The sequence below is a fragment of the Rhizobium sp. 0TCS1.26 genome, assembly GCF_050455525.1.
Lineage (GTDB): Bacteria > Pseudomonadota > Alphaproteobacteria > Rhizobiales > Rhizobiaceae > Neorhizobium.
This window is the reverse complement of sequence record NZ_JBCIYV010000001.1, coordinates 277,827-1,173,033: the sequence shown is the minus strand read 5'-3', so window position 1 is coordinate 1,173,033 and position 895,207 is coordinate 277,827. Positions and strand designations below refer to the sequence as shown.

Genomic DNA, 895,207 nt, shown 5'->3' with positions numbered 1-895,207 from the left:
CGCCAGGTGCGCGGCAACGACATCTCGATGATCTTCCAGGAGCCGATGACGAGCCTCAATCCGATCTTCCCGATCGGCAAGCAGATCGCCGAGGCGCTGACCGTCCACCAGAACATCTCCGGCGCGGCTGCCAAGGCCGAGGTGATCCGGCTGCTCGAGAAGGTCCGCATCCCGAATGCCAAGGGCCGGTACGATGAATATCCGCATCAGTTTTCCGGTGGCATGCGGCAGCGCGTGATGATCGCCATGGCGCTCGCCTCGAAGCCGAGGCTGCTGATCGCCGACGAGCCGACAACGGCGCTGGACGTTACCATCCAGGGGCAGATCCTCGACCTGATCAAGGATCTGCAGCAGGAGGAGGGGATGTCCGTCCTGTTCATCACGCATGACATGGGCGTTGTGGCGGAAATCGCCGACCGCACCATCGTCATGTTTCGCGGCGAGCAGGTGGAGACAGGCCTCACCGACGACATCTTCCACCGTGGCCAGCATCCCTATACGCGAGCGCTGCTGGCAGCCGTACCGCGTCTCGGCTCGATGAAGGATCGCCGCCTGCCGCTCCGCTTTCCGATCATCGACGTGGCATCCGGCGATGCGCAGCCGATGCAGGACGTGACGGATACGGTGGTCAAGAGCAAGACGCCGATCCTCGACGTCAAGGACCTGACCACGCGATTTGCCATCCGTTCCGGCCTGTTCGGCCGCCAGACGGGCGCCGTGCATGCGGTGGAGAAGGTGTCGTTCCAGCTGTTCGAAGGCGAGACCCTGTCGCTGGTCGGCGAAAGCGGCTGCGGCAAGTCGACGACCGGTCGTTCCGTGACACGGCTCGTCGAACCGGACAGCGGCGAGGTGACGCTCGACGGCTACAACGTGATGAACCTCGACCGTACGACGCTGCGCATCATGCGCCGCTCCGTGCAGATGGTATTCCAGGACCCGTTCGCTTCGCTCAACCCGCGCATGTCGGTCGGCTCGGCGGTCATGGAGCCGTTCATCGAGCACAACCTCGGCACGAAGAAGCAGGCGAAGGAGAAGGCCGCCGACCTGCTGGCCAAGGTCGGTCTGTCGCCTGACATGATGCGCCGCTACCCGCACGAGTTTTCTGGCGGCCAGCGTCAGCGTGTGGCCATCGCCCGGGCGCTGATGCTCGATCCGAAGGTGATCATCGCAGACGAGGCCGTCTCGGCTCTTGACGTGTCGATCAAGGCGCAGGTGTGCAATTTGCTGCTCGACCTGCAGCAGAGCCTGAAGCTTGCCTACCTGTTCATCAGCCACGACATGGCGGTGGTCGAGCGCGTCAGCCACCGCGTCGCGGTGATGTATCTCGGCGAAATCGTCGAAATCGGGCCCCGTGCCGCCGTCTTTGAGAACCCGCAGCACCCCTACACGAAGAAGTTGATGGCGGCGGTGCCGGTGCCGGATCCCTCGCGCCGCACCATCAAGCGCAACCTGGCGGCAGACGAGATCAAGAGCCCGGTCCGCGCCGCCGGTTATGTGCCGCCGGTTCGGCAGTATCGCGAGATATCCGAGGGGCATCTGGTGCAGGTGGAGTAGCGTTCTCGGTCGCCGCGCGACGTCGTCGAATTGCCTGGTGCCCAGATTCCTGGTAGATTTTAGTCACTCGAAATCGGGTACCGGCAGTTGGCGGAGGGCAGGTCTTCCATGAGCGACAGGGACACGATCCGGCAGCGCACGCTTGAGGCCGCGCATCTGCAGGCGATAGAGAACAACCCGCTTAGCCCCGAGCAGGTTGAGATGTTCGCGATGTTTGACCGTCAGGGATGGTCGGCAGAAAAGCAGCGAGCGTACATTCTTGAGCGAGCCAAGGTCGCAGGCGCATCTCAAGCGGCGGAATGACCGACGATCCCTACGTTTACCCGGGAACGGCAGTCCTTCGGAACAAGCTGGGCATTACCGACCCCGCGACGCTTGACTACCATGAGCGAGAGATCGTCGTCATGCGAGCGCGCGAAGGCATCCCTACCGGCAATTTCGACCTCAAGCACTTGCGGTCGATCCACCGCCATCTGTTCCAGGACGTTTATGACTGGGCCGGCGAAGTGCGCACCGTCGAGATCTCCAAAGGGGACAGCCAGTTCCAGCTCCGCCAGTACATAGAGACCGGCATGGCCGACGTGCACCGTCGCTTGTCGCGCTCGAACTTTTTGCAAGAGCTTGAGCGCACGACATTTGCCGCGAGGGCCGCGGCAATCATCGGCGATGTCAATTACGTGCACCCATTCCGGGACGGCAATGGCCGCACCCAGCTTCAGTATCTGAAGCAGTTGTCGATCCGTGCCGGCCATCCGATCGACCTTACGAAGATCGATGCAACAGGCTGGATCGAGGCGTCGAAGCAGGCGCAGCTTGCGCGCTATGATCGGATGGAGACAGTGATTGGCCTGGCACTTGGCACCTGACGGCAGTTACGCACGTTCCCCCCACGGCGTTTTCCAAGCTTATACCTGGCGGGGCGCTGGGAGCGCTATGGTGACACCCGTATTTGACAGCGACGCGGAAAGCATGCCAGCAAAAGCCGAGGAGAACTGAAGGGCGGGGCATGGCGAAGAGGTCGGATACCCAGGGTCGATTGGATGATGCCGCGCGTGCCGGCTGGCTCTACTACGTTGCCGGGCGGACGCAGGACGAGATCGCCGCAGCGATGAGCATCTCCCGGCAATCGGCCCAGCGCCTCGTGTCGCTGGCGGTGGCCGAGCGCCTGATCAAGGTGCGCCTTGATCACCCGATCGCCGCCTGCCTGGAACTCGGAGAGGCGCTGAAGGACAGGTTCGGCCTCGTCCATGTGGAGGTCGTGCCGTCCGATCCGGCCGGGAGTTCGTCGACCGTCGGCATCGCCGAGGCGGCGGCGGCGGAAATCGAACGCTGGCTCAGGCGCCCCGATCCGATCGTGCTGGCGATCGGCACCGGCCGTACGCTGAAAGCGGCTGTCGACCAGTTGCCGCCGATGGATTGCCCGCAGCACCGCATCGTCTCGCTGACCGGCAATATCGGGCCGGACGGCTCGGCCGCCTATTACAACGTCATTTTCTCGATGGCAGACGCGATCAAGGCGCGGCATTTCCCGATGCCCCTGCCGGTGCTCTGTTCGTCGGCGGAAGAGCGTGATGCGCTGCACATGCAGTCGATCGTGCAATCGACGCTCAAGCTCGGCGCTACCGCGGATGTCACCTTCGTCGGTGTCGGCGAACTGGGTGTCGAAGCGCCGCTTTGCGTCGACGGGTTCCTGGCACCCGACGAGATGACCAGCCTGATGAAATGCGGTGCCGTCGGCGAGATCTGCGGCTGGATGTTCGACCGCGACGGGCAGCTGCTGGCCGAGCCGATTAACGACCGCGTGGCGAGTGTTCCCATTCCTCCACGCAGCAGTGGATCGGTGATCGGGGTGGCCCTCGGCAAGCGCAAGCAGGCAGCGATTCACGGAGCGTTGACGGGCGGCCTGCTTAACGGAATCATCACCGACGAGGCGACGGCTGAGCATCTGCTCAAGCTGTGAGTAAAATTTTTCTATTTCAAAACAGTGAGTTATGCATCGAGCGCTGCTGTGCAGCGACGAATGTCGCTTGACAATGATCCAGATAAAATGAGTAATTGCCCATGGGCAAAGCGAATGCCCGTAATATTTCTTCTGGGAGGAAGATATGACATTGAAGACAATTCTGCTCGGCGCATGCTCTGCGCTGGCCTTCGTCGGCATCGCGTCCGCCGAAACCCTGACCATTGCCACCGTCAACAATGGCGACATGGTGCGCATGCAGGGACTGACGTCCGAATTCACCAAGGCAAACCCGGACATCCAGGTCGAGTGGGTCACCCTCGAAGAAAACGTCCTGCGCGAGCGCGTGACGACCGACATCGCTGCCGGTGGCGGCCAGTACGACATCGTCACCATCGGCAACTATGAAGTGCCGATCTGGGCCAAGCAGAAGTGGCTGCTGCCGCTCGACGGCCTTGGTGACAAGTACGACATGGACGACCTGCTGCCGGCGATCCGTGGTGGCCTGTCGATGGACGGCAAGCTCTATGCCGCTCCGTTCTACGGCGAATCCGCCATGATCATGTATCGCAAGGACCTGTTCGAAAAGGCCGGCCTGAAGATGCCGGACATGCCGACCTGGGAATTCATCGCCGACGCAGCCCGCAAGATCACCGACCGCAAGGCCGATGTCAGCGGCATGTGCCTGCGTGGCAAGGCCGGCTGGGGCGAGAACATGGCGTTCGTTTCGGCGCTCAACAACTCGTTTGGCGGCCGCTGGTTCGACGAACAGTGGAAGCCGCAGTTCGATCAGCCGGAATGGAAGTCGTCGCTGCAGTTCTACGCCGACCTGATGAAGGATACCGGTCCTGCCGGTGCCTCGTCGAACGGCTTCAACGAAAACCTGACGCTGTTCCAGCAGGGCAAGTGCGGCATGTGGATCGACGCGACGGTTGCCGCATCGTTCGTGTCGAACCCGAAGGACTCGAAGGTCGCCGACAAGGTCGGCTACGCGATGTTCCCGAACAAGGAAGGCGTAGACAATCACGGCAAGTGGCTGTGGTCGTGGAACCTTGCCGTTCCGGCTTCCTCGAAGAAGGCTGAATCGGCTCAGAAGTTCATTGCCTGGGCAACCAGCAAGGAATACACGACGCTCGTTGCTTCCAAGGAAGGCTGGGCCAACGTTCCTCCGGGCACGCGCACCTCGCTCTACAAGAACCCGGAATACACGAAGGCTGCCGCCTTCGCTGCTCCGACACTTGCCGCCATGGATGCCGCCGATATCACCAAGCCGACCGTCAAGCCGGTTCCCTATACGGGCGGCCAGTTCGTCGCGATCCCGGAATTCCAGGCTCTCGGCACCACGGTTGGTCAGCTGTTCTCGGCTGTCATCGCCGGCCAGTCTACGGTCGACGAAGCGCTTGCCGCCGCTCAGGCAACGGCAACCCGCGACATGACCCGCGCCGGCTACATCAAGTAAGGTCCTCCCAAGGACAGTGTCTGCCCGGCCTCAGCGCCGGGCAGACACCACCGCGCCCCCGGTTGCGGGCAAATCCATAACAAGAAGATGCGACCATGCGAGCGCCTCCGCCGGGGCGGAACGCGTGGCCACTCAAGGGAGGGTCGCTCGAATGGCAACGCAAAATACCAAGACGTTGGCGCGGCTGATGATGGCCCCCTCCGTTATTGCGCTTCTCGTCTGGATGGTCGTGCCGCTGTCGATGACGCTGTACTACTCGTTCCAGAACTACAATCTGCTGACGCCGCAGAGCGTCAGCTTCGGTGGGTTCTTCAACTACGTGTATTTCTACACGGACCCGGCCTTCTTCCAGGCGATCTGGAATACGCTGGTGCTGGTTCTCGGCGTGCTGGCGATCACCGTCATCGGCGGCATCGCCATCGCGCTTCTGCTCGACCAGCCGATCTTCGGCCAAGGCATCGTGCGCATCCTGGTGATCTCGCCGTTCTTCGTCATGCCGCCGGTTGCCGCACTGATCTGGAAGAACATGATCATGCATCCGAGTTACGGGGTGCTGGCGGACCTGGCGCGGTTCTTCGGGTTGCAGCCGATCGACTGGTTTGCCCAGTACCCGCTGTTTTCGGTGATCATTATCGTTGCCTGGCAGTGGCTGCCCTTCGCGACACTGATCCTTTTGACTGCGCTGCAGTCGCTTGACGGCGAGCAGAAGGAAGCCGCCGAAATGGACGGCGCCAACTTCGTCAACCGTTTCATCTATCTGACGCTTCCGCATCTTTCCCGCGCCATCACGGTCGTCATCCTCATCCAGACGATCTTCCTGCTCGGCATCTATGCGGAGATCCTGGTCACCACCAATGGCGGCCCGGGCTACGCATCGACCAACCTGACCTTCCTGATCTACCGCACCGCGCGTCTCGGCTATGACGTCGGGGGCGGTGCCGCAGGCGGCATCATCGCAGTCGTGCTCGCCAACTTCGTCGCCTTCTTCCTGATGCGCGCCGTCGGCAAGAACCTCGATCGATAGGAGACGAAGATGGCTCGCACAGTCACCACGCAAAGCAAGATCGCCTGGACCATCCTTGCCTGGATCGTCGCCCTGCTGATCTTCTTTCCGATCCTCTACGCCTTCATCACCAGCCTGAAGACCGAGACCGAGGCCATCGATGGCTTCAGCCTCATTCCGTCGGGCACGTTCGAGAACTACATCACGGTTCAGACGCAGCGCGACTATCTGAAGCCGTTCATGAACTCGGTCATCCTGTCTCTCGGCTCGACCGTGCTTGCCCTGATCTTCGCCATCCCGGCGGCCTGGGCCATGGCGTTCGCTCCGACCCGGCGGACCAAGGACGTGCTGATGTGGATGCTGTCGACCAAGATGATGCCGGCTGTTGCGGTGCTGCTGCCGATCTTCATCCTGTTCCGCAACTTCGGCCTGCTCGACACCCGCATCGGCCTGACGATCATGCTGACGCTGATCAACCTGCCGATCGTGGTGTGGATGCTCTACACATACTTCCGCGAAATTCCGGGCGAGATCCTGGAAGCGGCGCGCATGGACGGTGCCAACCTGTGGAAGGAAATCGTCTACGTGCTGACGCCGATGGCGGTTCCCGGCATCGCCTCAACGCTGCTCCTCAACATCATCCTTGCCTGGAACGAAGCGTTCTGGACGATCCAGCTGTCGACCACCAATGCGGCGCCGCTGACGGCCTTCATCGCCTCGTTCTCGTCACCGCAGGGCCTGTTCTGGGCAAAGCTTTCGGCGGCCTCCACCATGGCAATCGCGCCGATCCTCATCCTCGGCTGGTTCAGCCAGAAGCAACTCGTTCGCGGCCTCACGTTTGGCGCGGTTAAATAAGGACACGGGTATCATGGGCAGCATTACCCTTCGCAACGTCTCCAAGCTGTTTGGGGAAGCGCAAGTCATCCCTTCGATCGATCTTGAGATCAACGACGGCGAATTCGTGGTCTTCGTCGGACCGTCCGGTTGCGGCAAGTCGACCCTGCTGCGGCTGATCGCCGGGCTGGAAGACGTCTCTGGCGGCCAGATCCTGATCGATGGCAAGGATGTCACCCAGAATGCCCCGGCACAGCGGGGGCTGGCCATGGTGTTCCAGTCCTACGCTCTCTATCCGCACATGAGCGTGCGCAAGAACATCGCCTTCCCGCTGAAGATGGCGAAGATGGACCAGTCGGCGATCGACAAGAAGGTCGACGATGCGGCGAAGGTTCTGAACCTCACCGACTATCTGGAGCGTCGTCCCGGCCAGCTGTCGGGCGGCCAGCGCCAGCGCGTCGCGATCGGCCGTGCCATCGTCCGCGAGCCGAAGGCCTTCTTGTTCGACGAACCGCTGTCCAACCTCGACGCGGCGCTGCGCGGCACGATGCGCCTGGAAATCAGCGAGCTTCATCAGCATCTGAAGACGACGATGGTCTACGTGACCCACGACCAGGTCGAAGCGATGACCATGGCCGACAAGATCGTCGTGCTGAACCGAGGCAATATCGAGCAGGTCGGCTCGCCGCTCGATCTCTACAACAGCCCTGCCAACATCTTCGTCGCCGGCTTCATCGGCTCGCCGCGCATGAACCTCATCGACGGTGCCTATGCGCAGTCGAAGGGTGCCAAGACGGCGGGCATTCGCCCGGAGCACATCGGCATCTCGCGCGACAGCGGCCTCTGGACGGGAAAGATCACGGTCGCCGAACATCTCGGCTCCGACACTTTCCTGCACATCAACAGCGAAGTGGGCACGCTCAACGTCCGCACCAATGGCGAGCTTGGTTACCACCACGGCGACGAGGTGTTCCTGACGCCGGACGAGAGCAAGCTGCACCGCTTCGACGACAAGGGCCTGCGCATCCAGGCCTGAGAACATGGGCCTGGCAATCGGGGTCCGAGAATGAGGAATGAGACTGTGACTGGCAGACTTGAAGGTAAATCGGCAATCATCACCGGCTCGGCCCGCGGCATCGGTCGCGCGTTCGCCGAGGCCTATGTGCGCGAAGGCGCAACCGTTGCCATCGCTGACATCAACCTGGAGCGCGCGACGCAGACCGCGACCGAGATCGGCGAGATGGCCTATGCGGTTGAGCTCGACGTGACCCGCCAGGAATCGATCGACGCGGCTGTGCGTGCGGTCGAGGAGAAGACCGGCGGCGTCGACATCCTGATCAACAATGCAGCGCTGTTCGACCTGGCGCCGATCGTCGAGATCACCCGGCAGAGCTACGAGACGCTGTTCTCCATCAATGTCGCCGGGTCGCTGTTCATGCTGCAGGCGGTGGCGAAATCGATGATTGCCCGCGGTAAGGGCGGCAAGATCATCAACATGGCCAGCCAGGCCGGTCGTCGCGGCGAAGCGGTGGTGGGCGTCTACTGCGCCACGAAGGCTGCCATCATCTCGCTCACCCAGTCGGCCGGTCTCGATCTCATCAAGCACGGCATCAACGTCAACGCGATCGCGCCGGGCGTGGTCGATGGCGAGCACTGGGATGGCGTCGACGCAAAATTCGCCAAATACGAGAACCGGCCGCTCGGCGAGAAGAAGCGCCTGGTCGGCGAGGCCGTACCGTTCGGCCGCATGGGCCGCGCAGAGGACCTGACCGGCATGGCCGTCTTCCTCGCCTCGAGCGATGCCGAGTACATCGTCGCGCAGACCTACAATGTCGACGGCGGCAACTGGATGAGCTGATCGCCCGGCATCGGGCGATCGCACCCTCCTTTTCAATTCGGGGACCCTCGAGGACCGCATCATGACTGTCACACTTTCTTCCGCAACTCTCCCAGAGGTCGCCAAGACGGCCGCCGTTCCCTCCTACGATCCCGCGGGGCTGACGGCCGGCATCCTGCATTTCGGCGTCGGCAATTTTCACCGCGCCCACCAGGCGGTCTATCTGGACGACCTGTTCAACGAAGGCCTGGACCTTGACTTCGCGATCCTCGGCGCCGGCGTGCTGCCGTCCGACCAGGCGATGCGCGACAAGCTGGCAGCGCAGAACTTTCTGACGACGGTGGTCGAGCAGGACAACAACAAGACGGCGGCCCGCGTGACCGCGCCGATGGTCGACATCCTGCCGGTCGGCGACAGCCAGGCGATCGTTGCGGCGCTTGCGGATCCGAAGATCCGCATCGTCTCCATGACGATCACCGAAGGCGGCTATTTCGTCGATGCCTCCGGTCACTTCAACCCGAGCCATCCGGCGATCGTCGCCGACAGCCAGAACCCGACGGACCCGAAGACGGTGTTCGGGCTGATCATCGCCGGCCTCCAGGCACGGCGCGAGAAGGGCCTGCAGCCCTTTACAGTGATGTCCTGCGACAACATCCCCGGCAATGGCCATGTGACGGAAAACACCGTCTGCGGCCTCGCACAGCTGTCCGATCCCGCGTTCGCCGAATGGATCCGGGAGAATGTCGCGTTCCCGAACTCGATGGTCGACCGGATCACGCCCGCGACCGGGCAGCGCGAGATCGACATCCTGAAGAATGATTTCGACATCGCCGACAACTGGCCGGTGTTCTGCGAAGAGTTCAAGCAGTGGGTGATGGAAGACAATTTTCCGGCCGGCCGTCCGGCGCTGGAAAAGGTCGGCGTCCAGTTCGTCCAGGACGTGGCGCCCTACGAGCTGATGAAGATCCGTATCCTCAACGGCGGTCATGCGACGATCGCCTATCCGGCAGCGCTCCTCGACATCCACTTCGTGCACGAGGCGATGGAGCATCCGCTCATCCGCGCCTTTCTCGCCAAGCTGGAGCGTGAGGAAATCATTCCGATCGTGCCGCCGGTCCCCGACACGAGCCTTCAAGACTATTACCAGTTGATCGAGCGTCGCTTCCTCAATCCGAAGATCGGCGATACCATTCCGCGCCTGGCGCAGGACGGTTCCAACCGGCAGCCGAAGTTCATCCTGCCGTCGACCGCCGACCGTCTGGCGCGCGGCGAGGACGTCGTCGGCCTGGCGCTCGTCTCGGCGCTCTGGTGCCGTTATTTCGCCGGCACCACCGACAGCGGTCAGCCGATCGTCTTCAACGATGCGAGCACCGACAAGCTGCATGCAGCGGCTCTTGCCGCCAAGGACGATCCGATGGCCTTCCTCGCCTTCGACGAGATCTTCGGACTCGTATCGGGCTCGCAGCATTTCCGTCAACGGTTTGCCCATGCCCTGGCCACGCTGTGGAAGGAGGGCACGGCAAAGACGCTGCAGTTGTATCTCGACGACCGCCTTATCGGCTGAGGCTTGCGCCATGGACCGGAGCCAATCCCCTCTGGTGATCTTCGATTGCGACGGCGTGCTGGTGGATAGCGAACCGCTGTCCATCCGCGTCCTGATCGATGCGGTGAGGGCGCATGGCGGCGAGCTGGACGAGGCGGAGGCGTATCACCGCTTTCTCGGCCGCAGCCTGGCGACGATGGTGAGCGTGCTGGATGAGGATTTTGGCATCAAGGCGGACGGTGCCTTTCTGGGCAAGATGCGCCACGATCTCTACGACCGCTTCAGGCACGGCCTGCAGCCGATCGAGGGCATGGCCGATGCGCTCGATCTCCTCGACTGGCCGCATTGCGTCGCATCGTCCAGCCAGCCGGAGCGCATCCGCCTGTCGCTGGGCCTGACCGGACTCATCGACTATTTCGAACCGCACATCTTCAGCGCGACGATGGTGGAGAACGGCAAGCCCGCGCCGGACCTCTTCCTGCATGCGGCGCGGGAAATGGGGATGCAGCCGCAGGATTGCATCGTCATAGAGGACAGCCCGGCCGGCATCCTGGCTGCCAAGCGCGCCGGCATGACGGTGTTTGCGTTCACCGGCGGCTCGCATGCCGACCGTGACGAATATCGTGCGGAGATCGCAGCACTTTCTCCGGATGTCGTATTTGACGCGATGAGCGATTTGATCCACCTTGCCGAACAGCATAGACAGAGCAAGGGCGGTTTACCCGCGCGGCCGGCGCCGTGAGCCGGCCCCGGTTTGGCCGACAATAAAAGCTTGGCAAGGGACGGGAATCGGACAGACATGCGGGACCACCTCGTCGCGGTCGACGTCGGGACGACCAGCGCGCGCGCCGGCATATTCGACCGGCAGGGACAGCTCCTGGGCAAGGCGCGGCACCCGATCCGCATGCGGCGCGGCGCCGATCAGCACGCCGAACACAGTTCCGAGGACATCTGGCGGGCGACCTGCCTTTCTGTTCGCGAAGCCCTCCATCAATCAGGCCTTCAGGCTGACAGGATCGCCGCCATCGGCTTCGACGCAACCTGCTCGCTGGTGGTTCGCGACACGGCGGGCAAGCCGCTCTCGGTGTCGGTGGAAGACGAAGGTTCCGACGCAGACGGCTGGGACACGATCGTCTGGCTCGACCACCGCGCCATCCCCCAGGCGGACCGGCTGAATGCCGGGGGCCACCCGGTGCTGGCCTCGTCGGGCGGCTCGCTGTCGCCGGAAATGCAGATCCCCAAGATCATGTGGCTGAAGGAGAACCTTCCGCAGCGATGGGCGAAGACCGGCTTCCTGTTCGATCTTGCCGATTTCCTCACCTGGCGGGCGAGCGGTTCGCCATCCCGGTCGCGCTGTACGCTGACCGCTAAGTGGACCTACTCCGCCAGGACCGAAGAGGGTTGGAACCACGATTTCCTGGCGACCGCCGGTCTTGACGATGCGCTGGAGCGCGGAAGCCTGCCGACCTCGACGCTTGCCGTCGGATCTTCCGTCGGCGCACTGTCCCCGGAGGCTGCCGCCGAACTCGGTCTCGATACGGGATGTGTGGTTGCCGCCGGTCTGATCGACGCCTATGCGGGGGCGCTGGGCGTGCTGGGGGCATCCGCCGGCAGTCCCGAACTCGAGCGAAACCTGGCGCTGATCGGCGGGACGTCTAGCTGCGTGGTCGCCTTCACCCGCCAGGCGCTGCCCGGCCACAGCCTGTGGGGACCTTATTACGAGGCCGTCTTCGGCAACCACTTCCTCGTCGAAGGCAGCCAGTCGGCAACCGGCGCGCTGCTGGACCACATGGTGCGGATGCACACAGCCGGTGGCGAGCCGGACACCGAGCTTCATCGCCGCATCGTGTCGCGGATCGCCGAGCTGCGCGAACGCGAGGGCGTACGGTTGGGAGAGGGGCTGCACATCCTGCCCGACTTCCACGGCAACCGCTCGCCGCTTGCCGATCCCCGCGCCACCGGCGTCATCAGCGGCCTGACGCTGGACACCTCGTTTGACGGATTGTGTCGGCTCTACTGGCGAACCTGCGTGTCGCTGGTGCTCGGCGTCCGGCATATCCTCGAGACGATGGAGACCTACGGCTACCGGATCGAGACGCTGCACCTGGCCGGCGGGCATGTGCACAATCCGCTGCTGGTGGAGCTTTGCGCCGACGTCACGGGTCGCGTCGTGCGGGTGCCGGATGCCGGCGATGCGGTGCTGCTGGGCACGGCGATGGCGGCCGCCGTGGCAGGTGGGCTGCACGCCGATCTCGATGTGGCCGGCAATGCCATGGACCGCGGCGGTTCGCTGCATCGTCCGCGCCCCGACCTGCGCAATGCTTACGACCGCGACTATCGACGCTTCCTCGCCATGCACCGCCACCGGGCGGAACTGGAAGCGATGGCTTGAGACCGGCCTGAGCTCGCGCGGCCGCGCGCCGACTTGTGGCACACCTCTGCATCCCCTACATCCAGCAAGCCATCATCGCATTCCGGAGCGCCCATGATCATCGACGCTGCACGTCTCTCCCTCATCAACCTGTTTGCCGCGGAGACGAGGTCGGTCTTCTGGAAGATGCTTGGGCTCACCTTGCTGGTGCTGGTCGGTCTGTGGTTCACGCTGAGGGGCGTCTTCATCGGCTACCTGTGGCCCTACGCCGCCGATCTCCTGCCGGCGGTTCCCGACTGGGCCGGATGGCTGACCTTCATCTTCGCGATCCTGGCCGGCATCGGCCTGGCGCTTGCGCTGGCACTGCTGATCGCGCCGGTGACGGCGCTCATCGCCGGCCTGTTTCTCGACGATGTGGCCGAGGTGGTGGAGAAGCGCGATTATCCTTCCGATCCTGCCGGTGTGGCCATGCCGATCGGGCGTGCGGTTATCGAGTCGCTACAATTTCTCGGGGTGGTGATCGTCGGCAACATCATCGCGCTGCTGCTGCTGCTGGTGCCCGGCGTCAATCTCATCGCCTTCTTCGTCGTCAACGGCTACCTGCTCGGGCGGGAATTCTTCGAGTTCGCGGCGATGCGGTTCCGTCCGCCTCAGGAGGCAAAGCTGTTTCGTCAGAAGCACAAGGGGGCGGTGTTCCTCGCGGGGCTGCTGATCGCCGGTTTCCTCGCCATCCCGTTCGTCAACCTGCTGACGCCGCTGTTTGCCGCCGGCCTGATGGTGCACCTGCACAAGGCGATCAGCCGGCGCGATCCGTCATTCGCCATCGCTCAGGGCGTCCGCCCCAACCATCTGCGCGGGTAGTTCATCCAGAGGCACCGGCACGTCATTGGTCTTTGCCGGATAGCGGCAGAGGTCAGCGATGATGCAGTGCTCGCATTCCGGACGCCGCGCCTTGCAGGTGTAGCGGCCGTGCAGGATCAGCCAGTGATGGGCGTGGAACAGGTAGTCTTTCGGAATGACGCGCAGCAGATTGTCTTCGACCTGATCCGGCGTCGTGCCCGGTGCCAGCTTCAGCCGGTTCGCCAGCCGGAAGACATGCGTGTCGACTGCCAGGGTCGGGATGCCGAAGGCCATCGACATCACCACATTGGCGGTCTTGCGGCCGACACCCGGCAGCCGCATCAGCTCCTCGCGCGTGCTTGGCACCTCGCTTGCGAATTCATCGATCAGCATCCGACAGAGCGCGATGACGTTCTTTGCCTTGTTGCGATAGAGGCCGATCGTCTTGATATGGTCGATGACGCCCTGTTCGCCGAGCGCCAGCATCTTTTCCGGCGTGTCGGCGATGGCAAACAGCGCCCGCGTCGCGCGGTTGACGCCGACATCCGTCGCCTGGGCCGACAGCGCCACCGCAACGACCAGCGTAAATGGATTGACGTGCTCCAGCTCGCCCTTCGGCTCCGGCCGCTGGACCGAAAAACGCCGGAAGATCTCCTCGATTTCGACCTTGTTGTAGGCCGTGCGCGCATGCCTGCGGCCTCTCGCCGCGCCGTTTGACTTTTGCGCCGTTTGCATGTGGGATTGGATCTTCGGAGTTGCCATATTGTTTCTATGACAAGCCACAGGATGGAAGGCAACGTGGGGATGATCGACGAACCACCGGTTTTTGCCGCCGAACTGACGCCGCACCGGTCGCTGGGCCGGCGAGGCTTCCGTGTCATGCTGGCGCTAAGCGGCGCCATCTGCCTGATCTACGGCATCTTCTTCCTGGCGACCGGCGCTTGGCCGATCAGCTTCTTCTTCGGTCTCGATTTCGTCCTTCTCTGGGGTGCGTTCTGGCTCAACTACCGGTCGGGCCGCGCCCGCGAGGAGGTCATGGTGTCGCGTACCAATGTCTCGATACGCAAAGTGTCGCCGGCCGGGAGGGTTGTAGAGCACCGTTTCAACCCGTTCTGGGCCCGCTTCCGGGTGCGCCGTCACCACGAATTCGGCATCACCTCCATGCATGTGACGGGCGAGGGGCGGCTGACGGATGTCGGCGCCTTTCTCAACCCGGACGATCGCGAGAGTTTTGCCAAGGCGTTTCGCGGTGCGCTGGCGACGGTCAAGCAGCGTATCTGAGAGGGCTGGCACCGGGCGGCAAGGGCGTCAGGTTTTGCATGCAAGAATCGGGTGGCATCTGCGGCCTGCTCATGGTGAACTTGTGCTCATCAAGAGGATCCATGCCATGAACGCCTTTTCGCCCGCACCCGCCACGGCCATCGACATCACGCCCGAGGGGGCCGATTACGCCGTGGTCAAGCAGGTGATCGAGCTGATCACGCTGGACTACCGCGAGCAGCCGTCGCTCGAGCGGATCGCCGGCGAAATCGGCCAGTCGCCGACGCAGTTGCAGAAGGTGTTCACCCGCTGGGCCGGGCTGTCGCCAAAGGCCTTCCTGCAGGCGGTGACGCTGGACCATGCGAAGCGGTTGCTGGGCAGCGACCAGCTGCCGCTGCTGGAAACCTCCTACGAGGTCGGTCTCTCGGGCCCCAGCCGGCTGCACGACCTGTTCGTCACCCACGAGGCGATGAGCCCCGGCGAGTGGAAGGCGAAGGGCGGCGGGCTGACGATGCGCTACGGATTTCATCCCTCGCCCTTCGGCCTGGCGCTGGTGATGGTGACGGATCGCGGTCTTGCCGGGCTTGCGTTCGCCGATGACGAAGGCGGGCGGGATTGCTGCTTCGAGGATATGGCGAAGCGCTGGCCGAACGCGACTTATCTGGCGGACCAGCAGGCGACAGCACCATATATCGGGCGTGTGTTCGATGCCGGACGCTGGGCGGCGGAAGAGCCGCTGCGGGTGGTGCTGATCGGCTCGGACTTCCAGGTGCGCGTCTGGCAGAGCCTCCTCAAGATCCCGTTCGGCAAGGCTGTAACCTATTCGGACGTCGCTCGCGATATTGGCCAGCCGACCGCCAGACGTGCGGTGGGCGCCGCCATCGGCCGCAACCCGATCTCGTTCGTCGTGCCCTGCCATCGGGCGCTCGGCAAGAGCGGCGCGCTTACCGGCTACCACTGGGGCCTCACCCGCAAGCGGGCGATCCTCGGCTGGGAGGCGGGGAAGGGGTAATTTGCCTGGTTTCGGTTTGCGCGACGGGAGATCTCATGAGAGACTGCTCGCATGAAACATCAGGTCGAGCTTTCCGAGGGTCTCAGCCGTCGCGTGGACCGCTTGGCGGAGCGAACGACGCTGACCCGCAGCCAGATCATCGAGGACGCGCTGTCGCACGGCAGGTCTCTCGCCTGGCAGGAAAAATGGGTGGCGGGAGTTCAGGCCGGCCTGGATGACGCGGAGGCGGGCAACTTCGCGTCGGAAGAAGAGATCGCCGCAGTGCTGACCAAATACAGCCAAGGATGAGCGCTGATGCGGATCGTCTGGACGAGACGATATCTCGCTGAGCTTGGTGAAATAGGCGACTATATCGGTCGGCATAATCCACGCGCTGCAGTCCGCATCGTCCAAGACATCCATAAGAAGACGGCTCTGCTGCTTTCGGCCAATGCTTATCTGGGGCGTCCTGGGCAGATTTCCGGCACGCGCGAGCTTGTACTGCCGGAACACTCCTACATTGTTGCCTACAGGGTCGATGACGGCCAGGTCGAAGTGCTGTTTGTCCAGCATGCTGCCCGGCTCTGGCCGGAGGATTGAACCTCGCCCTAACCGGCCATCTCCACCAGTCGTCTTGCCGCCGCCTCGTCGGTGATCAGCGTGTTGCAGCCGATGCGGCGGATCGTGGCGCGGATGGCATCGGCGCGGTGGGCGCCGCCGGAAGACAGGACGATGTGCTTTGCCTTCTTCAGCGTGTCGAGGTCGACCGACATCACCCGCTCGTTGATCGGATGATCGATGGTACGGCCCTCAGCGTCGAGGAAGTTGAACATCGTGTCGCAGACGCAGCCGGCATCGACCAGTTCGCGCAGCGTCGCATGGCTGATGAAGCCCTCCGACAGGGATGTGGAGTGCGGGCCGATATCGCCGCAGGAGACGATCGCCAGGTCGAGGTTTTCGGCGAGGTCGTAAATGGCCTTCAGGCCGCACTGTTCGATCAGTGCCCGCTTGGTGGCGACCGAGTTGACCAGCAGCGGCGCGAGGAACATGTAGCATTCGGCGCCTAACTGGCTTGCCAGCCGCCAGGTGTAGTCGATCGGGTTGGTCTGGTGGACCGCGACGATGCCGCCGAGCAGCGAGACGACCTTGCAGTTTTCGCGACGCGGCGGGCGGAAGCCGGCAAGCGACGCGGTCATCGTGCGGCCCCAGCCGACGCCGATCGTGGTGTTGTCGCTGACCACCTCGGTCAGAAACTGCCCGAGTGCCAGGCCGACGGCCTTGGCGATCGATGCGGCATCCTGCTTTTCCGGTGCCGGCACGACCAGCGCCTCATCCAGGCCGTAGAGCTTCTCGAGCTTGACGGCGAGCTCGACGCAGTCGTCGATGCCCTCGCTGATCCAGATCTGCACCTCAGCTCGTTTGACGGCTTCGTCGAGCATGCGGATGACGGTCGAGCGGCTGATGCCCAGACGTTCCGCCACGTCCTTCTGGGTCATTCCCTGGTTGTAGTAGAGCCATGCCGCCCGCAACCGCAGAGATGCGGCTTCGGAATAGGCAACATGGGTTTCACGCTTGAGCTTGGCCACGGGGGAAACGGTCGTCCTTCCTTCGCTTTCAAGAGTGGACTATCCGGCATCTGGAACAAATGTCAAATCGATTGCACAAATGTGCCTTGACTTTCTGGCTGTGCGGAGCAGATATGAAGGCAACGGAGGATCGGCCAGATTCTCGCGTCGCGAATTCAAAAGCGAAGGAAATCCGGATGGCGTCCAAACTTGAACAACTGCGTTCCATGACCACGGTCGTCGCCGATACCGGCGATATCGAGGCCGTCACGCGTCTGAAGCCGGTGGATTGCACCACCAATCCGACGATCGTTCTGAAGGCGCTCGGCACGCCGGCCTTTGCAGATCAGATCAAGGAAGCGATCGCCTGGGGCAAGAAGCAGGGCGGCAGCAGCGAAGCGGTGATCACGGCAGTGGCCGACCGCCTGGCGATTGACGTTGGTGCTGGTCTGGCGAAGATCGTGCCCGGCCGCGTGTCGACGGAAGTCGATGCCGACCTTTCCTTCGACACGCAGGCATCGATCGCCAAGGCGCACGGCATCATCGCCGCCTACAAGGAGCGCGGCATCGAGCGCGAGCGCGTCCTGATCAAGCTTGCCTCCACCTGGGAAGGCATCAAGGCCGCCGAAGTGCTGCAGACGGAAGGCATCGACTGCAACCTGACGCTGCTGTTCTCCAAGGCCCAGGCTATCGCCTGCGCCGATGCCAAGGTGTTCCTGATTTCGCCCTTCGTCGGCCGTATCCTCGACTGGTACAAGAAGTTCACCGGCGAAGAGTACACATCCGAAACCGATCCGGGCGTCGTGTCGGTGCGGCAGATCTACAATTACTACAAGGCGAACGGCATCGAGACGATCGTCATGGGCGCCTCGTTCCGCAATGCGGGCGAGATCGAAGCACTGGCCGGCTGCGACCGGTTGACCATCAGCCCGGCGCTGCTCGACGAGCTGGACAAGGCCGAGGGCACGCTGGAGCGCAAGCTTTCGCCGGACAACATCACCGAGGATGCCTTCCAGCCGATCGACGAGAAGTCCTTCCGCTGGATGCTGAACGAAGACCAGATGGCGACGGAAAAGCTGTCGGATGGCATCCGGATGTTTGCCAAGGATCTCGTCAGCCTGCGCGAGATGGTGAAGAAGGAACTGGCGGCCGCCTGAGTAAGATCCGGTCCGAATACTGTGATGGCTCGCCTGGAGTCAGGCGAGCCAATTTATCCTAAAGTGATGCTACGACAGCTTTGATTAGTTCGCGTGCCTGTTCATTTGTCGGCGTCGTCGGACCCAAATTGATGGCTGCGATTTTAGCTTTCAGAGCTGAACGGTGTTCTTCAGAAGCTTCTGCGAGACATTCAATGACTGCCTGCAGTAGAAGAAATGAAGCAACTGCATGCGCATCATTCATATTTTGCGTGTCTCACCTAATTGGTTCTGCGAATTAAGCTATAGAAGTAGTGTGTTTGTGTCTAGCTACGATGACTGTCTGCATGAACGCCACGATAAACACTCCCGTCATCAGCAGCACGATGGTCGGTGCCGGCGCGCTGTCGATGAAGAAGCTGAGATAGATCCCCAGGAACGAACAGCCCAGCGCCACGCCGATCGCCGTCAGCAGCATCGTGTGGAAACGGCGCGTCAGCAGGAAAGCGATGGCGCCGGGTGCCACGAGGATGGCGACCGAAAGGATGATGCCGACGGCCGTCAGCGCCCCGACGACGGTCAGCGACAGGACCGCCAGCAGCCCGTAATGCAGGAGGCGCACCGGCAGACCAATGGCGCGGGCATGCTGCGCGTCGAAGGCGTGCACCAGCAGATCCTTGCGCAGGATACCGAGGAAGAGCACGGAGGCGAGCGCGATCAGCCCGGTTTCGAGGATATCCGACGGAGCGATGCCGAGCATGTCGCCGAACAGGATGTGGTCGAGATGCACGTCGCTCTGCACGGCGACGAACATCACCAGCCCGAGCCCGAACATGCCGGAAAAGACGATGCCGAGCACCGTGTCTTCCTTGATGCGGCTGTTTTCCTTGAGGTAGCCGGCGGCCAGCGAGCAGGTCAGTCCGGCGGCGAAAGCGCCGAGCGACAGCGGCAGGGATACCATGTAGGCGAGAACCACGCCGGGAAGGATGGCGTGCGAGACCGCGTCGCCCATCAGCGACCAGCCTTTCAGCACCAGGAAGCACGACAGCATCGCCATCGGCACGGCGATCATCATGGTGACGAGGAAGGCGTACTGCATGAAGGGCAGCTGGAACGGCAGGATGGCCAGCTGAAGGGTCTCGCTCATGCGGCCTGCTCCACTGCCAGAGCCCGGCGGCGCCGGGCGGCGATCAGTCCGTGCTTCGGGGCGAACACGAAGGCTATGAGGAAGATCAGCGTCTGCAGGACGACGATGATGCCGCCGGTCGCGCCATTGAGGAAATAGCTCGCATAGGCGCCGAAAAAGCTGGTTCCAGCACCGATGGCGGCGGCCATCACCACCAACCGCTGGAAGCGGTCGGTGAGCAGGTAGGCCGTGGCGCCGGGCGTCACCACCATGGCGACCACCAGGAAGGCGCCGACCGTCTGTAAAGCGGCGACCGTGGAGGCGGCCAGCAGCGTGAAGAACAGCACGCGCAGGAGGTCCGGGCGGAGGCCGATGGTGCGGGCATGGTTCTCGTCGAAGAAGGCGACCATCAGGTCCTTCCACTTCAGCGCAAGGACAGCGAGACTGATGCCGCCGATCAGCACCAGTTGCAGCGTGTCCTCCGGCGTGATTGCCAGGATATTGCCCAGCACGATGGTCTGGATGTTCACCGAGGTCGGCGACAGCGACACCATGAACAGGCCAAGCCCGAAGAAGGACGTGAAGATGAGGCCGATGATGGCGTCTTCCTTCAGTTTGGTGCGCTGGTTGAGGAACAGCATGGCGCCTGCCGCAAGGCCGCCGGACAGGAAAGCGCCGAGCGCGAAGGGAAGCCCCAGCATGTAGGCTCCGGCAACGCCTGGAACGATGGCATGCGACAGGGCGTCGCCGATCAGCGACCAGCCCTTGAGCATCAGATAGGCTGACAGGAAGCCGCAGACGCCGCCGACCAGAGCGCTGACCCATATGGCATTCAGCATGTAGCCGTAGGTGAAAGGCTCAAGAAGCGTCTGGAACATCGACTACCTCTTTCGCCTTCGGAGCGTCTCCGGCCTTGCCCGCTGCCGTGAGCGTCGTGCGGGTGCCATTCCCATAGGTGACGTAGGGGCGTTCGTCGTCGCTGATCACCCGCACATGCCGCACGTCTTCATCGTCGTGCAGATCGCGTCCACCAAGGACGAAATGACGGAGCACGCCGCCGAACGCCTTTTCCAGATTGGCTTCGTTGAAGGTGTCTTCGGTTCTGCCATAGGCGATGACGGTTTCCTTGACGAAGACCGTATGGTCGCAGAAGTCCGGAACGCTGCCGAGATTGTGGGTGGAAACGAGCATCACCCGCCCTTCGTCGCGCAGCGATCCGAGCAGCGCAACGATCTGCTCTTCGGTGGTTACGTCGACGCCGGTAAACGGCTCGTCGAGAAGGATCACCTGTCCTTCCTGGGCCAGCGCCCGGGCGAGGAACACGCGCTTTCGCTGGCCGCCGGACAGTTCGCCGATCTGCCGCTTGCGGAAGGCTTCCATGTTCACCCGGTGCAGCGCTTCGGTGACCTTCTCCTGGTCGTGGCGCGAGGGAATGCGCAGGAAGTTCATGTGGCCGTAGCGGCCCATCATCACCACGTCCTCGACAAGCACCGGAAAATTCCAGTCGACCTCTTCCGCCTGCGGCACATAGGCGACGAGATTCTGCTTCAGTGCCTGGCGCGACGGCATGCCGAGGATCTCGACGCTGCCGCCCGACAAGGGCACGAAGCCCATGATCGCCTTGAAGAGCGTCGACTTGCCGGCGCCGTTGACGCCGACCAGCGCGGTGATCGTGCCGCGCGGAATGGTGAAGCTCGCATGCCGCAGGGCCGTATGGCCGTTGCGATAGGAGACGGTGACATCCTCGACCGCCAATCCGGCTGACTTCGATCGGCTCTTGCCCATCATCATTGCGACAGTCCCTTCACGATGGTGCCGGTCGTAACGCTCAAGAGGTCAAGATAGGTCGGCACCGGGCCGTCCGGATCGCTCAGGCTGTCGACATAGAGAACGCCGCCATATTGGGCGCCGGTCTCCCGGGCGACCTGCTTGGCCGGATCGGCCGACACCGTGCTCTCCGAAAAGATCACGCCGATGCGGTTGGCGCGGATGGCATCGATCACGCCTTTCACCTGTTGCGGCGCGCCCTGGCTGTCGGCATTGACGGGCCAGAGGTAAAGCTCCTTCAGGCCGAAGTCGCGGGCGAGGTAGGAGAAGGCGCCCTCGCTGGTCACCAGCCAGCGCCGATCCTCAGGCAGGGCCGCCAGCGCGTCACGCATCGGCGAGACGGCGGCGCGGATCTTGTCGGAATAGGCCTTGGCATTGGCGGCATAGGCATCTGCGTGCTGCGGATCGACCATCGCCAGCCCCTTGCGGATGTTCTCGACGTAGATCAGCGCGTTTTCCGGAGACATCCAGGCATGCGGGTTGGGCCGTCCCTGATAGGCGCCGCCGGCGATCGCCATCGGCTCGACTCCGTCGGAAATCGTGATGCTCGGCACGTCGCCGAGATTGGCGAGAAACTTGTCGAACCACTGCTCGAGATTGAGCCCGTTGCGCAACACGAGGTTGGCGTTGCGACCGCGCAGGATGTCCCTTGGCGTCGGCTGGTAATTGTGAATTTCGGCACCCGCCTTGGTGATGCTTTCAACCTCTGCCGTATCGCCCGCGACGTTCTTCGCCATGTCGGCAAGGATCGTGAAGGTGGTGACCACCTTGGGCTTTTCGGCGGCCAGCGCTCCGAGCGGAGCAAGGCCGAACGCGGCTGCGACTGTTATTGCCAGGAGATGCACGAACACGGGATCTACCTTCTATTGCAACTCATTTGCATTTAACCTAGTCGCTCTCCGGCACTTGTCAACGCTATTGCAAATCATTCGCAATAATTCTGCGTTCTCGTGCACGCGGAAGACGCGTCGAAAATAACCTGCCTATTACGGGTAGAATTTTTCCATGGATTAAAGCTTCCTCAAAGATTGCCCGGCAACAGTGTGCGACGCGAGATGTTGAGTTGCGTTGAGGGGGTTGCGCATGCCGGAGGTCCGGGCGTGAAGCGCGTTAAGTTACGGCTGTCACGAACCCTCTTTGCGATAATTGGCGGCCTCGTCCTGATCGGCGGGAGCGGTGCAGCAGCTCTGTTCGTCGTCGGAGATAATCTTCTCGGACCCTCGTACCAATCGGTGAACGGGCTGGAATGCACGACGCTGCAGCTCGTCAAGATCAAGCGCGACCAGCACTACTGGGTGCGGAAATATGTCTTTACCGATGGTGGAGACGGGATTTCGCGCCTGAAGACAGCCTTGCGCGTCGCCCGATCAGTGGAAGCCTCGGAGAAGGCGGATCTCGTTCAGGTGACGGTGCTCGACAAGGCCGGACCAACGCAGCGCGCCAGCATGCGCGGACGCGCAATCGGCGCACAGGTCGTCTACATTCCCGATGCAACCCGGGCGCCGGATCTCTCGGACGCGCAATATTCAGCATTCTACGTCGAGGGAGAGCCGACAAAGAGCGGTGACTTCTATGGCCAGCGCATCGACCCGACGCTGGAGAGCGTCGAAAAGATTGCCGCGTCGCTGACGGACGGCGCCGACTGTCTCTCGCCGATCATTCCGGGCGAGGCCCACGGCACTTCGACTGCCGGGGCGCATGGCGGGAAGCCGGATGCCAAAAGTGGCGGCCACGCCGAGCCAACGCACGCTGAGGCTGCCGGTCATGGTGCCGCGACGGTCGAGCACGGCGATCAGCCGGCGGACAATGCCGGTCACGCCAACGAGCCTGCCGAGTATAAGAACGGCGATGCGGCAGATAGCGGCCTCATCAGCTACCTGAAGGGAATGATCTTCGGCCCGGCACCGACAGGCGGTGAGGGTGGGCACGACGGAAACGAGGGGCAACTCGGCGCGGTCGTCATGGCCGATCCAGCCGCTCCGCCGCCGGAGCCCGACCGTGCGGAAGGCGATGCGCCGCATCACGACGGGATCGATCCGATCAAGGTCGCGGTGCCGAAGGAGCCTCCGTCCGAGCACAAGCCGGAGCACGGTGCGCCGTAGCTCGCGCTTCGCTGTCATTTTTTCTCGTGCGCACGAACGAAAAACGGCCCGCCGCGAGGCAGGCCGTTGATCGGTGATCGGGGGTCGAATGCGTTAGTCGACCTTGTTGCGGCGTGCCGGAAACAGGATGATGTCGCGGATCGACGGGGAGTTGGTCAGCAGCATGATCAGTCGGTCGACGCCGATACCGAGACCGCCGGCGGGCGGCATGCCCTGGTCGATCGCGTCTAGGAACTCGTCGTCCAGCTGCTTGTCCTTTTCGCCGCGCGCATGCGCCTGCTCCAGCTGTTCCACCATGCGGCGGCGCTGTTCTTCCGGATCATTGAGCTCGGAAAAGGCATTGCCGACTTCCCAGGCATTGCAATAGGTCTCGAAGCGTTCGACCAGGCGCGGTTCGCCCGGCACTTCCTTGGCAAACGGCGAGATGTCCTTCGGAAAATGCGTCACGTGGCTCGGCTGGATCAGCGTGCCCTCGACCTTCTCCTCGAAGATGAACGCCAGGCACTCGCCCCAGGTCCAGTCCTTCTCGACCGCGAAGCCGGCAGCCTTGGCGGCGGTGCGGGCTTCCTCGTCGGTCTTCATGGCGAGGAAATCGATGCCGGTCACCTCCTTGACGGCGTCGGGCATGGGAACCCGCGTGAACGGTCCCTTGAAGGAGATCTGCTTGTCGGCAAACGTCACCTCGGGGGAGCCGTGGATGGATACCGCCAGCTGCTCGAACAGGCGCTCGACCAGCGCCATGATGTCCTCGTAGTCAGCATAGGCCCAGTAGCACTCCATCATGGTGAACTCTGGATTATGCCGCGTCGACACGCCTTCGTTGCGGAAGTTCCGGTTGATCTCGAACACCTTGTCGGAAAGGCCAGAGACCAGCGTTCGCTTGAGGAAAAGCTCCGGCGCGATGCGCAGGTACATGTCCATCTTCAGCGTGTTGTGGAAGGTCTTGAACGGATCGGCGGTCGCGCCACCGTAGACGGTCTGCAGCATGGGCGTCTCGACTTCGAGGAAGCCCTCGGCCTCCATGAAGCGGCGGATGCCGGAGACGATCCGCGAACGCTGCTGGAAGCGCAGCTTGCTCTCTTCGTTGGTCATGATGTCCAGGTGGCGCTTGCGATAGCGGATCTCGACATCCGTGACGCCGTGCCACTTTTCCGGCATCGGCAGCAGCGCCTTGGTCAGCATGGTGATTTCTTGCGCGTTGATCGTCAGCTCGCCGCGCTTGGTACGGCGCACCACGCCGGTCACGCCGATGATGTCGCCGAGGTCGATCATCGGCAGCATGTCGCGTGCGGCTTCCGGCGTCGTGTCCTTGTGGCTGAAGATCTGGATCTTGCCCGAGGCGTCGCGGATATCCATGAACATGCCGGAATTGCGCGAGGAATAGACGCGGCCGGCAACGGTGACGACATCTGTCGTCTCGACGTCCGGCTCCAGGCCTTCATACTTCTCGGCAAGCTCGGCATTCGTCATGCTGCGGTGGAAATGCGCCGGATAGACATCACCGATCTTCTCGCGCAGCAGGGCAAGCTTCTGGCGGCGCACTTCGGTGGCGTCGGAGGAGAGGGCGGTTTCGGTCTTCTGTTCGGTCATTTTTTTATCTCGCCTACTTCGGGCATGGAATACACGGCGGTGCCGCGGGCTCTACCCCCACAAGGGGAGGGGACCCGTCGCATATGCCGCTACTTTTCGGCGCCCACCATCGAGGCCACCACCGTCGCGGCGGTCTTCAGGCGCTGGCGCACGACCGAGCGGCCGAGCAGCGCCATGCTGTCGAACAGCGGCAGCGAACGCTGGCTGCCCGACATTGCGACGAACAGCGGCGGCGTGACGACGCGCAGCTTCTTGCCAAGCTTGTCGGCAACCGCCCGCAGTTCCTGGTCGATGCTTTCGACCGTCCATTCCGGCATCTTCTCGAAATCGGCCTGGACGGTGTTGAGGATCTCCAGCGTTTCAGCCGGTGTGGTCTTCATTCCGGAGAACGAAGCAGGCGTCAGGCCGACGTCGCCGGCGAGCAGGAAGCCGGTGAGGTTCGGCAGGTCGCCGAGCTTCGAGACGCGGCTCTGAGCAAGCTTCAGGCCTTCGGTCAGGCGGCTGTTCTCCATGGCCCAGGCGAGCGTGCGGGCGGTGAATTCCTCAGGCGACAGCTTTTCGCGCAGCCAGCGGCCGTTCAGCCAGTCGAGCTTCTGGATGTCGAAGATGGCGCCGGCCTTGGACAGGGCTTCCGGGTCGAACTTCGCCGTCAGTTCATCCATCGTCAGCAGCTCTTCGCCCTCGGCGATCTGCACGAAGAACAGGCCGAGGAAGTTCATCAGCGCTTCCGGCAGGTAGCCAAGCGCCGAGTAGTAGGAGATCGATGTCGGGTTCTTGCGCTTCGACAGCTTCGACTTGTCGGCGTTGCGCATCAGCGAGAGATGCATGAACTTCGGCTCGTCCCACTCGAAGTAGCGATAGAGCAGGATGTGCTTGGGCACCGATGCCAGCCACTCCTCGCCGCGGGCGACGTGGGTGATCTTCATCAGATGGTCGTCGATGACATTGGCCATGTGATAGGTCGGCATGCCGTCGCCCTTGATCAGGACCTGCATGTCGACTGAATCCCACGGAATGGACACGTCGCCGTAGACACCGTCGTTGAAGTCGCAGGATCCCTCGGTCGGGATCTTCATGCGGATGACCGAGCTTTCGCCGGCTGCCATCTTCGAGGTGACTTCCTCGGCTGTCAGATTGAGGCAGTGACCATCGTATTTCGGCGGCTTGCCGGCGGCACGCTGGGCCTCGCGCATCTGCTCAAGCCGCTCGGGGCTGCAGAAGCAGCGGAAGGCGTGACGCTTGTCCAGCAGCTGCTGCGCGTAGGGCTGGTACATGTCCTTGCGATCGGACTGGCGGTACGGGCCATAGGGGCCGCCGACGTCCGGGCCTTCGGCCCAGGTCAGGCCTGTCCAGCGCAGCGCCTCGAGCACCTTGTCCTCGAATTCGCGCGTCGAGCGCGTCGCGTCCGTATCCTCGATGCGCAGGATGAATTCTCCGCCATGCTTCTTGGCGAAGAGATAGTTGAAAAGCGCGATATAGGCGGTGCCGACATGCGGTTCGCCGGTCGGGGAGGGTGCGATGCGGACGCGGACGCCGGAAGTGTTCATGGGTGCCTGCTCGAACTGGAAAAGCGCCATCAGGGGCGCTGGCTTCAATCTCGGGATTGGCTGGCCTTAGGACATATTCAGCCGAAAGCGTCAAGGTTTTTGCAGGATCGCGGCAGCCGGCGCGGCCGCGATCTGCGGTGCGAGGCTAGCGGACCGGCCAGAACCACATCAGCGTCGGGACGCTGACGATGACGATCAGGAAGGACAGTGGCAGGCCGAGGCGCGGGTAGTCCGAGAACTTGTAGCCGCCCGGGCCCATGACGAGCGTGTTGCACTGGTGGCCGACAGGGGTCAGGAAGTCGGAGCCGGCGCCGATCGCCACCGCCATCAGGAATGCCTCCGGCCGAAAGCCGAGCGTTGTTGCAAAGCTGACGGCGATCGGTCCCATCACCAGTACGGTCGCCGCATTGTTGAGGAACGGCGTGACGGCCATGGCGGTCACCATGATCAGGCCAAGGGCGCCGTAGGCGGGAAGGCTGTGAGCGACCTGTCCCAGCCACTGGGCGATCAGTTCGCTGCCGCCGCTGGTGCGCAGAGAGTCCGACACCGGGATCAGCGCGCCGAGCATCACCAGGATGGGGCCATCAACCGCCTTGTAGATGTCGTTGAGCGGAACGGCGCCGGCAATCGCCATTCCCAGTGCTGCGGCGAAGAAGGCCACGGCGACGGGCGTATAGCCGAATGCCGTGAGGATCATCGCCAGCGCCAGGATGCTGATCGGGATCAGCGCCTTGCGCTTGGTGCCGAGCAGGACCTCTTGCTGGGCAAGCGGCAGCAGCGCCAGATCCTGGAGCACGACCGGCAGCGTTTGACGGCCCCCCTGCAGAACGATCACGTCGCCTTCCTGAAGAACCACGTCGTGCAGCCGCTGACGCAGGCGCTCGCCGCGCCGGCTGACTGCCAGCAGGTTGACGCCGCGGGTATAGGGCAGTGCGAGGTCTTTCGCGGAACGACCGGCCAGGCCCGAATGTCGCGAGATCACCGCTTCGATCGACACCAGATCCTGCTGCGGCAGTCCGTTTTCGCGCAGCGGCTTGCCGGACAGCTGCAGTTTTGCCGAGGAGATCACCGTGTCGAGGACGGCCGAACGGCCTTCCAGCACGACGGAATCCTCTTCCCGCAGCGTCAGGTCCGGGAACGGCGACATGCGCGTCGCCCCACGCAGCACGGCGGTCGCGACGACCTCGCCTTCACCAAACTTCAGAAGCTCGCTGAGCGGCCGCCCGACCACCACCGACTGCGCCGTAACGGTGGCTTCGGAGGCGTAGTTGGAGATTTCCGTCGCCTCCTCGATCGAGCCGACCTGCTTGCGGCGCTCGGGCACCAGCCAGTAGAAGAAGACGAGGAAAATGATGCCGACGATGGTGAGGACGCCACCCACCGGCGTGAAGTCGAACATCGTGAACGGCGTGCCGGTCATCTCGCCGCGCAGGCGTGAGACGACGATGTTGGGCGAGGTGCCGATCTGCGTCATCAGGCCGCCGAGCAGGGCGGAGAACGACATCGGCATCAGGTAGCGCGACGGCGACACACCGGCGCGGCGCGAAAACTGGAAGGCGACCGGCATCATGATCGCCAGCGCGCCGATGTTCTTGATGAAGGCCGACAGGAGGGCAACGACGATCATCAGCATGATGATCTGCGGCCGGACGGTCTTCAGGTTGGGGAAGAACTTCTTGATCGCGACGTCGACGATGCCGGAACGGGCAACCCCGGCCGACACGACCAGAGCGCTGCCGACGATGATGACGATGTCATCGGAGAAGCCTGAAAACGCATGGTCGACTGGAACGACGCCGAGCGCCACGGCCACCACCAGGGCACTGCAGGCAACGACGTCGTAGCGGAAGCGGTCCCATATGAAGACGGCCATCATGCCGCCGATCACGGCGAACGCGAGTATCTGTTGGGTGGTCATGCCGCTCCGGGGGGAGGGGCGGCGATAGACGCCGCCGGGGAGGAATTCGTGGCACCTAAATACAATGGCGCCCCGAAAGTTCCAAGCCGCCCGGCGACCGTCCGTTACCGGTCAGTGCACAGTGTCGCGTTTGCGCTTGCGGGCGTTGCGCGCGTACATGTTGAGCACTTCCACCATCGCCGAAAAGGCCATGGCTGCGTAGATGTAGCCCTTCGGCACGTGGAAGCCCATGCCCTCGGCAATCAGCGTCGTGCCGATCATCAGCAGGAAGGCGAGTGCCAGCATGACGATCGTCGGGTTCCGCTCGATGAAGTTGGCCAGCGGCGTCGCGGCAACCAGCATCACGGTCACGGCGGCGATGACGGCGACGACCATGATCGGCAGATGCGGGGTCATGCCGACGGCGGTGATGATGCTGTCGATCGAGAAGACCAGGTCGAGCAGCAGGATCTGGCCGATGGCGGAGGCGAAGGTCGTCGTCACGGTCTTGCCGACCATGCTGTCCTTGTGATCTTCAAGGTCGACGCTGTGATGGATTTCCTTCGTCGCCTTCCAGACCAGGAAGAGGCCGCCGGCGATGAGGATCATGTCCTTCCAGGAGAAGGGATGGCCGAACACTTCGAACACCGGCGTCGTCAGCTGGACGATCCAGGCGACGGTGCCGAGCAGCGCAAGGCGCATGACGAGCGCCAGGCCGATACCGATCTTGCGGGCTCTCTCACGGTTTTCGGGCGGCAGCTTGTTCGTCAGGATCGAGATGAAGATCAGGTTGTCGATGCCGAGGACGACTTCCATCACCACCAGCGTCACCAGCGCCACCCAGGCGGCCGGATCTTGCACAAGCATCATTATGTCTTGCATTGATAATTCCCCTTGCCCTCCGGCGTGCCGGATGAGAGCGATATCGGCTTCCGGCCTGCCAAAGCAAGCCGCGGGGAAGTATACGCTTTGACCGCCGGTTTATTCCAACCGGTCATCATCTTTTTTTGCGTAGGCGCACAGGAACATCCGCACGGCGGACTTGACCACCCGTTCGATCTCTTCGGCCGTCGGTGGTGCGGCGAGATCGCCAAACAGGCGCAGCTTGAAGAAGGTGCCGCCGCAGAGCTCGATGAATTGGCGGGCAGCGATCGAAATGTCGTCGACCACCAGTGCGCCACGCTCGACATGCTGCTCGATGAAACGCTCCAGTACGGTGCGGACATTCAGGGATTCGTTCTGGAAGAACTTGCGCGACAGCTTCGGCATGCGTGGAACGACGGCGATCATCGTGCGCATCGCCGATATCGAGCTGTCCGACGTGATGTGCTGGCAAAAGCCGATGCCGTAGCGATAGAGGCCGTCCGTCACCTCGCCGCTGCCTTCCAGGATGTCTCGCATGGAGATCGCCAGGTTCTGGCGCTCGCGCTCCATGATCGCCTGGAACAGGTCGTCCTTGCCGTTGAAGTAGACGTAGATTGTGCCCTTCGAGACGCCGGCCTCGCGCTTGATGTCGTTCATGCTGGCGGCATCGAAGCCAAGGCTCATGAAAACGCGCTTCGCGCCGTCGAGGATCTGCTCCCGCTTTGCCGGATCTTCTCCGGCAGGAAACCGACCGGGCTGACCGGCCGTATCACAGGGCGTAGACTTCGTTTCAGGCATTCCGTTTCCTGATTGTCAACCTTTTCGAACCGGTCGGTTCGATTGGCCTTGATATGTGAGATGGAAGGGACTATGTCAACCGCCATTGAACCGATCGGTTCGATCGTTTCGGCTTTCTGTTTCATCGGTGACCTTTTATGACTACTTCCGCGAACAATGGACCGCTGCGCGTCGTTTCGGCCGATCAGGCCGCCACTGACAAGGTGGAGGCACGCTCCGATGCCCCGGTCGGTGAAAAGCCGTCCGCCGCTGCACCGGCTGCGACAGACGCCAAGCCAAACGATACGACTTCTAAGAAGAAGAAGCGTAACCCGATCATTCCGCTGCTGGTGATCGCCATCCTCGGCGGTGCCGGCTGGTACGGATACAACTGGTGGACCGATGGCCGGTTCCTGGTGTCGACCGACGACGCCTACGTCGAAGGCGATATCGCCGTCATCGCGCCGAAGGTCAGTGGCTACGTCGAGAAGGTCAATGTCGTCGAGAACCAGATCGTCAAGGCCGGCGACCCGCTGGTGACACTCGACCAGGGCGATTATCGGATCGCCTATGAGCAGGCACAGGCGAATGTTGAAAGCGCCAACCTGGCGGTTGCCCGGATGGACGCCCAGATCGCCGGCGGCGAAGCGAGCCTGCGCCAGTCCGAGGCGCAGCTCGGCGCGCTTCGCGCCATAGTTCGCGGCGCCCAGATCACCCAGAAGCGGACCGCCGAACTGGCAGCGAAATCCGTCGGTACCACCGCCGACCTCGACAATGCACAGGTAGCGCTGGAACAAGCGGACGCCAATCTGCAGGCCGGCCAGGCCGCGGTCTCCACGGCACGCGCAAACATCGATCTGCTGCGGGCGCAGCGCACAGAGGCCTTAAACACCGTGCGTCTGCAGGAACTTGCCGTCCAGCAGGCCGAACGCGATCTCAGTTTCACTGTCCTGAAGGCGCCCTATGACGGCACCATCGGCAACCTTGCCGTCCAGGTCGGCGATTTCCTCAGCTCCGGCAAGCGTCTGGCGTCCCTCGTGCCGCTCGATGCGCTCTACGTTGAGGCGAACTTCAAGGAAACCCAGCTCGGCCATATCGTGCCCGGATCCAAGGTGCGGGTGCATGTCGATGCCTTCGAAGACCGGTCGGTCGAGGGGACGGTCCAGTCCATCGCGCCGGCATCCGGCGCGGTGTTCTCGCTGCTGCCGCCGGAAAACGCCACGGGCAACTTCACCAAGGTCGTCCAGCGCGTGCCGGTGCGCATCTCGATCCCGCGCGAGGAATTGGAGCGTGGTCACCTGCGTGCCGGCCTCAGCGTCGTCGCCGAGATCGATACCCGCACCGCGCCGGACGCATCCCGTTAAGGGAATTTCCGGCGAAGGAGTTAGCCATGGCCGCCACCACCGCCACTGCGGGCGCCATACCTGCTGATCCGCCGATGGACAGGAGAAAGCTGATCGCTTTCTTCGCCATGGTGGTCGGCATGTTCATGTCGATCCTCGACATCCAGATCGTCTCGGCGTCGCTCGCGGAGATCCAGGCCGGCCTGTCGGCCGGTTCCGACGAAATCGCCTGGGTCCAGACGGCATATCTTATCGCCGAAGTCATCATGATCCCGCTGTCGGGCACGCTCGCCCGCATTCTGTCGACGCGGGTGCTGTTCACCATCTGCGCCGCCGGCTTCACGATGGCGTCGGCGCTCTGTGCCACGGCGACCAACATCGAGCAGATGATCATCTATCGCGCCATCCAGGGCTTTATCGGCGGCGGCATGATCCCATCGGTGTTCGCGGCCGCCTTCACCATCTTCCCGGCGTCGAAGCGCTCGATCGTGTCGCCGATCATCGGCCTTATCGCGACGCTGGCGCCGACCATCGGCCCCACGGTCGGCGGCTATCTCAGCAATGCCTTTTCGTGGCACTGGCTGTTCCTCGTCAACATCGTGCCGGGCATCTTCGTCACGGCGCTCGCCTGGAGCTTCATCGACTTCGACAAGCCGCAGCATTCGCTGATGAAGCGCTTCGACTGGCTTGGCCTGTTCTCCATGGCCGTGTTCCTCGGCTCACTGGAATACGTGCTCGAGGAGGGCAACAACAAGGACTGGTTCCAGGACGAGCATATCGTTCTAGGGACGCTCGCCATGGTGATCGGCGCGGTGATCTTCTTCTGGCGGGCGTTCCGGGTCGATTTCCCCGTCGTCGACCTCAAGGCTTTCGCCAACCGCAATTTCGCCTTCGGCTCGCTGTTCTCGTTCACCATGGGCGTCGGGCTCTACGGCCTCACCTACCTTTACCCGCTGTATCTCGGGCGCATCCGCGGCTACGACGCGCTGATGATCGGCGAGACGATGTTCGTCTCCGGCCTGGCGATGTTCCTCACGGCGCCGGTCGCCGGCATCCTGTCCGGCCGCCTCGACCCGCGGGTGATGATGGGCATCGGCTTCTTTGGTTTCGCCTGCGGCACCTACCTGATGACCAGCATGACCGCCGACTGGGACTTCTACGAGCTGTTGCTGCCGCAGATCCTGCGCGGCTGCTCGCTGATGCTGTGCATGGTGCCGATCAACAACGTGGCACTGGGGACCCTGCCGCCGAACCGGATTCAGAACGCCTCCGGCCTCTACAACCTGACGCGTAATCTCGGCGGTGCCGTGGGCCTTGCGATCATCAATACGATGCTGACGCAGCGTGCCGACGAGCATTATGCGCGGCTGTCCGAGCACGTGAACTACGGAAATCCGGCAGCCATGGACTGGCTGAACAGCGTCGGCGCCAATTTCAATACCTACGGCATGGATGGCGCCACGGCGGCGCTCAGCCGGCTGTCCGGCATGGTCACCCAGCAGGCGACGATCATGTCGTTCATCGACGTGTTCACCGGTCTGACCTTCCTCTTCGCCTCGCTCATCCTGCTGGTCGTGATGATTGCGAAGCCGAAAGCCGCACCACCCTCGGGCAGCGGGCACTAGACCAGCCCGCACATAGAATCCACCGCCTGAAAGGGGTCGTCGCGCAAGCGGCGGCCCCTTTCGCATGGACGCCTGCGGCTGCGCATAATTTCTGATTTACGTACCTCAAAATGCAGGCTATGTCTTCCCGCGGAGGAGACATGAAGCCGACGGTTCACGACATTGCCGCACATGCGGGCGTCAGCCTTGCGACCGTCGACCGTGTTCTCAACGGCCGCGCCGGCGTGCGGCTGGTGACGCGGGAGCGTGTCGAAGCAGCTGTTACCGCACTTGGATTCGTGCGCGACCAGGCGGCGGCAAACCTTGCCAAGAGCCGCGTCTACGCCTTCACCTTCATCCTTCCCGCCAACGACAACTCCTTCATGATCGGCCTGCGCGCCGAGGTGGCTGCCGCCGCGGCACGTGCCGCCTCCGAGCGGATCCGGCTGACGATCGTCGACGTGGCAGCCTTCGACGTTGCGGCGCTGGTCTCGGCGCTGGATGCGGCGGGGCTCGACCGGCCGGATGGCGTTGCGTTTGTCGCGGTCGACGCGGCGGAGGTTCGCGCCGCGGCGGATCGCCTGGCCGAGGCGCAGGTTCCGGTCGTGACGCTGGTGTCCGACCTTGGCGGCTCCAGCCGCACCCATTATGCGGGTATCGACAACGCTGCCGCCGGCCGGACCGCTGCGACCCTGATCGGCCGCTTCCTCGGTGGCCGGCGCGGCCCGGTGCTGCCGCTGGCCGGTTCGTTGATGGTGCGCGACCACGCCGAGCGGCTCGATGGCTTTTCGAGCGTCATGCGCGACAGGTTCCCGCAGCAGCAGATCCTGCCGGTGGTCGAGGGTCGGGATGATCCGAAGGAAACCGAGCGGCTGGTGACGCGGGCGCTGCACGATGAGCCGCAGCTTGCCGGCATCTACAGTTGCGGGGCCGGCAATCGCGGCCTGATCCGCGCCGTTTCCCGACTACCGGCGGAGCGCCGCCCCGTCGTCGTGCTGCACGAATTGACCGAGGCGACGCGGACAGCGCTCCTCGACGAGGTCGTCGATGCCGTGCTCAACCAGGATGCAGGCCACGAGGTGCGCAGTGCCATCCGGGTCCTGAAGGCGAAGGCCGACGGGTCGCCGGTGGTGACGGCGCAGGAACGCATCCGCATCGATATTTTTTTGAAAGACAACCTGCCCTGAGGGGCAGCGAAGGAGAAGACCCATGTATCTCGGATTGGATCTCGGCACGTCCGGCGTCAAGGCGATGCTGATCGACGGCGACCAGATCGTCATCGGCTCGGCGACCGCCGCAATCGACGTCTCGCGCCCGCATCCCGGCTGGTCGGAACAGGATCCGGCAGACTGGATCCGCGCGACGCAGGAGGCCGTCGGGTCGCTGAAGGCGACGCATGGCGAAGCGCTTACCGCCGTGAAGGGCATCGGCCTTTCCGGTCACATGCACGGCGCAACGCTGATTGGCGCCGACGACAGCGTCCTGCGCCCCTGCATCCTGTGGAACGATACCCGCTCGTTTGCCGAGGCCGCCGCGCTCGACGCCGATCCGCGGTTCCGGGCGATCACCGGCAACATCGTGTTTCCAGGTTTCACGGCGCCGAAGCTCGCCTGGGTGAAGAACAACGAGCCGGAGATCTTCGCCAAAGTCGCCAAGGTGCTGCTGCCGAAGGATTACCTGCGGCTCTGGCTGAGCGGCGAGCACATTTCCGAGATGTCGGATTCGGCCGGTACATCCTGGCTGGACACCGGCGCCCGCAAGTGGTCGTCAGAGCTGCTGGCGGCGACCGACCTCTCCGAGGATCAGATGCCGGCGCTGGTCGAAGGCACGCAGCAGGGCGGTACGCTGCGCGCCGAACTCGCCTCCGCCTGGGGCATGCAGCCGGGCGTGGTGATCGCCGGCGGGGCAGGCGACAATGCCGCTTCGGCCTGCGGCATGGGCACGGTCGCCGAGGGCCACGCCTTCGTCTCGCTCGGCACCTCCGGCGTGCTGTTTGCCGCCAACGGCTCCTATCTGCCGAAGCCTGAAAGCGCCGTTCACGCCTTCTGCCACGCGCTGCCCAATACCTGGCACCAGATGGGCGTCATCCTGTCGGCAACCGACGCCTTGAACTGGCATGCGCGGATCACCGGCATGACCGCCGGAGAGCTTTCGGCCGAGGTTGGCGACACGCTCCATGCGCCGTCCGGCGTCACTTTCCTGCCGTATCTGTCGGGTGAGCGCACGCCGCACAACGATGCAAAGATCCGCGGCGCCTTCATCGGCCTCGCGCACGAGACGAGCCGCGCGGCGCTGACGCAGGCGGTGATGGAAGGCGTCACGTTTGCTATTCGCGACAGCCTGGAAGCGCTGAAATCGGCTGGCACGAAGGTCGAGCGGGTGACGGCGATCGGCGGCGGATCGCGGTCGCGCTACTGGCTGGCCTCGATCGCCACGGCGCTCGACATGCCGGTCGACATTCCGGCGGACGGCGATTTCGGCGCAGCCTTTGGCGCCGCGCGGCTGGGGCTGATCGCGGCCACCGGTGCGGATCCGCTTGCCGTCTGCAGCCAGCCCGAAACGGCCGAGACGATCGAGCCGGTGCCGGCGCTGACCGCGTCCTATCACGCGGCCTATGACCGTTACCGGGCGCTCTATCCGGCGATCAGGTCCACGATGAACTGAAGTTTTCAAGTGTCACTCCCCGTTTGTCCTGCCGGACGGAGTGGGGTGAAAACCCTTGAACAAACACTGAGACACACACCAAGGAGGAGAATACCCATGTCGACAGGCTTTTTTGGAGACATCCAGAAGATCAAATACGAAGGCACGGACAGCACCAATCCGCTCGCCTTCCGCCACTACAACCCGGACGAAGTCGTCATGGGAAAGCGGATGGAAGAGCATCTGCGTTTCGCCGTTGCCTACTGGCACACGTTCGTCTGGCCAGGCACCGATCCGTTCGGCGGCAACACCTTCGAGCGTCCCTGGTTCAAGGACACGATGGATGCGGCGAAGATGAAGGCGGATGTCGCCTTCGAATTCTTCCAGCTGCTTGGCACGCCCTACTACTGCTTCCATGATGCCGACGTGCGCCCGGAAGGCGAGAGCTTTGCCGAGAACACCAAGAACCTCAACGAGATCGTCGACTATTTTGGCCAGAAGCAGGCTGACACCGGCGTGAAGCTGCTGTGGGGCACGGCGAACATGTTCTCGCACCGCCGCTACATGTCGGGCGCTGCGACAAACCCGGATCCGGACGTCTTTGCCTTTGCAGCCGCGACTGTGAAGACCTGCATGGATGCGACGCTGAAGCTCGGCGGCGAGAACTACGTGCTGTGGGGCGGCCGCGAGGGCTACGAGACGCTCTTGAACACCGACCTCAAGAAGGAACTGGACCAGATGGGCCGCTTCCTCAACCTGGTGGTCGAGTACAAGCACAAGATCGGCTTCAAGGGCGCGATCCTCATCGAGCCGAAGCCGCAGGAGCCTTCCAAGCACCAGTACGACTACGACGTCGCGACCGTCTACGGCTTCCTCAAGAACTACGGGCTGGAAAACGAGGTGAAGGTCAACATCGAGCAGGGCCACGCGATCCTTGCCGGACACACGTTCGAACACGAACTGGCGCTTGCCAACGCGCTTGGCATCTTCGGCTCGATCGACATGAACCGCAATGACTACCAGTCCGGCTGGGACACCGATCAGTTCCCCAACAACGTGCCGGAAATGGCGCTGGCCTATTACCACGTGCTGGCCGGTGGCGGCTTCACGACGGGCGGCACCAACTTCGATGCCAAGCTGCGTCGCCAGTCGATCGATCCGGCCGACCTGCTGATCGGCCATATCGGCGGCATGGATTGCTGCGCGCGTGGCCTGAAGGCAGCGGCGAAGATGATCGAGGACAAGGCCCTGTCGGGTCCGCTCGACACACGCTATGCCGGCTGGAACGATGCGTCGAACCAGAAGATGCTGCGCGGCGAGGAAAGCCTCGACCAGATCGCGGCGCGGGTCGAGTCCACCAACATCAACCCGCGGCCGAAATCCGGCCAGCAGGAGCTGCTGGAAAACGTGGTCAACCGCTACGTCTGAGCGACGGATACCGAAGAAAACGAGGGCCGGTGCCAACGCGCCGGCCCTTTTTGGTTGGCGCGCCGGCGGTTCACCCGATCTCGGTGATCTCCAGCTCCTGGTCACCGACGGTGACCAGATCGCCGACGGCCTTGCCGAGCAGGCGACTGGCAACCGGAGAGACGAAGGAGATCGAGCCGGCCTTCGGATCGGCCTCGTCCTCACCGACGATGCGGTAGGTCTGGACGCGGCCATCGTCGCGGGCAAAGGTCACCGTGCTGCCGAAGGCCACGGTATCGGCTGACGCGGGATGAGCCACCACATGCGCCGTGCGCAGCCGCTCGGCCAGATACCGAAGATCGCGCAACGGCCCGGCTGCCTGCCGGCGCCGTTCATTGACATCGTCGATGGTCATGGCGACTTCGTGCGCCTTCTGCGCCACGACCACCTGGGCTTCGAGAAGCTTCAGACCCTGTTCCGTCACGAGGTTCGGATGGGGCGAGATCGGCCGGTCCGGCAGCAGGGTTTCCGCTGCGGTTTCCGAACTTTCTTCCTTGGTAAAGGCGACGCTCACGCGGGAACTCCATGAAGACGATGACGGCGCGGAACATCGTCCCGCAGCCCTCCTGTCTATCACTGAAGCCGACCCATCGGCAATTCGGCTACCTCCGGCCAGCTGCCGGTCAGGCGCCGGCAGACGGGATGCGGGCGATCACCTTGATCTCGAAATCGAAGCCGGCAAGCCAGGTGACGCCAACCGCCGTCCATGTCGGGTAAGGCGGCTCGCCGAGAAACTGCTGCTTGACCGCCATGATCGTCTCGAACTGGTTCTGCGGATCGGTGTGGAAGGTCGTTACGTCGATGATGTCGTCGAACGTGCAGCCGGCGGCGGCGAGCGTCGCCTTCAGGTTCTCGAAGGCCTGGATCACCTGGCGCTCGAAGTCCGGCTCCGGCGTCCCGTCGGTCCGGCTGCCGACCTGGCCGGAGACGAACAGCAGTTCGCCCGCAGGCACGGCTGCCGAATAGCCGTGCTGTTCGTAGAGCGCATGGCGGCCTTCCGGAAAGATGGGCTGGCGCTTGGTCATCGTGTCGTTCCTTTGTCGCTGGATGAGGCGGCGTGCATCGGGCTGCTCGAAACCGATGCTTCAAAGCCGTCAATACATCTGATATACGAAGCGTATGTTTAATTCGAATACGTCGCGTATGTCAAACGAAATACGGTACGTATGTGAAACCTTGAGGGCGTGATGGCCAGGCGACGTGTCGAGACCATGGAGGAAAACCGGGCAAAGCTGATTGCCGCGGCGCGCAAGGCATTTGCAGAGAGAGGCTATGCTGCCGCCTCGATGGACGATCTGACAGCCGAGGCCGGGCTGACGCGCGGCGCGCTTTATCACAACTTCGGCGACAAGCGGGGGCTGCTGGCGGCGGTCGTTCACCAGATCGATTCCGACATGGCAGCCAGGGCCCAGGCGATCGGTGCGCGCCAGACGAGCGAATGGGACGCGCTGCTTGCCGAAGGCGTGGCCTATATCGAGATGGCGCTCGATCCAGAGGTGCAGCGGATCGTCCTGCTCGACGGGCCGGCGGTTCTGGGTGATCCGTCGCAGTGGCCGAGCCAGAGCGACTGTCTGAAGGAGACGCAGCGCGCCGTCGAGCGGTTGATTGCCGAGGGGATCTGCAAGCCGGTCGATGCGGAAGCCGCCGCGCGGCTGCTGAGCGGCGCGGCGCTCAATGCAGCGCTGTGGGTCGCGGCCAGCCGCGAGCCGCAGGCTGTCCTGCCGAGGGCGATCGAGGCGTTCACGGTCCTGGCGCAAGGCCTGCGTGTCCGGCCGACCTGAACCGACGCTCGCTACGCCTCAGCGTCTTCCAGGCTCGGTCACCGAGCCGCGGACGACAAGGTCCGGCATGATCAGGATCTCGCGCTTTTCGGCCGGCGGGTTGCTGAGGTTTTCGAGCAGCAGCGCCATGGCGTGGCGGCCGATCGCCGTGCGCGGCTGGCGGATGGTGGTGAGCGCCGGCTTCACATACGTCGCCTGCGGCACGTCGTCGAAGCCGATGACGGAGAACTCGCGCGGCAGGTCGTAGCCGCGTGCGGCGAGGCCTGCCAGCACGCCGAGCGCGGTCGCATCGTTCACCCCCATGAAGGCGGTGGGCAGCGTGTCGCGCATGAAAAGCTGCTCGACGCCCAGGCGGCCGCTCTCCATCGTGCCGTCGCCATCCAGCACCATTCGCTGGTTCGGCGGGATCCGGGCGGCGTCCATCGCTGCGTCATAGCCCTGGCGGCGGCGCTGATAGCCGAGCCGCGTCTTGCTGTCGCCGATGAAGGCAATCCGCCGGTGGCCGGAGGCAAGCAGGTATTCCGCAGCCTTTCGTCCGCCCGCCACATCGTCGACGCCCACGTAAGGGGTCTGGCTGCCGAAGACCGGCTCGAAGACCGCGACCGACGGCGGCAGGCGGCCGGACACGACCTGATGGCCGAACGGCGCATGGCCGGTGAAGAGCACCATGCCGGCGGCCTGGTTGGAGCTCAGGAATTTCAGATATTCGAGACCGCGTTCCGGGTCGTTCTGCGTATGACCGATCAGCACGCCGTAGCCGTGGGCGCGTGCCTCGTTCTCCAGGCCAATGAGGATCGACGAGAAGTTCGGGTCGCCGATGTCCGGGGCGAGCACCAGGATCATGTTGGAGCGGCCCATGCGCAGCGACCGCGCCATGGCATTGGTCGTATAGCCGGTGATGGCAATCGCCTGGTTGACCCGCTGCCGCGTTGATTTTGCCACCTTTTCAGGCGTGTGGATGGCGCGGCTGACAGTGGCGATCGATACCTCTGCCAGGCGGGCGACATCTTCGATGGTCGCGGCACTCGTCACTGTTGCGGCCCATCCCTTTGTGTGCTGGAATTGCTCGCGACGTTACAGTCGTGACGGCCGGGGCGGAAGCCGAGGAAGCTTCGATATCCCCAGGATGCGAAAAATGTAAACCTTTACATTTGGCATGTAAAGGTTTACACAGAGGCTGACAGCGGTTGAGGAGCCGTTTGGGAGGGTTGTCATGACAATGGGTGGAGACGAGGCGCGGGCACCCGTGCTCGTGGCGGAGCGTATCTCCAAATCCTTCGGCGAGGTGCAGGTGCTGTTTAGCGTCGATTTCGACGTGCGGCCCGGCGAGATCCACGCGCTGATGGGCGAGAACGGCGCCGGCAAGTCCACTCTCGTCAAGATCCTCTCCGGCTTTGAGCAGCCCACCGCCGGCCGCATCCTTCTGGATGGCGAGCCGGTCAGCCTGCCGCCGAATGGTGCGGCCGAAGCGCTGGGCATCGTCATCATCCACCAGGAATTCAACCTTGCTGATCACCTGACCGTCGCCGAGAGCCTCTTCCTTGGCCGCGAAGTCACGCGCTTCGGCGTGCTCGACCGTCGCTTCATGCGCCGCGAGACCCGGCGCGTCCTCAATGAACTCGGCTCGTCGATCGACGAGAATGCGCTGATCAGCTCGCTGTCGGTGGCCGACAAGCAGATGGTCGAGATCGCCAAGGCGATCAGCCGCGATGCCCGGATCATCTTCATGGACGAGCCGACGGCCGTGCTGTCGCGCGAAGAGACCGGCCTCCTGTTCAAGGAGGTGCGCAAGCTGCGAGCCAAGGGCACCAGCTTCGTCTTCGTCAGCCATAAGCTGGACGAGGTGATGGAACTGACCGACCGGGTGACGGTGCTGCGCGACGGCCAGTGGGTGAAGACGGCCCCGACATCGATGCTCGACGGCGAGGCGATCGCCCAGCTGATGGTCGGCCGCGAGCTGTCGAGCCTCTATCCGGCCAAGCACGAGCCGGACGTCGACGAAGAGGTGGTCCTGTCGGTCTGTGATCTGACCACCGGCTATGTGCGGGATGCAAGCTTCGAGCTTCGCAAGGGTGAGGTGCTCGGCTTTTCAGGCCTGATCGGCTCGGGTCGTACGGAGCTGATGGAGGCGGTGGCCGGCCTCAGGTCGCGCCAGTCCGGTTCCGTCGAGATCCGCGGCAAGAGCATTCCGCCGGGCGATTTTCGCGCCGCCAACGCCCATGGTCTTGCCTACATGACCAAGGATCGCAAGGGGCACGGGCTGCTGCTTGGCGAGAAGATGACGGTCAACCTGACGCTGCAGGCGCTGGAGCAGCATCTGAGGCACGGCTATCTCGATCCGGGTAGCGAGGCCAAGGCGATGGCGCGGGCGAAGCGCCGCTTCGACATCCGCGTCCGCGACGATCTCGTGCGGGTCGGGCGCATGTCGGGCGGCAACCAGCAGAAGCTGCTGCTCGCCAAGATCATGGAAATCGAGCCGAACATCGTCATCATCGACGAGCCGACGCGCGGCATCGATGTCGGCACCAAGCAGCAGATCTACCATTTCATCGCAGCGCTGGCGCGCGAAGGCCGCTCGATCATCGTCGTCTCCTCGGAAATGCCGGAGGTGATCGGCCTCTGCACGCGGGTGGCGGTGATGCGCGAGGGACGGATCGTCGGCATGCTGGAGGGCGAGGAGATCTCCGAGCAGGTGATCATGCGCTATGCCGCCGGCCTGCGGAGACAGGCGGCCGGCTGACGCCCGCAGAGACAACACGCAATACAAGCGGCCCAGCAGGTTGCCGGGATCCGCCAGGAGGACAGGGTGGACATGACGAGCGAGACGGAAACCGAGATTGGACGGCCGCGCAGCCGGCGCTGGCGCGACATCGATCTGAGGGCGGTTGCGCCGTTCGCCGCGCTGGCGCTGCTGCTGATCATCGGGGCGCTGGTCAACCCGAACTTCATCGGTCTCACCAACCTCTCCAACGTTGCCACCCGCTCGGCCTTCATCGCCATTATTGCCGTCGGCGCGACCTTCGTCATCTCGTCGGGCGACCTCGACCTGTCGGTCGGCTCGATGGTCGCCTTCGTCGCCAGCCTGATGATCCTGTTCATGAACTCCGGCGCGATCGCCGATCCGGGACTGATGCTGGCGGCCGCGATGGCGCTGACGCTCGTCATCGGCTCGCTGTGCGGGCTCGCCAACGGCCTGATCACCACCGTTGGCCGCATCGAGCCGTTCATCGCCACGCTCGGCACCATGGGCATCTATCGCGGGCTGACGACCTGGCTCAGCCAGGGCGGCGCCATCACGCTCCGCTCGGCCGAGCAGCAGGCGCTCTACCGGCCGGCCTATTTCGGCTCGGTGCTCGGCATTCCGGTGCCGATCCTGATCATCCTCGTCGTCACCGCGATTGCCGCCTTCATCCTCTACCGGACACGCTACGGACGGCACGTTACGGCCGTCGGCTCGAACCGCGACGTGGCCCGCTATTCGGGCGTCTCCGTCGATCGCGTCCGGATCATTGCCTTCGTCATCCAGGGACTGTGCGTTGCGATCGCCGTGCTGCTCTACGTGCCGCGTCTCGGCTCGACGTCCGCCACCACCGGCATCCTGTGGGAGCTGCAGGCGATCACCGCCGTGGTCGTCGGCGGAACGGCGCTCAAGGGCGGCGCCGGCCGCGTCTGGGGCACGATCTGCGGCGCCTTCATCCTCGAACTCGTCGGCAACATCATGCTGCTGTCGAACTTCATTTCCGAATATCTGATCGGCGCCATCCAGGGCACGATCATCATCATCGCCATGCTTGTCCAGCGCTCGCTGGCACGCAGGTCCTGACGCGGTCCCGGCAGCGACGCGAAGCGCCTGCCGGACGACTGATCGGGACCGGGAAACACCGGGGCGGGCCTTTGGGTCCCCCGTTCCGGCATGCCACGACCCTTGTGACACTTTGGGAGGAGAAACATGAAGAAGATCATTGGACTGGCCGTCGCCATGACGGCAGTGTTCGGCGCCGCGCAGGCGCAGGATACGAAAACCCTCGGCGTTTCGATTCCGGCGGCCGACCACGGCTGGACCGCCGGCGTCGTCTACCACGCCAACCGCGTCGCCGAGCTGCTGATGAAGGAGCATCCGGGCCTCAAGGTGGTCGTCAAGACCTCGCCGGATCCGGCAACCCAGGCGAACGCGCTGCAGGACCTGGAAGTGCAGGGCATCGACGCGCTGGTCATCCTGCCGACCGATCCCGACCCGCTGGTCAACGCCATCAAGGAGATCAAGGGCAAGGGCACCTTCGTGTCGATCGTCGACCGGGCGCCGTCGACCAACGACAACTCCGTCCGCGATCTCTACGTCGCCGGCAACAATCCGGCGCTCGGCGAAGTGGCCGGCCAGTACATCAAGGACAACACGCCGGACGCCCAGGTCGTCGTCATCCGCGGCCTGCCCATCCCGATCGACCAGCAGCGTCAGGACGGCTTCGACAAGGCGATCGCCGGCTCAGGCGTCAAGGTTCTCGACCGTCAGTTCGGCAACTGGAACCGCGATGACGCCTTCAAGGTCATGCAGGACTTCCTCACCAAGCATCCGAAGATCGACGTCGTCTGGTGCCAGGATGATGACATGGCGGTTGGCGTGCTGCAGGCCATCGACCAGGCCAAGCGCACCGACATCAAGTACGTCATCGGCGGTGCCGGCTCCAAGGACATGATCAAGAAGGTCATGGACGGCGACAAGATGATCCCGGTCGACGTGCTCTACCCGCCGTCGATGGTCGGTACGGCGATGGAACTGACGGCGGCCGCGATCTACGACCAGGTCCCGGTTCACGGCACCTACACGCTCGACGCGACGCTGATCACCAAGGACAATGCCGAGAACTACTACTTCCCGGACTCGCCCTTCTGATTTTCAGCCTTAGCTATCCAAGCAGCGGTTTCGCCCGGCTCGTCCGGGCGGAGCCGAGATCGACGGTTGTGCGGCTCGCCGAAATTGGGTAGCCCTGACTGTAACGTTGCAGGCATTCTCAGGGAGGAGAATTTCATGAAGACGATCAAGGGTCCCGCCATCTTCCTCGGCCAGTTCGCCGGTGATCAGGCTCCCTTCGACAGCTGGGACGGCATCACCAAGTGGGCTGCCGACAAGGGCTATATCGGCGTCCAGGTACCGACCTGGGCCGGGCAGCTGATCGACCTGAAGAAGGCTTCGGAATCGACGGATTACTGCGACGAGCTCGCCGGCGTGGCCCGCAACAACGGCATCGAGATCACCGAGCTTTCCACCCATCTGCAGGGCCAGCTGGTCGCCGTGCATCCGGCCTATGACGAAGCCTTCGACGGTTTTGCGGCACCCGAAGTGCGCGGCAATCCGAAGGCCCGGCAGGAATGGGCCGTCGAGCAGGTGAAGATGGCGCTGAAGGCGTCACGCCATCTGGGCATCAAGGCGCATGCGACGTTTTCCGGCGCGCTTGCCTGGCCGTTCATCTATCCCTGGCCGCAGCGGCCGGCCGGCCTGGTGGAAACGGCGTTCGACGAACTGGCGCGCCGCTGGAGCCCGATCCTCGATGTTGCCGACGAGAACGGCGTCGACGTCTGCTACGAGATCCATCCGGGCGAGGACCTGCACGACGGCGTGACCTTCGAGATGTTCCTCGAACGGGTGAACAACCATCCGCGCGCCAACATGCTTTACGATCCCTCGCACTACGTGCTGCAGTGCCTGGATTATCTCGACAACATCGACATCTACAAAGACCGCATCAAGATGTTTCACGTCAAAGATGCCGAGTTCAACCCGACCGGCCGGCAGGGCGTCTATGGCGGCTATCAGGGCTGGGTGCAGCGCGCCGGACGGTTCCGGTCGCTGGGCGACGGACAGGTGGATTTCGGCGCCGTGTTTTCCAAGCTGACGGCCAATGATTTCGACGGCTGGGCCGTCGTCGAATGGGAATGCGCGCTGAAGAACTCCGAGGACGGCGCGCGCGAGGGTGCCGAGTTCGTCAAGGCGCACATCATCAACGTCACCGAAAGAGCGTTCGACGATTTTGCCGCCGGTGGCACCGACGAGGCAGCCAACCGGCGGATGCTGGGGCTTTCATAAGACCCCTCCCCACCCTCCCCACAAGGGGGAGGGCTTGACCTGACCGCTGCCGGTGCGATCGGCGGAGACGGTCCCGCCCGGTGTCTCCCCCCTTGTGGGGGAGATGGCGGCAGCTGAGGGGGACCTAAAGTGCATTTATCGAGGAGAAATTTCATGACCATTAAAGCGAGCAAGACCGAGCAGCGGGCGGCAAAGATCCGGCTCGGCATGGTGGGCGGCGGGCAGGGGGCGTTCATCGGTGCCGTGCACCGCATGGCAGCCCGGCTCGACGACCATTACGATCTGGTTGCCGGCGCACTCTCGTCGACGCCGGACAAGTCACTTGCCTCAGGTCGCGAACTGGGTCTCGATCCGGCCCGCTGCTACGGCTCGTTCGAAGCCATGGCGGAGAAGGAAGCCGCCCGCGCAGACGGTATCGAAGCGGTCTCCATTGTGACGCCCAACCATGTGCACTTTGCCGCCGCCAAGGCCTTCCTGGAGCGCGGCATCCATGTGATCTGCGACAAGCCGCTGACCTCCAACCTTCACGACGCGAAGAAGCTGAAGGAGGTGGCCGACAAGGCCGATGCGCTGTTCATCCTCACCCACAACTACACCGGCTATCCAATGGTGCGCCAGGCGCGCGACATGGTGGCAAGCGGTGAGTTGGGCGAGATCCGTCTGGTGCAGATGGAGTATCCGCAGGACTGGCTGGCCGAACCGGTCGAGCAGACCGGCGCCAAGCAGGCCGTCTGGCGCACCGATCCGGCGCAATCGGGTGTCGGCGGTTCGACCGGCGACATCGGCACGCATGCCTACAATCTCGGCTGCTTCATCTCGGGCCTGGAACTGCAGGAGCTGGCTGCCGACGTGCACACCTTCGTCGAAGGGCGCCGTCTGGACGACAATGCCCATGTGATGCTGCGCTTTGCGGGCGGCGCCAAGGGCCTGCTGTGGTGCAGCCAGGTGGCGACCGGCAACGAAAACGGCCTGAAGGTGCGGGTCTACGGCACCAAGGCGGGCCTCGAATGGACGCAAGCGGATCCGAACTATCTCTGGTTCACCCGGCTTGGCGAGCCGAAACAGCTGATCACCCGCGGCGGGGCCGGTGCCGGTCCGTCGGCTGCCCGCGTCAGCCGCATTCCAAGCGGTCATCCGGAAGGCTACTTGGAAGCCTTTGCGACGATCTATTCGGAAGCCGCAGCGGCGATCAACGCGCGCAAATCGGGCGTCGCGGTCGATCCCGCGGTGGTCTATCCGACGGTCGATGATGGGGTGAAGGGGGTGGCGTTCGTCACCGCCTGCATCGAGAGCTCGAAGAAGAACGGCAGCTGGGTGAAGGTGTAAGTCCTTCCCCAAGTTCCCACAGGGCCGTCGCGCAAGGCGGTGGCCCTGTGGGAGAACCAATCCGTGCCAGTTCCATGGCCTTTATATAAGTAAACTGCCGCGTTGCAGTTTTTGCACTTGCCCTTCTTCACCCGGAAATCGCTTTGATCTACACCGCTGACAGATCTCGTTGGCGCAGCAAGCCTCGCCGGCGTGATCTGGCAGTGATGACCGAAGGACCCTTCCGATGATCGATCCAAAGACCCTTGCAGCCCGCTTCCCCGGCGACTTCCTGTTCGGCGTTGCGACCGCCGCCTATCAGATCGAGGGCTCTGCCAGGGCGGATGGCCGAAAGCAGTCGATCTGGGATGCTTTCTCCAAGATGCCGGGGCGGGTGCATAACGGCGACAGCGGCGACGTCGCCTGCGATCATTACAATCGACTGGACGAGGATCTCGACCTGATCAAGGAGATGGGCGTCGAGGCCTATCGGTTCTCGATCGCCTGGCCGCGGATCATCCCGGAGGGGGTCGGGCGGATCAACGAAAAGGGTCTGGATTTTTACGACCGGCTCGTCGACGGCTGCAAGGCGCGCGGCATCAAGACCTTTGCGACGCTCTACCACTGGGACCTGCCGCTCGCGCTGATGGGTGACGGCGGCTGGGCGGCGCGGTCGACGGCCTATGCCTTTCAGCGCTATGCCAAGGTGGTGATGGCGCGGATCGGCGACCGGCTGGATGCGGTCGCGACGTTCAACGAACCCTGGTGCTCCGTGTGGCTCAGCCATCTCTACGGCATCCACGCACCGGGCGAGCGCAACATGCGGGCGGCGCTTGCCGCCATGCACCACACCAATCTTGCACACGGGTTGGCGGTCGAGGCGATCCGCCACGTGACGCCGAATGTGCCGGTGGGCCTGGTGCTGAACGCGCATTCCGTCATTGCCGGATCGGACAGCGCCGGGGACAAGGCCGCCGCCGAGCGGGCCTTCGATTTCCACAACGGCGCCTTCTTCGGCCCGGTCTTCAAGGGCGAATATCCAAAGAGCCTGGTATCGGCGCTCGGAGACAAGATGCCCGCGGTCGAGGACGGCGATCTTGCCGTCATCAACCAGAAGCTCGACTGGTGGGGGCTCAACTATTATACGCCGATGCGGGTTCTGGACGATGCCAGGCAAGGCGCGGAGTTTCCGGCTACCCAGCCGGCGCCATTCGTCAATCCGGAAAAGACCGACATCGGCTGGGAGATCTTTCCGTCGGCGATGACCGATCTCGTCGTCGATCTCTACGATCGCTACGAGCTGCCGGAGATGTACATCACCGAGAACGGTGCCTGCTACAACACGGAGGTCGAGAACGGCGAGGTGAACGACCAGCCGCGCCTCGATTACATCAGCGATCACCTGGCTGCGGCGGCCGACCTGATCAGCAAGGGGCTGCCGGTGAAGGGCTATTTCGCCTGGAGCCTGATGGACAACTTCGAGTGGGCGGAAGGCTACAGCATGCGCTTCGGGCTCGTGCATGTCGATTACGAGACGCAGGTCAGGACCGTGAAGAAGAGCGGCAAATGGTATACGCAGCTGGCGGCGCAGTTCCCAAAAGGTAACCATAGAGCCGGTTAAAGCCACTCTCTCGCCTCGCCAAGGCTAAACTTTTACCGGACGCGGCCTATCTCAACCCTACGGACAAGAGGGAGAATTGAAGATGGCTGTCGGCTGCGCAGGGTGCAAGGACGGAAAGGCGTTCGAGGTTCCATTCTCGATGGCGTTCCAGCCGATCGTCGATCTCGATCGTCGCCGCGTGTTTGCCCAGGAGGCGCTGGTGCGCGGAAGCGGCGGCGAGGGGGCGGGAAGCGTCCTGTCGCGCGTCAATGACGAGAACCGCTATGCCTTCGACCAGCAGTGCCGGGTGAAGGCGATCGAGCTTGCGGCAAAGCTGTCGCCGGGCGCGACGGACGAATTGCTGTCGATCAACTTCATGCCGAATGCCGTCTACGAACCGCGCGCGTGCATCCGCCTGACGCTGGCGACCGCCGAACGGCTGGGCTTCCCGCTCGACAGGATCGTCTTCGAGTTCACCGAAAACGAGCGCGTCGATACCAGTCATCTGCTGCGCATCCTGGAAACCTACCGGACGATCGGCTTCAAGACGGCGATCGACGACTTCGGCGCCGGCCATTCGGGCCTCAACCTGCTGGCCCGCTTCCAGCCGGACATCGTCAAGCTCGACATGGAGCTCATCCGCGACATCGATACCCAGCCGGCGAAGAGGATCGTCGTCAAGCACACGCTGGCGATGCTCGCCGACTTCGGCATCACGCCGATCTGCGAGGGGATCGAGACGGAAGGCGAGTTGCAGGTGCTGCGCGATCTGGGCGTCACCCTTGTGCAGGGCTATCTGCTGGCGAGACCGTCGTTCGAGCAGTTCACCCAGCCGGTGCTCCTGGCCGCCTAAGGTGGGCCGCGCCTCATCACCGGTGGTCGACCAGGTTCTCCACGGTTATCTGGCCGTGCCCACTTGTATGCGACGAGCAGATTTTTACCTAAACAGCGTCAGCCTGTAGGACGGCCTCACCCGTCCTGCTGCACCAATGCCGAAGGTAAAATAAGCCTATGCTTCTCGAAAAACTCAACTGGCGCTACGCGACGAAGAAGATGGATCCCGCCAGGTCCGTCTCCGACGACAAGGTCGACCGCATCATCGAGGCGGCGCGTCTGGCGCCCACCTCCAGCGGACTTCAGCCGTTCGAAGTCATCCTCGTCACCAATCCCGACATCCGCCAGCAGATCCGCGCGGTCGCCTGGAACCAGGCGCAGATCACCGAGGGTTCGCATCTCCTGGTCTTCGCTGCCTGGGACAATTACACGACCGACCGGATCAATGAGATGTTCGATCGCGTCAACGACGAGCGCAAGGTGACCAACGAGGGTTGGGAAAACTACCGCAAGATGCTGCTCGACACCTACCCGGTTCGTGACCCGCAGGTGAACTTCGAGCACGCCGCCCGCCAGGCCTATATCGGCTTCGGCATGTCGGTCGCGCAGGCAGCCTTCGAGGGGGTCGACACGACGCCGATGGAAGGCTTCGAGCCGGAGAAGGTCGACGAGATCCTTGGGCTGCGGGCGCGCGGTCTGCGCTCCGTGACGCTGCTGCCGCTCGGCTACCGGGAGCCGGAAGGCGACTGGCTGGCCGGCCTGAAGAAGGTGCGGCGCCCGACGGATAGCTTCGTCACCACGGTCGCCTGAGGCTAAGGGACAACGGGAGGTGCCGTGATACCGGCGCTTCCCGCATGTATTTTTCCGGTGAGACGGTTTCTTCGGATTCGTTTTCCTCGGAAATGCGGCTGACCGATGCGATAAGCAGAGCCCTCAGATCCGGTTTGCCGGACCATTGTATTGATCGAGGATATGTCGGGATGACGAAACGGCGTAACATGCGTCGAATGTGTTGCTTGCGCTGATCCGAGCACGCTCCTGACCTTGCCGCCGCTGCGGCCACCCTGAAGAGACTACCCATGCTATCCATCAACGACACCCTGGCGCCGTCGCGCAATGGCGCGCAATCGGCTGACCGAGGCGATCCGGTCCAACCCATGGTGACCTTCGAAAAGGTCGGCAAGCGTTTCCCCGACCGCCGCGGGCAAGGCGAATTCGAAGCCCTGTCCGGCGTCGACTACGTCGTGCCGAAGGGTGCGATTGCCGGCATCATCGGCCGCTCGGGTGCCGGAAAGTCGACGCTCATCCGCCTGGTCAACGGTCTGGAAAGGCCGACGTCCGGCCGCGTGACGGTCGATGGCGTCGATGTCGCGGCCCTCGACGAGCCGGGACTTCGTCGCCTGCGCCGCGAGGTCGGCATGATCTTCCAGCACTTCAATCTCCTGGCGTCGCGCACCGTCTACGGCAACATCGGCCTGCCGCTGGAGATTGCCGGGCTCGACCGCCAGGCGATCAAGGCGCGGGTCGCACCGCTCATCGATCTGGTCGGTCTGTCGGACAAGGCCGGCCGCTATCCGGCGGAACTGTCGGGCGGCCAGAAGCAGCGCGTCGGCATCGCCCGGGCACTCGCCACCCAGCCGAAACTGCTGCTGTCGGACGAGGCGACCTCGGCGCTCGATCCGGAAACCACCCAGTCGATCCTTGAACTGCTGCGCCGGATCAACCGCGAGCTGGACCTCACGGTGCTGCTGATCACCCACGAGATGGAGGTCGTCAAATCGGTCGCCTCGCATGTGGCGGTGATCGACAAAGGTTCGATCGTCGAGAGCGGCCGCACGTTCGACGTCTTCACCCGGCCGCAGCACGAGACGACGGTAGCGCTGCTGTCCTCGTCGCTCGGGGTCAAGCTGCCGGAATGGGTGAAGTCGACGATCAAGCCGCAGCCGGCGGAAGGCGACCGCGTCTTCGTCCGTCTGGTGTTCTTCGGCGATACCGCCTTCAAGCCGCTGACCGCGCAGCTGGTGGAGCGGATCGGCTCGAACGTCAACATCATGGCCGGCACCATCGACGAGATCGCCGGCGAACCCTTCGGCTCACTGGTCGTGTCCTATCCTGCCGATCCCGCCGTCGTCGCGCGGGCGCAAGACTTCTACGCCGAAACCGGCCTGACCACGGAGGTGCTCGGCTATGGCGCCTGATATGCTCATCTCGCTCCTCTGGAAGGCGCTGGTGCAGACGCTGCAGATGGTGGCGATCGCCGGTGCCATCGGTACGCTGGTCGGCCTGCCGATCGGCGTCTTCCTCGCCAACAGCGCAAAAGGCGAGCTGTTCGCCGCGCCAATGACCAACCGCATCGTCGGGCTCATCGTCAACGCGGCCCGATCGACGCCGTTCATCATCCTCGTGGTGGCGATCATTCCCTTCACCCGGCTGGTCGCCGGCACTTCCATCGGCACCAACGCGGCGATCGTGCCGCTCACCATTGCCACCATCCCCTTCGTCGCGCGGCTCATCGAGGCGGCGATCCGCGAGGTCGACCGCGGTCTCATCGAGGCGGCCCGGGCGATGGGCGCGACGCGCTGGCAGATCGTCACCAAGGTGCTCATCGCCGAAGCCAAGCCCGGCATCACGCTCGCCCTGACGCTGACGCTGGTCAGCCTGATCGGCTACTCGGCGATGGTCGGCGCAGTCGGCGGCGGCGGGCTTGGAGACCTCGGCATCCGCTACGGCTACCAGCGCTTCATGCCGGAAGTGATGGCGGCCGTCGTCATCGTGCTGATCGTGCTCGTGCAGGTCGTCCAGAGTGCCGGCGACGTGCTGGCCCGCCGGTTCGACAAGCGCAACCGCAATTCCTGACCCGAATTCGAACCCCAAATAGCAATCCGGAGAGACATCCATGAAGACACTTCTTCTCGCAGCTTCCTTCGCCGCGCTTCTGTCGGCTGGCGCAGCCCTGGCCGAGACCATCAAGATCGGCGTGACGCCCGGCCCGCATGCGCAGATCATGGAGCAGGTGAAGAAGGTCGCGGCCGAGAAGGGCCTCGACCTCGAGGTCCTCGAATTCTCCGATTACGTCGTGCCGAACCAGGCGCTGACGGACGGCGACCTGCAGGCCAACTCGTTCCAGCACCAGCCCTACCTGGACAACCAGGTGAAGGATCGCGGCTTCGATATCGTCAGCGTCGGCCAGACGGTCAACTTCCCGATGGGCATCTATTCGAAGAAGGTGAAGAGCCTCGACGAGCTGAAGGACGGCGCTTCGGTCGCCATCCCGAATGACCCGACGAATGGCGGCCGCGCGCTGCTGATCCTCGCGGACAAGGGCCTGATCAAGATCCGCGAAGGCGCAGGCCTTAAGGTGTCTCCGGCAGATGTCGTCGAAAACCCGAAGAACATCACGTTTGCCGAGCTCGACGCTGCCCAGTTGCCGCGCGCCCTCGATGACGTCGATGCCTCGGTGATCAACACCAACTACGCGCTGGAAGCCGGTCTCGACCCGGCCAAGGACCCGATCGGCCGTGAAGGCGAGAAGGCACCCTACATCAACGTTCTGGCGGTCCGCGCCGCCGACAAGGACAAGCCATGGGTGAAGACCCTGGTCGAATCCTACCACAGTGCCGCGGTCAAGGATTACGTTGCCACGCAGTTCAAGGGCGCCGTGATCCCCGCCTGGTAAGGCCCAGAGCGGCTCATTGACAACCCAACGGAAGGCTCTCTCGCTGCGGCGAGGGAGCCTTTTTCGTATGGCTGGAACCGGCGCGCGCCGTTAAGTCTAATTGAACTGTTCCAAGGCATAATCCACGGATTGGCCAGGGCTTTGGAATGCGGTTTGTCCCCTCTCATCTGAAACAATCCGCAGCGAAACTGGACCGCCGTTCGGTGGTCCGTTCGATGCTGCTGATTTTCGCGGCCGTGATGATCTCCGTGTCGGCGATGGTTTTCACCGCGCTCGACCGGGTGGGTCACTACGCCAACCAGCTCGACGAGGAGCGTTCGCGCGAAGCCGTCACCGGCGCCCTGCAGACCTTCCGCCACCAGATCCGCGCGACGCTCCACGACTATGCCGCCTGGGATGACGCCGCCGGACATATCTACCAGCAGCGCGACATCGACTGGATCGAGCGCAATTTCGGCGAGATGAGCCTCAACAGCGATCTCTTCGACGTGGTGATCGTCCTCGATCCCGCCGGCAACAGCCTGTCTGCGCATTCCGATGGCGTGCCGATCAAAGAGCTCGATCAGTACGTGACGCCTGGCGTTCTGGCGCTGTTCGAGCCGCTCAAGCAACTGCCGGAGGATGCGCTGCCGGAAGTCACCGGCTTCGTCGAGACGGTCAAGGGCATCGCCGCCGTCGGCATCGGGGTGATCCGCAAGACCTCCGGCGAACGGATGGGCAAGCCGAGCGGCAACCACTATGTCGTCCTCATGCGGCACCTGGCCGGTGAGACGATCGAGCGGCTGTCGAGGGCCTATGTGCTTCCAGGCCTGCATCTGGTGCCGCCGTCGAGCGACCTGTCGCACCGGGTGGCAATCCTCGGCCCGAACGACCAGCCGATCGGCGGACTTGCCTGGGTGCCGCGCTCCCCCGGAGACGCCAGCCTTGCGCAGGTGCGGCCGCTGGTCTGGTGCGCCGTGGCGATGATCGCCATCTACATGCTTCTGCTCTTCGTCAGCGGCAACGAAGCCCTGTCGCGGATGAGCGCGGACGAAGCGGCGGCCGTCAAGCTGTCGCTCACCGACCGGCTGAGCGGTCTGCCGAACCGGACCGGGCTGTTCGCCGGCATGGCGGAGCTGATCAACATGGCGCAGCGTGACGGCAAGGACGTGGCGCTTCTCTATCTCGACCTCGATGGCTTCAAGGAAGTCAACGACGCCTACGGGCATGCGACCGGCGACCTTCTGATCCGCAGCGTTTCGGCCGGGTTGCGGGTGCTGGTCGGCGACGAACCTGTGCTAGCACGCCTCGGTGGCGACGAGTTCGCGGTCGCCTTCATCGGCTATGACGTGCAGAAGAACGCCGTCGAACTGGCCGAACGGGTGCTGGATTTTCTCGGCGAGCCGATCACCATCGGCGAGCGCATTGCCGTCATCGGCTGCAGCATCGGGCTTGCCTTCTCCCGGCGTGGCCTGGTGCAGGGCGAAGAACTGATCCGCCGCGCCGACATGGCGATGTATCGATCCAAGGAAGAGGGACGCGGTCGCTGGACGCTCTACGACCCGGTCATGGATGACGAGCGCGAGGAGCGCAATCTTCTGGAACTCGACTTGCGGGCGGCGCTCGAACGGCAGGAGGTCACGGTGGCCTATCAGCCGGTTGTCGATGCCTGCAGCCTGCGTGTCACAGCCGTCGAGGCGCTGGCGCGCTGGACAAGAGCTGGCCATGGGCCCGTGTCGCCGGAAGTCTTCATCCCGGTCGCCGAGAGCACCGGGCTCATCGACATGCTCGGCCTTCACGTGCTGCGCACGGCCTGCAGGACGCTGGTTGCCTGGCCGGATCTGGCGCTCTCGGTCAACGTCTCGCCCGGCCAGTTCCGTGATCCCGCTTTTGTCGGGCACGTGGCTGACGTTCTGACGCAGACCGGCATCCATGCGTCTCGCCTGACGCTGGAACTCACCGAAACCTATTTCATCCAGAACCCGTCACGGGCACGCAAGACGCTCGACCTGCTGCGCCAGACCGGAGTGAAGATCGCGCTTGACGACTTCGGATCTGGCTTTTCGAGCGTCGGCTATCTGCGCCAGTTCCGTTTCGACCGGATGAAGCTCGACAAGTCGCTGGTGGATTCCATCTGCGATGACAGCAGGGCAATCGAAATGCTGCGGGCAACGGTTGCGCTGGCGCAATCGCTCGAGATGCCGGTGACGGCAGAAGGCGTGGAGACAGAGGGACAGGCGGTGGCACTGCAGAAGGCCGGCTGCGATCTCCTGCAGGGGTTCCTGTTCGGCAAGGCGGTTCCGGCAGAGGAGATCGACCAGTTGCGCGAACGGGGACCGCTGATACGGCTCCCGATCAGCGCTTAGAAAACGCCACTTTGTTCAGGAGCCGAGGTGGCGTTCGCCGCGCTTGCGGGCAAGCTCGATCTGCAGCTGGCGCTGGCGGTAGCGGTCGCGATCAGCCTCCGAGCGCGTATCGTAGCAGTGCGGGCAGGAGACGCCCTCCTCGAACTTCGGCGACTGGCGGACCTCCGGCGTGATCGGTTCGCGGCAGGCATGGCAGAGGCGGTGATCGCCCTCCTTGAGGCCATGCGTGACCGACACCCGCTCGTCGAAGACGAAGCAGGCACCTTCCCAGAGGCTTTCCTGCTCGGGCACTTCCTCAAGGTATTTGAGGATGCCGCCCTTTAGGTGGTAGACCTCGTCAAAGCCCTGTTCCTTCATGAAGGCGGTCGCCTTCTCGCAGCGGATTCCGCCGGTGCAATACATGGCGATCTTCGGCTTGTTGTGCAGGCCGGTATTGTTCTTCACCCAGTCGGGAAATTCGCGGAACGTCTTGGTCTTCGGATCGACGGCACCCTGGAAGATGCCGATCGCCGTTTCATAGTCATTGCGGGTGTCGATGACGATGGTGTCGGGATCGGAGATCAGCGCGTTCCAGTCCTTCGGCTCGACATAGGTGCCGACGATGCGCTTGGGGTCGATGTCCTCGACGCCCATGGTGACGATCTCCTTCTTGAGACGCACCTTCATGCGCAGGAACGGCATCTTCGACGCCCGGCTCTCCTTGTGCTCCAGCCCGGCGAATTCCGGCTGCGCGCGCAGGTAGGACAGCACGGCGGCGATCCCTGCATCAGGCCCGGCAATCGTCCCGTTGATGCCCTCGCGCGCGAGCAGCAGCGTGCCTTTGACGCCGTTCTCTTCGCACAATGCCTGCAACGGCTCGCGCACGCTGTCGAAACGCTCGAAGCGGGCGAAGTGGTAGAGCGCGGCAACGCAGAAGCTGCCGGAAGGGCTGTCGGACGTGTGGTTCATGGCCCGCGAAATACTGCCTCTTCGCCTGCGACGCAACGAATTTCGGCGCAAAGGATGCCCTTTGACATTCGTCAAGCAGGCGGGCGTGCCGGTCACTGTCGGTTGAAATTCACCGGTTTCGGTTTGCCGTCTCGATCCACAGCATGGCGATGATGTCGGCCTCGCGCTCCGGATCGTCGGCGAAGACAAGCTCGGCCAGTTCCAACGCCTCGCTGCGGATCGCCTGCTGACGCAGGATGATGGCAGCGATCAGCCGCGCCAGCGTGTCGCTGTCGCCGAACAGTTCAGGGTTCTCGTTGACGGTCTGGGTAAGGACGGTGAGGTCGTGCTCGTAGCCCAGCATGTCGACCAGCCGCTTCACCTCGCGTTGCTTGGCAGCCATCGCCGTCGGCCACAGGTCGCGCAGCAGCGACAGGTGCATCCAGGTCGTCTGCCCCGATTTGCGCAACTCGTGGAAGTCACCGCCGGCATGGGTGGTGCGGCAACGGGCAAGCGCATGGCGCGCCTTTGCCTGCCGTTTGCCCCAGGCCTTCGCCAGCCGCTTGGCCGTGCGGCTGCGACCATCGGCCAGATCCAGTTCGTCGAGCGCCTCAAGCGCCGCACGGCAGGTCGCGATCGCTGCGTCGATCTTGCCGGGCAGGTCGACCTCGGCAGCCGCTATCCGGTCACGGCGCTCACTGAGCGCATTCAACGCGAACGACAGGGCAGCGCGCTCCTCGTCCGATGTGGCACAGCCCATCAGGTCGTCGACGGTCTCCACCAGGGCCGTCGCATCCCGCACCGCCGAGAGCGTGCGGCCCATGTCTCGGATGCGGACGTTCTCGCGGTGGTAGACGTCCCTGGCGTCCGGCTGGATGAGCCGGTACAGCGACCGCAGCCGCTTGAAGCGCTTGCGGGCTGCGTGGATCGCGGCATGCGGCCCGTCCGGCTGGTCGCTCAGTTCGGCAATCGCCTTGTCGAGCTGCCCGGCAGCGACCCGGCGGAACTCGTCGGTGAAGGTCTTAAAGGGCCTGATGCGATAGGCCATGGCCAAGCTCCGCCGCTAGATTTTCGGTTGCCAGTACCATGTTGGAATAGCGACGGTCGCCGGTCACTTCGACACCGATCCAGTCGGGAAGCTGCGGCTCGTCGCTTTCGGCCTGCAGTTCGACCTCGGCGACGACGAGCCCCGCATAGACGCCTTCGAAGACATCCACTTCCCAGGTGAAGCCGGCGAAGGGAACGACATGGCGGGTTTTCTCGATGATCGTGCCGACCGTCGCGCCGAGCAGTTCGCGTGCGTCGTCGGCGGGAATTTCGTATTCGTATTCGTCGCGGGTGAGGGTTCCGTCGCCGACCTTGAAGGTGAGTTTCGCCTGCACGTCATTCACCAGCCGGACGCGCAGGTTGCGATCGTCGGCGGCAACGATGTAGGCTTGCCGGAAGCTCGATGCGGAAACGGCGCTGTCGCGCCAGTCGTCGGAACGGACGAGAAACTTGCGTTCGATTTCCTTGGCCATCGCTGATCCCGGTTTTGCAACGGCTCTAACCTATTGCAGTCTATCGCATCCGACCAGTACCCGGCGGACCGGGGAGGATCGTTTTTCCTCGACAGGCCGAAGGCACCGCGCTATCTCACCCTTCGGATTTCAATCGTTTCAATGAATGCGGGAGTTTTGATGATGGCCGCCAAGACCGACAGCTTGCTTGCCACCCTGAAGCTGCAGCCGGTGGTGCCGGTGCTGATCGTCGAGGACGTGGCCTCGGCCGTGCCGCTGGCGCGGGCACTGGTTGCCGGCGGCCTGATGGCAATCGAGATCACCATGCGCACGCCGGCAGCACTGGACGCGGTTCGTGCGGTCGCCGCCGAAGTCGAAGGCGCCCGGGTCGGCGCCGGCACCATCCTCAACGCCCGTGATTTCGAAGCAGCCGTCAAGGCGGGCTCGACCTTCATCGTCAGCCCGGGCGTGGCGCCGGGCGTGCTTGCCGCCGCCAGGGATTCCGACGTGCCGCTGCTGCCGGGTGCGGCAACGGCGAGCGAAGTGATGACGCTGCGCGAAGCGGGCCACGACGTCATGAAGTTCTTCCCCGCCGAACAGGCCGGTGGCGCTGCCTATCTGAAGGCGCTGTCGTCGCCGCTCGCTGGCACGCTGTTCTGCCCGACCGGCGGCATCTCGCTCAAGAACGCCCGGGACTACCTGTCGCTGCCCAACGTCGTCTGCGTCGGCGGTTCCTGGGTGGCGCCGAAGGAAATGGTCGCGGCCGGCGACTGGGCGGGCATCACCAGGCTTGCGGCGGAAGCTGCGGCGCTGAAGGGCTGATCGCTCCAGGCCTCCTTCTGACAATCGCGTTATCGGCGTCGCGGAAATTTGTATTCCGCGTCACCGTGCCTATCTCCAAGTCAGCCCCAATCGACAGGAGATATGGATGTTCGACGCAAAGAAGCTTCTTGACCAGTTCCTCGGCTCGCAGATGCCCGGTCTTCCGGACAGCGTCAAAGGCCGCGCAGGTCAGTTCGGCGACATCGCGAAGAACAATCCGCTGAAGACCGCCGGCATTGCCGCCGCCCTTCTCGGCACCAAGACCGGCCGCAAGATCGCCGGCAACGTCGTCACCGTTGGTGGCATCGCTGCCGTCGCCGGTCTCGGTTATCTCGCCTACAAGAACTACAAGTCCGGCCAGTCGCCGCAGGCGGCACTGCAGCCGGCACCGGCTGCTGCCGAACCGATTGCGCTGCCGCCGCCGGATTCGGCCTTTTCCCTGCAGTCGCCGCAGCTTTCCAACGATTTTGCGCTGACGCTGGTGCGCGCGATGATTTCAGCCGCCAAGGCCGACGGCCATATCGACGCGGCCGAGCGCGCCAACATCATGGAAAAGGTGCATGATGTCGATCTCGGCGATGAGGCGGAGGCGTTCATCCGGCAGGAGCTTGCCAATCCGGTCGACATCGACGATCTCGTCGCGGCTGCCCGCACCGAGGAGCAGAAGGTAGAACTCTACACCGCGACCCGCCTGACCATCGATCCCGACACCCGGGCAGAGCGCGGCTACCTCGACCTCCTCGCCGGCCGCCTTGGCCTGCCGGATGCGCTCATCGACCATATCGATGCGACTGTCTCCTCCGCCAAGGTATCGGTCTGATCAAATCCGGCGCGCCGGCGAAAGCCTGATTGCCTTCGGCGCGCCGCTCGCCTAATCCTCTCGTCAACGACGAGGGGAGAGTGCATGCGCGATCTGAAGGACTTCAAGGGCTGCCCGCCGCCGGCACCGGTCCGGCTCGAAGGGCAGTATGTGATCGCCGAGCCCTACGAGCGTGCCGTCCACCTGCGCAGCCTCTGGGATGCGCTGGGCGGCGAAGGCACGAACGAGCTGATCCGCTACTTTCCCAATCCGCCCTATGAAGCGCCAGAGCAGTTCGCCGACTGGCTGGACGGCATGAACCGTGCGGGCAACCTCGTCACTCTGGTGTTTCGCGACAAGCCGAACGGCGACGTCGTCGGCATGGCGAGCTACATGCGGCCGGATCCTGCCAACGGCGTGGTCGAGGTCGGCTCGGTGGCGCACGGGCAGGCGATGAAGCGTTCGCCGCTGGCCACCGAAGCTCATTACCTGATGGCGCGTCACGTGTTCGACGATCTCGGCTACCGCCGCTACGAGTGGAAGTGCCACAACGAGAACGAGCCGAGCAAAGTCACCGCCATCCGCTACGGCTTCACCTTCGAGGGCGTCTTCCGCCAGCATATGGTGTCGAAGGGCGCCAACCGCGACACCGCTTGGTTCTCGATGATCGACAGCGAATGGCCGCTGATCCGACAGGCGTTCGAGGATTGGCTGGCGCCCCAGAATTTCGACGCTGACGGCCGGCAGAAACGGCGGCTGGAGGATATCCGTGCCGCTCTTCAGGAGGCTCGCCCATGAGCGGCGGCAGCGGCAAATCGTCGGCGATCGCTGCCGGCCTGATTTTCTTCGGCTTCATGCTGCTGTTCTTCGTGATGCCCGGCATCATGACCTGGCTCGCCGAATTTTCGCCGTGGCTGGCCGCCGCCTTCGGGACGCTCGCCGTCCTGTCGTTCTTCCTGATCTTCTGGCTGAGGGCGCGTCACCAGCGTCGTCGCTGATCGCTCGCCTCTCGGCAGGCTTCATCCCGCCTGCATCATGACGCCCTGCAGCGACGCGCCAAGCAGGGCAAGGCCGATCAGCAGGATGAACAGCGCGCCGCAGAGTTCGATGCCGACCGTGATGCGCCGTGCTGACTGCGAGCGCGGACCCGCAAGCCGAACGGCGATATCCTTGGCGGTGACGGCGAGCAGCGCCAGGATCGACACGGTGATGGCGGTGCCGAGCGACATGGCGAGCACAGACAACGCGCCGCCGACGTAGAGACCGTTGAGGATCGAAAAGCTCATGACCAGGATTGCGCCGGAGCAGGGGCGCAGGCCGACCGCGATGATCGCCGACCAGGCTTCGTGCAGGCTGAAGTCGCGGCTTTGGAGCGCTGCCGGATCGGGAATGTGCAGTTCACCGCAATCGGCACAGTAGCTGCCGGGTGCGAGGTCCGCATGGGTGTGGTCGACCTCGATTGCCTGGAAGCGCAGACCTGTCGGCCCTGTTCCTGGGGATGCGCCCGAAAAGATCGGCAGCGAGGATGTTCGCGGGCGGATCTCGTAAAGCTTGCGCAGCAGCAGCCAGGCGCCGAACATCGCGACCATGGCAAAGCTTGCAACTTCCATCGCCCAGGTGGCCTTGGTCATGGTGATGCCGGTGCCGCGCAGCAGCAGATAGGCGGCCGCGACCAGAACAATTGCCATGGCGCCCTGCAGCAGGGCGGAGATCAGCGAAATGGTGATGCCGCGCTTCAGCGCCGTCTCGTTGGCGATCATGTAGGACGAGATCACCGCCTTGCCGTGGCCCGGACCCGCGGCATGGAAGACGCCGTAGGCGAACGACAGGCCGACCAGTCCCTGGAGCGCCCACGGATCCTCGCGCATGGCCCTCAGTGCACCCCCCAGGGCCCTGTAGAAGGACTGCTGGTGCATGTTGATCCAGGCAAAGAACGGGCCGAGGAACCCGCCGGTATTGAAGGAGGGTTCGGCGGCTCCGACGCCGAGCGGCGACTGCGCGTGGGCGGCGAAGGCTGCAACTGCAAGGATCAGCAGACCGAGCGGTAGAGTGCGCCGATTCAGCATGTCACTTCCAGGCGGGTGGCGAACAGCTTTGTCATGTTGGTGCCGGTCGGGTCGTTGAAGAAGGCGTCGGTGAGGGTGTTCTTGTTTTCGGCGATGACCTCGTCCGGATCCGGACGCACCACCTTGTGGGCGCAGGCGGCGAATGCCTTGCCTTCCGGCTTCAGATCGCCGTCGGAGGGGAAATCCACGGCCGTATAAAGCGACGGGTCGTAGACGCCAAAGGTCAGCTTGCCCTTCAGCGGCACCGGTGCCGCCGGCTTGACGGCAAAGAACACCAGTACCTGCTGGTCCTGATAGGTGACGTGGATGGCGTCCGGCTTGCCGATCTCGACAGCTTTGCCGTCGACGGTGATCGTTGTGAAATAGTGGAATTCGGAGAGCGAGTTGCGCATCACCTCGCCGAGCTCGGCCAGTTCCGCCTCATCGAGCTTCAGGTCGGTGTTCTTGTCGAAGTCCAGGAGAACGCTGGAGGAGAACATCTCGTCGAAGCGCCAGACATTGCGCAGTTCGGAGACGTGGCCACTATCGTCGGCCAGCACCTCGAGCCGCGCATCGACGAAGATGTGCGGATGGGCGAGCGCCGGTAGCGGTGCCAGTGTCAGCGCGGCCGCAACGAGCCACTTCCTGTCGATCATGAGCTAATCCTGAAGACGTTCGTCTCGGTGTGCCGGGCAAATGGGACGGAATTTCGTCGCCCGTCAATGCTGCTCGGACTGCGCCTGGCGAAACCAGGCCGTCAGGAAATCGACAAAGCTGCGGACTTTCGCCGGCAAGTACCGTCGGTGCGGGTAGACGGCGTAGATGCCACGGTCCTTGGGGATGTAGTCGTCGAACAGCGTCACCAGTTCGCCGGACTTCAGATAGGGCAGTGCAATAAAATCCGGCACCATGGCGACGCCGAGCCCGGCGCGGGCCGCACGCAGCGTGCCCTGCGGGCTGTTGACCTCGAACGATCCGGATACCGGCACCGAAATCGTCCCGCCTTTCGGATCCTGGAAACGAATGCTGTTATGCGCGCGTACATTGGTGTCGATGATCACCGGCTTGTTGGCCAGATCCTGGGGATGCACCAGCGGACTGTAGCGTGCGACGTAATCCGCTGTCGCGCAGGCGTAGACGCGGAAATCGGAGATCTTGCGGGCGATCATGCCCGAATCCTCCAGCTTGGTGATTCGGATCGCAAGGTCGAAGCTTTCCTCGATGAGGTCGACGAATCGGTCTTCAGCGACGATCTCCAGCGAAACCTCCGGATTGCTGCAGGCGAAATCGATCAGCGACTGGCCGACCTCGGCATCCATGAAGGTGCGCGGCACCGAGATGCGCAGCCGACCCTTGAGGTCGGCATTGTTCTCGCGCACCAGATCGGCAAGGCTGTCGATCTCCTTCAGGATGTCGGCGGCTGTACGAAAATAGGTATGGCCCGCCTCAGTCAGCGAAAACTGTCGTGTCGTGCGGTTGAGCAGCAGGGCGCCGAGGTCGTCCTCGAGTTCACGCACGTATTTCGACAGAAGCGCCTTCGATCGGCCGGTGCGGCGGGCGGCGGCGGAAAAGCCCTCCGCTTCGACGACGTCTATGAAGGCCCGCATGCGGGTAAGTGTGTCCATGGCGACGTGGATGCTCCGAGGTCAGGAGCCTTCTGTCTCCGCCAGACCGAGCAGAAACACAAGCATGCCACTCAAGCGTTGCATGTCTTGCTCGGTAAGATGCCCAATTTTCCTGCCGATTTTCGTGCGCGGCACAGCGATGAGCTTGTCGGTCATGATCTGCGAGGGCAGTTGCAGTTCGTTGCTTGGTGTCGGTTCAACGGAAATGCGAAAGTCGAGATCGACGAGCGTGGATGTGATTGGGCAGGCGATGATTGATGGATAAGCATCACTGATGGTGTTCGTCTGCACCAGGACTGCCGGGCGTGGCTTTCCATAATCGCCTGACGTCGAGACTATAACGACGTCGCCTCGCTTCATTCCTGAGACATCCAGCCGGATTCGTCTTCGCCCCAGTCGGCGACTTTCTCCATCCATTCCAGAATTGCGTGTTCTTCCTCCGGATCAAGCGCTGCGATGGATGCCTTGACACGTGCCAGCACTTCCGGGTCCTTCATGTCAGGCAGCGACGCGTAGATTTCAGATCTCAAGACGTGCTTGGAAAGGTTCGCATCGATGCTTTGCGTCTTTGCCGTCGGCATTTGATCTCTCCATCCCCGCTCCCCTCGAAGGAATATAGTTCCGCGCATGCCCTTGCACAAATCCACCACAAAAGCCCTGGCAAGATTTATTCACCATGCCGAAAAAATCTCTTGATTGTGAAGGCGAATGTTCTTATCTCCCGCTCAGCCCAAAGTCGCACGTGCCCATGGGTGTCCGCTGGTCCTCTAATTGGTGAGGATACGGTAAGGTACCTGGAATTAACCCCTCCAGTCGCTATCTCGGCCTTTCGAGAAATGCGAGGACATCTGAAGCAACGACGGTGCGGGCCTTTTTGTTCTCTTCCGGCTTTCCATCAGCCGGGGTTACTGAAGAGGCACACCATCATTGCCGGAAGTGCGGTTGGGTTCATCCCCGTCCAATCCATGGCAGACAAAGCCGGATCAAAGCTCTTGGCAGGGCGTTGGTCCACATCATGCGCGTTTGAGCGCGATCGCAGCTCCGGGATTTCCACCGGCCGGGCAGCGATTCGTCGTCGTACGCGCCTTTGTCCTCCGGTTCTCCGGAGAAGCTTATAGGGATTAGGCTGATGACGACCGCTCGCATTCTTGACTTCCTGCGTACCGAACGCCCGGAAGGTCCTTGCCTCGTCGTGGACCTCGACGTCGTGCGCGACAATTACAGCGCCTTCCGTCACGCTCTGCCGGACAGCTCCATCTATTACGCCGTGAAGGCCAATCCCGAGCCCGCAGTCCTGAAGCTGCTCGCATCGCTCGGCTCGAACTTCGACTGCGCATCGGTTGCAGAAGTGCAGATGGCGCTTGCCGCCGGCGCTTCGGCTGACCGCATCTCGTTCGGCAACACGATCAAGAAGGAGCGCGATGTTCTGCGTGCCTTCGAACTCGGCGTCGGCCTGTTTGCCGTCGACAGCCACGAGGAAGTCGAAAAGGTCGCCCGTGCCGCTCCCGGCGCCAAGGTGTTCTGCCGCGTCCTGACCGATGGCGAAGGCGCCGAATGGCCGCTGTCGCGCAAGTTCGGCTGCGTACCGCAGATGGCCGTCGATGTTCTGGTCTACGCACACCAGCTGGGCCTGGAATCCTACGGCGTATCGTTCCACGTCGGTTCGCAGATGACCAAGGTCGATGCCTGGGATTCGGCCCTGTCGGATGCCAAGCGCGTCTTCGCTTCGCTCGCCAAGCAGGGCATCTACCTGCAGATGGTGAACATGGGCGGCGGCTTCCCGACCAAGTACCTGCGCGACATCCCGTCGGCCGAAGAATACGGCCAGGCGATCTTCTCTGCGCTGCGCAAGCACTTCGGCAACAACCTGCCGAAGACCATCATCGAGCCGGGTCGCGGCATGGTGGGCAATGCCGGTGTCATCAAGGCGGAAGTTGTGCTGGTGTCGAAGAAGTCGGACAATGACGAAAACCGCTGGGTCTTTCTCGACATCGGCAAGTTCGGCGGTCTCGCCGAAACCATGGACGAGGCCATCCGCTATCCGATCCGCACGACGCGCGACGACGATGCGATGGAGCCCTGCGTGATCGCCGGCCCGACCTGCGATTCGGCGGACGTGCTGTACGAGAAGAACATGTATCCGCTGCCGATCTCTCTGACGATCGGCGACGAGGTTCTGATCGAAGGCACCGGCGCCTACACGACGACCTATTCAGCCGTCGCCTTCAACGGTTTCGACCCGCTGAAGTCCTACGTCATCTGACGCGTCGCAGGCTCCGGTTCATTCCCGGAGCCTGCTCTCACCCCCTTCCTTTCGAGCCGCTTGAACGGTTTTGAGCTTCGGAGGCCACAATGGCCGCTGTTCTTGACGCTGTGCGCGCATTTCTTGCGCCGACCACCTTCGTCATTGCCGAGGAGACGTCTGCCGACGTCGTTGCCCGCGAACGCCTGCTCGATCGCGCCATGGGCGGCGACCGACGCAAGAAGTCGTCGGAAAAGCTGCGCCGTGGCCGGCTGCCGGCCGACGGCCTGGCGCTTGTTGCGCATGACCGGGACGGCAAGCTGATCGGCACCGTCCGCCTGTGGAATGTCGAGGCCGGCGTCGGCGCCGATGGCGTTGCCGTCGATGCGCTGCTGCTCGGGCCGCTGGCTGTCGATTCGGCTGAGGAAGGCAAAGGCGTCGGCTCGGCGCTGATGCGTGCCGCGATCGCCGAAGCCAAGCGGCGCGGGCACGGCGCCATCCTGCTGGTCGGCGACGCGCCCTATTACGCGCGCTTCGGCTTTGCCACCGAGCCGACGCAGCACCTGGTGATGCCGGGACCGTTCGCCCGCGAGCGCTTTCTGGCGCTTGAGCTGCGGGCAGGTTGGCTTGCCGGCGCGGCAGGCATGCTGACGGCCAGCGGCCGCAAGCTGTCGCGCCCGGCCTATCGTCGCGCTGCCTGACGGTTCCGACGCTCGATCTGCACGAGAAAGCTCCTGTCGCTGGAAACATCGACGGGAGCTTTTTTGGCGCCTATCCGCGCGGTCCCGGTGCCTCTGCGACAGAATGACCAAGGGGTAGAGGCCCTGTGCCTGATCATCGTCAAGTGCGTTTGATCGAGGTCAACCCTCTGAAGAACCTCAGTGATACTCCCTCCGATCATCGACACTCGATGACTTGAAGGAGATTGACATGATCAACAGTCGGAAAACCGGAGCGGCCGTGTGCGCAGCGGTAGCGGTCCTTTTGCCGGCACTGGCAAGTGCGGCAGACCTTGCTTCGCCGACGCCTGAACCGGCAGCCGCGGCAGCGCTCGCCGAAGCTCACAGCCCCTGGCAGATCCGCGTGCGCGCACTCGGCGTGATCCCCAACGACAAGGGTTCGGTGGACGGCGTCGCCGGCTCCGACCTTGAGTATTCCAACTCGATCACGCCGGAACTGGATATCTCCTACTTCTTCACCGACAACATCGCCGCCGAACTGATCCTCGGCACGACAAGTTCGCGGATTTCAGGTGCCGGATCGCTTGCCGGCATCGACGTCGGCAAGACCTGGATCCTGCCGCCGACGCTGACCCTCCAGTATCACTTCACCGATTTCGGCGCCTTCAAGCCGTATGTCGGCGCGGGCGTCAACTACACGTTCTTCTACAACGCATCCGAGGAGGCCGGGTTCAGCAACCTCAAGGTCGATCACCATGTGGGCGCTGCCCTGCAGGTGGGCTTCGACTACATGCTCGATGAGCACTGGGGCCTCAACGTCGACGTGAAGAAGCTTTTCCTCGAGACGGAGTGGAGCGCCACGCATTCGACGCTTGGGCCGCTTGCGGGCAAGGCGAAGCTCGATCCCTGGCTGCTTGGCGCCGGTGTGACCTACCGGTTCTGAACCTTCTACCTGACGTTCGCCGGGTGGCATCACCTCACGCCGGGCTCACTTTGGAGTGAGTCCGGCGTAGAAGGCTCTGGCATCCGCGTGCCGGTAACCTACCTTGTCGTTGATGCTCACACGCCGCCATCTTCTTTATTCCGTCCCCGTCATGCTCACGGCTTTCCGCGCCACGGCGCAGCAGCCGGCTGCCGCCCCGCCGCGGCTCGCCGACATCCTCGTCCGGGCAGAGCGGTTGAAAACCCTGCAGGCGGTGATCGTGTCGCGTCAGGGCGAGACACTGGCCGAGCGCGGCTACCACGGGTTTGCGCCGCAGGATCCGACCAACATCAAATCGGCCTCGAAGTCGATCATCTCGGCGATGGTCGGGATCGCTATCTCGAAGGGGCTGCTGGAAGGGACGGACCAGCCGATCGCGGCGATCCTCAGATCGGATCTTCCGGATGCTCCCGATCCCCGGCTTGCACGGGTGACGGTCGGCAATCTCCTGTCGATGCAGTCCGGCATGGATCCGCTCTCCGGCCCCAATTACGGTCGGTTCGTCGCCAGCCGCAACTGGGTGCGCTTTGCGCTGGACCAGGACTTCGTCGAGGATCCCGGCGGTTCAATGCTCTACTCGACGGCATCCAGCCACCTGCTCTCGGCAATCCTGACGAAGGTCGGGCGAAAGCCGACGCTGCAGCTGGCCCGCGAGTGGTTCGAGCCGGTAGAGGGTTTCCGCATCTCTTCCTGGTCGCGCGACCGGCAGGGCATTTACCTCGGCGGCAACCAGATGGCGATGACCAGCCGCTCGCTGCATGCCTTCGGCGAGCTCTACCGCCGCGGTGGCCGCACGGCCGAGGGCGTGCAGGTGGTGCCGGAAGACTGGGTGCGGACCTCGTGGCAGCAGCGCACCAACTCCCGCTATTCCGGCGACGGCTATGGCTACGGCTGGTTCCTGAAGCAGATCGGCGGCGAGGACGTCCGCTTTGCCTGGGGCTATGGCGGGCAGATGCTCTACATCGTGCCGCGGCTTGCCATGACGGTGACCATGACGTCGGACCCGGAAGCGCCCTCGGCCCGGACGGGCTACCGCGACCAGCTGCATGCGCTGCTGGCCGAGATTACCGCCTCGGCATCAGCCTGAGACGGGGACTGATCTGCGGCGATTTGTAAACCAGATCGCCTTAAGGGAGGGCTCCGTTCCTCGGAGATGCGGCGACGTGCGCGTCGACCGGCCGACCATCCTCACCTTCCAGAGTGTCCCATGAAAATCATCCGTCTCGCCCTCATCGTCGTCATCGCCGCCGTCTTCGTCATTGGTGGCCGCTGGTATATGTACATTTCCAACACAGACAGCCCCTACAACGAGGTGGGCATCGAGCTGAACAGCCGCATGCCAGCGCCCCTGCGCAAGTGGGGCTGTGACAAATTGCATGCGACCTTCGGCAATGTGCTGCCGCCCTATGGCTGCCAGGCGGGCGCCGAAAACCGCGACTGGCTCTGAGGCTCCAGTTTCAAATCTGGACGCCGGCGCGTCACGACCTATCTGTCGCTGCATGAAACACGCAATCATCACGGGTGGTGCCGGCCTTATCGGCACAGGGATCTGCCGAACGCTGATCGGGCAGGGTTGGGCAGTCGCCTCGTTCGACATGAAGGATACGGCCGCGGATCTGCAGGAGGCCGGTGTCCGGCATGTGTTCTGCGACGTGACTGACGAAGCCTCGGTTGCCGGCGCGTTCGCCGAACTCGGCTGGTCGAGACTGGACCTGCTCGTCAACAATGCCGGCATCGCAACGCCGGCGAACGGGCCGATCGCCGAGATGTCGCTCGACCAGTGGCGTGAGGTGACCGACAGCCATCTGACGGCTGCCTTCCTGATGACCCGTTCGGCGGTGCCGCTGATGGGAGAAGGCTCGGCAATCGTCAACATGGCGTCGACGCGCGCCTTCATGTCCGAGCCGCAGACGGAAGCCTATGCGGCATCCAAGGGCGGGCTGGTGGCGCTAACCCATGCGCTTGCAGTCAGTCTCGGGCCGGACATCCGCGTCAACGCCATTGCTCCCGGCTGGATCTCAGGCGACGAGGATCTCCGGCCGGAGGATCACCAACAGCATCCCGTCGGCCGCGTCGGCAGGCCCGACGATATTGCCGATGCGGTGGTTTACCTGGCGACTGCCGGCTTCATGACCGGACAGGTTCTGACGGTCGACGGCGGAATGACGCGCAAGATGATTTACGCCGAGTAGATTTCGGCTCGCCAATCCGATGCTCGGGGGAGGGTGTCAGGCCGCGATGTCGATGACGCCGCAGTCGCCGGCTTCTGAGCCGAAGGCCAGCAGCTTGCCGTTGCCGCTCCAGCTCATGGCCGTGATCGCGCCCTTGCCTGGACGGCGAAGCAGCGCCTCCTTTGCGTCGCCGACCCTGACCCCAAGGATCATGCCGTCGATGAAGCCGATCGCCAGCACTTCCTCGGCCGGGTGGAAGGCAACGCAGGTCGCCATGATGTTGGCGCGGGTGCCGAGCTCCAGCGGTGCTCGACCCATCGGGCCGTCCTTGCCGGAAAATGGCCAGACGATCGCGGCGGGTGCGCCGGACGAGGCGAGCCACTTGCCCTTTGATGACCAGGAGAGCGACTTCACCTTGGCGGGGTAGCCGGTCATGCGCATGTGACGGGCTTCGCCCGGCTTGCCGTCCAGCTTCCATCCATGCAAGGCATTTTCCTGCATCATGGTCACGAGGAACCGTCCGTCAGCCGAGAAGGTGACGCCGGTATGGGCGCCCTTCCATTCGAGATCGGCCGGCGGTGCGGTGGTGTTGACCCAGTGCAGCGACACACCGTTGTAGCGTGCGGCGGCGATCCGCAGTCCCTTGGGAGCGAAGGCCAGCGCTTCGACGGTACGCTGCTCGACGAATTCCTTCACCGTGCCGTCGGTGAGCACGACGAAGCTCGACTTGCCCTGCGCATAGGCGACGGCACCCTGAGGTCCGCCGGCAACCACGGAGATCCACTTTCGCGGCATCTCGGCGATCTGCTTCAGGCTGCCGTCAGCGGCGATCCGCAAGACCTTGCCATCCTCGCCGCCGGTGATGAGCGAATTGCTGAACGGGTCGCGGATGCAGGTCAGCAGACCGTTATGCGCCTCGGTGACCTTTTCGCCGCCATCCAGGCGGCGGATCTCGCCGCTGGCGGTTGCGAAGAACGGGGTGTCGCCGAGAAAATGCGTGGCGATCACATGGCCTTCAAGATCAAGCGGGGCAACAGTCGGCATTCAGGCAGTCTCTCTCGTCGGCGTTCCGAAGCGGGGCGTGCTGACGGCATAACGCGATCCTGGGACCGCGTCACGCCGTTCATCGTCAGGCAGTCGCCTGGCAGGCGAGGAAGCTCTGCTCGATCTTGGCGCGATCGAGGTCACGACCAATGAAGACGAGGCGGCTTTCGCGCTTCTCGCCGTCTTTCCAGGCGCGTTGGTGATCGCCTTCGACGATCATGTGAACGCCCTGCACCACATAGCGCTCGGCATCGTCCTTGAATGCGATGATACCCTTCAGCCGCAGGATGTTCGGGCCGTCCGTCTGGGTGATCTTCTGGATCCACGGGAAGAACCGTTCGGGGTTCATCTCGCCGCCGCGCAGGGAGGTCGACTTCACCGTGACGTCGTGGATCGCCGATGGCGCGGCGTGGCCATGATCATGATGATCGTGGCCGTGGTGGTCGTGATGATGGTGGTCATGATCATGGTGGTGATGGTCATGGTCGCAATCCGGGCCGCAGACGTGATCCTCGTGACCGTGCTCGAGGAAATGCGGATCGTTCTCCAGCGCCCGTTCCAGGTTGAAGGCGCCCTGGTCGAGCACGCGGGCAAGATCGACGCCGGAGCGGGTGGTCTTGTAGACGCGGGCCGTCGGATTGATGGCGCGAACGATCTCGTCGATGATCGCCAGTTCGTCCGGCGTCACGAGGTCGGTCTTGTTGATCACCACCACATCGGCGAAGGCGATCTGATCTTCGGCCTCGCGGCTGTCCTTGAGGCGCAGCGGCAGGTGCTTGGCATCGACGAGTGCGACGACAGCATCGAGCTCGGTCTTGGCACGCACGTCGTCGTCCATGAAGAAGGTCTGCGCGACGGGTACCGGATCGGCAAGACCCGTGGTCTCGACGATGATGCCGTCAAAACGGCCGGGGCGGCGCATCAGGCCCTCGACGACGCGGATCAGGTCGCCGCGCACCGTGCAGCAGACGCAGCCGTTGTTCATTTCGTAGATCTCTTCGTCCGATTCGACGATCAGGTCGTTGTCGATGCCGATCTCGCCGAACTCGTTGACGATGACGGCGTATTTCTTGCCGTGGCTTTCCGACAGGATGCGGTTCAAGAGCGTCGTCTTGCCGGCGCCGAGGTAGCCGGTGAGGACGGTCACGGGAACGGGCTTCTGGATTGCTGTATCGGCCATGGGGAACCTCCGGGGGATGGGCGCTCGCGAGATGGAGCGGCAGCGGTTGGCGACCATATAAGGCCTCGTGTTCCGCAGTTCAAAGCCTTTTGTATGTTATAAGATCACATCATGCCGACGGCAGCGCCGATCGAACATCGGTCTGGGCGAAATCGTTGCCGACGAACAGCAGCGGGCACCCGAATTCCTTGGCGGTGGCGTAGGAAAAGCAGTCGCCGAAGTTGAGGGCGGCGCGGTGAAAATTCCGGCCGTAGGCTCGATAGGCTTCGGCGGCCAGTTCGGCGCGCGCGGCGGTCAGGTCGATGATTTCGAACGGAAGCAGGTTCAGCAACTTGTCGAGTCCTGCGCGGCAGTTCTTTCCAGACGCAACGATCTGAACTTCGAGAAAGGTGCCTGCCGAGATCACAAAACGGGTGTCCGGTGCTTCCAGGACACGGCTGCATTGAGGGGCGGATGGCTCGTTGAGGAGGATGGAAATCAATGCGGACGTGTCTACTGCGATCATGCTGGAAGACCGTCCTCGTCATAGAGGTAGTCATGGGATCTGTCCGCCGTTGGTTCACCAGGCGCGCGTGGTGGCGCCTTTGCCATGACCTCGTCCAAGACCTTACGACGTTCTTCCTGTGTCATTGTGTGTTTGTCAGGGGTTGCTCCGGCTGCGACGATCCGCGCGACAATCTTGCCATCCTTCGTCAACAGCACATCCTCGCCGCCTTCGACGCGAACGAGGAGTTCCTCCAGATTGTCTTGGGCTTCCTTGACGGAAATCTGCATGGCATGAACCTCCGGTCTTCAGGAAAGGTATGCCTTCTCCGGCGGGCACGCAAGATCAGCGCAGAACCGACACATCGAACCGGTGCACGTCCTCCAGCAGTTCGATAATCCCGTTCACCGCGTGGCTCACAAGAGCCTCGCCGCGTTCGGCGGTCGCAGCACCGGCATCGCCGGCGACGCCCTGGACGTTCAGGTCCGACATCTTCCAGCCGAACGCATGCGGGCCATAGGCGCGCAGATGCGTGAAGTCGCGGGCGAAGTCCGCTTGACCCGACGGGAAGGCGGCAGCCTGCTGCATGTCCACCCTGTCCGGGTAGAGCGCCAGCATCACCGAGGTCTCGATGTCGCCGCCGTGAATGTCGAGCGCCTTGGCGTCCGGCGCAATCCAGCCATCGGGCTGACCGAAGCGCGTCCAGCTCGTTGCCACCGCCAGCATGTTCAGCCGCACGCGCGCCTCCGTTGCGACGATGGTCATCAGCGGGGCGTTGCCGCCATGGGCGTTGAGCAGCACCAGTTTGCGGATGCCGAGAGCAGAGAGGTCTTCGGCGATCCTCAGCCAGCGGTCGATGGCCTCGCCGAAGGCCAGTGTCTTCGTGCCTGCCACGTCCATGTGCTCGATCGAATAGCCGATCTCCTCCACCGGAAGGAAGGTGACGGGCAGGCAGGAAGGCATCCGGTCGATTACTCGCGCGACGAGGCCAGCGGCAATCAGGCTGTCGGTCTCGAAGGGGAGGTGCGGACCGTGCTGCTCATGAGCGCCGAGCGGCAGGACGGCAATCCAGTCTGACCGGTCGGCAGGCTGCAGCGCCCGATCATTGTCGGCAAAGCGGGGCTTTGGCAGCGGCATCTGGCGGTAACTTCCGGGTTTGGCTATGGATAGTCGTTGTAAAATCATAGACCGTTTGAACCGCTGCGGTAAACCAGGCGAGGGGCATGAGTAAGAAGAAGGGCGAAAAGCGCGAGGAGAAGCGCGGCAAGGCCGGCAAGAAGAAGAGCGCCATGCCGATCGCCGATCTTGCACCGGCGCTGACGCAGGCTGCCCGCTCGATGCGGACCCACCTGTCGCGCAACCTCGCCGAGGCCGGTCTCTATGCCGGTCAGGACAGCGTGATCCTGCAGCTTGCCGCCGATCCCGGATTGACACCGGGGCAGCTCGCGCAGCGGCTGGGCGTCAAGGCACCAACGATGACGCGCACCGTCGGGCGCATGGAGGCGCAGGGTTTTCTGGAGCGCAAGGCCGACAGCACGGACGCGCGGCTGATCAAGATCCACCTGTCGGAAACCGGGCGACAGAGCCTCGATCGCATCCACAAGGCAATCGCAGACAGCGGCGCTCAGGCGGTCCAAGGGCTTACGCTGAAGGAAACGCGGGCCCTGTTGAAATTGCTGAAAGCGGTCGATCGCAACCTCAACGGCATCGAACCGATGGTGGACGAGGAGCTCGAGTGACGGCTTTATGACGGGCATTGCCGGGTCGGCTTAAACTGTTTAAATCATTTTAAGCCGATCGCAGAAGATCTCCGGGGAGGGGCCGTGGCTCAGAAAATCAAGCTTTCCACCATCGCCGAAAGCCTCGGTCTTTCGACGGCGACCATCTCGCTTGCCTTGCGCGACAGCCCGCTGGTGGCCGTCGATACACGCGAGAAGATCAAGGAGCAGGCACGGGCTCTCGGCTATATCTACAACCGCCGGGCCGCCAGCCTCAGAACCTCGCGATCCGGCATCATCGGCGTCGTCGTGCACGACATCATGAACCCCTTCTACGGCGAAATCCTCAAGGCCATCGAGAGCGAGCTCGATCGCAGCCGGCACACCTTCATTCTCTCCAATCACTACGATTCGGTTGAAAAGCAGCGCACCTTCATCGAGACGTTGCTGCAGCTCGGCGGTGACGGTGTCATCATGTCGCCGGCCATCGGCACGCCCATCGAAGACATCAAGCTGGCGGAAGCCAACGGCATGCCGGCCATTCTCGTGGCACGCTCGATGGATGGTGTCGATCTGCCGACCTATCGCGGCGACGACAGCTATGGCATCTCGCTTGCCACCAACCACCTGATCGGCCTTGGTCACCGCACGATCGCAATGATCGGCGGCACCGACCAGACCTCGACCGGCCGCGATCGTTACCAGGGCTATGTCAACGCTCTGCGCAAGGCCGGCATCGAGGTCGATCCCGACCTGCGCATTCCCGGGCCGCGCTCCAAGCAGGGCGGTTTCGAAGCGGCCGTGCACTTCCTCTCCCTGCCGCAAAAGCCGACGGCTGCGGTCTGCTGGAACGATCTGGTTGCCATCGGCGTGATGAACGGCATCGCGCGCGCCGGCCTGTTGGCCGGGTCGGACATTTCGGTGACCGGCTATGACGATCTCGAGGAGGCATCAATTGCCACGCCGTCGCTGACGACGGTGTGGAACGGCCAGACAGAGGTCGGAAGACTTGCCGCGCGGGCGCTTCTCGATAGACTGGCGGGCAGCCATGAACCCGATGGCATCCACCTCATCAAGCCGGAGATGCGCATTCGCCAGTCCACCGGCCCGTTTCGCCCTCGTGCCTGACCGAACAGGAATCCTTGCCGATGACCGATAACAAGTCCACCGTGCTCATCCCGGGCCGCATGCATCCGCGTGCCCTGGAGCGTCTGACCGCCGCTTTCGATGTCGTGCAGACCCAGCCGGGTTCCGAGCTCGATCTGTCGCCGGAGACCAAGGCGAAGGTGAAAGGCGTGGCGACCATCAACCGCATGCCGGCCGAATGGATGGACCAGTTGCCGAACCTGCAGGTCGTTTCGAACTTCGGCGTCGGCTACGACGGCGTCGATGCCAGACATGCCGGGGAAAAGGGCGTCCTCGTCACCAACACGCCCGACGTCCTCAACGACGAGGTGGCGGACACGACGCTCGGCCTGCTGATCAACACCGTGCGCCGCCTGCCGCTGGCGGAAACCTATCTGCGGGAGAAGCGCTGGGAAAACGAAGGTCCGTTTCCGCTCACGCCGCTATCGCTGAAGAATCGCCATGTCGGTCTGTTGGGACTTGGCCGCATTGGCATGGAGATCGCCAAGCGGCTGGAACCCTTCAAGGTCAGGATCAGCTATCACACCCGCACGAAACGCACCGATGTCGCTTACGATTACGCGCCCTCCCTGCTCGATCTTGCAACGTCCGTCGACACGCTGATCTCGATTATTCCGGGCACGCCGGAGACGCACAAGATCATCAACGCGGATGTGCTGAAGGCGCTTGGGCCGAACGGCGTTTTCATCAATGTCGGGCGGGGCGCAAGCGTCGACGAGCCGGCGCTGATCGAGGCGCTGAAGACGGGGACGATCGCCGCTGCCGGGCTGGACGTCTTCTACGACGAGCCGCGGGTGCCGGACGCGATGTTCGATCTGCCGACCCTGTGCATGCTGCCGCATGTCGCTTCGGCCTCGGTTCCGACCCGCAACGACATGGCTGATCTGGTGGTCGACAATCTGATCGGCTGGTTCCGGGACGGCAGCGTGCTGACGCCGGTGCCGGAAACGCCGGTCAGGAAGTAGTCTCAGCGGGCGGCCGCATAGGCACGCACGGCATCGCCGAAGGCTTCGAAAAGGGCACGCGAGGGCGTGTCCGTTTCCGCCCAGTATTCCGGGTGCCACTGCACGCCGACAGCAAATCCCCTCGCATCGATCACCGAGACGGCTTCAATGGTGCCGTCCTCTGCGGTCGCTTCCACCTGCAGGCGTGACGCCGTCTCGCCGATCGCCTGACGATGCAGCGAATTGACCTGCACCTCGCCGGCAAGACCCAGGTACTGCGCGATGCACGAGCCTTCGCGCACGAAGACCGGCTGACGGATGGAGTACATTCCATCGCGTTCCTCCACCGGCGGCTTGCGGTGATCCCACCGGCCCGGCTGATCCTGGATCTCGCTCACCAGCGTTCCGCCCAACGCGACGTTGAGTTCCTGGATCCCGCGGCAGATGGCAAGCAGCGGAATGCCGCGATCAAGGGCGCCACGGATCAACGGCAGGCTTGTTGCATCGCGCGCGGTGTCGAAGGGTCCGTCGGCCTCCGTCGCTTCCAGTCCGTAGAGGGAGGGATGGACGTTGCTGGCGGAGCCGGAGATCAGGACGCCGTCCACCCGGTCGAGAACTGCACCGATGTCCGCTCCCCCGCTCAGTGCCGGAACGAGCAGTGGCATGACCCTGGAAACCTTCAGGGCGGCATCGACGTACTGCGTCTGCACGGCGTGCCAGTCGGCGCGGTCCAGATGGCGAATGTCTGCCGGAATGGCGATAAGCGGCAAGGGCATGCGGGGTTCTCCGGGCAAGGTAGGCGCCGGGTTCATGACCCTCCGACTGGTTCAAGTCAAGATCGACCACCATCGGCGACAGTCGGCGGTGGCGTTGGGTCTGGCAATCCACCTGGTTTCAAGTCGCCGGCAAGCGAAGGGCGCACTCCGGACGTTAGACGAAAGTATCTATCGGTTTTCCGCGTTTGCCGGCCCCCAGTATTATTGGCTTCTTGCACGCCAAAACCGGGCATGGTTACTTTGTTATGGCGCAGGCAAGGGGAACAGGATTGCCGGCTGCCATAACCCGGGGAGGTTTTTCATGGATCGTCGTGCATTCTTCAAGAAGGCGGCAGTGACCGGTATCGGCGCTGCGGCTGCAACCACGCTTGCGGCGCCGGCTCTGGCGCAGGCCATGCCGAAAATAAATTGGCGCCTGACGTCATCGTTTCCGAAGTCGCTCGACACGATCTACGGCGGTGCCGAGGATCTTGCCAAGCACGTCGCTGCCGCTACCGACGGTAATTTCGCGATCCAGACGTTCGCAGCCGGCGAAATCGTACCCGGCCTGCAGGCGGCCGACGCCGTGTCGTCGGGCACGGTCGAGATGTGCCACACCTGCTCGTATTATTATGTCGGCAAGGACCCGACATTCGCGATCGGGACGGCGATCCCCTTCGGGCTCAATGCGCGGCTGACCAATTCCTGGTTCTACGAAGGAAATGGCAACCGGCTGATGAACGAGTTCTATGCCACGCACGGCCTCTACGGCTTCATCGCCGGCAATACCGGCGCCCAGATGGGTGGCTGGTTCCGCAAGGAGATCAATACGGTCGAGGACTTCAAGGGCGTCAAGATGCGCATCGCCGGCCTTGCAGGCCGAGTCGTCGAGAAGCTCGGCGTCGTGCCGCAGCAGATCGCCGGCGGCGACATCTATCCGGCACTGGAGAAGGGCACTATCGATGCGGCCGAATGGGTCGGTCCGTATGACGATCAGAAGCTCGGCTTCTACAAGGTCGCCAAGTATTACTACTACCCGGCCTTCTGGGAGGGCGGTCCGGTTATCCATGCGTTTGCCAACAAGGAAAAGTTCGACGCCCTGCCGAAGGCTTACCAGGCAGCGCTGCAGGATGCCTGCGCCTTTGCCAATACCAGCATGATGGCCAAGTACGACAAGAAGAACCCGATCGCCATTCGCGAACTGGCGGCGCAGGGCACGGTCCTGCGGCCGTTCAGCCAGGACATCCTCTCGGCCTGCTTCGACGCTGCCAAGGAGGTGTATGCCGACATCTCCTCCAAGAACCCGACGTTCAAGAAGATCTATGACGACCAGGTGGCGTTCAAGAAGGAAGCCTATCTGTGGATGCAGCTGTCGGAATACACCTATGACACGTTCATGATGATCCAGCAGCGCAACGGCAAGCTCTGATCGCTCCGACGGACATTCTTCGACAGACGGAAAAGCCCGGTGCCTGCGCACCGGGCTTTGTCATTTCTGCCGCCATTCTGGAACATCCAGGGGCGGCCGGCTTGGTCGGCACCGGGCCGGCGCGGGCTGCCTCTACAATTTCGGCGGCTGGCTGAGATCCGGCTGCGGAGCCGGAGAGGCTGGCGAAGGTCCGGTCGCCGGCTCGCCTGGCAGTCCCTGCAAGGGCGGCAGGCCGAACGCCGGAGCCGTCGGCTGAGCCGGCTGCGTGCCTGCCGGCGGCGGGTCGCCGCCGAGGTTGAGCGGCGGCAGGCCCATCTGCGGAGCCGATCCGGAACTGCCTCCGCCGATCGGGGGAAGGCCCAGCGGGTTGGCACCGCCGTCGAGGGCACCGGGGCCGGAGCCGGGCAGCTGGATCTCCTGGGTCGACGGGTCGGGGAGCGGATTGTCCGTCTTGTAATGCATCACCAGGCCGGGGAAGGCGATGACCACCAGGATCATCACGAACTGGATGATGATGTAGGGGAAGACGCCCTTGTAGATCTCCGTCGTCCTGACGCCCGGCATGGTCTTTCCGGTGACCTTGTCGACCCAACTGCCGACCGGCGCGATGGAGCGCAGGAAGAACAGCGAGAAGCCGAACGGCGGGGTGAGGAACGACGTCTGCAGGTTGATGCCGAGGATGATGCCGAACCAGACGAGGTCGATGCCCAGCTTGTCCGCCACCGGTGCCAGCAGCGGCACCATGATGAAGGCGATCTCGAAGAAGTCCAGGAAGCAGCCGAGAATGAAGACGATGATGGTGACGACGACCAGGAAGCCGTATTCGCCGCCGGGCAGGGCGAGCAACAGCTCTTCCATCCAGACGTTGCCGTTGATGCCGTAGAAGGTGAGGCCGAAGACGCGTGCACCGATGAGGATCATCATGACGAAGGCGGAAAGGCGGGTCGTCGCATCCAGCGCATTCTTGACGATCGACAGCGACAGGCGTTGCTTGGCAAGCGCCAGGATGAGCGCGCCGGTGGCGCCCATGGCGCCGCCTTCCGTCGGCGTGGCGATGCCGAGGAAGATGGTTCCGAGCACCAGGAAGATCAGTGCCAGCGGCGGAACGAGAACGATGATCACCTGCTCGGCAAGGCGCGAGATGATCTTCTTGTCGCTGCGGCTGTTGAACAGGGCAACGCCGTAGACGGCGATTACCGCGAACGCCAGTGCCGCTACGAACCGCCACTCCTCGCTGGCGACGCCGAGGAACAGCAGGTTGATGCCGATGAAGTAGAGGCCGACGGCCAGCACCATCATCACCAGCAGCGACGTGACGCCATTGCCGAGGGTCCGGGCTTCCGGCGGAAGGGCGGGCGCCCATTCCGGCTTCAGCATCGAGACGGCGAAGATGTAGGCGCAGTAGCTGGCGATGATCAGCAGCGCCGGGTAGAGGGCGGCCACATACATGTCGCCGACCGAACGGCCGAGCTGGTCGGCCATGACGATCAGCACCAGCGACGGCGGCACGATCTGCGCCAGCGTTCCCGATGCGGCGATCGTGCCGGACACCAGCGGACGATTGTAGCCGTAGCGCATCATGATCGGCAGCGAGATGAGGCCCATGGCCATCACCGAGGCGGCAACGACGCCGGTGGTGGCGCCGAGCAGCGCGCCGACCAGGATGACCGCGTAGGCAAGTCCGCCGCGAATAGGCCCGAACAGCTGGCCGATCGTGTCCAGCAGGTCTTCCGCCATGCGCGATCGCTCAAGGATGATGCCCATGAAGGTGAAGAACGGAATCGACAGCAGCGTGTCGTTGTACATGATCCCGTAGATGCGCTCGGGATGCGATTGCAGCAGCGGCCAGAATAGCCGGATGTCGGGCGAGATCGCCGACAGCTCGACGCCGACGACGAAATAGAGAAGACCGCCGGCCGCCAGGGTGAAGGCGACAGGATAGCCGAGCAGCAGCATGCCCATCACCGTCGTGAACATGACGAGCGGCAGGTTGTGGGCGACGAGGTGAATGATGTCAGCGAGCATCTCAGACCTCCCGTGCAGCCGCTCGGGCGTCTTCGGACAGATCCTCGCGCGGATCAGCCATTCGTCCCGTGACGATGGCGAAGCGCTTGATGATCTCCGAGAAAGCCTGGGCGAGCAGCAGCCCGAAACCGACGAGCACGACGAGCTTTGCCGGCCAGATGATCAGGCCGCCGGCATTGCCGGAAATTTCGACGGAGGTGAAGGAGAGCCAGAACCACGGCCAGGCCAGATAGGTCATCAGCCCGGCGAAGGGCACGAGGAAGATCGCGTGCAGCACCAGGTCGATGATATCGCGGGTGCGCTTGCTCCAGGTCGAGGACAGGATGTCGATCCGCACATGCTCGTTCTTCAGCAGCGCATAGGCGGCCGCCAGCATGAACACCGTTCCGTAGAGGTACCACTGCACCTCCAGCCAGGCGTTGGAAGAAATGTCGAAGGACTTGCGCAAGATGGCGTTGCCGGAGCTGATCAGCACCGCCGCCAGAAGCAGCCATGAGACCCAACGGCCTATGAACCCCGTCACCGCATCAACGATGCGGCTGACAGCAATGAGAATAGCCATGCGTTCCCCCCGAACTAATGCCTTGTTGCTAATCCCATAAGTCCGAATGCCTTCCGCGCGCAACACGTCAAAAGTCGCGAAGCCCCGGCTTTCCCGCATTTTGTGTCGCCAGATGCATGAATGACGCAAGAATTTGAAAGCAGAGCTGGGGAACAGCAAGAGAGCTACAGCATGCGGTGATTTCGCTGTCGCAATTGCCACTCCGACTGATCTTGTGTAGCTTCGGGCGAAACACGGATTTGGACGAGCGCTGCCTTGCTATAGGGGCCGGCGCAGTATCGGGAGGGGACATCATGGACGATCATCACAGCGGGCCGATCGAGACGGGCGCGACGATGGATTATCGCGAGCACGAGAAGACCTACACCTCGTTTCTTGCTGGCGCGAAGTGGGGCACGATGATGGTGGTGGTGCTGATGCTGGCCATGGTCGGCGGATTTTTCGCCGGCGGCGGCCTCATCGGCGGCCTCTTGCTGTTCGTCATCCTGAACGCCGCCGGGTTCTACCTGCTGCGCTGATCGCGCACCCACTCACATTCAAGTGGTGAACGAAGAAGGCCCCAATCAGATGATCCGGGCCTTTCTTGTAACGTCATCTATCCGGCAGCAGAAGCGTCAGCCGCTGGCACCGCGGGTACGGGCAACGCCATCCTGCGCCGGCTTGTAGTTCGGGTCCAGTCGGACGGCGTGGCTGTAGGACTTGAAGGCCCGGCCGCGGTCGCTCTTGCGCTCATAGACCAGCGCCTGGTTGACCCAGGATTCGGCGAGCTTGTCGTTCAGCTCGATCGCGTGGTTGAAGTCGGCGAAGGCATTGTCGTCGTCGTTGAGCGCCAGATAGGAGACGCCGCGGCCGTTATACGGTTCCGGCGAGGACGGCGACAGCGAGAGGGCCTTGGAGAAGTCCTCGATCGCCTGGGCGTGCTGGTTCCGGACCTGATAGATCAGGCCGCGATTGTGCCAGGCCCGGCCGTCGGTGGTTTCCAGCTGGATGGCGCGGTTGAAGTCGGTGAACGCTTCATTGGTCCGGCCTGCCTGGCGGAAGATGTTGCCGCGGCCGATGAGCGCGACGTCGTAATCCGGGTTCAGCTGCAGCGCCGTGTTGTAGTCATTCACCGCTTCCGATGGCTTGCCCATGTTGCGGTAGACGAGCGCGCGGTTGGCGTAGGCCTGGTAGAACCGCGGGTTCATCTGGATCGCACGGTTGAAGTCGTCAAGCGCACGACGGAAATCGCCGGCCCGTCCATAGGCGGTGCCACGGACGTTGTAGCCTTCCGGATCCTGCGGATTGGAGCTGATCACCGACGACAGCGAAGCGATGTTCTGCTCGGAGCCCTGGGCGCTGTCCAGGCGGATCAGGTCCGTGCTCGTCGTCGACTGGCAGCCGGCGAGCGTCAGGCCGGCCAGCAACAGAGCGCTACGCGACAATCCGTTCTTTGAAAGGCGGCGAGAGTGGTCTCGGGCAACGGAAGCGGCATGCGAAATTGCGGCGGTCATGGCGGCCATCAGGCGCAGGTCCTCGTGTGACGACGAACTATAACGGTCCAGGGGAAAATCAAAAAAGCGGTGGCGAACCAGTCGCCCCCGCCTTCAATCACGAAAAAACGTCGAAAACGCGGCCGATCAGCGACCGGCGGTACGGGCAGCCGGCAGCAGGCCTTCGCGCTGCATGCGCTTGCGCGCAAGCTTGCGGACGCGGCGAACGGCTTCAGCCTTTTCGCGGGCGCGCTTCTGAGACGGCTTCTCGTAGAAATCGCGCATCTTCATTTCACGGAAAATGCCTTCGCGCTGCATCTTCTTCTTGAGAGCGCGGAGAGCCTGATCGACGTTATTGTCGCGGACAAGTACCTGCACGTGAATCCCGTTCCTTTGGTTCTTCGAGTTGACCGCCCCGAAACTGTCCAGTCCGGAACGAAGCAATAGGTTGCGCGCGGCGTTCAAGCCGGGCGATTGGTGAGGCAGATAACAGATGGCCATGGGGAAGTCTAGCCGACTTGCAACCCCCAAGGTGGAAATTCGCCTGAACCGCCTAGGCTGCAGGGCTTGTGTTGCAGGGTTGCTGCATGTCCAGGGCCTCCTTGCGAGAGGTTTGACGTGTCTGATCAGTCGCCGATGCGGCGCAGTGCCTGCGCCGATCCCGTGGAATCAGTACGGCAAGCGCCGCATGCCCCGCACAGATGTTGCGTGTGTCGAAAGCAGTGGTTGAATGCGTCGCAAAGCAGCCATTGCGGCGCATGTTGATTTGCGATCAGTATGGCTCTACCCAAGGGCCGGTTCCCATGGGTGCTAAGGAGCGACAAGCGGCATGCGCAAATATTCCGTCTTCGCGGTGGTCAGAGAAGCCATGCGCAGCCACAAGGGATGGGATCCGCACTGGGTCTCGCCGGAGCCGCGATCCGCTTATGACGTGATCATCATTGGCGGCGGCGGACATGGGCTGGGTGCTGCCTATTATCTGGCCAAGGAACATGGCATCACCAATGTCGCAGTGATCGAGAAGGGCTGGCTGGGTGGCGGCAATACCGGGCGCAACACCACTATCATCCGCTCCAATTATCTCTACGAAGAGAGCATGGACATCTATGAGCATTCCCTGAAACTGTGGGAAGGCTTGAGCCAGGAGCTCAATTACAACGTCATGTATTCGCCGCGCGGCGTGATGATGCTGTCGCACAACACCCATGACCAGCAGAGCTTCAAGCGCCACATCAACGCCAACCGGCTGTACGGCATCGACAACGAATGGCTGACGCCGGAGCAGGCGAAGAAGGTCTGTCCGCCGCTCGATATCTCCGGCACCGCTCGCTATCCGATCAACGGCGCGGCGCTGCAGAAGCGCGGTGGCACGGCCCGCCATGATGCGGTCGCCTGGGGCTATGCCCGCGCCGCATCGGATCGCGGCGTGCACATCATCCAGAACTGCGAAGTGACCGGCATCCGCCGCGGTCCGGCCGGCGAGGTGATCGGCATCGAGACCAGCCGCGGCTTCATCGGCGCCAAGAAGATCGGCGTGTCCGCCTCCGGCCACTCGTCGATGCTGATGCAGATGGCCGATGTGCGGGTGCCGCTCACCAGCAACCCGCTGCAGGCGCTCGTGTCAGAACCGTTGAAGCCGATCTTCCCCTGCGTCGTCATGTCAAACACCGTGCACGCCTACATCTCACAGTCCGACAAGGGCGAGCTGGTGATCGGTGCCGGCACCGACCAGTATCATTCCTACAGCCAGACCGGCGGGCTGCAGATTATCACCCACACGCTCGACGCCATCTGCGAGCTGTTCCCGATCTTCCGTCGGGTGAAGATGATGCGCCAGTGGGGCGGCATCACCGACAACACGCCGGACCGTTCGGCGATCCAGAGCGTCACGCCGGTGCCGAACCTGTTCGTCAACTGCGGCTGGGGGACCGGCGGCTTTAAGGCGACGCCCGGCTCGGCCAACCTGTTCGCCTGGCTGATCGCCAAGGGGGAGCCGCACCGGCTGGCCTCCGGCCTCAACCTCGACCGTTTCCGTACCGGGCGGCTGATCGACGAGGCGGCTGCGGCTGCGGTGGCGCATTGACGCGAGGAAGACCATGTTTCTGATCCACTGCCCCTATTGCGACGACGACCGCGCGGAGCTGGAATTTCGCTGGGCCGGCGAGGCGCACATCGCCCGGCCCGAGAACATCGCGGCGATCTCGGACGAGGAGTTCGCCGAGTTCTTCTTCCTGCGCGACAATACCAAGGGCGTCGCCTATGAGCGCTGGCGGCACATTCACGGCTGCGGCCGGTTCTTCAACGCCATCCGCGATACGGTGAGCGACCGGTTCCTGATGACGTACAAGGCCGGACTGCCAAAGCCGCCTTTGCCCGGAACCGCCGCGACGGAAAAGACCGTCGAGACCTATGAACAGACGGAGGGAGACGCCCGATGAGCTCTTCCCGGACCATCGGCGGTTTCCGCATCAAGGGTGCCGGTCGGCTGACGCCCGCCCGCACCGCCCGCTTCACCTTTGATGGCAAGAGCTACACCGCCCTTGAGGGCGACACGGTCGCCTCGGCGCTGCTCGCCAACGGCGTGCATCTGATGGGCCGCTCGTTCAAGTATCACCGCCCGCGCGGCGTGCTTTCGGCAGGCGCCGAAGAGCCGAACGCGCTCATGGACGTGGCGCGCGATTCCGCCCGCCGTCAGCCGAACGTGCGCGCCAGCGTCCAGGAGGTTTTCGACGGCGCGATCATCAGCTCGCAGAACCGCTGGCCGACGCTCGCCTTCGACACGGGCGCCATCAACAACCTGCTGTCGCCGCTTTTCGCCGCCGGCTTCTACTACAAGACCTTCATGTGGCCGAAGGAAGCCTGGGCAAAGCTCTACGAGCCGATCATCCGCAGGGCGGCCGGCCTTGGCGTTGCGCCGAAGGAAGCGGATCCTGACCATTACGCCAACCGGTTTGCCCACTGCGACGTGCTTGTTGCCGGCGCCGGGATCGCCGGTCTGACGGCTGCACTGTCAGCGGCAGAGACGGGCGCCGAGGTCATTCTTGTCGACGAGCGGGCGGAAGTCGGCGGTGCACTGCTGTTCGACGGTACGACCAACATCAACGGTCAGCCGGGTTTTGAGTGGGCACAGGAAGCTGCGGCCCGCCTTGAAGCGATGCCCAACGTGACGGTTCTGACCCGCACGACTGTATTCGGCTACTACAACCACAATTTCATCGGCCTCGTCGAGCGGGTGACCGATCACCTGCCGCGCCCGGGCCGCCACTTGCCGCGCGAGCGCCTCTGGCAGGTACGGGCGAAGAAGGTCGTGCTGGCGACCGGCTCCATCGAACGGCACATGGTGTTTGCCAACAACGATCGACCCGGCATCATGCTGGCGTCTGCGGCGCGCACCTACCTCAACCACTATGGCGTTTCCGTCGGCGCGAAGGTCGGCGTCTACACGGCGCACGATTCCGCCTATGAGGCAGCCATCGACCTGAAGCGGGCAGGCGTCGATATCGCCGCCATCGTCGATTGCCGCAGCGAACCGGGGGAGGCCGTCGTATCAGCAGCGCGCAGCCTCGGCATCGAGGTGCTGACCGGTCACTCGGTCGTCGATACGTCCGGGCGCCTGCGCATCTCGTCGATGACGGTTGCCCGCAACGGCTCGAAGAATACCCGCAAGATTGCCGTCGACGCGCTGCTGATGTCCGGCGGATGGACGCCATCGGTGCATCTGTTCTCGCAATCGCGCGGCAAGCTCAAGTTCGACAAGGCGAACGACCGGTTCCTGCCGGATCTGCACGTGCAGGACTGCGTATCCATCGGCGCCTGCAACGGCACGGACGACCTTTCCGCACTGCTCGCCGAGGCCTCGGCGGCCGGCGGCGGACCGATCTCGATATCCGGCACATCTGCCTATGCCTGGACCGGCGGCATGATCGGTGCGGCGGAAGGTGCGGGCAAGGACAAGACCGTCAAGGCCTTCGTCGATTTCCAGCACGACGTGACGGCGAAGGATATCCGCCTTGCCGTGCGCGAAGGCATGCACTCGATCGAGCACATCAAGCGCTTCACCACGAACGGCATGGCCTCCGACCAGGGCAAGCTCTCCAACATGCACGGACTGGCGATCGCTGCCGAGATGCTCGGCCGCGAAATCCCGCAGGTCGGTCTCACCACCTTCCGGGCGCCCTACACGCCTGTCACGTACGGAACGCTGGTCGCCCATTCACGGGGCGACCTGTTCGACCCGGCTCGCAAGACACCGCTGCATGGCGAACTGGCAAAGGCCGGCGCGGCCTTCGAGGATGTCGGCAACTGGAAGCGCGCCTGGTATTTCCCGCGGCGCGGCGAGGACATGGCAGCGGCGGTCAACCGCGAATGCCGGACGGTGCGCGCGACGGCCGGCGTGTTCGACGCCTCGACTCTCGGCAAGATCGAGGTTGTCGGTCCGGATGCGGCAAAATTCCTCAACCTTCTCTATACGAACGCCTGGGATACGCTGAAGCCCGGCAAGTGCCGCTATGGCATCATGACCCGCGAGGACGGCTTCATCTATGACGATGGCGTCGTCGGGCGGCTGGCCGAGGATCGCTTTCATGTGACCACCACGACAGGTGGTGCGCCGCGCGTGATGGCGCACATGGAGGATTACCTGCAGACCGAGTTCCCGGATCTCAAGGTCTGGCTGACCTCGACGACGGAGCAATGGGCGGTGATTGCCGTACAGGGACCGAAGGCCCGCGACATCATCGCGCCATTGGTCGACGGGCTGGACCTGTCGAACGAAGCCTTCCCGCACATGAGCGTTGCCGAGTGCACCGTGATGGGCGTGCCGGCGCGGCTTTTCCGCATGTCGTTTACGGGCGAGCTCGGCTTCGAAGTCAACGTGCCGGCTGATTACGGTGCGGCAGTCTGGAAGGCGATCTGGGAACGGGCGGAAGGCATGGGCGCCTGCCTCTACGGCACCGAAACCATGCACGTGCTGCGCGCCGAGAAGGGCTACATCATCGTCGGTCAGGATACAGACGGCACCGTTACGCCGGACGACGCGGGGCTCTCCTGGGCAGTGTCCAAGAAGAAGACGGATTTCGTCGGCATCCGGGGACTGAAGCGTCCGGACCTGATGCGCGACAACCGCAAGCAGCTGGTCGGTCTCTTGACCCGCGACCCGATCGAGGTGCTGGAGGAGGGTGGGCAGATCGTCGCCGATCCCGACCAGCCGAAGCCGATGACCATGCTCGGTCATGTCACCTCGGCCTACTGGTCCGAGAACCTCGGCCGGTCGATCGCCATCGGTCTGGTTGCCGGCGGTCGCGCGCGCATGGGAGAGACACTCTACGTGCCGATGAAGGACAAGGTGGTGGAAGTGGAAGTTGCCGACATGGTGTTCTTCGACAAGGACGGAGGCCGTATCCATGGTTGAAACTGCACTGCGCAGCCTGCCGCTGTCCGGCGCCCATGGCGGTTCTGCCGTCGTCAGCCTGTCGCCCGCTGCCCCCGCCGAGCGAGTTTCGCTACGCGTCCGCGCCGAAGACGTGGCCGCGCTGTCATCGGTGATTGGCCTTGATCTCCCCACAACGCCGAAAACGTCGACGTCCGGGAACGGCCTGACGGCACTCTGGCTCGGTCCGGACGAGTGGCTGCTGATCGGCGAGGGCGAGAGTGACCTGATGAGGACGCTCGGTGGCTCAAGCGTGCTGCATTCGGCGACCGACGTCTCCCACCGCAACACGGCGATCCTGATCTCCGGCCCTGGCGCTGCCCGAACTTTGAACGGCGGATGCCCGCTCGATCTGTCGCTGAGGGCATTTCCGGTCGGTGCCTGCGCCCGCACGCTGTTCGGCAAGATCGAGGTCGTGGTTTTCAGATCGGCAGAAGACGCGTTCCGCATGGAATGCTGGCGCTCGTTTTCCGACTACGCGTTCGGCCTGCTCCACGAGGCGGCCGAGGATGCGGCGGTCTGAAGAGGCGTCGCGGGTAAGCTGTGGCCGGCACTGCCTCGCGGTCATTCGCCAGGGTGGCGATGCTTGTGTCTGCGAGCGAAATCCCATTCATACAGCCGGACGGCTGTGTAGGCGACAACTGCAATGATCGCCGGGATGCCGAACGAGATGAAAAGCCATTCTTCCATCATGCCAGTTTCCTCAAAACGCGCCGTGCCATGGAATGCAGAAAGACGGAAATCGTAAGCCAACCCACAAGATACAATAGCACTGCAACGCTAAATCGGAAACCGATGCTTCCGATGCCGTAGATCATCGCGGCGATCGGCGTGGCGATGCCGACGGTGAAGCATGAAGTCGATGCGCGGTCCAGAGCATTCGCCAGAAGCTTTGTCAGCTCTACGTCCGCTACATTCATGCTTGCCCCCCGGTCAGGATGGCACTGGCTTCCCGCTCCCGCTCGATATACTCGCGCTGCCTGTCCGTCACGTAGTCGCGGACGATGGGTGCCGCATCGCGCGAGCGCGACAGCTGCATGTGGAAGACCAGCTGGCTTCCGGTGCGGAACATCATCTCGGCGCTGATCAGGTAGAATTCCCACATGCGCGCGAAACGTTCGTCGTAGAGCGCAATCACCTGGTCGCGGTTCTTGTCGAAGCGTTCCGTCCAGTGCCGCAGCGTCTCGGCGTAGTGGATGCGCAGGAACTCAAGATCGGTCACCCACAGGCTGTTCTGTTCGACGACCTCGAAGACTTCGGATAGGGCGGGCGAGTAGGCGCCTGGAAAAATGTATTTGCGCAGCCAGGGGCTCGCCATGCCGGGCGGGCTCATATGGCCGATCGAGTGGATGACGGCGAGCCCGTCGTCCGGCATCAGGGCGTTCAGCTTCTTGAAGAACTCGTCGTAGTGATGGACGCCGACATGCTCGAACATGCCGACCGAGACGATGCGGTCGAAGGTGTCGGTGACATCGCGGTAGTCCTTCAGCTCGAACTTGACGCGATCCGACAGCCCGGCCTTGGCCGCACGCTCGGAGGCCAGCGCCTGCTGTTCCTTCGACAGCGTGACGCCCGTCACCTGTACGTCCTCCAGTGATGCCAGGTAGAGCGCCAGATCGCCCCAGCCGCAGCCGATATCGAGGATCTTCATGGCTGGTTTCAGGCAGAGCTTTGCGGCCAGCAACCGAAGCTTGTTGCGCTGAGCCTGCTCGAGCGTCTCGTCCGGTTCGCGGAAATAGGCGCAGGAGTAGAGCATGTTGTCATCGAGGAAGAGCTTGTAGAAGTCGTTGCCCAGATCGTAGTGATGCGCGACGTTCTGCTGCGCCTCTCCCTTGCGGTTCGACTGCTGACGCTTGCGAAGCCTCATCTTGATGGCACGCAGCACCTTTTGCAGCGGGTAGGAACCGAGCGACAGGCGGTTGACCGAGAACAGCGTCAGGAAGTCGCGCAGGCTCGATCCCTCCTCGAAGCGCATGGTGCCGTCCATGTAGGCTTCGCCCGCTGCAAGCTCCGGGTTGAAGACCAGGCTGCGGTAGAGCTTCGAATCCGTGAGCCGCATGGTTACGGAGAGGCCCGGCGTCCCCTCGAAGACATGGCGGGCACCGGTTGCATCGATCACCGTGAGGCGACCCTTGCGGATGAAGGATTTCATCATGTGGGAGAGCGGGAACATCAACACCTCTGCATGGGCTGGAAGAACAGGGGCATGCGCAGTTTCCCGGAGGCGCCAGGGCGCGTTCCGTCAGTATCGAGCTCAGGCGTCGTTCGGCCGGTCCTCGGGATCGAATTGAACGATGGTCGTCCAGGTGGCGGTCAAGGCAGGCTTGCGCTCGTTCTCGATATCGACCGTCACGTCATAGGTGGTCATCAACATGCCGGCGCCGCGAAAGCGCGCTTCGGTGAGGGTGAAGCGGCCGCGGATCCGCTTGCCGGTGCGCACCGGCGAGCCGAAGCGGATCTTGTCGAAGCCGTAGTTGAGGCCCATCGTCTGCTCGCGGATATGCGGCAGCGAATCGTAGTTCATCGCCGAAAGCAGGGAAAGCGTCAGGAAGCCGTGCGCGATCGTGCCGCCGAATGCGCTTTCGGCGGCGGCACGTTCCGGATCGACGTGGATGAACTGGTGATCGTGGGTGGCCGTCGCAAAGGTGTCGATCATTGTCTGATCGACCGTGATCCAGTCCGAGACGCCGATCTCCTGGCCAACCAGATCCTTTACGTCCCGTAGCGAAATCTCACGCGGCATCGATACCTCTGATTCTGTCGCTCGACCTCTTCAAGTCTTACAGTTTTTCAGTCACTTCACTAGGGGCTCTCTGCCGTTGGCAGCGGAATGGCGAAGGTCACCGAACGTGGATCCACGACGAACTGCCGCACAGCTCTCCCGGTCATCAGATCGCGCCAGTCCTGGTCCGGGAGGGTGACCGTCGAAGCAGACCGGCCACGATTGAAGATGACGGCGAGACGGGTGTCCGATCCCGCGTCCCGATCGGCGGTGCGCAGCACCATTGTCAGATGCGTCGCATCGGCTGCCTGCCATTGCTCTGCGGTCATCGGCCGCCCATCGGCGTCCAGCCACTCCACATCGCCATCCTGCCCGGTGAAAAAGCCGGTCTCGGAGAAGACCTGGAACCGGCTGCGGATCTGCGCCAGTCTGCCCGCATGCTCGACGAGTGTATCGTCGAGGCCCTGCCAGTCGAGCCAGGTGATCGGGTTGTCCTGCGCGTAGGCGTTGTTGTTGCCCTGCTGCGAGCGTCCACCTTCGTCGCCGGCGGTCAACATGATCGTGCCGCGGGTGGCAAACAGTGTCGACAGCAGTGCCTCCACATCCGTGCGCCGTGCCATGTCGACCGCTTCGTCTGCCGTCGCGCCCTCGACCCCGTTGTTCCAGGAGTGGTTGTCGTCATGGCCATCGCGATTGTTCTCGCCGTTTGCCTCGTTGTGCTTGTGGGCGTGCGAGACGAGATCCATCAGGGTGAAGCCGTCATGGGCTGCAAGGAAGTTGACGCTGCGGGTGTGCGTCTGGCCATGTCCCGAGAAGATGTCGGAGGAGCCGGCAAGCGCGCTTGCAAGGGCTCCCGTCATACAGGCATCGCCGCGCCAGTAGCGTCGCAGGTCGTCGCGCGCTCGGTCGTTCCATTCCAGGAAGGCCGGGGGGAAGTTGCCGAGCTGGTAGCCGCCCGGACCGATGTCCCACGGTTCGGCGATCAGCACGCGGTCTTTCAGCAGGTCGTCGCCGATGATCGCTGCCAGTGTCTCGCTGTCGCGCGAAAATCCATCAAGGCTGCGGCCGAGCACCGTCGCCAGGTCGAAGCGGAAGCCGTCGATGCCTGCGTGCGAGACGAAATGGCGGAGCGTGTCAACGATCAGGCGGCGCACCTGCGGATGATCGCAGGCAACCGTGTTGCCGGTACCGGTATCGTTGATGAGGGTTCCCGGATCGCCGGGCATGTGATGGTAGTAGCTGAGGTTGTCCAGCCCGCGCATCGACAGCGTCGCGCCAAAACGGTCGCTTTCGCCCGTGTGGTTGAACACCAGGTCGAGGATGGTGCCGATTCCCTCGCGGTGGAGCGCCGCCACTGTCTCGGCAAGTTCGCTCATGCCGCCCGGCGCCAGCCGCGGATCAAGTGCCATGAAGGCCACCGGATTGTAGCCCCAGCCATTGGTCAGCCCGAGCGCCGGCAGGTGCCGCTCGTCGATCCAGGCGGTGATCGGCAGCAGTTCCACTGCCGAGACGCCGATGCGCTTCAGGTGAGCTATGACAGACGGATGCGCGAGCGCGGCGATCGTCCCACGCATCGTTTCGGGGATGTCCGGGTGCAGCATGGTGAACGGCCGGACGGCGACCTCGTAGATCAATCCGCCCCGGGTGAAGCGTGGCGGGGCCGCGGGTACGGCGACGTCCCGAGTGACGACGCATTTGGGAACCAGATCGGCGGTGTCGACGCCGAACTGCGAGAGCAGTGGATCATGGCGGAAGGCTCTGTCCAGCTCTTTGGCGTAAGGGTCGACCAGCAGCTTCTGCGGGTCGAACCACAGGCCGCGATCCGGATCATAGGGTCCGGAGGCGCGATAGCCGTAGCGGGAGCCGGGCTGCAGATCCTCGGCCTCGAGCGAGAAGACGTCACCATCTCCCCGCTGCATCGGCAGGCGGCGGATTTGGGTCCTTCCCGCCGCGTCGAAGAGGCAAAGCTCGATCCCGGTCGCATGGGCGGAGAAACAAGAGAAGCGGACACCCGTTGCGGTCGGAACGGCCCCTAGCGGCGATGCTGTCATGATGCTCCCGGATCTGCCTGTAGCGCGGTCCGCTCATTGTTAGCTGACTTGCTTGCAGCGTACAGCCAAAACTTCTTGCCATACCGCCTGGTATGTTCTTGTCTCCATACCGCCTGGTATGTTCTTGTCTCCATACCGGTTGGTATGGAGGTCTCACGCATGCAGCAGCAGAGTGTTTCGCAGTCGCGGCTTCTCGAAGCCGCCCTGTCGTTGATCCGCAGCAAGGGCTATGCGGCGACGACTGTGGATGCGATCTGCGCGACTGCAGGCGTGACCAAAGGCAGTTTCTTCCACCATTTCAGCAGCAAGGAAGATCTTGTACTGCAGGCGGTCGGCTTCTGGAACCGCCTCACCGAGGAGGTGTTTGCGCAGGCCGCCTTCGCCAAGGTGGCCGATCCGCGGGACCGCCTGCTTGGCTATGTCGACTTCCGCATCGAGATCCTCGGCATGGAGGTCGCCGAGTTCACCTGCCTGCTCGGCACGCTGGTGCAGGAGACCTACCAGACGCATCCGCAGGTGAGGACGGCCTGCGATGAGGGCATGTCGCGCCATATCGCGGTGCTGACCCGCGACATTGCGGCTGCGAAGGAAATCTATGCGCCGAACGCCGAATGGACGCCGGAGAGCCTCGGCTATTTCATCCAGGCGGTGCTGCAGGGGTCCTTCATCTTCGCCAAGGCGAAGCTCGAAGCCCAGGTTGCCCGCGACAACCTCGGTCACCTGCGGGCCTATCTGGAAACCGTTCTGCCAATCGATCGTCAACAGGAGGAGTGAAAACGATGACGCATACCATACGTCTGCACAGGGTGCTGAAGGCCGCGCCGGACAAGGTCTACCGGGCTTTCGTCGATCCGGACGCCCAATGCAAATGGGTGCCGCCCTATGGCTTCACCGCCAAGATGCACCACGCCGAGCCCGTCGTCGGCGGGACGTTCAGGATGTCGTTCACGAACTTCACGACAGAAGAGACGCACAGCTTCGGCGGCTCCTATCTGGAGCTGGAGCCCGGCAAGCGCATCCGCTATACCGACGTGTTTGACGATCCCAATCTGCCGGGTGAGTTGTTGGTAACGGTCGACTTCAAGCCGGTCTTCTGCGGAACGGAACTCAGCATCACCCAGGAGGGTGTGCCCGAGGCCATTCCGGAGGCGGCCTGCTATCTGGGCTGGCAGGAATCGCTGGTCCAACTGGCGAACCTGGTCGAGCCCGACATCCGGCAGGACTAGCCCGGATGCAAATGCGGCCCGTTCCGCAGGGACAGGGCCGCATTGAGATCATGGATGTCTGGCCTGTCGACCGCCCAAATCAGGTGATGACAGTCGGGGCGTCGCGGCCGGTGCGGGTCTTGATGCCGGCGATCTCATCGGCAACCGCAATCAGATCGGCGAGCGCTTCCTGCGTCTCGATGCCGTGGCGTCCGGCGTCCGGCTCATAACGCTCGACATAGAGGCGAAGGGTGGCGCCGGAGGTGCCTGTGCCGGAGAGCCGGAAGACGACTCGGCTGCCGCCTTCAAAGAGCACGCGAATGCCCTGGTTCTTCGACACCGACCCATCCACCGGATCGTTGTAGGCGAAGTCGTCGGCGGCAATAACCTTCAGGTTTCCGAACGACTTGCCGGGCAGGTCGGCAAGCTTGTCGCGCAGGGCAGTCATCAGACCATTGGCGGCCTCCGTCTCGACCTCCTCATAGTCGTGGCGCGAATAGTAATTGCGGCCGTATTCCGCCCAGTGGGCTGTGACAATATCCTTCACGCTCTGCTTGCGGGCCGCGACGATGTTCAGCCAGAACAGTACCGCCCACAGGCCGTCCTTCTCGCGCACGTGGCTGGAGCCGGTGCCGAAGCTTTCCTCGCCGCAGACCGTCACCTTGCCGGCGTCGAGCAGGTTGCCGAAGTATTTCCAGCCGGTCGGCGTTTCGTACATGCCGATGCCGAGCTTTTCGGCCACGCGGTCGGCGGCGGCACTGGTCGGCATCGAGCGGGCGATGCCGGCGATGCCGTCCTTGTAGCCGGGCGCGCAGGTGGCGTTGGCAGCGATCACCGCAAGACTGTCCGACGGCGTGACGAACATGCCCTTGCCGACCACCATGTTGCGGTCGCCATCGCCATCCGACGCGGCACCGAAGTCCGGGCCGTCGACGCTCATCACGTCGTCATACAGTTCCTTGGCGTGGACAAGGTTGGGATCGGGATGATGATGGCCGAAGTCCGGAAGCGGGATCTCGTTGCGGACCGATCCGGGTGCAGCGCCCAGGCGCTTTTCCAGGATCTCTACGGCATAGGGGCCGGTCACCGCGCTCATCGAATCGATCACCACGCGGAAACCCGAGCCGATCAGGCTGCGGATGGCGGGAAAATCGAACAGGCTTTCCATCAGCTCGGCATAGTCGGCAACCGGGTCGATGACCTCAACCGTCATGCCGGCAAGGTCGAAGCTGCCGACCGTATCGAGATCGACATCGGCTGCCTCAACGATCTTGTAGATCTCGATCACCTTGGTGCGGGCGTAGATGGCATCGGTGATCTTTTCCGGTGCCGGTCCGCCGTTGCCGATATTGTACTTGATGCCGAAATCCTCGGTCGGGCCGCCGGGATTGTGGCTTGCCGACAGGACGATGCCGCCGAAGGCGCCGTACTTGCGGATGATATGCGAGGCGGCCGGCGTCGACAGGATGCCGCCCTTGCCGACCATCACCTTGCCGAAGCCGCTTGCCGCTGCCATCTTCAGCGCCTTCTGGATGACCTCGCGGTTGTAGTAGCGGCCGTCGCCGCCGATCACGAGGATCTTGCCCTCGTAGCCTTCCAAACTGTCGAAGATCGCCTGGATGAAGTTCTCCGCGTAGTTTTCCTGCTGGAAGACCGGCACCTTCTTGCGGAGCCCGGAGGTTCCCGGTTTCTGGTCCTGGTACGGGGCGGTGGATACGGTCTTGATCATCAATGCGAACCTTTCGGTAGAAGGCTGGAATAGAGTTTGTGGTACAGCGCGGCGCTGTTTTCCCACGATACGTCGGAGGTCATGCCCTGCTTCTGGATGCGCGACCATGTCGGCCGGTCTCCATAGAGGCGAACGGTGCGGCGGAGCGCCCGTTTGAGGCTTTCGAGCGTCACCGGGCCGAACGAAATGCCCGTTGCGGCATCGGCCGCGAGCGCTGCCGGACTGGCATCGATGACCGTGTCGTTGAGGCCGCCGGTGCGCGATACGACCGGCACGCAACCATAGCGCAGCCCGTAGAGCTGGGTCAGGCCACAGGGCTCGAAGCGCGAGGGGATGAGGATCGCGTCGGAGCCGGCCTGCATCAGGTGCGACAGCGGCTCGTCGTAGGCGACGGAGAGGCCGACACGGCCCGGATGGCGATAGGCTGCCGACCGCAGTGCGTTGACGATGGCCTCATCGCCTGAACCCAGAACCGCAAGGCGGCCTCCCAGGGCAACGATCTCGTCGACGGCATCGGCAACCAGATCCAGCCCCTTCTGCCAGGTCAGCCGCGAGATGACGCAGAACAGCGGCCCGTCGTCCTCGATCAGGCCAAACCGAGCCTCAACGGCGCGCTTGTTCAGCGGTCGCGCCTCGAGGTCGTCGATGCCGAAGGGGTGGCTGACGGAGGGATCGGTCTGCGGGTTCCAGACGTCCGTGTCGATGCCGTTGACGATGCCATGCAGGTCGCCGATGCGACGGTTGAGCAGACCTTCCATGCCCATGCCGAACTCCGGCGTCAGGATTTCCTCGGCATAGGACGGGCTGACTGTGCTGACCGCCCAGGCGGTCTGGATGCCGGCCTTCAGGTAGCTGACCTGGCCGAAATATTCGATGCCTTCGACATCCATGGCCTGCGCCGGCAGGCCCAGTGCGCCAAAAATCTCGCCGCCGAAATTGCCCTGGAAGGCGATGTTGTGGATGGTCATCACGCTGGGCAAGGCAGGTTTGCCGGAATAGCGCATGTAAGCGGGTACGAGACCGGTCTGCCAATCGTGGACATGCACGAGATCCGGCTGCCAGCCGGGCAGCTCTCCGGCCGCGATCCGCGCACCGGCAAGCGAGAGCGCGGCGAAGCGCCGCCAGTTGTCGGGATGATCCTTGCCATGCACGTCGACATAGGGCCCGCCGGCACGATCGAAAAGGGCAGGGGCATCAAGAACAAGAAGATCGAGCCCGGCCACCTGCGCTTCCAGGACGTCGGCCCGCACGCCCAGAAGGTCGTCGAAGCTCATCCGGATTGCCACCTCGCGCAGTGCTGCCATCACCGCCGGGTAACCCGGCACCAGCGTCTTCGTCGCCACGCCGCGCTTGGCAAGCGCCAGCGGCAGAGCACCCGCGACATCCGCGAGCCCTCCGGTCTTGATCAGCGGATAGAGTTCGGAAGCGACCGAAAGAACCTTCATCCCACGCCTTTGCCCGACCCTCACAGGTCCAGTTTGTCGATCATCGCCTGGGTAATCAGGCAGATCCCGTTTTCGCTGCGGCGAAAACGCTTCATGTCGACCTCCGGATCCTCACCGACCACCAGGCCTTCGGGAATGGTGACGCCGGCATCGATGACGACATTGCGAAGCTGCGCCCGCCGCCCGATGCGCACGTTCGGCAGCACGACCGCGCCATCCAGCCTTGAGTAGGAGTTCGCCCGAACGCCGGTAAACAGCAAGCTGCGGTGCAGCGCCGAGCCGGAGATGATGCAGTCGCCCGATACGACGGAAGACACGGCCGATCCACGGCGGTCCTCGTCGTCATGGACGAATTTCGCCGGCGGATTGATCTCGGCATAGCTCCAGATCGGCCAGGACTTGTCGTAGATGTCGAGTTCCGGCGTGATGCCCGTCAGGTCGATGTTGGCCTGCCAGTAGGCGTCGATGGTACCGACGTCGCGCCAGTAGGCCTCCGTCTCGAACTCAGAGCGGACGCAGGAGCCGGTAAACCGGTGAGCGACCGCCTTGCCGTTGGTAACGATCCACGGGATGATGTCCTTGCCGAAATCGCGGCTGGAGCCGATTTGCGCGGCATCGCGTTTCAGCGCTTCCATCAGGTATTTCGTGTGAAAGACATAGATGCCCATCGAGGCGAGCGCGTGATCGGGCTTGTCGGGCATGCCTGGCGGATCGGCCGGCTTCTCGACGAAGGCGATGATCTCGTCCTTGTTGTTGACGTGCATGACGCCGAAGCCGGTCGCCTCCATGCGCGGCACTTCCAGGCAGCCGACGGTGACGTCGGCGCCTGAATCGACATGCTGCTGCAGCATGTATTCGTAGTCCATCTTGTAGACGTGGTCGCCGGCGAGGATGACCATGTATTCAGGCGCATAGGCCTCGATGATGTCGATGTTCTGGAAGACGGCGTCTGCAGTTCCCTCGTACCACTGGGTTTCCGACACGCGCTGCGAGGCGGGCAGGATGTCGAAGCTCTCGTTGCGTTCCGGCCGGAAGAAGTTCCAGCCGCGCTGCATGTGGCGGATCAGCGAATGCGCCTTGTACTGGGTTGCCACGCCGATGCGCCGGATCCCCGAGTTCAGCGCATTCGACAGGGCGAAGTCGATGATGCGGGCCTTGCCGCCGAAATACACGGCGGGCTTGGCCCGCCGGTCAGTGAGCTCCTTCAGTCGGCTTCCGCGTCCTCCCGCGAGCACGTAGGCCATGGCATCGCGCGCGAGCGGCTGGATGCGCTTTGTCGTCACGGTTAGTCCTCCCATTATGCGGTATGCATCAGTTTTCCGGTTCGAGCATGATCGTCGCGAGCGGCGGCAGTGTGACTTCGGCACTGATGGTGCCGCCGGCCGATACCGCCTGCACCTTCCCCCCATTGCCCTTGCCGCTGCCGCCGTAGATTTCTGCGTCGGTGTTGAGGATCTCGCGCCAGCGGCCGGCTACCGGCAACGGCACGCGGTAGTTTTCCCGCAGCACCGGCGTGAAGTTGGTGATGACGGCCACCGGCTTTTCGCCCGGCGCCTTGCGCAGCCAGGCATAGACCGAGTTCTCCGAGTCGTCGGCCACCAGCCATTCGAAGCCGTCCGGCTCGCAGTCACGGGCGTGCAGCGCCGGCTTCGAGCGATAGGAGAAGTTCAGGTCGCGTACCAGGCGGCGCACACCTTCGTGCGGATGATAATGAAGGAGGTTCCAGTCGAGGCTTCTCGCTTCGCTCCATTCGCTCCACTGGGCAAATTCCTGGCCCATGAACAGCAGCTTCTTGCCGGGATAGCCCCACATGAAGGCGTAGTAGGCCCGCAGGTTAGCAAATTTCTGCCAGTCGTCGCCGGCCATCTTGGCGATCAGCGAGCCCTTGCCGTGCACCACCTCGTCATGGCTGAGCGGCAGCACGAAGTTCTCCGAATAGGCGTAGACGAGGCCGAAGGTGAGCTCGTGGTGGTGATGCTTGCGGTGGACCGGCTCGCGCTTCAGGTAGCTCAGCGTGTCGTGCATGAAGCCCATGTTCCACTTGAAGCCGAAGCCGAGGCCGCCTTCGTGGACCGGATGCGAGACCTTCGGCCAGGAGGTACTTTCCTCGGCAATGGTCATGACGCCCGGATGCGCGGAATAGCTCAGCGTGTTGAGCTTCTGCAGGAAGCGGACAGACTCGAGGTTTTCGCGGCCGCCGTACTCGTTCGGCACCCACTCGCCATGCTTGCGCGAATAGTCGAGGTACAGCATCGACGCCACCGCATCGACGCGCAGACCGTCGAGGTGGAACTTCTCGGCCCAGTAGAGCGCGTTGTTGATCAGGTAGGAGAGAACCTCGACGCGGCCGAAATTGTAGATCGCGGTGTTCCAGTCCGGATGGAAACCCTGGCGCGGATCGGCATGCTCGTAGAGAGCCGTGCCGTCGAAATGCCGCAGGCCGTGCGCGTCGGTCGGGAAATGGGCCGGCACCCAGTCGAGGATGACACCGACGCCGACCTTGTGACAGCCGTTGACGAAGCGGGCAAAGCCTTCCGGCTCGCCGAAGCGGGCGGTCGGCGCATAGAGGCCGGTCGTCTGGTAGCCCCAGGACGGATCGTAGGGATGCTCGGTGACCGGCAGGAACTCGATATGGGTGAAGCCCATGTCGACGACGTAGGGGATCAGCTCAACCGCCAGCTCGTCCCAGCTGAGAAAGGTGCCGTCGCTGCGCTTGCGCCACGAGCCCGCATGCACCTCGTAGATAGAGATGGCCTGACGACGATGATCGGCCTTTTCCCAGAACGCGCGGTGTTCGGCATCTTCCCACTTCTGCACCAGTTCCGGTGCGGCGACCGACGCCGTCTGCGGACGCAGTTCGGCACGCCGTGCATAGGGATCGGCTTTCAGCGGCAGCGGTTCGCCGGTCTTGCCGATGATCTCGAACTTGTAGGTGGCGCCTGGCCGCACATCGGGGGCAAAGATTTCCCAGATGCCGGTATCGGTGCGCAGCCGCATGACATGCCGGCGGCCGTCCCAGTTGTTGAAGTCGCCGACCACCGAAACCCGCGAGGCATTCGGAGCCCAGACGGCGAAGTGGAAACCCTCGACGCCCTCATGCTTCAGCGGATGCGCGCCCATCTTGTCGAACAGCCGCAGATGCGACCCTTCGCGCACGAGGTAGTCGTCCATCGGGCCGAGAACCGGGCCGAAGCTGTAGGGATCAGTCAGCGCCCATTCGACATCGCCGCGACGCGCGCGGTAGCGCACCGCCCGCGGACCGCTGAGCGAGACGATACCCTCGAAGAAGCCGGCCTCATGGCGCCGTGTCAGTTCGCCGATCTCGCTGCCGTCGAGCGCCAGCGCCGTGACGGCGTCGGCACCCGGGATGAAACAGCGAGCGATGACGCCGCCGCCGATCTTGTGCGTGCCGAGAACGGCGAAGGGATTGCCATGTGCACCACGGATGATCGCCTCGATCTCGGGAAGTGGCAGCTGGCCGCTGGTCTGGCCGTCCTTGCCGAGCTCCTTGGGCGCGTGGTTCATCAGGCTCTCCAGATCTCCGACGCGTACTGGCGGATCGTCCGGTCCGACGAGAACCAGCCCATGCGCGCCGTGTTGCGGATCGTCTTGCCGTACCAGGCGGACGGATCCGACCAGATCTGGTCGACGTCGCGCTGCGCCTTGGCATAGGCATCGAAATCGCCGGCAACGAGGAACCAGTCGTTGTTGTAGATGCCGTCGATCAGGCCGGCAAAGCGCTGCCGGTCATCGGGGGAGAAGACGCCGGAGGCGATCGCCGACAGTGCCTGGGACAGCTCCGGGGAGGCTTCGATGACGGCGCGCGGATCGTAGGCGTCGGCGCGGGTCTGGGCGACTTCCTCGGCCGTCATGCCGAAGATCACGATGTTCTCTTCGCCGACGTGGTCGCGCATCTCGACATTGGCGCCGTCGAGGGTGCCGATGGTCAGCGCGCCATTCAGCGCGAACTTCATGTTGCCGGTGCCGGATGCTTCCATGCCGGCTGTCGAGATCTGCTCCGACAGGTCGGCGGCAGGCACCATGACTTCCGCCAGCGTGACGTTGTAGTTGGGAACGAAGACGATCTTCAGCAGGCCGCGCACCGCCGGATCGTTGTTGATGACGCGCGCCACGTCGTTCGCCAGTTTGATGATCAGCTTGGCGTTGTGGTAGCTCGGCGCCGCCTTGCCGGCGAAGAATTTTACCCTCGGCACCCAATCCAGCTCCGGATGCGAACGGATCTGGTCGTAGAGGGCGACCGCCTCGACGATGTTGAGGAGCTGGCGCTTGTATTCGTGGATGCGCTTGATCTGGATGTCGAACATCGCCGACGGATCGAGACGGATGCCCATGCGGCTGCCGACGAGGTTGGCAAGCTGCACCTTATTGGCGCGCTTCACGGCGGCGAACTTCTCCTGGAAGGAAGCGTCGTCGGCGAATGCGTCGAGCGCCTTCAGGGCTTCCGTGTCGTCTTCGAAGCTCGGTCCTATCGCCTCGCGGATGAGATCGGTAAGTCCCGGGTTGCACTGCATCAGCCAGCGGCGCGGCGTAATGCCGTTGGTCTTGTTGTTGATGCGGGTCGGGTAGAGCGCGTGGAAATCGGCAAACACCGTTTCCTTCATCAGTTCGGTGTGCAGCGCCGAGACGCCGTTGATCGAATGGGATCCGACAAAGGCCAGGTTGCCCATGCGCACGCGCCGCTCGCCACCTTCGTCAATCAGCGAGATCGACCGGATCTGCGTCTCGTCGAACGTCTTTTCCTTGCGCGCCTCGAGCAGGATCTTGGTGTTGATCGCATAGACGATCTGCATGTGGCGCGGCAGCAGGCGCTCGAACAGCGGCACCGGCCAGCTTTCCAGCGCTTCCGGCAGCAGCGTGTGGTTGGTGTAGGAGAAGGTCTTGCGGGTGATCTCCCAGGACTCGTCGAAATCCATGCCATGGACATCGACCAGCAGGCGCATCAGCTCGGCGATCGAGACGGCAGGATGCGTGTCGTTCAGCTGGATGGCGACCTTGTCGTGCAGGTTGGTGAAGTCCGGATACTGCTGCAGGTGGCGGCGCAGGATGTCCTGCAGCGAGGCGGAGGAGAAGAAGTACTCCTGGCGCAGGCGCAGCTCCTGGCCCGCCGGGTTGGCATCGGCCGGATAGAGAACGCGGGTCAGCGATTCCGCCTTGTTGCTTTCACGCAGCGCGCCGATGTGATCGCCGGCGTTGAAGGCGTCGAGCAGGATCGGGTCGATGGGCTGGGCAGACCAGAGCCGCAGCGTGTTGACGCGCTTGCCGCGCCAGCCGACGATCGGCGTATCGTAAGCCATGGCGATGACGCGTTCGGCCGGCTTCCAGACGAAGCGCGGCGGCTCGTCATAGGCGCCGACGCTTTCCACCGAGCCGCCGTAGCCGATTTCGTAAGAGCTTTCGCGGCGCTCGAATTCCCAGGGATTGCCGTGGGCAAGCCAGGTTTCCGGCAGTTCCACCTGCCAGCCGTCGGCCATCTGCTGGCGGAACAGGCCGTGCACGTATCGGATGCCGTAGCCGTAGGCCGGAATGTCGACGGTCGCCATGCTCTCCATGAAGCAGGCGGCGAGACGGCCGAGGCCCCCGTTGCCGAGCGCCGCATCCGGCTCGAGACCGGCGATCACGTCGATATCGACGCCGAGCGATGTCAGCGCGTCGCGGATTTCCGACAGCAGGCCGAGATTGCTGACGGCGTCGCGCATCAGGCGGCCGATCAGGAATTCCAGCGATAGGTAATAGACGCGCTTGTCACCGGTCTTGTAGACGCGGCGGGTGCTGTCCATCCATCGGTCGATAATGCGGTCACGCACCACCAGGATGGATGCCGTCAGCCAGTCGTGCGGCTTGGCGACCTTCGCGTCCTTGCCGATGCGATAGGTCAGGCGCTCGATGATCTCTTCCGCCATGATCTGCGGGTTTGAACTGCGGGGAGCGGGCTGGGGAATATCCACCGAAGACAGGCTGTTGTTCATCAGGTCGCCACTTTGCTTTTTGTCGTCAATCACCGCGGGGGCCGGTTCGGATAATCCGGCGCATGTCTGGCGACAGTTTATGCACCGTTGCGAGACACATGCAATCGCCCATCGCGATGTTCTTGACGCTTGGCTTCCAGCAGATGCTCTCGTTCGTCAAGTGGCTGTAGGAAAACGACAAAAGCGCCCGCCGATATCGGCAGGCGCTCGTCAGTCCGGGAATGCGACCGGCATCAGTTTGTCAGGCGGGTGGCGGTCTTTGCGGCTTTGCGGCCGATGTCGCCGAAAGCGGTGACCAGCGCTGCCATGTCGTTGGACTCGTAGTAGTTGTCGATGTTGGTGGCGCAGGCCTTGAGCAGGTCCTTGCCCTTGTCCGGCGCCATAAAGGCGACCGTGAAGATGGTGATGTTGTCCTTCTTCGCATTGGCGCAGGCGGTCCGGACCTTGTCGTCGATCCCACGGTTCCAGCTGCTGGAATTCCCCGTCATCTCGCCGTCGGTCATCAGCACCATGAAGCGAGCAAAGCTTGGATTGCCCTTGGCCTTGTGCTGGGTGGCTTCGGTGGTGTTGGTCGAAATCAGATCGGCAAAGCCTACGGCCAGTGCGCCGCTCGCATCCGTGCCGCCGGTCGGGACGCTTGGAAGATCGCTGACGTACTTCGCGGCTGCCGTCGTGCCCCAGGCGGGCTTCTGTTCGTCCTGCGTCTCGTGCGTGTAAGATACAGCGCCGATGCGGATCAGCTTCTTTGCCGCCTCTTCGCGCAGCGCGGTGCCCGTGGTGTCCGGGGCGGAGGCCTTCTGCAGCTCGCCGAACATCATCGTGGCTGCCGCCTTCAGAGCTTCGATCTTGATGACGTAATTCGGCACATCGCGCGTTTTCGTCACCGTCGTCGTGCAGCTGTAGGCTCGGCCCCGCCAGTCATAGCAGGTGGAGTTGACCTGTTCCTGATAGCTCTCTGTCTTCGTCGGCTTGACCGGGTTGACCGTCGTCGTGTCCCAGGCCATCGAGCCGGAGCGGTCGAGGACCAGATACATCGATAGCGCGTTGCCTTCGCGGGCACTGGCCGCGACGCTCGAAATCGTCACCGGAATGCTGTCCGGGCCGATCAGGCGGGTCAGCGGATTGAGCGGCACGCTGTGGGTCGTCGTCATCTTGACGTCGAAGGCCTTGCTCGAGCCGCCGGTGGCGGTCACCGTCGCCTCGACGGAGGTGTTTTTCAGGAGCTCCGCCTTGGCGAGGGCAATTTCCTGTTCCGTCACACCGCTTTGGCGCATCTGCGCAAGGTACTGGCCGAGCAGGTAATTCTCGACGACGGATTTGGCCTCGTTGGCGCTGATGTCGTCCTGGGACATCTTCGAAGCGGCAGCCAGCGTCGCAGCATCGGCGACCGATTGCAGGTTAGACTTCTCCTGCATCACGTTGGTCAGATCCACCGCCATGCCTCCGACGCCGATCGTGATCGGAAGAAGCAAAGCGGTCGTCATGGCGAAATTGCCACCCCGATCCTTCAGCATTCGAGACAGTGAAACCCAGCTCATCGTCGGCCATCCAAGTTCGCTTGATTGAACACGGTCAGGCATAGAGGAAGAGGTTGGGGAAACCGCTAACGGGAAAGCTTAAATTTGAACGAAGCGCCCGAAAGCGGAGCGTTATTGCCGGATCGGAACGACATCCACCGCCTGGACGGTCTTGTGGCTTCCGTAGCTCTTCAGGATACCGATCATCGGCGCCACCTCGGAATAGTCGCGGCCGTAGCCGACGACGATATGGTCCGACCCTGCCGCAATGTTGTTCGTCGGATCGAGCTCGACATAGCCGGTGGCGGTGCCGCACCAGACGCGCACCCAGGCATGCATGGCATCTGCGCCTTCCAGCCGCTCCTTGCCGGGTGGCGGAATGGTGCGCAGGAAGCCGCTCACATAGCCGGCGGGGATGCCGAGGCTGCGGAGCGCAACGATCATGATGTGGGCGAAATCCTGGCAGACGCCGCGCTTCAGGCGGAAGGCTTCGCACGGCGTCGTATCGACCGTCGTCGCCTTCGCATCATAGGCAAATTCGCCGTGGATGCGGGCGCAGAGCGCGGTGGCGATCTCGCGCACGGTCTGGCCCGGCTTCACCGTGTCGCGGGCAAAGGCTGCGATCGCCGGCTCTTCCGGCAGCCGCGGGCTCGATCCCACCAGGTGATGGGGAGAGCCTGCATCGACCGAGCGGGTGTCGGAGAGCTCGTGTTCGAGCTTGGCCAGTTCCGGCGAAAGGTCGGCCGTCAGGGGAAGAGCATCCACCTGAACGCGTGCCTGCATGCGGATGTCCAGCCGCTCGTGCGGCGAACGGAAAAGCGCGGAGGTTGCCTGCAGGCCGAAGAAATCGACGAAGGTCGTCCGCTCGTCCGGCGTCGGCGAGACGCTGATCGAGCCGGCGACCAGACGCTGGCGGTGGGAGATCGACAGCGGCATGATGCGCAGGATATGGCGGGCGCCGGAGGCCGGTACCTCGTAGACATAGCCCATGTGCAGCGAAAGGTCGTAGAGCATCGGCTATCCAAAATAGGTCCGGGCAATGAGATCGGAGAGCCGCTCCATCTCGTCTTCCAGCTTGTCGTAGACGTCAGCCGTCATCGCCTCGGTGGTCATGACCGCCAGCCCGGAATGCAGGCGCATCGCCTCGCGGTCAAGCTCCGACATCTGGCCGGTCCCGTAGGGGTGCGGCAACTGCTCGACTTCGGTGCGGATCTCGTTCAGCTGGAAGAGGATCGAGCGCGGGTTGAGTGGGTCGAGCGCCAGGAGATCGGTCACCGTCAGGCGGGCGGTGTTGACGTTGTAGCGACGGCGGTGGGTCATGACGCTGTCGCCGATTTCCAGCAGCATGTCGAGAGAACCGTCGGGAGCCGCCGGTCCGGACATGTGCCCGAGAAGGCGGGTCATGTGCAGGCCGCGCTCCAGGTAGCGGCCGATCGACAGGAAGCGCCAGCCGGTGAAGCGATACATGTTTTCGTGCACCAGGCCGGCGAAGCCCGCGAGCTTGCGCAGGAGCACGGTCATCGCATGGGCGGCATCGTCTCCCGCCTGGACCGCATCGTGGAAACGTTTTGCGGTCTTGGCCAGGTCGTTCAGCGCCAGCCAGCCGTCCAGCGAGAAGCGGTCGCGGATGTTGCTGGCCGAGTAGATGGCGCTGTCGATGTTGCGGATCAGCGGTTCCGGCAGGGCCTCCGACATGTCCATGTCGATGCCCTTCAGGTAGCGCGTCACGTCGGCGAGCAGCGGCGCGTCCGGGTCGGCCGATTCCGCATAGCGCATGTGCCAGGCACGCAGGATGCGCAGCGCCCCTTCGGCGCGCTCGATATAGCGTCCGAGCCAGAACAGGTTATCCGCTGCACGGCTAGGCAGGCTGCCGGGCATGTTGCGAGTAAAGGTCTCCTCCGGCGTCAGCAGGCTTTGGCGCTCGACCGGCTTGTCGGAGACGATCCAGACGTCGGCGGCGGTGCCGCCCGACTGCATGGCGATTGCGGCGACGTCGTCGCCGTTGCCGATCCGGGCAAAGCCGCCCGGCATGATCTGCCAGCCGTTCTCGGTGCGGGCGGCAAAGACTCGCAGCGACATCGGCCGCGGGATGAGCCTGCCGCCGGCATAGGCCGGGGTTGTCGACAGCGTTACGAGCTCCTGTCCGACAAGCCTTCCGCCCTCGGCCGCCAGCCAGTCCGAGACGGAGGGCTTGTCCGCTCCGCGCGGCGACGAGCCAAGCACCGAGCGGCCATTATCCTCGAAGAACGGCAGCCTTGAATAGGCAGGGCCGATGACCATGCGCTCGATATTGTCGGCGACGTGCCGGCGTTCGTCCTTCTGCCCGCACCACCAGGTGGCAATCGATGGCAGCAGCAGTTCCTCGCCGAGCATCCGCCGGGAGATCGTCGGCATGAAGGCGAGCAGGGCGCGCGTTTCCAGAATGCCCGAGCCGAGGGCATTGACGATGGTGACCGATCCGGCCCGCAGCGCCTGGACCATGCCGGGCGTGCCGATATGCGAAGTCTGGTTGAGCTCCAGCGGATCCGAATAGGAAGCGTCGAGGCGTCGCCAGAGCACGCCGATCGGCTTCAGGCCGGCAACCGTGCGCACCATCACCCGGTCGTTGACGACCGCAAGGTCCTCGCCCTCCAGCAGCATGAAGCCGAGGTAGCGGGCAATGTAGGCGTGCTCGAAATAGGTCTCGTTCGCCGGGCCGGGCGTGAGGACGGCGATGCGGTCGTCCGGATAGCGCTTGTGCGCCTGCAGAGCATCGCGGAAGGCGCCGAAGAAGGAGGCCAGGCGGTGGACATGCGTCTCGCCGTAAATGTCGGAGAAGGCGCGCGTCGTTGCCACGCGATTTTCCAGCGCGAAACCGGCGCCGGAGGGCGCCTGGGTGCGGTCGGCAAGAACCCACCAGTTGCCGTCCGGGCCGCGGCCGATCTCGAATGAGACGAAGTGAAGGTAGTGGCCGTGCGCCGGCTTGACGCCCACCAGCGGCCGCAGGAATTCCGGATTGGAGCCGACCAGCGCCGGCGGAAGGATGCCTTCGCGCACCAGCATGCTGTCACCGTAGATGTCGGCGACGATTTTCTCCAGCAGGTCGGCGCGCTGGACGAGACCGGCCGACACCTTCTCCCACTCGCGACCATCGATGAGGACGGGTACGTGCGAAATCGGCCAGCTGCGTTCGCCGCTCTCCTGCGACCCGTAGGCGCGGTAGAACACGCCGGCATCGCGCAGGTAGCGGTCGGCACGGGCAAAGCGTTCGTGAAGCTCGGCTTCCGACATTCGCCCGAGCGCGCCGATCAGGTTCTGCCACACCGGCCGGATCTGGCCGTGGACGTCCAGCATCTCGTCGGGGACGCCGGGAAGCGGGCGATAGCCGAGGATCGGGTCTTCGGTAATTGCCCCGGTGCTTTTCTTGATTTCGCTCACCGGGGCACGTGCCACGTCAGACTCCTATCGGCCGACGCAGGTCGAGAGTCAGCGGAAACTCCGGCGATTCTTTTTCCGACATCAATTCATACCGGCCGGTCGTATGCCCCCAAGGCTCGAAGCGCGCAAGCCTGCGGGCCTCCGCCTCGTTGCCATTTACCGGGAAAGCCTCGTAGTTGCGGCCGCCGGGGTGCGCCACGTGGTAGATGCAGCCGCCGATCGAGCGTTGCGACCAGGTGTCGTAGATGTCGAAGGTCAGCGGCGAATTGACCGGCAGCACCGGATGCAGGCCGGCTGACGGCTGCCATGCCTTGAAGCGGACGCCGGCGACCGAAACGCCGGAGGCGCCAGTGGGTTTCAGCGGTACGGCGCGGCCGTTGCAGGCCACCGTGTAGCGGGAGGGATTGCTGGTTTCGAGGCGAACCTGCAGCCGCTCGACAGAGGAATCGACGTAACGCACAGTGCCGCCGATCGCCCCCTGTTCGCCCATGACGTGCCAAGGCTCCAGTGCCTGGCGCAGTTCCAGCTTCGTCCCCTCGTATTCGACTTCGCCGAAGAACGGGAAGCGGAATTCCAGCTGCGCTTCGAACCATTCCGGGCGCAGTTCGAAACCATGGTCTTTGAGATCGGCCAGCACGTCGAGGAAATCCGCCCAGACATAGTGCGGCAGCATGAAGCGGTCGGCCAGCGCTGTTCCCCAGCGGACGAAGGAGCCTTGCGCCGGGTTCTTCCAGAAGCGGGCGATGAGGGCCCGCACGAGCAGTTGCTGGGCAAGCGACATGCGCGCATTGGGCGGCATCTCGAAGCCGCGGAATTCGACGAGCCCAAGGCGCCCGGTCGGACCATCCGGCGAAAACAGCTTGTCGATGCAGATTTCCGAGCGATGGGTATTGCCGGTGACGTCGGTCAGCAGGTTGCGGAACAGGCGGTCCACGAGCCAGGGCAGGGGCGCAGCGCCACCCGGCGGCGGAACCTGGGCCAGCGCGATCTCCAGCTCGTACAGGCTGTCGTGGCGAGCCTCGTCGATGCGCGGCGCCTGGCTGGTCGGGCCGATGAACAGGCCGGAAAATAGATAGGAGAGCGACGGATGACGCTGCCAATGCAGCACCAGGCTTTTCAGGAGGTCGGGGCGCCGCAGGAACGGACTGTCATTGGGATTGGCGCCGCCGACCACCACATGGTTGCCGCCGCCGGTTCCGGTATGACGCCCGTCGATCATGAACTTGTCGGCACCGAGCCGTGCCTGGCGGGCTTCTTCGTAGACGGCGGTGGTGATGTCGACGCAGTCCTTCCAGTTCGAGGCGGGGTGGATGTTGACCTCGATGACACCGGGATCGGGAGCGACACGGATGACGTTGATGCGCTCGTCGTGCGGCGGAGCATAGCCCTCGATATGCACGGCGAGCTTCAGCTTTGCCGCGGCATTTTCGGCGGCGGCGACCAGTTCGAGGTAATCCTCGATCTTTTCGACCGGCGGCATGAAGACGCACAGCCGGCCATCGCGCGGCTCGACGGAGACTGCAGTGCGCACCGCGCCGCCGATCTCGCCCAAGACCTGCTCGACACGTCCGAGATTTTCCGTGTCCCCGGCCTTGAAGGAGGATTCGGGCATCGACCGGCCGGCCGGCACGATGACATCCGGCAGCGGCGCGCGGGGAATCGAAGGGTCCGCCTCGTGAATGTACGGGAACTGCGAGGGCGGCACGTAGGGAAGCTTGCCCAGCGGCAGCCGGTAGCCGACGGGGCTGTCGCCCGGCACCAGGAAGACGCGGCCGCGTCTCGTCCGCCAGCGTTCGCTGACCCAGCGCGGGCCTTCGGCGCGGGCGTTCCACGCCTGGACCGGCAGCACATAGCCGCTCGGCCGCGTCAGGCCCCGCTCGAACACGCGGGCGATACGGCTGCGCTCCTCGGCGTCCGTAAGTTTTGAATTGGACGGGTCGACATTGTCCGGCAGGTTGGCTTCGCGCAGGATCCATTCGCCGGGATCCTCGAAGGCCGGCACCACCATGTCGGGAGCCACGCCGAGCTCGCCTGCCATCTCCTGCAGCAGACGGGCGGAATCCTCGTCGCGGACGCCGTAGTCGCGGCCTTCCTCGGCAACCAGATCCGGATTGCTCCAGATCGGCTTGCCGTCACGGCGCCAGAACAGCGAGAAGGTCCAACGCGGGAGGCTTTCGCCGGGGTACCATTTACCCTGGCCGTAATGGAGGAAGCCGCCGGGCGCGAAGCGCTCCCGCAGGCGACGGATCAGGACGTCGGCACGATCCCGCTTGGTCGGGCCGACCGCGTCGGTATTCCATTCCTCGGATTCAAAATCGTCGATCGACACGAAGGTCGGCTCGCCGCCCATCGTCAGCCGGACGTCTTCGGCCTTCAGCACCTCGTCGACGCGCTCGCCCAAATCATTGAGAGCGTGCCAGCTGTCGTCGGAAAACGGCTTGGTAATGCGCGGATGCTCGGCAACGCGCGACACGGTCATGGCGAAGTCGAAGCTGGTTTCGGCCTGCCCGTAATATCCGCCGGAGATCGGCGCGGCATTGCGGTAGTGGGGCGTGGCGGCCAGCGGAATATGGCTCTCGCCCGTCAGCAGGCCGGACGTCGGATCAAAGCCGATCCAGCCCGCGCCCGGCAGATAGACCTCGGCCCAGGCATGCAGGTCGGTAAAGTCGTGCTCGGTGCCGGAGGGGCCATCGAGCGCCTTCAGGTCCGGCGTCAGCTGGATCAGGTAGCCGGAGACGAAGCGGGCGGCCAGGCCAAGGTGGCGCAGGATCTGGACGAGCAGCCAGCTTGTGTCGCGACAGGATCCCCGGCCGGTCTCGAGCGTCTGCTCCGGCGTCTGAACGCCCGGCTCCATGCGGATCACATAGCCGATCTCGCTCTGCAGGCGGGCGTTGATGGCGACGATCATATCGACGGTATGCTGGCCGGGACTGCGGTCGAGCGTCGCCAGGAACGCGTCGAGCAGTGGCCCCGTCGGCTCCGGTCTGCGGTAGATCGAGAGATCCTCGACCAGCGCCTCCGGGTAATCGAAGGGCCAGCTCGTCGCCTCTTCTTCGACAAAGAAGTCGAAGGGATTGTAGACCGACATATCTGCGATCAGGTCGACCTCGATCTTCAGCTCCGTCGCCGGCTCCGGAAAGACGAAGCGGGCGAGGTAGTTGCCGTAGGGGTCCTGCTGCAGATTGACGAAGTGATTGGCCGGCGAGACTTTCAGCGAGTGGCTGAGGACGCGGGTTCTGGAATGGGCGGCCGGCTTGAGGCGGATGATCTGGGGCCCGAGACGGACCGGTCTGTCATACTTGTAATGCGTGAGATGGTAGATGCTGGCTTTGATCGACATGGAGCTCCTTGCCGGACCATATGCGTGTGCCCGAACGCCGCGAAGAAGCCAAGTGTGTGCAATGCAAGAGAACAATGCAAGCCGGATTACCCGCCAGGAGCGCGGCGCGGCACTCGCCTGCGGAAAGCAGAAGCCAAGATCAACGGCGAGTATGATCGCCGGATGCACCGGCCATCATCTGCGGCATTACAGATCGCGCCGGCGAACGGAGCAGCTTGAGCTGACGGATGTGCCTTCGAATGAATCGGATTGCCACATTCCCGTGCGTTGGCGGCGCCTGTCAACCAAATCGATACCGGGCAAGCGCCTGCTCCTGCACACGAGACAGGCGACAGCACAACAATTGACCGCAGTCGCCTTTTATTTGGGCAAATGACGCATCAGTTCGCCTTGGGCGGCGTCGGCTCCACCAGGGCCTCCTGATGATACCAGCTTCCACCGAAAGCGAGATCGGCAAAGCGCGCCTTCTCTGCCTGAGCGTCTTGATCAAGGCGATCCGCACCGAGCGCCGCGGAGCGCATGGCGCGGGTCGGGAAGGGAATGATCTGCGCTGTCGTTCTTTCGGAAGCGGTATTCATCTGGGCTATCCTTGGTTCATTCTTCCAGTCCGCTGAGGCGTTTTTGCCTATTATATAATCAAGATGCTTTCTTTTGCATCTTCTCAGTGGTTCATTTATAACCAATATGCATATTTTGACATCATCTTGCAAGCGATTAGGCAGAGGATCGCGTGATCGATGAACGGGCGGCTGCACCCTGGCTAATCCGGTCAACGAGGCTTGTCCGGAAGGGTTCCAAAGCGCTGCCGTGCGAGCGCAATCCATCCGTGATGGGAGTCGTCGCGGCCCGAGCTGCTTCTGCCGAGAGCAACAGTAATACGGGCCGGGCGTCGTCTGGCACGCTATATGCATCTGTGGAAATAGTCCCCACGCTGGCGCCCATGAGGCGGCGTCTTCCGATTGGGATGTGCTACATCAGGCAGCATAGAAACGAGAGAGACCTATGACGAAATACAAGCTCGAGTACATCTGGCTCGACGGCTACAAGCCGGTGGCGAACCTTCGCGGCAAGACGCAGATCAAGGAATTCGACGAATTCCCGACGCTCGAACAGCTGCCGCTCTGGGGCTTCGACGGCTCCTCCACGATGCAGGCTGAAGGTCATAGCTCGGACTGCGTGCTGAAGCCTGTCGCCATCTACCCTGACCCGGCCCGTACCAACGGCGCTCTGGTCATGTGCGAAGTCATGATGCCGGACGGCGTCACGCCGCATGCCTCCAACAGCCGCGCGACGATCCTCGACGACGAAGGCGCCTGGTTCGGCTTCGAACAGGAATACTTCTTCTACGAGAACGGCCGTCCGCTCGGCTTCCCCGAGCAGGGCTATCCGGCTCCGCAGGGTCCGTACTACACGGGCGTCGGCTTCAAGAACGTCGGCTCGGTTGCCCGCGAAATCGTTGAAGAGCACCTCGACCTCTGCCTCGCCGCCGGCATCAACCACGAAGGCATCAACGCCGAAGTGGCCAAGGGCCAGTGGGAATTCCAGGTCTTCGGCAAGGGCTCCAAGAGCGCCGCCGACCAGATCTGGATCGCCCGCTACCTGCTGCTGCGCCTTTGCGAACAGTACGGCATCGACGTCGAATTCCACTGCAAGCCGCTCGGCGACACGGACTGGAACGGCTCTGGCATGCACTGCAACTTCTCGACCAAGTTCATGCGCGAGATCGGTGGCAAGGAATACTTCGAAGCGCTCATGGCTGCCTTCTCCAAGAACTGGCAGGAGCACATCGACGTTTACGGCCCGGACAACCATCTGCGCCTGACCGGCAAGCACGAGACGGCACCGTGGAACAAGTTCTCCTACGGCGTTGCCGACCGCGGCGCCTCGATCCGCGTTCCGCACTCCTTCGTCAACAACGGCTACAAGGGCTATCTCGAAGATCGCCGCCCGAACAGCCAGGGTTGCCCGTACCAGATCGCTTCCGTCGTCCTGAAGACGATCGCCGAAGTGCCGACGGCCGACTACGCGAAGAACGCTGCCTGATCCTGTCCGGCATCATCTGATTGACAGAACTACAAACGGCACCGGAGCGATCCGGTGCCGTTTTAGTTTGTGCATCGAGATTGCCATCGCCAGCCACCGGCGATCCGGGTTCGTGCGGTGCAGTCAGGCCTGCAGTTCGCCGACGGCCTCGCGCCGCTGCCGGTCGAGCTCTTCGCTGTAGCGCCGTAGCGTATGGGCTTCGCTGAGCTGGCCGACGACCCGCCGATCGATGAGATTGTTGATCACCGCCAGCGCTTCGGCGTGCGACTGGTCGAAGATCCCCGCCGCCTGCTTGGCGTTCATATTCGGCAGCAGGAAATCGTTTTGGTGGCCGATGAAATCCGCCAGCTGGGTGCGCGGCTTGGTGGCCTCGACCTCGTCCGCGTAGACGTCCGGCAGCGAGATGATCCCGGCATAGCGCTCGTCGTCGTCGAGCAGGATGACCCGCTTTGCCGACCCGAGCGGAAACGCTTCGCGAAACTCGTCGAGGGATCCGCCGAGCCGGGCGCATTTGACGTCGGCGCGCATCAGCTTGTCGACGGTGAGGGTGCGGATCCAGCCGACGTCGTGGGCGCTGCGGATGCTCTCGCCGCGCAGATGGAAGCGCCAGGTGGCAAACGAGTAGCCGAAGGTGGTGCGCACGACCACCGAGGAGGTGATGACGGCCGCCAGCACCAGGGCGGTGATCGGGAAGTCGGCGGTGATTTCCAGCGCCAGGAAGGTCATGGTCAGCGGCCCGCCGATGATGGCGACCGCAAGCGCGCTCATGCCGACCACCGCAAGCACGGTGGGCGTCAGCGAGCCGCTGGTGATGTAGTCGGCGGGGGCGGCGAAGATCATGCCGATCAGCGAGCCCATGAACAGCGAGGCGAAGAACAGCCCGCCGCGGAAGCCGGAACCGATCGAGACCGCCGAGGCAAGCGATTTCATCAGCAGGATGCCGAGGAGAAGATGCACCGGTGTTCCGCCATCGAGGTTCAGGTGCAGCGCGCCGTGGCCGGCCGAGAGGACCTGCGGGGTGACCATGGCCAGAAGCCCGACGACGATGCCGCCGATCGCCGGCCGCACAAAGGCCGGGGTTGAACTCTTGCGCGCCAGCTCCTCGACCAGCGCGACGCCTTGCATGATCAGGATGCCGGCGCCGGCGCAGATGGCGCCGAGCAGGATCGCCGGCAGGTAGTCGGCCGGCGTGATGATACCGATCTCGCCGACCTCGATCAGGAAGCTGTCACCCGACAGGGCGCGGGCGACGAAGGTGGCAATGATCGCCGAGATGACGACCGGCGCCAATGCCACCATGCTGTAGGTGCCGATGATCAGCTCAAACGCGTAGAAGGCGCCGGTCAGCGGCGCATTGAAGGCAGCGGCAATGGCGCCCGCGGCCCCGCAGCCGACCAGAATGCGCATGTCTTCGCGGCGCAGCCGCAGCTTCGTGCCGAGCTTGGAGCCGATGCCCGCCGACAGCTGCGTATAGCCGGCTTCCAGACCCACAGACGCGCCGAAGCCGTTGGAGATCAGGTTCTGGACTGCAACGATGACGCTGTCGGTCAACGAGATGCGGCCGCCGAACAGGGCATTGGCTTCGATCGGGTCGACGATCTGGCGCTTGCGCTTGCGCGACAGGATATAAAGGAAAAGCCCGAGCAGGATGCCGCCGCAGATCGGAGCCAGCAGCACCAGCAGCTTGTTGTCGATGGTCGATGAGCTCAGCCACTCCGACATGCCGATGCCGAAGATCATGCTGTGCATGCTGCGCGACACCCAGCTCATGCCGCTCACGGCGGCTCCGGCGGCAAGCCCGATGGCGATGCTCGAGAAGATCAGTCCGATCTCGCTGCCGCGGGCAAAGGCCTTTCTCTTGACGAGCTTCAGGCGGGCAACGAGGGCCTTGACGGGCGGAGCAGCGGAGACTGTCTCAATCAGACGCATTATCTTTCCGAACTTCTTTCACAGCCGGGCGCCGGCTCGAGTGCCTGGCCGACAAAGCCGCTTCCTCCGAGGCCAGTGCCGCTCGACGCGTCCGGCCTGACGGTGTCTCTGGAACCAGACTTCGGTGCGAAGCGCAAGGCAGACATGGGCCTCACCCCAAGGCTGTCAAGTCTGCCGCGCCGGTGCGGCAGATCCTGTCTTGCCTGCTCTTAGCGGATGGCGTCCGACACCATGATGAACGCCTGATTCAGCCAGCGTTCATTTGTCCGGGTGCAGCTTTCTCCTCGCCATCATCACGAGGGTTCCATCATGAAGGCCTTGATACTTGCAGCTGCTGTTGTTCTTGCCGGTGCCGCATCCGGCGTCGCACAGCCGATGCCGACCACACGTCCGGCGCCACAGTCGTCGTCAAACCATCTGGTTCAGCAGGTCGACTACGCCTGCGGCCCGGGCTGGCGTCTCAATCGCTGGGGAGATTGCGTTCCGCGCCGCGGACCGCCGCCGCGGCCCCGCTACTGGCGCGACGATGGTCCGCCACGGCATTGGGGCCCGCCGCCGCGCCACTGGCGCGATCGTGGCCCGGACCGCCACTGGGGACCACCGCCCCGCTGGTAGGCTCGCGGACAGCATTTCAAGCACGGCCGGATCCTTGTGGTCCGGCCGTCGCCGTTTCAAGAAGCCGGAGGCTAGCGGCTGATGCCGGTTGCCAGCGCCCGCTGGATGGAGCGCACATCGCTGCCCTTGCCGAGCGTCCGCTCGATCGGCGCCGGACTGCCGGACACCCAGATCCGCAGCTCCGAATCAAGATCGAAGGTGCCGGCCGTCTCGACGGAGAAGCGGGTGATCGCGCGGTAGGGGATGGTGGTGTAGTCGACCTTGCTGCCGGTCATTCCCTGGATGTCGACGAGGATCAGCCGGAACTGGGTGAAGACGAAAAAGTCGCGCACGACGCGAAAGGCAAGCTGCGCCTCCTCACCATCGATCAGCACGCCGTCGAGGCGCTTGTGCAAATCGGCCGGATCGACGCGCGATCCATGCCCGAGAAGACTGTCGAACAACCCCATGGGTCCTCCTGCACGTGATGGAAGGGACGCGGCGTCGGATCTGCTGCCGCTCTGCAGGAGATAGGGCAGGGCGCGCGCAAGTCATCCTTTCCGTAACGATGGTCCGACCGGTGCTCGTCAGACGACGTTGCTCGAACGTTGTCTGGAGGATTGGCCCTATCTGGGCATTCAGGGCGGGCTTGGTTGCGCCTGAAGCGCGCCCTTCGATCATTAGAGTTCCGCCAGCCAGGCCACCGCAGCGGCTTGCTCAAACCCCAGAAACGGAAAAATCCGCCGAAGCGGATTTTTCAACGTTTTGAAGAGGATGGTGGGCGTAACAGGGATTGAACCTGTGACCCCTACGATGTCAACGTAGTGCTCTCCCGCTGAGCTATACGCCCATCCGTGGCCGCGGTAAACCATACAAAAGGTCTGGCCGTCAACCGCTAATTTTCCGCGCCGACTGCTTTTTTTCAAGCCGCCGCGAGAAGCCCGGAAAACCGGGCTCAGGCGACCAGAAGCTTGTTCACCTCGTCGACCAGATCGCGCAGGTGGAAGGGCTTGGAGAGCACCTTGGCATCCTTGGGTGCCTTCGAATCGGAATTCAGAGCGACGGCTGCGAAGCCGGTGATGAACATCACCTTGAGGTCGGGATCGAGTTCCGTCGCACGGCGCGCCAGTTCGATGCCGTCCATTTCGGGCATGACGATATCGGTGAGCAGGAGGGAGAAGGGTTCCTCGCGCAGGCGGTCGTAGGCGCTTGCTCCGTTGTCGAAGGAGGTCACCTTGTAACCCGCCTTTTCCAGCGCCTTCACAAGGAAGCGGCGCATGTCGTTGTCATCTTCGGCGAGGAGGATTTTTTGCATCGTCAGGACCGTTTTTGGTTTTTCGTTGTTCCGGAGGCTCCGACACTAGCCTATCGGCAGTAAAAAACCAGTGAATGGCGGGTCGCGAGCATCCTTCTATGGGATGGAGATAGTATGGACTTCGCCGCATGCAACTGGCAACATATCGCTTTGATGAGTTCTGGACATGGTAAAGGCCGAATGGATTGGATGACGGGCGATTGCGATCCCTTCGAGGTGCGGGAGCCCGAAACGCAGACCATTCCCTTCGTCTTCAACTCTCCGCATAGCGGCCGTGACTATCCGGCAGGCTTCCTGGATGCCGCGCGTCTCGACGAGACGGCCATCCGCCGCTCAGAGGATCATTTCGTCGACGAGCTGTTTGCCGACGCTCCGCTGTTCGGGGCGCCGATGCTGGTGGCGAACTTTCCGCGCGCCTACCTCGACGTCAACCGCGAGCCCTACGAGCTCGACCCGCGGATGTTCGACGGGCCACTGCCGTCGTTCGCCAATATCGGCTCGATGCGGGTGGCCGGCGGTCTCGGCACCATTCCACGCATCGTCGCCGAGAACATGGAGATCTATCGCCACCGGCTTCCGGTCGGCGAGGCGCTGGCGCGCATCGACGCGCTCTACAAACCCTATCATGCCTGCCTGCGTCGGCTGATCGCCCGGACGCATGCCCGCTTTGGGCTGTCGATCCTCATCGATTGCCATTCTATGCCGGGCAACATTCGCCTTGCCGGCTCGGACATCCGGCCGGATTTCATTATTGGCGATCGCTACGGCACCAGCGCATCGGCAGAACTGTCACGCGTCGCGCTGCATATTCTCGAAGACATGGGCTTTCACGCGGTGCGCAACAAGCCTTATGCCGGCGGCTTCATCACCGAGCATTACGGTCGGCCGGTGCGCGGCCTGCATGCGCTGCAGATCGAGGTCAACCGGGCGCTCTATGTCGACGAGGCGACGCTTGAGAAAAAGCCGGAATTCGATCTGGTGGCTGCGGCGCTGTCGACCTTCATGCGCCAGATGGTGGATTTCGCCGCCGGCTTCAGCATCGACGGCGCGCTTGCGGCCGAATAGAAGGCCGATTTTCTCCCCCCACAGTTCGAAGGCATCCGGCGCGGCAGACGCCGGGCAAAAAAAACCGCGCCTTGAGGCGCGGCTTGAGTCTAGGGAGGAAACACCCAAGGAGGGTATTTACAGTCAAAGACTGTGATCTGACGCTAGGTGGCATTTGCTCAATTGTCAAGCAATTATTGGCGGTGATTATTCTGCAGGCAATGCCTCACGCGCTGCGGTCTCTTGTCGATCCGCCATGATCGTCTAGAAAGAGGCGTCCCTCATCAGCTCCGGAACCCGCCATGCTTCCCGACCGCGCTTTCTTCGACAGCCTTGCCGACGCCGCCCGGCGTGAGACACTGCCGCGTTTCCGATCCGGCACGTCCGTCAGCAACAAGCTCGCCTCGGGGTTCGACCCGGTCACCGAGGCGGATCAGGCAGCCGAAGCGGCCATCCGCGAGCTGGTCACCGCCTGGTATCCGGAACACGGCATGCTCGGCGAAGAGCACGAATCCTTCGGCCTCGACCGCGAGCATGTCTGGGTCATCGATCCGATCGACGGAACGCGGGCCTTCATCTCCGGCGTGCCGGTCTGGGGAACGCTCATCGGTTTCTATTCAGGCGGCCGCGCGCGGCTCGGCATGATGGACCAGCCATTCACCGGCGAACGCTATTTTGCAGACGGCGAACGCTCCTGGTATCGCGGGCCCGACGGCGAGCGGCAGATCCGGACGCGCGACTGCGGGTCGCTGTCGCAGGCGACGCTGTTCACCACGTCCCCGCACATCTTCAACGCCGCAGAGATTGAGCGCTATCGGTCGGTCGAGGCCAAGGTGCAGCTGTTCCGCTACGGCGTCGATTGCTACGCCTACGCGCTGCTGGCGGCCGGCCATGTCGACCTTGTGATCGAGAACAACCTCAAGCCCTATGACGTGGGGGCATTGATCCCGCTCATCGAGCAGGCTGGCGGCATCATCACCACCTGGGATGGCGGGCGGCCGGAAAACGGTGGAAACATCATCGCTGCCGGCTGCCGCAGCGTCTACGATGAGGCGCGCGCGCTGCTGGCGTGACCTGGAGAATAACCGGTCTTCAGGCTTCGGAGTCGGAAAAATCGGCCACCTGCTCGCTGCCCGGCATGAAGGCCTCGATCGCCGCCATGGCCTGTCGCCTGTAGATGTCGCGTTCGTGGAACACTTCATGGCGGGCGCCGGTGATGGTCACCAGCTGGGCGGCGCGAAAATTCCGCGACAGGGTTTCCTGCGCCCCATACGGCACCACGCCGTCGCGCATAGGGGCGATCAGCAGGGTGGGCGTGGTGATGCGGGTCAGGTGCGCCTGTTGCGTCGCGCGACTTGCGGCAACAAGCGTCTCATGCAGCCATCGCGCCGTCGGCGCACCAATCGTTAGCTCGGGATGCGCGGCGATGATTGCCGCATTGCGATCGAAGCGAGCGAGATCCGATGTCAGCGGATTGCCGGGAAAGGGACGGTTGCTCTGGTCCTTGCCCATCGACCGGCTGCCGAGCCCCAGTCGTGACAACGTCGCCGATAGCAGCCGCACCCAGCGCTCCGGCATCGCCTGGTTGGTCAGCGCAATGAACGGCGCGGCAAGCGCCATGCGGTCGATCCGATTCGCCAGCCGCGGCGCCGCCGACAGCGCGATCAAGGCGCCGGTGGAATGGGCGATCAGGAAGAACGGCAGACGCGCGTCCGGCAGGACGATCTTTTCGAGAAACAGGTCGAGGTCGCGTTCATAATCGGAAAACCGCCGGACATGGCCCTTGCGGAGCGCCTTCAGCAGTCGCGCCGAGCCCCCCTGGCCGCGCAGGTCGAAGGTCGCGACCCACAGGCCCATGGCGTTGAGCTCTCGGATGGTCTCGTAATATTTCTCGATGAATTCATTGCGGCCCTGCAGCAGCACGACCGTGCCGCGTGCCGGCGACATCTCCGAGCGGAAGATCGCGTAGCGCAGCCGGGCCCCGCGAACACCCTCGAAATAGCCCGCCGTATGGTTGGGCGGGGTCGGATTGTCCGGCGTGGAGAAGAGGATGTCGTCCATGGCTGCACCGTTCTGCATCGATGTCTGGAGGGATAGGGGGTGCCCCGGTTGACGTCAAAGAAAAAAGCCGGCGCGGGAAAGGACACCCGACGCCGGCTGAAAAAATGACTGAAGCGAAGGGACGTGCCTTCAGTCGCCGGAGGCAGATACTTCCGGTTGCCGCAGTTCTAGTGCGGCGCCGATGAACGGCTGCGGAACCCTCCGTTCATGGGCCATTCAGCGGCATCCGCCGGCGCGCGGAAGCGGCTCCGATTTTTTCGCGGCAAAAGGTCTTGAAGCCGAATTTTGCGCTTCCCATCTGTTTGTCACGGACGCCGAAAGGGTCCGTGACAGCGGTCGGGGCAGCCATTCGGGGCGCCGGCCGGACCATTGAAAACCGCAAACGTCGCTTCCAGGAGGACACCATGCGTCACGTCGATTTTTCGCCGCTCTATCGCTCCACCGTCGGCTTCGACCGTCTCTTTTCCATGCTCGACGGCGTCAGCCAGCCCGAGCAGGCACAGACCTACCCGCCCTACAACATCGAACGGACCGGCGAGACCACCTACCGCATCACCATGGCGGTGGCCGGATTCGATGAAAAGGAACTCAGCATCGAGGCCCATGCCCATGTGCTGAGCGTCAAGGGCGAGAAGTCTGAAGAAGATGGCGCCGAGAAGAGCGAATACCTCTATCGCGGCATCGCCAAGCGCGCCTTCGAGCGTCGCTTCCAGCTCGCCGACCATGTCGAGGTTCAGAGCGCATCGCTGAAGAACGGTCTGCTGCACATCGACCTGCTTCGCAATATTCCCGAAACACTGAAGCCGCGTCGCATCGCGATCGCAGCCGACGTCGTGGAAACCGCAAAGACGATCGATGCCCAGCCTGCACCGCAGCAGGTGAACTAAGGCTCCATACCCCTTTAGGGTTTTTGAAGGGCCTCTCCCGGCGACGGGAGGGGCCTTTTTCGTACGCTCGGAGCTGGCGTCAGACGACTTCCGACTGGACTGCCATCGGTGCCGCGGTCGCGGCCTTCCGCGTCGCATATTTCTGGGCGATCACGGCGCAGACCATCAGCTGGATCTGGTGGAAGAGCATCAATGGCAGGACGATGGCACCGATGCTCTGGCCGGCGAAGATGGCGCCCGCCATCGGTACGCCCGAGGCAAGGCTCTTCTTCGATCCGCAGAAGGTGATGGTAATCTCGTCTTGCTTGTTGAAGCCGAGGAGCCGGCTGCCGAACATCGTGATGCAGAGGACGACGGCGAGCAGGGAGATGTCGAGGCCGATCACGACGCCGATGTCGGTGATCGAGAAGGTCTGCCAGAGGCCTTCGTTGACGGATTCGCTGAAGGCGAGATAGACGACCATCAGGATCGAGCCGCGGTCGACGGGCGACAGCAGTTTCTTTTTTGAGCGGATCCACTTGCCGATCCACGGTTCAAGAACCTGTCCGAGGACGAACGGCGCCAGAAGCTGCAGCAGGATGGTTTCCAGCGCATCAAGCGAGAAGCCGGCGGTGCCGCTGGTGGTCATCATCAGGCCGACCAGAAGCGGCGTCAGGAACATACCGAAGAGGTTGGACGCCGACGCGGAGCAGATCGCGGCTGGTACATTGCCGCCGGCAATCGAGGTGAAGGCGATCGACGACTGGACGGTGGACGGCAGCACGCAGAGAAACAGAATGCCGACATACAGTTCCGGCTTCAGGATGTCCGACGGCACGAAACTCAGGCCGAGGCCGAGCAGCGGGAAGATCGCATAGGTGACTGCAAGAATCGTCAGGTGCAGGCGCCAGTGCAGGACACCGGCGATCACCACGTCACGCGACAGGCGGGCACCGTGCAGAAAGAACAGAAGGGCGATCGCGCATTTGGTGGCGATGCCGAAATACTCGGCGAAATCGCCCTGGGCGGGCAGCAGCGAGGCGATGACGACCGTCAACACCAGCATCACGGTGAAACGGTCCGGCAGGAAACGGCTCATGATGGATCTGTCCTCAGAGAATGGACCTCAGCCCTTGCTCATCATGAAGCAGGATGCAACCACTAACAGTTATCATGGATCGTGATCGATGCTGAACCTGACCCATCTTGCGAGCTTCGTTACGCTGAACGAGACCGGCAGCTTCACGCTGGCCGCCGAGCGGCTGGGACTGGGGCAGCCGACGGTCACACAGCATATCCAGCGGCTGGAAACCGCGCTCGGGCGGCAGCTCATCGACCGCACCACGCATCAGGTACGGCTGACGACGGAGGGCGAGGCGCTGCTCGGTTACGCGCGCAGCATGCTCGACATGAACGGCAAGGTGATGTCGCTGTTCGGCGAGAGCCGGCTACGCGGTCGGCTGCGGCTCGGCGTCTCCGAGGACGTGGTCGCCAACCGGCTCACCGGCATCCTGGAAGACTTCATCCGCCTCTATCCGCTCGTTGACCTTGAGCTGACGGTGGCACTCAGTGCCAATCTCTATCAGATGCAGGAGCTCGGCGAACTCGATCTGGTGCTCGCCAAGCGGCATATCGGCGAAGCGCACGGGCGGCTGATCTATCGCGAGCCGCTGGTCTGGCTGGCGCGCGACGCCGACCTTCAGCGTCTGCGCGACGCCGAGATCCTGCCGCTGATCGCCTTTCCGGCGCCGAGCATCACCCGCAAGGCGGCACAGTTGGCGCTCGACCGGGAAAAACGTGCGTGGCGGATCGTCTGCACATGCGGCAGTCTTGCCGGGCTGACGGCGGCGGCGCGGGCTGGAATGGGTGTTCTGGTCCAGCCGCGCAGCATGGCCCCGTCCGGCCTCCGGGAGATTTCCGGAGACAGGCTGCCGGTGCTCGGTGACGTGGAATTCGTGCTTGTGCCGCGGCGTGGCGCCGATGCGGCATTGGTCGAGGCGCTCTCGAACCTCATCGTCAAACGCATCACGCCGCAGGGTGCGACGTGATGCGGGTCTCGTGGCGGTTCAGCCGGCGGCGATGACGTCGAGGAAGGCGTCCACGTCTTCCTTCTCGGTCGCAAAGCTGGTCACCAGGCGGATCAGCTGCTCATGGCCCTGGACCGGTTCGGCCATGTCGTGCGGCTCCAGCCAGTCGTAGAACTTGGCGCCCTTGTCCTGGGCGGCCTTGGCCGTGTCCTTGGGAATGACGGCGAAAACCTCGTTCGAGCTGGTCGGCCAGGCGACGCGGGCGCTGTTGGAGGCGGCAAGCCCGCCGCGCAGCCGGTCGGCCATCGAATTGGCATGGGAGGCGAGGTTCAGCCACAGATCGTCCTGCAGGTAGGCCTCGAACTGCGCGGCAATGAAGCGCGACTTCGAGAACAGTTGCGCCGAGCGCTTGCGGATGAAAGGCAGTTCCTTTGCCATTGCCGGATCGAAGAAGACGATCGCTTCGGCGCACCAGCAGCCGTTCTTGGTGCCGCCGAAGGACAGCACGTCGACGCCGCGCTTCCACGTCATCTCGGCCGGCGTCGCATCAAGCTGCACCAGGGCGTTGGCAAAGCGTGCGCCGTCCATGTGCAGCGGCAGGCCATGGTCGTGGGAGATGCGGGCGATCTGCTCGATCTCGTCGAGCGTGTAGATCGTTCCAACTTCGGTCGCCTGGGTCATCGACACCGCCGTCGCGCGGCCGTGGTGGACGGCATCCTGCGGATAGCGCGCGATGCGGCTCGTCAACTGCTTCGGGTCCATCTTGCCAAGCGCGCCATCAACCGGCGACATGCGCATGCCGCTGAAGAAATCCGGTGCGCCGCATTCATCCTCGATGACGTGGGCCTCGGCATGACAGAAGGCCACGCCGCCCGGCTTTGCCAGGCTCGCCAGAGCCAGGGAATTGGCTGCGGTGCCGGTGGCAACGAAGAAGACGGCGACGTCGCGTTCAAAGATTTCGTTGAAGCGTTTTTCGATCGCCTGATCGAGGGCGCTGGTGCCGTAGGCGGCGGCAAAGCGGGTCGATTCCCGCATCAGCCGCTCATTGATCGCGGGATGGGCGCCGGCCCAGTTATCCGAAGCAAAGAACATGGAAGATGACTTTCAGTGCAGGTGAGGGAGGAAGCCGGACATTAAGCCGATCCACTGTCGGATCAATAGGGTTTCGCCTCCGAGCGGTCAGAGGACCATTGCCACGGCAAGGATGAACAAGGCCCGGCGGAGAATGGAGCAATATTCTGTCCCAGCGGTTCGGTTTGCGGTAACTTGAGAAAAAGATCCCCTTCGGATTTTGCGCGGGCGGCCTTGCGTGGGAACGCGATCTCTGCCATAAAAATCTAGAAGTAGGGCAGTCATGCTGTCCTATTTTAAGCATTTGACCCGCAGAAATGGTTAACCCTCGCCTTCCGGTTGGCTGTATCCTGCGGTGCACACGTCGACGACAGCACAGATTGCTGGTCCCATGGACGGGCAACTCTCGCCTCAGGCGAACGACAGGAGGAATGACGATGACCAAGACAGACGCACTCGACGGACCTGCCGCAGGCAAAGCCGTAGACGCTGCCGCTTCGGTTCGCGCTTCGTTTCCAGGCCTGCCGCAGCGCCAGGGTCTCTACGACCCGCGCAACGAGCACGATGCCTGCGGCGTCGGCTTCATCGCCCACATGAAGGGCCAGAAGTCGCACCAGATCGTCAAGGACGGGCTGTTCATCCTCGAGAACCTCACCCATCGCGGTGCCGTCGGCGCCGATCCTTTGATGGGCGACGGGGCGGGCATCCTGGTGCAGATCCCCGACCGCTTCTTCCGCGAGGAGATGGCCAAGCAGGGCATTACCCTGCCGAAGGCCGGCGAATATGCGGTCGGCCATCTGTTCATGCCCCGCAAGCCTGAAGAGATCGAGCATTACAAGCAGGTCGTGAAGGACGTCATTGCCGAAGAGGGGCAGCAGTTCCTCGGCTTCCGCGACGTGCCGGTCGACAACTCGTCGCTGTCCAAGGCGCCGGAGATCGCCGCCACCGAGCCGCATCACTGTCAGGTCTTCATCGGCGCCGGTCGCGATGCCGCGACCAATCCCGACTTCGAGCGCAAGCTCTTCCTCATCCGCAAGGTCATCTCCAACCGCATCTATGATGCGTTCGGCGGCGTCGACATGGGCTTCTACCCGGTCTCGCTGTCGTCCTCGACGATCGTCTACAAGGGCATGTTCCTCGCCTACCAGGTCGGCGCCTATTACAAGGACCTGTCGGATCCGCGTTTTGAAACGGCCGTTGCGCTCGTTCACCAGCGCTTTTCCACTAACACCTTCCCGTCGTGGAAGCTCGCGCACCCGTACCGCATGGTTGCCCACAATGGCGAGATCAACACGCTGCGCGGCAACGTCAACTGGATGGCCGCCCGCCAGGCCTCGGTCTCCTCGCCGTTCTTCGGCGAAGACATCTCGAAGCTCTGGCCGATCTCCTATGAAGGCCAGTCGGATACGGCCTGCTTCGATAATGCGCTGGAGTTCCTGGTGCGCGGCGGCTACTCGCTTGCGCATGCGGTGATGATGCTGATCCCCGAAGCCTGGTCCGGCAACCAGTCGATGTCGCCGGAGCGCAAGGCGTTCTACGAATACCATGCAGCGCTGATGGAGCCTTGGGACGGCCCGGCAGCCGTCGCATTTACCGACGGCAAGCAGATCGGCGCGACGCTCGACCGCAACGGCCTGCGCCCGGCCCGCTACGTCGTCACCTCCGACGACCGCATCATCATGGCGTCCGAGGCGGGTGTCCTGCCGGTACCGGAAGAAACCATCGTCAAGAAGTGGCGCCTGCAGCCGGGCAAGATGCTGCTCATCGACATGGAGAAGGGCCGCATCATTTCCGACGAGGAAGTGAAGAGCGAGCTTGCCACCAAGCATCCCTACAAGAACTGGCTGGCGCGGACGCAGATCATCCTCGAGGAACTGAAGCCGGTGGAGCCGCGGGCGCTGCGCCGCGACGTCTCGCTGCTCGATCGCCAGCAGGCATTCGGCTACACCTCCGAAGACACCCGGATCCTGATGTCGCCGATGGCGACGACCGGTCAGGAGGCCATCGGCTCGATGGGGACCGACACGCCGATCTCGGCGATGTCGGCGAAGTCGAAGCTGCTCTACACCTACTTCAAGCAGAATTTCGCGCAGGTCACCAACCCGCCGATCGATCCAATCCGCGAAGAGCTGGTGATGAGCCTCGTCTCGTTCATCGGGCCGCGTCCGAACATTCTCGACCATGACGGCATGGCGAAGGCAAAGCGCATGGAAGTGCGCCAGCCGATCCTCACCAATGGCGACCTGGAGAAGATCCGCTCCATCGGCCACATGGAGGACCATTTCGACACCAAGACGCTCGATTTCACCTATGACATCGAACGTGGCGCCGAAGGCATGCCCGGCATGCTGGATCGCCTGTGCGAGCGCGCCGAAGCGGCGGTCAAGGGTGGCTACAACATCATCGTGCTGTCCGACCGCCAGATTGGTCCGGACCGCATCGCCATCCCGGCGCTGCTGGCGACGGCTGCCGTCCACCATCACCTGATCCGCAAGGGTCTGCGCACCTCGGTCGGCCTCGTGGTGGAATCCGGCGAACCGCGCGAGATCCATCATTTCTGCTGCCTTGCCGGCTTCGGTGCCGAGGCGATCAACCCTTACCTGGCCTTCGATACACTGATCGACATGCACAAGAGGGGCGAATTCCCGAAGGAGGTCTCGGAGGAGGAGGTCGTCTACCGCTACATCAAGGCGGTCGGCAAGGGCATCCTCAAGGTCATGTCCAAGATGGGCATCTCGACCTACCAGTCCTATTGCGGCGCGCAGATCTTCGACGCGATCGGCCTGTCTTCGGAGCTCGTCAACAAGTACTTCTTCGGCACCGCGACCACCATCGAAGGCATCGGCCTTACGGAAATCTCGGAAGAAACCGTCGCCCGCCACATGTCGGCGTTCGGCAAGGATCCGATCCTCGCGACAACGCTCGATATCGGCGGCGAGTACGCTTACCGGATGCGCGGCGAAAACCACGCATGGAGCCCGGACGCCGTTGCCTCGCTGCAGCACGCCGTGCGCGGCAACAGCCAGGAGCGTTACCGCGAGTTCGCCGGGATGGTGAATGATACGGCGCTCAGGATGAACACCATCCGCGGGCTGTTCAAGATCAAGGGCGCAGCCGACATCGGCCGCAGCCCGGTCTCGGTCGACGAGGTCGAGCCTGCCGTCGATATCGTCAAGCGCTTCTCGACCGGGGCGATGTCCTTCGGCTCGATCAGCCGCGAGGCGCACACGACGCTGGCGATTGCCATGAACCGGATCGGTGGCAAGTCGAACACTGGCGAGGGCGGCGAAGAGAGCGACCGCTACCTGCCGCTGGCCAACGGCAACCAGAACCCGGAGCGCTCGGCGATCAAGCAGATCGCCTCCGGCCGCTTCGGCGTGACGACGGAATATCTCGTCAACGCCGACATGCTGCAGATCAAGGTGGCACAGGGCGCCAAGCCCGGCGAGGGCGGCCAGTTGCCCGGCCACAAGGTCGATGCGACGGTCGCCAAGACCCGCCACTCGACCCCGGGCGTCGGCCTGATCTCGCCGCCGCCGCACCACGACATCTACTCGATCGAGGATCTGGCACAGCTGATCTTCGACCTGAAGAACGTCAACCCGGAAGCCGACGTCTCGGTGAAGCTGGTCTCCGAAGTCGGCGTCGGCACGGTTGCCGCCGGCGTCGCCAAGGCGCGCGCCGACCACATCACGGTTGCCGGCTTCGACGGCGGCACCGGCGCTTCGCCGCTGACCTCGCTGAAGCATGCCGGCAGCCCCTGGGAGATCGGCCTTGCCGAAACCCAGCAGACGCTGGTGCTGAACGGCCTGCGTTCGCGCATCGCGCTGCAGGTGGACGGCGGCCTGAAGACCGGCCGCGACGTCATCGTCGGGGCGCTGCTGGGCGCCGACGAGTTCGGCTTTGCCACGGCGCCGCTGATCGCTGCCGGCTGCATCATGATGCGCAAGTGCCACCTCAACACCTGTCCGGTCGGCGTTGCGACGCAGGACCCGGTCCTGCGCAAGCGCTTCAAGGGTACGCCGGAACACGTCATCAACTACTTCTTCTTCGTTGCCGAAGAGGTGCGCGAGATCCTCGCCTCGCTGGGCTTTACCCGGCTCGACGACATCATCGGTGCCTCCGAGCTTCTGGAGAAGGATGAGATGCTCGCCCACTGGAAGTCCAAGGGACTGGATTTTTCGAAGATCTTCCACAAGGTTGCCGTGCCGAAGAGCGCCACCTACTGGACCGAGCGGCAGAAGCACCCGATCGACGAGGTGCTCGACCGCAGGATGATCGAAAAGGCGATGCCGGCGCTGGAAAGCAAGGAGTCGGTGGTCTTCGAGGTGCCGATCAAGAACGTCGACCGGTCTGCCGGTGCGATGCTGTCCGGTGCGCTTGCCAAGCGCTGGGGCCACAAGGGGCTGAAGGACGACACCATCCACGTGACGCTGCGCGGCACGGCCGGTCAGTCGTTCGGCGCCTTCCTTGCCCGCGGCATCACCTTCGATCTGGTGGGCGACGGCAACGACTATGTCGGCAAGGGCCTGTCGGGCGGCCGGATCATCGTCCGTCCGCCGGAGAATTCAAGACTGGCGGCTGAAAACGCCATCATCGTCGGCAACACGGTGCTCTACGGTGCCATCACCGGCGAGTGCTACTTCCGCGGCGTGGCCGGCGAACGCTTCGCCGTGCGCAACTCGGGTGCGGTTGCCGTCGTCGAAGGGGTCGGCGACCACGGTTGCGAATACATGACCGGCGGCATCGTCGTCGTGCTTGGTGAAACCGGACGCAACTTTGCCGCCGGCATGTCGGGCGGCGTCGCCTACGTACTCGACGAGCAGGGCGATTTCGCCAAGCGCTGCAACATGGCGATGGTCGAACTCGAACCGGTGCCGGAAGAGGACGACATGCTGGAGAAGCTGCACCACCACGGCGGCGACATCATGCACAAGGGACGCGTCGACGTAACCGAGGACATGACCCGGCACGACGAGGAGCGGCTCTACCAGATGGTCTCCAACCATCTGCACTACACGGGCTCGCTGCGCGCCAAGGAGATCCTCGACCGCTGGACCGAGTATCGCCCCAAGTTCCGTAAGGTCATGCCGGTCGAGTATCGCCGTGCACTGGAGGAAATGGAGCGCATGCGGATGGGGGTGGCTGCGGAGTAGTTTTGCTCTCGAGCATCTTGTGATATGACATTGTCATATCACAAGATGGAGGTTACGAGATGGATGCGCGCGAAGAGCGAGAAGTGAGCATTTTTCGCAACGGACGTAGCCGGGCGGTTCGGATCCCGGCCGAGTTCGATATCCCGGCCGATAGTATGTTGATCTCCCAGGATAGGGACGGTGTGATTCACATGCGGCCAAAGCTGGAAAAGAAGTCATTGGCCGAGGTTTTCGACTGGCTTGCTGAGCAGGAGCCCCTCGATATCCCGGATGTCGAAGACTATCCGCCCGAACCGGTCGACTTGGAAAAGTGAGATGGCGTATCTTCTGGATACAAACGTCATTTCGAATGTCATGCGGCAACCGCTCGGAACCGCTGCCAATCGCATGAGAGGATGCCGATCGGGCGAGTTGCTCACCAGTGTTCTAGTGCAGGCGGAGGTTCGCTTCGGCTACACGAAGAGCGGGGTCTTGCGCCACAAGATCGCCGCGGAGGCAATTCTACAGCACCTCCGGGTCGAGGATTGGTGTGCGCCTGCGGATGTTGCCTATGCGGCACTGCGCAGCGAGCTCGAAAAGACAGGCCCCTCCATGGGGCAGATCGATATGCTGATAGCGGCGCATGCGCTGGTGCTTGATGCGATCGTCGTAACGGACGACAGGGCGTTTTCCCGCGTGCCGGGACTGAAGGTTGAAAACTGGCTGCGGTAGCAGCGGATATGAGGGTTGCAGATATGGGCAAGGTTACGGGCTTCATGGAAATTGACCGGCAGGTGGCAAAATACCAGCCGGCCTCGGACCGTATCCGCCATTTCCGCGAATTCGCCATCCCGATGTCGGATGCGGAGGTCACCAAGCAGGCGGCGCGCTGCATGGACTGCGGCATCCCTTATTGCCACGGACCGACCGGCTGTCCGGTGCACAACCAGATCCCGGACTGGAACGACCTCGTCTACAACAACAAGTGGGAGGAGGCGATCCGCAACCTCCACTCCACCAACAACTTTCCGGAATTCACCGGCCGCGTCTGCCCGGCGCCGTGCGAAGAAGCCTGCACGCTGAACCTCGAAGATGCGCCGGTCGCCATCAAGACGGTCGAGCAGGCGATTGCCGACAAGGCCTATGAGCTCGGCTTCATCGCGCCGCAGCCTGCCACCATCCATACCGGCAAGAAGGTCGCCGTCATCGGGTCCGGCCCTGCCGGCCTGGCGGCCGCCCAGCAGCTCGGCCGTGCCGGCCACGAGGTGCATGTCTTCGAGCGCGAAAGCAAGCCCGGCGGGCTGCTGCGCTACGGCATTCCCGACTTCAAGATGGAGAAGAACTTCATCGATCGCCGCGTCGAACAGATCAAGGGCGAGGGCGTCACCTTCCATTGCGGCGTCAATGTCGGCGTCGACATGACGATGCAGCAGTTGCTCGCCGATCACGATGCGGTCGTCTACTGCGGCGGCTCGGAAACCCCGCGGCCGGCAGGCATCCCGGGCGTCGACCTGCACGGCGTCTATGATGCGATGCCCTATCTGGTGCAGCAGAACCGCCGCGTCGGACGCGAGAACATCGACAGCGTCGGCTGGCCGTCGGAGCCGATCCTGGCCGGCGCCAAGCATGTCGTCGTCGTCGGCGGCGGCGATACGGCGTCCGACTGCGTCGGCACCGCGTTTCGCCAGGGCGCCGTCAAGGTGACCCAGCTCGACATCCGCCCGATGCCGCCGGAAAAGGAAGACAAGCTCGCCGTCTGGCCGTTCTGGGCGACCAAGATGCGCACTTCGTCCAGCCAGGCAGAGGGTGCCAACCGAGAATTCCAGGTCGCGACGCTGGAATTCGTCGGCGAGGAAGGCCAATTGACCGGCGTACGTTGCTGCCAGGTGGACGAGCGCCGCAAGCCGATCGCCGGCACCGACTTCATCATCAAGGCCGATCTCGCCTTCATCGCCATCGGCTTCTCCGGCCCCGCCAAGGATGGGGTGCTGACCGAGATGGACGGCGTGCTGGAGCTGAACACCGACCGCCGCGGCTCGACCAATGTCGTTGCCAACGAGCGCGACTACCGCACCTCGGTGGACAAGCTCTGGGCCGCCGGCGACGTTCGCCGCGGCCAGTCGCTGGTTGTCTGGGCGATCCGCGAAGGCCGCCAGGCGGCACGGGCCGTCGACCAGGCGCTGATGGGCAGCACCGTCCTGCCGGCCTGATCAACCTCGTCTCCCCTCAGCCCGGCCACCCGCCGGGCTGATTTCGTTTTGCCAGACCGCTGCCGGGGCCGGACATGACCGTGAAACTGTACCTTGCCGGCCCTGAAGTCTTCTTGCCGAATGCCCGCGAGATCCTCGATGCGAAGGCGGCGATGACGCGCGAATACGGTTTCGAGCCGATCTGCCCGGGAGACATCTTCATCGAGCCGGCGCCGACACGCCACGAATTCGGCCTGAAGATCAGCGCCGTCGACGAGGCGATGATGGATCGCGCCGACGGCGTGATCGCCAATCTTACTCCGTTTCGGGGCATCGCCGCCGATGTCGGAACGGCGTTCGAACTCGGCTACATGTGCGCGCAGGGCAAGCTGGTCGCCGCCTACACGAACATGACCGCCAACCATTTTGGGCGGACCCGCGACTACTATGCCGGCGATGTGCGGGAAGGATCGGACGGCCGCAAGCGCGGGCCGGACGGGCTGTCGATCGAGGATGTCGAGATGATCGACAACCTGATGCTGGATGGCGGCATCAGGCGCCGGGGTGGACATATCGCGGTTCACGACGCGGAACCGGACGCACTCTATAGCGACCTGACGGGCTTCAAGGAGTGTCTCTCGATGCTCGCCGACGCGCGCCTGCCGGAAGCCGGGCGCCGTTAGTGTACCGTCAGGGCGTGGTGCCGGTCACGGTGGCGCTGTAATAGTCGACCCGCCCGACAGGCGCTTCCGGCAGCTGGCCCCTGGTGAGCAGCAGGTTGCGGGGCGTCTCGGTGATTGACGGCTGCGGCGAGGTTCCGCCGAGGAGGTCGCTTCCGCCGTCGAGTTCCGGATCGGAGAGGCTGATCGGCTGGCTCGGCACCGCCGCTTCGGCTTCCGGCGGCAGGCTCGACAGGATCGGCAGATTGCCGGCATCGAGGCGAATGAGATCGCCGATACCAAGCTCGCCCAGATGACGGCGCGCGACCTTTTCCACATAGAAGGCGAGCTTGCGCTTGCCGGCTTCGGTAAAGCCGATGCCGTCGGCGCTGCGCAGCCTGACCTGCTGGCCGTTGATATCCGAGCCGGTGACGATGAACTGGCCGCTTTCGCTGACAAAGCCGTCCCAGATGTCGATGAACTCTCCGCCGGCCTTTTCGACCGCCTGCCGATAGATGCCGTTGAGGGTGACGGCGTCGGCGGTCAGCGACGGTGACTGAAATGCCGGCAGGCCGACCCACAGCAGCGGCAGCTTCTGCTGCTGAACGAGGGCGGCGACGCGCCCAACGCGCGCATCATATTCGGCAAGCCAGGCATCGGTGCGAAATTTCTCACGCGTTTCGCCGATGGTCATCGCCTGCCGGTCGTTGGCGCCGATCATCACCACAACCATCGCCGGCTTGAATTCGTTCATCAGTGCCGGCAATTCCTGCGGCCAGTCGTGGAAATCCTGGCGAACGAGACCGGAGGAACCGGATCCCTTCTCGACCACGAGGACCGAAGGATCCTCGGCAAAGGCGGCTTCCAGCCCCTTGGCGACGCCCAGCGCGGTAAAGTCGCCGACCACCAGGATCTTGCGGGCATTCTCCATCTTCTCGACCGGCGCCGGTGCCGTCTCGGCCTTCACCGCCGGCGCACGCGCGGCAGGAGCAGCAGGCCGGGAGGGAGAGACGATGGCCGGCTGGCGGCTGCGCTGGCGACGCGGCTCCCGTTCGATGATCGATGGCTGGCGACGTTGCTGCGGCGGGTCGTTGAAGATCATGTCGAACAGCGTCCGCCGCTGCTGGGCGGATGCGGGCGTCAGATCGGCAGCGGCAACGAGGAGAACCGCGCCCATGGCAATGCCGCGGCGAAGGAACAGCCTTCCGCTCAACATCTGCCTCGTCTCCTCTGTTCGCCGCGCCGGCCGTTGATGGCCGACGCCCGCCTATGTGGCGCGCGCCCGGCGGCTCGTCAATTGCGCAAAGCCTTCAGCAGGCCCTTCGACGGTTCGCCATCGCTCTGCATTCCGAGACGCGACTGGATGGCGCTGATGGCGGCCTTCGAGCCGGAACCGAAATTACCGTCGATCTCGCCGTCGTAATAGCCCATTTCCTTCAGCCGGCTCTGCAGCTCGAACTTCTCGCGAATGTCCAGCGTGCCGTTCGGACGCGGCCAGGACTGCATCATGCCGCCATGCCCGGCAATCTCGTCGGCGAGCAGGCCGACCGCGAGCGCGTAGCTATCGGCGGCGTTGTAGCGTTTGACGACGAAGAAGTTCTTCAGCATCAGGAAGGCAGGACCGTTCGATCCGCCGAGCAGCTTCAGTTCGGCGCGATCGCTGGCGCGCGGAAAGCCCTTGCCGTTCGGCCGGATAAAGCCGAGGGCTGCCCACTGCGTCAGGGTCTTCGTCTGCCCGGCATAGCGAGCGGCACCCGCCGGCATGACGGCTTCGTAGCCCCAGGTATGGCCAGACTGCCAGCCGTTCTTCGCCAACAGGTTGGCGGAGGTGGCGAGCGCATCGGGGACCGAGTTCCAGATGTCGCGGTGTCCGTCGCCATCGGCGTCGACGGCGTAGAGCAGGTAGCTCGTCGGGATGAACTGCGTGTGGCCCATGGCGCCGGCCCAGGAACCGGTCAGATGGTTTGGCGTCACGTCGCCCGACTGGAGGATCTTCAGGGCGGCGATCAGCTGGGTGCGGGCAAACTTGGCGCGCTTGGGGTCGGCCCAGGCAAGCGTCGCCAGGGCCTGCGGCACGTGATGCAGCCGGTCGCGGTTTTCGAGGACGGCACCGTAGTTCGATTCCATCGACCAGATGGCGAGCAGGATGTGCTTGTCGACGCCGAAGTGCTTTTCCAGCGCTGCAAGCGTGCGCCCGTGACGCGACAGCATCTCGCGGCCGATCTTGACCGTGTACGGATTGACGCGCGAATCCAGGTAATCCCAGATCTGCGACTTGAACTCCGGCTGGTAGCCGGCCTTGTCAAGCACGTCCTTGTCGGGCCCGCTGATGCCGGCAAACGCCTTGTTATAGGTGGAGCGGCTGATGCCGCTGGCAGCCGCGGTGCCGTAGAATTCGCTGACCCATGCCTTGAAACCTGCGTCGGCTTTGGCATCTATGCCAGTGGTCGCTAACATCAGGGCAGCGAGGGCGGAGAGCGCGAGGCGATGGGTGCTGAGAAGTTTCATCGGCAATCATGTTCCTTCATCTATCCGGTCTCAAACTGTGCCAGGATCGGGAACGACGCCCTGGCTTCGCGACAGGGTAGGATGATAGGTGTCAACAAATTCTTTACCATGTGGACACGCTTTTGTCATTCGTCGTGAAAAGGTACAGATTGACAGCTACCAGCCATGGCGTTCGACGCCGAAGGACAGCCAGCCGTGGCGCTTGACGCCATAAGATTTGCCAGTGGTGGCGCATGACGCCACATGAATTCTAAGTGCTTTAGGAGGCATGAGTGGGACAACAGAAGATCCGTAAAGCCGTATTCCCCGTCGCAGGTCTGGGAACGCGTTTTTTGCCGGCGACCAAAGCCGTCCCGAAGGAAATGCTGACGGTCGTGGACAAGCCCGTCATCCAGTACGTCGTCGATGAAGCTGCGGAAGCCGGAATCGAGCATTTCGTCTTCGTCACCGGCCGCGGCAAAGGGGTCATCGAAGACTACTTCGACATCCAGTTCGAGCTTGAGCAGATGCTGCGCGAGCGCAACAAGAACGCCGAGCTTACGCTTCTCGCCGATCTCCTGCCGACCGCCGGCACGGCGAGCTTCACCCGCCAGCAGGTTCCGCTCGGCCTCGGCCATGCCGTCTGGTGCGCCCGCGACATCGTCGGCGACGAGCCGTTCGCCGTTCTGCTTCCCGACATGATCATGTCGTCGGAGAAGAGCTGCCTCAAGGGCATGGTCGAGGTCTACGACAAGACCGGCGGCAACGTGCTCGCCGTCGAGGAATGCGATCCCGACCAGGCCCACAAGTACGGCATCGTCGGCGTCGGCGACAAGGTCGGCGACGAAGGCTTCAAGATCACCAAGATGGTCGAGAAGCCGGCCAAGGGCACGGCGCCGTCGAACTTCTTCATCAACGGCCGCTACATCCTTCAGCCGGAGATCTTCAAGATCCTCGAGACGCAGGAACGCGGTGCCGGCAACGAGATCCAGCTCACCGACGGCATGCTGGCGCTTGCCAATTCCCAGGACTTCTCGGCCTACCACTTCAAGGGCGAGACGTACGACTGTGGCGCCAAGGATGGCTTCATTCTCGCCAACCTCGCTTTCGCCCTGAAGCGCGACGACATCCGTCCGCTGATCGAGGGTCCGCTGAAGACGATCACCGGCAGGCTCTGAGCCGCTTCAGCAGCAGATAACGACGTGAAGCCCTGCGGCATGCCGCAGGGCTTTTTTCATGGGCAAATTCGATGAGGAAAGAGCGCCGTCAGCGGCGCAGGCTGATGCCGAGGCCGGCGCGCACCAGATTGCTGTCGGCGCCCGCCGCGCTGTCGGTGTGCTCGTAGCCGACATTGGCGGTGATGTCGAAATAGCGGTTGATGTTCCAGATCAGGCCGGCACCAAGCTGCCAGTTCAGCTCGTCGCGGGTGTTGCGGAAGTCCCGCAGCGTCGTCGAGGCGGTCAGGCGCCCGGTCAGGTCGTCGCGCAGCAGATGCGAAAGGCCGGAGCTCAGCTGGTAGTCGATCCAGCCGCTTTCGCCGGGCGTGGTGGAATCCTGAACGGTTGTGCGCAGGCCAAGATCGACATCGGTGCCACGGTGCGGCGACCAGATGACCGAACCATCGGCGGTCAGGGCCTCAAGCGATCTCAGCCGCGTGTCCTCGTAATCAACAACCGCGTAGCCGACGCCGAGTTCGCCGCGCAGTTTCTCGCCGAAATCGAACTGCACGCCACCGCGGCCGCCATAGCTGTCGGACGAGCGGGCGTAGCCCGACGCGTCGAGCTCGTTGTCGTAGCGCGCCTTGCCGAGCGTCGCCTCGATGAACGGGATGAGTGCCGGAGAGATCTCGTAGCCCAGCCGCAATCGGCCTTCGACGGCGGTGCGGTCGCGTTCGGCAAGCGAGAAGGTCGTGCCGTCGGTCAGCCTTGCGTTACCATAGACGGTGCGCGTGGCGGCAATTGCCGCAGTGCCGCGCAGAATGCCGAGGTCTCGCTCCAGAGAGGCGCCGCCGGTATAGCGGTTGACGCCGGCCTGCGTGGCAGCGCCCGATACCGCGTTCGGATCATTGGTGTCCTCACGCTCGAAGGCATAGCCGCCGGTTACGTGGCCGATGGTGTCGTCGGCGAAATCGAGCCGCAGGTCGCCATCGATCCGACCTTCGGGCTTCGTCGCGCCACTGCCGCTGATGTTGCGCTCATAGGTGCCCTCGCCGGTGACGGTGAGCGCGTGCCGCGCCCAGTCGGAGGTGAGGGAGAGGTTGCCGGTCGTCGCCAGATAACTGCGCCGGATGTCGGTGCCGGCGGTTTTCGTCCGCTCCGTGTTGATGCTCTCGTTGACGGTCGGGCGCAGCGTGAACGAGCCGAGCCGGACGCCCATGCCATCGTCGCGCGACAGCGGCGTATCGCCGGCTTCGATCGCCGTTTCGGCCGGATTTTGCGGTGCCTCGATCAGCTGGTTGATGTCGTCGGCGTCAAGGCTGTCGGCACCGTCGAGCGGAGCACCCTGCAGCATGCCGCCTCCGCGCAGGGCCGTGCTGCCGATCGACGATGATGTAGTGGTGTTGGTGGACGACGAGCCAGTCGCGGACCGACTGTCTGCGTCGTCTGTCGCGCCCAAGGTGTCTGTGCCGATGCCGGATGCCGAATAGGGCGGCTGGGCAGCGGCGGTCGTGCTGCGCGATGCGCCGGCGGGTCTGGATGTGTCGAAGGGGCTTGCGGCATTCGGGGCAGGGGGGGTCTGCGCCCACGGGCTCGTCGCCGGCAGAAGCACGCTGCAGGCAAGCAGGATGACCACCGGCGCTTTCGGCCGGGCGGTGAAGCCGCCGGGGACTGTCGTGGTCGTCATTGTGCCTGCCTGGCCGTGGAAATGCTTACCCAAACGTAAACCGGTCTGGTTAACGTTTGGTTGAAGAGCAGTCTTGCTCCGTCTGCGCCTCGCATGGACTTTTTCATCGGCCCGCGATAATGCTCCGCCATGACCAGCCAAGCCCTGACAAGCCCCCAAATGGATCCCGTACGATCGGCCCTGCAGACCATCGCCATCGAGAAGCGCGGTCTGGAAGCGCTGGAAGCGGCGCTGAACGGCGAGCTCGCCGAGCCCATGCGGCAGGCGGTCGAGATGATCTCGAAGATCGGCGGAAGGGTGATCGTCACGGGCGTCGGCAAGAGCGGCCATATCGGCGCAAAGCTTGCAGCGACCTTTGCCTCGACGGGCACGCCGGCGTCGTTCGTGCATGCGGCGGAAGCCAATCACGGCGATCTCGGCATGATTGCCGGCAACGACCTGGTGATCGCCCTGTCCAAAGGCGGCGAAAGTGCCGAACTGCGCAGCATCCTTGCCTATACGCGGCGCTTCTCCATCCCGCTCATTTCGCTGACGTGTTCGGCGCAATCCTCGCTGGCGCGCGCCTCGGATCTTGTGCTGTTGCTGCCCAACGAGCAGGAGGCCTGCCCGCACGGCCTGGCGCCCACCACGTCAACACTGATGCAGCTTGCCATCGGCGACGCGCTGGCGATCGCGCTGTTGGAGGCGAGAGGCTTTACCGCCACCGATTTCCACACCTTCCATCCCGGCGGCAAGCTGGGTGCGAGCCTTGCCCATGTGCGCGACATCATGCACACCGGCGAGCGTCTGCCGATCGTTTCGCGCGGCACACCGATGACGCAGGCTGTCGTCACCCTGTCGCACAAGCACTTCGGCTGCGTCATCGTGCTGGAGGAAGACGGAACGCTGGCCGGGATCGTCACGGAAGGCGATATCGCCCGTCACCTGACGCGCAATCTGGGGGCTCTCTGCGTCGACGACATCATGACCGCTGCGCCGAAGACGGTCGGGCCGGAGACGCTGGCGACTGCGGCGCTGGCGCTGATCAACAAGCACAGCATCGGCGCGCTGGTCGTCATCGACGAGACGCGCCGGCCGCTCGGGCTCGTGCATTTCCACGACCTGCTGCGGATCGGCGTCGCCTGAAGGCTGTCGCTGCGCCTCAGGCGATCGGCTCGACCAGCAGTTCGCTGCCCGTCCAATCCGCCACCCGCACCCGCATGCCGGCCGGCAGGTCCGGCCCAGAGACCGACCACCAAGTATCGTCGAGCCGGATGCGGCCGCGTCCCTCGCGGATCGGCTCGGTAAGCGTTGCGGTGCGCCCGACGAGCGAGGCACCGCGGCGATTGAGCAGCGGCTGGTCGCTGGAAGTTTCCGAGCTTGCAAAATACCGGCGGCCGGCAAGCGTAATCGCAGCCGACAGTAGCGCGAACAGGATCAGCTGCAGCTGCCAGCTCCACAGGGCGCTTTCCCAGGCGATGAGCGACACAGCGCCGACCACCAAAGCGGCAAGCCCGATCCAGACGAGAAAGACGCCAGGCGCCACGAGTTCGGCCGCCAGCAGGCAGAGGCCGACGATCCACCAGACCCACGGGCCGAGCCGAATGGCCAGATCGGCGATCATGACCGCGATGCCGGAGGCGTGCGGTCGAGCGGGTTGACGGCCGGCGTCGAGCGGGGCGGCGCCACCCGGCGCGTGGTATTGGCGGCCGCATCGCCGCCGTCGCCGAAGACCTCTCGAGCAATCGCGCCGATGCCGCCCAGCGAGCCGATGAGAGCGGACGCCTCCATCGGCATCAGCACGATCTTCGAGTTGTTGGCGGTGCCGATTGCTGCCATCGCCTCGGTATATTTCTGGGCGACGAAGTAGTTGATGGCGTTGACGTCACCGGCGGCGATCGCCTCGGAGACGACGCGGGTGGCCTTGGCTTCGGCTTCCGCCAGTCGCTCGCGCGCCTCGGCCTGCCGGTAGGCGGCTTCCCGCTCGCCCTCGGCCTGCAGCACGGCTGCCTGCTTGGAGCCTTCGGCGCGCAGGATCTGCGCGTTGCGCGAGCCTTCCGCCTCCAGCACCTGAGCGCGCTTCTCGCGCTCCGCCTTCATCTGCCGACCCATGGATTCGACCAGATCGCGCGGCGGCTGAATATCTTTGATCTCGACGCGCGTGACCTTGATGCCCCAGGGGCCGACGGCCTCGTCGACGACGCGCAGCAGCCTTTCGTTGATCACCTCGCGGTTCGACAACAGTTCGTCGAGATCCATCGAGCCCATCACCGAGCGGATGTTGGTCATCGTCAGGTTCTGGATGGCATTTTCCAGGTTGGAGATCTGGTAGGCGGCCTGCGCCGCGTTGAGGACCTGGTAGAAGGACACCGCGTCGGCGGACACGCTGGCATTGTCCTTGGTGATGACTTCCTGCGTCGGGATGTTGAGCACCTGCTCCATGACGTTCATCCGCGCGCCCGTCCGCTCGATGAAGGGAACGATCAGGTTGAGGCCCGGCTCCAGCGTGCGCGTGTAGCGGCCGAACCGCTCGACCGTATACTGATAGCCTTGCGGCACGGTCTTGATGCCGGCGAACAGGACCAGGATGACGAACACCACGAGGGCGACGACGACGATGTCGAGACCGGAAAACATCTAGGCAACACTCCCTTTGCCACCCGTCAGATGCGCGGGCGGCTTGCCCCTAACATCGGCAACCGGGGCGGGATTGGCAAGGTCTGGAGCCCGGCGGCGGCCTCTGCTGGCAGAGCTTGCATGGGCGTGGCGATCGTCTATGAGGATGGTCTGCCATACCGGTCGCAGCCTACCCGGTCAAAACAAGGACACCCATCATGAAGACACTCGTCGTCTGCTCCGGCGGACTGGATTCCGTTTCGCTTGCCTACAAGATTGCCGCGGAACAGGACCTGGTCGGCCTGATTTCCTTTGATTACGGCCAACGGCACAGCAAGGAACTGGCCTATGCGGCGCGGGCTGCCGAGTGCCTCGATGTGCCGCATCAGATCATCGACATCACCGCGATCGGAGCGCACCTCAGCGGCTCGGCACTGACCGACGACATCGACGTACCGGACGGTCACTACGCCGAGGAGACGATGAAGGTGACCGTCGTTCCCAACCGCAATGCGATGATGCTCAGCATCGCCTTCGGGGTCGCGGCCGCAAGTCAGGCGGAGGCAGTGGCCGTTGCGGTGCACGGCGGCGATCACTTCATCTATCCCGATTGCCGGCCGGGTTTCATCGACAGCTTTCAGGCGATGCAGGATCAGGCGCTGGACGGCTATGCGCAGGTTAAGCTGCAGGCGCCGTTCGTCGCCGGTTCGAAGGCCGACATCGTGACCGAAGGTGCACGGCATGGCACGCCGTTTGCCGAAACGTGGTCCTGCTACAAGGGCGGCGCGCTTCACTGCGGCCGCTGCGGCACCTGCGTAGAGCGCCGCGAAGCTTTCCATATTGCTGGCGTCGAGGATCCGACGCAGTACGAGGACGCGGATTTCTGGAAAACTGCCACCGCGGATGGCGGCAAGGGTTTTCGCGCCGAGGAGGTCTAGTCCGTTTGGCTGCGAAGGGTGCGTCTCTTTGCGGCACAGCCTACTACCGACACCGGCCCCATCTGCAGAGGTTTCGCCGGCCGGCCGGTGCATCAATGCACTTGTTAAGGCGCGCCATAAGTGGCTGATACGCCTCACGGTTGATAAGTGACTGCTAACGAAAGCGATTTGTGGAAAAGGCCCTTGGCGAACGCGGTTTTGATCGAAACCGAACGATCCGGTTAACCTTCCGTTTGCGGTCTGCGCCTAGCGTCCGTCGGCCTGAGATTTCTCAGAAGGAGATATTCGGAATGAATCCGAAACTGTTGCTGGGCACTATTCGCAATTCGCTGATGGCCCGGATTTTCGGCATGTGCTTCATTGCCATTCACCTGCCGCTGGTTGTCGCAATCCTCTATCTGGCCAGCGGATTTGCGTCGCATCCGGTATCGATCGTCACTGTCCTGCTTGTCGCGACACTGGTCGGCACAGTTGCCTGTCTCTCCGGCCTTTGGTGGTTCATCCGGCCGCTGAAGGTGCTGGTCGGCGCCATCGAGCGCTACCATGTCGACGGCACGCCGGTGCGTCTCGCGCTTCGTCGCAACGATGAGGTGGGCGTTCTTGCCCGCTCCGTCAGCAGCACCATGTCCGAACTCGACGGTTTGACGAAGAAGCTCCGGCACCAGGCGACGACAGACACACTGACGGGTCTCGGCAATCGCCGATCTCTCACCGAACGTGTCGCCAGCGAGCAGGCGCGCGCAGCCCGCGAAGGCGTGCCTGTGACCGTGGTGCTGTTCGACCTCGATCGCTTCAAGGAGATCAACGACAATTACGGACACGATGTCGGTGACAGCGTGCTGATGGCCATCGGCGAGGTGGTGCGCGACAATCTGCGCCGCTACGATGCCGGCGCCCGGATCGGCGGCGAGGAATTCTGTCTGATGCTGCCGCGGACCCGCGAAAGCGACGGCCTGGCGATTGCCGACCGTTACCGGAAGCAGTTCGAGCGGACCATCGTTCCGCCGCTGATGAAAGGGCGCATCACCGCGAGCTTCGGCGTCTACGAGGCGGCACCGGGCGAAAGCCTGCAGCAGATGCTCAGATGCGCCGACGAGGCGCTCTACCGCTCGAAGCAGGCCGGTCGCAATCGCGTCTCCCGCTACACTTCGGCCAACAGGCAGGGCGAGCCGCCGCACCTCAACCCGCGCTGATGGCGCGGCCGGTATCCGCCGGCCTGTCGCCGGGCCGGCATCTTCTCCAGCCGGAACGCAGAGCAGCGTGAGGCGCGAAGCCTCACAGCCAGCCTTGCAGTTCTCGCCGCACGACGTTTTCAAGCACGCGCATTCCGTCGGCGCTGTCGTTCAGACACGGGATGTGGGCAAACTTTTCCCCGCCATTGTGGAGGAATGTCTCGCCGGCTTCCTCGGCGATTTCCTCGAGCGTTTCGAGACAGTCGGAGACAAAGCCGGGATTGAGGATGGCGATCCGCTTTACGCCGTCCTGCGCCAGCTTCTCCACCGTCTTGTCGGTATAGGGCTGCAGCCATTCCTCCGGCCCGAAGCGCGACTGGAAGGTCACCATCAGCTTTTCCTTCGACCAGCCGAGGCGGTCGCGCAGCAGTCGTGTCGTCTTGTAGCACTGGCAGTGGTAGGGATCGCCCTTCTTGAAGTAGGACACCGGGATGCCGTGATAGGAGGTCAGGACAACCTCCGGCTCCCAGTCGAGCCCGGCCAGGTGCTGTTCGATCGAGTTGGCCAGCGCGTCGATATAGACCGGATCATCGGCATATTGCGGAACCGTCCGCAGCGCCGGCTGCCAGCGCATCTTCAGCAGTGCCTTGAACGCCTCGTCGTTCACAGTGGCCGTGGTGGCGGCCGCATATTGCGGATAGAGCGGGAAGAGCAGGATTTTTTCGCAGCCGGCCTTCTGCATCTCGTTCATCTTCGCCTGGATGGCCGGCTGACCGTAACGCATCGCCCAGTCGACATGCACATGCGGGCTGTCCCTGAAGCTCTCCGCCAGCTTTTCCGCCTGGTTGCGGGTGTAGGTGCGCAGATAGCTTTCGTCGAGATCGCGGTTCCAGATCGACTCGTAGGCCTTGCCGACCTTCTGCGGCCGCTTGTTGAGCACGATGCCGTAGAGGATCGGGTACCAGTAGAGCCGCGACCACTCGATGACGCGCTTGTCGGACAGGAACTCGGCGAGGTAGCGTCGCATCGACCAGTAGTCGGTGCCATCCGGCGTCCCGAGATTGACGAGCAGCACGCCGACCTTGCCGAAGCGGACGTCAGGATGGTCGGACGGCAGGTGGACTGCGGAAGCATTCATCATCAAGTCATTCCTGGAAAACGAAGAGGGGCAAAGCGTTCTACGGGAGAGCCTCGCCGACGGTTCTATGTAGAAACAAAAAACGGCCCGGGGAAGCCCCGAGCCGTTCTGCAGGTTGTGACATGTCGTCCATGAAGGGACGACGATTGCCAATCAGTTCGCCGGAAGCTGCAGCTCGGCGCCGATGGCGATGATGTTCGGGTTGCGCAGCGTGTTGGCGCCGGCGATCTTCGTCCACTCCTCGCCATTGCCGTAGGTCGTTTCGGCGATCTTCCACAGCGAATCGCCCTTGACCACGGTGTAGGTCTTCGGGCCGGCCGGAGCTGCGGGAGCAGCAGCGGTGGTCGCAGCCGGAGCTGGTGCTGCCGGAGCGGCAGGTGCAGGTGCCGCCGGCGCAGGGGTTGCCGGGGCAGGTGCTGCTGGAGCCGGAGCCGCCGGAGCAGGTGCGGCAGGCGCTTGAGCGGTGGTGCCGGCCGGCGGGGCGGCAGGAGCAGGCTTCGGTGCCGGCTTGTAATCGGCCGGCGTCAGGTCAGTGATGCGGCCGTCGGTGTAGGGCTTGTACGGATTGTGGGCGGCGAGGTAGTCGGCGGTCGCCTGTTCGAGGTTCGGACCGAAGTCGTAGGCGTTCTGCGAAGCAGTCGCGAAGATCTTGTAGCCGTCGCCGCCGCCGCGGACGTAGTTGTTGGTGACGACGCCGTAGGTCTTGGCCGGGTCCATGGCAACGAAGGCATCGCCTTCCTTGACCTGCACGTCGCTGATGCGGCTGCCGACCGGCTTTGACTTATCGAACGAGAACTTCATGCCGGCGACCTGCGGGAAGCGTCCGCCTCCGTCGTCGATCTGGCTGACGCCGTTCTCGAGCGCGGTGACGAGGTCGGCACCCTTGATCTGGAAGGTGGCGACGGTGTTCTGGAACGGCAGGACCGTCAGCACTTCACCCATGGTGATCTCGCCAGCATCGATCGAGGCGCGCAGGCCGCCGCCGTTCTGGATCGAGATGGTGATGCCCTGGTCCTTGACGCGGTCGAGCTGCGCATCGGCGAGCAGATTGCCCATCGTGCATTCCTTGGCGCGGCAGCTGCGGCGGTCGCCGTCGATGGCGGATTCGGCGCTGCCGACGACCTTCTTCTTCAGCTCCTCGATCGGCGCCTTCAGTTCGTTGATGCGGGTGACGGTGGCGGCATCCGGGGTGAACTTGGAATCGACCGGGATCGGCTCGCCATCGGCGGACTTCACGACGCCGGCATCATCGAACACGACCTTCAGGTCGCCCAGATAGCGCGAGTACTGGAAGGCCTGGACCACCGGAACCTTGTAGCCGCCGGGATTGTCCACCCAGGTCGGGTAGGGGCCTTCGGCGCCCTTCACCGTGTTTGACAGCAGCGTGTGGGTGTGGCCGCCGACAACGACGTCGACATCCGGGACCTTGGCGATGAAGGAGAGGTCGCGCGGATAGCCGACATGGGTGAGCGCGATGATCTTGGTTACGCCCTCGGCTTTCACCGCCTTCACGGCATCGGTAATCTTGGCGATGTCGTCTGCGATGGTGACGTTGGGACCGGGATTGGCGATGTCCGGCGTATCGTTGGTGACCGCGCCGACGATGCCGATCTTCTGGCCGCCGACGTTCAGGACGATATAGGGCTTGATGCGATCGCCGATCTTCGAGGCTGCACTGGGCACCACGTTGGCGGTGACGACCGGGAACTGGATCTTGTCGAGGAAGGTGGCCAGCACGTCGTCCGAATCGTCGAATTCATGATTGCCGACGGTCATCGCGTCGAACTTCATGGCGTTCAGCATCTCGGCTTCGGTGGCGCCCTTGTAGGTCGTGTAGAACAGCGAGCCCTGGAAATTGTCACCGGCGTTGAGCAGCAGGACGTTCTTGTTGTCGGCCTTCAGGGCGTCGCGCGTCTGGTTGATCGCCGTCAGCAGGCGAGCCGCTCCGCCGAAGCATTCGTTCTTGCCTTCTTCTTCGGCCGAGCAGGTGCTGTCGGACTTGTTGACCGACTCGATGCGCGAGTGGAAATCGTTAATGTGAAGGATGTTCAGCTCGAAATCGGCGAGCGCTCCGGTTGCGGATAATGCGATCGCCGAAGCGGTCAGCATACCCAGTCCAAGCGTCTTCTTCCTCATCGTTACTCTCCTTTTGCAGGCCGCTGTCAAAGGCCCGTTCCGCCTCAATTTAATTATTCAATGTGACAGTCTTGCTGCATGCCATGCTTTCATCAACACAAGTCGTGTTCAAGCTGAAATGTGACAGCATTTTCGTCCGTTGCAGGCGGCGAAACGAGAAAGGCCCCGCGTGAGCAGGGCCTTGCAACGATGCGCGGGAGTGCAGCGATCAGCTGCGTCGCGAAAGCGAGAATTGCGAGCCGCTGTCAGCTGTGCAGTTGAGCTGCGACTGCGAGACGAGCGCGCAGTTGACGCGCGACTGCGTCTGGCGGACGAGCGAGGTCATGTTGATCTCGACAATGCTCGGCTGCGGCTGCGTGTAGGTGCCGCTCGCCAGCAGCGCGTTGTTGTCGGTCGCGCGGGTGCTGAACGTGCCGCCCTGGAACGTCGAGACGATGCCGTTCGGATCGACCCAGGTGCCTTCGACGCCCTGCCGCTGCGGCGCGGTCTGGGCGACGGGCCTCGGCTGCGGGGATGACACACAGGCCGACAGCATTGCCGCAGCCACAAGGGCGAGGCCCACTTTGATCTTCATACTTCGTCTCCAGCGATTCGGCTGTCCGGTCTTGGTGAGCGAACCATGCCGCCCGACACCCATGTAATGCAAGATGCAGGCTTGGGAAGACCCGGCAAAAGGCGGCAGTATCCCCAAAAGAGAAAACCGCCCGCGTTTCCGGCGGACGGTTCCGGGTTATGTGTCGGTCAATGTGTCTGAAGAAGGCCCTCTCTGGCCTGCCGGCCATCTCCCCCACAAGGGGGGAGAGCACCCGGGGGTGATGCCCTGCCCAAATCGAGCCCTGCCGGGGCGGTGACCGCCTGGATGCTCCGCGGTGTCGGCCGGGTTAAGCCCTCCCCCTTGTGGGGAGGGTGGGGAGTGGCCTTTTCAGCTAAAGCAGCTCAGCGAACCAGGATGTTCTTGAACTGCCACGGATCCTTCTCGTCGAGATCTTCCGGGAACAGGCCCGGGCGGCCGTCGAGCGGCGTCCAGTCGGTGTAGTGACCCTCGACCGGGCCGAGATACGGCGACTGCACTTCGAGGCAGCGCTTGTAATCGACTTCGTCGGCTTCGACGATGCCGGCCTTCGGGTTTTCCAGCGCCCATACCATGCCGGCGAGAACTGCCGAGGTTACCTGCAGGCCGGTTGCGTTCTGGTAGGGCGCGATGCGGCGGGTTTCTTCCAGCGACAGGCGCGAACCGTACCAGTAGGCGTTCTTCTCGTGGCCGTAGAGCAGCACGCCGAGTTCATCGACGCCTTCCTCGAGTTCGTCCTCATCGAGAACGTGCAGGACCGGCTGCTGATGACCGCCATTGCCGAACATCTCATGCAGCGACAGGACCGCATCGTTGGCCGGATGGTAGGCGTAATGGCATGTCGGCCGGTAGACGACTTCGCCGTCCTTCTCGACGGTGAAATAGTCGGCGATCGAGATCGACTCGTTGTGGGTGACGAGGAAACCGTATTGCGGGCCGGGCGTCGGGCACCAGGTGCGCACGCGGGTGTTGGCGCCCGGCTGCTCCAGGTAGATCGCCGCCTTGCAGCCCTTCTTGTGCTTCTTGGCGTTCTTCGGCATCCAGTTTTCATGGGTGCCCCAGCCGAGTTCGGCCGGCTGCAGGCCTTCCGAGATGAAGCCTTCGACGGACCAGGTGTTCCAGAAGACGTTGAGCGGCTTCGGGTGCTTGGTGAGCTGCGTGTCGCGCTCGGCGATGTGGACACCCTTGACGCCGAGCTTCTTCATCAGCTTGGCCCAGCCTTCACGGTCATGCTGGTCCGGTTCGTCGAACTTCAGGCCGGTGTCGTTGGCGAGGTTGACGAGCGCCTGCTTGACGAACCAGGAGACCATGCCCGGATTGGCGCCGCAGGTGGAGACGGCCGTCGTGCCGCCGGGGTTCTTCTTCTTCTCGTGGCGCACGGTTTCGCGCAGCGCGTAGTTGGTGCGCTCGGAATTCTTCATGCTCTTGTCGAAGTAGAAGCCGAGCCAGGGCTCGACGACCGTGTCGATGTAGAGAACGTCGAGCTTGCGGCACATCTTCATCAGGTCGAGCGAGCCGGTATCGACCGACAGGTTGACGCAGAAGCCCTGGCCTTCGCCTTCCGTCAGCAGCGGCTTCAGCAGCTCCTTGTAGTTCTCCTTCGTCACATATTCCTTGATGTGACGCACGCCGTGCTTCTTGAGGATCTCCATGTCGGAGGGCTCCTCGCGCGGATCGATGACGACCATCCGGCTCTTGTCGAACTTGAAGTGGCGCTCGATCAGCGGCAGCGTGCCGCGGCCGATGGAGCCGAAGCCGATCATCACGATGGGGCCGGTGATTTCGGCATGAACCGGGTAGGTCTGGTCAGTCATGTTTCTGTCGCTCCTTCGGTCCCCCGGCCATCGAGGTAGGGCCCTGTTGTCGGCACGGTTTGCTGGCCGCCGCGCCCTTGGCGGCGGTCTAGATCACAAAAAACGGTCATAATAAAGAGGCGGAATACTACAGGATCATTGCAGATCCTGCACAATATTTCGCCGCTCCGCCTCCTGCCTCAGCATCGCGATCATCGGCCCGCGCTTGGCCAGCAGGCCCTTGTAGGCCGCCTGTTCCGGCGTCAGCGCCTCCAGCTGATCGGCCAGCGACAGCATCAGCCGGGCCGCGTCCGGCTGGCGGGCGAGGATGGTAACCGGGTCGACGTAGATGCGAATGGTGAAGAGGATGTCGCCCGACAGCGGCAGCTTGCGCAGGCTCTGGCGCTCGATGCGCAGGAAACTATCCGCGGGCGGCAGGTCGGGCACCTTCCGCTCGCTCTTCGGCTTCGGCGTGAACAGCGCGTCGTTCCAGTTGACCGACCAGTTCATCCGCCGGACCAGCCGGTCGGCCGGCAGGCGATCGAACATGCGGCTGATCAGCTCTGCGTTGCGGCTGCCGGCCTGGAAGTCCGGCACGTCGGCATGCACCTCGTCCATCGACCGTCCGAACTTCTCGTCGAGAGACCAGGACGAGGGGAAGGCGACGAAGGCGGCGGCGATCCGCCAGCCGCGATCGCTGCGACGCATGATCACCAGATCGTCCTGCACGAGGAGGCCGGCCCTCACCAGCGGTGGCAGCGACGTGTCGTCGAGGTCGACCGGATGGGCACCGGCGATCAGCATCCGGCTTCCGTCGCGGCTGTACCGGCTGCGGTGATGATCCACCAGATAGGACGACAGGAGATCCAGCACCTCCCTCTGGGCTGCCTCGGTCCCGGGCTCGGCCCGGAAGATCTCGTCCCGGTGGGCGTCCAGAAGCTCGCATTTCTGTGCGAGGTAGGCGGCGAGGTCGTCGTCCGGTTCGATCCAGTTCTCCGGTGAGAGCTGTTCGAGACCGATCGTGAACGGCGTCGAGGAGCCGTCATAGGGTGTGTAGGCAGGTTGGTGGTTCATTCGTCTTGCCGGCAGTTCTTGTGTGTCGGTTCAAGCATAGCAGCTTTCGCCCCGGCTGCGGAACCATCCACCCGAGATGCGGTTCTGCCTGCTGGCGGCGGGACCGGATTTCCACGAAGGAGAGGTTTGATGAGGCGTTTCGAAGACAAGGTGGTGATTGTCACCGGAGCCGGGTCGGGCATGGGCAAGGCGACCGCGGAACGCTTCGCTTCCGAAGGCGCCAAGGTGGTGCTGGTCGGCCGCCACGCCGACAAGCTCGAGAGCGTTGCCGCCGGCCTGCCCAGCGAACGCGTCCTCGTTCAGCAGTGCGACGTGTCGCACGAGGCGCAGGTGGATGCGATGGTGCAAAAGACAGTCGAAACGTTCGGCCGGCTGGACGTGCTGGTCAATAACGCAGGCGTGCATGCCGAAGGCGATGTCGAAAACACCTCCGCGGAAGACTGGCGCAAGGTGATGGCGACCGACGTCGACGGCGTGTTCTTCGCCAGCCGCGCAGCACTGCCGCACCTGAAGACGGCGAAAGGTTCGATCGTCAACGTGGCCTCCGTTTCCGGTACCGGCGGCGACTGGGGCATGGCAGCCTACAATGCCGCCAAGGGTGCCGTCGTCAACCTGACGCGGGCCATGGCGCTCGACCACGGCAAGGACGGCGTCCGGGTCAACTCCGTCTGCCCGAGCCTGACGCGCACCGACATGACCGAGGAGATGATGAGCGACCAGGCGCTGCTGGCCAAGTTCAACGAGCGGTTCGCGCTTCAGGGTCCGGCAGAGGCCGAAGATATCGCGCCGGTCATCGCCTTCCTCGCCAGCGACGACGCCCGCTTCGTCACCGGCGTCAACCTGCCGGTCGATGGCGGCATCTCCGCGTCGAACGGCCAGCCGGCGCAGTAAGGCGGATCACCATCATCCGGGCCGCCGCAGGTGATCGATCAGCGCCCGCAGCTTTGGCGCCATGTTCCGGCGGCTCGGATAGTAGAGGTAGAAGCCCGGGAAATAGGGGCAGTATTTCTCCAGCACCGTGACCAGTTCGCCGCGATCGATCGCTGCGCGGAAGCTGTCTTCCATGCCGAAGCTGATGCCGGCACCGGCAACCGCGAGCCGTATCATCAGGCTCATGTCGGTCGTCGTGATGGTATCCGCGACGACGACCGAAAACTCCTTGCCGTCCTCGGCGAACTCCCACCGGTAGGGCGGCACGTGCGGCGAGATCCGCCAGCCGATGCAGCGGTGGCCGGACAGCTCGCGCGGATGAGCGGGCGTGCCGAACCGCTCGAGATAGGCCGGCGCGGCGACCACGAGCTGTCGCTGCTTGGCCGAGACAGGCACGGCAATCATGTCCTGGGCGATGACTTCGCCGAGCCGAACGCCGGCATCATAGCCTTCCGCGACGATATCCAGTTCCTCGTCGGTGACGGTGATGTGCAGCTTTACCTCGGGGTTGGATTCGGCGAACGCTGCCAGCAGCGCGCCCGACAGAAAGCTCTCGGCGATCGATGACACCGCAAGGCGCAGCACGCCGCGCGGGCGGCCCTGCAGGTTGCCCGTGGACTCGATCGCGGCCTGCATGCCTGACAGAGCTGGCGCCACGTCCGCATAGAGCCGTTCGCCCGCCTCCGTCAGTGCAAGGCTGCGCGTGGTGCGACTCACAAGCGCGATGCCGAGCGTCGCCTCCAGCTTGCGGATCGTCTGGCTGACGGCCGAGCGAGTAACGCCCATCCGATCCGCGGCGCGCCGAAAGCTCTTTTCCTCGGCCACCATGGCGAACACCGAAAGGGCGTTGAAGTCGGTCTGCATTGGTTAGTTTTCCTTTCCCGTCCGGAAAACAATGGATGGCTTATCGCGACAATGGCCGAGGTCTATCTTCCGATCAACCGCAAAGACGCGGGACAGTGGAAGGAATACGTCATGGAAAAGATCGTTCTCATCACCGGCGCATCGAGCGGCATCGGCGCCGGGATCGCACGCGAACTGGCTGGGGCCGGCATGACCGTCGTGCTTGGCGCGCGCCGCACCGATCGGCTTGAAGCGCTGGCGGAAGAGATCCGCGCCGCAGGCGGCACGGTGCAGACCCGCAGCCTCGACGTCACGGATCACGCCGACGTCTGCGCCTTCGTCGAAGCCGCACGTCAGGAATTCGGACGCGTCGACGTGATCGTCAACAATGCCGGCGTCATGCCGCTGTCGCCGATGGCGTCGCTGAAGGTCGACGAATGGGACCGCATGGTCGACGTCAACATCAAGGGCGTGCTCTACGGCATTGCCGCCGTCCTGCCGGAGATGACCGCGCGCGGGTCCGGCCACATCATCAACATCGCATCCGTCGGCGCGCTCAGCGTCTCGCCGACCGCCGCCGTCTACTGCGCGACCAAGTACGCCGTGCGGGCGATCTCGGACGGCTTGCGGCAGGAGCGCCAGGACATCCGCGTCACCTGCATCCATCCGGGCGTCGTGGAAAGCGAACTCGCCGACACGATCACCGATCCGGCGGCTGCCGAAGGCATGAAGAGCTACCGGGCGATTGCCCTGAAGCCTGACGCCATCGGCCGCGCCGTCCGCTTTGCCATCGAGCAGCCGGACGATGTCGACGTCAGCGAGATCGTCGTTCGACCGGTGCGGTCGCAGTACTGAGGATTGAACCACACAGGAGGCTAGCATGCTCCAGCAGATCCGATCCAACCTGACAGCGGCGAGCGCCGCTGCGTTTCTCAGCCTGACGCCGGATGCGGCAGCGGCCCAGACCGTCGAAGAGCGGCGGGAACGGGGTGCTGCGGTGATCCGCAACCTCAACAACGGCATGGCGCAGCCGACCCTTGAAGGCATGCGCCGCGAGTTCCCGTTCCTGGCCGAGGCGACCGAAGCCTATGCGCTCGGCGACGTCTGGTCGCGGCCGGGCATCGACGACCGGACCCGACAGCTGGCGGCGGTCGCTGCCTTCGCGGCTATCGGCGAGACAGCCCTCATGACGGTGCATGCCGGCTACGCGCTGAACATCGGGGTGCCGCAGGAAGAGCTCAAGGAGGTCATCTACATGGTGACCGTCCCGGCCGGCTTCCCGAAGGCGATCGCCGCCTCGCAGGCGCTGTCGAAGCTGTTTGCCGAGCGGCGCGACGCCGCCGCAAATCCAGCCGAGGGGAGCGCGCCATGAGCCAGCCCCTGCTGATCATCGTCGCCGCCATCATTACCGGATCTGCGTCGCTGGGCGCAGTCTTTACCCAGCTTTCCCATGCAGAGGCACCCATGACCGCTCAAGTCCACACCGAAACCCAGGCGCCCAGCCATCCCTATGTCGGGCTGTGGGTGACCGAAGACGGGCATGTCCGTCACGACCTTCTGGCGACCGGACGCTACGACGAGGCGCGTGGCAACCGGCAGAGCGCCTACCAGGGGCGCTACGCCGTGACCGGCAACCACATCGACTACTGGGACGACACCGGCTTCACCGCCGACGGCGAGTTCATCGACGGCGTGCTGCACCACGGCGGCATGATCCTCTATCGCGAACAGTAGGGCGCCATGCGTGGTCGGTCAGTCCGGTTCGGCGAGGGCCGCCAGAATAAGACCGCGCAGCGAATTGCCGACGAAGACCTGCCGGCCGATGAGGTCGGCGGGTTTCAGCACTTCCGATCGTGCCCGGCGCTCGCGGATGAGGTCCGCCCGCAGCACGCCCGGCAGCAATCCGCAACTGAGCGGCGGCGTCAGAAGCTGTCCATCCTCGGCTTGCACGAACAGGTTGGTGATCGTGCCTTCGCAGAGTTCGCCGCGCTCGTTGAGCAGCAGGACCTCGTCGGCCTCGTCCTTGCCGAACTCGCCGCGGGCAGCGTCGTAGGGCTCGCGGCGCGTCGTCTTGTGGCGAAACAGGCTGTCGTCGGAGGCCAGCCGCTGCCGGGCGATGCGCAGCCGCCACACGCGGCCGGGCTCTTCCGCCACGAAGGGCGTTGCCGTCACCTCGACCTTCCCGCGGAAGGTCATCGTCAGGCGGACGCGCAAAGGCGTGTCGCCGCTCGCCACGATCGCTAGCTGTTCCGCCGCATCCACTGGCTGGCGGAAACCCAGCGCATCGGCCGAGCGGGCGAGCCGGCGCATATGCTGCTCCAGTCGCAGGAAACCGTCTTGCGGCTCCCAGCGCATGGTCTCGATCAGCAGGAAATCTGCCAACTGCTTGCCTGGCCTACTGCGAACCGCGCCTTGAGGAGACATTCTTCATATTCCGCCTGTGCCTTCGAATCGAAGACGATACCGCCGCCGACATTGAAAACCGCGCGACCATCGTTGAAAAGGGTCAGCGTGCGGATGGCCACCGAAAAACGCATCGGGCCGGCCGGATCGCACCAGCCTATGGCGCCGCAGTAGACGCCCCGGGGCCCGGTCTCCAACTCGCCGAGGATGCGCATCGCCCACATTTTCGGCGCGCCGGTGATCGAGCCGCAGGGGAAGAGGGCGGCAAGGATGTCCGGCAGCCCGATCTGCGGCATGAGTCTTGCCCGCACGTGGCTGACCATCTGGTGGACGGTCGGGTAAGTCTCGATCTCGAACAGTTTAGGGACGGACAGGCTGCCCACCTCGCTGATGACGGAGACGTCATTCCGCAACAGGTCGACGATCATCCGGTTCTCGGCGAGCGTCTTCTCGTCGGTCAGCATAGACGCGATGATCCCGGCGTCCTCGTCGGGACCACTGCCGCGGGCCGCCGTGCCTTTCATCGGATGGGTCTCGATGAAGCCGTCGACATCGACTGCGAAGAACAGCTCGGGCGACCGCGACAGGATAACTGGGCCGCCGAGATCGACCAGCGCGCCGTAGCGGACCGGCTGGCGGGCGACCAGGGAATGAAACAGTGCCTGAGGATCGCCCGACCAGCTTGCGGTGATCGGCATCGTCAGGTTCGCCTGGTAGCAGTCGCCGCGCCGCAGATGGTCGTGCAGCCGGTCGAACCGCTGCCGGTAGGCCTCGAAGTCCCAGGCAGGAGCGGCGTCGGTGAGACAGGCCGGATGCGCGGCATCCGCTGGAGACGGAGCGGCGAGGGGATGATCCTCGGCGGGCGGCCTCTCGAAGATCCCCATGCAGACGAGCGGCGTGTCGCGGTTGTCGACGATCAGATGCCGCAGCTTGTCTTCGTAGATATGGCCCGCCTCATAGGACAGATAGCCGGCCAGCCAGCAGCCGGAGCGGCGCGCTGCCTCCAGCCGTTCGATCGCCGGCAGCACCTCGTTAGCGGTCCGCGCAAGGACAATTTCCCGCGGTTTGTCGAAGACGAGGCTCCGGCCGCTTCGGTCGTCGCGAAAGAGCGCGTAGGGCTGGTGGTCTTGCATGGTGTTCTCGGGTTGCGGCTGCCCCTCATCCGGCTGCCGCCAGCTTCTCCCCGCCGGCGGGGAGAAGCGATCTGCCGCGGCCTTCAAGCCTCATGGCTACCGGCTATCAAGCCTTGTCGAGTGCCTCCAGCTCGTCGATCAGGCCCTCGATCATCGACAGGCCCTTGTCCCAGAAGGACGGGTCGGTGGCGTCGAGGCCGAAAGGTTTCAGAAGCTCCGAGTGATGCTTGGTGCCGCCGGCCTTCAGAAGCTCGAAATACTTCTGCTGGAAGCCGCTGTCGGCGTTCTGGTAGACGGCATAGAGCGAGTTCACCAGGCAATCGCCAAAGGCATAGGCATAGACATAGAAGGGGGAGTGGATGAAGTGGGGGATGTAGGTCCACCAGCTCTCGTAGCCTTCCGAGATGCGGATCGACGGCCCGAGGCTCTCATCCTGCACCGACAGCCACAGCTCGCCGATCTGCTCCGATGTCAGTTCGCCGTCCTTGCGGGCAGTGTGCAGCTTTCGCTCGAAATCGTAGAAAGCGATCTGGCGGACCACGGTGTTGATCATGTCCTCGACCTTCTGGGCGAGCATCGCCTTTCGCTCGCGCCGGTCGGTGGTCCTTTCCAGCAGCGCCCGGAAGGTCAGCATCTCGCCGAACACCGAGGCCGTCTCCGCCAGCGTCAGCGGAGTCTGGCACATCAACGCCCCCTGACCCCCGGCCAGCACCTGGTGCACGCCGTGGCCAAGTTCGTGGGCAAGCGTCATCACGTCGCGCGGCTTGCCGAGATAGTTCACCAGCACATAAGGGTGTGCCGAAGGCACCGTCGGATGGGCGAAGGCACCCGGTGCCTTGCCCTGACGCGCCGGCGCATCGATCCACTGCTCGTCGAAGAAGCGCCGGGCGATATCGGCCATCTCGGGTGCGAAGCCTGCATAGGCGGACAGCACGGTGTCTCTCGCCTGGTCCCAGGGAATCAGCGCCTTCGGCGTCTCCGGCAGCGGCGCGTTGCGGTCCCAGAAATTCATCTGCTCCATTCCGAGCCACTTTGCCTTCATCGCATAGTAGCGATGCGACAGCCGCGGATAGGCCTGCTTGACGGCAGCTGCCAGCGCATCCACCACCTGCCGCTCGACGCGGTTGGCGAGATGGCGTGAATCGGCGATGTCTTCGAACCCGCGCCAGCGGTCCGCGATTTCCTTGTCCTTGGCGAGCGTGTTGGTGATCAGGGTGAACACCCGGAGGTTTTCGCCGAACGTCTTGGAGAGCGCCTGCGCCGCCACCCGGCGCGTCTCTTCCTCCGGTTCCTGCAGCAGGCTCAGCGTCCGCTCCAGCGGCAGCGTTTCGCCGTTCACCTCAAAGCGCACCCCGGCCATCGTCTCGTCGAACAGCCGGTTGAAAGCCGCAGCACTGGTCATCGACTTTTCGAGGAACAGCTGCTCCAGCCTGTCGTCCAGTTGATACGGCTTGTCCTTGCGCAGGTCGAGGATCCACGGCCCGTAATGCGCGGTGCGAGGATCGGCCGAGAGGCTGGCATCGATTACGTCATCCTCGATGCGGTTGAGTTCCAGCGCGAAGAACAGCAGATGCGCCGACAGATCGGTCAGCTTCGACTGCACGTCGCCGTAGAACTTGCCGTTTGCCGGACTGGACGTGTCGGAGAAATAGGTGAGGCCGGCGAACGAGCCGATCCGGCCGACGAGGTCGTCGATCGCCTCGTAGTCGGCGATCGCTGCGCCCAGACCCTCGTCTGCGGTCTTCGATGCCGCCTCGGCAAGCCTGCCCTTCCAGCGCGTCTCGAATGCTTTCGCCAAGTCGAAGGCTTTCGATAGGTCGCTGCGGAACGTGTCGCTGTCCTTCGATGGGTAGAGATCCTCGAGCCGCCAGACGGGTAGTTGGCCAAGCGCCGCATCGGCGGTGGAGGCACTTGCCGCATCGGCGGCCGACAGTAGACGCTGACGATCGGCGCGATGGTGGAGGAGTGTGGTTGAAGCGGTCAAGATCGGTCTCCCATCGAGGTTCTGTCGTCGTCGTTGACGCAATTCGAAGCGAACAGGTTGTTTTCACGGCTAACGGTTAAAATGCAAGTGTTTCTCAGAACGGGATGTTTAACCCCATCTGAGACAACCGGTGCCATGGGTCCCGCAGTGGGACACGGTACTGAAGTACGGAGCAGACATGACGGCCCATATTCTTGTTGTCGATGACGATCCCGTCCAGCGTCGCCTGTTGAAGAATGCCGTGGAACGTCACGGCCATGTTGCGCATGTGGCCGAGAACGGCCGCATCGCGCTCGAGTTCCTCAAGCGTAACCGCCGGCAGTTCAACGTAATCGTGCTCGACCTGATGATGCCGGAACTCGACGGCCTCGGATTCCTCCAGGCGGCAGCCGAACTGGGCATCGATACGCCCGTCATCGTGCAGACCGGGCAAGGCGGTATCGAGACCGTCGTCCAAGCGATGCGCGCCGGCGCCTTCGATTTCGTCGTCAAGCCCGTGTCGCCCGAGCGTATCGCCGCCTCCATCGCCAATGCTCTGAAGCTCGACAACCGCGAGAACAAGGTGCGCTCGGTGCGCAAGACGAAAGGCGCCAGCGTCAGCTTCGGCGACATCGTCTCGGCCAGCCCCGACATGCTGCGCGTCATCGATCTTGCTCATCGCGCGGCGCAGTCCAACATTCCGGTCGTGCTCGAAGGCGAATCGGGCGTCGGCAAGGAAATGGTCGCGCGCGCCGTCCAGGCCGGCGGCGACCGCGCCAACAAGCCGTTCATCACCGTCAACTGCGGTGCCATCCCGGCAAACCTCGTCGAAAGCATCCTGTTCGGCCACGAGAAGGGCGCGTTCACCGGCGCCACCGATCGCCATACGGGCAAGTTCATGGAGGCCGACGGCGGCACGCTGTTCCTCGACGAGATCGGCGATCTGCCCCTCGACGTCCAGGTGAAGCTGCTGCGTGCCGTGCAGCAGGGCGAGATCGAGACGGTAGGCGCCGGTAAGGTGCAGAAGGTCGACGTGCGGCTGATCTCGGCCACCAACAAGGATCTGATCGAGGAAGTTCGCGCCGGTCGGTTCCGCGAAGACCTCTATTATCGGCTCAACGTGTTTCCCATCACCATCCCGGCGCTGCGTCGCCGCAAGGAAGACATCCCGCATCTGGCACGGGTGTTCACGGAACGCTTTTCCGCCGAGCAGAAGCTCGAGCGTCCGCTGCAGGTCGGTGCAGGCGCCATGGCACTGCTCACCGCCTACGACTGGCCCGGCAATATCCGCCAGTTGGAGAATGCGGTGTTCCGCGCCGTCGTGCTTGCCGAAGGTCCCGAACTGACGGAACGGGATTTCCCGCAGATCGCCGCGCAGGTTCCGGATTACCAGTCGCTCGAACTGCTGGCGACTGCGCCCGTGCCCGCCGCTTCCGAACCGCAGTCTTCCGACGAGGCGGAACAACGGGAAATGTCGGACCTGCTGCGCGCAGCACGTTCCGAATCGGCCCGCTCGCAGATGATGTTCAACGGCCCGGAAAACGTCATCGTCAGCACCAATGATGCCGGCGAGGTCCGCAAGCTTGCCGATGTCGAGGAAGAACTGATCCGATTCGCGCTGAAATTCTACCGCGGCCAGATGAGCCAGGTGGCGCGCAAGCTCGGTATCGGCCGCTCGACGCTCTATCGCAAACTCAAGGATTACGGGATTGACCCCGACGACCCTTTGAAAGAGGCGGCGTGAAGCCGACGTCGCCTCCGAACCCCTGACCTCATGTCTGTCTGTGCAATTCCCGGCGACTATGCTAGGTTACTTTCCGTCAACCTTTCAGTAGGCATTTGTTGACTATGAAAGAAGTGCTTGTGCATGTGTGGCACATTTGCCATCGTGTCACCGCAATTCACGGTCATGTGAGGCAGCACCGGATGTTGCCTGTCGGACGGGGAAAGTCTTGCTATATCAGTATGCAGATTCAACGCCTTCGGGTGACAACGGACGGCGCACGGCGAGCGGCTTCATAGCCTCGCTCGTGAAACGCGCCACGGCCGCTTTGGTTTCCCTGGCGCTATGCGCGACGATGATCGGCGTTCCTGCCGGATCGGCTTCTGCTGCCGGCGAAACGCGCAGTCTCAAGCTCTATTTCGTGCATACTGGCGAGCGCGCCCAGATCACCTTCAAGCGGAACGGCCGCTACGACCAGAAGGGTCTGCAGGAAATCAACCGCTTCCTGCGCGACTGGCGTCGCAACGAGCCGACCCGGATGGATCCGCGGCTGTTCGACCTCGTCTGGGAAGTGTATCGGCGCGTCGGCGCCAGCGACTACATCCACGTCGTCTCCGCCTATCGTTCTCCGACCACCAACGGCGCGCTTCGTTCGCGCACCAAGGGTGTCGCCAAGAATTCCCAGCACATGCTCGGCAAGGCGATGGACTTCTTCATCCCAGGCGTGAAGCTTGCAACGCTGCGCGAGACCGCCATGCGGCTGCAGGTCGGCGGCGTCGGCTTCTATCCGACCTCCGGCTCGCCCTTCGTGCATCTCGATGTCGGCAGCGTCCGCGCCTGGCCGCGGATGTCGCGCCAGGAACTGGTGCGGATCTTCCCGAACGGCAACACCATGCACCTGCCGGCCGATGGCAAGCCGCTGCCGGGCTACGAACAGGCTGTTGCCGATTACAAGCGCCGCGTCGGCGCCGATTCGATCCAGATCGCCAGCACGGCCGGAGGCGCTCCGTCGTCGAGCTCGCAGAAGAAGCCGAGCAACCTGTTTGCCATGCTCTTCGGCAACAATGGCGACGAGGACGAAGACGCCGATGCCATCGCCGCCCCGTCCAACGTGCCGCAGCGCCCGGCTACCCGCGCGCCTGTCGCCGAGGACTCGGAAGAGGCCGCAGCCCCGGTCATGGTGGCCGCCGCCGCGCCGCCCAGAGCCGAACTGACGGCCGCGCCTGAAATCGCTGCTCCGGTCCCGCAAACGCGACCTGCCTTCCGCGACGACGCTGCAACCGGCGGGCTCGCCAACGCTCTCTATTCGCCGCAGCGCAATGCCGCGCAGGAAGCCATGCAGGCTGTGATGCCGACCACACCGGTGACGCCGCTTGCCCGGCCTGTTCCCGAGGGCGAAAGCTTCGTCGATCTGGCGAGCATGAAAATTCCGGTGCCGACGCTGCTTGGTCCACGCGGGCTGAAGGGCGATGCGGAGCCATCCTCGGCGATGATCGCGTCGCTGGGTACCGAGACCACTGGAGAAGTGCTTCTCGCCAGCGTTCCGGTTCCGGCACAGCGTCCGCAGGCGGCGCTCGCGGCACCGGTCCAGGTTGCTGCCGCGGCACCCTTGGCTGAAAGACCCGCGGTCGCGCCGCATGTGGCAGTCGCCACTGCAACTCCGGCTCCCGTCACTGCCCAGCAGGATCTGACGCCCGAACTGATTGCCGAGTTGGCGCGCAGTGCCGAGCCGCAGACGGCGACCGCCTATGCGGCGACGCCTATCGCCCGGCCTCAACAGGTGGCGCTGGCATCGCCGGCAACCGTCGACAACAATGCGCGCGTCTTCAACGACGGGTTCGACATGCCCAAGCGCACCGCGCCTGCCAGCCAGCCGACGAAGGTGGTGAAGGGTGGCGCCGTCTCCAAGCTCGGCGGACGCCCGGCCAACCCGGATACCAAGGTCCTGACCGGCGACGTGCTCAGCCAGTGGGCTGTCGCGACCAACCGCACGGATACTGCGGCCTCGATGAAGGCACCGCGGCTGGTTGCGCGCGCCTTCAACAGTGAAGTGACGACTGGCTATGGCGGCGGGTTCAAGCCGGTCTCGGCCGCCGTGGCAATCGATCCGAACCGCTTCAGCGGCGCCAATCAGGTCAAGCCCTGAGGCATCCGCCACCCGGACCATGGACATGAAGAAATAAGAAACCCGCCGGAGCGATCCGGCGGGTTTTTCATTGTCGTCTTTGTCGGTCCGGTTGATCAGGCCGCTTCGTCGGCCGGTGCGGCAATCATGCCGAGCGCCTGCAGATAGGTGTCGAGGATCAGGTCCTCTTCCATCCGCTCCTGCTCGTCCTTCTTGCGCAGGGCGATGACCTTCTTGAGGATCTTGGTGTCGAAGCCCATCGATTTGGCTTCGCCGTAGACGTCCTTGATGTCGTCGGCGATGGTCTTCTTTTCTTCTTCCAGTCGTTCGATGCGCTCGACAAAAGCGCGGAGTTGATCGCGGGCGACGCCATGAGCATCAGACATCGGGGGCTCCTGTCTCTTTGGGCAAATTCAGTGGTGGTGTCACCTGCCGTGAAGCGTCGGCGAGGTCAAGGCGTTTCGCGAAAGGGAGGCCTCATTTGTGCGGGTTGTTGTCGGCGAATGCGGCTTTTTGAGCGTCGTTTGCGTCCGGCTGGTGATGGGTCTTCCACTCCTCGTAGGGCATGCCGTAGACGATTTCGCGGGATGCGTCCTTGCTCAGCGGGACGCCGGATTGCTCCGCCGCCTCGCGATACCAGTTGGACAGGCAGTTGCGGCAAAATCCGGCAAGGTTCATCAGGTCGATGTTCTGGACGTCGGTGCGCGCCTGCAGATGCTCGACGAGACGGCGGAAGGCGGCCGCTTCGAACGCCTGGCGCTGCTGCTCGGTCAGTTCGCTCATGGTCTTCTCCTTGTGTCAGTCTGCGGGAGACGGGTAGGCGCCGGTCCGCGAGGGAAAGCGGCGAACCTCGTGCAGCGCCGGATCGGCATTCAACTGCTCGAAGATGGGCGCCAGCCGGTCGGCCCAGGCCGCCACACCGTCGGCATCGCCGATCAGGTCCTGCCGCACCTCCAGAAGAGCGTGCGGAAGGCCGGTCATCATGCAATGACGGTACATGGTATCGTTCTTCAGCGCCCCGTCATAGGGTTCGTTGTCGCCGATCAGCAGATCCCCCGGTTGCCGAAGCAGGTCGAGAAGTGGCTCCACGGCGCGGGCATCGGCATCCCACAGCACCGCTGCATGCCAGGGCCGGGCAATGCCCTTCCAGGCAGGCGTATAGGAATGCAGCGACAGGACCAGTGGCGCCTTGCCGGATGCCTCGCTGACGTCGGCGATCTGATCGGCCACCGCGTGATGATAGGGGCGGTGGTAGGTGTCCAGCCGGTGCTGCCACTCCTCCTCGGTGATCGGATGATTACCGGGAATGATGGCGCCGTCGGATATCCTCATGATCAGCGTCGGGTCGTCTTCGCCGCGATTGGGGTCGATCAGCAGCCGCGAGAAGCAGGACAGGACGGCTGGAACCTTGAGACGCGCGGCGAGCTGCCGGGTGAGATCTTCGACGCCGATGTCGTAGGCGATGTGGCGACGGAAGGCGCTGTCGTCCAGCCCGAGGGATCCATAGCCCGGCGGCAGCCGGTTCATCGCGTGGTCGGCCAGCAGGACCATGCCTTTGTCATAAAGACCGGGTATCACCTCGTGTGAACTGAAAACCTGCATGCCATCCACGTGTCGGACCCCTCTGCTTGCTCGCCTGTGTTCGCATACCGAAAGGCTGGGGCGCAAGCGTGGTTCAACTGAAGTCAACCGGTCAGCAACCGATTATAATCGATTAGATTTCATTGACTTTCAGATGGCGCGGGGTCAAGACAGTGCTCATGATCTCTCATGGAGTCCCAACGGAAGCCGTGTCGAAAAGACTATTGTCCCTTCTCTCGCCGAGAGTGCTGCCATCGATCGCGTTTGCGATGGTGAGCTTTCCCGTCCTCTCCTTCGCCACCATGGCGCATGCCGATTTTCGTGTCTGCAACGGCACGCAAAACCTCGTCGGCGTGGCCATCGGCTATCGCGCCAGCGAAGGCTGGGTGTCGGAGGGCTGGTGGCAGGTGCCTGCATCCAGCTGCGCGACCCTGATCGAGGGCGAGCTGCAGTCGCGGTACTACTATCTCTATGCGGAAGACGCCGCGCGCGGCGGCCGCTGGACCGGCGACGTCAACATGTGCGTGGCCGAAAACGAGTTCAAGATCACCGGCGTCGACGACTGCTTTGCCCGCGGCCATCAGCGCATGGGTTTCAAGGAATATGACACGGGTCGTCAGGGAAGCTGGATGGTCCAGCTGTCGGACACACCCGGGACGCAAGAAGGCCAGAACTGATGAAGCGCAATCGCAAAGTGAAGATCCTCGCAACGCTCGGGCCCGCCTCGTCCGAGGAGGCGATGATCGAGAAGCTGCACCAGGCTGGCGCCGATCTCTTCCGCATCAACATGAGCCATGCAAGCCATGACGTCATGCGCATGCTGATCCAGCGCATCCGTGCGGTCGAAGCCCGCTGCGGCCGGCCGATCGGCATCCTCGCCGACCTGCAGGGCCCAAAGCTGCGGGTGGGCAAGTTTGCCGAGACCAAGGTGACGCTGCAGCCCGGCCAGACCTTCACACTCGACAACAACCAGGAGCCGGGTGACGCAAACCGCGTCTACCTGCCGCATCCGGAAATTCTCGAAGCGGTAAAGCCGGGCGACCGGCTGCTGATCGACGACGGCAAGCTGGCGCTGCGCGCCGTGCAGTGCGACGGCACGAGCATCGTCTGCACCGTCGTGTCCGGTACCTCGATCTCCGATCGCAAGGGCGTCAGCCTGCCCGACACGCTGCTCGCCGTCGGCGTGCTGACCGACAAGGACCGGCTTGATCTCGACGCCGTTCTGGCCACGGAAGAAGTCGACTGGGTGGCGCTGTCGTTCGTCCAGCGGCCGGAGGATCTGGCCGAAGTTCGCAAGATTTCCAAGGGCCGGGTCGGCCTGATGTCGAAGATCGAGAAGCCCCAGGCGATCGAGCGGATCGAGGAAATCATCGAGCTTTCCGACGCGCTGATGGTGGCGCGCGGCGATCTGGGCGTCGAGATGCCGCTCGAAGCGGTTCCCGGCCTGCAGAAGCAGCTGACGCGCGCCTGCCGCCGCGCCGGCAAGCCGGTCGTCGTTGCGACCCAGATGCTGGAATCGATGATCACCGCCGCCGTTCCGACGCGCGCCGAAGTGTCCGACGTCGCCACGGCCGTCTTTGAAGGTGCTGACGCGATCATGCTCTCGGCCGAATCGGCGTCCGGCCAGTATCCCGTGGAAGCGGTATCGACCATGGCGTCGATCGCCAGCACGGTCGAGAAGGATCCCTACTACTCCAACATCATCTACGCACAGCGTCCGCAGCCGGAAGCTACCGGCGCCGACGCCATCTCGCTTGCCGCGCGCCAGATTGCCGAAACGCTGAAGCTGTCGGCCATCGTCACCTACACTTCGTCGGGCACCACCGGCCTGCGCGCCGCCCGCGAGCGTCCGCAGGTGCCGATCATCGCGCTGTCGCCCATCGTCCAGACGGCCCGCCGTCTGTCGGTCTGTTGGGGCATGCACTGCGTCGTGGCGCAGGAGCCGACGGATATGGACGACATGGTCAACAAGGCCTGCCGCATCGTCGCCTCTGAAGGTTTCGGAAAGCCCGGCGACCGGATCATCATCTCTGCCGGTGTTCCGCTCGGCACGCCGGGCGCCACCAACATGCTGCGCATCGCCTATATCGGCCCGGACGGCCAATCGGGCGTCTGAGCCGGCGCGCAATTTTCTGCGAGATATTCAGCCGCGCCGTGGACACACGGTGCGGCTTTTCCATTCGAGCTGATGTGGTTGCTATGGCTGGACGCTGTCCGGCCCGGCCGCCGATGCGTTCTCCGCGGCCACGCGTTCGTCGACCTTGAGCGCCATCGCCTGCAGGTCGCGCTCCTTGCCGGACAGCTTCTCGATGGCTGCGATCGCAAGATCGGTCGCCACGTAGTCGGTCTTGTGACCGACGCCTTTCAGCCAGACCAATTCCGAATTTGCGATATCGCGCTTCAGGCCGACGGAATGGATCTGCGGGAGCACGATCGTGTCGCGGTCGCCGGTGATGATCACGGCGGGCGTCTCGATCTCCGTGTAGCGGGGCGAGATGCGCGTCACGTAGGCGAGCAGATTGTTCACGTCGATGGCGTTGTTACGAAACTCGTCCGGTCGCAGCACCAGGGCAGGGGCGCCGTCTTCCAGATAGGTCTTGCGGGGCAGGTTGGGCGCGAAGACGGCCTTCGTCGCCGTGTCGATCAGCGTCAGGCCGGCCGGCATCACCAGCGTGTGGCTGAACAGCCATCCGATCACCGGGGCTGCCGTCACGCTGTAATGCCAGGCGATGCCGCCCGGCCACGGATGCGTGGCGGGCGACAGGAACAGCGTGCCGATCGTCCTGTCCGGGTGGAGAAGGGCAAAGCTCGCGGCGACTGCGCCGCCGAACGAGTGGGCGACGATGATCGCCTTCGACATGCCGAGCTTGCCCATCAGCGCCGCGATCGCAGCCGCCTGTCCGTCCGGGTAGCCGTTCTCAGGCCCGCCGCGCTCCGAATAGCCGTGCCCCGGGCGATCGACGAACAGCATTTCGGCGCGACCCTTCAGCGGGTCCAGGAAGGCTGCCTGCTGGTCCCGCAGGTTGCCGCTGGCGCCATGAATGAAGACGATCGGCGGCAGGTCGGCGTCCGGGCCGGCGGGCACGTGCAGCGCGTTCAGCCGGTAGCCCCCGATATCGATCTGCGTGCCGATATTGGGGAAGCGTTCCTCGATCACATGCGCCTGCCAGGCGGTGAAGCCGAAGGCGCCGGCGAGGAGGCTTGCGAGAAGGATGAGGATGACGAGAACGTATGACAGGAAGAATGCCTCAGGTGCGGTTGCCGGCCAGTTTCTCGGAAAGCTTGGTCATGTTTTCCTGGGCGTCGCGCTCCGCCGGATAGATCGCCAGGAATCGCTCCCAGGCTTTCAGTGCCAGTTCGTCCTCGCCGCTTTCAGTAAGGATGGTGGCCATGCCGGCGATGGCGGCGAAATGGTTGGGCTCGCGCTGCAGAACCTGCTGGATGTCGGACATCGACTTGCGCGGATCGCCCATCGCATAGTGGAGGGTCGCCCGCTTGTTCCAGCCCTCGACATAATCGGGATCGAGCAGGGTGACGCGGTCGAGGAAATCGAGCGCCGCGGCGTTCTTCTTCTCGGCCACCGATTTGGCGGCCCACTGCATCAGGAGGTTGACCGTCGCGCTGCCTGAGTCGTTCCAGCCGGACAGCAACAGGCTGGCAAGGGAGCGCGCCTTGTCCGGATCACGCTCGCGTTTCAGCGAATCGAGCAGCTTTGCGGTGGTGGCCTGCGGCGATGTCGACCCTGGCGCCATGGCCTCCGAGGGCGGAGCGCTTGGCCCGGTCGTCAGATCTTGCTCCTGCGCCAGGGCGGGCAGGGCGAGCAGAGATGGGAGAATCAGACCGGCGAAACGAAAAAGGCGCATGCGGAATAGGTAATCCGCCTGCGCCGAAGATCAATCCGAAAATCACACGTTTCGAAAACGTGATCCGGTGCCGGAAGACCGGCGACCGCAATCAGCCCTGACGAGCCTTGAAGCGCGGGTTGGCCTTGTTGATGATGTAGACGCGGCCCTTGCGGCGAACCAGACGGTTATCGCGGTGACGGGCCTTGAGCGCTTTGAGCGAGTTCTTGATCTTCATTGTACTGGTCCGCGTATTTCAGGCCGTTTGCGGCCGTCGTGTCTCTGACAATCAAAAGCACGCCACGGGGCGCGCTCTTAAGGATGGGAGGCTGATACAGGTTCACCCTATGCCTGTCAACCGCGGGAGGCCCGGCTACGCAGGCATTTCACCGCAAAAGCTGCGTCACATGGCCCATCTTGCGGCCGGGGCGCGCGTCGCGCTTGCCATAGAGATGGACAAGCGTCCGCGGCTGCGCCAGCCAGTGCGGCAGGCTGTCGATATCGTCGCCGATGAGGTTGGTCATCACGCAATCGGAGTGCCTGGCAGGGTCGCCGAGCGGCAGTCCGGCGACGGCGCGGATGTGCTGCTCGAACTGCGAGATGACGCATGCGGCCTCCGTCCAGTGGCCGGAATTGTGGACACGCGGAGCGATCTCGTTGGCAATCAGCCCGCCGTCGGCCATGACGAAGAACTCCATGCCGATGACGCCGACATAGTCGAGTGCAGCAAGCAGTTTCGATGCCGCCTCGCGTGCCGTCCGGGCAGTTTCGTCGGAAATGCGGGCCGGCAGGGTGGAGGTGTGCAGGATGCCGTTGCGGTGGACGTTTTCGGCGACGTCGAAACAGACGACCGTTCCATCAATGGCGCGCGCCGCGATCACCGAGACTTCGCGCTCGAAGGCGACGAAGCTTTCGAGAATCAGCGGCACGCCGCCCATCGCGTCGAAGGCGCCGCTCGCATCCTCGTCGGCCGAGCGGAAGACCCGCTGGCCCTTGCCGTCGTAGCCCATGCGGCGGGTCTTCAGGACGCCCTTGCCGCCGAAGTCGGCGAGTGCCGCCGCAAGATCGGCCTGGCTGTCGACGGCACGGAAACCGGCGGTCTCGATGCCGCAGCCGTTGAGGAAGCGCTTTTCGGTCAACCGGTCCTGGGCCACGTTGAGCGCCTTCGGTGGCGGATAGACGGGGCGGGAGGCAGCCAGCCGCTCTGCGGCGCTCACCGGCACGTTCTCGAATTCATACGTCACGACGTCGCAGGCGGCAGCCAGTTCGTCGAGTGCGGCGGGATCGTCATAGGCCGCGACGATCTGCCGGTTGGCGACCTGGGCAGCGGGACAATCCGCCTGCGGCTCGAGGATGATGGTCCGGAAGTTGAGGCGGGCGGCTGCCATCGCCAGCATGCGGCCGAGCTGGCCGCCGCCGATGATGCCGATTGTGGGGAGCGTCATGGCGCCTCGTCGATGGGATAATCTGCAACGGATGCGGTCTGGCGGGTGCGGTACTCGTCGAGCCGGTCGGCGAGGTCGTCGTCCGACAGCGCCAGCACGGCGGCCGCGAGCAGGGCGGCATTGACGGCGCCTGCACGGCCAATCGCCAGTGTTCCGACGGGAATGCCGGCCGGCATCTGGACGATTGAATAGAGACTGTCGGTACCCGACATGGTCTTCGACTGGACCGGCACGCCGAACACCGGAAGCGGGGTCAGAGCTGCCACCATGCCCGGCAGATGGGCGGCGCCGCCGGCCCCGGCGATGATGATCTGGAAGCCTTCGTCGCGGGCGCCTTTGGCAAAGGCGAACATCCGCTCGGGCGTGCGATGGGCGGAAACGATCCGCGCCTCATAGCCGACATCCAGGGCGTCCAGCGTGTCGGCGGCGTTCTTCATGGTCTCCCAGTCGGACTGGCTTCCCATGATGATGGCTACCGGCGGTCTCTCCTGCGGCACGCTTGCGTCCTCCGTCGTCACGCGATGATGTCGGGAATGATCTGGTCTTCGATCTGGCTCATCCGGTCCTTGATGGCGAGCTTCTTCTTCTTCATGCGCTGAATGCGCAGTGCCTCGCACCCGGTGGCGATCATGGCATTGATGGCAGCGTCATAATCCTCGTGCTCCTGACGCAACCGCGCCAGCGCCAACCTGACATCCGCCTGTTCCTGATCGGCCATGTATTCTGTCCCCACTCTTCGTTCCGGTCTTTGTCGCGCCGGGGAATGCCGGTCAAGCTCCTAGCATCAAAGCTTCAAAACGACTAGACCGCCGATCGCCAAATATCCGGCGCGCCCGATCACCACAGGATTAATGCCGGCGGCGCAAGTCGCCAATGCCGTCAAGCCGGCTTCAGCCGTTCGGCGAGACGCGGGGCGGAGACGGGCAGCAGGGGGCGCTGCCCCTATATTAGCACAATCATGAATTTGCCCCCGAGAAAACACGATTTCGCCTTCGACAACGATGCGAGGCCGTGTCACACTTCCTTCGCAAACCTGATGCCATCGGCTCACGGCGAGCTGGTGGCAGGAGAACAAGGAAGGACGTGCCACATGACCATCCAGGCTCATATCGCATCGCTTGAAAAGAAGCATGGCGCTCTCGACGAGGAGCTTCAAGACATCATTGCCTCTCCCTCTTCCGACGACCACCAGATTGCCGAGGTGAAACGCCGCAAGCTCCGCCTCAAGGATGAGTTGACGCGTCTTCGCAACACGACCAGCCACTGATTTCTTTCACGAGCGCTATGAGTTTGTCATAGCACCTGGCCGTCGCCCCTGGGCAAGCGTACCGCGCCCGGCGGCGGCCACACCAGCAGATCCTGGCGTTCAGCCGACTGCTGCATAATCGATTTCCGCAAATCTCTGATGGGCCTGTTGTTCAAGACAGGCCCGGTTGTGCCGGCCGACCACGTCGCAGCCGTGCATCGGGTCCCACGACTGGCAGTGCATCCGATGTTGCGCGGTCAGCCGATGAGGCAAAACCTTCTGTTTACCAGCAGATTTTCTGACGGTTTTACAGCGGTCGGTCGCTCCGGCGCGGTGGATGACCGGCGTCCCGGATCGCCGCCGTGTGTCCCAGCGGAGCTCAAACTTACCAAGCCAGACCACCGTCATGCATCGCAAACCGTGGATATCACGAAGTCAATCGAGCGTTCGATGCGGGCCGGCGTTCGATCCCGGTCACGCGCGTCTTCCACGCTGCATTCTCGCTTACCGTCGCCAACGCAGTGCAAAGCACATCACTGCCAGAACTGGTCGATCCACAGGTTAAGCTTCCGGAAGCCTTTAGCGTTGATCGCATAGATGCGCCGGGTGCCTTCGGAGGTAACGGTCACGAGATTACTGTCCAGCAGCGCCTTGAGATGCTGCGAGACCGCCGGTCGGCTGATCGGCAGTCCTTCCGCCAACTGATTGACGGTCCGCGGCGAACGCCTCAGTTCTTCCAGCAGATGACGCCGGTTGGGATCAGAGATGGCGGCAAATGGATCAGGCGTCGACATGAGGGTTAACCTACGCGAACGTCAGAATTCCGGCAAGTTGAATTGTTGGCTTATGCTTCGGCTTCGTCAGGAATACTGTTTAGAACGGCAGCGCGTCCCACAGAAGCTTGATCGATGCCAGCAAGCCCAGCCCATAGGCAAGCGGATAGAAGGCGTCGGGCTTCATGCGCTTGACGATGAAGGCGCCGGCCATGGTGGTGACGAGGGCGACCGGAAGAAGCGTGATGGAGGTCGCGAGATTGCGGGTATCGAGAGCCCCGAGCGCCACGTAGGGGATGATCTTGATGGCGTTGACCAGTGCGAAGAAGCGGACGCTGGCGCCCGTATAGTTCTTCGGATCGAGCTTCATGGGCAGAGCGTAGATCTGGAACGGCGGCCCGCCGGCATGGGCGACGAAACTGCCGTAGCCGCACAGCGTTCCCCAGAACATCGCCGGCCCCCAGCGGTGGCCCGCTGGAACAATCGGTTCCCGGGCGCGCGGGCCATAGGTCTGGTAGAAGTAGCGGCCGGCGAAAATGATCATCGACAGGGCGATGACGAAGCGCAGCGCATCCGGCGGAACGAGCGCGGAGGTCGCCCAGCCGAGCGCCACGCCGATCATGCCGCCGGGCAGGAACATCAGCAGCAGCTTGCGGTCGTTGAACTTGCGCCAGGCATATAAAGCGACAACGTCCATGACGATGAGGATCGGCAGGAAGATCGCCGCGGCATCGATCGGGCTGACGACGAGCGCCAGAAGCGGCACGCCGATCAGTGCGAATGCGCCACCCAGTCCGCCCTTCGACAGGCCGACAAGTGCGACTGCGGGGATGGCGGCGGCAAAGAAGATCGGATCGGGGAGGGCAAAGCCAAGCATGAAACAGCAAATGTTGATCAAAATGCTTCATGGGTCTATCGAACTTCCGAGGCGAAGACGAGCCCGGATGCGGATCAACTTGCATTTCACATGCGGCGAGGATCTGATCTGCGGAGAAGCCTCTGCTATATCGTCGATCCGGAGAGAACCGGGCGACCCGACTACGGCCCCGCGGGGCACGACTGCCAGATGGGATTGAGAATGACTTATGCCGACAACCGCTGCCGACTGGTGCTGATCGTTCCCGATATCGAGGACGACGACAAGGCTGCCGAAGCCGTTGAACATGCGCTGCGCGGCGGCGATGTCGCCTCTGTGATCCTGCCGCAATACGGCATGAACGATTCGGCGTTCCAGACGCGCGCCGAACGCCTGGTGCCGCTGATCCAAGCCGCCGAAGCTGCAGCGCTGGTTGCCGGCGATACCCGCGTCGCCGGGCGAGCGAAGGCCGACGGGCTGCACATCGTCGGAACGGCCGAGGAGCTCGGCGAGGCAATCGGCAAGTTCTCGCCGAAGCTGATCGTCGGTGTCGGCGCGGTGGCCGAGCGGCACACGGCGCTGGAAATCGGCGAACTGCGGCCGGACTACGTGTTCTTCGGCAAGCTCGACGGTGACATCAAGCCTGAGGCGCATCCCAAGAACGTCGCACTTGGCGAATGGTGGGCGTCGATGGTCGAGATCCCGTGCATCGTCATGGGTGGTACCGACATCGCTTCGGTGCTCGCCGTTGCCGAGACCGGCGCCGAATTCGTTGCACTTCGGCTGGCCGTCTTCGACAGCCCTGCAGGCTGTGCCGCAGCCGTCGCAGAGGTCAACGCCATCTTGGACGAAAAAGCGCCACGGTTTGACGCTTGAAGGTCGCTATGCGTCGCTCGTCAAACCTTGTCCTTGTTTCCTCGCTCGCTCTTGCGGCGCTGGCCCTGCCGTTTTCCGGTGTGAAGCCGGCATCGGCGCAAGGCTCGCAGCGGGCGCTGACGCGACCTGTCGATCCGAATGCCGGGACCATCCGCAAGGACAACAAGCCGTCGCCAGGGACCGCAGACGACAAGGGCAGCCGGCCCGGCGAGAACGATCCTTACCCTTCGAGCGGGGTGACGCTTTACCAGCGCATGGGCTCGACGCTGCCGCCGCTGCCACCCGAAAAGCCGTATAGCGGGCCGATCGACGACGCCTACGGCGCCTATCAGCGCGGGCTCTATGTGACGGCGCTGGAAAAGGCGTTGCCGCGCGCACAGGCGGGCGACGCCGCGGCCCAGACGCTTGTCGCGGAAATGATGTCGCGCGGCCTCGGTATCGCGCACAGTTCCAAGGATGCCGCCTTCTGGTACGGCCAGGCGGCTGAACGCGGTGATCCGGCGGCGATGTTCCAGTATGCCCTGCTGCTGATGCAGGGGCGCGACGTTACGCGCGACAAGAGCAAGGCCGACGATTACATGCGGCGCGCGGCGGAAGCCGGCAACGCGTCGGCGCAATTCAACCTTGCGCAGATCCTGATTGCCGACAATCCCGGCGAGAAGGGCTTGAGGCTGTCTCTCCCCTTCTACGAAAAATCCGCCGAGCAAGGCATCTCCGACGCCCAGTATGCGGTTGCCCAGCTTTACGTCTCCATCGGCGACCTGCCGGCGGAGAAGAAGGCGAAGGCGCGCGAGTGGCTGTTGCGGGCGGCCAAGGCGGGCTTCGATACCGCCCAGCTCGACATGGGCATTTGGTACGTCAACGGCGTCGGCGGCGAACGCGACTACGAAAAGGGCTTTGAATGGCTGCGGATCGCCGCCCTGCGCGGGAATGTCGTGGCGCAGAACAAGCTCGCGCATCTCTATATCAATGCGCTCGGGACGCGACCGAACCCGGTCGAGGCCGCCAAGTGGTACGTGCTGTCACGCCGCGCCGGGCTGGCGGATCCGGCGCTCGAGGACTTCTACCTCGGCATCGAGGAAGAGCAGCAGAAGCAGGCCATCGATCTCGCCAACAAGTTTCGACGCGGCTGATCGTCCGGCAACCCGAGCGTTCTGACGGTGCCGAATGCCGCCAGACTTGAATTATCAGCGGTTTTGTGGTTGTGAACGCCGCTAATCACGAAAAACCGGAAGTACCGCGTCCCTGCTGATCGGGGACACCCGCCCTATACCCCCAAGGATCCTTCGATGGCTCGCTCCGCTCTTCTCAACGTCATGGTTCAGGCTGCGCTCAAGGCCGGCAAGTCGCTGTCGCGCGATTTCGGCGAAGTGCAGAACCTGCAGGTTTCGGTTAAGGGCCCGAGCGACTTCGTCTCGCAAGCCGATCTCAAGGCGGAAAAGATCGTCCGTGACGAGCTGCTGAAGGCGCGGCCGACCTACGGCTTCATCGGCGAGGAGGGCGGCGAGGAGAAGGGGACCGATGGCGCGCACCGCTGGATCGTCGATCCTCTCGACGGCACCACCAACTTCCTGCACGGCATTCCGCAATTTGCGGTGTCGATCGCGCTGGAGCGCAACGGCGAAGTGGTTGCAGGGGTGATCTTCAATCCGGCGACCGACGAGCTGTTCACCGCCGAAAAGGGCGGCGGGGCATTCATGAACGATCGCCGCATCCGCGTTGCTGCCCGTCGCGTGCTGTCCGATTGCGTCATCGGCTGCGGCGCGCCGCATCTCGGCCGCGGCAATCACGGCAAGTTCCTGGTGGAGCTGCGCCATGTGATGGGCGAAGTCGCCGGCATCCGTCGCTTCGGCGCCGCAGCGCTCGATCTCGCCTATGTCGCCGCCGGTCGCATCGACGGCTTCTGGGAAGTGGAGCTGTCGCCCTGGGACATGGCGGCAGGCCTCATCCTCATCCGTGAAGCCGGCGGCTTTGCCAGCGACATGAAGGGCGGCACCGACATCTTCGAGCAGGGAAGCGTCGTCGCCGGCAACGAACTCATTCACAAGCAGCTGCTCGAGGTCGCCAACCGGCCCGTGCCTTCGCGCTGAGCGGGTCTGGTCGCGGCATTTCGCGCGCCCGCTGAAAACTCTTTGTTTTCCGGGCCGCCGTCACTTCAATTCGTCTCATTTTTGAACTAGCCTCCGGCCACTTATGGTACGGAGGTTGCGTGCAACATGGCGAATGATACCCTCGGGGACGTGAACGGTTCGGAATATGCTCCCCGCAGTCTTGGGTACAAGCTTTCGAACCCCGTGCCCTTCTTGTGGACGATGGTGATCTTCCTGATCATCATCGCCTTCATCGCCGCAATCCTCTACCGGCAGGCGCATACCGCCTTCATGACCAATCCGGGCCTTAACGGCCTGATCCTCGGGGTTCTGGCGATCGGTATCATGCTGATCTTCACCCAGGTCATCAGCCTCATTCCGGAAGTCCGCTGGTTCAATTCCTTCCGGGCAGCGGGAAGCGCCGACCGGGTCGGGCGCGAACCGAAGCTGCTTGCGCCGATGCGCGCGCTGCTGGGACGCCGTCAGAAGGTGGCGCTGTCGGCCTCCGTCCTGCGGTCGATCCTCGATTCGATCGGCACGCGGCTCGACGAATCGCGCGACATCTCCCGTTACCTGATCGGCCTCCTGGTATTCCTCGGTCTGCTCGGCACCTTCTGGGGCCTCATCGGCACCATCGGCTCGATCAGCGAGGTGATCCAGGGTCTGGATCCCAATTCCGGCAATGGCAGCGACGTGCTGAACACGCTGAAAAGCGGCCTGACTGCGCCGCTCGCCGGCATGGGAACGGCTTTCTCGTCGTCGCTTCTCGGTCTCTCCGGATCTTTGATCCTCGGCTTTCTCGATCTGCAGGCGGGCCGCGCCCAGAACCGGTTCTATACCGAACTCGAGAACTGGCTGTCTTCGGTCACCGAAGTCGACGAGCAGCGGGCTGAATCGGTCGTCGAAGGCGGCAGTTCGAGCGACGAGCTGCGGCGTGTGACGGAACAGCTGCGCAAGCTGGTTGCTCTGCAGGGCAAGGCGGATGCCGGCCAGACCGAACGTTCTCTTGCAGCCATGAGCAATCTTGCGGAAGGCATCCAGGGCCTCGTCAAGAACATGCGCAACGAGCAGCAGATGCTGCGGGACTGGATCGAGGCGCAGCAGGAAGAGTCAAAGGCCATGCGCCGGACGCTCGACCGGCTTTCCGACAAGATCGGGGGCAAGTAGACCATGGCGCTCAGCCGCAATCGCCGCCGGGAGCGCAGCATCGACTACTGGCCAGGCTTCGTCGACGCGCTGTCGACGCTGCTTCTCGCCATCATGTTCCTGCTGACCGTGTTCGTGCTGGCGCAGTTCATCCTGGGCCGCGAGATCACCGGTCGGGACGAGGTGCTGAACCGGCTGAACAGCCAGATCGCCGAACTGACCGAACTGCTGGCGCTGGAGAAGGGCGGCCGGCAGGACGTCGAGGATACGCTGGCCAACCTCCAGGCATCGCTGTCGCAGTCGGAGAGCGAGCGGTCGCGGCTGCAGTCGCTCCTCGACCGTGGCGCAGGCTCGAACGATGCCGCCACCAGCCGGATAGGCAACCTCACAGAGCAGTTGAGCCAGGAACAGCAGGCAAGCGCCAGAGCGATGAGCCAGGTCGAACTGCTCAACCAGCAGATCGCCGCTCTGCGCGCCCAGATCGCGGCCGTCGAGGCGGCGCTCCAGGCTTCAGAGGCCAAGGACCAGTCGTCGCAGGCAAAGATTTCCGACCTCGGACGGCGGCTGAACGTGGCGCTTGCGCAGCGCGTGCAGGAGCTCAACCGCTACCGCTCGGACTTCTTCGGACGACTGCGCGAAATTCTGTCGGACCGCGAAAACATCCGCATCGTCGGCGACCGATTCGTCTTCCAGTCGGAAGTGCTGTTTCCGGTCGGCGGCGCCGATCTTGACCAGGCCGGCTACGCCGAGATGGACAAGCTGGCGGCGGCGATCATCGAGCTGGCGCAGGAGATCCCGCCGGAGATCAACTGGGTGCTGCGCGTCGACGGGCACACGGACAACGCGCCGCTGGCCGGTACCGGACGCTACCGCGACAACTGGGAGCTGTCCTCGGCGCGTGCGACCTCGGTGGTCAAGTACCTGATTTCCAAGGGCGTGCAGGCGAACCGTCTGGTGGCTGCGGGCTTCGGCGAATTCCAGCCATTGACGGCCGGTGACACGCCGGCGGTCCGTTCGCAGAACCGACGCATCGAGCTGAAGCTGACGGAGCGGTAGGCGCTACCGCCTTGTGCCCTGAGGCGAGCCAACAGTCTTGCAATCGTTTCGCGCCCGGCAAGATTGGTCCGTGCGCCTTATCACGAGATCGGACCTTCCCTCAGACAGGCATCAAACCGCGTCCCGGCCTCCTACTGGGCTGCAAGAAACCCCTGCGCGCCGACCTCGAACTGTAGCCGTGCCAGGCCGGCATAGAGGCCGCCCTTGGCCACCAGCTGCTGGTGCGTGCCTTCCTCGACGATGCGGCCATCCTGCATCACCAGGATGCGGTTTGCCTTGAGCACGGTCGCCAGCCGGTGGGCGATGACGATCGTCGTGCGGTCCTTCATCAGCCCATCCAGCGCCGTCTGCACCAGCGTCTCGCTTTCCGCATCCAGCGCCGACGTCGCTTCGTCGAGCAGCAGGACCGGGGCGTTCTTGAGGATCGCCCGGGCAATCGCGATGCGCTGCCGCTGGCCGCCGGAGAGGGTGATGCCGCGCTCGCCGGCCATCGTCTCGTACCCATTCTCGAGGCGGGCGATGAACTCGTCGGCCTGGGCTGCAATCGCCGCCTGGCGTACAGTTTCGCGGCTGGCATCCGGCCGGCCGAATGCGATGTTGTCATGGATCGAGGCGGCAAAGATCGTCACGTCCTGGGGCACGATCGCCAGGCGCGAACGCAGTTCGGCAAGCCTTGCCTGGCGAAGGTCAACGCCGTCGAGACGGACCGCTCCGCTCGAGGGATCATAGAAGCGCATCAAGAGCGACAGCAGTGTGCTCTTGCCGGCCCCGGACGGGCCGACGACGGCCACCATCTCGCCGGGGCTGACACGGAAGGACAGGTTGTCGACCGTGACGGTGCTGACGCGGCTCGGATAGGCGAAGGAGACCTGATCGAACTCCACTTCGCCGCGGACCGGCGAGGGGAGGGCGACCGGATGTTCCGGATCGCGGATCGCCGGGACTTCGCGCAGCAGTTCGGTCAGTCGTTCGGCGGCGCCGCCGGCCTGCGAAAGTTCACCCCAGACCTCCGAAAGCTGGCCGAGCGAGCTCGCGGCGATCACCGAATAGAGAACGAACTGGCTGAGCGTTCCAGCGCTGATCGTGCCGTTCAGCACGCTCTGGGCTCCATACCACAGCACGCAGACGATGCTGCCGAACACCATCAGGATGGCAAAGCCGGTCAGCAGTGCGCGGGAACGGATGGCCGAGCGGGCTGCGCCGTAGGTCGCTTCGACAGTCGCGCCATAGCGGTTGCCGGCGGCCGTCTCGGCGCCGAAGGCCTGTACGGTGCGCGTCGCGGCGATGGTCTCCGAGGCGAAGGCTGAGGTTGCGGCAAGCGTATCCTGTGCGGCCCGGGCGCGGCGGCGCACGGAGCGGCCGAAGCCGACGAGCGGGAAGACGATGAGCGGGATTGCCGCCAGCACCAGCGCCGACAGTTTCGGGCTGGTGAGGATCATCATGCCCATGGCGCCGAAACAGAGAATGACGTTGCGCAGCGCCTGCGAGGCGGCCGAGCCGAAGGCCGACTTGATCTGCGTCGTATCGGCCGTCAGCCGCGAAACGATCTCGCCGGACTGGTTGACGTCGAAGAAGGCCGGCGACAGCGAGGTGACGCGGTTGAAGACCTCCCGCCGCAGGTCGGCGACAACCCGTTCGCCGATGGTGATGACGTAGAAGTAGCGCATGGCACTGGAGACCGCGAGCAGCACGGCCAGAACCATCAGCATGCCGAAATAGCTGTTGATGAAGGCGCCGTCGGCTGCCACGAAGCCGTGGTCGATCATCCGCCTGACGGCGAGCGGCAACACCAGCGTCGTGCCGGCCGCCATCGCCAGGAAGAAGACGGCCGCAGCCACCATCGACTTGTAGCGCAGCACATAGGGCATCAGGCGCATCAGGGGCTGGGGAGAGCGGCGGGTGGTGGCAGGCTCGGTCTGGCTATCGGTCACGATGACCCCGTGTTCTGTCCCGCCAAGTCACGGGTGCGGGTACTTGTGCTTTGAGAGACCTTCCTGTATAGGCTCCGCATCGAATTGGGAAGCCGTGGCCGGAAGCGGTCTGCGGCTTCATGTACGGAATAGGGGCGCTCGCTGCAATTGCGGCAAATGGACCCCGCACAGCAGGAATAGAGTGTCATGAAGGCCAGCATTCATCCCGACTACCACATGATCAAAGTCGTCATGACCGACGGCACCGAGTACGAAACCTTTTCGACCTGGGGTTCGGAAGGCGCGGTCATGAACCTCGAAATCGACTCGAAGTCGCATCCGGCATGGACCGGCGGCAACCAGCAGCTGATGGACCGCGGCGGCCGCGTCTCGAAGTTCAACAAGCGGTTCGGCGGCCTCGGCCTCTAATCCGGATCTGGGACCCCATGTCCTGCGGGTCCGTCCTGTTCTACTGCAACCGTCCGAAGCAAGCGCTCCGGACGGTTTTCGTTTTGCGCCTGGCGCATCCTGCTTTTCCATCGCAGCGCGAGTTCTCCATGTCTTCGATCCTTCGCCACCTGTCCTCCCTGATGCTCACCGCCGGTCTTGTCGCCGCGACTGCGCTGCCGGCCTTGAGCGGGCAGGCGAAGCTGCTCGTCGATGCGCGCACCGGCGCGGTTCTGGAATCGGAGAACCCGCATGAGCTCAACTATCCCGCATCGCTCACCAAGATGATGACGCTCTACATGACGTTCGAGGCGTTGCACGACGGTCGCTTCACCTGGGATACGCGGCTCACCATGTCGGAGAACGCCAATGGCAAGGAGCCGTTCAAGTTCGCCATTGGCGCCGGACGGACGATTACCGTGCGCGAGGCGGTAATGGGAATGATTGTGCTGTCGACCAATGATGCAGCCGTGGCGGTGGCCGAGACGCTGGGCGGTTCGGAAGCCGGGTTCGGCGACATGATGACCGCCAAGGCGCATCAGCTGGGCATGACGCGCACGGTGTTTCGCAATCCGGCAGGCCTGCCGGATCCGAACCAGGTGACGACCGCAGAAGATCTCGCACGGCTCGGCGTGGCGCTGATGCGTGACTATCCGGAAGAATTCAAGCTGTTCTCGACGCGCACCATCGTGTTCAGGAGCATGAAGCTGCGCGGCCACAACGGCGTGCTGAATACCTATCCCGGCGCTACCGGCATGAAGACCGGCTTCACCGAGGCTTCCGGCTACAACCTGGTGACCTCCGTCGAGCGCGACGGTCACACGCTGGTCGGCGTGGTGCTCGGCGGCAGGTCGGCGCAGCTGCGCGACGAGGAGATGAAGGCGATGATGGACCGGCACCTGCCGCCGCTCGTCGAGCATTCGGTGGTTCACGCAGCACCGGGCAAGGTCACGGGGACGACGGTACAGCAATAACCGCGGCGTCGGTGACATCCGGCAGCGTAGGTCGAACCAAGACACGAAAAAGCGGGCGCTGGGCCCGCTTTTTTCATTTTAGAAATCGTCTGGATCAGTTGGTAAAGGCGGTGCGCAGCAGATCGAGCTGGGCGCGGACGCCGTTCTCGTTGTCCGGTACAATGGCTTCGTGCGGGCGGTAGATCTCGCGATCCAGAAGTGCCACGCGGTTCTGCAGGCGCAGCGAGCGCTCCACTAGGTCGCGGAAGGATTCCGGCAGGTCGCCCCAGCCGGGTGCCATGCGGTCGACGTTGAAGCCGTCCAGCCGCACCTTGTTCTTCTCGGCAAGCACCTGATCGTAGCTCATCTCGCCGTTGTTGACGGCGCGCTGCAGCAGGAGCCACGACGCCATCTGCATCAGCCGGGTCGTCAGACGCATGGACTCGGCAGCGTACAGTACCGTTGCCAGGCGCGGCAGTACCTTGGAAGCGGCACGTCCGGGACCATCCAGATAGGCGGCGGTCTCTTCGACCAGCGACATGCCTTCAGCGTACAGAGCCTTGAACTGCGGCGAGTTAGCGGCGCGGCCTGCGAAACTGACGGTATTCAATACCTGTTCTGACATCGATATTATCCTGCTAACGCATCCACTTGATCAGGCAATGACGGAGCCCAGCAAAAGGTTCCGTTAGCTCAAGTTCATACTGCGAAGATGATACGTGTATCCGAAATCCGCAAGCCAATTCTTAAAGAAGGGTTAATTCCCACAGTTTACACGCGCAGGCAAAAAAAAGAGCCGCAAAAGCGGCTCTGAAGGTAAAACAGGGAGAAATCAGACCAAAATCGCCGAGTGGAGAAACCGTCTGAGTCCGGCAGAACCGGACAGCTCCGATAATTACCGAAAATGCTTAACATGCCGTTAATCAGGCGCTCCGAAGTATAACAGGCCGCGGCCTGAAGTTGTTCTTCGGCCTCAGCTCTTGAACAGGTTCTCGGCAGCGCGCCGGCCGGCGCCCTTCTCTTCGCGGTCCGCTTCAAGGCGGGCGATCTCCTGCCTCAGGAGCGCGATGCGTCGGTCTATGTCGTCGACCGACAGCGACGAAAGGTCGCTGCCGATCTCGTGCTGCACCGGCTTCTTGGGGCGGTCGTCGTCGAACATGCTCATCCGTCGGACACTCCGTCAGTTCCAGAACGAGGGGATGGTCTCGGCCAGTCGTGGCCCGATGCGCAGCGGCGCGATCTTTTCCGCCAGTCCGCTCGTATCGGAGATCTCGACACCGACGCCGCAGATCGTCGCCGGGCCGCTTGCCGCCTCGAAGCGGCCCTTCGGCATCTTCGAGATGAACCGGTTCAGCGGTTCTTCCTTTTCCATGCCGAGCGACGAATCATAGTCTCCGCACATGCCCGCATCCGACATGTAGGCGGTGCCGCCGTTGAGGATCTGGTGGTCGGCGGTCGGCACATGCGTGTGTGTGCCGACGACGAAGCTGGCGCGTCCATCGACGAAGTGGCCGAAGCACTGCTTCTCGCTGGTTGCTTCCGCATGGAAGTCGAAGATGATGGCGTCGGCCTGTTCCTTCAGCGGGCAGGCGGCCAGAACGGCCTCGGCGCTTTTGAAGGGATCGTCGAGTTCGGGATGCATGAACACCCGGCCCATGATGTTGGCAACCATCACCCGTGCGCCATTGCGGGCATAAAAGACGCCTGAACCCTTGCCGGGCGTGCCGGCGGGATAGTTGGCGGGGCGCAGGAACTGGTCGTGACGACCGGCGAACGATACGGCTTCCTTCTGGTCCCAGACGTGGTTGCCGGTGGTCACCACGTCAGCGCCGGCATTGATCGTCTCGAGGAAGATGTCCTCGGTGATGCCGAAGCCGCCGGCAGCATTCTCGCCATTGACGATGACGAAGTCGAGTTTAAGGTCCGATACGAGGCCGGGCAGGCGGTCCCAGACGGCCGTGCGGCCCGTCTTGCCTACCATGTCGCCGAGAAACAGAAGTCGCATGCCACTCCGATCAGGGTTCGAAACGTCTCCAGCCGCTCTCCGTCAATACGGCGTGCAGGCGGACGTCGTGGGGTTCTGCGGGAACTGATGCCACCTCCTGGCAGTCAAAGGCAATGCCGACCAGCCGCGGAAACAACCCTTTTTTGTGCAATTGAGCGATCGCCCTGTCGTAGTAGCCGCCGCCATAGCCGATGCGCTGTCCGTCGGCGTCGAAGGCCGCCAGCGGCACCAGCATGACGTCGGGATCGAGCACTTCGGCGTCCGGACCGGGCCCGACGGTGCCGAAACCCATCGAGATCAGCGGCGCGCCAGGCACCAGCTCGCGGAAGACGATGGTCTGGCGGTCGAGGATCACCGGAAGGCAGAGACGCGCGCCGCGTCGCTTGAGGCATGTCATCAAAGGGCGGATGTCCGCCTCGGAGCGGATGGGCGAAAAACCCGAGACGATGGTTCCGTGCTCGATGGCGAGACCGGCGTCGCCATGCTCGGCCATTACCAGGCTCGCCTCGATCCGTGTTTCGGTCGGCAGGGCATCGCGGGCATCGAGGCGCTCGGAGCGCAGGCGGGCTTTTTCGTCCGCCGCGCTCGTCATGCCTCTTCGGACACCCGCCGCACGAGCAGCTTGTCGATCCGCCGGCCGTCGAGGTCGATGACCTCGAACACCCAGCCGTTCCATACGAAGCTTTCGCCGAGCTCGGGCAGGTGCTTCAGTGCGTCGAGGACGAAACCGGCGACCGTCTCGTAATCCAGGTCGTCCTTCATCGAGAAGCCCATCTGGTGGGCGAACTCGTCGATCGGCAGCCAGCCTGCCACCAGGAAGGAGCCGTCGTCGCGCTGAACAATGGCCGGCTCCTCGATCTCGTTCTCCTCGAAGACGCCGGTGATGGCCTCGAGGATGTCGCCGGAGGTGATGATGCCTTCGAAGTGACCGTATTCGTCGTATACCAGAACCATCTGGGCGGGCGCCCTGCGCAGCGCCTGGATGACATCCAGCGCGCCGCTGAGATCGGAGACGACGGGCGCCTCGCGCATCAGGCCGCGGATGTCGATGTCCTTGTTCTGGCCGATCGCGTCATAGGCATCCTTCATGAACAGGACGCCGATGATTTCGTCCGAGGAGCCGTTGCGGATTGGCAGGCGCGAGCGGTGGGTGGCGCGCAACTGCTGGCGGATCTTGGCCGGATCGTCTTCGATGTCGATCACTTCGACGTCGCGGCGTGGGGTCATCAGGCCGCGGGCGGCCCGGTCAGCGAGCCGCATGACGCCGGAGATCATCGCCGATTCCTGCGATTCGATGACGCCGGCGCTGTGTGCCTCGGCGAGAACGGTGCGGATCTCTTCGTCGGTCACCTTGTCGCCTGACTCGCCCTTCTGGCCAAGCAGAGCAAGGATTGCGCTGCCGGACGTGTTGAGCAGCCAGACCAGCGGAAGGGCCACCTTCGACAGAAGCAGCATGGCCGGCGCGACCCGCGAAGCAACCGATTCTGGCGCCCTGAGTGCGATCTGCTTGGGAACCAGTTCGCCGACGATCAGCGACAGGTAGGTGATGGCGACAACGACCGAGCCGACGCCGAAGCCATCGGCAAGTGCCGGCGACAGGCCCTGTTCGCTCAGCCAGCCGGACAGGCGGGCGCCGAGCGTCGCGCCGGAGAAGGCGCCTGACAGGACGCCGACCAGGGTGATGCCGATCTGCACGGTGGAGAGGAAGCGGCCGGGATCTTCGGCGAGCCGGATGGCGACGCTCGAGCCCTTGTTGCCCTGCTCGGACATGACCCTCAACCGGACTGGGCGGGCGGAGACGACCGCCAGTTCCGACATGGCGAGAACGCCGTTGAGGAGAGTCAGGAGGACGACGATGAGTATTTCGGTTATCAAAAGACGCTCACTTGTTGACGTCAAGGATGGGACTGAGCCTCAGTGCCGAACAATCCCGGATCAGGCGATGGGCCGGCCGATCCTGCCGCGCCAACACCGAAAGCGAATTTAAGTTCCCTCGGCGCCGGCGACTGACGTTTCGATAATCTTAGCGGGCAGGCAGGCGCATTGCAATCGATGTTCCCGAACCGCCCCGACGATCAGAGGTCGAGTTCAAGCTCGGCGCGCGTGCCGCGTGCGACCGGCACGTAGTGGATTGTCGATCCGAGCGTCGAGGCCATGGAACGGACGATGCGGCTGCCGAGCCCGGTGCCCTTCGGATTGGATCCCTCGACAAGGCCGATGCCGTCGTCCTCGACGGCGAGCAGTGCCTGACCGTCGCCGCTGCGCCTCAGGATGACGCGGACTTCTCCTTCGGTGCCGGCCGGATAGGCATATTTGATGGCGTTGGTTAGCAGCTCCGTGACGATCATGCCGACAGACACCGCCCGGTCGGACGTCAGCGACACAGGTTCCGCCTCGAGCCGGATCGAGGGCCCCTGGCTTTCGACATTGACCGACCGTTGCACCTCCTGCACCAGCGTTTCGAGGTACTTGGCCATCTCCACATGGCGGACATCGTCCGAGGTGTAGAGACTGCGGTGCATGCCGGCTACCGCGGTGATCCGCGCCTGGGTTTCGGCCAGTGCCTCGCGCACCGATTCGTCCTTGCTGTTGGTCACCTGCAGCCGGATGAGGGCTGCGACGAGCGCCAGACTGTTGGCAACGCGATGATTGACCTCGGCCAGCAGCACTTCGGCGCGTTCCTTGCCGAGGCGGATCTCCTGGTCGGCCCGCTCCTTTTCGCGCCGCAGCTCGGCGGTGGCGATCGCCTGGTGCAGGGCGCTCTGCATCAGCGACCAGAATTCCTCGCCGACCGTCTTGATCACATAGTCGGAGGCACCGTTCTTCAGAGCATCGACGGCAATCGTCGCCTCGCTCGAGCCGGTGACGTAGATGCTCGGAAGGTTGATGCCGCGGGCGTTCAGCTGCCGCAGGATATCGAGGCCGGTCTCGCCGCGCAGGTAGTGGTCGAGCACCACTGCATCGAACCGGCCGTGCTCGAGAGCCGCCAGGCACGCTTCTCCATCGAGGACATGATGCACGTCATAGCCGAGCCGTCCGAGCGAACGCTGGGCGAGGCGACCGAGTGCGACATCGTCATCGACATAGAGAATGGTCTGCGACATCGGCTCCAGCGGCGTTCAAGGGATCTGCATGACGGAGAAGAACAGGCCCAACTGCCGGATGGCATTGGCAAAGCTGTCGTAGTCCACCGGCTTGGTGATGTAAACGTTGGCGCCGAGATCGTAACAGCGCTGGATTTCCCGCTCGTCATCGGTGGTGGTGAGGATGACCACCGGCAGGCGCTTGGCATGCGGGTTCGACTTCACCTTCTCCAGGATGTCGATGCCCGACATGTCGGGGAGGTTGAGGTCGAGCAGGATCAGCATGTAGCGACCCTGGATATTCTCGCCGGAGCGGTCGGTGCCAAGGATGTAGTCGAGCGCTGCATTGCCGCTGGTGAACGGCACGATCTCGTTGTTGACGCCGGCGCGGCGGACGTTCTTCTCGATGAGGCGGGCATGGCCTTCATCGTCCTCGACCATCACGATGGTGACTTCGCGACCTGCTGCTTTCATGACCCGGTACTCCTGACATGCTGGGAAAGATCCATCGGCAGCCGGATGATGAAGGTCGAACCGCCGCCGAGCGTCGAGGTCACGGTAATCTCGCCGCCTAAATTTCTGACTAACGAGCGGACATGTGCAAGGCCGATGCCTTCCCCCGGGCTGTCCTGCAGGCCGGAGCGGCGGAACAGCTCGAAGACGCGCTCGTGGTCTTCGGGCGCGATGCCGCGGCCATTGTCTGCGATCTCGATGCGCAGCGCGTTTCGGCCGGTGATGAAAGCCCTGACGGAGATGCTGAGCGGCCGCTCCGGGTGCTTGTACTTGACGGCGTTGTCGAACAGGTTGCCGAATATCTGTTCGAGCGAGAAGCGGTCGGTGACGAGCGCGCGGGCGGCCGCGACGGAAATGCTGATCTCGCCGCCGGCTTCTGTGACCTGGTGGTTGATGCTGTCGGAGGTGGCTTCCAGAAGCTCCTGCAGGTCGACGCGCTCCGGCTTCAATTCCCGCCTGCCGTCGCGGGAAATCTTCAGGATGGCGTTGATCAGGCCGTCCATCTTGCGGGTCGAGGAGCGGATGAAGGAGATGGCTTCGGGAAGATCTTCCTCAACGGCCAGCCGGGCGGCGCGGATTTGGTCTTCAGTCGGCTTCTGCTCGTCGGCCAGAATGACCGTGCTCACCGACTTCAGCGTTTGGTCGAGTTCGCTGGTGAAGCCCATGATGTTGACCAGCGGCGCGCGCAGGTCGTGGCTGACGATATAGGCGTAGCGCTGGATTTCGCGGTTGGCCTGGATGAGATCGTCGGTGCGTTCGTTGACCCGTTCCTCAAGGCTGGTGTTGAGTGCCTCGACCTCCCGGTGAGCCCGCGACAGTTCGCGAACGTGCTGGACGACGATGAGGATCGCGCCGCCGATGACGATCATGATGACGAGCCCGCCGCCGACGGTGAACCAGGTCAGCACTGAAGAGGTGTCGCGCAGGTCCTGCACGTCGGAATTGAGACGCTTGTCGAGATCGCGGATCAGCGTCACCAGCAGGCTGCTGATGTCGTCCATGATCTCGCGGCCGGTGGCCTTGCGGACGATGTCGATCGCCTGGTCGAACTTGCCGGCGTCGGCAAGCGCAACGGTCGATTTCAACTCGTCGAGCTTGCGTTCCAGCAGCACGTTGAACTGCTCGATGTGAAAGCTGATCACCGTCTGGTTTTCGTAGGTCTGCGTCAGGCGGCTCCGCTGCCTCTCCATCCCCTGGGTGGCTGCGATATAGGGCCTCAAAAACTGCTTGTCGCCGCTCAGCAGATAGCCGCGCTGGCCGGATTCGGCGGCCCGCAGGTAGAGGATCATGTCGGAGGAGGCGGCGCGCAGTTCCCGCAGCTTGATGACTTCATCGAAGTAGCTCTGGGTCATACGCGACAGCACGACGGAGGCAATGACGATGCCCGCCAGAACCGCAGCGCCGACCATCAGCATGAGCAGCGACGAGCGCGCAAACTTGGTATTGAAGATTGCCATCGGGTTTCCGTGACCTGTCCGTTGGACAAGGGCATCGGGCGGCTGGCCCCGGAAGTCAAGGGAGCGACAGCAGAATGAAAGTGCGATCCACGGCAACCGATGGAGGTTTACGATCCTGGGTGCCTACAAACGTAGGTGGGCGCCGTATGTCCAAGCCCACGGGCCTGGCCAGGGACAGCTCCCTTTGGATCGAGTATGGCCCCAGGGATTGTGGTTCCTGTCGAGAAGCGCAGAACGCAACGTCAATATAGGCGCGATTTCAGCCGCTCGCCAGTGGGATCTTCAAGGAAAACGCACGCGCCCGCCGAACGAGCGAAGGATCAGCTGGATTGGCTGCCGGGGCGGGCGTTCAGCTTGGCGGTGATGCCGTTCAGACGGCCCGCCAGATCGCCGATCGCGGCGACCAGCGTCGCCTCGTGCTTCTGTAGTTCCTGGCTGGCGCCGTCCTGAGTCGAGCGCAGGCCCTCGACCTCTTTCTCCAGCGCCGCGATGCGGCGGTTGGTCTCCGACAGTTCGTCCATGACCATGATGCCGGCCATGACGGTGACCCGCAGGTCACCGATCTCGCCGAACTGGCTCTTCAGGTGCCCGACATAGCGGTCGAACTGCGATGCCAGATCCTCCAGGTGACCCTGCTGACCCTCTTCGCAGGCCATGCGGTAAGCCTTGCCGTCGATCGTTACCGTTACCTGCGCCATGCGCTCCTGATCCCCTGATGGACTACCGGTCGAGAACGGCGCGGATGGTTTCCATGGCCGTCACAAGTCGCCGGGAGACCTCGCGATTGACCTCTTCGAGCCGGTTGGCGCGGAATTCCGACTGATCCAGTTCCTGGGCCAGCCGTGCGCGATCGGCATGCACGCGACGGACCTCGCCTTCGACATCGGCAGCTTCTCGCTGCCGTTCGAGGCGGGCATCCAAGGCGTTCTCGAGGCTGTTCACGGCAGCCGAGAGCTCGGATATGGCTGCGTTCAGGGTCTTGTCCAACGGCATCCTGCTGGGTCTTGAAGCCGACACGGCGAAGTTTCGAATCGTGCCGGGCGGCTTGACTGTCTGGCAAGCACCCTAAGTGGCAGACCGTGGACGGTCAATAAAGTGACAGCCGGCCGAGGAACGTCAGCTGTGGATCGCCGTTCGGGAGGCGCTGCCCGAAGGCGGAACCGGGGCATGGCGGCGGGCTTCCCGCGCGCCTTGCACAGCCTCCCGGGCGGCCCCATTTGTTGACTTGGGCGTGGCACCTGATAAGGATCGACCGCGCCTCATTTGGTCCCGCGCGGGACCGTGATTGACACTGCAAACCAGCGGGCTAGCCATGACCTCTCCTGACAAACACAACCGGATGGCAAATGCGATCCGTTTCCTCGCGATGGATGCCGTCGAGAAGGCCAATTCAGGCCATCCGGGTCTGCCGATGGGTGCCGCGGATGTCGCCACGGTCCTTTTCAGCCGCTACCTGAAGTTCGATCCGAAGAACCCGCTCTGGCCGGACCGTGACCGTTTCGTGCTGTCGGCCGGCCATGGGTCGATGCTCCTCTATTCGCTCCTCTACCTGACGGGTTACGAGGACATGACGATCGAGGACATCAAGCAGTTCCGCCAGCTGGGCTCCAAGACCGCCGGCCACCCCGAATACGGCCACGTTTCAGGCATCGAGACGACCACCGGCCCGCTCGGCCAGGGTCTTGCCAATGCCGTCGGCATGGCACTTGCCGAGAAGAAGCTCTCCAACGAGTTCGGCGGCGACCTGCAGAACCATTTCACCTACGTGCTCGTCGGCGACGGCTGCCTGATGGAAGGCATCAGCCAGGAAGCCATCGCCATGGCTGGCCACCTGAAGCTGAACAAGCTCGTGGTCTTCTGGGACAACAATTCGATCACCATCGACGGCGCCGTGTCGCTGTCGGATTCGACGGACCAGATCGCCCGCTTCAAGTCGGTGCACTGGAACACGATCGAAGTCGACGGTCATGACCAGGAGGCCATCGCCGCGGCCATCGAGGCTGCCCAGAAATCCGACCGTCCGACCTTCATCGCGGCCAAGACCATCATCGGTTTCGGCGCCCCGAACAAGCAGGGCACGCACAAGGTGCACGGCTCGCCGCTCGGCGCCGAGGAAATTGCCGCAGCCCGCAAGGCGCTGAACTGGGAATCGGAAGCCTTCGTCGTGCCGGCCGACGTGCTGGATGCCTGGCGTCTCGCCGGCCTGCGCTCCACCAAGGCCCGCAAGGAATGGGAAGAGCGGCTTGCCGCTACCCCGAGCGAGACCCGCGCTGAATTCGTCCGGCGCTTTGCCGGCGACCTGCCGGGTGGCTTCGACAGCGCGATCGACGCCTTCAAGCGCAAGATTGCCGCAAACCCGCCGACGGTCGCCACCCGCAAGGCTTCCGAGGATACGCTCGAGGTCATCAACGGCCTGCTGCCGGAAATGCTCGGTGGCTCCGCCGACCTGACGCCATCGAACAACACCAAGACCAGCCAGATGACGTCGATCACGCCGACCGACTTCTCCGGCCGCTACATGCATTACGGCATCCGCGAGCATGCGACGGCCGCAGCGCTGAACGGCATCTCGCTGCATGGCGGCCTGATCCCCTATTCGGGCGGCTTCCTGATCTTCTCCGACTACTGCCGTCCGTCGGTGCGCCTGGCTGCGCTCATGGGCATCCGCGTCGTGCATGTCTGGACGCATGATTCGATCGGCGTCGGCGAAGACGGCCCGACCCACCAGCCGGTCGAGCATCTCGCGTCGCTGCGGGCGATCCCGAACCTGCTGCTGTTCCGCCCGGCAGACGAGACCGAGACCGCTGAATGCTGGCAGTTGGCGCTGAAGGAAAAGCATCGCCCGTCCGGCCTGGCGCTGACCCGCCAGAACCTGATGCCGGTGCGCACCGAATACGAGGAAAAGAACCTCTGCGCCCAGGGCGCCTACGAGCTTGTCTCCTCGAGCGATGCCAAGGTGACGATCTTCGCCTCCGGTTCGGAAGTCGAAATCGCTGTGAAGTCGGCGCAGGCTCTGGAAGCCAAGGGTGTTGCCACGCGCGTCGTCTCGGTGCCCTGCGTCGAGCTGTTCATGGGCCAGTCGGACGATTACCGCCGCGCCATCATCGGCCGCTCGCCGGTCAAGATCGCCGTGGAAGCTGCGGTGCGCGAGGGCTGGGATACGTTCATCGGCAATGACGGCACCTTCATCGGCATGAAGTCGTTCGGTGCATCGGGTCCGGCCAAGGATCTCTACAAGCATTTCGGCATCACCGTGGAAGCCGTGGTCGCCGCAGCCGAAGCCAAGCTTTGAGCTTTGAGGGGCGCTGCAGTAACCGGCGCCCCCGCCCATTTCCAAAAAGCCCACTTCAAGGGAGTGAATGCATATGACTGTCAAGGTTGCCATCAATGGCTTCGGCCGCATCGGCCGCAACGTTCTGCGCGCCATCGTCGAATCGGGTCGCACCGATATCGAAGTCGTCGCGATCAATGATCTCGGCCCGGTCGAGACGAATGCCCACCTGCTGCGCTATGACAGCATCCACGGCAAGTTCCCGGCAGAGGTCAAGGTCGAAGGCGACACGATCATCGTTGGCGGCGGCAAGCCGATCAAGGTGACGGCTGTCAAGGATCCTGCCCAACTGCCGCATGGCGAGCTCGGCGTCGATATCGCCATGGAATGCACCGGCATCTTCACCGCCCGCGACAAGGCGGCGCTGCACCTGCAGGCCGGCGCCAAGCGCGTCATCGTGTCGGCGCCGGCCGACGGCGCCGACCTGACGGTCGTCTTCGGCGTCAACCACGACAAGCTGACCAAGGACCATCTGGTCATCTCCAACGCCTCGTGCACGACCAACTGCCTGGTGCCGGTCGTCAAGGTCCTGAACGATGCGATCGGCATCGATCACGGCTTCATGACGACGATCCATTCCTACACGGGCGACCAGCCGACGCTCGACACCATGCACAAGGACCTGTACCGCGCCCGCGCCGCAGCCCTGTCGATGATCCCGACCTCGACCGGTGCCGCAAAGGCCGTTGGCCTGGTTCTGCCGGAACTGAAGGGCAAGCTCGACGGCACCTCGATCCGCGTGCCGACGCCGAACGTCTCGGTCGTCGACTTCAAGTTCGTCGCCAAGAGGAACACCAGCGTCGAGGAAATCAACGAAGCCATCAAGTCGGCCTCGAACGGCGCTCTGAAGGGCATCCTCGGCTACACCGAAGAGCCGCTCGTTTCGCGCGACTTCAACCACGACAGCCATTCGTCGATCTTCGCGATCGATCAGACCAAGGTGCTCGAAGGCAACTTCGTCCGCATCCTCACCTGGTACGACAACGAGTGGGGCTTCTCGAACCGCATGTCCGACACGGCCGTGGCGCTCGCCAAGCTCATCTGATCCGTCGGGGTCACAAAGCATCACTTCTGGAGGCGGCCGGTTACCGGTCGCCTCTTTTCGTTCGGGGCTTTCGCAGGCGTGCGTGACACGGCTGCATCCCGACCGGCAAACCGTACGGCCGGTGCCGTTTCTGCCCTTCTCTTGCCGGATTCGATCCTGCCTAATGGTGGGGTCGTCTGATTCCCCGCCGGCGCCATCCGGATCCGTCTACAGTTCCCCATAGTCCGCCGCTCATCCAGCGGCGGTGCGGCAAGGTCATACTGGCCGGCCGGCGGGACCTTCGGACCACCCGGAGGTCCGGGAGGCGGACGCAGCTTCGCGCCGGTTGCACGAAGCCAACCGGGCTAGGCAGGAAGGGCAGGGGTCTTGGAGGCATTCTACATCATAGTGCTGGTGAGCACGATCCTGGTCCTGGTTGCCGCCTTCTCCAGTCTCCTCGCGTTCCGCTTCGGCGCGCCGCTGCTGCTCGTCTTCCTGCTGATCGGGCTTGTCGCCGGTGTCGACGGGCTCGGCATCGATTTCAGCAACTACTCGATGGCCTATGTATTGGGATCGCTGGCGCTGGCGGTCATCCTGTTCGATTCCGGCTTCGGCACATCGCTGCATGCCTTCAAGATTGCCGCCGCTCCAGCGATCACCATGGCGTCGCTGGGGGTCATCCTCACCGCGTCGATCTTTGCCTGCGCCGCATCGCTTCTTCTCGATCTCACTTGGCTGGAAGGCCTTCTGCTCGGGTCGATCGTCGCCTCCACGGACGCGGCTGCGGTATTTTTCCTGCTGCGCATCGGCGGCATCCACATCCGTGACAAGGTCCGCTCGTCGCTGGAGGTCGAATCCGGCACCAACGATCCGATGGCGGTGTTCCTGACGGTGGCTCTGGTCGAACTGATCAGCGCCGGCCACGGCTCGTCGGGCTTCAACCTCGAGCTGCTGGCGATGTTCGTCAAGCAGATGGGGCTCGGCGGCGTAGTCGGGCTGCTCGGCGGCATGATGATCGTCAACGTCCTCAACCGGCTGCCGGTCGATCGCGGCCTGGCGCCGATCTTCGTCCTGGCGCTGGCGCTGCTGGTGTTCTCGTTTACCGGCGCGATCGGCGGCAGCGGTTTCCTCGCCGTCTACGTCGCCGGCATCTATGCCGGGAACCGCAAGATCTTCGCCAAGGAAGCGATCACGCGCTTCCAGGACGGACTGACCTGGCTGGCGCAGATCATAATGTTCCTGGTGCTCGGCCTGCTCGCCACGCCGTCGGATTTTCCGCAGATCCTGCTGCCGGCAATCGGCCTTGCGCTGTTCCTGATCTTCGTCGCCAGGCCTATCGCCGTGTGGCTCAGCCTTCTGCCTTTCGATTTCACCCAGCAGGAGATCGGCTTCGTCGCCTGGGTGGGCTTGCGCGGTGCCGTATCGATCCTACTCGGCATCATGCCGATCCTCGGCGGGATCGACGCCAGCCATGTCTACTTCAACACCGCCTTCATCATCGTGCTCGTGTCGCTGCTGCTGCAGGGCTGGACGATCAAGCCCGTCGCCGAACGGCTCGGCCTGATCATTCCGCCACGGATGGGCGAGGTCGACAAGGTGGAACTCGACCTGCCGGGGCGCGCCAATCACGAACTGATCTCCTACCGGGTGATCAAGGATTCGCCTGTGCTGCGCGGCGAGCGGATCCCTCGATGGGCGATGCCGTCGCTGGTCATCCGCGACGGGCGCAGCATGCGCTATCAGTATGCCGGGCGGCTGCGGGAGAACGACCAGATCTACCTGTTCATCGCCCCCGGCTATTCGCGGCTGCTCGACCGGCTGTTTGCGAGCCGCGCGCCGGTGGACGAGGACGATGCGGACTTCTTCGGTGCCTTCGCGATCTCGCCGTCGCGGCCCGCCAAGGAGCTCGACGCGGCCTACGGTCCGGGGCTCCTGTCGGTTGCCGAGCAGGGGATGACGGTCGGCGACCTGATGACGTACCGGCTGGGCGGCAGGGCGGACTATGCGGACCGGGTGCGTCTGGGTTCGATCATCCTCATCGTCCGCGATCTCGACGAACACGAGCATATCCTTTCCGTCGGCATTTCGCTCGAACCCGTGGAGCCGGCGACGCGTCTGCCGATCTTCATCAACATGCGCGAGATCGCCCACCGGGTGCGCGATGCCATCCGCCGCAGCCGCGGAAGGCCGGTGCCGGGCTCTTCGCCGGTGGCTGCCGGGCCGGCTGCCGCAGCGCCGGCGCCACCCTCGGCAACGCCATCCGACAACCTGCCGGAAACCCTGTCGGACACACGTCCGGACGAGGGGGGAAATAGGCCGTAACCGCCTTGCGTCGCCGCTCAGGTGGGCTATGGTCCCGATCGCATTCCCATAACCTACAGTGGATTTCAGACATGCCGGCCTTCAAGACCCTTGACGATCTCACCGACATCGCGGGCAAGCGCGTTCTCGTGCGCGTCGATCTCAACGTTCCTGTATCGGGCGGCAAGGTCACCGATACGACCCGCATTGAACGTGTCGCACCGACCATCCTGGAGCTGTCGGGCAAGGGCGCCAAGGTTATCCTCCTGGCGCATTTCGGCCGCCCCAAGGGCGCCCCTGTCGCCGACATGTCGCTGAAGCTGATCGCGCCGTCGGTCGAGTCGGTCCTCGATCACTCGGTCCTGTTCGCCGACGACTGCATCGGCGAGCCAGCTGCGACAGCCGTGGCCGAGATGCAGAACGGCGACATCCTGCTGCTCGAAAACACCCGGTTCCACGCCGGCGAAGAGAAGAACGATCCGGACTTCACGACGGCGCTTGCCGCCAATGGCGACATCTACGTCAACGATGCATTCTCGGCGGCTCACCGGGCGCATGCTTCGACGGAAGGGCTTGCCCACCATCTGCCGGCCTACGCCGGCCGCACCATGCAGGCTGAACTGGAAGCGCTGGAAAAGGGGCTCGGCGAGCCGGTGAAGCCGGTCGTCGCGATCGTCGGCGGCGCCAAGGTGTCGACCAAGATCGACCTGCTGATGAACCTGGTAAAGAAGGTCGACGCGCTGGTGATCGGTGGCGGCATGGCCAACACCTTCATTGCCGCGCGTGGCACTTCGGTCGGCAAGTCGCTCTGCGAGCACGACCTGGCGGAGACCGCCAAGCAGATCATGATCGAGGCGGCGAACGCCAGATGCGCCATCGTCCTGCCGGTCGACGGTGTGGTCGCCCGGGAGTTCAAGGCGGGCGCTGCGAACGAAGTGGTCGATATCGAGGCCATTCCGGCCGACGCCATGATGCTCGACGTCGGGCCGAAGTCGGTCGAGGTGATCACCGGCTGGATCGAGCGCGCCGAAACGCTGGTGTGGAACGGGCCGCTGGGCGCGTTCGAGATCGAGCCCTTCGATGCGGCGACTGTTGCTGCGGCAAAGGTTGCCGCCGCGCAGACCACCGCCGGCAAACTGGTTTCGGTCGCCGGCGGTGGCGATACGGTGTCGGCGCTCAACCATGCCGGCGTTGCCGACGACTTCACCTATGTCTCGACGGCCGGCGGGGCCTTCCTCGAATGGATGGAAGGCAAGGAACTGCCCGGCGTCGCAGTGCTGACCCGCGGCTGAGCGATCGCGTGCAGTTAGCGCATGCGGGGCACCTGCCAAGGGCTCCGCACGCGGATGTTAACCGGTTTTAAAATAATCGGATATTTTAAACGATTGAAAGAAATTCAATCGTTTCAAGCTTTAAGCATAGGATTTCCTTGCGAAAAAACTTCTGTTATCCGCGTGTGATAGCGAACTTGATACAAGCGTAGACGCCGACTTTAAGGCACAGGAGTGTAAGCATGGGATACGCCAAGATGTTGGACAGGATGGGTTCAGCGCCCGGCTTTATCGCCGCACTGGATCAGAGTGGTGGTTCAACACCGGGAGCCCTGCGTCTCTACGGCGTGTCTGAAAACGATTATCAGGGCGACGAGGACATGTTCCGCCTGATGCACGCCATGCGCGTCCGCATCATGAGCGCCCCCGCCTTCAACGGCGACAAGGTCATCGGCGCCATTCTGTTCGAGCGGACGATGGACGGCGATGTCGATGGGCAGCCTGTGCCGTCCTACCTCTGGGAGAAGCGCGGCGTCGTGCCGTTCCTGAAAGTCGACAAGGGTCTGAACGCGGAAGAAAACGGCGTCCAGACGATGAAGTCGATGCCCGATCTCGATACGCTCCTGATCCGCGGTCGCGAAAAGGGGATGTTCGGAACCAAGATGCGGTCGGTGATCGCCCATGCAGACAAGGCCGGCATCGCCGCCGTTGTCGAGCAGCAGTTCCAGGTGGCCCGTCAGATCATCGGCCAGGGCCTCATGCCGATCATCGAGCCGGAAGTTTCCATCAACAGCCCGACGAAGCAAGAAGCCGAAGCAATCCTGCGCGACGAGATCGCTCAGCAGCTCGACAAGCTTCCGGCTGGCGAGACCGTCATGCTCAAGCTGACGATCCCGACGGTCCCCGACTTCTACGCACCGCTCGTCGCCCATCCGTCGGTGGTGCGCCTGGTCGCGCTGTCGGGCGGCTACAGCACCGCCGATGCCTGCGAAAAGCTCAGCCATAACCATGGCATGATCGCCAGCTTCTCGCGCGGCCTGACGGAAGGCCTGCACGTGACGATGAGCGATGCGGAATTCGATGCCAGGATGGCGGCGACGATCGACCAGATCTACGCCGCGAGCGTCAACAAGTCCTGACACGCGCCTGAAACGTCGCCGCGCGCTTTCTGTGGAGGAGAGAGGAGGGTCGCCCCCGGAAACGGAGCGGCCCTTCAGCGTTTCTGATGGATGGCTTCAAAAACTCTGGCTGGTCGCGCTCATCAGGCGGCGGCTAGGGTAGCGCAATCAGCAGAGGGAGCCGGTCATGGCCGAAGCCGCATTCGTTACCGTCGATGTGTTCACCGAAGAGCGGTTTGCCGGCAATCCACTCGCCGTATTCACCGACGCGCGCGGTATCGACGACGACGCGATGCAGAAGATCGCCGCCGAGTTCGGCTATTCGGAGATCACCTTCGTTCTGCCGCCCGACAATCCCGCTCACGATGCGCGGGTGCGGATCTTCACGCCGACGACCGAAGTTGGGTTCGCCGGCCATCCGAATGTCGGCACCGCCTTCGTTCTCAGCCAGCAGGCCTTGCTGTTCGGCAAGCCCGTTGGCGACATCCTGCGGTTCGAGGAGGCGGCCGGGATCGTCGAGGTACAGATCATCCGCCACGGTGGCCGGGTGACGGGTGCCGCGATCCGCGCGCCGCAGCCTTTATCGGTCGGTCGGGAGATTCCGTTGCCGCTCGTTGCCGCCTGCGCGTCGCTGCCAGAAGCAGCGATCCGCATGGGCCGCCACCCACCGCTGTTGCTGTCGGTCGGACTTTCCTTCGCGTTCGCCGAAGTTGCGGATTTGGCAGCGCTTGCGGCGGCACGGCCCGATACTGCGGCCTTCCGGGATGCGGCGGCGAGGATGACGCCGGACGGTGATTTCCCATTGTTCCTCTACGTTGTCGATCCGCAGGATCCAGCCAAGCTTCGCGCCCGGATGTTCGCGCCGCTCGACAATGTGCCGGAGGATCCGGCCACCGGAAGCGCCTCCGGGGCGCTCGCCGCCTACCTCGCCAGCCGCGACCCGTTGGTCGACGGCAGGCTCGACTACATCATCGAGCAGGGGATCGAGATGGGGCGGCCGAGCCGCATCGAGGTGTCCGTCGGGAAACGTGGCGGTGCGGTCGACGGCGTCACCATCGCCGGGCGATGTGTGGCGGTGATGCGCGGAACGATCTCGCTCTAGAGCGTCGGCTCCAGATCCACCTCAGGCCGCAGCGCCGATGCTGACGGCCTGGGCGATCTCCGATGCGACGGCCTGGGCCTGCACGCGAATGTCCGGCACAGCGGTGATCTCCCAGAAGCGTCCGGCGGTCAGCGCGCCGACGGCGAAGATGTGCGGATGCACGCGTCCATCCGCAGCGACCAGATGCGCCCGGTCGTCGACCACGACACCGAGACCCAGAGGATCGCCCTGCAGGAGGCCGCGCTGGGCCATCGTCTGAAGCAGCGGCGAGTGTCTGATCCCGGCGCGCTCCATGCCCGTGCAGTTGACGATCCAGTCGGCGCCGATCCTGTTCATCTCCGCGCTGCCGCGGCTGCGGTAGGTGACCAGGGCGCCGGCGCCGCTTGCCTCGATGCGCTGCAGGTAGCCGGCGTGCACCTTGACCGTGCCGTCGTCGATGAGCGTCTGGAATTCCCGGCCGACATCCGGCGCCAGACGATGGCGGTGTACGGTCCACCAGGCCAGCGCGTGGCGGAGAAACCGCCCTTTTTGCGCGACCGAAAGCTGCTGCCAGAGCCTCTGCGTCTGCGGTCGGAGGCCGTCAAGGACGCTGCGCCACGGTGTACCCTGCCGCACCTCACGGCGGATCGCCTGCAGGAGTGCGCTGAGTTGCGTGGTGTCCGGCAGTTGCGGGGCAACCGGCGGCGTCGGCTGGTCGAGATGCGGATGCGGCACCAGGCCGCGGCGGGAGAGGACGTCGACCGTCCCGCGATGGCCGCGCGCGCGCAGCGCCAGCACCTGGTCGACCATGGTCAGGCCGGAGCCCAGCATGCAGATCCGGTCGTCGCGCCGGACGTGGGTCAGCCAGCCCAGCCGCCACGGATTGTCGACGATTTTCGTGCGGATGGACGCAGCAATGGCATCGGCCGGAACCGGCAGCGGGGCCGTGCCGACCCCGAGGCACAGGATGGTGTGGCAGGCGGCGACTTCCTCGTTGTCGACCAGCCGGATCAGCGTTGTCGACGGCGATATGTCGACACAGCCGATCGCCCGCGACTTGATGAAATCCACCCGCGGCCGGTTGGCCCGGTCGCGCAGGAGGGCGGCAAGCCGGTCGCGCAGGTAAAGGCCGAAATCGCTGCGGCTGGCGAAGTCACCGCCGCCAACCTCGCGGCCAGCTTCCGCCAGCCAGTCGAGGAAATCCTCCGGCTGATCGGGATAGATCGACATGCGGGCGGCCGGCACGTTCAGCCGGTGCTGGTAGAATTCGCTGCGATAGGCTGTGCCGCGGCCGAAACCGGGATCGTCGCCGACGACGGCGATACGTGAAGAGGCGGGCAGCAGGCGCAGCAGGTTGATCGTGGCAGCGATGGCCGAAAACCCTGCGCCGACGACGGCGACGTCATACTTCATGGACGCTCCTCGTTTTCCGCGGGCTGCAATCTGCGCAGCGGCGGCTCCGGTTGACCGTCGGTGTAATCTCTATCAGATCCGTCGAGATTTCAATGGCTGGCCTGACGACAGGTTCCGGAACGGCTGCGAGAGGTCAGGTGAAGTCGCGCAGCAGCAGGGTCAGCGCCCACAGCGCAAATGCCACCACCGCGAGTTTCCAGAAATCGGCGCGACGCCTGAGACCAGGCACGCCGAGCGGCTTGATGATCTGCGCTATCATCGCCAGGATGAGGAGGAGGCCGATCAGTTTCGTCATGTTTTTCCTGCAGCGGGCGGCCATCAGCCACAGGCTGGACATTTTTCGCCTGCACCACAGATAGGCCGTGGGGGCGAGATTCGGAACCATTGTTTTGTTCGGGCGTGCCGGGCCTGGCTTCCCCGCGCCGTCGATCCCGTGCAACCACACGTTTACCGCAGTTGCCGGATCGACAGAGCAGCTTAACACTTGCCGTGCTAGTCGTGCGGCAGAACCTGAACCGGACTTACCAACGGTCGATGTAAATGCCTCGCAACATACTGCCCGTCCTCAGCCTACTCCTCGGCACTCTGTTTCTCTTCCTCGGCAATGGCCTGCAGGGTCTTCTCCTGCCGGTGCGCGGCACGATGGAGGGCTATTCCAACGAGGTGCTCGGCCTTCTCGGCACGACCTGGGCAGGCGGGTTCGTGCTCGGATGTTTCGTCGCGCCGCAGCTCGTCCGGCGGATAGGCCATGTACGGGCGTTTTCCGGCTTCGGGGCGATCATCTGCCTCAATGTGCTGGTGACCGGCATCGTCGTCGACGACGTCGCCTGGCTGACCCTTCGCGCCGTTACCGGCTTTTGCACCGCCGGCACCTCGATGATCATCGAAAGCTGGCTGAACGAGCGGGCGACCAACGAAAGCCGCGGGGCGATCTTCTCGTTCTACATCGCCATCACCCTGATGGGCGTGGTCGGCGGTCAGCTGCTGGTCGGGCTTGCGGACGTTTCGACGCCGCTGCTGTTCATGATCTGCGGCATTCTCTACTGCATCGCCATCCTGCCGACGACACTGTCGACCGCCGCTTCGCCGCAACCGCTGAAACGGGTGAGCCTCGACCTGCCGGCGCTCTACCGCAATTCCCCCGTGTCGTTCATCGGTATCCTGATGATCGGCACCGCCAATGGCGCCTACGGCACGCTGGTGGCAGTCTTTGCAGCACAAGCGGGTTTGCACCAGGGAACGATCGCGGTGATGGTGTCGATCACCATCTTTGCCGGCGCCATCATGCAGTTCCCGGCCGGCCGGCTGTCGGACCGGATGGACCGACGCTACGTGCTGGCGACGCTCTCCGGTGTCTCGGCGGTGGCCGGCCTGCTGCTGCTGACGCTCCAGCCGCTCAACGTCTACCTGATCATCGCGCTGGTGGCTGTGTACGGCGCAACCGCCAACGCGCTCTATCCGATCGCGGTGGCGCATGCCAACGACTTCGCCAGCCCAGAGGATTTCGTCAAGGTGTCCGGCGGCCTGCTGCTGCTGTTCGGCATCGGTACGATCATCGGGCCGACGCTTGGCGGACCGGTGATGACGCATTTCGGCCCGCATGCGCTGTTCGGCGTGACGGCGCTGGCGCATCTGGTGGTGTTTGGTCACTCGATCTTCCGCACGCGTCGCCGCGCCGGGCTGTCGAGTGCCGAGAAGGACAACTACACCACGGCCGCGACGGCCTCTCTCGCCACTCCGGAAAGCCTGATGCTCGATCCCCGGGCACCGGCCGACGGCGAGTCTCGCTGAACCGCCCGACGAATTGCCGCCGCTCTTCCCGCGGATGACGCATTTGTGAGCCCGGCCCACGCTTAAGTGGTGGACGCTTTCGCGCGCCTGTCGCATCCTTCGTCACCGGACCGGACGAGGGGGTGGCATGATGCTGCGGACTGTCGCATTCGCTCTGATACTGCTGTTCATGACGTTTGACGGTGCCGCCGCACAAGGCGCGCAGATGCCCGTCAGCCAGTGCCAGGCGATCGCCTCGGCCATTCCCAAAGTCACCTTCGCCAGCTTCAAGCCATTCGAGACTGCGCAGCTATCGAGCGCCCGCGAGGAGGTGAAGATCACCTTCGTCGGCCATTCAACCTACCAGATCGAGAGCCCGGAAGGCGTCGTTATCGCCACCGACTACAACGGCGCCTATCGTCCGCCGGTGATGCCTGACGTCGTCACCATGAACAAGGCGCATTCCACCCACTTCACGCTGGCGCCGGATCTTGGGATCGAGCATGTGCTGCATGGCTGGAGCGAGGTTCCCGGCGACAAGATCGAGCATCGGGTGATGGTGGGGGACAGCTACGTCCGCAACGTGACGACCGACATCCGCAGCTATGGCGGCTTCGAAGAAAACGGCAACTCGATCTTCATCTTCGAGATCGCCGGGCTGTGCATCGGCCATCTCGGCCACCTGCATCACGAGTTGACGGAGAGCCACTATACGGAGATCGGCCGGCTGGACATTCTGATGGTCCCGACCGATGGCGGCCTGACGATGGGTGCCGACAGCATGAGCCGCGTCGTCCAGCGCCTGCGGTCGTCGCTGATCCTGCCGATGCACCGGGGCGGATCGTCGCTGGACCGGTTTCTGTCGATGTTCGACGGCCGCTACGACATCGCGACAGCAAGGGACCGGGTGCTGACGGTGTCGATGCGCAGCCTGCCACGCAAGCCAACGATCCTCGTCCCGCAGGGCCTGTAGCCGCCGCGGGACGCTTCTGTTGCCATCAGGCGAAGGACAGGTGCTGCTTGACGCCGACCTCGGGCATCTTCTCGTCGTTCATGTTGGCCTTGGCGATTTCCCAGCCGAACTTCAGGCTGCTGTCGGTGGACGCCCAGATTTCGGCGTCGTCGACATGCAAAGCAAGAAGCGTCAACTGCGGGTCGTCCTTGCCATGCTCGTACCAGGCGGCGGTCACGGCGCTCCAGTACTCGTCGATCTTGGCGGCTTCCTTGCGAACCTCGATGACGCCGGCAAGGCAGGCGTGGTAGTCGTGGTTCTTGCCGACGACGCAGAAGTGCGCGCGGGTGCCGGGGCGGATGGCGTGGACCAGGTCGGTGTCGGTCTTTGTGAAGAACCAGATGGTGTTCGTCTTGGGATCGGCATGCGGCGCCATCGGCTGGAAATGCATCTGCGAGCCTTCAATGCCCAGCATGCCGGCATGCAGTCCATTGATCTCGTCCCACAGCTGGCGGGCCGGCGCGTCGCGTGCTTCCGAAAGACTTACCATTGAAGATCCTTTCACGATCAGGGGTCGGTTCAGAAAACGTCTTCCGTGTTGCTTTGTTCCCCGCCGGACACGCGGCTGGAAACCGCCTCCACAGGCGCTCGGAAAGGCCTGCCGGACAGGGTCGCGGCCCGCTTTTCTGTTGATCCAGACGGCGTTACTGCCTATAAGCCGGCCTTCCAGACATATTACGCGATGAAGGGGTGCCATGGCTGGCCATTCACAGTTCAAGAACATCATGCACCGCAAGGGCAAGCAGGACGGCATCCGTTCGAAGATGTTCTCCAAGCTCGCACGCGAAATCACCGTCGCCGCCAAGACTGGTCTGCCGGACCCATCGATGAACGCCGCGCTGCGTCTGGCGATCCAGAATGCCAAGGCACAGTCGATGCCGAAGGACAACATCGACCGCGCCATCAAGAAGGCCTCGGGCGCCGACAGCGAGAACTACGATGCCGTTCGCTACGAGGGCTACGGTCCGGGTGGCGTCGCCGTCATCGTCGAGGCGCTGACCGACAACCGCAACCGCACCGCGTCAAACGTCCGCTCGACCTTCACCAAGGCTGGCGGCGCTCTGGGTGAAACCGGCTCCGTGTCGTTCTCGTTCGATCATGTCGGCGAGATTGTCTACAAGGCGTCGGCCGGCGACGCGGACACGATCATGGAAGCCGCCATCGAGGCCGGCGCCGACGATGTGGTCTCCGACGAGGAAAGCCACACGATCATCTGCGCCTTCGAAAGCCTCGGCGAGGTTTCCAAGGCGCTGGAAGCGAAGCTCGGCGAAGCCGATACGGTAAAGACGATCTGGAAGCCGCAGAACACGGTGCCGGTCGACGAGGAAAAGGCCCAGTCGCTGATGAAGCTGATCGACAGCCTCGAAGACGACGACGACGTCCAGAGCGTCTATTCGAACTTCGAGGTTTCCGACGAAGTGATGGCGAAGCTTTCCGCCTGATGGGTTCTTGGGGGAGGCGTGTTGCCTCCCGGCCGACAGATCGCGCCGTCCGCAAGGGCGGCGTCTTTGTTTCTGCTTGCAGCCTGCCGCTGCGGAAAATTGCCGAGGCCGGTCTTTTCCTTCACCCGGGCGGGCCTAGCTCCTACTCTGGTTCAACGGAGACGCTGATGTGCTCGCGGAATTTTTCGACGCAGATTTCCTGATTTTCGTCCTCATCGGCTTTCTCGCCCAGCTCGTCGACGGCGCGCTCGGCATGGCGTTCGGCGTCCTCTGCACGACGGCGCTCCTTTCTGTCGGCGTGCCGCCGGCCGTCGCGAGTGCGATGACGCATGTCACCGAATGCTTTACCACCGCAGCTTCGGGCGTCTCCCACGCCTATCAGCGCAATGTCGACTGGCGGCTTGTGGCCCGCCTTGCGCCGGCCGGCATGATCGGCGGCGCGATCGGTGCCTACCTGCTCTCCAGCATTGACGGCGAGGCGATTGCGCCCTTCATTTCCGCCTATCTCATCGCCGTCGGGTTGTTCATCCTCTACAAGGCCTTCCGCCCGCGCTGGCCGCGCGACGTGCATGACTGGCTGGTTCCTTACGTCGGCGGCGCCGGCGGCCTGCTTGATGCAATGGGCGGTGGCGGCTGGGGGCCAATCGTCACGAGTTCGCTTCTCGGTCGCGGCCACGAGCCGAAGAAGGTCATCGGCTCTACCAACCTCACCGAATTCGGCGTGACGCTGGTGATCTCGCTGACGTTCATTCTGACCCTCGGCTGGTCGGAACTGAGCTCCGCCGCGGGTCTGGTGGTCGGCGGCGTACTGGCGGCTCCCATCGGAGCGCTGGTGGTCAAGCGGCTGCCGGTAAAGCCGCTGATGCTGGCGGTTGCCGTCATCATCATCGCCACGGCGGCCGTGCGGTTCTTCTGAGCCGTCAGCGGCGGCGGACGCAAGCCCCGCATAGGCCAGGGGTGAAATCGTGCCCGGCAGACGGGATCGCGGCCCCGCGATTCTTCCTGCCGCAACGCTCTTCTTCAGGAGAACAGCATGGTTTCCTCTCTCGACAGCGTGCGTCTCTGGTCGACGCAGACCGCCATCCGCATCTTCAAGGAGAACGATGCACAGGCAGCCTCGAACGACGGCGGCAGCCGCAGCATGGCGTCAAGCCTGCTCGCCGACTATGGCATCGACAGCTCAGACGACGACCTTCCCGGCTCCACCTATTCGCTCGCCGACCTGCTGGCGGGCAGCGGCGCTTCGCAGACGCCGTCGCAACCCGAGACGCCGTCGGTTTCCGACGATGTGGAAAGCGTGTCGTTCATGGCGGGGCTCAAGGCCAAGCTGCAGGAATTGGCCGCGTCGCCCTCCACCAAGGCGCAGGCGGATGCGATGCTGGAGGCGCTGGCCGCCGGTACGCTGATGGTGACCGACGCGGTCAAGGGCGAGAAGATCCTCGCCTGGGACACCGGCGACGCGGATGCCGCGCCGACCAAGGCGGCTTCGACCGGCATTGCCGAATGGAGCAGTTTCCTGCGCGACAGCCTGGTGCGGGAAGGTGGGGCAAAATATCAGCTGAAGAGCGATGGCAGCTATACCGACAAGGCGACCGGTAACAGCGCCTATTTCGGCATGATCGGCGATGCCTACTACTATCTCACCTGGTCGGCGGCTCCGGCACCGGCGAAGTAATCGCCGGCACCGGATGCCGTTATCGCAAACGAACTCAGGCGGCCTTCTGCATCAGCGGCAGGCCGGCGAACAGTTCGGCGGAACGCAGCCGTGCGCCGATGTCGTGCACCGGCATCGAGATGATCAGTTCATCGGCACCGGTTTCGGCGAGGAAGCCGGCGAGCTTGGCGTTGACCGTTTCCGGCGAGCCGACCGCCGCATAGCGCAGCGTATGTTCGACGTTGATCCGCTCCATCTCCGACCACAGCGGGTCCATCGTGTCGACGGGACGCGGGAACTGCGAACGGATGTTGCGGCGCAGGTTGACGAACTGCTGCTGCGCCGAGGTGAACAGGTGCTGCGCCTGCGCGTCGCTATCGGCAACCACGCCCATCACGCCGACCATCGCATAGGGCTCGTCGAGCGTCGCGGACGGCTGGAACCGTTCGCGGTAGATCGCCAGCGCGTCCATCAGCATGTCCGGGGCGAAATGCGAGGCGAAGGCATAGGGCAGGCCGAGGGCCGCCGCCAGATGGGCACTGTAGAGGCTGGATCCGAGCAACCAGATCGGGATGGGTGACTGTATGCCGGGCACGGCCAGGATCGGCTGGTCGTCGGTCGGGTTGCCGAGGTAATGCTGCAGCTCGACGATGTCGTGCGGGAAGTTTTCAGCGCCGGCATCGAGGTTACGGCGCAGAGCCCGGGCTGTGCGCATGTCGGTGCCCGGTGCCCGCCCAAGGCCGAGATCGACGCGACCCGGGAACAGCGCTTCCAGCGTTCCGAACTGCTCGGCGATCACCAGCGGCGAATGGTTCGGCAGCATGACGCCGCCAGAGCCGATGCGGATCCGCTTCGTCGCAGCGCCGATATGACCAATCACCACCGAGGTTGCGGCGCTGGCAATGCCCGGCATCCCGTGATGTTCGGCAAGCCAGACACGGTTATAGCCGAGTTCCTCGGCCGCCTGCGCCAGTTGTCTGGATTCGTCGAGGGCCTGCCCGACGGAATTGCCTTCGGCGACGGGAGAAAGGTCAAGAATGGAAAAGGGGATCATGGGACGCGCTTTTCATAAAGAGATCTGTTGAGGTCTCTATGTAGTTGCTCCAGATCCGATTCTAAGACCCTCCATCATTTTCTCGCCGTGCCCGCCGGCCGCCCGGGTGCGCTCAGGTAACGGAGCGCAGATGGGATTTTTCGCCCGGCAGGCGGTCGTGCTCCGGCCGCCCCGGCGCCACGAAACTGAAAAGCGACAAGCGGGTATCGATGGCGCTCGCTTCGCTCATGATGCGCACCATCGCGTTCTCGCTCGCCTGGACGATCTCATGGGTTCGGGAGAGCACGATTTCCGTTTCCCTGGCCGACATGTGTGCAAGCGAAAGCCGCTGGACTTCCAGCTCAACATTCCGCGCCAGTCGCTCGACGGGCGCCGCCACCGTCTCGATTGTTCCGGCGAGCATCACGGCGTCGCGCGTCAGGCTACGCACGTGCCGGAGGCTGTCGCTCAGTTGCTGTTCCATTTCGTGGGTGTGGATCAACAGATCCTGGGTTGTTGCCATGCCCGCATCCGCAAGCTGCCGGGCAAGCACTGCCGCTTGAGGATTTGGCGGCAAGCCGTCTAGCCCATCCTTGTCTGCGAGGACAGCTGCCAGTTCCTCCGCCTTGATCGTCAGGCTTCCGACCGAATGGACCAATTGGGTGACGCTATCGAGAGACCGGCCGGCCGCCTCGCTGGCGCTGAGCGCTTCGGTCGATGCGTTTGCGATCCCGGTGCCGTGCTCCGCGATCCCCGCGAGGCGACGTGAGATGGTGTCGGCATCCCGATGACGCGTATGCGCTGCGCGGTTCAGGACGTCGAGCGCGCCGTTTGCTTTTTGAGCGGCCGGCAAAGCACCGGCAATCCGTTCGCCGATCACCGCAAGGTCGCCCTGGCTGGCACGTCCATGCTCACGAAGCGCCGTGGTGCTGCGATGGGCGGCAGAGAGATTGACGTTCATCATCGAGGCAAGCCGGTTGAAGCGCACGCGCAGACCATCGAGCTTTTCCGGGAAGCTGACATAGAGCAGGCAGGAGAGGTCACCATTCGACAGCCGCCGGAGCGCATCCTCCAGCCGCGCAAGCGCCTCTTCCTGATCCGCCTGGAGGGTAGCCGGTTCGCGGCGCAGGCGGCTGATCTCGCGAGCCAGGGCACCGATCTCATCCGCACGCGCCGTATCTGCCACCATCTGCTGGCGGGAGAGTTGGCTGTCATCGTCGTCCTTGGCGAGCCGCCGCAGCGGCGCATCGACCTGGATCGCGATCATCGCGATCGCTGCGCAGCCGGCCAATGCCGCCGCGACGCTGAAGCCCAGGATCTCCGGTGAAAGCCGCGCCGCCTTGATGGCAACGAGGATGACAGCCACGAGGTTGAACGTGACGAAAAACATGATCGTCTCGATCGGCCGGTTCTTCAACCGGGTGAACATCATCATGATGGACCTCCTGTTTTTCCTGGGTTCAGCTTTAAGCTGATTCGAGGTGTCCGGTTGCCATCCGACTGGCATCGAAGGCCGCTTCGACCGGGTAGCTTTAATCCTTGGTTAACGGTTTCAACCCGATGTTTCGTTTTTGTTCACATTGCCGCTGGCACGCAGCCGCGGCTCGGGAGTAGACTTGCGGACATGAGCAACACGATTCGCATCATCGGCATCGATCCCGGCCTCAGGCGCACAGGCTGGGGCGTCATCGAGACACTCGGCAACAGCCTGAAGTTCGTCGGATCGGGCACCGTCACTTCCGACGGCGACATGGATCTCGCCTCCAGGCTCTGCCAGCTGCATGACGGGCTGGCGGAAGTCGTGCACGCCTACCAGCCGGACGAGGCGGCGGTCGAGCAGACCTTCGTCAACAAGGACGCCGTGGCGACCCTGAAGCTTGGCCAGGCGCGCGGCGTGGTGATGCTGGTGCCGGCCCGGGCAGGACTGCCGGTTTCCGAATATGCGCCGAATGCGGTGAAGAAGGCCGTGATCGGCGTCGGCCATGGCGAGAAGCAGCAGATCCACATGATGCTGAAGATCCTCATGCCGAAGGCCGAGTTCAAGGGCAATGACGCAGCGGATGCCTTGGCAATTGCCATCTGCCATGCCCACAATCGCGGCGGCCATCGGATGCGCCAGGCGCTTGCCGGGTAGCAGCCTGCAGCTAGTTTGTTCTTGAGTTGTTCCGCCAGATCTTCTAGGTAATACCACAGAGGTATTACCATGCGCGTCACCGAAAAAGGTCAGGTCACGATCCCCAAGCACATTCGCGACCGACTGAAGATCGGGCCGGGATCGGAGGTCGATTTTGTCGCGACGGGCGATGGTGTGCGGCTCGTCAAAGGCAATGCTGATAGCGGAGAGATCAAGGACTTCGACGCCTGGGCAGCAAGCGTCGAGGGTAGGGTAGATCTCGGCGGCATGTCGACGGACAAATTCATGGAGTGGATCCGGGGCGTGCGCGATGACCTCCACGATCGTTGATACGAATGTCCTGATCGATATGCTCGGTCAGTCATCTGTCGTGCGGGATTGGTCGCGGCACGCTTTGAAGGCTTGTGCTGCACAGGGGGAACTCATCTTGAATCCGGTGATCTGGTCTGAGCTTGGCGCATCGCCGCTGACGGAAGCGGAAGCCACCGCAGCATTCTCCTGGTTGGGGATGAAGCGGGAGACCATCACCTTCGAAGCCGCGTTCCTCGCCGGGAAAGCTCACGTCCGCTATCGCAGATCCGGAGGTTTGCGCGAACGTACCTTACCGGATTTCCTGATCGGCGCTCACGCGGCAGTGCGTCGACATCGCCTGCTGACCAGAGACCCGCAGCGATATCGCGCCTACTTTCCGACAATCGAGCTGATCAGCCCCGACACCCACTCCATTGCAGGACCCGCTTCATGATCGGCAAGCTCAAAGGCACCATCGACGAGATCGGCGACGATTACGTCCTCGTCGACGTGCATGGCGTTTGTTACGTCGCCCACTGTTCGGCCCGGACGCTGGGGCGGATCGGATCGGCGGGCGAGGCGATCGTGCTGTTCATCGAGACTTATGTCCGCGAGGATCAGCTGAAGCTGTTCGGCTTCCTCAGCGCGCTGGAGCGGGAATGGTTCAACCTGCTGCAGAGCGTGCAGGGCGTCGGCGCCAAGGTGGCGCTCGCGGTTCTCGCGACCCTTACACCGTCGGAACTTGCCAATGCCATCGCGCTGCAGGACAAGGCTGCGGTGTCGCGGGCTCCGGGCGTCGGGCCGAAGGTCGCGGTGCGCATCGTCACGGAACTGAAGAATCGCGCGCCGGCATTTGCCGGAGACGGGGGAGCCAATATCGGCCTCAAGCAGGAGTTGGGGGAGGGCGTCGCTGCCGCTCCTGTCGCCGATGCCGTCTCGGCGCTCACCAATCTCGGCTATTCGCGTGACCAAGCAGCAAATGCCGTGGCCGCTGCCTTGAAGAACGGCGGCGAGGGCGGCGACAGCGCCAAGCTTATCCGTCTCGGGTTGAAGGAACTGTCACGGTGATAGCTTGTCCCCGGCATTATTCCTTACTATCCTGAGAAAGTAAGGAGATTGGACTGCGATGAACGCCAATATGACACTTACCGCCAAGGGACAGATGACTGTGCCCAAGCACCTGCGTGACCAGCTTCAGATGAAGCCAGGCGACAAATGTTATGCCTGGATCAGAGATGGTGAATTGATCATCGTACCCCGTAACAAGCCACTTGCCGATCTTCCCGGCATCCTTGGCAGGCCGCCCAGGGAAACTGATGGCGCCTTTCCCGATGTGAAGACCGTCGTCATGGATGCGGCCGTCGAGCGGTTCGAGCACGCTGATACTGATCCCGACGGCGACAGCCGATGAGCCCGCGCCTGGGCATAGACACCAATGTCTTGTTACGCATCGCCGTTAGCGATGATGCGCAACAGTCCGAGCGCATTCGTTCGTTCATCGCGCATCTCAAGGAGGACGACGTGCTTTTCATCAACGTCTCGGTCATTGTCGAGGCGTTCTGGGTGTTGAATCGCTTCTACCAATATCCGCGCACGGCCATTCTCGATTTCCTGCAGGCGATCCTCGAACGCCGTGAATTCGAGGTGGCCGAATTCGAGGCCGTCGGCAATGCCATTCATGCCTGCCGGCATGGTAGCGTGGACTTCCCCGACGCCCTGCTGAGCGAAATGAACCGGTCCGCCGGCTGTAGCACGACATTTACCTTCGACCGAAAAGCCGCGGCACGCGTGCCCGGCATGGAACTGCTTGCATGACGCTTCCCAATCCCATCCTCTCGCCGGTCAAGAAGGGCGAGGATCTCGACGCGGCGCTGCGCCCGCAGACGCTCGACGAGTTCACCGGCCAGGCGGAAGCGCGCGCCAATCTGAAGGTCTTCATCGAAGCCGCCAAGAACCGCGGCGAGGCGCTTGACCACGTGCTGTTCGTCGGGCCGCCGGGTCTCGGCAAGACGACGCTGGCGCAGATCATGGCGAAGGAACTGGGGGTGAATTTCCGCTCGACATCCGGCCCGGTTATCGCCAAGGCCGGCGACCTTGCGGCACTCCTGACCAATCTTGAAGAGCGGGACGTGCTGTTCATCGACGAGATCCACCGTCTCAACCCGGCGGTCGAGGAAATTCTCTATCCGGCTATGGAGGATTTTCAGCTCGACCTGATCATCGGCGAGGGTCCGGCGGCGCGTTCGGTGAAGATCGATCTGTCGAAGTTCACGCTGGTCGCCGCAACCACCCGTCTCGGGCTGCTGACGACGCCCTTGCGCGACCGGTTCGGCATCCCGGTGCGCCTCAATTTCTATACGGTCGAGGAGCTGGAACTCATCGTCCGACGCGGGGCGCGGCTGATGAACCTCGGCATTACCGAGGACGGCGCACGGGAGATCGCAAGGCGGGCGCGGGGAACACCGCGCATCGCCGGTCGGCTGCTGCGGCGGGTTCGCGACTTCGCCGAGGTCGCCCGGGCAGAAGCTGTGACGCGGGAGATCGCGGACGAGGCGCTGACCCGCCTCAACGTCGACAACATGGGCCTCGACCAGTTGGACAAGCGCTACCTCAACATGATCGCCGTCAATTTCGGCGGCGGGCCGGTCGGGATCGAAACCATCGCCGCGGGGCTTTCTGAGCCGCGGGATGCGATCGAGGATATCATCGAGCCCTACATGATCCAGCAGGGCTTCATCCAGCGCACGCCGCGCGGCCGGGTGCTGACGGGAATCGCCTGGAAGCATCTCGGCCTCCAGCCGCCGAAGGATCTGGAAGCCGCGCAGTTTCGCCTGACCCTCGACGATGAATGAGTTCCAGCTACCGATGCGCATCAGACTGCATCCGGGAATTGTGTCGATCGAACTGAGCTGAGGACCAGGCATATCATGGGACATCGCATCCGGATCAAGACCAGGCCGAAGCTGACATTCCAGATGCGGGTAGCGGGCCTCGGTTTTCGCGATGGCCACGTGCTTGTCCACCGGGCGGTGCACGAGCCGTTCTGGACATTCCCCGGTGGCGGTGCGGAGATCGGCGAGACATCCGAGCAGACCCTGGCGCGCGAGATGGTGGAGGAACTGGGCGTGCAGGTGCGCGTGCGGCGGCTGTTGTGGATGGTCGAGAACTTCTTCCGCTACGAAGGGCGCGACTGGCACGAGCTTGGGCTGTACTACCTGATGGAGATCCCGCCGAGCTTCCCTTTCGCGTCGGGACCGATCATCCATCGGGGGGTCGATGGCGACAGTGAACTCGAGTTCAAGTGGGTGCCGGCAACCGTCCAGTCCCTGAAATCGCTGGATATTCCGCCGTACTTCATCGCCGACGAGATCGAGACCCTTCCCGAGGTGCCCCGCCATCTGGTGTGGGACGATCGGGACCTGGATGCCCTGCACCGCCTTTGATCCGGGAACCGCTGTCCGCGACGATCGTTCGGAGCGGACAGGAGGTGCAGCATGAAACAACCCCACAAGGGCGACGACGTCTCGTGGAAATGGGGCAAGGGGACGGCAAACGGCGAAGTCACCCAGACATTTACCGACGACGTGACCCGCACGATCAAGGGCAAGAAGATCACCCGCAAGGCGGATGACGAGGAGCCGGCCGTGCTGATCCGCCAGAAGAACGGCAACAGGGTGCTGAAGAGCGCCTCGGAAGTTCACAAAAAGAGCTAGCGCCGGGGCTGCGGTCGCGCCTTCCATTCTCCGCAAAGGGCTTGCCCGATGCCACGTCATTGCCAGCGCCCTAAAATGCCTGCCAATGGTTTGCGTCGGCCGGCGAAGCCGGTAAGGGAGAGGCTTGATCATCTAACCTGGTTTGGCCTCTACCCATGTCGGATACCCTCTCCTTTCCCTTATCCGGTGAACTCGTTGACGGCGGTCACCGCCTCGTCCAACGGGTGTATTACGAAGACACGGATTTCTCCGGCCTGGTCTACCACGCTCGTTACCTGCATTTCCTGGAGCGCGGGCGGACCGACTATCTTCGGTGCCTCGGATGCGAGCAGAGCGCGCTCGTCTCGATCGACGAGGAGGGGCTGGTGTTCGTCGTTCACCGCATGGAGATCGATTTCAAGGCGCCGGCGCGGATGGATGACATCCTGACCGTTACGACCCGAACCGAAAAGGCCGGCGGCGCCAAGATGGTGCTCGTCCAGGAGATCCGCCGCGGCGAAACGCTGTTGATCGCAGCCAGGGTCATCATCGCCGTGATCAACCGCAGCGGCCGGCCCCGTCGGTTGCCCGACAGCATCGCCAGCAGCTTCAACGGCAGCTGAGGGTGCGGGGTGCCGCCCCGCGGTAACACATTCTTAACGATAATATTGTCTTACTTGCATCCATGGAATTTGTGCGATGCACGCCTTCCTTTGACCAAATTTGAAGGCGAGAAGGCCAGCTGAAACCTCAGGTAAACGGGCATTTCAGCGCATTTGCGTCTTCATGGGAAACGCTTGCGAACCGGCCCGTATTGGTTACGTGCCGGGCGATTGGATTCGGGGTAGTGGGTAGATGGAACAAGCGGGTTTGGCTGCAGCGGCTAGCGAAGTAAGCCTCTGGTCGCTCTTCATGCAGGCTGGCATCGTCGTCAAGATCGTCATGATCGGTCTGATCGGCGCCTCGGTCTGGACCTGGGCGATCGTCATCGACAAATACGTGAACTTCACGCGCGCCAAGCGCCATTTCGACCAGTTCGAACAGGTCTTCTGGTCGGGGCAGTCGCTGGAAGAACTGTACCGGACACTCGCCGAGCGCCAGAACACCGGGCTTGCCGCGATCTTCGTCTCGGCGATGCGCGAGTGGAAGAAGAGTTTCGAACGCGGCGCGCGTTCGCCGATCGGTCTGCAGATGCGTATCGACCGGGCGATGGACGTGACGATCGCGCGCGAGAGCGAGGTTTACGAATCCCGCCTCGGATCGCTGGCCACCATCGGCTCGGCCGGTCCGTTCATCGGCCTGTTCGGCACCGTCGTCGGCATCATGACCTCTTTCCAGGCAATCGCCGGCTCGAAGTCGACCAACCTTGCGGTCGTCGCACCGGGTATCGCCGAAGCGCTGCTGGCAACGGCCATCGGCCTCGTTGCCGCTATCCCGGCGGTCATGGCCTACAACAAGTTCATGTCGGATGCCGGCAAGCTGTCGGGCCGCATGGAAGGATTTGCCGACGAGTTCTCGGCCATCCTGTCGCGCCAGATCGACGAAAAGCTTCAGCCGCGCCAGGCGGCCCAGTAAGGCTAAGGGCGCCGAGGAGGATACGTCATGGGTATGTCGGCAGGTGGTTCCAAGGCTTCGGGCGGACGGCGTGGTGGTCGACGTGGCCGCGGTCGTGGCGGCGCGATCAGCGAAATCAACGTTACGCCGCTCGTCGACGTCATGCTGGTGCTGCTCATCATCTTCATGGTGGCCGCCCCGATGATGACCGTCGGCGTGCCGATCGACCTGCCAGAAACGCAGGCGAAGGCGATGAATTCCGACACGCAGCCGATCACCATCTCGGTCAACCCGACGGGCGAGATCTACCTGCAGGAAACGCCGATCGCGATTGACGAAGTGGTGCCGAAGCTCGAGGCGATTGCCACCACCGGCTACAACGAACGTATCTATGTGCGCGGCGACACGGCTGCAGCCTATGGCGTTGTCATGAAGGTCATGGCGCGCATTTCTTCTGCAGGTTTCAAGAACATCGGTCTTGTGACGCTGCAGGAACAGGAGAAGTGATCCTCGCGCATGAAGGGTAGTCTCGGCACATCGCTGGTTCTGCATTCCATGCTGGCGGCATGGGCGCTGTTTTCCTATAGCGCTCCGGCGGCCTTCGAGGTCTCGGCTGTCGATGCCATCCCGGTGGACATGGTCCCGGTCGAATCGATCACCCAGACGCAGAAGGGTGACGAGAAGGCACCGAAGAACGAAAAGCCGGCACCGACCCCGACGACGAAGCCCAACATCGTCGAGAACGCCGAAAATGTCGGCGATCGGGATGTCGACCTGAAGACGCCCCCGACGCCGGTAAAGCGCCCGGTGCCGACCGAGACCGCGGCTGCGCCGCCGAAGGTCGAAAAGCCGCTGCCGAACCCGACCAACGAAAACAATCAGGTCAAGGAAATCGCTCCGGAAGAGACGGCGCCGAAGCCGGTAGAGACGGCGGCCTTGCCGACGCCGAAGCCCGAGGTGACGCCGCCGACGCCGAAGCCCGACCCGCAGCCGGAGCCCAAGCCCGCCGAACAGCAGGCCGAGGAAGTGCCCCTGCCGACCAGCGTGCCGGTGCCCGCCTCGCGTCCGGAGCCGCCCAAGCCGCAGGAAGCAAAGCCGGCCGAGAAGCCCACTGAGCAGACGGCGGAAAAGCCGGCCGAGAAGACGCCGGACAAGAAGATTGCCGACAAGAAGCAGGAGACCGCAAAGGCTGCCGCCTCGCAGCAGAGCGACTTCAATGCCGACCAGATCGCGGCGATGCTGAACAAGCAGGAATCCGCCGGCGGTGGCGCCAAGCGCTCGACGGAAGTCGCCTCGCGCGGCGATAAAAAGACCATCGGCACCGGCCTGAGCTCCAGCGAGGTCGACAACGTCAAGGGCCAGATCCAGGGCAACTGGTCGCTGGTTGCCGGCCTGACCTCGGTGGATCAGGTGCGTGTCACCATTCGGGTGCAGCTGGATCCGTCGGGCAACATCGTCGGTCGCCCGGAGATTTCCGCTACCGGTGGGCCTGAGGGCACGCGCCGCGCCGTGGAAAGCAGCACCTATCGCGCGCTGATGCGTTCGGCGCCTCTGAAGAACATGCCGGCCGAGAAATACGACGGCGAAAAAGGATGGAATACCCTGGTGCTGAATTTCGATCCTTCCGAATTCGCACTCTGAACGGCCGGAACTGGAACCCATGTCGGATCAAAACGCCAACTCTGTGCCAAACCCTTCGTGTAAAGCTGAAAGGCTTGTCTCTATGACCAAGTTCTCTCTTTTCCGTGCCCTGATGGTGGCTGCGGGCATGTTGACCGCCGCGGTGGCGGCCACGCCTGCCTATGCCGTCGTCGAGATCAACATCAACAAGGGCAATGTCCAGCCGCTGCCGATCGCCGTGACCGACTTCCAGTCGGGCAACGAGCTCGGTGCGCAGATTTCCGCGGTGATCGCTGCCGACCTGCAGCGCTCCGGCCTGTTTGCGCCGGTCAACAAGGCTGCCTTCATCGAGAAGATCAGCGACCCCAACCAGATGCCGCGTTTCGAGGACTGGAAGGCGATCAATGCCCAGGCGCTGGTCACCGGCCGCGTCACCCGCGAGGGCGACGGCCGCCTGCGCGCCGAATTCCGCCTGTGGGATACGTTCGGCGGCCAGCAGATGACCGGCCAGCAGTTCTTCACCCAGCCGGAAAACTGGCGCCGCGTCGCCCATATCATCGCCGACGCCATCTACAAGCAGGTGACCGGCGAAAACGGCTATTTCGACAGCCGCGTCGTGTTTGTCTCCGAAAGCGGCCCGAAGAACGCCCGCCAGCGCCAGCTTGCGATCATGGACCAGGACGGCTTCAACGTCCGCACGCTGACGGCCGGCGGAAAGGACAACATCGTCCTCACGCCGCGCTTCTCGCCGAACCGCCAGGAAGTGACGTACATGTCCTTCGAGGGCCAGCAGCCGCGGGTCTATCTCCTGCAGCTCGAGACGGGCCAGCGCGAAGTGGTCGGTAACTTCCCGGGCATGACGTTTGCGCCGCGCTTCTCGCCGGATGGCCAGAAGGTCATCATGAGCCTGCAGCAGGACGCCAACTCCAATATCTACACCATGGACCTGCGGTCGCGCACCACGACGCGGCTGACCAACACGGCTGCCATCGACACTTCGCCGTCCTATTCGCCGGATGGCGGACGGATCGTCTTCGAAAGCGACCGCGGCGGTCGCCAGCAGCTCTACGTGATGAACGCCGACGGTTCCGGCCAGACGCGCATCTCCTTCGGCGACGGCTCCTACTCGACGCCGGTCTGGTCTCCGCGTGGCGACCTGATCGCCTTCACCAAGCAGTCAGCCGGTAAGTTCTCGATCGGCGTGATGAAGCCGGACGGCTCGGGCGAGCGCATCCTGACGACCGGCTTCCACAACGAAGGCCCGACCTGGGCACCGAATGGCCGGGTGCTGATGTTCTTCCGTCAGCCGGCTGGTTCGGGCGGACCGCAGCTCTACTCGATCGACCTGACCGGCTACAACGAGCAGGCCATCAAGACGCCGGCTTACGGTTCCGACCCGGCATGGTCGCCGCTTCTCGAATAGTGGCGCCTGACGCCACCCCGTCACTACTCTGCCGCAATGACCTGAAATTGCGGCAGAAGCAGTCAGGTTACCAATCATTAACCATGACTGTTGGCTTCGGATTAACCAGGATCGGTTAGAGTCTGGCAACGTTGAATTTTCTGATCAAGGAGAGACCGGCCATGAGCCGCACCAATATCCCGGCGATGAGCCGCATGCAGACCCTGGCACGCAACCCTGCCGTCATCGCACTGACGCTGGCGCTGGCGCTGGCCGGCTGCGCGAACAAGAAGAACATGCCCAACAGCGCCGGCGATCTGGGCCTGGGTTCGGGTGCAGGCGCCGCGACGCCGGGCTCCAGCCAGGACTTCACGGTCAATGTCGGCGACCGCATCTTCTTCGACACCGACTCGACCTCGATCCGCGCCGATGCCCAGCAGACGCTCGACCGTCAGGCTCAGTGGCTGCAGCGTTACCCGAACTACGCGATCACGGTCGAAGGCCATGCCGACGAACGCGGCACCCGCGAATACAACCTGGCACTCGGCGCTCGCCGCGCAGCCTCGACGCGCGAATACCTCGCATCGCGTGGCGTACCGGCAAACCGCATGAAGACGATCTCCTACGGCAAGGAACGTCCGGTCGCAGTCTGCGACGACATTTCCTGCTGGTCGCAGAACCGTCGCGCAGTCACTGTTCTGGGTGGCGCCGGCCGTTGATCCTTCGGGGATGAGGGACGGGAAGGCGACCGCGTGGTCGCCTTTTTCCGTTCTCCTTAGTTCTGCCGAACTTGCCCCGTCATTTCGCTTTCAATGCGGTTGTTATCGACTGTAACAGGAACCACCCGCGCCCGGCCGACGGGCCGGCGTCACGAAAAGCAGGACGAACGATATGAGCAAATTTGTCTTGGCAGCGATGCTGGGGCTTGCCGCTAGCACCGCTCCGGCATCCGCGTTCACGCTGTCGAATGTCTTCCCCTCGGCCCAGCGGTCGGCGCCGACGGCGCAGCCGTCGCAGGCACCTGTCATCCAGGTGCAGAGCGCCAACGAATCCGTCCGGATCCAGCAGCTGCAGGATGAACTGCGGCAGCTGAACGGGCGTGTCGAGGAAATGAGCTTCCAGCTGCTGCAGATGCAGGAGACGATCCGCAAGGCGCAGGAAGACAACGAATTCCGCTTCCAGGAGCTCGAAAAGAGCCAGTCGGGTGGCGGGTCCGCGCCTTCGGTTGCTGCCGCTCCGGCAGCTGGCTCAAAAAAAAACGCTAACGATGAGGTAGCCCGGATCATCGGCAGCCCGGCGCCTTCCGCGCCGGCTGCCGCCGGGACTCCACCGGTTGCTCCCAACGCGGCACCCGGCCCGGCAACCCTCGGCTCCATCGAGATGGACAGCAAGGGAAGCCCCGTCGGCGGCTCGGTGAACCAGGCCGCCCGCAATTCGGCAACGCTTCCCGGCGTCGACAGCGGCGCCGCACCGACCCGTGATCCGCAGCAGACCGCGTCGCTTGGCAATGAAGGCGATGCGTATCGGGCCGCCTACAACCACGTGCTGTCCGGTGATTACAAGCTGGCCGAGACCGAGTTCTCCTCCTACCTGCAGTCGTTTCCGAAAAGCGCGCGGGCGGCCGACGCCAATTTCTGGCTGGGAGAGGCGCAGTATTCGCAAGGCAAGTACAGCGATTCTGCCAAAACCTTCCTCAACGCCCACCAGGCTTTTGGCACGTCGCCCAAGGCGCCGGAAATGCTGCTGAAGCTCGGCATGTCGCTTGCCGCTCTCGACAACCGCGAGACCGCCTGCGCGACGCTGCGCGAGGTGCCGAAGCGTTACCCCAATGCGGCGCGTCCGGTGCTTTCCAAGGTGACGAGCGAGCAGAAGCGCCTGAGCTGCTGACCGTGCCGGGCGCGGGGCAGCGTGACGCGCCACTGTCTCCCGTAGAGGCTATCGACCACCTGCTGGCTTACCTGCCGCGGCCGTCACGTCTGCTTGTCGCGGTGTCGGGCGGCAGCGACTCGATTGGTCTGCTTGTCGCTCTGAAACAGGCCATCGACCATTCACCTCCAGATACCTTTGAGATCGTTGCCGCCACCGTCGATCACGGTCTGCGGCCCGAATCCGCCGCCGAAGCCAGCAGCGTCGGCGACTTTTGTCAGCGCCTCGACATTCCGCACGTGATCCGACGCTGGGCCGGTATAAAGCCCGCAACGGGTGTCGCCGCTGCCGCCCGGACGGCCCGTTACGACCTGCTTTGCCAGGTCGCCGCCGAGCGGCAAGCTTGCGTCATCGTGACCGGCCACACCTTCGACGATCAGATCGAGACGATCGCCATGCGAGGTGCGAGAAGCGGAGGCGGCGTGGGCTCTACCGGCATGGCCTCGTCGACCATCCTCGATCGGCGATTTCCCTTGCTTCGGCCGTTCCTTGCCACCCGCCGCGATGCGATCCGTGACCTGCTGCGCAATGAAGCAATTCCGTGGGTGGAGGATCCAAGCAATATCGATCGCCGCTCCGAGCGGGCGCGTTTGCGCCAGGACCTGCCGACCGTACCCGTCGGAGACGAAGCAGAGGTTCTGCGACAGTGGCGCGAGGCGGCAGAGGGTCGCCGCCAGCTGAGCGCTGCTGCTGCAGATCTGGCGGGCGACTACCTCAGCCTCCATCACCGGGTAGCGGCAAGGCTGGACCTTGATGTGCTGACCGGCGACCAGGGGGCGCTCAGACTGTTGATCGGCGCCTTGACGGCCGTCATCGGTGGCCGCGTTCATGTGCCTTCACGCGCGGTACAGGCGCGCATCGGCCAGTTCCTCGACAATGCTTCGCCGGGTCGCATGACAGCGGGACGGGTGCTTTTCGAACGTCGCAGGGAAGCGCTCTACATGGTGCGCGAAGACAGGGACCTGCCGATCCTGCGGGTGGAGATCGGCGAGACGGTTGTCTGGGACGGACGGTTCAGGATCTCCAACCACAGCGACCAGGCACTGGATGTCCGTCCGACACTGATGACGTCTGGCCAGGGCGGCCAGAGCGGGGAGGGCGGTCCGGATGCTGCCCACCAGCAGCCGATCACCGGCGGCCTGCCGCCGCGAATTGCAAGGCTTGCCCGCCGTTCTTTGCCGATGGTGACAGAATGCCACGGCGAGACCGCCGGCCTGACGATCGAGCGGGTTCTCCTGCCGTTTGACCGCTTCCTACCGGAATTTGATTGGCAGCTTGCGAATTCGCTTGCCGCTGTCGCCGAATTGCCGTCATTTCCGCCGTCGCCATTTGACGTTTTCAGCCGGAAAACAGGATCGGCGCCCGCCGTTGCCTTGGCAAGGGGACGGCGCAATCCTATGTTAAGCGACAAGTAAGGCGGATGCCATGAGCGGGCCGTCATTGTCCGGGGAGTTCGATGAACCCAAACTTTCGTAATTTCGCCCTTTGGGCGATAATCGCCCTGCTGCTGATCGCTTTGTTCAGCATGTTCCAGACGGCGCCGACGCAGACGAGTTCGCGGGAGATCCCGTACTCGCAGTTCCTGCGCGACGTCGATTCCGGACGTGTCCGCGATGTTGTGGTGACGGGCAATCGTGTTCTCGGTACCTTCACGGAGAACGGCACCGGCTTCCAGACCTATTCGCCGGTCATCGACGACAGCCTGATCGAACGGCTGCAGTCAAAGAACGTGACGATCGTCGCGCGTCCGGAAACCGATGGTTCGTCGGGCTTCCTGAGCTATATCGGAACGCTGTTGCCGATGCTGCTGATCCTTGGCGTCTGGCTGTTCTTCATGCGCCAGATGCAGGGTGGCTCGCGCGGTGCGATGGGCTTCGGCAAGTCAAAGGCGAAGCTTCTGACGGAAGCGCATGGCCGCGTCACGTTCGATGATGTTGCCGGTGTCGACGAAGCCAAGGCCGACCTCGAGGAAATCGTCGAATTCCTGCGTGATCCGCAGAAGTTCCAGCGTCTCGGCGGTCGCATTCCGCGCGGCGTCCTGCTGGTCGGCCCTCCGGGTACGGGTAAGACGCTGCTTGCGCGTTCGGTTGCCGGTGAAGCAAACGTCCCCTTCTTCACCATTTCCGGTTCGGACTTCGTCGAAATGTTCGTCGGCGTTGGCGCAAGCCGTGTCCGCGACATGTTCGAGCAGGCCAAGAAGAACGCGCCCTGCATCATCTTCATCGACGAAATCGATGCCGTCGGCCGCCATCGTGGTGCCGGTCTTGGCGGCGGTAACGATGAACGCGAGCAGACGCTGAACCAGCTGCTGGTCGAGATGGACGGCTTCGAGGCGAACGAAGGCATCATCCTGATCGCTGCCACCAACCGTCCGGACGTTCTGGACCCGGCGCTCTTGCGTCCCGGCCGTTTCGACCGTCAGGTCGTCGTGCCGAACCCGGACATCGTCGGCCGCGAGCGGATCCTCAAGGTGCATGCCCGCAACGTGCCGCTGGCACCGAATGTCGACCTCAAGGTTCTGGCCCGCGGTACGCCCGGCTTCTCGGGTGCGGATCTGATGAACCTCGTCAACGAGGCAGCCCTCATGGCCGCACGCCGCAACAAGCGGCTGGTGACGATGGCGGAATTCGAAGACGCCAAGGACAAGATCATGATGGGTGCGGAGCGCCGCTCCTCCGCCATGACCGAAGCCGAGAAGAAGCTGACCGCCTACCACGAGGCCGGCCACGCTATCACGGCGCTCTACGTTCCTGTTGCCGATCCGCTTCACAAGGCGACCATCATTCCGCGCGGCCGTGCACTCGGCATGGTCATGCAGCTTCCCGAGGGCGATCGCTACTCGATGAGCTACAAGTGGATGGTGTCGCGTCTCGTCATCATGATGGGCGGCCGGGTTGCCGAGGAACTGACGTTCGGCAAGGAAAACATCACCTCGGGTGCTTCCTCCGATATCGAGCAGGCCACCAAGCTTGCCCGCGCCATGGTCACGCAGTGGGGCTTCTCCGACATCCTCGGTCAGGTCGCCTACGGTGAGAACCAGCAGGAAGTGTTCCTCGGTCACTCCGTGTCGCAGTCGAAGAACGTGTCGGAATCGACGGCCCAGAAGATCGACATGGAGGTCCGCCGGCTGATCGACGAGGCCTATGTCGAAGCGCGCCGCATCCTCACCGACCAGCATGACGAGTTCGTTACGCTGGCGGAAGGGCTGCTTGAATACGAAACCCTGTCGGGTGCCGAAATCAAGGCGCTGATCAAGGGCCAGAAGCCGTCGCGCGACCTGGGTGACGATACGCCGGCCCGTGGGTCTGCCGTTCCGAAGGCCGGTCCGAAGAAGGACGAGCCGAAGGGCGACGGCGAACCGGAAAGCGGGCTTGAGCCGCAGCCGCACTAACTTCGGCACATCAACTTGGGCAAAGGCCGTCGGAGCAATCCGGCGGCCTTTTGTCGTCTCGTTAAGACCCTCTTCAGGTTTCGGTAACGGGATATGATGGATTTTGACGCTAATTTATGTGCCCGGACCACCATTCTATGGCATGAGCAAGCAACACAGCCATGCGCGGCATTGTTCTGCCGGCTGAAGCTTACAACAAGACGCGCCGTTCCCAGGCGCGCAGGCACCAAGGAGCATTCATGACACGCCGTTATTTTGGCACCGATGGCATTCGCGGTCAGTCGAACGTTTTCCCGATGACGCCGGACCTGGCAATGCGGGTCGGCATTGCGGTCGGCACGCTGTTTCGCCGCGGCAGCCATCGTCACCGCGTGGTGATCGGCAAGGACACGCGCCTGTCGGGCTACATGCTGGAAAACGCGCTGGTGGCGGGCTTCACCGCAGCCGGGCTCGACGTCTTCCTGCTCGGCCCCATTCCGACGCCGGCCGTCGCCATGCTGACCCGCTCGCTGCGCGCCGACATCGGCGTGATGATCTCGGCCTCGCACAATCCGTTCGCGGACAACGGCATCAAGCTGTTCGGGCCTGACGGCTACAAGCTATCCGACGAGCTGGAGCAGGAGATCGAGGATCTGCTCGACAAGGACCTCTACTCGCAGCTCGCCAAGCCCGCCGAGATCGGCCGGGCCAAGCGCGTCGACGGCGACATCTATCGCTACATCGAATTCGTCAAGCGCACCCTGCCGCGCGACGTGACCCTGCACGGCCTGAGGATCGCCATCGATTGCGCGAATGGCGCCGCCTACAAGGTCGCGCCGGCCGCGCTCTGGGAGCTAGGCGCCGACGTGGTGACGATCGGCAACGAGCCGAACGGTACGAACATCAACCTGGACTGCGGCTCCACCAGCCCTGATGCGCTGCGCAAGAAGGTTCACGAAGTGCGTGCCGATATCGGCATCGCGCTCGATGGCGACGCCGACCGGGTGATCATCGTCGACGAGAACGGCGAGATCATCGATGGCGACCAGTTGATGGCGGTGATCGGCGAGAGCTGGGCGGAGGACGAGAAGCTGCGTGGCGGTGGCATCGTTGCGACGATCATGTCCAATCTCGGCCTCGAACGCTTCCTCAACGACAAGGGGCTGTCGCTCGCCCGCACCAAGGTCGGCGACCGCTATGTCGTCGAGCATATGCGCCACAACGATTTCAACGTCGGCGGCGAGCAGTCCGGCCATATCGTGCTGTCGGACTTCGGCACCACCGGCGACGGCCTCGTTGCCGCGCTGCAGATCCTGGCACGGGTGAAACGCCTCGGCATGCCGGTCAGCGAAGTGTGCCGGCGCTTCGAGCCTGTGCCGCAGCTGTTGCGCAACGTCCGGTTCAGCGGCGGAAAGCCATTGGAGGATATCATCGTCCGCCAGGCGATCGAGAGTGCCGAAGCGGAACTCGGCGGCCGCGGTCGTCTGGTGATCCGGCCGTCCGGCACGGAACCCTTGATCCGCGTCATGGCGGAAGGCGACGACCGGGCGCAGATCGAGCGCATCGTAAGCGACCTGGTGGGCGTGATCGGAAATGTCCGCACGGCGGCCTGATCCGTCTAGACCCATCGCTCGTCATTCGAACCCGCATCCTCTGAGATGCGGGTTTTTCTTTGTCGCAAGGCGGGTTTGCTTGCGACATCTTCCCGGCGTTCCGAAATGGTTGCAGCTCAACCTTTACGGGCCGTTATGCTTAATTGCTCCTTAACCTTTATCGTTAATGATCCTCTTCAGATTTGGACGATCTGGTCGCGTTGCGCGCCAAGACAATCGAACCTGGAGTGGGATCCATGAAGACTACCCTGACTGGCGCGCTTCTGGTCGCCTTGCTGGCGGCGACCTCGGCACTTTCCGCTGATCTTTACCAGCCGCAGCCGGAGCCGCAGTATACCGACGTTCCGGAAGTCACGGTGCAGTCGTCGACCGGCTGGTACCTGCGCGGCGATGTCGGCTACGGCTTCAACGACCTCAAGGGCGCCAACTTCAACCAGGGCGGCTTCAGTGGCGAGAGGGTCGACTTCGACCGGTCTGAACTGCGCGATGCCTTCACGCTGGGCGGCGGCGTCGGCTACCAGGTCAACAACTACCTGCGCACCGACCTGACCTTCGACTACCTGTTCAAGAGCAAGTTTGAGGGATCGACCTCCGGTGGCGGAGCCGCGTTCGGCGCCTGCGTCGGACCCTGCACCTCCACGGACCGCTCCAGCCTGCGCGCCTACAGCCTGCTTGCCAACGCCTATGTCGATCTGGGCACCTACGGCTACATCACGCCTTACGTCGGCGCCGGTATCGGCGGAACCTACGTGAAGTGGGACCGGCTGCGCAACACGTCCTGCGCCGATGACGGCAGCGGTTGCGATGGAACCTTCGAGCACGGCGGCAAGGGCAGCTGGCGCTTCACCTACGCCCTCATGGCAGGTGCGACGATCGACGTGACCTGTAACGTCAAGGCAGACATCGGCTACCGCTACCGCCACGTCAACGGCGGCGACATGTTCGGCTATGCCGAGAACGGTGGCCCGGGCTTCGACAAGGGCTTCGACGTCCACGAAGCACGCATCGGTGCCCGGTACAACTTTGGTGGTTGCGCCGAGGCCTATGTGCCCGAAGAAGCTCCCCCGCAGCCCATCGTCTACAAGTAATCATTGCCGTCAACCGGCACCATCCGATCGAAGGGCCGCTCCGCAAGGGGCGGCCCTTTGCGTTTCAGGCGGATGGACGGTCGGCGGGCAGGCATGCAAAAACGCCATTTGCGCGCGCGCAAGCGACTTGACCCGACCCGAGGCTTCGCGTACCAACGCCAGTGGGACACCCTTCCCCAACGAAGGGCTTTCTATCTGGAAGGATAGCCACATGGCGAACATCGCACAGCCGGACGTACGTCCGAACAATACCCATTTCTCTTCTGGCCCCTGCTCGAAGCGCCCCGGTTGGTCGCTCGACGCGCTCTCCGATGCCCCGCTCGGTCGTTCGCACCGTGCCAAGGTCGGCAAGGCGAAGCTGAAGCAGGCCATCGATCTCACCCGCGAAATTCTGGAAGTCCCGGCGGATTACCGCATCGGCATCGTGCCGGCTTCCGACACCGGCGCCGTCGAAATGGCGCTCTGGTCGCTGCTCGGCGAGCGCGGCGTCGACATGCTGTCCTGGGAAAGCTTTGGTGCCGGCTGGGTTACCGATGTCGTCAAGCAGCTGAAGCTCAAGGACGTGCGCAAGCTCGAGGCCGACTACGGCCTGCTGCCAGATCTCGGCCAGGTCGATTTCGACCGCGACGTCGTCTTCACCTGGAATGGCACCACCTCCGGCGTGCGCGTGCCGAACGCCGATTTCATTCCGGCCGACCGCAAGGGTCTGACGATCTGCGATGCCACTTCGGCAGCCTTCGCGCAGGGCATGGACTTCTCCAAGCTCGACGTCGTCACCTTCTCCTGGCAGAAGGTTCTGGGCGGCGAGGGCGGTCACGGCGTGATCATCCTGTCGCCGCGTGCTGTCGAGCGCCTGACCACCTATGTGCCGGCCTGGCCGCTGCCGAAAATCTTCCGCATGACCTCCGGCGGCAAGCTGATCGAGGGTATCTTCACCGGCGAGACGATCAACACGCCGTCGATGCTGTGCGTCGAGGACTATCTCGATGCGCTCAACTGGGCAAAATCGCTGGGCGGCTTGAAGGGCCTGCGTGCCCGCGCCGATGCCAACGCCCAGGTGATCTTCGACTTCGTCGAGAAGAACGACTGGATCGCCAACCTGGCGGTCGATCCGGCGACCCGTTCCAACACCTCGGTCTGCCTGAAGATCGTCGATCCCGAAGTCGTGGCGCTCGACGCCGACCAGCAGGCGGCATTCGCCAAGGGTGTCGTGGCTCTCCTCGAAAAGGAGAATGTCGCGCTCGATATCGGCGCCTACCGCGATGCCCCGTCGGGCCTGCGCATCTGGGCCGGTGCAACGATCGATACCGCCGACATGCAGGCCGTGATGCCTTGGCTGTCCTGGGCCTATGAGACCCAAAAGGCGGCATTGGCCAAGGCCTGAGAGGCCGCAGCTTCCGGTCTCGCCGCAATGGCGGGGCCGCGCATTCCCGAACAGACTGAACCCTTTTTGCTTGAACTCTTTTGAAGGAGGCCTCTCGTGGCACCTCGCGTTCTCGTATCCGACGAACTGTCGGAAACCGCCGTCCAGATCTTCCGCGACCGTGGCGTCGAAGTCGATTTCCAGCCGAAGCTCGGCAAGGACAAGGACAAGCTCGCCGAAATCATCGGCAATTATGATGGCCTCGCGATCCGTTCGGCCACCAAGGCGACCGAAAAGCTGATTGCTGCTGCGACCAACCTCAAGGTCATCGGCCGCGCCGGCATCGGCGTCGACAATGTCGATATTCCGGCGGCGTCCAAGCGCGGCATCATCGTCATGAACACGCCCTTCGGCAACTCGATCACAACGGCCGAGCACGCGATCGCATTGATGTTCGCGGTTGCCCGCCAGTTGCCGCAGGCCGATGCCTCGACCCAGGCCGGCAAGTGGGAAAAGTCGAAGTTCATGGGCGTCGAGATCACCGGCAAGACGCTGGGTGTCATCGGCGCCGGCAATATCGGCGGCATCGTCTGCAAGAAGGCGATCGGCCTTGGCATGCATGTCATCGCCTATGACCCCTTCCTGTCCGTCGAGCGGGCGCGGGAAATGGGCGTCGAAAAGGTCGAGCTGGACGAGCTCCTGTCCCGCGCCGATTTCATCACCCTGCACGTGCCGATGACCGACAAGACGCGCGGCATTCTAGGCCGCGAAAACCTCGCCAAGACCAAGAAGGGCGTGCGCATCATCAACTGCGCCCGCGGCGGTCTGGTGGATGAGGCAGCGCTTGCCGAGGCCATCAAGTCCGGCCATGTCGCCGGCGCTGGTTTCGACGTCTTCGAAGTGGAGCCGGCAACCGAAAGCCCGCTGTTCGGCCTCGACAATGTCGTCTGCACGCCGCATCTGGGTGCCTCGACCACCGAAGCCCAGGAGAATGTCGCTCTGCAGGTGGCTGAGCAGATGTCGGATTACCTGGTGAAGGGTGCCGTCTCGAACGCCATCAACATGCCGTCGATCACCGCCGAGGAAGCGCCGATCCTGAAGCCGTTCATCCGGCTGGCCGACGTTCTCGGTGCGTTTGTCGGTCAGGTGACCGAGGACCCGATCAAGCAGATCGAGATCCTGTTCGATGGCGCCACCGCCAACATGAACACCCGGGCGCTGACATCGGCCCTGCTCGCTGGCCTGATCCGCAACCAGGTGTCCGACGTCAACATGGTTTCGGCGCCGATCATGATCAAGGAAAAGGGCATCGTGCTCTCCGAGGTCAAGCGCGACAAGACGGGCGTCTATGACGGCTACATCAAGCTGACGGTCACCACCGACAAGCAGTCGCGCTCGGTCGCCGGCACCGTCTTCTCCGACGGCAAGCCGCGCTTCATCCAGATCAAGGGCATCAACATGGACGCCGATGTCGGCGCCAACATGGTCTACATCTCCAATACCGACGTTCCCGGCATGATCGGCTTCATGGGCACGACGCTCGGCAATGCCGGCGTCAACATCGCCAACTTCCAGCTCGGTCGCGAGAAGGAAAACGGCGATGCGATCGCGCTGCTCTACGTCGATGGTCCGGTGGATCAGGCCGTGCTCGACCAGCTGATTGCTAACCCGGCCATCAAGCAGGCCAAGCCGCTGTCCTTCAACGTCGACTGAGACGGGCCGACGAAACCCTCAAACAGAATGGCCCGGCCGGATTTCTTCCAGCCGGGCTTCTTCACGATTCCTGCATCGTGGGGTGGAAAACCGATCAACAATTCTCACGATCTCAAAAAATTGGCGTCGCCGGCTAACAGGCTGGCGGACGGCTCTCTATATAGAGTGCACGCTCGCAACAGCGGATCTATGAGGAGAGAGACATGTTTTCAACGCTTCGACGCTTCAGGCACGTTTTGTCGGTGCTGGCGCTCGGAATGGTGGTATCGCTGGCGGCGGTTGATTTCGCCGAGGCTCGTCGCGCCGGTGGTGGCGGTTTCGGCAGCCGCGGCACGCGCACGTATTCGGCACCCCCGTCGACCAATACCGCGCCTACGACGGCCGCGCCTATCCAACGCTCGATGACGCCGAACCAGGCGACCAACCAGGCAGCGCCTGGCGCTGCCGGTGCGCAGGCTGCAGCTCAGCCGCGTCGCGGTATGTTCGGCGGCTTCGGCGGCGGTATCCTCGGTGGTCTGTTCCTCGGCGGCCTGTTCGGCATGATGATGGGCAATGGCTTCGGCGGTCTCGGCGGCATGTTCGGCATGCTCTTCCAGATGCTGCTGATCGGCGGCCTGATCTTCTTGGCCATGCGCATGTTCGCCCGCCGCTCGCAGCCTTCGCCGAGTGCTGCTGGCCCGAACGCCTCCAACCGCTCCAGCTATGAGCCGCCGCAGGGCAATCAGGGTGGCTTCAAGATCCCGCAGATGGGTTCGCTCGGCGGCGGTGCTGCTGGTGCGGCTCAGGCTGCCAAGCCGCGCGCCGCGTCGGCCGCAACGGACGAGATCGGCATCACCAGCCGCGACCTCAGCCAGTTCGAGAAGTTGCTGACGGACGTGCAGACCGCCTATGGCGCGGAAGACTACGCCAAGATCCGGGCGCTCTCGACGCCGGAGGCGATGTCCTATCTTGCCGAGGAACTGGGCGAGAATGCCACCAACGGCCAGCGCAACGATGTCAAGGACGTGCAGCTGATCCAGGGCGACCTGTCGGAAGCCTGGCGCGAAAACGGCCAGGAATTTGCAACGGTCGCAATGCGCTACCAGAGCATCGACGTGATGCGTGACCGCGACACCGGCAATGTCGTGTCCGGCGATCCGAACACGCCGACCGAGGCAACCGAAATCTGGACCTTCGTGCGCAAGCCCGGCCAGGAGTGGAAGCTCTCGGCGATCCAGGGCGTCAACTGAGGTCAGAGCCGGGCGAGCGTTTCGCCGTCCGGCCTGCCATCGCAGAACCGGTCAAGGGCTCGCTCGAAAGGCGAGCCCTTTTCGCTGACCGCCGCAAACAGCGTCATCGACGAGCGGAATTTCAGGTCGTCCGGCGAACCGAGGATCTCCTGCGCGGAGCGGCCCGCATGCGTAAGCATCGCCTGCGTGCATTCCAGCAGCCGCGGACCGAGCAGCGGATGTGCCGCGTAGGCCTGCGCTTCAGCGCGACCTGAAATCGCATAGTGCCGCGCGGTAGCGGACCGACCCAGCCCCTCGATCTGCGGAAAGATGAACCACATCCAGTGCGAATGCTTGCGACCGGCAATCAACTCGCGCAGCGCCTGCGAGTAGATGCTCTCCTGGGCAATGATGAAGCGCGCCAGATCGTGAGTGTCGTCCGCCCGTGCCGTTCGCTCTGTCATGTGCCGTGTCCTCCTGGCGCCATTACACGCTGCCTGATCGATGTCTTCCAACATCGGCAGCCCGCATTCCGTTTCGACAGGCCCAGAAAAATCGCCCGCTCACACCTTTGTTAGCCGGCCGGGGTTTTCTCTGCTGCATTGCACTCTAACTGCGGTGCCATGGAACAGCGCCTTGAACAGTATCTCTATCCCGTGGTCCGCTGGTTGCCCGACTGGTTCATCAGCATGGTCGTTCTGGTGGTCGCCGTCTTCGTCGGCTGGCTCATCCACCGGATCGTCTTCCGCCTGCTGACCCGCATCGTCTCCAAGCGCGACCTGTTCTGGAGGTCGCTGATCTCGCGCAACCGGCGGCCCCTGCGCATCGCCATCGTCGTCTGGATCCTGAACCCGGCCGTCGCCATCGCGCCGCTCACCGACCGGCAGGCGGACCTGATCCGCCACCTGCTGCTGCTGGCCTTCATCTCGCTCGTCGGCTGGATGGCCCGCACCGCCCTGCATATCTGGCTGACGGTGTATCTGCGGCGCTTCAAGCTGGATGCCGAAGACAATCTGCTGGCCCGCAAGCACGTGACGCAATCGCGCATCCTGGAGCGGGTGGCCGCAACGCTGATCGTCGCCTTCACGCTATCTGCAGCGTTGATGAGCTTTCCGGCAGTGCGTCAGTACGGCGTATCGCTGATGGCCTCGGCGGGCGTTGCCGGTATCGTGCTCGGCCTTGCGCTGCAGCCGGTGCTGAAGAACCTGTTTGCCGGCATCCAGCTGGCGATCACCCAGCCGATCCGCATCGATGACGCGCTGATCGTCGAGGGCGAATGGGGTAAGGTCGAGGAAATCACATCGACCTATGTGGTGGTCAAGCTGTGGGACTGGCGGCGGCTGATCCTGCCGCTCGGCTACTTCATCGAAAAGCCATTCCAGAACTGGACCCGCGAGGGCGCGGCACTGATCGGCACGGTGATGATCTACCTCGACTACACGATCCCGGTCGAAGAAGTGCGCCGCAAGGTCGAGGAGATCGCTGCGAATTCAGACCTGTGGGATCGGCAGGTGGTCAATGTCGCGGTCACCGATTTCCGCGAGAACGTCATGGAAATCCGCATCCTCGTCTCGGCATCGGACGGCGGCAGGACATTCGATCTGCGCTGCGAGGTGCGCGAGAAGCTGATCGACTATATCCGGCGCGAGTATCCGCAATCGCTGCCGAAGGTGCGCGCGCAGGCGCCGGACGGGCAGGACGTCCAGGCGGGCGCCATCTCCGAAGGCGCTGCGCGGATGATGCAGTCGTAACAGGGACGTTCTCTCACATCCAAGCCGGAGACGCGCACGACGCGCGAAAAGCGCAAACCTTGCGTTTTTGCCGCATTCTTTCTATATCCGCAGCAGACTGGACACGGCCCCAGATGTCGCCGTGGATGAGCCGCGATGCCTGCGACCGATTGCGCAGACGGGCGAGACGACCGAGAGAGTTCCTGTGAACACACTGGATTTTGACAAGAGGCCGGAGGATACGCGCGTCGTCGTGGCGATGTCCGGCGGCGTGGATTCCTCTGTCGTGGCCGGGCTCCTGAAACGCCAGGGCTACGACGTGCTCGGCATCACCCTGCAGCTTTACGATCATGGCGCCGCCGTCCACCGCGCCGGGTCCTGCTGCGCCGGTCAGGATATCGACGATGCACGCCGCGTTTCCGAAACGCTCGGCATCCCGCATTACGTGCTGGATTATGAAAAGCGGTTTCGCGAGACGGTGATCAATCCGTTTGCCGAAGCCTACGCCATGGGCGAAACGCCGGTGCCCTGCGTGGCCTGCAACCAGACGGTCAAGTTCGCCGATCTGCTGGCAACCGCAAAGGAACTCGGTGCCGACGCCCTGGCGACCGGCCACTACATCCGCTCGAGCGCCAATCCGACGCCCGGCAATCCCAATCGGCGGGCACTGTTCCGGCCGGTTGATGCCGACCGCGACCAGAGCTGGTTCCTGTTCGCCACGACGCAGGAGCAGATCGATTACCTGCGCTTTCCGCTTGGCGGCATGTCGAAGGCGGATGTGCGGGCGCTTGCCGAAGACATGGGGCTGGTCGTCGCCAAGAAGGCCGACAGCCAGGACATCTGCTTCGTTCCCGCCGGCAAGTATGCCGACATCATTGCCAAGGTTAAGCCGAATGCGGCGCTGGCCGGCGATATCGTGCACATCGACGGGCGGCGCCTCGGCCGCCACGAAGGTATCGTCCATTACACGATCGGCCAGCGCAAGGGCCTCGGTGTCGCAACCGGCGAGCCGCTCTACGTGGTCTATCTCGATGCACGCAGCCGACGGGTGATCGTCGGGCCGAAGGAGGCGCTGGAGACGCGCCGCGTCTACCTGCGCGACATGAACTGGATCGGCGATCGTCCGCTCGACGTGGACGCGCGTGAGGGCTTCGCGTGCTTCGCCAAGGTGCGCTCGACGCGTCCGCCGACGCCGGCGACGCTCTTTGCGGACGAGCGCGGCATCTACGTCGACCTGGCGATCGGCGAGGCGGGCGTCGCACCCGGTCAGGCCTGCGTTCTCTATTCGGCAGAAGGTGCCGATGCGCGCGTCTGGGGCGGCGGTTTCATCGATCGCTCGGAGCGCGCCGCGGATGCCGAAGCCTCGCTCAAGGCGCTTCTTGCGGCACCTGCCGCGGCCTGACGCTGCGCTGCCGCAAACGCTGGAAAAACCGGCCGGGATTTGAAACAAGCGCGCTTGACTTTGGTCGGAGCAACACACTATAAGCCCCCCATCGCGCCGGACGGCACGGGCTTTCAATGCTCACGGCGGCGCGGTTTTGGCGGGGTAGCTCAGGTGGTTAGAGCGTGGGATTCATAACCCCAAGGTCGGCGGTTCAAGTCCGCCCCCCGCTACCAACTTCATCACATATCTGAGTTGTCCGGAGCCGCTGCTGTAGCCTGCGACCCGCTTCGGCGTGTGGTCCGTCTCCAACGCTGCGCCATGCGCAGACAGCAGGGGCCTACCGAAGTCATCGGTATTCCAGCAGCCTTTTCAGGAGCGGATAGCAGGTCACCGCCAGGATGACCCCGCCGACGGACCAGCCGAGCGCGCCTCCGCCGATCAGCTCTTCGAATGCGATGCAGCCTGCGAGCGCAAGCGCCACTCTCCAAATGATGTCTTTGGTCATGAGGCTCTGCATGGTGTTCTCCTGAGCCAGAGAGCGCAGGATGCCCGTGATCGGTGCCGTTAACAATGGCTGCCGCTATGACAGGACGGCCCGGCGCTGACGTCAGTCCAGCCCAGTCGATCTTTGGATGGTGGAGTTCCTGCGAGCCACCCTGCAAACAGCGCCCGCCGACGAAGCAAGGCTCGCCATATTGCGGTTCCGGGACAGTAAAGATACGCCATTTGACCGAAGCTGTGCGCGTCTAACCTGATTGTTTGCAATCCATTCACCGTTGAATATTACACGCGATCGGAATATGCATGTCGTGCCACAGGAGTACTGCAATGCAGAAAGACGAAGTCATGCACGCGTTGTATGAATTGGCCGGAGTAAAGCGCGGTGCGCTGCGCCTGATGCGCGGCGCAGCCTATTTCATAGTATCCGCGCTCCTGCTGACCGTGAATACTTATGAGATAGAGCCGATCTGGACGATCGCTCTTGCGATCGGCATCCTCGGCATTTTCGATACCAGCGCCACTATTGGCCGCGTCAGTATCGCCATTCTGGCAGTCATGGCAGTCATTCCGCTGAAGGCGATCGTTGCGGTCGCAGGCGTCTTTGCGTCCTGATTGAGAGGCGTCAAGCCTCTGCCGCCACCTCAGGTTGACGGGATTAGGTTCTGGTGTCGAGGGGCATTGAGCAGTCGCGCGAATTTGAACAGCTGGCGCTCGTATAGAGACATTGGCGCGTGGCGCCGATAGCCGTCGGCCGCAACCGACATGTCGCCGACGTTCTGGAGGCGACGGCAGAGCGGGCAGAGCCCGCTCCCGTGTGTCACTCAGGTCAGATCGGCAGGGCGGGAAGGCGCAGCGCCGATGCCACCCGCTGGATGCGCAATGGATCCAGATCGCGACCGTCCTCGATGGTTTCCAGTTCCGCTATCGTCAGTCCGCAGGCGATTGCCAGGTCCTCGAAGCTGTAGCCGCTCGCTTTGCGGGCTTCGGTGATCTTCGAAGCGATGGAGACCGAATTCGCGGGATCGAATTTTGTTTGCATGATCGTCATAAAGAACTCCGTTGAGAGTGCCGACCGGAGCCGGGAATAGGGAGGTGCCGACAATGAAGAATGTCGCCAGTCTCGGAGTTTGCCGCAGCGCAGCATAGATAGACCTTAAGACGCCGAAGTCCAAGCCCCTGCGCCGCGGTTTGTCGGAGGCGACTTCAAGCGGAGCAGTAACGATGCCGAGCCAAACTGGTTGCCGGTGACCAAAGCTTTTCACAAGAACAGGATGCAGCGCCAGTGGGCAGACGCCGAGGCAGGCGGGAAGGAGCAAGGTTTTTTAACATTGACGGCTGGATTAGCGAAGTATTCTTCGACACTCCTCGTGACCTGCGGCACGGTTTGCTCATAGATTGTGGAGCATCAGGCTCATTTCATCTGGAGGGTCGACATGATTGGTGGCTTTAGCCTGTTCGGTTTCGATCTGTTCGGACTGACGCAACGGAGGCCGGCGTCCGATGAACGGGCCGACAAGGGTGGTGTGGCCGAGTACGAGGCGGACGAGCGGCCCGATCGGGACAGGGACTTGCGGCGGGAGCCGGCCGACATCTTCTTCTGGGGGATGTATCCCGTCTACTGAGGCAACTGCCACGGCACTGCGTCCCGCTTTTGATCAGGATCAAGTCTGCCGTCGCCAGCCACGCTAATCTCCACTGCATCGGAGGCGCTTTAGCCTCCAGCGTTCAGGGAGAGCGGCATGTTGTTCAAGACCTTACTTGCAGTCGTCGGAAGCGATGGTGCCGAGGCCGATATTGCGCGAGCCATCGATCTCGCCAGCAGGCTCGATGCACACCTTTCGGTGCTTGTCGTGGATCTCGCGGTGCCGCCCGGTATCGGCGACTATCCGGTCGGCGTGGTGTGGCTCGATGAACGGGTCGCCGACATGCAGGCCCTGAACACGGCCGCCGACAGGGTGCAGATCCTGTGCGAAGCTTCCGGCCTGCCGTTCGACCTCAGCCGCTATTATACCGAGCGCGCCTTCCTGGCGGACAACGTCTTCCAGCGGGCGCTCTACAGCGACCTCGTGATCGTTGGCGACAAGACCGGTGCGGACGCGCGGTTGCTGACTGAAATCGTCGATGGTGCGGTGTTCGAAGCGCAACGGCCGCTGCTGTTGCTGCCGAAGAACCATACGCCGGCCCTGCCTGTGAAGACCGTACTCGTTGCCTGGAATTCCAGGGCCGAAGCCGGGCGTGCGGTGCGCGAGGCGATCGACATCCTGACGAATGCCGAGAGCGTGCATGTGGTGCTCGTCGATCCGGATGCCTCCTACCACCACAACGGCGGCGAGCCCGGTGCCGAGGTGGCGGCGTTTCTGGATCGCCACGGCGTGAAGGTGACGATCGATCAGTTGCCGAGCGGCGGCCGACCCGTCGAGGATGTGCTTCGCGCGCATGCGGTGGAGATCGGCGCCGACCTCATCGTCATGGGCGCCTACGGGCATTCCCGCCTGCGCGAGCGGATTTTCGGCGGTGTCACGCACGCGCTGCTGGAGACGACGCCGGTGCCGGTGCTGCTCGCCCGCTGAGGGCTTCGGGATCAGCCGAGTTCGAGCGTCGTCACACCATAGACGAGGTGTCGATCGTGGCGCGGAGGGGTGCCCTTGTACATGCGGGCGGTGACGAAGCCCTCGGTAAAGGCAATCCGTTGCAGACGGGCAGAAAACACCGTCTGGTCCTCGGGCACGTCGATGTGCACCTCGTCCGCGCCCGCTCGCATGGCCAGCGCCGTAAACAGCGTTTCGGCATGCTCTTCGTCATCGGCGAACAGCGGGCCGATCTTGAACCCGTCATGGCAGCGTCGCAGTGCGCCATACCCTTTGACGGCACCATCCATGCAAATGGCCAGTGCCGTGTGCGGCGGCGAAAGCCAGGCGTCGAGGAAACCGCGACGCTGCGACGGAAAGGCTCGCGCATCGAGTGCGGCGATCTGCGGCAGGAGGTCGGGCGTCACGCTCACAAGGTCCGATGACAGCGATGTCAGCGCCGGAACGCGACCGCTCCAGCGGATCGTGCGGTAGGCGGGCACGAACCCCATGCGGGCATAATTTTCCTGCTGGGCCGGCACGCCGTCGAGGCCAATCGTGCGCGACCCGAGGGATGCCAGCGCGTGATCCCAGAGCGCCCGACCATGTCCCTGTCCGCGACAATCCGGATGGCAGATGTAGAGGCCGATGAAGGCAAAACGGTCATTGTACCGGACGGCGGAAATGCCGGCTGCCATCCGCCCATCGACGAAGCAACCGAGAAAGCCTTTCGGGTCCGCCGCGATGAACGGCGCGGCATCGTCGAGGCCCGGGTTCCAGCCTTCCGCTTTCGCCCAGCCGATCAGGTCGCCGACCTGCGAGAGGTTCAGGGTGTGGATGTCGCGGCGCGTCACGCCGACAGCGCCGTCGGTTCGAATGGCGCAAGCAGGCCCGCATAGCTCTTGGAGATAGGCGTCGCATAGGCGCCGCGCTTGGCGGTGGTCAGCCCCAGCGAAACCAGCGCCTCGGCCTGCTTGACGGCGGCGGCGACGCCATCGACGACCGGCACCCCGAACTCACGCTGCAGTTCCGCGGTCAGATCCGCCATGCCGGCACAGCCGAGAACGATAGCCTCGGCTCTGTCGTCGCGCAGTGCCAGCGCGATCTCGCCGCGCAGCCGTTCGCCGGCATCGGAGGCGGGGTCTTCGAGCGACAGCACCGGAATGTCGGCAGCCCGCACCTTCACGCGTCCGGCCATGCCGTAGCGCTGGACGAGATGCTCGATCGGCAGGCGCGAGCGCTCCATGGTGGTGACGATGGTGATGCGCTGGGCGATGAACGAGACGCTGGCAAGGGCCGCCTCGCAGATGCCGACCACCGGAATGCCGGACAACGCGCGGGCGGCATCCAGGCCGGTATCGTCGAAGCAGGCGATGATCGCTGCATCGGCGCCCTGTTTTTCGCCCCTGGCGATCTCCATGAGCAGGCCCGGCACGGCCAATGCTTCGTCGTAATAGCCTTCGATCGAGGCCGGCCCCATGGTCGAGGTGGTGGCGACGATTTCGGTGCCGACGGCGGCGACCCGCCAGGCGGCATCGGCGGCGGTCGCCGTCATGCTGGCCGTGGTGTTCGGATTGACGAGCAGGATCTTCATCAGAGCCTTGCCTGTCGGCGGTTGATCATGACGATCAGTGCCAGTGTTCCGGCAATCACCAGGAAGGAGAACAGCGTGGTCACCGTGCCCAGCGCATAGAGCACCGGCGTCGTAACATTGGTGGTCATGCCGTAGATCTCCAGCGGCAGGGTGTTGTAGGTGCCCGATGTCATCAGCGTGCGGGCGAATTCGTCGTAGGAGAGGGTGAAGCCGAACAGACCGACGCCGATCAGCGACGGAGCGATCATCGGCAGCACGACGTGGCGGAAGGTCTGCCAGGAGGTGGCGCCAAGGTCGCGGGCGGCTTCCTCGTAGGCCGGCGAGAACCGGTTGAAGACGGCGAACATGATCAGCACGCCGAACGGCAGCGTCCAGGTGAGGTGGGCGCCGAAGGCGGAGGAGTACCAGGCCGGCTGCAGGCCGAGCTGGGAGAACAGCACGCCGATGCCGAGCGAGATGATGATCGACGGCACCACGAGGCTGGCGACGGACAGGTAGAAGAGCGCGGTGGCGCCGGCAAACCGGCGGCGGAAGGCAAGGCCGGCCAGCAGCGACACCGCGACCGTCACCACCATCACCATCACGCCCAGCGCTGCCGAGCGGCGGAAGGCGCCGCCGAAATCGCCCACTGCCTGGGTCTCGAACAGGTTGGCGAACCAGCGCAGCGACACGCCGTTGAGCGGGAAGGTGAGGCCGCCGTTCGGTCCCTGGAACGAGAGGATGAGGATCGCCGAAAGCGGCCCGTAGAGGAACAGCACGAAGAGGCCGAAGACGATGGCGAGAATGTAGAATTCGCGGGAGCGCTTGTCGGAATACATGGTGTCAGAGCTCCTTGCGGATATCGACGATGCGCAGGATGCCTGCGACCATCAGAAGAACGAGGACCAGCAGCACGACGGCGTTGGCGGCGGCCGCCGGATATTGCAGCAGCGACATCTGGTTCTTCATCATCAGCGCGACGGACGCGCTCTGGCCGCCGGACATCACCTGCACAGTGGAGAAATCGGCCATCACCAGGGTGACGACGAAGATCGTGCCGATCGCCATGCCGGGCTTTGCCAGCGGAATGATGACGTTGGTCAGCACCTGCCAGCCGGACGCGCCGGCATCGCGGGCCGCCTCGACGAGGCTCTTGTCGATGCGCATCAGGGTGTTGAAGATCGGCGTCACCATGAACAGCGTGTAGAGATGCACCATGGCCAGCACCACGGCGAAATCCGAATAGAGCAGCCATTCCACCGGCTCGGCGATGAGGCCCGCATCGACAAGCGCCGAATTGATCAGCCCGTTGCGGCCGAGCACCGGGATCCACGAGATCATGCGGATGATGTTGGATGTCAGGAACGGCACGGTGCAGACGAGGAACAGCACCATCTGCATGGTAGCGGTGCGGATGTGAAAGGCGAGGAAGTAGGCGACCCAGAAGCCGAGGAAGAGGGTGATCGCCCAGACCATCGCCGCGAACTTCAAGGTGTTCAGATAGGTCTTCCAGGTAACCCAGGACCCCAGCGTCTCGACGTAGTTCATCGTCAGGAGGTCGGGATACATCTGGGCAAAATCATAGTCCCAGAAGCTGACGACGAAGATCATCACCAGCGGCAGCAGCAGGAAACAGCCGAGGATGACAGCGAGCGGCGTCGCCTGCAGGTAGGAGACCAGCCAGAGCGGCAGCCTGCGACTGGACTTTACCTTCGGCTCGCCGACGCCGAGAAATCGTACGGTGGTCATTCCTGGTCGTCTCCTTCGGGAAATTCCCGCTCTGGCCTGCCGGCCATCTCCCCCACAAGGGGGGAGACGACAAGCGGCCAAGTCCTACCCTCCGTTGGGAGGCCCACTCCGCAGCGTCCTGCGAAATGTCGTCGTTCGAGTCCCGATCCCGCTGCGGAACCGCGTAGAGGCACAGCGGCTCGGCAGGTATCCCCCCGCCAAGGGGGGAGGGTGGCCGGCAGGCCGGGTGGGGACTTCTTCACGTCATCAAGCGGCGATGAACTCGTTCCAGCGGCGAACCATGTAGCGGTCCTCGTCCATCACGGAGTTCCAGCAAGCGACCTTGCCCATGCGGTCCTCGAACGAGCCGCCATCGCGCACGGCGCCGGCCTTCTCCATGACCTTGCCTTCCGGCGAGAGCACGTCGTTTGCAGCCGCCTTGCCCTCGATCCAGTAACCCCATTCGTCGGGCGTCATGAAGCCCTTGGCGGTCTCCATGCAGGCCGAGTAGTAGCCCTGGCGGTTGAGATAGCCGCCGACCCAGCCGGACGTGTACCAGTTGATGTATTCGTAGGCGGCATCCAGCTGCGCGCCCTTGAGGTGCGAGGCGAGGCCGAGACCGCCGCCCCACGAGCGGTAGCCTTCCTTGAGCGGCTGGTACTTGCAGGCAATGCCCTTGGAACGGACGGCGGCAACGGCCGGCGACCACATGGACTGGATGACCACTTCGCCCGAAGCCATCAGGTTGACGCTCTCGTCGAAGCTCTTCCAGAAGGCGCGGAACTGGCCGTCCTGCTTGGCCTTGATCAGGAAGTCGATCGTCTTGTCGATCTCCGCCTTGGTCATGTTGCCCTTGTCGGCATACTTGATGTTGCCCATGGCTTCCATGATCATCGCGGCATCCATGATACCGATCGACGGAATGTTGAGGATGGATGCCTTGCCCTTGAACTTCGGATCCATGATGTCGGCCCAGCTGGTGATCTCGCGGCCGACGAGATCCGGGCGAATGCCCAGCGTGTCGGCATTGTAGATCGTCGGCATCATGGTGAAGTATTCGGTCTCGCCCTTGGCGAATTTCTTGTCGCCGACCTTTTCGACGTAGCCGACGGTATGCGGTGCGGTGCCCTGGGCAATGACGCTGTCCGGCTTCAGCTTGCCGTTCTTGAACAGCGGCACGACCTTGTCGTAGTACTTCAGCTTCTTGACTTCCATCGGCTGAATGACGCCGGTCGGGTAGACCTTCTTCAGGATCCAGTACTCGATATCGGCGATGTCGTAGGAGTTGGGCTGGGTGACGGCGCGCTGGGCGGCGGCGTCACTGTCGGTCGCCGTCATCTCCAGCGTGATGCCGAGGTCGGCCTTGCACTTTTCGGCAATCGCATTGATGTTCGAGACGCCGGTGCCGAACTGGCGCAGGGTGATCTTCGACTGCGCCCATATGGTCGGGAAGCCGGTGATGGCGCCGGAGCCGGCGGCGAGGCCGGCTGCTGCGGAGGCGGTCTTCAGCAGGTTACGGCGGGTCAGGCCGACTGCTGTCTTCTTGGAATTCGTCATGCCCTGATCTCCTCTGGAGGTTGTTGTTATTGCTTTTCGGTTATTGGGAGCGGCCGAGGACGATGACGTCTTCGGGGCTCCAGGACAGCTGGATGGCTTCGCCGACCCGGACCGGTTCGTCGAAGAACATCTTGTCGCTGAGGATGGCGGTGAACTCGTCGATGCCCGCGCCGGTGGCGGAGAGCTTCACGGAGGCACCGCGGTATTCGATGTTGGACACGCTACCGATGAACCCGAGGCCGGGCTGTGGTGGGGTGCCGATCTTCACCCGGTCGGTGCGGATGGCGATATCCACCGGTTCGCCGATCTCGCGGCCGTCCGAAGGTGCTGTGAACTCGCCGCCTGCCGGAACCGCAAGCGTCAGCATCTCGCCGTGGATAGCGCCGACGCGCCCGGAGATAACGTTGTGATCGCCCATGAAGCGCGCCACGAAGGCGGTCGCCGGGCGTTCGAAGACGGTGCGCGGCGGCGCCGCCTGCTCGATGCGCCCGTCGTTCATCACCACCACCAGATCGGCAAGCGCCATCGCTTCTTCCTGGCTGTGGGTGACGTGCACAAAGGTGATGCCGAGGGAGGTCTGCAGCTTCTTCAGTTCCGCGCGCATGCGGATCTTCAGGAACGGATCGAGCGCCGACAGCGGCTCGTCGAGAAGCAGCGCTTCCGGATCTGTGATCAGCGCCCGGGCAAGCGCCACGCGCTGCTGCTGGCCGCCCGACAGCTGTGCCGGCCGGCGCGTCGCATACGGCTCCAGCTGCATCAGCGTCAGCATCTCCATCGCCTTGGCGCGACGGACCTCCTTGTCGACGCCCTTCATCTTCAGTGAGAAGGCGACGTTGTCGACGAGGTCGAGATGCGGAAACAGCGCGTAGGACTGGAACATCATCGCCGTGCCGCGGCTTGCCGGCGCAAGATCGGTGACGTTCTTGTTGCCGAGCAGGACATCGCCGCTGGTGATACCCTCGTGACCGGCGATCATCCGCAGCGTCGTCGTCTTGCCACAGCCGGATGGGCCAAGGAGGCAGCAGTAGCTGCCGGCCGGTATCTGCAGGCTGATCGGGTGCACGGCGGTGGTGCTGCCGTAGACCTTCGATACCGATGCGAGCTCGATCTTTGCCGCTTTGGTCATGCATGTCTCCTGATGAGGCAAGCTTACCCATGCATCCGCCGTGCCAGTTCGAGAACGGATGCCTGACGGGCCTCGTCGGCGGACCAATGCGCGCGGGGCGCACTGCATGCACAAGGCAGGTGCAGCGGTTGCGCAAAATTGAAGCGATTGGATACGATCAACGGTGCGTTGCGTATGCAATCCTTATCGAGGGTTTGCAGAGGAGCGAGTTCGCGCTAAGCTTGGTCGTCACATGGAAGTGCCAATGACCATCAGCGACATGCTCTCCCCCTTCGACATCCCTCCCGACGATCGAGCTCTGGCCATCCGCGAAACGCTGCGGAACGCGATCGTCGATCGCCGTCTGGCGCCGGGCACGAAGCTGTCGGAAAGCGAGGTCGGCTCGCTGTTCGAGGCCAGTCGCACGGTGGTGCGCGCCGCTTTGCAGATGCTTGCCTTTGAGGGGCTGGTAAAGTCGGAGCGCAATCGCGGGGCGTTCGTCGCCAATCCGACGCCGGAGGAAGCCCGGCAGGTGTTCGCCTCGCGGCGTCTCATCGAGCCGGGCATCGTTGCCGGCGCCGTCGAACGGGTGACGGATGCGGATATTGAGGCCTTCCGCCATCAGTTGCAGGAAGAGGTCCGGTTCATGAACGAGCGGGGGCCGGCGGCGCGTCGGGCGGAGATCAAGGCGTCGGGCGATTTTCACCTGATGCTGGCGCAGCTCTCCGGCAACATCATCCTGCAGCGGTTCATGGACGAGCTCATTGCCCGCTCGTCCCTGGTCATCGCCCTCTATGGCAGCACCGGCGTCTCGCGCTGCGGCCACAACGAACATGGCGACATCCTCGAGGCGCTCGAGAAGCGCGACGTGAACCGGGCAAGCGCCCTGATGCTCCACCATATCGATCATATCGAAGCCGATCTCGATATCCGGGTGCGCGAGGGACTTGCACTGCGCGATGCGCTCGATATCTGAGCGTTGACGCGGCCGCCAGCAAGACTTCTCAGCCGCCCGTTGCCGATGCGGGTTGCGCATGTAAAGCTGGGATCCAGCCAAGACCTCCGGCTGCGAACACTTGCGGAACTTCTAACCGAAGTCAGGAAAAGAATCACTTTCGGCACAAGATATGACCGGAACAAGATGCTATGCTTTGCGTTTAGGCGAGGCAAAGTATTAGCGTGCCGGATGATCAACGGCCAAGGAGGAAATATGAAAAGATTTATCGGAGCGGTCGGTGTAGCTTTCGCGCTCACCGCGGCCGGCCTCGCCTCGACTGTGCCGGCACATGCACAAGGCGTCGAACTGCAGATCGGTCCCGATGGCGTGCGTCCGGTTGTTCGCGATCGTGACCGCGACCGGCGCCCGATGGGCTGCAGCGAGCGCGAAGCGCGCGCCGCCGCCCGCGAGTCCGGCCTGCGCGACCCGGAAGTTGTCCGCGTGACGCCCAGCCGCGTCGTCGTCGAAGGCAGGACGCGCCGCGGTCCCGACCGCATCACCTTCGCCAACGAACGCGGTTGCCCGGAACTGTAAGATCCGGTTCTTCCGAAACATAGAAGCTCGCCTCCCGGCGGGCTTTTTTTTGTTTCGGAAGGTTCTCCTGTTCTGGCCGGTACGGTGTCCAAAAGTGATGACGACAGCGTTTTCATCCGCCCGATAAGCGGCTAGGGGATCTTCCACTTCATCCCAACAAGGCGCCGAGCCCATGCCCATTTCGTTTTCGCCCGCGGCCATCTGGCCGATCATCATGCTGTTTGCTTCCAACATCTTCATGACATTTGCCTGGTACGGCCACCTGAAGCACAAGGGCACGGCGATCTGGATCGCCATCGTCGTCAGCTGGGCGATCGCCTTCTTCGAATATTGCCTTGCGGTGCCGGCCAACCGGATTGGTTCGGAGGTCTATTCGACGGCGCAGCTGAAGACCATGCAGGAAGTCATCACGCTGCTGGTGTTCTCCGGCTTCTCCGTCTTCTGGCTGGGCGAGAACCTGACCTGGAATCACGCAATCGGCTTTGCCCTGATCGCTGTCGGCGCGTCCTTCATCTTCCGCGGCTGAAAACCCTCCGGGTTCGAGATCCGGCCCCGCAGGTCCTCGTCCTGCGGGCGATTTTGCGCGCCGGCAACCGGCGCCCCTCGGTGGCAGGGGCGGGGGAACATCCGCACCGGCTATTGGTTTAACAGGCTCCCCAACAGCCAACGAGGTAGACCATGTCCGAGCAATATCCGACGCCGCCCTTCGACCAGAAGCAGATCCCGATGCCGGGCATGACGCGCGACATGACCCCGACGCCGGACCATGGCGAGACCTCCTATCGCGGCTCCGGACGGCTCGAAGGCAAGAAGGCCGTTATCACCGGCGGCGACAGCGGCATCGGACGGGCAGTCGCGATCGCCTATGCGCGCGAGGGCGCCGACGTCCTGATTTCCTATCTGGACGAATTCGAGGATGCCACGGAAACCAAGCGTCTCGTCGAGGAGGCAGGCCGCAAGGCGGTGCTCGTCGCCGGCGACCTGCAGAATTCCGAGCATTGCCGCAAGGTGATCGACACCGCCGTCAACGAACTTGGCGGCATCGATATCCTCGTCAACAATGCAGCGCACCAGGCGACCTTCTCGTCGATCGAGGAGATCCCGGACGAGGAGTGGGAACTGACCTTCAAGGTCAACATCCATGCGATGTTCTATCTGACCAAGGCGGCGGTCAAACACATGAAACCCGGCAGCGCGATCATCAACACGGCGTCGATCAATTCCGACAGCCCGAGCCCGCAGCTGCTTGCCTATGCGACCACCAAGGGCGCCATCCAGAACTTTACGGCAGGTCTGGCCCAGCTTCTGGCGGAGCAGGGTATCCGTGCCAACGCGGTCGCGCCGGGGCCGATCTGGACGCCGCTGATCCCGTCGACCATGCCGGAGGAGAAGGTCAAGAATTTCGGCATGCAGGTGCCGATGAAGCGCCCGGGCCAGCCGGCGGAACTCGCCACCGCCTATGTGATGCTCGCCGATCCCCTGTCGAGCTACGTTTCCGGCGCGACGATCGCCGTGACCGGCGGCAAGCCGATCATCTGAGCGGTCATCTTCGGCGATTGACGAGGCGGTCGGCTAGGTCGGCCGCCTTTTGCATGTCGGCTGCCCGTACGGCCTGCCGGGAAGCTTCCCGCCCCAAGTTTTAGGACTGCCACCTTCGCAGTATCTGCCGCTCCAGTTCGCGGACCGCTCTAGCTGGTTCGACCGACATGCCGGGCCAGATCCTCGAAGCTCGGTTGGCCGCCCCGTTCGGCTGCCTCGTTGGCAGTCATCAGCAGGCGGATGGGGAATGCGACTGCCTTGCGGTGCGAATCCGACTGGCCGTCAAGCGCCGAGTTCTTCATCACCGCCGCTTCCGTCTCGGCGAGCGTCTCGTGGATTTCCTCATGGGTCAGAAGCTGCTTCTCCACCATCAGTCGGTTCATGGCGGCAAGCGCCAGGTAAAGACCTTCGAGCTGCGGATTGGCAGTATTCATGTTTCACTCCTTTGCGTGGTCGACGGGACGAAGGCCGACGCGTTTTCGTCGATCAACCGGGCGCCCCGCTGGCGGGTCAGGTAGCGCCAGATCCACTGGACGGTGACGAGCAGCCGCTTCTCGAAGTTGACGAGCAGGTAGACGTGGATGAGCGCCCAGAGCAGCCAGGCGATGCGTCCCTTCATCTGCCAGGTGCCGAAATCGAAGATCGCCGCGTGGCGGCCGATGACGGCGGTGTTGCCGCGATTGTGGAAATGGAAGGGCTGCGGCTTGGTACCGACCAGCAATTCTGCCCGCACCGCGCGACCGAGATACTGGCCCTGCTGCTTGGCGACCTGTGCCAGCGCCGGCAGCGGCTTGCCGTCGTCGCCGATGCCGAGCGCTGTGTCGCCGATCGCGAAGATGGCAGGTGAGCCCTCAACCCTGAGGTCCGGCCCGACCGGCACCCGGCCACCCGCCTTGCCCTCGACACCGAGCCAGCTGGCCGCCGGCGACGCCTTGACGCCGGCGCCCCAGATGACGTTGCCGGTGCGGATCGTCTCGCCGCCGGCAATCACAGCCTCCCGGGAGACCTCTTCGACCATGCGTCCGGTCATCACCTCGACGCCCATCTTCTCAAGCTCACGGGTGGCGTAGGCGGTGAGCTTTTCCGGGAAGGCGGCAAGGATGCGCGGGCCGGCCTCCAGCAGGATGACCCGGAAATGCTCTGGCGCCAGCATGCGGAAATCGCGGGTGATCATGAAACGGCCGAGTTCGGCAATGGCGCCGGCCATCTCGACGCCGGTCGGCCCGCCGCCGATGATGACGCTGGTGAGCAGCGCCTTCTTTTCTTCCGGATCGGTCGACAGTTCGGCGCGCTCGAAGGCGAGCAGCAGCCGGTGCCGGATGAGCCGCGCCTCGTGGATTGTCTTCAGGCCGGGCGCTGCGGCGCGCCAGTCGTCATGGCCGAAATAGTTGTACTCGGATCCGGATGCGATAATCAGCCGATCGAAACTGACCGGTGCCCCGTGATCGAGCAGCACCCGGTTTTCGAGCTTGTCGATGCCGACCACCTCCGCCAGCATGACCTTGATGTTGGCGTAGCGGCCGAGCGTCCGGCGAATCGGCTCGGATATGTCGGCCGGCGAAAGGGCTGCCGTCGCGACCTGATAGAGCAGCGGCTGGAAGAGGTTGTGGTTGCGCCGGTCGATGACCGTCACCTCCAGATCGGTGCCGCCGAGTTCGCGCGCGACCGCAAGACCGCCAAACCCCGCACCGATGATGACCACGCGCTGTTTCCTGGTGATCTCCGGCTTCAGCGTCGCCCGAGCCGGCTTCGGCGTCTGCTGCAGCGAGGCGGTGTCGGGGTGAAACGACATTCGAAGTCCTTTGATCTCGCGTTAAGGCCATGCGTGGACAACTAAGACGAACCCCTTGATGCATCAAAGGTTCCAGCTACGTAGCCGGGAACCTTTTGCAGACGACCACGTTGATGGGTCGGAACAACACGGAGCTAGGGAACTATGAACAGCATCGTTTGGCTCGTTGGAGCGGTCGTCATCATCATCGCGATCCTCAATCTGGTCGGGTTCGCCTGATCCGCGCTGCAGACCTATTGATCGTAAAAGGAGAGTAACATGAACAGCATCGTCTGGCTCGTCGGAGCCGTTGTCATCGTCATTGCAGTTCTTTCGTTCGTCGGCATCGCCTGACACTCGACAGAACGCCAATATCCAAAGCGCTGGTCACACTGTGACCGGCGCTTTTTTTCATTTCGGGCGCTGAGTAGACGTTGGTCGGCGCCCTCGGATCGGAGGGCGCCGGTGCATGATCACTGGAGTTCTACTGCGAGAGCAGGACGGCGAACGGGTACTGCGCGAAAAGCTTCGATAGCTGCAGGTCGGCGCTCTCCACCGTCTGCCCGGTCAACACGTCCTTGTAGGTGCTGCCGGAAAACTGGGCAGGAAGGTCGATGCCGGTGGCCTGCCAGACATTCGGCGAGGGCATCCGGCTTCCGTCACGCAGGGCATCGAGCATCAGCCGCGGCGCCACGACCATCAGCTTGCGCCCATCGTGGTGGCGACCGAAAGCGACGATGTGCTCCGCCTTTTCGCCGGTCGCCTGCATCGGGATGTAGTCCCCGTGCAGGAAGAGATCGGCATGCTGCTGGCGCAGCGGCAGGATGCTGGCAATCAGTTGCTGCTTCAGTCGGCCGTCGGCGATCCCTTGGACAGACGCCCGATCGGCGCTCACCTCGACGCCGGAGGTTAGCTTGTCGAACGCCGGCATGCGGCGGTTGTCGGGGTCGACAAGCGACAGGTCGAGCCCCTCGCTGCCCTGGTAGATGTCCGGAATGCCGGGCGCCGTCAGCTTGATCAGCGTCTGGGTGAGGCTGTTCAGCGCCCCGGCATCGAAGACCGGCTGCATGCGCTTGACAAAATCACGTCGGAACGCTGCGCCGCCAGGCCCGAGCAGGTGGCTCGCATAGCCCATGACGGCCTTCTCGTAGCCGGCGTTCTGATCGCTCCAGTTGGTGCGCAACTTGGCTTCCCGCAGAGCCTTTTCGAGATAGCCGAGGAACCGCTCCTCAAGCGCCTTCAGAGCCTCGGCATCTTCGACGTCGATCTCCTGTGGCCAGACGCCGACCAGCGACTGGTAGATCAGCCACTCGACGGCGGGTTCCGGGGCCGGACCATCGTTAAGAGAAACGACGGCGTCGCGGTTCATCTGCCGCCAAGCGTCGAAGGAGGCGCGCCAGAGGTCCGGCGCTTCGCCGAGTGCGTAGAGCCGGGCGCGCGCATCTTCGCCGCGCTTGGTATCGTGGGTCGAGCTACCCGAGAGACCGGCCGGCTGTTCGCTCAGGCGCGCCTGCATGTCGGCATGAAAGACGTCGAGGCCGAACAGGCGCGGATGCGGCTCACTGCCGACTTCGTTCAGCGCGATCAGCAGGTTTACGCGGAAGAACAGCGTGTCCTCGACGGATTTCGCCATCAGCGGACCGGTCAGCTGCTGGAAGCGCATACGGAATTCGCTCGCCAGCCCGTCGGCGGACTGCTCGACATCGGCTGCGAGGATGCGACCGATGGACATCAGCGCCGTCTCTTCGGGCGGGTTTGGACCCTTGCGGACGGCGTCCATCACGTCGGTCAGCCGCTGGCGATCGGCAGGCTCGAGGCCCATCCGGTTGCCATAGGTGCGATAGACCGGGAAGGCAATCAAAAGCGCCCGGATCGCCGAGCGGAGCGCCTCATCGTTCGGTGCCGAGCGATCGTTCTGCTGCTCGCCGATCACTTTGGCGATGCCGACCAGCCGTGCCACTTCCCCGGCAAAATTGACGTCGGCCATCATCGCCTTGGCGTCGCGCGCCTCGGCATCGACGTCGAGCGGCGCATCCAGAAGGTCTGAATACTGGGCGGAGAAGCGCTCGAGCGCCTGCGGGTGCATCAGGACGTCCGACAGCGAGGCGATGAACTCATAGCCGGTCGTTCCGGAGATCGGCCAGTCGCCGGGCAGCTTCTCGCCATGCGCCAGGATCTTCTCGACGATCAGGTAGCAGTCGGGTCCGACTGCCTCGCGAAGGCGGGTAAGATAGGCGCGCGGATCCGCCAGGCCATCAACGTGGTCGATGCGCAGCCCGTCCACCTTGCCCGACAGCACGAGTTCCAGGATCAGCGCGTGGCTCGCCTCGAACACCTCCTCGTCCTCGACCCGCAGACCGCCGAGGCCGGTGATCTCGAAGAAGCGCCGGTAGCTGAGATCCTTCGGCGCGTCGCGCCAGGACATCAGCCGCCAGGACTGCGCATCATGAAGGGCTGCAAGCCGTTGCCGGTTGCCGGAGATTTCCTTCAGCGCCGCGTCCAGACGATCAGCGCTCTCATCGCTCGCAAGGCTGCGCATGCTGGCATGGAAATCGTCTTCGGCCTCCGGCGATGCCCGCGAGGCCAGCTGGCGGATCTGGTCGGCGAGCGGCAGGTCGATGCCGTCCAGGGCAGCCCTGTAGGTGCCCGGGTTCAGCGGGTAGTGGCTCTCGAAATAGGCAAACGCCAGGGTGCCGGCCTCACGGTCGAAGATGAGCGACAGATCGCCGGAGGAGAGCACCGCGTCGAAATCGTCGCCGAGGAAGGGCAAGGTCAGCCGGCGGGTCCAGTCAACGTCGAAGAAATGTCCGAAGCGGCTGTCGCTGCCCCATTCGACGATGCTCCGCCACCAGCGGTTTTCCAGGCTGGCGGCCATGTGGTTCGGCACGATGTCGAGAATCAGGCCGAGGCCGGCCTGCTTCAGCGCCGTCGACAGACGCTCGAAACCTTCGCGGCCGCCAAGTTCAGGCTCGAAGGCGTTGGCGTCGGCCACGTCGTACCCGTGCGTCGATCCCGGGGCGGCGGTGAACACCGGCGAGGCATAGAGATGGCTGATGCCCATCCGCTTGATGTAGGGCACGAGTTCAACGGCCCGGTCGAAGGTCATGCCGTTGCGAAACTGAATCCGGTAGGTGGATGTGGGTATGGTCAACGTTGTGCGCCTCCGACGCAGACAGGGAAGATCGTGGCTCGAAACTCGGCTGTGCCTTGGCGGTTCCGCAGCCTGTTGGGCTGCGGCGAAAAATGTCAGAGTTCAAGCAGTGCGTAGGGCCGCCCGGTGGGCTTCTCGATATGCGCCGCGACATTGTAGACCGGCGCACCACCAGGGGTTCGGCCCTGATACTGGCCGCGATGGGCATGGCCATGGACGACGGCGCTGACCGGGAAGCGATCGATGGTTTCCGCCAGCCGCGAGGAGCCGAGGAAGGGGTAGATTTCTTTAGGCTCGCCATCGACGGTCTCGGCGATCGGCGCGTAGTGGAGCACGACCATCGCCCGCTCTGAGCGCACCTGGCGCAGCGCATTTTCAAGCCGCATGGTTTCCTCGACGCTCTCCGCCACCATCGCCTTGATCGCCGGTTCGCCGAAGCTGCCCAGCATGTGGCGCCCGAAGCCGCCGGCAAAGCCCTTGACGCCGGCAAAGCCGATGCCGTTGATCTCCACCGCTTGGCCCTCCAGAAGATTGACGCCGGCATCCTTCAGCACCGAGCGCACTTCGTCGACATCGCCGCACTCGTAATCGTGGTTGCCGAGCACCGCGACGACCGGGATTGAACAGGCGCGCAGGTCAGCGGCCAGCAGTTCGGCCTCCTTGCGCTTTCCGAGATCGGTCAGGTCGCCGGCCATGACCAGGATATCGGCAACTGAGGAGATCTCGGCGAACAGCTCCTTGTATGAGGCCGATCCGGTCTCCTTGACGTGCAGGTCGGCAACCGCTGCGATGCGAACCGGCTTCACGGTCGGTTCGCGCGCCGTCGACTGGTTAGCGGTCTCAGGTGTCACTGGATCGTTCACAGCAGCGCTCCTTCCTGGTCCTGTCGCATTTCGCCTTCGCCGCCGACATCGGCAAAGCCCCACTCCTTCACGTCGATGTCGAAATCGATGCGCGAGAACATCCGGCCACGGCAGATCTTCATCTGCGGCAAAGGCAATTGCCGCTGCGCCGCCAGCCGGTCGAGGAGCTCGTCCATCAGCCAGTCGGGAATCTTGTCGCGCTCGGTCGGGTAGATCCATCGGAAGTTCAGGAGGTGGATCAGCAGCACTTCCCAGTGCACTTCCATGTGTCCGAGCAATCGCTTCCAGTCGATCTGGTCGTGCGCCTTGAGGATCACGTGGACCACGTCGGCGCCATCATAGCGGTGACGGAGCTGCACAAAGCATTTTGACCAGATCAGCTCGGTCGGCGCGGTGATGCGCACCTTGTGACCATTCATCTCGACCTGCCGCGCATTTTCGAACCACTGGTCGCCAATCGGCATCGTACCGTTGGAGCCGGCAAAGATGACGTCGAAGAACAGGTTGCCCTTGATGACCTTGCCGAGCCAGCGGTCGTCTTCCACCTCGATCTGGTAGCCCTTCGACTTGAAGTGCGCGAGGATGCGGTTGAAGTCGCCGGCCTTGCAGAAGATGTCGAGATCCTTGGTCGGACGCGAAATCCCGGTATAGGCGCTGACTGCAAATGTGCCGGCCAGCAGATACGGGATGCGCGAGGCGACAAGTTCTTCCAGTGCTTCCAGCACGAAGGCTTCGGCTTCGGCGCTGGCAAGCGTCGGCGCGGCCTTCGCCTCGATATCCGGGATGGCCGGGGCGAGCTGAGGCGTCAGAAGCTCCGGTGTGTCGCCGGTCTTGGGCGTCGCATCGGCTGGGTCGTGGATCGTCATGCAGTCGTCTCCGGTTGAGGCGCAGAGGAACTGCGGAGCGGCGGAAACGGTTCCGCCGGTCGGCAGCCTGACCGGTCAGCGTTCCGGATTGTCGGCGTTCGCCATCGGGCTCGGTCGGCCATCGGGCATGTCGCCGTCGAGCCGTTCGTCGAGGTCCTCAAGATCGCTCTTCACCAGATAGGTGTCGCCGCCGCCCAGACGCGAGGCTTCCTGCACGGCCTTGATGTTGGTCTCGTCCATCTGCGCGTGCAGTGCGTCTTCCGAACGTTCGCGGCCATCCTCGGCAAAGCGGCGCGAACCTTCGTCGTCGGTCATCTTGTCACGGCTGTCCATGTTGTCTTTGGTGGCCATTGCTGGATCCTTTCGTTTGGCGGGGCCTCTTAGGCTCCTGGTCTGGAAACCCGAAGCATGGCCCAGGTGTTCCCTTGCAAATGCAGGATCCTTGCGGGAACGAACCCAAAGGCAGGTCCGTTTTACGGTTTCCGGCACTGAATGATGCCGGATCGAACGGAGGACCGAGACATGCCTGCGAAATCCAAAGCACAACAGAAGGCCGCCGGCGCGGCGCTGTCGGCCAAGCGCGGCGACACCAAGAAGAGCGATCTGAAGGGCGCCTCGAAGGGCATGGAGAAGTCCATGTCGGAGAAGGAGCTTCACGACATGGCGTCGACCAGCCGCAAGGGTAAGCCGCAGCACGCTTCCAAGGATTGAACACAGGCCCTGCCACCGACTGACGATCAACGGACCGTCGTGAACCGCCCTGTCTTGAACGGCGCCGTCGCGATCCCCACATCCGTGTCGACCCGGTGGTCCGGGCCCCTCTGGTGAAAGATCGACGCTTTCACGATGTCGGACCTCTCTTTACGACATCGCCGTCGACCTGAAGGCCAGATCATGCTCTCCGACATCGCCGCTTGGTTCATCACCATCTTCGTCCTCAATCCCGTTCAGGCGGAAGTTCAGACTCATCTCGAACGCGTCAACGCGACGAGTGAAACCGTTCAGCAGGCTCGGGAGTGCATCTCCACCCACGCTCCGAAGCTGATCCAGAGGGCGGGTGCAGAGCCGGTCTGGGCCGTCGTGACCGCTGTCGGAATGACCATCGGCTGGACATCTCCGGCAAGCCTGCTTGACCGCAACGATCCCAACTGCGCTCCCATCGCCGGTCTTCTGGAAGACGGCGAGCGTCAGGAACAGGGGTCCTGACGGGATCGGGACGTTCCGGCCGGACGCGATGATCTGCGGATCATTCAGCCCGGCGACGGCTTGCCGTCATGTCCCTCTTGGATAATCACCTCGAATCCTTCGAATTGCGGCCCCGACAGATACTCGACCTTGCCGCGGCTTTCACCGGCGCGCGCATGCGCCGCCCGGAACTGCTCGGACTTGGTCCAGGCGGTAAAGGCTTCCTGGTTTTGCCAGATCGTGTGCGACGCGTAGAGTGAATGATCGTCGTGCTTCGGCCCCTTCAGCATGCGGAATTCGAGATAGCCCGGCACTGTCGAGAGATGGCGCTCTCGGTTGCGCCACATCTCCTCGAAGGCTTCTTCGAAACCCGGAACCACCCGGAAGCGGTTCATGGCGATATACATCGGCAAATCTCCTTGCACTGGAACAGCAGCTCTTTTCAGCTCGCCTCCGGACGCGTGACGATAAAGAGAGACGAGCCGCCCATTACCGCCAGCACCAGCACGGCCCGCCAGAGCGGTGGCGATGTGCCGGCGAGAAAGATCAGGTAGCTGAGGCTCATCAGCGAGACGGCAGCAATCTTTGCCCGGCGTGAGATCGCGCCATGGCGCCGCCAGTTCCGCAGCGGCGGGCCAAAGCGCGGATGCTCCATCAGCCACGCTTCAAGACGCGGGGAGGAGCGGGTGAAGCAGGCGAGCGCCAGCAGCAGGAACGGCGTCGTCGGCAGCAGCGGCAGGAAGGCACCGATCACGCCAAGCGCCACGAACAGCCAGCCAAGCGCCAGAAACAGCAACCGCATCGAAACCTCTCATCGTCGTTCGCCCTATCCTAGCGGATGTTCATGCAAGGGGAAATCGCTCTGCCGGCATGCGTTTCCGGAACGTCGATGGCGTGCCGGCTGCACCCAACGCCTGCGGGGTGGCGTTCTCGGTTTCGCCGACTATAGTGCCGCCGACGTTCAACGGAGTTGCTGCTGTCCATGTCCCAGAAGAAGGTTCTCGTCGTCGGCGGTGCCGGCTATATCGGCTCGCACAACTGCCTGCTTCTCGCCGAACGCGGCTACCAGCCGATCGTCTTCGACAACCTCACCAATGGTCATGCGGAATTCGTCAAATGGGGGCCGCTGGAACAGGGCGATATCCGCGATCGCGCCCGCCTGGACGAAGTGTTCGCCAAGCACAAGCCGGATGCCGTCCTGCATTTCGCGGCGCTGATCGAAGTCGGCGAATCGGTGAAGAACCCGGTCGCCTTCTACGACAACAACGTCATCGGTGCCCTGACGCTGCTGTCGGCCGCCATCGATGCAGGCGTTGGTGCCTTCGTCTTCTCGTCGACCTGCGCCACCTATGGCCTGCCGCAGCAGGTGCCGATGGACGAGACCCATCCTCAGGCGCCGATCAACCCCTACGGTCGCACCAAATTCATCATTGAGCAGGCGCTGAAGGATTACGGTACCTACAAGGGACTGCGCTCGGTCATGCTGCGCTACTTCAACGCCGCCGGCGCCGATTTCGAGGGTCGCATCGGCGAATGGCATACGCCGGAAACGCACGCAATTCCGCTCGCCATCGAGGCGGCGCTGGGTCGCCGCCAGGGGTTCAAGGTGTTCGGCGACGACTACGACACCCGCGACGGCACCTGCGTGCGCGATTACATCCATGTGCTGGATCTGGCCGACGCCCATGTGCGGGCCGTGGACTACCTGCTGGCAGGCGGTGAAACGGTGGAACTCAACCTCGGCACCGGCACCGGCACCACGGTGAAGGAACTGCTGGGGGCTATCTCCGACGTGTCCGGCCGGCCGTTCCCGGTCGAATATGTCGGGCGACGGGATGGCGATTCGACAACCTTGGTCGCCAATAACGACAAGGCCAAGGCCATCCTCGGCTGGGAGCCGCAATACTCGCTGCACGACATCATCCGCTCTGCCTGGGACTGGCATTCGAAGGCAAACTTCCACCTGCAGTGAGATCAGGACGCGATAGGAGAGCGGCATGCCGGACGGCGCAATCAAGATCGAGGAAAGCTGGAAGCAGGCGCTCGGCGCCGAATTCGGCAGCCCCTACATGGGGACGCTGCGCAGTTTCCTGGTAGCCGAGAGGGAGGCCGGAAAACGGATCTTTCCGCGCGGACCGGAGTATTTCCGCGCGCTCGATCTGACGCCGCTGCCGAACGTCAAGGTGGTCATCCTCGGCCAGGATCCCTACCACGGCGAGGGCCAGGCGCATGGCCTGTGCTTCAGCGTCCGGCCAGGCGTCCGCACGCCACCGTCGCTGGTCAACATCTACAAGGAGATGCAGACGGATCTGGGCATTCCGCCGGCAAAGCACGGTTTTCTCGAACACTGGGCGAGACAGGGCGTGCTGCTTCTCAACAGCGTGCTGACGGTGGAGCAGGCGCAGGCTGCCTCACACCAGGGCAAGGGCTGGGAAAAGTTCACCGATGCCGTCATCCGCGCGGTGAACGAGCAGTGCAGCCATGTGGTGTTCATGCTCTGGGGCTCCTACGCGCAGAAGAAGGCGGCATTCGTCGACCAGCGCCGGCATCTGGTGCTGAAGGCGCCGCATCCGTCGCCGCTGTCGGCGCATAACGGCTTCTTCGGCAGCCGGCATTTCTCGCAGGCGAATGCCTATTTGATCTCCAACGGCCGTGATCCGGTGGACTGGCAGTTGCCTCCGGCCGGCGCGCTTGAGCCGTAAGGACTTCGTTGTCAGTTCAGTGAACGATCCGTTCGGATTGTTCACTCTATGCACGAGGCATGCTTGCCGCCATCTTAGCCCCAGACAAGCAAACGGCTGATCCGATTGCTTCAGAGACAAGGGGTTTCATCATGCTCGACCAGATCAAGGGCTTGCACCATGTCACATCGATGGCTGGCAATGCCCGTACCAACAACAGCTTCTTCACCGATACGCTCGGCCTTCGCCGCGTCAAGAAGACCGTCAACTTCGACGCTCCCGACGTCTATCATCTCTACTACGGTGACGAGATCGGCACGCCCGGCTCGGTGATGACCTATTTTCCGTTCCCGCATATGGCCAAGGGCCGTCCCGGCACCGGCGAAGTCGGCACCACGGTGTTTTCCGTTCCGGAAGGATCGCTCGGCTTCTGGGGCGAACGCCTGGCCGCCAAGGGCAGCCTGGAGCTGAAAACCGATGAGGCCTTCGGTGAAAAGCGGCTGCAGTTCTTCGGCCCCGATGGCGACGGTTTCGCGCTGTCGGAAGTGCGAGACGATGCGCGTCCGTCGTGGACCGGCAACGGCGTCTCCGAAGATCATGCGATCCGCGGTTTCCATTCGGCGTCGCTGCGCCTGCGGGACGAAGGGGCGACGGCTGAGCTCCTGAAGTTCATGGGCTACCAGGAAGTCGATCGCCGCGATGGCGTCGTGCGGCTTGCCGTTCCCGGCGGCAACGGCGCTGATGTCATCGATATCGAGACGATGCCGAACATCGCCAGCGCCCATCTCGGGGCCGGCTCCGTCCACCACATCGCCTTTGCCGTGGAGAACCGCGAAAAGCAGCTCGAAGTCCGCAAGGCGCTGATGGGTACCGGCTATCAGGTGACCCCGGTCATCGACCGCGACTACTTCTGGGCCATCTATTTCCGCACGCCGGGCGGCGTCCTCTTCGAAGTTGCCACCAACGAGCCCGGCTTCGACCGCGACGAGGACACGGCACACCTGGGCGAAGCCCTGAAGCTGCCCGACCAGCACGCTCATCTGCGCTCCTATCTGGAAGAGCACCTGGAAAAGCTGGAAGGCTGAAGGACAGGATCATGAGCAAGGACAGCTATGTTCACAAGGTGCGGCCCGGAAAGCCGGGCGCACCCCTCCTGGTCGTCCTGCACGGGACGGGCGGCGACGAGAACCAGTTCTTCGATTTCGGCAGCCGCCTGCTGCCCGACGCGACGGTGATCTCACCGCGCGGCGACGTTTCCGAGCACGGCGCCGCCCGCTTCTTCCGCCGCAAGGCCGAAGGCCTGTACGATCTCGACGACCTGGCCCGGGCAACCGAGCGGATGGCGGATTTCGTAGAGGCCAACCGGGCGCACTATCAGGCGGGGCCGTTGATTGGCCTCGGCTTCTCCAACGGTGCCAACATTCTCGCCAACGTGCTGGTGGAAAAGCCGGGCCTGTTCGATGCCTCGGTGCTGATGCATCCGCTGATCCCGTTCCAGCCTCGGCCGAGGCAGGGCGCGTCGCGGGTGCTGATCACGGCCGGTGAACACGACCCGATCTGCCCGGTGCCGCTCACCCAGTCGCTCGCCGACTATTTTGCCGTCAACGGCGACGAGGTGACGACCGAATGGCATTCCGGCGGTCACGAGATTCGCCCGAACGAAATCGACGCGATCAAGACGTTTTTGGCGCCCCACGGCGCGTGAGGGGAGCACTCCATTACTGTCGGTTCAGACAGTAGAGGGGTGCAGCCTTGCCCCAGACTATGATATTCTGTGGCGACATGCCTGAGCAGGTGTGCCAGCACCATCGGAGACGTGGGGATGGCAAAATGAGCGAATAGCGATTTGACGTGGAGCACGTACAGCATGACCACGGAAAATATCAGCCTCGAATTCTTGGCAAAGCAGTCAAAGCTTCAGATTGATGAAGTGCGCCTAGCTCGACAAGATTTGGCCGACATGATGAGGCTTTTGACCGCTACCTATGACCTGACCAGACGGATCGAGCGGCGCGAAACAGAGCTGCGTGATGACATCGAACTGATGGTCAAGATGGAGCTTGGCGGCTCGCTTGCCAACATGCAGAGGATCATTGAGAACTCGCTTTCTCGCGTTGAACACAGCGTCGGAGATGTGGCGCAACGCGTGGAAGCGCTCGAGAGGCAAGGCCTGACGCCTTAACTCAAGCATCGAGAAGCGTGACCTCGAAAACGATCCGCTAGATTCCGGCTGCGCATTTTCCTCATAATCCAGCCAGCTCGGCTATACTTCTCTCGATAGTCACAGAATCACGCAGGGACAGCATGGCACCAACGGCAAAGCAGGTCTTCAACCCGCCATCCGTGAGAAAGCCGTTCGGCGGCTATAATCACGGCCTGCTGGTGCCGCCCGGCGCATCACTGCTGGTAACCTCCGGGCAGCTTGGGATCGCTCCGGACGAGATGATCCCGGATGACGTGACCGGCCAGGCGCAACTCTGCTTCGAAGCGATTGGCGCCATTCTCAGAGAGGCCGGCATGAGCTTTGCCGATGTCATCCGCATCTCCGGCTTCGTTACCCGGCGTGAGGATTTCGGCCCCTACATGGCGGTCCGCGACCGCTACACGCTCGATCCGAAACCGGTCTCGACGCTGCTGATCGTCAGCGGCTTCACCCGACCGGAATTTCTGGTCGAGGTGGAGGTGACAGCCGCCAAGCTTTCCGACTGAAAATCTAGTACCCGCAGGCCCGCAATTGACGCTCGTACTGGCTGGCCATGTGTGCCGATCTCTGGGCGGCGCCTCGTATGCCGGACGTGAACTGGCCGCGCTCATAGCCCGCGTGGCCGGCATAATAGGCGAGGTAGAGCCGGTAGCCGTCGCCGAGCGAGATGCCGTTCCGCCGGTTGCTCTTGTTGTGATACCAGGCGACGAAGTGGATAGCGTCGCCGAAATCGCTGCGGCTGGCGTTCCACCGACCGGTTTCCCGCTTGTAGCTCGCCCATGTTCCGTCGAGCGCCTGAGCGTAGCCGTAGGCGGAAGAGGCACGTTTCCAGGGAATGAAGCCAAGAATGTAGGTGCGCTTGGGTCGTGCATGGGCGCGGAAGCTGGATTCGGTGTAGATCGTTGCCATCAGCACCGGTACCGGCACGCCGTACTCGCGCGATGCATGTCTAGCGTCGCGTGCCCAGTTGTTGAAGAGCCCATCACGCTGCGCAAAGATGGCGCAGGCATTGTCGATCCTGCTCGGCGCGGTTCCGCAGCCGGCAAGAACCAGAAGGGCGATGAAGAACGCAATACGCATCGCTTAACCTCTTGTTCGAAGAGATTAATAGCCGGTAAGATTTAACTAAAGGTTTAGGCGGTTTGAGCGGCCACTCCGATCAGTTCGAGAGCTGACCGCAGGCCGGCGTTCGCCTCGTCGATCTCAGGCGGCACATCGAAATGCCCACCCCGCTCAGAACCGCTCCATCTCGACGCGAACCCTGGCGAGGAAGGCGGCGCGCGTCTCCTCGGTGCAGTTGTTCATGTCGTAATGGGCGAGGAAGCGTACCGGTGCACCGATCTTGATCTGCGCACGGATGACCCGCTTGATGATCTTCTTCGGCGGGTTGCCGACCAGAAAGGCACGCATTGGCGTGCCGCCATAGGTGAGGACTGCCGCGAGCTTGCGGATATGGCGGAGCGTCGGCGTCAGCCTGCCGTCCTCCAGAGCGAAGGAGACGCCCGGCAGCCAGACACGGTCGAAATAACCCTTCAGCATGGCCGGAAAGCCGAAGTTCCAGACCGGCGTGCAGATGACCAGCCCGTCCGCTCTCTTCAGTCGCTCGACATGGGCTTCGACGCCGCCGAGGTTGTCGGGATAGTCATGATAGATGCGGCGGCCATGCGCGGAGAGCACCGGATCAAAACCTTCAGCGTAGAGATCGCAGGCGTCGACCTCGTGACCGGCTTCAGCAAGGCTTGCGCAGGTCTGCCGGAACAGCGCCTTGCCGTAGCTCTCTTCGACCGGGTGGGAATGCAGAACAAGCACGCGCATGCGTTAGGCTCCAGGTCTTTGCCGGCCTGCTGGCGAGGTCGGGGTCGAGGTCAAGATGTTCGCGTTCGGTCGTCTAAGTCCTGTCATCGCCTTTCAGGCCCGTTTCTCTCCGTCATCCTCGGGCTCGTCCCGAGGATCTGCTGCCGTCGCATCCGCGGCAAGGTGGGCAGATGGTCGGGACTGGCCCGACCATGACGAACGCTCGAAGCTACTCCCCCGCCTCGGCCAAGGCTTGCAGGCCGGGGAAGAGGTAGTTCTGGCCCGCCTTGAAATCGAAGTCCGGATCATCCCAGGCGATCATCTTGCCGGGGTTCAGCAACCCTTGCGGATCCGTCTCGCGCTTGAACGCCAGTTGTACTTCGTCCGTCTGCTTCATGCCCCCTTCCTCAAGCGTATAGCGGTGCGGGTTGAACACCGGGCAGCCATTGTCCTCGTGGATGCGGATGATCTCCTCCAACCGTTCGCGCGTGGTGTAGCGCACCAGCGGCAGGCCGGAGCACTGCATGCGACCGTCGAACTTGATGAATTCCAGATGGCCCGGCACCTCGTCGCCGAAAATCTCGACCATCCTAGCGACCTTCGCCACGTGGTCCGGGCTCGGATACTGCACCTGCAGGTATGTGAAGCCCGGATCGACCTTCAGGGCGCGCAGCGTCGTGTGGTTCCACCCGAGTTCATAGGCATGCGGGATGCCCTTCATGCTTTCGACCGTGTCGGAGCGGAAGAGAATCTCGCCCTTCATCCGCTGGGTCAGCGCGAGGAACGGTTCCAGCGAATGCGGCGCCACCATCACCACGACGATCGACTGGTCGCGGTGGCGGATGAACGGCTTGTGGCGCGGGAAGAAATCGTATGGAATGGGAGCCGCGATCGGTGCGACTTCCTTCAGGAGGATGCCGTTCTTGTGGGCGAGCGCATCGCCAAGGCGCACGGCATCCATGAAGTCGTCATAGCCGACCAGCACGTCCACCCAGTCGTAGGCGGGCGCCAGCGGCATTTCCACCTCGATGATGATGCCGTTGGTGCCATAGGCGTGTGTGACCTTCTGCAGGTCCCAGGCGGTGAGATCGAGCACGCGCGGCTCCGCCTCCATGGTGACGACGCGCAGGCGCAGGATGTTGCCGAGATCGCGCAAGCCGCCCCAGTGCACCGAGCCGACGCCGCCCGAGCCGCCGGCGATGAAGCCGCCGATGGTGGCGGTCTGGGCGGTCGACGGGTGAAAGCGCAGTTCCTGGCCGGAATGTGCCTTCGTCTGGCGATCGAGTTCGGCGATCACGATGCCCGGCTCGCAGATCACCCGGCCGGGATGGATGGATTTCACCTGGTTCATGTTGATGAGGTTCAAGACGATGCCGCCGGACAGCGGCATGGCCTGGCCGTAATTGCCGGTGCCGGCGCCGCGGGGAGTGACCGGAACGCCGTGGGCAAAGGCCACCTTCAGCGTGCGGATGACCTCTTCCTCGGTTTTCGGCGAGACCACCAGATCCGCCGTTACGTGGTCGAGTTCGGCTTTCAGGATCGGCGAATACCAGTAGAAGTCACGGCTCTTCTGGCGCACCAGCGCTGGATTGTCTTCGACCGCGATGCCGTCGAGGTCTCTCTTGATCTGTGCGTAATCGGCCATCTTATCTGTCCAGAACCGGGTCAAGGTCACGATAGTCCGGCAGGCGACGGTCGATGCCCATGCCATTCCGCACCACGATGCGGTCAGCCTGCGGACGGGAAAGGAATTCGCTCCAGCGACGTGCCGAAAACAGCACGAGGTCGGCGGGAAGGCCGGGCTTGATGCGGCCGATGTCGCGACGCCCGAGAATGTCGGCGGGGGTAGTCGTCACCACGCGGGCGGCCTCGTCCAGCGGATGGTCGAGGTGCAGGATGCGCACCGCCTCGCGAAACACTTCCACCGGATCGAGATCGCCATAGGCGTAGAAGGGGTCGCGGGTGTTGTCGGAGGACACGGCGGTCGGAACGCCGGCGGCGGCCAATTCGTGGAACAGCGTCACGCCGCGCCAGCGCGGGGTACGCCCCGCGTGGCGGTCCTGCAGGTACATGTTGCACATCGGCAGCGAGACGACCGAGATCCCGGCTTCCGCCACCAGATCGATGGTGCGCCTGGCCAGATCCTCGTCCTGGCGCGCGAGCGAACAGCAATGGCCGACGGTGACGGCGCCCTGAAAGCCGAGCCGCAGCTTTGTCTCGGCGATGGTCTTCAGCGTCAGGACCTCTCTGTCCTCCGTTTCGTCGACATGCAGGTCGATATCGAGGCCATTGTCGGCAGCCGCCTTGAACAGGGTTTCCAGGATCTTTTCGAAGTCCGGCAGGATCCGCGTCGCGCCGCCCAGCAGTCCGCCATGCGTCCTGGTGACGGCAACGATATCGCCAAACACGTTCGCATCGAGAACCTGCTCCAGCGGCAGGAGAGCCACCGCCTGCAGGGCAATCCTGTCCTTCCACGCTTCACGGAGTTCGGCGAACACCTCAAACGAGATGCGGTGCTGCGGCGGAATGCTGTCGAGATGGGTGCGGATCAGCTTCGTCCCGTGGGCGTAGGCGGTCTTCAACGAGAACTCCATGCGGGCGCGTACGTCGTCCGTCGACCAGTTGGCGGCGCGGTCGGCGCTAACATTTTCCAGCGCTCCCATGAACGAGCCGTCCGGATTGCGGCGGCGCTCCCAGATGTGCCCCTTGTCGAGATGTGTGTGCATGTCGACGAAGCAGGGCCAGACCATGCCTTCGCGCAGGTCGGCGCGGGGCAGGGCGGCGGGTGCGGTGCCCGGCGGCAGAACACTCTCGATCTTGCCGTCGGCGATGACGAGGTCGGTGCACAGCAGCCCTTCGCTGGCCGCTGCCGAATAGCCTTCGACGGTGATTGCCGGCAGCGTTGCATTGGCCAGCACGTAATGCGGTGCGTTCGGAAGCTCGACGAAGCTCATCAGTTCTCTCTCCGGATGCTGCTTTCGTGCCAGCGGTGCAGACCGAGCCAGGCAATGAAGGAGGTGATCGCGAAGATCACCACGCCGAGCAGCGACAGCAGGATCAGCGCCGCAAACAGGCGGGGAATGTTGAGCCGGTACTGGGCCTCGAGAAGGCGGAAGGCGAGGCCGGAACCGGCACCGGCCGATCCGGCGGCGAATTCGGCGACGACCGCTGCAATCAGCGACAGGCCGCCGCCGATCCTCAGGCCGGTCATGAAATAGGGGAGCGAAGCGGGAAGCTTCAGGTAGATCAGCGTCTGCCAGCGCGAGGCGCCGTAGAGATCAAAGAGGTTGAGCAGGTTGTGATCGACGCTCTTCAGCCCCTGCACCATGTTCGACAGGATCGGAAAGAAAGCGACAAGGAAGGCACAGATCAGCAGCGCCACCTGCGTCGTCGGCGCGTAGATGAGGATCAGCGGCGCGATGGCGACGATCGGCGTCACCTGCAGGATAACGGCGATCGGGTAGAACGCAGTCTCGATCCACTTCGATTGGACGAGAAAGACGGCGATGCCGACGCCGCCGACGAGCGCCAGCCCGAGTGCGGCGAGGGTGATCTTGGTGGTCACCCACAACGCCGGTGCCAGCGTTCCCCAGTCCTTGACCAGCGCCACGGCGACGGCCGGCGGACCCGGCAGAATGTACTGCGGCACGCCGGTCAGCGTCACCAACGCCTGCCAGAGCAGAACGAGCGCCAGCACCACCAGCAACGGGATGGCGATGCGCAGCGCCGTTTCGCGGTGGCGGGCAAGGAAAGCCTTGGTGGGCGGAATTTCGGCAAGGCTCATCAGTGCATCTCCATGCCGTCGGCGAGGGGAGAACCAATCGCCTCCATCAGGCTCTGCGAGACTTTTTCGCAGGTGGCGCGGTATTCCTCCGAGGTCCGATAGTGGGGGCCACGCTTAAGGCTGGTCTCGATCGGGAAATCGGCATGCACCCGGCCTGGCCGGGCCTTCATCACCACGATGCGGTTGGAGAGATAGGCGCTCTCGAACACCGAGTGTGTGACGAAAATGACCGTGATGCCGGTGTCGCGCCACAGCCGCAGCACGTCGTCGTTCAGCTTCTGGCGGGTGATCTCGTCGAGGGCGGCGAAGGGTTCATCCATCAGCAGCAGTTTCGGCTTCGTCACCAGCGCGCGAGCAATAGAGACACGCATCTTCATGCCGCCCGACAGCTCACGGGGATAGGCATCGGCAAAGTCCTTGAGGCCGACCATGTCGAGACAGGCAAGGATTTCATCCTTCGCCGCGGCCTTGGACATCCCGCGCAGTCGAAGCGGCAGGTAGACATTGCCGAACACCGTCTGCCACGGCATCAGCGTCGGTTCCTGGAAGACGAAGGAGATGTCGCCCTCCGGAAGGCCCTTCGAATTGATCCGCGAGCTTGGCCAGTCGATCGTGCCCGTCGTCGTGTCGCCGAGCCCGGCGATGATGCGCAGCGCCGTCGACTTGCCGCAGCCGGAAGGGCCGAGCAGGCTGACGAACTCGCCGCTCTCGACCGTCAGCGACATTTCCGACAGTGCCAGCGTGCCGCTCAAGAACTGCTTGGTGACCGACTGCATGACCACCAGCGGGCGCTTGCGGGAGGTGCTGGGCGGTGTGGTGGTGATGGTGTCGGTGACGATCATTGCGGGCCTTGTCAGTCTGGCATGTCGTGGTTCAGTCGGCTGAAGGACGGCGGGGAGGGAGAAGTCCCGCTCTGGCCTGCCGGCCATCTCCCCCACAAGGGGGGAGAAAACCTGCGGCTGACGTCACATAAAGTCACGCTGCGATCGTCCGGGTCTAGCCCTCCCCCTTGTGGGGAGGGTGGGGAGGCGTTCTCTCGCCCCAGGTTCAGGAGCCGTGGGGCGACGGTCTCCGTCCTGGCTACTTCTTCAGGTTCATCCCGACGCCCTTGCAGACGAACTTGGTCGAATACGCCTTCTTATAGTCGAGGTCGGCCGGCTCGACGCCGATCTTCACCATCTCGTCGAAGAAGGTCTTGTAGCGGGCGTCGGTGATGCAGCCGATGCCCTTGTCCATCGCATCGCCGGATTCGATGATGCCGTATTCCTTCATCTTGGCGATCGAGAAGGCGATCTGACCATCCGTCATTTCCGGATTGTCCTTCTTGATCAGATCGTTGGCTGCCTTGTTGTCGCCGTAGAGATAGCTGTACCAACCCTCGATCGTCGCATCGACGAAGCGCTGAACCACGTCCGGCTTGCTGTCGAGCATGGTCTGCGTCGTGGTGATCATCGTCGAGTAGGGATTATAGCCGGCATCGGCCAGCAGGAAGACCTTGGGCGCCCAGCCGGCCTGCTTCTCGATTTCATAGGGTTCAGAGGTCAGGTAGCCCTGCTGCGCCGACTTCTTGTCGGCGATGAACGGTGCCGGGTTGAAGGTGTAGGGCTTGTACTGCTCTTCCTTGAAATCCGGGGAATTCTTCTTCATCCACTCGAAGTAGGTGACGTAGCCTTCCTTGCCCATGAAGATGGTGTCGAGCTTGGCGAGGTCCGCGAATTTGTCGACGCCGGCATCCGGATGGGCGAGCAGCACCTGCGGGTCCTTCTGGAAGATCGACGCGACCGAAACCAGCGGGATGCCCTGCTTCACCGCATCCATGTCGCCGAGCGGCCCGCCCATGTAGAAGTCGACCTTGCCGGCGATCAGCAGCGACCGGTTGGCGGCATTCGGGCCACCCTGGATGATCGTCACCTTCAGGCCGTGCTTTTCATAGGTGCCGTCGGCAACGGCCTGGTAGAAGCCGCCATGTTCGGCCTGCGCCAGCCAGTTGGTGCCGTAGGACACCTCGTCGAGCGCCCAAGCCGTGCCCGTGCCGACGCTCAGCCCGAGCGCCATGACCGCTCCGCAGGCGATAGAATTCCTCAGTGCATTCATCCGTCCGTTCCCTTCGTCGCTGTCCCCGGACACCTCTCTCGGATGTCTTTCGATCATTTCAGCCATTGCAATCAGGCTTTGAAAAGCATCAAAATTCGCACGTAACGATGCCTTTACGGCATCACCTGACGTCAGGATGCACAAAGTGTGCGTCATGATCAAAACTTAAGCAATGGGTGGCCGATGCTGCATTCCCGCAAACTGCGATACATCGACGAGATCGCCCGCTCGGGGTCGATCCGCAAGGCGGCCGCCAAGCTCAACGTCGCCTCGTCGGCGATCAACCGGCAGATCCTGGCGCTGGAGGAAGAGCTCGGCGTGCCGATCTTCGAACGCTTACCGCGCGGGCTGCGGCTGACGGCCGCCGGCGAGCTGTGCATCGAGCATGTGCGTGACGTCCTGAAGTCCTATGACAGGCTGGAGACGCGGGTGCGCAGCCTCAAGACGCCGCAGGCGGGGCGGGTGTCGATGGTCTCGACCGTCGGGCTCGCGGCAGGGCCGCTACCGGAAATCGTCGCCCGCTTCGTCGAGCGGCATCCGCGCATCTGTATCCAGCTGGGGATCGACGGCGCGACGACGACCATCAATCCGGTGATGTCCGGCGAGGCGGATCTCGGCGTCGGCTTCAACATTCCGGCGACGCCGGGGCTTCGGACGCTCGCCACCTTCGACATCCCGATCGGCGTCGTGCTGCCGCCGGATCATCCGCTGGCAGCCCAGCTCGGGCCAATCGACCTCAAGAAGGTGGTGCAGGAGCCGCTCGTGCTGGCGCAATCCGGGATGAGCCTCAGGACGATGATCGACCTCATCCTTGCGCCGCTTGCCGTGTCCGTCGAACCGGTGGTCGAGACCGGCGCGCCGGAAACGCTGCGGCATCTGGTAAAGCGCGGCACCGGGCTGACATTCCTCAATCCTCTCGACGTGGTTGCCGACTGCCGCCGTGGTGAGCTGGTGTTCCGGCCACTGGTCGATCCCTACCGCCGTCATCAGCCGATGAAGCTGTTTGCCCGGGCGCGGGCGACCCTCGATACGGCGACCAGCCTGTTCCTCGAGTTCCTCCTGACGGAACTCGAGGAACTGGTCGCCGAGCTGGAGGAGAAGGGTCATGTGCCGCCGCAGCGGATGACCAGCGATGTCAGATCATGAGGTGGGCGTCGACGCTGACCCTGATGGTCGTCGCCGGTGCAGCGCCTGCTCTGTCGGCAGATGTTCCCCGCGACATCGCGGCTTTCGTCGCTGACCGGCAGCAGTGCGATCATTTTCGGAGCGAGGAGCCGTATGACGCGGCGCGGCGCCAGGAGATCGCCGCTGCTCTGGACCGCTTCTGCAGGGGTACCGATGCCCGCCTTTCGGACCTCAGAAAGACGTATCGCAAGGCTCCGGAAAAGATCCGCAGGATGCTGAGCGGCTTCGAATACCCGATCGAATGAACCGGTCTAACCGGCGTAGAGCTCGGACAGCGGGAACGCTGCAAGGTCGCGCAGCATCTGGATGAAATTGCCCACCTGATGGGTGCAGATGGCCGCACCCTTTTCCGCGGTGCCGGCCGAGGCATCGCCGACCACGCCGTTCGGATTGAGGTCGTGAGCAAGCCAGGCCAGCACATGCGGCGGTGTCGGCTGCAGATAGCGGGAACGGCTTTCGGCCTCTGAGACGAAGTTCTGCGCATTCTCCATGCGCACAAGGTCCGGCCGGAAATGCAGCATCAGCGAGGTTTCGACTTCGCCGCCGTGGATGCCGAAGGCCTGCTCGCGAGCGCTGATCATGCCGTCCGGATGGCCGAACCGCCCCCACTGTGTGGCGACCACCGCCATCTGGAAACGGACGCGCATCTCGCGGGCGACGATGTTCATGATGTCGAGATTGCCGCCATGCGAGTTGACGATGACCAGCTTGCGCAGGCCGGCTTCCGCGACCTTGCCGCCGATCGCCGTCCAGGCGGGAATGAGAATTTCCGGTCCCAAAGACAGAGTGCCCGGGCCATAGACATGCTCGTTCGCCTTGCCGATCTCCTGCGTCGGCAGCACGAGGATGTCGAGATCGTCCGGCCGCTGGCGCTTCAGCTCCGTGAGCATCCCGTTGGCGATGGCGACGTCGGTTGCGATCGGCAGGTGCGGACCGTGCTGCTCGGTGGAAGCGATCGGCAGGATGGCGATCGTCGTATCGGGCGACAGGCCGGCGAAATCGAGCGTGTTGAGTTCGTTCCAGTAAAACGGCTTGGCCATTGTTCGTCCCTCTGCAGTCCTCCTTTGGTTAGGAGATCGGCGAGGGACCGAAAAGCGCCAAATTCCGCGCGGCTCGCTGCTTTTTTGGCAACAGTCTATGCAGCCGGCTTCCACCGTTCGGCAATCGCGATGCCGCCGAGCGCCAGGACCAGTGCAATGATGTTGAAGGCGTATAGCTGCTCGCCGATGATCAGCACCGACAGCAGTGTCCCGAACACCGGGATAAGGTTGATGAACAGGCCGGCGCGATTGGCGCCGATGTGGACGATGCCCTGGATGTAGAGCACCTGGGCGATCAGCGAGGCGAAGATCGCAGTGTAGAGCGCCGCTCCCCAGCCGGCCGCATCCGGCCAGACGGCGGCGCCGCTCTGCATTTCCCAGACCACCAGCGGCAGCGTGCAGAGAAGCGCCACCAGCGACGGGATTGCCATCAGCGTGCGCCAGTCAATCGGCGGGCGCCAGCGCAGCGCGATCGTATAGGCGGCATAGGCGAGGACGGCGATCAGCATCAGCCCGTCGCCGAAATTGACCGACAGCGAGAGCAGCGTCCGCAGGTCGCCATGCGATGCGGTAAGAGCGACGCCGACCAGCGTCAGCGAGAAGCCGAGCACCTGGGCTGCCGAGATGCGGATGCGGAAGAGCAGCAGGTTGGCGAGGAAGATCAGGAACGGGATGCCGGCCTGCTCGATCGTCACGTTGATCGCCGTCGTATAGTGGACGGCCGAATACAGCAGCACGTTGAACAGCGTATAGCCGACGGCGCCGAGGAAGATCAGCACCGGCAGGTGCTTCTTCGCCACCGGCCAGTCGCGCCTTACCTGCGGCAGCGAGACCGCGAAGATGATGGCGCAGGCGAAGATCCAGCGCCACATGGTCAGCATCATCGGGCTGACATGGCCGACGGCGAGCTTGCCGACGACGGCATTGCCGCCCCAGCACAATGTCGCGATGATCAGGAAGAAATAGGCTCGAAGATGCAAGAGGTTCCTCCCGGCGGCGATCGGCGGGGCGGGCCTGCCGGTGTCGTTGCGCGGCAATAGCCGCTTGCACTGCATCCTGTCACGCAAAAACCGGCAAAAAGCTCACAGACGGGTCGCTTTCCCGTAAATGACACAGTATAGATGCGCCGGTTTGAGCGGGTGTTGAGGCCCCGCAGTACAGCAGGAAAGCTTCGAAATGACCAATGTCGTGGTAATCGGTTCGCAATGGGGTGACGAGGGCAAGGGCAAGATTGTCGACTGGCTCTCGGAACGCGCCGACATCGTCGTGCGCTTCCAGGGCGGTCATAATGCCGGCCATACCCTGGTCATCGACGGCGTGAGCTACAAGCTCTCGCTGCTGCCGTCGGGCGTCGTGCGACAGGGCAAGATGGGCGTCATCGGCAACGGCGTGGTCGTCGACCCGCATGCGCTGATCGCCGAGATCGGCCGGCTCGCGGACCAGGGCGTCACCGTCACGCCGGAGAACCTGCGGATTGCCGAGAACGCCACGCTGATCCTGTCGCTGCACCGCGAACTGGACGGCATGCGCGAAGACGCTGCCTCCAACAGCGGCACCAAGATCGGCACCACCCGCCGCGGCATCGGCCCGGCCTACGAGGACAAGGTCGGCCGTCGGGCGATCCGCGTCATGGATCTGGCCGATCTCGATGCCCTGGAGGGCAAGGTCGAGCGGATCCTCACGCATCATAACGCCCTGCGCCGCGGTTTCGGCGCGGTCGAAGTCGAGCACAAGACGATCATGGAGGAACTCACCTCCGTCGCCGATCGCGTGCTGCCGTTCATGGAATCGGTCTGGCGGATGCTCGACAAGGAGCGCCGCAAGGGTTCGCGCATCCTGTTCGAAGGTGCGCAGGGTTCGCTGCTCGACATCGACCACGGCACCTATCCGTTCGTCACCTCTTCGAACACGGTGGCCGGTCAGGCCGCTGCCGGCTCCGGCATGGGCCCGGGATCGCTCGGCTACATCCTCGGAATCACCAAGGCCTACACGACGCGCGTCGGCGAAGGCCCGTTCCCGACCGAGTTGACGGACGAGATCGGCCAGTTCCTCGGCGAGCGCGGCCATGAATTCGGCACAGTTACCGGGCGTAAGCGCCGTTGCGGCTGGTTCGACGCGGCACTGGTGCGCCAGTCGGTCGCCACCAACGGCATCACCGGCATCGCGCTCACCAAGCTCGACGTGCTGGACGGTCTGGAGGAACTGAAGATCTGCGTCGGCTACAAACTGGACGGCCAGGAAATCGATTATCTGCCGGCCGCCCAGGCGGCGCAGGCTCGCGTCGAGCCGATCTACGTGACTTTGGAAGGCTGGAAGGAATCGACGGTCGGCGCCCGCAAGTGGGCGGATCTGCCGGCTCAGGCCATCAAATACGTCCGTCAGGTCGAAGAACTGATCGGTGCGCCGGTGGCGTTGCTTTCGACCAGTCCCGAGCGCGACGACACGATACTTGTGACGGACCCGTTTGAAGACTAAAGTCTAACGCTATCTACCTTTTCACTCGGCGAGATGGCCGGTGATCAAGAGAAAGTATCAATGGCTGATTTTGTAGCGGTTATTCGCCGGGCTGTGGACGGGCTGGCGAGCAATACTCCCGAGATGCGTGTCCGGGTTTACGAGAAGGCTCGCGGCGCCGTGCAACGGCAGCTGGAGAACATGAAGCCGCGTCCATCCGACGACATGCTGCGCCGCCAGCTCGAAAAGCTGGACGCTGCAATCGCCGAAGTCGAAGCAGAACATGCCGAAGCCCTGCCGCCGCTCGATGAAGCGGCTGCAGTTCCCGTGGCGGATGTCTATGCCGCCCCGCAAGAACCGCCAGCCGCGGCGTCGCCGGAATATCGCGCCGCGGAAGAGCCGGTCGAAGAACAGCCGCTGGAAGAGCCTGTCCAGCCGGCCGCAGCTGAGCCCCTTGTGGAAAGCTACGATGCTGCCGCGGAGGCAGGCGAGGTTGAACCGCAGGCCGAACCCCAGTCCGATTTCTACGAAACCGCCCCGGCGCCAGCCGAGGACTATCCTGCCTACGAGGCTGCACCGGAACCCGTCGCTGCCGAAGAGCCCGTCTATCATGAGCCGGCCGAGGAGCCGGAGACGGCGCGCGGCGAAGAGCCTCTGCCGATCGGCGAGGATCCGTGGCAACCAAAGGCGCCCGAGCCGGCCTTCGCCGACGCACCGCACACCGATGGGTCGCCGGCGGAAGACGTCTCCGTGTTTGCAGAGCCGGGCGGTTACGAACCTGCCAGCGACGCATCGCAGTCGGATCTGACGGCCGATATCGACACACGTCGTTCGACATCCACCTACGGTGCACCCGCCTGGCCGGATGCGCCGTCGACCACGCCGGTGATGGCCGGCGATCCCTTCGCCGAAGATGACGGACGTCTCGATGACGAACCGGTCGCCGCGAATGGGCAGGGCGCCGACGACTGGTACATGCCGTCGGCCGATGTCGATCACCGCGGTCTTGATCAGCCGCACAACGATTCCGTTCCGGCCGCGGACGCTACCGCCGACGACTGGACGCTGACGAATGACCAGTACGGCGCGCCGGAAACCCGCTCGTCGAGCGACGAAGCATTTTTCGACGACCGCCTCGGCGGCCAGAACCGGGCGTCCCTCGACAGTGGTTCGAGCGCAGAACTGGTGTCCGCACATTTCGACGAAGAGCAGCATGCGGCTGCCAACGCCAAGATGCCGCCGGTATCCGATCTCCCCGATTTCGGCGTCGAGCCGTCGGTGGCGCCGGTTGCGGCGGCCGTCGGTGCGGGCGCCTACGCGCGTTCAGCGTCGCCCGAAGACGACCTGCTCGCCGATTACCTGCAGGCACCGCAGCCGACCGCAAAGATCGCGCCAACTCCTGCCGCGGCCGACGATCCGTGGAACGACCTTGAAGAACTGATCGGCTACGACCGCAATGCGGCGGCTGCCGGCGTTGTCGGTGCAAACGGCGGACACGGGGCGCCGGCTTCGGCCGTCGACGCACAGGCCGACAAGGAAGAGCTCGATGCGCTGATGGCGGCGCCGACCGCTGCCCGCGCCTACCGCGTGACGCCGAAACCGAAGCGCAACTATGCCGCTATCCTGCTGGCGATCGTCGGCCTGCTGCTGCTGGCCGGCGGCGGCTACGCGATCTGGATGAACCGCGACGCGCTGGACCAGGTGGTCGGCGAAGTCACCGGACCGTCCGGCACCGAAACCGCGACGGCACCGGCATCGAATACCGCAGCGCCGGCAACCACGACGACCGCCCCGAACACGACCCAGCCGGCAGCACAGCCGCCGGCGACCACGCCGGCTCAGACGGCCCCGGCTGCAGGCGCTGCCCCGGCCGCTGCGGCTGCGACGACGAAGTTCACCCAGCGGCTGCTGTCGAACGGCACGGAAGTCGATGACGGCGCAGGTGGTCCTTCCGCCGGTGCGCCCGGTCAGTCGGTTGCCCAGCTGAACGCACCTCCGGCCGATGGTGCTGCTGCACCTGCCGCTGGTCCGGTCACGGCTCCGGCCGCGGCTGCGACGGATGCGGCTCCGCAGCAGGTTCCGTCCGCCAATCCCGCCGATGCGGCGGCTGTCACCGGCGAAAAGATCTTCCTCTACGAAGAGCGCATCGGCCAGTCTTCGCCGACTGCTGTCGAGGGTAGCGTCTCTTGGTCGCTGCAGAAGGAGAATGGCGAGAACGGCCGTCCCGAATCGTCCGTACAGGGCCGGATCAGCATTCCCGGTCGCGGTATGACGGCGCTGGTTACCTTCAAGCGCAACACCGACGGTTCGCTGCCGGCGAGCCATCTGGTGGAGTTCGTCTTCTCGCTGCCGAAGGATTTCGAAGGCGGCGCGATCGACAGTGTCCAGCGGATCTCGATGAAGCAGACCGAGCAGGATCGCGGCGACGCACTGATCGCGGTGCCCGCCAAGATCACGCCGGACTTCCACATGATCGCGCTCAACGACTTCCCGGATGCGCGGGCGCGCAACCTGGAACTGCTGAGGACGCGCAACTGGATCGACGTGCCGCTGATCTACAACACCGGCCGCCGCGCGCTGCTGACGCTGCAGAAGGGGCCGGAAGGCACGACCGCCTTCGAAGAGGCGACCCGCGAATGGCAGGCGCTGTCGCCGCCGCAGGGCCAATAAGCCAGGCCCGCTTGCAGATCGACCAACACCAAAAATCCGCCGGAGTGTCTCCGGCGGATTTTTTTCGTTTAGGCTCTGAGCAGCGACACCACGGCAGTCAGCTGGGGGACAGGTGGCGGGCCACGAAAAAGCCCGGCTGCGGGCCGGGCTCGATCTTCCTGTCGGTGAGCGTTAAAGCTCGGTCGCAGTTGCGTGTCAGGCGTCGACGTCGACGACGCGCAGTGCTTTCGCCTGCGCCAGGGCTTCCTTCTGGACGGCCTCCTGGACCTTCTCGAAGGCGCGCACCTCGATCTGGCGGACGCGCTCGCGGCTGATGTCGAATTCCGACGACAGCTCTTCCAATGTCACCGGGTCTTCCGACAGGCGACGGGCCTGGAAGATGCGGCGTTCGCGCTCGTTCAGCACGCCCAGCGCCTTGTCCAGCATCCGGCGACGGGTATCCATCTCGTCCTGCTGGATCAGCACGGCTTCCTGGCTTTCGTGCTCGTCGACGAGCCAATCCTGCCACTGGCCGGCTTCGCCTTCGGCAGCCCGGATCGGCGCGTTCAGCGATGCGTCGCCGGAAAGGCGACGGTTCATCGATACGACCTCCTCCTCGGACACCTTCAGGGTCGTCGCGATCTCGGTCACCTGGTCGGGCTTCAGGTCGCCTTCCTCGATTGCCTGGATGCGGCCCTTCAGCCGGCGCAGGTTGAAGAACAGGCGCTTCTGGTTGGCGGTGGTGCCCATCTTGACGAGCGACCACGAGCGCAGGATGTACTCCTGGATGGAGGCCTTGATCCACCACATTGCGTAGGTCGCCAGGCGGAAGCCGCGTTCCGGATCGAACTTCTTGACTGCCTGCATCAGGCCGACATTGCCTTCGGACACGACTTCGCCGATCGGCAGGCCGTAGCCGCGATAGCCCATGGCAATCTTCGCCACGAGGCGCAAATGGCTGGTGACCAGTTGATGCGCGGCGGCGCGATCCCCATGTTCGGAATAACGCTTGGCCAGCATGTATTCCTGCTGCGGCTCCAGCATCGGAAACTTGCGGATCTCGTCGAGATAACGGTTGAGGCCGGCCTCGCCGGCGGTGATGGATGGAAGCGTATTGCGGGCCATGAAGCACCCCCTTCTGATCGTGTTCCGGCTCCCGAAGGTTACCCCTTGAGGCGAGCCGGGCGGCGCGGTTCTTCCCTCGACCCCGCACCAAGCCAAATGACAGATAAGATCGGCACGCGGGCGATTCAAGCGACGGAGCCGCTCACGTCCTCGTTATGTCATTACGTTGTCGCAACGTCTTGGATCATCCGACTGATCCCGGTTTGCGACGTTCATGATGGTCAAACTCGCAAACTTGGCAGTGGTTTCCGACAAAACACCAGGCGAAGGCGCGACGGACTTCGGATCTTTGGTTCCGGTCAGTCAGTGGCCGGGCTGGCACGCATGGCGTCGAGGAGCTTCTGGAAATCGTCGGGCACGGGTGCCTCGAAGGACATCACTTCGCCGGTGCGCGGATGTTCGAAGGCCAGCAGGTAGGCGTGCAGCGCCTGCCGGCGAAAGCGGTCGACGACCTTCTTTGCCGCGTCCGGCAGGCGGTTGGCCTTGGTCTTGAAGGCAGCGCCGTACTCCGGGTCGCCGATCAGCGGGTGGCCGATATGCGCCATGTGGACGCGGATCTGGTGCGTCCGGCCCGTTTCCAGCCGGCATTCAACCAAGCAGGCGAGGGCGGTCGAGTCAGGCTGTTCCTGGAAGCGCTCGACGACCTCGTAATGGGTGACCGCCTCGCGTGCATCGTCGCTCTCCTCGCGCTTCACCGCGCGCTTCGTGCGGTCCGAGCCGGAGCGGCCGAGCGGCGCATCGATCGTGCCGCGCAACTGGCGCGGCCGGCCCCAGACCATCGCCACATACGCGCGTTCCAGTTCGCCGGTGCGGCCATGGTCGGCAAACTGGGCAGCGAGATGCCGGTGGGCGATATCATTCTTGGCGACGACCATGACGCCGCTGGTTTCCTTGTCGAGGCGATGGACGATGCCGGGCCGCTTGACCCCGCCGATGCCCGACAGGCTGTCGCCGCAATGGTGGATGAGGGCGTTGACCAGTGTCCCGGTCCAGTTGCCGGCAGCCGGATGGACGACCAGTCCGGCAGGCTTGCTGACGACGATCAGGTCGTCATCCTCGTAGAGCACGACGAGCGGGATATCCTCGCCCTTGGGTTCGGGATCCTCCGGCTCGGGCAGGTTGAGCTCGACCATGTCGCCGACGGTGATCTTCTTCTTTGGTTCGGTGCAAATCGTGCCGTTCAGGGTAACGGCACCCTGTTCGATCAGCGCCTTCATCCGGCTGCGGGAGAACTCGCCGCCCATCTGCGCGGTGATCCAGGCATCCAGCCGGCCTTCTGCGTCGTCGCCGGCGGTCAGGACTTTCCTTGACAGCACTCCTTCGTTAAAGGGGTCGTTCATCCGTTTTCCAGTCACAATGAGAGCAAGGACGCCTGCCCGATGGCCAACCTCGAACCCGAGCTTAAGGACGACGAGCCGCTCGATCCGGTGATGGAGAACGTCCGTCGCAAGATGGTGCGCCTGCAACTCGTGTCCGGCGGCATCATGTTCGTCAGCCTTATGGCGGTGTTGATCGCCGTTGTCTACAAGGCAAAGAACTCCGGCGAGGCCGCCAACGCAGGCGTTGTCGCGCCGGTAACGGCGGGTTTTGCGGTTCCCGCCGACCAGCCTTTGCGGACGACGGCGCAGCTGCCGGCAGGCTTCGAAATCCTCTCGGTGTCGCAGTCCGGCGGCCAGCTTCTCTTCTACGGAACGCTGAACGGCGAGCGCAAGGCGCTGATCTTCGACCTCGGCGTCGGCCGCGTCATCGCCGACGTCAGCATCGCCGGCCGCTGAACTTGGCGCCTGCCGCCCGCCAGACGATCCGCATCGACGATGCCGAGGATCCGCGCATCGCGGAATTCCGCAGCATCCGCGAGCGGGATCTCGTCGGCCGGCAGGCGAGCTTCATCGCCGAGGGCACGGTGGTGCTGCGGATGCTGGCCGCCGCGCATGCCGCGGGCCAGGCATTCCGGGCGGACAAGATCCTGCTCTTGGAAAACCGGGTGGCGGGGCTCAGCGACCTGCTCGACACCTTCCCGGTCGATGTGCCGGTCTATGTCGCGGATGCCGCCGTCATCGATGCGATTGCCGGCTTTCACCTGCATCGCGGCGTGCTGGCGCTCGGCCGGCGTCTGGCCGACCCGATCGTGCCCGACCTGCTTGCCTCCATGCCGAAGCCGGCCGTCGTTGCGGTCGCCTGTGGCATTTCCAACCACGACAATATCGGCGCGATCTTCCGCAATGCAGCGGCATTCGGCGTAGCGGCCGTGCTTCTCGACGAGACCTGCTGCGATCCGCTTTACCGCAAGGCGTTGCGCGTCTCCGTTGGCTCGGTGCTCTCGGTCCCCTATGCGCGGGGCGGTACGGCGCTGCAACTGCTGACGGCCGTGGATGCGGCCGGCTTCTCGATCTGGGGCCTGTCGCCCCGCGGTGCGGTGGATATACGCGAGGTTCCGCCGGCGCCGGGCGTTGCGCTGGTCACCGGCACGGAGGGCGAGGGGCTTCCGCAGGCGGTGCTGTCGCGCTTCGGCTCGGCGCGCATTCCACAGCGGCCGGGGCTCGACAGCCTCAATGCGGCGACTGCGACAGGCATAGCGCTCTATGAGATCGCCCGGCTGCAACGCCTGATCTGAGGGTCAGTTTTCCCGATCGGCGGCAGACAGCGCGAGCAGTGAACGGCGCGAGCGGGCTGCAAGGCTTTCCCGCGCATTGTCGGCGCGCTCGGCTTCATCGGCAGCGATCAGGGCGCGGATAGGCGATGCCTCGCCTTCGCGCGCAGCGGTCAGCGCCACCATGTCGGCGGCGATGGCGGCAAGCTCGCGTCGCATGGCATCCTGGGCCTTCTTCGATTTCGACTTCGGCAGCTGCGCCACGAGGGCAGCGCTGCGGTTGCGAATGTCATCGGCAAAACGGTCGAGATCGACCACCGTCGCATCCGCATCTGCTGAACCGGCCAGCGCGACGGGGCTGAGATCGGCGGGCGGAAGCGATGCAGCTGCGTCAGCGGCGGTCTTTCCCGCCTTGCCCTGGCGCAAGCGCTCGATCTCCTGCACGCGACGCTCGACGGTCGTCTGCAGGTCGGCCTTCTCTGCAATCTCCCGCGAAATCTTGTCTTCGAGCCGCAGCGTGCGGCGTTCCTCTTCCTGCAGCCGGGTCTCGGCATCCTTGGCACGCGCCGTCAGAAGCTTCACGTCGGTGCGCAGGGTGTCGCGCTCCTCGCGAAGGTTGGCGGCGCGGAAGCGCAGGTTTTCCAGTTCGGTGTCGCGGGTCGACAGGTCGATCTGCGCATTGTCGAGGTCGCCCGCCGAGCGCGCGATCCGCCGCTTCAGAGCCTCGATCTCCTCGTCCTTGGCAAGCAGGGTGTTCTCGACCAGCTGCAGCGATTCCTTCAGTTGCTGGATGAAGCCTTCCTCGCGGCGCAGGCGGGCGCGCAGATCTGCGGCCTCGATGCTCATGTCGCTTACCTGCATCTGCAGTTCGTGCTGGCTTGCGTGCAGCGCCGCCGTTTCCTCCGACAGCTTGTCGTGGCGCAGCTGCAGGTCGATTGCCCGGTCGCGCTCCTGGAGCAGCTCCTGCTTGGTGCGGGCGTTTTCGGCCGCATAGACGGCGCGAGCCATGTCGCGCTGGGCCCGAACTTCGGCGGGGCTGATCGGCATCGTCGCCTTCAGCCGGTTCTCCGTATAGCGGACCACGCGGCGATGGATCGCCGGCGCGAGGATCATTGCCAGGAGCGTTGCGCTGAGGAAGCCCAGGCCGAACAGAAGCGCGAATTGGATCACGGGAAAGCCATCGATGAGTGTCTGTTGCTGTTGGAGCTAGCTGTCGAAGGCTCTAGAGCATCGCGTGCCGGGCGGCAACAAGAACACCGCCCGCGCCGTGTCAGAAGGGGTTCCAGGTCGGCTGCTGGGTGAACTTCAGATAGCCGACGTTGACGCCGAGGCGGGCACCGAGACCGGTGCGGATCGGCGCGATAACGACCTGCTGGTTGGTGAGCGCGGTCATGCCGACGCCGGCGACCACGAAGGCCGATCCGCTGACGCCGCCGTAGCGGGCATAGAGGCTCGGAACTGCCGGCAGGTTATAGACGAGCATCATGGTGCGCGCGCCCTGGCCGCCGTAATCGAGGCCCAGCGACGGACCCTGCCAGAAAACCGGATGCTGCCCGGCGTTCTTGGTGTAGAGCTCGCCCTCGCCATAGGTCAGGCCGGCAATGAAGGCTCCAGATCCTTCCTGGCCGAGAATGTAGCCGTTCGGCAGGCCGTACTGCTGGAAAGCCTTCTCGACGACCTTGGCAAGACCGCCAGTGGTCGAACCGAAGAATCCATGGCCGGCATCGATGATTTCCTGGAACGTGTACTGTTCGCTGGACGCCTGCTGCGCCATCGCCGGAGCTGCAAGGGGAGCAGCCAACGCGGCGAAGAAGGATAGGGCGACAAGCCGGGCCGCGGCGGAAAGTCTATCGAAGCGCATTGGCCTCTCCGTTTTTTCTAAATAGCATGTCATTAGTCACGGGCTGTGCCATCTTGCGTTTATCCTGTTAACAACCGGTTTACCAACAATGGTATCATTATGGCGGCATCCGTCGAGTTGATCGACTGCCGTCAAGTCCACGCCCGCCTGGCCATCCGATGGTCTGAGTGCCGGGCGCCACATTCAGGAAGAACCCATGTCGAAGAACCCGAACCTTACCCTCAGCGGTCCCGATCTTGCGGCACTTCTCTGCAGCCGAGTCTGCCATGACGTCATCTCTCCGGTCGGCGCGATCAACAACGGCCTCGAACTGCTCGACGAGGGCGGCACGGATGCCGACGCACTGGACCTGATCCGCACGTCTGCGCAGAATGCCTCGGTGCGCCTCAAGTTCGCCCGGCTGGCCTTCGGCGCCTCGGGCTCTGTCGGCGCGTCCATCGATACCGGCGAGGCGGAGAAGGCTGCCAAGGACTTCGCCATTGCCGAGAAGAAGACCGAGGTCAACTGGAGCGGACCGCGGGCGATCATCCCGAAGAACCGCGTCAAGCTGCTGCTCAACCTGTTCACCGTCGCCTACAGCTCGATCCCGCGCGGCGGCTCCGTCGACGTGCTGCTGGAAAATCCGGAGACCGAGGCGAAATTCACCCTGACGACGCGTGGTCGCATGCTGCGCGTGCCGCCGAAGTTCGCCGAGATCTGCGCCGGAACGCTGGAAGAGGCGATCGATGCCCATTCGATCCAGCCTTACTACACGGTGCTGCTGGCCGACGAGTGCGGCATGGAGCTTAAGCACGTCGTGTCCGACGATCGCATCGCCTTCATCGCCGAAGTGCCGGCCGCCTGACCAAAATCGCGGCGGTAACGCTTCCTTAGCGGGCCTTCTCTACCCTGCAGCGTGCTCCACCAGACGGAGCACGCCACCAGAGGCATTGGAGATCGCATGCGCCGCTTGATGATAGCCGACAGCTCCGACATCGTCCGGACGGTGGCAAAGCGCATTCTGACCGAACTGGGCTTCATGGTCGCGGAAGCTGCCGGGGCGGACGAGGCGCATGCCGGCTGCCAGGCGCAGATGCCCGACATCCTGATCGTCGACGCCAATCTCGACGGGGCGCTGGATCTCATCTCAGCCGTGCGACAGATGCAGGAGGGCAGGGGCGTTCGGATCTACTACTGCGTCATCGAGTCCGATCTCAAGAAGATGATGCTCGGCAAGCGGGCCGGCGCGGATGATTTCCTGCTGAAGCCGTTCGACCGGAAAATCCTCTCCGCCGCCTTTGCGGGTATGACCGCGGCTGCCTGAACCGCCTCCACGAGACCATAGCGTTTCACCATTATCCTGGCTGCAGTCACGGCCTCGGGACATTCGTGTGCTGATGGCCGAGGTCAAAGGCGGGACGCAGCGTCTGGTCGGTATCCATCAACGACAAAAGCCCGGACGACAGCGCCCGGGCTTTGAAGGATGTTTGCGACGGAAGGGGAGGATCAGGCGGTTTCGGCGTATTCCTGATTGTCAGGTTCACGCAGCACGTAGCCGCGGCCCCACACCGTCTCGATGTAGTTTGCGCCGCCGGCGGCATTGGCCAGCTTCTTGCGCAGCTTGCAGATGAAGACGTCGATGATCTTCAGTTCCGGTTCGTCCATCCCGCCGTAAAGGTGGTTGAGGAACATTTCCTTGGTGAGCGTCGTGCCCTTGCGCAGCGAGAGCAGCTCGAGCATCTGGTATTCCTTGCCCGTCAGATGGACGCGCTGGCCGCCGACTTCGACGGTCTTGGCGTCGAGATTGACGATCAGTTCGCCTGTCGAGATGATCGACTGGGCATGGCCCTTCGAACGACGGACGATGGCATGGATACGTGCGACCAGTTCGTCCTTGTGGAACGGCTTGGTCATGTAGTCGTCGGCTCCGAAGCCGAGACCGCGAACCTTGTCCTCGATGCCGGCCATGCCGGAGAGGATGAGGATTGGCGTCTTGACCTTCGACAGCCGCAGCGTGCGCAGAACCTCGTACCCGGACATGTCCGGCAGATTGAGATCCAGAAGGATGATGTCGTAGTCGTACAGCTTCCCGAGGTCGACGCCCTCTTCCCCGAGATCCGTGGTGTAGACGTTGAAGCTCTCGGACTTGAGCATCAGCTCGATGCTCTGGGCAGTCGCGCTGTCATCTTCGATGAGTAGAACCCGCATAATTTTCCCCTTTACCGCCGCGAAGGTATGGATTGCCCCCTACGCGAAACGGATCCAGACGTTGCCTGATTTGGAAGCTGACACCAATTGGTTAACAAACTCTGACTTGATTTGGCAAGCCGCAGGATTTCGTTAAACAAGCTTGGTAGTCACCTGATATTTCTTGGGAATCTGCCAGAGCCAATCTGAATCTTTTTGCGAAGGCTTTTCGCTAAGTGATTCATACGACAAGTCATTGTCGTCGGCCGAAATCGACCATGGCATTTACGGACCCTTAAATGATCGTCCCTATCCTTAACGATGCCCGTAAATGAAAGGTTACCGCAGCGCCCAAATAATTAACGATGCGGCAATTTTTATGTCCGACCTGTTGCAGCTCGGACTCAGGGTAGAGTGTCTAAGGAGCCGGGGTCTCGCTATCCACGGGAGTATTGCGTATGAAGACGCGTGACAGCCTTGTGCGCCTGAAAGAATTTCAGGTGAACGAAAAACGCCGCCAGCTGCAGCAGTTGCAGCTCATGATGGCGGAGTTTGAACGTATGGCGAAAGAGCTGGAACACCAGATCTCGCTGGAAGAAAAGAAGTCGGGCATCTCCGATCCGAATCACTTCGCCTACCCGACCTTTGCCAAGGCTGCGCGCCAGCGCGCAGACAATCTGCAGGTGTCCATCCGCGAATTGCGGGTACAACAGGACAGCGCCGAACTGGCACTGGAAGAAGCCCAGGCAGAACATGCCAAGGCCACGGCCCTCGAGGAACGTAACGGAGATCTGCGCGCCCGCGCGTAACATCGTCCACCGTCCGACAGATCATCATACGCGGCCGCAACTTGACTTGCGTCCGCGTCTTTTTTTGCGCGGGGCTTCGAACGAATATCATGCGGTGTGATCGCCAATTCGCGATGCCCGACTGCATGTGCCTGCGCAGGTTCTCGTCCTTCAGCGACGATGAACGTCCGGTCGCCACAACGCGGGCGGGAAATTTGCCTCAGTTAGACCGCTTTGATCAATCGTCTCACCGGTGTCTGGCAGGCATCGTAATTTTTTCGCGCCTCGCGGATCGCGAACCGATTCCGCACAGACCACAGCGCCAGATCTCTCACGACAACGAGGAGGTTGCGACCCAAAGGCGTCAGGTCGTAGCTGACCCGTGACGGAACCGCCGAAATCTCGTGCCTTGTGATGAAGCCGTCGCGCACGAGGGCCTTCAATGTTGAAGACAGAACCTTGGCAGAGACCGCCTCGACAAGACGTCTCAACTCGTTGAACTGCATTGGCCGGTCCGCGAGAGCGACAATCACGAGAACCGACCACTTGTCGCCGACCCGCGAGAGGATGCCCCCGACTTCGGCGCAGTCGCCTTCGACCATCAACTCGACGTAACTCGGTTTCAAAAAGGTAACTCCTTGCCAATCCGCGATGCTTGGTACTGACTGGTAACTCAAGGTAACCATGGAACGAGTAGAAGTCATGCCCATCGCCAGCAGCCTGATGTTTTCATTTGTCGCGATCATCACCGCAATCGGCGCACATCTGGCCGATTACAGCTCGACCCATCTGTTCAACCCTGCATGGCCAGGTCACGCCAAATATCATGCAGGCCATACGACGGCACTTTCGGCGCTTCTCGGAGTGCTGACGCTTTTCTTTGCATGGCGTCCGGGTGGTGATGTCCTCAGCAATCTCATTGCTGCCGCAGGCTTTGCCTCGATCTACTGGATCAGCCAAAGCCTGGCGATAGTGTATCCGAATACTCTTTTCTTCGACCCGGAATTCGATCTGCCGAAAAACTACATTCTCGGGCTGCCAGCCCAGGCGATGTTCCAGATCGTTTTCCTGTCCATAACTCTGGTCGCCTTCCTGTGGGGCTTGCGATCCGTTTTGTGAAACAGGCTGACTGGAGGTAGTGGCTCAGCTCTTGATCACGTCCTGCCATTCCGGATGGCGCTCCACCTGCGCCTTGAAGAACGGGCAGAGCGGAATGATCTTCCAGCCGCCGGTTCTTGCGGCACCGACCGCATGTTCGGCGAGAGCCTGGCCGACGCCCTTGCCGCGCAGCGCGTCGTCGACCTGCGTGTGATCGATGATGATCAGCTGCGGCGATGCCCGCGAGTAGGTCATCTCGCCGAAGTGACCGGCGAGTTCCGCCCGATACTTGCCGCCGCTCGTGCCGTCCTGCTCGTCAATCTGCATGGGATGATCCAATCTTCTGTGAGGTCATGCGATGATGTAGGACGATGGAATGTCGAAACCAGCCGGACGTAAGACGAAGTGATGGCGATACGGCGATGGCTGCTGATCGTTGCGGCGGCAATATCGCTGACGCTCGGGCTGGCGCTGCCGATCATGCGGCTCGACCGTCTGTACTTCTTCAGCGAGACGCCGTCGATCTTAGGATTGCTTGGCGGACTGTGGTCGGCGGGGGAGTGGCCGCTTGCCGTGCTGATCGGGCTGTTCTCGGTGATCTTCCCGATCGCCAAGCTCGGGCTGATCGCCTGGCGCGAGACCGGGCGCCAAATGCCCGGCGGTCGGCTTGGCCGCGCCCTTCCGCATCTGTCGAAGTGGTCAATGATTGACGTGATGCTGGTTGCGATCGCGATCTTCGCGGCCAAGAGCAGTGGCCTGGCCTCCGCAATGGTACAGCCGGGCCTCTGGTTCTATGCAGCCTCCGCACTCATCGTCGGATGGCTTCTGCCGGCACCAGGTGCGGCCGGCACGGATCCGGGCAGCGGCGCGTAGGCCGAAAATCCCATAGCCATCAATGACGAAGGGATGCTCCGCATACGGTTGCCGACCGGCAGACGTTCCTCAGTGGCGATACTGCTGGATACGCGTCGTCCGCAGGCCAGCCAGGCCGTGATCGTTGATCGACGACTGCCAGGAGAGGAATTCTTCGACGGTAAGGGTATAACGCTCACAGGCTTCCTCGAGGCTCAGCAGGCCGCCGCGCACCGCTGCAACCACTTCCGCCTTGCGGCGGATGACCCAACGGCGCGTATTGGCCGGCGGAAGATCCGCAATGGTCAAGGGGCTGCCATCGGGGCCGATGACATATTTTACTCGAGGACGTATCATTTCGGTCATTGGACTCTCTACACTACTCACGACCACGAGCTGACCGTAGCGCCGCAGCTTTAACAATTGACTAAATGGGAACACCGTTTTTTCCGAATCATCTCCGTGGTCAAACTTGCCGGCTTGCCATGTATTGAGAGACAGGCGCGCTTTGCTGCGGCTCATCAGTGATTGCTTGGCAAGCATAGGCTACCGGTTTTGCTTGCCGGCGCGACCGTAGTGACCGCCGATGCTTCAGAGACGGGCGATCGCAAGCTCGGTTCGGCCGGCACCTTCGTCGATCGTGGCGGTGCCGGTGTGCAGCAGGCTGAGGCTGTCGCCGCCGTTCAGCTGGTAGAGCCCGCATCCCGAAATTGTCAGCGGTGCCGCGGCAGGGGCCGAGAGGGTCATCAGTGTCGTGCTGCCGTTGCGGCGCAGATCCGTCGCGTGACCGGAAGAGGCTGTGGCGCTCACCATCAGCGAGACGAAGTAGAACCCATCCACGGGGATAGAGAGCGCCTGGCCGGTGCCGGCAAGCGTCGCGCCGAGCGATACGCCGCCCTGTTCGAAGGCGAGCGTCGCAAAGCCGGTCTCGCTGCCCGACGCCGGCGTCCAGCTGCCGCTTGCGCGGTGGGCGCGGGCGGCCGGCCGGTTCGGGAAGCTCGGCCGGCCGGCGCCATCCAGCGAAAGCCCCGTTGACCAGCTGCCGCCATCGCCGCTCACCTTGACGGAGAACAGGTCGTTGCCGGCGAGCCCCATTTCGGCACGCCCGGACCAGCCGGACTGGAAGAGCACCGAGGCCGTATCGCCGGATGCCGCCTTGTTGATCTTCAACTGGTGGCCGGCGCCGGCATTGTTGAGAAGCGTGGCGGGCGAGGAGAGGGCGAGACGGTTCGTGTCGTCGGGTGTCGCGCCGATGCCGAGGCGCTGCGGCGTCAGGATGTCGGGAAGCGCCGGCCGCTGCCATGTTCCGCCTGCGAAGACCTTGATTGCGGCGGCATCCTTGAACCAGGCGAGATAGCCGGTATGCGGCACGGCAAACAGCCAGGACGCGTCCTGCCAGATGGCGATCGATCCGGCGCGGCCGGCCCAGGCGCCCGACGGGCTGCCGGCAACCGAAAAACGCTGGCCTTCCTGCGGCAGCGACGGCGGTGCCGCACCTTCATATTCGACGACGAGCTGCACCAGCCGGTCGAGCAGCAGCAGCGCCTCATTGTGCGTGACGTGCTTCTGCGCTTGCGAGGGAAGGATGTAGGGCAGGGCAAGGTTCGGCGTGGTGTCGGCCATCTGTCGCGGTCTCCAGTCGGTTTCCGTCATGGTAGCGACGACGTCGGCTGCGGGGATGCCAGGCCGGCGAAGTGGTTGATTGTGCTTTGCCGCCGATGCCGATCGTCCCCGTAAGTAGCCAAATGGGGCTCGCGGCCTTCCAGAACCTGGGGCTTTTCTTCAGGCAAGGAGATCGCATGCCGCGGCCGCTGCCGCGCTTTCCAGCTGCAACGCCTGGAAATCAGGCGGTGGAGGCGCCCGTCACAGCGCCCAACAGCGACAGTTTTCGGCAGCCACTGCTGCTTTTTTCGCTTTTCTGGTACGCTTTTATACAAAGCCGGCCGAAGTTGGGGGTTGTCCCGGACGCTTCGTCTTTTTGACTTCACATTTCGATTGAAAGCGGTATGAATTTGCCAAAACCAAAGAACCCGTAAGGGCTACACATACAAGAGGCGCGGCGGTTCTCGACAGACCGCGTCCGGGGGAAAGTTTATGGAGTACTTCGTCCAGCAGCTCCTTAACGGGCTGACTCTTGGGTCGATCTATGGCCTCGTGGCGATCGGTTATACGATGGTCTACGGCATCATCGGCATGATCAACTTCGCCCACGGCGATATCTTCATGCTCGGCGGCTTTGCCGCTCTCATCGTCTTCCTCATCCTCACCACCTTCTTTGCCGGTCTGCCAATCGCAGTCCTGCTGATCGTCATGCTGCTCGTTGGCATGCTGATGACGGGACTGTGGAACTGGACGATCGAGCGCATCGCCTACCGGCCATTGCGCGGTTCGTTCCGGCTGGCGCCGCTGATCACCGCGATCGGCATGTCGATCGTCCTGTCGAACTTCATCCAGGTCACGCAGGGACCGCGCAACAAGCCGATCCCGCCGCTGGTGACCGACGTCTATCACTTCGGTGCCGTGACGGTATCGCTGAAGCAGATCATCATCGTGCTCGTCACGGCCGTGCTGCTCACCGCCTTCTGGTACATCGTCAACAAGACGCCGCTCGGCCGCGCCCAGCGTGCGACCGAGCAGGACCGCAAGATGGCGGCATTGCTTGGCGTCGACGTCGACCGGACGATCTCGATCACCTTCATCATGGGGGCGGCGCTGGCAGCCGTCGCCGGCACGATGTACCTTGTCTACTACGGCGTCGCTTCGTTCAACGACGGCTTCATCCCCGGCGTCAAGGCGTTCACCGCAGCTGTTCTCGGCGGCATCGGCTCGCTGCCCGGCGCCGTGCTCGGCGGCCTGCTGATCGGTCTCATCGAGTCGCTGTGGTCGGCTTACTTCTCCATCGCCTACAAGGATGTCGCGACCTTCGCGATCCTCGCCTTCGTGCTGATCTTCAAGCCGACGGGCATTCTGGGACGTCCGGAAGTGGAGAAGGTGTGAGATCATGGCAATTCAAATCTCTGAACCGACCGAAGCCGCTCCTGGCCTGATGGCCACGGCGCTGAAGGAAGCGCTGTTTGCCGGCGCTGTCGCCTTCGGCATGTTCCTTCTCTATGTCGGCATCGAAACCTACCAGGACATCAACAATGCCCTGGTGTGGCGGACGCGCTGGACGCTGCTGCTGATCTTCGTGGCGATCACCGCCGTCAGCCGCTTCGTCACGGTGGCCTTCATCAAGCCGCAGATCGACCGGCGCAAGCTTGCCAAGTCGAAGGCCGGGGTTCTCGACATCTCCGAGAAGAAGGGCTTCTTCCACGCGCATTTCCTGAAGATCGCGCTGATCTTCATGCTGCTCTACCCGTTCCTGTCGATGATGATCGTCGGCAAGCAGGGCTCGCTGAAATACGTCGACAACTTCGGCATCCAGATCCTCATCTACGTGATGCTCGCCTGGGGCCTCAACATCGTCGTCGGTCTGGCCGGCCTCCTCGATCTCGGCTATGTCGCCTTCTACGCGGTCGGCGCCTATTCCTACGCGCTGCTGTCCAACTATTTCGGCCTGTCCTTCTGGGTGCTGCTGCCGCTGTCGGGCATCTTTGCCGCACTCTGGGGCATCATGCTGGGCTTTCCGGTGCTGAGGCTGCGCGGCGACTATCTTGCGATCGTCACGCTGGCGTTCGGCGAGATCATCCGGCTCGTGCTGATCAACTGGACGGACGTGACGAAGGGGACGTTCGGTATCTCGGGCATTCCGAAGGCATCGTTCTTCGGCATCTGGTCCTTCGATACCGGCGCTGCCAACAATTTCGTCAAGGCCTGGGGCCTGTCGGCCTCGTCGGTCTACTACAAGATCTTCCTGTTCTACATCATCCTGGCGCTGTGCATGCTGACCGCCTACGTGACGATCCAGCTGCGGCGCATGCCGATCGGCCGCGCCTGGGAGGCGTTGCGCGAGGACGAGATCGCCTGCCGTTCGCTCGGCATCGATACGGTGAAGACCAAGCTGACGGCATTTGCCACCGGCGCGATGTTCGGCGGTTTCGCCGGCTCGTTCTTCGCCACCCGCCAGGGCTTCGTCTCGCCGGAAAGCTTCGTGTTCCTTGAGTCGGCCGTCATCCTGGCCATCGTCGTCCTGGGTGGCATGGGCTCGCTGACCGGCATTGCCATCGCTGCGGTGGTGATGGTCGGCGGCACCGAGATCCTGCGCGAGATGTCGTTCCTGAAGGTCGTCTTCGGCCCCGATTTCACCCCTGAACTCTATCGCATGCTGCTCTTCGGTCTGGCGATGATCATCGTCATGCTGTTCAAGCCGCGCGGCTTCGTCGGCAGCCGGTCCCCGACCGCGTTCCTGAAGGAAAGACGAGCGGTTTCCGGCAGCTTCACCAAGGAGGGGCACGGCTGATGTCTCCCGTGACCCCCATGCAAACCTCGGATGTCATCCTCAAGGTCGAACATCTGTCGATGAAGTTCGGCGGCCTGATGGCCATCAACGACTTCTCCTTCGATGTCCGGCGCGGCGAGATCACCGCGCTGATCGGCCCGAACGGCGCCGGCAAGACGACCGTGTTCAACTGCATCACCGGCTTCTACAAGCCGACGATGGGCATGCTGACGCTCAACCGCAGCGACGGCAAGCACTACCTGCTCGAGCGGCTGCGCGACTTCGAGATCAACAAGGTGGGCGGCGTTGCGCGGACGTTCCAGAACATCCGGCTGTTTTCCGGCCTGACGGTTCTCGAAAACCTGCTGGTCGCCCAGCACAATGCGCTGATGAAGGCGTCCGGCTATACGATCCTCGGTCTGCTCGGCCTGCCGGCCTATCGCAAGGCGGTCGATCTGTCGATCGAGCGGGCAAAGCACTGGCTGGACATGGCCGATCTCACCGATCGCGCCGACGATCCGGCAGGCGACCTTCCCTACGGCGCTCAGCGTCGGCTGGAAATTGCCCGGGCGATGTGCACCGGCCCCGAGCTGCTGTGCCTCGACGAGCCGGCCGCCGGCCTTAATCCGCGCGAGTCTGCGGCACTCAACACGCTGCTGCATGCGATCCGCGACGAGGGCGTTTCGATCCTGCTGATCGAGCACGACATGTCGGTGGTGATGGAAATCTCCGACCATGTCGTGGTGCTCGAATACGGGCAGAAGATCTCCGATGGCACGCCGGACCACGTCAAGAACGATCCGAAGGTCATTGCGGCCTATCTCGGCGTCGAGGACGACGAGGTCGAAGAAGTCATCCATGAAGAACTCGATGGGGGCGCGCTTTGATGGCCGATCCGAACCCGACCGTTGAACCTCTGCTGAAGGTCAGCGGCGTGGAAACGTTCTACGGCAACATCCGCGCTCTGGCCGGTGTCGATATCCATGTCAACCGCGGCGAGATCGTCAGCCTGATCGGTGCCAACGGCGCCGGCAAGTCGACGCTGATGATGACCATCTGCGGCAGCCCGCAGGCCCGCACCGGCGAGATCGTGTTCGACGGCGAGGATATCACCCGCCTGCCGACGCACCTGATCGCCCGCCGCCGGATAGCCCAGTCGCCGGAGGGCCGGCGGATCTTCCCGCGCATGACGGTCTACGAGAACCTGCAGATGGGCGCCGGTCTCGACAACCTCAAATACTTCAACGAGGACGTCGAAAAGATCTTTACGCTCTTCCCGCGCCTCAAGGAGCGCCAGAGCCAGCGCGGCGGGACCCTGTCGGGCGGCGAGCAGCAGATGCTGTCGATCGGCCGGGCGCTGATGGCGCGGCCGAAACTGCTGCTGCTCGACGAGCCGTCGCTCGGTCTTGCGCCGCTGATCGTCAAGGGGATCTTCGAGGCAATCAAGACGCTCAACAAGGAAGAGGGGCTTACCGTCTTCCTCGTCGAGCAGAACGCATTCGCTGCGCTGAAGCTGTCGGACCGCGCCTATGTGATGGTCAACGGCAAGGTCACGATGAGCGGCGCCGGCCGGGAACTGTTGAAGAACCCGGAAGTGCGGGCGGCGTATCTGGAAGGTGGACGGCATTGAGCGGCGCCCAGTCGAGCGCGCGGGCCGGAGGGATTTGACATGCAGGGACTGTTTATCGAGGACGATACGGGCGTGCGCTACATGCTGCGCTTCCTGGTTCTGCTGGTCGGCTTCTGGACCGCGTGGCGGTCCGGGCGGGCGGCGGCCGAGGGCTGGAACGGCATGGTGACGGTTGTCATCTACGCGCTGCTGCTCGGCGTGGTGATGCGTTTCCTCCACTACGCCCTGTTCCAGGGGCCGTTCATCAGCGCCGCTTACTACGTCCTCGACGTAGCGCTGCTGCTGGTGTTTGCGGTCGCCGGTTTCCGGCTTCGGCGGACCCGGCAGATGGTCCAGAACTACTATTGGCTCTACGAGCCGACCTCCGCATTCTCGTGGAAGAAGAAAGATTGACAGCTGCGGTTTTCTGACCTCAGATTGACAGAAGGGCCACTATAAAGGTCCCCCGAGTGGAACAGCTTTCCGACGCAATAAAGGTGGGTATTGCGCTTGGTTTCCTTGACGAATCCTCACCTCTTAACTGGGAGTAAATCTATGAAGAAGCTTCTTCTTTCCGCTGTTGCACTGACGGCCATCTTGGCCGGCGGCAGCAGCGCGTGGGCAGATATCGTCATCGGCGTCGGCGGCCCGCTGACCGGTCCGAACGCTGCCTTCGGTGCGCAGCTGCAGAAGGGTGCCGAACAGGCTGCTGCCGACATCAATGCTGCCGGCGGCATCAACGGCGAGATGATCAAGATCACTCTCGGCGACGACGTGTCGGACCCGAAGCAGGGCATCTCGGTTGCCAACAAGTTCGCTTCCGACGGCGTGAAGTACGTGGTCGGCCACTTCAACTCGGGCGTTTCCATCCCGGCTTCGCAGGAAGTCTATGCCGAGAACGGCATGCTGGAAATCACCCCGGCTGCAACCAACCCGGTATTCACCGAGCGTGGCCTGTGGAACACCTTCCGCACCTGCGGTCGTGACGACCAGCAGGGTGGCGTTGCCGGCAAGTATCTTGCCGAAAAGTTCGCTGACGCCAAGATCGCCATCATCGACGACAAGACGCCTTACGGCCAGGGTCTCGCCGAAGAAACGATGAAGGCCTACAACGCGGCCGGCAAGAAGCAGGTCATCCGCGAAGGCGTCAACGTCGGCGACAAGGACTTCTCGGCCCTCATCTCCAAGATGAAGGAAGCCGGCGTCACGATCATCTACTGGGGCGGCCTGCACACCGAAGCCGGCCTGATCATCCGCCAGGCGAAGGACCAGGGCCTCAAGGCAACGCTCGTATCGGGTGACGGCATCGTCTCCAACGAACTGGCCTCGATCGCCGGCGACGCCGTCGAAGGCACGCTCAACACCTTCGGTCCCGACCCGACGCTGCGTCCGGAAAACAAGGACCTGGTTGCCAAGTTCAAGGCCGCCGGCTTCAACCCGGAAGCCTACACGCTCTATTCCTACGCTGCCGTTCAGGTCATCGCCGAAGGCATCAAGGCTACCGGCAAGTCGGACGACGCAGAAGCCGTAGCCGCAACGCTGAAGGCAAAGGGCCCGTTCAAGACCGTTCTCGGCGACATCGCCTTCGACGAAAAGGGCGATCCGAAGCTGCCGGGCTACGTCATGTACGAATGGAAGAAGGGCCCGGACGGCAAGTTCAGCTACTTCCAGCAGGGCATGTAATCCGCTCAGTCTCTAATCAATCTGGAAAGGCCCGGCATCGTCCGGGCCTTTTTCGTGTTCAGGTTTCTGTGCGGGAAGGTGCGATTGAAGCGGGATCAGACTTCGTGCAGCACGCGGGCGGCTTTGACCGCCGCCGAGGCACGGTTCTCGACGCCCAGCTTCACGTAGATCTGCTCCAGGTGCTTGTTCACGGTACGCGACGAAAGCCCGAGGATATCGCCGATGTCCTTGTTGGACTTACCCTTGGCGATCCACATCAGCACTTCGGATTCGCGCATCGTCAGCGGAAAGTTCTCGCGCAGCACGAGATTGTCGGCCCTGCCTCCGACGACGGTGACGCGGAACAGATACTCGTCCGGCCCGATGGCGCCGAGATAGGCGCATTGCAGGCTACCAAGCAGACCGGGCTTTCGCCCGTCGGTCAGGCCGTCACCCTCATGCCGGAATGAGAAAGCCGCATCGCGGGAAAAGCCGGGCCGGTCGCGGCCGTTCATCCAGCCTTCGATCTGCCGCACCAGAAGGTCGAGGCCGTCGTCCCGTCCGGTTGCCGAATTGATCAGCCGCGTCGCCTGCGGTGTCGACCAGTGCAGGCTGCCATTGCCCTTCACCGCCAGAAGATGCCGACCCGCGGCATCGAGCGCTACGCGGGCGCTCTGGGCGGACCGGGCATTGGTGAGATGCACGCGGATTCGGGCCCGCAACTCGTCGATGTTGATCGGCTTCGTCAGGTAATCGACGCCACCGGAGCCGAGCGCATGCACGACATGCTCCGTCTCGGTAAGACCGGTCATGAAGATCACCGGAACCTGCGCCATCCCCGGGTTCGCCTTCAGCCGCTGGCAGGTGTCAAAGCCGTCCATGCCTGGCATCACGGCGTCCATCAGGATCATGTCCGGGGTAATCCGGTCGACGATGCTGAGAGCCGACTGGCCGGACGTGGCGATCAGCACCGAAAAGCCGGAACTCTCCAGCGCCTCGGTGAGGAAGCCCAGCGCTTCCGGGCTGTCATCGACCAGAAGCACAATATCGCGGGGCATGGCCGTGTCAGACATCGTCAGCGACCCTTTCTTCGATGAACCGATCGAGGAAGGTCATGTAGCCCGCCAGATCGAAAGCTTGAACATAGGCACCTGCCTTTTGGACGAAGGGCTGATTGCCCGGCAGCCGACTGAGGTCCGCAAGCTTTGCCTCGATGCCGCGGATATAGCCGATTTCGCCGAACTGACGGAGATCTTCCAGATGCGCGCGTCCGGGACTGACGATTGGCGCCTCGGCGACCGGCGGCGGTTCGTCGCCCTCGTGGATCCAGCTCAGGCCGAGATGGACGGCGAGCTTGTCCGCCAGCTGGCGGATGTCGACCGGTTTCGCCAGCGCGTCGTTGTGTCCGTCGCCGGGGAGGAGCGCCGAGGTGCCGTCGCCGATATTGGCCGACAGCATCAGGATCGGTGCGGTCTGCCCGTCCTCGCGAAGCCGCTCGACAAGCTGGCTGCCGCTCATCCCCGGCATCAGGATGTCGACGAGGAAAAGGTCCGGCGTGACGCCTTCGATCAGCGTCAGGCATTCCGGCCCGCCGCTTGCCGTCAGCACGACGAAATCGAGCGGCGTCAGTACCTCCCGCATCAGGTCGCGGTGGTCCTCGTTGTCGTCAACGACGACGATGGTGCGGCGGGCGCCGGTGTAGGAGACGATCTTCTTTTCCGCCGGCGGCATGGTGATGGGACGATCGACGGCCGAAAGCATCAGACGCACGCGGAACTGCGAGCCTTCACCCTTGGTGCTGGTAACCGAGATTTCGCCGCCCAGCGTGTTGGTCAGCAGCCTTGTGATGGTGAGGCCGAGCCCGAGCCCCGGCATCGGACGGACATTCTCGGCCTCGCCGCGCTGGAACGGCTCGTAGATGCGGCCGAGATCGCTTTCGGCGATGCCGCGGCCGGTATCGGCAACGGTGAAGGTTGCTACCTGGCTGCGGTAGGCGACCTCGAAGCGCACGGCGCCTTCGTCGGTGAACTTGATGGCGTTTGACAAGAGGTTGACGAGGATCTGCCGCAGCCGCTTTTCGTCGCTGCGCACGTAATGGGGCAGGCTGCGGGCCCGTTCATGGACGAACTCCAGCCCCTTGGCCTGCGCCTGCGGCCGGAACATCTCGACCACCTGGTCGAGAAAGTCCTGGATGTTGATCTCGTTCGAATAGACCTGCAGGCGGCCGGCCTCGATCTTCGATATGTCGAGCAGCCCGTCGATCAGTCCGGACAGGTGGTCGGCGGACCGCTTGATCACCCGGATCGCCGGCTGGCGCGGCACCGGGATCGTCTCGTCGCGTTCCAGCAGCTGGGCATAGCCCATCACCGCATTGAGCGGCGTGCGCAGCTCATGGCTCAGTCCGACGACATAGCGGCTCTTGGCGCGATTGGCTGCCTCGGCCGTCTCCTTCGCCTTCTGCAGCGCCGCGTCGGTCTTCTTGTGGGCGGCGATCTCCTTCAGCAGCAGGGTGTTCTGCCGCGAGGATTCCTCCTCGGCCACCACCCGGCTGTCATGCGCCAGCACATAGAACCAGGATACGATGCCGGCGGTGATGGCAAAAACGAAGAAGACGATCAGTACCGTGCCGTAGATCACTTCGGCATTGGCAGGCGTCGCCTGGCCGACCTGGTAGGAGATCATCGCCAGGATGGCGCCGATCAGCGAGACCGAGATGACCGAGGTCAGCGCGTACCGGCCGAGCCGCGTCGTCAGGCGATCGACCACGGCGGCGGAGAGGAAGGACCGGGCGACGCTGCCGATCTGCGCCTTCATCTGCGCGTTCGGCTTGCACATGTCGTGGCAGCGACTGTCGAGCGAGCAGCAGAGCGAACAGATCGGCGCCGCATAGGCGGGGCACCAGGCCATGTCCTCTGGTTCGAACGGGTGCTCGCAGATGGAGCAGGTGATCGCCGTCAGATTTTTCCAGGCGTGACGCGGCTTGCGGGCGAGGTAGAAGCGTCCCCTGGTGCCCCAGGCGATCAGCGGCGAGAGGATGAAGGCGGACAGCGTCAGATAAGTCGCCAGCGAGGCGGCGAGCGGCCCGAAGGCGCCGAAATGAGCGGTCAGCGCAATGGCTGCGGCGCCGAACATCGATCCGAGCCCGACGGGATTGAGATCGTAGAGATGGGCGCGCTTGAACTCGATGCCCGGCGGCGACAGGCCAAGCGGCTTGTTGACGAAGAGATCGGCGGAGATCGTGCACAGCCAGGCCATGGCAATGATCGAAAAGACGCCGAGCGTCGCCTCCAGGAGGCGATAGATGCCGAGCTGCATCAGCAGCAGCGCGATCGCCACGTTGAACACCAGCCAGACGACGCGGCCCGGATGGCTGTGGGTGAGGCGGGAAAAGAAGTTCGACCAGGCGAGCGAGCCCGCATAGGCGTTCATGACGTTGATCTTCAGCTGCGACACGACGACGAAGGCCGCCATCAGCAGCAGTGCCGCCGTCTCGTTGGGGATCATGTAGCCGAAGGCCGCGAGGTACATGTGCGCCGGATCGCCGGCTTCGCGGGCGGGAACGGCGGTCGACAGCGTCAGTACCGCCAGAAACGAGCCGGCCAGCAGTTTCGGCACGCCGACAACCACCCAGCCGGGGCCGGCGAGGAAGACCGCCAGCCGGTGGCGCCACTTCTGCTGGCCCTCGGCCGGCAGGAAGCGCAGGAAGTCGACCTGCTCGCCGATCTGCGGCATCAGCGCCAGAATGACGGCCGAGGCGGCGCCGAATTCGAGGAGATCGAAGGGTGCAGCGCTGCCGACCTCGGGATTCGAGTGGCCGATGCCGGCGAAGGAGCGCCAGAGGTCGAACTTCTCCCAGTCCATGAAGGCGATGAAGATGAACGGCAGGATGTTGAGGATGATCCAGAAAGGCTGGGTGATCAGCTGGAAGCGCGAGATCAGCTGTACCCCGTAGATGACCAGCGGGATGACCACGGCGGCACTGATGACATAGCCGATCCACGGCGGAATGCCGAAGGCAAGGTCGAGTGCGCCGGTCATGATCGAGGCTTCGATCGCAAACAGCATGAAGGTGAAGCTCGCATAGATGAGCGAGGTGATCGTCGAGCCGATGTAGCCGAAGCTTGCGCCGCGGGTGAGGAGATCGATGTCGACGCCGTGGCGGATCGCATAGCGGCTGATCGGCAGGCCGACGACGAGCATCACCGAGGCGGCGACAAGGATGGCGAAGAAGGCGTTGGTGGTGCCATAGGAGAGGGTGATCGCCCCGCCGATCGCTTCCAGCGCCAGGAAGGAGATGGCGCCGATCGCCGTTTGCGAGATACGGCTGGAGGAGAACCGCCGGGCGCTCTTGGCCGTGAACCGCAGCGCATAATCTTCCAGCGTCTGGTTTGCCACCCAGCGATTGTATTCGCGGCGGACGGGGATAATGCGTTGCCGCGCTGCCATAAGCTGCTGGCGTCCTTTTGTGCATGATGATTGATTGTGCACTGTCAGGCGTTCAACAGTGATTTGCAAGCCGCATTTGCCTATGTCACAAATGCGCCGCATATCGCGCCTGTCCTTCAGCGCCCGTCATCAAAGGTGCACCGCATTCTGCCGCTAGGAAAGCCTGTCGTGCTTCCCTCCGGTTCCCCTCAACAATTCCTGTAGTGTGGTTATCTCCCGTGGACTCTCAAACATCGCCAGGCGTTCCCGTCGCCGAACAGACCTTCGGAACCGAGGGCATCGCGCCCATGCACCGGCCAAGCCGCGTCACCCGCTTCTTCATGGGGATCGTCGCGTGGGCGGAACGACTGAACTTCAGACATGCCAAGCTCGGCAACCCGCCGGTCTACGACAACGCCGTGTTTCCCTGGGCCGCCGAGATCGAGAAGGCGGCGCCGGCGATCCGCGCCGAACTCGACCGCATCCTGGTGCGCAAGGACGAGCTTCCGACTTTTCAGGATATCTCGACGGACGTGAAGACGATCTCCAGCGACAACGGCTGGAAGACATTCTTCCTGCTCGGCTTCGGCATGAAGTCGGAGCAGAACATCGCCGCCTGCCCGGATACGTGGACGGCGATGCAGAAGATCCCGGGCCTGACGACCGTGATGTTCTCGATCTTCGAGCCCGGCAAGCACCTGCCTGCGCATCGAGGCCCCTATAACGGCGTGCTGCGGCTGCATCTCGGCCTCATCGTGCCGGAAGCCGCCGGCGACAAGCTGGCCATCCGCGTCAAGGACCAGATCTGCCATTGGCAGGAAGGCAAGGTGCTGATCTTCGACGACGCCTTTGAACACGAGGCCTGGAACCACACCGACCAGACCCGCGTCGTGCTGTTCGTCGATTTCGTCAAGCCGCTGAACTTCCCCGCCCGCCTGGTCAACTGGATGCTGATGCACCTGGCGATCTTCACGCCGTTCATCCGCGAGGGACTGGACAACCACAAGGAGTGGGAGAAGAAGTTCTACGCCGAGGCGGAAAAGCTCCGCAACCGGCCGAACTGAACGTGTAGGTCAACCTCTGCCGAACATTCATCCGGCAGAGGCCTTTGAGCGCAGCAAGCGCCCGACTGACCCGAGAGTGGGCGCCGCTCAGACCTCCGTGCGGCGCAGCAGATAGTCCAGCCCGCCGACGCGGAACCATCGATAGCCGTAGGGGCCGAGAAGGATCCGGTGGCGGCCGTCTTCCTCCGCCTGGCTGCTGTCGCCGTCGAGGATGTCGATGAGGCTGTGGCCGAGTTCGCCGACGCCGACATCGAGCAGGATCTCCTGCGGCTGGTCGCAGAGGTTGTGCAGCGTCATCACGGCGTTGTTGCGCCAGTCGAAGCGCATCGCCATGACACCCTTGTTGCCGGTGTCGAGCATGGTGAAATCGCCCCAGCCGACCTCCGGCGCTTCCTTGCGCATGCGGATCATCCGCTCCGTCCAGTTGAGGAACGAGTTCGGATCGCGCCGCTGGCTGGCGACATTCACGTGTTCGAAGCGATACGGTCCCTCGCTGATCACCGGCAGCACCGTCTTTTCAGCACTGCTGAAGCCGGCCTGCGGCTCGTCGGACCACTGCATCGGGGTGCGGGCGCAGTTGCGCTCGGGCAGCGACAGGTCATCGCCCATGCCGATCTCGTCGCCGTAGCGCAGCACCGGCGTTGCCGGCATCGAGAACATCAGGCTGTAGGCCAGCTCCAGCCGCCGGCGGTCGCCGCCCAGCATCGGTGCCAGCCGCCGGCGGATGCCGCGGTCATAGAGCTGCATGCCCTTCTCCGGGCCAAACTCCTGGAACACCCGCGCCCGCTGCTTTTCCGTCAGCCGTCCGAGGTCAAGCTCATCGTGATTGCGCAGGAAACTGCCCCACTGGCCGGTCTCCGGGCGCATGCGGGTGTCGTTCAGCGCCTTGACCAGCGGAGCGCCGTCGCCGCTCGCCATCGCGTAGAAGAGCGACTGGTTGACGTGGAAGTTGAACATCATGTGCATGCGGTCGCCGTCCTCGCCGAAATATTCGAGGTTCTGCTTCGGCGGCACGTTGGCTTCGGCAAGAATGATGGCGTCGCCCTTGCGCCACTGGAGGAAGGCACGGAACCAGCGCAGGAGATCGAACTGCTGGCCGGGCTTCTTGATGTCCGCGCCCTTCTCGGCAATCACGAAGGGCACCGCATCCATGCGGAAACCCGAGACGCCAAGCTGGATCCAGAAGCCCATGATCTTCAGGATCTCGGCCTGCACCATCGGGTTTTCCGTGTTGAGGTCGGGCTGGAACTCGTAGAAGCGGTGGAAGAAGTACTGCTTGGCCACCTCGTCATAGGTCCAGGTGGTCTTCTGCACGCCGGGAAAGACGATGCCCTTCTCGGCATCGGCGGGCTTGGTCTGCGACCACACGTACCAGTCGCGGTATGGGGAGTTCGTGTCGTTGCGCGCCTCCTGAAACCACGGATGCTGGTCGGAGGTGTGGTTGACCACGAGGTCGATGATCACCCGGATGCCGCGCTGCTTGGCGGCATGGGTGAATTCGACGAAGTCGCCGAGCGTGCCGTAACGCGGATCGATGTCGTAGTAGTTCGACACGTCGTAGCCGTCGTCAAGTCCGGGCGACGCCTGGAACGGCATCAGCCAGATGGCATCGACGCCCATGCCCTTCAGGTAGTCGAGCCGGCGCATCAGACCGGGAAAGTCGCCGACGCCGTCGCCGTTGGAATCCATGAAGCTCTCGACCGAGAGGCAGTAGACGACGGAATTCTTGTACCAGAGATCGTTGATCATGCGGGGGCTCCTCGGGCGGATGGCGCGTCCGGGAAGGGCAAGTGCGCGTCGGGTGGAAAGGTTCCCGCACCGCAACCGGAGGGTCCGCCCGGGCCACCCACCGGAGGGTGGTTCCTTGCCCAACAAACAGGCTCTTCGCGTTTCGCCCCGGCGCCTACGTCAATCGACGTATGTGGTTTTGCGGTGCAGCGTCCGATAGTCCTCCTGCAACGTTTGAAGCCCGCTTGAGAGGCCCGTTGCAGGCGAACAAGAAGAGGGGACGGATCGATGAATTTCAAGGCCAAGCTTGGCGGCGCCATGCTCGCTGCCATCATGTCGACGACGGCATTCCATGGCGCGATTGCCGCCGACGACACCATCAAGATCGGCGTTCTGCATTCGCTTTCGGGAACGATGGCGATTTCCGAGACGACGCTGAAGGACGTCATGCTGATGCTCGTCGAGGAGCAGAACAAGAAGGGCGGCGTGCTCGGCAAGAAGCTCGAAGCCGTCGTCGTCGATCCGGCCTCCGACTGGCCACTGTTTGCCGAAAAGGCGCGCCAGCTGATTTCCCAGGACAAGGTCGCCGCCGTCTTCGGTTGCTGGACCTCGTCGTCGCGCAAGTCGGTCCTGCCGGTCTTCGAAGAGCTCAACTCGATCCTCTTCTACCCGGTCCAGTACGAGGGTGAGGAATCCTCGCGCAACATCTTCTACACGGGTGCCGCTCCGAACCAGCAGGCAATCCCGGCGGTCGATTACCTCGCCGACAACGAAGGCGTGGAGCGCTGGGTTCTGGCCGGCACCGACTACGTCTACCCGCAGACGACCAACAAGATCCTCAAGGCCTACCTGATGTCGAAGGGCGTCAAGGAAGAGGACATCATGGTCAACTACACGCCGTTCGGTCATTCCGACTGGCAGACCATCGTCACCGACATCAAGAAGTTCGGCTCGGCCGGCAAGAAGACCGCCGTCGTCTCGACCATCAACGGCGATGCCAACGTGCCGTTCTACAAGGAACTCGGCAACCAGGGCATCAAGGCCGAAGACATCCCGGTCGTCGCCTTCTCGGTCGGTGAAGAAGAACTCGCCGGCCTCGACACGAAGCCGCTGGTCGGCCATCTCGCCGCCTGGAACTACTTCCAGTCCGTCGATGCCCCGGTCAACGCCTCGTTCATCAAGGAATGGAAGACGTTCACCAAGAACGACAAGCGCGTCACCAATGACCCGATGGAAGCCGCCTATATCGGCTTCAACGCCTGGGTGAAGGCCGTCGAAGCGGCCGGTACCGTCGAGACCGACAAGGTGCTCGATTCGATCATCGGGGTCTCGGTGCCGAACCTGTCGGGCGGCACGTCCACCGTCATGCCGAACCACCACATCACCAAGCCGGTGTTGATCGGTGAGATCCAGGCCGACGGCCAGTTCGAGATCGTCCAGCAGACGCCGGCCGTCGTCGGTGACGAATGGTCCGACTACCTGCCGGACTCCAAGGACCTCATCTCCGATTGGCGCAAGCCGATGTCGTGCGGCAACTTCAACGTCGCCACCGGCAAGTGCGGCGGCAAGGGCAGCTGATTTTCAGTCGGGGCGAATACCCCTCCCAACCCTCCCCACAAGGGGGAGGGCCTAACCCAGCCGACGTGCCAGGGCGGACTTGAGCTAAGGCGGGTGCCGCGACTTCTCTCCCCCCTTGTGGGGGAGATGGCCGGCAGGCCAGAGGGGGTAGTGCCTTTCCTGCCTCATCGTAACGCTGGTTGCGTCAGGAAAAGGCGCCGGCAGGCGGGTGGTACTCCTCAGGCACTGCCGCCCGCCATCCGGGGGACAAGAGAATGCTTATCCGTTTCATCACACTCGTTTTTCTCCTTCTATCCATTGCCGCGCCATCGTCTGCGCAGTCCGATCCCAAGGCGTTGATCGATGCGCTAGGGAAGGCCGACTTCAAGCAGGCCGAAGATCTCATCGGGCAACTGGCCGCGTCCGGCGACGCCCGCGTCGTGCCGGCGCTGGAAGCGTTCGGCGAAGGCGATCTCTATACCCGCAAGTCCGACGGGGCCGTGTTCATCACCCGGCCCGCCGGCGCCAATCTCGCACTTGTCGATCCGTTGAGCGGCGAGACGGTGGGCGAGGCGCCGAAGGGCGCGGTTACCAAGATCCGCGTCAACAATTCGCTGCGCCGCGTCGTGCGCTCGGCGCTGGGTGGCCTGACGCTGCTCAGCCCCGACCGGGCCGTGCGGCTGCAGGCGGCCGATGCGGTGCTGCGCTCGCCGAGCGCCGAAAACCTTGAGCTTGTCGAGGCAGCACTCGCCAAGGAAACCGACCGCGAGGTCAAGGCGCGCATGGAAGAGGCGCGGGCTGCCTCGGTGCTGTCTTCCGATCGCTCCGTCGAAGACAAGCAGGCGGCAATCAAGACCATCGGCACGATCGGCGGTCGCGACGCAATCAGCATCCTGATGACCGTCTCTTCGACGCTCGATCCGACGCTGAAGCCCGATGTCGATGCCGCCATCGCCAAGATTGAGGGCACGCTCGCTTTCTGGGACATGGCGCAGAACGTCTGGTACGGCGTGTCGCTCGGGTCGGTGCTGCTGCTTGCCGCCATCGGTCTTGCCATCACCTTCGGCGTCATGGGCATCATCAACATGGCGCATGGCGAGATGGTGATGATCGGCGCCTACTCGACCTTCATGGTGCAGGAGGTCATCCGCACTTCTGCGCCGCAGCTGTTCGACTGGTCGCTGGCGATCGCCCTGCCGGTGGCCTTTCTGGTCACCGGTGCCGTCGGTCTCGTCATCGAGCGCGGCATCATCCGCTTCCTCTACGGCCGGCCGCTGGAAACGCTGCTCGCCACCTGGGGCATCTCGCTGATCCTGCAGCAGACCATCCGCTCGATCTTCGGACCGACCAATCGTGAGGTCGGCAATCCGTCGTGGATGTCCGGCTCGTTTCCGCTCGGCGGCATGCAGGTCACCTGGAACCGGCTGTGGATCGTCGTCTTCTCGCTGTCGATCTTCTTCGGCCTGCTGGTGCTGATGAAGCGCTCGGCCTTCGGCCTGCAGATGCGTGCCGTCACGCAGAACCGCCGGATGGCCTCGTCGATGGGCATCCGCACCCCCTGGGTCGATGCCTTCACCTTCGCGCTCGGCTCGGGGATCGCCGGGATCGCCGGTGTGGCGCTGTCGCAGATCGACAACGTCTCTCCCAATCTTGGCCAGAGCTACATCATCGACAGCTTCATGGTCGTGGTGTTCGGCGGCGTCGGCAATCTCTGGGGCACGCTGGTCGGGGCGCTTTCGCTTGGTGTCCTCAACAAGTTCCTCGAGCCCTCGGTCGGCGCCGTTCTCGGTAAGATCCTGGTGCTCGTCCTCATCATCCTCTTCATCCAGAAGCGACCGCGCGGCCTGTTCGCGCTCAAGGGAAGGGCCGTCGAGGCATGATCACGAGCTTCCTCCTGCGCGCACTCGAGGGCCGCGTCATCGCAGCCGTTGCGATCCTGCTCGCCGTCGCCGTCATCGTTCCGGCCTGCAACCTGCTGCTGCCGCAAGACAGTGCTCTGCACATTCCGACCTATGCTATGGCGCTGATGGGGAAGTATCTCTGCTACGCGCTGCTGGCGCTGGCTCTCGATCTCGTCTGGGGCTATTGCGGAATCCTGTCGCTTGGCCACGGCGCCTTCTTCGCCCTCGGCGGCTATGCGATGGGCATGTACCTGATGCGCCAGATCGGCTCGCGCGGCACCTATGGCAATCCACTGCTGCCGGATTTCATGGTCTTCCTCAACTGGAAGGAACTGCCGTGGTTCTGGCACGGCATGGACATGTTCTGGTTTGCCATGCTGATGGTGCTGGTGGTGCCGGGCCTGCTTGCCTTCGTCTTCGGCTGGTTTGCCTTCCGGTCGAGAGTGAACGGCGTCTACCTGTCGATCATCACCCAGGCGATGACCTATGCGCTGATGCTCGCCTTCTTCCGCAACGACATGGGCTTCGGCGGCAATAACGGCCTCACGGACTACAAGGACATTCTCGGCTTCTCGGTGCAGGCCGACGGCACCCGCGCCGTGCTTTTTGCGCTGTCGGCGGTCATGCTGTCGCTCTGCCTGGTGGTCGCATCGGCGATCGTCCGCTCGAAGTTCGGCAAGGTGCTGGTCGGCGTGCGCGATGCGGAAAGCCGGGTGCGCTTCCTCGGCTTCCGGGTCGAAAACATCAAGCTCTTCACCTTCGTCGTCTCGGCAATGTTTGCCGGCATCGCCGGGGCACTGTTCGTGCCGCAGGTGGGCATCATCAATCCGGGCGAGTTCGCGCCGGCGAATTCCATCGAGGTCGTCGTGTGGACCGCGGTCGGCGGTCGCGGCACGCTGGTCGGGCCGATCATCGGCGCGGTGCTGGTCAACGGCGGCAAGAGCTTCTTCACCGGCGCCTTCCCGGAATTCTGGCTCTATGCGCTCGGCGCGCTGTTCATCGGCGTCACGCTGTTCCTGCCGAAGGGCATCGTCGGCACGATCGCGCACGGCTGGAACGCGCGCAAAGGCCTGCGCGCCGCCGCCGAGGCGGAGAAGGGCCGGGATGCCGGTCCGCCGCCTTCGGCACAGCAGGTTCAGGCAGCGGAGTAGAGCGATGAAAACGGTAGCGGAAACACGGTCGAAAAGCCTGCTCTACCTGCAGGACGTGTCGGTCTCCTTCGACGGCTTCAAGGCGCTCAACGCGCTTTCCTTCGTGGTCGAGCCCGGGGAGCTGCGGGCGATCATCGGACCGAACGGCGCGGGCAAGACGACGATGATGGACATCATCACCGGCAAGACGCGGCCGGACAGCGGCATGGTGCTTTTCGAGGATGCCATCGACCTCACCCGCAAGGACGAAGCCGACATCGCCCAGCTCGGCATCGGCCGCAAGTTCCAGAAGCCGACGGTGTTCGAAAGCCATACGGTCTGGGACAATCTGGAGCTGGCGCTGAACCGCAAGCGCGGCGTCTTTGCCACGCTGTTCTACCGGCTGAGCGAGGACGACCGGCTGCGCATCGAGGAGATCCTCGCAACCGTTCGTCTCGGCCACCGCCGGCACGAGCTTGCCGCCAATCTCAGCCACGGCCAGAAGCAGTGGCTGGAAATCGGCATGCTGCTCGCCCAGGAGCCGAAGCTGCTGCTGGTCGACGAGCCGGTGGCCGGGATGACCGACGCTGAGACGGCCGAGACCGCCATCCTTTTGCGCGAGATCGCCAAGACCCGCTCGGTGGTCGTCGTCGAGCACGACATGGGCTTCATTCGCGACCTTGGCGTCAAGGTCACCTGCCTGGCGGAGGGCTCGGTGCTTGCCGAGGGATCGATCGACTTTGTGTCGAACGATCCGAAGGTCATCGAGAACTATCTGGGGCGGTGATGATTGATGTTTTGCCCGTGACACCCCCCTCTGCCCTGCCGGGCATCTCCCCCTCAAGGGGGGAGATCGAAGGAGGCGCTGGCATCCCCACCCAATCTCCCCACCTGAGGGGGAGATGTCACGAAGTGACAGAGGGGGGCGATCTGGCGCCGAGCTATCATTTCGGAGACCAACCATGCTGACAGTCGACAACGTCAATCTTCACTACGGAGCTGCGCAGGCGCTGCGCGGCGTCTCGATTGCCGCGCCAATGGGCAAGATCACATGCGTGCTCGGCCGCAACGGCGTTGGCAAGAGTTCGCTGCTGCGCGCCATCACCGGCCAGCATGCGGTGAGCGGCGGCACGGTCTCGTTCAACGGCGAGAGCCTGAACGGGCTCGCGCCCTATCGGCGGGCAAAGCACGGGATCGGCTATGTGCCGCAGGGCCGCGAGATCTTTCCGCTGCTGACGGTCCGGGAAAATCTCGAGAGCGGCTTTGCGCCGCTCGCCCGCAAGGACCGGTTCATCCCCGACGACATCTTCTCCCTGTTTCCGGTGTTGAACTCCATGCTGTCGCGTCGCGGCGGGGACCTGTCGGGCGGTCAGCAACAGCAACTCGCCATCGGCCGGGCAATGGTGACCCGACCCAGGATCCTCGTGCTCGACGAGCCCACCGAGGGCATCCAGCCATCGATCATCAAGGATATCGGCCGCGCCATACAGTATCTGCGTGATTCGACGGGCATGGCTATTCTTCTGGTCGAACAATATCTGGACTTCTGCCGCGAGCTTGCCGACCACGTCTACATCATGGATCGTGGCGAGATTGTGCACGAGGGGCCGGCGGAAACACTGGATACGGCAGAAGCAAGGCGGCATCTGACGGTGTGATGCAGTTTTATCGCATGGCTGCCATTGTTCAGAAGGGCGGTTACACAGCATCTGGCAATATGCTAATCAGATCTCGGTTTTTTCCATCGCATGGACATGATGTTCCTTTCCCGAGAGGCGATTGATGCGGCTTGGCATTTCCTTCTTCCACGCGCTTGTCCGTCTGACGGCGACTGGCGCGGTATTTCTTGGTGCGGCTGCGGTCGCCCAGGCGGCCGGTTGCGGCACGGCGCTCGATAGCGGTTATCACGATGTCAGTCTGACTGTCGGCGACCAGGTTCGCCACGGTGTTTCCTATATCCCGCCTTCCTACGACGGTGCGAAGAAGATGGCGGTCGTCTTCGACCTGCACGGCTCCAACAGCTTTCCGCGCGGCCAGATGCGCCGCAGTTCCTGGGACAAGGTGGCGGAGCGCGAAGGCTTTATCGTCTTTGCCCCGCAGGGCAGCCTCGACGGCAGCATGCCCGGCACCTTCGCCTGGAACGTTCCGGGCGTGACGTCGCGCGAAGGCGGACAGGATGAGGTCGCATTCCTTCGCGCCGCGGTCGAGAAGGTGAAGCAGGACTATTGCGTCGATCCGGCTCGCATCTTCGCTTCCGGCTATTCGGGCGGCGGACGCATGCTGTCGGCCTATCTCTGCTCCGGGGCGTCAGATTTCGCCGCGGCCGGCTTCGTCAACTCGCTGCGCGTCGGCGTTCCGGTCGAGAGCCGCGACGGCAAGTGGGCTCCGGATCCGTCGACCTGCACGCCCGCCAAGCCGGTCTCGATCATGGCATTTGCCGGCATCAAGGACGAGGCCAACCCCTATGCCGGCGGCGGCAAGCCCTACTGGCAGTATGGCTTCAAGACGGCGTTGCAGCGCTGGACACAGCTCGACGGCTGCAAGGGCAACGGCACGGCCGAGACGGCCGACGGCGTGACCTTCGGCCTCTACGACACCTGCCACAGCGGCGTTCGCATCGCCACTTACGAATTTGCCAATGGCAGCCACGACTGGCCGAGGCCGAACTCGAAGGCAGCGGTCATCGCCGCGGCATCGGACGGCAAGGCTGCCGGCGTGATGAAGGTTTCGACGGCGAAGAAGCCGGGCTTCAACCCGAATGTTGATCCGGCGCCGCGGATGTGGGACTTCTTCCGCAAAGCCGATGCGACCGATCTCGTCGCCACGGCCGCTCCGCCGGCCACCAAGGTCAATGCCTCGGTCTGCGGCGAAGGCGCTTCGGTGACCGACACAGTCGAGGGGACCACGTGCAGCAGCACCATCAGCCAGCCGACCGACCAGCGCCGCAGCGGGCTCGGGGCAAAGGGCGCCTTGTAACCAAGCAGTCGGCGGGCCGTTCGCGGCTCGCCGAGCTGTTTCAGGACGGCTGCGCCAAGATCCGCCTACCTGAAACCTTCGACGCCTCGCTCGAAGCGATCCTCATCAACAGTTCCGGCGGGCTCACCGGCGGCGACCGCATCGATTGGGAGCTGCAGGCAGGCGCCGGCACCGATGTCACCGTCACCACCCAGGCCAACGAGAAGATCTACAAGGCCGCCGCCGATACGGCGCGGCTCACCGGTCGCATTTCGGCGGGCGAGGGATCGCGCGTCTGCTGGCTGCCGCAGGAAAGCATTCTCTTCGACCGCGCATCGCTGACCCGCGAACTTTCCGTCGATCTGGCACACGATGCCGAGTTCCTGGCCGTCGAGGCGGTCATCCTCGGGCGAACCGCGATGGGCGAGGCAGCCAGGCAGGGCCTGTTCCGTGACCGCTGGCGGATCCGTCGGGCCGGGAAACTCATCCATGCGGAAGAGGTCCGGATGGAAGGGCCGATCTCCGAGATCGCAAGCCGGCCGGCGGTGCTTTCCGGGCGCGTCGCCTTCGCCACCGTCTTCTATTCCGGTCCCCAGGCGGAGGCTGTTTTGCCGCGGCTGCGTGGATTGCTCGATGACGGCTACTGCGGCGCCAGCCACTGGCAGGACAAGCTCGTTGTGCGGATCGCCGCGACCGACGGCTTCGCGCTCAGGAAAATTCTTGTTCCGGTCATTTCGCTCTTGCGAAATGGCGCGCCAGTGCCGAAAGTCTGGAACATCTGAGCATCAGAATTCGGGGAACACATGAACCTCAGCCCACGCGAAAAAGACAAGCTCCTGATCTCGATGGCGGCGATGGTTGCCCGTCGCAGGCTGGAGCGCGGCGTCAAGCTGAACCATCCGGAAGCCATCGCGCTGATCACCGATTTCGTTGTCGAGGGCGCGCGCGACGGACGCGCGGTGGCGGACCTGATGGAAGCCGGCGCGCACGTCATCAGCCGCGACCAGGTGATGGAGGGTATCGCCGAGATGATCCACGACATCCAGGTCGAGGCAACGTTCCCGGACGGCACCAAGCTCGTCACCGTCCACGAACCGATAAGGTGAGGAACGAGCCATACTGGACTTACGCCCCAACTGCGAGTGCTGCGACAAGGACCTTCCGCCGGAAAGCCGGGAGGCGATGATCTGCACCTTCGAGTGCACGTTCTGCGCCGATTGTGTGACCGACGTCCTCTCCGGTGTCTGCCCGAACTGCGGCGGAGAATTCGTGCGCCGCCCCGTCCGCCCGGCGGCCAAGCTGATCGCCAATCCAGCTTCCACGCGGCGGGTTCTGAGAGAAGGCTGTGCGCCGATCAAGGCCGCCTAGCAGCAACAGGGAGTTCGCCATGATACCCGGAGAAATCATTGCCGCCGACGGCGAGATCGAACTCAACAGCGGGGCGCCGACGGTGACGGTGAAAGTCTCCAACACCGGCGACCGGCCGGTGCAGGTGGGCAGCCACTATCATTTCTTCGAGACGAACGCGGGCCTGTCCTTCGAGCGCGACATGACGCGGGGGATGCGGCTGGATATCCCGGCCGGCACTGCCGTGCGCTTCGAGCCGGGCCAGACGCGCGAGGTGACGCTGATCCCGTTGTCGGGCAAGCGCGAGGTCTACGGCTTCCGCCAGAAGGTGATGGGCAGACTGTGAAGGGGATGTCGGGATGGGGACGCGGATGATGAAGACCGGACTTGGAATGCTGATCCTGTGCGGCTGCGTGCTGCTCATCGACGGTCCGTCCTCCGCCGAGGATCGCCCCTCGGTCGACTGCGAGGATGCGGTGACGCAGGCCGACATCAACCAGTGCGCCGACCTCGAATACCAGGAGGCAGACAAGGCGCTGAACGAGCAGTGGGCGAGGACGAAGGAGGTTCTTGCTGGCTGGGATGCCGACATCGATGCGCCGAACAGGGGCGCAGTCGATGACCTGACCAAGGCGCAGCGGGCCTGGATCACCTATCGCGACGCGCAATGCGATGCGACGGGCTACAGCGTCTGGGGTGGCAGTCTCTACCAGGCGGTCATCCTCGGCTGTCTGGCGCGCGTCACCCGCAACCGGACGACCGAGTTGAAGGAACTTGCCGAAGGCGTCGAATAGCCGACGTCTGCCATTGCCTGATGCGGCCGCGGTGTTTCTTTCCACGGCCGTAACCCGTCCTACGCTCCGCGCCCTCGGGCGACGGCCGCCGCACATTGCATTCTCCGTCTCCCAAGGAGCCTGATCGCCATGCCCTACAAGATGTCCCGCGCCGCCTATGCCTCGATGTTCGGACCAACGGTCGGCGACAAGGTGCGGCTTGCCGATACCGAACTGTTCATCGAGGTGGAGAAGGATTTCACCACCTATGGCGAAGAGGTGAAGTTTGGCGGCGGCAAGGTCATTCGCGACGGCATGGGCCAGAGCCAGGTAACGCGCGCCGACGGTGCCGTTGATACCGTCATCACCAATGCGGTGATCGTCGACCATACCGGCATCATCAAGGCCGATATCGGCCTGAAAGACGGGCGGATCGTCGCGATCGGCAAGGCCGGCAATCCGGACACCCAGCCGGGCGTCAGCATCATCGTCGGCCCGGGCACCGAGGCGATCGCCGCCGAAGGCAAGATCATCACCGCCGGCGGCATGGATGCGCACATCCATTTCATCTGCCCGCAGCAGATCGAGGAGGCGCTGATGTCGGGCCTCACCTGCATGCTGGGCGGCGGCACCGGACCTGCCCACGGCACGCTCGCCACCACCTGCACGCCGGGGCCCTGGCACCTGGCGCGGATGATCGAGGCCGCCGATGCCTTCCCGATGAACCTTGCCTTCGCCGGCAAGGGCAACGCCTCGCTTCCGGGCGCGCTCGAGGAGATGGTGCTCGGCGGTGCCACCTCGCTGAAGCTGCACGAGGATTGGGGCACGACGCCCGGCGCCATCGACTGCTGCCTGACGGTGGCCGACGAATACGATGTGCAGGTGATGATCCACACCGATACGCTGAACGAAAGCGGTTTCGTCGAAGACACGATCGGCGCCATCAGGGGACGCACGATCCATGCCTTCCACACGGAAGGGGCTGGCGGCGGCCACGCGCCGGATATCATCAAGATCTGCGGCCAGATGAACGTCATTCCGTCGTCGACAAATCCGACGAGGCCCTACACGATCAATACGCTGGCCGAACATCTCGACATGCTGATGGTCTGCCACCACCTGTCGCCGTCGATCCCGGAAGACATCGCCTTTGCCGAAAGCCGCATCCGCAAGGAAACCATCGCGGCCGAGGACATTCTGCACGATATCGGCGCCTTCTCTATCATCTCCTCCGACAGCCAGGCCATGGGCCGCGTCGGCGAGGTGGCGATCCGCACTTGGCAGACGGCCGACAAGATGAAGCGCCAGCGTGGGCGCCTGGCACAGGAAACCGGCGAGAACGACAATTTCCGCGTCCGCCGCTATATCGCCAAATACACGATCAACCCGGCCATCGCGCATGGCCTTTCCCACGAGATCGGCTCGGTGGAAGTGGGCAAGCGCGCCGACCTCGTCATGTGGAACCCGGCCTTCTTCGGCGTCAAGCCGGACATGGTGCTGCTCGGCGGCACGATCGCCGCGGCACCGATGGGCGATCCGAACGCTTCGATCCCGACGCCGCAGCCGGTGCATTACCGGCCGATGTTCGGCGCCTTCGGCAAGGCCCGCACCAATTCGTCCGTGACGTTCGTCAGCCAGGCGTCGCTCGATGCAGGGCTTGCCGGGCGCCTCGGCGTCGCCAAGCAGCTGGTGGCGGTGAAGAACACGCGCGGCGGCATCTCCAAGAAGTCGATGATCCTCAACGACCTGACGCCGCATATCGAGGTCGATCCGGAAACCTACGAGGTGCGCGCCGACGGCGAGCTTCTGACCTGCGAACCGGCGACGGTGCTACCGATGGCGCAGCGGTATTTCCTGTTCTGAGCGCCCCTTTGGCAGGCTGATGGTCTGTGATAGGATGTCGCCATGAGCATCAAAGAGACTGTCAGCATCGATGGTGATTTGAAAAAGCGTCTCGCTGCCATAGCGGAACGCGAAGGCTCGACCGTGTCTGAACTGGCTGAAGGCGTTTTGCGGCTTCATGCGGAGGATGTGGAGCGCCAGGAGGCCGAGTTTGCCGAGGATGATCGCCGATGGGCGAGATATCTGGAGACCGGCAAATGCATTTCTGGTGAGGATATGCAGGCCAAATTGCGAGCGCTTGCCGATGAAGCGGGGCGCAAGGCAAGATCAGCGTGAAGATACGCTTTCTGCCCGAAGCTGATCAGGATATCGACCGGCTTTACAGCTTTCTGGCGAGGCAGAATTCCTCAGCAGCGCGGAAGGCAATGTTGGCCATCGACAATGCTATCGACCGCCTTCAGCAAAATCCCCACATTGGCGCACTGATGCGAGAACGCACCGGAGACCGGCAGCTCTTCATCCCCTTCGGCAATAGCGCATAAGTTCTTCGCTACAGACTGGAAGAGCCGCGGGATACTCTGATCGTGGTGCGGGTATGGCATGGGCGAGAAAGCAGAGACTGAGGCGTGCAGGTCTCTTATTCCTTCTGTTGCCTGATTGTCGGCGCCGGCATTTGTTGTAGACTTGGGCTCTGACGCTCAGGGTAACGCCATGGCTGAAGACATCAACACTCTTGTCCTTGAACATGTGCTGGCTGTTCGTGCGGACCTGCGTGGCGTGCGCGACACCCTGTCGGAGCATGGTCATCGTCTGACGCGGATCGAGATCGGATTGGCGAGCCTGCGCCGGGATCATGGGGCGGACGCTGCAGGCGTGGCGGAGATGGGCCTGCGTCTGGACCGTCTCGGAGACAAGGTTCAGCAGATCGAGCGCCGGCTTGAGATCCGTGACTGAAGCGTCCCGGAGGTTTGGTTGCATTTAGGCATTGCGAGGTCTACGTCGGCCCCATGACGAAGATCTTCTGCCGACTGCTGGTGCTCGTTGCGATCCCGTTGCTCGCTGCCATCCTCGGCACGCTCGTGCCACGTCCTCTCTTTTCAACCTCCGCCAATGAGGGTCCGGCCACCCGCGAGGTGCTGGTTCTCTCCAACCCCATCCACACGGATCTGGCACTGCGGCTCGACGACGATCTGCGCCGGGAGCTTGCCGACCTCGGACCGCTCGGATTTGAGATCGACCATCCGGGTGCTGCCTATCTGATCATCGGCTGGGGCGGGCGTGCCTTCTACATCGAGACGCCGACCTGGGGCGAGCTCAAGCCCGTGCCGCTGTTCAAGGCGATGACGATCGACAGCTCGGTCATGCATGTGGATCTCGCCGGCGAGATCTCGCCCGAAGATCCGACCGTGCGCCGGCTGGAAGTGACGGAGGAGGGGTACCGCCGGCTGCTGGCTGCCATCGGCAACAGCTTTGCCCGGAAGGACGGGCGACTGCAGCGCGTGGCGGATGCGGCCTACGGAGAATACGATGCATTCTTCGAGGCCAATGGCGGCTTCAACGCTCTGCTCGGCTGCAACACGTGGACCGGTGCGATGCTGCGCACGGCCGGCATCCGTACGGGCTGGTGGACGCCGCTGCCGCCGTTGCTCGCCTGGTCGCTTGATTTGCACCAATAGAGGCTGGGCCGCCTTTCGCTGCCTCTGTTTTTGCACAGCTTCTTCATTCGCCGCTTGTCATGACCGGCGTGCTTGGCAATGATGCGGGCATCATCACAGGAATGGTTCCCATGCAGCATGTCCACAGCTATCGCCCGGCCGGCGAGATTTCCGATCCGCCCATCGACACCGTGACGCTTCCCCACGACCTTCGCCATCTGCGCCGCAAGCTCCTGCATCTGTCGAACGGCGACATGGTGATGCTCGACCTCAAGGAGGCGGTGCTGTTCCACGACGGCGACCGGCTGGTGCTCGACAATGGCGAGACGGTGGAGGTGAAGGCGGCGGCGGAAAAGCTGTTCGAGGTGCGGGCCCGCGACACGCTGCACTTGATCGAACTCGCCTGGCACCTGGGCAACCGGCATCTTCCGGCACAGATCGAGGACGACCGGATCGTCATCCTGCGCGACCACGTAATCCGCTCCATGCTGCAGGGGCTCGGCGCTACGGTGCTCGACGTCGAGGAACCATTCCAGCCGGCCCGCGGCGCCTATCATTCGCATAGCAGCCACGACCATGGCCACGCGGCACACGATCACGCGGGCCATGACCATTCCGGACATGACCATTCGGGGCATGACCACGCCCATCACAAACATGATTGAGCAGCGGTGAGCTCACCGGGCGAAACGCAGTCACTGCTGCGGCTGATGACATGGCTGTCGCCGGCCTTTCCGGTCGGCGGGTTCGCCTATTCCAGCGGCCTGGAGCGTGCGGTGCATGACCGGCTGGTGACGGATGCCGAGGGATTGCGCGGCTGGCTTTCGGCGACGCTGGAGGCGGGAACACTGTGGAACGATGCGGTGCTGCTGGCCACTGCCGCGCGCGCCGCAGATGACGGGCGCCAGCTTGCGGAACTGTCGGAACTTGGTCTGGCGCTGGCCGGATCGGCAGAACGGCATCTGGAAACGCTGTCGCTTGGCCGCGCCTTTTTGTCGGCCGCCGCCGCCTGGCCGCATGCAGTCTTCGAGCGCCTGCCGCGCGATTGTCCCTATCCGGTGGCCGTCGGTGCGGTCGCCTCCGCTCATGGCGTGTCGACCGAGCAGGCGCTCGCCGCGTTCCTGCATGCGGCGCTCTCTCAAGGGATCTCGGCTGGCATCCGTCTCGGTGTCTGCGGCCAGCAGAAGGGCGTGAAGATCCTTGCAGATCTGGAGGCGCGCGTTTCGGCTGTTGCCGAACTGGCCGCTGCCTCTACGCTCGACGATCTGGGGACATCGACCATTCAGGCGGATATCGCTTCGATGCGGCATGAGACGCAGCATTCGCGGCTGTTTCGTTCCTGAACTGCGGATTGCCGGCGATGCCGGCTTGTGCGGCGCAGCGAGACGGGTAGTCTGGCGCGACCAGAACGAAAGGCATGCAGCATGAAATCGGCAAACGGACCTCTGCGCGTCGGCATCGGCGGACCGGTCGGCTCGGGCAAGACGGCGCTGACGGAAAAGCTGTGCAAGGCGATGCGCCAAGACTATTCGGTGGCCGTCGTCACTAACGACATCTATACCAAGGAGGATGCCGAGGCGTTGGTGCGGATGCAGGCTCTCTCCTCGGACCGCATCGTCGGCGTGGAAACCGGCGGTTGCCCGCACACCGCGATCCGCGAGGATGCGACGATCAACCTGCAGGCGATTGCCGGGCTGAACGAGCGTTTTCCCGATCTCGACCTGATCTTCATCGAGTCGGGCGGTGACAATCTTGCCGCGACCTTCTCGCCGGATCTTGCCGATATCACCATCTACGTCATCTCGACCTGCCAGGGCGAGGAGATCCCGCGCAAGGGCGGTCCCGGCATCACCCGCTCTGACATGCTGGTCATCAACAAGAAGGACCTGGCACCCTATGTGGGTGCCGATCTCGACGTGATGGACCGCGATGCGGCGCGCATGCGCGACAACAAGCCGTTCATCTTCACCGATCTGAAGCGCGGCGAAGGCGTCGACCATATCGTCCGTTTTCTCGAGACCCAGGGCGGGCTGTCCGCCGCGTAAGGATCCGGCGCCTCAGATCTTGCGGAGAGCCTCGACGTCGCCGATCTGCACGATCCGGCCGCGAACGGTAACGCCGTTCGCCTTCAGGCTGGCGAAGGCCCGCGACAGGGCTTCCGGCGCCAGGCCCAACAGGCCGGCAATCAGGCTCTTCTGGTAGGGCAGGCGGATGGAGGCGGCGCCGTCGTCGCTTGGGCAGCAGGCCAGCAGGTAGTCGGCGACCCGTTGCGGCGCCGTGTAGAGACGATCATTGGCCATGCAGTCCATGATCGTCAGCAGGTGCGACGACAGAAGCGCACTGATCGCGCTCGACACCGTCGCGTCCCGGTCGGCAAGCCGGCGGACGTCGGCGATCCCGAAGCTGGCGATGGTTGCGGTTTCGGCGACTTCCGCAGAGGTGCGGTATCGCTCGCCGCCGTGGATCAGACATTCGGCGAACACGTCGCCGGGGCCGCAGATGCGCAGGTCCGCCTGACGACCGTCGCGGCCGGTGCGAAACAGTCTGACATAGCCGTAGAGCACGCAATAGAAGTCGCGGGCTCTTTCGCCTTCGTCATAGAGGGTCGAACGGGCGGGCAGGGTGGTAAACAGAGCCGTGTCGATGAGATGGGCGGCTGCCTGCGGCGATACTGACTGCAGCAGCGGACTGGCGGCGAGCAGATTACGCTCGCGACTGTGTATCTTCGCCCGACCTTCGGCCATCGTCTCCGCGTCCCTCATGCTCCACGGCGCCCAAACCGTCTTTGGCACATGGCGTAGCATGCGGGACACCAGACCGGCTTGACCAAGATCAAGCCGGTCTGGTTCTGGTCGAGCCCTGGCCTATTCCGCCGCCAGCGGCGGCAGGCGCAGAACGTTGTTGCCGCCAGACCGCGTGCCGCGATCGTCGTGATCGTTCGCCGCCTGTCCCTCGACCTGCTTCAGCCGTTCCTGCAGCGCGGCGATCTGCCGTTCGCTGTCGCGGGCGTTGCGGCTCAGCTCCTCGCTGGACAGCACGGGCTCCTCGATCTCCTTCTTGCCGACGAAGCGGCTGAAGATACGACTGAGCAGGCGAGACAGGTCGTCCATGATCAGGAAGAAGGCCGGCACGACCACCAGGCTCAGCACCGTCGAGACGATGATGCCGCCGATAACGGCGATCGCCATCGGCGCGCGGAACGAGCCGCCTTCGCCGACGCCGAGAGCCGAAGGCAGCATGCCGGCTGACATGGCGATCGATGTCATGATGATCGGCCGGGCACGCTTGCGGCCGGCTTCGACCATGGCATGCACCCGTTCCAGTCCATGGCGGCGCATCTCGATGGCGAAATCGACCAGCAGAATGGCGTTCTTGGTGACGATGCCCATCAGCATCAGAATGCCGATCAGCACGGGCATCGACAGGGCGTTGTTGGTGACGATCAGACCGACGGCGACGCCGCCGATGGCAAGCGGCAGCGAGAACAGGATGGTGAAGGGCTGGATGACGTCCTTGAACAGCAGGATCAGCACCACCAGCACCAGCAGCAGGCCGAGCAGCATGGCGTTGGCAAAACCCTGGACCATCTCGCCCTGGATCTTCGCATCGCCACTTTCGGCGAGGCGCACGGACGGCGGCAGGTTGGTTTCGGTAACGATGCGGCGGAACTCGTCGGTCGCCGTATCCAGCGCCGTCCCTTGGGGAACGTCGGAGCCGATGGACACGACGCGGTTGCGCGAGTTGCGCTTGATCGAGCTTGGGCCTTCCGAATAGTCGACATCCGCGACGCTCGACAGCGGCACGGTGGCGCCGCTTGCCGTCTTGACCCTCAGCGCACGGATGGCCTGCAGGTCGCGGCGCAGATCGAGAGAGGCCTGGACGCGGATGGGGATCAGGCGGCTGTCGAGGGCAATCTTCGGCAGCGCGGCATGGACATCGCCGATGGTCGCGACGCGCACCGTCTCGGAAATCTGCTGCGGCGTGATGCCGAGACGGGCAGCCTCGTCCTTGCGCGGACGGATCTGCAGCTCGGGACGCGGCAGCGAACCTTCCGAAGAGACGTTCGCCAGGATCGGCGAGGCGCGCAGGCGGCTTTCCAGTCTGGCGACGGCGTCGTTCAGCTCGTCATTGTTGCTGGCGAGGAAGTTGAACGACAGTTCGCGCTCGCCCCGGTCGTTGAGCTTGGTGATGCGCACATCGGGTATCGAACGAACCTTGGCGAACAGCTCCTTCTCGATCTCCCACTGGGGCCGCACGCGGCCTTCGGTCGGAAGCTTCGGAAGATGCTCGCCGATGAGGGGCAGGGAGCCGAGCCCCTTGTTGACCAGGGTCCGGACCAGCGAATGGTCGAGCGTGCCGAGAATGACGCGCACGGTTGCGAGGCGCAGTTCCAGATCGCCCTTCGGCGAGGCACCGCCCAGGACGAAGACGCTTTCAACGCCGTCGAGCCCCTTGATCGTGTCGTAGATCTTCGTCGAGGTGGCGGCGGTCTCGTCCAGCGTGGCGTTCGGCGGCAGTTCCACCGCCAGCACGATGCGCGAGGAATCTTCCGGCGGCAGGAAGCTGCCGGGCACCTGCATGAGCAGCATGATGGAGCCGATCAGGAAGACGATGGCGCCGGCAAGCGTCGCATAGCGCATGTACCAGCGTCTGGTGGTGCCGGTGACCAGGCGCGTATAGGCCTTCATCAGCCAGCCGTCATTGTCGTGGTGATCGTCCATCGCGTCTTCGGCGCGCATCAGGTAGGCCGCCATCAGCGGCGTGATGAGACGTGCCACAAGCAGCGAGAAGAATACCGAGAAGGCGACGGTCAGGCCGAACTGGATGAAGTACTGGCCGGGGATGCCGGGCATGAACGAGACCGGCACGAAGACCGCGATGATGGTAAAGCTGGTGGCGATGACCGCCAGCCCGATCTCATCGGCGGCATCCAGCGCCGCCTTGTACGGTGATTTGCCCATTTTGATGTGGCGGGCAATATTCTCCACCTCGACGATCGCGTCGTCGACGAGAATGCCGGTCGCCAGCGTCAGGGCGAGGAAGCTCACGAGGTTGAGCGAGAACCCCATGATGTCCATGACCCAGAAGGTCGGGATTGCCGACAGCGGCAGGGCGACGGCGGAAATCAGCGTGGCGCGCCAGTTGCGCAGGAACAGCATGACGACGATGACGGCGAGGATGGCGCCCTCGATCAGCGTGTGGATCGCCGCCTCGTAGTTGCCGTAGGTGAAGTAGACGGAATCGTCGACCATCTGGATGTTGACGTTCGGATGGCCTTCGCGGATCGTCGCGAGCTCGGTTTCGACCGTCTCGGCGACCGAGACTTCGCTCGAGCCCTTGGAGCGGAAGACCGCAAACGTCACCGTCGGCTCGCCGTTGAACCGCGAGAAGGATTTTGGCTCCTCATAGGTGTCGGTGATGGTGCCGAGCTCCGACAGCTTGACGAAGCGGCCGCTCGACAGCGCGATGGTGGTGTCGGCGAGATCGGAGACCCGGCGGGAATCGCCGAGCGTGCGGATCGTCTGCTCGTTGCCGGCCACCTGTCCGCGGCCGGAGCCGAGGTCGACGTTGGTCGAGCGCAGCTGAGCATTCACGTCCGGCGCGCTGATGCCGTAGGAATTCAGCTTGTCCGGATCGAGCGAGACGCGGATCTCGCGGTCGGCACCGCCGTAGCGGTCGATCCGGCCGATGCCGGGCTGGCCCTGCAGGGCGCGCTTGATGGTGTCATCGACGAACCACGACAGTTCTTCGAGCGTCATGTCGGCAGACGATACGGCAAATGTCTGGATCGCCTGGCCTTCGACATCGACCTTCGATACGATCGGCTCCTCGACGGCCGCCGGCAGGTCGCCGCGAATCCGGTCGATGGCGTCCTTGGTGTCCTGAACGGCTTCGTCGGTCGGCTTTTCGATGCGGAACAGGACGACGGTCTGCGACTGGCCGTCGCTGACGGTGGAGGTGATCTCGTCGACGCCGCTGATCGAGGCGACCGCGTCTTCGATCTCCTTCGTCACCTGCATCTCGAGCTCAGAGGGCGAGGCACCGCTCTGCGCGACGATGATCGACACCACCGGCACGTCGATGTTCGGGAAGCGGGTGATCGGCAGCTTGTTGAAGGACTGGATGCCCATGAACAGCAGCAGCGCGAAGGCCAGTAGCGGCGCGATCGGATTGCGTATCGACCAGGCGGAGAAGTTCATCGATCTGAGCCCTTCAATTGGCGGCTACGGGTTCGGCAGGCACGGGAGAGATGCGGTCGCCATCACGCACGAAGGCGCCGGCCTTGGCAACGACCAGATCCCCGGCTTCTAGCCCCTTGAGAATCTGCACGTAGCCCTGGTCCTGGATGCCGGTCTCGATTGACACCTGCTTGACGACGTTATCATCGACCCTCCGGGCAATCGCGCCGGTGCGTTCCGTGGTCACCGCCGACTGGGGCAGCGTCAGCGATGTGGTTTCCTCGATGATGATCCTGGCATTGCCGTACATGCCGGAGCGTGCGCCGCTGTTGGCGTCGACGACGATGTGCACCGAGCCGAGACGGGTCGCCGGATCGATGACCGGAGAGACAAGACGGACGGTGCCGGGCAGCGTGTCGCGGGCACCGGCGAATGTGATGCGGGCGGGCATGCCCTGGCGGATGCGCCGGATATTGCTTTCCGAGACGTCGGCGACCAGTTCCACCGCGCCATCGCGGATCATCGTGAACAGCGGCGTGCCGCTGCCGGCGGCAATCGCGCCGACCTTGGCATCACGCACCGATACGACGCCGTCGACGGGTGCCTTGACCTCGGTCCGCTCAAGCTTCAGGTCGAGATCCTTGATCTGCGCGTCGACGACCTTGATGTCGGCCTCGCCGACGGCGACCGCCTGCTTGGACGCGTTCAGCCGGGCAAGCGCGGCTTCGGCCGAGGCCGTCTGCTGCTCGACCTGCGAGGTCGAAACGGTGCCGTTCCTGCTGAGATTGACCGACCGGTCACGCTGGCGAACCGCATCATCGGCATTCGCCTGCGCCTCGATCACCTGTGCCTTGTACTGGGCAAGACCTGCTTCCGCCTTGGCGCGGTTTGCCTCCAGCTGGCTCTTCTCCAGCAGCAGCGCATCGTTGTTGAGCTCCGCCATCACGTCGCCAGCCTTGACGCGGTCGCCCACATCGACGTTCAGCGACTTGATCGACAGGCCCTCGACGAGCGGCTGCACGAAGATTTCCTGGACCGGGCGGACGGTGCCGCTCGCAACGACGCTGTCGGTCATCGGCCGGGTGACGACCTCCGTCACGACGATCGAAGGAAGCCGGCTTTCCGTGCGCTGGCCTTCCTGACCTGCTGCCGGCTGCTGGTCCTGCGCCAGGCCCGGCAACGGCGAGACCGTCGTCGCTGCAAGCGCAATCAGGGCGGTGGCGAGAGAAGGCAGTCGGGAAACCATGGGCACGTCCGATCCGGATAAAGCAAAACGCAGGCAATCGTCATCTGCGGGATGCGCTCGGATAAGGCCCGGCAGGTTCATTCGAACCGTTGCCGATGTAACGAAGCAAAAGCGGCTGCCGCTGCACTTCGTCGTCCTCCGCCCACTCCCGGCAATTTCATCTGTAACTGGTTACGCGCATTCGTGCCCGCAAGGTCGTTACACAACAAAACGTGATGACGTGTAGCGGTGCAATCAATGCCGATCAATCCCGGCACTGTTATGGCGGTGGATTGCTGCCAAGAAGGTAAAGAAGGACGCGCTTCGGATAGCGCGTCCTTCTTGTTCGTTACTTCAGCGCGGCGTTAGTGATGTCCATGGTGTAGGCGCCGGTCGGCTCCTTGGAGATCACCGGATCCGAGCCGCCGCCAAGCAGCGTCTTGACCGTGCGCTTGTAGTCGGCCTCATCCAGCGCGCCGTTGGAGCCGGCGGTGAGCTTCGCCACTTCGCCCATCATGCGCTTCTGGTGAACTTCGGTCTGGGCGCCGGAGGCATCGTTTTCGAGAACGATCCCGGCTGCCTCGTCGGCATTGCTCTCGGCATATTTCCAGCCCTTCATCGAAGCGCGGACGAACTTGACCATCTTCTCCTTGAAGGCCGGATCCTTCAACTTGTCTTCCAGCACGTAGAGACCGTCTTCCAGGGTCGCCACGCCTTCGTCCTCGTACTTGAAGGTCACCAACTGGTCGGGCTTGATGCCGGCGTCGATGACCTGCCAGTACTCGTTATAGGTCATCGTCGAGATGCAGGCGGCCTGCTTCTGCAGCAGCGGATCGACGTTGAAGCCCTGTTTCAGCACCTTCACGCCATCGGCCGAACCGTCGGTCTTGATGCCGAGCGTCGCCATCCACGAGAGGAACGGATACTCGTTGCCGAAGAACCAGACGCCGAGCGTCTTGCCCTTGAAGTCGGCCGGCTTGGTGATGCCGGTCTCCTTGAGGCAGGTCAGCATCATGCCGGACGACTTGAACGGCTGGGCGATGTTGACGAGCGGAACGCCCTTTTCGCGTGTCGCGAGCGCAGAGGGCATCCAGTCGACGATGACGTCGGCGCCGCCGCCGGCCAGAACCTGCGGCGGTGCGATGTCGGGGCCGCCCGGCTTGATCTCGACGTCGAGGCCTTCGGCCTCGTAGAAACCCTTTTCCTTGGCGACGTAGTAGCCGGCGAACTGCGCCTGCGTCACCCATTTCAGCTGCAGCGTCACCTTGTCGGCGGCGGCAGCCTGCATTGCGGTCAGCGACACGGCGGCCGCCAGTATCAGCGATGCGATCTGGATTGTCATGATTTCGTTCCCTTTTTTATCGTTACCTCCGTCCACCGCGGACGGAAGGATGCCAGAAGGTGACCGCGCGTTCTGCGAGTGCCACCAATCCGTAGAAGATCGAGCCGGCGAGTGCGGCAACCGCGATCTCGGCCCAGACCATGTCGACATTGCTGCGTCCCACTTCCGTGGAAATCCGGAACCCCATGCCGACGATCGGGGTGCCGAAGAATTCTGCAACGATGGCGCCGATCAAAGCCAGCGTCGAGTTGATCTTGAGCGCGTTGAAGATGAAAGGCGAGGCCGCCGGCAGCCGCAGCTTGATGAGCGTCGGCCACCAGCCGGCCGCATAGGTGCGCATCAGGTCGCGCTCCATGTGGCTGGCCGCCGAAAGCCCCTGAACGGTGTTCACCAGCATCGGGAAGAAGGTCATGATGACGACGACGGCGACCTTGGAGGGCCAGTCGAAGCCGAACCACATGACCATGATCGGTGCGACGCCGACGACGGGAAGGGCGGCGACGAAATTGCCGATCGGCAGCAGGCCCTTCTGCAGGAAGGGCGAGCGGTCGATGAGGATGGCGACGAGGAAGCCCAGCCCGCAGCCGGCGATGTAGCCGGTGATCACCGATTTGAGGAAGGTCTGCTGGAAATCCGCCCAGAGGATCGGCAGCGAGTTGGTCAGCCGGACCCAGATCGCCGACGGTGCCGGCAGCAGGATGGGCGGGATGTTCAGCCCGCGCACGAGACATTCCCAGATGACCAGCAGCGTGGCGCCGAAGATCAGCGGCACGGCAATGCCGATCAGCCGTGAGATTGAAGCGCTCGCCGGCTTCAGCCGCACCAGGTATTCGTTGAGTCCCCAGGCGCAGATCCAGAACAGCACGGCAAATACGAGGTAGGCGCTCATGGCTTTGCCCCCATGCGCTTCAGCACCCGGGCATGTGCAAGTCCGACGATCGCGACCAGCAGGGCGGCAAGGCCGGCCGCCATGAACAGCGCTGCCCAGATCTGGATCGTCTGGCCGTAATAGGAGCCCGACAGCAGCCGCGCGCCGAGGCCGGCAACCGCACCGGTCGGCAGTTCGCCGACGATGGCGCCGACCAGCGAGATGGCGATCGCAACTTTCAGCGAGGTGAACAGGTAGGGCATCGAGGCCGGCCAGCGCAGTTTCCAGAAGGTCTGGCTCGGACTGGCGCCGTAGGTGTGCATCAGGTCGATCAGCAGCGTGTCGGGGCTGCGCAGGCCCTTCACCATGCCGACGACGATGGGGAAGAACGAGAGATAGGTGGAGATCAGCGCCTTCGGCATCAGGCCGGAAATGCCGACCGAGTTCAGCACGACGATGATCATCGGCGCGATGGCAAGGATGGGGATGGTCTGGCTGGCGATCACCCAGGGCATCAGCGAGCGGTCCATCGCCCGGTTGTGGACGATGCCGACGGCGAGCACGATGCCGAGCACGGTGCCCATGGCAAAGCCGGCCAGCGTCGCCGACAGGGTGATCCAGGCATGGTAGACGAGGCTACGCTTGGAGGTGACGGCCTTGTTGACGGTCGTATCCCACAGCTCGACGACGATCTGGTGCGGGGCGGGCAGGACCGGGCGATCCTGGGCAAAGGTGCGCTCGACGATCTGACCGAGCGTGACGGTCTCGCCTGCGCGCGCCGCCTGGTCTCTCACAAAGGGTGCGTTCAGGTAGACGACGAAGACGTGCCAGACGACGAGGATGACGGCGATCACGGTGAGCACCGGCAGGACCCGGTCGCGGAAGAGAGACGGGGTTCGGATCATGGGGCCGGCTCCGCAGTCGAGAGCCTGACCGTCGTCGCCGAACGCTGCGGCCGCTGCGCTTTCCGTGTCGGAACACTACTCCTCATAGCTGTGCCCCGCCTTCAGACCCTGGCGCACACGGTGGGCGATCTGTAAAAATTCCGGTGTCTCGCGGATGTCGAGCGGGCGGTCGCGCGGCAGCGTCGACTCGATGACGTCGATGACACGGCCGGGGCGCGGGCTCATGACGACGATTTTTGTCGACAGGTAGACCGCCTCCGGGATCGAGTGGGTGACGAAGCAGATGGTCTTGTTCGTCGCTGCCCAGAGCTTCAGCAGTTGTTCGTTCAGATGATCGCGGACGATCTCGTCGAGTGCGCCGAACGGCTCGTCCATCAACAGCAGGTCGGCGTCGAAGCCGAGCGCGCGGGCAATGGATGCCCGCTGCTGCATTCCGCCCGACAGCTGCCAGGGAAACTTCTTTCCGAACCCTCCGAGGTTGACGAGCTCCAGCGTCCGCTCGACGCGCTGTTTCTGTTCGGCGGCGCTGTAGCCCATGATCTCCAGCGGCAGCGCGATGTTCTTGTCGATTGTCCGCCACGGATAAAGCGCCGGCGCCTGGAAGACGTAGCCATAGGCGCGCGCAAGTCGTGCCTGTTCCGGTGTCATGCCGTTGATCTCTATCGATCCGGCGGTGTGTTTCTCGAGATCGGCGATGACCCGCAGGAACGTGGTCTTGCCGCAGCCGGACGGACCGATGAACGACACGAAATCGCCCTTGCGGATATCGAGGTCGACGTCTGACAGCGCATGCACCGAACCGTCGCCGGTCTCGAAGGTCAGCCCGAGGCCACGGGCGGAGACGACGGAGGCGGCGGTCATGGCCGGGCTCCGGGCTGGCAAAGGTTGGGCATTTGAGGGGCCATGTTTTCTGCTATCATCGGGTTGAGGGGCTGGCCGCCCTTGCCATCACGGCGGGTGCGGGTCGGGTCGAGGGAGGATGGTTTCCATGGACACATCAGCAAAGCCCACCTGCCGGCTGGTGAAGCCGGGCGCCACCTATGACGGAAAGCAGGGGCTGAGCTATTTTGCCGGCATCGCGGCCGAAACGGTGGGCGCCAAGGGCATCTGCATGCACATCCTGACGATCCCGCCGGGCGCGCGGGCGAAGGCCCATCTGCACGAGAACCACGAGACGGCGATCTACATGCTGTCGGGCAAGGCCGACACCTGGTACGGCGAGCGGCTGGAAAACCACGTCGTGGTCAGCGCCGGCGAGCTGTTCTACATTCCGGCCGGCGTGCCGCACCTGCCGGCCAATTCGTCCGACGAGCCGGCGACCGCGATCATCGCTCGCACCGATCCGAACGAGCAGGAAAGCGTCGTGCTGCTGCCGGAGCTGGACGGGTTGGTGAAGATCTGATGGGAGGCTCCAGCCAATCTCCCCCCTTGAGGGGGAGATGCCCGGCAGGGCAGAGGGGGGTGAGCCACGGTCACTTCGCATCGAAGTATTCCACGCCGATCGTGCGGATGATGCCTGAGCAAACTTCGTCGATATTGTTCAGGACTACGTCATTCCAGACCCGCAAGACCTTCCAGCCGACGGACTCCAGCTGCTCCGTTCGAGAGCGGTCATATTCCTGATCGGCGTCATTGCCATGTTGCGAGCCATCGACCTCGACAACCAGTCTGTGCGACGGGCATGCAAAATCGACGATATAGCCGGCGACTGGCATCTGCCGGCGGAAGCTCAGACCCATCAGTCGATGGGCTCGAAGCTCGTTCCCGAGCTTCAGCTCTGCGTCTGTCAGCGCTCGCCTCATGCGCTTGGCATTCTTTCGATTGGCCGTAGCAACTTCAAAATGCGTCATGGCCCGTCTCCAAGGCAAGATGCCCCCCTCTGTTACTTCGTGACATCTCCCCCTCAAGGGGCGAGATTGGACGCTCCGCGGCAACCCGATCTCCTCCAATGTGGGGGAGATGCCCGGCAAGGCAGAGGGGGCGGGTCCAAGCACTCCCATCATCGAATTGATCACACTCCACTCGCCGGGATGCCGGATCGCTCCACCTTGCGGGGAGCCGTCAATTCCTTCCAGGTCGACAGCGCCCGCGACACAGCCGGGTAGGGCTCGCGGGCGACGAATGCCCCATGGCCCTCGCGCGTCTTCACCATGCCGTCCTCGATCGCCACGACGCCTCTCGTCAATGTGTAGCGCGGCAGGCCGGTTACCTGCTTGCCCTCGAAGACGTTGTAGTCGATCGCCGACTGCTGGGTCCCGGCGGTGATGGTCTTCGACTTGTTCGGATCGAGGACGACGATATCGGCATCGGCGCCGACAAGGATTGCGCCCTTCCGCGGATAGAGGTTGAGGATCTTGGCAATATTGGTCGAGGTGACCCCGACAAACTCGTTCATGGTGAGGCGGCCGGTCACAACGCCGTGGGTCCACAGCATCGGCAGGCGATCCTCCAGACCGCCGGTGCCGTTCGGGATCTTGCGGAAATCACCAAGCCCGGTGCGCTTCTGCGCGGTGGTAAAGGCGCAATGGTCAGTCGCCACCACCTGCAGCGAGCCGGAGGCAAGCCCCGCCCAGAGACTGTCCTGGTGCTGCTTGTTGCGGAACGGCGGCGACATCACCCGTCGGGCGGCATGGTCCCAGTCGGGGTTGGCATATTCGCTCTCGTCGAGCGTCAGGTGCTGGATCAGCGGCTCGCCACAGACGCGCATGCCATTCTGCCGCGCCCGGCGGATCGCCTCATGCGCCTGTTCGCAGGAGGTGTGGACCACGTAGAGCGGGCTGCCGGCCATGTCGGCGATGATGATGGCGCGATTGGTCGCCTCGCCCTCGACCGAAGCCGGCCGCGAATAGGCATGCGCCTCGGGTCCGTCATTGCCTTCGTCCATGAGCTTGGCCTGCATCGCAGCGACCACGTCGCCGTTCTCCGCATGCACAAGCGGCAGCGCCCCCAGTTCGGCGCAGCGCGAGAACGAGGCGAACATCTCGTCGTCGTTCACCATCAGCGCGCCCTTGTAGGCCATGAAGTGCTTGAAGGTGTTGATGCCCTTCTCCTGAACGACGGTCTTCATGTCGTTGAAGACCTGCTCGCCCCACCAGGTGACGGCGATGTGGAAGGAATAGTCGCAGGTGGCGCGGGTCGCCTTGTTGTCCCAGCGCTTCAGCGCATCGAGCAGCGACTGGCCGGGATCGGGCAGACAGAAATCGACGACCATGGTGGTGCCGCCGGAAAGCGCCGCGCGCGTGCCGCTTTCGAAATCGTCGGCGGAATAGGTGCCCATGAACGGCATTTCGAGATGCACGTGCGGATCGATGCCGCCCGGCATGACGTAACAGTCCGTTGCGTCCAGCACCGTGTTGCCCGACAGGTTCGGGCCGATCTCGATGATCTTGCCGCCGTCGATCCTGACGTCCGCCTTGTAGGTGAGGTCGGCGGTGACGATGGTGCCGTTCTTGATGACTGTGGTCATGCTGGTCTCCCTTGGTGTCGTCATATCCGTCAGCCGTGGCCAAGTCTGGACGCTGGCCACGCGATTTGCATGCGGTCAGGCAATCCTCTCGATATCGATCGCCTCTGCCGAGCGCCTGGACGGACCATGGTAGACCGCTTCGACATTGTTGCCGTCGGGATCGAGCAGGAAAGCGCCGTAATACCGGCTATGATAGGGGCGAAGGCCGGGCGCACCATTGTCGCGCCCGCCTGCAGCAAGTCCGGCTTCCCAGAAGGCCCGGACCATCGCCTCGTCGGCGGCTTGGAAGGCAATATGGAGGCAGGATACGGGGGCTTTACGCTTCGGCGAGACGTAGAATTCGTCGCACCAGAAATCCTCGCCATCATCCTCGATCTCCATCCCCAAGGTGGCAAACACCGCCTTGTAGAACTGTTTGCTCGCGGCGATGTCCTCGACGAATATTCCGACATGGTCGATCAGGCGGCCAACTTTACTCATGAACAGGATGTCCCTTTTCGAGGTTGAACAGCGCGAATGCGGACCGCGTGCCGCGGCGTTCGCTTGCGCGCCCGATTCGTGGGTTGTGAGGGGTGGCGGGGTGCATTGCTCGACGACCTCCGCCGTCTCCAGCACGACGTGGACGAAACATCATCGGAGGGGCGAGCTTTGTTGACCGACAGGCATCGCGGCCGGCGTTGTAGACGACGTCCATGTGGCTAAGGCCGGGCCGTCTTACCGCCGGAAACTCAAACTTCGACGAGTTCGAGGCGTTTTTCAATGCGCGTGAGACGGTCGTCCAATCTGTCGAGGCGGTTGGAGAAGCCGGCGTTTTGAGAGGTGAGGCCACCAATCTGGTATTCAAGGACACCAAGACGCGCCTTGACTTCCGACATGTCGTCGGAGAGGCGGTCCATCTTGCCTCTGATAGCGCGCAGATGTTCAAGTACGAGGTTGTCGGTTGACGAGGACATGTCTGATGCTCCATCGGCCCGGATGCAGCCCAACATACAGCCGAAGTGCTCACCCCACAATCTCCGCCGTTTCCAGCACTGCGTGGAACAGCACGTCGCAGCCGTTAGCGGCCCATTCGCTGGAGATCTCCTCGGCCTCGTTGTGGCTGACGCCGTTGACGCAGGGGCAGAAGATCATCGTCGAAGGCGCAAGCCGGGCGGCCCAGCAGGCATCGTGGCCGGCGCCGGAGATGATGTCCATGTGGCTGTAGCCGAGCTTGTCGGCGGCCGAGCGGACGCGCTCCACCAGCGTCGGATCGAATGTCACCGGGTCGAAATGGCCGACCGCTTCCACCGAGCAGCCGACGCCGAGCGCTTCGCAGATGGTCCGGGCTTCCGCCTCGATCTTGGCGCGCATGCGATCGAGCTTGTCCTGGCTCGGCGTGCGCATGTCGACGGTGAACACGACCTTGCCCGGCAGCACGTTGCGCGAGTTCGGCGAGAAGAAGGCCTGGCCGACGCCGGCCACTGCACCCGGCTGCTCTTCCATCGCCACCGCCTGGACCATTTCCAGAATGCGGCCAAAGGCAAGCCCGGCATTGACCCGCATCGTCATCGGCGTCGAGCCGGTATGCGCCTCGCGGCCGGTCAGCGTGAATTCCAGCCACCAGAGGCCCTGGCAGTGCGTCACCACGCCGATCTGCCTGTTCTGCGCCTCGAGGATCGGTCCCTGCTCGATGTGGTATTCGAAATAGGCGTGCATCTTTCGGGCGCCTACCTCTTCGTCGCCCAGCCAGCCGATGCGCTTCAACTCGTCGCCATAGGTCTTGCCGTCCGGGTCCTTGCGGCCATAGGCGTAGTCGAGCGTATGGATGCCGGCGAACACGCCAGAGGCCAGCATTGCCGGTGCAAAGCGGGCGCCTTCCTCGTTCGACCAGTTGGTGACGGTGATCGGATGCTTTGTCTGGATGCCGAGATCGTTCAGCGTCCGGATCACCTCGAGGCCCGCCAGCACGCCGAGCACGCCATCATACTTGCCGCCGGTCGGCTGAGTGTCCAGGTGACTACCGACATAGATGGGCAGGGCGTCGGGATCGGTGCCGGGGCGGGTGGCAAACATCGTGCCCATTTGGTCGACGCCGGTCGTCAGACCCGCCTCGTCGCACCAGCGCTTGAACAGGTGGCGACCTTCACTATCGGCATCCGTCAGGGTCTGGCGATTGTTGCCGCCAGCAATGCCGGGGCCGATCTTCGCCATCTCCATGAGGCTGTCCCACAGCCGATCGCCATTGACGCGCAAGTTCTCGCCTGGTGCTGCCACCATTCGCTCATTCCTTCGATTGCTCAGCCTGTTGGGGTGCGATGCCCGGCTGCTGTTCCCTGCGGCCCGGCGCGCATCTTCTTGAGGGTCGGGCTGCCTTGGACTTGCCTTCGCCGAATGCGTCGCCGATAAATTGACCGGTTGGACAAAGCTTACAACGTCCCGGCTCGCACTCAAGTCGAAAAGCGTCCGGCGGCAGGAAAAATGAACAGAATTCCGGCAGCTCAAATCCGGGATCAAAAACTGTGCATCTGCGTCCATTTGGGCGCGCAGTGCACCGAGGAAGCGTCGGCATGGTGGCGAGAGCGGCAAAGACCCAGCGGCGGACGCGCATCCAGGAGGAGAAGGAGGAGAAGATCCTCGAAGCCGCGCTCGGGGTGTTCTCCGCCTATGGTTTTCGTGGCTCCACCATCGACCAGATCGCCGAGGCGGCCGGCATGTCGAAGCCCAACCTTCTCTACTACTTCCGCACAAAGGAAGCGATCCACCGGACGCTTCTCGACCGCATGCTGTTCACCTGGCTGGAGCCGCTGAGGGCCTTCGACGCAGACGGAGATCCGGAGGCCGAGATCCGCTCCTACATCCGCCGCAAGCTGGAAATGTCGCGCGACTTTCCGCGGGAGAGCCGGCTGTTCGCCAACGAGATCCTGCAGGGCGCTCCGCATATCGAAGACGAGCTGAAGGGGCCGCTGCGCGAACTGGTGGATGAGAAGGCGCGCATCATCCGCGGCTGGGCGGAGGCCGGCAAGATCGCCGCCTGCGATCCGCATCACCTGATCTTCTCGATCTGGTCGACCACCCAGCATTACGCCGATTTCGACGTGCAGGTGCGGGCGGTACTCGGTGCCGATGCCGGCAAGGAGCGCTTCGAGCAGGCCGCCCATTATCTGGAGGGGCTGTTTCTGCGTGGCTTGAGAGCGGCGGCCAAGGACACCTGACGGCCGGGGATCAAAGCCCCGTCAGCCTCACCATCAGATAGCCGAACACCGAGATGAACAGCCAGCCGAAGGCGCCGAGCGCCAGCGGCCGCAGACCCTTGGCCTTCAGTGCGCGGATGTCGGTCTGCAGGCCCATCGCGGCAAGGCCGGTCGCCAGCAGGAACGTGCTGGCGAGGGCGGCCAGTCCCTCCAAAGCCTTCGGAATGTCGACGACGCTGTTGAGCGCGGCCATGGCGATGAAGCCGAGCACGAACCACGGGAAGGGCGCTGCTCCGGCTGAATGCTCGCCGCGCGCGGTGCGGAACGCCGTCAGGCCGAGGATCATCACCAGCGGCGCCAGCAGCACGACGCGCGCCAATTTCGAGATGGTGCCGAATTCGCCGGCCGCGTGGCCCGCCTGGAATGTCGCCGCGACCACCTGCGCCACCTCGTGCACGGTCGCACCGGTCCACACACCATAGGCCATGGCGTCGAGGCCGAGCGGGGCGGCGAGGAGCGGGTAGACGAGCATCGAGATCGAGCCGAAGATCGTCACGCAGGCCACCGCATAGGCAACATCTTCCTCGCGACCGCGGATGGCGGCATTGGCGGCGATCACTGCCGAGGCGCCGCAGACGGAGGTGCCGGCCGCGATCAGGCCGGTGGTCTGGCGGTCGACCCCCAGCCACCGTCCGACCATGGTGATCGCCAGGAAGGTTGCGGCGAGCGTCGCCACGACGGTGACGAGCCCGGGGGCGCCAAGCGCAACAACCTGGCTGGCGGTGATCTGCAACCCGAGCAGCACGATACCGAGCCGCAGCAGCCGTCGCAGCGAAAAGCCGATGCCGGCTGTGGCCGCTTTGGGTACGCCGGAGAGATTGCGGACCAGCATGCCGCAGATGATGGCGAGGATCAGCGGGCTGACAGCCTGCCAGCCGGTGAGGGTCCGGAAGACAAGACAGCCGCCGGCGATCAGGCCGCAAATCAGAAGACCGGGTGCGATGCCGTCCGCCAGTCCGGAGAAGGGCTGGAATACACGTTTCGTCTGAGCAATATGCGAGAGCATGGTGTGCTGATCCTGCCGGTAACGGAGCGCTCTTATTCTCCTGCAGGCATTTCCAGCGGTCCAACAGATTGGTATGATCGGATCCATCGCTTTAGACGAACGAAATTCGATGACCCTTGAACAGCTGCGGATTTTCCTGGAAGTGGCGGAGCGCCAGCATGTGACGCGGGCGGCCGAGGTGCTGAACCTGACGCAGTCCTCGGTCAGTGCGGCGATCGCAGCGTTTGAGGCGCGCCATGCGGTGCGACTGTTCAACCGGGTGGGGCGCGGAATCGAGCTGACCGAGGCCGGTCGGCTTTTCCTGCCGGAGGCGCGCAAGCTTCTCGATCAGGCGGCCGTTGCCGCCCGCCTGCTTGCCGATCTCTCCGGCACGGCCAGCGGAAGCCTGCGCATCCACGCCAGCCAGACGGTGGCGAGCTACTGGCTGCCGCAGCGATTGATGCGCTACCACGCAGAGTATGCGCAGGTGGATCTCGGGCTGACGGTCGGCAATACCCATAGCGCTGCGGAAGCCGTGCTGGCGGGCCGGGCGGAACTGGCGGTTGTCGAGGGTGACGTCGATCTGGACGCGCTGACGGTCACCAGGGTCGGTGAGGACCAACTGGTCCTGGTCGTCGGTGGGCGTCATGCCTGGGCGGACGGGCGTTCATTGTCTGCGGCTGATTGCCTGGAAACCAGCTGGATCCAGCGAGAGCCCGGATCCGGCACGCGGGCCGCCTTCGAGACGGAGATCCGGCGTCTCGGGCTGCAGCCGGACGAGTTGCAGGTTGTGCTGGAATTGCCGTCCAACGAGGCAGTCATCGCCGCGGTCGAAGCGGGCGAAAGTGCTGCCGTCCTGTCTTCGCGCGCGGTCGAGGCGCATGTGGCGCAGGGGCGGCTGCGGGCCGCCGCCCTGCCGATGCCGAACCGGCCGTTCTTCCTTCTGCGCCACTCCGAACGGCACGTGACGCGCGCCATGCGGGCGATGATCGACGTGCTGGGCGAGGGGTAGGGCCGGCTGCGCTCGCATCCATTAGACTTCGCGCTCGCACCATTGCCCCCGTGCATCGGGAGAGCCGACGCTGTGCACGGCGAAGTGTCGTCAGTCGCAAGCGGTTGCCGGCATCGTCGCTTTCATTTCGCGCGAAGATCGCTATCTACCGGGGATGAAAATTCTCTTGAGACGGAGGGGCGCCTGATGGCTTGGACTTCGGCCATCGCTTTCCTCGTCATTGGCCTGGCGTTTCTGATCGATCGCCGGATCGGCGCCGGACTGGCAGCTCTCGCGGCCCTTGTGGCGGCCATCGTCTTCGTTCCGACGTTCTTCGGGCACGCCGAGCGGGGAGGTCGGACCGACGCCGTGATCGCCGGTGCAAGGCTGGATGCCGAGGCATGCCGCGATCCGGGCATGCCCATCCTGATCGAGTTGAAGAACGGTAACGACCGGGCCGCCGTGAAGCGCCTGTCGTTCACGCTCCTCGGCAGGCTCAAGGGGCAGACCTCCGTCGCGTATCGGGCGTTCCTGCGCGAGGACCGGGTGCTGGCGGCAGGCGAGACGTCAAAGATCTGTCACGCGCTTCTTCCGCATGCCTTCGCGCCGCCGCGGCCCGAGGAGATCATTCCCGGGAACTACGACTGGTCCGTGGATCTCTCGTTGGTGGATTTCGCCGGCGCGTGAGGATGACGATGCGCCGGGAGGGCCGCCGGCGCTGTTCCGCTCTCAGCTCCTGCGGGCTTCCAGTCGCCGCCGGTCACGTTCCAGATGCTGAACGCCGAGCGTCGTCAGGCGGATCTGTCGTTTCTGAAACTCGCCTCGGATTTCGATGAAACCCTTTTCCTCGGCTTCGCCCAGCGTCTTCAGGCTGGTGCCCTTCGGAGGAGGCTGCCAATCCGCACCGACCGTGCTGTGCAGCAAGACCATGATCTTGATAATGTGCGTATCTCCAAGCGCGGATAAAGAGAGTGGCGGCTGCACCGCGAGCCGATGAGGCTCGTGGGCCAAGCCGGTCCTGCTCTTAACGCACCGCGCGTGGTTTGTAATGACCAAAGGATAGCCGATCCGCATTCATGCCACCGAGCGCTGATTGAAGTCCGTCAGGTCGACACCACATCGACAAGTTCTTCAGCCGAAGTCCACGGCGTCGTGCCCCGATCGTCCGGCCTGTTGGCCGCACCATCGGGGGCTGGACGCACCTTCAATCCCTTGGCGATCGTTCGTTGCTGGCGTCGTACAACTTGACCTCGTTTCGCATTCGCCCAGACCAACGGGTGAAGATCGCGACGACCTCCGGCCGGGCTAGGTAAGCATCAAGCGAGGCCCTGTCGTTCCACCGTTCCAGAACCGTCACGCTTCCCTCGGCCGGATCGTCTAATGTAAACGAGAAGAACAGGTTACCTTTTGCGGCCCTGCCGATCGACAAGGTACTACGAGCGTCCGCGACAAAGGCATCGACCTCGGACGGAGCCACGAACACGTGGCCTGCAACAATCAGCATGTGCTTACTCCGGTATATGATTCAGATGGCGACGGTTCGTACGTCAGGCAACGTCACGACAATCTTCGTTGCCGTGACGCCGGCCTTCTGAGCTTCCAAAGCCGCCTGGAGCGCTTCGAGCCCGCTACCAGATATCTTTGCGGGAGGTGCTGCGACGAAGGTTCCATCAGCGAGCCCTTTTGGAAGAAACTCGCGGTAGATCATCGGTCCAACATCGTCGTCCTTCAGCATCGTTCCGAAAATGTGAGTTGCATCGACGCTCGCAGGTCGGTCTTCGGGCGGCGGAAGGGTCGCTGCGATCTTCCTCACGCCTTCGCAACGGCTGACGACGGTCATGCAGGCGGCGATGTCGCCGGTCGCATGCAGCGTGCCAGCAAGGTGCTGCCCGCTCAGCCGATGGACGAGGTCCTCAATGAGTGTATCGCTCTTGTAGTCGAATACCTCCATCGCGCCGAGCTTCTGGAGCATCTCCGCGTTCCTTTCCGACGCAACGGTTATGCACCGGTACCCTGACGCGACCGCAAGTTGGATTGCGTTACATCCGACGCTGGACGATCCTCCCCACACAAGCACCACCTCAGCGCTCGATACTGCTGCCGCCGTGGGCGGCCTTAACGCCAGTTGAGTACTTCCATACAGCCCGCTCGCGGCTGTGCCGAGGCCGAGCGGAAGCACGGCCGCTTCGACGAATGTCATTTGATCCGGGATTGGCGACGCCATGTGCTCGAGCACGATCGTATGTTCCTGGAAGGCGCCATGATCAGCCTTGTTCACCGTCGTGCCGACCGCCTGGCCGAGGACGCGATCCCCCACCTTCAGTCGCGTGACACCATCGCCGATCGCCACGATCTCGCCGGCTACGTCACTGCCCAGGATCGTCGGGTAGTCGAGCCAGGGCAGGATGGCGTTGTCCTGTAACAGCCAGTCGATAGGGTTGATCGCGATCGCTGCGTTGCGGATCAGAATTTCGTTTGTATCCGGCTGTGGCAGGGGCGCGGCCCCGACTTGCAGCGGCTCGCCTGGTGCATTCTGCCAAGCGGCTCGATTGGTGGTCGTTGCAGACATGAGGCTAACTCCGGTTGTTTCAGTTCCGAAATATGACCTCGCCTCTGTCTCATAAAGAGCATAATGTGGGATGGGTTGTTGATCTGGGAGAACTAATGTGGATGGGAGGCATTTTGCCGAGCTGACGGCTTTCATGGCTATCCATGAGACACGGAGCTTTCGAGACGCCGCCGCGAGGCTCGGCGTGACGGCCTCGGCGCTCAGTCGCACGTTGCGGCGTTTGGAAGACAGGCTCGGCCTTCGGTTGATCAACCGGACGACGCGCAGCGTGAGTTCTACCGAGGCGGGCTTGCTTCTGTACGCGAAGCTCGCTCCGGCAGTCTCGAGTGTTGAAGCCGCGGTTGAAGACGCGATCGCGCTTCGCACAGACCTCATGGGCACGGTCAAACTCAATCTTCCCCGGCTGGCAGCCGAGTTGATCATGATGCCACGACTGTCGAAGTTCAGAGCGCTCTACCCGGGCGTGCGTATCGACATGGTGATTGACGACGCGCTGACGGACATTGTCGCAAAAGGGTTTGACGCTGGCATACGGATCGGCGAGCGCCTCGCCCAAGACATGATCGCCGTTCGTCTCACGAAACCCTATCGTATTGCAGTCGTCGGCTCTCCAGCCTACTTCCTGGACCGCCCGCAACCAGAGACGCCGTACGATCTGACGGCGCATGACTGCATCAATTACAGGTGGTCCACCAACGGCCAGATTTATCGCTGGCCTTTTACGGATTCGGATTCCGCATTGGAGGTCGCCGTAGATGGCTCACTTGTGCTGAACGACACCGGTTTCATTCGTGAAGCGGCACTCGCAGGACTTGGGCTGGCCTGCCTACCGGAGGCGATCGTTGAACCTCACTTCGAAAACGGCGAGCTTGTCCGCGTACTGGATGACTGGTGCGCACCGTTCCCCGGTTTCTACCTTTATCATCCCAGTCGCCATCAAACTCCGGCGGGTTTGAAGGCACTCATATCTTTCCTTCAAACGGAAGAGCGTTAGCCCGGCTCGTTTCCGGTCATGCGCTTGCTTCGGTGAGTGCCCGCCGCAGTTTAGAGGAGGAAGCTCGGTCCCAGCCGGTCCTCGGCTTTGGACCCAAGCCTCCCGCACCGTGGCGCGGGAGGGACTTCATCGAGTTCACCCTGGTCCAGATTATCCCCGGCCAGTCGACTTGAGCTGTCGAGCGACGCCCGCCACTCGCGCCCCATAGAGACGTGCGGTTTCAAGATCGCCGACGGACATCTCCTCCGGTGCCGCGTCGGCATCCGACTGCGCCATCGGGCCGATATAGGAACCCATTCGATTTGCATCATCGCGCAGCGACGACTTCAGGTTCGCAGGCTTGATGCCCAGGCTTACCCAGAGGCCACCATGCTGGCCGGCAAGAAGAGCGAAATACTGCAGGGTGTTCAGCTTGTCGCCGTTGAGGCTGGCGCTGTTGGTGAAGCCGCCGAAGACCTTGTCCCGCCATTTTGCGGAAAACCATGGCTTGGAGGAGGCGTCGGCGAACTTCTTGAACTGCCAGCTCGGTCCGCCCATGTAGGTGGGCGCGCCGAAGATGATGGCGTCAGCGGCATCGAGTGCTGCCCATCCTTCGTCGGAAAGATTGCCCTCCGCATCGATCGCATGGAGCGTCGCTGCGGCTCCTTCGGCGACCGCCGCCGCCATGCGCTGCGTATGGCCATAGCCGGAATGATAGATGACGACGGTGTCCGGGGAGGGATTGGATGTGGTCATGACAGGCTCCTTTTGTGTCGTGGTCCTGCGCCTCGCCTGTCGAACAGGCGCGGTTCAAAGCTCAGTTGTTTTGGTGGATGAGACTGACGGTGTGCCGCCGAAGCTACGAGAACTGGACGAATGCAGCGATCAGCAACAACAGCAGGAATGCCGCTGGCGGCAGTAGGTGGCGGACGTCGCCGGCGCGGAGGATCGCAACGATCGCAGCCACCATGATGCAGCTCCCGAGCGCCACGCCAGCCGTGAATGTCGGGCGAAGGACAAGCAGAGCAGCCGTCATGAGTTCAAGCAATGCGGTGACCCAGCACCACCACCACGGAAATCCGTAGCGGACGAATTCTTCGCGGATCGGCTTGCGGGCGGAGGCGTTGGCGAAGCTGCCGGCGAGAAACGCGGCGGCCGCTGCGAGCGTCGCAGCATTGGCCAGCGAGAAGGAGATCAGGTTCGACATTCGGAGACCCCAACGGTGCAATCGCCTCGGTGACGATAGCGTCGAACATAAATCTAGCAATGCTAGTTTGTCAATCGTTGAAACGGATAATCTTAGTCGCTAGTGTCTCTGAAGAACCAAGCAGGGGCGAACCATGGGTATCAACGAGCGCAAAGAGCGGGAGCGGGCCGAGCGGGAGCAGCGCATCATCGCCGCAGCACGAAAGCTTGCCGAACGGGATGGCTGGGCCTCGGTCACCGTCCGGCGCCTTGCGCAGGAAATCGAATACAGTCAGCCGGTCCTCTACGCCCATTTCGAAAACCGCGATGCGATCGTCGGGGCGGTTGCGCTTGAGGGGTTCGGAGAACTTGCGCCGACGTTGCGCGCGTCGATCCGCCGAGATGCCCGTCCGGCAGAGGCTATGGAAGACGTCGCTACGGCCTATCTCCAGTTCGCCTTCGAAAGGCCGGCCCTTTACGAAGCCATGTTCGTTCTGCCGAGCGGCCTCCGGTTCGCAAGGTCCGACACGCCTCAGGTGCTGCGTGACACGTTCGGAGCGATGATGGCGGTCGTCGAGCCGTTTTCCGCCGAGCCTGAAATCTCGACCGAAACGTTCTGGGCGGCTTTACATGGTCTGGCGGAGCTTGAGCGCCATGGCCGCATCAGAGCAGCGTTCCGAGAGGAGCGTGTGAGGCGTATCGTCGAGATGTTTGCGACCGAGAACGGGGGCGTCCGCACGACGCCGAGGCGCAGTGCATGACGAGCACTGCCGAACGGGCCATTCGGTAAATCAGCTGGCGAAGTAGCGGGTCGGCGTCGTGCCCAGGGCCTTCTTGAACATGACGATGAAGGCGGTGGCGGATTCGTATCCCAGGTCGCTCGATACCCGCTGCACCGTCGCGCCACCGGCCAGTTCGCGCAACGCGATCACCAGGTGCAGTTGCCGCCGCCAGCGGCCGAAGGTCAGTCCGGTTTCCTCAACCATCAGCCGCTTCAGGGATCGCTCGCTCATGGCAACATGTGCGGCCCATTCCACGAGCGTGCGACGGTCGCTCGGCTCCGCCATCAGGGCAGCGGTGATCGCTGCGATCTTGGGATGGCTGGAGGCGGGCAGATCCAGCCCCTGTATCGGCATTTGCGCCAGTTCATCCAGCAAGACCCGCACCATGCGGCCGACATGCTCCTGCGGAGCGGAACTGGCCGGGACATCCGCCAGCCGCAGGATCATCTCGCGGATCATCGGCGACACCGACAGAGTGCAGCACTCCTGCGGCAGCGTCGCGGCGCCCGGTTGAACGAACAGATAGGAGAGGCGCGCGTTGGCCGTGACCTGATTGCTGTGGAGCACGCCACCCGGTATCCACACGCCGCAGTCCGGGGGGACGATCCAGAGACCGTTTTCCGTCCTGCAGGTAACCGCCCCGTGCAGCGCCAGGATGAGCTGCCCTTGCTTGTGCTGGTGCTGCGCCACTTCAGCTTCATAGTCTTTGAAATCGAGGCGGACAGCGACGGCCGGATGATCCGACCGGTCGATATCGAGGTCGTCGAAGCAGGATCGCAGCAGCTTTGCCGATTGGCCCGATTTGGAGATCATTTGGCATTATCTCCAAATTCGCGCGGCCTGCAACAGTCTACCATCGGGCGATCAACAATCGAATGGAGACTGTCATGCGGATTTCTGTCGTTGGCGCCACGGGACGCGTGGGTGCCAAGCTGACCCGGACCCTGCTGAGCGAAGGGCATCAGGTCAGAGCCTTGTCGAGAGGTGGCCCGGTGCTGGATGCATTGGTCGCGCTCGGCGCCGAGCCGTTTCTCGGAAGCTTCGACACGGGAACGGGAGACCTTGACGGGTTCTTCCAGGGTGCCGATGCGGCGTTCCTGATGGTGAAGACCGATTGGAACAACATCGAGGGACACTACCCCGCTGTTGCCCAGCGGTTTGTCGATGCGCTCGAAAAATCCTCGGTCAAGCTGGCCGTCAGCCTGACGGCCATGGGTTCGGACGTGAAGGGGAAGACCGGTCACTTCGAGTGCTTCCACGACCTGGACCAGAAGCTCAACGAACTCGGCAATATCGATCTGGTCCACCTGCGCGCCGCCTGGTTCATGGAAGATGTGGCGGCGTGGACAGCACCGGTTGCCAAATACGGACGCATTGCCGGGTTCTGCAAACCCGACTTGAAGATGCCCTGGGTGGCGACCGATGACATTGCCTGGCTGGCAGCCAGGGAACTGACCAATCCGAGGGGCAGGCACCGCATCACTCTGGAGGTGGGCTCGGAAGATGTCTCGATGAACGAATTGGCCGAGATCATCGGCAAGGAGATCGGCAGGCCGGTGGAGTACCGATACATCGAGACGACCCGCAAGGACGTGGAGGCGGAATTCCTGGCGCGCTTCGGAACGCCGGAGAAATGGCAGGACGACACCCGGAGTGCCGACGTCTTGAACAATGGCATCGTAAGGTTCCATGGGGACCACGAGGATCGCCCGAAATTGCCCACGACCATGACGATGTTCATCGGTGATGTCTGGAAGCCGCGTTACCTGGAGGCGGTGAAAGCGGGTGACCAGCGGGAGACATTTCCCCTGTGGAGCGCCCGGGACTAGCCTGATGTCATGCTGGTTCTTTGAGGCGTTCCGGCATTAAAGTCCCAACCGGATGCTGCCGCGATGATGGAATTGCGGCAGCTCATTTGGGTGTGCAGGCTTTCAGGCGGCCGCTCTTATCCTATCGCGTGATTTGGTATGTAGGCCAAGCAAAGCCTAAACTTACAGTCATGCCACCGAGACGCTGTTTTTGCGTAAGGCATCGAGCCACCGAGGGCGCATCGTTTCGTGAGTTTCGGTGGATCACGCGATCGATGACCGCAACACAGTTGCAATGACGACTGGTTCGTCTGCTTCCGGCCCGAAGCCGACATGTCGTCACATGCAGATAGCCCGAGCCAGGCGGACACCAAAGTCTGCGTCCGGATTGGTCGTTGCGTCGCCGACCCTTTCCTGGATGACGGCGACAACGAGATCACGCCGCTTTGGCAGTCGAGCTTTCTCGGCCTTCGCCAGCGCATCAGGCATCTCTTCACGGGTAAGGTCCGTGCAGTATCCGGGAGCGCCGGGCTGCTGGCGCCAGGATTCTGCGATGGTACCGGAATAGACAGCATCGAGACCTGAGTCCTCGACAAGTGCCAGCCCTACCTCGCGATCGCGGTCACGGTCAGCCGCGACAGGGATAGCAATTCTCCCGGCGCTACCTGCTGGTTTGCCCTTCCGAGCGAAGGAGTCCGAACCGATTGCGTTCCATGCCTTGACGATGGGGCGGCCAAGCTGCTCGGATACCCAGACGCTTTCAACCTTCCCCTCTTCGATCTCAGCGATCTTTTCATCGCGCATTGGATAGTAGTTCGACGTATCGATCACCACCGTGTCTTCCGGCACGGTCGCCAGCAATGGTGCGATGCGCGGTATGCGGTTCAGCGGGATAGAAAGGATGATCGCATCTGCGTCTTTTACAGCTTCCTCAGCAGTGACTGCCCGACCGCCAGAGGCAAGCACCTCGGAAGGGATTGTCTCCGGCCCGCGCGAATTCGCGACCTTCACGTCATGCCCTGCCTCGCTGAGGGTCCGAACCAGGGTCTTTCCTATGTGGCCGACGCCAAGAATTCCTATTTTCATGATCAGATATCCATTCTGTTGTTTCACGGGCTATGGCCGAGCGCACCGCCATAGCCCGTGGCAGGTCAGACAGTCACAACGATCTTGCCGATCTGCTCGTTGCTTTCCAGGAAGCGGGTTGCCTCTTGAATGGCGTCGAAGGCAAAGGTGCGTGAGATCAATGGATCAAGCGTCCCAGAGCGCAGCCCGTCATTGATGAAGGTTTTTGCGCGGGAGAGGATTGCGTCGTCGGAGACGATCTCCGTGTAGAGATAGCCCTTCAATGTCAGGCTCTTGCCTAGCACGGCGAACTGCGGGAACGGGCCTTCGTCCGGGCTGAGAGCGCCATATTCGAGCAGGATGCCGCCAACCGCCATGCAGTCTGCAAGCTGCGCAATGGCCGGGCCGCCAATGGGGTCGAACACAACGCGCGCGCCCTTGCCCCCAGTGATCTCGGTCACGCGGGCTGCCAGATCGTCTTCTTCCGTTGCGATTACGTGATGCGCACCTGCCTTGATCAAGGCTTCCACCTTCGACCTTGTCCGCGTCGTGGCAATCACAGTCGCGCCGACGCTGCGGCCGATCTGGATTGCGGCAACGCCTACGCTGCTTGATGCCGCAGAAACGATCACGAACTCATTCGTCATGAGTTTCGCCTGTTCGACCAGCGCGCCCCAGGCCGTGACATACTGCATCCACGATGCCGCCGCCTGTTCGAACGACAGGTTCTCCGGGTGCTTTACGACGTGACGTGCAGGCACGTTGATGAGCTCGCCGTAGGTGCCCCATCGCGCCATGTCTAGCGTCGGAATAACGCTGACCGCATCGCCTTCGGCGAAACCAATAACCGCGCCCCCGGTCGAAGTGATCGTACCTGACGCCTCATAACCAAGCATCGAGGGGAACTCGGCCTCTTGCAGGTATGCGTGGCGCCGAAACATCACCTCGGCGCGGTTGAGACCGATGGCCTTGACTGCGATCTGCACCTCGTCACTTGCCGGGGCGGAAACCTCGATATCGTCGATCTGGAGAACGTCGGGTTCTCCGTATTCATGAAAGGGGACAACTCTCGTCATGTTGCATGTTCCTTGTATCTCTCCTTCACGCAGTGAATGCAGCGCGAATGGTTGGATCCATTTCGCAACTGGAAGCGAAATTGAAAATACGGTAATCAAATGCACATAGTGTCCAAAAGTATACCGTCGACGAGGTCGGAATGAACAAGGATCGGAACTACGACGAGGTACCCGGCTGCACGATGTATGCGGCGCTCAATCTCATCAGCGGCAAATGGAAGGGCATGATCCTGTATCATCTCCTCAAGGGAACTCTCAGGTTTAACGCCCTGAAGCGAGAGCTGGGAGACTGCTCCCAGCGTCTCCTGATCAAGCAGCTTCGTGAGCTTGAGGACGACGGGCTGGTGGCACGGCAGGTGTTCGCGGTCATCCCGCCCAAGGTGGAGTATTCCATCACGGAGGAAGGCAGAACGCTGGCGCCTATTCTGCTCGGGCTGCGGGACTGGGGTCACGGGTGGCTTGATCGGCGCAATTTAGTAGCCCGCGATGATCATCTTGATGCGCGTAGCGAAAGAGGCGCAGTCACAGCTTGAAGAACGGCGAAGGAAAACGACCAGGCGTACGGGAAGCAATGTCCGCTTCTGCCCGCCTTCCTGCCGCCGGTCTCCGCACCACCCAGCAATCGCCAGCACCCACCTTCCCGATCACTCCGCCGCCACCCGTGACATCGGGTTGTTGGGGTGCGTCGTCCAGTTGGCGTAGGCGGGTTCCACGAGGCGGCCGGTGCGCCGGTCGAGTTCGCCGGGATTGAGCGGCACGAGCGTGATGCAGTTCTCCACCGGACAGACGTTGACGCAGAGATTGCAGCCGACGCATTCCGCCTCGATCACCTCGAAGTGGCGAACCCCGTCGATCATCCGGGTGATCGCCTGATGCGAGGTGTCCTCGCAGGCGATGTGGCAGCGGCCGCACTGGATGCAGGCGTCCTGGTCGATATGGGCCTTGGCGACATAGTTGAGGTCGAGATATTGCCAGTCGGTGACGCTGCCAACGGCGCGGCCGCAGATCTCGTCGAGGCTGCGATGGCCCTTCTCGTCCATCCAGTCGGAGAGGCCGGTGATCATTTCCTCGACGATCCGGAAGCCATAGGTCATGGCCGCCGTGCAGACCTGAACATTGCCGGCGCCAAGCGCCAGGAATTCTGCCGCATCCCGCCAGGTGGTGATGCCGCCGATGCCGGAGATCGGCAGTCCGCGGGTTTCCGGATCGCGGGCGATCTCTGCCACCATGTTGAGCGCGATCGGTTTGACCGCCGGGCCGCAATAGCCGCCATGGCTGCCCTTGCCGGCAATCGACGGGTTGGGCGAGAAGGTGTCGAGGTCGACTGAGACGATCGACGAGATGGTGTTGATCAGCGACACGGCATCGGTGCCGCCGCGTTTTGCCGCGCGGGCAGGGTGGCGGATGTCGGAGATGTTCGGCGTCAGCTTGGTGATGACCGGCATGCGGGTGTACTGCTTGCACCAGCGCACGACCATCTCGATATATTCCGGCACCTGGCCGACGGCCGAGCCCATGCCGCGCTCCGACATGCCATGCGGACAGCCGAAGTTGAGCTCGATGCCGTCGGCGGCGGTTTCCTCGACAAGCGGCAGGATCGATCGCCAGGCATTTTTCTCGCAGGGCACCATGATCGAGGCCACCAGCGCCCGCTCCGGCCAGTTCATCTTGACCTGCTTCATTTCGCGCAGGTTGGTCTGCAGGTCACGGTCGGTGATCAGCTCGATGTTGTTCAAGCCGAGAAGCCTGCGGTCGGCGCCCCAGATCGCGCCGTAGCGCGGTCCGTTGACGTTGACGATGGGCGGACCTTCTTCGCCGAGTGTCTTCCACACCACGCCGCCCCAGCCGGCCCGGAAGGCGCGCTCGACATTGTAGGCCTTGTCGGTGGGCGGCGCCGACGCCAGCCAGAAGGGGTTGGGCGACCGGATGCCGACGAAGGTGTTGCGGATGTCAGCCATGTCTCATCCTCCCCGGATCTCAGGCGACAGCCGCCGCCGGCTGACCGGCAGAGGCAAGAGCAAGATGGATGGCGTCAGCCGCATCGCGGCCATGGGCGACGGCCTGAACGGTGAGGTCCTCGCCGCGGTGGACGCAGTCGCCGCCAGCATAGACTCGGTCCATGGAGGTGCGACAGTGCTCGTCGACAACGATGCGGCCGCGCTCCATCTCCAGCGCGCCGAGGCCGCCTGGCCGAAAACGCTGACCGATCGCCGTCATCACCTGGTCGCAGGCGATCACGCCGATCTCGCCGGTGGAAACAAGCTGGCCGTCGCGTAGCGCCGTGTAGTCGAGCTCGATGCCGGCGACAGCGCCGTCGCTATCGAGGATGCGCCGCGGCAAAAGCAAGTGACGAATGACGACGCCTCTGGCGGCCGCCAGGTCCTGCTCGTAGAGGGAGGCGTTCATCTGGTCCTTGCCGCGCCGGTAGCAGATCGTCACCTCCTCGGCGCCCAGCAGTTTCGCCTGGATTGCTGCATCGATGGCGGTCATGCCGCCGCCGATCACCACCACCCGCCGGCCGATCGGCACCAGCGACCGGTCACGCGCCTGTCGCAGAGCGGCAATGAAATCCACGGCATCGTCGACACCGGCCAGATCGTCTCCCTCGATGCCGAGCTTGTTGGTGTCGGCAAGTCCCAGCCCGAGGAACACCGCGTCATAATCCGCCGTCAGATCTGAAAGAGAGAAGTCCCGGCCGAGCGCCTGGCCGTTGCGGATCTCGATGCCGCCGATCGCCAGCAGATAGTCGATCTCCTTCTGGGCGAAGTCGTCGACGGCCTTGTAGGTGGCGATGCCATATTCGTTGAGGCCGCCGGCCTTCTGGCGGGCATCGTAGATGATCGCCGAATGGCCGTTCATCGCCAGCCGGTGGGCGCAGGCAAGGCCGGCCGGGCCGGCGCCGACCACCGCGATCGTTCTTCCTGTATCAGCGGCGCGGGCAAAGAACTGCCGGCCGCTCTCCAGGGCGATATCTGTCGCATAGCGCTGCAGCCGGCCGATTTCGACGGGACGGTCCTCGGCGGTGTGACGGACGCAGGCCTCCTCGCACAGCGTTTCGGTGGGACAGACGCGGGCACACATGCCGCCAAGAATGTTCTGGCTGAAGATGGTGCGCGCCGAGCCTAGCGGATTGCCCGTGGTGATCTGCCGGATGAACATCGGGATGTCTATCGCCGTCGGACATGCCGTCATGCACGGTGCGTCATGGCAGAAATAGCAGCGATCTGCAGCAACGAGAGCCTCGTGGCTGTCGAAGCGCGGATGAAGGTCGGAGAAATTCTCTGCATAGTCTGCGGGCGTCAGCCGCGCGCCTGCGATACCGCTTTCCAGCCGGTGCATGTTGCTTCCCCCTGTTGGACGGAATTCTTGATGCAACTGACAGAGCGTAACACGCGCCGAATATTTATCAATCGGTAAAAAACGCCTGCGGCACACGCCGGCATGCGCCTTTCTCCTGCGCCACCCGTCAGCCGACTACGTACAATTTGAAGTATTGCCGCCCTCCAGGGGTCGCGTTATATGCTTAACAATTGGTAAATTCCTTATATTTCGAGTAGCTTAGATGACGTCGACGCAGAAGCCTCGCAACTATCTGTCGCAGTATTATGCCGGTATCGATCGGCAGGAAGCGCCGTTCCGCAAGGTCAATCTCGTCGCACGCGCGGTCTACTCGGTGGCGGGGGTCAAAACCTTCTCGGTCATGCAGGTCCGTATCGTCGGGCTGTCGGACACCGGCGCCATCATCCAGTCGAGCATGCTCGACTACCTGTCCGATCATTTTTACCTCTGCCTCGGCGACCGCGAAATCTTCATCACCTGCGCCAAGCGCAACGAGGTGAAGGGCGACATGGTCGTGGCGTTCGCGCAGCGGGAGAAGCCGGATTTCATCGCCGCCCTGGCGCGCATCACGTTTCCGCTCACCACGCTGAAGCGCCTGCGTGGCGCCTGCGGGCCGGTGATCGAGGGTCGAATCACGCGTCGGCACGACAACTGACGCGATCGAAGGGTGCCCCGGCCTGCGCGGCGAGGGACGGGTTGGTCGTCCTTGTGCCGGAATTTGCCAGCGGCGGCGCTGGTGAGGCCCGCGATTGTGGATCTTAACGCAGCGTTAATACTAACCGACAGCGAACATCCCCCGGCTGCCCAAACGGTCCTATTACCTCAGTATTGTCAACTGCACGACGAGGTGGACCCATGAACGGGCATGACGACAGTTTCCCGATGATCGACGGCGATGGCGACACGGCGGTGCTGCTGCCGCAGGCGCAGCCCGGAGAGCCGTTTGCGGCGCCGCTTCTGGAGCCGGCCGACGTCATCGAGCCGGCGCCTGTTCTGGACGCCGCGCCGATCCGCGAACTTCGCCAGGGCGAGGATGCGCTTGCCAGCTGGCTGGTCACGGAGCCGCCGCGCCAGCATGCAAGGCCCGGCACGCTTCAGGATATCCCGGTCGATGTTCAGGCGGTGCTCGGCCGCACGAAGATCTCCATCTCGGAACTGATGGCGGCACAGCAGGGGCACTGCTTCCTGCTCGACCGCAAGTTCGGAGAAGCGGTGGAGCTGCAGATCAACGGCCAGGTGATCGGCTATGGCGAGATCGTCTCCGACGACTATCACAACCTCATCGGCATCAAGCTTATTTCGGTCGGTCCGACAGAATAGGCGCTGGGGGTAGATTAACGTCACGGAACGAGGTCTCAGCGCTTGAGATCCAGCCCATTAAGCTACCGAATTTAATATGAGTACCGCAATCAAGTTTTAACTTTACTCCTTTTGTCATGTTATCTATGTTCGTCCCGACCGCTCCCGAGGGGGCATGACTCGGACAAAGGGATGACGAGCCGTGGCAAAGAAGGACAAGCGCAAGGCCGACAGCCGGCAGCGTACGGCTGCACAGCCTGTAACGAAGGTGGTCGAGGCCGTCAGCGTCAAGAGCTTCCTCTATGTCGGCGGGCGCGATTGCCAGGTGGCCCATCTGCGGCAGATCGCCAGCAACTTCGGCGCCGAACTCATCCATCACGACGGCGGCCTGCGCGAGGCGGTATCGCGCATCGATACGGTTTTGCCTTCCGTCGACTGCGTCTTCTGCCCCATCGACTGTATCAGCCATGATGCGTGTCTGCGCGTGAAGACCGGCTGCAAGAAGTTCGGCAAGACGTTCGTTCCGCTGCGCAACGGGTCGAAATCGAGCCTCGAGCGGGCACTGCAGACGATGAGCGACCGGAGGGCCGGTATCAATGGATGACGATAGACGCGATCCTTCCCTGCTGATCGGACTGCACAAGCTGGCGCAGCACAACGGCGACGGCCTGGTTCCGGAACTCTACGAGCTGTTGAACCGCCGGCCGGACGAACTGCCCGAAGGCGAGGGCATCGTCCGCTTCCCGATCGGCCGCACCCGTCCGCCAACCGTCGAGCCGCTTCGGCAGGCGGAGGGCAACGGCGCGACGATCCTGCCGCTGCGTCGCTCAGGCGGCTGATCGCTGATCCAACTGCCCACCCGTCCGCTGCGCGTTCGGGCCGACCCTAGGTGTGCGGCGCATAGCTGGCCTGTGGACAGCCGATCCCGTTCACCCAATCTGAACCTCTCTCTGCCTACAACCGGGGTCGTAGTCAGCGGAGACATGACCATGCGGCGAATACTCGCGCTTCTGTTTCTGGCGGGTATCGCCACGCCATCCATCGCCCAGCAGACCCCGGAGGCAGCCCTGGCCGATTTCGCCGCCTATTCGCTGCTGCTCGTTGCCAACGACAACTGTCCGGATCTGCATCTGGATCCGGCCAAGCTGAAGCTCGGCCTGGACAGCGCCGCCGACACCATGGGCTGGCTGGAATACCAGCGGCGGGAAGAAGCTGCGTCGCGCGTGGCCACCCATACGCAGCAGTTGCGCAGCGATCCGACCGCCTTCTGCGCGTCGGCGAACACTCTGATGAAGGCATATGAAGAGACCGGCATCCGCTATCGCTGACGCGATCGGGTAATCCACCGCGCGCCATCCGCCGTAGGAAACGAGCACACCTCGTTTCGCACCAATCGGCAGCGCCATGACTCCCATCCGTCACCTCATCCTGATCCTCGGCGACCAGCTGTCCACCGGCATCAGCAGCCTTGCCGATGCCGATCCGGCGCAGGATGTCGTGCTGATGTGCGAGGTGATGGCGGAAGCCACCTATGTGCGCCACCACAAGCAGAAGATCGCCTTCATCTTCTCGGCCATGCGTCACTTCGCCGAGGAACTCCGGGAGAAGGGCTTTCGCCTCCGCTACACGCGGCTCGACGACGGAGACAACGCCGGTTCGTTCGGCGCTGAGGTGCTGCGTGCGGTCGCGGATGTGGCACCGCAAACGATCGTCGTGACAGAGCCCGGCGAATGGCGGGTCCTCGACGACATGAAGCACTGGCAGGCTGAATTACGCTGTCCGGTCGAGATCCGCCCCGACAACCGTTTCCTCTGTTCGCACGCGACGTTCCGGCAGTGGGCGGCCGGCCGGCGCGATTTCACCATGGAATTCTTCTACCGCGAGATGCGCAGGCGCACCGGCCTGCTGATGGAAGGCGACGCGCCGATCGGTGGACGCTGGAATTTCGACAGCGAGAACCGCAATCCGGCACGGCCGGACCTTTTCCGCCCGCAGCGAAAGCGGTTCCCGCCCGACGCCATCAGCCGCGAGGTCATCGCGCTCGTCGCGGAACGGTTCGACGGGCATATCGGCCGGCTCAACCGCTTCGGCTTTGCCGTCACGAGGGCGCAGGCGGAGGAAGTGCAGGATGCCTTCATCGCAGACTACCTGCCGCATTTCGGCGAGACGCAGGATGCCATGCTGGCCGCCGATCCGTTCCTCAACCACGCGCTCCTGTCGTTCTACATCAATATCGGCTTTCTCGATCCGCTGGCCGTCTGCCGGGCGGCGGAGCGCGAATATCTCGAGGGAAGGGCGCCGATCGCCGCCGTCGAAGGCTTTATCCGGCAGATCATCGGCTGGCGCGAATATGTGCGCGGCGTCTACTGGCTGAAGATGCCGGGTTATGTGGAGAGCAATTTCTTCGGCAATACGCGTGGCTTGCCGGGATTCTACTGGACCGGCGAGACGGACATGCGCTGTCTAGCGACCGTGATCGGCGAGACGATCGAGCATGCCTATGCGCATCACATCCAGCGACTGATGGTGACCGGCAACTTCGCGCTGCTCGCCGGCGTCGATCCGTATGCGGTGCATGAATGGTATCTGGAGGTCTATGCCGATGCCTACGAGTGGGTCGAGGCACCGAACGTCATCGGCATGAGCCAGTTCGCCGATGGCGGGCTGCTCGGATCCAAGCCCTATGCCGCAAGCGGCAACTACATCTCGAAAATGTCCGACTATTGCGAGACGTGCCGCTACGACGTGCGCAAGAAGATCGGCGAGGATGCCTGCTCGTTCAACGCACTCTACTGGGATTTCCTCGATCGCAACGGCGAGGCTCTGTCGGGTAACCGGCGCCTGGCGCAGCCCTATGCCACGTGGCGGCGGATGAGTGACCAGAAGCGCCAGGAGTACCGCGCATCGGCGCAGGGTTTCCTCAAGCGGCTCGATGCCGGCGAGCGCGTCTGACCAGACCGGAAGCCTAGAGCACAAAGCACAGGAAGGAGCCTGACATGACCGATCCCATCCTTGCTTCGCTGCCTGCCGGATACCGGGCGCTGGTGATCGGCGCGAGCGGCGGCATAGGCCAAGCACTGGCTTCGGTGCTGGAGGAGGACGAGAATTGTGCAGAGGTCGTTGGCTTGTCGCGCCGCAAGGACGGGCTGGACATCACCTCGGACAACAGCGTCGCCGCCGCTGCATCTCGGTTGTCGGGCGAGTTTCATCTGATCGTCTGCGCCACCGGCGGGTTGACGATCGACGGCGCGGGACCTGAAAAATCGCTGAAGCAGGTGAGTGGCGAGGCGATGATGAAGCAATTCGCGCTCAACGCGGTCGGACCGGCGCTGGTGATCAAGCACTTCGCGCCGATGCTGGCGCGGCGGGAGCGGGCGCTGATGGCGTTTCTCTCGGCGCGCGTCGGTTCGATCGGCGACAACCGGCTGGGCGGATGGATCTCCTACCGGGCCTCGAAGGCAGCCCTCAACCAGATCGTCCGGACCGCTTCGATCGAGCTTGTCCGGACGCATCCGCTTGCCGTCCTGGTGCCGCTGCATCCCGGCACCGTCGCAACCTCCCTGTCGGAGGCCTATGCCGGCAGTCACCCGCGTACCAGTCCGCCGGAGAGTGCCCGGCAGATGCTCGGCGTACTCGACGGCCTCAGCCCCTCGGACAGTGGCTGCTTCTTCGCCTATGACGGCACACCCATCGTCTGGTGAAGGTCAGCCTATGACGATCCGCGTCAGGAAGAACACGCAGACGATCGCCGTGACGCGCATGCGCATCCGCCAGTACCACGGCTTTTCCGCGTGTAGCGGAGCCCGACTGCCTTCCATCGCCAGAAGCGCCAGGAACAGCACGAGCTCGACGATGAGCGTCACTCGGCCGACCGGAAAGGCGAGGCAGGTCCAGCAAGCGAGTGCCACGAAATTGCTCATCACCAGCAGCTTCGCGTCGGGCTGCGTGTCGCGCTGGACCATGCCCCACAGCGTGCCGGCCATGAAGGTGGCGATGATCGCCCCGTAGGCGGCAAACAGCGGCATCGTCGCGTCGCCGATTACCGGCAGGTCCGGCAGCAGAAACAGGGCAAACGGGATTGTGCCGGCGTAGGTAAGGGTCTGGGTCAGGGTACGCGTACTGGTGGTCATCGTCTCTCGCTTGAGATGTCTGTGCGCAGACGCTCGCCCAGTTCCAAGCCGCTCAGGAACGCCGCCTCGACCCGGTTGCCGATACACCAGTCGCCACAGGCAGCGATGCGGCGGTCGGTGTCGATCAGGAGCGGACGGCCGAGCGGCTCTGCAACATTGGCAAAGCGCCAGCGGTGAAGCTCGAGGGAAACCGCCGTGTCGGGATTAAGTTGCGGAAAAAGCTGCCGAAAGCTGGAGAAAATCAGCTGTTTGACGATCTCCGGTGGATCTTGCAGATGATCTTCAGACCAGCGGTTGTCGGCGTGCACGATGAGGCAAGTTTCCGGGTCGCGGCCGGGCTTCGTGTTGTTTGCGGCGACCCACAAGATCACCGGATGATCCACCCGGCTCGCTGCCGGTACTGGGACGGCCTCCGTGCCGAGCCGGATCATCAGCGTGAAGCAGCCGTTCATCCGCACGCCGGCGACTGCCTCGCGGTCGGTGTCCGCGAGCGGCAACAGGTCGAGCGTCTGTGGCGCGGGCGCCGCCGACACCACCCAGTCGAACGGCCCTAGCTGGCCGCCATCGGTCTCCAGATGCCAGCGGCCCGGCTCACCGGTCAGCGACAGCACACGCACGCCGAGGCGCAGGTCGAGGCTCTGCGTCATCGTCTTGGCAATCGCCGTCATCGTCGGAACGCCGACGAAACGCGGCGCGCGGTCGGCCAACCGTGCCACCGTACCGGTTTCGTCGATGCTCGACAGCGGCACGTTCCACGCCTCGATGACCCCGGCATCGAGCAGGGGATGCATGGCGGCATGGAAACGCGCGTCGCGGATGGTGAAATACTGGGCGCCGTGATCGAAGGCAGCGCCGTCGCTGCGCCGGGTGGCCATGCGTCCGCCGACGCCGCGGCTTTTCTCGATCACCGTGACAGCGGCAACGCCGCGCAGTTGTTCGGCCGCCGACAGGCCGGCAATGCCGGCGCCGATGATGGCGATGCGCGGTTCGGTCATCGGAGCTCCTTCGAATGCTCGCCCTTAACGCGACAACGGTCCGAGCAGAATTTCACCGCCTGCCAGTCGCGCTTCCATTTGCGGCGCCAGGCAAACGGCCGTCCGCAGCAGTGACAGGTTTTCGTCGGCAACTGGCTCTTCGGTATGTGCTTCGGCATTCGGTTCACGATTGTCTGTCGCACTCGCTACGCTCCGGTCTGCGAGCCGGATCAGACAAATTGACCGCGCGTCTATCTTATTTTCCTAAAATTCCATATCCGCGTTAGGACTGTGTTAACCAAGTCTGATCCAAATAGTCGCGTTGTTTTCGCTTATGAAAAGCGCTTCACCCCCGACATCTTGGACATGGCCATGACCAGTCTTCTCACGAACGCTGGCGCAATTTCTGCGCTCAGCACGCTGCGCAGCATCACGCGTTCCGCCGACCAGACACAGGCGCAGGTCGCCAGCGGCTACCGCATCGGCAACGCTGCGGACAATGCTGCCTACTGGTCCATCGCGACGACGATGCGCTCCGATCACAAGGCCATCTCGGCCGTCGGCGACGCGCTCAACCTTGCCGATGCGACGGTCGCCATCGCCTACGAGGGCATGAGCGCGACCATCGACATTCTTGCGGACTTCAAGTCGAAGCTCGTGGCATCGGCCGAGCCGGGCGTCGACCGATCGAAGATCCAGAAGGAACTGGACCAGTTGAAGGACCAGGTTTCGGCCATCGCAAGTTCGGCTAGCTTTGCCGGGCAGAACTGGCTGAGCACTGAATTTCCCGACATCTACGACGATACCCAGGCGAAGACCTCGCTGGTGGCGTCGTTCACCCGGCAGCAGTCCGGTGTCTCGCTGGACAGGATGGACGTGCAGTTGTCGAAGCTTGCACTTTTCAATTCCACCGGCGGCGGCATGCTGCAGGCGGATCCGCGCGATCCGAAGACGCTCGGCGGCATCCGCACGGAATACAACAACGGCAACAACCACCTGGTCCGCAGCACCTCGAACCTGCGGGCAGCGACCTATGCCTCGTTCGACTTCAACTTCAGCGGCCCCTTGTCGTTCAACGCCGGCGAGACGATCGCCTTCGACATCACGGTGGATGCCGACAATCCCGCCGACGGCCTGCCGGGCGCGCAAAATCCTGGCAAGACGACGGGTATCGTGATCGACCGCGCGCTGGTGGATACGGTGCTCGGCGTCGGTGCAAACGGTGTCATCAGCACCTATACCGATTACGCTCAGGTGCTGAACAGCGTGCTCGGTTCGAGCGGATCGGGCGCCCGCGCGACCACCTACCGCGACTACCGGAACGATCCGATCATCGACCGGATCGGCATCTGGACGCAGCAGAACTCCGGTCTCGACGGATCCTTTGTCGGGGTCACCAACATCGCCAGCACCGTCAGCTCGGGCGGCCTCGGCAATGCCTCGGATTTCTCGCAGCGCGGCCAGGAGATCGCGCTCAATTTCACGCCCTTCCGGATCTTCGACGGCGTCGAGGTCAGCTTCAATTTCGGCGTCAACAATAGCCCGACCCAGGCCTACACGTTCAACAGCGACTTCGTGAACACGACGCTTGGCAAGACGGATGGCGGCATCGACACGTCCGGCGAGATGGAGACGCTGCTGCGCGCGCTGCTGTCCACCGACTGGCCCGACGTCAACATCGACGCCACCTCCGGCAGCACGATCATGATGGAGACCGACGTCAATGCCGACCGCAAATCCGGATCCGGCACCTATATCGGTTTCACCGGCATCTCGGTGAACATCGAGCCGATCCCCACCCTCAACTTCCTCGACATCGACATTGTCGCCAATCCGCAGCTGATCGAGACCTACATCAGCTATGTCGACGTGGTGTCGGAACGCGCCATCGACGGTGCGGCTCTGCTTGGTTCTTTGCAGAGCCGGATCGGTATGCAGAGCGACTTCGCCGAGCGGCTGACGGACAGCCTGGAGCGCGGCATCGGCAAGCTGGTGGATGCCGACATGAACGAAGCCTCGACGCGGCTGAAGGCGCTGCAGACGCAGCAGCAGCTGGGCGTTCAGGCCTTGTCGATCGCCAATGCCGCCAACCAGAATATCCTGCAGCTGTTGCAGTAACGCTGCCGACGGCAGCCGGGCGAGAGCAGGGCGGGGACAAACAGGCGGTGCGATGGCGGCGCGGCCCGAGGACGGCTGCGACGCTCGCCGTCGCCGAACACTCGGTTCGGCTTGACGCCCAAGAGGCTGCCCCTAGGTTAGCGCCTGAGGGCAGTTCCTTGCCCTTCCAGACATCGAGCCGGGCGAGGGGAGAACATGGAGAGCATCACCATTGCTCTGGTCCTGCTGCTTGCGGTGGTCGTCAGCGGAACGCTGACGCGGCTTTCGCCCATCGCGATCCCGGTGCCGCTCGTGCAGATCGTGCTCGGCGCCGCAATTGCCGGCATCACGGGGTCGGGCGTCGAGCTCGATCCGGACATCTTCTTCCTGCTGTTTCTGCCGCCGCTGCTGTTTCTCGATGGCTGGCGCATTCCGAAGGAAGGCCTGTTCCGCGACAAGGCGACGATCCTCGAGCTGTCGCTGGGTCTGGTGGTGTTCACCGTCATCGGCATGGGTTTCTTCATCAACTGGATGATCCCGGCGATGCCGCTGACCGTCGCCTTCGCGCTGGCGGCGATCATTTCGCCGACCGATCCAATCGCCGTCTCGGCGATCGCCGCCCGGGTGCCGATCCCCCGTCGGCTGATGCATATCCTGGAAGGTGAATCGCTTCTCAACGATGCGTCGGGCCTCGTCTGCATGCGCTTTGCCGTCGCCGCTGCGCTCACCGGATCCTTCTCGCTCACCTCGGCGCTCGGAACCTTCCTGTGGGTGGCGTTCGGCGGCATCGCCATTGGCGCCGGCGTCACCTGGTGCACCGTCATCGCCAAGGAATACGTGTCGCGCAAGCTCGGCGAGGAGACGGGATCGCAGATCCTGATCAGCCTGCTGATCCCGTTCGGCGCCTATCTGGTGGCCGAGCATCTGGACTGTTCGGGCATTCTTGCAGCGGTAGCGGCCGGCATCACCATGAGCTACGCCGAACAGCGCGGACACGCGCTCGGTGCGACCCGCGTGCGTCGCAGTGCGGTGTGGGACACGCTGCAGTTCGCGCTGAACGGCATCATCTTCGTGCTGCTCGGCGAGCAGTTGCCGCGCATCATCACCGGTGCCGCACGGGTGGTCCAGGAGACGGGCCACCACCAGCCGATCTGGCTCATCGTCTACATCGTCGCCATCACCGTGGCGCTCGGCGTGCTGCGTTCCATCTGGGTCTGGGTGTCGCTGCGCTTCACCCTGCTGCGCGCCGTCTGGCGTGGCACGCCACGCACCCGGCCGCACTGGCGGCTGATCGCAGCAACCTCGGCCGCCGGCGTGCGCGGTGCAATCACGCTTGCCGGCGTGCTGACGCTGCCGCTGCTGCTGGACGACGGCTCGCCGTTCCCGGCGCGCGACCTCGCGATCCTGCTGGCCGCCGGCGTCATCGTCCTGTCGCTGATCGCCGCGAGCCTCGCCCTGCCGCCACTGCTGAAGGACCTCGAACTGCCGGCCGAGCCGCATCACGAGCGCGAGGAGGACAATGCCCGGATCGCCGCCGCACAGGCCGCCATCCAGGCAATCGAGAAGCTGCAGCACGAACTGGGCGAGGGACGCAGCGACGTGGACATCTATGCCGATGCGGCTGCGCGGCTGATGGAACTCTATCGCCGCCGCATCGAGGGACGGTCCGGCAGCACGGAAAATGCCGAGCAGGTGCGCGCCGTCGAAGCGGTGGAGCGCCGTATGCGGCTGGCAGCGGTGAAGGCGGAGCGCGACACGGTCTTTGCGCTCGGCCGCGCGCGGCGGATTTCCGACGAGGTGTCGCGCAAGCTGGTTCGGGAGGTGGATCTTGCCGAAGCCCGGCTGAACGCGCTTCCCTGAGGCATGACGCGCTACGTCGGTAATCTTGGCCTTGCCACCTCACATTCCGCGCGTCGCGCGTTATCTCCTCCCCAGGCCACGCGTGCCGGTCGTCTGAAGGGCGGCCGCCGTCCTGTTTCTGCCGATGAAAGGAATTCTCATGGACATCACCCGCAACGGGTCGCAGCCCTCGGCCAAGGGCCCCTCCGACTGGTTCACCGGCACCGTGCGTGTCGATCCGCTGTTTGCCGCCAATGATGCACGTCGTGCGGCGGCCTCCACCGTCACCTTCGAGCCCGGCGCCCGCACCGCCTGGCACACGCATCCGCTCGGCCAGACGCTGATCGTCACGGCGGGCAAAGGGCTGGTGCAGCGCCACGGCGGTCCCATCGAGGAAATCAATCCCGGTGACGTGGTGTGGTTCGAGCCTGGCGAGAAGCACTGGCACGGCGCCTCGCCGACCACGGCCATGACCCACATCGCCACTCACGAGCATGTGAACGGCAAGGTCGTCGACTGGATGGAGCAGGTTAGCGACGCAGAATATGCCGGCTGAGGCAGCCGCCATATTGCGTTTTTGAGCCGCGAAAGCTCTACAGAACAGGGCTTTCCGCGCATGACCCGTCTAGCCTTTACATCATCGCCGGATGCCGTGCTTGACAGGTTCCCGCCGGCTCTGCGATGCCTGATTGTATGCTTGCCGGTCTGCCCTTCGGGCATTGCTGTTCTACTTCATGGATTGGAGCGCGCGAACCACTTTGCGCCGCGGATCCTTCCAGAAAGAAGTGGACCAGACATGCAAAGCCCGTTCGAGCTTGAAATCTCCCGGCGAGGGTTACTTATCTCTTCGGCCGCGACCGTCGCGGTCACCGGAGCCGCGCCAAGCCTCGCGGCAGCTCAGTCCGCAGGAACAGACATGGCCTTGACCAGCAAGTTATCCTTTACCGTCAACGGCGAAAGCCGAAGCATCGACATAGACAACCGCACCACGCTTCTCGATGCGCTGCGCGAGCATCTGCACCTGACCGGCACCAAGAAGGGCTGCGATCATGGCCAGTGCGGCGCCTGCACGGTGATGGTCGACGGACGGCGGATCAATTCCTGTCTGTCGCTGGCGCTGATGCACGAGGGCGACGAGATCACCACGATCGAGGGACTTGGCGAACCGGGCAACCTGCACCCGATGCAGGCCGCCTTCGTCAAGCATGACGGCTTCCAGTGCGGCTACTGCACGCCGGGTCAGATCTGTTCCTCCATCGCCGTGATCGAGGAGATCAAGGCGAACATCCCGAGCCACGTCACCGGCGATCTCAATGCCACGGCGCAGATGACGCCGACCGAGATCCGCGAACGGATGAGCGGCAATATCTGTCGATGCGGGGCGTACTCCAACATCGTCGATGCGATCGTCGAAGTTGCGGGAGGCAAAGCATGAGAGCCTTTACCTTCGAACGCGCCGCCTCCGTCGAAGCGGCTGCGAAATCCGCTGCTGCCAATCCGCAGGCCAAGTTCATCGCCGGCGGCACCAATCTGCTCGACCTGATGAAGCTGGAGATCGAGACGCCGACGCATCTCATCGACGTCAACGGCCTGGGGCTGGACACGATCGAGCCGACGCCGGACGGCGGGCTGCGGATCGGGGCGCTGGTGCGCAACACCGAGCTTGCCGCCGACCAGCGGGTGCGCCGCGACTACGGACTACTGTCGCGGGCGCTGCTGGCTGGCGCTTCCGGCCAGCTTCGCAACAAGGCCACGACCGCCGGCAACCTGCTGCAGCGGACGCGCTGTCCCTACTTCTACGACACCAATCAGCCGTGCAACAAGCGGACGCCCGGAAGCGGCTGTTCCGCCATTGGCGGTTATAGCCGCCAGCACGCCGTCATCGGTGTCAGCGATGCCTGCATCGCCACCCATCCGAGCGACATGGCAATCGCCATGCGGGCGCTCGATGCCGTGGTCGAGACGACGAAGGCCGACGGCACCACGCGCTCGATCCCGATCGCCGATTTCCATCGCCTGCCGGGCGAGACGCCGCATATCGAGACGGCGCTCGAACAGGGTGAGTTCATCACTGCGGTCGTCCTGCCGCCGCCGATCGGTGGCAAGCAGATCTATCGCAAGGTTCGCGACCGGGCATCCTACGCGTTCGCGCTGATCTCGGTGGCGGCGGTCATTCAGCCGGACGGCACGGGCCGCGTCGCGGTCGGCGGCGTCGCCCACAAGCCGTGGCGTGTCGAAGACGCCGACGCGCAGCTGAAGAGCGGTGCGCGGCCAACCGCTCAGGCGCTTCTGTCGGGCGCCCGCCCGACCGAGCAGAACTCCTTCAAGGTCACGCTGGTCGAGCGCACGCTCGGCGCCGTGCTTGCCGAAGCAAAGGGTTGATCCATGCAGTTCGATACACCAGCGACCACCAACCCGATCGATCGCCTGAAGGTGGTCGGCCAGCCGATCCCGCGCATCGACGGGCAGTTGAAGACCAGCGGCCGGGCTATGTACGCCTATGAATGGCACGATCCGAACATGCGCTACGCCTATGGCTATCCGCTGGGAGCGGCGATTGCCAAGGGCCGCATCACCGCCATGGACACGTCGGCGGCGAAGGCTGCCGATGGCGTGTTGGCCGTCGTCACGACGCTCGATGCCGGAAAGCGCGAAAAGGGCAAGTTCAACACCGCCAACCTGTTTGGCGGCGATGTCGTCCAGCATTACCACCAGGCGATCGCCGTGGTGGTGGCGGAAAGCTTCGAGCAGGCGCGTGCCGCCACCGCACTGATCAAGGTGACCTATGCCGAAGAGAAGGGCGTCTTCGATCTCGAAGCGGCCAAGGGCGATGCCGTCAAGCCGTCGGAAGACAGCGAGCCGGATTCCAGCCATGGCGATTTCGCCGGGGCGTTCGCCTCGGCCGAAGTCACCCTCGACGAAGCCTACACGACGCCCGACCAGAGCCATGCGATGATGGAGCCGCATGCGTCGATCGCCGCCTGGAACGGCGACGAGCTGACGCTCTGGACGTCGAGCCAGATGATCGACTGGTGGCGGGGCGACCTTGCCACGACGCTCGGCATCGACAAGGAGAAGATCCACCTGATGTCGCCGTTCATCGGCGGCGGTTTTGGCGGGAAGCTGTTCCTGCGCGCCGATGCGGTGCTTGCCGCGCTCGGTGCCAAGGAAGTCGGTCGTCCGGTCAAGGTGGCGCTGCCGCGGCCGCTGATCATGAACAACACCACCCACCGTCCGGCAACCATCCAGCGTATCCGCATCGGTGCGGGACGCGACGGCAAGATCACCGCCATTGCCCACGAAAGCTGGTCCGGCGACCTGCCGGGCGGCGGACCGGAAACCGCCGTCATGCAGACGCGGCTGCTCTACGGCGGAGAGAACCGGATGACCGCCATGCGGCTCGCGACGCTCGACCTGCCGGAAGGCAATGCGATGCGGGCGCCCGGCGAAGCGCCGGGCCTGATGGCGCTGGAAATCGCCATCGACGAGATGGCCGAAAAGCTCGGCCTCGATCCGATCGAGTTCCGCATCCTCAACGACACGCAGGTGGATCCGGAAAACCCGGAGCGTCCGTTCTCGCACCGGGATCTGATCGGCTGCCTGAAGCTTGGTGCCGAGCGCTTCGGCTGGAGCGGTCGCACCAGCCCCGGCGCCCGTCGCGAGGGCAACTGGCTGATCGGCACCGGCGTGGCGGCCGCCTTCCGCAACAACCTGCTGCTGCCCTCCGGTGCCCGTGTCCGGCTTGGCCAGGACGGCGTGGTAACGGTCGAGACCGACATGACCGATATCGGCACCGGCAGCTACACGATCATCGCCCAGACGGCGGCCGAGATGATGGGCCTGACCGTCGACAAGGTCGGCGTGCATCTTGGCGATTCGCGCTTTCCGGTGTCTGCCGGTTCAGGCGGCCAGTTCGGCGCCAACTGCTCGACGAGCGGCGTCTATGCGGCCTGCGTCAAGCTGCGCGAAGCGGTGGCACAGAAGCTCGGCTTCAATTCGGAGGATGTCACCTTCGAGAACGGCATGGTGCGCTCCGGCAACCGTTCGGTGCCGCTTTCCGAAGCTGCCGGTCCCGAAGGACTGACTGGCGAGGACAAGGTGGAGTGGGGCGATCTCTCGAAGACCCACCAGCAGTCGACCTTCGGCGCCCATTTCGTCGAGGTCGGCGTCGATGTTGCGACTGGCGAAAGCCGGATCCGGCGCATGCTGGCAGTCTGCGCGGCCGGTCGTATCCTCAACCCCATCACCGCCCGAAGCCAGGTGATCGGCGCGATGACCATGGGCGCCGGTGGCGCGCTGTCGGAGGAACTGGCGGTCGATACCCGTCGCGGGTTCTTCGTCAACCATGATCTGGCGGGCTACGAGGTGCCGGTGCACGCCGACATCCCGCACCAGGAGGTGATCTTCCTCGACGAGACCGATCCCTATTCGTCGCCGATGAAGGCCAAGGGGATCGGCGAGCTCGGCCTTTGCGGCGTCTCGGCGGCGATCGCCAACGCCATCTACAATGCGACGGGCATCCGCGTGCGGCACTATCCGATCACGCTCGACAAGATGATCGGCGAACTGCCCGACGTCGCCTGAGCGATGTCCACACACAACAACGGCGGCGGGACATCCATCCCGCCGCCGTTTGTCGGTCTTCCTGCCGCAAGAACCGTTACCCCTTGCGCAGGGTGATGACCGTCAGTTCCGACGGCCGGCCCAGCCGCAGCGCAAAGCCTGGCCACAGCGCCGTGCCGTTGTTGACGTAGAGCGTCATGCCGCCGACCTCGTAGCGGCCGGAGACGAAGCCGTTGTTGGCGCGGGCGACCAGACGGTCGAGACCGACGACCATGCCGCCATGCGTATGGCCCGACAGCTGCAGCGCCACGCCAGCCTCGGCCGACCGAGGTGCAAGCCGCGGCTGGTGTTCGAGCAGGATGACCGGCGCATCCTGAGGGGCACCTTCGAGGGCAGCTGCAAGATCCGGTGCCGGCGAGGGGCCGCCCAGTGCCGCAAGATCGGTGACGCCGGCGACCACCAGTTTATCGTCGCCGCGCTGGATCACGGCGTGGTCGTTCAGCAGCATCCGCATGCCAAGGCTCGCGTCATGCTGCATCCAGGTCTGATAATCGAAATAGTATTCGTGGTTGCCGGGGATCGCCAGGATCCCATCCGGAGCCCGCAACCCGGCCAGCGGCGCCACGTCGGCGCGCCGGTCCTGCAGGCTGCCGTCGATGAAATCACCGGTCACGACCATCAGGTCGACCCCCAGCGCATTCGACCGCTCGACGACCTCACGCGTCCAGGAGGCTGGAAACAGCCGGCTGATATGCAGGTCCGTCAGTTGCAGCAGGCGGTAGCCTTCGAAGGCTGGCGGCAGGTTGCGGATCGCGACCTCGATGTTCTTCACCGGCGGAACGCGCACCGCCTGGGCAACACCGTACGCGGAAAGACCGAGGGCGATGGCGCCCATGGCATAGCGCAGTTCCGGCGGCACGGCCGGGAAATGTCCGAGGAACGGCGTGACAACGACGGACACGACATCGAGCGCGATCTGGAACACCGCCAGCAGGATGAGCGTGGCCATCAACAGGTTGAAGCCGATGACCAGCGGTCTTGGAAACTCCGGTGAGAACACCGAGCCGGAGGAGAGCTTGTTGAACAGGTGATACTGGGATGCGACGAGGAGGAGGCCGGCGACCAGCAGCTTGACGGACCACAGCCAGGGCAGCGGCTGGATGAAACGCAGAAGGACAACCAGCCAGGGAAGCCCGAAGATCAGATGGAACATGAAATATGCCTGCTTGCTGCACTGAGACTTGGAAGCGGTGCGCGGCGCCGCGCCGGGACCGTTTTGTGGCCGGTGCCAGAAGTGGCCCTGCACCGAGACTATTGCAAGTGGCCTCGAACCGAGCGGTCCGCCGTCGGTCCGTCGATCGACCTTCTGTACGGTTTGCGTTGAAAGCAAATGGTCCGATCTGCCCGCTGCCACTGGAAACACCGGGGCCTCGCTCCTAACTTCTGGCGGAGACCACATACGGTGTGCGCCATGGCAGACATTTCCCTCGTCGAGAAGACAGAAGCCGAGATCGAGATCATTCCCCCGACGCCGTCACGCGGCAGCGAGACGCGCATCTGCGCCTGTTGCGGAAAGCGCAAGGATACCAACCAGTTCGACGAAGACTGTTGCGGGATCTGCGAGGAATGTCTCTACGCCTGAGGTGGGCAACAGCTGAGGTCGCGCGACCTGCCAGCCGTCGATCTGCCAGCCCTTAGCGGCTCACTGCCGCGCCGTCAGTTGAAGTCGCCGGTTGTGCCCGTCCTGAAGACGATCTCGGGATCGCCTTCCTCGCCGACCACCGGGTCGCCCTGCCGCTTCCAGACCAGAACCCCGGCGTGGTCCTGCGCGAGCGCCTTCGCCTCGTCGATGGCTGCCGCTTCCGTCTCGACCTGCCGTGGATCGAAGGCACGAATGGCCTGTTGGCGTTCGTCGAGGTCGAAGGCGACGAGGAAGACACTGGTAAACGATCCTGGCATTGTTGATCCGGAAGCTCCTTGTTGCATTCTTTCAGTGCGGCATGCGGTCGATCTTGAACTGCGGTCGCGCGCACTTGCACGGCGCAGATGCGGCTGCGAGGGCCAGCGACGCGGGAGGCCCAGGCGACGACGTCAATCCTTCAGCGGATCATGGCCCCAGTTCATCAGGGAGTGCCGCCAGGTCGATCCTTCTCGATCTTCCTTCGGGCCGCCCTGTGCGAGATGGCGATGGACGTAGCCGACCACCTTTCGCATATGGGCATAATCGTCATCGGTGAGATCGGCTTTCGCCTTGTGCTTGATCTCGACGATGCGGCGGCCGGAATGATGGCCGATCGTCTCATCGGCTCCATCCTGCGTCCAACCGGCCGCTTTGCTCTCGTCGGTTGCCAGCCACCTGTCGAGGGCGGCCGGCGTCATGTTGACGGCATCGCCGAAATCCTTCCAGATCTTGTCCCGGTCGATGCCGTTGTCGCTCATACGGCGCCTCCGTCGGAGGCACTCGTGCCGCCAAGCGCGATCCGGCCGTTGTCCTCGCCGTCCCAATACTCGATGTTGCGCGCCGAGACCTTGATCAGAACGATGCCGGGCGTGTCGATGCCCTGCGGAAACCAGCGATCCAGGTCGCTCACCCAGTGTGCTTCAAACTGCGCCTTGTCGCGGATCAGGCTGGCGTTTCCGTCGACGGCAATGAAGATCCCCGGCTTGCCGAGCAGGCTCGGCGGCGCGGTAAAGGTCAGCGAAACGACGCTTTCGCTTTCGATCTCGCGCACCTTGCGGGTGTCCTCGTAGGAGAAGAACCAGGAATCGCCGTCATACTCGACGTCGCCGTTGTTGCTCATCGGGCGGCTGTTGATTGTTGCCGATCCGCCGGTGGTGTTGAACATGCAGAAATCGATCTTGCCGAGCTGCTTCGACAGCTCCTTCAAAGTCATGGTCGTCATCAATATCTCCTAAATCTCACAGGGTCAGAAACCGCCGAGGTTCGGAGTTGGTTCCGATGAAACCTCCGGAGGCCGCCGCACGCGAAGCGTCAGGATGCTGGAGCAGGTGACGGGAGCCTGTCCGGTCGTCGGACCGAATTCGGTTGCCCTCCCGGCCGGTTGCGTTCAAGGAGTGGCTCCCCGCAACGCGCATCTCAGCATTCCATCCGATGAAAACGAATATTGACGACGGCCGGCCACTTCTCGGGATTGCCCTGGCATCGGCCGGCTATGCCTGCTTTGCGCTTCAGGACGCGATCGTGAAATGGCTGGTGGCGGATTACGAGGTGCCGCAGGTGCTCTTCATGCGCAGTCTGGTGATCGTCCTGATCACCGGCGCGCTCGCCAGGCATCTTCGTCATCCGTCGATCATGAAGAGCCGCTACCGGGGCACGGTGGTGCTGCGCGCCGGGCTGATGCTCGTTGCCTGGCTTCTGTTCTACAATGCCGCCAAGCATCTGGGTCTTGCCGAGCTGACGACGCTCTACTTCTCCGCGCCGCTGATGGTGGTGTTCCTGTCGATCCTGGTTCTCAAGGAGACCGTCGGCGCCGGACGGTGGATTGCCTGCATCGGCGGCTTTCTGGGCGTGCTGATTGCTGCCAATCCCGCTCATTCGCCGAATCTTTTGCCTGCAGCGATGTGCGTCATCGCCGGCTTCTGCTGGGCCTGGAGCACGATCCTCATCCGCCTGGTCAGCCGCAGCGAAACGACCCTGACGCAGATGTGGGCAACGAGCCTGCTGTTTGCGCTCGCCTGCGCTGTGTCGTTCCCCTGGCTGTGGAAGACGCCGGACATGATGGGCTGGCTGCTGATGATCTGCCTCGGCCTCGTCGCGACGATCGGCCAGTATCTGCTCTACGAGGGCTTTCGCTACGCGCCGGCATCGGCTCTGGCGCCCGTCGAATATACGGGGCTGATCTGGGCCTTCGTCTACGGCTATCTGATCTGGGCCGAAATTCCGGCAGCCAACGTCTTCGTCGGTGCAGCGCTGATCGTCGGCGCAAGCCTGGTGCTGGTCATATGGGAAAAGCAAAAGCGGCCGGGTGGCGAGCGCGCCTCATCGACGCAATGAGGTGAGGGCCGGCGCGCATGCGCCAGCATCGCGCCGCCGCCGTTACCGAAGGAGGCCGTCGACGTCGAACTCGTCCCACCCTTTGAGCCTGGTGGGAGCCTCGGTCGAGGTGTCCTTGCTCGTTGTCTTTGCCTTGCGGGTCTTCTTCAGCGACCGGGTCAGCTTCGCCTGGTAGGCGGCTTTCAGCCTCTTCTCCGCTTTGGCCTCGGCGTCCTCGACCCGCCATTCGTCGACCGCACCCCGGTCGAGAAGGTCTTCAACCGCTCTGGGATCGTAGACATGGAAGGTGATCTGCCGGGCGCGGCCGTTCAGTCGCACGGTTCGCGTCCCGGCGCTTTGAAGGCGGCCGTCGGCAAGCCATCGATGCCGTTCGCTTGTCTTGATGGTCAGGATGTCCTCGATCTCGCGCGGAATCACCGGCAGGCTCGGCGCCTCCTCCACCGCCTTTGCGACGATGGCCTCGGCTGCCTTGAACGCCGATTTGTCGCTCGCCGGCATCGCAAGCGTCAGGTCGCTGCCTTCCAGGATGATCGACTTCTTCAAAGCCGACGGAAGCCGTGCCTGTATCTCCTGAAGAATACCCTTTGCGCGGACGAAGGACCCGAGCGTCGCCGCCGGCGAGAGCGTCCATGTCCGCAGCAGTTCTACTTCGTTCTTCTGGTGTTTCGGCATCACGCACAGTTGGGATCAGCGGCCGCCTTAGTCAACGAAGGAGCGCTATGATGGGAGAGGATATGTCGCCGCTCGATCAGCAGCATCAGAGGACCGGCAATGTGGCGCACCCGACAGGATTCGAACCTGTGACCTTTGGAATCGGAATCCAACACTCTATCCAGCTGAGCTACGGGTGCGTCTCGTTGGAACAGGCGGCGAAGCGCCGTTCCGGCCGGTGCGAGTTCATAACAAAGGTCGGCGGCGGCTTCAATCGCTAAAAGGTGGAAAAGCGCCGGCGGCCGGGAAAACCTTCGACGGTGGCTGAGGCGGCTCTGCTTCGTCGGGCAATGGGCGTGGTGGTCCATCGGAGTGCCACGGTGCGCCTTGCAATCTCTCTGCGTCGAACGGGGAGGCGCCAGGCCTAGCTGGATTTGCGGCCCGGCCTGTCGAAGAAGGCGCTCGCATGCGCGCCTCTCATTGCGCGGTCGACGGCGGCGTTGGCGAGCGTCATGCGGATCGTCGCGCGGTCGCGCAACTGCGGATGGACGCGGTCCGGATGGTTGTCGCGGGCAAAGCGCCGGCGTTTTTCGGCAAGAACCTCTGCGTCGTCCGTCGGCGAGAGACCGAGATCCTCGATCACCTGCGCCTCGGTCAGCCGCTCGAAACGGGCAGGCATTCCGGCATCCTCGGCTTCAGGACGCCCGGTCGGTTCCAGTGGGTTGAAGGGCGGACCGGCCGGCACGCGTCCTTCGTCGTCATCAAAATCCGGCACGGCGTCGGCCTGAAAGGCGCGGTAGGCGTCGCCGGCACGATGTTCACTCTCTGCCACTTCGACCGTCGCGACGAAGCCCGCCGGCAGGCCGTTCACCCGGAATGCAGGTTCGGGCGCAGTCGTCGGCTCTTCCGGCTGCTCGTGATCGAGCCGCGTCAAGATGGAGTCGAAGAGTGATCGGCCGAACAGCATGCAGGCTCCTTTTCGGGATGCCATTCAACCAGCCGGGGATGGCGCAGGGCTTGCGCGGCGGAGTTCAGGACGGATGGCAAGCTCTTCGCTCTGGGCGTGCTGGCCGGGGCTACTGCCCGGCCGCCGGGTCCTTCACACCGTCGGCGGCCTTTGCGAGCTGGCCCTGGCTCTGCGTCTGGCCATCCTGCGTCTGGGTCTGGCTCATGCCGGGCGCCTCGACGGTCAGCGATACGGTCAGTTCCTCGCCGCGCGTGCCGATGCGCATGCCCGACACCGGCGCCGCGTCACGGTAGCTGAGGCCGGTGGCGACGCGCACGTAACGCTCGTCCGGGCAGATATTGTTGGCGGCATCGAAACCGACCCAGCCGAGGCCCGGCACATGCACTTCCGCCCAGGCATGCGTCGCCACCTGTTCGGTCTGGCCTTCCATCAGCAGGTACCCGGAGACGTAGCGGGCCGGCAGGCTCATCAGCCGCGCCGTCGAGATGAAGATATGCGCGTGGTCCTGGCAGACACCGTTTTTCGCCTCGAACGCCTGTTCAGCGGTGGTCTCGGCATCCGTGGTGCCGGGCTCGTAGGCGACCGTGTCGTTGATCGCCTCCATCAGCGCGTGCATTCGGGCAAGCTCGCTGTCACCCTCGATGCCGCGGGCAAGCTCGCGCAGCAACCGCCCGGGCTTCGTCAACGGCGTGTCGCGCAGGTAGAGCCAGAGCGGCACGAAGCCGGTGTGCGGACCCACCACGCCGGTCCGGTCGATGGTATCGACCTCGCCGGAGGCGAGGATGCGGATCGTGTGCTCGCCGCCCTCAACGGACACGAGGTCGACGCGGTTGCCGAACTGGTCGGCATAGCCGGCTTCCACCTTGGCGCCCTCGACGGACAGCGCCCAGGACGACACCGTCTGCGTCGCGGCGCTCAGCGGTGTCAGCCGCAGCCGCTGCAGCGCATAGGCCACCGGCTCGTCGTAGCGATATTCTGTCGTATGCGAGATTTTCAGACGCATGCGGCTGTTCCGTTTCCCATCAATGCTCGCGCCGGTTACCGGTAGAAGCGGTAGCCTTCCGAAATATCGACGCTCAGCTGGTTGTTGCGGCTGATGAAATCCTCGAGAAATTCATGCAGGCCCTGGTCCATCACGTCGCTGATCGAGCCGCGTTTCAGCATCGACCTGATCGCACCCGCCGTCTCGTGCGCCTTGTTCCGCTCGCCGTAATCCTCCGCCAGATAGCCGAGATTGCTGACGATCTTTTCGTAGCAGTAGGCAAGAGAACGCGGCATGCGGCCGTTGAGGATGAGGAAGTCGGCGATGTTCGACGGTCGGTACTCCCCATCGTAGACCCAGCCGTATGAGCGGTGGGCCGAGACCGAGCGCAGGATCGATTCCCACTGAAAGTTGTCGAGCGACGAGCCGACCTGGCTGACTGCCGGGAGCAGCACGTAATACTTGACGTCGAGGATACGGCTGGTGTTGTCGGCGCGCTCGATGAAGGTGCCGATGCGCGAGAAGTTGTAGAGGTCGTTGCGCAGCATCGAGCCGTGGAAGGCGCCGCGGATGAGGCCGGCGCGGCGCTTGATGACGTCGATCGCCTCCGGCAGTTCGGCGGCGCGCACCTTGCGGCCGAGCAACTGCTTGAGTTCGATCCAGCACTCATTGGTGGCTTCCCATGTCTCGCGGGTGAGCGCGGTGCGCACCATGCGGGCGTTGTTGCGGCCCGAGTCGATGCACGACATGACGCTCGACGGGTTTGCCGTGTCGCGCAGCAGGTAGTCGATGGCGTTGGCCGCCGTCATCTTGTCGTGCACTTCGGCGAATTCGTCGCGCACGCCGGCGCTCTGCAGCACGCCGTCCCAGTCCTCGTCGGACGATCCGGCGCGGGTCAGCGAAACACGCATGCCGGCATCGATGAGGCGGGCGATGTTTTCGGCGCGCTCGATGTAGCGGAACATCCAGTAGAGGCCGTTGGCAGTTCTTCCCAGCATCAGGTCACGCCCTCAATCTTCCAGAACCCAGGTGTCCTTGGTGCCGCCGCCCTGGCTGGAATTGACGACCAGCGAACCCTGCTTCAGCGCCACGCGGGTCAGACCGCCCGGAATGATCTTCACCTTGTCGGAGACCAGCACGTAAGGGCGCAGGTCGACGTGCCGCGGCGCGATACCCTTGTTGACGAGGATCGGCACGGTGGACAGCGACAGCGTCGGCTGGGCGATGTAGTTGGACGGGTTCGACTTCAGCTTGTCGGCAAAATCGGCGCATTCCTTCTTCGACGCCGTCGGGCCGACCAGCATGCCGTAACCGCCGGAGCCGTGCACCTCCTTGACCACCAGTTCCTCCAGGTGCTCCAGAACATAGGCCAGGCTGTCGGCCTCGGAACAGCGCCAGGTCGGCACGTTTTCGAGCAGCGCCTTGCGACCGGTGTAGAACTCGACGATTTCCGGCATGTAGGAGTAGATCGCCTTGTCGTCGCAGATGCCGGTGCCGGGCGCATTGGCGATGGTGATGTTTCCGGACCGATACACATCCATGATGCCCGGGACGCCCAGCGCCGAATCGGCGCGAAAGGTCATCGGATCGAGAAAGTCGTCGTCGACGCGGCGGTAGAGCACGTCGATCGCCTCGTAGCCGCGCGTCGTGCGCATCTTCACCTTGCCGTCGATGACCCTGAGGTCGGAGCCCTCAACAAGCTCGACGCCCATGGTGTCGGCGAGGAAGGAATGCTCGTAATAGGCGGAATTGTAGCTGCCGGGCGTCAGCACCGCCACCCGCGGCCGACCGGTACAGCCGGGCGGCGCCAGCGAGGCGAGCGACTGGCGAAGCAGATAGGGATAATCCTCCACCCGCTGCACCTTGTTGCGGGTGAACAGTTCCGGGAACATCTGCATCATCGTCTCGCGGTTCTCCAGCATGTAGGAGACGCCGGAGGGCGTGCGGGCATTGTCTTCCAGCACGTAGAACTGGTCTTCACCGGTGCGCACGATATCGGTGCCGACGATGTGGGTATAGACGCCGCCGGGCGGCTTGAAGCCGATCATCTCCGGAAGGAAGGTGACGTTGTTCTCGATCAGCGCCCGGGGGATGCGGCCGGCGCGGATGATTTCCTGCTTGTGGTAGATGTCGTCGAGAAAGGCGTTGAGCGCCAGCACGCGCTGCTCAATGCCCTGCGCCAGCTTGCGCCACTCGCGCGCCGAGATGATGCGGGGGATGATGTCGAAGGGAATGAGCTTTTCGGAAGAATCCTCGTGGCCATAGACTGCGAAGGTGATGCCGGTCCGGCGGAAGATGTTTTCCGCGTCGCGCGATTTCTGCACCAGATGGGCCGGATCCTGGCCTTGATACCAGTCCTGGTAAGTCTTGTACGGCTCCCGCGGAAGATTTTCCGCCGTCAACATTTCATCGAATGCCAATGGTACGTTCCCTGGTTTTTGACCATAAGAATACAACGCTGATGGCAATGCAAGAAGCATGCTCGATGCTGGCCGATTAAATCGAGACGGCTCGACAGGTCGCGATTCGAGCCGGCGAATTCTTCGCCGACCCGGCTTTTTGCCGCCTTCGACGGGGGGTGGCGGGGAGCAGGATGCACGGGATTTTCTCGGGCCTGTTGTCAGCATTGCTTGAGGCAACGTTCAGAATTTCTCCTTTGACCGGAAAAACGGCGGCGGGTACCGGTTGCCTGCCCATTGTCGCGGCAGCCGCGGAGATCCCTTAGCCTCATGCTCGATCGCCTGGCCGCGGCCATCTTCGTCTTTCTCTGGTCGACCGGCTGGATCGTCGCCAAGGTGGCGGCGGCACATGCCGATCCGTTGACGTTTCTCGCCATTCGCCACGCACTGGCGGCCTCGGCTTTCGCGCTAGTGGCGCTTGCCTGCGGCGCGGCCTGGCCGCGGACCGGTCGCGAACTCCTGCATGCCTTCATTTCCGGCATTCTCCTGCACGGGCTTTATCTCGCCGGGCTGTGGTGGGCGATCGGCCAGGGCGTGCCGGCAGGGCTTTCCGGCATCATCGCCGGGCTGCAGCCGCTGCTGACGGGCCTATTCGCGCTGCTGCTCCTGAAGGAAAGGCTCGGCCGTGCCCAGATGATCGGTCTGGCGATCGGTTTTGCCGGCATCCTGATTGCGGTCTCGCCGCAGTTTGCCGATCTTGCCCGAACCGGGACGGCCGGCATTGCCTTCCCGGTGCTGGTAAACCTCGTCGCCATGCTGTCGGTGACGCTCGGCACGCTCTACCAGAAGCGCTTTCTCGCAGAGGGTGACCTGCGCAGCATTGCGGTCTTCCAGTATCTCGGCGCGCTCGCGGTGACGCTGCCGATGGCAATGCACCTGGAAGAGATGCGCTTCGACGCTACCCTTCCGGCAATTGCGGCGATGGCCTGGTCGGTGATCGGACTGTCGATGGGGGCGGTCGGATTGTTGTATTATCTCATTCGCCGCGGACAGGTGTCGCGTGCCGCTTCGCTCATCTACATGATGCCGCCGCTGGTGGCGGTCGAGGCGACACTGATCTTCGGCGAGGCGCTCAGCGCACCGATGGTGATCGGCACGGTGATCGTCGTTGCCGGCGTCTACATGGTCAACCGCAAGCGGTGAGGCCGCCGCGCGGCCGTCCTCGTTGAAATCCGTTCCGGTTGGCCTGGCATTCGTCGAGATCACCCACCCGCTGTCGTCCCGGGTCCTGCCGGGCATCCGCCGCAGTCATTCTCAGCTTCGACCCAACGGGCACGAAAAAACCCGCCTCCGTTTCCAGAGGCGGGTTGAACTTTTCAGTCCGAAGACGTGGCAGGCTTACGCGCGGTCACGGGTGCGACCACCCTGGCCGCCGGTGCCGCCTTCAGCGCCGAACTTCACCGGGCCGTCGTTGCCGGCAGGCTTGCCGGCGGGACGACCGCCATTGCGGGCCGGGCCGCTACGGGCCTGGCGCTGGGCGCCGGCTTCGTGTGCGCCGTGAGCCGCATGGCCACCCTTGCGTTCGCCGGTGCGCGGTGCGCCGCGGCCTTCGCCCGGGCGTCCACCGAACTGCTTCTTGGCAGGGCGGAAATCCGAGGTCGAGGTCAGGTCGTTGTCGGCCTCGAAGCGCGGGGCTTCCTCGCCACGACGCTGACCGCGGAAGTCCTCGTTGCGGTCGTTGCGCGGAGCGCGGTTCGGCCGATCGCCGGAGCGGGCGGCAAGTGCTTCGCCTTCCGGTGTGCGCGGACGGCGCGCCGGACGGTTTTCGGCACGACCACGGCTCGGGCCTTCACGGCCGCCTTCAGAGCGACCAGCGCCGTCACGGCCACGACCGCCGCCGTTGCGAGCAGGCTTGCCGCTGGAGCGGACCGGGCTGTTGAGCGTCGACGGACGTTCGCCGGAGGCGACGGTGATGTCGATGTTCATCAGCTTTTCGATGTCGCGCAGCAGACGCGTCTCGTCGGGTGCGCAGAATGCGATGGCGATGCCGTCGCGGCCGGCGCGGGCGGTCCGGCCGATGCGGTGGACGTAGGCGTCAGGCACTTCCGGAAGGTCGTAGTTGAAGACGTGCGTCACGCCGGGGATGTCGATGCCGCGGGCAGCGACGTCGGTCGCCACCAGTACGCGGATCTCGCCGTCGCGGAAAGCCTTCAGAGCGCGCTCGCGCTGGCCCTGGCTCTTGTTGCCATGGATCGATGCAACCTTGAAGCCAACCTGTTCGAGATGCTTGGACAGCTTCTCGGCGGTATGCTTGGTGCGCAGGAAGACCATGGCGCGGCCGTCCGGGTTTTCCTCGAGCGACTTCTTCAGGAGGTCGGTCTTGTCGTTCTTGCCGGCGACGAAGTGGACGAACTGCTCGACCTTGTCGGCAGCCTTGCCCGGAGGCGTGACCGAGACCTGGATCGGATCCTTGAGGAAGTCGGAAGCCAGATCGGCGATCGCCTTCGGCATGGTGGCCGAGAACAGCAGCGTCTGACGGTTCTTCGGAACCATCTTCGAAATCTTGCGCAGGTCGTGGATGAAGCCGAGGTCGAGCATCTGGTCGGCTTCGTCGAGCACCAGGTAGCGTACCGTGGTGAGGCCGATCGCACGACGCGAGATCAGGTCGAGCAGGCGGCCCGGCGTGGCAACGAGGATGTCGGTGCCCTTTTCGAGCTGCAGCTGCTGCTTGTTGATCGAGGCACCGCCGACGACGGCGTTGATCTTCAGCGGCGTGTTGCGGACGTAGGCCTTGAGGTTGACGGCAATCTGGTTGACCAGTTCGCGGGTCGGCGCCAGGATCAGCGTCCGGGTCGTGCGGTTGTCAGGACGCTTGGGGTCCTTCAGCAGCATTTCGATGAGCGGGAGGCCGAAGGCGGCGGTCTTGCCGGTGCCGGTCTGGGCGAGGCCGATCATATCGCGGCCTTCGAGGAGCTGGGGGATCGCCTTTTCCTGGATCGGGGTCGGCGTCTCGTAACCAAGCGCAAAGAGAGTGGCTACGAGCTGCTTGGCCAGGCCAAGCTCTTGGAAATTCGTCAAGTCGAATACCTTTTCGGGGCGCCGTGAGCGTACCGCCGAACGAGCACCATGCCGTCCGGTCTGCCTTTGGCGTCAAGAACCCCGCGTGAAGTGGGAACTTGCAAGTTGGAAAAACTTTCCAGCGCTTAAACCCTGAATGCCAGGGCGATCTATCTTTGCGCCTTATTCCTTCTTCGCGGTCATTTACTGAGGCGGGGCCAACTCACGCGGCGGCCGGAAGGTGAAAGCTGGACTGCATTTGCTGCTTCGCACACCAAAAGTCAAGGGCCGGTGCCGAAATGAAGGCGCCCCGCCTGTCTTCAGCAGACAGACGGGGCGGTGAAGGCGGGGTGTCGAGAAGATCAGTATTGCGGGCAGACGCGGACGCGAAAGGCTTCGCCCCAGCCGTTGTCGCGCCATTCGTAATGGCAGCGCGGCGCCGGAGCAGGGCGGTAATAGCTTCTCTCGTACATGGCATGGCGCGGCGGGGGCGGGACGTCATAGGCCGGACCATCATCATAGACCGGCCCGTCGTCGTAGACCGGTCCGCGCGACTGGGAGGCGATAGCCCCGCCGATCAGGCCGCCGGCAAGACCTGCCGCTACGCCCGCCAGGATTTCATCATGACGATGATGATCGCGTGCTTCGGCTGCCGGGGCAGTGGCAACGAGAGCGCCGGTCAGGGACAGCGCAACGAGCCCTGAGGTGATGGATGTTCTGAGGAAGGTCATGGCCTTGTTTCCTTTCCCGCGGATTTGTTCGGGGACAGCAAGAAGATCATCCTCGATGAGGGCAAAATGATGGAAAAACAACGTGATAATGCTGAACGGCTGTTCATCTTCAAGCCCGTTTCGACACGTATTTTTGGGCGAAACACGGCCGCTGAGGCCGATCTGGGCCGAAACCGAGCGGAAATGCGGCGGATGTATGCCTGGGGCTCGATTGTCGAGACTGGGCCATCCCGGAACAGGTGGCGGCGCTGCACTGGTGCAATGCAACCAGCCGTTAACCATATCCGTGCGATGGCATTGATCCTGTAGCATCACGCGAATTGCCTCCCATGGCGAACCGCGGTCCGGAGGTAGCGGTGGAATACGACGGCGAACTTCTGCAGCGAGCCTGCGAGCGGATCAACGACCTGGACTTGCCCGCATTCATCAAGGACGGCGCGCTGCGGTACGTCGCGGTCAACGATGCCTATGCCCGCCTTCGCGATGCCCGCCGCGAACAGTTCCCCGGCCACTCGTGCCATGCCTTCCATGGCTTCGCAGAGGATGAGGATCTCCAGGAAAAGCAGCGTCGCGCGCTGGTCTTCGGCACGGACGAGACGGCCCGCTGCATGGATGCGGCCGGCCGGCTGGAGGCCGAGGTGCGAATCGAGCGCTTTCTGTCGGATGATGACCAAGCCTATCTGTTCGCCGTCTTCGAACCGGTCGAGGCAGAGGCACCGGCATCGCCTGCGGTGACAGAACTGATCAGGGGCGGCGTCAGCCTGGATATGCTCGGCAGCACGCTCAACCTGCTGGAAGCCGGCATCGGCATCTTCAGCGAAAACGACGAGCTGCTCTACTTCAACGACGAGTTTGCCGATTACTACCGCTCCCAGGGTGTCGAACTGCAGCTGCAGCTCGATCTCCGCACCGTCCTTTGCGCTGTTTATGACCATCGTGTTCGGCCGGATCGGATCGAAGCACAGGTCGCGTCTGCCCGCAGCGACTGGATCGCCGAGCGGATGGAGCATCTGCGGGCCGACCAATGGCAGGCAACCGAGCCGCTGCCGGATGGCCGCTGGCTGCGCAGCGTCAACAAGCGCCTCGCGAATGGCTGGCTGATCCTGCTGCGCCTCGACGTCACCGAATTCAAGGTGCAGGAGATGCGGCTGGCGAAGAAGGTCGAGGAGACGGAAATCTTCCGCGCGGCTTTCGAGGATCTGCCTGTTGGCGTCTTCCTGCGCGACAGCCAGCACCGGCTCGTCTATGCGAATGCCGCCTTCGAAACGCTGACCGGCAGGCCGCGCGAGGAGATCCTCGGCTTGACCGAGGAGGAAATGTTCCCGAACAGCGCGCAACGGTTCCGGGCGCAGAACTCGAGCCTGCTCGAAGATGGTGGCACGTTGGAAAAGGCGGAGGAAATCATCCTGCCGGACCAGAGCGTGATCGCCGCCATCGCCAGGATCGGGCGGATTTCGACGCCGGCCGGCGAGCCCTACATCGTCGGCTCGATCACGGACGTGACGCGCATGCGCGAGGCCCAGAAGACCGCCGAACAGCTGCATGACGAATTGCAGGCTATCCTCAACTCGCTACCGGTCGGCGTTGCGATCATCGATAGCGACATGCGCATCGAATACGTCAACGCGACACTGGACGAGCTGTGGTCGCTGAATGCGGGCAGCCGTCGCGACTGGGTCGGCGTCGCTTACCGCGACTTCGTCCGGGACAATTTCGAGCGCAATGTCTATGGCGACCGGAACCGCGATTTCGACCGGTTCTACGACGAACGGCTGGCGCTGCTGCGCTCTGCCGGCGAAATCCCGCCGTTCGAGATCAGTCATCCGGCCAACCGCCAGATCATGATGTCGCGCGATCACCTCGCCGACGGCAAGATGCTGCTCAGCTATGTCGACATGACGACGATGCGCAGACGCGAGCAGGAGGTGCGCGAGGTGCGGGCAGCGCTCGATGAGCGCGGCGTGATGATGCAGGATGCGACCAGCGTCATGTCGCAGGGCCTGCTGATCCTGCGCGACACCAACCTTGCCTTTCTCAATGCCGCGATGCCGAGCGTGCTGCAGGTGCCGGCCGAGCTCCTGCAGGTCGGCCGCACGTGGCATGCAGCCTTCGACTATATGATGGCGCGCGGTGACTTCGGGACATCGGAGGAGGCTGCCGAGATGCTCGCCGGCTGGCGCCGGCAGGCCGAGACGGGGGCCATCGCTGCGTCCTTCCACATCGGCGGCGAGCGCTGGATCGATCTTGAGATCAACCTCAGCGGCAACGGCAACTGGCTGGTGGTGGCAAGCGACGTTACCGAGACCAAGCAGCGCGAACAGGAATTGCAGCGCCTGCTGCAGCGGGCCCACTCGGCCGACCGTGCGAAGTCGGAATTCCTCGCCAATATGAGCCACGAGATCCGCACGCCGATGAACGGCGTCCTGGGAATGGCCGAGCTGCTGTCAAAGTCCAACCTCGACACCCGGCAGAAGACGTTCACCGATATCATCGTCAAGTCCGGCACCGCGCTACTGACGATCATCAACGACATCCTCGATTCCTCGAAAATCGAGGCCGGGCAGATGAGCCTGCGCAACGCCCCCTTCGATCCGGTGGACGCGATCGAGGACGTGGCGACGCTGCTGTCGTCGTCTGCCGCGGAAAAGGATATCGAGCTTATCGTGCGGGGAGCTGCCCTCCATCATACCGTGCTGGGTGATGCCGGACGGTTCCGGCAGGTGATCACCAATCTCATCGGCAATGCCATCAAGTTCACCGAGCAGGGGCACATCCTCATCGATATCCAGTCGGAGCTTCAGTCCGACGAGACGATGCAGCTGTCGGTGCGGATCGAGGATACCGGCATCGGCATTCCGGCCGACCAGCTGGACACGATTTTCGACAAGTTCTCGCAGGTCGACGGCTCGTCTACCCGACGCCACGAAGGTACCGGGCTGGGGCTCGCCATCACCCATGGATTGATCGAGCTGTTCGGCGGCTCGATCGCTGTCGACAGCGAGCCGGGCGCCGGCTCGGTGTTCACCGTGCGCATGCCCTTCACCATCGCCAGCGAGCGCCGGCTGAACGAGGCAGTCCCGCAGAGCGTCCGGAACGCCCGGGTGCTGGTGATCGACGACAACGAGATCAACCGCAAGATCCTCATCGAACAGCTGACGATCTGGGGCTTCGACTGCGTTGCCGTCGAGAGCGGCCGCGAGGGCATCGAGGTTCTGCGCGGGGCGGCCGGCATGGGTATCGCCATCGATGCGCTGATCCTCGACTACCAGATGCCGGACATGAACGGGTTTGCCGTGGCACAGCTGATCCGCAGCGATCCGCTGATGTGCGAGGTGCCTATCCTGTTCCTCACCTCCATGGATACGGCAAGCACCAATGCCTCCTTCCAGCTTCTCAACATCGACGCGCATCTGATGAAGCCGGCGCGGGCGCACCTGCTGCGCTCGACGCTCTCCGACGTCATCCGCACAGGCCGGGCGCAACGGCGCAACCGGCAAGCCGGCGTGGAGGGACCGCCTGCGCTGCCCGCTGCGTCGCCGCACCCGATCCTGACGCTCGTCCATACCAGCGCCGAACCCGGGCTCGACGTGCTGGTGGCGGAGGACAATGAGGTCAACCAGATCGTCTTCACGCAGATTCTCCAGGCGACGGGGCTGAAGTTCCGGATTGTCGCCAACGGTGCGCTCGCCGTCGAGGCGTGGCGTGAGCAGAAACCCGGGATGATCCTCATGGATGTCTCGATGCCGGTGATGAACGGTCATCAGGCCGCCCGCCGGATCCGCGAGATCGAGATGCAGGAAGGCGGCCACGTGCCGATCGTCGGGGTCACGGCGCATGCGCTGGAGGCCGATCGCGATCTCTGCCTGGCAGCCGGAATGGACGACTACCTGTCGAAGCCGATCAGCCCCGAGCTGCTGGAGGCAAAGATTGGCCAGTGGCGCCGGCAGCGGCGTCCGGCAGAGGCTTCACGCGGCTGATAGGGGCCTTGAGACCGCGCAGCATTTCGCGCTTTCCGGCAAAGCCCGGAGCCCGCTCGACCGCAAATCCCGCCGCCTGAAGATTGCGGCGGACGAAGCCTGCCGCCGCGTAAGTGGCAAAGCTGCCGCCATCGACCGTCTTGTCGAAGATGGACTGCATCAGGACCTGCGACCACATGTCGGGATTGCGCGACGGTGCAAAGCCGTCGAGGAACCAGGCGTCGAACGGCACCGCCTGCGGCACCGTCGTCTCGGCCTTGCCGCAGACGACGGTCAGACGGACATCCTCCGTCAGATCCAGATCAATGGTTCCGGCGGGTCGCTGCGGCCATGCGGCAACCAGCGCCTGGCGCTCGCGGTCGATCTCGGGCCAGTGTGACAGGGCGCGATCGATGTCTTGCGCCTGCATCGGGTAAGCCTCGAACGACGTGAAGTGCAGCCTGGCGTCCTTGGGCGAGGCCGTTTTCCACTGGCGCCAGGTTTCGCAGAAGTTGAGGCCGGTGCCGAAACCGAGCTCGCCGATGCGGAACGGACCCGGTCGCATGAACCGCCCCGGCAGGTCATTGCCGGCCAGGAACACGTGCCCACACTCCAGGCGCCCATCGGTCTGGCAATAAAAGTGATCGCCAAAGGCCGGGGAATAAGGCATATCGCGGTCGCGCCACTCAAGCGCTTCGCCGCTGGCCTTCACGTTCGCATCGGGTTTCGTCATGGCTCACTTCTCCTTGGGGCAAGCCGATAGTCCCGTCTCCGCGCCCGGTCAATCAGACGATCTTCCGGCCACCGTCGAGCTGTTGGTCGTCGGCGGTGGCGTCATGGGGCTTTGGGCGGCGCTGAAGGCCGGACGCATGGGCATAGAGACGCTTCTGGTCGAGGCGGAACGACCCGGCTTTGGCGCAAGCGGCGGCATCCTCGGGGCGCTGATGGCGCATATGCCCGACCGCTGGAACGACAAGAAGCAGTTCCAGTTGGACGCGCTTGTTGCGCTGGAAGGCGAAATCGCACGGCTGGAAGGCGAGACCGGCATCTCCTGCGGCTATCGCCGCTGCGGGCGGCTGATCCCCCTGCCGAAACCGCATCTGCTGCCGATCGCCGAGGGCCACGCGGCCGATGCGGCGCAGAACTGGACGGTCGGCGAGCGACGTTTCGGCTGGCAGGTCCATGACCAGTCGCCTCTGCCGGGCTGGCTGTCTCCGGGTGCGGCTGCCGCAGGCGTTGTCGAAGACGGTCTTGCCGCCCGGGTCGCGCCGCGAAGCCTCATCGCCGCGCTGACCGCCGCAATCGACCGAACGGCTAATATCCGGCGCGTCAGCGGGACCGGTGTCTCCCGTCTCGATCCCACCTCTGCTCGACTGTCCGACGGCCGGTTAGTCGCGTTCGGCCACTGTATCGTCGCAGCCGGACCGCACTCCTTCGAGCTCCTGTCAGGCTTTGGCGGCAAGCTATCGCGGCCACTCGGCCGTGCGGTGAAGGGGCAGGCGGCGCTGCTGCGTGCCGATGGTCTCGATCCCTCGCTGCCGGTGATTTTTCTGAACGGCCTCTACATCGTGGCCCACGAGGACGGGCATGTGGCGATCGGCAGCACCAGCGAGGAGGAGTTCGACGACCCTATGGCTACCGATGGCAAGCTGGACCGGCTGATCGAACGGGCGCGCGACCTCTCGCCATCGCTCACCGATGCGCCGGTCGTCGAACGCTGGGCGGGGCTGCGGCCAAAGGCGATCGACCGTGATCCGATGGTCGGTGCGCATCCTGATGCGCCGCAGATCCTGGCGTTGACCGGCGGCTTCAAGGTCAGTTTCGGCATCGCCCACCGGCTTGCCGATGCGGCGCTCGCCCAATTGTCGGGAAAGCCTACGGATCTGCCGTCGTCGTTCTCGCTGCAGCACCACCTGGAGGTTGCGTCGGCCAGTCCAAAACCCTGATTCCGTGTCGTCAATCTGTCATGCAAATCACCTAGATCCTCGGCAAACGAGGCGTGTCGCAGCATGGCGCGAGATGCCGGCCCAGGGAGGTGCAGGATGCGTTACGCCATCAATTTCACGCCGCCGGCCAGCGATCCGCTGACGGTCGCCGCCTCGCAGTGGCTCGGCCGAAACGCCTTTTCCGGCGATGCAATGGACCTGCCGGCGATCCGCGGGCTCGACCTGCACGAGATCGCCTTCAACACGGCTCTCCCGAGACGCTACGGTTTTCACGGCACGCTGAAGCCGCCGTTCCGGTTGGCCGACGGGATGAGCGAGCCGATGATGCTGCGCCAGCTGATGCATTTCGCCGGCCAGCAGCAGCCGCTGCGGTTGCCAAAGCTGGAGATCGCCCGGATGGGGAACCGCTTCGCGCTGGTGCCGGCCGGCCCGTGCGAGGAGCTCCACCTGCTGGCCGGTGCCGTAGTTCAGCAGTTCGACGTGTTCCGCGCGCCGCTCACGGAGGCGGAGCTCGAGCGCGCCGACCCGGACCATCTGTCGGCCTCGCAGTTCTCCAACCTCTGCCGCTGGGGTCACCCGCATGTGATGGACGAGTTCCGCTTCCACATGACGATGACCGGCACCGTTGGGCCGCAGCAGATGGAGCGCTTCGAGCAGGTGATGCGGCGCTTCTTCGAGCCCTTGCTCGATCGGACGCTGGAGGTGACGAATGTCGCACTGTTCGTCGAAGCGGAGCCAGGTGCCCCCTTTGTCGTTCATTCGCTGCATCCGCTCGGCCGCGTCTCCGCACGTCGGATCGCCTGAGGTCTCGCCGACGAAGCTGTTGCGGCGCACCAATCCGTCTCGACATTTGGTTCGGCGATGCTACCGTCAGGCCTCTGTTCCGGAAGGTGATTTTCGATGGTGGCTGAACCCTATCCCCGCAACCTCGTCGGCTATGGACGCAACATTCCCGACCCGCAGTGGCCCGGGGGAGCGCGCGTCGCCGTGCAGTTCGTCATCAACTACGAGGAGGGTGGTGAGAGCTCCATTCTCGATGGTGACCCGGCGTCGGAAAACCTGCTTTCGGAAATCGTCGGTGCCGCCGCCTGGCCGGGCCAGCGCAACCTCAACATGGAAAGCATCTACGAATACGGCTCGCGCGCCGGTTTCTGGCGCCTGCACCGGCTGTTCACCAGTCTCGGCGTGCCGGCGACCGTCTACGGCGTGACGCTGGCGATGATCCGCAACCCGGATGCGGTGGCGGCGATGAACGAGGCCGGGTGGGAGATCGCCAGCCACGGCTATCGCTGGCACGAATACAAGGACTACTCCGAGGACCTGGAACGCCAGCACATCCTGGATGCGGTACGTCTGCATACGGAAATCGCCGGCGAGCGCCCCTACGGCATGTACCAGGGAAAGCCGTCGACCAACACGCTGCGGCTGGTGCAGGAGGAGGGCGGCTTCCTCTATTCGTCCGACAGCTACGCCGACGACCTGCCCTACTGGGTGGACGGTATTGGCGGCAGACTGTTCCTTATCATTCCCTATACGCTGGACGCCAACGACATGCGTTTTGCCACGCCGCAGGGTTTCAATGCAGGCGACCAGTTCTATACTTACCTGAAGGACACCTTCGACACGCTTTACCAGGAAGGCCTGGAGGGCGCGCCGAAGATGATGTCCGTCGGCCTGCATTGCCGTCTCGTCGGTCGTCCCGGTCGCATCGCCGCGCTGAAGCGCTTCATGGAATACGTGCTCGGTCACGACAAGGTGTGGATCCCGAAACGCATCGAGATCGCCCGCCACTGGCATGAGCACCACAAACCGGATGCTGATCGATCATGACCCGCAACGACTTTGTCGACCGCTTCGGCGGCGTCTTCGAACACTCGCCTTTCATTGCCGAGCGCGCCTATGACGACGATCTGGTGCGCGGCGAGCATCTCAATGTCGACCGGGTGCACGCCGGCCTCGTCGCCGCTTTCCGGGTTGCGAGCGACGAGGAGAAGCTCGGCGTCCTGCGGGCGCATCCCGATCTGGCGGGCAGGCTGGCGATCGCCGGCGAACTCACCCAAGACAGCGCCCGCGAGCAGGCCGGCGCCGGGCTCGACCGGCTGTCACCGGAAGAGCATCAGCGCTTCACCGACCTCAACAGCGCCTATGTGGAGAGGTTCGGGTTCCCGTTCATTATCGCCGTCCGCGGGCTTGGCAAGGACGATATCCTGACTGCCTTCGAAACACGCATCGGCAACAGCCGGGACGACGAGTTCGCGACCGCCTGCGAACAGGTGGAAAAGATCGCCCTGCTCAGGCTCGAGGACCTGCTGCCGTCGACGTGAAGATCGGCTTGCCCGGTTTACCACATCGCCTATGGTGGGCACGAAGGAGTTGTGCCATGCGGCCATCGGAAGTGCTGGAGAAAAACCGGGAGGCCATTCGCAGGCTTGTGGCCAGCCGTAAGGCGGCGAACCCGCGGGTGTTCGGGTCCGTCGCGCGCGGCGAGGATCGCGACGACAGCGATCTCGATATCCTGGTGGATACCCTGGAAGAGACGACATTGTTCGATCTTGGCGGGCTTCAGCACGACCTGGAAACGCTGCTGAAGCTGCGCGTCGATCTGGTGACCAGCGGTGGGCTTCGGGCCGGACTGCGGGAGCGGGTGCTGGCTGAGGCGGCCCATATATGAGTAGCGACGGCGGCCGACTTCTCGATCACGTCGAACAGATGGAGATTGCCGCCGAGAAGGCGCTGTCCTTCGTTGCCGGGATGTCGAAATCAAGTTTCCTCACTGACGAAAAGACGCAGATGGCAGTCGCGATGGCGCTGGTGATCCTCGGTGAGAACGTCACGCGCATCCTTGCGCTCAATCCACATATCGACACCGAACATCCGCAGGTGCCGTGGGTCAAGATCAAGGGCATGCGCGACCTCGTCGCTCATGATTATTATGAGCTACAGTTAGACGTCGTCTGGAAGACCTTGCAAGATGACCTGCCACCGCTCCTCTCGCAACTGCGCATGCTGCGCCAGATCCGCGCTCAAGGTGAATGATCCCGACATGCCCCAGACCCTGACAATCCGGCCGCTCACACGGGACGCTTTCCTTGCGTTCGGCGAGGTTCTCGAGGCGGATCCGTCGACCATGAAGCTGATCAATGGCGGGAATACGCAGCGATTTCACGCGCTGGCGCAGGCGGAGGCGGAAGGCGACGGAGCCCGCGTCATCCTCAACATCTTTCGCGGGCAGCCGCGCCGCTTTCCCTACGAGCTGACGATGATGGAGCGCCATCCCTTCGGCAGCCAGAGCTTCTCGCCGCTCTCCGGGCGACCTTATCTGGTGATCGTGTCGGAAGACGAAGGCGGTCGGCCCGGAAAACCGCAGGCGTTTCTGGCGCGCGGCGACCAGGGCGTCAACTACCGCCGCAACGTCTGGCATCATCCGCTGATGACGCTCGACGAGGCGAGCGATTTTCTGGTTGTCGATCGTGACGGGCCGGACAACAATCTGGAAGAGTTCTTCTTCGACCAGCCATTCCTGATCCACCAGCCTTCCCTTTGAGCGAGCACCCCATGACCGGATTGACTACCCATGTTCTCGACACGGCGCGCGGCTGCCCGGCGCAAGGCATCGTCATCGATCTGTTCCGGCTCGACGGAGACAGTCGGACGCAGATCACGTCGGTGGTCACCAATGGCGATGGTCGCGTGGACGGCGGGCCGCTGCTGACCGGGGACAGCTTCAGGACCGGCACCTATGAGCTGGTTTTCCACGCCGGCGACTATCTTCGCCGCAGCGGTACCGCCCTGCCGGAGCCGGCTTTCCTCGACGTCATCCCGATCCGCTTCGGCATTGCCGACACCACGGCGCACTACCACGTGCCGCTGCTGATTTCGCCCTACGGCTACTCCACCTATCGTGGGAGTTGAGGCGATGCGGTTTGCGGCGATCGCCGACATCCACGGCAACTGCGAAGCGCTGGATGCGGTGCTTCTCGACATCGGCGCCCAGGGCATTCCCACCAATGCCATCGTCAATCTCGGAGACTGTTTTTCCGGGCCGCTGGACGCGGCGCGGACTGCCGAGCTGCTGATGTCTCTCGACCTCGTCACGGTGCGCGGCAACCACGATCGCTACCTCGTTGAGCAGGATCGTGCGGGAATGCATGTGACGGATGCCGCGGCCTACGATCAACTGTCCCCCGAACATCTGGCGTGGCTCGAAACCCTGCCGGTGTCGACCGTATGGCACGAGGACGTCTATCTCTGCCACGCGACGCCCGGCAGCGATACAGTCTACTGGCTGGAGGCCGTGACGCCGGAGGGTGTGGTCCATCAGAGGCCACTTGCCGAGATAGAAGGTCTTGCGCAGGGCGTGACGCAGTCGCTCATCCTCTGCGGTCACACGCATCTGCCGCGTGCGGTGCGCCTCTCCGACGGCCGGCTGATCGTCAATCCCGGTAGTGTCAGCTGCCCGGCCTATGAGGACGACCAGCCTGTCCCTCACCGGGTCGAGGCAGGCACGCCGCTGGCCACCTATGCCATCCTCGAAACGAGTGGCACGGACTGGACGGTGACCTTCCGGCTGGTGCCTTACGACCACATGAGCCAGTCGCGTCTTGCCGCAGAAGGGGGAAGGCCGGAATGGGCGGCAGGTCTTGCCACCGGATGGCTCGGCTAAAACCATCCCGGTACCGATCGGCGGGGTCATCGAGGCCAACAGCGCCCGAGACAATCAACTTACGCTTGTGCCTTTAATCTTTTGCGCGTATCTCTGTATCTAGACAACCAGAGGTTATTCCGGTGGTAGAGCGCCGGATACGCAGAGGATCGGATCATGCTCGACAGATCGGCCGCCGACGCCCTGATGGAATTCATGCAGCTCTATGGCAATATCCGGTTGCAGTCGACCTCGGCAACGGTCGTCACCTATGCCGGCACCCTCTACAACGTTGACGGCAGTACCTACGATCCGAAGATCGGCGGCGTGACCTGGAAGCAGTTGCTGGTGAACAGCGGCATCAACGGCAACTGCTACGTGACGGCCCCTCTGCCGACCGTCGCCTCGTCGCATCCGGGCTTCGATGTCGGTGGCCACATGACGACGAACAGCCACGGCAAGGTGGTGACCGGTCAGAGCTGCTACCTGATGCCGCTGTGCTCCTGGCACAACAGCACCTCGCGCAACCACCAGGCCTTTAGCCATACCCAGACACGGATGCTGGAGCTTTCCGGCTACATGCAGGCGGAACCGGCAGCCACCTTCCTGGCGCGCATGCCGACCGATGCCGCCTATGCGCTGGTTGGTGCCGATGGCCCGCAACTGTTCACCGCCGACCTTGCCGAGCCGCATGTGGACGCGCTCTGGGGTGACAGCCGGGACGCGGTCGAAGGCGGGACATTCCCGGAATACTATCTGCTTTTCCGGCAGATCCGCGAAAACGGCGTCATCAGCTACGTCATCGACAGTTCCCGGCTACCGGAGGCGACGACTGGCTGATGCAGCCGCTGCCGCTCAATAGGGGTTGTGGGCGATGATGTTGCGGTCGACGGTCTGGATGTCGCGCTTGCCGCAGAGCGCCATGGTGATGTCCATCTCCTTGGCGATGATCGACAGCGCCAATTCGACGCCGGGCTTGCCCATCGCACCCAACCCGTAAAGGAAGGGCCGGCCGATATAGGTACCGCGGGCACCGAGCGCCACCGCCTTCAACACGTCCTGGCCGGAGCGGATTCCGCCATCGACATGCACCTCGATTCTGTCTCCGACCGCATCGACGATACGCGGCAGCATGCTGATCGCCGACGGTGCGCCGTCCAGCTGCCGACCACCATGGTTGGAGACGATGATCGCGTCGGCGCCGGTATCGGCCGCCGCGCGCGCGTCCTCCTCGTCAAGAATGCCCTTGATGATCAGCTTGCCCTTCCAGCGCTCCTTGATCCATTCCACATCCTTCCACGACAGGCGCGGATCGAACTGTTCCGCGGTCCAGGCGCCGAGCGACGAGAGGTCGGACACGTTCGATGCATGACCGACGATGTTGCCAAAGCCGCGACGTTGCGTGCGGGCCATGTCGAGGCACCATTTCGGCCGCGTCGCCATCTGCCAGACGTGCTTCGGTGTGAACTTCGGCGGTGCCGAGAGGCCGTTGCGTAAGTCCTTGTGGCGCTGGCCGAGGATCTGCAGGTCGGCGGTGACCACCAGCGCCGAGCAGTTGGCCTTGCGGGCCCGTTCGATCAGGCTTTCGACGAAGGCACGGTCACGCATCACGTAGAGCTGGAACCAGAAGGGTCTGGAGGTGACCGATGCGACGTCCTCGATGGAGCAGATGCTCATCGTCGAGAGAGTGAAGGGGACGCCGAATTCCTCCGCGGCCTTCGCCGCCAGCATCTCGCCGTCGGCATGCTGCATGCCGGTCATGCCGGTCGGCGCCAGGGCGACGGGCATGGCCACGGTCTCGCCGATCATCGTGCTCTTCAGCGATCGCTCGGTCATGTCAACCAGCACCCGCTGGCGCAGCTTGATCGCCGCAAAATCCGTCTCGTTCGCCCTGTAGGTGCTTTCCGTCCACGAGCCGCTGTCGGCATAATCGAAGAACATCTTCGGCACGCGCCGGCGGGCAAGCGATTTGAGATCGGCGATCGTCAGCGGCTGGGACATGTGTTGAAACTTCCTCCGGTACCTACCGGAGAATTAGCATATCCGAGCCTGATCGCGAGCAGAATCCTGCCCGCGCAAAGGCGTTTTTCAGGAGGCTCCCGCCGGCTTGCGCGCCGTCCATTTCAGGAGCGAATCCAGCGCCGGGCACAGAGACTGGCCCCAGTCGGTCAGGCAGTACTCCACCTTGGGCGGCACCTGATGATGGACGATCCGGCGCACCATCCCGTCGGCTTCCATTTGTCGCAACTGCTGGATCAGCATCTTCTGCGAGATCCCCGGGATCGCCCGCTCGAGGTCGGAAAAGCGCAGCACATGCCCGCCAAAGAGGTGAAAAAGGATGACCAGTTTCCAGCGACCTTCGATCAGGCGCAGGGCGGCTTCGACGCCCTTTGCCGCGGACGAAGGCGTCATCTCCTCGGCGACCTTACGTTGGGGTAAGTACCCTACTTTTTCGTGCGTACTTGTCATCGGATCAACCTATCCGCATCTTGTTCACCAGGCAACGCGATTGCTCCCGGACGGCGGCGCCCCGTCCTACAAAGTCTAAGAGGACAGAGATGACACAGCCATTGCCTGAAGCACTGGCAGCCTATTTCGCTGCCAAGAATTCACACGATATCGACGCGATGCTCCGTCCGTTTGCCGAGACTGCCATCGTCCGGGACGAGGGAAAGCAGATGAAGGGACGGGCCGAGATCCGCGCGTGGATGGAGGAGACGACCGCCAAATACCGGGTTGCCGTGCAGGTGCAGAACGTCGAACAGACAGCCGATCGCTTCGCCGTTTCGGGGCTCGTCAGCGGCAACTTCCCCGGCAGTCCCGCCACCCTCGGCTTCCGCTTCGCCCTTGCCGACGGTCAGATATCTGCGCTGGAGATCGGCTGATGACCGTGGCACCGACATTTCCCATCATCCCGGGTGAATTCGCCGGCAAGCGGGTGCTGATCACCGGCGGCACCAAGGGTGCAGGTGCTGCGATCCTGCGCCGCTTTGCTGCAGCGGGCGCGATGACCGCAACCGCCGCCCGGTCATCGCTGCCGGATGACCTCGCAACCGACGTCTATGTGCAGGCCGACCTGTCGAGGCCGGATGGCGCTCCCGCACTCGCCAAGGCCGTGCTGGAGGCCTGGGGCGGTGTCGACATCCTCGGCCACACGCTGGGCGGCTCACGGTCGCCGGGCGGCGGCTTTGCTGCCCTGACCGATGATCACTGGCAGGAGGAACTGAACCTCAACCTGATGCCCGCCGTGCGCCTCGACCGGCTGCTCCTGCCGCAGATGATCGAGCGTGGCCGCGGCGTCGTCATCCACGTGTCGTCGATCCAGCGGCGCCTGCCGCTGCACGATGCGACGATCGGCTACGCGGCGGCCAAGGCGGCGCTGTCCAACTACAGCAAGGCGCTGTCCAAGGAGCTCGGGCCGAAGGGCGTGCGGGTGACGGCGGTCGCGCCGGGCTGGATCCAGACCGAGGCGTCCCAGGCACTGGTGGCGCGCATCTCCGAGGCGGGCGGCATCGACGCGGATGCGGCACGGCAGACGATCATGGATGCGCTCGGCGGCATTCCGATCGGCCGGCCGGCATTGCCGGAGGAGATCGCCGAACTCGTGGCCTTCCTGGCCTCCGATCGAGCCGCTGCCATCCACGGCACCGAGGTCACCATCGACGGCGGGACGATCCCGACGGTGTGATCAGGCGGCGTCTCGGTTCCGGCGAACAGGCTGTATGAGTACTTCCGCCGGAATGCCCAGTTCGCTGTGCAGCCGGCGGATCATTCCCAGGGTGAGCGGGCGTTTGCGGTTGAGGATCTCGGCCACTCGCCCCCGACTGCCGAGGACCGGCTCCAGATCCCTGCGCGTCAGGCCCTGCTGTTCGATTCGAAACGCGATGGCATCGATCGGATCGGGCAGATCGACGGAGTGGTTGGCAAGCTCGTAGGCCTCGATCAGAGTCGCCAGGATATCCAGCCGGTCTCCGTCAGGCGTGCCACTCTCTGCACCCCAGAGAGCGCTCAGCGTGCCGATCGCTTCCTCATAGTCAGCTTCTGTCCGAATGGGCTTCAGGTCAGACATGATCCACCGTTGCTGCGTCAATTCTATCATAGTCGCGGTGTGTGCCGATCCATTTGATCCACACGAGGGATCGTCCGAAATCAACCGCCACTATCAGGCGATAGTCATTACCCTTGATGTTGAAGACAATCCGCTCCGCGTTGATGATGCTGGCATAGGCATATCGCTGCTTGACGTCGGCTGCCGACCTCCACTCCGCCCGGGTGACTTCGTGAAACCAAGCATCAAGCGCGGTCTTCAACGCAGTCCCGCCTTTCTGGCCCTTGGGGCTTTCGGCGAACTGCCTCAATGTCCGACGGGCGATGATCCTCATCGGAAAGACTATGCTCCCAAAGTGGGTGCAAGTAAATTGCTCTTCATCGGCCTGCCGGCCACATAGGTTTCGGTCACAGCGCGGTCGTCGCCCATCGTCTGCAGCAGGAAGAGCTCCTCCGGCAGCGTTTTGACCGTCTCCATCCGCAGGCGCATGGCCGGCGTCGCCGCGGCATCGAGCACGACGAAATCGGCGTCTGTGCCGGGTTCCAGCGTGCCGATGCGATCGACCAGCGACAGCGCCTCGGCATTGCCGCGGGTCATCCGGTAGAAGCTGTCGAGCGGGTTCAGCCGTTCGCCGAGCAGCTGCTGGATCTTGTAGGCTTCGTCCAGCGTCTTCAGCATCGAGTAGCTGGAGCCGCCGCCGATATCGGTCGCGACGCCGATGCGCACGGGCTTTTCGCGACGCTCCAGCGCCTTCAGCGGAAACAGGCCGGATCCGAGAAACAGGTTGGAGGTCGGGCAGTGGACGGCGACCGAACCGGTCTGCGACAGCACGTCGGTCTCGCGCTCCGAGAGGTGAATTGCATGGCCGAGAAGCGTCTTTCGGCCAAGCAATCCGTAGCGGGCATAGATGTCGGTGTAGTCGCTGGCTTCGGGGAAGAGTTCGCAGGTGTAGCGGATCTCCTCGTGATTTTCCGAAAGATGCGTCTGGATGTGCAGATCCGGATACTCCTGCGCCAGCGCCTGGGCAGCGCTCATCTGCTCCGGCGTCGAGGTGATGGCAAAGCGCGGGGTGATGGCCACGTGGTTGCGACCCTTGCCGTGCCACTCTTCGATGATCGCGCGCGTCTCGTCATAGCCCATCTGCGGCGTGTCGAGCAGGCCCTGCGGTGCGTTGCGGTCCATCATCACCTTGCCGCCGATCATCAGCATGTTGCGGCGGGTTGCCTCCGCGAAGAAGGCATCGGCCGACGCCTTGTGGACGGAGCAGTAGGCGGCGACGGTGGTCGTGCCGTGACGCAGGAACTCGTCGTAGAAGTGCGTCGCGATGCGGGCGGCATGGGCGCTTTCGACGAACCGGCATTCCTCGGGAAAGGTATAGGTGTTCAGCCATTCCAGGAGGTTCGCGGCATAGGAGGCGATCACCTGCATCTGCGGGAAGTGCACGTGGGTGTCGATGAGGCCCGGCAGGATGAGATGCGGACGGTGATCGAGTTCCTCGACAGTCTCGGGCGCTCCGGCCTTCACCTCGGCATAGGCGCCAACCGCCGAGATCCGACCATCCTCGACCAGCAGGCCGCCGTCCTCTTCGTAGAGATAGCTGCCGGTATCGGTGAGACTGGCGGGCGCCCGGTGAAACGAGAGAAGGCGGCCGCGCAGGAGAAGAGGCGTCATTATCGTGTGGCTCCGGCGCCGTCGACGGCGCTTTGGTACCACGCCGTCAGAAGCTTGCGCTCTTCGGGCGTGATGGCTGTGATGTTGCCGGGCGGCATGGCGTGGCTGCGGCCGGCCTGGATGTAGATTTCGTGGGCGTGGCGGGCAATATCGGCATCGGTCTCGAAACGCACCCCCTTCGGCGCGAAGCTGATCCCCTCCCAGACGGGTTCGGCGGCATGACACATCGCGCAGCGGCCCTGTACGACATCACGGGCGGCGGCGAAATGCACGTCGCTGGCAAACCGCTGCTGGACGGGTGACAGCGCGACGTCGGTCTCGCCGGTCAGCACCTTCGGCACGGTCGACAGCCAGATGATGACGATGAACAGGATCACCGTCACCAGCCAGGTCCAGGTCGGCCGCCCCTTGCGGGCGTGGGTGGTGTTGAACCAGTGGCGGATGGTGACGCCCATCAGGAACACCAGCGCTGCGATGATCCAGCTGAACTGCGTGCCGAAGGCCAGCGGATAGTGGTTGGACAGCATGAAGAAGATGACGGGCAGCGTCAGGTAGTTGTTGTGCAGCGAGCGCTGCTTCGCAATGCGGCCGTATTTCGGATCCGGCGTGCGGCCGGCAATGAGATCGGCGACGACGATCTTCTGGTTCGGAATGATGATCATGAAGACGTTTGCCGACATGATGGTGGCGGTGAAGGCGCCAAGGTGCAGGAAGGCGGCGCGGCCGGTGAACACTTGGCTATAGCCCCAGGCCATCGCCACCAGAACCACGTAGAGCAGCGCCATCAGCCCCCAGGTGCTGTTGCCGATCGGCGACTTGCACAGAAGGTCGTAGACGATCCAGCCGAAGCCGAGCGAGGCGAGCGACAGACAGATGGCCTGCCAGGGCTGCAGGGCCATGCCGGCGTGGTCGATGAGGAAGAGGTCGGCGCCGCCGTAATAGACGATCGCCAGCATCAGGAAGCCGGATAGCCAGGTGGCATAGCTTTCCCACTTGAACCAGGTGAGGTGCTCCGGCATCTGGGCCGGCGCCACCAGGTATTTCTGGATGTGGTAGAAGCCGCCGCCATGCACCTGCCACTCCTCGCCATAGGCGCCTGGCGGCAGATGCGGCCGCTTCACCAGCCCGAGATCGAGGGCAATGAAATAGAAGGACGATCCGATCCAGGCGATGGCGGTGATGACGTGCAGCCAGCGCGCGGCAAAGCTCAGCCATTCCCAGGCGACGGCATATTCGTACATCCGGATTTCCCTCAACTCGTTCCCCGACGTCATAGTCTGGAAAAGATTCGCGGTCGAGGGAAGGGCCGGTGACGTGGAATCGCGGTCTTCCCGGCGCTTCTGCACGGCTCTTCGTCGCGAACGGTCCAAGCCGCCACGGGACCGCCGGCGTCTGACGGGATGTTTTCATACCGTCCGCGAGCGCGGTCTTGGAACTTGGGCCCGGACGGGCTGTTGCAGCCGGGTGGTCTCAGCCACCCTGAATTGTGCGCCGCGATAGCGAACGGGTCAACCCGGCATCCAGCGCATGGATAGGAAGAATGCAACGCAGCCGGTGAAGGCGGGAGGTACGGGGTTCGCCGGCGATGACATGCATTCATCGATGGAGAACAAGCTCATGCGCAGTATTCTGACGATCATGATGTTGATGGCCGTTGCCTCCAGCCCCAAGGCGCACGAAACGGCGACCGGCTGGCAATACGATGCCTATTGCTGCAACGGCAACGAACACAGCGGCGACTGCCAGATGATCTCGACCAGGAATGTCCGGGTAATTTCCGGCGGCTACGAGATCCTGCTGAGGCCTGGCGACCACCGGCTCATCACCCGCAACCACGATTTCAAGATCCCCCAGAGCCAGGCGCGGCGCAGCCGCGACGAGCAGTACCATCTCTGCCTCTATCCCAACGAGGACACGCTGCGCTGCTTCTACGCGCCGGACATGAGTTACTGAGCGGCGGCAGACAGGTCTGAAAGATAGGGCGGCAGGGTCTCCAGCAGCCACTGGCGGAAGGTCTGTACCTTAACCGATTGGCGGCGGCTTTTCGGGGAGATCAGCCAATAGCTCAGATCGTCCTTCTTGAACGCCTCGAAGGGCATAATGAGGCGGTCGGCCTTCAGCTCCTCGCGGTGCAGAAACGGGCTCAGCAGCGCAACCCCGTGGCCGGCAATGGCGGCGCTGCCTTCCAGATCCAGCGCACCGTCGGCATCGATCGTGATGGTGCCGGGCAGGGGGGTGTCGATGCCGTTCGACTGAAACCATATCCCCCACCATTTGCTGCTGCCGCCGATGAGCGGCAGTTTCAGAAGATCCGCCGGGATCGTCACGCCGCGAATCGTTTTCGCCAGCTTCGGGCTCAGCATGGGTGCATATTGCAGTCGGAACAGTTCATGCGCCACCACATCCGCTGGCGGTTGCTCGCCTCGCCAGATGGCGACATCGGCATTGTCGGCGCGGAAATCCACCGGTTTGTCGATGCGCAGAATGCGTACGGCCAGACCCGGATGCTGAAGCTGGAAGGCGCCGATATGGCGGGCCAGCCAATGGCTGGCAAAGGTGGGCGTCGAGCGAATCTCTAGAATACCGCTCTCTTCCTGGCGCGCCTCTGCCATCGCTTCAGCCAGAAGACCAAAGGCTTCACTGACCTTCGGTGCCAAGCGCTCTCCTGTCTGCGTCAGGCTGATCCGCCGTGTCTGGCGGATGAACAGCAGGTCCCCGACATGCTCTTCCAGCAGTTTGATCTGGTAGCTGACCGCCGTCTGCGTCATGCCCAGCTCTTCGCCCGCGCGGGTGAAACTGCCAAGCCTTGCCACGGCGTCAAACACCCTGATCGCATTGAGCGGCAGCTTGCGCGACAGCTTCATGGATAAGCTCTCTTTCTGACCGGTCTCTCGGATTGAATTGGTGGACCGCAGGAAACGGGTGGTATGTCAGCGCAGATGGCAGCAATTGTCGAGCCATGCAGCAATAAAATGTCGTGTTGGAGGCCAATATGGCGGTCTGGACCAGAGGTTCTGCCGGGTGGGTTTCTGCGTCCTGGATGCGGTTGGCAGCCCGTTTCCGGGCGGTGGTGGACATCAATCCAGGAGACGTGATCCAGGGTGTTGATGATGAAGCCGCTGACGCAGCACCTGAGGAATTGCGTGACGACCTGGCGCTTTCGATGCCGGTGCGTCCGTCGGGTCGGCAGGAAGCATTTTGGCGGGACATGCAGCGTTCAAGGATCTTGCCGCGCTTCTGACAGGCTCAGCCGGTGGTTTTGCTCAGCAGCCGGGTCAGCAGTTCCGCAGCGACCAGGGCTGCGATGACCGCCGGACGCTTGTCGTGCACCATTGATCCGCCCACGGGTAGAACGAGTGCATCGCTGGACACGGTGCCGTCGGTCTCGCGCGCCAGCCAATTCTTGAACGTCGCACGCTTGGTGGCCGATCCGATCATGCCGACATAGGCGAGATCTCCGCGCGCCAGCGCCTGCCGGGCAATGAGGAAGTCCAGCGCATGGTCGTGGGTGAGGACGATCACCGCGCTCCCGGGCGCTAGTCCGTCCACCAGTGCTTCGGGCATGGCGGCAAGCATCTTTTCCAAACCCTCGGGCACGTCGTCGAGGGCCGCCTGACGGCTCTCGACGACCGTGACCCGGAAAGGCAGCGGCAGGAGAGCTTCTGCCAGCGCCCGGCCGACATGGCCGGCACCGAAGAGCACGACCTGCGGGAAGCGTTCAGTCTCTGCTGCAAGACGGGCCTCGATCCCGGCGGTGAGCTCAGGCGTCATCGTCTGGAAGGTCAGGCGCGTCCGGCCGCCGCAGCACTGGCCGATCTCCGGTCCGAGCGGCACGTCGAGTTCGCCCGTGCCGCCGCCGCCGCTCAGCATGTCCCTCGCATTGTCGATGGCCATGAACTCCAGCTGGCCGCCGCCGATCGTGCCCCAGATGGCCTCTGCCGAGACGATCATGATGGCGCCCGCTTCGCGCGGCGTGGAACCTCTTGCCTCGGAGACCGTGACGAGCACAGCCGCCGCCGTGCCGTCGAGGAACGTCCGCAAGGTCGAGATTGCGTTCATTGGCCATCTCTCCCGCGGGGGAGGAGGGCGGCGGAGACCTCAGGCTTCTTCATCGCTCTGGATCGTGCCGTTGAGTTCGAAACGTACGCCGTGCCGCTCGTAGGTCGTCTGACCGGTGCCGCCGAAGTAATTGGCGACGATCTGGTCTGTCAGCCGGGTGCCGAAACCCCGCCTGGTCGGCGCTGCGACGGGCGGGCCTCCGGCTTCCACCCAGGCGAAACGGAAGGCCGCCTGCTCATCGACCGACCACGAGACGGACACTGTGCCGGCGGCGTTCGACAGGGCGCCGTGCTTCAGCGCATTGGTGGCAAGCTCGTAGATGGCAAGCGAAAGGCCGACCGCCTGCTGCGGCTGGACGCGCACCGGCGGGCCGTCGATCGTCAGGCGTGCTCGGTCGTCGAGATGCGCGGCCATGCTTTCCAGCACGATGGCATCGACGGTCGCGCCATCATCGGATTCATCGAGAAGGCTCTGCGCCTTGCCGAGTGCCGCGATCCGCTTGGCAACGGTATCGCGCGCTTCCTCGAGATTGTTGGCATGGCGCATGGTGGCGCTGACGACGGCCGAAGTGACGGCCATGGCGTTTTTCACCCGATGCACGAGCTCGCGGCGCAGCAGCTCTTCCTTGCGCTTGCTCTGTACCAGCCGCGTCGTGTCGACCGCGACGTCGATGATGCCGGCGATCTCGCCCGCATCGTCGAACAGAGGGCTGTAGGAGAAGGTCCAGAAGGTCTCCTCGAGGAAGCCGTTGCGCTGCATCAGAAGTCGCAGGTTCTCGGTGAAGGTGCCGCAGCCGGACAGGGCCTGGTCGGCGAACGGCTTCACATCTTCCCAGACGTCCGACCAGATCTCGTGAAACGGCTGGCCGAGAGCGCCGACCTCCTTGTCGCCGAGGAAGGGCCTGTAGGCATCGTTGTAGATGATGTTGAGGTCGGTGCCCCAGAACAGGCAGATGGCGTGCTGCTGGTGCAGCATCATCTGGACGACGGCGCGCAACGAAGCCGGCCATGTGGCCATGGCGCCGACCGATGTCTTCGACCAGTCGAAGGCGCGGATAGCTCCGGCCATTTCGCCGCCGCCATTGGGGAATTCAGACACGTTCGGCCTCGCCACATCACACTGGTCTTCTATAGCGTGCAATAGCGGGATGGCGCGAGCCTGATCTCAGGCTCATGCGGTTTTTAAGCCGGGCGACCGTCCGGCGGTCACATCGCCTTCATCCGCTCGACGGCCATCAGCACGCGTTCCGGCGTTGCCGGCGCGTCGAGCCGCGGACAGACGCTGTAATCGGCAATCGAGGCGACAGCCATGGAGATTGCCTCGAACACCGAGATGCCCAGCATGAAGGGCGGCTCGCCGACGGCCTTCGAGCGACCGATCGTCTGCTCGCGGTTCTCCGACCAGTCCGCCAGCTTGACGTTGAAGATCTTCGGCCGGTCCGATGCCAGCGGAATCTTGTAGGTGGACGGCGCATGGGTGCGCAGCCGGCCCTTGGCATCCCACCAAAGCTCTTCCGTCGTCAGCCAGCCGACGCCCTGCACGAAGGCGCCTTCCACCTGGCCGATGTCGATCGCCGGGTTCAGCGACTTGCCCACATCGTGGAGGATGTCGGTGCGATCGATCAGGTACTCGCCGGTCAGCGTGTCGATCGAGACTTCCGAGCAGGCGGCGCCATAGGCAAAGTAGTAGAACGGACGGCCCTTGCCGGCGGCGCGGTCCCAGTGGATTTTTGGCGTCTTGTAGAAGCCGGCCGCCGACAGCTGCACGCGGTCGTAATAGGCGGCCCGCACCAGCGTGTCGAAGGGGACGATCTCTTCGCCGACCCGCACTCGATTGGGCAGGAATTCCACCTCTGTCGGCGCCACCTCGAACTGGCGGCAGGCGAAATCGACCAGCCGCTCCTTCAACTGCCGCGCGGCGTCGTAGGCGGCCATGCCGTTGAGGTCGGAGCCGGAAGAGGCGGCGGTCGCCGAGGTGTTCGGCACCTTGCCGGTCGTCGTCGCGGTGATCTTCACCCGATCGATGTCGACGTTGAAGGTGTCGGCCACCACCTGCGCCACCTTGGTGTAGAGGCCCTGGCCCATCTCCGTGCCGCCGTGGTTCAGGTGGATCGAGCCGTCCTGGTAGATGTGGACGAGCGCGCCGGCCTGGTTATAGGCGGTCATGGTGAAGGAGATGCCGAATTTCACCGGTGTCAGAGCGATGCCCTTGCGGATCACCGGGCTGTTTTCGTTGAAGTCGACGATCGCCTGGCGGCGCGCGCGGTAGTCGCTTGAGGCTTCCAGCTCTTCGACCAGCTGCAGGATGATGTTGTCCTCAACCTCCTGGTGGTAGGGGGTCAGAGTGCGGTCGGAACCGGGCTGGCCGTAAAAATTCAGCTTGCGGACATCGAGCGGATCCTTGCCGACCGCATAGGCGATCTCCTCGATGAACCGTTCGCCGCCGAGCATGCCTTGCGGGCCTCCGAAGCCACGGAAGGCAGTGTTCGAACAGGTGTGCGTCTTCAGCGGTTTCGACGTCAGGTGCACATGCGGGTAGAAATAGCTGGAATCGGCGTGGAAGAGGGCGCGGTCGGTGACAGGGCCGGAGAGATCGGCAGAAAAGCCGCAGCGCGCGGCATAGGTGGCGTCGACGGCGTGGATGCGGCCGTCCTCGCCGAAGGCCAGATCGTAGTCGACGCGGAAATCGTGGCGCTTGCCGGTGACGGCCATGTCCTCGTCGCGATCCGGCCGGAATTTCACGGCGCGGTTCAGCTTCTTGGCGGCCACCGCCGCCAAGCAGGCAAACAGGTTGCCCTGGGTTTCCTTGCCGCCGAAGCCGCCGCCCATGCGCCGCGTATTCACGGTCACCGCATGATTGGCGCAGCCCAGCACATGCGACACCATGTGCTGCACCTCGCTCGGGTGCTGGGTGGACGACCAGACGGTGATGTCCTCGTCTTCGCCGGGAATGGTAAGCGCGATCTGGCCTTCCAGGTAGAAATGCTCCTGGCCGCCGATACGCATCTGGCCCTGGATGCGCAGGGGCGCCTTGTCGATCTCCGTCTTCGGGTCGCCGCGGGTCAGCGTCATCGGCTTGACGACCAGCGGCGCGTCGTTTTCCAGCGCGGCGTCGATGTCGGTCCAGTGCGGCAGGTCGCGGTAGTCGATCTTCGCCAACCGCGCGGCGCGGCGGGCCTGATCGCGCGTCTCGCCGATGACAACGAAGATCGGCTGGCCGTGGAATTCGATCCTGTCGGTCGCCAGCAGCGGCTCGTCGTGCTGGCCCGTCGAGGCGATGTCGTTGATGCCCGGAATGTCCGCGGCGGTGATCACCGCGACGACGCCGGGTGCGGCGCGCACTGCGTCAAGATCGATCGCCAGGATATCGGCATGCGCGCGATCGGCCATGCCGAGTGCTGCATGCAGGGTGCCGGCCGGCTCCGGCATGTCATCGATATATTCGGCCGTGCCGGTCACGTGCTTGTGCGCCGAATCATGGCGCAGCGGAGCGTGCATCGAACCGCTGATGGTGCTCTTCGCCTCGAAGGTGGTGTTATCCATCAGTCGGCTCCTTCGATGGGGTGGCATGATGGTGCGGAGGAAAAGCTGCCCCTCACCCTAACCCTCTCCCCGCGGGCGGGGAGAGGGGACTTGCCCCGTGCGACTTCAGCGTGTTCCCAGCGGGTGCGGTGTATCCCTTCGCCCCGCATGCGGGGAGAAGGTGCCGGCAGGCGGATGAGGGGCAGCGATGCGGTGTCAGACTTCATCCTCATGCCTCCTCGGCGTCGAAGCGCTGCAGTTCCTGCGGCTGGCCGGCGGTTTCGAGGAAGAACCGGGTGAGCAGATTGCGGGCGGCAAGCGCGCGATATTCGGCAGTGGCCCGCCAGTCGGTCAGCGGCTGGAAATCCTCGGCCATCGCATCCTGCGCCGCGGCCACCGTGTTCCAGCTCCACGGCCGGCCGATAAGTGCTGCTTCCACGCTGGTCGCCCGCTTTGGCGTGCCGGCCATCCCGCCAAAGGCGATGCGGCAGGTGTCTACGCAGCCCTCGGCGTCGATGGTGAGGTAGAAGGCGCCGCAGAGTGCCGAAATGTCCTCATCGCGGCGCTTGGAGATCTTGTAGACGGCGTAGAAGGCTTCCTCATCCGCGTGCGGCACGAAGATCTTCTCGACGAACTCGTCGGGCTGACGGTCCTGCTTGCCGTACTCGATGAAATAGTCCTCGAGCGCCAGCGTCCGGACGCCGGATGCCGCGCGCAGCGTGACGGTCGCTCCAAGCGCAATCAGCGCCGGCGGCATGTCGCCGATCGGCGATCCGTTGGCGATATTGCCGCCGATCGTGCCCATGTTGCGCACCTGCTGGCCACCGATCCGGTCGATCAGCCGGCCGATCGCCGGGTGTTCGATGCCGAGCACATCGATCGCCTGGGCATAGGTGACGCCGGCGCCGATCGTGATACCGCGCTCGTCGGCAGTGACCGCCTGCAGGTCGGTGAGGTGGTTGATGAAGACCACCGGGTCGAGCCGGCGCATCTGCTTCGTAACCCAGAGACCGACATCGGTGGCGCCGGCGACGATGGTGGCGGTCGGCTCTGCGGCCAGCACATCGGCCAGTGCCGCCAGCGTGCCGGGGATGATCGCCCGGCTGTCGTCACGGCCAACGGTGATGGTTTCGGAGGAGGCGCGGATCGTCCACAGCTTCGACATGATTTCGGTGCGCTGACGTTCGATCGGATCGAACAGCGCGCTCGGCCGTTCGGCCGCGACCTGCTCCGCCGCCCTGACGATCGGCTCGTAGCCGGTGCAACGACAGAGATTGCCCTGCAGGGCGTTCTCGATGTCTTCGCGGTTGGGTTCGCTGTTGGCCATCCACAGGCCGTAGAGCGACATGACGAAGCCTGGCGTGCAGAAGCCGCACTGCGAGCCGTGACAGTCGACCATCGCCTGCTGCACCGGATGCAGCCGTCCGTCCTGTCCCGCCAGATGCTCGACGGTCACCACATGCGTGCCGTGCAGGGATCCGACGAAGCGGATGCAGGCATTGACGCTTTCGTAGCGCAGCGCCCCGCCGATCAGCCTCCCGACAAGCACCGTGCAGGCACCGCAATCGCCTTCGGCACAACCTTCCTTGGTGCCGGTCAGCCGCTTCCGCAGGCGCAGATAGTCGAGCAGCGTCTCGGTGGCGGAGAAATCGCCAAGCGAGACCTCGTCGCCATTCAGGATGAAGCGGATCGCGGACGTCATGCGGTGTTCCCGTTGTGGCTCATTGGGCGGTCCAGCCGCCGTCGATGGAGATGTGGGTGCCGGTGATCTGTCGGGCCGCATCGCTGGCGAGATAGACGGCTGTTGCCGCCACCTCCTCGATGCTGACGAACTGCTTCGTCGCCTGCAGACGGAGCATGACGTCCGTCTTGACCGCCTCTTCCGAGATGCCACGTTCGCGCGCCGTGTCGGGGATCTGCTTTTCCACGAGAGGCGTCAGCACGTAGCCGGGGCAGATGGCGTTCACAGTAATGCCGAATTCGGCCAATTCCAGTGCGGCAGTCTTGGTCAGACCGAGAATGCCGTGCTTGGCTGCGACATAAGCCGATTTGTACGGGGATGCAACAAGCGCGTGTGCCGAGGCGACGTTGATGATGCGGCCGGAATGGGCACGGCCGGGGGCCTTCATCAGCGGAATGACGTGGCGCATGGTGTGGAAGGCGGACGAGAGCAGGATGGCGATCAGCTGATCCCACTTTTCGACCGGAAATTCCTCGATCTTCGCCACGTGCTGGATGCCGGCATTGTTGACCAGCACGTCGACGGTGCCGAAGGTCTCGGCTGCCATACGGACGAGATCGGCGATCTCGTCCGGCCTTGTCATGTCGGCCGGATGGTAGAGCGCGGCGCCACCACCCAGACCTTCGAGCTCGGTGCGCGCCGCCTCTATGTCTTCCGGCTTGCCGAAGCCGTTGATGACGACGTTCGCGCCCTCGGCGGCGAAGGCCCGGGCCACGCCAAGCCCGATGCCGCTGGTCGATCCCGTGACGACGACGGTTCTTGCCATGACCTGCCTCCGATGCGCATCGCGATGTCGATACGACGCCTGAGGAAGGTTATGCGCAAAGGGCCGCCGCTGGCAACGGCCAGCATGCAGGTGGCAGGCTCCGCCTCAGCGGCAGTCGCGCACCGATTGCAGCGCCGCGCTGACGCCCTTCAGCGAATAGGTATAGCTGGTGGCTGTGCCGCGCGCCGATGTTGCCTTCAGCGTCATTTCGCTGCCACTGCGCATGGCCGTGACCAGTTCCGGCTCGCGGGCCGGGTCGCGCACCCAAGCGGCGTTTTCCTTCGGCACCAGGATGAAATTTTCCGAGCCGATGCTGAGAGTCAGCTGCGACCCGTCCTTCAGCCCGTAGCCCATGATCGCCTGGGGCATGTAGGACGAGTTGCCCGATTGCGGCGCGACCAGGAAGAAGTTGTCGCCATGGCTGACGCTGGCGGGAGCTTGGACCGTCGGCACCGACAGGACGTAGCAGTTCTTGCCGCTGCCGCTGCCATAGGAATAGACGCCCCATGCATCGAATTGCTGGACCCGGGAAGGCTGGGCGCTGGCGCCGAGCGCGGATAGCAGGACAATGGAAATGGCTAGGGCGCATGTCTTTTGAGACATCGAACTCTCCTGGATATGGCAGATGAAACCTTCCCGGACGCGAGACGCAGAACGGGAGCGACAGCGTTCAATTGAACGGCAGGAGAGTTATCGAATGGTTAACCGGGGGATCAACCCTCGGCGGCGGAAGCTCACAAAGGGTTGATGGCATCGGCCGGGAAAACTGCGGTTTCGCCTGTCGAAAAGGCAAAACCGGCGAGAGGGCAGGGTCAGGGTCGGGCCGAAATTTCGACACCGCGCTGGACAGCGGGCCGCGCCATCATCCGGTCGAACCAGGCCGACAGCGCCGTCAGCTTGTCGTAGCCGACGAGGTCGGCCGCGTCGTAGAAGCCGACCAGCGAACGCACCCACCCGACGATCGCGAAATCGGCGATCGTCACCGCGTCGCCCATCATGAACTGGCGTCCGGTCAGGCGCTGTTCGAGGACGTCGAGCAGCCGCTTGGTCTCGGTCAGATAGCGCTCGAGCGGGCGCTTGTCGGCGATCTCCTTGCCGGCGAACTTGTGGAAGAAGCCGAGCTGCCCGAACATCGGGCCGATGCCGCCCATCTGGAACATCACCCACTGGATGGTCTCGTAGCGGCCGGCCGCATCCTTCGGCAGGAACTGGCCGGTCTTGTCGGCGAGGTAGATGAGGATGGCGCCGGATTCGAACAGGCCGAGCGGCTGGCCGTCCGGGCCATTCGGGTCGAGGATGGCGGGGATCTTGCCGTTCGGGTTCAGCGACAGAAATGCATCGTTGTGGCTCTCGTTGTCGCCGATGTTGACGAAATGCGGCTCGTAGGCGAGCCCGGTTTCCTCGAGCATGATCGACACCTTCACGCCATTCGGGGTCGGCGCGGCGTAGAGCTGCAGGATGTCCGGATGTGCGGCCGGCCAGCGGGCGGTGATGGGGAAGGCGGAAAGGTCGGCCATGATGATCCTCTTGTCGGTTGAGGAAGACTTAGGCGCCCGTCGGCTCATTTCCAGGCGATGGGCAGGGCAGGGCTGCCAGACCAAGCGAAAGGTCAGCGTTATCAAAAGGATGCGTGCGGCCGGTGAGGCATTGATTCCGCCAGCAGTCTTGTGAGGGTTCGGGCATGGATGCTGTCCTGGCGACCTGATGCGCCGGGTCCGGCAGTCGCGCCAAGTCCTTGAACGAGGATTCCTTTCAGGCTTCGGCATCATCCAGATTTTCGACGGGAGGCGTCGAAGTTTTCAAGCTTTGCAGCCCGGGTGGCGGTTTCTATGTAGAAGGCTGCACAGCAAGAATGGACAGAGACGATGGAACTTGGCCTTTACACCTTCGCAGACGTCGATCCGGCGATATCGAGCGGCAGCCGCGGCGCCGATGCAGCAGTGCGCCTGAAGCACCTGCTGGAGGAGATCGAGCTTGCCGATCAGGTTGGCCTCGACGTCTTCGGGCTCGGCGAGCACCACCGGCCGGACTATGCCGTCTCGTCGCCATCCACGGTGCTGGCCGCCGCTGCCGTCAGGACCCAGAACATCCGCCTGACCAGCGCCGTCTCGGTTCTCAGTTCCGACGATCCGATCCGCGTCTTCCAGCAGTTTGCGACGGTCGACCTGCTGTCCAACGGTCGCGCCGAAATCATGGCGGGGCGGGGCTCCTTCATCGAATCCTATCCGCTGTTCGGCTACGACCTGAAGGACTACGACCAGCTGTTTTCCGAAAAGCTCGACCTGCTCTTGACGCTGCGCGACAACGAGATCGTCGACTGGGCGGGCGAGCTGCGTGCGCCGATCGAAGGGCGCGGCGTCTATCCGCGGCCGCTGCAGGAGAAGCTGCCGGTGTGGATCGCCGTCGGCGGCACACCGCAATCGGTAGCGCGCGCCGGCGCCATGGGTCTGCCGCTGGCGGTTGCCATCATCGGCGGCGACTACGCCCGGTTTGCGCCGTTCTTCGAGCTTTACCGCGAGGCGGCACGCCGCGCCGGTCAGGACGCCGCAACCTTGAAGACCAGCATCAACGTGCACGGTTTCATTGCCGATACGACGGACGCGGCGGCCGACCAGTTCTATGGCCCCCAGGCGGCCGTCATGGACCGGATCGGTCGCGAGCGCGGCTGGCCGCCGACCAACCGGGCGCAGTTCGACCGGGCCCGCTCGGCGCCCGGAAACCTGTTCGTCGGCGATCCGGAACTGGTGGCCGAAAAGATTGTTGCGGCCCATCAGGTGTTCGGCAATGACCGGTTCCTGCTGCAGATGGCGGTCGGCCTGATGCCGCATGCGCAGATCATGCGCGGCATCGAGCTTTTCGGCACCAAGGTGGCACCGCTGGTCAGAAAAGCGTTGACCGCGAAGGCGGATGGCGCGAAACCGGCGGCCTGAAAAAAGCAAGTCGGAACCCGCACGCATGATCGTCTCCACCGAAGAGGAACTGGCAGGACTGAAGGCCATCGGCCGGCTTTGCGCGCAGGCCGTCGAGGCCATGGGCAAGGCGCTGGAGCCGGGCATCACAACGCTCGAGCTTGACCGCATCGGCCGCCGGATCCTCGAAGATGCAGGCGCCCAGTCGGCCCCGGAATTCTGCTACCAGTTCCCCGGCGCCACCTGCATCAGCGTCAACGAGGAAGTGGCGCACGGCATTCCCGGCGAACGGGTGATCGTCGCCGGCGATCTCGTCAACATCGATGTCTCGGCAGTCAAGGACGGCTTCTTCGGCGATACCGGCTCGTCGTTTGCCGTGCCGCCGGTGAAGCGCGAGATCGAAAAGCTGGTGCGCGACGGGCGCCGGGCGCTGTGGACGGGCCTGCAGCAGGTGAAGACCGGCAGGCCGATCGCCAATATCGGCAATGCCATCGGCGCGTTTGCCAAGAAGAACCGCTACACGCTGATCACCAACCTTGCCAGCCACGGGGTTGGTCGCTCGCTGCACGAAGAGCCGACGGAAGTCTCCACCTGGCCGGATCCGGACGAGACGCGCCACATGGAGGAAGGTCTGGTGTTCACGATCGAACCCTTCCTGTCGCTCGGCGGTACCTGGGCAGAAGACGCCGGCAATGGCGACCCGTGGACGCTCTACAGCGATCCGAAGGCGCCGACCGTGCAGTTCGAGCATACCTTCGTCGTCACCCGCAACGGCCCGCTGATCCTGACCCTGGCGGACTGAAGGCGAGCGCTGCCTGATCTCTCCCCGGATCAGCCTGCGTGGTCCACATCAGCCGCTCTGATAGTCTGGTGAAAAATGCTGAATTGTCGCCGTCGCACTTTGCTGCGACAGGAGGGCATGACGCAATCTCCTTCCGCCGAACGCCCCATTCTCGTCGCTGCTGCCGGCGCTGTCGCCATGGCCGCCGCCATGGGCTTCGGCCGCTTCTTCTACACGCCCGTGCTGCCGGGCATGATGATCGACCTGCCGCTGTCGGCGGCCGATGCCGGGCTGATCGCCGCCGGCAATTTCGCCGGCTACCTGGCAGGTGCGATGCTTGCCGCCTATGGCTGGGCGGCCGGGCGCGAACGACCATTGGCGATCTCGGCGCTCGGCCTCACGAGCCTGCTGCTGGCGGCGATGGCGTTCACCTCGTCACTGCCGCTGTTCATCTTCATCCGCTTCCTTGCCGGTCTCGCCAGTGCCTTTGCGATGATCTTCACGGCGTCGATCGTGTTGCCCTATGCGGCCGGAAAGCCCACCGTGCAATCCGTGTTTTTCGCCGGTGTCGGGACGGGTATTGCCGTGTCCTCGCTGGTCGCCCTGCTGATCAACGGTTTCGCTGGCGATGCCGCGCACGGCTGGCGCTGGAACTGGCTCGCCGGCGCATTGCTGGTGATCCTCGCCACCGTGATCATCACCCTGCGTCTGCCCAAGCCGCGTGCCGGTCACCGTCCGGCCCGCGAGCCGCCGATCGCCTGGACGCGGCCGCTGGTGCTGCTGACCGCCTCTTACGGCCTCTTCGGTTTCGGATATGTCGTCACCGCCACCTTTCTTGTTGCCATCGCCCGGCTTTCGGCAGCCGGTCCGCTCGTCGAATTCTTCGCCTGGTTCGTCACCGGTATCGCGGCAGCCGTTTCGCTCTTCCTCTGGCGGCCGGTCGCCCGCAGGATCGGCGTCGAGCGGGTCTATCTCGTCTGCCTTCTCGTCGAGGCCATCGGCGTCGTCGCATCCGTGCTGATGCCGCCGGTTGCCGGAACCCTGCTCGGCGGACTGGCGCTCGGGCTGACTTTCATCACCATCACCGCCTACGGCCTGCAGATCGGCGGACGGCTGGCGCCGCAGAGCCCTCGCCGGGCACTCGCCTTCATGACGGTCGCCTTCGGCTGCGGGCAGATCGTCGGGCCGCTGGTGGCCGGCTGGGCGACGCAGTGGAGCGGCAGCTTCACGCTGGCGTCGATCATCGCGGCGCTGGTGCTGATGATATCCCTGGCGCTGATGCTGCCGCTTGCCGGGCGTGTGTCGGGCTACTGAGGGCGCCGCGTTACATTTGCGTAACCCGCGCGCTTCGCCATTGCTGGGATTTCCGATCTGGCCTAGAGCTTCTGCTGATTTGAAGGCTGTGGCCTCAATCCGCTTCGGATTGCCGCCGGCCGCTCAACCGTAGCAAGGGAAACCCCTTTTCGTGTTCCATTCGTTTTTCCCCCGGCCCAAGCTCTTCTTCACCTCGGCGATCCTGTGGGCGATCGTCTGCATCGGCGTCTGGTATACGGTCGGACCGCAGATCGGAGCGGCCATCGGCCTGCCGCCGCTCGGCCCTGACGAAAAGGCTCCGATCGGGCTTGCCTACTTCTTCTCGCCGGACAATCTCTGGTTCTACCTGTATTTCACCATCTTCGTGGTGATCTTCGGCGCCGTCTGGAAGGTGATCGCGCGCGACCATCCGTGGACCAACTGGTCGATCTGGGGCTCGGCCTTCATCATCTTCATCGCCTATTTCTCGGTGCAGGTGTCGGTGGCGTTGAACAACTGGCGCGGACCGTTCTTCGACCTCTTCCAGGCGGCGTTGTCACGGCAGGGCGGCGTGACGGTCGAGCAGCTCTATTCGCTGCAGCTCCGCTTCCTGGAGATCGGCATGGTCGGGGTCGTGCTCAACGTGGTCACCGCCTTCTTCACCAATCACTACGTCTTCCGCTGGCGCACGGCGATGAACAATTTCTACATGTCCAGGTGGGACAAGCTGCGCCATATCGAGGGCGCCTCGCAGCGTGTGCAGGAAGACACGATGCGCTTCGCCAACATTCTCGAAGGGCTGGGCGTCACCTTCATCAACTCGATCATGACCCTCGTCGTCTTCCTGCCGCTGCTGTTCCGGATGTCGGAATTCGTTGGGGACCTGCCGATCATTGGCGCCGTTCCGCATGCGCTGTTCTGGCTGGCGATCGTCTGGTCGCTGTTCGGCACCGCGCTGCTGGCAATCGCCGGCATCAAGCTGCCCGGCCTGCAGTTCCGCAACCAGCGCGTCGAGGCCGCCTATCGTAAGGAACTGGTCTACGGCGAAGACCATGCCGACCGCGCCGATCCGATCACTGTGCGCGAGCTGTTCTCCAACGTGCGGCGCAATTATTTCCGCATGTACTGGCACTACTGCTACTTCAACGTGGCGCGCTACACCTACGGCCAGCTCGACGCGATCTTCCTCAACTTCATCCTGATCCCGACGATCGTTGCCGGCCGGATCACGATGGGCACGTGGCAGCAGATCGCCACTGCCTTCGGCGAGGTCAGCAACTCGTTCCAGTATCTGGTGAACTACTGGGCGACGATCATCGAGCTCTTGTCCATCCACAAGCGCCTGAAGGCGTTCGAGGCGGCCATCGACGACAAGCCGCTGCCGGGGATCGACCAGCGCTACCTGCGTCGCGAAGCCGACGCGGGAGAACTGGCGGCCGACAAACCCTATTGATCGACCGCCTGGATCGGCGCTCCGCCGACCACGCTCACAGCAGCAGACAGCATTTCGGGCCGCGCCGGATATCAATCCGGCGCGGTTCTTGTTTTGTGGGAGGGCAGGCGGCGGTTGTCAGTGAGGAGGTTGGCAGTGATGCCGCCCGCCCGGACCAGATTTGCGAACATCTTGGCGGATGGTGTCAGTTTCCGCAGTCTGTCCACATTCCGGCCTCACCGGATCCAGGCGGCAGAACCGTCCGATCCCTGGGAGGAAGGGCGGCCGGCTCGCGACCCGGCACCCGTTCCGGTGAGCCATCAGAATAGGTCCGTTGCGCTCAGGCGGGGACGACAGGCATTGCCCGCCGCGGTCAAGCTGCTGCCACCGCTAGGATATTTCTACGGATCGTCGGTCCGGCGTCCCCGGGATCAGAAGGGCGAGCCGGCCTTTTGTGCCGGGCTGGTGTCCGGCCGATCCTTCAGCGCCCTGATGGCCTCGCCATAGGTAACGCAGGCGACATCGGCGCGGCCGCAGATTTCCGGCACCAGCCGCTCGAGCGCCCGCCAGTAGGCGCCGGCGTTCATCTCGACGAAATGAAATCCGAGCTGCAGCGGGATGCGGTCGCCATCATACTGCCTGTCGAAGGCGGCACGAAACGCCTGGTAGGTCCGTTCCTCGAATTCGGCAGAGCGGCTCGGATCATCGAGCGCCATCGAGTGGCGGACGAACAGGTTGTAGTCCATGGCGATGATCGGCCGCTGCTGCGGGCCTTCCGGGATCAGCGGCAGGCCGAAGTTGAGGATGCCGTCACGCGCCTCGGGCAGCATCGGTCCCTTGGTCACACCACTTGCATCATAGGTAAAGCCCTCGCGCCGCTCGGCCTCGTTAAGGGCGTCGCCGGTCGACAGATAGGGTGCCCGAAAGCCCTTGATGTCGCGCACGAAGTCGCGCCAGCCTTGAGGCTCGCGATCGCCGGCGGACAGGTCCTGCCAGGCGGCGGAGAGGATCCGCCGAAAGCTGCGCATCTCGCCGCGCCATTCCTCCGTCGTCCAGGTCCGCCCGTCGAAGTGGCCGCAGGTGTGGCTGGCAATCTCGTTGCCTTCGCCATGCGCCCGCCAGATGTGATCGAGCCGCGTCACGGCTTCGTCGACAGTCTGGGCAAAGCCGATATTCGAGCGGCCCGGTTTCTGGTGCGGCCCCTGATAGGTCTTCGCCCGGGCTCGGTCGATGACCAGCGTGCAGGAGAGGAAATAGGTGAAGCGGGCGTTGCCGCTCCTGGCCAGTGCCCGGCTGCGCGCCCAGAGATCGTTGCTGCCGGCGCCGTCGAACGAGATCAGCACCAGCTGCTTCGGCCGTTCACTGGCCTCAACGGCAGACGTGGAGATGAGGAGGGCGGCAAGCAGGGCAATGGCAGAACGCAATGACTGATCCTTGTTCCGGTTGAACGGCGCCCGTCTTCTCCGGCCCGATTGCGGCAAAGCTGGGGTCGCGTCAAGATCGGCTTCGGCGCGGCAACCTGCCGGCCTCTCGCTCGGTCTCGAGGCGTTCGTTTCTCAGATCGCTTAGCTGGAGCGATCTGACGGCTTCGCCGTCGCAACTCACCCCCTTACATCCTCGGCAAAATAGGTTAGAAGGCAGGCTTTCGAGTTGAAGGGCCGTCCAGCGGCCGGAGTTTCGCATGGCACAAGACAACGACAGCTTTATCCGCGAGGTGAACGACGAACTGCGCTCGGAGCGGGTTTCCACAATCTGGCGCCGCTTCCGTCCCGTCATCATCGCGGCCGCCTTGCTGATCGTGCTGGGAACCGCCGGCTATCGCGGCTACGAATATTGGCACACGCACAATTCATCCCGCTATGGCGACGAGTTCCTCGCCGCGCTGAACCTTGCCAAGCAGAACAAGACGGACGAGGCGCTAGCAGCCCTCGGAACGCTGGAAAAGGACGGCGGCGGATCCTATCCGGTGCTCGCCAAGCTGCGGGCCGCGACGCTGATGTCGGAAAAGGGCGATGCCGCCGGCGCCATCGCAGCCTTCAACGATGTGTCGAAGGACAATTCCATTCCCGAGGTGGTCCGTGATCTGGCGAAGCTGCGGGCGGCCTGGCTGCTGATCGATACCGGCACCTATGCACAGGTTTCGGCCGAAGCCGAAGTGATGGCGACGCAGAACCATGCGCTGCGCCATTCGGCGCGCGAAGCGCTGGGTCTTGCCGCCTACAAGGCCGGCGATACCGCCAAGGCCAGGGAGTGGTTCACCGAGATCGCCAGCGACGCCGAAGCGCCGCGCAACGTGACGAACCGCGCCCAGATCATGCTCGACACCATTGCCGCCTCGGCCGCTGCACCCGGCGCCGCGCCGGCGCCTGCAGCCCCGCAGGGCTAACGACAGGCCAGAAAGGCAACGACCATGAGCTTTACCGTCGCGATCGTCGGCCGTCCGAATGTCGGCAAGTCGACGCTGTTCAACCGTCTCGTCGGCAAGAAGCTGGCCCTGGTGGACGATACGCCGGGCGTCACGCGTGACCGCCGGCCGGGCGACGCCAAGCTCGTCGACCTGCGCTTCACGATCATCGATACGGCGGGCCTGGAAGAGACCGGACCGGATACGCTCGAAGGCCGCATGCGGGCGCAGACCGAGATCGCCATCGACGAGGCCGACCTGACGCTGTTCGTCGTCGACGCCAAGATGGGCCTGACGCCGCTCGACAAGACCTTTGGCGAACTGCTGCGCCGCAGCGGCAAGCCGGTGGTGCTGGTCGCCAACAAATCCGAAGCGCGCGGTTCCGACGGCGGCTTCTACGATGCCTTCACCCTCGGGCTCGGTGATCCGGTGCCCGTCTCGGCCGAACACGGCCAGGGGATGATCGATCTGCGCGACGCAATCGTCGAGGCGATCGGGCCGGAAATGGCCTTCGGCGACGATGACGACGAGGCGGAAACCAACATCGACGTCTCGCATTCGGACACCGATATCGACGACGACGAATACGAGCCCGCCTACGACGATACAAAGCCGCTCCGCGTGGCGATCGTCGGGCGACCGAATGCCGGCAAATCGACGCTGATCAACCGCTTTCTGGGCGAAGACCGGCTGCTGACCGGCCCGGAAGCCGGCATCACCCGCGATTCCATCTCGGTGGAGTGGGAGTGGCGCGGCCGGACCATCAAGATGTTCGACACCGCCGGCATGCGCCGCAAGGCACGCGTCCAGGAGAAGCTCGAAAAGCTGTCGGTCGCCGACACGCTGCGGGCCATCAAGTTTGCCGAGACGGTGGTGATCATCTTCGATGCCACCATCCCCTTCGAGAAGCAGGACCTGCAGATCGTCGACCTGGTGCTGCGCGAGGGCCGGGCCGCGGTGCTCGCCTTCAACAAATGGGATCTCGTCGAGGAGCCGCAGGCGGTGCTTGCAGAACTGCGCGAAAAGACCGAGCGGCTGCTGCCCCAGGCGCGTGGCATCCGCGCCGTGCCGATCGCCGGCCAGACGGGTTATTCGCTCGACAAGCTGATGCAGAGCATCATCGATACCGACATGGTGTGGAACAAGCGCGTCTCGACCGCCAAGCTCAACCGCTGGCTGGACAGCGTGCAGGTCCAGCATCCGCCACCGGCCGTGTCCGGTCGCCGCCTGAAGCTCAAATACATGACGCAGGTAAAGGCCCGCCCGCCGGCCTTCATGATCTCCTGCACGCGGCCCGATGCGGTGCCGGAATCCTACATCCGCTATCTGACGAACGGCTTGCGTGCCGATTTCCAGATGCCGGGCGTGCCGATCCGCATCCACCTTCGGGCGTCTGAAAACCCATTCGAATCAAAGCGCAAGAAGCGTTGACGAAGAAACGGATTCAGCTGCTTAAAGCTCTGAATCCGGTTCGCGGCGCAGGCAGCGACTTGCGCCCCTGGGCAGTCTGGACATTGTTGAGGAACTGCCGCGAGGCAGCCTCCCAGGTGAAGCCGCGGGCGAGCCGCCTGGCGTTCTCGCGCGAACAGGCCAGTGCGTCGAGGCAGGCCTGGCGCAGGTCGTCATTCAAGGCGCCGGCACCCGAACCAGCCTCGATGATGTCCACCGGACCGGTCACCGGATAGGCGGCCACCGGAACGCCGCTCGCCAGGGCTTCGAGGATCGTGTTGCCGAAGGTATCGGTCTTCGACGGGAAGACGAAGACGTCGGCCTGCGCGTAGGCGCGGGCGAGCTCCTCGCCGGTCTTCATGCCGGTGAACAGGACGTCCGGATAGCGGCGTTCAAGGTCGGCGCGCAGCGGACCATCGCCGACCACCACCTTCGAGCCGGGCAGATCGAGATCGAGGAAGGCCGGCAGGTTCTTCTCGATTGCCACGCGCCCGACAGTCAGGAAGATCGGCCGTTGCAGGCCGAAGGGCGTCTGTTCGGGCGGCATCGGCCGGAACTGGCTTTGGTCGATGCCGCGGCTCCAGCGCAGCAGGTTCTTGAGCCCGAGCCGCGACAGTTCGCGCTCGAGGCTGGCCGTCGCTACCATGCAGCCGTTGCCGGCATTGTGGAACCAGCGGACAAAGGCGCGCAGCCAGCGGATCGGCACCGGAAACCGCGCTGCGACATATTCGGGAAATCGCGTGTGGTAGCTGGTGGTGAAGGCAAGCCCCTGCTTCAGGCACCAACGCCGGGCGATGAGGCCGAGCGGTCCTTCGGTTGCGATGTGGACCGAAGCCGGGCCGATGTTTTCCAGCATCCGCGCGACCGAAGCGTAGCTTGCGATCGACAGCCGGATTTCCGGATAGGTGGGGCAGGGGACGTTGAGAAAATCCTGCGGCGTGATCATCGAGACGTCGATGCCCATGCGCGACAGTTCGCGGTTGGTGTTCTCGATCGAGCGGACCACGCCGTTGACCTGCGGATACCAGGCGTCGGTAACGATGGTGATCTTGGTCATCTTCGCCAGATCCTCGTGCTCCGCGCGAGCCGAATCGCGCTCAGACTGTTCACGAGATTTCTATCGGCGCTGCATGTTACAGGCGCATGTCAGGGGCGGCGGCAGCTCGATCGACGGCGCCGAACCCGAACAATCAGCGCGGCAAAAGCGCCGGATCGATCAGGGCGCCGTGATGGGCAATGACGACCGAGGCGACGGCTGCGCCATGGGCTGCGGCTTCGGCAGCCGTGGCGCCGGTCAGAAGCTTGGCGAGGAAGCCGCCGTTGAAGCTGTCTCCGGCACTCGTCGTATCGACCACGTTTTCCGGCGGCACGGCCGGCACGAAGATCGTCTGGCCGCCCTCGGCGATCGTTGCGCCCTGTGCGCCGTTCTTGACGACGACCGTGTCGGCGCCCAGCCCCAGGTAGCGGTCGATGGTCGCTGCCACATTGGCATCGCCGAAATGGGCGGTCTCGTCGTCGAAGCTCGGCAGCACGATGGTGGCGGCCCGGGCACCGGCGGAGATCACTTCGAGCATCCGCTCCCGGTCGCTCCACAGCCGCGGGCGGATGTTCGGATCGAAGGCGATGGTCTTGCCAACTGCGCGGGCGCGGCGGATTTCGGCGAGCAGCGTATCGGCGGCACCGGGGGCAAGAATGGCCAGCGTGATGCCCGAGAAGTAGACGAGGTCTGCCGCTTCGATCGCGGTCCGCAGGTGATCGGCGTCGTCGGCCAGAAGCTTTGCGGCGGAGGTGTCGCGCCAGTAGCTGAAGGTACGCTCGCCATCCTTGAGGCTGATCATGTAGAGGCCGGGGGCGCGACCGGGGATGTGCCGGATCGCCTCGGTGCCGATGTTTGCGTGTCGCATGAACGCGAGCAGTTCACCGGAGAGCGGGTCGTCGCCAAGGCCGGTCATGTAGCCGATGTGCCAGTCGTGCGGCATCAGGGCGCGCAGGTACCAGGCAGTGTTGAAGGTATCGCCGGCAAACCCCTTGCGCAGCAGTCCTTCGCCGGCCTGGGACAATTCCACCATGCATTCGCCGATCGACAGAACCTGCCTGACCATTCATTCGCCTCCGCACTTCGCCTAGCGCCAATAGGATGAAGCGCAAGCCAAGGCAAGGCACGCGGAGAGGCCGGACCTCACTTTCCGTTGTCACGCGCTTTTGCGCCGCGATCGGCATTTGTCTTTTGTCTCAAGGCCACTAGGTTGTCGATTGACCGCAACGCAGACGGAGCAGATGACGCATGGCAATGGTAACGGCACAGAACGGCGATCCCAACTGGTGGCGTGGCGCGGTCATCTACCAGGTCTATCCGCGCTCGTTCCAGGATACCAACGGTGACGGCATCGGCGACATCAAGGGCATCACCAGCCGCCTGCCTTACATCGCCTCGCTCGGCGTCGACGCCATCTGGCTGTCGCCGTTCTTCACCTCGCCGATGGCCGACATGGGCTACGACGTCGCCGACTACTGCAATGTCGACCCTATGTTCGGCACGCTGTCCGATTTTGACGAGATGATGGCCGAGTGCGAAAGGCTGGGGCTGAAGGTGATCATCGACCAGGTGATCAGCCACACGTCCGACCAGCACGCGTGGTTCATCGAAAGCCGCTCCAGCCGCACCAATCCGCGTTCCGACTGGTATGTGTGGGCCGATCCGAAGCCGGACGGCACGCCGCCCAACAACTGGCTGTCGATCTTCGGCGGGCCGGGCTGGGAATGGGACGGCATCCGCAAGCAGTACTACATGCACAACTTCCTGCTCTCGCAGCCGGACCTCAACTTCCACAATCCCGACGTCCAGGACGCCATGCTGGCGACCGTCAAGTTCTGGCTGGAGCGCGGCGTGCACGGGTTCCGCCTCGACACGGTCAACTACTACTTCCATGACAAGCAGCTGCGGCCCAATCCGCCGGTGGTCTACGACGCCAACACCACCGGGCTGGAGACGGACACCAACCCTTATTCGATGCAGAGCCACCTCTACGACAAGAGCCAGCCGGAAAATATCGAGTTCCTCAAGCGGCTGCGGTCGCTGCTCGACCAGTACGATTGCCGCACGACGGTCGGCGAAGTGGGAGACGGGGACCGCTCGCTGACGACGCTCGCGATCTACACCAGCGGCGATGACAAGCTGCACATGTGCTACACGTTCGACCTCCTCAGCCCGCGATTTACAGCCAAGCACATCCGCGGCGTGATTTCCCGTTGCCAGGAGATCGTCACCAACGGCTGGGTCTGCTGGGCGTTCTCCAACCACGACGTGGTGCGCCATGTGAGCCGCTTCATGCAGACGCCGCAGGAGCGCGAACCGATCGCCCGGCTGGCGATCAGCGTGCTGTCGACGCTGCGCGGCTCGATCTGCCTCTACCAGGGAGAAGAGCTCGGCCTGCCGGAGGCGGAACTGTCCTTCGAGGACCTGCGCGACCCCTACGGCATCCGCTTCTGGCCGGCCTTCAAGGGCCGCGACGGATGCCGCACGCCGATGGTCTGGGACGCCAAGAAGTCGCTCGCCGGCTTCAGCGAGGCGACCAAGGCATGGCTGCCGGTACCGCCCGAGCAGGCGGTGCTGGCCGTTGACGGACAGCAGGATATCGAGCAGTCGGTGCTCAACCACTACCGCCGGACGCTGGAGTTCCGCAAGCGCCACGCGGTGCTGCTCGACGGCGACATGACGTTCGTCGATACAGCCGCCGATCTCCTGGTGTTCGTGAGGGAAAAGCAGGGCGAGCGGCTGCTGTTCGTCTTCAACCTGACGCGCGAGGCGCAGGACTATGCACTGCCGGCGGAATTTACCGAGGTCAGCCCGGAGCCGATGCCGGGCTACGATCCGCCGCTGTCGGACCGCAGTGTACGGCTTGGCGCATTCGACGTGTTCTGCGCCAAGGTCTGAAAGTTCTGCCGCACGTGACCCTTACGCGGGTGCCGACGCATAGCGCGCCGGCTCCGCCTTCAGGCGGGAGACGTCCTGGATCGGCGGGGCGCCGAACAGCCGGCGGTATTCGCGGCTGAACTGCGAAGGGCTGTCATAGCCTACCCGATGCGCGGCGCTGGCGGCGTCCAGCGCCTCCGCCAGGATCAGCCGGCGGGCCTCCTGCAGCCGCAGCTGCTTCTGGTACTGCAGCGGGCTCATTGCCGTCACTTCACGGAAATGCTCGTGCAGCGACGAGGTACTCATGCGTGCCTCGCGTGCCACATGGTCGATGCTGAACGGCTTGTCGTAGTTCGTGCGGATCCAGGAGATCGCCCGGTTGACCTGCGCCAGTCGGCTCTCCGGCATCAGCAGGCGCCGCAGCTTCTCGGCCTGCTCGCCGCGCATCAGCCGGTAGAGCAGCTCCCGTTCGACAAGCGGCGCGAGGTAAGGAATATCCTCCGGCGTGTTCAACAGGCGCACCAGCCGCACCGCTGCATCGAGCAATTGCGGATCGGTGCGGCTGACGCAGAGTGCCTTGCCGCAGACCTTCGACGGACCGGCAGACATCTCGGCGGGCCTCACCTCCATCATCATCGCCGTCAGAGCGGTGATGTCGAGGTCCAGCTTCAGGCTGAAATAGGGTTGCTCGGCGGTCGCCTCGATCACCCGACCGCTGATCGGCAGGTCGGCCGAGGCAATCAGGTGCCGGGCGGGACCGTATTCGAACAGCTCGTCGGCCAGCGTCACATGTTTGATGCCCTGGGCAATGACGCAGAGCGACGGCTGTTGGACGCTCAGCGTCGGCTCCGTCGGAGCCGACATCCGCACAAGGCTGAGGCGCGGGATTGCCGTGGAGAACACGCCATCCTCTCTGGTGTGTTGTGCAATCAGTTCGGCAAGTTCGTTCAAAGGCTGCATGATCATCCTATCCGAATGCGCAATTTTCAGCCGAAAGTTCCGGCGTTTGATGGAGTGTTGTTTAGCAGGGTACGGGGCAACCTTCCAGCATCCAGATCGAAGGTTCGGGTTTTTGTGCAATCATCCCGGACTCCTGGTCTACCTCCCCCGGCGCCTGCTTTGGCATATTGCATGGGCAGAAGCGAACACACCATCGAACAGATTTCGAAGAAAGGAGACGGAGATGCAAAATTTCCAGAGGTTGCTTGAAAGCCCGATGAACTGGGTGATGGACTTTATCGATGCCGGGATGCGCCGGTACCGCAGATCCGTCGAACGCAGACGCCAGGACGAACTGCGCCGCAGATATATGAACGGCTGAGCCCGAAGATAAGAGGCGACGGCGGCTGTGGCTGCTGCCGCCTCACGCCAGCGAGCCCGCGCCGCGCCTCCACCACCATGACACGATCGAGGAGAGGGTGATGACTGCTCATCCTATGCCGACCTCTGGACCACCGAGGATGGCTTCATCCGTCACGAACTGCTGCCGAACGGCCGCTATGTCGAATCACGCGGCAACCGCGAGCGCGTCTACAAAGGCCGCTACGAGATCCATGGTGACCGTATCGCCTACACCGACGATGCCGGCTTCACGGCTGCCGGCGAATTTCGCCGCGACGTGCTCTACCATGCCGGAATGGTGCTGCACCGCGGGTAATGCAGCCGACAAGCCTGTGATCATCGCGCAGCGCCAACCTGGACCGGCGCTGCCAGACACACTTTCGCCATGCCGCGGGATAACGTCGGCCCCGGGTTTCATCGGGGACGATCAACGCATGGCGGCGACCGGGATTGTATGCGCATCAACTGGGTGCGCCGAAAAGGCTAGCCTCGCCATCGATCCCCGCCCCGGCAACGACCGGTCCTCCTTCCGCAATCGCTGGCGCTTGTCGGTCTCGCTGAGCGTGCTCGGCCTGCTGATCGCTGCGCCACTCGGCACCTGCCTGGCAAGTTCCAGCGGTCCGGTTCCGGCGGGACTGAAGCTGGTGACGCTTGCACGCACCAGGCGCCAGCCGGTCAGCATGCCGAAGAAAGGGCGCGTCTGGATGCCGGCGCTGAGCGCTTCGGCAAAGCTCGACCTCATCGAGCGGATGGAGGACGGGTCGTTCGGTCGGTTCGCCTATTTCGATATTCCGCTCGAGCCGCACGACGATGCCCCGGCAGTCGAGCCCGAACGGCTTGCCGCCTATCAGGAGCCTGCCGGAGCCGTCGACCCGTTCGGTCTCGTTCTGCGGGCGGGGGTGACGGCAGAGCGCCGGCGCCCGGGACAGACCGCTCTCACGGACACGCCAAGCCAGATGATGCCGGCGACGGATCCGGCGCTCAATGTCAGCGTTGCGCCGGTGCGCGCATCGCGTCCTGTCCGCCGGCTGGTGGCGCTGCCGGCGCATGCCGAACCGATCGCTGCCATAGAAGGTGCGGTCGACGTTCCGGCGGCCGAATTCGAACATCTCGCACGCCAGCTCGGCAGCCAGACGGTCCAGGCGGGCGAAGAGCTCGACCTTCTGATTGGCGAGCATCCGGCACAACCTGGCGTCTCACAGATCGTCTTTGCGCGGCACACGTCGCCCAAAGGCGGCGAGCGGCTGCTGGCTCGCCGCGACGACGGCGGCTTCCAGGAGGTCAAGGATCGTCACCTCTACGACCGGCTGCTCGCCGAGGCGCTTGCGGGCGATAGTGTGGGCGACGGCGTGGGAAAGGTCGAGTCGGCGGAAGAGCCGGAGGCGGATCGCAAGCTGCGGCGCGTCGCGACCGGTTATCCGCATCTCGTCGAGCAGCTGGCGCAGGCGAGGGTGCCGGCGGATGTCGGCCTGCAGGTCGTCGGGCTGTTGCAGGCCAACGCCATTCGCTGGGAGCGCTCCAAGGCGCCGCCGATCACCGACGTCGTGTTTCGCAGCCGCGAGGACGGCGAGCGAGAGCTGGTATCCGTCAGCGTCCACATCGGCGGCAAGGACCGCCAGTTCTACCGTTATGCGGGTTCAAGGAGCGGCCGCGCGGAATTCTTCGACGACGAGGGCCATTCCGTCTCCAAGACCCTCATGCACAAGCCGGTGGCGGCCGGACAGATCGGTGACGGCTTCGGCTGGCGGGTGCACCCGATCCTGCAGACGCGCAAGTTCCACAACGGCGTCGACTTCAGGGCGCCGCAGGGCTCGCCGATCGTTGCTGCCGGCGACGGCGTGGTCGAGAAGATCTCCTTCGAGGACGGCTACGGCAAATATGTGCGCATCCACCACGATGGCGGCTATTCGACTACCTATGCGCATATCGAGAAGGCCGCCGAGGCGTTGAAGGTCGGCCAGCGCGTGGCGCAGGGACAGGTGATCGCTTATGTCGGCTCGACAGGCCTGTCGACCGGGCCGCACCTCTATTACGAGCTGCGCGTCGGCAACAATTATGCCGACCCGACCAAGGCGCAGATGCCGGCGGGAACCGTCCTGCGGGGCCGGGCACTCGATGCCTTTCACCAGCAGGTCGACCGGGTCGAGGCGATCGCGTCTTCGATCCGCACCTCGGCGCGTTCGGCGGCCTCAGCCGTCGGCGAAGCGCTGAGGCCGGCAGCCGTTCCGACGGCAGCGTCCGCGAAGGTCAGTCCAAAAGGCTGAAGGCGTCGACGTCGACCATGCCCCGGTCGGAGATCTTCAGGTGCGGGATGACCGGCAGCGGCAGGAAGGCGACCTGAAGGAAAGGTTCGGCGAGCGTCGTGCCGAGCGCATAGGCTGCCTGCCGCAGGTTCTGCAGCGTGTCGCGCACCGTCTCGAACGGCTCGAGGCTCATCAGCCCCGCAATCGGCAGGGCAATCTCGCCGGTCACCTTGCCATCCTCGACGACAACGAACCCGCCGCGGATGTCCGACAGCCGATTGGCGGCCAGCGCCATGTCCTCCTCGCTGACGCCGACGACGCAGATGTTGTGGCTGTCATGCCCGACCGTCGAGGCGATGGCGCCCTTCTTCAGGCCAAACCCCTGGACAAAGCCATTGGCATGGTTGCCGTTCTTGCCGTGCCGCTCAATGACGGCGACCTTGATGATGTCGCGGTCAAGGTCGACGGTCGTCTGGTTGCCGGCCGAGGGAAGGCGGTAGCGGCGGTGCTCGGTGATGATCTTGCCCGGCAGAACACCGATCACCGGCAGTTCCTCGGTCTTGACCGGCACCAGGAAATCGGCGGAGCGGATGCTGCGCGCCTTGACGCTGTCGAGGCCGACCGGTTCCACCGGCTGACGGGTCTCGAACAATTCCGGCGTCACGCGGCGACCGGCGGAGAACACCATCTGCGCCTTGCAGTTTTCGAGGCTGTCGAGGACGACCAGATCGGCGCGCCAGCCGGGCGCGACAAGTCCGCGGTCGCGCAGGCCGAAAGCGCGGGCCGCCGAGATGGAGGCGGCGCGGTAGATGGCAAGCGGCTCGACACCGTGGGCGATCGCCGTGCGGATCATGTAGTCGAGATGGCCTTCCTCGGCGATATCGAGCGGATTTCGGTCGTCGGTGCAGAGCGCCAGGAACGGCGACAGGCGCTCGGTGATGATCGGCATCAGCGCGTGCAGATCCTTCGATACGGAGCCCTCGCGGACCAGGATGTGCATGCCCTTGCGGATTTTTTCCATCGCCTCCTCGGCGGTGGTCGCCTCATGCTCGGTGCGGATGCCGGCCGACAGGTAGCCGTTCAGCCCGAGACCGGAGAGCAGCGGCGCATGCCCGTCGATATGGCCGCCCTGGAAGGCCTCGAGCTTGGCCATGCAGATGGGGTCCTTGTGGATGACCCCGGGGAAATTCATGAACTCGGCGAGGCCGATGACCTTCGGGTGGTCGCGGAACGGCAGCAGCCGCTCGATCGGCAGGTCGGCACCGGCCGTTTCCAGATGCGTGGCGGGCACGCAGGAGGACAGCTGGACGCGGATGTCCATGATCGTCTGCTCGGACGAATCGAGGAAGAACTGTATGCCTTCGGTGCCGATGACGTTGGCGATCTCGTGCGGATCGCAGATCGCGGTCGTCACGCCATAGGGCAGGACGCAGCGGTCGAATTCGTGCGGGGTGACAAGCGAGCTTTCGATATGCAGGTGTGTGTCGATGAAGCCCGGCACGACGATGCGGCCGGTGATGTCGATCACCTGGGCGCCGTCATAGGCCTCGCAGGTGCCGACGATCGTGTCGCCGCAGATGGCGATGTCGGAGGCCACCAGTTCGCCCGTCACGAGGTCGAAGAACCGTCCACCGCGCAGAACGATATCGGCGGGCTTACGGCCGGTTCCCTGTTCGATGCGCGATTCGAGGCGGGTGGTCATGGCTGTGCGTCTCCGGTTCGTCGTCGCGCAGCTTAGCCTCCCGTGGCATGACTGGGAAAGCGGTTTGCAGCAGTTCATCGGCGAGAGAGGGACTAGGACGATCGCGGCGGATCGGCTAGAAAGCGCATATGAGCATTTCCTGGACATCCCCCGTCGTCATTTCCATCGGCGAGCCGCCGGTAGAAACCGCTATCAGCACTCTGCAGGCCGCGGCCTGGGCGATGATCGACGACTGGCCGCTCGAAGATGGCGCGGCACTCGATGCGGCACTGGTTGCCTGTGCCGGCGCGGTGGAAGGCAAACGCAAGCCGGAAGAGGCGCGCACGGCGTTCGTGGCGGCGGCGACGGAAGCCGGCATCCTGCTGCGGGCCTGAGGGCAGGCCAATCCACCCCCTGAACGAAAGGAAGCGGCCGTTGCCGGCCGCTTCGCAGCGCGTGGTTTGCCGCCTTACTCGGCAGCGACGATCTTGCCGTCCTGCCACTTGAAGAGCGAGAAGGCCTGCGATGTCAGGTCGCCGGTCTCACCGAAGGTCAGCGCACCAATGGCGGTTGCGACAGGCTCGCCGGACTTCAGCGCGGCAGCGGCGGCTGCACCATCGTCGGCACTGCCGGCCTTTTCGATCCCGGCCTTGATGACCTCGACGGCGGCATAGGCGTTCAGCGTGAAGGCTTCCGCCGGGATGTTCTTGGCTGCGAGCGCTTCGGCGGCGGCCTTGACGTCGGGGTTCTTCGTCGCATCGGCGGCATTGGTGAACATCGTGCCCTCGGCAGCCTTGGTGCCGATGCTCCAGTATTCCGAGTTCGACAGGCCATCGCCGCCGATCAGGACCGGATGCGAGCCGAGATCGGCCAGCTGGCGCACCAGCAGACCGCCTTCCGGATGATAGCCGCCGAAATAGATGACATCGACCTTCTCGGCCTTGAGGCGCGAGGTCAGCGCACTGAAGTCCTTGTCGCCGGCGGTGACGGATTCGTTCACCACGTCGGTCACGCCGCCCTTGTTGAGGGTTGCCTTGAAGGCATCGGCGAGACCTTTGCCATAGGCGCCCTTGTCGTCAATGATCGCCACGCGCTTGTCCTTCAGCTTGGCGAGCACGTAAGCGGCAGCGACTTCCGCCTGCTGGTCGTCACGACCGCAGGTGCGCAGCACCGTTTCCAGACCACGCTTGGTGAGTTCGGGCGTGGTCGCCGTCGGCGTCACCATCAGCACGCCGTTTTCGGCAAGCGCATCGGATGCCGGCATGGCAACGCCGGAGGTCACGGGGCCGACAACGAACTGGATGCCGTCGCCGAGCAGCTGGTTGGCAGCGGAGACGCCCTGCTTCGGCTCGCCGGCATCGTCGGCGATCTTCAGCACCACCTTTTCGCCAAGGATGCCGCCCTGCTTGTTGATCACCTCGATGGCGGTTTCGACGCCGTTCTTCACCTGGTTACCATAGGCCGCGACCGGGCCGGTGATCGGTGCGATGAGGCCGATGACGACATCGGCACGGGCGGCTGAGGAGAGGGTCATCGATGCGAGAGCGGTGGCTGCCAGCAGGGTCTTGAGGTTCATGTGTCGGTACTCCTTGGGGTCAGCCTCAGGCCGGATGTCGGGCGCGCAAGCGTTCGGCAGCATCGGGGTCCGGAGGCGGAAACGATCATCCCCACAGCATGTCAGTGGCTGCGGGCAGATCCCGGAGTTTTAGGAAGAGCGCAGGTTGAGCGCAACAAAATAACGCAGATCGACCATATTTTGCGCAGCTTCGGTTCGGTCCGTAAGCGGATGCGCAATAATAGATGGCGTGGCTAACGCGGCGGCGCTCTGAGTTCAAGCGAGAACCCGTCGCGGCTGCAGCGTTCTGTCCTTGCCGACTTGCCGCCGGGATCCGATGGTCGCACCAGCCGCTCGTCCGCTTCAGGAACGGTGACCGTCCCGCAATCAAAGCCGCTGCCCGGCAGCGTTGGCTTTTCGGCCGGCAGCGCCAGCTTCGGCAGGGCCGCCCCTTTGCCGGCATTGCCCCAGTCGACGCCCGGATCCTGCGCGATGGCGGCACCCGCGGATAGCCAGAGGCTGACGCCGATCAGCGGCACGTATCCGGCCGGACGCAACCGCGCCCGGAAGAGGCGGCGGACCGACGTCCGCCATCTCCTGCCGATCGTGCGCATGCGTCAGATATTGCCGGTGAGGATCTTGCGCAGCTTGCCGAAGATCTCGTCCATGTGGTGCTTCTCGACGATCAGCGGCGGCGACATGGCAATGATGTCGCCGGTGGTGCGGATCAGCAGCCCGTCTTCATAGGCCTTGAGGAAGGCAGAGAAGGCACGCTTGGTCGGTTCGCCGGCGATCGGATCGAGCTCGATCGCGCCGACCAGTCCGATGTTGCGAACGTCGATGACGTTCGGGCAATCCTTCAGCGAGTGCAGGCCGTCTTCCCAGTAGCCGGCCATTTCCTGGGCGCGGGTCAGCAGGCCTTCTTCCTTGTAGGTGTCGAGCGTCGCCAGAGCCGCGGCCGAAGCGATCGGGTTACCGGAATAGGTATAGCCGTGCATGAACTCGATCATGTGCTCCGGCCCGGTCATGAAGGCGTCATGGATTTCCGAGGTGACGAACACCGCGCCCATCGGGATGACGCCGTTGGTGAGGCCCTTGGCCGTCACCATGATGTCCGGCGTCACGCCGAAGTACTGTGCGGCGAACGGAGCGCCGAGGCGGCCGTAGCCGGTGATGACTTCGTCGAAGATCAGCAGGATGCCGTGCTTGGTGCAGATGTCGCGAAGCTTCTGCAGATAACCCTTCGGCGGGACCAGCACGCCGGTGGAGCCGGCAACCGGCTCGACGATGACGGCGGCGATGGTCGAGGCGTCGTGCAGCGTGACGATGCGCTCGAGCTCGGTGGCGATGTCGCCGCCATGGTCCGGCTCGCCGCGGGTGAAGGCGTTCTGGCCGGGCAGGTGGGTGTGCGGCATGTGGTCGACGCCGGTCAGCAGCGTGCCGAACATCTTGCGGTTGGACACGATGCCGCCGACGGAGATGCCGCCGAAATTGACGCCGTGATAGCCGCGCTCGCGGCCGATCAGGCGGAAGCGGGCGCCGTTACCCTTGGCGCGGTGGTAGGCGATGGCGACCTTCAGCGCCGTGTCGACCGATTCCGACCCGGAATTGGTGAAGAGCACGTGGTTCATGCCCTCCGGCGCGATGTCGACAAGCCGGTTGGCGAGCTCGAAGGCCTTCGGATGGCCGAGCTGGAAGGCCGGAGCGTAGTCGAGTTCGCCTGCCTGCTCGCGGATCGCCTCGGTGATCTTGGGGCGGCAGTGGCCCGCATTGACGCACCACAGGCCGGCCGTCGCGTCCAGCACCTGACGACCGTCATGGGTCGTGTAGTGCATGTCCTTGGCGGACACGAACAGGCGCGGTTCCTTCTTGAACTGGCGGTTGGCGGTAAACGGCATCCAGAACGCGCGCAGATCGTTGGGAGCGGTATTCGAACGGTTCGACATGATGATCTCCATGGCCCATGCGGAGAACGGGAGGCCATTTCCCCGGCCGGCGGCCTGACGGGAGGCGCGACGATCGCGGCAAGGTATCAAGCGCTGCCCGAGCGTCAAGCCGACAAAGCGGCGATCGGAGTATCAGGCCGTGGCGGATCGCCTGCCTGCCTGCTCAGCCTGCCGGACAGATCTGCGTGTCCGGCAGAAACAAAGAAGCGAATGCCTGGCCCCCACCATGCATCCGCTTCTGCAGGCTCTGAACCTGAAGCTATGTTTGCGCTGTCATCAGGCCGCGGTTTTCGCCGGCGCCGGCTGGCAGTACAGAAGCTCGAGGGTTTCGAGGACCCTCATGACCGACTCGGCCGAGCTGGAGTAGTAGATCGTCTGCGCGTCGCGGCGCGTGTTGACCAGCTTCTGGGCGCGCAGCTTCGACAGGTGCTGCGACAGGGCCGACTGGCTGAGGCCGACCTTCGTCGCCAATGCGCCAACTGCTACCTCGCCCTTCACCAAACAGCACAGAATCATGAGTCGCTTCGGATTGGCCATGGCGGACAGGAGGTTCGCCGCGGCGGTCGAGTGATCAGAGAGTAGCGTCATCTTATATCCCTCAGTCGTCCCCTAGTAACTGAATCACCGGCCCCGCGACCGGCAACAATGTATCGCAAATCTAGCAAGTTAGAAGAAGGATTGTATATCCCTAAATTTTGCGTAGCGTCTGTACAACGTCAAGTATCTGCTTAACTTCCGCCTCCGCAACTTCCGGGGAGGAGATCTCAGAGTGAAAATCGTGCCGAAAGGACACGTTCCCGCTGATCAAGTCGAAGCCTGCCGGATCAATCCCACACAAGCGGTAGTTGGAAGCCTTCGGCGCGCCAACCGCCTCGGCCAGCCGACTCGCGTCCTGATACTTGATCATAATCCGTTCGCCAAGCTGTTGCCAGTCCTCGGCATTCACATTTGCTCCAATGAGCAGATCGCAGGCTTGCAGAGCATAGGCTCGGCCAAATCCGCCGTTCAACGACGCGGATGTCGGAACAAGGCGGAAAAAGCTGAAATCTCCGAAGTCGATATAAAGCGCCGCTTTCGGATGTTTTGCAAGAAAGCGGCTGCGCAACCTCGCATGGACATCGCCATCTTTCGGGACCGGCTCGGCGCTGGCGAAGACGGTGATGCGGGCATGCGCCAGTGGATCGCCCTTGCCGGGCTCCCCGGCCAGCAAGGAGCATCTTGGATCGGCGGCCAGACTTCGCGCGTGACGTGCAAGCGCCGAGACGAGGATGATCGGCACGCCGTCGAGGTCGGTCGTCGTCAGTGCCCGGCTGACGGCGGGGAAGCCATTTTCATGGTCGACGACCGCCAGCGAGACGAAGCGCGCCGAGCGCACCAGCCGGCGTGCGAGCGTCCGTGCTTCGCCGTCCGTCTCGCGCAAGACCGACGGTTTTTCCGCCGACGGAGCAGAGGGAGGCAGGCTCATGGTTTCACCCGTCGCGGCGCCGATGGCGGGTGAGGCCGGCGATCACCTCTTCGGCGCCGAGCGTGCCGATGACGGTGCCGTTCTCGACGATGCCGATCACCCCCGGCTGGCGGGCGAGCGCGTCGAGGATGTCGACGAGCGGCGTCTCCGGCTTGGCCGTTGCGGTCACCGGGGTCGCCAGGGCCGGTGCTTCCGTTCCCGGCCGCATGATATCGCCGGCTCTCAGCATGTTGATCGGGTTGAGGTTCTGCACGAAGTCGGCGACGTACTGGTCGGCCGGTTCGCGAACGATATCCTGCGGCGTGCCGCACTGGATGATGCGACCGCCTTCCATGATGGCGATGCGGTTGCCGATCCGGAAGGCCTCGTCGAGGTCGTGGCTGACGAAGAGGATGGTCTTCTTCAGCCGCTGCTGGAATTCCAGGAGCTCGTCCTGGAGGCGGGTGCGGATCAGCGGATCGAGCGCCGAGAAGGGCTCGTCCATCAGCAGGATCGGCGCGCCGGTGGCGAAGGCGCGGGCAAGGCCGACGCGCTGCTGCATGCCGCCGGACAGTTCACCGACCTTGCGGTCCGCCCAGCTCGTCAGGTTGACGAGTTGCAGCTGTTCGGCGATCCGTTCGTCGCGCTCCTTCTCCGGCACGCCGGCAAGTTCAAGGCCGAAGCCGACGTTTTCGGCCACCGTGCGCCAGGGCAAGAGGCCGAACTGCTGGAAGACCATGGAGACGGTGTGCATGCGCAGGTCTCGCAGTGCCCGGGCAGACGCCCGGTAGGGGTCGACCGGCCCCTTGCTGCTCATGATCGACACCTTGCCGCGGACAACGGGCGCGAGGCCGTTGACGGCCCGGAGCAGCGTCGATTTGCCGGACCCCGAAAGACCCATCAGGACCAGGATCTCGCCCTCGCGGATCGTCAGGGAGGCCTGCGAGACACCGAGCACGAGACCCGTCGCTTCGCTGATATGGTCGCGGTTGCGGCCGGCATCCATCAGTTCCAGAGCCCGCTCGGGCCGGTCGCCGAAGACGATGTCGACGCTGTCGAAGATGATTGCGTCGCTCATGAGCCTTCTCCCGAACCGTCGGAGCGGAACATTCGATCGAGGATAATCGCTAGGATGACGATGCACATGCCGGCTTCAAAGCCGCGGGCGATGTTGACGGTGTTCAGCGCCCTGACCACCGGCACGCCGAGGCCGCTGGCGCCTACTAGCGCCGAAATGACGACCATCGACAGGGAGAGCATGATGGTCTGGGTGAGGCCGGCCATGATCTGCGGCGTGGCGAAGGGCAGCTCCACCTTGCGCAGGACCTGCGCCGGCGTCGCACCGAAGGCGACGGCCGCCTCTGTGAGGGCCGAAGGCGTGGAGATGATGCCGAGCCGCGTCAGCCGGATCGGGGCGGGGATGGCGAAGATGACGGTGGCGATGAGGCCGGGCACCATGCCGAGCCCGAACAGGATCAGCGCCGGAATGAGGTAGACGAAGGTCGGGATGGTCTGCATCAGGTCAAGCACCGGGCGCAGCATCTCGTAGAGCCAGGGGCGGCGGGCGGATGCGATGCCGACCGGTACGCCGATCACCATGCTGACGGCCGTTGCCGACAGCACCAGTGCCAGCGTCTCGGTGGTCTCCTTCCAGTAGCCCTGGTTGATGATCAGCAGCAGCCCCAGACAGGTGAAGGCGGCGGTGCCCGGCGACCGGCGGAGGAACCAGGACAGGCCGGTGATGATGGCGACGACGGCCAGCGGATGTGGCCATTGCAGGATAAACAGAAGCCCGTCGATGACGTGCTTCAGGGTGGCGGAAAGCCAGTCGAAGAACCAGGCGCCGTTGAGGGTCAGCCAGTCGACGAAACGCTTGGCCCACATCCCGATGGGGATCCGGTTATCGGTGAGGAAATTCAATTGCGTATTCCCGTGCTTGAACGGTGAATGCGGGAGAAACAGGCCGATGCAGGAACAAAGGCCGTTCGCTCGGCGAACGCTGCCGGGCGGGCATCGTCTGCCCGCGCCGTATCATGCGCATGACGGGCCGACTGGCCGCCGAACGGCGACCCTCCAGCCCGTTTCGCGAGAGGCGACCGTCAGAGGCCGAGCTTTGCCTTCACCGCCGGCAGGCCTTCCTTGCCGTCAAGCGTCGTGACGCCGGCAAGCCAGGGCTCGACCGACGCCGCATTGGTCTTCAGCCATTCCTTGGCGGCGGCCTGCGGATCCTCGCCGTCGTTTAGGATCTTGCCCATGATCTGGTTCTCCATGGGCAGCGAGAACTTCAGGTTGGAGATGAACTTGCCGACATTGGGGCATTCCGAGACGAAGCCGGCGCGGGTGTTGGTGTAGACCGTGGCGCCACCGAAGTTCGGGCCGAAGGTGGAATCGCCGCCCGTCAGGTAGGTCAGCTTGAACGTCGAGTTCATGGGATGCGGTGCCCAGCCGAGGAAGACGACCGGCTTGCCATCTTTTTCGGCGCGGGCAACCTGCGCCAGCATGCCCTGCTCGGAGGATTCGACGACTTCCAGGCCGCCCATGCCCATTTCGTTCTTCTCGATCAGCGTCATGACCAGGCGGTTGCCGTCATTGCCGGGCTCGATGCCATAGATCTTGCCGTCCAGCGCATCCTTGTGCTTGCCGATGTCGGAGAAATCCTTGATGCCGAGTTCGGCGCCCTTGGCATTGGTGGCCAGCGTGTACTTGGCACCTTCCAGGTTGGCGCCGAGCGATTCGACGGTCTTGTCGTCGAGATAGGGCTTCACGTCCTTCTCCTGCGCCGGCATCCAGTTGCCGAGGAAGACGTCGATGTCCTTGTTCTTCAGCGACTGGTACGTGACCGGAACGGAGAGGACGGTGATTGCCGGCTCGTAGCCCAGAGCCTCCAGCAGAACGGCAGCAGTTGCTGTGGTGGCCGTGATATCCGTCCAACCGACGTCGGAAAAGCGGACCGTGCTACAGCTCTTCGGATCGGCGGCAAGCGCCTGACCGGAGACCAAGGTGGCGATGACCGCCGCCAGCGTGAAATGCAGTGTAGGTTTAACCGACATGTCTCTGCTCCGTTTTTTTTGAGTTCCCGGCCATTATCAATATCTGCGATGGGCAAGCAAGCGCGCCCGTTCGCGCCACTCAGGCGGCATTTGCGACAATGTGTTCGAAATGTGGGTTGATCTTGGTCAAATCGGCCCGCCATCCGGCGGCGTATCAGCATGTCCGAAGATGCCGGCTGAGAGTGCCGGCGTCACATCAGGAGACCTGCAGATGAAATCCATTCTTGCCGCCGCGAGCTGCTTTCTGGCGATCGCGGCTTCGACCGCCACGGCGGCCGACATCGAAGTGAAGATGCTCAACAAGGGAAGCGACGGCGAAGCCATGGTCTTCCAGCCGGCATCGCTGCGCGTCGCGGTCGGAGACACCGTGCATTTCGTACCCGTCGACAAGGGGCACGATGCGGCGGCAGTCGAGGAGCTGCTGCACGAGGGCGTCGCGGCGTTCAGCGGCAAGATGAACCAGGAACTGGTGGTAACCATCGACAAGCCGGGCGCCTATGTCGTCAAGTGCACGCCGCACTGGGGCATGGGAATGGTGGCGCTGATCGTTGCCGGAGACGAGGCGCCGGCCAATATCGAGGCGGTCAAGTCGGCCAAGATGCCGAAGAAGACCCGCGACCGGCTCGACCGCGAGATCGCAGCCCTCGGCCTGTAGCACTCCTCAAAGCCGCCGGAGAGCCTGCCACTAGGCTTTTCGCGCGTCTCCTCTAAGTTCTATCGGGATCGGCCATGTCGATCGCGATGACGGGGATGGGGACATGCTGCACAGTCGACAAGAAGCCCGGGGTCTCGATGAGGCCGCCAGCCGGCTCAGCGAGGTTCGCACAGTGCTCTCGGCGCTTGCCGACGTGCTGGTGCAGATCGGAACCGATGGATCTGCCGGTCGCTCGGCGGAGGAGGCCGACGACTTGATCGGGCAGATGGACGCCGTGGCCATCGAGTCGCGGCGCTCGGAAAGCCTGATGGTGCGCCTTATCGCCGATCTCGACCGGGAGACGGGCGCCGTCGTCGACCCTCTCCACGATTTGCCGCCGGAGGGCCGACAGGACCGGCTGCTGCGGATCTTCGGGATCGGCCGCAAGCTGGACGAACCGGAGGCACGCGACCGGCGGGCGGCCGTCGTCATCCGCCGCATCCTGGTCGATACGCATGCGATGCTTGCCTGCCTCGAGGATCATCGCGGCTTCCTTCTCGACCTTCTGAACCGGTGCGAGCCGCCGATCGACGCGGCGCTGTCACGCCTGCGCCGGACCGGCACCTTTGAAGACGACCTTCCGCTGCGGGACGAACTGACGCGCGGCATCGACATGCTGCAGGATTTCGTCGACCGGATCATCGACATGCTGTCGGCCTTCAACCTGCTCGTCAACAAGCTGGCGCTGGACGCGGAGGAGCGTGTCCTGTCGCTGCGCGGTCTGGCCAGCGACACGCTGCTCGACACCGCATCGGACGCGCCGCGGCTGGCGACGCTGCTGATGCGCGCCGACCGCGGCCTGTTGACGGTGCACGGACTTGCCGGCCGCAAGGCGCGGCTGGACGATGCCTTCCGTCGGCGCCTGTCATCGTCTCGACAAGCGGGCCATCGATGATTAGGTGATGGCCTGTCAATGGAGACTTAGCCGATGTTCGAGGCGTTCAAGACATTCTTCCGCCGGGCGGGCGCCGCCCTGGCGCGCGCCCTTCGTCTCGGCTTTGCCGCGATTGCCTGGCCGTTCATGGCTACCCGCGGATGGTCCGGCCGCCGCAGCCTGATGGTGAAGGGGCCGGTGGCGCTCATCCTGCTGTTTGTCGTCGGCCTCTACGGCTACTTCTTCTGGCAGACCCAGGTGTGGAGCGGCTTCGACCCGAACTTCGTCGACCGCTACCAGCTTGCAGCACGCACAGTCCCTGCGGGCCAGCCGCTGACGGCCCAGCCGCCAGGCCAGCCGGCGACACCGGTCGCCGCCCAGTGCCAGCCTTCGGCAATCGTTGAAGTGGCAGCCGATCTCGCCGACCAGAACGTCAATCAGAACGCCTGGATCTCGTCGATGCTGCTCTATCGGGTGGGGCTGTTCGGGATGGACTGGGACAACACGCCCTTCCTCGACAACAAGGCCTCCTTCCAGCGCGGCGTCAACCAGGCGGTTCGCCGCACGGCGGTCGAACTGGTCGATACGCTCGGTCGCGTCCGCGGCACGTCGGGGATAAATACCGACCTGCAGGATGCCCGCGGAAACCTGCAGTTCGACGAATTCTCCTGGTACTTCGGCCTGCAGCCGTTCGGCTTCAAGACGCCAACGCCGAGCTACTACCGGGCAGCGATCAACAGCCTGCGCAAGTTCAACACCGACCTTGCCGGCTGCAACGCCCTCTTCGACACGCGGGCCGACAACCTCGTGCAGTTCGTCGACCGCATCGCCAACGATCTCGGTGCGACATCGGCCATCCTCAAGGAGCGCTCGGCGAACTACAATGGCGGCTGGTTCGACAGCCGCGCCGACGACCGCTTCTGGTTCGCCTACGGGCAGTTGTACGGCTACTACGCGATCCTGGCGGCGGCTCGGGCAGACTTCGATCAGGTGGTGCGCGAACGCAATCTGGCGCCGCTTTGGGCCGACACGCTGGCGCAGTTCCAGGATGCGCTGCGCGTCCAGCCGGCAATCATCTCCAATGGCAGCGAATCCGGCTGGATCATGCCGACGCATCTCGCCACGATGGGCTTCTACATCCTGCGGACGCGATCGAACCTCGTCGAGATCCGCGGCGTGCTGGATCGCTAGTTGGCGCGCGGCGGCAGGCAGATGCGATAGCCGGGCGTCAGACGTCTTCCGCACGAGCCTTGTGCGTATAACGATGCGGCGGAACTTCGTAGGTCATGCCGACGATTTCGCCGCTGCCTTCGGGCTTTGCTCGGAAGCGCCCCATGGCGCAGATGTACCGGTAGGTTCGGCCGTCCGCCGTCGCCTGGAAGACGTCCTGATAGGACATCGGCCGGGTGGAGGCGGCCTCGAAGATCTCCATGACGCTCACCAGATCCTGCGGATGGATGCGCGATGCCAGGGCGATCATGTCGATGGGCCGATCGGAGTGGGGCAGGCCGAACAACCGGCTGAAGTCCTCACAGCCGTAGACATGCCCGGTGTCCAGGTCGACCCGCCAATAGGCGAGCGGACTGAAGAGGGTGAACATCTCGACGATGTCGCGGTCGGTCAGGCCGATCATTTTCGCACCGTCCATGGGCCCGACTTCCGTTCCGGCGTTGGCACAATGCCGATGGCTGCCTGACGCCGATCGGGGTGCGGGAGGCTCAGCTGATCAGCTTCAGGCGAATGGCTTTGGCTACCAGCTGGGTGCGGTTGACGCAATCCAGTTTCTTGATAGCCTTATGAAGATATGCATTGATCGTGTGGTCCGAGAGCGACAGGATGTCGGCAATTTCCGACGAGGTCTTGCCCTGCGACGTCCAGCGTAGAACCTCGAGCTCGCGTACCGTCAGCACGCCGCGCTCCATCGGGTCGCCCTGGCGCAAGCGGTCGAAGATGCGGAACGATTGCAGGAACAGCATTCCAGCCTCGTTCAGTTCGGGCAGCGTCATCAGCGGCCTGTCGCCATCGAGCCGCATGGCAAACACCGAGCCGTCGGAGGAATAGAGCGGCATGATGACGCCCGTCTGGATGCCGTAGCGTCCGAGGATCTCAGACAGTTCCGGCGGGAAATTCACCAGCCAGCCTTCCTCGTAGCGGGGATCGCAGCTCCAGCAGAACGGCAGTGCCATCTTCTGCAGGAGCGGCAGCAAGGGGCAGTTGGAAAACAGGCGTTGCGCATCGATCTCGCGGATGCAGCCGCGCGGCATCGTGGTCTCGACGATCAGCGGCTCCATCAGAATATCGGTGGCGGTCGGAGCCTTCAGCAGGGTGAAATACTGGAACCCGAAATGTGCTGAAAGCTTGCTCATCGCCGCGCCGATGGCGGCACGCGTATCGGCCTGGGAAATCTCCCGGCTGAGACTGGATTGTCGTTCTAATGTGATCATTCGCTTCGGATGCTGGGATGGGACGCGTGTGCGTCCAAATGGGATCAATAAAAAAAGTTGCCGGGAAACCAGCCTAAAATGCTGATGGAACACCTAGCATAACGTCCAGTTGAAAGCGAGCGCGGACGACCAACTCCCGCATTAATGGTTGCTCGGTTGCACATGTGTGCGGTTCTGGAACATCGCTTGGAGAAATCGGGCCCGCAGCGGAGTTGGAGACCCGCACGGCCGACCTTCTTTCCGGTGGCAGGCCCGTCCTGATCCCGCTTTTGTTGTTTGCAGTCGATGCCTTGTGGCGATGCGGCATTCACAGCGCCGCCTGCGATGGTCTATGCAGAAGGCACTGAAGAGGCTGGAAGCGAGGCATCATGGCAAGCGTAGCATCGGACATCGAAATCGCCCGCGCGGCGCGCAAGAGACCCATCCAGGAGATCGGCGCTACGCTCGGCATTCCGCTGGAAAGCCTCGTTCCCTACGGCCACGACAAGGCGAAGATCGCGCCGGCGTTCCTGGCCGGATTGTCGGATCGGCCGGACGGCAAGCTGATCCTGGTCACCGCCATCAATCCGACGCCGGCCGGCGAGGGCAAGACCACCACGACCGTCGGGCTCGGCGACGGCCTCAATCGCATCGGCAAGCGGGCCATGGTGTGTCTGCGCGAACCTTCGCTCGGCCCCTGTTTCGGCGTCAAGGGCGGTGCCGCCGGCGGCGGCTATGCGCAGATCGTGCCGATGGAGGACATCAACCTCCACTTCACCGGCGACTTCCACGCCATCACTTCGGCGCACAACCTGCTCGCCGCGATGATCGACAACCACATCTACTGGGGCAACGCGCTGGAACTCGACCTGCGCCGTATCACTTGGCGCCGGGTGATGGATATGAACGACAGAGCCCTGCGGCAGACGGTCGCCTCGCTTGGCGGCGTCTCCAACGGTTTTCCCCGCGAGACGGGGTTCGACATCACGGTTGCCTCCGAGATCATGGCGATCCTCTGCCTGGCGGTGGATCTCGAGGATCTCGAAAAGCGGCTCGGTGCGATCATCGTCGGCTATCGCCGCGACCGCTCTGCAGTGTTCGCGCGCGACCTGAAGGCGGATGGGGCGATGGCCGTGCTGCTCAAGGATGCCATGCAGCCGAACCTGGTGCAGACGCTCGAAAACAATCCGGCCTTCGTGCATGGCGGGCCTTTCGCCAACATCGCGCATGGCTGCAACTCCGTGGTCGCAACCCGCGCAGCGCTGAAGCTTGCCGACTATGTGGTGACCGAGGCCGGCTTCGGTGCCGATCTCGGGGCAGAAAAGTTCTTCGACATCAAGTGCCGAAAGGCGGGGCTGAAGCCGGATGCGGCGGTGCTGGTCGCCACCATCCGCGCCCTGAAGATGAACGGCGGCGTCGCCAAGGCCGATCTCGGCCGGGAGAATGTCGAGGCGCTGACCAGCGGCTGCGTCAACCTCGGCCGGCACATCGAGAACGTCCAGAAGTTCGGCGTGCCGGTAGTGGTGGCGATCAACCACTTCTCATCCGACAGCGATGCGGAAGTGGCGGCGGTGCAGCGCTATGTCGCCTCGCTCGGCGTCGAGGCCATTCTCTGCCGCCACTGGGCCGAGGGCTCAGCGGGCATCGAGGAACTGGCGCACAAGGTGGCGGCGATGGCCGACAGCGGCGAGGCCAATTTCAAGCCGCTCTACGCCGACGACCTGTCGTTGATGCAGAAGATCGAGACGGTCGCCCGCGAAGTCTACCGAGCCGGCGAAGTGACGGCCGACCGGGCCGTGCGCGAACAGCTGCGGATCTTCGAGGAGCAGGGCTATGGGGCGCTGCCGGTATGCATCGCAAAAACCCAATACTCGTTCTCCAGCGACCCTGACCTGCTCGGCGCGCCGACGGGCCATGTGCTGCCGGTGCGCGAAGTGAGGCTGTCGGCCGGCGCCGGCTTCGTCGTCGCCATCACCGGCGAGATCCGCACCATGCCCGGCCTACCGCGCTCACCGTCTGCGGAACGGATCATGCTGAACGAGGCCGGCTTCATCGAAGGGCTTTTCTGAGCGCTCAGTCGCGTCGATCAATCACCGGCAGTACCGGTAGCCGTTCCGGCGATCCAGCACGTCGAGATGCAGGTGGTCCTCGTGGGCGGCGTCGCTGCCTGGTGACAGAACCGTCGAGAAGTACAGGCAGGCAGTGGCGGTAGCGGCCCGCTGGAAGGCGCCCTCCAGCGTCGAATCCTCATTGCGTGGCTTCATGGTGAAGGTCTCGCCGTTGTCGAGCTTGAAGGCTGCGACGTCGATGGCGTTGCCACGCGCGTGTTCCGATACCTTGCCGGTCGAGGCGCTGTTGCGCAGGCGGCAGGCGTAGGTGGAGCCGGGCACGATGCCGGTGACGCGGCGGCCGGGCATCGCCACGCTCATCGCCGGCTGCACGTTGTCCTTCATCCAGTGTGCCAGTGCATGAGCCGTTTCGCAGCGCATCTCGGCGCCGCCGGTCTTGACGCCCGGCAGGATCTCGTCGACCGCGATCGGCTGCTCGATACCGCAACCCGGCTCCTCGCCGATAATGGCGGGCTTCGTCTCGAACTTGGTACCCAGTGCCGTAAGGTCGGCAAGGCAGGCCTTCAGCGCCTCGGGATCCTCTTTCTCCAGCGGCGGCGGAGGTGGCGAGGTCGGCTCCTCGGCTTTCTGTTCAGGTTTTCCGGTCGTGTCCGGCTCGGGCTGCGTGGGGGCTGGCGCCGGCTGAGCCTTGTCTGCGGGCGGCGTTGCCGCACCGGGAGAGGGGGTTGCGCTGTCTTCGGCCGGCGGTGCGGCCGGCCGTTCCTCGACGGGCTTCGGCAGCGGCTTTGGAACTTCGGCCGGGTGCGGCGGTTCGGATGCGGTGCCGGGTTGCTCGACGGTCGGTGCCGGGGCAGCACCCTTGGGTGCCGACGTGCTTTCGCTCGCATCCGGCGCTGTCGCATGCGCTGGAGCTACGGGCGGCGTATCGGACATGGTCTCGGTCGGAGCCCGCTGTTCCACCGCGCTTTGCGCCGCTGGCGGTTTGGGCGTCGGAACCGGAATGGTCGCCAGAGCCGGCAGTCGTGATGACCCGTCCTGCGCCCTGGCCGCCGAAGGTCGTGCGGATTGACGGGGCGTACGCTGTCGTTGCGACGTGGTGCGGCGGCGCGGCTTGCCGTCCTGGAGCAGGCGGTCGAGGAAATTGACGTTGACGACCGGGGCCATAGCCTCACCGGACGAAAGTGCCTGATCCGCAGGCCTGATGTCGGGCCTTTCGGGTGGAGCGCCTGCTCCGATGATCAGAGGCAGGGCTGCCAGAACTGCGATCCACGAATGCTGCATGCAGTGACCTTCCGGCTGCGTTACTCGATCTCAAGGGATGCTAAACGCGATTGCGGTGCTTTTGGTCGCATCGGCGGCGAGAAGAAATTCGCTTGCGTGGCTATGGCTCTCACGCTAACAATTCCGCCATGACGATTTCGATGAACATTGGTAACTGGTGGTGGGCACGCTGACGCGGCCTTGACCAGTCATGTCCAACGACAGACCAAGCCGCCCGATCATCCCGAGGCGGCTTTTTTATTGCGAAGCTTCCTCCCGGACCGGGCCCGACGGATAGAGAGGCAGTACATGATCACGATCATCGAGGACGACGGTTCGGAGGTCTACGAGACCCGCGGCGGCATCAGCGTCAGCCGCAAGCGCCGGCCGGCACCGTATGCGGAGGCCATTTCCTCCTATGTCGAAAAGCTCGACGAACGGCGCGGCGCGGTGTTCTCTTCTAACTACGAGTATCCGGGCCGCTATACGCGCTGGGATACCGCTATCGTCGACCCGCCGCTTGGGCTTTCCTCGTTCGGCCGCGATGTCTGGATCGAGGCCTATAACGGCCGCGGTGAGGTGCTTCTCGACTTCATCGCCGAACGGCTGGCGCAGGAGAGCGACCTGACGCTTGGCGCGCGGTCGGCCCGCCGTTTGGATCTCGTCGTCAATCCTCCGACGCGTGCCTTTACCGAGGAAGAACGGTCAAAGATGCCGACGGTGTTCACCGTGCTGCGCGCCGTTGTCGATCTCTTCTCTTCGGATGCGGACAGCGCCATCGGCCTGTTCGGCGCGTTTGGCTACGATCTCGCCTTCCAGTTCGATTCCATCACGCTCAGCCAGAAGCGGCCGGACGACCAGCGCGACATGGTGCTGTTCCTGCCGGACGAGATCCTGGTCGTCGACCATCATGCGGCAAAGGCCTGGATCGACCGCTACGACTTTGCCAGGGACGGCAAGACGACCGTCGGAAAGCCGCAGGACATTACGCCGGAGCCGTTCCGGACCACCGATGTGATCCCGCCGAAGGGCGATCACCGGCCGGGCGAATATTCGGAACTGGTGGTGAAGGCCAAGGAAAGCTTCCGCCGCGGCGACCTCTTCGAGGTGGTGCCCGGCCAGAAGTTCATGGAGCGTTGCGACAGCAAGCCGTCGCAGATCTCCAACCGGCTGAAGGCCATCAACCCGTCGCCCTATTCCTTCTTCATCAACCTTGGCCATCAGGAGTACCTGGTCGGCGCGTCGCCGGAAATGTTCGTGCGGGTCTCCGGCCGGCGGATCGAGACCTGCCCGATCTCGGGCACGATCAAGCGTGGCGAGGATGCGATCTCCGACAGCGAGCAGATCCTCAAGCTCTTGAACTCTAAAAAGGACGAGAGCGAGCTGACCATGTGCTCGGACGTCGACCGCAACGACAAGTCCCGGGTCTGCGAGCCCGGTTCGGTCAAGGTCATCGGCCGCCGGCAGATCGAAATGTATTCGCGTCTCATCCACACGGTCGACCACATCGAAGGCCGGCTGCGGCCGGACATGGACGCTTTCGACGCGTTTCTCAGCCACGCCTGGGCGGTGACCGTGACCGGCGCACCGAAGCTCTGGGCGATGCGCTTCATCGAGAAAAACGAGAAGAGCCCGCGCGCCTGGTATGGCGGGGCCATCGGCATGGTCGGCTTCAATGGCGACATGAACACCGGGCTGACGCTGCGCACCATCCGCATCAAGGACGGCATTGCCGAGGTGCGCGCCGGCGCGACGCTGCTCAACGACAGCGATCCGCGCGAGGAGGAGGCAGAAACCGAGCTGAAGGCCTCGGCGATGATCTCGGCTATCCGCGACGCCAGAGCCGGCAGCACGACGAAGCTTGCCCGCGACGTGGCGGCGGTCGGCACGGGCGTCAAGATCCTGCTGGTCGACCACGAGGACAGCTTTGTCCACACGCTTGCCAATTATTTCCGCCAGACGGGCGCGGAAGTATCGACCGTGCGGACCCCGGTGCCGGCCGAGATCTACGACCGGATCAATCCGGATCTGGTGGTCCTGTCGCCCGGGCCTGGCAGCCCGAAGGATTTCGATTGCAAGGCGACCATCAAGGCCGCCCGCGCGCGCAACCTGCCGATCTTCGGCGTCTGCCTCGGGCTCCAGGCGCTCGCCGAAGCCTATGGCGGAGAACTGCGGCATCTGGCCGTACCGATGCATGGCAAGCCTTCGCGCATCCGGGTGCTCGAGCCCGGAACGGTGTTTGCGGGCCTCGCCAAAGAGGTGACCGTCGGGCGCTACCATTCGATCTTTGCCGATCCGAAGACGCTGCCGAATGATTTCATCATCACCGCGGAGAGCGATGACGGCACGATCATGGGGATCGAACATTCGAAGGAGCCGGTGGCGGCGGTGCAGTTCCATCCGGAATCGATCATGACGCTCGGCGGCGACGCCGGCATGCGGATGATCGAGAATGTCGTCGAGAACCTGGCCAGGCGGGCCCGCGAACGGGCAGCCTGAGGCGATCCAGACTGCTTGCGGAGCGGCCTTTCTTCCCACGGAGGAGAGGTCAGCTCGGCAGGCCGATGAGCTTCTCGAAGTTTTCCCAGGTATCGTCCATGGCGTAGGGGCCAGTGAAGGGGATGTTGAGGTGTCCGAAGAGGGGTGTCAGCTCCCATTCGGCGGTTTCCTCATCTATTCCTGCGATCTGCTGGAGATACATCACGGAGGCAAGGCCCGTACGGTCGGCCCCACCCTTGCAGTGAACCAGGATCGGCCCTTCGGCCTTCCGCATCAGGTCTATCAGTTGGAAGCTTTCCTCCGGTGTCAGCGCCTTGCGCGCCGACATGGCGAAATCGACATGCGTGACGCCCTTGCTGCGTGCCACGTCGATTTCGTCGTCATACCAGCCTGCACCCGGCTTGGCGCCGCGCAGGTTGATCACCGTCCTGATGTGATGCTGATCGATGTAGTGAGCGAACTGATCACCCGTCAGCTGAGCTGAGCGGTAGAACCGACCGGCCACGACCTCGTGGAAATTGCCAGTCAGTTGCAGATAGCCGAGATAGCAGCCGGAAGCTATTGTGAGGCCGAGCCCGACCAATGCTGCTCGTCCTACTGACCTGCGCAAGTTCATGTTCGATGCCTCTGGCGGGGCGTTGAAGATGAAGAAGCTCAGCAGCGGAGCTGTGGCGGATTTATGTCCGCGGCCCTCCACCGCTCCATTTCACTCCCGGTGCCGATCGGGCGCAACATGCGGCCCGACTGGTGCCGCAGCCGCGCATCAATTTACACGTTGGCGGACGGAGAGAAGTGTCCGTCGAGGTTCTTCGGTCAGGCCTGATCGGCACGCCTGACGAGGCGGAAATTCATGTCGCTGCGGACGCTGAAGCCCATCGCCCGGTAAAGCGAGACGGCGCCGACATTGCTGCTGTAGGAATGCAGATAGACCGTATCGCCGCTTGCCGAAATCTCGCCGGCGACGAAGCGCAGCATGGTCTTGCCGAGCCCCCCGCCCTGAAAATCGGGATGCGTGCAAAGGCCGCTCAGTTCGGCAAAGCCCGGCTGGCGCATGCGCTGCCCGGCCATGGCAACCAGACGTCCCTGCATGCGGATGCCCCAGAACTTTCCAAGCTGCTGGGCGCGAAGCGTGAACGGCCCGGGCTTGGTCAGCGTCGCCAGCGCCAGCATGTCCTCGGCATCGTCTTCGCCAAGCAGCTCGATGCGCGCATCGTCGAGCCGCTCGAAGGGGTCTTTGGCGATCATCTGCACGAGGCTGGCCTCAAGCACGGTTTCCAGCTGTGCAGGCACGGTGATCGGCCGAGCTTCGACGAGCGCCAGCACGTCCGGCCCGCTGGCGAGCGCGGCCAGCGCCTCAAGGCTTTCAGGCGTGTCGTCAGCCGCTGCCGCGAATGGCACGATCGACGGCGGATAACGCCGTGCCAGCGACGAGCCTTCGGCGAGCGAGGCGTGAACGCTGGCAAGCGCGTTCCAGGCTGGACGGTCAAGGACATGGGTCATAGCGGGTCCTTATCTTCCTGCGTGCGGTTGATCAGCGGGCGCTGTTTCAGGCCGTTCTCAATGGCGCCGAGCTGGTCGAGAAACGTATTGCCAAATTCGCCGCAGAGATCCTGGACCGCGACCTCTACCCGGGGCCAGACCACCCGCGCCGAATGGGACACGAGATCCTGGCCTGCCTTCGTCAACGACACCTGCTTGCGTCGCTGGTCGTCGTCGCTGACGGCAACCGTCACCAGACCGGCCTGCGCCAGTTGCCCGATCGTGCGGGTGGCGCCCGGTTGGGATATGCCGATGACATCGGCAAGCTCGCCGACGGTGAGGGAGCCGTTGCGGTCAAGCGCTGCGAGAAACGGATAATGAGCGGCGGGCAGATCGATGCCGTGATGCTGCATGATCGTTTGCGTGCTGGCCTGGAGCATCTCTCCGAGCCGGCGCAAACGCGTGCCGAGGGTCAAGAACCCCAACTCGCGCACGATGTCCTGAGGCATTCCCCTCGCTCCTCCACAAATACATCAAGTGTTATATAACGGGTTATGTGAAATGCAAGCGGGCGAATGCGGAACGACTTTGACAAGATCCTCCGCATCGGTCATATGACCGCGAAATCGAAACCGCCGCCGCGCAACACTGCGCCTCGGCGGTTTCGCCGTTTCAGGCCTGTTGCAAATCACTCGCATACGCATGGAAAGACGATGATCGACCCGAAAAACCTGGCTGTTCAGCGGATTGCCTTATGGGGCATTCCGCTTGCCATCTGCGTGCTCGGCTTGAAGCTGTCGGCCTGGTGGGTCACGGGTTCGGTGGCGCTGCTGTCCGACGGTCTGGAGAGCTTCGTCAACGTGACGGCAGCGGTGATGGCCTACTTCGTCATCCGCTACGCGCAGCGGCCTGCCGATGCGGACCATCAGTTCGGACATCACAAGGCCGAATATCTTTCGGCCGTCCTGGAGGGCGTGCTGATCATCATCGCCGCGCTGCTGATCGTCCGGGAAGCCTGGGACGGGCTTGTCGATCCGCGGCTTCCGGAGGCGCCGGTCCTCGGGCTCGCCATCAACGGATTTGCCGGCGTCATCAATGCGGTCTGGGCGACAGCGCTGATCCGCGTCGGTAACCGGTATCGCTCGCCAGCGCTGAAGGCCGACGGCCAGCACATCATGTCGGACGTCGTCACCTCTTTCGGCGTGCTGGTCGGGCTGGTGCTGGCGCTCATGACCGGCTACGCCATCCTCGATCCGCTGCTGGCGATCATCGTCGGCATCAACATCCTCTATCAGGGCTGGAAGGTGATCTCCCACTCGCTGGGCGGGCTGATGGACCGAGCCGTCGAGCCGGAGGAGGAGGAGGCGATCCGCCAGGCGATCAAGGAGAATGCCGAGGGCATTCTCGACGTCCACGATCTGCGGACACGCCGCGCCGGCGCCGCAGCCTTCATCGATTTTCACCTCGTCGTGTCGTCGCGCATGACCGTCGGCGAAGCGCATGATATCTGCGACCGCCTAGAAGATGCGATCAAGAAGGCCATTCCCGGCGCATCGCTTGCAATCCATGTGGAGCCGGAGGGCGAGGACGCCCACGGTTTAAAGGTAACGGTAGAAGGTAGTCAGTCATGAGCATGACCGATGTGAGCGGGCTGTCGCAGCTCGGCAAAATGGTGGAAACTCCGGCCAGCCCGGAAACGGCTGTTCTGGAAAAGGTCCCGAACGGCAATGCCGGCACGGATTACGTGGTGCGGTTCACGGCGCCGGAATTCACGTCGCTCTGCCCGATGACGGGCCAGCCGGATTTCGCCCATATCGTCATCGACTACATTCCGGGCGACCATCTGGTCGAATCGAAGTCGCTCAAGCTTTTCCTCCACTCGTTCCGCAACCACGGCGCCTTCCACGAGGACTGCTCCGTCTACATCGCGCGGCGGCTGGTGGAACTGCTGCAGCCGAAATGGCTGAGGATCGGCGCCTACTGGTATCCGCGCGGCGGAATTCCGATCGACGTGTTCTGGCAGACCGGTGCGGCGCCCGAAGGCGTCTGGCTCCCCGACCAGGGCGTGCCGACCTATCGCGGCCGAGGCTGACCCGAGCTATCAGCCGACGCACCGCCGGTGGCAGTGCGTCGGCCTTAACATGTCAGGCAAAGCTGCTGTCGTCGCCGCCGTCGCTATCGCCCGCATCGTCGGTCCAGCTGTCGCTACCGGCGTCGTCAGAGGCGTTCTGCAGGTCTGCATCGTCGCGCCTTACATCAGGATCCGCATCCGGGGCCGTGCCGGCTTCCGGTGCATCGCCATAGAAATTGTTGATCACCGTCTCCTCGACGGGCGCGCTGCCGAACCCTTCGCTCTGTGGTGAACCCAGCCCGAGGCCTGCCATGTGCTGGCCAAAGATGCCGCTCAGCGAATTGGCGAGCAGCATGCCGCCGGCGACCCCGGCCGCAGTGCCGAGCGCACCGGTGAGGAAGCTGCCGCCGGAGGAGGGCGACCGCATCTGTGGCGACCACGGGCCGCTCGCCTGCGGCTGCGCCGGTGGGGCATAGGCCTGCTGCGGATAGGTCGGTTGCGAAGCGGCCGGCTGTGCAGGATTGGACGCAGACGCACTGGCACCCCAGGGACCGCCCGCCGACGGACTGGCAGTGCCCGGTCGTGTCTGTGGCGTGGTGGACGAACGCGGCGGCTGACTGGAGCCGAAGATCGAGCTCAGGAAGCCGCCGCGCTCGCCGGTGCTGGCGGTTGCTTCCGCTTCCAGATCCCGGATCCGGCCCTCAAGCTCGTTGATGCGGGCAGAGGCTGCTTCCAGCCCCTTCTCCTGCACGATCACCGCCTGCGCCAGATAATAGGGGGAGGCTGGTTCGCTTCGTACAGCGTCGGCGATCAGGCGTTCCGCTTCGGGATCGCGCGGGGTGTTCGCCGCGGACTGGATGCGGCCGAACAGGTCGGTCAAAAGCTGGCGTTCTTCCGGTGACATGCTGATCTCCTCGGCCACGGGTGTTCAATCAACCCATAGCCCAGCAGATAGGGCCGGATCGTGTTCGCGTCATCCGGCCTTCGGTTAAATCGCGGTAAGGTGGGAGGCTTAGCCGCCGAACACCATCGACACGCCGGCCAGCGCCGTCAACACGCCGGCGACGCGCGATACGGAGGGTGCCAACCGGGTTGCGACAATGCCGAGACCGATGCCGGCCGCGTGGAGGAGGGCAGTCGAGATGACGAAGCCCGCGCCGAACGACAGGGCGCCGGCGACACCCAGTTCAGCGCCGTGCGCATGGCCGTGGAACAGCGCAAACACGGCAACGACGGCAGCGCTTGCTCCGGCCGGCAGCCGAACGGCCATCGCTACGAGGAGGCCGAGACCGATGACCGAGGCGAGGATCGCCGGCTCGACGAAAGGCAGCGAAATACCGAGGACCGCCAGCCCGAAACCGAGCGCCATGGTGCCGACAAAGGCTGCCGGCACGACAGCCAGTGCCGCTCTGTTGCCCGGACGCGTGGCGATCTGTGCCGCCCACAGGCCGACCGCCACCATGGCCAGCACGTGGTCTGCACCGAAGACCGGATGCGACAGGCCGGCCGCCAGCGATCCGTGCTCCAGCGGATCGAGATGCGCCATTGCCGGTGCTGCGGCCGTGGCAAAGAGGGCGGTGGCGAGCGGTAGACGTTTCAGCATGATGTTCCCCTGATCGTGACTGCTGGCGACGGCGTCTGCTGCAGTGCTTCGGCGCGAGATTAGGCAGTGCCCAAAATTCTGTCCATCCGCAAAATGACGAAGCGTGCGGGGAGACGTGGCGCATCGGCGATCAGCCAGTGGGCGATCTCTTGCGTCGTAGCCCGGCGCATCAGTCCGGTTGGCGGGCCGTTCACCTTACCGGCAGCTTGCTGCGCCATCTTGCGTCTTTGGCGCATTGTTTTGTGCGACCGAACGCATTATGTCCGGGGTAAGGACATCCTAGTTTGGAGACTGCGCAATGCTCGACGAGAATGAAGACGACAAGACGAAGGAATTGCCGCTCGGCAAGGAAACGGAGGCGAATCTTTTCAAGTCGCGTTCGATCTTCATCTACGGCGGAATCACCATGGAGCTGGCGCAGAAGGTGTGCACCCAGCTGGTGGCGCTGGCCGCGGCCAGCGACGATGACATCCGCCTCTACGTGAATTCGCCCGGCGGCCACGTCGAATCCGGCGATTCGATCCACGACATGATCAAGTTCATCAAGCCGAAGGTGTGGATCATCGGCACCGGCTGGGTCGCCTCCGCCGGCGCTCTGATCTACGTTTCGGTGCCGAAGGAGCGTCGCCTCTGCCTGCCGAACACCCGCTTCCTGCTGCACCAACCCTCGGGCGGCACGCGCGGCATGGCGTCCGACATCGAGATCCAGGCGCGGGAAATCATCAAGATGAACCAGCGGCTGATCAAGATCTTCGCCAAGGCCACCGGCCAGACGGAAGAGAAGATCGCCAAGGATATCGATCGCGACTACTGGCTTTCGGCAGAAGACGCCGTGCAGTACGGCCTGGCATCGAAAGTCATCGAAAGCGTCGCCGAGATCGGCTGAGCCGCTCGTTCGCCTTTGCTCGACTAAAAGACCCGCCGGTTTTGCCGGCGGGTCTTTTCGTTCAGGTGCCGGCGACCAGGCGGATGGCGATCGCCGTCATCACCAGCGCGATGGCCGCATCAAGGATGCGCCAGGCGGACGGACGCGCGAAAAGCGGCCTCAGCCATCTGGCGCCATAGCCGAGCGAGAAGAAGAAAACGAACGAGGCGGTGATGGCGCCGCTTGCAAACACCGCCTGGCTGCCGGCAAACTGGGTGGAGATCGTGCCGAGCAGGACGACGGTATCCAGATAGACATGCGGGTTGAGCCAGGTGAGCGCCAGACAGGTGACAAGCGTGCGGGCAAGCGTTCCGGCCTCGGCGCCATCGGCCACCAGTCCGCCTCCGGGTGCAACGGCGGAACGCAGGCTGCGGATGGCATACCAGATCAGGAAGCCCGCCCCGGTAATCCGCATGACCGGATCGAGCCAGGGGAGAATGCGGGCGATGCCGGCGAAGCTGGTGACACCGATGGCGATCAGGATTGCATCGGAGACGGCGCAGGCAAGGCAGATGGCCAGCACGTGGGACCCGCGCAGACCCTGGCGCAGCACGAAGGCGTTCTGCGCGCCGATTGCCACGATCAGGCTCAGCCCCATGCCGAAGCCGGTGATGAAAACCGAAAAATCCATTGCCGCTGATGCCTCCGATCGATCCGCGCTCTCGATAGAAGGCGGCCGGCATCGAGGCCAACGAATTCTGCTAATGCCGATGAAGCGAGATTGACGATGCTGGATTATCCCGCGCTCAGAGCCGTGGCGATGGTGGTCGAGACGGGGAGTTTCGAGAAGGCTGCAGCGGCCCTCCGCATCACACCGTCTGCGGTCTCGCAGCGCGTCAAGCAGTTGGAGGAGCGGCTGGGAACGGTGCTGATCGTGCGCGGACATCCGTGCGTCGCGACGAGCCAAGGCGCATGGCTCTGCCGTCACATGGAGCATGTCGGGCTTCTCGAACAGGAACTGCTGGCACAACTGCCGACCCTGTCGGGTGGCGATGCGCCTCTCTCACGGGTAACGCTGCATCTGGCGACGAATGCCGACAGTCTCGGCACCTGGTTCCTGGGCGCGGTCAACCGCTTTGCCAGAGCCTCGGATTGCCTGCTGAAGATCGAGGTGGACGATCAGGACCATACGGCCGAATGGCTGCAGGGCGGTCATGTGCTGGCGGCGGTGACCGGTGACGGCCGGCCGGTGCGGGGCTGCCGGATGACGCCACTCGGCAGCCTGCGCTATATCGCAACCGCCAGTCCCGAATTTATCGCGCGCCATTTTGCCGATGGCGTGACGCCGGAGGCTCTTGCCCATGCGCCGTCGCTGACCTTCAACCAGAAGGACGGGCTGCAGCAGCGCTGGGTGCAGCAGGTCTTTGGCCGGACGATCAGCCCGCCGACCCACTGGCTGCCCTCGACGCAAGGGTTTGTCGAGGCGTCGCTCGGCGGGCTGGGCTGGGGAATGAACCCGATCCAGCTGGTGCGTGATCATCTGAAGAGCGGCGCGCTGATGGAACTGGTCGCGGAGACGCCGCTCGACGTGCCGCTGTTCTGGCAGGTCAACCGACTTGCGGCCGATCCACTGGCGGACCTGACGCGCGAGATCGTGGCAGCGGCCCGCAGCGCGCTGGAGGCCTGATCGCCACGCGCAGGCGTTGCCGTCAGCGCACCACTGGTTCGCCGTGATAGCGGCGACGCGACGGTTTCGAGACGCCGAAGCCCACCTCCATCATCAACCGCGGCTTGGATTTCGCCAGCGTACCCATGTGGAAGCCGAACGGATCTTCGACGAAACCGAACCCCGCCTTGCCGGTCAGCGTCTCGGCGTTCTCCGGCCCGTAATACTCCAGCACCTCTTCCGAGGGATGGCCGACGAGCAGGGTCAACTGATGCTTGAGCCGGCGCTTGCGATGGCTGCCGCGCACGAAGACATGCGGACCGGCCTGATCGTCGACGTCCGACAGGTAGAAGAAGAATTTCAGCATCCGCCAGTCGTCGAGATCGAAGTGGAACTTGAACGAGGCGCGGTTCAGATCATCCTCGGATGCCGACTTGGTCGGAAACGTCCACCAGGTGCGCGTGGTGATGAGCTTGGCCTCGCCGCCGAGATAATGCTGGGCGATGGTGAGCAGCAGCGGATCGTCCTGAACGGCGACCGCCGCCTTGCATTGCATGACCCGCTCGAAGTGGTGGCCGCTGAGGATGGGGCGGCCGAACTGCGCCTCGGCCTGCGCATGGTCAAGGGCGCGAAATTCCAGGCTGCGGTCGAAATTGCCGAAGCAGGGCGTCCTGTCGGCGAAATCGGCGATTTCTTCGTGGATTTTAGCGGGAAGTTCAAGGCCGGTGAAGATGCCGTCCCGGCGGAGCGTCTCGGCAACCTTCTCCGCCTGCAGAAGGCCGAACATCGAGGTGCCGGGAGGTGTCGGCGGTGCCCGCCTGGCGGTCAGCCAATGGGCGCGGCGGAACGGCATCGTCCGACCGAGCACGAACATCGGCAGCCATGCCGGGTTTTCCCTGAGATCGGTCAGATAGGTCGGAACGCGCGCCGCCATGCGCCTGAACGTTCCGCCGCTGCGGGCGATCGTCTCCAGGTCCGTCTTGGGCTTGCGGGGTTGAGTGGGTTTGGAAGGTCCGGGCTGAGAGGTGCCAAGCATCTGCTATCCTCGTTCTTTCCATGGCCATGCCATGCTCTGATCGACCCGCATCCCCATACGTATATTAGTCCAGCAGGGCGCATACCGCAATGCAGCATTGAATTGTGATTTACACTCGGTTTCGCGGCAGACGGCGAGCTGTGGCGAAATGGCACGCGCGATCGCTGGCGTTTGCCACATGCGGGTGGGAGGTCGTAGCTTCCGGGAAGGTCGCCTTCCAGTGTCAGCCGCGTCCCGCAGACGACGGTTTCAACTTGCCTCACCAATGAAAGACCCCGCCGGAGTGCTCCGGCGGGGTCTTGTCTGTCACCCGGTGGTGAGGATCAGAACTGGACGGGGCGGTCGCCGTCCTCGTCCTTGATGCGGGTCGGAAGACCGATGCGGTTGAGGAGGTTGATGAACGGCTTCGGCGGCAGTTCCTCGACGTTCGCCATCTTCTTCACGTCCCACTCGCCGGTGGCGATGAGCATGGCGGCGGCGACCGGCGGCACGCCGGCGGTGAACGAGATGCCCTGGCTGCCGACCTCGTTATAGGCTTCCTTGTGATCGGCGACGTTGTAGAGGAAGACGGTCTTCTCCTTGCCGTCCTTGAAGCCCTTCACATAGTCGCCGATGCAGGTCTTGCCCTCGTATTCCGGCGCCAGCGACGACGGGTCAGGCAGGCAGGCCTTGACGACCTTCAGCGGCACGACTTCGGACCCGTCGGCGAGCTTCACCGGCTGCTCCGACAAGAGGCCGATCGACTTCAGGACGGTGAAGACGTTGATGTAGTGATCGCCAAAGCCCATCCAGAAGCGCACGTCGGCGCCGTCCATGTTCTTGGCCAGCGAATGCACCTCGTCATGGCCGCAGAGATAGGCGCGGCGGGTGCCGACCACCGGCAGGTCATAGTCCTTGCCGATCTCGAACATCTTGTTGACCTGCCATTCGCCGCCCTGCCACGAATACACGACGCCAGTGAACTCGCGAAAATTGATTTCCGGGTCGAAGTTGGTGGCGAAATACTTGCCGTGGCTGCCGGCATTGATGTCGACGATATCGACGTCCGTCACCTTGTCGAGATACTCGTCCTTGGCAAGCCGCGCATAGGCATTGACGACGCCCGGATCGAAGCCGGCGCCGAGGATGGCAGTGATGCCCTTTTCCTCGCATTCGGCGGCCCGCTTCCACTCGTAGTTTCCGTACCACGGGGGCGTCTCGCAGATCTTGTTCGGCTCTTCATGAATGGCGGTGTCGATGTAGGCGACGCCGGTATCGATGCAGGCCCGAAGGACCGACATGTTGAGGAAGGCGGTGCCGACATTGATGACGATCTCGACGCCGAGCTTGCGGATTAGCGCTTTGGTCGCCTCGATGTCGAGCGCGTCCAGCGCGTGCGCCTCAAGGACGCCGTCCTGCTTCATCGCCTTCTTTTCGTGGACGGAGGCGATGATCTTGTCGCACTTCGCCTTGGTGCGCGAGGCGATGTGGATTTCGCCCAGGGCGTCGTTGTTCTGGGCGCACTTATGCGCAACGACCTGGGCGACGCCACCGGCGCCGATGATGAGCACGTTCTTCTTCATGATGCGGACCAAACTCCTTCGTGTCCAATCGTCAGAAGCCTCTCAGGAGAGGCTTTGTTCGTAGTCCGTGTAGTCGAACTCGCGGACCGTCCTGATGCTGCCATCCAGTTCACGGATGGCGATTGACGGCATTTTCACGCCGTTAAACCAGTTTTTCTTGACCATCGTGTAACCGGCAGCGTCCTGGATCGAAATCCGGTCGCCGACCTTCAGTTCATGGTCGAAATTGAATTCGCCGAAAATGTCGCCGGCCAGGCACGACTTGCCGCAGATCATGTAGCGGTGGGCGCCGTCGCTCGGCGGCAGCTTGGCGTTCTCCCGGTAGATCAGCAGGTCGAGCATGTGTGCCTCGATCGAGCTGTCGACGACGGCGAGGTTCTTGCCGTTGGTGAGCGTGTCGAGCACCGAGACTTCCAGCGTCGTGGATTTGGTGATCGAAGCCTCGCCGGGCTCGAGATACACCTGCACGCCAAACTCGCCGGCAAACCGCTTCAGGCGCTCCGCCAGCTTCTCCAGGGGATAGTCGTCGCCGGTGAAGTGGATGCCGCCGCCAAGGCTCACCCATTCGGCACGCTTGAGAAGAGGTGCAAACTTTTCCTCGATCTCGCCGAGCATGCGGTCGAACAGCTCGAAATCGGAATTTTCGCAGTTGTTGTGGATCATGAAGCCGGAGATCATCTCCATCACCGGCTCGACCTTTTTCACATCCCATTCGCCCAGCCGCGAGAAGGGCCGGGCAGGGTCGGCGAGATCGAAGCTCGAGGACGAGACGCCGGGATTGAGGCGCAGGCCGCGGGTTATGCCTGACGCCTTGTCGGCAAACCGGGTCAGCTGGCCGATCGAATTGAAAATGATCTTGTCGGCATGGGATACCACCTCGTCGATCTCGTAATCGGCATAGGCGACGGAGTAGGCATGCGTTTCCTTGCCGAAACGTTCGTGACCGAGGCGCACCTCATTGAGCGACGACGACGTCGTGCCATCCATGTAATCGCGCATGAGGTCGAAGACCGACCAGGTGGCAAAACACTTCAGGGCCAGCAGGGCCTTGGCACCGGAAAGCTCCCGAAGCCGGGCGATCTTCTCCATGTTCTGAAGGAGCTTCGACTTGTCGATCAGGTAATAGGGCGTTTCCATTCGAAACCGTTTCCTTCCCGCAGGGACAATGCAAGGACGTCAGACAGGGCAGGAGCGTCAGACAGGGCAAGCGCGCCAGATAGGCAATAGGGGGCCGGAACGCAAGTGGGAGCGGGGGATATGCCCCGGTTGTCGGCGGCAAACGATTGCCCGGAGCCTCAGCGTTGTCACTCCGTCAGGCGGTCCGGCATCCGCAGGTGACGGATCTGCTTCAGGCAGGGCTTGCCACCCAACATTCTTTTTGATCTTCAGGTTCCACCCGACCGCCGCTGAAGAGACCCACAGATGCTGAAAGATTTCTCGCTCCAGGCCATGATCATGGGTCTGCTGACGGCGTTCGTCGGCTTCGTCAGCTCTTTTGCGGTCATCATGCAGGGTCTGACGGCGGTCGGTGCGCAGCCGGGCGAGGTGGCGTCCGCACTGCTTGCCCTGTCGCTGCTGATGGGGCTGCTCGGCATCCTCCTGCCGATCTGGAAGCGGATGCCGATCAGCATTGCCTGGTCGACCCCCGGCGCGGCGCTGCTGACGAGCGTCGGCATCATCGAGGGCGGTTTTCCGGCAGCTGTCGGGGCCTTCGTCATGACCGGAGCGCTGATCGTGCTCTCGGGTCTGTTTTCGCCGCTCGGCCGCGCGATCCGGATGATCCCGGCGCCGCTCGCCAATGCGATGCTTGCCGGCATCCTGGTCAACCTCTGCCTGGCGCCGGTCAAGGCTGTGTCGTTCAACCCGTGGCTCGGCCTGCCGATCGTCATCACCTGGATCCTGGTTTTCGTCTGGAAGCGGATCTGGGCAGTGCCGGCCGCACTGGCGGCCTTCGTTGTGGTGCTGGTTCTCGGCGTCGACCTGCCGCCGGACGTGCTGTCGGAACTCGGCCGCTCCATCCATCCCGAACTGATCTTCGTTTCACCTCACTTCACCTGGCACGGCTTCGTGTCGGTGGCGTTGCCGCTGTTCATCGTCACCATGGCCTCGCAGAACATTCCGGGCATCGCCATCCTCAAGGCGAACGGTTTTGAGCCGCCGGCCAACAGGCTGTTTTCGCTGACCGGCCTCTGTTCCCTCATCGCCGCGGTGTTCGGTGCCGTGCCGGTCAATCTGGCAGCGGTGACGGCTGCAATGTGCGCCAGCGAGGAGGCGCACCCCGATCCGCAGCGCCGCTACTGGTCGGCGCTGATCGGCGGTGTGGGATACATCCTTCTCGGACTGCTGTCGTCGGCAATCATCGCCTTCGTCGCGCTGTCGCCGCCGATCCTGCTGCAGGCAGTTGCGGGCCTCGCGCTCGTCGGGGCATTTTCAGGCTCGGCGCAGGCGGCCTTCCGCGATGCAGAGAGCCGCGAGGCGGCGGCGGTGACGTTCCTTGTCACGGCCTCCGGCGTGGCGTTCGCGGGCATCTCGGGCGCCTTCTGGGGACTGATCGCCGGCGCGGCGATTCTCAGCCTGAAGCGGGTGATAACGAGGGATTGAAGGGCTCGCCGTAGGTGCGGCTTCGTGATCTGATGCGGCATGCAGTTCGAGTTCAATCCCGCCAAGAGTGCCAGCAATAAGGAGAAGCACGGAATTGATTTCGTGGAAGCTCAGGCTTTGTGGCGCGACGTAAACAGCATCTCGACGCCGGGGCGCTCGCAAGATGAAGTACGCTATGGTATCATCGGGATAATTGGGGGGAAGCACTGGGTCGGCTATTTCACCATCAGGGGCCGCTACATTCGCATCATTTCCGTGCGGAGGGCGCGGGACGCGGAGAGGAAGCACTATGAAGACAATAACCACCGCTGAGTTTGATCGAAAATTCGACGATGGCGAAGATGTCAGCGAATACTTCGACTGGGCGAATGCGCGCCGCGTCAACTGGGAGCACGAACTGGTCGAACTGGAGCTTCCCAAGGAAGAGTTGGCGGAGTTGGATGCCGAAGTCGCGCGTCTCGGAACGAGCAGGGAACGCCTCGTCACGAAATGGGTGCGCGAGCGGCTCCAAGGCAAGTTCGCCGCCGAATAACCGGCTTGCACGACGAGCCGACGCAGGTTATCACTTTCACCATGAAGATTTCGGGCGAGATCATTTCTGCTTCATACGCCGCGGGCCACATGGCTGACCGCGCGTCTTCGTTCGCCCTGAACTCGCTTCTTCTCCTCGGCCTTATCCGCGGTTGCCGGGTCCGTTGAGGAGCGCCCGGCGGCCGACACAGCCCGCCGGCTAGAGCTCCTCGCACAAAAATCCCACAATGTGACCGAAAGCCTCGGATGAGGCCTTGATCCGCGCACGCGCAGCTTTAACAGCCTTAGGCTACAAGCGCCGGCGCTGGACGCGAAGGAGACGAAGACATGGACGCCAAGACATCCTCAGCATCGCAGACCGCCACCGGCCCGAAGGGCATGCCAGACGCATCCCGCAAGTACCGCGCCTACCCGCAGATCCAGATCCCCGACCGCACCTGGCCCTCTAAGGTGATCGACAAGGCGCCGATCTGGTGCTCGGTCGACCTGCGCGACGGCAACCAGTCGCTGGTCAACCCGATGGGCCATGACCGCAAGGCGCGCATGTTCAAGCTGCTGCTCGACATGGGCTTCAAGGAAATCGAGATCGGCTTCCCGTCCGCCTCGCAGACCGACTTCGACTTTGCACGCTGGTGCGTCGAGGAAGGCGGCGTGCCGGAAGACGTGTCGCTGCAGGTGCTGGTGCAGTGCCGGCCGGAACTGATCACGCGCACGTTCGAGGCGCTGGAAGGCGCCCACAAGCCGATCATCCACTTCTACAATTCTACGTCCGAACTGCAGCGCCGGGTGGTGTTTGCCAAGGACGTGCCGGGCATCAGGCAGATCGCCGTGGATGCGGCCAAGATGATCATCGACATGGCCGAAAAGGCCGGTGGCGGCTACCGCTTCGAGTATTCGCCGGAAAGCTTCACCGGCACCGAGCTGGAGGTGGCGCTGGATATCTGCAACGCGGTGATCGCTGAAATCAAGCCGACGGCCGACAACAAGCTGATCCTCAACCTGCCGTCGACGGTCGAAATGGCAACGCCGAACATCTACGCCGACCAGATCGAGTGGATGTGCCGCAACCTCGACAACCGCGAAAACATCATCGTCTCGCTGCATCCTCACAACGACCGGGGCACCGGGATCGCCGCCACCGAACTGGGGTTGATGGCGGGTGCCGATCGCGTCGAGGGCACGCTGTTCGGCAATGGCGAGCGCACCGGCAATGTCGACGTCGTGACCTTGGCGCTCAACATGTTCACGCAAGGCATCGATCCCGAGCTGGACTGCACCGATATCGAGCGGATCAAGGCGGTCTACGAGTACTCCAACGAGATGGTCATTCCCGAGCGCCACCCTTACGTCGGTGAACTCGTCTATACCGCCTTTTCCGGTTCGCACCAGGATGCCATCAACAAGGGCATGAAGGCGATCAAGACCGCCAACTCGCCGGTCTGGGAAGTGCCCTACCTGCCGATCGATCCGCAGGATGTCGGCCGGACCTACGAGGCAATCATCCGTATCAATTCCCAGTCGGGCAAGGGCGGCATTGCCTACATCCTGAGCCAGGACTACGGCATCAACCTGCCGCGCAACCTGCAGGTGGAGTTCCGCGAGGAGATCCAGCGGATCACCGATGAAGAGGGCAAGGAGCTTCCGGCCAAGCGCATCCATGAGAGCTTCATGCAGCGCTATGTGGAGCAGCCGGATGCACGGCTGAAGTTCATTGACCACCACACCTACCCGGCTGGCCTCGACCAGAAGGGGATCCGCATCGTCGCCGCCGAAATCAGTGACAAAGGTGAAGTGAAGCGGATCGAGGGCAAGGGTACAGGTCCGATCGACGGTTTCGTCAACGCGCTGTCCAGCTACCTCGGCATCGACCTCTCGGTCGCCGACTATTCCGAGCACTCGCTCCAGCACGGCTCGAATGCCTCGGCCATCGCCTATGTGGAGATGGAGCACGCCGGAGGAAAACTGTTCGGCGCCGGGGTCAATCAGAACATCGTCACCGCTTCGCTGGAAGCGATCGTCTCGGCCGCCAACCGGGTGCTGGAGGCGCGCTGAGCCGAAACAGAAAACGCCTGCAAGGGGAGCGGCGGCGGACCTCGGTCCCTTCCGCTCCCCGGCTTGCAGCACGCAGAGCGTCTACTGCCATCTGGATCGCGAACCTCCAGATGGTAGCCAGCTGCGAGACGACAGGATCGGGGCCGCAACTCCAATTTCTTGTGGTGGAAAAGTTTTAGTCTAATTTTAGATAACGGTAAATCTCGTGGCGGTTGTATTGCGCTGCTGCAGTTCGCGAGGGGGCCTGATCATGTCGTTCCATGGGTTATTCAGTTCCCGTCGCCTGTCGGAAGACATGGCGGCCCTTTCGCGATCGCAGGCGATGATCTGGTTCGAGCCGGATGGCACGGTCATCGATGCCAATGACAATTTCTGCAGCGCTCTCGGCTATGAACTCGACGAGATCGTCGGCAGGCATCACCGGATCTTCTGCGCGGAGCAGGTCTCGACAGCGCCGGATTATGCCCGGTTCTGGAGCGACCTTGCCGCCGGAAACTTCAAGAACGGCCAGTTCTGCCGCCAGACCAAAAGCGGCAAGGACGTCTGGATCGAGGCATCCTACAATCCGGTGTTCCGCGGCGATCGCGTCGTCCGGGTGTTGAAGATCGCCAGCGACATCACGTCCTCCAAGCTCGAAGCGCTGAACGATATCAACCGTTTGCGTGCGATCGACCAGTCGCAGGCGATCATCGAGTTCGAGACCGACGGAACCGTCGTCAAGGCGAACCAGAATTTCCTGTCGGCAATGGGCTACCGGCTCGAGGAAATCGTCGGCCGACATCACCGCCTGTTCTGCGACCCCGCCTATGTCGCAAGCGACGACTATCATCGCTTCTGGGAGCGTCTGCGCGGCGGCGAATTCATTGCCGACGATTTCGTGCGCATCGGCAAGGGCGGCGGCAAGGTGTGGATCCAGGCCGCCTATACGCCTGTCTTCAATGCCGAAGGCAAGGTCTACAAGGTCATCAAGGTGGCGACCAACATCACCGCCCGCATGGCGGCGGTCGAGACGATCGGCAAGGCCATCGGCAGCCTCGCGGCGGGCGATCTGACCGTCGACATCGCCGGTGACATCGATCCGGCACTCGAAAAGGTGCGGTCGGACTTCAACCTGGCCGTGAGGTCGCTGGAACAGACCGTCGGGTCGATCAAGCAGTCGGCAGGCGTACTTGCCTGCAATGCGCGGGTCATCAACACGATTTCCGACGACATCGCCAAGAGTGCCGAGAAGCACGCGGCGTCGGTCGAGGAGACTGCTGCAGCGCTCGAGGAAATCACCACCACCGTCCGCGATTCCAGCGCCCGCGCCAGCGATGCCATGCAGCTGGTGGCGGGCACGCGGGCCTCCGCCGAAGCCTCCGGCAAGATCGTCGAGGATGCCACCGCGGCCATGGAGAAGATCGCCGGATCGTCGAAGGAGATCGAGAACATCATCAGCGTCATCGACGAGATCGCCTTCCAGACCAACCTGCTGGCGTTGAATGCGGGCGTCGAGGCGGCCCGCGCCGGCGAGGCGGGCAAGGGCTTTGCCGTCGTCGCCCAGGAGGTCCGCGAGCTCGCCCAGCGCTCGGCAAGTGCTGCAAAGGACATCAAGGCGCTGATCTTTACCTCGGCGGCCTCGGTCAAGCATGGGGTGTCGCTGGTCAACAGCACGGGCGAGGTGCTGCGCGAGATCGTCGACCAGGTGAAGCAGGTGGACATGAACGTCCAGGCGATCTCGACAGCGGCCCGCGAGCAGTCGCTCGGCATCAACGAGATCAACACCGCCATCGGCATGCTCGACCAGGGGACGCAGAAGAATGCCGTGACTGTGGAAGAGGCGAATGCCGCGGCACAGACCCTGGCCTTGGAGGCGGAGAACCTCTACGGCCTGATCGAGAAGTTCCGGGTATCAGGCGAGGCACCGGCACGCGCTGCTGGCGTTGCGGCAACCTGGCTTCGAACGGTTGCCTGAGGATGTTCGCGCCGAAATCTGCTCAGGACGTCAGATGATGCCGGCGATCTTGCCGGCCAGGCCGTCCAGATAGGCATCGGACGACGGGCCGGTCAGCACGTAGCTTGCCTGCTGTCCGTGCCAGACGACGAGGCCGATATCGTCGCGGATGACTTCCTGCATATCCGCATCGGAGGGCGTCAGGCTCTTGGCGAAGGAGATGGCGATGACTTCGGCATCACGGTTGCGGTAGACGAGCTGGCCGACCGGGCGGCCGCCGGCGGAATAGAGCCTGGCGCCGACGAATTCCAGGTCTTCGCTTCTGAGATCGGGGATCCGGAAGGAGACCCCGGTGGTGGCCATCAGCCAGTCGACGATGTGCGCCGATTCGGCTGCCGGCACTTCGACGAGATGGCGCGACTGGCGGGAGAACAGACGGTAGTTCGAGACAACGTCGTCGAGCCAGGCCTTGTTCGGATCACCGGCGAGATCCGCATAGGTGGTCATCTGCGGGCGGGACGCGAACATGTAGCCGGCGCCGGCGCCGAGCGAGAACATCAACAGCGAAGATGCGATGACCACGTTCAGCGTCGGCTTGATCCGCGGTCGACCGGGGCCGGCCTTCGGCAGCCTGACGGCGCGGCGCGGTTCGGACGCAGTCTTGATCGAACGCACGAGGTCGAGCGAGACGGGCTCCTTCAGGAGGTCGGCAAAATGCAGGCGGCCGAAATCGTCGACGCTCTTCAGCATTTCCGCCTGGGCCCGGGCCTGGGCATCCGCCTGGATGAGCGCTTCGACGGCTGCCCGGTCGGCATCCGACAGTTCACCGTCGAGCATGGCGGAAAGCTGAGCCTCGAGCTGCTTGCGGTTGTCGATCATCAGGCGCGGCGCTCCGTCGTTTCAACCGCGAGATGGGCAAGCTCGCAGCGGGCGGCGACCATGGTCGCGGCGATCGCATCCGGCGTCCCCCCCATGACGGCGGCAGCCTCGCGGTAGCTCAGCTTTTCGACGGCGCAGAGCAGGAAGACGGAAGCGCATTCCTCCGACAGGAGATCGAGCAGCGCCCGACCATTGCCGACTTGCCCCGCGTAGCGTTGGGCCGTGACACGCAAGGTCTCGGACGGACGGCGCTTGACCGGCTCCGCGCGCACGAGGCTGCGCACGGCGGCAAACAGCCGCACTTCGAGCCGCGTATCGCCCTTCCACATGTGCGACTTCTGGATCGCCTGCTCGCAGGCCTGGATGACGATCGCATCGACCCTTGCTGGATCGCGCAGAAGCGTCAGCGCAAAGCGCCGGATCTTCGGCAACAGGGCTACGAGGTCTCGTCTGATATCGATGCGGTGGTTGGCGTCCATGGGATGCGACCGGCTCGTTTCACATTCGGGTACGTCAGAGGAGATATGGCAGCACATTAAAACAGCCAGGGCTTTCGCCAAACTGGTTTACGATTCCTATAAAAGCGGCGGCACTGCCTGGAGCGGAGGCGGATCGCCGTAAAGAACCCTGCGCTCCTCGTGCGCGATCGCATCGGCTTCAGGCGTCAGCCCGAACCGATCGCAGGCGAGGTTCCAGGCGCCGGGTTCACCAGAGAGCGAGAACAGGTTGTAGGCGGCCGGCGGCTTGTGGCCACCCGGCCCCTGCGACGCGGACGCGATGCCGAGGACCGGCACTTCTCCGTGATGCGTCTTCAGCTTGTAGAGCGTGTTGAGATGCGTGTGGCCGTGCAGCACGAGTTCCGCGCCGCCCATCGACATCGCCGCGGCAAAACGGCGGATGCCGATCATCCGCTTGTGCGACGACGCGGCGCCGCGGATCGGCGGGTGGTGGATCAGCACGACGCGGAACAGGCCCTGTTCTCCGGCGCGCTTCAACAGGTTCACCGTTTCGCGCGCCTGTCGGGCGCTGAAATAGCCGCCTGCCGAGAACGGCAGCGTCGCGTTGGAGGTCGAACAGCCGATGATGGCGATCGGACCGCGCTGGCGGTAGGTGGGGAAGATGTGCTCCTCATCCCAGGCCTGAGGATCGTCGTCGCTGGCGATGAAGGGATACCATTCGCGCACCGACCGGTCGTGAGCACCGGGCACATAGGCATCGTGATTGCCAGGCACCACAGTGGTTTCCGCGGGGTCGCCGACGCTGCGCAGCCATTCGCCGGCGAGCTTGATCTCGATCGACGTGGCCAGGTTGACCAGGTCGCCGGTGATCATCAGGTGATCGGGCACGCGCAGGCGCATGTCGCTCAGCAGAAGATCGAGTGTGTTGACAAGCAGATGCTTACGCCTGTTACGGTGCCAGTTGATAAAGCCGGTGATCCGCTTCGAAGCCAGTTCACGCACTGTCAGGCGCGGCAGAGGACCCAGATGAATGTCGGAGATATGCGCAAACGTGAACATGAAGCGAGACATAGAGCCTAGCGTGGGAGGGGACAAGCCGGGAGCCGGGGAGGGTGTTCCCGAGGTCAGTGGGTGGCGAACGCGGTCGGTGGTGTTTTTGTTGCATAAGCTGTTTGCCCTGACACGCGGCATGACGCTTGGCGTACGGGCCGCCTGCTTCGATGATGCGGGCCGCATCTTCCTCGTGCGCCACACCTATGTGCCCGGTTGGTACATGCCGGGCGGCGGCGTGGAGCGCGGCGAGACGGTGGCCGGCGCACTGGTCAAGGAACTGCGCGAGGAGGGCAATCTGGAGATCATCGGCACGCCGGAGCTCCTTCGGATCTACCAGAACCGGAAGGCGAGCAATCGCGATCACGTTGCCTTCTACCGGCTCAAGGTGCGCCAGACGGCACCGCGTCGCCCGGACCGCGAGATCGCCGAAAGCGGGTTCTTTGCCCTCGACGCACTGCCCGCGGACGTGACGCAGGCGACACTGCGCCGCCTGCGGGAACTTGACGGCTCAATGCCGCCCTCGGATACCTGGTAGGCGCCGCGGCGCACTACCGGATGGACCCTAATCAGCCGGTCCGAGCGCCTCGCGCCCGTGTGGCGCGTCGAGGTCGAGAACCGGTCCAGCCGGAACGATGCCGGTCGGATTGATGTTCTTGTGGCTGCGGTAGTAGTGCGCCTTGATGTGGCGCAGGTTGACCGTCTCGCGGATGCCCGGCTGCTGGTAGAGGTCGCGCAGGTAGGCCGACAGGTTCGGGTAATCGGCAATGCGACGCAGGTTGCACTTGAAGTGACCGACATAGACCGGATCGAAGCGGACGAGGGTGGTGAACAGCCGCCAATCGGCCTCGGTCAGGCGGTTGCCGACGAGATAGCGGTCTTTGGCGAGTCGCGCATCCAGCTGATCCAGCGTCTGGAAAAGAGCCGTGACGGCTTCCTCGTAGGCCTCCTCGCTTGTGGCAAAACCGGCCTTATAGACACCGTTGTTGACAGTGTCGTAGACGAGCGCGTTGACGCTGTCGATCTCCGCCAGGAGATGACCGGGGGCGAAGTCTTCCTTTGATCCGGTCAGCCCGTCGAAGGCGGAATTGAACATGCGGATGATGTCGGCCGACTCGTTGGACACGATGGTGTTCTGCTGCTTGTCCCAGAGGACCGGCACGGTGACCCGGCCGGTGTACGCCGCGTCGGCCCTTGTGTAGACCTGCCAGAGGGCGGCGCTGCCGAAGAGGTCGTCGGCCGTCGCATCGGCATCGTCCTGCGGCCGGAATTCCCAGCCGTTCTCCAGCATCAGCGGATGGACGATCGAGACGGAGATCAGATCGTCGAGCTTCTTCAGCTTGCGGAAGATCAGCGTCCGGTGCGCCCAGGGACAGGCAAGCGAGACGTAGAGGTGGTAGCGGCCGCTTTCCGCCTTGAAGCCGGGCTTGCCGGTCGGGCCGGCGCTGCCATCGGCCGTCACCCAGTTGCGGAAGACAGACTGGGAGCGCTTGAAGTGGCCGCCCGTCGATTTCGTGTCGTACCAGACGTCCTTCCAGACGCCTTCCACCAGCATGCCCATGATGCTTCCTTTCCGTGGCCAACTCTTCTCATCCTCATGTGGCAGCAGCACGCGGCAAATTCGAGCCCGCCCGGCGAAGACGATGTGTTTTCGATAGACGACAAAAAAATTTGCTGCTATTTCGCTTTCCAATCGAGGATATGCACGACATGACTGACGCCCGGAACCTGCGACGACGCTGATCGAAACTTGAACGGTGCCTGACGGCGCCGCGCCGATCCTTGTCCAGTCTGCCAGTGGTTTCAGCATCCTATGCCCAAGCACGATCTCGTCTACCTCACCGAGGACGCGTCGCACGACGCCATCATCGAACTCATCAATGCCGAAGCATTCGGTCCGGGCCGCTTCGCCAAGGCCGCGGCGCGCATCCGCGAGCAGGGTCCGCATGACCGCTCGCTGTCCTTCGTCTGCGCCGACGATGGGGAAACCATCGCATCGGTGCGCATGACGGCCGTCAGGGCCGGTGGCGTCGATGGCCATCTCCTCGGTCCGCTCGCAGTCAGGCCGTCGCACAAGAACCGCGGCATCGGCCGCGAGCTGGTGCGCATCGCCATCGAGGCTGCCCGTCGCAAGGGCTCCGAGGCTGTCATCCTGGTCGGCGATCCGCCCTACTACATGCCGCTCGGCTTCGAGAAGGTGGCCTACCAGGCACTGGCGTTTCCCGGGCCGGTGGATCCGGGCCGCGTGCTGGTGGTTCCGATGGGCGATGATGTCCATGCACGGCTGAAGGGCGTCATCGCCTGGCAGGCATGGGAGCCATCCTCAGCCATGATCGCCGACGCCGCCGAGTAGCGCGCCCGATCACGTTCGCATCCTTCCAGGTCTGCCGCACAGGCTGGCTGGCGCAAGCCCGGCAATCCGGATAAGTCCTGTCTCGTCGCGCGGCCATGGCGGCTGCACGATAAGGGGAACGAGGGACAGGTTGATGGCAGCGATGACGATGGACGAGGCGCTCGATCGCGCCGGTGCCGGACGTTACCAGAAGCGGCTGATGGGGATCTTCGGGCTCGTCTGGACCGCCGATGCGATGCAGGTTCTGGCCGTCGGCTTCACCGCCGCGTCGATTGCCGCGAGTTTCGGCCTGACGGTTCCGCAGGCACTGCAGACCGGCACGGCCTTCTTCCTCGGCATGCTGCTCGGAGCGCTCGGCTTCGGCCGGCTCGCCGACCGGATCGGCCGTCGGCGCGTGCTGATCGTCACGGTGGCCTGTGACGCGGTGTTCGGCACGCTGTCGATCTTCGCACCCGATTTTACCATCCTGCTCATCCTGCGTTTCCTCACCGGCGCGGCTGTCGGCGGTACGTTGCCGGTCGACTATGCGATGATGGCGGAATTCCTTCCGGCCCGAAACCGCGGCCGCTGGCTGGTGCTGCTCGAGGGCTTCTGGGCCATCGGCACGCTGATCGTTGCGCTCGCTGCCTGGGCGGCAAGCCTTGCCGGCGTCGCCGATGCCTGGCGCTATATCTTCGCGGTCACCGCCATCCCGGCGATCGCGGGCATCGGCCTGCGCTTCCTCGTGCCGGAATCGCCGCTCTACCTGATGCGGTCCGGCCGCAACGCGGAGGCGAAAGCGATCATCGACGAAATTCTCGTGGTCAACGGCCGGGAACCGCTTGCCCCAGAGACGAGCCTCATCTCGCCGGCGCCGATCAAGGCGGGCGGCCTGTTTTCCGGCGCCCTGCGCCAGCGCAGCATCATGATCCTGGCGATCTGGTTCCTGGTTTCGGTCTCCTACTACGGCGTCTTCACCTGGATGCCGGCACGGCTGGCGGGCGAAGGTTTCGGCTTCGTGCGTGGCTACGGGTTCCTGGTGCTGGTGGCGCTGGCGCAGATCCCCGGCTATGCGCTCGCTGCCTATGGCGTCGAAAAATGGGGTCGCCGGCCGACCCTGATCGGCTACTGCATCCTCTCGGCGCTCGGCTGCCTGCTGTTCGTTGCAGCCCCCAGCGCCATGCTGATCGGGGCGGCACTGCTGCTGATGAGCTTTGCCCTGCTTGGCACATGGGGCGCGCTCTATGCCTACACGCCCGAGCTGTTTCCGACGACGCTGCGGGCCACCGGAATGGGCGCGGCGGGCGCCATGGCGCGGCTCGGCGGGCTGCTGGCCCCGTCACTCGTCGGCTATGTCGTCGTTCAGGGGCTCGGCCTGACGATCGGCATCTTCGCCGGATTGCTGGCGATGGCAGCCGTCGCTGCCATGCTGATCAAGACGGAGACGCGCCAGGCATCGCTTGCCTGATCCTGACATGCCGCCAGCTCTTCCCTGGCCGATGCGAGGTCCCGCCGACAAGCCTGCTTGCCGATCGAGCGCGCAGGTTTTTTGTCAGAGGGTTTTCCTGAGGAAGGTGCGGGTGCGGTCGCCGACGAAGTTCGGGATCTCTCCGAACACTTCGTAGCCCTGCCGCCGATAGGCCTTCAGCGCCGTCGGGTTGAAGGTGTCGATCCAGGCACCGTGGCAGCCGCGAGATCGTGCCTCCGTCTCGGCCAGTTCCAGCATCTTTCCGGCAAGCCCTTTGCCACGATGCTCCTCCGGCACGACGAGGTTCTGGGTGAACAGCCAGCCCCAGGCAGTGTAGCCGACCAGACCGCCGGTCACCGTTCCATCTTCATCGCGGATCAGAACCGCGAGGTGCTTGCGCCCCGAAGGCCCGACGTCATCGGTGTTGAAGGCGGAGAGGGCAGCCAGAACTGCAGCCATCTCGGGCTCGGAAGGCTCCGTCGCCAGTTGCAGGAGATCGCTCATCGTCCCTCGCGCCACCACATGGCCGATACGGCAAACAGCAGGGCGGCGAGCCCGGCAAAGCCGGCGAACAATGGTGTCGTATCGATGCCGCGCAGTACCGTTTCATCGGTCATGCGGATCACCATCCGGTTGGGGTCGGCGACTCGCACCTCGCCGCGCACCGGCAGGATATCGGGAAGGCTGATGCCATCGCCATTCTCCACACGCGCCACCAGTCCCCGGGTCTTCTGGGCGTAGGGGGCAAGCGTGTCGGTGGTCGAGATCATCGCCTTGAACTCCGGCGCATCGACGGCGCCGATATGCACCAGCGTCGAGAACTCGCCGTTGCGCACCTCGAAGAGGCCGGTCTCCTCCATGCGCCGGTCGATCCGGTAGAGCCCGGGTCCGGCGGCGGAAAACGGGACGGTCTCGGTGCGTCCGGAGGGGTAGCGGATGGTCGCCGGACCGGGATCGTCGCCGATCGTCTGGCGCGTCGCTTCCAGCGTCCGGCCGATGGCGCGCGCGGTCAGCGCCTCCTCCTCCAGTTCCGGTTCCTTCATCAGCCAGTGGGCGATGCGCCGGTAGAGGGACACATGCGGGCCGCCGCCCTCGAAGCCGCGCGCCCACAGCCAGCCCTGGTCGGACAGCAGCATCGCCACCCGGCCTTCGCCCTTGCGGTCGAGCACAAGCAGCGGACGGTCGCCATCGCCCTGCATGACGGTCTCGCCCTGCGGCACGCCGACATCGACCGTGCGGAACCAACGGCCCCAGGACGGCGGTTCGCTGGCGGACCCGTCGAGGCCGCGGGTGACCGGGTGCTTCTTGCCGAGATCCGACAGGCGCGGGAAGAAGCCGGCCTGATGCATGTCGCCGGTCGGCGCGGCAGGCAGGACGGCGGCAAGCGGCGTTGAGGCGATCGAGTCGGCGCCGGCATGTTCGGGACCGGCCGCGATCAGCAGCGCCCCGCCGTTTTCGACGTACTGGGCGATGTAGTCGTAATAGAGGATCGGCAGCACGCCACGGTGCTGGTAGCGGTCGAAGATGATCAGGTCGAAATCGTTGATCTTCTCGACGAACAGCTCGCGGGTCGGGAAGGCGATCAGCGACAGTTCGTTGATCGGCGTTCCATCCTGCTTTTCCGGCGGCCGCAGAATGGTGAAGTGGACGAGATCGACGGAGGCATCGGATTTCAGAAGATTCCGCCAGGCGCGCTCGCCGGCGTGAGGTTCGCCAGACACCAGCAGCACGCGCAGGTTCTGGCGGATGCCGTCGATCACGTGGACGGCACGATTGTTGGCGGTCGTCACCTCGCCCGGCAGTTCGGCGACGGAGAATTCCATGACGTTGTTGCCGCCGCGGGGCACGGTGAAGCCGAACGGGATCGGCTGGCCGGGCGTCGCCTGCAGGGTGGCGATGACCTCGCCGTTCATGCGCACCGTGACCGGCGCCGTGCCGCCTTGCTGGCGTCCGTCGTCGAACACCCGCAGCGTCATTTCCTGATCCTCGCCGACGATGCCGAAGCGGGGGGCGCGCACGACTTCGACGCGCCGGTCGAACTCGTCGGCGCGGCCGGTGATCAGGCCGTGGATCGGCGCATCGAAGGCGGGGCCTTGGTCGACGCCCGGAAGATCGTGGATCTGGCCGTCGGTGAGGAAGACCGCGCCACCGACGCGCGCCGGAGGCACATCGGCGGTGGCGGCCGAGAGGGCGGAGAACAGCCGCGTCGACGGCGTGTCGGAATTCTCGTCGTCACGCACCTCGACGATGCGCGTTTCGATGCGCGGGAAGCGGGAGAAGCGATCGGTGAGGGCCTTGAGCGCGGCGTCAGTCTGCGCCACGCGCTGCGGCGTGTCCTGGCTCTGCGAACGGTCGACGACGACGGGAACGATGGTCGACAGCGGCTCGCGATCCTCCTGCATCAGCGTCGGGTTGGCGAGGGCCAGCAGCAGGAAGCCAAGCGCCAGCGCCCGCAGCGTCGCCCCGCGTAGCCCGCGCCACAGCGAGACGATGACGAGGATGGCGGAAAACACGCCAAGGCCGGCGAGGATCGACCAGGGCAGGAAGGGCGCGAATTGGATGTCCATCATCGTGCCCCTTTACTGGCCCAGCCGTTCGAGCAGTGCCGGCACGTGCACCTGGTCTGCCTTATAGTTGCCGGTCAGCATGTACATCATGATGTTGACCCCGGAGCGGTAGGCATATTCGCGTTGCATCTCGTCCGGCGGCACGGTCGGCAGCACGGCGGCTCCGTTGGCGTCGATCGCCCAGGCGCCGGCGAAATCGTTGCCGGTGATCAGCAGCGGCGTCACGCCGTCACCGGAAGACGACAGCTCGCTGCCGGAATTGCGGGCATCCTGGCGCGCCTCCACCCAGAGCGGACTGCCGGAATAGCGGCCGGGGAAACTCGACAGCAGATAGAAGGTGCGCGTCAGCACATGATCTTCGGGCGTCGGTTCCAGTGGCGGAATGTCGATATTGGCGAGGATTTCCTGCAGCCGCTGGCCGTTGGCGCTCGGCGCGCCGCTGCCGTTCAGCGACGACAGCTGGTCGCGCGTGTCGAAGAGGACGGTGCCGCCGTTGCGCATGTAGGCATCGATTCGGGAGATGGCGTTTTCCGACGGCATCGGCGCGTTGGCGGAGATCGGCCAGTAGATGATCGGATAGAAGGAGAGGTCGTCCTTGGTGATGTCGAGGCCGACGGGTGCGCCGGGCTCGAGCGTCGTGCGGTAAGCGAGAAACTGGCTCAACCCTTCCAGGCCCTGTTCGGACAACCGGTCGACCTCGGCTTCGCCGGTCACGACATAGGCCAGATGCGTGGTGTCCAGCCGCTCAAGCGCCTGTTCGTCGCCGGGCTTGGCGTCCTGCGCATGACCCTGGCCGGGCGCCAGCATGGTGAACGGTAAGAGCGCCACGAGAAGGATGGCAGCGGTCGAGCGTCCGGCGCGCGGCAGGCGCGAGAAGGCGCCGTTCATTACGAGAACGATCAGCGTATCAACGAGCAGCAGCACGAGCGCCAGCGTGAATAGCGCCGGCCGGAGCGAGATCGCCTCGCGCCCGATCAGGCTTTCGCGGGCAACGGTGAGGCCGGGAGCATTGACATCAACCGGCTGCAACTGCGCATCGGCGGGCAGCAGGTTGACGGCGGTGAAGCCGTCATCGGTGCCGTAAAGCCCGGGCGGATTGTCGAGGCTGGCGATCGCCGCCTGTCCGGGCGCAACGGTCAGGGGCTTGGCGGTGCCCTTGTCGGTCACCAGCGCGCCGTCGGCATTCAGCAGACGGAGCGGCGGCAGTGCGGCGGCAGCTTCGGCGCCCCGGACACTGCCGTCTGTCCCGGCGGCCCGCGACAGCTGCACCAGCCGGCGCAGCATGTCGACGAAATCACCCGACAGCGGCAGGTCTGACCACGTGGCTTCGGCCGAGACATGGAAGAGCACGATGCGGCCGGCCTCGACCTGGCGCGTGGTGACCAGCGGCGTCCCGTCGGCAAGGCTTGCCCAGGTGCGCTCGGCAAGGTCGGGTGTCGGTTCGGCCAGCACCTGTCGCTTGATCGTCACGCCCTCGGCGCGCGGCATGCCGGCGAACGGCCCGAATTTCGGGAATTCGGCCAGCGGCTGCGGCTCGGCCCAGGAGAGGGCGCCGCCCAGCGAGCGTTCGCCGCGGCGCAGGATGACGGGCACAAGCGGATCGTCGGCGGGGGCTGCGGCAAGACGGGGTCCGGCGAAGCGGATCAGCATGCCGCCGCGGGCAATCCAGCGCTGCAGCGGCTCGTAGGTCTCGGCCGGCAGGCGACCGACGTCCGCCATGACGATGGCCGACGGGTTCTGCGACAGGATGTCGGGAATGGTTGCCGACAGGTTGGCGTCCTTCGGTTCGATCAGGTCTGCATAGGGCTGCAGGGCGCGGCTGATGTAGAACAGCGGCAGCAGCAGCGGCTGCATGTCGTTGCCGCTATCGCCGGCGATCAGCGCCACACGCCGGCGCTTGAAGCCGTCGTCGAGCAGATGGACGGCGCCGGCCGTCGGCTTGCCCTCGATGGCGATGCGGGCGAAATCGTTTCGCAGCTCGAAGGGTGCGGCGATCTCGGCGGTCGCCGTGCCGCTGCCGGCAGCGAAGGACAGATCGACCGCAGCCAGCGACCGGCCCTGCTGGTCGAGCGCGTTCAGCCGCAGCGTCTCCGCGGCATCGCGGGCGAGGCGGGTCGCGGTGACATTCATTGCGGTGGCGGTGTTGGTGGCGCCGGTGATGGCCACTGCGCCGGTTCCATCGCCTTCGACGAGGCGCAGTTCTGCGGGCGAGAGGCTTGCAAGATCGGCCATCAGCTCTCCGTCTTCCGGTGTCGCCACACCGTCGGTCAGGAATGCGACCGTACCGGGGCGGGTGCCGTTGAAGGCTTCTCGCAGAGCCTGTGCCGCCACGGCGCGCACCGGCACCAGCGGCTGCGGCCGTGCAGCGCCAAGCTTTTCGCGGGCTGCTGCGGCAGACGCCGGGACCGCGTCGTGGGTGGCATCGGCGGTGAACACGACGGAGACGGGGACGTCGGCCCGTTCGGCATCGCCGATCAGCAGGTCGGCGGTCTCGACGCGGCGTTCCCAGTCGCGGGAGGTCGACCAGCTGTTGTCGACGACGAGCAGCAGCGGTCCGGCGTTCGACAGCGAACTGGTGCGCGGGTTCATCACCGGGTCGGCGATGGCGAAGATCAGCGCCGCCGCCATCAGGATGCGCAGCAGCGTCAGCCACCAGGGGCTGTTGGCGGGTGTTTCCTGGCGTTTCAGCACGGTGGCGAGAATGGCGAGCGGCGGGAAGACTTCCGTCTTCGGCCGTGGCGGTGTCAGCCGCAGCAGCCACCAGATCGCCGGCAGGGCGATCAGCGCAAACAGGATGGCGGGGCTGGCGAAGGCGAACGCACTCATATGCGCGCTCCCAGACCCTGCGGCGGGTTGCCGGAGAGGTAGCCGTGGACCGAGGCCAGGGCTTCGGACGCCAGGTGGTCAGTGCGGTTGTAGACGAAGCTCCAGCCCATGCGGCGCAGCGACTGGCCGAGGTTCTCGCGGCGCGCCAGGTAGGCACGCTGGTAATCCTCGCGCAGTGTCTCGGCGCGGCCGGAGACGAGCTTGTCGCCGGTCTCGGGATCGGTGAACTCGGTGCGGCCGCTGAATGGGAAGGTTTCTTCGGCGGGATCGGCGACCTCGACCACATGGCCGCGCAGGTTGCGGCGGGCGAGTGGCGACAGGCGGTCCATGATGCGGTCGGCATCGTCGAGAAAATCGCCGATCAGCACGATGTCCGAGGCGCCGCGGATCATCCGGGTATCGGGCATGCCTTCGGTGGTCGGCGCATGCATGATGGCGGTTGCCAGCCGCTCGGCGGCATTGCGGGCCGAAACGGGTTCCATGACGCCGGGGCACCCGATGCGCTCGCCTGACCGGGCCAGGATCTCGGCAAGCGCCAGCATCAGCACGAGCGCCCGGCTTTCCTTGGAAACCGTACCGTAGCTCGATTTGTACATCATCGACGCCGACATGTCGGCCCACAGCCAGACGGTGTGGGCGGCTTCCCATTCGCGATCGCGGACATAGGTATGGTCGTCGCGGGCCGAGCGCCGCCAGTCGATCCTGGCAAGGCTCTCGCCATCGCTGTAGGGACGGAACTGCCAGAAATTCTCGCCGATGCCGCGCTTGCGGCGGCCGTGCCAACCGGCGATCACGGTGTTGGCGATGCGCCGCGCCTCGACCATGCAGTCGGGCACGAGTGCTGCCCGCTGCCGGGCACGGGCAAGGACTTCACTGCCGGGGGTCTGCGGGACGATCTGGCCTATCGATGCCACGCGTTCTCCTAACGTCTGCTGCGGCCGCGAGCCGAGACTTTACTCAGCCGCGCGCCTGCTTGACCAAACCGTGGATCACGTCGCGCACCGACATGCCTTCGGCGCGCGCCGCAAATGTCAGCGCCATGCGATGTTCGAGGACCGGCTCGGCCAGCGCATGCACGTCGTCGAGCGATGGTGCGAGACGGCCTTCGTAAAGGGCGCGGGCGCGGGCGCAGAGCATCAGTGCCTGGCCGGCACGCGGACCGGGACCCCATGCCACGTGCCGATCGGTCATCGTGTTGCCGTTGCCGGGGCGCGCCGAGCGCACCAGCGACAGGATCCCGTCGACGACGCTGTCGCTCACCGGCATCTGGCGGATCAGGTTCTGGATCTCCTGCAGGCGAGGGGCGGCGATGACACCGCGTGGCCGGGATTCGGACGTTCCGGTCGTTTCCAGCAGGATCTGGCGTTCGGCGTCGAGTTCCGGATACAGCACGTCGACCTGCAGGAGGAAGCGGTCGAGCTGGGCTTCCGGAAGCGGGTAGGTGCCTTCCTGCTCCAGCGGGTTCTGGGTTGCCAGCACATGGAAGGGCGCCGGCAGGTCGTAGCGCTGGCCGGCAACCGTGATGTGGTATTCCTGCATGGACTGCAAGAGCGCCGACTGGGTGCGCGGCGAGGCGCGGTTGATCTCGTCGGCCATCAGCAACTGGCCGAAGATCGGGCCCTTGACGAAACGGAACGACCGGCGACCATTCTCGTCCTGGTCCATCACCTCGGTGCCGAGAATGTCGGACGGCATCAGGTCGGGGGTGAACTGGATGCGGTTGGCGTCGAGCCCGAGAACCGTGCCGAGCGTCGTCACCAGCTTCGTCTTGGCAAGGCCCGGGACACCGACCAGCAGCGCGTGGCCACCGGAAAGGACGGCAATCAGGGTGTTCTCGACCACCTGTTCCTGGCCGAAGATGACCTTGCCCACTTCGGCGCGGATCGCTGCGATATCGGACAGCGCATGTTCGGCAGCGGCGACGATCGCCTTGTCATCGAGCGGAGTTTCGGTGGAAGTCATCACGCCCATGTCGGTCTCCATCAGCCGTTGCCCCGGCATTCTGCCGTTCGTGCGAATCACATCGGTGGTACGAGCGCCGCATCCTTTCGAACTTATTCCCGCACCAGCGGCTGACAAGAACGAACTATATGACTATCTCGTGAGAATGGATCGCATACACACCAACCGTGAATGAAATTATGGCGGGCGAGACAATAAATACTGCAGCAGATGCGGCCGGTCTGGCAGCGATGATCGCGCGGGCCGCAGAACAGACGTCCGGAGGCAAGCCTGGCCTGCCGCCGGTGGAGAGGTGGAATCCGCCTTTCTGCGGCGACCTCGACATGGAGATCAGGGCCGACGGCACCTGGTTCTATCTCGGGACGCCGATCGGCCGGCCGGCGCTGGTGCGGCTGTTCTCGACGGTTCTGCGCAAGGACGAGGACGGCAAGACCTATCTCGTCACGCCTGTGGAAAAGGTCGGCATCCGCGTCGAGGACGCGCCGTTCCTTGCCGTGGAGATGACGATCGGCGAGCGGGACGGCGCACCTGTCCTGACCTTCCGCACCAATGTCGGCGATGTGGTGGAGGCCGATGAGGCGCATCCGCTGCGTTTCGTCGTCGAAGGCGAAAAGCGTCAGCTGAAGCCGTACCTGCTGGTGCGCGGCCGGCTGGAGGCTTTGGTCTCGCGGTCGGTGATGTACGAGCTTGTCGGGCTGGGAGAGGTGATCGACGTCGACGGCATCGAGATGTTTGCGCTGAGGTCGGCGGGCCTGGTGTTTCCGGTGATGCCGGCCGCGGAGCTTGCCGCCCAGTCGGATGATCCGTCGCCATGACGCAGGCGCTGCTCAACCCGAACTTCTTTTCGGCGGACGAATTTCGCCGGCGCGCCGGCCGTCAGCGTGGGGCGCCGGTCGTCGATGCCTGGCGCGACCATGGCGACCATCTCCTCAATCCGGAGATGCTGGCAGAGGTCGAGCGCCTGTCGCTGAAGGATGCCGCAGTGCTGGTGCCGGTGATCGACGATCCGGACGGGGCCAAGGTGATCCTCACCCAACGGACCTCCGGACTGCGCAAGCATTCGGGCCAGATAGCCTTTCCGGGCGGTGCAATCGATCCCGAGGATGGGGCGGCCGAGATCGCGGCGCTGCGCGAGGCGGAAGAGGAAATCGGGCTCGACCGACGTTTCGTCGAGCCGGTCGGGCGGTTGCCGGATTATCTCGCGGCCAGCGGCTTTCGCATCACCCCGGTGCTCTCGGTGGTGCAGCGCGGTTTTGAGCTGAGCCTCAATCCGACGGAAGTCGACGCCGTGTTCGAGGTGCCGCTCGCCTTCCTCATGGATCCCGACAACCATGTGGAGGGAAGCCGAGAATGGCAGGGCATGGTGCGGCGTTTTTATCAGATGCCCTATGGCGACTGGAACATCTGGGGCATTACCGCGGGCATCGTCCGCACGCTTTACGAAAGGCTATACGCATGACCAGCCTCGCAACCGAGACCTGGCTCGCCGATCCCGCCGTCCAGCGGGTATTCTCTCTGCTCAACGCCGATGGCGGCGAGGGCCGAATCGTCGGCGGCGCTGTGCGCAACGTCTTGATGGGCCTGCCGATTTCCGATGTCGATTTCGCCACGACCAACCTGCCGCAGGTCGTCGTCGAACGGGCGAAGGTCGCCGGCATCAAGGCGGTGCCGACCGGCATCGACCACGGCACCGTGACGCTGGTCATCGACGGGCGCGGCTTCGAGGTGACGACGTTGCGCCGCGACGTTGAAACCGACGGCCGGCATGCGCAGGTCGCCTTCGGCACCGACTGGCAGGTCGATGCCGAGCGGCGCGACTTCACCATCAACGCTCTGTACGCGAAGCAGGACGGCTCGGTCGTCGATTTTGTCGACGGCCTGAAGGATATCGAGACGCGCACGGTGCGTTTCATCGGCGATGCCTCGACACGGATTGCCGAGGACTATCTCCGGGTGCTGCGGTTCTTCCGCTTCTTTGCCGCCTACGGCTCGGGGCGGCCGGATGCCGACGGTCTGCGGGCGGTGGCCAGAGCCAAGGACAAGCTCTCCGGTCTTTCTGCCGAGCGCGTCTGGTCGGAGATGAAGAAACTGCTGTCGACTGCTGATCCGTCGCGGTCGCTGCTCTGGATGCGCACCACGGGCGTGCTGACCGCCATCCTGCCGGAGACCGAGAAATGGGGCATCGATGCCGTGCACGGTCTGATCCCCACCGAACAGGCGCTGGGCTGGCAGCCGGATCCGCTGCTGCGGCTTGCTGCCATGCTGCCGCCCGATGCCGAACGGCTGGCCGCCATGGCAAAACGCCTGCGGCTGTCGAACGCGCAGGCCGAGCGGATTGCCGCCTGGGCGACGGCCCCGGTGCCAAGCGCCGAAACCGCCGAGACTGCGCTCGACCGGATGCTCTACGCCCACGGCAAACCAGGGCTGCTGATGCGCCTCAAGCTCGCCCTGTCGAGCGCCCGGGCTGCGGCAGTGAACGACGATGCGGCGATGCTGCGCGCCGCCAGGCTTTCGACGCTGCTGACGCGGGCCGAGCGGTTCGAAAAGCCGCGCTTCCCTCTCAGCGGCGCCGATGTGACGGCGCTCGGCGTCGAGCCAGGGCCGCGGATCGGGCAATTGCTGTCGGCGCTGGAGACTGTCTGGCTGGAGCGGAACTTTGCCCTAGACCGGGAGGCGCTGCTTGCCCGGCTGCGGGAGATGGCCGCCGTCTGAGCGACATCACGTCACCCGCCGTGCCTGCGGCGGGTGTGGGTCCGCAATGCGGTGCGGAGAACAGACCTCAGGCTCAGGCCTGGGTCCTGACCACATCGTCATCGTCGCTGATTCTGGCCTTGATGTTGTCGACCATCGTTTCGCGGATGATGTCTTCGCCATGCGCCGTGCGCAGATGGTCGACTGCGCGGCGGACGACTTCGGCGTCCTCATTTGCTCGCGTGTGCCAGTCGCAGCCCGGCACCAGGCTTCCGCATTCGAAGCGTCTCATTGCATGCCTCCGTGGTTCGTTTGTCGCGGCGCGTCCTCCACGCGCCGCTCGTCACGTTCAACGGATGGCAGCTTCCGGCGTTCCAATGCCGTCAAGTCCGCGCCGGTCGACCTCCCGTTCTACCGGCGCAGCAGAGCTTTCACTCCGACAGAGCCCAGGCGTGGAACACCGATCGATGCACCTCGCCGGCCTGCTGCTGGCGGGGTCCGTCATGGGCGGGGCGATTGGCCTCCGCCATGGCTTCGCGAGCAAGTTGCCGGCGGATCTGTCCGGCGTAGAAGGACAGCGGGAGATCCGGATCGCTGCGGTCCCGCAGGTCCGCCGCGAGACGGTCGATCAGTTCGGAGGGTCCGATCGACCGGTCCCGGTCGATCTGCGGAGATGCTGGCATGCTGTTCGATGTGGATACCATGACGATATTCCTCCAGTGCAATCCCATCAAGGCTAGCAGTCGGAGGATGATCCTGGCGTGCGATATGTCAACTCAAATCAGCGTCAGGGCCAGCGGACCAGGGGTGGCAGCGAGGACAGGATCGCCTCGACATTGCCACCGGTCTTCAGTCCGAAGATCGTGCCGCGGTCGTAGAGAAGATTGAACTCGACATAGCGTCCGCGACGGACCAGCTGCTCGTCGCGATCCTGTTCCGTCCAATCGCGGTTGAAGTTGTCGCGCACCAGTGCCGGGTAGATCTGGTCGAAGGCGATGCCGACGTCGCGGACGAAATCGAAGTTCGACTGCCAGCCACCCTTTTCCTCCTGCGGGTAGAGCCAGTCGAAGAAGATGCCGCCGACGCCGCGCGCCTCGTTGCGGTGCTTCAGGAAGAAATACTCGTCGCACCAGGTCTTGAAACGCGGATAGTCGGCGACCTTCGGATGGGCATGGCAGGCATCGCGCATGGCTTCGTGGAAGCGCAGCGTGTCGGCATCGTCCTGGGTGCGCCGCCTGTCGAGCACTGGGGTCAGGTCGGCCCCGCCGCCGAACCACGTGCCGGAGGTCACCACCATCCGTGTGTTCATGTGAACGGCCGGGACGTTCGGGTTGACCGGGTGGGCGATCAGCGAAATGCCCGACGCCCAGAAGCGGGGATCCTCGGAAGCGCCGGGCATCTGCTTGCGGAATTCCTCGGAGAATTCGCCGTGGACGGTCGAGGTGTGGACGCCGACCTTCTCGAACACCCGGCCTTCCATCATCGACATCCGTCCGCCGCCGCCCTGTCCGTCTTCGCGCAGCCAGTCCTGGGAGACGAAGCGGCCCGGATGGCGATCGGAGAGGGGACCTTCGAGCTCATTCTCCAGCGCCTCGAAGGAAGCGCAGATCCGGTCGCGCAAGCTTTCGAACCACTGGCGGGCGGTCGCCTTCTTGTCCTCGATGTCCGCCGGCAGTCCCGTCGGAATCTGTGGTCGCTCCATGAGGTTCATCCTTGCATTCGAATCGACCCGCTGGCCAGAAAATGGTCCGGATGCGGCTTTACCCCAGGCGCTCGCCGTGGCGCAACCAACCGGAAGGCTCCAGTATCGACTCGCAAACGCGCTTGTGCAAAACTATCTGCAATTCCAGAGGTAGAGCGCATGGCGAAGTTTACACCACCGCCGCTCGACGGCTTGAAGCGCAGGATAAACCGGCATCGCCAGGAGAAGGCGGGCGGGCGCACGGGACTGTTTGTCCGCGAGACCTTCTGCATGACGCGCGAGGATGCCCGGCAGAAGGCGCGGGAATGGTTCGACAGTTTCCCGAAGGCCGCCTACTGGACCGAAGTCGAGAGCTGGCGGCAGCTTGAAGGCGACCGGATCGAGTTCACCATGCGCCGCCTGCCGACCGCCGACTGATCCGCCGGACACTTTTGCCGGAAACATCTCAGATCGATAAAATTGCAGCGACCGCTGCAAGCCAAGTTCAAAGCTCAGCAGGTTAGAACGCATTCGACCGCGCATCAGGCGCGGCGTCACAGCCCATGAACGGCGGAGCTTCCTGCGTGTCTACCTCCTTCAACCCGATGGCGCTTCGGGTCGCGACCGACATCGGCCGCCCGATGCTCGCAGAGCTCCAGGCAACACCACCGCCGCAGGCCGCCGCCGACACTTCACCCACGAGATCCGACGAAGCCTACTGGTCGATCTCCACCACCTTCCCGGCAAGCGCGCTGTCGCTTTCGAGCGTCGATGACGCGATCTCCGCTTCCGCTGCGGTCGTCGACGTGGCCTCTGCCGGATTGCGGGCTGCCTCCGGCCTGGTGACCGAGATCCGCGCGACGCTGGTGTCGGCGAAAGCCGGAAATGCCGACCGCGGTGCACTCGATGAGCGGATCAACGGGCTGAAGCAGGAGTTGCAGGCGACCGTCGCAAAGAGCAGCTTCGACGGGCGCAATCTGCTGAAGACGGGACCTGCGGAGGCGCCGCGCATGATAGCGTTGGTCGCGGGCGTCGATGTGGATGCGTCCGGGGCGGCCGACATCAAGATCGTCGATCATGACACCGCGCTGTCGAACCTGATTGCAGAGGGCGATGCCGCCGACGGCTTGCTGACGCGGTCGTATGCCGGCATCGACCGATCCGGCGCTGCCTTCGATCGCTATCTGCTCGATGTCGGATCCGTCGTGCCGAACAAGGCCGGAGCGCGCGAGATCGTCCTCTCTGTAACCTCCAGCCCTGCCGAGATCGGCGGGATGATCTTTGCCGTCGACAGCATGCTGATCGCCATGAAGCGCGGCCGGGACGAGATGGATGACGCGGGCAACCGGATCGGTGAGGCGTCGGGTCTTCTGCAAAGCCTGGGGCTTCCCGCAGGTGTCGCGCTGGACACCGGTTTCGACGAAGCGGCGGCACGACAGGCCGCAACCGGCGTCCAGCAGATGCTGCAGGCAAGCGGGCTGAACATCGCCAATGCCTCGATGGGGCGGGAAATGCAGACGCTGCGCTAGCCCCGCAGTTTGGCGCTTCAGGCGCCTGAGGTCCATTCGGTCTGGCGAAGTGCCTCGCCGGCGATCATCGCCGCCGAAACGGCGACGTTAATCGAACGTTGGCCGTCGACCATCGGGATGAGCAGGCGCGCATCGGCGCCGGCATGGACGGTATCCGGCACGCCGGCACTCTCACGGCCGAACAGCAGCACGTCGTCGTCGCGGAAGGTAAAGTCAGTGTAGCGGCTGGCGGCCTTGGTCGAGGCCAGCACGAGACGGCGGCCTTCGCTGCGGCGCCAGGCATCGAATCGCTCGAAATTGACGTGCCGGGTCATGGTCACGCTCGCCAGGTAATCCATGCCGGCGCGCCTGAGGTTCTTGTCGGAAAGCACGAAACCGGCCGGCTCGATGATATCGACCGCAAGACCCAGGCAGGCGGCAAGCCGGAGGATCGTGCCGGTATTGCCGGGAATGTCCGGCTGGTAGAGAGCGATACGCAAGCGGGTCATGGGCTATCCTGTGCGGGCACTGCGGCAAGCCATGCCTATGTCATCTGCACTGTCTGCCGCGCAAGCCTTCCAGCCGGCATGATGCCCGGGCGGCGGGTGGATTGCCGGACGACGAGTCTGGCCAAACGCAACGCAGGCTGGTACAGGCATGCCATCGCTTTGACGCCAGCCGAAGGAGGTGCACATGGATATGACGGTGCTTTCGCGCCTTCGCCGCAGACCGGATTTTCTGCAGGCATAGGCACCGCGGCTCGCGCACGGTCTTCCCAACGTTCCTGGTTCTCATTCCTTCGCGGCCGATTGCGGCCGCGCCATTTGACATCCGCCCCATGCTGACCATCTGACCTAGCGGAGACGATGAGCGCGGTCGCGGCGTTTCCGACAGACGGAGCTTACTTCCCCATGTTCGCCTGGTTCGAATCACGCGTAAATCCCTATCCCGCCGGCGAGCCGAAACTGCCGCCGACCGGGCTCTTTGCCTTCTGCTGGCACTACACGAAGCCGGTCTGGCCCTGGCTGCTTCTGCTCGGCTTTTGCTCGATGGCGATCGCCGTTGCAGAGGTGTTCCTCTACCAGTTCCTCGGCAATATCGTCGACTGGCTGAGCAATGCCGACCGCGCGACCTTCCTCGCCAACGAAGGCGGCCACCTGGCGGCGATGGCGGCGCTGCTGCTGGTCGGCCTGCCGCTTGCCGGCCTCATGCACACCCTCACCATGCACCAGGTGCTGTCGGGCAATTTCCCGATGATCGCCCGCTGGCAGATGCACCGTTTCCTGCTGCGCCACTCGATGAGCTTCTTTGCCAATGAGTTCGCCGGCCGGGTTTCCACTAAGGTCATGCAGACCTCGCTTGCGGTGCGCGATGCGGCGATCAAGATCATCGACGTGTTCGTCTATGCGATCAGCTTCTTCGTTTCGATGCTGGCACTGGTCGCGTCGGTGGACTGGCGGCTCGGCGTTCCGCTGGTCGCCTGGATCATCATCTATGGCCTGATCCTGCGCAACTTCATCCCCAAACTGCGCAAGTCGTCGAGCGAGCAGGCGGATGCGCGCTCGATGATGACCGGCCGGATCGTCGACAGCTACACGAATATCGGCACGGTCAAGCTGTTCTCGCATGCGGGACGCGAAGAGGTCTATGCCAAGGAAGGCATGGACGCTTTCCTCGGCACCGTGCACCGGCAGATGCGGCAGATCTCGCTCCTCAACATTGCCGTCGACATCAACAATGCGCTGGTGCAGTTCGCGGTGGCCGCACTTGGCATCTGGTTCTGGCTGGAAGGCAGCGTTTCGGTCGGCGCAATCGCGGTCGCCATCGGCCTTGCCATGCGCATCAATGGCATGTCGCAGTGGATCATGTGGGAGGTTGCGGCGCTCTTTGAAAACATCGGCACCGTCTATGACGGCATGGGCATGATGACCAAGGGCCACGACATCGTCGACGCGCCGGCCGCCAAGCCGCTTGCCGCGCCACGCGGCGAGATCGTCTATGACGGCGTGCGCTTCCACTACGGCAAGGACAAGGGCGTCATCGACGACTTCTCGCTGACCATCAAGGCAGGCGAGAAGATCGGTCTCGTCGGTCGCTCCGGTGCCGGCAAGACGACGCTGATGAACCTGCTCCTGCGCTTCTACGACGTCGAGGCCGGCCGCATCCTCGTCGACGGGCAGGACATCTCGCGCGTGTCGCAGGACAGCCTTCGCGAACTCGTCGGCGTGGTGACGCAGGATACCTCGCTGCTGCACCGGTCGATCCGCGACAACATAGCCTACGGGCGGCCGCAGGCCACGGACGCGGAGATCGTCGAGGCGGCAAAGCGCGCCAACGCCTGGGAGTTCATCCAGGGGCTCGTCGACCTGCAGGGGCGCGCCGGTCTCGACGCGCATGTCGGAGAACGCGGCGTCAAGCTGTCCGGCGGCCAGCGCCAGCGAATTGCGATCGCCCGGGTGTTCCTCAAGGACGCGCCGATCCTGATCCTCGACGAGGCGACCTCGGCGCTCGATTCGGAAGTCGAGGCGGCGATCCAGGAGAGCCTGTTCAAGCTGATCGAGGACAAGACGGTCATCGCGATCGCCCACCGGCTGTCGACGCTGACGCAGATGGACCGGCTGATCGTGCTCGACCAGGGTCGCATCGTCGAGCAGGGTACGCATGTCGAACTGGTGGCCGAAGGCGGTATCTATGCCGATTTGTGGAACCGCCAGTCCGGCGGCTTCCTCGGCAATGACGGCGCGCCCGAACCGCTGGAGATGCGCATCGAGCCGGGCGACCTGGACGAGAGCGACGAGGCGGCCGAGTAAGACCCGAACCCGCGTCCGTCCCGAGCGCCACGCCCATTGCCAAGATTTAACCCGTCGCAGCCTTGTTGCGGCGGCGAAACGGCCTATACCGATCTTATGATCGATGCCTTGTTCCGCTACTTCGAAGCCCGAATCCAGCCCTATGCCCGAAGGGACGATCTGCGGCCACCGAGGGCCACCTTCGCCTTCATCTGGTTCTATGTGCGCCAGGCAAAGGCGCCGTTCCTCGCGATGCTGGTGCTGGGCGGCCTGACGGCGGCGATCGAGGCGGCGCTGTTCTGGTTCGTCGGCCGGCTGGTCGATATTCTCGGCACGGTCGACAAGGCGGCGGGCTGGCAGGGTCTGCTCCAGGCGCACGGCGCCGAACTTGCCGGCATGCTGGTGCTGATCGCCGTCGTCCGCTTCGTGGTGACGATGACCACGGCGCTGGTCGACCAGCAGGTCATCACGCCGGGCTTCTACAACCTCGTGCGCTGGCAGTCCTATCAGCACGTGGCACGCCAGTCGCTGTCGTTCTTCCAGAACGATTTCGCCGGCCGCATCGTCACCAAGGTCTGGTCCGGCGGCCAGGCGACCGGCGACCTCGTGACGTCCCTGATGGAAAGCGTCTGGTTCGTCGGTATCTACTCGGTGTCGATGCTGGCGCTGATCGGCGGGCTGGACTGGCGTCTGGCGCTGATCGTCATCGTCTGGGTCGTCATCTTCTCGTTCCTCGCGCGCTATTTCGTGCCGCGCATCCGCACCCATTCGCGCGAAACGGCGGAAGCCGCCTCGATGCTGTCGGGTCGCATGGTGGATGCCTACAGCAATATCCAGACGCTGCGGCTGTTCGGCCGCGACGATGCCAACGACCGCTACATGCGCGAAGGGTTCGACACCTTCCAGAAGACGACGCTGATGTTCACCCGCTTCATCACCGGCGTGCGTGGCTCGATGGCACTTCTGTCCGGTGTGATGATCACCAGCATGGCGGCGCTGTCCATCCATCTGTGGCTGGAAGACCGGATCAGCGCCGGCGCAGTGGCATTCACACTGGCGCTCGTGCTGCGCCTCAACTTCCTGCTCGGCCGGCTGATGACCCAGTTCAACGGCATCATGCGCAACTTCGGTACGGTGCAGAATGCGGCCGAGCTGATCTCGCAGCCGGTCGGGCTCACCGATGTGCCGCAGGCGCCGGTGCTCGAGGTCCGGCAGCCGGAAATCCGTTTCGAGAACGTCAGCTTCCACTATGGACGCGGCAAGGGCGTGATCGACGGCATGAACCTCATTATCCGGCCGGGCGAAAAGGTCGGCATCGTCGGGCGCTCGGGAGCCGGCAAGTCGACGCTCGTCAACCTGCTGCTGCGGTTCTACGACGTGGAAAGCGGGCGCATCCTTATCGACGGGCAGGACATCGCCCGCGTCACGCAGGAATCGCTGCGGGCGCAGATCGGCATGGTGACCCAGGATACCTCGCTCTTGCACCGGTCGATCCGCGACAACATCCTGTTCGGCCGCCCGGACGCGACGGATGCCGAGCTGTTGACGGCGGTTCGCCGCGCAAGCGCCGAAGAATTCATCCTGGCGCTTGAGGACCAGCGCGGCCGCAAGGGGTTCGACGCGCATGTCGGCGAGCGCGGCGTCAAGCTCTCGGGCGGCCAGCGGCAGCGGGTGGCGATCGCCCGGGTGATGCTGAAGGATGCGCCGATCCTGGTGCTCGACGAGGCGACCTCTGCACTCGATTCGGAGGTCGAGGCAGCGATCCAGTCGAACCTCGACGAGTTGATGACCGGAAAGACGGTCCTGGCCATCGCCCATCGGCTGTCGACCATCGCCGCGCTCGACCGGCTGATCGTCATGGACAAGGGACGGATCGTCGAGGAGGGCACGCATGCCGAACTGGTGGCGGCGGGCGGGCTTTATTCGGAACTGTGGCTGCGTCAGTCGGGCGGCTTCCTCGCCGTCTGACCAGGGTTTCTGCGGCCGAAAGCCATGCTGCGCAGCGGGTCTGGCCTGTTCGGGTCCGCGAGGCGATCGTGTAGCCTCACTCAGGATCGGATCGGTGACCGCTGCAACCGTTTCGGGTGAGGGCGGCCGCCGGCCGGCCGGTGGCGGCATTTCACAGACATGCGACAACGGCTGTTTTTCCCGCGTATCCGGGCCGCGACAATCTGCCCATATGCTGTTGCGGAGGCTAGACTTATTGTTGCATCGCGCTTAGAAATTTGCGCGGGGAGAATGCGGTCCAATTGTGTCCAAATTGGATTGCTGACGGGACGAGGGGCAATGCGACTTCATAACATTTCTGTGCAAAGGATGGGTTGACCGTGAGTGAGCACGACACGAATGGCGGGACCGTGAGCGAGCCAACTCGCCGCGATTTCCTTTACCTGACGACGGGCATGGCGGGCGCGGTGGGCGCCGTCGCGGTCGCCTGGCCGTTCATCGACCAGATGCGGCCGGATGCTTCAACGCTCGCGCTTGCCTCCATCGAAGTGGACGTCACGGCTGTCGAGCCGGGCATGTCGCTGACGGTGAAATGGCGCGGCAAGCCGGTCTTCATCCGCAACCGCACGCCCAAGGAAGTCGAGGAGGCCAATGCCGTCGCGCTCGCCGACCTCAAGGACCCGATCGCCCGCAATGCCAACGTCGCGGCCGATGCGCAGGCGACCGACATCGACCGTTCAGCCGGCGAGGGCAAGGAGAACTGGATCGTCATGATCGGCTCCTGCACCCATCTCGGCTGCGTGCCGCTCGGCCAGTCCGGCGATTTCGGCGGCTGGTTCTGTCCCTGCCATGGCTCGCACTACGATACCGCGGGCCGCATCCGGAAAGGCCCGGCGCCGCAGAATCTGGCCATTCCGACATTTACATTTGCATCCGACACCGTGATCCGGATCGGCTGAGGGGACATCAGATGAGTGGGCATTCCAACTACCAGCCGTCGACCGGCATAGAGAAGTGGATCGACGCACGGCTTCCCTTGCCGCGCATGATGTATGACAGCTTCATCGCCTATCCCGTCCCCCGCAACCTCAACTATGCCTACACCTTCGGCGCCATGCTGTCGGTGATGCTGATCGTGCAGATCGTCTCGGGCGTCGTGCTGGCCATGCATTACGCTGCGGAAACGACGGTCGCGTTCAACTCGGTCGAAAAGATCATGCGCGATGTGAACCACGGCTGGCTGCTGCGCTACATGCATGCCAACGGCGCGTCGTTCTTCTTCATCGCCGTTTACCTGCACATTGCCCGCGGCCTCTACTACGGCTCCTACAAGGCACCGCGCGAAATCCTCTGGATCCTCGGCGTGATCATCTACCTGCTGATGATGGCGGCCGGCTTCATGGGCTACGTGCTCCCCTGGGGCCAGATGTCGTTCTGGGGCGCCACGGTCATCACCGGCTTCTTCTCGGCCTTCCCGCTGGTCGGCGAGTGGATCCAGCAGTTCCTGCTCGGCGGTTTTGCGGTCGACCAGCCGACCCTCAACCGTTTCTTCTCGCTGCATTACCTGCTGCCGTTCATGATCGCCGGCGTCGTCGTGCTGCACATCTGGGCGCTGCATGTCACCGGCCAGACGAACCCGACCGGCATCGAGATCAAGACCAAGACCGACACGGTGCCGTTTACGCCCTATGCGACGATGAAGGATGCGCTCGGCGTGTCGATCTTCCTGATCGCCTATGCCTGGTTCATCTTCTACATGCCGAACTATCTCGGCCATCCGGACAACTACATCCCGGCGAACGCCCTGAAGACCCCGGCGCATATCGTGCCTGAGTGGTACTACCTGCCGTTCTACGCGATGCTGCGCGCCATCACCTTCAATGTCGGGCCGATCGATTCCAAGCTCGGCGGCGTCCTGGTGATGTTCGGCTCGATCATCATCCTGTTCTTCCTGCCCTGGCTCGACACGTCGAAGGTCCGCTCGGCCGTCTACCGCCCCTGGTACAAGCTGTTCTTCTGGATCTTCGTCATCAACGCGATCATGCTGGGCTGGCTCGGTGCGCAGCCTGCGGAAGGCCTCTACGTGGTCATGTCGCAGCTCGGCACGCTGTACTACTTCGCCTTCTTCCTCGTCATCATGCCGGTTCTCGGCCTGGTCGAGACGCCACGGCGCATTCCCAATTCCATCACGGAAGCCGTTCTGACGAAGAACGGCAACGTGACCGCCGACATGCGCGCGTGATGGCCGAGACCGAGAGGATGACACCCATGAAAATGCTCGCAACAGGCCTCCTGTCTCTTGCCCTCTTCACCGGTCTCGGCGGCATCGCCGGGGCCGCCGAGGAGGCTCCGCATGCCGAAGGCGGCACGCCGCACTATCCGATCCACCATCCGGAAGAGATGGACTGGAGCTTTGCCGGACCGTTCGGCCATTACGACAAGGGCCAGCTGCAGCGCGGCCTGAAGGTCTATACCGAAGTCTGTTCCGCCTGCCATTCGATGAACCTCGTCTCCTTCCGCACGCTGGAAGGGCTCGGTTATTCGGAAGCCCAGGTGAAGGCATTCGCCGCCAATTACGAGGTCCAGGACGGTCCCAACGATGCGGGCGAAATGTTCACCCGCAAGGCCGTGCCGTCGGATCACTTCCCGTCGCCGTTCCCGAACGAGCAGGCGGCAGCTGCGGCGAACGGCGGCGCTGCACCGCCGGACATGTCGCTGCTCGCCAAGGCGCGCGGCGTGACGCGCGGCTTTCCGCAGTTCATCATCGACATCTTCACCCAGTACCAGGAAGGCGGCCCGGACTACATCCACGCACTGCTGACCGGCTACCGTGAGCCGCCGGCCGGCGTCGAGGTGGCACCGGGCACGCACTACAACCCCTACTTTATCGCCGCACCGGCGCTGGCCATGGCGCCGCCGCTTGCCGATGGCCAGGTGACCTATGAGGATGGTGCGCCGCAAACCCTCGACCAGTATTCGCGGGACGTCGCGGCCTTCCTGATGTGGGCGGCCGAGCCGCATCTGGAAGAACGCAAGCGCACCGGCTTCATGGTCATGGTGTTTCTGGCGATCTTCACGATCCTCATCTACCTGACGAAGAAGTCGATATACGCCCGCAAGGAGCATTGAGCGCAACGCTCTCCAGCGGTAAGAAAGGCGGCTCCGGCCGCCTTTTTTCATTTTTGCGCCAGCCAGCTCCGCCCAGATCGAAGGTCTCCATGTCCGATATCGCCAACAGCCTCGCCGCTGCCATTCGCGCCATTCCCGATTACCCGAAGCCGGGCATCATCTTTCGCGACATCACCACGCTGCTCGGCGATGCCCAGGCGTTCCGCCAGGCGGTGGACGAGCTGGTAAAGCCGTATGCGTCGCTGTCGGTGGACCAGGTGGCCGGCATCGAGGCGCGCGGCTTCATTCTCGGCGGCGCGATGGCGCACCAGCTGTCGTCGGGCTTCGTGCCGATCCGCAAGAAGGGCAAGCTGCCGCACACCACCGTGCGGGTGGCCTATAGCCTCGAATACGGCGTCGACGAGATGGAGATGCATGTCGATGCGGTAAAGCCGGGCGACAAGGTGATCCTCTGCGACGACCTGATCGCCACTGGCGGCACGGCCGAGGGCGCCGTCAAGCTGCTGCGGCAGCTGGGCGCCGAGGTGGTGTCGGCCTGCTTCGTCATCGACCTTCCCGAACTCGGGGGTCGCCAAAAGCTTGAAGCGCTCGGCGTCGAGGTCCGCACGCTGGTGTCGTTCGAGGGGCACTGATTAGCCGGCAGGGGCGGTTCTTTTTTGCTCACGTGCCGTCCGAGGCGCAATGACCCGTTACTTCTCAGGATGGTAGAACGGCACCGGCGGGCGTAGCCTTCTTGCTGAACGAGCCTGGGAGAAACGCCGATGGATCTTCAGACGCTGCTTGCCTTCGCCGCAACGTTCTTCGTCTTCGCGGCCAGTCCCGGCCCCGACAACATGACGATCATGGCGCGGACCATCCATGGCGGTGCGGCCTCAGGCCTTGCTTATGGTCTGGGTACCGTCACCGGCATCCTGATCTTCCTGTTTCTCGCCGCCTTCGGTCTTTCCGCCGTTGCCGGCCAAATGGGCGTCGGAATGACGGTGCTGCGTTATGCCGGGGCTGCCTACCTCATCTGGATGGGCATCCGCATGTGGACGTCGCGGCCTGACGTGCCGGAGGAAAAGGCGGTGGCGCATGCCGGTGACCTGCGGCGCGGTTTCCTGGCCGGCGTGGTGCTCAATCTCGGCAATCCGAAAATGCCGCTGTTCTACATCGCGCTTCTGCCGAACGTCGTCGGCCCGAACCTGACGCTGCCGCAGGCCTTTCAACTGGCGCTGGTGATCCTGCTGGTCGAGGTCGTGGTGATCGGCTGCCACGTGCTCTTGGCACGCCGAGCGCGGCGACTGATGCGTAGTCCGCGCCTCGTTCAGCGTGTCAATCGCGGCGCCGGCGCGGCGCTGGTGGGCGCGGGCGTCGCGGTTCTTGCGACGCGCTGAGGGCAGGGGCAAAAACGGCGGCGGGCTGGCGGAAAATGAGCCATCCGACGTGTCGGCGGCTGAACCGTAGCCGAGCCTGGTCCAGGCTACTCGAACTCCAGCATGCTGCTTTCGAACCGGATGACCGGCTTGCCGTCCTGATTGATGCCCTCGTTGAGGGTGGAGTTCATCCATGTCCCGGGGCGCGAGGCAAGCGGGCGGCTCTCTGTCAGCGTCACCGAATAGCTGATCCGGTCACCGGCATAGACGGGCCGCAGCCATTGCAGTTTCCGAAAACCGGGCGAGGGGCCGAGCTTCGGCGGCTCGATGCCGTCGGCGACAAGGCGTGCCTGCTCGACGGTCCAGTAGGCGAGGAACATCTTCATCCAGCCGGCGCAGGTATGCCAGCCCGAAGCACAGAGCCCCCCGAAGACGAAATCCTTGGCGGCCTCCGGATCGACATGGAAGGGCTGCGGATCGAATTGCCTGGCAAAGCGGATGATGTCCTCGGCGGTGAACAGCAGGGTTCCGATCTCGATCTTCTGGCCGATCGGCGAGAGTTCGATGAGTCTCATGCGGCGTCCTCCGCTGACGCGCGCTGGCGGAACATGATCGGGTTTTCGCCGCGCATGACGGTTTCGCCGCGCTGGTTTTGCACCTCGTGCAGGAACCTGACGAGGCCGAGGCCAGGGCGCGAGCGCAAGGCCCGGGCTTCCACCACCGTCGAGTGACCGGAGAGCGTATCGCCGGCGAGCACCGGCTTCTTCCACTCCATGAACTCGATGCCCGGCGATCCCTCCGAGGCCGAGCCCGACAGCCAACCGTCGAACATCATGCGCATGAAAAGGCTTGCCGTATGCCAGCCGGAGGCCGCGAGGCCGCCGAGGATGCTCGCTCTTCCGGCCTCCTCGGACAGATGCATGGGCTGTGGATCGAATTCCTGCGCGAAGACGATGATCTCGTCGGCTGACACGGTCTTTGGCTGGAGAGGCAGGACGCGCTCCGGCGTGAAATCCTCGAAGTAAAGCATTGCTCTTCCCGTTCAATGTGGCGGCGACTGTAAACGAAGACAAGACGATGCCAAGCGGGTTTGTCGTCGTTCCGTTACCGGCGCATTTGCCGGTGGCTGCCAAACGAAAACTGCCGCCCGTCGAGCGACGGGCGGCAGTGTCGGATCGGGCAGAGGATGACAGCCTCAGGTGTTGAAGCGGAAGTGGATGACGTCGCCGTCCTGTACGACGTATTCCTTGCCTTCGTCGCGACCCTTGCCGGCTTCCTTGGCGCCGACCTCACCCTTGAAGGCGACGTAGTCGTCGTAGCCAATGGTGAAGGCGCGGATGAAGCCACGTTCGAAATCCGTGTGGATGACGCCGGCGGCAGCCGGTGCCTTGGTACCGCGGACAATCGTCCAGGCGCGGGTTTCCTTGGGGCCGACGGTGAAATAGGTGATCAGGTGCAACAGGTTGTAGCCGGCGCGGATCAGCCGGTCGAGACCTGCCTCCTCCAGGCCGAGCGCAGAGAGGAATTCTTTCGATTCCTCTTCCGGAAGCTGGGCGACCTCAGATTCGATGGCGGCCGAGATGATGACGCATTCGGCGCCCTGCGCCTTTGCCATGGCTTCGACAGCCTTGGTGTGCTCGTTGCCGTCGACGGCATCGGCTTCCGCGACGTTGCAGACGTAGAGGACCGGATGCGAGGTGAGCAGGTTGAGACCCTTGAGGATCTCGATCTCGTCGGCAGCCAGCGTCTTCAACAGCAGACGGGCCGGCTTGCCCTCGTTGAGCAGCTTGACGACCGCTTCCATGATCGGCAGCTGGGCGACAGAGTCCTTGTCCTTGGACGACGCCCGCTTGCGAGTCTGCTCGACGCGGCGCTCAAGGCTTTCGAGGTCGGCGAGCATCAGCTCGGTCTCGATCGTCTCGGCATCGCCGACCGGATTGATACGGCCCTCGACATGGGTGATGTCGTCGTCCTCGAAGCAGCGCAGCACGTGCACGACGGCATCGACTTCGCGGATGTTGGCGAGGAACTTGTTGCCGAGGCCTTCGCCCTTCGACGCGCCGCGCACGAGGCCGGCGATATCGACGAAGGAGATGCGCGTCGGGATGATTTCCTTGGAGCCGGCGATCGAGGCGAGCGTCTGCATGCGCGGATCCGGAACGGCGACCTCGCCGGTGTTCGGCTCGATGGTGCAGAACGGATAGTTTGCCGCCTGTGCTGCCGCCGTCTTGGTCAGCGCGTTGAAGAGGGTTGACTTGCCGACATTCGGCAGGCCAACAATGCCGCATTTGAAGCCCATAAGGGTTCACCCGTCGTTGTTTCGATGTTGCTGTGGCTATGGGGGAAAGCGGCCAGCGGGTCAAGGGTTGCGCCGGCTTTCACTCTGTCCACTGGCGCAGCGGCGCCGGCGAACTATGTTTGTGGGTGATCGGAACGTCGGTCGAGAAAACCCGCGGCGACAGTGCGCCGGCGGCCCCGGCTGCATTCCGCTGACTGTTTCATGTGTTTGGAGATGCCATCTCATGGCCAACGAGACCGAACTTGCACCGAAGACGGTGACCAAGCCCAAGGTCGAGCGCCCGAAGCTCTACAAGGTCCTGCTTCACAACGACGACTACACCCCTCGCGAGTTCGTGGTGCTTGTCCTGAAGGTGGTGTTCCGCATGGGGCCGGAGGCGAGCCAACGGGTGATGATGACCGCCCACAAGATGGGCTCCTGCGTCGTCGTCGTGTGCACCAAGGATATTGCCGAGACCAAGGTTTCCGAGGCAATGGATCTCGCCAAGGAAGCCGGCCTGCCGCTGATGTTCACCGCCGAGCCGGAAGAGTAGGCTCAGGGGTCAGTCCTTCTTCGCCCCGAACATCTTCTTCAGCATGTCGGCCATCGGGCCGGTGGTTGGCAGGGCCTTGGGCTGGGCAAAGTTGCGTGCGGCGCGGATATGCGATTGCCCGGCGCCTTGCTTGGCGGGCTTGTCACCCTTGACGGGCTTGGACGGCTCGTCATCCGGTTTGGCACCGACCGCCAGCGCCAGCTTGTTCATCAGCTGTGAATCCTCGCCCTTCACCAGCATCTCGGCATTGTCGGCCAGCGTATCGAGCAGGGGATCGAGCCAGACCCTGTCCGACTTGGCGAAGTCGCCAAGCACGTGGTTCTGTACCTGCTCCTTGGAGCCCGGATGGCCGATGCCAAGCCTCAGGCGGCGGTATTCGCGGCCGCAGTGGGCGTCGAGGGACTTGACGCCATTGTGGCCGCCATGCCCGCCACCGAGCTTGATGCGGGCCTTGCCCGGCACCAGGTCGAGCTCGTCATAGATGGCGACGATGTCCGCGGGTGACAGCTTGTAGAAGCGCATCGCTTCGCCGACGGATTCGCCCGACAGGTTCATGAAGGTCTGCGGCTTGATGAGCAGCACCTTGTCGCCGCCTAGTTCGCCCTCGGAGATCTCCGCCGTGAACTTCTTCGACCAGGGCGAGAAGCCCGGCCGGCGCTGGATCGCGTCGACGGCCATGAAGCCGATGTTGTGGCGGTTCCCGGAATATTTGGACCCCGGATTGCCGAGCCCGGCGATGATCAGCATATGGCGGTTCCCTTCGCAGTCGCGCCGATGTTCCCAACGCGAAAAGCCGGGCAAGTCAAGCGCAATCCCGCTGACACCTCACTCAGCGCACCGGCGGAAGCCCGTAGCGTTGCTGTATGCGATCCTGCTCGCCCGACGCGCGGAGGCGGTCGAGCGAAGACTGCATGCGGGCGATCAACGCTGCCGGCAGAGAAGGGTTGCAGGCAATCCCGAGCTGCTGCACCGAGAGCACGACGATCCTTCGGATCGGTACGTGCTCTCTGACGAGGCGATCATAGACATCCTGGGATATGGCCATCAGATCGATCCGGCCGCCGAGCAGCTTGGCCAGCGTCAGATCGAAGCTGGCGCTGAGGTCCAGCCTCTCAAACCCGGCGCGGCGCAGCAGGCCTTCGGTGTAGTCTTCCCGTTGCGTGCCGACCGAATAGAGCAGCGCTTCGGCGATGGTCGTTGCGGTGATGGAGGAGGACTGGCGGGCGACGATCAGGTTGACGTCCATCAGCATCGGCACCACCCACTGGAACGTGGTCTCCCGCTCCGGCGTGCGTGCCGCGGCGAAGACGCAGGAGGTGGACTGCGTTTGGGCAAGCGCAAGCGCCCCGGGCCCAGGGCATGATGTCGATGCGGTACTCGACGTCTGCTCCGACACCGGCCATTATGGCGCGAACCTGGGCGGCACCTGCGCCGTCGATTGATCCGTCCTCGGTCTGATAGGTATAGGGCGGGTAGGCTTCGGTCGCGAAGCTGATATCGGCCGCCTGTGCGCCGCTTGTCAGGAGAACCATGCTGCAGGTCAGAGCCGGACGTCTCATGGTCCCCATCCACAACGGTCTTAGCTCGTGACTATGCCGTCAACCGGCGCGAGTCTCCAGCAGATTCCTTCTGGCGTCGAGTTGCGACAGCAGATCGCCGATGGCGAGCGGCCGGGAGAACAGGTAGCCCTGGGCGCAATCGATGCCGATCGTCTTCAGGAGGTCGTACTGGCCCTCGGTTTCGACGCCTTCCGCGACGACCGTGCAGTTCATCTTGTGGGAGATGGCACTGATGCCTTCGACGAGCATCCGGTTCCTGCGTTCGACGTCTTTGGCGCCGGAACCGATCGTGCGGACGAACGACTGGTCGATCTTGACGATATCCACCGGGAAGCGGCTGAGGTAGCTCAACGACGAATAGCCGGTGCCGAAATCGTCGAGCGCGATGCGGCAGCCGAAGGCGTGCAACTGGTCGAGGATGGTGCGGATTTCCGGGTTGTCGTGCATCAGCACCGCCTCGGTGATTTCCAGCACCAGCCGGCGAGGCTGGATGCGGTAACGGGCGGTCATCGCCGCAAGCCGCGTCGGCAGCCCTGCGTCGAACTGCAGCGGCGAGAAGTTCACCGCCACATAGGTGTCGTCCATGCCGGGCAGGCGCGACACGCGGGCGAGGTTGACCAGCGCATCCTCAAGGATGAGGTTGCCGATCTCGCTGATCGAGCCCGTCTCTTCCGCAACGTCGACGATCGCTGCCGGAGACAGAAGTCCCTTGCGCGGATGGCGCAACCGCAGCAGCGCCTCGAAGCCGAGGATCGTCTCGTCGCCAACCCGCACGATCGGCTGGAAATGGGCCTCGAACCAGCTGGCGGTAATCGCCGCCTCGATGTCGCTCTCGATTTCGGCGCGCTGGCGGGCGCGGTCAAGGATGGATTCGTCATAGACATTGGCGCCGTTGCGGCCGTCGCGCTTGCGCGCATACATGGCCATGTCGGAGCGCTGCAGAAGCTCGGCCGCACTGCCGGCGTGGCGCGGGTAGAAGGCAAGCCCGATGCTGGCACTGAGCTTGACGCCGGTGCCGGCGGCGCGGAACGGCTTGTCGAAGAGATCGACGATCTTCTGCGCGACGTCGGATGCCCGCGCTTCCGCATCGGCGCCGGTGATCAGCAGGGCGAATTCGTCGCCGCCCAGCCGAGCCGCCGCATCGTTCTCGTTCGTCAGCGGCCGGATCCGCCCGACGAACTGGGACAGCACCGCATCGCCGGCCGCATGGCCGAGTGTGTCGTTGATCGACTTGAAACGATCAAGATCGACGAACAGGCAGGCGAGGTGGGTGCCGCTCGCATCGGCGGCGGCGATCTGTTCGTCGAGCACCGCTTCAAAGCCCTGGCGGTTGAGAAGGCCGGTCAGGTGATCGGAGATGGCCTGGCGATGATTGCGGCTTTCCGACTGCTTGAGCTCGGTGACGTCCGTCATGACGCTCAGCGACGCGGGAAGATCGGTACCTGCCGACTTGAGGGCGGTCTCGAGGATCAGCACGTCGATGAGATTGCCATCGGCGCAGCGAAAACGAACCGTAACATCGCAGACGCCGACGATCGAGCGCTTCTGCTGCTTGCGCGCCACGTAGCGGGCGCGATCTTCCGGAAAGATCAGGTCGACGAAGGGCTGGCGGAGAACCTCTCCCCGCGCATAGCCCGTGGCCAGCAGCCAGTAGTCGCTGACGGCCCAGATCAAGTCCTGGTCGTTCAGCGAGAACAGCATGGCCGGCGTCAGGTTGTAGGTCTCCCGGGTCTGCCGGTGCGCCTGCTTCAGCTCATATTCCTCGCGCTCCAGCTGGATCTGCATCTCGTTGAAGCTTTGCGCCAGGCGGCCCATCTCGTCTGTCGTGTGCCAGTCCACGTGGTGGCGGGAGCCGAGCCGTCGCGTCGCCTCGATCGCCGCCGTAAGCCGCAGCAGTGGTCGCATGACCATGATCCGGTTGCCGATGACGGCGGCCGTAAAGACGGTGAGGACGGCGAGGGTGAAGATGGAAATGAAGGCCAATTCCATGCGGCTGAGTGCGGAGAAGAGGCCAAAGCTTCGATAATGGATGACGAGCGTGCCGACCTTTTGCTGCGTGGTCTCGGTGGACCGATAGACGACGTCAAGCGTTGTCCGCTCCAGCGGCTCGCTGGCATCGCGCACGCTGCTTTCGGTGATGTCCAGCGTGCCGAGCGTGTCCTTCACCTGGACGACGCGGATGCCGGTTTCATTCAGGAGAGTGCCGGTGATCTGGCGGATGCTCTTGAGATCCAGATCCCAAAGCGGCTTCGCCAGCGCCTGGGCGTTGACGGCCGTCAGGATCGCAACATGTTCGTGCAGGCTCTCGGCGGCCTGACGGGATGAAAGGGCGAGGAACAGCGTGAACAGCGGCGCGACAAGGATGAGCAACGCTGCTGAAATGATGGCGATGAAGCGGTTTTCGACCGAGTGAGTCATGCGTCCACTCGTAATGCCTTCTGTTTGCCGGCTACCTCAGAAGGTGGTCCCGTTCCCGTCGTGATGCTTTCATCGATTGATTAAGCTTTGCTGAAGCGCAGTTTCCGGCGTCGGCGCCGAAACAGCCTCCAAACGCGTCAAATCAGTGATTTTCGAGGGAATTGAATGGTTTCCCGTAAAGATCGGTAAACCAATAACGTGAAAACCCGCCGCGGTTGCCCGGGGCGGGTTCAGATCTGGTTGGCAGCAGCCGTGCTTATTCGGAAGCGGCTTCTGCTCCACCTTCAGCTTCTTCCGGCATGACGGCCGGTGCAGCGATGGTGGCGATGGTGAAGTCGCGGTCGGTGATGACCGGCGTCGCACCCTTTGGCAGCTTCACATGCGAGATGTGAACGCTGTCGCCGATCTTGAAGCCGTCCAGGTCAACGACGATCGCTTCCGGGATGTCGTTGGCAGGGCAGTTCATTTCGACCGTATGACGGACGATGTTCAGAACGCCGCCGACCTTCACGCCCGACTTCTCTTCGTTGATGAAGTGAACCGGAACTTCGACCGTGACCTGGCTGTCTGCAGAGACGCGCAGGAAGTCGACGTGCATCGTGAAGTCACGTACCGGATCCAGCTGGAAATCCTTCGGCAGGGCCGAAATCTTCTCGCCGTTCAGGACGATGGTTGCGACGGTGGTCAGGAAGCCGCCGGCGTGGATGCGCTTCGTCACCTCGTTGGTGGAAAGCACGATGGAAACTGGGGCCTGCTTGTCGCCATAGATGACGGCAGGAATAAAACCGTTGCGGCGAAGTTCACGGGAGGACCCCTTACCAACCCGTTCGCGCGCCTCGGCCTTGAGCTCGTAAGTATCGTGGCTCATGGCATGTCCTTTCGAGGTTATTTGGAGAACCCGCCCAGGCTTGGAAGCCTTTATGCGGCGAGTTTGGAAGGGCATCGTCCGATGCGCTTCATCCGCGTTGCCTCCAAGGGTGTCTACGCGGACCGGGGGTGCATATTACATATGGGACTGCATGACAAGCCATGTACGGCTGATCGCATTTCTGTATATTAGCATATTGTGTAATAGATGTGATAAGCAATCAGACAGAATCTTGCCTTAGTCTCCGACCGTTAGCACGCGAGCGCCCAGATGCAATTTGTCTACACCTGCCTCTTCGACCAGCACGACTTCATCTACGTCGCAGCGGCCATCAGTTTGTGCATCCTCGGGTCCTACCTAGCGGTGCGGCTTTTCTCACGCGCGCTGCGGGCCCGCGGCTCGGAAAAACCGGTATGGGTTGCGCTGGCCGGCTTCGTCGGCGGTTCGGTGATCTGGACAACGCATTTTCTGGCAATGCTCGGCTATACCGGTGGTGGTCAAGCAGGCTATGAGCCGGTCGTCACCCTCCTTTCGCTGCTGATCTCCGTGCTGACATGCACTGCCGGTTTCGGGATCGCCGCCTTCGCCGACGGGAGCCGGCTGGTGGAGGCGGGTGGCGTGATCATGGGGCTTGGCATTGCCGCCATGCACTACACGGGGATGGCCGCCTACACCGTGCCCGGAACGATCATCTGGCGGGAAGAGTATGTGGTGGCATCGGTGTTGTTCGGCGCCGTCTTCGGCGCCTTGACGACCAACAAGGTGGTCCGGCCGCGCAACCGGTTCTGCAAGTATACCGGTGCGCTGGCGCTGGTATCGGGCATCGTCACGACGCATTTTATTGCCATGTCGGCCGTCGAGGTCGTGTTGTCCCCGGATATTCCGGTCGACGACAACATGCTGTCGCCGGCGATCCTCGGCATCTCGGTGCTCGGCATCATGATCGCGCTGCTGGCGCTGGCCGCCTGCACCTATCTTCTCGATGCCAGCACCAACCAGGCCGCCGTTGCCCGCTACCGGCACCTTTCGCTGCACGACGCACTGACCGGGCTGCCGAACCGCGCGGCACTCCAGGAAGAGCTGCTGGAGCTCGAACGCATTTCACCGAACCTGCCCGGGCAGATCGCCATCCTGTCCTTCGACCTCAACCGGTTCAAGGAAATCAACGACGTCCACGGCCACGCGGCGGGCGACGCGGTGATCCGCACGGTCGGCGCTCGATTGGCGACGGCGATCGGACCCGACGAGTTCGTGGCACGCGTCGGCGGCGACGAATTCGTCGCCATCACCCGCCGCTACTATGGCCGGATGGAAGGGACGAGTCTTTCGCAGCGGCTGCTGGCCGAGATCAACAAGCCGATCGACTGGAAGGAGTCGGTGTTCTGCGTGTCGTCGAGCGTCGGCATCTCCGTCTACGATCGCACTGCGGCGTCGTTGGACGAGGTGATCGCCCAGGCGGATGTCGCGATGTATCGCGGCAAGGTTTCCGGTCCGAACAGCGTCTGCTTCTACGACCCGTCGATGGACCAGGCGGTGCGCGAGCGCAATGCGCTGGCCATGGACCTCCGCTCGGCGCTGGTGAACGGCGAGTTCGAGTTGCACTACCAGGTGCAGAACGACGCCGAGACTCGCGAGGTCGTCGGCTTCGAGGTGCTGCTGCGCTGGAACCATCCGCAGCGGAAGAAGGTATCGCCGGCGGAATTCATCCCGATCGCCGAGCGCACCGGCCTGATCATCGAAATCGGTGAATGGGTGCTGCGCGAGGCCTGCAGCAAGGCGGCCGGATGGAGGCGGCCGTTCAGCATTGCCGTCAACGTCGCGGCGCAGCAGCTGGCCGACATGACGTTTCCGTCGAAGATCGAGCAGATCCTCGAGGAGACCGGCCTGCCGGCCCATAGGCTTGAGCTGGAGATCACCGAGTCCGGCATCATCGGCGACCAGCAGCGGGCACTCCTGATCATCCAGCAGCTAAAGGAGATCGGCGTGCGCATCGCCATGGACGATTATGGCACCGGCTACTCGTCGCTTTCGACGCTGATGAGTTTCCCGTTCGACAAGATCAAGATCGACCGGTCGTTCGTCGACAAGGTCGACACCAACAACCAGTCGGCGGCAATTGTCCGATCGACGTTGATCCTTGCCCAGAGCCTCAACATTCCGGTGCTGGCGGAAGGCGTCGAGACGATGAAGCATTGGGATTTCCTGCGGCGCGAAGGCTGTGCTCAGGTGCAGGGCTTCCTGTTCGGCAAGCCGGTGCCGCTGGAGGACATCGAGGCGCTCGTCAACGGATGCGAGCAGGAGAGGGTGGCCTGACCGCCTGACCGCCAAAGCCTCCGGCCAGACGAAGAAAGGCCTCACTGCCCGATCGTAAAGGGCAGTGAGGCCTTTTCAGTTTGTACAGCGCCACCGCCCACCCGACGGGCGATCCGGCAAAGGCGCCAGGACAGATGTGTCAGTCAAAGAGGCTGGAGACGGATTCTTCAAGCGCCGTGCGGTTGATGGCCTCGCCCATCAGCGCGGCCGTCGACACGACGCGGATGTTCGGCGCCGACTGCACGGCCGTCGTCGGCTGGATGGTGTCGGTGATCACCAGTTCCTTGAGCTTGGAGGACGACACCCGGGCGACAGCGCCGCCGGAGAGAACGCCGTGGGTGATGTAGGCGGTAACGCTGGTCGCGCCGTTCTTCAGCAGCGCTTCGGCCGCATTGCAGAGCGTCCCGCCGGAATCGACGATGTCGTCGATCAGCAGGCAGTCCTTGCCGGTGACGTCGCCGATGACGTTCATCACTTCGGATTCGCCGGCACGCTCACGCCGCTTGTCGACGATGGCAAGCTGGCAATCCAGCCGCTTGGCAAGCGAGCGGGCACGCACCACGCCGCCGACATCGGGTGAGACCACCATGACGTTCTTCAGGTCGTAGTGTTCCTTGACGTCGCGCGCCAGGATCGGCACGGCGTAGAGGTTGTCGGTCGGAATATCGAAGAAGCCCTGGATCTGGCCGGCATGCAGGTCGAGCGTCAGGACGCGGTCGGCACCGGCTTCGGTGATCAGGTTGGCGACCAGCTTGGCAGAAATCGGGGTACGCGGGCCGGCCTTGCGGTCCTGGCGGGCGTAGCCGAAATAGGGAAGAACGGCGGTGATGCGCTTTGCCGAGGACCGACGGAAGGCGTCGATCATGATCAGCAGTTCCATCAGGTGGTCGTTGGCCGGGAAGGACGTGGACTGGACGACGAAGACGTCCTCGCCGCGCACGTTTTCCTGGATCTCGACGAAGATTTCCTGGTCTGCAAACCGTCTGACGCTTGCTTTCCCTACTGGAACGTTGAGGTAGGAACAGATCGCGTCGGCCAAGTGCCGGTTCGAATTCCCTGCGAAAACCTTCATTGTGGCCCGCCCGTTTTGACGCTGGATGGGCGCCTTTTACCGAGGCTGGTCTCGAATGCAAGGCTTCTCATCCAAACCTCCGGTATTTTCGCTAAACCCCTGTGGAGGGTGGCTGTTTTGCATCAAGATCGGCTTGCGGACATCAATATTGCACTCTCAGCGAGCAGTCGTATTCCGCCATTGCAGATATTCACCGATGGTCTTCTGGCCGACCAGCTGCATGGTCTCTGCGGGCACCGCCGCCCAGGGATCGCCACCCGAAGCCGGCACGGTTTCCTGGCCCTGGATGCGGTGCAGTCGCCCGCCCGCCGGGTCCAGCACGTCCCAGACATAGACGACGGTGACCTTGCCCTCGTTGTCGAAAGCCGACAGGTAGCCCTTGAGAATGTGTTCGCTGCTGGTGTCTGCCGAGGGGCGGATGGTCAGGCCGCCGGCGCGTGCCGAGGCGCCCAGCTGGCGCGACAGCGGCGTCACGGCCTGCACCGGCGCACCGATGATCGGCAGGAAGCGGATGGTCGCGCCTTCGGCTTTCGCTGTGTCGGTGGGCGCGGTCTCAGTGGGTGCGGTTTCGACGCTTGCCTCGCGGGCCGACGGCTCTGCGTCAGCCGAGGGTTCAGCGGCAGCCGGTGACAGCGGCGGTGAGCGGGAAGGGGCCTGTGGCTCCGCCTCATCCTCCAGACTGGTTGCCCGTTGCCGGCTGCTTGGCGGCGGATCCAGAGGCGCCGAGGCGACGCCTGATCTGCCGCCTTCCTCGATGGCCTGCGACTGAGCCTGCAGCGAGTTCTGCGGTCGCCCGGCACGCGGTGGCGCGCTCGGATAATATCCTGTGTCACCGTCAGGCTCCGGCGCCTCGGCGAGCCGGCGCGCTTCCGCCTGCGAGACCTGCGAAGAGGAGGGATAGAGGCCGCCGCCAACATCGACCTGCGGCGTCAGGGCATCGGTGGTGTTGCAGGCAGACAGAAGAGCCGCGAAAAGCAGCGGAGCAAAGCCCAGGCCAGTTCGGTGCATCCCCACGTCCTTCTCGCCCGCATCCCTCCGAAAGCTTACGGTTCGGCTTCCGGCAGTGTCAACCGCGAGCGGGGATAACCACCCGTCCGTCAGCAGGTGATGAGGTCGAGGCGGTGACGCGACAGGCTGCGCGGCTCGTCGGCCGTCGTCAGATAGGTCTGGCCGAGGGTCATCGCCGTGCCGCTGTCGGAATCCATGATGATCATGTGCACGAAGAGCGACATGTCGGGCAGGATCTCCTGCTGGTTTCCGGCGTGGAACATCTGGTGCTCCATCCACGACGGCGAGAAGCGGGCACCGAGCGAATATCCGCAGGCGTTCAGCCGATGGCGGGTCAGGCCCCGCTCGTCGATGATGCGCGCATGGGTGTCGAATACATCGCCGAACGTATGGCCCGGCCGCAGAACGGATTCGATGGCGAGGATGGTTTCGCGGCAGGCATTGTAGAGTTCGCGGTGTCGGCTCGTCGGCTCGCCGACGATGACGGTGCGCATCATCGCTGCATGATAATGGGCGCTGACGCCGGCCCATTCCAGGGTCAGCTGGTCGGTCGCGTCGAGCCTTCGGCGGCCGGCCTTGTAGCGGCAGAGCAGCGCGTCGGCGCCGGATCCGATGATGAATTCGTTGGCGGGATAATCACCGCCGCCGGCGAACACGGCCCCCTGCATCGCCGCCAGGATATCCGCCTCGCTGGCGCCGGCGCCGGTCATCGAGATGGCTGCGTCCAGCGCATCGTCGGCAAGCTCTCCGGCGCGCACCACATGGGCGATCTCGGCCGGGCTCTTCACCAGGCGCAGACGGCTGATCAGATAGGACTGGTCGACGATCTGGCCGAAGGAGGAGAGCTGGTTGTCGAGCAGGCGGGCGATCCGGCCGGTCATGCCATGCGTGTCGTATTCGACGCCGATCCGGCAGCCGAGCAGATCCATCTCGCTCAACTGCTCCTTGAGATCGAGGGTCGGATCGGCATTCGCCCGATCCACCCAGACGGCGATATTTTCCAGGATCGAGGTGTGACGGGCCTGGCGCAGGTCGGCCGACCGGGTCAGCAGCGTCATCTGGCCGTCGGCCTTCACCACAAGGCACTGGAAGAAGCAGTAGCCGAAGGTGTCGTAGCCGGTCAGCCAGTACATGCTCTCCTGGGCGAAGATCAGCATAGCGTCGAGCTTTTCGGCCTGCATCGCCTGTGTCAGGCGTGCCAGCCGCTCGGCATATTCGCTCCTCTCGAAATGCAGGGCCATCCTATTCCTCCGTGATCGCGATAGCTGAGATCTGTCGTCCGTAGTCCGGTTCGCCGGCGTGGGTCGTCCGGCGATATGAGAAGAAGCGCTGTCGATCTGAATAGGTGTCGATGCCGAGATTTTCCGCCCGGATGCCGGCGCGCTGCAGGCGGCGTGTCGTCAGTGCCGGCAGGTCGAACATCGCGTGGCCGGCTTTGTTCGAGGGCGTGAAAAATTCGGCAAATCCGGCATCCTCGGAGAGGAACCGCTCGACGAATTCCGGCCCGACCTCATAGCTGTCGCGGCCGATCGACGGGCCAAGGCATGCGCAGATCTCGTCGCGCTTTGCGCCGAGCGCGATCATCGCTTCGATGGTGTTTTCGGCAACGCCGGCGAGCGCGCCCTTCCAGCCGGCATGGGCGGCACCGACCACCCGGTTCTTCGCATCGGCGAACAGGATCGGACCGCAGTCGGCGGCAAGCACGCAGAGCACGATGCCGGGCGCGGCTGTCACCAGCGCATCGGCGCTCGGGCGTTCGCCGGCATAGGCGGCGTCGACGGTCACCACGTTCGGCGAATGGACCTGGTTGACCGTCGCCAGCCGCTCCACAGGCTGGCCGAACCAGGAAGCAACACGCCGGCGGTTCTCGACGACGGCCGTGCGGTCGTCATGCGAGCCGAGGCCGACATTGAGGCTGTCGTAAATGCCGGAAGAGACCCCGCCGAGGCGGGTGAAAAAGCCGTGACGGACGGCCTGCGCCGCATGCGCGGTCAGCAAGGGGCTTTCGATCGGCGTCGGCACGTGGTGCTGCATGGCGTCTTCTGTCATTCCGTTCCGGGATCGTTGCCGCCCAGCATGGCCGACAAACCGGCCAGCTGCTTCGTTCGGCCGGAATGTGGACCGGGCCTGCGCAGGATGTCAACGGGCGGAACGGTCAGGTGGAGACCGGCCTGAAGGGTGCCAGCGTCACGTACGGGCTAGAGACGACGAGCACCTTGAACAGTTCGCCCATGTTGCCTTCGCCGGCCGCCGCCAGTCGATTGGCGGAGACGGCGATCGCCCGCTGTTCGGACTCCGACTTGCCGTTGGCGAGCGCTCGTGCACGGTCGGCGAGCCCCAGGCCGTAGAGGAAATCCCCCTGATGCAGGCAGCCGTTGATCTGGATCGTGCAGGCACGGGCGATGCGGGCCAGATCCTCGAAATCGACGTGGCTGGTCAGATCCGCTTCACCGGGATGGGCGAGCGGCGGGTCGTATTCGTGGCGCAGCACCGCCTGCAGCGTATCGCCGAAGCCGGTCACCATGTGACCGTAGTCGATGATGACGGCACTGCCGCCATTGCGCTTCAGGCGCTCGCACAGGGTGTTCATCACTGCCTGGCGGGCCGGCGCAACTTCAAAGACGGTTCCATCCGCTGTCTGCGCCGAACCGAGCGGCAGAAGGGCGGTATCGATGGTTGCGATGCCGATGCCGAACGCCAGACGGTCTTCTGCGTCGAGGCCAACCATGCGCTCGCGGAAACCGGTCGGCGTCTTGACGAACTGGCGGATCGGGATGGCGTCGAAGAGTTCGTTCGCTGCGAGCAGCGTGAAGCCGTCGGGCACCTCCTCGAAGGCCGCGTGCCAGCTGACCTTGGACGAGAAGGCTTCCAGCGTTACCCGCTGGACGCCGCGCAGCCGCTCACTCGTCTCGACCAGGTGGACGCTGAGGCCGTCGAAAAGCTGCGGTGCCAGCTTGCGGATGACGCGCAACATGTCGAGCATCATCGTGCCGCGACCGGGCCCGATCTCGATGAGCGAAACCGGGCTCGGGCTGCCGTGCTGCTGCCAGGCATGCACCATGAAGATGCCGAGCATCTCGCCGAACAGCTGGCTGACCTCGGGCGCGGTGACGAAATCGCCGGCGGTGCCGAACGGTTCGCGGGTGCGGTAATAGCCGTATTCCGGGTCGGCGAGGCAGAGCGCGAAATAGTCGGTCACGCTGATCGGGCCGTTGATGCGGATCAGGGACTTGATCTTGTCGGCAAGCGGCGTCACGGGAAGCCTCGTCGCGTCAGAGGACCGGGGTGGCCCGGCGTGCACGCCAGACGGCCCAGAGGCCGACCAGGAGCATCGGCAGCGACAGGACCATGCCCATGGTCAGCCAGCCAAACGCCAGGTAGCCAAGTTGCGGATCGGGCTCGCGGAAGAATTCGACAACGATGCGCGACAGGGCATAGCCGCAGACGAAGGTGCCGGCGACCACACCCGGCTGGCGAAGCGCCTTCACCTGGTGGGTCATGATCCGCAGGACCAGGAACAGCACGATGCCTTCGAGCGCTGCCTCGTAAAGCTGGCTTGGGTGACGGGCAAACGGTCCGCCGGTCGGAAATACCATGGCCCACGGAACGTCGCTGATGCGGCCCCACAGCTCGCCGTTGACGAAGTTGGCGATGCGGCCGAAGAACAGGCCGAAGGGAACGACGGCGGCGACCGTATCGAAGAGGCTCCAGACCGGAACGCCGTTGCGGCGGGCAAACCAGATCATGGCGATGGTCGTGCCGATCAGGCCGCCGTGGAAGGACATGCCGCCGTTCCAGATTTCCACCGCCCGGATGGGGTTGGCGATGACCGAGCCCAGATCGTAGAAGAGGATGTAGCCGATGCGCCCGCCCAGCACGATCCCACCGGCGACCCAGACCAGGAAGTCGTCGAGCTTTTCCGGCGCCATCGGCGACACGCCGCCCGGCCAGAGATCGGCCCGCGCCACCATCCGCTTGGCATAAAGCCAGCCGAGCAGGATGCCCGCGACATAGGCCAGCCCATACCAGTGCACGGCCACCGGGCCGATCGAAAAGGCGATCGGGTCGATCTGCGGGAAGGGCAGTATGGCGAGGAGACTGGGTGCTGAATACAAGTTACTTTACCTCGGCCGGCTGTGCCGCATATCCGGCGGACCATGACTTTATTGCCTTTGGCCGGTCAAGACGATTCTCATAAAGCGGCCGTTCATCCTCAGGGAAGTGTCCGCTGCGCCAGCCGGCCTCCGGATTCTTCTTGCAAGGGTGCACGTGTGACCCTACCTCCTTTGCATCAGGCAAAGCACCGCCGCGGACGTGGCGACAGAACGGGAGATCGATGGCATGTCGACCGGAACCAACAGAATGATGGATGAATTCGCGCGGCTGATGACCGATGCGGCAGGTGCGGCGCAGAGCGTCCGGCGCGAGGCAGAGACCGCCATCCATGCGCAGATGGAGCGCATCCTCAACTCGATGGAAGTGGTCAAGCGCGAGGAATTTGAAGCCGTCCGCGAGATGGCGATCAAGGCGCGCGACGAGAACGACGCGTTGAAGGTGCGCATTGCAGCGCTCGAGGCGAAACTCGACAGCCAGGTCGGCTGACCCCGGCCAGGATCGCGGACGTTGGCGGCCGGATCCTGCTGCGCCTTCTTCTTCCCTATGCGGCAAACACGGCGCGGCCCCGATATCAGGCGGGGACGCGCTTTTTTCGTTGTTGACCACCGCCGCGCCGCAGGTTTTCGGCCAACAAAATTGCAGCCTGTGGACACATGCGAAAAAGCGAGACGGCAGAGTCGGTTAATCCGAGTCGCTGATGCCGTTTCGGAGGCCTCCAGTTGAGTCGTCCCCGCAAAATGCAGGCTCGGGGGCTGGTGCTGGGACTCCTCGCCTATACACTGATTTTAAATGATGATTCGAAACGACGGCCGCAAGCTCCAGACAGGGTGCAGGTACTAGGGTGGCGGTCGCGGACGATCATCGGAACAGGTGAATTTCCGGTTCAGTGTCCGCGTCCGTTGTGTGTGAACTTACACGAATGCCGCTTTCATTCCGGTTTAGAAGGTGCCGCATGAGCCTCATTGAGATGGATATGGAACGTCACTCGAACCCGGTCGATATGATCGAGTTCGTTGCCGCGTCCAACGACTGGACGTTCGAGCGTTCCGGTGAAGACGAGATCGCCATGACCGTCGAGGGTCATTGGACCGATTACAACGTCTCGTTCTCCTGGATGGAGGAATTCGAGGCGCTGCACCTGGCCTGTGCCTTCGACATCAAGGTCGCCGATGCACGGGTGAACGAGGTGATCCGGCTTCTGTCGCACGTCAATGGCCAGGTTCTGATGGGCCACTTCGACCTGTGGCGGCAGGAGGACGTGGTGATCTTCCGCCAGTCGCTGCTGCTTGCCGGCGGTGCCGAGCCGACCAACCAGCAGGTCGAGGTTCTCCTGTCGAACGCGCTCGAAACCTGCGAGACCTACTACCAGGCCTTCCAGTTCGTCGTCTGGTCCGGCATGGACGCCAAGAGCGCCATGGAAGCCGTGCTGTTCGAAACCGTTGGAGAGTGCTGATGCCGGGCACCCTTTCAGGACCGGTGGTCCTGGTCGGTGCCGGCAACATGGGCGGCGCCATGCTCACCGGCTGGCTGAAGAGCGGCGTGCCGGGCTCGTCGATCCTGGTCATCGATCCTGCGCCCTCCGAGGCAATGATGTCGGCTCTTACGCAAGCCGGCGCACGCCACGAAACCTCCGCTCCGTCCGGCATCGAAGCCGGCATCCTGTTTCTTGCCGTCAAGCCGCAGGTAATGGAGACGGTTCTGCCGCCGCTTCGTCCGCTGGTCGGTCCGCAGACGGTGGTCGTCTCGGTTGCTGCCGGCAAGACGCTGTCGTTCTTCGAACATCATCTGGGTGCCGCCGCCATGGTGCGCGCCATGCCCAACACGCCGGCAATGATCGGTCGCGGCGTGACCGGCGCCTACGCCAATGCGCGGGTGAGCGACGAGCAGCGGACGGCCGTTCATGACCTGCTGAAGGTCAGTGGCCCGGTCGAATGGGTGGAACGCGAAAGCGACATCGATTCCGTCACCGCCGTCTCGGGCAGCGGCCCGGCCTACGTGTTCTATCTCGTCGAGTGCATGGCGGAAGCCGGCCGCAAGCTCGGCCTGCCGGCGGATCTTGCCATGCGGCTTGCCCGCGAGACCGTGGCGGGTGCTGGCGAACTGCTGCATCAGTCGCCGGACGAGGCGGCGCGCCTGCGCCAGAACGTGACGTCTCCCGGCGGCACGACGGCTGCCGCACTCGCCGTGCTGATGGCCGATGACGGCATCCAGCCGATCTTCGACCGGGCACTTGCTGCCGCCCGCGACCGGGCGCAGGAACTGGGCGGCTAGGATGGGAAGGCTGGCAATGGCAAACGAGATCACCTGGGACGACTTCGACAAGGTCGATATCCGCGTCGGCACCATCGTCGAGGCGGAGGAATTTCCCGAGGCGCGCAAGCCTGCCTACAAGCTGAAGATCGATTTCGGCCCGGAAATCGGCATCCGCCGTTCTTCGGCGCAGATCACCGTGCACTACACGCCGGAAACGCTCGTCGGGCGACAGGTGCTCGGCGTCGTCAATTTTCCGCCGCGTCAGATCGGGCCGGTGCGCTCCGAGGTCCTGACGCTCGGCTTTGCCGGCGAGAGCGGCGCGATCGTGCTGGCCGCCGTCGAGCGCGGCGTGCCGAACGGCATGAAGATGATGTAGGAAAGCCGCCGGCCCGCACAGCCGTCGCTTGTTTCTCGAGTTCAGTTTAGCTCATCACGCCGGGACACGCACCACGGCCCGCAGGCCGCCGCGCGGACTGTCCGACAGCGTGACATTGCCCCCATGGCCGCGGGCGATGTCGCGGACGATGGCCAGCCCGAGACCCGTCCCGGATGCGTTGAGATTGCGGGCCTCGTCCAGCCGGAAGAACGGCTTGAAGACGTCCTCGCGCGATTGTTCCGGGATGCCGGGGCCATCATCGTCGAACACCAACGTCAGCCATTTCGCGCTGTGGCGGGCGTCGACATGCAGGTGGCTGGCGTAGCGCTGGCTGTTTGCCGCTAGATTGCCGACGAGCCGCATGAAGGCGTTCGGACGCACCGAGAGCAGATCCTCGCCGTCGATGCTGTAGGTCATCGTCTTGCCGTGCAGGGCGAAATCCATCTCGATCTTTTCCAGAAGCTCGCTCAGCCGCAGCTCGCCGAAATCCTCCTCGGCCTCGCCGCGCGCAAAGGCCAGATAGCCTTCCAGCATGCTCTGCATGTCGTCCACGTCGGCGCTCATGCCGGCCAGATCGGGGTTGTCGCGCGCCAGTGCCAGCTGCAGCTTGAAGCGAGTCAGGATGGTGCGCAGGTCGTGGCTGATGCCGGTCAGCATCGCCGTGCGCTGCTCCATCTGCCGCTCGATGCGCTCGCGCATCTGGATGAAGGCGATGCCGGCGCGGCGGATCTCGTCGGCGCCGCGCGGCACGAAGGGATCCTGCATCCGCTGACCCTTGCCGAAATTCTCCGCTGCGTTGGCCAGCGCCAGGATCGGCCGGATCTGGCCGCGCAGGAAGAGGATCGAGATGCCGATCAACAGCAGCGAGGTGCCGAACATCCAGACCAGGAAGATATGGGTATTGGAAGCATAAGTCTGGTTGCGGACGGTGAAGAAGCGCAGCACCTTGTCGTCGAGCTGGATGCGGATCTCGACGAGCCGGCTGTCGCCTACGGTGTCGATCCAGAAGGGCAGGCGGATCTGCTGATTGATCTGGTCGGCGAGAAAATCGTCGAGGATCGAGAAGAACGGCTTGGAACGGGGCGGCGGCAACTGCCCGCCCGGCTCGACCAGAAGCGTCAGCGATAGCTTATCGCGGGCGATGCGGATGATCTCGCTGTAATCGCCGCTTGCCGGCGGATAGATGCGGATGATCTCGATGATCGCGGCGATGTCGCGGGTGACCGCCTGCGACAGCCGTTCGGTGACGAGCCGCCAGTGACGCTCCATGAACACGGCGGCCACAACCGTCTGCAGCAACAGCATCGGGATGATGACGATCAGCACAGAGCGGGTGAACAGGCCGGTCGGCATGTGCCGCTTCAGCCAGCGGCCGAACGTCGCCCAGCCGGGCGGCCGTAGCCTGCCGATGTCGCGCCGCATCGTGTCGATGATCGCCATTCTGCCTCTTGCGACGGTTCGCACCGCCGATTGCTCTGATCTCTCGCGTCAGTCGATGCTGAGACGGTAGCCTATGCCGCGCACGGTTTGAAGATAGACCGGATTGGCCGGGTCTTCCTCTATCTTGCGCCGCAGCCGGTTGATCTGCACGTCGATCGTCCGCTCGCCAACCTCGGAATCGTCGCCGATCAGTTCATGACGGGGAATGGTATCGCCCGCCCGCAGGGCAAACAGCAGCATGATTTCCTGTTCTCGATCCGTGAGGCGGATAGTTTCCGCCGCCCGGCGCAGCTCCTTGCGGGCAATCGAGAAGGTGAAGGGCCCGAACATGATCTGGTCGATCTTCGGCGCATCGGCATTGGCGTTGCGACGCAGGATGTTGTTGATGCGCAGCACCAGTTCGCGCGGATCGAACGGCTTCGGCAGATAGTCGTCGGCGCCGGCCTCCAGGCCCTCGATGCGCGCGTCGGCCTCGGCCCGCGCCGTCAGCAGGATGATCGGGATGGCGCGCTTGTCGCGCATCGACTGGGTGAGGGCGATGCCGGTTTCGCCGGGCATCATCACGTCGAGGATCATCAGGTCGAAATCGAGCCCCTGCAGCTTGCGCCGCGCCTCTGCGGCGTCGCCGGCGACGGTCACCCGAAATCCCTGTTCCATCAGATAGCGATGGAGGAGATCGCGAATGCGCGTATCGTCGTCCACCACCAGCAGGTGGGCCGCGTCATCGGAAAGCGGCACGCTCGCAACACCCATCTCAATCGACCTCTTGCTCTGACGCTGGCAAACCTTCGCGACGGCCACGCATGGCCCGCAGGAATGACAGGACGCCGTCTTTCTGTTCCGCCGTCAGGTCCTGCAATGCCGAGCATATACGGCGAGACTGCGGCTCGGAAAGAGCAAGCGCAAGTTCGCGGCCGGCCAGCGTCGGGTAGAGGCGGCGCTGGCGGCGATCCTTGGCACCGGCCATCTGGCGAATGTAGCCGCTGTCAATCAGCTGCTTCAGGACGCGTGCCAGGCTCTGCTTGGTGATCTGCAGGGTGTCGAGCAGGTCGGTTACCATCATGCCGGGCTGCCGGCAGACGAAGTAAACCACCCGGTGATGCGCCCGGCCCATGTCGATGTTGGAGAGAATGGCGTCCGGATCGGAGACGAAATCGCGATAGGCGAAGAAGAACAGCTCGATCGTCTCGAAGTCGATCTTGCTTTCATCGACGGCGGGCATCGGCGGGTGAACCTTCCTGACGGCTTTTCCAGTCGATCCCGGCGACAATCCTCATCCCTTTCAAAGGCTCGCAACGCGCCGGCAGATCCCGGCAGAGCGGAACGTACCCGCGCCGTCGCCGCGTCGAGCGGAACGTTCAACGTCAGATCTGATAAAGCGCGAAGCGTTTCAACAATCAACCCGAATGTGCAGCGGTCAAGACTGTCTCCCCATGCAACATCATCAGCCGGATCATCAACCGGCGGAGGAAGCTGCAACAGCCGCGGGCCACCGGTGGCGGGCTGCGGCAGGAATGCAACTGTTTCGCAATCCGATGCGACGGTAGCGGAACCTTTCTCGGCAGATGTCCGTTGCGAGCTTCAACAAACAGGAGATAAATCATGGCCTTGCTCTCGTCCGCCGAATTTCATCCGACATCGTCGCGCGCCGAAGCCGCTCATCCGATGCGTTCGGTGCTGGTGACGGTGTTTTCGCTGAAGATCGCCATTGCAGCAGTGCTGCTCGCCTGCGTTTCGCTCGCACCGCCGGTGTCTGCAGAAAGCCCCTACCAGATCTCCTCGAACTGATCTTTTTCGCTGCAGCCGGCAGGGAAGGGCGCTATACCCGGATCGATTTCCAGTCGATCAGCGAGGCATCATGGGGCAGCTCCAGGCAGGCATTATTCCCGTCACTCCGTTCCAGCAGAATTGTACCATCCTCTTCGATACCGAGACGAAGGACGCGGTGGTCATAGATCCGGGTGGTGACGTCGACAAGATCATCGAGGTCGTCAAGCAGCAGGGCCTCACGGTCGGCGAAATCTGGATAACCCACGGCCACATCGACCACGCAGGCGGCGCAGACGAGTTGCGCGAGAAACTGGGTGTTCAGGTCATCGGGCCGCACGAAGACGACAAGCCTCTCCTCGACATCCTCGACACGCGCGCCGCAGCGCTCGGCTTCGACATTCCCGCCCGCAAGCTGACCCCGGACCGCTGGCTGAAGGAAGGCGATCGCGTGTCGCTCGGAGAGCACCAGTTCGACGTCCTGCACTGCCCAGGACATGCGCCAGGCCACGTCATATTCGTCAACCGGGATATGAACTTCGCGATCCTCGGCGACGTGCTGTTCAATGGCTCGATCGGTCGCACGGACCTGCCGGGGGGCAATCACGAACAGCTGCTGGCATCGATCCGCGACAAGGTGCTGCCGCTGGGCGACGAGGTCGGTTTCCTGTGCGGCCACGGTCCCGGCAGTCGCATCGGCGACGAGCGGCGCAACAACGTCTTCTTGCGCGGCATCTAAGTCAGCTGACGGTGAGCCGCGACCTTGTGGTCGCTCAGCTGCTCCTCAAGCGTCGCGCAGTTTTCGGGCACAAAAAAACCCGGCATCTCTGCCGGGCTTCAACTCGAGTGAAAGCCGTGGAGCAAATCAGCCGGAAATCTGCAGGTTGACTGCCTTTGGGCCCTTGCCGCGACGATCCGGTTCCGTGTCGAAGCTTACTTTCTGATTTTCCGACAATCCGGACAGGCCGGAAGCCTGTACGGCAGAGATGTGGACAAAGATGTCGGCGCCGCCGTTATCCGGCTTGATGAAGCCGAAGCCCTTGTCCGTATTGAAGAATTTTACAGTGCCAGTCTCGGCCATGCATCAGGTCCTTTTTCCTCTGTCCGTGTTCAGCGGCGGACAGCATTACGATGTTCGCCCACAAGGGGCTGGCGGCAGGCATTTCGAAATGGAGGAAAGGGGCCCGTATTACCACGTGGGAATAAGAAGAGTTCACGACGATACCCTTCCGTGTCCCCCGCCCGGAAGTCTTGGCGCTTCCGAAACGCTTTTTTATAGCTCTTCCCATGCTCGCAAATTGCCCGAACATGCACAGAGTGCTGTGTTTATGAAAAATTGGCAAGAAAAAGTTTTGCGGCGGCAGGCAGCGTTGTCGAACATATTGCACGTTTCGCGTGCGGAACCTGGATTCCTCCAGCGGACCACCTGAAAAGGATAGCCCACTCACCGACATAAGTTAACGGTATGAGCGGCTTAGCATAGCTTCAAGCAACGCCAGAGAAGACGTTTTGCTGTCGTCTAAGCGCGCATCCGACGGCTGTTGTTTCGGCGCTTGAGAATTTCCGGCACCAGTTCGACGAGTAGCATCGCCATGAAGATCAGCCCGCAGCCAACATAGCCGGTCGCCGGAAGGCTCTCGCCCAGCAGGACAGCGCCGAAGAAGGCGCCGAACAAAGCTTCGGACGACAGGAAGATCGCCGCCTGGGGGGCGGTCGTGTAGCGCTGCCCGACGACCTGCAGGACGAAGGCCAGGCCTGAGGAGATCAGCCCGACATAGAGGATCTCCACGAGCGAGGCACGCACACTTTCGAGCGACAGCGGTTCAAGCAAGAGCCCGCCGGCCATTGCCAGCACGGCGCAGACGGCGAACTGGGTGGCCGACAGGGCGAGCGGCCGCGACGAGCGGGAAACGAAGTGGCCGGCGAGCAAGATCTGCATTGCCCAGAACACCGCACAGAGAATGCTCCAGAAGTCGCCCGTCGAGAGGCTGGAGACGCTCGCCCCGGCGAGCAGGAAGATGCCGAAGAGTGACAGCAGGGCAACCGGCCAGATGATCCAGTGCGGCGCCTTGCGGAAGACCAGGATGGAGAGGACCGGAACGAAGACAACGTAGAGACCGGTGAGGAAGCTGGAATTGGTAACGGTCGTCGTCATCAGCCCGATCTGCTGGGTGATGGCGCCGGCAAACAGCGCACAGCCGACAAGCGCGAAATCGATCATCTCGGCCGACGTCGGCGCCCGACCGATCCGTTTCTGTTCCATGAGGGCAAAGGGAAGAACTGCGGCTGCGGCGATGGCGAAACGCAGGCCGACAAACCAGAAGGGACCTATCCGGTCCATGGCGGTCGCCTGGGCGACGAAGCCGCCGCCCCAGATGGCCGCCGAGAGAAGAAGAACGAGGTTCGCCTGGACGCGGGTCATGCGGGGGATCCTGCGGGGAGAGCTGATCAGTCTGCAGGTTCGGCTCTAGCAGTCGTGCATTTCTACTTCAAGGCGTCTGATAAGGGGTGGTCGCGCTGCAGTGACGCCCGGGCAGGGCGCGATGTCATGACAGGAGGGCACTTTGAAGAGTTCAGGACTGGCTGATCCGCTTTCCATGGTTGCGGGTCCGATGACCTGCCGTGCCGCGAAAGCTCCAGAACCAGAGGCCGGCAGCGGCCATCGAGAAGACCACCGTCAGGACGCCGAAGAGCAGCCGGCTATCGGCGGACGGGCCGCCGTCGAGCAGCAATTGCGGTGCGATGACCTGCGAGATATGCGAGACGTCTTCGGCGCGGGCTGTGCCGGCAAGGGCGGTCATCATCACCACACAGGCGGCGACCGCCGTGACGGCGACCCAAAAGCCGGAGCTCGCACGGCAGCGGCCGATCCTTGCCGTGGCGTCTTCGTCGTCCAGAAACATGGTTGGCCCTCTCTCGTCTTCGGTAAGCTGAAAAGAGCGTTCGAAAGCGTCGCGACAAGGACGTGATTGAGGCAGTCAGCCGCAATTGTTGCGGCAAAAACAAGGCGCTGTTAACCTTGGTTAACCTGCAGCATCAGGCTGCGGCTTTGCGGATCTTGCCTATGTGAGGGGCAATGGCGACCATCTGCCTCAGAAAGCGCCGATGCGGGTAGCGATTGACCTTGAAACAGGGCTCGTCTTTCGACATAGAAACTTACGGCAAAGCCGAGCCGGCCTGCCGTTCAACAGCTTCAGGATCCCTCCATCATGGCCTTTCTCGCCGATGCACTTTCCCGCGTAAAGCCGTCCGCCACCATCGCCGTTTCGCAAAAAGCCCGCGAACTGAAAGCCAAGGGCCGCGACGTGATCGGGCTTGGCGCCGGCGAGCCGGACTTCGATACGCCGGACAACGTCAAGCAGGCGGCGATTGACGCCATCAACCGTGGCGAGACAAAGTACACGCCGGTTTCGGGCATCCCCGAGCTGCGCGAGGCGATCGCCAAGAAGTTCAAGCGCGAGAACAACCTTGACTACACCGCCGCTCAGACGATTGTCGGCACCGGTGGAAAGCAGATTCTTTTCAACGCCTTCATGGCGACGATGAACCCGGGCGATGAAGTGATCATCCCGGCTCCCTACTGGGTCTCCTATCCCGAAATGGTGGCCATCTGCGGTGGTACGCCGGTTGCCGTTCCGACGCGCCAGGAGAACAACTTCAAGCTGACCGCCGCCGAACTAGAAGCGGCCATCACGCCGAAGACCAAGTGGTTCCTGTTCAACTCGCCGTCCAATCCGACAGGCGCGGCCTATTCGCATGACGAATTGAAGGCGCTGACCGATGTTCTGCTGAAGCATCCGCATGTCTGGGTGCTGACCGACGACATGTACGAGCACCTCACCTTCGGCGACTTCAAGTTTGTGACGCCGGTGGAGGTGGAGCCGAAGCTCTATGATCGCACGCTGACCATGAACGGCGTTTCCAAGGCCTATGCGATGACCGGCTGGCGCATCGGCTATGCGGCAGGTCCGATCGAGTTGATCAAGGCGATGGACATGATCCAGGGACAACAGACGTCTGGCGCCTCCTCGATCGCGCAGTGGGCGGCCGTCGAGGCGCTCAACGGTCCGCAGGATTTCGTCGTCAAGAACAAGGCGATCTTCGAAGGCCGGCGCGATCTTGTCGTGTCGATGCTGAACCAGGCGAGCGGCATCACCTGCCCGAACCCGGAAGGCGCCTTCTACGTCTATCCGTCCTGCGCCGGCCTGATCGGCAAGACGGCGCCGTCGGGCAAGGTCATCGAGACGGATGAGGATTTCGTCACTGAACTGCTTGAGACCGAAGGCGTCGCCGTCGTCCACGGTTCGGCATTCGGGCTCGGCCCCAACTTCCGTATCTCCTACGCGACGTCGGAAGACCTGCTGGAAGAGGCGTGCCGCCGCATCCAGCGCTTCTGCGGCGCCTGCCGGTAAGCCACGCAGTCAAACAAATGATGAAGGGCTCGCCGGTGGCGGGCCTTTTTTGTTGCCGTTGACCGGCAGACGGGGCGGGATTACCTTCGGGACTATGAAAACCGTTTCGATCCGCGACGTGCATGAGCGTTTTGACGAGCTTGCCCAGGAAGTGGAGCAGGGAGCGACGGTGACCGTCATGCGGGACGGCAAGCCGCTGCTCGATCTCGTGCCGCATGTGGAGAAGCCACAAGCTGGTGAGCGCAAGGGCGGGATCGACTGGGAGGCCGGGCAGGCTTATCTCCGCTCAATCGGCGTCACCGACCCATTCCCCTACATTGCGGATGATTTCGATGATCCGCTGCCGGAAGATTTCCTGATCACACCGCTGCCGATTCGATGAGGCTGCTGCTCGATACACATATCGTTCTTGCATTTCTGCATCGCACCTTCGACGTTCAGTTTCCCAGATTTCATCGATATTTTGCCGCGAACCAGACGATCGGGTTCGTCAGTATCGCCAGCATATGGGAGATCGCGATCAAGTCGAAACTGGGCAAGCTTGAGATCGAGATGGCGCTCGCGGACATACCCGAAGCGCTGCGGGCTTCCGGCCTCTCGATCCTGACCATCGATTTCGCGCATGTTATTGCGACGGTTCATCCCGAACCGCCGACGCGTGACCCGTTCGACCGGTTGTTGCTGGCTCAATGCGACATCGAGGACCTGCGACTTCTGACGATCGATCGAGCGTTGGTCGATCATCGCCTTGCCTTCAGGCTGTAGCTCCGCTAGGGCGCGCTTCCGCCGACCGCGGAATTTGCTCCGCGATCGGCCATTGTTATGTTGTACGTCAGGCCTTGGTCAGCTTGATGATGGTCGATGCGCCACCGCCGCGCTGCTCGGTGACGGCATAGACGGCGCCGTCCGGCCCCACCTTCACGTCACGGATGCGCGCCTCGAGCGGCACGCGTTCCTCATGCGTCACGCGGTCGTTTTCCATGTGCAGCACGACGATGCCCTGGCTGACCAGTCCGCCAACCAGGAAAGCACCCTTCCATTCGGGAATGGCGTCGGCGTTATAATGCGCCATGCCGGAGGGGGCGATCACCGGATCCCAGTAGTAGACCGGCTGCTCCGTGTTCGCCATCCTGGTCACGCCGTTGCCGACCGGGCTGCCGCTGTATTCGACGCCGTAGGTGACTTCCGGCCAGCCGTAGTTCTTGCCGGGTTCGGGACGATTGAGTTCGTCGCCGCCTCGCGGACCGTGCTCAACGAGCCAGAAACGGCCCTGGCTGTCGACCGTCGACGACTGGACGTTGCGATGGCCGAGCGACCAGATCTCCGCCATTGCGCCGTCCTGGCTGACGAAGGGGTTGTCCGGCAGCGCCTTGCCCTGCTGGTCGATGCGGAACACCTTGCCGAGGCCACTTGCCAGGTCCTGGGCCTGTACCCGGGGTTCGGGGTCCGAACGCTCGCCGACTGTGACGTAGAGTTCGCCCGCCGGCCCGAAAGCGAGGCGCGAGCCGAAGTGTTTGTTGCCGTCATAGCTCGGCGTCTGGCGGAAGATGACCGTTACATCCTCCAGTTTGCCGCCGCCATCGCTGTCGGCCACCAGACGGGCCGAGGCGACCGAGGTGCCGTTGCCGTCTTCACGCTCTTCGGAGAAGGAGAAGAAGATCATGCCGGAGCTTTCGTAGTCCGGAGCGAGCGCCACATCGAGAAGACCGCCCTGGCCGCCGGCCAATACTTTCGGAACGCCATCGATCGCCGGTCCGGCCTGACCATCCTTGGACACGATATGCATGGCGCCCTGTTTGGCGGTGACCAGCATGCGGCTGTCCGGCAGGAACTCCATTGACCAGAGGTGCGGAAGATCCTTGGCAACCACCTGCGTCTCGATCTTCAGCATCTGCGGCGGTTGCGGCGCGCGCGTCTGGTTCTCGAAGGCAGGTTTCTGGTCCGGCGCATTCGGAGCCTTCGTCTCGGCAGGCTTCCCGGACGTCTGGGCGATGGCAGGGATGCCCGCAAGGCTGGCGGAAAGGATCGTGCCGGCAAGCACGAGGGTCAGGCGTTTCATGGTCTTCTCCCGGTCGTTGGCGCGCTCCAGGGGAGCGTTCGCTTGATCTGGCTGCGCAATGCCAAGGCATCGATGACAGCTGACATGGAGGATGTAGGGCGGCACGCTGCCTTTCGCCGATGACGGCGAGTTCAAGTTTGCTTTATCGCTCGGTGAGCGGCGGCATGCGTATGCACGGTTCGCGACATCGTGTCGGGCCGAAGGCAGGCAGCGCTACAGACCGAGCATGGTCAGCATGATGAATGTGGCGAAGAGGACAAAGTGGGTCATTCCCTCGATGGCGTTGGTCTCGCCGTCGTTGAGATTGATGGCCGCCGCGATCAGGGTAATCGTCACCATCACCGTCTGCACCGACGTCATTGCCATGACGAAAGGCTGGCCCGTGTAGAGCGCGATGCCCTCCATCACCGGCACGGTCAGGATGACCGTCGAGAGAGAGGCGCCCATGGCGATGTTGACGACTGCCTGCATGCGGTTGCGCAGCGCTGCCCGAAGGGCGGTCAGGATCTCAGGTGCCGCCGAGATACCGGCAACGACGACGGCCATCAGGGCCGGCGGCGCACCGCTCCCTGCCAGGCCCGTGCCCATGAAGGCGGACATGAACTCTGCGAGCGCGCCGATCAGCACCACGCCGATGAGGATCACAGTGATGGATTTCGCCGTCGAGCCCTCGGCGCCGTCCTGCGGAGCGTGGCCGCCCTCGGCTGGCGGCTTGGCCGCAGCGCGCGGGTAACTGTAGCTGAAGAAATAGCTGTGCGGGCCCACCTGCATGCGCAGGAACAGGGCGTAGAGCGCGATCATGGCGCAGATCGTGAAGGCCGAGTAGTAGTGCCAACGGTCCATCGGGATGAATTCCGGCACCACCATGGAGATACCCATGGCCGTCAGGATCATCACGCCATAGGTCTTGCCGGAATTGTCGTTGTAGGGCTGCTCGCCGTGCCGCAGGCCGCCAAGCAGGGCGGCAAGGCCAAGAATGCCGTTGATGTCGAGCATGACAGCCGAATAGATCGTGTCGCGCACGAGGGTCGGCGAATTGCTGTCGCTCATCAGGATGGCGAGGATGATCACCTCGACCGCCACCGCCGACAGCGTCAGGATCATCGTGCCGTAGGGATCGCCGACCTTGTGGGCAAGGATTTCGGCATGGTGGGCAACGCGCGTCGACACCAGCACGATGACGAGGATGAGCGCGACTGCCGCCAGCAGCGCTGCCGTCTTGCCGGCCTCCAGGATCGTGTGCTCGACGAGATAGGCGCCGATCGCCACCAGCAATGCGGCCAGAAGAAATTTTTCCTGCCTGATCAGTGATGGCATAGTAGGCTCATGCTCCCGGCTGTCGGAACGCATCTATGGCAGCGGGGCAGCCGATCAAGGAGGCAGGCGCCGTGGCTCAGGCCTTTCTTTGCGGTTCGACGTGAGTGAGGGCAATGCTCCGAGGGAACCCGGAGCGTGCATTGGGGCTTTCCCTGCGCGGGCAGTGTCCGCAGTATCAATGGAAGACATGAAATCCTGAAGGAGGAACTGATGGCCAAGGTTGTTTACAAGGTGGTTCAGCATGATGGCGGTTGGGCCTACCGGTTGGGAGATGTCTTCTCCGAGACCTTCCCGACGCATGACGAAGCGCTTCAGGCCGCACGCATCGTCGCGGCCGAACAGCAGGTCGGCGGTGATTCCGAAGAGATCAGCTGGCAGGACGCGGACGGTGTCTGGCACGTCGAGTATAGCGACGGCGGCGATCGTCCCGAGGCGGATGTGGAGGACGATCAGGCGGCCGCAGACCCTGCCGGGCGTTGACCCTCGCTCAGGCCGGAGGCGGTACGATCTTTCCGTCGTCCGGCACTGCGCCAGTTCGTTGGTCGGCATTCACCGGTAGGTTTTTGGGCGCTTTCCCGAGAATCTGCCGGGCGCCGCGCCGCGAAAACGGCTGGGCCAATTGCCCCAGGAAGCCCGGCGCCACACGGCCGCTGATGCCGATATCGGTCGACGAGGGACGGGGCGGATTGAAGTAGGTGCCGAAGATCTGGTCCCAGACGACGAGGTTTTCCCCGTAATTGGTGTTGCCCTCTGCCAGCACCCGCGAATGATGCCAGCGGTGCAGCCGCGGAGTGCTGAAGACGAAGTCGAACCAGCCAGTGCGAACGTCGAGATTGCAATGCGTCAGGAGGCCGATGAAGGCCGTGACCGCGCCGATCCAGAGAAACACCGGCAGTGGCGCACCGAGCAGATAGAGCGGGATCTGGCTGAGCGCGATCTTGAAGCCGGAATCGATGAAATGAAAGCGGCCGGTGTTGACCACCCACAGCCGGGCAACGCTGTGATGAAGGGCGTGAAACCGCCAGAAGAACAGGTTCTCGTGGGCGATGCGATGGGCGAGATACAGGCCCAGTTCGGCGATCACCAGGCCGAGCGCCACCTGCAGCAACATCGGCAGGCTATCCGGCCAGAGCTCGAAATGCGGTGCGGTGACCGGCTGCACGAGGATCGCCACACCCATCGGCAGCGACGCGCCGATTGCCGCCACGATCTGCACGGCGCCCTTGTTCAGCAGCGTATGGGCCACATTGTTGAAGGTTTCGCCGTCTCCCGCAAGCCATGACTTCTCGTAGGGCATCAGCCGCTCGGCAAACGCGATCAGCGTGACCTCGCACAGATAGACGACGTTGAACCAGAGAAGCGGTACCGAGGACTGGAAGGCGAGGTAGGCACCACAGAGGCCGGTCAAGAAGAAGAGCGGCCACAGCGCCCGTGAGACAAGAGAATAAAGCACGTGGCGTAACACTCCCTGAATCGGCCGGGGTCGGCCCGGTCCAGACTAGATGACCGGTCGGCCGCGGCAAGCGGAATTTCAGTGCATCTTCGACGGCACAGGGTCGCCGCGCAAAAGCGAAAGGGCCGGACGTTGGCCCGGCCCTTTCAAGAATGGCTCCGGAGTGGTTACTCCGCCGCTTCCAGCGTCGGATAGTCCGTGTAGCCTTCGGCACCGCCGCCGTAGAGCGTCTTCGGGTTGATCTCGTTCCAGGCTGCATCGTCCTTGATGCGGCGCACGAGGTCCGGGTTGGCGATGAACGGCCGGCCGAAGGAGACGAGATCTGCCCTGCCGCTTTCGACGGCCTGTTTCGCCGTGTCCGCCGTGTAGCCGTTGTTGAGCAGCCAGGCAGCCTTGCCGCCTGCCTTCACATAGGTGGCCTTGAACGCGTCATAGTCGAAGCTTGCGCCCGCATACTGATGATCGCGGGGGCCGCCGGTCGCACCCTCAATGACGTGGATGAAGGCGAGACCGCGTGTAGCCAGTTGTTCTACGACATAGTCGAACAGCGCCTGCGGATTGCTGTCGGTAATGTCGTTGGCTGGCGTTGTCGGCGACAGGCGGATGCCGGTCCTTCCGGCGCCGATGGCCTTGGCAACGGCATCGACGACTTCCAGCGTCAGACGCGCGCGGTTCTCGATCGAGCCGCCATAGGCGTCTGTGCGCTGGTTGGCGCCGTCCTTCAGGAACTGGTCGAGCAGGTAGCCGTTGGCGCCGTGGATCTCCACGCCATCGAAGCCGGCATCGACGGCCGCACGGGCAGCCTTGGCAAAGTCGTCGGCGATGCCCGGCAGTTCCGCCAATTCCAGTGCGCGCGGTTCGGACGTCTCGGCGAAGCCGCCGCTGCCGTCTTCGTTGATGATGTAGGTCTTCGACTTGGCAGCCACAGCCGACGGCGCGACCGGAGCGGCACCATCTTTCTGCAGCGACACATGCGAGATGCGGCCGACGTGCCAGAGTTGAGCGACGATGGCGCCGCCGCGGGCATGTACGGCATCGGTGATCTTCTTCCAGCCTTCGAGCGCTTCCGGCAGGTAGAGACCTGGCACGTCCGCATAGCCCTGGCCCTGCTGGGTCACCGCCGTGCCTTCAGAGACGATAAGGCCGGCCGTAGCGCGCTGTTCGTAGTAGACGACGTTGAGATCGTTGGGGACGGCGCGCGGCGAACGGTTGCGCGTCAGGGGTGCCATGACGATGCGGTTCTTGAGCTTGAGGTCGCCGAAGGTGACGGCGTCGAAAAGTGTCGGCATGGGATATCCTCTTTGCATTGACAGAGTGGGAGAGGGACTAGAGCGTCGTCCCGAGATGGTCGATGAAGGCGCGGATGGTGTCTTCGTCGCGATGGTAGAAGGTCCACTGGCCGACCCGGTTGAGCCGCACCAGCCCTGCCTTCTCGAGCGTGGAAAGATGTGCCGAGACTGTGGACTGCGACAGGCCGCAGCGCTTCTCGAACTGGTTGGCGCAGATGCCCATGTCGAGAGGATGCGCCTGCGTGGAGAAGTGCTCCTCGGGCGCCCGCATCCATTCCAGAAATTCGACGCGCATCGGGTGCGACAGCGCTTTCAAAATCTCGGTCTTGTCCATGGCCTCACCGTTGATCGCCTATGATCGATATGTAGATCGATGGAGGGCGATTTAAAGGGGTTGGCATTCGATGGGCAAAAAAAAGGCCGCCGGATCGCTCCGCGGCCTCAAGTGTGAAGGTCAAAGAACCTCCAGAGGGGAACAGCCAGAGCGGGCGACGAGGGGATGTCGCGAAGAGTGCGCTGGCTGAACTGGATATGGGTGGTTCCTGTCGCTCCGACAAGACCGAAACGCAGCGACCTGGAGAAATTCTGATGTCAGGTGAAATGGCAAAAAAAGAGGGCCACCGGATTTCTCCAGGGCCCTTTAAGTGTGAAGGTCAAAAAACCTCCAGAGGGGAACAGCTGCTGCGGTGGAACTGGGAGGAAAAGCCACCATGTGCATCAGCTGTGTGCGATATGGTTCTTTCTTGTGCAGGGAACAATCCGTTTTTGTGCAGGACAGCCATGCGGGTTACGCACGGCTTGGGTCGGAGCGCTCCATATTCCGGCGTAGCAGAGATGAAGCGCGTTGAAATTGTTGAACAAAGCGGGCCTCGCGCAGGGGCGATCGCGCCTCAGAAATTCCAGTTGCGGGCCTTGGCCACCACGAAGTCGCGGAAGACTTTCAGCTTGGCGGCGTTCTTCATCTCGTCGGGATAGCAGAAATAGGTGTCGAAGGACGGGATGTCGGCGTTGATGGCGAGCTGAATCAGTCCCGGATCGCGGCCGACGATATAGTCCGGCAGCACGGCAATGCCGATTCCCAGGAGGCAGGCGCGCTTGATCGACGTCTGGCTGTTGATCTGCAGATGCGGAAGGCGCGGATTGTCCGAGTTGCGGCCTGCATATTCCAGCCAGTTGACGTCGAGCAGGTAGTTGGGAGCCGGTTCACCGAAGGTGATGATCCGGTGCGTATCGAGATCCTCGATCGTCTGCGGCTCGCCGAACCGGTTGATGTAGGAGGGCGCCGCGTAGACGTGCATATGGACGGTAAACAGCTTGCGTTGGATAAGGTCGGACTGCTGCGGCTGGCGAAGGCGGATGGCGCAGTCGGCGTGACGCATGTTGACGTCCAGTTCCTCGTTGTCGAGGATCAGCTGGATCGACATTTCCGGATAGAGCTGCAGAAATTCCTGCACCTTGTCGGTCAGCCAGCCTTGGCCCAGCCCGACCGTCGTGGTGACGCGCAGCTTGCCGCTCGGCTTGTCGGTGGTCTCCGTCAGCTGCATCTTGACGGTTTCGAGCTTCAGCAGAACGTCATGCGCCGTGCGGTACAGAAGCTCGCCCTGCTCGGTGAGGATCAGGCCACGCGCGTGGCGGTGGAAGAGCTTGACGCCGACATCCTGCTCCAACGCGCTGACCTGACGGCTGATCGCCGATTGGGACAGGTGCAGCTTATCGGCGGCATGGGTGAAGGACCCGGCTTCCGCGGCGGCATGGAAGATGCGCAGCTTGTCCCAATCGAGCGGTACGACCATCGTTATTCCGCCGCTTCAGCGAGCGGCAGGATGCCGGCAAGGTAACGTTCCGCCTCGAGCGCCGCCATGCAGCCCATTCCAGCAGCGGTGATGGCCTGGCGGAACGTGTCGTCGGTCACGTCGCCGGCGGCGAACACGCCCGGCACATCGGTGGCCGTCGAATCCGGAGCCGTCCACAGATAGCCGCTCGGTTTCAGCTTCAGCTGGTCCTTGAACAGTTCGACGGCCGGCGCGTGACCGATGGCCACGAACACGCCGTCGATCGGACGTGCGCTGATCTCGCCGTTCACGGTGTCGCGCAGACGGACACCGGTGACAGACGGCGGCATCGGCGGCTTTGCCGGTTCGCCGGTGATTTCAGCAACCTCGGTATGCCACAGCACGTCGACGTTGGGGCGCTGGAACAGCCGTTCCTGGAGGATCTTCTCCGAGCGGAAGCTGTTGCGGCGGTGCACGACGGTGACCGACCTGGCGATATTGGAAAGATAGAGCGCTTCTTCAACAGCGGAGTTGCCGCCGCCGACGACGATGACATCCTTGTTGCGATAGAAGAACCCGTCGCAGGTGGCGCAGGCCGAGACGCCAAAGCCCTGGAAATGCTGCTCGCTTTCGATGCCGAGCCATTTTGCCTTGGCGCCGGTCGAGATGATCAGCGTGTCGGCGGTCCAGACCTGGCCGCTATCGGTGCGCACGGTGAAGGGGCGGCGGCTGGTGTCGACATCCGTCACCAGATCGTTGACGATCTCTGCACCCACGTGGCGCGCCTGGCCGAGCATCTGCTCCATCAGCCACGGACCCTGGATCGGATCGGCAAAGCCCGGATAATTTTCCACGTCGGTGGTGATCATCAGCTGGCCGCCCTGCTCCATGCCGGCGATCAGCACCGGCTTCAGCATGGCCCGGGCCGCATAGATAGCGGCGGTATAGCCGGCAGGGCCGGAGCCGATGATGAGGACCTGCGTGTGACGGGCTGACATGGGACGTTCCTTTCAGATGGCGATGAGAGGGTGGAGGCGTTCAACCGCAGCCGTTCCACCACACGCCTTTGACGCTCATTTATGATCGATCCATGCACCAATTCAAGATCAGCCGCGCAGTTGGCGTAACGCGAGGCCGGTTACGCACAACAATCCTGCGTAGGCGCGACATAATGTTGCGCGAATTGCTTGCCTTTGAGCGCCTTATCGGCAATAGCATGCCGAAACGACAAGGGTTGCCCGTGATCAAAGCCGAACTCGACGCCATCGACATCAAAATTCTCCGGGAACTGCAGCGCGATGGGCGAATGACGAATGTCGAACTCGCAGAACGCGTCGGCATCTCCGCCCCGCCGTGCCTCAGGCGCGTGCGCAAGCTGGAGGAGGCCGGCGTCATCGAGGGCTACGCAGCCATCCTCAACGCCCCGAAGCTCGGCTACGACCTCGTCGCCTTCTGCATCGTCGGACTGAAGCACCAGTCGGAGGCCAATCTGAAGGCATTCGCGGCGCTGGCGCAGAGCTGGCCGATCGTCCGCGAGGCCTGGATGGTCTCCGGCGACAGCGATTTTCTCCTTCGCTGCACGGCCGAGAACCTCAGCGGCTTCCAGGACTTCGTTATCGAGGTCCTGGCCGCCAACGAACATGTCGATACGGTCAAGACCATGCTGACGATCCGGCAGGTCAAGAAGCTGGGGCTGGTGGAAGTCTAGTCACACCCTGTCATGAGCCGTCCCGGACTGTCTCCATTCCGGCGAACGGGACTTTCAAGTTGCGGCGGTCAGCTAACGGGTTGAACGGCAGCCCGGCAAGGACAAAACCCGCCTGGGCGCCGAGCCGGCCAATCTCCCGTGACGCCTTCTCGAACAGCGTCCTTCTGCGCTTCTTCTTTTCCAGCGCCCAGGCCCGAACGATCTCGCCGCCAAGGCCAATCGACCCCATTGTCTCAAACTGGTCCTGAATGCAGAGGGCAGGTACCATCTGGTAGATCCGCAGCCGCGCAAAGAGCGGCGAGGCGGGATCGAAGATGACGTGATCAACCGCGCGGTCGCAGCGCCCCACATTGTGCAGGAGCATGCCGGCTGCCTCGGGTGTGATGATGTAGCCGGCTGCCCCCAGATGGGCGCTGCGCAGACGGGAAACGGTGACGCTGCGGGTTTTCAGGCCCGGCGCGACCGCAATCCCGCGACGAGATATGGCAACCGTCCTGCCGGTTGTTTCGATCTTGACGATATCAGCGTCGGCCGGCAGCCAGCAAAGGTCGGACAGCAGGTCGCGCGCGCCGTCCGCCAGGTGGATGTCATCCTCGAAAACGACGCCCGGCTCGCCGCTGTCTGCTATGCGGCGCCAGGCCTGTCTCTGGCTCATCAGGATGCCGACCTCGCCGACTGAGAGGATGAGGCTGCCGTCTGCATGCCGATGCGACCAGGCGGCCAAAGTCTCCGGGTCCAGACCGCGACCATCGACCGCGGGAATGCGCTCGAAGGCGAGCCTTTCGCTATCAAGCAGGCGCTGCATCCGCGCCATGCGATCGGCCGCCCGATCGAGATTGATCACGTAGAGGGTCATTTCGGTATTCGCTCGCTAACGTTCCAGGAGCGCGGCGTAAACGGCGCCGATTGCAGCAGCCTCGCGTTCGATCGAGAAGTTGGCCTGCATGTGGTCACGCGCGGCGGTCCCCTCGATGGCCGCAAGGCGCGTATCGCCCAGATAGGGGGCGATGGCCGCAACGAAGGCTTCAAGATCGCCGTGCGCGACCAGTCGTCCGGTCTGTCCCTCGAGGATCAGCTCCTCGAAAGCGCCGACGCGTGCCGCCACGACCGGGACACCGCTTGCCATCGCCTCGAGCGGCGTCAGCCCAAAACCTTCCCAGCGCTGCGGCGCGACGAACAGGTCGAGTGCCCGGTACCAGTCTTCGATGTTGCGATGCTCGCCGACGAACAGGATGCGCTCGGCGAGGCCTGCCTCAGCAACGCGCGCCTTCAGGTCATCCTCGAAACCCTTGTGCTTCGGCGTCGCGCGGCCGGCGATGACTGCCTTCCACTCCGGATGATCCGGCAGCAGTCTGATCATCGTGTCGACGAACAGGTCGGTGCCTTTCTGGTGGCGCACACGACCGAAGCAGCCGGCGTAGCGGAAGGCACTATCGAGACCGACGGCGACCCTGGCGGCCCGCTTGTCGGCTGCCGGATGAAACCGCTGCAGGTCGATGCCGTGCAGGATCACGTCGCTGTCGCGCTCGAGATAGGAGGCGGTGTTGCGGCAGACGGCGATGACACGGTCCATCTTCGAGATCAGCCACTTCGTCCAGCCGGTGTGGCGGCGCTGCGAGGCGGAGGTGAAGACGAGCTTCAGAGGCATGCGCAACACGTCACGCAGCAGGATCCCGGGAAGCATCTCGATGTTGCGGCGCGCGTGCCAGACGCGCACCGACCGACCCTGCGGCGGACGCCAGAGGCCTGCCAGCTGCGTGTAGCGCATGGAGGGCAGGTGAGGCGGCAGGCCGGGTCCGAGCGTCACGACCTTCTGCCCCAGCCGGTTCTGCACCGGCACGAGCTGGATGACCGTCGAGGTGACCCCCGACAGTCGCCGCTTGAAGTGCGGTGCGATAACCTCGACGTCGCTCAGATCTGAGGGCACGGTGGCTGCCTGCGATTGACGATCAGCCCCAGGTGACCTGGAGGATCTCGTAGGCCTTCGAGCCGCCCGGCGCGACGACTTCGATCGACTCGCCGGCTTCCTTGCCGATCATCGCGCGAGCGATGGGCGAGGAGATCGAGATGCGACCTTCCTTCACGTCGGCTTCCTGATCGCCGACGATCTGGTAGATCTTTTCCTCGTCGGTATCTTCATCGATCAGCTTGACCGTGGCACCGAACTTGATCTTGGAGCCGGACATCTTGCTGAGGTCGATGACTTCCGCACGGGTCGTCAGATCCTCGAGCTCGGTGATGCGGCCTTCGTTGTGGCTCTGGGCTTCCTTGGCGGCATGGTACTCAGCATTTTCCGACAGGTCGCCATGGGCGCGTGCCTCGGAAATGGCCTCGATGATGCGGGGACGTTCCTCCTGCTGGCGCCAGCGCAGCTCTTCCTGCAGCTTGGTAAAACCGGACGGCGTCATCGGTACCTTATCAACCATTTTCTTTTTTCCTCAGTCTCATGGCCGCAACCTGCGGCCACAAAAAGAAACAGGTCCCGGAGCAGAACCCCGGAACCATGCGACAACTCAAGTTCCGCGAAGCATAGCAGAATGACGACGCGGATGGCTAGGGAATTCGAAATAGGGCGGGCGCGGCCGCTTGCAAGATGGGTGTCATAGACAGCCGTCGCTTGACTCTTCTCGGCAGAACATTTAGTGAACGTACTAATGAAGAAGTCGCTCAAAGAACGTCTTGCGATCCTGTCCGATGCTGCGAAATACGATGCGTCCTGCGCATCGAGCGGCACGACCAAGCGACACTCCGCGGGCACGGGAGGGCTAGGCTCGACCGAGGGCTCAGGCATCTGCCATGCCTATGCGCCGGACGGCCGATGCATCTCGCTCCTGAAGATCCTGCTCACCAACTTCTGCATCTACGATTGCGCCTACTGCATCAACCGATCGTCCAGCAATGTCGAGCGCGCCCGGTTCACCCCAGACGAGGTGATCTGGCTGACGCTCGAATTCTATAGGCGCAACTACATCGAGGGCCTGTTCCTGTCGTCGGGCATCATCCGCTCGTCAGACCACACGATGGAGGAGATGGTGCGCATTGCCCGCGAGTTGCGGACGATCCACAATTTCCGCGGCTACATCCACCTGAAGACGATCCCGGAAGCCTCGGCGGCGCTGATCGAGGAGGCGGGGCTATACGCCGACCGACTGTCGATCAATATCGAGCTGCCGACCGACAACGGCATCGGCCAGTTCGCGCCGGAAAAGAAGCCCGACAACATTCGCCGGGCGATGGGCGAACTGCGGCTGAAGATCGAGGACGCCGCGGATGCCACGTTGCAGACCAAGCGACGGAAGACCTTCGTTCCGGCCGGCCAGAGCACCCAGATGATCGTTGGCGCCGACGGTGCTAGCGACGCGACCATCCTCGGCACGAGTGCGCGGCTCTATGGCAGCTACGGTCTAAAGCGCGTCTACTATTCCGCCTTCAGCCCGATCCCGGACGCCTCGTCGAAACTGCCGCTCGTCAAGCCGCCGCTGATGCGCGAACACCGCCTCTACCAGGCCGACTGGCTCTACCGCTTCTACGGCTTCGACATCGGCGAGATCACCTCGTCGTCGATCGACGGCAATCTCGATCTGGATCTCGATCCGAAGCTTGCCTGGGCACTCGGCCACCGCGAACAGTTCCCGGTCGACGTCAATCGCGCCGCGCGCGAGATGCTGCTGCGGGTGCCGGGCTTCGGCACCAAGACGGTGAAGTCGATCCTTTCGGCTCGGCGGTTCAAGAAGATGCGGCTGGAGGATCTGGGGCGGCTCGGCGTTTCGCTTCGCAAGGTGCAGCCGTTCATCCAGGCGGAAGGCTGGACGCCGCACCGGCTGATCGACCGGTCGGATCTGCGCTCGATGTTCGGGCCGAAGCCGGAACAGCTGTCGCTTTTCTGATGCAGACCATCGTTCTCAGAGGCCGCGGCGAGTTTACCGAATGGCGGGATGCGGCCCGCCGGCTGATGATGGCGAATGTCGAGCCGCAGGCGATCGACTGGCGCATCGAAGATGAGCGCGGCCGATTGACCGGTCTGGACGAAGCCGACGGCCAGCGCGCGCTGTCGGGCATTGGTGGCCCGGCGGATGCGCTCTTGCCGGCCACCGCTGCGGCGATCCATGTGCCGCCGGCCTTTATCGAACTGGCGGAGAGCGTCATCTGCCATTCGGAGCCGGCGCGCTTTGCTCTGCTCTACCGGCTGCTGTGGCGCATCCGCACGGAGCGCAACCTGCTGCAGATCGTCTCGGATGCCGATGTCATCGCCGCCCGGCGCCTGGAAAAGTCGGTCCGTCGCGACAGCCACAAGATGAAGGCATTCGTGCGCTTCAAGGAGGTCGCCTCGACCGACCCGACCGGCCGCCGTCGGTCGTTCTTCGCCTGGTTTGAACCCGATCACTACATCGTCGCGCGCATCGCGCCGTTCTTCCGGCGCCGTTTCTTCGACATGGACTGGGTCATCGCCACGCCGAAAGGGTCGGCCGCCTGGGACGGCGACGCACTGACCGTCACGGACGAGCCGGCCGTCAAGCCGGAGCTCACCGACGTCACCGACGATCTGTGGCGAATCTACTACGCCAACATCTTTAATCCCGCACGGCTGAAGGTGAAGGCGATGACCGCTGAGATGCCGAAGAAGTACTGGAAGAACCTGCCGGAAGCTGAACTCATTCCCGATCTCATCGCCAATGCCGAGGCCAAGGTTATCGAGATGGCGGAACGGGCAGCTTCCCAGCCGCCGGCTTTTCACGCGCGGGTCCAGGAACGTATCGCGGCAGATCTCGCCGACCCCGATGCGCCGCCTGCCGGAACGCTGGCGGCTCTGAAATTCGAGGCGCGCCGTTGCACGCTTTGCGACCTGCACTGCAAGGCGACGCAGACGGTGTTCGGCGAAGGCTCGGAACAGGCCGGCGTCATGTTCGTCGGCGAGCAGCCGGGTGACCAGGAGGATCTCGCCGGCCGGCCGTTTGTCGGTCCGGCGGGCAGGGTGTTCGACCAGGTGCTGAACGAGGTCGGCATAGACCGCGAAGGGCTCTACGTCACCAATGCCGTCAAGCATTTCAAATACGAACCGCGCGGCAAGAAGCGTATCCACCAGAAGCCGAACCAGAGCGAAATCCAGCAGTGCCGCTGGTGGCTGAAGCAGGAGGTTGATCTCGTGCAGCCGAAACTGGTCGTGGCGATGGGGGCGACGGCCTATTTCGCGCTGACAGACCAGAAGGATCGCCTGGAGGACGTGCGCGGTCGCCCGTTCGGCATGACGGAGGGCCGCAAGCTGTTCGTCACCGTCCACCCGTCCTATCTGCTGCGCATCCCGGATGCGGCGCGCAAGGCCCACGAGATGGACCGCTTCACGCGTGAGATGACGATGATTCGAGAGCTTGCCACAGCCCTTCAATGAGCCTGCGTCATTGTCGATGCGCTGGCTCTACGGTCGGACAGATTCCTCGGCCCGGGTCTGGAGGTGGGCCTCCAGCCGGTCGAAATTCTGCTCGTTGGCGAGTGCGATGAATTTTGCCAGCGCCGCGGTTTCCTCGGAAGCCTCCATCATCATCCGCCATGTCAGCCGGCTGATGTGATCGCTCACCGCTTCGAAGCGCATGTCCATGTCGAATTCGTGCACCGGACCGTGGTGGGTGTAGGTGACGTGTTCCGGTTCGACGATAGCGCCGAAGGTCGAGTGGTTGAGGAAGTCGGTTCCGTTGCTCGCCGTCATCGTGACCCGCCAGTTGCCACCCGGACGGAACTCGAAGTCGTGGATGACATTGGTAAAGCCGTCCGGCCCCCACCACTCAGCCAGTCGCGCCGGATCGGAGAAGGCGGAAAACAGTTCGTCGCGGTGAAAGGCGAAGACGCGGCTGCTGACGATTTCAACGTGATCCTGGATGGGCATAGGCGGGCTCGCAGAAACTGGACTCAATTGGAACAGATCAGTCATGCCGCGCGGGGGGTAATGGCGTCAAGTTCATCTGCAATGACACGTCGCCTCTCCATCAGGTCGTAATCAACCTGGAGACCGACAAAGTAACCCTCGCTCATACCAAAATATCGGGCTAGTCTCAGATCCGTGTCGGCCGTAATTGCTCTCTTGCCGAGCACGATCTCGTTGATCCGGCGGGGAGGAACACCAAGGGCGCGTGCCAATGCATTCTGGCTAATATTCAATGGTTCCATGAACTCGAGAGCCAGGATTTCGCCCGGTGTGGGATTGGGCAGCAGGTCCTGATCAATCGTGGTAGTCGATGATTCCAACATCGTCCGCTCCTCCATCTTTCCAAACGAAGCAGATACGCCACTGGACGTTGATGCGAATGCTGTACTGACCAGCGCGATCGCCTTGAGCGCTTCCAGCCGATTGCCTGGCGGGACCCTCAGATCCGACACCTCGCGCGATTGGTTGATCATGCGGAGCTTCCGCAGCGCAGCGGCTTGAATGTCGGTCGGAAGCTTTCGACTTCTTCGACCCTCCCAGATGCCTCGCGTCTCGCTGTCAACGAAGCTTCGTATCATGTCTCAAGCTAACAAAAAGCCGCCCATGACGCAAGGCGTTATGGGCGGCTTTCACTGATCTTCTTGATGAACAGTTCAGAAATAGCTCTGTAGCGGGCGGACTTCCAACTGGCCGTTCTTCAGCGCCTGGATGGCTTCGGCGGCGGCAAGCGCACCGGCCATCGTCGTGTAGTACGGCACCTTCTGCATCAGCGCCGCCCGACGCAGCGACTTGGAATCCGAGATCGCCTTGTTGCTGTCGGTCGTGTTGATGACGAGCTGCACCTGACGGTTGCGGATGGCGTCCTCGATATGCGGACGGCCTTCCAGAACCTTGTTGATCTTGATTGCCTCGATGCTGTTTTCCGCCAGGAAGCGCTGCGTTCCGCCGGTCGCCATGACCTTGAAGCCGATCTCGACGAGCAGCTTGATGGCCGGCAGTACGCGGTCCTTGTCTTCGTCGCGCACCGAGACGAACACCGTTCCGTCGCGCGGCAGCTCGACGCTGGCACCGAGCTGGCTCTTGGCGAAGGCCAGCGCAAAGTTGCTGTCGAGGCCGATGACTTCGCCGGTCGAGCGCATTTCCGGGCCGAGCAGCGTATCGACGCCTGGGAAGCGGGCGAACGGGAAGACGGCTTCCTTGACAGCGATGTGCTTCAGGTTGCGCGGATCCGGCTTTTCGCCGTAGGCGGCGATCGCCGCATCGAGCTTCTCGCCGGTCATGATGCGGGCGGCGATCTTGGCGATCGGCGCACCGATGGTCTTGGCGACGAAAGGCACCGTGCGCGACGCACGCGGATTGACCTCCAGCACGTAGATTACGCCGTCCTTGATGGCGTACTGGACGTTCATCAGGCCGCCGACGTTGAGCGCCTTGGCCATGGCGGCGGTCTGGCGCTCCAACTCGTCGAGCATCTCCGGGGAGAGCGAACGCGACGGCAGCGAGCAGGCGCTGTCGCCCGAGTGAATTCCGGCTTCTTCGATGTGCTCCATGATGCCGGACACGAAGACACTTTCGCCGTCGCAGAGTGCGTCGACATCCACCTCGATGGCATTGGTCAGGTAGCTGTCGAACAGCAGCGGGTTCTTGCCGAGCAGCGTGTTGATCTGGCCGGTCTTGTCGTTCGGGTAGCGCTGCTTGATGTCTTCCGGAACGAGGCCGGGGACGGTGTCCAGCAGGTAGCTCTGCAGCATGCTTTCATTGTGGATGATCTGCATGGCGCGACCGCCGAGAACATAGGAGGGGCGGACCACCAGCGGGAAGCCGATCTCCGTCGCCACCAGGCGTGCCTGCTCGACCGAATAGGCGATGCCGTTGTTCGGCTGCGTCAGGTCGAGCTTCATCAGCAGCTTCTGGAAGCGATCGCGGTCTTCGGCAAGATCGATCATGTCCGGCGCGGTGCCGAGGATCGGGATGCCGTTCTTCTCCAGCGCCTCGGCGAGCTTCAGCGGCGTCTGGCCGCCGAACTGCACGATGACGCCGATGACTTCGCCCTTTTCCTGCTCGGCGCGCAGGATCTCGATGACGTCTTCCGCCGTCAGCGGTTCAAAGTACAGGCGATCGGAGGTGTCGTAATCCGTCGAGACGGTTTCCGGATTGCAGTTGATCATGATCGCTTCGAAGCCGGCATCCTTCAGCGCGAAGGCAGCATGGCAGCAGCAGTAGTCGAACTCGATGCCCTGGCCGATACGGTTCGGGCCGCCGCCGAGGATGACCACTTTCTTGCGGTCCGAGACTTCGGCTTCCGAGCGCAGCTGGCCGACGAAAGGCGTCTCATAGGTCGAGTACATGTAGGCCGTCGGAGACGCAAACTCGGCAGCGCAGGTATCGATCCGCTTGAAGACGGGGCGAACGTTGAGCGAGTTGCGCAGCTCCGCCACTTCCTTCGGACGCTTCTTGCTGAGGCTTGCAAGGCGGGCGTCGGAAAAGCCCATGGCCTTCAGCGTGCGCAGGTTCTCGGCATCGGTCGGCAGGCCGTGCTCGCGGACGCGCTCTTCCATGTCGACGATCGCCTTGAACTGGGCGATGAACCACGGGTCGATCTTGCAGGCCTCGTGAACTTCGGCTTCCGACAGGCCGAAGCGTAGCGCCTGGGCGACCTGGCGCAGACGATCCGGGGTCGGCGTGCCGATTGCCGCACGGATTGCGTTCTTCGAGCCTTCGCCCTCTTCCATGCCGGGGATCTCGATCTCGTCGAGGCCGGTCAGGCCGGTTTCAAGACCGCGCAGCGCCTTCTGCAGCGATTCGGCAAAGGTGCGGCCGATTGCCATGACTTCGCCGACCGACTTCATGGCGGTGGTCAGCACCGGCGAGGCGCCCGGGAACTTTTCGAAGGCGAAACGCGGGATCTTGGTGACGACGTAATCGATCGACGGTTCGAACGATGCAGGCGTGGCGCCGCCGGTGATGTCGTTGTCGAGTTCGTCGAGCGTGTAGCCGACGGCGAGCTTGGCGGCGACCTTGGCGATAGGGAAGCCGGTGGCCTTGGATGCGAGAGCGGACGAGCGCGAGACGCGCGGGTTCATCTCGATGACGACGAGGCGACCGTCCTTCGGGTTGACGGCGAACTGCACGTTCGAGCCGCCTGTCTCGACGCCGATTTCGCGCAGCACGGCGATTGAGGCGTTGCGCATCATCTGGTATTCTTTGTCGGTCAGCGTCAGGGCCGGAGCGACGGTGATCGAGTCCCCTGTATGGACGCCCATCGGATCGATGTTTTCAATCGAGCAGATGATGATGCAGTTGTCCGCCGTGTCGCGGACCACTTCCATCTCGTATTCCTTCCAGCCGAGCACCGATTCTTCGATCAGCACTTCGGTGGTCGGCGAGGCATCAAGCCCGCCGCTGATGATCTCGAAGAACTCCGAGCGGTTGTAGGCGATGCCGCCGCCGGTTCCGCCCATGGTGAAGGACGGGCGGATGATGGCGGGCAGGCCGACGACGTCGATCGCCTGGGCGGCAATCGCCATCGCGTGGCTGATGTAGCGCTGCTTGCGATCCGTCTCGCCGAGGTTCCAGGTGTTTTCCAGGGCGTCGAGCGCCTTGTCGAGGTCGGCGCCGGCGAGCGTCTCCTTGAGCTTGTTGCGCTCGGCTTCGTGGGTCTTGCGGTCGGCGTCCTTGATGTCGGTGGCATTGGCCAGCATCGACTTCGGGGTTTCGAGGCCGATGCGCGACATGGCTTCGCGGAACAGCGCGCGGTCTTCGGCCATGTCGATGGCGGCCGGCTTGGCGCCGATCATCTCGACATTGTAGCGGTCGAGCACGCCCATGCGCTTGAGCGACAGCGCCGTGTTGAGCGCCGTCTGGCCACCCATGGTCGGCAGCAGCGCGTCAGGGCGTTCCTTGGCGATGATCTTGGCGACGACTTCCGGCGTGATCGGCTCGACGTAGGTTGCGTCGGCCAGGCCCGGGTCGGTCATGATTGTTGCGGGATTGGAGTTGACCAGGATGACCCGGTAGCCCTCTTCCTTCAAGGCCTTGCAGGCCTGCGTTCCGGAATAGTCGAACTCGCATGCCTGGCCAATAACGATCGGACCTGCGCCGATGATGAGGATCGATTTCAGGTCTTGGCGCTTTGGCATGGTATTCTTCCGCTTTTTTTCCTGCGCGAAAAGCCGGCACGGTGAAGAGGTCACCGGTCGGGTCGCGCGATCTATAGTCATTTCAGGCTAGACGCGGCTTATAGGCAAATCTTGCCCGCTACGGAACCCCATAATTTGCCTAATCGACAGGAAATCACGGAGGTGTCGCATCCGGGCGCGACGAAATCTGCCAACCGTACCGGATCGCGCCCAGCCGTCATGGACAGGTTCGGCCGTCGGGTCTAGAGCTTCGCAAATACAACCTGCCGCACGGCCATTCATGATGACGACCGTTGGCGCGCAAGCAGGCGGAGCGACCACATGGCCGATGCGACGACGAAACCCTTGGCTGCAGCTGCGGAAGTGACGGTGCTGCCGATCATCCTCGCAGTCAGCTTCTGCCACATGCTGAACGACATCATGCAGTCGATGATCGCAGCCATCTACCCGATGCTGAAGACCGACTACGCGCTGGACTTCTGGCAGATCGGCATCCTGACGCTGGCATTCCAGTGCACGGCCTCGCTGCTGCAGCCGGTGATCGGCATCATCACCGACAAGAAACCCTATCCATACTCGCTGCCGGTCGGCATGGGATCCACCTTCATCGGGCTTTTCATGCTCGCCGGAGCGCATTCCTACATGATGCTGGTGGTTGCCGCCTCGCTGATCGGTATCGGCTCGGCCGTCTTCCATCCGGAATCGTCGCGTGTCGCCCGGCTGGCATCCGGCGGACGTTTCGGCTTTGCCCAGTCGGTCTTCCAGGTCGGCGGCAATTTCGGCCAGGCGATCGGCCCGTTGCTGGCGGCCTTCATCATCGTCCCGAACGGCCAGTGGAGCGTCGCCTGGTTTTCGGTGATCGCCATGCTCGGCATCCTCGTGCTGTCCTGGGTGGCGCGTTGGTACAAGGCGCACATGCTGGCCAACAAGGGCCGCAAGCGGGTGCTGAACGCGCATAACCTGTCCCGGCGCACGGTGACGATCGCGCTCGTGGTGCTGGCGCTGCTGACCTTTTCCAAGAACATCTACATGGCGTCGATCGGCAGCTACTACACCTTCTTCGTCATCGATCGCTTCGGCGTCAGCGTCCAGCAGTCGCAGGTCATGCTGTTCATCTTCCTCGGGGCGGTGGCGCTGGGGACGGTGGTTGGCGGACCGATCGGCGACAAGTTCGGCTCCAAGGTGGTCATCTGGTTCTCGATCCTCGGCGTGCTGCCGTTCACGCTCGCCATGCCCTATGCCAACCTGCCGATGACGATTGCCCTGTCGGCGATCGTCGGCTTCATCATCGCCTCGTCCTTCCCGGCGATCGTGGTGCTGGCGCAGGAACTGGTTCCGGGACGGGTCGGAATGATCGCCGGCATCTTCTTCGGGCTCGCCTTCGGCATCGGCGGCATTGCTGCAGCCGTGCTCGGGATCTTTGCCGACCGTTACGGGATCAGCTTCGTCTACACGATCTGCTCCTTCCTGCCGGCTCTCGGCCTGCTGACGGTTTTCCTGCCGGGTCGCAAGGAGTTGCGGGTCGCCTGAGACGGCGCTTGCCTTTATCTCGTTGTCCACGGATCGCCTTTCCGTCAGCCGCGTTATACGGCCGCATCAAGAAGATGCAGCCTCAGAGGGAGATGGCAGATGGAATGGAGAGGGCGCCGGCAATCAGACAATGTCGATGACCAGCGCGGCGCCGGGGGCGGATCCTTCGGCGGTCGCGGATTCAGGATCCCGATCGGCGGCGGTGGCCGCGGCGGCGGGATCGGCATCGGCGGAATCGTGCTGATCCTGATCGTCTGCGCGGTGCTCGGCATCAACCCGCTGACGCTGTTGTCCGGCGGGGACATAGCTCCCACCGATGGAACGCCAAGCCAGCAGCAGACGACGCGTCCGGCGGCCGATGACGAGATGACCGCGTTCGTGCGCACCGTGCTTGCGGAAACCGAAGACACCTGGAACACGGTGTTCACCGCCAACGGCCAGCAATACCGCGAGCCGACGATGGTTCTGTTCTCCGGCCAGGCCCGCTCGGCCTGCGGCTTTGCCTCTTCGGCAAGCGGCCCCTTCTATTGCCCCGGCGACCAGAAGGTCTATCTCGACACGGATTTCTTCCGCGAACTTTCCAGCCGCTTCGGTGCCTCTGGCGATTTCGCCGAGGCCTACGTGATCGCCCACGAGGTCGGCCACCACGTGCAGAACCTGATCGGCGTCCTGCCCAAGTTCAACCAGATGCGCCAGTCGATGAACGAGACCGAGGCGAACCGCATGTCGGTGCGCGTCGAGTTGCAGGCGGACTGCTTTGCCGGCGTGTGGGGCAAGTCGACGGAACAGCGCGGCATCCTGGAGCAGGGCGACCTGCAGGAGGCACTGCAGGCTGCCCAGCAGATTGGCGATGACACGCTGCAGAAACGCAGCCAGGGCTATGTCGTGCCGGAGAGTTTTAACCACGGCACCTCGGCGCAGCGTGTGCGCTGGTTCCAGAAGGGCTTTACGAGCGGCGACATGAAGACCTGCGATACGTTCTCGCCGAACTATCAGCAGCTCTAGCCAACTGGGAGGCAGCGGATCGGCTGCTGACGACACGGTCGGGTCTTTGGATCCGACCGTCTGACCACTTCTACTGTATCAACGGCTGTGCGATAATCAGGGACAACACGCCTTCTCTGTCCGGATTATCGTACATGCCTGACGTTCCCCTCGACGAACTCGATGCCTTTGCCGCGATCGCCCGGCAACAAAGCTTCAGGGCTGCGGCACGGTTGCGTGGCGTGTCGGCGTCGGCACTTTCCGATTCGATGCGCAGGCTGGAGGCCCGCCTCGGGGTGCGCCTTCTTAACAGAACCACGCGCAGCGTCTCGCCGACCGAAGCCGGCGAGCGGCTCCTGGAACGGCTTCGACCGGGGCTGGCGGAAATCGAGGCGGCGCTCGATGGCATCAACGACTTTCGGGACACGCCGGTCGGCCGGCTGCGGCTGAACGTGCCGGGCATCGTCGCGCGCGCCATCCTGCCGGACATTGCCGCCAACTTCCTGAAGACCTATCCCGGCATCATGCTCGATGTGTCGACCAACGATGCGCTGATCGATGTGATCGGCGAGGGCTTCGATGCCGGCGTTCGCTACGAGGAGTCTCTGCAGCCGGACATGATCGCCGTGCCCATCGGTCCGCGCACGCAGCGCTATGTCGCGGCCGCCGCACCCGCTTATATCGCCGAGCATGGCGCGCCGCTTCATCCGCGGGATCTGCTGCAGCACCAGTGCATCCTGCACCGCTTCTCCGGCGGTGGGGCGCTGGCCTGGCCATTCGAGGAGAATGGCCGCGAGTTCACCATTCTGCCGCCCAGCCGGCTGATTGGCGAAACGCCCGACATGGAGGTGGCGATCGCCTGCCACGGCATCGGCATCATCTTCACCTTCGAGGATTTTCTGGCGCCGGCTCTCGCCTCGGGTGCGCTGGTGCCGGTGCTAGAAGACTGGTGGCAGACGTTCCCCGGACCTTTCCTCTATTACAACAGCCGCCGGCAGATGCCCCAGCCACTGAAGGCGTTCGTCGATTTTCTGCGCAATGAACGGCGGCTGCTTGACCGCGAGATGCCGGCCTGAAGCCATCCGAAAGCGCGGCTTGGCCTGTCCGGTCCTGCCTCGCGCCTCCGGCACGACGACAGGCGCCGGAGCGCCGAGATCTTTGCCCTCGGCCTCATCGATCAGCGATGGTGATCGATCCAGCAAATCTTCTTCTGGTGGCGCAAAGCGCCTTGCCTGAAAGTCCGGCATTGACTAGAGCATGGCCAGGCCGTCTGCCCAAATTTGGGGCGACGGCTTTTTTCGTCTCGGAGTGATGGCAATGGAGAAGCATCTGGGCGCGGCCGACGGGTTGCGCGACAATTCCTGGTCGACGCACATTCGTGCGACCGTCGGACTTGGGATCCCGTTCGTCGGTGCGCAGCTGGCGCAGATGGCGATTAACACCACCGATGTAGTGATGGTCGGCTGGCTCGGCACGACCGAGCTTGCAGCGGTGGTTCTGTCGAGCCAGATGTTTTTCATCGTCTTCATCTTCGGCAGCGGCTTTTCAAGCGCCGTGGTGCCGCTGGTGGCGCAGGCGGTCGGACGCGGCGACGCCACCCAGGCGCGCCGCTCGGTGCGCATGGGGATGTGGGTGGTGATCGCCTACGGCTTCCTGACCGCGCCGCTGCTGTGGTTTTCCGAGCCGATCCTGCTGGCGCTCGGGCAGGCCCCCGACGTGGCGGAGCTGGCGCAAAGCTACCTGCGCATCCTGCAATGGGGCATGTTCCCGGCGCTGCTGCTGATGGTGATGCGCTCCTTCATCGGCGCCCTGCAGCGCGGCAGCGTGCTGCTCTATGTGACGCTCGGCATGCTGGTACTGAATGCCGGGCTCGATTACGGCCTCATCTTCGGCCACTTCGGCCTGCCGCAACTCGGCATGAACGGTGCGGCGATCGCTTCGCTCAGCGCCAACCTTCTCGGCTTTGCGCTGATGGTCGGCTATGTCGAGAGCCGGCCCGAGATGCGCGCCTACGAGATCTTCGTCCGCTTCTGGCGGCCGGACTGGGCGGCACTGCGCGAAATCCTGGCACTCGGCGTGCCGATCAGCTTCACCATCCTGGCGGAAGCCGGTCTGTTTTCGGCCGCCTCGCTGCTGATGGGCCTGTTCGGCAAGGCGGAACTGGCAGCCCACGGCATCGCATTGCAGCTTGCCTCGATCGCGTTCATGATCCCGCTCGGGCTGGCGCAGGTGGCGACCGTTCGCGTCGGGCTGGCCTTTGGGCAGGGCGACCGGCAAGGCGTCAGGCGCGCCGCCATCACCGTCGTCCTGGTGGGGCTGTGCTTCTCTGTGGTCGGCAGTGCGATGTTTGCGATCATACCGGCGACGCTCGGCAGCCTGTTCCTCGACACCAGCCAGCCGGATGCCGAACAGGTGCTGCTGCTGGCGATCCCGCTGATTGTCGCGGCCGGCATCTTCCAGATGTTCGATGGTCTGCAGGCGGTTGCTGCCGGCCTGCTGCGCGGTCTGAAGGACACCCAGGTGCCGATGATCCTGGCGCTGATCGCCTACTGGCCGATCGGCTTCTTCTGCGCCTGGCTGTTCGGCTTCGTGTTCGAGTGGCGCGGCACCGGGGTGTGGACCGGCTTCGTTACCGGTCTGATGGCTGCGGCGCTGATGCTGAGCATCCGGTTCTGGCTGCTGGTGCGCCGCTGAGCCGATACGAAAACGGCCCGCTGATCAGGCGGGCCGTCGGGTATGCTCGGATTGGCGAAATGTCTCAGCGTTCCGCGAGTGCCGGTTCGCCCTTGCGCTCGCGCACCATGTTGATGAAGCGGCGGAACAGGTAGTGGCTGTCCTGCGGGCCGGGCGAGGCTTCCGGGTGATGCTGTACGGAAAACACCGGCTTGTCCTTCAGGCGCAGGCCGCAATTGGTGCCGTCGAACAGCGAGACGTGGGTCTCTTCCACGTCCTGCGGCAGCGACTTCGAGTCGACCGCAAAACCGTGGTTCATCGAGACGATCTCCACCTTGCCGGTGGTGTAGTCCTTGACCGGATGGTTGCCGCCGTGATGGCCCTGGTGCATCTTCTCGGTCTTGCCGCCGAGTGCGAGGCCGAGCATCTGGTGGCCGAGGCAGATGCCGAAGGTCGGCGTCTCGGTCTTGATGATGTCGCGGATCACCGGGACTGCGTATTCGCCGGTCGCTGCCGGATCTCCGGGGCCGTTCGACAGGAAGACGCCGTCCGGGTTGAGAGCCATGATGTCTTCCGAAGAGGTGCTGGCGGGGACCACGGTCACCTTGCAGTCGAGGCCGGCAAACAGGCGCAGGATGTTGCGCTTGACGCCGTAGTCGACGCAGACGATGTGATACTTCGCATCATCCGGGTTGAGCTCGCCGTAGCCTTCGTTCCACACCCATGGCGTCTGCGTCCAGTGCGACGACTGGCCGGAGGTTGCTTCCTTGGCGAGGTCCAGCCCGATGAGGCCGCCCCAGTTCCTGGCTTCCGCCTTCAGCGCCTCGATGTCGAAGACGCCGTTGGGATCATGGGCGATGACCGCGTTCGGTGCGCCGTTCTCACGGATCCTGGCGGTCAGGGCGCGCGTGTCGATGCCCGACAGGCCGATGATGCCGCGCGAGGCGAGCCAGTCGTTGAGATGGCGGCTGGCACGGTAGTTGGAAGGCTCGGTGATGTCGGCCTTGAAGATGACGCCGACCGCTCCGCGGCGGGCCGCCGGTGTCAGGTCCTCGACGTCTTCATCATTGGTGCCGATGTTGCCGATATGCGGGAAGGTGAAGGTGACGATCTGCCCGAGATACGAGGGGTCGGTGAGGATTTCCTCGTAGCCGGTGAGGGCGGTGTTGAAGCAGACCTCTGCCGTGACCTTGCCGGTGGCGCCAATGCCGATGCCTTCGATGACGGTTCCGTCGGCGAGGACGAGAACGGCGGTCGGCTTGCGGGTTGTCCAGGGTGCTGTTTCAGTCATTTCGGTTCGTCTCCGCCCGCTGCCCCGCCGCGTCAAGCAGCAGAGCCCTGGGGCCATCTATGGTCGCAGAAAAGGGCGCGCGGAAGGTTTCGCGCAGTGCTCTCGGTTTTAATTCTCGTGCAGGTGCGGGAAAATAACGAAACCGACCTATCTGGTCAATCGTACGGGCTGCTCTTCACATGGATTTCTGTCTTATGCCGGCCGGTGCCCTGCCGCGCCAGATTGATAAGGCCGGGGCACTGGGCTATGAGGGCGCAGCACGAACGGGAGGCTGGTGGGCTTCACGCCGACCTGCGCTGCCCGAAGGAGAACACGATCATGATGCGCGACAAGCTTTCCGATGCGATGAAGGATGCGATGAGGGCCAAGGATAGCCGCAGGCTGTCGACCGTCCGGTTGATCCAGACCGCGATCAAGGATCGCGACATCGCGCATCGCGGTGCCGGCAAGGATCCGGTCAGCGACGACGAGATCATGCAGATCCTGCAGAAGATGATCAAGCAGCGCGAAGAATCGGCCAAGATGTACACCGACGGCGGCCGCGAGGAACTTGCCCAGCAGGAGCGCGAGGAAATCGAAGTCATCCGCGACTTTATGCCGGAGCAGCTATCGGACGAGCAGGTCCGCGAGATCTGCAAGGCAGTGATCGAAGAAGTCGGCGCCCAGGGACTGCGCGACATGGGCAAGTGCATCAGTCTGCTGAAGGAACGCTATGCCGGCCAGATGGACTTCGCCAAAGCGTCGGCGATCGTCAAGGAGATGCTGAAGTAGGAGGCCGAAAAGGGCCCGGGGCTGACCTTCGCTGCGTCAGCCCTTCTTGTGTTTCTGCTCGCTGACGAAGTGGCGCAGCACCGCGTTGATGCGCGTCTGATACCCTTTTCCGGTGGCCTGGAAGAAGTCGACGATGTCGTCGTCGAGGCGGATCGAGATCGCCTTCTTCTTGTGCGCCGTCACCCACTTCGCCTTGGACCAGTCGATGTCGATCAGGTCCTGCCAGTCGGGATCGTCGCGCATGGCCGCCTCGATCTCCTCGTCGGTGAGCGCATCGACCCGCGCCCAGTCAGTCTGGCTCGGTATGCCCTCCGCCCGCTTCCTGCGGATTTCTTCAGCCGTGACGCGCGTGATATTTTCGTCGCTCATTTCGCCTCGCAACCCTTACCGATATGATCCTGCAGACGCTGCCCCGCATGGTGAAGACGACCGCGATCAGCCGCGCGTCTTCCTGGCAAACCGCGATCCATCGCTCCTCATCCTGCCAGGTGGATCGATAGAGATATGCGTCTTCGTCCAACGCCAGGACCGCATCTTCGAAATCGAGGCCGTGCTTGGCAAGATTGGCTCGCCGTTTGGCCTCATCCCATTCGAAACTGCTGATGTCATCCAGTTCCATGGCGCCCTGTATTGCAAAGTGTATATACAATCGCCGGATTGTCAACGAACGAGCGGCACGCCATCCTGACGCGAAGAGGCCGTCCGCGTAACCATGAAAAGCGGGAGGTTTTGCGTGATTTTGCCAAGCGAGGCAGAGCCTGGACGGGCCCTGCCTCTTACGCCTGGACATTGCATCGTGGCCCGGGGGCAGGGCGTGCGATGCGCGAGATGCCCGCTTTGGGGGATCGGGTTGTCTCGCAATCGTCTTCCCGAGAGAGAGTGGGACGTTGGGAAGACCACTGCACTGAAGACCCGCGCCGCGTCGAAATCAAATTACAAAAACATAATTTTTGCGGCGCACACGCTGCCTCAAATTTGACGCAAGCCGGGCTAGCTTCCATCGATTGGCTTGCGGACTGCTTGTGTATATCGGGCGAAACCTCGAGCCGGTGTGGCGTCCGGCGCGGCAACGGCCTATATGGTGAAAGCTCCCACGAGGTGATGATGCGCTTTTCCAACAGCTTTCTCGACGAGATACGCGATCGCGTGCCGATTTCGGCAGTGGTCGGTCGTCGCGTGACGTGGGATCGCAAGAAAAGCAATGTTTCGCGTGGCGACTATTGGGCCTGCTGCCCGTTCCATGGCGAGAAGAGCCCGAGCTTTCACTGCGAGGACCGCAAGGGCCGCTACCACTGCTTCGGTTGCGGCGTATCTGGCGATCACTTCCGTTTCATGCAGGAACTGGAGGGGCTGAACTTCCCCGAAGCCGTGCAGCAGCTTGCCGATCTCGCCGGCGTGCCGATGCCGCAGCCGGATGTGCAGGCGGAGCGGCGCGAGAAGGAACGCGGTACGCTTCATGACGTCATGGAACTGGCGACACTGTTCTTCCAGGACCAGTTGCAAAGCGCCGGCGGCGCCAAGGCACGCGCCTATCTGCGTGACCGCGGACTCACTGCAAAGACCATCGAGACGTTCCGGCTCGGATATGCTCCCGAGAGCCGCAACGCTCTCAAGGAGCACCTGGCGGGGAAGGGCGTGCCCCGCGAGCAGATCGAGGCGTGCGGTCTCGTCGTGCATGGCGAGGGGGTCGCCGTCTCCTACGACCGCTTCCGCGACCGTATCATGTTCCCGATCCTGTCGTCGCGCGACAAGGTGATCGCCTTTGGCGGCCGGGCCATGTCGCCGGACGCGCCGGCCAAGTATTTGAATTCCAATGAGACCGAGCTCTTCCACAAGGGCAATGTGCTCTACAATTTCACTCGCGCCCGGCGCGCCTCGCAGGCGGCGGTCAAGGGACAGGTGAGGAGCGCCGACGGCGACGGGCTGACGATCATTGCCGTCGAAGGCTACATGGACGTTATTGCCCTGCACCAGGCGGGGGTCGAGAACGCCGTTGCGCCGCTCGGAACCGCACTTACGGAAAACCAGCTGGAGCTTCTGTGGCGGATGTCACCGCAGCCGATCCTCTGCTTTGACGGCGACGGTGCCGGTCTTCGGGCCGCCAGCCGCGCCGCCGACCTGGCGCTGCCGCATATCAAGCCCGGCCGCTCGGTGCGTTTTGCGCTGCTGCCGGACGGCAAGGATCCGGACGATCTTGTGCGCCAGGAAGGGCGTGCGCCGTTCGACCGCGTGCTGGCGCAGGCCAAGCCGCTCGCCGAAATGATCTGGATGCGCGAGGCGCAGAACGGCACCTTCGACACGCCGGAAAAGCGTGCCGAGCTGGAAGCCCGCCTGAAGCAGATCATCTCGGTGATCGGCGATGAAAGCGTCAAGCGGTTCTACCAGCAGGATGTGCGCGAGCGCCTGAACGCATTCTTCCGGCCTGCCATGGCGCAAGGCGGCGCGCGGCAGGGCTTTTCGCAACAGGGCTTTTCGCCGAGGGGAAGGGGCCAGGATGGCGGACGGGGCTCCCCCAATGGCTTTGCGGGAACTGGACCCCGCAACCTCGGCGTCTCCGACAGGCTGGCGCGGTCGGGCCTCGTGCGTGGCTACCAGGAATTGCCGGCGCTGCGCGAAGTGGTGCTGGCGATCACCATCGTCAATCACCCGGAACTGCTGCTCGAGGAGTATGACGAGATCGCCGCGATCGATTTCGAAAACCGCGACCTGCAGCGTTTCTGGTCGGCGATGCTGCCGGCGGCCGCGACGGCCGGCATCCAACTGTCGCGTGAGTATCTGATCGAAAAACTGAATGCGCAGGGGTTCGAGCCGCTGGTGAAGGCGCTCGAGCAGCAGGTGCGCAATGCGCGGCTGTGGACGGCGACGGCGCAGGCCGCCATGGAGGATGCGCGCGAGGGGTATCGGCAGGCGTTGTCGCTGCACAAGCGGACCAAGGCGCTGCGGGTCCAGAAGATGGAGCTGGAGCGAGAAATTTCCTCCGCCACCGAGGCCGCCGACGAAAACAGCATCGAACCTCTGCTGCGGGCGCTGTCCGAGGTGCAGCTCGAAATCGTGCGAATGGAAAACCAGGAAGCGATCATTGACGGGTTCGGCGTGATGTCGGGTCGCGTCAAGGGAATTGCAGTCAGCCATGGCAGTTGATGGGTAACGGCTGGCGTAGTGCAACTTTTAGAAGGGCGCTGGCTCTTGTCTTTATTGGCACGGTCCTTAAATAAGCGGCAGTCACAGCGCTGGCCTAAGGAAAGCTGTATGCTGTCTCGCTTTTTCCGCTTTTAACTGCGCATTGCCTTTAGAAAGGCTTGACGGAGAGGGAAATTGTGGGAATCACCGTTTCTGGCATAAGTAGGCGGAGCAAACGTATCAGCCACGAGGATCAGGATCGTTGGCGTGAGGGCGGTAGCTCCCCGGGCAGCGGGACTTCCTCTTGGTTAAGCGGGAATTAATTGTCCACCCGGTACGTGTTCGACTGTGCTTCGCAAACGCGTCGGCGGTTGTCGGAACATCGCGAATGACGTCCAAGGAAAGACGAATACATGGCAACGAAAGTCAAAGAAAACGACGAAGCTGAGAACGAACGTGACGGCGCTACGGACGGTCCGCTTCTCGATCTTTCGGATGATGCCGTCAAGAAGATGATCAAGCTCGCCAAGAAGCGTGGTTACGTGACGATGGACGAGCTGAATGCGGTGCTGCCTTCCGAAGAGGTAACCTCGGAACAGATCGAAGACACGATGGCCATGCTTTCCGACATGGGCATCAACGTCGTCGAGGACGAGGAAGCCGAAGAGCAGACATCCAACGACGACGATAGCGACGACGAGGCGGAAGCTGAAGGCGGCGAACTCGCGCCTGCCGGCAACACGGCTGTCGCAACCGCGAAGAAGAAGGAGCCGACGGACCGCACCGACGATCCCGTGCGCATGTACCTGCGCGAAATGGGTTCGGTGGAGCTTCTGTCGCGCGAGGGCGAAATCGCCATCGCCAAGCGGATCGAGGCCGGCCGCGAGACGATGATCGCCGGGCTGTGCGAGAGCCCGCTCACCTTCCAGGCGTTGATCATCTGGCGTGACGAACTGAACGAAGGCACGACGCTGCTGCGCGAGATCATCGATCTCGAGACCACCTATTCCGGTCCCGAGGCGAAGGCTGCGCCGCAGTTCCAGAGCCCGGAAAAGATCGAGGCTGACCGCAAGGCTGCCGAAGAGAAGGAAAAGACCCGGCGGCTGCGTGCGCCGTCCGGCGAAGACGACGTGACCAATGTCGGGGGCGAACTGCCGCCCATGGAAGAGGAAGAGGAGGACGACGACGAGTCGAGCCTGTCGCTTGCTGCCATGGAAGCGGAACTGCGCCCGCAGGTCATGGAGACGCTTGATACGATCGCCGACACCTACAAGAAGCTGCGCAAACTGCAGGACCAGCAGGTTGAGGCTCGCCTGTCCTGCACCGGTACGCTTTCGTCGGGCCAGGAGCGCCGCTATAAGGAGCTCAAGGACCAGCTGATCACGGCCGTCAAGTCGCTGTCGCTCAACCAGAACCGCATCGACAGTCTCGTCGAGCAGCTCTACGACATCAACAAGCGTCTGGTGCAGAACGAAGGCCGCCTGCTGCGTCTGGCGGAATCCTACGGCGTCAAGCGCGACTCGTTCCTGGAGCAGTATCAGGGTGCCGAGCTCGATCCGCACTGGATGAAGTCGATCGCTAATCTGGCCGCCCGCGGCTGGAAGGACTTTGCCCGCGCCGAGAGCAACACGATCCGCGATATCCGCCAGGAGATCCAGAACTTGGCGACGGAGACCGGCATCTCGGTGACCGAATTCCGCCGCATCGTTCACATGGTGCAGAAGGGCGAGCGCGAGGCGCGGATCGCCAAGAAGGAAATGGTCGAGGCAAACCTTCGCCTCGTCATCTCGATCGCCAAGAAGTACACGAACCGCGGCCTGCAGTTCCTCGACCTCATCCAGGAAGGCAATATCGGCCTGATGAAGGCGGTCGACAAGTTCGAGTACCGCCGCGGTTACAAGTTCTCGACCTACGCCACCTGGTGGATCCGGCAGGCGATCACCCGTTCGATCGCCGACCAGGCCCGCACGATCCGCATTCCGGTGCACATGATCGAGACGATTAACAAGATCGTCCGCACATCGCGCCAGATGCTGCACGAGATCGGCCGCGAGCCGACCCCGGAAGAACTGGCCGAAAAACTTGCCATGCCGCTCGAAAAGGTGCGCAAGGTGCTGAAGATCGCCAAGGAGCCGATCTCGCTCGAAACCCCGGTGGGTGACGAAGAGGACAGCCACCTGGGCGATTTTATCGAGGACAAGAACGCGCTTCTGCCGATCGATGCCGCCATCCAGGCGAACCTGCGCGAGACGACGACCCGGGTGCTGGCTTCGCTGACGCCGCGCGAGGAACGTGTTCTGCGCATGCGCTTCGGCATCGGAATGAACACCGACCACACGCTGGAAGAGGTCGGACAGCAGTTCTCGGTGACCCGCGAACGTATTCGCCAGATCGAGGCGAAGGCGCTGCGCAAGCTGAAGCATCCGAGCCGCTCCAGAAAGCTTCGCAGCTTCCTCGACAGCTAAGGGTTCGCCCGCTGCATCTCTTCCTCGGCAGCAGAGTTTGCCGAGATAATATTCGACAAGGACCCGGCGGGAGCGATCCTGCCGGGTCCTTGCGTTCCAGAAGTTCGATTTGCCTCTCGATCCGGGCGGTGATTTTCCCTACATGGTGCTGATGCAGGACGCGTCCGACAGAAACCCGCCGAGTGCCGATGCGGAGATCGCCGATCAGGCGATCAAGGGCTCCGGCGTGGGCGGGTCGCTACCGGAGGCGCATCTGCCGTCTGGTGGGTCATCCGCCGCCTATGTGCGCTGGGGCATCGGTGCCTCGATCCTGTTGCATGTGCTGGTCGTGACGGCACTGCTCGTCGACCTGCCGCAGCCGACGCAGAGCCCACCTGCGGAGGAGACGGTGTCGGTGGAGATCGTTCCGCCGCCTGAGCCGGAGCCCGAACAGGTGCCCGAACCCGAAAGGGTGCCCGAGGCGCAGCCGGAGCCCCCGCCGGAACCGCTGAAGATTCCCGAATTCGACAAGCCGGAAGAGGCCGAGAAGCCGCCCGAGCCGGAACAACCGCCGCAGCCTGAGACGCCACCGGAGCCTCCGAAGCAGGAGGAGGCGGCGCCACCGCCACCTGCTCCTCCTCCTCCTCCGCCACCGCCACCGCCACCGGAGACCGCGGAGCAGGAGCAGGCCAAGCCGCAATCCGAGGCAGGCGCGCCGATCCCCACTCTGCAGCCGGTGTTCAAGTTCGGCGATAAGAACCAGGGACCGGAGCAGGCGGCGAACGGCGACAGTGCGCAGACCGGTGCGCCGGACGCCGAAGAGGCCAAGCCGGACGAGACGCAGCCCGACGAGCCTAAACCCGAAGAGGCCAAGCCGGACGACGTGAAACCCGACGCGGTCAAGCCGGAAGAGACGCCGGCTGAACAGCCGCCGGCGGAAGACGCAAAGCCTGCCGAGCAGGATGTCGCGGATGCTGCCCCGCCGCCGCCGGGCGACGTGACGCAGCCGCCGGATGCCCCGAAGGATGCGCCAGCCGATGCCGCACCGGATGCAGTGGCGGGTGGTGGGCAGGAGGCCACGACGCCCGCGCCTGCCGCGCCGGAAGTGCTTGCGGCCCTGCCGCGGGCGGATGCCGCCGATCCACAGGCGGTGCCGCCACCTGCCGAGGAGGGAGCCGGCGAGGGAGCGGGCGATGGTGCGGCAGGGCCGCCGGCCAGCGTCACGCCAACGCCGCGCCCCGCAGCGCCGCCGGCTGCTGCTGCACCGGCACTCAAGGAGGCCAAGCGTCTCTATTCGGCGTCTGCCACCGGCGACATGACGGCGATGACGGCGATGGGCAATATCCCGCGCGGCGCCCGCGCCGGCCAGTTGTGCGGTACGGAGCTTCAGGCGCAGCTGCGCAATAACGCGCCGCGCTACATGCCGGAGCTTATCCCGGCCTATACGCTGGGAGCCGGCAGCACCTCGCTCGATGTGCGGCGCGGCGCATTTCGTGCCGGCGGCGTCTGGTACGATGTCAGCTTCCGCTGCACTGTCGACAAGGACGCAACCAGCGTGACAAGCTTCTCGTTCGCGGTCGGCGGCGCCGTGCCGCGCAGCGAGTGGCGCAAGCGCCGGTTTCCGGAACTCTGACCGGATGGTCCGCCACTGAGAGGCAGGAGGAATATATGCCGCAGAAGATCATCAGCCTGTCGACGCGCGGGCAGGGGCTCTACGAGTTCACGGCGCAGGCGGCGGATTTCATCGACGCCTGCGGCTTCAGCGAGGGCCTGCTGACGCTCTTCGTCCGCCACACCTCCTGCTCGCTGATCGTGCAGGAGAATGCCGATCCGGACGTGCAGCGCGATCTCAAGGGCTTTTTCGCCCGGCTGGTGCCGCCAAGCGACGATCCCTCCATGACGTGGATGATCCACACCGCCGAGGGCCCGGACGACATGCCGGCGCATGTGAAATCGGCACTGACGACGGTGTCCATCGGTATCCCGGTCAAGGGCGGCCGGCTGGCGCTCGGCACCTGGCAGGGCATCTACCTGTTCGAGCATCGCGACCGGCCGCACCGCCGCGAAGTGGTCATGCATCTGTCGCCGTGAGGCCCGCAAACGGCCTTCTTGAATGAACGCCGGGTGAATGGCGAATTTGGTGGCCATTCAGATCCGCCGCCCTAGATTGCCTCCATCGCCACCAAGGCGAACCAAACATTTGGAGGGAATATCCATGCAACAGTTTCTCGCAAAGACCGGTCTTGCCGCGCTGATCGCCCTATCCGGCATTGCTGCACCGCTTGCCACCGCTTCGGCTGCCGACAATGGCCTGGTCATCCAGGCACAGTACCGCGGTGACGACTATCGCGGCCGTCCGCGTCACCGCGACGTCTGCTCGCCAGGTCTTGCCGAGGAGAAGGCTTCGCGCATGGGCCTTCGCCGTGCCCGCGTGGTCGACGTCAACCGTCGCGTCGTCGTCGTGTCCGGTTTCGACCGCCGTGGTCCGGATCGGATGGTTTTCGCCAACGAGCGTGGCTGCCCGGTTGTCCGCCGCTAGTCCTCTCTGCCTCAGAGAACCTCGTCCCTTCGGTCTGTCGCCTGGCGCCGGACCGAAGGGACGGAATATGAAAAGACGCCGCCTGTGCCGTGACCCGGCCAGGCGGCGTTTCGTTATGTCAGCGGCCGATCTCGAAGCGCATCTCGACGGCGACCGTATAGGTGTTCTCGCCGCCGGCAACCGGCACGCCGTCGGCCTCCTTGGCCATGGCCATGCGCATCATCGGCATCGGCTCGGGACGCTGGCTGTTCTCCTCGATCGATACGATCTGGCCGAGCGGCACGCCGGCGGCGTCGGCAAGTGTCTTCGCCTTGGCCATCGCATCGGCCACCGCATTGCGGCGCGCCTCGTCCGTCACCTTGGCGGTATCGGCATTGGTGAAGCTGATCTGGCCGCCCTGGTTGACGCCCAGCTTGACCGAGCGATCGAGGATGGCGCCGAGCTTCTGCAGGTCGCGCACCCGCACCGTCAGCCCGTTGGTGACCTGGTAGCCTTCGATCTTCGGCGCTTCGGTATTGCCCTGGCGGTTGGGATCCGGCTGGCTGTAGCGCGGGAAGATCGAGAACTCGCTGGTCTGCACGTCGCGCTCGGCGATGCCATCCTCCTTCAGCGCCGCCAGCACCTCGCGCAGCGCCGCATTGTTGGCGGCAAGCGCTGCATCCGCGGTATCGGCCATGCGCGTCACGGCAAGCGTCAGCATCGCCATGTCGGGAGCGACCGCGGCGCGACCTTCGCCGGTGACCCGAAGGGTAGGGGCAGGCTGGCCCGGATGTATCGGTCCACCGGCGGGGGCCGGATGGCCGGGCGGCGGTGGCGGCGCCTGGGCGAAGGCTGCCGCCGGCGCGACGAGCGCGGCCGACAGGATCAGCGCTGCCAGCGGGCCGGTGTTCGAGCGGGGCAGGGAGAGGGAAAAGTTGAACGTCATGAAGGTCCTCCGCGGCGTATGTGGTTATGCCCGGACGGCGTCCGGGACCGTTTTGGTGCCGCATCGAGACCTGCCCGCAGATTGTGAAGCCAATGCGGCGACGGCTTGTGGATGGCAACGATTTGCGTTAGAGCCGAACCGCCGGAGAGACCATTGCCTCCGGCACCTTCGTCGACGACGAAAGGGCCTGTAGCTCAATGGTTAGAGCCGGCGGCTCATAACCGCTTGGTTGGGAGTTCGAGTCTCTCCAGGCCCACCATTACCAAAATTTACCCAATAGAATCAATGACTTGAATCTTTCGAAATTACTCAAAAAGAGTGATTTTGGGCGGTTTTGCGGGTACTTTTGCGGCCATATACCCAGCCAAAAATGTCACAATGCCCCCACTACGACTTTGGCTCAATATAAAATGACATTGGGGTTCGGCTATTGTTGTGAGAATAAATATGTATTTCAGTTGCTTAACTGATCGACGTACATCCGATTCTGACGTCGAGTATCGCTTCAATAAGTGCCGCAAGCGGTTGGCGGTTAGAGGCCCAAACGTTGCGGGTTCGAGTCCCGAGATACCCTCAACTTTCTACTTACACCCGGCGACTCCGGCTTTGCTGCCTGACTTGGGTGTTGCTGGCCATGATGGTGCTATATGAGATGCATTCCTGAAAATCTGACCCTGCTTCACAGCGGCGAAGAAGACGTTCGAGCAAAGTCTATCGCGCTTATTGAGGCCAGCGAGGATATGTCGCTACACGTCTCGATGATCGAGACCTGCATGGACATGATGCAATACGTCCGCACGAATACGCCCGAAATGAATGAGGACCAGGTGATCGTGGCGCTCATCGGTGCCAGCGTGTTCAATTCAATGGCGTCGGCATTCAAGCTGCTGCTTGGAGGCTACTACCAGTCGTCCGGACTGCAGATTCGCTTCATTATGGAGAGCGGTTGGCTGCTCGATTATCTGAGGACCGATCCGAAATTGGTCCAAGAGTGGAAGGCTACCCCAGAGGACAAGCGGCAGAGCGTGTTCCGGCCCGGCAAAATCCGCGACCAACTGGATAAGCGCGACGGGTTCACGCAGAAGAAGCGGGAAGCGCACTATAAGCGACTATGTGTTCTATGCGGCCACCCAACATTTGCTGGCTTCGCCATGCTGCGTCCTGAGCCAAATGCTGACGCCCACATAGGGCCGTTTCTCGTACCGGACCTGCTAGAAGGATGCATTCAGGAACTGGTGCAGGTGTCGATTACAGCATGGCAGTCGTTTATGCGCTTCTTCCCGCCCAAAACACTCTCTGATTATCGAGCCCGAATTCATTATATCGAGAAGCAAAATGACTGGTTCAAACACGTCTTTGGCAAGCCGCATGATATGACCGCCGTGGACGAACTCAAAAAGCTGATCGTGCAACTGGAGCAGCAGTCGATATAACCCTTGATATGGTTGGTATGTGAAACAGGGGCGCTACGCCCTTGGCCTTGGATTGAGTAGCTGCAGTCTCCTCGGTCGCGAACGTCGAGAAGGTTTTGAAGACGCCTTCAACGGCAGTCAAAGGCAATATGAAGCTGCCTCGAAGGCGGCCGAGCACCAGAGCGATTTTCTCAAACTGGTCGCGGCCGAATACCGCTTTGCCGTAGTCGTCCTCGCAGTCCAATAGGCGGATCCAGATCGAATAGCGTCGTCGGCCGATCGTCGCGTTCGAGGGCCGGTCTGCGCGCCCCTCCACCACCACCACCCCCCGCAAAAATCTCTGTGGCTTCATCACGCGGGCACTTCCGCCGGCGGCCGTCGGGCGCCAAAAGGGGGGATGGCCAAGCTCTATTTCCACTACGCGACGATGAATGCCGGCAAGTCGACCATGCTGCTGCAGGCCTCCTACAATTACCAGGAGCGCGGCATGCTCACGGTGATCTTTACCGCCGGGCTGGACAACCGCGCCGGCAAGGGGCAGGTGGCGTCGCGCATCGGGCTTGCCTCGGATGCCATTCCCTTCGGTCCTGACGACGATCTCTTCTCGTCGATCGTCGAGATGCACGCGGCCGAGCCGATCACCTGCGTCTTCGTCGACGAGGCGCAGTTCCTGTCTTCCGACCAGGTCTGGCAGCTGGCGCGCATCAGCGACAGCGTCGGCATTCCGGTCATGGCCTACGGCCTGCGCACGGATTTCCAGGGCAAGCTGTTTCCCGGCTCGCAGGAGCTGCTGGCAATCGCCGACGAGTTGCGCGAAGTGCGCACCATCTGCTTCTGCGGCCGCAAGGCGACGATGGTGGTGCGGGTCGATGCGGAGGGCGAGGTCATCCATCAGGGCGCCCAAGTCGAGGTCGGTGGAAACGACAAATACGTGTCGCTCTGCCGCCGGCACTGGGCCGAGAAGATGCGCTGCGACTGAGATGGCAGGAGATCGGGCAAGGCGTTGTCGGCGCTCACCCGGTCGCAGTGCTTTAAGCCCTTGCGGTTGCAGTCGGCGGCCGGCGTCTCATCCGCGCCAGCCGAGAAAACGCCGCTCGATCTGGCCGATGACGAAGTTGACGATGAGGCCCATGACCGACAGGATCGTCACGCCGGCAAACAGCTTTTCCAGATCATAGAGCGAGCCGGCCTCCAGAATATAGGAGCCGACGCCGTACTGGGCGCCGAGCATTTCGGCGGCGACCAGCAGGATGATGGCGATCGACACGGAGACGCGCAATCCGGACAGGATCGCCGGGAAGGCGCCGGGCAGGACGATCTTGCGGACGATCGACCACCAGCTGAGGCCGAAGCTCTGGCCCATGCGGATCAGCGACCGGTCGACATTGTCGACCGCGCCGTAGGTGGCGACCACCGTCGGCGTGAAGGTGCCGAAGGCGATGAGCGCGTATTTCGACATCTCGTCGATGCCGAACCAGATGACGAAAAGCGGCAGGAGGGCGATCTTGGGGATCGGGAAAAGTGCCGCGACGAGCGGAACGAGACCGGCCCGCACATAGCTGAACAGGCCGATCAGAACGCCGAGCGAAATGCCGGCAGCGATGCCCAGCGACCCGCCGACGAGCAGGCGCTGCAGCGACGGCAGGAGATGGCGCCACAGGCCGCCGGTCTGCCAGAGCTGCACCAGCGTTTCGAGCACCGCGGACGGGCGCGGCAGCGTCAGATTGGAGATGATGCCGGTGCGCGTGCCGATCTCGGCAATGACGATCAGCGCAACGAAGACGAGGATCGCCATGCCGCGCACCGGGATCGGCGAAAAGCCGCCGCCGCGGAACGGCACGCGTGTGTTGTCTGCGCCGTCTCGTCTCATCGTCGTGCCGGCGGTGCCGGCAGGGCTGACGGGAATCGTTTGCGCATCAGACATCGGCAAGTTCCTTGTCGGCAGCCACTGCTTCCTCGCGCATCAGGTCCCAGAGCTGCTTCTGCTTTTCCTCAAGACGCGTGTCGCCGAGATGCCGGTCGGCGAGCGGGATGTCGATGTCGACGATCTCGCGCACCCGCCCCGGGCGGCGGGAGAGGACGATCACCCGGTGGCCGAGGCGCACCGCCTCGTTCAGATTGTGGGTGACGTAGACGGAGGTGAACGGCTGGCGGGTCCACAGCGAGACGAGGTCGTCCATCAGCAGTTCGCGGGTCTGCGCGTCGAGCGCCGAGAGCGGCTCGTCCATCAGCATCACTGCCGGGCGCACCGAAAGCGCCCGGCTGATCGCGACGCGCTGGCGCATGCCGCCGGACAACTGCTTCGGCAGCGCCTTGCGAAAATCACTCAACCGCGTGCGCTCCAGAACATCGGTGACAATCGCATCCATCTCGCGCCGCGGCAGCCGGTGATCTTCGAGCACCAGCCGGATATTGCCTTCCACCGTTCGCCACGGCAGCAGGGCGAAATGCTGAAAGACGTAGGTGAGGGGATTGAGGCAGTCCGCCGGCGGCTCTCCCACCTGCAGGACTTCGCCACGGTCCGGCCGCTCCAGCCCGCCCAGAAAGCGCAGAAGCGTGGACTTGCCGCAGCCGGAGGGCCCGACGAGACAGACGATCTGTCCTTGCGGGATCTCCAGCGAGATGTCGCGCAGAACCTCCACCGTGCCGTAGTGGTGGCTGACATTGTTCAGTTTCAGGTCCATCGGGCCTCCTGAGCGCCGGCCATGCGGCCGGCGGAAATGTCTGCAAATCCGATCAGATCGTCTTCACATAGGACGTGTCGAACAGCTGCTCGTTGGTGATGGCATCCTTGACCATGCCTTCCGACTTGAACCATTCGAGCTGTTCGACGCAGCTGCCGAGCGACAGCGCCAGGCCCTTGTTGATGCGCATCGCGCCTTCCACCAGGTTCTGCCGTGCGACGTCCTCCGGGCTGTCCTTCTCGACGTATTTGTGGACGAGCTTCGCCAGCGCGTTGCGTTCGGCTTCGTCAGTCGTCTTGTCGACGAAGGCGGCATTGTAGTCGTCGATGGCGCGAGAATAGGCGGCGATGAAGGATTGCGTCAGGGCGCGCTCGTCCCTGGCGTTCTTCGTCGAGGTGAAGGCAGTGGTCACCTGGTAGTTCGGCGCGTAATCAGCGACCATGCCGATCTTGCGGGCGGCACCTTCGCGGATCATCTTGTTGGCGACGTTCGCCTGGATCGCCCAGGCGTCGATCTGGCCGGTCGACAGCGCGCCGACGATGGCGCCGAGCTTCTGCAGCGGACGCAGCTGGATGTCGGCGAGATCGATATTGTTGGCGGCAGCGATCTTGTGGGCCATGAAGTGGAAGGATGAACCGGCGGTGGTGATGCCGAAGCTTTTGCCGGCCAGCTTCGACGGTTCGGTCAGGCCGGCCTCATAGGCCTTGTTGGACGCAAGGATCACGGCGCCGGCAACGCCCTTCTCTTCAATCAGTGCGCCGCCGACGACCTTGACGGCATCCTTCTGCGCCAGGCTGATCAGGCCGCCGCTCATGGCGGTGACGCCGAATTCCGCATCGCCGGAGGCAATGGCAACGGCCATCGGCTGCGCTGCCTCGAAGAACTTCATTTCGATGTCGAGGCCGGCCTCCTTGAAGTAGCCGCGCTCGAAAGCGATGAAGCTCGGCGCATGGCTTGCAAGATTGAGGACGGCGAGGTTGCGGGTGGCGGCGCGGGCCGGGATGCCGAGCGCGAAAGCCGCACCGGCAGCGCCCAGCGTCAGCAGTGTCTGACGGCGAGTGAAATGCAAGGTCATGGGTGTCTCCTCCTAGATCGGGCACCTGACGGCACCTCACCTGTCACTGCCATTCAATCTCGCTGATGACAACGATTAATCAGGCGTGGAACCGGGTGAGACTGAGTTTCGGCGGGTGATGCGATGAACCTGAAAGGGCCACATTGGTGAGCTAACAGTCATCCGATCACGAGCGCGCCCCGAACCAGCATCTATGCCCGGAGGCGAACCTCAGACGGTTACGCCTCCCGCTTCATCGGATGGCTGTCCAGCAGACCCGTCGAACGCGCCCTCAGTCTTTCCATCATCGATCAAGGAGAAGGCCGGAACCCGGCCTCATCGATTTCATGAACAATTCCCAGAGATCCAGCAGACAGTCCGGCACGCGCGCGGACGGTCGCAGCAGTCATTCATCCAGCCGTCGGTCGGGAAGCGATCGGCAGACCTACGAGCACTACCTGGCGCTTGCGCGCGAAAAGAGCTCTGCCGGCGAACGCATCGAGGCGGAGAATTATTACCAGCACGCCGAACACTATTTTCGCCTCATGGCCGCGCATGCTCCGCGCACGCCGGTGGCCTGAGGGATGTTCGGCGACCTGCAGATCTATCACTACTTCCTGTTGTTCCTCGCCGTCGATCTGGTGATCCTCGGTCTCTGGGGCTGCCGGCTGCTATGGACCAAGCTCAAGAAGACATCGCCCGATCGCCAGGTCTGACGCGACGCATCCTTTTGCGCCGCTGCCCGTTCAGGCGAAGGAGCTGTGCTCTCCAGGCGCGCTGGAAATGCTGCGCTTCAACCTTGGGAGATCGATGATGAGCGGAGACCCGATCCAATTTAGCGCAAGCTCGAACGGAGATCGATGGCTGCTGGAGCGCGGCCCGACGCCGGGCGAGGACACGGTCATTCACCGCGCCAATCTGCCATCCGGCGGCATGGAGACGCGGCTCGACGTCAGGAGCTTCCTCGAGGTAACCGGCGATCGGCCGGAAGCTGCGGCCCTCAGGGATCTACTGGAAAAGAACGTCGGCGATGCAGAGGCGCAGCCCGCGCCGAGCGAGCCGACGGTCGAGGCTGGATCGCCCAGCACCTCGCCATGGGCGAAGCCGCCCGGCAAGACCGGCCCCTGACGCGAGGCCGGCGGGATTGCTCAGGCCGCCACGGCACGCGTCGAGGCTTCGCGGAACGAGACGAGCTTGCCGGCCTTCTCGTCCCACAACGCCAACCGCACACACTGAATGCTCTGCCACAGCGTGATGCGACCGATGCCGGCAAGTTCCGGATGGTCGACGAGCACTTCCGGCAGCCGGTAGCCCGGAATGCGGCTCGACAGGTGGTGGATGTGGTGGACGCCGATATTGCCGGTGAGCCAGCGCAGCACCGGCGGCAGATCGTAATGCGACGCGCCATGCAGCGCGGCCTGCGGGAACTGCCATTCCTCCGAGGTCGACCAGTGCGTCTCCTCGAACTGGTGCTGGACGTAGAACAGCCAGACGCCGGCGGCGCCTGCGAGCAGGACTGTCGGCAGATGCACGAGGATGAAGGGCACCAGACCGACGGCCCAGATCATCAGCACCGTCAGGACGGCAACCGCCAGATTGGTGGCCATGGTCGAGACCCAGGGCAGGCGACCGGAACGCATCATGCCGAAGGGCAGGCGCTGCTTGAACAGGAACAGCCAGGCGGGACCGATGCCGAACATCACCAGCGGGTGCCGGTAGAGACGGTAGCCAAGCCGGCCGGACCAGGAGCGGCTGCGATATTCCTCGACCGTCAGCGTGGTGATGTCGCCGACGCCGCGCTCATCCAGATTACCGGCCGTGGCGTGGTGGCTGGCATGCGCCTTGCGCCAGTAATCGTAAGGGGTCAGCGTGAAGACGCCGATGACGCGTCCGGTCCAGTCATCGAGGCGGCGACGGGCAAAGAACGAGCCGTGACCGCAATCGTGCTGGATCATGAACAGCCGCAGCAGAAAGGCGGAGGCCGGCAGGATCAGGATCAGCCCAGGCCAGAAGCCGTAGTAGACCGAGATGCAGGCGCCGGCCCAGAAGGCGACGAACGGCAGAACGGTGACGGCGAGCTCGAAGGCGCTGCGGCCGAACCGGGGCTGACGGTATTTCGACAGGATCTTCAGCCATGCGGCTGCGGTGTCCTGCTGTGGTGCCTTCGTGGTGGCTGCATCGGCAGTCATAAAACGTCTTCCTTGTTCAGCCTCTGGCATCGCGTCCGAAACACGTTCGTCGGCGGGCCGGGCACATCCGTGCGGCGTAGCGACATCGACACCGTCACTGGCCGCCGGGGTAATTTCGTCCGGCTCTGCATCCTGCTTCGCCGGCAAGCGTGGGCAATATCATGTTTCGAGGCTTTGTCAGCCGACATTCCGGCGTCTATGCCGTCATGCCGTCTGCCGATTTCATCGTCGTCAACTGCATGCTTGAAAGCTGGTCCCAGCTGCAGGCTTTCAGATGACTGCGCGATAGAACACGATCAACTGTCTGCTTTGATTGAACCATTCGACCCGCATCGATGGCGGCACACGACAGGCGCCCACGAACCACCCATGGACGCATCTGCTGCTTTGACGTTGACGGGAGAACATGGCCGCGCAAACGGCATCATTTACACGTAAATTCAATGGTTTCAGATAGATGATATGAGTGCGCTTGTCAAGTTTTGTCCGGGCCTCGGGGGCGACCACGCCTTGCGTGCAGCCGCGGCGTGAGGTCGCAGCTGTGTCCCGCCTGCCTGACGGCCAGCGCCCGATTCTGGTGGTCAGCTGCCAGCCACCATGTCCCTGATCCGCTTTGCCAGCAGGTCGTAGTCGTAGGGCTTGGTGATCAGGCTCGCCTTTTCCAAGGCTTCCGATCCGGGCACATGCATGTCGCCCGTGGCGAAGATCACCGGCAGGTCTGGATGTACCTCGCGTACCCTGTGCAGAAGATCAAGACCGTTCATGTCCGGAAGGTGAACATCGGTGACCAGGATGTCGATCGCCGCGCCGTCCATGGCCTCAAGCGCTTCGCCACCGGTCCCGGCTTCGACGACAGTGAAGCCGAAATCCTGCAGGTAATCGGCCGTCGAGATGCGGATGAGCGCCTCGTCTTCGCAGAACAGGACGCGGATCGAGCTGGGCACTGGAGTGGTGGGCGACTGTTCGCCGGCGCCTGTGCCATTGAGCGCCGCCCGTTCTCGCGCCCGGTCGAGCAGCGAGCGGATCTTGCGCGCCAAAGTCTCGCGCGCATAGGGCTTGCTCAACAGGTTGACGCCAGGATCCAGGCGACCGCCATGGACGATCGAATTTTCCGTGTAGCCCGACGTGAACAGCACCTCGATATCGGGCCGCCGTTCCTTGGCCTTGCGGGCGAGTTCGCTGCTCTTCAGGCGACCGGGCATCACGACGTCGGTGAACAGCAGGTCGATCTGAACGCCGCTCTCGATGATCGCCAGGCCGCTGTCGGCGTCGCGGGCCTTCAGCACCTTGTAGCCGAGATCCAGCAGCAGGCTGACGGTGATGTCGCGGACCGCATCGTCGTCCTCGACAACGAGGATGGTTTCGCTGCCGCCGGTGACCTGACCGCCGACGTCTTCGGTGAGGACGTCCTCGCTCTGCATAGAGCGGGGCAGGTAGATGCGCACAGTCGTGCCGCTGCCGGGTTCGCTGTAGATGTTGATGTGACCGCCGGACTGCTTGACGAAGCCGTAGACCATGGACAGGCCGAGGCCCGTTCCCTTGCCCTCCGGCTTGGTGGTGAAGAAGGGATCAAAGGCGCGCGCCAGGATATCGGCCGGCATGCCGCAGCCGGTGTCGCTGACCGCCAGCATGACATATTGGCCGGCCTCGACGTCAAAGGCATTCTGCGCATAATGGTCGTCGAGATAGGCGTTGCCGAGCTCAATGGTCAGGCGACCGTGGCCGTCCATCGCGTCGCGGGCGTTGATCGCGAGGTTCAGAAGCGCATTCTCGACGTTCGACGGATCGACCTGGGTGTTCCACAGCCCGCCGCCGACGATCGTGTCGATCTCGATCGCCTCGCCGAGGCTGCGGCGCATCAGATGGTCCATCTCACGCACCAGGCGCCCGAGATTGATGACCTTGGGCGCCAACGGCTGGCGACGACCGAAGGACAGCAGCTGCGATGCCAGGCGCGCGCCGCGGGTCGCGCCGGCAAGCGCGCTGTTCAACCGCCGCTCGGCAGCCTCGTTGCCGCCGATGTCGCGGGCCAGCAGCTGCAGATTGCCGGTGATGACCTGAAGCAGATTGTTGAAGTCGTGGGCGATGCCGCCTGCCAGATTGCCGATCGCTTCCATCTTCTGGCTCTGGCGGAGCACTTCCTGGGTCTTCAGCAGTTCGGCTGTGCGCTCTTCCACACGGCTTTCGAGAGTGGTCGCGAGGCTTTCCAGCCGGCTCTCGGTCTTCTTCTGATCCTCGATGTCGGTGTTGGTGCCGACCCAGCGGACGATCTGGCCGTCGGCGTTGCGGATCGGCACGGCACGGGTGATGAACCAGCGGTAGTTGCCGTCATGACCGCGCAGGCGCAGCTCCGACTGGAAGTTTTCGCCCGATGCCAGTGTCGCCCGCCACAGCCCGCGGATGCGGTCGCTTTCGGTCGGCGGCAGCAGCACGGCAAAGCTTTCCGGCACGGCAGCCTCGTTCAGCCATCCGGCATAGCTGAGCATCGCCGGATTGCACCATTCCAGCACACCTTGGGCGGTCGCCGTCCAGACATGGTCGGGCATCGACTGGGCAAGCGTGCGGAACCGGTCCTCGCTCTCGCGGGCAGCCTCCTGCGCGCGCTTCAGCTGCGTGACGTCGTGACCCTGGACGAAGATGCCGCTGACATTGCCCGACTGGTCGCGCAGCGGCTGGTAGATGAAATCGAGGAACCGCTCTTCGGCGTCGTCCACCTTCGTCGGCTTCAGGCTGATCCGCGCGCCAAACGCACTGTAGGACTCGCCGGTCCGATACACCTTGTCGAGAAGCTCGTAGAAACCCTGTCCGACGAGGTCGGGAAGGGCATCGCGAACCGTCCGGCCGCTCAGGCCGCCGCGCCCGACGACAGTCTCGTAGGCGGCATTGGTGATTTCGAAGATATGTTCGGGGCCATGCAGAACAGCCATGAAGCCGGGCGCCTGCTCGAACAGACTGCGCAGGTATTCACGTTCCTCGCCCAGCGCCAGGTTTTCGCCCTGCACGGCATCGGCCCGGCGCATGACATCGGTCTGGATCTGGAAGGTCGCCTCGGGATTGGCCTGGCGCAGCAGATGCAGTTCGGTCACGTCAACCGTGTGCTGGAGGAGGAGCCGCACGTCACCGGTATCGTCCTTGATGGGAGTGTGGGTCGCACTCCAGTAACGTTCGGCCAGGCTGCCGTCGGGGCGTGCGATCGGATAGGTGATCAGCGGCAGGTGATCCACCTGACCGGTGCGGAACACTTTCGCCAGCGATTGGCGCAGCATCTTCCCATGTACGGATTCGGGATCGCTGGGGAACACGTCGAACATGTTCCGGCCGATGATCGATTCGCGACCCTGCATAGTGACGTCGAGGTAGGCGTCGTTGACGCCCAGCATCGTGAAGTCCTGGTCCAGGATCACGTATGGGTTGGGTGACACGATGAAAAGTTGGTCTAGATCGAGCCCCGAAAGTCCCGTACGCCGAAACATGTGCAAAAAACCCCGCCGCACCCGTAATTCACGGAGGTTATAGGAGTTTTTCCGGTTAAGACAAGTTGAGGCGGACCGAAACGGCGGTCACGGATGCGTATGTCAGCCAGTAGACGAAACGGTCAGTGAAGAACCGGCACGGTATCGGCAATACGGTGAGCTGTGCGGAAGTCTCGACCGTAGGATATCCGCAGGCGTTCGCTGCGCGTCTCGACGATCGTTTCGTCGCGGGTGAGGTAGAAAACACCATCCGCATATGTGCCGGTTGCCTCCAGCGCGTCCTGCACGCCCAGCCAATCGAAAATCTTCTGCTTCATGTCGTCTGTCTCCATCCGAGGTCCACAACGCGTCGTCTGCCGGCCGGTTCCAGTCTGGAGGAAAATGGTTAACGGCCGTATGACGAGGCTTGGGAACCGACGGTGCGAACGCGGTGGCGAATGCGGAACGAAGATCGAACAAACGGACAACGCGGTGCTGAGCGCGGGCGGGATTTCCACAGGTTTTCCACACCATACGAGCTAGCCTGCGCAGGCGCTTTATCCGAGAGGCCTGCGGGATTCTGGCCTGCATTAGCTTGGCTGTGTTCTATGGGTCTTCAGCAGAACAGTGGAAAACTCTCGAGCGCAGGTGACAGCGGCTACTTTTTTCCTCCGAGACATTTTTGTCGTAATCCATCCGCATAGTGATTCGCATGCACGGAGGACAAAGACGATGAAACCGGAACTGACGCTCAACGATCTTGCAAGCGACCCTCTGATCGCCCTGCTGATGAAGGCAGACGGCGTCGAAGACGCGGAACTTGCGAGCCTCCTGAACCAGACAGCGCGCGTCGAAGTGGAGCGGCTGAAGACGCGCCTGCTGCAGGCGAATGCCGACGCGTTCTATCACCGCCTCGATGCAGCCCTGCTTTTGCCGCAGGCGGAACGCACCTCACGCTGAACAGAACGCTCTACAGGTAGCCAGACTTCAGCGAGTCGTTTCGTCGTCTCCGAGGTCCTCCGCCTCGGACAGCCTGACGAACTCGACGCCGCGGCGCTTCAGCGACAGCAGCGCCTTTGCAACGCCTTCGCCTGCCGCGTGTGTGGGCTGATTGATGTGGGCGATCACCACGTCGCCATCCTTCGCCGCACCGATACGCTTTTCCGTGACGCCCGCTCCGAGGAGCGAGCCGCCGTCTCCGTTCACTGAATAACCGGCGATCCGATAGCCCATGCCGCGGATCTGGCGGATGGCGCTGAGGTCATATTTCGCGGTCGAGCCACGGAACCAGCGTGGTGCGTCAAGGCCGGCGGTCTGCATCGCATTCGCACCACCTGACACCTCCTGCAGCACCGCGGCAGTCGAGCCGGCCGCGGCGATGCCGTAGACGGACACCGGCACGTCGATTGCGGGCACGTGGTTCTCGCCGTGGTTCTCCAGTTCGAACAGGTCGGGGTGGGCTTTGAAAATCGCGACGGTATCCGGATTGCTCCGCAGCCAGCGGGCGGTGACGAAGATCGTCGCCGGGATCTGCTCGCCCACCAGCACCGAGAGGATCCGCTCGTCGGCTTTGCCCATGCAGGCATCGAATGTCAGCGCGATCCGCGGACGCGCCTTGTCTCCCGAACCCTTCACATGCAGCGCCGGTTCGAGCAGCTTTGGCGATCTTCTGGCTGGCGTGGCGGCAGCATGCGGCAGCGGCGTGGCAGGCAGAGTGACTGCCACTGGCGTCGCTGGTGATGGCTGCGGTGTCTGTGCTGATGCGTCGAGGGCGAAGGACAGGGCAAAGAGGCTGAGGAGTGTCGGTTTCATCATGGTCTGGCTGGGATCCGGTGGCTGCGTCTCCTACTGCGGCCGCCGAGATTTGGCCAGTCCCGTTGAGTTGATGTCGCACCGTTCGCTCGACAAGCCTGTGCCAGAACGGAACGTTCCAGAACGGGACGCAAGGATCTGGTAACGCCATGCGCCTTCTGTGCAAGACGCGGTCGAGGATGCGAGTAAATTCGATCTACCATCCCTGGTGGTGAGGGAAACCGCCGACCCCCGCTGGCGTTCAGCGCGACGGTTTCCCTCCGGCCTCCGCATGATGCGGCTGCCTTTTGTCCAAGCATGACAGGTGATTCCGATGATCAAGGATCAGGCTGTTCCGTATGGCGTGCTCGCGCCAGACGAACTGGCGATGCTGCAGCGCGTATTCGACACCGCCCTGTCGCGGCAGGGTTTTGCCCGCAACAGCGTCGAGGCCAGCCTGCTGGCGGCAACCATCATCGAACTCTACGTCAATGGCGTGCGCGAGGAGGATCGTCTCCGGCAGATGATCGTCGCCCGCTAGTCCGAGCGACGATCAAAGCATGCGGCCTCCGCGTGCCCGCAGATCGTCACGTCAGAGGGAGGCGCCGTTTTCGCGGATCACCTTGGTGAGGCTTCCGGTTGCCGGAAACAGCGGGATCAGGCAGGCCTGCAGCGCGTGGTAGATGTCGCCCTTGCCGGGAAACAGCGTATGCGCCGGAACGAGATCCTCGGTCAGTTCCTCGTGCCAGCCGCCATTGTCGCGATCGATGAAGTTGTCGGCGATCTTCGACCAGATCGTCCGGTAGCTCCCCTCATGGAAAGCGTCTGGCACATGGGCATTGAGGAAGTGCGCCGCACCGGCCGCCTCGCACATCGGCCACCAGAGCTTGGCCGTCTTCTCCGGTCTGTCCTGCCAGTCGAGCGTGTAGAAGAAACCACCGTTTTCCTTGTCCCAGCCGAGCGTCATCGAACGCTCGAAGAGGGCGGTCGCCGCTTCCGGCATCCAGGCGTGGCGCTTGCCGCCGAGCGCATGGAGCTGAAGCAGCAGGCGCGCCCATTCCAGCCAGTGGCCGGGCGTCGTGCCGGCGGGGCGGAACATCTCGTTGGTATGGTAATAGTTGCGGTCGACCACCCAGTTCTCGTTGAAATGCTCGGCGACCCTAAAGCCTTCCTCGCGGGCGCGCCGGTTGATCAGGAGGTCGGCGATGCGCTCGGCCTTCCGCAGATAATGCGTCTCGCCGGTTGCCTCGAAGGCCGCCATCAGGCTTTCGGTCAGGTGCATGTTGGAATTCTGGCCGCGATAGCCGGGCACCGGCTGCCAGTCAGCGGAGAATTCCTCGGCGATCGCGCCGTGGCTGTCCTCCCAGAACCTGGTCTCGATGACCTCGGTGATGTCGGCGAGCATGCGGTCGGCGAGCGGGTGGCCGACGACCTTGGCAGAAGATGCGGCGAGAAGTACGAAGGCGTGCCCGTAACCCTGCTTTGAGGCGTCGGCCGGGCCGTCGTCGTTTGCCTGCCAGAAGTAGCCGCCATGCGTCTGGTCGCGATGCTTTTCCCAGAGATAGCGCATGCCGTGATCGACAACGTCAGCGGCACCTGGACGGCCCATCAGGTCAGCGATGGCGAAGCAATGCACCATGCGGGCGCTTGCGTGAATGCCGCGCGCCGGGTTGTCAGTGTCCAGGGGGGTGCCCGTCGTATCGAGGTCGTAGAAGCCGCCCTTGGGATTGATCGCGCGGACCTGGAAGAAATCCATCAGCGCTTCCGCCTGCGACAAAAGCCACTTGCGATGATAAGGGCGGTCTGCCCACAGGGCGGGAAGCGGTCCGTCGGCGATCATGAAGTCTCCCGAAACTTGGAATGATGGTCGAACATGCCTATACCGTCCGGGCGGAGGCATGTCATGAGCCATCCGGGATACCGCCCAAAATTCGCTGTATGTTGACATAAAGATATGTTTATGTGATCAACCTTGATCCATGACGAGCCTGAGGAGAACGTCCGTGTTCGATCATCTATTCGGTCCCGAAGGTGCTGCGCGCGACGGGCGGGAAATCTTCGAGGCGCTCGCCAAGGCGGCGAGCGAACGGATCCTCATCCTCGACGGCGCCATGGGCACGCAGATCCAGGGCCTCGGCTTCGACGAAGACCATTTTCGCGGTGACCGGTTTATCGGCTGCGCCTGCCATCAGCAGGGCAATAACGACCTCTTGATCCTCACCCAGCCGCAGGCGATCGAGGACATTCACTATCGCTATGCGATGGCGGGCGCCGACATCATCGAGACCAACACCTTCTCGTCGACGCGTATCGCGCAGGCCGACTATGAGATGGAAGGCGCCGTCTACGATCTCAACAAGGAAGGCGCGCAGGTGGTGCGCCGGGCAATCGAGCGGGCAACCCGTGAAGACGGCAAGCGTCGCTTCGTCGCCGGCGCCATTGGGCCGACCAACCGCACCGCGTCGATTTCGCCGGACGTCAACAATCCAGGTTACCGTGCCGTCTCCTTCGACGACCTGAGGCTTGCCTATTCGGAACAGATCGACGGCCTGATCGACGGCGGCGCCGACATCATCCTGATCGAGACGATCTTCGACACACTGAACGCCAAGGCGGCGATTTTCGCCTGCGAGGAGCGTTTTGCCGCAAAGGGCATCCGTCTGCCGGTGATGATCTCGGGCACGATTACCGACCTTTCCGGCCGGACGCTGTCGGGCCAGACGCCGACCGCCTTCTGGAACTCGATCAGCCACGCCAACCCGTTCACCATCGGCTTCAACTGCGCACTCGGCGCCGATGCCATGCTGCCGCATCTGCAGGAGGTCTCGGCGATCGCCGACACCTTCGTCTGCGCCTATCCGAATGCCGGCCTGCCGAACGAGTTCGGCCAATACGACCAGTCGCCGGACGACATGGCCCGTCAGGTAAAGGAATTCGCCCGGGAAGGCCTGATCAATGTCATCGGCGGCTGCTGTGGCTCGACGCCCGACCATATCCGGGCGATTGCCGAAGCGGTTGCACCGTTCAAGCCGCGCCAGCTGCCCGAGCATCGCTCGTTCATGTCGCTGTCGGGCCTCGAACCTTTCACGCTCACCAAGGACATCCCGTTCGTCAACGTCGGCGAGCGCACCAATGTCACCGGCTCGGCGAAGTTCCGCAAGCTGATCACCTCTGCCGACTACACCTCGGCGCTCGCGGTTGCCCGCGACCAGGTGGAGAACGGGGCGCAGATCATCGATATCAACATGGACGAGGGCCTGATCGATTCGGGCCGCGCGATGGTCGAGTTCCTGAACCTCATCGCTGCCGAGCCGGACATCGCGCGGGTTCCGGTCATGATCGACTCGTCGAAGTTCGAGATCATTGAGGCCGGTCTCAAATGCGTGCAGGGCAAGGCGGTCGTGAATTCCATCTCGCTGAAGGAAGGCGAGGAGAATTTTATCCGGCAGGCGCAGTTGATCCGTCGCTATGGTGCCGCGGTCGTGGTCATGGCGTTCGACGAGCAGGGCCAGGCCGATACCTATGATCGCAAGGTGCAGATCTGCCGCCGTGCCTACAAGATCCTGACCGAGCAGGGCGGGTTCCCGCCGGAAGACATCATCTTCGACCCCAACATCTTTGCGGTCGCGACCGGCATCGACGAGCATAACAATTACGGCGTCGACTTCATCGAGGCGACCCGCACGATCCGCCAGGAAATGCCACTCGTGCATATCTCCGGCGGCGTGTCGAACCTGTCCTTCTCGTTCCGCGGCAACGAGCCGGTGCGCGAGGCGATGCATGCGGTGTTCCTGTACCACTGCATTCAGGCCGGCATGGATATGGGCATCGTCAACGCCGGCCAGCTGGCGATCTACGAGAACATCGATGCCGACCTGCGCGAGGCCTGCGAGGACGTCGTGCTCAACCGCCGGCCGGATGGCACGGAGCGTCTGCTGACCGTTGCCGAACGCTACCGCGGCGCGGCCGGCAAGGAAGCTCGGGTGCAGGATCTCAGCTGGCGCGAATGGCCGGTTGCCAAGCGCCTCGAGCATGCACTGGTGAACGGCATCACCGACTATATCGAAGCCGATACCGAAGAGGCCCGCCAGAGCGCTGACCGGCCGCTGCACGTCATCGAAGGGCCGCTGATGGCCGGCATGAACGTCGTCGGCGACCTGTTCGGCTCGGGCAAGATGTTCCTGCCGCAGGTGGTGAAGTCGGCCCGCGTGATGAAGCAGGCCGTGGCGGTTCTTCTTCCCTACATGGAAGAGGAAAAGCGCCTGAACGGCGGCAGCCAGCGACAGTCGGCCGGCAAGGTGCTGATGGCGACGGTCAAGGGTGACGTCCACGACATCGGCAAGAACATCGTCGGCGTCGTGCTGGCCTGCAACAACTACGAGATCATCGATCTCGGCGTCATGGTGCCGGCGACCAAGATCCTCGAGACGGCAATCGCCGAGAAGGTCGACATCATCGGCCTGTCAGGGCTGATCACGCCGTCGCTCGACGAGATGGTGCATGTGGCATCCGAAATGGAGCGTCAGGGGTTTGACGTGCCGCTGCTGATCGGTGGCGCGACGACCAGCCGCGTCCACACGGCGGTCAAGATCCACCCGAAATATAGTGCCGGCCAGGCTGTCTACGTCACTGATGCCAGCCGCGCTGTCGGCGTGGTATCCAACCTTCTGGCGGAAGGTGGCCGCGAGGACTACGTCGCCAACATCCGTGCCGAATATGCCAAGGTTGCCGCGGCCCACGCCCGCTCGGAAGCGGACAAGATCCGCCTGCCGATCGCCCGCGCGCGTGCCAATGCCCAGAAGGTCGATTGGGCGGCCTTTAAGCCGAAGACGCCGTCGTTCCTCGGCACGAAGGTGTTCGAGGATTACTCGCTTGAGGAGCTCGCCACCTATATCGACTGGACGCCGTTCTTCCAGACCTGGGAAATGAAGGGCCGTTACCCGGCCATTCTCCAGGATGAAAAGCAGGGCGAGGCTGCCCGCCAGCTGTTCAGCGACGCCCAGGCGATGCTGAAGAAGATCATCGACGAGAAGTGGTTCCGGCCGCGCGCCGTGATCGGCTTCTGGCCGGCAAACAGCATCGGCGACGATATCCGCCTGTTTACCGATGACAGCCGCACGGACGAACTGGCGACCTTCTTCACGCTGCGCCAGCAGCTGTCGAAGCGCGACGGCCGCCCGAACGTGGCACTGTCCGACTTCGTCGCACCCGTCGAAAGCGGCAAGCAGGATTATGTCGGCGGCTTCGTCGTCACCGCCGGCATCGAGGAGGTGGCGATCGCCGAGCGCTTCGAGCGGGCGAACGACGATTACTCGTCGATCCTGGTCAAGGCGCTGGCCGACCGTTTTGCCGAAGCCTTCGCCGAGCGCATGCACGAACAGGTGCGGCGCGAATACTGGGGTTATGCGACCGACGAGACGCTGACGCCGGAAGACATGATTTCGGAAACCTATGCCGGCATCCGTCCGGCACCCGGTTATCCGGCGCAGCCCGACCATACGGAAAAGCGGACGCTGTTCGATCTGCTGAAGGCCGAAGACACCACCGGCGTGGTCCTGACGGAAAGCTATGCCATGTGGCCCGGCTCGTCGGTCTCCGGCCTCTATATCGGCCATCCCGACAGTTACTATTTCGGCGTGGCCAAGGTCGAGCGCGATCAGGTGGAAGACTATTCGCGGCGCAAGAACATGCCCGTGGAAGAGATCGAGCGCTGGCTTGGACCGGTCCTCAACTACGTGCCGGCAAAGCCCGAGGACGCGGTCGACGACGCCGCGTGATCTGAGCCGAATACCAGACATGAAAAACCCGCGGAGGCGAACGCCTTCCGCGGGTTTTGCTTGTCTTCAGGTAGCGAGATCAGGCCCGCGATGCGGTCCTGTGTGCCAGTTCCTCGATGCCGACCTCAGCTTCGATCTCGTCGCCCCGGGCCATCAGGTAGAGGCCCAGCACGAAGGTCAGCGCGGCGATGAACACCAGGTACCAGGCATGCGCCATCGGGTTGACCGGCAGCATGGCGCTGACGGCGAGCGGCGTCAGGCCGCCGAAGATCGCGTAGGCGACGTTGTAGGAGAAGGACAGGCCGCTGAAGCGGACATGCGCCGGGAACGCCCGCACCATCACGTAGGGCACCGCGCCGACCATGCCGACCGCCAGACCCATCACCGCGTAGAGGGCAAAGAGCACGGTCATCGAGACGCCGGCATAGGTGTAGAAGGCGAAGGTCGCGATGCCGAAGAACAGGCTGGCGACGGTGAAGAAACGCCCCGAGCCGACGCGGTCGACGATGGCGCCGGCAGACGCCGTGCCGACGATCAGGAAGAGCGTGCCGAAGCTCGTCGCGGCGAGCGAGACCTGTGCGCTGTAGCCGTAGAGCTTCTGCAGGAAGGTGGCGGTCATCAGCGTGGTGACGACGATGCCGGCCGACAGCACCCAGGTCAGCAGCATGGAGATGATCACGCCGCGCGGATGATCGCGTAGCACCGCCTTCAGCGGCAGTTCGCGCACCAGCGCACGGCTCTTCTTCATCTCGGCGAAGATCGGCGTTTCCTGCAGCCAGCGGCGCAGGTAGACGGCGACGAGGCCGAAGATGCCGCCGAGCAGGAACGGGATGCGCCAGGCGAAGGCCGAGACCTGCTCGGGCGTGAAGACGGTATTGATGATCGTTGCGATGAACGAGCCGAGCAGGATGCCGAGTGTGAGGCCCGAGCAGAGGAAGCCGCAGGCAAAGCCGACACGGCGGAACGGCACGTGCTCGGCAACGAAGGTCCAGGCGCCCGGCACCTCACCGCCGATCGCCGCCCCCTGCAGGATGCGCATGACGATCAGCAGGATCGGTGCGGCGATGCCGATCGTCGCATAGGTCGGCATCGCCGCCATGCCTAGCGTCGACAGCGCCATCAGCAGGATGGAGAAGGTGAAAACCTTCTTGCGGCCGAAGCGGTCGCCGAAATGCGCCATGATGATGCCGCCCACCGGCCGCACGAGATAGCCGGCGGCGAAGATTCCGAACGTCTGGATGGTCACCATCCAGTCGGGCATGTCCGGCGGAAAGAACAGGTGGCCGATGACGGTCGCAAAGAAGACGAAGATGATGAAATCGTAGAATTCCAGAGCGCCGCCGAGAGCGGAAAGCCCAAGCGTGCGGTAGTCCTGTGAAGTGAGGCGATGCGGCGCGGCCGCAACGGGCGTGGTCGGGGACATGCTGATGACCTTGTTTCGGACGGTGACCCTGTCTCGTTACCCGTCGAGACAGTCATTTCAAGCAGAATCTGGTGTAGCCTGTAACAGTCCAGTGGCCGGGAGCCAGACTGCGACCGGAACGGCACAGCAGGACGTCGGCAATCTCGCCTCAGAAATTGGTTCAACGCATTGCCGAAGCGATTCCGCAACAGCCTGCAAGTCTCTCCAGATGTTGACGAATTGCGTCAGATCTCAAGGCGGCAGAGGATGGCGGTCGTGTCATCCGACTGCTTGAAACGCGGATAGGTCAACCCGTCCGGATCAAGCTCCCGCTCGAACCTCCGCAACTCTCCCAGCAGCGGCCTCAGGCCGGCCGTCGCCGCGCGGCGCACGAGCCCACCCGCGTCATAGGCACCGTAGAGAGTGACCAGATCGGCCAACCCGTCGGAGCAGATGATGGCGGTCGCGCCGCCGGTCATCACCACGTCCTGCGTCACCAGGTGGTCGGCCGCCTCCGGCACCAGCCCGAACGACCAGACGGTTCCTTCGTTCGTATTCTGTCGCTCGCGACTGCGTCGCAGCTGTTCGAGCGTCTGCGGATCGCTGGTGGCGATACCGCCGGCGCCGATGCCACCCAACCGTTCGACATGGATGCGGGCGGCCGCCTGTTCGCGAACGGGAGCCTCGGGCAGAGCGGTGAAGGTTTCCGCCCGGCCGTCGTCGTGCAGGATGTAGACGACGCTGTCGCCGAAGCCGCAGAACTGCAGAGCCTGCGGCGTTGCCCGAAGTGCTGCGAAGGCGGCGAGTGGCCAGGCATAGCGGGGGTGGTCGCCGGCGACGGCCGCAAAAGCCGTACGCGCAGCAGCGGAGATCGTCCGGACCGTCTGCCGGACGTCGGCGTTTGCCGTGAAACTGTCGGTCAGCCGCGCGGCTGCGAATTCGGCGATCCAGGCGGCGTCCGACCCGTAGGCCGGCATGAACTGCCGGTCGCCGAGGCCGGTCGCGCCGTCGAGCACGAAGGCGGCGTCGCGGTTGAAGCCCAACCGGTCCTCATTGGCGCGGCCAGCCTTGCCCGGATCGGTGATCGTGTCGATGATGTCGATGCGCATGCTGCTATCTCGGCTCAGGCGGTCATTCGCCGAGAACCATCAGGCTCTCGGGCGACAGGCGCAGCGCCACCCGCTCGCCGACCCGCGGCGGTTGCGAATTGGGGTCGTTGAACATGTCGAAGGAGATCGTGTTGCCGCCGAGGTCGACCTTCGTGCGCACGACGGAACCGAGGAAGCTGGATGACAGAACGGTGCCGGCAAGGGCAGCGTCGGCGACGGTGGGCGAGGCGAGGGACGCCGCCTCCGGCCGGAAGGCGAGCGACACTGCCGCGCCATTCCGCTGGTCGGTGATCGGCTGCGGCAGGACGAGCGTCTGTTCCCCGACCCGCAAGGTGCCGGAGGTGGCGTCAATCACGTGTGCTTCGACGACATTGAGGGTGCCGACGAAGTTGGCGACGAAACGGGTGGTCGGACGATTGTAGATCTCGGCCGGCGTGCCGATCTGGTCGGCGCGGCCGCCGTTCATCACGACGATGCGGTCGGAGATCGACAGGGCCTCTTCCTGGTCATGGGTGACGAAGACGGTGGTAATGCCGAGCTTGCGCTGGATCAGGCGGATTTCTTCCCGCAGCGAGACGCGGATCTTGGCATCGAGCGCCGACAGCGGCTCGTCCAGCAGCAGCACCTGCGGCGCTGGCGCCAGTGCCCGGGCAAGCGCCACGCGCTGCTGCTGACCGCCGGACATCTGGTAGGGATAGCGGTCGGCCAGGTGCTCCAGGTGGATCAGCTTCAGCATCTCCTTCACCCGCGTCTCGATCTCCGCCTTCGGCTTGCCGGCCACTTTCAGGCCAAACGCGACGTTGTCAAAGACGTTCATGTTCGGGAACAGCGCATAGGCCTGGAACACCATGCCGATGGTGCGCTGGTTCGGCTTGAGGTTGGTCTGATCCTTGCCGTCGATCTCGATCGTTCCGCCTGACGGCATCTCGAAGCCGGCGATCATTCGCAGGACCGTCGTCTTGCCACATCCGGACGGTCCCAGGAACGAGACGAACTCGCCCTTTTCGATGGTCATGTTGAAGTCGTGCACGACCTTTGTCGCGCCGAAGGACTTCTGCAGATGGGTAAGGGTCAAAAAGCTCATGAAAATGTCTTTCTCAAACCGTGCTGACCTCAAACCGGCCGCTGGGTGGATTTCTGCAGCCGCGAGACCAGTTGCATCAATCCGAGGCAGGCCCAGGTGATGAAGAATGCGATCACGGCGAGCGCCGCCGGCTCGTAGGCGCGGTTGGCGCCGAGCAGCTGCATGTATGGGCCGAAGGCCGGCTTGTTGAGGAGCGCCGCCATGGTGAATTCGCCGATGACGATGGCAAAGGTGACGAAAGCTCCCGACAGCACCGCGACGATGACGTTGGGCAGGATGATGCGGGTGATGATGGTGAACCAGCTGGCGCCGAGGCTCTGGGCGGCTTCCGTCAGCGTTGTGACGTCGATGGTTCGAAGCCCGGTGTCGACCGCCCGGTACATGTAAGGCAGGCTGAGCGTTGCATAGCCGAACATCAGCAGCACGTTGGTGCCCGAGGCCGAACCGGTCAGCGGCAGCCAGCTCGACGTGTTGTAGAGACGGATATAGCCGAAGACGATGACGATCGCCGGGATGACCAGCGGCATCAGCGTGATGAACTCGATGAACGGCCGCAGGTGCGGCAGCTTCAGCCGCACCCAGTAGGCCGTCGGCACCACCAGCAGCACGCCGAAGGCGATGGTGAGCAGCGCCATCGTCACCGAATAGGAGAAGGTCTCGCGAAAACGGTCGTCGGCGAAGACGCGCGCATAGGCGTCGAACGAGTATTCGCCCCGACGCATCTTCAGCGAGAAGTTGGTCATGCCGATCAGCGGCAGGATGAAATACAAAACGCCGACGGAAAGTGCCAGCCAGGCCCAGAGACGCTTCACTTCATCCACCTTTCGCTGCGCGTGCGCAGCCAGATGTAGATCGCGTTGGCAAAGCCGGTGACGACGATCATGCCGAAGGCCAGTGCATAGCCGAGATGCGGATCGCCGAGCACGTCGCCGCGGATCTGCGCGAACAGTAGGATGGGAACGATGCTCAGCGACGAGCCGGTCAAGGCGATGGCGGTCGCCACTGCGCCGAATGCATTGGCAAACAGTAGCGCGAAGGTGCCGAGCAGCGCCGGTGTCAGGATCGGCAGCGCCACCATGCGCCAGTACTGGACATTCGTCGCACCGAGGATCGAGGCGGCCTCCCGCCATTCCTTTTTCAGCCCGTCGAGTGCCGGGGTGATGATGAGGATCATCAGCGGGATCTGGAAGAACAGGTAGGTGATCGTCAGTCCCCAGAAGGACAGCAGGTTGAAGCCGAGCATGCGCAGGTTGATGCCGAGCTGCGTCTGGATAAACAGCGTCAGGAAGCCGACAGGACCCAGCGTCGCCAGGAAGGCGAAGGCGAGCGGAACGCCTGCGAAGTTCGACGCGACACCGGAGAAGGTCATGATCGGGCCGCGGATCCAGCGCGGCAGATCGCCGAGCACGACGGCGGCAGAAACGCCGAAGCCGATCAGGCAGCCGAAGAAGGACGAAGCGAGGCTGATGCGGATCGAAATGCCGTAGGCGCCGAGGATCGACGGCGTGAACAGGTTGAGGACGTTGTCGAAGGTAAAGCCGCCGTCCGGGCGCTGGAAGGCGCCGATGACGATCTTCATCGTCGGCATGATGAGGAACAGCAGGACGAACGCGGCAAACGGCAAGACGCCCAGCCAGTGAAGGGGCAGGCGCCGTCGTAACCGCGGCGCGGATGCGGCCGCTTGTGTCTGAAACGTCATTCCCCTCGAACCCTCTTGCGTCGCCGTTCGACGATCTTGTTCTTCGCAGAGTGCATCGCCGCCCCGGTCATGGCAACCGGGACGGCGGGTCTTTGCTGCGGATTACTTGACGTTGGCGCCGACGACCTTGTCCCAGGCAGCGGTGACGGCGGCCTTGTTGTCATCGACTTCCTTGAGCGTCGGGAAGTAGGCCTTCTCGTAGGAAGCGGCCGGCGGCAGCTTGTCGAGCAGGTCCTTCGGGATCTTGCCCGCCTTTGCCATGGCGTTGAAACGGATCGGGTGGCAGTAGCCCTTCAACCAGCCGACCTGGCCCTCGTCCGAATAGAGGTGTTCCATCCACAGCTTTGCAGCGTTCGGATGCGGGGCGTAGGCGGAAATGCCCTGCACGTAGACGCCGGCGAGGACGCCGGACTTCGGAACCACGACCTCAACCGGCGGGTTGCCGGCCAGCGTGTCCTTGGCGGACAGGGCATTGTAGTCCCACATGACGACGATCGGGGTGGCGCCCTGGGCGAGCGTGCCGGCCTTGCCGATGACCGGAACGAAGTTGCCGGCCTTGTTGAGTTCGGCAAAATACTTCAGACCGGCTTCGCCGGCTTCCTTGCCAGCCTTCGCGCCGCCGGCCATGCCGGCTGCCAACACGCCGAGGATCGCCTGGTTCGACGCGCGCGGATCACCGGCAAGCGCCACCTGTCCTGCGTATTCCGGCTTCGTCAGGTCGGACCAGTCGGCCGGAACGGTCTTCACCAGATCCTTGTTCACCAGCAGCGACATGACGCCGTAATAGTCGCCGTACCAGTAGCCTTCGGCGTCCTTGACGTTGTCGGGGATCTCCGACCAAGTCGAGACCTTGTAGGGCTGCAGCAGGCCCTCGGCCTTCATCTGCGGACCGAAGGCCAGACCGACGTCGATGACGTCCGGTGCCTGCGGGCCCTTGTTGTCCTTGTTGGCCTTGATGGCTTCCACTTCGTCGGCTGAGCCGGCGTCCGGGTTCAGTTCATTGACGGTGATCTCCGGATACTTCTTCTTGAAGGCGGCGATCACTTCGCCGTAGCCGCACCAGTCGTGGGGCAGGGCGACGGTGGTCAGCATGCCTTCCTTCTTGGCAGCAGCGACGATTTCGGCGCTCGGCTCGGCAAAGGCGAAGCTGGTCGATGCAACGACGATCGCCGTCGTCAGGGATAGCATTCGATGGGTCTTGGTCATCACGATGTCCTCCTGGGGTTCCGTGTGTGGCGCGACTCGTAGAGCGAGTTCATGAATGGCATGTGACAGTCGAAAACGGGTATCTGCGGGTCTGCTTATTGTCGACTTCGTTGATATTCCCTTTGAATTCTCGCTAGTTAGAGCGATCCGGCGGTTCTGCCCGACGAAACAGCCGCGAGCGTTCGAAGAGTTTTTCCAGCGAATCCATCCGCTTTCGGGTCTTCTCCCAGGTCGCCGCCTGCACCGCCTCTATCAGCGCCTCGACGGTGAACAGGGTGACCACCGAGGAGTCCCAGGCGGACGGTGCCTCGATGCGGATCTTGAAGACGTGTGGCGCATGTCTGGCGACCGGTGAGGACCAGACATCGGTGAACAGAATGATGATCACGCCGTTGGCGGCCGCTGCTTCCGCCAGCGTTGCAAGCTCCTGCTCGTAGCGGCGGATGTCGAAGATCACCAGCACGTCCCCGGCACTCATGTTCAGCAGATATTGCGGCCAGGAACTGCGGTTGGTCGAGATCAGCGTGGTCTTCGGCCGGATCACCTGCATGTGGGTGAAGAAGTATTCGGCAAGCGCCCCGGTGATGCGGCCGCCGACAAAGTACAGGCTGCGCTTCTCGTCGCGCAGCAGATCGGCAGCACCGTCGAAGGTCTTCACGTCGAGGCTCGACAGCGTATCGCGCAGGTTGGCAGTGATCGCCTCGGCAAAGCGGTTGAGGATGTGGGCGGTCGGCGCGCCCGCCGCCCAGCGGTCGTGCTTGGCGATCGGGTTGGAGATCGTCGCTTCCAGCTCCTGGTGCAGATGCGATTGGAACTCGGGGTAGCCCTTGTAGCCGAGCTTCTGAACCATGCGCGCGACGGTCGGCGTCGAGACGCCGGCATTCTCCGCCGTTGCCGTGATGCTGCCGAGGCCGGACACCGGATAATTGTCCAGCAGGCTGTCTGCCAGCTTCCGCTCAGCCGGCGTCAGCCCGTCGTAGTTCAGACGGATCACTTCCAGCACTGTGTGCGATGGCGACGTCACGAGCTGTCCTGTTCCCTTCCGGTCTTTGCCGGTATTGAGGAGAAGTTAACAATTGCCGAGCACCACGAGTCAATCCACATCCTGAAAAGATTCTTTCAGAATGCAGTTGACCGGCGGTTCATCATGAAGAATTCTCTTCTTATTGTTCCAGGAGCGTGACGCTGAACAAGATGATGCTGGCACCCAACGAGTTCCTGACGCCTGCCGACGGAGATCCCGTCGCCGTCGACAATGCCGCAGGGCAGGGTGGCGTGCTGCTGGTCTGCGAGCACGCGTCGCTGCGGATGCCGCAACGGCTTGGTACGCTCGGCCTTTCGGACGACGCTCTCTCCTCGCATATCGCCTGGGATCCGGGAGCACTCGCCGTCGCGCAGAAGATGTCGCAGGCGCTCGACGCGGTGCTGATCCATCAGCGGTTCTCGCGCCTGGTCTACGACTGCAACCGGCCGCCGAATTCGCCGGCTGCCATCCGGCCGGTCAGCGAAGTCTTCCGCATTCCGGGGAACGAGCAACTGAGCGAGGCGGACAAGGCGCAGCGCGCGGCGGCGCTCTACTTCCCTTTCCAGAACCGCATCGCGACCGAAATTTTGGCGCGGCAGGCGCGCGGGCAGTCAACGGTTCTCGTTACAGTTCACTCGTTTACCCCGGTCTATTTTGGCAGGGCGCGGACCGTGGAGATCGGCATCCTGCACGATACAGACAGCCGGCTGGCAGACCGCATGCTGGCAGCTGCCGCCGACACATCGCTTTACCGTGTGGAGCGCAACCAGCCATACGGACCCGCGGACGGGGTCACGCATACGCTCGAGCGGCAGGCGCTGCCGCACGGGCTCTTGAACGTCATGATCGAGGTTCGAAACGACCTCATCGAAGACGAGATCGGCCAGGGGGTCGCGGCCGATTTTCTCTCAGGCCTGCTGACGGAAAGTCTGCAGCAGAGCCAAGGATAAGACCCGAGGGAGCAGTGCATGCTGGGCTCGTCGTTTCGGCAATACCGCCGGCCGATGTGCCGTCTGGGGCAGGCCGTGCGCAAGGCGCGGTCGCCCTCTTCTATCAACAGGAGAGAGGGCAATGGACAATTCTTCCACGGGGATCAGCTATACGAAGGCTGAGGCTGGCTATTTCGAAAAACGGGGACTTTCGCGCTATGCCGGGGTCTGGTCGCTTTGGGCGCTGGGGGTCGGCGCCGTTATTTCCGGACATTTTTCCGGATGGAACTTCGGCTTTGCAACCGGCGGCTGGGGCGGCATGCTGGTGGCCGGCATCATCATCGCCGTCATGTATCTCGGGCTGACCTTCTCGATCGCCGAGATGAGCCCGGCACTGCCGCACACGGGTGCTGCCTATTCCTTCGCCCGCACGGCGATGGGACCCTGGGGCGGGTTTGTCACGGGGCTCTGCGAGAACGTCGAATACGTCCTGACGCCGGCGGTCATCGTGACCTTCATCACCGCCTATATCAACTCGATCCTCGGGCTCGACCCGGTCTATTCGCCGCTGGTATGGATCGTCTTCTACCTGATGTTCCTCGCCCTCAACGTCTACGGGCTGGAACTGTCGTTCAAGGTGACGCTGGTGATCACCGTCATCTCGCTGGCGGTGCTGGTGTTCTTCTGGATCAGCGCCATTCCAAGCATGGATTTCTCGCGCTGGGCACTCAACATCGGCGTCGGGCCGGATGGTGCGGCAATGGAACTGCCGGACGGCAACGGGTCGTGGTTCCCCTTCGGCTTCACCGGCGTGCTCGCGACGCTGCCATTCGCCGTGTGGCTGTTCCTGGCGATCGAGCAGTTGCCGCTCGCCGCCGAAGAGTCCGTCGATCCGAAGCGTGACATGCCGCGCGGCATCATCCTCGGCATGATCACGCTGATGGTGTCGGCATTCATGATCGTGCTGCTCAACCCGTCGGTGCCTGGTGTCGGATCCTTCCATCTCGGCACCTCGCTCGAACCGCTGCTTGATGGATTCAAGGCAGTCTACGGCGATGGTGGCGTGGTGCTCCTCGGCCTCGTGGCGCTGACCGGCCTGATCGCCAGCTTCCACACGATCCTCTACGCGCAGGGCCGGCAGATCTACTCGTTGTCGCGGGCCGGCTATTTCCCGACCGCACTGTCCGTCACCCATCCGAAGTTCAAGACGCCGCATGTGGCGATGATCTCCGGCGCCGTCGTCGGACTTGCCGTGATGCTGGTCATCTGGTTCTCGCTCGGAGCCGAGGCCGGCGGCAGCGCCATCGGCAGCGTGCTGCTCAACATGGCGGTCTTCGGCGCGATGTTCTCCTACATCATGCAGGCGATCTCGTTCATCATGCTGCGCAGGAACCTGCCGAACATCGAGCGTCCGTTCCGCTCGCCGCTCGGCATCCCGGGCGCAGTGCTGACGATCATCATCGCCATTGTGACGCTGCTCTACCAGGTCCAGGATCCGAACTTCACCAAGGGCGTGCTCTGGGTGCTGGTCTGGTTCGCCGTCGCGATCGCCTACTTTGCGCTTGTCGGCCGGCATCGGCTGATCCTGTCGCCGGAAGAGGAGTTCGCGCTTGAACATCAGGCGGCCGCTGCTGCGGCCAAGTGAACGCAATCTCAGTGCGGCCCGCATCGGTGGGCCGCTTCTCCATCATTTGCGGGTATTCTCATGGCATCCACCTACACATTCGACGAGCTGAAGAAAGACGTCGCCGCCGGGCGCATCGATACGGTCATCGCGGCCCAGATCGACATGCAGGGGCGGTTGATGGGAAAACGTTTCCAGGCGGAGTATTTCGTCGACAGCGCCTGGAAGGAAACGCACAGCTGCAATTATCTGCTGGCGACCGACATCGAGATGGAGACCGTCTCCGGCTACAAGGCGACGAGTTGGGAAACCGGTTACGGCGACTACACGATGAAGCCGGATCTCTCGACACTGCGCAAGACGCCGTGGCTTGAAGGCACGGCACTGGTCCTCTGCGACGTGCTCGACCATCACACGCACGAGGAAGTGCCGCATTCGCCCCGCGCCATTCTCAAGAAGCAGGTGGCGCGCCTGGAGGCGATGGGGCTTTCCGCCTTCATGGCAACCGAACTCGAATTCTTCCTGTTCGACCAGACGTTCGACGCGGCGCGCGAGGCCGGATATCGCAACCTGAAGCTCGCCAGCGCCTATAACGAGGACTACCACATCTTCCAGACCACCAAGGAGGAAGAGGTGATGCGGGCGCTCAGGATTGGCCTGCAGGCCGCCGGCGTGCCGGTCGAAAACTCCAAGGGCGAAGCCTCCGCCGGCCAGGAGGAGATCAACGTCCGCTATGCCGAAGCGCTGACCATGGCCGACCGGCACGTGATCATCAAGAACGCCACGAAGGAGATCGCCTGGTCGAAGGGCAAGTCGGTGACGTTCCTTGCCAAGTGGCACTACAATGCCGCCGGTTCGTCGTCGCATATCCACCAGTCGCTGTGGAGCCTCGACGGCAAGACCTCGCTGTTTCACGACAAGGACGGCGAATACGGCATGTCCGAGCTGATGCGCCACTACGTCGCCGGGCTTCTAACCTACGCCTCGGAGTACACCTATTTTCTGGCGCCCTACATCAACTCGTACAAGCGATACGTCGCCGGCACCTTTGCGCCGACGAAGATCGTCTGGAGCAAGGACAACCGCACCGCAGGCTTCCGCCTGTGCGGCGAAGGCACCAAGGGCATCCGCATCGAATGCCGGATCGGCGGATCGGATCTCAACCCCTATCTGGCGATGGCCGCACTGCTTGCCGCCGGAATCGAGGGTATCGAGAAGAAGATGGAGCTGGACCCCGCCTTCGTTGGCGACGCCTATGGCCGCAGCGGCGTTGAGGAAATCCCGCGAACCCTGCGCCACGCCACGGAACTGCTGAAGGGGTCTGCCATGCTGCGCTCTGCCTTCGGCGACGACGTCATCGACCATTACGTTCGCGCTGCGGAGTGGGAGCAGGAAGAGTATGATCGCCGGGTAACCGATTGGGAGGTGGCGCGCGGGTTCGAAAGAGCGTGAGATAATCGCAACGGATGCCAGTTCGTTGTTGACCTCTTCGCATCGTGCTATTTTGCCGGCTGATCATGAAGCGATCAGGAGGTTACAGTGGCCAGCATTGACAGTGCCTGGTTCCATCAGAAACTTGCCGACAGGGGCGCATCGCTGCGCGACCTGGCGCGGTTCATGCGGCTGGACCCAAGCGCAGTCTCACGCATGTTGAATGGCGAACGCAAGATGAGCGCGGACGAGCAGGACCAAATTGCGGTGTTTCTGAGGGTTGCCCTGGATGATGTAGCGCAGAAAAGGCGAGGAGGGATTGCCGGTTTCGGCGAGGACAAGCAGCAGCCATACGACGCCGAGGCAATAGCAGAATCGCCACAGCCATCAGGGCAGAAGATGTTCACAGAGGCTGATGTCATCTACCGGGAGGGCAAGCGCTGGATGGAGACCGAAGGCGGTGAACTGCTAGAGCTTCATCCGATGTTTGGTTGCATGAAAGGGACAATGACGATTCCCGATGATCTGGATCTCACAGCACCTGCCGATCCGGATTGGGGCAAAGTCTACGAAGATGACTGATGCCTATCTGATCGACACATGTGCGATGATCTGGATCACTCAGTTCGGACCGATAACGCAGCGATCAGCGTCAATACTGACCTCGAAGCAGTCTACTCTCTATGTTTCGGCGATGTCGGCCTGGGAGATAGGAATGCTGGTATCCAAGGGGAGACTGCCCACGACTAAGAATTCGCTCGTCTGGTTTCAGGATTTTGTCGGTCAATCCAGGGCAGATATCTTGGCTGTCACGCCGGAAATCCTGGTGGCTTCGTCTTTTCTTCCGACGCCAATCCACAACGACCCTGCGGATCGCATCCTCATCGCCACCGCCCGCCAACACGACCTGACCATCATCACACGCGACCGCGCCATCCTCGACTACGGCGGGCAGGGTCACGTGAAGACACTCGCCTGCTAGCAGGCTCTGACTGGAGACTGACATGTCGATGCTACAATGTATCTCGCCGATAGACGGGTCGGTGTACGCCGAACGGCCGGCGATGGCTTTCGAGCCTGCCGCAGACGCTGTGGCGAGGGCAAAGAAGGCGCAGAAAGCCTGGGCCAGGCGGCCGCTCGACGAGCGCGTCCAACTGGTGATGAAGGGCGTCGCGCGCCTCAACGAGATGACCGATGAGGTCGTGCCGGAACTTGCCTGGATGATGGGCCGGCCGATCCGCTATGGCGGCGAGTTTCGCGGCTTCAACGAGCGCTCAAACTATGTCGCGTCTATCGCCGCCGATGCGCTGGCGCCCATCGAGATCGAGAACAGCAGCGCCTTCACCCGTCGCATCGAGCGTCAGCCGCACGGCGTCGTGCTGGTCATCGCGCCCTGGAACTACCCGTACATGACGGCGATCAACACTGTGGCGCCGGCGCTGATGGCGGGCAACACGGTTGTCATCAAGCACGCGGCGCAGACGCTGCTGGTCGGCGAGCGGATGGTGCGGGCCTTTGTCGAGGCCGGCGTGCCGGAAGACGTATTCCAGAACCTCTTCCTCGATCACGCGACGACCGAGAAGCTGATTGCTGCCGGATCGTTCGACTTCATCAACTTCACCGGATCGGTTCAGGGTGGCCGTGCCGTCGAACGCGCTGCCGCCGGCACCTTTACCGGCATCGGCCTCGAACTGGGCGGCAAGGATCCCGGCTATGTGATGGAGGATGCCGACCTCGACGCCGCTGTCGACACGCTGATGGACGGCGCCACCTTCAACTCCGGCCAATGCTGCTGCGGCATCGAGCGCATCTACGTGCACGAGAGCCTCTACGACGCCTTCGTCGAGAAGTCCGTCGCCTGGGTTTCCAACTACAAGCTCGGCAATCCGCTGGAGCAGGAGACGACGCTCGGGCCGATGGCCAATGCGCGGTTCGCCAAGACGGTGCGCGATCAGGTGGCCGATGCAGTCTCCAGGGGTGCGAAAGCGCTCATCGATCCGAAGCTCTTTCCGCAGGACGACGGCGGTGCCTATCTGATGCCGCAGGTGCTGGTCGATGTCGACCACTCCATGGAGTTCATGCGCGAGGAGACCTTCGGTCCGGCGGTCGGCATCATGAAGGTCAGATCGGATGAGGAAGCGCTGTCGCTGATGAACGACTGCAAATACGGGCTGACCGTATCGCTGTGGACGGCCGACGAGGAGCGCGCGTCGCAACTGGGCGCCGAACTGGAAACCGGCACCGTGTTCATGAACCGGGCCGACTACCTCGATCCGGCGCTGGTCTGGACCGGCGTCAAGCAGACCGGCCGCGGCGGTTCGCTGTCGACGCTCGGCTTCCACAACCTGACGCGCCCGAAATCCTATCACCTGAAGAAAGCCTGAACCCATGAACATCACCGCCAACTGGAGCTATCCGACCGCCGTCAAGCTGGGCCGCGGCCGCATCAAGGAGCTCGCCGAGGCCTGCAAGTCGCTCGGTATGAAGAAGCCGCTGCTGGTGACCGATCGCGGTCTGGCCAATATGGCGATCACGCTCGGCGCGCTGGAGGTGCTGGAAGCAGCCGGTCTCGGCCGCGCGATCTTTGCCGACGTCGATCCCAATCCGAACGAGAAGAACCTCGAGGCTGGCATCCAGGCCTATCGCGACGGCGGCCACGACGGCGTCGTCGCCTTCGGTGGCGGTTCCGGCCTCGATCTCGGCAAGTGCGTTGCTTTCATGGTCGGGCAGACGCGGCCGGTCTGGGATTTCGAGGATGTCGGCGACTGGTGGACGCGGGCCAATAGCGACGGCATCGCGCCGATCGTCGCGGTGCCCACCACTGCCGGCACGGGCTCGGAAGTCGGCCGCGCCTCGGTCATCACCAACTCGCAGACGCATGTGAAGAAGATCATCTTCCATCCCAAGTTCCTGCCGGGCGTGGTCATCTGCGATCCGGAACTGACCATGGGCATGCCGAAGGTGATCACCGCCGGCACTGGCATGGATGCCTTCGCCCATTGCCTGGAAGCCTATTGCTCGCCGTTCTTCCACCCGATGAGCCAGGGGATTGCGCTGGAAGGCATGCGGCTGGTCAAGGAGTTCCTGCCGCGCGCCTATCACGAGTCCAATGACCTCGAGGCGCGCACCAACATGATGGCGGCGGCTGCCATGGGCGCTGTTGCCTTCCAGAAGGGGCTCGGCGCCATCCATGCGCTGTCGCACCCGATCGGCGCCGTCTACAATACGCATCACGGGATGACCAATGCGGTGGTGATGCCGCCGGTCCTGAGGTTCAACCGGTCGGCGATCGAGGCGAAGATCGAGCGCGCCGCAGCCTATCTTGGCATCTCAGGCGGGTTTGACGGCTTCTACGACTACGTCCTGTCGCTGCGGGCCGAACTGCATGTGCCGCAGACCCTGTCGGCGATGGGTATAGAGCCCGATCGCATCGACGAACTGGCGGCGATGGCGCTGGAGGATCCGTCCTGCGGTGGCAACCCGGTCGCCATGACCCTGGAAAACACGAAGCAGCTGTTCCGCGACTGCTTCTGAGCCCACCTTGAGGGCGCGTCGTCATACGGCGCACCCTCTCCGAATCATGGTCGACGGCGCGCTCCAAGAACTTCCGGGTCATATCGACGGAGTGCCGATTTACGAACCGTTAACCCTGTTTGAGCAGGATCGAGCCATCAGCACCATGATCTGCGGTGCATACCGAGCGATGCGGCTCCATTCTCCTCAAGGACAGATAATGCCAGTCATTTCATTCGCGAACGCCAAGGGTGGAGCCGGCAAGACCACTGCGGCGCTGCTGCTCGCGACCGAGCTTGCTCATCAGGGACACAGGGTGACGCTGATCGATGCCGATCCGCAGCGCTGGATCAGCCAGTGGCACGAGATGTCCGGCGCGGTGCGCAACATCACCATCATCACGGAGGTTACCGTCGCGTCGCTGCAATGTCATCTGCGCGAGGCGGCGGCCACCTCCGATTACCTGATCATCGACCTGGCCGGTGCCCGCGACGCGATGGTGACGACGGCCATCGGGCTTTCGGATCACGTGATGATCCCGGTGCAGGGCTCGGCCATGGACGCCAAGGGCGCGGCGCAGATCCTCGACCTGCTGGCGATGATGAAGGAGCGTGCGGGGCTGGCGATCGCCCATTCGGTGGTGCTGACGCGCGTCGCGCCGATGGTGACGACGCGGTCGCTGGTGGCGATCAAGGGGCTCCTGGCGCAGCGGGGCGTCAACGTTCTCAACACGCCGATCAACGAGCGTACGGCCTTCCGCGAACTCTTCGAAGTCGGCGGCACGCTGTATTCGCTGGATCCGGCGAAAGTCTCCAACCTCGACAAGGCGCGCGACAACGCCCGCGCCCTGGCAGACGAGGTCAAGCGGCTGATGCCGGTTCGCATCATCCGCTCGGGAGCGCCGCGCATCCTCAACTTCAGGCGCGCTGCGGCCTGACCCGCAGCCAAGATCGGGAAACGAGAAAGGGCGCCGTGAGGGCGCCCTTTCTCTTGTCGTCATGCTCGGCTGAGGATCAATCGACGAACTCGACGACGGTGCCGGGCTTGACCATCTTGGCAAGCTCGGTGGCGTCCCAGTTCGTCAGTCGAATGCAGCCATGGCTGTTGGTCTTGCCGATCTTCGACGGTTCAGGCGTCCCGTGGATGCCGTAGGTCGGCTTCGACAGGGCGATCCAGACCGTGCCGACAGGTCCGTTCGGACCCGGCGGGATCTGCAGGATCTTGTCGTTGGAGCCCTGCTGGAAATTGATCTTTGGGTTGTAGGTATAGCCCGGGTTGAGGGCAATGCGCTGCACCGTATGGGTTCCGGTCGGCGACGGGGTGTCGGACGAGCCGATGGTCGCCGGGTAGGCGCTTACCAGCTTGCCGTCGGAGCCATAGGCGAACACCTGCTCGCGGCTCTTGTCAGCGACGATCCGCACGACTTCACCGGTCTTCGGTTCGCCCGGCACGACGACCTTGATCGTTGTGCCCGGAACGGTGAAATCGGCGTTCGGGTTGAGCGCCTTGAGGTATCCCTCATCCATGTGGAAACGTTCGGCGAGCGCCTCGGTCGTCGAGGTGAAGGACATCGCCGGCAGCTGCGCCTTGTGGGCATAGTCCTCGGGGATCGAGGCGACATACGGACCGGCCGCATCGGCAGGGGTGATCGTGTAATCGACGATCGGCAGGCCGCCGGAATAGGACAGCCGTTGCATGATGTCTTCGGAATTGTTCGGGTCGAGCGTCTCGCCGCTCATTTCCTGCCAGGCGGCGACCGCCTTGTTGACGTTGTCGCCCAGGTGGCCGTCGATGACGCCGGGCGAAATGCCCTGGCGGTCGAGATAGACTTGCAGCGCGACGATCTCGGCTTCGGGCTTCTTGGTGACCGAGATTACCTGCTGATTGGTCCGCGGCACGAGGTTCGGCTGCGGTAGCGCCGGCTGGCTGGGCTCGAGAGCTGCTTCCTGCTGGCTGTCGTCCATGAAGCCGCCGTCGGCATCGAGCGGCAGGCGCTCGATTGCCCCGTCGCGCGGAATGCCGCTCGTCACGTCGGCGGGATCCCCGTCGCGGAACTGCCGATAGTCGCGTACGGCGCCATTTGCCTGGTCGTCGTAACGGGGGGCAGCAGGGTAGGGAGCCTGCGGCCGTGATGCATAGCCGTCGTTTGGCCGATAGGCGTCGCCGCGCATTTCCGTGGCGATCAGGTTGCCATAGTGGTCCAGCAGCGTGCGGCGACCCATCTGGTCGCGGCTGATGACCACCTGGCCGGCTTCCGGCACATAATCGAGGATGGCGCCATCGGGTGCCACGAGGATCGGTTGCCCGCCGTAGCCGCCATAGGCGCCCTGCGCAGCGACCGGCTGTGACAGAGCTACGGACAGTGCGAGAGAAAGGCTGATGCTTGTCAGGAGTGCGGACTTCACGATATCACCGATTTCAGTTTCAATAGGTAACGGCGGTCTGTCCGCCTCGTTCCCAACGTTTCAGCTTTCCTCAGACAGTCGAATTTTGACGCCAGTGTGGAAAAATAGAAAGTTATGGTGAACGAAGCCTTAATGTGTGGGTTCGTGAGGGCTGCAGCAAGCCCGGAACCGTGGAGGTGATGCTTGAAGGCACTGATGGCGGCCCAAGGCCCTAAGCTTTTCCTCGATCCGAGCAGCGTTCTCGATATCGGCAGCATGATCGTCAATGGAACGGACATCGCCCCCGGGCGCGCCATTCCCGACGATGGCGATCCGCGAATCGATCACTCGCTGGAGGGCTTCCTGTTCACCTGCGGGCCCGACCATATTCGTCATCCCGAGCCGATCCACGCCGATTCCCAGGGGCGGCGCTATCCGCTGCACGGATCCTTTTCCGCGCATCCGGCAGAAATCTTGTTCTGGGATGCGCAAGGAGAGGACGCTGAATGCAAGGCGCGCATCCCGGTCGATACCGCAGATGGCGGGCAGGCGGTTCTCGAACGGCACTGGCGTATCGACGGGTCGAGCGGCGAGGTCTGCCTTTCCGACCGGGTGATCAATGTCGGCGCCACGCCGTTCGCCCGGGTCCACATGTACCACATGAACATCGGCGCCTGGCTGTTCGACGATCATGTGCGCCTGTCCGGCAAGATGCTCGAGGGGGGCGGTCTCCCGTGGAATTTCGGCGAGGAGCCAGGCGGTGTTTTCTGCGTTCCGGCGGCCGTGCCCGGCGAGGAATGGGCCGAGGTGATGCTCGGGCCGATCGCGGCGCTTGGTGGCGTCACACTCAAGGTCCGGTTCCGCACCGACGGCTTGCCGCACCTGCAGGTCTGGCGCAACCAGAAGGCTCCGGCGCATGTGCTCGGCATCGAGCCGGTGTCGCATCGCTGGGTGTCGCGCGAAGAGCTGAAGAAGTCGGGCGAACTGAAGATGCTGAAGCCCGGCGAGAGCGCCGAATACAGCCTGCGCTTCTGCTTCGTCTGATATATGCCCGAGACATCGCCGGTGCCAGCAAAGGCCGCGCCGCATTGACGCAATCCGGCTGCCATCGTAAGTGAAGACCCCTGTTTTGACCGTTCCGAAAGGCCACGCCATGGACATCCGCCAGATCAACGACGAATACGCCGTCACCGGACAGATTACCGTTGCGGATCTCGATCAGATCAAGGCCATGGGGTTCAAGTCGATCGTCTGCAACCGTCCGGACGAGGAGGAGCCCGGCCAGCCTTCGTTCGCCGAGATTTCCGCCCGTGCCGAGGAATTGGGGCTCGATATCGCCCATATTCCGGTTGGCCGGATGGGTGTCGATGAAGATGCGGTACGCGGCATGGTCGACGCTCTCGACGAGTTCCCCCGCCCGATGCTCGGCTACTGCCGCTCCGGCGCCCGCTCCACGGCGATCTACGAGAAGAGCCAGCACCTGCGCGGCTGACACTCGACCCTTTCCCACGGAACCGCCTGCGGTTTCAGTATCAGCTCATTCATGAGGAGCATCTCCATGAGCATCAAGCGTATCGAACCCGGCAAGCGCATGAGCGGCGCCGTCGTCCACGGCAACACCGTCTATCTGGCCGGCCAGGTCGGTGAGGGAACGTCGGTGACGGAACAGTCGACCTCGGCGCTCGCCGAAGTCGAGCGGCTGCTGGTCGCTGCCGGCTCCGACAAGTCTAAGATCCTGCAGACGATCATCTACCTCTCCGACATGTCGACCTTCGGCGAAATGAACGCTGTCTGGGAAGGCTGGATCGACCCGGCGAACCCGCCGGCCCGCGCCACCAGCGAAGCGGCACTCGCGACGCCGGACTACAAGGTCGAGTTCATCGTTACCGCCGCTCTCTGAGCCGACGGGCCAACAGATCAGCGAGTATCAGTACCGCCCGCGGCCGCCAGGCTTCGGGCGGTTTTTTTGTTCTCTCGATCGGATCGGTGAGCGGGTGGAGCGGGCGATGAGAGCGGGCTTCCTAGACGCCGGCTGTCCCTGCTTCCCAAGCCGGGACGCAAGCTCTTTGCACCGGCTAGCGCGCTCCCCGTTGCCCTCCAGGCTACTCCGCCATCGCGGCGCGCAGGCGGGGTGCTATCCAGTCGAGGAAGCACCGCACCTTCGGCGGCAGGTTGGCCGCTAGCCCGTGAACGACATTCACCGGCAGCGGTTCGGGAGCGAACTCCGTCAGCAATTCCTGTAGCGCACCGGATCGCAAGTGGTCGGAGATCTGGTAGGAGAGCACGCGGATGACGCCGATACCGGCCAGGGCAGCCTGAATCGCAGCCTCCGTCGTGTTGACCGCGAGTTTCGCGCGAGGCTCGATGGAGAAGGCGGCGCCGTCTCGGCGGTAGCGCCATTCGGGAGCGGTCGCGAAGCCTTGGAAGCTGATGCCATCATGCATCACGAGGTCTTCCGGCTGATGCAGCATCCCTCGGCGGGAGAGGTATTCGGGGCTTGCACAGATGACCCGCCGAACCGTACCGAGGCGCGTCGCGATCAGCGCGCTGTCCGCCAAATGGCCGATACGCAGAGCCACATCGACGCGCTCATCCGCCAGGTTGAGCTGCCGATCGGCCAGTGTCAGGCGCAGATTGATCTCGGGTTGCTCCTTGAGAAATTCCATTGCGATCGGCAGCAGGTGGCGCTCGCCGAAGGCGATGGGTGCAGTCACATGCAGACCGCCGCGCAGTGCACCGTAATCGCCACTGGCCTGCCGCTCCGCCGCGTCCAGTTCAGCCAGGATACGCCGGGATGCGGCGACAAACGCGCGACCCTCATCCGTCAGGGCGAGACCACGGCGGGTGCGCAGGAGGAGGCGGACGCCAAGGTGCTTTTCGAGGTCGGCGACCTTGCGGCTGATCGTGGCGAGCGGTGCACGCAATCGCCGCGCCCCGGCCGAAAGGCTGCCGGCATCGACGACCGCGAGCAGGACCGACAGCGATTCAAACCGATCCATCTGATCCTTCCGGAAATTGGAAATGGAGTTCCCAGAATGGCAGGATACACGATCGGATATGGATATTATAGCGTCCACGTCGTCCCGAAGATGCCAACCGGCTCTTCCTATTTCCACTGATCCTGAGGAAGACGACATGCTGAAACTCTCACGTCGCGCCTTTGCCGGCGCCCTTCCTCTGGGTCTCGCCGGAGGCAGCCTTCTTGCCGGAAGCTTGTTCGATAGCCCGACCGCCCTTGCCGCCACCCAGGATGCCGGGAGGACGCCGGTCAGTGTTACGCCGTTGGCGCAGGTACGCATCGGTCGCTTCACGGTGACTGCGTTGACCGATGGATATGCGGATATGCCGTACGGCTATTTTCCGGGACGCTCCCCGGCCGATGTAGAGAAGGCAGCTATCGCGCAGTTCACCGCTCGGCCGAGTGGCGTGCGGTTTCTCTTCAACCAGTATCTTGTCGAGGACGGCGAGCGTCGCATCCTGATCGACGCCGGTCCAGCAGGCTCTATCGGGCAGACGGGCGAGCTGCCGAAGGCGCTCGCAGCGGTCGGGTTGCAGCGCGACCAGATCGACGCCGTGATCGTGACGCATATGCATCAGGACCACATGGGCGGCCTGATCGTCGGAGGCAAGAACAACTACCCCAATGCCGAGGTGTACATCGATCGCCGCGACGTGAAGCATTGGACCGACCCAGCCAAACGCAGCGGCGCACCCGACTATCTTCAGACTAGCTTTCAGATGGCGGAGGAGGTGGTGCGCCTCTATCCCAAACTCCAGGCGATGGACGGCGAGCGTCAGATCATGCCAGGCGTTTCCATCGTCGACCTTACCGGCCATACACCCGGCCATATCGGCGTGCGGATCGAAGATGCAGGCCAGAGCCTGATCATGGTCTCGGACATGATCTTCCCGGTCGTGCATCCCCGAGCGACGGACGTGTTTTTCCTGTTCGAACAGGACCCGGCGGCGGCCAAGGCGATGCGCGACCGTTTCTTTCCTCGCGCGGCTGCGGAAGGCGCACTCATCGCCGCAACGCATATGCCGTTCCCAGGGCTCGGCCGCGTCGTCGCCGATCGCGGGCAGATGCGCTGGGAAGCAGCGGACTGGGCATTGCAGGACTAGGGTCGGCTGCGGGGACGGGATGGCCCTGGCGAAGAAGACCGCTCATGCGGGTTGAGCGGTCCTCTTCCAGGCACCTTCTACGACCGATCGCGGATCTGGCTCAGCGTCCTCGTCGGCGTGATGGCTTCCGGATCGAGCATCACCTCGATGATCGACGGCTTACCGGAAGCCCGGGCGCGCTCGTAGGCGGCGCCGAAATCGGCCGTCTTCTCGACCCGCTCGCCATGGCCTCCATAGGCATGTGCGAAGGCGACGAAATCGGGGTTGACGAGGTCGGTGGCGCTCACGCGGCCCGGATACTCACGCTCCTGATGCATGCGGATCGTGCCGTACGTTCCGTTGTTGACCAGAACGGTGATGATCGGCAGCTTGTAGCGGACGGCCGTGATGAACTCCTGGCCGTGCATCATGAAGCAGCCGTCGCCGGCAAAGCACACGACCTCGCGCTCCGGGAACAGCTGTTTGGCAGCGACCGCTGCCGGTAGGCCGTAGCCCATCGAGCCGGATGTCGGGGCGGCCTGCGTGTTGTAGGCCTGGAAACGGTGGAAGCGGTGTAGCCAGGTGGCATAGTTGCCGGCGCCATTGGTGAAGATCGCGTCCTTCGGCGTGTTCTCCTCGATCCAGTCCATAATCGGGCCCATCTGTACCTCGCCCGGGCCGGTCTTCGGCGGCGTCGACCATTTCAGATAGGCATCGTGCATGGTAGCCGAGCGTTCGGCCCAGACCGGCCAGGCCGGCGGCTCCAGGTCGCGCAGCGCTGCAACGAATTCGGCTGGTCCCGCGCAGATTGCCAGGTCCGGGCGGTAGATGCGGCCGAGCTCTTCCGGATCCGGGTAGACGTGGACCATCTTCTGCGACGGGTAGGGAATGTCGAGAAGCGTATAGCCGGACGACGGCATTTCCGACATGCGGGCGCCGATCAGCACGATCAGGTCGCTGTCCTTGATCTCGGAGGCGAGCGCCGGATTGATGCCGATGCCGACATCGCCCGCATAGCAGGTGTGCAGGTGATCGAAGAGCATCTGGCGGCGGAAGGAGCAGCCGACCGGCACGTGGAAGCGTTCGGCAAAATCGCGGATGTCGGCAACCGCCTGTTCGCTCCAGCGGGTGCCGCCGAGGATGAACATCGGCCGGCGCGCCTCGCGCAGCATGTCTGCGAATGCTGCCACCTGGCTTGCGCCCGGATGGCTTTCGACCGGCGTGTAGTGACGGGCTTCCGGTGCCTCGACTTCATCGACCAGCATGTCCTCGGGCAGCGTCAGCACGACAGGGCCCGGTCTGCCGGAGGTGGCGACGGCAAAGGCGCGGGTGACGAACTCGGGAATGCGGCGGGCATCGTCGATCTCGCCCACCCATTTGGCAAATTCGGTGAAGGCGCGGCGGTATTCGACCTCCTGGAAGGCCTCGCGTTCGCGGGCATCGCGCTGGACCTGGCCGATGAACAGGATCATCGGGATGGAATCCTGCATGGCGACATGCAGGCCGGCGGAGGCGTTGGTTGCGCCAGGCCCGCGGGTTACCATGCAGATGCCGGGCTCGCCGGTCAGGCGTCCCCAGCAATCGGCCATCATCGCCGCGCCGCCTTCCTGGCGGCAGACCAGCACGTCGATCTGGCTGTCATACAGCGCATCGAGAACCGCGAGGTAGCTTTCGCCCGGGACGCAGGACACGCGCTTGACGCCGTTCGCCTTCAGGGCGTCGACGATGAGTTGACCACCGGTCTTCATGAGGTCTGCCTTTTCTGTTCGGTATGTTCGAGTTCCGCGAGAACCTCTGCCGTGTGCTCGCCAAGCGCCGGGCTCGGGCGATGGTAGGAGAGGGGCGTCTCGGAAAGGACGATGGGCGTGCGCACGCCCGCAATGGAAGTACCGTCGGCCGCCGGCAGGTCGATCCTCAGTTGGCGCGCGACAATCTGCGGATCCTCAAACATCTCGGCGATCGAGTTGATCGGGCCGGCCGGAACGGCGTTCTCGCCGCAGGCGGCAAGCAGGTCGGCCTTCGTCCAGCGGACCGTCTCGGCGGTCACAGCAGCCCGCACCGCATCGCGATTGGCGACGCGCGCCCTGTTGGTCGCAAATCGTTCGTCGTCCGCCATGGCGGCAAGCTCGAGGATCGCGCAGAGGCGGCGGAACTGGCCGTCATTGCCGACAGCAAGGATCAGGTAGCCGTCGGCAGTCGGCACGACCTCATAGGGACTGATATTGGGATGGGCATTGCCGAGCCGCACCGGTGGCGTGCCGGAGATCAGGTAGTTCATGTTCTGGTTGGCAAGCACCGCCGACATGACGTCGAGCAGCGCCATGTCCACCTGCTGGCCCTGGCCGGTCTTCATCACGTGGATGAGGGCTGCCTGGATGGCGGTTACGGCATAGATGCCGGTGAAGATATCGGCGATTGCCACGCCCGCCTTCATCGGTTCGCCGTCCGGCGCGCCGGTCACCGACATGAAGCCGGACATGCCCTGGACGATGTAGTCGTAGCCGGCGAGCGCCGCATAGGGCCCGTCCTGGCCGAAGCCGGTGATCGAGCAGTAGACCAGCTTCGGGTTGATGGCTTTCAGGCTCTCGTAGTCGAGGCCGTATTTCTTCAGCCCGCCGAGCTTGAAGTTCTCGATCAGCACATCGGCACCGGCAACCAGCCGACGAACGATCTCCTGGCCCTCCGGCGTCGAAAAATCGACCGCGACGGAGCGCTTGCCACGATTGGTGGAATGATAATAGGCGGCCGAGAGGTTCTCTCCGCCGTCGCTTTCGACGAAGGGCGGCCCCCAGGCGCGGGTATCGTCCCCGCCCTGCGGGTTCTCGATCTTGATGACGTCGGCACCCAGATCGGCGAGCATCTGCCCGGCCCACGGCCCCGCCAGGACGCGCGCCAGTTCGATGACGCGAATGCCGTCCAGTGGTGCCTTCTTACCGCTCTCGCCCGCCATTTTCCTCGCGCCGTGCTTCTATGCCCTGCGTCTTGTCATAGCCTCAGCCGTGCCGTCCGGCACATGATTAATTGTCATGATGTCATTCCAGCCCGCCTTCACCGGTCGCCGGTGAAAGTTGGCCGAGCGCCAGCGCCGCCATGGCCCACTCGGCGAACTCCGCCATTGCCGCCTCGCGACCGATCTCGTTCAGCGTCTCGTGGCGCATCTCCGTATAGATGCGCTTGGTGACGCGCGACTGGCCACGCTCGGCGAGGCGATGCGACAGCCACGAGATTGCCTTGCCGCCATCGGTGGCGGGGTCCTGCCCGCCGCCGACCAGGTGAAACGGCATATCCTTGCTCAGCCGTGACAGGAGATCCGGAGCCATGCCGCGGAACGTCATCGCGAAGACGTCCAGCCACATCGAGACGCTGATGTCGAAGCCGCAGAGCGGGTCCGCCTCATAGGCTTCGACCTCCGCCCGGTCGCGGCTCAGCCAGTCGGCCTGGCTCCTGGCATCAGGCATCGAACGGCCCCAGGTGTCGAAGGTCAGCTTCGGCAGGATCGTGCTCGGCACGTCCGAACCCTTCAGCGCCCGCTCGGTCTTCAGCACCGCCTGCGCTGCCCGTCCCATGAGGCCCACCGCAAAGTTTGCGTTCCAGATCGCCAGTGCGGCGTAGGTGCGTGGATGGCTGACGGCGGTGTTGAGGGCGATCAGGCCCCCCATCGAGTGGCCGAACAGCAGGATCGGCAGGCCGGGATGAGCAAGTGCCGCAAGGTCGGTGATCGCCTTCACGTCGGCGATCACCTTGTCGACACCGTCGCGCGAGGCGAAGCGTCCCTGGACGGCATCGGGGGCGCGCGTCAGGCCGTGGCCGCGGTGGTCGTGGGCGTAGACCGCAAAGCCGTGTCCGGCCATGAATTGCGCAAAGCGCCGGTAGCGACCGCTGTGCTCGGCCAGCCCGTGGCAGATCTGCAGGACGGCGCGGGCGGCGCCATCGGCCGGCTGACGGCGCAGCGAAAGGACAGCGCCGGTCGGGCTCTGCACCGTCTCGGGTATTTCGAACATGGTTTCTCCTTGCGGCCGTCTCCCGCCGAACCTTCACGGGATTTGTGCCCAGCCGCGGCACAAGAAGCAACGGGTTCTACCGCATTTAATGGATTGGCAGAGCTTTGCTGCTAAAGCTGCCGGTCGGGCCGGTCGGGGCCGGTCGGGGCCGGGCGATCGAGGCGCCTGCGGGTTGCGCGGGAGTGATTGCATGAAATCTCAGCCTGCGGATGCATCCTTTGCTGCCCGGGAGGGACGGCGCTCGCCGCTCTTTCTCGCGGCCTTAATAACCGCCGTCGCCGTTCTTTGCTTCGATCTTTTCGATGGTCGGTTTTACTACCGCGACGTCGACGACGCGCTACGGGCGATCCAGATCCGCCAGTTTCTCGCGCATGGACGCTGGTTCGACCTGACGATCGTCGGGATCGACATGCCCGGCGCCTACGTGTCGCCATGGTCGCGGCTTGTCGACCTGCCGTATGTGCTGCTGACCTTCGGCCTGCGGACGGTCATGTCGCCGGAGAATGCCCTCTGGTGGGCGTTGCGGCTCTGGCAACCGGTACTGCTCGTCACCTATTGCTGGCTCTGGGTGGCGACGGCCGTCCGGGTGGCGGGGAAGATGGTCGGGGTCCTGCCGCTGCATGTCGTTGCGAGCTTTGCGCTGATGCCGCTGACGCTCTGGGAATTCATGCCGGGGCGGATCGACCATCACAACCTGCAGATCGTCATCCTGATGCTGGCGCTGTACGGGATCTCCCGCTGGTCTGCCTTCGGTGGGTTCCTGGCGGGTGCCGCCTGCGGGGTATCATTCGCCATTGGGCTGGAACTTGCGCCTGTCCTGGTGATCCTGATGGTCGGCCCGGGCCTTGCCTGGATCTTTGACGTCAAAGCGAGCCGAAGCGTGCAGCTGTCGATGGCTGCCGGGATTGCGAGCGCAACGCTGGTCGCCGGCCTGCTGCTGATTGGACCATCGCGCATGGTGTCAACGGAATGCGATGCGCTCTCCGCACCGTATGTTTCCGCATTTCTCGGATATGCGGCAGTCACCTCCATTTCGGTCTGGTGTGTGTATTCCCGCCGTCGCCTGATCCGGCTGTTGTCGCTGGCGCTTCCGGCCATCGGCATCCTTCTGCTGCTGATCCTTGCATTTCCCGCCTGCGTCGAGGGGCCCTACGGGATGATCGATCCGCTGGTGCGCAGCCTGTGGCTCGACCGGGTGCAGCAGGAAAACTCCGTCCTCGATTTCTATCGGGTGGGCGAGACGATCAAGATCGTCAGTCTCGGGCTGCTGCTGGTCGTCGTGGTCGGTACAGTGCCCATCCTCCGGCACCGGCTGAAGGAGCGAGACGCTGCCTTCCTCATCATCTTCTGCGCGGCAACGGCGCTGTTGCTGCTGACATTCGCCCAGACCCGGTTCATCCGATTTGCGGCGGTCGGCCTGCTGCTGTTCCTGCCTCCGCTTTGGGCTCAGGTGAAAACCGGCTCACGGGTGATGACGAGGGTCACCGGTGCGGCCGCCATGCTCACCCTGCTGGTCGGCACCCTGCTGTCGCGTCTCGTTCCGGCGGAGCCTTACCTGCCCGATGTGCTGGATTACATGGCCGTCGATCTCTGCCCCGTTGCCGATCTGTCTGTTCTGCAGGATTTTCCGCCTGGCCGGATCCTGGCGCCAAGTTCGCTGGGGCTGGTGATGCTCGACGGTTTGCCGCCCGGGTTCTCGATCGCCTCGCTCCCCTTCCATCGCGCAGCGCCCGGAATGCTGCGGATGTACCGGGCATTCCTGTCCACCGACAGCGCCGTTCGCCGGAACGCCGCAGCGCCGTTCGATTACCTGGCGCTCTGCCGTTTTCCGCTGGTCGAGGAGATTGCCGACGACACGCCGTTTGCTGTCCTGACGCGGGGCGGCGGATGGCCGGGTCTTGTGTCGCTGGCGGACGGGCCGCCCGGCAGCCTGCGGCTGTTCCGGATCGACCATTCGGCCTTCCGTTAGCAGGGAAAAGCCGCGTTCAGCCGCCCCCAGCGGCATTGCCGCATTGCTCCGGCGGCTCGTTTCGCCTACATAGCGGCAAAACCAAATTCCCCCCGGAGCACCTTTATCCATGGCACGTCAGTTCATCTACCACATGTCGGGACTGAACAAGTCCTACGGCGCCAAGAAAATCCTCGAGAACGTCAACCTGTCCTTCTACCCGGACGCCAAGATCGGCATCCTCGGCCCGAACGGTGCCGGTAAGTCGACCGTGCTGCGCATCATCGCCGGTCAGGACAAGGAGTTCACCGGCGAAGCCTGGCTCGCCGAAGGCGCCACCGTCGGCTACCTGGAACAGGAGCCGCATCTCGATCCGACCAAGAACGCCTTCGAGAACGTCATGGTCGGCGTTGCCGACAAGACGGCCGTGCTCGAGCGCTACAACGAACTGATGATGAACTATTCCGACGAGACCGCCGACGAAGGCGCCAAGCTCCAGGACATCATCGACAGCCAGAACCTGTGGGACCTGGAACAGCAGGTCGAGATGGCGATGGAAGCATTGCGCTGCCCGCCGAAGGATTCGGACGTGACGCTGCTGTCGGGTGGTGAACGCCGCCGGATCGCGCTCTGCCGCCTGCTCTTGTCGCAGCCTGACCTGCTGCTGCTCGACGAACCGACCAACCATCTCGACGCCGAAACCATCGCCTGGCTCGAAAAGCACCTGCGCGACTATCCGGGCGCCGTCATGATGATCACCCACGATCGCTACTTCCTCGACAACGTCACCGGCTGGATCCTCGAGCTCGACCGCGGCCGCGGCATCCCCTACGAAGGCAACTATTCGGCCTACCTGCTGGCCAAGGCCAAGCGCATGCAGCAGGAGAACCGCGAAGAAGCAGGCCGCCAGAAGGCGCTGTCGCGCGAACAGGAATGGATCGCCTCCAGCCCGAAGGCCCGCCAGGCGAAATCCAAGGCCCGTATCAAGGCTTATGAGCAGCTGGTGGACGCCGCCGAGGGCATCCGTCCCGGCGATGCGCAGATCATCATTCCGGTCTCGGAGCGTCTCGGCAACGTCGTCATCGAGCTGGAAGGCATCACCAAGGGCTTTGAAGGCCGCACGCTGATCAACGACTTGTCGATCAAGCTGCCGCCGGGCGGCATCGTCGGCATCATCGGCCCGAACGGCGCCGGCAAGACGACGCTGTTCAAGATGATCACCGGCCAGGAAAAGCCGGATACCGGTTCGGTGCGTATCGGCGACACCGTGCATCTCGGCTATGTCGACCAGAGCCGCGATGCGCTCGACGGCTCGAAGACCGTCTGGGAGGAAATCTCGGGTGGGGCGGAAGTCATCAAGCTCGGCAAGTTCGACATGAACAGCAGAGCCTATTGCGGCGCCTTCAACTTCAAGGGCGGCGACCAGCAGCAGAAGGTCGGCAATCTGTCGGGCGGCCAGCGCAACCGCGTGCATCTTGCCAAGATGCTGAAGGCCGGCGGCAACGTCCTGCTGCTCGACGAACCGACCAACGACCTCGACACGGAAACGCTCGGCGCGCTGGAAACGGCGCTCGAGAACTTCGCCGGCTGCGCCATCATCATCAGCCACGATCGCATGTTCCTCGACCGGCTGGCAACGCATATCCTCGCCTTCGAAGGCGACGGCCATGTGGAGTGGTTCGAAGGCAATTTCGAGGATTACGAGCAGGACAAAATCCGTCGCCTCGGCCCCGATGCCCTCAACCCCGGCAGCCAGGCCTACAAGCGCCTGACGCGCTGATTGCTACGCATACGCTGAACTGAGTTCGAGCCGCCTGCCTCGGTGCAGGCGGCTCGAACCGCATCGGAGAGATACGTCGGATGATCTGGAAAGATCGGGACTAGGGTTCTCCGACCGGCCACGCCAATTTCCGCTTGCAGCACATGCGCCATCGATATAAAGATATCTTTATGTCTTGATTGGAAGTTGCTGATGAGTCTGGCGCTGGAAAAACTGGTGGACGTGCTGAAGACCGCGGGCGAGCCTACTCGCTTCCGGCTCCTCATGCTGCTGTCGGGCGGCGACCTCACCGTCAGCGACCTTACCGACATCCTCGGCCAATCACAGCCACGCATTTCGCGCCACCTGAAGCTGCTGTCCGAAGAAGGGCTGATCGAGCGTTATCAGGAAGGCGCCTGGGCATTCTTCCGCCTGAGCCGCGAGGGCGAGACGACGCAACTGGCCGGCCTCTTGCTGCGGCAGGCGGATCCGACCGATCCGGTGCTTGTCCGCGACGGCGAACGTCTGGCCGAAGTGAAACGAATCCGCTCCGAGAGGGCGCAGGCGTATTTCAGCCGCAACGCCACCGAATGGGACGAGCTGCGCCGCCTGCATGTCAGCGAAGCGCAGGTGGAAGCGGCACTCGTCGATCTGGTCGGCGAGGAGGCTATGGACTCGCTGCTCGACCTCGGTACCGGCACCGGCTCCATCCTCCAGCTGTTCCAGAACCAGTACCGCCGCGGCGTCGGAATCGATGCAAGCCGCGACATGCTGTCGGTGGCGCGCGCCAATCTCGATCGCGCCGGCATCCTTAAAGCCTCCGTCCGCCACGGCGACATCTTCAACCTGCCTGCCGAGGCGGGTGATTTCGACCTGGTGACGATCCATCAGGTTCTGCACTTTCTGGAGCAGCCTGAGCGGGCGATCGCCGAGGCGGCGCGGGTCCTGCGTCCGGGCGGACGGCTGGTCATCGTCGATCTCGCTCCGCACTCGCTGGACTACCTGCGCGACGACCATGCCCATCTGCGGCTGGGCTTTTCCCACCAGATCGTCAACGACTGGCTGGGCAAGGTCGGCCTGTCGGTCGAGAAGGTCATCGACCTGCGGCCGCAGGACCAGAAAGATACCCCGGCGCTCACGGTGACCATCTGGCTTGCCCGCTCGCCGGTTGCCGCAGCCCCCCCAACGACCGTCACGCGCTCTTCTCTGCCACTGGAAAACGCCTCATGACCTCGCACCGCACGACGCAGACACCCTTCAGCGTGTCCTTCGAGTTCTTTCCGCCGAAGTCCGTCGAAATGGAAGACCAGCTTTGGCAGACCGTTTCTGAACTTGCCCGCTACGAGCCGGAATTCGTCTCGGTGACCTATGGGGCTGGTGGAACGACCAAGGCACCGACTTTCACCACGGTCGAGCGGATGATCGGCGAAATGCGCCTGCCGACGGCCTCGCACCTGACCTGCGTGGATGCGGACCGGCAGGAGACGCACCAGGTGATCGACGACCTGAAGGCGCTGGACGTGCGTCATATCGTGGCGCTGCGCGGCGATCCGTCGAGCGGCATCGGCACCGCCTATGCTCCGCATCCCGACGGCTATGCAAACGCTGCCGAACTGGTGGCGGCGCTGAAGGAGATCGGTGGCTTCGAGATCTCGGTCTCGGCCTATCCGGAAAAACATCCGGAAAGCGCCGACGTCGACAGCGACATCGAGATGCTGAAGCGCAAGGCCGATGCCGGTGCCGATCGGGCTCTGACCCAGTTCTTCTTCGATAACGACGTGTTCGAGCGCTACCTCGAAAAGGTCCGCAAGGCCGGGATCACGATCCCCGTCATTCCCGGCATCATGCCGATCCAGAACCTGTCGCAGTTGAAGCGCTTTGCCGGTCGCTGTGGTTCGACGGTGCCGGCCTTCCTTGATCGCCGATTCGAGGGCTTTGACGACAAGCCGGAAGAGCGGGCGAAGGTGGCCGCCGACGTTGCCGCCGAGCAGATAGAAGATCTTACGCACCGTGGCCTGCACGAATTCCACATCTACACGATGAACCGGGCGCCGCTGGTTGTCGGCACGCTCGAGCGGCTGGGCCGCAGCCCATGCGAAAAGGCCCAGGCCGGAGCAGCGGCCTGAGCCAGATCGTCGTTTCGAAATCTAGGAGGTGAGGGCGGTTTAGGCCGCCCCAGCCGTTTGAAAAACCCCTGTCAAATTACGGGCGGTGCTTTTTCGTCAGACGGATTGCTTGCCTCGGCTCAGACAAAGAGCATTGAAGCGACGAATACGAACGCTGCACCGACGAGAAGGACATTGAAAGAATAGGTTCTACCCATGTCTGCCTCCTTGCGTTGACAGACTGAATGTAGGGCGGTTTTTTCCGCCCTGCAAAGCGAATAATGTGCTGCACTGCCGCAAGGGCCTGCGCCTATTCCGTTAATTGAGAGCGTCAACCCATTGATGACACAGACAAAATCCGTTTATAAAGATGCTTTATAAAGCATGAACTTTTCTGTGTGGGTTGTTAACAACCGTCATATTCCGTGATGCTTTCGGCCCGAATGCGCGTCCGGACTCAGATCTGAAGCCGAGAGCACGCCGTCCCGCAGATCATGGCGACCCTCGATCGAAAGCTCGCTGATCCCAAAAAGCAGATCGCGGACGCCGTCTTCCAGCGTCCGCGATCTGTCCGTTCCATCTCTCAGAGCGCGTCGAGCAGCGCCTGTGTCGGCCAACCGTCTGCAGGCATTCCAAGCCGCAGCTGTTCGCGCTGCACGGCGCGGCGCGTGCCGGATCCGAGGATGCCGTCGATCTCACCGACGTCATGGCTCTTGGCGTCGAGCTTGGCCTGCAGCGCCTTCATCGCCTCCACATCAAGACCGGGCTCCGGATTGCCCTTCAGGTAGGGCGGCGCGCCGGAGAGACGTGTGGCGAAATAGGCGGCCGAGGTCGTGTAGATGAACGACTTGTTCCACTCGAGATAGATGGCGAAGTTGGGGTAGGTGAGGAAGGCCGGGCCCTTGCGGCCCTGCGGCAGCACGAGCGCCGCTGGCAGGTTGCCGAAATCGGTCTTGCCGTCGCGCGGCTTGACGCCGAGCTTGAACCACTCGCCGGCCGGGATCTCGTTGCCGAGGCCGGATTTTTCGTAGGGCAGGCTTTCCGGCAGTTCGACTTCCTGGATCCACGGCTGACCGGCCTGGAAGCCGAGGCTCTTGATGAACGATGCAGCAGTCAGGATGGCGTCCGGGCCGCTCGCCTTGACGTTGACATGGCCATCGCCGTCGCCATCGACGCCATGGGCGATGATGTCGCGCGGCAGCATCTGGACCTGGCCGATTTCGCCAGCCCAGGCACCGGTATTGGTCGCCGGGTCCAGATCACCGTGCTGGACCATTTCCGTCAGCGCGATCAGCTGCGGCCGGAAGAGTTCGGGACGACGGCAGTCGTGCGCCAGCGTCACCAAGGCGTTGCGGGTGTTGAAGTCACCCTGGACGGCGCCGAAATCGGTCTCCATCGCCCAGAATGCGGTGATGACGCCGGGCGCCACGCCGTATTCCTGCTCGGCGCGGCCGAAGACGCTGGCGAGCTGCTGCATCTTCTGGCGGCCGATGTCGAGGCGGGCCTGGCTGACGGTACGCTGGGAGAATTCGAGGAAGGTCTGGCGGAAGACGCCCTGGGCGCGATCGCGTGACAGCACCTTCGGGTCGATTTGTGCGCCGGTGAGCGCCTTGTCCGCCGCCTCTGCCGGAACGCCGGCTGCCACTGCATCCGCCTTCACGCCTTCGAGGAAGCTTGAGAGTTCGCCGCCGCAGGCAGGCTTCGGCGCCTCGGTGGTCTGGGCGAAGGCCGTACTTGCAACAAGGCCGGTGAGTGAACAGGCAAGCAGGAAGGAAGAAGCTTTGGCGCGCAACATGCGATAATCCTCAGACAAATGGTTTCTTCATCTCGGAAAGCTTTGTGACCGAAGATGGGCGGGAGCAGGCTGCAAGCGATTTCCGCAGCCCGTCAGGATCGTTGGAGACAGGTAGCCCTAGTTCTGCGCGGAAGCCACCCATTGGCGCCAGTTCTTGTCCGTGCCGGCGAAAACGTTGATGTCGGTCTCGCCCTCGATGCCCGGCACGAGGCCGGTCGAGGTGTACTGCCAGAAGGCCCAGCGACGATCCGCATAGATCTTCTCGGGATGCGCGGCAACCGACCGCACCCAGAAATGATGCTGTTTGAACTGGCCGACGAGATTGTCGCGGTGGAAATCCACCGAGGTATAGATGATCGGTCGCTTGCCGTAGTGCGCCTCCAGCCGGTCCATGAAACGGCTCATGGAGGCGCGGACGGCCTCCGGATCCGGGCGCGTGCGACATGTCGGCGAGGCAGGGTTCCATTCGACGTCGAGAACCGGCGGCAGTTGCACCGCCTGCTTCGGCACATTGGCGATGAACCAGTCGGCCTGCTCGTCGGCGGTGGAGCAGAAATAGTAGAAATGATAGGGCGCCAGCGGCAGGCCGGCAGCTGCAGCACTGCGCCAGTTTGTCTCGAAGGTCGGATCTATCCTGTCCTTGCCCTCGGTTGCCTTGATGAAGACGAAGGAAACACCGGACTGCCTGACCTTCGGCCAGTCGATGCGGCCGCTCCACTTGGAGACGTCGATGCCGTGCACCTGGTGACGGTCCGGTCCCTTGGTGCCGAAGCTCTGCGGATCATTGTCCTTGAACTTCGACGGTCGAAGGGAATTCTTGTCCATCAGGTCGTAGCTTGCCGAGGTGCAGCCGCTGGCAAGGACGGCGCAGGCGAGGATGGCGATCAGTGGCCGAAGCATGGACGTCCCGTATGAAGCGCTGAGGTGCCGCGCGTTGAAGAGCACGACGCGCAGGCTGAATGCCTTGCTAGCGATAACGCCGTAAACAAACCGTTTGATCAAGCGGAAACATTGGGCGGGTGCCGTCGCTTCGCAGCCGACGCATCAATGTCGGCGGGTTCAATCCGCGCGCCGGACGACCGCGTGCCACGCGTAGCCGCGACCGATCGATGTGAATGTCATATTCGCATTGCGGTTCTCCTGCCGCTGTTCGAGCGCCGTGACGAGATCCGCCCGCGGTGTCACATGAAAGCGGGTCAGCCATGAGCGGAGGCCGGTGCGGAACCATGCCGGCAGGTTCTCCTGCTGGCCGAAGTCGACGATGTGCAGCGATCCGCCGGGACGGAGCGCGAGGAGGGCTGCATCGAGGGCTGCCTGCCAGTCCGGGATCATCGACAGTGCGTAGGAGATCAGCACTCGGTCGAAGCCGTTCACGCCGAAATCCATCGCCGAGAACCGCGTCGCGTCGGCAACCTTCAGGACCGGCTGCACGGGCTTGCCGCGGAAATTGGCGTCAGCGGAAGCCAGCATCTCGGCGGAGATGTCGAGCCCGTGGAGGCGCGCCGTCGGATAATGGCGATGCGCAAGGAGAAGGTTGCGGCCGGTGCCGCAGCCAATTTCCAGCAGCGTGCCGTGCTCCGGAACGTGCAGCTCGCGGATCGCATGGTCGCGGCCCAGCAGATAGTATTTGCGCGTCAGGTCGTACACGTGGCGCTGGTAGCGATACATCCGGTCCATGCGCAGCGCGTGGTCGTCGTCGCGCATCGGATCGGAACCGTGCACCGCGCTCATGCCGCCCGCTCATAGATGTGGAAGCCGCCGTAGATTGCCGAGCGGTCCTGCCGGTTGAGGCGCAGCGACGGTTCTTCGAGGTAGCGCCATTCCGCATCGAGCGCCGGGGAGAGGCGCCCTGCGATGACGCTTCTTTCCGCAGCGGTGCGGAAAATCACGCGGGCGCCCGGTGCTGCCGTGCGGGTGATCTCCGTCCACAGCTCGTTGAGCTGGGTGTCGTTCATCCAGTCCTGGGCATCGAGGAGAACGTAGCGATCGACGGCGCCCGCCTGCTTGGAAGCGAGAAGCTCTGTGAAGGTGGCGTGGTGGACTTTTACCCGGCTGGCATTGGCGCGGATGGCGGCATAATGTTCAGGCCGCAGATAGGTCGGAAGCGTTCCTTCATGCGGCTGCGGGTAGCGACGGACGAAAGCCTGCCAGGCGAAGTAGTTGTCGCGCAGGGGAAAGTGGCAAGCGAGCTTTTCCAACCGCTGGCGCAGCACAGGGGCGATCGAGCCATCAGCCGCGAGGCTCGCGAGCTCGTCATACTGCCGCGGCGGGATGCCGAGGCCGAAGAGCGAGCTCTTGGCACTGGTCAGCCAGCGGATCAGCGGCTTGTCGAAGAGCGGCGCGATCTGGTCATCGAAGAACTGCCGCTGCTCGCGCAGCGAACGCGCCTGCGCCATCGTCGTCAGATCGACGCCGTGCAGCCGTGCCATAAGATGGCCGGCGGCAATGAAGCGGCCGAGCAGCCCGGTACGGTAGATGTTGCGGTCGAAGACGCCGACCCTGCGGCGGCCGGAGAGTGTGCGGCCCTGCCAGTAGGCGCGGGTGGTGGTGTCGAGCCTGGCGGCGATGAACCGGTCGAAGGCCTGGCTGTTGCTGGTCGCGCCTGTTGCCGACAACAGCCGAACCACGTCGCCATGCGCCGGGAGCGCCTCGAAGGCGGCAAGCTTCAGCCGGTTGAGCGCGATGTGGTGGGGGTTGAGGTCGACCACATCGATCGAGCGTGGGGCGCGGGAGAGATAAGCCAGCATGTTGCAACCGCCCGAGCCGATGGTGACGATGCTGTGGCCTTCGGCGAGCTGCATGCCTTCCATGTCGACATCGGGATCCTCCCAGATCTGCGGGTAGACGAGGCCCGAAAACAGGAGGCCGAACAGGCGCTCCGACAGGCCGTTCTTCGACAGAGCCTTATGCTGCAGGAGGGCGGTCTTCAGCTTTCCGTTTTTCCGAAAGCGCGCTTCCGATGCCATTTCCGCCATGTCGAATCCCCCGTCTGGCTTGGAATTCTTCAAGCCTGTAGTTCCGCGCTGCTACAGTTTGATGACGCAGGCGCACCGGGAGAGACCAGCCGGCGGGCTTTCCTTCGACGGCGAATGCTGATTGCATGCGGCGCCAACCGGAGGAACCGCATGCGCCTCGTCAAACGCCTCATGAGGATCTTTCTGTCGATGCTGGTGGTCGTGATCGGCGCCGGCATTGTCTGGCTCTACGCGGTGCCGCCGGAACTGCTGAGGGTCGGCAGCGGCTATGCGGCAAAGATCGTCTGCTCAAACGTCTTCATTGCCCACCGCCCTGAGGCGGAGGTGCTGGCGGACGACGTGCAGGCGCCCGGCCATCCGCTGCTGCGGCTGATGCGCGTCAGCGTCGACGGGGAAGCTTTGCGGGTGCGCACCGCCTTGATCGGCGATATCGCACCGAGCGAGGCCGTGTATCGGCCGGGCCTCGGCTGCAGCGTCCAGCCTAGCGGAAGCCGCACCGCCGCCATCGCGGCGCCCCCGTCACCGCGTGCGAGCCCGGAGACTGCATCGCGTACCTGGCCCGACGGCGAGGCGGTGACGCCGCTCGATCCGGTTGCCGCCGTGCTTGCCCGTCCGGACCTGACCGGGTCCGGCATGCGGGCCGTGGTGGTGGTGAAGGACGGTCGGATCGTCGCTGAGGTCTATGGCGAAGGGTTTGACCGGGACACGCCGCTTCTCGGCTGGTCGATGACCAAGACGGTGAATGCATCGCTGATCGGCAGGATGATCCGCGACGGAAGGATGACGCTTGAGGACAGCGGGTTGATGCCGCAGTGGCGGCAGGATGCGCGACGGGAGATAGAGCTTCGGCACCTGCTCGCCATGGAGAGCGGCCTTGCCTTCAACGAGGAGTATGGCTCGGTCGCCGACGTGACGCGGATGCTCTACCTGGAACCGGACATGGCCAAATTCGTCGCTGCACTACCTCTGGCTGAGAAGCCGGGAGAACGGTTCGGCTATTCCTCCGGCACTGCAGTGCTGCTGTCCAGGCTGTGGATGGACCGTCTGCAGGATCCGGCCAGGGCCCTCGGCTATCCGCGGGAAGCGCTGTTCGGGCCGCTCGGCATGCGCAGCGCGGTGATGGAACCCGATGCCGCCGGGACGGTTGTCGGCAGCTCCTACATGTATGCTACTGCGCGCGACTGGGCGCGTTTCGGCCTGTTTCTGGCGCAGGATGGCGTCTGGCAGGGACAGCGGCTGCTGCCGGAAGGCTTCGTGTCGCAGATGGGTGAGGGAACGGTGGCTTCGGGAGGCATCTATTCGAAGATGCAGACGTGGCTGCCACGGCCGAACGAGAGGCATCTTCTGCCGGCCGACACGTTTTCGCTGGAAGGCCATGACGGCCAGTCGGTGACGGTCATGCGGTCTGAAAGGATGGTCGTCGTGCGGCTCGGCCTGTCGCCCTGGTGGGCGCGGTATCGACCGGCAGCGCTGATCGCGGAGTTGTTGAACGCGGTGGCTGGTTAAGGCCTCGCCGCCTACTTCAGCACGTGCAGCATGTTCTTCTTCTTGGCGTCGTAGTAGTAGCCGCGCGCATAGTTCTTGACGGCGCCGTCGCTGTCGTTGTCGGCAACCAGCCAGGCGCCGCGCAGATACTTGATGGCGTAGCGCAGGTTGGTCTCGGCATCCAGAAGGCCCGAGGCCGGTCCGTCATAGCCCATCGACTTGGCGGTCGAATACTTGATCTGCATGAGGCCGAAGAAGCCGCGCTTGTTGTAAGCCTTTGGGTCGTAGCGGCTCTCGCGGTGGACGACGCGGTGGACCAGCGATTCCGGCACGCCGTAGAGCCCGGCATAACGCTTGATCAGCTTGTTGAGCTCTGGGCTGCTGGTGTCCGCCTTGCGTGCGATCGGGCCGCCGGGTGCCGGAGGGAAGAAGTCGGTCGACATGACCGAGACCGGCTGGCTGGGACCTGCATAGGCGACCATCGACGAAGGTGTGGATGCTGCGATCCGCGGACGCGGCGTCGGGATGGCTGCAAACGGCGTGGTGACATCTTCCGGCAGAGCCTTCGGGGCAGATGCAAGCGTCGGTGCCGAAAGCGACTGGGCAGCGGTCGTCGGACGAGTGACGGTCTGCGCCGTTGCCATGTCGATCGCCTGCAGCGCGCCTGTCTTGGAAACCGAGGTCGGCGCGACGGCCAGTGCCGGCGTCGCGACCGGTGCGTCGCTCGTCTGCAGCGATGCCATGACCGACTGGTTCTGCGCCTGGAGAGCCGCGGTGCCGGTCGGCAGTGCAAGAACGTGAACGCGGGTGCCTTTTTCGAGAACCGCCGTCGTCATGCCTGCCGGCACTGCGACCGGGCCGGTCGCTGCAGCGATTTCGGTGGTCGACAGTCGACCCGTCTTCGGGGCGGTGGCCGAGGCAACCTGCGCTTCACCGGCAACCTTGGCGGCGGACGGATCCGTCACTGCCACGTCGGCCGGCGTTGCGCCGTCTGTCTTCGATGCCGACTGAACGCTCGAGCAACCTGAAACTGCTCCACAAATCGCAACGGCTACAACTGCGTTGCAACCGAGAAATCGGGTAATCGCCATCGGTCTCACTCTCATGAAGATGAATGCCCCACGCCCGCCGGTATCCGACTGTCCATTAAGGTTCATTAACGCATGACCGCATCCGCAGCAAGACGTTGCGTGTCATGCGGCAATCCGGCGGTATCCGGCGGTCACCGCACGGCTTGCTATAAATCGCGTTCGAGGCTTGCGCGAAGCTTGATTGCGACGACGGACGCGCAGCATTTGCCGGGCGACGCTTTCGGCGATCAGCAGCTGGAGGAGGGGAGCAACGAGCACGGCCGGGAGGAGGGCGATGCCGGCTGCGCTGAGGAACTGTAGGGGAGAAACGCTTGATTCGGCGGTCTGCAGGAAGATCGCCAGGAGCGCCAGCACCAGTCCGGGCCGGCCGGCCTCGACGACGATCTGCCCGAGTGTCCGGATGGTGCCCGACTGCCGGAGATTGTCGTTGTCGGCCATCCGGTTGACGAAACGCCGCTGCTGCGAGCGCATGACGAAGATCATCAGAACGACGAGCCCAAGCCAGGTGAAGGTCTCGATCATCGCCGGCATGGTGGATCGCAGGGCGAGATATGCTGCACCGGCACAGAAGGCGGCGGCGACATAGCCGATCCAGATGGCCGGCAAGAGGAGGAGCGATCTGGCGCGGCCGCGAGCATGGACATGGTCGCGCAGCAGGCGGCCGCATGGCGACGGCAGCAGGAAGACGAGCAGGGCCGTGGATGCAACCATCAGCATGGTGTGAATGCTCATCTTCTCCTCCCGCACCGGCAAGACGTCGTCTTCCCGGTCATTCCTGTGCCCAACGCGATCTGATCAGGCCGGCCTGTAGGACTGGCCGATGACGTCCATTACCTCTGCGAACCACGGCGCCGACAGATCGAAATGCTTTCCACCCTTGATACGCGGGAATTCGATGGTGCGCAATTTCCCATTCTGTTCCTCGTCATGCCCGGTCACGCCGGAAACTCCGTTGAGGGCGCTTTCGACGGCCAGATCGACCATGCCCTGGATGAGGCGCAGGTCATCGCCGTTGGCGGGCGCCGAACGCGCATAATAGCCGGATTTCTGCACCATCGAACGTTCTGCTCCGAGCAGGGTTGCAAAGTGCTGCTGGAACCAGCCGCCAACATTGATCGTGTCGATCTTGACGTGGCCGAAGGCGTCGCGTTTGACGGCTTCACCGGATGCCTCGCGCTCGGCAACGATGGTGTCGAGGCCGGCGCCTTCCGAGACGAACAGGGTCACGTAGCCGCACGTGTCCATGATCCCGCGGAGCCGTTCGGCCTCCGCCTCGAGATCGAAGGCGATCTCGGGCAGGTAGAGCCCGTCGATGTTCTTCATCTGGCTGTTCATCATCAGCCCCTCGACATACTCGTTCGACCGGGTCTCCTGGATATAGGCGCGGGCGGTGGCGGCGGTCAGCCAGCCGCAATGCCGGCCCATGACCTCGTGGATGACCAGCGTGCGCGGCGCAGCACTCTGCTCGTTGCTCACATGGTCGAAGAAATGCGCACCGACTTCGGCCGCAGTCCAGGCGCCGAGCGACTGGCGGATCGGCACGACGTCGTTGTCGACCGTCTTCGGCAGGCCGACCACCGTCAGGTCGTAGCCGTTGGCGGCAAGATAGGAGGCAAGGTCCGCCGCCGTGGTGTTGGTGTCGTCGCCGCCGATCGTGTGGAGAATGGTGATCCCGTCGGCGGCAAGCCGGTCAGCCGCCACCTGCAACGGGTTCTCGCCTTCCTTCACCAGGCCGCGCTTGACGCAGTCGGCGGCATTGGTCAGCTTGACGCGGCTGTTGCCGATCGGAGAGCCGCCGTAGCGATGGAGAAGGTGGGCGCGCTCGCGCATCGTCGGGTCGATTTCGATTCGATCGCCGAGCAGCAATCCCTGGTATCCGGACCGGTAGGCGACCAGTTCGAGCTCCGGCGCGACGTCGGTATAGCGCTGGATGAGACCGCCGACCGCCGAGGAAAGACACGGCGCAAGTCCGCCCGCAGTCAGCATCGCCACTTTCTGTTTCGCCATCGAACCTCCTTCGCGCCGTCGCGCCTATGCGTCTAAGACTGGTCAAATGGATGCGTCACGAGGCCGCGGCTGTAAAGTGAATTTCTCAAGAATTTCCGTCATTTCGCCCGCATTTTGGAACAGTCTGCAATTCAATCGGTTCAAAACATGTGACCGGCCGCAGTGGCCCACAAGCACTTCACAAGAGGTTGCCTGAAGCTGCTCCGGACGCCGATCGCAGCGCTGCCGACGGGCCCGCGCCGGCCCAGGATGACAAAAAGTTAATCGGGGGGAAGTCGCCGGCAGCTTGCCAAGGGTGCCGGAATTTGATGTGGTGCAGCATGTTCTTAGATTTCGCCTGCCTTCAGTTGAATTCGTTGTGGGAGCGGCTGCTGGGCAGTGTCGGCGACGCCGCCAACAACGCCCTCTCGCGGCTTGTCGAGGCTATCCGGACGCTGTTCGAAGGCGATCCGGAGACCCGTCGCCAGGTTTCGTTCTCGGTCGCCATCATTGCCCTGTCCGCCAAGATGGCCAAGGCCGATGGCGCCGTGGTCGAATCCGAAGTCCAGGCCTTCCGGCAGATCTTCGATTTTCCGGAAGAGGAAGCGCGAAACGTGGCGCGGCTCTACAACCTCGCCCGCCAGGACGTTGCCGGCTACGAAGCCTACGCGGAAAAGCTGTCGAAGCTGTGCGGGTCCGGCGAGCAGAACTGCGAGATGCTGGAAAGCGTCGTCGACGGCCTTTTCCATATCGCCAAGGCGGACGGCATGGTGCACGAGAAGGAACTCGCCTTCCTGTCGCGCATCTCCGAGATCTTCAGCATCGACGAGATGCACTTCCGGCGGATCATGGCACGTCATGTGCACATAGAAGGCGTCGATCCCTATCAGGTGCTCGGCGTCTCTCCGAAGGATGATTTCACCGAGATCCGCAAGCGGTACCGCCGGCTGGTTGCCGAGCATCATCCGGACAAGTTGATTGCCCGCGGCGTGCCGGCGGCCCTGCATGCCGCGGCCAACGAGCGCATGGCAGCATTGAACGCGGCCTACGCAGCGATCGCCAAGGAACGCAAGGCGGCATGACTGCACTGGTGCCCGATTTTTCCGGAGCGCGCGTCGAGCCGTCTCCGAACCATGGCGAACGCGTCGGCGGAACCGCACCCGACATGATCATCCTGCATTACACCGGCATGAGCGATCACGGGCAGGCTCTGTCGTGGCTGAAGAACATCGAAAGCCAGGTCTCCAGCCACTATTTCATCTGGCCGGACGGACGTGTGGTCCAGCTGGTGCCGGAGGCGCGGCGCGCATGGCATGCCGGCAAGAGCCTCTGGAGCGGCGAGAGCGATATCAATTCTCGGTCGATCGGCATCGAGATCGCCAATGCCGGCCATCCCGGCGGACTTCCCGACTATTCACCCGCGCAGATCGAGTCGGTAATTGCCCTCTGTCGCGACTGCATGGGGCGCTGGTCGATCCCGACCGAGCGCGTGCTGGCGCATTCCGACGTGGCGCCGCGCCGCAAGGTGGATCCGGGCGAGAAGTTTCCATGGGCACGGCTGGCAGCTGCAGGCGTCGGTCACTGGGTCGAGCCGAGCCCGGTGCGCGGCGGCCGTTACTTCCAGCGCGGCGAAAGCGGCCAGCCGATCGAGGCGCTGCAGGGCATGCTGGCGCTTTACGGTTACGGGGTCGAGATCACCGGCGAATTCTGCGAGCGGACGGAAGGCGTGGTCGAGGCGTTCCAGCGGCATTTCCGGCCGGAGCGCGTCGACGGCATCGCCGACATTTCGACGATCGAGACGCTGCACCGGCTGCTGGCCGAACTGCCACGGTACCAGGGCACGCATTAGAGCCCAAGGCTTCGCATTCTGATTCCGTTGCTACGTCCAGGTGGTTGATAATCCAGAACCTTGCAGGGATGCCGATCACATGGCGGACTTCAGATACATCGTCGTCGGCCGGGGAATGATGGGGTCGGCTGCCGCCCGGCATCTTTCGGCAGCGACCGAAGGCGTTGCGCTGATCGGGCCGGACGAACCACAGGATGCGAAGAGGCATTCCGGCGTCTTTGCAAGCCATTACGATGAGGCGCGGATCACCCGCACGATCGATCCGGATGCGGTCTGGGCGCGCCTCGCCAATCGATCGATCGCCCGCTATGCCGAGATCGAACGAGAGAGCGGCATTCCTTTCTATCATGAGGTCGGCTGCCTTATGGTCGGCCCGGAGCGCGTGAGCGGCCACTCTTATATCGGCGGGATCTGCTCAGCCGCTGCCGAGCTTGGCGTCGAAACGCAGTTGCTTGACGATGCGCAACTGTCCGATGTCTTTCCCGGCTTCGGGTTCGAGCCGCATTGTGAGGCTGTGTTCGAGGCACGTCAGGCGGGCTACATCAATCCGCGGGCGCTGGTTGCCGCGCAGTCGCTGCTGGCGGAGCGGCAAGGCGTAAAGCTGATCTCCGAAACCGTGGTCAGCGTGCGGGAGGAGAGTGGTCTCGCGATCGTTCTCACCGCCGAGGGTCGTCGATACACGGCTGAGAAGGTGCTGGTTGCGGCGGGCGGCTTCTCGATCGCCGAGGGACTGCTGCCGCAGCCGCTCAGAATGTCCGTTTATGCGCGCACGGTGACCTTCTTCGAGATCGCCGATGCCGACCTTACGCATTTAGCGGGCATGCCGTCGCTGATCTACGAGCCGCGCGATCCGTCGCGCCACATCTACATGCTGCCGCCGGTGCGCTATCCTGACGGCCGTACCTTTTTGAAGATTGGCGGCGATCCCGACGATCTTCTGGTGAGGGACGATGCCGCCATGCGCGCCTGGTTCCGGACGGGCGGTCGAGACAGCGTGCGCGATCATCACGCAGACATCATGAAGACGCTGGTCCCGGCGGTGGATCGGACAAAGATCTCGACGGCTGCGTGCGTTGTTTCCAAGACGCCGAGCGGCTATCCGGCGATTGCCTACACGCAGTCGCCGCATATCGCGGTGCTGACCGGCGGCTGCGGCGCGGCGGCAAAGAGTTCCGACGAGATCGGCCGACTGGGTGCCGACCTGCTTCTGCATGGACGCGTGACCGACGATGCTTATGGCGTGCCGTTCGACGCGTCCTTCGGGTGATCCGCGTTGGATTTCCTATGGCTTTCACTTTCCAAACCGTCTAAGGAGCCCCTGCCAGTTGGCCGGGCAGCCGCGCTTTACCAATGCCGAAAGGCGGTAGGGTGAGGAAAGTCCGGGCTCCACGGAAACACGGTGCCGGATAACGTCCGGCGGGGGCGACCCCAGGGAAAGTGCCACAGAAAGTAAACCGCCCCGCCTGCTGTTCTCCTGACGATGAGGGGAAGAGCTGGCGGGGTAAGGGTGAAAGGGTGGGGTAAGAGCCCACCGCGGGACTGGCAACAGGACCGGCACGGTAAACCCCACCGGGAGCAAGACCGAATAGGGACGACGCGGGTGCCGCTTGCGGTGCCACAGCCTGTTTCTGGGCCAGTCGTTCGGGTGGGTTGCGAGAGGCGGCGCGCGAGTGCCGTCCCAGATGAATGGCTGCCACGTTCCGGTGCTCGCACCGGTGCCATACAGAACCCGGCTTACAGGCCAACTGGCGATTTTACCTCTCCTGCTGCGCAACCTGGAGAGGGTTTCGTTTTTCCCCCAACATTTCGGCAGTGACCGGCGCGTTCTCCTGTTGTCGAAGTGTCGCGGCTTCCCGTACTGGTTGTGGTTGCGCGTGCTCGCCATGCCGAGAATTTCCCTAATGTTCCCGGCCGTGTAACGACTTAGGGCCGACTTTGACGCTACGCTGCGGCGTTTGATGGCTCGCGTCGAGCGTCGGCTCGCTAACCCTTTGTTAAACTTAACAGGTCATAAATACTTGACGCGGTCGCCTGTGCGTGGGGCGGCCTCCCATTGACGCCCATATGGTCCCATGTTATCCCAAAACCACACTGCGAGCGGGCAATTCAGTGCCTTTTCATCGGACAGGTTCGGGTCGCTTCCTTCGGGGAGACGCGGGCGGAAACCATTCCGCCTGAACGGCCGGGTTGTGTCTGCTGGCTCGTGTCATGCGGGGCGCGTGCGTGCTCCGGTGCGTAACGGAGCGGATGTTTGGCGTCATGAACCGCTTCCTGTCCAATGCGACGAACAGGATCGATGCGAAGGGGCGGGTTTCCGTTCCGGCGCCGTTCCGTGCGGTTCTTGCGCAGCGGGATATCCAGGAGCTGTACTGTCTCCAGGATCTTGTGTTTCCGGCGATCAGCGTCGGTGGTCCGGATCTGCTCGATCGATACGAGCGGCAGATCGCCTCCACCGATCCGTTTTCGCCGGAGGCCAATGCCATGTCGCTTTTGGTGCATGGCGGCGGTGTATTCATGCGGCTCGATGCGGAGGGTCGCCTGATGGTCACGGATTTCATCCGCGACTTCACCGGCATCACGACGGAGGTCTCCTTCGTCGGGAGGTCGGATCATTTTCAGCTTTGGCAGCCGGCGGCGTTCCACGAGGCGCAGTCGGCGGCAAGAGAGGGGCGCGCCCGGTTGGGGGTGCGGCCCGGTTAAGACAGGGGAGCGGAATGGCGGCGAATCTTGGCGACGGAATTTCCGAGGCCGATGGCGGACCGGCTCGCCACATTCCGGTCATGCTGGAGGAAGTGCTTGCGGCGCTTGCTCCCGCACCCGGTAAAATCATCCTGGATGGTACATTCGGCGCGGGTGGCTACACCCGCGCCATTCTTTCGCGCGGCGCCGAAGTGATCGCCCTCGACCGCGATCCGACGGCGATTGCCGCCGGTCAGGCGCTGGTCGCCGAAAACTCCGGACGGCTTCGCCTTGTCCCTTCGCAATTTTCCAATCTTGCAGAGCATGCGCCGGAAGGCGGTCTCGACGGTGTCGTCCTCGACGTCGGCGTATCCTCCATGCAGATCGACGAGGCGGAGCGTGGCTTTTCGTTCCAGCGCAACGGGCCGCTCGACATGCGCATGTCGGCGGCCGGCGTTTCGGCGGCAGACGTCGTCAATCGCGCCAAGCCCGGTGATCTCGCCCGCATCTTCGGCTTTCTCGGCGAGGAAAAGCAGGCCGGCCGCATCGCTCGCGCAATCGAGAAGCGGCGTGCCGGCGAGCTGTTTGCCACGACCCGGGATCTCGCCAACCTCATCGAAAGCGTCAATCCGCGCAAGGCAAAGGACAAGATCCATCCGGCGACCCGGGTGTTCCAGGCACTGCGCATCTTCGTCAACGACGAGCTGGGCGAGCTGGCCCAGGCGCTGTTTGCCGCCGAGCGGGCTCTGAAGCCCGGTGGTCGGCTTGTCGTCGTCAGCTTCCATTCGCTCGAGGACCGGCTCGTCAAGCGCTTCCTCGCCGACCGTTCGGGCAAGGCGTCAGGCTCGCGCCATCTTCCGATGGTAGAGGAAAAGGCAGCGGTCTTCGAACCTGTGGGCAAGGGCATGATGTCAGCCTCCAAGGAAGAAGCCGACATCAATCCGCGATCCCGTTCGGCGAAATTGCGGGCTGCCTTCCGGACAGCCGCACCGGCTTCGGCCGCGGATTTTTCGATCTTCGACCTGCCTGACCTTGCCAGCCTGGAAAAGATGGGAGCCTGATCATGTTGCGTAGCTTCGATCTCGTGCTGATCGGTGTGATGACGACGATGGCCGTCGTCACCTACAGCATCAAGCACAGCGCCGAGCTGAAGCTCGATGAGGTTCGCCGCCTGGAGACGGAAATCCGCCTGGAGCGCGACACCATCGACCTCTTGAAGGCCGACTGGGCGCTGCTGAACCAGCCGAACCGGCTGCACCGGCTGATGAGCGTCTACGCGTCCGAGCTCGAACTCGTGCCGACAGCGCCGACCCAGCTGGCGATGCCCAGGGAGCTGCCGATGTCGAAGGCGCAGCTGCCGCAGCCGGAAACGACGATCGAGGACCTGATCGCCGGCACCGACCCGGAAGTGGCGGCGGCCATTCGCGGCGTCAACGCAGCCAAGGCTGCCCAGCCGGCCAGCCGGATACCGGTTCCGCTGGCGCGTGGCACGTCCAACGTCGATGTAATCTCAACCGGATCGGTAAGACGCTGATGGCTTTTCTCTCGCGTGTCATGGTTCTGAAGAGCAGGGCGCATTTCTCCTCCGGCGCCAAGGGCGCTCGTGCAGCGGGCGGCGCCGTCAATTTCGAGGGCGTTCGCAAGCGCAAGGCCGGCCAGGCGCGCAATCGCGTCGGCCTGATCATGTTCGGCTTCGTCTGCTTCTACTGCGTCATCGGCGGGCGGCTCGCCTATTACGGCATGCGCGAGCCGGAAACGACATCCAGCATCATGCCGGCCGACCGGCTGATGGCCTCGCGTCCGGACATCCTCGATCGCAACGGAGAAGTTCTGGCGACCGACATCCGTACGGTGTCGCTGTTTGCCGAGCCGCACAAGATTGTCGATGCCGACGAGGTGATCGAGAAGCTGCGCCTCGTGCTGCCCGATCTCGACGCCAAGCAGATCTACAACAAGCTGTCGTCCAAATCCCGCTTCCAGTGGCTGCGTCGCCAGCTGACGCCGAAGCAGCAGAGTGAAATCCTGGCGCTCGGCATCCCGGGGATCGGCTTCCGCCCGGAGAAGCGCCGTTTCTATCCCGGCGGTCCGACCGCCGCTCATATCGTCGGCTACGTCAATATCGACAACCGCGGCGTTGCCGGCATGGAACGCTACATTGACAGCCAGGGGCTTGCCGAACTGGCCGCACTCGGCATGACGAGCAACCAGCCGCTGGAGCCGGTCAAGCTGTCGATCGACGTGCGCGTCCAGGCGATCCTGCGCGAAGTGCTGATGTCCAACATCGCCAAGTTCAAGGCGAAGGGCGCCGGCGGCGTCGTTCTCGATGCCAATACCGGCGAAGTGCTGGCCATGGCGTCGGCGCCCGATTTCGATCCGAACGATCCGACGGTCGGCGGCGAAGAGGGCTGGCTCAACCGGATGTCGAACGGCACCTTTGAGATGGGCTCGACCTTCAAGTCGTTCACGCTGGCGATGGCGCTCGACAGCGGCAAGGTCAACATCAACGACAGCTTCGACGCCCGCTATCCGATCCGCATCGGCGGGTTCACCATCAAGGATTTCCACGGCAAGGGTCGCTTCCTCACGGTTCCGGAAGTCTTCCAGTACTCGTCGAACATCGGCACGGCGAAAATGGCCGACGTCGTCGGCATCGACGGTCACAAGGCGTTCCTGCAGCGGCTGGGTCTGCTAAGCCGGATGCGCACCGAACTTCCGGAAGTCGCAGTGCCGAGCCAGCCGCGCGAGTGGAAGAAGATCAACTCGATCACGATCTCCTTCGGCCACGGCGTGTCGACGACGCCGCTGCAGACGGCGGTGGCCGGTGCGGCGCTCGTCAACGGCGGGCGGCTGATCGAGCCGACATTCCTGCCGCGCACGGAAGCCCAGGCGGACGCGACGGCGGAAACCGTGATCAAGCCGACGACCAGCGACAACATGCGCTGGCTGTTCGAGTGGAACGGCGTCAACGGCTCGGGCAAGAACGCCCAGGTCGACGGGTTCGACGTCGGCGGCAAGACGGGCACCGCCGACAAGGTCATCAACGGCCGCTACAACCACGACCACAACTTCAACGCCTTCCTGGCGGCCTTCCCGATCTACAAGCCGCGATACGTGGTGCTGACCTTCATCGACGATCCGCGCAGCGAGACGGATCGGGCCGTGCTCGCCGGCAACAGCGCCGCGCCGATGGTGCACGACATCATCAGCCGTTCCGCTGCCATTCTCGGTGTAAAACCGCGCTTTGGACAGAACGGCTCCGCCATGCTTGTGTCCTATTAGGTCATAATGAATGGACCCGACGATTCGCGGCCTTCGGACAGGGGCCGCAACGCGAGAGAGGGTACCAATGAAACTGAGACATCTCTTCGGGAGCGACTTCCCGGAGATCGAAAGCGCACTGGCGGGATCTGCCGGTGACATCGAGATCACCGGCATTTCCGCGGACAGCCGCAGGATCGAGCCCGGCATGCTGTTCGTCGCGATCGCCGGCAACAAGGCTGATGGTTCCGTATACGCCGAAGAAGCTGTTCGGCGCGGGGCTGCCGCCGTGGTGGCCAACCAGCCGGTTTCGCTTGCCGTCCCCGTCGTCGCTGTTGCCGATCCGCGTCGATTGTTGGCGCTTGCCGCCGCACGCCTTTACGGCGACCAGCCGCAGACCATGGTGGCCGTCACCGGCACGGCCGGCAAGACATCCGTCGCCTCCTTCACCCGGCAGATCTGGGCCCATGCGGGTCTTGCCGCAGCGCAGATCGGCACAACCGGCGTGATCTCGCCCACCCGCAACGAATACGGCTCGCTGACGACGCCGGACCCGGTGGCGCTGCATGCGCTGCTGGCCAACCTTGCGGGCGAAGGCGTGACGCATGCGGCGATGGAGGCCTCCAGCCATGGCCTCGACCAGCGGCGGCTGGACGGCGTGCGTCTGTCTGCGGCGGGCTTCACCAATCTCGGCCGCGACCATATGGATTACCATCCGACGGTCGAGGATTACATGGCGGCCAAGATGCGGCTGTTCGACGTGCTGTTGCCGAAAGGCTCCCCGGCAGTGATCTTCTCCGACGATCCGTGGTCGCGGCAGGCGGTCGAGGCGGCACAGGCCGCCGGTCACGACGTGCGCACAGTGGGTCGTTCCGGCACCTATCTCAGCCTCAAGCGGGTCGAGCACTTCCGCCACAAGCAGATGATCGAGGTGCATGCCGAAAACCAGATCTTCGAGGTCGACATCCCGCTTGCCGGAGATTTCCAGATTAGCAATGCGCTGGTCGCTGCCGGACTTGCGATGTCCACCGGCGTTGACGCAAAGACCGCGATGGCAGGGCTCGAAAGACTGGTCGGTGCGTCCGGCCGTCTCGAACTTGTCGGTCAGACAGCCCAGGGCGCGCTCGCCTATGTGGACTACGCGCACAAGCCGGAAGCTTTGGAAAACGTGCTGGGGTCGGTCCGGCCGTTCACCACCGGCAAGGTGATCGTCGTGTTCGGCTGCGGTGGCGACCGCGACAAGGGCAAGCGCCCAATCATGGGCGAGATCGCCGCGAGGCTCGCGGACGTGGTGATCGTCACCGACGACAATCCGCGCTCAGAGACGCCGGCGACGATCCGCTCGGAAATCCTGGAGGCAGCACCGCAGGCGATCGAAATTGGTGACCGCGCCGAAGCCATCCGCGCGGCGGTTTCCATGCTCAAAGCCGGCGATACGCTGATCGTCGCCGGCAAGGGGCACGAGGAGGGACAGACGATCGGGGCGACCGTGCTGCCGTTCTCCGATCATGTCGAGCTTCGCAAGGCATTGGAGGAGGCGTCACGATGAGCTGGTTGTGGACTACGGCAGAAATGGTCGCCGTCATGGATGGTCGACCGTCCGGACAGACGCTTCCCGAAGGCATCACGGGCATCTCGATCGACAGTCGCTCGATTTCCCCCGGCGAAGCCTTCTTCGCCATCAAGGGCGATCGGGTGGACGGGCATGATTTCGCCACCACCGCGGTTGCCAATGGTGCAGCGCTGATGGTCGTTAGCGAGGCGAAGCTTCCGGCGCTCGGCCGACTGACGGTGCCGATGATCGTCGTCGAGGACGTGCTGGTGGCGCTCGGCAAGCTGGCGGTTGCCGCCCGCGCGCGCAGCCACGCGCAGATCGTCGCCGTCACCGGTTCGGTCGGCAAGACGACGACCAAGGAGATCCTTCGCTCGGTTCTTTCGCCATCCGGCAAGGTGCATGCGGCAGTCGCGTCGTTCAACAACCACTGGGGCGTGCCGCTGACGCTCGCCCGCATGCCGGCCGATACCGCGTACGGCGTGTTCGAGATCGGCATGAACCATGCCGACGAGATCCGGCCGCTGGTGAAGATGGTTCGGCCGCACGTGGCGGTCATCACCACCATTGCCGCCGCCCATCTCGGCCACTTCAAGAACCTCGACGAGATTGCTGCCGCCAAGGCGGAGATTTTCGAGGGCCTCGAGCCGGGCGGCGTGGCTCTGCTCAACCGCGATATCAAGCAGTACGGCTATCTCGAGCGAATGGCCCAGGAAGCCGGTGTCGAGACGGTGCTGACCTTCGGCCAGCACGCCAAGGCCGACTTCCAGCTCGCCGACTTCGAGGGAACGGCGGACGGATCGACCATCTGGGCTGTCCTCGGCTCCGAGACTGTGGAAGTTCAGATCGGCGCGCCGGGCCGGCATATCGCCGAGAATGCCATCGCCTGCCTCGGTGTGGTGGCGCTGTTCGGCGGCAATCTCGAAGCTGCGCGCGCCGCACTTGCAGACATTCGGCCGGTCAAAGGCCGCGGCGAGCGGCATCGGCTCGGCATCGGCGAGGGACATCTGACGCTGATCGACGAAAGCTACAATGCCAATCCCGCTTCGATGCGGGCGGCAATCGCGCTGTTGGCGGCGAGCGAACCGGAACTGACCGGCCGCCGCATCGCCGTGCTTGGCGACATGCTGGAGATGGGCGAGTTCTCGCCCCGCGTGCACGAGGAGCTCGCCGGTCCTCTGCTGGCGGCCGGCATCGAGCATGTCTGGCTTGCGGGTGCGGAAATGGCGGCGCTGCGCGATGCGCTGCCGGACAGCGTGCAGGTGGAATATCGGCCTGCCACGGCGGAACTGGTCGACCACGTCGTGCGCAGCGTCATTCCCGGCGACGTGCTGATGGTCAAATCCTCCCTCGGCCTCGGCTTCGGCAAGATCGTCGCCGCGCTTATTGACAACTATCCGGCATTGCCCGACAGGGAGCCCAAACTTTGACCGGCTTTAAGAAAGACCCAGCATGCTGATCTGGCTAGTGGAGCTCGCGGGCACCTTCCAAGTCTTCAACCTCTTCCGGTACATCACGTTCCGGACAGGGGCGTCGCTGTTCACCTCCGCATTGATCGTCTTCCTCTTCGGTCCGCAGATTATCGCATCGCTGCGCATCCGCCAGGGCAAGGGGCAGCCGATCCGCGCCGATGGACCGCAGACGCATTTCAAGAAGGCCGGAACGCCGACCATGGGCGGGCTGATGATCCTTGCCGGTATCGTCGGCGGCTCGCTGCTTTGGGCTGACCTCTCGAACGTTTATGTGGTGGCGACCCTGCTCGTAACGCTGGGTTTCGGCGCCATCGGCTTCTACGACGACTATCTGAAGGTCACCAAGCAGACCGACAAGGGTTTTTCCGGCAAGGCGCGCCTCGGCATAGAGTTCATCATTGCCGGCATCGCCGTCTACTTCATGATGCGGGTGTCGGTCGCCAATTCGCCGGCCGGCTCGACGCTGGGCACTTCGATCTCGTTCCCGTTCTTCAAGGACCTGCTCCTCAACATGGGCGTGTTCTTCATCCTGTTCGGCGGTTTCGTCATCGTCGCCGCAGGCAATGCCGTCAACCTGACGGATGGTCTCGACGGGCTCGCCATCGTGCCGGTGATGATTGCCGCGGCCTCGTTCGGCATCATCGCCTACCTCGCCGGCAACGCGGTCTTCGCCAACTACCTGCAGATCAACTTCGTGCCCGGCACCGGTGAACTGGCTGTCATCCTCGGCGCGGTGATCGGCGCCGGACTTGGCTTCCTGTGGTTCAACGCTCCGCCGGCCGCCATCTTCATGGGCGATACCGGATCGCTAGCGCTCGGTGGCCTCATCGGCTCCGTGGCAGTCGCTACGAAGCACGAGATCGTCATGGCGATCGTCGGTGGCCTGTTCGTCATGGAAACCATGTCGGTGATCATCCAGGTCGGCTTCTTCAAACTGACCGGACGGCGGGTGTTCCTGATGGCGCCGATCCACCACCATTTCGAAAAGCTGGGCTGGACCGAAAGCCAGGTGGTCATCCGCTTCTGGATCATCGCCGTCGGTCTCGCCATGCTCGGCCTATCGACCCTGAAGCTGCGGTAGAGCGATGATCCCGGTCACGACGTTCTCGAACAGGAAGGTCGCGCTGTTCGGCCTCGGCGGGTCGGGTCTGGCGACCGCCAAGGCTCTGGTGGCCGGCGGGGCGGACGTCACGGCCTGGGACGACAATCCCGACAGCGTCGCCAAGGCGCAGGCCGAGGGCATCGCCACGGCGGATCTGCACGGCATAGACTGGTCGTCGCAGTCGGCATTCGTGCTGTCGCCGGGCGTGCCGCTCACCCATCCGAAGCCGCACTGGACGGTCGATCTCGCCCGCACCGCCGGCGTCGAGATCATCGGTGATGTCGAGCTTTTCGTTCGCGAACGCCGGGCGCATGCGCCCGACTGCCCGTTCATCGCCATAACGGGGACCAACGGCAAGTCGACGACCACCGCGCTGATCGCGCACATCCTGCGGTCGAGCGGCCGCGATACGCAGCTGGGCGGCAATATCGGCACCGCCGTGTTGACGCTCGACCCGCCGCAGGCGGAGCGGTTCTACGTTGTCGAATGCTCGTCCTACCAGATTGACCTGGCGCCGACGATCGACCCGACGGCCGGCATCCTGCTCAACCTGACGCCGGATCATCTCGATCGCCACGGCACGATGCAGCACTATGCGGAGGTCAAGGAGCGGCTGGTGGCCGGCAGCCGGACGGCGATCGTCGGTGTCGACGACAGCCATTCGGGCCTGATCGCCGACCGGCTGGAGCGTGCAGGCGTCGCAGTCACGCGGATCTCGCGCCGCAGCGTGCTGGCCGATGGCCTCTTTGCGCAGGGCTCCGAAATCATTCTGGCCAAAGACGGCACCGCGGAAACGGTCGCCGACCTTGCCGGTATTGCGACCTTGAGAGGTTCGCACAACGCGCAGAACGCCACGGCCGCCATCGCGGCCTGCCTTTCCGTCGGCGTTTCGAGCGACGATATCCGCCGCGGCCTGCAGAGTTTTCCTGGGCTGAAGCACCGAATGCAGCCGGTCGGTCGTGCGGGAGCGGTAACGTTCGTCAACGATTCCAAGGCGACCAATGCCGATGCCGCGGCACCGGCACTTTCGAGCTATGACCGGATCTACTGGATCGCCGGCGGCCTGCCGAAGTCCGGCGGCATCGCAAGCCTCGCGCCACTCTTCCCGCATATCGTAAAGGCATACCTGATCGGAGAGGCAGCGCCCGAGTTTGCCGCAACGCTCGGTGAAGCGGTGGCCTACGAGATCTCCGGTACGCTGGAGAGGGCTGTCGCCCATGCCGCGGCGGATGCCCAGGCTCACGGTGGCGACTGCGTGGTGATGCTGTCGCCGGCCTGCGCCAGCTTCGACCAGTTCAGGAATTTCGAGGTCCGTGGCGAGCAATTCGTGTCGCTTGTCGCAGGCCTGGATGGGGTGACCATGCTCGTCGAGCCGGAAAAGGGGAAGTGATATGGTAAGTCGCGCAGACAGGGGACCGCTCGCAGACTGGTTCTGGACCATCGACCGCTTCTTTCTGGCGACGTTCGTCCTGTTGATGGGGATCGGCTTCATGCTGTCGTTTGCCGCATCGCCGGCGGTTGCGGAGCGCATCGGGCTCGAACCGTTCCACTTCGTCAAACGCCACGCGCTGTTCCTTGCGCCGTCGCTGATGGTGATGATCGGCCTGTCGTTTCTGACGCCGCGCCAGGTTCGCCGCGCAGCCGTCATTCTGCTTGTGGCCTCAATCCTGATGATGGTGCTGGCGCTGTTCTTCGGCGTCGAGATCAAGGGCTCGCGCCGCTGGTTCTCGATTGCCGGCCTGTCGATCCAGCCTTCGGAATTCCTGAAGCCGGCCTTCATCGTCGTCTGCGCCTGGCTGTTTGCCGAGCACGCGCGTCAGCCGGAAATTCCCGGCAACCTGTTTGCCATCATCCTGTTTGCCATCGTCGGCGCGCTGCTCGTCGCACAGCCCGACCTTGGCCAGACGATCCTCACCAGCGCCGTCTGGGGCGCGATGTTCTTCATGGCCGGCATGCCGTGGATCTGGATCATCCTGCTTGGCGGCCTCGGCGTCGGCGGTCTGGTGTCGGCCTACTACATCTTTCCGCACGTTGCCGGCCGTATCGACCGCTTCATGACCGGCGAGGGCGATACGTTCCAGGTGGACACCGCCCGCGAGGCGATCATCCGCGGCGACTGGTTTGGCCAGGGACCCGGGGAAGGCGTCGTCAAGCGCATCCTGCCGGACAGCCATACCGACTTCATCTTCTCGGTGGCAGCCGAAGAGTTCGGCATCCTGTTCTGCATGGCGCTGGTGGCGGTGTTCGCCTTCATCGTTGTGCGCGGGCTCAGCCACGCCTACCGCGAACGCAACGACTTCAACCGCTTCGCCGTCGCCGGCCTCGTGCTGCAGATCGGCATCCAGTCAATGATCAATGTCGGCGTCAATCTCGAACTGATGCCGGCCAAGGGCATGACCCTGCCGTTGATCTCGTATGGCGGGTCGTCGATGATTGCCATCGGCGTGACCGCAGGCTTCATCCTGGCGCTGACCCGTCACCGGCCGGAAAAGCGCGCCCAGGAGCGCAGCCTGTTCCGCGTCTCGCACGGCGTGCCGGCAGAATAGGGACCATATGAGCAAGGGACTTATCCTACTTGCCGCCGGGGGAACCGGCGGCCATCTGTTTCCGGCCGAGGCGCTGGGGCACGAGCTGCGCGACCGCGGCTTCTCCGTGCATCTGGTGACCGACAGGCGGGCGGAGAAACTCGCCGGGACATTTCCGGCGGACGAGATCCATGTCGTGCCCTCGGCCACCTTTGGATCCAAAAACCCGGTCGCGGTGCTGCGCGTGCTGCTGACCCTTTGGAAGGGCATGCGGAGCGCCCGGCGGGTGATCCAGCGGGTGAAGCCGCGCGTCGTCGTCGGCTTCGGCGGTTATCCGACGATCCCGCCGCTGCTGGCGTCGACCGGCCTCGGCGTGCCGTCGATGATCCACGAGCAGAACGCGGTGATGGGACGCGCCAACAAGGCACTTGCCTCGCGTGTCCAGGCGATCGCCGGCGGTTTCCTGCCGGTCGCCGGTCCGCATGCGGCACAGATCGTCGAGACCGGCAATCCGGTGCGATCGTCGGTGCTGGTGGCGGCGGAGAAGCCTTATGACACGCCGCTGCCGGGCGGCCCGCTGCGCCTTGTCGTGTTCGGTGGCAGCCAGGGTGCGCGCTTCTTTTCCGAGATGGTGCCTTCGGCAATCGCGCTGCTCGATCCCGCACTGCGCAGCCGCCTGGTGCTGACGCAGCAGGCGCGGCCGGAGGATGAGGCGGCGCTGAAGGCCGAATATGCCAGACTCGGCGCAACGGCCGAAATCGCTCCGTTCTTTTCCGACTTGCCGGTTCGGGTCGCCGATGCCCACCTCGTGCTGTCGCGATCGGGTGCATCGACTGTCCTGGAGTTGGCAGTCGTCGGTCGACCGTCTATCCTGGTTCCGCTGCCGCATTCGCTGGACGACGACCAGGGACATAACGCGCAGATCCTCGTCGAGGCCGGCGCTGCGCTGATGCGGCGACAGCCGACCATCACGCCGGAAAGCCTGGCGGCCGACCTCACCGAATTGTTGTCGGATCCCGGTCGGCTTGCCGACATGGCGGCGGCGGCGAAGGGACGGGCGCGGACCAACGCCACGCAATTGCTCGGCGACATGGTAGAGGCTATGGCGAACGGCAAGACGATTGCAGAATTCAAAGGAGTGAAGGCATGAAGATGCCGAAGGCCATCGGCCTCGTCCATTTCATCGGCATTGGCGGCATCGGCATGAGCGGCATTGCCGAGGTGCTGCACAATCTCGGCCATCGGGTCCAGGGTTCCGACCAGTCGGACGGCGCCAATGTCCAGCGGCTGCGCGACAAGGGTATCCCGGTGTTTGTCGGTCACCAGCCGGAAAACCTCGGCGAGGCCGAAGTCGTCGTCGTGTCGACGGCCATCAAGAAGAACAATCCCGAGCTGGTCGCGGCGCGCGAAAAATCGTTGCCGATCGTACGTCGCGCCGAGATGCTGGCCGAGCTGATGCGCTTCCGCAATGCGATCGCCATCGGCGGCACGCATGGCAAGACGACGACCACCTCGATGGTGGCGACGCTGCTGGAAGCCGGCGGGCTCGACCCTACGGTCATCAACGGCGGCATCATCAATGCCTATGGCACCAACGCGCGCATGGGCGAGGGCGAATGGATGGTGGTGGAGGCCGACGAATCGGACGGTACCTTCCTGAAGCTGCCCGCCGACGTCGCGGTGGTCACCAACATCGATCCGGAGCATCTGGACCACTACGGCAATTTCGATGCGGTGCGGGCCGCCTTCCGGCAGTTCGTCGAGAACGTGCCGTTCTACGGCTTCGGCGTGCTGTGCATCGACCATCCGGAGGTGCAGACGCTCGTCGGGAAGATCGAAGACCGCAAGATCATCACCTACGGCGAGAACCCGCAGGCGGATGCGCGCTTTTCCAATATTCGCATGGAAGGTACGCGTGCCATCTTCGACGTGGAGATCCGTCGCCGGCGCACCGGTCGCGTATTCACCTTCAACGATCTCGCCCTGCCGATGCCGGGTCGCCACAACATTTCCAATGCAACGGCTGCGATCGCTGTCGCCAATCGCCTCGGCATCTCGGAAGAGGCGATCCGCAAGGGTCTCGCCTCGTTCGGCGGCGTCAAGCGTCGCTTCACGCTCACCGGAACCTGGAACGGCGTTTCAGTATTCGACGACTACGGGCACCACCCGGTCGAGATCCGCGCCGTTCTGAGAGCTGCGCGCGAGAGCTGTCAGGGCCGCGTCATCGCGGTTCATCAGCCGCATCGTTACTCGCGCCTGTCCAGCCTGTTCGAGGACTTCGTCACATGCTTCAACGATGCCGACAGCATTGTCCTGGCACCGGTCTATGCGGCCGGCGAAGAGCCGATCGAGGGCATCAACTCCGAAACACTGGTCTCGCGGATCCGCGCCGGCGGCCATCGCGACGCGCGCTACATGGAGAGCCCGGCAGAGCTTGCCGGCATCGTCGCCGGCATCGCCAAGCCGGGCGATTTCGTCGTTCTCCTCGGGGCCGGCAACATCACGCAATGGGCAGCAGCCTTGCCCAAGGAACTTGAAGGCATATCGGGACTAGGTTCATGAAGCAGGTGAATGGGGAAAAGCTGCTGGCCTCTCTGGGCCCGGCCGTCAGTGCATTGCGCGGCCGGCTGACGCCGGATACGCCGATGGAGCGTGTCACCTGGTTCCAGGCCGGCGGTCTGGCTGAACTGATGTTCCAGCCGCACGATGCCGACGACCTTGCAACCTTCCTGAAGCTTCTGCCTGAAGACGTGCCGCTGACGGTAGTCGGCGTCGGTTCTAACCTGCTGGTACGCGACGGCGGCATTCCCGGTGTCGTCCTGCGGCTCTCGGCCAAGGGTTTCGGGCAGTTGGAATTGGTCGGCGAGAACCGCATCATGGCCGGTGCCATCTGCCCGGACAAGCACATCGCCGCGATGGCGATGGACAATGGTGTCGGCGGCTTTGCCTTCTATTACGGCATTCCCGGCTCGATCGGCGGGGCTCTGAAGATGAACGCCGGCGCCAATGGCGGCGAGACCGCGGCGCGCGTCGTCGAGATCCATGCGATGGACCGCAAGGGCGAGCGTCACGTGCTGACCAAGGACGAGATGGGCTACAGCTATCGTCACTCGGCAGCGCCTGCCGACCTGATCTTCACGCATGCCGTCTTCGAGGGCTTTGCGGACGACCGCGCCAAGATCCGCGCCGAGATGGACGCAGTGCGTCATCACCGCGAGACGGTACAGCCGGTCAAGGAAAAGACCGGCGGATCGACGTTCAAGAACCCGGCCGGCCATTCCGCCTGGGAACTGATCGACGAGGCCGGCTGCCGCGGGCTGATGAACGGCGGCGCTCAGATGTCATCCCTGCACTGCAACTTCATGATCAATATCGGCCACGCCACCGGCTACGACCTGGAATATCTCGGCGAGATGGTACGCCAGCGGGTGTTCGAGACCTCGGGGATCAAGCTGGAATGGGAAATCAAGCGGCTCGGCATCTTCATGCCGGGGCGTGAGGTGAAGCCGTTCCAGGGCGTTACGACCGAATAAAACGACGGACAGGTCCGTTCTTGGAGACGTGCGTTTCCTGAACGGACCTGGCTGACAGCAAGCGCCATTCCGAAACTGTCTGGCCAACTTCCCACTGCAATAAAGCAGCACCGTCTGCTTCATGACGGCGCGGACACGCTCAGCGCATGGCGTCCGCGATGCGCAGCAGTGCCGCATAGATGATTTCCGGATCGCTTGGCGCGACCGCGGATCGGGCCAGCATTTCCGCATCTGCGACAATCTCATGAGCCGCCTTCAGAGCTGACCGCCCCGCCGGCGTGAGTTCCGTTTGGCGAATCCGGCCATTCTCCGGATGCGCCATTCGCTCGATGAGGCCGGCTTTCTCGAGCGTCACGATGATCGCCTGCATCGTCTGCGGCGTCACGAAGGCCCGCCGCGCCAGATCGGCATTCGACATGCCGGCACTGACTTCCAACCCGGCAAGCACCGAATATTGCGGCATCGTCAGTCCGACGTCCCGAAGCTGCGTGTCGAGGTGGCCGCGCAGCGCCTGCTGCGCGCGCTTCAGCGCATACCCGATCGAGCGGTAGGTATCGTCCTTCGGCGGATCCATCAGGCTGGACATATCAGGGCCCTTACATTATTAATGTCAGTACCCTGACATTATCGGTTCAGGCTTGAAAAGGATAGACAGCTCATGGCGCGACTCATCGGACCAGACTTCATCGGCATCCAGACGAAGGACCTGGATGCGGCCCGTCGCTTCTACCAGGACGTTGTCGGACTGACGCCGTCGGCGAAAGCGCCTCCGGGTGCTGTCGTCTTTGAAACGCAGCCCATCCCGTTTGCCGTCCGCACGCCGATCGAAGACCTTGACGATACGCAGAAGCTCGGCGTCGGGATCGCGCTCTGGTTCGGCTGCGATGACGCCGACGAACTGCACGCGCATCTGTGCGAGCATAATGTGCGCATCGCTTTCCCGCCAAAGGACGGTCCGTTCGGACGGTACTTCGCCTTCGTCGATCCGTTTGGCTACACGATCACCGCGCATACCGTCTCGGCCTGAGCGAGATCTCGCATGGAGCGTTCCTGGCCTATGCGCCATGAAAAAAGCCCGCGAGGCCAATGGCTTCGCGGGCTTTCCCGTCAGTTTGATTCCGGTGAGGCTCAGACTTCTTCCTTGCCCGACAGCAGGATGCAGGCGAGCGTAATGACTGCCGACAGGCCGAGATAGTAGCCGACATAGGTCATGCCGTAGGTGCCCTGCAGCCACGTCGCGATATAGGGCGCCAGCGAGGCGCCGAAGATGCCGGCGAAGTTGAAGGTGATCGATGCGCCGGTATAGCGCACGGCCGTCGGGAAGGGTGCAGCGAGCGCCGTTCCGATAAGGCCGTAGGTCACGCCCATCAGCGCCATCGAGGCCGCCGAGAAGACGAAGATCATCGTTTCGCCGCTGGTCATCAAGGTCGGCAGAGCGAACGAGAACAGCCCGATCAGTACGGTGACGCCGATCAGCAGCTCACGCCGTCCGACCCGGTCGGCAAGCTTTCCGGCAATCGGGATGAACAGGCCGAAGACGATCGAGCCGAGAAGCTGGACTTCCAGCGCGTCGACGAACGGGATCTTCAGGACCTTGACGTTGTAGGAGAGCAGGTAGGCCGAGCCGATGTAGAAGAGCACGAAGGTGGCGAGCGCCACGAACGTGCCGAGCACCAGGCTGCGCTTGTACTTGCGGAACAGCACCGCGACCGGCACGGCAACGCGCTCATGGCTGTCGATCGCCTTCTGGAAGGCCGGCGTTTCGGTAATCGAGAGGCGGACCCAGAGACCGACGACGATCAGCAGCGTCGACGAGATGAACGGCACGCGCCAGCCCCAGCTGAGCAGCGCCTCCTGGGACATCACGTGCAGCAGCAGCCAGAAGATGCCCGAGGACAGGAAGAGACCGAGCGGCGCGCCGAGCTGCGGGAACATGCCGTACCAGCTGCGCTTGCCCGGAGGCGCATTTTCAGTTGCGAGCAACACGGCTCCGCCCCATTCGCCGCCAAGGCCAAAGCCCTGGCCGAAGCGGCAGACGGCCAGCAGCAGCGGCGCGATCACGCCGATCTGCTCATAGGTCGGCAGAAGGCCGATCACCACCGTCGAGATGCCCATCGTCAGGAGTGCCGCGACAAGCGTCGTCTTGCGGCCGATGCGATCGCCGAAGTGGCCAAACACGATGGCGCCGAAGGGACGGGCGAAGAAGGCGATGGAGAAGGTTGCAAAGGAGGCGAGGAGGGCGGTCGTCGGATCGCTGTTCGGGAAGAAAAGCGTCGGGAAGACCAGCACCGCGGCCGTCGCATAGACATAGAAGTCGAAAAACTCGATCGTCGTGCCGACCAGACTGGCCGTCAGGACTTGTGCAGGTGAATTCTTTGCAACAGGTACCAACGGCTCGGCGGACGACGACACGGTGTGCATCGCTTGGGTCATTTTGTTATCCACTAAGGTTCTAAAGCGGATCTAAAAGAAGGTCCGCGCGCTCCTTAGCGCAATTTTCAGAACGCGCAAACCCTCATTCTGCCTTGTTCGCGGGCGATCCGAGCCGGGCGGAGGGCAGCGTAGCGTGCTGCTACCAGCGTGAAGTTAACGAAAGTAAACGATTCATTAACCATGTCTGCTCTCTAATGAACCTGCGCAGGAATCAGGTTGACGCAAGCGCCGGGGCTTAAGTCCCGTCATTTTCGAGGAGCGTTTCGATGAGTGGCAGGCATGTGGCAGTTCTGATGGGCGGGCTTTCCTCCGAGCGTCCTGTCAGTCTGTCGTCCGGTGCCGCCTGCGCAGAGGCCCTCGAGGCGGAAGGTTTTCGCGTGACGCGGGTCGATGTCGGCCGGGACGTCGCAGCGGTTCTGGCAGACCTGAGGCCTGACGTTGCCTTCAATGCCCTGCACGGACCCTTCGGCGAAGATGGCGCTATCCAGGGCATCCTCGAATATCTGCAGATCCCCTACACGCATTCGGGCGTCCTGGCCTCCGCGCTGGCGATGGACAAGTCGCGCGCGAAGGCAGTTGCGGCCGCTGCCGGGATCCCGGTGGCGCCGGGCCTCGAGCTCGACCGCCACGCGATCGGTGCCGAGCATCCGATGGAGCCGCCATATGTCGTGAAGCCGGTCAGCGAGGGCTCGTCCTTCGGCGTGGTGATCGTCCGGGAAGGGCAGTCGCACCCGCCGCAGGTTCTCGGTTCCGCCGACTGGCGCTACGGAGACCGGGTGATGGTCGAGCGCTATGTCGCCGGCCGCGAACTGACCTGCGGTGTGATGGACAACCAGGCGCTCGGCGTGACCGAGATCGTGCCGCTATCCGGCACCTTCTACGACTATGATGCAAAGTACGCCGCCGGTGGCTCGAAGCATGTCATTCCGGCAGATATTTTACCAAATATTTACCAAAAGATTCAAACACTGGCAGTCAAGGCGCATCAGGCGATGGGGTGTCGGGGGGTGAGTCGTTCGGACTTCCGCTTCGACGACCGGTTCTCCGAGGATGGCGAGCTGATCTGGCTCGAGGTCAACACCCAGCCGGGTATGACTCCCACCTCCCTGGTGCCTGAAATGGCGGCGCATGCCGGCCGTAGCTTTGGTGATCTCGTCCGCTGGATGGTGGAGGACGCTTCGTGTTTGCGCTGATTGGTAAACGTGGGCCTGCCGCCGGCAGCCGCCCGACACATGCTGCAATGGGTTCCGACGAGCGGATGGTTCTGCCGCGCCCGATGCGGCGCGTCGTGCGCTTCTGTGTGTCGCTGGCAACCGGCCGTATTCATGTTCCGGCTCATGCGGGCACGGTTTCCGTATTCGCCATGTTCGGCATCGTCGGCCTCTACGGCATGTCGCTTGGCGGTCACGCAAAGGATGTTGCTCAGGCCACAACTTCAGCTGCCGGCTTTGCCATTGAAAAGGTTATGGTCTCCGGCAATGCCCAGACCTCCGAAATCGATATCCTGCAGCTCCTCGGCCTGGATGGCACGACCTCCCTGGTGTCGATGGACGTCGAGGCCGCACGGCTGAAGCTTTCCGATCTGCCCTGGGTCGAAAGCGCCGAAGTTCGCAAGCTCTATCCGCGCACCATCGAGGTGACGCTGAAGGAGCGCGAGGCGTTCGGCATCTGGCAGCACGGTTCGGAACTGTCGCTGATCGAGAAGGACGGATCGGTCATCGCACCGCTGCGCGACAACAAGTTCGCGTCGCTGCCGCTGTTCGTCGGACGCGACGCCGAGACTGCGGCCGCCGTCTTCGACAAGGAAATGGAAAAGTGGCCGGATATCCGTCACCGGGTCCGCGCCTATGTGCGCGTTGCCGGTCGCCGCTGGGATCTGCATCTGGACAACGGCATCGTCATCAATCTGCCGGAAGAAAAGGTCGACGAGGCGCTTGGCCTTCTGTCGCGTTTCGAGGCCCAGGAGGGTGTGCTGGAGCGTGATATCGCAGGAATAGATCTGCGTCTGGCCGACCGCACGACGGTTCGGCTGACCGCAGGTGCCGCCGAGCGGCGGGGAGAAGCGCTGGCGGCACGTGCCAAGGCGCTCAAGAAGGCGGGAGGCCAGACGTGAGCTTGTTCAGTTCTTCCGGTTTGGGTTTGCCGCGCTTGAAGCCGCTGCCGTCGAAGCGTTCGCATGTGGTGTCGGTGCTGGATATCGGCTCCAGCAAGATCGTCTGCATGATCGGCCGCCTGACGCCGCGCAAGGAAAGCCAGATCCTGCCGGGTCGCACCCATAACGTCGAGGTCATCGGCATCGGTCACCAGCGTTCGCGGGGCGTGAAGTCCGGCGTCATCGCCGATCTTGACGCGGTCGAGAGCGTCGTGCGGCTGGCCGTCGATGCTGCCGAGCGGATGGCGGGTCTTACCGTCGACAGCCTGATCGTCAACGTTTCCGCCGGTCGTCTGACCAGCGACGTCTACACCGCGACCATCGATCTCGGCGGCCAGGAAGTCGAAAGCTCGGATCTGCGCAAGGTGCTGATGGCGGCAAGCCACCAGTCGCTCCGTCAGGATCGCGCCGTGCTGCATTCGCTGCCGACCGGCTTCTCGCTGGATGGCGAGCGCGGCATCCGCGATCCGCTGGCGATGTACGGCGATCTGCTGGGCGTCGACATGCACGTGGTGACCGCCGAGCGGGCGGCGCTGAAGAATATCGAGCTCTGCGTCAACCGCGCTCATCTGTCGGTCGAGGGCATGGTGGCTACGCCTTACGCAAGCGGCCTTGCCGCTCTCGTCGACGACGAGGTCGAACTGGGCTGTGCCGCCATCGACATGGGCGGCGGCACGACGACCATCTCCGTGTTTGCCGAAGGCAAGCTCGTGCACACCGATGCTATCGGCCTTGGCGGCCATCACGTCACCACCGACCTGGCGCGGGGCCTTTCGACCCGTATCGAGGACGCCGAGCGGATGAAGGTGGTTCACGGTTCGGCAATCGCTTCTGCCGCCGACGAGCGCGACCTTATTTCCGTCCCGCCGATCGGCGAAGACGACCGCGACCAACCGACTCAGGTGCCGCGCGCGCTGGTGACCCGGATCGTCCGGGCGCGTCTGGAAGAGACGCTCGAACTGATCCGCGACCGGATCCAGAAGTCCGGGTTCAGCCCGATCGTCGGAAAGCGCGTCGTGCTGACCGGCGGTGCAAGCCAGTTGACCGGCCTGCCGGAAACGGCGCGCCGGATCCTGGCCCGCAACGTTCGAATCGGCCGGCCGATGGGGGTCTCCGGACTGCCGACGGCAGCCAAGGGCCCGGCCTTCTCCACGGCAGTCGGCCTGATGATCTATCCGCAGGTGGCGGAAATGGAAACACATGCCGGGCAGGGCGGTCTCCTGACCGGGTTCGGAACAGGCAATAGCCGCATCGCCCGTGTCGGGCAGTGGCTGAAGGAAAGTTTCTGACGCATTAGCTTCGGGCAAGGGTGTCGGCTTAGGTTTAGAGAATTGGCCAGCTTGGCGAGGCGGCCAGAGAAAGAAGGAACGGTTAAGATGACCATCAATCTGCAAAAGCCGGACATTACCGAGCTGAAGCCTCGGATCACCGTCTTCGGCGTTGGCGGAGGCGGCGGCAACGCCGTCAACAACATGATCACCGCAGGACTGGAAGGCGTCGATTTCGTCGTCGCCAATACCGATGCCCAGGCCCTGACGATGTCGAAGGCCGAACGCATCATCCAGATGGGCGTCCAGGTGACGGAAGGCCTTGGCGCCGGCTCGCAGCCGGAAGTCGGCCGGGCTGCTGCTGAAGAATGCCTCGACGAGATCATGGATCATCTGTCCAGCACCCACATGTGCTTCGTCACCGCCGGCATGGGCGGCGGCACCGGCACTGGCGCGGCTCCGGTCGTTGCCCAGGCAGCACGCTCCAAGGGTATCCTGACCGTCGGCGTCGTCACCAAGCCCTTCCACTTCGAAGGCGGCCGCCGCATGCGTCTGGCCGAAATGGGCATCCAGGAACTGCAGAAGACGGTCGACACGCTGATCGTCATCCCCAACCAGAACCTGTTCCGCATCGCCAACGACAAGACCACGTTTGCCGACGCGTTTGCGATGGCCGACCAGGTTCTCTACTCGGGTGTTGCCTGCATCACCGACCTGATGGTCAAGGAAGGCCTCATCAACCTCGACTTCGCCGACGTTCGTTCGGTGATGCGCGAGATGGGCCGCGCGATGATGGGCACCGGCGAAGCGTCCGGTCAGGGCCGCGCAATGCAGGCTGCGGAAGCAGCAATCGCCAACCCGCTGCTCGACGAAACCTCGATGAAGGGCGCTCAGGGCCTGCTGATCTCGATCACCGGCGGTCGCGACCTGACGCTGTTCGAAGTCGACGAAGCCGCAACCCGCATCCGCGAAGAAGTCGATCCGGACGCCAACATCATCCTCGGCGCGACCTTCGACGAAGCGCTTGAAGGCGTCATCCGCGTTTCCGTCGTCGCCACCGGCATCGACCGCGCAATGGCCGAAAACGACCTGCGTGCAGCCGAAATGCGCGCAGCCCAGAAGCCGCTTATCCGTCCTTCGGCGGCCGTTGCTCCGGCTCCGGCCGCATTCCAGCCTGCAATGGCGCAGGCACCCCGCACCGTCCCGGTTGATCCGGTCGCTGAAACCATCCGTCAGGCAGAAGCCCAGATGGAACGTGAACTCGCCATCCCGGCACCGGCACCGCAGGCTGTCGCACCGGCACCGCAGCCGGTCGCCCAGCAGCCCGCACCGATGCCCGTGCAGGAAGAGTTCCGCCCGCAGAGCCGCCTGTTCCAGGCTGCAGCCCCGGTAGAAACCGTTCAGCAGCGGCCGGCTCCGGCTCCTCAGCCGGCTCCGGTCTATCAGGCAGCACCGGCCTACCAGGCGCCGCAGCCCCAGCAGATGGCTGCACCGCAGCCGGCTCCGCGGATGGCTGCCGTCGAACCTGCGACTCCGATGATCCGTCAGGCGGTCGAGCAGGTCCGCATGCCGAAGGTGGAAGATTTTCCGCCGGTGGTGAAGGCGGAGATGGAACAGCGTACGCAGCCGATGCATCACGCCGCAGAAGAACGCGGTCCGATGGGTCTGCTGAAGCGAATCACCAATTCGCTCGGCCGTCGCGACGAGGACGAAGGCATTTCTGCGGAAATGACCTCGGCACCTGCCGCAGCCTCGCAGCAGCGTCGCCCGCTGTCGCCGGAAGCCAGCCTCTACGCTCCGCGTCGCGGCAATCTCGACGATCACGGTCGCGGTGTTCCATCTTCCTCGCAGCATGAGGATGACCAGCTGGAAATCCCGGCGTTCCTGCGCCGCCAGTCCACCTGACGTTACAGAGTTCGTAATCTTGAAGACCCGGGCATCGTCCCGGGTTTTCTGCATTTAGACAGAGCGTTACCTGAAAGTGTTGAAATCTGAGAACCGTCACGATCGTAACAATTCGAAACGAACAGTGATTTGGATTGAGGCGCCTGCCGCCGTATGTACGAACTACCAAGAGGGTCCGAGAATCGGCGATGCGCCGCAGCGGATCCCAAAAAGGGTTCTGGACCGGTAATGCGGCCCGGCCCGGCAGTAAAAAGGCTAACGTAATGACTATCGGACTTCTGGGTTTTCAAACGACGATCGCTTCGCCGGTTACGCTTTCCGGCATCGGCGTCCATTCGGGTAGCCCGGTTTCGATCACCTTTCAGCCGGCGGAAGCCGGTACTGGCATTATCTTCAGCCGCGGCTTCGCCGATGGCTCGACCGTCGAATACCGCGCCGTATCCTCGCAGGTTGGCAATACCGATCTCTGCACCGTGCTCGGCACGTCGCTGTCTCGTTCGGTCGCAACCATCGAGCACGTGATGGCGGCATTCTACGCGCTGGGCCTCGACAACGTCGTCGTCGACGTCGATGGCGCCGAAATGCCGATCATGGATGGTTCGTCCTTCCCCTTTATCGAGGCCATCGAGCAGGCCGGCGTCGTCAACCTTGGCGAGAAGCGCCGCTACATTCGGGTGCTGAAGCCGGTGCGCATCGATTCGGGTGCGTCGTGGGCCGAGTTCCGCCCGTACGAAGGCACGCGCTTCGAAGTCGAGATCGATTTCGATTCGCCGCTGATCGGCCGCCAGTCCTGGAAGGGCGATCTGACCGCTCAGGTTTTCCGGGATGAACTGTCGCGGGCCCGCACCTTCGGTTTCATGCGCGACGTCGAGCGCCTCTGGGCGGCCGGCTTCGCTCTGGGTTCTTCGCTCGAAAACTCGGTGGTCATCTCGGACGACAACTCGGTCGTCAACGTCGAAGGCCTTCGCTATACCGACGAGTTCGTCCGCCACAAGACGCTTGATGCCGTGGGTGACCTGGCGCTTGCCGGTGCACAGTTCATTGGATGCTACCGTTCCTATCGCGGCGGCCACAAGATGAACGCCAACGCCCTGAAGGCGCTCCTCAACGATCGTACCGCCTATGAAGTGGTCGAGGCACCGGTGCGCAGCCAGCGGGTTCGCGCCCGCGAATTCGTCGCCGTCAGCGCCCCGGAATTCGCACCCTGGGTAGGTTAAAATTTCACAGTCCAGTCCGCCTAGGCCGCCTCCTTGAGGCGGCCTTTCTTTTTGCCGCAAGCCTTGTGCCGGTGCCACAAAAATGCGTCAAAGCACCATCATTGCGTTGCTCTCCCGCTTCTTTTATGGCTAGAACGCCAACCTGGGCGGACGATGTACTATCGCGTGGCAATCGGGAACTGTCGAATGACTGAGACGAAGTCTGTTGGAATGACGAATGCGGCGCGGATCGCAGCAGTTTCACTGTTGATGGTGACCGCCAGCATCGCCGTGACCTCGTGCCAGTCCGATCCGGACGTCGATATCACCAAGCTCGGCCTGGCGACCGATCCGCCGGAGCAGCTCTACAATCAGGGCCTGGCCAACATGAAGGCCGGCAACATCACCGAAGCCAGCCGCAAGTTCGATTCCATCGAAAAGCAGAACCCGTTCACCGAATGGGGCCGCAAGGCGCTGGTGATGAGCACCTATGCCAAGTACCGCCTCGGCAAGAACGATGACGCCATCCAGACCGGCAACCGCTACCTCAAGCAGTATCCGCGCTCTGACGACAGCGCCTATGTCCAGTATCTCGTCGGCCTGTCCTATTCCAAGCAGATCGCCGATGTGACGCAGGACCAGAAGTTTGCCCGCAGCACCATCGACGCGATGCAGAAGGTCGTCACCGACTTTCCGAAGTCGGAATATGTCGAGGACGCGCAGGCAAAGATCCGCTTTGCCCGCGACCAGCTCGCCGGCAAAGAGATGCAGGTCGGCCGCTACTATCTGGAGCGCAAGGAGTACCTTGCCGGGATTTCGCGTTTCCGCGTCGTCGTCGAGCAGTACGGCACGACCAACCAGGTCGAAGAGGCACTCGCCCGGCTGGTCGAGTCCTACTATGCGCTCGGCGTCACGGAAGAGGCGCAGACGGCAGCTGCCGTGCTGGGCCGTAACTATCCCGACAGCCAGTGGTACGCGGACAGCTACAAGCTGCTGAAGGGCGGCGGCCTGGAGCCGCGCGAGAACAGCGGCTCGTGGATCTCTCGTGCCGGGGCCCGACTGCTTGGCTCCTGAATAGGGTTCGCATGCTCATCCAGTTGTCGATCCGCGACATCGTTTTGATCGAGCGGCTGGACCTGTCCTTCGAAAGCGGCCTGTCGGTTCTGACGGGCGAAACCGGGGCGGGCAAATCCATCCTCCTCGACAGCCTGTCGCTGGCGCTCGGCGGCCGCGGCGATGGCGGTCTCGTGCGCCATGGCCTTGAGCGTGGCCAGGTGACGGCTGTGTTCGACGTGCCGGCCAATCATGCTGCGCGCCTGCTGCTGCGCGAGAACGGCCTGGACGATGATGGGGACCTGATCTTCCGGCGCGTGCAATCGGCCGATGGCCGCACCAAGGCTTCGATCAACGACCAGCCGGTCAGCGTGCAGATGATGCGCCAGGCCGGTGTTTTGCTCGTCGAGATCCATGGCCAGCACGATGATCGGGCGCTGGTGGACATCAATGCGCACCGGGCACTTCTCGATGCGTTCACCGGCCTCACCGACGAGGTCGGCCAGGTGTCCACCCTCTACCGTCAATGGCGTGATGCCGACCGGCTGTTGAAGACCCATCGTGCCAAGGTGGAAGCGGCTGCCCGCGAGGCCGATTACCTGCGGGCCTCCGTCGAGGAGCTCGAAGGATTGAGCCCGCGCGACGGCGAGGAAGACGAGCTGGCCGAAGCGCGTGCACGGATGCAGAAGTCCGAGCGCATTGCCGGCGATATTGCCGAGGCGTGCGAATTCCTGAACGGCAATGCCTCGCCTGTGCCGCTCATCGCCTCGCTGGTGCGCCGGCTGGAGCGCAAGAGCCAGGAAGCGCCGGGCCTGCTGGAAGACACGGTGCAGCTGCTCGACGAGGCGCTCAACATCCTGTCCAGCGCGCAAATGGAGGCGGAAGCCGCACTGCGCCGCACAGAGTTCGATCCGCGTGAGTTGGAGCGCGTCGAGGAGCGGCTGTTTGCGCTTCGCGCCGCCGGCCGCAAATACTCGGTTGCCGTCGCCGATCTCCCAGCGCTCGCCGAAAAGATGATCGCTGATCTGGCCGATCTCGATGCCGGCGAGGAACGGCTCGGCCAACTTGAGCAGGCGGCCCAGACAACCAAGGCCGAATTCGATCGCGCCGCACTCGTGCTTTCCGAAAAACGTCATCGTGGCGCCGATGCGCTGGCGCAGGCGGTGATGGCAGAGCTCCCGGCTCTGAAGCTGGAGCGAGCGCGGTTCATGGTCAACGTCTCGGCCGATCCGCAGAATCCCGGCGCCGAGGGCATCGATACGGTCGAGTTCCACGTGCAGACCAATCCGGGAACCCGCCCCGGTCCAATCATGAAGGTCGCCTCGGGCGGTGAACTGTCACGGTTCCTGCTGGCGCTGAAGGTGGCGCTCGCTGATCGCGGCTCGGCACCGACGCTGGTCTTCGACGAGATCGACACGGGCGTCGGAGGCGCTGTGGCGGATGCCATCGGCCAGCGGCTGAAGCGGCTGTCGGACAAGGTACAGGTGCTGTCGGTCACGCATGCGCCGCAGGTGGCGGCGCGCGCCGCCACGCATCTGCTGATCTCCAAGGGGCCGGCCGGCGACGGCTCGGACAAGATCGCCACGCGGGTCGCCACCATGTCGCCGGAACACCGGACGGAAGAGATCGCCCGCATGCTTGCCGGCGCGTCTGTCACCGACGAGGCACGGGCTGCTGCCGTAAGCCTGCTTGCCGGACGCGGCTGAACTTTTAGCGCTCGTCCAGCTCTGCAGGCAGCCGGCACACTCTTTCCATCCCGATAAAAAGCTCTAGAAAACGACTCTGCAGCTCGCGAGGAGTCGATCACCATGGCCGCCGAAAAAACACCCGTCGAAAATCTGACCGAAGACCAGGCGGCGGCGGAGCTGGAGTTTCTGGCAAGCGAGATCGCCCGCCATGATGTGCTCTACCATCAGGGCGACGCGCCGGAGATCCCGGATGCGGATTACGACGCGCTGAAGCGCCGCAACGATGCGATCGAGACGCGCTTTCCGGGCCTGCAGCGCAGCGACAGCCCGACGCTGAGGGTCGGCTCGGCGCCGCTCGCTGCCTTCGCGCAGGTCACCCATGCGCGGCCGATGCTGTCGCTCGACAACACGTTCTCGGATGCCGATGTCGCCGATTTTGTCGGCGCGGTCTATCGCTTCCTTGGCCGTCTTCCGGACGGTTCGATCGCCTTCACTGCCGAGCCGAAGATCGACGGCCTGTCGATGTCAATCCGCTACGAGAACGGTCGCCTGGTCAGTGCTGCGACGCGCGGCGACGGGACGACCGGCGAGAACGTCACTGCCAATATTCGCACCATCAGCGAGATCCCGCAAAAACTTCCGGCCGGCGCTCCGGCAGTGGTCGAGGTGCGCGGCGAGGTCTACATGGCCAAGAGCGCTTTTCTGGAGCTCAACGCGCAGATGGAGGCGGAAGGCCGCCAAACCTACGTCAACCCGCGAAATACGGCGGCCGGTTCGCTGCGCCAGCTCGACCCGAAGGTGACGGCCAGCCGCAAGCTGAAATTCTTCGCCTATGCCTGGGGCGAGATGTCCGACATGCCGGCCGACACCCAGCTGGGCATGGTGGAGAAATTCAAGGAATGGGGCTTTCCGGTCAATCCGCTGATGAAACGGCTGACCTCGGTCGAGGACATCCTGGCGCACTACCACGAGATCGGGCTGCAGCGGCCGGAACTCGACTACGACATCGACGGCGTCGTCTACAAGGTCGACGAACTGGAGCTTCAGCGCCGCCTCGGCTTCCGCTCGCGCTCGCCGCGCTGGGCAACGGCGCACAAGTTCCCCGCCGAGCAGGCGTTCACCACCGTCGAGAACATCGACATCCAGGTGGGGCGCACGGGCGCGCTCACTCCGGTGGCGCGGCTGACGCCGATCACTGTCGGTGGCGTGGTCGTCACCAATGCGACGCTGCACAACGAGGACTACATCAAGGGCATCGGCAATTCCGGCGACCGCATCCGGCCGGAGGATCATGATATCCGCATCGGCGATACGGTGATCGTCCAGCGGGCAGGCGACGTCATTCCGCAGGTGCGGGACGTGGTGATGGAAAAGCGCCCGTCGGATGCCAGCGCTTACGTGTTTCCGAAGAAGTGCCCGGTCTGCGGCAGCCATGCGGTGCGGGAAAAGAACGAGAAGACCGGCAAGCTCGATTCGGTGACCCGATGCACCGGCGGTTTTGTCTGCCGGGCACAGGCGACCGAACACCTCAAGCACTTCGTGTCCCGCAACGCCTACGATATCGAGGGGCTGGGCTCCAAGCAGGTGGACTTCTTCTTCGAGGCCGAGGATCCGGCGCTGCAGATCCGCACGGCGCCCGATATCTTCACGCTGAAGAAGCGCCAGGAGCAGTCGAGCCTGACCAAGCTCGAGAATATCGAGGGTTTCGGCCGGGTCAGCGTCAGGAAGCTGTTCGACGCCATCGACGAGCGGCGCTCGATTGCCCTCAACCGCTTCATCTATGCGCTCGGCATCCGGCATGTAGGGGAAACGACGGCGAAGCTGCTGGCCCGGCACTACGGCACCTACGAGGCCTTCAATCAGTCGATGAAGGAGGCGGCGGATCTTTCCGGAGACGCGTGGACAGACCTCAACAACATCGAGGGCATCGGCGAGATCGTCGCGCGCGCCATCGTCGAGTTCTTCAAGGAACCGCGCAATATCGAGGTGGTGAAGAGCCTGCTGGAGGAAGTGACGCCACAGGCGGCCGAGCCACTTGCTGCATCCGACAGCCCGGTCGCCGGCAAGACCGTGGTGTTCACCGGTGCGCTGGAGAGGTTCACCCGAGACGAGGCCAAGGCACGCGCCGAAAGCCTCGGCGCCAAGGTTGCCGGATCGGTCTCCAAGAAGACCGACATCGTCGTGGCCGGCCCGGGTGCGGGCTCCAAGCTCGCCAAGGCGGCTGAACTTGGCGTCCAGACGATGGACGAGGACGAGTGGCTGGCGCTGATCGGCGGGTGAGGGCTGGCAACGTGGAGCCCACGCTTTGCCGAATCAGTCGCCGATCGATAAAAGCAGCTCCAGAGCTAACCGGGACCTACCCTTGAAAACCATCGCCATCGACTTCGAGACCGCCAATGAGCAGCGCGGCAGTGCCTGCTCGGTGGGGCTCGCGTGGATCGAGGACGGCCGGGTGGTGCGGGTCGAGGAACGGCTGATCCGGCCCCGCGACATGCGGTTCTCGTCGTTCAACATCGCCATCCACGGGATCCGTCCCGAGCACGTCGAGGATGCGGGCGAGTTCCCTGAGGTGATGGACGAGTTCATCGATGATTTCCGCGGCGCGACTATGGTTGCGCACAACGCCTCCTTCGATTTCAGCGTCTGGCGCGCCTGCCTTGACCTCTACCGTCAGGGCTATCCCGAGCTCTCCTATCTCTGCAGCGTCAAGATGGCGAAGAATGTCTGGCCGCACCTGACGTCGCATCGGTTGAACGTGCTTGCGCACCATCTCGGCCTGACATTCGCGCACCACAACTCTGCCGAGGATGCCAAGATCTGCGCTGAGGCGACGCTGGCGATCGCGCGCTCCGTCGGTGCCGCGCATGCGCACGAAATCCCGGCCCGGATCGGCATGACAATGGGACGCCTCTACGCCGGCGGCTACGCCCCGTGCACGCTGCGCATGCGCTGAAGGTTGAGGGCTCCAGACCGACGGTTGGTGATGACGTTGTAAAAAGCGGCCGGCTCCTTATCTCAAGGGCAATCGCTGACCCGGAGAATTTCCATGCGCCTTGCTTCCCTCGCTCTTGCCGCGGCCCTTCCTCTTGCTGCCCTCTGCGGACCCGCGTCCGCCGAAGTCGTCGGCAAGGTAGGCGTCGACTGGATGGGCAACGACATCATCGTCGACGCGCTGAACGATCCGAAGGTGAAGGGCGTAACCTGCCATGTCACCTATTTCGATCGCGGCGTGCTGGACCGGCTGAAGAACGGCAACTGGTTCGAAGATCCGTCGAACAATTCCATTGCCTGCCGCCAGACCGGACCGATCGAGATCGGCGATATCGACATGTCGCAAGACGGCGAGGAAGTGTTTCGCCAGGGCATGTCGCTGATCTTCAAGAAGCTGGTGGTCAACCGCATCTACGACAAGACCAACGACACGCTCATCTACCTGGTCAACTCACGCCAGCTGACCGACGGCTCGGCGAAAATGGCGATCTCCACGGTTCCGCTGTTCAACCAGAGCCCGAAATGGACGAACGGCGCGCCGAACTGAGCGTCGCCGCAGCCAACGATCTTTCTGATCGACACGCATGAAAAAGCCCCGGCGTGAACCGGGGCTTCCTATCGGCACGTTCTAAGGGCTGTCAGGCGGCCTGCGCCAGCTCGTCGGCGATGACGGTGTCGAGGTTGAGGAAGCAGACCATCGTCTTTTCCAGTGCGACGATGCCGCGGCAGAAGGCGCGCTGCGCTTCCGGAATGATCTCCGGCGCCGGCTGCAGGTCCTCGCTCTTGATCGTCATCATGTCGGACACCTGCTCGACCAGCAGGCCGACCAGCTTGCCGGCGATGTCGGTGACGATGATCGCGGCGCGCTCCGACGGTTCGGTCATCTTCATGCCGAGGCGGCAGGCCATGTCGATGACCGGGATGACGGCGCCGCGCAGGTTGATCAGGCCGAGGACGTAAGGCGGCGTATGCGGCATCGGCGTCACCGGGGCCCAGCCGCGGATTTCGCGGATGGCCATGATGTCGATGCAGAATTCCTGATCGCCGAGGTGGAAGGAGACGATCTCGAGATAGGCTCCGGACTGCTTGAGTGCGTTGGTCATGATCGAAACTTTCCCAATCTGCGGTGATGGCTGGAGACGGCGCCGGTAACCCTCTTCATCGCCTGCAGACGTGCGCCATCATGCGCCAGCGGATCACCTTGGTCGGAAAAACTCTCGCAAACAGGGGTTAAACATTCGCTAAGCCGTAGTATGCTTGGCGCACGCAAGCGTCGCCACGCGGAACCGGCATCGATGGAATCCTCTGGAAAGTACCAATCACTACCGTTTTGGCTGATTGGCCTGCTGCTCTTCTCGGCGGTGCTGAGTGCCGCCGTCTACGGCTGGATCCGCAACGGGTCGGCGATCTTCCTGGCAATGTCGGAAAGCCTCGCCTCCTGGTGCATGTGAGGCGGCGCTCCTGTCGCCGTTGCGCCATCGCTCTGGGACAAATCGGCGCGCTCTTGCGCTCTCCGTCGATTTGATTTGAAGCCGCGCATCCGGCAGCCTAAGGCTTGCACGGATCTTTGCCGTCACCCTTGCCGCCCCCAGTTGCCGTCATTTGCTCAGGAGCATTTCCCGATCATGAAAACCGTCCGTACCGTTCTCTGGGTCGCCGTTGCCGTGATGGCCGGGGTGCTCGGATGGCTCACTTACGAGATGACCCGGTCGAAGCAGGATATCGCCGAGGGCCCGTTCGGTGTGCCGTTCCGACTGGTGGCGCAGGATGGCACGCCGATCAGCGAGAAGGCCTTCCAGGCCAAGCCGACGGCGCTGTTCTTCGGCTTTACGCACTGCCCGGAAGTCTGCCCGACGACGCTGTTCGAGCTCAATGCCTGGCTGCACAAGGTCGATCCGGACGGCACCAGGATGAACGCCTATTTCATCTCGGTCGATCCCGAGCGGGATCCGCCGGATGTGCTCGGTCGCTACGTCTCCAATGTCAGCGACCGGATCGTCGGCATTTCGGGCGCGCCGGACAAGGTCGGCGAGATGGTCAAGGGGTTCCGCGTCTACGCCCGCAAGGTGCCGGTCGACGAGAAGGCGCCGAACGGCGACTACACGATGGATCACACGGCATCAGTCTTCCTCCTCGACAATGGCGGCCGGTTCGCCGGCACGATCGCCTATGGCGAAAACGAGGAGACGGCTCTGAAGAAACTCGAGAACCTCGTCAAAGGATGAGCCGCCACGGGCTCGTCGAACTTGATGCGGTAAAAGGTTTTGTGGCATGGCTGCCACCAGCCAACGCAGCCGCAGGAAGAACCGACCTTGAGTGAGATCCGCCTCTACGTCACCGTCACCGAACGGCAATCGGAAGATATCCTGGAACTGCTGACGCTGTGCTTCGGCGAAGAGGATCTCGCCATCGGCACCACCGAGGTCGACGAGAAGGCCGACCGGTGGGAGGCGTCCGTCTACCTGCTGCAGGCGGACGAGGCGGATGTGCACGAGCGGTTTGCCGCCACGATCGCCGAAGGCTATCCGGAGCTTGAGATCCAACGGGAGGTGCTGCCGGATATCGACTGGATCGCCAAATCGCTGGAAGGGTTGAAGCCTGTCCGTGCCGGTCGCTTCCTTGTCCACGGATCGCATGACCGCGACAAGATCCGCAACGGCGACCTGCCGATCGAGATCGATGCCGGCCAGGCGTTCGGCACCGGTCATCACGGCACCACGTCGGGATGCCTGGAAATGATCGCCAAGGTGATGCGCGCGCACCCGCCGCGCAATGCGCTCGATCTCGGCACCGGCAGCGGCGTGCTGGCGATCGCGGTCGCGAAGCTGCGCAAGATCCCGGTGCTGGCGACCGATATCGATCCGGTGGCGGTGCGGGTGGCTGCGGAGAACGTCCGGCTGAACCGCATCGGGCACGGCATCACGCTCGAAACGGCGCCGGGCTTCCATTCCTCGTCGTTCCGCCGCCACGGGCCGTTCGATCTGATCATCGCCAATATTCTCGCCCGGCCGCTGATGCGCATGGCGCCGCAGCTGGCGATGCACCTGTCGCCCGGCGGCGACGTCATCCTGTCGGGCATTCTCGCCAGCCAGCGGTGGAAGGTGATCGCCGCCTATAGCGGTGCCGGTCTGGCGCATGTCGAGACGATCTGGCGCAATGGCTGGGTAACCATCCATCTGCGGCACGCGCGCTGATCACCGGACGGGCGGTTCACCTGGGCGCGGGCAAAAGAAAAGGCGGCACCAGCGGGCCGCCTTGAACGTCTCTTGTCTACCGGCGGACCGTAAGCCGCGCCGCTGCCAATTCTTAGAACAGGTAGCGGGTCGCACCCTTGCGGCGCAGTTCTTCGCGGCTGGTGCCGAGTGCGGCCAGACGCTCGTCGTCGAGATAGAGCAGGGCGCCGTTGACGTAGCGGCTTGCCTGGCGTTCACGCGCCGCAACGACGCGATCGAATGCATTGCGGAAGAAGGAATTTGCCATCGGAGCGATCCTTGTCTCGGGGAGCCAACCATCCGTCGGCTCGATGGGTTGAATATAGTGCCTCTTATTCAGGCTTATCAGAGCCAATGTGGCAGGCGTGCCATGCTCTGGACGCATGTCTCGGGCTGCCCGTCGCGAAGCTGACCGACAACCCGAACGCTTGAGGGTCGGTCAGGGTGCTGGCCTTGCCGCGATTTTTGGCTAACATCGTGCCTTTCCCGGAATCGCTATCGAAAGCCCCTTCATGTTTCAGTCGTTCGACAACACCTCGTCTCCGCAGTTCGGTCCGGCGCGCGTCCAGGCGCTACGCGAACGCTTCGATGCGCTCGGCATCGACGGCTTTCTCGTGCCGCGGGGCGACGAGTTCCAGGGCGAATACGTTCCGGCCTGTGCCGAACGGCTGGCCTGGCTGACCGGATTCACCGGGTCTGCCGGCATGGCGCTGATCCTGCGCAGCCAGGCGATCGTGTTCGTCGACGGGCGCTATACGACGCAGGTCGTTCAGCAGGTGGATGCAGCGACCTTCACGCCCGGCGATCTGGTCGGCGAACCGCCGCATGCCTGGATCGCTAAGCAGGCGCCGAAGGGCCTGCGGCTCGGCCTGGATCCGTGGCTGCACAGCCCGGCCGAACTGAAGCGGCTGACGGTGGCCGTGGAGGAGCGCGGCGGCACGCTCGTGCTGCTCGACGGCAACCCGATCGACGGACTTTGGAGCGACCGTCCGGCCGAGCCGATGGGCGCCATCACCGTTCAGCAGGACAGCCATGCCGGCCGGCCGGCGGCGGAAAAGATCGCCCAGATTGCCGCAGGCCTTGAAGGCAAGGGGCTCGCCGCCGTGCTGATCGCCGATCCGTCCTCCGTCGCCTGGATCTTCAATATCCGCGGTTCCGACGTTCCGCACACGCCGCATCCGCTGGCGCGCGCCATCCTCGCCGCCGATGGCGAAGCGGAACTGTTCGTCGATCCACGCAAGCTGGGCGCGGACGCCAAGGCGCATCTCTCGGCGCTCGCCAGCCTGTCGGCGCCGGCCGATCTGCTGGCGCGCCTGTCGCAGATCGCTGCCGGCGGCGCGAAGATCCAGATCGACGCGGATGCCACCTCGGCGGCGCTCGTCGTCGCCATCGAGGGCGCAGGCGGTGTGGTCGTCGAAGCGACGGATCCGGCCCGCCTGCCGCGGGCTGTGAAGAACGCCGTCGAGTTGCGCGGTTCGGCGGACGCGCATGTGCAGGATGGCGCAGCCATGGTGGCGTTCCTGCATTGGCTCGACAGCCAGCAGCCGGGCAGCATCACCGAGATTGTCGCGGTAAAGGCTCTCGAAGGTTTTCGGACCGGCACCGGGGAAAGCCTGCAGAACCCGCTCAAGGATATCTCCTTCGATACGATTTCCGGTGCCGGCGAGCATGGCGCCGTCATTCACTACCGGGTGACGACCGACACAGACCGGCCGGTGCGCGACGGCGAGCTGTTCCTCGTCGATTCGGGCGCGCAGTACGTCAATGGCACGACCGACATCACTCGGACGGTAGCGGTCGGTTCGGTCCCGGAGGAGCAGAAGCGCTTCTTCACGCTGGTCCTGAAGGGGATGATCGCCATTTCCGCCGCACGCTTCCCGAAAGGGACGCGGGGCTGCGATCTTGATCCGCTGGCGCGCATCGCCCTGTGGAAGGCCGGCGCCGACTACGCGCATGGCACCGGCCACGGCGTCGGATCCTACCTGTCGGTCCATGAAGGACCGCAGCGCATCGCCCGTCTGTCGACGCAGGAGCTGCTGCCCGGCATGATCCTCTCCAACGAGCCCGGCTACTATCGCCCCGGCTCGTTCGGCATTCGCATCGAAAACCTCATCTACATCACCGAGCTCGATGCGATCGATGGCGGCGACATGCCGATGATGGGCTTCGAGACGCTGACCTGGTGCCCGATCGACCGCCGGCTGATTGTCAAGGATCTGCTGACGGCAGACGAGCTGTCTTGGATCGACGGCTATCACCGGACGGTGCGCGAGAAGCTGACGCCGATGATTTCCGAACCGGAGGTGCGCGACTGGCTGGACCGGGCGACGGCGGAACTCTGAGGCGCAGCCTTCAGAGTTTGCCCTGTCACACGAGAACCAGGTGGCGAAGCAGCATTGCTACTCCCCAGCCTGTCGCCAGAAGCGGCAGACCTGGATGGCGAAGGCCAACCAGAAGCGCCGCCAGCATGGCGATCTTCACGTCCCAGCCGCCATCGAAGAAGGATGGTGCCACCAGGGTCGTCAGCACGGCGGCGGGCACGGCATTCAGAGCGGTTTCCATGCGCGGCGGAATGCTGCGCATGGAACTGATCAGCCAGAAGCCGCCGATACGCGTCAGATAGGTCGCGAGCCCGGCCGCGAGGATGACCAGCGTCAGTTGAAGATCGCTCACAGGCCTGGCTCCTCAGTCGCGGCGGCAGCCGGCACGTCGCGGTGAAGCAGGACGGCTGCGATCACGCCGGCAAGTGCCCCGGCGCTGACGTGCCACGGCGAGCCGATGGTGTGCATGGCGACAATGGATGCCACGGCGCTCACCGGCACCACGATCGAAAACAACGGGCGGCGACGGAAGCCGAGCACCAGGCCAAGGAAGTAGACCGGCAACAGCACGTCGATGGCCAGTGCCGCAGGGTCGCCAATCATTTCGCCAAACAGCGCGCCGATGCCGGAGCTTCCTACCCACAGCGCATAGACGATGGTCGCCATGCCAAAATACCAGCTTGGCTCGACGCGTCCGTGGCCATCGACACGCTTGGCCGATTCGGCAAATTGCGGATCGGTGAGAAAGAAAAAGGCGAGCGCCCGGGTGAGCGAATGATAGCTGCGCAAGTGCGGCGCGATGGCTGCCGAATACAGGACATGGCGAAAGTTCACGGCAAACACCGACAGCACGATCAGCCAGGCCGGCACGTGGCTGCCGAACATCTGCACGCCGACCAGCTGGCTGGCGCCGCCGAAGATCACCGCGCTCATCATCGTCGCGTGCAACGGCGTGATGCCGCCGTCAACGGCAATGGCGCCGAAGATCAGCCCGAACGGCATGGTCGAGAAGCCGATGACAAGGCCCGTCTTGGCGCCCTGCCAGAAGAAGTTTTGCTGCATGCTGTCGCCCCCTGATGGGCAAGACTTAGGACCTTTCGCATGGCGATGGAAGCCGCCTCCGACAATCGCGCGGAAGATGGCGCGCGGGCGCGAGCGGGGCCTGACGCAGACCCGATCGCAGCAGCCAAGATGGTCAGTCGGCGAGAATTTCGCGGCTCGTGACGATGGCAATGCCGTTGTCGCGCATCTCGGAGATCGCTGCCGTAACGCCCTGCGGATCGATCCCGCGGCTGGCATCCTCGATGAAGCGTACCTGCACGCCGGGCAGCATTTCCCGCGCGTCGAGCGCCGAGAACTTGACGCAGTAGTCGGTCGCCAGCCCGCAGATGTCGAGCTCGCTCACCTGCTGTGCGCGCAGATAGCCGGCGAGGCCGGTGACGGCGGCGTGGTCGTTGTCGCGAAACGCGGAATAGCTGTCGACGGCGGGATTTTCGCCCTTCTGCTGCACGTAATCGAAGGCTTCGGTATTGAGGTCTGGATGAAATTCCGCGTCCGGACTTTCCTGCACGCAGTGATCCGGCCAGAGCACCTGCGGCTTGCCCGACAGCGTTGCGATGTCAAACGGCTTGGCGCCCGGATGCTGCGAGGCAAAACTGCCGTGATTGGCCGGGTGCCAATCTTGCGACGCCACGATAAGGTCGTAGGCGCCGTCCTCGATCAGCCGGTTGGCGACTGGCACAACGGCGTCGCCGTCCGCTACCGGCAGGTTTCCTCCCGGGCAGAAACCGTTCTGCAGGTCGATCAGCAGCAGGGCCTTCATCGTCGTCTCCAGGCGTTGCACCTCATCCGGACAGGATGCCAAGCCGACGGCGAAGGATCAAGCGTCGATCAATCCTTTCGACGCTCTTGGAGAACAGCATTTCGGCTTGGGCACGGATATTGAAATGAGGTTGCTCGCCCCGCGAGAGCTCTGGCCCTATCTGACGGTCAACATCCAGGAGAAATCTTATGGCCTTTGCACAACCCTCGACCGCCGTCGGCGTGTCGAAACTTCCGCCATTGGGCGCGCCTGGCCTCGTGGCACTCGTCGTCCTCGTTCTCGGCACTCTGCTGCTCGGCGCCGTCTATGGTACCGCGCATGGCGCGCTCTTCCTCATCGGCGGCGGCCTTGGCATCGCTCTCTACCATGCGGCGTTCGGCTTCACGTCGGCCTGGCGCGTCTTCATCGCCGACGGCAGGGGCCGCGGCCTGCGCGTCCAGATGCTGCTGCTGGCGCTCGCCGTGATCCTGTTCTTCCCGGCGCTTTCCAACGGCACGCTGTTCGGCAACGAGGTTCGCGGCAATATCTCGCCGGCCGGCATTGGCGTCATCGCCGGCGCCTTCATGTTCGGCATCGGCATGCAGCTCGGCGGCGGTTGCGCATCGGGCACGCTGTTCACCGCCGGCGGCGGCAACGCCCGAATGCTGGTGACGCTGCTGTTCTTCGTCATCGGCTCGCTGCTCGGAACCATCCACTTCGACTGGTGGGTCAGCCTGCCGTCGGTACCGCCGACGTCGCTCTTCCAGCTGTTCGGTGCAGCCGGCGGCATCGCCGTCTCGCTCATCCTGTTTGGCGCCATCGCGGCAATCACCATCTTCGTCGAACGCCGCCGGCATGGAACGCTTGAACAGGCGCCGTCCTCGCCGCGGCACGGATGGCAGCGCTACCTGCGCGGTCCCTGGCCGCTGGTCGCCGGCGCCGTGGCACTGGTGGCCCTGAACTTCCTGACGCTGGCGATTGCCGGTCGTCCCTGGGGCATCACTTCTGCCTTCGCGCTGTGGGGCGCCAAGGGTGCGCAGCTGTTCGGCATCGATCCGACCCAGTGGGCTTACTGGCAGACACCGGGGAACGCCAAGGCGCTGTCGCAGAGCGTGCTGGCGGATGTCACGTCGGTCATGGATTTCGGCATCATCGCCGGCGCCATGCTGGCCGCCACTCTTGCCGGCCAGTTCGCCCCGTCGCTGGACATCCCGTTGCGCTCGGTGCTTGCCGCCGTCGTCGGTGGTCTGCTGCTCGGCTATGGTGCGCGCATCGCCTATGGCTGCAACATCGGCGCCTACTTCTCGGGGATCGCGTCGGGTAGCCTGCACGGCTATCTATGGGCGGTCGCCGCGTTTGCCGGCAATATCCTCGGCGTCCGGTTGCGGCCGTGGTTCTTCCTCGAGCGTTCGTCGATCCGTCGCAACGACGGCTGACACGCGTTTCTGCCCGCAAAAAGTGCGCGGCTGCGGCATTTTAAAGGCCGCGCCGCGCCAGCGCCGCAATTCGGTTAAACTTCCGTCAGGTTCGGTTAATATTTCCAATCGGACACGACGGGGGCCCGCGTAAACACATTGGTTACCATAATTCGTCATTCTATCAGCTATCCGGCAGACACGACTGGGCCACGCATCTTGCGGTCCGCTCGCTGCCGACAGGTTCCGTGCGGCGCAGCTTTGTCAGCGCCGCAAGTTCGAGTAGCGGGTAGAGGGTGACGCGTATCATGGCATCGGCAATCGCGGCGAGACATTCCGCCTCCAAGTCTTCCAGGCGCGCCGCACAGCCGGCCAAGGTCTCTGCACCGCGCAAGCTCTTGAAAGGTACCGCAGCCATCGGCCTGACGCTGATGGTCGGCGGCTGGATGGTCGGTGCTCTCGCAACCGTCCAGAACATGGGCTCGCTCAAGCCGGCAGCCTTCGCCCACGACCTGCGTGCCTCGCTCGACCTCAAGCCGCTGATCGGACCCGCGTCGGCCGGCGAGCGGGCGCTGCGCATCGCGAAATTCTCTCGCTTGACCGCCGCCGCCGATCCCAAGTCCGCTCGCTTGCAAGGCGCGACGCTCGCGCATCTGGAAGCGCGTCGTCCGGCAGACGATAACGTCAGGGGGTCGCTGGCGCTCGCTCTTGCGCGCGCCGAGGCCGAGAAGCAATTCGCCGCGCTGGCCGACAAGCGCCCGACCGCCGACGAGCTGAAGGTGGCGATGGCGGCAGCCATGCAGGAAACCGTGCTTGTCGCGCCGCCGACCGAGACCGCCTGGGACGAATCGCCGGCAGGCAATGCAGACGGCGGCGAGGTCGAGATTGCCGATCTGCAGAGCCCGGCTGAACTGGCCGTTGCCAATGCCGTCGGTCCGACAGAAGACGACAGCCTGCCGATGGCGGGTCCGCTGCCGATCACCCGGCCGCCGTCCAATGCGCTGGCTATGGTCATTGCGCCGTCGGCCGCAAAGCCCTCGACGCGGGATGCCAAGCCCGACGCCGCGGATACTGCCGACGAGAGCGAAGACGAAGCGCCGAAGGTGCTCGCCTATGCCCGCCCCGAAAATCCGATGAAGAGCGCCGCCCGTTCCGTTCCGTGGCCGGACCGCGGCGTCAAGATCGCTGTCTACGACATCACCAACGGCGTCGTTCACATGCCGAATGGCGAGAAGCTCGAGGCCCATTCCGGTATCGGCAACATGCGCGACAATCCGAAGTTCACGCATGTGAAGATGCGCGGGCCGACGCCTCCCGGCACCTACAAGCTGTCAATGCGCGAAAAGCCATTCCATGGCGTCGCCGCCATCCGCCTGACCCCGACCGACGGCGTAGCACCGCTTGGCCGCACAGGGCTTCTGGCCCACACCTACCTGCTGCGCAGCGCGCCGGGCGATTCCCACGGCTGCGTCGCATTCGCCAATTACGACAAGTTCCTGAAGGCATTCCGTCGTGGCGACGTCACGCACATGATCATCGTCAATCGCCATGACGGCAGCGTGCCGACGGCGGCGCTGCGCAAGATCAACCCGCGTGGTTCTTCGCCTGCGACATCGACCGCCGAGAGTGGCGACGGACGCCGCACGCTGGTCGACTACCTGAAGGGCGACGGCTAACAGCCGTCGTCAGCCCAGAAGATCTTTGGCGATGCGCATGAAGATGCGGGCACCGATCGGGATCAAGCCATCCGGAAAGTCGTAATCCGGGTTGTGGAGCGCCGCGTAGTCGGCGCCGGCGCCGAGAAACAGCATCGCCGATCTCGACCGCTCGCCGAACCGGCCAAAATCCTCCGAAGCCCTGAACGTCTCTCCTGCCTCGTGGGATAGGCCTTCGCCATCGAGCGCTGCTCGGATGATTGCCACGGAATCCGCATCATTGGTGCAGTGGCGGAATTCGTCATGGTAGCTGAAATCGACCTGCAAGCCGTGTCGCTCTGCCGCCTCGCGCGCGAGCGCTTCCGCTTTGGCGCGCAGCTCGGCCATGGCGCCGTCGGACACCGTGCGCAGCGTTACCCAGACCTCTGCTGATCCCGGGGCAATGCCGAAGGCCGGTTCTCCGACCCTCACATGGGTGACCGTCGTCAGCACCAGGTCATCCGACTGGAGGCTACCCGTGCGCAGCGCCGTCAGTGCCGGGATGAGGTCGGCGACGGCCGGTGCAGGCGACGTGCCGGTTTCCGGCATCGAGGCATGCGCCGTCTTTCCCGACAGCTTGATCTTCAGCCCGCAAGACGCGCAGTTTGCCGGTCCGGCCTTGATCCAGCTGTGGCCGAAAGCGATCCCCGGCATGTTGTGGAGAGCGAAGGCATAGTCTGGATTGAGCGCCGCAAAGCGCGGATCGGCCAGCACTGCTGCCGCCCCGGCGCCATTCTCTTCCGCCGGCTGGAACAGCAGGATCACGCGGCCGCTCGTCGGTCTCTGGCGGCCGAACGCGCGGGCGAGGGCCGCAAGAATGGCCATATGGCCGTCATGACCGCACATATGGCCCTTGCCGGGGATCTGCGAGCGGTGCGCGACCGTGGTGATCTCCTCGATCGGCAGCGCGTCGAGTTCGGCGCGGAACATCACCGTCGGACCCGGATCGTTGCCCTGGTACGCGGCAGCAAGGCCGGTCCCACCGAGACCAGAAACAAGCTCGTCTGGCTCTGTCGCGGCCAGCAAGCTCGCCACCTCGGCTGCCGTTCGGTGCTCGTCGCCGGAGACTTCCGGCATGGTGTGCAGCTTGCGGCGCCAGGCGGTAAGTTCGGTGACGTCCTGATCGCTGAGGAACATGGTGGCCTCCCGTGTGGAAGGTTCAAGACCTAGCCGGGCAGCGCGGTAAGGGCAAGCCGCGCCGATGGCCTGCTACCACTCGATGCCGATCTTGCCGAAATGTGCGCCGCTTTCCTCGTAGCGAAACGCGTCGGCGAGCTGCTGCAGCGGAAAGACCCGGTCGATCACCGGCCGGAGGATGCCGGTATCGAGAGCGCGGACGAAATCCTGCTGGTGGCGGCGGCTGCCGACGATGATGCCGGAGAGGATCGCCTGCTTGCCCATCAGAGCGGCGGTCGGCACATCGCCGCTGATGCCGGTCAGGACGCCAATCAGCGTGATGCGGCCGCCGATGGCAACTGCCTGGATGGATTGGGCGAGTGTGCCGGGACCGCCGACTTCCACGACGTGATCGATGCCCCGTCCGCCGGTCCACTCCAGGACTTCTTTGCCCCAGTCCGGCTGGCGCTTGTAGTTGACGGTAAATTCCGCGCCAAGTGCGCGTGCCCGCTCTAGCTTCTCGTCCGATGACGAGGTTATGGCGACGCGGGCGCCCATGGCCCGGGCGATCTGCAGGGCATAGATGGAGACGCCTCCGGTGCCGAGCGCCAGCACCGTGTCGCCGGCCTTCAGCTTGCCGACTTCGACAAGTGCCCGCCAGGCCGTCAATCCGGCGGTGGTGATGGTGGCCGCCTCCGCGTGGCCAAAGCCCTTCGGCGCGTGGGTGAAGGCTGTCGCCGGCCGCACGGCAAATTCGGTTGCAAAGCCGTCGATGCCATCGCCCGGCACGCGGGAGAACCCGCCCGAGAGGGGTGGGCCGTCCTGCCAGTCCGGGAAGAAGCACGAGACGACATGATCGCCGGTCTTGAATTCATCGACGCCGGCGCCGACGTCTTCCACCACGCCAGCGCCATCGGCCAGCAGCACGCGCCCGTCGCTCGGCATCTTGCCGCTCGCCACGCCATAATCATGGTAGTTGATCGAGCTGCCATGCAGGACGACGCGGATTTCTCCGGGCGCCGGACGCCCGGGGTCAGGCAGGTCAACGCGCTTCAGGGCGCCCAGTCCACCCGGTGCGGTAACGATGGCTTTCATGGCATGGCTCCTAGGTCGGCAGTTCGGTTCATACCGGATGACCTAGCGGGGAAGCCGTGCTGGGCAAGGGTAATATGGAGGCGCCGGAGCGCCTCCATCCACCGTTCAGTGGCGCAGACCGCTGACGATCTCGAACATCTTGTCCATGTTGCCGCTTTCGGCCGCATAGCGCAGCGGCTTGCAGCGCTCGACGATGACTTCCTCGGCGTTCGGCTGCGTCGTCAGGATCTCCATCACCTCGTCGATGAAATCCTTGAGCGGCATTGCCGTCGGGTCGTTTGCCTGATGCTCGCCCAGCAGCGTCGTCTGCACGTAGGGCGGAGCGATCTCGATCACCCGCACCGGCGTCTCCACGAGTTGACGGCGCAACCCCATCGAATAGGAGTGGATCGCCGCCTTGGTGGCGGAATAGGTCGGCGTTGCGGCCATCGGCACGAAGGCGAGGCCGGACGATACGGTGAGTATCGCCGGGTTCTCCTGGTTCAGCAGGTGGGGCAGGAGGGCCGCGGTCAGCCGGATCGGGCCGAGCAGATTGGTGGCGATGGTTTCTTCCGCGGCCGCCAGATAGTCCGGCGCCTCGGTCAGCGTCTCTTGCTTCATGATGCCTGCATTATGGATCACGACGTTGATGCCGGGATGCGCGCGCACTGCCTCTTCGGCAAATGCCTTGATGCTGTCGGCATCGGTCATGTCGACGGTGAGTGCCGCCATGCCGGGATTGGCGGACGTGACCTCGTCCAGCGTCTGGCGCCTGCGGCCGGAAATGATCACCTGGTTGCCGTGCCGGTGAAACGCTTCGGCAAGCGCGCGGCCGATGCCGGAGCCGCCGCCGGTGATGAGAATGGTGTTGCCTGTCGTCTGCATGATCGCGATCTCCTAGATGATTGCACAGACAGGAGATATGGCGCATCCTCTCTTTCCGGAAGAAGGCACCGGAAAGTTCTATACGCACCATAAGGAGAGTGTCTGTGAACCAGGCTGTTGCGGGCGGAAAAAGTTACGGCATGGCGCGGGATCTCGACGAAGAGATCGATCCGGCGTTGGAAGAACTGGTGCGCGGCATCATCGGCCAGGTGGCCGACAAGTGGACGATGCTGATCCTTGAGGAGCTGGAGGCGCGCGGCACGCTGCGGTTTACCGAGCTCGGTCGGCATGTCGGCGGCATCAGCCAGAAAATGCTGACCAAGACGCTCCGCGACATGGAGCGCGACGGGCTGGTCTCGCGCACCGTCCATCCAGTCATTCCACCGCATGTCGACTATACGTTGACCGACCTTGGCCACAGCCTCGGCGAAGCCTTCTGCGGCGTCTGGATATGGGCCGAAAAGCACCACGCCACGATCGAGGCCGCCCGCGCCGCGTTTGCGGGGCGGGTGGGGTAGGTAACGCGGTTGAAGAGGGGCGGTAGCCTATAGGCGGTTGCGCCTGAGCGGTGGCAATCCGCGACCAGCATTATTCGCGTCGCAGACTGACCAAGTTCCTCACAGCTTCTCCACGAATCCGTCCAGCACGCGTTTCTGGCCGGCCTTGTCGAAATTGATCGTCAGCTTGTTGCCCTCGATCGTCGAAATGTTGCCGTTGCCGAACTTGATGTGGAAGACCCGGTCGCCGACGGAGAAGGCTGAGGGCGTGTCCGATACCGACTTCGCCACCAGTTCGCCGTCGATGGTCTTCGTCCGCGGTCCGCTTTCGCCGTAGCCGATCCGCTCCACCGCATGTCCCGATCGGGTGCCCCAGTTGTCGCGGGTGGCGTCGGTCTTGTTGGCCTGCGCGCGCTTCCAGCCGGGCGTCGAATAGGTGTTGGCAAACGGGTCGGCCTTGTCAAATCGTGACTGGCCGTAGCCGCCGCGTCCGCCACCATAGCCGCCGTAGCCACTGTCAGAGGCTGCGACATCGACATGGGCCGGCGGCAGTTCGTCGAGGAAACGCGACGGCATGGTCGACTGCCAGAGGCCGTGGATGCGGCGGTTGGAGACGAACCAGATGTGGCAGCGATGCTTTGCGCGGGTGATGCCGACATAGGCGAGGCGCCGCTCTTCCTCCAGCCCTGAGCGACCGCCCTCATCGAGCGCCCGCTGGTGGGGGAACAGGCCTTCCTCCCAGCCGGGCAGGAAGACGGTATCGAATTCCAGACCCTTGGCCGAATGCAGCGTCATGATCGAGACGGCATCCATTTCCTCGTTCTGCTCGGCGTCCATCACCAGCGAAACGTGCTCGAGGAAGCCGCGCAGGCTCTCGAAGCTCTCCATCGATCGGACGAGTTCCTTCAGGTTGTCGAGCCGGCCCGGCGCTTCCGCCGACTTGTCGTTCTTCCACATGTCGGTATAGCCCGACTCTTCGAGGATCTGCTCGGCAAGCTCGGTATGTGTCGTGGATTCAAGCAGTTCGCTCCAGCGCCTAAAATTCTGAATCACGTCGAACAGCGCCTTGCGGGCCTTCGGCTTAACCTCGTCGGTCTCGATCAGGTCGCTGGCGGCAGCCAGCATCGGCACGTCGCGGGCACGGGCATAGTCGTGGAGCGTGCGGATGGTGGTGTCGCCGAGGCCGCGCTTCGGGGTGTTGACGATGCGCTCGAAAGCGAGGTCGTCGGCCGGCTGGCAGACGAGCCGGAAGTAGGCCATCGCGTCGCGGATCTCGAGCCGCTCGTAGAAGCGCGGACCGCCGACGACCCGGTAGTTGAGGCCGAGCGTGACGAAGCGGTCTTCGAACTCGCGCATCTGGAACGAGGCGCGCACGAGGATGGCCATGTCGTTGAGCTTGTGCTTGACGCCATTGCCGTCACCGCGCTGCAGCCGCTCGATTTCTTCGCCGACGGCGCGGGCTTCCTCTTCCGAATCCCAGGCGGCGTGGACGATGACCTTTTCGTCGTCCGGATCGGTGCGGTCAGTGAACAGCGTCTTGCCGAGGCGCCCTTCGTTATGGGCGATCAGATGACCGGCGGCGCCGAGGATATGCTCGGTGGAGCGGTAGTTGCGCTCCAGCTTGATGACCCGGGCGCCCTGAAAATCCTTCTCGAAGCGCAGGATGTTGTCGACCTCGGCGCCGCGCCACCCATAGATCGACTGGTCGTCGTCGCCGACGCAGCAGACGTTCTGCGCGACGTCTTTAGGCCGCTGGGCCAGCAGCCGCAGCCACATGTACTGGGCGGTGTTGGTATCCTGGTACTCGTCGACGAGGATGTAGCGGAAGCGCTGGTGATAATCCTTCAGCACGTCCGGATGGCGACGGAAAAGGTCGATCGGATGCAGCAGCAGGTCGCCGAAATCGCAGGCGTTCAGCGTCTTCAGGCGCGCCTGGTAGGCGGCGTAGAGCTCGCGGCCCTTGCCGTTGGCAAAGGCGCGCGCATCGCCTTCCGGAATATCCTTCGGCGTCAGCCCCTTGTTCTTCCAGCCGTCGATCATGCCGGCGAACTGGCGGGCCGGCCAGCGCTTGTCGTCCAGTCCCTCGGCCTGGATCAACTGCTTGATCAGGCGGATCACGTCGTCGGTATCGAGAATGGTGAAATCCGAGCGCAAACCGACGAGTTCGGCGTGGCGGCGCAGAAGCTTGACGCCGATCGAGTGGAAGGTGCCGAGCCAGGGCATGCCCTCGACGGCGCCGCCGACCAGCACGCCGATCCGCTCCTTCATCTCGCGGGCCGCCTTGTTGGTGAAGGTGACGGCAAGGATCTGGCTGGGATAGGCGCGGTTGGTCGCCAGGATGTGGGCGATGCGGGTGGTCAGCACGCGCGTCTTGCCGGTGCCGGCACCGGCCAGCACGAGCACCGGCCCGTCGACGGTCTCGACCGCTTCTCGCTGTTCCGGATTGAGGCCAGAGAGATAGTCGCCGGCGCTCTTCTGGTCGCGCGCCGCCATCGCCCGTGCCGCAATGCCGAGCCCTGCGGGGTGAGGAGGCGCAGGCTGGGACTGCACCTGGCCGGACTTCTGCCGGGGCGTGTGATCCGGTTCCTCGTCGAAGAACGGAATGTCGTCGAAACTGTTCGTCATGCGGCCAATCTAATGATTCCGGTAGAACAAGGCCATAGTTGATGTTCTGGTTTTATTCCAGATCCGGCCTTTCCCGCAGCAAAAACCGGCAACCGGCAATGCAGCTGCCGCTTTCTTCGGCACGGAGGACAGGCCGAAGGGCTTGCTTTCGGCGCAACGTTACAATTCGGCAAGGTTGGCAATCCAATGTTGCCTCTCCATTCGTAACACGGGATACTTGGGACACGTGTCGTTCCCCCCCAATCGGAGTTGTGAATGCGAATCTGGAAGCAGTTGCTGCTCAGCCTGGCAGTGTTGATGGCCGGTGTCTTCGTCTGGCTGCTGATCAGCCCGAGCGCCGGCGCGACCCTGGTTCGCTTCGGTGTTCCGCAGCAACTGGTGGCGCTGGTGCATGCTCCAGCGCCGGCCGCCGAAGCGCCGGCCGGACAGGGCGCCGGACGCGGCAGCCAGCCCGGCGGGCAGGGTCGGGGCCAGGGCGGCAGCGGACGCGGCACGCTCGTCGTCGCCGTGCCTGTGGTGACCGGCACCGTCAACGACAGGCTGTCGGCCATCGGCAGCGGCGAGGCGATCCAGTCGGTCGTCGTCATGCCGCAGTCAGCCGGGACGATCGAAGAGATCCGCGTGGCCGCCGGCCAGGCCGTGAAGAAGGGCGATGTGCTGGCCCGTCTCGATGACGAGGAACAGCTCATCGAGCGCGACAAGGCGCAGGTCACCTTGAGCAGCGCGGTCGAGAAGTCCACCTCCTACAAGAACCTGCAATCGATGCCGAGGCTCGATGTGCTCGATGCGCAGATCGCCGAGAAGTCGGCACGCCTGGCGCTCAGCACCGCCGAGTTCAACCTGCGCCGCCGCGACATCGTCGCGCCGATCGACGGCATTGCCGGCATCGTCGCGGTCAATGTCGGCGACAACGTAACGACGCAGACGACCGTGGTGATGCTGGACGACCGGTCGCAGATCCTCGTCGACTTCTGGGCGCCCGAGCGCTTCGTCACGTCGCTGCGTCCGGGCATGCCGGTGGAGGCGACATCGGTCGGGCGGGCCGGGGAGATGTTCAGCGGCACGATCGAATCGATCGACAACCGCGTCGATGCTGCCAGCCGGACCATCCGCGTGCGGGCCCGCATTGCCAACGACAGAGACCTTTTGCGCGCCGGCATGTCGTTCAGCGTCGCCATGCGCTTTCCCGGCGATAGCTATCCGGCAGTCGATCCGCTTTCGGTCCAGTGGGATGCCGACGGCTCCTATGTCTGGCAGGTGGTCGACAACAAGGCGAAGAAGGTGCGCATCAATATCGTTCAGCGCAATCCCGACACGGTTCTCGTCGATGCGGAACTGCACGACAAGGATCTGGTCGTGACCGAAGGCCTTCAGCGTGTGCGTGAAGGCCAGCCGGTGCGCATCCAGGGCGCGACGCAGCAGGTGGCGGAGGCTGAGCGGACATGAGCGACACGACGGATACGACGCCCGACGCAGCCAAATCGACCTTCACAGCGCTTTTCGTCCGCCGACCGATCCTGGCGGCGGTGATCAACACGCTTCTGGTGGTGGCCGGTCTTGCCGCCTTCGTCGGCGTCGAGGTGCGCGAGCTTCCCGACGTCGACCAGCCGGTAATCACCGTGCGGACCACCTATGACGGCGCCGCCCCGCAGACCGTCGACCAGGAACTGACGCAGGTGATCGAGGGCGCGGTGGCGCGGGTCAGCGGCCTGAAGACGCTGTCGTCGGAATCGCAGTTCGGCTCCAGCCGCGTGACGATGGAATTCAGCGACACGGTCGATCTTGCGGTTGCCGCCAACGATGTGCGCGATGCCATCGGCCGCGTGTCCAACCAGATCCCCGACAATGCCGACGAGCCGCGCATCATCAAGGCCGACTCAGATTCGCAGCCGATCATGCGGCTTGCGGTGACATCCTCGACGCTGTCGATGGAAGACCTGACGCTCTTGGTCGACAACGAGATCACCGACCGGCTGGCGGCCGTCGAGGGCGTTGCCGACGTCGAGCTCTACGGTGACCAGGAGAAAATCTTCCGGGTCGACATCAATCAGGGGGCGCTGGCCAGCCGCGGCCTGACGGTTGCCAACATCATCACTGCGCTCTCCAGCGCCGCACTCGACGTTCCAGCCGGATCGCTGACAAGCCGCACCCAGGACATCGTCGTTCGCGCGACGGCGAACCTGTCGACGCCGCAGGATTTCGAGAACGTCCTGATCAAGGACAATATCCGCCTGCGCGACGTGGCAAGCGTCATGCTGGGCCCGGATGAGGGGACCACGACACTGCGGTCGAACGGCGTGCAGGGCGTCGGCCTCGGTATCATCCGCCAGGCGCAGTCCAACACGCTGAACATCTCGACGGGCGTCGCAGCCGCTGTCGCCGAGTTGCAGGCGGCGCTGCCGGAAGGCACGCGTGTCGTCATCACCTCCGACGACGCGGTGTTCATCCGAGGCGCACTGCACGAGGTCGAACTGGCGCTTGGCCTGTCGGCAATGATCGTCGTGGTCGTTCTCTATCTCTTCCTGCGCGACTGGCGGGCGACGCTGATCCCGGCGCTGACCATGCCCGTTGCCCTAATCGGTACGCTGACGGCGATTTATCTTGTCGGCTTCTCAATCAACATCCTGACGCTGCTGGCCATCGTGCTGGCAACCGGGCTTGTGGTGGACGACGCGATCGTCGTTCTCGAAAACATCGTCCGGCGACGGTCGGAAGGGATGGGCCCACGCGCAGCCGCCGTCCTCGGCACCCAGGAAGTGTTCTTTGCGGTCCTGGCAACCACCGCGACGCTTGCGGCCGTCTTCATTCCGCTGTCCTTCCTGCCAGGCCAGTTGGGCGGACTGTTCCGCGAGTTCGGCTTCGTGCTGGCGTTCGCCGTAGCGCTGTCTTCGGTGACAGCACTCACGCTCTGTCCGATGCTGGCGTCGCGTATGCTGACCAAGCCGATGAGCGAGCCGAAAGGCTGGCTGTCGAGCTTCGGCGACCTGTTCGCCAGCACCTATGCCAAATGCCTGCGGTTCTGCCTCAACGCGCCGCTGGTGGTGATCACCTTCTCGCTGTTCTTCTCGTTTGCCGCCTTTACCGCCTTCGGGCTGGTGAAGAACGAGCTGACGCCGATGGAAGACCGCTCGATGGTGATGATGCGGCTGACTGCGCCGCAGGGCGTCAGCCTCGATTATACGCAGGACCAGTTGAAGCGCGTCGAGGAAAACCTCCAGCCGCTCGTGGATTCCGGCGAGATCCGCAACATCTTCTCGGTTTCGGGCATGAACGGCTCGACTAACAGCGGCTTCATGGTGCTGACACTGGCGCCGTGGGAAGAGCGTGCCCGGACGCAGAACCAGATCGTCACCGACATCAACGCGGCGACGGCCCGCGTTCCGGCGGTGCGCGGCTTTGCCATCCAGTCGAACAGCCTGCGCATTCGCGGGGCCGGTAGCGGCTTGCAGGTGGCGCTGGTCGGCAACGAACATGCGAGCCTGACGGCTGCTGCCATCAAGCTGGTCGAGGCGATGGAAGGCAGCGGCTTCTTCGATACGCCGCGTCTCGACAACGAGCCCACCCAGGCGCAGCTTTCGGTCTCGATCGACCGCGAGCGGGCATCGGACCTCGGCATCGACATTACCGGGCTCTCGGCCGCCATGCAGGCGCTGCTCGAAGGCCGCTCGGTGGTCGACGTGTTCGTCGATGGCGAGGCCCTGCCGGTCAAGCTGCTGTCATCGACGCAGCCGCTCAACGATCCGACCGATCTCGAAAACATCTTCCTGCGCACCGGCGACGGCAAGGTCGTGCCGATGTCGACCATTGCCACGCTGAAGGAGGGCGCCGTCGCGCCGCGCCTCAACCGCGAACAGCAACTTGCCGCGGTTTCGCTGTCGGCAAGCCTCAAGGATGGCGTGTCGCTGGGGCAGGCGCTCCAAGAGGTTCAGGCGCTTGCCCAGCCGCTGCTGCCGGCTGGCGCTCGCCTGATGCCGCTGGCGGAAGCCAAGACGCTCGGCGAAAACTCCAGCGGAATGGCGGTCACCTTCAGCTTCGCCATCGCCATCATCTTCCTGGTGCTGGCTGCACAGTTCGAGAGCATCCTGTCGTCGGTGATCATCATGACGACGGTTCCGCTCGGGCTTGCCTGTGCCGTCATCGCGCTGCTGGTCACCGGCTCGACGCTCAACGTCTACAGCCAGATCGGCCTCGTGCTGCTGGTCGGGGTCATGGCGAAGAACGGTATCCTGATCGTCGAGTTCGCCAACCAGCTGCGTGATCGCGGCGTAGCGGTGCGCGATGCGATCGAACGGGCCTGCAGGATCCGGCTGCGGCCGGTGATGATGACGATGATCGCAACGATCCTCGGCGGTGTGCCGCTGGTCTTCGCACAAGGCGCCGGCGCCGAGGCACGCATCGCGCTCGGCTGGGTGATCGTCGGCGGACTGGGCCTGGCGACGCTGGTGACGCTGTTCATCACGCCCGTCGCTTACCTGCTGCTTGCCCGCTTCGCAAAGCCCCATGCGCATGAGCAGCAGCGTCTCGAGGACGAGTTGGAGCGGGCCGCCAACCGGGCCGCCAACGAAGAGACAAAGCCGCCACTGCTGGCGGCAGAGTGACCGACAAGCCCTTGTGATTGCTGCGAAGAGGTCGCCGGGCGGCTCTCCCGCGCTGGACAAAGCACTCATCGTCACCTACCAAATGCCGGGCGACATTCGCCCGGCAGACGCGGAGACAGACGATGGTGATGAGAGACGCATTGAGCGGCCAGCGCAACGACGCAGGGATGGTGGCCGTTCTGGAAATTTTGCGTCAGGAGCTGGGTGATCGTCTGCAGACAGGCCAAGCGTTTCGCGAGCAGCATGCGCACACCACCACCTACCTGCCGAGCCAGCTTCCGGATGGTGTCGTGTTCGCCGAAACGGTCGAGGACGTGAAGACGGTGGTGAAGGCCTGCGCCGCACACCGGGTTCCGGTTATCGCGTTCGGCACAGGCTCCTCGCTCGAAGGTCAGGTGAACGCGCCGTCCGGTGGCGTCTCTCTCGACTTCAGCCGGATGGACAAGGTGCTGCGGGTCTCCGCGGAGGATCTCGACGTGACCGTCGAGCCCGGCGTCACCCGCGAGGCCCTGAATACCTACCTGCGCGATACCGGTCTTTTCTTCCCCATCGACCCCGGCGCCAATGCCTCGATCGGCGGCATGACGGCAACGCGCGCCTCCGGTACCAATGCCGTGCGCTACGGCACGATGAAGGACAATGTCCTGTCATTGACCGTGGTGACGGCGGACGGCGAGGAGATCACCACCGGCACCCGGGCGCGCAAGTCATCCGCAGGCTACGACCTGACACGGCTCCTGGTCGGTTCGGAAGGCACGCTCGGCATCATCACCTCGATCACCCTCAAGCTGCAGGGCATTCCGGAAAAGATCGGCGGCGGCGTCTGCGCCTTCCCGAGCGTCAAAGCGGCCTGCGACGCCGTCATCATGACTATCCAGATGGGCATCCCGGTCGCCCGCATCGAGCTTCTGGACGCGACGCAGATCCGCGCCTGCAACGCCTATTCGGGCCTGAGCTACGAGGAGAAGCCGACGCTGTTCGTCGAGTTCCACGGAACCGACGACACTGTGTCCATGCAGTCCGAGCAGTTTGCCATGATCGCCGAGGAGTGCGGCGGCGAGACCTTCCGCTGGACCGGCGACGCGCAGAAGCGTGCCAAGCTGTGGAAGGCGAGGCATGACGCCTACTGGGCATCGCGGGCGCTCGCGCCGCACCTGAACGGCCTGTCGACCGATGTCTGCGTGCCGATCTCCAGGCTTGCCGATTGCGTCGCCGAGACCCATGCCGACATCGTCGAGAACGGCTTTCTGGCGCCGATCGTCGGCCATGCGGGCGACGGCAACTTTCACGTGCTGATCCTGTTCGACGACAGGGATCCGGCCGACATCGAGCGGGCCGAAGCTTTCGTCGAGCGGCTGAACCGCCGCGCGCTGTCTATGGACGGGACCTGCACCGGCGAACACGGCATCGGCCAGGGGAAGATGAGCTTCCTTGAGCAGGAGGCCGGTCCGGCGCTGGCGCTGATGCGGTCGATCAAGACGGCTCTCGATCCGCACGACATATTCAATCCCGGCAAGATCCTGCGCCCGCAGGCTTGAGTATCCCGTAAAGGAAGGGTTGCCCCATTTTCGGGTGCAACTAAACTGGTCGTTCAGACCAAGGAGAGTGGCGCGGTGCTCGGACGGATAATGCTGGTGATCGGCGGCCTTGTCGTCGTCGCGTTGTTTACCGCCTTGCTGGCGCCGTTCTTCGTCGACTGGTCCGATTTTCGCCGTGACTTTGAAAATCAGGCGAGCCGCATTCTTGGCAAGAAGGTCACGGTCCACGGAACTGTGGATGCCAGGATCCTGCCGTTTCCGTCGGTGACGATGACCGATGTGCGCGTCGGCCAGGATGTCGACGGAACGCCGCTCGTGCAGGTGGCGCAGTTTTCCATGGACATGGAGCTGGCGCCGTTCCTGTCGGGCGAGGTGCGCATCTTCGACATGCGCATTGACCGTCCGAAGGCGCGTATCCGGCTGTTGAAGGACGGACGGCTGGACTGGATGCGCGGCAGCCGCCCGGATTTCGTTGCCCGCAACGTCGTCCTGGAAGGGGTGCATGTCACCGGCGCCGAGATTGCCTTCATCGACGAGGCGACAGGGCGCAACCGCAACCTCACGGGGATGACCGCCGACATGTCGGCAAGCTCGCTTGCCGGTCCCTGGCGGGTGGAGGGCAATGCGACGCTGGACGGCCGGGAATCGAAATTCTCGCTGTCGAGCGGCGCGCCCGAGGCGGGTGTCGTTCCGCTGCGGATGAAGATCTGGCCTGATATCCAGCCTGTCGAGGTCCAACTGGACGGGGCGCTGTCGGTTGCCGAAGCACGGCCGCAGTACAAGGGCGATTTCGGTCTCTCCTTCCTCGATCAGCCGATCAATCCGGTGCTGCCGCAGGGCGCCAAGCCGCCACCGCCGCCACGCACGCGCGGCAAGTTCGAGCTCACCAACGACCGGCTGCGCGTGCCGGAATACCGCATCGAGATCGGCGCGGTCGACAACCCTTACGTGATCACCGGCGAAGCGACGCTGGATACCGGAGACAAGCCGGAGTTCCTGCTCACCGCAGACGGCCAGCAGGTGGACGTGAACCGGCTGACGGCCGACCTGATGCGCGGCAAGACGGCGCGCAATCCGCATGTGTCGGCGCAGCACCGGCTGAACGCGCTAATCGAGATGGCAGCGCGCATTCCGATCCCACAGGTGCCGGGCAAAGCCAGCATCCGCCTGCCGGCGATCGTCGCCGACGGGACGACTGTGCGCGACGTGCGGCTTGACGTACGACCGGCGGGAGACGGTTGGACGGTCGAGAATGCCGTCGCGACGCTGCCGGGACGGACGCAGGTGGAGGCCAACGGGCAGTTGTCGCTCGCCGGCAACGCATCGTTCATCGGTCGCATGCTGCTTGCCTCCAACCAGCCGTCGGGCTTTTCCGACTGGCTGACGGGCCAGGTGGATCCGGCGATCCGCCAGCTGAAGGCCGCCGGCTTCTCGGCCAACGTCAACCTGACGCCACAGGTCCAGCAGTTTCAGGATCTGGAGCTTGCGGTCGGCGTCGCGACGCTGAAGGGAAGCCTCGAACGCCGCTCCGCTGGCGAGGAGACCCCGTCGCTGACCGTCGATCTTGCCGGCGACGATGTGGATCTCGACGCGCTGCGGGCGCTGGCATCGCTGCTGACCGGCGAAGATGCAGGCGAAGACGTGCTCGATCACCGGCTGGCCGCGCATGTGAAGGCGCAACGCCTGACGGCCTTCGGCATCACCGCGCAGGACGTCGAGACGAATGTCGACCTTGGCGACGGCAAGCTTGCCGTCCAGCGGCTGACCATCGGAGATCTTGCCGGTGCAAGGATCAGCGGGCAGGGCAGCGCCGAGGGCTCGCTGCTGGCCTATACCGGCAGTGGCACGCTGGCCTTCGACGCCGCCGATCCGACGGCCTTCGTGGCGATGCTGAGGGACCGACTTACCCCCCACCCGATCCTCAGCCGTCTTGCGCGGAGCGGCCCGTCGTTTGCCGATACCAGCCTAAAGGCGACCGTCACGCTCGGCGACGGGCTGGACGCCAAGATCAACGGCCAGACGAACGGCAGCCAAATCACCGCGGACATCCGCTCGCCCAACATTCTGGACCTGACCGCCGAGACGATCATCGACGGCAGCCTGTCGCTCGCCAACCCGGATGCTGCGGTGATCGCCGCGCAGGCGGGGTTCGATCCGCTGCCCTTCGATGGCGACAGCGATGCCAGCCTGGCACTCGATCTGCATCGGCAGGGCGAGGGACCTGCAAGGGGCAAGCTCGTCTATGCGACGAACCGAACCCGGCTCGAAGCTGCGGGCGACTTCGCCGTCGCGGCCGACAGGTTCGGCGAAGGCCAGTACAGCTTCACCGTCAACAGCACGGATCTCGAGCCGACGATGCTGATGGCCGGCATCGGCCTGCCGCAGTTCGGCATGGGGCTTCCGGCCGAGATCAAGGGTCTGCTGAAGGTAGAGCCGCAGACGCTCGAGGCCTCGGAATTCTCCGGCCAGATCGCCGGCAATGCCGTCAGCGGCGCTCTCAGCCTCGATCGCACCGCCAGTCTTCCGACGGTTCGCGGTCGTCTGGCACTTGGCGCCGTCGACCTCTCATGGCTCGGCGAGGGCATTTACGGGCCGCTGACCGAGGCCGATGGCGATGCGCTATCGAGCAAGCCGTTCGCGCTGCCGATCTTCGCCGGCATCGACTTCGCCGTCGACCTGACCGCCGAAAATCTGCGTGGCCTTGACCGGCCGCCGGTCACAGACGTCACCGGACGTCTTCTCAGCCGTGCCGGTACCGTCAGCCTGGAAGATGCCAAGGGACAGTGGTCCGGAGGGCAGATTGCCGGACGGTTGTCGATGTCGAACAGCGAAGGTATCGGCGTGTTGCAGACGCGGTTCAGCATCGATAATGCCGATCTGGCGCCGCTTACCTGGCAGCAGGACGGCGAGCCTGTGGCAAGCGGTCGGATCTCGCTGGAGCTTGCCGCGGAGGCAACGGCCAAGACACCTGCCGAACTCCTCTCGGCAGCCAGCGGCTCCGGCGTGCTGCACTTCAACGACCTGACGCTCGGCCGTATCAATCCGGACCTGTTGCCGGCGCTGGTTGCGGCAGCCGATCGCATCGAGGGTGAGGTGACCGAGCCAAAGGTGACCCCGCTGCTGCGCGACCTCGTGCATGCCGGACGGACGGCGGTCGGCTCCGTCGACATGCCGTTCACCATGAGCGGCGGGCAATTGCGGGCGCAGAACGTTGCGACCGAGGCCGGTGCGACGAAGCTGACGGGCGAATTGCGCATCGATCTGGTGCGCCAGGCGCTCGATGGGGTGCTGGAGATCGGCTACGACGCCGGTGAGGAAGCCATCGCCGGCGGCGATCCGTCGGTGCGTCTCGCCTATCGCGGACCCATCGAGGCACCGGAGGAGACGGTCTTGGCGGGCTCGATGACCAACTTCCTGTCACTGCGCGCCTTCGAGCGCGAGCGGCGGCGGGTGGAAACGCTGCAGGCGAGCGTTCTGGAGAAGCAGCGGCTGCGGCGCGAGGTGACGCTCTACACGTTCCAGGACAACGAGCGGCGCGTGGCGCGGGAAAAGGCGGAAGCCGAGGCCCGGGCAAAGGCCGAAGAGGAGGCGCGCCAGCGCGCCGAGACGGAGCGCCAGGCGCGCGAGCAGAGCGAGCGTGAGGCGCAGACGCCGCAACTGACCGTGCCGCCGACCGGCGACCTGTTTCGCGGGGATGGTTCGCTGCCGGGCGTCAACGGCAACTAAGGTCCGACAAAACGCGAGCCTTAGCCGGTCTGCGACGGGGTCTCCCGCTTCAGCCAGGCCAGCACGTGCAGCCTGAGGGCTGAGGAGAGGTTGCTGTTGCGATCGCGACGGTCATCGATCTCGGCGATCAGCGATGCGAGACTGACGCCGCGAACGGCGGCAATGCCCTTCAGTTCATCCCAGAAGCCGTCTTCCAGCGAAAAGCTGGTGCGGTGGCCGTGCAGCGTTGCCGAGTGCTTGCGGATCATGCCTGCGGCCTACCTGGCTGATGAGGATGCTCGTAAAGTGATTCGGAATTCGCCGCCAAGCGACTGATATTGCTGAAATCGCGCAGGGCGGCTCAGTCGCCGCCATCTTGCCGGTCCCCAGGCGGGGCATCGGCCTTTTCGATGCGGCCCTGATCGAGAGCTTTGGCAGCCTTTTCGTTGAGGGCGCCGGTCAGCGACCTTTCCTGCCGCGTACGGCCAAAACTGATGCGGTTCTGCTCCGCCTGCCGCTCCTTTTCCGAGCGCAGCTTCGACTTCCGGGCCTGGCGAAGGTTGACGATCTCGGCGCTCATGCGGCTCTCCGGCGGCTGCCAGCGTTTGGTCGATCAGTGCTTCTTGCGAAACGAATCGAGGGAAACGACGGAACCCTTCTTGTCTTCCTCGGACTTCGGCTCCTCGTCGCCTTCAGGCTTGGCAACCACATCCACCGGGTAGGCGGTGATCTCGGCCGAGGTTTCCTCTTCGTCCGACAGCGGCACCTCGAATTCCAGCTCGAAATTGACCGAAGGATCGTAGAAACCGCGAATCGCGTTGAACGGGATGTACAGGCGCTCTGGCGTGTCGGAGAACGACAGGCCGATCTCGAAATGCGTGTCCGAGACCTTGAGATCCCAGAACTGGTGCTGGACGACGATTGTCATCTGCTCGGCATATTTCGACTTCAGCATGGGCGAGATGCGGACGCCAGGCGCGCCGGTCAGGAAGGTGATGAAGAAATGATGATCGCCAGGAAGGCGGCCGGTCGCGGCAACCTCGGTCAGGACCTTACGGATAACGCCACGCAGAGCGTCCTGCGCCAGAATGTCGTAACGGATATGATCCTGACTCATCGGTGTTTTCTTCCAATCGTATATCGTCGGTTTTGGCCGTGATTTGCTCGGCTCGTTATAGGACACGTGCATGCTCGGCGGAAGCCCCGCCGGAACAAGTGTCATCATCATAACCAAAAACGAAGAGGAGGAGAAGGTGAAGGCTTCTGTTGCCAGGTGCCTTCGGACCCCGCCTCAAGGGGCTAACCTAGAGGACTTGGTTCGGATTTCCCGCACCGCCATTAGGCAGCGAGAGCATAACCCTTAGCGTTGTTGTCGTTTGCAACTACACTTGTGACCCGATAACGGCGGTATCATGCCGAGCAAAAGTTCGATCTTTACGCCCTTGTCGATCCTATTTCGCCCCCATCAAAAGCCGGTCCAGAAGACCGACCGGTTTTTGGTGGAGGCGCCGGGTACCGCCCCCGGGTCCAATAGGTTTATTACACCGACCGTTTATCGCCATATCCGGAGCAAGCCCCGGCAACACCTATATAGGGGCATCTCGCGCGGATGAAAAGAGGCGCCGACATCATTGCTGCGCGCGACGGGGATTCTACGCTGTCCTCCGGGTGCAAGACACCGAATGTCGGGGACAAGCGTTCCTCCGGCCCTATATCTTGAGGCGCGCCGATCGTAAGATGGCGCGCCATGGAATCGGCAGGCACAGACGTTCGGCGGACATACGGTGAAACAATATCTCGATCTCCTGCAGCATGTGATGACGACCGGTACCGACCGCGGTGATCGCACCGGCACCGGCACGCGCTCAGTGTTCGGCTACCAGATGCGTTTCGATCTCGCCGACGGCTTTCCGGTCCTGACGACGAAGAAGCTGCATCTGCGGTCGATCATCCATGAACTGCTGTGGTTCCTGAAGGGCGAGACGAATATCGCCTACCTGAAGGAAAACGGCGTTTCGATCTGGGACGAGTGGGCCGACGACAAGGGTGAGCTTGGTCCCGTCTATGGCTACCAGTGGCGCTCCTGGCCGTCGCCGGACGGCGGCTCGGTCGACCAGATCGTCAACCTGATCGACGGCATCAAGCGCAATCCGCTTTCGCGGCGGCATATCGTCTCGGCCTGGAATCCGGCGCAGGTGGACGACATGGCACTGCCGCCCTGCCACTGCCTCTTCCAGTTCTACGTGTCGGGCGACCGGCTGTCGTGCCAGCTCTACCAGCGGTCGGCCGACATCTTTCTCGGCGTTCCGTTCAATATTGCGTCCTACGCGCTGCTGACGATGATGGTGGCGCAGGTGACCGGCTACAGGCCGGGCGAGTTCATCCACACGCTGGGCGACGCGCATATCTATTCGAACCATTTCGAGCAGGCCGAGCTGCAGATGCAGCGCCAGCCGAAGCCGCTGCCGACGATGGAGATCAACCCGGACGTCGAGGACATTTTTGGCTTCCGCTTTGAGGATTTCGCGCTCGTCGGCTATGAGGCGGATGCGCATATCCGGGCACCGGTGGCGGTATGAGCGGCCGGCCGGTACCGATCGTCATCGTCGCTGCGGTGTCCCGCAACAACGTCATCGGTCGCGGCGGCGACCTGCCATGGCGCCTGTCCACCGATCTGAAGCGGTTCAAGGAGATGACGCTCGGCAAGCCGGTGGTGCTCGGTCGCAAGACGTTCGAGAGTTTCGGCGGCCGACCGCTTCCGGGTCGCCCACATGTGGTCGTGACACGCGATGCCGGTTTTGCCGCCGCCGGTGTCGAGACGGCCGCATCCCTGCCGGAGGCGATTGCCAGGGCGCAGGCTCTCGCGGAACAGACCGGGGCTACAGACATCGCCATCATCGGCGGTGGCGAGATCTACCGCCAGGCGATGCCGATCGCCGACCGGCTGGCGATCACCCATGTGGAGACCGTTATCGACGACGGCGACACGTTCTTTCCGGTGATCGACGATGCGATCTTTACGAAGACCGAAGAACAGGCCTTTCCCGCCGGTGAGCGCGATAATTTCGCGACCCGCTTTACCGTCTATCGACGCCGAGATGATGCGATCTGAAACATTTCGTTACCAAACACCCGGATGTGAGGTTCGGCCGCGTTGAAAGCGGGTCCTGGCATGCCTATAACGGGCAGGAACCCGATCGCCGCCTATGTGACGTGGCATGTCGAGGGGTGGGAGTGACTCGAACAAAGAGGTTTTGATGCCCTGGAGCAATCAGAATGGCGGCGGCCCCTGGGGGGGCGGCGGCGGCAATAATCAAGGGCCATGGGGCCAAGGCCCTAACCGTCCGCGGGGCGGAGGCGGCAACGGCGGCGGCGGCAATGGTGGCCCCCCGGACCTTGAAGACATCATCCGCCGCAGCCAGGACAGGCTTCGCAGCATCGTTCCGGGCGGCTTCAACGGCGGCGCCTTCGTCATCGTCCTGCTGGTCATCGCGGCGTTCGTCGCGTTCCAGTCCGTCTACACTGTCCAGCCGGACGAGCGCGGCGTCGAGCTGCGCTTCGGCAAGCCGAAGGAAGAGATTGCGGCGCCAGGCCTGCACTACCACTTCTGGCCCTTTGAGACGGTCGAGATCGTCAAGGTTACCGAGCAGCAGCAGAATATCGGCGGACGCGGCAACGCCAATTCCGCCGAGGGCCTGATGCTTTCGGGCGACCAGAACATCGTCAACGTGCAGTTCTCGGTGCTGTTTACCGTCAGCGATCCGGAAGCGTATCTGTTCAACCTCGAAACCCCGGCAGCAACCCTGCAGCAGGTCTCCGAGAGCGCCATGCGCGAAGTGGTCGGACGTCGTCCGGCACAGGACATTTTCCGTGATGGCCGCGAGCAGGTCTCCAACGAGGTGCGTGACATCATCCAGGGGACGATGGACACTTATGGCTCCGGCATCTCCATCAATGCCGTGCCGATCGAGGATGCGGCTCCGCCGCGCGAAGTGGCCGATGCCTTCGAAGAAGTCCAGCGTGCCGAGCAGGACGAGGACCGCTTCGTCGAGGAAGCCAACCAGTACGCCAACCAGAAGCTCGGCCAGGCCCGAGGCCAAGCGGCACAGGTCCGGGAAGAGGCGTCCGCCTACAAGGATCGTGTCGTCAACGAAGCCACCGGTGAGGCGCAGCGTTTCGTGTCGATCTACGACGCCTATTCGACGGCGCCGGACGTGACCCGCGAGCGTATCTTTATCGAAACCATGGAGCAGGTCCTGAAGAACTCCAACACCATCATCCTGGATGAAAAGCAGGGCGCGATCCCGTACCTGCCGCTGAACGAGATGATCCGGCAGAACAATGCGACGAGCGGCACTGCCGTGCGGGGGGCAAACCCGTGAGTTCCAACCGTCTCCCAGCCGTCATCATCGGCCTCGCCCTCATCCTGTTCCTCGTCTACTCGTCTGTGTTCATCGTCAACGAGCGCGAGCAGGCTGTCGTCGTCCGCTTCGGTGAGATCCAGTCCGTCAAATCGGAGCCGGGCATCTACATGAAGCTGCCGTTCGGCTTCATGGATGCCGACCGCGTCCAGTACATCGAAGACCGCGCATTGCGCTTCGACCTCGACAACATTCGCGTCCAGGTCCGCGGCGGCGCTTTCTACGAAGTGGACGCCTTCGTGGTCTACCGCATCGCCGATCCCCGTCGTTTTCGTGAAACCGTCTCCGGCGATCGCGAATCGGCGGAATCGCGCCTGCGCACCCGTCTCGACGCCGCACTGCGCCGGGTCTACGGCCTGCGCAATTTTGGCGCTGCACTGTCTGCCGAACGTTCGGCGATGATGCAGGAAGTCCGCACCGACCTGCAGGCGGCAGCCGAATCTCTCGGTCTCGACGTCCGGGACGTGCGTATCCGCCGGACCGACCTGACCCGCGAGGTCTCGCAGCAGACCTACCAGCGGATGAAGGCCGAGCGTCTCGCGGAAGCCGAACTGATCCGTGCACGGGGTAACGAGCAGGGCCAGCGCCGCCGGGCCATCGCCGATCGTCAGGTCGTCGAACTGGTTTCGGAAGCGCAGCGCGATTCGGAAATCCTGCGCGGTGAGGGCGATGCTCAGCGCAACCGCATCTTCGGCGAGGCCTTCTCGCGCGATCCTGGCTTCTTCGAGTTCTATCGCTCGATGCGGGCCTATGTGGGTGCGCTTGCCGACAAGGGTACGACGATGGTGCTGTCGCCGGACTCGCAGTTCTTCCGCTACTTCAACCAGAGCCAGCGCTCTGGAAGCGGGCCGGAACTGCCGCCGCCAGCGGCTCCGGCGGGACAGCCGGCGACACCGCCGGCAGGTCAGCCGGTCGCGCCGGAAAACGGCGCGGCTCCGGCGCGCCCCTGAACCTAAATCGATCTGCGAAGGGCGGCCACGAGCCGCCCTTCGCTCTTCTAAGCTCCTGCTCATGCAATCTCCTGGGGGCTCGCGAAAAGGTCACTTCCCCTGTCTTCATTCCGCCGTATGCTTGGCGTCAGGTGGCGATATTTCAACCGAGGATGCCTGATGGTGAACTCCCTTCGATTGTCCTTGCGGCATTCCCTGGCGACCGTGATGGCGCTGACCTTGATCGGCGGATCGGGCGCTCCCGCTCTGTCGCAGACGACGGCACCGGCGGCTGCGACTGCTACTCCGGCACCGGCAAGACAGAACGGCGCGGGTCCGGCATCCGTCGCCGACCTCGCCGAGGGGCTGCTCGACGCGGTCGTCAACATTTCCACCTCGCAAAGCGTCAAATCAGGTGGTAACGGCCCGCAGCCGGTGGTTCCGGATGGCTCGCCGTTCCAGGAGTTCTTCGACGATTTCTTCGACGGGCAGGGCAATCAGCAGGGGAACCGCAAGGTCAATTCGCTGGGCTCCGGCTTCGTCATCGATCCATCCGGCTACGTGGTCACCAACAACCACGTCATTGAAGGCGCCGACGACATCGAGGTGATCTTCCCGAACGGCAACAAGCTGAAGGCGAAGCTCGTCGGCACCGACACCAAGACCGACCTTTCGGTGTTGAAGGTCGAGCCGAAGGCGCCTCTGAAGGCGGTCAAGTTTGGCGATTCCAAACAGATGCGCATCGGCGACTGGGTGATGGCCATCGGCAATCCATTCGGCCTCGGCGGATCGGTCACCGTTGGCATCATCTCGGCGCGTGGCCGCAACATCAATGCCGGCCCCTACGACAATTTCATCCAGACGGACGCGGCAATCAACAAGGGCAATTCCGGCGGTCCGCTGTTCAACATGTATGGCGACGTGATCGGCATCAACACGGCGATCATCTCGCCGAGCGGCGGTTCGATCGGCATCGGTTTCGCGGTGCCGACGGAACTGGCGCAGAACGTCGTGCAGCAGCTGATCGATTTCGGCGAAACGCGGCGCGGCTGGCTCGGCGTGCGTATCCAGCCTGTGACCGACGACGTGGCGGAAAGCCTCGGTCTCGAGAGTGCCCGGGGTGCGCTGGTGTCCGGCGTCATCAAGGGCGGACCGGTCGACAACGGCGTGGTGAAGGCCGGCGACGTCATCCTGACCTTCGACGGCAAGCCGGTGAAGGAGATGCGCGACCTGCCGCTCGCGGTCGCCGAGAGCACCGTCGGCCGCGAAGTCGATGTTGTCCTCATGCGCGACGGAAAGCAGCAGACCGTCAAGGTGACGCTCGGTCGGCTGGAAGACAGCGCCGATGCCGGCGATCCGTCTGATCCGGCGCTTGCCGAAGGCGAACAGCAGACGCCGGACGCCGATGCAGACAAGGGACAAGATGCCGCCGAGGGTCCGGTCGAGGCGTTCGGCATGACGATCGCGGTGCTGGACGATGAACAGCACAAGGCCTTCAAGATCGCCGAAAGCGTCGAGGGCGTGGTGATCACCGCTGTTGCGCCCGGCTCGCCCGCCGCGGAAAAGGGCCTGAAGGCCGGCGAGGTGATCGTCGAGGTCGCACAGGACTTCATGGCCTCCCCGAGCGATGTTACCGCCCGCTTCGAGGCGTTGAAGGGCGAGGGCCGTCGCAACGCCCACATGATGGTCGCCGGCGCCAACGGCGAACTGCGCTTCGTCGCGCTGCCGCTGGAATAGTTGAGAAGGCACTCCGGTTCAGCCGGGGTGCCTTTCCAGCTCGGCGGGGTTGATCTTCACATAGGTGACGTGGCGCTTCAGGTGCGGGTGGCTGTCAGGCACCCGCGGATGATCGAAATCGAGATTCGGAAAGGCCTTCATTCCGATCCGCTGCATGACGGCGGTCGAACGATGGTTGGAGGCAACCGCGAACGATACGACGCTGCGCAGCCCGCGAACCCGGAAGGCATGATCGAGCAGGGCTGCGGCGGCCTCTGTGACATAGCCATGGCCCCAGAAGCGGGTGGCGAGGCGCCAGCCGATCTCGATCATTTCCGGTGGGAAGATGCCCGGCATGTTGGCCGGCGCCAGACCGCAGAAGCCGACAGCCTCCTGCGTCTCCTTCAACTCGACGGCGTAAAAGCCAAGCCCTTCTTCAAGGATCATCGCGTTCACCCGTTCGAAGAGCAGGTCCGATTCGGCGTGATTGCGACGGAAAGGGAAGAATTCCATCACCTTCGGGTCGGCGTTGATTTCGCGAAACAGGTCGCGGTCCTGCTCGAGCCAGCTGCGCAGCAGCAGCCGCTCGGTCTCAAGGATGATGCGCGGTTCTGTCGCGCCGCTCACGGCGTCACGAAATCGGTCTTGCGGTATCCCTGGATGTAGAGAAGGGCGGTCAGATCCGCGTGGTCGATGCGAATTCTCGCCTGGGCGGCGACGGCAGGCTTTGCGTGCAGCGCGACACCGGCGCCGGCGAGATCCAGCATGCCAAGGTCGTTTGCGCCATCGCCGACGGCCATCGCGTCGTCGGGCGAGATCCCGAGCCGGGCTGCGATTTCCTGCAGTGCGTCGACCTTCGCCTGCTTGCCGAGGATAGGCTCGGCTACGGTGCCGGTGAGGATGCCGTCTTCCTCAAGCAGCACGTTGGCACGGTTCTCATGGAAGCCGAGCATCTGGCCGATGGGACCGGTGAAGACCGTAAAGCCGCCCGATACCAGCGCGGTGTGAAAGCCCTTGGCGCGCATCGTGGCAATCAGTTCCAGACCGCCCGAGGTCAGCGTGATGCGTTTGGCGATGACGTCATCGACGACGCCGACAGGCAGCCCCTTCAGGAGAGCGACGCGCTCCCGCAGCGCCGGCTCAAAGGCGATCTCGCCGTTCATCGCCCGGGCGGTGATCGCCGATACCTGATCCTTCAGCCCGACGACATCCGCCAGTTCGTCGATGCATTCCTGGCCGATCATGGTCGAGTCCATATCGGCGATCAGCAGCTTCTTGCGGCGTGTCTCGACGTCCTGGACCACCACGTCGACCGGTTTGCCGCCGATTGCCGCGCGCAATGCCGCGTAGGACGCCGCCATGTCCGCCTCGTTGCGCAGGGCGATGTCGCAGGCGATGCCATCGGCCAGCCAATAGAGACCGGCGGAATCCACCGCGTCTGCGGCCTGTTCTCCAAGCTTTGCATCGAGGACGGGGTTTGACGGATGGGCAATGAGCGTGGCAACGAGAGCCATGATGACAAACCTTCGGGACGATTGCGAGGCCATCCTGATAACCGGGCCGACGGCCAGCGGCAAGTCGGCGCTCGCCATGCAACTGGCGCGCAAGCATCGCGGCGTGGTGATCAACGCCGACAGCATGCAGGTCTATGATACGCTGCGGGTGCTGACCGCAAGGCCTTCAGAGGAGGAGATGGGTGGCATCGACCACAGGCTCTACGGACATGTGCCTGCGCGAAACGCCTATTCCACCGGTGACTGGCTGAGGGACGTCGAGCAGCTGTTGCCGGTCCTTCGCCAAGAGGGACGTCTGCCCGTCTTCGTCGGCGGCACGGGTCTCTACTTCAAGGCGCTGACAGGCGGGCTCTCGGAGATGCCGGCCATTCCCGCCGACATCCGCGACCGGTGGCGCAGCCGGTTGGTCGCCGAGGGGGCTGAGCCGCTGCACGCGGCGCTTGCGGAGGTGGACCCGGTGATGGCCCGGCGACTTCGGCCGAGCGATGGACAGCGCATCGTGCGCGCGCTCGAAGTGATGGAGGCGAGCGGCCGATCGATCGGCGAACTCCAGGAGCATAAGGGTCCGATGCTGATCGATCCGCAGCGGGCCGAAAAGATCATCGTGTTGCCGGATCGCCGGCTCCTGCACGAGCGGATCAATCGGCGTTTTGGCCTGATGCTGGACGGCGGAGCCATCGCGGAGGTGACGGCATTGCGGCAGCTCGATCTGCCCCCGGCTGCGCCGGTACTGCGGGCGATCGGCGTCGCCGAGATCGGTGCCATGCTGACTGGGAATATGGAGCGGAAAACGGTGATCGAGCGCGGCTCGGCGCTGACCCGGCAGTATGCCAAGCGACAGATGACATGGTTCCGCAATCAGATGGACGACAGCTGGGTGCGTCTCGATCCATTTGGCGGCAACTGACGGTTTCGCCTCAGTCCTTGTCGTAGAGGCTGCTCAGCGGCTTGCGCAGCAGGCTTTCGCGCAGCGATCCCTCGCGGCGCACGAGCGTACTCCTTGTCCCCGCAGTATCATCGACACCAAAGGGGCGGAACGGCGAGGATGCGGCACTGTCTCGCGGCGGCTCGCGGCGGATAACCCGTGTTTCGGCTGCAGCGGCCGCGTCAAGCCGTGTGCCGGGAAGCATGTCCGGGCGGTAAGGCTCGAGCTCCGGCTGAAGCGTCGGAGGGGCTGTAGCGAGCGTCTCACCGCGCAGTTCTTGCTCCCAGCGCGCCACCTCGGCATCACCGGCATCTGTTTCGGAGCCGCTCACGTCGCGATGGTTGCTGGCGGCCATGCTGCGCTGGAAGCTCGCGATGTCCGGTCCGGATACCGCACGCATGCGTGCGACAACGGCGCGCAGATCGACGTTGTCCGGCGTTACTTCGGAGCCCTTGTCGGAAACCCCGTTGGCCTTGGGCAACATGTTCTTTTCGACGCGGGCAAAGTTCATGCGCATCGGAACGGCGATCGCTTCGCCGAATGCGATCGCCTCGCCATTGCCGATCGACGACAGGAAGCTGGTCGTCGAAAGAGAGGAATTCGGGATGGCCGAGCGGATGATCTCCTGGTCCCGGTCGTTGGCAAGCCGCATCGCAAACACGGTCGAGCACTGCGACAGGATGGTCTGGTCGAGTTCGCCGGGCCGCTGGGTGATGACGCCGAGCGACACGCCGTATTTGCGGCCTTCCTTGGCGATGCGGGCGATCGCCTGGCGGGTCGGGAAGAAGCCCAGCTCACGATCGGCGGGAACATAGCGGTGCGCTTCCTCGCAAACTACCAGCATGTGGATCGCGCCATCGCTCCACAGCGCCAGTTCGAACGACATGCGGCAGAGGATCGAGGCGACGGAATTGACGACTTCCGAGGGAATGCCGGCGAGCTGGAAGGTCGAGATCGGGCGGTCGCCGCCCGGAATGCGGAAGATATGGGCGATGGTCTCCATGATCGTGTCGTTGATCGTGTTGTTGGAGAACATGAAGTGGTAGCGCGGATCGTTGATGGCGGCCGTCAGGCGTACCTTCAGCGCCCGCAGCGCCGGCTTTTCGGCGCGGCCCTCGAGCCGCCCGATCCGCTCGTCGATCAATGCCAGCAGGTCCGCCATCCGGTAGGGCACCGGCGTATCGGCCGTCACCGAGCTTTTTTCCGTGCTGCGGCGCATCAGCGAACTGTCGCCGCCGCGGAAGGCGCGCTTGGCTTCCGGAATGACGTCGCGAAGGATGTCCAGCTCTTCGGGGACCGGCTGGCGACCACGGAAGATGACTTCGGCGAATTCGTCGAGGCGCATCAGCCAGAAGGGAAGATCCAGCGTGTCGGTGTCGATGACGACTGCCTTGTTGGGGAAGGCGGCAGCGAATTCGTTGTGCGGATCGAGGATTAGCACCCGCAGTTTCGGATCCACCTCGATCGCCTTGTGAAGCAGCAGCGATACGGCCGTCGACTTGCCGACGCCGGTGGAGCCGACAATGGCGAAGTGCTTGGACAGCATGGACGGGATATGGATCGCGGCATCGATCGTCTCGTCCTGCGTCAGCCTGCCGATGACGCAGGTATCGGCCTTGCCGGTATCATAGATGCGGATGAGGTCGGCGGAGCGGATGCGGTGGGCGATGGCGCCGAGATAGGGATAGCTGGTGATGCCGCCGGAAAACTCTTCGCGGCCGTCTTCGCCGACGCGAACCTCGCCAAGCAGTTCGACCTCGATGTGAAATTCGTTGTCGGCGGCTTCCGTCCAGTCCTGCGAGCCGGTGGACATGGAGCAGGTGAGGGCGACAACGCGGTTGTTGCCGACGCTGATCGAGATCAGCCGTCCGACGGACCAGAGTTCGGTGAGATCCGTGGTGCCGCGTTCGGCGACGGCCGCGATCGTCGCGCGCGAGCCGCTGCAGGCCACCACGCGGCCAAGCAGCCGGTTGCGGGGATGAAAGCCGTCGCGCCGATCCTGTTCGCCAGCCGAAATCGAGTGCTGAAGCTCGTGGTTACGCAAGAGACGGCCCCTGTACTCGGGCTCAGCCAGGCATTTCACCCAACGGTCACGCGCCCGCTCAAACGGCGACCATAGAGGCGTGCGCTTAACAAGATCTTTCCGCTTCGACGGGCTTCTCCCGAGCTCCGGCCGAGCGAAAGCGGCCTCTGGCGTTTTATTGCGCAATTGCATTGACGAACGGAAATTTTATGACTAACTGTTCGGCCCATGAACAGATCGAACGCACTTATCGTGGTGGGACGGCGCATGGGCAGGACGGAGTAACCGTCCGGCGATAGCCACCCATGCGCAAACCAAGGCTCCTCCAGGGGCCTTTTTTTATGCCTTCAACCAGGCCTCGGCCTCGTTTCAAACAGCAGCAGACGGAATTGCGACATGACGGGTACAGACAATCGGATGACTGGGGCGGAAATCGTTCTGAAGGCTCTGAAGGATAATGGCGTAGAGCATCTCTTCGGTTATCCCGGCGGCGCCGTCCTGCCGATCTATGACGAGATCTTCCAGCAGGACGATATCAAGCACATCCTCGTCCGTCATGAGCAGGGTGCCGGTCACGCTGCAGAAGGCTACGCACGTTCGACCGGCAAGGTCGGTGTCATGCTGGTCACGTCCGGCCCGGGCGCCACCAACGCCGTGACGCCGCTGCAGGACGCGCTGATGGATTCGATCCCGCTCGTCTGCCTGACCGGCCAGGTTCCGACAACGCTGATCGGTTCCGACGCCTTCCAGGAATGCGATACGGTCGGCATCACCCGGCCGTGCACCAAGCACAACTGGCTGGTCAAGGACGTCAACGAGCTGGCTTCGACCATCCACGAGGCGTTCCGGATCGCCCAGACGGGACGTCCCGGCCCGGTCGTCGTCGATATCCCGAAAGACATCCAGTTCGCCACGGGCACCTATACGGCGAAGGCCGACCATGTCGTGCAGAAGAGCTACAAGCCGAAGATCGAAGGCGATCTCAATGCCGTGCGCGCCGCGGTCGAGCTGATGGCCTCGGCGAAGCGTCCGGTCTTCTATACGGGCGGCGGCGTCATCAACTCCGGTCCGGAAGCATCCAAGCTGCTGCGCGAACTGGTCGAACTCACCAACTTCCCGATCACATCGACGTTGATGGGGCTCGGCTCGTATCCGGCCTCCGGCCCGAACTGGCTCGGCATGCTCGGCATGCACGGATCCTACGAAGCCAACATGGCGATGCACGACTGTGACGTCATGGTCTGCATCGGGGCGCGCTTCGACGACCGCATCACCGGCCGCCTGAACGCCTTTTCTCCCAACTCGCGAAAAATCCACATCGACATCGATCCGTCGTCGATCAACAAGAACGTCCATGTCGACATCCCGATCCTCGGGGATGTCGGCCGGGTGCTGGAAGACATGGTCCGGTTGTGGCGGGCGCTGCCGCAGAAGCCGGCAAAAGACCAGACTGCCGAATGGTGGCAGAGCGTCAAAAGCTGGCGGGGCCGCAACTCGTTCGCCTACAAGAACTCGTCGGACGTCATCATGCCGCAATACGCCATCCAGCGGCTCTACGAGGCGTCCAAGGGCCGCGAGACCTTCATCACCACCGAGGTCGGCCAGCACCAGATGTGGGCGGCGCAGTTCTTCGGTTTCGAGGAGCCGAACCACTGGATGACCTCCGGCGGCCTCGGCACGATGGGCTACGGCCTGCCGGCGGCCATCGGCGTGCAGGTGGCGCATCCGGATGCGCTGGTCATCGACATTGCCGGCGATGCATCCATCCAGATGTGCATCCAGGAAATGTCCTGCGCCATCCAGCACAATCTGCCGGTCAAGATCTTCATCCTCAACAACCAGTACATGGGGATGGTCCGCCAGTGGCAGCAGCTGTTGCACGGCAACCGGCTGTCGAATTCCTATACGGAAGCAATGCCGGACTTCGTCAAGCTGGCGGAAGCCTATGGGGCGGTCGGCATGTACTGCGACGATCCGCGCGAGCTCGACGAGAAGCTGGAAGAGATGGTGGCGGTCAAGCGTCCGGTGATCTTCGACTGCCGCGTCGCAAACCTTGCCAACTGCTTCCCGATGATCCCGTCCGGCAAGGCGCATAACGAGATGCTGCTTCCCGACGAGGCGACGGACGAAGTGGTCGCGACCGCCATCGACGCCAAGGGCCGACAGCTGGTTTGATCGCAGGAGAGGGACGCGAGCACGCAGAGCGTTAGCATAATCCAGTCGGAGCGAATTTCCCCGGGCGATCGAGGCGCTCGCACGGGGCATGGATTTCGCCGATGCGATGCATGTGTGCCTGATGGAACAACACGAAACCTTGGTCACCTTCGACCGGATAAGCCTCGCCAACCAGCATGTGAACTCAGCCAGCATTACGCTGGCTTCCTGAACCAAGACATCCGAGGAAACGGACACACGATGAACGCACATCTTCAGCCGACCGGCTCTGCCTACTTCATCACACCGGAAACGGCCAAGGAAGAGCGCCATACGCTCTCGGTCCTGGTGACCAACGAGCCCGGCGTGCTTGCGCGGGTCATCGGGCTGTTCTCGGGGCGCGGCTACAACATCGAGAGCCTGACGGTATCCGAGACGGAGCACGAGTCGCATCTGTCGCGGATTACCATCGTCACCACCGCCACACCCGGTGTGCTGGAGCAGATCAAGGCGCAGCTGGACCGCATCATTCCGGTCCATCGGGTCGTCGACCTGACGGTGCGGGCCAACCAGCTCGGCCAGGAACGGCCGATCGAGCGCGAGGTGGCGCTGGTCAAGGTCACCGGCACCGGCGAGGGGCGCGCCGAAACGCTGCGGCTGGCCGACGCCTTTCATGCCAAGGTCGTGGATGCGACCGTGACGCATTTCATTTTCGAAATCACGGGCAAGTCGTCGAAGATCGACCAGTTCGTGGCGATCATGAAGCCGCTCGGCCTGATCGAAGTCTGCCGCACCGGCATCGCCGCGATGAACCGCGGCGCCCAGGGGATGTGACTATCACTGTTGCCTGAAGCGGCACAATCGAATCCCGGCAAAGACTTGGCTGCCTTGGCTGGGAAATCGATTCCGCTGCTTCAAGCATAGGATCAAAGCATTTCGAGGGGCTGCTTGCGTTGCGGCGGCGGAAATGCGGCGTCCAGGGCAGCCCAGTCCGAATCGCTGATGTCGAGTTCAAGCGCGCCGATGTTCTCCTCGACGCGCGCGACCCGGCCCGTCTTGGGAATGGCCACGACATTGTCTCGCTCGAGAACGAAGGCCAGCGCGACCTGCGCCGGCGTCGCCTGATTGGTCTTGGCGATTCGGATCAGTTCCGGATGGCGCAGCAGCCGGCCCTGTTCGATGGGGGAATAGGCCATCACGGCGATGCGCCGCTCCTGGCACCAGGGCAGCAGGTCATACTCGATGCCGCGCCGAGACAGGTTGTAAAGCACTTGGTTGGCAGCGCAGTTCCCGCCGCCCGGAACATTCATCAGTTCCTCCATGTCCTCAACGTCGAAGTTCGAGACGCCCCAGTGGCGGATCTTTCCTGCGGATTTCAAAGCCTCAAGGCCGGCGACCGTTTCCGACAGTGGATGCTCGCCGCGCCAGTGAAGCAGATAGAGGTCGAGGCGATCGGTGCCCAGTCGCTTCAGGCTTTGCTCGCAGGCAGCTATCACACCCTTCTGGCTGGCATTCCACGGATAGACCTTGCTGACGAGGAAGACATCGTCGCGGCGCCCGCGGATCGCCTCGCCGACCAGTTTCTCGGCTGCACCCTCGCCGTACATCTCAGCCGTGTCGACCAAGGTCATGCCCTTGTCTACTGCAGCCCGAATGGCCGCGATCTCGTTCGGACGCTCGTCCGCAACCTCTCCCATCTTCCAGGTGCCGATGCCGAGCGCCGGGATCTCCTCTCCGGATGGCAGGCTGGCGTAGGGCATATCTGCGTGCATGACGTTCTCCCAAGATGTATGTCCCTGGACATAAGGGCGGAGAGCCATGCTTCAAGCCGTGGCACTGACGATGCTACCGCCCGGGAGCGGTAGCATCGCATTTCAGAGTTCCGATAACTGATCAAAGCTTTGATCAGTTGAAATGCTTGGCGCGCAGCCTGCAGTCCTCGTCGGACTCGCGGTTGGGAACGCCGACAATGTAGGTTTCGGCGAAGGTTTCCGGATTGTTCATCGCCTCCGACTTCAACTCATTGGCGAAGGTCTCTGCGGGATTGCCGAAGATGAAGGGAGCTGCCACCGTGACGCTGACATGTCCAGCCGGAGGATTGGGCGGTGCCTGGTCGAACTGCGCCTCGAAGCTCGAGAAGTTGCGGATCGGCGATGTGCTGCCGATATTCGGCAAGGCATTCACCGTGTCCATCTGCAGGGCGCACTGGAAGTTCTGCGGCGCGTTGAAGATGGAGTTGAGGGTCTTGTTGAACGACAGCGTCAAGTTGAACGCGAACCGGTTCGTGCGCATGTCCAGAGCGCCCTGATTGTCGGTCAGGAGACCTCTGTAGATGAGTTCAGCCGAGGCGGGACCGGCGGCAACCAGCGAGATGGTCATGAGGCCTGCTGCGAGGGCCGCTTTCGCGAGCCGGCTGAGGATGTTTACGGAAATTGTCATGTCTGTTCTCCGAGGTTTGAGGGCTGCATTTTCCGCACGTCTGTGCGGTCACGCCGGCATCCGCCCTGCCGGAGTTCATCTGGCCGACCATGGTCTGGCCGGCCCGCATCGATCTTGTTGCTGACGAGACCGGCGCTCAGTCGTCGCGGTCGCTCGGCCTGATGATGTTGTCCGGGCCGAGGATCACGGACCGGCTGGGTCGGCTGGGACTGAATTCGACGAGCTGGCTGATCCCGAGATTGTCCGGTTCGATTGCCTCGCCAGTGCATTGATCGCCGAAGTGCACAAAGATGCGTCCCGGCTCGACAATGAAGTCTGTCGTCACATTGGCGTGGAACCGGGAAATCAGCAGCGGCGCTCCGCCCAGGGCGACCCCGTGGTAGATCATGTGCTCGAAGCGAGCGTTCAGCTGACGGATGGTCAGCGCACCCCGCGTTCCGTCGGTGCGCAGGTTGGCGAAGGCGGGCGCACCGTAATCGTCGCGGTCGATATCGATCGCATTGTCGCGGTCGAAGTCGCCGATCACTTCTTCCGACGGACGAAAACGACGGCGCCGGCCGATGAGGTGTCGTTCGCCCCATACGAAGCTCAGCGTGTCCGACCAGGCGAAGGTGACGCTCGTTCCCGGTGCTGCGGGTCTGACGTGCCAGGCGAGGCTGACGATATGCGGCGACGCGTCGATGCGGGGCGGAACGCCAAACAGCACGAAGCAGCCGTGCATGCGAGAGTGGTTGGTGCAGGTCAGTTGGTAATCCGACATTGCCGGCCTCCTTGGATGAGCATCGGTTGGGTGGGCGGCCGTCGTCGGCACGGCCGCCCACATGCGTCAGGACACAGCGATCATGTTTTCGAGATTGAGGACCGCGGTGCGGCTGGTCTGGGCACCGCCGTAGGTGACCTCGACGGCCGTGGTGACATCCTCGATGTCGATGACGTCGCCGGTCTCGAAGTTGCCGAAGATCACCCAGTAGTTCGGATGCGGGGTGAAGACGGCCGTCATGTTCGGCTGGGCCTGGACGACGAAGGTGCCGGAGCCGGCCATGCCGATGCCGACCGAGGTGGCGTTCGGCTGGACGTTCGACAGCTGCTTGACGGTGAGCGAGCCGAGCGAGCCGCCGGATGTCGGGCCGGCGAAGGTCGTCGCGCCGTACTGATCCTTCTTCAGCTGGATCAGGTTGAGGCCGTTCGGATCAGCCGGAACCACCTGAGACGCGGAGAAGTTGATGCCGGGCCGCAGGACGCCGGTCTCCGACCAGATGAAGCTGTAGTCGAGCCCCCAGGTGAAGGTGACGCGGCTGTTGGGAGCGGTCGGGCGGGCGAACCAGGCAAGCGAGAAGACATTGCCGGGCGTCGTCGTCGGCGGCGCCTTCTGAAACACGGCGAAGCTGCCGGAAAGCTGGGAATCGTTGATGCAGGTGAGCGAGTAGGTGGTCATGGATCTGCCTTTCCTTGGCGTTTGTCCCCGGAAAAGGGAGCCGACGCCCTGGGGGCGGCGCCGGCTCATCCGTCTCTTGCCGGGCGGGCGGGCGCCGGGGAGCGGATTGGTTGCCGCCCGACGGTACGGGCGGGCACAGGTTCGCGGGCCGCAGCGGCGGGAGGCCGCTTTGCGTCGGCGATATTCGGATCGTGTGTGGTCTCTGGTGCCGGAGCCGCGTGACAGCGCCCGGCTGGTCTTGCAGCAGCAGCTGCGGCCCGTCTGAATGGCGGAAACGCCTGCTGGAATGACCTGACGATAGCCGCGCACGGTGCAGGCGTCGTGGGACGTGCGTCCCGACAATCAGCATCAGCGTCCCGATTTCCGATTGTGACAGATGGGTTTCGGAGCAGAGCCTCAGAGACCCTTGAGCTGTGTCAGCCACTCGACGAGGCGTTGGGCGGGCTCACCTGCGACGCCTGCGGGAATGTCCAGGCTGCCCTGCCGGGCCTGCCTGCGGTAGGCGCGCGGCGTCGTTCCGTAGGCTTGCTTGAACAGCCGGCTGAAGTGGGTCTCGTCGGGAAATCCATTGTCGTAGGCGATTTCGCCGATCTGCCGGTGAGCGGTGGCCGGGTCGGCAAGCGCCACCAGCGAGCGCCGCAGACGACGTCGACGAATGTAGGTCTCGACACCACCACTTGCCTGGAACTGGCGGAACATCTGCGTGCGGGAGAGCGCGAACCGCTTGAGCAGGAATGCCGGATTGAGGTCGATGCGATCGAGATTGTCTTCGATGAAGCGCCGGAGGTCTGGGGCATGACGGGAAACGGTGGCCGTCGATGGGCTCGCGTCGGGGCCTTCGAAGCAGAAGGTGATCGGCGTCTTCAGAACAGAGGCCAGCGCCATGGCTTCGCCGCGCTCCGCATAGGACGCCATCTGAACGAGCATCCGCGCCAAGTCCTCCAGAAACCGCGAGGCAACCCGGTGCGGGCGCAGGACCCGGAAGGCAACGGGATCCGGCGGCGCCACCGCAAGCGGCAGAAACAGACGCGGGATGATCAGGTGGATCGTCTCGCCAGGCGAGAAGACGCAAGTCATCGGCGTGCGAAGATCGAGGATGGATACGTCGCCCGGTCGCATGCGCCGGGCATTGGGATCAGCAAAACGGATCTGGCCGCCGACGACAATCGTGACGATGAAGTGGTCGTGGTCGTCGCGTGTGACTGTGAGCGGCGTCCGCGATAGCCGCCCGCCGCTACTTTCAACGTGACAGGCAAGGAAGAAGCCCAGGTGATAGACCGTCAGCTTGCCGTAGAAGGGGCGACCGGTGGACGGAGATCTCGCCGGCTGCCAGTCGAGCAGAGACGAAAACAACCGCCGCCAGTCGCCGGCTGGATCGGTGCCGTCAGCGGAAAACTCGACCCGTTCTACCGGATCGGTTGGATCCGCGAAAACGTCGCTGATCGGCTCGCTCGCTTGCACGGATGTCCTCAACCACTTACGCGAGCAGGAATATAATCACATTATCTCAGGTTGTATAGATGGGATTTGCAAACGCCTTGGGTTGCCACGACCAGCCCTCTCCGCGACAGATCAAGGCGCCGGGAAGGCGCTGCAGTACTTGACCCAGGTTTCGCGGAATGCTGTCTTCGGGTGCAAGACAGAGGTTCCCCGATGACCGACAGCGAACACCACGACCACCATCACCACGAGCACGATCATCACCACGACAACAGCTACACCGACATGCAGGCGCGCGTTCGGGCGCTGGAAACGCTGCTGACGGAGAAGGGCCTGATCGATCCGGCAGCGCTCGATGCGATCGTCGAAACCTATGAAACGAAAGTCGGTCCGCGCAACGGCGCGCGGGTGGTGGCGAAGGCGTGGTGCGAGCCGGACTTTGCTGCGTGGCTGAGAGCGGATGCGACGGCTGCGATTGCCAGACTTGGCTTTACCGGGCGCCAGGGCGAGCACATGCGGGCGGTCTTCAACACGCCGGAGACCCACAACATCGTCGTCTGCACCCTGTGCTCCTGCTATCCTTGGGCGGTGCTCGGCCTGCCGCCTGTGTGGTACAAGGCGCCGGCCTACCGTGCCAAGGCCGTCATCGATCCGCGCGGGGTGCTTGCCGAGTTCGGCGTGACCCTTGCCGGCGACACCAGGGTTAGGGTGTGGGACTCGACCGCCGAACTGCGATATCTCGTGGTGCCGCAAAGGCCGGCGAACACCGAATACTGGAACGAAGACCAGCTGGCGAAGCTCGTGACGCGTGACTCGATGATCGGGACGGGGCTTGCACTTGCACCGGAGGGGGCTCGATGAACGGTCCGCACGATCTCGGCGGCCAGATGGGTTTCGGAGCGGTCTCTCCTGAGCCCGATGAACCGTATTTTCACGCGGACTGGGAAAAACGGGCGCTGGGCATCACGCTCTCCTGCGGAGCCTTCGGCGCCTGGACCATCGACGAAAGCCGGCATGCCCGCGAAAGCATTCCGCCGGCCACCTATCTTTCCGCCAGCTATTACGAGATCTGGATCCGTGCGCTGGAGGTTCTTCTCGAGCGGCATGGCTTCGTGTCGATGGCCGAACTCGCCACGGGCCGCAAGCTTGCCGAGCCGGCGACGCCGAAGCGGGTGCTGACGGCGGACCTGGTGGGGGGCGTTCTGGCCAAAGGTGGACCTTGCGATCGGCCGGTCGACGAGCCGCCGCGCTTCGTGGTCGGCCAGGACGTGCGCACGAAGAATTTCAATCCAGTCACGCATACGCGGCTGCCGCGCTACGCGCGCGACAAGCTCGGCCGGATCGAGGCGATCCAGGGCTCCTTCGTCTATCCGGACGACAATGCCCATGGTGCGGGCGAAAACCCGCAATGGGTCTACACCGTCGTCTTTGACGGACCGGAGATCTGGGGCGAGGGAAGTGATCCGATGCTCAGCGTCTCGATTGATGCCTGGGAGAGCTATCTTGAGCCGGTGTAACGTGCCTTCGAACCTGCTTCAGTCGCCCGGCCTCCCGCGATCGGACGAAGGAGATCCGGTGTTTGCCGAACCGTGGCAGGCGCAGGCCTTTGCCATGACCGTGCACCTGCACGAGCGGCAGGTGTTCGAGTGGAGCGAGTGGGCGCAGCATCTGTCGGAAGAGGTGCACCGGCCGGAGCGCGCGGCGGATGGGTCAGACTATTTCGACGCATGGGTGGCGGCGCTGACGCGCCTGCTGGAGGCCAAGGGTGTAGCCGATACCGACATGGTTCTCGCCTTGCAGAGGAGTTGGCAGCGGGCTGCCGAAGCGACGCCACACGGCCAGCCGATCGCGCTTGCCAACGATCCTGGACGCCGGTGATCGCCTGATCTTCAGGCGGGCAGCTGACGGTAGGTTTCCTCGGCGACCTGCCGCAGCACGTCACGCGGAACCTCGCCGGTGATCGCGTAGCCGAAGCCGTTGTCGATCCAGTAGAAGGTGTCGACCTTGCCACTGCCGGCAAAGCGAAAGCTCGTCTGTCGATCGTCGGCGTTTCGCCCGACCAGCAGCGTCAGCCGCTTGCCCTTGTCGTCCTCATACATGAAAAGCGCACCGGCCTGGCCCTCCACAGGTACCAGCCTGCCGCCGACCAGGTGAAACCCGAGGGCCGACAGGTTCGGGACTTTCAGGTTGGCATGCGACAGGCGCTTGCCGAGCCAGGTGGCGAGATGCGCCTCCTCGGCGGCCGCGACCTCGACGGGATGGCGAACCTCGCTCGCATAGATCAGATAGGCGGCACGCGCCTCGTCCGGCAGTTCCGTCTCCTGCACCAGGAGCTGGGGATCATGGCTCGCGACTGTCGGCAGGTAATGGCCGGCTGCGGCACCGGCGACGAAGAGCGCAAGGCCTGCTGCGAGGTTGCGCCATCCGGTACCCAGCGCCGGGCGATGACGAAGCAGCTCTCCATCCTCGGCGGTCGACCGGGCGTAGCCGGAAAACGCAGCACGGATCGCCAGGCTCTGCGCCTGCCACTCTGCGATACGCGCGGCATCCTGCGGACTGCTCTCCAGCCATTGGCGAACTTCACTCTGCCGCCCTGCGTCGAGCAGCCCGTCGGCAAAGGCGTGCAACTCTTCCTCGCTCGGCCGCTCGGTCTCTGAAATCATGTCGGTCTCCTCAGCGGAACGATGTTTTCCGCCTTCATGTAATCGCCGACCTTCTGGCGTGCCCGCGCCAGGCGCGACATCACGGTGCCGATCGGCAGGTCGAGCAGCCCGGCGGCCTCGGCGTAGGAACAGCCTTCGACGACCACCAGCATCAGGACGGCACGCTGCTCTGCCGGCAGGTTGTCGAGCGCGGCGAGCAGCCTCTTCCGCTGCAGGGGATCCGATACCGGATCCTGCGTCGCAACGTGCGCGGCCTCGGCCAGGTCGACGCTCGGATGACGGCTGCGGGTGCGGACGCCGTTGCGGTAATGGTTCGTCACGATCGACAGCAGCCAGCCACGTAGATTGAGGCCGCGCCACTGACGACGTTGTTTGAGGGCCGCCTCGAGACTGTCCTGCAACAGGTCTTCCCCCTCCGTATCCGACCGGGCAAGGCTGCGCGCATAGCGGCGGAGCGCCGGCAGCAGGGCGAGGACCTGTCCCTCGAAGCTCTGGTCGTCCGGGTGGTTCATCGGCAAACCCTAGAGCGGATCAGTCGGGATTGACACCGCCTGATCCGCGTCGGTGAAGGCTCAGGGCTTGGCCAGTTCCCAGGTGCCGTTGACGCCGTCGCCGGTAATGTCACCGGCCTTGGTGTCCTTGATCCAGTAGTAGAGCGGCATGCCGCCCTTAGCCCATTGCTTGGAGCCGTCCTTGCGGGTGATGACGGTGAAGCCGCCTTCATCCTTGGCGCCTGCGGCGGCCATCAGCGGCGGCCAGTTTACAGCGCAGGGGCCGTCGCAATTGGACATGCCCATGCTGTCCTTCTTGAAGGTGTAGAGCGTCATTCCGGTCTCGCCGGCGAGCGCCTTGCCCTTCGCGGTATCGATGGTCTTGACCGGTGCGCCGGCGGCCAGTGCGATGGTTGCAGAGACGGCGAGCGCGGCGGCCGTTGCGATCATGCGGAGCGAAGTCATGGATGGTCCTCCCAGGTTCGTGAAGCGGGCGAGTGCCCGGCAGCTATGAGACACCGAGGGGCAGCGTTTTATTCCGTTGGCTCGCGTATTTCTTCACGAGCCGCGCATTTGATCCTCTTTCGTTCTTTCCGGTTGCGCATGCCGCACGAATCCTGCGAAGAGGGACGATGCAGTTTGCTCCACAACAGGACGAGGCCCTGAAGGCCGTTTCGAAATGGCTGAAGGACGGTCGCAGCCAAGTGTTCCGATTGTTCGGCTATGCCGGTACCGGCAAGACGACGCTTGCCAAACATTTTGCCGAGAATGTCGACGGTGAGGTTCTGTTCGCTGCATTCACCGGCAAGGCGGCGCAGGTGCTACGCTCGCGGGGAGCCTCCAATGCAAAGACCATCCATTCGCTGATCTACCGGCCGCGCGGCGAGGAAGCCGTGGAGAACGAGGAAACCGGCAAGACTTCCGTGTCGCCGATGTTCTCGATCAACCGCCAGAGCCCGCTTGCCAAGGCGGCGCTGATCATCATCGACGAATGCTCGATGGTCGACGAGCAGCTCGGCCGCGATCTGATGAGTTTCGGCAGGCCGATCCTGGTGCTCGGCGATCCGGGACAGCTACCTCCGGTATCCGGCGGCGGCTTCTTCACCGAGCAGGAGCCGGACTACCTGCTCACCGACATCCACCGCCAGGCGCGCGACAATCCGATCATCCAGCTTGCCATGCAGGTTCGCGAGGGCAAGGAGATCATGCACGGCGACTACGGCACCGCGCAGGTGATCTCCCGCAACGACGTCAACCAGACGCTGGTGCTGGAGGCGGACCAGGTGCTGGTGGGCACCAACAAGACCCGGCGTCGCTATAATCAGCGGCTGCGCGAGCTGAAGGGTTTCAATCAGCCTTACCCACAGTCGGGCGACAAGCTCGTGTGCCTCCGCAACGACCCGACCAAGGGGCTGCTCAACGGCTCGCTGTGGCAGGTGATGAGTTCGTCGCGGGAGACGGTGAAGCCGGGCATCAACCTGATGATCCGCCCGGAAGACGACGACATGAACCGCGGTGCGTCCAAGATCAAGCTGCTCAAGCAGGCGTTCGAGGAAGAGGGCGAGATCCCCTGGACGACCCGCAAGCGCTATGACGAGTTCGATTTCGGCTATGCGCTGACGGTGCACAAGTCGCAGGGCTCGCAGTGGAACAACGTCGTGCTGTTCGACGAGAGCTGGGCGTTTCGCGACACCCGCGAGCGCTGGCTCTACACAGCAATCACCCGGGCCGCCGAGACCATCACCATCGTTCGTTGATGTCGTCCGGGCCCCGTCGCGGCGCCGGAGAATTTTGGTCGCCGCTGCCGGCCTGCGGCGTTGCCGAGAGGCGGCCGCATGCAGTAAACATCCTGCAGCGTCCTCTAGGAAATCAGCAATGCCCGCCAAGCTTTCCGTCAATCTGAATGCCGTCGCCATGCTCCGCAACCGGCGGGATCTTCCCTGGCCAAGCGTTGCGGATCTCGGTCGGATCGCGCTCAAGGCCGGCGCCCATGGCCTGACGGTTCATCCGCGCCCGGACCAGCGGCACATCCGATTTTCCGACCTGCCGGTGCTGCGGGCGCTGATCGATGACGAATTTCCGAGTGCCGAGTTCAACATCGAAGGCTATCCGAGCGAGGACTTCCTGCAACTGTGCGAGAAGACCGAGCCCGAGCAGGTGACGCTGGTTCCCGACGATCCGTCGCAGGCGACATCGGATCACGGCTTCGACTTCCGTGCGCAGGGCGACATGCTGAAGCCGATCGTTGCGCGCCTGAAGGCTGGCGGCATGCGAGTCTCGCTGTTCGCCGATGGCGACGGGGATGGCGAGGCCGTGAAGCTTGCCAAGGCGACGGGTGCTGACCGCATCGAACTCTACACCGGTCCCTATGGCGGCTGCTATGACGCGCCGGAGAAGGCAAAGGTCATGCTTGACCTGCTCGGGCGAACTGCCGATGCCGCGCATGCGGAAGGCCTCGGCGTCAATGCCGGGCATGATCTGACCGTCGCCAACCTGCCGGCGCTTGCCCGGCGCCTGCCGCATCTGGCCGAGGTGTCGATCGGCCACGGGCTGACGGCCGATGCGCTGGAATTCGGCATGGCCGAAACGGTGCGACGTTTCCGGCGCGCCTGCGGCGAGCAGGTCTGACGCCAGGGTTCAGAGATCGAGCGTGAATGTCTGGCCGTTGATGGCCTGGCCGAACGCTGTCTGGGGTTCTTCGGCGGCCAGACGGAAGCCGGCCTTGATGTAGAGGCCGCGGGCAGCATCAAGGCGGTCGTAGGTCCATAGCGAGATCTGCCGGTAGCCGGCCTGCCGCGCGAAATCGACGGCTTCCGCCACCAGCCGCTTGCCGAGGCCGGTCCCACGTGCGGCAGCGTCGACGTAGAGGAGGCGCAGCTTTGCGATATCGTTACCGCCATTGGCGATGAAGATCGAGCCAATCCGCTGGCCGGACCGTTCGCCGATCCATGCCCGTTCGCGCGCAGCATCGAAGCCGCTGAGAAACCGGCCGGCCACCTCGGCGACAAGCCCCTCGAACGTTGCGTCAAAGCCGTAGGTCTCGGCATAGAAGCGAGCCTGCGATTCGACGACCCAGCCGATGTCGCCCGGCCGCGGCTGGCGCAGTGTTGCGATCTGGTTTTCGGTCGCGTCCAGTCGCTGCTCGACGATCCGCAGTGCCTGGACGAGCAGTGCCGTTGACGCTTCGTCCAGTCCAGCAATCGTCCCGGCGATCTGCTGTCGAGACAGTTCGACGAGCCTTTGCCATTCGCGTTCCCCGGCCGCGGTCAGCCGCAGCGACTGGATCCGCCGGTCAGTTTCCGTCCGCTCCGCCAGCATGAGGTCGGCAAGGCGAAACTTCTTCAGGATGCGGCTGAGGTAGGCAGCATCGATCATCAGGCCGCGGATGAGATCGGCAGCGGCGATGCCCGGCTGGGCGCCGACCTCATAAAGCACCCGGCCTTCGGTCAGCGTGTACTCCGATTGCAGATAGCCGCGCGACAGGATGCCGAGGCGGGTGGTGTAGAAGCGTTTAAAGCGGCGAATGGCGTCTATGGCGTCGTTCATCGGCAGGATCCTCCAGAAGGAGCATCCCGCCGATAGTTGACTGAGTCAAGTTTTCAAGTGACGTCGGGTCGTGCGGTCCGGCTCGTTCAGCCGAGTTCAGCGCGGTGCGCGTTGAAGTACTCGACAACCGATTGCGGCTTCCTGCCCGTCAACATCTCGAAGTCGCTCGTCACTAGATCAAAATTCCCGGCGCGAATGTTGGCATCGGTGGAAACCACGAGATCGACGACGAAGTCTGGCATGCCGGCACCCTTGACGCCGGCGGCGAGATCCTCATCGGAGACGCGCACAACCTTCAACGGCTTTCCGGCAGCGCTTGAGACGGCTGCGCCGATCTCGTCGGCACCCAGCGTTTCGGATCCGGTGAGCGTGAGCGTCGTGTTGCCTTCAGGCGGTGCGGCAAGCGCCGCCGCTGCCGCCCTGGCGCAGTCGTCGCGGGAAATATTGCTGACACGGCCACCGCCCATGCCGGTATACCAGACGCCGGCCTGCAGGTTGTGCGGCATGCCCATCAGGTAGTTGTCGATGTACCAGGAATTCCGGATGATCGTGTAGGCGAGGCCGGAAGCCTTGATCGCCTGCTCGGTCCCCAGATGATCCGGCGCAAAGCTGACCAGCGAGCCGTCCGGGTTCGGCATCGACGTGTAGAGAAGATGGCGGACGCCGGCGGCGGCTGCTGCGGAGACTGCTGCCTGGTGCTGCTGCAGACGCTTGCCGGGGCGGGCAAGTTCGTCGGTCGAGATCAGCAGCAGCCGGTCGATTCCGGCGAACGCCGCGGCGAGGCTCTCGACATCGTCGAAGTCGGCGCGCCTCGTCTCGATGCCTCGGGCGGTCCACTCAGCTAGCTTTGCCGGATCGCGCGAGGCGGCAACAATGTCCGACGGGGCAATCTTCCCGTCGTCGAGCAGGTGGGCCAGCACCGCGCTGCCGAGTTTGCCGGAGGCCCCGGTCACCAGAATCTTGGTCATCTTGTCGTCTCTCCTGATATGGCTGCCCGGCAGCCGGAAGGGTGGTCTCAAAATGAGAGCAGCACTAGGATAGGAATTGACCCACGGGTGTAAAGGAGGCAGTTTCGGGGGAGATCGTTACCGGAAGGGAACCACCATGGATCAACGAACACCTGCCCATCTGCTGGGACCTCAGCGATCCGACCTCTCCGCCATTGCCGACTGGGATACTTCAAACTGCCCGGTGCGCGATGTGTTGAGCCAGATCTCCGGAAAATGGTCGATGCTGCTCCTGCATGCGCTGTCGGAACGGCCCTACCGGTTCGGCGAACTGCGCCGTCTGGTGCCGGATATTTCCCAGAGAATGCTGACGCAGACGCTGCGCGACCTGCAGCGCGATGGGTACATCGATCGCACGGTATTCCCGACCAAGCCACCCAGCGTCGAGTACAGCATGACGACGCTCGGCCATTCGATGTTCGACGCGCTGTCGCATGTACTGAGTTGGGCCGGCACGAACCACGCCGCCGTCAGGCGTGCCCGCGAGACATTCGACGCCTCGCCGGTCTAGCCTGACTGCCGGCGAAGCCCGATTGGTGTAGGCTCAGGCGATATTCAGCGTGAAAACCTGTTGCGGTGGTGCGGCTCGACCGGCCCTGGCGACGCGTAAGGATCATTCGTCGACAAAGAGACGCCCGTCGTGGCATGCGGGGAATCGGGTGCCGTCTGGCAGCCGGTCAATCCGGCGACCAAGGCGACGATGGATGCTGCGGTCAACATACGCATATTAGTTCCTAAACGTTGGTGTCTCGCTGAGGCCGCCAAGCGGCCTGTCTCCATGACTTAGGCATGCGCCTGTAGCAGCGCAATGACACCGACAACTTCGCCTTGGACGAATAGGTTTCAATCGCCGAAGGCTCTCCTTCCTCGCTTAAAGAGGCGCGGGAGCATTTTCTTCACCCACTATGCCGAGCCCGCTTGACGATCGCTTTACCTCCAGCTAGAAGGGGAACCGTACCGTACGGTACTTAATTGGGAGGTGACCGACGTGTCCGCTGAGCTGTCAGAAATGCCTGAGTTTTCGCCGCGCCAGAACGCTGTTCTGGAGCAGGCGCTCAAGCTTCTGGTCGATGGCGGCGAGAAGGCGTTGACGACGTCGGGACTGGCGCGCGCCGCCAACTGTTCCAAGGAAAGTCTCTACAAGTGGTTCGGCGACCGTGATGGCCTGCTGGCCGCGATGATCGCCTTTCAGGCAAGCAAGGTACGCACCTTCGAGCGCAGCGGTGGACGGCTGACGGCGGACCTGATGCGCGAGCATCTTGAAACATTCGGTCGCGACCTTCTGGAAGTTCTGTCGGGCGATGTGTCGCTGGCGCTCAACCGGCTTGCCATCGGCCAGGCCAGCCGCGAGGGATCGAAGCTCGGGCGGTTGCTGATCGAGCATGGACGACGCCAGATCGACCGTCGGGCGATCGGCCTGATGGAAGCCGGACGGCGCGCCAATCTGCTGCGGTTTCCAGATGCCGACAGCGCTTATCATACGCTTTACGGCCTCATCGTCTCCGACCTGCATGTGCGCATGCTGCTCGGCGAAGCAGGCCTCAAGGACAATGCACGCCAGGCGGCGAGGGCGGTGGACGCCTTCCTCCAGCTGCACGGCGCGTAAGCAACATGTCGGCGTCGCCCGAAGGTGCCGTCGATCACACGTTCAAATCAACACGCATAGGGAAGGACTCGAACATGCGCGTCTATTACGATCGGGATGCTGATCTCAACCTCATCAAGTCGAAGAACGTCGTCATCGTCGGTTACGGCAGCCAGGGCCGTGCCCATGCGCTGAACCTCAAGGATTCCGGCTCCAGCAACGTCGTCATCGCCCTGAAGGCCGGCTCGCCGACCATCAAGAAGGCCGAAGCCGACGGCTTCAAGGTGATGACCGTCGCCGAAGCCGCCAAGTGGGGCGACCTGCTGATGATGGCGACGCCTGACGAGCTGCAGGCCGACATCTACAAGGCCGAGATCGCCGGCAACATCCGTGACGGCGCCGCAATCGCCTTCGCCCACGGCCTCAACGTCCATTTCGGTCTCATCGAGCCGAAGGCTTCGCTCGACGTCGTCATGATCGCGCCGAAGGGCCCGGGCCATACGGTCCGCGGCGAATACCAGAAGGGCGGCGGCGTGCCGTGCCTTGTCGCCGTTCACCAGAATGCTTCGGGCAATGCGCTGGAACTGGCGCTGTCCTACGCCTGCGGCGTCGGCGGCGGTCGCTCGGGCATCATCGAGACCAACTTCAAGGAAGAGTGCGAGACCGATCTGTTCGGCGAGCAGGTGGTTCTCTGCGGTGGTCTGGTGGAACTGATCCGCGCCGGTTTCGAAACGCTGGTCGAGGGCGGCTACGCGCCTGAAATGGCCTATTTCGAATGCCTGCACGAAGTGAAGCTGATCGTCGACCTGATCTATGAAGGCGGCATCGCCAACATGAACTACTCGATCTCCAACACGGCCGAGTGGGGCGAGTACGTCTCCGGTCCGCGCATCATCACGGCAGAAACGAAGGCCGAGATGAAGCGCGTGCTCACCGACATCCAGACCGGCAAGTTCACCTCCGACTGGATGCAGGAATACCGCGCCGGCGGTTCGCGCTTCAAGGGCATTCGCCGCATGAACGACAGCCACCAGATCGAAGAAGTGGGCACCAAGCTGCGCGCCATGATGCCGTGGATCGGCAAGAACAAGCTCGTGGACAAGACCGTCAACTAAGCTTTCGCCATCTTCGCCAGCAATCATGAAGGCCGGGGCGAACGCTCCGGCCTTTTGGCGTCGCTCGCCACCGGCACCGGTCTGCCGGGCGAGGCAAGTGCGTCCGGAAACCCGAAAAAATCTGATCGCTATCGATAAGTCAGTATTGCTGACCTATCGAACTTTATGTAACGCTTGAGCTTAGAAACTTGAAATAAGAGGAAACGCCCGTGCTTGATTGGGATCATATCTTTGCGACGCGCTCCGGTCGGATGCGCGCCTCTGAAATTCGCGAATTGCTGAAGCTCTTGGAACGCCCGGACATCATCTCGTTCGCCGGCGGCATCCCGGACCCGGCACTGTTCCCAGCCCAGGCGTTCAACGAAGCCTATCAGGAAATCTTCTCCAGCCCGCAGGTGAACGCCGCGCTGCAGTATTCGGTGAGCGAAGGCTACCGACCGCTGCGCGAATGGCTGGTCGGCGAGATGAAGAAGATCGATATCGAGTGCACCGTCGACAACGTCTTCATTACCTCCGGCTCGCAGCAGGCGCTGGATTACCTCGGCAAGCTGTTCCTGTCGCCGAACGATACCGCGCTGGTCACCTGGCCCACCTATCTCGGCGCGCTTCAGGCTTTCAACGCCTACGAACCGCATTACGACCAGTTGACGCCGGGCGGCAACCGCACGCCTGAAGCCTACCGCGAGACGGCAGCAAACAACGGCGGCAGGGTGAAGTTCGCCTATCTGTCCGCCGACTTCTCCAACCCGACCGGCGAGACGGTCGATCGCGCGGCGCGCGAAAAGCTGCTGGACCTTGCCGACGAACTCGACATCGCGGTGCTCGAGGATGCGGCCTACCAGTCGCTGCGCTATGACGGCGATCCGATCCCGCCGATCCTGTCGCTCGAAATCGCGCGCAAGGGTGGCATCGAAAACACCCGCACCATCTATTCCGGCAGTTTTTCCAAGACACTGGCGCCGGGTCTTCGCGTCGGTTTCGTCGTCGCCAACATGTCGGTCATCCGCAAGCTGGTGCTGATGAAGCAGGCCGCCGATTTGCATTCCTCGACGATCAACCAGATCGCCATCGCCACGGTCGCGGAACGCATCTTCGACAATCAGGTCGCCAAGATCGGCGCGGCCTACAGCGCGCGGCGCGACGCGATGCTGGCGGCGCTCGAAAAATACATGCCGGCCGGCACCAGCTGGACCAAGCCGCAGGGCGGGATGTTCGTCTGGGTTACCCTGCCAAAGGGGCTCGACGGTGCCGAGCTTCTGGCGCGTTCGATCGAGACGGAGAAGGTCGCCTTCGTGCCGGGTCAGGCTTTCTTCGCCGACCGGTCCGGCACCAATACGCTGCGGCTGTCGTTCTCCTGCGCCAACGAGGCGATGATCGAGGAAGGCATCCAGCGCCTCGGCCGATTGATCAGCAGCGCGGAAGCCAAGGCCGCTTGACCGGCGCCTTCACAGCGTAACGATAGGATGACCCGCCATTCCGGCGGGTTTTCCGGTCATGGATGAACCCGCTGTCCGAGCTCTCTTGACGCAGATGCCATCGGTCATTGATCTTCGTCAGCAGCTGGCAGAGTGACCGACACAGGGAAGGCGAGACCCCGAGCATGAGCATCCGTCCCTTCCAGATCCACGTCTCCGACGAGGCCATCGAAGATCTGCGTCGCCGTCTGTCGGGCGCGCGGTGGCCAACCTCCTTCGACGACGGAAGCTGGGAGGCCGGGGCCCCACGCAGCTTCATGCGTCGGCTGGTCGATTACTGGCTGGCCGAATTTGACTGGCGGCGTGAGGAAGCAGCTCTCAATCGCCTGCCGCAGTACATGGCGCGAGTGGAGGGCACCGACATCCACTTCCTCCACCAGCGCGGCATTGGTCCCCGGCCGATGCCGATCATCCTGACGCACGGATGGCCCGGCTCTTTCACCGAGATGGAGAAGATCATCGACCTGCTCAGCGATCCGGCTGCGCATGGTGGCGACGCGGAGGATGCATTCGACGTCGTCGTGCCGTCCTTGCCAGGCTACGGTTTCTCGGCAGCGCCTGCCGGACCGGGCACCAATTCCAAACGTGTCGCAGAGCTATGGTTCGCACTGATGCGCGAACTCGGCTATAGCCGCTTTGCCGCACAAGGCGGAGACATCGGGGCAGGCGTGACCGCCTGGCTCGGCCGCCTGTATCCTCAAGCGCTTACCGGCCTCCACCTCAACTATATTCCCGGCAGTTACAGGCCGCCTCTGCCCGGTGCCGAACCACTCTCGCAGGAGGAGCAGGATTTTCTCGATCGCGCGGCCGCGTGGAGCCTTGAGGAGGGAGCCTATGCGGCGCTCCAGGCGACGAAGCACCAGACGCTCGCCTTTGCGCTCACCGACTCGCCAATCGGCCTTGCGGCCTGGATGGTCGAGAAATTTCGCTCCTGGAGTGATTGCGGGGGCAATCTGGAGGATGCCATCCCGATGGATGCGGTGTTGCGCGACGTCAGCATCTACTGGTTCGGCGGGATGATCGACGCGTCGCTTCGGATCTACCGGGAGAACAGGTTGGCACCGCTGTCGTTCGAACCGGGAGACCGGATTGAGCCGCCCATGGCGATGGCGCTCTTCCCAGGCGAAATGCCGACGCCGCCTCGATCCTACGTGGAGCGCGTGTTCAACGTCGAACGCTGGACACACATGCCGCGCGGCGGGCATTTTGCAGCGCTCGAACAGCCGCAGTTGCTGGCTGAAGATATACGGACCTTCTTCCGCCCCTTACGGAACTGATCGAGCAACAGTCCGCACGCGTCGTCAGCGCGTGCGGATGATGAGGTCAGTCCGGCGGCGTCAGTCGGAAGCCAGCACGATCAGCATGTCGCTGTCGTCGTATTCGATCCTTTGGGCGCGGGGCGGGTTTACCGTCACGCCACCGAGGTTGCGCTCGTCTTCGTCCCCATCGCGCTGCCGCCGATAGCCGATGGCGATCTCGCCGCGCCGCAGGGCTGCAAATGCCAGCGTGAAGAAGTTCACCGGGCGGTCGATGTCGACATAGTCGCTCACCGGGCGCATGTAGATTTCCGAGCCTTCCTCATCGAGCAGTTCGGCGAAGATCGCCGCCATCGTCTCGTTCTCCGAAGCCTGGGCTAGCATCAGGCTGACCAGCTTGTTGCTGACGACGAAATCCTCGGCGCGGGTGACTTCGGCAAGGTCGCGGTTGCGCACGTCGATCATTTCGCTGACGACGCTGATATGGCGGGCAGCGGCCTCGCCGATCTTGCGCAGTTGCAGGAGGGTGATCAGAGTGCGGGTATCGGCGCTCTGGGCGTTCATGCTGTCGCTGTAGCCGAGCACCAGCACGTGATCGTAGGAGGGGATGTCGAGGAGGTCGAGCGCCGCGCGGCTGCTGGTGTCGATCATCTTGTGGTCTATGCGCATGACTGCGGGATCGATGGCAAGCTCTGCGACATCGGCCTCGAACTGCGGCGCATTAGCAGCGATCGTCAGTTGCGAGCCGGGTGCCACGTAGCGGGCAAGCTCGCTGGCGATGATCGGACCGCGCCGGTTCCAGCCGAGGATCAACGTGCGCTCAGCCACTGTCGTGCGCTTGACAATCGGCCGTATGGACGGCTTGTCGATGGCGTGGTCGCCGCTCCAGGTGACGATCGACGCGTCGTCCTCGGCAATGATGATCGCCTTCTCGCCCGCGACGATGACGCGATTGGCGGCAGGGTTGATCTCGACCTCACCCGACGGCAGAGACAGGCCGATCAACGTGCTGTTCTCATAGCTCAGGACAGCGCTGGCGAAGGATTTCCCGACAAGTTCGGGCTGCTCGATCGTGTATATCTCGCAGCCGTCGAAATCCAGAAGTTCGGAATAGACCGCGCTGAGACCGGCTTGGCGGCTGGTGTGGACGACGATGCGGGCGATCAGGTCGTCGGCCAGCACCAGCTGCAACTCGCTGCCGCCGACGATCCGGGCAACGTCGGCATTGCCGGCATCGCGGATTTCCGCGGCGATCGTATAGCTTTCCGGCCGGCGCTGCGGATCGTTGACGAGGGCGAGCACCGTCTTGATCACTTGGGCGTCGACATCCTCGCCGTCGGGCGACAGGACGATGATCGACCGTGACGTCTGCGGATTGACGATGCCGAGGTCGTAGAGATCGGTCGGATCGCCGCTGCGGCAGATGATGCGCGTATTCTTGCGGTCCGCGATCTTGGCGGCGATCTCGTCTTCCATCTCCACCTTGTCCTTGTTCGCCATGATGACGATGCGCGGACGGCGGCGGCTTTGATTGGCGATCACCAATTCCGAGATGACATCGAAAATCGAGGGAGACCAGTTGAGGATGATCGTGTGATCCGTTTCGAGGATACGGGAGCGGCCCTTGCGCAATTCGCTGAGCTTCTCCTCGAGACCCGAACTGATGACGCCGATCAGTGCCGAGAAGACGAAGATGCCGGCAATGGTGACGATCAGGGAGACGCCGCGGAAACTCCAGCCCTGGTCGCCGCCGATGGTTCCGGCATCCATGGTGCGCATCAGCGATTCCCACGCGCCCTCTATGAAGCCGACGGACGAGCCGCCTTCGGGAGCGATGCCGGTCAGCGCGAGGATGGCGCCGGCGAGGAAGATGACGAAGAGCGAGATCAGCGCCAGCCAGCCCATCAGCGCTATCGCGCCGCCGGCCATGGTCTTGTCGAACTCGTAGCGCAGTCGCGCTGCAAGTTGTGTCCGAGTTTTCATTATGGAAGCGCCCCCTCGACGAATGTCGCACTGCAGCGATTACAGCAAAGCCGCTGTAAATCAATCAGCCGGCGAAGGTCAGACGCGGCAAATCATGCGACAGGGTAAATTTCGTCGCGGTTGTTCTTCGGCGACGGGACGCAACACGTTTTCGGCTGGCATCGGCTGTCACATTCGTGTCAATGAGCGATGCTTAAGGTCGGCTTCAATCCGCACCGAGGAACTGAATGATGAAGACGCTTGTTTCCGCATTTACCGCACTGCTGGCGTTGGGCGCGCTCGGCCAGCCGGCCGCCGCCGCCGATCTGGTGATCTACACGAGCCAGCCGAATGAAGATGCACAGGCGACCGTCGACGGCTTCAAGGCCGCCAATCCAGGCGTCGAGGTGGAATGGGTGCGCGACGGCACGACCAAGATCATGGCCAAGCTGATGGCCGAGATCGAAGCCGGCAACCCGGTCGCCGACGTGCTGCTGATCGCCGACACCGTGACGCTGGAGCGCCTGAAGCAGGACAAGCGACTGCTCGCCTACAAATCGGCCGAAGCTCCGTCCTACGATGCCTCGCTCTACGATGCGGACGGCTTCTACTACTCAACGAAGCTGATCACCACCGGCATCATGTACAACACCCAGGCTGCGATGAAGCCGACCGGCTGGAAGGATCTGGCAAAGGCAGAGGCCAAGGGTCTCGTCAGCATGCCGAGCCCGCTCACCTCCGGGGCAGCGCTCATCCACGCCCACACGCTGGCCGGCAATCCGGCGCTTGGCTGGGATTACTACAAGGCGCTGAAGGACAATGGCGCGACGGCTGCCGGCGGCAACGGCGCAGTGCTGAAGTCGGTGGCCACCGGCGAGAAGGCCTATGGGGTCGTCGTCGACTACATGCCAATCCGCGAAAAGGCCAAGGGAGCACCGGTCGAGTTCGTCTTCCCGAGCGAAGGCGTGTCGGCAGTGACCGAGCCGGTGGCCATCATGGCCGGCACCAAGCATGCCGATGCGGCGAAGAAGTTCGTCGACTACGTGCTGTCGGAAAAGGGCCAGCAGGGTTTCCTGAAGCTCGGCTACATCCCGGCGCGCAACGGCATGCCGGTGCCGGAAGGTTTCCCGGCGCGTGACACGATCAAGGTGATGCCGCTCAACCCGGCGGAAGCCCTGAAGAGCAGCGACAAGGATCTCAAGACATTCTCCGAGATCTTTGGCGGCAACGGCTGAGGCGCATGCCGACATCCACCGGTCACGGAAGCAGCCAGCCGCGCTGGCTGTTTCCTTTTGTGCTCATCGTTCTCTTCTGCCTCAGCGTCCTGCCGCTTGGCCGGCTTGCCGCAACGGGGATCCTGTCGCTTCTGCGTGGCGGCGGCGATGGACTGATCTCCGACCCGGCGCTGTGGAAGGCAACTTGGAATACGCTGGCCAGCTCGTTTCTCGGCATGTTGGTTTCGGTGTTGCTCGGCGGCCTGATCGGGCTGCTGCTGACCCTCTTCGACATCCGCGGCCGCACGCTTCTGGGCTTCCTTTTCATGCTGCCGATGATGATCCCGCCGCAGGTGACGGCTCTGTCTTGGCTCGGCTTGACGGGCCCCTCCAGCACGCTTTTGAAGGCGATCGGCATGGCGCCGCCGCTCGGCAGCCCGCAACCGCTCTATTCACTCAGTGGCCTTGCGCTTCTGCTGGGCGTGCAAAGCGCGCCGCTCGTCTATCTGGCGCTGCGGGCCGGGCTGCTGGCCCTGCCGCGCGATGGCATCGAGGCGGCGCGACTGTCCGGCGCCTCACCGTTCCAGGTGCTTCGCGACATCATCCTGCCGCTGGCGCTGCCAGGCTTTGCCGCGGGTGCTGCGATGGCCTTCGTCTCGAATGTCGGCAATTTCGGCATTGCCGCCATCCTCGGCATTCCGGCCGGGATATATACGCTGCCGACGCTGATCTATGCGAAGTTCGCCAGCTTCGGGACCAACACGTTCGCCGACATCTCCACGCTGTCGGGCGTCATCGCGCTGCTGTCGCTTGCCGGCCTGCTGGTCGAGGAACGTGTCCTGAAGGGCCGCGACTATCGCATCATCGGTCTCAGCGGACTCAGCCAGGTTTTCCAGCTCAACGGATATCGCTTGGTCGCCGAGCTCCTGCTGTGGTTGCTGATGATCATCATTCTCATCCTGCCGTTTTCGGCACTCGTCGCCAGTTCACTGGCGCCCGCCTATGGGGTGCCGCTCACCCTGAAGACCGCGACCCTGCATGCTTACGAGGAAGTTGTTTTGCGCCAGACGGCCATCCGTTCGGCATTCCGCAACTCGCTGTTCCTGTCTCTTTCGACCGCACTTGGTCTCCTCCTGGTCACGGTGCTGATGGGATATGTCGTGGCACGCAGCAATCGTCGGGTGGCGGCGGTGATCGGAACATTGGCCGATGTCCCTTACGCGCTCCCCGGGATCGTTCTTGCGGTCGCCTGCATTCTGCTGTTTGCCGCACCGTTGCCGATGATCGGCGTCTCAATCTACGGGACGATCTGGATCCTGCTGTTCGCCTACCTGTCGAGCTTTCTCGCGGTCAGCCTGAGACCGATCGCCAGCGCCTTCCGGCAGCTCGATCCATCGCTCGAGGAGGCGGCGCGGCTGGCCGGCGCAGGCTTCGGGCGGCGGATGCGCGACATTCTCGTGCCGCTGGTGGCGCCGGCGGCGGGTGCCTCGGTGGTGCTGGTATTCCTGATTGCCTGCAACGAACTGACGGTATCGGCTCTTCTATGGTCGGCGGGCACACAGACGCTCGGCGTCGCGATCTACAATCTCGACGACAGCGGCAGTTTTAATCTGGCGTCGGCATTGTCGGTGCTGGTCGTCGTTCTGGTGCTGGCGATGATGGGGCTGCTGGAACTGCTCTCCGGCCGGCTTCCCAAGGGAGTGGTGCCATGGCGAAGCTGACCCTCAACCATCTGTCGAAGGATTTCGGCACGGGTCGGTCGGCCGTCTCCAACGTCTCGCTGACCATTCGCGAAGGCGGATTTCTGGCACTGCTCGGCCCCTCGGGCTGTGGCAAGACGACCGTGCTGCGGATGATTGCCGGCTTCGAGCAGCCGACCGACGGTGCGATCCTGCTCGGCGAACGCCTGCTGGCGGATGCCGCAACCAGCGTTCCGCCCGAGCGGCGCAACATGGCGATGGTTTTCCAGTCCTATGCGCTATGGCCGCACATGAGCGTTGCCGAAAATGTCGGCTATCCGCTCAAGGTGCGCGGCATCGGCGGCGAGAAGCGGCGCCGGATCGTGGGCGATGCCTTGGCATCGGTGCGGCTCGAGGAATTCGCCGAACGCCGGCCTGCGGATCTGTCGGGTGGCCAGCGGCAGCGCGTGGCGCTCGCCCGATGCCTGGTCACCGAACCGGATGTCGTGCTGCTCGACGAACCTCTCGCCAACCTCGACCGGCATCTTCGCCAGGAGATGGAAGAAACATTTCGCGAATTCCACCGCCGGTCCGGCGCGACGATGATCTACGTGACGCACGACCAGGCCGAAGCCATGGCACTTGCCACCGATGTCGCAGTAATGTCGGAAGGACGGCTGCTGCAGGCAGCGCCGCCGGAAGAGATCTACGCGCGGCCTGAGGGAAAGTTGGTTGGCGGGTTGATCGGGCAGGGCTCCATCTTAAGCCTGGCCTGGCCCCAGGAAGCATCACGTCAGGCCGACTGGACGCAGGTGAGGGGCCTGCATGGCCTGCGGCCATCCCCGGACATGCCGCTCGCCGATGTGCTGGTTCGACCGCAGGACGTGGTGATCTCCGGCGAGGGGCTGGACGCTGTGGTCGAGACCGTTGTCTTCGAGGGAGAGCGTTACGCGCTCGGCTTGAAGCTCGCCGACGGGCAGGGGCTCCGCGCCTTCACCCGCAGGTCTGCAAGCCCTGGCGATCATGTTCGGGTGGTGATCCGCTCGGCATGGAGGTTGTAGTCCGCTGCCGCGACGCTATTCTTCTGCGCCGTAACCGTGAAAGCCATCCATGCCCCTCCGCATTGCCACCTTCAACATCGAAAACCTGATGGCCCGCTTTGATTTTTCGGGCTTTCGTCACGAAAATCGGCAGGACCGGGTCGTGCGGATGTTCGGCGTCAGCGACAAGGAACTCTACCGCGATCTCGAACAGGCGCGGCTGATCTCGGAGACGGACGATACCCGCCAGCTATCGGCGCTGGCGATCGCTGCGACGGGTGCTGACATCCTCTGCCTGCAGGAAGTCGACGACATGGCGGCGCTCAACAGTTTCGAGCGCGCCTATCTGAGCCGTATGATGGGTGTCGGCTATCGCCAGAAGGTTCTGGTCGAAGGCAACGACACGCGCGGCATCGACGTGGCGCTGATGATGCGCGACAAGACCCGTGACGGTCAGCCGATCCAACTGGTGGAAGTACGCAGCCACGCCGCGCTCACCTATCAGCAGCTTGGGCTGTTCACGCCGCAGATCGCCCTGACCAACAAGCCCGACGATCGCGTCTTCCGCCGCGACTGCCTGGAGGTCGACGTGCGGATCGGCAACAAGCCGCTGACCATCTACGTCCTGCATCTCAAGTCGATGACCCAGTCGCGCGACGATACCGATGGCCGCTTTGCCAGCATGCCGGTGCGCGAGGCGGAGGTCAGGGCCGTTCGGCACATCATCGAGCGGCGCTTCGGCACCGACGGTGCCGGCACGGCAAGCTTCGTCATCTGCGGCGACATGAACGACTATCAGGAGCGCCTGAAGGTCACCGGCGACCAATTCTCCGGCTATGCCTTCGAGCCGGTGCGCGAGGAGATGAGCGCGCTCGACATCTTCACCCGCGACGGCTTTGCCGACAATATCGTCAGGCGCAGGCCGGAGATGGATCGCTGGACACTCTTTCACTCCCGGGGGCCGGAGGAACAGCACCTCTGCCAGCTCGACTACATTTTCCTGTCGCAGGCGCTGGCGCGGCATAATCCGGACGCCTTCCCGGAGATCATTCGCCAGGGACAGCCGTACCGGACCGCCATGCCCGCTGGCCAGCAGGTGGAGCGTTTCCCGCGCGTTGGCTGGGATCGGCCCAAGGCTTCTGATCACTGCCCGGTGGTCGTTTCGCTGGAGCTTCCATGAGTTCGGACAGGATCATCTGGCCAAGCGAACGGACCGTCGTGCCGATCGACCGCGTCGACATGCGCCTTCAGGCCGGGCAGCATCCGTTCCAGATTGCAGAAGCCGATGCCATTGCCCGGAACTGGGCGCTTGAAACGACGGCCAACCCGGCGCTGTTCAATGGCGACGTGCTGCTGCAGGACGAGGTGCGGCTGGAGAACGGCGTTGTTCATGCGCGGGCCAGGCTCTCGGACTTCGCAACGCTGCTGTGGTGGCTCAAGCAGCGGCAGCCGGTCAGCGGTGGCATCTTCGTCGCCAGCGCCGTTCCCATGTCCAGCGACGGCGCGTTGATCGTCATCCGTATGGCCCGGCATACGGCCAATGCCGGCAAAGTCTACTTCGCTGCAGGTTCGCTCGACCGCTCGGATGTGATGCCGGGCGGCCAGGTGGATACGCTGGGCAGCATGGCGCGGGAACTGCTTGAGGAGACCGGTCTTTCCGTTGCCGAGGCGGTCGCCGATCCGCAACTCTACGCCACTGGCTTCAACCGTCGTCACTATGCTTTCAGGCTGTTCCGCTTCCCGATGACGGCGCAAGAGATGTGTCGGCGTGTCGAAACGCATATGCAAACGGACCCCAATCCTGAGATCGACGCCGTCTACGCGATTCGCGATGCCGATCCGCAGGCCTCCAATTATGACGGGCTGACGCGCATCGTTCTGTCCTTCGTTTTCGGCAACCCGCGAGACATTGCGGGTTGAAGGAAGAGGTCGTCTCGGGCAGTTTGGGCGCGAACGGTCAGGTTGCCGGTTCCGGCAGCCATGAATGAGTATCGCATGAGGAGGTTTCCTTGGGTCTTCGCTACGCCATTTATGACGTCTTCACCGATCGCCGGCTGGCGGGGAATCCGCTGGCCGTGATCTTCGATGCAGACGCTTTGTCTGACGAAACGATGCAGGCCCTGGCACGCGAGATGAACCTCTCGGAGACGGTGTTCGTCTGCAATGCCGCCAATCCGGCACATGCGGGGCGGTTGCGGATCTTTACGCCAATGCGCGAGTTGCCGTTTGCGGGACATCCGACGGTCGGCGCGGCGGTAGCGCTCTGTGAACTCAATCATGCCGAGCAGCGTCCGGATTTCGACCTTGTCTGCGTGTTGGAGGAAAAGGTCGGGCCGGTTCGCTGCGCCGTGCGCCTGTCGGCGGAGGCTGCAAGCTTCGCCGAGTTTGACCTACCGCGCACTCCATCCCGGATCGAGCTCAATCTCGACCGTCAGGGCCTTGCCGACGCGCTTGGCGTGAAGGTTGCCGATCTCGCCTTCGAAAATCACGTGCCGTCGATCTGGAGTGCCGGGGTGCCGTTTCTGATGTTGCCGCTGCACAATCTGGCGGTTGCCCAGTCGGTCGAGTTTGACCCCGGCCTATGGGAGAAGGCGGCGCCGTTCGTCGAGGGTCGCATGGCCTCGGCCTACCTCTATTGCCGTGGCGGGGTGCACCATGCGGCTAAATTCCACACCCGGATGTTCTCGCCGGACATGGGAATAGCGGAGGATCCGGCAACGGGAGCGGCAGCCGCTGCTCTGTCCGGTGCAATCCGGCATTTCGACGGGCTCCCCGACGGCCATCATCCTGTCCTGATCGAGCAGGGCGTCGAAATGGGACGTCCCTCCTTCATTCATCTGCACATAGATGTGAAGGACGGTGCCATTGCGCGGGCGCGCATTGGGGGGCAGGCTGTGAAGATAGCGACCGGCGAGATCCATCTCTGATTCCGGATATTTTTTCGGCCGATGGGAACCTGGATCCGAGGTCGGCGTTATTGGGAGCCGAGCGGAGAAGGACGATGCAGACGTGTTTCGAGTGCACCTTGATGATGCTGGAACCAGCCGAATTTTCCCCGGTTGATCCAGCCGCAATTGATCGACCGGATCGATCCCGTTGATGTGCCGCCTGCGTTGAACCGACATCCCGCTGCCAAACCGACGAGGCGCTGAAATCGCCGTCGGAGGCGAGTGTTCACCTCCAGAAAAAAGATGATCGCTGCTCTGTTCAAGCGTAGCGCCACCCGTGTGGCCGCCGCGGCGATCCGTCGAAATTGCATGCTTTAGGAGTAACCTGATGATCAGGAGCGAGACGAGACCCAGCCAGGATCCGCTGAACTCGGAGGACCTGGCGAAGTGCCAGCAGGTCTTCGAGCGTCTGCGCTTGGAAATCTGCCCGGATGACGACGCGGAGGAGACCAATCGTCTCGCAGCCATCACCATCGAGCTTTACCGGCAGGGCGTCCGCCGCGAGGATCTGCTGCGCGAAATGGTAGCGGCTGCACGCGGTCACTGATCTCCGCACCCTCGGAAGACTTCCGGAATTATGTCTACGGCGCGGATCTCGGTCCGCGCCGTTCTTGTCTGAGAGACACAGCAGCAGACCCAGCGGCGCCTTGCCGTTTACGTAAACTGCGGTTTATATCGGTGGAGTGCTGCCGCCTTGCGGCACGTCATCCTGGGGAGGATCCATGCCGCTACCACCGTCGTTCAAGAACCTGCGTATCCCTGCCGTCGCGGCGCCTATGTTCTTGGCGTCGGGCCCCGATCTTGTCGTCGAGACCTGCCGCGCCGGTGTCGTCGGCACTTTTCCGGCGCTCAACCAGCGACGGACGGAAGGTTTCGTCGACTGGCTGGCGGAGATCGAGGGACGGTTGGCAGGCGTGCCCGACGCTGCGCCATTCGGCGTCAACCTCATTGTTCACCGCTCCAATCCCCGCATCGAGGCGGACCTGAAGGCCGTGGTCGACCACAAGGTGCCGCTGGTGATCACGTCTCTCGGCGCCGTGCCGGACGTCGTGAAGGCGGTTCATTCCTACGGCGGCGTCGTCTTCCATGACGTGATCAGCAGGCGCCATGCGGAGAAGGCCGTGGAAGCAGGGGTCGACGGCATCGTTGCGGTTTGCGCCGGAGCCGGCGGTCATGCCGGGACGCTGAGCCCGTTCGCCTTCATTCCTGAGATCCGCTCGTTCTTCGATGGAACGATCCTGTTGTCCGGCGCAATCAGCACCGGGGCGCAGGTGGCTGCCGCGCGCCTGATGGGCGCCGACCTGGCCTATCTCGGCACGCGGTTCCTTGTGACGCAGGAATCGATGGCGAGCCAGGAGCAGAAACAGATGACGATGGAAGCCCGTGCCGGTGACGTCGTCTACACGCCGGCTATTTCCGGCGTGAACGCGAACTTTCTGCGCCAGAGCATCGTGGCTGCGGGGCTCGATCCGGACAATCTTGTGGCCAGCGGACCGATGGATCTCGGCCATGAGGCGAAGGCCTGGAAAAGCGTGTGGTCGGCTGGTCAGGGCGTTGCAGCGATCGACGACATTCCTTCAGCGGCAGAACTGTGCGCCCGACTGATCCGCGAGTACCGCGCGGCCCTGTCGGCGGGAGCCGAAGACCGATTTCTGTCATAGCGGTCGAGACGCCGCAGGCATTGCTAAATGCTGGACAGCAAAAAGCCCCCGAGCAAGCTTGGGGGCCATGCATTCGACGTCTACCTTACCACTGGCTGCGTTCTGGCGCGCCGATGGCGGTATGCGTCTTTTAGCGGAACGAGCGGGATGCGATCGTGCGGATGTCGTAGCGGGTCAGGCCGATGTCGTTCAGGGCCTGACTGGACAGGCTGCCCAGCTCGTTCATCGTGCGACGGTAGCTGATCCAGCTCTTTGCGAGGCGAATCGGGTTCATGGTGATGTTTCCTTGAGCTTGTCTCGCGCCGGGTGACGGTCTTGTCACTGGCGATGCACCTATATAGGCGCAAAGCTCAATATCTTGCAGTGCAAAAAATAAGCGACTGCCATGCAAATGTGCAATGGATTGCCGCATTTGTAGCCGTGGATCAGAAACTAGGCGAAGAGGATGAACGCCGGAAAGGCGGACACAAAAAAACGCCCTCCGCGATCGGGAGGGCGTTTTGCAAGCGGCAGAAGCCGCAGGACGATAGCGTATTAGATGCCGACGGCCGTACGGGCGATGCGGCGGATTTCAGAGCGGCCGATACCCAGATCGTGAAGTTCGCGGTCCGACATGCGGCCGAGTTCCGAAACGGTCTGACGGTACTTGCGCCAGTTGGTGAGCGAGCGAGCGATGTTCATTGGTCAATTCCTCTTGGTGGTTGCGAGAGCCGTTCACAGGGTGTGTTGCCGTCTCTCAATCGATTGAATGCCAATATAATCAGCCCAGCGCCGATGAACAGCGCCCATCCCGTATGCCACCCATGCGCGAAATGCATTGCTTGATCCGCCCCTGTGGCCGGCTGGTCAATAAATGTGCGGACTGGCGTGGGCGGGGATGCTTGGACGCTCCGGCTGCGGGTCGTCCGGCTACATGGACGCGCAAGAACGACGCCCACCGGGGGAGGATGTCCGGTGGGCGTCATCTCAGTGACCAGCGCTTGGGAGGAGGAGGGTTGCCGGTCGATCGGAGTTCCGCTGGGAGGAGGAGCGCGGCGCTCCGAATGTCGCCGCAGAAATCAATCTGCGTTGTCTTGATAAGCTAGACGGACTGCCGCCGATTGTGCGGCGCAATAATCAAATGCGAGCCATTCATCAGGCGCATGTCTTGTCTGCAGATGCTCAATCCTATTCCGAACTGGTTACCGGAGCATTAAGATCCCGGCATTGGCCGAGGTTCATCATACGCGGCATTATCAGGTAAGGCACTGCAGCTTCGCCCTTGGGATAGGCGGCCCGACCTGTCATTTTTCCTTTGCGTACGGAAAAAACGGTTGTTATAGAGACGCGCGCTCCGGAAGGCCTCTGCGCGAGGATTTTCGTCGCGGTTTGCGGCGCGGGTATGGTGAAATTGGTAGACACGCCAGATTTAGGTTCTGGTGCCGCAAGGCGTGGGAGTTCAAGTCTCTCTACCCGCACCAGGTCTAGGAGTCTGTCGTCGAAGGCCGAAATCGGCCGGTGGCCGCAAAGACCCAGCGCACGAGATTGCATCGAGGCCACGACCGGCAACACGTTCCGGCGTCGTGCTCACGGAAACCACGGCTGTCTGAGCACCGCCGCATGATATGAAGGTATGACTTATGCAGGTTATCGAAACGCTCGCTGAAGGGCTGAAGCGCGAAATCAAGGTCGTTATCCCGGCCAAGGACATGGAACAGCAGATGAACGAACGCCTGGCCGATGCCAAGGACAAGGTTCGCATCAATGGTTTCCGTCCGGGCAAGGTGCCTGTCGCGCATCTGAAGAAGATGTACGGCAAGTCGATCATGGCCGAGCTGGTCAACGAAATCGTTCGTGATCGCCCGAGCGCCATCCTTTCGGAACGCGGCGAAAAGTCGGCGACCCAGCCGACTATCGCGATGACCGAAGACGAAGCCGAAGCCGAGAAGATCCTCAACGCCCAGGCCGATTTCGAATTTACGCTGACCTACGAAGTCATCCCGCCGATCGAACTGCAGCCGACCAGCGGCATCAAGGTCACCCGCGAAGTCGTTGAAGTTTCCGAAGACGAAGTCAACGAGCAGATCCTCAAGATTGCCGATAGCGCCCGCACCTTCGAAACGAAGGATGGCGAGGCCGCTTCCGGTGATCGCGTTACCATGAACTATCTGGGCAAGGTGGACGGCGAAGCGTTCGACGGCGGTGCTGCTGAAGACGCAGAACTGGTGATCGGCTCGAACCGCTTCATCCCCGGCTTCGAAGACCAGCTCGTCGGCGTCAAGGCTGGCGACGAGAAGACCATCACCGTGACCTTCCCGGCTGACTATCCGGCTGCCAACCTTTCGGGCAAGGAAGCCACCTTCGACATCACCGTCAAGGAAGTCGCTGCACCGGCAGAAGTCGAGCTCAACGACGAGCTTGCTTCGAAGCTCGGTCTCGAGTCGCTCGACAAGCTGAAGGAGATCGTTCGCGGCCAGATCGAAAGCCAGTATGGCAACGTGACGCGTCAGAAGGTCAAGCGTCAGATCCTCGACCAGCTCGACGAAATGTACAAGTTCGAGACCCCGGCTGGCCTCGTTGACGCCGAGTTCGACAACATCTGGCGCCAGATCAACACGGATCTCGAACAGTCGGGCAAGACTTTTGCCGACGAAGACACGACGGAAGAGGACGCTCGCGAGGAATACCGCAAGCTCGCCGAGCGTCGCGTTCGCCTTGGCCTGGTGCTCTCCGAGATCGGCGAAAAGGCCGGCGTCGAAGTGACCGAGGACGAAATGCAGCGTGCGCTGTACGCCCAGCTGCAGCAGTTCCCGGGCCAGCAGAAGGAAATCCTCGACTTCTTCCGCAACACCCCCGGCGCTTCCGCTTCGCTGCGTGCACCGATCTTCGAAGAGAAGGTCGTTGACCAGCTGCTGTCGGAAATCGACGTCACCGACAAGACGGTGACGAAGGAAGAGCTGATGGCCGAAGACGAAGATGGTGCCGAAGACGGTGCCAAGGCCGAAAAGAAGAAGGCTGCTCCGAAAAAGAAGGCCGCCAAGGCCGAAGCATCCGAGACTTCCGAAGGCGAAGAAGCTGCTGCTCCGAAGAAGAAGGCTCCGGCCAAGAAGAAGGCTGCCGAAGGCGACGCCGAGTAAGAGCGAACCTTCACTGCGTGATCAGAGCCCTCGGCAGCAATGCCGGGGGTTTTTTCCATGATTGGGGGGCAAAGACGCCAGCCTCTGCCGTGTGGAAGGCTCTGGCTGGGCTCCAAGGGGAGTGGAATGGGAGGGAGGGTGCGACGCACCCGAAGACGGCTGAGAGATCGACTGCCCTGCGCAGCCGGTTCCGACGGCTGGCTCGCCTGTCGACATCGAACGTCTGTTCCGCGGCCGCCCGCAAAGGCGGGGCTCACCAACTCTCTGCAGAGCCGGGGGTCCGCGAGCCCCTAACCGGCGTCATGCCGGCTGGCTGCACGTTAGCCTGCGGCTTTCGACTGCCTCAAGGCCGGCCCCAGTGCGAAGCCACCGAAGCTGCTTCTGCCCTTAAGAATGCGTAAACGCCGGTCTCGTTCTGGCGCACCGAGTCCTCGATAATCCAGCCGAATGCCCAGGCTTCGCGCAGCAGGCGTCGTTCCTCTTCGCTCAGGAGGGCGGCGTCGCTCGAATATGGGTTCTCGTGTGCCGGCACGCCGAGAATACGGGCGTTGGCACCGCGTTCCTGACAATCCAACAGAGACTCAATTTCCATGCGCCGATCCTTATAGAGGAGGGCGTAATACTGACATGTCGGCGTGGTCGCAAGGCGATCGACGGCAGTACGGACGCGAAATAGCAAATATTCGTCATAATAGAGAAGCTTGAAGAATCAGTCGCTTAGTGAAGCAGGTGGCGGCGCGTGCCGCTCTAACCATTCCACATCCCAAAGGTTGCGAAAGCGGACCCGATGGTCTGCTTCAGTCGCGAATTCCCGGAACCAATTCGCCACCGAATGACTTCATCGTATTCAGTCAAGGTGATGGCATGACGCGATACCACTTCAATCTGCGCAGCGACGACGGATGGACCAGTGATGTCGTCGCCGTCGATTTGGCCTCGCCTGTCGACGTGCTGGTGGAGGCCGGTCGACTGCTGTCAGATGTTGCCCGCGACGAACTGCCGGGAAGGGACCGCCTTCTCGTCTTTCTTGAGGTCCTCGACGCCGAGGGCTGCCCGATTTTTGTGAGCAGCCTGTCGTTTGTCGCGGAATGGTTAGGCAATAGCAGCTCCGGCGGCGATGGCACCGACTAAGCCTTCCTTGTTATTCCAATCCCATCACACCGTACCGAACCTCCGATGGCGGGCTCTGCCAGCCATCAATCCGCACCTACGCATACAACTATGAGGCGTTTATTGCAAGAATGCACTTTTGAATTGACCTAGATGCTAATGCGTTCTACGGTTGTCTTGTCAATCAGGAGGAACGCAAATGGTGTATTCCAAGAATCCCTTTCTGCAGGTGGCGCGGGCCGGTTCGGCAAGTAAGCCGCGCAGCGGTTTGGCTGCCTCTCCGGCCGGCCGGCACATGCAGCTCGCCAAGAACTGCTTCGCGCTCGCCAAGCGCTACAAGGCGAGCCGGAACCGCAAGAAGTACTGGAGCATGGTGAAGGCCGGTCGCAGCGCTCTGGCGCTGGCCCGACAGGAGATCCGGCTGTTCAAGCAGGGCAAGAGCATCCGCCGCCGATCGTTCGCTGTTCACCGCGCGGCCTGAAGCCTCGATCATTCCGGCGCGGGGCAATCGAAGCCGTAGCCCCGCGTGCAGGTGGCGCAGCCAATGTGGCGACGTCCCCGCCGGGGCGCTGCGCGCGATAAAGAAAGCCACTGTCTGAGGGAGGTCATGATGAACGACGCTTTGCTTTTTGGATATTCGGTCGAGGAAAACGATGGCAAGTTCGTCATCACGCTGGCTGGCAAGCTGGCGCTTCCGATCATGCAGGACATCGCCGCGCAAGTGACCAATGAGCCCGGCTCCGCCGGCAGCGTGACGCGGTTGTTCCCTTACAGCCTGCTTGCCTCGCAGGCGGTGCGGCTGATGCAGCAGCCTTCCGGGAAAGGCGCAGAACGGGAGGAAACCTCGCTCGAGGATATCTTCGGCCAGGGGTTCGACCGCGACCTCGACGACTTCGAGCGGCAGTTGGACCGGTACCAGAACATGCTGCCGATGTCGGCACGCGGACCGGCGGGCGCTCCGCTGATCGCAGCCGACGGGGATGACGCGATGCGCGCCAAGAAAGCGGTCGTCAAGGCCGCCAATCCGTGAGGAGGATGGCATGGTTCAGCTTTCCCGTGAGGAGACATTTCTCCTCCTGACCTGCAGACCCTACCTGTCGGGCGCCGACGACCAGCGTCTCATGCGCATCGTCGCGGAGGAGCCCGACTGGTCCTTCATTCTTTGGCGTGCCGAGAGCTATCAGACGCTTCCGGTCTGCCTCCATCATCTTCGCCGACTGGACCTCGGCTACGCCGTTCCGCAGTGGGTGATCGCCTACATGACGGCCTGGTCGCAGCTATCGCGGGCACGCAGCGAGGTACAGTTCAAGCAACTCGGCGAACTGCTCGCGCATTTCCGTGGGGCAGACATCGATCACTACCTGTTCAAGGGGCCGATGATGTCGGCACTTCTCTACCCGGACCCGGCTCTGCGGCCGATGCAGGACATCGACCTGATGGTACGGGCGGCAGACGTGCGACGCGTCCAGCGCGAGCTCTACGCTCTCGGCTACCAGCACGGCGTGTTCAATCCGGCGGACGGAGTGTTCACGCACATGTTCCGCAAGATCACGCCGAAGACCATGGAGCATAAATATGCGCTTCATTCGGTCACCAAGGTGGAAGAAATCCGGCCAGCGCTCGACGTCAGCCTGATCGCCCCGGAATGGCGGATGCGACAGATCAAGTCATTCGTCAAGGACGACGGGACGGTTCGCATGCCGGTGTTCATTGACGTGCATTTCAGTCTCGGCGAGGGGATGGACGAGGCGGATGTCTGGCGCGGCACTGGCCGGCGGCGTGTTCTGGGGCGGGAGGTGCCGAGCCAGTCCTTGACCACCGCTCTCTGGTTCAGCGCCGCGCGGGTCTATTACGAGGCATTCCAGCACGGCACGCTGAAGCTGCAGATGCTCGGCGATATCGATGCACTGCTACGGATGCACGGGTCGGAGATCGACTGGCCGCAGCTTCTCGCCATCGCCTCGAAGTATCGCTTCTCGGCGGCGATCTTCTACGTGCTTGAGCAGGTTCGGCGGTTGTTCGACGCGCCGATCCCGATGCAGGTCCTGGTGCTTCTGCTTCCGGATCCGACGCGCCAACCGGATCCCGCCGATTTCGGCGACATCCTGCCAAAGCTCCTGTCGCGAACCGTCGTTACCGACATCGAGCTTGCCTGAACCAAGTCAAGACATCCGGCACGTGTTCTGACCGGCAGCCATCTTTGCTGCCCGGATGGATGCGGCCCAGCGATGTTCACAACTCCGGGGGGAGAGACATGCAACGCGTAGCAATCATCGGAGGTGGGCCTGCGGGTCTGGCCACGGGCCAGGTATTGGCCGAAGCCGGGATCGATTTCGTCCTGTTCGAGGCCGGCAAGGCCCTCTTGGAACGGCAGCACGAGCAGGCGGGCCATCTCGGCGCCGGCATTGGCGGCGCTGGCCTGTTTTCGGACGGCAAGTTCAGCTTCTATCCGTCCGGCACCCACCTCTACACACTGGCCGATCGTGTGCGGCTGGGAGAGGCCTATGGCTCGATCGAGCGGCAGTTGACGGAGGCCGGTATCGAGGCACCGCCGCTCGACCCGGATGCCGGAAACGGGTTTGCCGCAGCCGACGCGCCGATGATCGCCAAGGCCTATCTCTCCACCTATGGATCGCTCATCCAGCGCCGCGCTTTGATCGGCAGGATGATCCGCGACTTCGAGGAGCAGATCCGCTGCGAGACGCGCGTCGAGCACATCGACGAGACCGCGGACGGGTTCGGCGTCAGGTCTGTCGGATTGGATGGAAAGGTCCGCGAGGAGCAGTTCAGCCACCTCGCGCTGGCGACCGGCCGGTTCGGACCGCAAGCACTCGCCGGAATGCTGTCGTCGCCGATGGCGATGACCGACCTGCGGCTGGAATTCGGCATCCGCCTGGAGCATCCCGATGGCGTCGGCTTCCTGTCTCGCGTCAAGCGCCCCGACGTCAAGTTCATCCTCGACGCGCTGGAGACGGAGGTGCGCACGTTCTGCACCTGCCGCAACGGCGAGGTCTGGATGATCCCTTACGGGGACGTCGCGGCGCTGTCCGGGCGTTCCGATGGTCCGCCCAGTCGCTACTGCAACTTCGGCCTCCTGGCGCGCTTCACAGGCGAGCGGTTCGAGACCGGCCGGCGGATCTGGGACGCCATGCAGAGGGAGCTGGGCGAGGAGGCACCGGCAGTGTGGCAACCGCTGCCCGAGTTCCTGGGACTGCCGATGCCGGACGCCGATCCCGATCCGCACGGCAGGCCCTGGTATCCACAGGGTGGTTTCCGCCGCGGCGACATCGCCGGCAAGCTTCATCCGGAACTCTACGAGATCCTCGCCGAAAGCCTGAGGATGCTGATCGGCCGCTTCCCCGACATGCTGTCGCCAAAGACGGTCTGCCTCTTCCCGGCGATCGAGGGCGTCGGCGCCTTCCCGGCTGTCGACAACGGTCTCTCTGCCGGCGACGGACGGATTTGGTTCTGCGGCGATGTGGTCGGCCGGTTCCGGGGGCTGGTTCCGGCGCTGGTCAGCGGCGCCTATGCGGGTGCAGCCATTGCGGCAGCGCTCGGCCACGAAGTCTTGCCATCCGCCGACGAGCAATGGCAGCCGGTCGCCGCCCAATAGGGGCTGATGCACTGCAGAGACAATAGGGTACGCCGTCAGGGACGTGAATCATGCTGATCGCCATAGAGGGAATAGACGGTGCGGGAAAAACGCACATCGCCGGAAGGCTTGCGCGGGCCCTCAGCCAGCGTGGCCACCCGGCGCGGGCGTTGAACAAGAGCGACATCACCTTTGGCGACAATTTCGCCGATAGCCGGCTCAGCCTGTTGAAGGAGGTCATCTGGCCGCAGCAAGGCGAGCCGAAGCAGGATCTGCTCGGTACGCATTTCTATCTCCACCTTCTGGCCGCCTGGTTCTCCGCCATCGGTTGCCTGCTGAAAGGCAGCCGGACGATCTCGGTGATGGATGGGTCGCAGTACCGGGTTATCGCCAAGGCACATCGACGGTCCGGTCTCAGCCTCGACGTGCTGCGCGGCTACTTCGCGTCGGCGGCAGAACCGGATCTGGTGGTGCTGCTGTCAATAGATCCCCGGCTTTCCTGGACGCGTCGGGCGCAGTTCAAGGAAACCGAGCTTGGGCGCTGGGACGGCCTCGCCGGCGATCCAAGGACCGCCTATTGCGCCTACCAGGATAGCATCCAGGTTCTGCTGATGCAGATGGCCGAGGCGGATGGCTGGATGGTCGTGCCGCAGGACGAGACGACACGTGACACGGATGTCGTCGACGCGATCCTGCAGCATCTGAGTGTCTACACCGACCAGCCGAACAGCCGGCCGCTAAGTGTGCCTGAGCTGCAGCTGCTTGCCGACCAGCCGGAGCTTACGCCGGCTGCCACTTGAGGTAGATCGTCGCCAACGGCGGGAGCGTCACGAGGATCGAATGATCCCTTCCATGCGACGGCTGCGGCTCGCTCCGTGCCTCGACATTGCCGAGATTGGAGCCGCCATAGACGGCAGCATCGGTATTGAGGACCTCCTGCCAGCGGCCCTCCCTCGGCACACTGACGCGATAGCCCTGTCGCGGAACTGGCGTCATGTTGGAGATGGCGACGATCATGTCCGACCCATCGCCCGTCTTGCGCAGCATGCCGAAGACCGAGTTCTCGGCGTCGTCGCCGATCACCCACTCGAAGCCGTCGGGGTGGAGGTCACCGTGCTGCAGGGCGGGTTCTTCCGCATAGAGCCGGTTGAGGTCGCCGATTAGCCGCTGCATGCCGGCGTGGTCCGGCCGGTCGAGCAGATCCCAGACGATCGAGCCGTCGTGGTTCCATTCGGTCTCCTGCGCAATCTCGCAGCCCATGAAGATCAGCTTCTTGCCCGGATGCGCCCACATGAAACCGAAATAGGCGCGCAGGTTCGCCATCTTCTGCCAATGGTCACCAGGCATTTTGCCGAGCAGTGAGCCCTTGCCGTGCACCACCTCGTCGTGGCTGAGCGGCAGCATGAACCGCTCGGAATAGGCATAGACCATGCCGAAGGTCATCGTCCCGTGGTGGTACTTCCGGTAGACCGGCTCGTCCTGCATGTAATGCAGCGTGTCGTGCATCCAGCCCATGTTCCACTTGAAGTCGAAGCCGAGACCGCCTTCTTCCACAGGCTGGGTAACGCCGGGCCACGCAGTCGATTCCTCGGCCACAGTGAAAGCATGCGGGCAGCGCTGATGGATAATGCTGTTGAGGTGCTTGAAGAACTCCACCGATTCAAGGTTCTCGCGGCCGCCATACTTGTTGGGGATCCACTCATCTGCATTGCGCGAGTAATCGCGATAGAGCATCGAGGCGACCGCGTCGACGCGCAGCGCATCGATGTGGAAGTGCTCGAGCCACTCGAGCGCCGAGGCAATGAGAAAGCCTTTCACCTCGTTGCGGCCGAGATTGTAGATCAGCGTGTTCCAGTCCTTGTGGAAGCCTTCGCGGGGATCCTCGTGCTCGTAGAGTGCGGTGCCGTCAAAGCGGGCGAGCCCCCACGGATCGGTCGGGAAATGCGCCGGGACCCAGTCAAGGATGACGCCGATTCCGCAAGCATGGCAGCGGTCGATGAAGTAGGCGAGATCCTCCGGCGTGCCGTAGCGCCCCGTCGGCGCGAAGAGACCCAGCGGCTGATAGCCCCAGGAGCCGCCGAAAGGGTGCTCCATGATCGGCATCAGCTCGATATGGGTGAAGCCGAGCTTTGCAACATAGGGAACCAGGCGCTGGCTGAGTTCGACCCAGTCGAGCGAGCGGTTGCCTTCTTCGGCGACGCGCAACCAGGAGCCGAGGTGTACCTCGTAGACGGAGATAGGCCCTTCGCCCGAGCGCTTGGCAGCGCCCTGGCGCATCCACTCGCCATCGGTCCACTGGAACGGCCGGCTGGACGCAACGATCGAGGCGGTGGCCGGCGCAGCTTCGCTGGCACGTGCGACCGGGTCGGCCTTCTGCGGCAGAAGGTTGCCGTTCTGGTCGACGATCTCGAATTTGTAGCGGTCTCCCGGCCCGATGCGCGGCAGGAAGATTTCCCAGATGCCGGCCTGCGGGCGCAGGCGCATCGGATGACGGCGACCGTCCCACGCATTGAAGTCGCCGACCACCGAAACACGCCGGGCAGTCGGCGCCCAGACGGCGAACCGCACGCCTTCAACGCCGTCCACCTCCATCGCACGCGCACCCATCGTGCGGCCGAGATCGTAATGGGTTCCCTGGCTGATCAGGTGAAGATCAAGCTCGCCGAGCAGCAGCCCGAAGGAGTAGGGGTCTTCGGTCTCCTGCACCGCATCCGGCCACTGGATCCGGAAGCTGTAGCGCCCGCCTGTCTCCAACGCAGCCGCAAACAGGCCGGCCTCGTGCACCGGGTGCATTTTGGTACGAACGGCGCTTGCATCCGCCTGCAGGAGCTCGACGCCCTCGGCGCCGGGCAGGAAGACCCGCACGACCGTCACCCCATTCACGACATGGGGGCCGAGAATGGAGAATGGATCCCCGTGTCGTCCATCGACAAGAGCATTCACCGCGTCACGATCGAGGCCGGCGAGAAGTTCGGATCGTTCCATGTTCATGCGTTCTTCTCCGCGAGCCTGTCGACGATGGCGGCAAAGCCGCTCAGCGGAATAGGCAGCCATTTTGGACGGTTGCGTGCTTCATAACCGATCTCGTAAGCTGCCTTTTCCAGGAGGTAGAGATCCAGCATGCGGCGCCGGTCATCTTCGCTGACAGCCAGGTTTTCCGACTGCCCGACTGCCTCGAAATACTGTTCGAGGAAGGCCGCTTCCGCCTGCTCGGTGAACCGGCGGATGATATCGCCGCGCACCGGGTTGTCAGTTTCGGTCACCGCTTCGGTTTCCAGGTCGGCAGTGGCCGCAAGGTAGCTCAGCGAGCGCAGCAGTCCTGCAACGTCACGAAGCGGGATGGTCTTGCCGCGCCGCTCCTGCAGGTCGCGCGCAGGCTCGCCTTCGAAATCGATGATGTAGGCATCGTGTTCGGCAACCAGGATCTGGCCCAGATGGAAGTCTCCGTGATTGCGGATCATCAGCGCGCCCTCGGCGGCCTGTGCAAGCTCTGCGGAAATCCGCAACAGTTCGTCCCGGCGGGACAGAAGCGGCGTGACCAGCGCTGCCGTCTCCGGTTCCATGTCGCGCTGGTTCTCCTCCAGGATCGCCAGTGCCTTTTCGATCTGGCCGACTGCGCTGCGGCGCCAGAACTCGACATTCTCCGGCTTGGCCGGAAGCGGGGCAAAGTCCTCGTCGTCCGTCGGATTGGCGAGCGCGACGTGCAGTTCGCCAAGCCGCTTGCCAATCATGCCGGAAAACTCGACCAGCGGGCGCAAGAGGTCGGCTTCGGCTTCCGGACCCGGCTGCGTCAGGCCGATATCGTCGAGAGCCCGGCGCAGATTGGTCAGCATCCAGTTCCAGGCATCGCCCTGGTTGCGGATCGCGCCCTGGACGATGATCAGCGTGTAGCGCGTACCGTCGGGCGCGGTCCGGGCAATTTCGCCCAGCAGTGGCGCAGTGTTTTTGTAGCCGACCTTGGTCAGGTAGCGGGTCATCTCGACTTCCGGATGAACGCCCGGAAAGATGTGGCGGATCAGCTTGATCATCGCCACGTCAGCGATGATCAGCGAGCTGTTGGACTGCTCGGCCGACAGCCACCGAACCGGCAGATCCTCGGCAAGGCTCATGCAGTCGAGCGCTTCGGTGCCGAGGAACTCGAGGGTGCCTGAGCGGCCCGAAATGACCGATCTTTCGCAAAGTCCGCGGATGACGCCGCGTGCCATGTTCTCGATGGCGAACCCATCCGTCAGGTAGCCTACGCGGCGGCCTTGGCGGATGCGGGCCAGAGCCAGCTGCTGGGCCAGTGCCGGCGGCTGCGTGTCGTCCCAGGCGGCCGTCAGCGGCAGCAGATAGGTTTCGGTGTGGCCCTCCAGCTCAGCTTCGAGCTCGCCGAGCAGGATGTTGTGGGTGAAGCCCATGGGGGTGGCCGCCACCAGCGTCGCCCGCTTGAGGGTTTCGCCCTTCGAGCCGAACCAGCGGCGCTTGTCGAGGTAGGCCGGCAGGATGTCACGCGACAGGGTGGCTGCAAGCTTCGGCTCGTCGATCAACTCCATCAGGTCGCGGCGCATGACCATCGTCGTGAGGTCGGGCATTTGCTCGGGGGGCTCCGTTCGCCAGGCTGGGCCATCGGCTTCGGCCACAAGCTGGAACCAGTAGAAGGAGAAGGGAGGCAGAGTGAGCAGGTAGGTCAGCTGGCCGATCGGAGGGAAGGGCGACATGCCGGTCAATTCGATCGGCACGCGTCCCTGGAATTCCGACAGATCAAGTTCAACTGCCTGCGGCAGGCGCGACAGGTTGGCGACGCAGAGAATGGTGTCGCCTTCGTATTCGCGCAGGTATGCGAGGATCTTGCGGTTGCCGGGCGTCAGGAAACGCAGCGTACCGCGTCCGAATGCCGGATGCCGACCGCGCAGCGCCAGCATGCGGCGCGTCCAGTTGAGCAGCGAGTGGTTGTCGACACTCTGCGCTTCGACGTTCAGCGCTTCGTAACCGTAGAGCGGGTCCATGACCGGCGGCAGCACGAGGCGTGCCGGGTCTGCGCGCGAGAACCCGCCATTGCGGTCCGGCGACCACTGCATCGGGGTACGAACGCCGTCGCGGTCGCCGAGATAGATGTTATCCCCCATCCCGATTTCGTCGCCGTAGTAGATGACCGGCGTTCCGGGCATGGAGAGCAGCAGCCCGTTCATCAGTTCGATGCGCCGGCGGTCGCGTTCCATCAGCGGCGCCAGGCGCCGGCGGATGCCGAGATTGATGCGGGCCCGCTGGTCGGCGGCGTAGATGCTCCAGAGATAGTCGCGCTCAGCGTCGGTCACCATTTCGAGCGTCAGTTCGTCGTGGTTGCGCAGGAAGATCGCCCATTGGCAGTTTTCCGGGATCTCCGGCGTCTGGCGCATGATGTCGGTAATCGGGAAGCGATCCTCCTTGGCAATCGCCATGTACATGCGCGGCATCAGCGGGAAATGGAACGCCATGTTGCATTCGTCGCCGTCGCCGAAATACTCGCTGGTGTCCTCCGGCCACTGGTTCGCCTCAGCCAGCAGAACCTTGCCTGGATGTGTTGCATCTAGGGCTGCGCGGATCTTCTTCAGGATGTCGTGCGTCTCGGGCAGGTTCTCGTTGTTGGTGCCCTCTCGCTCGATCAGGTAGGGGATGGCGTCCAGGCGGAAGCCGTCGATGCCGGTCTCGAGCCAGAAGCGCATGACATTGAGCAGTTCATCGAGAACCTGCGGGTTGTCAAAGTTCAGGTCCGGCTGGTGGGAGTAGAAGCGGTGCCAGTAATAGGCACCGGCGACCGGATCCCATGTCCAGTTCGACTTTTCCGTGTCGAGGAAAATGATGCGGGTTTCCGGGAACTTCTGGTCGGTATCCGACCATACATAGAAATCCCGCTCCGGCGATCCGGCAGGCGAGTTGCGTGCCCGCTGGAACCACGGATGCTGGTCGGACGTGTGGTTGATGACCAGCTCGATGATCACCCGGATGCCGCGCTGGTGCGCCTGATCGACGAAGGCACGGAACTCGTCCATCGTGCCGTAGTCGGGGCTGACATTGCCGTAATCGGCGATGTCGTAGCCGTCGTCGCGACGCGGGGAGGGGAAGAAGGGCAGCAGCCAGATCGCCGTGGCACCGAGCGACGCGATATGATCGAGCTTCTGCGTGAGCCCGGCAAAATCACCGATACCGTCGCCGTTGCCGTCACAGAAGGATTTGACGTGCAACTGGTAGATGATCGAATCCTTGTACCACAGGAGATCCTTTTCGGTCGGTTGGCTCTGGCTCTGCATCATGTCCATTTAGGATTTTCCTCGGTTATCGTACGCGCCAGATGGAAAAAGGCTGGTTCGGCTCAAGTCGAAGCCGCTGCCATTTCCCCGTCAGCGTGAATTTCTGGCTGCTGACGAGATCTTCGACGTTAAGCGCGCCATTGTCCGGGAGGTTCCATGACCAGAGGGGTATCTCGACATCCGCCTCCTGCACGTTGTGCGGATCAAGACTGACGCCGATCAGGAGCACGTTCTCGCGGCCGGCACTGGCCTTCTCGAAGAACATCACGTTGTCGTTCCAGGCGATCAGCTGGTTGAGGCCTAGATGCGAATGGAGCGCCGGGTTCTCCTTGCGGATCCGGTTCAGCAGGGCGATCTCGCTCTTGATGTTTCCGGGTCGATCCCAGTCCCAGGCACGGATCTCGTACTTCTCTGAATCCGCGTATTCCTTGCGCTTGGCGTCCGGGCGGCCCTCGCACAGCTCAAAGCCGTTGTAGACGCCCCATAGACCCGACAGGGTGGCGGCCAGCGCCGCGCGGATCAGGTAGGCGGAGCGCGGCGCGTTTTGCAAAAAGTCCGGGTTGATGTCGTGCGTGTTGACGAAGAAATGCGGGCGGAAGAATTCCTTGGGCGCTTCAGTGGTGATCTCGCGCATGTAGGTTTCGAGTTCCCACTTGGTGTTGCGCCAGGTGAAGTAGGTGTAGGACTGGGAGAAGCCGACTTTGGCGAGGCGGTACATCACCTTGGGACGCGTGAAAGCTTCCGAGAGGAAGACCACGTCCGGATGGCGGTCACGGATGTCGGCGATTAGCCATTCCCAGAACGGAAAGGGCTTGGTGTGCGGGTTGTCGACGCGGAACAGCTTGACGCCGTTGTCGACCCACAGCTGCACCACGTCGCGCAACTCCATCCACAGCGACGGCACGGCGTCCTTGGCGTAGAAATCGACGTTGACGATGTCTTCGTACTTCTTCGGCGGATTTTCGGCGTAGCGAACCGTTCCGTCCGGGCGCCAGTCGAACCAGCCGGGATGCTGCTTCAGCCAGGGGTGGTCCGGGGACGCCTGGATCGCCAGGTCGAGGGCGATCTCCAGGCCGTTCTCGCTAGCTGCCTCGACCAGCCTGCGGAAGTCATCGAAGGTCCCAAGCTCCTGATGGATCGCGTCGTGGCCGCCGTCCGGAGAGCCGATGCCATAGGGGCTGCCCGGATCGTTCGGCCCGGCCGTCAGGCTGTTGTTGCGGCCCTTGCGGTTGGTGGTGCCGATCGGATGGATCGGCGGGAAGTAGAGAACGTCGAAGCCCATCTCGCGGATCGCCGGCAGTCGCGCAATAACGTCGTCGAACGTGCCGTGGCGATTGGGATCGCCGCTCTGCGAACGCGGAAAGATCTGGTACCAGCTGGCGAAGGCAGCCTCGCGACGCTCTGCATCCAGCGGAATGCTCTTCGAACGGAGCCGGTGCGGGCGGCGATCGGCATCGGCCATCAACCGGAAGGTTTCCGGCGCCAGAAGGAGCTCGATACGTTCAGGCTCGGCTGCCCGGTCCAGCCTTTCCGCCAGCTCCTGCAAGCCTATCAGAACATCACCCTTGGCAGCGCTAAGCGCATCTCGAACATGGGCCATGCCTTCCTGGATCTCCAGGTTGAGGTCAAGCCGCGCATCGTGCTTCTTGGAGAACTCGTAGCGAAAGATCTGGAACGGGTTGCGCCATGTCTCGACCGCGAATTCGTGCCGGCCCATGCGCTTTGGCGTGAACTCTGCCCGCCAGCGATCGTTCTCGACGAGTCGCATCTGTACTTCGGTCCATACCTCTTCGTCCGCAGTCCGCCAGAGCAGGGCAGCGGAGATTGGATCGTGACCGTCGCCAAAGATATCGGCTTCCACGACTACCGTATCGCCGACGACGCGCTTGACGGCAAAACGTCCGTCGTCGACGCTCGGGGTGATTGCTTCGATCGCCAGGCGCGGCGAGGCGGCTGCCTCATCAACATCCTGGGCCGGCACTGCGCCTGCAATGACGGGCGAAGCATGCCCCTCGAAGATGCGCAGTTCGCCGGGCTTGAGGCGCAGGTGGGGGGCAATCGGCGAGGAGCCGCCCTCGGTCGGATCTGTCAGCGGCAGGAAGCCGGAGGCTGCATCGCGCACCGCATTCAGTGGCGCCGGCGCCCCGGCGCGCAGATCGCGGTTGACCACCACCAGGCGGATGCCTTTAGCCAAGCGCTGGTCTGCGGCGTCGGCCTGCAGCAGGGCGACCGCCGGGCTCTGTGTCACGTTGATCAGTTGCAAGGGGCTTGAGCGAAACTGTGCTCCATCGCGCAACAGGGTGTCGTTGACGCGGCGGATCTCTGACGAAAGATCGTATGTCTGACGGTCCGCAAGACCGCGCAGACCTTCGCCGTTGCCGTGCACGGGATCGAGCGCCGCCGTCGCGCCATATTCGAACCCAACCGGCACCATCAGGCCGTCGCCGATCGCGGCGGAAAGCTTCAAAGCCTGGACTGCCCGTCTGGCGCGTATCTCGGTGCTGTCCATGCCGTGGGCGAGGCGCTTTGCGAAGGGGACTTCGGGGAAAGCGATCTGGTACCGGAATGCGCGCTGCAGATCATGCTCCTCGATGAACCAGCGCTGCTCCAGATCCCACCACGCAAGCGAGGAAAAGCAGCCATCGAAACCGACGTCGGGAAGCGCCCGCCGCAGCTCGAACGAGGTGCCGGGCGTCCAGGCGAGGAAGGTGGCATCCGGACGTGCGCGCCTTGCGGCCTCGATCAGCCGCTGCCAGCTCTCGGTCGGCAGGCCCTCCAGACCGAGGCAGCGGAAGCCGGAAACACCGGCACCGACTATTCGCATGAGCCGTTGCGACCAGGTGTTCAGATGCGCTTCGAGCGCTCCGGGATCGCCGGCGTTCACTCGGCGGCTGTTCGCGTCGTGCGGAGAAAGCCGCGGATCGGCGGCCGGGCCAGTGGTTTGGCCTTCTGCAACTGCGAGACGGTCAACCACCAGGTCCAGCATCAGTGACAGGCCATGCTCGTCGGCCATCCCCACCAAGCGTCGAAGACCCTCCTCCAGATCATCGCCGAGCCCATAGGCCGGATCCAGCCGGTCCAGAGAGGATGCGACGAAGACGCTCGTGTTGACGGCGCGGGGGAAGAGCGGGGCGCTGAGAATGGTGTCGAAGCCGAGACCGCGGGCATGCTGGAAGACGGCGTTCCAGGCGGCGGGATCCGTGAGCAGTAAAGGATGGATGTAGTAGATGCGGGGGGCGGCAAGGGTGGAAGAGGTAAGGTTCGATTGAACGATGTTCATGGGCGCCGTACTCCGCAGGTTTTGCGTCTAACGTCGGGAGGAAGGGCAGGTTCCACACGCGCGAAGCGTTCTTGGCCGCACAACGACACGCGTCGGGAGATCCCCGCCGTACGCGACGAGGATATCCTCGGGGCTGACGGACAACCATCGCCGGCCGGTGGCGTTGTCGAGCCGGCTAGCGCCCATCCGCAAGTATTCAGTGCAGCTGCGCCTCGTCGACCGCCTGCTTGAAACAATCGCGTGCGTGGTCGGGTTTCTCGCGACCATCGAGGGCCGCCAGGCACGATTGGTGGGCGGTTGCGAAGCTCATCGCCTTCACGCCGGGCCAACGATGATCCATGAACTGGATCGCCTCAAGCGGGCCAGTAATATCGAGCCCGGCGGCCTGAACCGGCCGGCGCCATTGAGGATGTTCCATGTGCTCCTCCCATGCGCTGCCGGCAGAACAATACCGTAGCGACGAGGCGCTAACTTCAATCCTGATCCAAAGTTCCAACCCACGTTTTCTGTGTCCTGACATCCTATGCCAAAACCGGGGATGAAGCCGCGGCTGAAAACTCTTTGGCAACCTCCACGGAGGATGATGCAGCCATCTTGGAATGGAGCGATCATGGCCAACGCATCTGCAAGCAAAGGACGGCGGACCAAGCGTCGGACGACCAGGAAGAAGAGCGGCAACCGGGTCTGGCCCTGGGTGGTGGCGCTCGTCGGTGTCGCAGGCGCCATCACGGCCTACGAGCATGGCGACCAGCTTCAAAGGTGGACACCAACGGTGTTCAAGACCGCGCCGGCCCGGCTGCTGGCGGCGACCGAAAGCCGGCCGAAAGACCGTCCCGCACCTGCCGTGCCGCTCGCTCACCCAGTGCCACGCGCACCGGTTACGGCAGTTCCAATGGCGGCGGTGCCCATCAGCAAGCCGGAGGCCGGCGAACTGGTCGGCAAGAACTTCCACGGCACCTTCTACTTCTGCGGCACGTCCGGCCTCGACAACTGCGTCGCGGACGGCGATGTTTTCTGGTTCCGCAAGCAGGCGATCCGACTTGCGGATATCTCGGCGCCGGCGTCGCAGAATGCCCGGTGCGACGGAGAGCGCGCCAAGGGTTTTGCGGCGAAGGTGCGGCTTCGGGATCTGCTGAATGCCGGCACGTTCGAACTCGCCGACTGGCCGAACAAGGATGAGGACGGGCAAGGCCGAAAGCTCAGGGTAGTGATGCGCAACGGCCAGTCGATCGGCGCTCAGCTTGCTCGCGAAGGTCTGGTGCGGACCGGTTCGGATGGCGGAAGAACCTGGTGCAACTGACCGGCGACCGGAAGATGCGGCTGCGCCGGCAGACCCGGGCCGCTGTTTCGGACCGAGGCATCGGCCGGATTGTCCGCAGCGTGTTTAGGATTTGGGAACCAGTTCAGGCGATCTTGCCTAAGTGAGTTTGATTCGAACGCGTGCGTAGCAGGAGACACCATGACGCTTGCCCATTTCCCGGCCGATAGACGGACTGCCGATATCCGCCGTTGCGCGCAGGCGCTCCTGACGCTTCATGGCGAAGAAGCCAACCAGTACTGGCGTTCCGAAATGCGGGCGATCGCCGCGGAACTTGCGCAGCAGGGCGCTGAGCCACAAGAGATCTCGCGTCAGGCGGCGCTGTTCATGAATGCCGTGCAGATGGAACTGCAGGCATTGTTCGCGGCAGACGACGATCTAGCCGTCGACGCCCGCGCCTGATTCCCGCGCATCTTCTCAGTTCCCTGATCGATTCCGGCGGAGGCCGCAATATCCAGCGGCCTCGCCGAGGCTCTCAGCGAGAATGCCTGATCGGCAGGATCAGTAGCCGCCGCCGACCGCGGACGGCCAGACGACCGGTTCGGGATTGGCGCCGCCATGTTCCTGGACGAAGCCGCCGACGGGCTGTCCCTGATAGATGTGCGGATTGCCCGTGGACGTGCAGCCGGCAAGGCTGAGGCTCGCGAAAGCGAGGATAAGTGCAACAGCGGCGGATTTCTTGTTCATGACGATCTCCAGTCTATGCCGCGTAGATCGTACATGCGACGCCAGACTGCAAGAGCCTGTCGAACGACATCTGTAATCGTTGCAGTTCTGCCGCAGCTTGCGCTGCAGCTCTCTGATATGACCTGTCAGGAAAATGTTTGGTGGGTGATGTAGGGCTCGAACCTACGACCCGCTGATTAAGAGTCAGCTGCTCTACCAACTGAGCTAATCACCCATCCCCGTGGCGCTTCCGTTCGGCGGCGCCGCTGGTGTGAAGGGGCGTATAAAGAGGATGCGCAGGCTTGTCTAGCACCCATGTGAAAAAACTTTCGTTTCTTTTCAATTGGCCAGCGGCCTGGGGATAACGTTGCGTCCAACTCATAAAGGACGTCGCAAACGGCTTGCCTGCAGCCAACCGCCAGCCATCGGGTGGGCTTTACAGCGCAGTTTGCGGCGTCCATCTAGTGGAGCCGTCTATCAGAGGAGGAGATGAGGATGTCGACGAAAGACGATCTGGTGCGGATTGCCGCGCAGGAAGAGGCGCTCTGCTTCGAGCACTTCAATCTCGATTCCGCCTGGTCTCTCGGCCAGCATATTCGCGCGGCCGCGTCATCTGTAGGCCATGTCCTTTCGATCGACATCCAGATCAACGGGATGCAGGCGTTCTTTGCCGCACTGCCTGGCGCCAGGCCCGATTTCGAGCACTGGATCCGCCGCAAGCGCAATCTGACGCTGAGGCTGCTGCGGCCGAGCTACGCTATCGGACTCGAACTGGCGCAGCAGAACACGACGACGGAAGCGAAATCGGGGATGTCATCCGCCGACTACGCAGCGCACGGCGGCAGCTTTCCAATTCGCGTCATCGGAGTGGGGTGCATCGGTGCGGTGACGGTGTCCGGCCTGCCGCAGCGGGAAGACCATAATCTGGTCGTCGAAGCGCTGGCACTGCATCTCGGCATCGAGCCGAGCCATCTCCGGCTACCTTGAGAGACCTCTTCCAAATCGGTCCATCGACAACGAAAAAGGGCCGCGCGATGGCGGCCCTCCGACAGAATGGTGACGACAATTATCGTCTGATCATCCGGCCAACGGCGATCAGGATGCAAGCGCCGATGAAGCCGGCGATCAGGTAGCCGATCCAGCCGCCCAGAACGACGCCGAAGATGCCCAGAATGGCGTTGGCAATGATCGCGCCGACGATGCCGAGCAGGATGTTCATCAGAACGCCCATGTTGCTCTTCATGAACTGCTCTGCGAGCCAGCCGGCGATACCCCCGATGATGATAGCTGCGATCCAGCCGATGCCTGCGCTTTCCATAATTGTCCCTTCCATTGTGGTTGCGCCCCATCAACGCGGATCCTCGCTTCAGGTTCCCGAGCTTTGGAACACGCCATAGTTCTGCCGGGGAAATCTTCTCCAAGGGCCGCGATCAAAGCCGGTTCTGAGGAAGCGCTTTCTTTTACAAGCGGCTGTCTTTAACTGGATGCGCCATCTTCGATGAGGTCAACGGACTTGCAGAACCGTGTTTTTCGATCAACGCCGGCGCTCCTTCGCCATGCCGTCCTCGTCCTTTGCCTGGTCGCATCGGCAGTGGTTCCAGCTGCCGTGCTGGCGCAGTCCGAGCCCGCGCCGCCATCGGCAGCAGCGCCGCCACCGGCGCCGGCACCCGACGCGGGCTCAGCATCGACGCCTGATGCCGTGCCGGCGGCCGATACCGCTCCTGACCGGCTGACGACGCGATCGCAGAAGGCCGCAGCCGATGCCGGCAAGAGCCTCCAGGCGCTCCGCGCCCAGGCGGATGCTGAAAACGTCGAGGACGTGCAACTGGCGGACTTCAAGGCGCAGTCCGACGACGTGGACCTGCAACTGACGGCGATCCTGGCGGACCTGAACCAGCGGGTCGAACAGATCCAGGCGCGCCTGAAGGAACTTGGAGAGCCACCGAAGGAGGGACAGCCGCCGGAGGCCGTCGTGGTCACCGAAGAGCGTGAACGGCTGACGGCCGAGCGGACCGAACTGACGGCGACCGGCAGCGAGATCAACCACATCGTCGCCGGCGCGCGCGAACTCTCAGGCAAGATCACCGAGCAGCGGCGCCGGCTTTTCTCGGCAACGCTCCTCAAGCACACGGAACTGTCGCCGGGCGTCTTCATCGATGCCGGCTCCGCTTTCATCGACGAGATCGGCACCTTCACCGCAACGCTTGCCGGCTGGTTGGCGTTTGCGTGGAAGTTCAAGAAGCTCCAGTTTCTTGGAGCCGTGGTCCTGTCGTTCGGTGCGGCCCTGCTGTTTCTTGCCGGCGGCTACCGATTTTTCGGCCGGATGGTGAAGCGCGACCTGGCGATGGAGAGCCCACCCTTCATCACCCGGCTGTCGTTTGCCTTCTGGTCGCTGATCGTGCAGACCTTCTCACTGTCCGCTTTCCTGGCATCGACCTTCTTTTTCCTGGTCAGCTTCAACGTGCTGCGGCCCGACATCGCGCCGGTGCTGGGAGCGCTGCTCGGGATGATCTGGGTGGTGGTATTCGTGGCTCGCCTGAGCGGCTTGGTGTTTGCGCCGCTCCATCCAAACTGGCGCCTCATTCGCATGTCGAACCGCGGCGCCCGGCGCATGTACTGGCTGACGCTGCTGATGGCGGTGATCAACGGCCTGGACTACGTGCTGGCGGAAATCAGCGAGGTGCTGAACTCCCCTGTGGTCCTCACCATCGCCAAGAGCCTGATCGCCTCGGTGTTGATTGGCGTCATCCTGCTGCTGATGTCGTTCATGAAGCCGCTGCTGGCGGAAGACAGGGATCCGGACTCCCCGGGCCGGCCCTGGCCGCGCGGCTTCCCGCTGCTGTTGCGGGCTGCAGGCGTGGCGCTGATCCTGGCGGTTCTTGCCGGCTATGTCGGACTGGCGCGCTTCGCCGCGACGCAGATCGTTCTCACCGGCGCGCTGGTCGTGACGATGTATATTGGCATTCTCTCGGGCAAGGCGGTCGGCAAGCAGGGCGCCTTCGCCCGTACCTCCGTCGGACGCTATCTCGCTGGCCGCTACCGGCTGTCGGAGGTGGCGCTTGATCAGATCGGCCTTGCCTCCGGGCTCGGCATCTATGCCGTGGCGCTGGTCTTCGGCGTTCCGATGATCCTGCTCACCTGGGGCTTCCAGATCCAGGACATCCAGGCGGCCGCCTACCGGCTGTTCACGCAGATATCGATCGGCAGCATCTCCATCTCGCTGATCGGCATCCTCGGCGGCATCCTGCTGTTCCTCCTCGGCTATCTCGGCACCCGCTTTGCCCAGCGCTGGATCGATCGCAACGTCATGGCGCGCAGCCAGGTTGATCTCGGCGTCCGAAATTCGGTGAAGACGGGCATCGGCTATCTGGGGATGGGTCTTGCCGCCGTCGTCGGCATCTCGGCGGCAGGCATCGACCTGTCGAGCCTGGCGCTGGTGGCGAGCGCGCTCTCCGTTGGTATCGGCTTCGGGTTACAGAACATCGTCTCCAATTTTGTCTCGGGGCTCATCCTTCTCGTAGAGCGCCCGTTCAAGGTCGGCGATCATGTGGTTACCGGAACGACGGAAGGCATCGTCAAGCGAATTTCTGTGCGCGCCACCGAGATCGAGACCTTCCGCAAGCAGTCGATCATCGTGCCGAACTCCGATCTCATCAACGCGGCCGTCGGAAACTGGACCCACCGCAACCGGGTCCAGCGTTCGGAGGTGCCGGTGAGCGTCAGCTACGACACTGATCCGCAGCAGGTCATCGACCTTCTGATGCAGATCGCCAACGAGATACCAGAGGCACTGCGCAATCCGGAGCCGCATGTGGAATTCCTGCGGTTCGGCGCTTCGTCGCTTGATTTCGAGCTGCGCTTCCACCTTGCCGACATGAACGACGGGTTGGCGGTTCGAAACCGCGTGCGGATGGAAGTGCTGCGTCGCTTCCGGGAGGCTGGCATCGAGATGCCGTTCCCGCATCAGGATATCAACGTCAGCGGCACCGTGTTCACCGCGCGCCAGGCCGGGCAACCGCATCCGATGCCGCAGCCGATCCCTCCTGCACAGCCGGAGACGCTGCCGGAGGACGACGGAAAGTAACGGCAGCCGCGGTCCTTCCAGGCGATCCTGTTGCCAAAGCTGCGCTCGTCGCGCCAAGCTCTTTCGCTGTCGTTATCAGGCATCTGGCAGGCGGGCCGGAACTGCATAGTCCAGCCCATTGCGAGTCCGATCCGCCGCGTCGTGAACGCTGGCGGAAGGTTGAGAGGGTTGGGTGATGAAGACACAGGCGCGGGCAGTGGTTATCGGAGGCGGCGTCGTCGGTGTCTCGACCCTCTACCATCTGGCGAAGAAGGGCTGGAGCGACGTCGTCCTGATCGAGCGGAAGGAACTGACCTCGGGCTCCACCTGGCACGCTGCGGGACTGCTGCCGCTCTTCAACCTCAGCTATTCCGTCGGCCAGCTGCACAAGTATTCGGTTCGCTTCTACGAGGAGCTGCAGCAGGAAACCGGCATGAATGTCGGCTTCTCCAAGGTGTCGAACATCCGCCTGGCGCGCACCAAGGACCGCTGGGACGAATACATGTACTACGCCGGCATCGCCGAGACGATCGGCGTCAAGGTCAATCTTCTGACACCGGAACAGGTGAAGGAGGTCTGGCCACTCTGCGAGACGGACGGATTGCTCGGCGCCATCCAGCATCCCGACGATGGCTACATTCAGCCGGCGGACCTGACCCAGGCGCTTGCCAAGGGCGCCCGCGACCTCGGCGCCACGATCTACCGCAACACGACGGTGACGGGCATCGCGCAGCAGGACGACGGGCAGTGGGTGGTGACGACCGACAAGGGCGACATCACCGCCGAGCACGTGATCTCCTGTACCGGCAATTTTGCTCGCAAGACCGGCGAGATGGTCGGCATCAATATTCCGGTCATTCCCGTCGAGCACCAGTACATCGTCACCGAGCCGCATCCGGCCATCCAAGAACGTCGCCGTCAGGGGCTGCCGGAAATGGGCGTGCTGCGCGAATCCGACAGCGCCTGGTACATGCGCGAGGAAGCCGGCGGCCTGATCCTCGGCCCCTACGAGGTCGGCGCTCCAGTCTGCTACGTCGATGGACCTTCGGACCAGAGCGAGTACGAGCTTTTCCAGGAAGAGCTCGACCGGCTGATGCCGCACATCGAGGCAGCTATCGCCCGGGTGCCGGCGTTCGGTGAAGTCGGCATCAAGAAGGTCTATAACGGCGCGATCGCCTATACGCCGGACGGCAACCCGATTGTCGGCCCTGCGCCGGGGCTCAAGAACTTCTGGCTGAACGAGGGACACTCCTTCGGCATCACGGCCGCAGGTGGCGCCGGTTGGCAGCTCGCCGAATGGATCGTCGACGGCGAGCCGACGGTCGACCTGATGGGCGTCGATCCGCGCCGCTTCGGACCGTACGCGACGGAAGGCTACCTCATCGCTAAGAACGAGGAGGCCTATGCCAACGTCTTCACCATGCATTACCCCGACGAGGAGCGCGCCGCCGCCCGGCCGCTGAAGACGACGCCGGTCTACGATCGCCTCAAGGCGCTCGGCGGCGTGTTCGGCTCGGTCTACGGATGGGAACGTGCCAACTGGTTCGCGCCAGCCGGCTACGCGGTGCCGGAGGAGGATCTCGGCGTCGGCGCCGACGTCATCACCAGCCACAACCATGCGCCACGGACCGACGATGGCCGGGTCGTCGAAAAATGGTCGTTCCGCCGCTCGAACTATTTCGAGCATGTCGGCAGCGAGGTGAAGAACGTCACGGAGAATGTCGGCGTGCTCGACATGTCGCCGTTTGCCAAGATCGAGGTTTCGGGTCCCGGCGCACGGGCCTGGCTGGAAACAATCTTCGCCAACGCCATACCGAAGAAGCGCGGCCGCATCACGCTCGCCCATATTCTGACGCCGGCCGGCGGCGTGCGTGCCGAGTTCACCATCTACGAATGGGCGCCGGGCCGTTTCTACATGGTCTCAGCCGGTGGTCTTGAGGCGCACGATCACGACCTTCTGTGGCGGCTCCTGCCGCAGGACGGCTCTGTCGTGCTGCAGCCGATCACCCAGAAATACGGGGTACTGGTGCTTGCCGGACCACGGTCACGCGACGTGCTGAAGAAGCTGACGCGCACCAGCCTGGACAACAAAGATTTCCCATGGTTGACGGCAAAGCCGATCTCCGTCGGCGTTGCCAGCGCACATGCTCTGCGCGTCAATTTCGTCGGCGAGCTCGGCTGGGAGCTGCATCATCCGATCGAGATGCAGGCCTATATCTTCGACAGGCTGATGGAAGCGGGTGCCGAGTTTGGTATCAGGCCGTTCGGGATCCGTGCCATGGTTTCGATGGCTGTCGAGAAGTCGTATCGCAACATGGGCCGCGAACTGTCGATTGAATACAATGCCTATGAGTCCGGCCTCGACCGCTTCATCAAGCCTGAAAAGCCATTCCTCGGTCGCGATGGGCTCGTATCCTACCGCGATGCCGGCCTGAAATGGACATTCAGCACGGTGGAGGTACGCGGCAACACGGAAGTCGACGCGCGCGGCTCTGAGGCGATCTACAACGAGGCAGGGGACATCGTTGGACGCGTGACCAGCGGCGGATTCGGCTGGCGCGTCGGCAAGTCGCTGGCGCTGGCGATGCTGAAGCCTGAACAGGCAGCTCTCGGTACGCAGCTCAAGGTCAAGATCCTCGGAACGCTGTATGAGGCAGAGGTTATCGGAGAAAGCCCGTTCGATCCCGACAACAACGTCCTGCGTGCCTGAATAAGAACTTTCCGGACACCCGAAAAGCGACTTCCTGTGGCCGCTTATTCAAGTCTTGCCTGTCGTCCACCCGCTCCTGCTTAATGGTTCCGAAATCCGCGTGCCTTATCGTCACGACGATTGGGGATCAAAAGGCTTGTCATGACGTATCTGGGTGTTTCTGGAATGCAGTATACTGGGGAAAAATTTCCGGATGCCCGGATTCTCCTCGCTGAGGATTCGAACGTCTTCACCTCGATGGTGCGGCAGCGTTTGAAGGAGATTTTCGATATCGACGTCGAGATCTGCCGGACTTACGACGATCTCACCACGGCAAACGAGCTGTCGGAAGAACCGGTCCGGCTGGCCATCTCCAACATCAACCTCCCAGGTGCAGAGAACGGCGAGGCGCTGGAATATCTGCTTGACCTCAATATTCCGACGATCGTTTTCACCGGGACGTTCCAGGAGCAGACGCGCGAGAAGCTGCTCGCCAAGGATATCGTCGACTATATCCTGAAGGACAACATCTTCGCCGTCGAGATGCTGGTCGAATCGGTCTGCCGGTTCCTCACAAACCACCGCCATCACGTGCTGATCGTCGACGACAGCCCGACGGCCCGGGCGCTGCTGTCGACCCGCCTGAAGCGCTACAATTTTCGTGTCAGCGTCGCCGAAAGCGGCGCCAAGGCGATCGATCTGTTGAAGAAGAATGCCGATATTGGTCTCGTCGTGACAGACTACAACATGCCAGACATCGACGGCTTCGAGCTTACACGTCGTATCCGCTCGGTTCGCGGTTCGCACGAATTAAGGGTTATCGGCGTGTCGTCCTCGACCAACCGGCTGCTCTCGGCGCGGTTCCTGAAGGCCGGTGGCAACGACTTCATGCTGCGGCCGTTCATCGACGAGGAGTTCTACTGCCGCGTCAACCAGAACCTCGACACGCTATCGCAGATCCGGACCATCAAGGCATCGAACGCCCGCGACGCGGCTGCCAGTCTCGCCGTGCCGGCCTAATCCGTCGGCCGCGACATATGCCAGGCGTCAAGCTGCGACGCCGGCACGCGCGCTGCTGAGCGTCATCTTGCGCTCGGCGCGTTCCTGCTGAGGGGAGCGGTTGTAGACCTCGCGGTAGCATTTGGAAAAATGCGAGGCCGAGACGAAGCCACAGGCCACTGCGACCTCCACCACTGGCATCGACGACTGGACCAGCAGATGACGCGCGCGGTCGAGACGGATCTCGAGATAGTAGCGCGCAGGCGAACGGCCCATCTCCTGGCGGAACAGCCGTTCGATCTGACGACGTGAGAGGTCCGCATCGTCGGCGATCTCGACGAGCGAGAGTGGCTCTGCCAGATTGCTTTCCATCAGCTCGATGATCGACAGTACCTTGCTATTCTGCACGCCGAGGCGAGCCCGCAGGGGCAGGCGCTGGCGGTCGTGCGGGTTGCGGACGCGGTCCGTCAGCTGCTGCTCGCAGACACGGTTGACCAACGCCTCGCCGAAATCCTGGCCTATGAGATTGAGCATCATGTCGAGCGATGCGGTGCCGCCGGCACATGTGTAGAGGTTGCTGTCGACTTCGTAGAGATCCGCATAGACCTCCGCCTGCGGAAAGGTCTCGGCAAAGCCCGGAAGGTTTTCCCAGTGGATCGCGCAACGCTTGCCGTTCAGGAGGCCGGCCTGGGCCAGCACATGGGCGCCGGTACAGAGGCTGCCGACCGCAGTGCCGCGGTTGTAGGTCTCGCGCAGGAAAGCGTGCACCGACTTGTTGTTGAAGTCCTCGATCTGAATGCCGGAACAGATCAGCACCATGTTCGGACGGTGCTCGCCGCTGATGTTGCGGCGCTCCTCGGCAAGCGAGGTGTTGACCTCGATGGCAATGCCGCTGGAGGATGAGACCTTTTCGCCGTCAACGGAGGAGAGGCGCCACTCATAGGCTGGATAGCCGAGCATTCGGTTGGCGATCCGCAGGGTTTCGACCGCTGCCGAGAATGGCAGCATCGTGAAATTCGGCACGAGGAAGAAGACCAGGGTACGCTTGTGGGCGGGGTGCTTGTTCATCGCGGGAACTCCGTGGCGGTTCAACATTCCTCGCTTGAAATTATGGTTGTTCAATGTCTCGTTTGCGACATCTACATCTCTAATGCCGTCGCGCGGGCAGGAGTGTCTTTGGAGACGTTCCCGATTGGCGCTTGGTTGCACAGATGCACACGTGGATGCCCGGATCTGCCGAAAGTTTAGCCGAAACGCTAGACGCATCGCCCGCGCTACCGGTGTCGGTTCAGCGCGGGCTTGAAGCAGAGCGGTGATGGTCCATGCTAGGACTTTGGCCCGTTGCCGATGTCATCAGCAGGCCAGCCGATATCCTTGCGGACGTCGAAGGGTAGACCTTCCAGTTGCAGGGCCGTCCGGCGGCGGTTGCTTTCAGCGGCGTGCCGCAGCAGCCGGCGGCCGGCTGCCTGCAGCAGGAGCGCCAGGCGCTCCGTGAGCACAGGTGAGGAATAGGCCCGCCGGTCAGGCGGGGCATGCGGGAGAGCAAGGGTCACAGCCAAATCCTTTCGTTGTTTAGCCGAGCTATGGATGCGCCTCGCCAACTGTTCAATCAATCAGATCGACATTATCCGATCCATGATAGTTATTGATGGAAGATCCGTAGCTTTCTGAAGATGCGCCATTAATTGCTGTCAATCAAATGCAATGATGTGCGGCTAAGTTTCAATTTTGTTGACGCTGGTGCGCAGATATCTAGTCCATCTGCCGAGTGCCCGTCAGCCATGACCTGCGCTCAAGATCAAGGTGCGACGGAATCCGACCTTGATCCGGATGAGCCGCGCGTCGGATTGACTGTGAAGCGAACGCGGTGATATCGTTCCTCTGTTCAAAAATATTGAAAGCCAGATGATGAACGCCTCCTTCCGTCCCGCGCTTCCTCTGCTCGACAACGACGTATTGAAGACGTTCGTAGCGATTGCCGACACCGGCAATTTCTCTACCGCCGCCGAGGCGGTATTGCGCACTCCCTCGGCGGTCTCAATGCAGATCAAGAAGCTGGAGGAGCAGTTGCGGGTAACGCTGTTCCTGCGTGATGCGCGGTCGGTGTCGCTGACGCCGCACGGCGAGATGCTTCTATCCTATGCACGGCGGATGATCGCCCTGTCCAACGAGGCGGTGTCACGTTTCATCATGCCGGAACTGTCGGGAGTTGTCCGCCTGGGGGCGGCAGACGACATCGCCGAGCGGCTGCTACCGGGGATACTGAAAAACTTTGGCAGCAAGTTTCCCGGTATCATGGTCGATGTGACGGTCGACATGAGCCTGAAGCTCAGACGCCGGATGGAAGAGCAGCGGCTTGATCTTGCACTGGTGAATTTCTCCAATCATTCGACGACGCTACCGGGGGAGATCGTCTACCAGGACAAGCTTGTCTGGGCCGGAGCCCGATGCGGAACGGCGCATCTTCGTGATCCGTTGCCGATTTCCATCTGGGAGGAAGGCTGCATCTGGCGCCAGGCGGCGGTGAACGCGCTGGAGCGAATGAAACGGCCCTACCGGATTTCCTATCTCAGTGCCAATACGATGGCGCAGCGCGCCGCGGTGCTCTCTGATCTGGCGATCGCACCGTTTCCGCGGTCGTATATCACCGAGGATATGGCGGTGCTCGGGGTCAAGGAGGGGCTGCCCGACCTGATGACGTTCGACGTAAGGCTTCTCTGTGCGCCAAGCCTATCCGTTCCGGCGAAGGCGGTGGCGGACAGCATCCGCGATGCCTATGCGGAACGGGAAAAGGCTGCCGCCTGACGCGTTCAGTCGTGATTTCGGCGGCGCCTGCGGGCAGAGCGGCCGCGCCTGGCGGACGCAAGACGAGAACGAGCGGGTCTATGTCAGACATCGACTCGCCGATCAGATTGCGAACGCGGCGGTAGAACCCGCAACCGATCCACACGAGAAGAGTTGCGGGTCTGGTGCATCACATCAATTGCAAAATGGCGGCGGCAAGCAAGGCCGTCGCTAGGGCGATTACGAAGCCGAGGCGGACGAACATGCGCCGGCGGTCATCACTCCCGGTCCAGTCATACTGCATCCTGAGGCCTTTCCGTCTTGCGCATCCGCATCGTCATGACCGGACCGAAGACACAGGCGAAAGCGCATTCCGCCATTCCACTCATTATCCGCGTAACCGTTCGCGAAGCTGTCGCACTTGGGGACACGCAAGTCGTTGCGTCGGGCCGCCACGTCGACCGCCGGCGGCTGCGGGTGCCGCCGAGGTGGCTGCAACAGCGCCGTCGACCGAATTGTAAGCGTGATAGACCCTGATCTAGGTGCCGTCGGCGGCGACCTGCTCCGGATGCCACTTGCGCAAAGCTCCAAGGAGGGGGCCTTACCAGATGCCGCGGGTCAGGCCGTGGTAGAGGTATGTCCACAATGGCGGCGGGAAACGCAGTTCCGATCGGCCTTCGGGAGCGTAAGGGGTTGCCGTGCCATCCAGCACGGCGCGCAGTGCCGCGACGACCTGATGCGCGCCGGCGGCAGTCAACAGCAGGGGATAGGTGGAGATCGTGTCCCGTGGCGAGGGACGGAGGCGGATCTCCTGGAGCGTCTTGCCGGTATCGGTGCCGGCATCGACCAGATGGATCGTCGCGCCGAAATTCTCCTCGTCGCGTTCGACGCGAGCCCAGTACCCGCCCATCTGGCCACGGTAGGTCGGGTTGATACCGGCGTGAAAGTTGACGACGGGGCAGGAGATGGCGACAAGCGTCACGCGCGACAGGAGCCGGCATGAAATGGCGAAGACGAGGTCCGGCTTGAGTTCCGCGAGCACGGCATGCGCCTCGGGATCGTTAAGAGATGCCACATGGCGGACAGGCACGGCGGGGTCGAATGCATCAGACAGGTTGTGACTGCTCAGGATCTCCGCGCTGCGCCGGGCTGCCAGCGTCTTGCCGAAGCGCGAGACGATCATGGTCGCCAACTGGCCGAGGGCCGTTAGCCACCCAAGTCTTCGCGCTCGTCGCTTCAGCAGCGTGCGCTTGGTTTCGCTCTCTTCCTGGATGACCTGCAGCTTCGGAAAATGAGCGGCGAGCACGTTGATCATCACCTGCGGGTTCGCCCCGCCGGCTGTCAATACTGCCACTCGGGCGTCGCGCAATTCCGGCATCAGTTTTCAAGCCTCCCAGCAGATCGTCGGGATCCTCCACCACGGGCTCGCAAGAAAGCGTTAAACGGCGGTAAGCGTAGCCGACAGATCGCCGAAACCGGCAAGACGGCACTCATACGCGAGCCCCAGATAGGCTGCAGCTTGCGTGCCGGTCGAGACCCACCGGAAGATTTCACCGACACCCGATCTTTTACAGGTACGCGTGCCATAGAGTCGGCAGGCGGCGAGGGTCGATATGCTCGTTGATCTGATGGTGACATGCGCGCAGGATTTCGTTCGCAATCGCTCCCTACGCAATCACGTGAACCTTTTCGCGTCTCGTACGTTCCAGAAGCGGAAACATGATTTCCGACACGATTTTGCCTCTTTCCATCGGAGTATTTCGACATGACGGCCAAGACAGTTACCGTAACCGCTGCCCTCTTCGCAGCAATCATGACGCTTTCTTCCTGCGGCAACACCATTCGCGGCATGGGCGCCGATACGGCTAACACCGTCGATGCGACGCAGGATGCTGGCAAGCGTGTTAACCGGGCCGCCCAGTAAGGCACCCGGACCGAGAAGGCCGGTCCTACGTCGGACCGGCTTTTTCTTATGCTATCCCGGATGCTGTTGTGCTTGCGGCTGTTTGATTGATGACGGTCCTCACAGCGATCAAGTTTCGCCGGGCCAAATGAAGAATTCAAATCACTCGCGGTCTCAGGCGGGCCGGCGGAAAATTGTCACTCGGTCCGCGGCGTCGAACCACTACGCTGAGCGGCTGCATCGATGTCACAGCGACGCCTTGATCTTCTTCGCAACATGCGGCGGGACCCACTTCGTCCAGATGTCTGGATAGGTCCTGAGGAAGTATTTCGCGCCGTCTTCGCTGGTAGCCTGCTCTTCGTCCATCCACGCCAGCACCTTGCCGACCGTCTGGTTGTCCCATGTTCGAGTCTGGACGTATTCCATCGCAACGCCTGCCTCATCGGCAAAGCGTCGGGTGACAACCGTCTGAACGTCGGAGACCGGATAGGCGTTGGCCTTTGGGTGCTCGCAGCCAGGAATGGCGGTGCACCTGTTCCATTCCATGTTGTCGTGCGGCACGTTAAACGACAGTTTCACCATATCGTATTTGCCGAGCGTTGCGGTCGGCGCCCAGTAATAGCCGAGCCAACCGGTCTTTTCTTCGAACGCCTTGGCGATCGACCCGTCAAGTTCGGCTGCCGAACGCGTCTGCACCAGTTGGAAGCCGCGCTCCTCAGCATTCAAAGCGCGATAGAGATTTTCCGTCGTTACATGGCAGTTCCAACCCGTGGGACAGTTGGTGATCGCGCCCTTGCGTCCATTATCTGATGCCGGAAAGAGGTCGGGGTACTTAAGCGCGTCCTGGACCGTCCGGATCTTCGGATTAGCGTCAGCAAGAAATTTCGGAATCCACCAGCCTTCGACGCCACCATCGGACAAGAGCGCGACTGTCTGGATGAGCCGTCCCTCGGAGGCCGCTTTCTCGAGCGCTGTCCGCACGCCGTCAACCCACATTTCCGGCGCGAGATCCGGCTCGCCTCTTTCGTTCATCGAGGTGAAGGTCGGCATCGTGTCACCGGGAACGAGCGTAACCTGGCAGCCGTATCCCTCCTCAAGAACGATCTTGTCGAGATGTGCCGCAAGGCCCGCAGAACCCCAAGTCATCTCGGCGATCGTCAAGTCTCCGCAGTCAGCCGCCTCGGCACAGGCGGCACCTGCAGAGAGACCGATCGCGAGAGCAGCAAAGGAGAGCAGCCGTGTCATCCTGTCCTGTACCTCTGCAGCGCTATCGTCTGCATCATCGTTTCCGCGGTTGTTCGAGCCTACGGCTTCGGCGAGGAAAAGCAACCTCCATCGGGCTTCGCGAGGCTGATCCTGACAGGGCCGCTAGACAAGTCGGCGCATCGCCAGGACGGGAGGACGAGTTCATGGGGCTGCGGAAAATATAGCTCTCCGGCGAACATTCGGTACCGGCACTAACGCCTCGGTAACACATGACGGGCTATCAGTCCTGCGTGGCCAGGCCGCGGTGGCTCCGGATTGGTATTGCGTCCCGGAGCCTTGCCGCCGCCGCTCGAAAGGGCGCAGATACCTCCTGCCCGCATCTCACCCAAAGTTGCCGCCCATGGGATCGGACCTACCCTGCAAGAGATGTGGCTGCATGCACCGTTGACAGATACGCCTCGCGGCCCCAAATATCGACGTGCCGCCGCGTCTCTTCGCGGTGGTGCGGACGGACAATCGGTGTCCTGAGGGACAGGCTGAGGTGCTCCTTGTCGACGGCGCTGCATTTCGCAGGCGGATGAGACGCCCTGGCGGCCGAGGCCCGCGCCTCAAAACCATGATCAGCCTGGCGGGCGACCTCCTCATCTACGAATTCGCCGCCTTTCATGGACTATGATGCGTGTCGGCCGGTCCGTCCTTCCCCTCTTGCCTGGCGTGTTCATGGACGTTCCCCAATCCGGCAAAATCATCCTGGTGCTCGGCGGCGCACGCTCGGGAAAATCGGTGTTCTCTGAGAGCCTCGCTATATCGAGCTGCCTGGAGCGACACTACATCGCCACCTCGCAGCCCTTCGACGACGAGATGCAGACGCGGATCGCGCAGCACAAGGAGCAACGCGGCGACGGATGGATGACGCACGAGGTGCCTGTGGATTTGCCCGAGGCCATCGGCGATGTCGATGCGGGTGACCGGGTCATCCTGGTCGACTGCCTGACACTCTGGCTGTCGAACCTGATGATGGCGGAGCGCGCTGTGCAAGGGGAGGGCGAGCAGCTCGCTGGTGCGCTTCGGAAGATTCGGGGACAGGTCATCCTCGTGTCGAACGAGGTCGGTCTCGGCATCGTCCCAGACAATAAGATGGCACGGCAATTCCGCGACCATGCCGGGCGGCTGCACCAGCAGATCGCCTCGATTGCCGACGAGGTCTACTTTGTCGCCGCGGGCCTGCCGCTCAAGATGAAGGGTTGAAGGTCAGACGCCCAGCCACAGCCGAAGCGGATGGCTCGGGTCAGACAGCAGCTTGGCTGCCATGGCGACGCAGGAAAGCACCAGCAGCGGCTTGATCAGCTTGGCTCCGCCGCGCATGGCGAGCCTTGAACCGATCTGTGCGCCTATCAACTGCCCGACGCCCATCATCAGCCCGAGTTTCCATAGAATTGAGCCGTTGATGGCGAAGACCAGCAGCGAGCCGAGATTGGAGCCGAGGTTGATGAGCTTGGTATGCGCCGTCGCCTTAAGCAATCCGAAGCCGGCCAGCAGGACGAAGCCGAGCATGTAGAATGAGCCGGCGCCGGGCCCGAAGATGCCGTCATAGAGCGCCACCAACGGCACGGCGGTGACGGCAAAAATTCTCGGCGAAATCCTGCGGGTGCTGTCGAGATCCGAGAGATTGGGCTTCAGGGCGAAGAACAGCGCGATGCCAATGAGCAGGACCGGGATTGCCGCACCCAGCACGCGCGCCGGCACATGCGACGCGATCAGCGCGCCGCCGCCGCCCGCGATGACGGCGATCAGAGCCATCGGCAGCTGCTTTTTCAAATTGACGTGGCCGCGCCGTGCATAGGCGATCGTTGCTGAAGCAGCGCCGAAGGGTCCCTGAACCTTGTTGGTGGCGATGCTCTCTAGGGGAGGGATGCCGGCCAGCAGAAGACAGGGGACCGTGACCAGCCCGCCGCCGCCGGCAATGGAATCGATGAAGCCGGCGACAATGGCGGCAAGGAACAGCAGCAATAGAACTTGGGGCGCGAGATCGTGCACTGGGAAGACTCGTCAAAGCGATAGGAGGCAAGGCCGGTCTTGTTGCACCGGCCCGAGCGCAATGCAACCGAGCACCGCGTGTCACAAAGCCTATGTGCACCGCACCGCGCTCTTGCGTCCTCGAACTTCGGCGGTATGGTGCGCCGCTTTTCAAATTCTCGGGATGTCTTCCATGCACAAAGTCATTTTCGACACGGATCCAGGCATCGACGACGCGATGGCGCTGCTGTTCCTTCACAAGCACCCGCAGATCGATCTGGTGGGCGTGACGACGGTTTTCGGCAACGCTCCGATCGACATCACCACCCGCAACGCACTTTACCTCGGTGAAGCGTGGAGCATTCCGGCGCCCGTCGCCCGGGGTGCCGGCGTCACGTTGGATGCAGATCGCAAGGGCGGCTACTGGCCGACCGCGATCCATGGCGAAAACGGCATCGGCGAGGTCGCCATCCCTGACATCATCAACCGCGTCGAAGACGGTCACCCTGCCCACCAGTTCATTATCGACACGGTCCGCGCCCATCCCGGCGAGATTACGCTTGTGGCCGTTGGGCGGATGACCAACCTCGCCCTTGCCATAAAGGCCGATCCCGGGATTGCGAGCCTCGTCAGGCAGGTCGTCATCATGGGCGGCGCCTTCGACGTCAACGGCAATGTATCGCCCGCAGCGGAAGCCAATATCCATGGCGATCCGGAGGCCGCAGACGTGGTGTTTACCGCCGCCTGGCCGGTCGTCGTCATCGGCCTCGACGTGACGATGCAGACGGTCATGACAAGTGGCTTCCTGGCGGAGATGGTCGCTTCAGGCGGCGAGGACGTCAGGCTGCTGTCCGACATTTCCCAGTTCTATATCGAGTTCTACAAGACGCGGGTCGGCGACGGCATGGTGGTGCACGACAGCTGCGCCTGCGTCTATCTCGTCCGGCCGGATCTCTTCGAAACCCGAAGTGGCCCCATCCGCGTGGTGTGCGGCGGGATTGCGGACGGACAGACGATCCAGAAACCGGACAGCAGAGGCTTTCCACCCGGCCATTGGGACAGTCATCCGAGCCAACTCGTCTGCACGAAGGTGCGGCCGGACGAGGTGCTGGCGGTGATCCGTGCGGCTATCGTCTCGGGTCAGGCTCTCTGAGCCACTGCTTCAGGTCCCGGCGTTGCTGTTTAGGCAACAGTTCGGGTGCAAAATTCCATTCCCAGCTTCGCGGCCCATTGGCATCGAAGCCGGTTTTCCCTATGTGGAACCTTAACTAATCAGCATTCAGAGGATATCAGCGTGACCGCTACCTTCGATAAAGTCGCCGACATCATTGCCGAAACGAGCGAGATCGATCGGGCTACCATCACTCCGGAGAGCCACACGATCGACGATCTCGGCATCGACAGCCTGGACTTCCTCGACATCGTCTTTGCGATCGACAAGGAATTCGGCATCAAGATTCCGCTCGAGCAGTGGACGCAGGAAGTCAACGAAGGCAAGGTTTCGACCGAGGAATACTTCGTTCTGAAAAACCTGTGCGCCAAGATCGACGAGTTGAGGGCGGCCAAGGGCTGAAATGCCGCTGCCGGCGAGGCCTCATGCTTCTTGAATATTTCCAGATGATCGATCGCGTCGAAGCGATCGATCTCAACGCGAAGACGTTGAAGGCGCGATCCGTCGTGCCTTCGAAAAGCCCAGTGTTCGAAGGGCATTTCCCCGGAATGCCACTGGTGCCCGGCGTGCTGCTGATCGAAACGATGGCGCAGGCCAGTGGCTTCCTGGTGCTCGGGGCGAGCGGCTTCGCCGCCATGCCTTTCCTGATGTCGGTCGACGGCGCCAAGATGCGGACCTTCGTCGAACCCGATGCGGTCCTCGACATCGAGGTGTTTCTGGAGCATGAGGGATCGGGTTATGCCGTGACCAAGGCCAAGATCACCGTTGCGGGGAAGCGGGTATGCGATGCGCAGTTGAAGCTGCGGACCATGCCGTTCGACGAGGTGCCACTGGCTGATGTGGTGCGCAAGCGGGCCGAGGAAGTCGGGCTGATGGATGCGCTTGCCGCTGAGTGACCGGCAGGCGAGAAGGATTGATCTCACTATGAGCAGCTCAGACAATGATGTCGTGATCACCGGTGTCGGGATCGTCACCTGCGCGGGGGTTGGCAAGGAGCCGCATATCGCGTTGCTGACGGGCGGCGAAGTCGGTCGGCCGCGCGTCGAGACGGAACGGTTCGCGCCCTATCCGGTGCATCCGATGCCGGAGATCGACTGGTCGCAACAGATCGCCAAACGCGGCGATCAGCGCCAGATGGAGAACTGGCAGCGGCTAGGTGTCTTCGCCGCCGGACTGGCTCTCGACGATGCCGGCCTGAAGGACGATGCCGAGGCCTGCGGGTCGATGGACATGATCGTTGCAGCGGGCGGCGGCGAGCGCGATATCAAGGTCGACTCGATGATCGTCGACGAAGGTCTGAAGCGCAACGACCGCGAACGACTTCTGAACGAGAAGCTGACCACGGAACTGCGCCCGACGCTGTTCCTCGCGCAGCTTTCGAATCTGATGGCCGGCAATATATCCATCGTCCACAAGGTGACCGGCTCGTCGCGGACCTTCATGGGCGAAGAAGCCGCCGGCATCTCGGCAGTCGAGACCGCCTATCATCGCATCAAGGCCGGCCAATCGACGCATTCGCTGGTCGGTGGCGCCTTCGTTGCCGAACGTCCGGACATCATCCTGCTGGTCGAGGGCATCCAGGCCCATGCCACGGGCGAATGGCACCCGCTGTGGTCTCGTTCTGTCGACAATGGCGGCGGGATGATGATGGGATCGGTCGGCGCCTTCCTGGTGATGGAATCCCGCACCCATGCGGAAGCCCGCGGTGCGCACATCTACGCAAAGATCGATGCGATCGAGGGCGACCGCGGCAACCGCGCGGATCGGGGCCTGGAAACACGGCTTGCCCGGCTCGCTGGTCTGGCGACGGACGTGACCACGGGCGATCTGGTGGTATTTTCCGGATCGAGCGGCGTGGTCGATCTCGCGGCACGTGAACGTGCGTCGCTGGAAGCGGAATTCCCGGGCGCGGCGATCCGCGGCTATGGCGGGGTTGCCGGTCACGCCATGGAAGCACAGTTTCCGCTGGGGCTGGCGCTCGCAGCGCTGGCGCTCGACGGACATGCACAGGTTCCGGCCTTCGACGCCGAGCATGAGCGGCCGATGAGCGGCGGCGCGTCCCATGCGGTGGTAACGACGGTCGGCTATCTGCGCGGCGAAGGCATTGCCGTGCTGTCGGCAAACGGCTGAGGACATCATCATGAGCAACACAGCTTTCACGGATCACCTGGGGCGGCCGATCGTCGCCGTTACCGGCATGGGCGTCATCACGTCGCTCGGCCAGGGGCTGACTGACAACTGGGCGGCGCTCACTTCCGGCACCTCCGGTATTCATCCGATCGAACGGTTCCCCACCGAGGGTCTGTCGACCCGGATCAGCGGCACGGTCGACTTCATCGAGATCCCGCGTCCGAACTCCGTCGAGCGGTCGTTCGCGTTTGCCCGCGAAACGACGGTCGAGGCGCTGGCACAGGCCGGTCTGTCCGGCGATTTCGGCGGTCCGCTGTTCCTTGCCGCACCGCCGGTCGAGCCCGAGTGGAGCGCCCGGTTCGAATTGGCCGATCGTGCGCCGCCGGCGCAGGTGGAAGGCGATGCCTATGATCGCTTCCTCGCGGCCATGCGTGAACGTCCCGATCCGGTCTTTCTCGAGGCTGCGCAATTCGGTTCGATCTCCGAGCGGCTGTCCGATCATTTCGGCACGCGCGGACTTCCGGTGACGCTGTCGACGGCCTGTGCCTCCGGTGCAACGGCGATCCAGCTTGGCGTCGAGGCGATCCGCCAGGGGCGCACCGATCGCGCGCTGACGGTTGCGACGGACGGTTCCGTGAGCGCCGAGGCGCTGATCCGCTTCTCGCTCCTTTCGGCACTGTCGACACAGAACGATCCTCCGGAAAAGGCGTCGAAGCCGTTCAGCAAAGATCGCGACGGCTTCGTCATCGCCGAAGGCGCGGCGACCTTGGTGCTGGAATCGCTCGAATCGGCTGTCGCCCGCGGCGCCAAGGTGCTCGGCATCCTGAAGGGCTGCGGCGAAAAGGCCGACCATTTCCATCGCACGCGTTCGTCGCCCGACGGCGGGCCGGCCATTGCCACCATTCGTGCGGCGCTGGAAGATGCGGGAATCGACGAGGGCGCCATCGGCTACATCAATGCCCACGGAACCTCGACGCCCGAAAACGACAAGATGGAATACGGCGCGATGCTGGCTGTCTTCGGAGACCGGCTGAAGGATGCGATCCCGTGCTCGTCCAACAAGTCGATGATCGGTCACACCCTGACGGCTGCCGGCGCGGTCGAGGCGGTGTTCTCGATCCAGACGATGCTGACCGGCACGCTTCCGCCGACGATCAACCACATCAATCCGGATCCGACGATCGTGCTCGACGTCGTGCCGAACGTGAAGCGCGACCAGCAGGTCACGGCGGTGCTGTCGAACTCCTTCGGCTTCGGAGGTCAGAATGCCAGCCTTGTCATGACGGCGGAGCCAGCCTAAACAGCGCTCCAAGTCGGCCAGTTGGCCCCATGATCTTTGACGCCTCCGGGTGATAAGGAAACTTCTATGCGCGCTCTGCAACTCATCGACGACCGCCGTCTCGAAGCGGTCGATATCCCCGAACCCGAAGCGCCGGCCCCGGGCGAGGTGAGGCTGCGGGTGAAGGCTGTGGCGCTCAACCACATCGATGTCTGGGGATGGCGGGGCATGGCGTTTGCCAAGCGCAAGATGCCGCTGACCATCGGCGCGGAAGCCTCCGGCGTCGTCGAGGCCATCGGCCCCGGCGTGTCGAACGTTCTGCCCGGCCAACTGGTTTCGGTCTACGGCGCGCGCACCTGCGGTCTCTGCAAGCCCTGTCGCGAAGGGCGCGACAATCTCTGCGAACACGTGGCGGGCGTGCACGGTTTTCATCTCGACGGTTTCGCTCAGGAAAAGATCAACATCCCGGCCCGCCAGCTCGTTCCGGCACCGCCGGGCATCGATGCGGTTGCCGCCGCCCTCGCGCCAGTCACCTTCGGCACGGTCGAACACATGCTGTTCGACAACGCCAAGCTCGAGCCAGGCGAGACGATCCTCGTGCATGCTGGCGGTTCGGGCATCGGCAGCGCCGCAATCCAGCTCGCCAAGAAGATGGGCTGCACGGTAATCACCACCGTCGGCTCCGACGACAAGATCGAGAGAGCCAAGGCCCTTGGCGCAGACCACGTCATCAATTACCGCACGGACCGGTTTGAAGGCGTCGTGCGCAAGCTGACCAAGAAGAAGGGCGTCGACGTCGTCTTCGAACATGTCGGCAAGGACACGTTTGCCGCTTCCATGTTCTGCCTGAAGCGCGGCGGTCGTCTGGTCACCTGTGGCTCGACCTCCGGCGTCTCGACGGACGTCAACCTGATGATGCTCTTCCAGCAGCAGTTGAAGCTGCTCGGTTCTTTCGGGTGTCGGATGGAGAACATGGCGAATGCCATGCAGAAGATGGCGCGCGGCATCGTCCACCCGGTGATCGACACCGAGGTGACCTTCGGCGAGATCGACAAGGCGCTCGAGCGCATGGAGTCGCGGCAGATCTTCGGTAAGATCATCCTCAGGATGGACTGACGCGCCGTGAAGATGGTGATCACCCGGATCGTTCTGGCACTGCGCCGTTTCCAGCAATGGCTGGTGGCGCAGGTCGCCTTCAGCTTCCTCAACCTGCTGAAGCTGCTGCCGGCCGACCCGGCGATCCGGTTCGCCGACTGGCTGGTGCGCAAGATCGGGCCACGCACGCGGCGGCATCGGCTGATGCTGGTCAACCTCGCCAATGCCTTCCCGGAAAAATCCGAGGCCGAGCGCCACGAGATCGCCATGGCCAGCTGGGGCCACATGGGTCGGCTCGCGGCCGAATACGTATTCCTCGACGAACTTTTCGATTTCGACCCGGAGAGCCAGGCGCCGGGACGGGTGGAGGTGTCGGGCATCCCGATCTTCCTCGATCTGCGCGACAATCCGCGGCCGTTCATCGTCTTTACCGCCCATACCGGCAATTTCGAACTGTTGCCGGTGGCCGGCAATGCCTTCGGCCTGACGGTTACGGTGATGTTCCGGCCGCCGAACAATCCCTACATTGCCGAGAAGGTGTTTTCCTTCCGGGCGGCCCGAATGGGCAAGCTCGTTCCCTCGCATGCCGGATCGTCGTTCGCGCTCGCCCGGCAACTGGAGGCGGGCAAGGGGATCGGCGTCCTCGTCGACCAGAAATTCCAGAAGGGGCTGTCGACGCAGTTCTTCGGCAACCCGGTGCAGACCAATCCGCTGCTTGCCAAGCTCGTCCGGCAGTTCGACTGCGAAGTCTATCCGGCACGCTGCATCCGGCTCCCCGACAACCGCTACCGGCTGGAGATCGAGCCGAAGATCGAGATCGCCCGCAACGACAAGGGCGCCGTCGACGTGCAGGCGATGGGCCAGTTGCTCAACGACAAGGTCGAGAGCTGGGTACGCGAACATCCGGAGCAGTGGCTCTGGTACCACGACCGTTGGAACATCAAGCACAGCCTTAAGGATTGATGTCAGACGCTGGTCTCGACGTCGGTTTCGAGGATTTCCCTCAACCGCTGCAGATCGACCTCGACATGCCGCGCATCCTCCTCGAACTGCTCCGGCGACTGGCCGGGCAGGCGGGTGACCATGAACATTGCTTCGGCGCCATCGCCATTCGGCACGATCCGGAAGGCGTTGTGGACCCGCAGCCCGGACGGCATGTCGACCACATGGTCTATGACGCCCAGAGCATTCGGCGCTGCGAAATTCACCCGTACCTCGCCAAGCGGTCCGCCATCGGCCAGCCACCCGTCGCCGTCCGCCCTCAGGCCTTCCCCGAGCCCCGATGCCCAGCGTGACATGTTTTCGGGACGATGGGCAAAATTGTAGACGCTGCGCCAGTCCCTGTTGATCGCCAGGTGGACGATGCGGCTCTCCATCGGTGCCATGCGTTGCTCCTTCGTGTTTATCTTTCCTATGTTTATGGCGCAGCTGACGGGCCTGGCAAGGAAGCCTTTCAATCCTGCTGCATAGCGGGTGCGGACGAGACCGATCGTCAGTAAATTTCATCGCCGCTCCTCGCCAATCGCCTTGCTGTTTGCCATATGCAGTGCCAAAACAGCATCCCGATCCCTATGGAGGCATTTTCGTGGAACAGGCAGAAATCGGCCTTATCGGCCTTGGTGTTATGGGGTCCAACCTCGCACTGAACATCGCCGAAAAAGGCAACCGGATCGCGGTCTTCAACCGTACGCCGGAAGCGACCCGGAAGTTCTATGCCGAGGCCGGAAGCCTGCAGGGGCAGATCATTCCCTGCGAAACACTCGAAGAATTCGTGGCTGCCATCCGTCCGCCGCGGCCGATCATCATCATGATCAAGGCAGGTGATCCGGTCGATCAGCAGATGGAACTGCTGAAGCCCTACCTGTCGGCCGGCGACATCATGATCGATGCCGGCAATGCCAATTTCCGCGACACCATGCGCCGCTTCGATGCGCTGAAGGACAGCCCGCTGACCTTCATCGGCATGGGGGTCTCCGGCGGTGAGGAAGGCGCGCGCCACGGCCCGTCGATCATGGTCGGCGGTACCGAAGACAGCTGGAAGCGCGTCGAGAGCGTGCTGACCTCGATCTCCGCGAAATACGACGGCGAGCCTTGCGTCGCCTGGCTCGGCAACGACGGCGCCGGCCATTTCGTCAAGACGATCCACAACGGCATCGAATATGCCGACATGCAGATGATCGCCGAAATCTACGGCATCCTCCGCGACGGGCTGAAGCTGTCGGCCTCCGAGATCGCCCAGGTGTTCGGCCGCTGGAACAGCGGCCGGCTGGACAGCTACCTGATCGAGATCACCGAGAAGGTATTGTCGGCTGCCGATCCGATCACCGGCAAGCCGATGGTTGACGTCATCCTCGACGCAGCCGGCCAGAAGGGAACCGGCAAGTGGTCGGTGATCGAGGCGCAGAACCTCGGCGTGGCGGCAACGGGCATCGAGGCCGCGGTCGCCGGCCGTATCCTGTCGTCGCAGAAGGCCGAACGGGTTGCCGCCGAGGAGATCTTTGGCCTGCCGCAGACGACGGCGATGCCCGGTATCGACGGAATGGCCTTCCTCGACGATCTGGAGAACGCGCTGCTGGCGGCCAAGGTCGCCGCCTACGCGCAGGGCTTTGCGGTGATGGCGGCAGCGTCCAATGAATACAATTGGAACCTGCCGATGCCGACGATCGCCAAGATCTGGCGTGCCGGCTGCATCATCCGCTCGGAATTCCTCGACGAGATCACCTCGGCCTTCACCAAGGACCCGGATATCGCCAACCTGATCGTCACGCCGGCATTTTCGGCGCTGGTCAAGGAAACCGACGCCTCGCTGCGCCGAGTCGTTTCGACGGCCGTCATGTCCGGCCTGCCGGTTCCGGCTCTCGCTTCGGCGCTGTCCTACTTCGACACCTATCGCCGCGGTCGTGGCACGGCGAACCTCATCCAGGCGCAGCGCGACTTCTTCGGCGCGCACGGCTTTGAGCGCGTCGACGGTATCGATCGCCCGCACGGCCCTTGGGGCAGCGGGCTGGGAACCGGCGCCTGATCCATGAACGACATCTGCGGATCCGGCATCTTCGCCGGTCCGCGGCCTTGAGCGACCGCCGTGCGCGTCCAACATCGCGCACGGCTTTTCCGTCCTGAGGGAGGACGGGTTCTTTTCAAGACGGAGGAGATATCCATGGGCTGGCAGCCATCTGACGATCGCTATTCCCGCATGCAGTACAATCGTTGTGGCCATTCGGGCCTCAAGCTTCCGGCGCTGTCGCTCGGTCTCTGGCACAATTTCGGCGAAGACACGCCGCACGAGCGCAAGCGGGATATCTGCCGGACCGCCTTCGACCTCGGCATTACCCATTTCGACCTCGCCAACAATTACGGTCCGCCGGCGGGGAGTGCTGAAACCGCGTTCGGCGAGATCCTGCGGACGGACTTTGCCGGATATCGCGACGAACTGATCATCTCGTCGAAGGCCGGCTACAACATGTGGCCGGGCCCCTACGGTGAATGGGGAAGCCGCAAGTACCTGATCGCATCCTGCGATCAGTCGCTGAAGCGGATGGGGCTCGATTACGTCGATATCTTTTACTCCCATCGTTTCGACCCCGACACGCCGCTCGAGGAAACCTGTGGCGCCCTGGACCATATCGTCCGCTCCGGCCGCGCCCTCTATGTCGGCATCTCCTCCTACAATTCGAAGCGCACCCGCGAGGCGGCGGAGATCCTCAAGGCTCTCGGCACGCCCTGCATCATTCATCAGCCGAGCTATTCTATCATCAACCGCTGGGTGGAGGAGGACGGGCTTCTCGATACGCTCGAGGATCTCGGCGTCGGCTCCATCGTCTTCTCGCCGCTCGCCCAGGGCATGCTGACGTCGAAGTATCTCGGCGGTATTCCCGATGACAGCCGCGCGGCGCAGGGCAAGTCGCTGCGTCCGGCCTTCCTCGACGACCGCAATATCGGCAACCTGCGTGGTCTCAATGCGATTGCCGAGAAGCGCGGCCAGACGCTGGCGCAGATGGCGATCGCCTGGGTTCTGCGCGGCGGGCGGGTGACCTCGGCGCTGATCGGTGCGAGCCGGCCGGAGCAGGTGGTGGATTGCGTGCAGGCGCTGGATCGGCCGGACTTTACGGCGGAGGAGTTGGCGGAGATCGAGGTTTTCGCCAAGGATGCCGACATCAATCTCTGGGCGGCCTCGGCAGAACGCGAAGGTCCGGCCCGCTAAGCATTTCGGTCCGCGTCGTCATTGTCAGAGCCCGGCCCAGCGCCGGGCTTTTTCGTATCGGTGACCCGCAGGCGCTTCAGGTGCGGCGTAAACGAGTTGGAACAAGCGGCTCATTTCATTGCCGAATTGTAATGTGGCGGTTCATCTGCCGTTCACCCCTCGGCACCTAGGGTCAGGCTGTTGAACAAGACATACGAGGAGACGCCCGATGAAGGCTTTCATTTCCATCCTGACCGCCGCCACCATTCTTGCCGCGCCGATGGCGATGGCGCAGGACTACCGCGGCCATGGTCCCGATCGTCACCGCACCGTCGAGCGTACGATCGTCAAGAAGACGATCGTCAAGAAGCAGCGCTGGAACAAGGGTCACCGCATGACCCGCGCCGAACGCGCCCGCGCTGCCGCGGTTCGTGACTATCGCAGCCACCGCCTTTCGGCTCCGCCGCGCGGCTACCAGTGGGTGCGCGTCGACAACCAGTTCCTGCTGATCGGCGTCACCAGCGGCATCATTTCCAGCATCATGGCCGGTCGCTAAAGGCTGGACCAGGACTATTCGAAAAGCCGCCGGGGATCCCGGCGGCTTTTTTTGCGTCAAGCGCCATCCTCGATCCCTGGCCCTTCGACACGGTTCTTCTCTAGCTGTCCTTGGCGAGGCAATCGACCAGCGACGACGACAGGCCATTCATCAGATCGAAGTACAGATCAGGCCCTTCCTTCAGCGTCGCACCCTCGGGATCGAGCACGCCGTGGCGCGCCTTGGTGCCCTCGGTCACGACGTTGATCAGCTTCGGGGTGAACTGCGGTTCGGCGAACACGCAGGTGGCGCCGAGATCGACGATCTTCGACTGGATCTCACGCAGCCGCTCGGCGCCCGGTGCAGTCTCCGGCGAGACGGTGACCGAGCCTGCGACCTTCACGCCGTAGTGATGCTCGAAATACTGGTAGGCATCGTGGAAGACGACGAAGGGCTTGTTCCTCACCGGCGCGATCTGCCTGGCGATGTCGCCGTCCATGGTGTCGATGCGCGCCAGCAGCGCCATGGCGTTGCGGCCGTAGGCCTCGACATTGGCCGGATCGGCGGCTGCCAGCTTTGCCTGGATCTCCTTCACCAGCGCCTTGGCATTTTCCGGATCCAGCCAGAGGTGGGTGTCGAAGCCCTCGTGGCCGTGGCCCGCATGGTCATGGCCCGCGTGATCGTCGGCGGCGTGATCGTGCTGGTGATCGGCGTCAGCCTCCGCGGCGTCATGATCCGCGTGGCCGTGCTCGTCACCATCATCATGCGCTTCGAAGGCACCGCCTTCGCGGAAATTCAGCTTCTCCAGTCCGGGCGCATCCTGCAGCGCCACGACGACGGCCTTGCCGGCCAGCGCATCGAGCGGCTTGTCGAGGAAGGCCTCCATGCTCGGACCGATCCAGAACACCACGTCGGCATTCTGCACGGCACGCGCGTTGGAGGGCTTCATCGAATAGGTGTGCGGCGAGGCGGCGCCTTCGACGATTAGCGTCGGCACGCCGACCCCCTGCATGACGCCGGCGACAAGCGAGTGGATCGGCTTGATCGACACAACGACATCCGGCGCGGCGAGCGCACCGCCTGCACCCATCAGCATGGCCGAAGCCATGAGTGCAGCCGTCAATCGCGCGGTTTGTCGGATCCCTGTTTTCGTCATCGCACAACTCCTTGAACGCATCCGTAATGTTATTACATTGGGTTGTGTTACGCTATAACGCGTGTCATAGCAGAGGGCAACACCGTCCAAGGATTTTTGATGTTGATGCATTCGCCGCCCGGTGACGGGCAACTCGTTTCGCTGACGGGCGCCGGGGTGCGCCGACAGGGACGCTGGCTGGTGCGCGGGATCGACCTGTCGATCCGCCGCGGCGAGATCGTCACGCTGATCGGACCCAACGGTGCCGGCAAATCGACGACGGCCAAGCTGGCGATCGGCGTGCTGAAGCCGGACGAGGGGGTGGTGTCCCGCAGCGGATCGCTGACCATCGGCTACGTGCCGCAAAAACTGTCGATCGACTGGACCATGCCGCTGACAGTCGAGCGTCTGATGCACCTCACAGGCCGGCTTTCGCAGCCGGTGCTGCAGGAGGCGCTTGCGGCAGTCGGCATTCCGCATCTTCTGAAAGCCGAGGTGCAGCACCTTTCCGGCGGCGAATTTCAGCGGGCGCTGCTGGCCCGCGCGATCGCCCGCAAGCCCGACCTGCTGGTGCTGGACGAACCGGTGCAGGGCGTCGATTTCGCCGGCGAGACGACCCTCTACGACCTGATTGGCCGGCTGCGCGATACCACCGGCTGCGGCATCCTGATGATTTCCCACGACCTGCACGTGGTGATGGCGAGCACCGACACGGTGATCTGCCTCAACGGCCATATCTGCTGTCGCGGCACGCCGGACGCGGTCAGCCAGAGCGCCGACTACCGGCGGCTGTTCGGTGGCGCCGCTCGCGGACTTGCCTTTTACGACCATCGCCATGACCACGAGCACCTGCCTGACGGTCGGGTGCGGCACAGCGACGGAAGCGTGACGGATCATTGCCATCCGGATGACGGCCATCACGCGGATGACGGCGCGCACGATCACACGCATACGCACAGCGCAGGCGCGGGCGCGAAGAACTCCGCCGGACCGGGACACGATCATACCGGGCATTCGCATCTGCCGCCTGCGGTCTCTGCCAGCCATTCGCATTCCCACTCTCATGCCCATTCCCACTCTCATTCGCATGCCGAAGACCATGAACACGATCATAGTCCCCGGCAGGGTAGCGGGGACGACGAACGCCATGCTTGACGACTTTTTTATCCGCGCGCTGCTCGCCGGCATCGGACTGGCGCTGACGACCGGGCCGCTCGGCTGCCTGGTCGTCTGGCGGCGCATGGCCTATTTCGGCGACACCATGGCGCATTCGGCGCTGCTTGGGGTGGCGCTGTCGCTGTTCTTCGAGGTCAACCTGCTGGTCAGCGTGTTTGCGGTCGCAGTGGGTGTATCGCTGCTGCTGCTGTTCCTGCAGCGGCGCCAGGGGCTGTCGGCGGATTCGCTGCTCGGCATCCTGTCGCATGCAACGCTTGCCATCGGCCTGGTGCTGGTTGCCTTCATGTCCTGGGTGCGGATCGACCTCATCGCCTTCCTGTTCGGCGACATCCTGGCCGTGACGATCCCCGACATCCTGCTGATCTGGGTTGGCGGCGCCTTCGTGCTGGTATCGCTGACCTTCCTCTGGCGACCGCTGATTGCTTCCACCGTCAGCCATGACCTGGCGGAGGCAGAAGGCCTGCAGCCGGAGCGGGCGCGGCTGCTGTTCATGCTGCTGATGGCTCTGGTGATCGCCATCGCCATGAAGATCGTCGGCATCATGCTGATCACCGCGCTGCTGATCATTCCCGCCGCCACCGCCCGCCGGTTTTCCGCAAGCCCCGAGACCATGGCGGTGATCGCCTCGGTGGTCGGCGCATTGTCGGTGACCGGCGGCCTGTTCGGCTCGCTCTACGGCGACAGCCCATCCGGCCCGTCGATCGTCGTCGCGGCGCTGATCCTTTTCATGCTGAGCCTCCTGCCGATGGCGGGACGCAGACTGGCCAAGACCTCGACGGTCAGCGGAGATGCCCGATGAACACCCAGCCGCAAACACCGAACCTCACCAAGAACCAGACGCTGGTGTTCGACACGCTGACCCGCGCCGACCAGCCGATGAGCGCCTACACCATTCTCGACCGGCTGCGCGACAGCGGCTTTCGGGCGCCGCTGCAGGTCTACCGGGCGCTCGACAAGCTGCTGGAGCTTGGCCTCGTGCACCGGCTGGAAAGCCTCAACTCCTTCGTCGCCTGCTCGCATGTGGAGGAAAGCTGCTGCCGCCACCACGGCACGGTGGCCTTCGCCATCTGCGACAATTGCGGCCAGGTGCAGGAATTCCATGACCACGCGATGGACGACCGGCTGACGGAATGGGCAAAGCAGACCGGGTTCCGCGCCGAGAAGACCACCATCGAACTGCGTGGCCGCTGCGAGGCCTGCTCCGGCTGAACCTTTCCGCTCGTTACAGCGGCTTCATCTCCCGTGCGAAGCGCTTCCAGTTGGCGGCATAGTTTACCGCCGATGCCTTGAGCTTCTCGACGGCCGCTTCATCGAGCGTGCGGATGGCCTTGGCGGGTGAGCCGACGATCAGCGAGTTGTCGGGAAACTCCTTGTCCTCGGTGACCAGCGCATTGGCGCCGACCAGGCAGTTGTTACCGATGCGGGCGCCGTTCAGCACCGTCGCCCCCATGCCGATCAGCGAATTGTCGCCGATGGTGCAGCCATGGATGATGGCACCGTGGCCGATCGTGCAGCCGGCACCGATCGTCACCGGAAAGCCCCAGTCGGTATGGATGACGGTGTTTTCCTGGATGTTGGTGCCGGCGCCGAGCGTGATCCACTCGTTGTCGCCGCGGATCGTCACGCCGAACCAGATGCCGACATCTTCGCCGATTTCCACCTTGCCGATCACATGCGCGCCGGGCGCCACCCAGAAACGGTCCGGCGCCGGCGTTTTCGGTTCGAATTCGCCCAGGGCGTATAGCGGCATGATCGGTTCTCCTCAGGCGGTTCAGACGACGGCGATCTCGAGCACGGCCAGGCCCTCGACGGCGCAGACGACACGATCGCCGCGCACCACCGGGCCGACGCCGGCCGGCGTGCCGGTCATGATGACGTCGCCGGGAGCGAGCGTGAACAGCTTCGACAGTTCCGCGACGATTTCCGGCAGCTTCCAGATCATCTGCGCCAGATCGCCCGTCTGCCGGCGGTCGCCGTTGACCTCGAGCCAGATCTCGCCGGTCTGCGGATGGCCGGCCTTTGCCACCGGCACCAGGGCCGACACCGGCGCCGAGCCCTCGAAGGCTTTTGCGGCCTCCCAGGGACGGCCGGCCTTCTTCACCGCGTCCTGCAGGTCGCGGCGGGTGAAATCCACGCCGACCCCGTAGCCCCAGACGCAATCCAGCGCCCGCTCGACCGGGATGTCGCTGCCGCCCGCCTTCAGCGCCATCACCAGTTCGACCTCGAAATGCACGTTGGAAGACAGCGGCGGGTAGGGGAACTGGCCTGAGGTCAGCAGGTTCTGCGGGTTCTTCTGGAAGAAGAAGGGCGGCTCGCGCGACGGATCATGGCCCATCTCGATCGCGTGGTCGGCATAGTTGCGACCGACGCAGTAGACCCGGCGGACCGGAAAAAGATCCGTCGAGCCTTCGACCGGCAAAAGCACCGGGGCAGGGGCCGGAATGACGGTTTTCGGAGCGGTCGGTTCGGCCATGGGCATGTCCTTGGAGGTTGGAAATGTGTCTGGCTCCCTTCCTAAAACAGCCCGGCCGGTTTGTCTTGCGCTTCCTGTCGTCCAACGCTTCGACCATTCTCGCACCGGTGGAGCGCATGGGGACGCGGGCGGCGCAATCTTTTCTCCGGCGCCGGTTTCCTGTATGAGCGGGCGCAAACGAGGTTTTCCAAATGTATGCGAATGCGCTTGGCGCCGGCGAAAAAATCTTAGCCGTTGCCCCGATGATCGACTGGACGGATCCGAAGCGATTTCTACCAAAGAACAGCGCTTCTGCCGCCGCGTCTGATGCGAATGCGTACTCGATGCGTACTTGACTGACATGAGGAATGCTGAAGAAGGGTATATGTGCCGTGCCGGCCGCTGCGGCGCTTTCGTTAACCATGAGAATGGTGTATGAGCAGCTTCTACTTTGGCTCGCCAGCTCTCTGGGAAATCGCGAAGTGAAAACTAATAAATCGCTGGCGCGCCAGACGAGGCTTCTCTCGGCCATGGCAAACGAGAAGCGCCTACACATCTTGAAGATCATTTCCGAGCAAGAGCTAGGAGTGGGAGATCTCGCTTTGCGGGTGGACCTCAGCCAGTCCGCACTTTCCCAGCATCTTGCCAAGCTAAGGGCTTCCGATCTGGTAGTAACGCGGCGGGACGCGCAGACCATCTTCTACTCGACGCAAGACCCCAGGGTTCTGGCTGTCTTGAAAACGCTGGACGAGATCTACGGTGAGGCCGATTAGTCCAGTTTAGGTGCCAATGCTCTGGCAAGAGCAGAAGTACGAGAAGCGAAATTGCCACGTCTTAGTGGCGCATCGCGCTTCGGCTAGTTTCGTCGGCGGCGGAGACTACGAGGCCTGCGTATCGGATCGTGTTACCGTTCCCATCGCGGAAGCCTCGGCCGAACCCGGTTACAACGAAATACTCGCTCGCGCTGTTGAGGACACGGTAGGTTTCCTGCTGAGGTCGGTCTGCTATGATGCTGTCTCGAATGGTCTTTGCGAGCCGCGACCGATCTTCTGGATGCACACGGTCAAGGTAGGCTTCGATGGCTAAGCCGCTCGATGCATCGTGGGCGTCCAGTCCGAAGAGCGATGCGAGCGCTGCATCGGCGTAGACTATGTTCTCTGGAACGTCCCAGGTGAAGAAGCCCACTTCAGGGGGCGCCTCTCCGGCTACCTGAGCTACAAAAACAGCTTCATCCGTCGGGCGCACTGCTTTATCTCCTGCAGAAAAATGTGGTTCATAACGGCCAAGGTAGTACTACGTAGCGTCCAGTCCAGCGGATCAGGGGCGAGTCATTTGTTTAAGCTCCTGCACAGCTGCTGCGCGCCGCGCGTCGAGGTAGGAGGCCAGATCTTGCAGGTGCACCCCCTTCGGCACGAACGAAAATGAGCATGAACGAACGCGGATCATTTCGGAAACATATCAAGATGTCCCACTACCAACAGGGCAAGCTGTTCGCCGTTGCCCCGATGATCGACTGGACGGACCGTCACTGCCGCTTCTTTCACCGGCAGTTGTCGAGCCGTGCGCTGCTGTTCACCGAAATGGTGGTGGCCGACGCGATCATCCACGGGCCGCGCGAGCGGCTGCTGTCGCATCACGCGGCCGAGCATCCGGTGGCGCTGCAGCTCGGCGGTTCGGACCCGAAAAAACTCGTCGAGGCGGTGCGCATCGCCGCCGACTTTGCCTATGACGAGATCAACCTCAATGTCGGCTGCCCGTCGGACCGGGTGCAATCGGCCACGTTCGGCGCCTGCCTGATGCGCACGCCGGAGCTTGTCGCCGACTGCATCGCGGCGATGAAGCAGGTGAGCGACGTGCCGGTCACGGTCAAATGCCGCATCGGTGTCGATGACCAGCAGCCGGAGGCGGTGCTGCCGGATTTCCTCGCCCGCATGGTGATGGCCGGCGCCGACGCCATCTGGATCCACGCGCGAAAGGCCTGGCTGCAGGGGCTTTCGCCGAAGGAAAACCGCGACATCCCGCCGCTCGACTACGACCTCGTCTATCGGATGAAGCGTGAAAACCCGGAGGTCTTCATCGGCATCAATGGCGGCATTGCCGACCTCGACCAGGCGCGCGCCCATCTTTCCCATGTGGACGGGGTGATGCTCGGCCGCGCCGCCTACCAGAATGCCGGCCTGCTGGCCGAGGTCGACCACGCGATCTACGGCGATGCGCCAGGCGACCCGGACTGGCAGCAGCTCTGCGACACGATGATGGCCTATGCGGCGGAGGTAATCTTATCCGGCGGGCGCCTGAACCACGTCACCCGCCACATGGTCGGCCTCTTCCAGGGTTTTGCCGGCGCAAGGCGCTACCGGCAGCTCTTGTCCTCGGAGGCGACCAAGCCCGGCATCGGGCCGGAGCTGATTGCCGAGGCGTTTGCCGCCGTCGACATCGCTGGCGGCTCGAAGACCGCCGGTTCTCCTGCGGCAGACCGGCTGGCCGGCTGAGGCCAGGCGCCCACCGCCTTCAGCCAGCGGCGGAAGCGCCGCTGGCGGGCGAGCCCGACGAGACGGTAGCCGACGTCAACGACGAAGGGCAGAAGGGGCGGATGCACCTCGGCGAGCCACGCGGGCGCTTCCGGCTCTGCGGTCTCGACCGTCGCCGACGCGCTGTCGAAATCGTGCAGCAGCTCGCAGCAACAGGCCAGAAACGCGATGGCCTTGAGCGCGTCGTCTTGCGGCAGCCCGGACAACCCGCAGCAGGCCGGGGTTTGATTGCGGCCGGCGCAGCAGCGCCCGGAACGCCGGCAGGCGCGCATGCCACAGGCGGTTTTCGGCAGCTCGAGCACCTCGGCGACGGCGAGCAGCAGCCGGAGACGTTGTGGATCGATCGTTGCTTGCGTGGTCATCGCCCGCACTCTCCTTTGCGCCAGGCAGCCGAAAGCCGTCACGCGGCAGGACCTGCCCGTGGTTCTCCAAAACCGTTTCGATCTCATCGGCCGGAGCGCTGAAAGCTGCCTCGGAGTTTGAGTAGAAATGACACCTTTCAGCGCCCCGTTCGGTGGTTTATGCCCGGACTGCGATCTCTCTGCAGGAGGCGGGGTCTGGCCTCATCCGCCGCCCGTCCCGGTGTCCCAAGATGGGCAACCGACGGAGCCGCGGGCGGCGCGGCCAGAACGTCGAACCGCTTCCCTTATGCGCCACACAGGCACGTCCGGCGCAGTACGACGGGTTTTTGAAAACGGCAGGCCGACATCCGAGGCGCTTGCCCGTTTCCCCCGCATCTGCCGGAGGGAGATCATTTTCCCGGACCCGGGCCATGAGGTTCTGCGTCTGCCCCCCATGAACCGCACCGGCCCCGCATCGCCAGAACGCCTTCTGGTGTAACCGCTGCGGAACGGCGCCATTGTCGGCGCGCAGACTGGGGCGGGGATGGAAAAACGCCAAGCCCTTGTTCGGGCTCGGAGAGGGGTCGGGAAATGTCCCCGGCTCGCGGGCTACTGGCCGCCGAGCAGGTCGCGCAGGCTCCACGGGTATTCGCCCTGCTGGTTGGCGATATCATCGACCTTCCAGCCGCCCTGTTCGCGCTTCAGCGTGTAGTAGAGCGTGACGTTTTCGGCGCCGTTGCGGAAGCTGACCTCCAGCTCGGCGGTATCGTCGAGGAGGATCGGGGCTGACAGCTTGACGCCCTTCGCCTCGCCGTCCTGGCCGGCAATCACCGGGTCGAAATCCACGGCCCCCACCTCGCCATCGGCGGACGTGTCGCGGTCCGCCTGGAACAGCCGGTTCAACCCGCGCGAGAGGAACGGCTGGTAGGGCGAGGGCGCGTCCTCGACCGTCTCGGCCGTGTCATAGGCGTAGAGCGCCTTGATCAGCGCCTGCGGGGTTTTGTAGGTCTGCGCCGCGTGGGCGGGAAGGGCGAAAAGGGCGAAGGCAAGGATGAGGAAGCGCATGGGGGGATGGTCCAAAAGGGGGTGTGGGGGCGACGCAGGGATAGCGTCTTTACCAAACATGCTTGCGGGTCATGAAGAACCGTACGAAAAACAGTGGAATCCGAAACACGTATTTTGCCATGCGCTGATTCTCAACTAAGATGTTGAAAGAAAAACTTAGCCACTGTTCATCAAGTGGGTGCGTTTGTCGGCTAGGTTGGATAGGTCATGCTGAAAGAGATAAGGTTAACCAATTTCCGTAAATACGATAGTTACATTGTAAGGTGTGAGCGAGGCAATGTCCTAGTAGGTCCCAACAATTCCGGCAAATCTGGAATTATAGAAGCTTTAAGAATACTAGAAAACTGTTTGCGCTACACGCGTAAACGGACGCCGACGCTAGTTCAACTCCCAGACGGGAACGTCGCCGATGGGCACCTTGTTCCGCAGTCCAGCATAGATGTAGAACTTACCCATTCCAGTCACAACTACATTGACGCTCCTTCAGTGTTGGAGTTCAAGCTTACAACTGACGCTAAGGCCATCGTCGTTATAGAGCGGAATGAGCCACTTAAGTTTGCCGTCGACGCAGGTGGGCCTAGACTTAATTCCGCCTCCAAGTTTCAGAAAAAATTCCCCCTTGAACTTACTATTGTTCCGACCCTAGCTCCACTAGAGCGAGAAGAGACTTACGTACTCGACGAGACAATCCGCAAGTCTTCATCCAAAAAAACTTCAAGTCGCCACTTCAGAAATATATGGTTTCGGAAAAGCCAATTAGAATTTGATCGATTTGCAGAAGATGTGTCTATAGCATGGCCCGGCATTACTGTTCAAAAGCCAGAACGGCAGAGAGGCAACTCTGCTGTGCTTGAGATGTTCTACAGCGAGAACAGATTCGACAGAGAAGTTCGATGGGCCGGATTCGGCTTCCAGATTTGGCTCCAGATTCTGACGCACCTTAGCCGAGCCAATGCGGCGTCTACGGTTGTGATCGATGAGCCGGATATATATCTACATCCCGATGTACAAAAGAAATTACTGAAGCTTCTTCGGGATCGTTTTGGGCAATTCATCATGGCGACTCATTCGGTTGAGATTATCAACGAAGCTGATGAGATGGAGGTCGTCTCCATCAACTCTAAGTACCGAAATGCCAAACGGATCAGGTCTGAAGAAGACTATAACAATATACGACTTTACGTAGGATCTTCTACAAACACCGATTTTGCTCGGGTTGCGAAAACACGCAAGGTCGTCTTCGTTGAGGGTGAAGATCGTAAGATATTCCAGATCTTAGCGCGAAGCTTGGGGCTGGATGCGCTGGCGCAGAGTGTAGTTCCATTCGTAAAGCTGGGAGGGTTTGAGGGATGGCAGAGGGCTTTAGGGGCCGTGTGGGCGTTCAAGGAGATCTTAGATCTAGAGATTTCCGTCTTCTGTATCTTCGACCGCGATTACCGTTGCAATGAAGAGGTTTCGGCATATCAGACCGAATTTGAAGCCAATGGCCTAACCTCTCGCATTTTAGGGCGTAAGGAGATCGAGAACTATTTCCTTGATCTGACAAGCTTGAGAGCTGCTCTAAATAGGAGAAGAGTAGGTCGGCATAAAGCTGCTCTGGAAGAAGAAGACTTTCTGCGTTTAATTGATCAAATCACCACAAAATTCAAATCGAAGGTCTATGGCCAGAGGACTGCGAAGAAGGCAGATTACTATAAAAATATTCGATCGAGCCATGATCACGCCACTGTCATAGAGGGTGTCCACGCGGAACTTGAGGCAACATGGTGTGATCTACAAAAGCGGCTGCACATTGTGCCGGGAAAAGAGTTTTTGTCGGAGTTGAATTCAGAGCTTCAGCAGCAAGGAATTGGGCAACTAACCCTCAGGATGATTTCTGAATCCTTCGACACGAAAAGCATCGATCCCGAATTTTACGATCTGCTGATGGAACTTGACTCGTTTGTACTGTGGACTGAATCGAGCCTGTATTTGGAAGAATCAATCCTAGTTTATCGCACCTATCTGTCGAGGGCTGCCATTATTTTAATGCTTGACGCAAGCCGACTGGATCCCGGCCCTAATCCGGGGCGACGGCACATAGGTTGAGGTGACCGACCGCACCGCCGTGCAGCAGGGCCCCTCAGTCCTGGCGGGACTGCCGGGGCTGAGCCAGGGGTGTCGACCAGTCCTTCGGACCGCCCACAGGTGGGTAGGTCGGCTTGTGGAAGTGCGCGTCGCTCCCCTCTTTCGGGCCAGAACTGCCGCCTGGGCCGTCCCGTCTTGCCCTTGGTGCGGCGTTTCTGCTACTTGGCGTCACAGGGGTCTTCGTGGGGCCGCCGCAAGATTGTCCGTTTCGATCCATGTGCCAATATGCGCCAGTCGGCGAGGGCGCGACTCGTGTACCGGATGCTCGCCATCCGTTGCCCTTAGGAGCCGGCGCTAAAGCCGCCGAGCACCGCCTTGACCTCTTCGTCGGTTGCGAAGTCGCCGCGATCGGCTTCGGCAACGGCCGCCTCTATCTCGGCCACCTGCCATTCCTCGCGGGCAAGGAAGTCCTCAATGGCGTCCATCGCAACGCTCTCGGCCGGTTGAGATAGCCGCTCGGCAACCCGCGCGAGGCTTTCTGCGGTCTCCTCAGGAATGCGCACAATTACAGAATTCATCGTCAAGCCTCTGCCTTGGAGCGATTATGGGCGCTGTATGTCCAGCGTCAAGCGCCTTCATTTGCCAAGTCAGCCACCCGCCACTACGCGGCGACCTCATCCCTAAACGCGCCGTGGGATGCGGGCGCTGGTGCATCGCCCCGATCCGCAGACCTCGCTATTTCTTCTTGGCCTGATCGTGATGCCACTTGATGGCGAAGAACATGCCCGTGCCGAGCACGAGGATCTTGAGCGGAAAGAAGACGATCGGGAACCAATCCCACATTTCGGATACATCCAGGCACTGTTGACACGGTCGATTGTGAGGGACCTCTAACGCAGCTTGTCTGCCGACGACATCCGCCATGTTGACGCAGTCGCATCGGCAGGTGGCCGGTGCGTCGGTGCGTGGCTTCGTCTCCCGGCCGGTGCACCTTCTCCGGTCTCTCGGTCTTGCCGCTGGTGCGGCCCTTGCGCCTGACCGCGCCGGGATCCTCGTCGGAGCCGGTGCCGGTCTTGGCTCCGGGCGAGCGGGCGGGAAGCCTCGGTGGATCCTCGGGTCAGGCCCGAGGATGACGGAGAGTGTGGCGCCGAGGGTGACGGAGAGGATAGGCCCGAGGATGACGGAGAAGGTGGGGCCTAGGATGACGGAGAGGGTGGGGCTGAGGATGACGGGGTGTGTGGGCAACGATGACGGTGAGGGCGGGGCCGGGGATGACGCAGAGTGTGGGGCTGGAGGACGACGGAGAGGGTGGGGCGAGCGGATGCCGTGCCGTGTGCCGGCCCGTCGCTCTGGCTCCGGGCGTTCGTCGCGGCATTCGATGTACCGGATCGATCGGTCCGCGCGGCGGACCGCTCCTCACCCCTCATCTGCCTGCCGGCATCTTCTCCCCGTGACGACGGGGAGAAGAGATCTGCGGCTGCCGTCGCTGCCCGCCTTGCGGATCTACCCTGTGGAGGAGGGAGACGGGCGGTTACCGTCCCGGCCGCCCGGTCTTGCCCTTGGTGCGGCCCTTGCGCTTGACCTCGCCGGGATCCTCGTAGGAGCCGGCGCCGGGCTTGGCGCGGACGATCGGGCGGGGGTCGTCCTTGCCGCCTCGGATATCACCGTCGCTTTTTTCCGGCTGGCCTTCGAGCAGCGGCGAATGGCGGCGCTTGGTGCTGAATGTTTCCAGCGGCCGTTCGGGCAGCGCGAGCTTGTCGGCTCCCTGTCCGGCCTCCGGCCCTCCACGCCGCTTGCCGAGCGGCTTTTCGGTGCGGCCGACGGTCATCTCGTCGAGCGTGTTCTTGCGGAACAGCGGTCGTGCCGTGTCGGTGCCCGGACCCATGTCGTCGAGCGAGGGTTTGGCGAAGTAGGAGGCTTGCTCCCCTGATCTCCCCCCTTGAGGGGGAGATGCCCCGATAGGGGTAGAGGGGGGTGCTTTTCCAGTGTCGGGAGCACCTCCGCCCCCCTCTGTCCTGCCGGACTGCCGGGGTTGAGCCACGGGTCTCAACCCGTCCTCCGGACCCCCCTCATTGGGGGAGACAGACTCGGAGCGATCGCTCGTTCCACCCGTCTTGCCGCCACGACCAGCCGCACCCTTGCCGCCGCCCGAGGGCAGCGAGGCGCGGGTGGCTTCGGCATTGCGGCGCACGCCCTCCTGGGCCTTGCTCTCCTCGCGGGCGATCGGATCGTCCATGGCGGCGAGTTCGGAGGCCTTGAGGCGCTTGATCTCGTCGCGCAGGCGGGCGGCCTTCTCGAAATCGAGGTCGGCGGCGGCGTTGCGCATGTCCTTTTCCAGCGCGTTGAGATGCGCCTGGAGATTGTTGCCGACCAGATGCCCGCCATCGGCAAAGCCCTTGCCGGAGGCGCCGGAAATGTCGGCCCGCACATGGTCGCGCTCGTAGACCGAATCGAGGATGTCGGAGATGCGCGCCTTCACCGATTCCGGCGTGATGCCGTGCTCGGTGTTGTAGGCCACCTGCTTTTCGCGGCGGCGGGCGGTTTCCTCCATCGCCCGCTTCATCGAGCCGGTGATGTTGTCGGCATAGAGGATGACCTTGCCGTCGACGTTACGCGCCGCACGACCGATCGTCTGGATGAGCGAGGTCTCCGAGCGCAAAAAGCCTTCCTTGTCGGCATCGAGGATGGCGACGAAGCCGCATTCGGGGATGTCGAGGCCCTCGCGCAGGAGGTTGATGCCGACCAGCACGTCGAAGGCACCGAGGCGAAGATCGCGGATGATCTCGATGCGCTCCAGCGTGTCGATGTCGGAGTGCATGTAGCGGACGCGGACGCCCTGCTCGTGCAGGTATTCGGTGAGATCCTCGGCCATGCGCTTGGTGAGCACGGTGCACAGCGTGCGGTAGCCCTTGGCGGCGGTTTCGCGGATCTCGCCGAGCACGTCGTCGACCTGGGAGCGGGCCGAGCGGACTTCCACCGGCGGATCGATGAGGCCGGTCGGGCGGATGACCTGCTCGGCAAACACGCCGCCGGACTGTTCCATCTCCCAGTTGCCGGGGGTGGCCGAGACGGCGACGGTGGGCGGCCGCATGGCATCCCACTCCTCGAAGCGCAGCGGCCGGTTGTCCATGCAGGACGGCAGGCGGAAGCCGTATTCGGCCAGCGTCGCCTTGCGGCGGAAGTCGCCCCGGTACATGCCGCCGATCTGGGAGACGGAAACGTGGCTCTCGTCGATGAACAGCAGGGCGTTATCGGGGATGTATTCGAACAGCGTCGGCGGCGGCTCGCCCGGGCGGCGGCCGGTCAGGTAGCGGGAATAGTTCTCGATGCCGGCGCAGGAGCCGGTCGCCTCCATCATCTCGATATCGTAGCGGGTGCGCTGCTCGAGCCGCTGGGCTTCCAGCAGCCGGCCGCCCGCCTCGAGCTCGGCAAGCCGCAGCTTCAGCTCTTCCTTGATCGACTTGATGGCGCCGTTCAAGGTGGGGCGCGGCGTGACATAGTGCGAGTTGGCGTAGATTTTCACCGATTTCAGGTCGCCGGTCTTGTGGCCGGTCAGCGGGTCGAACTCGGTGATCGAATCGATCTCGTCGCCGAACAGCGAGATGCGCCAGGCGGCATCCTCCAGGTGGGCGGGGAAGATCTCGATGGTATCGCCGCGGACGCGGAACGAACCGCGGGTAAAATCCATGTCGCGGCGCTTGTACTGCTGGGCGACGAGGTCGGCCAGCAGCTGGCGCTGGTCGATGCGGTCGCCGAGCTCCATCTGGAAGGTCATCGCCGTATAGGTTTCGACCGAGCCGATACCGTAGATGCACGACACCGAGGCAACGATGATGCAGTCGTCGCGCTCGAGGATGGCGCGGGTGGCGGCGTGGCGCATGCGGTCGATCTGCTCGTTGATCGAGGATTCCTTCTCGATGAAGGTATCCGAGCGCGGCACATAGGCTTCCGGCTGGTAGTAGTCGTAGTAGGAGACGAAATATTCCACCGCATTGTCGGGGAAGAAGTTCTTGAATTCCGAGTAGAGCTGGGCGGCGAGCGTCTTGTTGGGCGCCAGGATGACCGCCGGGCGCTGCGTTGCCTCGATCACCTTGGCCATGGTGAAGGTTTTGCCCGAGCCGGTGACGCCGAGCAGCACCTGGGAGCGCTCGCCGGAATTGATGCCCTCGACGAGATCGCGGATGGCGGTCGGCTGGTCGCCGGCCGGCGCGTAGTCGGAGACCATGCGGATCGGGATGCCGCCTTCCGACTTCGACGGCCGCGAGGGCCGGTGCGGCGTCCACATCTTGCCGTCCTTGAACAGCGGATTGCCGCTCTCGATCAGTTTCGACAGCGCGTCGACCGTGGCGGTGACGGCGCCCGGGGCCAGCGTCTGCGAGAAGGTCTGGGCGTCCTCCAGCGACATGTCCATGCCGGCGACCGGGTTGAGGCCGGCGGCGGCGCGGGTCTTCGGATCCGACGAGGCGCCGATCGACACGCCGCGCGAGGTCTTGCCGGACGTCGTGTGCTTGGCGGTCTTCGGAGCCTCCCGAGCGGCGGCCTTGATCGCCTCCTCGCGGGCGGCGATCTCGATCTTCTTGCGGTGCTTTCCCGCCTTCGACGCGATTTCGCGCTGCGTCTCGACGCCGGAGGTTTCCGCCTCGGCCTCCAGCTGCTTCACCCAGTCGGCGACCGAGCCGCCGAACGGCTGGCCCTCGAAGGCGGACTGCGGCGCTTCATCAAAACCGGCGGCGGGGGAGGATTTCTTCGGAGCTTTGGACATGCCGGAAATATGGAGGGGCTTGCCCGGAAAGTGAAGAGCGGCAGAAACAAATTGAGAACGAAAACGGCGGGCGGCGGGGTAAAGTGCGGGTCGCGGTTTGCAAGCCGGGATCGCTGGTTCTAAAGTGGCGCGCCCGGGACGGACGGCGAAAGATTCTGGGGAGGCAGTTCCGCGACCCGCTCCCGCCGTTCCGAAAATAGCCCCAATCCACCGCCTCTTGAGCGGGTGACGGTCATGCATGCTGCGCGGCGCAGCTCGAGGTTCATTGATGGCTCCTTCGTTTTCCACCCTTGCCGCCCGGCGTTTCGGTTACGGCCTGCGGCCCGGCGAGACACCGCCGGCCGATGTCGAGAGCCTGATGACGCAGGTGTCGCGCGGCACGGCGGCCAAGCCACGCTTTCCGCGCGAAGGACTGCTCGGCCGCAAGGAAACCATCGGCCGGCTGGTCTCGGTGCGCACCGTCGAGGCGAAGGTGGCCGAGGCGGGACGGCCGAATGCGTCGATGCGCGCCGACACCGAACGCGAGGCCGACCGGCTGTTCTTCCGCGATGCGCTGGGGCGGATCGCCCAGGCGGTCTATTCGGAAAACGGCTTCTACGAGCGGCTGGCGAGCTTCTGGCTCGACCATTTTTCGATCGACGCGGCAAAGACCTACGAGATGCGGATGATCGCGCCGGTCTACGAGGCGGAAGCGATACGCCCGCATCTGGCGGGACCGTTCTCCGACCTGCTGCGCGCTGCGGTGCTGCATCCGGCGATGCTGATTTCCACGGACCAGACGCTGTCGGTCGCGCCGCAATCGCCGGCCGGAGCCGAGGCGGGCGGGGCGTTGAACGACAGGCTGGCGCGGGCGCTGCTGCAGGACTATGCGCTGGGGCCGGACGTGCCGGTGGCGGAGGCCGACATCCAGGCGGCAGCGATGCTGCTGACCGGGGTGACGGTGGACGTGCGCACGCTGACCGTCGGCTACGAGCCGCAGCGTGCCGAGCCCGGTCGGTTGACGCTGCTCGGCCGCACCTATGGCGAGGGCGGGCGCGGCGCCAAGGATCATCTCGACCTGCTGGGCGAGCTGGCGGACCGGCCGGAAACCGCGCAGTTCGTCTGCCGCAGTCTTGTCCGCCACTTCATCGCCGAGGTGCCGCCGCAGGAGGTCGTCGAGGCGATGGTTTCGGCCTGGACCGCCACCGGCGGCAACCTGACAGCCGTCTACCGGGCGATGCTCGACCAGCCGCGGGCCTGGGCGCCGGAGGCGGGCACGGTCATCCAGCCGTTCGATTTCGTCGTCTCAAGCCTGCGGGCGCTGGACGTCAAGGGCGAGACCTTCGAGGCGATGGCCAAGGCTGCCGACGATGCCGCGGCGACCGAGCGCGCCGCCGGCGATGCCAAGGCGCCGGTGCGCTACCGGGCCGAGGTGACGCGGGCGCTGACGGTCGACGGGCTGGAGCGTATGGGCCAGCCGATCTGGGGCGTGTCCCGGCCGCTCGATGCTGCGCCGCCTTCGGCGGCGGCCGGCGCTGCGAATACGAGAGGTGTCGACGCCGGCGGGCCGGCACAGGCCGAAGGTTCCGTGCAGAGCGTCTGGCTGACCAAGCGGCAGCTTGCCGAGCGTATCGCCTGGATCCGGCTTGCGGCGCGGGTGCTGATCGCCGATCCGCATCCGGCAGCCCTGATCGACACGGCGCTTGCCGATGCGGCGCGCGACGAAACCCGGACGGTCGTCCCCCAGGCGCCGACGAAACTCCACGGGCTGACGATGGTGTTTCTGTCGCCCGAGTTCAACAGGAGATGACGGTGGCCAAATCCGACCTCTACGCGCTGTCGCGCCGCGGCTTCCTGGCATCGGCCTTCGGTGCCGCCACCGTGCCGCTTCTCGGGCCTGTCCGCCTGGAGGCGGCGCAGGGCGACAACCGCTTCATCGCCATCTCCCTGCGCGGCGCACTGGACGGGCTCGACCTCGTCCAGCCCTATGGCGATCCGGCGTTTGCCGATCTGCGCCCCGATCTCGCGCTGTCGCCGGACGACCGGCTGATCGATCTCGACGGCTTTTTCGGACTGCACCCGGCCGCCGCGCCGCTGATGCCGCTGTGGCAGGGCGGCGAGCTTGCCTTCGTGCATGCGACCGCCACCCCGTATCGCGGCGGCACCAGTCATTTCGACGGACAGGATGTGCTGGATGCCGGCAGCCTCGACGGCCGGGCGCTGAAGAGCGGCTGGCTGAACCGGTCGCTGTCGCTCATTCCGCGCGCAGGCTCGCGCAAGACGCTCGATATCGGCATGTCGATGGGCAGCCTGCTGAACGGACCGGGCGAGGTCGACCTCTGGTCGCCGGCGATGCCGCTGCCGCTGGCCGAGGACGAGCTGCGCTTCCTGGGGGCGCTCTATGCCTCCGACGAGGGTTTTCGATCGGCGCTGCTGGAGACCGGTGACGCTGGCCCCGCCGGCGGCATCCTCGATCCGGCCGGCCGCCGGGCAGGCCTTGCAGACATCGTGACGCAGATCGGCACCCAGCTGCGCGGCGACTACCGGATCGCCAGCCTCTCGCTGTCCGGCTGGGACACGCATGCCGACCAGGCGACACAGTTCGACACGGCGGCAGGCGACCTGGCGGCGGTGCTGACCGGCCTCAAGCTATCGCTTGGCGACGCCTGGGGATCGACGGTCGTACTCGTGCAGACGGAGTTCGGCCGGACGGTGCGGCAGAACGCCACCCGCGGCACGGACCACGGCACGGCAAGCGTGACGATCATCGCCGGCGGCGGGCTTGCCGGCGGCCGCATGCTCGGCACATGGCCGGGGCTTGGCGCCGGCCAGCTGCTCGACGACCGCGACCTGATGCCGACCACCGACGCGCGCGAGATCGCCGCGGCGATGCTGCACCGGCAGTTCGACATCACCCCGGCGAACCTGTCGGCCAAGGTGTTCCCGGGCCTGTCTTTCGACCAGACCTCGGCGTTCCTGAAAGTCTAGCGGCGCCGGGGCCTCGACGGACCCCTTCGCTCAGATCTCCGGCACCACTGCCGGACGCCCTTCATCGTCGAGCGCCACCATGATGAAGGTGCCCTCGGTGACCTTCTCGCGCCGGCCGATGCGCGACCGGTTCACCCAGGCTTCTACCTGAAGGGTGATCGAGGTGCGGCCGATGCGGGTGATGTCGGTGTGGATGCTGAGCGTATCGCCGATCTTCACCGGCTGCTGGAAGGCCATCTCCTTGACCGCTGCGGTGACCACGCGGGTGCGCGCCCGTTCGCCGGCGCGGATGCCGGCAGCAAGGTCCATCTGCGCCATCACCCAGCCACCGAAGATATCGCCGGCGGGATTGGCGTCGCCGGGCATTGCCAGCGTGCGGAGCGTCAGCTCGCCGTCCGGGCCGGGGTGATCGTTCATCGGTCTCTCCTCGAGCAACATTGTGCACTGCAAACAAATGCGACTGTATTGCCGCAGCGCACGCCGTGCAACCTCCTGGAGCCGTAATAGTGTGTTGCTGCAGGGACTTAAACATCATTTACGAGTTCGAAACAGAACCGGGGTAACTTTACACGCATCTATCTATCGGGGGGTAAAGAGATGAAGAATATCCGGATTTTCACGCGGCTATACATGCTGGTCGGGCTGGCCGTCGTGGTGCTGGCGGTGGCGATGACCGTCAGCCTGATGCAAAGCTTCGATGCGCTGACCAAGGAGCGCAAGTCGGCTCTCGCTGCCATGGACGCCAATGCGCTGGGTATCCTCAAGCTCTACCACGCGCAGGAGCAGGCCGGCACGATGAGCCGCGAGCAGGCGCAGACGGAAGCCAAGCGGACGATCGCGGCGATGCGCTACGACAATGGCAGCGGCTATTTCTGGATCAACGACATGCTGCCGCGGATGATCATGCATCCGATCAAGCCGGAGATGAACGGCAGCGACCTCACCCAGAACAAGGATCCGAACGGCAAATTCCTGTTCGTCGAGTTCGTCAAGACGGTGAAGGCCTCGGGCCAGGGCTTTGTCGATTACGACTGGCCGAAGCCGGGCGCCGAAAAGCCGGTCGGCAAGTATTCGCATGTCGCCGGCTTCGAGCCGTGGGGCTGGATCGTCGGCACCGGCGTCTATGTGGACGACCTGGACGCGCTGTTCTGGATGAAGGCGACGCGCTTTGCGATGATTTCCGGCGCCGGCCTGCTGCTGCTGGCAGGCGCCGCCTACCTGATCGTGCGCAGCGTTACCGGGCCGGTGAACGGCATCCGGCGGGCGCTGGAGCGGATGGCATCGGGCGAGGCAGGCGTCACGGTGGAAGGCGCCCAGTATCGCGACGAGCTGGGGGCGATCGCCAAATCGCTGCTGGTGCTGCGCGACGCGGTCGATGAGCGGTCTGCACTGCAGGCCCGCGAAGCCGAACAGCAGCGCCAGATCGCCAGCGGTCGCGAAGAGGTGGCGCAGCAGATGCAGGCCTCGGCTGCCCGCCACGAGCAGGCGATGGCCGAACTCGGCGGGGCGCTGGAGGCGCTGGCGCAGGGCGACCTTTCGGTGGCGCTCGGCGATCTGGGACAGGACTACGCCAAGGTGCGCAGCGACTTCAACCAGGCCGTCGCATCGCTGCGCGGCACGATCGAGGCGATCGCCGAGACCGGCCATATCGTCCATGACAGCGCCGCCGACATTTCCGGCGCGACCAACAACCTGTCGCGGCGCACCGAACAGCAGGCGGCAGCGCTGGAGGAAGCGGCCGCATCGCTGGCAGAGATCACCCAGACCGTGCGCAGCGCCTCGGAGCGGGCCGCCGAAGCGCGCTCGATGGTCTCCGAGACCAAGGACAGCGCCGACCGCTCCGGCGCGATCGTCCGCAATGCCATCGACGCCATGGGCCGGATCGAGGATTCCTCCAGCCGCATCAGCCAGATCATCGGCGTCATCGACGAGATCGCCTTCCAGACCAACCTTCTGGCGTTGAACGCAGGTGTCGAGGCGGCACGCGCCGGCGAGGCCGGCCGCGGCTTTGCCGTCGTCGCCCAGGAAGTGCGCGAGCTGGCGCAGCGTTCCGCCAATGCCGCCAAGGAGATCAAGACGCTGATCCGCACGTCGGCCGGCGAGGTGGAAGCTGGCGTTTCGCTGGTGCGTACCACCGGCGATGCGCTGGTGGAGATCGCCCATCTGGTGGAGCGGGTGAATGCGCAGGTGGAGAGCATCGCCAATGCCTCGCGCGAGCAGGCGACGGGGCTGCAGGAAATCAACGCCTCGGTCAACGCCATGGACCAGATGACCCAGCAGAACGCCGCGATGGTGGAGGAATCCACCGCCGCCAGCCAGACGCTGGCCGAGCAGAGCCGGCAATTGCAGGGGCTGCTGTCCGGCTTCCGGCTGGAGCCGGGCGAGGGGCGGCAGGTCCGCACGGCGCGCGCCGCCTGACGTTTGTTTGTCGACATGCAAAACAGCACCCGCCGGGAAACCGGCGGGTATTTTCGTGGCCGGTTGATCCTGCGCAAGGCGTGAGCCGCGCATGCCCTGACGATGGCGCTACGGCTGACGGGGGATGAAGCCATGCGGATCGTGATCATCGACGGGCATCCGGATGCGGCCGGCGGACATCTGTGCGGGGCGCTGGCGGATGCCTATGCGCAAGGCGCAGCGGATGCCGGTCATGCGGTGACGCGGCTTTCCCCGGCGATCATGAGGTTCGGCTTCCTGCAGTCGCAGGCAGAGCAGGAGAAAGGCGTACCCGAGGACGACATCCGCGCGGCGCAGGCGGACATCGCGGCATGCGATCACCTCGTGCTGATCTATCCGCTGTGGCTCGGCGGGATGCCGGCGCGCCTGAAGGCCTTCTGGGAGCAGCTGGCGCGGCCGGGCTTCGCCTATGATCCGAGCAAGGGTCCGTTCGGCGGCAAGCTGCTGGAGGGCCGCTCGGCGCGGGTGATCGTGACGATGGGCATGCCGTCCTGGTGGTTCCGGCTCGCCTACCGCTCGGCGAGCCTGACGGCGCTGCGCATCGGGATCCTGCATTTCGTCGGCATCCGGCCGGTGCGGGCGACGCTGATCGGGCAGGTGGCGGCGCCGGACTTCAACGCAAGGCACTGGCTGGAGACGGTACGCCGGCTGGGCAGGGGCGGCCGCTGACCACAGCCGCGGCTGCGGCCGGGCGGGATGCGCCCGACACCGAATGAGCGACACATGACCATGAAATGGCCCCGATTGGGAAAGCCTTCGTTTACCCTGTCCACCTACACTCTGCGGGTGTGCCATTCTTAGCACGCCCAGACGTGAGCAGACTGTATGGCGTATGCTTTTACCTCCCGGCGGGCGCTAGCCTTCCTGATGATCTCGACGATGCTGGTGGGCTGCAGTGCCGACGGCCTGGTGCCGCCGGGATCGATCGACAGCGGCACGCGCGTTTCCTCCATCCAGACCCGCCGACCGGTGGCGGTCTCGCCCGTCGACCAGGGCTATGGCGCCGCCGGCCGGGCACCCGTCCAGGCAGGGCAGTCGCTGGAGCCGCTCGATGCGGCGCCGGGACAGATGCAGCTGATGCCGCCGGCCCAGGCTGCCACGGGCCGCCTGCCGATGATCGACAGCGACGAGGCGATGGCGCCGCCGCCCCGGGTGATGGGCGCCCCGCCGGCAAGCCTCGGCACGCTGACCTACGACAGCAACGGCGTGAACATGGATGCCGAAATGGGGCTCAATGCCGCGACGCCGCCGGCCGGCGCGCCGGTGATCGGGCTGGCGCAGGAGCAGGATGCCGACATTGCCGAAGGCGACACCAGCCAGCCGGTGGTGGACGGCATCGGCACCGACAATCCGGTGCCTGTCGGCCGGCGCGCGAGCGCCCAGCGGATGAGCGCGCCGATGGTCGAGCCGGCAAGCGATCCGTTCGCCGGTGCCAGCTCCGATGCCGATGGCGAGGACCTGGTGGTGGTGCCGCCGAAGCGTTCCGGCCGGGCGGCCCGCAACGATATCGACAGCATGCCGCCGCGCCAGAGCGAGCCGAGGCAAAGCCAGCCGCGGCAATCGGCGCCGCGCTGGGGCGATGCCTCGCCGGTGACGCCGCCCAGCCGCGCGCCGCAGGAAGTGGCGATGCTGATGCCGAACAACCCGACGGCGCCGCAGATGAGCGCCAGGCCGGACCAGCCGATGCCGGCCTCCGAGCTTGCCTGCCGGCGCGAACTGAAGCGGATGGGCGTCGAGTTTGTCGACAAGCCGCGGATCTCCGACGGCGGCAGCTGCGGCATCGACTATCCGGTGTCGCTGTCGGGGCTTTCGGGCAGCATCGACGTCAAGCCGGCGGTCGTGCTCAACTGCCAGACGACGCTCGCCTTCGCCAAATGGGTGAAGAACGAGCTCGCGCCTTCGGCGCGGCTGCGCTACCTCACCGGTATCGGCACGATCCAGCCGATGGGCGGCTATTCCTGCCGGCGGATGAACAACAGCCGCCAGCGCTACAATCCGATGTCGGAACACGCGCGCGGCAATGCCATCGACATCGGCAAGTTCGTGCTGAAGAACGGACACGCCATCGACGTGCGCAAGAAGGGTTTCTTCTCGTTCCGCGAGGGTGGCCTGCTGAAGGCGGTGCGCTCCGACAGCTGCAAGTATTTCAACACGGTGCTGGGGCCGGGCAGCAACAAGGAACACTGGAACCATTTCCACTTCGACCTGCGCAGCCGGGCCTCCGGCAACCGCTATTGCAGCTGACCCGCTGATGACCTGACGGCGGCCTGGCCTCCATCGCCTCGCCGGCATGAGGCCGCGCCTTCAACCTCGTTTTCCCGGAGATCCTCATGACCGAGATGCTCACCATCGGCGTGCTGTTCGGCGGCCAGTCGGCCGAGCACGACGTTTCGCTGATGTCGGCCGCCAACGTGATGAAGGCGATGGACCGCAGCCGCTACCGGGTGGTGCCGATCGGCATCGCACGCGACGGGATCTGGCGGCTGCAGGAAGATGCAGCAGCCGGTGCGGGCGGGCTCGACGCTGAGAGCGGCCGCGGCGTGGCGCTGGTGCCCGGCGGACGCGGCCGGCTGGTGGCAACGGATGGCGCGGCGGGCGGCGAGCTGCCGGTGCTCGACGTGCTGTTTCCGGTGCTGCACGGGCGGTTCGGCGAGGACGGCACGGTGCAGGGCTATGCGGAGATGGCGGGCCTTGCCTATGCCGGCTGCGGTATTCTCGGGTCGGCTGCGGCGATGGACAAGGATATCGCCAAGCGGCTGCTGCGCGAGGCGGGTGTGCCGGTGGCGGCGGCCGTCTGCCTGACCGATGCCAGTGAGATGGATGCGGAAAACCTGGCGGAGAGGTTCGGCTATCCGTTCTTCGTCAAGCCGGCACGGCAGGGATCGTCGTTCGGCGTGTCACGCGTCGATGGCGCGCAGGCGGTCGGCCCGGCGCTCGAAAAGGCCTTCGAATTTGGCGACAAGGTGCTGGTCGAGGCGTTCCTGTCCGGCCGGGAGATCGAGTGCGCGGTGCTCGAACAGCCCGACGGGCGGCTGATCATCTCGCCGCCGGGCGAGATCGTCACTGCCGCAAAGCACGACTTCTACAATTACGAAGCCAAGTATTTCGACCCGGAGGGGGCGGCGATCGTCATCCCGGCGGTGGTGACGGACGGCGTGGTGGAGCAGGCGCAGGCGCTGGCCGCAAAAGCCTTCCGGGCGCTCGGCTGCGACGGCATCGCGCGGGTCGACTTCTTCCTGCTCGACGACGGGCAGCTGCTGGTCAACGAGGTCAACACGATGCCCGGCTGCACCGACCGCTCGATGTATCCGCTGGCGCTTGCCGAATGCGGCGTGAGCTATGCCGGCTGGATCGATGTGGCGATCGAATTTGCGCTGAAGCGTCGCCGGTAAAGGCAGGCGAGATAACGAGAGGGGATGTTGGGAGGGCGGGCGCATCAGCGTACCCTCGAAATCTGGCGGGCGTGCCTATATAAGGCGCAGCATCCTGCCAATCCTCCTGGCCTTTCCGAGATCCCATGTCCCCCATCGTATCGATCCAAAACCTGACGAAAACCTATGCCAACGGGTTCCAGGCGCTGAAAGGCGTCGATCTCGACATCCGCGCCGGCGAAATCCTGGCGCTGCTGGGGCCGAACGGCGCCGGCAAGACGACGCTGATCTCGATCGTCTGCGGGCTCGCCATGCCGTCGTCCGGGACGGTGCTGGTCGGCGGCCACGACGTCGTCAAGGAATTCCGCAAGACGCGCAAGCTGATCGGGCTGGTGCCGCAGGAGCTGACGACGGACCAGTTCGAGACGGTGTGGAACACGGTGTCGTTCTCGCGCGGCCTGCACGGCGAAAAGGCCAACAAGCCGCTGATCGAGCAGATCCTCAAGGACCTGTCGCTGTGGGAAAAGCGCGACAACAAGCTGCGCGAGCTGTCCGGCGGCATGAAGCGCCGCGTGCTGATCGCCAAGGCGCTGGCCCACGAGCCGCGCATCCTGTTCCTCGACGAGCCGACCGCCGGCGTCGATGTGGAACTGCGGCGCGGCATGTGGGCGGCGATCGACCGGCTGCGCGAGACCGGCGTCACCGTCATCCTCACCACCCATTACATCGAGGAGGCCGAGGAGATGGCCGACCGCATCGGCGTCATCCGAGACGGCGAACTGCTGCTCGTCGAGGAGAAGAAGGCGCTGATGCACAAGCTCGGCCGCAAGCAGCTGTGCCTGGAACTGAAGGAGCCGGTGGCCGCGCTTCCGCAGGATCTGGAAGGGCTGAACGTGACGCTGTCGGAGGATGGCCGCGAACTCGTCCACGAGTATGGCAATGGTGCGGGCGAGGGGCAGATCGGCCAGGTGCTGGCCGCAGTCGAGCGCGCCGGCCTGTCGATCAAGGACGTCGCGACACGGCAGAGTTCGCTTGAAGATATCTTTGTCTCGCTGGTGGAGGCACGCGCATGAACATCGAGGCAATCAAGTCGATCTACATGTTCGAGATGGCCCGCATGCGGCGCACGCTGCTGCAGAGCGTCATCTCGCCGGTCATCACCACCTCGCTCTACTTCATCGTCTTCGGCACGGCGATCGGTTCGCGCATCCAGGAGGTGAACGGGGTTTCCTACGGAGCCTTCATCACGCCGGGGCTGATCATGCTGACGCTGCTGTCGCAGTGCATCGGCAACAGCTCGATCGGCATCTATTTCCCGAAATTCACCGGCACCATCTACGAGCTGCTGTCAGCACCGGTGTCGATGGCGGAGATCGTCATCGGCTATGTGGGTGCTGCCGCCACCAAGGGGATGATCGTCGGCCTGATCATCCTTGCCACCGCCTCTTTCTTCGTCGACCTGTCGATCGCCCATCCGGTGATGATGGTGCTGTTCATGGTGCTGACGGCGGTGACGTTTTCGATGTTCGGCTTCATCATCGGCATCTGGGCGGACAATTTCGAGCAGTTGAACCTGGTGCCGATGCTGGTCGTGCCGCCGCTGACGTTTCTGGGCGGCAGCTTCTATTCGATCGACATGCTGCCGCCGTTCTGGGCCGCCGTCAGCCACCTCAACCCGGTGCTGTATCTCGTCTCCGGCTTCCGCTGGAGCTTCTACGAGATCTCCGACGTCAACCCGGTGATCAGCCTGGTGATGATCGGGCTGTTCCTGACCGTCTGCCTGTCGGTGCTGTTCTGGATCTTCAAGACCGGCTACCGGCTGCGCAAGTAAGAGGGGCGCAGCCGGAAGCCGAGAGCGGCGATCAGCCCTGGCTGAGCTGCATCTGGCGGCCGCCGCGGGCGACCATGACCGATGCGCCGAGAGCGGTTGCCACCGCGAGGAACGAGATCACGCCCATCGGTCCCTGCAGGTCGATCAGCAGGCCGCCGAGCACGGCGCCGCTGGAGATGGCGATCTGGAAGGTGGTGAGCAGCAGGGCGCCCGCACTTTCGGCTTCATCCTGGGCAGCCCGGGTGATGTAGCTCTGGATGCTGACCGGGAAGGCGCCGAAGGCGAAGCCCCACAGCGTGACGGCCATGGCCGAGGCGAGACCCGACTGGCCGAAAACTGCCAGCAGCACGGCGGAGACGGCGATCAGACCGGAGGCGAAGACGGTGCCGAGCGTGGCGCTGCGGCTGGTGATCATGCCGCCGATGATGTTGCCGAAGAAGCCGCCAACGCCATAGGCAAGCAGAACCAGCGAGATCATGTCGACATCCAGACGCGGAATGCCTTCGAGGTAAGGACGGATGTAGGTGAAGCCGGCAAAGTGCCCGGAGACCACCAGCAGCGTTGCGACAAAGCCGATGCGGATCTTTGGCCGGCGCAGGACGGCGGCCATGGTGCCGAGGCCGGCATGGCCGGCGGGCGGCAGCGAGGGAATGGTGATCGCCTGCGCAAGGAGCGCGACGATGCCGACGGCGGCCGACAGCACGAAGGCGGCGCGCCAGCCGAGCGTTGCGCCGATATAGGCGCCGAGCGGTGCGGCGGTGACGGTAGCGACCGACACGCCGGTAAAGATCATCGCCATGGCGCGCGGCAGGTGTTCGATCGGCACGAGACGCAGCGCCATGGCGCCGGCCATCGCCCAGAAGCCGCCAAGCCCGATGCCGAGGAGGACGCGCGACACGAGCAGCAGCGTCAGGCCGTTGGCGAGTGCGGCGAGCACGCTGGCGACGATCAGCAATGCGGTCAGGCCGTAGAGCGTCCAGCGGCGGTTGAGGCTGCGGGTGCCGATGACGATCGCCGGGCCGGCGATGGCGGCGACCACCGCGGTGACGGTGACCGTCTGTCCGGCGATGCCGGAGCTGATGCCGAGATCGGCGGAAATCGGCGTCAGGAGGCTGGCGGGCAGGAACTCGGCCGTCACCAGACCGAAGACGCCGAGCGTCAGCGAGACAATGGCATCCCAGCGCGCCTTGCCGGAGAAGGCGGGCGCCGCTGCGCCTCTGCCCTGCTCGTCGTCTTCGAGGAAGCTGTCACTCATGATGGTCTCCTATGGGAGGTTATGCATGTCCGGTAGCGGACGGTGGCGACAGATCTAAGGGTGACGGGCTGTATCTTCCATGCTAATAAATCCGATATGCTTGATCATTCGTCCAAACTTTCATCCGACATCATCGGCGACCCGCTGACCGAAATGCTGCGTGGGCTGCGCCTGGACGGCGTCGACTACGGCCGCTGCCGATTGGCCGAACCCTGGGCCACCGAGTTTCCCGCACAGGAATCGGCACGTTTCCATTTCATCTCATCCGGCTCGGCGATGCTGAAGACGCCGTCGGGCGCGTGGCTGCCGCTGCGCCCCGGGGACGCGGCGCTTCTGCCGCGCGGCGACGCCCACCGGATTGCCAGCGATGCGGCTGCCGATGCCGTTCCGTTCAGCCAGTACGACCGCCGTCAGGTGTGCGACGGGATCTACGACCTGCAATGCGCCGACGCCTGTGGCGGGACGCTCGCCTTCACCGCCTCGATGCGCTTCAACATCGACAAGCTGCATCCGCTTCTGCAGCTGATGCCCGACACCATGCTGACCAGCGACCTTGCCAAGAACGAGCCGGCCATCCCGCATCTGCTGGAGGCGATGGCACGTGAAGTGGACATGGACCGGGTCGGGGCGGGCGGCATTCTGGCGCGGCTCGCCGACGTGCTGATGGCAACGATGATCCGCGCCTGGGTGGAACATGGATGCGGCGAGACGGCCGGCTGGATCGCCGCCGTGCGCAGCCCCGATGTCGGGCGCGTGCTGTCCGCCATCCACCTTGAGCCGGAACGCGACTGGACGGTCGGCGAACTGGCGCGGCTGATGGGGACGTCGCGATCCGGCTTTGCCGAGCGGTTCGCGCGCGTGGTCGGCGAGACGCCGGCCCGCTACGTTGCCAAGGTGCGGATGCATCAGGCGCGCCTGTGGCTGAAGGACGGCATGCGGGTGGCATCCGTCGCCGAGCGGCTGGGCTACGATGCCGAAGCCTCGTTCAGCCGTGCCTTCAAGCGCATCATCGGGTCGCCGCCCAGCGCCTTTCGTCCAAAGGGCAACAATGCCGCCGTGCTGCGGGCGGTCGCGGCACCACTGGAGATCGCTCCGGCGGCGTGACGGGAACTGCAGGGTACGCAGGGTGCCGCGAAACGCCGGTGAACGGTCGTTCATCGTCTCGCCCCAATCGCACGCAAGTCTGAGGCCCCGCGCTCTCGATGACCGCGCCTGCGCATCTCAAGGATGGGTGAGGCGAGCGGAGCTGCCGGCACCGGATGGAGGATCGCATGACGGCGAGAGGAATGTGGTGGCTGTTGGCTTCGGCAATGATCTGCGCCGGCCATCCGGCGGCGGCGGTCGATGGACTGTCGCTCGATTACCGGGACGTGAAGTTCCGGATGGCGACACCCGGCATCAATGCGGCCGATACGAAAAAGATCGGGGCGGCGCTGGCGGGCGTATCTTCCACCGCGGTGCGGGCGCTCGGCAGCGAGCCCGTGGTGCTGGGCGAAGCGCGCGGCACGATGGGAAAAACCGGGCCTGCCGATTTCTACCTTCTGTCGGGCAAGCCGCCGGTTGCCATCGAGCCGTTTCCCGACGCACCGGCGCAGGTGATCCTCGCCATCCGCGAGGGGCAGTCGATCAAGACCTATGTTCTGCCGAAAGAGGTCCAGTACAGCCGGATCGTCGGTGCGGTGGACATGGACGAGGATGGCCTCAGCGAGGTCCTGCTGGAGGCCAGCGCGATGAACACGGGCGAGATCCATACCTCTGTCTCGGCGATACGGCTGGAGGCGCGCAATACCGCGCGGCCGGTGCAGACGCTTGCCGACGTCTACCTCGATACCTGCGAGGCGCCGCATGGCGAAAAGGCTCGCAGCGCCAAGATGGTGCGGCTGCAGGGCGCCGAACTGACGGGTGAGGCGACGGCCGAACGCTGCAGCTGAACGGATTTTCGCGGTGGCCCGCCCAATCAGTCGCGCAGCCGCAACTCGTCCGTCTGGATCTGCAGCGAGCCGAGCGTCGACAGGAAGCTCATGCCGAGCAGGCTTTCCGACAGGCGGCCGTCTTCGGTGACCAGGGCGCGGATGTTGGAGCGCGTGATCGGCCCGACGGCAATGCTGTCGAGGCGCACCGGCGCCGCGCGCGCCTCGCCATTGGCGGTCGAGACGCGCACCGTGAAATTCAGCGTCGCCGGATCGAGCCCCAGGCGATCGGCATCCTCGAAGGACAGAACGACGGCGCTGGCACCGGTATCGATGAGCATCGGCAGGGTCTTTCCGTCGATCACCGCCTGGGCCTGGAAATGGCCGTTGCGGCCGCGGTGGATGACGACTTCCTGCGAGCCCTCGCTGGTGGTCATCACCAGCGGACTGCCGGGGACCAGACCGGCGGTGACGCGGGCCGCCACCTGCTGCAGGTCGTGGCGGTAGACATAGCCGGCAACCAGCACCAGGCCGATCAGCAGCCAGACGGCGATGTTGCGCAGCACTTCGCCGGCGCGCCCGCGGCGGCCCGCCAGAAAGCCGGCGGACAGCAGGACCACAAGCGCCGACAGCTGCACCAAGCGGCCGAAATCATCGTTCTGCAGCCCGAAGGTCTGGCCACTGTCGTTGTTGATGATCAACAGCGCCAGGCCGAAGCCGAGAACGGCAAGCAGCACCGTCAGCATGTTCATGGCTGACGCCTCCGGCGGGCGGAGCGGCGGATTTCATGCTGCGACTTGGGCTCGATGCCCTGCATGCGGGCGGGAAGCGCTGCCATGACGGCTGCGCGTTCCCCGTCGGTGTAGAGCGTCCAGGCGCCGATCTCGCCGCCCGTGCGGCCGCAGCCGACGCAGAGGCCGGTGGCGTCGTCGATGGCGCAGACAAGGATGCAGGGGCTAATCATGATGACCGTATATCATGGCTTCAAAGCAGGACCGCAAGGGCACAAAGAAGTGTGGTCTCGGTGATCTGCTGGGTGGCGCCGATGGTATCGCCGGTATGGCCGCCGATGCTGCGCGAGACGAAACGGGTGAAGAGCAGCGCGGCAAGGCCAGCCGCCAGCAGCGCCAGGACGACAGGCACCAGCGGCGCCCCTGCCGGCAGCAGCACCAGCGACAGGGCAGCACCAAGGCCGAGCGCGATGCGCATCGCGGCAGCCAGCGGGCGACCGGCACCGGCCGCCGTGCCGTCGGTCCGCGCGGGCGGAAGATCGGCCCAGTGCCAGACCATGAGGGCGCGGGAAAAGGCCGCCGCGGCAAGCAAGGCCGCCGCTGCAAGACCGGCGCCGGCGGTGGCGGCGATCGCCATCAGTGCCGAGGCGCGCAGGCCGAAGGCCAGGACCAGCGCCACGACGCCGTAACTGCCGACGCGGCTGTCCTTCATGATCGACAGGGCATGCGCGCGGTCGCGGCCGCCGAACAGGCCGTCGGCGCAATCGGCAAGCCCGTCTTCGTGAAGGGCGCCGGTGACGAGCGTCAGGGCGGCAAGCGAGAGGAAGGCGGCGAGCAGGCCGGTTGCCGGACCGGATGCCGCGTAGAGGAGGACGGCGGGGCCGAGTGCCGCGACGAAGCCGGCGAGCGGAAAGGCGCGGCAGCTACGCGCCATCGACCCGTCATGGCCGACAAAGGCACGCGACGGCATCGGCAGGCGCGACAGGAACGCCAGCGAACGGGCGAGGTCTTTGCAAAATTCCGTGGCGTTTGGCAGTTGTTCCTCCGTGCATGCCTGATAAACAGGGCCACCAAATCAGATTCCGCCGTCGTCACATAGGGCGGCGTTGAAAAGACCCTGAGGAAAGAGTGATCCGATGAGCATGAGCGGCCTGCCTTTCGACGATTTCCGCGTGCTGCTGCGCGATCTGCCCGGCCCCGACACGCGGGCGCTGGTGGCGGCGCGCGAGCGCGACAGCCAGCTGACCAAGCCGCCGGGGGCGCTGGGGCGGATGGAGGAGATCGCCTTCTGGCTGGCGGCCTGGTCGGGTCGGGCGCCGGCCGTCAACCGGCCGATGGTGGCGATCTTTGCCGGCAATCACGGCGTCACACGCCACGGCATCACGCCGTTTCCGCCGAGCGTCACGCAGCAGATGGTCGAGAACTTTGCCGCCGGCGGGGCGGCGATCAACCAGATCTGCGCCGCCTATGATCTCGGCCTGAAGATCTTTGACCTGGCGCTCGATTACCCGACCGGCGACATCACCGTCGAGCCGGCGCTGTCGGAGCGCGACTGCGCGGCGACCATGGCGTTCGGCATGGAGGCGATCGCCGGCGGCACCGACCTGTTGTGCATCGGCGAGATGGGCATCGGCAATACGACGATCGCAGCCGCCATCAACCTTGCGCTCTATGGCGGCGAGGCGGAAGACTGGGTGGGGCCGGGCACCGGCTCGCATGGTGCAGTGCTGGAGCGCAAGATCGCCGCGGTGAAGGCAGCCGTCGCCTTCCACAAGGACCACCTGTCGGACCCGCTGGAAGTGCTGCGGCGCCTCGGCGGCCGCGAAGTGGCGGCGATGGCCGGCGCCATCCTCGCCTGCCGGGTGGAAAAGATCCCGGTGCTGATCGACGGCTATGTGGCGACAGCCGCGGCGGCAATCCTCAAGGCCGCCAATCCGGCAGCCCTCGACCATTGCCTGATCGGCCACGTATCGGGCGAGCCCGGCCATCTGCAGGCGATCGAAAAGCTCGGCAAGACGCCGCTCCTGGCGCTTGGCATGCGGCTCGGCGAGGGCACCGGCGCGGCACTTGCCGCCGGCATCGTCAAGGCGGCGGCGGCCTGCCATTCGGGCATGGCGACGTTCGAACAGGCCGGCGTCAGCACCGCAGGCCAGCCGGTCCCGCATACGCACTGAGGCGAGTGGGCGGGCGAGGGACGGCGGGGTCGGTCAGCTGGCGGCAGATCGGCGACTGGCATGGAGGAAGCGGAGCACGATGATCTCGTCTTGCCCGACCCGGTAGAAGAGAATGTAAGGGTAAGGCAGCAGCACCACCCTTCGGACTCCGGCGCGGTTTGTCCGGCGGCCGATCTGAGGCTGCTGCTTGAGAACCTCGATGATCTCGTCCAGCCGCGCCGCGACACTCGCCGCGCCTGTGGGTGATATACTGCGGATGAATTCGAGCGCGTGCTCGATCTGGCGCAGGGCTCGCCGGGTGATCCGCAGCTTCAACGGGAGAACTTCGAGAGTACCTGTCGGAGCGCACCCTCACCCAGGAGGTCGTCCCGATCAACCTCGGCAAGTGCCTGCAGGATCTCGGAGTCTTCCTCCGGGCTCAGTGGATAGACGGGCTCGTCTTCCTGGGCGAGCATCAGCACCAGCCGGGCGATCTCGTCCTGACGTTCCGGCGACAGCGTGCGTGCCGTCTCGACGGCCTGTTCAAAAAGCTTGGTCATGGCGGCAGTATGCGCCGGTTCTGCCGGTGACGGAAGCGGCAAGATCCAGGCAAAGCTTCTGACAGGTGCCGGCGTCCATGTGTCGGAGGTGACGTGGCGACTGGCGGGCAGCAGGCCGCGACCTGCACGGCAGCATCCATTCGAAAAAATACTGCAGAGATACATCCTATCGCAGGAGCTTGCTTCAGAATACTAAGTCTGTACAGTATATTCAGCTTGAAAATGCCGTCTGACTGTGGGGAAGACCATGCGGAGCATGAACGGGTCGCGGCCAGCAGCCAAATCATCGGGTGAAGCTCCCAGGCTGTTGATCGGACCCGTCATCCTCATCGTCGAACTGGTCGCCGCGCTCAGCCTGTGGGCCGCGCAGGTCCGTGGCATCCCCGGCGCCATCGGGATCGGCATTCTGATCACGATCGCGGGCGCCTCCATCGGATGTCTGGTCGGCTTCCTGTTCTCGCTCCCCCGCGTGCTGACCGTCGACGCCGGCCCTGCGGTGGTGCGGCTGGAGGCAGGCGCTGCCAAAGGCGTTGCGGACGGGGGTGCGGGCAAGCCGAAACCGAGGCTGCTCGCCTCCAACACCAACCTCGAGCGGATTTCCGAATGGCTGACGACGATGCTCGTCGGTGTCGGGCTCACGCAGGTCTCGTCGCTGTTCGACTACACCCGGCGTTTCTCGAATTTCATCGGCACGCATGCGGCGATCTTCACCGGGATCGACGGCAAGCCGACCGCCGGTGTGCTGCCGATCGTGGCGCCCATCCTGCTGGTGTTCGGGCTGGTGGTCGGTTTCCTCTCGCTCTACCTCTATACGCGGCTGGCATTGTCACCGCTGTTCCTGATGGTCGAGGACACGTTGACGCGCGATCCCGGCAAGGAAGTCATACAGGGTGCCGACCACAGCATCCGCGAGGAGGCTGCCACCATAGCCGATGCGACGCAGGATCCCGTCATGCGGCAGGTGGCCGATGGACGCGCCATCTCCGTCGAGGAGAGCCTCTATGTCATCCAGAACCTGCTCTACGAAGATGACGCTTTCGACCGGGCGATCCAGCTCGGCAATCAGCTGGCCGGAACGTCGGCTCCGCAGATCGCCCACTACTGGCTGCTGATGGCGGCAGCCTTCGGCCAGCGCCATCACTTTCTGCTGCAGTCGTCGGGGCCTGCCGCCAAGGACACGCTTGCGGCACGTCGATCGGCTCTGGATTCCGTGAAGGAGGCGGTGAAGCGGGATCCGCGGCTGAAGGCGCAACTGCGGGCGATGATGAACGCCGATGCGGTGGACAACGACCTGCAGGACTTCAAGGATGATCCCGAGTTCCTTGCGGTTCTCTGAGCTTCACACGTGCAGCCTCAGGCAAAGCTCCGGCGGCGTGGTTGGACGGCCGGGATGTCGGCGACGGCGGGCAGTGACTGGAGGACGCGGGTGGCCGGCAGGATGGCGATGACCTCGGTGCCTTCGCGCAGCTTCGACTTGAGGATGAACTGGCCGTCATGCTTTGCGAGGATCGCCTGGACGATCGGCAGTCCGAGGCCGGTGCCCTGTTCGGCGCTCTTGATGGCGATCGAGCCCTGGCCGAAGGCCGACAGCACGACCGGGATCTCCTCCTCGGCGATGCCAGGTCCGTTGTCGCGGATCGCCACATACTGGCCGCCGCCGGCCGTCCAGCCGACCTTGACCACCACCTCGTCGCCCTGTCCGGCGAATTTGACCGCATTCGACAGGAGGTTGAGGATCACCTGGCGCATCGACTTCTCGTCGGCCCAGACCTGCGGCAGGTCGGGCTCGAACTGCTGGCGGATGGTGATGTTCTTGGCGCGCGCCCGCAGCTGCACCATGCCAATGCAATCCTCGGCAACCTCGAGCAGCGACAGCGCATCTTCCGACAGCTCGTAGCGGCCGGCCTCGATGCGCGACAGGTCGAGGATCTCGTTGATGAGGTTGAGGAGATGCTGGCCGGAGCGGTGGATATCGCCGGCATATTCGCGGTAGGTGGGGTTGGCGAGCGGCCCGAGCACCTCGGTGTTCATCACTTCTGAAAAGCCGAGAATGGCGTTGAGCGGCGTGCGCAGTTCGTGCGACATCGAGGCCAGGAACCGCGATTTGGCAAGGTTTGCCTCTTCGGCTCGGCGGCGCGCCTCGTCGGAGACGGATTTCGCCACTTCCAGCTCGGCGATCAGGTCGTCCTTTTCCGACTGATAGGCCATCAGGCTGAGGTTGGAGCGGTAGAGCCGGTCGGCAATGTAGTGGAACAGCAGCAGGGCCGTGGCGCATAGGGCGGTCAGGCCGATGTCGAGCATTTGGTGCGACAGCATCGCCCGGAACGCCAGGACGGCGATGGGCAGGGCAAACGAGACGAGCACCGCCTGGCGCAGCAGGACATTGCCCATGGCCGAGATGGCAATCGCCACCAGGAGGACGACGCCCTTGAAGAAATAGAAGCTGTCGCCGCCGCAGGCCGCGCAGGAGGTGGCGGAAAACGCCGCCCAGCTGCAGCCCATGAGGATCTGGCCGCCGAGGAAGAGCCGCCGCCAGACCGGCGTGCCGGCATTGGTGAGGGTGCTGCGCGAGGCCTTTTTCGCCAGCAGCAGGTTCACCGAATGGATGGCGAGCGTCACCAGGCCCCAGCTGAAGAACGAGGCATCGCCGTTGATGTAGAGGCCGATGACGGTGACCATGACGACGAAGACCGGGATGATCAGCGCGCTGTGCAGCATGGTCTGGACGTGCAGGGAGAGCAGGTCGCGATCGAAGGCGTGGGTGCCGTTGGCGCTCGACTGCAGGCGCTCGCGGGTAGCGCGCACGGCTTTCGACACCGCCTTGTTGCGGTGCTGCCGGGATCGGTCGACAATGGTCTTGTCGGGGATCCTGTCGGGATTGGTACTGACGCCGCTACTCATGGCCATGGTCGCTCATCCGGAAGATCGCCAGACTATGAGGGAAACCTTAAGAAGATCCTGCCAGGCAAGGTTTTGTTTGCCATCTTCGACAAGCTTCCGTTCGGGATTGGGGCCGAACCATGACGAGACCGTATCGCCGCCGCCCGACCATCAGCCGCCCGCGTGACCTGCTTCTGACGGCCGGCTTCCTGTTCCTGCTGATCCTCGTGGCTGCGCGCCTCGATCCGTCCGGCGAGGATGCCTCATTCTCCGGGCCGTTGCGCGTCATCGATGGCGATACGCTGGCGCTCGGATCCGAGCGGCTGCGGCTGTCGGGCATCGACGCGCCGGAGATCATGCAGACCTGTCGGCGGACCGACGGCAGCGAGTGGCCGTGCGGGCGGGCTGCAAAGGACAGTCTGGGCGCGCTGATGCGCGACGGACAGGCGAGGGGTGCGGCGCCGGAGTGTCATGGTGCGGCAATGGACCAATACCGGCGGCGGCTGGTAACCTGTACTATCAACGGCGATAATCTGAACGGCCGGATGGTGCGCGACGGCTATGCGATCGGTACCGGCCTCCTCACCTTCCGGCGGGAGCAATCGCTGGCCGAGGCCGAGCGCGTCGGGATCTGGAGCGGCACGTTCGAGACGCCGCGTGCCTACCGAAAGCGGATGGACGCGGCAGCCGAGAACAAGGATATGCGAGACATTTGGCTGAAGTTGAAGGAAATGCTGGCACTGCACTGGCTCTAGAAGAAGGGTTGGAGGGTGCGCGTATCGGGGTGCTGCGCACGGCGATCGCCGGCTGCCGCATCTGTCGCGACGCGCCTTCCCGCGGTGTCGACCGGCGCCTGCCGCACGAGCCGCGGCCGGTGGTGGTGATGTCGGACAAGGCGCGCGTGCTGATCGCCGGCCAGGCGCCCGGGCTTCGCGTGCACCAGAGCGGGCTGCCATTCGACGATGCGTCCGGCGACCGGCTGCGCGACTGGCTGGGGGTGACGCGCGACCAGTTCTACGATCCCGACCGTTTTGCCATCGTGCCGATGGGGTTCTGCTTTCCCGGCTACGATGCCAAGGGCAGCGACCTGCCACCGCGGGCGGAATGCGCGCCGGCCTGGCGGGCCGAGGTGATTGCCGCCATGCCGCAGGTGGAGCTGGTGCTGGCAGTCGGCGGCTATGCGCATGCCTGGCACATGGGACGGCTGGCGGCGCCGACGATGACCGACACGGTGCGACACTGGCGCGCGGCACTGATGGTCAACGAGAGGCCGCGTGTGCTGCCGCTGCCGCATCCGAGCTGGCGCAACAGCGGGTGGCTGAAGCGGAACCCGTGGTTTGCGGAGGAACTGCTGCCGGTCCTGCGCCAGCATGTGGAAAGCCTCTGCGGGTGAAAGGAATTTCGGTTACAGGCGAAGCTTTTGGCGCTAAGAAGAAAATTAATCCCAGAGGAGCCCTGATGGACCGTCTCGACCGCAAAATCCTGCGCATTCTGCAGGAAGATTCGACGCTTGCCGTGGCCGATCTCGCCAAGAAGGTCGGGCTTTCCACGACGCCCTGCTGGCGCCGCATCCAGAAGATGGAAGAGGACGGCGTGATCCGTCGCCGGGTGGCGCTGCTCGATCCGGTCAAGGTCAATACCAAGGTCACCGTGTTCGTCTCGATCCGCACCGCCAGCCACTCGATCGAGTGGCTGAAGCGGTTCTCCGAAGTGGTCTCGGAATTCCCCGAAGTGGTCGAATTCTACCGGATGAGCGGTGACGTCGATTACCTGCTGCGCGTCGTCGTGCCGGATATCGCCGCCTATGACGCCTTCTACAAGAAGATGATCGCCCGCATCGAGATCCGCGACGTGTCCTCGGCATTCGCCATGGAGCAGATCAAGTACACGACCGAGCTGCCGCTCGACTACATGATGATCGACAACCAGAAGTCCGGCGAGGACTGAGGGCTGCTGGCTAGTTTCGCCGGTTTGATGTATGATTGCCGCAACGGAGGGTTGTTCCATGTCGTTGCTGGATGAATTGAAGCGCAAGGCAGACGTGATCGCACGATCCGGCTCCGCCATTCGCGACGAGGCACGGGCGGCGGGCACCACTTTTTCCTACGTGGATCCGGCTAATCCCGATGTGATCATCGTCGAGCAGGGAGACGGGGAGACACAAAGGGTTCTGCCCGCGGTGCCGAGAAGCGCAAAGGGGTGAGCGCGGTCGCCGATCGCCCCGTTTGCAGCCTCCTGACCGGACCGAACGGCGCCGGCAAGTCGACGCTGTATTCGTTGATCGATCTTCCCGGTGCCTTCATCAACGCAGACGAGATCGCCGCGCGCATCTCACCGGCGAACCCGGAGCTCGCAGCAGTTCAAGCAGGGCGCGAAGTTCTGGGAATGATCGACGAGATGTTCGCGCATAGGCGCAGTTTCGTCTATGAGACGACCCTCAGCAGTCACCAGTCCATCAAAGTGATCGGTCGTGCCCGGCAATCCGGCTACAAGACGCAGATGGTCTTCATTGCGCTCCAAAGTGCAGAGCTGCATATCCAGCGTGTGCGCGACAGGGTGGCGAAGGGCGGGCATCATATTCCCGACGAGACGATCCGGCGTCGGTTCGAGGTGTCGCTGGAGAAGCTGCCGCTGGCCGTTCCGTACTGTGACGAGCTGGCCATCTTCAACAACAGCTTCCAGAGCGGACCGTCGTTGCGGCTGACAGTCAGGGACGGGCAGGGTGGAATCGAACGCCCTGTCGCGGGCCTCTGGCTTCGACCGGAGGATTGCCGCGGTGCTGGCTCCGGCACTGTCACTGGACGCAGAGGCCCTGTTTATCGATTGACGCTGTCGCGCCGTGCCGACGCGCGTTTTTCGGCCGGCGATAACGACGGTTCACGGGACCGTCATCTCCGATTGCCGACAAAACCGGCGCTCCTAACTGAACAGCAGACCCGGCGCCGCGTTGCGTCGGGTACTAATCAGAAGGAGATTTTTCTTGCGCTCACCCTCCCTGCTTTCGCTGGCGCTTCTTGCCGCATCGACCATGCCGGGCATGTCCGCTGCCCAGGACCGGCCGACCTACGGGCCGCAGCTCGAGGGTTTCCAATACCCGTTCACGACGGAGCGGTTCAGTTTCTCCAGCCAGGGGCAGACCCTCGACATGGCGTTCATGGACATCGCCGCGGAGAACCCCAACGGCCGGACCGTGGTGCTGCTGCATGGCAAGAACTTTTGCGGCGCGACCTGGGAGGGAACGGTCGCGCGCCTGACTTCTGCCGGCTACCGGGTCATCGTGCCCGACCAGGTGGGGTTCTGCATGTCGAGCAAGCCGGCCGCCTATCAGTTCAGCTTCCATCAGCTGGCGGAAAACACCAAGGCGTTGCTCGAGCAGCGCGGCATCGAACGGGCGACGATCCTCGGCCATTCGATGGGCGGCATGCTGGCGACGCGGTTCGCGCTGATGTATCCGGAGCGCACCGAGCAGCTGGTGCTGGTCAATCCCATCGGGCTGGAAGACTGGAAGGCGAAGGGCGTGCCCTACCAGAGCATCGACGCGGCCTACGAGACCGAGAAGAAGACCTCGTTCGACAGCATCAAGCAGTACCAGCAGACATTCTATTATTCCGGCCAGTGGAAGCCCGATTACGACAGGTGGGTGGAGATGAGCGCCGGCATGTATCGCGGCGAGGGCGGCGAGCGGGTCGCCTGGAGCCAGGCGCTGACCTCCGACATGCTGTTCACGCAGCCGGTGGTGCACGAGTTTGGTTCGCTGAAGGTGCCGACGCTGCTGATGATCGGGCTGACCGACAAGACGGCGCCCGGCGGCAATCGCGCGCCGAAGGAGATTGCCGCAACGCTTGGCGACTATACGCAGCTCGGCAAGCAGGCGGCGCAGGCCATTCCCGGTGCGGCGCTCGTCGAGTTCGAGGATCTGGGACATGCGCCGCAGATCCAGGATCCGGACCGGTTCCACGCGGCACTGCTCGACGGGCTGAAGAGGCTCTGAGCCGCCGGTCGGACCGGAGTGGAAGGCCCGCCGCGATGGCGGGCCTTGCCGGTTATTCCTTTTCCAGCCGCGCCAGGAGCGACGAGGTATCCCAGCGCTTGCCGCCGAGCTTCTGCACTTCGCCGTAGAACTGGTCGACGAGCGCCGTCAGCGGCAGCGAGGCGCCGTTGCGGCGGGCTTCGGTCAGAACGATGTCGAGATCCTTGCGCATCCAGTCGACCGCAAAGCCGAAATCATAGGTGCCGGCATTCATCGTCTTGTGACGGTTCTCCATCTGCCAGGAGCCTGCGGCACCCTTGGAGATGACATCGACAACGTTTTCAATGTCGAGGCCGGCTTTCTTGCCAAAATGAATCGCCTCGGCGAGACCCTGGACGACGCCGGCGATGCAGATCTGGTTCATCATCTTGGTCAGCTGGCCGCTACCGACCGGGCCCATCAGGCCGACCATGCGCGCATAGGCGTCGATCACCGGGCGGGCTTCGGCAAACACCGCCTCGTCGCCGCCGCACATGACGGTGAGCACGCCGTTTTCGGCGCCGGCCTGGCCGCCGGACACCGGCGCGTCGATGAAGCTGCAGCCCTTGGCCTTGGCCGCCGCATCGATTTCGCGGGCGACCTCGGCCGACGCGGTGGTGTTGTCGATGAGGATGGCACCGGCCTTCATGCCGGCCAAAACGCCGGTCTCGCCGATCGTTACCGAGCGCAGGTCGTCGTCATTGCCGACGCAGGTGAAGACGAAATCGGCATCTTTCGCGGCTTCGGCCGGCGTTGCGGCGAAACTGCCGCCGAACTTTTCGACCCAGCTTTGCGCCTTGGCGGCGGTGCGGTTGTAGACCACGACGTCGTGGCCGCCCTTCTGCCTGAGGTGTCCCGCCATCGGGAAACCCATCACGCCAAGACCGATGAATGCTACCTTCGCCATTGCCTGCTCCTGATTGATCGCCGTTGCTTAGACCATAACCGGGAGCGGGAAAAGGGCGGGGGCGATGGCATGCGGCACCCGGCGCACAGGGTCGGCGGCGGATCCGGTCAGAAGCCAGCGCCGCCATACGCTTGGCAAAACTCAGAACGGCTTGACGATCGCCAGCAGCACGACGACGACGACCGAGACCAGGACGATCGGCATGCCCTTGGCGACAAAGGCCGGCGGATCGATGAGGGGGTTTGCCTCCATGCGCCGCAGCCAGGCGCTCTGCATGCCGTGCAGGGCCGACAGCATGACGACGATCAGCAGCTTCAGATGCAGCCAGCCGCCGGAAAAGCCGACATAGCCGAAGGCGAGGATGAGGCCGAAGATCCAGGCGCCGGCCAGCGCGGTGGTGGTGACGATGCGGTCATATCGGCGCAGCGAGGCGATGACGCCGGTGCGGATTGCCGCCGGCACCATGCCGATGACGAAGGCGTTGATCAGCATGCCGCCGACCCAGATGATATCGGAGGCGACGTGCAGCCCCTTGATGATGAAATACAGCATTGTTCAGCCCCAGATCTGCGTTTCGGAAAAGCCGAGTTCGGCGAAATCCGGCTTTCGAAGCGCGACTTCGCCGGGATCGGCGGGAAAGAATTCATCGAGTTGCGGCGGCGCCACCGACGTGCCCGACAGCATGGCGTGGACCTGGCCGCGATGGTGGATCTGGTGCTGGAAGAGGTGCATCAGCAGGCGATCGGTGCGCTCCACCTGTTCGCGATCGCCGCGGGGAATGCCGACCTCGAGCGCCAGCATGTCCGCATCGAGCTGACGACAGTGGTCGATGAGGCGGCGATCGACGGCGCGCTGTTCGCGCTCCAGATCGGCGAGTGCCGGGAAGGGGATCTGCGGATCAAAGATCTCCGGTCCGACCGGATCTCCCTCCAGAGCGCTGACATAGAGCCAGTCGACGGTGAGGATATGGTTGAGGGTATGGATGATCGACGGGAAGAAGCTGGTGCGCCTCGCCTGCAGGTCGTCTGCCGACAGCTGCCGGCAGGCGCGCAAGAGACGGTGGTTGCACCAGGCGTTGTTGTAGGCCTGGGCGAGAAAATAGCGTTGCAGCAGCATGGAGCCTCCCATATGTGCGGCGAACCTTAGAGAGCCGCTGCGGCCATGGCTAGATGGTTGGAGCCGGAGGCTTGCGATTTCACCAGCCGCTCAAGCGGCCGGGCGACAGATCCTGCGCGGTGGCTGGAAGGCCGGCGGTTGCGGGTGTAGTCTTCGGTGAAGCCGCGGCGGCGAGACGCTTTGGCGTCCGTCCTGCCATCGTTCCGGCCTGGAGGAGGTTTGATGTTCCTTGATCTCAACGGCTATTACCGGCGCCGGCCGGAACCGCCCGCCGGTCGTCCGCCGCGCCGGCAGCTGACGCGCGGCGAGGAGAAGCTGCTGATCTGGGTGATCTGCGTCAACATCCTGCTGCTCGTGGTGGCGCCGATCGGCGGCGCAACCGTCGTCCAGGCGCTGATCGCGAGCTTTGCCGACTAGGGCAACCCGCCCGCATCAGTCCTTGAGGCGGGCGATCACCAGGTGGCCGGGGCTCGGCTCGCCGTTCTGCATGCGCACGTTGATGTCGGAGATCTCGACGATCTCGAAGCCGGTGGCGGCCAGCCGTTCCTCGATATAGCTGCGCGCATGGGCAAAGCGCTGGTGCGGGCCGACCATGTAGGGGCGTCCGGCAAGCGTCGCGTCGGGCAGGGTTTCGGACGAGAAGGCGAAGATGCCGCCGGCCACCATGTTTTCCGCGGCGCCGAAGAGCAGCGCCTCCAGCGCGCCGAGATAGGGCAGCACATCGGTGGCGGTGACGAGGTCGAAGGGCTCGTCGTCATTGTCCTCAAGGAAGTCCTCGACCTCGGCGACGTAGAGCGTCTCGTAGAGGTCTTTCTCATGGGCGATCTCGACCATGTTTTCGGAGATGTCGATGCCGGTGATGTCGTCGGCCATGTCGCGCAGCGTGCCGCCGGTGAGGCCCGTGCCGCAGCCGAGATCGAGCATGCGCTTGAACGGTCCGAGCTTCAGCTCCTGCAGGCGCTGGCGCACCATCACCGGAACGGCATAGCCGAGCTGGGCGACGAGGATGTCCTCGAAGCTTTCGGCGTGCTGGTCGAAGAGGGTCTCGACATAGGCATCGGGCGCCTTCGGCGGGGTTTCGCCGCGGCCGAGCGAGGCGATGCGCACCGCTGCACCGCCGTGATCCTCGGGGTCGATCTCCAGCACCTCGTGATAGGCCGCAACGGCAGCGTCGATGTCGCCGGACTTTTCCAGCGCCAGTGCCCGGTTGTAGGCTTCCGCCAGTGCTTCTTCGTCGATCTTTGCCATCGCCATCATCCTCACGTGTCGCCGAGGCTTTACGCATCGCCGGCCGGTTTGGCAATCGCCAAGCGCCGGGAGAGGCGTTCGCTAGGGTGCGGCAGGCCGCCTACCGGCTGATGCGGACGATAAAAGTGGATGGTCCGAAAGCCGTTCGGGATCATCATCTTAGTTGGTAAACTGAATATTAGCTGGCATGCGCATTCAGGTCCGGTTCACGGCCGGGGGTCGTCTCATGGAGGCTGGAACAAATCGTCGAGCGTCCCGTTTAGGGCCACCGACCGCCCCGATGAGAGGGCGGCGGGCGCGTCAAGGGACGGATACGTAACTGCAGCCAGGGAGATTGCATGTCCAAGAGAACCAGGCTCCTCGCCAGTGTGGCGATGCCCCTCATTTCCATCAGCCTGATCGCGCCGACGGCGCTTGCAGCGCCGGTGATGCCAATGGCCGGAGGTGCCTCGCAGGCAGGCTCCCTGCCGATCGTCAGGGTCCAGCAGACCATCGTCGTGCCGCCAAGCGCCGACCAGGCGCCGGCCGAGGAGACCGAGCCGGCCCAGACGCCCGCCGAGCCCGAGGCAAAGCCTGAGGCGACCGAGCCCAAGGCCAGCGAACCGGCCGCCGAAGCGCCCGCAGCCGAAGCGCCCGCAGCCGAGGCTCCGTCATCGCAGAGCGCACCCGCAGATGCGCCGGCCGCAAGCCAGGTGACGCCGGAACCGGAGCCGGAAGCTCCGTCGAAGCCGGCCGAAGAACCGAAGGCGGAAGCACCCGCAGCGGAAGCACCGGCAGCTGAAGAGCCGAAGACCGAAGCACCAAAGACCGAAGCACCTGCCGCAGAAGCTCCTGCCACGGAAGCACCTGCGACGCGGGAAGCCGCTCCCGAGGCACCGAAGACCGAGGCACCGGCAGCTGACGCACCGGCAGCTGAGACGCCCGCAGCACCCGCAGCGCCGTCCGAGGCACCGGCGACGTCCCAGACGCCCGCAGCCCAGGAGCCGGCAACGGCCGCTCCGGAGCCGGCAACGCCTGCCGCTCCAACCCCTGCCGCTCCAACCCCTGCCTCTCCGGCACCTGCTGCGCCGGACGCCTCTTCGCCTGCAGCGCCTGGCACCGCTCCGGCAGCACCGCTGCCGTCCGCTGACGGCGGACAGCGCGCCGAGCAGCCGGCCGCTCCGCGCACCGAGGCTGAAATCGAGGCGGCGAAGAAGATCGCCGCAGATCCGGCCTCCAGCAACCAGACCGTGGTGCTGCCCGTCGAGAATGGCGCAGCCGTGCTCGACAGCGCCAAGGAAGGTGCTGCACCGGCAGCAGCGACGACGCAGGCTGCTCCCGGCGCACCGCGTGACGGCAGCCGTGCAAGCCGCCGCGATGGCCAGCCCGCCGGAGCGCCGGCAACCGCTGCCGCACCCACCACGCCTCCGGCACCGCCGCCGACCTCGGATGCCGAGGCGCAGGCTGCCGTCGGTGGCCAGCGTTCGGCACCGGTGCAGATCGAGCCTTCGATCCGCGAACGCGGCGAGCGGCTGAGCGAGCGTCCGCGCTACGAGCGTCCGCGCGGCTTCGACAACGGTCGCGAGAGCGATGACGGTCGCCTGATCATCCAGCTCGACAACCGGACGACCGTGCGCCACGACGACAGCCGTCGCTTCTACGCCCAGGACTACGAGCCGGAATATGAGCGTCTTCGCGACGGCCGGACGCGTGAAATCATCGAGCGCGACGGCGGCGTGCGGATCGTCACGATCCGCGACCGTTACGGCGATATCGTCCAGCGCTCGCGGATCGGCGAAGATGGCCGCGAATACGTGCTGTACTACTCGCCGGAGCGCAACCAGCCGCGCGGTCGCGACTACACCTGGCGTGATCCGGCCCTCGACCTGCCGCCGATGCGCCTGACGATCCCGGTCGACGAGTACATCATCGACACCTCGTCGGAACCGGACCGCGATTACTACGAGTTCCTCGAGCAGCCACCGGTGGAGCGCGTCGAGCGCGTCTACTCGCTGGACGAAGTGAAGTACTCGGCTCGTATCCGCGACAAGGTGCGCCGCATCGACCTCGACACGGTGACCTTCGCCACCGGCAGTGCCGAGATCCCGATGAACCAGGCGGGTTCGCTGCGCAAGGTGGCGGATGCGATCAAGGAAGTGCTGGAGAAGGATCCGAGCGAAACCTTCCTGATCGAAGGCCACACGGATGCCGTCGGCTCGGACGAGAGCAATCTCGTGCTCTCCGACCGCCGCGCGGAATCGGTCGCCGTGGTGCTCTCGGATGCCTTCGGCATTCCGCCGGAAAACCTTGCGACGCAGGGCTATGGCGAGCGCTACCTGAAGGTTCGCACGGAGGCTGCCGAACAGCAGAACCGTCGCGTCACCATCCGCCGCATCACGGCGCTGGTGAAGCCGGTGGCGCAGAACCGCTAAGCGGTCCACCACCTCGACATCAAGAAGGCCGCCGGAGCAATCCGGCGGCCTTTTTCATTCGGTGAGGAGTTCGGCTGCCGGTCGATTGCCGGGCTCAGGCAGGCCGGTGACCGAGACGACGAAATCGGTGATCGCCTGGGTATCGTCGAGGTCGAAGACAGGCAGGCTGGTCTCGTCGACCGGATGGTCCGCAGCGATCGCGACGATGTGCGGATCGCCGGGCGCCAGCGGCTCGCGGTTCTTCGCCTCCAGCCGCCGCGCCTCGATCTTCGGCACCGGCTCGCGCTTGTAGCCTTCGATGATGACGATGTCGCACGGCGCAAGACGCGCGAGGATTTCCTCAAAGCTCGGTTCCGGCGCGCCGCGCAACTCGTGCATGATGGCGTAGCGGGTGCCAGACACCAGCGCCACCTCGTGGGCGCCCGCCTGACGGTGGCGCCAGCTGTCGGCGCCGACCTTGTCGATGTCGAAATCGTGGTGGGCGTGCTTGATCGTCGAGACCCTGTAGCCGCGGGCCGTCAGCTCCGTGACGATCCGCACGGCGAGCCCGGTCTTGCCGGAATTCTTCCAGCCGGAAATGCCAAAGATCCGCGGCCTCGTCTGAGCGTCCAGGGTCATGATCGGGTCTCCAGAAACAGATGCGCCTGGGTGAGATCGCCGGGCGTATTGACGTTGAGGAAGGGGTCGAGCAGCCCGGCTGCAGTGGTGATCGGCGGAAAATCGACCGCCGCCGTGGAATGGCGGGCGAGGAAGGCCTTGACGCGGCGATTGTCCGGCTCGGCGAGGAAGCTTTCGAGATCGTCGGCCAGCACCACGGGCCACAGGCCGCAGACCGGATGCATGGCGCCGAGCGAGTGGGCCACGGCGATGGTCTCGGCGCCGGTCAGGGCCGCATGCAGGCGGGCGACGAGATCGTGTGGCAGGAACGGGCTGTCGACCGGCGCGACCAGCACATGGCTGGCAGATGGCGCCGTGGCCCGCGCATGGCGGAGGGCTGCGAGGATGCCGGCGAGCGGTCCCGGCCGCCCGGCAAGCGTATCCGGTACCAGCGGCAGGTCGGTGGCAAGCGCTTCTTCGCGCCCACGGGCTTCGAAAAGATCGGGCGGCGCATTGAGCGCCAGCGACGCGACCTGCGGCCGCAGCCGTGCGGCCACATGGGCGAGAAGCGTACGGCCGCCGAGCAGGACGGACGTCTTGTCGGTTCCCATGCGGCGGGAAAGGCCTCCGGCGAGAATGACGGCAGGCGGCAGCGTGCTCTGCTCGACAGCCGTCATCGGGCGTTGACCGAGGCGACGTGGCGGGCAAGCTTTGCCAGCGTCTGGCCGCCATATTCTACGGCGCCGAAGCCGATCGCCCAGTCCCGCCGTGCGCGCGATGGATGCATCTGACGCAGCGTCAGGACCGTCTTGCCGTCGCTCTGCTCGTCGAAGGTGATCAGCATCCTGAACGTGCCCGGATCGTCTTCCTCATCCGAGCCGTGCTCGACCTCGATCAGGGCCGCGTCCTCCATGCGCAGGAAGCGCATGCGGTTGGTGTAGCGGGTGCCGTCGTCCCCCACCATGTCGAACCGCCAGACACCGCCGGGGCGCAGGTCGATCTCCCGGGTCTCGATGGCGAGGCCGTCCGGTCCGAACCATCGGCCGATCTGGTCGGGATCCGCCCAGGCGGCATAGACGAGGCTGCGGGGCGCATCGATCACCCGGGTGATGACGATCTCGCGGTCGAGAGGCCAGTCGCGCCAGGGGGATTGCAGGTTGTTCGGTAGATCGGCCATGACTTTCAAGTCTCCCTCTTCCTCCGTTCGATATGGTTCTGCATGCGGTCGAGGCGCGCGTTCCAGGTTGCAATGTGCTGGTCGATCCAGGCTTGCGTGGCTTCGAGCGCTTGCGGCTCGACGCGGCAGGTGCGGACGCGGCCGATCTTTTCCGAGCTGACGAGGCCGCTCTCCTCCAGCACCCGGACATGTTTCAGCAGTGACGGCAGGGCCAGCTCGAACGGCGCGGACAGTTCAGTGACGGATTGCGGCCCGTCGCACAGCCGGCTGACGATCGCCCGGCGGGTCGGATCGCCAAGTGCCGAGAAAGCCCTGTCCAGATCGAGCGAATACTTAGCCATATGGGAAAGTAACATCGTGCTGGGCGCCGTCAACGGAAACTTTCAGAACCGGCTAAGTTTTTGCATTCGAGCGCGCGACGACTCCCCGAGGTCAACCGGAAGGTCGCGTGCTTGCCTCGGCCGCGATGCTGCGCGTCCGCTTCTTCTCGCGGTAGAAGGCATAGAGGCCGGAGGCGACGATCAGGCTGGCGCCGACCGCCATGAAGCCGTCCGGCCGCTCGCCGAAGAAGTAGAAGCCGAGGCTGAGCGAGAAGATCAGCGCCGTATAGCGGAACGGCGCGACGAACGAGATCTCGCCCGACCGCATGGCGATGACGATTGCCTGGTAGCCGGTAAGGATGAGGGCCGCGGCGAGCGCCAGATGCAGGAAGGCCGACAGGCTGACGGGGCTCCAGCCGCCCATCGGGACGATGAGGATGGCACCGAACACGGTGTTGGTGAGGCCGGCAAACAGCGAGATCAGCAGGGTGGGGATGCCGGGCGGAATGCGCTTGGTGATCAGGTCTCGACCGCAGGTGAAGACCACGGTGATGAGCGCCAGCAATGCGGCCGGGGCGAAGGCATCGGGACCCGGGCGCAGGACGATGACGACGCCGATGAAGCCGACGGTGATGGCAGCCCAGCGCCGCCAGCCGACGGCTTCGCCGAAGAACAGCCGGGCGCCGAGCGTCACCGCCAGCGGCAGCGACAGGAGAATGGTCGCGGCGACTGCCAGCTCGATATGCGCCAGAGCCGTGACATAGCTGACCGTGGCGGCGATCTCGAAGGCCGAGCGCAACAGCACCCGCGGCGAGAACATCAGGCGGAATTTGTCGAGCACGCCGTAGTGGCGGGCCATGAGCAGCAGCAGGGCGGTGGTCATCAGCCCGCGCAGGAACATGATCTGACCGGTGTTCATCTCCGGCGTCACCATCTTGACCAGAGCGTCATTGGTGTTGAACACACCCATGGCGACGGTCATCATGATCGCGCCGCGGGTGTTCTGCGACAGGGGCATTTCCGATTCCCTAAAATGCTTTTCCTGTGACTTAGAGCAAGCATGCCCATGCCGCCAGACGCGGCACGCAGACATTGCGGCGGCAATCGGCACTGCCGACAACAAACAGTGCTCCGGCGGCGCTATCGTTAACGGTTGTGCAACCGGTGCTGATCCAGTCTGGTACGCCCCGCATGATACGGGATGACAGATGCGTCCGCTGCCGATGACCGGCAGTTGCGGCGTGTGCACTGAGGAGGTGCAATGTCGTTCCTGGATCGTCTTCTGCAGAGCCGTCGGATTGTCACGAAGGTTCTGCTTTTCGTCGTGCCGCTGATCCTGCTGATCGCCGGCGTCGGACTTGCCGGTTTCTACACGGCGCGCATGCTGAACGGCCACATGACCGTGACGCGCGCGACCATCGAGAACATCGGCGATTTCGAGCGGCTGCAGGCAGCCCTCCTGGGGTTTGCCGCAAATCCGCAGGCGGACACGCTTGCCCAGCTCAACCAGACCATCGACCGGCAGGAGAAGGGCGTCGCCACGCTCGAGAGCCTGCTGATGAGCGACGGTGACCGTGAGCGTGTGGAGCCGGTGCGCCAGACGGCGCCTGCGCTGCGCCAGGCGACGGCCGGGCTGTGGGAGATCGAACGCAAGGTGACGCGCACCGAGCAGGCGCTGGAATCGGGCGTCGACGACATCCGCATGCTGGCCTCCTCGGTCGATGCGCAGATTGCCAACGTCCGCAAGGAATCGGAAAGCAAGGAGCGCTTTGCCAAGGGCGCGCTGTTCGACGCCTTCGTGCTGAAGAGCATTTCCACCCGCATCCAGAACGTCCAGGACGCCATCAAGGACGTCACCAGCGACGAGACGGTGGTCAAGGCGACGCAGACCTATCTGGGGCTATTGCAGAAGGAATTCGTCAAGCTGGAGGGCAGGGCGACCTCCAAGGTGGCGCGCATGCTCGACGGCGCCAAGAGCGAGGCCGACGGTCTGCAGACGCTGCTTTCCAGCGATCGCCCGGCGGCGGAAAAGGCGCCGGCGGCGCGCCAGTCGCTGCAGAAGCTGCTGTCGCTGCGCGAGACCTTCATGGCCGAGGTGCAGAAGAGCACCGCGACCGCCACCGACCGGTTTGCCACCCTGGAAGACGAGATCCAGCTGATGCGCAGCCTGCTGGCCGAAATCGGCAAGTCGCTGCAACTGATCGACATGCTGCAGCTGCACACCGAGCGCCTGCGCGTCAACCTGACGGAGGAGGCCCGCCAGGAGGTGCTTGCCGACGTCCGGGCGTTGACCGCCTCCAGCGCTGCGGTGAGCAAGCTCGGCACCAAGAACGAAGCGATGCGTGAATTTGCGCCGCAGCTTTTGCCGCAGCTGGACCAGCTGAGCAAGAATACCGAGGTCATCCTGGCGCTTTCCAGCGAATGGAAGGTGGCGCGTACCGCGGCCGAGCAGACGCTGGCGCAGGGCATGACGGGGCTCAAGGATTTCGTCGCGCAGGCCCAGGAAGCCGGCAAGCAGGACAGCGAGCGCTCCGCCAACCTGTCGGTGGCGGCAACCGTGATCGGCACGCTGCTTGCCATCATCGGCGCGCTGATGCTGGTGGAGACGCTGCGCGGGCCGCTGCGCCGGGTGACGGAGATCATGACGCGGCTTGCGGGCGGCGACCTGGAGGTGGCGATCGACGGCCGCGAACGCGGCGACGAGATCGGCGACATGGTGCGCTCGGTCAGCGTCTTCCGCGACGCGGCGGTCGAGAACGTCCGGCTGGAGCAGGAGGCGCATTCGGCACGCGAGGCCTCGAATGCCGAGGCCGACCGGCGGGCCCGCGAGCGGGCGCGGATTTCCGAGGAGCAGAATCAGGCGCTTTCGGCGCTGGCGGAAATGCTGCACCTCTTGGCCGACGGCGATCTCGAGCAGGAGATGACCGAAAACCTGCCGGCCGACTTCATCGAGATGGCCCGCACCTACAACCTCGCCGTCCGGACGCTGCGCGCGACGCTCGGCGACGTGCGGGCGGTGGCCGACGACATCAACAGCGGCGCCGGCAATCTTTCGGCGTCGGCCGACGATCTTGCCCGGCGCACCGAGCAGCAGGCCGCGGCGCTAGAGCAATCGACCCGGGCGCTGCGACAGCTCTCCGACATCGTCCGCTCGACGGCTCAGAGCGCCCAGCATACGGCACGCTCCGTCGACGAGGCGGGCGCCTTCGCGACGCACTCCGGCGAGGTGGTGACCAGCGCCGTGCAAGCAATGGCCGAGATCAGCCGGTCGTCGGACAAGATCAGCACGATCATCGGCGTCATCGACGAGATCGCCTTCCAGACCAACCTGCTGGCGCTCAATGCCGGCGTCGAGGCGGCGCGGGCAGGCGAGGCGGGACGCGGCTTTGCGGTCGTTGCCCAGGAAGTGCGCGAACTGGCGCAGCGCTGCGCCAATGCCGCCAAGGAGATCAAGGGCCTCATCTCGGCAAGCTCCGGACAGGTGCGCAACGGCGTGCAGCTGGTCGAGCAGACCGGCGAGGCGCTGGGCCAGATCATTGCCCATATCGGCACGGTGCAGAAGCTGGTCTCGGACATCTCGACGGCGACCGGTGAACAGTCGGTCGGCATCGGCGAGGTGAGCCAGGCGCTCGGCGAGGTGGAACTGATCACCCAGCGCAACGCGGCGATGGTCGAGGAGAACAATGCCGAGATCCACGGGCTGCGCGGCCGGGTCGAGGCGCTGGCCGACAAGATCGAGCACTTCAAGACTCGCGACCCGCACCTCGAGATGGATCTCGGCCGGACCGAGCGGCGCGACGACGTGCTGCGCGGCCGCACCCGGGCGGCCTGACATCAGGCTTGAGAAGAACGTCAAGAGGGGCCGCGAGGCCCCTTTTTCGTCGGGGAGCCGCGGAGGATCAGGCCGTGTCGCCACCCGCGTCCGGACGCACCCGGGATACATGATCGCCGACGAAGACGATGACGTAGCCGCCGCCCGCCTCCGCTTCGGCGGCGATCGCCGCGAGCCCGCTGCGATAGGGTTCCGTGCGCCAGATGTCCGGATGGGCGGGGTCGACCAGAACCGTCGTCTGCGGGCCCTGACGGTAGAGCATCATCTTTGCCGAAGACGGGTCCCACTCGGGGCCAAGGCCTGCATCGGTGCGCCACAGGCAGAGGAAGTCGCGACAGGTCTGCGGGCGATCGTCGTAGATGCGGCAGCCGTGGTCCTCGACACAGTGCCGGCACCAGGCATTGGCCGGCTTCGACAGCACCTCGATATCGGGCAGCCGGCAGCAAAGCGTGCAGGTTCCGCAGGCGCGCGCCGACAGCTCGGTTGCGGCGGCAGTGCCGATGCCGGAAATGGGAGAGGCGAGATCCATCGGCGCTTCCTACAGGGTCGGCGCCTGTCGCGCATCCCCTTTGCCGGGTCGAATTCAATGCGGTTCGGGCGCTCGCCGGCAGACCGACGGAAGCCTGCCGCCTGGCGGGGCGGAACAAAAGCCGGTGTCATGCGTAAAAGATGGTCCTGTTCAACTCCGACACAGGGGAGCTTCCCATGGCCTCCATGCATGCCGAACCGGTGGTCCTTCCCGGCCACCGCCTCTCTGCGCTTTTCATTCCCTTTCCGTTCGTCTGCTTCACGCTGACGATGGCGACCGACATCCTGTTCTGGCGCACCACCAACCTGATGTGGCAGAATTTTTCCGCCTGGCTGCTGTTTGCCGGCGCACTCTTCGGCGCCATCGGCATCCTTGCCGGCATCATCGACTGGATCCGCCCGGCGACCCGCCTGATGATGCCCGGCATTGCCGCGACGCTCGGCTTCATCGTCGTTCTGCTGCTGTCCGTCGTCAACAGCCTCATCCATGCCGGCGACGGCTGGACCGCCGTCGTGCCGAACGGACTGGTCGCCTCGGCCGTCACCATGCTGGCGATGCTGGTGACGCTGTGGCTTGCTGCTTCCCGCCGTCCCGTCGCCTACAGGAGACTGTCATGAGATCCGCTCTTCCGGGATATGCCCTTCCGATGCTGCGCCGGCTGCTGATGGCCGGTGCGGCCGTGGCGCTCGTTCTTCCGCAGGCTGCAGTGGCGCAGGACGGCGGTTTCGATACGTCGCAGCAGATCGGTCCGGATCCGGTGCTGCCGGAGCCCAGCGCGTCGCTGCTGCCCGACCTGAAGGTCGCCTCGGTAATCGGCTGGAAGGACGGCGAGATGCCGAAGGTCGCCGACGGCCTGTCGATCAGCGTCTATGCCAAGGACCTTGCCAATCCGCGCACCGTCCACACCCTGCCGAACGGCGACGTGCTGGTCATCCAGTCCCAAGGACCGAAGGGCGAACCGACCTCGCGGCCGAAGGACTTCATCCGCGGCTGGATCATGGCCATCTCGCACGGCGATACCGGCGGGCCGAAGAAGGAGAGCAATCTCATCACCCTGCTGCGCGATACCAATCGCGATGGCCAGGTGGACGAACGCCAAGATCTGCTGACCGGGCTCAACTCGCCGTTCGGCGTGGCATTTGCCGATGACACGCTGTATGTCGCGGCAACCGATGCCATCCTCGCCTATCCCTACAGACTGGGCGAGACGCAGATCTCGGCTGAGCCGCGCGTGCTGACGCCGCTGCCGGGCGGGCCGATCGACCACCACTGGACGAAGGACTTGGCACTCAGCCCCGACGGCCAGATGCTCTACGTCTCGGTCGGCTCGAACTCGAACATCGTCGAGAACGGCATCGAGGCCGAGAAGGGCCGGGCGGCGATCTGGCAGGTCGACCGGCAGACCGGGGCGGCACGCGTTTTCGCATCGGGTCTGCGCAACCCGAACGGCCTCAGCTTCAACCCGGCAACAGGCGAGCTGTGGGCGGTCATCAACGAGCGCGACGAGCTCGGCCCGAACCTCGTGCCCGACTACATGACCTCGGTGAAGGACGGCGCCTTCTACGGCTGGCCGTGGAGCTATTACGGCCAGCATGTGGACCGCCGCGTTCACCCGCCGCGTCCGGACATGGTGGAGAAGGCGATCCCGCCGGACTATGCGCTGTCGAGCCATGTGGCGGCCCTCGGGCTGACCTTCTCGACCGGTTCGGCGCTGCCGCAGCCCTATGCCAACGGCGCCTTCATCGGCGAGCACGGCAGCTGGAACCGCGACCACTTCAACGGCTACCGGGTGAGCTTCGTGCCGTTCGAGAACGGCAAGCCCTCCGGCAAGACGCAGGACGTGGTGACCGGCTTCATCGACGGCGACAATGCCCGGGGCAGGCCTGTCGGCGTCGGCATCGACGGCACCGGCGCGCTGCTGGTGGCCGACGATGCGGGCAACACGGTGTGGCGGGTGGCGGCAGCCGACGGTTCGGTGACGCCGCAGCCGCTTGCCACCGACCAGATGCCGACCGGCTCGATCGGCACCGCATCCACCCCGGCAGCTTCGATCCCTGCCGCAGGCGCGACGGGCGGGACGACGCCGGCGCAGACGCAGATCGCGCCGGCCGCGCTGCCGCTCGATCCGCCGAAGCCCTGAGCCGGCGCCCGGCCGCTCAAACAGTAAAGGGTCGCCTTTCCGGCGACCCTTTTTTACGTGCGGGGATGACAGATCCGGTCAGATGGTCAGCACCAGCGGGCAGTGATCCGAGATCTCCGGTTCAACGACGACCGAAAACGTCAGGACCTCGATGCGTTCGTTGACCAGCATGTAGTCGGCGAACCTGCCTTGCTTTGCATAGTGCGACGTGCGCGTGCCTTGAAACCCGCGGCTCGTCACCAGCTCCGTGAGCCCCAGCCGGCCGAGGATCGCGAAGGTCTCGCTGTCGGGCTCGACGTTAAAATCGCCGCAGACGATCAGCCCATCGTCGGGTTGAGCGACCCGACGTACCAGGTCCACCAGCCGGTGCGCCTGCTGCCGTCGCGCGGGCGTATCGGTCTTTCCCTGAGGATCACGCAGCCCGTGCATGTGCGCGATGCAGACATATCTCTCGGTCTCGACATCGTAGACACGGATGGCATGCGCGTTGCGCGATCGCGGGTGCTCGCCGTAGCCGTGCGGCGAGAATGCCTTGTGGACAAAGCCCTGGGCCTGCTCGGTTATCGGCAGCGATCTGTGCACGAAGGTTGCCAGTCCCCACTGGGAGGGCACGGCCTGCGCTCCGTCCCAGAGCACGCCCCGGCTCGCCGGGCAGAAGGTCGCCTGATGGTCGGCAAGGGTTCGGGCAATGTCCCGGAAGAAGTTCGCCCGTTGCTGCAGGACATGGTCGCCGTCCCGATAGGTCAGCCAGTCCTTCTCCGTGTCGGGGGTGTGGACCACCTCCTGCAGGCACAGGATGTCGGGCGCTTCGGACCGGAGGTAGGCGGTCAGGTCCTCGTGAAGCTTGCCGCCCCAGCCGTTGAGAGACACGATCTTCATTCCGGCACCTCACGTCTCGCGCGGCGGAAATGGAGCAGGCTTAAGATCAGCCGCCGGTGACGCTCATGTGGCGGGAGACGGCGGGACGGTTGTTGCGGTCGATGATGAAATCATGGCCCTTCGGCTTGCGCAGGATCGCTTCGTCGATGGCGGCCGACAGATAGCCGTCGTCTTCGGAGGCGCGCAGCGCCGTGCGCAGATCTGCCGCATCGTTCTGGCCAAGGCACATGTAGAGCGTGCCGGTGCAGGTCAGCCGGACACGGTTGCAGCTCTCGCAGAAATTATGGGTCATCGGGGTGATGAAGCCGAGCCGTCCGCCGGTTTCCTTCACCTCGACATAGCGGGCGGGGCCGCCGGTCGCGTACGGGATGTCGTTGAGCGTGAAGCGCTGCTCGAGATCGGCGCGCAGCTGCGACAGCGGCAGGTACTGGTCGGTGCGATCCTCGTCGATCTCGCCCATCGGCATGGTTTCGATGACGGTCAGGTCCATGCCGCGGCCATGGGCGAAGCGCATCATCTCCGGGATTTCATGATCGTTGAAGCCCTTGAGAGCCACCGCGTTCAGCTTGATCTTCAGCCCGGCCTTCTGCGCCGCGTCGATGCCTTCCATGACCTTCGACAGCTCGCCCCAGCGGGTGATCTTGCGGAACCTGTCGGCATCCAGGGTGTCGACGGAGACATTGATGCGCCGAACGCCGCAGTCGTAGAGTTCGTCGGCATAGCGGGCGAGCTGCGAACCATTGGTGGTCAGCGTCAGTTCGTCGAGACGGCCGGACTCGATCTGCCGGCCGAGCGCGCGCACGAGAAACATGATGTTCTTGCGCACCAGCGGCTCGCCGCCCGTCAGCCGCAGCTTGCGTACACCCTTGGCGATGAAGGCGGAACAGAGCCTGTCGAGTTCCTCCAGCGTCAGGAGGTCCTTCTTCGGCAGGAATGTCATGTTCTCGGCCATGCAGTAGGTGCATCGGAAGTCGCAACGGTCGGTCACCGAGACGCGCAGGTAATTGACCGCGCGGCCGAAGGGATCGATCATCGGGGCGGTGACAGAGCCGAGGGCAGTGTGATCGCGGGGCGCAGTGACGAGACTGTTCAAGGGCATATTCTCCTTCCTGCAAAATGGGTCTTGATGTCGGCGACGTCAAGTCGGATAGGCTTTTGGACGGCCGGTGCACCGCCCTTGCAGGATGCCGGTACCGCCCCATGTCTCAGAGCAAACGGATGATCGTCCCATGAGCGACACTTTCGACCAGGCCTGGCCCACGGAACTGCGCGTCTCGCAGGATCGTCGCATGCTGATCGTCAGCTTCGACGACGGCGCGCGCTTCGAGCTGCCGGCCGAGATGATGCGGGTCTTGTCGCCATCCGCCGAAGTGCAGGGTCACGGACCGGGCCAGAAGGTGACGGTGCCGGGCAAGCGCATGGTGGCCATCCGCAACGTCGTTGCGGCCGGCAACTACGCGGTGCGGATCGCCTTCGACGACGGCCACGACAGCGGCATCTTCACCTGGCGCTATCTGCGCGAGCTCGGCGAGACGGGCGAGACGCTGTTTGCCGCCTACGAGGCCGAGCTGGCGGAAAAGGGGCTCGACCGCGACGCTCCTTCCTTCGGACGCTGACCGGTGGTGACGGGCAGCGACAGCGATAGCGAGCACTGGCTTCGCGAGGAGGACCAGGAGGACAAGCAGGTCGGCTTTCCCGAGCTGTTCTTTGACCTGATCTTCGTCTTTTCGCTGATCCAGCTGTCGCATTTCATCGCCGGAGAGTTCACGCCGTTCGGGCTGCTGGAGGGCGGGCTTCTGGCGCTGGCCCTGTGGTGGGTGTGGAACCATACGGCCTGGGTAACCAACTGGCTCGACCCGGACCGGGGGCCGATCCGCGCCATGCTGTTCGGGCTGATGTTCTTCGGCCTGCTGATGTCGGCGGCGATCCCGCAGGCGTTTGCCGAGAAGGGACTGATGTTTGCCGGCGCCTATGTGGCGATGCAGCTCGGCCGCTCGCTCTTTGCCATCTACGCCTTCAAGGACGTGCTGCCCTCGGTGCGGCGCAATTTCGTGCGCGTCTCCCTCTGGTTTGCGCTGTCGGCCTGCCTGTGGATCGCCGGTGCCCTGTCGGTCGAGGAGACGCGCCTGATCCTGTGGAGCGTGGCGCTGATCATCGAATATGCGGCGCCGGAACTGCGCTTCTTCGTGCCGGGCTTCGGGCGGTCGCATTCCAGCGACTGGGACATTTCCGGCGAGCACATGGCCGAGCGGTGCGCGCTGTTCGTGATGATCTGCCTTGGCGAAAGCATTCTCGCGATCGGCCGCAGCTTTGCCGAACAGGACCTGTCGGTGCCGGTGATCGCCACCTTCGTCGGCGCCTTCGGGGTGAGCGGCCTGATGTGGTGGATCTATTTCCACTTCGGCCAGGCCAAGGCCAGCCGCGAGATCGAGGAGACGATGGAGCCGGGCGAGGTGGCCCTGCACGTCTTCACCTATGGCCACATGCCGGTCGTCGCCGGGATCGTGCTCTGCGCGGTCTCGTCGGAGCATCTGCTGGCGCATCCGACCGAGGTGACCGATCTGGCGCGAGCCGCTGCCATCCTCGGCGGACCGGCGCTGTTCCTCCTCGGCAATCTCTGGGTCAAGCGGATGACCACCGGACGAATACCCTATTCGCACTGCGCCGGACTGGTGCTGCTCGTGGCCGCGCTGCCGCTGGCGCCAGGACTGGTCGGCGGCTGGGCGGGGCTTGCCGGCGCGCTGGCACTGCTGGTCGTTGCGGTCTGGGAGTACCGGCGGCTGTCGCGCATCCCGCACCAGTCCGACGAGGTGGGAGAGCTGCGCGGCGAGTGACGGCGTGTCTTGCCGCTGTCAATCCGAGTGACTAGTCTGCCGCAAAAATCAATGCGGGAGACATCACATGGGGATCATCGAAAGCGTCGAGCAGTTGCGGTCGATCTACGACGGCTGTTCGGAAGCCTCGCTTGCCAAGGTGGCGGTGCGGCTGACGCCGGAATACCGGCAGATGATCGACGCCTCGCCCTTCGTGGCGCTGGCAACCGTCGGCCCGGAAGGTCTCGACTGTTCGCCACGTGGCGACCTCGGCGGCGTGGTGCGGATCGACGACGAGAAAACCCTGATGCTGCCCGACTGGCGCGGCAACAACCGTGTCGATTCGCTGATCAACATCGTCCGCGACCCGCGTGTGGCGCTGATGTTCCTGATCCCCGGCTCGAACACCGTGATGCGCGTCAACGGCCGGGCCGTGGTGTCGGCCGATCAACAGCTGCTGCAGAGTTTCGAGATGGACGGACGTCATCCGCGCACGGTGACGGTGGTGAGTATCGACGAGGTGTATTTCCAGTGCGCCCGGGCGGTGATGCGCGCCGAGTTGTGGAACGCCGAGCATCACGTGGCGCCCGACAGCCTGCCGACGCCCGGCGCCATGCTGAAGGCCACCAAGGCGGATTTCGACCAGATTACCTATGACCGCGAATGGGCCGCACGCGCCAAGGCCAGCATGTGGTGACCGGCGGGCATTTCTGGTCGGGTGGTCGCATCGGTCGGGGCTACTTCTTGTAGATCAGCCAGCCCTTGCCGGCGTAATCCTTGCGCATGCCGTCCTCGAAGATCATCGTCCGGTTGCGGCCGGCATTCTTGGCGCAGTAGAGGGCCGTGTCCGACTTGACGTAGAGATCGCCGGGATCGACGGCCTGGGTTGCCATGGCAAAGCCCATCGAGACGGTGATCGGCCCGTAATCGACGCCTGTCCGTGAATGGCGGAACGGGCGGATCTCCAGGGTGCGACGAACGCGCTCGCAGAGGCTCATGACCTCCTCGGCGGTATTCCCCTCGACGATCAATGCGAACTCCTCGCCGCCGGTGCGGGCGACGAAGACCTCCTTGCGGACGCTGGAGCGCAGCACGGCGGCGACGGAGGCGAGGATCTTGTCGCCGACCGGATGGCCGTAGCTGTCGTTGACCTTCTTGAAGTTGTCGATGTCGGCGAGCACCAGCGCCGTCAACGGCAGCTTCATCGGGTCGTCGTAGAGGGCGGCGAGCTGCTCGTCGAAGGCGCGGCGGTTCGACAGGTGCGTCAGCGAATCGGTGTTGGCGATGCGCTTGTACTCGTCGAGTTCGCGTCGGACCTGGTCCATCTCCTGCGACCGCCTGGCGACACCCTCGACCGTGCGCTCGCCGCTGGCGATGGTCTCGCCGGTCGCCTGGGTGAGAAGGGCCACGGCGCTGCGCACCAGGTCGGCGGAGAAATTGCTCTTCGAATTGATGCGTTCGGCCGTCTCGCCGAGCAGGCGATTGTAGGTTTCCAGCGAATCCTGCTCCTGACGCAGCAGGATGAGGATGGCTTCGAGCTGGCTCAGCAGCTCGGTATGTGCAGTGTCGACCACCTGCGCCTGACCGGGCCCGAGATGGGCAGAGCAGAGATCATCCAGTTCTTCCTGCGTCGGCCGGCTGCCCAGCAGCGCCAGATCGCGTGTCAGCGCCGGGTTGGTGCCCAGGCAGACTTCGTAGAACAGAGTGTAGTTTCTCGGGATGGGGGCGACGCTCATGGTGCGCATCGCGTGCATGATTTGAGTTGCCACGTCAGAGGCTGGCGCTTTCGGCGCAGAGGCCGTCGTCATTGCTTGCTCCGAGGCTGGGGACTGGAATGATCAAACTATAGTTAAAGCGGAATCATTGGGAAAGACTTAAGAATCAGGCAGGCCGAAAGATACGCAATTCATGAGTTCTTGCAAAGGCTGCACTAATTAGCGCGCCAAATCAGCGGCTTTGGCCAAAACGAAGTATGCGGGATGCAAATCGATTAAATTTTAGGTTGTGCCAAAAAGGCGCAGTCCTGGATCAGGACTTAAAAAGGCGAGGGCCCCGACTGGCGGGACCCTCGCGCAAACGCCCGTTACTTCGGGCCGATCATGTTTTCCGGACGAACATACTGATCGAATTCTTCGTTCGTCAGGTAGCCGCCGCCGACCGCTTCTTCGCGCAGCGTCGTGCCGTTCTTGTGGGCGGTCTTGGCAATCTTGGCGCAGATGTCGTAGCCGAGCCGGCTGTTGAGGGCCGTCACCAGCATCAGCGAATTCTCGACGCCCTTGCGGATGTTGTCCTCGCGGGCCTCGATGCCGACGACGCAGTTGTCGGTGAACGAGACGGCGGCATCGCCGAGCAGCTGCACCGACTGGAGGAAGTTGTAGGCCATCATCGGGTTGAAGACGTTGAGCTCGAAATGGCCCTGGCTGCCGGCAAAGGTGATCGCGGCGTTGTTGCCGAAGATGTGGGCGCAGACCTGGGTGAGGGCTTCCGACTGGGTCGGGTTGACCTTGCCCGGCATGATCGACGAGCCAGGCTCGTTTTCCGGCAGCGACAGTTCGCCAAGGCCGGCGCGCGGGCCGGAGCCGAGGAAGCGGATGTCGTTGGCGATCTTAAAGAGCGCTGCTGCAGCAGCATTGATGGCGCCGTGAGCGAACACCATCGCATCGTGGGAGGCGAGCGCTTCGAACTTGTTGGGTGCGGTGACGAAGGGCAGGCCGGTGATGCCGGCGATTTCTTCGGCGACCTTTTCGGCGAAGCCGACGGGGGCGTTGAGGCCGGTGCCGACGGCGGTGCCGCCCTGCGCCAGTTCATAGAGGCCGGGAAGCGAGACTTCGATGCGCTTGATCGCCGAGGCGACCTGCGCGGTGTAGCCGGAGAATTCCTGGCCGAGCGTCAGCGGCGTCGCATCCTGGGTATGGGTGCGGCCGATCTTGATGATGTGCGCGAACGCCTTGGCCTTGGCATCGAGCGCCTGGTGCAGGTGCTTCAGCGCCGGGATGAGGTGGCGGACGACCTCTTCGGCGCAGGCGATGTGCATGGCCGTCGGATAGGTATCGTTCGACGACTGGCTCATGTTGACGTGGTCGTTGGGGTGGACGGGCTTCTTCGAACCCATCTCGCCGCCCATCATCTCGATCGCCCGGTTGGAGATGACCTCGTTGGCGTTCATGTTCGACTGGGTGCCGGAGCCGGTCTGCCAGACGACCAGCGGGAAATGCGCATCGAGCTTGCCGTCGATGACTTCCTGGGCGGCGGCGATGATCGTCTCGCCGAGCTTGGCGTCGAGCACGCCGAGCGACATGTTGGCGCGGGCGGCGGCTTGCTTGACGATGCCGAGCGCGCGCACGACGGAGAGCGGCTGCTTCTCCCAGCCGATCTTGAAGTTGCCGAGCGAGCGTTGCGCCTGGGCGCCCCAATAGCGGTCGCTGGCAACGTCGATCGGTCCAAAGGTATCGGTTTCGGTGCGCGTGGTCATCGTCTGGCCTCTGTGTGACACGGGTCGTTCGGAAAATGCAGGCGCAGCGGCGAGCCGTCGTCGCCTGCACGGTCGGGCGCGCGAATTACTATACGATTGCATCACGACTGCAAGCACGACAAGGCGCCAAATGAGCGCGTGCGGCGCACAAGGGCGAGGCGGCGCCAAGCGTGTTCGGAATGCCACGCTCGTCATTTATCGCAGCCGCGAAGAGCCGGAACCTGGCAACCCGGCGACGCGTTAAAGCCGCCGTCAGTAAAAATTTAACCAATAGTTTCTTAATCTTCCGGAAACGATAAGGCGCCGGACGGCTCTCGAGGAGCCTAACGGAGGCCGTCTTTCGTTTGCTTTTCACGCCGCGCTCTATCCGCTAGACAGGCGCGGACAACATATAAAAGCCCGCTGATTCAAGGCTTACAAGGTGACGGGGAAGACATTGCCGCACGCCCAGAAAACGACCAGTTTCGCTCTTGCTCTGCTCTCAGGCATCTCCTTCGTTGCAATCGCCGCTCCGCCGGCCCAGGCGCTGACCCTGATGGACATGCTGCGCGGCAAGCGCGAAAGCATCCAGGAACAGGTGGAAAACCGCAGCACCACCGTCTCGCCGGCGACCCAGCGTCAGGCGGACCGGAGTGATCCGGAACCGCTGCCGAAGATTTCCGGGCCGCGCTACTACACCTACAAGACCGATCCGATGCGCCAGGTGAAGACCGGCGCATTCGCGGCCGCCACTGCGACCGACGCAACGCGCTTCCTGGCGCAGGCGAAGGTCAATGCACCGGCCGACGTCGCAGAGGCGGTTGAAGCCTATTACAGCAAGAACGGTACGCCGCTGTTCGTCGAGAACGGCGACGTCAACGAGCGGGCGCATACGGTTCTGGCGGTGCTGGCAAAGGCCGGCGAATACGGTCTCGACCCGGCCGACTATCGCCTCGACGTGCCGATGCTGACGACGGCAAGCGTCACCGACGATGCGGCAAAGCCCGCCGTCGCCGATGTCGCCATCGATGCGGTGCAGGCCGCGACCTCGCCCGCCGATGCGGCAGCCGCGACCGTTACGCCTGCGTCGCCTGCCGAGCAGCACGACAAGGACCTGATGCAGTTCGAACTGGCGCTGTCGGCCAAGGCCGTGCTGTTTGCCCAGGACATGGCCCGCGGCCGCATCGATCCGAACCGGATTTCCGGCTACCACGACCTGAAGCGCCGCACGGTAAACCTTGCAACGGTTCTGCCGTTCGTCGGCACGGCGCCGGACGCCGGTGCGTATCTTGCAAGCCTTGCGCCGACCAGCCCGCAGTTCCTGGCGCTGAAGGCCGAACTCGACCGGCTGCGCGCCGAAAGCAAGACCGCCGAGACGGAAGTGCGCATTCCCGAGGCGCTGGTGCTGAAGCCCGGCAACCAGAGCGAGGATCTGTCGAGCGTCATCTCGGCAATCCAGAAGCGTGGCTCCGAGACGCTGAAGACCGAGTATGCGGCAACCTTCGCCTCCTACCAGCATACGCCGGACTATGCGCCGGAACTCGTCGACCTGGTGAAGGGCTTCCAGAAGGAAGTCGGGCTGAAGGCCGACGGCGTGATCGGACCGGCAACGCTGCGCGCCATGGCCGGCCATTCCGACCAGAGCAAGATGGACAAGCTTGTCGTCGCCATGGAGCAGGCCAAGTGGCTTCCCGATGACCTGGGCAGCCGCTACGTGCTGATCAACCAGCCGGCCTACCGCGTCTACTACCACGACCACGGCCAAGAACAGTTCTCCATGCGCATCGTGGTCGGCTCGAAGTCGAACCAGACCTACTTCTTCCAGGACGAGATCCAGACGGTGGAACTCAACCCCTACTGGGGCGTGCCGCAGTCGATCATCGTCAACGAGATGCTGCCGAAGCTGCGCAAGGATCCGAACTATCTCGACCGTCTCGGCTACCAGGTGGAAGTCGGCGGCAAGGCCGTCGCCTCCAGCTCGGTCAACTGGTACGGCTCGACGCAGTCGATCGCCGTGCGCCAGCCGCCGTCGAGCGACAATGCGCTGGGCGAGCTGAAGATCCTGTTCCCCAACGCGCATGCCATCTACATGCACGACACGCCCTCCAAGAGCTTCTTCCAGCGTGACATGCGGGCGCTCAGCCATGGCTGCGTGCGCCTGGCGGAGCCGCGCAAGATGGCGGCAGCCGTGCTCGGCATCAGCGAGCAGGAGGTCGGTACCAAGATCGCTCAGGGCAAGAACCTGGCGATGACGGTGCCGCAGAAGATCCCGGTCTACGTGGCCTACTTCACCGCCTGGCCGAACAAGGACGGCAAGGTCGAGTTCTTCGACGACGTCTACGGTCGCGACGAGGCGGTGGTGAAGGCATTGCAGGCAACCAGCAAGGCGCGCGGCGCCTGAGCCTGAAGCCCTGATCCGCTGACGACAATCAATAGAACCGCCCGTGGCCATGCCGCGGGCGGTTTTTCTTGTGGGTCGTCGGTATAGGCGCGATCCGGCTGGCGCGGCTCAGGCAGCCTTGGCGAGTGCCAGCGCCTGCAGCACCATGTCAGCCGTCAGCTCGTCGAAGTGGGTGATGACCCGGGTCGGGTTCAGCGTCTCGACCGCGACGTCCGAGTAGCCGAAGGTGACGGCGATCGAGGCGATGCCGGCATTGCGGGCGGCCATGATGTCGTTGATGCTGTCGCCGACCATCAGGCTGGTGGCGGCATCGCCGCCGGCCCGCTCGATGGTGCCGAAGAGATGACGGGCATCGGGCTTGCGAACCGAAAACGTATCGCCACAGGTGATGGCGGCAAAGCGGTGGGTGAGGCCCAACGCATCGAGCAGCGGCAGCGTCAGTTGCTCGACTTTGTTGGTGCAGACGGCAAGCCGCATGCCGGCCGTTTCCAGCCGGTCGAAGCAGGCGAGAAGCCCGTCGTAGGACCGGCTCTGGCCGGGCATATGGTCCTTGTAGTGGCTGAGAAACCGCTCAAGCAGCGGTTCGACATCGGCCTCGTCGAGGGGTTCGCCGCGCAGGTCGAAGGCACGCCGGATCATTACCCGGGCGCCCTGTCCGACGAGATGCGTCAGGTCTTCGAAGGTGGTCGGCGCAAGGCCGCGGGCAGCGATCGCGTGGTTCAGGCTGTCGATCAGATCCGGTGCGGTATCGATCATCGTCCCGTCGAGATCGAAGACGACAAGGGGTTTCGTCACGGGCAGGGCCTCGCATGTTGAAGACATCGTGCTGCCGGCTTAGAGCGTTTGACGCATAAATGGAACCGGTGGCGGCGTCTTCCGGCGGCTCCGGTGGCAGAAGACGTTCAGGTGCCGCGACAGATGGCGCACAGCTTGTTGCCGTCCGGGTCGCGGACATAAGCGAGATGGACGATGCCGACGCCGGTCTCGCGCGGACCTGGCGGTTCTTCGATCGAGGTGCCGCCGTTGGCGACGGCGGTATCGTGAAAGTCCCGCACCTGTTGCGGCGAGCTGCAGCGAAAGGCGATGGTGCCGCCGTTCGCGGGCGTGGCGACATTGTCGTCGATCGGCTCGCTGACGACGAAACTGCTGCCGTCGTGCCTGTAGAACAGCTGGGCATGGCCGCTAGCGGCGCGGTTCTGCGTCGGACCGGGGGCGCCAAGCGTTCCCAGAACCGCGTTGTAGAAGCGTTCCGAGCGCTCGATGTCGTTGGTTCCGATCATCACGTGATTGAACATGCTGTTTCTCCCGAGGCATTGCTGACTGGCATTCTACAATGGAAGACAGCCGATGGAACGGGAAAAGCAGGGTGGTTGGCCGGGTGCCAGGGCGGTCGGTAGGCATCCCCGGGCACGGCTGCCTGTCACCGCGAATGCTGTGGGCGGGGCCTTTTGTTTGGTCGCCGGGGCGTGTAAACAGCTGACGGCGAAACAGACGGGAGCTTGCGGCGCATGGACGCCCGGGAAATGAAAGTGAAGGCGGCGGAAGTCGCACTTCAGCATGTCGAAGACGGCATGCGGCTTGGTATCGGTACCGGTTCGACGGCAGACGAGTTTGTCCGACTGCTGGCGGAAAAGGTGGCCGACGGGCTGAAAGTGCAGGGGGTTCCGACGTCCGAACGGACGGCGCGGCTCTGCCTGGAGCTCGGCGTTCCGCTGAAATCTCTCGACGAACTGCCGGAGCTCGACCTGACGGTCGATGGTGCCGACGAGGTGGACGGGGCCCTGTGCCTGATCAAGGGCGGCGGCGGAGCCTTGCTGCGCGAAAAGATCGTCGCTTCGGCCTCGCGGCAGATGATCGTCATCGCCGACGAGAGCAAGGTCGTCGAGACGCTCGGCCAGTTCCCGCTGCCGATCGAGATCAATGCGTTCGGCATGACGACAACGAAAATCGCCATCGAACGGCTCGCCGGGAAGCTTGGTCTTTCGGGCGAAATCCGGCTGCGGAAGTCGGGCGACGGACGCTTCACGACGGATGGCGGCCACCATATCTACGACGCATTTTTTGGCCGTATTCCTGATGCAGAGGCACTTGCGACACAATTGAATTCCATCCCCGGCGTCGTCGAGCACGGGTTGTTCATCAACATGGCGTCCTTTGCGATCATTGCCGGGCCGGCGGGTGCGCGGACGCTCAAGGCGAATTAAAGACAGGAGCAATCATCCATGATCAGACATGCGGTTCTTGGCCGTGCGGCCGCTCTCGCAGTTCTCCTCTCCGGCGCCGTGTTCGGCACGTCCGCGGGTGCGCAGGAGATTCCCGCCGATCAACTGAAGGCGGCCAAGGACGTCATCACGTCGCTGAGCGCCACCGAGCGCTACGACGCGATCCTGCCGAACCTCGCCGAGCGGCTGAAGGGCGAATACACGCTCGCCTCGCCGAACTACCAGGATCAGATCGCCAAGGCGGTCGACCAGCAGGCGCTGGCTCTGGCGCCGCGTCGTGCCGACCTGGAGAACGAAGTGGCGTCGATCTTCGCCAAGTCGTTCACCCTTGAGGAACTGAAGCAGATCGCCGCCTTCTACGGCTCGGACGTCGGCAAGAAGTATCTGCAGGCGCTGCCGCTGGTTCAGCGCGAATCGGTTCGCGCCGCAGAAATCTGGGCGAACGGCATTTCCCGCGACCTGACGACGAAGACCACCGAAAGCCTGCGCACCGTGATCGATGCCAAGCCGGTACAGCCGCCGGTCGCCGAAGTCGGCGGCGCCGCCGCAGCGCCGAAGCCCTGAACGGCAGACCCCACGTATCGAGAAGAGCCCGGCATCGTCCGGGCTTTTCTTTTTGGCGCGAGGCATCCTATATGCGCTGAACAGCGGCACGGCTGACAAGCCATTGGCCGTGCCGCAGCATTTTGCCGACGAAGGAGTTTTCCGATGGCCGCTTTCGATTACGACCTGTTTGTCATTGGCGGCGGATCGGGCGGCGTGCGCTCGGCGCGGCTGGCGGCGGGGCTCGGCAAGAAGGTGGCGATCGCCGAGGAATACCGCTACGGCGGCACCTGCGTGATCCGCGGCTGCGTGCCGAAGAAGCTGTTCGTCTACGCCTCGCAATACGGAGAGCATTTAGAGGATGCCGCCGGCTTCGGCTGGACGGTGGGCGAAAGCTCGTTCGACTGGACCCGGCTGATCGAGGCCAAGGACCGCGAGATCGACCGGCTTGAGGGGATCTACCGCCGCAACCTGGAAGGCGCCGGCGCCGAGCTTCTGGAAAGCCGCGCGGAACTGGTCGACGCCCATACCATCCGGCTGGTGAAGACCGATACCACGGTGACGGCGGAGCGCATCGTCATCGCCACCGGCGGGACGGCCAATCCGCACGCCTCGCTGCCCGGCTCGGAATTCTGCATCACCTCGAACGAGGCTTTTCACCTGGAGAGCCTGCCGAAATCCATCCTGATCGCCGGCGGCGGCTATATCGCGGTGGAGTTCGCCAACATCTTCCACGGCATGGGCGTCGAGACGACGTTGATCTATCGCGGCCGGGAAATCCTGTCGCGCTTCGATGCCGACATGCGCCACGGCCTGCACAAGGCGATGGAGGCCAAGGGCATCCGCATCATCGTCACCGACATGATCGAGGAGGTGACGCAGTCGCCGGCCGGCGGACTGACGGCGCGCACCAAGCAGGGGGCGACGCTGGTTGCCGACCAGATCATGCTGGCGCTCGGCCGCGACCCGCACACGCATGGGCTCGGCCTGGAAAAGGCCGGCGTCGAAGTGAACGAGCGGGGCGCCGTGATCGTCGACGCCTATTCGCGCACCAGCGTGCCGCATATCTTCGCGCTCGGCGACGTGACCGACCGGGTGCAGTTGACGCCGGTCGCCATCCACGAGGCGATGTGCTTCATCGAGACCGAGTACAGGAACAATCCGACGGCACCGGATCATGAGCTGATCGCCACCGCGGTGTTCTCGCAGCCGGAGATCGGCACCGTCGGCCTGACGGAAGAGGATGCCGCCAAGCGTTTCGACGAGATCGAGGTCTACCGGGCCGAATTCCGGCCGATGAAGGCGACGCTGTCTGGCCGCGCCGAGAAGATGATCATGAAGCTGATCGTCAATGCCAGCGACCGCAAGGTCGTCGGCGCGCATGTGCTTGGCCACGATGCCGGCGAGATGGCGCAGCTGCTCGGCATCTCGCTGAAGGCCGGCGTCACCAAGGACGACTTTGACCGCACCATGGCCGTGCATCCGACCGCAGCGGAAGAGCTGGTGACGATGTACAAGCCGAGCTACCGGGTGCGTCACGGGCAGCGGATCGACGGCTGAAGAGCGCCAAGGGTCTGCTCGGCAACCGGCGTGCGGGGCCGGTCGAGACGGCCTGACGGACAAGCGATCCGGCGGTGCCGGGGAGACGCCATCGGCGGCAAGAGCCGCCCTAGGCAAGTGAGGCGTTAAGGTTTATAAGCCGCGCCATCGAGACGGCCCCGGCAGACCCGGGCACGAGAACAACGGAACACGGACATGGTACAGAACTGGACCCCGAACACCTGGCGGCAGAAGCCCATCCAGCAGGTGCCGGATTATCCGGACGCGGACGCGCTGGCCGCGACCGAGGCGCAGCTTGCGACGTTCCCGCCCCTGGTGTTTGCCGGCGAGGCGCGCCGCCTGAAGAAGAACCTTGCACAGGTGGCCGAAGGCAACGGCTTCCTGCTGCAGGGCGGCGACTGTGCCGAGAGCTTCGCCGAGCATGGCGCCGATACCATCCGCGATTTCTTCCGCGCCTTCCTGCAGATGGCCGTGGTGCTGACCTTCGGCGCCCAGCAGCCGGTGGTGAAGGTTGGCCGTATCGCCGGCCAGTTCGCCAAGCCGCGTTCGTCCAACATCGAGACGATCGGCGACGTCGCGCTGCCGTCCTACCGCGGCGACATCATCAACGGCATCGAGTTCAACTCGGAGGCGCGCATTCCGAACCCGGAACGCCAGCTGATGGCCTACCGGCAGTCGGCCGCGACGCTGAACCTGTTGCGCGCGTTTGCGATGGGCGGCTACGCCAATCTCGAAAACGTCCACCAGTGGATGCTCGGCTTCGTCAAGGACAGCCCGCAGGGCGAGCGCTACAAGAAGCTCGCCGACCGGATTTCCGAGACGATGGACTTCATGAAGGCCGTCGGCATTACCTCGGAAAACAATCCGGCGCTACGCGAGACGGATTTCTTCACCAGCCACGAGGCGCTGCTTCTGGGCTATGAAGAGGCGATGACCCGCGTCGATTCGACCTCCGGCGACTGGTACGCGACGTCCGGCCACATGATCTGGATCGGCGACCGCACCCGCCAGGCGGACCACGCGCATGTGGAATTCTGCCGCGGCATCAAGAACCCGATCGGCCTGAAGTGCGGCCCGTCGCTGCAGGCCGACGATCTGCTGCGCCTCATCGACATCCTCAACCCGGCCAACGAGGCCGGGCGCCTGACGCTGATCTGCCGCTTCGGCTACGACAAGGTGGCCGACCACCTGCCGCGGTTGATCCGCGCCGTCGAGCGCGAGGGCCGCAAGGTGGTGTGGTCGTGCGATCCGATGCACGGCAACACGATCACGCTCAACAATTACAAGACCCGGCCGTTCGACCGGGTTCTGTCGGAGGTCGAGAGCTTCTTCCAGATCCACCGGGCCGAAGGCTCGCATCCGGGTGGCATCCATGTCGAGATGACCGGCAAGGACGTCACCGAATGCACCGGCGGCGCGCGCGCCGTGACGGCCGGCGACCTGCAGGACCGCTACCACACGCATTGCGACCCGCGCCTCAACGCCGACCAGGCGCTGGAGCTGGCCTTCCTGCTGGCCGAGCGGATGAAGACCGGCCGCGACGAGAAGCGCCTGGCGGTCAACGGCTGAGACAGGACGAGACTGCAGCCATTCGACAAGGGCCGGGGGAAATCTCCGGCCCTTTTTGGTTGGTCGGGGAGCAGATTGACAAGAATGCGGATTTTACGCATTTTCCGATCTGTTGAAGGAGCGTGATGATGGCATCTGCAATCCAGGTTTCGGCCACCGAGTTCTCGCGCGGCTTCGGCAAGTATCGTGAGGAAGCCTTCTCGACGGACGTCATCGAAGTCACGTCCCATGGTCGCGTCATCGGCGGTTATCTGAGCGCCAAGGAACTCGAGCGCTATCATCGCCTGAAGGACAGGGAGCGCCAGGTGCTCCGCGTCGAGGATATCGATGCGGCGCTGCTGGCCGAGATCGAAGCCGCCGAATACGGCGTGCCCGGCGAGTGAACCTGCCCGAGCCAGTTCCGGGGCTCGTGATCAGATACAATTACCTTTGGCATCGCGACAGATTGAAAGGCTTGTCGGAAGGCGACAAGGATAGGCCTTGCGCGATCGTCGTCTCCGCGAGACAGACGGGGCTCGTCGCGGTCGTTCCCATCAGCCACGCCTATCCCGAGCCTGGCGAGGAATTTCGCTGCATCGAAGTTCCCCCCGAAGTTGCAAGCGCAATCGGGCTGGATAGCGCCGTGAACTACGTCAAGCTGGAGATCAATCGGTTCGAGTGGCCCGGCGACCACCTGCGGCCCCTGCCGCACGATCCGACCAGGATCGACTACGGCATGCTGCCGAAAGACTTCTTCGATCTTGTCCGCAAGCGGCTTGCCGACCTGGCGAGAGCGCGGCAGCTGTCGGAAGGCAAGCGGTAGTCCGTCGGGTCCATGAGTACGAGGCGGTTACTCTTATTACGGCGCAGGGGCAGGTGGCGGAGGTGCTCGCGTGAGGCGGCGTGAACAAGCCCGGCTCGGAGGCCGTGATCGCCCGGTTGCCCAAAAAATCACAGCACGAAATGTTGTCGCCTTGGCTGCCGCACGCTAAATCAACGGCATGACCCAGGAAAACGCCCAGACCCTCCGCATCGCGCTCGCGCAGCTCAACCCTGTTGTCGGCGATGTCGCCGGAAACCTGGCCCTGGCCCGCGAGGCCCGCCGCGATGCCGCCCGCGAGGGGGCCGATCTCGTCGTCTTCACCGAGCTCTTCCTGTCGGGCTATCCGCCGGAAGACCTGGTGCTGAAGCCGGCCTTTCTCGATGCCTGCTGGAAGGCGCTGGAAGCACTGGTCGAGGATACCAGGGACGGCGGACCGGGCGTGATCGTCGGCCTGCCGCGACAGGGTCCCAAGGGGCGTCACAACTCGGCAGCGATCGTCGACAACGGCGCCATCCTTGCCTTGCGCGACAAGATCGACCTGCCGAACTACGGCGAATTCGACGAGAAGCGCGTCTTCACCGAAGGCGAGATGCCGGGGCCGGTGAATTTTCGCGGCGTGCGCATCGGCGTGCCGATCTGCGAGGAAATCTGGAACGAACTCGGCGTCTGCGAGACGCTGGCCGAAAGCGGCGCGGAACTGCTGATCGTTCCGAACGGCTCACCCTACTATCGCGGCAAGATGGACGTCCGCCACCAGGTGGTGCTGCGCCAGGTGATCGAGAGCGGGCTGCCGATCATCTACGTGAACCAGAACGGCGGCCAGGACGAGCTGGTCTTCGATGGCGCGAGCTTCGGCTTCAATGCCGACAAGACGCTCGCCTTCCAGATGAGCGAGTTCGAGACGGCGCTGACGGTCACCGACTGGCACCGGCGCGACGGCGTCTGGCGCTGCAGCCAAGGGCCGATGGCGCATATTCCGGAGGACGAAGAGGCCGACTACCGCGCCTGCCTGCTCGGCTTCCGCGACTACGTCAACAAGAACGGCTTCAAATCGGTGGTGCTCGGCCTTTCCGGCGGCATCGACTCGGCCGTTTGCGCGGCGATCGCCGTCGATGCGCTGGGCGAGGAGCGGGTGCGCACCGTGATGCTGCCCTACCGCTATACGTCGGAGGAGAGCTTTTCCGATGCCGCCGACTGCGCCAAGGCGCTTGGCTGCCGCTACGACATCGTGCCGATCTCCGAGCCGGTCGAGGGCTTTCTCTCGGCGCTGTCGGAGATGTTCGAGGGCACCGAGGAAGGCATTACCGAGGAGAACCTGCAGAGCCGCACGCGCGGCACCATTCTCATGGCGATCTCCAACAAGTTCGGTTCGATGGTTGTGACTACCGGCAACAAGTCGGAAATGTCGGTCGGCTATGCGACGCTTTACGGCGACATGAACGGCGGCTTCAACCCGATCAAGGACCTCTACAAGATGCAGGTCTACGGGATCGCCGAGTGGCGCAACGCCCACCTGCCGCCGGGCGCGCTGGGGCCGGGCGGCGAGGTGATCCCGAAGAACATCATCGCCAAGGCGCCGTCGGCCGAGCTGCGGCCCGACCAGACCGACCAGGATTCGCTGCCGCCGTATCCGGTGCTCGACGACATCCTCGAATGCCTGGTGGAGGGCGAGATGGGGACCGAGGCGATCGTTGCGCGCGGCCATGACGCGGCGACCGTGCACCGCATCGAACATCTGCTGTATCTTGCCGAATACAAGCGCCGGCAATCGGCACCGGGCGTCAAGATCACCAAGAAGAACTTTGGCAGGGATCGGCGCTATCCGATCACCAACCGGTTCCGGGATCGGTAATCGTCGGAATGCATAGGATTGGCGGGATGTTGACGCCGCTCTGTCCCGCCGGACATTTCCCCACATAGGGGAGATCGACCCAGCGCACCGTGTCGGAAGGAAAGACATGCGCAGTTCCATCGAGATCTTTGATCTGAAGAGCCGGTCCTCGCGCGTGGTATGGCAGACGGATGCGCTGTTCGAGGCTCCCAACTGGTCGCCGGACGGCCGCTTCCTGATGCTCAACAGCGAGGGACGCATGGTCCGGCTGGCGGTGGAGGGCGGCGCGCAGCCGGAGCCGGTGGACACCGGGTTCGCCATCCAGTGCAACAACGACCATGGCATTTCGCCGGACGGCCGCCATCTGGCGATCTCCGACAAGTGCCAGTTCGGCAAGTCGGCGATCTATATCCTGCCGATCGACGGCGGCACGCCGAAGCTGGTGACGGAGAACCTGCCGAGCTACTGGCATGGCTGGTCGCCCGATGGCGGCCGCTTCACCTATTGCGGCATCCGCGACGATCTCTTCGACATCTATACGATCGCGACCGACGGCACGGACGAACGGCGCCTGACGCAGGGCGAGGGCCGCAATGACGGGCCGGATTATTCGCCCGACGGCCGATGGATCTACTTTAACTCCAGCCGCACCGGCCGCATGCAGATCTGGCGCGTGCCGGCAGATGGCGGGGCGGCCGAGCGGATCAGCCACAGCGACGACGGCGACTGGTTTCCGCATCCCTCGCCGGACGGCGGCAAGGTGATCTTCCTCGCCTATGACGGAGCCGTCTTCGATCACCCGCGCGACCTCGACGTGTCGATCCGGATGATGGATCCGGACGGCGGCAACGTCGAGACGCTGCTGTCGCTGTTCGGCGGCCAGGGAACGATGAACTCGCCGAACTGGGCACCGGACGGGTCAGCCTTCGCCTTCGTCCGCTACAGTCCTCAACGATGACCGGCGTAGAGCCCGGTGACGCTCCCGAACCCTGCGAAGATCCGCGGCCGGCGCCCGCCGGTGCCTTCGATGAGGCGGCGCGTGCGGCCGTCTACCACGCCATCCATTCGCGCCGCGACGTGCGCGACCAGTTCCGCGCCGAGCCTCTACCGGACGACCTGCTGCGGCGGCTGCTGGAGGCCGCGCATGCGGCACCCTCGGTCGGCTTCATGCAGCCGTGGAGTTTCATCGTCATCCGCGATGCGGGCGTGAAGGAGAAGGCCTGGCAGGCGTTCTCGCGTGCCAATGAAGAGGCGGCGGGTCTGTTCGCCGACGAGCAGCAGGCGCTCTACCGCAGCCTGAAGCTCGAGGGCATCCGCAAGGCGCCGGTATCGATCTGCATCACCTGCGATCCGGACCGCGCCGGCCCCGTGGTGTTGGGACGCACGCACAACCCGCGCATGGACGTCTATTCGACCGTCTGCGCGGTGCAGAACCTCTGGCTGGCAGCCCGCGCCGAAGGCGTGGGCGTCGGCTGGGTGAGCATCTTTCGCGACGAGGACGTGCGGCAGATCCTCGACATTCCGGAGCGGGTGGAGATCGTCGCCTGGCTCTGCGTCGGCTATGTCGACGCGCTCTACGAGGCGCCCGAGCTGGCGCTGAAAGGCTGGCGGCAGCGGCTCGATCTCGATGCGCTGATCTTCGAGGACGGATGGGGGAAGCCTGCCGGGCGCTAGCGGCGGCGCCGGCTATTCCTGCAGCTGACGCGGTGCCTGCTTCGGGCTTGCCAGATCGATATTCTGGTCGTCCGGGAAGAACTGCGGGCCGACTGTGCGGATCGGCTTTGTCGGATCGTAGTCGCGCTCCGGCATGATTGGCGAGGCATCCTGAACCGAAAGCTGAGACTGGGTGCCCAGCCGGGTGATCGAGCTGTCGCGATTGCTGCCGACGCTCGGCGCCACGGTTGCTTCCTCGGCCCCGAGCGAGGCCGGAATGGCGACCGGGTCCTGTTCTCCGCAACGAAGCTTGCGCATCTCTTCGCGCACCGCTGCCTCGTCACGGCCGAGCGACTGGACGACCTTCTGCGGCGCCTGCCGGCGGGCAAGGATCTGGCGGCGGTTATCTTCCATGGATGCGAGGTTGGCGGCGTAGTCGCTGCAGTCGCCTTCAGCCGGCGTCTCTCCGGCGCCGGACGATCCGCCGAGCCTGACGATGCTGCCATTGCCGCAGCCCATCTCCTGCATCTCCATGCGCAGCCTGCGGATCTCCCGGTTCTGCCGGTTGAGCGTCGTGGCATAGACATTGGCGCCGCTGGTGCTGCCGATGACCTGGGTGGTGCCGGCGATCTCCTGGCCAAGTTCCAGACAGCGGGAGGCAGTATCGGCGGCAAACGACGAGGCGGGGATCAGCAGAACGAGAGCGGGGAGGAGAAACGTGCGGGGCATCGGGGTTCCGTCATCTGGCATTGGCGGCCGGACGCCTAGCTCGCCGACCGTCGTGGTCTGCCAGTCTGGGGCGTCCGGGTTGACAATGTCATAAGCCCGCTGCTGTTCCGTCGCTCAGGCGCCGACGACGGAAAAATCTGCGTGCGAGGCTTCGACGACGGCAAGTGCCGCCATGTTGACGACGCCGCGCGAGGTAACCGAGGTCGACAGGATGTGGGCCGGCTGTGCTGCGCCGAGAAGGATCGGCCCGACATGCAGGGCGTCCATCATCGTGCGGGCAATGCCGAGCGAGATGTTGGCGGCATCGAGGTTCGGGAACACCAGCAGATTGGCCTCGCCGGACAGGCTGCTGTCGGGCATGGCCCGCTTGCGCAGGTGTTCCGAGAGCGCCGAGCCGGCCTGCATCTCGCCGTCGACTTCGAGTTCAGGCGCCCGCTGGCGCACCAGTTCGAGGGCCGCCCGCATCTTGGTGGCGCTTTCCGAATTGCGCGAGCCGAAGTTCGAATGGCAGATCAGCGCCGCCTTCGGTGTGATGCCGAAGCGTCGGATTTCCTGCGCCGCCAGCACCGTGATCTCGGCGATCTCGGCATGCGTCGGATTGTAGTTGACGAAGGTGTCGGTGAAGAAGACCGGACCCTTCTGGGTGATCAGCAGGCTGAGGCTGGAAAACGCGCAGACGCCGGAGCGCATGCCGATGATCTGGCGGACATCCTTCAGGTGACGATCGAAGCGGCCTTCGACGCCGCAGATCAGCGCGTCGGCATCGCCGCGCTTGACGGCGAGGGCGCCGATCACCGTGGAATTGGTGCGCACGATGGTGCGGGCGGCTTCCGGGTTGATGCCGGCGCGGCCGACCAGCGCCGAGTATTCATCGACGTAGTCGCGGTAGCGCGGATCGTCTTCCGGGTTGATGACGGCAAAATCGGTGTTCGGCCGGATGCGGATGCCGAACCGCTTGAGGCGGGCCTCGATGACCGACGGACGGCCGATGAGGATCGGGACGCCGGTCTTTTCCTCGAGCAGAACCTGGGCGGCGCGCAGCACGCGCTCGTCCTCGCCCTCGGCGAAGATGACGCGCTTCTTCTCGGCGATCTTGGCGCTGGTGAAGATCGGCTTCATGACGAAGCCGGAGCGCCAGACGAAGCGGCTCAGCTGGTCGAGGTACTGATCGAAGTCGGCAATCGGACGGGTGGCGACGCCGGTCTCGGCGGCGGCCCGGGCAACGGCCGGCGCGATGCGCAGGATGAGGCGCGGATCGAAGGGCGAGGGGATCAGGTAGTTGGGTCCGAAGATCGGCGTCTCGTCCGAATAGGCGCGGGCGGCGACGTCGGAGACCTCTTCGCGGGCAAGGCCTGCGATCGCCTTGACGGCGGCCATCTTCATCTCTTCGTTGATGGTCGTTGCGCCGCAATCGAGCGCACCGCGGAAGATGTAGGGGAAGCAGAGGACGTTGTTGACCTGGTTGGGGAAATCGGACCGGCCGGTGCAGATCATCGCATCCGGGCGGGCGGCGCGGGCAAGCTCCGGCATGATTTCCGGCGTCGGGTTGGCAAGCGCCATGATCAGCGGCTTCTCGGCCATCTGCACCAGCAGTTCCTGCTTCAGGACGCCCGCCGCCGACAGGCCGAGGAAGACGTCGGCGCCGCCGATCGATTCGGCCAGCACGCGCTTGTCGCTCTTCTGGGCGTAGATTTCCTTCCACGGATCCATCAGCACGTTGCGGCCCTCATAGACCAGGCCTTCGATGTCGTGGACCCAGATGTTTTCCCGGCGCGCGCCGAGGAGCACCAGAAGGTTGATGCAGGCAAGCGCTGCGGCGCCGGCGCCCGAGGTGACGATCTTGACGTCCTCGATCTTCTTGCCCGCAAGTTCCAGCCCGTTGAGGATGGCGGCGGCGACGATGATCGCGGTGCCGTGCTGGTCGTCGTGGAAGACCGGGATGTTCATGCGCTCGCGCAGCTGGCGCTCGACCTCGAAACATTCCGGCGCCTTGATGTCCTCAAGGTTGATGCCGCCGAAGGTCGGCTCGAGGGCGGCCACCGTCGACACCATGGCATCGACGCTCTCGGCGGCGATCTCGATGTCGAAGACGTCGATGGCAGCGAACTTCTTGAACAGGACGGCCTTGCCCTCCATCACCGGCTTTGAGGCGAGCGGGCCGATATTGCCGAGACCGAGAACGGCCGAACCGTTGGAAACGACGGCCACGAGATTGGCGCGCGCCGTGTATTCGGCCGCCATTTCCGGGTTGTCGCGAATGGCAAGACAGGGGGCTGCGACGCCCGGCGAATAGGCGAGCGCCAGGTCGCGCTGGTTGCCGAGCGGCTTGGTCGCCTGGATCTCCAGCTTGCCGGGTCGCGGATAGCGATGGAAGAACAGCGCCTGTTCCTCAAGGTCCGCGGTTGCGGTCTGCTTGTCCGAAAGAGCCTTAGCTTGCTCGTCCATCGCCGTATCCTTTCTGGTCGTCTTTTGTCACCGGTCTCTTACAGCAAACTTTCGGCCGGAACAGTAGCCAATTTTCGCCTCGCGCGCCCGGCGGTACCGCTGTCCGGCGCCAGACAGTCCTCGTCCGCGGAGCGGTCGATCCGGGCGGCTGTCATCTTCCTGATAAACGAGTCTGATCTTGAACGGCCTGAAGGGACTGCACGACGAAAGGGCGGGAACCGTGGTTCAGACAGTGGAAACCAGACATTTCAGGACTCTCTTCATTTCCGACATCCATCTGGGATCGAAGGCGGCGAAGACGGACTTCCTGCTCGACTTCCTGCGTCATCACGAGGCGCAGACGCTCGTGCTGGTCGGCGACATTGTCGACGGATGGCGACTGAAGCGCAGCTGGTACTGGCCGCAGGGCTGCAACGACGTCATCCAGAAGCTGCTGCGCAAGGCCCGCAAGGGAACCCGCATCATCTACGTTCCCGGCAATCACGACGAGTTCCTGCGGTCGTTCCCCGGCGTGCACTTCGGCGGCATCGAGGTGGCGGAACGGCTGATCCACGAAGCGGCCGACGGCAAGAAGTATCTCGTCCTGCACGGCGACGAATTCGACGTGGTGGTGCGCAACATCCGGCTTCTCGCCTATCTCGGCGACTGGGCCTATGACGCGGCGATCGTCATCAACGGCCTGCTGGCGATCGTCCGGCGGCGGCTCAACATGCCCTACTGGTCGTTCTCCGCCTGGGCCAAGCTGCAGGTGAAGCAGGCGGTCAACTTCATCGGCGAATTCCAGAAGGTGGTCGCCGAGGAAGCCCGCCGCAACCATGTCGACGGGGTGATCTGCGGCCACATCCACCATGCTGTCATGGAAGACATCGACGGCATCCGCTACATCAACACCGGCGACTGGGTGGAAAGCTGCACGGCGATCGCCGAGCACATGGATGGCCGATTCGAGCTGATCTCCTGGCAGCGGGCCGACGAGGGCGCCGAAGTGACGTCGCTGCCGGTCGCCGCCAAGGTCCTGGCGGACGCGCGGGCCGCCTGACGGGTCGAGTTCACCGGCGGGAGCAGAGGCGACAGGCGGGGCGGGTGCCGCAAAGCCTATAGGCAGGTGCGCGGCGCTGGTGTATGCGTCGCTGATCATTCGCCTTCTGATTTCGGAGCCTGCGTGGCCCAATCCAGCCTGCCGGTGCCGTCCCTGTTTGCCACGCGCTGCGCGCTCGCCTACGCGGCGGCGCTCGGCGTCAACGGCGTGCTCCTGCCGTTCTTCCCGGTCTGGCTGAAATCCCTGTCGCTCGATGATTTCCAGATCGGCATCATCCTCACCGTGCCCATCGTGCTGCGCGTACTGTCGGCGCCGATCGCCGGGATGCTGGCCGACCGGCTGCCGGAACGCGCCCGGGTGCTGGTATTTTCCGCCGCGCTGTCGCTCGTCTCGGCCCTGGCGCTGACACTGGCGGACGGCTTCTGGATGGTGCTGCTGGTGTTCAGCCTGCAGGGCGCGGCGTTTGCGCCGTTCACGCCGGTGCTCGAATCGATCACCGTCACCGGCGTGCGCCGCTGGGGCTACCGCTACGGCTCGATCCGCGTCTGGGGTTCGATCGGCTTCGTCGCCATGTCGCTGATCGCCGGGGAGGCGATGGCACGCTCATCCGGCTCGGTGGTTCCGTGGGCGGCCAGCGCCGCCTTCCTGCTGACGCTGATTGCGGCGTTCGGCGTGCCGCGGCTGGGACGGGCGAACGGTTCTTCAGAGCCTGGCCCACGACAGTCTGCCGACAGCGGGTTGGGCGGGCGGCTGACGCTGCTGATGATCGGCTGCACGCTCGTCCAGTCGACGCACGGCATGTATTACGGCTTTTCCGCCATCCACTGGCAGGCGATGGGCTTCGGCGGCACCGAAATCGGCTTCCTGTGGTCGGCGGGCGTGCTGGCGGAAATCCTGTTCTTCTTCCTCTCCGGCCGCATCGCCCGGCGGATTTCGCCGAATGCGCTCATCCTGTTCGGCTCGGCGGCGGCGGTCCTGCGCTGGTGCCTGTTCGTGCTGCCGCTCGACTTCTGGCCGGCACTGCTGCTCCAGTGCAGCCACGCGTTCAGTTTCGCCTTCCTGCATTTCGGCATCCAGCAGAAGATCGTCGAGCAGGTGCATGAGAGCCGCGAATCATCGGTGCAGGGCACCTATTTCTTCTATAGCGGCGCCTTCCTGGCGGCCTCGACCTTCCTGTCCGGCGCGCTCTACCGCGAATTCGGCCAGCCGGCCTATCTGGCAATGGCGGCGGTGGCGGCGATCGGCCTGTGGCTCAACACCCGCGCCGCCCGGCCTCAGCCCCAGAGCATGGGCTCGGGCGGGTAGACGAGCGACCCCTCGAATCGCAGCCCGGGCTCGCGGTCGCGCGCCAGGAGCAGCGGCCCGTCCAGATCGGCATAGGCGCAGCCCTGGGCCAGAAGCACGGCGGGTGCCATCGACAGCGAGGTGGCAAGCATGCAGCCGACCATCACCGAAAAACCGAGCCGGTCTGCCTCCGCCTTCATCCGCAGCGCCTCGGTGAGCCCGCCGGTCTTGTCGAGCTTGATGTTGACGGCGTCGTAGCGGTCGCGCAGGCTTTCGAGATCCTCGGTCGCATGGACGCTCTCGTCGGCGCAGACCCGCACCAGGCGAGGCATGGCTGCAAGCGCTGCGTCACGGCCGGCCGGCAGCGGCTGCTCGACGAGCGCTATCCCCGCCTCGGCGCAGATCGCCAAGTACCGGGCGAGGTTGTCGTCGGTCCAGCCTTCGTTGGCATCGAGGATGATCGTCGCCTCGGGCGCCGCCCGCCGGACCGCGAGGATGCGCTCCTCGTCGTCCTGCGTGCCGACCTTGACCTTCAGCAGCGGCCGCCGGGCATTTTCGGCTGCCTGCTCCGCCATCGCCTCGGGCGTGCCGAGCGAAATCGTGAAGGCGGTGACCAGCGGCTCGCGGATCGGCGATCCGGTCAGTGCCGCGACGGTGGATCCGGCCCGCTTGGCCTCGAGATCCCAGAGCGCGCAGTCGACCGCGTTGCGCGCCGCACCGGCCGGCATCAGCGTCTGCAGGCCGGCGCGATCGAGGCCATCCGCCACGGCCCGGGCCAGCTTCTCGACGTCGGCCGCGACGCCTTCGACGGTCTCGCCGTAGCGGGCATAGGGCACGCATTCGCCACGCCCGACGATGCCATCCTCCTCGATCGTGCAGACGACCACATGCGCCTCGGTCTTCGAACCGCGCGAGATCGTGAAGGTGCCGGCGATCGGGAATGTTTCCGTTGTGGCTTTGAGGTGACGGGGCATCGAATTCCTTTCGCTCCGCATGGCAATTCACCGGCGGGAGTTTATATTGGCGGTCTCATCGGTAGCATCAACCGGACGTTTGAGCAGCAACATATGCATGGCAACCCGAAGCCGGCCGATGACAGGCCCGCAACATTCGAGACGGCAGGATCCGCCGACACCGCAGGATCCGTCGACGGAGCCGAGCGGGTAGTGCTTGCTGGCGATTGGCGCAACCGCGGCATCGGCCATGTGCTGAGCGATCTCACGGCGTTCGAGGCGCGCGGTGGCTCCGGGCCGCTGCAGATCGACGTCTCCGGCATCGACATGGTCGATACGGCCGGCGCCTGGCTGATCCGCCGCCTCATCCTGCGCCAGCAGGCAGCCGGCCGCGACGTCGAGCTGGCCGGTGCCGGGCAGACGCTCTCAGACCTCATCGATGCGATGCCTACCGAGGAACCGGCTGGTTCCGGCAAGACTGCCGATGGCCGCTCGCTGTTTACGAGGATATTCGAGCCGCCGGGCCGGGCGATCAGCGGCTTCGTCGGCGATACGGTCGCCGGCATGCACATTCTCGGCTCCGCCGTCGGCGGCGCACAGCTGAAATTCGGCCGCGGCGCCGGCGTCTCTCCCGCCTCCGTGGTTACCCATATCGACCGCATGGGCGTCCAGGCGGTGCCGATCATCGTGCTGATGTCGTTCCTGATCGGCGCCATCATCGCCCAGCAGGGCGCCTTCCAGCTTCGCTATTTCGGCGCCGAACTGTTCGTCGTCGACCTCGTCGGCATCCTGCAGCTGCGCGAGATCGGCGTGCTGCTGACGGCGATCATGATCGCCGGCCGCTCGGGCAGCGCCATTACCGCCGAAATCGGCTCGATGAAGATGCGCGAAGAGATCGACGCCCTGACGGTGATCGGTCTCAATCCGGTCGGCGTGCTGATCTTCCCGCGGCTGGTGGCGCTGACGATTGCGCTTCCGCTGCTGACCATCGTTGCCAACTTCTCCGCCCTCTACGGTGCGGCGGTGATCACCTGGGCCTATTCCGGCATCACCTTCCAGACCTTCCTGTCGCGCCTGCACGAGGCGGTCGACTATTCGTCGGTGGCATCGGGCATGATCAAGGCGCCATTCATGGCGCTCGCCATCGGCATCGTTTCGGCTGTAGAGGGTATGAAGGTGGGCGGTAGCGCCGAATCGCTCGGCCAGCACGTCACGGCCTCGGTGGTGAAGTCGATCTTCGTGGTCATCCTCATGGATGCGCTGTTTGCCATCTTCTACTCCGCGATCGACTTCTAGGGAGCCCATGGCAATTCAGGAAACAGACACTGCGACCGAGGAGCATCCGGACGATGACCGGATCATCCTGTCGGTGCGCGACCTGACGGTGTCGTTCGGCTCGAACACGGTCCTCGACCGGCTGAACCTCGACATCTACCGGGGCGAGATCCTCGGCTTCGTCGGCGCGTCCGGCACCGGCAAGTCGGTGCTGATGCGTACGGTGCTGAGGCTTCTGCCGCACGGTTCCGGCTCGATCCGCATTCTCGGCGTCGATTACGAGAACGCCGACGAGAAGGAGCGCATGCGGCTCGACATGCAGCTGGGCGTGCTGTTTCAGCACGGCGCGCTGTTTTCGGCCCTGACGGTGAAGGAAAACATCCAGCTGCCGATGCGCGAATATCTCGACCTGCCGCAGTCGCTGATGGACGAGCTGGCCTACCTGAAGATCGAAATGGTGGGACTTGCCCCGGATGCCGCCGACAAGTATCCGTCCGAACTCTCCGGCGGCATGATCAAGCGCGCGGCGCTCGCCCGGGCGCTGGCGCTCGACCCGGCGCTGGTGTTCCTCGACGAGCCGACATCGGGCCTCGATCCGATCGGCGCTGCCGAATTCGACATGCTGATTGCCAGGCTGCGCGATACGCTCGGCCTGACCGTCTACATGGTCACACACGACCTCGACAGCCTGTTCTCGGTCTGCGACCGGATCGCCGTGTTGGGGCAGAAACGCGTGTTGGTGGAAGGGACGCTGGACGATATGCTCGCCTGCGACGATGCCTGGGTCCAATCCTACTTCCACGGAAAACGGGCGCGTTCGATCGTCAGCGACGACGACAGCGCGAACGGCGCAAGGCCAGGAAAGTAAAGAGCCATGGAAACCAAAGCCAATTACGCCATCGTCGGCTTCTTCACGATCCTTGTCGTGCTGGCGGCCTTCGGCTTCGTCTACTGGATGGCGCAGTTCGGCCGCAGCGGCCCGATGGCGGAGCTGGCGATCCGCATTCCGGGATCCGCCAACGGCCTGTCGGTCGGCTCGCCCGTGCGCTTCAACGGTATTGCCGTCGGCTCGGTGCGCAACCTGACCATCGACCCCGACGACCCCAACTTCTCGATCGCCTTCACCGAGGTGCAGACGACGGCACCGGTCTATCCCTCGACCAAGGCCGTGCTGGAAGTGCAGGGCCTGACGGGTGCTGCCTATATCGAGCTCTCCGGCGGCAACAAGGGCGAGGAGAACATGCTGAACAAGGCCGAGGAAACCGGCCGCCCGGCGGTGCTGCTGGCCGACCAGTCGAGCGTCACCAACCTGCTGGCGACCGCCGACAAGATCCTGCAGCGCGCCGATGACGCGATCGGCCAGATCCAGGGCTTCGTCACCGACGCGCGCGGACCGCTGACCCGGACGATCGAGCATGCCGAGACCTTTACCGCCGCTCTCAGCGAAAACTCCGGCGCCATCGACGAATTCCTGCGCAGCCTTTCGGCGCTGTCGGGCACCTTCAACACCGTCTCCGTGCGTCTCGATTCGACGCTCGAGGCGGTTGACGGCCTGGTGCGCGCGGTCGACGCGAAGAAGATCAACAACATCATCTCGAATGCCGAGAAGGTGACCGGCGACATCGCCCAGTCGACCGACCAGATCGGCGACATCATGTCGGAGGTGCGCGACGCCGCGAGCGGCTTCAACCAGGCGAGCACCGAGGCACAGAGCGTGCTGCGGCGTGCCGATGCACTGCTGGCCGCCGTCGACGCCAACAAGGTGAATACCGCCGTCAACGACATCACCCAGGCCTCGGCCGATGCCCGCGGCGCGATTGCCTCGGCACGCGAGGTGGTGGATGGGGTGGCCGATCGCCGCGACGAGATCAACGACGCGATCCGCGACTTCACGGAGCTGGCGCAGAAGCTCAACCAGGCCTCGACGCGGGTCGACGGCATCCTCGCCAAGGTCGACAACATGGTCAGCGGCTCGGATTCGCAGGGCCTGTTCGCCGAAGCGCAGAAGACGCTCGAATCGATCCGGGCAACGGCCGACAATCTCAACAACCGCATCGGGCCGATCGCCGACAACCTGACGCGCTTCTCCGGCACCGGCCTGCGCGACGTGCAGACGCTGATCACCGATACCCGGCGCACGGTGCAGAGCCTCAACGAGACGATCACCAACTTCGACCAGAACCCGCAGCGCCTGATCTTCGGTGGCGAGACGGTGAAGGAATACGACGGCAGGACACGCCGTTGAAGATCTTGAGCAGGAACACGGGAGAGGCCGGGGCACACATGATGGAAGCCAATGCGATGTCCAAGGCGCTGATTGCGCTGCCGCTGATTGCACTGCTGCTGGCAGGCTGCGGCAGCAAGGCCAACAACGACACGTTCGACCTGTCGATCACGCCGATGGCCAACGCGCCGACGGCCAAGAGCCGGCAGATCCTGGTGACCGAACCGACGGCGTTGAAATCGCTGGACAGCGAGCAGGTGGTGGTGCGCGTCTCGGCCTCCGAGATCCAGTACCTGTCGAAATCGCAGTGGGGCGACCGCCTGCCGCGGATGGTTCAGTCGAAGCTCGTCGAGGCCTTCGAGAACACCGGCAAGCTTGCCGGTGTCGGCAAGCCGGGGCAGGGCCTGGCGATCGACTACCAGGTGGTCACCGACATCCGCGCCTTCGAGGTGGATACCAGCGGCGCCGATGTAGCACATGTGCAGATCTCGGCCAAGATCCTCAACGACCGCAACGGCACGGTGCGGGCGCAGCGGGTGTTCGAGGCGAGCGTTCCGGTGCGCGGCGCCGACAATGCCCAGTTTGTCGCGGCGATCAACCGGGCGTTTGCCCAGGTGGGCGCGGAAATCGTCGACTGGACGCTGCGGTCGATCTGATCGGCGGGCTTGAGGCAAGCATTTTTGAAGGCCGGCGTTCGATGAGAACGCCGGCCTTCTTGCGAGCGGGATGCGCTTCCATGCGCATTCCCGACGGCGCACCGCCGAACGGAGAAAACGACGATGGGCATCCGCAACATTCTCATCGAGGGCGGCTCGGGAAGCGGCAAGACCACGGTCGCCATCGAACTGGAGCGCCTTGGCCATCACGTCGTCCATGGCGATCGTACTCTCGCCTACCAAGGCGATCCGGCGACGGGGCAACGGCTCGATCCCTTGGTCGTCGAGCATCATCGCCACGACCCCTCCTTCATCTCGCGGCATCACATCTGGGACATCGAGGCCGTGAAGGCCCTTGTTACCGACCCTACCCATCGGCAAACCTTCTTCTGCGGCGGTTCGCGCAATTGGTCCCGGTTCATTGATCTGTTCGACGCAGTCCTCGTGCTCGACATCGACCGCGAGACGCTGGAGCGTCGTCTGGACGGCCGACCGAACGAATGGGGTTCGGAGCCATCGGAACGCGCCCTGATCCTTCACCAGCACACGACACGCGCCGATCTTCCAGCACAGGCAATCAGCATCGATGCCAACCGGCCGGTCAGCGCCGTCGTCCAGGAGATTCTTGCCCGCTGCGAATAACCGAGGCTAGAGCGTCGTCGTCGCCGCCGGACGACCTTCAGCCACGTTTTGCTGACAGGCGAGATACGAACCCTGATCATTGCAGCCAATGAAAAAGCCGCCGGATGATCCTCCGGCGGCTTTTCGATGTCGATGCCTTATGACTTTGCCGATCAGCTGAAGCGGCCCGCGGCATGTGCCAGCATCGTATAGACCTTGCCGGTATCGGAGGTCAGGTAGCTTTGCGTGACGCTGCGGTCGCGATCGGTGCGGGCAACATCGGCAAGCAGTTTTTCGAAGTCGGCGATGTAGCGGTCGACGGCGGTGCGGAATTCCGGCTCGCGCTGGTACTTCCGCTGGATGTCGTCGAAGGTCTGCTGGCCCTTCAGCGTGTAGAGGCGACGGGTGAACACGTCGCGCTCGCCGCGCTGGTAGCGGCGCCACAGGTCGACCGAGGCATCGTGATCGATGGCGCGGGCGATATCGACCGACAGCGAGTTCAGCGATTCCACCATGTGGCGGGGATTGCGCTGGTCGCCGTTGCGCTGCTGCGGTTCGGCGGCGCGGGCGGCAGGCTGGCGGAGCGCCGCGGTCTCGTCGGCATCCTCACGCGAGGCGCCGCGCAGCAGGTCGCTGATCCAGCCGCCGGTTTCACCACGCTGCGGCGCGGGCTCCGGCTGACGAGGAGCGACCGCCGTCGGGCGATCGACGGGCAGGCTGCCGCGCAGGCCACTGGCGAGCGTTTCGCTGCGTGGCTGTGCCGCTGTCTGCGGTGCCGGCTGCTGGACCGGGCGCTGAGCCGGCTGCTGGGGGGCAGCGATGGTGGCGCGCGGTGCGGCGACGGTTGCTGCCGTCGGCTGCGGACGCACCGGTGCCGGGGCAGGCTGGGCCACCGGTTGCGGCTGTGGCTGCTGGCGCACCGGCGCCGGCTGCGAGACTTCCAGCGACTGGGCGGACTTGCCGACCAGAGCCGAGATATCCTGCAGCGCCTTGATCTGCTCGGAGACGGCGCGGCGCATGGCGGCCGCACTTTCCTTGGCTTCTTCCGGCAGATCGAAGGCGCCGCGCTTCAGTTCGGCGCGGGTGTCGTCGAGTTCGCGACGGATTTCGCCGGCCGAGCGGCGGATCTCGTCGGTGGCGCCGGCGAAGCGCTGCATGGCTTCCTCGACCGACTGGCGGAGCGCCTGGCGCAGTTGTTCGGCGGTGGCATCCGACTTGCCGGCGGCCTCGGCGAGCATCCGCTCGACATCCGTCAGCGAACCGGCAATGCCGCCGCGCATGCGTTCGGCAAACACGCGCGAGCGCGTCTCGGCATCCGACAGGGTGTTCTCGATCGCCTGGGTTGCCTCGGTGCCGGCACCCATCAGCGCGGCGCGCATGCCTTCAGCCGTCTGTTCGGCCTGGTGCTGGGTCTCGGCGAGGTTGCGGTTGATCTCGGCGAACGAGCCCTGCAGGTTCTGCCGCAGGCGCTGGCCGACTTCGGCGCTGCGCTCGTCGACACGCTGGAAGGCGCCATCGACGATGGTCGACAGGTTGCGCATGTTGATCTCGATCTCTTCCGACCGCTTGACGAGGCCGACGGAGAGCGAGCGAAGCGCATCCTGGCGCTCGGTGAGCGTGCTGGCGAGGTTCGACTGGGCAGCGCCCAGCAGTTCCGACGCCTGGTCGAGCACCTTGGTATACTCGTCGAAGCGGCCGACGATGGTGCCGACCTGGGTCAGCGTGTGACCGGAGATGTGGGTCAGGCGGTCGACATTGTTCTCCAGCAGGCGGCTGGAGCTCGACACCATGTCGGCGGCCTGGGTGGTGCGCTCGGTGAAGCGGGCAGCCGTCGCATCGAGCTTTTCATCGGCGGCGGCGAGCTTGTTGGTCGCATCGTCGATGGTAACGCCGATCTCGCGGGCGGCATGCTCGACCAGCGAGGCGATGCCGGTATTGCTGTTTTCCAGCCGGGTGATCAGGTCGTTGACGTTTGCCGCCAGGCTGTGCTCGACGTTGCGCAGCGTGCCAGCGGCCTGCTGGGTGCGGTCGCCGATGGCGGCCAGCGTCTCGTTGGTGCGGTTGGCAATCGCCTCGACGAGCGCGCCGTTTTCCTGGCGCAGGCGCTCGGCGTTGAGATGCGCTGCAGCCACGAGACGTTCGGCGCTCTCGTCGGCAGCCGTCGCCAGACGTTCGGCGGCCGAACGACCGGTTTCGGCATACTGTTCGACCAGCGGCCGGGCCTTCTCGTCGATGAGGCGCGACAGCTCGGCCGAGCGCGAGGCCAGCATCGAGTTGAGGTCGCGCGAGCGGTTGTCGAGGCTGGAGCGGATGGCTTCGCCGCGCGCCTCGAGCGCCTTGTCGACCGCCTCGATGGCGGCATTGATATCGCCCGCGGTTTCGCTGAGCGTGCTGCGCAGGCTGTCGCCGCGGCTGGCGAAGGACTGGTCGAGCGACGACAGGGTAGTGTCGATCGACTGTGCGGTCTCGGAGAGCGAGGAGCGGATGGCATTGCCGCGCTCGTCGAGCGTGCGGCCGGCCTCGTCCAGCGTCCGGGCGATGCCGCCGACCTGGTTCTGCACCAGCGTCTCGGCTTCAGACACCTTGTGCATGATCGAGTTGCCGGCTTCGGAGAAGGCCTGGGCGACCGCGGCAGCCTGACCGGCGAGCCGGTTCTGGGTTTCGCCGATGCGGCCGACGATCTCGTTGGAATGCTCCTCGATCGAGCGGGTGAACTCGGTGTGGCGGTTCGAGATGTCGTCGGAGAACTGCGTTCCGACCTTGGACATGTCTTCCGAGAACTGCGTGCCGACCTTTGACAGCTCCTCGGCGGAGCGCATGGCTTCGCTGTCGAGCTCGCGGGCGGCGGTGCCGACGGCCTCGCGCAGCGAACCGGCGAGGGTGGAGGCGCGGCCTTCGATGGTACGCGAGACGTTGTCGAGACCGATCGAGATGGCGCGGTCCATCGTCGACAGGCGTTCCTCGACGCGGGCGGTGCCGGTCTCGAAGCTCGAGCCGATGCGCTCGGCTGCCTCGGTGCTGATCCGCTGGAACTCGGCAGAGCCCTGTTCGACGGTGCCCGTCAGGCGGTCGATGCTGGAGGTGCTGACGCGCTCGAGATCGCTGGTGCGCTCCTGCAGGCGTTCCGACAGGTCGCGGCCGGCGTCGTCGACGCGCGCAGTGACCGTGTCGATCTGGGTGCGGATCCGCTCTTCCAGGCCGCCGAACGTGCCTTCGATGCGGCGACCCGTTTCGTCGAGCACCGTCGAGACGCCGCCAACGGTCTGTTCGACACGGGTGGAGAAATCGCCGGCGGCCGTAGTGATTTCGCGGGCCGCGTCGCCGAGGCGATCGGCGATCTGGCCGGCGCTGTCGCGCAGGCGGTCGTCGAGATCGCCACCGACGCCGTCGATGATGCCGCGCAGCGATTCCTGCTGCATCTCCAGCGACATTTCCAGCATGCCGGTGCTTGTGGCGATCGTCGTGCCGAGCAGGGTTGCCTGGTCGTTGAGCAGGTCGCCAAGCTGGGTATGAGCCTCGTCGAGGGTGAGCGAGATCATGTCGCGGCGATCGTCGAGCGTCGCGCGCAGCCGTTCATGCGCCGTCTCCAGCGTTTCGGTGACCCGTTCGGCCGTCGACGATGTCAGCTGCGACAGGCGTTCCTCGCTGGTGCCAAGCGCGCCTTCGACACGGCCGATGCCGGTGGCAAGGCTGCTCTCGAACCGCTGGGTGTTCTCCGAGAGCGCCGTCTCGATGCGATCGGCGGCGGTGCCGACCGTGCGATCGATCGTCTCGCTGCCGAAGGAGAGGGTGCGCGACAGTTCTGCAGTACGATCGGCAAGCGAGCGGTCGAGACGCTCCTGGTTCTCGGCATAGGCGGCGCGCAGGGCTTCGCTGCGGCTGCCGAAGCTGCGGGCCAGCTGTTCGTCGGCCTGCTCGACCGTCGACATCAGCGCTGCCGAGCGTTCCTCCATCGCCTGGGCAAAGCGGTCTTCGCTGAGCGCCATGGTGGTGGTGAGCGACATGGCATGGTCGCCAAGCGTCTCGGCGATGCGCTCCGAAGCGCCGGAGACGATCTCGCCGAGTTCATCGACGCGGCGGCCGAGATCACCCTCGATCCGCCCGCCGGTTTCGGCGAGCCGCTGCGACATGGTGTCGATACGGCTGTCCATCAGGCCGGCCAAACGATCCTCGTTCAGCGACAGGGTCGTCGTCAGCGCCATGGCGCGATCGTCGAGTGCATCCGCCAGGCGCTCGCTGGCACCGGCAACGATGTTGCCGAGCGCATCCACACGACGACCGAGATCGGCATCGATGCGTTCATGGCCCTCGGACAGAGCCTGCGACAGGGTGGCGATGCGGGTGTCGATGAGGGCGGTCAGGCGATCTTCGCCCACCGACAGCGTGGTGGTGAGCGCCATGGTGCGGTCGTCGAATGTTTCGCCGATGCGATCCGAAACGCCCGAAACGATGTTGCCAAGGGCGTCGACGCGCGTGCCCAGATCAGCCTCGATGCGATTGTGGCCGTCAGACAGCGCCTGCGACATGGTGTCGATGCGGCTGTCGATGAGGCCGGTCAGGCGATCTTCGCCGACCGACAGTGTGGTGGTGAGCGCCATGGTGCGGTCGTCGAAGGTTTCGCCGATGCGCTCCGAAACGCCGGAAACGATGGTGCCCAGGGCGTCGACGCGGCTGCCGAGATCGGCCTCGATGCGATTGTGGCCGTCGGCAAGCGCCTTCGACATGGTGTCGATGCGGCTGTCCATCAGCCCGGACAGGCGGTCTTCGCCGACCGAAAGCGTGGTGGTGAGCGCCATGGTGCGGTCGTCGAAGGTTTCGCCGATCCGCTCATCGACGCCGGAGACCATCTCGCCGAGATCGGTCATGCGACGGCCAAGGTCCGTCTCGATGCGCTGATGGCCTTCGGACAGCGTCCGCTGCATGCTGTCGATGCGCGTATCGATGAGGTCGGCGAGGCGTTCCGGCGCACCGACGACGGCATTTTCCAGTGCCGAGGTGCGGGCTTCGAGTACCGAGACGAAACGGTCCTGGCTGCCGGCGACGGCATCGACGATGGCGGCCGAGCGGTTGGTGACGGTTTCCTCGAAGCGCGTCTGGCTCTGGTCGAGGGCGCCGGTGAAGCTGCTGGCCTGCTCGGCCATCACGGTGCCGATGCGCTCGTGGGCGTTGGCAACGCTTTCGGTCAGTTCCGCCGTCTGTGCGGCAAGCGCGCCGGCAATCTGGATGCTGCGGTCGTCGAGATCGTCAAGCAGAGCGCGGCTGCGTTCGTCGAGACCGCCGACCAGCGAACGGCTGCGGCTGTCGAAGCCTTCCGTCAGATCGCGGTTGCGGGCATCGAGATCTTCGATAAGGGCGCGGCTGCGGCTGTCGAGACCCTCGTTGAGGCTGCGGTTGCGTTCCTCGAGTTCGGCGGTCAGGCGACGGGTGCGGCTGTCCAGTGCCTCGTCGATCTGGCTGCGGCCGCTTTCAAGCGCCGTCTCGATCAGTTCCTGGCTGGTGCCGAGCGTCGTTGCGAGCGCCAGCGAATGATCGGTCAGTGACGAGCCGATGCGATCGATGCTGGTCGACAGGATGCCCTCGATGGAATCCGAGCCGCCGTTCACCGTCTCGCTGATGCGGGCCAGGCTTTCGGTGAGTTTGGAGCCGAGCGTACCGGCGCGCTGGTCGAAGGCGCTGGTGAAATCGGAGAGGCCGGTGTCGAAGCTGGCGCTGAGCTGGCCAATGGTGCCCTGCAGGCGTTCCTCGAAGAGGCCGGTGCGCAGGTCGAGATCCATGACCGCATCGTCGGCGGCGGACTGCAGGCTCTGGCGGAAGCCGGCGCCCTTGTCGTCGAGCGACCGGTTGAGCGAGCTGAGGACGCTGTCGAGCGAGCCGGTGATGGTGCGCTCGCCGTCGGTCAGCGTCTCGTTGATTTCGCGGGTGCGCGACAGCAGCGTCTCGTTGAGCAGGCGCGTGCGCTCGGACAGCGCGGCGTTGAGCTTGTCGGTGCTGGCATCGAGCGTCGAGGCGCGGGTCTCGAAGTTCTTGAGGATCTCGTTGCCGCGGTTGGCGAGCGTCGAGGTCAGCGTCTCCAGACGGTCGTCGAATTCCAGGGCCAGCGACGAGCCAGAATCGGTGAGCGCCTTCAGCAGCGTGTCGGTCTTTGCAGCGAGCAGCGAGCCGAGGGCTTCGCCGGCGGCATTCGAGCGCTCCGTCAGCACGGCGGCGCGGGTATCGATCATCGAGGCGAAGGCTTCGCCGGTGGTGGCGAGCCGGACGGCGATCTCTTCGGTGGCGAGCGAAAGGTCTTCCTTCAGCTGGTCATGGGCGCCGACGATGGAAGAGCGGATGCGTTCTGCATGATTGACGATGGCGTCGCGCTCGGAGCCGAGCTCGTGAACTAGGCCGCGCACGCGCAGTTCGTTGTCGGCATAGCTGCGCTCGAGCGCGGTTACTTCGGAATGCACCAGCGTCTCAAGCTCGGTTGCCCGGGCGATCGTGCGCTCGATGCCCTCGTTCATTGCAGAGACTTCGCGGCGGACGGCCTGGCCGACCGACATGATGCGTTCGGAGGCAATAGTTTCCGGTTCCGAGAGACGCAGCGCCACTTCTGCCATGGAGCGGGCGGCATTGCGCAGGTCCTGGGCGCGGGCCATCATCACGGCGAAGGCGAAGAACAGCATGATCGGCACGAAGATGCCGATAAGGACGGCGAGCAGGCCGGGCATGGCGAGCAGCGAGGCGACAGACGAAGCCTGCCACAGCTGGCTGCCGTAAAGCAGCTGGGCGAGACCGAGGCCGCAGAGCGCCCAGAGAACCGACACGATGCCGGCATTGCGGAGCGCCGAACGCATGGAGCCGCTTTCCAGCGAGCGGAGGATGGCGGAATTGGCGCGGCGGCCGCTGTCGTTGGCGGGCTCGAAGGTCGGCGATTTCGGCGCGGTGGTTTCGGCAGCCGGCGGACGGGGCGCTTCCGGCGGACGGGTCGGGCGCTGGGGTCTGGCGGTACGCTGGTCTGGCTTCTGTTGCACACGTGCCTCCCGGGGCGCAGCTGCAGGCCTGCCTCGAGACGCCGGCTGCTGCGGCTGCGGCTCGTCGTTGAAGTCGATCTTCAGTGCGTCTTCCAGTGCCTGGAACGCGGTCTCGTCGATCGACTCGCTGTGCGGATTCTTAGCCATGCGGTTACGCCTCGTTACATACTCATCCGGCCAGTCGCTGTTTTCCGCCTTGCCGTCTGCAGCGAACTGTCGACCCGCCGTCCGGAGCCCGCCGGCATTGCTGCGGCACGATCCGGGCATTCCAAAGACCGGCTTTCTTCCTTGACCACGTGGTCATAAGAAAAGCTTACCGGCTACGCATTTGCCGGGAGAGCGTCATGCCCACACCGGTTTCAATCGTACTGTAGTGGCACATTCCCCGCGAAGACACAATTCGAGGCCCCGGAGGCTCATGGGGATGGCCCTCTTGTTAACAGATTTTAAACTCTGGCTGCCGCCGTTTTCCCTGATTCTGGCGGCGGTTACGCATCGTTAACCATGAATGCAGAAAGCCCGGGCAAACTGTGCCGAAATTTAACGCGATGGCGACCGGTACGCCTCAGGCTCGACCGAGGTGACAACACAAGGAACATCAGCATGGCAGCGGTCAGCATCGCTTTCGAAGCGCCCGAACAGGCGTCCGGCTCCCGTGCAGGTTCCGAGCGGCCGATCGACCTCGTGCATCTGGCGGTGCAGACGATGGGCGACAAGCTGCTGGAGGCCGAGGTGCTGCAACTGTTTACCCGCCAGGCGCGGGCAGCGCTCGCCGAACTCTCATCTGGCTCGCCGAAAGCGGTGGTCGCGTCCGCACACCGGCTGAAGAGTGCCGCCAACGGCGTCGGTGCCTTCAAGGTGGCCGCGCATGCGCAGTCGCTGGAAAACGATCCGCAGGATGCGGCGGCCCGCGCAGCGCTCAGCGCCGCCGTCGTCGAAACCGAGAACTTCATCCTCAGGCTGTCGCGCTGAGGGTTGGACGCAAGCGTTCGCAAGCGCCGGGACCACCTGTCGGCTCCGCTCGCCGGACGGTGACGCAGACGGCCGGATACATTGGAAACATTGACTGAGGCGGCGAATTGTCGGAAGACAGCGCCGCCTTTTTCCGTTATCCCGCAAGCTTCTCCCAGGATCCAGACATGACGAAACTGACCATCGTCGCCTTCGACGGCACGCGCTTCGACCTCGATGCGGAGCCCGGCTCCACAGTCATGGAGAATGCCGTGCGCAACTCCGTTCCCGGCATCGATGCCGAATGCGGCGGTGCCTGTGCCTGTGCCACCTGTCATGTCTACGTCGACGACGCCTGGACCGAGGCTGTCGGCGGGCCGCTGCCGATGGAAGAGGACATGCTGGATTTCGCCGTCGACGTGCGTCCGACCTCGCGCCTCTCCTGTCAGATCAAGGTGACGCCGGAGCTCGACGGGCTCGTGGTGCAGGTGCCCGAACGCCAGGGCTGACCGCCGTCCCGCCTGCCGGGATTCCGGCAAAAAAATAGCCTCGCTGCGCTTTCAAGCGTCGAGCGAGGCCGAGGCTGGCGTATCACCGACAGGCGAGGGAGGAGCGACCTGTGGCAAGACGATACGCCGGGAGGAGAACACGATACGCGCGGACTACGCCCAGAGGGGGGTGACACGCATTGCGTGCCCTGAACTGAACGTCGTCCAGAATGTCCGGCTGCCGGGGGCTGCTGCCGTCCGGACGCCGCGCGGACCATGGAACATCATGTTCCGGAAAAGGCGGTTGCCGCATGCGCCGCCTCGCATGCGGCAACGTCGCCTCTGGTCCGCCCGGAATGTCAGGAACCTGACCGCCGTCCGTAAGGCTGAATTTATGCGTATTTACTAAATTGCGCTATTCCAAGAAATCATCAATCATTGGCGAGGGGCGGCGCAAGCTCCGGGCGAGGCTGGCGACCCGTCGCCAGCCGGCTGAACCAGCCTCACTCGGTCGCGGCGGCGCGGTACTTGAGGAGCCGCATCATGCGCGCGTCAAAATTCTTCGACTCGACGATATCGAAGCGCAGCTGTTCCTTGTCATGCTCGTCGACGATGCGCCGCGTGGTTTCGCCGACGCGGGCCTCCAGCAGCGCGCAGGTAGCCTGAGGCCGCAGTTGCTCCAGGCTCTGCTCCAGCTGGCGGGCATAGTTGCGGGCGATCTCGGCGTGGCGTTCCTCGTGGCGCTTGATGTCGGAGGACAGCGTGTCCCAGATCAGCCCGAGGCTGCCGGTGGCGGCGCGGCGGTTCTTCCAGCGTGGCAGGATGATCTTCGTCTTCAGCGTCACCTTGGTGCCGCCGATGGAGCAGCGCGCCGTGTTTTCCAGATAGGTGACTTCGCCGCCGAAGCTAATCTGCGTCGCGCCGGGATGGCGAAAGCCGCTGGCGCGGGTCATCGGGCCGCGCCGCTCAAGCTCGCTGTCGAGATCCTCGGCGGTGCGGCCGCCGATCGAGAAGTAGGAATAGGTCTTGGTAATCAGCGGTGCGGGAGAGGCCAGACCTGGCGCCGCAAGCAGCAGCAGGGTTGCCCCGAGCAGAAATCGGGCGCGGCGGGCTGAGGACATTCTGGGCCTTGCGAGATTGAAGTTGGCTGAAGCTTGGGGCATAGCGCTTAGCATCGCAACAGGTCGTTGCGAAATTGTTCGTGAACGAGACGATTGGACCTCCGGTGATTCTCCCCAGCGGCAAGATTTGGCAGGTCGGCCACGGCAGACAGCTTTCGCTCGGACCGCAGGGTCACCTGATGGCGATCATCAACGTGACGCCGGATTCGTTTTCCGACGGCGGCCGTCACCAGGGCGTCGAGGAGGCGGTCTCGCATGCGCTGCGCTGCGTCGAGGAGGGGGCAGCGATCCTCGACATCGGCGGCGAATCGACCCGTCCCGGTGCGACGCCCGTCTCGCCGGAAGAAGAACAGGCGCGGGTGCTGCCGGTGATCCGCACCCTGAAGGGGGAGACGGATGCGCTGATTTCCATCGACACCTATCGCGCCTCGACGGCGCAGCTGGCGGTCGAGGCAGGCGCCCATATCGTCAACGACGTCTACGGCCTGCGCCACGACCCGCAGATGGCGCAGGTGGTGGCGCAATCGGGGGCGGGGCTGGTGATGATGCACACCGGCCGCGGGCGCGAGGCGGAAAAGCTCGCCGACCTGATCGCCGACCAGCAGCTGTTCTTCAAGACGTCGCTGGCGCTTGCCGATGCGGCGGGCATTGCCCGTGATCGCATCGTGCTCGATCCAGGCTTCGGGTTTGCCAAGAATGCGACCGAGGATTTTTCGCTGATGGCGCGGTTCGAGGAGCTCCAGGCGCTCGGCCTGCCGCTTCTGGTCGGCACGTCGCGCAAGCGCTTCATCGGTTCCTCGACGGGCCGCGAGGCGCCGGATGCGCGCGACGTCGGAACCGCGGCGACGACGGCGCTGTTGCGGATCGGCGGGGCGGCGATCGTGCGCGTTCATGCGGTGCCCGCCAATCGCGATGCGCTGCGGATTGCCGATGCGGTGCTCGCGGCAGGCGCCAGGCCGGGAGAAAGCCATTGAAGACCTACCAGATCACGTTGAAGAACTGCGCCTTCTATGGCCGTCACGGGGCGCTGGCGGAAGAATCGGTGCTCGGCCAGCGGTTCTTCATCGATGCCGAGCTGGAAGTGCCCGCAGCATCGGCGCTGGCGGAGGACGATCTGGCCGCCACCGTGCATTACGGCCATGCCTTCACCGTCATCGAGGATGTGGTGACGAAGACCCGGCGGGCATTGATCGAGGCACTCGCCAACGACATCGCGCTGGCGCTGTGCGCCAAGTTCCCGCAGATCCGGCGGGCGGCGATCACCGTGCGCAAGCCGAGCGTGCCGATCCCGGGTATCCTCGACCATGTGGAGGTGCGTGTTGAGCATCGTCCCTGAGGCAGACGACCCGCGGACCTGGACACAGGCGGCCATCGGGCTTGGCGGCAATATCGGCGATCCGGCCGGCGCCATGGCCGAGGCGCTGACGATTTTCGACGGCCGCGACGACTGTCGCGTCGATGCCGTATCGAGGCTCTACCGGACGCCGCCCTGGGGCAAGACGGACCAGGCGGATTTCTTCAACAGCTGCGCGCTGCTCTCGACCCGCCTTTCGGCCAAGGCGCTGCTCGATCTATGCCTGTCGATCGAGCGCGGCATGAAGCGGGTGCGCATCGAGCGCTGGGGACCGCGCACCATCGACATCGACGTGCTGACTTTCGGGGAGCAAGGAGAGATCCACGAGGAGGGGCTCGACGTTCCGCATCCGCGGATGACCGAGCGCGGCTTCGTGCTGATGCCGCTTGCCGACATCGCGCCGGATCTCAAGGTGCTGGGCAAAACGGTTTCGGCCTGGCTGAGCCAGGCCGATGTCTCGGGAATTGCCGTTGCGGATGCGGCGCGCGACTGGTGGCGCCGCTAGCCGATCTCGACCAAGGTTAGATCAGGGCTTGATGGATCCGACGGCGAGCTCGTCGGTATCACGCGTCAGGGCAAGGCCGATGACCGGCACCATCTGCTCCTCGACCTTCACCGAGATCGTGATGTTCATGACCGCGGGGTTCTGCATGCGGGCGATCATCACGCCGTTCAGCTTGGCGCGGTTGATGCCGACGACGATCTTGTCGCCGCTGACGGCGCCCGAGACGATGTCGAGACCCTTGCCCTCGGCGCCATCGAGAAACTTGCCCTTGTAGCCGCCGCCGGCCTGGCTGATGACCGCGGACATCGGCTGCTTGAAGACGCCGACGCGGCAGGTGCCGTCGAGCTTGATGCCGAGATCGGCGTCAGGCGTCGGTTCGCCGGTGAGGTTGCAGGTGAACTTGGTGCCCTTGTACTTGCCGGCGACGATCTCGCCCGGACCCTTCCAGGCGCCGGCTGCGGTCTCGAAAAACACCTTGTCGCGGGGTGCTGCATCGGCCTGCGGGGCGATGGCGGCAACGGCGAGGGCAGCGGCGGCGTACAGCCCGACCTGCGGGGAAAAGAAGCGCGAGACCATTAAACTTTCCTTGGCGAGCGGCGTCCTGAATTGCGTTAACCATAGTCTCGCAGTGGTTAACGAGCCGTTTATTTTCGGTGGTTTCCGGGTCCTTGCGCGCGGTTCAGGGCGTGCGATTTCCGGACGAGGCGATGTCGCCGATGAAGTCGCCGATGCCGGGCCGTCTGAGGGCGCGGAAGGGCAGTGGGCGGCAAAGATCCATGGCCGCGATGCCGATGCGGGCGGTGAGCAGCCCGTTGATGACGCCCTCGCCGAGGCGTGCCGAAAGCTTTGCCGCAAGACCGTGGCCAAGCACCTGCTGGGCGATACCGTCGCCGACGGCGATCGAGCCGGTGACCGCCAGGTGGGCGATGACGTCGCGCAGCAGCCGCAGCAATCCGATCGTGCCGGGACGGCCCCCATAGAGTTCGGCCATGGCGCGCACCAGCCTTGTGACCTCGAACAGCACATAGGCGAGATCGACGACGGCGCGCGGGCTGACGGCGGTGACCACCGAGGTGCGCCGCGAAGCGCCGAGAATGAGGGCACGCGCCTGGCGGTCGAGCGGCGCCATGAGTTCGCGCTCGGCAAGATCGAGAAGCTGCGGTGCGTCGATGATGTCGTCTTTCGTCGCATCCAGCGCCGCCCGGCCGCGGGCCGTCTCGGCCCGGTGCGACAGCAGGGTTTCGAGCCGCGAGACGATCTGGCGGGCGGTCTTCGGGCCCGAGGTCGCACCGATCGCCTCGGCCTCAGCCTTCAGCGACTGGACGGCGCCGAGCCGCATCAGCCCGGCGATCTCGCGACCGACGACGATGGCAAGCGCCAGGACGGCGACAGCGAGAACGCCGACGGCTGTGTAGCCCAGCCAGTCGGCGCGCGAAAACAGATCGCGGACGATGGCATCGGCCCAGAGCCAGAACGCGAGCGACAGGAAGGCGGTGAAGGCGCCGACGGCGAGCTTGCCGAACGAGAAGCGGCGCTTGCGCGGCGTGGCGACCAGCGCCTCGGCCGCCGCCAGTTCCGGCGGCGTGATGAACGGATCGTCGGCATCCGCTGTCGGAATAATCCCGTCGTCGAATGCCCTTGGCGCACGCCGCACGGTTACCGGCGCATCGTCGCCGGACAGCTGGAAGACACCCGGACGACGAGGCGTGGCCTGGCCCTGCGGCGGTTCACGGTCGTCATTGGTCATCGATCGCTCCTCATGCCAGCCGGTCTCCGAACAGGAACTGAAGGGCGCGGTCGAGGCGGATATGCGGCACCGAAAGCGTCACGTTGCCGGCCTCGTCGATGTCCGGCGGACGGAATCTGACGATATTCAGGTGGGGTAGCGCGCGATCTTCAGAAACAGAGTCCGGACCTTGAAAAAGAGAATCCGGTTTCTCCGGCAAGTCCCCGGGAAATATGGCGGTTCGGCGTTTGCCGTCGAAGATTTCTCCGTCGATCCTCTCGCCCGCCATCGGCGTGCCGGTGATCACCGGCAGCGTTTCGCCATCCTGGCGCACCGTCGCCTCGCGGGTGGCGCGAACGGAGGCGATGGCGATCACCTCGATGCCGGCGCCGGACATGCCGATGCGCTGGATGGCGCGGTCGACGAGGCGGCGGGTGAGCGCTTCGAGACGGTCGTGGCTCTCATGATGCAGGTGGTCGGCCTTGGTGGCGGCGACCAGCACCTTGTCGATCCGCCGGCCGAGCAGCGACGAGAGCAGTGAATTGGTGCCGGGGCGGAAGCAGGCCAGCACGTCGGCCAGTGCCCGCTCCAGATCCTGCACCGCCTCCGGGCCGCGGTTCAGCGCCTGCAGCGCATCGATCAGCACGATCTGCCGGTCGAGGCGGGCAAAATGTTCGCGGAAGAAGGGTTTGACGACGACCGACTTGTAGGCCTCGAAGCGGCGCTCCATCATCGCCCCGAGCGTGCCGCGTTCGAGGCGGCCGTCGGGAAGGTCCGGGATCGGCGCGAAGGTGAGCGCCGGCGAGCCTTCGAGGTCGCCGGGCATCAGGAAGCGGCCGGGCGACAGCGTCGACAGCGACCGCTCATCGGACTTGCAGGCCTTGAGATAGGCGGCAAACGCTTCCGACAGGCGGCGGGCGGTCATCTCGTCGGCCGGAGCTGCCGGATCCATGCTGTCGGCCAGTGCCAGCCAGTCGCGTGCCAGTTCGCGGCGGATGCCGGTGCGGGCAAGGGCGACGGTCGCGGCGCTGAAGGTGCGGAAATCCTGGCCGAGCAGCGGCAGGTCGAGGAGCCATTCGCCCGGATAGTCGACGATGTCGATGGACAGCTTGCCGGCCGAAAACATCCGCCCCCAGCCGCTGGCGCTCTGGTAGTCGAGCGTCAGGCGGAGTTGCGAAATGGCGCGGGTCGAATCGGGCCAGATCCGGTCACGCACCAGCGCCTGGATGTGGTCCTCGTACTGGAAGCGCGGGATCTGGTCGTCCGGCTGCGGCTCCAGACGCGCAGCCGACACCCGGCCCGAGCGCACCGCTTCGAACAGCGGCAGGCGCCCGCCATGCAGGAGATTGTGGACGAGCGACGAGATGAACACCGTCTTGCCGGCCCGCGACAGGCCGGTGACGCCGAGCCGGACCGTCGGATTGACGAGGCCCGACGCGCGGTCGGTGAGGTTGTCGAACGCGATGAGCGCGTCGTCCTTGAATGTGGTGAGGGATGGCGGCAAGGCAAAGACCCGTTGATGTCGTTCCTGCCTATATAGACAGCGCATCCGGTTGCAAAAGGGAAGGGCGACCGGGAATGGCGCCTTGCCGCGCTCAGCCCTTGAGGAAATCGCTGAGCAGCCAGGTGCCGGCGGCGGCGGCAACCGTGCCGCCGTGATCGAGAACCGCAAGTCCTGCCGTCGGATAGCCGGCCGGTATGGCGGCTGCGGTCCGGTCGTCGCCGAGCAGCGCCTGCAGCACCTCTTCCATGCGCGGGTTGTGACCGATCAGCATGACGGCTTGCGCCTGCTTCTGGGTGGAGAGAACCTCCAGATAGGTCTCGACGCCGCCGTTATAGAGTTCGTCGATGAACAGCATTTCGCACTCCTCGCCGAAGGCGCGGCGCGCGGCGTCGGCCGTCTGGCGACAGCGCAGCGCCGTCGATGACAGCACCAGATCGGGCCGGTAGCGGCGGTCGGCGGCGAGCGACGTGACGATCTCGGCTTCGGCGAAGCCGTGCTCGTCGAGCGGGCGGTCGAAGTCGCGCCCGCCGGGTTCGGCCCAGGCCGAGCGGGCATGGCGCATGAGCAGGATGCGGGACGGCTGCGGCTCGACTGTGATCATGTGATTTTCGCGCTGGGTGACCGGAGGATGTCGAGTAGCCTGATGCCGGGCGCCGCGTCAACACTCCCGTTACGGGCAGTCGGACCGCCACCAAATCCCAGGGGTGGAAAACGCCGTTGCTCTGCATTTCCAGAAACCGCTTAAAGATTAGTCGCTTAGCTGAAATTTATGTCAATTTTAAAAATGCCTTATAAACACGCGTCAGGCTTGAATCGTCCCCTTAACTTGGAGTATAGGACGCCGCGTGAGAGCTGTTCTTCAGGAGAATTGCGTTGAGTGAGAAGATCGACCTTAGCAGCTACATCCTCTCGGAAGATGATGAGTTCATGAATGCCAGCCAGCGGGCATATTTCCGAGCCAAGCTCATCGCCTGGAAAAACGACATCTTGAGAGAAGCGCGCGAGACGCTTGGGCACCTCGCCGAAGAAAGCGCCAATCATCCGGATCTCGCCGACCGGGCATCTTCCGAAACCGACAGAGCCATCGAACTGCGGGCCCGTGACCGGCAGCGCAAGCTGATCTCCAAGATCGACTCGGCCCTGCAGCGCATCGAGGACGGCACCTACGGTTACTGCGAAGAGACCGGCGAGCCGATCGGCTTGCGACGGCTCGACGCGAGGCCGATCGCCACCTTGTCGATCGAGGCCCAGGAGCGCCACGAGCGACGCGAAAAAGTCTACCGGGACGAATGATCCCGACCGGTCAAGGCGCTTTCCGCGGAAGGCGCCTTTTTTGTTTGCGGCAGAGCCTTGTCCGCAGGCGAGCTGCGACGTCCTCTCCTGCCTGACCCGTGGCCGAGCGGCCGGGCAGAGCAGCACGCTCCGCCCGTTGCCAGGTGCTAGCGATCGTTGCGGTTTACCGACATCTCGCCGAATATGCGGGCGATCTCCGTCTGCAGCGACGGATCGGGCGTCGCACCGGTGACGCGCGGCTGGGCCGGATCCCGCGGCGGCAGGGCCGGTACGGAGGTTGCCGGTTCGGCACCGTCCCGCTCCAGCGCCAGATTGTTGGCCATTTCCTCTTCCAGGATCCGATCGAAATCGCTGCCGAGCGGGCGCGAGGGCGCCGGCGAAACGGGCGCCTGCGGCGGCTGCGCGTTCGCAACGATTGCCGGCGCAGCTGCAGCCGGTGCGGTGATTTCGAACGGTGCGGGCGACGGGATCGATGCGGCGGGGGCTGGAGCCTGCGGCGTCGGATGGAAGACCCGCTGACGGGCGGCGTCGAGTGCGTCGGTTGCAGCACCGATATCCGGGGCGGCGTTTTCCGTCTGCCGACGCTCGGCGGCCGGGATGGCCGGCGCGCTGACGGGAGTGACAGAGATCGGCGCTGCAGACATAGGGGCTGCGGACATGAGTGATGTGGGCATGGGTGCGGCAGGCTCGGGAAGGACATCCGGGGCCGGCGGTTCGACGGGACGAGCGGTCTGCGCAGGCCGCGGCTGCGGCGTAGGCGGCATGTCTCGCACCGGCGCCTCGGCAGTCACGTGCGGCGCTGCGGGCTCGGCCATCTGGCGTTCGACCGGAGGTGTCGCGACAGGTCGCTGGGCTGCAGTCCGCTCCGGAAGGGGGCGCTCGGGGATGGGACGCTGGGTAGTCGGCCGGGCGCTGACCGGGCGTTCGACCGCAGCCTGCGCCGCCGGCTGTGGCGCAACGGCTGCAACAGGCTCGGCTGCCGGCGAACGGGCGACGGTCGCTGACGCCAGGCGCTCGCCCGCCGAAGAAATCTGGCGCGGTGGCGCCTGAAGCCGTGGCTCGGCCGGCGTCTCGTCGGAAAGGCTTGTCGTCTCGCCCCCCTGCTCTGCGTAGCCGACGGTCTGCAGCCCCTGGGGCCGAATGCCGCTTTCGATGACGACATCCGTCGGGCCGCCGATCATCACCAGATGTTCGACATCGTCGCGGCGCACCAGGACGATCCGCCGGCGCGCATCGACGGCGGCTGCATCGAGCACCTGCAGGCGCGGCTGGCGGTTCTTGCCGCCACGCAGGAACGGCGAGGGGCCGCTGCGCCGGCGCAGCATCAGAAGCACGGCGACGAGGCAGAGAAAGCCGAGGCCGACGCCACCGACCGCGATGAACAGGCGGCCGCCGTAGTCGCTCATCAATTCCTCGATCATGCCGTGCTTCTCCTTGGTTGCCTGTTGCCCGACCACCGGGAGGCTTGGACGTCGAGGCGGTTTACCAAACCGCCAGATCATGGTGCCGACGGCAGGCCATCGGCAGTCACCGGCATGCATCCGGCAGCCTAGGCAAGTCGCAAGCCCGCGGCAAGCCGGCCCGCCGATACAGTCTGCCCCGACAGGTTTCGTCGCCTGCCGCACCCGGCAATGGCGAATATGGAGAGGGGCGGCACTTGAGCAATAGGAATATGAATGTCTTCAACGGCTTTCTGCGGCTCGACGCTTTTTGACGGGGCTTCAACTTGCTATGGAAGACGTCAGGAACGATTCCGGGGCCGTCACTGAACGACAGGTCGAAGTGCGAGGTGTAATGTCGAAAGCGCAGCCGGCCGCCAGTTACGACGCGCCGCTGGTGGACAGCGGCAGGCGGAGTGGCACAGTCTTGCGCCTGCTCCTGCTGGCGCTGGTGCTGGTCGGCGTGTCGATCGCCTTCGTGGTATTCAAGGACGCGATGGACAACGAACTGGTGCTGGGCGTGCTCGGCGTGCTGGCGATGGTCGGCATCTTCTTCATCGTTTCGTCGATCATCGGGCTTGTGGAAGTGATGCCGCAATCGCGCTCCGACGAGTTTGCCGCAAGCTACCTGGCCGGCCATCCGGACGGCATCCTGGTGACCGACGAGCGCAGCCGCATTCTTTACGCCAATGCCGCCTATGGCCGACTGACCGGTGCGACGAAGGCGGCCAACGCCCAGTCGCTGGAAGCCCTCTTGTCGAAGAACCGCGAGGCGACCGAAGCGCTTTACCGCTTGACCGCAGCACTGCGCGAAGGCCGCGAGGGGCACGAGGAATTCCGCCTGCTGAAGCCGCTCGGCCGCGCCTCGGCCAGCGGATCCGGCGCCCACTGGTACCGCCTGAAGGCGCGCATCCTGACCTCGCCGACGCAAAAGACGCCGCATGACGTGTGGCAGATCGCCGACATCACCTCGGAGCGGGAGGACCAGGAGCGGTTCTTCCGCGAGCTGCAGAACGCCATCGACTATCTCGACCATGCGCCGGCCGGCTTCTTCTCGGCGGGCAAGAAGGGCGAGCTGTTCTACCTCAATGCGACGCTTGCCGAATGGCTGGGCCTCGACCTCACCAAGTTCGTGCCGGGATCGATGACGATTTCCGACATGGTGGCCGGCGAGGGCATGGCGCTGATCCAGTCGGTGCAGGCAGGCCCCGGCCAGACGCGCACCGAAACGCTGGACCTCGACCTGCGCCGCAGCAACGGCCAGAGCCTGCCGGTGCGCCTCGTCCACAGCGTTTCGTCGATGCGCGATGGTGCGCCGGGCGAAAGCCGGACGATCGTTCTGGGCCGGCCGAAGGGCGAGGGCGCCGACCAGTCGGCCTCGGCGATGCGGTTCACGCGGTTCTTCAACAATACGCCGATGGCGATCGCCTCGATCGGCGGCGACGGCAAGATCCTGCGCATCAACGCACCGTTCCTCCGGCTGTTTGCCGGCGTCGTGTCACGCGACGATGTGGAGGCCGGCGCGACGCTGGACGCCATCGTCAACGAGCAGGCGCGCGGCGACCTGGAGCGGGCGCTGGCGGCGGCCAAGGACCGCCAGGGAGACATCGCGCCGATCGACTGCCGGCACCCGGGCGACGAGAACCGCCATGTGCGGTTCTACGTCAATGCGGTAATCGACGAGAGCGACGAGGCGCCGGAAGAGGTGGCGATCGTCTACGCCGTGGAGACGACCGAGCAGAAAGAGCTCGAGACGCAGATGGCGCAGACGCAGAAGATGAATGCCGTCGGCACGCTGGCCGGCGGCATCGCCCACGACTTCAACAACGTGCTGACCGCCATCCTGCTCTCCTCCGACCACCTGCTGCTGCAGGCGCGCCCCTCGGATGCAAGCTTCGCCGACCTCATGGAGATCAAGCGCAACGCCAACCGCGCCGCGGTGCTGGTGCGCCAGCTGCTGGCGTTTTCGCGCAAGCAGACGATGCGGCCGGCAGTGCTCAACCTCACCGACGTGGTGGGCGACCTCAGGATGCTGGTCGACCGGCTGATCTCGGGCACCAATGTCAAGCTCGACGTCGACTACGGACGCGATCTCTGGCCCGTGCGCACCGACCTGTCGCAGTTCGAGCAGGTGCTGATCAACCTTTGCGTCAACGCCCGCGATGCGATGCCGCAGGGCGGCCAGATCCGCATCCGCACCCGCAACGTGACCGGCGCCGAGGCTGCGGCATTTGCCGGCGCGCGGCTGCCGGCCGACGATTTCGTCATGGTCGAAGTGGCCGACAGCGGCACCGGCATTCCGCCGGAGATCATGGACAAGATCTTCGAGCCGTTCTTCACCACCAAGGAGGTCGGCAAGGGCACCGGTCTCGGCCTGTCGATGGTCTATGGCATCGTCAAGCAGTCGGGCGGCTACATCTATCCGGAATCAGAAGTCGGCAAGGGCACGACGTTCCGGGTATTCCTGCCGCGCCACATTCCCGAGATCGTGCCGACGCCGGAACCGGGCAGCCCGGGCTCGGCCAGCGCCGACGTCGCGGCACAGCCGAAGATCGCCTCGGCCCCGGCCGAAGACGTCGATCTCACCGGCAACTCGGCGGTCGTGCTGCTTGTCGAGGACGAGGAGGCGGTGCGCCGCGGCGGCAAGCGGATGCTGGAAACCCGCGGCTATACCGTGCACGAGGCAGGCTCCGGCACCGAGGCGCTGGAGATCATGGAGGAGCTCGAGGGCAAGGTCGACATCGTCGTGTCCGACGTGGTGATGCCGGAAATGGACGGGCCGTCGCTGCTTAAGGAGCTGCGCAAGACCTATCCCGACCTCAAGTTCATCTTCGTTTCCGGCTATGCAGAGGACGCATTTGCGCGCAACCTGCCGGCGGATGCCAAGTTCGGCTTCCTGCCCAAGCCGTTCTCGCTGAAGCAGCTGGCGGTGGCGGTGCGCGAGATGCTCGACCGGCAGGACTGATGCGGCAGACGTGCACGCCCGGGACGGGACTTAGAAGGCGTTGAACTGGCGTTTCGCACAGGCCGGAACGCAAAGCGAACGCTCAGGCGATCATGGAAGAGAAACAACGGCATGAGCCCTCTTGCATGATGAGAACAAAAAGTGTACATACTGATCACCGGCTGCTGGATTGCTAGGGCCGCTGCGATAACCTAAAGGTGGGATCAGATGGCACAGAATTCATTGCGGCTCGTAGAGGAAAAATCGGTGGACAAAAGCAAGGCGCTGGAAGCGGCACTCTCTCAGATCGAACGGTCCTTCGGCAAAGGCTCGATCATGAAGCTGGGCGCAAACGAGAGCGTGGTCGAAATCGAGACGGTATCGACAGGCTCGCTGGGTCTCGACATCGCGCTTGGCGTCGGCGGCCTGCCCAAGGGCCGGATCATCGAGATCTATGGTCCTGAAAGCTCGGGCAAGACGACACTGGCGCTGCAGACGATCGCCGAAGCCCAGAAGAAGGGCGGCATCTGCGCCTTCGTCGATGCCGAACACGCGCTCGATCCGATCTATGCCCGCAAGCTCGGCGTCGACCTGCAGAACCTTCTGATTTCGCAGCCGGATACCGGTGAGCAGGCGCTCGAGATCACCGACACGCTGGTGCGTTCCGGCGCCGTCGACGTGCTGGTCGTCGATTCGGTCGCGGCGCTGACGCCGCGCGCCGAAATCGAAGGCGAGATGGGCGACAGCCTGCCCGGCCTGCAGGCGCGTCTGATGAGCCAGGCGCTGCGCAAGCTGACCGCGTCGATCTCGAAGTCGAAGACCATGGTCATCTTCATCAACCAGATCCGCATGAAGATCGGCGTGATGTTCGGCTCTCCGGAAACCACGACCGGCGGTAATGCGCTGAAGTTCTACGCCTCAGTGCGCCTCGACATCCGCCGCATCGGCGCGGTGAAGGAACGCGAGGAAGTGGTGGGTAACCAGACCCGCGTGAAGGTCGTCAAGAACAAGATGGCGCCGCCCTTCAAGCAGGTGGAATTCGACATCATGTACGGCGAGGGCGTTTCCAAGACCGGTGAACTGGTGGATCTGGGCGTCAAGGCCGGGATCGTCGAGAAGTCCGGTGCCTGGTTCTCCTACAACAGCCAGCGGCTTGGCCAGGGGCGCGAGAATTCCAAGAATTTCCTGCGCGACAACCCGGAACTGGCCAACGAGATCGAACTGGCGCTGCGCCAGAACGCCGGCCTGATCGCCGAGCGGTTCCTGGAAAACGGTGGGCCGGACGCCAATGACGGCGACGGCGAACCGGACGCCTGATCCGATCCGCAACAGTCCTGAAATTCAAGCCGGCCGCATATCGCTGAAATGATATGCGGCCGGTTTTGCGTCGTGCTGGACAGGGTTCGGCTGGAACGGTAAAAGCCAGTGGTTTTTGGGACGAAGACCGCGTTCGAGGCGGCTTAGAAGGGCATGGCATGAGTGGCGTGAATGAAATCCGGTCGACCTTCCTCGACTACTTCCGGAAGAACGGTCACGAGGTCGTGTCGTCGAGCCCGCTGGTGCCGCGCAACGACCCGACGCTGATGTTCACCAATGCCGGCATGGTGCAGTTCAAGAACGTCTTTACCGGGCTCGAAAGCCGTCCCTATTCGACCGCCACCACCTCGCAGAAATGCGTGCGCGCCGGCGGCAAGCACAACGACCTCGACAATGTCGGCTATACCGCCCGCCACCTGACCTTCTTCGAGATGCTCGGCAACTTCTCGTTCGGCGACTATTTCAAGGAGCAGGCGATCGAGTTTGCCTGGAACCTCGTCAACAAGGGGTTCGACCTGCCGAAGGACCGGCTGCTGGTCACCGTCTATGCCGACGACGAAGAGGCGGCGACGCTGTGGAAGAAGATCGCCGGCTTTTCCGACGACAAGATCATCCGCATCGCCACCTCCGACAATTTCTGGCAGATGGGCGATACCGGCCCCTGCGGTCCGTGCTCGGAAATCTTCATCGACCAGGGTGAGCATGTCTGGGGCGGGCCTCCCGGCTCGCCGGAAGAGGATGGCGACAGGTTCCTGGAATTCTGGAACCTCGTCTTCATGCAGTTCGACCAGACGGCGCCGGGCGAGCGCACGCCGCTGCCGCGTCCGTCGATCGATACCGGCATGGGGCTGGAGCGCATGGCCTGCATCCTGCAGGGCGTGCACAGCGTCTTCGATACCGACCTGTTCCGCACCCTGATCGGCGCCACCGAGGAGGTCGTCGGCGTCAAGGCCGAGGGCGACCAGGCGGCAAGCTTCCGTGTCATCGCCGACCATCTGCGCTCGTCTGCCTTCCTGATCGCCGACGGCGTGCTGCCGTCGAATGAAGGCCGCGGCTACGTGCTGCGCCGGATCATGCGCCGCGCCATGCGCCACATGCAGCTGCTCGGCGCCCGCGAGCCGCTGATGTACCGGCTCTTGCCGTCGCTGGTGTCCGAGATGGGTCGCGCCTATCCGGAACTGCTGCGCGCCGAAGCGCTGATCTCCGAAACGCTGAAGCTCGAGGAAGGCAAGTTCCGCACGACGCTGTCGCGCGGCCTGTCGCTGCTGTCGGACGCCACCGATACGCTGACCAACGGCGATTCGCTGGATGGCGAGACGGCTTTCAAGCTCTACGATACCTATGGCTTCCCGCTCGACCTGACGCAGGACGCGCTGCGTGCCCGCGGCATCGGCGTCGACCTCACCGGATTCAACGACGCGATGCAGCGGCAGAAGGCGGAAGCCCGCGCCAGCTGGTCGGGCTCCGGCGACAAGGCGACCGAGACGGTGTGGTTCGAGCTCAAGGAAAAGTTCGGCGCCACCGAATTCCTCGGCTACGACACCGAGACCGCCGAGGGCGTGATCCAGGCGATCGTGCGCGATGGCGCGGTGGTGGACAGCGCGGCTCTCGGCGAGACGGTCCAGGTGATCGTCAACCAGACGCCGTTCTACGGCGAGTCGGGTGGCCAGATGGGCGATACCGGCATCATTCGCGGCGATACGGCAACGCTTTCGATCACCGACACGGTGAAGAAGGGCGAGGGTCTGTTCGTCCATCAGGCGATGTTGTCGGAAGGCTCGCTGAAGACCGGCGATGCGGTGGCTCTCGAGGTCGATCATGCGCGCCGGTCGCGGCTGCGCGCCAACCATTCGGCGACCCACCTGCTGCATGAGGCGCTGCGCGAAGTGCTCGGCACGCATGTCGCCCAGAAGGGCTCGCTTGTGGCACCCGAGCGGCTGCGCTTCGACGTGTCGCATCCGAAGCCGATGAGCGCCGAGGAGCTGCAGCGGGTCGAGGAGATGGCCAATGCCATCATCCTGCAGAACGCCCCGGTCTCGACGCGGTTGATGAGCGTCGACGACGCGATTGCCGAGGGCGCGATGGCGCTGTTTGGCGAAAAGTACGGCGACGAGGTGCGCGTCGTGTCGATGGGCACCGGCATAGACGGCGCGAAGGCAGGCAAGGCTTACTCGGTCGAACTCTGCGGCGGGACACATGTCCGTTCCACCGGCGATATCGGCCTGGTGCGCATTCTCGGTGAAAGCGCCGTCGGTTCCGGCGTGCGTCGCGTCGAGGCGGTTACGGCTGCCGGCGCACGCGCCTATCTCGCCGAACAGGACGAGCGGGTAAAGGCGCTGGCCGGTGTGCTGAAGGTGCAGCCGACGGAGCTCGTGTCGCGCGTCGAGGCGCTGATGGACGAGCGCAAGAAGCTCGAAAAGGAACTGGCGGATGCCCGCCGCAAGCTCGCCATGGGCGGGTCGCAGGGCGCACCGGCCGTCGAGGCGCGGGATGTCGGCGGCGTCCGCTTCCTCGGCAAGGCGGTCTTGGGCGTCGATGCGAAGGACCTCAAGGGCCTCGTCGACGAGGCAAAGACCGGGCTGGGATCGGGCGTCGTGCTGCTGATCGCGGTTGCCGAAGACGGCAAGGCGAGCGCGGTCGTCGGCGTCACCGAAGACCTGACGGAGCGGATGAGCGCCGTCGATCTGGTACGCGTCGCATCCGGCGCGCTGGGCGGCAAGGGCGGCGGTGGCCGGCCGGACATGGCGCAGGCCGGCGGTCCCGACGGATCGAAGGCCGACGAGGCGATCGAGGCGGTGGCCGCGGCCATCGCGGCCTGACCTCTCCGTGATATCAATGGGTGCCGTGGCCGTTGCGGCGGCGGCACCGATAACACCCTCGCAACCACCCGCAAGGAGAGCGACGTGACGCTGGCGGCACCGATCGAGGCGATGGACGACCTGCCGGACGAGGGAGACGGTTTCCTCCACGGTCTGTTTGCCCATGCGCCGCAGACCACCGCCTTCAACAAGCTGCGCAAGCGGCTGCTGCGCCAGGTGCGCCAGGCGCTCGACGACTTCGGCATGCTGAACGGCCAGAAACGCTGGCTGATCGGGCTGTCGGGCGGCAAGGACAGCTATTCGCTGCTGGCGCTGCTGATGGACCTGCAGTGGCGCGGCCTGCTGCCGGTGGAACTGGTCGCTTGCAATCTTGATCAGGGGCAGCCGAATTTCCCAAAGCACGTGCTGCCGGATTACCTGTCGTCGATCGGCGTCAAGCACCGGATCGAGTACCGGGACACCTATTCGATCGTCAAGGAGAAGGTGCCGGAGGGCGCGACCTACTGCGCGCTCTGCTCGCGGCTGCGGCGCGGCAATCTCTACCGGGTGGCGCGCGAGGAGAACTGTGACGCGCTGGTGCTCGGCCATCACCGGGACGACATTCTCGAAACCTTCTTCATGAACCTCTTCCACGGCGGCCGGCTGGCCGGCATGCCGGCCAAGCTGCTGAACGACGAGGGCGACCTGATGGTGCTGCGGCCGCTTGCCTACTGCGCCGAGGAAGACCTCATCAAGTTTTCGGCCGCCATGCAGTTCCCGATCATCCCCTGCGACCTCTGCGGCTCGCAGGACGGGTTGCAGCGCAATGCCATGAAGCAGATGCTGTTGACCATGGAAACGCAGATGCCCGGCCGCAAGGACCGTATGCTGCGGGCGCTCGGCCATGCCAACCCGTCCCACCTTCTCGATCCGGCGCTGTTCGATTTCGCCGGGCTGGTTGCCGCTCCCAAAGCTTGAGGTCTTTTCCGATGTCGATTGATGTAACGGCGCTTGCCGACGTGCTGCGGCGCGCCGCAAAGGCCGAAATCCTGCCGCGCTTCCGGCGCCTCAATGCCGGCGACGTGCGCGCCAAGTCGGAAGCCACGGACCTGGTGACGGAAGCCGACGTCGAAGCCGAACGGATGATCCGCAGCGAACTCGAAAGGCTTGCGCCGCAGGCGCTGTTCGTCGGCGAGGAATCGGTGGCCGCCGATCCGGACCTGCTGCACAGGATCGACGGTGCGGAACTGGCAGTGATCGTCGATCCGGTCGACGGCACCTTCAACTTTGCCTCCGGCATTCCGGCGTTCGGCGTCATGGCCTCGGTCGTCTACAAGGGCGAGACAGTCGCCGGCATCATCTACGATCCGATGGGTGACGACTGGGTGATGGCGGAGAAGGGGAGCGGTGCCTTCCTGCGCCGTCCTGACGGCGATACACAGCGCGTCGCGGTAGCCGGCGCCAAGCCGCTGGAGGCGATGATCGGCATGGCATCGGTCGGCTATTTCTTCGGCGAGCAGCGCCAGCAGATCCTGTCCAATCTTGCCAAGGTGCGGATGTTTGCCTGCTATCGCTCTGCGGCGCAGGAGTACCGGACGGTTGCAGGCGGTCACGTGGATTTCGCGCTCTACAACAAGCTGATGCCGTGGGATCACCTGGCCGGCACGCTGATCGTCCAGGAGGCTGGCGGTCATGTGGCGCGCTTCGACGGCAGCGCCTACCGGCCGACCGATGTCGATGGCGGGCTGCTGGTCGCGACCGACCCGGATAGCTGGCAGGTGCTACGCCGCGAGATCATTGGCTGACACGGTTGCCGTTTCCTGAATGCAAAAAGCCCCGGCGGTGAACACCCGCCGGGGCTTTTTTTGTCGGGATGTGGCGGAAGATCAGGCGCGCGGATTGTGCGGCTGGAAGAGCTTCCCCTTCTCGGCGATCAGCACGAAGACCAGGCCGATGACGCCGACGGAACAGAAGCCGAGCACCATCGGGAAGGCCGTGCCATCGAAAGCCTGGCCGATGACCGCGCCGATGGCCGCGCCGCCGACCGTGCTCATGAAGCCGAGGACGGACGAAGCCGTGCCTGCCACGTGGCCGAGCGGCTCCATGGCGAGCGAGTTGAAGTTGGCGCCGATCCAGCCGAACTGGAACATCGCAAGGCCGAAGAACGACAGGAACAGCAGGAAGGGCATCGGCTGCGGGCCGAGCACCTGAACCAGCATCCATACGCCGGTGACGAGGATAAAGCCGAGCAGCGATGCGTGCGACAGGCGGCGCATGCCGAAGCGGCCGACGAGGCGCGAGTTGATGAACGAGGCCAGCGACATGAAGGCGGCAACCGCGGCAAAGGCGACCGGGAACCAGGCACCGAGCCCATAGACGCCGACATAGATCTGCTGCGCCGAGTTGATGAAGCCGAACAGCGCGCCGAAGATGAAGGTGGCGGCCAGCGTATAGCAGAGTGCCACACGGTTGGTGAGCACGATGCGGAAGCCGGCGATCACGGAGCGGACGGTGAGTGGGCGGACATCCTCCGGTGCCAGCGTTTCCGGCAGGCGCATGGTCATCCAGACGAGGATGGCGCCGGCCATGACACCGATGAACAGGAAGATCATGTGCCAGTTGCCGCCGAGCATGATCAGCTGCCCGGTGCCCGGTGCGATGATCGGCACGATCATGAAGACCATCATGATCAGCGACATGACTTCGGCCATGGCGCGGCCGCCGAACACGTCGCGGACGATCGACACGGTGATGACGCGGGTGGATGCGGCGCCGGCACCCTGCAGGAAGCGCAGCGCCAGGAGGCCGCCGAAGCTCGGCACGGCGACGATCGCCAGCGCGCAGAGAATGTAGATGACGAGGCCGACGATCATCGGCGCGCGGCGTCCGAAGCGATCCGAGATCGGCCCGTAGACGAGCTGCGCGAAACCGAAGCCGAAGAGGTAGGAGGAGACGATGAACTGCCGGTCATTGACGGCTTCGACGTTCAGTGCCGCACCGATGTCCTGAAGCGCCGGGAGCATGATGTCGATGGCGAGCGCGTTGAGCGCCATCAGCATGGCCATCATGGCAATGAATTCGAACTTGCCCATGCCCTTGAGCCGGGCTGGCGCCGTAGTGGATGCGGAAGTCACAATCACGATTCCTGGAAAAAATGCAAAGGCGCCGCGGGAGCGCGGCGCCTCGATCCGAACGATCATGGCCGGGGGGGACCGGCCAACGGGCCGATCAGGCAGCGCCGCGGACGGCGACACCCTGTTCCTGAAGATGGGTCTGGAGTTCGCCGGACTGGAACATCTCGCGGACGATATCGCAGCCGCCGACGAATTCGCCCTTAACGTAGAGCTGCGGAATGGTTGGCCAGTTGGAGTAGTCCTTGATGCCCTGGCGGATTTCCTGGTCGGCAAGAACGTTGACGCCCTTGTAGTCGACGCCGAGGTAATCGAGGATCTGGACGACCTGGCCCGAAAAACCGCACTGCGGGAACTGCGGGGTGCCCTTGAGGAAGAGCACGACATCGTTGCCCTTCACTTCGCCTTCGATCAAATCATGAATTCCGCTCATGGCTGCATCCTCTCTATTCGGGTTCAAGGTCCGAACGCTATTGAGCCTTAGATAACATGCGCGACGTCAAATTCCAGCCGTTGCGCGTGATGAATGCGATCAATTCCGCTGATAGGCGCCATGCGTGGCGCGGCCTGCCGAGCCTGAAGCTATTCCGGCGCCGAGGTCTGCAGCGCAAGTGCATGCAGCACGCCGCCCATATTGCCCTTCAGCGCCTCGTAGACCATCTGGTGCTGCTGCACGCGGCTCTTGCCGCGGAACGCTTCCGCCACGACCTCGGCGGCATAGTGATCGCCATCGCCGGCGAGATCGCGGATCGTGACTTTGGCACCCGGGATCCCGGCCTTGATCATGTCTTCGATTTCACCGGGGTGCATGGGCATGGGGTTTTCCTTCCGTATCATCAATGCGGCCGCGTGACTGACCGGCGGCTTTTGGCCAGAGTGCCAAAAACCGCCGGATTGTCAAAGCGGCAGGCGGTCGTCTCAGGCCATAAAGCTGGGGAACCAGCTCTCGTGGGCGTTCACCAGATCGACAACCGCGACATCGACGAGATCGTCGATCACCAGACGCTCGCCGCCGACGGTGCCCAGCGTGCGGAACGGCACGCCGGCCGATTCGGCCGAGGCGCAGACGAAGTTGGACAGATCCGCCGGGACGGCGACGACGTAGCGGGCCTGGTCCTCGCCGAACAGCAGCGCATGCGGCTGGCCCCTGCAATCGCGCAGCGACAGCGTGGCGCCCTTCAGCGAGGCCATCGCCATTTCGGCAAGCGCCAGTCCGAGGCCGCCCGAGGAAATGTCGTGGCAGGCAGTGACCTGGCCGCTGCGGATGATGCCGCGGACGAAATCGCCGTGACGGCGTTCGGCGGCAAGATCGACCACGGGTGCGGGACCGCCCGTCGAGCCGATGATGTCGCGCAGGTAGATGCTCGAGCCGAGATGGCTGCCGTCGATACCGATCATCACCAGCACGTCGCCGGTCTTTGCGGTGCCGATGCGGGCCATCTTCGACCAGTCGGGCAGCAGCCCGACGCCGGCGATGGTGGGGGTCGGCAGGATCGCGACGCCATTGGTTTCGTTGTAGAGCGAGACGTTGCCCGAGACGATCGGGAAGTCGAGCGCCCGGCAGGCTTCGCCGATGCCCTGGATGGCGCCGACCAGCTGGCCCATGATCTCGGGCTTTTCAGGATTGCCGAAGTTGAGGTTGTCGGTGGCGGCCAGCGGTTCGGCGCCTGTGGCGGTGATGTTGCGCCAGCATTCGGCGACCGCCTGCTTGCCGCCTTCGACCGGATCGGCCTCGACATAGCGCGGCGTGACGTCGGAGGAGAAGGCGAGCGCCTTGGTCGGGTGGCCGTCGACGCGCACCACGCCGGCGTCGCCGCCCGGGTGCTGCAGCGAATTGCCCTGGATCAGCGTGTCATACTGCTCGTAGACCCAGCGGCGGCTGGACTGGTTCGGCGAACCGACGAGCTGCAGCAGGGCCTCGTTGTAATCGGCGGGGGCTGCGACCTGATCGGCCGGCATCGCCGGGCGGCTGGCGGTCGCCTGCCACGGGCGGTCGTATTCCGGCGCTTCGTCACCGAGCTGCTTGATCGGCAGGTTGGCGACTTCCTCGCCCTGGTGGATGACGCGGAAGCGCAGGTCGTCGGTGGTCTTGCCGACGATGGCGAAGTCGAGGCCCCATTTGACGAAGATCGCCTTGGCCTGCTCTTCCTTTTCCGGCTGCAGCACCATGAGCATGCGCTCCTGGCTTTCCGACAGCATCATCTCGTAGGCGGTCATCCGCTCTTCGCGCACCGGAACCTGATCGAGATAGAGCTCGATGCCGAGGTCGCCCTTGGCGCCCATCTCGACGGCCGAGCAGGTGAGGCCGGCGGCACCCATGTCCTGGATGGCGATGACGGCGCCGGTCGCCATCAGCTCGAGGCAGGCTTCCAGCAGGCACTTTTCGGTGAACGGGTCGCCGACCTGTACGGTCGGGCGCTTCTCTTCGATCTGCTCGTCGAATTCGGCCGACGCCATGGTTGCGCCGCCGACACCGTCACGGCCGGTCTTGGCACCGAGATAGACGACCGGCAGGCCGACGCCCTTGGCTTCCGAGAGGAAGATGCCGTCGGACTTCGCCAGACCCGCAGCAAAGGCGTTGACGAGGATGTTGCCGTTGTAGCGCGGATCGAACTCGACCTCGCCGCCGACCGTCGGCACACCGAAGGAGTTGCCGTAGCCGCCGACGCCGGAGACGACGCCCGAGACGAGGTGGCGGGTCTTTGGATGATCCGGCGCGCCGAAGCGCAGCGCGTTCATCGCCGCGACCGGCCGGGCGCCCATGGTGAAGACGTCGCGCAGGATGCCGCCGACGCCGGTCGCTGCGCCCTGGTACGGCTCGATGTAGGATGGGTGGTTGTGGCTCTCCATCTTGAAGACCACGACGTCACCGTCATCGATGTCGACGACACCGGCGTTTTCGCCCGGACCCTGGATGACGCGCGGACCTTTGGTCGGCAGCGTGCGCAGCCATTTCTTGGAGGATTTGTAGGAGCAGTGCTCGTTCCACATGGCGGAGAAGATGCCAAGCTCGGTGAAGCTCGGCTCGCGGCCAATCAGATCGAGGATCCGCTGGTACTCGTCCGGCTTCAGCCCGTGGGCGGCAATGAGTTCAGGCGTGATCGCGATCGTATTGGATATGGTCATCGTCTTCTCTGGTAGCGGTCCGAACTGGCGTCTCTTTAGCCTAGATGGCAAAAGGGCGCGACAGGAATTTCCTGCCGCGCCCGGATGTTTTTGCAGTGCACGCCGGCAGGCTGCCGGTGATCAGAACTTGTAGCCGACCATGATACCGCCGCGGGTCAGGCCGTTGTTCGGCTCGCCGCAGAGATTGGCATGCGAGGAGTGTTCGGCCTGGGCGACGATGCGCCAGTTCTTGTCGATGTTGAAACCGGCGGCCACGTATTCGTGGAACAGCGTGTGGCATCCGAGGAAGGGACCGCGACCGCCGTCCATCTCCTGCTTGCCGTTGTTGAGGCTGCCGCCGAAGCCGGCTTCGAGGAAGAAGCGCTCGGTGATGTTGGCCGTCCAGGAGAAGCCGGCGAATACCTGATGGGCTTCGCCAGCGGTGCTGATGTCGCCACCGACGTGGATACGCGGGCGGATAAACTTCTCCCAGCCCGGCGCATTGTCGTGATCCCACGGGTCGAAGAAGACGATGCCGGTGACGAAGGCGCCCTTCTCGTCATTGCTGTAGGTCTTGTCGAGAGCGGTGAGAACGCCGAATCGCGCTTCGTCGAAAATCGAGGCTTCGGCGGGCGCTTCTGCCGGAGCGGCGAAATCGGCGGCCGAGGCCGAAGTGGCGGCGAATGCTGCGCTGAGCGAGAACAGCGCGGACATTGCAAGCTTTTTGACCGCATTCTGATGCATGTGAGGATCGACTCCGTCTGGCTTCTGCATGCCGCGACGCGCGTCGAAGCACCAAGTGTGGCAGAAACTAGACAGCAGGTTCAGCGGTTGGCAAGCGTCAAATTACCGAATGCCCCCGGCGCTGTGCGAATGCGCGCAGGTGTTGCAGGAAGAGGACGCTGCCGGAGCAAATTCAGCAGCCTTTGCCGCCATTTGCCCAGCGGTTGATGTCGGTGCGGATGCGCGCCGCGGCCGGTCCGTCCATCATCGGCCCGAAGGCATCGAGGCGGGCCGGACTTCCTTCCGCCTGGACGACCAGAAGCGGTCGCGATTCGGGGCTGTGGCGGGGCACGGCGAGAATGCGCGGGCGGCCGGAGAAGGAATTCAGTTCCGGTGCCAGACGGTAGTCGCGGAAGGCGGCGTCGCCCGACTTGAACCAGCAGCCGTTGGCGGCAATCGCCACCCGCTCCATGGTCGGCAAGGCGGCGCGATTAACGGCGACCGGGGCGGGGCTGCGGCTGGACTGGCAGGCAGACAGGGCTGCCACGGCGGCAGCCGCGACGGCGAGGGGCAAACGGTTCATGACGGCTATGTCTTCCTGGCGCTGGCTATGCGGGGGACGTCTTCAGGCGGCGATGACGTCGAGCGCCGAGGCAAAGATGCCGCGGCCATCGGTTCCGCCATGGGCGGCCTCGATCAGGTTTTCCGGATGCGGCATCATGCCGAGCACGTTGCCGCGCTCGTTGACGACGCCGGCGATGTCGAGCAGCGAGCCGTTCGGATTGGTGCCCTCGGCATAGCGGAAGACGACCTGGCCGTTGTCATCCATGCGCTTCATCGTTTCGTCGTCGACGAAGTAGTTGCCGTCATGATGGGCGACGGGGCAGCGGATGATCTGGCCGGTCTCGTAGGCGCGGGTGAACTCGGTATCGGCGTTGACCACCTCGAGCTTCACTTCCTTGCAGACGAATTTCAGCGACGAATTGCGCATCAGGGCGCCCGGCAGCATGCCGGCCTCGACGAGGATCTGGAAGCCGTTGCAGACGCCCAGTACCTTGACGCCCTGTTCGGCCCGATCGCGGATCGCCTGCATGACCGGCATGCGGGCGGCAATCGCGCCGCAGCGCAGGTAGTCGCCGTAGGAGAAGCCGCCGGGAATGACGATAAGGTCGACGTCCGGGATCTCGGTTTCCGTCTGCCAGACGGTGATCGGCGCCTGGCCGGAGATGCGGGTGAGGGCGTCGATCATGTCGCGGTCGCGGTTGAGACCTGGGAGCTGGACTACGGCTGACTTCATGGCTGTGGTTCAAACCTTGCTTGGGGTTCTTGGAACTCGCGCAGTTCCAGGCGGTGTTCGATGCGATCCAGACGTAACTCGTGTCTCGCCAATGTCGTGTGAAGGCTATGGATATCCTGATGCAGGACCACAACAGCCCCGCGCATGGCATTGACTTCGGCCTTTATTTCGCGCTGGCCGAGCTTGAGATCCGCAATATCAGCGTGCACCCGCTTCAAAAGCTCGTACACGAGATCGTTGGTGATATCGGCCATGCGCGAACTCCTTCGCTGACGACCTTCAGTCGATTGCGATAGTATAGTTCTCGATCACCGTGTTTGCCAGAAGCTTGTCGCACATGGCCTTCAGCTGCTCTTCAGCTGCGGCCCGGTCGGCGGTATCGACCTCCAGGTCGAAGACCTTGCCCTGGCGAACCTGGTGGACGCCATCGAAGCCGAGGCTGCCAAGCGCACCCTCGATTGCCTTGCCCTGCGGGTCCAGAACGCCGTTCTTCAACGTGACGGTTACGCGTGCCTTGATCACTGACTGCTCCCTGACGGATTACTTGACCAGAACCGGGCCGGTGCCGCGGATCGGTTCATTCTCGTTGATGATGCCCAGACGGCGGGCGACTTCCGAATAGGCTTCGACCAGGCCGCCCATGTCGCGGCGGAAGCGGTCCTTGTCCATCTTTTCCTTGGTCTCGATATCCCACAGCCGGCAGCTGTCGGGCGAGATCTCGTCGGCCAGGATGATGCGCATCATGTCGCCCTCGAACAGCCGGCCGCACTCGATCTTGAAATCGATGAGCTGGATGCCGACGCCGAGGAAGAGACCGGAGAGGAAGTCGTTGACGCGGATCGCGAGCGCCATCACGTCGTCGAGTTCCGCGGGGTTGGCCCAGCCGAAGGCGGTGATGTGCTCCTCGGAGACCATCGGATCGGCGAGCTGGTCGGACTTGTAGTAGAATTCGATGATCGAGCGCGGCAGCACGGTGCCTTCCTCGATTCCGAGACGTTCCGACAGCGAGCCGGCGGCAACATTGCGCACGACGATTTCCAGCGGGATCATCTCGACTTCACGGATCAGCTGCTCGCGCATGTTCAGCCGGCGGATGAAATGCGTCGGGATGCCGATCTTGTTCAGATGCGTGAAGATGTATTCGGAAATGCGGTTGTTGAGCACGCCCTTCCCGTCGATGATGTCATGCTTCTTCTTGTTGAAAGCGGTGGCATCGTCCTTGAAGAACTGGATCAGCGTACCCGGCTCGGGGCCCTCGTACAGGATCTTGGCCTTGCCTTCGTAAATCCGGCGGCGACGGTTCATGATCATTGGTCTCGTTGTTCTGGCGCCAGGAGACGCCGTTTGAAGTGCTTGAGCGGTCCCATAAAGGAAAACGGGACGCTCCACAATGTGGCTTTGCCGCGATGCGATAGCGGAGCGGCTGCCGGCGCTTCCATCCGCCCTGCCGCGGGGCGGGCCTGACCATGCCTAGCACGGAATGCCCCGCAGGTGCGAAATGTCCGGATACCCGACGGTGGATGATGCCCGGCCGGCCGCTAAGGCTTTAGCCCCGACAGGAAGCGGGCAAACACCATCGTGCCCTCCGGCCAGGGGCCATGGCCGGACTCGACATTGATGTGGCCGGCCTCGCCGGCATCGATGAGGGCCGATCCCCAGGCATTGGTGATGTCGTCGGCGTGGTCGTAGCTGCCGAACGGATCGTTGCGGCTGGCGACGGTCAGCGACGGGAACGGCAGCGGGTCGCGCGGGTAGGGGCCGAAGGTCATCAGGTGTTTTGGCCGGATGTCGGAATTGGCGACGTCCGGCGGCGCGACGAAGAAGGCGCCGGCGACCTTCTGGCGGAACTGCGGGATGGCGTGGATCGCCGCGGGGATGCCGAGCGAATGGGCGACAAGCACGACCGGCCGTGTCGAGGCGTTCACCTCTTCGGCGACGCGCGCCACCCAGTCGTCACGCACGGGCTTCGACCATTCGGCCTGCTCGACGCGGCGCGCCGTCTGCAGCTTGGCCTCCCAGCGGGACTGCCAGTGGGTGGGGCCGGAATTGGTATAGCCGGGGATGATCAGGATATCTGCGTCGGAAGCTTTCATGCGCCTTATCTGCGATTGACACCGGTGGAGGTCAAGACCGCAATGGCGAACCACCGGACGGATTTTGAGCTTGGCTCGCATCCCCTGCGTGGCTCGCCGCGGACAGGTATCGAGGTGGAGGCGGCCCGGCGGGTGACCGTCGGGCCGCCTCGCAAGATCAGCCGAAGACGCGGCGGAAGATCGTGTCGACATGCTTGGTGTGGTAGCCAAGATCGAATTTTTCGCGCAACTGGTCCTCGGAGAGCGCCGCGCGGACCTCCGGATCGGCCAGCAGTTCCTCGAGGAAATCCTTGCCCTGTTCCCAGACCTTCATGGCATTGCGCTGCACGAGGCGATAGGCATCCTCGCGCGACGCGCCGGCTTGAGTGAGCGCCAAAAGCACACGCTGCGAATGAACAAGTCCGCGGAACTTGTTCAGATTGTTCATCATGTTGTCCGGGTAGATGACCAGCTTCTCGACCACGCCGGCCAGCCGGTGGAGGGCGAAGTCGAGGGTAACCGTGGTATCCGGGCCGATGGCGCGCTCGACGCTCGAATGCGAGATGTCACGCTCGTGCCAGAGCGCGACGTTCTCCATGGCCGGGACGACAGACATGCGCACCAGGCGGGCGAGACCCGTGAGGTTCTCGGTGAGCACCGGGTTGCGCTTGTGCGGCATGGCCGACGAACCCTTCTGGCCGGGCGAGAAGAACTCCTCCGCCTCCAGGACTTCGGTGCGCTGCATGTGGCGGATCTCGATCGCGACGTTTTCGATCGACGAGGCGATGACGCCGAGGGTGGCGAAGAACATCGCGTGGCGGTCGCGCGGGATGACCTGGGTCGAGACCGGCTCGGGCTGCAGGCCGAGCTTTGCGCAGACATATTCCTCGACGTGCGGATCGATGTTGGCAAACGTGCCGACCGCCCCGGAGATGGCGCCGGTGGCGATCTCGGCGCGGGCCGCGACCAGGCGGGCCCGGTTGCGGTGCATTTCGGCATAGAAGCGGGCAAAGGTCAGCCCCATCGTCGTCGGTTCGGCATGGATGCCGTGGCTGCGGCCGATGCGGATCGTGTCCTTGTGCTCGAAGGCGCGGGTCTTCAGCGCCGCCAGCACGCGGTCCATGCCGGCGATCAGGATATCGGCGGCACGCACCAGCTGGATGTTGAAGGTGGTGTCGAGCACGTCCGACGAGGTCATGCCCTGGTGGACGAAGCGCGAGTCCGGGCCGACGAATTCCGCGAGGTGGGTGAGGAAGGCGATGACGTCATGCTTGGTGACGGCTTCGATCTCGTCGATGCGGGCCACGTCGAACTGTGCCGCATTGCCCTTTTCCCAGATCGTCCGGGCGGCTTCCCGCGGAATGACGCCAAGGTCGGCCAGCGCATCGCAGGCATAGGCCTCGATCTCGAACCAGATGCGGAATTTGGTTTCGGGCGACCAGATGGCGACCATGTCGGGCCGGGAGTAGCGCGGGATCATCGGGGTTTCCTTGCGGTGTTTTCAGAAAGCTGGCCCGCTTTAGCAAGAAGAGCAGCCAAGCTCAACGCGTAGCGCGCAGAAGGACGGGGGTCGCCGCAGCCAGCAGCAGCGGGCCGAGCGGCAGATAGAGGCGCAGGCCGATGACCAGGAACTGGTAGGTGGCCGACGCGGTGGTGAACAGCTGCTGCAGGGTCCAGTCGAGCGTGAAGGCATCGGCATGCCAGCGGGCATAGAAGGCGCGGTAATCGAGCGCAAACAGCAGCGCGGTGAAGGCGAGCGTCGCGGCGCCGAGGATGACGAAAGCCAGCGGCAGGCGCAGCCGAAGGCGCACGACCCGCCGGCGAAGCAGAAGAAGGACAGCGGCCGACGCAAGCCACGCCAGTGCCGCGCCGCCGGCAAACACCATCAGCAGCGGCGACAGGTGGAAGGTGTCCAGCCGCTCGGTGCGCCAGAGACCGGCCAATGCGAGGCCGGCGCAGCAGAAGCTCCAGCCGATGGCGCCGGCAGACAGAGCGACGAGGCCGATGCCAGCACTTGTGCGGGCGTCGGCCGGGGCGCTCAAGCGGCAGCGCTTTCGGCGGCCTGCCGCAGCGCGGCGATGTTGGCGCGGTAGGCCTCGACGCCATCCCCCTTGAAGACGGCCGAGCCGGCGACGAAGACATTGGCACCGGCCGCGGCAGCAGCACCGATCGTTTCCGGCGTGATCCCGCCATCGACCTCAAGGTCGATCGGCCGGTCACCGATCAGCGCCTTCGCGGCACGGATCTTGTCGAGCATGGCCGGAATGAATTTTTGGCCGCCGAAGCCGGGATTGACGCTCATGACGAGGATCAGGTCGATATCGTCCAGCACGTTTTCGAGCACCGACAGCGGCGTGGCCGGGTTCAGCGTGACGCCAACCTTCTTGCCGAGGCTGCGGATGGTCTGCAATGAGCGGTGCAGGTGCGGGCCAGCTTCTGCATGCACGGTGATGCTGTCGCAGCCGGCCTTGGCGAAGGCTTCGAGATAGGGATCGGCCGGGGCGATCATCAGGTGGCAGTCGAAATAGGCTTCGGTGTGCGGCCGCAGCGCCTTGATGATATCGGGCCCGAAGGAGATGTTGGGGACGAAATGACCGTCCATGACATCGAGATGCACCCAATCGGCGCCCGCCTCGACGATGCCGCGCACCTCGTCGCCAAGCCTGGAAAAATCAGCGGCGAGGATGGAGGGGGCGATACGGATGGGCAGAGGCATCAGGGATCTCCTGGGGCTGAATGATGTCGGGCTGCGCTTATCACCGGCGGTGCGGCGGCACAATCGCCGTGCACCGCCGACCAGATCTTGCGAACCCTATTCGGTTTCCGGCCCGACGAGGCGGAAGGCGTCGTCGCGCCATTCCTGCAGGCGGAACGGGTTTTCTGTCAGTTCATGATCGGTGCCGAAGGAAAGCTCACCGATCACCGTCTGCACCGGCAGGCCGGTCGCCGCGACGGGAAGCGGCGTGCCGTCGGCCTGCGCCTTCGCCAGTGCCGCACGCGCGACCTGGACGGCAGCATAGGCGGGAAGCGTGTAGCCCTCCGGCTCGAAACCCGACGAGCGCAGCAGGCCGGCAGCCTCGGTTGCTTCCGGCAGCGCCGGATAATCGGGCAGCGCCACCGCCTGCACGTCATCGGCCAGCCGCACCGGCCGGTTGGCGGCGCGCATCACGTCGCCCCCGAGGAAGGCCATGGGCGTGCCTTCGGCTGCCGCATCGCGGGCCATCACCGCGACGTCGGCACGATCGCCGCCGACCAGAACCTGGGCGGCACCGGCCTTGGCAAGACGGCGCACCAGCGCCAGCTGCTGGTCCTGCCCCGGGCGATAGGTATCGGCAAACACCGGCTTGATGCCTCCGGCTTCGAGGCGCTGGCGCACGGCGCTCACCAGTTCGCGGCCGTAGATGGTGCCGTCATCGACGAGCGCGATCGGCTGGTTCTGGAAGCGCGACAGGATCGTGTCGGCGAGTTTCTCGGCTTCGTCGCCATCGGCCGGGCCGAGACGGAAGAACGGCCAGCCGTAGCGATGCGCATCTTCCATGAGGATTTTTGACCGCACCGAGACGGAGATCGCCGGGATCGCCTTCTCCTTCAGTCGCGGCAAAGCATCGGTGAGCGTCTCGACGCAGAGAAAGCCGACGACGGCCGAAGCGCCGGCGCCGATGGCGCGGTCGGCGATCGCTGCCCCGTCCTTGCGTTCGCAGCTTTCGTCGATGGCAACGATGCTGTCGCCCGGCTCTGCCGCCGCCTGGGCGCCGCGCAGGATCTGCGCGCCAAGAAGGGCATAGGGACCCTGTTGCGGAGCGACCACGACGATCGTGGCCGCCTGTGCCGTGCCGGCCGCGGCAATGGCGATGGAAAAGGCGGCGCAACGGCGCAGAAGAGCCGGGATGGAGAGAGGTCCTGTCATGACGCCACATTTAGCCTGAGCGACGGCGGCGTCAAAGGAAATCCGCGCCGCATGCCGATGACCCGCTGCCGCGACAGGACCCGCGATGGTTGGCGGCGAGACGCGCTGCCGCCAGGCGATGCATCGGCGTGGAAAATTTCTGCCTGGCGACCCATATTGTTCGTGAGGACCGGCAGCGCCGGCACCCGGGAGGAAGTGTGTGACGATATCGCAGAAACCTGCGGCGAGCCTCGTCGATCCGGCGATCTACCGCAACGGCATGGCGCGCTATGCGGGCCATGTTCAGCTGGTGACGACGGAATGGGAGGGCGTGCGACGCGGCGTGACGGTGACCGCCGCCTGCTCGGTTTCCGACGATCCGGCGACCGTGCTGGTCTGCCTCAATGCCGAAAACTCCGGCAACGCGATCTTCGAGGCGAGCGGCCGCTTCGCGCTCAATGCGCTTGCCGCCCATCACCAGCCGCTCGCCAAGGCGCTGGCGGGTTTTGGCCAGCTGCCGTCGGACGAGCGTTTCGCGCTGGGTGACTGGCGGCGGCTGGAAACGGGTGCGCCGGTGCTTTCGGATGCGCTGGTCGCCTTCGACTGCCGGCTGATCGACGTGCGCCGCATGTCAACGCATCTGGTGCTGTTCGGCCGCGTCGCGGAGATGCATTTCGGCCCGGAAAACCCGGCGCTCATTTATCTGGACCGCGCATTTCACCCGCTGTAACCTTGGGTCGCTGGAGGCGCCATGGAACGATTTGAGGCAGGTACGACGCCGACATCGATCGACGATACGCTCCGTCTGCTCGAAGGACAGGATTACCTGGCCGGGCGCGGGCTGGCGACGGTGATCTTCCTGGCGCTGCGGATGAAGCGGCCGCTGTTCCTCGAGGGCGAAGCGGGCGTCGGCAAGACCGAGATCGCCAAGGCTCTGTCCGTGGGGCTCGACCGCCCGCTGATCCGGCTGCAGTGCTACGAGGGACTGGATGTCTCGTCGGCCGTCTACGAATGGAATTATCCGGCGCAGATGCTCGACATCCGGCTTTCGGAAGCCTCCGGGGTCGATGATCGCCGACAGCTGCAGGCCAATCTCTACGACGAGCGTCACCTGATCCGCCGACCGGTGCTGCAGGCGCTGGCTGAGGCCGGCGAGACGGCGCCGGTGTTCCTCATCGACGAACTGGATCGCACCGACGAGGCGTTCGAGGCGTTTCTGCTCGAAGTGCTGTCGGACTTCCAAGTGACCATTCCCGAACTCGGCACCATACGGGCGGCCGAACCCCCGATCGTCGTCATCACCAGCAACCGGACCCGCGAGATCCACGACGCGCTGAAGCGGCGCTGTCTCTATCACTGGGTGGATTATCCGGAAGCTGCCCAGGAACTGGCCATCCTGCGGCGCAAGGTGCCGCAGGCATCCGAGACCCTCTCGCGGCAGGTCGTCGCCTATGTCCAGCGGCTGCGGACGATCGACCTGTTCAAGAACCCGGGGATTGCCGAGACCATCGACTGGGCGACCGCACTCACCGAACTCGACCGCATGGCGCTCGATCCGGAAACGATCACCGATACGCTCGGGACGCTGCTCAAATACCAGGACGACATTGCCCGCATCGGCGGCGGCGAGGGAGCGCGGATCCTCTCCGACGTAACGGCCGAACTGCTGGCGGCCGGGTGAGATGATGGCGAGCGCACATTCTGCCGGAACGACCGTTCTTGCACCCGTTGTCGATCACGGCGGGCGGCTTGCCGACAACATCCTCTACTTTTCCCGCCTGCTGCGGCGCGCCGGACTGAAAACCTCGCCGCAATCGACGCTGGATGCGGTGGCTGCGGTCGAGGCCGTGGGTATCGGCGGACGCGACGAATTCCGGGCAGTGCTGGCGGCGATCTTCGTCAAGCGGCGCGAGGAAATGGCGGTCTTCGACGAGGCGTTCCGGCTGTACTGGCGCAAGCGGGATCTCGTCGAGAAGATGATCCAGATGATGTCGCCGAAGACCGCCGACAACCGCCCGCCGGAAAAGCCGAAGCCGGGCGCGGCGCGCGTCGACGAGGCGCTGGTGGCCGAACGGCAGCGGCCATCCAAGAGCCCTGCACAGCCGGAGCTGGAGATCGATTCGCGGCGAACGGCTTCGGCATCCGAAGTGCTGCGGCGGACGGATTTTGCGCAGATGACGGCGGCCGAGCTGGCGCAGGCGCGGCACGAGATTGCCAGGCTGGCGCTGCCGCTTCAGAGCGTTGCGACCCGGCGTTTCGAGGCGTCGCCACGGCCGGCGCGGATCGATCGGCGGGCGACGCTGCGAAAATCGATGCGCAGCGGCGGCGACCTGATGCTGCCGGTGTTCCGGACGGTGCGGCGTCAACCGCCGCCGCTTGTCGTGCTTGTCGACATCTCCGGCTCGATGAGCGCCTATAGCCGCATCTTCCTGCAGTTCTGCCACGCGATCATGGAACGGCGGCGGCGCGTCCACGTCTTCCTGTTCGGAACGCGGCTGACAAATGTCACCCGCAGCCTTCGGGCGCGCGACCCGGACGAGGCGCTCGCCGCCTGCAGTGCCACCGTCGCCGACTGGTCCGGCGGCACACGGATCGGCGGAACGCTTGCCGCCTTCAACCGCGTGTGGGGGCGCCGGGTGCTCGGCGGTGGTGCCGTCGTGCTGCTGATCACCGACGGTCTGGAGCGCGACGGCGTCGAGGATCTTGAGCGCGAGATCGACCGACTGCACCGCAGCTGTCGGCGGCTCGTCTGGCTCAACCCGCTGCTGCGCTTCGAGGGCTTCGAGGCGCTGGCGCGCGGCGTAAAGACCATGCTTCCGCACGTGGACGAATTCCGCCCCATGCACAATCTGGCGTCGCTCGGCGAGCTTGCCGCGGCGCTTTCCGGTTCCACATCCGGCACATCCGATCCGCGGCGGTACCTGCAGCGGACCGAGACAGGGAGACCGACATGAACGACCAACTGGATCCTTTGGCAACCGCCGAAGCCTGGAAACGCGAGGGCCGGGCGGTTGCCGTCGCGACCGTCGTCGAGACCTGGGGCTCGGCGCCGCGGCCGGCCGGCAGCCACCTTGTCGTCGACGGCGAGGGCAATTTCGAAGGCTCCGTCTCCGGCGGCTGCGTCGAGGGGGCGGTGATCACCGAGGCGCTCGACGTGATCGAGGCCGGCGCCGCAAAGATGCTCGACTTCGGCGTCGCCGACGAGACGGCCTGGCGGGTCGGTCTTTCCTGCGGCGGCCGCATCCGGGTCTATGTCGAGAGGCTCGGCTGATGGAACTGGATACACTTATCCGGCTGAACGCCGCGCGCCAGTCGCGCCGGGCGGTGGTGCTGGCGACAGAGGTGGAGGGCGGCGCCTCGACGGTTCTGGTCGAAGGAGAGGCCTGGCCCGAAACCCTGCGGGAAGCGGCGGGCAAGGTCCTCCTGAGCGGCAAGTCCGGGCTCGCCGAGATCGCCGGCCGGTCGGTGTTTCTCAACGTCCACCTGCCGCCGCCGCGGATCGTTGCGATCGGCGCCGTGCACATCACCCAGGCGCTGGCCCGGCTGGCGCCGGTCATCGGCTTCGACCTGACGATCATTGATCCGCGCACGGCGTTTGCGACGCCCGAGCGGTTTGCCGGCGTCGATCTGGTGGCGGACTGGCCGGAGGACGTGCTGCAGGCACGGCCGCTCGACGGCTATACGGCGCTGGCCGCCGTCACCCACGATCCGAAGATCGACGATTTCGCGCTCGCGGAAGCGCTGCGCCGCGGCTGTTTCTATGTCGGCGCGCTCGGCAGCCGGAAGACGCATGCCAAGCGAGCCGAGCGATTGCAGCAGGCGGGCATCAGCGAGGCCGACATCGCCCGCATCCGCGCGCCGATCGGTCTCGACATCGGCGCCGCAAGCCCCGAGGAGATCGCGCTTGCCGTGCTGGCGCAGATCGTCGAGGCCTATCGCCGGCGCGACATCGGCGGAGCCGCTGCATGATCTTCGGAACCGTGCCGCTCGCCGAGGCGGAAGGGACGATCCTCGCCCATGCTGTGCAGACGGCCGATGGCCGGATCTCGAAAGGGACGCGCCTGTCGCGGAGCGATGTCGACCGGCTGCGTGGCGAGGGGATAAGCGAGATCGTCGCGGCGCGTCTGGAGCCCGGCGATCTGACGGAGGACGTCGCCGCCGCCCGGCTTGCCTCGGCGCTGGCCGCTGCCGGTCTCGAACTTTCCGAGGCGGCGACCGGACGGGTGAACATTCATGCGACCGCTGCCGGGCTTTTTCGTGCCGACCGCGAGACGATCGACCGCTTCAACCGGATCGATCCGGCAATCACGCTTGCCTGCCTTGCCGACCGCAGCAGCGTTTCGGCCGGCGCGATGGTGGCGACCATCAAGATCATTCCGCTCGCCGTTGCTTCGCAGCCGGTGGAGGCGGCGCGCGCCATCCTTGCGGCCGGAGAGGCGATCGGCCTGCGGCTCTACCGCCCGCATTCGGTGGCGCTGATCCAGACCGTGCTGCCGCTCACCAAGCCGTCAGTGCTCGACAAGACCGCCGACCTGCTCGGCCGGCGGCTGGCGTCCTCCGGCAGCGTCGTCGTCTCGGAGCGGCGCGTGGCCCACGAGGCCGGGGCGGTGGCCGAAGCGATCCGCGCCGCAGCGACGATCGACAACGGCAGCGGCCCGAAGATGATCGTGCTGTTCGGCGCCTCGGCGGTCTGCGATGCCGAGGACGTGCTGCCGCAGGCGATGCGGCTTGCCGGCGGCTCTGTCGAACATGTCGGCCTGCCGGTCGACCCCGGAAATCTGCTGGTGCTTGGATGGCTCAAAGACATGCCTCTCGTTGCAGCACCCGGCTGCGCCCGCTCGCCGAAGGAAAACGGGTTCGACTGGGTGCTGAACCGGCTGCTTGCCGGCGAGGCGCCGACGGTGGAGGATCTGACGGGGCTTGGCGTGGGAGGCCTGCTGATGGAAATTCCGAACCGCCCGCAGCCGCGCGAGCTCGGCATGCGCAAGGACGGGCCGCTGCTCATCGGCGGCGTGCTGCTGGCGGCAGGCCGGGCAAGCCGCATGGGCGAGGCGGGCCACAAGCTGCTGGCGGAGTTCGACGGAATGCCATTGGTGCGGCGGGTCGCCGAGCGGGCGATCGCCGCGCTTGGCGGACCGCTGGTGGCTGTCACCGGCTACCGCGCCCCGGAGGTTTCCGCAGCGCTCGAGGGCTTATCCCTGACGATCGCCGAAAACCGCGACTATGCAAGCGGCATGGCAAGCTCGCTGAAGACGGGGTTGGGTTCTCCGGCGCTCGCCGCAGTCGCGGGCGTGATGGTTCTACTTGCCGACATGCCGGGTCTATCACCGGCCGATATCGGTGCGCTTGCGGACGCCTTTCGCAAGGCGGACGGACGGGCGATCGTGCGGGCGGTTGCCGGCGGCAAGCGCGGCAATCCGGTCATCCTGCCGCGCGCCACGTTCGGCGACCTGATGCAGCTGGAGGGCGATGTCGGCGCACGGCACGTCATCGAGACCTGCGGCCTGCCGATCATCGACGTGGAGATCGGCCAGGCGGCACATGTGGACGTGGATACGCCGCAGGCGGTGGAAGCAGCGGGCGGCATCCTGAAAGGCTAGGCGACGTCTTCGGCCAAAGGCGGCCATTGCGGCCAGGGGACAGACGGAGGGACGGCAGTGGACAATGCAGCGATCGAAGAGCTGTTCGAGAGCCTCGGCCCGGTCAGCATCCGCCGGATGTTCGGCGGCAAGGGCATCTACCACGATGGCGCGATCTGCGCGCTGGAAGTGTCGGGCGAGATCCTGCTGAAGGCGGATGCCGAGACCGCCCCGCATTTCCGTGCCGCCGGTTCTCGCCAGTGGGCGTATGAGGGCAAGTCCGGCAAGCCGGTGCTGATGCCCTACTGGTCGATCCCCGACGAGGCGCTCGACGATCCGGATCTGATGACGAAGTGGGTGAGGCTCGCGGCGGAAGCCGGCATGCGGGGCGCCAAGCCGCGCAAGGGGAGCGCGTAGGCGGTAAGTAGGCAGTAGGCAATAGGCAGTAGGCAGTAGGCAGTAGGCAGTAGTAGAGGGTCAGGCGCGGGGGCGCAGGGCGAGCTTTTGAACGGCGTCACGGGTGAAGGCCGAGACCGGCTCCGGCAGTTCCGTCGGCAGGAACCAGCCCATGTCGGACAGCTTGTCGGGTTCGGTGATCGTTGCTTCGCCGGAAAAGTCCTGCGTCAGATAAATGACGGAAATCCAGTGCTGACGGTCGCTCTCGATCACTTGTTCGGAGACGCAGAGCAGGCTGACGGCGCCGATCGTCAGGCCGCTTTCTTCCTCGGCCTCGCGGCGTGCCGCATCCGCCGATCGCTCCATGTGGTCGACCTTGCCGCCTGGAATGTTCCAGTGTCCGGCCTCCGGCGCCTTGACGCGCCGGTAGAGGAGGATCCTGCCATCGTCGCGAAGCACGACGAGACCGGTTCCAAAACCCGGGAAATCAATGCCCGGCTGTGCGGGCATGTAGATTTCCGCAGACATGGAGGTGTCAGGCCTTGGCGCCGGCGACGATCAGCATGAATGCCGGGATGTCGTCGCCGAAGCCGACCGGGGTCGGGCCGTCGTCATGGTCGCGGTGCTGGCGGGCACGACGTTCGCGATGATCGTCATTGGCCGGATTGGGCCGACCACTGTTGCGTCCACCGTGCTGCTGCTGCCTGCGATGGTCCACCTTCTGGTGCTCTGCTGCCACGTTTTCCGTCCTTGCTGGCCTGATGGGTTCAATGCTTGGCGCTTCCGCCACTGCTGCCGCCTCGACGACGACAGGAGGCGGGCTGCGATCCTCGTCGCGACCGGCGCGCTTGCCGCGGCCACGCTCGCGCGTGCCTTCGCGATCACGATCCTTGTCGCGCTCGCGACCCTTGCCGCGCGGACGATTGCTTTCCTGGCTTTCCATAGGTGCCGGAAGCGCGGACAGATCGCCGTTCTCCCATTCGATCTTCTCGCCGATCAGCTTTTCGATGGCGTCGAGATACTTGGCGTCCGACTTGGTCACCAGCGTGAAGGCCTGACCCGAACGACCGGCACGACCGGTACGGCCGATGCGGTGAACATAGTCTTCGGCATGGATCGGCACATCGAAGTTGAAGACGTGGCTGACGTCGGGGATATCGAGGCCGCGGGCCGCAACGTCGGATGCGACGAGCAGGGTGATCGCATTGGCCTTGAAACCTGCCAGCATCTCGGTGCGCGAGCGCTGGTCCATGTCGCCATGCAGGGCGCCGACGGAGAAGCCGTGGCGTTCCAGCGAGCGGAACAGGTCGGCGACATCCTTCTTGCGGTTGCAGAAGATGATGGCGTTCTTCAGTTCGTCCTGCGCCTTGATGAGATCGCGCAGAACGGCGCGCTTCTCATAATCCTTGGCGTGTGCTGCGACGAGGCGCTGCGTCACGGTCTTGGCGGTCGAGGAGGGCTTGGCGACCTCGATGCGTTCCGGGTTCTGCAGGAAGCGATCGGCCAGCTTCTGGATCTCCGGCGGCATGGTGGCCGAGAAGAACAGCGTCTGGCGGGTGAACGGGATCATCTTGGCGATCCGTTCGATGTCCGGGATGAAACCCATGTCGAGCATGCGGTCGGCTTCGTCGATGACCAGGATCTCGACGCCGGTCATCAGCAGCTTGCCGCGCTCGCAGTGGTCGAGCAGGCGGCCGGGGGTGCAGATCAGCACGTCGGCGCCGCGCTCGAGCTTGCGGTTCTGCTCTTCGAACGAGACGCCGCCGATGAGCAGCGCGACGTTGAGCTTGTGGTTCTTGCCGTATTTTTCGAAGTTTTCCGCAACCTGGGCTGCCAGTTCGCGGGTCGGCTCGAGGATCAGCGTGCGCGGCATGCGGGCCCGCGCTCGGCCGTTCTCGAGAAGGGTGAGCATCGGCAATACGAAGGAGGCGGTCTTGCCGGTACCGGTCTGCGCAATGCCGCAGATGTCGCGCCGCTGAAGTGCGGGAGGAATCGCGCCAAGCTGGATCGGCGTGGGTATCGTGTAACCCGCGTCGGTCACGGCGGAGAGGACTTTTTGGCTCAGGCCAAGGTCAGCAAATGTGGTCAAAGAAAAAACTGTTTCCGTTCCGGTTCACTAAGAACGCTGTGAGTCGGATCAGTGCTGTGTCCGACGATGGGCGCGACATAGGCGCAATGGCCGGCAAAGTCAAGAAAACCACGCCGAGAGGCGGCAGGAATGTCGATTCCGCCGCCGTTAAGGATAATACTGGGTCTATCGATGGTTTATTTCAAGTAGCTTGTCAGCTTCATCCCGGCGTTGAGGAAGTGCATCGGGTCGGTTGCCTCGCCGTTCCTGCGCACTTCGTAATGAATATGGGGGCCGGTGGAGCGGCCCGTCGATCCAGCCTTGCCGATGACCTCGCCGGCCGCGATTGTGTCGCCGACGGAGACCAGGATGCTCGACATGTGGCCGTAGCGCGTCGATACGCCCTGGCCGTGGTCGATCTCCACCATGTTGCCGTAGCCGTTCGTATAGCCGGCAGCGGTCACGCGGCCGTTGCCGGTGGCGCGGATGCCGTTGCCGCTCTCGGCCTGGAAATCGACGCCGGCGTGCAGGGCGAGGCGGCCGATGAACGGGTCGACGCGGTTGCCGAACGGGCTGGTGATGTCGCGACCGGGCGCCGGATTGCCGAAGGGCAGCTTCCGCGCCGTATCGCGCACCGTCTCCAGGCGGTTGAGTGCGGCATCGAGCCGATCAAGCGAGGTGTCGAAGGCATTGACGGCCGCCGGCTCGACGAAAGGTCCGCCGATGCCGTTCGGTGCGGGGGCGGCCATGTCGGCCGTTGCAAGGTCGATCCCGGTGCGGCGCATGATCCGGGTCATCGCGGACACCGTCTTGTCGGCATCGTCGGTGAGGCCGCGGATGCGGGCGAACTGCTCCTGCTCGACGGTTCGCAGCGAACGGGTGACGCGGGAGAAGACACGGTCGGCGCGATCGGCGACGCTTTCATGCGTCGGCGCAAAGGCGGTCGCAGCCGAGCGGCCGGCGGGCAGGGACGGGTCCAGCGCCAGGAGCCGGTCGATGGCCTTCTGCCCCGAGCTGGCGTTCGCCTGGTTGTCCTTGACGACGGGCTGGAAGGCGTTGGCCTTGGGCGCAGGGGCCGACGTCAGGCCCGATTCCTCGGCCCGTTCGACGAGCGACCCAAGCCGCCCGTGGCGGGAGAAGAGTGCATCCTGCTGCTCCAGCAACTTTTCGACCTTCTGCTCGACGACCTGCTGATCGAGCAGCTGGCGCGAGGTGATGCGGTCGAGCTGCGCACGCAGGGCCGAGATGCGGTCCTCGTAATCGTGCTGGATGCGCGCCTGGCGGGCCATGGCGGCGCCGATCAGGTCGTCGCGCAGCACGAGATAGGTGGTGGCAGCCAGATAGCCGATGGTGAAGAGGCCGACGAAACAGACGGCGGCGGCGGTCATCCAGGGGCGGATGGTCATGTGGCGGATGCGCTCGCCCGAGGCGAGGATCAGCACGGGCGGTGCGCTCCGTCTGCTGAAAACGCGGTTGTCGCTTGCCCCTGCCACGCTCGTCCCCCGCACCCTTCATCACCCCGATCCGTCAATGCGACTACACATCGTTAAGGTTAATCCCGGGTTAACTCCGGGCCTTTCGGGACGCGTTTGGGTGCTTTGCCGGCGAAGTAAACGCCGCTTCCGTCAGGCGCTGCTGGTTGCCGTCAGCGAGCGGTAGAACGACGGCGTCAGGCCGGCTTCGGCGCGCGCCACATCGTTGAAGGGCGGCTTCAGCGAGCCGCGGAAATTGGCCCGCACCAGCTCCTTGAAGGTGGCCGCCGGATCGCGCTTCTCGCGGGCGCAGAGGAAGCGGAACCATTTGGCGCCGATCGCCACATGGCCCTTCTCGTCGTTGTAGATGACATCGAGGACGGCAGCAGTTTCCATGTCGCCTGTATCGCGCATCTTCGCCTGCAGCGACGGGGTGACGTCAAGCCCGCGCGCCTCGAGGATCAGCGGCACGACGGCGAGCCGCGCCGTCAGGTCGTTGCGGGTCGAGTGGGCGGCCTGCCACAGGCCGTCATGGGCGGGCATGTCGCCGTAATCGGCGCCGAGATCCTGCAGCCGGGCGCGCACCATCCTGAAGTGCTTGGCCTCCTCGAAGGCGACCTGCATCCAGCCGTCGAAGAACGAGTTCGGAACCGGCTCTGTGGCGTAGCGGGCGACGATATCGAGCGCCAGGTCGACGGCGTTGAGTTCGATATGGGCGATGGAGTGGAGGAGTGCGATGCGCCCCTTGAGGGTGTGCAGCGAGCGCTTCTCGACGGCCCGCGGCGGCACCAGCTGCGGACGATCCGGACGGCCGGGCCGGTCCGGGAGCGGCGGATCGAGCGGCGAGCGCAGTGACAGGCGGCGGGCGAACCAGCGGGTCGCCGCATGCTGGGCGATTGCCGTCTTGCGGTCGAGATCGGCGGAGGCGATCGCCAGGATCGCCCCGCCGCGCAGCGACGGAATGGCAGGAAGATCGTCTGTCTGAACCTCGGTCATGGATGTCTGAGTGTCACAGGCCCGTCACGGCTTCAAGGCCTTTGCCGCATCGAGCACGTCCTGCGCATGACCCTCGACCTTCACCTTCGGCCAGACGCGGGCGATCGTCCCGTCGGGTGCAACGAGGAAGGTCGTGCGCTCGACGCCCATGTACTTCTTGCCGTACATGCTCTTTTCCTTCCACACGCCATAGGCCTCGCAGACCGCATGATCCTCGTCGGCGGCGAGCGCCACGGTCAGGGCGTACTTGCGGACGAACTTGTCGTGCTTGGCGGCCGAATCAGGCGAGATGCCGATGACGATGGCGTCGGCCGCTTCGAAGTCGGCGCCCTTGGCGGTGAAGTCGATGGCCTCGGCGGTGCAGCCGCTGGTGTCGTCCTTCGGGTAGAAGTAGAGGACGACCGTCTTGCCCTTGTTAGCGGAAAGCTGGATGGTGGTGCCGCCGTCGCGGGGAAGCGTGAAATCGGGGGCGGGTGCGCCCTGTGCGAGATCCGACATTGTTTTCCTTTCTTTCGCCAGTATCTAGGGGAATTGCTGCCGCATTCGTTATATACTGGCGCGCCGCGGGTCCAGATCACCCGGCAACGGGCGCGTGATGAGAACCGGAGAACCATGGCGGAAATACGAGGCGAAAAAGTCAGGTTCCGCCGCAAGGACATGATCCCGCTGCATGCGCTGCCTTCGGCCCAGGCGCACGATCCCGTCATCGTCCATTGCCCGCCCCGGCGGCGGCGCATCCACAGCTTTGCCCGCTATGTCACCTGGCTTGCGGTGCTGATCGCGGCGGCCGTGGCGAGCGCCTTCTTTGCCATCGAGACCGGCGCCGTCGACGGCGCGCTGAACGCCCGGGCGCAGGCGGCGCTGAACGGCGCGATCGGCAACCGCTACCGGGCGACTGTCGGTTCGACGGCCATCCGATTCGATTCGGATTTCCGGCTGGCGCTTGTCGCCCGCGACGTCGATATCGTCGAAGTGGCGACGGGAGAACACCTGACGCGCACCGGCGCGGTGCGTCTTGCCATCGATCCGCTGGCGCTGGCGAGCGGCCGCGTGTCGATCCGCCACATGGAGGCCGAAAACATCAGCCTCGACACGGCGCTGCTGCCGGCCGGCGACCCGATGGACCTGTCGACCGTGCGTGTCGACCGCCTGCCGGCATCGCTGGAGCAGGCGTTTCAGCGGCTCGACGAGGCGCGCGGGCTGATCGAGCGCACCGGCACCGGATCGGTGCGGATCTCGGGCATCAACATCCAGTTCCCGCCGGACGCGTCCGGCAAGGTCTCGACGCTGGTTGTCTCCGACCTCAACTTCACCATGACCGATGCCGGGCAGATCGCCCTCAAGGGCCGCGTCGAACTCAATGGCCGGCCAGCCGACCTGACGGTCGACGCGACTGCCGTCAACGGCGTGACGCGGATGCTGACGGCGCGGATCGGCGGCCTCGACCTGACGCCGTTCCTGCTGCAGCGGATGGAAGACGGTTCGCCGCGCGAAGGTCTTGAGGGCTCGATCGCGCTCGACCTCAACGCCCAGCGCGACACGGCCGAGACGGAGCCGGCGATCAAAGCCGAGATCCACCACGACCGCGGGCGCTTCTATTTCGACGGGATCGGCCAGGAACTGTCGGGCGCCGAGATCCGCGCGGCCTACGACTTCACCCGCAACTCGATCCAGATCATGCCTTCGGAGTTGCGCTTCGGGCCGACCGTGCTGCCGCTCAGCGGCGCGCTGATCGATCTCAACCGCATCGACGCGGCCGAGCAACGGCCGGGCTTCGGCCTCGACCTGCTGGTCAGTGGCGGCAAGGCACAAGGCTCGGCCGGCGGCGAAGAACCGGTGCTGTTCGACATGAAGGCCGGCGGCCGCTACCTGTCGCGCGATCGTCAGCTGGAATTCGACGAGATGCAGGTATCGAGCCCGATGGGGCAGATGGCCGGCGCGCTAAAGATCCACTTTCCGGGCAACCAGTCGCCGGAGATCAGCTTCGGAGCGCAGCTGCCGCGCATGGATGTCGCGGCGGTCAAGCAGCTGTGGCCGTTCTGGATGGCGCACAAGCCACGCGACTGGGTGACGTCGAGCCTGTTCGGCGGAACCGTGACCAACGGCTCGATCTCGGTGTTCATCCCGGCCGGGCGCATGAAGGGCCCGGGCCAGCCGATGGAGCTCAACGCCGACGAATTGCGCGTCGCCTTCGACATCGCCGACAACCGCCTGACGCTGCCCGGCGAACTACCGCCGCTGCGCGACGTTGCCGGCCACTTCGACCTGAAGGGCGAGCGGCTGCGCGTCGACCTCAAGAGCGCCAACGCCTATTTCCCGTCTGGCCGCACCGTCAACGCCGAGGGCGGATCGTTCACCATCGGCTCGACCTACAGCAAGCCGCTGATGGCGGATCTGGAGATGACTGTGTCCGGAGCCGCCGACGCGGTGGCCGAGCTTGCCACCTTCAAGCCGATCAACGGTTTGAAAGGCACTGATTTCAAGCCGGAAGATTTTTCCGGCAAGGCCAAGGCGACCGTCAATGCACGGTTCGGGCTGATCAACGACCAGCAGCCGCCGGCGCCGACCTTCAAGGCGAGCGTCGCGCTGGATGGCGTCGATCTGGCCAAGCCGATGGAAGGGCGCACCGTCACCGACGTCGACGGGACGCTCGACATCGACGACAAGGCCGTGCGTCTGAACGCCAAGGCCAGCATCGACACGGTGCCTGCCGAAGTCACGCTGGTCGAGCCGATCGGTTCGCAGTCGAACGTGGCGCGCGAGCTGTCGCTGAGCGCGACGCTGAACGATGCGCAGCGTGAAAAGCTGGCGCCCGGCCTCTCCGACATCATCAAGGGGCAGATCGGCCTGGAGCTGTCGCGGATTGACGCCGAGCGCCAGCTGGTCAAGCTCGATCTCGGCAAGGCAACCCTGTCGGTTCCATGGGTGGGCTGGACGAAGGGCAGCGGCATTGCCGCCAAGGCAAGCGCCGAGGTGCAGAGCAAGGATGGCAACACGACAATCCAGAAGCTCGACCTGTCCGGCGACGGGTTCGGCATCAACGGCAAGGTGGCGCTCGACAAGGGCGGACTGAGCTCGGCGGATTTCAGCCACGTGCAGCTGTCGCCGGCCGACGATTTTGCCGCCTCCATCCGCCGCGGCAAGGGTATCTACGACGTCTCGCTCACCGGGTCGGCTGCCGATCTGCGGCCGGTGCTGTCGAAATTCAAGAATGGCAGCGGCGAGGGCGGCAAGCAGGGCAGCGGCAAGGGCAGCGATGCGGCCCGGGTGAAGGCGAAGCTCGACCGCATCGTCGGCTTCAACGACGAGAGCATCCGCAACGCCAACCTGTCGATCACCGTCAGGGACGGCGACATGCACGGCGTCGAATTTTCCGGCGTCACCGCCAGCGGCCAGGCGGTGGTGGCAAAGACCGCCTCCGGCAGTGCCGCGGAAACCATCACGCTGACCAGCGGCGATGCCGGCGCGGTTGCCCGCTTCGCCGACCTCTACGACCATCTGCGCGGCGGCCTCCTCAACATCCGCCTGGACAACGAGGAGGGCGACGACTGGAGCGGTTCGATCGACATCCGCAGCTTCTCGCTGGTCAACGAGAGCCGGCTGCAGTCGATCGTCTCGACTCCGGTCGGCGAGGACGGCCGCAGCCTCAATTCGGCAGTGAAGCGCGACATCGACGTCAGCTCGGCAAAATTCCAGCGCGGCTTTGCTAGGGTCGTCTACCGGCAGGGGGCGCTGTCGCTGCAGAACGGCGTGGTGCGCGGCGAGCAGATCGGTGCGACCTTCCAGGGCATGGTGCGCGACGCGGCCGGCAACATGGACCTGACCGGGACCTTCATGCCGGCCTACGGCCTCAACCGGCTGTTCGCCGAACTGCCGATCATCGGCACCATCCTCGGCAACGGCCGGGATCGTGGCCTGCTGGGGATCACCTTCAAGGTCGCCGGCTCGATGGCCCAGCCGAAGCTCACCGTCAATCCGCTGTCGATCATCGCGCCCGGCGTGTTCCGGCAGATCTTCGAGTTCCAATGAGAAAAGGCCCGGCGAGAAGCCGGGCCTTTTCAAGGATTGGCTGGTAGGTCGGGCTGGCTTCAGGCCGGCCGCACCAGGATGTGCTTCTTCTTGCCGAGCGACAGCTTGATGACGCCGTCGGAGGTGACCTCGCCAGTGCCGATCAGCTTGCGCTCGTCGGAGACGGCAACGTCGTTGATACGTACCGCGCCACCCTGGACGTGACGTCGCGCTTCGCCGTTCGACGCGGCAAGACCAGCCTTGACGATCAGGGCGAGCAGGCCGATGCCGGCATCGAGTTCGCCGGCAGCCACGTCGATCGACGGCAGGTTGTCGGCAAGCGCGCCCTCCTCGAACGTCTTGCGGGCGGTCTCGGCCGCCTGTACGGCGGCGTCGCGGCCGTGCAGCATCGCCGTCACTTCGGTCGCGAGGATCTTCTTGACCTCGTTGATCTCCGCGCCGCCGAGTGCCGACAGGCGGGCGATCTCGTCCATCGGCAGCGTCGTGTAGAGCTTGAGGAAGCGCGATACGTCGGCATCCTCGGTGTTGCGCCAGTACTGCCAGAAATCATAGGCCGACAGCATGTCCGGGTTGAGCCAGACGGCGCCGTTCAGCGACTTGCCCATCTTGGCGCCGGACGACGTGGTCAAGAGCGGCGAGGTGAGTGCGTAGAGCTGCGGCGTGCCCATGCGGTGGCCGAGATCGATGCCGTTGACGATGTTGCCCCACTGGTCGGAGCCGCCCATCTGCAGCCGGCAGTCGTAGCGCTTGTTCAGCTCGACGAAATCGTAGGCCTGCAGGATCATGTAGTTGAATTCGAGGAAGGACAGCGACTGCTCGCGATCCAGGCGGGACTTGACGCTCTCGAAGGACAGCATGCGGTTGACCGAGAAGTGGCGGCCGACATCGCGCAGGAATTCGAGGTAGTTGAGATCGCGCAGCCAGTCGCCGTTGTTGATCATCATGGCGTCCTTCTGCCCCTGGCCGTAGCTTAGGTAGTGGGAGAAGACGCGCTTGATGGAGGCGATGTTGCTCTCGATCGTGTCGACGGTCATCAGCTGGCGTGCGTCGTCCTTGAACGAAGGATCGCCGACCATGCCGGTGCCGCCGCCCATCAGCGAGATCGGCCGGTGGCCGGTCTGCTGCATCCAGTGCAGCATCATGATCTGGATCAGGCTGCCGACGTGCAGGCTCGGCGCCGTCGGATCGAAGCCGATATAGCCGGTCACGGTTTCCTTGGCGAACAGTTCGTCGAGACCCGCCTCGTCGGAGATCTGGTGAATGAAGCCGCGCTCGTCGAGCGTGCGGAGGAAGTCGGACTTGAACCTGGACATTGACCTATCTCGGCAGATGTTGGCTGGGATGTGAAGCCGGGCGTCTAACACTGTTTCAGCGATGAATCACTTCAAAAGTTGGAAGCCTTGTCGTAGAGGGTTCCATGGGGGCATCGCGAAGTTGCGGCAGAACGTTAACCTGTCGTTACCGCCCGGCCATTAGGTTCTTTTCGATACAATTTGAGGGCGGGACGAACCCGCGATCCAGGATGAATGGCGCCAACTACTTTCTGATCGTCAATTTCCTGGTCGGGATCTCCTTCTGCACCGTGTTCCTGATCGTTTCGACGCGCAGCCGCTCGCGGATCGCCGCCCGCTGGATCGCCGTCGCCTACGCCGTCGCGTCGCTCTCGGCGATCGCCGAACTGCTCGTCGCCTACAGCGATTTCCCAAAAGTCTTCGCGATCGCCGCCTTCATGAGCGTGCTCGCCGGGCTGCTGCTGATCCGCGTCGGCGTGGCGCGGCTCTACGGCGTGCCGGCCCATCTTACAGCGCTGGCCGGCTTCTTCTGCGCCGCGGTGGTGCTCGACGTCTTCATCTACGACTTGCCGCGGGGCACCTGGCTGCATGCGCTGAGCTACCAGACACCGTTCGCCCTGGCGATGCTGTTCAGCGCCATCGCCGTCATCCGTTCGTCGCGACGCGAACCGATCGACCGGGCCATGGTGGTGCTGCTCTCCGTCGCCACCCTGCAGTTTCCGGTGAAAGCCGTCATCGCGGTGCTGGTCGGCGCCGGCCCGACGGCCAAGGATTACGTCCATTCTCCGTATGCGCTCGTCTCGCAGAGCATGACCGGCGTGTTCGTCGTGCTCGTCGGACTGATGCTGCTGTCGGTCTTCGTGCTGGAGATCATGGAGGAGGCGCGCAGCGATTCGGAGGTCGATGCACTGTCGTCGGTGTTCAACCGGCGTGGCTTCGATGCCGGATGCGAGCGCGTGCTGCGCCGGCAGCCGGTGGGTCCGCATGCCCTGATCCTCTGCGACATCGACCACTTCAAGCGGGTCAACGACACGTTTGGCCACTATAGCGGCGACCGCGTGATCCGCACCTTCGCCGACCTGCTCAGCAACAGCGCGCCGGAGGATGCGGTCGTCGGCCGGCTCGGCGGCGAGGAGTTCTGCGTCATGCTGCCGGGCGTATCGCTGAATGCGGCGATGCTGTTTGCCCAGGCGCTGCGCGGCTCGATGGCGATGCAGCCGATCGCCGGCCTGCCGCAGACGTTCAGGGTCACCGCAAGCTTCGGCGTTTCCATCTTCAAGTCGAGCGCCGACATGTCGGCCGCCATGCGCTTTGCCGACAACGCGCTCTACGAGGCGAAGGCTGCCGGCCGCAACTGCGTACGCCAGCACCAGAGCGTCATGCCGATCGCTATGGCGGCCGGCTGAGGGCATAAAAAAACGGCCCGAAGGCCGTTTTTTCAAAGTCCTGTTCGGGCAGGCGCCTCAGCGGATGCGCTTGGCAGCCGGTTCCGGCACCAGTTCGCCGTTCAGGCGGCGGTCGAGATAGTCCTCGCATTCGCCCATCAGCTCATCCACCTTGCCGTTGAAGAAGTGGTTTGCACCCTCGATCGTGTGGTGGGTGATCAGGATGCCCTTCTGGGTCTTCAGCTTTTCGACGAGGCCGTTGACGTCCTTCTCCGGAGCCACCTTGTCGGCATCGCCGTTGATGATCAGGCCGGAAGACGGGCAGGGCGCCAGGAACGAGAAGTCATAGGTGTTAGGCTGCGGGGCGATCGACAGGAAGCCTTCGATCTCCGGGCGGCGCATCAGCAGCTGCATGCCGATCCAGGAACCGAACGAATAGCCGGCGACCCAGCAGCTCTTCGAATCGGGATGCAGGCTCTGCACCCAGTCGAGCGCCGAGGCGGCGTCGGACAGCTCGCCGGCACCGTGGTCGAACTCGCCCTGGCTGCGGCCGATGCCGCGGAAGTTGAAGCGCAGCGTCGTGAAGCCGCGCTTCTGGAACATGTAGAACAGCTGGTAGACGATCTGGTTGTTCATCGTGCCGCCGAACTGCGGGTGCGGGTGCAGGATGATGGCGATCGGCGCGCTCTTTTCCTTCGACGGCTGGTAGCGTCCTTCGAGGCGGCCAGCGGGGCCGTTGAAAATGACTTCGGGCATCGTAACTCCGGTCAGCTTTTTGTGGTTTCCAACCGTTTCGGAGGGGCTTTGACTTGACGAAGCCGCTCATCTTTTCTAGAAACAGTTTAGAACCATTCGAAAGTTGGGCCGGCTCGTGCCGCCCAGTTGGTCGTCTCTTACGGCATGCGTGGCGAAAATTTCAAGGGAAATGCGCCGCATCCGAACATCTAGATCGGGAACCGGGACAGGCAATGGCCACTCCGCGTGCATATCTGGACTGGAACGCGACGGCGCCGCTCTCCGATGCGGCCCGCAGCGCCATGCTGGATGCCTACGCTCTGCCGGGCAATGCCTCGTCGGTGCATGCGGAAGGACGCGCCGCGCGGGTGGCGCTCGACCGTGCCCGACGACAGGTGGCAGCGCTTGCCGGAGCCCAGCCGCAGCACGTGATCTTCACCAGTGGTGCGACGGAATCAGCCAATCTGGTGCTGACGCCTGAGTTCCGCATGGGACGCGCGCCTCTGGCGATCGGCCATCTTTATGTGTCGGCGATCGAGCATCCAGCCATTCGCGAGGGTGGACGCTTCGACCGCACCCAGGTGAGCGAGATTGCTGTCACGCCTGCGGGCGTCATCGATCTCGAGGCGCTTGGCGGCGCACTCGCCGGCCATGACGGTTCGACCGGACTGCCGATGGTCGCGGTGATGCTCGTCAACAACGAGACCGGCATCATCCAGCCGGTCGCCGAGGCGGCCCGGCTGGTGCATCAGAAGGGCGGCCTGCTGGTCGTCGACGCGGTTCAGGCTGCCGGGCGGACCCCGCTCGACATCGAAGCGCTCGACGCCGACTTCATGATCCTGTCGTCGCACAAGATCGGTGGACCGAAGGGCGTCGGCGCCCTGGTGTCGCGCGGCGAGGTCATGGCGCCGAAGGCGCTGATCCACGGCGGCGGACAGGAAAAGGGCCATCGCTCCGGCACCGAGAATTTTCCGGGCATCGTCGGGTTTGGCGCGGCAGCGGACGCGGCGGTGGAAAACCTCACGAGCACCGTGTCGACGCTTGCCGCGCTCCGCGATCGTCTGGAGGACGGCATGCGTCGCGCCGCGCGCGACGTGATCATCCATGGTGCGGCGGTCGAGCGGGTGGCCAATACCACCTTCTTCACGCTGCCGGGGCTGAAATCCGAGACCGGACAGATCGCCTTCGACCTCGAAGGCGTCGCGCTATCGGCGGGAGCGGCCTGTTCGTCGGGCAAGGTGGGGCAGAGCCACGTGCTGACGGCGATGGGTTGCGACCCGGATCTCGGTGCGCTGCGCATCTCTCTCGGACCGGCAACGACTGCCGATGATATCGACAGGGCGCTTGCCGCCTTCGTCAGGATTGCCGGGCGGCGCAAGCCGGCCGGGCAGGCGGCGTGACCGCCGGGGCTCTTGCGAAAACGCAAGAATCTGCTTGCCAAATGGTGTGAAAACCGCCTTCTGGCCACTACATACAGGCGGACATCCGCCAAATGATGACAAGCTGCCGGACCCTTGATTCCGGCAAGATTGGAGACTGACCATGGCTGCTGTGCAGGAAACGATCGATCAGGTCCGCCAGATCGATGTTGACCAGTACAAGTATGGCTTCGAGACCGTAATCGAAGTCGACAAGGCCCCGAAAGGCCTTTCCGAAGAGATCATCCGCTTCATCTCGGCGAAGAAGGACGAGCCGGAATGGATGCTGGCATGGCGCCTCGACGCGTACCGTCGCTGGCTGACCATGGAGGAGCCGACCTGGGCCCGCGTTGACTACCCGAAGATCGATTTCAACGACCTCTATTACTACGCCGCGCCGAAGACCACGTCGGGTCCGAAGTCGCTTGAAGAGGTCGATCCGGAACTGCTGAAGGTCTACGAGAAGCTGGGCATCCCGCTGAGGGAGCAGGAGCTGCTCGCCGGCGTCGAGAAGCCGCGCGTTGCCGTCGATGCGGTGTTCGATTCGGTATCGGTCGTGACGACCTTCAAGAAGGAACTGGCCAAGGCCGGCGTGATCTTCATGTCGATCTCGGAAGCCATCCGCGAATATCCGGAACTGATCAAGCAGTATCTCGGCACGGTCGTTTCGACCACCGACAACTATTACGCGACGCTGAACGCTGCCGTCTTTACCGATGGTTCGTTCGTCTTCGTGCCGAAGGGCGTGCGCTGCCCGATGGAGCTGTCGACCTACTTCCGCATCAACGAGAAGAACACCGGTCAGTTCGAGCGGACTCTGATCATCGCCGAGGAAGGCGCCTACGTGTCCTACCTCGAAGGCTGCACGGCGCCGCAGCGCGATGAAAACCAGCTGCATGCGGCGGTCGTCGAGCTGGTGGCTCTCGACGATGCCGAGATCAAGTATTCGACGGTGCAGAACTGGTACCCGGGCGACGCCCAGGGCAAGGGCGGCATCTACAACTTCGTCACCAAGCGCGGCGATTGCCGCGGTCACCGGTCGAAGATTTCCTGGACGCAGGTCGAGACCGGCTCGGCGATCACCTGGAAGTATCCGAGCTGCATCCTGCGCGGTGACGACAGCCGCGGCGAGTTCTACTCGATCGCCGTGTCGAACGGCTACCAGCAGATCGACAGCGGCACCAAGATGATCCATCTCGGCAAGAACACGTCGAGCCGCATCGTCTCGAAGGGGATTGCCGCCGGGTTCTCGCAGAACACCTATCGCGGCCAGGTGACGGCGCATCGCAAGGCGAGCAATGCCCGCAACTTCACGCAGTGCGACAGTCTGCTGATCGGCGACCGGTGCGGCGCCCACACGGTGCCCTACATCGAGGCGAAGAATTCCTCCGCGCAGTTCGAGCATGAGGCGACGACGTCGAAGATCTCCGAAGACCAGCTGTTCTACTGCCTGCAGCGCGGCATCCCGACGGAAGCGGCCATCGCGCTGATCGTCAACGGCTTCGTCAAGGAAGTCATCCAGGAACTGCCGATGGAATTTGCCGTGGAAGCACAGAAGCTGATCGGCATCTCGCTGGAAGGCTCGGTGGGGTGATCATGCGAACCCTGTCCGTCGCGCCGGTCCTCCTGGCCGTCATCCTCGGGCTTGTCCCGAGGATCTGCTGGAAGTGACGCGGAGTGACAGGGTTTGTCTACATCATGTCGGACAAGCCACGCGGGGTTATCTACGTCGGTGTGACAAGCGATCTCCACGGGCGGGCCTGGGAGCACAGAAATCAGATTGGTGAGGGTTTCACGGCGAAGTACCACGCAACTCTCCTCGTCTGGTTCGAGAGGCATCCCAACATTGTTCTGGCCATTCGGCGGGAGAAATCGTTGAAGCGGTACCTGAGAGACTGGAAGATCAGGCTGATCGAGGGTTTGAACCCAACATGGCTGGACCTGTTCGAGAAGATCGACGAGATCGACAACGTCTATGTTCCGCATGCACATACCATGCAGTGGTCCGACTATAACTGAGGTCGGCAGATCCTCGGGACAAGCCCGAGGATGACGAGAATTGGGCGCCGAGGCGGCGACGAGAGATGGGCGCCGAGGCGGCGACGAGAGATGGGCGCCGAGGCGGCGCTGAAGATTGGGGCGCCATTCGGCGTCAAGGATGAAGAGGCGGCCCTTGAACCGCCCAAGGACAGGAAGACAAAAATGCTCGAGATCAAGAACCTGCACGCCCGCATTGCCGAAGACGGCACCGAGATCATCCGCGGCCTGAACCTGACCGTGAAGGCCGGCGAAGTCGCCGCCATCATGGGTCCGAACGGTTCCGGCAAGTCGACGCTCTCCTACATCCTGTCGGGTCGCGACGACTACGAGGTGACCGAGGGCGAGATCCTTTACAACGGTGAAAGCATCCTGGAGCTCGATCCGGCCGAGCGTGCCTCGAAGGGCATCTTCCTCGCCTTCCAGTATCCGGTGGAGATCCCCGGCGTTGCCACGATGCAGTTCCTCAAGGTGGCGATGAACGAGCAGCGCAAGGCGCGCGGCGAGCCTGAACTGACGACGCCGGACTTCATCCGCCGCGTCAAGGAATCGGCGGCCGAGCTGAAGATCAACATGGACATGCTGAAGCGTCCGCTCAATGTCGGCTTCTCCGGCGGCGAGAAGAAGCGCGCCGAGATCCTGCAGATGGCGCTGCTGGAGCCGAAGCTCTGCGTTCTCGACGAGACCGACAGCGGCCTCGACATCGATGCGCTGAAGATCGTCGCCGACGGCGTCAACGCGCTGCGCTCGCCGGATCGTGCGGTGATCGTCATCACCCATTACCAGCGCCTGCTCGACTACATCGTGCCGGATACCGTCCACGTTCTCTACAAGGGCCAGATCATCCGCTCGGGCGACAAGGCGCTGGCGCATCAGCTGGAAGCCAACGGTTACGCCGACATCATCGGCGCAGCGGCCTGAGACCTGGGCAGAAGGATATTCGGCATGAACATGCAGAGCACAAGCCGGCAGACCGCCGCTGAATCTGCGCTGATCGACGCCTACAATGCCCAGGTGGGAGACCTGCCGGGCAACGGGGCGGTAATCAGTGCGCGCGACCGGTTGCTGGAAGACCTGAAGACCAACGGCCTGCCCAACCGCCGGGTGGAAGCCTGGCATTACACGGATCTCAAGACGCTGCTGCGGTCGGTTCCGGCCCAGGTTCCGGCGGCGGTCGTCGCAGCCCCCCAGCCGCTCGTCGAAGGGGCGCTGGTGATCGCCACCCACCAGGGCCTGGTCGACAACCGCAATTCGATCGACGGTGTGCTGGTCGGCTCCTTCGCCGACATGCTGCGCGAGGGAACGGCGGCACCCGGCCTGTCGCTGCTGGATGGCGACGACGCGATCGGCAAGATCAACGGAGCCTTTGTCCGCGACGGTCTGGTGCTGGAATTCCCGGCCGGAACGACCATCGACCGGCCGATCGAGATCCAGGCGCTGCACGGTGCCGGCCAGGCGCATACGCGCTTCCCGGTCAGCTTCGGCGCGGGCTGCAAGGCGACCGTGATCGAGCGGCACATGGCGACCACCGACGGCGAGGCGCTGGTCTCGTCGGTGAGCGACATCTCGCTTGAGGACGGCGCCGAGGTGACCTGGATCGTGCTGCAGGAGCAGGGCGCTTCCGACACGCATCTCGGGCAGATGCGGGTGCGCGTCGGCTCGAACGTCAAGCTGAGGCTCTACGTCATCAATGCCGGCGGAAAGCTGGTCCGCCAGGAGCTGCGGATCGACGTTGCCGGCGAGGGTACCGACCTGCAGCTGCGCGGCGTCAACCTGCTGGGCGGCGACACGCACACCGACGTGACGCTAGTGCTCGGCCACAACGTGCCGAACACCACCTCGACGGAAATCTTCCGCAGCGTCGTGTTCGACCGTGCCCGCGGCATCTTCCAGGGGATGATCAAGGTGGCACTCGACGCGCAGAAGACCGATGCGAAGATGGCCTGCAACACGCTGCTGATGTCGGACGAGGCGGAGTTCTCCTCCAAGCCCGAGCTCGAGATCTTTGCCGACGACGTGCAGTGCGGCCATGGCGCCACGGTCGCCGACATCGACAGCAACCACCTCTACTACCTGATGGCGCGCGGCATTCCGCGCAACAAGGCACGGGCCATGCTGGTGCGCGCCTTCGTCGCCGAGATCATCGAGGAACTCGAAGACGAGCAGCTGGTCGAGGCGCTGGAAGGCATCATCTCGACCTGGCTCGAGAAGCACGCCTAAGGGTAAGAACAGGATTACCGCCTATGACTTATGACGTCGAAGCGATCCGCAAGGATTTCCCGATCCTGTCCACCATGGTGCACGGCAAGCCGCTCGTCTACCTGGACAACGGAGCTTCGGCGCAGAAGCCGCAGGCGGTGATCGATGCGATCGCCCACGCGTATTCGAGCGAATACGCCAATGTCCATCGCGGCCTCCACTACCTGTCGAACGCCGCGACGGAAGCCTATGAAGCGTCACGCGAAAAGGTGCGGCGCTTTCTCAACGCGCCGTCCGTCGACGACATCGTCTTCACCAAGAACTCCACCGAGGCGATCAACACCGTCGCCTACGGCTGGGCGATGCCGCACCTGAAGGAAGGCGACGAGATCGTCATCACCATCATGGAGCACCACTCCAACATCGTGCCCTGGCATTTCCTGCGCGAACGGCAGGGCGTCAAGCTGGTCTGGGTGCCGGTGGACGAGGACGGCGCCTTCCACCTCGAAGACTTCGAGAAGTGCCTGACGGACAAGACGCGGCTGGTGGCGATCACCCATATGTCCAATGCGCTGGGAACGATCGTGCCGGTGAAGGACGTCTGCCGGATTGCCCATGAGCGGGATATTCCGGTGCTGGTCGACGGCAGCCAGTCTGCCGTGCACATGCCGATCGATGTCCGCGACATCGACTGCGACTGGTTCGTGATGACCGGGCACAAGCTTTACGGTCCCTCGGGCATCGGCGTGCTCTACGGTAAGCGCGAGCGGCTCTACGAGATGCGGCCGTTCCAGGGCGGCGGGGAGATGATCCTCGACGTGGGCGAGGAGGCGATCACCTACAATGATCCGCCGCATCGTTTCGAGGCCGGTACGCCGCCGATCGTCCAGGCGATCGGGCTCGGTTATGCGCTGGACTACATGGACAGCGTCGGGCGCGATGCGATCGCCGCGCATGAGGCAGATCTGACGGCCTATGCGACGGAGCGGCTGAAGGCGATCAACTCGCTGCGGATCATCGGCGATGCGCCGGGCAAGGGCGCGATCTTCTCCTTCGAGCTTGCCGGCATCCACGCGCACGACGTGTCGATGGTGATCGACCGCAAGGGCGTCGCGGTACGGGCCGGCACACATTGTGCCATGCCGCTCTTGAAACGTTTCGGCATCACCTCCACCTGCCGGGCATCGTTTGCGATGTACAACACGCGCGCCGAAGTGGACGCGCTGGCTGAAGCGCTGGACTATGCGCGCAATTTCTTCGCTTGAGGGCCCCATCGGCCCGAGGATCTGATCATGGCTATCGACGAACCAGAACTGAAGTGGGATGCCCGTGAAGGGTTGATCCAGTCCGCCATTCCCGCCGACGAGCTGGCCCGGCTGTCGGACGACATCGTCTCGGCGCTGAAGACCGTCTACGATCCGGAAATCCCGGCCGACATCTTCGAGCTGGGACTGATCTACAAGATCGACATCGAAGACGACCGCATGGTCAAGATCATGATGACCTTGACGGCCCCGGGCTGCCCGGTCGCCGGCGAGATGCCGGGCTGGGTGGAAAATGCCATCGGCGCCGTCGAAGGCGTGTCGGGCGTCGAGGTGGAGATGACCTTTGATCCGCCGTGGACGCCGGAACGGATGTCGGAAGAGGCGCAGGTCGCCGTCGGCTGGTACTGACGCCGCCGATGCGGTAATCTGTGGTGGTCCCCACGCGGAGGCTCCCTGATGACACGCGCCACGCCCATTCGCATCGAATTGAACGAACACATGAGCGAGATCGTCGAAAGCGCTGTCGAGGCAGGCGAATTCGCCTCGCCGGACGATGTCGTCTCTGCCGCTCTGACCGAGTGGAAGGTCAACCGGCTGCTGGCGAATTTCGCACCCGGCGAGATCGAGGCGCTGATCCAGGAAGGTCTGGACAGCGGCGAACCGATCGATGGTGAGGAGGCCTTTGCAGATATCGAAAGGCAGTTGGAGCGCCATATCGCCTCGAAGTCTGCCTAATGGCGTTCATCATCACGCCGCGCGCCAAGGCAGACATGCTGGAAACCGTCCTCTACATTTCTAATTTCAATCCCGTTGCTGCGCGGAGCTGGCGACGAGAGATACTCGAGACTTGCAGACTGCTATCGCAGATGCCGCTTATGGGACACGCGCTCGAACCCAATGTGCCGACAGGCTCACTGGACGGGGTGCGGTTGTTCAGCAAGAACAAGCATCTGATCTTCTTCAAGCGGCGGAATGCAGATATCGAGATCCTCCGTGTCCTGCACGCCGCACGCGACTGGCCGAAGCTGGTGCGATGACGCTTCGTCATTGATCCGCGGCGACGCAGCGCTTACATTGATGTTCAAGACCACCGGACCTTCAATCCGGTTGCGTGAAGGAGAATGAGCCCATGGGCTTTGCAGTGATGACCATGACCGATGCCGCCGCCGACCGGGTGAAGGCGATCGTTGGCAATTCCGGTCCGGAAGCTAAGGGCATCCGCGTCGGCATCAAGAAGGGCGGCTGTGCAGGCATGGAATACACCATCGACCTGGTGACCGAGCCGTCGGCCAAGGACGACCTGATCGAGCATGCGGGCGCCAATGTCTGGATCGAGCCGGCCGCCGTGCTCTACCTGCTCGGCACGCAGATGGATTTCGAAGTGACCAAGATGCGCTCCGGCTTCACCTTCAACAACCCCAACCAGACCTCGGCCTGCGGCTGCGGCGAATCGGTCGAGCTGAAGCCCGCCGACCTTGCAGCGCTGGCCCGCGAGCGGGCAGGCGCGGGCAGCACCGCCTGAGCGGTCCGTCTATCTTCTTTTCAGACTTTGAACGCCGCCGCAGGGCGGCGTTTTGCATTCCAGATGGTGATGGCTGCTCGACGTCAAGCAGCTGTTGTCCCGGCTCGCGTCTATTCGTGGCGCAGCGCCTCGATCGGGTTCAGCTGCGCCGCGCGCCGGGCCGGGAAATAGCCGAACACCATGCCGATGAGGGCCGAGAAGGCGAAGGCAATGGCGATGATCACCGGACTGGTGACGAACGGCACGTTCAAGAGGCTGACGACGCCATAGGCGAGCC

864 protein-coding genes, 6 tRNA genes, 3 other RNA genes and 8 pseudogenes (2 of these 881 only partly in view) are annotated in these 895,207 nt (G+C 63.9%); 481 read left to right on the top strand and 400 right to left on the bottom strand.

What is annotated here, in order from left to right; genetic code table 11:
* From AAIH46_RS05785 to AAIH46_RS05725, 13 genes are all read left to right on the top strand, one after another.
* Positions 1-1,554 carry the 3' portion of an ABC transporter ATP-binding protein gene (locus tag AAIH46_RS05785; protein ID WP_430304679.1) on the top strand. The gene continues 294 nt to the left of window position 1, outside the view, so 1,554 of the gene's 1,848 nt are visible here — the last part of the coding sequence; its start codon lies beyond the left edge, outside the window; the stop codon is at positions 1,552-1,554.
* A gap of 108 nt (positions 1,555-1,662) precedes the next feature.
* A complete protein-coding gene (locus tag AAIH46_RS05780) occupies positions 1,663-1,857 on the top strand; it encodes a hypothetical protein (RefSeq protein WP_430304678.1) in 195 nt (64 codons plus the stop codon).
* Entirely contained in the window at positions 1,854-2,420 is a 567-nt protein-coding gene (locus AAIH46_RS05775) for a Fic/DOC family protein (protein ID WP_430304676.1), read from the top strand. The genes AAIH46_RS05780 and AAIH46_RS05775 overlap by 4 nt, the downstream gene beginning before the upstream one ends.
* Before the next feature lie 140 nt (positions 2,421-2,560).
* Positions 2,561-3,514, top strand: coding sequence for a sugar-binding transcriptional regulator (locus AAIH46_RS05770; RefSeq protein ID WP_430304675.1), 954 nt, complete (start codon positions 2,561-2,563; stop codon positions 3,512-3,514).
* Positions 3,515-3,659: 145 nt separating this feature from the next.
* Complete coding sequence (locus tag AAIH46_RS05765) at positions 3,660-4,973, top strand: ABC transporter substrate-binding protein (protein ID WP_430304673.1); 1,314 nt, start codon at positions 3,660-3,662, stop codon at positions 4,971-4,973.
* A 151-nt stretch (positions 4,974-5,124) separates the two neighbouring features.
* Complete coding sequence (locus AAIH46_RS05760; RefSeq protein ID WP_430304672.1) at positions 5,125-5,997, top strand: carbohydrate ABC transporter permease; 873 nt, start codon at positions 5,125-5,127, stop codon at positions 5,995-5,997.
* Positions 5,998-6,006: 9 nt separating this feature from the next.
* Positions 6,007-6,831: a carbohydrate ABC transporter permease gene (locus AAIH46_RS05755; RefSeq protein ID WP_430304671.1), complete on the top strand. Its 825-nt coding sequence runs from the start codon at positions 6,007-6,009 to the stop codon at positions 6,829-6,831.
* Positions 6,832-6,844: 13 nt separating this feature from the next.
* Entirely contained in the window at positions 6,845-7,846 is a 1,002-nt protein-coding gene (locus AAIH46_RS05750; protein WP_430304670.1) for an ABC transporter ATP-binding protein, read from the top strand.
* A gap of 45 nt (positions 7,847-7,891) precedes the next feature.
* Positions 7,892-8,668 carry an L-iditol 2-dehydrogenase gene (locus AAIH46_RS05745; protein WP_430304669.1) on the top strand — a complete coding sequence of 259 codons (777 nt, stop codon included), beginning with the start codon at positions 7,892-7,894 and terminating at the stop codon, positions 8,666-8,668.
* 61 nt (positions 8,669-8,729) lie between these two features.
* Entirely contained in the window at positions 8,730-10,211 is a 1,482-nt protein-coding gene (locus tag AAIH46_RS05740; RefSeq protein ID WP_430304668.1) for a mannitol dehydrogenase family protein, read from the top strand.
* 10 nt (positions 10,212-10,221) lie between these two features.
* Positions 10,222-10,932, top strand: a complete 711-nt coding sequence (locus AAIH46_RS05735; RefSeq protein ID WP_430304667.1) for an HAD family hydrolase — start codon at positions 10,222-10,224, stop codon at positions 10,930-10,932.
* Positions 10,933-10,989: 57 nt separating this feature from the next.
* On the top strand, positions 10,990-12,582 hold the full coding sequence (locus AAIH46_RS05730) for an FGGY-family carbohydrate kinase (protein WP_430304666.1): 1,593 nt from the start codon (positions 10,990-10,992) through the stop codon (positions 12,580-12,582).
* 93 nt (positions 12,583-12,675) lie between these two features.
* On the top strand, positions 12,676-13,422 hold the full coding sequence (locus AAIH46_RS05725; RefSeq protein ID WP_430304665.1) for a sulfate transporter family protein: 747 nt from the start codon (positions 12,676-12,678) through the stop codon (positions 13,420-13,422).
* On the opposite strand, the gene nth is transcribed toward AAIH46_RS05725, so the two are convergent.
* Positions 13,375-14,163, bottom strand: coding sequence for an endonuclease III (gene nth, locus AAIH46_RS05720; RefSeq protein WP_430304664.1), 789 nt, complete (start codon positions 14,161-14,163; stop codon positions 13,375-13,377). The genes AAIH46_RS05725 and nth overlap by 48 nt on opposite strands.
* 24 nt (positions 14,164-14,187) lie before the next feature.
* On the opposite strand from nth, the gene AAIH46_RS05715 reads away from it, so the two are divergent.
* From AAIH46_RS05715 to AAIH46_RS05700, 4 genes are all read left to right on the top strand, one after another.
* Positions 14,188-14,682: a DUF2244 domain-containing protein gene (locus AAIH46_RS05715; RefSeq protein WP_430304662.1), complete on the top strand. Its 495-nt coding sequence runs from the start codon at positions 14,188-14,190 to the stop codon at positions 14,680-14,682.
* Positions 14,683-14,788: 106 nt separating this feature from the next.
* Positions 14,789-15,673, top strand: coding sequence for a methylated-DNA--[protein]-cysteine S-methyltransferase (locus AAIH46_RS05710; protein ID WP_430304660.1), 885 nt, complete (start codon positions 14,789-14,791; stop codon positions 15,671-15,673).
* A 51-nt stretch (positions 15,674-15,724) separates the two neighbouring features.
* Positions 15,725-15,961 carry a CopG family ribbon-helix-helix protein gene (locus AAIH46_RS05705; RefSeq protein WP_430304659.1) on the top strand — a complete coding sequence of 79 codons (237 nt, stop codon included), beginning with the start codon at positions 15,725-15,727 and terminating at the stop codon, positions 15,959-15,961.
* A 6-nt stretch (positions 15,962-15,967) separates the two neighbouring features.
* Positions 15,968-16,252 (top strand): type II toxin-antitoxin system RelE/ParE family toxin, encoded by a 285-nt coding sequence (locus AAIH46_RS05700; protein ID WP_430304658.1) that lies wholly within the window; start codon positions 15,968-15,970, stop codon positions 16,250-16,252.
* An 8-nt stretch (positions 16,253-16,260) separates the two neighbouring features.
* Here AAIH46_RS05700 and AAIH46_RS05695 read toward each other — a convergent pair whose 3' ends face one another.
* Positions 16,261-17,238 (bottom strand): sugar-binding transcriptional regulator, encoded by a 978-nt coding sequence (locus AAIH46_RS05695; RefSeq protein ID WP_430304656.1) that lies wholly within the window; start codon positions 17,236-17,238, stop codon positions 16,261-16,263.
* Positions 17,239-17,414: 176 nt separating this feature from the next.
* On the opposite strand from AAIH46_RS05695, the gene tal reads away from it, so the two are divergent.
* Complete coding sequence (gene tal / locus AAIH46_RS05690) at positions 17,415-18,374, top strand: transaldolase (protein ID WP_430304654.1); 960 nt, start codon at positions 17,415-17,417, stop codon at positions 18,372-18,374.
* A 277-nt stretch (positions 18,375-18,651) separates the two neighbouring features.
* Here the strand turns inward: tal and AAIH46_RS05685 are convergent, their stop codons facing one another.
* The 4 genes from AAIH46_RS05685 to AAIH46_RS05670 are packed head-to-tail and all read right to left on the bottom strand — an operon-like array spanning position 18,652 to position 22,157.
* Complete coding sequence (locus AAIH46_RS05685) at positions 18,652-19,500, bottom strand: metal ABC transporter permease (protein WP_430304652.1); 849 nt, start codon at positions 19,498-19,500, stop codon at positions 18,652-18,654.
* Complete coding sequence (locus AAIH46_RS05680) at positions 19,497-20,357, bottom strand: metal ABC transporter permease (RefSeq protein WP_430304650.1); 861 nt, start codon at positions 20,355-20,357, stop codon at positions 19,497-19,499. The genes AAIH46_RS05685 and AAIH46_RS05680 overlap by 4 nt, the downstream gene beginning before the upstream one ends.
* Entirely contained in the window at positions 20,338-21,270 is a 933-nt protein-coding gene (locus tag AAIH46_RS05675) for a manganese/iron ABC transporter ATP-binding protein (protein ID WP_430304649.1), read from the bottom strand. Before AAIH46_RS05675 ends, AAIH46_RS05680 begins: the two co-directional genes overlap by 20 nt.
* Entirely contained in the window at positions 21,267-22,157 is an 891-nt protein-coding gene (locus AAIH46_RS05670) for a metal ABC transporter substrate-binding protein (protein ID WP_430304648.1), read from the bottom strand. The genes AAIH46_RS05675 and AAIH46_RS05670 overlap by 4 nt, the downstream gene beginning before the upstream one ends.
* Positions 22,158-22,406: 249 nt before the next feature.
* Between AAIH46_RS05670 and AAIH46_RS05665 the strand changes: the two genes are divergently transcribed.
* A complete protein-coding gene (locus AAIH46_RS05665) occupies positions 22,407-23,408 on the top strand; it encodes a hypothetical protein (protein WP_430304647.1) in 1,002 nt (333 codons plus the stop codon).
* 93 nt (positions 23,409-23,501) lie between these two features.
* Here the strand turns inward: AAIH46_RS05665 and lysS are convergent, their stop codons facing one another.
* From lysS to AAIH46_RS05640, 5 genes are all read right to left on the bottom strand, one after another.
* Entirely contained in the window at positions 23,502-24,998 is a 1,497-nt protein-coding gene (gene lysS, locus AAIH46_RS05660) for a lysine--tRNA ligase (RefSeq protein ID WP_430304646.1), read from the bottom strand.
* Positions 24,999-25,087: 89 nt separating this feature from the next.
* Entirely contained in the window at positions 25,088-26,545 is a 1,458-nt protein-coding gene (gene gltX, locus AAIH46_RS05655; protein ID WP_430304645.1) for a glutamate--tRNA ligase, read from the bottom strand.
* A 145-nt stretch (positions 26,546-26,690) separates the two neighbouring features.
* Complete coding sequence (locus tag AAIH46_RS05650; RefSeq protein ID WP_430304644.1) at positions 26,691-28,463, bottom strand: SLC13 family permease; 1,773 nt, start codon at positions 28,461-28,463, stop codon at positions 26,691-26,693.
* Positions 28,464-28,574: 111 nt separating this feature from the next.
* Positions 28,575-29,324 (bottom strand): TerC family protein, encoded by a 750-nt coding sequence (locus tag AAIH46_RS05645; protein ID WP_430304642.1) that lies wholly within the window; start codon positions 29,322-29,324, stop codon positions 28,575-28,577.
* Between the two features lie 99 nt (positions 29,325-29,423).
* Positions 29,424-30,104: a TetR/AcrR family transcriptional regulator gene (locus AAIH46_RS05640; protein ID WP_430304641.1), complete on the bottom strand. Its 681-nt coding sequence runs from the start codon at positions 30,102-30,104 to the stop codon at positions 29,424-29,426.
* A 137-nt stretch (positions 30,105-30,241) separates the two neighbouring features.
* Here AAIH46_RS05640 and AAIH46_RS05635 point away from each other — a divergent pair, with 137 nt between their 5' ends.
* From AAIH46_RS05635 to xylA, 5 genes are all read left to right on the top strand, one after another.
* A complete protein-coding gene (locus AAIH46_RS05635; protein WP_430304640.1) occupies positions 30,242-31,447 on the top strand; it encodes an HlyD family secretion protein in 1,206 nt (401 codons plus the stop codon).
* 26 nt (positions 31,448-31,473) lie between these two features.
* Entirely contained in the window at positions 31,474-33,051 is a 1,578-nt protein-coding gene (locus tag AAIH46_RS05630; protein WP_430304639.1) for a DHA2 family efflux MFS transporter permease subunit, read from the top strand.
* Positions 33,052-33,191: 140 nt separating this feature from the next.
* The gene (locus AAIH46_RS05625) at positions 33,192-34,217 is read left to right on the top strand and encodes a LacI family DNA-binding transcriptional regulator (protein WP_430304638.1); all 1,026 of its coding nucleotides are present in this window, start codon (positions 33,192-33,194) and stop codon (positions 34,215-34,217) included.
* 22 nt (positions 34,218-34,239) lie between these two features.
* The gene (gene xylB / locus AAIH46_RS05620; RefSeq protein WP_430304637.1) at positions 34,240-35,694 is read left to right on the top strand and encodes a xylulokinase; all 1,455 of its coding nucleotides are present in this window, start codon (positions 34,240-34,242) and stop codon (positions 35,692-35,694) included.
* A gap of 96 nt (positions 35,695-35,790) precedes the next feature.
* Complete coding sequence (xylA, locus tag AAIH46_RS05615; protein WP_430304636.1) at positions 35,791-37,101, top strand: xylose isomerase; 1,311 nt, start codon at positions 35,791-35,793, stop codon at positions 37,099-37,101.
* A 70-nt stretch (positions 37,102-37,171) separates the two neighbouring features.
* Here the strand turns inward: xylA and greA (AAIH46_RS05610) are convergent, their stop codons facing one another.
* Both greA (AAIH46_RS05610) and AAIH46_RS05605 read right to left on the bottom strand, forming a co-directional pair.
* Positions 37,172-37,654 (bottom strand): transcription elongation factor GreA, encoded by a 483-nt coding sequence (gene greA / locus AAIH46_RS05610; protein WP_430304634.1) that lies wholly within the window; start codon positions 37,652-37,654, stop codon positions 37,172-37,174.
* A gap of 109 nt (positions 37,655-37,763) precedes the next feature.
* Complete coding sequence (locus AAIH46_RS05605) at positions 37,764-38,165, bottom strand: RidA family protein (RefSeq protein WP_430304632.1); 402 nt, start codon at positions 38,163-38,165, stop codon at positions 37,764-37,766.
* Positions 38,166-38,327: 162 nt separating this feature from the next.
* On the opposite strand from AAIH46_RS05605, the gene AAIH46_RS05600 reads away from it, so the two are divergent.
* Positions 38,328-38,921: a TetR/AcrR family transcriptional regulator gene (locus AAIH46_RS05600; RefSeq protein ID WP_430304631.1), complete on the top strand. Its 594-nt coding sequence runs from the start codon at positions 38,328-38,330 to the stop codon at positions 38,919-38,921.
* A gap of 18 nt (positions 38,922-38,939) precedes the next feature.
* On the opposite strand, the gene AAIH46_RS05595 is transcribed toward AAIH46_RS05600, so the two are convergent.
* Positions 38,940-39,953, bottom strand: a complete 1,014-nt coding sequence (locus tag AAIH46_RS05595; protein WP_430304630.1) for a LacI family DNA-binding transcriptional regulator — start codon at positions 39,951-39,953, stop codon at positions 38,940-38,942.
* Positions 39,954-40,134: 181 nt separating this feature from the next.
* On the opposite strand from AAIH46_RS05595, the gene AAIH46_RS05590 reads away from it, so the two are divergent.
* The 12 genes from AAIH46_RS05590 to AAIH46_RS05535 all read left to right on the top strand — a co-directional run bounded on the left by AAIH46_RS05590 (position 40,135) and on the right by AAIH46_RS05535 (position 54,763).
* Complete coding sequence (locus AAIH46_RS05590; protein WP_430304629.1) at positions 40,135-41,661, top strand: sugar ABC transporter ATP-binding protein; 1,527 nt, start codon at positions 40,135-40,137, stop codon at positions 41,659-41,661.
* Between the two features lie 72 nt (positions 41,662-41,733).
* A complete protein-coding gene (locus AAIH46_RS05585) occupies positions 41,734-42,744 on the top strand; it encodes an ABC transporter permease (protein ID WP_430304628.1) in 1,011 nt (336 codons plus the stop codon).
* A 126-nt stretch (positions 42,745-42,870) separates the two neighbouring features.
* Positions 42,871-43,812: a substrate-binding domain-containing protein gene (locus AAIH46_RS05580; protein WP_430304627.1), complete on the top strand. Its 942-nt coding sequence runs from the start codon at positions 42,871-42,873 to the stop codon at positions 43,810-43,812.
* Between the two features lie 135 nt (positions 43,813-43,947).
* On the top strand, positions 43,948-45,003 hold the full coding sequence (locus tag AAIH46_RS05575) for a sugar phosphate isomerase/epimerase family protein (RefSeq protein ID WP_430304625.1): 1,056 nt from the start codon (positions 43,948-43,950) through the stop codon (positions 45,001-45,003).
* Between the two features lie 153 nt (positions 45,004-45,156).
* The gene (locus AAIH46_RS05570; protein ID WP_430304624.1) at positions 45,157-46,329 is read left to right on the top strand and encodes a Gfo/Idh/MocA family protein; all 1,173 of its coding nucleotides are present in this window, start codon (positions 45,157-45,159) and stop codon (positions 46,327-46,329) included.
* Positions 46,330-46,555: 226 nt separating this feature from the next.
* A complete protein-coding gene (locus AAIH46_RS05565; protein WP_430304623.1) occupies positions 46,556-47,929 on the top strand; it encodes a GH1 family beta-glucosidase in 1,374 nt (457 codons plus the stop codon).
* Between the two features lie 82 nt (positions 47,930-48,011).
* Positions 48,012-48,761: an EAL domain-containing protein gene (locus AAIH46_RS05560; protein WP_430304622.1), complete on the top strand. Its 750-nt coding sequence runs from the start codon at positions 48,012-48,014 to the stop codon at positions 48,759-48,761.
* A gap of 158 nt (positions 48,762-48,919) precedes the next feature.
* Entirely contained in the window at positions 48,920-49,552 is a 633-nt protein-coding gene (locus tag AAIH46_RS05555; RefSeq protein ID WP_430304621.1) for an NAD(P)H-dependent oxidoreductase, read from the top strand.
* Positions 49,553-49,899: 347 nt separating this feature from the next.
* Entirely contained in the window at positions 49,900-50,940 is a 1,041-nt protein-coding gene (locus AAIH46_RS05550) for a methionine ABC transporter ATP-binding protein (RefSeq protein WP_430305013.1), read from the top strand.
* On the top strand, positions 50,930-51,598 hold the full coding sequence (locus AAIH46_RS05545; protein ID WP_430304620.1) for a methionine ABC transporter permease: 669 nt from the start codon (positions 50,930-50,932) through the stop codon (positions 51,596-51,598). The genes AAIH46_RS05550 and AAIH46_RS05545 overlap by 11 nt, the downstream gene beginning before the upstream one ends.
* 40 nt (positions 51,599-51,638) lie before the next feature.
* Positions 51,639-52,418 (top strand): MetQ/NlpA family ABC transporter substrate-binding protein, encoded by a 780-nt coding sequence (locus tag AAIH46_RS05540; RefSeq protein WP_430304619.1) that lies wholly within the window; start codon positions 51,639-51,641, stop codon positions 52,416-52,418.
* Between the two features lie 215 nt (positions 52,419-52,633).
* Positions 52,634-54,763 carry a bifunctional diguanylate cyclase/phosphodiesterase gene (locus tag AAIH46_RS05535; protein WP_430304618.1) on the top strand — a complete coding sequence of 710 codons (2,130 nt, stop codon included), beginning with the start codon at positions 52,634-52,636 and terminating at the stop codon, positions 54,761-54,763.
* A 15-nt stretch (positions 54,764-54,778) separates the two neighbouring features.
* Here AAIH46_RS05535 and AAIH46_RS05530 read toward each other — a convergent pair whose 3' ends face one another.
* The 3 genes from AAIH46_RS05530 to AAIH46_RS05520 form a co-directional block, all read right to left on the bottom strand.
* A complete protein-coding gene (locus AAIH46_RS05530; protein ID WP_430304616.1) occupies positions 54,779-55,711 on the bottom strand; it encodes a rhodanese-related sulfurtransferase in 933 nt (310 codons plus the stop codon).
* A gap of 109 nt (positions 55,712-55,820) precedes the next feature.
* Complete coding sequence (locus AAIH46_RS05525; protein WP_430304615.1) at positions 55,821-56,738, bottom strand: CHAD domain-containing protein; 918 nt, start codon at positions 56,736-56,738, stop codon at positions 55,821-55,823.
* Complete coding sequence (locus AAIH46_RS05520; RefSeq protein ID WP_430304614.1) at positions 56,713-57,210, bottom strand: CYTH domain-containing protein; 498 nt, start codon at positions 57,208-57,210, stop codon at positions 56,713-56,715. The genes AAIH46_RS05525 and AAIH46_RS05520 overlap by 26 nt, the downstream gene beginning before the upstream one ends.
* Positions 57,211-57,372: 162 nt before the next feature.
* On the opposite strand from AAIH46_RS05520, the gene AAIH46_RS05515 reads away from it, so the two are divergent.
* The 4 genes from AAIH46_RS05515 (at position 57,373) to AAIH46_RS05500 (ending at position 59,808) form a co-directional block, all read left to right on the top strand.
* Complete coding sequence (locus AAIH46_RS05515; protein WP_430304612.1) at positions 57,373-58,011, top strand: 2-dehydro-3-deoxy-phosphogluconate aldolase; 639 nt, start codon at positions 57,373-57,375, stop codon at positions 58,009-58,011.
* Positions 58,012-58,117: 106 nt separating this feature from the next.
* Entirely contained in the window at positions 58,118-58,831 is a 714-nt protein-coding gene (locus AAIH46_RS05510) for a tellurite resistance TerB family protein (protein ID WP_430304611.1), read from the top strand.
* Positions 58,832-58,915: 84 nt separating this feature from the next.
* Complete coding sequence (locus AAIH46_RS05505) at positions 58,916-59,608, top strand: GNAT family N-acetyltransferase (protein WP_430304610.1); 693 nt, start codon at positions 58,916-58,918, stop codon at positions 59,606-59,608.
* Positions 59,605-59,808 carry a hypothetical protein gene (locus AAIH46_RS05500; RefSeq protein WP_430304609.1) on the top strand — a complete coding sequence of 68 codons (204 nt, stop codon included), beginning with the start codon at positions 59,605-59,607 and terminating at the stop codon, positions 59,806-59,808. Before AAIH46_RS05505 ends, AAIH46_RS05500 begins: the two co-directional genes overlap by 4 nt.
* A gap of 21 nt (positions 59,809-59,829) precedes the next feature.
* On the opposite strand, the gene AAIH46_RS05495 is transcribed toward AAIH46_RS05500, so the two are convergent.
* The 5 genes from AAIH46_RS05495 to AAIH46_RS05475 all read right to left on the bottom strand — a co-directional run bounded on the left by AAIH46_RS05495 (position 59,830) and on the right by AAIH46_RS05475 (position 63,061).
* Positions 59,830-60,876, bottom strand: a complete 1,047-nt coding sequence (locus tag AAIH46_RS05495) for a nickel/cobalt transporter (protein WP_430304608.1) — start codon at positions 60,874-60,876, stop codon at positions 59,830-59,832.
* Complete coding sequence (locus AAIH46_RS05490) at positions 60,870-61,511, bottom strand: DUF1007 family protein (RefSeq protein WP_430304607.1); 642 nt, start codon at positions 61,509-61,511, stop codon at positions 60,870-60,872. Before AAIH46_RS05490 ends, AAIH46_RS05495 begins: the two co-directional genes overlap by 7 nt.
* Before the next feature lie 63 nt (positions 61,512-61,574).
* Entirely contained in the window at positions 61,575-62,480 is a 906-nt protein-coding gene (locus tag AAIH46_RS05485; RefSeq protein ID WP_430304606.1) for a LysR family transcriptional regulator, read from the bottom strand.
* Between the two features lie 21 nt (positions 62,481-62,501).
* A complete protein-coding gene (locus AAIH46_RS05480; protein ID WP_430304605.1) occupies positions 62,502-62,840 on the bottom strand; it encodes a type II toxin-antitoxin system PemK/MazF family toxin in 339 nt (112 codons plus the stop codon).
* The gene (locus AAIH46_RS05475; RefSeq protein WP_430304604.1) at positions 62,837-63,061 is read right to left on the bottom strand and encodes a hypothetical protein; all 225 of its coding nucleotides are present in this window, start codon (positions 63,059-63,061) and stop codon (positions 62,837-62,839) included. Before AAIH46_RS05475 ends, AAIH46_RS05480 begins: the two co-directional genes overlap by 4 nt.
* Positions 63,062-63,609: 548 nt before the next feature.
* On the opposite strand from AAIH46_RS05475, the gene odc2 reads away from it, so the two are divergent.
* The 6 genes from odc2 to AAIH46_RS05445 all read left to right on the top strand — a co-directional run bounded on the left by odc2 (position 63,610) and on the right by AAIH46_RS05445 (position 68,576).
* Positions 63,610-64,743, top strand: coding sequence for an ornithine/lysine decarboxylase (gene odc2, locus AAIH46_RS05470; protein WP_430304603.1), 1,134 nt, complete (start codon positions 63,610-63,612; stop codon positions 64,741-64,743).
* A gap of 89 nt (positions 64,744-64,832) precedes the next feature.
* Positions 64,833-65,423, top strand: a complete 591-nt coding sequence (locus tag AAIH46_RS05465; protein ID WP_430304602.1) for a GNAT family N-acetyltransferase — start codon at positions 64,833-64,835, stop codon at positions 65,421-65,423.
* Positions 65,424-65,655: 232 nt separating this feature from the next.
* Positions 65,656-66,345: an OmpW/AlkL family protein gene (locus AAIH46_RS05460; RefSeq protein ID WP_430305012.1), complete on the top strand. Its 690-nt coding sequence runs from the start codon at positions 65,656-65,658 to the stop codon at positions 66,343-66,345.
* A gap of 112 nt (positions 66,346-66,457) precedes the next feature.
* Complete coding sequence (locus AAIH46_RS05455; RefSeq protein WP_430305011.1) at positions 66,458-67,471, top strand: serine hydrolase domain-containing protein; 1,014 nt, start codon at positions 66,458-66,460, stop codon at positions 67,469-67,471.
* Positions 67,472-67,591: 120 nt separating this feature from the next.
* On the top strand, positions 67,592-67,831 hold the full coding sequence (locus tag AAIH46_RS05450) for a hypothetical protein (protein ID WP_430304601.1): 240 nt from the start codon (positions 67,592-67,594) through the stop codon (positions 67,829-67,831).
* A 52-nt stretch (positions 67,832-67,883) separates the two neighbouring features.
* The gene (locus tag AAIH46_RS05445) at positions 67,884-68,576 is read left to right on the top strand and encodes an SDR family oxidoreductase (RefSeq protein ID WP_430304600.1); all 693 of its coding nucleotides are present in this window, start codon (positions 67,884-67,886) and stop codon (positions 68,574-68,576) included.
* 36 nt (positions 68,577-68,612) lie between these two features.
* On the opposite strand, the gene AAIH46_RS05440 is transcribed toward AAIH46_RS05445, so the two are convergent.
* The 5 genes from AAIH46_RS05440 to AAIH46_RS05420 form a co-directional block, all read right to left on the bottom strand.
* Complete coding sequence (locus tag AAIH46_RS05440; protein WP_430304598.1) at positions 68,613-69,599, bottom strand: WD40 repeat domain-containing protein; 987 nt, start codon at positions 69,597-69,599, stop codon at positions 68,613-68,615.
* An 85-nt stretch (positions 69,600-69,684) separates the two neighbouring features.
* Complete coding sequence (locus tag AAIH46_RS05435) at positions 69,685-70,779, bottom strand: CobW family GTP-binding protein (protein WP_430304596.1); 1,095 nt, start codon at positions 70,777-70,779, stop codon at positions 69,685-69,687.
* Between the two features lie 109 nt (positions 70,780-70,888).
* Positions 70,889-71,284 (bottom strand): type II toxin-antitoxin system VapC family toxin, encoded by a 396-nt coding sequence (locus AAIH46_RS05430; RefSeq protein WP_430304595.1) that lies wholly within the window; start codon positions 71,282-71,284, stop codon positions 70,889-70,891.
* Positions 71,281-71,553 carry a type II toxin-antitoxin system Phd/YefM family antitoxin gene (locus AAIH46_RS05425; RefSeq protein ID WP_430304594.1) on the bottom strand — a complete coding sequence of 91 codons (273 nt, stop codon included), beginning with the start codon at positions 71,551-71,553 and terminating at the stop codon, positions 71,281-71,283. The genes AAIH46_RS05430 and AAIH46_RS05425 overlap by 4 nt, the downstream gene beginning before the upstream one ends.
* A 55-nt stretch (positions 71,554-71,608) precedes the next feature.
* The gene (locus AAIH46_RS05420; protein ID WP_430304593.1) at positions 71,609-72,400 is read right to left on the bottom strand and encodes a creatininase family protein; all 792 of its coding nucleotides are present in this window, start codon (positions 72,398-72,400) and stop codon (positions 71,609-71,611) included.
* 86 nt (positions 72,401-72,486) lie between these two features.
* On the opposite strand from AAIH46_RS05420, the gene AAIH46_RS05415 reads away from it, so the two are divergent.
* From AAIH46_RS05415 to AAIH46_RS05405, 3 genes are all read left to right on the top strand, one after another.
* Entirely contained in the window at positions 72,487-73,002 is a 516-nt protein-coding gene (locus AAIH46_RS05415) for a MarR family winged helix-turn-helix transcriptional regulator (RefSeq protein WP_430304592.1), read from the top strand.
* Between the two features lie 84 nt (positions 73,003-73,086).
* Positions 73,087-74,109: a LacI family DNA-binding transcriptional regulator gene (locus tag AAIH46_RS05410; RefSeq protein ID WP_430304591.1), complete on the top strand. Its 1,023-nt coding sequence runs from the start codon at positions 73,087-73,089 to the stop codon at positions 74,107-74,109.
* A 20-nt stretch (positions 74,110-74,129) separates the two neighbouring features.
* On the top strand, positions 74,130-75,092 hold the full coding sequence (locus AAIH46_RS05405; protein ID WP_430304590.1) for a 2-hydroxyacid dehydrogenase: 963 nt from the start codon (positions 74,130-74,132) through the stop codon (positions 75,090-75,092).
* A gap of 2 nt (positions 75,093-75,094) precedes the next feature.
* On the opposite strand, the gene AAIH46_RS05400 is transcribed toward AAIH46_RS05405, so the two are convergent.
* Positions 75,095-75,847 (bottom strand): gamma-glutamyl-gamma-aminobutyrate hydrolase family protein, encoded by a 753-nt coding sequence (locus tag AAIH46_RS05400; protein ID WP_430304589.1) that lies wholly within the window; start codon positions 75,845-75,847, stop codon positions 75,095-75,097.
* A 301-nt stretch (positions 75,848-76,148) separates the two neighbouring features.
* On the opposite strand from AAIH46_RS05400, the gene AAIH46_RS05395 reads away from it, so the two are divergent.
* On the top strand, positions 76,149-77,255 hold the full coding sequence (locus tag AAIH46_RS05395) for a TRAP transporter substrate-binding protein (protein WP_430304587.1): 1,107 nt from the start codon (positions 76,149-76,151) through the stop codon (positions 77,253-77,255).
* A gap of 132 nt (positions 77,256-77,387) precedes the next feature.
* On the opposite strand, the gene AAIH46_RS05390 is transcribed toward AAIH46_RS05395, so the two are convergent.
* Together AAIH46_RS05390 and AAIH46_RS05385 are read right to left on the bottom strand one after the other, a co-directional pair.
* Positions 77,388-79,268, bottom strand: coding sequence for a TRAP transporter large permease subunit (locus AAIH46_RS05390; RefSeq protein ID WP_430305010.1), 1,881 nt, complete (start codon positions 79,266-79,268; stop codon positions 77,388-77,390).
* Between the two features lie 13 nt (positions 79,269-79,281).
* Positions 79,282-79,842, bottom strand: a complete 561-nt coding sequence (locus AAIH46_RS05385) for a TRAP transporter small permease subunit (protein WP_430304586.1) — start codon at positions 79,840-79,842, stop codon at positions 79,282-79,284.
* 293 nt (positions 79,843-80,135) lie between these two features.
* On the opposite strand from AAIH46_RS05385, the gene AAIH46_RS05380 reads away from it, so the two are divergent.
* Complete coding sequence (locus tag AAIH46_RS05380; protein WP_430304585.1) at positions 80,136-80,360, top strand: aa3-type cytochrome c oxidase subunit IV; 225 nt, start codon at positions 80,136-80,138, stop codon at positions 80,358-80,360.
* Positions 80,361-80,456: 96 nt separating this feature from the next.
* Here the strand turns inward: AAIH46_RS05380 and AAIH46_RS05375 are convergent, their stop codons facing one another.
* Entirely contained in the window at positions 80,457-81,344 is an 888-nt protein-coding gene (locus tag AAIH46_RS05375) for a tetratricopeptide repeat protein (RefSeq protein ID WP_430304584.1), read from the bottom strand.
* Positions 81,345-81,461: 117 nt separating this feature from the next.
* Entirely contained in the window at positions 81,462-81,692 is a 231-nt protein-coding gene (gene rpsU / locus AAIH46_RS05370; RefSeq protein WP_430304583.1) for a 30S ribosomal protein S21, read from the bottom strand.
* Positions 81,693-82,143: 451 nt separating this feature from the next.
* Between rpsU and AAIH46_RS05365 the strand changes: the two genes are divergently transcribed.
* Genes AAIH46_RS05365 through AAIH46_RS05350 form a run of 4 tightly spaced genes read left to right on the top strand, consistent with a single transcriptional unit; the run spans position 82,144 to position 87,265 of the window.
* Positions 82,144-83,397 carry a sarcosine oxidase subunit beta family protein gene (locus AAIH46_RS05365; RefSeq protein ID WP_430304582.1) on the top strand — a complete coding sequence of 418 codons (1,254 nt, stop codon included), beginning with the start codon at positions 82,144-82,146 and terminating at the stop codon, positions 83,395-83,397.
* 13 nt (positions 83,398-83,410) lie between these two features.
* Complete coding sequence (locus tag AAIH46_RS05360; protein WP_430304580.1) at positions 83,411-83,752, top strand: sarcosine oxidase subunit delta; 342 nt, start codon at positions 83,411-83,413, stop codon at positions 83,750-83,752.
* The gene (locus AAIH46_RS05355) at positions 83,749-86,724 is read left to right on the top strand and encodes a sarcosine oxidase subunit alpha (RefSeq protein ID WP_430304579.1); all 2,976 of its coding nucleotides are present in this window, start codon (positions 83,749-83,751) and stop codon (positions 86,722-86,724) included. The genes AAIH46_RS05360 and AAIH46_RS05355 overlap by 4 nt, the downstream gene beginning before the upstream one ends.
* On the top strand, positions 86,717-87,265 hold the full coding sequence (locus tag AAIH46_RS05350; RefSeq protein ID WP_430304578.1) for a sarcosine oxidase subunit gamma: 549 nt from the start codon (positions 86,717-86,719) through the stop codon (positions 87,263-87,265). The genes AAIH46_RS05355 and AAIH46_RS05350 overlap by 8 nt, the downstream gene beginning before the upstream one ends.
* Positions 87,266-87,306: 41 nt before the next feature.
* Here the strand turns inward: AAIH46_RS05350 and AAIH46_RS05345 are convergent, their stop codons facing one another.
* The 5 genes from AAIH46_RS05345 to glgX all read right to left on the bottom strand — a co-directional run bounded on the left by AAIH46_RS05345 (position 87,307) and on the right by glgX (position 91,515).
* Positions 87,307-87,435, bottom strand: a complete 129-nt coding sequence (locus tag AAIH46_RS05345) for a hypothetical protein (RefSeq protein WP_430304577.1) — start codon at positions 87,433-87,435, stop codon at positions 87,307-87,309.
* Entirely contained in the window at positions 87,432-87,662 is a 231-nt protein-coding gene (locus AAIH46_RS05340; protein WP_430304576.1) for a hypothetical protein, read from the bottom strand. Before AAIH46_RS05340 ends, AAIH46_RS05345 begins: the two co-directional genes overlap by 4 nt.
* The gene (locus AAIH46_RS05335; RefSeq protein WP_430304574.1) at positions 87,659-88,915 is read right to left on the bottom strand and encodes a class I SAM-dependent methyltransferase; all 1,257 of its coding nucleotides are present in this window, start codon (positions 88,913-88,915) and stop codon (positions 87,659-87,661) included. The genes AAIH46_RS05340 and AAIH46_RS05335 overlap by 4 nt, the downstream gene beginning before the upstream one ends.
* An 81-nt stretch (positions 88,916-88,996) precedes the next feature.
* Complete coding sequence (locus tag AAIH46_RS05330; RefSeq protein ID WP_430304573.1) at positions 88,997-89,485, bottom strand: MaoC family dehydratase; 489 nt, start codon at positions 89,483-89,485, stop codon at positions 88,997-88,999.
* A 59-nt stretch (positions 89,486-89,544) separates the two neighbouring features.
* Complete coding sequence (gene glgX, locus AAIH46_RS05325; protein WP_430304572.1) at positions 89,545-91,515, bottom strand: glycogen debranching protein GlgX; 1,971 nt, start codon at positions 91,513-91,515, stop codon at positions 89,545-89,547.
* Between the two features lie 159 nt (positions 91,516-91,674).
* Here glgX and AAIH46_RS05320 point away from each other — a divergent pair, with 159 nt between their 5' ends.
* Together AAIH46_RS05320 and AAIH46_RS05315 are read left to right on the top strand one after the other, a co-directional pair.
* Complete coding sequence (locus AAIH46_RS05320) at positions 91,675-92,289, top strand: TetR/AcrR family transcriptional regulator (protein ID WP_430304571.1); 615 nt, start codon at positions 91,675-91,677, stop codon at positions 92,287-92,289.
* A gap of 5 nt (positions 92,290-92,294) precedes the next feature.
* Complete coding sequence (locus AAIH46_RS05315) at positions 92,295-92,741, top strand: SRPBCC family protein (protein ID WP_430304570.1); 447 nt, start codon at positions 92,295-92,297, stop codon at positions 92,739-92,741.
* Positions 92,742-92,820: 79 nt separating this feature from the next.
* On the opposite strand, the gene AAIH46_RS05310 is transcribed toward AAIH46_RS05315, so the two are convergent.
* The 9 genes from AAIH46_RS05310 to AAIH46_RS05270 form a co-directional block, all read right to left on the bottom strand.
* Entirely contained in the window at positions 92,821-94,449 is a 1,629-nt protein-coding gene (locus AAIH46_RS05310; RefSeq protein WP_430304569.1) for an alpha-D-glucose phosphate-specific phosphoglucomutase, read from the bottom strand.
* Positions 94,449-95,894, bottom strand: a complete 1,446-nt coding sequence (glgA, locus tag AAIH46_RS05305) for a glycogen synthase GlgA (protein WP_430304568.1) — start codon at positions 95,892-95,894, stop codon at positions 94,449-94,451. Before glgA ends, AAIH46_RS05310 begins: the two co-directional genes overlap by 1 nt.
* A gap of 20 nt (positions 95,895-95,914) precedes the next feature.
* Positions 95,915-97,177: a glucose-1-phosphate adenylyltransferase gene (gene glgC / locus AAIH46_RS05300; protein ID WP_430304567.1), complete on the bottom strand. Its 1,263-nt coding sequence runs from the start codon at positions 97,175-97,177 to the stop codon at positions 95,915-95,917.
* A gap of 28 nt (positions 97,178-97,205) precedes the next feature.
* A complete protein-coding gene (glgB, locus tag AAIH46_RS05295) occupies positions 97,206-99,419 on the bottom strand; it encodes a 1,4-alpha-glucan branching protein GlgB (RefSeq protein WP_430304566.1) in 2,214 nt (737 codons plus the stop codon).
* Complete coding sequence (locus tag AAIH46_RS05290; RefSeq protein ID WP_430304564.1) at positions 99,419-101,881, bottom strand: glycogen/starch/alpha-glucan phosphorylase; 2,463 nt, start codon at positions 101,879-101,881, stop codon at positions 99,419-99,421. The genes glgB (AAIH46_RS05295) and AAIH46_RS05290 overlap by 1 nt, the downstream gene beginning before the upstream one ends.
* 233 nt (positions 101,882-102,114) lie before the next feature.
* Positions 102,115-103,419 carry a pilus assembly protein TadG-related protein gene (locus AAIH46_RS05285; RefSeq protein ID WP_430304563.1) on the bottom strand — a complete coding sequence of 435 codons (1,305 nt, stop codon included), beginning with the start codon at positions 103,417-103,419 and terminating at the stop codon, positions 102,115-102,117.
* Between the two features lie 111 nt (positions 103,420-103,530).
* On the bottom strand, positions 103,531-104,412 hold the full coding sequence (locus AAIH46_RS05280) for a transglutaminase family protein (protein WP_430304562.1): 882 nt from the start codon (positions 104,410-104,412) through the stop codon (positions 103,531-103,533).
* A 3-nt stretch (positions 104,413-104,415) separates the two neighbouring features.
* The gene (locus AAIH46_RS05275; protein WP_430305009.1) at positions 104,416-106,815 is read right to left on the bottom strand and encodes a circularly permuted type 2 ATP-grasp protein; all 2,400 of its coding nucleotides are present in this window, start codon (positions 106,813-106,815) and stop codon (positions 104,416-104,418) included.
* A gap of 16 nt (positions 106,816-106,831) precedes the next feature.
* Positions 106,832-110,155, bottom strand: coding sequence for a DUF2126 domain-containing protein (locus AAIH46_RS05270; protein WP_430304561.1), 3,324 nt, complete (start codon positions 110,153-110,155; stop codon positions 106,832-106,834).
* Positions 110,156-110,216: 61 nt separating this feature from the next.
* Here AAIH46_RS05270 and AAIH46_RS05265 point away from each other — a divergent pair, with 61 nt between their 5' ends.
* Complete coding sequence (locus AAIH46_RS05265) at positions 110,217-110,531, top strand: hypothetical protein (protein ID WP_430304560.1); 315 nt, start codon at positions 110,217-110,219, stop codon at positions 110,529-110,531.
* A 4-nt stretch (positions 110,532-110,535) separates the two neighbouring features.
* On the opposite strand, the gene AAIH46_RS05260 is transcribed toward AAIH46_RS05265, so the two are convergent.
* Complete coding sequence (locus tag AAIH46_RS05260; protein WP_430304559.1) at positions 110,536-110,733, bottom strand: DUF2735 domain-containing protein; 198 nt, start codon at positions 110,731-110,733, stop codon at positions 110,536-110,538.
* A 424-nt stretch (positions 110,734-111,157) separates the two neighbouring features.
* Between AAIH46_RS05260 and AAIH46_RS05255 the strand changes: the two genes are divergently transcribed.
* Positions 111,158-112,198 carry a glutamine synthetase beta-grasp domain-containing protein gene (locus tag AAIH46_RS05255; protein ID WP_430304558.1) on the top strand — a complete coding sequence of 347 codons (1,041 nt, stop codon included), beginning with the start codon at positions 111,158-111,160 and terminating at the stop codon, positions 112,196-112,198.
* A 123-nt stretch (positions 112,199-112,321) separates the two neighbouring features.
* Here the strand turns inward: AAIH46_RS05255 and AAIH46_RS05250 are convergent, their stop codons facing one another.
* Positions 112,322-114,127, bottom strand: coding sequence for a chloride channel protein (locus AAIH46_RS05250; RefSeq protein ID WP_430304557.1), 1,806 nt, complete (start codon positions 114,125-114,127; stop codon positions 112,322-112,324).
* A gap of 309 nt (positions 114,128-114,436) precedes the next feature.
* On the opposite strand from AAIH46_RS05250, the gene AAIH46_RS05245 reads away from it, so the two are divergent.
* Positions 114,437-114,742 carry a GCG_CRPN prefix-to-repeats domain-containing protein gene (locus AAIH46_RS05245; RefSeq protein ID WP_430304556.1) on the top strand — a complete coding sequence of 102 codons (306 nt, stop codon included), beginning with the start codon at positions 114,437-114,439 and terminating at the stop codon, positions 114,740-114,742.
* Between the two features lie 71 nt (positions 114,743-114,813).
* Here AAIH46_RS05245 and AAIH46_RS05240 read toward each other — a convergent pair whose 3' ends face one another.
* From AAIH46_RS05240 to cpdR1, 3 genes are all read right to left on the bottom strand, one after another.
* On the bottom strand, positions 114,814-115,191 hold the full coding sequence (locus AAIH46_RS05240; protein WP_430304555.1) for a PH domain-containing protein: 378 nt from the start codon (positions 115,189-115,191) through the stop codon (positions 114,814-114,816).
* 305 nt (positions 115,192-115,496) lie between these two features.
* Positions 115,497-115,571: transfer RNA gene (locus AAIH46_RS05235), tRNA-Val, on the bottom strand.
* 105 nt (positions 115,572-115,676) lie between these two features.
* Complete coding sequence (gene cpdR1 / locus AAIH46_RS05230) at positions 115,677-116,036, bottom strand: response regulator CpdR1 (protein WP_430304554.1); 360 nt, start codon at positions 116,034-116,036, stop codon at positions 115,677-115,679.
* Between the two features lie 180 nt (positions 116,037-116,216).
* Here cpdR1 and AAIH46_RS05225 point away from each other — a divergent pair, with 180 nt between their 5' ends.
* Positions 116,217-117,101 carry an N-formylglutamate amidohydrolase gene (locus AAIH46_RS05225; RefSeq protein WP_430304553.1) on the top strand — a complete coding sequence of 295 codons (885 nt, stop codon included), beginning with the start codon at positions 116,217-116,219 and terminating at the stop codon, positions 117,099-117,101.
* Positions 117,102-117,382: 281 nt separating this feature from the next.
* On the top strand, positions 117,383-118,153 hold the full coding sequence (gene hisN / locus AAIH46_RS05220) for a histidinol-phosphatase (protein WP_430304552.1): 771 nt from the start codon (positions 117,383-117,385) through the stop codon (positions 118,151-118,153).
* A 19-nt stretch (positions 118,154-118,172) separates the two neighbouring features.
* On the opposite strand, the gene AAIH46_RS05215 is transcribed toward hisN, so the two are convergent.
* Positions 118,173-119,141, bottom strand: a complete 969-nt coding sequence (locus tag AAIH46_RS05215) for an alpha/beta fold hydrolase (protein ID WP_430304551.1) — start codon at positions 119,139-119,141, stop codon at positions 118,173-118,175.
* Between the two features lie 404 nt (positions 119,142-119,545).
* On the opposite strand from AAIH46_RS05215, the gene AAIH46_RS05210 reads away from it, so the two are divergent.
* Positions 119,546-120,028, top strand: coding sequence for an Hsp20 family protein (locus AAIH46_RS05210; RefSeq protein WP_430304550.1), 483 nt, complete (start codon positions 119,546-119,548; stop codon positions 120,026-120,028).
* Positions 120,029-120,107: 79 nt separating this feature from the next.
* Here the strand turns inward: AAIH46_RS05210 and AAIH46_RS05205 are convergent, their stop codons facing one another.
* Positions 120,108-121,106 (bottom strand): bile acid:sodium symporter family protein, encoded by a 999-nt coding sequence (locus AAIH46_RS05205; protein WP_430304549.1) that lies wholly within the window; start codon positions 121,104-121,106, stop codon positions 120,108-120,110.
* A gap of 88 nt (positions 121,107-121,194) precedes the next feature.
* On the opposite strand from AAIH46_RS05205, the gene AAIH46_RS05200 reads away from it, so the two are divergent.
* Positions 121,195-122,055, top strand: coding sequence for a LysR family transcriptional regulator (locus tag AAIH46_RS05200; RefSeq protein ID WP_430304548.1), 861 nt, complete (start codon positions 121,195-121,197; stop codon positions 122,053-122,055).
* A gap of 18 nt (positions 122,056-122,073) precedes the next feature.
* On the opposite strand, the gene AAIH46_RS05195 is transcribed toward AAIH46_RS05200, so the two are convergent.
* Entirely contained in the window at positions 122,074-123,126 is a 1,053-nt protein-coding gene (locus AAIH46_RS05195) for a threonine aldolase family protein (protein WP_430304547.1), read from the bottom strand.
* 416 nt (positions 123,127-123,542) lie between these two features.
* Between AAIH46_RS05195 and gltB the strand changes: the two genes are divergently transcribed.
* The 5 genes from gltB to AAIH46_RS05170 all read left to right on the top strand — a co-directional run bounded on the left by gltB (position 123,543) and on the right by AAIH46_RS05170 (position 131,112).
* Positions 123,543-128,261: a glutamate synthase large subunit gene (gene gltB, locus AAIH46_RS05190; protein ID WP_430304546.1), complete on the top strand. Its 4,719-nt coding sequence runs from the start codon at positions 123,543-123,545 to the stop codon at positions 128,259-128,261.
* Positions 128,262-128,320: 59 nt separating this feature from the next.
* Positions 128,321-128,575 (top strand): antitoxin, encoded by a 255-nt coding sequence (locus AAIH46_RS05185; RefSeq protein ID WP_430304545.1) that lies wholly within the window; start codon positions 128,321-128,323, stop codon positions 128,573-128,575.
* Positions 128,532-128,972 carry a PIN domain-containing protein gene (locus AAIH46_RS05180; RefSeq protein ID WP_430304544.1) on the top strand — a complete coding sequence of 147 codons (441 nt, stop codon included), beginning with the start codon at positions 128,532-128,534 and terminating at the stop codon, positions 128,970-128,972. Before AAIH46_RS05185 ends, AAIH46_RS05180 begins: the two co-directional genes overlap by 44 nt.
* A 23-nt stretch (positions 128,973-128,995) precedes the next feature.
* Positions 128,996-130,450 (top strand): glutamate synthase subunit beta, encoded by a 1,455-nt coding sequence (locus AAIH46_RS05175; protein ID WP_430305008.1) that lies wholly within the window; start codon positions 128,996-128,998, stop codon positions 130,448-130,450.
* A 74-nt stretch (positions 130,451-130,524) separates the two neighbouring features.
* A complete protein-coding gene (locus tag AAIH46_RS05170; protein ID WP_430304543.1) occupies positions 130,525-131,112 on the top strand; it encodes a nucleoside 2-deoxyribosyltransferase in 588 nt (195 codons plus the stop codon).
* A 7-nt stretch (positions 131,113-131,119) separates the two neighbouring features.
* Here the strand turns inward: AAIH46_RS05170 and AAIH46_RS05165 are convergent, their stop codons facing one another.
* Together AAIH46_RS05165 and AAIH46_RS05160 are read right to left on the bottom strand one after the other, a co-directional pair.
* Positions 131,120-132,304 carry an SGNH/GDSL hydrolase family protein gene (locus AAIH46_RS05165; protein ID WP_430304542.1) on the bottom strand — a complete coding sequence of 395 codons (1,185 nt, stop codon included), beginning with the start codon at positions 132,302-132,304 and terminating at the stop codon, positions 131,120-131,122.
* Positions 132,305-132,381: 77 nt separating this feature from the next.
* Complete coding sequence (locus AAIH46_RS05160; protein ID WP_430305007.1) at positions 132,382-133,545, bottom strand: lytic murein transglycosylase; 1,164 nt, start codon at positions 133,543-133,545, stop codon at positions 132,382-132,384.
* A 323-nt stretch (positions 133,546-133,868) separates the two neighbouring features.
* Here AAIH46_RS05160 and galU point away from each other — a divergent pair, with 323 nt between their 5' ends.
* On the top strand, positions 133,869-134,753 hold the full coding sequence (gene galU, locus AAIH46_RS05155) for a UTP--glucose-1-phosphate uridylyltransferase GalU (RefSeq protein WP_430304541.1): 885 nt from the start codon (positions 133,869-133,871) through the stop codon (positions 134,751-134,753).
* 88 nt (positions 134,754-134,841) lie between these two features.
* On the opposite strand, the gene AAIH46_RS05150 is transcribed toward galU, so the two are convergent.
* Entirely contained in the window at positions 134,842-136,419 is a 1,578-nt protein-coding gene (locus AAIH46_RS05150) for an outer membrane beta-barrel protein (protein WP_430304540.1), read from the bottom strand.
* Positions 136,420-136,548: 129 nt separating this feature from the next.
* Between AAIH46_RS05150 and AAIH46_RS05145 the strand changes: the two genes are divergently transcribed.
* A complete protein-coding gene (locus tag AAIH46_RS05145) occupies positions 136,549-137,544 on the top strand; it encodes a KpsF/GutQ family sugar-phosphate isomerase (RefSeq protein WP_430304539.1) in 996 nt (331 codons plus the stop codon).
* Between the two features lie 16 nt (positions 137,545-137,560).
* Here the strand turns inward: AAIH46_RS05145 and AAIH46_RS05140 are convergent, their stop codons facing one another.
* Positions 137,561-138,022 carry an NfeD family protein gene (locus tag AAIH46_RS05140; RefSeq protein WP_430304538.1) on the bottom strand — a complete coding sequence of 154 codons (462 nt, stop codon included), beginning with the start codon at positions 138,020-138,022 and terminating at the stop codon, positions 137,561-137,563.
* The gene (locus AAIH46_RS05135) at positions 138,019-139,035 is read right to left on the bottom strand and encodes an SPFH domain-containing protein (protein WP_430304537.1); all 1,017 of its coding nucleotides are present in this window, start codon (positions 139,033-139,035) and stop codon (positions 138,019-138,021) included. Before AAIH46_RS05135 ends, AAIH46_RS05140 begins: the two co-directional genes overlap by 4 nt.
* Before the next feature lie 197 nt (positions 139,036-139,232).
* Between AAIH46_RS05135 and queC the strand changes: the two genes are divergently transcribed.
* Both queC and AAIH46_RS05125 read left to right on the top strand, forming a co-directional pair.
* A complete protein-coding gene (gene queC, locus AAIH46_RS05130; protein WP_430304536.1) occupies positions 139,233-139,952 on the top strand; it encodes a 7-cyano-7-deazaguanine synthase QueC in 720 nt (239 codons plus the stop codon).
* Between the two features lie 290 nt (positions 139,953-140,242).
* The gene (locus AAIH46_RS05125; RefSeq protein ID WP_430304535.1) at positions 140,243-141,145 is read left to right on the top strand and encodes a GGDEF domain-containing protein; all 903 of its coding nucleotides are present in this window, start codon (positions 140,243-140,245) and stop codon (positions 141,143-141,145) included.
* An 82-nt stretch (positions 141,146-141,227) separates the two neighbouring features.
* Here the strand turns inward: AAIH46_RS05125 and hemH are convergent, their stop codons facing one another.
* The 5 genes from hemH to AAIH46_RS05100 form a co-directional block, all read right to left on the bottom strand.
* Positions 141,228-142,262 carry a ferrochelatase gene (gene hemH / locus AAIH46_RS05120; protein WP_430305006.1) on the bottom strand — a complete coding sequence of 345 codons (1,035 nt, stop codon included), beginning with the start codon at positions 142,260-142,262 and terminating at the stop codon, positions 141,228-141,230.
* Positions 142,263-142,415: 153 nt separating this feature from the next.
* Complete coding sequence (locus AAIH46_RS05115; protein ID WP_430304534.1) at positions 142,416-144,398, bottom strand: 5'-nucleotidase C-terminal domain-containing protein; 1,983 nt, start codon at positions 144,396-144,398, stop codon at positions 142,416-142,418.
* 208 nt (positions 144,399-144,606) lie between these two features.
* Complete coding sequence (gene omp10, locus AAIH46_RS05110) at positions 144,607-144,972, bottom strand: outer membrane lipoprotein Omp10 (protein ID WP_430304533.1); 366 nt, start codon at positions 144,970-144,972, stop codon at positions 144,607-144,609.
* A gap of 362 nt (positions 144,973-145,334) precedes the next feature.
* Positions 145,335-146,783, bottom strand: coding sequence for a homospermidine synthase (locus tag AAIH46_RS05105; protein ID WP_430304532.1), 1,449 nt, complete (start codon positions 146,781-146,783; stop codon positions 145,335-145,337).
* A 135-nt stretch (positions 146,784-146,918) separates the two neighbouring features.
* The gene (locus tag AAIH46_RS05100; RefSeq protein WP_430304531.1) at positions 146,919-147,836 is read right to left on the bottom strand and encodes a heme-dependent oxidative N-demethylase family protein; all 918 of its coding nucleotides are present in this window, start codon (positions 147,834-147,836) and stop codon (positions 146,919-146,921) included.
* A 129-nt stretch (positions 147,837-147,965) separates the two neighbouring features.
* Between AAIH46_RS05100 and AAIH46_RS05095 the strand changes: the two genes are divergently transcribed.
* The gene (locus AAIH46_RS05095) at positions 147,966-148,727 is read left to right on the top strand and encodes an SDR family NAD(P)-dependent oxidoreductase (RefSeq protein WP_430304530.1); all 762 of its coding nucleotides are present in this window, start codon (positions 147,966-147,968) and stop codon (positions 148,725-148,727) included.
* Positions 148,728-148,739: 12 nt separating this feature from the next.
* Here the strand turns inward: AAIH46_RS05095 and AAIH46_RS05090 are convergent, their stop codons facing one another.
* Positions 148,740-149,630, bottom strand: a complete 891-nt coding sequence (locus tag AAIH46_RS05090; RefSeq protein WP_430304529.1) for a LysR family transcriptional regulator — start codon at positions 149,628-149,630, stop codon at positions 148,740-148,742.
* 111 nt (positions 149,631-149,741) lie between these two features.
* Here AAIH46_RS05090 and AAIH46_RS05085 point away from each other — a divergent pair, with 111 nt between their 5' ends.
* The 3 genes from AAIH46_RS05085 (at position 149,742) to AAIH46_RS05075 (ending at position 151,343) form a co-directional block, all read left to right on the top strand.
* On the top strand, positions 149,742-150,464 hold the full coding sequence (locus tag AAIH46_RS05085; protein ID WP_430304527.1) for an SDR family oxidoreductase: 723 nt from the start codon (positions 149,742-149,744) through the stop codon (positions 150,462-150,464).
* A 25-nt stretch (positions 150,465-150,489) separates the two neighbouring features.
* Positions 150,490-150,981 (top strand): carboxymuconolactone decarboxylase family protein, encoded by a 492-nt coding sequence (locus tag AAIH46_RS05080; RefSeq protein ID WP_430304526.1) that lies wholly within the window; start codon positions 150,490-150,492, stop codon positions 150,979-150,981.
* Between the two features lie 92 nt (positions 150,982-151,073).
* A complete protein-coding gene (locus tag AAIH46_RS05075; RefSeq protein WP_430305005.1) occupies positions 151,074-151,343 on the top strand; it encodes an Atu4866 domain-containing protein in 270 nt (89 codons plus the stop codon).
* 18 nt (positions 151,344-151,361) lie between these two features.
* Here the strand turns inward: AAIH46_RS05075 and AAIH46_RS05070 are convergent, their stop codons facing one another.
* From AAIH46_RS05070 to AAIH46_RS05060, 3 genes are all read right to left on the bottom strand, one after another.
* The gene (locus tag AAIH46_RS05070) at positions 151,362-152,033 is read right to left on the bottom strand and encodes an aminotransferase class IV family protein (RefSeq protein ID WP_430304525.1); all 672 of its coding nucleotides are present in this window, start codon (positions 152,031-152,033) and stop codon (positions 151,362-151,364) included.
* A complete protein-coding gene (locus AAIH46_RS05065; protein WP_430304524.1) occupies positions 151,973-153,145 on the bottom strand; it encodes an aminodeoxychorismate synthase component I in 1,173 nt (390 codons plus the stop codon). The genes AAIH46_RS05070 and AAIH46_RS05065 overlap by 61 nt, the downstream gene beginning before the upstream one ends.
* A gap of 106 nt (positions 153,146-153,251) precedes the next feature.
* Positions 153,252-155,078: a M3 family oligoendopeptidase gene (locus tag AAIH46_RS05060; protein ID WP_430305004.1), complete on the bottom strand. Its 1,827-nt coding sequence runs from the start codon at positions 155,076-155,078 to the stop codon at positions 153,252-153,254.
* A 229-nt stretch (positions 155,079-155,307) separates the two neighbouring features.
* Between AAIH46_RS05060 and AAIH46_RS05055 the strand changes: the two are divergent.
* From AAIH46_RS05055 to AAIH46_RS05045, 3 genes and pseudogenes are all read left to right on the top strand, one after another.
* Positions 155,308-156,499, top strand: a pseudogene (locus AAIH46_RS05055) (sigma-54-dependent transcriptional regulator); the annotation flags it as partial.
* A 146-nt stretch (positions 156,500-156,645) separates the two neighbouring features.
* A pseudogene (locus AAIH46_RS05050) lies at positions 156,646-156,852 on the top strand (helix-turn-helix domain-containing protein); the annotation flags it as partial.
* A 334-nt stretch (positions 156,853-157,186) separates the two neighbouring features.
* On the top strand, positions 157,187-158,977 hold the full coding sequence (locus AAIH46_RS05045; protein WP_430304523.1) for a DUF882 domain-containing protein: 1,791 nt from the start codon (positions 157,187-157,189) through the stop codon (positions 158,975-158,977).
* 95 nt (positions 158,978-159,072) lie between these two features.
* Here AAIH46_RS05045 and AAIH46_RS05040 read toward each other — a convergent pair whose 3' ends face one another.
* From AAIH46_RS05040 to AAIH46_RS05030, 3 genes are all read right to left on the bottom strand, one after another.
* Positions 159,073-159,342 carry a DUF2312 domain-containing protein gene (locus AAIH46_RS05040; RefSeq protein ID WP_430304522.1) on the bottom strand — a complete coding sequence of 90 codons (270 nt, stop codon included), beginning with the start codon at positions 159,340-159,342 and terminating at the stop codon, positions 159,073-159,075.
* A gap of 91 nt (positions 159,343-159,433) precedes the next feature.
* A complete protein-coding gene (locus AAIH46_RS05035) occupies positions 159,434-159,739 on the bottom strand; it encodes a DUF1244 domain-containing protein (protein ID WP_430304521.1) in 306 nt (101 codons plus the stop codon).
* A gap of 15 nt (positions 159,740-159,754) precedes the next feature.
* Positions 159,755-160,558: an N-formylglutamate amidohydrolase gene (locus tag AAIH46_RS05030; RefSeq protein WP_430304520.1), complete on the bottom strand. Its 804-nt coding sequence runs from the start codon at positions 160,556-160,558 to the stop codon at positions 159,755-159,757.
* Positions 160,559-160,839: 281 nt separating this feature from the next.
* On the opposite strand from AAIH46_RS05030, the pseudogene AAIH46_RS05025 reads away from it, so the two are divergent.
* Positions 160,840-161,214: pseudogene (locus AAIH46_RS05025) on the top strand (DUF1036 domain-containing protein); the annotation flags it as partial.
* Positions 161,214-162,653, top strand: a complete 1,440-nt coding sequence (pyk, locus tag AAIH46_RS05020) for a pyruvate kinase (RefSeq protein WP_430304519.1) — start codon at positions 161,214-161,216, stop codon at positions 162,651-162,653. The pseudogene AAIH46_RS05025 and the gene pyk, both read left to right, overlap by 1 nt.
* 81 nt (positions 162,654-162,734) lie before the next feature.
* Here the strand turns inward: pyk and AAIH46_RS05015 are convergent, their stop codons facing one another.
* The 6 genes from AAIH46_RS05015 to AAIH46_RS04990 all read right to left on the bottom strand — a co-directional run bounded on the left by AAIH46_RS05015 (position 162,735) and on the right by AAIH46_RS04990 (position 166,542).
* Positions 162,735-163,775: an alpha/beta fold hydrolase gene (locus AAIH46_RS05015; RefSeq protein ID WP_430305003.1), complete on the bottom strand. Its 1,041-nt coding sequence runs from the start codon at positions 163,773-163,775 to the stop codon at positions 162,735-162,737.
* A gap of 10 nt (positions 163,776-163,785) precedes the next feature.
* Positions 163,786-164,400, bottom strand: coding sequence for a hypothetical protein (locus AAIH46_RS05010; protein ID WP_430304517.1), 615 nt, complete (start codon positions 164,398-164,400; stop codon positions 163,786-163,788).
* Positions 164,401-164,491: 91 nt separating this feature from the next.
* On the bottom strand, positions 164,492-164,617 hold the full coding sequence (gene ykgO / locus AAIH46_RS05005; RefSeq protein WP_062279996.1) for a type B 50S ribosomal protein L36: 126 nt from the start codon (positions 164,615-164,617) through the stop codon (positions 164,492-164,494).
* Between the two features lie 148 nt (positions 164,618-164,765).
* Positions 164,766-165,824 carry a 5-(carboxyamino)imidazole ribonucleotide synthase gene (locus tag AAIH46_RS05000; protein ID WP_430304515.1) on the bottom strand — a complete coding sequence of 353 codons (1,059 nt, stop codon included), beginning with the start codon at positions 165,822-165,824 and terminating at the stop codon, positions 164,766-164,768.
* Positions 165,821-166,288, bottom strand: coding sequence for a 5-(carboxyamino)imidazole ribonucleotide mutase (gene purE / locus AAIH46_RS04995; RefSeq protein ID WP_430305002.1), 468 nt, complete (start codon positions 166,286-166,288; stop codon positions 165,821-165,823). The genes AAIH46_RS05000 and purE overlap by 4 nt, the downstream gene beginning before the upstream one ends.
* A 50-nt stretch (positions 166,289-166,338) precedes the next feature.
* Positions 166,339-166,542, bottom strand: coding sequence for a YdcH family protein (locus tag AAIH46_RS04990; protein WP_430304514.1), 204 nt, complete (start codon positions 166,540-166,542; stop codon positions 166,339-166,341).
* Positions 166,543-166,914: 372 nt separating this feature from the next.
* Here AAIH46_RS04990 and AAIH46_RS04985 point away from each other — a divergent pair, with 372 nt between their 5' ends.
* On the top strand, positions 166,915-167,091 hold the full coding sequence (locus tag AAIH46_RS04985) for a YdcH family protein (protein ID WP_430304513.1): 177 nt from the start codon (positions 166,915-166,917) through the stop codon (positions 167,089-167,091).
* Positions 167,092-167,190: 99 nt separating this feature from the next.
* On the opposite strand, the gene AAIH46_RS04980 is transcribed toward AAIH46_RS04985, so the two are convergent.
* The 3 genes from AAIH46_RS04980 to AAIH46_RS04970 all read right to left on the bottom strand — a co-directional run bounded on the left by AAIH46_RS04980 (position 167,191) and on the right by AAIH46_RS04970 (position 168,720).
* Complete coding sequence (locus tag AAIH46_RS04980) at positions 167,191-167,478, bottom strand: hypothetical protein (RefSeq protein ID WP_430304512.1); 288 nt, start codon at positions 167,476-167,478, stop codon at positions 167,191-167,193.
* 125 nt (positions 167,479-167,603) lie between these two features.
* Positions 167,604-167,864 carry an ArsR/SmtB family transcription factor gene (locus AAIH46_RS04975; protein ID WP_430304511.1) on the bottom strand — a complete coding sequence of 87 codons (261 nt, stop codon included), beginning with the start codon at positions 167,862-167,864 and terminating at the stop codon, positions 167,604-167,606.
* 79 nt (positions 167,865-167,943) lie between these two features.
* Entirely contained in the window at positions 167,944-168,720 is a 777-nt protein-coding gene (locus AAIH46_RS04970) for a sulfite exporter TauE/SafE family protein (RefSeq protein WP_430304510.1), read from the bottom strand.
* A 201-nt stretch (positions 168,721-168,921) separates the two neighbouring features.
* Between AAIH46_RS04970 and AAIH46_RS04965 the strand changes: the two genes are divergently transcribed.
* The 5 genes from AAIH46_RS04965 (at position 168,922) to AAIH46_RS04945 (ending at position 173,867) form a co-directional block, all read left to right on the top strand.
* Positions 168,922-169,575, top strand: a complete 654-nt coding sequence (locus AAIH46_RS04965; RefSeq protein WP_430304509.1) for a thiamine phosphate synthase — start codon at positions 168,922-168,924, stop codon at positions 169,573-169,575.
* Entirely contained in the window at positions 169,572-170,708 is a 1,137-nt protein-coding gene (locus tag AAIH46_RS04960; RefSeq protein ID WP_430304507.1) for a tetratricopeptide repeat protein, read from the top strand. Before AAIH46_RS04965 ends, AAIH46_RS04960 begins: the two co-directional genes overlap by 4 nt.
* Before the next feature lie 156 nt (positions 170,709-170,864).
* Positions 170,865-171,665, top strand: a complete 801-nt coding sequence (locus AAIH46_RS04955) for an inositol monophosphatase family protein (RefSeq protein WP_430304506.1) — start codon at positions 170,865-170,867, stop codon at positions 171,663-171,665.
* A gap of 126 nt (positions 171,666-171,791) precedes the next feature.
* Positions 171,792-172,832 carry a flagellar motor protein MotA gene (locus AAIH46_RS04950; RefSeq protein ID WP_430304505.1) on the top strand — a complete coding sequence of 347 codons (1,041 nt, stop codon included), beginning with the start codon at positions 171,792-171,794 and terminating at the stop codon, positions 172,830-172,832.
* 3 nt (positions 172,833-172,835) lie between these two features.
* Positions 172,836-173,867, top strand: a complete 1,032-nt coding sequence (locus tag AAIH46_RS04945) for a peptidoglycan -binding protein (RefSeq protein ID WP_430304504.1) — start codon at positions 172,836-172,838, stop codon at positions 173,865-173,867.
* Between the two features lie 131 nt (positions 173,868-173,998).
* Here the strand turns inward: AAIH46_RS04945 and AAIH46_RS04940 are convergent, their stop codons facing one another.
* Positions 173,999-175,798, bottom strand: a complete 1,800-nt coding sequence (locus AAIH46_RS04940) for an ABC transporter transmembrane domain-containing protein (RefSeq protein ID WP_430304503.1) — start codon at positions 175,796-175,798, stop codon at positions 173,999-174,001.
* Between the two features lie 186 nt (positions 175,799-175,984).
* On the opposite strand from AAIH46_RS04940, the gene rpmE reads away from it, so the two are divergent.
* Both rpmE and AAIH46_RS04930 read left to right on the top strand, forming a co-directional pair.
* A complete protein-coding gene (rpmE, locus tag AAIH46_RS04935) occupies positions 175,985-176,206 on the top strand; it encodes a 50S ribosomal protein L31 (RefSeq protein ID WP_137131594.1) in 222 nt (73 codons plus the stop codon).
* 128 nt (positions 176,207-176,334) lie between these two features.
* On the top strand, positions 176,335-177,198 hold the full coding sequence (locus tag AAIH46_RS04930) for a D-alanyl-D-alanine carboxypeptidase family protein (protein ID WP_430304502.1): 864 nt from the start codon (positions 176,335-176,337) through the stop codon (positions 177,196-177,198).
* A gap of 94 nt (positions 177,199-177,292) precedes the next feature.
* Here AAIH46_RS04930 and AAIH46_RS04925 read toward each other — a convergent pair whose 3' ends face one another.
* From AAIH46_RS04925 to AAIH46_RS04875, 11 genes are all read right to left on the bottom strand, one after another.
* Positions 177,293-177,802, bottom strand: a complete 510-nt coding sequence (locus AAIH46_RS04925) for a DUF1465 family protein (RefSeq protein ID WP_430304501.1) — start codon at positions 177,800-177,802, stop codon at positions 177,293-177,295.
* Between the two features lie 348 nt (positions 177,803-178,150).
* Positions 178,151-178,342 (bottom strand): DUF1192 domain-containing protein, encoded by a 192-nt coding sequence (locus tag AAIH46_RS04920; protein ID WP_430304500.1) that lies wholly within the window; start codon positions 178,340-178,342, stop codon positions 178,151-178,153.
* A 15-nt stretch (positions 178,343-178,357) separates the two neighbouring features.
* A complete protein-coding gene (locus tag AAIH46_RS04915) occupies positions 178,358-179,182 on the bottom strand; it encodes a TIGR00282 family metallophosphoesterase (protein WP_430304499.1) in 825 nt (274 codons plus the stop codon).
* 10 nt (positions 179,183-179,192) lie between these two features.
* The gene (locus tag AAIH46_RS04910) at positions 179,193-179,774 is read right to left on the bottom strand and encodes a 5-formyltetrahydrofolate cyclo-ligase (protein WP_430304498.1); all 582 of its coding nucleotides are present in this window, start codon (positions 179,772-179,774) and stop codon (positions 179,193-179,195) included.
* Positions 179,771-181,057: a hemolysin family protein gene (locus AAIH46_RS04905; RefSeq protein ID WP_430304497.1), complete on the bottom strand. Its 1,287-nt coding sequence runs from the start codon at positions 181,055-181,057 to the stop codon at positions 179,771-179,773. Before AAIH46_RS04905 ends, AAIH46_RS04910 begins: the two co-directional genes overlap by 4 nt.
* A 200-nt stretch (positions 181,058-181,257) precedes the next feature.
* Entirely contained in the window at positions 181,258-182,286 is a 1,029-nt protein-coding gene (locus AAIH46_RS04900; protein WP_430304495.1) for a sensor histidine kinase, read from the bottom strand.
* A 15-nt stretch (positions 182,287-182,301) separates the two neighbouring features.
* Positions 182,302-182,739 carry a response regulator gene (locus AAIH46_RS04895; protein WP_430304494.1) on the bottom strand — a complete coding sequence of 146 codons (438 nt, stop codon included), beginning with the start codon at positions 182,737-182,739 and terminating at the stop codon, positions 182,302-182,304.
* A complete protein-coding gene (locus tag AAIH46_RS04890) occupies positions 182,736-184,235 on the bottom strand; it encodes a sensor histidine kinase (RefSeq protein WP_430304493.1) in 1,500 nt (499 codons plus the stop codon). The genes AAIH46_RS04895 and AAIH46_RS04890 overlap by 4 nt, the downstream gene beginning before the upstream one ends.
* Positions 184,236-184,315: 80 nt before the next feature.
* A non-coding RNA gene (gene ssrS / locus AAIH46_RS04885) (6S RNA) lies at positions 184,316-184,474 on the bottom strand.
* An 81-nt stretch (positions 184,475-184,555) separates the two neighbouring features.
* Positions 184,556-184,933, bottom strand: coding sequence for a cell division protein ZapA (locus AAIH46_RS04880; protein WP_430304492.1), 378 nt, complete (start codon positions 184,931-184,933; stop codon positions 184,556-184,558).
* A 22-nt stretch (positions 184,934-184,955) separates the two neighbouring features.
* A complete protein-coding gene (locus AAIH46_RS04875) occupies positions 184,956-185,228 on the bottom strand; it encodes a DUF4164 domain-containing protein (protein ID WP_430304491.1) in 273 nt (90 codons plus the stop codon).
* Between the two features lie 319 nt (positions 185,229-185,547).
* On the opposite strand from AAIH46_RS04875, the gene tkt reads away from it, so the two are divergent.
* From tkt to AAIH46_RS04845, 6 genes are all read left to right on the top strand, one after another.
* Positions 185,548-187,527 carry a transketolase gene (tkt, locus tag AAIH46_RS04870; RefSeq protein ID WP_430304490.1) on the top strand — a complete coding sequence of 660 codons (1,980 nt, stop codon included), beginning with the start codon at positions 185,548-185,550 and terminating at the stop codon, positions 187,525-187,527.
* Positions 187,528-187,600: 73 nt separating this feature from the next.
* Positions 187,601-188,611, top strand: a complete 1,011-nt coding sequence (gene gap, locus AAIH46_RS04865) for a type I glyceraldehyde-3-phosphate dehydrogenase (RefSeq protein ID WP_430304489.1) — start codon at positions 187,601-187,603, stop codon at positions 188,609-188,611.
* Between the two features lie 366 nt (positions 188,612-188,977).
* Positions 188,978-190,912 carry a potassium/proton antiporter gene (locus AAIH46_RS04860; protein ID WP_430304488.1) on the top strand — a complete coding sequence of 645 codons (1,935 nt, stop codon included), beginning with the start codon at positions 188,978-188,980 and terminating at the stop codon, positions 190,910-190,912.
* A 71-nt stretch (positions 190,913-190,983) separates the two neighbouring features.
* Positions 190,984-192,183, top strand: coding sequence for a phosphoglycerate kinase (locus AAIH46_RS04855; protein ID WP_430304487.1), 1,200 nt, complete (start codon positions 190,984-190,986; stop codon positions 192,181-192,183).
* Positions 192,184-192,404: 221 nt separating this feature from the next.
* A complete protein-coding gene (locus AAIH46_RS04850; RefSeq protein ID WP_430304486.1) occupies positions 192,405-193,301 on the top strand; it encodes a fructose bisphosphate aldolase in 897 nt (298 codons plus the stop codon).
* A 166-nt stretch (positions 193,302-193,467) separates the two neighbouring features.
* A complete protein-coding gene (locus tag AAIH46_RS04845) occupies positions 193,468-194,382 on the top strand; it encodes a PhzF family phenazine biosynthesis protein (RefSeq protein ID WP_430304485.1) in 915 nt (304 codons plus the stop codon).
* A gap of 21 nt (positions 194,383-194,403) precedes the next feature.
* Here the strand turns inward: AAIH46_RS04845 and AAIH46_RS04840 are convergent, their stop codons facing one another.
* Both AAIH46_RS04840 and AAIH46_RS04835 read right to left on the bottom strand, forming a co-directional pair.
* The gene (locus tag AAIH46_RS04840; RefSeq protein ID WP_430304484.1) at positions 194,404-195,774 is read right to left on the bottom strand and encodes an FAD/NAD(P)-binding protein; all 1,371 of its coding nucleotides are present in this window, start codon (positions 195,772-195,774) and stop codon (positions 194,404-194,406) included.
* Positions 195,775-195,907: 133 nt separating this feature from the next.
* The gene (locus tag AAIH46_RS04835; protein ID WP_430304483.1) at positions 195,908-196,069 is read right to left on the bottom strand and encodes a hypothetical protein; all 162 of its coding nucleotides are present in this window, start codon (positions 196,067-196,069) and stop codon (positions 195,908-195,910) included.
* 245 nt (positions 196,070-196,314) lie between these two features.
* Between AAIH46_RS04835 and AAIH46_RS04830 the strand changes: the two genes are divergently transcribed.
* Positions 196,315-197,565 (top strand): MFS transporter, encoded by a 1,251-nt coding sequence (locus tag AAIH46_RS04830; protein WP_430304482.1) that lies wholly within the window; start codon positions 196,315-196,317, stop codon positions 197,563-197,565.
* 127 nt (positions 197,566-197,692) lie between these two features.
* Positions 197,693-198,517: an MBL fold metallo-hydrolase gene (locus AAIH46_RS04825; RefSeq protein WP_430304481.1), complete on the top strand. Its 825-nt coding sequence runs from the start codon at positions 197,693-197,695 to the stop codon at positions 198,515-198,517.
* A 25-nt stretch (positions 198,518-198,542) separates the two neighbouring features.
* Here the strand turns inward: AAIH46_RS04825 and AAIH46_RS04820 are convergent, their stop codons facing one another.
* Positions 198,543-199,046 carry a pyridoxamine 5'-phosphate oxidase family protein gene (locus tag AAIH46_RS04820; protein ID WP_430304479.1) on the bottom strand — a complete coding sequence of 168 codons (504 nt, stop codon included), beginning with the start codon at positions 199,044-199,046 and terminating at the stop codon, positions 198,543-198,545.
* A gap of 205 nt (positions 199,047-199,251) precedes the next feature.
* Here AAIH46_RS04820 and AAIH46_RS04815 point away from each other — a divergent pair, with 205 nt between their 5' ends.
* The 3 genes from AAIH46_RS04815 to AAIH46_RS04805 all read left to right on the top strand — a co-directional run bounded on the left by AAIH46_RS04815 (position 199,252) and on the right by AAIH46_RS04805 (position 201,673).
* Complete coding sequence (locus AAIH46_RS04815; protein WP_430304478.1) at positions 199,252-199,998, top strand: YebC/PmpR family DNA-binding transcriptional regulator; 747 nt, start codon at positions 199,252-199,254, stop codon at positions 199,996-199,998.
* A 253-nt stretch (positions 199,999-200,251) separates the two neighbouring features.
* Positions 200,252-200,914: a sulfite exporter TauE/SafE family protein gene (locus tag AAIH46_RS04810; RefSeq protein WP_430305001.1), complete on the top strand. Its 663-nt coding sequence runs from the start codon at positions 200,252-200,254 to the stop codon at positions 200,912-200,914.
* Between the two features lie 117 nt (positions 200,915-201,031).
* Positions 201,032-201,673, top strand: coding sequence for a hypothetical protein (locus tag AAIH46_RS04805; RefSeq protein WP_430304477.1), 642 nt, complete (start codon positions 201,032-201,034; stop codon positions 201,671-201,673).
* A gap of 34 nt (positions 201,674-201,707) precedes the next feature.
* Here AAIH46_RS04805 and AAIH46_RS04800 read toward each other — a convergent pair whose 3' ends face one another.
* Together AAIH46_RS04800 and AAIH46_RS04795 are read right to left on the bottom strand one after the other, a co-directional pair.
* Entirely contained in the window at positions 201,708-202,706 is a 999-nt protein-coding gene (locus AAIH46_RS04800; protein ID WP_430304476.1) for an LLM class flavin-dependent oxidoreductase, read from the bottom strand.
* 112 nt (positions 202,707-202,818) lie between these two features.
* Positions 202,819-204,120, bottom strand: coding sequence for a hypothetical protein (locus AAIH46_RS04795; RefSeq protein ID WP_430304475.1), 1,302 nt, complete (start codon positions 204,118-204,120; stop codon positions 202,819-202,821).
* Positions 204,121-204,309: 189 nt separating this feature from the next.
* Here AAIH46_RS04795 and ruvC point away from each other — a divergent pair, with 189 nt between their 5' ends.
* The 23 genes from ruvC (at position 204,310) to AAIH46_RS04680 (ending at position 225,680) form a co-directional block, all read left to right on the top strand.
* The gene (gene ruvC, locus AAIH46_RS04790; protein ID WP_430304474.1) at positions 204,310-204,819 is read left to right on the top strand and encodes a crossover junction endodeoxyribonuclease RuvC; all 510 of its coding nucleotides are present in this window, start codon (positions 204,310-204,312) and stop codon (positions 204,817-204,819) included.
* 69 nt (positions 204,820-204,888) lie between these two features.
* Entirely contained in the window at positions 204,889-205,149 is a 261-nt protein-coding gene (locus AAIH46_RS04785) for an AbrB/MazE/SpoVT family DNA-binding domain-containing protein (RefSeq protein WP_430304473.1), read from the top strand.
* The gene (locus AAIH46_RS04780; RefSeq protein ID WP_430304472.1) at positions 205,130-205,564 is read left to right on the top strand and encodes a type II toxin-antitoxin system VapC family toxin; all 435 of its coding nucleotides are present in this window, start codon (positions 205,130-205,132) and stop codon (positions 205,562-205,564) included. The genes AAIH46_RS04785 and AAIH46_RS04780 overlap by 20 nt, the downstream gene beginning before the upstream one ends.
* Positions 205,561-206,178 carry a Holliday junction branch migration protein RuvA gene (gene ruvA / locus AAIH46_RS04775; protein ID WP_430304470.1) on the top strand — a complete coding sequence of 206 codons (618 nt, stop codon included), beginning with the start codon at positions 205,561-205,563 and terminating at the stop codon, positions 206,176-206,178. The genes AAIH46_RS04780 and ruvA overlap by 4 nt, the downstream gene beginning before the upstream one ends.
* Positions 206,179-206,236: 58 nt before the next feature.
* Positions 206,237-206,521 (top strand): AbrB/MazE/SpoVT family DNA-binding domain-containing protein, encoded by a 285-nt coding sequence (locus AAIH46_RS04770; protein ID WP_430304468.1) that lies wholly within the window; start codon positions 206,237-206,239, stop codon positions 206,519-206,521.
* A complete protein-coding gene (locus AAIH46_RS04765; protein ID WP_430304467.1) occupies positions 206,518-206,925 on the top strand; it encodes a PIN domain-containing protein in 408 nt (135 codons plus the stop codon). The genes AAIH46_RS04770 and AAIH46_RS04765 overlap by 4 nt, the downstream gene beginning before the upstream one ends.
* On the top strand, positions 206,922-207,962 hold the full coding sequence (gene ruvB, locus AAIH46_RS04760) for a Holliday junction branch migration DNA helicase RuvB (protein WP_430304466.1): 1,041 nt from the start codon (positions 206,922-206,924) through the stop codon (positions 207,960-207,962). Before AAIH46_RS04765 ends, ruvB begins: the two co-directional genes overlap by 4 nt.
* Before the next feature lie 75 nt (positions 207,963-208,037).
* Positions 208,038-208,553: an NUDIX hydrolase gene (locus tag AAIH46_RS04755; RefSeq protein WP_430304465.1), complete on the top strand. Its 516-nt coding sequence runs from the start codon at positions 208,038-208,040 to the stop codon at positions 208,551-208,553.
* A 51-nt stretch (positions 208,554-208,604) separates the two neighbouring features.
* Positions 208,605-208,823 (top strand): DUF2945 domain-containing protein, encoded by a 219-nt coding sequence (locus AAIH46_RS04750; RefSeq protein WP_430304463.1) that lies wholly within the window; start codon positions 208,605-208,607, stop codon positions 208,821-208,823.
* Positions 208,824-208,978: 155 nt separating this feature from the next.
* Positions 208,979-209,425, top strand: a complete 447-nt coding sequence (gene ybgC / locus AAIH46_RS04745; RefSeq protein ID WP_430304462.1) for a tol-pal system-associated acyl-CoA thioesterase — start codon at positions 208,979-208,981, stop codon at positions 209,423-209,425.
* 232 nt (positions 209,426-209,657) lie between these two features.
* Positions 209,658-210,377 (top strand): protein TolQ, encoded by a 720-nt coding sequence (tolQ, locus tag AAIH46_RS04740; protein WP_430304461.1) that lies wholly within the window; start codon positions 209,658-209,660, stop codon positions 210,375-210,377.
* 27 nt (positions 210,378-210,404) lie between these two features.
* Positions 210,405-210,863, top strand: coding sequence for a protein TolR (tolR, locus tag AAIH46_RS04735; RefSeq protein WP_430304460.1), 459 nt, complete (start codon positions 210,405-210,407; stop codon positions 210,861-210,863).
* A gap of 9 nt (positions 210,864-210,872) precedes the next feature.
* Positions 210,873-211,997: a hypothetical protein gene (locus tag AAIH46_RS04730; RefSeq protein WP_430304459.1), complete on the top strand. Its 1,125-nt coding sequence runs from the start codon at positions 210,873-210,875 to the stop codon at positions 211,995-211,997.
* A gap of 82 nt (positions 211,998-212,079) precedes the next feature.
* Entirely contained in the window at positions 212,080-213,399 is a 1,320-nt protein-coding gene (gene tolB / locus AAIH46_RS04725) for a Tol-Pal system beta propeller repeat protein TolB (RefSeq protein ID WP_430304458.1), read from the top strand.
* Between the two features lie 161 nt (positions 213,400-213,560).
* Entirely contained in the window at positions 213,561-214,097 is a 537-nt protein-coding gene (pal, locus tag AAIH46_RS04720; RefSeq protein WP_430304457.1) for a peptidoglycan-associated lipoprotein Pal, read from the top strand.
* Positions 214,098-214,269: 172 nt separating this feature from the next.
* Positions 214,270-215,265: a tol-pal system protein YbgF gene (gene ybgF / locus AAIH46_RS04715; protein ID WP_430304456.1), complete on the top strand. Its 996-nt coding sequence runs from the start codon at positions 214,270-214,272 to the stop codon at positions 215,263-215,265.
* Positions 215,266-215,267: 2 nt separating this feature from the next.
* Positions 215,268-216,719, top strand: a complete 1,452-nt coding sequence (gene tilS, locus AAIH46_RS04710) for a tRNA lysidine(34) synthetase TilS (protein WP_430304455.1) — start codon at positions 215,268-215,270, stop codon at positions 216,717-216,719.
* A 41-nt stretch (positions 216,720-216,760) separates the two neighbouring features.
* Positions 216,761-218,695, top strand: coding sequence for an ATP-dependent zinc metalloprotease FtsH (ftsH, locus tag AAIH46_RS04705; RefSeq protein WP_430304454.1), 1,935 nt, complete (start codon positions 216,761-216,763; stop codon positions 218,693-218,695).
* Positions 218,696-218,934: 239 nt separating this feature from the next.
* Positions 218,935-220,287, top strand: coding sequence for a phosphoglucosamine mutase (glmM, locus tag AAIH46_RS04700; protein WP_430304453.1), 1,353 nt, complete (start codon positions 218,935-218,937; stop codon positions 220,285-220,287).
* 236 nt (positions 220,288-220,523) lie between these two features.
* Positions 220,524-221,375, top strand: a complete 852-nt coding sequence (locus tag AAIH46_RS04695; protein ID WP_430304452.1) for an outer membrane protein — start codon at positions 220,524-220,526, stop codon at positions 221,373-221,375.
* A 211-nt stretch (positions 221,376-221,586) separates the two neighbouring features.
* The gene (locus AAIH46_RS04690) at positions 221,587-222,759 is read left to right on the top strand and encodes a phosphoserine transaminase (RefSeq protein ID WP_430304451.1); all 1,173 of its coding nucleotides are present in this window, start codon (positions 221,587-221,589) and stop codon (positions 222,757-222,759) included.
* 96 nt (positions 222,760-222,855) lie between these two features.
* The gene (gene serA, locus AAIH46_RS04685) at positions 222,856-224,451 is read left to right on the top strand and encodes a phosphoglycerate dehydrogenase (RefSeq protein WP_430304450.1); all 1,596 of its coding nucleotides are present in this window, start codon (positions 222,856-222,858) and stop codon (positions 224,449-224,451) included.
* 203 nt (positions 224,452-224,654) lie between these two features.
* The gene (locus tag AAIH46_RS04680; RefSeq protein WP_430304448.1) at positions 224,655-225,680 is read left to right on the top strand and encodes a Tim44 domain-containing protein; all 1,026 of its coding nucleotides are present in this window, start codon (positions 224,655-224,657) and stop codon (positions 225,678-225,680) included.
* 2 nt (positions 225,681-225,682) lie between these two features.
* Here AAIH46_RS04680 and AAIH46_RS04675 read toward each other — a convergent pair whose 3' ends face one another.
* A complete protein-coding gene (locus AAIH46_RS04675) occupies positions 225,683-226,123 on the bottom strand; it encodes a DUF1810 domain-containing protein (protein ID WP_430304447.1) in 441 nt (146 codons plus the stop codon).
* 159 nt (positions 226,124-226,282) lie between these two features.
* On the opposite strand from AAIH46_RS04675, the gene AAIH46_RS04670 reads away from it, so the two are divergent.
* From AAIH46_RS04670 to AAIH46_RS04660, 3 genes are all read left to right on the top strand, one after another.
* Positions 226,283-227,410, top strand: a complete 1,128-nt coding sequence (locus AAIH46_RS04670) for a mechanosensitive ion channel family protein (protein ID WP_430304446.1) — start codon at positions 226,283-226,285, stop codon at positions 227,408-227,410.
* Positions 227,411-227,594: 184 nt separating this feature from the next.
* Complete coding sequence (gene mnmA / locus AAIH46_RS04665) at positions 227,595-228,791, top strand: tRNA 2-thiouridine(34) synthase MnmA (RefSeq protein ID WP_430304445.1); 1,197 nt, start codon at positions 227,595-227,597, stop codon at positions 228,789-228,791.
* Positions 228,792-228,929: 138 nt separating this feature from the next.
* Positions 228,930-229,006, top strand: a tRNA-Met gene (locus AAIH46_RS04660).
* Positions 229,007-229,119: 113 nt separating this feature from the next.
* Here AAIH46_RS04660 and AAIH46_RS04655 read toward each other — a convergent pair.
* Positions 229,120-229,290 carry a hypothetical protein gene (locus tag AAIH46_RS04655; protein WP_430304444.1) on the bottom strand — a complete coding sequence of 57 codons (171 nt, stop codon included), beginning with the start codon at positions 229,288-229,290 and terminating at the stop codon, positions 229,120-229,122.
* Between the two features lie 311 nt (positions 229,291-229,601).
* On the opposite strand from AAIH46_RS04655, the gene AAIH46_RS04650 reads away from it, so the two are divergent.
* Positions 229,602-229,886, top strand: a complete 285-nt coding sequence (locus tag AAIH46_RS04650; protein ID WP_430304442.1) for a hypothetical protein — start codon at positions 229,602-229,604, stop codon at positions 229,884-229,886.
* Positions 229,887-230,100: 214 nt separating this feature from the next.
* On the opposite strand, the gene AAIH46_RS04645 is transcribed toward AAIH46_RS04650, so the two are convergent.
* Positions 230,101-230,322 (bottom strand): helix-turn-helix domain-containing protein, encoded by a 222-nt coding sequence (locus tag AAIH46_RS04645; RefSeq protein ID WP_430304441.1) that lies wholly within the window; start codon positions 230,320-230,322, stop codon positions 230,101-230,103.
* A 385-nt stretch (positions 230,323-230,707) separates the two neighbouring features.
* Here AAIH46_RS04645 and AAIH46_RS04640 point away from each other — a divergent pair, with 385 nt between their 5' ends.
* A complete protein-coding gene (locus AAIH46_RS04640; RefSeq protein ID WP_430304440.1) occupies positions 230,708-230,896 on the top strand; it encodes a hypothetical protein in 189 nt (62 codons plus the stop codon).
* A 117-nt stretch (positions 230,897-231,013) separates the two neighbouring features.
* Positions 231,014-231,844: a universal stress protein gene (locus AAIH46_RS04635; RefSeq protein ID WP_430304439.1), complete on the top strand. Its 831-nt coding sequence runs from the start codon at positions 231,014-231,016 to the stop codon at positions 231,842-231,844.
* A gap of 11 nt (positions 231,845-231,855) precedes the next feature.
* On the opposite strand, the gene AAIH46_RS04630 is transcribed toward AAIH46_RS04635, so the two are convergent.
* The 6 genes from AAIH46_RS04630 to AAIH46_RS04605 form a co-directional block, all read right to left on the bottom strand.
* Positions 231,856-232,695 carry a GNAT family N-acetyltransferase gene (locus AAIH46_RS04630; protein ID WP_430304438.1) on the bottom strand — a complete coding sequence of 280 codons (840 nt, stop codon included), beginning with the start codon at positions 232,693-232,695 and terminating at the stop codon, positions 231,856-231,858.
* The gene (locus tag AAIH46_RS04625) at positions 232,692-233,435 is read right to left on the bottom strand and encodes an aspartate/glutamate racemase family protein (protein WP_430304437.1); all 744 of its coding nucleotides are present in this window, start codon (positions 233,433-233,435) and stop codon (positions 232,692-232,694) included. The genes AAIH46_RS04630 and AAIH46_RS04625 overlap by 4 nt, the downstream gene beginning before the upstream one ends.
* A complete protein-coding gene (locus AAIH46_RS04620) occupies positions 233,435-234,253 on the bottom strand; it encodes an ABC transporter permease (protein WP_430304436.1) in 819 nt (272 codons plus the stop codon). The genes AAIH46_RS04625 and AAIH46_RS04620 overlap by 1 nt, the downstream gene beginning before the upstream one ends.
* 4 nt (positions 234,254-234,257) lie before the next feature.
* Positions 234,258-235,163: an ABC transporter permease gene (locus tag AAIH46_RS04615; protein WP_430304435.1), complete on the bottom strand. Its 906-nt coding sequence runs from the start codon at positions 235,161-235,163 to the stop codon at positions 234,258-234,260.
* A gap of 246 nt (positions 235,164-235,409) precedes the next feature.
* Positions 235,410-236,699: an ABC transporter substrate-binding protein gene (locus AAIH46_RS04610; RefSeq protein ID WP_430304434.1), complete on the bottom strand. Its 1,290-nt coding sequence runs from the start codon at positions 236,697-236,699 to the stop codon at positions 235,410-235,412.
* A 40-nt stretch (positions 236,700-236,739) separates the two neighbouring features.
* Positions 236,740-237,825, bottom strand: coding sequence for an ABC transporter ATP-binding protein (locus tag AAIH46_RS04605; RefSeq protein ID WP_430304433.1), 1,086 nt, complete (start codon positions 237,823-237,825; stop codon positions 236,740-236,742).
* A 244-nt stretch (positions 237,826-238,069) separates the two neighbouring features.
* Between AAIH46_RS04605 and AAIH46_RS04600 the strand changes: the two genes are divergently transcribed.
* From AAIH46_RS04600 to AAIH46_RS04585, 4 genes are all read left to right on the top strand, one after another.
* A complete protein-coding gene (locus tag AAIH46_RS04600) occupies positions 238,070-238,780 on the top strand; it encodes a GntR family transcriptional regulator (protein WP_430304431.1) in 711 nt (236 codons plus the stop codon).
* Positions 238,781-239,014: 234 nt separating this feature from the next.
* On the top strand, positions 239,015-239,335 hold the full coding sequence (locus tag AAIH46_RS04595) for a hypothetical protein (protein ID WP_430304430.1): 321 nt from the start codon (positions 239,015-239,017) through the stop codon (positions 239,333-239,335).
* A gap of 172 nt (positions 239,336-239,507) precedes the next feature.
* Positions 239,508-239,861 carry a DMT family protein gene (locus tag AAIH46_RS04590; RefSeq protein ID WP_430304428.1) on the top strand — a complete coding sequence of 118 codons (354 nt, stop codon included), beginning with the start codon at positions 239,508-239,510 and terminating at the stop codon, positions 239,859-239,861.
* 200 nt (positions 239,862-240,061) lie between these two features.
* Entirely contained in the window at positions 240,062-240,874 is an 813-nt protein-coding gene (locus AAIH46_RS04585) for an SDR family oxidoreductase (RefSeq protein WP_430305000.1), read from the top strand.
* A 149-nt stretch (positions 240,875-241,023) separates the two neighbouring features.
* Here the strand turns inward: AAIH46_RS04585 and AAIH46_RS04580 are convergent, their stop codons facing one another.
* The 6 genes from AAIH46_RS04580 to AAIH46_RS04555 form a co-directional block, all read right to left on the bottom strand.
* The gene (locus AAIH46_RS04580) at positions 241,024-241,308 is read right to left on the bottom strand and encodes a hypothetical protein (protein WP_430304426.1); all 285 of its coding nucleotides are present in this window, start codon (positions 241,306-241,308) and stop codon (positions 241,024-241,026) included.
* Positions 241,305-242,666 (bottom strand): NAD(P)/FAD-dependent oxidoreductase, encoded by a 1,362-nt coding sequence (locus AAIH46_RS04575; RefSeq protein ID WP_430304425.1) that lies wholly within the window; start codon positions 242,664-242,666, stop codon positions 241,305-241,307. Before AAIH46_RS04575 ends, AAIH46_RS04580 begins: the two co-directional genes overlap by 4 nt.
* 463 nt (positions 242,667-243,129) lie before the next feature.
* Positions 243,130-245,796 carry a malto-oligosyltrehalose synthase gene (treY, locus tag AAIH46_RS04570; protein WP_430304424.1) on the bottom strand — a complete coding sequence of 889 codons (2,667 nt, stop codon included), beginning with the start codon at positions 245,794-245,796 and terminating at the stop codon, positions 243,130-243,132.
* Positions 245,797-245,891: 95 nt separating this feature from the next.
* A complete protein-coding gene (locus tag AAIH46_RS04565; RefSeq protein WP_430304999.1) occupies positions 245,892-246,602 on the bottom strand; it encodes a metallophosphoesterase family protein in 711 nt (236 codons plus the stop codon).
* A 53-nt stretch (positions 246,603-246,655) separates the two neighbouring features.
* Positions 246,656-247,435, bottom strand: coding sequence for a nucleotidyltransferase family protein (locus AAIH46_RS04560; protein WP_430304998.1), 780 nt, complete (start codon positions 247,433-247,435; stop codon positions 246,656-246,658).
* A gap of 165 nt (positions 247,436-247,600) precedes the next feature.
* Positions 247,601-247,876, bottom strand: coding sequence for a hypothetical protein (locus AAIH46_RS04555; RefSeq protein ID WP_430304423.1), 276 nt, complete (start codon positions 247,874-247,876; stop codon positions 247,601-247,603).
* Positions 247,877-248,047: 171 nt separating this feature from the next.
* Between AAIH46_RS04555 and AAIH46_RS04550 the strand changes: the two genes are divergently transcribed.
* The gene (locus AAIH46_RS04550) at positions 248,048-248,236 is read left to right on the top strand and encodes a DUF3008 family protein (protein WP_430304422.1); all 189 of its coding nucleotides are present in this window, start codon (positions 248,048-248,050) and stop codon (positions 248,234-248,236) included.
* A 183-nt stretch (positions 248,237-248,419) separates the two neighbouring features.
* Positions 248,420-248,731, top strand: coding sequence for a hypothetical protein (locus AAIH46_RS04545; protein WP_430304421.1), 312 nt, complete (start codon positions 248,420-248,422; stop codon positions 248,729-248,731).
* A gap of 44 nt (positions 248,732-248,775) precedes the next feature.
* Here the strand turns inward: AAIH46_RS04545 and AAIH46_RS04540 are convergent, their stop codons facing one another.
* The gene (locus AAIH46_RS04540) at positions 248,776-249,117 is read right to left on the bottom strand and encodes an antibiotic biosynthesis monooxygenase family protein (RefSeq protein WP_430304420.1); all 342 of its coding nucleotides are present in this window, start codon (positions 249,115-249,117) and stop codon (positions 248,776-248,778) included.
* 35 nt (positions 249,118-249,152) lie between these two features.
* The gene (locus tag AAIH46_RS04535; protein WP_430304419.1) at positions 249,153-249,512 is read right to left on the bottom strand and encodes a YbaN family protein; all 360 of its coding nucleotides are present in this window, start codon (positions 249,510-249,512) and stop codon (positions 249,153-249,155) included.
* Positions 249,513-249,692: 180 nt separating this feature from the next.
* Here AAIH46_RS04535 and galE point away from each other — a divergent pair, with 180 nt between their 5' ends.
* The 6 genes from galE to AAIH46_RS04505 all read left to right on the top strand — a co-directional run bounded on the left by galE (position 249,693) and on the right by AAIH46_RS04505 (position 254,100).
* A complete protein-coding gene (galE, locus tag AAIH46_RS04530) occupies positions 249,693-250,682 on the top strand; it encodes a UDP-glucose 4-epimerase GalE (RefSeq protein ID WP_430304418.1) in 990 nt (329 codons plus the stop codon).
* 25 nt (positions 250,683-250,707) lie between these two features.
* Positions 250,708-251,412: a uracil-DNA glycosylase gene (ung, locus tag AAIH46_RS04525; protein ID WP_430304417.1), complete on the top strand. Its 705-nt coding sequence runs from the start codon at positions 250,708-250,710 to the stop codon at positions 251,410-251,412.
* Positions 251,413-251,543: 131 nt separating this feature from the next.
* Positions 251,544-252,476, top strand: coding sequence for a VOC family protein (locus tag AAIH46_RS04520; protein WP_430304416.1), 933 nt, complete (start codon positions 251,544-251,546; stop codon positions 252,474-252,476).
* 11 nt (positions 252,477-252,487) lie between these two features.
* Complete coding sequence (locus tag AAIH46_RS04515) at positions 252,488-253,096, top strand: alpha/beta hydrolase (protein WP_430304415.1); 609 nt, start codon at positions 252,488-252,490, stop codon at positions 253,094-253,096.
* 162 nt (positions 253,097-253,258) lie between these two features.
* The gene (locus AAIH46_RS04510; protein ID WP_430304414.1) at positions 253,259-253,573 is read left to right on the top strand and encodes a hypothetical protein; all 315 of its coding nucleotides are present in this window, start codon (positions 253,259-253,261) and stop codon (positions 253,571-253,573) included.
* Positions 253,574-253,695: 122 nt separating this feature from the next.
* Positions 253,696-254,100: a RidA family protein gene (locus AAIH46_RS04505; RefSeq protein WP_430304413.1), complete on the top strand. Its 405-nt coding sequence runs from the start codon at positions 253,696-253,698 to the stop codon at positions 254,098-254,100.
* 4 nt (positions 254,101-254,104) lie between these two features.
* Here the strand turns inward: AAIH46_RS04505 and AAIH46_RS04500 are convergent, their stop codons facing one another.
* The 7 genes from AAIH46_RS04500 to AAIH46_RS04470 form a co-directional block, all read right to left on the bottom strand.
* Positions 254,105-254,674: a transglycosylase SLT domain-containing protein gene (locus AAIH46_RS04500; protein ID WP_430304412.1), complete on the bottom strand. Its 570-nt coding sequence runs from the start codon at positions 254,672-254,674 to the stop codon at positions 254,105-254,107.
* 153 nt (positions 254,675-254,827) lie between these two features.
* On the bottom strand, positions 254,828-255,409 hold the full coding sequence (locus AAIH46_RS04495; RefSeq protein WP_430304411.1) for an NAD(P)H-dependent oxidoreductase: 582 nt from the start codon (positions 255,407-255,409) through the stop codon (positions 254,828-254,830).
* 208 nt (positions 255,410-255,617) lie between these two features.
* A complete protein-coding gene (locus tag AAIH46_RS04490) occupies positions 255,618-257,033 on the bottom strand; it encodes an FAD-binding oxidoreductase (RefSeq protein ID WP_430304410.1) in 1,416 nt (471 codons plus the stop codon).
* A 1-nt stretch (position 257,034) separates the two neighbouring features.
* Positions 257,035-258,342: a cytosine deaminase gene (locus tag AAIH46_RS04485; protein ID WP_430304409.1), complete on the bottom strand. Its 1,308-nt coding sequence runs from the start codon at positions 258,340-258,342 to the stop codon at positions 257,035-257,037.
* The gene (locus AAIH46_RS04480; RefSeq protein WP_430304407.1) at positions 258,342-259,172 is read right to left on the bottom strand and encodes an ABC transporter permease; all 831 of its coding nucleotides are present in this window, start codon (positions 259,170-259,172) and stop codon (positions 258,342-258,344) included. Before AAIH46_RS04480 ends, AAIH46_RS04485 begins: the two co-directional genes overlap by 1 nt.
* On the bottom strand, positions 259,172-260,014 hold the full coding sequence (locus tag AAIH46_RS04475; protein ID WP_430304405.1) for an ABC transporter ATP-binding protein: 843 nt from the start codon (positions 260,012-260,014) through the stop codon (positions 259,172-259,174). The genes AAIH46_RS04480 and AAIH46_RS04475 overlap by 1 nt, the downstream gene beginning before the upstream one ends.
* 238 nt (positions 260,015-260,252) lie before the next feature.
* Positions 260,253-261,227 carry an ABC transporter substrate-binding protein gene (locus AAIH46_RS04470; protein WP_430304997.1) on the bottom strand — a complete coding sequence of 325 codons (975 nt, stop codon included), beginning with the start codon at positions 261,225-261,227 and terminating at the stop codon, positions 260,253-260,255.
* A gap of 222 nt (positions 261,228-261,449) precedes the next feature.
* Here AAIH46_RS04470 and AAIH46_RS04465 point away from each other — a divergent pair, with 222 nt between their 5' ends.
* Positions 261,450-262,412: a LysR family transcriptional regulator gene (locus AAIH46_RS04465; protein ID WP_430304404.1), complete on the top strand. Its 963-nt coding sequence runs from the start codon at positions 261,450-261,452 to the stop codon at positions 262,410-262,412.
* A complete protein-coding gene (locus AAIH46_RS04460; protein ID WP_430304403.1) occupies positions 262,409-262,696 on the top strand; it encodes a hypothetical protein in 288 nt (95 codons plus the stop codon). Before AAIH46_RS04465 ends, AAIH46_RS04460 begins: the two co-directional genes overlap by 4 nt.
* A gap of 6 nt (positions 262,697-262,702) precedes the next feature.
* Here the strand turns inward: AAIH46_RS04460 and AAIH46_RS04455 are convergent, their stop codons facing one another.
* Entirely contained in the window at positions 262,703-263,491 is a 789-nt protein-coding gene (locus tag AAIH46_RS04455; protein WP_430304402.1) for a creatininase family protein, read from the bottom strand.
* A gap of 95 nt (positions 263,492-263,586) precedes the next feature.
* Positions 263,587-264,471 carry a DMT family transporter gene (locus AAIH46_RS04450; RefSeq protein WP_430304401.1) on the bottom strand — a complete coding sequence of 295 codons (885 nt, stop codon included), beginning with the start codon at positions 264,469-264,471 and terminating at the stop codon, positions 263,587-263,589.
* Positions 264,472-264,667: 196 nt separating this feature from the next.
* Between AAIH46_RS04450 and AAIH46_RS04445 the strand changes: the two genes are divergently transcribed.
* Positions 264,668-265,966, top strand: a complete 1,299-nt coding sequence (locus AAIH46_RS04445; protein WP_430304400.1) for an adenylosuccinate synthase — start codon at positions 264,668-264,670, stop codon at positions 265,964-265,966.
* Between the two features lie 60 nt (positions 265,967-266,026).
* Positions 266,027-268,615 carry a hypothetical protein gene (locus AAIH46_RS04440; RefSeq protein ID WP_430304399.1) on the top strand — a complete coding sequence of 863 codons (2,589 nt, stop codon included), beginning with the start codon at positions 266,027-266,029 and terminating at the stop codon, positions 268,613-268,615.
* Between the two features lie 195 nt (positions 268,616-268,810).
* On the opposite strand, the gene rpoH is transcribed toward AAIH46_RS04440, so the two are convergent.
* Together rpoH and AAIH46_RS04430 are read right to left on the bottom strand one after the other, a co-directional pair.
* A complete protein-coding gene (rpoH, locus tag AAIH46_RS04435; protein ID WP_430304398.1) occupies positions 268,811-269,719 on the bottom strand; it encodes an RNA polymerase sigma factor RpoH in 909 nt (302 codons plus the stop codon).
* A gap of 299 nt (positions 269,720-270,018) precedes the next feature.
* Complete coding sequence (locus AAIH46_RS04430) at positions 270,019-271,059, bottom strand: RluA family pseudouridine synthase (RefSeq protein WP_430304397.1); 1,041 nt, start codon at positions 271,057-271,059, stop codon at positions 270,019-270,021.
* Between the two features lie 39 nt (positions 271,060-271,098).
* On the opposite strand from AAIH46_RS04430, the gene AAIH46_RS04425 reads away from it, so the two are divergent.
* Positions 271,099-271,494, top strand: a complete 396-nt coding sequence (locus AAIH46_RS04425) for a hypothetical protein (RefSeq protein ID WP_430304396.1) — start codon at positions 271,099-271,101, stop codon at positions 271,492-271,494.
* A 2-nt stretch (positions 271,495-271,496) separates the two neighbouring features.
* Positions 271,497-272,333 carry a TrmH family RNA methyltransferase gene (locus AAIH46_RS04420; RefSeq protein WP_430304395.1) on the top strand — a complete coding sequence of 279 codons (837 nt, stop codon included), beginning with the start codon at positions 271,497-271,499 and terminating at the stop codon, positions 272,331-272,333.
* Positions 272,334-272,336: 3 nt separating this feature from the next.
* Here the strand turns inward: AAIH46_RS04420 and AAIH46_RS04415 are convergent, their stop codons facing one another.
* A complete protein-coding gene (locus tag AAIH46_RS04415) occupies positions 272,337-273,479 on the bottom strand; it encodes a hypothetical protein (RefSeq protein WP_430304394.1) in 1,143 nt (380 codons plus the stop codon).
* Between the two features lie 100 nt (positions 273,480-273,579).
* Positions 273,580-274,170, bottom strand: a complete 591-nt coding sequence (locus AAIH46_RS04410; RefSeq protein WP_430304393.1) for a DUF1134 domain-containing protein — start codon at positions 274,168-274,170, stop codon at positions 273,580-273,582.
* A gap of 196 nt (positions 274,171-274,366) precedes the next feature.
* Here AAIH46_RS04410 and chpT point away from each other — a divergent pair, with 196 nt between their 5' ends.
* Together chpT and AAIH46_RS04400 are read left to right on the top strand one after the other, a co-directional pair.
* Positions 274,367-275,014, top strand: coding sequence for a histidine phosphotransferase ChpT (gene chpT, locus AAIH46_RS04405; RefSeq protein ID WP_430304392.1), 648 nt, complete (start codon positions 274,367-274,369; stop codon positions 275,012-275,014).
* 96 nt (positions 275,015-275,110) lie between these two features.
* Complete coding sequence (locus AAIH46_RS04400; RefSeq protein ID WP_430304391.1) at positions 275,111-275,473, top strand: response regulator; 363 nt, start codon at positions 275,111-275,113, stop codon at positions 275,471-275,473.
* Between the two features lie 182 nt (positions 275,474-275,655).
* On the opposite strand, the gene ctrA is transcribed toward AAIH46_RS04400, so the two are convergent.
* Positions 275,656-276,357 (bottom strand): response regulator transcription factor CtrA, encoded by a 702-nt coding sequence (gene ctrA / locus AAIH46_RS04395; RefSeq protein WP_430304389.1) that lies wholly within the window; start codon positions 276,355-276,357, stop codon positions 275,656-275,658.
* 437 nt (positions 276,358-276,794) lie between these two features.
* Here ctrA and AAIH46_RS04390 point away from each other — a divergent pair, with 437 nt between their 5' ends.
* Complete coding sequence (locus AAIH46_RS04390) at positions 276,795-277,145, top strand: flagellar export protein FliJ (protein ID WP_430304388.1); 351 nt, start codon at positions 276,795-276,797, stop codon at positions 277,143-277,145.
* A 203-nt stretch (positions 277,146-277,348) separates the two neighbouring features.
* Here AAIH46_RS04390 and AAIH46_RS04385 read toward each other — a convergent pair whose 3' ends face one another.
* Positions 277,349-277,834 (bottom strand): winged helix-turn-helix transcriptional regulator, encoded by a 486-nt coding sequence (locus AAIH46_RS04385; protein WP_430304387.1) that lies wholly within the window; start codon positions 277,832-277,834, stop codon positions 277,349-277,351.
* On the opposite strand from AAIH46_RS04385, the gene AAIH46_RS04380 reads away from it, so the two are divergent.
* Positions 277,827-278,243 carry a DUF6640 family protein gene (locus AAIH46_RS04380; RefSeq protein ID WP_430304386.1) on the top strand — a complete coding sequence of 139 codons (417 nt, stop codon included), beginning with the start codon at positions 277,827-277,829 and terminating at the stop codon, positions 278,241-278,243. The two genes, AAIH46_RS04385 and AAIH46_RS04380, sit on opposite strands and share 8 nt — an antisense overlap.
* A gap of 24 nt (positions 278,244-278,267) precedes the next feature.
* Here the strand turns inward: AAIH46_RS04380 and AAIH46_RS04375 are convergent, their stop codons facing one another.
* Entirely contained in the window at positions 278,268-278,549 is a 282-nt protein-coding gene (locus tag AAIH46_RS04375) for a GNAT family N-acetyltransferase (protein WP_430304384.1), read from the bottom strand.
* 81 nt (positions 278,550-278,630) lie between these two features.
* On the opposite strand from AAIH46_RS04375, the gene AAIH46_RS04370 reads away from it, so the two are divergent.
* On the top strand, positions 278,631-279,095 hold the full coding sequence (locus AAIH46_RS04370; protein ID WP_430304382.1) for a paraquat-inducible protein A: 465 nt from the start codon (positions 278,631-278,633) through the stop codon (positions 279,093-279,095).
* Between the two features lie 69 nt (positions 279,096-279,164).
* Here AAIH46_RS04370 and AAIH46_RS04365 read toward each other — a convergent pair whose 3' ends face one another.
* Both AAIH46_RS04365 and AAIH46_RS04360 read right to left on the bottom strand, forming a co-directional pair.
* Positions 279,165-279,440 (bottom strand): DUF1153 domain-containing protein, encoded by a 276-nt coding sequence (locus tag AAIH46_RS04365; RefSeq protein WP_018327815.1) that lies wholly within the window; start codon positions 279,438-279,440, stop codon positions 279,165-279,167.
* Between the two features lie 225 nt (positions 279,441-279,665).
* Positions 279,666-280,697: a DUF2793 domain-containing protein gene (locus tag AAIH46_RS04360; RefSeq protein ID WP_430304381.1), complete on the bottom strand. Its 1,032-nt coding sequence runs from the start codon at positions 280,695-280,697 to the stop codon at positions 279,666-279,668.
* Between the two features lie 471 nt (positions 280,698-281,168).
* On the opposite strand from AAIH46_RS04360, the gene AAIH46_RS04355 reads away from it, so the two are divergent.
* From AAIH46_RS04355 to AAIH46_RS04330, 6 genes are all read left to right on the top strand, one after another.
* On the top strand, positions 281,169-282,071 hold the full coding sequence (locus tag AAIH46_RS04355) for a branched-chain amino acid ABC transporter permease (RefSeq protein WP_430304380.1): 903 nt from the start codon (positions 281,169-281,171) through the stop codon (positions 282,069-282,071).
* A gap of 4 nt (positions 282,072-282,075) precedes the next feature.
* Positions 282,076-283,473: a high-affinity branched-chain amino acid ABC transporter permease LivM gene (gene livM, locus AAIH46_RS04350; RefSeq protein WP_430304379.1), complete on the top strand. Its 1,398-nt coding sequence runs from the start codon at positions 282,076-282,078 to the stop codon at positions 283,471-283,473.
* Positions 283,473-284,339: an ABC transporter ATP-binding protein gene (locus AAIH46_RS04345; RefSeq protein WP_430304378.1), complete on the top strand. Its 867-nt coding sequence runs from the start codon at positions 283,473-283,475 to the stop codon at positions 284,337-284,339. Before livM ends, AAIH46_RS04345 begins: the two co-directional genes overlap by 1 nt.
* Positions 284,339-285,082: an ABC transporter ATP-binding protein gene (locus AAIH46_RS04340; protein WP_430304377.1), complete on the top strand. Its 744-nt coding sequence runs from the start codon at positions 284,339-284,341 to the stop codon at positions 285,080-285,082. Before AAIH46_RS04345 ends, AAIH46_RS04340 begins: the two co-directional genes overlap by 1 nt.
* A 39-nt stretch (positions 285,083-285,121) precedes the next feature.
* Positions 285,122-285,475: a DUF6867 family protein gene (locus tag AAIH46_RS04335; protein WP_430304376.1), complete on the top strand. Its 354-nt coding sequence runs from the start codon at positions 285,122-285,124 to the stop codon at positions 285,473-285,475.
* Positions 285,476-285,616: 141 nt separating this feature from the next.
* Entirely contained in the window at positions 285,617-286,744 is a 1,128-nt protein-coding gene (locus AAIH46_RS04330; RefSeq protein WP_430304375.1) for a branched-chain amino acid ABC transporter substrate-binding protein, read from the top strand.
* A gap of 95 nt (positions 286,745-286,839) precedes the next feature.
* Here the strand turns inward: AAIH46_RS04330 and AAIH46_RS04325 are convergent, their stop codons facing one another.
* On the bottom strand, positions 286,840-287,796 hold the full coding sequence (locus AAIH46_RS04325; protein ID WP_430304374.1) for a response regulator: 957 nt from the start codon (positions 287,794-287,796) through the stop codon (positions 286,840-286,842).
* A complete protein-coding gene (locus AAIH46_RS04320) occupies positions 287,789-291,169 on the bottom strand; it encodes a hybrid sensor histidine kinase/response regulator (RefSeq protein ID WP_430304373.1) in 3,381 nt (1,126 codons plus the stop codon). Before AAIH46_RS04320 ends, AAIH46_RS04325 begins: the two co-directional genes overlap by 8 nt.
* Positions 291,170-291,387: 218 nt before the next feature.
* On the opposite strand from AAIH46_RS04320, the gene AAIH46_RS04315 reads away from it, so the two are divergent.
* On the top strand, positions 291,388-292,212 hold the full coding sequence (locus AAIH46_RS04315; protein WP_430304372.1) for an aspartyl/asparaginyl beta-hydroxylase domain-containing protein: 825 nt from the start codon (positions 291,388-291,390) through the stop codon (positions 292,210-292,212).
* A gap of 87 nt (positions 292,213-292,299) precedes the next feature.
* Here the strand turns inward: AAIH46_RS04315 and AAIH46_RS04310 are convergent, their stop codons facing one another.
* Positions 292,300-293,961: an alpha-amylase family protein gene (locus AAIH46_RS04310; RefSeq protein ID WP_430304370.1), complete on the bottom strand. Its 1,662-nt coding sequence runs from the start codon at positions 293,959-293,961 to the stop codon at positions 292,300-292,302.
* Positions 293,962-294,228: 267 nt separating this feature from the next.
* On the opposite strand from AAIH46_RS04310, the gene urtA reads away from it, so the two are divergent.
* The 19 genes from urtA to ureG all read left to right on the top strand — a co-directional run bounded on the left by urtA (position 294,229) and on the right by ureG (position 309,145).
* Positions 294,229-295,518: an urea ABC transporter substrate-binding protein gene (gene urtA, locus AAIH46_RS04305; protein ID WP_430304369.1), complete on the top strand. Its 1,290-nt coding sequence runs from the start codon at positions 294,229-294,231 to the stop codon at positions 295,516-295,518.
* Positions 295,519-295,772: 254 nt separating this feature from the next.
* Complete coding sequence (gene urtB, locus AAIH46_RS04300; protein WP_430304368.1) at positions 295,773-297,377, top strand: urea ABC transporter permease subunit UrtB; 1,605 nt, start codon at positions 295,773-295,775, stop codon at positions 297,375-297,377.
* Positions 297,374-298,549 (top strand): urea ABC transporter permease subunit UrtC, encoded by a 1,176-nt coding sequence (urtC, locus tag AAIH46_RS04295; RefSeq protein ID WP_430304366.1) that lies wholly within the window; start codon positions 297,374-297,376, stop codon positions 298,547-298,549. Before urtB ends, urtC begins: the two co-directional genes overlap by 4 nt.
* Positions 298,550-298,553: 4 nt before the next feature.
* The gene (gene urtD / locus AAIH46_RS04290; protein ID WP_430304365.1) at positions 298,554-299,315 is read left to right on the top strand and encodes an urea ABC transporter ATP-binding protein UrtD; all 762 of its coding nucleotides are present in this window, start codon (positions 298,554-298,556) and stop codon (positions 299,313-299,315) included.
* A gap of 175 nt (positions 299,316-299,490) precedes the next feature.
* Complete coding sequence (gene urtE, locus AAIH46_RS04285; RefSeq protein WP_430304364.1) at positions 299,491-300,186, top strand: urea ABC transporter ATP-binding subunit UrtE; 696 nt, start codon at positions 299,491-299,493, stop codon at positions 300,184-300,186.
* 124 nt (positions 300,187-300,310) lie between these two features.
* Positions 300,311-301,504, top strand: coding sequence for an alpha/beta hydrolase family esterase (locus tag AAIH46_RS04280; RefSeq protein ID WP_430304363.1), 1,194 nt, complete (start codon positions 300,311-300,313; stop codon positions 301,502-301,504).
* Positions 301,435-302,265, top strand: a complete 831-nt coding sequence (locus AAIH46_RS04275; protein ID WP_430304362.1) for an urease accessory protein UreD — start codon at positions 301,435-301,437, stop codon at positions 302,263-302,265. Before AAIH46_RS04280 ends, AAIH46_RS04275 begins: the two co-directional genes overlap by 70 nt.
* Positions 302,266-302,286: 21 nt before the next feature.
* Entirely contained in the window at positions 302,287-302,589 is a 303-nt protein-coding gene (locus tag AAIH46_RS04270) for an urease subunit gamma (protein ID WP_430304361.1), read from the top strand.
* 10 nt (positions 302,590-302,599) lie between these two features.
* Entirely contained in the window at positions 302,600-302,851 is a 252-nt protein-coding gene (locus AAIH46_RS04265; RefSeq protein WP_430304996.1) for a DUF1272 domain-containing protein, read from the top strand.
* Between the two features lie 19 nt (positions 302,852-302,870).
* Positions 302,871-303,176 (top strand): urease subunit beta, encoded by a 306-nt coding sequence (locus tag AAIH46_RS04260; protein WP_430304360.1) that lies wholly within the window; start codon positions 302,871-302,873, stop codon positions 303,174-303,176.
* Positions 303,177-303,201: 25 nt separating this feature from the next.
* Complete coding sequence (locus tag AAIH46_RS04255; RefSeq protein ID WP_430304359.1) at positions 303,202-303,624, top strand: lysozyme inhibitor LprI family protein; 423 nt, start codon at positions 303,202-303,204, stop codon at positions 303,622-303,624.
* A gap of 129 nt (positions 303,625-303,753) precedes the next feature.
* Positions 303,754-305,466 (top strand): urease subunit alpha, encoded by a 1,713-nt coding sequence (gene ureC, locus AAIH46_RS04250; protein WP_430304358.1) that lies wholly within the window; start codon positions 303,754-303,756, stop codon positions 305,464-305,466.
* Positions 305,467-305,508: 42 nt separating this feature from the next.
* A complete protein-coding gene (locus AAIH46_RS04245; protein ID WP_430304357.1) occupies positions 305,509-305,781 on the top strand; it encodes a hypothetical protein in 273 nt (90 codons plus the stop codon).
* The gene (locus AAIH46_RS04240; protein ID WP_430304356.1) at positions 305,778-305,987 is read left to right on the top strand and encodes a type II toxin-antitoxin system RelE/ParE family toxin; all 210 of its coding nucleotides are present in this window, start codon (positions 305,778-305,780) and stop codon (positions 305,985-305,987) included. Before AAIH46_RS04245 ends, AAIH46_RS04240 begins: the two co-directional genes overlap by 4 nt.
* 169 nt (positions 305,988-306,156) lie before the next feature.
* Positions 306,157-306,399: a hypothetical protein gene (locus AAIH46_RS04235; protein WP_430304355.1), complete on the top strand. Its 243-nt coding sequence runs from the start codon at positions 306,157-306,159 to the stop codon at positions 306,397-306,399.
* A 53-nt stretch (positions 306,400-306,452) separates the two neighbouring features.
* A complete protein-coding gene (locus AAIH46_RS04230; RefSeq protein ID WP_430304354.1) occupies positions 306,453-307,121 on the top strand; it encodes a TIGR02117 family protein in 669 nt (222 codons plus the stop codon).
* A gap of 110 nt (positions 307,122-307,231) precedes the next feature.
* Entirely contained in the window at positions 307,232-307,765 is a 534-nt protein-coding gene (gene ureE, locus AAIH46_RS04225; RefSeq protein WP_430304352.1) for an urease accessory protein UreE, read from the top strand.
* 6 nt (positions 307,766-307,771) lie between these two features.
* Positions 307,772-308,443 carry an urease accessory protein UreF gene (locus tag AAIH46_RS04220; RefSeq protein ID WP_430304351.1) on the top strand — a complete coding sequence of 224 codons (672 nt, stop codon included), beginning with the start codon at positions 307,772-307,774 and terminating at the stop codon, positions 308,441-308,443.
* An 81-nt stretch (positions 308,444-308,524) separates the two neighbouring features.
* A complete protein-coding gene (gene ureG / locus AAIH46_RS04215) occupies positions 308,525-309,145 on the top strand; it encodes an urease accessory protein UreG (RefSeq protein WP_430304350.1) in 621 nt (206 codons plus the stop codon).
* A 12-nt stretch (positions 309,146-309,157) separates the two neighbouring features.
* Here ureG and AAIH46_RS04210 read toward each other — a convergent pair whose 3' ends face one another.
* The 7 genes from AAIH46_RS04210 to AAIH46_RS04180 form a co-directional block, all read right to left on the bottom strand.
* On the bottom strand, positions 309,158-309,862 hold the full coding sequence (locus AAIH46_RS04210; RefSeq protein WP_430304349.1) for a Crp/Fnr family transcriptional regulator: 705 nt from the start codon (positions 309,860-309,862) through the stop codon (positions 309,158-309,160).
* A gap of 102 nt (positions 309,863-309,964) precedes the next feature.
* Entirely contained in the window at positions 309,965-313,300 is a 3,336-nt protein-coding gene (locus AAIH46_RS04205) for an efflux RND transporter permease subunit (protein ID WP_430304348.1), read from the bottom strand.
* Between the two features lie 13 nt (positions 313,301-313,313).
* On the bottom strand, positions 313,314-314,525 hold the full coding sequence (locus tag AAIH46_RS04200) for an efflux RND transporter periplasmic adaptor subunit (protein WP_430304347.1): 1,212 nt from the start codon (positions 314,523-314,525) through the stop codon (positions 313,314-313,316).
* A gap of 328 nt (positions 314,526-314,853) precedes the next feature.
* Entirely contained in the window at positions 314,854-315,846 is a 993-nt protein-coding gene (locus tag AAIH46_RS04195) for an ABC transporter substrate-binding protein (protein WP_430304346.1), read from the bottom strand.
* A gap of 22 nt (positions 315,847-315,868) precedes the next feature.
* A complete protein-coding gene (locus AAIH46_RS04190) occupies positions 315,869-316,735 on the bottom strand; it encodes an ABC transporter permease (RefSeq protein WP_430304345.1) in 867 nt (288 codons plus the stop codon).
* Positions 316,732-317,619 (bottom strand): ABC transporter permease, encoded by an 888-nt coding sequence (locus tag AAIH46_RS04185; protein ID WP_430304344.1) that lies wholly within the window; start codon positions 317,617-317,619, stop codon positions 316,732-316,734. The genes AAIH46_RS04190 and AAIH46_RS04185 overlap by 4 nt, the downstream gene beginning before the upstream one ends.
* 75 nt (positions 317,620-317,694) lie before the next feature.
* Positions 317,695-318,480: an ABC transporter ATP-binding protein gene (locus AAIH46_RS04180; protein WP_430304343.1), complete on the bottom strand. Its 786-nt coding sequence runs from the start codon at positions 318,478-318,480 to the stop codon at positions 317,695-317,697.
* A 127-nt stretch (positions 318,481-318,607) separates the two neighbouring features.
* On the opposite strand from AAIH46_RS04180, the gene AAIH46_RS04175 reads away from it, so the two are divergent.
* Positions 318,608-319,021 carry a cupin domain-containing protein gene (locus AAIH46_RS04175; RefSeq protein ID WP_430304341.1) on the top strand — a complete coding sequence of 138 codons (414 nt, stop codon included), beginning with the start codon at positions 318,608-318,610 and terminating at the stop codon, positions 319,019-319,021.
* 70 nt (positions 319,022-319,091) lie between these two features.
* Here the strand turns inward: AAIH46_RS04175 and AAIH46_RS04170 are convergent, their stop codons facing one another.
* From AAIH46_RS04170 to AAIH46_RS04150, 5 genes are all read right to left on the bottom strand, one after another.
* Positions 319,092-319,469, bottom strand: a complete 378-nt coding sequence (locus AAIH46_RS04170) for an endonuclease domain-containing protein (protein ID WP_430304340.1) — start codon at positions 319,467-319,469, stop codon at positions 319,092-319,094.
* A 161-nt stretch (positions 319,470-319,630) separates the two neighbouring features.
* The gene (gene hydA, locus AAIH46_RS04165) at positions 319,631-321,085 is read right to left on the bottom strand and encodes a dihydropyrimidinase (RefSeq protein ID WP_430304339.1); all 1,455 of its coding nucleotides are present in this window, start codon (positions 321,083-321,085) and stop codon (positions 319,631-319,633) included.
* A gap of 75 nt (positions 321,086-321,160) precedes the next feature.
* The gene (locus AAIH46_RS04160) at positions 321,161-321,565 is read right to left on the bottom strand and encodes a VOC family protein (protein ID WP_430304338.1); all 405 of its coding nucleotides are present in this window, start codon (positions 321,563-321,565) and stop codon (positions 321,161-321,163) included.
* A 248-nt stretch (positions 321,566-321,813) separates the two neighbouring features.
* Positions 321,814-322,038: a hypothetical protein gene (locus AAIH46_RS04155; RefSeq protein WP_430304337.1), complete on the bottom strand. Its 225-nt coding sequence runs from the start codon at positions 322,036-322,038 to the stop codon at positions 321,814-321,816.
* 49 nt (positions 322,039-322,087) lie between these two features.
* Positions 322,088-323,341: a Zn-dependent hydrolase gene (locus tag AAIH46_RS04150; RefSeq protein ID WP_430304336.1), complete on the bottom strand. Its 1,254-nt coding sequence runs from the start codon at positions 323,339-323,341 to the stop codon at positions 322,088-322,090.
* 290 nt (positions 323,342-323,631) lie between these two features.
* Here AAIH46_RS04150 and AAIH46_RS04145 point away from each other — a divergent pair, with 290 nt between their 5' ends.
* Entirely contained in the window at positions 323,632-324,276 is a 645-nt protein-coding gene (locus AAIH46_RS04145; RefSeq protein ID WP_430304335.1) for a TetR family transcriptional regulator C-terminal domain-containing protein, read from the top strand.
* Positions 324,277-324,286: 10 nt separating this feature from the next.
* Here AAIH46_RS04145 and AAIH46_RS04140 read toward each other — a convergent pair whose 3' ends face one another.
* On the bottom strand, positions 324,287-325,321 hold the full coding sequence (locus AAIH46_RS04140) for a YeiH family protein (protein ID WP_430304333.1): 1,035 nt from the start codon (positions 325,319-325,321) through the stop codon (positions 324,287-324,289).
* Positions 325,322-325,430: 109 nt separating this feature from the next.
* Between AAIH46_RS04140 and AAIH46_RS04135 the strand changes: the two genes are divergently transcribed.
* Together AAIH46_RS04135 and AAIH46_RS04130 are read left to right on the top strand one after the other, a co-directional pair.
* Entirely contained in the window at positions 325,431-326,312 is an 882-nt protein-coding gene (locus tag AAIH46_RS04135) for a LysR substrate-binding domain-containing protein (RefSeq protein ID WP_430304331.1), read from the top strand.
* Positions 326,313-326,498: 186 nt separating this feature from the next.
* Positions 326,499-326,978: a hypothetical protein gene (locus tag AAIH46_RS04130; RefSeq protein WP_430304330.1), complete on the top strand. Its 480-nt coding sequence runs from the start codon at positions 326,499-326,501 to the stop codon at positions 326,976-326,978.
* A 42-nt stretch (positions 326,979-327,020) separates the two neighbouring features.
* Here the strand turns inward: AAIH46_RS04130 and AAIH46_RS04125 are convergent, their stop codons facing one another.
* The 3 genes from AAIH46_RS04125 to AAIH46_RS04115 form a co-directional block, all read right to left on the bottom strand.
* The gene (locus AAIH46_RS04125; protein WP_430304995.1) at positions 327,021-327,221 is read right to left on the bottom strand and encodes a hypothetical protein; all 201 of its coding nucleotides are present in this window, start codon (positions 327,219-327,221) and stop codon (positions 327,021-327,023) included.
* A gap of 274 nt (positions 327,222-327,495) precedes the next feature.
* Positions 327,496-327,795 carry a putative quinol monooxygenase gene (locus AAIH46_RS04120; RefSeq protein ID WP_430304329.1) on the bottom strand — a complete coding sequence of 100 codons (300 nt, stop codon included), beginning with the start codon at positions 327,793-327,795 and terminating at the stop codon, positions 327,496-327,498.
* A gap of 21 nt (positions 327,796-327,816) precedes the next feature.
* Positions 327,817-328,860: a zinc-binding alcohol dehydrogenase family protein gene (locus AAIH46_RS04115; RefSeq protein ID WP_430304328.1), complete on the bottom strand. Its 1,044-nt coding sequence runs from the start codon at positions 328,858-328,860 to the stop codon at positions 327,817-327,819.
* Positions 328,861-328,957: 97 nt separating this feature from the next.
* On the opposite strand from AAIH46_RS04115, the gene AAIH46_RS04110 reads away from it, so the two are divergent.
* Positions 328,958-329,854 (top strand): LysR family transcriptional regulator, encoded by an 897-nt coding sequence (locus AAIH46_RS04110; RefSeq protein ID WP_430304327.1) that lies wholly within the window; start codon positions 328,958-328,960, stop codon positions 329,852-329,854.
* 150 nt (positions 329,855-330,004) lie between these two features.
* Here AAIH46_RS04110 and AAIH46_RS04105 read toward each other — a convergent pair whose 3' ends face one another.
* The gene (locus tag AAIH46_RS04105) at positions 330,005-330,589 is read right to left on the bottom strand and encodes a flavodoxin family protein (protein WP_430304326.1); all 585 of its coding nucleotides are present in this window, start codon (positions 330,587-330,589) and stop codon (positions 330,005-330,007) included.
* 103 nt (positions 330,590-330,692) lie between these two features.
* A complete protein-coding gene (locus tag AAIH46_RS04100) occupies positions 330,693-331,040 on the bottom strand; it encodes a DoxX family protein (protein ID WP_430304325.1) in 348 nt (115 codons plus the stop codon).
* Between the two features lie 133 nt (positions 331,041-331,173).
* Between AAIH46_RS04100 and AAIH46_RS04095 the strand changes: the two genes are divergently transcribed.
* Complete coding sequence (locus AAIH46_RS04095) at positions 331,174-331,779, top strand: TetR/AcrR family transcriptional regulator (RefSeq protein ID WP_430304324.1); 606 nt, start codon at positions 331,174-331,176, stop codon at positions 331,777-331,779.
* Between the two features lie 30 nt (positions 331,780-331,809).
* Here the strand turns inward: AAIH46_RS04095 and AAIH46_RS04090 are convergent, their stop codons facing one another.
* A complete protein-coding gene (locus tag AAIH46_RS04090) occupies positions 331,810-332,613 on the bottom strand; it encodes an AraC family transcriptional regulator (RefSeq protein ID WP_430304323.1) in 804 nt (267 codons plus the stop codon).
* Positions 332,614-332,687: 74 nt separating this feature from the next.
* Between AAIH46_RS04090 and AAIH46_RS04085 the strand changes: the two genes are divergently transcribed.
* On the top strand, positions 332,688-333,629 hold the full coding sequence (locus AAIH46_RS04085; RefSeq protein ID WP_430304322.1) for an NmrA family NAD(P)-binding protein: 942 nt from the start codon (positions 332,688-332,690) through the stop codon (positions 333,627-333,629).
* A 318-nt stretch (positions 333,630-333,947) separates the two neighbouring features.
* Here AAIH46_RS04085 and AAIH46_RS04080 read toward each other — a convergent pair whose 3' ends face one another.
* The gene (locus AAIH46_RS04080; RefSeq protein ID WP_430304994.1) at positions 333,948-334,694 is read right to left on the bottom strand and encodes an NADPH-dependent F420 reductase; all 747 of its coding nucleotides are present in this window, start codon (positions 334,692-334,694) and stop codon (positions 333,948-333,950) included.
* A gap of 65 nt (positions 334,695-334,759) precedes the next feature.
* Positions 334,760-335,749: a zinc-dependent alcohol dehydrogenase family protein gene (locus AAIH46_RS04075; RefSeq protein ID WP_430304320.1), complete on the bottom strand. Its 990-nt coding sequence runs from the start codon at positions 335,747-335,749 to the stop codon at positions 334,760-334,762.
* Between the two features lie 140 nt (positions 335,750-335,889).
* On the opposite strand from AAIH46_RS04075, the gene AAIH46_RS04070 reads away from it, so the two are divergent.
* Positions 335,890-336,282 (top strand): winged helix-turn-helix transcriptional regulator, encoded by a 393-nt coding sequence (locus tag AAIH46_RS04070; protein WP_430304319.1) that lies wholly within the window; start codon positions 335,890-335,892, stop codon positions 336,280-336,282.
* 111 nt (positions 336,283-336,393) lie between these two features.
* Here AAIH46_RS04070 and preA read toward each other — a convergent pair whose 3' ends face one another.
* Both preA and AAIH46_RS04060 read right to left on the bottom strand, forming a co-directional pair.
* The gene (preA, locus tag AAIH46_RS04065) at positions 336,394-337,707 is read right to left on the bottom strand and encodes an NAD-dependent dihydropyrimidine dehydrogenase subunit PreA (protein WP_430304318.1); all 1,314 of its coding nucleotides are present in this window, start codon (positions 337,705-337,707) and stop codon (positions 336,394-336,396) included.
* Between the two features lie 19 nt (positions 337,708-337,726).
* The gene (locus tag AAIH46_RS04060; RefSeq protein ID WP_430304317.1) at positions 337,727-339,088 is read right to left on the bottom strand and encodes an NAD(P)-dependent oxidoreductase; all 1,362 of its coding nucleotides are present in this window, start codon (positions 339,086-339,088) and stop codon (positions 337,727-337,729) included.
* A 223-nt stretch (positions 339,089-339,311) separates the two neighbouring features.
* Here AAIH46_RS04060 and AAIH46_RS04055 point away from each other — a divergent pair, with 223 nt between their 5' ends.
* The 7 genes from AAIH46_RS04055 (at position 339,312) to AAIH46_RS04025 (ending at position 344,088) form a co-directional block, all read left to right on the top strand.
* Positions 339,312-339,743, top strand: a complete 432-nt coding sequence (locus tag AAIH46_RS04055; protein WP_430304316.1) for a hypothetical protein — start codon at positions 339,312-339,314, stop codon at positions 339,741-339,743.
* Between the two features lie 200 nt (positions 339,744-339,943).
* A complete protein-coding gene (locus tag AAIH46_RS04050; RefSeq protein WP_430304315.1) occupies positions 339,944-340,408 on the top strand; it encodes a FliM/FliN family flagellar motor switch protein in 465 nt (154 codons plus the stop codon).
* A 247-nt stretch (positions 340,409-340,655) separates the two neighbouring features.
* A complete protein-coding gene (locus AAIH46_RS04045) occupies positions 340,656-340,991 on the top strand; it encodes a DUF2325 domain-containing protein (RefSeq protein ID WP_430304993.1) in 336 nt (111 codons plus the stop codon).
* Positions 340,984-341,226 carry a hypothetical protein gene (locus tag AAIH46_RS04040; RefSeq protein WP_430304314.1) on the top strand — a complete coding sequence of 81 codons (243 nt, stop codon included), beginning with the start codon at positions 340,984-340,986 and terminating at the stop codon, positions 341,224-341,226. Before AAIH46_RS04045 ends, AAIH46_RS04040 begins: the two co-directional genes overlap by 8 nt.
* A gap of 150 nt (positions 341,227-341,376) precedes the next feature.
* Entirely contained in the window at positions 341,377-341,715 is a 339-nt protein-coding gene (locus AAIH46_RS04035; protein ID WP_430304313.1) for a hypothetical protein, read from the top strand.
* Between the two features lie 76 nt (positions 341,716-341,791).
* Positions 341,792-343,339: a cryptochrome/photolyase family protein gene (locus tag AAIH46_RS04030; RefSeq protein WP_430304312.1), complete on the top strand. Its 1,548-nt coding sequence runs from the start codon at positions 341,792-341,794 to the stop codon at positions 343,337-343,339.
* 44 nt (positions 343,340-343,383) lie between these two features.
* Complete coding sequence (locus AAIH46_RS04025) at positions 343,384-344,088, top strand: SDR family NAD(P)-dependent oxidoreductase (RefSeq protein WP_430304311.1); 705 nt, start codon at positions 343,384-343,386, stop codon at positions 344,086-344,088.
* Between the two features lie 3 nt (positions 344,089-344,091).
* On the opposite strand, the gene AAIH46_RS04020 is transcribed toward AAIH46_RS04025, so the two are convergent.
* From AAIH46_RS04020 to AAIH46_RS04010, 3 genes are read right to left on the bottom strand one after another with little or no spacing between them, the layout of a single operon-like run.
* The gene (locus AAIH46_RS04020; RefSeq protein WP_430304310.1) at positions 344,092-344,517 is read right to left on the bottom strand and encodes a DUF3429 domain-containing protein; all 426 of its coding nucleotides are present in this window, start codon (positions 344,515-344,517) and stop codon (positions 344,092-344,094) included.
* Complete coding sequence (locus AAIH46_RS04015) at positions 344,514-345,512, bottom strand: NAD(P)/FAD-dependent oxidoreductase (RefSeq protein WP_430304309.1); 999 nt, start codon at positions 345,510-345,512, stop codon at positions 344,514-344,516. Before AAIH46_RS04015 ends, AAIH46_RS04020 begins: the two co-directional genes overlap by 4 nt.
* The gene (locus tag AAIH46_RS04010) at positions 345,509-345,670 is read right to left on the bottom strand and encodes a DUF2256 domain-containing protein (protein WP_430304308.1); all 162 of its coding nucleotides are present in this window, start codon (positions 345,668-345,670) and stop codon (positions 345,509-345,511) included. The genes AAIH46_RS04015 and AAIH46_RS04010 overlap by 4 nt, the downstream gene beginning before the upstream one ends.
* 193 nt (positions 345,671-345,863) lie before the next feature.
* Here AAIH46_RS04010 and AAIH46_RS04005 point away from each other — a divergent pair, with 193 nt between their 5' ends.
* From AAIH46_RS04005 to paoC, 6 genes are all read left to right on the top strand, one after another.
* Entirely contained in the window at positions 345,864-347,609 is a 1,746-nt protein-coding gene (locus tag AAIH46_RS04005) for a flagellin (RefSeq protein ID WP_430304307.1), read from the top strand.
* Positions 347,610-347,804: 195 nt separating this feature from the next.
* A complete protein-coding gene (locus AAIH46_RS04000) occupies positions 347,805-349,448 on the top strand; it encodes a Na+/H+ antiporter (RefSeq protein WP_430304306.1) in 1,644 nt (547 codons plus the stop codon).
* A gap of 139 nt (positions 349,449-349,587) precedes the next feature.
* Positions 349,588-349,983 carry a (R)-mandelonitrile lyase gene (locus tag AAIH46_RS03995; protein WP_430304304.1) on the top strand — a complete coding sequence of 132 codons (396 nt, stop codon included), beginning with the start codon at positions 349,588-349,590 and terminating at the stop codon, positions 349,981-349,983.
* A 240-nt stretch (positions 349,984-350,223) separates the two neighbouring features.
* Positions 350,224-350,862 (top strand): aldehyde dehydrogenase iron-sulfur subunit PaoA, encoded by a 639-nt coding sequence (gene paoA / locus AAIH46_RS03990; protein ID WP_430304991.1) that lies wholly within the window; start codon positions 350,224-350,226, stop codon positions 350,860-350,862.
* On the top strand, positions 350,859-351,809 hold the full coding sequence (locus AAIH46_RS03985; protein WP_430304303.1) for an FAD binding domain-containing protein: 951 nt from the start codon (positions 350,859-350,861) through the stop codon (positions 351,807-351,809). Before paoA ends, AAIH46_RS03985 begins: the two co-directional genes overlap by 4 nt.
* A 3-nt stretch (positions 351,810-351,812) precedes the next feature.
* Entirely contained in the window at positions 351,813-354,011 is a 2,199-nt protein-coding gene (gene paoC, locus AAIH46_RS03980) for an aldehyde oxidoreductase molybdenum-binding subunit PaoC (protein WP_430304302.1), read from the top strand.
* Positions 354,012-354,087: 76 nt separating this feature from the next.
* Here the strand turns inward: paoC and AAIH46_RS03975 are convergent, their stop codons facing one another.
* Positions 354,088-355,203, bottom strand: a complete 1,116-nt coding sequence (locus tag AAIH46_RS03975) for a metallophosphoesterase (protein ID WP_430304300.1) — start codon at positions 355,201-355,203, stop codon at positions 354,088-354,090.
* 258 nt (positions 355,204-355,461) lie between these two features.
* Between AAIH46_RS03975 and AAIH46_RS03970 the strand changes: the two genes are divergently transcribed.
* Positions 355,462-355,632 (top strand): hypothetical protein, encoded by a 171-nt coding sequence (locus tag AAIH46_RS03970; RefSeq protein ID WP_430304298.1) that lies wholly within the window; start codon positions 355,462-355,464, stop codon positions 355,630-355,632.
* 74 nt (positions 355,633-355,706) lie between these two features.
* Here AAIH46_RS03970 and AAIH46_RS03965 read toward each other — a convergent pair whose 3' ends face one another.
* From AAIH46_RS03965 to AAIH46_RS03955, 3 genes are all read right to left on the bottom strand, one after another.
* On the bottom strand, positions 355,707-355,949 hold the full coding sequence (locus AAIH46_RS03965; protein ID WP_430304297.1) for a hypothetical protein: 243 nt from the start codon (positions 355,947-355,949) through the stop codon (positions 355,707-355,709).
* A 132-nt stretch (positions 355,950-356,081) separates the two neighbouring features.
* Positions 356,082-356,429 (bottom strand): DUF3140 domain-containing protein, encoded by a 348-nt coding sequence (locus AAIH46_RS03960; protein WP_430304296.1) that lies wholly within the window; start codon positions 356,427-356,429, stop codon positions 356,082-356,084.
* Complete coding sequence (locus AAIH46_RS03955) at positions 356,426-356,893, bottom strand: pyridoxamine 5'-phosphate oxidase family protein (protein WP_430304295.1); 468 nt, start codon at positions 356,891-356,893, stop codon at positions 356,426-356,428. The genes AAIH46_RS03960 and AAIH46_RS03955 overlap by 4 nt, the downstream gene beginning before the upstream one ends.
* 209 nt (positions 356,894-357,102) lie before the next feature.
* On the opposite strand from AAIH46_RS03955, the gene AAIH46_RS03950 reads away from it, so the two are divergent.
* Positions 357,103-358,005, top strand: a complete 903-nt coding sequence (locus AAIH46_RS03950) for a DMT family transporter (RefSeq protein ID WP_430304294.1) — start codon at positions 357,103-357,105, stop codon at positions 358,003-358,005.
* Between the two features lie 42 nt (positions 358,006-358,047).
* Here the strand turns inward: AAIH46_RS03950 and AAIH46_RS03945 are convergent, their stop codons facing one another.
* The 6 genes and pseudogenes from AAIH46_RS03945 to AAIH46_RS03920 form a co-directional block, all read right to left on the bottom strand.
* Entirely contained in the window at positions 358,048-358,677 is a 630-nt protein-coding gene (locus AAIH46_RS03945) for a hypothetical protein (RefSeq protein WP_430304293.1), read from the bottom strand.
* A 102-nt stretch (positions 358,678-358,779) separates the two neighbouring features.
* Positions 358,780-358,856 (bottom strand) — tRNA-Arg (locus AAIH46_RS03940).
* A 224-nt stretch (positions 358,857-359,080) separates the two neighbouring features.
* Positions 359,081-359,623, bottom strand: coding sequence for a hypothetical protein (locus tag AAIH46_RS03935; protein WP_430304292.1), 543 nt, complete (start codon positions 359,621-359,623; stop codon positions 359,081-359,083).
* Between the two features lie 184 nt (positions 359,624-359,807).
* Positions 359,808-360,626, bottom strand: a pseudogene (locus tag AAIH46_RS03930) (transglutaminase family protein); the annotation flags it as partial.
* Between the two features lie 35 nt (positions 360,627-360,661).
* Complete coding sequence (locus AAIH46_RS03925; RefSeq protein ID WP_430304291.1) at positions 360,662-361,603, bottom strand: alpha-E domain-containing protein; 942 nt, start codon at positions 361,601-361,603, stop codon at positions 360,662-360,664.
* A gap of 12 nt (positions 361,604-361,615) precedes the next feature.
* Complete coding sequence (locus AAIH46_RS03920; RefSeq protein WP_430304289.1) at positions 361,616-363,025, bottom strand: circularly permuted type 2 ATP-grasp protein; 1,410 nt, start codon at positions 363,023-363,025, stop codon at positions 361,616-361,618.
* Positions 363,026-363,334: 309 nt separating this feature from the next.
* Between AAIH46_RS03920 and AAIH46_RS03915 the strand changes: the two genes are divergently transcribed.
* Entirely contained in the window at positions 363,335-364,207 is an 873-nt protein-coding gene (locus AAIH46_RS03915; protein ID WP_430304288.1) for a DMT family transporter, read from the top strand.
* Between the two features lie 195 nt (positions 364,208-364,402).
* On the opposite strand, the gene AAIH46_RS03910 is transcribed toward AAIH46_RS03915, so the two are convergent.
* Together AAIH46_RS03910 and AAIH46_RS03905 are read right to left on the bottom strand one after the other, a co-directional pair.
* Positions 364,403-366,082 (bottom strand): DEAD/DEAH box helicase, encoded by a 1,680-nt coding sequence (locus tag AAIH46_RS03910; RefSeq protein WP_430304287.1) that lies wholly within the window; start codon positions 366,080-366,082, stop codon positions 364,403-364,405.
* A gap of 341 nt (positions 366,083-366,423) precedes the next feature.
* Positions 366,424-367,107, bottom strand: coding sequence for a hypothetical protein (locus AAIH46_RS03905; protein WP_430304286.1), 684 nt, complete (start codon positions 367,105-367,107; stop codon positions 366,424-366,426).
* Between the two features lie 14 nt (positions 367,108-367,121).
* Between AAIH46_RS03905 and AAIH46_RS03900 the strand changes: the two genes are divergently transcribed.
* Positions 367,122-370,769, top strand: a complete 3,648-nt coding sequence (locus tag AAIH46_RS03900) for a response regulator (protein WP_430304285.1) — start codon at positions 367,122-367,124, stop codon at positions 370,767-370,769.
* A gap of 4 nt (positions 370,770-370,773) precedes the next feature.
* On the opposite strand, the pseudogene mnmD reads toward AAIH46_RS03900, so the two are convergent.
* Positions 370,774-371,481, bottom strand: a pseudogene (gene mnmD, locus AAIH46_RS03895) (tRNA (5-methylaminomethyl-2-thiouridine)(34)-methyltransferase MnmD); the annotation flags it as partial.
* Between the two features lie 13 nt (positions 371,482-371,494).
* On the opposite strand from mnmD, the gene AAIH46_RS03890 reads away from it, so the two are divergent.
* The 10 genes from AAIH46_RS03890 to AAIH46_RS03845 all read left to right on the top strand — a co-directional run bounded on the left by AAIH46_RS03890 (position 371,495) and on the right by AAIH46_RS03845 (position 378,176).
* On the top strand, positions 371,495-372,694 hold the full coding sequence (locus AAIH46_RS03890; RefSeq protein ID WP_430304990.1) for an NAD(P)/FAD-dependent oxidoreductase: 1,200 nt from the start codon (positions 371,495-371,497) through the stop codon (positions 372,692-372,694).
* A gap of 96 nt (positions 372,695-372,790) precedes the next feature.
* Positions 372,791-373,498, top strand: a complete 708-nt coding sequence (locus AAIH46_RS03885; RefSeq protein WP_430304284.1) for a DUF1045 domain-containing protein — start codon at positions 372,791-372,793, stop codon at positions 373,496-373,498.
* Between the two features lie 96 nt (positions 373,499-373,594).
* Positions 373,595-374,524, top strand: coding sequence for an allantoinase PuuE (gene puuE / locus AAIH46_RS03880; RefSeq protein ID WP_430304283.1), 930 nt, complete (start codon positions 373,595-373,597; stop codon positions 374,522-374,524).
* The gene (gene uraD / locus AAIH46_RS03875) at positions 374,518-375,018 is read left to right on the top strand and encodes a 2-oxo-4-hydroxy-4-carboxy-5-ureidoimidazoline decarboxylase (protein WP_430304989.1); all 501 of its coding nucleotides are present in this window, start codon (positions 374,518-374,520) and stop codon (positions 375,016-375,018) included. The genes puuE and uraD overlap by 7 nt, the downstream gene beginning before the upstream one ends.
* Before the next feature lie 56 nt (positions 375,019-375,074).
* Complete coding sequence (locus AAIH46_RS03870) at positions 375,075-375,365, top strand: nucleotidyltransferase family protein (RefSeq protein WP_430304282.1); 291 nt, start codon at positions 375,075-375,077, stop codon at positions 375,363-375,365.
* Positions 375,362-375,730, top strand: a complete 369-nt coding sequence (locus tag AAIH46_RS03865; RefSeq protein WP_430304281.1) for a HepT-like ribonuclease domain-containing protein — start codon at positions 375,362-375,364, stop codon at positions 375,728-375,730. The genes AAIH46_RS03870 and AAIH46_RS03865 overlap by 4 nt, the downstream gene beginning before the upstream one ends.
* A gap of 7 nt (positions 375,731-375,737) precedes the next feature.
* Entirely contained in the window at positions 375,738-376,238 is a 501-nt protein-coding gene (locus AAIH46_RS03860) for an ureidoglycolate lyase (protein WP_430304280.1), read from the top strand.
* A gap of 11 nt (positions 376,239-376,249) precedes the next feature.
* Entirely contained in the window at positions 376,250-376,606 is a 357-nt protein-coding gene (gene uraH / locus AAIH46_RS03855; RefSeq protein WP_430304278.1) for a hydroxyisourate hydrolase, read from the top strand.
* A 4-nt stretch (positions 376,607-376,610) separates the two neighbouring features.
* Positions 376,611-377,357 carry a metallophosphoesterase family protein gene (locus tag AAIH46_RS03850; RefSeq protein WP_430304277.1) on the top strand — a complete coding sequence of 249 codons (747 nt, stop codon included), beginning with the start codon at positions 376,611-376,613 and terminating at the stop codon, positions 377,355-377,357.
* A 156-nt stretch (positions 377,358-377,513) separates the two neighbouring features.
* Positions 377,514-378,176: a hypothetical protein gene (locus AAIH46_RS03845; protein WP_430304276.1), complete on the top strand. Its 663-nt coding sequence runs from the start codon at positions 377,514-377,516 to the stop codon at positions 378,174-378,176.
* Between the two features lie 15 nt (positions 378,177-378,191).
* Here the strand turns inward: AAIH46_RS03845 and AAIH46_RS03840 are convergent, their stop codons facing one another.
* On the bottom strand, positions 378,192-379,337 hold the full coding sequence (locus tag AAIH46_RS03840; protein ID WP_430304275.1) for an alpha-hydroxy acid oxidase: 1,146 nt from the start codon (positions 379,335-379,337) through the stop codon (positions 378,192-378,194).
* An 87-nt stretch (positions 379,338-379,424) separates the two neighbouring features.
* Positions 379,425-379,748 carry a winged helix-turn-helix transcriptional regulator gene (locus AAIH46_RS03835; protein WP_430304988.1) on the bottom strand — a complete coding sequence of 108 codons (324 nt, stop codon included), beginning with the start codon at positions 379,746-379,748 and terminating at the stop codon, positions 379,425-379,427.
* A 146-nt stretch (positions 379,749-379,894) separates the two neighbouring features.
* On the opposite strand from AAIH46_RS03835, the gene AAIH46_RS03830 reads away from it, so the two are divergent.
* Together AAIH46_RS03830 and AAIH46_RS03825 are read left to right on the top strand one after the other, a co-directional pair.
* On the top strand, positions 379,895-380,221 hold the full coding sequence (locus tag AAIH46_RS03830; protein ID WP_430304274.1) for a nuclear transport factor 2 family protein: 327 nt from the start codon (positions 379,895-379,897) through the stop codon (positions 380,219-380,221).
* Entirely contained in the window at positions 380,221-381,024 is an 804-nt protein-coding gene (locus tag AAIH46_RS03825; protein WP_430304273.1) for an SDR family oxidoreductase, read from the top strand. Before AAIH46_RS03830 ends, AAIH46_RS03825 begins: the two co-directional genes overlap by 1 nt.
* Here the strand turns inward: AAIH46_RS03825 and AAIH46_RS03820 are convergent, their stop codons facing one another.
* From AAIH46_RS03820 to puuD, 4 genes are read right to left on the bottom strand one after another with little or no spacing between them, the layout of a single operon-like run.
* Positions 381,025-381,405 carry a helix-turn-helix domain-containing protein gene (locus AAIH46_RS03820; protein ID WP_430304272.1) on the bottom strand — a complete coding sequence of 127 codons (381 nt, stop codon included), beginning with the start codon at positions 381,403-381,405 and terminating at the stop codon, positions 381,025-381,027.
* Positions 381,398-381,718 (bottom strand): type II toxin-antitoxin system HigB family toxin, encoded by a 321-nt coding sequence (locus AAIH46_RS03815; protein WP_430304270.1) that lies wholly within the window; start codon positions 381,716-381,718, stop codon positions 381,398-381,400. The genes AAIH46_RS03820 and AAIH46_RS03815 overlap by 8 nt, the downstream gene beginning before the upstream one ends.
* Positions 381,719-381,726: 8 nt before the next feature.
* Positions 381,727-383,055, bottom strand: a complete 1,329-nt coding sequence (gene guaD / locus AAIH46_RS03810) for a guanine deaminase (protein WP_430304269.1) — start codon at positions 383,053-383,055, stop codon at positions 381,727-381,729.
* Positions 383,055-384,296, bottom strand: coding sequence for a urate hydroxylase PuuD (gene puuD, locus AAIH46_RS03805; RefSeq protein ID WP_430304268.1), 1,242 nt, complete (start codon positions 384,294-384,296; stop codon positions 383,055-383,057). The genes guaD and puuD overlap by 1 nt, the downstream gene beginning before the upstream one ends.
* Positions 384,297-384,672: 376 nt before the next feature.
* Between puuD and AAIH46_RS03800 the strand changes: the two genes are divergently transcribed.
* Positions 384,673-385,008: a hypothetical protein gene (locus AAIH46_RS03800; protein WP_430304267.1), complete on the top strand. Its 336-nt coding sequence runs from the start codon at positions 384,673-384,675 to the stop codon at positions 385,006-385,008.
* On the opposite strand, the gene AAIH46_RS03795 is transcribed toward AAIH46_RS03800, so the two are convergent.
* A complete protein-coding gene (locus AAIH46_RS03795; protein WP_430304266.1) occupies positions 385,002-385,919 on the bottom strand; it encodes a LysR substrate-binding domain-containing protein in 918 nt (305 codons plus the stop codon). The genes AAIH46_RS03800 and AAIH46_RS03795 overlap by 7 nt on opposite strands.
* Positions 385,920-386,047: 128 nt before the next feature.
* On the opposite strand from AAIH46_RS03795, the gene AAIH46_RS03790 reads away from it, so the two are divergent.
* Positions 386,048-386,296 (top strand): hypothetical protein, encoded by a 249-nt coding sequence (locus AAIH46_RS03790; RefSeq protein WP_430304264.1) that lies wholly within the window; start codon positions 386,048-386,050, stop codon positions 386,294-386,296.
* A 5-nt stretch (positions 386,297-386,301) separates the two neighbouring features.
* Here AAIH46_RS03790 and xdhC read toward each other — a convergent pair whose 3' ends face one another.
* From xdhC to AAIH46_RS03755, 7 genes are all read right to left on the bottom strand, one after another.
* Complete coding sequence (gene xdhC, locus AAIH46_RS03785; protein WP_430304987.1) at positions 386,302-387,105, bottom strand: xanthine dehydrogenase accessory protein XdhC; 804 nt, start codon at positions 387,103-387,105, stop codon at positions 386,302-386,304.
* Between the two features lie 48 nt (positions 387,106-387,153).
* Entirely contained in the window at positions 387,154-388,212 is a 1,059-nt protein-coding gene (locus AAIH46_RS03780) for a sensor histidine kinase (RefSeq protein WP_430304262.1), read from the bottom strand.
* Between the two features lie 107 nt (positions 388,213-388,319).
* On the bottom strand, positions 388,320-390,656 hold the full coding sequence (gene xdhB, locus AAIH46_RS03775; RefSeq protein ID WP_430304261.1) for a xanthine dehydrogenase molybdopterin binding subunit: 2,337 nt from the start codon (positions 390,654-390,656) through the stop codon (positions 388,320-388,322).
* A 208-nt stretch (positions 390,657-390,864) separates the two neighbouring features.
* Entirely contained in the window at positions 390,865-392,337 is a 1,473-nt protein-coding gene (gene xdhA, locus AAIH46_RS03770) for a xanthine dehydrogenase small subunit (protein ID WP_430304260.1), read from the bottom strand.
* A gap of 19 nt (positions 392,338-392,356) precedes the next feature.
* Complete coding sequence (locus AAIH46_RS03765) at positions 392,357-393,142, bottom strand: 3-hydroxybutyrate dehydrogenase (protein WP_430304259.1); 786 nt, start codon at positions 393,140-393,142, stop codon at positions 392,357-392,359.
* A 105-nt stretch (positions 393,143-393,247) separates the two neighbouring features.
* Positions 393,248-393,745, bottom strand: coding sequence for an invasion associated locus B family protein (locus tag AAIH46_RS03760; protein WP_430304258.1), 498 nt, complete (start codon positions 393,743-393,745; stop codon positions 393,248-393,250).
* A gap of 209 nt (positions 393,746-393,954) precedes the next feature.
* Positions 393,955-394,659, bottom strand: a complete 705-nt coding sequence (locus AAIH46_RS03755; RefSeq protein ID WP_430304257.1) for a glutathione binding-like protein — start codon at positions 394,657-394,659, stop codon at positions 393,955-393,957.
* A 348-nt stretch (positions 394,660-395,007) separates the two neighbouring features.
* On the opposite strand from AAIH46_RS03755, the gene AAIH46_RS03750 reads away from it, so the two are divergent.
* The 4 genes from AAIH46_RS03750 to sbmA all read left to right on the top strand — a co-directional run bounded on the left by AAIH46_RS03750 (position 395,008) and on the right by sbmA (position 399,578).
* On the top strand, positions 395,008-396,072 hold the full coding sequence (locus AAIH46_RS03750; protein WP_430304256.1) for an LLM class flavin-dependent oxidoreductase: 1,065 nt from the start codon (positions 395,008-395,010) through the stop codon (positions 396,070-396,072).
* A 25-nt stretch (positions 396,073-396,097) separates the two neighbouring features.
* A complete protein-coding gene (gene map / locus AAIH46_RS03745; protein ID WP_430304255.1) occupies positions 396,098-396,853 on the top strand; it encodes a type I methionyl aminopeptidase in 756 nt (251 codons plus the stop codon).
* A gap of 117 nt (positions 396,854-396,970) precedes the next feature.
* Positions 396,971-398,146 (top strand): YbfB/YjiJ family MFS transporter, encoded by a 1,176-nt coding sequence (locus tag AAIH46_RS03740; RefSeq protein ID WP_430304254.1) that lies wholly within the window; start codon positions 396,971-396,973, stop codon positions 398,144-398,146.
* Between the two features lie 151 nt (positions 398,147-398,297).
* Complete coding sequence (gene sbmA, locus AAIH46_RS03735; protein ID WP_430304253.1) at positions 398,298-399,578, top strand: peptide antibiotic transporter SbmA; 1,281 nt, start codon at positions 398,298-398,300, stop codon at positions 399,576-399,578.
* Positions 399,579-399,988: 410 nt separating this feature from the next.
* On the opposite strand, the gene AAIH46_RS03730 is transcribed toward sbmA, so the two are convergent.
* Positions 399,989-400,981, bottom strand: coding sequence for a polysaccharide deacetylase (locus AAIH46_RS03730; RefSeq protein WP_430304252.1), 993 nt, complete (start codon positions 400,979-400,981; stop codon positions 399,989-399,991).
* Between the two features lie 257 nt (positions 400,982-401,238).
* Here AAIH46_RS03730 and AAIH46_RS03725 point away from each other — a divergent pair, with 257 nt between their 5' ends.
* Positions 401,239-401,943 carry a tetratricopeptide repeat protein gene (locus tag AAIH46_RS03725; protein WP_430304251.1) on the top strand — a complete coding sequence of 235 codons (705 nt, stop codon included), beginning with the start codon at positions 401,239-401,241 and terminating at the stop codon, positions 401,941-401,943.
* Between the two features lie 24 nt (positions 401,944-401,967).
* Positions 401,968-403,392 carry a ribosome biogenesis GTPase Der gene (der, locus tag AAIH46_RS03720; protein WP_430304249.1) on the top strand — a complete coding sequence of 475 codons (1,425 nt, stop codon included), beginning with the start codon at positions 401,968-401,970 and terminating at the stop codon, positions 403,390-403,392.
* Between the two features lie 13 nt (positions 403,393-403,405).
* Here der and AAIH46_RS03715 read toward each other — a convergent pair whose 3' ends face one another.
* Together AAIH46_RS03715 and AAIH46_RS03710 are read right to left on the bottom strand one after the other, a co-directional pair.
* Complete coding sequence (locus AAIH46_RS03715) at positions 403,406-404,467, bottom strand: glycosyltransferase family 4 protein (RefSeq protein ID WP_430304248.1); 1,062 nt, start codon at positions 404,465-404,467, stop codon at positions 403,406-403,408.
* A 133-nt stretch (positions 404,468-404,600) separates the two neighbouring features.
* The gene (locus AAIH46_RS03710) at positions 404,601-405,512 is read right to left on the bottom strand and encodes a sugar kinase (RefSeq protein ID WP_430304247.1); all 912 of its coding nucleotides are present in this window, start codon (positions 405,510-405,512) and stop codon (positions 404,601-404,603) included.
* A gap of 188 nt (positions 405,513-405,700) precedes the next feature.
* Between AAIH46_RS03710 and AAIH46_RS03705 the strand changes: the two genes are divergently transcribed.
* Positions 405,701-407,344, top strand: a complete 1,644-nt coding sequence (locus tag AAIH46_RS03705) for an alpha-glucosidase (RefSeq protein WP_430304986.1) — start codon at positions 405,701-405,703, stop codon at positions 407,342-407,344.
* 21 nt (positions 407,345-407,365) lie between these two features.
* On the opposite strand, the gene AAIH46_RS03700 is transcribed toward AAIH46_RS03705, so the two are convergent.
* Positions 407,366-408,283, bottom strand: a complete 918-nt coding sequence (locus AAIH46_RS03700; protein WP_430304246.1) for an AraC family transcriptional regulator N-terminal domain-containing protein — start codon at positions 408,281-408,283, stop codon at positions 407,366-407,368.
* A 223-nt stretch (positions 408,284-408,506) separates the two neighbouring features.
* Here AAIH46_RS03700 and AAIH46_RS03695 point away from each other — a divergent pair, with 223 nt between their 5' ends.
* From AAIH46_RS03695 to AAIH46_RS03685, 3 genes and pseudogenes are all read left to right on the top strand, one after another.
* Positions 408,507-408,644 (top strand): hypothetical protein, encoded by a 138-nt coding sequence (locus tag AAIH46_RS03695; protein WP_430304244.1) that lies wholly within the window; start codon positions 408,507-408,509, stop codon positions 408,642-408,644.
* A gap of 114 nt (positions 408,645-408,758) precedes the next feature.
* Positions 408,759-408,980: pseudogene (locus AAIH46_RS03690) on the top strand (Atu4866 domain-containing protein); the annotation flags it as partial.
* Positions 408,981-409,209: 229 nt separating this feature from the next.
* On the top strand, positions 409,210-410,928 hold the full coding sequence (locus AAIH46_RS03685) for a M23 family metallopeptidase (protein WP_430304243.1): 1,719 nt from the start codon (positions 409,210-409,212) through the stop codon (positions 410,926-410,928).
* Here AAIH46_RS03685 and ade read toward each other — a convergent pair.
* Complete coding sequence (ade, locus tag AAIH46_RS03680) at positions 410,912-412,609, bottom strand: adenine deaminase (protein WP_430304242.1); 1,698 nt, start codon at positions 412,607-412,609, stop codon at positions 410,912-410,914. The two genes, AAIH46_RS03685 and ade, sit on opposite strands and share 17 nt — an antisense overlap.
* 128 nt (positions 412,610-412,737) lie before the next feature.
* Between ade and AAIH46_RS03675 the strand changes: the two genes are divergently transcribed.
* Positions 412,738-412,983 carry a DUF982 domain-containing protein gene (locus tag AAIH46_RS03675; protein WP_430304241.1) on the top strand — a complete coding sequence of 82 codons (246 nt, stop codon included), beginning with the start codon at positions 412,738-412,740 and terminating at the stop codon, positions 412,981-412,983.
* A gap of 74 nt (positions 412,984-413,057) precedes the next feature.
* Here AAIH46_RS03675 and AAIH46_RS03670 read toward each other — a convergent pair whose 3' ends face one another.
* From AAIH46_RS03670 to AAIH46_RS03635, 8 genes are all read right to left on the bottom strand, one after another.
* On the bottom strand, positions 413,058-414,164 hold the full coding sequence (locus AAIH46_RS03670; protein WP_430304240.1) for a branched-chain amino acid ABC transporter substrate-binding protein: 1,107 nt from the start codon (positions 414,162-414,164) through the stop codon (positions 413,058-413,060).
* A gap of 233 nt (positions 414,165-414,397) precedes the next feature.
* A complete protein-coding gene (locus tag AAIH46_RS03665) occupies positions 414,398-414,757 on the bottom strand; it encodes a hypothetical protein (RefSeq protein WP_430304239.1) in 360 nt (119 codons plus the stop codon).
* Between the two features lie 3 nt (positions 414,758-414,760).
* The gene (locus AAIH46_RS03660) at positions 414,761-416,089 is read right to left on the bottom strand and encodes an aspartate aminotransferase family protein (RefSeq protein ID WP_430304238.1); all 1,329 of its coding nucleotides are present in this window, start codon (positions 416,087-416,089) and stop codon (positions 414,761-414,763) included.
* A 276-nt stretch (positions 416,090-416,365) separates the two neighbouring features.
* Positions 416,366-416,677, bottom strand: coding sequence for an ArsR/SmtB family transcription factor (locus AAIH46_RS03655; protein WP_430304237.1), 312 nt, complete (start codon positions 416,675-416,677; stop codon positions 416,366-416,368).
* Positions 416,678-416,777: 100 nt separating this feature from the next.
* Positions 416,778-417,554 carry a HugZ family protein gene (locus tag AAIH46_RS03650; protein ID WP_430304236.1) on the bottom strand — a complete coding sequence of 259 codons (777 nt, stop codon included), beginning with the start codon at positions 417,552-417,554 and terminating at the stop codon, positions 416,778-416,780.
* 4 nt (positions 417,555-417,558) lie between these two features.
* Complete coding sequence (gene choV / locus AAIH46_RS03645; RefSeq protein ID WP_430304235.1) at positions 417,559-418,611, bottom strand: choline ABC transporter ATP-binding protein; 1,053 nt, start codon at positions 418,609-418,611, stop codon at positions 417,559-417,561.
* Positions 418,608-419,453, bottom strand: coding sequence for a choline ABC transporter permease subunit (gene choW / locus AAIH46_RS03640; protein ID WP_430304234.1), 846 nt, complete (start codon positions 419,451-419,453; stop codon positions 418,608-418,610). Before choW ends, choV begins: the two co-directional genes overlap by 4 nt.
* 179 nt (positions 419,454-419,632) lie before the next feature.
* Positions 419,633-420,583, bottom strand: a complete 951-nt coding sequence (locus tag AAIH46_RS03635) for a choline ABC transporter substrate-binding protein (RefSeq protein ID WP_430304233.1) — start codon at positions 420,581-420,583, stop codon at positions 419,633-419,635.
* A gap of 211 nt (positions 420,584-420,794) precedes the next feature.
* Between AAIH46_RS03635 and AAIH46_RS03630 the strand changes: the two genes are divergently transcribed.
* The 3 genes from AAIH46_RS03630 (at position 420,795) to AAIH46_RS03620 (ending at position 423,342) form a co-directional block, all read left to right on the top strand.
* A complete protein-coding gene (locus AAIH46_RS03630) occupies positions 420,795-421,238 on the top strand; it encodes a pseudoazurin (protein WP_430304232.1) in 444 nt (147 codons plus the stop codon).
* A 103-nt stretch (positions 421,239-421,341) separates the two neighbouring features.
* Positions 421,342-422,172 carry a hypothetical protein gene (locus AAIH46_RS03625; RefSeq protein WP_430304231.1) on the top strand — a complete coding sequence of 277 codons (831 nt, stop codon included), beginning with the start codon at positions 421,342-421,344 and terminating at the stop codon, positions 422,170-422,172.
* A 33-nt stretch (positions 422,173-422,205) separates the two neighbouring features.
* Complete coding sequence (locus AAIH46_RS03620; protein WP_430304230.1) at positions 422,206-423,342, top strand: DUF2333 family protein; 1,137 nt, start codon at positions 422,206-422,208, stop codon at positions 423,340-423,342.
* A gap of 37 nt (positions 423,343-423,379) precedes the next feature.
* Here the strand turns inward: AAIH46_RS03620 and AAIH46_RS03615 are convergent, their stop codons facing one another.
* Positions 423,380-423,799, bottom strand: coding sequence for a hypothetical protein (locus AAIH46_RS03615; protein ID WP_430304229.1), 420 nt, complete (start codon positions 423,797-423,799; stop codon positions 423,380-423,382).
* A gap of 70 nt (positions 423,800-423,869) precedes the next feature.
* Positions 423,870-424,595, bottom strand: coding sequence for a LuxR C-terminal-related transcriptional regulator (locus AAIH46_RS03610; protein ID WP_430304228.1), 726 nt, complete (start codon positions 424,593-424,595; stop codon positions 423,870-423,872).
* 368 nt (positions 424,596-424,963) lie between these two features.
* On the opposite strand from AAIH46_RS03610, the gene AAIH46_RS03605 reads away from it, so the two are divergent.
* The gene (locus tag AAIH46_RS03605; protein ID WP_430304227.1) at positions 424,964-426,643 is read left to right on the top strand and encodes a formate--tetrahydrofolate ligase; all 1,680 of its coding nucleotides are present in this window, start codon (positions 424,964-424,966) and stop codon (positions 426,641-426,643) included.
* 21 nt (positions 426,644-426,664) lie between these two features.
* Here AAIH46_RS03605 and AAIH46_RS03600 read toward each other — a convergent pair whose 3' ends face one another.
* Positions 426,665-427,807 carry an extensin family protein gene (locus AAIH46_RS03600; protein ID WP_430304226.1) on the bottom strand — a complete coding sequence of 381 codons (1,143 nt, stop codon included), beginning with the start codon at positions 427,805-427,807 and terminating at the stop codon, positions 426,665-426,667.
* A 405-nt stretch (positions 427,808-428,212) separates the two neighbouring features.
* Between AAIH46_RS03600 and AAIH46_RS03595 the strand changes: the two genes are divergently transcribed.
* Positions 428,213-430,402, top strand: a complete 2,190-nt coding sequence (locus AAIH46_RS03595; protein ID WP_430304224.1) for an anthranilate synthase — start codon at positions 428,213-428,215, stop codon at positions 430,400-430,402.
* 49 nt (positions 430,403-430,451) lie between these two features.
* Here the strand turns inward: AAIH46_RS03595 and AAIH46_RS03590 are convergent, their stop codons facing one another.
* From AAIH46_RS03590 to AAIH46_RS03580, 3 genes are all read right to left on the bottom strand, one after another.
* The gene (locus AAIH46_RS03590) at positions 430,452-431,018 is read right to left on the bottom strand and encodes a tyrosine-protein phosphatase (RefSeq protein WP_430304223.1); all 567 of its coding nucleotides are present in this window, start codon (positions 431,016-431,018) and stop codon (positions 430,452-430,454) included.
* 197 nt (positions 431,019-431,215) lie between these two features.
* Positions 431,216-431,902, bottom strand: coding sequence for a GNAT family N-acetyltransferase (locus tag AAIH46_RS03585; protein WP_430304222.1), 687 nt, complete (start codon positions 431,900-431,902; stop codon positions 431,216-431,218).
* Positions 431,899-432,390 carry a MarR family winged helix-turn-helix transcriptional regulator gene (locus AAIH46_RS03580; protein ID WP_430304220.1) on the bottom strand — a complete coding sequence of 164 codons (492 nt, stop codon included), beginning with the start codon at positions 432,388-432,390 and terminating at the stop codon, positions 431,899-431,901. The genes AAIH46_RS03585 and AAIH46_RS03580 overlap by 4 nt, the downstream gene beginning before the upstream one ends.
* Before the next feature lie 204 nt (positions 432,391-432,594).
* On the opposite strand from AAIH46_RS03580, the gene AAIH46_RS03575 reads away from it, so the two are divergent.
* Together AAIH46_RS03575 and queF are read left to right on the top strand one after the other, a co-directional pair.
* On the top strand, positions 432,595-433,512 hold the full coding sequence (locus AAIH46_RS03575; RefSeq protein WP_430304219.1) for a cation diffusion facilitator family transporter: 918 nt from the start codon (positions 432,595-432,597) through the stop codon (positions 433,510-433,512).
* Positions 433,509-433,973, top strand: a complete 465-nt coding sequence (queF, locus tag AAIH46_RS03570) for a preQ(1) synthase (RefSeq protein WP_430304218.1) — start codon at positions 433,509-433,511, stop codon at positions 433,971-433,973. Before AAIH46_RS03575 ends, queF begins: the two co-directional genes overlap by 4 nt.
* Positions 433,974-434,025: 52 nt before the next feature.
* On the opposite strand, the gene AAIH46_RS03565 is transcribed toward queF, so the two are convergent.
* Together AAIH46_RS03565 and AAIH46_RS03560 are read right to left on the bottom strand one after the other, a co-directional pair.
* Positions 434,026-434,856 carry a DUF2076 domain-containing protein gene (locus tag AAIH46_RS03565; protein WP_430304217.1) on the bottom strand — a complete coding sequence of 277 codons (831 nt, stop codon included), beginning with the start codon at positions 434,854-434,856 and terminating at the stop codon, positions 434,026-434,028.
* 108 nt (positions 434,857-434,964) lie between these two features.
* Positions 434,965-435,555 carry a HupE/UreJ family protein gene (locus AAIH46_RS03560; RefSeq protein WP_430304216.1) on the bottom strand — a complete coding sequence of 197 codons (591 nt, stop codon included), beginning with the start codon at positions 435,553-435,555 and terminating at the stop codon, positions 434,965-434,967.
* A 298-nt stretch (positions 435,556-435,853) separates the two neighbouring features.
* On the opposite strand from AAIH46_RS03560, the gene AAIH46_RS03555 reads away from it, so the two are divergent.
* A complete protein-coding gene (locus AAIH46_RS03555; RefSeq protein ID WP_430304214.1) occupies positions 435,854-436,441 on the top strand; it encodes an ATP-dependent Clp protease proteolytic subunit in 588 nt (195 codons plus the stop codon).
* Between the two features lie 61 nt (positions 436,442-436,502).
* Here the strand turns inward: AAIH46_RS03555 and AAIH46_RS03550 are convergent, their stop codons facing one another.
* Positions 436,503-437,111, bottom strand: a complete 609-nt coding sequence (locus AAIH46_RS03550) for a LysE/ArgO family amino acid transporter (RefSeq protein ID WP_430304213.1) — start codon at positions 437,109-437,111, stop codon at positions 436,503-436,505.
* 96 nt (positions 437,112-437,207) lie between these two features.
* Here AAIH46_RS03550 and AAIH46_RS03545 point away from each other — a divergent pair, with 96 nt between their 5' ends.
* Positions 437,208-438,107 carry a LysR family transcriptional regulator ArgP gene (locus AAIH46_RS03545; protein WP_430304212.1) on the top strand — a complete coding sequence of 300 codons (900 nt, stop codon included), beginning with the start codon at positions 437,208-437,210 and terminating at the stop codon, positions 438,105-438,107.
* Between the two features lie 22 nt (positions 438,108-438,129).
* Here AAIH46_RS03545 and AAIH46_RS03540 read toward each other — a convergent pair whose 3' ends face one another.
* The 3 genes from AAIH46_RS03540 to AAIH46_RS03530 form a co-directional block, all read right to left on the bottom strand.
* Positions 438,130-439,122: a hypothetical protein gene (locus AAIH46_RS03540; RefSeq protein ID WP_430304211.1), complete on the bottom strand. Its 993-nt coding sequence runs from the start codon at positions 439,120-439,122 to the stop codon at positions 438,130-438,132.
* Between the two features lie 323 nt (positions 439,123-439,445).
* Entirely contained in the window at positions 439,446-440,684 is a 1,239-nt protein-coding gene (locus tag AAIH46_RS03535) for a saccharopine dehydrogenase family protein (protein WP_430304210.1), read from the bottom strand.
* Between the two features lie 42 nt (positions 440,685-440,726).
* Entirely contained in the window at positions 440,727-441,821 is a 1,095-nt protein-coding gene (locus tag AAIH46_RS03530) for a carboxynorspermidine decarboxylase (protein ID WP_430304209.1), read from the bottom strand.
* 285 nt (positions 441,822-442,106) lie between these two features.
* Here AAIH46_RS03530 and AAIH46_RS03525 point away from each other — a divergent pair, with 285 nt between their 5' ends.
* The 5 genes from AAIH46_RS03525 to AAIH46_RS03505 all read left to right on the top strand — a co-directional run bounded on the left by AAIH46_RS03525 (position 442,107) and on the right by AAIH46_RS03505 (position 447,822).
* A complete protein-coding gene (locus tag AAIH46_RS03525; RefSeq protein WP_430304208.1) occupies positions 442,107-443,285 on the top strand; it encodes a benzoate/H(+) symporter BenE family transporter in 1,179 nt (392 codons plus the stop codon).
* A gap of 39 nt (positions 443,286-443,324) precedes the next feature.
* Entirely contained in the window at positions 443,325-443,597 is a 273-nt protein-coding gene (locus AAIH46_RS03520) for a BrnT family toxin (protein WP_430304207.1), read from the top strand.
* The gene (gene brnA / locus AAIH46_RS03515) at positions 443,575-443,817 is read left to right on the top strand and encodes a type II toxin-antitoxin system BrnA family antitoxin (protein WP_430304206.1); all 243 of its coding nucleotides are present in this window, start codon (positions 443,575-443,577) and stop codon (positions 443,815-443,817) included. Before AAIH46_RS03520 ends, brnA begins: the two co-directional genes overlap by 23 nt.
* Positions 443,818-444,143: 326 nt before the next feature.
* On the top strand, positions 444,144-445,868 hold the full coding sequence (leuA, locus tag AAIH46_RS03510; RefSeq protein WP_430304205.1) for a 2-isopropylmalate synthase: 1,725 nt from the start codon (positions 444,144-444,146) through the stop codon (positions 445,866-445,868).
* A 250-nt stretch (positions 445,869-446,118) separates the two neighbouring features.
* Entirely contained in the window at positions 446,119-447,822 is a 1,704-nt protein-coding gene (locus tag AAIH46_RS03505; RefSeq protein WP_430304204.1) for a methyl-accepting chemotaxis protein, read from the top strand.
* A gap of 30 nt (positions 447,823-447,852) precedes the next feature.
* Here AAIH46_RS03505 and AAIH46_RS03500 read toward each other — a convergent pair whose 3' ends face one another.
* The 3 genes from AAIH46_RS03500 to AAIH46_RS03490 all read right to left on the bottom strand — a co-directional run bounded on the left by AAIH46_RS03500 (position 447,853) and on the right by AAIH46_RS03490 (position 450,197).
* Positions 447,853-448,680 (bottom strand): anti-sigma factor family protein, encoded by an 828-nt coding sequence (locus AAIH46_RS03500; RefSeq protein WP_430304203.1) that lies wholly within the window; start codon positions 448,678-448,680, stop codon positions 447,853-447,855.
* On the bottom strand, positions 448,680-449,159 hold the full coding sequence (locus tag AAIH46_RS03495; protein WP_430304202.1) for a sigma factor-like helix-turn-helix DNA-binding protein: 480 nt from the start codon (positions 449,157-449,159) through the stop codon (positions 448,680-448,682). The genes AAIH46_RS03500 and AAIH46_RS03495 overlap by 1 nt, the downstream gene beginning before the upstream one ends.
* Positions 449,160-449,255: 96 nt before the next feature.
* Positions 449,256-450,197, bottom strand: a complete 942-nt coding sequence (locus AAIH46_RS03490; RefSeq protein ID WP_430304984.1) for a metallophosphoesterase family protein — start codon at positions 450,195-450,197, stop codon at positions 449,256-449,258.
* Positions 450,198-450,327: 130 nt separating this feature from the next.
* On the opposite strand from AAIH46_RS03490, the gene AAIH46_RS03485 reads away from it, so the two are divergent.
* Positions 450,328-450,726 carry an NUDIX domain-containing protein gene (locus AAIH46_RS03485; protein WP_430304983.1) on the top strand — a complete coding sequence of 133 codons (399 nt, stop codon included), beginning with the start codon at positions 450,328-450,330 and terminating at the stop codon, positions 450,724-450,726.
* Positions 450,727-450,753: 27 nt separating this feature from the next.
* On the opposite strand, the gene AAIH46_RS03480 is transcribed toward AAIH46_RS03485, so the two are convergent.
* Positions 450,754-451,749, bottom strand: coding sequence for a glutathione S-transferase family protein (locus tag AAIH46_RS03480; RefSeq protein ID WP_430304201.1), 996 nt, complete (start codon positions 451,747-451,749; stop codon positions 450,754-450,756).
* A 252-nt stretch (positions 451,750-452,001) separates the two neighbouring features.
* Here AAIH46_RS03480 and AAIH46_RS03475 point away from each other — a divergent pair, with 252 nt between their 5' ends.
* Together AAIH46_RS03475 and AAIH46_RS03470 are read left to right on the top strand one after the other, a co-directional pair.
* A complete protein-coding gene (locus tag AAIH46_RS03475) occupies positions 452,002-452,541 on the top strand; it encodes a GNAT family N-acetyltransferase (RefSeq protein ID WP_430304200.1) in 540 nt (179 codons plus the stop codon).
* Positions 452,542-452,674: 133 nt separating this feature from the next.
* Positions 452,675-453,988: an MFS transporter gene (locus AAIH46_RS03470; protein WP_430304199.1), complete on the top strand. Its 1,314-nt coding sequence runs from the start codon at positions 452,675-452,677 to the stop codon at positions 453,986-453,988.
* Between the two features lie 84 nt (positions 453,989-454,072).
* On the opposite strand, the gene AAIH46_RS03465 is transcribed toward AAIH46_RS03470, so the two are convergent.
* Genes AAIH46_RS03465 through AAIH46_RS03445 form a run of 5 tightly spaced genes read right to left on the bottom strand, consistent with a single transcriptional unit; the run spans position 454,073 to position 461,352 of the window.
* Positions 454,073-454,492, bottom strand: coding sequence for a GNAT family N-acetyltransferase (locus AAIH46_RS03465; protein ID WP_430304198.1), 420 nt, complete (start codon positions 454,490-454,492; stop codon positions 454,073-454,075).
* Positions 454,489-456,555: a hypothetical protein gene (locus AAIH46_RS03460; protein WP_430304197.1), complete on the bottom strand. Its 2,067-nt coding sequence runs from the start codon at positions 456,553-456,555 to the stop codon at positions 454,489-454,491. Before AAIH46_RS03460 ends, AAIH46_RS03465 begins: the two co-directional genes overlap by 4 nt.
* Positions 456,556-456,567: 12 nt before the next feature.
* Positions 456,568-459,381: a DUF4159 domain-containing protein gene (locus AAIH46_RS03455; RefSeq protein ID WP_430304196.1), complete on the bottom strand. Its 2,814-nt coding sequence runs from the start codon at positions 459,379-459,381 to the stop codon at positions 456,568-456,570.
* Positions 459,378-460,295, bottom strand: a complete 918-nt coding sequence (locus tag AAIH46_RS03450) for a DUF58 domain-containing protein (RefSeq protein WP_430304195.1) — start codon at positions 460,293-460,295, stop codon at positions 459,378-459,380. Before AAIH46_RS03450 ends, AAIH46_RS03455 begins: the two co-directional genes overlap by 4 nt.
* Before the next feature lie 43 nt (positions 460,296-460,338).
* Positions 460,339-461,352: an AAA family ATPase gene (locus AAIH46_RS03445; protein WP_430304194.1), complete on the bottom strand. Its 1,014-nt coding sequence runs from the start codon at positions 461,350-461,352 to the stop codon at positions 460,339-460,341.
* 170 nt (positions 461,353-461,522) lie between these two features.
* Here AAIH46_RS03445 and AAIH46_RS03440 point away from each other — a divergent pair, with 170 nt between their 5' ends.
* From AAIH46_RS03440 to AAIH46_RS03430, 3 genes are read left to right on the top strand one after another with little or no spacing between them, the layout of a single operon-like run.
* The gene (locus AAIH46_RS03440; RefSeq protein ID WP_430304192.1) at positions 461,523-462,158 is read left to right on the top strand and encodes a DUF1285 domain-containing protein; all 636 of its coding nucleotides are present in this window, start codon (positions 461,523-461,525) and stop codon (positions 462,156-462,158) included.
* Entirely contained in the window at positions 462,155-462,802 is a 648-nt protein-coding gene (locus tag AAIH46_RS03435) for a CoA pyrophosphatase (protein ID WP_430304191.1), read from the top strand. Before AAIH46_RS03440 ends, AAIH46_RS03435 begins: the two co-directional genes overlap by 4 nt.
* Positions 462,799-464,055, top strand: coding sequence for a CCA tRNA nucleotidyltransferase (locus tag AAIH46_RS03430; RefSeq protein WP_430304190.1), 1,257 nt, complete (start codon positions 462,799-462,801; stop codon positions 464,053-464,055). The genes AAIH46_RS03435 and AAIH46_RS03430 overlap by 4 nt, the downstream gene beginning before the upstream one ends.
* Before the next feature lie 73 nt (positions 464,056-464,128).
* Here the strand turns inward: AAIH46_RS03430 and AAIH46_RS03425 are convergent, their stop codons facing one another.
* From AAIH46_RS03425 to hemF, 3 genes are all read right to left on the bottom strand, one after another.
* Positions 464,129-464,326, bottom strand: a complete 198-nt coding sequence (locus AAIH46_RS03425; RefSeq protein WP_430304189.1) for a DUF1059 domain-containing protein — start codon at positions 464,324-464,326, stop codon at positions 464,129-464,131.
* 139 nt (positions 464,327-464,465) lie between these two features.
* Positions 464,466-464,738 (bottom strand): hypothetical protein, encoded by a 273-nt coding sequence (locus AAIH46_RS03420; protein WP_430304188.1) that lies wholly within the window; start codon positions 464,736-464,738, stop codon positions 464,466-464,468.
* Positions 464,739-464,821: 83 nt separating this feature from the next.
* Positions 464,822-465,736: an oxygen-dependent coproporphyrinogen oxidase gene (hemF, locus tag AAIH46_RS03415; RefSeq protein ID WP_430304187.1), complete on the bottom strand. Its 915-nt coding sequence runs from the start codon at positions 465,734-465,736 to the stop codon at positions 464,822-464,824.
* Positions 465,737-465,895: 159 nt separating this feature from the next.
* Here hemF and AAIH46_RS03410 point away from each other — a divergent pair, with 159 nt between their 5' ends.
* Together AAIH46_RS03410 and AAIH46_RS03405 are read left to right on the top strand one after the other, a co-directional pair.
* Entirely contained in the window at positions 465,896-466,153 is a 258-nt protein-coding gene (locus AAIH46_RS03410; RefSeq protein WP_430304186.1) for a hypothetical protein, read from the top strand.
* Positions 466,154-466,299: 146 nt separating this feature from the next.
* The gene (locus tag AAIH46_RS03405) at positions 466,300-467,244 is read left to right on the top strand and encodes a hypothetical protein (RefSeq protein WP_430304184.1); all 945 of its coding nucleotides are present in this window, start codon (positions 466,300-466,302) and stop codon (positions 467,242-467,244) included.
* 17 nt (positions 467,245-467,261) lie between these two features.
* Here AAIH46_RS03405 and AAIH46_RS03400 read toward each other — a convergent pair whose 3' ends face one another.
* Complete coding sequence (locus AAIH46_RS03400; RefSeq protein WP_430304182.1) at positions 467,262-467,732, bottom strand: tRNA (cytidine(34)-2'-O)-methyltransferase; 471 nt, start codon at positions 467,730-467,732, stop codon at positions 467,262-467,264.
* A 402-nt stretch (positions 467,733-468,134) separates the two neighbouring features.
* Between AAIH46_RS03400 and AAIH46_RS03395 the strand changes: the two genes are divergently transcribed.
* The 7 genes from AAIH46_RS03395 to AAIH46_RS03365 all read left to right on the top strand — a co-directional run bounded on the left by AAIH46_RS03395 (position 468,135) and on the right by AAIH46_RS03365 (position 476,464).
* Positions 468,135-470,033 (top strand): ABC transporter ATP-binding protein, encoded by a 1,899-nt coding sequence (locus AAIH46_RS03395; RefSeq protein ID WP_430304181.1) that lies wholly within the window; start codon positions 468,135-468,137, stop codon positions 470,031-470,033.
* A gap of 96 nt (positions 470,034-470,129) precedes the next feature.
* Positions 470,130-471,980, top strand: coding sequence for an ABC transporter ATP-binding protein (locus AAIH46_RS03390; RefSeq protein WP_430304180.1), 1,851 nt, complete (start codon positions 470,130-470,132; stop codon positions 471,978-471,980).
* A gap of 359 nt (positions 471,981-472,339) precedes the next feature.
* The gene (gene petA, locus AAIH46_RS03385) at positions 472,340-472,918 is read left to right on the top strand and encodes a ubiquinol-cytochrome c reductase iron-sulfur subunit (RefSeq protein ID WP_430304179.1); all 579 of its coding nucleotides are present in this window, start codon (positions 472,340-472,342) and stop codon (positions 472,916-472,918) included.
* 11 nt (positions 472,919-472,929) lie between these two features.
* Positions 472,930-474,201, top strand: a complete 1,272-nt coding sequence (locus AAIH46_RS03380) for a cytochrome b (protein ID WP_430304178.1) — start codon at positions 472,930-472,932, stop codon at positions 474,199-474,201.
* A gap of 26 nt (positions 474,202-474,227) precedes the next feature.
* Entirely contained in the window at positions 474,228-475,088 is an 861-nt protein-coding gene (locus AAIH46_RS03375) for a cytochrome c1 (protein WP_430304177.1), read from the top strand.
* Between the two features lie 89 nt (positions 475,089-475,177).
* Positions 475,178-475,720 carry an adenine phosphoribosyltransferase gene (locus AAIH46_RS03370; protein ID WP_430304176.1) on the top strand — a complete coding sequence of 181 codons (543 nt, stop codon included), beginning with the start codon at positions 475,178-475,180 and terminating at the stop codon, positions 475,718-475,720.
* Positions 475,721-475,849: 129 nt separating this feature from the next.
* On the top strand, positions 475,850-476,464 hold the full coding sequence (locus tag AAIH46_RS03365; RefSeq protein ID WP_430304175.1) for a LysE family translocator: 615 nt from the start codon (positions 475,850-475,852) through the stop codon (positions 476,462-476,464).
* An 86-nt stretch (positions 476,465-476,550) separates the two neighbouring features.
* Here AAIH46_RS03365 and AAIH46_RS03360 read toward each other — a convergent pair whose 3' ends face one another.
* The 3 genes from AAIH46_RS03360 to ychF form a co-directional block, all read right to left on the bottom strand.
* Positions 476,551-477,018: a MaoC family dehydratase gene (locus AAIH46_RS03360; protein ID WP_430304174.1), complete on the bottom strand. Its 468-nt coding sequence runs from the start codon at positions 477,016-477,018 to the stop codon at positions 476,551-476,553.
* Positions 477,015-477,473 (bottom strand): MaoC family dehydratase, encoded by a 459-nt coding sequence (locus tag AAIH46_RS03355; RefSeq protein WP_430304173.1) that lies wholly within the window; start codon positions 477,471-477,473, stop codon positions 477,015-477,017. The genes AAIH46_RS03360 and AAIH46_RS03355 overlap by 4 nt, the downstream gene beginning before the upstream one ends.
* 165 nt (positions 477,474-477,638) lie before the next feature.
* Positions 477,639-478,742: a redox-regulated ATPase YchF gene (ychF, locus tag AAIH46_RS03350; RefSeq protein ID WP_430304172.1), complete on the bottom strand. Its 1,104-nt coding sequence runs from the start codon at positions 478,740-478,742 to the stop codon at positions 477,639-477,641.
* 223 nt (positions 478,743-478,965) lie between these two features.
* On the opposite strand from ychF, the gene clpS reads away from it, so the two are divergent.
* A complete protein-coding gene (gene clpS, locus AAIH46_RS03345) occupies positions 478,966-479,274 on the top strand; it encodes an ATP-dependent Clp protease adapter ClpS (RefSeq protein WP_430304171.1) in 309 nt (102 codons plus the stop codon).
* Positions 479,275-479,283: 9 nt separating this feature from the next.
* On the opposite strand, the gene pth is transcribed toward clpS, so the two are convergent.
* The 4 genes from pth to AAIH46_RS03325 form a co-directional block, all read right to left on the bottom strand.
* Positions 479,284-480,021, bottom strand: a complete 738-nt coding sequence (gene pth / locus AAIH46_RS03340; protein ID WP_430304170.1) for an aminoacyl-tRNA hydrolase — start codon at positions 480,019-480,021, stop codon at positions 479,284-479,286.
* 82 nt (positions 480,022-480,103) lie between these two features.
* Positions 480,104-480,520, bottom strand: coding sequence for a hypothetical protein (locus tag AAIH46_RS03335; protein WP_430304169.1), 417 nt, complete (start codon positions 480,518-480,520; stop codon positions 480,104-480,106).
* A 352-nt stretch (positions 480,521-480,872) separates the two neighbouring features.
* Positions 480,873-483,251, bottom strand: coding sequence for an EAL domain-containing protein (locus AAIH46_RS03330; protein WP_430304168.1), 2,379 nt, complete (start codon positions 483,249-483,251; stop codon positions 480,873-480,875).
* Between the two features lie 256 nt (positions 483,252-483,507).
* Entirely contained in the window at positions 483,508-484,119 is a 612-nt protein-coding gene (locus AAIH46_RS03325; protein WP_430304167.1) for a 50S ribosomal protein L25/general stress protein Ctc, read from the bottom strand.
* A 270-nt stretch (positions 484,120-484,389) separates the two neighbouring features.
* On the opposite strand from AAIH46_RS03325, the gene AAIH46_RS03320 reads away from it, so the two are divergent.
* Positions 484,390-486,432, top strand: coding sequence for a putative bifunctional diguanylate cyclase/phosphodiesterase (locus AAIH46_RS03320; protein WP_430304166.1), 2,043 nt, complete (start codon positions 484,390-484,392; stop codon positions 486,430-486,432).
* A gap of 139 nt (positions 486,433-486,571) precedes the next feature.
* On the opposite strand, the gene AAIH46_RS03315 is transcribed toward AAIH46_RS03320, so the two are convergent.
* The 6 genes from AAIH46_RS03315 to lgt form a co-directional block, all read right to left on the bottom strand.
* A complete protein-coding gene (locus tag AAIH46_RS03315) occupies positions 486,572-487,504 on the bottom strand; it encodes a ribose-phosphate pyrophosphokinase (protein ID WP_430304165.1) in 933 nt (310 codons plus the stop codon).
* A 156-nt stretch (positions 487,505-487,660) separates the two neighbouring features.
* Positions 487,661-488,512 (bottom strand): hypothetical protein, encoded by an 852-nt coding sequence (locus AAIH46_RS03310; protein WP_430304163.1) that lies wholly within the window; start codon positions 488,510-488,512, stop codon positions 487,661-487,663.
* An 89-nt stretch (positions 488,513-488,601) separates the two neighbouring features.
* Positions 488,602-489,753 (bottom strand): M24 family metallopeptidase, encoded by a 1,152-nt coding sequence (locus AAIH46_RS03305; RefSeq protein ID WP_430304162.1) that lies wholly within the window; start codon positions 489,751-489,753, stop codon positions 488,602-488,604.
* Position 489,754: 1 nt separating this feature from the next.
* Positions 489,755-490,561 (bottom strand): peptidoglycan editing factor PgeF, encoded by an 807-nt coding sequence (gene pgeF, locus AAIH46_RS03300; protein ID WP_430304161.1) that lies wholly within the window; start codon positions 490,559-490,561, stop codon positions 489,755-489,757.
* A 106-nt stretch (positions 490,562-490,667) separates the two neighbouring features.
* On the bottom strand, positions 490,668-491,768 hold the full coding sequence (locus tag AAIH46_RS03295; protein WP_430304160.1) for a class I SAM-dependent methyltransferase: 1,101 nt from the start codon (positions 491,766-491,768) through the stop codon (positions 490,668-490,670).
* Positions 491,769-491,784: 16 nt separating this feature from the next.
* The gene (gene lgt / locus AAIH46_RS03290) at positions 491,785-492,627 is read right to left on the bottom strand and encodes a prolipoprotein diacylglyceryl transferase (RefSeq protein WP_430304159.1); all 843 of its coding nucleotides are present in this window, start codon (positions 492,625-492,627) and stop codon (positions 491,785-491,787) included.
* 226 nt (positions 492,628-492,853) lie between these two features.
* Between lgt and AAIH46_RS03285 the strand changes: the two genes are divergently transcribed.
* The 4 genes from AAIH46_RS03285 (at position 492,854) to AAIH46_RS03270 (ending at position 495,257) form a co-directional block, all read left to right on the top strand.
* Positions 492,854-493,114 (top strand): accessory factor UbiK family protein, encoded by a 261-nt coding sequence (locus AAIH46_RS03285; protein WP_430304158.1) that lies wholly within the window; start codon positions 492,854-492,856, stop codon positions 493,112-493,114.
* A gap of 466 nt (positions 493,115-493,580) precedes the next feature.
* Positions 493,581-494,081: a YbjN domain-containing protein gene (locus AAIH46_RS03280; protein ID WP_430304157.1), complete on the top strand. Its 501-nt coding sequence runs from the start codon at positions 493,581-493,583 to the stop codon at positions 494,079-494,081.
* Positions 494,081-494,899, top strand: coding sequence for a pyrroline-5-carboxylate reductase (proC, locus tag AAIH46_RS03275; RefSeq protein WP_430304156.1), 819 nt, complete (start codon positions 494,081-494,083; stop codon positions 494,897-494,899). Before AAIH46_RS03280 ends, proC begins: the two co-directional genes overlap by 1 nt.
* Before the next feature lie 16 nt (positions 494,900-494,915).
* Positions 494,916-495,257: a tRNA-binding protein gene (locus tag AAIH46_RS03270; RefSeq protein ID WP_430304155.1), complete on the top strand. Its 342-nt coding sequence runs from the start codon at positions 494,916-494,918 to the stop codon at positions 495,255-495,257.
* Positions 495,258-495,311: 54 nt separating this feature from the next.
* On the opposite strand, the gene AAIH46_RS03265 is transcribed toward AAIH46_RS03270, so the two are convergent.
* Genes AAIH46_RS03265 through AAIH46_RS03255 form a run of 3 tightly spaced genes read right to left on the bottom strand, consistent with a single transcriptional unit; the run spans position 495,312 to position 497,919 of the window.
* Positions 495,312-496,697 (bottom strand): ATP-binding protein, encoded by a 1,386-nt coding sequence (locus AAIH46_RS03265; RefSeq protein WP_430304154.1) that lies wholly within the window; start codon positions 496,695-496,697, stop codon positions 495,312-495,314.
* Positions 496,698-496,745: 48 nt separating this feature from the next.
* Positions 496,746-497,450 (bottom strand): response regulator, encoded by a 705-nt coding sequence (locus AAIH46_RS03260; RefSeq protein ID WP_430304153.1) that lies wholly within the window; start codon positions 497,448-497,450, stop codon positions 496,746-496,748.
* Position 497,451: 1 nt separating this feature from the next.
* Positions 497,452-497,919, bottom strand: coding sequence for a MarR family winged helix-turn-helix transcriptional regulator (locus tag AAIH46_RS03255; protein ID WP_430304152.1), 468 nt, complete (start codon positions 497,917-497,919; stop codon positions 497,452-497,454).
* A 380-nt stretch (positions 497,920-498,299) separates the two neighbouring features.
* On the opposite strand from AAIH46_RS03255, the gene AAIH46_RS03250 reads away from it, so the two are divergent.
* Together AAIH46_RS03250 and AAIH46_RS03245 are read left to right on the top strand one after the other, a co-directional pair.
* On the top strand, positions 498,300-498,485 hold the full coding sequence (locus tag AAIH46_RS03250) for a hypothetical protein (RefSeq protein ID WP_430304151.1): 186 nt from the start codon (positions 498,300-498,302) through the stop codon (positions 498,483-498,485).
* Positions 498,486-498,555: 70 nt separating this feature from the next.
* Positions 498,556-499,203, top strand: coding sequence for an MBL fold metallo-hydrolase (locus AAIH46_RS03245; protein ID WP_430304149.1), 648 nt, complete (start codon positions 498,556-498,558; stop codon positions 499,201-499,203).
* 126 nt (positions 499,204-499,329) lie between these two features.
* Here AAIH46_RS03245 and AAIH46_RS03240 read toward each other — a convergent pair whose 3' ends face one another.
* From AAIH46_RS03240 to AAIH46_RS03230, 3 genes are all read right to left on the bottom strand, one after another.
* A complete protein-coding gene (locus tag AAIH46_RS03240) occupies positions 499,330-499,545 on the bottom strand; it encodes a cold-shock protein (RefSeq protein ID WP_046633016.1) in 216 nt (71 codons plus the stop codon).
* Positions 499,546-499,983: 438 nt separating this feature from the next.
* Complete coding sequence (locus AAIH46_RS03235; RefSeq protein WP_430304148.1) at positions 499,984-500,886, bottom strand: DMT family transporter; 903 nt, start codon at positions 500,884-500,886, stop codon at positions 499,984-499,986.
* 151 nt (positions 500,887-501,037) lie between these two features.
* Positions 501,038-501,367 (bottom strand): hypothetical protein, encoded by a 330-nt coding sequence (locus tag AAIH46_RS03230; protein ID WP_430304147.1) that lies wholly within the window; start codon positions 501,365-501,367, stop codon positions 501,038-501,040.
* Between the two features lie 306 nt (positions 501,368-501,673).
* Between AAIH46_RS03230 and AAIH46_RS03225 the strand changes: the two genes are divergently transcribed.
* From AAIH46_RS03225 to AAIH46_RS03215, 3 genes are all read left to right on the top strand, one after another.
* Positions 501,674-502,876 carry a pyridoxal phosphate-dependent aminotransferase gene (locus AAIH46_RS03225; protein WP_430304146.1) on the top strand — a complete coding sequence of 401 codons (1,203 nt, stop codon included), beginning with the start codon at positions 501,674-501,676 and terminating at the stop codon, positions 502,874-502,876.
* 94 nt (positions 502,877-502,970) lie between these two features.
* A complete protein-coding gene (locus AAIH46_RS03220) occupies positions 502,971-503,258 on the top strand; it encodes a type II toxin-antitoxin system Phd/YefM family antitoxin (protein ID WP_430304144.1) in 288 nt (95 codons plus the stop codon).
* The gene (locus tag AAIH46_RS03215; RefSeq protein WP_430304142.1) at positions 503,255-503,641 is read left to right on the top strand and encodes a type II toxin-antitoxin system VapC family toxin; all 387 of its coding nucleotides are present in this window, start codon (positions 503,255-503,257) and stop codon (positions 503,639-503,641) included. Before AAIH46_RS03220 ends, AAIH46_RS03215 begins: the two co-directional genes overlap by 4 nt.
* Before the next feature lie 67 nt (positions 503,642-503,708).
* On the opposite strand, the gene AAIH46_RS03210 is transcribed toward AAIH46_RS03215, so the two are convergent.
* Positions 503,709-504,935, bottom strand: coding sequence for a PQQ-dependent sugar dehydrogenase (locus AAIH46_RS03210; RefSeq protein ID WP_430304140.1), 1,227 nt, complete (start codon positions 504,933-504,935; stop codon positions 503,709-503,711).
* A gap of 213 nt (positions 504,936-505,148) precedes the next feature.
* Entirely contained in the window at positions 505,149-506,252 is a 1,104-nt protein-coding gene (locus tag AAIH46_RS03205) for a calcium:proton antiporter (RefSeq protein WP_430304138.1), read from the bottom strand.
* A gap of 210 nt (positions 506,253-506,462) precedes the next feature.
* Between AAIH46_RS03205 and AAIH46_RS03200 the strand changes: the two genes are divergently transcribed.
* On the top strand, positions 506,463-506,732 hold the full coding sequence (locus AAIH46_RS03200) for a DUF2188 domain-containing protein (protein WP_430304135.1): 270 nt from the start codon (positions 506,463-506,465) through the stop codon (positions 506,730-506,732).
* A 7-nt stretch (positions 506,733-506,739) separates the two neighbouring features.
* Here the strand turns inward: AAIH46_RS03200 and AAIH46_RS03195 are convergent, their stop codons facing one another.
* The 5 genes from AAIH46_RS03195 to trxB all read right to left on the bottom strand — a co-directional run bounded on the left by AAIH46_RS03195 (position 506,740) and on the right by trxB (position 511,764).
* Positions 506,740-507,705, bottom strand: coding sequence for a sterol desaturase family protein (locus AAIH46_RS03195; RefSeq protein ID WP_430304132.1), 966 nt, complete (start codon positions 507,703-507,705; stop codon positions 506,740-506,742).
* A 167-nt stretch (positions 507,706-507,872) separates the two neighbouring features.
* A complete protein-coding gene (locus AAIH46_RS03190; RefSeq protein ID WP_430304129.1) occupies positions 507,873-508,994 on the bottom strand; it encodes an alkene reductase in 1,122 nt (373 codons plus the stop codon).
* A 37-nt stretch (positions 508,995-509,031) separates the two neighbouring features.
* Entirely contained in the window at positions 509,032-509,328 is a 297-nt protein-coding gene (locus AAIH46_RS03185; protein ID WP_430304126.1) for an ArsR/SmtB family transcription factor, read from the bottom strand.
* A gap of 556 nt (positions 509,329-509,884) precedes the next feature.
* Positions 509,885-510,787 carry a LysR family transcriptional regulator VtlR gene (locus AAIH46_RS03180; RefSeq protein ID WP_430304124.1) on the bottom strand — a complete coding sequence of 301 codons (903 nt, stop codon included), beginning with the start codon at positions 510,785-510,787 and terminating at the stop codon, positions 509,885-509,887.
* A 2-nt stretch (positions 510,788-510,789) separates the two neighbouring features.
* A complete protein-coding gene (trxB, locus tag AAIH46_RS03175; protein ID WP_430304122.1) occupies positions 510,790-511,764 on the bottom strand; it encodes a thioredoxin-disulfide reductase in 975 nt (324 codons plus the stop codon).
* Between the two features lie 242 nt (positions 511,765-512,006).
* Here trxB and AAIH46_RS03170 point away from each other — a divergent pair, with 242 nt between their 5' ends.
* Positions 512,007-512,474, top strand: a complete 468-nt coding sequence (locus AAIH46_RS03170; RefSeq protein WP_430304121.1) for an Lrp/AsnC family transcriptional regulator — start codon at positions 512,007-512,009, stop codon at positions 512,472-512,474.
* A 10-nt stretch (positions 512,475-512,484) separates the two neighbouring features.
* On the opposite strand, the gene AAIH46_RS03165 is transcribed toward AAIH46_RS03170, so the two are convergent.
* From AAIH46_RS03165 to greA (AAIH46_RS03155), 3 genes are read right to left on the bottom strand one after another with little or no spacing between them, the layout of a single operon-like run.
* Positions 512,485-513,330 carry a glycosyltransferase family 25 protein gene (locus AAIH46_RS03165; RefSeq protein WP_430304119.1) on the bottom strand — a complete coding sequence of 282 codons (846 nt, stop codon included), beginning with the start codon at positions 513,328-513,330 and terminating at the stop codon, positions 512,485-512,487.
* Between the two features lie 15 nt (positions 513,331-513,345).
* The gene (locus AAIH46_RS03160) at positions 513,346-514,401 is read right to left on the bottom strand and encodes a glycosyltransferase family 4 protein (protein WP_430304117.1); all 1,056 of its coding nucleotides are present in this window, start codon (positions 514,399-514,401) and stop codon (positions 513,346-513,348) included.
* Between the two features lie 22 nt (positions 514,402-514,423).
* Positions 514,424-514,900 carry a transcription elongation factor GreA gene (greA, locus tag AAIH46_RS03155; protein WP_430304115.1) on the bottom strand — a complete coding sequence of 159 codons (477 nt, stop codon included), beginning with the start codon at positions 514,898-514,900 and terminating at the stop codon, positions 514,424-514,426.
* 228 nt (positions 514,901-515,128) lie between these two features.
* Here greA (AAIH46_RS03155) and AAIH46_RS03150 point away from each other — a divergent pair, with 228 nt between their 5' ends.
* Positions 515,129-516,361 (top strand): putative DNA modification/repair radical SAM protein, encoded by a 1,233-nt coding sequence (locus AAIH46_RS03150; RefSeq protein ID WP_430304982.1) that lies wholly within the window; start codon positions 515,129-515,131, stop codon positions 516,359-516,361.
* Positions 516,361-517,860: a UdgX family uracil-DNA binding protein gene (locus tag AAIH46_RS03145; RefSeq protein WP_430304113.1), complete on the top strand. Its 1,500-nt coding sequence runs from the start codon at positions 516,361-516,363 to the stop codon at positions 517,858-517,860. Before AAIH46_RS03150 ends, AAIH46_RS03145 begins: the two co-directional genes overlap by 1 nt.
* A 27-nt stretch (positions 517,861-517,887) precedes the next feature.
* Here the strand turns inward: AAIH46_RS03145 and AAIH46_RS03140 are convergent, their stop codons facing one another.
* From AAIH46_RS03140 to carB, 4 genes and pseudogenes are all read right to left on the bottom strand, one after another.
* Positions 517,888-518,352, bottom strand: coding sequence for an SRPBCC domain-containing protein (locus tag AAIH46_RS03140; protein ID WP_430304111.1), 465 nt, complete (start codon positions 518,350-518,352; stop codon positions 517,888-517,890).
* 41 nt (positions 518,353-518,393) lie between these two features.
* A complete protein-coding gene (locus tag AAIH46_RS03135) occupies positions 518,394-518,714 on the bottom strand; it encodes a HigA family addiction module antitoxin (RefSeq protein WP_430304109.1) in 321 nt (106 codons plus the stop codon).
* Positions 518,686-518,969: pseudogene (locus tag AAIH46_RS03130) on the bottom strand (type II toxin-antitoxin system RelE/ParE family toxin). Before AAIH46_RS03130 ends, AAIH46_RS03135 begins: the two are co-directional and overlap by 29 nt.
* A 75-nt stretch (positions 518,970-519,044) precedes the next feature.
* Complete coding sequence (carB, locus tag AAIH46_RS03125) at positions 519,045-522,530, bottom strand: carbamoyl-phosphate synthase large subunit (RefSeq protein WP_430304107.1); 3,486 nt, start codon at positions 522,528-522,530, stop codon at positions 519,045-519,047.
* Between the two features lie 321 nt (positions 522,531-522,851).
* Between carB and AAIH46_RS03120 the strand changes: the two genes are divergently transcribed.
* The 4 genes from AAIH46_RS03120 to AAIH46_RS03105 all read left to right on the top strand — a co-directional run bounded on the left by AAIH46_RS03120 (position 522,852) and on the right by AAIH46_RS03105 (position 527,738).
* Positions 522,852-524,060 carry an MFS transporter gene (locus tag AAIH46_RS03120; RefSeq protein WP_430304105.1) on the top strand — a complete coding sequence of 403 codons (1,209 nt, stop codon included), beginning with the start codon at positions 522,852-522,854 and terminating at the stop codon, positions 524,058-524,060.
* A gap of 99 nt (positions 524,061-524,159) precedes the next feature.
* Complete coding sequence (gene ypfJ, locus AAIH46_RS03115) at positions 524,160-525,065, top strand: KPN_02809 family neutral zinc metallopeptidase (RefSeq protein ID WP_430304103.1); 906 nt, start codon at positions 524,160-524,162, stop codon at positions 525,063-525,065.
* Positions 525,066-525,199: 134 nt separating this feature from the next.
* Positions 525,200-526,120: a LysR substrate-binding domain-containing protein gene (locus AAIH46_RS03110; protein WP_430304101.1), complete on the top strand. Its 921-nt coding sequence runs from the start codon at positions 525,200-525,202 to the stop codon at positions 526,118-526,120.
* 241 nt (positions 526,121-526,361) lie between these two features.
* Complete coding sequence (locus AAIH46_RS03105) at positions 526,362-527,738, top strand: MATE family efflux transporter (RefSeq protein WP_430304099.1); 1,377 nt, start codon at positions 526,362-526,364, stop codon at positions 527,736-527,738.
* Positions 527,739-527,802: 64 nt separating this feature from the next.
* On the opposite strand, the gene carA is transcribed toward AAIH46_RS03105, so the two are convergent.
* Complete coding sequence (carA, locus tag AAIH46_RS03100) at positions 527,803-529,008, bottom strand: glutamine-hydrolyzing carbamoyl-phosphate synthase small subunit (protein ID WP_430304097.1); 1,206 nt, start codon at positions 529,006-529,008, stop codon at positions 527,803-527,805.
* 318 nt (positions 529,009-529,326) lie between these two features.
* Here carA and AAIH46_RS03095 point away from each other — a divergent pair, with 318 nt between their 5' ends.
* Positions 529,327-529,779 carry a GatB/YqeY domain-containing protein gene (locus AAIH46_RS03095; RefSeq protein ID WP_430304095.1) on the top strand — a complete coding sequence of 151 codons (453 nt, stop codon included), beginning with the start codon at positions 529,327-529,329 and terminating at the stop codon, positions 529,777-529,779.
* A gap of 36 nt (positions 529,780-529,815) precedes the next feature.
* Here the strand turns inward: AAIH46_RS03095 and AAIH46_RS03090 are convergent, their stop codons facing one another.
* Together AAIH46_RS03090 and AAIH46_RS03085 are read right to left on the bottom strand one after the other, a co-directional pair.
* Positions 529,816-530,148 carry a BrnA antitoxin family protein gene (locus AAIH46_RS03090; protein WP_430304093.1) on the bottom strand — a complete coding sequence of 111 codons (333 nt, stop codon included), beginning with the start codon at positions 530,146-530,148 and terminating at the stop codon, positions 529,816-529,818.
* Entirely contained in the window at positions 530,114-530,398 is a 285-nt protein-coding gene (locus AAIH46_RS03085; RefSeq protein ID WP_430304091.1) for a BrnT family toxin, read from the bottom strand. Before AAIH46_RS03085 ends, AAIH46_RS03090 begins: the two co-directional genes overlap by 35 nt.
* Before the next feature lie 485 nt (positions 530,399-530,883).
* Here AAIH46_RS03085 and dnaG point away from each other — a divergent pair, with 485 nt between their 5' ends.
* From dnaG to AAIH46_RS03060, 5 genes are all read left to right on the top strand, one after another.
* On the top strand, positions 530,884-532,920 hold the full coding sequence (gene dnaG, locus AAIH46_RS03080; protein ID WP_430304089.1) for a DNA primase: 2,037 nt from the start codon (positions 530,884-530,886) through the stop codon (positions 532,918-532,920).
* Positions 532,921-533,312: 392 nt separating this feature from the next.
* Entirely contained in the window at positions 533,313-535,364 is a 2,052-nt protein-coding gene (gene rpoD, locus AAIH46_RS03075; RefSeq protein WP_430304087.1) for an RNA polymerase sigma factor RpoD, read from the top strand.
* Positions 535,365-535,473: 109 nt separating this feature from the next.
* Positions 535,474-536,976 carry a DUF930 domain-containing protein gene (locus AAIH46_RS03070; protein WP_430304085.1) on the top strand — a complete coding sequence of 501 codons (1,503 nt, stop codon included), beginning with the start codon at positions 535,474-535,476 and terminating at the stop codon, positions 536,974-536,976.
* A 35-nt stretch (positions 536,977-537,011) separates the two neighbouring features.
* Positions 537,012-537,434 carry a secondary thiamine-phosphate synthase enzyme YjbQ gene (locus AAIH46_RS03065; RefSeq protein WP_430304082.1) on the top strand — a complete coding sequence of 141 codons (423 nt, stop codon included), beginning with the start codon at positions 537,012-537,014 and terminating at the stop codon, positions 537,432-537,434.
* Between the two features lie 124 nt (positions 537,435-537,558).
* A complete protein-coding gene (locus AAIH46_RS03060) occupies positions 537,559-537,882 on the top strand; it encodes a hypothetical protein (protein ID WP_430304080.1) in 324 nt (107 codons plus the stop codon).
* Between the two features lie 118 nt (positions 537,883-538,000).
* Here AAIH46_RS03060 and AAIH46_RS03055 read toward each other — a convergent pair whose 3' ends face one another.
* A complete protein-coding gene (locus AAIH46_RS03055) occupies positions 538,001-538,807 on the bottom strand; it encodes an SIMPL domain-containing protein (protein WP_430304078.1) in 807 nt (268 codons plus the stop codon).
* Positions 538,808-538,990: 183 nt separating this feature from the next.
* Here AAIH46_RS03055 and AAIH46_RS03050 point away from each other — a divergent pair.
* Positions 538,991-539,066, top strand: a tRNA-Ile gene (locus AAIH46_RS03050).
* Between the two features lie 388 nt (positions 539,067-539,454).
* A complete protein-coding gene (locus AAIH46_RS03045; RefSeq protein ID WP_430304076.1) occupies positions 539,455-540,240 on the top strand; it encodes a hypothetical protein in 786 nt (261 codons plus the stop codon).
* Here AAIH46_RS03045 and AAIH46_RS03040 read toward each other — a convergent pair.
* A complete protein-coding gene (locus tag AAIH46_RS03040) occupies positions 540,200-540,574 on the bottom strand; it encodes a hypothetical protein (RefSeq protein WP_430304074.1) in 375 nt (124 codons plus the stop codon). The genes AAIH46_RS03045 and AAIH46_RS03040 overlap by 41 nt on opposite strands.
* Before the next feature lie 42 nt (positions 540,575-540,616).
* On the opposite strand from AAIH46_RS03040, the gene AAIH46_RS03035 reads away from it, so the two are divergent.
* Entirely contained in the window at positions 540,617-541,198 is a 582-nt protein-coding gene (locus tag AAIH46_RS03035) for a thymidine kinase (protein ID WP_430304072.1), read from the top strand.
* An 87-nt stretch (positions 541,199-541,285) separates the two neighbouring features.
* On the opposite strand, the gene AAIH46_RS03030 is transcribed toward AAIH46_RS03035, so the two are convergent.
* The 3 genes from AAIH46_RS03030 to AAIH46_RS03020 are packed head-to-tail and all read right to left on the bottom strand — an operon-like array spanning position 541,286 to position 543,978.
* Positions 541,286-542,089, bottom strand: a complete 804-nt coding sequence (locus tag AAIH46_RS03030; RefSeq protein WP_430304981.1) for an ABC transporter permease — start codon at positions 542,087-542,089, stop codon at positions 541,286-541,288.
* 46 nt (positions 542,090-542,135) lie between these two features.
* Entirely contained in the window at positions 542,136-542,903 is a 768-nt protein-coding gene (locus AAIH46_RS03025) for an ABC transporter ATP-binding protein (protein ID WP_430304070.1), read from the bottom strand.
* Between the two features lie 52 nt (positions 542,904-542,955).
* On the bottom strand, positions 542,956-543,978 hold the full coding sequence (locus AAIH46_RS03020; protein ID WP_430304068.1) for an ABC transporter substrate-binding protein: 1,023 nt from the start codon (positions 543,976-543,978) through the stop codon (positions 542,956-542,958).
* A gap of 326 nt (positions 543,979-544,304) precedes the next feature.
* Between AAIH46_RS03020 and AAIH46_RS03015 the strand changes: the two genes are divergently transcribed.
* The 3 genes from AAIH46_RS03015 (at position 544,305) to AAIH46_RS03005 (ending at position 545,085) form a co-directional block, all read left to right on the top strand.
* Positions 544,305-544,538, top strand: a complete 234-nt coding sequence (locus tag AAIH46_RS03015) for a DUF4167 domain-containing protein (protein ID WP_430304065.1) — start codon at positions 544,305-544,307, stop codon at positions 544,536-544,538.
* 3 nt (positions 544,539-544,541) lie between these two features.
* On the top strand, positions 544,542-544,673 hold the full coding sequence (locus AAIH46_RS03010) for a hypothetical protein (RefSeq protein ID WP_430304063.1): 132 nt from the start codon (positions 544,542-544,544) through the stop codon (positions 544,671-544,673).
* A 97-nt stretch (positions 544,674-544,770) separates the two neighbouring features.
* The gene (locus AAIH46_RS03005; RefSeq protein ID WP_430304061.1) at positions 544,771-545,085 is read left to right on the top strand and encodes a hypothetical protein; all 315 of its coding nucleotides are present in this window, start codon (positions 544,771-544,773) and stop codon (positions 545,083-545,085) included.
* A gap of 20 nt (positions 545,086-545,105) precedes the next feature.
* On the opposite strand, the gene AAIH46_RS03000 is transcribed toward AAIH46_RS03005, so the two are convergent.
* From AAIH46_RS03000 to AAIH46_RS02990, 3 genes are all read right to left on the bottom strand, one after another.
* Positions 545,106-546,146 carry a fatty acid desaturase gene (locus tag AAIH46_RS03000; RefSeq protein WP_430304059.1) on the bottom strand — a complete coding sequence of 347 codons (1,041 nt, stop codon included), beginning with the start codon at positions 546,144-546,146 and terminating at the stop codon, positions 545,106-545,108.
* Between the two features lie 581 nt (positions 546,147-546,727).
* On the bottom strand, positions 546,728-549,619 hold the full coding sequence (locus AAIH46_RS02995) for a PAS domain-containing protein (RefSeq protein ID WP_430304057.1): 2,892 nt from the start codon (positions 549,617-549,619) through the stop codon (positions 546,728-546,730).
* Positions 549,620-549,741: 122 nt separating this feature from the next.
* The gene (locus AAIH46_RS02990; protein WP_430304055.1) at positions 549,742-549,936 is read right to left on the bottom strand and encodes a hypothetical protein; all 195 of its coding nucleotides are present in this window, start codon (positions 549,934-549,936) and stop codon (positions 549,742-549,744) included.
* A 394-nt stretch (positions 549,937-550,330) separates the two neighbouring features.
* Here AAIH46_RS02990 and AAIH46_RS02985 point away from each other — a divergent pair, with 394 nt between their 5' ends.
* On the top strand, positions 550,331-550,558 hold the full coding sequence (locus AAIH46_RS02985) for a hypothetical protein (RefSeq protein WP_430304053.1): 228 nt from the start codon (positions 550,331-550,333) through the stop codon (positions 550,556-550,558).
* 27 nt (positions 550,559-550,585) lie between these two features.
* On the opposite strand, the gene AAIH46_RS02980 is transcribed toward AAIH46_RS02985, so the two are convergent.
* On the bottom strand, positions 550,586-551,410 hold the full coding sequence (locus tag AAIH46_RS02980; protein ID WP_430304980.1) for a polysaccharide deacetylase family protein: 825 nt from the start codon (positions 551,408-551,410) through the stop codon (positions 550,586-550,588).
* A gap of 313 nt (positions 551,411-551,723) precedes the next feature.
* Here AAIH46_RS02980 and AAIH46_RS02975 point away from each other — a divergent pair, with 313 nt between their 5' ends.
* Positions 551,724-551,930 carry a hypothetical protein gene (locus tag AAIH46_RS02975; protein WP_430304051.1) on the top strand — a complete coding sequence of 69 codons (207 nt, stop codon included), beginning with the start codon at positions 551,724-551,726 and terminating at the stop codon, positions 551,928-551,930.
* A gap of 51 nt (positions 551,931-551,981) precedes the next feature.
* Here the strand turns inward: AAIH46_RS02975 and AAIH46_RS02970 are convergent, their stop codons facing one another.
* Complete coding sequence (locus AAIH46_RS02970; protein WP_430304049.1) at positions 551,982-553,229, bottom strand: AGE family epimerase/isomerase; 1,248 nt, start codon at positions 553,227-553,229, stop codon at positions 551,982-551,984.
* Positions 553,230-553,392: 163 nt separating this feature from the next.
* Between AAIH46_RS02970 and metH the strand changes: the two genes are divergently transcribed.
* Positions 553,393-557,166 carry a methionine synthase gene (gene metH, locus AAIH46_RS02965; RefSeq protein WP_430304046.1) on the top strand — a complete coding sequence of 1,258 codons (3,774 nt, stop codon included), beginning with the start codon at positions 553,393-553,395 and terminating at the stop codon, positions 557,164-557,166.
* Between the two features lie 79 nt (positions 557,167-557,245).
* Here metH and AAIH46_RS02960 read toward each other — a convergent pair whose 3' ends face one another.
* The 7 genes from AAIH46_RS02960 to AAIH46_RS02930 form a co-directional block, all read right to left on the bottom strand.
* The gene (locus AAIH46_RS02960; protein ID WP_430304044.1) at positions 557,246-558,589 is read right to left on the bottom strand and encodes an MFS transporter; all 1,344 of its coding nucleotides are present in this window, start codon (positions 558,587-558,589) and stop codon (positions 557,246-557,248) included.
* Between the two features lie 224 nt (positions 558,590-558,813).
* Entirely contained in the window at positions 558,814-559,677 is an 864-nt protein-coding gene (locus AAIH46_RS02955; RefSeq protein WP_430304043.1) for a hypothetical protein, read from the bottom strand.
* Between the two features lie 22 nt (positions 559,678-559,699).
* Positions 559,700-560,761, bottom strand: coding sequence for an ABC transporter ATP-binding protein (locus AAIH46_RS02950; protein ID WP_430304042.1), 1,062 nt, complete (start codon positions 560,759-560,761; stop codon positions 559,700-559,702).
* A gap of 29 nt (positions 560,762-560,790) precedes the next feature.
* On the bottom strand, positions 560,791-561,573 hold the full coding sequence (locus AAIH46_RS02945) for an ABC transporter permease (protein WP_430304041.1): 783 nt from the start codon (positions 561,571-561,573) through the stop codon (positions 560,791-560,793).
* Positions 561,570-562,460, bottom strand: coding sequence for an ABC transporter permease (locus AAIH46_RS02940; RefSeq protein WP_430304040.1), 891 nt, complete (start codon positions 562,458-562,460; stop codon positions 561,570-561,572). Before AAIH46_RS02940 ends, AAIH46_RS02945 begins: the two co-directional genes overlap by 4 nt.
* 102 nt (positions 562,461-562,562) lie before the next feature.
* Positions 562,563-563,666 (bottom strand): ABC transporter substrate-binding protein, encoded by a 1,104-nt coding sequence (locus AAIH46_RS02935; protein WP_430304039.1) that lies wholly within the window; start codon positions 563,664-563,666, stop codon positions 562,563-562,565.
* Between the two features lie 133 nt (positions 563,667-563,799).
* On the bottom strand, positions 563,800-564,690 hold the full coding sequence (locus AAIH46_RS02930; protein WP_430304038.1) for a MurR/RpiR family transcriptional regulator: 891 nt from the start codon (positions 564,688-564,690) through the stop codon (positions 563,800-563,802).
* A gap of 170 nt (positions 564,691-564,860) precedes the next feature.
* Between AAIH46_RS02930 and AAIH46_RS02925 the strand changes: the two genes are divergently transcribed.
* From AAIH46_RS02925 to AAIH46_RS02890, 8 genes are all read left to right on the top strand, one after another.
* On the top strand, positions 564,861-565,640 hold the full coding sequence (locus tag AAIH46_RS02925) for an N-formylglutamate amidohydrolase (protein WP_430304979.1): 780 nt from the start codon (positions 564,861-564,863) through the stop codon (positions 565,638-565,640).
* Between the two features lie 121 nt (positions 565,641-565,761).
* Positions 565,762-567,264 (top strand): amino acid permease, encoded by a 1,503-nt coding sequence (locus tag AAIH46_RS02920; protein ID WP_430304037.1) that lies wholly within the window; start codon positions 565,762-565,764, stop codon positions 567,262-567,264.
* 60 nt (positions 567,265-567,324) lie between these two features.
* Complete coding sequence (locus AAIH46_RS02915) at positions 567,325-568,695, top strand: glutamine synthetase family protein (protein WP_430304036.1); 1,371 nt, start codon at positions 567,325-567,327, stop codon at positions 568,693-568,695.
* An 87-nt stretch (positions 568,696-568,782) separates the two neighbouring features.
* Entirely contained in the window at positions 568,783-569,256 is a 474-nt protein-coding gene (locus AAIH46_RS02910; RefSeq protein WP_430304035.1) for a helix-turn-helix domain-containing protein, read from the top strand.
* Positions 569,195-569,656: a type II toxin-antitoxin system VapC family toxin gene (locus tag AAIH46_RS02905; RefSeq protein ID WP_430304034.1), complete on the top strand. Its 462-nt coding sequence runs from the start codon at positions 569,195-569,197 to the stop codon at positions 569,654-569,656. Before AAIH46_RS02910 ends, AAIH46_RS02905 begins: the two co-directional genes overlap by 62 nt.
* A 22-nt stretch (positions 569,657-569,678) precedes the next feature.
* Entirely contained in the window at positions 569,679-571,058 is a 1,380-nt protein-coding gene (locus AAIH46_RS02900; protein WP_430304033.1) for an aldehyde dehydrogenase family protein, read from the top strand.
* Between the two features lie 4 nt (positions 571,059-571,062).
* Positions 571,063-572,208 carry an iron-containing alcohol dehydrogenase gene (locus tag AAIH46_RS02895; RefSeq protein ID WP_430304032.1) on the top strand — a complete coding sequence of 382 codons (1,146 nt, stop codon included), beginning with the start codon at positions 571,063-571,065 and terminating at the stop codon, positions 572,206-572,208.
* Positions 572,209-572,407: 199 nt separating this feature from the next.
* Positions 572,408-573,124, top strand: coding sequence for an AAA family ATPase (locus AAIH46_RS02890; RefSeq protein WP_430304030.1), 717 nt, complete (start codon positions 572,408-572,410; stop codon positions 573,122-573,124).
* A 76-nt stretch (positions 573,125-573,200) separates the two neighbouring features.
* Here AAIH46_RS02890 and AAIH46_RS02885 read toward each other — a convergent pair whose 3' ends face one another.
* The gene (locus AAIH46_RS02885; RefSeq protein WP_430304029.1) at positions 573,201-574,592 is read right to left on the bottom strand and encodes a L,D-transpeptidase family protein; all 1,392 of its coding nucleotides are present in this window, start codon (positions 574,590-574,592) and stop codon (positions 573,201-573,203) included.
* Positions 574,593-574,787: 195 nt separating this feature from the next.
* Between AAIH46_RS02885 and AAIH46_RS02880 the strand changes: the two genes are divergently transcribed.
* The 3 genes from AAIH46_RS02880 to AAIH46_RS02870 all read left to right on the top strand — a co-directional run bounded on the left by AAIH46_RS02880 (position 574,788) and on the right by AAIH46_RS02870 (position 576,471).
* The gene (locus tag AAIH46_RS02880; protein WP_430304978.1) at positions 574,788-575,615 is read left to right on the top strand and encodes a DUF4432 family protein; all 828 of its coding nucleotides are present in this window, start codon (positions 574,788-574,790) and stop codon (positions 575,613-575,615) included.
* 109 nt (positions 575,616-575,724) lie between these two features.
* The gene (locus AAIH46_RS02875) at positions 575,725-576,063 is read left to right on the top strand and encodes a TIGR01244 family sulfur transferase (protein WP_430304028.1); all 339 of its coding nucleotides are present in this window, start codon (positions 575,725-575,727) and stop codon (positions 576,061-576,063) included.
* Positions 576,064-576,129: 66 nt separating this feature from the next.
* On the top strand, positions 576,130-576,471 hold the full coding sequence (locus AAIH46_RS02870; protein ID WP_430304027.1) for a RidA family protein: 342 nt from the start codon (positions 576,130-576,132) through the stop codon (positions 576,469-576,471).
* Between the two features lie 202 nt (positions 576,472-576,673).
* Here AAIH46_RS02870 and AAIH46_RS02865 read toward each other — a convergent pair whose 3' ends face one another.
* Positions 576,674-577,570 (bottom strand): LysR substrate-binding domain-containing protein, encoded by an 897-nt coding sequence (locus tag AAIH46_RS02865; RefSeq protein WP_430304026.1) that lies wholly within the window; start codon positions 577,568-577,570, stop codon positions 576,674-576,676.
* A gap of 136 nt (positions 577,571-577,706) precedes the next feature.
* On the opposite strand from AAIH46_RS02865, the gene AAIH46_RS02860 reads away from it, so the two are divergent.
* Complete coding sequence (locus AAIH46_RS02860; RefSeq protein WP_430304025.1) at positions 577,707-578,693, top strand: MBL fold metallo-hydrolase; 987 nt, start codon at positions 577,707-577,709, stop codon at positions 578,691-578,693.
* Positions 578,694-578,770: 77 nt separating this feature from the next.
* On the opposite strand, the gene AAIH46_RS02855 is transcribed toward AAIH46_RS02860, so the two are convergent.
* From AAIH46_RS02855 to AAIH46_RS02845, 3 genes are all read right to left on the bottom strand, one after another.
* Positions 578,771-580,420, bottom strand: coding sequence for a thiamine pyrophosphate-binding protein (locus AAIH46_RS02855; protein WP_430304024.1), 1,650 nt, complete (start codon positions 580,418-580,420; stop codon positions 578,771-578,773).
* Positions 580,417-581,622 (bottom strand): CaiB/BaiF CoA transferase family protein, encoded by a 1,206-nt coding sequence (locus tag AAIH46_RS02850; RefSeq protein WP_430304023.1) that lies wholly within the window; start codon positions 581,620-581,622, stop codon positions 580,417-580,419. Before AAIH46_RS02850 ends, AAIH46_RS02855 begins: the two co-directional genes overlap by 4 nt.
* A gap of 82 nt (positions 581,623-581,704) precedes the next feature.
* Positions 581,705-582,673: an alpha/beta fold hydrolase gene (locus AAIH46_RS02845; RefSeq protein ID WP_430304022.1), complete on the bottom strand. Its 969-nt coding sequence runs from the start codon at positions 582,671-582,673 to the stop codon at positions 581,705-581,707.
* 190 nt (positions 582,674-582,863) lie between these two features.
* Between AAIH46_RS02845 and AAIH46_RS02840 the strand changes: the two genes are divergently transcribed.
* The 4 genes from AAIH46_RS02840 (at position 582,864) to metF (ending at position 588,506) form a co-directional block, all read left to right on the top strand.
* Positions 582,864-584,642, top strand: coding sequence for a hypothetical protein (locus AAIH46_RS02840; protein WP_430304021.1), 1,779 nt, complete (start codon positions 582,864-582,866; stop codon positions 584,640-584,642).
* A 109-nt stretch (positions 584,643-584,751) separates the two neighbouring features.
* Positions 584,752-586,401: an energy-dependent translational throttle protein EttA gene (ettA, locus tag AAIH46_RS02835; RefSeq protein WP_430304020.1), complete on the top strand. Its 1,650-nt coding sequence runs from the start codon at positions 584,752-584,754 to the stop codon at positions 586,399-586,401.
* A 192-nt stretch (positions 586,402-586,593) separates the two neighbouring features.
* Positions 586,594-587,610 carry an ArsR/SmtB family transcription factor gene (locus AAIH46_RS02830; protein WP_430304019.1) on the top strand — a complete coding sequence of 339 codons (1,017 nt, stop codon included), beginning with the start codon at positions 586,594-586,596 and terminating at the stop codon, positions 587,608-587,610.
* The gene (metF, locus tag AAIH46_RS02825) at positions 587,607-588,506 is read left to right on the top strand and encodes a methylenetetrahydrofolate reductase [NAD(P)H] (RefSeq protein ID WP_430304018.1); all 900 of its coding nucleotides are present in this window, start codon (positions 587,607-587,609) and stop codon (positions 588,504-588,506) included. Before AAIH46_RS02830 ends, metF begins: the two co-directional genes overlap by 4 nt.
* A 562-nt stretch (positions 588,507-589,068) precedes the next feature.
* On the opposite strand, the gene AAIH46_RS02820 is transcribed toward metF, so the two are convergent.
* The 4 genes from AAIH46_RS02820 to AAIH46_RS02805 form a co-directional block, all read right to left on the bottom strand.
* Positions 589,069-590,280: a lytic murein transglycosylase gene (locus tag AAIH46_RS02820; RefSeq protein ID WP_430304017.1), complete on the bottom strand. Its 1,212-nt coding sequence runs from the start codon at positions 590,278-590,280 to the stop codon at positions 589,069-589,071.
* A 117-nt stretch (positions 590,281-590,397) separates the two neighbouring features.
* Entirely contained in the window at positions 590,398-591,180 is a 783-nt protein-coding gene (locus AAIH46_RS02815; protein ID WP_430304015.1) for a glycoside hydrolase family 25 protein, read from the bottom strand.
* 159 nt (positions 591,181-591,339) lie between these two features.
* On the bottom strand, positions 591,340-592,011 hold the full coding sequence (locus tag AAIH46_RS02810; RefSeq protein ID WP_430304014.1) for a class I SAM-dependent methyltransferase: 672 nt from the start codon (positions 592,009-592,011) through the stop codon (positions 591,340-591,342).
* The gene (locus tag AAIH46_RS02805) at positions 592,008-593,255 is read right to left on the bottom strand and encodes a DUF3419 family protein (protein WP_430304012.1); all 1,248 of its coding nucleotides are present in this window, start codon (positions 593,253-593,255) and stop codon (positions 592,008-592,010) included. Before AAIH46_RS02805 ends, AAIH46_RS02810 begins: the two co-directional genes overlap by 4 nt.
* Positions 593,256-593,405: 150 nt before the next feature.
* On the opposite strand from AAIH46_RS02805, the gene AAIH46_RS02800 reads away from it, so the two are divergent.
* Positions 593,406-594,761, top strand: coding sequence for a serine hydrolase domain-containing protein (locus tag AAIH46_RS02800; protein ID WP_430304011.1), 1,356 nt, complete (start codon positions 593,406-593,408; stop codon positions 594,759-594,761).
* A gap of 11 nt (positions 594,762-594,772) precedes the next feature.
* Here AAIH46_RS02800 and AAIH46_RS02795 read toward each other — a convergent pair whose 3' ends face one another.
* The 3 genes from AAIH46_RS02795 to AAIH46_RS02785 form a co-directional block, all read right to left on the bottom strand.
* Positions 594,773-595,705 carry a transglycosylase SLT domain-containing protein gene (locus AAIH46_RS02795; RefSeq protein WP_430304009.1) on the bottom strand — a complete coding sequence of 311 codons (933 nt, stop codon included), beginning with the start codon at positions 595,703-595,705 and terminating at the stop codon, positions 594,773-594,775.
* Between the two features lie 228 nt (positions 595,706-595,933).
* Entirely contained in the window at positions 595,934-596,563 is a 630-nt protein-coding gene (locus AAIH46_RS02790; protein ID WP_430304008.1) for a hypothetical protein, read from the bottom strand.
* Between the two features lie 63 nt (positions 596,564-596,626).
* Positions 596,627-597,838 carry a pyrophosphate--fructose-6-phosphate 1-phosphotransferase gene (locus AAIH46_RS02785; protein WP_430304007.1) on the bottom strand — a complete coding sequence of 404 codons (1,212 nt, stop codon included), beginning with the start codon at positions 597,836-597,838 and terminating at the stop codon, positions 596,627-596,629.
* A gap of 320 nt (positions 597,839-598,158) precedes the next feature.
* On the opposite strand from AAIH46_RS02785, the gene AAIH46_RS02780 reads away from it, so the two are divergent.
* The 16 genes from AAIH46_RS02780 to murB all read left to right on the top strand — a co-directional run bounded on the left by AAIH46_RS02780 (position 598,159) and on the right by murB (position 615,787).
* The gene (locus tag AAIH46_RS02780; RefSeq protein ID WP_430304006.1) at positions 598,159-598,899 is read left to right on the top strand and encodes a TerB family tellurite resistance protein; all 741 of its coding nucleotides are present in this window, start codon (positions 598,159-598,161) and stop codon (positions 598,897-598,899) included.
* Complete coding sequence (locus AAIH46_RS02775) at positions 598,896-599,666, top strand: N-acetylmuramoyl-L-alanine amidase (protein ID WP_430304005.1); 771 nt, start codon at positions 598,896-598,898, stop codon at positions 599,664-599,666. Before AAIH46_RS02780 ends, AAIH46_RS02775 begins: the two co-directional genes overlap by 4 nt.
* Before the next feature lie 79 nt (positions 599,667-599,745).
* The gene (locus AAIH46_RS02770) at positions 599,746-600,933 is read left to right on the top strand and encodes an NAD(P)/FAD-dependent oxidoreductase (RefSeq protein WP_430304004.1); all 1,188 of its coding nucleotides are present in this window, start codon (positions 599,746-599,748) and stop codon (positions 600,931-600,933) included.
* Positions 600,934-600,987: 54 nt separating this feature from the next.
* An RNA gene (gene rnpB, locus AAIH46_RS02765) (RNase P RNA component class A) lies at positions 600,988-601,419 on the top strand.
* 506 nt (positions 601,420-601,925) lie between these two features.
* Positions 601,926-602,366, top strand: a complete 441-nt coding sequence (mraZ, locus tag AAIH46_RS02760) for a division/cell wall cluster transcriptional repressor MraZ (RefSeq protein ID WP_430304003.1) — start codon at positions 601,926-601,928, stop codon at positions 602,364-602,366.
* A 14-nt stretch (positions 602,367-602,380) separates the two neighbouring features.
* Complete coding sequence (gene rsmH, locus AAIH46_RS02755; protein ID WP_430304002.1) at positions 602,381-603,406, top strand: 16S rRNA (cytosine(1402)-N(4))-methyltransferase RsmH; 1,026 nt, start codon at positions 602,381-602,383, stop codon at positions 603,404-603,406.
* Positions 603,407-603,408: 2 nt separating this feature from the next.
* Complete coding sequence (gene ftsL, locus AAIH46_RS02750; RefSeq protein ID WP_430304001.1) at positions 603,409-603,879, top strand: cell division protein FtsL; 471 nt, start codon at positions 603,409-603,411, stop codon at positions 603,877-603,879.
* The gene (locus tag AAIH46_RS02745) at positions 603,879-605,624 is read left to right on the top strand and encodes a peptidoglycan D,D-transpeptidase FtsI family protein (RefSeq protein ID WP_430304000.1); all 1,746 of its coding nucleotides are present in this window, start codon (positions 603,879-603,881) and stop codon (positions 605,622-605,624) included. The genes ftsL and AAIH46_RS02745 overlap by 1 nt, the downstream gene beginning before the upstream one ends.
* Positions 605,625-605,691: 67 nt before the next feature.
* Positions 605,692-607,152, top strand: a complete 1,461-nt coding sequence (locus tag AAIH46_RS02740; protein ID WP_430303999.1) for a UDP-N-acetylmuramoyl-L-alanyl-D-glutamate--2,6-diaminopimelate ligase — start codon at positions 605,692-605,694, stop codon at positions 607,150-607,152.
* Positions 607,149-608,585, top strand: a complete 1,437-nt coding sequence (locus tag AAIH46_RS02735; protein ID WP_430303998.1) for a UDP-N-acetylmuramoylalanyl-D-glutamyl-2,6-diaminopimelate--D-alanyl-D-alanine ligase — start codon at positions 607,149-607,151, stop codon at positions 608,583-608,585. The genes AAIH46_RS02740 and AAIH46_RS02735 overlap by 4 nt, the downstream gene beginning before the upstream one ends.
* Positions 608,586-608,607: 22 nt before the next feature.
* Complete coding sequence (mraY, locus tag AAIH46_RS02730) at positions 608,608-609,708, top strand: phospho-N-acetylmuramoyl-pentapeptide-transferase (protein ID WP_430303997.1); 1,101 nt, start codon at positions 608,608-608,610, stop codon at positions 609,706-609,708.
* Between the two features lie 4 nt (positions 609,709-609,712).
* Positions 609,713-611,119 (top strand): UDP-N-acetylmuramoyl-L-alanine--D-glutamate ligase, encoded by a 1,407-nt coding sequence (gene murD, locus AAIH46_RS02725; protein ID WP_430303996.1) that lies wholly within the window; start codon positions 609,713-609,715, stop codon positions 611,117-611,119.
* A 1-nt stretch (position 611,120) separates the two neighbouring features.
* Positions 611,121-612,275 carry a putative lipid II flippase FtsW gene (gene ftsW / locus AAIH46_RS02720; protein WP_430303995.1) on the top strand — a complete coding sequence of 385 codons (1,155 nt, stop codon included), beginning with the start codon at positions 611,121-611,123 and terminating at the stop codon, positions 612,273-612,275.
* Between the two features lie 7 nt (positions 612,276-612,282).
* Positions 612,283-613,404, top strand: coding sequence for an undecaprenyldiphospho-muramoylpentapeptide beta-N-acetylglucosaminyltransferase (murG, locus tag AAIH46_RS02715; protein WP_430303994.1), 1,122 nt, complete (start codon positions 612,283-612,285; stop codon positions 613,402-613,404).
* Positions 613,401-614,816 carry a UDP-N-acetylmuramate--L-alanine ligase gene (gene murC, locus AAIH46_RS02710; protein WP_430303993.1) on the top strand — a complete coding sequence of 472 codons (1,416 nt, stop codon included), beginning with the start codon at positions 613,401-613,403 and terminating at the stop codon, positions 614,814-614,816. Before murG ends, murC begins: the two co-directional genes overlap by 4 nt.
* The gene (murB, locus tag AAIH46_RS02705) at positions 614,813-615,787 is read left to right on the top strand and encodes a UDP-N-acetylmuramate dehydrogenase (RefSeq protein WP_430303992.1); all 975 of its coding nucleotides are present in this window, start codon (positions 614,813-614,815) and stop codon (positions 615,785-615,787) included. Before murC ends, murB begins: the two co-directional genes overlap by 4 nt.
* 139 nt (positions 615,788-615,926) lie before the next feature.
* Here the strand turns inward: murB and AAIH46_RS02700 are convergent, their stop codons facing one another.
* Positions 615,927-616,373: a MarR family winged helix-turn-helix transcriptional regulator gene (locus AAIH46_RS02700; protein WP_430303991.1), complete on the bottom strand. Its 447-nt coding sequence runs from the start codon at positions 616,371-616,373 to the stop codon at positions 615,927-615,929.
* A 72-nt stretch (positions 616,374-616,445) separates the two neighbouring features.
* Here AAIH46_RS02700 and AAIH46_RS02695 point away from each other — a divergent pair, with 72 nt between their 5' ends.
* Positions 616,446-616,814 carry a VOC family protein gene (locus AAIH46_RS02695; RefSeq protein WP_430303990.1) on the top strand — a complete coding sequence of 123 codons (369 nt, stop codon included), beginning with the start codon at positions 616,446-616,448 and terminating at the stop codon, positions 616,812-616,814.
* A gap of 101 nt (positions 616,815-616,915) precedes the next feature.
* Here the strand turns inward: AAIH46_RS02695 and AAIH46_RS02690 are convergent, their stop codons facing one another.
* Entirely contained in the window at positions 616,916-618,220 is a 1,305-nt protein-coding gene (locus tag AAIH46_RS02690; RefSeq protein ID WP_430303987.1) for an MFS transporter, read from the bottom strand.
* Between the two features lie 266 nt (positions 618,221-618,486).
* Between AAIH46_RS02690 and AAIH46_RS02685 the strand changes: the two genes are divergently transcribed.
* From AAIH46_RS02685 to AAIH46_RS02640, 10 genes are all read left to right on the top strand, one after another.
* Entirely contained in the window at positions 618,487-619,413 is a 927-nt protein-coding gene (locus tag AAIH46_RS02685) for a D-alanine--D-alanine ligase (protein ID WP_430303986.1), read from the top strand.
* Positions 619,401-620,333, top strand: a complete 933-nt coding sequence (locus AAIH46_RS02680) for a cell division protein FtsQ/DivIB (RefSeq protein WP_430303985.1) — start codon at positions 619,401-619,403, stop codon at positions 620,331-620,333. Before AAIH46_RS02685 ends, AAIH46_RS02680 begins: the two co-directional genes overlap by 13 nt.
* On the top strand, positions 620,330-621,661 hold the full coding sequence (gene ftsA, locus AAIH46_RS02675; protein ID WP_430303983.1) for a cell division protein FtsA: 1,332 nt from the start codon (positions 620,330-620,332) through the stop codon (positions 621,659-621,661). Before AAIH46_RS02680 ends, ftsA begins: the two co-directional genes overlap by 4 nt.
* Before the next feature lie 87 nt (positions 621,662-621,748).
* Positions 621,749-623,545 carry a cell division protein FtsZ gene (gene ftsZ / locus AAIH46_RS02670; RefSeq protein WP_430303981.1) on the top strand — a complete coding sequence of 599 codons (1,797 nt, stop codon included), beginning with the start codon at positions 621,749-621,751 and terminating at the stop codon, positions 623,543-623,545.
* Positions 623,546-623,808: 263 nt separating this feature from the next.
* On the top strand, positions 623,809-624,762 hold the full coding sequence (lpxC, locus tag AAIH46_RS02665) for a UDP-3-O-acyl-N-acetylglucosamine deacetylase (RefSeq protein WP_430303980.1): 954 nt from the start codon (positions 623,809-623,811) through the stop codon (positions 624,760-624,762).
* A gap of 186 nt (positions 624,763-624,948) precedes the next feature.
* Positions 624,949-625,815, top strand: a complete 867-nt coding sequence (locus AAIH46_RS02660; protein WP_430303978.1) for an outer membrane protein assembly factor BamD — start codon at positions 624,949-624,951, stop codon at positions 625,813-625,815.
* An 11-nt stretch (positions 625,816-625,826) separates the two neighbouring features.
* Positions 625,827-627,500 carry a DNA repair protein RecN gene (recN, locus tag AAIH46_RS02655; RefSeq protein ID WP_430303977.1) on the top strand — a complete coding sequence of 558 codons (1,674 nt, stop codon included), beginning with the start codon at positions 625,827-625,829 and terminating at the stop codon, positions 627,498-627,500.
* A gap of 102 nt (positions 627,501-627,602) precedes the next feature.
* The gene (gene ligA / locus AAIH46_RS02650; protein ID WP_430303976.1) at positions 627,603-629,762 is read left to right on the top strand and encodes an NAD-dependent DNA ligase LigA; all 2,160 of its coding nucleotides are present in this window, start codon (positions 627,603-627,605) and stop codon (positions 629,760-629,762) included.
* A gap of 82 nt (positions 629,763-629,844) precedes the next feature.
* Positions 629,845-630,435, top strand: coding sequence for a 3'-5' exonuclease (locus AAIH46_RS02645; protein WP_430303975.1), 591 nt, complete (start codon positions 629,845-629,847; stop codon positions 630,433-630,435).
* A 93-nt stretch (positions 630,436-630,528) separates the two neighbouring features.
* A complete protein-coding gene (locus tag AAIH46_RS02640; RefSeq protein ID WP_430303974.1) occupies positions 630,529-631,020 on the top strand; it encodes a CreA family protein in 492 nt (163 codons plus the stop codon).
* 91 nt (positions 631,021-631,111) lie between these two features.
* Here the strand turns inward: AAIH46_RS02640 and AAIH46_RS02635 are convergent, their stop codons facing one another.
* Positions 631,112-631,576: a chemotaxis protein CheW gene (locus tag AAIH46_RS02635; protein WP_430303973.1), complete on the bottom strand. Its 465-nt coding sequence runs from the start codon at positions 631,574-631,576 to the stop codon at positions 631,112-631,114.
* Positions 631,577-631,768: 192 nt separating this feature from the next.
* On the opposite strand from AAIH46_RS02635, the gene AAIH46_RS02630 reads away from it, so the two are divergent.
* The 3 genes from AAIH46_RS02630 (at position 631,769) to AAIH46_RS02620 (ending at position 633,667) form a co-directional block, all read left to right on the top strand.
* The gene (locus AAIH46_RS02630) at positions 631,769-631,924 is read left to right on the top strand and encodes a hypothetical protein (RefSeq protein WP_430303972.1); all 156 of its coding nucleotides are present in this window, start codon (positions 631,769-631,771) and stop codon (positions 631,922-631,924) included.
* A gap of 174 nt (positions 631,925-632,098) precedes the next feature.
* On the top strand, positions 632,099-632,698 hold the full coding sequence (locus tag AAIH46_RS02625; RefSeq protein WP_430303971.1) for an SCO family protein: 600 nt from the start codon (positions 632,099-632,101) through the stop codon (positions 632,696-632,698).
* Between the two features lie 87 nt (positions 632,699-632,785).
* Positions 632,786-633,667 (top strand): 50S ribosomal protein L11 methyltransferase, encoded by an 882-nt coding sequence (locus AAIH46_RS02620; RefSeq protein WP_430303970.1) that lies wholly within the window; start codon positions 632,786-632,788, stop codon positions 633,665-633,667.
* Between the two features lie 112 nt (positions 633,668-633,779).
* Here the strand turns inward: AAIH46_RS02620 and AAIH46_RS02615 are convergent, their stop codons facing one another.
* Positions 633,780-633,953, bottom strand: a complete 174-nt coding sequence (locus tag AAIH46_RS02615; RefSeq protein WP_430303969.1) for a hypothetical protein — start codon at positions 633,951-633,953, stop codon at positions 633,780-633,782.
* Positions 633,954-634,197: 244 nt separating this feature from the next.
* Between AAIH46_RS02615 and AAIH46_RS02610 the strand changes: the two genes are divergently transcribed.
* Positions 634,198-636,027: an aminopeptidase P family protein gene (locus AAIH46_RS02610; RefSeq protein WP_430303968.1), complete on the top strand. Its 1,830-nt coding sequence runs from the start codon at positions 634,198-634,200 to the stop codon at positions 636,025-636,027.
* 25 nt (positions 636,028-636,052) lie between these two features.
* On the opposite strand, the gene AAIH46_RS02605 is transcribed toward AAIH46_RS02610, so the two are convergent.
* The 3 genes from AAIH46_RS02605 to pncA form a co-directional block, all read right to left on the bottom strand.
* Positions 636,053-636,358 carry an AzlD family protein gene (locus AAIH46_RS02605; RefSeq protein WP_430303966.1) on the bottom strand — a complete coding sequence of 102 codons (306 nt, stop codon included), beginning with the start codon at positions 636,356-636,358 and terminating at the stop codon, positions 636,053-636,055.
* Positions 636,355-637,068, bottom strand: coding sequence for an AzlC family ABC transporter permease (locus AAIH46_RS02600; RefSeq protein ID WP_430303965.1), 714 nt, complete (start codon positions 637,066-637,068; stop codon positions 636,355-636,357). The genes AAIH46_RS02605 and AAIH46_RS02600 overlap by 4 nt, the downstream gene beginning before the upstream one ends.
* A gap of 133 nt (positions 637,069-637,201) precedes the next feature.
* On the bottom strand, positions 637,202-637,828 hold the full coding sequence (gene pncA / locus AAIH46_RS02595) for a bifunctional nicotinamidase/pyrazinamidase (RefSeq protein ID WP_430303963.1): 627 nt from the start codon (positions 637,826-637,828) through the stop codon (positions 637,202-637,204).
* A 188-nt stretch (positions 637,829-638,016) separates the two neighbouring features.
* On the opposite strand from pncA, the gene AAIH46_RS02590 reads away from it, so the two are divergent.
* Together AAIH46_RS02590 and AAIH46_RS02585 are read left to right on the top strand one after the other, a co-directional pair.
* Entirely contained in the window at positions 638,017-639,243 is a 1,227-nt protein-coding gene (locus AAIH46_RS02590; RefSeq protein WP_430303962.1) for a YeeE/YedE family protein, read from the top strand.
* Between the two features lie 287 nt (positions 639,244-639,530).
* Positions 639,531-640,898: a tlde1 domain-containing protein gene (locus tag AAIH46_RS02585; protein ID WP_430303961.1), complete on the top strand. Its 1,368-nt coding sequence runs from the start codon at positions 639,531-639,533 to the stop codon at positions 640,896-640,898.
* A 9-nt stretch (positions 640,899-640,907) separates the two neighbouring features.
* Here AAIH46_RS02585 and AAIH46_RS02580 read toward each other — a convergent pair whose 3' ends face one another.
* The 3 genes from AAIH46_RS02580 to AAIH46_RS02570 form a co-directional block, all read right to left on the bottom strand.
* The gene (locus AAIH46_RS02580) at positions 640,908-642,053 is read right to left on the bottom strand and encodes an amidohydrolase (protein WP_430303960.1); all 1,146 of its coding nucleotides are present in this window, start codon (positions 642,051-642,053) and stop codon (positions 640,908-640,910) included.
* Positions 642,054-642,125: 72 nt separating this feature from the next.
* Positions 642,126-643,127, bottom strand: a complete 1,002-nt coding sequence (locus tag AAIH46_RS02575; protein WP_430303959.1) for a zinc-dependent alcohol dehydrogenase family protein — start codon at positions 643,125-643,127, stop codon at positions 642,126-642,128.
* Positions 643,128-643,232: 105 nt separating this feature from the next.
* Positions 643,233-643,991, bottom strand: coding sequence for an SDR family oxidoreductase (locus tag AAIH46_RS02570; protein WP_430303958.1), 759 nt, complete (start codon positions 643,989-643,991; stop codon positions 643,233-643,235).
* Positions 643,992-644,131: 140 nt separating this feature from the next.
* On the opposite strand from AAIH46_RS02570, the gene AAIH46_RS02565 reads away from it, so the two are divergent.
* Positions 644,132-644,509, top strand: a complete 378-nt coding sequence (locus tag AAIH46_RS02565; protein ID WP_430304977.1) for a winged helix-turn-helix transcriptional regulator — start codon at positions 644,132-644,134, stop codon at positions 644,507-644,509.
* A gap of 99 nt (positions 644,510-644,608) precedes the next feature.
* Here the strand turns inward: AAIH46_RS02565 and AAIH46_RS02560 are convergent, their stop codons facing one another.
* Positions 644,609-647,113, bottom strand: a complete 2,505-nt coding sequence (locus tag AAIH46_RS02560) for an ATP-dependent helicase (RefSeq protein WP_430303957.1) — start codon at positions 647,111-647,113, stop codon at positions 644,609-644,611.
* A 255-nt stretch (positions 647,114-647,368) separates the two neighbouring features.
* Between AAIH46_RS02560 and AAIH46_RS02555 the strand changes: the two genes are divergently transcribed.
* The 4 genes from AAIH46_RS02555 to AAIH46_RS02540 all read left to right on the top strand — a co-directional run bounded on the left by AAIH46_RS02555 (position 647,369) and on the right by AAIH46_RS02540 (position 656,975).
* Entirely contained in the window at positions 647,369-648,559 is a 1,191-nt protein-coding gene (locus tag AAIH46_RS02555) for an efflux RND transporter periplasmic adaptor subunit (protein WP_430303956.1), read from the top strand.
* Complete coding sequence (locus tag AAIH46_RS02550) at positions 648,556-651,711, top strand: efflux RND transporter permease subunit (RefSeq protein WP_430303955.1); 3,156 nt, start codon at positions 648,556-648,558, stop codon at positions 651,709-651,711. Before AAIH46_RS02555 ends, AAIH46_RS02550 begins: the two co-directional genes overlap by 4 nt.
* A 122-nt stretch (positions 651,712-651,833) precedes the next feature.
* On the top strand, positions 651,834-653,249 hold the full coding sequence (locus AAIH46_RS02545) for an FAD-binding oxidoreductase (RefSeq protein WP_430303954.1): 1,416 nt from the start codon (positions 651,834-651,836) through the stop codon (positions 653,247-653,249).
* A gap of 75 nt (positions 653,250-653,324) precedes the next feature.
* Positions 653,325-656,975: an AsmA family protein gene (locus AAIH46_RS02540; RefSeq protein WP_430303953.1), complete on the top strand. Its 3,651-nt coding sequence runs from the start codon at positions 653,325-653,327 to the stop codon at positions 656,973-656,975.
* 20 nt (positions 656,976-656,995) lie between these two features.
* On the opposite strand, the gene AAIH46_RS02535 is transcribed toward AAIH46_RS02540, so the two are convergent.
* From AAIH46_RS02535 to ssrA, 4 genes are all read right to left on the bottom strand, one after another.
* Positions 656,996-657,223 carry a ribbon-helix-helix domain-containing protein gene (locus tag AAIH46_RS02535; RefSeq protein ID WP_430303952.1) on the bottom strand — a complete coding sequence of 76 codons (228 nt, stop codon included), beginning with the start codon at positions 657,221-657,223 and terminating at the stop codon, positions 656,996-656,998.
* A 92-nt stretch (positions 657,224-657,315) separates the two neighbouring features.
* Complete coding sequence (locus AAIH46_RS02530; RefSeq protein WP_430303951.1) at positions 657,316-657,534, bottom strand: DUF4169 family protein; 219 nt, start codon at positions 657,532-657,534, stop codon at positions 657,316-657,318.
* Between the two features lie 33 nt (positions 657,535-657,567).
* The gene (locus AAIH46_RS02525; RefSeq protein WP_430303950.1) at positions 657,568-658,071 is read right to left on the bottom strand and encodes an SspB family protein; all 504 of its coding nucleotides are present in this window, start codon (positions 658,069-658,071) and stop codon (positions 657,568-657,570) included.
* Positions 658,072-658,206: 135 nt separating this feature from the next.
* Positions 658,207-658,574, bottom strand: a transfer-messenger RNA (tmRNA) gene (ssrA, locus tag AAIH46_RS02520).
* A gap of 164 nt (positions 658,575-658,738) precedes the next feature.
* Here ssrA and AAIH46_RS02515 point away from each other — a divergent pair.
* The 5 genes from AAIH46_RS02515 (at position 658,739) to AAIH46_RS02495 (ending at position 664,041) form a co-directional block, all read left to right on the top strand.
* Positions 658,739-659,533: a thymidylate synthase gene (locus AAIH46_RS02515; RefSeq protein WP_430303949.1), complete on the top strand. Its 795-nt coding sequence runs from the start codon at positions 658,739-658,741 to the stop codon at positions 659,531-659,533.
* Entirely contained in the window at positions 659,530-660,066 is a 537-nt protein-coding gene (locus tag AAIH46_RS02510; protein ID WP_430303948.1) for a dihydrofolate reductase, read from the top strand. The genes AAIH46_RS02515 and AAIH46_RS02510 overlap by 4 nt, the downstream gene beginning before the upstream one ends.
* 145 nt (positions 660,067-660,211) lie before the next feature.
* Positions 660,212-661,336: an FtsH protease activity modulator HflK gene (hflK, locus tag AAIH46_RS02505; RefSeq protein WP_430303947.1), complete on the top strand. Its 1,125-nt coding sequence runs from the start codon at positions 660,212-660,214 to the stop codon at positions 661,334-661,336.
* A complete protein-coding gene (gene hflC, locus AAIH46_RS02500) occupies positions 661,333-662,325 on the top strand; it encodes a protease modulator HflC (protein WP_430303946.1) in 993 nt (330 codons plus the stop codon). The genes hflK and hflC overlap by 4 nt, the downstream gene beginning before the upstream one ends.
* Positions 662,326-662,484: 159 nt before the next feature.
* Positions 662,485-664,041, top strand: a complete 1,557-nt coding sequence (locus tag AAIH46_RS02495) for a Do family serine endopeptidase (RefSeq protein ID WP_430303944.1) — start codon at positions 662,485-662,487, stop codon at positions 664,039-664,041.
* Positions 664,042-664,059: 18 nt separating this feature from the next.
* Here AAIH46_RS02495 and AAIH46_RS02490 read toward each other — a convergent pair whose 3' ends face one another.
* Complete coding sequence (locus AAIH46_RS02490; RefSeq protein WP_430303942.1) at positions 664,060-664,647, bottom strand: GNAT family N-acetyltransferase; 588 nt, start codon at positions 664,645-664,647, stop codon at positions 664,060-664,062.
* On the bottom strand, positions 664,644-665,534 hold the full coding sequence (serB, locus tag AAIH46_RS02485; RefSeq protein WP_430303941.1) for a phosphoserine phosphatase SerB: 891 nt from the start codon (positions 665,532-665,534) through the stop codon (positions 664,644-664,646). The genes AAIH46_RS02490 and serB overlap by 4 nt, the downstream gene beginning before the upstream one ends.
* On the opposite strand from serB, the gene miaA reads away from it, so the two are divergent.
* A complete protein-coding gene (miaA, locus tag AAIH46_RS02480; protein ID WP_430303940.1) occupies positions 665,533-666,441 on the top strand; it encodes a tRNA (adenosine(37)-N6)-dimethylallyltransferase MiaA in 909 nt (302 codons plus the stop codon). The genes serB and miaA overlap by 2 nt on opposite strands.
* Positions 666,442-666,451: 10 nt before the next feature.
* On the opposite strand, the gene AAIH46_RS02475 is transcribed toward miaA, so the two are convergent.
* Positions 666,452-668,503 carry an ATP-binding protein gene (locus tag AAIH46_RS02475; protein ID WP_430303939.1) on the bottom strand — a complete coding sequence of 684 codons (2,052 nt, stop codon included), beginning with the start codon at positions 668,501-668,503 and terminating at the stop codon, positions 666,452-666,454.
* Positions 668,504-668,878: 375 nt separating this feature from the next.
* On the opposite strand from AAIH46_RS02475, the gene AAIH46_RS02470 reads away from it, so the two are divergent.
* From AAIH46_RS02470 to ilvN, 3 genes are all read left to right on the top strand, one after another.
* Positions 668,879-670,657: an acetolactate synthase 3 large subunit gene (locus tag AAIH46_RS02470; RefSeq protein WP_430303938.1), complete on the top strand. Its 1,779-nt coding sequence runs from the start codon at positions 668,879-668,881 to the stop codon at positions 670,655-670,657.
* A gap of 88 nt (positions 670,658-670,745) precedes the next feature.
* Entirely contained in the window at positions 670,746-670,868 is a 123-nt protein-coding gene (locus AAIH46_RS02465; protein WP_430303937.1) for a hypothetical protein, read from the top strand.
* Positions 670,869-670,897: 29 nt separating this feature from the next.
* Positions 670,898-671,470 carry an acetolactate synthase small subunit gene (ilvN, locus tag AAIH46_RS02460; protein WP_430303936.1) on the top strand — a complete coding sequence of 191 codons (573 nt, stop codon included), beginning with the start codon at positions 670,898-670,900 and terminating at the stop codon, positions 671,468-671,470.
* 92 nt (positions 671,471-671,562) lie between these two features.
* On the opposite strand, the gene AAIH46_RS02455 is transcribed toward ilvN, so the two are convergent.
* From AAIH46_RS02455 to AAIH46_RS02435, 5 genes are all read right to left on the bottom strand, one after another.
* Positions 671,563-672,408, bottom strand: a complete 846-nt coding sequence (locus AAIH46_RS02455; RefSeq protein WP_430303935.1) for an aldo/keto reductase — start codon at positions 672,406-672,408, stop codon at positions 671,563-671,565.
* A gap of 133 nt (positions 672,409-672,541) precedes the next feature.
* Complete coding sequence (locus AAIH46_RS02450; protein WP_430303934.1) at positions 672,542-673,075, bottom strand: hypothetical protein; 534 nt, start codon at positions 673,073-673,075, stop codon at positions 672,542-672,544.
* A 136-nt stretch (positions 673,076-673,211) separates the two neighbouring features.
* Positions 673,212-673,835, bottom strand: a complete 624-nt coding sequence (locus AAIH46_RS02445; RefSeq protein ID WP_430303933.1) for a hypothetical protein — start codon at positions 673,833-673,835, stop codon at positions 673,212-673,214.
* 66 nt (positions 673,836-673,901) lie between these two features.
* Positions 673,902-674,510 carry a protein rhiA gene (locus AAIH46_RS02440; protein ID WP_430303932.1) on the bottom strand — a complete coding sequence of 203 codons (609 nt, stop codon included), beginning with the start codon at positions 674,508-674,510 and terminating at the stop codon, positions 673,902-673,904.
* 396 nt (positions 674,511-674,906) lie between these two features.
* Complete coding sequence (locus tag AAIH46_RS02435) at positions 674,907-675,971, bottom strand: helix-turn-helix domain-containing protein (protein ID WP_430303931.1); 1,065 nt, start codon at positions 675,969-675,971, stop codon at positions 674,907-674,909.
* A 192-nt stretch (positions 675,972-676,163) separates the two neighbouring features.
* Between AAIH46_RS02435 and nthA the strand changes: the two genes are divergently transcribed.
* Genes nthA through AAIH46_RS02420 form a run of 3 tightly spaced genes read left to right on the top strand, consistent with a single transcriptional unit; the run spans position 676,164 to position 677,828 of the window.
* Positions 676,164-676,811, top strand: coding sequence for a nitrile hydratase subunit alpha (gene nthA, locus AAIH46_RS02430; protein WP_430303930.1), 648 nt, complete (start codon positions 676,164-676,166; stop codon positions 676,809-676,811).
* On the top strand, positions 676,808-677,467 hold the full coding sequence (nthB, locus tag AAIH46_RS02425) for a nitrile hydratase subunit beta (protein ID WP_430303929.1): 660 nt from the start codon (positions 676,808-676,810) through the stop codon (positions 677,465-677,467). Before nthA ends, nthB begins: the two co-directional genes overlap by 4 nt.
* On the top strand, positions 677,454-677,828 hold the full coding sequence (locus tag AAIH46_RS02420; protein WP_430303928.1) for a nitrile hydratase accessory protein: 375 nt from the start codon (positions 677,454-677,456) through the stop codon (positions 677,826-677,828). The genes nthB and AAIH46_RS02420 overlap by 14 nt, the downstream gene beginning before the upstream one ends.
* A gap of 11 nt (positions 677,829-677,839) precedes the next feature.
* Here the strand turns inward: AAIH46_RS02420 and AAIH46_RS02415 are convergent, their stop codons facing one another.
* The 3 genes from AAIH46_RS02415 to AAIH46_RS02405 are packed head-to-tail and all read right to left on the bottom strand — an operon-like array spanning position 677,840 to position 679,569.
* Positions 677,840-678,613 carry an anti-sigma factor family protein gene (locus tag AAIH46_RS02415; RefSeq protein WP_430303926.1) on the bottom strand — a complete coding sequence of 258 codons (774 nt, stop codon included), beginning with the start codon at positions 678,611-678,613 and terminating at the stop codon, positions 677,840-677,842.
* Positions 678,610-679,125 carry an RNA polymerase sigma factor gene (locus tag AAIH46_RS02410; protein WP_430303925.1) on the bottom strand — a complete coding sequence of 172 codons (516 nt, stop codon included), beginning with the start codon at positions 679,123-679,125 and terminating at the stop codon, positions 678,610-678,612. Before AAIH46_RS02410 ends, AAIH46_RS02415 begins: the two co-directional genes overlap by 4 nt.
* A 60-nt stretch (positions 679,126-679,185) precedes the next feature.
* The gene (locus AAIH46_RS02405; protein WP_430303924.1) at positions 679,186-679,569 is read right to left on the bottom strand and encodes a COG4315 family predicted lipoprotein; all 384 of its coding nucleotides are present in this window, start codon (positions 679,567-679,569) and stop codon (positions 679,186-679,188) included.
* Positions 679,570-679,736: 167 nt separating this feature from the next.
* Between AAIH46_RS02405 and AAIH46_RS02400 the strand changes: the two genes are divergently transcribed.
* Together AAIH46_RS02400 and AAIH46_RS02395 are read left to right on the top strand one after the other, a co-directional pair.
* On the top strand, positions 679,737-680,861 hold the full coding sequence (locus tag AAIH46_RS02400; RefSeq protein ID WP_430303923.1) for an ATP-dependent DNA helicase: 1,125 nt from the start codon (positions 679,737-679,739) through the stop codon (positions 680,859-680,861).
* Between the two features lie 118 nt (positions 680,862-680,979).
* Positions 680,980-681,732, top strand: a complete 753-nt coding sequence (locus AAIH46_RS02395) for a pyridoxine 5'-phosphate synthase (RefSeq protein ID WP_430303922.1) — start codon at positions 680,980-680,982, stop codon at positions 681,730-681,732.
* A gap of 9 nt (positions 681,733-681,741) precedes the next feature.
* On the opposite strand, the gene AAIH46_RS02390 is transcribed toward AAIH46_RS02395, so the two are convergent.
* Both AAIH46_RS02390 and AAIH46_RS02385 read right to left on the bottom strand, forming a co-directional pair.
* Positions 681,742-682,650, bottom strand: a complete 909-nt coding sequence (locus AAIH46_RS02390) for a bifunctional helix-turn-helix transcriptional regulator/GNAT family N-acetyltransferase (RefSeq protein WP_430303921.1) — start codon at positions 682,648-682,650, stop codon at positions 681,742-681,744.
* Between the two features lie 86 nt (positions 682,651-682,736).
* Positions 682,737-683,618: an SDR family oxidoreductase gene (locus tag AAIH46_RS02385; protein ID WP_430303920.1), complete on the bottom strand. Its 882-nt coding sequence runs from the start codon at positions 683,616-683,618 to the stop codon at positions 682,737-682,739.
* A gap of 136 nt (positions 683,619-683,754) precedes the next feature.
* Here AAIH46_RS02385 and AAIH46_RS02380 point away from each other — a divergent pair, with 136 nt between their 5' ends.
* From AAIH46_RS02380 to AAIH46_RS02360, 5 genes are all read left to right on the top strand, one after another.
* Entirely contained in the window at positions 683,755-684,168 is a 414-nt protein-coding gene (locus tag AAIH46_RS02380; protein ID WP_430303919.1) for a winged helix-turn-helix transcriptional regulator, read from the top strand.
* A gap of 498 nt (positions 684,169-684,666) precedes the next feature.
* Entirely contained in the window at positions 684,667-685,263 is a 597-nt protein-coding gene (locus tag AAIH46_RS02375; RefSeq protein ID WP_430303918.1) for a TetR/AcrR family transcriptional regulator C-terminal domain-containing protein, read from the top strand.
* Between the two features lie 74 nt (positions 685,264-685,337).
* Positions 685,338-686,357: a ketol-acid reductoisomerase gene (ilvC, locus tag AAIH46_RS02370; RefSeq protein WP_430303917.1), complete on the top strand. Its 1,020-nt coding sequence runs from the start codon at positions 685,338-685,340 to the stop codon at positions 686,355-686,357.
* Positions 686,358-686,566: 209 nt separating this feature from the next.
* On the top strand, positions 686,567-687,793 hold the full coding sequence (locus AAIH46_RS02365) for a PLP-dependent aminotransferase family protein (protein WP_430303916.1): 1,227 nt from the start codon (positions 686,567-686,569) through the stop codon (positions 687,791-687,793).
* 164 nt (positions 687,794-687,957) lie between these two features.
* Complete coding sequence (locus AAIH46_RS02360) at positions 687,958-689,109, top strand: epoxide hydrolase family protein (protein WP_430303915.1); 1,152 nt, start codon at positions 687,958-687,960, stop codon at positions 689,107-689,109.
* 60 nt (positions 689,110-689,169) lie between these two features.
* Here the strand turns inward: AAIH46_RS02360 and AAIH46_RS02355 are convergent, their stop codons facing one another.
* Complete coding sequence (locus AAIH46_RS02355) at positions 689,170-691,071, bottom strand: CASTOR/POLLUX-related putative ion channel (protein WP_430303914.1); 1,902 nt, start codon at positions 691,069-691,071, stop codon at positions 689,170-689,172.
* A 230-nt stretch (positions 691,072-691,301) separates the two neighbouring features.
* Between AAIH46_RS02355 and AAIH46_RS02350 the strand changes: the two genes are divergently transcribed.
* From AAIH46_RS02350 to AAIH46_RS02315, 8 genes are all read left to right on the top strand, one after another.
* Positions 691,302-692,285, top strand: coding sequence for an ABC transporter substrate-binding protein (locus tag AAIH46_RS02350; RefSeq protein ID WP_430304976.1), 984 nt, complete (start codon positions 691,302-691,304; stop codon positions 692,283-692,285).
* Positions 692,286-692,290: 5 nt separating this feature from the next.
* A complete protein-coding gene (locus AAIH46_RS02345) occupies positions 692,291-693,985 on the top strand; it encodes an ABC transporter permease (RefSeq protein ID WP_430303913.1) in 1,695 nt (564 codons plus the stop codon).
* Positions 693,973-695,004 (top strand): ABC transporter ATP-binding protein, encoded by a 1,032-nt coding sequence (locus AAIH46_RS02340; RefSeq protein ID WP_430303912.1) that lies wholly within the window; start codon positions 693,973-693,975, stop codon positions 695,002-695,004. The genes AAIH46_RS02345 and AAIH46_RS02340 overlap by 13 nt, the downstream gene beginning before the upstream one ends.
* A 49-nt stretch (positions 695,005-695,053) precedes the next feature.
* Positions 695,054-696,163 (top strand): endonuclease/exonuclease/phosphatase family protein, encoded by a 1,110-nt coding sequence (locus AAIH46_RS02335; protein ID WP_430303911.1) that lies wholly within the window; start codon positions 695,054-695,056, stop codon positions 696,161-696,163.
* Positions 696,160-696,903 (top strand): NUDIX hydrolase, encoded by a 744-nt coding sequence (locus AAIH46_RS02330; protein WP_430303910.1) that lies wholly within the window; start codon positions 696,160-696,162, stop codon positions 696,901-696,903. The genes AAIH46_RS02335 and AAIH46_RS02330 overlap by 4 nt, the downstream gene beginning before the upstream one ends.
* 89 nt (positions 696,904-696,992) lie before the next feature.
* The gene (locus tag AAIH46_RS02325) at positions 696,993-697,910 is read left to right on the top strand and encodes a PhzF family phenazine biosynthesis protein (RefSeq protein ID WP_430303909.1); all 918 of its coding nucleotides are present in this window, start codon (positions 696,993-696,995) and stop codon (positions 697,908-697,910) included.
* Between the two features lie 349 nt (positions 697,911-698,259).
* Complete coding sequence (locus tag AAIH46_RS02320) at positions 698,260-698,478, top strand: hypothetical protein (RefSeq protein WP_430303908.1); 219 nt, start codon at positions 698,260-698,262, stop codon at positions 698,476-698,478.
* Positions 698,479-698,653: 175 nt separating this feature from the next.
* The gene (locus AAIH46_RS02315; protein WP_430303907.1) at positions 698,654-699,592 is read left to right on the top strand and encodes an NAD(P)H-dependent flavin oxidoreductase; all 939 of its coding nucleotides are present in this window, start codon (positions 698,654-698,656) and stop codon (positions 699,590-699,592) included.
* 130 nt (positions 699,593-699,722) lie between these two features.
* Here the strand turns inward: AAIH46_RS02315 and AAIH46_RS02310 are convergent, their stop codons facing one another.
* A complete protein-coding gene (locus AAIH46_RS02310; protein ID WP_430303906.1) occupies positions 699,723-699,866 on the bottom strand; it encodes a DUF1127 domain-containing protein in 144 nt (47 codons plus the stop codon).
* Between the two features lie 260 nt (positions 699,867-700,126).
* On the bottom strand, positions 700,127-700,273 hold the full coding sequence (locus AAIH46_RS02305) for a DUF1127 domain-containing protein (protein WP_430303905.1): 147 nt from the start codon (positions 700,271-700,273) through the stop codon (positions 700,127-700,129).
* Positions 700,274-700,967: 694 nt separating this feature from the next.
* Between AAIH46_RS02305 and AAIH46_RS02300 the strand changes: the two genes are divergently transcribed.
* Together AAIH46_RS02300 and tig are read left to right on the top strand one after the other, a co-directional pair.
* A tRNA-Leu gene (locus tag AAIH46_RS02300) sits at positions 700,968-701,052 on the top strand.
* A 159-nt stretch (positions 701,053-701,211) separates the two neighbouring features.
* Positions 701,212-702,708 carry a trigger factor gene (gene tig, locus AAIH46_RS02295; protein ID WP_430303904.1) on the top strand — a complete coding sequence of 499 codons (1,497 nt, stop codon included), beginning with the start codon at positions 701,212-701,214 and terminating at the stop codon, positions 702,706-702,708.
* Positions 702,709-703,051: 343 nt separating this feature from the next.
* Here the strand turns inward: tig and AAIH46_RS02290 are convergent, their stop codons facing one another.
* Positions 703,052-703,300, bottom strand: a complete 249-nt coding sequence (locus tag AAIH46_RS02290) for a CrpP-related protein (RefSeq protein WP_430303903.1) — start codon at positions 703,298-703,300, stop codon at positions 703,052-703,054.
* Positions 703,301-703,428: 128 nt separating this feature from the next.
* On the opposite strand from AAIH46_RS02290, the gene AAIH46_RS02285 reads away from it, so the two are divergent.
* The 6 genes from AAIH46_RS02285 to AAIH46_RS02260 all read left to right on the top strand — a co-directional run bounded on the left by AAIH46_RS02285 (position 703,429) and on the right by AAIH46_RS02260 (position 708,210).
* Complete coding sequence (locus tag AAIH46_RS02285) at positions 703,429-703,839, top strand: DUF6894 family protein (RefSeq protein ID WP_430303901.1); 411 nt, start codon at positions 703,429-703,431, stop codon at positions 703,837-703,839.
* A gap of 178 nt (positions 703,840-704,017) precedes the next feature.
* A complete protein-coding gene (locus tag AAIH46_RS02280; RefSeq protein ID WP_430303900.1) occupies positions 704,018-704,299 on the top strand; it encodes a hypothetical protein in 282 nt (93 codons plus the stop codon).
* A 129-nt stretch (positions 704,300-704,428) separates the two neighbouring features.
* A complete protein-coding gene (locus tag AAIH46_RS02275; protein ID WP_430303899.1) occupies positions 704,429-704,848 on the top strand; it encodes a hypothetical protein in 420 nt (139 codons plus the stop codon).
* Between the two features lie 10 nt (positions 704,849-704,858).
* Positions 704,859-705,974, top strand: a complete 1,116-nt coding sequence (locus tag AAIH46_RS02270) for a nucleotidyltransferase family protein (RefSeq protein WP_430303898.1) — start codon at positions 704,859-704,861, stop codon at positions 705,972-705,974.
* Positions 705,975-706,072: 98 nt separating this feature from the next.
* Positions 706,073-707,431, top strand: a complete 1,359-nt coding sequence (locus AAIH46_RS02265) for an FAD-dependent monooxygenase (RefSeq protein ID WP_430303897.1) — start codon at positions 706,073-706,075, stop codon at positions 707,429-707,431.
* A gap of 50 nt (positions 707,432-707,481) precedes the next feature.
* Entirely contained in the window at positions 707,482-708,210 is a 729-nt protein-coding gene (locus AAIH46_RS02260; RefSeq protein ID WP_430303896.1) for a hypothetical protein, read from the top strand.
* Here AAIH46_RS02260 and glgB (AAIH46_RS02255) read toward each other — a convergent pair.
* The 4 genes from glgB (AAIH46_RS02255) to AAIH46_RS02240 all read right to left on the bottom strand — a co-directional run bounded on the left by glgB (AAIH46_RS02255) (position 708,191) and on the right by AAIH46_RS02240 (position 717,377).
* A complete protein-coding gene (glgB, locus tag AAIH46_RS02255) occupies positions 708,191-710,401 on the bottom strand; it encodes a 1,4-alpha-glucan branching protein GlgB (protein ID WP_430303895.1) in 2,211 nt (736 codons plus the stop codon). The two genes, AAIH46_RS02260 and glgB (AAIH46_RS02255), sit on opposite strands and share 20 nt — an antisense overlap.
* Entirely contained in the window at positions 710,398-713,679 is a 3,282-nt protein-coding gene (gene treS, locus AAIH46_RS02250; RefSeq protein WP_430304975.1) for a maltose alpha-D-glucosyltransferase, read from the bottom strand. Before treS ends, glgB (AAIH46_RS02255) begins: the two co-directional genes overlap by 4 nt.
* Before the next feature lie 25 nt (positions 713,680-713,704).
* Positions 713,705-716,959, bottom strand: coding sequence for a maltotransferase domain-containing protein (locus tag AAIH46_RS02245; protein WP_430303894.1), 3,255 nt, complete (start codon positions 716,957-716,959; stop codon positions 713,705-713,707).
* Positions 716,960-717,155: 196 nt separating this feature from the next.
* On the bottom strand, positions 717,156-717,377 hold the full coding sequence (locus AAIH46_RS02240) for a DUF982 domain-containing protein (protein WP_430303893.1): 222 nt from the start codon (positions 717,375-717,377) through the stop codon (positions 717,156-717,158).
* A 192-nt stretch (positions 717,378-717,569) separates the two neighbouring features.
* Between AAIH46_RS02240 and AAIH46_RS02235 the strand changes: the two genes are divergently transcribed.
* Together AAIH46_RS02235 and AAIH46_RS02230 are read left to right on the top strand one after the other, a co-directional pair.
* Entirely contained in the window at positions 717,570-718,259 is a 690-nt protein-coding gene (locus tag AAIH46_RS02235; protein WP_430303892.1) for a thermonuclease family protein, read from the top strand.
* Positions 718,260-718,418: 159 nt separating this feature from the next.
* The gene (locus AAIH46_RS02230) at positions 718,419-718,679 is read left to right on the top strand and encodes a DUF6074 family protein (RefSeq protein ID WP_430303891.1); all 261 of its coding nucleotides are present in this window, start codon (positions 718,419-718,421) and stop codon (positions 718,677-718,679) included.
* Between the two features lie 99 nt (positions 718,680-718,778).
* Here the strand turns inward: AAIH46_RS02230 and AAIH46_RS02225 are convergent, their stop codons facing one another.
* Complete coding sequence (locus AAIH46_RS02225; RefSeq protein ID WP_430303890.1) at positions 718,779-718,964, bottom strand: hypothetical protein; 186 nt, start codon at positions 718,962-718,964, stop codon at positions 718,779-718,781.
* Between the two features lie 138 nt (positions 718,965-719,102).
* A tRNA-Lys gene (locus AAIH46_RS02220) sits at positions 719,103-719,178 on the bottom strand.
* Between the two features lie 260 nt (positions 719,179-719,438).
* Here AAIH46_RS02220 and AAIH46_RS02215 point away from each other — a divergent pair.
* On the top strand, positions 719,439-719,930 hold the full coding sequence (locus AAIH46_RS02215) for a heme-degrading domain-containing protein (RefSeq protein WP_430303889.1): 492 nt from the start codon (positions 719,439-719,441) through the stop codon (positions 719,928-719,930).
* Between the two features lie 79 nt (positions 719,931-720,009).
* Here AAIH46_RS02215 and AAIH46_RS02210 read toward each other — a convergent pair whose 3' ends face one another.
* On the bottom strand, positions 720,010-720,261 hold the full coding sequence (locus tag AAIH46_RS02210; RefSeq protein WP_430303888.1) for a GlsB/YeaQ/YmgE family stress response membrane protein: 252 nt from the start codon (positions 720,259-720,261) through the stop codon (positions 720,010-720,012).
* Between the two features lie 273 nt (positions 720,262-720,534).
* Between AAIH46_RS02210 and AAIH46_RS02205 the strand changes: the two genes are divergently transcribed.
* The 3 genes from AAIH46_RS02205 to AAIH46_RS02195 all read left to right on the top strand — a co-directional run bounded on the left by AAIH46_RS02205 (position 720,535) and on the right by AAIH46_RS02195 (position 726,715).
* On the top strand, positions 720,535-723,027 hold the full coding sequence (locus AAIH46_RS02205; protein WP_430303887.1) for a mechanosensitive ion channel domain-containing protein: 2,493 nt from the start codon (positions 720,535-720,537) through the stop codon (positions 723,025-723,027).
* A 175-nt stretch (positions 723,028-723,202) separates the two neighbouring features.
* On the top strand, positions 723,203-725,716 hold the full coding sequence (locus AAIH46_RS02200; protein ID WP_430304974.1) for a GcvT family protein: 2,514 nt from the start codon (positions 723,203-723,205) through the stop codon (positions 725,714-725,716).
* Between the two features lie 141 nt (positions 725,717-725,857).
* Positions 725,858-726,715, top strand: a complete 858-nt coding sequence (locus AAIH46_RS02195; protein WP_430303886.1) for a response regulator — start codon at positions 725,858-725,860, stop codon at positions 726,713-726,715.
* A 27-nt stretch (positions 726,716-726,742) separates the two neighbouring features.
* Here the strand turns inward: AAIH46_RS02195 and AAIH46_RS02190 are convergent, their stop codons facing one another.
* Complete coding sequence (locus AAIH46_RS02190; RefSeq protein WP_430303885.1) at positions 726,743-727,762, bottom strand: GlxA family transcriptional regulator; 1,020 nt, start codon at positions 727,760-727,762, stop codon at positions 726,743-726,745.
* A gap of 257 nt (positions 727,763-728,019) precedes the next feature.
* The gene (locus AAIH46_RS02185; RefSeq protein WP_430303884.1) at positions 728,020-728,247 is read right to left on the bottom strand and encodes a hypothetical protein; all 228 of its coding nucleotides are present in this window, start codon (positions 728,245-728,247) and stop codon (positions 728,020-728,022) included.
* 355 nt (positions 728,248-728,602) lie between these two features.
* Between AAIH46_RS02185 and AAIH46_RS02180 the strand changes: the two genes are divergently transcribed.
* Entirely contained in the window at positions 728,603-729,499 is an 897-nt protein-coding gene (locus AAIH46_RS02180; RefSeq protein WP_430304972.1) for a LysR family transcriptional regulator, read from the top strand.
* A 580-nt stretch (positions 729,500-730,079) separates the two neighbouring features.
* On the opposite strand, the gene AAIH46_RS02175 is transcribed toward AAIH46_RS02180, so the two are convergent.
* Positions 730,080-730,856, bottom strand: coding sequence for a formyl transferase (locus AAIH46_RS02175; protein WP_430303883.1), 777 nt, complete (start codon positions 730,854-730,856; stop codon positions 730,080-730,082).
* A gap of 387 nt (positions 730,857-731,243) precedes the next feature.
* On the opposite strand from AAIH46_RS02175, the gene AAIH46_RS02170 reads away from it, so the two are divergent.
* Positions 731,244-731,402: an entericidin gene (locus AAIH46_RS02170; protein WP_430303882.1), complete on the top strand. Its 159-nt coding sequence runs from the start codon at positions 731,244-731,246 to the stop codon at positions 731,400-731,402.
* A gap of 225 nt (positions 731,403-731,627) precedes the next feature.
* On the opposite strand, the gene AAIH46_RS02165 is transcribed toward AAIH46_RS02170, so the two are convergent.
* Positions 731,628-732,626, bottom strand: a complete 999-nt coding sequence (locus tag AAIH46_RS02165) for a glycine betaine ABC transporter substrate-binding protein (RefSeq protein ID WP_430303880.1) — start codon at positions 732,624-732,626, stop codon at positions 731,628-731,630.
* A 681-nt stretch (positions 732,627-733,307) separates the two neighbouring features.
* Between AAIH46_RS02165 and cobU the strand changes: the two genes are divergently transcribed.
* The gene (gene cobU, locus AAIH46_RS02160; RefSeq protein ID WP_430304971.1) at positions 733,308-733,835 is read left to right on the top strand and encodes a bifunctional adenosylcobinamide kinase/adenosylcobinamide-phosphate guanylyltransferase; all 528 of its coding nucleotides are present in this window, start codon (positions 733,308-733,310) and stop codon (positions 733,833-733,835) included.
* 3 nt (positions 733,836-733,838) lie between these two features.
* On the opposite strand, the gene AAIH46_RS02155 is transcribed toward cobU, so the two are convergent.
* The gene (locus AAIH46_RS02155; protein ID WP_430303878.1) at positions 733,839-734,624 is read right to left on the bottom strand and encodes a TSUP family transporter; all 786 of its coding nucleotides are present in this window, start codon (positions 734,622-734,624) and stop codon (positions 733,839-733,841) included.
* Positions 734,625-734,796: 172 nt separating this feature from the next.
* Here AAIH46_RS02155 and AAIH46_RS02150 point away from each other — a divergent pair, with 172 nt between their 5' ends.
* The 7 genes from AAIH46_RS02150 to AAIH46_RS02120 all read left to right on the top strand — a co-directional run bounded on the left by AAIH46_RS02150 (position 734,797) and on the right by AAIH46_RS02120 (position 741,241).
* Positions 734,797-735,756, top strand: a complete 960-nt coding sequence (locus AAIH46_RS02150; protein WP_430303876.1) for a nucleoside hydrolase — start codon at positions 734,797-734,799, stop codon at positions 735,754-735,756.
* 141 nt (positions 735,757-735,897) lie between these two features.
* On the top strand, positions 735,898-736,176 hold the full coding sequence (locus AAIH46_RS02145) for an acyl carrier protein (protein ID WP_034477251.1): 279 nt from the start codon (positions 735,898-735,900) through the stop codon (positions 736,174-736,176).
* 23 nt (positions 736,177-736,199) lie between these two features.
* Positions 736,200-736,670, top strand: a complete 471-nt coding sequence (locus AAIH46_RS02140; RefSeq protein WP_430303875.1) for a 3-hydroxyacyl-ACP dehydratase FabZ family protein — start codon at positions 736,200-736,202, stop codon at positions 736,668-736,670.
* Positions 736,671-736,698: 28 nt separating this feature from the next.
* On the top strand, positions 736,699-737,904 hold the full coding sequence (locus tag AAIH46_RS02135) for a beta-ketoacyl-ACP synthase (protein ID WP_430303874.1): 1,206 nt from the start codon (positions 736,699-736,701) through the stop codon (positions 737,902-737,904).
* A 10-nt stretch (positions 737,905-737,914) separates the two neighbouring features.
* Positions 737,915-739,204: a beta-ketoacyl-ACP synthase gene (locus AAIH46_RS02130; RefSeq protein WP_430303873.1), complete on the top strand. Its 1,290-nt coding sequence runs from the start codon at positions 737,915-737,917 to the stop codon at positions 739,202-739,204.
* A 66-nt stretch (positions 739,205-739,270) separates the two neighbouring features.
* Entirely contained in the window at positions 739,271-740,299 is a 1,029-nt protein-coding gene (locus AAIH46_RS02125) for a zinc-binding dehydrogenase (RefSeq protein WP_430303872.1), read from the top strand.
* 6 nt (positions 740,300-740,305) lie between these two features.
* The gene (locus AAIH46_RS02120; protein WP_430303871.1) at positions 740,306-741,241 is read left to right on the top strand and encodes a lipid A biosynthesis lauroyl acyltransferase; all 936 of its coding nucleotides are present in this window, start codon (positions 740,306-740,308) and stop codon (positions 741,239-741,241) included.
* A gap of 2 nt (positions 741,242-741,243) precedes the next feature.
* Here the strand turns inward: AAIH46_RS02120 and AAIH46_RS02115 are convergent, their stop codons facing one another.
* Positions 741,244-741,663 (bottom strand): SRPBCC family protein, encoded by a 420-nt coding sequence (locus AAIH46_RS02115; protein WP_430303870.1) that lies wholly within the window; start codon positions 741,661-741,663, stop codon positions 741,244-741,246.
* 200 nt (positions 741,664-741,863) lie between these two features.
* On the opposite strand from AAIH46_RS02115, the gene gndA reads away from it, so the two are divergent.
* The 3 genes from gndA (at position 741,864) to AAIH46_RS02100 (ending at position 745,014) form a co-directional block, all read left to right on the top strand.
* On the top strand, positions 741,864-743,300 hold the full coding sequence (gndA, locus tag AAIH46_RS02110; RefSeq protein WP_430303869.1) for an NADP-dependent phosphogluconate dehydrogenase: 1,437 nt from the start codon (positions 741,864-741,866) through the stop codon (positions 743,298-743,300).
* A 135-nt stretch (positions 743,301-743,435) separates the two neighbouring features.
* Complete coding sequence (mgrA, locus tag AAIH46_RS02105; protein ID WP_430303868.1) at positions 743,436-744,479, top strand: L-glyceraldehyde 3-phosphate reductase; 1,044 nt, start codon at positions 743,436-743,438, stop codon at positions 744,477-744,479.
* A gap of 208 nt (positions 744,480-744,687) precedes the next feature.
* Positions 744,688-745,014: an RcnB family protein gene (locus tag AAIH46_RS02100; protein ID WP_430303867.1), complete on the top strand. Its 327-nt coding sequence runs from the start codon at positions 744,688-744,690 to the stop codon at positions 745,012-745,014.
* A 100-nt stretch (positions 745,015-745,114) separates the two neighbouring features.
* Here AAIH46_RS02100 and znuA read toward each other — a convergent pair whose 3' ends face one another.
* Positions 745,115-746,149: a zinc ABC transporter substrate-binding protein ZnuA gene (gene znuA, locus AAIH46_RS02095; RefSeq protein WP_430303866.1), complete on the bottom strand. Its 1,035-nt coding sequence runs from the start codon at positions 746,147-746,149 to the stop codon at positions 745,115-745,117.
* 99 nt (positions 746,150-746,248) lie between these two features.
* On the opposite strand from znuA, the gene AAIH46_RS02090 reads away from it, so the two are divergent.
* Genes AAIH46_RS02090 through AAIH46_RS02080 form a run of 3 tightly spaced genes read left to right on the top strand, consistent with a single transcriptional unit; the run spans position 746,249 to position 748,513 of the window.
* Entirely contained in the window at positions 746,249-747,283 is a 1,035-nt protein-coding gene (locus AAIH46_RS02090; protein ID WP_430303865.1) for an ATP-binding cassette domain-containing protein, read from the top strand.
* A complete protein-coding gene (locus AAIH46_RS02085) occupies positions 747,276-748,103 on the top strand; it encodes an iron chelate uptake ABC transporter family permease subunit (RefSeq protein WP_430303864.1) in 828 nt (275 codons plus the stop codon). The genes AAIH46_RS02090 and AAIH46_RS02085 overlap by 8 nt, the downstream gene beginning before the upstream one ends.
* Positions 748,100-748,513: a Fur family transcriptional regulator gene (locus AAIH46_RS02080; RefSeq protein WP_430303863.1), complete on the top strand. Its 414-nt coding sequence runs from the start codon at positions 748,100-748,102 to the stop codon at positions 748,511-748,513. The genes AAIH46_RS02085 and AAIH46_RS02080 overlap by 4 nt, the downstream gene beginning before the upstream one ends.
* A gap of 13 nt (positions 748,514-748,526) precedes the next feature.
* On the opposite strand, the gene AAIH46_RS02075 is transcribed toward AAIH46_RS02080, so the two are convergent.
* Together AAIH46_RS02075 and AAIH46_RS02070 are read right to left on the bottom strand one after the other, a co-directional pair.
* Entirely contained in the window at positions 748,527-749,054 is a 528-nt protein-coding gene (locus AAIH46_RS02075; protein ID WP_430303862.1) for a gamma carbonic anhydrase family protein, read from the bottom strand.
* Between the two features lie 21 nt (positions 749,055-749,075).
* Positions 749,076-749,777, bottom strand: coding sequence for a fumarylacetoacetate hydrolase family protein (locus AAIH46_RS02070; protein WP_430303861.1), 702 nt, complete (start codon positions 749,775-749,777; stop codon positions 749,076-749,078).
* A gap of 461 nt (positions 749,778-750,238) precedes the next feature.
* On the opposite strand from AAIH46_RS02070, the gene AAIH46_RS02065 reads away from it, so the two are divergent.
* Positions 750,239-750,529, top strand: coding sequence for an ArsR/SmtB family transcription factor (locus tag AAIH46_RS02065; protein WP_430304970.1), 291 nt, complete (start codon positions 750,239-750,241; stop codon positions 750,527-750,529).
* A 61-nt stretch (positions 750,530-750,590) separates the two neighbouring features.
* On the opposite strand, the gene AAIH46_RS02060 is transcribed toward AAIH46_RS02065, so the two are convergent.
* Positions 750,591-751,001, bottom strand: coding sequence for a PAS domain-containing protein (locus AAIH46_RS02060; protein ID WP_430303860.1), 411 nt, complete (start codon positions 750,999-751,001; stop codon positions 750,591-750,593).
* Positions 751,002-751,219: 218 nt separating this feature from the next.
* Between AAIH46_RS02060 and dusA the strand changes: the two genes are divergently transcribed.
* A complete protein-coding gene (gene dusA, locus AAIH46_RS02055; protein WP_430303859.1) occupies positions 751,220-752,248 on the top strand; it encodes a tRNA dihydrouridine(20/20a) synthase DusA in 1,029 nt (342 codons plus the stop codon).
* 989 nt (positions 752,249-753,237) lie between these two features.
* On the opposite strand, the gene AAIH46_RS02050 is transcribed toward dusA, so the two are convergent.
* Complete coding sequence (locus AAIH46_RS02050; protein WP_430303858.1) at positions 753,238-753,693, bottom strand: DUF3828 domain-containing protein; 456 nt, start codon at positions 753,691-753,693, stop codon at positions 753,238-753,240.
* A 207-nt stretch (positions 753,694-753,900) separates the two neighbouring features.
* Here AAIH46_RS02050 and AAIH46_RS02045 point away from each other — a divergent pair, with 207 nt between their 5' ends.
* Positions 753,901-755,781, top strand: coding sequence for an ATP-dependent nuclease (locus AAIH46_RS02045; RefSeq protein WP_430303857.1), 1,881 nt, complete (start codon positions 753,901-753,903; stop codon positions 755,779-755,781).
* A 320-nt stretch (positions 755,782-756,101) separates the two neighbouring features.
* Here the strand turns inward: AAIH46_RS02045 and AAIH46_RS02040 are convergent, their stop codons facing one another.
* Both AAIH46_RS02040 and uvrB read right to left on the bottom strand, forming a co-directional pair.
* On the bottom strand, positions 756,102-756,338 hold the full coding sequence (locus AAIH46_RS02040) for a CopG family ribbon-helix-helix protein (RefSeq protein WP_430303856.1): 237 nt from the start codon (positions 756,336-756,338) through the stop codon (positions 756,102-756,104).
* 953 nt (positions 756,339-757,291) lie between these two features.
* A complete protein-coding gene (gene uvrB / locus AAIH46_RS02035) occupies positions 757,292-760,522 on the bottom strand; it encodes an excinuclease ABC subunit UvrB (RefSeq protein ID WP_430303854.1) in 3,231 nt (1,076 codons plus the stop codon).
* Positions 760,523-760,790: 268 nt separating this feature from the next.
* Here uvrB and AAIH46_RS02030 point away from each other — a divergent pair, with 268 nt between their 5' ends.
* Both AAIH46_RS02030 and AAIH46_RS02025 read left to right on the top strand, forming a co-directional pair.
* A complete protein-coding gene (locus AAIH46_RS02030; protein WP_430303853.1) occupies positions 760,791-762,311 on the top strand; it encodes a DUF1800 family protein in 1,521 nt (506 codons plus the stop codon).
* Complete coding sequence (locus tag AAIH46_RS02025) at positions 762,308-763,489, top strand: DUF1501 domain-containing protein (RefSeq protein ID WP_430303852.1); 1,182 nt, start codon at positions 762,308-762,310, stop codon at positions 763,487-763,489. Before AAIH46_RS02030 ends, AAIH46_RS02025 begins: the two co-directional genes overlap by 4 nt.
* 30 nt (positions 763,490-763,519) lie before the next feature.
* Here AAIH46_RS02025 and AAIH46_RS02020 read toward each other — a convergent pair whose 3' ends face one another.
* A complete protein-coding gene (locus AAIH46_RS02020) occupies positions 763,520-763,906 on the bottom strand; it encodes an acyl-CoA thioesterase (protein ID WP_430303851.1) in 387 nt (128 codons plus the stop codon).
* 180 nt (positions 763,907-764,086) lie between these two features.
* Between AAIH46_RS02020 and AAIH46_RS02015 the strand changes: the two genes are divergently transcribed.
* The 6 genes from AAIH46_RS02015 (at position 764,087) to AAIH46_RS01990 (ending at position 771,148) form a co-directional block, all read left to right on the top strand.
* Complete coding sequence (locus AAIH46_RS02015) at positions 764,087-765,907, top strand: methyl-accepting chemotaxis protein (RefSeq protein WP_430303849.1); 1,821 nt, start codon at positions 764,087-764,089, stop codon at positions 765,905-765,907.
* 132 nt (positions 765,908-766,039) lie between these two features.
* Positions 766,040-766,615, top strand: coding sequence for an NAD(P)H-dependent oxidoreductase (locus AAIH46_RS02010; protein ID WP_430303848.1), 576 nt, complete (start codon positions 766,040-766,042; stop codon positions 766,613-766,615).
* Positions 766,616-766,771: 156 nt separating this feature from the next.
* A complete protein-coding gene (locus tag AAIH46_RS02005; protein WP_430303847.1) occupies positions 766,772-768,190 on the top strand; it encodes an extensin family protein in 1,419 nt (472 codons plus the stop codon).
* Positions 768,191-768,276: 86 nt separating this feature from the next.
* A complete protein-coding gene (locus tag AAIH46_RS02000; protein WP_430303846.1) occupies positions 768,277-769,338 on the top strand; it encodes a D-alanine--D-alanine ligase family protein in 1,062 nt (353 codons plus the stop codon).
* A gap of 125 nt (positions 769,339-769,463) precedes the next feature.
* Positions 769,464-770,390 carry an ABC transporter ATP-binding protein gene (locus AAIH46_RS01995; protein WP_430303845.1) on the top strand — a complete coding sequence of 309 codons (927 nt, stop codon included), beginning with the start codon at positions 769,464-769,466 and terminating at the stop codon, positions 770,388-770,390.
* Positions 770,387-771,148: an ABC transporter permease gene (locus tag AAIH46_RS01990; RefSeq protein WP_430303843.1), complete on the top strand. Its 762-nt coding sequence runs from the start codon at positions 770,387-770,389 to the stop codon at positions 771,146-771,148. The genes AAIH46_RS01995 and AAIH46_RS01990 overlap by 4 nt, the downstream gene beginning before the upstream one ends.
* 31 nt (positions 771,149-771,179) lie before the next feature.
* On the opposite strand, the gene AAIH46_RS01985 is transcribed toward AAIH46_RS01990, so the two are convergent.
* On the bottom strand, positions 771,180-772,403 hold the full coding sequence (locus tag AAIH46_RS01985) for an MFS transporter (RefSeq protein WP_430303842.1): 1,224 nt from the start codon (positions 772,401-772,403) through the stop codon (positions 771,180-771,182).
* A gap of 132 nt (positions 772,404-772,535) precedes the next feature.
* On the opposite strand from AAIH46_RS01985, the gene AAIH46_RS01980 reads away from it, so the two are divergent.
* Together AAIH46_RS01980 and AAIH46_RS01975 are read left to right on the top strand one after the other, a co-directional pair.
* A complete protein-coding gene (locus AAIH46_RS01980) occupies positions 772,536-773,507 on the top strand; it encodes an AraC family transcriptional regulator (protein WP_430304969.1) in 972 nt (323 codons plus the stop codon).
* Positions 773,508-773,674: 167 nt separating this feature from the next.
* Complete coding sequence (locus tag AAIH46_RS01975; RefSeq protein ID WP_430303840.1) at positions 773,675-774,334, top strand: hypothetical protein; 660 nt, start codon at positions 773,675-773,677, stop codon at positions 774,332-774,334.
* A 26-nt stretch (positions 774,335-774,360) separates the two neighbouring features.
* On the opposite strand, the gene AAIH46_RS01970 is transcribed toward AAIH46_RS01975, so the two are convergent.
* The 3 genes from AAIH46_RS01970 to cobS are packed head-to-tail and all read right to left on the bottom strand — an operon-like array spanning position 774,361 to position 776,080.
* Positions 774,361-775,065 (bottom strand): TIGR02281 family clan AA aspartic protease, encoded by a 705-nt coding sequence (locus AAIH46_RS01970; protein WP_430303838.1) that lies wholly within the window; start codon positions 775,063-775,065, stop codon positions 774,361-774,363.
* Positions 775,062-775,277 (bottom strand): DUF1289 domain-containing protein, encoded by a 216-nt coding sequence (locus AAIH46_RS01965; protein WP_430303837.1) that lies wholly within the window; start codon positions 775,275-775,277, stop codon positions 775,062-775,064. Before AAIH46_RS01965 ends, AAIH46_RS01970 begins: the two co-directional genes overlap by 4 nt.
* A gap of 20 nt (positions 775,278-775,297) precedes the next feature.
* A complete protein-coding gene (cobS, locus tag AAIH46_RS01960) occupies positions 775,298-776,080 on the bottom strand; it encodes an adenosylcobinamide-GDP ribazoletransferase (protein ID WP_430304968.1) in 783 nt (260 codons plus the stop codon).
* Between the two features lie 100 nt (positions 776,081-776,180).
* On the opposite strand from cobS, the gene cobT reads away from it, so the two are divergent.
* Positions 776,181-777,218, top strand: a complete 1,038-nt coding sequence (gene cobT / locus AAIH46_RS01955; RefSeq protein WP_430303836.1) for a nicotinate-nucleotide--dimethylbenzimidazole phosphoribosyltransferase — start codon at positions 776,181-776,183, stop codon at positions 777,216-777,218.
* 33 nt (positions 777,219-777,251) lie between these two features.
* Here cobT and AAIH46_RS01950 read toward each other — a convergent pair whose 3' ends face one another.
* A complete protein-coding gene (locus AAIH46_RS01950; RefSeq protein ID WP_430303835.1) occupies positions 777,252-777,533 on the bottom strand; it encodes a type II toxin-antitoxin system RelE/ParE family toxin in 282 nt (93 codons plus the stop codon).
* On the bottom strand, positions 777,530-777,757 hold the full coding sequence (locus AAIH46_RS01945; protein WP_430303834.1) for a hypothetical protein: 228 nt from the start codon (positions 777,755-777,757) through the stop codon (positions 777,530-777,532). The genes AAIH46_RS01950 and AAIH46_RS01945 overlap by 4 nt, the downstream gene beginning before the upstream one ends.
* A 307-nt stretch (positions 777,758-778,064) precedes the next feature.
* On the opposite strand from AAIH46_RS01945, the gene AAIH46_RS01940 reads away from it, so the two are divergent.
* Positions 778,065-779,093 carry a hypothetical protein gene (locus AAIH46_RS01940; RefSeq protein ID WP_430303833.1) on the top strand — a complete coding sequence of 343 codons (1,029 nt, stop codon included), beginning with the start codon at positions 778,065-778,067 and terminating at the stop codon, positions 779,091-779,093.
* Between the two features lie 17 nt (positions 779,094-779,110).
* On the opposite strand, the gene AAIH46_RS01935 is transcribed toward AAIH46_RS01940, so the two are convergent.
* Positions 779,111-780,658: a sensor histidine kinase gene (locus tag AAIH46_RS01935; RefSeq protein ID WP_430304967.1), complete on the bottom strand. Its 1,548-nt coding sequence runs from the start codon at positions 780,656-780,658 to the stop codon at positions 779,111-779,113.
* 119 nt (positions 780,659-780,777) lie between these two features.
* On the opposite strand from AAIH46_RS01935, the gene AAIH46_RS01930 reads away from it, so the two are divergent.
* From AAIH46_RS01930 to AAIH46_RS01905, 6 genes and pseudogenes are all read left to right on the top strand, one after another.
* Positions 780,778-781,392 carry a thermonuclease family protein gene (locus AAIH46_RS01930; RefSeq protein ID WP_430303832.1) on the top strand — a complete coding sequence of 205 codons (615 nt, stop codon included), beginning with the start codon at positions 780,778-780,780 and terminating at the stop codon, positions 781,390-781,392.
* Positions 781,393-781,400: 8 nt separating this feature from the next.
* Positions 781,401-782,030, top strand: coding sequence for a uracil-DNA glycosylase family protein (locus tag AAIH46_RS01925; protein ID WP_430303831.1), 630 nt, complete (start codon positions 781,401-781,403; stop codon positions 782,028-782,030).
* A 65-nt stretch (positions 782,031-782,095) separates the two neighbouring features.
* Positions 782,096-782,584, top strand: coding sequence for an Lrp/AsnC family transcriptional regulator (locus AAIH46_RS01920; protein WP_430303829.1), 489 nt, complete (start codon positions 782,096-782,098; stop codon positions 782,582-782,584).
* 58 nt (positions 782,585-782,642) lie between these two features.
* Positions 782,643-782,840, top strand: a complete 198-nt coding sequence (locus AAIH46_RS01915; protein WP_430303828.1) for a hypothetical protein — start codon at positions 782,643-782,645, stop codon at positions 782,838-782,840.
* A pseudogene (locus tag AAIH46_RS01910) lies at positions 782,837-783,238 on the top strand (zeta toxin family protein); the annotation flags it as partial. The gene AAIH46_RS01915 and the pseudogene AAIH46_RS01910, both read left to right, overlap by 4 nt.
* A gap of 427 nt (positions 783,239-783,665) precedes the next feature.
* Positions 783,666-784,628 (top strand): alpha/beta fold hydrolase, encoded by a 963-nt coding sequence (locus AAIH46_RS01905; RefSeq protein ID WP_430304966.1) that lies wholly within the window; start codon positions 783,666-783,668, stop codon positions 784,626-784,628.
* Between the two features lie 52 nt (positions 784,629-784,680).
* Here the strand turns inward: AAIH46_RS01905 and AAIH46_RS01900 are convergent, their stop codons facing one another.
* The 3 genes from AAIH46_RS01900 to AAIH46_RS01890 all read right to left on the bottom strand — a co-directional run bounded on the left by AAIH46_RS01900 (position 784,681) and on the right by AAIH46_RS01890 (position 786,669).
* Positions 784,681-785,571, bottom strand: a complete 891-nt coding sequence (locus AAIH46_RS01900) for an NAD(P)-dependent oxidoreductase (protein ID WP_430304964.1) — start codon at positions 785,569-785,571, stop codon at positions 784,681-784,683.
* Positions 785,572-785,694: 123 nt separating this feature from the next.
* A complete protein-coding gene (locus tag AAIH46_RS01895) occupies positions 785,695-786,105 on the bottom strand; it encodes a CopD family protein (RefSeq protein WP_430303826.1) in 411 nt (136 codons plus the stop codon).
* Between the two features lie 3 nt (positions 786,106-786,108).
* Entirely contained in the window at positions 786,109-786,669 is a 561-nt protein-coding gene (locus AAIH46_RS01890; RefSeq protein ID WP_430303825.1) for a DinB family protein, read from the bottom strand.
* Between the two features lie 222 nt (positions 786,670-786,891).
* Between AAIH46_RS01890 and AAIH46_RS01885 the strand changes: the two genes are divergently transcribed.
* The gene (locus tag AAIH46_RS01885; RefSeq protein ID WP_430303823.1) at positions 786,892-787,086 is read left to right on the top strand and encodes a hypothetical protein; all 195 of its coding nucleotides are present in this window, start codon (positions 786,892-786,894) and stop codon (positions 787,084-787,086) included.
* Positions 787,087-787,101: 15 nt separating this feature from the next.
* Here the strand turns inward: AAIH46_RS01885 and AAIH46_RS01880 are convergent, their stop codons facing one another.
* Complete coding sequence (locus tag AAIH46_RS01880) at positions 787,102-787,923, bottom strand: methyltransferase (protein WP_430303821.1); 822 nt, start codon at positions 787,921-787,923, stop codon at positions 787,102-787,104.
* Between the two features lie 332 nt (positions 787,924-788,255).
* Here AAIH46_RS01880 and AAIH46_RS01875 point away from each other — a divergent pair, with 332 nt between their 5' ends.
* Positions 788,256-790,328 (top strand): OmpA family protein, encoded by a 2,073-nt coding sequence (locus AAIH46_RS01875; protein WP_430303819.1) that lies wholly within the window; start codon positions 788,256-788,258, stop codon positions 790,326-790,328.
* Positions 790,329-790,382: 54 nt separating this feature from the next.
* Here the strand turns inward: AAIH46_RS01875 and mobB are convergent, their stop codons facing one another.
* The 5 genes from mobB to AAIH46_RS01850 form a co-directional block, all read right to left on the bottom strand.
* Positions 790,383-790,946: a molybdopterin-guanine dinucleotide biosynthesis protein B gene (gene mobB, locus AAIH46_RS01870; RefSeq protein ID WP_430303818.1), complete on the bottom strand. Its 564-nt coding sequence runs from the start codon at positions 790,944-790,946 to the stop codon at positions 790,383-790,385.
* On the bottom strand, positions 790,943-791,602 hold the full coding sequence (gene mobA / locus AAIH46_RS01865; protein ID WP_430303816.1) for a molybdenum cofactor guanylyltransferase MobA: 660 nt from the start codon (positions 791,600-791,602) through the stop codon (positions 790,943-790,945). The genes mobB and mobA overlap by 4 nt, the downstream gene beginning before the upstream one ends.
* Positions 791,599-792,102 (bottom strand): SRPBCC family protein, encoded by a 504-nt coding sequence (locus AAIH46_RS01860; protein WP_430303815.1) that lies wholly within the window; start codon positions 792,100-792,102, stop codon positions 791,599-791,601. The genes mobA and AAIH46_RS01860 overlap by 4 nt, the downstream gene beginning before the upstream one ends.
* Before the next feature lie 5 nt (positions 792,103-792,107).
* Positions 792,108-792,458, bottom strand: a complete 351-nt coding sequence (locus AAIH46_RS01855; RefSeq protein WP_430303814.1) for an ArsR/SmtB family transcription factor — start codon at positions 792,456-792,458, stop codon at positions 792,108-792,110.
* 76 nt (positions 792,459-792,534) lie between these two features.
* Positions 792,535-793,440 carry a DMT family transporter gene (locus AAIH46_RS01850; protein WP_430303813.1) on the bottom strand — a complete coding sequence of 302 codons (906 nt, stop codon included), beginning with the start codon at positions 793,438-793,440 and terminating at the stop codon, positions 792,535-792,537.
* Positions 793,441-793,683: 243 nt separating this feature from the next.
* On the opposite strand from AAIH46_RS01850, the gene AAIH46_RS01845 reads away from it, so the two are divergent.
* Positions 793,684-796,254 (top strand): methyl-accepting chemotaxis protein, encoded by a 2,571-nt coding sequence (locus tag AAIH46_RS01845; RefSeq protein ID WP_430303812.1) that lies wholly within the window; start codon positions 793,684-793,686, stop codon positions 796,252-796,254.
* A gap of 67 nt (positions 796,255-796,321) precedes the next feature.
* Here the strand turns inward: AAIH46_RS01845 and AAIH46_RS01840 are convergent, their stop codons facing one another.
* Positions 796,322-796,783, bottom strand: a complete 462-nt coding sequence (locus AAIH46_RS01840) for a YkgJ family cysteine cluster protein (protein WP_430303811.1) — start codon at positions 796,781-796,783, stop codon at positions 796,322-796,324.
* Between the two features lie 176 nt (positions 796,784-796,959).
* On the opposite strand from AAIH46_RS01840, the gene AAIH46_RS01835 reads away from it, so the two are divergent.
* Both AAIH46_RS01835 and AAIH46_RS01830 read left to right on the top strand, forming a co-directional pair.
* On the top strand, positions 796,960-797,400 hold the full coding sequence (locus AAIH46_RS01835) for a DUF2231 domain-containing protein (RefSeq protein WP_430303810.1): 441 nt from the start codon (positions 796,960-796,962) through the stop codon (positions 797,398-797,400).
* A 47-nt stretch (positions 797,401-797,447) separates the two neighbouring features.
* Positions 797,448-798,923 (top strand): PQQ-dependent sugar dehydrogenase, encoded by a 1,476-nt coding sequence (locus tag AAIH46_RS01830; RefSeq protein WP_430304962.1) that lies wholly within the window; start codon positions 797,448-797,450, stop codon positions 798,921-798,923.
* Positions 798,924-799,001: 78 nt separating this feature from the next.
* Here AAIH46_RS01830 and AAIH46_RS01825 read toward each other — a convergent pair whose 3' ends face one another.
* Both AAIH46_RS01825 and moaA read right to left on the bottom strand, forming a co-directional pair.
* Positions 799,002-799,802 carry an endonuclease/exonuclease/phosphatase family protein gene (locus AAIH46_RS01825; RefSeq protein WP_430303809.1) on the bottom strand — a complete coding sequence of 267 codons (801 nt, stop codon included), beginning with the start codon at positions 799,800-799,802 and terminating at the stop codon, positions 799,002-799,004.
* Positions 799,803-799,848: 46 nt separating this feature from the next.
* Complete coding sequence (gene moaA, locus AAIH46_RS01820) at positions 799,849-800,901, bottom strand: GTP 3',8-cyclase MoaA (RefSeq protein WP_430303808.1); 1,053 nt, start codon at positions 800,899-800,901, stop codon at positions 799,849-799,851.
* 130 nt (positions 800,902-801,031) lie between these two features.
* Between moaA and AAIH46_RS01815 the strand changes: the two genes are divergently transcribed.
* The 3 genes from AAIH46_RS01815 to AAIH46_RS01805 all read left to right on the top strand — a co-directional run bounded on the left by AAIH46_RS01815 (position 801,032) and on the right by AAIH46_RS01805 (position 803,312).
* On the top strand, positions 801,032-801,418 hold the full coding sequence (locus AAIH46_RS01815) for a gamma-butyrobetaine hydroxylase-like domain-containing protein (protein ID WP_430303807.1): 387 nt from the start codon (positions 801,032-801,034) through the stop codon (positions 801,416-801,418).
* A 3-nt stretch (positions 801,419-801,421) separates the two neighbouring features.
* Positions 801,422-802,636, top strand: a complete 1,215-nt coding sequence (locus tag AAIH46_RS01810) for a low temperature requirement protein A (RefSeq protein ID WP_430303806.1) — start codon at positions 801,422-801,424, stop codon at positions 802,634-802,636.
* Positions 802,637-802,703: 67 nt separating this feature from the next.
* Positions 802,704-803,312: a pyridoxamine 5'-phosphate oxidase family protein gene (locus AAIH46_RS01805; protein ID WP_430303805.1), complete on the top strand. Its 609-nt coding sequence runs from the start codon at positions 802,704-802,706 to the stop codon at positions 803,310-803,312.
* A 40-nt stretch (positions 803,313-803,352) separates the two neighbouring features.
* Here the strand turns inward: AAIH46_RS01805 and AAIH46_RS01800 are convergent, their stop codons facing one another.
* Together AAIH46_RS01800 and fumC are read right to left on the bottom strand one after the other, a co-directional pair.
* Positions 803,353-804,423: a GGDEF domain-containing protein gene (locus tag AAIH46_RS01800; RefSeq protein ID WP_430303804.1), complete on the bottom strand. Its 1,071-nt coding sequence runs from the start codon at positions 804,421-804,423 to the stop codon at positions 803,353-803,355.
* 275 nt (positions 804,424-804,698) lie between these two features.
* Positions 804,699-806,087, bottom strand: coding sequence for a class II fumarate hydratase (gene fumC, locus AAIH46_RS01795; protein ID WP_430303803.1), 1,389 nt, complete (start codon positions 806,085-806,087; stop codon positions 804,699-804,701).
* Between the two features lie 535 nt (positions 806,088-806,622).
* On the opposite strand from fumC, the gene AAIH46_RS01790 reads away from it, so the two are divergent.
* The gene (locus AAIH46_RS01790) at positions 806,623-808,467 is read left to right on the top strand and encodes a L,D-transpeptidase family protein (RefSeq protein ID WP_430304961.1); all 1,845 of its coding nucleotides are present in this window, start codon (positions 806,623-806,625) and stop codon (positions 808,465-808,467) included.
* 108 nt (positions 808,468-808,575) lie between these two features.
* On the opposite strand, the gene AAIH46_RS01785 is transcribed toward AAIH46_RS01790, so the two are convergent.
* Both AAIH46_RS01785 and AAIH46_RS01780 read right to left on the bottom strand, forming a co-directional pair.
* The gene (locus AAIH46_RS01785) at positions 808,576-809,289 is read right to left on the bottom strand and encodes an HAD family hydrolase (protein WP_430303802.1); all 714 of its coding nucleotides are present in this window, start codon (positions 809,287-809,289) and stop codon (positions 808,576-808,578) included.
* 80 nt (positions 809,290-809,369) lie between these two features.
* On the bottom strand, positions 809,370-809,762 hold the full coding sequence (locus AAIH46_RS01780) for a VOC family protein (RefSeq protein ID WP_430303801.1): 393 nt from the start codon (positions 809,760-809,762) through the stop codon (positions 809,370-809,372).
* 213 nt (positions 809,763-809,975) lie between these two features.
* On the opposite strand from AAIH46_RS01780, the gene rpiA reads away from it, so the two are divergent.
* The 9 genes from rpiA (at position 809,976) to bluB (ending at position 818,668) form a co-directional block, all read left to right on the top strand.
* Positions 809,976-810,671: a ribose-5-phosphate isomerase RpiA gene (rpiA, locus tag AAIH46_RS01775; RefSeq protein ID WP_430303800.1), complete on the top strand. Its 696-nt coding sequence runs from the start codon at positions 809,976-809,978 to the stop codon at positions 810,669-810,671.
* An 18-nt stretch (positions 810,672-810,689) separates the two neighbouring features.
* Positions 810,690-811,253 carry a DUF2059 domain-containing protein gene (locus tag AAIH46_RS01770; protein WP_430303799.1) on the top strand — a complete coding sequence of 188 codons (564 nt, stop codon included), beginning with the start codon at positions 810,690-810,692 and terminating at the stop codon, positions 811,251-811,253.
* 144 nt (positions 811,254-811,397) lie between these two features.
* Positions 811,398-812,792: a glutathione-disulfide reductase gene (gor, locus tag AAIH46_RS01765; RefSeq protein WP_430303798.1), complete on the top strand. Its 1,395-nt coding sequence runs from the start codon at positions 811,398-811,400 to the stop codon at positions 812,790-812,792.
* Positions 812,793-812,987: 195 nt separating this feature from the next.
* Complete coding sequence (locus AAIH46_RS01760; protein WP_430303797.1) at positions 812,988-814,361, top strand: class II 3-deoxy-7-phosphoheptulonate synthase; 1,374 nt, start codon at positions 812,988-812,990, stop codon at positions 814,359-814,361.
* Between the two features lie 128 nt (positions 814,362-814,489).
* A complete protein-coding gene (locus tag AAIH46_RS01755; protein WP_430303796.1) occupies positions 814,490-814,744 on the top strand; it encodes a hypothetical protein in 255 nt (84 codons plus the stop codon).
* Between the two features lie 71 nt (positions 814,745-814,815).
* Positions 814,816-815,163 carry a hypothetical protein gene (locus AAIH46_RS01750; RefSeq protein ID WP_430303795.1) on the top strand — a complete coding sequence of 116 codons (348 nt, stop codon included), beginning with the start codon at positions 814,816-814,818 and terminating at the stop codon, positions 815,161-815,163.
* Between the two features lie 178 nt (positions 815,164-815,341).
* The gene (locus AAIH46_RS01745) at positions 815,342-817,015 is read left to right on the top strand and encodes an NAD+ synthase (RefSeq protein WP_430303794.1); all 1,674 of its coding nucleotides are present in this window, start codon (positions 815,342-815,344) and stop codon (positions 817,013-817,015) included.
* Positions 817,016-817,121: 106 nt separating this feature from the next.
* Entirely contained in the window at positions 817,122-817,952 is an 831-nt protein-coding gene (locus AAIH46_RS01740) for a TolB family protein (protein ID WP_430303793.1), read from the top strand.
* The gene (bluB, locus tag AAIH46_RS01735) at positions 817,949-818,668 is read left to right on the top strand and encodes a 5,6-dimethylbenzimidazole synthase (protein WP_430303792.1); all 720 of its coding nucleotides are present in this window, start codon (positions 817,949-817,951) and stop codon (positions 818,666-818,668) included. Before AAIH46_RS01740 ends, bluB begins: the two co-directional genes overlap by 4 nt.
* Before the next feature lie 12 nt (positions 818,669-818,680).
* On the opposite strand, the gene AAIH46_RS01730 is transcribed toward bluB, so the two are convergent.
* Positions 818,681-819,376, bottom strand: a complete 696-nt coding sequence (locus AAIH46_RS01730) for a hypothetical protein (RefSeq protein ID WP_430303791.1) — start codon at positions 819,374-819,376, stop codon at positions 818,681-818,683.
* A 114-nt stretch (positions 819,377-819,490) separates the two neighbouring features.
* The gene (locus tag AAIH46_RS01725; protein ID WP_430303790.1) at positions 819,491-821,821 is read right to left on the bottom strand and encodes an NADP-dependent malic enzyme; all 2,331 of its coding nucleotides are present in this window, start codon (positions 821,819-821,821) and stop codon (positions 819,491-819,493) included.
* A 187-nt stretch (positions 821,822-822,008) separates the two neighbouring features.
* Here AAIH46_RS01725 and AAIH46_RS01720 point away from each other — a divergent pair, with 187 nt between their 5' ends.
* Complete coding sequence (locus AAIH46_RS01720) at positions 822,009-822,860, top strand: UDP-2,3-diacylglucosamine diphosphatase (protein ID WP_430304960.1); 852 nt, start codon at positions 822,009-822,011, stop codon at positions 822,858-822,860.
* A 123-nt stretch (positions 822,861-822,983) separates the two neighbouring features.
* Positions 822,984-824,165: an MFS transporter gene (locus AAIH46_RS01715; RefSeq protein WP_430303789.1), complete on the top strand. Its 1,182-nt coding sequence runs from the start codon at positions 822,984-822,986 to the stop codon at positions 824,163-824,165.
* On the opposite strand, the gene dgcA is transcribed toward AAIH46_RS01715, so the two are convergent.
* Complete coding sequence (gene dgcA, locus AAIH46_RS01710; protein WP_430303788.1) at positions 824,135-825,118, bottom strand: N-acetyl-D-Glu racemase DgcA; 984 nt, start codon at positions 825,116-825,118, stop codon at positions 824,135-824,137. The genes AAIH46_RS01715 and dgcA overlap by 31 nt on opposite strands.
* A gap of 93 nt (positions 825,119-825,211) precedes the next feature.
* Here dgcA and AAIH46_RS01705 point away from each other — a divergent pair, with 93 nt between their 5' ends.
* The 5 genes from AAIH46_RS01705 (at position 825,212) to AAIH46_RS01685 (ending at position 829,894) form a co-directional block, all read left to right on the top strand.
* A complete protein-coding gene (locus tag AAIH46_RS01705) occupies positions 825,212-826,393 on the top strand; it encodes an ABC transporter permease (protein ID WP_430303787.1) in 1,182 nt (393 codons plus the stop codon).
* A 7-nt stretch (positions 826,394-826,400) separates the two neighbouring features.
* Positions 826,401-827,240, top strand: coding sequence for an ABC transporter ATP-binding protein (locus AAIH46_RS01700; RefSeq protein ID WP_430303786.1), 840 nt, complete (start codon positions 826,401-826,403; stop codon positions 827,238-827,240).
* Positions 827,241-827,246: 6 nt separating this feature from the next.
* The gene (locus tag AAIH46_RS01695) at positions 827,247-828,617 is read left to right on the top strand and encodes an MlaD family protein (RefSeq protein WP_430303785.1); all 1,371 of its coding nucleotides are present in this window, start codon (positions 827,247-827,249) and stop codon (positions 828,615-828,617) included.
* Between the two features lie 38 nt (positions 828,618-828,655).
* Positions 828,656-829,252, top strand: a complete 597-nt coding sequence (locus AAIH46_RS01690; protein ID WP_430304959.1) for an ABC-type transport auxiliary lipoprotein family protein — start codon at positions 828,656-828,658, stop codon at positions 829,250-829,252.
* A 123-nt stretch (positions 829,253-829,375) separates the two neighbouring features.
* Entirely contained in the window at positions 829,376-829,894 is a 519-nt protein-coding gene (locus tag AAIH46_RS01685; protein WP_430303784.1) for a nucleoside kinase, read from the top strand.
* Positions 829,895-830,046: 152 nt separating this feature from the next.
* On the opposite strand, the gene AAIH46_RS01680 is transcribed toward AAIH46_RS01685, so the two are convergent.
* Positions 830,047-837,030 carry a hypothetical protein gene (locus tag AAIH46_RS01680; protein ID WP_430303783.1) on the bottom strand — a complete coding sequence of 2,328 codons (6,984 nt, stop codon included), beginning with the start codon at positions 837,028-837,030 and terminating at the stop codon, positions 830,047-830,049.
* Between the two features lie 456 nt (positions 837,031-837,486).
* Here AAIH46_RS01680 and AAIH46_RS01675 point away from each other — a divergent pair, with 456 nt between their 5' ends.
* Both AAIH46_RS01675 and AAIH46_RS01670 read left to right on the top strand, forming a co-directional pair.
* Positions 837,487-837,855: an Hpt domain-containing protein gene (locus AAIH46_RS01675; RefSeq protein WP_430303781.1), complete on the top strand. Its 369-nt coding sequence runs from the start codon at positions 837,487-837,489 to the stop codon at positions 837,853-837,855.
* Positions 837,856-838,022: 167 nt separating this feature from the next.
* The gene (locus tag AAIH46_RS01670; RefSeq protein ID WP_430303779.1) at positions 838,023-838,343 is read left to right on the top strand and encodes a 2Fe-2S iron-sulfur cluster-binding protein; all 321 of its coding nucleotides are present in this window, start codon (positions 838,023-838,025) and stop codon (positions 838,341-838,343) included.
* Positions 838,344-838,825: 482 nt separating this feature from the next.
* Here AAIH46_RS01670 and AAIH46_RS01665 read toward each other — a convergent pair whose 3' ends face one another.
* The gene (locus AAIH46_RS01665; RefSeq protein WP_430303778.1) at positions 838,826-839,443 is read right to left on the bottom strand and encodes a DUF922 domain-containing Zn-dependent protease; all 618 of its coding nucleotides are present in this window, start codon (positions 839,441-839,443) and stop codon (positions 838,826-838,828) included.
* 179 nt (positions 839,444-839,622) lie between these two features.
* On the opposite strand from AAIH46_RS01665, the gene folP reads away from it, so the two are divergent.
* Genes folP through folK form a run of 3 tightly spaced genes read left to right on the top strand, consistent with a single transcriptional unit; the run spans position 839,623 to position 841,302 of the window.
* Positions 839,623-840,417, top strand: a complete 795-nt coding sequence (folP, locus tag AAIH46_RS01660) for a dihydropteroate synthase (RefSeq protein WP_430304958.1) — start codon at positions 839,623-839,625, stop codon at positions 840,415-840,417.
* A complete protein-coding gene (gene folB / locus AAIH46_RS01655) occupies positions 840,414-840,779 on the top strand; it encodes a dihydroneopterin aldolase (protein ID WP_430303776.1) in 366 nt (121 codons plus the stop codon). Before folP ends, folB begins: the two co-directional genes overlap by 4 nt.
* Entirely contained in the window at positions 840,748-841,302 is a 555-nt protein-coding gene (folK, locus tag AAIH46_RS01650) for a 2-amino-4-hydroxy-6-hydroxymethyldihydropteridine diphosphokinase (protein ID WP_430303775.1), read from the top strand. Before folB ends, folK begins: the two co-directional genes overlap by 32 nt.
* Positions 841,303-841,323: 21 nt before the next feature.
* Here the strand turns inward: folK and AAIH46_RS01645 are convergent, their stop codons facing one another.
* The 4 genes from AAIH46_RS01645 to AAIH46_RS01630 form a co-directional block, all read right to left on the bottom strand.
* Positions 841,324-841,878 carry a hypothetical protein gene (locus tag AAIH46_RS01645; protein ID WP_430303774.1) on the bottom strand — a complete coding sequence of 185 codons (555 nt, stop codon included), beginning with the start codon at positions 841,876-841,878 and terminating at the stop codon, positions 841,324-841,326.
* A gap of 103 nt (positions 841,879-841,981) precedes the next feature.
* Complete coding sequence (locus AAIH46_RS01640) at positions 841,982-843,049, bottom strand: YcjF family protein (protein ID WP_430303773.1); 1,068 nt, start codon at positions 843,047-843,049, stop codon at positions 841,982-841,984.
* A 10-nt stretch (positions 843,050-843,059) separates the two neighbouring features.
* Positions 843,060-844,532, bottom strand: a complete 1,473-nt coding sequence (locus tag AAIH46_RS01635; protein ID WP_430303772.1) for a YcjX family protein — start codon at positions 844,530-844,532, stop codon at positions 843,060-843,062.
* Positions 844,533-844,623: 91 nt separating this feature from the next.
* Positions 844,624-845,133 (bottom strand): SixA phosphatase family protein, encoded by a 510-nt coding sequence (locus AAIH46_RS01630; protein ID WP_430303771.1) that lies wholly within the window; start codon positions 845,131-845,133, stop codon positions 844,624-844,626.
* Between the two features lie 272 nt (positions 845,134-845,405).
* Here AAIH46_RS01630 and dksA point away from each other — a divergent pair, with 272 nt between their 5' ends.
* Positions 845,406-845,825 carry an RNA polymerase-binding protein DksA gene (gene dksA, locus AAIH46_RS01625; RefSeq protein ID WP_430303770.1) on the top strand — a complete coding sequence of 140 codons (420 nt, stop codon included), beginning with the start codon at positions 845,406-845,408 and terminating at the stop codon, positions 845,823-845,825.
* 146 nt (positions 845,826-845,971) lie between these two features.
* Here dksA and AAIH46_RS01620 read toward each other — a convergent pair whose 3' ends face one another.
* Positions 845,972-847,246: a flagellar biosynthetic protein FliO gene (locus AAIH46_RS01620; protein ID WP_430303769.1), complete on the bottom strand. Its 1,275-nt coding sequence runs from the start codon at positions 847,244-847,246 to the stop codon at positions 845,972-845,974.
* A gap of 373 nt (positions 847,247-847,619) precedes the next feature.
* Between AAIH46_RS01620 and cckA the strand changes: the two genes are divergently transcribed.
* The 5 genes from cckA (at position 847,620) to AAIH46_RS01595 (ending at position 856,128) form a co-directional block, all read left to right on the top strand.
* Positions 847,620-850,229: a cell cycle histidine kinase CckA gene (gene cckA / locus AAIH46_RS01615; RefSeq protein WP_430303768.1), complete on the top strand. Its 2,610-nt coding sequence runs from the start codon at positions 847,620-847,622 to the stop codon at positions 850,227-850,229.
* A gap of 207 nt (positions 850,230-850,436) precedes the next feature.
* Positions 850,437-851,525, top strand: coding sequence for a recombinase RecA (recA, locus tag AAIH46_RS01610; protein ID WP_430303767.1), 1,089 nt, complete (start codon positions 850,437-850,439; stop codon positions 851,523-851,525).
* Positions 851,526-851,683: 158 nt separating this feature from the next.
* Positions 851,684-854,344, top strand: a complete 2,661-nt coding sequence (gene alaS / locus AAIH46_RS01605; RefSeq protein WP_430303766.1) for an alanine--tRNA ligase — start codon at positions 851,684-851,686, stop codon at positions 854,342-854,344.
* Between the two features lie 84 nt (positions 854,345-854,428).
* On the top strand, positions 854,429-855,301 hold the full coding sequence (gene ttcA / locus AAIH46_RS01600) for a tRNA 2-thiocytidine(32) synthetase TtcA (RefSeq protein ID WP_430303765.1): 873 nt from the start codon (positions 854,429-854,431) through the stop codon (positions 855,299-855,301).
* Positions 855,302-855,312: 11 nt separating this feature from the next.
* Positions 855,313-856,128, top strand: a complete 816-nt coding sequence (locus tag AAIH46_RS01595) for an inositol monophosphatase family protein (protein ID WP_430303764.1) — start codon at positions 855,313-855,315, stop codon at positions 856,126-856,128.
* 81 nt (positions 856,129-856,209) lie between these two features.
* Here AAIH46_RS01595 and AAIH46_RS01590 read toward each other — a convergent pair whose 3' ends face one another.
* The 15 genes from AAIH46_RS01590 to AAIH46_RS01520 form a co-directional block, all read right to left on the bottom strand.
* A complete protein-coding gene (locus AAIH46_RS01590) occupies positions 856,210-857,415 on the bottom strand; it encodes a multidrug effflux MFS transporter (RefSeq protein WP_430304957.1) in 1,206 nt (401 codons plus the stop codon).
* Between the two features lie 136 nt (positions 857,416-857,551).
* Positions 857,552-857,887, bottom strand: a complete 336-nt coding sequence (gene grxD / locus AAIH46_RS01585; protein WP_430303763.1) for a Grx4 family monothiol glutaredoxin — start codon at positions 857,885-857,887, stop codon at positions 857,552-857,554.
* Positions 857,888-858,036: 149 nt separating this feature from the next.
* On the bottom strand, positions 858,037-858,270 hold the full coding sequence (locus tag AAIH46_RS01580) for a BolA/IbaG family iron-sulfur metabolism protein (protein ID WP_430303762.1): 234 nt from the start codon (positions 858,268-858,270) through the stop codon (positions 858,037-858,039).
* 102 nt (positions 858,271-858,372) lie between these two features.
* Positions 858,373-860,580 (bottom strand): phosphoribosylformylglycinamidine synthase subunit PurL, encoded by a 2,208-nt coding sequence (gene purL, locus AAIH46_RS01575; protein ID WP_430303760.1) that lies wholly within the window; start codon positions 860,578-860,580, stop codon positions 858,373-858,375.
* A gap of 120 nt (positions 860,581-860,700) precedes the next feature.
* Entirely contained in the window at positions 860,701-861,273 is a 573-nt protein-coding gene (locus tag AAIH46_RS01570; protein ID WP_430303759.1) for an acyloxyacyl hydrolase, read from the bottom strand.
* Between the two features lie 202 nt (positions 861,274-861,475).
* Positions 861,476-861,865 (bottom strand): hypothetical protein, encoded by a 390-nt coding sequence (locus AAIH46_RS01565; RefSeq protein WP_430303758.1) that lies wholly within the window; start codon positions 861,863-861,865, stop codon positions 861,476-861,478.
* Positions 861,866-861,907: 42 nt separating this feature from the next.
* Complete coding sequence (purQ, locus tag AAIH46_RS01560) at positions 861,908-862,579, bottom strand: phosphoribosylformylglycinamidine synthase subunit PurQ (protein WP_430303757.1); 672 nt, start codon at positions 862,577-862,579, stop codon at positions 861,908-861,910.
* Positions 862,576-862,833, bottom strand: a complete 258-nt coding sequence (locus tag AAIH46_RS01555) for a hypothetical protein (protein ID WP_430303756.1) — start codon at positions 862,831-862,833, stop codon at positions 862,576-862,578. Before AAIH46_RS01555 ends, purQ begins: the two co-directional genes overlap by 4 nt.
* A gap of 25 nt (positions 862,834-862,858) precedes the next feature.
* Positions 862,859-863,101 carry a phosphoribosylformylglycinamidine synthase subunit PurS gene (purS, locus tag AAIH46_RS01550; protein ID WP_430303755.1) on the bottom strand — a complete coding sequence of 81 codons (243 nt, stop codon included), beginning with the start codon at positions 863,099-863,101 and terminating at the stop codon, positions 862,859-862,861.
* A gap of 18 nt (positions 863,102-863,119) precedes the next feature.
* On the bottom strand, positions 863,120-863,884 hold the full coding sequence (gene purC, locus AAIH46_RS01545) for a phosphoribosylaminoimidazolesuccinocarboxamide synthase (protein ID WP_430303754.1): 765 nt from the start codon (positions 863,882-863,884) through the stop codon (positions 863,120-863,122).
* A gap of 233 nt (positions 863,885-864,117) precedes the next feature.
* Positions 864,118-864,672 (bottom strand): RBBP9/YdeN family alpha/beta hydrolase, encoded by a 555-nt coding sequence (locus tag AAIH46_RS01540; protein ID WP_430303753.1) that lies wholly within the window; start codon positions 864,670-864,672, stop codon positions 864,118-864,120.
* Positions 864,673-864,829: 157 nt separating this feature from the next.
* Positions 864,830-866,131: an adenylosuccinate lyase gene (purB, locus tag AAIH46_RS01535; RefSeq protein ID WP_430303752.1), complete on the bottom strand. Its 1,302-nt coding sequence runs from the start codon at positions 866,129-866,131 to the stop codon at positions 864,830-864,832.
* A 61-nt stretch (positions 866,132-866,192) separates the two neighbouring features.
* Positions 866,193-866,693 carry a hypothetical protein gene (locus tag AAIH46_RS01530; RefSeq protein ID WP_430303751.1) on the bottom strand — a complete coding sequence of 167 codons (501 nt, stop codon included), beginning with the start codon at positions 866,691-866,693 and terminating at the stop codon, positions 866,193-866,195.
* Positions 866,690-867,367 carry a ribulose-phosphate 3-epimerase gene (gene rpe, locus AAIH46_RS01525; protein ID WP_430303750.1) on the bottom strand — a complete coding sequence of 226 codons (678 nt, stop codon included), beginning with the start codon at positions 867,365-867,367 and terminating at the stop codon, positions 866,690-866,692. The genes AAIH46_RS01530 and rpe overlap by 4 nt, the downstream gene beginning before the upstream one ends.
* Before the next feature lie 96 nt (positions 867,368-867,463).
* Positions 867,464-868,558: an ABC transporter substrate-binding protein gene (locus AAIH46_RS01520; RefSeq protein WP_430303748.1), complete on the bottom strand. Its 1,095-nt coding sequence runs from the start codon at positions 868,556-868,558 to the stop codon at positions 867,464-867,466.
* 259 nt (positions 868,559-868,817) lie between these two features.
* Here AAIH46_RS01520 and AAIH46_RS01515 point away from each other — a divergent pair, with 259 nt between their 5' ends.
* The 7 genes from AAIH46_RS01515 to AAIH46_RS01485 are packed head-to-tail and all read left to right on the top strand — an operon-like array spanning position 868,818 to position 874,533.
* Positions 868,818-869,267: a flavin reductase gene (locus AAIH46_RS01515; protein ID WP_430304956.1), complete on the top strand. Its 450-nt coding sequence runs from the start codon at positions 868,818-868,820 to the stop codon at positions 869,265-869,267.
* A gap of 21 nt (positions 869,268-869,288) precedes the next feature.
* Positions 869,289-870,218 carry an AAA family ATPase gene (locus AAIH46_RS01510; protein ID WP_430303747.1) on the top strand — a complete coding sequence of 310 codons (930 nt, stop codon included), beginning with the start codon at positions 869,289-869,291 and terminating at the stop codon, positions 870,216-870,218.
* Between the two features lies 1 nt (position 870,219).
* Positions 870,220-871,491 carry a vWA domain-containing protein gene (locus tag AAIH46_RS01505; protein WP_430303746.1) on the top strand — a complete coding sequence of 424 codons (1,272 nt, stop codon included), beginning with the start codon at positions 870,220-870,222 and terminating at the stop codon, positions 871,489-871,491.
* Positions 871,488-871,808 carry an XdhC family protein gene (locus tag AAIH46_RS01500; protein WP_430303745.1) on the top strand — a complete coding sequence of 107 codons (321 nt, stop codon included), beginning with the start codon at positions 871,488-871,490 and terminating at the stop codon, positions 871,806-871,808. Before AAIH46_RS01505 ends, AAIH46_RS01500 begins: the two co-directional genes overlap by 4 nt.
* Positions 871,808-872,506, top strand: a complete 699-nt coding sequence (locus tag AAIH46_RS01495; protein WP_430303743.1) for an XdhC family protein — start codon at positions 871,808-871,810, stop codon at positions 872,504-872,506. The genes AAIH46_RS01500 and AAIH46_RS01495 overlap by 1 nt, the downstream gene beginning before the upstream one ends.
* The gene (locus AAIH46_RS01490) at positions 872,503-874,137 is read left to right on the top strand and encodes an NTP transferase domain-containing protein (protein ID WP_430303742.1); all 1,635 of its coding nucleotides are present in this window, start codon (positions 872,503-872,505) and stop codon (positions 874,135-874,137) included. Before AAIH46_RS01495 ends, AAIH46_RS01490 begins: the two co-directional genes overlap by 4 nt.
* Positions 874,138-874,194: 57 nt before the next feature.
* Complete coding sequence (locus AAIH46_RS01485) at positions 874,195-874,533, top strand: TfoX/Sxy family protein (protein WP_430303741.1); 339 nt, start codon at positions 874,195-874,197, stop codon at positions 874,531-874,533.
* Positions 874,534-874,593: 60 nt separating this feature from the next.
* Here the strand turns inward: AAIH46_RS01485 and AAIH46_RS01480 are convergent, their stop codons facing one another.
* From AAIH46_RS01480 to bcp, 5 genes are all read right to left on the bottom strand, one after another.
* Positions 874,594-875,022 carry an NUDIX domain-containing protein gene (locus AAIH46_RS01480; RefSeq protein WP_430303740.1) on the bottom strand — a complete coding sequence of 143 codons (429 nt, stop codon included), beginning with the start codon at positions 875,020-875,022 and terminating at the stop codon, positions 874,594-874,596.
* Between the two features lie 25 nt (positions 875,023-875,047).
* Positions 875,048-876,601: a DEAD/DEAH box helicase gene (locus tag AAIH46_RS01475; RefSeq protein ID WP_430303739.1), complete on the bottom strand. Its 1,554-nt coding sequence runs from the start codon at positions 876,599-876,601 to the stop codon at positions 875,048-875,050.
* A 176-nt stretch (positions 876,602-876,777) separates the two neighbouring features.
* Positions 876,778-878,073, bottom strand: coding sequence for a M23 family metallopeptidase (locus AAIH46_RS01470; RefSeq protein WP_430303738.1), 1,296 nt, complete (start codon positions 878,071-878,073; stop codon positions 876,778-876,780).
* A gap of 132 nt (positions 878,074-878,205) precedes the next feature.
* Entirely contained in the window at positions 878,206-879,048 is an 843-nt protein-coding gene (locus AAIH46_RS01465; protein WP_430303737.1) for a ferritin-like domain-containing protein, read from the bottom strand.
* A 24-nt stretch (positions 879,049-879,072) separates the two neighbouring features.
* Positions 879,073-879,546 (bottom strand): thioredoxin-dependent thiol peroxidase, encoded by a 474-nt coding sequence (gene bcp, locus AAIH46_RS01460; RefSeq protein ID WP_430303736.1) that lies wholly within the window; start codon positions 879,544-879,546, stop codon positions 879,073-879,075.
* Between the two features lie 114 nt (positions 879,547-879,660).
* On the opposite strand from bcp, the gene AAIH46_RS01455 reads away from it, so the two are divergent.
* Complete coding sequence (locus AAIH46_RS01455) at positions 879,661-883,077, top strand: DUF3971 domain-containing protein (protein ID WP_430303734.1); 3,417 nt, start codon at positions 879,661-879,663, stop codon at positions 883,075-883,077.
* Positions 883,078-883,136: 59 nt separating this feature from the next.
* Here the strand turns inward: AAIH46_RS01455 and tyrS are convergent, their stop codons facing one another.
* A complete protein-coding gene (tyrS, locus tag AAIH46_RS01450) occupies positions 883,137-884,390 on the bottom strand; it encodes a tyrosine--tRNA ligase (protein ID WP_430303733.1) in 1,254 nt (417 codons plus the stop codon).
* 209 nt (positions 884,391-884,599) lie between these two features.
* Here tyrS and AAIH46_RS01445 point away from each other — a divergent pair, with 209 nt between their 5' ends.
* Entirely contained in the window at positions 884,600-885,775 is a 1,176-nt protein-coding gene (locus tag AAIH46_RS01445) for a GGDEF domain-containing protein (RefSeq protein ID WP_430303732.1), read from the top strand.
* A gap of 57 nt (positions 885,776-885,832) precedes the next feature.
* Here AAIH46_RS01445 and AAIH46_RS01440 read toward each other — a convergent pair whose 3' ends face one another.
* On the bottom strand, positions 885,833-886,510 hold the full coding sequence (locus tag AAIH46_RS01440; RefSeq protein WP_430303730.1) for an alpha/beta hydrolase: 678 nt from the start codon (positions 886,508-886,510) through the stop codon (positions 885,833-885,835).
* Between the two features lie 212 nt (positions 886,511-886,722).
* Between AAIH46_RS01440 and AAIH46_RS01435 the strand changes: the two genes are divergently transcribed.
* From AAIH46_RS01435 to sufA, 10 genes are all read left to right on the top strand, one after another.
* Positions 886,723-887,889, top strand: a complete 1,167-nt coding sequence (locus AAIH46_RS01435; RefSeq protein ID WP_430303729.1) for a cysteine desulfurase family protein — start codon at positions 886,723-886,725, stop codon at positions 887,887-887,889.
* A 142-nt stretch (positions 887,890-888,031) separates the two neighbouring features.
* Positions 888,032-889,501, top strand: coding sequence for a Fe-S cluster assembly protein SufB (gene sufB / locus AAIH46_RS01430; protein WP_430303728.1), 1,470 nt, complete (start codon positions 888,032-888,034; stop codon positions 889,499-889,501).
* Positions 889,502-889,584: 83 nt separating this feature from the next.
* Positions 889,585-889,926 carry a GIY-YIG nuclease family protein gene (locus AAIH46_RS01425; RefSeq protein ID WP_430303727.1) on the top strand — a complete coding sequence of 114 codons (342 nt, stop codon included), beginning with the start codon at positions 889,585-889,587 and terminating at the stop codon, positions 889,924-889,926.
* Positions 889,927-890,109: 183 nt separating this feature from the next.
* Positions 890,110-890,865: a Fe-S cluster assembly ATPase SufC gene (gene sufC / locus AAIH46_RS01420; RefSeq protein WP_430303726.1), complete on the top strand. Its 756-nt coding sequence runs from the start codon at positions 890,110-890,112 to the stop codon at positions 890,863-890,865.
* Positions 890,866-890,889: 24 nt separating this feature from the next.
* Entirely contained in the window at positions 890,890-892,164 is a 1,275-nt protein-coding gene (sufD, locus tag AAIH46_RS01415) for a Fe-S cluster assembly protein SufD (protein ID WP_430303725.1), read from the top strand.
* Positions 892,165-892,187: 23 nt separating this feature from the next.
* Complete coding sequence (locus AAIH46_RS01410) at positions 892,188-893,408, top strand: cysteine desulfurase (protein WP_430303724.1); 1,221 nt, start codon at positions 892,188-892,190, stop codon at positions 893,406-893,408.
* Between the two features lie 27 nt (positions 893,409-893,435).
* Positions 893,436-893,816 (top strand): SUF system Fe-S cluster assembly protein, encoded by a 381-nt coding sequence (locus AAIH46_RS01405; protein ID WP_430303722.1) that lies wholly within the window; start codon positions 893,436-893,438, stop codon positions 893,814-893,816.
* Between the two features lie 48 nt (positions 893,817-893,864).
* A complete protein-coding gene (locus tag AAIH46_RS01400; RefSeq protein WP_430303721.1) occupies positions 893,865-894,143 on the top strand; it encodes a ribbon-helix-helix domain-containing protein in 279 nt (92 codons plus the stop codon).
* Positions 894,143-894,445, top strand: a complete 303-nt coding sequence (locus tag AAIH46_RS01395; protein WP_430303720.1) for a type II toxin-antitoxin system RelE/ParE family toxin — start codon at positions 894,143-894,145, stop codon at positions 894,443-894,445. The genes AAIH46_RS01400 and AAIH46_RS01395 overlap by 1 nt, the downstream gene beginning before the upstream one ends.
* Before the next feature lie 92 nt (positions 894,446-894,537).
* Positions 894,538-894,930, top strand: coding sequence for a Fe-S cluster assembly scaffold SufA (gene sufA, locus AAIH46_RS01390; RefSeq protein ID WP_430303719.1), 393 nt, complete (start codon positions 894,538-894,540; stop codon positions 894,928-894,930).
* A 110-nt stretch (positions 894,931-895,040) separates the two neighbouring features.
* Here the strand turns inward: sufA and AAIH46_RS01385 are convergent, their stop codons facing one another.
* Positions 895,041-895,207: the 3' portion of an ABC transporter permease gene (locus AAIH46_RS01385; RefSeq protein ID WP_430303718.1), read on the bottom strand. Its footprint extends 1,036 nt past the window's final position; the window shows 167 of its 1,203 coding nt (coding positions 1,037-1,203); its start codon lies beyond the right edge, outside the window; the stop codon is at positions 895,041-895,043.

Coding starts and splice junctions, on each gene's coding strand:
- AAIH46_RS03305 (WP_430304162.1), bottom strand. CDS start 489,753: ATGGCCCTGCATTTCGAGAGGAGCGAATATGCCGAGCGGCTGGCACGC.
- AAIH46_RS05035 (WP_430304521.1), bottom strand. CDS start 159,739: ATGAGCGAACTGACCGAGCAGCAGCGCCAGGCGTTCGAAGCGGCCGCC.
- AAIH46_RS03995 (WP_430304304.1), top strand. CDS start 349,588: ATGGACATCACCCGCAACGGGTCGCAGCCCTCGGCCAAGGGCCCCTCC.
- AAIH46_RS03090 (WP_430304093.1), bottom strand. CDS start 530,148: ATGAGCGACGAAAATATCACGCGCGTCACGGCTGAAGAAATCCGCAGG.
- AAIH46_RS02275 (WP_430303899.1), top strand. CDS start 704,429: ATGAACGACGCTTTGCTTTTTGGATATTCGGTCGAGGAAAACGATGGC.
- AAIH46_RS03525 (WP_430304208.1), top strand. CDS start 442,107: ATGCTGAAAGATTTCTCGCTCCAGGCCATGATCATGGGTCTGCTGACG.
- tyrS (WP_430303733.1), bottom strand. CDS start 884,390: ATGTCCAGGTTCAAGTCCGACTTCCTCCGCACGCTCGACGAGCGCGGC.
- ybgC (WP_430304462.1), top strand. CDS start 208,979: ATGTCGGATACCCTCTCCTTTCCCTTATCCGGTGAACTCGTTGACGGC.
- AAIH46_RS04480 (WP_430304407.1), bottom strand. CDS start 259,172: ATGAGCCTTGCCGAAATTCCGCCCACCAAGGCTTTCCTTGCCCGCCAC.
- AAIH46_RS02245 (WP_430303894.1), bottom strand. CDS start 716,959: ATGAACATCGTTCAATCGAACCTTACCTCTTCCACCCTTGCCGCCCCC.
- AAIH46_RS03550 (WP_430304213.1), bottom strand. CDS start 437,111: ATGGATTTTTCGGTTTTCATCACCGGCTTCGGCATGGGGCTGAGCCTG.
- AAIH46_RS02140 (WP_430303875.1), top strand. CDS start 736,200: ATGCTTCTTGAATATTTCCAGATGATCGATCGCGTCGAAGCGATCGAT.
- AAIH46_RS03220 (WP_430304144.1), top strand. CDS start 502,971: ATGAAAACCGTTTCGATCCGCGACGTGCATGAGCGTTTTGACGAGCTT.
- AAIH46_RS02225 (WP_430303890.1), bottom strand. CDS start 718,964: ATGAACAAGAAATCCGCCGCTGTTGCACTTATCCTCGCTTTCGCGAGC.
- AAIH46_RS05125 (WP_430304535.1), top strand. CDS start 140,243: ATGAATCCGAAACTGTTGCTGGGCACTATTCGCAATTCGCTGATGGCC.
- rpoH (WP_430304398.1), bottom strand. CDS start 269,719: ATGGCCCGCAATACGCTTCCATCCATCACCGCCGGCGAGGCCGGCCTC.
- AAIH46_RS05340 (WP_430304576.1), bottom strand. CDS start 87,662: ATGAATGTAGCGGACGTAGAGCTGACAAAGCTTCTGGCGAATGCTCTG.
- livM (WP_430304379.1), top strand. CDS start 282,076: ATGGCAATTCAAATCTCTGAACCGACCGAAGCCGCTCCTGGCCTGATG.
- AAIH46_RS03625 (WP_430304231.1), top strand. CDS start 421,342: ATGCTGCACAGTCGACAAGAAGCCCGGGGTCTCGATGAGGCCGCCAGC.
- AAIH46_RS02960 (WP_430304044.1), bottom strand. CDS start 558,589: ATGTCCCCGACCACGCCCGTTGCGGCCGCGCCGCATCGCCTCACTTCA.
- AAIH46_RS02240 (WP_430303893.1), bottom strand. CDS start 717,377: ATGGAACATCCTCAATGGCGCCGGCCGGTTCAGGCCGCCGGGCTCGAT.
- urtD (WP_430304365.1), top strand. CDS start 298,554: ATGAAAACGGTAGCGGAAACACGGTCGAAAAGCCTGCTCTACCTGCAG.
- AAIH46_RS05185 (WP_430304545.1), top strand. CDS start 128,321: ATGGATGCGCGCGAAGAGCGAGAAGTGAGCATTTTTCGCAACGGACGT.
- guaD (WP_430304269.1), bottom strand. CDS start 383,055: ATGACGCCTCTTCTCCTGCGCGGCCGCCTTCTCTCGTTTCACCGGGCG.
- AAIH46_RS01400 (WP_430303721.1), top strand. CDS start 893,865: ATGACACGCGCCACGCCCATTCGCATCGAATTGAACGAACACATGAGC.
- AAIH46_RS04465 (WP_430304404.1), top strand. CDS start 261,450: ATGCTGCATTCCCGCAAACTGCGATACATCGACGAGATCGCCCGCTCG.
- pgeF (WP_430304161.1), bottom strand. CDS start 490,561: ATGACAGAAGACGCCATGCAGCACCACGTGCCGACGCCGATCGAAAGC.
- AAIH46_RS03750 (WP_430304256.1), top strand. CDS start 395,008: ATGGAACTTGGCCTTTACACCTTCGCAGACGTCGATCCGGCGATATCG.
- AAIH46_RS01740 (WP_430303793.1), top strand. CDS start 817,122: ATGCGCAGTTCCATCGAGATCTTTGATCTGAAGAGCCGGTCCTCGCGC.
- ftsH (WP_430304454.1), top strand. CDS start 216,761: ATGAACCCAAACTTTCGTAATTTCGCCCTTTGGGCGATAATCGCCCTG.
- AAIH46_RS03240 (WP_046633016.1), bottom strand. CDS start 499,545: ATGGCCGAGACTGGCACTGTAAAATTCTTCAATACGGACAAGGGCTTC.
- AAIH46_RS04190 (WP_430304345.1), bottom strand. CDS start 316,735: ATGAGCGCCTACCTCGTATTTGCCGTGCTGTTCTGGATCTGCGCCTGG.
- AAIH46_RS04690 (WP_430304451.1), top strand. CDS start 221,587: ATGGCGAACATCGCACAGCCGGACGTACGTCCGAACAATACCCATTTC.
- AAIH46_RS04070 (WP_430304319.1), top strand. CDS start 335,890: ATGAACAAGGATCGGAACTACGACGAGGTACCCGGCTGCACGATGTAT.
- AAIH46_RS04460 (WP_430304403.1), top strand. CDS start 262,409: ATGAGGTGGGCGTCGACGCTGACCCTGATGGTCGTCGCCGGTGCAGCG.
- AAIH46_RS03395 (WP_430304181.1), top strand. CDS start 468,135: ATGTTCGCCTGGTTCGAATCACGCGTAAATCCCTATCCCGCCGGCGAG.
- ettA (WP_430304020.1), top strand. CDS start 584,752: ATGGCACGTCAGTTCATCTACCACATGTCGGGACTGAACAAGTCCTAC.
- AAIH46_RS04780 (WP_430304472.1), top strand. CDS start 205,130: ATGACCTCCACGATCGTTGATACGAATGTCCTGATCGATATGCTCGGT.
- AAIH46_RS02565 (WP_430304977.1), top strand. CDS start 644,132: ATGGCGCGGGATCTCGACGAAGAGATCGATCCGGCGTTGGAAGAACTG.
- AAIH46_RS01825 (WP_430303809.1), bottom strand. CDS start 799,802: ATGAAGATCGTGTCTCTCAACGGCTGGGGCGGCAAGCTTCACGAGGAC.
- AAIH46_RS03230 (WP_430304147.1), bottom strand. CDS start 501,367: ATGTTTCTGGACGACGAAGACGCCACGGCAAGGATCGGCCGCTGCCGT.
- alaS (WP_430303766.1), top strand. CDS start 851,684: ATGAGTGGCGTGAATGAAATCCGGTCGACCTTCCTCGACTACTTCCGG.
- ung (WP_430304417.1), top strand. CDS start 250,708: ATGCCGGACGGCGCAATCAAGATCGAGGAAAGCTGGAAGCAGGCGCTC.
- murD (WP_430303996.1), top strand. CDS start 609,713: ATGATCCCGGTCACGACGTTCTCGAACAGGAAGGTCGCGCTGTTCGGC.
- AAIH46_RS04260 (WP_430304360.1), top strand. CDS start 302,871: ATGATACCCGGAGAAATCATTGCCGCCGACGGCGAGATCGAACTCAAC.
- AAIH46_RS04615 (WP_430304435.1), bottom strand. CDS start 235,163: ATGACCACCGTACGATTTCTCGGCGTCGGCGAGCCGAAGGTAAAGTCC.
- AAIH46_RS02550 (WP_430303955.1), top strand. CDS start 648,556: ATGAGCGACACGACGGATACGACGCCCGACGCAGCCAAATCGACCTTC.
- uvrB (WP_430303854.1), bottom strand. CDS start 760,522: ATGTCCAAAGCTCCGAAGAAATCCTCCCCCGCCGCCGGTTTTGATGAA.
- AAIH46_RS05165 (WP_430304542.1), bottom strand. CDS start 132,304: ATGTTGAGCGGAAGGCTGTTCCTTCGCCGCGGCATTGCCATGGGCGCG.
- AAIH46_RS02455 (WP_430303935.1), bottom strand. CDS start 672,408: ATGCACGCAGATATGCCCTACGCCAGCCTGCCATCCGGAGAGGAGATC.
- AAIH46_RS02350 (WP_430304976.1), top strand. CDS start 691,302: ATGAAGACGCTTGTTTCCGCATTTACCGCACTGCTGGCGTTGGGCGCG.
- AAIH46_RS05350 (WP_430304578.1), top strand. CDS start 86,717: ATGGTTGAAACTGCACTGCGCAGCCTGCCGCTGTCCGGCGCCCATGGC.
- AAIH46_RS04210 (WP_430304349.1), bottom strand. CDS start 309,862: ATGAGGGACGCGGAGACGATGGCCGAAGGTCGGGCGAAGATACACAGT.
- AAIH46_RS01580 (WP_430303762.1), bottom strand. CDS start 858,270: ATGCCCATGCACCCCGGTGAAATCGAAGACATGATCAAGGCCGGGATC.
- AAIH46_RS02585 (WP_430303961.1), top strand. CDS start 639,531: ATGGCATCGGCAATCGCGGCGAGACATTCCGCCTCCAAGTCTTCCAGG.
- AAIH46_RS04195 (WP_430304346.1), bottom strand. CDS start 315,846: ATGACAATCCAGATCGCATCGCTGATACTGGCGGCCGCCGTGTCGCTG.
- AAIH46_RS02235 (WP_430303892.1), top strand. CDS start 717,570: ATGGCCAACGCATCTGCAAGCAAAGGACGGCGGACCAAGCGTCGGACG.
- AAIH46_RS04380 (WP_430304386.1), top strand. CDS start 277,827: ATGCCCATCGCCAGCAGCCTGATGTTTTCATTTGTCGCGATCATCACC.
- ybgF (WP_430304456.1), top strand. CDS start 214,270: ATGAGCAAATTTGTCTTGGCAGCGATGCTGGGGCTTGCCGCTAGCACC.
- AAIH46_RS02070 (WP_430303861.1), bottom strand. CDS start 749,777: ATGGCCGAACCGACCGCTCCGAAAACCGTCATTCCGGCCCCTGCCCCG.
- AAIH46_RS05355 (WP_430304579.1), top strand. CDS start 83,749: ATGAGCTCTTCCCGGACCATCGGCGGTTTCCGCATCAAGGGTGCCGGT.
- tkt (WP_430304490.1), top strand. CDS start 185,548: ATGACCTCTCCTGACAAACACAACCGGATGGCAAATGCGATCCGTTTC.
- ctrA (WP_430304389.1), bottom strand. CDS start 276,357: ATGCGGGTTCTACTCATCGAAGATGACAGCGCGACTGCCCAGAGCATC.
- AAIH46_RS03085 (WP_430304091.1), bottom strand. CDS start 530,398: ATGGAACTGGATGACATCAGCAGTTTCGAATGGGATGAGGCCAAACGG.
- AAIH46_RS04825 (WP_430304481.1), top strand. CDS start 197,693: ATGATGCTGCGGACTGTCGCATTCGCTCTGATACTGCTGTTCATGACG.
- ligA (WP_430303976.1), top strand. CDS start 627,603: ATGGCCGCCGAAAAAACACCCGTCGAAAATCTGACCGAAGACCAGGCG.
- AAIH46_RS04445 (WP_430304400.1), top strand. CDS start 264,668: ATGACCAATGTCGTGGTAATCGGTTCGCAATGGGGTGACGAGGGCAAG.
- AAIH46_RS02775 (WP_430304005.1), top strand. CDS start 598,896: ATGACTGCACTGGTGCCCGATTTTTCCGGAGCGCGCGTCGAGCCGTCT.
- ade (WP_430304242.1), bottom strand. CDS start 412,609: ATGACCACCCGCCTCGAATCGCGCATCGAACAGGGAACCGGCCGTAAG.
- AAIH46_RS04330 (WP_430304375.1), top strand. CDS start 285,617: ATGAAGAAGCTTCTTCTTTCCGCTGTTGCACTGACGGCCATCTTGGCC.
- rsmH (WP_430304002.1), top strand. CDS start 602,381: ATGGCGGCGAATCTTGGCGACGGAATTTCCGAGGCCGATGGCGGACCG.
- AAIH46_RS05545 (WP_430304620.1), top strand. CDS start 50,930: ATGGCGCCTGATATGCTCATCTCGCTCCTCTGGAAGGCGCTGGTGCAG.
- AAIH46_RS01645 (WP_430303774.1), bottom strand. CDS start 841,878: ATGGTCTCGCGCTTCTTTTCCCCGCAGGTCGGGCTGTACGCCGCCGCT.
- AAIH46_RS04040 (WP_430304314.1), top strand. CDS start 340,984: ATGGATGACGATAGACGCGATCCTTCCCTGCTGATCGGACTGCACAAG.
- AAIH46_RS02895 (WP_430304032.1), top strand. CDS start 571,063: ATGAACATCACCGCCAACTGGAGCTATCCGACCGCCGTCAAGCTGGGC.
- AAIH46_RS05770 (WP_430304675.1), top strand. CDS start 2,561: ATGGCGAAGAGGTCGGATACCCAGGGTCGATTGGATGATGCCGCGCGT.
- AAIH46_RS03205 (WP_430304138.1), bottom strand. CDS start 506,252: ATGCCATCACTGATCAGGCAGGAAAAATTTCTTCTGGCCGCATTGCTG.
- AAIH46_RS04200 (WP_430304347.1), bottom strand. CDS start 314,525: ATGGTTTCCCGACTGCCTTCTCTCGCCACCGCCCTGATTGCGCTTGCA.
- AAIH46_RS05600 (WP_430304631.1), top strand. CDS start 38,328: ATGGCCAGGCGACGTGTCGAGACCATGGAGGAAAACCGGGCAAAGCTG.
- AAIH46_RS02870 (WP_430304027.1), top strand. CDS start 576,130: ATGAGCATCAAGCGTATCGAACCCGGCAAGCGCATGAGCGGCGCCGTC.
- AAIH46_RS05550 (WP_430305013.1), top strand. CDS start 49,900: ATGGTGACCTTCGAAAAGGTCGGCAAGCGTTTCCCCGACCGCCGCGGG.
- AAIH46_RS05285 (WP_430304563.1), bottom strand. CDS start 103,419: ATGAGCTGGGTTTCACTGTCTCGAATGCTGAAGGATCGGGGTGGCAAT.
- AAIH46_RS03190 (WP_430304129.1), bottom strand. CDS start 508,994: ATGCCGACACTTTTCGACGCCGTCACCTTCGGCGACCTCAAGCTCAAG.
- AAIH46_RS04475 (WP_430304405.1), bottom strand. CDS start 260,014: ATGATCGTCACCGACACCATCACCACCACACCGCCCAGCACCTCCCGC.
- AAIH46_RS02375 (WP_430303918.1), top strand. CDS start 684,667: ATGCCTGAGTTTTCGCCGCGCCAGAACGCTGTTCTGGAGCAGGCGCTC.
- AAIH46_RS03935 (WP_430304292.1), bottom strand. CDS start 359,623: ATGCTGTTCGGCCGATCACTCTTCGACTCCATCTTGACGCGGCTCGAT.
- AAIH46_RS05385 (WP_430304586.1), bottom strand. CDS start 79,842: ATGGCTATTCTCATTGCTGTCAGCCGCATCGTTGATGCGGTGACGGGG.
- AAIH46_RS05680 (WP_430304650.1), bottom strand. CDS start 20,357: ATGTTCCAGACGCTTCTTGAGCCTTTCACCTACGGCTACATGCTGAAT.
- AAIH46_RS04625 (WP_430304437.1), bottom strand. CDS start 233,435: ATGAAGATCCTGCTCGTCAATCCGAACACCACGGCCAGCATGACGGCG.
- AAIH46_RS04050 (WP_430304315.1), top strand. CDS start 339,944: ATGAACGGGCATGACGACAGTTTCCCGATGATCGACGGCGATGGCGAC.
- AAIH46_RS04815 (WP_430304478.1), top strand. CDS start 199,252: ATGGCTGGCCATTCACAGTTCAAGAACATCATGCACCGCAAGGGCAAG.
- AAIH46_RS02915 (WP_430304036.1), top strand. CDS start 567,325: ATGGCATCCACCTACACATTCGACGAGCTGAAGAAAGACGTCGCCGCC.
- AAIH46_RS02405 (WP_430303924.1), bottom strand. CDS start 679,569: ATGACTTCGCTCCGCATGATCGCAACGGCCGCCGCGCTCGCCGTCTCT.
- AAIH46_RS03580 (WP_430304220.1), bottom strand. CDS start 432,390: ATGCCTCAGGACATCGTGCGCGAGTTGGGGTTCTTGACCCTCGGCACG.
- AAIH46_RS03840 (WP_430304275.1), bottom strand. CDS start 379,337: ATGTCCCAGCCGCTGACGATCGCCGATCTCAAATCGCTTGCCCGCCGG.
- znuA (WP_430303866.1), bottom strand. CDS start 746,149: ATGACGAAAACAGGGATCCGACAAACCGCGCGATTGACGGCTGCACTC.
- AAIH46_RS05585 (WP_430304628.1), top strand. CDS start 41,734: ATGACGAGCGAGACGGAAACCGAGATTGGACGGCCGCGCAGCCGGCGC.
- AAIH46_RS02125 (WP_430303872.1), top strand. CDS start 739,271: ATGCGCGCTCTGCAACTCATCGACGACCGCCGTCTCGAAGCGGTCGAT.
- AAIH46_RS03815 (WP_430304270.1), bottom strand. CDS start 381,718: ATGAGGATCATCGCCCGTCGGACATTGAGGCAGTTCGCCGAAAGCCCC.
- AAIH46_RS04595 (WP_430304430.1), top strand. CDS start 239,015: ATGAAAAGATTTATCGGAGCGGTCGGTGTAGCTTTCGCGCTCACCGCG.
- AAIH46_RS04170 (WP_430304340.1), bottom strand. CDS start 319,469: ATGACGCATTTTGAAGTTGCTACGGCCAATCGAAAGAATGCCAAGCGC.
- AAIH46_RS02040 (WP_430303856.1), bottom strand. CDS start 756,338: ATGAATTCTGTAATTGTGCGCATTCCTGAGGAGACCGCAGAAAGCCTC.
- AAIH46_RS04515 (WP_430304415.1), top strand. CDS start 252,488: ATGAGCAAGGACAGCTATGTTCACAAGGTGCGGCCCGGAAAGCCGGGC.
- AAIH46_RS04150 (WP_430304336.1), bottom strand. CDS start 323,341: ATGGTGGCAGCACCAGGCGAGAACTTGCGCGTCAATGGCGATCGGCTG.
- hemH (WP_430305006.1), bottom strand. CDS start 142,262: ATGAATGCTTCCGCAGTCCACCTGCCGTCCGACCATCCTGACGTCCGC.
- AAIH46_RS05170 (WP_430304543.1), top strand. CDS start 130,525: ATGACCGTGAAACTGTACCTTGCCGGCCCTGAAGTCTTCTTGCCGAAT.
- AAIH46_RS02075 (WP_430303862.1), bottom strand. CDS start 749,054: ATGCCGCTATACGCCCTGGGCGAATTCGAACCGAAAACGCCGGCGCCG.
- AAIH46_RS02640 (WP_430303974.1), top strand. CDS start 630,529: ATGCGCCTTGCTTCCCTCGCTCTTGCCGCGGCCCTTCCTCTTGCTGCC.
- folK (WP_430303775.1), top strand. CDS start 840,748: ATGTGGAGGTGCGTGTTGAGCATCGTCCCTGAGGCAGACGACCCGCGG.
- AAIH46_RS04770 (WP_430304468.1), top strand. CDS start 206,237: ATGAACGCCAATATGACACTTACCGCCAAGGGACAGATGACTGTGCCC.
- AAIH46_RS03400 (WP_430304182.1), bottom strand. CDS start 467,732: ATGACCCGCTTGCGTATCGCTCTCTACCAGCCGGACATTCCCGGCAAT.
- AAIH46_RS02380 (WP_430303919.1), top strand. CDS start 683,755: ATGGATCAACGAACACCTGCCCATCTGCTGGGACCTCAGCGATCCGAC.
- rpe (WP_430303750.1), bottom strand. CDS start 867,367: ATGCCTCTGCCCATCCGTATCGCCCCCTCCATCCTCGCCGCTGATTTT.
- AAIH46_RS04440 (WP_430304399.1), top strand. CDS start 266,027: ATGGCTGATTTTGTAGCGGTTATTCGCCGGGCTGTGGACGGGCTGGCG.
- AAIH46_RS05445 (WP_430304600.1), top strand. CDS start 67,884: ATGAAACACGCAATCATCACGGGTGGTGCCGGCCTTATCGGCACAGGG.
- AAIH46_RS04915 (WP_430304499.1), bottom strand. CDS start 179,182: ATGCGACTTCTGTTTCTCGGCGACATGGTAGGCAAGACGGGCCGCACG.
- AAIH46_RS04955 (WP_430304506.1), top strand. CDS start 170,865: ATGGCTCGCTCCGCTCTTCTCAACGTCATGGTTCAGGCTGCGCTCAAG.
- AAIH46_RS01695 (WP_430303785.1), top strand. CDS start 827,247: ATGGAAACCAAAGCCAATTACGCCATCGTCGGCTTCTTCACGATCCTT.
- AAIH46_RS03355 (WP_430304173.1), bottom strand. CDS start 477,473: ATGCTTTACTTCGAGGATTTCACGCCGGAGCGCGTCCTGCCTCTCCAG.
- AAIH46_RS04115 (WP_430304328.1), bottom strand. CDS start 328,860: ATGTCTGCAACGACCACCAATCGAGCCGCTTGGCAGAATGCACCAGGC.
- uraH (WP_430304278.1), top strand. CDS start 376,250: ATGACCGGATTGACTACCCATGTTCTCGACACGGCGCGCGGCTGCCCG.
- AAIH46_RS03380 (WP_430304178.1), top strand. CDS start 472,930: ATGAGTGGGCATTCCAACTACCAGCCGTCGACCGGCATAGAGAAGTGG.
- AAIH46_RS05135 (WP_430304537.1), bottom strand. CDS start 139,035: ATGTTTTCCGGTCTCGACATCGTCGTCGTCGCCCTCGTGGTGTTCGTC.
- AAIH46_RS02025 (WP_430303852.1), top strand. CDS start 762,308: ATGACGGTGGCCAAATCCGACCTCTACGCGCTGTCGCGCCGCGGCTTC.
- mraY (WP_430303997.1), top strand. CDS start 608,608: ATGCTGATCTGGCTAGTGGAGCTCGCGGGCACCTTCCAAGTCTTCAAC.
- AAIH46_RS04890 (WP_430304493.1), bottom strand. CDS start 184,235: ATGGCAATCTTCAATACCAAGTTTGCGCGCTCGTCGCTGCTCATGCTG.
- AAIH46_RS05265 (WP_430304560.1), top strand. CDS start 110,217: ATGCAAGAGAACAATGCAAGCCGGATTACCCGCCAGGAGCGCGGCGCG.
- AAIH46_RS03145 (WP_430304113.1), top strand. CDS start 516,361: ATGCAGACCATCGTTCTCAGAGGCCGCGGCGAGTTTACCGAATGGCGG.
- urtB (WP_430304368.1), top strand. CDS start 295,773: ATGCTTATCCGTTTCATCACACTCGTTTTTCTCCTTCTATCCATTGCC.
- AAIH46_RS02555 (WP_430303956.1), top strand. CDS start 647,369: ATGCGAATCTGGAAGCAGTTGCTGCTCAGCCTGGCAGTGTTGATGGCC.
- paoA (WP_430304991.1), top strand. CDS start 350,224: ATGCAAAGCCCGTTCGAGCTTGAAATCTCCCGGCGAGGGTTACTTATC.
- AAIH46_RS02975 (WP_430304051.1), top strand. CDS start 551,724: ATGATCAAGGATCAGGCTGTTCCGTATGGCGTGCTCGCGCCAGACGAA.
- mobA (WP_430303816.1), bottom strand. CDS start 791,602: ATGACGGCTGTCGAGCAGAGCACGCTGCCGCCTGCCGTCATTCTCGCC.
- AAIH46_RS01565 (WP_430303758.1), bottom strand. CDS start 861,865: ATGAACCGTTTGCCCCTCGCCGTCGCGGCTGCCGCCGTGGCAGCCCTG.
- cobU (WP_430304971.1), top strand. CDS start 733,308: ATGGACGTTCCCCAATCCGGCAAAATCATCCTGGTGCTCGGCGGCGCA.
- AAIH46_RS03670 (WP_430304240.1), bottom strand. CDS start 414,164: ATGAACCTCAAGACCCTGCTGGCAGCCACCGCTCTCGCATCGATGACC.
- AAIH46_RS02600 (WP_430303965.1), bottom strand. CDS start 637,068: ATGCAGCAAAACTTCTTCTGGCAGGGCGCCAAGACGGGCCTTGTCATC.
- AAIH46_RS03985 (WP_430304303.1), top strand. CDS start 350,859: ATGAGAGCCTTTACCTTCGAACGCGCCGCCTCCGTCGAAGCGGCTGCG.
- AAIH46_RS05330 (WP_430304573.1), bottom strand. CDS start 89,485: ATGCCGCGTGAGATTTCGCTACGGGACGTAAAGGATCTGGTTGGCCAG.
- AAIH46_RS03440 (WP_430304192.1), top strand. CDS start 461,523: ATGGCGGGCGAGACAATAAATACTGCAGCAGATGCGGCCGGTCTGGCA.
- AAIH46_RS01700 (WP_430303786.1), top strand. CDS start 826,401: ATGGCAATTCAGGAAACAGACACTGCGACCGAGGAGCATCCGGACGAT.
- AAIH46_RS01880 (WP_430303821.1), bottom strand. CDS start 787,923: ATGGCGATGGCAAAGATCGACGAAGAAGCACTGGCGGAAGCCTACAAC.
- AAIH46_RS04875 (WP_430304491.1), bottom strand. CDS start 185,228: ATGCCGTTGGACAAGACCCTGAACGCAGCCATATCCGAGCTCTCGGCT.
- AAIH46_RS05145 (WP_430304539.1), top strand. CDS start 136,549: ATGACCAGCCAAGCCCTGACAAGCCCCCAAATGGATCCCGTACGATCG.
- AAIH46_RS04600 (WP_430304431.1), top strand. CDS start 238,070: ATGACCATCAGCGACATGCTCTCCCCCTTCGACATCCCTCCCGACGAT.
- AAIH46_RS03695 (WP_430304244.1), top strand. CDS start 408,507: ATGCAAAATTTCCAGAGGTTGCTTGAAAGCCCGATGAACTGGGTGATG.
- AAIH46_RS02860 (WP_430304025.1), top strand. CDS start 577,707: ATGCTGAAACTCTCACGTCGCGCCTTTGCCGGCGCCCTTCCTCTGGGT.
- AAIH46_RS04810 (WP_430305001.1), top strand. CDS start 200,252: ATGGCGTTCGGCGTCCTCTGCACGACGGCGCTCCTTTCTGTCGGCGTG.
- AAIH46_RS02345 (WP_430303913.1), top strand. CDS start 692,291: ATGCCGACATCCACCGGTCACGGAAGCAGCCAGCCGCGCTGGCTGTTT.
- AAIH46_RS05030 (WP_430304520.1), bottom strand. CDS start 160,558: ATGCAGGTTTTCAGTTCACACGAGGTGATACCCGGTCTTTATGACAAA.
- fumC (WP_430303803.1), bottom strand. CDS start 806,087: ATGACCACGCGCACCGAAACCGATACCTTTGGACCGATCGACGTTGCC.
- AAIH46_RS03600 (WP_430304226.1), bottom strand. CDS start 427,807: ATGGCCCCGGTCGTCAACGTCAATTTCCTCGACCGCCTGCTCCAGGAC.
- folP (WP_430304958.1), top strand. CDS start 839,623: ATGGCGATCATCAACGTGACGCCGGATTCGTTTTCCGACGGCGGCCGT.
- AAIH46_RS02590 (WP_430303962.1), top strand. CDS start 638,017: ATGGCCTTTGCACAACCCTCGACCGCCGTCGGCGTGTCGAAACTTCCG.
- xylB (WP_430304637.1), top strand. CDS start 34,240: ATGTATCTCGGATTGGATCTCGGCACGTCCGGCGTCAAGGCGATGCTG.
- AAIH46_RS03705 (WP_430304986.1), top strand. CDS start 405,701: ATGGTAACGGCACAGAACGGCGATCCCAACTGGTGGCGTGGCGCGGTC.
- AAIH46_RS02745 (WP_430304000.1), top strand. CDS start 603,879: ATGGCTTTTCTCTCGCGTGTCATGGTTCTGAAGAGCAGGGCGCATTTC.
- AAIH46_RS02090 (WP_430303865.1), top strand. CDS start 746,249: ATGTTGATGCATTCGCCGCCCGGTGACGGGCAACTCGTTTCGCTGACG.
- AAIH46_RS05725 (WP_430304665.1), top strand. CDS start 12,676: ATGATCATCGACGCTGCACGTCTCTCCCTCATCAACCTGTTTGCCGCG.
- AAIH46_RS02190 (WP_430303885.1), bottom strand. CDS start 727,762: ATGAACAAGCACCCCGCCCACAAGCGTACCCTGGTCTTCTTCCTCGTG.
- AAIH46_RS03210 (WP_430304140.1), bottom strand. CDS start 504,935: ATGAAACGCCTGACCCTCGTGCTTGCCGGCACGATCCTTTCCGCCAGC.
- mraZ (WP_430304003.1), top strand. CDS start 601,926: ATGAACCGCTTCCTGTCCAATGCGACGAACAGGATCGATGCGAAGGGG.
- AAIH46_RS04910 (WP_430304498.1), bottom strand. CDS start 179,774: ATGACGAGCGCGGCGGACGAAAAAGCCCGCCTGCGCTCCGAGCGCCTC.
- AAIH46_RS02260 (WP_430303896.1), top strand. CDS start 707,482: ATGCTGATCGCCATAGAGGGAATAGACGGTGCGGGAAAAACGCACATC.
- AAIH46_RS05160 (WP_430305007.1), bottom strand. CDS start 133,545: ATGTTAGCGACCACTGGCATAGATGCCAAAGCCGACGCAGGTTTCAAG.
- AAIH46_RS04470 (WP_430304997.1), bottom strand. CDS start 261,227: ATGGCGCTCGGGCTGAGCGTCGGCACGGGCACGGCTTGGGCGCTCGAC.
- AAIH46_RS03665 (WP_430304239.1), bottom strand. CDS start 414,757: ATGCGCACGATCGGCAGGAGATGGCGGACGTCGGTCCGCCGCCTCTTC.
- AAIH46_RS04360 (WP_430304381.1), bottom strand. CDS start 280,697: ATGGCCGACACCACGCCGAACCTTGCCCTGCCCTACATCCTTCCCTCG.
- ftsW (WP_430303995.1), top strand. CDS start 611,121: ATGGTAAGTCGCGCAGACAGGGGACCGCTCGCAGACTGGTTCTGGACC.
- xdhB (WP_430304261.1), bottom strand. CDS start 390,656: ATGGATAACACCACCTTCGAGGCGAAGAGCACCATCAGCGGTTCGATG.
- AAIH46_RS05705 (WP_430304659.1), top strand. CDS start 15,725: ATGAAACATCAGGTCGAGCTTTCCGAGGGTCTCAGCCGTCGCGTGGAC.
- AAIH46_RS01745 (WP_430303794.1), top strand. CDS start 815,342: ATGACCCAGGAAAACGCCCAGACCCTCCGCATCGCGCTCGCGCAGCTC.
- AAIH46_RS02805 (WP_430304012.1), bottom strand. CDS start 593,255: ATGGCGGAAATGGCATCGGAAGCGCGCTTTCGGAAAAACGGAAAGCTG.
- AAIH46_RS04255 (WP_430304359.1), top strand. CDS start 303,202: ATGATGAAGACCGGACTTGGAATGCTGATCCTGTGCGGCTGCGTGCTG.
- AAIH46_RS03970 (WP_430304298.1), top strand. CDS start 355,462: ATGGCAGACATTTCCCTCGTCGAGAAGACAGAAGCCGAGATCGAGATC.
- AAIH46_RS04835 (WP_430304483.1), bottom strand. CDS start 196,069: ATGACGAAACTGATCGGCCTCCTCCTCATCCTGGCGATGATAGCGCAG.
- AAIH46_RS04965 (WP_430304509.1), top strand. CDS start 168,922: ATGACTTATGCCGACAACCGCTGCCGACTGGTGCTGATCGTTCCCGAT.
- AAIH46_RS04155 (WP_430304337.1), bottom strand. CDS start 322,038: ATGTCCTCGTCAACCGACAACCTCGTACTTGAACATCTGCGCGCTATC.
- AAIH46_RS04540 (WP_430304420.1), bottom strand. CDS start 249,117: ATGTATATCGCCATGAACCGCTTCCGGGTGGTTCCGGGTTTCGAAGAA.
- recN (WP_430303977.1), top strand. CDS start 625,827: ATGCTCATCCAGTTGTCGATCCGCGACATCGTTTTGATCGAGCGGCTG.
- AAIH46_RS01905 (WP_430304966.1), top strand. CDS start 783,666: ATGCCGGGCATGTCCGCTGCCCAGGACCGGCCGACCTACGGGCCGCAG.
- paoC (WP_430304302.1), top strand. CDS start 351,813: ATGCAGTTCGATACACCAGCGACCACCAACCCGATCGATCGCCTGAAG.
- AAIH46_RS04750 (WP_430304463.1), top strand. CDS start 208,605: ATGAAACAACCCCACAAGGGCGACGACGTCTCGTGGAAATGGGGCAAG.
- rpiA (WP_430303800.1), top strand. CDS start 809,976: ATGGACGCCCGGGAAATGAAAGTGAAGGCGGCGGAAGTCGCACTTCAG.
- AAIH46_RS02470 (WP_430303938.1), top strand. CDS start 668,879: ATGACGGGTACAGACAATCGGATGACTGGGGCGGAAATCGTTCTGAAG.
- AAIH46_RS01890 (WP_430303825.1), bottom strand. CDS start 786,669: ATGCTGCTGCAACGCTATTTTCTCGCCCAGGCCTACAACAACGCCTGG.
- AAIH46_RS05420 (WP_430304593.1), bottom strand. CDS start 72,400: ATGCCGCTGCCAAAGCCCCGCTTTGCCGACAATGATCGGGCGCTGCAG.
- carA (WP_430304097.1), bottom strand. CDS start 529,008: ATGACTGAAACAGCACCCTGGACAACCCGCAAGCCGACCGCCGTTCTC.
- AAIH46_RS05675 (WP_430304649.1), bottom strand. CDS start 21,270: ATGATGATGGGCAAGAGCCGATCGAAGTCAGCCGGATTGGCGGTCGAG.
- AAIH46_RS04670 (WP_430304446.1), top strand. CDS start 226,283: ATGGAACAGCGCCTTGAACAGTATCTCTATCCCGTGGTCCGCTGGTTG.
- AAIH46_RS05175 (WP_430305008.1), top strand. CDS start 128,996: ATGGGCAAGGTTACGGGCTTCATGGAAATTGACCGGCAGGTGGCAAAA.
- AAIH46_RS01895 (WP_430303826.1), bottom strand. CDS start 786,105: ATGCTGTATTTCATCATCAAGGGGCTGCACGTCGCCTCCGATATCATC.
- AAIH46_RS04535 (WP_430304419.1), bottom strand. CDS start 249,512: ATGCGGTTGCTGTTTCTGGCGCTTGGCTGGCTGTTCGTGGCGCTTGGC.
- lpxC (WP_430303980.1), top strand. CDS start 623,809: ATGACTATCGGACTTCTGGGTTTTCAAACGACGATCGCTTCGCCGGTT.
- AAIH46_RS05605 (WP_430304632.1), bottom strand. CDS start 38,165: ATGACCAAGCGCCAGCCCATCTTTCCGGAAGGCCGCCATGCGCTCTAC.
- AAIH46_RS04985 (WP_430304513.1), top strand. CDS start 166,915: ATGACCATCCAGGCTCATATCGCATCGCTTGAAAAGAAGCATGGCGCT.
- AAIH46_RS02335 (WP_430303911.1), top strand. CDS start 695,054: ATGCCCCTCCGCATTGCCACCTTCAACATCGAAAACCTGATGGCCCGC.
- AAIH46_RS04105 (WP_430304326.1), bottom strand. CDS start 330,589: ATGACCACATCCAATCCCTCCCCGGACACCGTCGTCATCTATCATTCC.
- AAIH46_RS02560 (WP_430303957.1), bottom strand. CDS start 647,113: ATGACGAACAGTTTCGACGACATTCCGTTCTTCGACGAGGAACCGGAT.
- AAIH46_RS01595 (WP_430303764.1), top strand. CDS start 855,313: ATGTCGATTGATGTAACGGCGCTTGCCGACGTGCTGCGGCGCGCCGCA.
- AAIH46_RS04850 (WP_430304486.1), top strand. CDS start 192,405: ATGGGATACGCCAAGATGTTGGACAGGATGGGTTCAGCGCCCGGCTTT.
- AAIH46_RS01815 (WP_430303807.1), top strand. CDS start 801,032: ATGAGCGACACTTTCGACCAGGCCTGGCCCACGGAACTGCGCGTCTCG.
- AAIH46_RS02770 (WP_430304004.1), top strand. CDS start 599,746: ATGGCGGACTTCAGATACATCGTCGTCGGCCGGGGAATGATGGGGTCG.
- AAIH46_RS01975 (WP_430303840.1), top strand. CDS start 773,675: ATGACGGCGAGAGGAATGTGGTGGCTGTTGGCTTCGGCAATGATCTGC.
- AAIH46_RS02100 (WP_430303867.1), top strand. CDS start 744,688: ATGAAGGCTTTCATTTCCATCCTGACCGCCGCCACCATTCTTGCCGCG.
- AAIH46_RS05345 (WP_430304577.1), bottom strand. CDS start 87,435: ATGATGGAAGAATGGCTTTTCATCTCGTTCGGCATCCCGGCGATCATT.
- queF (WP_430304218.1), top strand. CDS start 433,509: ATGAGCATGACCGATGTGAGCGGGCTGTCGCAGCTCGGCAAAATGGTG.
- AAIH46_RS02575 (WP_430303959.1), bottom strand. CDS start 643,127: ATGAAAGCCATCGTTACCGCACCGGGTGGACTGGGCGCCCTGAAGCGC.
- AAIH46_RS04425 (WP_430304396.1), top strand. CDS start 271,099: ATGGCCAACCTCGAACCCGAGCTTAAGGACGACGAGCCGCTCGATCCG.
- urtA (WP_430304369.1), top strand. CDS start 294,229: ATGAATTTCAAGGCCAAGCTTGGCGGCGCCATGCTCGCTGCCATCATG.
- AAIH46_RS05540 (WP_430304619.1), top strand. CDS start 51,639: ATGAAGACACTTCTTCTCGCAGCTTCCTTCGCCGCGCTTCTGTCGGCT.
- AAIH46_RS03045 (WP_430304076.1), top strand. CDS start 539,455: ATGAGATGCATTCCTGAAAATCTGACCCTGCTTCACAGCGGCGAAGAA.
- AAIH46_RS02015 (WP_430303849.1), top strand. CDS start 764,087: ATGAAGAATATCCGGATTTTCACGCGGCTATACATGCTGGTCGGGCTG.
- AAIH46_RS05500 (WP_430304609.1), top strand. CDS start 59,605: ATGAGCGGCGGCAGCGGCAAATCGTCGGCGATCGCTGCCGGCCTGATT.
- gltB (WP_430304546.1), top strand. CDS start 123,543: ATGACCAAGACAGACGCACTCGACGGACCTGCCGCAGGCAAAGCCGTA.
- AAIH46_RS03635 (WP_430304233.1), bottom strand. CDS start 420,583: ATGTCGGTTAAACCTACACTGCATTTCACGCTGGCGGCGGTCATCGCC.
- AAIH46_RS04185 (WP_430304344.1), bottom strand. CDS start 317,619: ATGATCCGAACCCCGTCTCTCTTCCGCGACCGGGTCCTGCCGGTGCTC.
- AAIH46_RS02985 (WP_430304053.1), top strand. CDS start 550,331: ATGAAACCGGAACTGACGCTCAACGATCTTGCAAGCGACCCTCTGATC.
- AAIH46_RS05195 (WP_430304547.1), bottom strand. CDS start 123,126: ATGTTCTTTGCTTCGGATAACTGGGCCGGCGCCCATCCCGCGATCAAT.
- AAIH46_RS03335 (WP_430304169.1), bottom strand. CDS start 480,520: ATGGACGTCAACCTGATCGTCGCCCGCCAGTCCTCCTCCATCACCGCA.
- moaA (WP_430303808.1), bottom strand. CDS start 800,901: ATGCCCTTGAACAGTCTCGTCACTGCGCCCCGCGATCACACTGCCCTC.
- AAIH46_RS03725 (WP_430304251.1), top strand. CDS start 401,239: ATGGCACAAGACAACGACAGCTTTATCCGCGAGGTGAACGACGAACTG.
- AAIH46_RS04385 (WP_430304387.1), bottom strand. CDS start 277,834: ATGGGCATGACTTCTACTCGTTCCATGGTTACCTTGAGTTACCAGTCA.
- AAIH46_RS02305 (WP_430303905.1), bottom strand. CDS start 700,273: ATGAACATCGCTCGCTCGCTCACCAACTGGCGCAAGTACCGTCAGACC.
- AAIH46_RS03530 (WP_430304209.1), bottom strand. CDS start 441,821: ATGGAAACGCCCTATTACCTGATCGACAAGTCGAAGCTCCTTCAGAAC.
- AAIH46_RS03135 (WP_430304109.1), bottom strand. CDS start 518,714: ATGTTGGAATCATCGACTACCACGATTGATCAGGACCTGCTGCCCAAT.
- AAIH46_RS02890 (WP_430304030.1), top strand. CDS start 572,408: ATGCCAGTCATTTCATTCGCGAACGCCAAGGGTGGAGCCGGCAAGACC.
- mobB (WP_430303818.1), bottom strand. CDS start 790,946: ATGACCCTGGACGCTCAGACGAGGCCGCGGATCTTTGGCATTTCCGGC.
- AAIH46_RS05590 (WP_430304629.1), top strand. CDS start 40,135: ATGACAATGGGTGGAGACGAGGCGCGGGCACCCGTGCTCGTGGCGGAG.
- AAIH46_RS05685 (WP_430304652.1), bottom strand. CDS start 19,500: ATGAGCGAGACCCTTCAGCTGGCCATCCTGCCGTTCCAGCTGCCCTTC.
- AAIH46_RS03455 (WP_430304196.1), bottom strand. CDS start 459,381: ATGAGTGCGTTCGCCTTCGCCAGCCCCGCCATCCTGTTTGCGCTGATC.
- AAIH46_RS04800 (WP_430304476.1), bottom strand. CDS start 202,706: ATGATCCCCTTTTCCATTCTTGACCTTTCTCCCGTCGCCGAAGGCAAT.
- AAIH46_RS04990 (WP_430304514.1), bottom strand. CDS start 166,542: ATGGCCGATCAGGAACAGGCGGATGTCAGGTTGGCGCTGGCGCGGTTG.
- AAIH46_RS05625 (WP_430304638.1), top strand. CDS start 33,192: ATGAAGCCGACGGTTCACGACATTGCCGCACATGCGGGCGTCAGCCTT.
- AAIH46_RS03280 (WP_430304157.1), top strand. CDS start 493,581: ATGAGCCTCATTGAGATGGATATGGAACGTCACTCGAACCCGGTCGAT.
- AAIH46_RS03545 (WP_430304212.1), top strand. CDS start 437,208: ATGCTGGATTATCCCGCGCTCAGAGCCGTGGCGATGGTGGTCGAGACG.
- AAIH46_RS05315 (WP_430304570.1), top strand. CDS start 92,295: ATGACGCATACCATACGTCTGCACAGGGTGCTGAAGGCCGCGCCGGAC.
- AAIH46_RS02000 (WP_430303846.1), top strand. CDS start 768,277: ATGACCGAGATGCTCACCATCGGCGTGCTGTTCGGCGGCCAGTCGGCC.
- AAIH46_RS03005 (WP_430304061.1), top strand. CDS start 544,771: ATGAGCGGAGACCCGATCCAATTTAGCGCAAGCTCGAACGGAGATCGA.
- AAIH46_RS04410 (WP_430304393.1), bottom strand. CDS start 274,170: ATGCGCTTCGATAGACTTTCCGCCGCGGCCCGGCTTGTCGCCCTATCC.
- AAIH46_RS01570 (WP_430303759.1), bottom strand. CDS start 861,273: ATGTCCGCGCTGTTCTCGCTCAGCGCAGCATTCGCCGCCACTTCGGCC.
- AAIH46_RS01800 (WP_430303804.1), bottom strand. CDS start 804,423: ATGACGACGGCCTCTGCGCCGAAAGCGCCAGCCTCTGACGTGGCAACT.
- pyk (WP_430304519.1), top strand. CDS start 161,214: ATGAAGCGCAATCGCAAAGTGAAGATCCTCGCAACGCTCGGGCCCGCC.
- glgB (WP_430304566.1), bottom strand. CDS start 99,419: ATGAACCACGCGCCCAAGGAGCTCGGCAAGGACGGCCAGACCAGCGGC.
- AAIH46_RS02215 (WP_430303889.1), top strand. CDS start 719,439: ATGTCGACGAAAGACGATCTGGTGCGGATTGCCGCGCAGGAAGAGGCG.
- AAIH46_RS05250 (WP_430304557.1), bottom strand. CDS start 114,127: ATGCGTCTGATTGAGACAGTCTCCGCTGCTCCGCCCGTCAAGGCCCTC.
- glgA (WP_430304568.1), bottom strand. CDS start 95,894: ATGAAGGTTCTTTCGGTCGCTTCCGAACTCTATCCGCTGATCAAGACC.
- puuD (WP_430304268.1), bottom strand. CDS start 384,296: ATGTACGAATATGCCGTCGCCTGGGAATGGCTGAGCTTTGCCGCGCGC.
- AAIH46_RS02270 (WP_430303898.1), top strand. CDS start 704,859: ATGGTTCAGCTTTCCCGTGAGGAGACATTTCTCCTCCTGACCTGCAGA.
- AAIH46_RS05755 (WP_430304671.1), top strand. CDS start 6,007: ATGGCTCGCACAGTCACCACGCAAAGCAAGATCGCCTGGACCATCCTT.
- bluB (WP_430303792.1), top strand. CDS start 817,949: ATGACCGGCGTAGAGCCCGGTGACGCTCCCGAACCCTGCGAAGATCCG.
- pncA (WP_430303963.1), bottom strand. CDS start 637,828: ATGAAGGCCCTGCTGCTGATCGACCTGCAGAACGGTTTCTGCCCGGGA.
- AAIH46_RS01395 (WP_430303720.1), top strand. CDS start 894,143: ATGGCGTTCATCATCACGCCGCGCGCCAAGGCAGACATGCTGGAAACC.
- AAIH46_RS03185 (WP_430304126.1), bottom strand. CDS start 509,328: ATGGACAAGACCGAGATTTTGAAAGCGCTGTCGCACCCGATGCGCGTC.
- AAIH46_RS04145 (WP_430304335.1), top strand. CDS start 323,632: ATGGTGGCGAGAGCGGCAAAGACCCAGCGGCGGACGCGCATCCAGGAG.
- clpS (WP_430304171.1), top strand. CDS start 478,966: ATGGCCAACGAGACCGAACTTGCACCGAAGACGGTGACCAAGCCCAAG.
- AAIH46_RS02845 (WP_430304022.1), bottom strand. CDS start 582,673: ATGTTCGAAATACCCGAGACGGTGCAGAGCCCGACCGGCGCTGTCCTT.
- AAIH46_RS01705 (WP_430303787.1), top strand. CDS start 825,212: ATGCATGGCAACCCGAAGCCGGCCGATGACAGGCCCGCAACATTCGAG.
- AAIH46_RS03945 (WP_430304293.1), bottom strand. CDS start 358,677: ATGCCGAAACACCAGAAGAACGAAGTAGAACTGCTGCGGACATGGACG.
- AAIH46_RS02580 (WP_430303960.1), bottom strand. CDS start 642,053: ATGTTCCTCAGCGATCAGGACGTCACCGAACTTACCGCCTGGCGCCGC.
- ftsL (WP_430304001.1), top strand. CDS start 603,409: ATGTTGCGTAGCTTCGATCTCGTGCTGATCGGTGTGATGACGACGATG.
- AAIH46_RS05280 (WP_430304562.1), bottom strand. CDS start 104,412: ATGCTCTACGACCTTTCGCTGCACATGGGCTATGTCTACGAGGTACCG.
- AAIH46_RS03285 (WP_430304158.1), top strand. CDS start 492,854: ATGTCGACCGGAACCAACAGAATGATGGATGAATTCGCGCGGCTGATG.
- AAIH46_RS04575 (WP_430304425.1), bottom strand. CDS start 242,666: ATGTCGTTTCACCCCGACACCGCCTCGCTGCAGCAGACGCCGAAGCCG.
- AAIH46_RS02950 (WP_430304042.1), bottom strand. CDS start 560,761: ATGAGCTTTTTGACCCTTACCCATCTGCAGAAGTCCTTCGGCGCGACA.
- AAIH46_RS03800 (WP_430304267.1), top strand. CDS start 384,673: ATGCGCAGTATTCTGACGATCATGATGTTGATGGCCGTTGCCTCCAGC.
- AAIH46_RS03860 (WP_430304280.1), top strand. CDS start 375,738: ATGCCCCAGACCCTGACAATCCGGCCGCTCACACGGGACGCTTTCCTT.
- AAIH46_RS03870 (WP_430304282.1), top strand. CDS start 375,075: ATGCGGCCATCGGAAGTGCTGGAGAAAAACCGGGAGGCCATTCGCAGG.
- AAIH46_RS03140 (WP_430304111.1), bottom strand. CDS start 518,352: ATGCCCATCCAGGATCACGTTGAAATCGTCAGCAGCCGCGTCTTCGCC.
- AAIH46_RS05520 (WP_430304614.1), bottom strand. CDS start 57,210: ATGGCCAAGGAAATCGAACGCAAGTTTCTCGTCCGTTCCGACGACTGG.
- AAIH46_RS05225 (WP_430304553.1), top strand. CDS start 116,217: ATGGATTGGATGACGGGCGATTGCGATCCCTTCGAGGTGCGGGAGCCC.
- AAIH46_RS03110 (WP_430304101.1), top strand. CDS start 525,200: ATGCCTGACGTTCCCCTCGACGAACTCGATGCCTTTGCCGCGATCGCC.
- AAIH46_RS03830 (WP_430304274.1), top strand. CDS start 379,895: ATGACACAGCCATTGCCTGAAGCACTGGCAGCCTATTTCGCTGCCAAG.
- AAIH46_RS02970 (WP_430304049.1), bottom strand. CDS start 553,229: ATGATCGCCGACGGACCGCTTCCCGCCCTGTGGGCAGACCGCCCTTAT.
- AAIH46_RS02400 (WP_430303923.1), top strand. CDS start 679,737: ATGCAGTTTGCTCCACAACAGGACGAGGCCCTGAAGGCCGTTTCGAAA.
- leuA (WP_430304205.1), top strand. CDS start 444,144: ATGGACGCCAAGACATCCTCAGCATCGCAGACCGCCACCGGCCCGAAG.
- AAIH46_RS01970 (WP_430303838.1), bottom strand. CDS start 775,065: ATGAACATGCTGACGGTGCTGCTTGCCGTTCTCGGCTTCGGCCTGGCG.
- AAIH46_RS04855 (WP_430304487.1), top strand. CDS start 190,984: ATGCCGGCCTTCAAGACCCTTGACGATCTCACCGACATCGCGGGCAAG.
- murC (WP_430303993.1), top strand. CDS start 613,401: ATGAAGATGCCGAAGGCCATCGGCCTCGTCCATTTCATCGGCATTGGC.
- AAIH46_RS02310 (WP_430303906.1), bottom strand. CDS start 699,866: ATGAACCCGATTCGCCTCGCAAAGAGCTGGATCAGCTACCGTCGCACG.
- AAIH46_RS05575 (WP_430304625.1), top strand. CDS start 43,948: ATGAAGACGATCAAGGGTCCCGCCATCTTCCTCGGCCAGTTCGCCGGT.
- AAIH46_RS01495 (WP_430303743.1), top strand. CDS start 871,808: ATGGAACTGGATACACTTATCCGGCTGAACGCCGCGCGCCAGTCGCGC.
- AAIH46_RS01855 (WP_430303814.1), bottom strand. CDS start 792,458: ATGTTACTTTCCCATATGGCTAAGTATTCGCTCGATCTGGACAGGGCT.
- AAIH46_RS04520 (WP_430304416.1), top strand. CDS start 251,544: ATGCTCGACCAGATCAAGGGCTTGCACCATGTCACATCGATGGCTGGC.
- AAIH46_RS03595 (WP_430304224.1), top strand. CDS start 428,213: ATGATCACGATCATCGAGGACGACGGTTCGGAGGTCTACGAGACCCGC.
- AAIH46_RS02780 (WP_430304006.1), top strand. CDS start 598,159: ATGTTCTTAGATTTCGCCTGCCTTCAGTTGAATTCGTTGTGGGAGCGG.
- AAIH46_RS02900 (WP_430304033.1), top strand. CDS start 569,679: ATGTCGATGCTACAATGTATCTCGCCGATAGACGGGTCGGTGTACGCC.
- AAIH46_RS05780 (WP_430304678.1), top strand. CDS start 1,663: ATGAGCGACAGGGACACGATCCGGCAGCGCACGCTTGAGGCCGCGCAT.
- AAIH46_RS01500 (WP_430303745.1), top strand. CDS start 871,488: ATGAACGACCAACTGGATCCTTTGGCAACCGCCGAAGCCTGGAAACGC.
- AAIH46_RS05140 (WP_430304538.1), bottom strand. CDS start 138,022: ATGATCGCCGATCTGGCCATTCGGCTCGGCCCGTGGGTCTGGTGGATC.
- AAIH46_RS03495 (WP_430304202.1), bottom strand. CDS start 449,159: ATGGACGCCAACCACCGCATCGATATCAGACGAGACCTCGTAGCCCTG.
- AAIH46_RS03215 (WP_430304142.1), top strand. CDS start 503,255: ATGAGGCTGCTGCTCGATACACATATCGTTCTTGCATTTCTGCATCGC.
- AAIH46_RS03030 (WP_430304981.1), bottom strand. CDS start 542,089: ATGAGACGAGACGGCGCAGACAACACACGCGTGCCGTTCCGCGGCGGC.
- sufD (WP_430303725.1), top strand. CDS start 890,890: ATGAACATGCAGAGCACAAGCCGGCAGACCGCCGCTGAATCTGCGCTG.
- AAIH46_RS02700 (WP_430303991.1), bottom strand. CDS start 616,373: ATGTCCAGCCTGATGGATCCGCCGAAGGACGATACCTACCGCTCGATC.
- AAIH46_RS04495 (WP_430304411.1), bottom strand. CDS start 255,409: ATGCGCGTGCTTGTTCTGCATTCCCACCCGGTCGAAGAGAGCTACGGC.
- AAIH46_RS02850 (WP_430304023.1), bottom strand. CDS start 581,622: ATGGCGGGCGAGAGCGGTAAGAAGGCACCACTGGACGGCATTCGCGTC.
- bcp (WP_430303736.1), bottom strand. CDS start 879,546: ATGTCGGATCTCGCACAGGGCGCACCCGCCCCCGATTTCACGCTTCCC.
- AAIH46_RS03360 (WP_430304174.1), bottom strand. CDS start 477,018: ATGAGACTCATCGAACTCTCGCCGATCGGCCAGAAGATCGAGATCGGA.
- treS (WP_430304975.1), bottom strand. CDS start 713,679: ATGCAGAGCCAGAGCCAACCGACCGAAAAGGATCTCCTGTGGTACAAG.
- AAIH46_RS05475 (WP_430304604.1), bottom strand. CDS start 63,061: ATGCCGACGGCAAAGACGCAAAGCATCGATGCGAACCTTTCCAAGCAC.
- AAIH46_RS01885 (WP_430303823.1), top strand. CDS start 786,892: ATGTTCCTTGATCTCAACGGCTATTACCGGCGCCGGCCGGAACCGCCC.
- AAIH46_RS02695 (WP_430303990.1), top strand. CDS start 616,446: ATGGCGCGACTCATCGGACCAGACTTCATCGGCATCCAGACGAAGGAC.
- ykgO (WP_062279996.1), bottom strand. CDS start 164,617: ATGAAGATCAAGAACTCGCTCAAAGCGCTCAAGGCCCGTCACCGCGAT.
- AAIH46_RS05400 (WP_430304589.1), bottom strand. CDS start 75,847: ATGCCCTTGCCGCTTATCGCCATTCCGGCAGACATTCGCCATCTGGAC.
- AAIH46_RS03325 (WP_430304167.1), bottom strand. CDS start 484,119: ATGAGCCACGATACTTACGAGCTCAAGGCCGAGGCGCGCGAACGGGTT.
- AAIH46_RS02210 (WP_430303888.1), bottom strand. CDS start 720,261: ATGGAAAGCGCAGGCATCGGCTGGATCGCAGCTATCATCATCGGGGGT.
- AAIH46_RS02905 (WP_430304034.1), top strand. CDS start 569,195: ATGATCTGGATCTCACAGCACCTGCCGATCCGGATTGGGGCAAAGTCT.
- tig (WP_430303904.1), top strand. CDS start 701,212: ATGCAGGTTATCGAAACGCTCGCTGAAGGGCTGAAGCGCGAAATCAAG.
- AAIH46_RS03255 (WP_430304152.1), bottom strand. CDS start 497,919: ATGCCCGCCGTCGATGAAAGCAAGATCGACTTCGAGACGATCGAGCTG.
- purE (WP_430305002.1), bottom strand. CDS start 166,288: ATGGGAAGCCAGTCCGACTGGGAGACCATGAAGAACGCCGCCGACACG.
- sufC (WP_430303726.1), top strand. CDS start 890,110: ATGCTCGAGATCAAGAACCTGCACGCCCGCATTGCCGAAGACGGCACC.
- AAIH46_RS04830 (WP_430304482.1), top strand. CDS start 196,315: ATGCCTCGCAACATACTGCCCGTCCTCAGCCTACTCCTCGGCACTCTG.
- AAIH46_RS04205 (WP_430304348.1), bottom strand. CDS start 313,300: ATGAACTTCTCCGCCTGGTCGATACGCAATCCGATCGCGCCGCTACTG.
- ypfJ (WP_430304103.1), top strand. CDS start 524,160: ATGGAATGGAGAGGGCGCCGGCAATCAGACAATGTCGATGACCAGCGC.
- AAIH46_RS01440 (WP_430303730.1), bottom strand. CDS start 886,510: ATGCCCGAAGTCATTTTCAACGGCCCCGCTGGCCGCCTCGAAGGACGC.
- AAIH46_RS03490 (WP_430304984.1), bottom strand. CDS start 450,197: ATGTTCACGTTTGCGCATATCTCCGACATTCATCTGGGTCCTCTGCCG.
- pth (WP_430304170.1), bottom strand. CDS start 480,021: ATGCTGATCATCGCCGGGCTCGGCAATCCGGGGTCCAAATATTCCGGG.
- AAIH46_RS04900 (WP_430304495.1), bottom strand. CDS start 182,286: ATGTCGCAGACCATTCTCTATGTCGATGACGATGTCGCACTCGGTCGC.
- nthA (WP_430303930.1), top strand. CDS start 676,164: ATGACCGACAGCGAACACCACGACCACCATCACCACGAGCACGATCAT.
- AAIH46_RS05630 (WP_430304639.1), top strand. CDS start 31,474: ATGGCCGCCACCACCGCCACTGCGGGCGCCATACCTGCTGATCCGCCG.
- miaA (WP_430303940.1), top strand. CDS start 665,533: ATGATGACAAACCTTCGGGACGATTGCGAGGCCATCCTGATAACCGGG.
- AAIH46_RS04390 (WP_430304388.1), top strand. CDS start 276,795: ATGAAGACGCGTGACAGCCTTGTGCGCCTGAAAGAATTTCAGGTGAAC.
- AAIH46_RS02410 (WP_430303925.1), bottom strand. CDS start 679,125: ATGAACCACCCGGACGACCAGAGCTTCGAGGGACAGGTCCTCGCCCTG.
- AAIH46_RS02085 (WP_430303864.1), top strand. CDS start 747,276: ATGCTTGACGACTTTTTTATCCGCGCGCTGCTCGCCGGCATCGGACTG.
- AAIH46_RS04950 (WP_430304505.1), top strand. CDS start 171,792: ATGGCGAATGATACCCTCGGGGACGTGAACGGTTCGGAATATGCTCCC.
- AAIH46_RS03250 (WP_430304151.1), top strand. CDS start 498,300: ATGGCCTTGCTCTCGTCCGCCGAATTTCATCCGACATCGTCGCGCGCC.
- ilvC (WP_430303917.1), top strand. CDS start 685,338: ATGCGCGTCTATTACGATCGGGATGCTGATCTCAACCTCATCAAGTCG.
- purL (WP_430303760.1), bottom strand. CDS start 860,580: ATGACCATATCCAATACGATCGCGATCACGCCTGAACTCATTGCCGCC.
- AAIH46_RS02535 (WP_430303952.1), bottom strand. CDS start 657,223: ATGATCCGCAAGCACTCGGCAACGCTGCACGGCCACCGCACCAGCTTT.
- AAIH46_RS02200 (WP_430304974.1), top strand. CDS start 723,203: ATGAAGACACAGGCGCGGGCAGTGGTTATCGGAGGCGGCGTCGTCGGT.
- AAIH46_RS03590 (WP_430304223.1), bottom strand. CDS start 431,018: ATGAACTTGCGCAGGTCAGTAGGACGAGCAGCATTGGTCGGGCTCGGC.
- dgcA (WP_430303788.1), bottom strand. CDS start 825,118: ATGCCCCGTCACCTCAAAGCCACAACGGAAACATTCCCGATCGCCGGC.
- AAIH46_RS03700 (WP_430304246.1), bottom strand. CDS start 408,283: ATGCAGCCTTTGAACGAACTTGCCGAACTGATTGCACAACACACCAGA.
- AAIH46_RS02685 (WP_430303986.1), top strand. CDS start 618,487: ATGAGTGGCAGGCATGTGGCAGTTCTGATGGGCGGGCTTTCCTCCGAG.
- AAIH46_RS01510 (WP_430303747.1), top strand. CDS start 869,289: ATGGAACGATTTGAGGCAGGTACGACGCCGACATCGATCGACGATACG.
- AAIH46_RS04805 (WP_430304477.1), top strand. CDS start 201,032: ATGGTTTCCTCTCTCGACAGCGTGCGTCTCTGGTCGACGCAGACCGCC.
- AAIH46_RS04545 (WP_430304421.1), top strand. CDS start 248,420: ATGCTCTCCGACATCGCCGCTTGGTTCATCACCATCTTCGTCCTCAAT.
- AAIH46_RS01555 (WP_430303756.1), bottom strand. CDS start 862,833: ATGGCCGATATCACCAACGATCTCGTGTACGAGCTTTTGAAGCGGGTG.
- AAIH46_RS01445 (WP_430303732.1), top strand. CDS start 884,600: ATGAATGGCGCCAACTACTTTCTGATCGTCAATTTCCTGGTCGGGATC.
- AAIH46_RS04610 (WP_430304434.1), bottom strand. CDS start 236,699: ATGACGAATTCCAAGAAGACAGCAGTCGGCCTGACCCGCCGTAACCTG.
- AAIH46_RS02530 (WP_430303951.1), bottom strand. CDS start 657,534: ATGAGCGCCGAGATCGTCAACCTTCGCCAGGCCCGGAAGTCGAAGCTG.
- AAIH46_RS03755 (WP_430304257.1), bottom strand. CDS start 394,659: ATGGCCGACCTTTCCGCCTTCCCCATCACCGCCCGCTGGCCGGCCGCA.
- AAIH46_RS05070 (WP_430304525.1), bottom strand. CDS start 152,033: ATGTCTCCTCAAGGCGCGGTTCGCAGTAGGCCAGGCAAGCAGTTGGCA.
- AAIH46_RS04580 (WP_430304426.1), bottom strand. CDS start 241,308: ATGAATACTGCCAATCCGCAGCTCGAAGGTCTTTACCTGGCGCTTGCC.
- AAIH46_RS03915 (WP_430304288.1), top strand. CDS start 363,335: ATGCTCGATCGCCTGGCCGCGGCCATCTTCGTCTTTCTCTGGTCGACC.
- AAIH46_RS02635 (WP_430303973.1), bottom strand. CDS start 631,576: ATGACCAACGCACTCAAGCAGTCCGGAGCCTATCTCGAGATCGTCTCC.
- AAIH46_RS02165 (WP_430303880.1), bottom strand. CDS start 732,626: ATGACACGGCTGCTCTCCTTTGCTGCTCTCGCGATCGGTCTCTCTGCA.
- AAIH46_RS02030 (WP_430303853.1), top strand. CDS start 760,791: ATGGCTCCTTCGTTTTCCACCCTTGCCGCCCGGCGTTTCGGTTACGGC.
- AAIH46_RS04695 (WP_430304452.1), top strand. CDS start 220,524: ATGAAGACTACCCTGACTGGCGCGCTTCTGGTCGCCTTGCTGGCGGCG.
- ureG (WP_430304350.1), top strand. CDS start 308,525: ATGAAATCGGCAAACGGACCTCTGCGCGTCGGCATCGGCGGACCGGTC.
- AAIH46_RS02995 (WP_430304057.1), bottom strand. CDS start 549,619: ATGTTTCGGCGTACGGGACTTTCGGGGCTCGATCTAGACCAACTTTTC.
- AAIH46_RS04755 (WP_430304465.1), top strand. CDS start 208,038: ATGGGACATCGCATCCGGATCAAGACCAGGCCGAAGCTGACATTCCAG.
- AAIH46_RS01930 (WP_430303832.1), top strand. CDS start 780,778: ATGACGAGACCGTATCGCCGCCGCCCGACCATCAGCCGCCCGCGTGAC.
- AAIH46_RS04095 (WP_430304324.1), top strand. CDS start 331,174: ATGGGTATCAACGAGCGCAAAGAGCGGGAGCGGGCCGAGCGGGAGCAG.
- AAIH46_RS04895 (WP_430304494.1), bottom strand. CDS start 182,739: ATGAAAGCAGCAGGTCGCGAAGTCACCATCGTGATGGTCGAGGACGAT.
- ureE (WP_430304352.1), top strand. CDS start 307,232: ATGCAGCATGTCCACAGCTATCGCCCGGCCGGCGAGATTTCCGATCCG.
- AAIH46_RS02880 (WP_430304978.1), top strand. CDS start 574,788: ATGGCGGCCCAAGGCCCTAAGCTTTTCCTCGATCCGAGCAGCGTTCTC.
- AAIH46_RS04270 (WP_430304361.1), top strand. CDS start 302,287: ATGAACCTCAGCCCACGCGAAAAAGACAAGCTCCTGATCTCGATGGCG.
- AAIH46_RS04100 (WP_430304325.1), bottom strand. CDS start 331,040: ATGTCGAACCTGATCTCCTTCTCGCTGGCCAATGCTGCGACGCTCGCA.
- rpmE (WP_137131594.1), top strand. CDS start 175,985: ATGAAGGCCAGCATTCATCCCGACTACCACATGATCAAAGTCGTCATG.
- AAIH46_RS04140 (WP_430304333.1), bottom strand. CDS start 325,321: ATGCTCTCGCATATTGCTCAGACGAAACGTGTATTCCAGCCCTTCTCC.
- AAIH46_RS03200 (WP_430304135.1), top strand. CDS start 506,463: ATGGCCAAGGTTGTTTACAAGGTGGTTCAGCATGATGGCGGTTGGGCC.
- gap (WP_430304489.1), top strand. CDS start 187,601: ATGACTGTCAAGGTTGCCATCAATGGCTTCGGCCGCATCGGCCGCAAC.
- AAIH46_RS03020 (WP_430304068.1), bottom strand. CDS start 543,978: ATGACCTTGCATTTCACTCGCCGTCAGACACTGCTGACGCTGGGCGCT.
- gor (WP_430303798.1), top strand. CDS start 811,398: ATGGCCGCTTTCGATTACGACCTGTTTGTCATTGGCGGCGGATCGGGC.
- AAIH46_RS03105 (WP_430304099.1), top strand. CDS start 526,362: ATGGAGAAGCATCTGGGCGCGGCCGACGGGTTGCGCGACAATTCCTGG.
- AAIH46_RS01455 (WP_430303734.1), top strand. CDS start 879,661: ATGGCGGAAATACGAGGCGAAAAAGTCAGGTTCCGCCGCAAGGACATG.
- AAIH46_RS05090 (WP_430304529.1), bottom strand. CDS start 149,630: ATGCAGACCGACTTCAACGCCCTTTCGGTGTTCGCCATGGTGGCCGAG.
- AAIH46_RS01480 (WP_430303740.1), bottom strand. CDS start 875,022: ATGCCCGCACAGCCGGGCATTGATTTCCCGGGTTTTGGAACCGGTCTC.
- AAIH46_RS04590 (WP_430304428.1), top strand. CDS start 239,508: ATGCCCATTTCGTTTTCGCCCGCGGCCATCTGGCCGATCATCATGCTG.
- AAIH46_RS05415 (WP_430304592.1), top strand. CDS start 72,487: ATGAGTAAGAAGAAGGGCGAAAAGCGCGAGGAGAAGCGCGGCAAGGCC.
- AAIH46_RS01630 (WP_430303771.1), bottom strand. CDS start 845,133: ATGATCACAGTCGAGCCGCAGCCGTCCCGCATCCTGCTCATGCGCCAT.
- AAIH46_RS03035 (WP_430304072.1), top strand. CDS start 540,617: ATGGCCAAGCTCTATTTCCACTACGCGACGATGAATGCCGGCAAGTCG.
- AAIH46_RS04620 (WP_430304436.1), bottom strand. CDS start 234,253: ATGTATTCCGACAAGCGCTCCCGCGAATTCTACATTCTCGCCATCGTC.
- AAIH46_RS01830 (WP_430304962.1), top strand. CDS start 797,448: ATGGCCGGTGCGGCCGTGGCGCTCGTTCTTCCGCAGGCTGCAGTGGCG.
- AAIH46_RS03660 (WP_430304238.1), bottom strand. CDS start 416,089: ATGTCGAACCGTTCGAATACCGCTCCCAACGATCTGCGCGCGTTCTGG.
- AAIH46_RS01780 (WP_430303801.1), bottom strand. CDS start 809,762: ATGTTCAATCACGTGATGATCGGAACCAACGACATCGAGCGCTCGGAA.
- AAIH46_RS01675 (WP_430303781.1), top strand. CDS start 837,487: ATGGCAGCGGTCAGCATCGCTTTCGAAGCGCCCGAACAGGCGTCCGGC.
- AAIH46_RS02115 (WP_430303870.1), bottom strand. CDS start 741,663: ATGGCACCGATGGAGAGCCGCATCGTCCACCTGGCGATCAACAGGGAC.
- AAIH46_RS02615 (WP_430303969.1), bottom strand. CDS start 633,953: ATGGCAAATTCCTTCTTCCGCAATGCATTCGATCGCGTCGTTGCGGCG.
- AAIH46_RS04355 (WP_430304380.1), top strand. CDS start 281,169: ATGGAGTACTTCGTCCAGCAGCTCCTTAACGGGCTGACTCTTGGGTCG.
- ureC (WP_430304358.1), top strand. CDS start 303,754: ATGCCCTACAAGATGTCCCGCGCCGCCTATGCCTCGATGTTCGGACCA.
- AAIH46_RS02415 (WP_430303926.1), bottom strand. CDS start 678,613: ATGATTTCAGAGACCGAGCGGCCGAGCGAGGAAGAGTTGCACGCCTTT.
- AAIH46_RS04120 (WP_430304329.1), bottom strand. CDS start 327,795: ATGCTGATTGTTGCAGGCCACGTGTTCGTGGCTCCGTCCGAGGTCGAT.
- AAIH46_RS03585 (WP_430304222.1), bottom strand. CDS start 431,902: ATGACCCATGTCCTTGACCGTCCAGCCTGGAACGCGCTTGCCAGCGTT.
- AAIH46_RS03430 (WP_430304190.1), top strand. CDS start 462,799: ATGACCAGCCTCGCAACCGAGACCTGGCTCGCCGATCCCGCCGTCCAG.
- AAIH46_RS04090 (WP_430304323.1), bottom strand. CDS start 332,613: ATGATCTCCAAATCGGGCCAATCGGCAAAGCTGCTGCGATCCTGCTTC.
- AAIH46_RS02130 (WP_430303873.1), top strand. CDS start 737,915: ATGAGCAACACAGCTTTCACGGATCACCTGGGGCGGCCGATCGTCGCC.
- AAIH46_RS04035 (WP_430304313.1), top strand. CDS start 341,377: ATGCGGCGAATACTCGCGCTTCTGTTTCTGGCGGGTATCGCCACGCCA.
- AAIH46_RS02625 (WP_430303971.1), top strand. CDS start 632,099: ATGAAAACCGTCCGTACCGTTCTCTGGGTCGCCGTTGCCGTGATGGCC.
- AAIH46_RS04840 (WP_430304484.1), bottom strand. CDS start 195,774: ATGAAGTATGACGTCGCCGTCGTCGGCGCAGGGTTTTCGGCCATCGCT.
- AAIH46_RS02280 (WP_430303900.1), top strand. CDS start 704,018: ATGGTGTATTCCAAGAATCCCTTTCTGCAGGTGGCGCGGGCCGGTTCG.
- AAIH46_RS03470 (WP_430304199.1), top strand. CDS start 452,675: ATGGCAGCGATGACGATGGACGAGGCGCTCGATCGCGCCGGTGCCGGA.
- AAIH46_RS03260 (WP_430304153.1), bottom strand. CDS start 497,450: ATGGGTGTTGCGAGCGTGCCGCTTTCCGATGACGCGGCCCACCTGCTG.
- AAIH46_RS03575 (WP_430304219.1), top strand. CDS start 432,595: ATGATCGACCCGAAAAACCTGGCTGTTCAGCGGATTGCCTTATGGGGC.
- AAIH46_RS04845 (WP_430304485.1), top strand. CDS start 193,468: ATGGCCGAAGCCGCATTCGTTACCGTCGATGTGTTCACCGAAGAGCGG.
- AAIH46_RS03370 (WP_430304176.1), top strand. CDS start 475,178: ATGTCCGATATCGCCAACAGCCTCGCCGCTGCCATTCGCGCCATTCCC.
- AAIH46_RS05465 (WP_430304602.1), top strand. CDS start 64,833: ATGGCCGCTGTTCTTGACGCTGTGCGCGCATTTCTTGCGCCGACCACC.
- AAIH46_RS05215 (WP_430304551.1), bottom strand. CDS start 119,141: ATGGACGACATCCTCTTCTCCACGCCGGACAATCCGACCCCGCCCAAC.
- AAIH46_RS05290 (WP_430304564.1), bottom strand. CDS start 101,881: ATGAACAACAGCCTGTCTTCGGTGGATATTCCCCAGCCCGCTCCCCGC.
- AAIH46_RS02690 (WP_430303987.1), bottom strand. CDS start 618,220: ATGACCCAAGCGATGCACACCGTGTCGTCGTCCGCCGAGCCGTTGGTA.
- AAIH46_RS02360 (WP_430303915.1), top strand. CDS start 687,958: ATGAGCATCCGTCCCTTCCAGATCCACGTCTCCGACGAGGCCATCGAA.
- AAIH46_RS03225 (WP_430304146.1), top strand. CDS start 501,674: ATGGCCTTTCTCGCCGATGCACTTTCCCGCGTAAAGCCGTCCGCCACC.
- AAIH46_RS03790 (WP_430304264.1), top strand. CDS start 386,048: ATGGCGGTCTGGACCAGAGGTTCTGCCGGGTGGGTTTCTGCGTCCTGG.
- AAIH46_RS05565 (WP_430304623.1), top strand. CDS start 46,556: ATGATCGATCCAAAGACCCTTGCAGCCCGCTTCCCCGGCGACTTCCTG.
- glgX (WP_430304572.1), bottom strand. CDS start 91,515: ATGACAGCATCGCCGCTAGGGGCCGTTCCGACCGCAACGGGTGTCCGC.
- AAIH46_RS04585 (WP_430305000.1), top strand. CDS start 240,062: ATGCCGGGCATGACGCGCGACATGACCCCGACGCCGGACCATGGCGAG.
- AAIH46_RS05525 (WP_430304615.1), bottom strand. CDS start 56,738: ATGGCCTATCGCATCAGGCCCTTTAAGACCTTCACCGACGAGTTCCGC.
- preA (WP_430304318.1), bottom strand. CDS start 337,707: ATGGCTGACATCCGCAACACCTTCGTCGGCATCCGGTCGCCCAACCCC.
- AAIH46_RS02445 (WP_430303933.1), bottom strand. CDS start 673,835: ATGTCGGATTACCAACTGACCTGCACCAACCACTCTCGCATGCACGGC.
- AAIH46_RS03885 (WP_430304284.1), top strand. CDS start 372,791: ATGCGTTACGCCATCAATTTCACGCCGCCGGCCAGCGATCCGCTGACG.
- AAIH46_RS01490 (WP_430303742.1), top strand. CDS start 872,503: ATGATCTTCGGAACCGTGCCGCTCGCCGAGGCGGAAGGGACGATCCTC.
- AAIH46_RS01590 (WP_430304957.1), bottom strand. CDS start 857,415: ATGGGCAAGTTCGAATTCATTGCCATGATGGCCATGCTGATGGCGCTC.
- AAIH46_RS04500 (WP_430304412.1), bottom strand. CDS start 254,674: ATGCGTATTGCGTTCTTCATCGCCCTTCTGGTTCTTGCCGGCTGCGGA.
- AAIH46_RS04730 (WP_430304459.1), top strand. CDS start 210,873: ATGAAGGGTAGTCTCGGCACATCGCTGGTTCTGCATTCCATGCTGGCG.
- AAIH46_RS03845 (WP_430304276.1), top strand. CDS start 377,514: ATGCTCGACAGATCGGCCGCCGACGCCCTGATGGAATTCATGCAGCTC.
- AAIH46_RS03560 (WP_430304216.1), bottom strand. CDS start 435,555: ATGCTGAAACGTCTACCGCTCGCCACCGCCCTCTTTGCCACGGCCGCA.
- glmM (WP_430304453.1), top strand. CDS start 218,935: ATGACACGCCGTTATTTTGGCACCGATGGCATTCGCGGTCAGTCGAAC.
- AAIH46_RS02340 (WP_430303912.1), top strand. CDS start 693,973: ATGGCGAAGCTGACCCTCAACCATCTGTCGAAGGATTTCGGCACGGGT.
- AAIH46_RS01845 (WP_430303812.1), top strand. CDS start 793,684: ATGTCGTTCCTGGATCGTCTTCTGCAGAGCCGTCGGATTGTCACGAAG.
- AAIH46_RS04020 (WP_430304310.1), bottom strand. CDS start 344,517: ATGACCACCAGTACGCGTACCCTGACCCAGACCCTTACCTACGCCGGC.
- AAIH46_RS05310 (WP_430304569.1), bottom strand. CDS start 94,449: ATGATCAAGACCGTATCCACCGCCCCGTACCAGGACCAGAAACCGGGA.
- AAIH46_RS05430 (WP_430304595.1), bottom strand. CDS start 71,284: ATGATCGCAGTAGACACGTCCGCATTGATTTCCATCCTCCTCAACGAG.
- AAIH46_RS01945 (WP_430303834.1), bottom strand. CDS start 777,757: ATGACCAAGCTTTTTGAACAGGCCGTCGAGACGGCACGCACGCTGTCG.
- purQ (WP_430303757.1), bottom strand. CDS start 862,579: ATGAAGTCAGCCGTAGTCCAGCTCCCAGGTCTCAACCGCGACCGCGAC.
- AAIH46_RS05645 (WP_430304642.1), bottom strand. CDS start 29,324: ATGCAAGACATAATGATGCTTGTGCAAGATCCGGCCGCCTGGGTGGCG.
- AAIH46_RS04015 (WP_430304309.1), bottom strand. CDS start 345,512: ATGACCGAACCGCGCATCGCCATCATCGGCGCCGGCATTGCCGGCCTG.
- AAIH46_RS03655 (WP_430304237.1), bottom strand. CDS start 416,677: ATGACGCTACTCTCTGATCACTCGACCGCCGCGGCGAACCTCCTGTCC.
- AAIH46_RS04980 (WP_430304512.1), bottom strand. CDS start 167,478: ATGACGGTGGTCTGGCTTGGTAAGTTTGAGCTCCGCTGGGACACACGG.
- AAIH46_RS03925 (WP_430304291.1), bottom strand. CDS start 361,603: ATGCTGGGAAGAACTGCCAACGGCCTCTACTGGATGTTCCGCTACATC.
- carB (WP_430304107.1), bottom strand. CDS start 522,530: ATGCCAAAGCGCCAAGACCTGAAATCGATCCTCATCATCGGCGCAGGT.
- AAIH46_RS04320 (WP_430304373.1), bottom strand. CDS start 291,169: ATGGCAGCGCGGCAACGCATTATCCCCGTCCGCCGCGAATACAATCGC.
- AAIH46_RS05335 (WP_430304574.1), bottom strand. CDS start 88,915: ATGTTCCCGCTCTCCCACATGATGAAATCCTTCATCCGCAAGGGTCGC.
- AAIH46_RS03500 (WP_430304203.1), bottom strand. CDS start 448,680: ATGATCGACAACCGCAAGCAGCTCGAGGCTCAGCTTTCCGCCATGCTC.
- AAIH46_RS02330 (WP_430303910.1), top strand. CDS start 696,160: ATGAGTTCGGACAGGATCATCTGGCCAAGCGAACGGACCGTCGTGCCG.
- AAIH46_RS02610 (WP_430303968.1), top strand. CDS start 634,198: ATGTTTCAGTCGTTCGACAACACCTCGTCTCCGCAGTTCGGTCCGGCG.
- AAIH46_RS03445 (WP_430304194.1), bottom strand. CDS start 461,352: ATGGGCGTGATGACTTCCACCGAAACTCCGCTCGATGACAAGGCGATC.
- AAIH46_RS03410 (WP_430304186.1), top strand. CDS start 465,896: ATGGCGAAGTTTACACCACCGCCGCTCGACGGCTTGAAGCGCAGGATA.
- gltX (WP_430304645.1), bottom strand. CDS start 26,545: ATGAACACTTCCGGCGTCCGCGTCCGCATCGCACCCTCCCCGACCGGC.
- AAIH46_RS05710 (WP_430304660.1), top strand. CDS start 14,789: ATGAACGCCTTTTCGCCCGCACCCGCCACGGCCATCGACATCACGCCC.
- AAIH46_RS03535 (WP_430304210.1), bottom strand. CDS start 440,684: ATGAAGAAGAACGTGCTCATCATCGGCGCCGGTGGCGTCGCCCAGGTC.
- puuE (WP_430304283.1), top strand. CDS start 373,595: ATGGTGGCTGAACCCTATCCCCGCAACCTCGTCGGCTATGGACGCAAC.
- AAIH46_RS01760 (WP_430303797.1), top strand. CDS start 812,988: ATGGTACAGAACTGGACCCCGAACACCTGGCGGCAGAAGCCCATCCAG.
- AAIH46_RS03630 (WP_430304232.1), top strand. CDS start 420,795: ATGAAATCCATTCTTGCCGCCGCGAGCTGCTTTCTGGCGATCGCGGCT.
- AAIH46_RS04160 (WP_430304338.1), bottom strand. CDS start 321,565: ATGAGTAAAGTTGGCCGCCTGATCGACCATGTCGGAATATTCGTCGAG.
- AAIH46_RS05100 (WP_430304531.1), bottom strand. CDS start 147,836: ATGAACCACCAACCTGCCTACACACCCTATGACGGCTCCTCGACGCCG.
- AAIH46_RS03235 (WP_430304148.1), bottom strand. CDS start 500,886: ATGACCCGCGTCCAGGCGAACCTCGTTCTTCTTCTCTCGGCGGCCATC.
- AAIH46_RS03615 (WP_430304229.1), bottom strand. CDS start 423,799: ATGGACGGTGCGAAAATGATCGGCCTGACCGACCGCGACATCGTCGAG.
- AAIH46_RS04505 (WP_430304413.1), top strand. CDS start 253,696: ATGGCACCAACGGCAAAGCAGGTCTTCAACCCGCCATCCGTGAGAAAG.
- AAIH46_RS01670 (WP_430303779.1), top strand. CDS start 838,023: ATGACGAAACTGACCATCGTCGCCTTCGACGGCACGCGCTTCGACCTC.
- AAIH46_RS02990 (WP_430304055.1), bottom strand. CDS start 549,936: ATGAAGCAGAAGATTTTCGATTGGCTGGGCGTGCAGGACGCGCTGGAG.
- ruvC (WP_430304474.1), top strand. CDS start 204,310: ATGAGCAACACGATTCGCATCATCGGCATCGATCCCGGCCTCAGGCGC.
- AAIH46_RS05480 (WP_430304605.1), bottom strand. CDS start 62,840: ATGAAGCGAGGCGACGTCGTTATAGTCTCGACGTCAGGCGATTATGGA.
- mgrA (WP_430303868.1), top strand. CDS start 743,436: ATGGGCTGGCAGCCATCTGACGATCGCTATTCCCGCATGCAGTACAAT.
- AAIH46_RS02840 (WP_430304021.1), top strand. CDS start 582,864: ATGAAATCTCAGCCTGCGGATGCATCCTTTGCTGCCCGGGAGGGACGG.
- AAIH46_RS01410 (WP_430303724.1), top strand. CDS start 892,188: ATGACTTATGACGTCGAAGCGATCCGCAAGGATTTCCCGATCCTGTCC.
- AAIH46_RS01840 (WP_430303811.1), bottom strand. CDS start 796,783: ATGGATCTCGCCTCTCCCATTTCCGGCATCGGCACTGCCGCCGCAACC.
- AAIH46_RS02050 (WP_430303858.1), bottom strand. CDS start 753,693: ATGCGCTTCCTCATCCTTGCCTTCGCCCTTTTCGCCCTTCCCGCCCAC.
- AAIH46_RS02385 (WP_430303920.1), bottom strand. CDS start 683,618: ATGACCAAGATTCTGGTGACCGGGGCCTCCGGCAAACTCGGCAGCGCG.
- AAIH46_RS04490 (WP_430304410.1), bottom strand. CDS start 257,033: ATGGCCGATTACGCACAGATCAAGAGAGACCTCGACGGCATCGCGGTC.
- AAIH46_RS02005 (WP_430303847.1), top strand. CDS start 766,772: ATGGCGTATGCTTTTACCTCCCGGCGGGCGCTAGCCTTCCTGATGATC.
- AAIH46_RS02010 (WP_430303848.1), top strand. CDS start 766,040: ATGCGGATCGTGATCATCGACGGGCATCCGGATGCGGCCGGCGGACAT.
- AAIH46_RS04820 (WP_430304479.1), bottom strand. CDS start 199,046: ATGGTAAGTCTTTCGGAAGCACGCGACGCGCCGGCCCGCCAGCTGTGG.
- AAIH46_RS04945 (WP_430304504.1), top strand. CDS start 172,836: ATGGCGCTCAGCCGCAATCGCCGCCGGGAGCGCAGCATCGACTACTGG.
- AAIH46_RS01665 (WP_430303778.1), bottom strand. CDS start 839,443: ATGTCCTCAGCCCGCCGCGCCCGATTTCTGCTCGGGGCAACCCTGCTG.
- AAIH46_RS02230 (WP_430303891.1), top strand. CDS start 718,419: ATGACGCTTGCCCATTTCCCGGCCGATAGACGGACTGCCGATATCCGC.
- AAIH46_RS05395 (WP_430304587.1), top strand. CDS start 76,149: ATGGATCGTCGTGCATTCTTCAAGAAGGCGGCAGTGACCGGTATCGGC.
- AAIH46_RS05010 (WP_430304517.1), bottom strand. CDS start 164,400: ATGCGCCTTTTTCGTTTCGCCGGTCTGATTCTCCCATCTCTGCTCGCC.
- sufA (WP_430303719.1), top strand. CDS start 894,538: ATGGGCTTTGCAGTGATGACCATGACCGATGCCGCCGCCGACCGGGTG.
- AAIH46_RS03000 (WP_430304059.1), bottom strand. CDS start 546,146: ATGACTGCCGATGCAGCCACCACGAAGGCACCACAGCAGGACACCGCA.
- AAIH46_RS04080 (WP_430304994.1), bottom strand. CDS start 334,694: ATGAAAATAGGAATTCTTGGCGTCGGCCACATAGGAAAGACCCTGGTT.
- AAIH46_RS03835 (WP_430304988.1), bottom strand. CDS start 379,748: ATGACGCCTTCGTCCGCGGCAAAGGGCGTCGAAGCCGCCCTGCGCCTG.
- AAIH46_RS05715 (WP_430304662.1), top strand. CDS start 14,188: ATGGAAGGCAACGTGGGGATGATCGACGAACCACCGGTTTTTGCCGCC.
- hemF (WP_430304187.1), bottom strand. CDS start 465,736: ATGGAGCGACCACAGATTCCGACGGGACTGCCGGCGGACATCGAGGAC.
- AAIH46_RS03820 (WP_430304272.1), bottom strand. CDS start 381,405: ATGTCTGACCTGAAGCCCATTCGGACAGAAGCTGACTATGAGGAAGCG.
- AAIH46_RS02175 (WP_430303883.1), bottom strand. CDS start 730,856: ATGCCGGAATTGCGCGACGCCCGAGTGGCAGTATTGACAGCCGGCGGG.
- AAIH46_RS02920 (WP_430304037.1), top strand. CDS start 565,762: ATGGACAATTCTTCCACGGGGATCAGCTATACGAAGGCTGAGGCTGGC.
- AAIH46_RS02170 (WP_430303882.1), top strand. CDS start 731,244: ATGACGGCCAAGACAGTTACCGTAACCGCTGCCCTCTTCGCAGCAATC.
- AAIH46_RS04655 (WP_430304444.1), bottom strand. CDS start 229,290: ATGCAGAGCCTCATGACCAAAGACATCATTTGGAGAGTGGCGCTTGCG.
- AAIH46_RS05650 (WP_430304644.1), bottom strand. CDS start 28,463: ATGACCACCCAACAGATACTCGCGTTCGCCGTGATCGGCGGCATGATG.
- AAIH46_RS04975 (WP_430304511.1), bottom strand. CDS start 167,864: ATGTCGACGCCTGATCCATTTGCCGCCATCTCTGATCCCAACCGGCGT.
- AAIH46_RS04025 (WP_430304311.1), top strand. CDS start 343,384: ATGACCGATCCCATCCTTGCTTCGCTGCCTGCCGGATACCGGGCGCTG.
- nthB (WP_430303929.1), top strand. CDS start 676,808: ATGAACGGTCCGCACGATCTCGGCGGCCAGATGGGTTTCGGAGCGGTC.
- AAIH46_RS03715 (WP_430304248.1), bottom strand. CDS start 404,467: ATGACCAAGATCACCATCGTTACCGACGCCTGGTATCCGCAGGTCAAC.
- AAIH46_RS03950 (WP_430304294.1), top strand. CDS start 357,103: ATGAAAACGAATATTGACGACGGCCGGCCACTTCTCGGGATTGCCCTG.
- AAIH46_RS05200 (WP_430304548.1), top strand. CDS start 121,195: ATGCTGAACCTGACCCATCTTGCGAGCTTCGTTACGCTGAACGAGACC.
- sufB (WP_430303728.1), top strand. CDS start 888,032: ATGGCTGCTGTGCAGGAAACGATCGATCAGGTCCGCCAGATCGATGTT.
- AAIH46_RS05360 (WP_430304580.1), top strand. CDS start 83,411: ATGTTTCTGATCCACTGCCCCTATTGCGACGACGACCGCGCGGAGCTG.
- AAIH46_RS01785 (WP_430303802.1), bottom strand. CDS start 809,289: ATGTCTTCAACATGCGAGGCCCTGCCCGTGACGAAACCCCTTGTCGTC.
- AAIH46_RS05515 (WP_430304612.1), top strand. CDS start 57,373: ATGGCCGCCAAGACCGACAGCTTGCTTGCCACCCTGAAGCTGCAGCCG.
- AAIH46_RS05635 (WP_430304640.1), top strand. CDS start 30,242: ATGACTACTTCCGCGAACAATGGACCGCTGCGCGTCGTTTCGGCCGAT.
- AAIH46_RS05085 (WP_430304527.1), top strand. CDS start 149,742: ATGGAAAAGATCGTTCTCATCACCGGCGCATCGAGCGGCATCGGCGCC.
- AAIH46_RS05560 (WP_430304622.1), top strand. CDS start 48,012: ATGGCTGTCGGCTGCGCAGGGTGCAAGGACGGAAAGGCGTTCGAGGTT.
- AAIH46_RS03310 (WP_430304163.1), bottom strand. CDS start 488,512: ATGCACCGAACTGGCCTGGGCTTTGCTCCGCTGCTTTTCGCGGCTCTT.
- AAIH46_RS03425 (WP_430304189.1), bottom strand. CDS start 464,326: ATGAGACGCTTCGAATGCGGAAGCCTGGTGCCGGGCTGCGACTGGCAC.
- AAIH46_RS05570 (WP_430304624.1), top strand. CDS start 45,157: ATGACCATTAAAGCGAGCAAGACCGAGCAGCGGGCGGCAAAGATCCGG.
- AAIH46_RS02465 (WP_430303937.1), top strand. CDS start 670,746: ATGGATTTCGCCGATGCGATGCATGTGTGCCTGATGGAACAACACGAA.
- AAIH46_RS02450 (WP_430303934.1), bottom strand. CDS start 673,075: ATGACAATTTCCGTAAACATCCTCAGCCGGCTCGCGAAAGCGGCCCTC.
- AAIH46_RS03610 (WP_430304228.1), bottom strand. CDS start 424,595: ATGATCACATTAGAACGACAATCCAGTCTCAGCCGGGAGATTTCCCAG.
- AAIH46_RS04075 (WP_430304320.1), bottom strand. CDS start 335,749: ATGACGAGAGTTGTCCCCTTTCATGAATACGGAGAACCCGACGTTCTC.
- urtE (WP_430304364.1), top strand. CDS start 299,491: ATGCTGACAGTCGACAACGTCAATCTTCACTACGGAGCTGCGCAGGCG.
- AAIH46_RS01850 (WP_430303813.1), bottom strand. CDS start 793,440: ATGCCCCTGTCGCAGAACACCCGCGGCGCGATCATGATGACCGTCGCC.
- AAIH46_RS05535 (WP_430304618.1), top strand. CDS start 52,634: ATGCTGCTGATTTTCGCGGCCGTGATGATCTCCGTGTCGGCGATGGTT.
- AAIH46_RS02925 (WP_430304979.1), top strand. CDS start 564,861: ATGATGCTGGCACCCAACGAGTTCCTGACGCCTGCCGACGGAGATCCC.
- AAIH46_RS03120 (WP_430304105.1), top strand. CDS start 522,852: ATGGCCGATGCGACGACGAAACCCTTGGCTGCAGCTGCGGAAGTGACG.
- AAIH46_RS01435 (WP_430303729.1), top strand. CDS start 886,723: ATGGCCACTCCGCGTGCATATCTGGACTGGAACGCGACGGCGCCGCTC.
- AAIH46_RS01875 (WP_430303819.1), top strand. CDS start 788,256: ATGTCCAAGAGAACCAGGCTCCTCGCCAGTGTGGCGATGCCCCTCATT.
- ruvA (WP_430304470.1), top strand. CDS start 205,561: ATGATCGGCAAGCTCAAAGGCACCATCGACGAGATCGGCGACGATTAC.
- AAIH46_RS02830 (WP_430304019.1), top strand. CDS start 586,594: ATGAGTCTGGCGCTGGAAAAACTGGTGGACGTGCTGAAGACCGCGGGC.
- AAIH46_RS03865 (WP_430304281.1), top strand. CDS start 375,362: ATGAGTAGCGACGGCGGCCGACTTCTCGATCACGTCGAACAGATGGAG.
- AAIH46_RS05735 (WP_430304667.1), top strand. CDS start 10,222: ATGGACCGGAGCCAATCCCCTCTGGTGATCTTCGATTGCGACGGCGTG.
- AAIH46_RS02135 (WP_430303874.1), top strand. CDS start 736,699: ATGAGCAGCTCAGACAATGATGTCGTGATCACCGGTGTCGGGATCGTC.
- AAIH46_RS02815 (WP_430304015.1), bottom strand. CDS start 591,180: ATGCTTCGGCCACTGATCGCCATCCTCGCCTGCGCCGTCCTTGCCAGC.
- AAIH46_RS03465 (WP_430304198.1), bottom strand. CDS start 454,492: ATGAGCGATCTCCTGCAACTGGCGACGGAGCCTTCCGAGCCCGAGATG.
- map (WP_430304255.1), top strand. CDS start 396,098: ATGATCGTCTCCACCGAAGAGGAACTGGCAGGACTGAAGGCCATCGGC.
- AAIH46_RS04125 (WP_430304995.1), bottom strand. CDS start 327,221: ATGGTCTTGCTGCACAGCACGGTCGGTGCGGATTGGCAGCCTCCTCCG.
- AAIH46_RS02355 (WP_430303914.1), bottom strand. CDS start 691,071: ATGAAAACTCGGACACAACTTGCAGCGCGACTGCGCTACGAGTTCGAC.
- AAIH46_RS05105 (WP_430304532.1), bottom strand. CDS start 146,783: ATGACTGACCAGACCTACCCGGTTCATGCCGAAATCACCGGCCCCATC.
- AAIH46_RS01515 (WP_430304956.1), top strand. CDS start 868,818: ATGGCGCGCTATGCGGGCCATGTTCAGCTGGTGACGACGGAATGGGAG.
- AAIH46_RS04340 (WP_430304377.1), top strand. CDS start 284,339: ATGGCCGATCCGAACCCGACCGTTGAACCTCTGCTGAAGGTCAGCGGC.
- AAIH46_RS02875 (WP_430304028.1), top strand. CDS start 575,725: ATGGACATCCGCCAGATCAACGACGAATACGCCGTCACCGGACAGATT.
- AAIH46_RS01790 (WP_430304961.1), top strand. CDS start 806,623: ATGGACATGCTGCGCGGCAAGCGCGAAAGCATCCAGGAACAGGTGGAA.
- AAIH46_RS02660 (WP_430303978.1), top strand. CDS start 624,949: ATGACTGAGACGAAGTCTGTTGGAATGACGAATGCGGCGCGGATCGCA.
- cobT (WP_430303836.1), top strand. CDS start 776,181: ATGAGCATGAGCGGCCTGCCTTTCGACGATTTCCGCGTGCTGCTGCGC.
- AAIH46_RS04060 (WP_430304317.1), bottom strand. CDS start 339,088: ATGCACCGGCTGGAAAGCGGTATCGCAGGCGCGCGGCTGACGCCCGCA.
- urtC (WP_430304366.1), top strand. CDS start 297,374: ATGATCACGAGCTTCCTCCTGCGCGCACTCGAGGGCCGCGTCATCGCA.
- AAIH46_RS04680 (WP_430304448.1), top strand. CDS start 224,655: ATGTTTTCAACGCTTCGACGCTTCAGGCACGTTTTGTCGGTGCTGGCG.
- AAIH46_RS04000 (WP_430304306.1), top strand. CDS start 347,805: ATGGAGAGCATCACCATTGCTCTGGTCCTGCTGCTTGCGGTGGTCGTC.
- AAIH46_RS02800 (WP_430304011.1), top strand. CDS start 593,406: ATGCGCCTCGTCAAACGCCTCATGAGGATCTTTCTGTCGATGCTGGTG.
- pal (WP_430304457.1), top strand. CDS start 213,561: ATGAGCCGCACCAATATCCCGGCGATGAGCCGCATGCAGACCCTGGCA.
- cckA (WP_430303768.1), top strand. CDS start 847,620: ATGTCGAAAGCGCAGCCGGCCGCCAGTTACGACGCGCCGCTGGTGGAC.
- AAIH46_RS05095 (WP_430304530.1), top strand. CDS start 147,966: ATGAGGCGTTTCGAAGACAAGGTGGTGATTGTCACCGGAGCCGGGTCG.
- AAIH46_RS03740 (WP_430304254.1), top strand. CDS start 396,971: ATGACGCAATCTCCTTCCGCCGAACGCCCCATTCTCGTCGCTGCTGCC.
- AAIH46_RS02390 (WP_430303921.1), bottom strand. CDS start 682,650: ATGAACGACGCCATAGACGCCATTCGCCGCTTTAAACGCTTCTACACC.
- choV (WP_430304235.1), bottom strand. CDS start 418,611: ATGAGCGACGCAATCATCTTCGACAGCGTCGACATCGTCTTCGGCGAC.
- AAIH46_RS03475 (WP_430304200.1), top strand. CDS start 452,002: ATGCCCAAGCACGATCTCGTCTACCTCACCGAGGACGCGTCGCACGAC.
- nth (WP_430304664.1), bottom strand. CDS start 14,163: ATGGCAACTCCGAAGATCCAATCCCACATGCAAACGGCGCAAAAGTCA.
- AAIH46_RS05640 (WP_430304641.1), bottom strand. CDS start 30,104: ATGCCTGAAACGAAGTCTACGCCCTGTGATACGGCCGGTCAGCCCGGT.
- AAIH46_RS05450 (WP_430304601.1), top strand. CDS start 67,592: ATGAAAATCATCCGTCTCGCCCTCATCGTCGTCATCGCCGCCGTCTTC.
- AAIH46_RS02785 (WP_430304007.1), bottom strand. CDS start 597,838: ATGGCGAAACAGAAAGTGGCGATGCTGACTGCGGGCGGACTTGCGCCG.
- xdhA (WP_430304260.1), bottom strand. CDS start 392,337: ATGACGTCCGCGATCCGCTTCATCCTGAATGGCGACGAGGTCTCGCTT.
- AAIH46_RS03960 (WP_430304296.1), bottom strand. CDS start 356,429: ATGAGCGACAACGGCATCGACCGGGACAAGATCTGGAAGGATTTCGGC.
- grxD (WP_430303763.1), bottom strand. CDS start 857,887: ATGAGCGGAATTCATGATTTGATCGAAGGCGAAGTGAAGGGCAACGAT.
- AAIH46_RS05045 (WP_430304523.1), top strand. CDS start 157,187: ATGATCGGCGTTCCTGCCGGATCGGCTTCTGCTGCCGGCGAAACGCGC.
- AAIH46_RS03650 (WP_430304236.1), bottom strand. CDS start 417,554: ATGAGCCTGCCTCCCTCTGCTCCGTCGGCGGAAAAACCGTCGGTCTTG.
- AAIH46_RS03095 (WP_430304095.1), top strand. CDS start 529,327: ATGATGCGCGACAAGCTTTCCGATGCGATGAAGGATGCGATGAGGGCC.
- AAIH46_RS04635 (WP_430304439.1), top strand. CDS start 231,014: ATGTTGTTCAAGACCTTACTTGCAGTCGTCGGAAGCGATGGTGCCGAG.
- hisN (WP_430304552.1), top strand. CDS start 117,383: ATGCTTCCCGACCGCGCTTTCTTCGACAGCCTTGCCGACGCCGCCCGG.
- AAIH46_RS03975 (WP_430304300.1), bottom strand. CDS start 355,203: ATGTTCCATCTGATCTTCGGGCTTCCCTGGCTGGTTGTCCTTCTGCGT.
- rpoD (WP_430304087.1), top strand. CDS start 533,313: ATGGCAACGAAAGTCAAAGAAAACGACGAAGCTGAGAACGAACGTGAC.
- AAIH46_RS02790 (WP_430304008.1), bottom strand. CDS start 596,563: ATGAGCATTCACACCATGCTGATGGTTGCATCCACGGCCCTGCTCGTC.
- odc2 (WP_430304603.1), top strand. CDS start 63,610: ATGACGACCGCTCGCATTCTTGACTTCCTGCGTACCGAACGCCCGGAA.
- AAIH46_RS04765 (WP_430304467.1), top strand. CDS start 206,518: ATGAGCCCGCGCCTGGGCATAGACACCAATGTCTTGTTACGCATCGCC.
- AAIH46_RS02940 (WP_430304040.1), bottom strand. CDS start 562,460: ATGACGTTTCAGACACAAGCGGCCGCATCCGCGCCGCGGTTACGACGG.
- AAIH46_RS04400 (WP_430304391.1), top strand. CDS start 275,111: ATGCGCCGCTTGATGATAGCCGACAGCTCCGACATCGTCCGGACGGTG.
- AAIH46_RS04510 (WP_430304414.1), top strand. CDS start 253,259: ATGACCACGGAAAATATCAGCCTCGAATTCTTGGCAAAGCAGTCAAAG.
- AAIH46_RS03330 (WP_430304168.1), bottom strand. CDS start 483,251: ATGACTCACTCGGTCGAAAACCGCTTCATCGCCATCATTTCAGCAGCG.
- AAIH46_RS05455 (WP_430305011.1), top strand. CDS start 66,458: ATGCTCACACGCCGCCATCTTCTTTATTCCGTCCCCGTCATGCTCACG.
- AAIH46_RS04970 (WP_430304510.1), bottom strand. CDS start 168,720: ATGCTTGGCTTTGCCCTCCCCGATCCGATCTTCTTTGCCGCCGCCATC.
- AAIH46_RS04345 (WP_430304378.1), top strand. CDS start 283,473: ATGTCTCCCGTGACCCCCATGCAAACCTCGGATGTCATCCTCAAGGTC.
- AAIH46_RS05700 (WP_430304658.1), top strand. CDS start 15,968: ATGCGGATCGTCTGGACGAGACGATATCTCGCTGAGCTTGGTGAAATA.
- AAIH46_RS01620 (WP_430303769.1), bottom strand. CDS start 847,246: ATGATCGAGGAATTGATGAGCGACTACGGCGGCCGCCTGTTCATCGCG.
- AAIH46_RS03620 (WP_430304230.1), top strand. CDS start 422,206: ATGTTCGAGGCGTTCAAGACATTCTTCCGCCGGGCGGGCGCCGCCCTG.
- AAIH46_RS05440 (WP_430304598.1), bottom strand. CDS start 69,599: ATGCCGACTGTTGCCCCGCTTGATCTTGAAGGCCATGTGATCGCCACG.
- AAIH46_RS03420 (WP_430304188.1), bottom strand. CDS start 464,738: ATGGTATCCACATCGAACAGCATGCCAGCATCTCCGCAGATCGACCGG.
- xylA (WP_430304636.1), top strand. CDS start 35,791: ATGTCGACAGGCTTTTTTGGAGACATCCAGAAGATCAAATACGAAGGC.
- AAIH46_RS04325 (WP_430304374.1), bottom strand. CDS start 287,796: ATGTCTGACACGGCCATGCCCCGCGATATTGTGCTTCTGGTCGATGAC.
- AAIH46_RS04005 (WP_430304307.1), top strand. CDS start 345,864: ATGACCAGTCTTCTCACGAACGCTGGCGCAATTTCTGCGCTCAGCACG.
- AAIH46_RS05580 (WP_430304627.1), top strand. CDS start 42,871: ATGAAGAAGATCATTGGACTGGCCGTCGCCATGACGGCAGTGTTCGGC.
- AAIH46_RS03795 (WP_430304266.1), bottom strand. CDS start 385,919: ATGAAGCTGTCGCGCAAGCTGCCGCTCAATGCGATCAGGGTGTTTGAC.
- AAIH46_RS05365 (WP_430304582.1), top strand. CDS start 82,144: ATGCGCAAATATTCCGTCTTCGCGGTGGTCAGAGAAGCCATGCGCAGC.
- AAIH46_RS05180 (WP_430304544.1), top strand. CDS start 128,532: ATGTCGAAGACTATCCGCCCGAACCGGTCGACTTGGAAAAGTGAGATG.
- AAIH46_RS05485 (WP_430304606.1), bottom strand. CDS start 62,480: ATGGACACACTTACCCGCATGCGGGCCTTCATAGACGTCGTCGAAGCG.
- tolQ (WP_430304461.1), top strand. CDS start 209,658: ATGGAACAAGCGGGTTTGGCTGCAGCGGCTAGCGAAGTAAGCCTCTGG.
- AAIH46_RS03565 (WP_430304217.1), bottom strand. CDS start 434,856: ATGTCACCGGAAGAACGCCAGCTTTTGACCGACCTGTTCGGCCGCATC.
- AAIH46_RS01770 (WP_430303799.1), top strand. CDS start 810,690: ATGATCAGACATGCGGTTCTTGGCCGTGCGGCCGCTCTCGCAGTTCTC.
- AAIH46_RS05210 (WP_430304550.1), top strand. CDS start 119,546: ATGCGTCACGTCGATTTTTCGCCGCTCTATCGCTCCACCGTCGGCTTC.
- AAIH46_RS02080 (WP_430303863.1), top strand. CDS start 748,100: ATGAACACCCAGCCGCAAACACCGAACCTCACCAAGAACCAGACGCTG.
- AAIH46_RS02290 (WP_430303903.1), bottom strand. CDS start 703,300: ATGGAAATTGAGTCTCTGTTGGATTGTCAGGAACGCGGTGCCAACGCC.
- greA (WP_430304115.1), bottom strand. CDS start 514,900: ATGGTTGATAAGGTACCGATGACGCCGTCCGGTTTTACCAAGCTGCAG.
- AAIH46_RS02020 (WP_430303851.1), bottom strand. CDS start 763,906: ATGAACGATCACCCCGGCCCGGACGGCGAGCTGACGCTCCGCACGCTG.
- purC (WP_430303754.1), bottom strand. CDS start 863,884: ATGAACCGTCGCCGCCGGATTTACGAAGGCAAGGCCAAGATCCTGTAC.
- AAIH46_RS05380 (WP_430304585.1), top strand. CDS start 80,136: ATGGACGATCATCACAGCGGGCCGATCGAGACGGGCGCGACGATGGAT.
- AAIH46_RS02395 (WP_430303922.1), top strand. CDS start 680,980: ATGCCCGCCAAGCTTTCCGTCAATCTGAATGCCGTCGCCATGCTCCGC.
- AAIH46_RS05260 (WP_430304559.1), bottom strand. CDS start 110,733: ATGAATACCGCTTCCGAAAGAACGACAGCGCAGATCATTCCCTTCCCG.
- cpdR1 (WP_430304554.1), bottom strand. CDS start 116,036: ATGCAAAAAATCCTCCTCGCCGAAGATGACAACGACATGCGCCGCTTC.
- AAIH46_RS05775 (WP_430304676.1), top strand. CDS start 1,854: ATGACCGACGATCCCTACGTTTACCCGGGAACGGCAGTCCTTCGGAAC.
- AAIH46_RS03025 (WP_430304070.1), bottom strand. CDS start 542,903: ATGGACCTGAAACTGAACAATGTCAGCCACCACTACGGCACGGTGGAG.
- tolR (WP_430304460.1), top strand. CDS start 210,405: ATGGGTATGTCGGCAGGTGGTTCCAAGGCTTCGGGCGGACGGCGTGGT.
- AAIH46_RS03265 (WP_430304154.1), bottom strand. CDS start 496,697: ATGGCGATCATCGACACGATGCGGCGCGACATCGGCAGGCTACGGCCG.
- AAIH46_RS03365 (WP_430304175.1), top strand. CDS start 475,850: ATGGATCTTCAGACGCTGCTTGCCTTCGCCGCAACGTTCTTCGTCTTC.
- AAIH46_RS01640 (WP_430303773.1), bottom strand. CDS start 843,049: ATGACCAATGACGACCGTGAACCGCCGCAGGGCCAGGCCACGCCTCGT.
- AAIH46_RS01685 (WP_430303784.1), top strand. CDS start 829,376: ATGGGCATCCGCAACATTCTCATCGAGGGCGGCTCGGGAAGCGGCAAG.
- AAIH46_RS01995 (WP_430303845.1), top strand. CDS start 769,464: ATGTCCCCCATCGTATCGATCCAAAACCTGACGAAAACCTATGCCAAC.
- AAIH46_RS04135 (WP_430304331.1), top strand. CDS start 325,431: ATGACCCTTGAACAGCTGCGGATTTTCCTGGAAGTGGCGGAGCGCCAG.
- AAIH46_RS02265 (WP_430303897.1), top strand. CDS start 706,073: ATGCAACGCGTAGCAATCATCGGAGGTGGGCCTGCGGGTCTGGCCACG.
- AAIH46_RS05505 (WP_430304610.1), top strand. CDS start 58,916: ATGCGCGATCTGAAGGACTTCAAGGGCTGCCCGCCGCCGGCACCGGTC.
- AAIH46_RS04485 (WP_430304409.1), bottom strand. CDS start 258,342: ATGAGCTTCGTCGAGCTTCCGAACGCACCGCATTACGTGCTGGCCAAT.
- AAIH46_RS04675 (WP_430304447.1), bottom strand. CDS start 226,123: ATGACAGAGCGAACGGCACGGGCGGACGACACTCACGATCTGGCGCGC.
- AAIH46_RS02955 (WP_430304043.1), bottom strand. CDS start 559,677: ATGCGCATCGACATCATCGACACGATCACCGATCCGGGCAAGGCTGGC.
- AAIH46_RS03540 (WP_430304211.1), bottom strand. CDS start 439,122: ATGCTTGGCACCTCTCAGCCCGGACCTTCCAAACCCACTCAACCCCGC.
- der (WP_430304249.1), top strand. CDS start 401,968: ATGAGCTTTACCGTCGCGATCGTCGGCCGTCCGAATGTCGGCAAGTCG.
- AAIH46_RS03015 (WP_430304065.1), top strand. CDS start 544,305: ATGAACAATTCCCAGAGATCCAGCAGACAGTCCGGCACGCGCGCGGAC.
- AAIH46_RS01680 (WP_430303783.1), bottom strand. CDS start 837,030: ATGGCTAAGAATCCGCACAGCGAGTCGATCGACGAGACCGCGTTCCAG.
- AAIH46_RS02510 (WP_430303948.1), top strand. CDS start 659,530: ATGAGCGGCCGGCCGGTACCGATCGTCATCGTCGCTGCGGTGTCCCGC.
- AAIH46_RS05435 (WP_430304596.1), bottom strand. CDS start 70,779: ATGGCCGATACAGCAATCCAGAAGCCCGTTCCCGTGACCGTCCTCACC.
- AAIH46_RS04455 (WP_430304402.1), bottom strand. CDS start 263,491: ATGGCCAAGCCGTTTTACTGGAACGAACTCAACACGCTCGATTTCGCC.
- AAIH46_RS01920 (WP_430303829.1), top strand. CDS start 782,096: ATGGACCGTCTCGACCGCAAAATCCTGCGCATTCTGCAGGAAGATTCG.
- AAIH46_RS05255 (WP_430304558.1), top strand. CDS start 111,158: ATGACGAAATACAAGCTCGAGTACATCTGGCTCGACGGCTACAAGCCG.
- recA (WP_430303767.1), top strand. CDS start 850,437: ATGGCACAGAATTCATTGCGGCTCGTAGAGGAAAAATCGGTGGACAAA.
- AAIH46_RS03850 (WP_430304277.1), top strand. CDS start 376,611: ATGCGGTTTGCGGCGATCGCCGACATCCACGGCAACTGCGAAGCGCTG.
- AAIH46_RS03150 (WP_430304982.1), top strand. CDS start 515,129: ATGAAGAAGTCGCTCAAAGAACGTCTTGCGATCCTGTCCGATGCTGCG.
- murG (WP_430303994.1), top strand. CDS start 612,283: ATGAGCAAGGGACTTATCCTACTTGCCGCCGGGGGAACCGGCGGCCAT.
- AAIH46_RS02855 (WP_430304024.1), bottom strand. CDS start 580,420: ATGAAGACCGGTGGTCAACTCATCGTCGACGCCCTGAAGGCGAACGGC.
- ilvN (WP_430303936.1), top strand. CDS start 670,898: ATGAACGCACATCTTCAGCCGACCGGCTCTGCCTACTTCATCACACCG.
- AAIH46_RS03760 (WP_430304258.1), bottom strand. CDS start 393,745: ATGTCTCAAAAGACATGCGCCCTAGCCATTTCCATTGTCCTGCTATCC.
- AAIH46_RS02810 (WP_430304014.1), bottom strand. CDS start 592,011: ATGAGCGCGGTGCACGGTTCCGATCCGATGCGCGACGACGACCACGCG.
- AAIH46_RS04650 (WP_430304442.1), top strand. CDS start 229,602: ATGCAGAAAGACGAAGTCATGCACGCGTTGTATGAATTGGCCGGAGTA.
- AAIH46_RS05510 (WP_430304611.1), top strand. CDS start 58,118: ATGTTCGACGCAAAGAAGCTTCTTGACCAGTTCCTCGGCTCGCAGATG.
- AAIH46_RS02440 (WP_430303932.1), bottom strand. CDS start 674,510: ATGACCACCTACTCGCTCACCTGCATCAACGATTCCCAGCTTTCCGGC.
- AAIH46_RS05555 (WP_430304621.1), top strand. CDS start 48,920: ATGCTTCTCGAAAAACTCAACTGGCGCTACGCGACGAAGAAGATGGAT.
- AAIH46_RS04375 (WP_430304384.1), bottom strand. CDS start 278,549: ATGCAGATTGACGAGCAGGACGGCACGAGCGGCGGCAAGTATCGGGCG.
- AAIH46_RS03480 (WP_430304201.1), bottom strand. CDS start 451,749: ATGGGCATGCTGGTGGAAGGCGTCTGGAAGGACGTCTGGTACGACACG.
- AAIH46_RS02740 (WP_430303999.1), top strand. CDS start 605,692: ATGAAACTGAGACATCTCTTCGGGAGCGACTTCCCGGAGATCGAAAGC.
- AAIH46_RS02315 (WP_430303907.1), top strand. CDS start 698,654: ATGCCGCTACCACCGTCGTTCAAGAACCTGCGTATCCCTGCCGTCGCG.
- AAIH46_RS05495 (WP_430304608.1), bottom strand. CDS start 60,876: ATGCTGAATCGGCGCACTCTACCGCTCGGTCTGCTGATCCTTGCAGTT.
- AAIH46_RS05080 (WP_430304526.1), top strand. CDS start 150,490: ATGCTCCAGCAGATCCGATCCAACCTGACAGCGGCGAGCGCCGCTGCG.
- proC (WP_430304156.1), top strand. CDS start 494,081: ATGCCGGGCACCCTTTCAGGACCGGTGGTCCTGGTCGGTGCCGGCAAC.
- galE (WP_430304418.1), top strand. CDS start 249,693: ATGTCCCAGAAGAAGGTTCTCGTCGTCGGCGGTGCCGGCTATATCGGC.
- AAIH46_RS02735 (WP_430303998.1), top strand. CDS start 607,149: ATGAGCTGGTTGTGGACTACGGCAGAAATGGTCGCCGTCATGGATGGT.
- AAIH46_RS03065 (WP_430304082.1), top strand. CDS start 537,012: ATGCCGCAGAAGATCATCAGCCTGTCGACGCGCGGGCAGGGGCTCTAC.
- AAIH46_RS02525 (WP_430303950.1), bottom strand. CDS start 658,071: ATGAGTCAGGATCATATCCGTTACGACATTCTGGCGCAGGACGCTCTG.
- metF (WP_430304018.1), top strand. CDS start 587,607: ATGACCTCGCACCGCACGACGCAGACACCCTTCAGCGTGTCCTTCGAG.
- AAIH46_RS04310 (WP_430304370.1), bottom strand. CDS start 293,961: ATGATCAACGATCTCTGGTACAAGAATTCCGTCGTCTACTGCCTCTCG.
- AAIH46_RS01915 (WP_430303828.1), top strand. CDS start 782,643: ATGTCGTTGCTGGATGAATTGAAGCGCAAGGCAGACGTGATCGCACGA.
- hflK (WP_430303947.1), top strand. CDS start 660,212: ATGCCCTGGAGCAATCAGAATGGCGGCGGCCCCTGGGGGGGCGGCGGC.
- AAIH46_RS03555 (WP_430304214.1), top strand. CDS start 435,854: ATGCTCGACGAGAATGAAGACGACAAGACGAAGGAATTGCCGCTCGGC.
- lysS (WP_430304646.1), bottom strand. CDS start 24,998: ATGACCGAACAGAAGACCGAAACCGCCCTCTCCTCCGACGCCACCGAA.
- AAIH46_RS02195 (WP_430303886.1), top strand. CDS start 725,858: ATGACGTATCTGGGTGTTTCTGGAATGCAGTATACTGGGGAAAAATTT.
- AAIH46_RS01965 (WP_430303837.1), bottom strand. CDS start 775,277: ATGATTAGCCCCTGCATCCTTGTCTGCGCCATCGACGACGCCACCGGC.
- AAIH46_RS04640 (WP_430304440.1), top strand. CDS start 230,708: ATGATTGGTGGCTTTAGCCTGTTCGGTTTCGATCTGTTCGGACTGACG.
- AAIH46_RS04245 (WP_430304357.1), top strand. CDS start 305,509: ATGAGCATCAAAGAGACTGTCAGCATCGATGGTGATTTGAAAAAGCGT.
- glgB (WP_430303895.1), bottom strand. CDS start 710,401: ATGAACATGGAACGATCCGAACTTCTCGCCGGCCTCGATCGTGACGCG.
- tal (WP_430304654.1), top strand. CDS start 17,415: ATGGCGTCCAAACTTGAACAACTGCGTTCCATGACCACGGTCGTCGCC.
- AAIH46_RS03605 (WP_430304227.1), top strand. CDS start 424,964: ATGGCAAGCGTAGCATCGGACATCGAAATCGCCCGCGCGGCGCGCAAG.
- AAIH46_RS03825 (WP_430304273.1), top strand. CDS start 380,221: ATGACCGTGGCACCGACATTTCCCATCATCCCGGGTGAATTCGCCGGC.
- AAIH46_RS01465 (WP_430303737.1), bottom strand. CDS start 879,048: ATGACCGAGGTTCAGACAGACGATCTTCCTGCCATTCCGTCGCTGCGC.
- AAIH46_RS01935 (WP_430304967.1), bottom strand. CDS start 780,658: ATGAGTAGCGGCGTCAGTACCAATCCCGACAGGATCCCCGACAAGACC.
- AAIH46_RS04010 (WP_430304308.1), bottom strand. CDS start 345,670: ATGCCGAAGCACATACCGAAGAGCCAGTTGCCGACGAAAACCTGTCAC.
- AAIH46_RS05740 (WP_430304668.1), top strand. CDS start 8,730: ATGACTGTCACACTTTCTTCCGCAACTCTCCCAGAGGTCGCCAAGACG.
- AAIH46_RS04785 (WP_430304473.1), top strand. CDS start 204,889: ATGCGCGTCACCGAAAAAGGTCAGGTCACGATCCCCAAGCACATTCGC.
- AAIH46_RS05065 (WP_430304524.1), bottom strand. CDS start 153,145: ATGCAAGACCACCAGCCCTACGCGCTCTTTCGCGACGACCGAAGCGGC.
- ychF (WP_430304172.1), bottom strand. CDS start 478,742: ATGGGCTTCAAATGCGGCATTGTTGGCCTGCCGAATGTCGGCAAGTCA.
- AAIH46_RS05270 (WP_430304561.1), bottom strand. CDS start 110,155: ATGTCGATCAAAGCCAGCATCTACCATCTCACGCATTACAAGTATGAC.
- AAIH46_RS04795 (WP_430304475.1), bottom strand. CDS start 204,120: ATGATGATGTTCACCCGGTTGAAGAACCGGCCGATCGAGACGATCATG.
- brnA (WP_430304206.1), top strand. CDS start 443,575: ATGAAGACAATAACCACCGCTGAGTTTGATCGAAAATTCGACGATGGC.
- AAIH46_RS04645 (WP_430304441.1), bottom strand. CDS start 230,322: ATGACGATCATGCAAACAAAATTCGATCCCGCGAATTCGGTCTCCATC.
- AAIH46_RS05000 (WP_430304515.1), bottom strand. CDS start 165,824: ATGACGCTCCCCACAATCGGCATCATCGGCGGCGGCCAGCTCGGCCGC.
- AAIH46_RS03245 (WP_430304149.1), top strand. CDS start 498,556: ATGGGGCAGCTCCAGGCAGGCATTATTCCCGTCACTCCGTTCCAGCAG.
- AAIH46_RS04130 (WP_430304330.1), top strand. CDS start 326,499: ATGGCTTGGACTTCGGCCATCGCTTTCCTCGTCATTGGCCTGGCGTTT.
- AAIH46_RS01520 (WP_430303748.1), bottom strand. CDS start 868,558: ATGACAGGACCTCTCTCCATCCCGGCTCTTCTGCGCCGTTGCGCCGCC.
- AAIH46_RS04880 (WP_430304492.1), bottom strand. CDS start 184,933: ATGGCGCAGGTAACGGTAACGATCGACGGCAAGGCTTACCGCATGGCC.
- AAIH46_RS03520 (WP_430304207.1), top strand. CDS start 443,325: ATGCAGTTCGAGTTCAATCCCGCCAAGAGTGCCAGCAATAAGGAGAAG.
- AAIH46_RS02935 (WP_430304039.1), bottom strand. CDS start 563,666: ATGACCAAGACCCATCGAATGCTATCCCTGACGACGGCGATCGTCGTT.
- AAIH46_RS03055 (WP_430304078.1), bottom strand. CDS start 538,807: ATGACGTTCAACTTTTCCCTCTCCCTGCCCCGCTCGAACACCGGCCCG.
- AAIH46_RS05730 (WP_430304666.1), top strand. CDS start 10,990: ATGCGGGACCACCTCGTCGCGGTCGACGTCGGGACGACCAGCGCGCGC.
- AAIH46_RS01805 (WP_430303805.1), top strand. CDS start 802,704: ATGGGGATCATCGAAAGCGTCGAGCAGTTGCGGTCGATCTACGACGGC.
- AAIH46_RS03460 (WP_430304197.1), bottom strand. CDS start 456,555: ATGGACATCCAATTCGCGCCCTTCCTGCCCTGGTCGATCCTCGCCGGC.
- AAIH46_RS02045 (WP_430303857.1), top strand. CDS start 753,901: ATGCTGAAAGAGATAAGGTTAACCAATTTCCGTAAATACGATAGTTAC.
- AAIH46_RS02150 (WP_430303876.1), top strand. CDS start 734,797: ATGCACAAAGTCATTTTCGACACGGATCCAGGCATCGACGACGCGATG.
- AAIH46_RS05245 (WP_430304556.1), top strand. CDS start 114,437: ATGAAGGCCTTGATACTTGCAGCTGCTGTTGTTCTTGCCGGTGCCGCA.
- omp10 (WP_430304533.1), bottom strand. CDS start 144,972: ATGAAGATCAAAGTGGGCCTCGCCCTTGTGGCTGCGGCAATGCTGTCG.
- serB (WP_430303941.1), bottom strand. CDS start 665,534: ATGGCTCTCGTTGCCACGCTCATTGCCCATCCGTCAAACCCCGTCCTC.
- ftsZ (WP_430303981.1), top strand. CDS start 621,749: ATGACCATCAATCTGCAAAAGCCGGACATTACCGAGCTGAAGCCTCGG.
- dusA (WP_430303859.1), top strand. CDS start 751,220: ATGTCCCACTACCAACAGGGCAAGCTGTTCGCCGTTGCCCCGATGATC.
- AAIH46_RS04235 (WP_430304355.1), top strand. CDS start 306,157: ATGGCTGAAGACATCAACACTCTTGTCCTTGAACATGTGCTGGCTGTT.
- AAIH46_RS03180 (WP_430304124.1), bottom strand. CDS start 510,787: ATGGTCGTACCGCTCGATTGGGACAAGCTGCGCATCTTCCATGCCGCC.
- AAIH46_RS05425 (WP_430304594.1), bottom strand. CDS start 71,553: ATGCAGATTTCCGTCAAGGAAGCCCAAGACAATCTGGAGGAACTCCTC.
- AAIH46_RS05115 (WP_430304534.1), bottom strand. CDS start 144,398: ATGAGGAAGAAGACGCTTGGACTGGGTATGCTGACCGCTTCGGCGATC.
- ruvB (WP_430304466.1), top strand. CDS start 206,922: ATGACGCTTCCCAATCCCATCCTCTCGCCGGTCAAGAAGGGCGAGGAT.
- AAIH46_RS04230 (WP_430304354.1), top strand. CDS start 306,453: ATGACGAAGATCTTCTGCCGACTGCTGGTGCTCGTTGCGATCCCGTTG.
- AAIH46_RS04085 (WP_430304322.1), top strand. CDS start 332,688: ATGCGGATTTCTGTCGTTGGCGCCACGGGACGCGTGGGTGCCAAGCTG.
- trxB (WP_430304122.1), bottom strand. CDS start 511,764: ATGTCAGCCCGTCACACGCAGGTCCTCATCATCGGCTCCGGCCCTGCC.
- AAIH46_RS02630 (WP_430303972.1), top strand. CDS start 631,769: ATGGAATCCTCTGGAAAGTACCAATCACTACCGTTTTGGCTGATTGGC.
- AAIH46_RS05375 (WP_430304584.1), bottom strand. CDS start 81,344: ATGGCCGCCATGACCGCCGCAATTTCGCATGCCGCTTCCGTTGCCCGA.
- AAIH46_RS04605 (WP_430304433.1), bottom strand. CDS start 237,825: ATGACCAAAGCGGCAAAGATCGAGCTCGCATCGGTATCGAAGGTCTAC.
- AAIH46_RS01405 (WP_430303722.1), top strand. CDS start 893,436: ATGGCTATCGACGAACCAGAACTGAAGTGGGATGCCCGTGAAGGGTTG.
- purB (WP_430303752.1), bottom strand. CDS start 866,131: ATGATCCCGCGCTACTCCCGGCCCGACATGGTCGCCATCTGGTCGCCC.
- AAIH46_RS03710 (WP_430304247.1), bottom strand. CDS start 405,512: ATGGTCAGGCAGGTTCTGTCGATCGGCGAATGCATGGTGGAATTGTCC.
- AAIH46_RS05760 (WP_430304672.1), top strand. CDS start 5,125: ATGGCAACGCAAAATACCAAGACGTTGGCGCGGCTGATGATGGCCCCC.
- hydA (WP_430304339.1), bottom strand. CDS start 321,085: ATGACCACAGTCATCAAGAACGGCACCATCGTCACCGCCGACCTCACC.
- AAIH46_RS04370 (WP_430304382.1), top strand. CDS start 278,631: ATGGCGATACGGCGATGGCTGCTGATCGTTGCGGCGGCAATATCGCTG.
- chpT (WP_430304392.1), top strand. CDS start 274,367: ATGTCGAAGAACCCGAACCTTACCCTCAGCGGTCCCGATCTTGCGGCA.
- AAIH46_RS02495 (WP_430303944.1), top strand. CDS start 662,485: ATGGTGAACTCCCTTCGATTGTCCTTGCGGCATTCCCTGGCGACCGTG.
- AAIH46_RS04030 (WP_430304312.1), top strand. CDS start 341,792: ATGACTCCCATCCGTCACCTCATCCTGATCCTCGGCGACCAGCTGTCC.
- AAIH46_RS04555 (WP_430304423.1), bottom strand. CDS start 247,876: ATGGCCACCAAAGACAACATGGACAGCCGTGACAAGATGACCGACGAC.
- AAIH46_RS05320 (WP_430304571.1), top strand. CDS start 91,675: ATGCAGCAGCAGAGTGTTTCGCAGTCGCGGCTTCTCGAAGCCGCCCTG.
- queC (WP_430304536.1), top strand. CDS start 139,233: ATGAAGACACTCGTCGTCTGCTCCGGCGGACTGGATTCCGTTTCGCTT.
- AAIH46_RS03390 (WP_430304180.1), top strand. CDS start 470,130: ATGATCGATGCCTTGTTCCGCTACTTCGAAGCCCGAATCCAGCCCTAT.
- AAIH46_RS02320 (WP_430303908.1), top strand. CDS start 698,260: ATGATCAGGAGCGAGACGAGACCCAGCCAGGATCCGCTGAACTCGGAG.
- AAIH46_RS01730 (WP_430303791.1), bottom strand. CDS start 819,376: ATGCCCCGCACGTTTCTCCTCCCCGCTCTCGTTCTGCTGATCCCCGCC.
- AAIH46_RS03505 (WP_430304204.1), top strand. CDS start 446,119: ATGTCGTTCCATGGGTTATTCAGTTCCCGTCGCCTGTCGGAAGACATG.
- AAIH46_RS03675 (WP_430304241.1), top strand. CDS start 412,738: ATGAGCATTTCCTGGACATCCCCCGTCGTCATTTCCATCGGCGAGCCG.
- AAIH46_RS03320 (WP_430304166.1), top strand. CDS start 484,390: ATGCAATTTGTCTACACCTGCCTCTTCGACCAGCACGACTTCATCTAC.
- AAIH46_RS01540 (WP_430303753.1), bottom strand. CDS start 864,672: ATGAAAGCTTCCGACGCAGATATCCTGATCATCCCCGGCTATACCAAT.
- AAIH46_RS05530 (WP_430304616.1), bottom strand. CDS start 55,711: ATGAACCACACGTCCGACAGCCCTTCCGGCAGCTTCTGCGTTGCCGCG.
- AAIH46_RS04930 (WP_430304502.1), top strand. CDS start 176,335: ATGTCTTCGATCCTTCGCCACCTGTCCTCCCTGATGCTCACCGCCGGT.
- AAIH46_RS03900 (WP_430304285.1), top strand. CDS start 367,122: ATGGCGAACCGCGGTCCGGAGGTAGCGGTGGAATACGACGGCGAACTT.
- AAIH46_RS01755 (WP_430303796.1), top strand. CDS start 814,490: ATGGCATCTGCAATCCAGGTTTCGGCCACCGAGTTCTCGCGCGGCTTC.
- AAIH46_RS02545 (WP_430303954.1), top strand. CDS start 651,834: ATGGTGATGAGAGACGCATTGAGCGGCCAGCGCAACGACGCAGGGATG.
- tolB (WP_430304458.1), top strand. CDS start 212,080: ATGACCAAGTTCTCTCTTTTCCGTGCCCTGATGGTGGCTGCGGGCATG.
- AAIH46_RS04550 (WP_430304422.1), top strand. CDS start 248,048: ATGCCTGCGAAATCCAAAGCACAACAGAAGGCCGCCGGCGCGGCGCTG.
- AAIH46_RS02865 (WP_430304026.1), bottom strand. CDS start 577,570: ATGGATCGGTTTGAATCGCTGTCGGTCCTGCTCGCGGTCGTCGATGCC.
- AAIH46_RS01835 (WP_430303810.1), top strand. CDS start 796,960: ATGGCCTCCATGCATGCCGAACCGGTGGTCCTTCCCGGCCACCGCCTC.
- AAIH46_RS03955 (WP_430304295.1), bottom strand. CDS start 356,893: ATGACGACCATGACTTTGAAGGAGCTGTCGAAGCAGCTCGGCAAGATC.
- AAIH46_RS02180 (WP_430304972.1), top strand. CDS start 728,603: ATGAACGCCTCCTTCCGTCCCGCGCTTCCTCTGCTCGACAACGACGTA.
- AAIH46_RS03010 (WP_430304063.1), top strand. CDS start 544,542: ATGTTCGGCGACCTGCAGATCTATCACTACTTCCTGTTGTTCCTCGCC.
- AAIH46_RS05240 (WP_430304555.1), bottom strand. CDS start 115,191: ATGGGGTTGTTCGACAGTCTTCTCGGGCATGGATCGCGCGTCGATCCG.
- AAIH46_RS05490 (WP_430304607.1), bottom strand. CDS start 61,511: ATGATCGACAGGAAGTGGCTCGTTGCGGCCGCGCTGACACTGGCACCG.
- AAIH46_RS04925 (WP_430304501.1), bottom strand. CDS start 177,802: ATGTCAGAACAGGTATTGAATACCGTCAGTTTCGCAGGCCGCGCCGCT.
- AAIH46_RS05750 (WP_430304670.1), top strand. CDS start 6,845: ATGGGCAGCATTACCCTTCGCAACGTCTCCAAGCTGTTTGGGGAAGCG.
- AAIH46_RS05405 (WP_430304590.1), top strand. CDS start 74,130: ATGACCGATAACAAGTCCACCGTGCTCATCCCGGGCCGCATGCATCCG.
- AAIH46_RS03165 (WP_430304119.1), bottom strand. CDS start 513,330: ATGACCCTCTACGTGATCAATCTCGATCGGGCGGCCGATCGCATGGCG.
- AAIH46_RS03060 (WP_430304080.1), top strand. CDS start 537,559: ATGCAACAGTTTCTCGCAAAGACCGGTCTTGCCGCGCTGATCGCCCTA.
- AAIH46_RS03270 (WP_430304155.1), top strand. CDS start 494,916: ATGGCAAACGAGATCACCTGGGACGACTTCGACAAGGTCGATATCCGC.
- AAIH46_RS02570 (WP_430303958.1), bottom strand. CDS start 643,991: ATGCAGACGACAGGCAACACCATTCTCATCACCGGCGGCGGCTCCGGC.
- AAIH46_RS03485 (WP_430304983.1), top strand. CDS start 450,328: ATGACGCTTGGCGTACGGGCCGCCTGCTTCGATGATGCGGGCCGCATC.
- AAIH46_RS04055 (WP_430304316.1), top strand. CDS start 339,312: ATGACGTCGACGCAGAAGCCTCGCAACTATCTGTCGCAGTATTATGCC.
- AAIH46_RS05150 (WP_430304540.1), bottom strand. CDS start 136,419: ATGACGACCACGACAGTCCCCGGCGGCTTCACCGCCCGGCCGAAAGCG.
- AAIH46_RS03965 (WP_430304297.1), bottom strand. CDS start 355,949: ATGCCAGGATCGTTTACCAGTGTCTTCCTCGTCGCCTTCGACCTCGAC.
- AAIH46_RS05205 (WP_430304549.1), bottom strand. CDS start 121,106: ATGAGCCGTTTCCTGCCGGACCGTTTCACCGTGATGCTGGTGTTGACG.
- AAIH46_RS01725 (WP_430303790.1), bottom strand. CDS start 821,821: ATGGACGAGCAAGCTAAGGCTCTTTCGGACAAGCAGACCGCAACCGCG.
- AAIH46_RS01690 (WP_430304959.1), top strand. CDS start 828,656: ATGATGGAAGCCAATGCGATGTCCAAGGCGCTGATTGCGCTGCCGCTG.
- AAIH46_RS01990 (WP_430303843.1), top strand. CDS start 770,387: ATGAACATCGAGGCAATCAAGTCGATCTACATGTTCGAGATGGCCCGC.
- AAIH46_RS03435 (WP_430304191.1), top strand. CDS start 462,155: ATGACGCAGGCGCTGCTCAACCCGAACTTCTTTTCGGCGGACGAATTT.
- AAIH46_RS02980 (WP_430304980.1), bottom strand. CDS start 551,410: ATGAAACCGACACTCCTCAGCCTCTTTGCCCTGTCCTTCGCCCTCGAC.
- dnaG (WP_430304089.1), top strand. CDS start 530,884: ATGCGCTTTTCCAACAGCTTTCTCGACGAGATACGCGATCGCGTGCCG.
- AAIH46_RS03315 (WP_430304165.1), bottom strand. CDS start 487,504: ATGAAGGTTTTCGCAGGGAATTCGAACCGGCACTTGGCCGACGCGATC.
- AAIH46_RS01985 (WP_430303842.1), bottom strand. CDS start 772,403: ATGAGTGACAGCTTCCTCGAAGACGACGAGCAGGGCAGAGGCGCAGCG.
- AAIH46_RS04280 (WP_430304363.1), top strand. CDS start 300,311: ATGCGGCTTGGCATTTCCTTCTTCCACGCGCTTGTCCGTCTGACGGCG.
- AAIH46_RS05765 (WP_430304673.1), top strand. CDS start 3,660: ATGACATTGAAGACAATTCTGCTCGGCGCATGCTCTGCGCTGGCCTTC.
- AAIH46_RS04920 (WP_430304500.1), bottom strand. CDS start 178,342: ATGAGCATGTTCGACGACGACCGCCCCAAGAAGCCGGTGCAGCACGAG.
- AAIH46_RS03375 (WP_430304177.1), top strand. CDS start 474,228: ATGAAAATGCTCGCAACAGGCCTCCTGTCTCTTGCCCTCTTCACCGGT.
- murB (WP_430303992.1), top strand. CDS start 614,813: ATGAAGCAGGTGAATGGGGAAAAGCTGCTGGCCTCTCTGGGCCCGGCC.
- AAIH46_RS01505 (WP_430303746.1), top strand. CDS start 870,220: ATGATGGCGAGCGCACATTCTGCCGGAACGACCGTTCTTGCACCCGTT.
- AAIH46_RS04335 (WP_430304376.1), top strand. CDS start 285,122: ATGCAGGGACTGTTTATCGAGGACGATACGGGCGTGCGCTACATGCTG.
- AAIH46_RS03765 (WP_430304259.1), bottom strand. CDS start 393,142: ATGGCAAGAACCGTCGTCGTCACGGGATCGACCAGCGGCATCGGGCTT.
- AAIH46_RS02820 (WP_430304017.1), bottom strand. CDS start 590,280: ATGTTGCGCGCCAAAGCTTCTTCCTTCCTGCTTGCCTGTTCACTCACC.
- AAIH46_RS04430 (WP_430304397.1), bottom strand. CDS start 271,059: ATGAACGACCCCTTTAACGAAGGAGTGCTGTCAAGGAAAGTCCTGACC.
- AAIH46_RS04180 (WP_430304343.1), bottom strand. CDS start 318,480: ATGACCGCCGCCTCCGTCGTCTCCGCCCGTGGCCTCGGGCTGACCTTC.
- AAIH46_RS05040 (WP_430304522.1), bottom strand. CDS start 159,342: ATGTCTGATGCTCATGGCGTCGCCCGCGATCAACTCCGCGCTTTTGTC.
- AAIH46_RS04175 (WP_430304341.1), top strand. CDS start 318,608: ATGGACACATCAGCAAAGCCCACCTGCCGGCTGGTGAAGCCGGGCGCC.
- AAIH46_RS04365 (WP_018327815.1), bottom strand. CDS start 279,440: ATGACCGAAATGATACGTCCTCGAGTAAAATATGTCATCGGCCCCGAT.
- AAIH46_RS01860 (WP_430303815.1), bottom strand. CDS start 792,102: ATGGCCGATCTACCGAACAACCTGCAATCCCCCTGGCGCGACTGGCCT.
- AAIH46_RS05075 (WP_430305005.1), top strand. CDS start 151,074: ATGACCGCTCAAGTCCACACCGAAACCCAGGCGCCCAGCCATCCCTAT.